The sequence below is a fragment of the Lysinibacillus sp. DFXJR4 genome (genome assembly GCF_057196045.1).
Genome location: NZ_JBXUNW010000001.1, coordinates 1 through 922,746, shown reverse-complemented (window position 1 = coordinate 922,746; position 922,746 = coordinate 1). Strand labels below are relative to the sequence as shown.

The 922,746-nt window shown below is 36.9% G+C and carries 922 protein-coding genes, 1 other RNA gene, 12 pseudogenes, 6 riboswitches and 1 other annotated feature (1 of these 942 only partly in view); of the genes and pseudogenes, 234 read left to right on the top strand and 701 right to left on the bottom strand.

From position 1 onward, the window contains the following. The 4 genes from AC2CGN_RS04675 to AC2CGN_RS04660 all read right to left on the bottom strand — a co-directional run. On the bottom strand, positions 1-263 hold the 5' portion of the coding sequence (locus AC2CGN_RS04675) for an EAL domain-containing protein (protein ID WP_484512438.1). 1,483 nt of this gene lie to the left of the window's left edge; the window shows 263 of its 1,746 coding nt (coding positions 1-263); the start codon lies at positions 261-263; its stop codon lies beyond the left edge, outside the window. A gap of 573 nt (positions 264-836) precedes the next feature. Further along, positions 837-1,217, bottom strand: an RNA gene (rnpB, locus tag AC2CGN_RS04670) — RNase P RNA component class B. A gap of 60 nt (positions 1,218-1,277) precedes the next feature. Next, a complete protein-coding gene (gene gpsB, locus AC2CGN_RS04665; RefSeq protein ID WP_054770397.1) occupies positions 1,278-1,571 on the bottom strand; it encodes a cell division regulator GpsB in 294 nt (97 codons plus the stop codon). A gap of 121 nt (positions 1,572-1,692) precedes the next feature. Beyond that, positions 1,693-2,943 carry a ribonuclease H-like domain-containing protein gene (locus tag AC2CGN_RS04660; protein ID WP_286926238.1) on the bottom strand — a complete coding sequence of 417 codons (1,251 nt, stop codon included), beginning with the start codon at positions 2,941-2,943 and terminating at the stop codon, positions 1,693-1,695. Positions 2,944-3,386: 443 nt separating this feature from the next. On the opposite strand from AC2CGN_RS04660, the gene pdxR reads away from it, so the two are divergent. Further along, positions 3,387-4,817: a MocR-like pyridoxine biosynthesis transcription factor PdxR gene (gene pdxR / locus AC2CGN_RS04655; RefSeq protein ID WP_484512436.1), complete on the top strand. Its 1,431-nt coding sequence runs from the start codon at positions 3,387-3,389 to the stop codon at positions 4,815-4,817. Positions 4,818-4,871: 54 nt separating this feature from the next. Here pdxR and AC2CGN_RS04650 read toward each other — a convergent pair whose 3' ends face one another. The 12 genes from AC2CGN_RS04650 to AC2CGN_RS04595 all read right to left on the bottom strand — a co-directional run bounded on the left by AC2CGN_RS04650 (position 4,872) and on the right by AC2CGN_RS04595 (position 20,549). Next, the gene (locus tag AC2CGN_RS04650) at positions 4,872-6,095 is read right to left on the bottom strand and encodes a benzoate/H(+) symporter BenE family transporter (RefSeq protein WP_484512434.1); all 1,224 of its coding nucleotides are present in this window, start codon (positions 6,093-6,095) and stop codon (positions 4,872-4,874) included. A gap of 16 nt (positions 6,096-6,111) precedes the next feature. Then, positions 6,112-6,855 (bottom strand): YggS family pyridoxal phosphate-dependent enzyme, encoded by a 744-nt coding sequence (locus tag AC2CGN_RS04645; RefSeq protein ID WP_429981217.1) that lies wholly within the window; start codon positions 6,853-6,855, stop codon positions 6,112-6,114. Positions 6,856-7,039: 184 nt separating this feature from the next. Beyond that, positions 7,040-7,345: a MazG nucleotide pyrophosphohydrolase domain-containing protein gene (locus AC2CGN_RS04640; RefSeq protein ID WP_429981216.1), complete on the bottom strand. Its 306-nt coding sequence runs from the start codon at positions 7,343-7,345 to the stop codon at positions 7,040-7,042. 22 nt (positions 7,346-7,367) lie between these two features. Beyond that, positions 7,368-8,612, bottom strand: a complete 1,245-nt coding sequence (locus tag AC2CGN_RS04635) for a serine hydroxymethyltransferase (protein ID WP_484512431.1) — start codon at positions 8,610-8,612, stop codon at positions 7,368-7,370. Between the two features lie 44 nt (positions 8,613-8,656). Beyond that, the gene (locus tag AC2CGN_RS04630; RefSeq protein ID WP_484512430.1) at positions 8,657-9,184 is read right to left on the bottom strand and encodes a pyridoxamine 5'-phosphate oxidase family protein; all 528 of its coding nucleotides are present in this window, start codon (positions 9,182-9,184) and stop codon (positions 8,657-8,659) included. Between the two features lie 294 nt (positions 9,185-9,478). After that, a complete protein-coding gene (locus tag AC2CGN_RS04625; RefSeq protein ID WP_484512428.1) occupies positions 9,479-12,808 on the bottom strand; it encodes an InlB B-repeat-containing protein in 3,330 nt (1,109 codons plus the stop codon). Between the two features lie 417 nt (positions 12,809-13,225). After that, positions 13,226-13,780, bottom strand: coding sequence for a pyridoxamine 5'-phosphate oxidase family protein (locus AC2CGN_RS04620; RefSeq protein WP_484512426.1), 555 nt, complete (start codon positions 13,778-13,780; stop codon positions 13,226-13,228). Between the two features lie 235 nt (positions 13,781-14,015). Next, positions 14,016-14,813, bottom strand: a complete 798-nt coding sequence (locus AC2CGN_RS04615) for a cytochrome c oxidase assembly protein (protein WP_484512425.1) — start codon at positions 14,811-14,813, stop codon at positions 14,016-14,018. A 12-nt stretch (positions 14,814-14,825) separates the two neighbouring features. Further along, positions 14,826-15,299, bottom strand: a complete 474-nt coding sequence (locus AC2CGN_RS04610; protein WP_283872779.1) for a DUF2243 domain-containing protein — start codon at positions 15,297-15,299, stop codon at positions 14,826-14,828. Positions 15,300-16,240: 941 nt separating this feature from the next. After that, entirely contained in the window at positions 16,241-18,493 is a 2,253-nt protein-coding gene (locus AC2CGN_RS04605; protein WP_484512422.1) for an MFS transporter, read from the bottom strand. 230 nt (positions 18,494-18,723) lie between these two features. Continuing rightward, positions 18,724-19,809 (bottom strand): HAMP domain-containing sensor histidine kinase, encoded by a 1,086-nt coding sequence (locus AC2CGN_RS04600; RefSeq protein ID WP_484512420.1) that lies wholly within the window; start codon positions 19,807-19,809, stop codon positions 18,724-18,726. A 26-nt stretch (positions 19,810-19,835) separates the two neighbouring features. Beyond that, positions 19,836-20,549 (bottom strand): response regulator transcription factor, encoded by a 714-nt coding sequence (locus AC2CGN_RS04595; protein WP_484512418.1) that lies wholly within the window; start codon positions 20,547-20,549, stop codon positions 19,836-19,838. Between the two features lie 446 nt (positions 20,550-20,995). Between AC2CGN_RS04595 and AC2CGN_RS04590 the strand changes: the two genes are divergently transcribed. From AC2CGN_RS04590 to AC2CGN_RS04580, 3 genes are all read left to right on the top strand, one after another. Continuing rightward, complete coding sequence (locus AC2CGN_RS04590; protein ID WP_484512416.1) at positions 20,996-22,642, top strand: alkaline phosphatase; 1,647 nt, start codon at positions 20,996-20,998, stop codon at positions 22,640-22,642. A 545-nt stretch (positions 22,643-23,187) separates the two neighbouring features. After that, on the top strand, positions 23,188-23,763 hold the full coding sequence (locus AC2CGN_RS04585; protein WP_484512414.1) for a sigma-70 family RNA polymerase sigma factor: 576 nt from the start codon (positions 23,188-23,190) through the stop codon (positions 23,761-23,763). After that, on the top strand, positions 23,753-24,790 hold the full coding sequence (locus tag AC2CGN_RS04580) for a hypothetical protein (protein ID WP_484512412.1): 1,038 nt from the start codon (positions 23,753-23,755) through the stop codon (positions 24,788-24,790). The genes AC2CGN_RS04585 and AC2CGN_RS04580 overlap by 11 nt, the downstream gene beginning before the upstream one ends. A gap of 361 nt (positions 24,791-25,151) precedes the next feature. Here the strand turns inward: AC2CGN_RS04580 and AC2CGN_RS04575 are convergent, their stop codons facing one another. Next, the gene (locus AC2CGN_RS04575) at positions 25,152-26,579 is read right to left on the bottom strand and encodes an amino acid permease (protein ID WP_484512410.1); all 1,428 of its coding nucleotides are present in this window, start codon (positions 26,577-26,579) and stop codon (positions 25,152-25,154) included. Positions 26,580-26,859: 280 nt separating this feature from the next. After that, the gene (rocF, locus tag AC2CGN_RS04570) at positions 26,860-27,765 is read right to left on the bottom strand and encodes an arginase (protein WP_484512408.1); all 906 of its coding nucleotides are present in this window, start codon (positions 27,763-27,765) and stop codon (positions 26,860-26,862) included. A 510-nt stretch (positions 27,766-28,275) separates the two neighbouring features. Here rocF and AC2CGN_RS04565 point away from each other — a divergent pair. From AC2CGN_RS04565 to AC2CGN_RS04555, 3 genes are all read left to right on the top strand, one after another. Continuing rightward, complete coding sequence (locus AC2CGN_RS04565; protein ID WP_484513155.1) at positions 28,276-28,842, top strand: hypothetical protein; 567 nt, start codon at positions 28,276-28,278, stop codon at positions 28,840-28,842. A gap of 179 nt (positions 28,843-29,021) precedes the next feature. After that, positions 29,022-29,471 (top strand): MarR family winged helix-turn-helix transcriptional regulator, encoded by a 450-nt coding sequence (locus AC2CGN_RS04560; RefSeq protein WP_429984926.1) that lies wholly within the window; start codon positions 29,022-29,024, stop codon positions 29,469-29,471. Positions 29,472-29,475: 4 nt separating this feature from the next. Beyond that, positions 29,476-30,333, top strand: a complete 858-nt coding sequence (locus AC2CGN_RS04555; RefSeq protein ID WP_484512406.1) for an MBL fold metallo-hydrolase — start codon at positions 29,476-29,478, stop codon at positions 30,331-30,333. 278 nt (positions 30,334-30,611) lie between these two features. Here the strand turns inward: AC2CGN_RS04555 and AC2CGN_RS04550 are convergent, their stop codons facing one another. Continuing rightward, positions 30,612-31,046, bottom strand: coding sequence for a membrane lipoprotein lipid attachment site-containing protein (locus tag AC2CGN_RS04550; protein WP_484512404.1), 435 nt, complete (start codon positions 31,044-31,046; stop codon positions 30,612-30,614). Positions 31,047-31,545: 499 nt separating this feature from the next. Beyond that, entirely contained in the window at positions 31,546-32,268 is a 723-nt protein-coding gene (locus AC2CGN_RS04545; protein WP_484512402.1) for an SDR family NAD(P)-dependent oxidoreductase, read from the bottom strand. A gap of 404 nt (positions 32,269-32,672) precedes the next feature. On the opposite strand from AC2CGN_RS04545, the gene AC2CGN_RS04540 reads away from it, so the two are divergent. After that, positions 32,673-33,689 carry a helix-turn-helix transcriptional regulator gene (locus AC2CGN_RS04540; protein ID WP_429981198.1) on the top strand — a complete coding sequence of 339 codons (1,017 nt, stop codon included), beginning with the start codon at positions 32,673-32,675 and terminating at the stop codon, positions 33,687-33,689. 97 nt (positions 33,690-33,786) lie between these two features. Here AC2CGN_RS04540 and AC2CGN_RS04535 read toward each other — a convergent pair whose 3' ends face one another. The 17 genes from AC2CGN_RS04535 to AC2CGN_RS04455 form a co-directional block, all read right to left on the bottom strand. Continuing rightward, positions 33,787-34,548, bottom strand: coding sequence for an ABC transporter ATP-binding protein (locus AC2CGN_RS04535; RefSeq protein ID WP_484512400.1), 762 nt, complete (start codon positions 34,546-34,548; stop codon positions 33,787-33,789). Between the two features lies 1 nt (position 34,549). Next, the gene (locus AC2CGN_RS04530) at positions 34,550-35,641 is read right to left on the bottom strand and encodes a FecCD family ABC transporter permease (protein ID WP_484512398.1); all 1,092 of its coding nucleotides are present in this window, start codon (positions 35,639-35,641) and stop codon (positions 34,550-34,552) included. A gap of 2 nt (positions 35,642-35,643) precedes the next feature. Beyond that, positions 35,644-36,678 (bottom strand): ABC transporter substrate-binding protein, encoded by a 1,035-nt coding sequence (locus AC2CGN_RS04525; protein ID WP_484512396.1) that lies wholly within the window; start codon positions 36,676-36,678, stop codon positions 35,644-35,646. 34 nt (positions 36,679-36,712) lie between these two features. After that, on the bottom strand, positions 36,713-38,149 hold the full coding sequence (locus AC2CGN_RS04520) for an MFS transporter (protein WP_484512395.1): 1,437 nt from the start codon (positions 38,147-38,149) through the stop codon (positions 36,713-36,715). A 410-nt stretch (positions 38,150-38,559) separates the two neighbouring features. Further along, the gene (locus tag AC2CGN_RS04515) at positions 38,560-39,105 is read right to left on the bottom strand and encodes a type II toxin-antitoxin system HicB family antitoxin (RefSeq protein ID WP_484512393.1); all 546 of its coding nucleotides are present in this window, start codon (positions 39,103-39,105) and stop codon (positions 38,560-38,562) included. A gap of 438 nt (positions 39,106-39,543) precedes the next feature. Beyond that, entirely contained in the window at positions 39,544-39,927 is a 384-nt protein-coding gene (locus AC2CGN_RS04510; RefSeq protein ID WP_484513153.1) for a VOC family protein, read from the bottom strand. A gap of 97 nt (positions 39,928-40,024) precedes the next feature. Continuing rightward, positions 40,025-40,303 carry an ArsR/SmtB family transcription factor gene (locus AC2CGN_RS04505; protein WP_484512391.1) on the bottom strand — a complete coding sequence of 93 codons (279 nt, stop codon included), beginning with the start codon at positions 40,301-40,303 and terminating at the stop codon, positions 40,025-40,027. A gap of 30 nt (positions 40,304-40,333) precedes the next feature. Next, a complete protein-coding gene (locus AC2CGN_RS04500) occupies positions 40,334-41,236 on the bottom strand; it encodes a DMT family transporter (RefSeq protein WP_484512389.1) in 903 nt (300 codons plus the stop codon). A 17-nt stretch (positions 41,237-41,253) separates the two neighbouring features. After that, positions 41,254-42,078 carry a helix-turn-helix domain-containing protein gene (locus AC2CGN_RS04495; RefSeq protein WP_429986943.1) on the bottom strand — a complete coding sequence of 275 codons (825 nt, stop codon included), beginning with the start codon at positions 42,076-42,078 and terminating at the stop codon, positions 41,254-41,256. A 630-nt stretch (positions 42,079-42,708) separates the two neighbouring features. Further along, positions 42,709-43,200, bottom strand: a complete 492-nt coding sequence (locus AC2CGN_RS04490; RefSeq protein ID WP_429981190.1) for a YfbM family protein — start codon at positions 43,198-43,200, stop codon at positions 42,709-42,711. A 281-nt stretch (positions 43,201-43,481) separates the two neighbouring features. Next, the gene (locus tag AC2CGN_RS04485; protein WP_429981189.1) at positions 43,482-43,901 is read right to left on the bottom strand and encodes a pyrimidine dimer DNA glycosylase/endonuclease V; all 420 of its coding nucleotides are present in this window, start codon (positions 43,899-43,901) and stop codon (positions 43,482-43,484) included. Positions 43,902-44,924: 1,023 nt separating this feature from the next. Beyond that, a complete protein-coding gene (locus AC2CGN_RS04480) occupies positions 44,925-46,454 on the bottom strand; it encodes a multicopper oxidase family protein (protein ID WP_484512387.1) in 1,530 nt (509 codons plus the stop codon). A 111-nt stretch (positions 46,455-46,565) separates the two neighbouring features. Then, on the bottom strand, positions 46,566-47,129 hold the full coding sequence (locus tag AC2CGN_RS04475; protein WP_484512385.1) for a TVP38/TMEM64 family protein: 564 nt from the start codon (positions 47,127-47,129) through the stop codon (positions 46,566-46,568). A 133-nt stretch (positions 47,130-47,262) separates the two neighbouring features. Continuing rightward, complete coding sequence (locus AC2CGN_RS04470) at positions 47,263-50,328, bottom strand: hybrid sensor histidine kinase/response regulator (protein ID WP_484512383.1); 3,066 nt, start codon at positions 50,326-50,328, stop codon at positions 47,263-47,265. Between the two features lie 433 nt (positions 50,329-50,761). Then, complete coding sequence (gene ant(9) / locus AC2CGN_RS04465; RefSeq protein WP_484513151.1) at positions 50,762-51,553, bottom strand: aminoglycoside nucleotidyltransferase ANT(9); 792 nt, start codon at positions 51,551-51,553, stop codon at positions 50,762-50,764. 90 nt (positions 51,554-51,643) lie between these two features. After that, positions 51,644-52,801 carry a serine hydrolase domain-containing protein gene (locus AC2CGN_RS04460; RefSeq protein WP_286923135.1) on the bottom strand — a complete coding sequence of 386 codons (1,158 nt, stop codon included), beginning with the start codon at positions 52,799-52,801 and terminating at the stop codon, positions 51,644-51,646. Between the two features lie 437 nt (positions 52,802-53,238). Continuing rightward, on the bottom strand, positions 53,239-53,955 hold the full coding sequence (locus AC2CGN_RS04455) for a YqeB family protein (RefSeq protein WP_484512381.1): 717 nt from the start codon (positions 53,953-53,955) through the stop codon (positions 53,239-53,241). A 313-nt stretch (positions 53,956-54,268) separates the two neighbouring features. On the opposite strand from AC2CGN_RS04455, the gene AC2CGN_RS04450 reads away from it, so the two are divergent. From AC2CGN_RS04450 to AC2CGN_RS04440, 3 genes are all read left to right on the top strand, one after another. After that, complete coding sequence (locus AC2CGN_RS04450) at positions 54,269-55,219, top strand: helix-turn-helix transcriptional regulator (protein ID WP_286923133.1); 951 nt, start codon at positions 54,269-54,271, stop codon at positions 55,217-55,219. A 64-nt stretch (positions 55,220-55,283) separates the two neighbouring features. Continuing rightward, complete coding sequence (locus tag AC2CGN_RS04445; RefSeq protein ID WP_286923132.1) at positions 55,284-55,847, top strand: GyrI-like domain-containing protein; 564 nt, start codon at positions 55,284-55,286, stop codon at positions 55,845-55,847. Between the two features lie 84 nt (positions 55,848-55,931). Then, complete coding sequence (locus AC2CGN_RS04440; RefSeq protein ID WP_484512378.1) at positions 55,932-56,351, top strand: DUF1801 domain-containing protein; 420 nt, start codon at positions 55,932-55,934, stop codon at positions 56,349-56,351. Between the two features lie 150 nt (positions 56,352-56,501). On the opposite strand, the gene AC2CGN_RS04435 is transcribed toward AC2CGN_RS04440, so the two are convergent. The 5 genes from AC2CGN_RS04435 to AC2CGN_RS04415 all read right to left on the bottom strand — a co-directional run bounded on the left by AC2CGN_RS04435 (position 56,502) and on the right by AC2CGN_RS04415 (position 62,155). Further along, positions 56,502-56,900: a cytidine deaminase family protein gene (locus AC2CGN_RS04435; protein WP_286923130.1), complete on the bottom strand. Its 399-nt coding sequence runs from the start codon at positions 56,898-56,900 to the stop codon at positions 56,502-56,504. A gap of 147 nt (positions 56,901-57,047) precedes the next feature. Beyond that, a complete protein-coding gene (locus AC2CGN_RS04430) occupies positions 57,048-57,599 on the bottom strand; it encodes a GNAT family N-acetyltransferase (RefSeq protein ID WP_283871671.1) in 552 nt (183 codons plus the stop codon). Positions 57,600-57,604: 5 nt separating this feature from the next. Further along, the gene (locus tag AC2CGN_RS04425) at positions 57,605-58,237 is read right to left on the bottom strand and encodes a TetR/AcrR family transcriptional regulator (RefSeq protein ID WP_429986938.1); all 633 of its coding nucleotides are present in this window, start codon (positions 58,235-58,237) and stop codon (positions 57,605-57,607) included. Positions 58,238-58,534: 297 nt separating this feature from the next. After that, positions 58,535-59,068, bottom strand: coding sequence for a dihydrofolate reductase family protein (locus AC2CGN_RS04420; protein ID WP_484512375.1), 534 nt, complete (start codon positions 59,066-59,068; stop codon positions 58,535-58,537). A 171-nt stretch (positions 59,069-59,239) separates the two neighbouring features. Continuing rightward, the gene (locus tag AC2CGN_RS04415; RefSeq protein WP_484512373.1) at positions 59,240-62,155 is read right to left on the bottom strand and encodes a response regulator; all 2,916 of its coding nucleotides are present in this window, start codon (positions 62,153-62,155) and stop codon (positions 59,240-59,242) included. A 355-nt stretch (positions 62,156-62,510) separates the two neighbouring features. On the opposite strand from AC2CGN_RS04415, the gene AC2CGN_RS04410 reads away from it, so the two are divergent. From AC2CGN_RS04410 to AC2CGN_RS04400, 3 genes are read left to right on the top strand one after another with little or no spacing between them, the layout of a single operon-like run. Beyond that, positions 62,511-63,227 carry an ABC transporter ATP-binding protein gene (locus AC2CGN_RS04410; protein ID WP_286923123.1) on the top strand — a complete coding sequence of 239 codons (717 nt, stop codon included), beginning with the start codon at positions 62,511-62,513 and terminating at the stop codon, positions 63,225-63,227. Continuing rightward, a complete protein-coding gene (locus AC2CGN_RS04405) occupies positions 63,224-63,958 on the top strand; it encodes an ABC transporter permease (protein WP_484512371.1) in 735 nt (244 codons plus the stop codon). Before AC2CGN_RS04410 ends, AC2CGN_RS04405 begins: the two co-directional genes overlap by 4 nt. Before the next feature lie 9 nt (positions 63,959-63,967). Continuing rightward, on the top strand, positions 63,968-64,699 hold the full coding sequence (locus AC2CGN_RS04400; RefSeq protein ID WP_484512369.1) for a MerR family transcriptional regulator: 732 nt from the start codon (positions 63,968-63,970) through the stop codon (positions 64,697-64,699). Between the two features lie 223 nt (positions 64,700-64,922). Here AC2CGN_RS04400 and AC2CGN_RS04395 read toward each other — a convergent pair whose 3' ends face one another. The 9 genes from AC2CGN_RS04395 to AC2CGN_RS04355 form a co-directional block, all read right to left on the bottom strand. Next, the gene (locus AC2CGN_RS04395; RefSeq protein ID WP_484512367.1) at positions 64,923-65,546 is read right to left on the bottom strand and encodes a response regulator transcription factor; all 624 of its coding nucleotides are present in this window, start codon (positions 65,544-65,546) and stop codon (positions 64,923-64,925) included. Then, positions 65,512-67,773 carry a sensor histidine kinase gene (locus tag AC2CGN_RS04390; protein ID WP_484512365.1) on the bottom strand — a complete coding sequence of 754 codons (2,262 nt, stop codon included), beginning with the start codon at positions 67,771-67,773 and terminating at the stop codon, positions 65,512-65,514. The genes AC2CGN_RS04395 and AC2CGN_RS04390 overlap by 35 nt, the downstream gene beginning before the upstream one ends. A gap of 83 nt (positions 67,774-67,856) precedes the next feature. After that, positions 67,857-68,666: a CPBP family intramembrane glutamic endopeptidase gene (locus AC2CGN_RS04385; RefSeq protein ID WP_429986931.1), complete on the bottom strand. Its 810-nt coding sequence runs from the start codon at positions 68,664-68,666 to the stop codon at positions 67,857-67,859. Between the two features lie 459 nt (positions 68,667-69,125). After that, a complete protein-coding gene (locus AC2CGN_RS04380) occupies positions 69,126-69,575 on the bottom strand; it encodes a GNAT family N-acetyltransferase (protein ID WP_429981170.1) in 450 nt (149 codons plus the stop codon). 455 nt (positions 69,576-70,030) lie between these two features. Continuing rightward, on the bottom strand, positions 70,031-70,552 hold the full coding sequence (locus AC2CGN_RS04375) for a hypothetical protein (protein WP_484512363.1): 522 nt from the start codon (positions 70,550-70,552) through the stop codon (positions 70,031-70,033). A 111-nt stretch (positions 70,553-70,663) separates the two neighbouring features. Further along, positions 70,664-71,299, bottom strand: a complete 636-nt coding sequence (gene rplC, locus AC2CGN_RS04370; RefSeq protein WP_484512361.1) for a 50S ribosomal protein L3 — start codon at positions 71,297-71,299, stop codon at positions 70,664-70,666. Between the two features lie 76 nt (positions 71,300-71,375). Next, positions 71,376-72,434, bottom strand: a complete 1,059-nt coding sequence (locus AC2CGN_RS04365) for a Cfr family 23S rRNA (adenine(2503)-C(8))-methyltransferase (RefSeq protein WP_484512359.1) — start codon at positions 72,432-72,434, stop codon at positions 71,376-71,378. Positions 72,435-72,569: 135 nt separating this feature from the next. Beyond that, on the bottom strand, positions 72,570-72,749 hold the full coding sequence (locus AC2CGN_RS04360; RefSeq protein WP_286923113.1) for a hypothetical protein: 180 nt from the start codon (positions 72,747-72,749) through the stop codon (positions 72,570-72,572). A 239-nt stretch (positions 72,750-72,988) separates the two neighbouring features. Further along, positions 72,989-73,423, bottom strand: a complete 435-nt coding sequence (locus AC2CGN_RS04355) for an Lrp/AsnC family transcriptional regulator (RefSeq protein ID WP_429981165.1) — start codon at positions 73,421-73,423, stop codon at positions 72,989-72,991. Between the two features lie 120 nt (positions 73,424-73,543). Between AC2CGN_RS04355 and AC2CGN_RS04350 the strand changes: the two genes are divergently transcribed. Next, the gene (locus AC2CGN_RS04350) at positions 73,544-73,972 is read left to right on the top strand and encodes a carboxymuconolactone decarboxylase family protein (protein ID WP_429981164.1); all 429 of its coding nucleotides are present in this window, start codon (positions 73,544-73,546) and stop codon (positions 73,970-73,972) included. Positions 73,973-74,483: 511 nt separating this feature from the next. Here AC2CGN_RS04350 and AC2CGN_RS04345 read toward each other — a convergent pair. Together AC2CGN_RS04345 and AC2CGN_RS04340 are read right to left on the bottom strand one after the other, a co-directional pair. Then, the gene (locus AC2CGN_RS04345; RefSeq protein WP_484512356.1) at positions 74,484-75,110 is read right to left on the bottom strand and encodes a nitroreductase family protein; all 627 of its coding nucleotides are present in this window, start codon (positions 75,108-75,110) and stop codon (positions 74,484-74,486) included. A gap of 27 nt (positions 75,111-75,137) precedes the next feature. Continuing rightward, positions 75,138-75,542: an Ohr family peroxiredoxin gene (locus AC2CGN_RS04340; protein WP_484512354.1), complete on the bottom strand. Its 405-nt coding sequence runs from the start codon at positions 75,540-75,542 to the stop codon at positions 75,138-75,140. Positions 75,543-75,687: 145 nt separating this feature from the next. Between AC2CGN_RS04340 and AC2CGN_RS04335 the strand changes: the two genes are divergently transcribed. After that, positions 75,688-76,125, top strand: a complete 438-nt coding sequence (locus AC2CGN_RS04335; protein ID WP_484512352.1) for a MarR family winged helix-turn-helix transcriptional regulator — start codon at positions 75,688-75,690, stop codon at positions 76,123-76,125. Positions 76,126-76,450: 325 nt separating this feature from the next. Here the strand turns inward: AC2CGN_RS04335 and AC2CGN_RS04330 are convergent, their stop codons facing one another. Further along, positions 76,451-77,098, bottom strand: coding sequence for a FusB/FusC family EF-G-binding protein (locus tag AC2CGN_RS04330; RefSeq protein ID WP_286922991.1), 648 nt, complete (start codon positions 77,096-77,098; stop codon positions 76,451-76,453). 29 nt (positions 77,099-77,127) lie between these two features. Beyond that, positions 77,128-78,543, bottom strand: coding sequence for an MDR family MFS transporter (locus tag AC2CGN_RS04325; protein ID WP_484512350.1), 1,416 nt, complete (start codon positions 78,541-78,543; stop codon positions 77,128-77,130). A 117-nt stretch (positions 78,544-78,660) separates the two neighbouring features. Between AC2CGN_RS04325 and AC2CGN_RS04320 the strand changes: the two genes are divergently transcribed. Continuing rightward, a complete protein-coding gene (locus tag AC2CGN_RS04320) occupies positions 78,661-79,512 on the top strand; it encodes a TetR/AcrR family transcriptional regulator (RefSeq protein ID WP_484512348.1) in 852 nt (283 codons plus the stop codon). Between the two features lie 53 nt (positions 79,513-79,565). Here the strand turns inward: AC2CGN_RS04320 and AC2CGN_RS04315 are convergent, their stop codons facing one another. The 4 genes from AC2CGN_RS04315 to AC2CGN_RS04300 all read right to left on the bottom strand — a co-directional run bounded on the left by AC2CGN_RS04315 (position 79,566) and on the right by AC2CGN_RS04300 (position 83,227). Further along, entirely contained in the window at positions 79,566-79,871 is a 306-nt protein-coding gene (locus AC2CGN_RS04315; protein ID WP_484512346.1) for a hypothetical protein, read from the bottom strand. Then, positions 79,825-81,036 carry an alpha/beta hydrolase family protein gene (locus tag AC2CGN_RS04310; protein WP_484512344.1) on the bottom strand — a complete coding sequence of 404 codons (1,212 nt, stop codon included), beginning with the start codon at positions 81,034-81,036 and terminating at the stop codon, positions 79,825-79,827. The genes AC2CGN_RS04315 and AC2CGN_RS04310 overlap by 47 nt, the downstream gene beginning before the upstream one ends. A 482-nt stretch (positions 81,037-81,518) precedes the next feature. Further along, a complete protein-coding gene (locus AC2CGN_RS04305; RefSeq protein ID WP_484512342.1) occupies positions 81,519-82,295 on the bottom strand; it encodes an alpha/beta fold hydrolase in 777 nt (258 codons plus the stop codon). Between the two features lie 143 nt (positions 82,296-82,438). Continuing rightward, a complete protein-coding gene (locus AC2CGN_RS04300; protein ID WP_429986926.1) occupies positions 82,439-83,227 on the bottom strand; it encodes a tyrosine-protein phosphatase in 789 nt (262 codons plus the stop codon). A 170-nt stretch (positions 83,228-83,397) separates the two neighbouring features. On the opposite strand from AC2CGN_RS04300, the gene AC2CGN_RS04295 reads away from it, so the two are divergent. Then, positions 83,398-83,997 (top strand): TetR/AcrR family transcriptional regulator, encoded by a 600-nt coding sequence (locus tag AC2CGN_RS04295; protein ID WP_429984893.1) that lies wholly within the window; start codon positions 83,398-83,400, stop codon positions 83,995-83,997. A 590-nt stretch (positions 83,998-84,587) separates the two neighbouring features. Here AC2CGN_RS04295 and AC2CGN_RS04290 read toward each other — a convergent pair. Continuing rightward, positions 84,588-87,638: a sensor histidine kinase gene (locus AC2CGN_RS04290; RefSeq protein ID WP_484512339.1), complete on the bottom strand. Its 3,051-nt coding sequence runs from the start codon at positions 87,636-87,638 to the stop codon at positions 84,588-84,590. A gap of 538 nt (positions 87,639-88,176) precedes the next feature. Here AC2CGN_RS04290 and AC2CGN_RS04285 point away from each other — a divergent pair. Both AC2CGN_RS04285 and AC2CGN_RS04280 read left to right on the top strand, forming a co-directional pair. Next, positions 88,177-88,698, top strand: a complete 522-nt coding sequence (locus tag AC2CGN_RS04285) for a YwhD family protein (protein ID WP_484512337.1) — start codon at positions 88,177-88,179, stop codon at positions 88,696-88,698. Next, positions 88,698-88,934 (top strand): DUF362 domain-containing protein, encoded by a 237-nt coding sequence (locus AC2CGN_RS04280; RefSeq protein WP_429984890.1) that lies wholly within the window; start codon positions 88,698-88,700, stop codon positions 88,932-88,934. Before AC2CGN_RS04285 ends, AC2CGN_RS04280 begins: the two co-directional genes overlap by 1 nt. 377 nt (positions 88,935-89,311) lie before the next feature. Here the strand turns inward: AC2CGN_RS04280 and AC2CGN_RS04275 are convergent, their stop codons facing one another. From AC2CGN_RS04275 to AC2CGN_RS04265, 3 genes are all read right to left on the bottom strand, one after another. After that, positions 89,312-90,373 carry an NAD(P)/FAD-dependent oxidoreductase gene (locus AC2CGN_RS04275; protein WP_484512335.1) on the bottom strand — a complete coding sequence of 354 codons (1,062 nt, stop codon included), beginning with the start codon at positions 90,371-90,373 and terminating at the stop codon, positions 89,312-89,314. A gap of 134 nt (positions 90,374-90,507) precedes the next feature. Beyond that, positions 90,508-91,461 carry an alpha/beta fold hydrolase gene (locus tag AC2CGN_RS04270; protein ID WP_484513149.1) on the bottom strand — a complete coding sequence of 318 codons (954 nt, stop codon included), beginning with the start codon at positions 91,459-91,461 and terminating at the stop codon, positions 90,508-90,510. Positions 91,462-91,779: 318 nt separating this feature from the next. Beyond that, entirely contained in the window at positions 91,780-92,226 is a 447-nt protein-coding gene (locus tag AC2CGN_RS04265; protein WP_286922980.1) for a GNAT family N-acetyltransferase, read from the bottom strand. A 443-nt stretch (positions 92,227-92,669) separates the two neighbouring features. Here AC2CGN_RS04265 and AC2CGN_RS04260 point away from each other — a divergent pair, with 443 nt between their 5' ends. The 6 genes from AC2CGN_RS04260 to AC2CGN_RS04235 all read left to right on the top strand — a co-directional run bounded on the left by AC2CGN_RS04260 (position 92,670) and on the right by AC2CGN_RS04235 (position 97,662). Further along, a complete protein-coding gene (locus tag AC2CGN_RS04260) occupies positions 92,670-93,587 on the top strand; it encodes an ABC transporter ATP-binding protein (protein WP_429983949.1) in 918 nt (305 codons plus the stop codon). Further along, a complete protein-coding gene (locus tag AC2CGN_RS04255; protein WP_484512333.1) occupies positions 93,584-94,336 on the top strand; it encodes an ABC transporter permease in 753 nt (250 codons plus the stop codon). Before AC2CGN_RS04260 ends, AC2CGN_RS04255 begins: the two co-directional genes overlap by 4 nt. A 12-nt stretch (positions 94,337-94,348) precedes the next feature. Continuing rightward, positions 94,349-95,080 carry an ABC transporter permease gene (locus AC2CGN_RS04250; RefSeq protein WP_429981148.1) on the top strand — a complete coding sequence of 244 codons (732 nt, stop codon included), beginning with the start codon at positions 94,349-94,351 and terminating at the stop codon, positions 95,078-95,080. A gap of 19 nt (positions 95,081-95,099) precedes the next feature. Then, the gene (locus AC2CGN_RS04245) at positions 95,100-95,450 is read left to right on the top strand and encodes a YxeA family protein (RefSeq protein WP_484512331.1); all 351 of its coding nucleotides are present in this window, start codon (positions 95,100-95,102) and stop codon (positions 95,448-95,450) included. Positions 95,451-95,541: 91 nt separating this feature from the next. Continuing rightward, positions 95,542-96,255: a response regulator transcription factor gene (locus AC2CGN_RS04240; RefSeq protein ID WP_429981146.1), complete on the top strand. Its 714-nt coding sequence runs from the start codon at positions 95,542-95,544 to the stop codon at positions 96,253-96,255. After that, the gene (locus AC2CGN_RS04235; protein WP_429984887.1) at positions 96,256-97,662 is read left to right on the top strand and encodes a sensor histidine kinase; all 1,407 of its coding nucleotides are present in this window, start codon (positions 96,256-96,258) and stop codon (positions 97,660-97,662) included. Between the two features lie 209 nt (positions 97,663-97,871). Here the strand turns inward: AC2CGN_RS04235 and AC2CGN_RS04230 are convergent, their stop codons facing one another. Continuing rightward, entirely contained in the window at positions 97,872-98,381 is a 510-nt protein-coding gene (locus AC2CGN_RS04230) for a YfiT family bacillithiol transferase (RefSeq protein ID WP_484512329.1), read from the bottom strand. Between the two features lie 34 nt (positions 98,382-98,415). Next, the gene (gene scpC, locus AC2CGN_RS04225) at positions 98,416-99,936 is read right to left on the bottom strand and encodes a succinyl-CoA:acetate CoA-transferase ScpC (protein WP_429986921.1); all 1,521 of its coding nucleotides are present in this window, start codon (positions 99,934-99,936) and stop codon (positions 98,416-98,418) included. An 833-nt stretch (positions 99,937-100,769) separates the two neighbouring features. Here scpC and AC2CGN_RS04220 point away from each other — a divergent pair. Then, entirely contained in the window at positions 100,770-101,165 is a 396-nt protein-coding gene (locus AC2CGN_RS04220) for a hypothetical protein (protein WP_484512327.1), read from the top strand. Between the two features lie 108 nt (positions 101,166-101,273). Here AC2CGN_RS04220 and AC2CGN_RS04215 read toward each other — a convergent pair whose 3' ends face one another. Continuing rightward, complete coding sequence (locus AC2CGN_RS04215; protein ID WP_286922970.1) at positions 101,274-102,158, bottom strand: LysR family transcriptional regulator; 885 nt, start codon at positions 102,156-102,158, stop codon at positions 101,274-101,276. A gap of 105 nt (positions 102,159-102,263) precedes the next feature. On the opposite strand from AC2CGN_RS04215, the gene AC2CGN_RS04210 reads away from it, so the two are divergent. Further along, positions 102,264-103,061 (top strand): sulfite exporter TauE/SafE family protein, encoded by a 798-nt coding sequence (locus tag AC2CGN_RS04210; RefSeq protein WP_484512325.1) that lies wholly within the window; start codon positions 102,264-102,266, stop codon positions 103,059-103,061. A 430-nt stretch (positions 103,062-103,491) separates the two neighbouring features. On the opposite strand, the gene AC2CGN_RS04205 is transcribed toward AC2CGN_RS04210, so the two are convergent. From AC2CGN_RS04205 to AC2CGN_RS04190, 4 genes are all read right to left on the bottom strand, one after another. Further along, the gene (locus AC2CGN_RS04205) at positions 103,492-104,133 is read right to left on the bottom strand and encodes an HAD family hydrolase (protein ID WP_429986919.1); all 642 of its coding nucleotides are present in this window, start codon (positions 104,131-104,133) and stop codon (positions 103,492-103,494) included. Between the two features lie 24 nt (positions 104,134-104,157). Further along, entirely contained in the window at positions 104,158-104,562 is a 405-nt protein-coding gene (locus tag AC2CGN_RS04200) for an NUDIX domain-containing protein (RefSeq protein WP_429990580.1), read from the bottom strand. 229 nt (positions 104,563-104,791) lie between these two features. After that, positions 104,792-105,343, bottom strand: coding sequence for a sporulation initiation factor Spo0A C-terminal domain-containing protein (locus AC2CGN_RS04195; RefSeq protein ID WP_283871634.1), 552 nt, complete (start codon positions 105,341-105,343; stop codon positions 104,792-104,794). 381 nt (positions 105,344-105,724) lie between these two features. Next, positions 105,725-106,060, bottom strand: a complete 336-nt coding sequence (locus AC2CGN_RS04190) for a Zn-binding domain-containing protein (RefSeq protein WP_484512323.1) — start codon at positions 106,058-106,060, stop codon at positions 105,725-105,727. A gap of 877 nt (positions 106,061-106,937) precedes the next feature. Here AC2CGN_RS04190 and AC2CGN_RS04185 point away from each other — a divergent pair. The 5 genes from AC2CGN_RS04185 (at position 106,938) to AC2CGN_RS04165 (ending at position 110,853) form a co-directional block, all read left to right on the top strand. Then, complete coding sequence (locus AC2CGN_RS04185) at positions 106,938-107,315, top strand: BlaI/MecI/CopY family transcriptional regulator (protein WP_484512321.1); 378 nt, start codon at positions 106,938-106,940, stop codon at positions 107,313-107,315. Position 107,316: 1 nt separating this feature from the next. Continuing rightward, entirely contained in the window at positions 107,317-109,065 is a 1,749-nt protein-coding gene (locus tag AC2CGN_RS04180) for a M56 family metallopeptidase (RefSeq protein WP_484512319.1), read from the top strand. Between the two features lie 289 nt (positions 109,066-109,354). Next, positions 109,355-109,615, top strand: coding sequence for a hypothetical protein (locus tag AC2CGN_RS04175; protein WP_484512317.1), 261 nt, complete (start codon positions 109,355-109,357; stop codon positions 109,613-109,615). After that, positions 109,567-110,085 carry a M56 family metallopeptidase gene (locus tag AC2CGN_RS04170; protein WP_484512315.1) on the top strand — a complete coding sequence of 173 codons (519 nt, stop codon included), beginning with the start codon at positions 109,567-109,569 and terminating at the stop codon, positions 110,083-110,085. Before AC2CGN_RS04175 ends, AC2CGN_RS04170 begins: the two co-directional genes overlap by 49 nt. A 39-nt stretch (positions 110,086-110,124) precedes the next feature. Continuing rightward, on the top strand, positions 110,125-110,853 hold the full coding sequence (locus AC2CGN_RS04165) for a hypothetical protein (RefSeq protein ID WP_484512313.1): 729 nt from the start codon (positions 110,125-110,127) through the stop codon (positions 110,851-110,853). A gap of 310 nt (positions 110,854-111,163) precedes the next feature. Here the strand turns inward: AC2CGN_RS04165 and AC2CGN_RS04160 are convergent, their stop codons facing one another. Then, entirely contained in the window at positions 111,164-111,307 is a 144-nt protein-coding gene (locus AC2CGN_RS04160) for a hypothetical protein (protein WP_484512311.1), read from the bottom strand. Between the two features lie 605 nt (positions 111,308-111,912). On the opposite strand from AC2CGN_RS04160, the gene AC2CGN_RS04155 reads away from it, so the two are divergent. The 8 genes and pseudogenes from AC2CGN_RS04155 to AC2CGN_RS04120 form a co-directional block, all read left to right on the top strand. Further along, complete coding sequence (locus tag AC2CGN_RS04155; RefSeq protein WP_484512309.1) at positions 111,913-112,074, top strand: winged helix-turn-helix domain-containing protein; 162 nt, start codon at positions 111,913-111,915, stop codon at positions 112,072-112,074. 97 nt (positions 112,075-112,171) lie between these two features. Beyond that, entirely contained in the window at positions 112,172-112,597 is a 426-nt protein-coding gene (locus tag AC2CGN_RS04150; protein WP_484512307.1) for an ArsR/SmtB family transcription factor, read from the top strand. Positions 112,598-112,872: 275 nt separating this feature from the next. Further along, on the top strand, positions 112,873-114,045 hold the full coding sequence (locus AC2CGN_RS04145) for an MFS transporter (protein ID WP_484512305.1): 1,173 nt from the start codon (positions 112,873-112,875) through the stop codon (positions 114,043-114,045). 256 nt (positions 114,046-114,301) lie between these two features. Then, the gene (locus AC2CGN_RS04140; RefSeq protein WP_484512303.1) at positions 114,302-114,457 is read left to right on the top strand and encodes a hypothetical protein; all 156 of its coding nucleotides are present in this window, start codon (positions 114,302-114,304) and stop codon (positions 114,455-114,457) included. Between the two features lie 99 nt (positions 114,458-114,556). Next, the gene (locus AC2CGN_RS04135; protein ID WP_484512302.1) at positions 114,557-115,204 is read left to right on the top strand and encodes a DUF418 domain-containing protein; all 648 of its coding nucleotides are present in this window, start codon (positions 114,557-114,559) and stop codon (positions 115,202-115,204) included. Beyond that, a complete protein-coding gene (locus AC2CGN_RS04130) occupies positions 115,149-115,373 on the top strand; it encodes a DUF418 domain-containing protein (RefSeq protein ID WP_484512300.1) in 225 nt (74 codons plus the stop codon). Before AC2CGN_RS04135 ends, AC2CGN_RS04130 begins: the two co-directional genes overlap by 56 nt. A 235-nt stretch (positions 115,374-115,608) precedes the next feature. Further along, complete coding sequence (locus AC2CGN_RS04125) at positions 115,609-116,550, top strand: alpha/beta fold hydrolase (protein WP_484512299.1); 942 nt, start codon at positions 115,609-115,611, stop codon at positions 116,548-116,550. Positions 116,551-116,865: 315 nt separating this feature from the next. Then, positions 116,866-117,006: pseudogene (locus AC2CGN_RS04120) on the top strand (YmaF family protein); the annotation flags it as partial. A 603-nt stretch (positions 117,007-117,609) separates the two neighbouring features. Here AC2CGN_RS04120 and AC2CGN_RS04115 read toward each other — a convergent pair. Further along, on the bottom strand, positions 117,610-118,383 hold the full coding sequence (locus AC2CGN_RS04115) for a CsxC family protein (RefSeq protein WP_484512297.1): 774 nt from the start codon (positions 118,381-118,383) through the stop codon (positions 117,610-117,612). Positions 118,384-118,703: 320 nt separating this feature from the next. Between AC2CGN_RS04115 and AC2CGN_RS04110 the strand changes: the two genes are divergently transcribed. The 6 genes and pseudogenes from AC2CGN_RS04110 (at position 118,704) to AC2CGN_RS04085 (ending at position 121,242) form a co-directional block, all read left to right on the top strand. Further along, positions 118,704-118,853: a YjcZ family sporulation protein gene (locus AC2CGN_RS04110; RefSeq protein ID WP_484512296.1), complete on the top strand. Its 150-nt coding sequence runs from the start codon at positions 118,704-118,706 to the stop codon at positions 118,851-118,853. A 227-nt stretch (positions 118,854-119,080) separates the two neighbouring features. Beyond that, positions 119,081-119,185 carry a YjcZ family sporulation protein gene (locus tag AC2CGN_RS04105; protein WP_484512294.1) on the top strand — a complete coding sequence of 35 codons (105 nt, stop codon included), beginning with the start codon at positions 119,081-119,083 and terminating at the stop codon, positions 119,183-119,185. 263 nt (positions 119,186-119,448) lie between these two features. Further along, the gene (locus AC2CGN_RS04100) at positions 119,449-119,598 is read left to right on the top strand and encodes a transposase (RefSeq protein ID WP_484512292.1); all 150 of its coding nucleotides are present in this window, start codon (positions 119,449-119,451) and stop codon (positions 119,596-119,598) included. A 269-nt stretch (positions 119,599-119,867) separates the two neighbouring features. Beyond that, a pseudogene (locus tag AC2CGN_RS04095) lies at positions 119,868-119,951 on the top strand (helix-turn-helix domain-containing protein); the annotation flags it as partial. Positions 119,952-119,996: 45 nt separating this feature from the next. Beyond that, positions 119,997-120,841 (top strand): annotated as a pseudogene (locus tag AC2CGN_RS04090) (NAD(P)-binding domain-containing protein); the annotation flags it as partial. Between the two features lie 260 nt (positions 120,842-121,101). Continuing rightward, positions 121,102-121,242, top strand: coding sequence for a hypothetical protein (locus AC2CGN_RS04085; protein ID WP_484512291.1), 141 nt, complete (start codon positions 121,102-121,104; stop codon positions 121,240-121,242). A gap of 69 nt (positions 121,243-121,311) precedes the next feature. On the opposite strand, the gene AC2CGN_RS04080 is transcribed toward AC2CGN_RS04085, so the two are convergent. From AC2CGN_RS04080 to AC2CGN_RS04060, 5 genes and pseudogenes are all read right to left on the bottom strand, one after another. Beyond that, positions 121,312-121,788, bottom strand: coding sequence for an NUDIX hydrolase (locus AC2CGN_RS04080; RefSeq protein WP_484512289.1), 477 nt, complete (start codon positions 121,786-121,788; stop codon positions 121,312-121,314). Positions 121,789-121,839: 51 nt separating this feature from the next. Continuing rightward, a pseudogene (locus AC2CGN_RS04075) lies at positions 121,840-122,168 on the bottom strand (GrpB family protein); the annotation flags it as partial. A gap of 195 nt (positions 122,169-122,363) precedes the next feature. Next, positions 122,364-122,999 (bottom strand): hypothetical protein, encoded by a 636-nt coding sequence (locus AC2CGN_RS04070; RefSeq protein WP_484512287.1) that lies wholly within the window; start codon positions 122,997-122,999, stop codon positions 122,364-122,366. Positions 123,000-123,077: 78 nt separating this feature from the next. Further along, positions 123,078-123,851, bottom strand: a complete 774-nt coding sequence (locus tag AC2CGN_RS04065) for a hypothetical protein (protein WP_484512286.1) — start codon at positions 123,849-123,851, stop codon at positions 123,078-123,080. Between the two features lie 143 nt (positions 123,852-123,994). Beyond that, a complete protein-coding gene (locus tag AC2CGN_RS04060) occupies positions 123,995-124,984 on the bottom strand; it encodes a DUF2268 domain-containing putative Zn-dependent protease (protein ID WP_484512284.1) in 990 nt (329 codons plus the stop codon). Between the two features lie 273 nt (positions 124,985-125,257). Between AC2CGN_RS04060 and AC2CGN_RS04055 the strand changes: the two are divergent. After that, positions 125,258-125,398, top strand: a pseudogene (locus AC2CGN_RS04055) (IS110 family RNA-guided transposase); the annotation flags it as partial. Positions 125,399-125,506: 108 nt separating this feature from the next. Here AC2CGN_RS04055 and AC2CGN_RS04050 read toward each other — a convergent pair. The 7 genes from AC2CGN_RS04050 to AC2CGN_RS04020 all read right to left on the bottom strand — a co-directional run bounded on the left by AC2CGN_RS04050 (position 125,507) and on the right by AC2CGN_RS04020 (position 132,255). Next, positions 125,507-126,859 (bottom strand): DJ-1/PfpI family protein, encoded by a 1,353-nt coding sequence (locus tag AC2CGN_RS04050; RefSeq protein ID WP_484512282.1) that lies wholly within the window; start codon positions 126,857-126,859, stop codon positions 125,507-125,509. Positions 126,860-127,629: 770 nt separating this feature from the next. Further along, positions 127,630-127,854 carry an IS3 family transposase gene (locus AC2CGN_RS04045; protein WP_484512280.1) on the bottom strand — a complete coding sequence of 75 codons (225 nt, stop codon included), beginning with the start codon at positions 127,852-127,854 and terminating at the stop codon, positions 127,630-127,632. A 415-nt stretch (positions 127,855-128,269) separates the two neighbouring features. Then, positions 128,270-128,731: an NUDIX hydrolase gene (locus AC2CGN_RS04040; RefSeq protein WP_484512278.1), complete on the bottom strand. Its 462-nt coding sequence runs from the start codon at positions 128,729-128,731 to the stop codon at positions 128,270-128,272. A 511-nt stretch (positions 128,732-129,242) separates the two neighbouring features. Further along, complete coding sequence (locus AC2CGN_RS04035) at positions 129,243-129,488, bottom strand: Zn-binding domain-containing protein (protein WP_484512276.1); 246 nt, start codon at positions 129,486-129,488, stop codon at positions 129,243-129,245. Positions 129,489-129,860: 372 nt separating this feature from the next. Beyond that, entirely contained in the window at positions 129,861-130,262 is a 402-nt protein-coding gene (locus AC2CGN_RS04030; RefSeq protein WP_484512275.1) for a hypothetical protein, read from the bottom strand. Then, positions 130,263-131,315 (bottom strand): hypothetical protein, encoded by a 1,053-nt coding sequence (locus AC2CGN_RS04025; RefSeq protein WP_484512273.1) that lies wholly within the window; start codon positions 131,313-131,315, stop codon positions 130,263-130,265. It lies immediately after the preceding gene. A gap of 19 nt (positions 131,316-131,334) precedes the next feature. Then, positions 131,335-132,255 (bottom strand): MvdC/MvdD family ATP grasp protein, encoded by a 921-nt coding sequence (locus AC2CGN_RS04020; RefSeq protein ID WP_484512271.1) that lies wholly within the window; start codon positions 132,253-132,255, stop codon positions 131,335-131,337. A 1,029-nt stretch (positions 132,256-133,284) separates the two neighbouring features. Between AC2CGN_RS04020 and AC2CGN_RS04015 the strand changes: the two genes are divergently transcribed. Next, a complete protein-coding gene (locus AC2CGN_RS04015) occupies positions 133,285-133,545 on the top strand; it encodes a transposase (protein ID WP_484513147.1) in 261 nt (86 codons plus the stop codon). 90 nt (positions 133,546-133,635) lie between these two features. Here AC2CGN_RS04015 and AC2CGN_RS04010 read toward each other — a convergent pair whose 3' ends face one another. From AC2CGN_RS04010 to AC2CGN_RS04000, 3 genes are all read right to left on the bottom strand, one after another. Next, positions 133,636-135,900, bottom strand: coding sequence for a DEAD/DEAH box helicase (locus tag AC2CGN_RS04010; RefSeq protein ID WP_484512270.1), 2,265 nt, complete (start codon positions 135,898-135,900; stop codon positions 133,636-133,638). Further along, positions 135,872-136,258, bottom strand: coding sequence for a YppE family protein (locus AC2CGN_RS04005; protein ID WP_286922957.1), 387 nt, complete (start codon positions 136,256-136,258; stop codon positions 135,872-135,874). The genes AC2CGN_RS04010 and AC2CGN_RS04005 overlap by 29 nt, the downstream gene beginning before the upstream one ends. A gap of 226 nt (positions 136,259-136,484) precedes the next feature. Next, positions 136,485-136,679 carry a hypothetical protein gene (locus tag AC2CGN_RS04000; RefSeq protein ID WP_054770339.1) on the bottom strand — a complete coding sequence of 65 codons (195 nt, stop codon included), beginning with the start codon at positions 136,677-136,679 and terminating at the stop codon, positions 136,485-136,487. A gap of 413 nt (positions 136,680-137,092) precedes the next feature. On the opposite strand from AC2CGN_RS04000, the gene recU reads away from it, so the two are divergent. Further along, complete coding sequence (recU, locus tag AC2CGN_RS03995) at positions 137,093-137,743, top strand: Holliday junction resolvase RecU (protein ID WP_286922956.1); 651 nt, start codon at positions 137,093-137,095, stop codon at positions 137,741-137,743. Next, complete coding sequence (locus AC2CGN_RS03990) at positions 137,740-140,427, top strand: PBP1A family penicillin-binding protein (RefSeq protein ID WP_484512267.1); 2,688 nt, start codon at positions 137,740-137,742, stop codon at positions 140,425-140,427. Before recU ends, AC2CGN_RS03990 begins: the two co-directional genes overlap by 4 nt. 63 nt (positions 140,428-140,490) lie before the next feature. Here AC2CGN_RS03990 and AC2CGN_RS03985 read toward each other — a convergent pair whose 3' ends face one another. From AC2CGN_RS03985 to AC2CGN_RS03955, 7 genes are all read right to left on the bottom strand, one after another. Continuing rightward, complete coding sequence (locus tag AC2CGN_RS03985) at positions 140,491-140,817, bottom strand: YpoC family protein (RefSeq protein ID WP_286922954.1); 327 nt, start codon at positions 140,815-140,817, stop codon at positions 140,491-140,493. Next, on the bottom strand, positions 140,814-141,476 hold the full coding sequence (gene nth / locus AC2CGN_RS03980; protein ID WP_484512265.1) for an endonuclease III: 663 nt from the start codon (positions 141,474-141,476) through the stop codon (positions 140,814-140,816). Before nth ends, AC2CGN_RS03985 begins: the two co-directional genes overlap by 4 nt. Before the next feature lie 10 nt (positions 141,477-141,486). Next, positions 141,487-142,215 carry a DnaD domain-containing protein gene (locus AC2CGN_RS03975; protein ID WP_286922952.1) on the bottom strand — a complete coding sequence of 243 codons (729 nt, stop codon included), beginning with the start codon at positions 142,213-142,215 and terminating at the stop codon, positions 141,487-141,489. A 139-nt stretch (positions 142,216-142,354) separates the two neighbouring features. Continuing rightward, the gene (asnS, locus tag AC2CGN_RS03970) at positions 142,355-143,650 is read right to left on the bottom strand and encodes an asparagine--tRNA ligase (RefSeq protein WP_429984873.1); all 1,296 of its coding nucleotides are present in this window, start codon (positions 143,648-143,650) and stop codon (positions 142,355-142,357) included. A gap of 28 nt (positions 143,651-143,678) precedes the next feature. Beyond that, positions 143,679-144,872 carry a pyridoxal phosphate-dependent aminotransferase gene (locus AC2CGN_RS03965; RefSeq protein WP_286922950.1) on the bottom strand — a complete coding sequence of 398 codons (1,194 nt, stop codon included), beginning with the start codon at positions 144,870-144,872 and terminating at the stop codon, positions 143,679-143,681. A gap of 16 nt (positions 144,873-144,888) precedes the next feature. Further along, positions 144,889-145,371: a cell wall elongation regulator TseB-like domain-containing protein gene (locus AC2CGN_RS03960; protein ID WP_286922949.1), complete on the bottom strand. Its 483-nt coding sequence runs from the start codon at positions 145,369-145,371 to the stop codon at positions 144,889-144,891. 304 nt (positions 145,372-145,675) lie between these two features. Next, the gene (locus tag AC2CGN_RS03955) at positions 145,676-147,100 is read right to left on the bottom strand and encodes a diguanylate cyclase (RefSeq protein WP_484512262.1); all 1,425 of its coding nucleotides are present in this window, start codon (positions 147,098-147,100) and stop codon (positions 145,676-145,678) included. A gap of 361 nt (positions 147,101-147,461) precedes the next feature. On the opposite strand from AC2CGN_RS03955, the gene AC2CGN_RS03950 reads away from it, so the two are divergent. After that, complete coding sequence (locus AC2CGN_RS03950) at positions 147,462-149,288, top strand: multicopper oxidase family protein (RefSeq protein WP_484513145.1); 1,827 nt, start codon at positions 147,462-147,464, stop codon at positions 149,286-149,288. Positions 149,289-149,394: 106 nt separating this feature from the next. On the opposite strand, the gene AC2CGN_RS03945 is transcribed toward AC2CGN_RS03950, so the two are convergent. The 3 genes from AC2CGN_RS03945 to AC2CGN_RS03935 all read right to left on the bottom strand — a co-directional run bounded on the left by AC2CGN_RS03945 (position 149,395) and on the right by AC2CGN_RS03935 (position 154,580). Continuing rightward, positions 149,395-152,400, bottom strand: coding sequence for an efflux RND transporter permease subunit (locus AC2CGN_RS03945; protein WP_484512260.1), 3,006 nt, complete (start codon positions 152,398-152,400; stop codon positions 149,395-149,397). A gap of 30 nt (positions 152,401-152,430) precedes the next feature. Further along, positions 152,431-153,195, bottom strand: a complete 765-nt coding sequence (locus AC2CGN_RS03940; protein WP_484512258.1) for a helix-turn-helix domain-containing protein — start codon at positions 153,193-153,195, stop codon at positions 152,431-152,433. 128 nt (positions 153,196-153,323) lie between these two features. Further along, the gene (locus AC2CGN_RS03935; RefSeq protein ID WP_484512256.1) at positions 153,324-154,580 is read right to left on the bottom strand and encodes an MFS transporter; all 1,257 of its coding nucleotides are present in this window, start codon (positions 154,578-154,580) and stop codon (positions 153,324-153,326) included. Positions 154,581-154,859: 279 nt separating this feature from the next. On the opposite strand from AC2CGN_RS03935, the gene AC2CGN_RS03930 reads away from it, so the two are divergent. From AC2CGN_RS03930 to AC2CGN_RS03920, 3 genes are read left to right on the top strand one after another with little or no spacing between them, the layout of a single operon-like run. Beyond that, positions 154,860-156,614: an ABC transporter ATP-binding protein gene (locus AC2CGN_RS03930; RefSeq protein WP_484512254.1), complete on the top strand. Its 1,755-nt coding sequence runs from the start codon at positions 154,860-154,862 to the stop codon at positions 156,612-156,614. A gap of 17 nt (positions 156,615-156,631) precedes the next feature. Further along, positions 156,632-157,309 carry a response regulator transcription factor gene (locus AC2CGN_RS03925; protein WP_484512252.1) on the top strand — a complete coding sequence of 226 codons (678 nt, stop codon included), beginning with the start codon at positions 156,632-156,634 and terminating at the stop codon, positions 157,307-157,309. Further along, positions 157,306-158,379, top strand: coding sequence for a sensor histidine kinase (locus AC2CGN_RS03920; protein ID WP_484512250.1), 1,074 nt, complete (start codon positions 157,306-157,308; stop codon positions 158,377-158,379). Before AC2CGN_RS03925 ends, AC2CGN_RS03920 begins: the two co-directional genes overlap by 4 nt. A 24-nt stretch (positions 158,380-158,403) precedes the next feature. On the opposite strand, the gene AC2CGN_RS03915 is transcribed toward AC2CGN_RS03920, so the two are convergent. Then, positions 158,404-158,991, bottom strand: a complete 588-nt coding sequence (locus AC2CGN_RS03915; RefSeq protein ID WP_054770328.1) for an NAD(P)H-dependent oxidoreductase — start codon at positions 158,989-158,991, stop codon at positions 158,404-158,406. 120 nt (positions 158,992-159,111) lie between these two features. On the opposite strand from AC2CGN_RS03915, the gene AC2CGN_RS03910 reads away from it, so the two are divergent. Then, positions 159,112-159,549, top strand: coding sequence for a MarR family winged helix-turn-helix transcriptional regulator (locus AC2CGN_RS03910; RefSeq protein WP_484512248.1), 438 nt, complete (start codon positions 159,112-159,114; stop codon positions 159,547-159,549). Positions 159,550-159,935: 386 nt separating this feature from the next. Then, the gene (locus tag AC2CGN_RS03905; protein WP_484512246.1) at positions 159,936-160,691 is read left to right on the top strand and encodes a YqcI/YcgG family protein; all 756 of its coding nucleotides are present in this window, start codon (positions 159,936-159,938) and stop codon (positions 160,689-160,691) included. Here AC2CGN_RS03905 and AC2CGN_RS03900 read toward each other — a convergent pair. Together AC2CGN_RS03900 and AC2CGN_RS03895 are read right to left on the bottom strand one after the other, a co-directional pair. Then, the gene (locus AC2CGN_RS03900; protein ID WP_484512244.1) at positions 160,688-162,001 is read right to left on the bottom strand and encodes an amino acid permease; all 1,314 of its coding nucleotides are present in this window, start codon (positions 161,999-162,001) and stop codon (positions 160,688-160,690) included. The two genes, AC2CGN_RS03905 and AC2CGN_RS03900, sit on opposite strands and share 4 nt — an antisense overlap. A 19-nt stretch (positions 162,002-162,020) precedes the next feature. Beyond that, positions 162,021-162,956: an arginine deiminase family protein gene (locus AC2CGN_RS03895; RefSeq protein WP_484512242.1), complete on the bottom strand. Its 936-nt coding sequence runs from the start codon at positions 162,954-162,956 to the stop codon at positions 162,021-162,023. Between the two features lie 130 nt (positions 162,957-163,086). On the opposite strand from AC2CGN_RS03895, the gene AC2CGN_RS03890 reads away from it, so the two are divergent. After that, positions 163,087-163,548, top strand: a complete 462-nt coding sequence (locus AC2CGN_RS03890) for an NUDIX hydrolase (protein ID WP_484512240.1) — start codon at positions 163,087-163,089, stop codon at positions 163,546-163,548. 35 nt (positions 163,549-163,583) lie between these two features. Here AC2CGN_RS03890 and splB read toward each other — a convergent pair whose 3' ends face one another. The 16 genes and pseudogenes from splB to AC2CGN_RS03810 all read right to left on the bottom strand — a co-directional run bounded on the left by splB (position 163,584) and on the right by AC2CGN_RS03810 (position 177,616). Next, positions 163,584-164,612, bottom strand: coding sequence for a spore photoproduct lyase (gene splB / locus AC2CGN_RS03885; RefSeq protein ID WP_429984864.1), 1,029 nt, complete (start codon positions 164,610-164,612; stop codon positions 163,584-163,586). Between the two features lie 12 nt (positions 164,613-164,624). After that, complete coding sequence (locus tag AC2CGN_RS03880) at positions 164,625-164,849, bottom strand: transcriptional regulator SplA domain-containing protein (protein WP_286922935.1); 225 nt, start codon at positions 164,847-164,849, stop codon at positions 164,625-164,627. 140 nt (positions 164,850-164,989) lie between these two features. Continuing rightward, positions 164,990-165,499 (bottom strand): QueT transporter family protein, encoded by a 510-nt coding sequence (locus AC2CGN_RS03875; RefSeq protein WP_484512237.1) that lies wholly within the window; start codon positions 165,497-165,499, stop codon positions 164,990-164,992. Between the two features lie 152 nt (positions 165,500-165,651). After that, positions 165,652-166,407 carry a 3-oxoacyl-ACP reductase gene (locus AC2CGN_RS03870; protein ID WP_484512235.1) on the bottom strand — a complete coding sequence of 252 codons (756 nt, stop codon included), beginning with the start codon at positions 166,405-166,407 and terminating at the stop codon, positions 165,652-165,654. A gap of 54 nt (positions 166,408-166,461) precedes the next feature. Next, positions 166,462-166,683, bottom strand: a complete 222-nt coding sequence (locus tag AC2CGN_RS03865) for a DUF2829 domain-containing protein (protein ID WP_484512234.1) — start codon at positions 166,681-166,683, stop codon at positions 166,462-166,464. An 89-nt stretch (positions 166,684-166,772) separates the two neighbouring features. Then, positions 166,773-167,381, bottom strand: a complete 609-nt coding sequence (locus tag AC2CGN_RS03860; RefSeq protein WP_484512232.1) for a transglutaminase-like domain-containing protein — start codon at positions 167,379-167,381, stop codon at positions 166,773-166,775. A 124-nt stretch (positions 167,382-167,505) separates the two neighbouring features. After that, on the bottom strand, positions 167,506-168,354 hold the full coding sequence (locus AC2CGN_RS03855) for a GNAT family N-acetyltransferase (protein WP_484512230.1): 849 nt from the start codon (positions 168,352-168,354) through the stop codon (positions 167,506-167,508). A gap of 24 nt (positions 168,355-168,378) precedes the next feature. Next, positions 168,379-168,927, bottom strand: a complete 549-nt coding sequence (locus AC2CGN_RS03850) for a histidine phosphatase family protein (protein ID WP_429981103.1) — start codon at positions 168,925-168,927, stop codon at positions 168,379-168,381. A gap of 117 nt (positions 168,928-169,044) precedes the next feature. Further along, a complete protein-coding gene (locus tag AC2CGN_RS03845; RefSeq protein ID WP_484512228.1) occupies positions 169,045-170,352 on the bottom strand; it encodes a sensor histidine kinase in 1,308 nt (435 codons plus the stop codon). Between the two features lie 297 nt (positions 170,353-170,649). Beyond that, positions 170,650-171,675, bottom strand: a complete 1,026-nt coding sequence (locus AC2CGN_RS03840) for a C45 family autoproteolytic acyltransferase/hydrolase (RefSeq protein WP_484512227.1) — start codon at positions 171,673-171,675, stop codon at positions 170,650-170,652. Between the two features lie 123 nt (positions 171,676-171,798). Continuing rightward, positions 171,799-173,259 carry a spore germination protein gene (locus AC2CGN_RS03835; RefSeq protein ID WP_484512225.1) on the bottom strand — a complete coding sequence of 487 codons (1,461 nt, stop codon included), beginning with the start codon at positions 173,257-173,259 and terminating at the stop codon, positions 171,799-171,801. Between the two features lie 126 nt (positions 173,260-173,385). Continuing rightward, positions 173,386-173,853, bottom strand: a complete 468-nt coding sequence (gene ribH, locus AC2CGN_RS03830) for a 6,7-dimethyl-8-ribityllumazine synthase (protein ID WP_054770326.1) — start codon at positions 173,851-173,853, stop codon at positions 173,386-173,388. 35 nt (positions 173,854-173,888) lie between these two features. After that, positions 173,889-174,488, bottom strand: a pseudogene (ribB, locus tag AC2CGN_RS03825) (3,4-dihydroxy-2-butanone-4-phosphate synthase); the annotation flags it as partial. 23 nt (positions 174,489-174,511) lie between these two features. Then, positions 174,512-175,150, bottom strand: a complete 639-nt coding sequence (gene ribE / locus AC2CGN_RS03820) for a riboflavin synthase (protein WP_484512223.1) — start codon at positions 175,148-175,150, stop codon at positions 174,512-174,514. A gap of 234 nt (positions 175,151-175,384) precedes the next feature. Continuing rightward, a riboswitch (FMN riboswitch) is annotated at positions 175,385-175,510 on the bottom strand. A gap of 121 nt (positions 175,511-175,631) precedes the next feature. Beyond that, positions 175,632-175,757: riboswitch (FMN riboswitch) on the bottom strand. A 26-nt stretch (positions 175,758-175,783) separates the two neighbouring features. Next, positions 175,784-176,662 (bottom strand): aminoglycoside 6-adenylyltransferase, encoded by an 879-nt coding sequence (locus tag AC2CGN_RS03815; protein ID WP_429990593.1) that lies wholly within the window; start codon positions 176,660-176,662, stop codon positions 175,784-175,786. Positions 176,663-176,713: 51 nt separating this feature from the next. After that, the gene (locus AC2CGN_RS03810; RefSeq protein ID WP_286922923.1) at positions 176,714-177,616 is read right to left on the bottom strand and encodes an SDR family oxidoreductase; all 903 of its coding nucleotides are present in this window, start codon (positions 177,614-177,616) and stop codon (positions 176,714-176,716) included. 350 nt (positions 177,617-177,966) lie between these two features. Here AC2CGN_RS03810 and AC2CGN_RS03805 point away from each other — a divergent pair, with 350 nt between their 5' ends. Then, positions 177,967-178,584 (top strand): HAD hydrolase-like protein, encoded by a 618-nt coding sequence (locus AC2CGN_RS03805; protein WP_429981096.1) that lies wholly within the window; start codon positions 177,967-177,969, stop codon positions 178,582-178,584. 46 nt (positions 178,585-178,630) lie between these two features. On the opposite strand, the gene AC2CGN_RS03800 is transcribed toward AC2CGN_RS03805, so the two are convergent. From AC2CGN_RS03800 to AC2CGN_RS03790, 3 genes are all read right to left on the bottom strand, one after another. Continuing rightward, the gene (locus AC2CGN_RS03800; RefSeq protein WP_484512220.1) at positions 178,631-179,455 is read right to left on the bottom strand and encodes a methyl-accepting chemotaxis protein; all 825 of its coding nucleotides are present in this window, start codon (positions 179,453-179,455) and stop codon (positions 178,631-178,633) included. Positions 179,456-179,644: 189 nt separating this feature from the next. Next, positions 179,645-180,640, bottom strand: a complete 996-nt coding sequence (locus AC2CGN_RS03795) for a VanW family protein (RefSeq protein ID WP_484512219.1) — start codon at positions 180,638-180,640, stop codon at positions 179,645-179,647. A 255-nt stretch (positions 180,641-180,895) separates the two neighbouring features. Then, positions 180,896-181,519: a transmembrane-type terpene cyclase gene (locus AC2CGN_RS03790; protein WP_484512217.1), complete on the bottom strand. Its 624-nt coding sequence runs from the start codon at positions 181,517-181,519 to the stop codon at positions 180,896-180,898. A 147-nt stretch (positions 181,520-181,666) separates the two neighbouring features. On the opposite strand from AC2CGN_RS03790, the gene pgeF reads away from it, so the two are divergent. After that, positions 181,667-182,431 carry a peptidoglycan editing factor PgeF gene (gene pgeF, locus AC2CGN_RS03785; RefSeq protein WP_484512215.1) on the top strand — a complete coding sequence of 255 codons (765 nt, stop codon included), beginning with the start codon at positions 181,667-181,669 and terminating at the stop codon, positions 182,429-182,431. 873 nt (positions 182,432-183,304) lie between these two features. Here pgeF and AC2CGN_RS03780 read toward each other — a convergent pair. The 7 genes from AC2CGN_RS03780 to AC2CGN_RS03750 all read right to left on the bottom strand — a co-directional run bounded on the left by AC2CGN_RS03780 (position 183,305) and on the right by AC2CGN_RS03750 (position 192,297). After that, a complete protein-coding gene (locus AC2CGN_RS03780) occupies positions 183,305-184,666 on the bottom strand; it encodes an amino acid permease (protein ID WP_484512213.1) in 1,362 nt (453 codons plus the stop codon). Positions 184,667-184,891: 225 nt separating this feature from the next. Then, positions 184,892-185,101 carry a hypothetical protein gene (locus tag AC2CGN_RS03775; RefSeq protein WP_286922917.1) on the bottom strand — a complete coding sequence of 70 codons (210 nt, stop codon included), beginning with the start codon at positions 185,099-185,101 and terminating at the stop codon, positions 184,892-184,894. A 30-nt stretch (positions 185,102-185,131) separates the two neighbouring features. Further along, positions 185,132-186,652: an NCS1 family transporter gene (locus tag AC2CGN_RS03770; protein ID WP_429984849.1), complete on the bottom strand. Its 1,521-nt coding sequence runs from the start codon at positions 186,650-186,652 to the stop codon at positions 185,132-185,134. 142 nt (positions 186,653-186,794) lie between these two features. Next, the gene (gene preA / locus AC2CGN_RS03765; protein WP_429990599.1) at positions 186,795-188,057 is read right to left on the bottom strand and encodes an NAD-dependent dihydropyrimidine dehydrogenase subunit PreA; all 1,263 of its coding nucleotides are present in this window, start codon (positions 188,055-188,057) and stop codon (positions 186,795-186,797) included. Between the two features lie 81 nt (positions 188,058-188,138). Further along, a complete protein-coding gene (locus AC2CGN_RS03760) occupies positions 188,139-189,506 on the bottom strand; it encodes an NAD(P)-dependent oxidoreductase (RefSeq protein ID WP_484512210.1) in 1,368 nt (455 codons plus the stop codon). Positions 189,507-189,605: 99 nt separating this feature from the next. Continuing rightward, the gene (gene hydA, locus AC2CGN_RS03755) at positions 189,606-191,009 is read right to left on the bottom strand and encodes a dihydropyrimidinase (protein ID WP_429981087.1); all 1,404 of its coding nucleotides are present in this window, start codon (positions 191,007-191,009) and stop codon (positions 189,606-189,608) included. Positions 191,010-191,052: 43 nt separating this feature from the next. Continuing rightward, complete coding sequence (locus AC2CGN_RS03750; protein ID WP_484512208.1) at positions 191,053-192,297, bottom strand: allantoate amidohydrolase; 1,245 nt, start codon at positions 192,295-192,297, stop codon at positions 191,053-191,055. A 140-nt stretch (positions 192,298-192,437) separates the two neighbouring features. On the opposite strand from AC2CGN_RS03750, the gene AC2CGN_RS03745 reads away from it, so the two are divergent. Beyond that, a complete protein-coding gene (locus AC2CGN_RS03745) occupies positions 192,438-193,607 on the top strand; it encodes a PucR family transcriptional regulator (protein WP_429981085.1) in 1,170 nt (389 codons plus the stop codon). Positions 193,608-193,877: 270 nt separating this feature from the next. Then, positions 193,878-194,786: pseudogene (locus tag AC2CGN_RS03740) on the top strand (aldehyde dehydrogenase family protein); the annotation flags it as partial. Between the two features lie 153 nt (positions 194,787-194,939). On the opposite strand, the gene AC2CGN_RS03735 reads toward AC2CGN_RS03740, so the two are convergent. From AC2CGN_RS03735 to AC2CGN_RS03660, 16 genes are all read right to left on the bottom strand, one after another. Continuing rightward, positions 194,940-195,290, bottom strand: a complete 351-nt coding sequence (locus AC2CGN_RS03735; protein WP_286924863.1) for a DUF378 domain-containing protein — start codon at positions 195,288-195,290, stop codon at positions 194,940-194,942. A gap of 230 nt (positions 195,291-195,520) precedes the next feature. Beyond that, positions 195,521-196,006 carry a methylated-DNA--[protein]-cysteine S-methyltransferase gene (locus tag AC2CGN_RS03730; protein ID WP_429981084.1) on the bottom strand — a complete coding sequence of 162 codons (486 nt, stop codon included), beginning with the start codon at positions 196,004-196,006 and terminating at the stop codon, positions 195,521-195,523. Continuing rightward, positions 195,990-196,907: a DNA-3-methyladenine glycosylase family protein gene (locus AC2CGN_RS03725; RefSeq protein ID WP_429981083.1), complete on the bottom strand. Its 918-nt coding sequence runs from the start codon at positions 196,905-196,907 to the stop codon at positions 195,990-195,992. Before AC2CGN_RS03725 ends, AC2CGN_RS03730 begins: the two co-directional genes overlap by 17 nt. After that, on the bottom strand, positions 196,904-197,470 hold the full coding sequence (locus tag AC2CGN_RS03720; RefSeq protein WP_429981082.1) for a bifunctional transcriptional activator/DNA repair enzyme AdaA: 567 nt from the start codon (positions 197,468-197,470) through the stop codon (positions 196,904-196,906). The genes AC2CGN_RS03725 and AC2CGN_RS03720 overlap by 4 nt, the downstream gene beginning before the upstream one ends. 21 nt (positions 197,471-197,491) lie before the next feature. Continuing rightward, a complete protein-coding gene (locus tag AC2CGN_RS03715; RefSeq protein WP_429981081.1) occupies positions 197,492-198,262 on the bottom strand; it encodes an isocitrate lyase/PEP mutase family protein in 771 nt (256 codons plus the stop codon). A gap of 438 nt (positions 198,263-198,700) precedes the next feature. Continuing rightward, positions 198,701-199,312 (bottom strand): Type 1 glutamine amidotransferase-like domain-containing protein, encoded by a 612-nt coding sequence (locus AC2CGN_RS03710; protein ID WP_429981080.1) that lies wholly within the window; start codon positions 199,310-199,312, stop codon positions 198,701-198,703. 158 nt (positions 199,313-199,470) lie between these two features. Beyond that, positions 199,471-199,650 (bottom strand): hypothetical protein, encoded by a 180-nt coding sequence (locus tag AC2CGN_RS03705; protein ID WP_484512203.1) that lies wholly within the window; start codon positions 199,648-199,650, stop codon positions 199,471-199,473. A 339-nt stretch (positions 199,651-199,989) separates the two neighbouring features. Further along, positions 199,990-200,226 carry a hypothetical protein gene (locus tag AC2CGN_RS03700; protein ID WP_429986889.1) on the bottom strand — a complete coding sequence of 79 codons (237 nt, stop codon included), beginning with the start codon at positions 200,224-200,226 and terminating at the stop codon, positions 199,990-199,992. Between the two features lie 292 nt (positions 200,227-200,518). Beyond that, positions 200,519-200,716 carry a hypothetical protein gene (locus tag AC2CGN_RS03695; RefSeq protein ID WP_429984840.1) on the bottom strand — a complete coding sequence of 66 codons (198 nt, stop codon included), beginning with the start codon at positions 200,714-200,716 and terminating at the stop codon, positions 200,519-200,521. A 29-nt stretch (positions 200,717-200,745) separates the two neighbouring features. Then, positions 200,746-200,910: a hypothetical protein gene (locus AC2CGN_RS03690; RefSeq protein ID WP_429984839.1), complete on the bottom strand. Its 165-nt coding sequence runs from the start codon at positions 200,908-200,910 to the stop codon at positions 200,746-200,748. Between the two features lie 166 nt (positions 200,911-201,076). Beyond that, positions 201,077-201,406: a hypothetical protein gene (locus tag AC2CGN_RS03685; RefSeq protein ID WP_054771477.1), complete on the bottom strand. Its 330-nt coding sequence runs from the start codon at positions 201,404-201,406 to the stop codon at positions 201,077-201,079. 197 nt (positions 201,407-201,603) lie between these two features. Next, positions 201,604-201,804 carry a sporulation protein Cse60 gene (locus tag AC2CGN_RS03680; RefSeq protein ID WP_429984838.1) on the bottom strand — a complete coding sequence of 67 codons (201 nt, stop codon included), beginning with the start codon at positions 201,802-201,804 and terminating at the stop codon, positions 201,604-201,606. A gap of 144 nt (positions 201,805-201,948) precedes the next feature. Then, positions 201,949-202,488, bottom strand: a complete 540-nt coding sequence (locus AC2CGN_RS03675) for a hypothetical protein (protein WP_429984837.1) — start codon at positions 202,486-202,488, stop codon at positions 201,949-201,951. A 184-nt stretch (positions 202,489-202,672) separates the two neighbouring features. After that, positions 202,673-202,954, bottom strand: a complete 282-nt coding sequence (locus tag AC2CGN_RS03670; RefSeq protein WP_484512200.1) for a hypothetical protein — start codon at positions 202,952-202,954, stop codon at positions 202,673-202,675. Then, on the bottom strand, positions 202,935-203,543 hold the full coding sequence (locus AC2CGN_RS03665; RefSeq protein WP_429990605.1) for a hypothetical protein: 609 nt from the start codon (positions 203,541-203,543) through the stop codon (positions 202,935-202,937). Before AC2CGN_RS03665 ends, AC2CGN_RS03670 begins: the two co-directional genes overlap by 20 nt. A 60-nt stretch (positions 203,544-203,603) precedes the next feature. Next, positions 203,604-203,750: a hypothetical protein gene (locus AC2CGN_RS03660; protein ID WP_429990606.1), complete on the bottom strand. Its 147-nt coding sequence runs from the start codon at positions 203,748-203,750 to the stop codon at positions 203,604-203,606. Between the two features lie 62 nt (positions 203,751-203,812). On the opposite strand from AC2CGN_RS03660, the gene AC2CGN_RS03655 reads away from it, so the two are divergent. Together AC2CGN_RS03655 and AC2CGN_RS03650 are read left to right on the top strand one after the other, a co-directional pair. Further along, positions 203,813-204,160, top strand: coding sequence for a hypothetical protein (locus AC2CGN_RS03655; protein ID WP_429981076.1), 348 nt, complete (start codon positions 203,813-203,815; stop codon positions 204,158-204,160). A gap of 171 nt (positions 204,161-204,331) precedes the next feature. Further along, positions 204,332-204,895, top strand: a pseudogene (locus AC2CGN_RS03650) (IS3 family transposase); the annotation flags it as partial. 60 nt (positions 204,896-204,955) lie between these two features. On the opposite strand, the gene dinG reads toward AC2CGN_RS03650, so the two are convergent. From dinG to AC2CGN_RS03620, 6 genes are all read right to left on the bottom strand, one after another. Continuing rightward, the gene (gene dinG / locus AC2CGN_RS03645) at positions 204,956-207,724 is read right to left on the bottom strand and encodes an ATP-dependent DNA helicase DinG (RefSeq protein ID WP_484512198.1); all 2,769 of its coding nucleotides are present in this window, start codon (positions 207,722-207,724) and stop codon (positions 204,956-204,958) included. Positions 207,725-207,853: 129 nt separating this feature from the next. Continuing rightward, entirely contained in the window at positions 207,854-208,237 is a 384-nt protein-coding gene (panD, locus tag AC2CGN_RS03640) for an aspartate 1-decarboxylase (protein WP_286924883.1), read from the bottom strand. Position 208,238: 1 nt separating this feature from the next. Then, positions 208,239-209,093 (bottom strand): pantoate--beta-alanine ligase, encoded by an 855-nt coding sequence (gene panC, locus AC2CGN_RS03635; protein ID WP_484512196.1) that lies wholly within the window; start codon positions 209,091-209,093, stop codon positions 208,239-208,241. Next, on the bottom strand, positions 209,093-209,929 hold the full coding sequence (gene panB / locus AC2CGN_RS03630; RefSeq protein WP_286924885.1) for a 3-methyl-2-oxobutanoate hydroxymethyltransferase: 837 nt from the start codon (positions 209,927-209,929) through the stop codon (positions 209,093-209,095). The genes panC and panB overlap by 1 nt, the downstream gene beginning before the upstream one ends. Before the next feature lie 384 nt (positions 209,930-210,313). Then, positions 210,314-211,075 carry a CPBP family intramembrane glutamic endopeptidase gene (locus AC2CGN_RS03625; RefSeq protein ID WP_484512193.1) on the bottom strand — a complete coding sequence of 254 codons (762 nt, stop codon included), beginning with the start codon at positions 211,073-211,075 and terminating at the stop codon, positions 210,314-210,316. Beyond that, positions 211,072-211,749: a TetR/AcrR family transcriptional regulator gene (locus tag AC2CGN_RS03620; RefSeq protein WP_286924887.1), complete on the bottom strand. Its 678-nt coding sequence runs from the start codon at positions 211,747-211,749 to the stop codon at positions 211,072-211,074. The genes AC2CGN_RS03625 and AC2CGN_RS03620 overlap by 4 nt, the downstream gene beginning before the upstream one ends. A gap of 207 nt (positions 211,750-211,956) precedes the next feature. Between AC2CGN_RS03620 and AC2CGN_RS03615 the strand changes: the two genes are divergently transcribed. From AC2CGN_RS03615 to AC2CGN_RS03605, 3 genes are read left to right on the top strand one after another with little or no spacing between them, the layout of a single operon-like run. Beyond that, on the top strand, positions 211,957-212,277 hold the full coding sequence (locus AC2CGN_RS03615; RefSeq protein WP_054770306.1) for a PadR family transcriptional regulator: 321 nt from the start codon (positions 211,957-211,959) through the stop codon (positions 212,275-212,277). Next, positions 212,270-212,872 carry a DUF1700 domain-containing protein gene (locus tag AC2CGN_RS03610; RefSeq protein WP_369595138.1) on the top strand — a complete coding sequence of 201 codons (603 nt, stop codon included), beginning with the start codon at positions 212,270-212,272 and terminating at the stop codon, positions 212,870-212,872. The genes AC2CGN_RS03615 and AC2CGN_RS03610 overlap by 8 nt, the downstream gene beginning before the upstream one ends. A gap of 1 nt (position 212,873) precedes the next feature. Continuing rightward, on the top strand, positions 212,874-213,713 hold the full coding sequence (locus AC2CGN_RS03605) for a DUF4097 family beta strand repeat-containing protein (RefSeq protein WP_429990611.1): 840 nt from the start codon (positions 212,874-212,876) through the stop codon (positions 213,711-213,713). Positions 213,714-213,753: 40 nt separating this feature from the next. On the opposite strand, the gene AC2CGN_RS03600 is transcribed toward AC2CGN_RS03605, so the two are convergent. From AC2CGN_RS03600 to AC2CGN_RS03575, 6 genes are read right to left on the bottom strand one after another with little or no spacing between them, the layout of a single operon-like run. Then, positions 213,754-214,737: a biotin--[acetyl-CoA-carboxylase] ligase gene (locus tag AC2CGN_RS03600; protein ID WP_484512190.1), complete on the bottom strand. Its 984-nt coding sequence runs from the start codon at positions 214,735-214,737 to the stop codon at positions 213,754-213,756. Next, positions 214,715-215,893 (bottom strand): CCA tRNA nucleotidyltransferase, encoded by a 1,179-nt coding sequence (locus tag AC2CGN_RS03595; protein WP_484512188.1) that lies wholly within the window; start codon positions 215,891-215,893, stop codon positions 214,715-214,717. The genes AC2CGN_RS03600 and AC2CGN_RS03595 overlap by 23 nt, the downstream gene beginning before the upstream one ends. Beyond that, complete coding sequence (gene bshA / locus AC2CGN_RS03590) at positions 215,880-217,025, bottom strand: N-acetyl-alpha-D-glucosaminyl L-malate synthase BshA (RefSeq protein WP_429981067.1); 1,146 nt, start codon at positions 217,023-217,025, stop codon at positions 215,880-215,882. The genes AC2CGN_RS03595 and bshA overlap by 14 nt, the downstream gene beginning before the upstream one ends. A 33-nt stretch (positions 217,026-217,058) precedes the next feature. Continuing rightward, a complete protein-coding gene (gene mgsA, locus AC2CGN_RS03585) occupies positions 217,059-217,463 on the bottom strand; it encodes a methylglyoxal synthase (protein WP_429984830.1) in 405 nt (134 codons plus the stop codon). A gap of 19 nt (positions 217,464-217,482) precedes the next feature. After that, entirely contained in the window at positions 217,483-218,280 is a 798-nt protein-coding gene (gene dapB, locus AC2CGN_RS03580; protein ID WP_429984829.1) for a 4-hydroxy-tetrahydrodipicolinate reductase, read from the bottom strand. Next, entirely contained in the window at positions 218,280-218,615 is a 336-nt protein-coding gene (locus AC2CGN_RS03575; RefSeq protein ID WP_283871546.1) for a nucleotide pyrophosphohydrolase, read from the bottom strand. The genes dapB and AC2CGN_RS03575 overlap by 1 nt, the downstream gene beginning before the upstream one ends. Positions 218,616-218,729: 114 nt before the next feature. On the opposite strand from AC2CGN_RS03575, the gene AC2CGN_RS03570 reads away from it, so the two are divergent. Beyond that, positions 218,730-219,599: a YitT family protein gene (locus AC2CGN_RS03570; protein WP_429990615.1), complete on the top strand. Its 870-nt coding sequence runs from the start codon at positions 218,730-218,732 to the stop codon at positions 219,597-219,599. Positions 219,600-219,736: 137 nt separating this feature from the next. Here the strand turns inward: AC2CGN_RS03570 and AC2CGN_RS03565 are convergent, their stop codons facing one another. The 37 genes from AC2CGN_RS03565 to prsW all read right to left on the bottom strand — a co-directional run bounded on the left by AC2CGN_RS03565 (position 219,737) and on the right by prsW (position 255,149). Further along, on the bottom strand, positions 219,737-220,411 hold the full coding sequence (locus AC2CGN_RS03565) for a zinc metallopeptidase (protein ID WP_429983947.1): 675 nt from the start codon (positions 220,409-220,411) through the stop codon (positions 219,737-219,739). Between the two features lie 60 nt (positions 220,412-220,471). Beyond that, a complete protein-coding gene (gene lhaT / locus AC2CGN_RS03560; protein WP_283871544.1) occupies positions 220,472-221,068 on the bottom strand; it encodes a lipoprotein heptaprenylglyceryl N-acetyltransferase LhaT in 597 nt (198 codons plus the stop codon). A gap of 304 nt (positions 221,069-221,372) precedes the next feature. Further along, positions 221,373-222,164: a c-type cytochrome gene (locus tag AC2CGN_RS03555; RefSeq protein ID WP_429984827.1), complete on the bottom strand. Its 792-nt coding sequence runs from the start codon at positions 222,162-222,164 to the stop codon at positions 221,373-221,375. A 42-nt stretch (positions 222,165-222,206) separates the two neighbouring features. Next, complete coding sequence (gene qcrB, locus AC2CGN_RS03550) at positions 222,207-222,881, bottom strand: menaquinol-cytochrome c reductase cytochrome b subunit (protein ID WP_054770303.1); 675 nt, start codon at positions 222,879-222,881, stop codon at positions 222,207-222,209. A gap of 14 nt (positions 222,882-222,895) precedes the next feature. Continuing rightward, positions 222,896-223,402, bottom strand: coding sequence for a Rieske (2Fe-2S) protein (locus AC2CGN_RS03545; RefSeq protein WP_484512183.1), 507 nt, complete (start codon positions 223,400-223,402; stop codon positions 222,896-222,898). 154 nt (positions 223,403-223,556) lie between these two features. Beyond that, positions 223,557-224,006 carry a DUF2487 family protein gene (locus AC2CGN_RS03540; protein ID WP_429981064.1) on the bottom strand — a complete coding sequence of 150 codons (450 nt, stop codon included), beginning with the start codon at positions 224,004-224,006 and terminating at the stop codon, positions 223,557-223,559. A gap of 466 nt (positions 224,007-224,472) precedes the next feature. After that, the gene (locus AC2CGN_RS03535; protein WP_283871540.1) at positions 224,473-225,030 is read right to left on the bottom strand and encodes a ReoY family proteolytic degradation factor; all 558 of its coding nucleotides are present in this window, start codon (positions 225,028-225,030) and stop codon (positions 224,473-224,475) included. A 14-nt stretch (positions 225,031-225,044) separates the two neighbouring features. After that, positions 225,045-226,313, bottom strand: coding sequence for a tetratricopeptide repeat protein (locus AC2CGN_RS03530; protein ID WP_369595128.1), 1,269 nt, complete (start codon positions 226,311-226,313; stop codon positions 225,045-225,047). A gap of 96 nt (positions 226,314-226,409) precedes the next feature. After that, complete coding sequence (gene aroA / locus AC2CGN_RS03525) at positions 226,410-227,696, bottom strand: 3-phosphoshikimate 1-carboxyvinyltransferase (RefSeq protein ID WP_484512180.1); 1,287 nt, start codon at positions 227,694-227,696, stop codon at positions 226,410-226,412. An 84-nt stretch (positions 227,697-227,780) separates the two neighbouring features. After that, on the bottom strand, positions 227,781-228,878 hold the full coding sequence (locus AC2CGN_RS03520; protein ID WP_283871537.1) for a prephenate dehydrogenase: 1,098 nt from the start codon (positions 228,876-228,878) through the stop codon (positions 227,781-227,783). Next, positions 228,875-229,975, bottom strand: coding sequence for a histidinol-phosphate transaminase (gene hisC / locus AC2CGN_RS03515; RefSeq protein WP_286923973.1), 1,101 nt, complete (start codon positions 229,973-229,975; stop codon positions 228,875-228,877). Before hisC ends, AC2CGN_RS03520 begins: the two co-directional genes overlap by 4 nt. Positions 229,976-229,993: 18 nt before the next feature. Next, entirely contained in the window at positions 229,994-230,362 is a 369-nt protein-coding gene (gene aroH / locus AC2CGN_RS03510; RefSeq protein ID WP_054770299.1) for a chorismate mutase, read from the bottom strand. Continuing rightward, a complete protein-coding gene (aroB, locus tag AC2CGN_RS03505; RefSeq protein ID WP_429984822.1) occupies positions 230,359-231,450 on the bottom strand; it encodes a 3-dehydroquinate synthase in 1,092 nt (363 codons plus the stop codon). Before aroB ends, aroH begins: the two co-directional genes overlap by 4 nt. 3 nt (positions 231,451-231,453) lie before the next feature. After that, positions 231,454-232,635 carry a chorismate synthase gene (gene aroC, locus AC2CGN_RS03500; RefSeq protein WP_484512177.1) on the bottom strand — a complete coding sequence of 394 codons (1,182 nt, stop codon included), beginning with the start codon at positions 232,633-232,635 and terminating at the stop codon, positions 231,454-231,456. A 409-nt stretch (positions 232,636-233,044) separates the two neighbouring features. Next, positions 233,045-233,815, bottom strand: a complete 771-nt coding sequence (locus AC2CGN_RS03495; RefSeq protein WP_283871532.1) for a CheR family methyltransferase — start codon at positions 233,813-233,815, stop codon at positions 233,045-233,047. 84 nt (positions 233,816-233,899) lie between these two features. Then, a complete protein-coding gene (locus AC2CGN_RS03490; RefSeq protein WP_283871531.1) occupies positions 233,900-234,130 on the bottom strand; it encodes a hypothetical protein in 231 nt (76 codons plus the stop codon). Between the two features lie 162 nt (positions 234,131-234,292). After that, on the bottom strand, positions 234,293-235,918 hold the full coding sequence (locus AC2CGN_RS03485) for a long-chain fatty acid--CoA ligase (RefSeq protein ID WP_484512174.1): 1,626 nt from the start codon (positions 235,916-235,918) through the stop codon (positions 234,293-234,295). Between the two features lie 86 nt (positions 235,919-236,004). Then, complete coding sequence (locus AC2CGN_RS03480) at positions 236,005-236,772, bottom strand: 3-hydroxyacyl-CoA dehydrogenase (protein WP_484512173.1); 768 nt, start codon at positions 236,770-236,772, stop codon at positions 236,005-236,007. A gap of 15 nt (positions 236,773-236,787) precedes the next feature. Then, on the bottom strand, positions 236,788-237,936 hold the full coding sequence (locus tag AC2CGN_RS03475) for a thiolase family protein (RefSeq protein ID WP_484512171.1): 1,149 nt from the start codon (positions 237,934-237,936) through the stop codon (positions 236,788-236,790). A 660-nt stretch (positions 237,937-238,596) separates the two neighbouring features. Continuing rightward, a complete protein-coding gene (ndk, locus tag AC2CGN_RS03470; RefSeq protein WP_286923980.1) occupies positions 238,597-239,013 on the bottom strand; it encodes a nucleoside-diphosphate kinase in 417 nt (138 codons plus the stop codon). An 86-nt stretch (positions 239,014-239,099) separates the two neighbouring features. Further along, positions 239,100-240,074, bottom strand: a complete 975-nt coding sequence (gene hepT, locus AC2CGN_RS03465; RefSeq protein WP_286923981.1) for a heptaprenyl diphosphate synthase component II — start codon at positions 240,072-240,074, stop codon at positions 239,100-239,102. Positions 240,075-240,093: 19 nt separating this feature from the next. Beyond that, on the bottom strand, positions 240,094-240,798 hold the full coding sequence (locus AC2CGN_RS03460) for a demethylmenaquinone methyltransferase (protein ID WP_054770295.1): 705 nt from the start codon (positions 240,796-240,798) through the stop codon (positions 240,094-240,096). 15 nt (positions 240,799-240,813) lie between these two features. Further along, positions 240,814-241,581: a heptaprenyl diphosphate synthase component 1 gene (locus AC2CGN_RS03455; RefSeq protein WP_484512169.1), complete on the bottom strand. Its 768-nt coding sequence runs from the start codon at positions 241,579-241,581 to the stop codon at positions 240,814-240,816. 247 nt (positions 241,582-241,828) lie between these two features. Beyond that, positions 241,829-242,047, bottom strand: a complete 219-nt coding sequence (gene mtrB, locus AC2CGN_RS03450) for a trp RNA-binding attenuation protein MtrB (RefSeq protein ID WP_008180408.1) — start codon at positions 242,045-242,047, stop codon at positions 241,829-241,831. Positions 242,048-242,110: 63 nt separating this feature from the next. Next, positions 242,111-242,680: a GTP cyclohydrolase I FolE gene (gene folE, locus AC2CGN_RS03445; protein ID WP_054770293.1), complete on the bottom strand. Its 570-nt coding sequence runs from the start codon at positions 242,678-242,680 to the stop codon at positions 242,111-242,113. Between the two features lie 332 nt (positions 242,681-243,012). Then, positions 243,013-243,285, bottom strand: coding sequence for an HU family DNA-binding protein (locus AC2CGN_RS03440; RefSeq protein WP_054770292.1), 273 nt, complete (start codon positions 243,283-243,285; stop codon positions 243,013-243,015). 199 nt (positions 243,286-243,484) lie between these two features. Continuing rightward, complete coding sequence (spoIVA, locus tag AC2CGN_RS03435; protein WP_286923985.1) at positions 243,485-244,963, bottom strand: stage IV sporulation protein A; 1,479 nt, start codon at positions 244,961-244,963, stop codon at positions 243,485-243,487. 94 nt (positions 244,964-245,057) lie between these two features. Further along, positions 245,058-245,849 carry a hypothetical protein gene (locus AC2CGN_RS03430; RefSeq protein WP_484512165.1) on the bottom strand — a complete coding sequence of 264 codons (792 nt, stop codon included), beginning with the start codon at positions 245,847-245,849 and terminating at the stop codon, positions 245,058-245,060. 22 nt (positions 245,850-245,871) lie between these two features. Continuing rightward, a complete protein-coding gene (locus AC2CGN_RS03425; protein WP_286923987.1) occupies positions 245,872-246,084 on the bottom strand; it encodes a DUF2768 domain-containing protein in 213 nt (70 codons plus the stop codon). A gap of 202 nt (positions 246,085-246,286) precedes the next feature. Beyond that, positions 246,287-247,300: an NAD(P)H-dependent glycerol-3-phosphate dehydrogenase gene (locus AC2CGN_RS03420; protein ID WP_286923988.1), complete on the bottom strand. Its 1,014-nt coding sequence runs from the start codon at positions 247,298-247,300 to the stop codon at positions 246,287-246,289. A 120-nt stretch (positions 247,301-247,420) separates the two neighbouring features. Continuing rightward, a complete protein-coding gene (der, locus tag AC2CGN_RS03415) occupies positions 247,421-248,731 on the bottom strand; it encodes a ribosome biogenesis GTPase Der (protein WP_429984817.1) in 1,311 nt (436 codons plus the stop codon). A 735-nt stretch (positions 248,732-249,466) separates the two neighbouring features. Beyond that, positions 249,467-250,603 (bottom strand): 30S ribosomal protein S1, encoded by a 1,137-nt coding sequence (rpsA, locus tag AC2CGN_RS03410; protein WP_484512162.1) that lies wholly within the window; start codon positions 250,601-250,603, stop codon positions 249,467-249,469. Between the two features lie 102 nt (positions 250,604-250,705). Then, entirely contained in the window at positions 250,706-251,380 is a 675-nt protein-coding gene (cmk, locus tag AC2CGN_RS03405) for a (d)CMP kinase (protein ID WP_286923991.1), read from the bottom strand. A gap of 129 nt (positions 251,381-251,509) precedes the next feature. After that, the gene (locus tag AC2CGN_RS03400) at positions 251,510-252,169 is read right to left on the bottom strand and encodes a flagellar brake protein (RefSeq protein ID WP_484512160.1); all 660 of its coding nucleotides are present in this window, start codon (positions 252,167-252,169) and stop codon (positions 251,510-251,512) included. An 84-nt stretch (positions 252,170-252,253) separates the two neighbouring features. After that, a complete protein-coding gene (locus tag AC2CGN_RS03395) occupies positions 252,254-253,537 on the bottom strand; it encodes a PepSY1/2 domain-containing protein (RefSeq protein WP_286923993.1) in 1,284 nt (427 codons plus the stop codon). A gap of 15 nt (positions 253,538-253,552) precedes the next feature. Next, positions 253,553-254,377: a spore cortex-lytic enzyme gene (sleB, locus tag AC2CGN_RS03390; protein WP_286923994.1), complete on the bottom strand. Its 825-nt coding sequence runs from the start codon at positions 254,375-254,377 to the stop codon at positions 253,553-253,555. Between the two features lie 97 nt (positions 254,378-254,474). Continuing rightward, positions 254,475-255,149 (bottom strand): glutamic-type intramembrane protease PrsW, encoded by a 675-nt coding sequence (gene prsW / locus AC2CGN_RS03385; RefSeq protein WP_283871515.1) that lies wholly within the window; start codon positions 255,147-255,149, stop codon positions 254,475-254,477. 313 nt (positions 255,150-255,462) lie between these two features. Between prsW and AC2CGN_RS03380 the strand changes: the two genes are divergently transcribed. Next, on the top strand, positions 255,463-256,431 hold the full coding sequence (locus tag AC2CGN_RS03380; protein ID WP_286923995.1) for an asparaginase: 969 nt from the start codon (positions 255,463-255,465) through the stop codon (positions 256,429-256,431). Positions 256,432-256,458: 27 nt separating this feature from the next. Here the strand turns inward: AC2CGN_RS03380 and AC2CGN_RS03375 are convergent, their stop codons facing one another. The 7 genes from AC2CGN_RS03375 to AC2CGN_RS03345 form a co-directional block, all read right to left on the bottom strand. Continuing rightward, positions 256,459-258,000 (bottom strand): aminotransferase class V-fold PLP-dependent enzyme, encoded by a 1,542-nt coding sequence (locus AC2CGN_RS03375; protein WP_484512156.1) that lies wholly within the window; start codon positions 257,998-258,000, stop codon positions 256,459-256,461. A 4-nt stretch (positions 258,001-258,004) separates the two neighbouring features. Then, positions 258,005-258,580 (bottom strand): glycerol-3-phosphate acyltransferase, encoded by a 576-nt coding sequence (locus AC2CGN_RS03370; protein WP_484512154.1) that lies wholly within the window; start codon positions 258,578-258,580, stop codon positions 258,005-258,007. A 74-nt stretch (positions 258,581-258,654) separates the two neighbouring features. After that, positions 258,655-259,620, bottom strand: a complete 966-nt coding sequence (locus tag AC2CGN_RS03365) for a YpdA family putative bacillithiol disulfide reductase (RefSeq protein ID WP_484512152.1) — start codon at positions 259,618-259,620, stop codon at positions 258,655-258,657. Positions 259,621-259,729: 109 nt separating this feature from the next. Further along, complete coding sequence (locus tag AC2CGN_RS03360; RefSeq protein WP_484512150.1) at positions 259,730-260,485, bottom strand: metallophosphoesterase; 756 nt, start codon at positions 260,483-260,485, stop codon at positions 259,730-259,732. Between the two features lie 159 nt (positions 260,486-260,644). Then, a complete protein-coding gene (locus AC2CGN_RS03355; protein WP_484512148.1) occupies positions 260,645-261,397 on the bottom strand; it encodes a LysM peptidoglycan-binding domain-containing protein in 753 nt (250 codons plus the stop codon). 85 nt (positions 261,398-261,482) lie between these two features. Continuing rightward, entirely contained in the window at positions 261,483-262,925 is a 1,443-nt protein-coding gene (locus tag AC2CGN_RS03350) for a RecQ family ATP-dependent DNA helicase (RefSeq protein ID WP_484512146.1), read from the bottom strand. Beyond that, on the bottom strand, positions 262,926-263,951 hold the full coding sequence (locus tag AC2CGN_RS03345) for a YpbB family protein (RefSeq protein ID WP_484512144.1): 1,026 nt from the start codon (positions 263,949-263,951) through the stop codon (positions 262,926-262,928). It lies immediately after the preceding gene. A 107-nt stretch (positions 263,952-264,058) separates the two neighbouring features. On the opposite strand from AC2CGN_RS03345, the gene AC2CGN_RS03340 reads away from it, so the two are divergent. The 3 genes from AC2CGN_RS03340 (at position 264,059) to AC2CGN_RS03330 (ending at position 265,741) form a co-directional block, all read left to right on the top strand. After that, positions 264,059-264,307, top strand: a complete 249-nt coding sequence (locus tag AC2CGN_RS03340) for a ferredoxin (protein ID WP_054771236.1) — start codon at positions 264,059-264,061, stop codon at positions 264,305-264,307. Positions 264,308-264,528: 221 nt separating this feature from the next. Beyond that, on the top strand, positions 264,529-265,311 hold the full coding sequence (locus tag AC2CGN_RS03335) for an enoyl-ACP reductase FabI (protein WP_283871506.1): 783 nt from the start codon (positions 264,529-264,531) through the stop codon (positions 265,309-265,311). A 103-nt stretch (positions 265,312-265,414) separates the two neighbouring features. Further along, positions 265,415-265,741, top strand: coding sequence for a BRCT domain-containing protein (locus AC2CGN_RS03330; RefSeq protein WP_484512141.1), 327 nt, complete (start codon positions 265,415-265,417; stop codon positions 265,739-265,741). A gap of 56 nt (positions 265,742-265,797) precedes the next feature. On the opposite strand, the gene AC2CGN_RS03325 is transcribed toward AC2CGN_RS03330, so the two are convergent. The 3 genes from AC2CGN_RS03325 to AC2CGN_RS03315 form a co-directional block, all read right to left on the bottom strand. Beyond that, on the bottom strand, positions 265,798-266,469 hold the full coding sequence (locus AC2CGN_RS03325) for a peptidylprolyl isomerase (RefSeq protein WP_484512140.1): 672 nt from the start codon (positions 266,467-266,469) through the stop codon (positions 265,798-265,800). Between the two features lie 72 nt (positions 266,470-266,541). Then, complete coding sequence (locus tag AC2CGN_RS03320; RefSeq protein WP_429981028.1) at positions 266,542-267,270, bottom strand: sulfite exporter TauE/SafE family protein; 729 nt, start codon at positions 267,268-267,270, stop codon at positions 266,542-266,544. Positions 267,271-267,295: 25 nt separating this feature from the next. Then, positions 267,296-268,501, bottom strand: a complete 1,206-nt coding sequence (locus AC2CGN_RS03315; protein WP_484512138.1) for an MFS transporter — start codon at positions 268,499-268,501, stop codon at positions 267,296-267,298. A 298-nt stretch (positions 268,502-268,799) separates the two neighbouring features. Here AC2CGN_RS03315 and AC2CGN_RS03310 point away from each other — a divergent pair, with 298 nt between their 5' ends. Further along, entirely contained in the window at positions 268,800-269,624 is an 825-nt protein-coding gene (locus AC2CGN_RS03310; RefSeq protein ID WP_283871501.1) for a methyl-accepting chemotaxis protein, read from the top strand. Positions 269,625-269,641: 17 nt separating this feature from the next. Next, the gene (locus AC2CGN_RS03305) at positions 269,642-270,187 is read left to right on the top strand and encodes a GNAT family N-acetyltransferase (protein WP_429984806.1); all 546 of its coding nucleotides are present in this window, start codon (positions 269,642-269,644) and stop codon (positions 270,185-270,187) included. 125 nt (positions 270,188-270,312) lie between these two features. Here the strand turns inward: AC2CGN_RS03305 and tet are convergent, their stop codons facing one another. The 10 genes from tet to AC2CGN_RS03255 all read right to left on the bottom strand — a co-directional run bounded on the left by tet (position 270,313) and on the right by AC2CGN_RS03255 (position 278,771). After that, on the bottom strand, positions 270,313-271,689 hold the full coding sequence (gene tet / locus AC2CGN_RS03300; RefSeq protein WP_429990634.1) for a Tet(L)/Tet(K)/Tet(45) family tetracycline efflux MFS transporter: 1,377 nt from the start codon (positions 271,687-271,689) through the stop codon (positions 270,313-270,315). 250 nt (positions 271,690-271,939) lie between these two features. Further along, positions 271,940-273,499: a flotillin lipid rafts scaffold protein FloT gene (gene floT, locus AC2CGN_RS03295; protein ID WP_429981024.1), complete on the bottom strand. Its 1,560-nt coding sequence runs from the start codon at positions 273,497-273,499 to the stop codon at positions 271,940-271,942. 15 nt (positions 273,500-273,514) lie between these two features. Continuing rightward, the gene (locus AC2CGN_RS03290) at positions 273,515-274,045 is read right to left on the bottom strand and encodes an NfeD family membrane protein (RefSeq protein ID WP_283871497.1); all 531 of its coding nucleotides are present in this window, start codon (positions 274,043-274,045) and stop codon (positions 273,515-273,517) included. Between the two features lie 141 nt (positions 274,046-274,186). Further along, positions 274,187-274,909 carry a 3D domain-containing protein gene (locus tag AC2CGN_RS03285; RefSeq protein ID WP_484512133.1) on the bottom strand — a complete coding sequence of 241 codons (723 nt, stop codon included), beginning with the start codon at positions 274,907-274,909 and terminating at the stop codon, positions 274,187-274,189. Positions 274,910-275,034: 125 nt separating this feature from the next. Then, positions 275,035-275,217, bottom strand: coding sequence for a hypothetical protein (locus tag AC2CGN_RS03280; protein WP_054771232.1), 183 nt, complete (start codon positions 275,215-275,217; stop codon positions 275,035-275,037). A gap of 41 nt (positions 275,218-275,258) precedes the next feature. Then, the gene (locus AC2CGN_RS03275; RefSeq protein WP_286924010.1) at positions 275,259-275,552 is read right to left on the bottom strand and encodes a restriction endonuclease subunit S domain-containing protein; all 294 of its coding nucleotides are present in this window, start codon (positions 275,550-275,552) and stop codon (positions 275,259-275,261) included. 58 nt (positions 275,553-275,610) lie between these two features. Beyond that, positions 275,611-275,787 carry a hypothetical protein gene (locus AC2CGN_RS03270; protein WP_484512131.1) on the bottom strand — a complete coding sequence of 59 codons (177 nt, stop codon included), beginning with the start codon at positions 275,785-275,787 and terminating at the stop codon, positions 275,611-275,613. 41 nt (positions 275,788-275,828) lie between these two features. Continuing rightward, positions 275,829-276,290 (bottom strand): hypothetical protein, encoded by a 462-nt coding sequence (locus AC2CGN_RS03265; RefSeq protein ID WP_484512129.1) that lies wholly within the window; start codon positions 276,288-276,290, stop codon positions 275,829-275,831. 164 nt (positions 276,291-276,454) lie between these two features. After that, positions 276,455-277,444: a phage lytic cycle repressor MrpR family protein gene (locus AC2CGN_RS03260; protein ID WP_429981018.1), complete on the bottom strand. Its 990-nt coding sequence runs from the start codon at positions 277,442-277,444 to the stop codon at positions 276,455-276,457. Between the two features lie 10 nt (positions 277,445-277,454). Beyond that, positions 277,455-278,771, bottom strand: coding sequence for a ParB N-terminal domain-containing protein (locus tag AC2CGN_RS03255; RefSeq protein WP_484512127.1), 1,317 nt, complete (start codon positions 278,769-278,771; stop codon positions 277,455-277,457). Between the two features lie 186 nt (positions 278,772-278,957). On the opposite strand from AC2CGN_RS03255, the gene AC2CGN_RS03250 reads away from it, so the two are divergent. The 20 genes from AC2CGN_RS03250 to AC2CGN_RS03155 all read left to right on the top strand — a co-directional run bounded on the left by AC2CGN_RS03250 (position 278,958) and on the right by AC2CGN_RS03155 (position 301,417). Next, complete coding sequence (locus tag AC2CGN_RS03250; RefSeq protein WP_286924015.1) at positions 278,958-279,461, top strand: hypothetical protein; 504 nt, start codon at positions 278,958-278,960, stop codon at positions 279,459-279,461. Positions 279,462-279,526: 65 nt separating this feature from the next. Next, a complete protein-coding gene (locus AC2CGN_RS03245; RefSeq protein ID WP_429984799.1) occupies positions 279,527-280,003 on the top strand; it encodes a hypothetical protein in 477 nt (158 codons plus the stop codon). A 247-nt stretch (positions 280,004-280,250) separates the two neighbouring features. Then, complete coding sequence (locus AC2CGN_RS03240; protein ID WP_283871488.1) at positions 280,251-280,793, top strand: hypothetical protein; 543 nt, start codon at positions 280,251-280,253, stop codon at positions 280,791-280,793. Further along, on the top strand, positions 280,790-281,545 hold the full coding sequence (locus tag AC2CGN_RS03235; protein WP_464526787.1) for a hypothetical protein: 756 nt from the start codon (positions 280,790-280,792) through the stop codon (positions 281,543-281,545). Before AC2CGN_RS03240 ends, AC2CGN_RS03235 begins: the two co-directional genes overlap by 4 nt. Before the next feature lie 36 nt (positions 281,546-281,581). Further along, positions 281,582-282,580, top strand: a complete 999-nt coding sequence (locus tag AC2CGN_RS03230; RefSeq protein WP_429981014.1) for a hypothetical protein — start codon at positions 281,582-281,584, stop codon at positions 282,578-282,580. 70 nt (positions 282,581-282,650) lie between these two features. Further along, positions 282,651-283,166, top strand: coding sequence for a hypothetical protein (locus AC2CGN_RS03225; RefSeq protein ID WP_283871485.1), 516 nt, complete (start codon positions 282,651-282,653; stop codon positions 283,164-283,166). 162 nt (positions 283,167-283,328) lie between these two features. Then, entirely contained in the window at positions 283,329-289,748 is a 6,420-nt protein-coding gene (locus AC2CGN_RS03220; RefSeq protein ID WP_484512123.1) for a peptidoglycan DD-metalloendopeptidase family protein, read from the top strand. Beyond that, the gene (locus AC2CGN_RS03215) at positions 289,748-290,557 is read left to right on the top strand and encodes a distal tail protein Dit (RefSeq protein ID WP_429990641.1); all 810 of its coding nucleotides are present in this window, start codon (positions 289,748-289,750) and stop codon (positions 290,555-290,557) included. The genes AC2CGN_RS03220 and AC2CGN_RS03215 overlap by 1 nt, the downstream gene beginning before the upstream one ends. Next, positions 290,545-293,514 carry a phage tail protein gene (locus AC2CGN_RS03210; protein WP_484512121.1) on the top strand — a complete coding sequence of 990 codons (2,970 nt, stop codon included), beginning with the start codon at positions 290,545-290,547 and terminating at the stop codon, positions 293,512-293,514. Before AC2CGN_RS03215 ends, AC2CGN_RS03210 begins: the two co-directional genes overlap by 13 nt. A gap of 28 nt (positions 293,515-293,542) precedes the next feature. Continuing rightward, a complete protein-coding gene (locus tag AC2CGN_RS03205) occupies positions 293,543-293,971 on the top strand; it encodes a DUF1617 family protein (RefSeq protein WP_484512119.1) in 429 nt (142 codons plus the stop codon). A 75-nt stretch (positions 293,972-294,046) separates the two neighbouring features. Continuing rightward, the gene (locus AC2CGN_RS03200; protein ID WP_484512118.1) at positions 294,047-297,016 is read left to right on the top strand and encodes a hypothetical protein; all 2,970 of its coding nucleotides are present in this window, start codon (positions 294,047-294,049) and stop codon (positions 297,014-297,016) included. Between the two features lie 22 nt (positions 297,017-297,038). Further along, on the top strand, positions 297,039-297,326 hold the full coding sequence (locus AC2CGN_RS03195; protein ID WP_484512116.1) for a hypothetical protein: 288 nt from the start codon (positions 297,039-297,041) through the stop codon (positions 297,324-297,326). A 1-nt stretch (position 297,327) separates the two neighbouring features. After that, entirely contained in the window at positions 297,328-297,537 is a 210-nt protein-coding gene (locus AC2CGN_RS03190; RefSeq protein WP_484512114.1) for a hypothetical protein, read from the top strand. After that, a complete protein-coding gene (locus AC2CGN_RS03185) occupies positions 297,512-298,933 on the top strand; it encodes a hypothetical protein (RefSeq protein ID WP_484512112.1) in 1,422 nt (473 codons plus the stop codon). The genes AC2CGN_RS03190 and AC2CGN_RS03185 overlap by 26 nt, the downstream gene beginning before the upstream one ends. Before the next feature lie 16 nt (positions 298,934-298,949). Next, positions 298,950-299,186, top strand: a complete 237-nt coding sequence (locus AC2CGN_RS03180) for a hypothetical protein (RefSeq protein WP_484512111.1) — start codon at positions 298,950-298,952, stop codon at positions 299,184-299,186. Between the two features lie 163 nt (positions 299,187-299,349). Next, positions 299,350-299,529 carry a hypothetical protein gene (locus AC2CGN_RS03175; RefSeq protein WP_484512109.1) on the top strand — a complete coding sequence of 60 codons (180 nt, stop codon included), beginning with the start codon at positions 299,350-299,352 and terminating at the stop codon, positions 299,527-299,529. Positions 299,530-299,616: 87 nt separating this feature from the next. Further along, positions 299,617-300,030, top strand: a complete 414-nt coding sequence (locus AC2CGN_RS03170; RefSeq protein WP_429986855.1) for a hypothetical protein — start codon at positions 299,617-299,619, stop codon at positions 300,028-300,030. Between the two features lie 17 nt (positions 300,031-300,047). Then, positions 300,048-300,329, top strand: a complete 282-nt coding sequence (locus AC2CGN_RS03165; RefSeq protein ID WP_429990649.1) for a phage holin — start codon at positions 300,048-300,050, stop codon at positions 300,327-300,329. Between the two features lie 11 nt (positions 300,330-300,340). Next, the gene (locus tag AC2CGN_RS03160; protein WP_484512106.1) at positions 300,341-300,988 is read left to right on the top strand and encodes a M23 family metallopeptidase; all 648 of its coding nucleotides are present in this window, start codon (positions 300,341-300,343) and stop codon (positions 300,986-300,988) included. 63 nt (positions 300,989-301,051) lie between these two features. Then, entirely contained in the window at positions 301,052-301,417 is a 366-nt protein-coding gene (locus AC2CGN_RS03155; protein WP_484512104.1) for a hypothetical protein, read from the top strand. A 180-nt stretch (positions 301,418-301,597) separates the two neighbouring features. On the opposite strand, the gene AC2CGN_RS03150 is transcribed toward AC2CGN_RS03155, so the two are convergent. The 5 genes from AC2CGN_RS03150 to AC2CGN_RS03130 form a co-directional block, all read right to left on the bottom strand. Then, positions 301,598-302,473, bottom strand: a complete 876-nt coding sequence (locus AC2CGN_RS03150) for a helix-turn-helix domain-containing protein (RefSeq protein WP_283871472.1) — start codon at positions 302,471-302,473, stop codon at positions 301,598-301,600. Positions 302,474-303,616: 1,143 nt separating this feature from the next. Further along, a complete protein-coding gene (locus AC2CGN_RS03145) occupies positions 303,617-304,249 on the bottom strand; it encodes a hypothetical protein (protein ID WP_484512101.1) in 633 nt (210 codons plus the stop codon). 81 nt (positions 304,250-304,330) lie between these two features. After that, a complete protein-coding gene (locus tag AC2CGN_RS03140) occupies positions 304,331-304,498 on the bottom strand; it encodes a hypothetical protein (RefSeq protein WP_484512099.1) in 168 nt (55 codons plus the stop codon). A gap of 69 nt (positions 304,499-304,567) precedes the next feature. Continuing rightward, entirely contained in the window at positions 304,568-304,885 is a 318-nt protein-coding gene (locus AC2CGN_RS03135; RefSeq protein ID WP_484512098.1) for a hypothetical protein, read from the bottom strand. Positions 304,886-305,015: 130 nt separating this feature from the next. Continuing rightward, on the bottom strand, positions 305,016-305,795 hold the full coding sequence (locus AC2CGN_RS03130) for a helix-turn-helix domain-containing protein (protein ID WP_429990654.1): 780 nt from the start codon (positions 305,793-305,795) through the stop codon (positions 305,016-305,018). Positions 305,796-306,027: 232 nt separating this feature from the next. Here AC2CGN_RS03130 and AC2CGN_RS03125 point away from each other — a divergent pair, with 232 nt between their 5' ends. Next, on the top strand, positions 306,028-306,255 hold the full coding sequence (locus AC2CGN_RS03125; RefSeq protein WP_429990655.1) for a helix-turn-helix domain-containing protein: 228 nt from the start codon (positions 306,028-306,030) through the stop codon (positions 306,253-306,255). Between the two features lie 466 nt (positions 306,256-306,721). Here AC2CGN_RS03125 and AC2CGN_RS03120 read toward each other — a convergent pair whose 3' ends face one another. The 3 genes from AC2CGN_RS03120 to AC2CGN_RS03110 all read right to left on the bottom strand — a co-directional run bounded on the left by AC2CGN_RS03120 (position 306,722) and on the right by AC2CGN_RS03110 (position 308,709). After that, a complete protein-coding gene (locus tag AC2CGN_RS03120) occupies positions 306,722-307,102 on the bottom strand; it encodes a hypothetical protein (RefSeq protein ID WP_484512096.1) in 381 nt (126 codons plus the stop codon). Between the two features lie 352 nt (positions 307,103-307,454). Beyond that, positions 307,455-308,231: a DUF4085 family protein gene (locus tag AC2CGN_RS03115; protein WP_484512094.1), complete on the bottom strand. Its 777-nt coding sequence runs from the start codon at positions 308,229-308,231 to the stop codon at positions 307,455-307,457. Between the two features lie 280 nt (positions 308,232-308,511). Further along, complete coding sequence (locus AC2CGN_RS03110) at positions 308,512-308,709, bottom strand: hypothetical protein (protein WP_484512092.1); 198 nt, start codon at positions 308,707-308,709, stop codon at positions 308,512-308,514. A 148-nt stretch (positions 308,710-308,857) separates the two neighbouring features. Between AC2CGN_RS03110 and AC2CGN_RS03105 the strand changes: the two genes are divergently transcribed. Genes AC2CGN_RS03105 through AC2CGN_RS03095 form a run of 3 tightly spaced genes read left to right on the top strand, consistent with a single transcriptional unit; the run spans position 308,858 to position 310,498 of the window. After that, positions 308,858-309,610: an SMI1/KNR4 family protein gene (locus AC2CGN_RS03105; protein ID WP_484512091.1), complete on the top strand. Its 753-nt coding sequence runs from the start codon at positions 308,858-308,860 to the stop codon at positions 309,608-309,610. A 28-nt stretch (positions 309,611-309,638) separates the two neighbouring features. Then, entirely contained in the window at positions 309,639-310,229 is a 591-nt protein-coding gene (locus AC2CGN_RS03100) for a tyrosine-type recombinase/integrase (RefSeq protein WP_484512089.1), read from the top strand. Positions 310,230-310,261: 32 nt separating this feature from the next. Beyond that, positions 310,262-310,498 carry a tyrosine-type recombinase/integrase gene (locus AC2CGN_RS03095; protein ID WP_484512087.1) on the top strand — a complete coding sequence of 79 codons (237 nt, stop codon included), beginning with the start codon at positions 310,262-310,264 and terminating at the stop codon, positions 310,496-310,498. Between the two features lie 44 nt (positions 310,499-310,542). On the opposite strand, the gene AC2CGN_RS03090 is transcribed toward AC2CGN_RS03095, so the two are convergent. The 5 genes from AC2CGN_RS03090 to AC2CGN_RS03070 form a co-directional block, all read right to left on the bottom strand. Continuing rightward, the gene (locus tag AC2CGN_RS03090) at positions 310,543-311,277 is read right to left on the bottom strand and encodes a hypothetical protein (protein ID WP_283871470.1); all 735 of its coding nucleotides are present in this window, start codon (positions 311,275-311,277) and stop codon (positions 310,543-310,545) included. A gap of 169 nt (positions 311,278-311,446) precedes the next feature. Then, on the bottom strand, positions 311,447-312,253 hold the full coding sequence (gene phnE, locus AC2CGN_RS03085) for a phosphonate ABC transporter, permease protein PhnE (protein WP_484512086.1): 807 nt from the start codon (positions 312,251-312,253) through the stop codon (positions 311,447-311,449). Between the two features lie 10 nt (positions 312,254-312,263). Continuing rightward, positions 312,264-313,079: a phosphonate ABC transporter, permease protein PhnE gene (gene phnE, locus AC2CGN_RS03080; protein WP_484512084.1), complete on the bottom strand. Its 816-nt coding sequence runs from the start codon at positions 313,077-313,079 to the stop codon at positions 312,264-312,266. Continuing rightward, positions 313,036-313,839, bottom strand: a complete 804-nt coding sequence (phnC, locus tag AC2CGN_RS03075) for a phosphonate ABC transporter ATP-binding protein (protein ID WP_484512082.1) — start codon at positions 313,837-313,839, stop codon at positions 313,036-313,038. The genes phnE (AC2CGN_RS03080) and phnC overlap by 44 nt, the downstream gene beginning before the upstream one ends. Before the next feature lie 132 nt (positions 313,840-313,971). Then, positions 313,972-315,012 carry a phosphate/phosphite/phosphonate ABC transporter substrate-binding protein gene (locus AC2CGN_RS03070; RefSeq protein WP_484513142.1) on the bottom strand — a complete coding sequence of 347 codons (1,041 nt, stop codon included), beginning with the start codon at positions 315,010-315,012 and terminating at the stop codon, positions 313,972-313,974. Between the two features lie 216 nt (positions 315,013-315,228). On the opposite strand from AC2CGN_RS03070, the gene AC2CGN_RS03065 reads away from it, so the two are divergent. Next, positions 315,229-316,791 carry a bifunctional metallophosphatase/5'-nucleotidase gene (locus tag AC2CGN_RS03065; RefSeq protein ID WP_484512080.1) on the top strand — a complete coding sequence of 521 codons (1,563 nt, stop codon included), beginning with the start codon at positions 315,229-315,231 and terminating at the stop codon, positions 316,789-316,791. Positions 316,792-316,831: 40 nt separating this feature from the next. Next, complete coding sequence (locus AC2CGN_RS03060) at positions 316,832-317,068, top strand: hypothetical protein (RefSeq protein WP_484512078.1); 237 nt, start codon at positions 316,832-316,834, stop codon at positions 317,066-317,068. Between the two features lie 672 nt (positions 317,069-317,740). On the opposite strand, the gene AC2CGN_RS03055 is transcribed toward AC2CGN_RS03060, so the two are convergent. The 3 genes from AC2CGN_RS03055 to AC2CGN_RS03045 all read right to left on the bottom strand — a co-directional run bounded on the left by AC2CGN_RS03055 (position 317,741) and on the right by AC2CGN_RS03045 (position 320,571). Continuing rightward, a complete protein-coding gene (locus tag AC2CGN_RS03055) occupies positions 317,741-318,532 on the bottom strand; it encodes a GNAT family N-acetyltransferase (protein WP_484512076.1) in 792 nt (263 codons plus the stop codon). Beyond that, the gene (abc-f, locus tag AC2CGN_RS03050; RefSeq protein ID WP_484512074.1) at positions 318,525-320,324 is read right to left on the bottom strand and encodes a ribosomal protection-like ABC-F family protein; all 1,800 of its coding nucleotides are present in this window, start codon (positions 320,322-320,324) and stop codon (positions 318,525-318,527) included. The genes AC2CGN_RS03055 and abc-f overlap by 8 nt, the downstream gene beginning before the upstream one ends. Positions 320,325-320,427: 103 nt before the next feature. Further along, positions 320,428-320,571: an RAxF-45 family protein gene (locus AC2CGN_RS03045; RefSeq protein ID WP_283871464.1), complete on the bottom strand. Its 144-nt coding sequence runs from the start codon at positions 320,569-320,571 to the stop codon at positions 320,428-320,430. Between the two features lie 237 nt (positions 320,572-320,808). On the opposite strand from AC2CGN_RS03045, the gene AC2CGN_RS03040 reads away from it, so the two are divergent. Continuing rightward, positions 320,809-322,503, top strand: a complete 1,695-nt coding sequence (locus AC2CGN_RS03040; protein WP_484512071.1) for a methyl-accepting chemotaxis protein — start codon at positions 320,809-320,811, stop codon at positions 322,501-322,503. A 160-nt stretch (positions 322,504-322,663) separates the two neighbouring features. Here AC2CGN_RS03040 and AC2CGN_RS03035 read toward each other — a convergent pair whose 3' ends face one another. Continuing rightward, positions 322,664-323,692: an AbrB family transcriptional regulator gene (locus AC2CGN_RS03035; RefSeq protein WP_429984777.1), complete on the bottom strand. Its 1,029-nt coding sequence runs from the start codon at positions 323,690-323,692 to the stop codon at positions 322,664-322,666. Between the two features lie 230 nt (positions 323,693-323,922). On the opposite strand from AC2CGN_RS03035, the gene AC2CGN_RS03030 reads away from it, so the two are divergent. The 7 genes from AC2CGN_RS03030 to AC2CGN_RS03000 all read left to right on the top strand — a co-directional run bounded on the left by AC2CGN_RS03030 (position 323,923) and on the right by AC2CGN_RS03000 (position 328,218). Further along, positions 323,923-324,372, top strand: a complete 450-nt coding sequence (locus AC2CGN_RS03030) for a LytTR family DNA-binding domain-containing protein (RefSeq protein WP_429980992.1) — start codon at positions 323,923-323,925, stop codon at positions 324,370-324,372. Position 324,373: 1 nt separating this feature from the next. Further along, positions 324,374-324,778, top strand: a complete 405-nt coding sequence (locus tag AC2CGN_RS03025; protein WP_286924045.1) for a DUF3021 domain-containing protein — start codon at positions 324,374-324,376, stop codon at positions 324,776-324,778. Positions 324,779-324,784: 6 nt separating this feature from the next. Further along, a complete protein-coding gene (locus AC2CGN_RS03020) occupies positions 324,785-325,705 on the top strand; it encodes an ABC transporter ATP-binding protein (RefSeq protein WP_484512068.1) in 921 nt (306 codons plus the stop codon). Further along, entirely contained in the window at positions 325,705-326,580 is an 876-nt protein-coding gene (locus AC2CGN_RS03015) for an ABC transporter permease (protein WP_286924047.1), read from the top strand. Before AC2CGN_RS03020 ends, AC2CGN_RS03015 begins: the two co-directional genes overlap by 1 nt. A 120-nt stretch (positions 326,581-326,700) precedes the next feature. Continuing rightward, positions 326,701-327,453 carry a DUF2087 domain-containing protein gene (locus tag AC2CGN_RS03010; RefSeq protein WP_429980989.1) on the top strand — a complete coding sequence of 251 codons (753 nt, stop codon included), beginning with the start codon at positions 326,701-326,703 and terminating at the stop codon, positions 327,451-327,453. A 71-nt stretch (positions 327,454-327,524) separates the two neighbouring features. Beyond that, positions 327,525-327,869, top strand: coding sequence for a GIY-YIG nuclease family protein (locus AC2CGN_RS03005; RefSeq protein WP_283871456.1), 345 nt, complete (start codon positions 327,525-327,527; stop codon positions 327,867-327,869). A 76-nt stretch (positions 327,870-327,945) separates the two neighbouring features. Continuing rightward, positions 327,946-328,218 carry a hypothetical protein gene (locus AC2CGN_RS03000; protein ID WP_484512066.1) on the top strand — a complete coding sequence of 91 codons (273 nt, stop codon included), beginning with the start codon at positions 327,946-327,948 and terminating at the stop codon, positions 328,216-328,218. Between the two features lie 612 nt (positions 328,219-328,830). Here the strand turns inward: AC2CGN_RS03000 and AC2CGN_RS02995 are convergent. The 7 genes from AC2CGN_RS02995 to AC2CGN_RS02965 form a co-directional block, all read right to left on the bottom strand. After that, complete coding sequence (locus AC2CGN_RS02995) at positions 328,831-329,220, bottom strand: MmcQ/YjbR family DNA-binding protein (RefSeq protein ID WP_484512064.1); 390 nt, start codon at positions 329,218-329,220, stop codon at positions 328,831-328,833. 94 nt (positions 329,221-329,314) lie between these two features. After that, the gene (locus AC2CGN_RS02990) at positions 329,315-330,130 is read right to left on the bottom strand and encodes a YitT family protein (protein ID WP_286924051.1); all 816 of its coding nucleotides are present in this window, start codon (positions 330,128-330,130) and stop codon (positions 329,315-329,317) included. Between the two features lie 85 nt (positions 330,131-330,215). Further along, a complete protein-coding gene (locus AC2CGN_RS02985) occupies positions 330,216-331,526 on the bottom strand; it encodes a M48 family metallopeptidase (RefSeq protein ID WP_484513140.1) in 1,311 nt (436 codons plus the stop codon). A 274-nt stretch (positions 331,527-331,800) separates the two neighbouring features. After that, a complete protein-coding gene (locus AC2CGN_RS02980) occupies positions 331,801-332,892 on the bottom strand; it encodes an MBL fold metallo-hydrolase (protein ID WP_484512062.1) in 1,092 nt (363 codons plus the stop codon). Then, positions 332,885-334,546, bottom strand: coding sequence for an ABC transporter permease (locus tag AC2CGN_RS02975; protein ID WP_484513138.1), 1,662 nt, complete (start codon positions 334,544-334,546; stop codon positions 332,885-332,887). The genes AC2CGN_RS02980 and AC2CGN_RS02975 overlap by 8 nt, the downstream gene beginning before the upstream one ends. A 60-nt stretch (positions 334,547-334,606) precedes the next feature. Beyond that, the gene (locus AC2CGN_RS02970) at positions 334,607-335,632 is read right to left on the bottom strand and encodes an ABC transporter substrate-binding protein (protein WP_484512060.1); all 1,026 of its coding nucleotides are present in this window, start codon (positions 335,630-335,632) and stop codon (positions 334,607-334,609) included. Beyond that, the gene (locus tag AC2CGN_RS02965; RefSeq protein WP_484512058.1) at positions 335,629-336,594 is read right to left on the bottom strand and encodes an ABC transporter ATP-binding protein; all 966 of its coding nucleotides are present in this window, start codon (positions 336,592-336,594) and stop codon (positions 335,629-335,631) included. Before AC2CGN_RS02965 ends, AC2CGN_RS02970 begins: the two co-directional genes overlap by 4 nt. Before the next feature lie 136 nt (positions 336,595-336,730). Here AC2CGN_RS02965 and AC2CGN_RS02960 point away from each other — a divergent pair, with 136 nt between their 5' ends. Beyond that, positions 336,731-337,627, top strand: a complete 897-nt coding sequence (locus tag AC2CGN_RS02960; RefSeq protein WP_286924055.1) for a LysR family transcriptional regulator — start codon at positions 336,731-336,733, stop codon at positions 337,625-337,627. A gap of 683 nt (positions 337,628-338,310) precedes the next feature. On the opposite strand, the gene AC2CGN_RS02955 is transcribed toward AC2CGN_RS02960, so the two are convergent. From AC2CGN_RS02955 to AC2CGN_RS02940, 4 genes are all read right to left on the bottom strand, one after another. After that, positions 338,311-339,585: an NtaA/DmoA family FMN-dependent monooxygenase gene (locus AC2CGN_RS02955; protein WP_484512055.1), complete on the bottom strand. Its 1,275-nt coding sequence runs from the start codon at positions 339,583-339,585 to the stop codon at positions 338,311-338,313. A gap of 298 nt (positions 339,586-339,883) precedes the next feature. Further along, entirely contained in the window at positions 339,884-340,522 is a 639-nt protein-coding gene (locus AC2CGN_RS02950) for a hypothetical protein (protein WP_484512053.1), read from the bottom strand. Positions 340,523-341,299: 777 nt separating this feature from the next. Further along, positions 341,300-341,818 carry a spermidine/spermine N(1)-acetyltransferase gene (paiA, locus tag AC2CGN_RS02945; RefSeq protein ID WP_484512051.1) on the bottom strand — a complete coding sequence of 173 codons (519 nt, stop codon included), beginning with the start codon at positions 341,816-341,818 and terminating at the stop codon, positions 341,300-341,302. A 218-nt stretch (positions 341,819-342,036) separates the two neighbouring features. Beyond that, positions 342,037-342,489 (bottom strand): MarR family winged helix-turn-helix transcriptional regulator, encoded by a 453-nt coding sequence (locus AC2CGN_RS02940; RefSeq protein WP_283871442.1) that lies wholly within the window; start codon positions 342,487-342,489, stop codon positions 342,037-342,039. Between the two features lie 113 nt (positions 342,490-342,602). On the opposite strand from AC2CGN_RS02940, the gene AC2CGN_RS02935 reads away from it, so the two are divergent. Both AC2CGN_RS02935 and AC2CGN_RS02930 read left to right on the top strand, forming a co-directional pair. Continuing rightward, positions 342,603-343,232, top strand: a complete 630-nt coding sequence (locus AC2CGN_RS02935; RefSeq protein WP_429980976.1) for a YczE/YyaS/YitT family protein — start codon at positions 342,603-342,605, stop codon at positions 343,230-343,232. A gap of 106 nt (positions 343,233-343,338) precedes the next feature. Further along, positions 343,339-344,289, top strand: a complete 951-nt coding sequence (locus tag AC2CGN_RS02930; RefSeq protein ID WP_484512048.1) for a LysR family transcriptional regulator — start codon at positions 343,339-343,341, stop codon at positions 344,287-344,289. Between the two features lie 220 nt (positions 344,290-344,509). Here the strand turns inward: AC2CGN_RS02930 and AC2CGN_RS02925 are convergent, their stop codons facing one another. The 9 genes from AC2CGN_RS02925 to AC2CGN_RS02885 all read right to left on the bottom strand — a co-directional run bounded on the left by AC2CGN_RS02925 (position 344,510) and on the right by AC2CGN_RS02885 (position 353,745). Further along, positions 344,510-345,286, bottom strand: a complete 777-nt coding sequence (locus tag AC2CGN_RS02925; RefSeq protein ID WP_484512046.1) for a DUF817 domain-containing protein — start codon at positions 345,284-345,286, stop codon at positions 344,510-344,512. Positions 345,287-345,584: 298 nt separating this feature from the next. After that, positions 345,585-346,022, bottom strand: a complete 438-nt coding sequence (gene dut / locus AC2CGN_RS02920) for a dUTP diphosphatase (RefSeq protein WP_429990678.1) — start codon at positions 346,020-346,022, stop codon at positions 345,585-345,587. Positions 346,023-346,034: 12 nt separating this feature from the next. Then, positions 346,035-347,003, bottom strand: a complete 969-nt coding sequence (nrdF, locus tag AC2CGN_RS02915; protein WP_286924068.1) for a class 1b ribonucleoside-diphosphate reductase subunit beta — start codon at positions 347,001-347,003, stop codon at positions 346,035-346,037. Next, positions 346,991-349,084 (bottom strand): class 1b ribonucleoside-diphosphate reductase subunit alpha, encoded by a 2,094-nt coding sequence (nrdE, locus tag AC2CGN_RS02910; RefSeq protein WP_484512044.1) that lies wholly within the window; start codon positions 349,082-349,084, stop codon positions 346,991-346,993. Before nrdE ends, nrdF begins: the two co-directional genes overlap by 13 nt. Beyond that, complete coding sequence (gene nrdI, locus AC2CGN_RS02905) at positions 349,081-349,440, bottom strand: class Ib ribonucleoside-diphosphate reductase assembly flavoprotein NrdI (protein WP_286924070.1); 360 nt, start codon at positions 349,438-349,440, stop codon at positions 349,081-349,083. Before nrdI ends, nrdE begins: the two co-directional genes overlap by 4 nt. Next, on the bottom strand, positions 349,437-349,661 hold the full coding sequence (locus tag AC2CGN_RS02900) for a glutaredoxin family protein (RefSeq protein WP_286924071.1): 225 nt from the start codon (positions 349,659-349,661) through the stop codon (positions 349,437-349,439). The genes nrdI and AC2CGN_RS02900 overlap by 4 nt, the downstream gene beginning before the upstream one ends. 120 nt (positions 349,662-349,781) lie before the next feature. Further along, a riboswitch (cobalamin riboswitch) is annotated at positions 349,782-349,959 on the bottom strand. A 591-nt stretch (positions 349,960-350,550) separates the two neighbouring features. Then, entirely contained in the window at positions 350,551-351,567 is a 1,017-nt protein-coding gene (locus AC2CGN_RS02895) for an alpha/beta hydrolase (protein ID WP_429990680.1), read from the bottom strand. Positions 351,568-351,898: 331 nt separating this feature from the next. Then, entirely contained in the window at positions 351,899-352,582 is a 684-nt protein-coding gene (locus tag AC2CGN_RS02890) for a response regulator transcription factor (protein ID WP_484512041.1), read from the bottom strand. 2 nt (positions 352,583-352,584) lie between these two features. Next, positions 352,585-353,745: a sensor histidine kinase gene (locus tag AC2CGN_RS02885; RefSeq protein WP_484512039.1), complete on the bottom strand. Its 1,161-nt coding sequence runs from the start codon at positions 353,743-353,745 to the stop codon at positions 352,585-352,587. 576 nt (positions 353,746-354,321) lie between these two features. Between AC2CGN_RS02885 and AC2CGN_RS02880 the strand changes: the two genes are divergently transcribed. The 7 genes and pseudogenes from AC2CGN_RS02880 to AC2CGN_RS02850 all read left to right on the top strand — a co-directional run. Continuing rightward, complete coding sequence (locus AC2CGN_RS02880; protein WP_484512037.1) at positions 354,322-355,011, top strand: GDSL-type esterase/lipase family protein; 690 nt, start codon at positions 354,322-354,324, stop codon at positions 355,009-355,011. A gap of 80 nt (positions 355,012-355,091) precedes the next feature. Then, entirely contained in the window at positions 355,092-356,498 is a 1,407-nt protein-coding gene (locus AC2CGN_RS02875) for an MBOAT family O-acyltransferase (protein ID WP_484512035.1), read from the top strand. 36 nt (positions 356,499-356,534) lie between these two features. After that, a complete protein-coding gene (locus AC2CGN_RS02870) occupies positions 356,535-357,674 on the top strand; it encodes a DHHW family protein (RefSeq protein WP_484512033.1) in 1,140 nt (379 codons plus the stop codon). Between the two features lie 21 nt (positions 357,675-357,695). After that, a complete protein-coding gene (locus tag AC2CGN_RS02865) occupies positions 357,696-358,169 on the top strand; it encodes a DUF4358 domain-containing protein (RefSeq protein WP_429986836.1) in 474 nt (157 codons plus the stop codon). Between the two features lie 467 nt (positions 358,170-358,636). Continuing rightward, the gene (locus AC2CGN_RS02860; RefSeq protein ID WP_484512031.1) at positions 358,637-359,236 is read left to right on the top strand and encodes a nitroreductase family protein; all 600 of its coding nucleotides are present in this window, start codon (positions 358,637-358,639) and stop codon (positions 359,234-359,236) included. 144 nt (positions 359,237-359,380) lie between these two features. Then, on the top strand, positions 359,381-360,430 hold the full coding sequence (locus tag AC2CGN_RS02855; RefSeq protein WP_286924082.1) for a 2,3-butanediol dehydrogenase: 1,050 nt from the start codon (positions 359,381-359,383) through the stop codon (positions 360,428-360,430). A 697-nt stretch (positions 360,431-361,127) separates the two neighbouring features. Next, a pseudogene (locus AC2CGN_RS02850) lies at positions 361,128-362,402 on the top strand (hypothetical protein); the annotation flags it as partial. A gap of 157 nt (positions 362,403-362,559) precedes the next feature. Here the strand turns inward: AC2CGN_RS02850 and AC2CGN_RS02845 are convergent. After that, positions 362,560-363,321: a hypothetical protein gene (locus AC2CGN_RS02845; protein ID WP_429980963.1), complete on the bottom strand. Its 762-nt coding sequence runs from the start codon at positions 363,319-363,321 to the stop codon at positions 362,560-362,562. A gap of 183 nt (positions 363,322-363,504) precedes the next feature. Here AC2CGN_RS02845 and AC2CGN_RS02840 point away from each other — a divergent pair, with 183 nt between their 5' ends. Continuing rightward, on the top strand, positions 363,505-363,705 hold the full coding sequence (locus tag AC2CGN_RS02840) for a hypothetical protein (RefSeq protein ID WP_484512028.1): 201 nt from the start codon (positions 363,505-363,507) through the stop codon (positions 363,703-363,705). A gap of 264 nt (positions 363,706-363,969) precedes the next feature. Here AC2CGN_RS02840 and AC2CGN_RS02835 read toward each other — a convergent pair whose 3' ends face one another. The 3 genes from AC2CGN_RS02835 to AC2CGN_RS02825 form a co-directional block, all read right to left on the bottom strand. Further along, the gene (locus tag AC2CGN_RS02835) at positions 363,970-364,449 is read right to left on the bottom strand and encodes a hypothetical protein (RefSeq protein ID WP_429980961.1); all 480 of its coding nucleotides are present in this window, start codon (positions 364,447-364,449) and stop codon (positions 363,970-363,972) included. Positions 364,450-364,715: 266 nt separating this feature from the next. Then, the gene (locus tag AC2CGN_RS02830) at positions 364,716-365,858 is read right to left on the bottom strand and encodes an MFS transporter (protein ID WP_429980960.1); all 1,143 of its coding nucleotides are present in this window, start codon (positions 365,856-365,858) and stop codon (positions 364,716-364,718) included. 62 nt (positions 365,859-365,920) lie between these two features. Further along, positions 365,921-366,517, bottom strand: coding sequence for a TetR/AcrR family transcriptional regulator (locus tag AC2CGN_RS02825; RefSeq protein ID WP_429984740.1), 597 nt, complete (start codon positions 366,515-366,517; stop codon positions 365,921-365,923). Between the two features lie 1,018 nt (positions 366,518-367,535). Here AC2CGN_RS02825 and AC2CGN_RS02820 point away from each other — a divergent pair. Beyond that, positions 367,536-367,649 carry a YjcZ family sporulation protein gene (locus tag AC2CGN_RS02820; RefSeq protein ID WP_286924180.1) on the top strand — a complete coding sequence of 38 codons (114 nt, stop codon included), beginning with the start codon at positions 367,536-367,538 and terminating at the stop codon, positions 367,647-367,649. Between the two features lie 387 nt (positions 367,650-368,036). Here AC2CGN_RS02820 and AC2CGN_RS02815 read toward each other — a convergent pair whose 3' ends face one another. Together AC2CGN_RS02815 and AC2CGN_RS02810 are read right to left on the bottom strand one after the other, a co-directional pair. Beyond that, positions 368,037-368,264 carry a hypothetical protein gene (locus AC2CGN_RS02815; protein WP_286924181.1) on the bottom strand — a complete coding sequence of 76 codons (228 nt, stop codon included), beginning with the start codon at positions 368,262-368,264 and terminating at the stop codon, positions 368,037-368,039. A gap of 1,840 nt (positions 368,265-370,104) precedes the next feature. Continuing rightward, positions 370,105-370,254 carry a hypothetical protein gene (locus tag AC2CGN_RS02810; protein WP_286924182.1) on the bottom strand — a complete coding sequence of 50 codons (150 nt, stop codon included), beginning with the start codon at positions 370,252-370,254 and terminating at the stop codon, positions 370,105-370,107. A gap of 617 nt (positions 370,255-370,871) precedes the next feature. Between AC2CGN_RS02810 and AC2CGN_RS02805 the strand changes: the two genes are divergently transcribed. Further along, positions 370,872-372,299, top strand: a complete 1,428-nt coding sequence (locus tag AC2CGN_RS02805) for a recombinase family protein (RefSeq protein WP_484512025.1) — start codon at positions 370,872-370,874, stop codon at positions 372,297-372,299. A gap of 228 nt (positions 372,300-372,527) precedes the next feature. Here AC2CGN_RS02805 and AC2CGN_RS02800 read toward each other — a convergent pair whose 3' ends face one another. The 6 genes from AC2CGN_RS02800 to AC2CGN_RS02775 are packed head-to-tail and all read right to left on the bottom strand — an operon-like array spanning position 372,528 to position 377,113. Further along, the gene (locus AC2CGN_RS02800) at positions 372,528-372,914 is read right to left on the bottom strand and encodes a GntR family transcriptional regulator (protein WP_429984182.1); all 387 of its coding nucleotides are present in this window, start codon (positions 372,912-372,914) and stop codon (positions 372,528-372,530) included. Next, the gene (locus AC2CGN_RS02795) at positions 372,911-374,482 is read right to left on the bottom strand and encodes a hypothetical protein (RefSeq protein WP_484512024.1); all 1,572 of its coding nucleotides are present in this window, start codon (positions 374,480-374,482) and stop codon (positions 372,911-372,913) included. Before AC2CGN_RS02795 ends, AC2CGN_RS02800 begins: the two co-directional genes overlap by 4 nt. After that, a complete protein-coding gene (locus AC2CGN_RS02790; protein WP_429986831.1) occupies positions 374,472-375,173 on the bottom strand; it encodes an ABC transporter ATP-binding protein in 702 nt (233 codons plus the stop codon). Before AC2CGN_RS02790 ends, AC2CGN_RS02795 begins: the two co-directional genes overlap by 11 nt. Before the next feature lie 18 nt (positions 375,174-375,191). Continuing rightward, positions 375,192-375,971, bottom strand: a complete 780-nt coding sequence (locus tag AC2CGN_RS02785) for an ABC transporter permease (RefSeq protein WP_429986830.1) — start codon at positions 375,969-375,971, stop codon at positions 375,192-375,194. 4 nt (positions 375,972-375,975) lie between these two features. Further along, positions 375,976-376,878, bottom strand: a complete 903-nt coding sequence (locus AC2CGN_RS02780) for an ABC transporter ATP-binding protein (protein WP_484512021.1) — start codon at positions 376,876-376,878, stop codon at positions 375,976-375,978. Then, on the bottom strand, positions 376,862-377,113 hold the full coding sequence (locus AC2CGN_RS02775) for a PLD nuclease N-terminal domain-containing protein (protein WP_286924189.1): 252 nt from the start codon (positions 377,111-377,113) through the stop codon (positions 376,862-376,864). Before AC2CGN_RS02775 ends, AC2CGN_RS02780 begins: the two co-directional genes overlap by 17 nt. A gap of 176 nt (positions 377,114-377,289) precedes the next feature. Here AC2CGN_RS02775 and AC2CGN_RS02770 point away from each other — a divergent pair, with 176 nt between their 5' ends. The 5 genes from AC2CGN_RS02770 to AC2CGN_RS02750 all read left to right on the top strand — a co-directional run bounded on the left by AC2CGN_RS02770 (position 377,290) and on the right by AC2CGN_RS02750 (position 380,891). After that, the gene (locus AC2CGN_RS02770) at positions 377,290-377,829 is read left to right on the top strand and encodes a transcriptional regulator (protein ID WP_286924190.1); all 540 of its coding nucleotides are present in this window, start codon (positions 377,290-377,292) and stop codon (positions 377,827-377,829) included. A gap of 34 nt (positions 377,830-377,863) precedes the next feature. After that, the gene (locus AC2CGN_RS02765; RefSeq protein ID WP_054771156.1) at positions 377,864-378,724 is read left to right on the top strand and encodes a YitT family protein; all 861 of its coding nucleotides are present in this window, start codon (positions 377,864-377,866) and stop codon (positions 378,722-378,724) included. A gap of 174 nt (positions 378,725-378,898) precedes the next feature. Continuing rightward, the gene (locus AC2CGN_RS02760; RefSeq protein ID WP_484512018.1) at positions 378,899-379,507 is read left to right on the top strand and encodes a bifunctional transcriptional activator/DNA repair enzyme AdaA; all 609 of its coding nucleotides are present in this window, start codon (positions 378,899-378,901) and stop codon (positions 379,505-379,507) included. A 14-nt stretch (positions 379,508-379,521) separates the two neighbouring features. Next, entirely contained in the window at positions 379,522-380,040 is a 519-nt protein-coding gene (locus AC2CGN_RS02755; RefSeq protein WP_484512016.1) for a methylated-DNA--[protein]-cysteine S-methyltransferase, read from the top strand. 32 nt (positions 380,041-380,072) lie between these two features. After that, positions 380,073-380,891 (top strand): SPL family radical SAM protein, encoded by an 819-nt coding sequence (locus tag AC2CGN_RS02750; RefSeq protein WP_429980945.1) that lies wholly within the window; start codon positions 380,073-380,075, stop codon positions 380,889-380,891. Positions 380,892-380,946: 55 nt separating this feature from the next. Here the strand turns inward: AC2CGN_RS02750 and AC2CGN_RS02745 are convergent, their stop codons facing one another. Together AC2CGN_RS02745 and AC2CGN_RS02740 are read right to left on the bottom strand one after the other, a co-directional pair. Continuing rightward, the gene (locus AC2CGN_RS02745; protein WP_484512014.1) at positions 380,947-381,633 is read right to left on the bottom strand and encodes a DNA alkylation repair protein; all 687 of its coding nucleotides are present in this window, start codon (positions 381,631-381,633) and stop codon (positions 380,947-380,949) included. An 81-nt stretch (positions 381,634-381,714) separates the two neighbouring features. Beyond that, positions 381,715-382,896 (bottom strand): YbfB/YjiJ family MFS transporter, encoded by a 1,182-nt coding sequence (locus AC2CGN_RS02740; protein WP_429990694.1) that lies wholly within the window; start codon positions 382,894-382,896, stop codon positions 381,715-381,717. A gap of 102 nt (positions 382,897-382,998) precedes the next feature. Here AC2CGN_RS02740 and AC2CGN_RS02735 point away from each other — a divergent pair, with 102 nt between their 5' ends. Both AC2CGN_RS02735 and AC2CGN_RS02730 read left to right on the top strand, forming a co-directional pair. Next, entirely contained in the window at positions 382,999-383,877 is an 879-nt protein-coding gene (locus AC2CGN_RS02735) for a LysR family transcriptional regulator (RefSeq protein WP_429980939.1), read from the top strand. Positions 383,878-384,173: 296 nt separating this feature from the next. Continuing rightward, positions 384,174-384,479, top strand: coding sequence for a hypothetical protein (locus AC2CGN_RS02730; protein ID WP_429980937.1), 306 nt, complete (start codon positions 384,174-384,176; stop codon positions 384,477-384,479). On the opposite strand, the gene AC2CGN_RS02725 is transcribed toward AC2CGN_RS02730, so the two are convergent. The 26 genes from AC2CGN_RS02725 to AC2CGN_RS02600 all read right to left on the bottom strand — a co-directional run bounded on the left by AC2CGN_RS02725 (position 384,463) and on the right by AC2CGN_RS02600 (position 408,227). Then, positions 384,463-385,977, bottom strand: coding sequence for a sensor histidine kinase (locus AC2CGN_RS02725; protein ID WP_484512012.1), 1,515 nt, complete (start codon positions 385,975-385,977; stop codon positions 384,463-384,465). The two genes, AC2CGN_RS02730 and AC2CGN_RS02725, sit on opposite strands and share 17 nt — an antisense overlap. Continuing rightward, positions 385,961-386,662 (bottom strand): response regulator transcription factor, encoded by a 702-nt coding sequence (locus AC2CGN_RS02720; RefSeq protein ID WP_484512010.1) that lies wholly within the window; start codon positions 386,660-386,662, stop codon positions 385,961-385,963. The genes AC2CGN_RS02725 and AC2CGN_RS02720 overlap by 17 nt, the downstream gene beginning before the upstream one ends. Before the next feature lie 41 nt (positions 386,663-386,703). Continuing rightward, positions 386,704-387,291, bottom strand: a complete 588-nt coding sequence (locus AC2CGN_RS02715; protein ID WP_484512008.1) for a DedA family protein — start codon at positions 387,289-387,291, stop codon at positions 386,704-386,706. After that, the gene (locus tag AC2CGN_RS02710; protein ID WP_286924200.1) at positions 387,292-387,864 is read right to left on the bottom strand and encodes a class I SAM-dependent methyltransferase; all 573 of its coding nucleotides are present in this window, start codon (positions 387,862-387,864) and stop codon (positions 387,292-387,294) included. A gap of 371 nt (positions 387,865-388,235) precedes the next feature. After that, a complete protein-coding gene (locus AC2CGN_RS02705; RefSeq protein WP_484512006.1) occupies positions 388,236-389,246 on the bottom strand; it encodes a hypothetical protein in 1,011 nt (336 codons plus the stop codon). Positions 389,247-389,265: 19 nt separating this feature from the next. Next, on the bottom strand, positions 389,266-389,769 hold the full coding sequence (locus tag AC2CGN_RS02700) for a Panacea domain-containing protein (RefSeq protein WP_484512004.1): 504 nt from the start codon (positions 389,767-389,769) through the stop codon (positions 389,266-389,268). Between the two features lie 343 nt (positions 389,770-390,112). Beyond that, positions 390,113-390,739 (bottom strand): hypothetical protein, encoded by a 627-nt coding sequence (locus AC2CGN_RS02695; protein WP_484512002.1) that lies wholly within the window; start codon positions 390,737-390,739, stop codon positions 390,113-390,115. Positions 390,740-390,847: 108 nt separating this feature from the next. Further along, on the bottom strand, positions 390,848-391,024 hold the full coding sequence (locus AC2CGN_RS02690) for a YolD-like family protein (protein WP_484512000.1): 177 nt from the start codon (positions 391,022-391,024) through the stop codon (positions 390,848-390,850). Then, on the bottom strand, positions 391,021-391,158 hold the full coding sequence (locus AC2CGN_RS02685) for a hypothetical protein (protein ID WP_484511998.1): 138 nt from the start codon (positions 391,156-391,158) through the stop codon (positions 391,021-391,023). The genes AC2CGN_RS02690 and AC2CGN_RS02685 overlap by 4 nt, the downstream gene beginning before the upstream one ends. Positions 391,159-391,171: 13 nt before the next feature. Further along, positions 391,172-391,444, bottom strand: coding sequence for a YolD-like family protein (locus AC2CGN_RS02680; RefSeq protein ID WP_484511997.1), 273 nt, complete (start codon positions 391,442-391,444; stop codon positions 391,172-391,174). A 119-nt stretch (positions 391,445-391,563) separates the two neighbouring features. Beyond that, complete coding sequence (locus AC2CGN_RS02675; protein WP_484511995.1) at positions 391,564-392,304, bottom strand: N-acetylmuramoyl-L-alanine amidase; 741 nt, start codon at positions 392,302-392,304, stop codon at positions 391,564-391,566. Beyond that, positions 392,304-392,573 (bottom strand): phage holin, encoded by a 270-nt coding sequence (locus AC2CGN_RS02670; RefSeq protein WP_484511993.1) that lies wholly within the window; start codon positions 392,571-392,573, stop codon positions 392,304-392,306. The genes AC2CGN_RS02675 and AC2CGN_RS02670 overlap by 1 nt, the downstream gene beginning before the upstream one ends. Before the next feature lie 4 nt (positions 392,574-392,577). Beyond that, positions 392,578-392,835 carry a hypothetical protein gene (locus AC2CGN_RS02665; protein WP_484511992.1) on the bottom strand — a complete coding sequence of 86 codons (258 nt, stop codon included), beginning with the start codon at positions 392,833-392,835 and terminating at the stop codon, positions 392,578-392,580. A 538-nt stretch (positions 392,836-393,373) separates the two neighbouring features. Further along, entirely contained in the window at positions 393,374-393,568 is a 195-nt protein-coding gene (locus AC2CGN_RS02660) for a hypothetical protein (RefSeq protein ID WP_484511991.1), read from the bottom strand. Between the two features lie 17 nt (positions 393,569-393,585). Then, complete coding sequence (locus tag AC2CGN_RS02655) at positions 393,586-395,376, bottom strand: phage tail protein (RefSeq protein ID WP_484511989.1); 1,791 nt, start codon at positions 395,374-395,376, stop codon at positions 393,586-393,588. 66 nt (positions 395,377-395,442) lie between these two features. After that, positions 395,443-396,930, bottom strand: a complete 1,488-nt coding sequence (locus AC2CGN_RS02650) for an LTA synthase family protein (protein WP_484511987.1) — start codon at positions 396,928-396,930, stop codon at positions 395,443-395,445. Positions 396,931-397,499: 569 nt separating this feature from the next. Then, on the bottom strand, positions 397,500-397,658 hold the full coding sequence (locus tag AC2CGN_RS02645) for a hypothetical protein (protein WP_484511986.1): 159 nt from the start codon (positions 397,656-397,658) through the stop codon (positions 397,500-397,502). Between the two features lie 77 nt (positions 397,659-397,735). Further along, complete coding sequence (locus AC2CGN_RS02640) at positions 397,736-398,005, bottom strand: hypothetical protein (RefSeq protein ID WP_484511984.1); 270 nt, start codon at positions 398,003-398,005, stop codon at positions 397,736-397,738. An 18-nt stretch (positions 398,006-398,023) separates the two neighbouring features. Next, positions 398,024-400,114: a GAS domain-containing protein gene (locus AC2CGN_RS02635; RefSeq protein WP_484511983.1), complete on the bottom strand. Its 2,091-nt coding sequence runs from the start codon at positions 400,112-400,114 to the stop codon at positions 398,024-398,026. 12 nt (positions 400,115-400,126) lie between these two features. After that, positions 400,127-400,948, bottom strand: coding sequence for a distal tail protein Dit (locus AC2CGN_RS02630; protein ID WP_484511981.1), 822 nt, complete (start codon positions 400,946-400,948; stop codon positions 400,127-400,129). After that, positions 400,945-405,717: a tape measure protein gene (locus AC2CGN_RS02625; protein WP_484511980.1), complete on the bottom strand. Its 4,773-nt coding sequence runs from the start codon at positions 405,715-405,717 to the stop codon at positions 400,945-400,947. The genes AC2CGN_RS02630 and AC2CGN_RS02625 overlap by 4 nt, the downstream gene beginning before the upstream one ends. Before the next feature lie 129 nt (positions 405,718-405,846). Then, positions 405,847-406,191 carry a hypothetical protein gene (locus tag AC2CGN_RS02620; protein ID WP_484511978.1) on the bottom strand — a complete coding sequence of 115 codons (345 nt, stop codon included), beginning with the start codon at positions 406,189-406,191 and terminating at the stop codon, positions 405,847-405,849. 75 nt (positions 406,192-406,266) lie between these two features. Then, positions 406,267-406,872 (bottom strand): hypothetical protein, encoded by a 606-nt coding sequence (locus AC2CGN_RS02615; protein WP_484511976.1) that lies wholly within the window; start codon positions 406,870-406,872, stop codon positions 406,267-406,269. A gap of 120 nt (positions 406,873-406,992) precedes the next feature. Beyond that, complete coding sequence (locus AC2CGN_RS02610; protein WP_484511974.1) at positions 406,993-407,256, bottom strand: hypothetical protein; 264 nt, start codon at positions 407,254-407,256, stop codon at positions 406,993-406,995. 150 nt (positions 407,257-407,406) lie between these two features. Continuing rightward, the gene (locus AC2CGN_RS02605) at positions 407,407-408,021 is read right to left on the bottom strand and encodes a BRO-N domain-containing protein (protein ID WP_484511972.1); all 615 of its coding nucleotides are present in this window, start codon (positions 408,019-408,021) and stop codon (positions 407,407-407,409) included. Continuing rightward, positions 408,021-408,227 (bottom strand): helix-turn-helix domain-containing protein, encoded by a 207-nt coding sequence (locus AC2CGN_RS02600; protein WP_484511971.1) that lies wholly within the window; start codon positions 408,225-408,227, stop codon positions 408,021-408,023. The genes AC2CGN_RS02605 and AC2CGN_RS02600 overlap by 1 nt, the downstream gene beginning before the upstream one ends. Positions 408,228-408,391: 164 nt before the next feature. Here AC2CGN_RS02600 and AC2CGN_RS02595 point away from each other — a divergent pair, with 164 nt between their 5' ends. Continuing rightward, positions 408,392-408,925 (top strand): helix-turn-helix domain-containing protein, encoded by a 534-nt coding sequence (locus AC2CGN_RS02595; protein ID WP_484511969.1) that lies wholly within the window; start codon positions 408,392-408,394, stop codon positions 408,923-408,925. Positions 408,926-409,063: 138 nt separating this feature from the next. On the opposite strand, the gene AC2CGN_RS02590 is transcribed toward AC2CGN_RS02595, so the two are convergent. Continuing rightward, a complete protein-coding gene (locus AC2CGN_RS02590; protein WP_484511967.1) occupies positions 409,064-409,846 on the bottom strand; it encodes a BRO family protein in 783 nt (260 codons plus the stop codon). After that, positions 409,843-410,052, bottom strand: a complete 210-nt coding sequence (locus AC2CGN_RS02585) for a helix-turn-helix domain-containing protein (RefSeq protein ID WP_484511965.1) — start codon at positions 410,050-410,052, stop codon at positions 409,843-409,845. Before AC2CGN_RS02585 ends, AC2CGN_RS02590 begins: the two co-directional genes overlap by 4 nt. A gap of 181 nt (positions 410,053-410,233) precedes the next feature. On the opposite strand from AC2CGN_RS02585, the gene AC2CGN_RS02580 reads away from it, so the two are divergent. Together AC2CGN_RS02580 and AC2CGN_RS02575 are read left to right on the top strand one after the other, a co-directional pair. Then, positions 410,234-410,605: a helix-turn-helix domain-containing protein gene (locus tag AC2CGN_RS02580; RefSeq protein ID WP_484511963.1), complete on the top strand. Its 372-nt coding sequence runs from the start codon at positions 410,234-410,236 to the stop codon at positions 410,603-410,605. Between the two features lie 1,046 nt (positions 410,606-411,651). Next, positions 411,652-411,822 carry a hypothetical protein gene (locus tag AC2CGN_RS02575; RefSeq protein WP_484511962.1) on the top strand — a complete coding sequence of 57 codons (171 nt, stop codon included), beginning with the start codon at positions 411,652-411,654 and terminating at the stop codon, positions 411,820-411,822. On the opposite strand, the gene AC2CGN_RS02570 is transcribed toward AC2CGN_RS02575, so the two are convergent. From AC2CGN_RS02570 to AC2CGN_RS02520, 11 genes are all read right to left on the bottom strand, one after another. Next, a complete protein-coding gene (locus AC2CGN_RS02570; RefSeq protein WP_484511960.1) occupies positions 411,819-411,974 on the bottom strand; it encodes a hypothetical protein in 156 nt (51 codons plus the stop codon). The two genes, AC2CGN_RS02575 and AC2CGN_RS02570, sit on opposite strands and share 4 nt — an antisense overlap. A 36-nt stretch (positions 411,975-412,010) precedes the next feature. Continuing rightward, positions 412,011-412,595 (bottom strand): Gp15 family bacteriophage protein, encoded by a 585-nt coding sequence (locus AC2CGN_RS02565; protein WP_484511958.1) that lies wholly within the window; start codon positions 412,593-412,595, stop codon positions 412,011-412,013. 9 nt (positions 412,596-412,604) lie between these two features. Continuing rightward, entirely contained in the window at positions 412,605-412,994 is a 390-nt protein-coding gene (locus AC2CGN_RS02560; RefSeq protein ID WP_484511957.1) for a hypothetical protein, read from the bottom strand. A gap of 106 nt (positions 412,995-413,100) precedes the next feature. Then, a complete protein-coding gene (locus AC2CGN_RS02555) occupies positions 413,101-413,544 on the bottom strand; it encodes a phage tail tube protein (RefSeq protein WP_484511955.1) in 444 nt (147 codons plus the stop codon). Further along, positions 413,545-413,943, bottom strand: coding sequence for a phage tail terminator protein (locus AC2CGN_RS02550; protein ID WP_484511953.1), 399 nt, complete (start codon positions 413,941-413,943; stop codon positions 413,545-413,547). Continuing rightward, positions 413,944-414,273: a minor capsid protein gene (locus tag AC2CGN_RS02545; RefSeq protein WP_484511951.1), complete on the bottom strand. Its 330-nt coding sequence runs from the start codon at positions 414,271-414,273 to the stop codon at positions 413,944-413,946. Then, positions 414,273-414,617: a putative minor capsid protein gene (locus AC2CGN_RS02540; RefSeq protein ID WP_484511950.1), complete on the bottom strand. Its 345-nt coding sequence runs from the start codon at positions 414,615-414,617 to the stop codon at positions 414,273-414,275. The genes AC2CGN_RS02545 and AC2CGN_RS02540 overlap by 1 nt, the downstream gene beginning before the upstream one ends. After that, positions 414,617-415,000, bottom strand: coding sequence for a head-tail connector protein (locus tag AC2CGN_RS02535; protein WP_484511948.1), 384 nt, complete (start codon positions 414,998-415,000; stop codon positions 414,617-414,619). Before AC2CGN_RS02535 ends, AC2CGN_RS02540 begins: the two co-directional genes overlap by 1 nt. A gap of 8 nt (positions 415,001-415,008) precedes the next feature. Beyond that, positions 415,009-415,320, bottom strand: a complete 312-nt coding sequence (locus tag AC2CGN_RS02530; protein ID WP_484511946.1) for a hypothetical protein — start codon at positions 415,318-415,320, stop codon at positions 415,009-415,011. A gap of 47 nt (positions 415,321-415,367) precedes the next feature. Beyond that, positions 415,368-416,288 carry a capsid protein gene (locus AC2CGN_RS02525; protein WP_484513136.1) on the bottom strand — a complete coding sequence of 307 codons (921 nt, stop codon included), beginning with the start codon at positions 416,286-416,288 and terminating at the stop codon, positions 415,368-415,370. A gap of 70 nt (positions 416,289-416,358) precedes the next feature. Continuing rightward, entirely contained in the window at positions 416,359-417,018 is a 660-nt protein-coding gene (locus AC2CGN_RS02520; protein WP_484511944.1) for a hypothetical protein, read from the bottom strand. 206 nt (positions 417,019-417,224) lie between these two features. Here AC2CGN_RS02520 and AC2CGN_RS02515 point away from each other — a divergent pair, with 206 nt between their 5' ends. Beyond that, entirely contained in the window at positions 417,225-417,530 is a 306-nt protein-coding gene (locus AC2CGN_RS02515) for a hypothetical protein (RefSeq protein WP_484511942.1), read from the top strand. A gap of 123 nt (positions 417,531-417,653) precedes the next feature. Here the strand turns inward: AC2CGN_RS02515 and AC2CGN_RS02510 are convergent, their stop codons facing one another. The 41 genes from AC2CGN_RS02510 to AC2CGN_RS02310 all read right to left on the bottom strand — a co-directional run bounded on the left by AC2CGN_RS02510 (position 417,654) and on the right by AC2CGN_RS02310 (position 440,567). Then, a complete protein-coding gene (locus AC2CGN_RS02510; RefSeq protein ID WP_484511940.1) occupies positions 417,654-418,781 on the bottom strand; it encodes a phage minor capsid protein in 1,128 nt (375 codons plus the stop codon). Positions 418,782-418,785: 4 nt separating this feature from the next. Further along, positions 418,786-420,282 (bottom strand): phage portal protein, encoded by a 1,497-nt coding sequence (locus AC2CGN_RS02505; protein WP_484511938.1) that lies wholly within the window; start codon positions 420,280-420,282, stop codon positions 418,786-418,788. Between the two features lie 30 nt (positions 420,283-420,312). Beyond that, positions 420,313-420,519, bottom strand: a complete 207-nt coding sequence (locus AC2CGN_RS02500; protein ID WP_484511937.1) for a hypothetical protein — start codon at positions 420,517-420,519, stop codon at positions 420,313-420,315. Positions 420,520-420,619: 100 nt separating this feature from the next. Next, on the bottom strand, positions 420,620-421,900 hold the full coding sequence (locus AC2CGN_RS02495; RefSeq protein WP_484511936.1) for a PBSX family phage terminase large subunit: 1,281 nt from the start codon (positions 421,898-421,900) through the stop codon (positions 420,620-420,622). Then, positions 421,887-422,783: a terminase small subunit gene (locus tag AC2CGN_RS02490; protein ID WP_484511934.1), complete on the bottom strand. Its 897-nt coding sequence runs from the start codon at positions 422,781-422,783 to the stop codon at positions 421,887-421,889. Before AC2CGN_RS02490 ends, AC2CGN_RS02495 begins: the two co-directional genes overlap by 14 nt. Before the next feature lie 101 nt (positions 422,784-422,884). Beyond that, positions 422,885-423,595, bottom strand: coding sequence for a hypothetical protein (locus AC2CGN_RS02485; protein ID WP_484511932.1), 711 nt, complete (start codon positions 423,593-423,595; stop codon positions 422,885-422,887). Positions 423,596-423,769: 174 nt separating this feature from the next. Continuing rightward, a complete protein-coding gene (locus tag AC2CGN_RS02480) occupies positions 423,770-423,952 on the bottom strand; it encodes a hypothetical protein (protein ID WP_484511930.1) in 183 nt (60 codons plus the stop codon). A 169-nt stretch (positions 423,953-424,121) separates the two neighbouring features. Next, the gene (locus AC2CGN_RS02475) at positions 424,122-424,310 is read right to left on the bottom strand and encodes a hypothetical protein (RefSeq protein ID WP_484511928.1); all 189 of its coding nucleotides are present in this window, start codon (positions 424,308-424,310) and stop codon (positions 424,122-424,124) included. Between the two features lie 29 nt (positions 424,311-424,339). Further along, complete coding sequence (locus AC2CGN_RS02470) at positions 424,340-424,471, bottom strand: hypothetical protein (RefSeq protein ID WP_484511927.1); 132 nt, start codon at positions 424,469-424,471, stop codon at positions 424,340-424,342. A 113-nt stretch (positions 424,472-424,584) separates the two neighbouring features. Then, the gene (locus tag AC2CGN_RS02465; protein WP_484511925.1) at positions 424,585-425,964 is read right to left on the bottom strand and encodes a Kelch repeat-containing protein; all 1,380 of its coding nucleotides are present in this window, start codon (positions 425,962-425,964) and stop codon (positions 424,585-424,587) included. 536 nt (positions 425,965-426,500) lie between these two features. Beyond that, entirely contained in the window at positions 426,501-426,953 is a 453-nt protein-coding gene (locus AC2CGN_RS02460; protein WP_484511923.1) for a LuxR C-terminal-related transcriptional regulator, read from the bottom strand. Positions 426,954-427,308: 355 nt separating this feature from the next. Further along, a complete protein-coding gene (locus AC2CGN_RS02455; protein ID WP_484511921.1) occupies positions 427,309-427,545 on the bottom strand; it encodes a hypothetical protein in 237 nt (78 codons plus the stop codon). 58 nt (positions 427,546-427,603) lie between these two features. Further along, positions 427,604-428,131 carry a hypothetical protein gene (locus tag AC2CGN_RS02450; RefSeq protein ID WP_484511919.1) on the bottom strand — a complete coding sequence of 176 codons (528 nt, stop codon included), beginning with the start codon at positions 428,129-428,131 and terminating at the stop codon, positions 427,604-427,606. A 51-nt stretch (positions 428,132-428,182) separates the two neighbouring features. Then, positions 428,183-428,413 carry a hypothetical protein gene (locus tag AC2CGN_RS02445; protein ID WP_484511918.1) on the bottom strand — a complete coding sequence of 77 codons (231 nt, stop codon included), beginning with the start codon at positions 428,411-428,413 and terminating at the stop codon, positions 428,183-428,185. Positions 428,414-428,447: 34 nt separating this feature from the next. Beyond that, positions 428,448-429,350 carry a phosphoadenosine phosphosulfate reductase domain-containing protein gene (locus AC2CGN_RS02440; RefSeq protein ID WP_484511916.1) on the bottom strand — a complete coding sequence of 301 codons (903 nt, stop codon included), beginning with the start codon at positions 429,348-429,350 and terminating at the stop codon, positions 428,448-428,450. 115 nt (positions 429,351-429,465) lie between these two features. Next, positions 429,466-429,969 (bottom strand): hypothetical protein, encoded by a 504-nt coding sequence (locus AC2CGN_RS02435; protein ID WP_484511914.1) that lies wholly within the window; start codon positions 429,967-429,969, stop codon positions 429,466-429,468. A 68-nt stretch (positions 429,970-430,037) separates the two neighbouring features. Beyond that, positions 430,038-430,298, bottom strand: a complete 261-nt coding sequence (locus AC2CGN_RS02430; protein ID WP_484511912.1) for a hypothetical protein — start codon at positions 430,296-430,298, stop codon at positions 430,038-430,040. After that, positions 430,283-430,693 (bottom strand): RusA family crossover junction endodeoxyribonuclease, encoded by a 411-nt coding sequence (locus AC2CGN_RS02425; RefSeq protein ID WP_484511910.1) that lies wholly within the window; start codon positions 430,691-430,693, stop codon positions 430,283-430,285. The genes AC2CGN_RS02430 and AC2CGN_RS02425 overlap by 16 nt, the downstream gene beginning before the upstream one ends. A 73-nt stretch (positions 430,694-430,766) precedes the next feature. After that, positions 430,767-430,946: a helix-turn-helix transcriptional regulator gene (locus AC2CGN_RS02420; RefSeq protein ID WP_484511908.1), complete on the bottom strand. Its 180-nt coding sequence runs from the start codon at positions 430,944-430,946 to the stop codon at positions 430,767-430,769. Beyond that, a complete protein-coding gene (locus tag AC2CGN_RS02415; RefSeq protein WP_484511906.1) occupies positions 430,924-431,127 on the bottom strand; it encodes a hypothetical protein in 204 nt (67 codons plus the stop codon). Before AC2CGN_RS02415 ends, AC2CGN_RS02420 begins: the two co-directional genes overlap by 23 nt. 12 nt (positions 431,128-431,139) lie before the next feature. After that, a complete protein-coding gene (gene ssb, locus AC2CGN_RS02410; protein WP_484511904.1) occupies positions 431,140-431,646 on the bottom strand; it encodes a single-stranded DNA-binding protein in 507 nt (168 codons plus the stop codon). Further along, positions 431,643-431,909: a hypothetical protein gene (locus tag AC2CGN_RS02405; protein WP_484511902.1), complete on the bottom strand. Its 267-nt coding sequence runs from the start codon at positions 431,907-431,909 to the stop codon at positions 431,643-431,645. Before AC2CGN_RS02405 ends, ssb begins: the two co-directional genes overlap by 4 nt. Then, complete coding sequence (locus AC2CGN_RS02400; protein ID WP_484511900.1) at positions 431,906-432,094, bottom strand: hypothetical protein; 189 nt, start codon at positions 432,092-432,094, stop codon at positions 431,906-431,908. Before AC2CGN_RS02400 ends, AC2CGN_RS02405 begins: the two co-directional genes overlap by 4 nt. Further along, positions 432,087-432,584 (bottom strand): hypothetical protein, encoded by a 498-nt coding sequence (locus AC2CGN_RS02395; protein ID WP_484511898.1) that lies wholly within the window; start codon positions 432,582-432,584, stop codon positions 432,087-432,089. Before AC2CGN_RS02395 ends, AC2CGN_RS02400 begins: the two co-directional genes overlap by 8 nt. Positions 432,585-432,781: 197 nt before the next feature. Further along, a complete protein-coding gene (locus AC2CGN_RS02390) occupies positions 432,782-432,976 on the bottom strand; it encodes an IDEAL domain-containing protein (RefSeq protein WP_484511897.1) in 195 nt (64 codons plus the stop codon). 34 nt (positions 432,977-433,010) lie between these two features. Then, complete coding sequence (locus tag AC2CGN_RS02385) at positions 433,011-433,820, bottom strand: ATP-binding protein (RefSeq protein ID WP_484513134.1); 810 nt, start codon at positions 433,818-433,820, stop codon at positions 433,011-433,013. Then, the gene (locus AC2CGN_RS02380) at positions 433,780-434,619 is read right to left on the bottom strand and encodes a DnaD domain protein (protein WP_484511895.1); all 840 of its coding nucleotides are present in this window, start codon (positions 434,617-434,619) and stop codon (positions 433,780-433,782) included. Before AC2CGN_RS02380 ends, AC2CGN_RS02385 begins: the two co-directional genes overlap by 41 nt. Before the next feature lie 15 nt (positions 434,620-434,634). Further along, on the bottom strand, positions 434,635-434,862 hold the full coding sequence (locus tag AC2CGN_RS02375) for a hypothetical protein (RefSeq protein ID WP_484511893.1): 228 nt from the start codon (positions 434,860-434,862) through the stop codon (positions 434,635-434,637). An 11-nt stretch (positions 434,863-434,873) separates the two neighbouring features. Then, the gene (locus tag AC2CGN_RS02370; RefSeq protein WP_484511891.1) at positions 434,874-435,284 is read right to left on the bottom strand and encodes a hypothetical protein; all 411 of its coding nucleotides are present in this window, start codon (positions 435,282-435,284) and stop codon (positions 434,874-434,876) included. A 71-nt stretch (positions 435,285-435,355) separates the two neighbouring features. Continuing rightward, positions 435,356-435,538: a hypothetical protein gene (locus AC2CGN_RS02365; RefSeq protein WP_484511889.1), complete on the bottom strand. Its 183-nt coding sequence runs from the start codon at positions 435,536-435,538 to the stop codon at positions 435,356-435,358. Positions 435,539-435,593: 55 nt separating this feature from the next. After that, positions 435,594-436,070 (bottom strand): hypothetical protein, encoded by a 477-nt coding sequence (locus AC2CGN_RS02360; RefSeq protein WP_484511887.1) that lies wholly within the window; start codon positions 436,068-436,070, stop codon positions 435,594-435,596. A gap of 217 nt (positions 436,071-436,287) precedes the next feature. After that, positions 436,288-436,947 carry an ERF family protein gene (locus AC2CGN_RS02355; protein WP_484511885.1) on the bottom strand — a complete coding sequence of 220 codons (660 nt, stop codon included), beginning with the start codon at positions 436,945-436,947 and terminating at the stop codon, positions 436,288-436,290. After that, on the bottom strand, positions 436,948-437,514 hold the full coding sequence (locus tag AC2CGN_RS02350) for a host-nuclease inhibitor Gam family protein (protein WP_484511883.1): 567 nt from the start codon (positions 437,512-437,514) through the stop codon (positions 436,948-436,950). An 89-nt stretch (positions 437,515-437,603) separates the two neighbouring features. Further along, positions 437,604-437,888 (bottom strand): hypothetical protein, encoded by a 285-nt coding sequence (locus AC2CGN_RS02345; RefSeq protein ID WP_484511881.1) that lies wholly within the window; start codon positions 437,886-437,888, stop codon positions 437,604-437,606. Further along, on the bottom strand, positions 437,885-438,169 hold the full coding sequence (locus AC2CGN_RS02340) for a hypothetical protein (RefSeq protein WP_484511879.1): 285 nt from the start codon (positions 438,167-438,169) through the stop codon (positions 437,885-437,887). Before AC2CGN_RS02340 ends, AC2CGN_RS02345 begins: the two co-directional genes overlap by 4 nt. 5 nt (positions 438,170-438,174) lie before the next feature. Further along, entirely contained in the window at positions 438,175-438,309 is a 135-nt protein-coding gene (locus tag AC2CGN_RS02335) for a hypothetical protein (RefSeq protein WP_484511877.1), read from the bottom strand. A gap of 208 nt (positions 438,310-438,517) precedes the next feature. Further along, positions 438,518-438,784: a hypothetical protein gene (locus tag AC2CGN_RS02330; protein ID WP_429989716.1), complete on the bottom strand. Its 267-nt coding sequence runs from the start codon at positions 438,782-438,784 to the stop codon at positions 438,518-438,520. Further along, positions 438,775-439,053: a helix-turn-helix domain-containing protein gene (locus AC2CGN_RS02325; protein ID WP_429989715.1), complete on the bottom strand. Its 279-nt coding sequence runs from the start codon at positions 439,051-439,053 to the stop codon at positions 438,775-438,777. Before AC2CGN_RS02325 ends, AC2CGN_RS02330 begins: the two co-directional genes overlap by 10 nt. 213 nt (positions 439,054-439,266) lie before the next feature. After that, the gene (locus tag AC2CGN_RS02320; RefSeq protein WP_484511874.1) at positions 439,267-439,581 is read right to left on the bottom strand and encodes a hypothetical protein; all 315 of its coding nucleotides are present in this window, start codon (positions 439,579-439,581) and stop codon (positions 439,267-439,269) included. A 15-nt stretch (positions 439,582-439,596) separates the two neighbouring features. Beyond that, on the bottom strand, positions 439,597-440,298 hold the full coding sequence (locus AC2CGN_RS02315) for an ORF6N domain-containing protein (protein WP_484511872.1): 702 nt from the start codon (positions 440,296-440,298) through the stop codon (positions 439,597-439,599). A gap of 20 nt (positions 440,299-440,318) precedes the next feature. Beyond that, positions 440,319-440,567: a helix-turn-helix transcriptional regulator gene (locus AC2CGN_RS02310; protein ID WP_484511870.1), complete on the bottom strand. Its 249-nt coding sequence runs from the start codon at positions 440,565-440,567 to the stop codon at positions 440,319-440,321. 156 nt (positions 440,568-440,723) lie between these two features. Between AC2CGN_RS02310 and AC2CGN_RS02305 the strand changes: the two genes are divergently transcribed. The 7 genes from AC2CGN_RS02305 (at position 440,724) to AC2CGN_RS02275 (ending at position 446,639) form a co-directional block, all read left to right on the top strand. Next, complete coding sequence (locus AC2CGN_RS02305; RefSeq protein WP_484511868.1) at positions 440,724-441,080, top strand: helix-turn-helix domain-containing protein; 357 nt, start codon at positions 440,724-440,726, stop codon at positions 441,078-441,080. 95 nt (positions 441,081-441,175) lie between these two features. Then, positions 441,176-441,676, top strand: coding sequence for an ImmA/IrrE family metallo-endopeptidase (locus tag AC2CGN_RS02300; RefSeq protein ID WP_484511866.1), 501 nt, complete (start codon positions 441,176-441,178; stop codon positions 441,674-441,676). Positions 441,677-441,752: 76 nt separating this feature from the next. Then, positions 441,753-442,910: a tyrosine-type recombinase/integrase gene (locus tag AC2CGN_RS02295; RefSeq protein ID WP_484511864.1), complete on the top strand. Its 1,158-nt coding sequence runs from the start codon at positions 441,753-441,755 to the stop codon at positions 442,908-442,910. A gap of 241 nt (positions 442,911-443,151) precedes the next feature. Continuing rightward, entirely contained in the window at positions 443,152-444,051 is a 900-nt protein-coding gene (locus tag AC2CGN_RS02290; RefSeq protein WP_484511862.1) for a hypothetical protein, read from the top strand. A 247-nt stretch (positions 444,052-444,298) separates the two neighbouring features. Further along, complete coding sequence (locus AC2CGN_RS02285; RefSeq protein WP_484511860.1) at positions 444,299-444,946, top strand: TetR/AcrR family transcriptional regulator; 648 nt, start codon at positions 444,299-444,301, stop codon at positions 444,944-444,946. Positions 444,947-444,951: 5 nt separating this feature from the next. Next, positions 444,952-445,845 carry an ABC transporter ATP-binding protein gene (locus tag AC2CGN_RS02280; RefSeq protein WP_286924208.1) on the top strand — a complete coding sequence of 298 codons (894 nt, stop codon included), beginning with the start codon at positions 444,952-444,954 and terminating at the stop codon, positions 445,843-445,845. Then, a complete protein-coding gene (locus tag AC2CGN_RS02275) occupies positions 445,842-446,639 on the top strand; it encodes an ABC transporter permease subunit (RefSeq protein WP_484511858.1) in 798 nt (265 codons plus the stop codon). Before AC2CGN_RS02280 ends, AC2CGN_RS02275 begins: the two co-directional genes overlap by 4 nt. Positions 446,640-446,699: 60 nt before the next feature. Here AC2CGN_RS02275 and AC2CGN_RS02270 read toward each other — a convergent pair whose 3' ends face one another. The 3 genes from AC2CGN_RS02270 to AC2CGN_RS02260 form a co-directional block, all read right to left on the bottom strand. Continuing rightward, on the bottom strand, positions 446,700-447,344 hold the full coding sequence (locus AC2CGN_RS02270; RefSeq protein WP_484511856.1) for a CPBP family intramembrane glutamic endopeptidase: 645 nt from the start codon (positions 447,342-447,344) through the stop codon (positions 446,700-446,702). Next, positions 447,337-447,963, bottom strand: a complete 627-nt coding sequence (locus tag AC2CGN_RS02265) for a TetR/AcrR family transcriptional regulator (protein WP_484511854.1) — start codon at positions 447,961-447,963, stop codon at positions 447,337-447,339. Before AC2CGN_RS02265 ends, AC2CGN_RS02270 begins: the two co-directional genes overlap by 8 nt. A 96-nt stretch (positions 447,964-448,059) precedes the next feature. Next, the gene (locus tag AC2CGN_RS02260) at positions 448,060-448,668 is read right to left on the bottom strand and encodes a TetR/AcrR family transcriptional regulator (protein ID WP_286924212.1); all 609 of its coding nucleotides are present in this window, start codon (positions 448,666-448,668) and stop codon (positions 448,060-448,062) included. A 207-nt stretch (positions 448,669-448,875) separates the two neighbouring features. Between AC2CGN_RS02260 and AC2CGN_RS02255 the strand changes: the two genes are divergently transcribed. The 9 genes from AC2CGN_RS02255 to AC2CGN_RS02215 all read left to right on the top strand — a co-directional run bounded on the left by AC2CGN_RS02255 (position 448,876) and on the right by AC2CGN_RS02215 (position 458,629). Further along, on the top strand, positions 448,876-449,604 hold the full coding sequence (locus tag AC2CGN_RS02255) for an ABC transporter ATP-binding protein (protein ID WP_429980917.1): 729 nt from the start codon (positions 448,876-448,878) through the stop codon (positions 449,602-449,604). After that, positions 449,601-450,617, top strand: a complete 1,017-nt coding sequence (locus AC2CGN_RS02250; RefSeq protein WP_484511851.1) for an ABC transporter permease — start codon at positions 449,601-449,603, stop codon at positions 450,615-450,617. Before AC2CGN_RS02255 ends, AC2CGN_RS02250 begins: the two co-directional genes overlap by 4 nt. A 181-nt stretch (positions 450,618-450,798) precedes the next feature. Next, positions 450,799-451,677, top strand: coding sequence for an ABC transporter ATP-binding protein (locus tag AC2CGN_RS02245; RefSeq protein WP_429980913.1), 879 nt, complete (start codon positions 450,799-450,801; stop codon positions 451,675-451,677). Positions 451,678-451,698: 21 nt separating this feature from the next. Further along, positions 451,699-452,412 (top strand): ABC transporter permease, encoded by a 714-nt coding sequence (locus AC2CGN_RS02240; RefSeq protein WP_484511849.1) that lies wholly within the window; start codon positions 451,699-451,701, stop codon positions 452,410-452,412. Positions 452,413-452,418: 6 nt separating this feature from the next. Next, complete coding sequence (locus AC2CGN_RS02235) at positions 452,419-453,129, top strand: response regulator transcription factor (RefSeq protein WP_429980909.1); 711 nt, start codon at positions 452,419-452,421, stop codon at positions 453,127-453,129. 9 nt (positions 453,130-453,138) lie between these two features. Further along, a complete protein-coding gene (locus AC2CGN_RS02230) occupies positions 453,139-454,572 on the top strand; it encodes a sensor histidine kinase (protein WP_484511847.1) in 1,434 nt (477 codons plus the stop codon). Between the two features lie 41 nt (positions 454,573-454,613). After that, positions 454,614-455,132: a DinB family protein gene (locus AC2CGN_RS02225; protein WP_484511845.1), complete on the top strand. Its 519-nt coding sequence runs from the start codon at positions 454,614-454,616 to the stop codon at positions 455,130-455,132. A gap of 347 nt (positions 455,133-455,479) precedes the next feature. Further along, entirely contained in the window at positions 455,480-456,238 is a 759-nt protein-coding gene (locus AC2CGN_RS02220) for an ABC transporter ATP-binding protein (protein WP_484511843.1), read from the top strand. Between the two features lie 3 nt (positions 456,239-456,241). Then, entirely contained in the window at positions 456,242-458,629 is a 2,388-nt protein-coding gene (locus AC2CGN_RS02215) for an FtsX-like permease family protein (protein ID WP_484511841.1), read from the top strand. A gap of 56 nt (positions 458,630-458,685) precedes the next feature. Here AC2CGN_RS02215 and AC2CGN_RS02210 read toward each other — a convergent pair whose 3' ends face one another. From AC2CGN_RS02210 to AC2CGN_RS02200, 3 genes are all read right to left on the bottom strand, one after another. Next, positions 458,686-459,792, bottom strand: a complete 1,107-nt coding sequence (locus AC2CGN_RS02210; RefSeq protein ID WP_484511839.1) for a DUF4179 domain-containing protein — start codon at positions 459,790-459,792, stop codon at positions 458,686-458,688. Beyond that, on the bottom strand, positions 459,789-460,355 hold the full coding sequence (locus AC2CGN_RS02205) for a sigma-70 family RNA polymerase sigma factor (RefSeq protein ID WP_286924223.1): 567 nt from the start codon (positions 460,353-460,355) through the stop codon (positions 459,789-459,791). The genes AC2CGN_RS02210 and AC2CGN_RS02205 overlap by 4 nt, the downstream gene beginning before the upstream one ends. Positions 460,356-461,306: 951 nt before the next feature. Beyond that, positions 461,307-461,759 carry a 2-thiouracil desulfurase family protein gene (locus tag AC2CGN_RS02200; protein WP_484511836.1) on the bottom strand — a complete coding sequence of 151 codons (453 nt, stop codon included), beginning with the start codon at positions 461,757-461,759 and terminating at the stop codon, positions 461,307-461,309. Between the two features lie 186 nt (positions 461,760-461,945). On the opposite strand from AC2CGN_RS02200, the gene AC2CGN_RS02195 reads away from it, so the two are divergent. Then, complete coding sequence (locus tag AC2CGN_RS02195) at positions 461,946-462,431, top strand: NUDIX hydrolase (protein ID WP_484511835.1); 486 nt, start codon at positions 461,946-461,948, stop codon at positions 462,429-462,431. A gap of 359 nt (positions 462,432-462,790) precedes the next feature. Here the strand turns inward: AC2CGN_RS02195 and AC2CGN_RS02190 are convergent, their stop codons facing one another. Continuing rightward, positions 462,791-463,993 carry a YbfB/YjiJ family MFS transporter gene (locus AC2CGN_RS02190; protein WP_484511833.1) on the bottom strand — a complete coding sequence of 401 codons (1,203 nt, stop codon included), beginning with the start codon at positions 463,991-463,993 and terminating at the stop codon, positions 462,791-462,793. Between the two features lie 115 nt (positions 463,994-464,108). On the opposite strand from AC2CGN_RS02190, the gene AC2CGN_RS02185 reads away from it, so the two are divergent. Then, entirely contained in the window at positions 464,109-465,005 is an 897-nt protein-coding gene (locus AC2CGN_RS02185; RefSeq protein ID WP_484511831.1) for a LysR family transcriptional regulator, read from the top strand. Positions 465,006-465,026: 21 nt separating this feature from the next. Here the strand turns inward: AC2CGN_RS02185 and AC2CGN_RS02180 are convergent, their stop codons facing one another. Then, positions 465,027-465,278: a hypothetical protein gene (locus tag AC2CGN_RS02180; protein ID WP_484511829.1), complete on the bottom strand. Its 252-nt coding sequence runs from the start codon at positions 465,276-465,278 to the stop codon at positions 465,027-465,029. A gap of 251 nt (positions 465,279-465,529) precedes the next feature. Between AC2CGN_RS02180 and guaD the strand changes: the two genes are divergently transcribed. From guaD to solA, 3 genes are all read left to right on the top strand, one after another. Then, on the top strand, positions 465,530-466,897 hold the full coding sequence (gene guaD / locus AC2CGN_RS02175) for a guanine deaminase (RefSeq protein WP_484511827.1): 1,368 nt from the start codon (positions 465,530-465,532) through the stop codon (positions 466,895-466,897). A 54-nt stretch (positions 466,898-466,951) separates the two neighbouring features. Then, positions 466,952-468,298, top strand: a complete 1,347-nt coding sequence (locus AC2CGN_RS02170) for a uracil-xanthine permease family protein (protein WP_484511825.1) — start codon at positions 466,952-466,954, stop codon at positions 468,296-468,298. Between the two features lie 113 nt (positions 468,299-468,411). Then, a complete protein-coding gene (gene solA / locus AC2CGN_RS02165) occupies positions 468,412-469,533 on the top strand; it encodes an N-methyl-L-tryptophan oxidase (protein ID WP_484511823.1) in 1,122 nt (373 codons plus the stop codon). 53 nt (positions 469,534-469,586) lie between these two features. On the opposite strand, the gene AC2CGN_RS02160 is transcribed toward solA, so the two are convergent. The 7 genes from AC2CGN_RS02160 to rpoN all read right to left on the bottom strand — a co-directional run bounded on the left by AC2CGN_RS02160 (position 469,587) and on the right by rpoN (position 482,751). Continuing rightward, the gene (locus AC2CGN_RS02160) at positions 469,587-471,563 is read right to left on the bottom strand and encodes a hydantoinase B/oxoprolinase family protein (protein WP_484511821.1); all 1,977 of its coding nucleotides are present in this window, start codon (positions 471,561-471,563) and stop codon (positions 469,587-469,589) included. 24 nt (positions 471,564-471,587) lie between these two features. Then, positions 471,588-473,612 (bottom strand): hydantoinase/oxoprolinase family protein, encoded by a 2,025-nt coding sequence (locus AC2CGN_RS02155; RefSeq protein WP_484511819.1) that lies wholly within the window; start codon positions 473,610-473,612, stop codon positions 471,588-471,590. Positions 473,613-473,828: 216 nt separating this feature from the next. Further along, positions 473,829-475,226: an aldehyde dehydrogenase family protein gene (locus AC2CGN_RS02150; RefSeq protein ID WP_484511817.1), complete on the bottom strand. Its 1,398-nt coding sequence runs from the start codon at positions 475,224-475,226 to the stop codon at positions 473,829-473,831. 29 nt (positions 475,227-475,255) lie between these two features. Continuing rightward, complete coding sequence (locus tag AC2CGN_RS02145; RefSeq protein ID WP_484511815.1) at positions 475,256-476,581, bottom strand: aminotransferase family protein; 1,326 nt, start codon at positions 476,579-476,581, stop codon at positions 475,256-475,258. 249 nt (positions 476,582-476,830) lie between these two features. Then, positions 476,831-478,477 (bottom strand): sigma-54 interaction domain-containing protein, encoded by a 1,647-nt coding sequence (locus AC2CGN_RS02140; protein ID WP_484511813.1) that lies wholly within the window; start codon positions 478,475-478,477, stop codon positions 476,831-476,833. 1,281 nt (positions 478,478-479,758) lie between these two features. After that, on the bottom strand, positions 479,759-481,174 hold the full coding sequence (locus AC2CGN_RS02135; protein ID WP_286924421.1) for an amino acid permease: 1,416 nt from the start codon (positions 481,172-481,174) through the stop codon (positions 479,759-479,761). 239 nt (positions 481,175-481,413) lie between these two features. Then, complete coding sequence (rpoN, locus tag AC2CGN_RS02130; protein ID WP_429980872.1) at positions 481,414-482,751, bottom strand: RNA polymerase factor sigma-54; 1,338 nt, start codon at positions 482,749-482,751, stop codon at positions 481,414-481,416. Positions 482,752-482,971: 220 nt separating this feature from the next. Between rpoN and AC2CGN_RS02125 the strand changes: the two genes are divergently transcribed. From AC2CGN_RS02125 to AC2CGN_RS02105, 5 genes are all read left to right on the top strand, one after another. Next, complete coding sequence (locus AC2CGN_RS02125; protein ID WP_429980870.1) at positions 482,972-484,126, top strand: acyl-CoA dehydrogenase family protein; 1,155 nt, start codon at positions 482,972-482,974, stop codon at positions 484,124-484,126. Then, on the top strand, positions 484,123-485,199 hold the full coding sequence (locus tag AC2CGN_RS02120) for an acyl-CoA dehydrogenase family protein (RefSeq protein WP_484511810.1): 1,077 nt from the start codon (positions 484,123-484,125) through the stop codon (positions 485,197-485,199). The genes AC2CGN_RS02125 and AC2CGN_RS02120 overlap by 4 nt, the downstream gene beginning before the upstream one ends. A 50-nt stretch (positions 485,200-485,249) precedes the next feature. Then, positions 485,250-486,056: an enoyl-CoA hydratase/isomerase family protein gene (locus AC2CGN_RS02115; protein ID WP_286924417.1), complete on the top strand. Its 807-nt coding sequence runs from the start codon at positions 485,250-485,252 to the stop codon at positions 486,054-486,056. 20 nt (positions 486,057-486,076) lie between these two features. Next, positions 486,077-487,216, top strand: a complete 1,140-nt coding sequence (locus tag AC2CGN_RS02110) for a CaiB/BaiF CoA transferase family protein (protein WP_484511808.1) — start codon at positions 486,077-486,079, stop codon at positions 487,214-487,216. 109 nt (positions 487,217-487,325) lie between these two features. Next, a complete protein-coding gene (locus AC2CGN_RS02105; RefSeq protein WP_429990719.1) occupies positions 487,326-488,093 on the top strand; it encodes an IclR family transcriptional regulator in 768 nt (255 codons plus the stop codon). A gap of 39 nt (positions 488,094-488,132) precedes the next feature. Here the strand turns inward: AC2CGN_RS02105 and AC2CGN_RS02100 are convergent, their stop codons facing one another. Genes AC2CGN_RS02100 through AC2CGN_RS02085 form a run of 4 tightly spaced genes read right to left on the bottom strand, consistent with a single transcriptional unit; the run spans position 488,133 to position 491,653 of the window. Beyond that, entirely contained in the window at positions 488,133-488,702 is a 570-nt protein-coding gene (locus AC2CGN_RS02100) for a 5' nucleotidase, NT5C type (RefSeq protein WP_484511806.1), read from the bottom strand. A gap of 16 nt (positions 488,703-488,718) precedes the next feature. After that, entirely contained in the window at positions 488,719-489,804 is a 1,086-nt protein-coding gene (locus AC2CGN_RS02095; protein ID WP_484511804.1) for an FAD-dependent monooxygenase, read from the bottom strand. Continuing rightward, a complete protein-coding gene (ribD, locus tag AC2CGN_RS02090) occupies positions 489,801-490,910 on the bottom strand; it encodes a bifunctional diaminohydroxyphosphoribosylaminopyrimidine deaminase/5-amino-6-(5-phosphoribosylamino)uracil reductase RibD (RefSeq protein ID WP_484511802.1) in 1,110 nt (369 codons plus the stop codon). The genes AC2CGN_RS02095 and ribD overlap by 4 nt, the downstream gene beginning before the upstream one ends. Before the next feature lie 11 nt (positions 490,911-490,921). Further along, positions 490,922-491,653 carry a GTP cyclohydrolase II gene (locus AC2CGN_RS02085; protein WP_429980856.1) on the bottom strand — a complete coding sequence of 244 codons (732 nt, stop codon included), beginning with the start codon at positions 491,651-491,653 and terminating at the stop codon, positions 490,922-490,924. Positions 491,654-491,921: 268 nt separating this feature from the next. Between AC2CGN_RS02085 and AC2CGN_RS02080 the strand changes: the two genes are divergently transcribed. The 4 genes from AC2CGN_RS02080 (at position 491,922) to AC2CGN_RS02065 (ending at position 495,890) form a co-directional block, all read left to right on the top strand. Beyond that, positions 491,922-492,557, top strand: coding sequence for a GntR family transcriptional regulator (locus AC2CGN_RS02080; protein ID WP_054772273.1), 636 nt, complete (start codon positions 491,922-491,924; stop codon positions 492,555-492,557). A gap of 362 nt (positions 492,558-492,919) precedes the next feature. Then, positions 492,920-494,119 (top strand): quaternary amine ABC transporter ATP-binding protein, encoded by a 1,200-nt coding sequence (locus tag AC2CGN_RS02075; protein ID WP_429980854.1) that lies wholly within the window; start codon positions 492,920-492,922, stop codon positions 494,117-494,119. Further along, positions 494,112-494,966, top strand: coding sequence for an ABC transporter permease (locus tag AC2CGN_RS02070; protein WP_286924409.1), 855 nt, complete (start codon positions 494,112-494,114; stop codon positions 494,964-494,966). The genes AC2CGN_RS02075 and AC2CGN_RS02070 overlap by 8 nt, the downstream gene beginning before the upstream one ends. Before the next feature lie 48 nt (positions 494,967-495,014). After that, the gene (locus AC2CGN_RS02065; protein WP_484511799.1) at positions 495,015-495,890 is read left to right on the top strand and encodes a glycine betaine ABC transporter substrate-binding protein; all 876 of its coding nucleotides are present in this window, start codon (positions 495,015-495,017) and stop codon (positions 495,888-495,890) included. 43 nt (positions 495,891-495,933) lie between these two features. On the opposite strand, the gene AC2CGN_RS02060 is transcribed toward AC2CGN_RS02065, so the two are convergent. From AC2CGN_RS02060 to AC2CGN_RS02045, 4 genes are all read right to left on the bottom strand, one after another. Next, a complete protein-coding gene (locus AC2CGN_RS02060) occupies positions 495,934-496,248 on the bottom strand; it encodes a DMT family transporter (protein WP_283871343.1) in 315 nt (104 codons plus the stop codon). Further along, entirely contained in the window at positions 496,248-496,589 is a 342-nt protein-coding gene (locus AC2CGN_RS02055; protein WP_429980849.1) for a DMT family transporter, read from the bottom strand. Before AC2CGN_RS02055 ends, AC2CGN_RS02060 begins: the two co-directional genes overlap by 1 nt. A 33-nt stretch (positions 496,590-496,622) precedes the next feature. Continuing rightward, on the bottom strand, positions 496,623-496,904 hold the full coding sequence (locus AC2CGN_RS02050) for a hypothetical protein (protein ID WP_484511796.1): 282 nt from the start codon (positions 496,902-496,904) through the stop codon (positions 496,623-496,625). A 130-nt stretch (positions 496,905-497,034) separates the two neighbouring features. Beyond that, positions 497,035-497,129, bottom strand: a riboswitch (guanidine-I (ykkC/yxkD leader). Between the two features lie 31 nt (positions 497,130-497,160). Then, complete coding sequence (locus AC2CGN_RS02045; RefSeq protein WP_484511795.1) at positions 497,161-498,312, bottom strand: PstS family phosphate ABC transporter substrate-binding protein; 1,152 nt, start codon at positions 498,310-498,312, stop codon at positions 497,161-497,163. Between the two features lie 118 nt (positions 498,313-498,430). On the opposite strand from AC2CGN_RS02045, the gene AC2CGN_RS02040 reads away from it, so the two are divergent. Together AC2CGN_RS02040 and AC2CGN_RS02035 are read left to right on the top strand one after the other, a co-directional pair. Then, positions 498,431-498,904 (top strand): YbaK/EbsC family protein, encoded by a 474-nt coding sequence (locus AC2CGN_RS02040; RefSeq protein ID WP_429990728.1) that lies wholly within the window; start codon positions 498,431-498,433, stop codon positions 498,902-498,904. Between the two features lie 333 nt (positions 498,905-499,237). Next, complete coding sequence (locus AC2CGN_RS02035) at positions 499,238-500,212, top strand: proline dehydrogenase family protein (RefSeq protein WP_484511792.1); 975 nt, start codon at positions 499,238-499,240, stop codon at positions 500,210-500,212. A 123-nt stretch (positions 500,213-500,335) separates the two neighbouring features. Here AC2CGN_RS02035 and AC2CGN_RS02030 read toward each other — a convergent pair whose 3' ends face one another. After that, the gene (locus AC2CGN_RS02030) at positions 500,336-501,673 is read right to left on the bottom strand and encodes an AAA-type ATPase lid domain-containing protein (protein WP_484511790.1); all 1,338 of its coding nucleotides are present in this window, start codon (positions 501,671-501,673) and stop codon (positions 500,336-500,338) included. Between the two features lie 179 nt (positions 501,674-501,852). Here AC2CGN_RS02030 and pruA point away from each other — a divergent pair, with 179 nt between their 5' ends. Further along, entirely contained in the window at positions 501,853-503,397 is a 1,545-nt protein-coding gene (gene pruA, locus AC2CGN_RS02025) for an L-glutamate gamma-semialdehyde dehydrogenase (protein ID WP_484511788.1), read from the top strand. A gap of 100 nt (positions 503,398-503,497) precedes the next feature. Here the strand turns inward: pruA and AC2CGN_RS02020 are convergent, their stop codons facing one another. Next, positions 503,498-504,547 (bottom strand): DUF418 domain-containing protein, encoded by a 1,050-nt coding sequence (locus AC2CGN_RS02020; protein WP_484511786.1) that lies wholly within the window; start codon positions 504,545-504,547, stop codon positions 503,498-503,500. Between the two features lie 274 nt (positions 504,548-504,821). On the opposite strand from AC2CGN_RS02020, the gene AC2CGN_RS02015 reads away from it, so the two are divergent. After that, a complete protein-coding gene (locus AC2CGN_RS02015; RefSeq protein WP_484511784.1) occupies positions 504,822-505,085 on the top strand; it encodes a Parvovirus coat protein VP1-like protein in 264 nt (87 codons plus the stop codon). A gap of 1,642 nt (positions 505,086-506,727) precedes the next feature. Next, entirely contained in the window at positions 506,728-507,240 is a 513-nt protein-coding gene (locus AC2CGN_RS02010) for a GNAT family N-acetyltransferase (protein WP_484511783.1), read from the top strand. A gap of 39 nt (positions 507,241-507,279) precedes the next feature. Here AC2CGN_RS02010 and AC2CGN_RS02005 read toward each other — a convergent pair whose 3' ends face one another. The 4 genes from AC2CGN_RS02005 to glnA (AC2CGN_RS01990) form a co-directional block, all read right to left on the bottom strand. Beyond that, complete coding sequence (locus AC2CGN_RS02005) at positions 507,280-508,143, bottom strand: AraC family transcriptional regulator (protein ID WP_286927116.1); 864 nt, start codon at positions 508,141-508,143, stop codon at positions 507,280-507,282. Positions 508,144-508,484: 341 nt separating this feature from the next. Then, the gene (locus tag AC2CGN_RS02000; protein WP_283871331.1) at positions 508,485-508,691 is read right to left on the bottom strand and encodes a hypothetical protein; all 207 of its coding nucleotides are present in this window, start codon (positions 508,689-508,691) and stop codon (positions 508,485-508,487) included. Positions 508,692-508,725: 34 nt separating this feature from the next. Further along, a complete protein-coding gene (locus AC2CGN_RS01995) occupies positions 508,726-508,902 on the bottom strand; it encodes a sporulation protein Cse60 (RefSeq protein WP_286927115.1) in 177 nt (58 codons plus the stop codon). 109 nt (positions 508,903-509,011) lie between these two features. Next, positions 509,012-510,346 (bottom strand): type I glutamate--ammonia ligase, encoded by a 1,335-nt coding sequence (gene glnA / locus AC2CGN_RS01990; protein ID WP_429980830.1) that lies wholly within the window; start codon positions 510,344-510,346, stop codon positions 509,012-509,014. 414 nt (positions 510,347-510,760) lie between these two features. Here glnA (AC2CGN_RS01990) and AC2CGN_RS01985 point away from each other — a divergent pair, with 414 nt between their 5' ends. The 4 genes from AC2CGN_RS01985 to AC2CGN_RS01970 all read left to right on the top strand — a co-directional run bounded on the left by AC2CGN_RS01985 (position 510,761) and on the right by AC2CGN_RS01970 (position 514,630). Beyond that, positions 510,761-511,891: a SpoIIE family protein phosphatase gene (locus tag AC2CGN_RS01985; protein ID WP_429984656.1), complete on the top strand. Its 1,131-nt coding sequence runs from the start codon at positions 510,761-510,763 to the stop codon at positions 511,889-511,891. 6 nt (positions 511,892-511,897) lie between these two features. Next, complete coding sequence (locus tag AC2CGN_RS01980) at positions 511,898-512,329, top strand: ATP-binding protein (RefSeq protein ID WP_283872764.1); 432 nt, start codon at positions 511,898-511,900, stop codon at positions 512,327-512,329. Positions 512,330-512,407: 78 nt separating this feature from the next. Then, positions 512,408-514,102, top strand: coding sequence for a methyl-accepting chemotaxis protein (locus AC2CGN_RS01975; protein ID WP_429984654.1), 1,695 nt, complete (start codon positions 512,408-512,410; stop codon positions 514,100-514,102). A gap of 141 nt (positions 514,103-514,243) precedes the next feature. Further along, positions 514,244-514,630: an STAS domain-containing protein gene (locus AC2CGN_RS01970; protein ID WP_484511779.1), complete on the top strand. Its 387-nt coding sequence runs from the start codon at positions 514,244-514,246 to the stop codon at positions 514,628-514,630. 65 nt (positions 514,631-514,695) lie between these two features. Here the strand turns inward: AC2CGN_RS01970 and AC2CGN_RS01965 are convergent, their stop codons facing one another. The 13 genes from AC2CGN_RS01965 to AC2CGN_RS01905 form a co-directional block, all read right to left on the bottom strand. Then, positions 514,696-516,042, bottom strand: a complete 1,347-nt coding sequence (locus tag AC2CGN_RS01965) for a sodium-dependent transporter (protein WP_429984652.1) — start codon at positions 516,040-516,042, stop codon at positions 514,696-514,698. A gap of 204 nt (positions 516,043-516,246) precedes the next feature. After that, on the bottom strand, positions 516,247-516,834 hold the full coding sequence (locus AC2CGN_RS01960; protein WP_286927110.1) for an ECF transporter S component: 588 nt from the start codon (positions 516,832-516,834) through the stop codon (positions 516,247-516,249). A gap of 218 nt (positions 516,835-517,052) precedes the next feature. Further along, a riboswitch (FMN riboswitch) is annotated at positions 517,053-517,242 on the bottom strand. Between the two features lie 194 nt (positions 517,243-517,436). Further along, positions 517,437-518,720 (bottom strand): RNA polymerase subunit sigma, encoded by a 1,284-nt coding sequence (locus AC2CGN_RS01955; protein WP_484511777.1) that lies wholly within the window; start codon positions 518,718-518,720, stop codon positions 517,437-517,439. Next, complete coding sequence (gene sigX / locus AC2CGN_RS01950; protein WP_376781218.1) at positions 518,717-519,250, bottom strand: RNA polymerase sigma factor SigX; 534 nt, start codon at positions 519,248-519,250, stop codon at positions 518,717-518,719. The genes AC2CGN_RS01955 and sigX overlap by 4 nt, the downstream gene beginning before the upstream one ends. Positions 519,251-519,339: 89 nt before the next feature. Beyond that, positions 519,340-521,115, bottom strand: a complete 1,776-nt coding sequence (locus tag AC2CGN_RS01945; protein ID WP_484511774.1) for an ATP-binding protein — start codon at positions 521,113-521,115, stop codon at positions 519,340-519,342. Beyond that, positions 521,108-521,824: a response regulator transcription factor gene (locus tag AC2CGN_RS01940; RefSeq protein ID WP_049668637.1), complete on the bottom strand. Its 717-nt coding sequence runs from the start codon at positions 521,822-521,824 to the stop codon at positions 521,108-521,110. Before AC2CGN_RS01940 ends, AC2CGN_RS01945 begins: the two co-directional genes overlap by 8 nt. Positions 521,825-522,083: 259 nt before the next feature. Then, complete coding sequence (ccsB, locus tag AC2CGN_RS01935) at positions 522,084-523,271, bottom strand: c-type cytochrome biogenesis protein CcsB (protein ID WP_484511772.1); 1,188 nt, start codon at positions 523,269-523,271, stop codon at positions 522,084-522,086. Then, on the bottom strand, positions 523,268-524,941 hold the full coding sequence (gene resB / locus AC2CGN_RS01930; RefSeq protein WP_484511771.1) for a cytochrome c biogenesis protein ResB: 1,674 nt from the start codon (positions 524,939-524,941) through the stop codon (positions 523,268-523,270). The genes ccsB and resB overlap by 4 nt, the downstream gene beginning before the upstream one ends. Positions 524,942-524,947: 6 nt before the next feature. Continuing rightward, complete coding sequence (resA, locus tag AC2CGN_RS01925) at positions 524,948-525,487, bottom strand: thiol-disulfide oxidoreductase ResA (RefSeq protein ID WP_286927105.1); 540 nt, start codon at positions 525,485-525,487, stop codon at positions 524,948-524,950. 317 nt (positions 525,488-525,804) lie between these two features. Then, positions 525,805-526,536, bottom strand: a complete 732-nt coding sequence (locus tag AC2CGN_RS01920; RefSeq protein WP_283871319.1) for a pseudouridine synthase — start codon at positions 526,534-526,536, stop codon at positions 525,805-525,807. Between the two features lie 326 nt (positions 526,537-526,862). Next, the gene (locus AC2CGN_RS01915; protein ID WP_429980812.1) at positions 526,863-527,933 is read right to left on the bottom strand and encodes a D-alanyl-D-alanine carboxypeptidase family protein; all 1,071 of its coding nucleotides are present in this window, start codon (positions 527,931-527,933) and stop codon (positions 526,863-526,865) included. A gap of 209 nt (positions 527,934-528,142) precedes the next feature. Continuing rightward, the gene (gene scpB, locus AC2CGN_RS01910; RefSeq protein WP_429980810.1) at positions 528,143-528,736 is read right to left on the bottom strand and encodes an SMC-Scp complex subunit ScpB; all 594 of its coding nucleotides are present in this window, start codon (positions 528,734-528,736) and stop codon (positions 528,143-528,145) included. After that, positions 528,708-529,487 carry a segregation/condensation protein A gene (locus AC2CGN_RS01905; protein WP_283871317.1) on the bottom strand — a complete coding sequence of 260 codons (780 nt, stop codon included), beginning with the start codon at positions 529,485-529,487 and terminating at the stop codon, positions 528,708-528,710. The genes scpB and AC2CGN_RS01905 overlap by 29 nt, the downstream gene beginning before the upstream one ends. A gap of 55 nt (positions 529,488-529,542) precedes the next feature. Here AC2CGN_RS01905 and AC2CGN_RS01900 point away from each other — a divergent pair, with 55 nt between their 5' ends. Beyond that, positions 529,543-530,046: a DUF309 domain-containing protein gene (locus AC2CGN_RS01900; protein ID WP_429980808.1), complete on the top strand. Its 504-nt coding sequence runs from the start codon at positions 529,543-529,545 to the stop codon at positions 530,044-530,046. Here the strand turns inward: AC2CGN_RS01900 and AC2CGN_RS01895 are convergent. From AC2CGN_RS01895 to AC2CGN_RS01840, 12 genes are all read right to left on the bottom strand, one after another. Further along, complete coding sequence (locus AC2CGN_RS01895; RefSeq protein ID WP_283871315.1) at positions 530,043-530,417, bottom strand: GNAT family N-acetyltransferase; 375 nt, start codon at positions 530,415-530,417, stop codon at positions 530,043-530,045. The two genes, AC2CGN_RS01900 and AC2CGN_RS01895, sit on opposite strands and share 4 nt — an antisense overlap. 199 nt (positions 530,418-530,616) lie before the next feature. Beyond that, positions 530,617-531,936: a diaminopimelate decarboxylase gene (lysA, locus tag AC2CGN_RS01890; RefSeq protein WP_283871314.1), complete on the bottom strand. Its 1,320-nt coding sequence runs from the start codon at positions 531,934-531,936 to the stop codon at positions 530,617-530,619. A gap of 512 nt (positions 531,937-532,448) precedes the next feature. Further along, positions 532,449-533,897 (bottom strand): spore germination protein, encoded by a 1,449-nt coding sequence (locus tag AC2CGN_RS01885; protein WP_429980805.1) that lies wholly within the window; start codon positions 533,895-533,897, stop codon positions 532,449-532,451. Between the two features lie 15 nt (positions 533,898-533,912). Next, a complete protein-coding gene (gene sigF, locus AC2CGN_RS01880) occupies positions 533,913-534,656 on the bottom strand; it encodes an RNA polymerase sporulation sigma factor SigF (protein ID WP_376781219.1) in 744 nt (247 codons plus the stop codon). 58 nt (positions 534,657-534,714) lie between these two features. Beyond that, the gene (spoIIAB, locus tag AC2CGN_RS01875; protein ID WP_054772225.1) at positions 534,715-535,155 is read right to left on the bottom strand and encodes an anti-sigma F factor; all 441 of its coding nucleotides are present in this window, start codon (positions 535,153-535,155) and stop codon (positions 534,715-534,717) included. Then, complete coding sequence (gene spoIIAA / locus AC2CGN_RS01870; protein ID WP_286927097.1) at positions 535,148-535,501, bottom strand: anti-sigma F factor antagonist; 354 nt, start codon at positions 535,499-535,501, stop codon at positions 535,148-535,150. The genes spoIIAB and spoIIAA overlap by 8 nt, the downstream gene beginning before the upstream one ends. 329 nt (positions 535,502-535,830) lie before the next feature. After that, the gene (locus AC2CGN_RS01865; RefSeq protein WP_484511765.1) at positions 535,831-537,081 is read right to left on the bottom strand and encodes a thymidine phosphorylase; all 1,251 of its coding nucleotides are present in this window, start codon (positions 537,079-537,081) and stop codon (positions 535,831-535,833) included. 11 nt (positions 537,082-537,092) lie between these two features. Further along, complete coding sequence (gene deoB / locus AC2CGN_RS01860) at positions 537,093-538,274, bottom strand: phosphopentomutase (protein ID WP_286927095.1); 1,182 nt, start codon at positions 538,272-538,274, stop codon at positions 537,093-537,095. 90 nt (positions 538,275-538,364) lie between these two features. Beyond that, complete coding sequence (gene xerD, locus AC2CGN_RS01855; RefSeq protein WP_484511763.1) at positions 538,365-539,267, bottom strand: site-specific tyrosine recombinase XerD; 903 nt, start codon at positions 539,265-539,267, stop codon at positions 538,365-538,367. 173 nt (positions 539,268-539,440) lie between these two features. After that, positions 539,441-539,905 (bottom strand): ferric iron uptake transcriptional regulator, encoded by a 465-nt coding sequence (gene fur, locus AC2CGN_RS01850; protein ID WP_004232171.1) that lies wholly within the window; start codon positions 539,903-539,905, stop codon positions 539,441-539,443. 124 nt (positions 539,906-540,029) lie between these two features. Then, positions 540,030-540,542: a hypothetical protein gene (locus AC2CGN_RS01845; RefSeq protein ID WP_286927093.1), complete on the bottom strand. Its 513-nt coding sequence runs from the start codon at positions 540,540-540,542 to the stop codon at positions 540,030-540,032. Between the two features lie 73 nt (positions 540,543-540,615). After that, positions 540,616-541,152, bottom strand: a complete 537-nt coding sequence (locus tag AC2CGN_RS01840) for an NUDIX domain-containing protein (protein WP_286927092.1) — start codon at positions 541,150-541,152, stop codon at positions 540,616-540,618. A gap of 76 nt (positions 541,153-541,228) precedes the next feature. Here AC2CGN_RS01840 and AC2CGN_RS01835 point away from each other — a divergent pair, with 76 nt between their 5' ends. Together AC2CGN_RS01835 and AC2CGN_RS01830 are read left to right on the top strand one after the other, a co-directional pair. Next, on the top strand, positions 541,229-542,128 hold the full coding sequence (locus AC2CGN_RS01835; protein WP_484511760.1) for an aldo/keto reductase: 900 nt from the start codon (positions 541,229-541,231) through the stop codon (positions 542,126-542,128). Then, positions 542,125-542,586, top strand: coding sequence for a VanZ family protein (locus tag AC2CGN_RS01830; RefSeq protein WP_484511758.1), 462 nt, complete (start codon positions 542,125-542,127; stop codon positions 542,584-542,586). Before AC2CGN_RS01835 ends, AC2CGN_RS01830 begins: the two co-directional genes overlap by 4 nt. Before the next feature lie 181 nt (positions 542,587-542,767). On the opposite strand, the gene AC2CGN_RS01825 is transcribed toward AC2CGN_RS01830, so the two are convergent. Then, positions 542,768-543,037, bottom strand: coding sequence for a YqkE family protein (locus AC2CGN_RS01825; RefSeq protein WP_286927087.1), 270 nt, complete (start codon positions 543,035-543,037; stop codon positions 542,768-542,770). Between the two features lie 22 nt (positions 543,038-543,059). Next, positions 543,060-544,244: an acetyl-CoA C-acetyltransferase gene (locus tag AC2CGN_RS01820; RefSeq protein ID WP_484511755.1), complete on the bottom strand. Its 1,185-nt coding sequence runs from the start codon at positions 544,242-544,244 to the stop codon at positions 543,060-543,062. Between the two features lie 204 nt (positions 544,245-544,448). Here AC2CGN_RS01820 and AC2CGN_RS01815 point away from each other — a divergent pair, with 204 nt between their 5' ends. Then, positions 544,449-545,420, top strand: coding sequence for an alpha/beta hydrolase (locus tag AC2CGN_RS01815; RefSeq protein ID WP_484511753.1), 972 nt, complete (start codon positions 544,449-544,451; stop codon positions 545,418-545,420). A gap of 797 nt (positions 545,421-546,217) precedes the next feature. Here AC2CGN_RS01815 and AC2CGN_RS01810 read toward each other — a convergent pair. From AC2CGN_RS01810 to sirA, 3 genes are all read right to left on the bottom strand, one after another. Further along, entirely contained in the window at positions 546,218-546,721 is a 504-nt protein-coding gene (locus AC2CGN_RS01810) for an S-ribosylhomocysteine lyase (RefSeq protein WP_484511751.1), read from the bottom strand. A gap of 133 nt (positions 546,722-546,854) precedes the next feature. Next, on the bottom strand, positions 546,855-547,073 hold the full coding sequence (locus tag AC2CGN_RS01805; protein ID WP_004232154.1) for a YneF family protein: 219 nt from the start codon (positions 547,071-547,073) through the stop codon (positions 546,855-546,857). Positions 547,074-547,172: 99 nt separating this feature from the next. Next, positions 547,173-547,598: a sporulation inhibitor of replication protein SirA gene (gene sirA / locus AC2CGN_RS01800; protein WP_054772231.1), complete on the bottom strand. Its 426-nt coding sequence runs from the start codon at positions 547,596-547,598 to the stop codon at positions 547,173-547,175. A gap of 353 nt (positions 547,599-547,951) precedes the next feature. Here sirA and AC2CGN_RS01795 point away from each other — a divergent pair, with 353 nt between their 5' ends. From AC2CGN_RS01795 to AC2CGN_RS01770, 6 genes are all read left to right on the top strand, one after another. Further along, positions 547,952-548,305 (top strand): lmo0954 family membrane protein, encoded by a 354-nt coding sequence (locus AC2CGN_RS01795; protein ID WP_286927083.1) that lies wholly within the window; start codon positions 547,952-547,954, stop codon positions 548,303-548,305. 15 nt (positions 548,306-548,320) lie between these two features. Continuing rightward, entirely contained in the window at positions 548,321-548,959 is a 639-nt protein-coding gene (locus AC2CGN_RS01790) for a PspA/IM30 family protein (protein WP_484511748.1), read from the top strand. A 174-nt stretch (positions 548,960-549,133) separates the two neighbouring features. Continuing rightward, positions 549,134-550,222 (top strand): alpha/beta fold hydrolase, encoded by a 1,089-nt coding sequence (locus AC2CGN_RS01785; protein WP_484511746.1) that lies wholly within the window; start codon positions 549,134-549,136, stop codon positions 550,220-550,222. 60 nt (positions 550,223-550,282) lie between these two features. Further along, entirely contained in the window at positions 550,283-550,966 is a 684-nt protein-coding gene (gene liaF, locus AC2CGN_RS01780) for a cell wall-active antibiotics response protein LiaF (RefSeq protein WP_429984615.1), read from the top strand. Then, on the top strand, positions 550,963-552,000 hold the full coding sequence (locus tag AC2CGN_RS01775) for a sensor histidine kinase (RefSeq protein ID WP_286927080.1): 1,038 nt from the start codon (positions 550,963-550,965) through the stop codon (positions 551,998-552,000). The genes liaF and AC2CGN_RS01775 overlap by 4 nt, the downstream gene beginning before the upstream one ends. Continuing rightward, positions 551,975-552,607 carry a response regulator transcription factor gene (locus tag AC2CGN_RS01770; RefSeq protein WP_054772235.1) on the top strand — a complete coding sequence of 211 codons (633 nt, stop codon included), beginning with the start codon at positions 551,975-551,977 and terminating at the stop codon, positions 552,605-552,607. The genes AC2CGN_RS01775 and AC2CGN_RS01770 overlap by 26 nt, the downstream gene beginning before the upstream one ends. A gap of 63 nt (positions 552,608-552,670) precedes the next feature. Here the strand turns inward: AC2CGN_RS01770 and AC2CGN_RS01765 are convergent, their stop codons facing one another. Continuing rightward, the gene (locus tag AC2CGN_RS01765) at positions 552,671-553,324 is read right to left on the bottom strand and encodes an HAD family hydrolase (RefSeq protein ID WP_429980783.1); all 654 of its coding nucleotides are present in this window, start codon (positions 553,322-553,324) and stop codon (positions 552,671-552,673) included. Between the two features lie 130 nt (positions 553,325-553,454). Between AC2CGN_RS01765 and AC2CGN_RS01760 the strand changes: the two genes are divergently transcribed. After that, on the top strand, positions 553,455-553,802 hold the full coding sequence (locus AC2CGN_RS01760) for a hypothetical protein (protein ID WP_054772319.1): 348 nt from the start codon (positions 553,455-553,457) through the stop codon (positions 553,800-553,802). A 30-nt stretch (positions 553,803-553,832) separates the two neighbouring features. Here the strand turns inward: AC2CGN_RS01760 and tkt are convergent, their stop codons facing one another. Continuing rightward, the gene (gene tkt, locus AC2CGN_RS01755; RefSeq protein WP_484511742.1) at positions 553,833-555,827 is read right to left on the bottom strand and encodes a transketolase; all 1,995 of its coding nucleotides are present in this window, start codon (positions 555,825-555,827) and stop codon (positions 553,833-553,835) included. A gap of 126 nt (positions 555,828-555,953) precedes the next feature. Continuing rightward, complete coding sequence (locus AC2CGN_RS01750; RefSeq protein WP_286927076.1) at positions 555,954-556,187, bottom strand: DUF896 domain-containing protein; 234 nt, start codon at positions 556,185-556,187, stop codon at positions 555,954-555,956. Between the two features lie 190 nt (positions 556,188-556,377). On the opposite strand from AC2CGN_RS01750, the gene AC2CGN_RS01745 reads away from it, so the two are divergent. The 3 genes from AC2CGN_RS01745 (at position 556,378) to AC2CGN_RS01735 (ending at position 558,253) form a co-directional block, all read left to right on the top strand. After that, complete coding sequence (locus AC2CGN_RS01745; RefSeq protein WP_484511740.1) at positions 556,378-556,890, top strand: GNAT family N-acetyltransferase; 513 nt, start codon at positions 556,378-556,380, stop codon at positions 556,888-556,890. A gap of 428 nt (positions 556,891-557,318) precedes the next feature. Further along, positions 557,319-557,660, top strand: a complete 342-nt coding sequence (locus AC2CGN_RS01740; RefSeq protein ID WP_484511738.1) for a hypothetical protein — start codon at positions 557,319-557,321, stop codon at positions 557,658-557,660. 185 nt (positions 557,661-557,845) lie between these two features. After that, complete coding sequence (locus AC2CGN_RS01735) at positions 557,846-558,253, top strand: hypothetical protein (RefSeq protein ID WP_484511736.1); 408 nt, start codon at positions 557,846-557,848, stop codon at positions 558,251-558,253. A 179-nt stretch (positions 558,254-558,432) separates the two neighbouring features. On the opposite strand, the gene AC2CGN_RS01730 is transcribed toward AC2CGN_RS01735, so the two are convergent. Together AC2CGN_RS01730 and yneA are read right to left on the bottom strand one after the other, a co-directional pair. Beyond that, positions 558,433-559,098, bottom strand: coding sequence for a YneB family resolvase-like protein (locus AC2CGN_RS01730; RefSeq protein WP_286927069.1), 666 nt, complete (start codon positions 559,096-559,098; stop codon positions 558,433-558,435). After that, a complete protein-coding gene (gene yneA / locus AC2CGN_RS01725) occupies positions 559,095-559,409 on the bottom strand; it encodes a cell division suppressor protein YneA (RefSeq protein WP_054772316.1) in 315 nt (104 codons plus the stop codon). Before yneA ends, AC2CGN_RS01730 begins: the two co-directional genes overlap by 4 nt. A 164-nt stretch (positions 559,410-559,573) precedes the next feature. Between yneA and lexA the strand changes: the two genes are divergently transcribed. Next, the gene (lexA, locus tag AC2CGN_RS01720; protein ID WP_283871287.1) at positions 559,574-560,191 is read left to right on the top strand and encodes a transcriptional repressor LexA; all 618 of its coding nucleotides are present in this window, start codon (positions 559,574-559,576) and stop codon (positions 560,189-560,191) included. Between the two features lie 118 nt (positions 560,192-560,309). After that, on the top strand, positions 560,310-560,807 hold the full coding sequence (locus AC2CGN_RS01715) for a DUF4303 domain-containing protein (RefSeq protein WP_286927068.1): 498 nt from the start codon (positions 560,310-560,312) through the stop codon (positions 560,805-560,807). A 77-nt stretch (positions 560,808-560,884) separates the two neighbouring features. Here the strand turns inward: AC2CGN_RS01715 and AC2CGN_RS01710 are convergent, their stop codons facing one another. The 10 genes from AC2CGN_RS01710 to AC2CGN_RS01665 form a co-directional block, all read right to left on the bottom strand. Beyond that, positions 560,885-561,607 carry a gamma-glutamyl-gamma-aminobutyrate hydrolase family protein gene (locus AC2CGN_RS01710; RefSeq protein ID WP_484511732.1) on the bottom strand — a complete coding sequence of 241 codons (723 nt, stop codon included), beginning with the start codon at positions 561,605-561,607 and terminating at the stop codon, positions 560,885-560,887. A 30-nt stretch (positions 561,608-561,637) separates the two neighbouring features. Continuing rightward, positions 561,638-562,390, bottom strand: a complete 753-nt coding sequence (locus tag AC2CGN_RS01705; RefSeq protein ID WP_484511730.1) for a prepilin peptidase — start codon at positions 562,388-562,390, stop codon at positions 561,638-561,640. 57 nt (positions 562,391-562,447) lie between these two features. Next, positions 562,448-563,137, bottom strand: a complete 690-nt coding sequence (locus AC2CGN_RS01700) for a hypothetical protein (RefSeq protein ID WP_484511728.1) — start codon at positions 563,135-563,137, stop codon at positions 562,448-562,450. Beyond that, the gene (locus AC2CGN_RS01695; protein WP_286927064.1) at positions 563,134-563,727 is read right to left on the bottom strand and encodes a PilN domain-containing protein; all 594 of its coding nucleotides are present in this window, start codon (positions 563,725-563,727) and stop codon (positions 563,134-563,136) included. The genes AC2CGN_RS01700 and AC2CGN_RS01695 overlap by 4 nt, the downstream gene beginning before the upstream one ends. Continuing rightward, positions 563,724-564,701: a type IV pilus biogenesis protein PilM gene (gene pilM, locus AC2CGN_RS01690; RefSeq protein ID WP_484511726.1), complete on the bottom strand. Its 978-nt coding sequence runs from the start codon at positions 564,699-564,701 to the stop codon at positions 563,724-563,726. The genes AC2CGN_RS01695 and pilM overlap by 4 nt, the downstream gene beginning before the upstream one ends. 101 nt (positions 564,702-564,802) lie before the next feature. Further along, positions 564,803-565,261, bottom strand: coding sequence for a type II secretion system protein (locus AC2CGN_RS01685; RefSeq protein ID WP_484511724.1), 459 nt, complete (start codon positions 565,259-565,261; stop codon positions 564,803-564,805). A gap of 144 nt (positions 565,262-565,405) precedes the next feature. Then, on the bottom strand, positions 565,406-566,611 hold the full coding sequence (locus tag AC2CGN_RS01680) for a type II secretion system F family protein (RefSeq protein WP_484511722.1): 1,206 nt from the start codon (positions 566,609-566,611) through the stop codon (positions 565,406-565,408). Continuing rightward, entirely contained in the window at positions 566,608-567,654 is a 1,047-nt protein-coding gene (locus tag AC2CGN_RS01675; protein WP_429990762.1) for a type IV pilus twitching motility protein PilT, read from the bottom strand. Before AC2CGN_RS01675 ends, AC2CGN_RS01680 begins: the two co-directional genes overlap by 4 nt. Positions 567,655-567,666: 12 nt before the next feature. Further along, entirely contained in the window at positions 567,667-569,337 is a 1,671-nt protein-coding gene (locus AC2CGN_RS01670; protein WP_429980752.1) for a GspE/PulE family protein, read from the bottom strand. A 17-nt stretch (positions 569,338-569,354) separates the two neighbouring features. Then, on the bottom strand, positions 569,355-570,683 hold the full coding sequence (locus AC2CGN_RS01665) for a VanW family protein (protein ID WP_484511719.1): 1,329 nt from the start codon (positions 570,681-570,683) through the stop codon (positions 569,355-569,357). Between the two features lie 540 nt (positions 570,684-571,223). Between AC2CGN_RS01665 and AC2CGN_RS01660 the strand changes: the two genes are divergently transcribed. The 3 genes from AC2CGN_RS01660 to AC2CGN_RS01650 are packed head-to-tail and all read left to right on the top strand — an operon-like array spanning position 571,224 to position 573,795. Then, on the top strand, positions 571,224-571,688 hold the full coding sequence (locus AC2CGN_RS01660; protein WP_429984599.1) for a type IV pilus modification PilV family protein: 465 nt from the start codon (positions 571,224-571,226) through the stop codon (positions 571,686-571,688). A 2-nt stretch (positions 571,689-571,690) separates the two neighbouring features. Next, a complete protein-coding gene (locus tag AC2CGN_RS01655) occupies positions 571,691-572,140 on the top strand; it encodes a PulJ/GspJ family protein (protein WP_429984598.1) in 450 nt (149 codons plus the stop codon). Then, positions 572,140-573,795, top strand: coding sequence for a DUF7305 domain-containing protein (locus AC2CGN_RS01650; RefSeq protein WP_484511717.1), 1,656 nt, complete (start codon positions 572,140-572,142; stop codon positions 573,793-573,795). Before AC2CGN_RS01655 ends, AC2CGN_RS01650 begins: the two co-directional genes overlap by 1 nt. Before the next feature lie 432 nt (positions 573,796-574,227). Here the strand turns inward: AC2CGN_RS01650 and AC2CGN_RS01645 are convergent, their stop codons facing one another. The 4 genes from AC2CGN_RS01645 to AC2CGN_RS01630 form a co-directional block, all read right to left on the bottom strand. Next, positions 574,228-576,330, bottom strand: coding sequence for a DUF2339 domain-containing protein (locus AC2CGN_RS01645; protein ID WP_484511715.1), 2,103 nt, complete (start codon positions 576,328-576,330; stop codon positions 574,228-574,230). Positions 576,331-576,421: 91 nt separating this feature from the next. Continuing rightward, positions 576,422-576,673 (bottom strand): phage holin, encoded by a 252-nt coding sequence (locus AC2CGN_RS01640; protein WP_429980740.1) that lies wholly within the window; start codon positions 576,671-576,673, stop codon positions 576,422-576,424. A gap of 347 nt (positions 576,674-577,020) precedes the next feature. Beyond that, positions 577,021-577,353 carry a helix-turn-helix domain-containing protein gene (locus tag AC2CGN_RS01635; RefSeq protein ID WP_484511712.1) on the bottom strand — a complete coding sequence of 111 codons (333 nt, stop codon included), beginning with the start codon at positions 577,351-577,353 and terminating at the stop codon, positions 577,021-577,023. A 162-nt stretch (positions 577,354-577,515) separates the two neighbouring features. Then, on the bottom strand, positions 577,516-577,887 hold the full coding sequence (locus tag AC2CGN_RS01630; protein WP_484511710.1) for a hypothetical protein: 372 nt from the start codon (positions 577,885-577,887) through the stop codon (positions 577,516-577,518). Between the two features lie 268 nt (positions 577,888-578,155). Between AC2CGN_RS01630 and AC2CGN_RS01625 the strand changes: the two genes are divergently transcribed. The 4 genes from AC2CGN_RS01625 (at position 578,156) to AC2CGN_RS01610 (ending at position 580,798) form a co-directional block, all read left to right on the top strand. Further along, the gene (locus AC2CGN_RS01625; RefSeq protein WP_286927054.1) at positions 578,156-578,515 is read left to right on the top strand and encodes a GntR family transcriptional regulator; all 360 of its coding nucleotides are present in this window, start codon (positions 578,156-578,158) and stop codon (positions 578,513-578,515) included. 3 nt (positions 578,516-578,518) lie between these two features. Then, complete coding sequence (locus AC2CGN_RS01620; protein WP_429990768.1) at positions 578,519-579,385, top strand: ABC transporter ATP-binding protein; 867 nt, start codon at positions 578,519-578,521, stop codon at positions 579,383-579,385. After that, on the top strand, positions 579,382-580,080 hold the full coding sequence (locus AC2CGN_RS01615) for a hypothetical protein (protein WP_286927052.1): 699 nt from the start codon (positions 579,382-579,384) through the stop codon (positions 580,078-580,080). The genes AC2CGN_RS01620 and AC2CGN_RS01615 overlap by 4 nt, the downstream gene beginning before the upstream one ends. A gap of 184 nt (positions 580,081-580,264) precedes the next feature. Continuing rightward, positions 580,265-580,798 carry a CPBP family intramembrane glutamic endopeptidase gene (locus AC2CGN_RS01610; RefSeq protein WP_429990769.1) on the top strand — a complete coding sequence of 178 codons (534 nt, stop codon included), beginning with the start codon at positions 580,265-580,267 and terminating at the stop codon, positions 580,796-580,798. Between the two features lie 74 nt (positions 580,799-580,872). On the opposite strand, the gene AC2CGN_RS01605 is transcribed toward AC2CGN_RS01610, so the two are convergent. The 5 genes from AC2CGN_RS01605 to AC2CGN_RS01585 form a co-directional block, all read right to left on the bottom strand. Further along, positions 580,873-581,316, bottom strand: a complete 444-nt coding sequence (locus AC2CGN_RS01605; RefSeq protein ID WP_429984592.1) for a DUF4362 domain-containing protein — start codon at positions 581,314-581,316, stop codon at positions 580,873-580,875. A gap of 335 nt (positions 581,317-581,651) precedes the next feature. Then, complete coding sequence (locus AC2CGN_RS01600; protein ID WP_429980731.1) at positions 581,652-582,452, bottom strand: ABC transporter ATP-binding protein; 801 nt, start codon at positions 582,450-582,452, stop codon at positions 581,652-581,654. 56 nt (positions 582,453-582,508) lie between these two features. Beyond that, positions 582,509-583,549 carry a FecCD family ABC transporter permease gene (locus tag AC2CGN_RS01595; RefSeq protein WP_484511706.1) on the bottom strand — a complete coding sequence of 347 codons (1,041 nt, stop codon included), beginning with the start codon at positions 583,547-583,549 and terminating at the stop codon, positions 582,509-582,511. Further along, on the bottom strand, positions 583,542-584,558 hold the full coding sequence (locus AC2CGN_RS01590) for a FecCD family ABC transporter permease (protein WP_484511704.1): 1,017 nt from the start codon (positions 584,556-584,558) through the stop codon (positions 583,542-583,544). The genes AC2CGN_RS01595 and AC2CGN_RS01590 overlap by 8 nt, the downstream gene beginning before the upstream one ends. A 116-nt stretch (positions 584,559-584,674) precedes the next feature. Next, positions 584,675-585,676, bottom strand: coding sequence for an ABC transporter substrate-binding protein (locus tag AC2CGN_RS01585; RefSeq protein WP_429990773.1), 1,002 nt, complete (start codon positions 585,674-585,676; stop codon positions 584,675-584,677). A gap of 381 nt (positions 585,677-586,057) precedes the next feature. On the opposite strand from AC2CGN_RS01585, the gene AC2CGN_RS01580 reads away from it, so the two are divergent. Continuing rightward, positions 586,058-586,408: a CotD family spore coat protein gene (locus tag AC2CGN_RS01580; RefSeq protein WP_286927045.1), complete on the top strand. Its 351-nt coding sequence runs from the start codon at positions 586,058-586,060 to the stop codon at positions 586,406-586,408. A gap of 248 nt (positions 586,409-586,656) precedes the next feature. Here AC2CGN_RS01580 and glnA (AC2CGN_RS01575) read toward each other — a convergent pair whose 3' ends face one another. The 3 genes from glnA (AC2CGN_RS01575) to AC2CGN_RS01565 form a co-directional block, all read right to left on the bottom strand. After that, positions 586,657-587,991, bottom strand: a complete 1,335-nt coding sequence (glnA, locus tag AC2CGN_RS01575) for a type I glutamate--ammonia ligase (RefSeq protein WP_283871261.1) — start codon at positions 587,989-587,991, stop codon at positions 586,657-586,659. 61 nt (positions 587,992-588,052) lie between these two features. Next, positions 588,053-588,427 carry a MerR family transcriptional regulator gene (locus AC2CGN_RS01570; RefSeq protein WP_429980721.1) on the bottom strand — a complete coding sequence of 125 codons (375 nt, stop codon included), beginning with the start codon at positions 588,425-588,427 and terminating at the stop codon, positions 588,053-588,055. Between the two features lie 160 nt (positions 588,428-588,587). Further along, entirely contained in the window at positions 588,588-589,838 is a 1,251-nt protein-coding gene (locus tag AC2CGN_RS01565; RefSeq protein ID WP_484511700.1) for a methionine gamma-lyase family protein, read from the bottom strand. Positions 589,839-590,094: 256 nt separating this feature from the next. Between AC2CGN_RS01565 and AC2CGN_RS01560 the strand changes: the two genes are divergently transcribed. After that, entirely contained in the window at positions 590,095-590,700 is a 606-nt protein-coding gene (locus AC2CGN_RS01560; protein ID WP_286927041.1) for a trimeric intracellular cation channel family protein, read from the top strand. Positions 590,701-590,768: 68 nt separating this feature from the next. On the opposite strand, the gene cobT is transcribed toward AC2CGN_RS01560, so the two are convergent. The 30 genes and pseudogenes from cobT to AC2CGN_RS01410 form a co-directional block, all read right to left on the bottom strand. Continuing rightward, the gene (cobT, locus tag AC2CGN_RS01555) at positions 590,769-591,830 is read right to left on the bottom strand and encodes a nicotinate-nucleotide--dimethylbenzimidazole phosphoribosyltransferase (protein WP_484511697.1); all 1,062 of its coding nucleotides are present in this window, start codon (positions 591,828-591,830) and stop codon (positions 590,769-590,771) included. An 89-nt stretch (positions 591,831-591,919) separates the two neighbouring features. Beyond that, positions 591,920-592,096: riboswitch (cobalamin riboswitch) on the bottom strand. Positions 592,097-592,152: 56 nt separating this feature from the next. Then, a complete protein-coding gene (locus AC2CGN_RS01550; protein ID WP_484511695.1) occupies positions 592,153-593,013 on the bottom strand; it encodes a DMT family transporter in 861 nt (286 codons plus the stop codon). A 204-nt stretch (positions 593,014-593,217) separates the two neighbouring features. Further along, positions 593,218-593,340 (bottom strand): annotated as a pseudogene (locus AC2CGN_RS01545) (helix-turn-helix domain-containing protein); the annotation flags it as partial. A 155-nt stretch (positions 593,341-593,495) separates the two neighbouring features. After that, the gene (locus AC2CGN_RS01540) at positions 593,496-594,446 is read right to left on the bottom strand and encodes a nuclease-related domain-containing protein (RefSeq protein WP_484511693.1); all 951 of its coding nucleotides are present in this window, start codon (positions 594,444-594,446) and stop codon (positions 593,496-593,498) included. Between the two features lie 228 nt (positions 594,447-594,674). Beyond that, positions 594,675-594,977, bottom strand: coding sequence for a rhodanese-like domain-containing protein (locus AC2CGN_RS01535; protein ID WP_286927024.1), 303 nt, complete (start codon positions 594,975-594,977; stop codon positions 594,675-594,677). 108 nt (positions 594,978-595,085) lie between these two features. Then, a complete protein-coding gene (gene hfq / locus AC2CGN_RS01530; protein WP_054770660.1) occupies positions 595,086-595,316 on the bottom strand; it encodes an RNA chaperone Hfq in 231 nt (76 codons plus the stop codon). Positions 595,317-595,425: 109 nt separating this feature from the next. After that, on the bottom strand, positions 595,426-596,328 hold the full coding sequence (gene miaA / locus AC2CGN_RS01525; RefSeq protein ID WP_484511690.1) for a tRNA (adenosine(37)-N6)-dimethylallyltransferase MiaA: 903 nt from the start codon (positions 596,326-596,328) through the stop codon (positions 595,426-595,428). Beyond that, positions 596,315-597,232, bottom strand: coding sequence for an alpha/beta fold hydrolase (locus tag AC2CGN_RS01520; protein WP_429984571.1), 918 nt, complete (start codon positions 597,230-597,232; stop codon positions 596,315-596,317). Before AC2CGN_RS01520 ends, miaA begins: the two co-directional genes overlap by 14 nt. A gap of 4 nt (positions 597,233-597,236) precedes the next feature. After that, positions 597,237-598,883, bottom strand: a complete 1,647-nt coding sequence (locus AC2CGN_RS01515) for a glycerol-3-phosphate dehydrogenase/oxidase (RefSeq protein WP_484511687.1) — start codon at positions 598,881-598,883, stop codon at positions 597,237-597,239. An 18-nt stretch (positions 598,884-598,901) separates the two neighbouring features. Beyond that, complete coding sequence (gene glpK / locus AC2CGN_RS01510) at positions 598,902-600,398, bottom strand: glycerol kinase GlpK (RefSeq protein WP_286927016.1); 1,497 nt, start codon at positions 600,396-600,398, stop codon at positions 598,902-598,904. Positions 600,399-600,422: 24 nt separating this feature from the next. Further along, positions 600,423-602,291, bottom strand: coding sequence for a DNA mismatch repair endonuclease MutL (mutL, locus tag AC2CGN_RS01505; protein WP_484511685.1), 1,869 nt, complete (start codon positions 602,289-602,291; stop codon positions 600,423-600,425). A gap of 14 nt (positions 602,292-602,305) precedes the next feature. Continuing rightward, positions 602,306-604,873, bottom strand: a complete 2,568-nt coding sequence (mutS, locus tag AC2CGN_RS01500) for a DNA mismatch repair protein MutS (RefSeq protein ID WP_484511683.1) — start codon at positions 604,871-604,873, stop codon at positions 602,306-602,308. A 128-nt stretch (positions 604,874-605,001) separates the two neighbouring features. Continuing rightward, positions 605,002-605,655: an outer spore coat protein CotE gene (gene cotE / locus AC2CGN_RS01495; protein ID WP_283871248.1), complete on the bottom strand. Its 654-nt coding sequence runs from the start codon at positions 605,653-605,655 to the stop codon at positions 605,002-605,004. Between the two features lie 426 nt (positions 605,656-606,081). Next, on the bottom strand, positions 606,082-606,519 hold the full coding sequence (locus tag AC2CGN_RS01490; protein WP_429980681.1) for a YlbF/YmcA family competence regulator: 438 nt from the start codon (positions 606,517-606,519) through the stop codon (positions 606,082-606,084). After that, positions 606,520-608,064: a tRNA (N6-isopentenyl adenosine(37)-C2)-methylthiotransferase MiaB gene (gene miaB, locus AC2CGN_RS01485; protein WP_429990793.1), complete on the bottom strand. Its 1,545-nt coding sequence runs from the start codon at positions 608,062-608,064 to the stop codon at positions 606,520-606,522. It abuts the gene before it with no gap. Positions 608,065-608,330: 266 nt separating this feature from the next. Further along, the gene (locus AC2CGN_RS01480; RefSeq protein WP_429984568.1) at positions 608,331-609,338 is read right to left on the bottom strand and encodes a histidinol phosphate phosphatase domain-containing protein; all 1,008 of its coding nucleotides are present in this window, start codon (positions 609,336-609,338) and stop codon (positions 608,331-608,333) included. Then, positions 609,338-610,120, bottom strand: coding sequence for a DeoR/GlpR family DNA-binding transcription regulator (locus tag AC2CGN_RS01475; RefSeq protein WP_429980675.1), 783 nt, complete (start codon positions 610,118-610,120; stop codon positions 609,338-609,340). The genes AC2CGN_RS01480 and AC2CGN_RS01475 overlap by 1 nt, the downstream gene beginning before the upstream one ends. Then, positions 610,117-611,118, bottom strand: coding sequence for an ABC transporter ATP-binding protein (locus tag AC2CGN_RS01470; protein ID WP_484511679.1), 1,002 nt, complete (start codon positions 611,116-611,118; stop codon positions 610,117-610,119). The genes AC2CGN_RS01475 and AC2CGN_RS01470 overlap by 4 nt, the downstream gene beginning before the upstream one ends. Continuing rightward, entirely contained in the window at positions 611,115-611,900 is a 786-nt protein-coding gene (locus AC2CGN_RS01465) for an ABC transporter permease (protein WP_484511677.1), read from the bottom strand. Before AC2CGN_RS01465 ends, AC2CGN_RS01470 begins: the two co-directional genes overlap by 4 nt. Beyond that, positions 611,900-612,730, bottom strand: a complete 831-nt coding sequence (locus tag AC2CGN_RS01460) for an ABC transporter permease (protein WP_484513132.1) — start codon at positions 612,728-612,730, stop codon at positions 611,900-611,902. The genes AC2CGN_RS01465 and AC2CGN_RS01460 overlap by 1 nt, the downstream gene beginning before the upstream one ends. A 102-nt stretch (positions 612,731-612,832) precedes the next feature. Next, entirely contained in the window at positions 612,833-613,669 is an 837-nt protein-coding gene (locus AC2CGN_RS01455; RefSeq protein WP_429980667.1) for an alkaline phosphatase family protein, read from the bottom strand. Then, positions 613,659-614,747: an ABC transporter substrate-binding protein gene (locus AC2CGN_RS01450; protein WP_429984565.1), complete on the bottom strand. Its 1,089-nt coding sequence runs from the start codon at positions 614,745-614,747 to the stop codon at positions 613,659-613,661. Before AC2CGN_RS01450 ends, AC2CGN_RS01455 begins: the two co-directional genes overlap by 11 nt. Positions 614,748-614,999: 252 nt before the next feature. Continuing rightward, positions 615,000-615,371 carry a 2-oxoglutarate ferredoxin oxidoreductase subunit beta gene (locus AC2CGN_RS01445; RefSeq protein WP_484511674.1) on the bottom strand — a complete coding sequence of 124 codons (372 nt, stop codon included), beginning with the start codon at positions 615,369-615,371 and terminating at the stop codon, positions 615,000-615,002. A gap of 150 nt (positions 615,372-615,521) precedes the next feature. Continuing rightward, positions 615,522-619,136, bottom strand: a complete 3,615-nt coding sequence (locus tag AC2CGN_RS01440) for an InlB B-repeat-containing protein (RefSeq protein WP_484511672.1) — start codon at positions 619,134-619,136, stop codon at positions 615,522-615,524. 280 nt (positions 619,137-619,416) lie between these two features. Beyond that, on the bottom strand, positions 619,417-621,150 hold the full coding sequence (locus AC2CGN_RS01435) for an IS1182 family transposase (RefSeq protein ID WP_484511670.1): 1,734 nt from the start codon (positions 621,148-621,150) through the stop codon (positions 619,417-619,419). A gap of 131 nt (positions 621,151-621,281) precedes the next feature. After that, a complete protein-coding gene (locus tag AC2CGN_RS01430; RefSeq protein WP_484511668.1) occupies positions 621,282-622,658 on the bottom strand; it encodes a sensor histidine kinase in 1,377 nt (458 codons plus the stop codon). After that, positions 622,646-623,308, bottom strand: coding sequence for a response regulator transcription factor (locus AC2CGN_RS01425; RefSeq protein ID WP_429984561.1), 663 nt, complete (start codon positions 623,306-623,308; stop codon positions 622,646-622,648). Before AC2CGN_RS01425 ends, AC2CGN_RS01430 begins: the two co-directional genes overlap by 13 nt. Positions 623,309-623,330: 22 nt before the next feature. Then, positions 623,331-624,086: a lantibiotic immunity ABC transporter MutG family permease subunit gene (locus tag AC2CGN_RS01420; RefSeq protein ID WP_429984560.1), complete on the bottom strand. Its 756-nt coding sequence runs from the start codon at positions 624,084-624,086 to the stop codon at positions 623,331-623,333. 3 nt (positions 624,087-624,089) lie between these two features. Continuing rightward, on the bottom strand, positions 624,090-624,818 hold the full coding sequence (locus AC2CGN_RS01415; protein ID WP_429988867.1) for a lantibiotic immunity ABC transporter MutE/EpiE family permease subunit: 729 nt from the start codon (positions 624,816-624,818) through the stop codon (positions 624,090-624,092). 1 nt (position 624,819) lies between these two features. Further along, on the bottom strand, positions 624,820-625,527 hold the full coding sequence (locus tag AC2CGN_RS01410) for a lantibiotic protection ABC transporter ATP-binding protein (protein WP_429980652.1): 708 nt from the start codon (positions 625,525-625,527) through the stop codon (positions 624,820-624,822). Between the two features lie 163 nt (positions 625,528-625,690). On the opposite strand from AC2CGN_RS01410, the gene AC2CGN_RS01405 reads away from it, so the two are divergent. Further along, entirely contained in the window at positions 625,691-626,008 is a 318-nt protein-coding gene (locus AC2CGN_RS01405) for a hypothetical protein (RefSeq protein ID WP_429980650.1), read from the top strand. Between the two features lie 71 nt (positions 626,009-626,079). Here the strand turns inward: AC2CGN_RS01405 and AC2CGN_RS01400 are convergent, their stop codons facing one another. The 28 genes from AC2CGN_RS01400 to AC2CGN_RS01265 form a co-directional block, all read right to left on the bottom strand. After that, on the bottom strand, positions 626,080-626,946 hold the full coding sequence (locus AC2CGN_RS01400; protein WP_429980649.1) for a 2-oxoacid:ferredoxin oxidoreductase subunit beta: 867 nt from the start codon (positions 626,944-626,946) through the stop codon (positions 626,080-626,082). Beyond that, a complete protein-coding gene (locus tag AC2CGN_RS01395) occupies positions 626,946-628,685 on the bottom strand; it encodes a 2-oxoacid:acceptor oxidoreductase subunit alpha (protein WP_429984557.1) in 1,740 nt (579 codons plus the stop codon). The genes AC2CGN_RS01400 and AC2CGN_RS01395 overlap by 1 nt, the downstream gene beginning before the upstream one ends. Before the next feature lie 428 nt (positions 628,686-629,113). After that, entirely contained in the window at positions 629,114-629,380 is a 267-nt protein-coding gene (locus AC2CGN_RS01390; RefSeq protein WP_004224903.1) for a stage V sporulation protein S, read from the bottom strand. Between the two features lie 224 nt (positions 629,381-629,604). Then, positions 629,605-630,402 carry a TIGR00282 family metallophosphoesterase gene (locus AC2CGN_RS01385; RefSeq protein ID WP_429988866.1) on the bottom strand — a complete coding sequence of 266 codons (798 nt, stop codon included), beginning with the start codon at positions 630,400-630,402 and terminating at the stop codon, positions 629,605-629,607. A gap of 343 nt (positions 630,403-630,745) precedes the next feature. Next, the gene (gene rny / locus AC2CGN_RS01380) at positions 630,746-632,305 is read right to left on the bottom strand and encodes a ribonuclease Y (RefSeq protein ID WP_283871226.1); all 1,560 of its coding nucleotides are present in this window, start codon (positions 632,303-632,305) and stop codon (positions 630,746-630,748) included. A 635-nt stretch (positions 632,306-632,940) separates the two neighbouring features. Further along, the gene (gene recA, locus AC2CGN_RS01375) at positions 632,941-634,005 is read right to left on the bottom strand and encodes a recombinase RecA (protein ID WP_286925886.1); all 1,065 of its coding nucleotides are present in this window, start codon (positions 634,003-634,005) and stop codon (positions 632,941-632,943) included. A 158-nt stretch (positions 634,006-634,163) separates the two neighbouring features. Further along, complete coding sequence (locus AC2CGN_RS01370) at positions 634,164-635,423, bottom strand: competence/damage-inducible protein A (RefSeq protein WP_429980643.1); 1,260 nt, start codon at positions 635,421-635,423, stop codon at positions 634,164-634,166. 17 nt (positions 635,424-635,440) lie between these two features. Beyond that, entirely contained in the window at positions 635,441-636,019 is a 579-nt protein-coding gene (gene pgsA / locus AC2CGN_RS01365) for a CDP-diacylglycerol--glycerol-3-phosphate 3-phosphatidyltransferase (protein WP_283871223.1), read from the bottom strand. 47 nt (positions 636,020-636,066) lie between these two features. Continuing rightward, positions 636,067-636,984: a helix-turn-helix domain-containing protein gene (locus AC2CGN_RS01360; RefSeq protein ID WP_286925884.1), complete on the bottom strand. Its 918-nt coding sequence runs from the start codon at positions 636,982-636,984 to the stop codon at positions 636,067-636,069. A gap of 25 nt (positions 636,985-637,009) precedes the next feature. Next, positions 637,010-637,798, bottom strand: coding sequence for a DUF3388 domain-containing protein (locus AC2CGN_RS01355; protein WP_283871221.1), 789 nt, complete (start codon positions 637,796-637,798; stop codon positions 637,010-637,012). A gap of 224 nt (positions 637,799-638,022) precedes the next feature. Next, a complete protein-coding gene (locus AC2CGN_RS01350) occupies positions 638,023-638,280 on the bottom strand; it encodes a DUF3243 domain-containing protein (protein WP_054770649.1) in 258 nt (85 codons plus the stop codon). 44 nt (positions 638,281-638,324) lie between these two features. Then, positions 638,325-639,053, bottom strand: a complete 729-nt coding sequence (ymfI, locus tag AC2CGN_RS01345; RefSeq protein WP_429980640.1) for an elongation factor P 5-aminopentanone reductase — start codon at positions 639,051-639,053, stop codon at positions 638,325-638,327. Further along, positions 639,050-640,351, bottom strand: coding sequence for an EF-P 5-aminopentanol modification-associated protein YfmH (gene yfmH, locus AC2CGN_RS01340; protein ID WP_286925882.1), 1,302 nt, complete (start codon positions 640,349-640,351; stop codon positions 639,050-639,052). Before yfmH ends, ymfI begins: the two co-directional genes overlap by 4 nt. Beyond that, positions 640,348-641,619, bottom strand: coding sequence for an EF-P 5-aminopentanol modification-associated protein YfmF (gene yfmF, locus AC2CGN_RS01335; protein WP_429984555.1), 1,272 nt, complete (start codon positions 641,617-641,619; stop codon positions 640,348-640,350). Before yfmF ends, yfmH begins: the two co-directional genes overlap by 4 nt. 228 nt (positions 641,620-641,847) lie before the next feature. Further along, the gene (locus tag AC2CGN_RS01330; protein WP_286925880.1) at positions 641,848-642,807 is read right to left on the bottom strand and encodes an ABC transporter permease; all 960 of its coding nucleotides are present in this window, start codon (positions 642,805-642,807) and stop codon (positions 641,848-641,850) included. Between the two features lies 1 nt (position 642,808). Further along, positions 642,809-643,855, bottom strand: a complete 1,047-nt coding sequence (locus tag AC2CGN_RS01325) for an ABC transporter permease (RefSeq protein WP_283871216.1) — start codon at positions 643,853-643,855, stop codon at positions 642,809-642,811. After that, on the bottom strand, positions 643,855-645,393 hold the full coding sequence (locus AC2CGN_RS01320; RefSeq protein WP_484511658.1) for an ABC transporter ATP-binding protein: 1,539 nt from the start codon (positions 645,391-645,393) through the stop codon (positions 643,855-643,857). The genes AC2CGN_RS01325 and AC2CGN_RS01320 overlap by 1 nt, the downstream gene beginning before the upstream one ends. Positions 645,394-645,669: 276 nt before the next feature. Continuing rightward, positions 645,670-645,810 (bottom strand): hypothetical protein, encoded by a 141-nt coding sequence (locus AC2CGN_RS01315; protein ID WP_286925877.1) that lies wholly within the window; start codon positions 645,808-645,810, stop codon positions 645,670-645,672. A gap of 295 nt (positions 645,811-646,105) precedes the next feature. Then, a complete protein-coding gene (locus AC2CGN_RS01310) occupies positions 646,106-647,191 on the bottom strand; it encodes a BMP family lipoprotein (protein WP_484511656.1) in 1,086 nt (361 codons plus the stop codon). A gap of 55 nt (positions 647,192-647,246) precedes the next feature. Beyond that, positions 647,247-647,975 carry a GntR family transcriptional regulator gene (locus tag AC2CGN_RS01305; protein WP_286925875.1) on the bottom strand — a complete coding sequence of 243 codons (729 nt, stop codon included), beginning with the start codon at positions 647,973-647,975 and terminating at the stop codon, positions 647,247-647,249. 189 nt (positions 647,976-648,164) lie between these two features. After that, the gene (locus tag AC2CGN_RS01300) at positions 648,165-650,450 is read right to left on the bottom strand and encodes an FtsK/SpoIIIE family DNA translocase (protein ID WP_484511653.1); all 2,286 of its coding nucleotides are present in this window, start codon (positions 650,448-650,450) and stop codon (positions 648,165-648,167) included. Between the two features lie 155 nt (positions 650,451-650,605). Further along, positions 650,606-652,273, bottom strand: coding sequence for a ribonuclease J (locus AC2CGN_RS01295; RefSeq protein ID WP_286925873.1), 1,668 nt, complete (start codon positions 652,271-652,273; stop codon positions 650,606-650,608). 213 nt (positions 652,274-652,486) lie between these two features. After that, positions 652,487-652,738 (bottom strand): hypothetical protein, encoded by a 252-nt coding sequence (locus AC2CGN_RS01290; RefSeq protein ID WP_484511651.1) that lies wholly within the window; start codon positions 652,736-652,738, stop codon positions 652,487-652,489. A gap of 119 nt (positions 652,739-652,857) precedes the next feature. Next, the gene (dapA, locus tag AC2CGN_RS01285; protein WP_054770648.1) at positions 652,858-653,775 is read right to left on the bottom strand and encodes a 4-hydroxy-tetrahydrodipicolinate synthase; all 918 of its coding nucleotides are present in this window, start codon (positions 653,773-653,775) and stop codon (positions 652,858-652,860) included. A 13-nt stretch (positions 653,776-653,788) separates the two neighbouring features. Next, positions 653,789-654,826 carry an aspartate-semialdehyde dehydrogenase gene (locus AC2CGN_RS01280; RefSeq protein WP_054770647.1) on the bottom strand — a complete coding sequence of 346 codons (1,038 nt, stop codon included), beginning with the start codon at positions 654,824-654,826 and terminating at the stop codon, positions 653,789-653,791. An 82-nt stretch (positions 654,827-654,908) separates the two neighbouring features. Further along, on the bottom strand, positions 654,909-655,499 hold the full coding sequence (locus AC2CGN_RS01275) for a dipicolinate synthase subunit B (protein WP_286925870.1): 591 nt from the start codon (positions 655,497-655,499) through the stop codon (positions 654,909-654,911). Then, positions 655,493-656,272: an NAD(P)-dependent oxidoreductase gene (locus tag AC2CGN_RS01270; protein ID WP_429980630.1), complete on the bottom strand. Its 780-nt coding sequence runs from the start codon at positions 656,270-656,272 to the stop codon at positions 655,493-655,495. Before AC2CGN_RS01270 ends, AC2CGN_RS01275 begins: the two co-directional genes overlap by 7 nt. Before the next feature lie 9 nt (positions 656,273-656,281). Further along, entirely contained in the window at positions 656,282-656,545 is a 264-nt protein-coding gene (locus AC2CGN_RS01265; RefSeq protein ID WP_053594254.1) for a YlmC/YmxH family sporulation protein, read from the bottom strand. A gap of 143 nt (positions 656,546-656,688) precedes the next feature. On the opposite strand from AC2CGN_RS01265, the gene AC2CGN_RS01260 reads away from it, so the two are divergent. Genes AC2CGN_RS01260 through AC2CGN_RS01245 form a run of 4 tightly spaced genes read left to right on the top strand, consistent with a single transcriptional unit; the run spans position 656,689 to position 659,168 of the window. Continuing rightward, positions 656,689-657,066: a GntR family transcriptional regulator gene (locus tag AC2CGN_RS01260; protein WP_054770644.1), complete on the top strand. Its 378-nt coding sequence runs from the start codon at positions 656,689-656,691 to the stop codon at positions 657,064-657,066. Further along, complete coding sequence (locus AC2CGN_RS01255; protein WP_429980629.1) at positions 657,067-657,909, top strand: ABC transporter ATP-binding protein; 843 nt, start codon at positions 657,067-657,069, stop codon at positions 657,907-657,909. A 2-nt stretch (positions 657,910-657,911) separates the two neighbouring features. After that, a complete protein-coding gene (locus AC2CGN_RS01250; protein WP_429988852.1) occupies positions 657,912-658,541 on the top strand; it encodes an ABC-2 transporter permease in 630 nt (209 codons plus the stop codon). Between the two features lie 12 nt (positions 658,542-658,553). Continuing rightward, on the top strand, positions 658,554-659,168 hold the full coding sequence (locus tag AC2CGN_RS01245; RefSeq protein WP_286925865.1) for an ABC-2 transporter permease: 615 nt from the start codon (positions 658,554-658,556) through the stop codon (positions 659,166-659,168). Positions 659,169-659,357: 189 nt separating this feature from the next. Here the strand turns inward: AC2CGN_RS01245 and AC2CGN_RS01240 are convergent, their stop codons facing one another. The 102 genes and pseudogenes from AC2CGN_RS01240 to AC2CGN_RS00735 all read right to left on the bottom strand — a co-directional run bounded on the left by AC2CGN_RS01240 (position 659,358) and on the right by AC2CGN_RS00735 (position 767,632). Further along, positions 659,358-660,581, bottom strand: coding sequence for a M16 family metallopeptidase (locus AC2CGN_RS01240; RefSeq protein WP_484511645.1), 1,224 nt, complete (start codon positions 660,579-660,581; stop codon positions 659,358-659,360). 63 nt (positions 660,582-660,644) lie between these two features. After that, entirely contained in the window at positions 660,645-662,759 is a 2,115-nt protein-coding gene (pnp, locus tag AC2CGN_RS01235) for a polyribonucleotide nucleotidyltransferase (RefSeq protein ID WP_484511643.1), read from the bottom strand. 659 nt (positions 662,760-663,418) lie between these two features. Then, the gene (gene rpsO, locus AC2CGN_RS01230) at positions 663,419-663,688 is read right to left on the bottom strand and encodes a 30S ribosomal protein S15 (RefSeq protein WP_429980625.1); all 270 of its coding nucleotides are present in this window, start codon (positions 663,686-663,688) and stop codon (positions 663,419-663,421) included. A gap of 194 nt (positions 663,689-663,882) precedes the next feature. Next, positions 663,883-664,836, bottom strand: a complete 954-nt coding sequence (gene ribF, locus AC2CGN_RS01225; protein WP_429984548.1) for a riboflavin biosynthesis protein RibF — start codon at positions 664,834-664,836, stop codon at positions 663,883-663,885. Positions 664,837-664,848: 12 nt separating this feature from the next. Beyond that, positions 664,849-665,760 (bottom strand): tRNA pseudouridine(55) synthase TruB, encoded by a 912-nt coding sequence (gene truB, locus AC2CGN_RS01220; RefSeq protein WP_369594848.1) that lies wholly within the window; start codon positions 665,758-665,760, stop codon positions 664,849-664,851. A gap of 110 nt (positions 665,761-665,870) precedes the next feature. After that, positions 665,871-666,212: a 30S ribosome-binding factor RbfA gene (gene rbfA, locus AC2CGN_RS01215; protein WP_283871199.1), complete on the bottom strand. Its 342-nt coding sequence runs from the start codon at positions 666,210-666,212 to the stop codon at positions 665,871-665,873. Positions 666,213-666,310: 98 nt separating this feature from the next. After that, positions 666,311-666,589 carry a DUF503 domain-containing protein gene (locus tag AC2CGN_RS01210; RefSeq protein WP_054770642.1) on the bottom strand — a complete coding sequence of 93 codons (279 nt, stop codon included), beginning with the start codon at positions 666,587-666,589 and terminating at the stop codon, positions 666,311-666,313. After that, positions 666,589-668,871: a translation initiation factor IF-2 gene (gene infB, locus AC2CGN_RS01205; protein ID WP_429980623.1), complete on the bottom strand. Its 2,283-nt coding sequence runs from the start codon at positions 668,869-668,871 to the stop codon at positions 666,589-666,591. The genes AC2CGN_RS01210 and infB overlap by 1 nt, the downstream gene beginning before the upstream one ends. Before the next feature lie 14 nt (positions 668,872-668,885). After that, positions 668,886-669,194 (bottom strand): YlxQ family RNA-binding protein, encoded by a 309-nt coding sequence (locus AC2CGN_RS01200; RefSeq protein ID WP_054770641.1) that lies wholly within the window; start codon positions 669,192-669,194, stop codon positions 668,886-668,888. After that, positions 669,191-669,469 (bottom strand): RNase P modulator RnpM, encoded by a 279-nt coding sequence (gene rnpM / locus AC2CGN_RS01195; RefSeq protein ID WP_283871197.1) that lies wholly within the window; start codon positions 669,467-669,469, stop codon positions 669,191-669,193. Before rnpM ends, AC2CGN_RS01200 begins: the two co-directional genes overlap by 4 nt. 178 nt (positions 669,470-669,647) lie before the next feature. After that, a complete protein-coding gene (gene nusA / locus AC2CGN_RS01190; RefSeq protein ID WP_054770639.1) occupies positions 669,648-670,787 on the bottom strand; it encodes a transcription termination factor NusA in 1,140 nt (379 codons plus the stop codon). Between the two features lie 24 nt (positions 670,788-670,811). After that, positions 670,812-671,288, bottom strand: a complete 477-nt coding sequence (rimP, locus tag AC2CGN_RS01185) for a ribosome maturation factor RimP (protein WP_286925858.1) — start codon at positions 671,286-671,288, stop codon at positions 670,812-670,814. Positions 671,289-671,625: 337 nt separating this feature from the next. Next, positions 671,626-673,029 (bottom strand): annotated as a pseudogene (locus AC2CGN_RS01180) (PolC-type DNA polymerase III); the annotation flags it as partial. A 108-nt stretch (positions 673,030-673,137) separates the two neighbouring features. Beyond that, positions 673,138-674,964, bottom strand: coding sequence for a group II intron reverse transcriptase/maturase (ltrA, locus tag AC2CGN_RS01175; protein WP_484511638.1), 1,827 nt, complete (start codon positions 674,962-674,964; stop codon positions 673,138-673,140). 719 nt (positions 674,965-675,683) lie between these two features. Then, positions 675,684-678,611: pseudogene (locus AC2CGN_RS01170) on the bottom strand (PolC-type DNA polymerase III); the annotation flags it as partial. 401 nt (positions 678,612-679,012) lie between these two features. Continuing rightward, complete coding sequence (locus AC2CGN_RS01165; RefSeq protein WP_484511636.1) at positions 679,013-680,719, bottom strand: proline--tRNA ligase; 1,707 nt, start codon at positions 680,717-680,719, stop codon at positions 679,013-679,015. A gap of 470 nt (positions 680,720-681,189) precedes the next feature. Continuing rightward, complete coding sequence (gene rseP, locus AC2CGN_RS01160) at positions 681,190-682,449, bottom strand: RIP metalloprotease RseP (protein ID WP_429980620.1); 1,260 nt, start codon at positions 682,447-682,449, stop codon at positions 681,190-681,192. 46 nt (positions 682,450-682,495) lie between these two features. Then, positions 682,496-683,641, bottom strand: a complete 1,146-nt coding sequence (gene dxr, locus AC2CGN_RS01155) for a 1-deoxy-D-xylulose-5-phosphate reductoisomerase (protein ID WP_429980619.1) — start codon at positions 683,639-683,641, stop codon at positions 682,496-682,498. 72 nt (positions 683,642-683,713) lie between these two features. Then, positions 683,714-684,505 carry a phosphatidate cytidylyltransferase gene (locus tag AC2CGN_RS01150; RefSeq protein ID WP_286925853.1) on the bottom strand — a complete coding sequence of 264 codons (792 nt, stop codon included), beginning with the start codon at positions 684,503-684,505 and terminating at the stop codon, positions 683,714-683,716. Continuing rightward, positions 684,502-685,296 (bottom strand): undecaprenyl pyrophosphate synthase, encoded by a 795-nt coding sequence (gene uppS / locus AC2CGN_RS01145; protein WP_286925852.1) that lies wholly within the window; start codon positions 685,294-685,296, stop codon positions 684,502-684,504. Before uppS ends, AC2CGN_RS01150 begins: the two co-directional genes overlap by 4 nt. A 372-nt stretch (positions 685,297-685,668) precedes the next feature. Next, on the bottom strand, positions 685,669-686,226 hold the full coding sequence (gene frr / locus AC2CGN_RS01140; protein ID WP_283871188.1) for a ribosome recycling factor: 558 nt from the start codon (positions 686,224-686,226) through the stop codon (positions 685,669-685,671). Continuing rightward, positions 686,226-686,951: a UMP kinase gene (gene pyrH / locus AC2CGN_RS01135; RefSeq protein ID WP_283871187.1), complete on the bottom strand. Its 726-nt coding sequence runs from the start codon at positions 686,949-686,951 to the stop codon at positions 686,226-686,228. Before pyrH ends, frr begins: the two co-directional genes overlap by 1 nt. A gap of 213 nt (positions 686,952-687,164) precedes the next feature. After that, the gene (gene tsf, locus AC2CGN_RS01130) at positions 687,165-688,052 is read right to left on the bottom strand and encodes a translation elongation factor Ts (RefSeq protein WP_484511632.1); all 888 of its coding nucleotides are present in this window, start codon (positions 688,050-688,052) and stop codon (positions 687,165-687,167) included. 102 nt (positions 688,053-688,154) lie between these two features. Next, a complete protein-coding gene (gene rpsB, locus AC2CGN_RS01125) occupies positions 688,155-688,874 on the bottom strand; it encodes a 30S ribosomal protein S2 (protein ID WP_004269262.1) in 720 nt (239 codons plus the stop codon). A 156-nt stretch (positions 688,875-689,030) separates the two neighbouring features. Then, on the bottom strand, positions 689,031-689,603 hold the full coding sequence (locus tag AC2CGN_RS01120) for a hypothetical protein (RefSeq protein WP_484511629.1): 573 nt from the start codon (positions 689,601-689,603) through the stop codon (positions 689,031-689,033). Between the two features lie 9 nt (positions 689,604-689,612). Beyond that, positions 689,613-689,918, bottom strand: coding sequence for an RNA polymerase subunit sigma (locus AC2CGN_RS01115; RefSeq protein ID WP_286926828.1), 306 nt, complete (start codon positions 689,916-689,918; stop codon positions 689,613-689,615). Positions 689,919-689,955: 37 nt separating this feature from the next. Further along, entirely contained in the window at positions 689,956-690,726 is a 771-nt protein-coding gene (locus AC2CGN_RS01110; protein ID WP_283871183.1) for a FliA/WhiG family RNA polymerase sigma factor, read from the bottom strand. Positions 690,727-691,208: 482 nt separating this feature from the next. Then, positions 691,209-691,580 carry a hypothetical protein gene (locus tag AC2CGN_RS01105; protein ID WP_484511626.1) on the bottom strand — a complete coding sequence of 124 codons (372 nt, stop codon included), beginning with the start codon at positions 691,578-691,580 and terminating at the stop codon, positions 691,209-691,211. Beyond that, positions 691,580-692,083, bottom strand: a complete 504-nt coding sequence (locus tag AC2CGN_RS01100; protein WP_286926830.1) for a chemotaxis protein CheD — start codon at positions 692,081-692,083, stop codon at positions 691,580-691,582. Before AC2CGN_RS01100 ends, AC2CGN_RS01105 begins: the two co-directional genes overlap by 1 nt. Further along, positions 692,084-692,716: a chemotaxis protein CheC gene (locus AC2CGN_RS01095; protein WP_283871181.1), complete on the bottom strand. Its 633-nt coding sequence runs from the start codon at positions 692,714-692,716 to the stop codon at positions 692,084-692,086. Positions 692,717-692,725: 9 nt separating this feature from the next. Continuing rightward, entirely contained in the window at positions 692,726-693,172 is a 447-nt protein-coding gene (locus AC2CGN_RS01090) for a chemotaxis protein CheW (protein ID WP_054770637.1), read from the bottom strand. Between the two features lie 31 nt (positions 693,173-693,203). Then, positions 693,204-695,603 (bottom strand): chemotaxis protein CheW, encoded by a 2,400-nt coding sequence (locus AC2CGN_RS01085; protein WP_484511623.1) that lies wholly within the window; start codon positions 695,601-695,603, stop codon positions 693,204-693,206. 15 nt (positions 695,604-695,618) lie between these two features. Then, a complete protein-coding gene (locus AC2CGN_RS01080) occupies positions 695,619-696,773 on the bottom strand; it encodes a protein-glutamate methylesterase/protein-glutamine glutaminase (protein ID WP_286926832.1) in 1,155 nt (384 codons plus the stop codon). Beyond that, complete coding sequence (locus tag AC2CGN_RS01075) at positions 696,774-697,649, bottom strand: MinD/ParA family protein (protein WP_286926833.1); 876 nt, start codon at positions 697,647-697,649, stop codon at positions 696,774-696,776. After that, positions 697,646-698,842 (bottom strand): flagellar biosynthesis GTPase FlhF, encoded by a 1,197-nt coding sequence (gene flhF / locus AC2CGN_RS01070; RefSeq protein ID WP_283871177.1) that lies wholly within the window; start codon positions 698,840-698,842, stop codon positions 697,646-697,648. Before flhF ends, AC2CGN_RS01075 begins: the two co-directional genes overlap by 4 nt. Then, the gene (gene flhA / locus AC2CGN_RS01065; RefSeq protein ID WP_054770636.1) at positions 698,839-700,872 is read right to left on the bottom strand and encodes a flagellar biosynthesis protein FlhA; all 2,034 of its coding nucleotides are present in this window, start codon (positions 700,870-700,872) and stop codon (positions 698,839-698,841) included. The genes flhF and flhA overlap by 4 nt, the downstream gene beginning before the upstream one ends. 23 nt (positions 700,873-700,895) lie before the next feature. Beyond that, positions 700,896-701,984: a flagellar biosynthesis protein FlhB gene (gene flhB, locus AC2CGN_RS01060; protein WP_283871176.1), complete on the bottom strand. Its 1,089-nt coding sequence runs from the start codon at positions 701,982-701,984 to the stop codon at positions 700,896-700,898. A gap of 1 nt (position 701,985) precedes the next feature. Then, positions 701,986-702,762, bottom strand: coding sequence for a flagellar biosynthetic protein FliR (gene fliR / locus AC2CGN_RS01055; RefSeq protein WP_484511618.1), 777 nt, complete (start codon positions 702,760-702,762; stop codon positions 701,986-701,988). 4 nt (positions 702,763-702,766) lie between these two features. Continuing rightward, the gene (gene fliQ / locus AC2CGN_RS01050) at positions 702,767-703,036 is read right to left on the bottom strand and encodes a flagellar biosynthesis protein FliQ (RefSeq protein WP_283871174.1); all 270 of its coding nucleotides are present in this window, start codon (positions 703,034-703,036) and stop codon (positions 702,767-702,769) included. Between the two features lie 13 nt (positions 703,037-703,049). Further along, a complete protein-coding gene (fliP, locus tag AC2CGN_RS01045) occupies positions 703,050-703,715 on the bottom strand; it encodes a flagellar type III secretion system pore protein FliP (RefSeq protein WP_054770635.1) in 666 nt (221 codons plus the stop codon). Next, positions 703,712-704,383, bottom strand: a complete 672-nt coding sequence (locus AC2CGN_RS01040; protein ID WP_429984542.1) for a flagellar biosynthetic protein FliO — start codon at positions 704,381-704,383, stop codon at positions 703,712-703,714. Before AC2CGN_RS01040 ends, fliP begins: the two co-directional genes overlap by 4 nt. 10 nt (positions 704,384-704,393) lie before the next feature. After that, positions 704,394-704,756, bottom strand: coding sequence for a response regulator (locus AC2CGN_RS01035; RefSeq protein ID WP_008180756.1), 363 nt, complete (start codon positions 704,754-704,756; stop codon positions 704,394-704,396). 21 nt (positions 704,757-704,777) lie between these two features. Next, on the bottom strand, positions 704,778-706,001 hold the full coding sequence (fliY, locus tag AC2CGN_RS01030; RefSeq protein ID WP_484511614.1) for a flagellar motor switch phosphatase FliY: 1,224 nt from the start codon (positions 705,999-706,001) through the stop codon (positions 704,778-704,780). Beyond that, positions 705,994-706,989 carry a flagellar motor switch protein FliM gene (gene fliM / locus AC2CGN_RS01025; protein WP_283871170.1) on the bottom strand — a complete coding sequence of 332 codons (996 nt, stop codon included), beginning with the start codon at positions 706,987-706,989 and terminating at the stop codon, positions 705,994-705,996. The genes fliY and fliM overlap by 8 nt, the downstream gene beginning before the upstream one ends. A gap of 32 nt (positions 706,990-707,021) precedes the next feature. Beyond that, entirely contained in the window at positions 707,022-707,453 is a 432-nt protein-coding gene (gene fliL, locus AC2CGN_RS01020; RefSeq protein WP_286926838.1) for a flagellar basal body-associated protein FliL, read from the bottom strand. Further along, the gene (locus AC2CGN_RS01015; protein ID WP_283871168.1) at positions 707,443-707,664 is read right to left on the bottom strand and encodes a flagellar FlbD family protein; all 222 of its coding nucleotides are present in this window, start codon (positions 707,662-707,664) and stop codon (positions 707,443-707,445) included. Before AC2CGN_RS01015 ends, fliL begins: the two co-directional genes overlap by 11 nt. Positions 707,665-707,820: 156 nt before the next feature. Continuing rightward, positions 707,821-708,789 (bottom strand): flagellar basal body rod protein FlgG, encoded by a 969-nt coding sequence (gene flgG / locus AC2CGN_RS01010; RefSeq protein ID WP_429984541.1) that lies wholly within the window; start codon positions 708,787-708,789, stop codon positions 707,821-707,823. A 77-nt stretch (positions 708,790-708,866) separates the two neighbouring features. After that, entirely contained in the window at positions 708,867-709,238 is a 372-nt protein-coding gene (locus AC2CGN_RS01005; protein WP_286926839.1) for a TIGR02530 family flagellar biosynthesis protein, read from the bottom strand. Positions 709,239-709,256: 18 nt separating this feature from the next. Next, positions 709,257-709,946: a flagellar hook assembly protein FlgD gene (flgD, locus tag AC2CGN_RS01000; protein ID WP_429984540.1), complete on the bottom strand. Its 690-nt coding sequence runs from the start codon at positions 709,944-709,946 to the stop codon at positions 709,257-709,259. A 2-nt stretch (positions 709,947-709,948) separates the two neighbouring features. Then, a complete protein-coding gene (locus tag AC2CGN_RS00995) occupies positions 709,949-711,223 on the bottom strand; it encodes a flagellar hook-length control protein FliK (protein WP_484511610.1) in 1,275 nt (424 codons plus the stop codon). 22 nt (positions 711,224-711,245) lie between these two features. Continuing rightward, positions 711,246-711,854, bottom strand: coding sequence for a MotE family protein (locus AC2CGN_RS00990; protein WP_429984538.1), 609 nt, complete (start codon positions 711,852-711,854; stop codon positions 711,246-711,248). Between the two features lie 4 nt (positions 711,855-711,858). Then, entirely contained in the window at positions 711,859-712,308 is a 450-nt protein-coding gene (gene fliJ, locus AC2CGN_RS00985) for a flagellar export protein FliJ (protein ID WP_429980613.1), read from the bottom strand. Then, complete coding sequence (gene fliI / locus AC2CGN_RS00980) at positions 712,309-713,634, bottom strand: flagellar protein export ATPase FliI (RefSeq protein WP_283871162.1); 1,326 nt, start codon at positions 713,632-713,634, stop codon at positions 712,309-712,311. A gap of 5 nt (positions 713,635-713,639) precedes the next feature. Continuing rightward, a complete protein-coding gene (fliH, locus tag AC2CGN_RS00975; protein ID WP_429980612.1) occupies positions 713,640-714,428 on the bottom strand; it encodes a flagellar assembly protein FliH in 789 nt (262 codons plus the stop codon). Further along, entirely contained in the window at positions 714,421-715,434 is a 1,014-nt protein-coding gene (fliG, locus tag AC2CGN_RS00970) for a flagellar motor switch protein FliG (RefSeq protein WP_053594207.1), read from the bottom strand. Before fliG ends, fliH begins: the two co-directional genes overlap by 8 nt. 15 nt (positions 715,435-715,449) lie before the next feature. Next, the gene (gene fliF / locus AC2CGN_RS00965; protein ID WP_286926844.1) at positions 715,450-717,045 is read right to left on the bottom strand and encodes a flagellar basal-body MS-ring/collar protein FliF; all 1,596 of its coding nucleotides are present in this window, start codon (positions 717,043-717,045) and stop codon (positions 715,450-715,452) included. A 122-nt stretch (positions 717,046-717,167) separates the two neighbouring features. Next, the gene (gene fliE, locus AC2CGN_RS00960) at positions 717,168-717,473 is read right to left on the bottom strand and encodes a flagellar hook-basal body complex protein FliE (RefSeq protein ID WP_054770630.1); all 306 of its coding nucleotides are present in this window, start codon (positions 717,471-717,473) and stop codon (positions 717,168-717,170) included. 23 nt (positions 717,474-717,496) lie between these two features. Beyond that, entirely contained in the window at positions 717,497-717,958 is a 462-nt protein-coding gene (gene flgC / locus AC2CGN_RS00955) for a flagellar basal body rod protein FlgC (protein ID WP_286926845.1), read from the bottom strand. Between the two features lie 3 nt (positions 717,959-717,961). Continuing rightward, complete coding sequence (flgB, locus tag AC2CGN_RS00950; protein ID WP_054770629.1) at positions 717,962-718,354, bottom strand: flagellar basal body rod protein FlgB; 393 nt, start codon at positions 718,352-718,354, stop codon at positions 717,962-717,964. 768 nt (positions 718,355-719,122) lie between these two features. Further along, positions 719,123-719,902 carry a GTP-sensing pleiotropic transcriptional regulator CodY gene (gene codY / locus AC2CGN_RS00945; RefSeq protein WP_283871157.1) on the bottom strand — a complete coding sequence of 260 codons (780 nt, stop codon included), beginning with the start codon at positions 719,900-719,902 and terminating at the stop codon, positions 719,123-719,125. An 87-nt stretch (positions 719,903-719,989) separates the two neighbouring features. Then, positions 719,990-721,390, bottom strand: a complete 1,401-nt coding sequence (gene hslU, locus AC2CGN_RS00940) for an ATP-dependent protease ATPase subunit HslU (RefSeq protein WP_429980609.1) — start codon at positions 721,388-721,390, stop codon at positions 719,990-719,992. Continuing rightward, positions 721,390-721,935 carry an ATP-dependent protease subunit HslV gene (gene hslV / locus AC2CGN_RS00935; protein WP_286926848.1) on the bottom strand — a complete coding sequence of 182 codons (546 nt, stop codon included), beginning with the start codon at positions 721,933-721,935 and terminating at the stop codon, positions 721,390-721,392. The genes hslU and hslV overlap by 1 nt, the downstream gene beginning before the upstream one ends. Positions 721,936-721,956: 21 nt before the next feature. Then, positions 721,957-722,856, bottom strand: a complete 900-nt coding sequence (gene xerC / locus AC2CGN_RS00930) for a tyrosine recombinase XerC (RefSeq protein WP_429980608.1) — start codon at positions 722,854-722,856, stop codon at positions 721,957-721,959. Positions 722,857-723,118: 262 nt separating this feature from the next. Further along, positions 723,119-724,432 carry an FADH(2)-oxidizing methylenetetrahydrofolate--tRNA-(uracil(54)-C(5))-methyltransferase TrmFO gene (gene trmFO / locus AC2CGN_RS00925; protein ID WP_286926850.1) on the bottom strand — a complete coding sequence of 438 codons (1,314 nt, stop codon included), beginning with the start codon at positions 724,430-724,432 and terminating at the stop codon, positions 723,119-723,121. A gap of 18 nt (positions 724,433-724,450) precedes the next feature. Further along, a complete protein-coding gene (gene topA, locus AC2CGN_RS00920; protein WP_429980607.1) occupies positions 724,451-726,529 on the bottom strand; it encodes a type I DNA topoisomerase in 2,079 nt (692 codons plus the stop codon). 91 nt (positions 726,530-726,620) lie between these two features. Beyond that, positions 726,621-727,517 (bottom strand): DNA-processing protein DprA, encoded by an 897-nt coding sequence (gene dprA / locus AC2CGN_RS00915; RefSeq protein WP_484511604.1) that lies wholly within the window; start codon positions 727,515-727,517, stop codon positions 726,621-726,623. 135 nt (positions 727,518-727,652) lie between these two features. After that, positions 727,653-728,555, bottom strand: a complete 903-nt coding sequence (sucD, locus tag AC2CGN_RS00910; protein ID WP_283871148.1) for a succinate--CoA ligase subunit alpha — start codon at positions 728,553-728,555, stop codon at positions 727,653-727,655. 17 nt (positions 728,556-728,572) lie between these two features. After that, positions 728,573-729,733, bottom strand: coding sequence for an ADP-forming succinate--CoA ligase subunit beta (gene sucC, locus AC2CGN_RS00905; RefSeq protein ID WP_283871147.1), 1,161 nt, complete (start codon positions 729,731-729,733; stop codon positions 728,573-728,575). 168 nt (positions 729,734-729,901) lie between these two features. After that, complete coding sequence (locus AC2CGN_RS00900; RefSeq protein ID WP_283871146.1) at positions 729,902-730,198, bottom strand: EscU/YscU/HrcU family type III secretion system export apparatus switch protein; 297 nt, start codon at positions 730,196-730,198, stop codon at positions 729,902-729,904. Next, positions 730,195-732,087: a hypothetical protein gene (locus tag AC2CGN_RS00895; RefSeq protein WP_286926854.1), complete on the bottom strand. Its 1,893-nt coding sequence runs from the start codon at positions 732,085-732,087 to the stop codon at positions 730,195-730,197. Before AC2CGN_RS00895 ends, AC2CGN_RS00900 begins: the two co-directional genes overlap by 4 nt. A 4-nt stretch (positions 732,088-732,091) precedes the next feature. Further along, on the bottom strand, positions 732,092-732,847 hold the full coding sequence (locus tag AC2CGN_RS00890; RefSeq protein ID WP_286926855.1) for a ribonuclease HII: 756 nt from the start codon (positions 732,845-732,847) through the stop codon (positions 732,092-732,094). Positions 732,848-733,194: 347 nt separating this feature from the next. Continuing rightward, positions 733,195-734,070: a ribosome biogenesis GTPase YlqF gene (ylqF, locus tag AC2CGN_RS00885; RefSeq protein WP_283871143.1), complete on the bottom strand. Its 876-nt coding sequence runs from the start codon at positions 734,068-734,070 to the stop codon at positions 733,195-733,197. Between the two features lie 60 nt (positions 734,071-734,130). Further along, positions 734,131-734,694, bottom strand: coding sequence for a signal peptidase I (lepB, locus tag AC2CGN_RS00880; RefSeq protein ID WP_429980601.1), 564 nt, complete (start codon positions 734,692-734,694; stop codon positions 734,131-734,133). Positions 734,695-734,800: 106 nt separating this feature from the next. Beyond that, positions 734,801-735,145 carry a 50S ribosomal protein L19 gene (gene rplS, locus AC2CGN_RS00875; protein WP_054770625.1) on the bottom strand — a complete coding sequence of 115 codons (345 nt, stop codon included), beginning with the start codon at positions 735,143-735,145 and terminating at the stop codon, positions 734,801-734,803. A 116-nt stretch (positions 735,146-735,261) separates the two neighbouring features. Beyond that, positions 735,262-735,999 (bottom strand): tRNA (guanosine(37)-N1)-methyltransferase TrmD, encoded by a 738-nt coding sequence (gene trmD / locus AC2CGN_RS00870; RefSeq protein ID WP_429983942.1) that lies wholly within the window; start codon positions 735,997-735,999, stop codon positions 735,262-735,264. Next, complete coding sequence (gene rimM, locus AC2CGN_RS00865; protein WP_286923839.1) at positions 735,999-736,514, bottom strand: ribosome maturation factor RimM; 516 nt, start codon at positions 736,512-736,514, stop codon at positions 735,999-736,001. The genes trmD and rimM overlap by 1 nt, the downstream gene beginning before the upstream one ends. 601 nt (positions 736,515-737,115) lie before the next feature. Continuing rightward, positions 737,116-737,349, bottom strand: a complete 234-nt coding sequence (locus AC2CGN_RS00860; protein ID WP_004269410.1) for a KH domain-containing protein — start codon at positions 737,347-737,349, stop codon at positions 737,116-737,118. Between the two features lie 15 nt (positions 737,350-737,364). Further along, positions 737,365-737,637 carry a 30S ribosomal protein S16 gene (gene rpsP, locus AC2CGN_RS00855; protein ID WP_004269411.1) on the bottom strand — a complete coding sequence of 91 codons (273 nt, stop codon included), beginning with the start codon at positions 737,635-737,637 and terminating at the stop codon, positions 737,365-737,367. Positions 737,638-737,731: 94 nt separating this feature from the next. Next, on the bottom strand, positions 737,732-739,090 hold the full coding sequence (gene ffh, locus AC2CGN_RS00850) for a signal recognition particle protein (RefSeq protein ID WP_283871140.1): 1,359 nt from the start codon (positions 739,088-739,090) through the stop codon (positions 737,732-737,734). A 12-nt stretch (positions 739,091-739,102) separates the two neighbouring features. Further along, the gene (locus AC2CGN_RS00845) at positions 739,103-739,438 is read right to left on the bottom strand and encodes a putative DNA-binding protein (protein ID WP_286923842.1); all 336 of its coding nucleotides are present in this window, start codon (positions 739,436-739,438) and stop codon (positions 739,103-739,105) included. Between the two features lie 351 nt (positions 739,439-739,789). Next, positions 739,790-741,028 (bottom strand): signal recognition particle-docking protein FtsY, encoded by a 1,239-nt coding sequence (gene ftsY, locus AC2CGN_RS00840; protein ID WP_484511598.1) that lies wholly within the window; start codon positions 741,026-741,028, stop codon positions 739,790-739,792. Then, positions 741,025-744,606 (bottom strand): chromosome segregation protein SMC, encoded by a 3,582-nt coding sequence (gene smc / locus AC2CGN_RS00835; RefSeq protein WP_484511596.1) that lies wholly within the window; start codon positions 744,604-744,606, stop codon positions 741,025-741,027. The genes ftsY and smc overlap by 4 nt, the downstream gene beginning before the upstream one ends. A gap of 3 nt (positions 744,607-744,609) precedes the next feature. Then, complete coding sequence (rnc, locus tag AC2CGN_RS00830) at positions 744,610-745,374, bottom strand: ribonuclease III (protein ID WP_283871136.1); 765 nt, start codon at positions 745,372-745,374, stop codon at positions 744,610-744,612. 311 nt (positions 745,375-745,685) lie between these two features. After that, positions 745,686-745,922, bottom strand: a complete 237-nt coding sequence (acpP, locus tag AC2CGN_RS00825; protein ID WP_008181678.1) for an acyl carrier protein — start codon at positions 745,920-745,922, stop codon at positions 745,686-745,688. Positions 745,923-745,979: 57 nt separating this feature from the next. Continuing rightward, the gene (gene fabG, locus AC2CGN_RS00820; protein WP_429980012.1) at positions 745,980-746,726 is read right to left on the bottom strand and encodes a 3-oxoacyl-[acyl-carrier-protein] reductase; all 747 of its coding nucleotides are present in this window, start codon (positions 746,724-746,726) and stop codon (positions 745,980-745,982) included. Then, positions 746,719-747,672, bottom strand: coding sequence for an ACP S-malonyltransferase (gene fabD / locus AC2CGN_RS00815; RefSeq protein ID WP_429988832.1), 954 nt, complete (start codon positions 747,670-747,672; stop codon positions 746,719-746,721). The genes fabG and fabD overlap by 8 nt, the downstream gene beginning before the upstream one ends. A 256-nt stretch (positions 747,673-747,928) precedes the next feature. Next, positions 747,929-748,921, bottom strand: a complete 993-nt coding sequence (gene plsX / locus AC2CGN_RS00810; RefSeq protein WP_484511593.1) for a phosphate acyltransferase PlsX — start codon at positions 748,919-748,921, stop codon at positions 747,929-747,931. Between the two features lie 11 nt (positions 748,922-748,932). Then, entirely contained in the window at positions 748,933-749,496 is a 564-nt protein-coding gene (fapR, locus tag AC2CGN_RS00805) for a transcription factor FapR (protein WP_283872753.1), read from the bottom strand. A 131-nt stretch (positions 749,497-749,627) separates the two neighbouring features. Continuing rightward, on the bottom strand, positions 749,628-751,673 hold the full coding sequence (recG, locus tag AC2CGN_RS00800) for an ATP-dependent DNA helicase RecG (protein WP_484511591.1): 2,046 nt from the start codon (positions 751,671-751,673) through the stop codon (positions 749,628-749,630). Between the two features lie 219 nt (positions 751,674-751,892). Next, on the bottom strand, positions 751,893-753,008 hold the full coding sequence (locus AC2CGN_RS00795) for a mandelate racemase/muconate lactonizing enzyme family protein (protein ID WP_484511589.1): 1,116 nt from the start codon (positions 753,006-753,008) through the stop codon (positions 751,893-751,895). Positions 753,009-753,043: 35 nt separating this feature from the next. Then, positions 753,044-754,186, bottom strand: a complete 1,143-nt coding sequence (locus tag AC2CGN_RS00790) for a M20 metallopeptidase family protein (protein ID WP_429980597.1) — start codon at positions 754,184-754,186, stop codon at positions 753,044-753,046. 15 nt (positions 754,187-754,201) lie between these two features. Continuing rightward, positions 754,202-755,617 (bottom strand): YfcC family protein, encoded by a 1,416-nt coding sequence (locus AC2CGN_RS00785; RefSeq protein WP_429984529.1) that lies wholly within the window; start codon positions 755,615-755,617, stop codon positions 754,202-754,204. 267 nt (positions 755,618-755,884) lie between these two features. Next, positions 755,885-756,745: a LysR family transcriptional regulator gene (locus AC2CGN_RS00780; RefSeq protein ID WP_429984528.1), complete on the bottom strand. Its 861-nt coding sequence runs from the start codon at positions 756,743-756,745 to the stop codon at positions 755,885-755,887. Positions 756,746-756,928: 183 nt separating this feature from the next. Beyond that, on the bottom strand, positions 756,929-757,837 hold the full coding sequence (gene sdaAA, locus AC2CGN_RS00775; RefSeq protein ID WP_369594818.1) for an L-serine ammonia-lyase, iron-sulfur-dependent, subunit alpha: 909 nt from the start codon (positions 757,835-757,837) through the stop codon (positions 756,929-756,931). Between the two features lie 13 nt (positions 757,838-757,850). Next, entirely contained in the window at positions 757,851-758,513 is a 663-nt protein-coding gene (gene sdaAB, locus AC2CGN_RS00770; RefSeq protein WP_054770621.1) for an L-serine ammonia-lyase, iron-sulfur-dependent subunit beta, read from the bottom strand. Positions 758,514-758,863: 350 nt separating this feature from the next. Further along, positions 758,864-760,513, bottom strand: coding sequence for a DAK2 domain-containing protein (locus AC2CGN_RS00765; protein ID WP_429980593.1), 1,650 nt, complete (start codon positions 760,511-760,513; stop codon positions 758,864-758,866). An 18-nt stretch (positions 760,514-760,531) separates the two neighbouring features. Further along, entirely contained in the window at positions 760,532-760,894 is a 363-nt protein-coding gene (locus tag AC2CGN_RS00760; RefSeq protein WP_054770620.1) for an Asp23/Gls24 family envelope stress response protein, read from the bottom strand. Positions 760,895-761,210: 316 nt separating this feature from the next. Then, positions 761,211-762,407 (bottom strand): GGDEF domain-containing protein, encoded by a 1,197-nt coding sequence (locus AC2CGN_RS00755; protein WP_484511585.1) that lies wholly within the window; start codon positions 762,405-762,407, stop codon positions 761,211-761,213. 213 nt (positions 762,408-762,620) lie between these two features. Then, positions 762,621-764,225 carry a M20/M25/M40 family metallo-hydrolase gene (locus AC2CGN_RS00750; RefSeq protein WP_484511583.1) on the bottom strand — a complete coding sequence of 535 codons (1,605 nt, stop codon included), beginning with the start codon at positions 764,223-764,225 and terminating at the stop codon, positions 762,621-762,623. A 41-nt stretch (positions 764,226-764,266) separates the two neighbouring features. Continuing rightward, positions 764,267-765,652 (bottom strand): amino acid permease, encoded by a 1,386-nt coding sequence (locus AC2CGN_RS00745; protein ID WP_484513129.1) that lies wholly within the window; start codon positions 765,650-765,652, stop codon positions 764,267-764,269. Between the two features lie 278 nt (positions 765,653-765,930). Continuing rightward, entirely contained in the window at positions 765,931-766,692 is a 762-nt protein-coding gene (locus AC2CGN_RS00740) for a dimethylarginine dimethylaminohydrolase family protein (RefSeq protein ID WP_429980590.1), read from the bottom strand. A gap of 67 nt (positions 766,693-766,759) precedes the next feature. Further along, on the bottom strand, positions 766,760-767,632 hold the full coding sequence (locus AC2CGN_RS00735; RefSeq protein ID WP_429984525.1) for a dimethylarginine dimethylaminohydrolase family protein: 873 nt from the start codon (positions 767,630-767,632) through the stop codon (positions 766,760-766,762). Between the two features lie 243 nt (positions 767,633-767,875). Between AC2CGN_RS00735 and AC2CGN_RS00730 the strand changes: the two genes are divergently transcribed. Both AC2CGN_RS00730 and rpmB read left to right on the top strand, forming a co-directional pair. Next, positions 767,876-768,616, top strand: coding sequence for an IclR family transcriptional regulator (locus AC2CGN_RS00730; RefSeq protein ID WP_054770616.1), 741 nt, complete (start codon positions 767,876-767,878; stop codon positions 768,614-768,616). A gap of 413 nt (positions 768,617-769,029) precedes the next feature. After that, positions 769,030-769,218 (top strand): 50S ribosomal protein L28, encoded by a 189-nt coding sequence (gene rpmB / locus AC2CGN_RS00725; RefSeq protein ID WP_054770615.1) that lies wholly within the window; start codon positions 769,030-769,032, stop codon positions 769,216-769,218. Positions 769,219-769,477: 259 nt separating this feature from the next. Here the strand turns inward: rpmB and spoVM are convergent, their stop codons facing one another. The 15 genes from spoVM to AC2CGN_RS00650 form a co-directional block, all read right to left on the bottom strand. Beyond that, positions 769,478-769,579, bottom strand: a complete 102-nt coding sequence (gene spoVM / locus AC2CGN_RS00720) for a stage V sporulation protein SpoVM (protein WP_283872749.1) — start codon at positions 769,577-769,579, stop codon at positions 769,478-769,480. Between the two features lie 18 nt (positions 769,580-769,597). Then, complete coding sequence (locus tag AC2CGN_RS00715) at positions 769,598-770,251, bottom strand: thiamine diphosphokinase (RefSeq protein WP_286926181.1); 654 nt, start codon at positions 770,249-770,251, stop codon at positions 769,598-769,600. Further along, a complete protein-coding gene (rpe, locus tag AC2CGN_RS00710) occupies positions 770,248-770,916 on the bottom strand; it encodes a ribulose-phosphate 3-epimerase (protein WP_054770613.1) in 669 nt (222 codons plus the stop codon). The genes AC2CGN_RS00715 and rpe overlap by 4 nt, the downstream gene beginning before the upstream one ends. A gap of 2 nt (positions 770,917-770,918) precedes the next feature. Further along, positions 770,919-771,803: a ribosome small subunit-dependent GTPase A gene (gene rsgA, locus AC2CGN_RS00705; protein ID WP_429980587.1), complete on the bottom strand. Its 885-nt coding sequence runs from the start codon at positions 771,801-771,803 to the stop codon at positions 770,919-770,921. 11 nt (positions 771,804-771,814) lie between these two features. Beyond that, the gene (pknB, locus tag AC2CGN_RS00700) at positions 771,815-773,791 is read right to left on the bottom strand and encodes a Stk1 family PASTA domain-containing Ser/Thr kinase (protein WP_484511579.1); all 1,977 of its coding nucleotides are present in this window, start codon (positions 773,789-773,791) and stop codon (positions 771,815-771,817) included. Between the two features lie 2 nt (positions 773,792-773,793). Next, positions 773,794-774,543, bottom strand: coding sequence for a Stp1/IreP family PP2C-type Ser/Thr phosphatase (locus tag AC2CGN_RS00695; RefSeq protein ID WP_286926189.1), 750 nt, complete (start codon positions 774,541-774,543; stop codon positions 773,794-773,796). A 6-nt stretch (positions 774,544-774,549) separates the two neighbouring features. Next, positions 774,550-775,692 carry a dual-specificity RNA methyltransferase RlmN gene (gene rlmN, locus AC2CGN_RS00690; protein ID WP_484511577.1) on the bottom strand — a complete coding sequence of 381 codons (1,143 nt, stop codon included), beginning with the start codon at positions 775,690-775,692 and terminating at the stop codon, positions 774,550-774,552. Continuing rightward, complete coding sequence (gene rsmB / locus AC2CGN_RS00685; protein WP_429984521.1) at positions 775,692-777,053, bottom strand: 16S rRNA (cytosine(967)-C(5))-methyltransferase RsmB; 1,362 nt, start codon at positions 777,051-777,053, stop codon at positions 775,692-775,694. Before rsmB ends, rlmN begins: the two co-directional genes overlap by 1 nt. Next, a complete protein-coding gene (gene fmt, locus AC2CGN_RS00680) occupies positions 777,050-777,991 on the bottom strand; it encodes a methionyl-tRNA formyltransferase (RefSeq protein WP_429980584.1) in 942 nt (313 codons plus the stop codon). The genes rsmB and fmt overlap by 4 nt, the downstream gene beginning before the upstream one ends. 1 nt (position 777,992) lies before the next feature. Continuing rightward, positions 777,993-778,487 (bottom strand): peptide deformylase, encoded by a 495-nt coding sequence (gene def, locus AC2CGN_RS00675; RefSeq protein WP_484511574.1) that lies wholly within the window; start codon positions 778,485-778,487, stop codon positions 777,993-777,995. Between the two features lie 91 nt (positions 778,488-778,578). Beyond that, the gene (priA, locus tag AC2CGN_RS00670) at positions 778,579-780,993 is read right to left on the bottom strand and encodes a primosomal protein N' (protein WP_484511573.1); all 2,415 of its coding nucleotides are present in this window, start codon (positions 780,991-780,993) and stop codon (positions 778,579-778,581) included. After that, positions 780,990-782,000 carry a bifunctional phosphopantothenoylcysteine decarboxylase/phosphopantothenate--cysteine ligase CoaBC gene (gene coaBC, locus AC2CGN_RS00665; RefSeq protein ID WP_429984519.1) on the bottom strand — a complete coding sequence of 337 codons (1,011 nt, stop codon included), beginning with the start codon at positions 781,998-782,000 and terminating at the stop codon, positions 780,990-780,992. The genes priA and coaBC overlap by 4 nt, the downstream gene beginning before the upstream one ends. Before the next feature lie 130 nt (positions 782,001-782,130). Next, positions 782,131-782,358 (bottom strand): DNA-directed RNA polymerase subunit omega, encoded by a 228-nt coding sequence (gene rpoZ / locus AC2CGN_RS00660; RefSeq protein ID WP_004227380.1) that lies wholly within the window; start codon positions 782,356-782,358, stop codon positions 782,131-782,133. A 4-nt stretch (positions 782,359-782,362) separates the two neighbouring features. Continuing rightward, complete coding sequence (gmk, locus tag AC2CGN_RS00655) at positions 782,363-782,980, bottom strand: guanylate kinase (RefSeq protein ID WP_274795908.1); 618 nt, start codon at positions 782,978-782,980, stop codon at positions 782,363-782,365. A 42-nt stretch (positions 782,981-783,022) separates the two neighbouring features. Continuing rightward, the gene (locus tag AC2CGN_RS00650) at positions 783,023-783,898 is read right to left on the bottom strand and encodes a YicC/YloC family endoribonuclease (protein WP_283871113.1); all 876 of its coding nucleotides are present in this window, start codon (positions 783,896-783,898) and stop codon (positions 783,023-783,025) included. Between the two features lie 494 nt (positions 783,899-784,392). Here AC2CGN_RS00650 and AC2CGN_RS00645 point away from each other — a divergent pair, with 494 nt between their 5' ends. From AC2CGN_RS00645 to AC2CGN_RS00615, 7 genes are all read left to right on the top strand, one after another. Next, complete coding sequence (locus AC2CGN_RS00645; RefSeq protein ID WP_484513126.1) at positions 784,393-786,087, top strand: Rqc2 family fibronectin-binding protein; 1,695 nt, start codon at positions 784,393-784,395, stop codon at positions 786,085-786,087. A 401-nt stretch (positions 786,088-786,488) separates the two neighbouring features. Further along, entirely contained in the window at positions 786,489-788,174 is a 1,686-nt protein-coding gene (locus tag AC2CGN_RS00640) for a methyl-accepting chemotaxis protein (protein WP_429980580.1), read from the top strand. 923 nt (positions 788,175-789,097) lie between these two features. Next, the gene (locus AC2CGN_RS00635; protein WP_369594801.1) at positions 789,098-790,744 is read left to right on the top strand and encodes a peptide ABC transporter substrate-binding protein; all 1,647 of its coding nucleotides are present in this window, start codon (positions 789,098-789,100) and stop codon (positions 790,742-790,744) included. Positions 790,745-790,876: 132 nt separating this feature from the next. Then, a complete protein-coding gene (locus tag AC2CGN_RS00630; RefSeq protein ID WP_429984515.1) occupies positions 790,877-791,806 on the top strand; it encodes an ABC transporter permease in 930 nt (309 codons plus the stop codon). Further along, the gene (locus AC2CGN_RS00625; RefSeq protein ID WP_283871108.1) at positions 791,806-792,726 is read left to right on the top strand and encodes an ABC transporter permease; all 921 of its coding nucleotides are present in this window, start codon (positions 791,806-791,808) and stop codon (positions 792,724-792,726) included. Before AC2CGN_RS00630 ends, AC2CGN_RS00625 begins: the two co-directional genes overlap by 1 nt. A gap of 13 nt (positions 792,727-792,739) precedes the next feature. After that, positions 792,740-793,795: an ABC transporter ATP-binding protein gene (locus tag AC2CGN_RS00620; protein ID WP_286926170.1), complete on the top strand. Its 1,056-nt coding sequence runs from the start codon at positions 792,740-792,742 to the stop codon at positions 793,793-793,795. After that, on the top strand, positions 793,788-794,714 hold the full coding sequence (locus AC2CGN_RS00615) for an ABC transporter ATP-binding protein (protein ID WP_286926169.1): 927 nt from the start codon (positions 793,788-793,790) through the stop codon (positions 794,712-794,714). Before AC2CGN_RS00620 ends, AC2CGN_RS00615 begins: the two co-directional genes overlap by 8 nt. Positions 794,715-794,847: 133 nt before the next feature. On the opposite strand, the gene opp4C is transcribed toward AC2CGN_RS00615, so the two are convergent. The 19 genes from opp4C to AC2CGN_RS00520 all read right to left on the bottom strand — a co-directional run bounded on the left by opp4C (position 794,848) and on the right by AC2CGN_RS00520 (position 816,621). After that, positions 794,848-795,756, bottom strand: coding sequence for an oligopeptide ABC transporter permease (opp4C, locus tag AC2CGN_RS00610; RefSeq protein WP_429980578.1), 909 nt, complete (start codon positions 795,754-795,756; stop codon positions 794,848-794,850). A gap of 13 nt (positions 795,757-795,769) precedes the next feature. Beyond that, a complete protein-coding gene (gene opp4B, locus AC2CGN_RS00605; protein WP_054770600.1) occupies positions 795,770-796,735 on the bottom strand; it encodes an oligopeptide ABC transporter permease in 966 nt (321 codons plus the stop codon). 82 nt (positions 796,736-796,817) lie between these two features. Continuing rightward, positions 796,818-798,542, bottom strand: coding sequence for an oligopeptide ABC transporter substrate-binding protein (opp4A, locus tag AC2CGN_RS00600; protein ID WP_484511566.1), 1,725 nt, complete (start codon positions 798,540-798,542; stop codon positions 796,818-796,820). 54 nt (positions 798,543-798,596) lie between these two features. Next, a complete protein-coding gene (locus AC2CGN_RS00595; RefSeq protein WP_484511564.1) occupies positions 798,597-799,577 on the bottom strand; it encodes an ABC transporter ATP-binding protein in 981 nt (326 codons plus the stop codon). Between the two features lie 4 nt (positions 799,578-799,581). Continuing rightward, positions 799,582-800,577: an ABC transporter ATP-binding protein gene (locus AC2CGN_RS00590; RefSeq protein WP_429984513.1), complete on the bottom strand. Its 996-nt coding sequence runs from the start codon at positions 800,575-800,577 to the stop codon at positions 799,582-799,584. A gap of 742 nt (positions 800,578-801,319) precedes the next feature. Next, positions 801,320-801,949, bottom strand: a complete 630-nt coding sequence (gene pyrE / locus AC2CGN_RS00585; RefSeq protein ID WP_286926164.1) for an orotate phosphoribosyltransferase — start codon at positions 801,947-801,949, stop codon at positions 801,320-801,322. Between the two features lie 2 nt (positions 801,950-801,951). Then, a complete protein-coding gene (gene pyrF, locus AC2CGN_RS00580; protein WP_286926163.1) occupies positions 801,952-802,656 on the bottom strand; it encodes an orotidine-5'-phosphate decarboxylase in 705 nt (234 codons plus the stop codon). Beyond that, positions 802,656-803,567: a dihydroorotate dehydrogenase gene (locus AC2CGN_RS00575; RefSeq protein ID WP_286926162.1), complete on the bottom strand. Its 912-nt coding sequence runs from the start codon at positions 803,565-803,567 to the stop codon at positions 802,656-802,658. The genes pyrF and AC2CGN_RS00575 overlap by 1 nt, the downstream gene beginning before the upstream one ends. Next, entirely contained in the window at positions 803,564-804,337 is a 774-nt protein-coding gene (locus AC2CGN_RS00570; protein WP_484511560.1) for a dihydroorotate dehydrogenase electron transfer subunit, read from the bottom strand. Before AC2CGN_RS00570 ends, AC2CGN_RS00575 begins: the two co-directional genes overlap by 4 nt. 1 nt (position 804,338) lies before the next feature. Continuing rightward, positions 804,339-807,536, bottom strand: a complete 3,198-nt coding sequence (gene carB / locus AC2CGN_RS00565) for a carbamoyl-phosphate synthase large subunit (protein ID WP_484511558.1) — start codon at positions 807,534-807,536, stop codon at positions 804,339-804,341. After that, entirely contained in the window at positions 807,529-808,629 is a 1,101-nt protein-coding gene (locus AC2CGN_RS00560) for a carbamoyl phosphate synthase small subunit (RefSeq protein ID WP_484511556.1), read from the bottom strand. Before AC2CGN_RS00560 ends, carB begins: the two co-directional genes overlap by 8 nt. Continuing rightward, entirely contained in the window at positions 808,629-809,906 is a 1,278-nt protein-coding gene (locus tag AC2CGN_RS00555; protein ID WP_484511554.1) for a dihydroorotase, read from the bottom strand. The genes AC2CGN_RS00560 and AC2CGN_RS00555 overlap by 1 nt, the downstream gene beginning before the upstream one ends. A 1-nt stretch (position 809,907) precedes the next feature. Beyond that, positions 809,908-810,786: an aspartate carbamoyltransferase catalytic subunit gene (locus AC2CGN_RS00550; RefSeq protein ID WP_429986665.1), complete on the bottom strand. Its 879-nt coding sequence runs from the start codon at positions 810,784-810,786 to the stop codon at positions 809,908-809,910. Between the two features lie 269 nt (positions 810,787-811,055). Next, positions 811,056-812,345: a uracil-xanthine permease family protein gene (locus AC2CGN_RS00545; protein WP_429990835.1), complete on the bottom strand. Its 1,290-nt coding sequence runs from the start codon at positions 812,343-812,345 to the stop codon at positions 811,056-811,058. A gap of 20 nt (positions 812,346-812,365) precedes the next feature. Further along, positions 812,366-812,908: a bifunctional pyr operon transcriptional regulator/uracil phosphoribosyltransferase PyrR gene (pyrR, locus tag AC2CGN_RS00540; protein ID WP_283871091.1), complete on the bottom strand. Its 543-nt coding sequence runs from the start codon at positions 812,906-812,908 to the stop codon at positions 812,366-812,368. Positions 812,909-813,146: 238 nt separating this feature from the next. After that, entirely contained in the window at positions 813,147-814,058 is a 912-nt protein-coding gene (locus AC2CGN_RS00535; protein ID WP_484511551.1) for an RluA family pseudouridine synthase, read from the bottom strand. Beyond that, positions 814,055-814,534, bottom strand: a complete 480-nt coding sequence (gene lspA / locus AC2CGN_RS00530) for a signal peptidase II (RefSeq protein ID WP_286926154.1) — start codon at positions 814,532-814,534, stop codon at positions 814,055-814,057. The genes AC2CGN_RS00535 and lspA overlap by 4 nt, the downstream gene beginning before the upstream one ends. Positions 814,535-814,697: 163 nt before the next feature. Further along, the gene (locus AC2CGN_RS00525) at positions 814,698-816,266 is read right to left on the bottom strand and encodes a sodium/solute symporter (RefSeq protein WP_429984507.1); all 1,569 of its coding nucleotides are present in this window, start codon (positions 816,264-816,266) and stop codon (positions 814,698-814,700) included. Positions 816,267-816,285: 19 nt separating this feature from the next. After that, positions 816,286-816,621 carry a DUF485 domain-containing protein gene (locus tag AC2CGN_RS00520; protein ID WP_283871087.1) on the bottom strand — a complete coding sequence of 112 codons (336 nt, stop codon included), beginning with the start codon at positions 816,619-816,621 and terminating at the stop codon, positions 816,286-816,288. A 238-nt stretch (positions 816,622-816,859) separates the two neighbouring features. Between AC2CGN_RS00520 and AC2CGN_RS00515 the strand changes: the two genes are divergently transcribed. Beyond that, positions 816,860-818,038, top strand: coding sequence for a helix-turn-helix domain-containing protein (locus tag AC2CGN_RS00515; protein WP_429980566.1), 1,179 nt, complete (start codon positions 816,860-816,862; stop codon positions 818,036-818,038). 206 nt (positions 818,039-818,244) lie between these two features. Here the strand turns inward: AC2CGN_RS00515 and ileS are convergent, their stop codons facing one another. The 31 genes from ileS to AC2CGN_RS00360 form a co-directional block, all read right to left on the bottom strand. Continuing rightward, positions 818,245-821,013, bottom strand: coding sequence for an isoleucine--tRNA ligase (gene ileS, locus AC2CGN_RS00510; RefSeq protein WP_484511547.1), 2,769 nt, complete (start codon positions 821,011-821,013; stop codon positions 818,245-818,247). 187 nt (positions 821,014-821,200) lie between these two features. Next, positions 821,201-821,421: a binding site (T-box leader), on the bottom strand. 112 nt (positions 821,422-821,533) lie between these two features. After that, a complete protein-coding gene (locus tag AC2CGN_RS00505; RefSeq protein ID WP_283871084.1) occupies positions 821,534-822,058 on the bottom strand; it encodes a DivIVA domain-containing protein in 525 nt (174 codons plus the stop codon). A gap of 95 nt (positions 822,059-822,153) precedes the next feature. Then, entirely contained in the window at positions 822,154-822,942 is a 789-nt protein-coding gene (locus AC2CGN_RS00500) for a YlmH family RNA-binding protein (protein WP_286926150.1), read from the bottom strand. A 142-nt stretch (positions 822,943-823,084) separates the two neighbouring features. Beyond that, positions 823,085-823,366: a YggT family protein gene (locus tag AC2CGN_RS00495; protein ID WP_283871082.1), complete on the bottom strand. Its 282-nt coding sequence runs from the start codon at positions 823,364-823,366 to the stop codon at positions 823,085-823,087. Between the two features lie 20 nt (positions 823,367-823,386). Continuing rightward, positions 823,387-823,884 carry a cell division protein SepF gene (locus tag AC2CGN_RS00490; protein WP_283871081.1) on the bottom strand — a complete coding sequence of 166 codons (498 nt, stop codon included), beginning with the start codon at positions 823,882-823,884 and terminating at the stop codon, positions 823,387-823,389. Continuing rightward, positions 823,868-824,575, bottom strand: coding sequence for a YggS family pyridoxal phosphate-dependent enzyme (locus tag AC2CGN_RS00485; protein WP_484513124.1), 708 nt, complete (start codon positions 824,573-824,575; stop codon positions 823,868-823,870). Before AC2CGN_RS00485 ends, AC2CGN_RS00490 begins: the two co-directional genes overlap by 17 nt. Before the next feature lie 142 nt (positions 824,576-824,717). Continuing rightward, positions 824,718-824,954, bottom strand: coding sequence for a PRC-barrel domain-containing protein (locus tag AC2CGN_RS00480; protein WP_283871079.1), 237 nt, complete (start codon positions 824,952-824,954; stop codon positions 824,718-824,720). 143 nt (positions 824,955-825,097) lie between these two features. Beyond that, the gene (gene sigG / locus AC2CGN_RS00475) at positions 825,098-825,871 is read right to left on the bottom strand and encodes an RNA polymerase sporulation sigma factor SigG (protein WP_004227313.1); all 774 of its coding nucleotides are present in this window, start codon (positions 825,869-825,871) and stop codon (positions 825,098-825,100) included. Positions 825,872-825,985: 114 nt separating this feature from the next. Further along, a complete protein-coding gene (sigE, locus tag AC2CGN_RS00470) occupies positions 825,986-826,693 on the bottom strand; it encodes an RNA polymerase sporulation sigma factor SigE (protein ID WP_053594633.1) in 708 nt (235 codons plus the stop codon). Between the two features lie 13 nt (positions 826,694-826,706). Then, positions 826,707-827,540 (bottom strand): sigma-E processing peptidase SpoIIGA, encoded by an 834-nt coding sequence (locus tag AC2CGN_RS00465; protein ID WP_283871078.1) that lies wholly within the window; start codon positions 827,538-827,540, stop codon positions 826,707-826,709. 185 nt (positions 827,541-827,725) lie between these two features. Further along, positions 827,726-828,883 carry a cell division protein FtsZ gene (gene ftsZ / locus AC2CGN_RS00460; protein ID WP_283871077.1) on the bottom strand — a complete coding sequence of 386 codons (1,158 nt, stop codon included), beginning with the start codon at positions 828,881-828,883 and terminating at the stop codon, positions 827,726-827,728. Positions 828,884-829,272: 389 nt separating this feature from the next. Further along, entirely contained in the window at positions 829,273-830,556 is a 1,284-nt protein-coding gene (gene ftsA, locus AC2CGN_RS00455) for a cell division protein FtsA (protein WP_286926144.1), read from the bottom strand. 95 nt (positions 830,557-830,651) lie between these two features. Then, positions 830,652-831,023, bottom strand: a complete 372-nt coding sequence (locus AC2CGN_RS00450; RefSeq protein ID WP_286926143.1) for a small basic family protein — start codon at positions 831,021-831,023, stop codon at positions 830,652-830,654. Between the two features lie 3 nt (positions 831,024-831,026). Then, a complete protein-coding gene (locus tag AC2CGN_RS00445) occupies positions 831,027-831,746 on the bottom strand; it encodes a DUF881 domain-containing protein (protein ID WP_429984503.1) in 720 nt (239 codons plus the stop codon). A 113-nt stretch (positions 831,747-831,859) separates the two neighbouring features. After that, the gene (locus AC2CGN_RS00440) at positions 831,860-832,588 is read right to left on the bottom strand and encodes a DUF881 domain-containing protein (protein ID WP_429986664.1); all 729 of its coding nucleotides are present in this window, start codon (positions 832,586-832,588) and stop codon (positions 831,860-831,862) included. After that, on the bottom strand, positions 832,566-833,399 hold the full coding sequence (locus AC2CGN_RS00435) for a cell division protein FtsQ/DivIB (RefSeq protein WP_429984502.1): 834 nt from the start codon (positions 833,397-833,399) through the stop codon (positions 832,566-832,568). The genes AC2CGN_RS00440 and AC2CGN_RS00435 overlap by 23 nt, the downstream gene beginning before the upstream one ends. A gap of 21 nt (positions 833,400-833,420) precedes the next feature. Beyond that, positions 833,421-834,500 carry an FtsW/RodA/SpoVE family cell cycle protein gene (locus AC2CGN_RS00430; RefSeq protein ID WP_286926140.1) on the bottom strand — a complete coding sequence of 360 codons (1,080 nt, stop codon included), beginning with the start codon at positions 834,498-834,500 and terminating at the stop codon, positions 833,421-833,423. 37 nt (positions 834,501-834,537) lie between these two features. Beyond that, positions 834,538-835,890, bottom strand: a complete 1,353-nt coding sequence (murD, locus tag AC2CGN_RS00425) for a UDP-N-acetylmuramoyl-L-alanine--D-glutamate ligase (RefSeq protein ID WP_429984501.1) — start codon at positions 835,888-835,890, stop codon at positions 834,538-834,540. Continuing rightward, positions 835,887-836,861, bottom strand: coding sequence for a phospho-N-acetylmuramoyl-pentapeptide-transferase (mraY, locus tag AC2CGN_RS00420; protein ID WP_283871070.1), 975 nt, complete (start codon positions 836,859-836,861; stop codon positions 835,887-835,889). Before mraY ends, murD begins: the two co-directional genes overlap by 4 nt. A gap of 125 nt (positions 836,862-836,986) precedes the next feature. Further along, entirely contained in the window at positions 836,987-838,903 is a 1,917-nt protein-coding gene (locus AC2CGN_RS00415; RefSeq protein ID WP_484511540.1) for a stage V sporulation protein D, read from the bottom strand. A gap of 58 nt (positions 838,904-838,961) precedes the next feature. Beyond that, complete coding sequence (locus tag AC2CGN_RS00410; protein WP_484511538.1) at positions 838,962-841,184, bottom strand: penicillin-binding protein; 2,223 nt, start codon at positions 841,182-841,184, stop codon at positions 838,962-838,964. Continuing rightward, complete coding sequence (gene ftsL / locus AC2CGN_RS00405; protein WP_286926136.1) at positions 841,181-841,549, bottom strand: cell division protein FtsL; 369 nt, start codon at positions 841,547-841,549, stop codon at positions 841,181-841,183. The genes AC2CGN_RS00410 and ftsL overlap by 4 nt, the downstream gene beginning before the upstream one ends. Beyond that, positions 841,550-842,500, bottom strand: a complete 951-nt coding sequence (gene rsmH, locus AC2CGN_RS00400; protein ID WP_484511535.1) for a 16S rRNA (cytosine(1402)-N(4))-methyltransferase RsmH — start codon at positions 842,498-842,500, stop codon at positions 841,550-841,552. It lies immediately after the preceding gene. Between the two features lie 53 nt (positions 842,501-842,553). Continuing rightward, complete coding sequence (gene mraZ / locus AC2CGN_RS00395) at positions 842,554-842,985, bottom strand: division/cell wall cluster transcriptional repressor MraZ (protein ID WP_068983256.1); 432 nt, start codon at positions 842,983-842,985, stop codon at positions 842,554-842,556. 254 nt (positions 842,986-843,239) lie between these two features. Further along, on the bottom strand, positions 843,240-844,856 hold the full coding sequence (gene bshC, locus AC2CGN_RS00390; protein ID WP_484511533.1) for a bacillithiol biosynthesis cysteine-adding enzyme BshC: 1,617 nt from the start codon (positions 844,854-844,856) through the stop codon (positions 843,240-843,242). A gap of 318 nt (positions 844,857-845,174) precedes the next feature. Next, on the bottom strand, positions 845,175-845,570 hold the full coding sequence (locus AC2CGN_RS00385; protein ID WP_484511531.1) for a DUF3397 domain-containing protein: 396 nt from the start codon (positions 845,568-845,570) through the stop codon (positions 845,175-845,177). Next, positions 845,567-846,469 carry a ketopantoate reductase family protein gene (locus AC2CGN_RS00380; protein WP_484511529.1) on the bottom strand — a complete coding sequence of 301 codons (903 nt, stop codon included), beginning with the start codon at positions 846,467-846,469 and terminating at the stop codon, positions 845,567-845,569. The genes AC2CGN_RS00385 and AC2CGN_RS00380 overlap by 4 nt, the downstream gene beginning before the upstream one ends. A 253-nt stretch (positions 846,470-846,722) precedes the next feature. Further along, positions 846,723-847,100 (bottom strand): transcriptional regulator, encoded by a 378-nt coding sequence (locus AC2CGN_RS00375; protein WP_429980552.1) that lies wholly within the window; start codon positions 847,098-847,100, stop codon positions 846,723-846,725. 110 nt (positions 847,101-847,210) lie between these two features. Continuing rightward, the gene (locus AC2CGN_RS00370; RefSeq protein ID WP_484511527.1) at positions 847,211-847,978 is read right to left on the bottom strand and encodes an enoyl-CoA hydratase/isomerase family protein; all 768 of its coding nucleotides are present in this window, start codon (positions 847,976-847,978) and stop codon (positions 847,211-847,213) included. Positions 847,979-848,141: 163 nt separating this feature from the next. After that, entirely contained in the window at positions 848,142-848,315 is a 174-nt protein-coding gene (gene rpmF, locus AC2CGN_RS00365) for a 50S ribosomal protein L32 (RefSeq protein ID WP_054770816.1), read from the bottom strand. 24 nt (positions 848,316-848,339) lie between these two features. Continuing rightward, positions 848,340-848,873 carry a YceD family protein gene (locus AC2CGN_RS00360; RefSeq protein WP_429983939.1) on the bottom strand — a complete coding sequence of 178 codons (534 nt, stop codon included), beginning with the start codon at positions 848,871-848,873 and terminating at the stop codon, positions 848,340-848,342. 182 nt (positions 848,874-849,055) lie between these two features. Here AC2CGN_RS00360 and AC2CGN_RS00355 point away from each other — a divergent pair, with 182 nt between their 5' ends. Next, the gene (locus AC2CGN_RS00355) at positions 849,056-850,267 is read left to right on the top strand and encodes a nucleotidyltransferase (RefSeq protein ID WP_484511524.1); all 1,212 of its coding nucleotides are present in this window, start codon (positions 849,056-849,058) and stop codon (positions 850,265-850,267) included. Between the two features lie 45 nt (positions 850,268-850,312). Here the strand turns inward: AC2CGN_RS00355 and AC2CGN_RS00350 are convergent, their stop codons facing one another. Then, positions 850,313-851,359 (bottom strand): SepM family pheromone-processing serine protease, encoded by a 1,047-nt coding sequence (locus AC2CGN_RS00350; protein WP_286926129.1) that lies wholly within the window; start codon positions 851,357-851,359, stop codon positions 850,313-850,315. A gap of 63 nt (positions 851,360-851,422) precedes the next feature. Between AC2CGN_RS00350 and AC2CGN_RS00345 the strand changes: the two genes are divergently transcribed. Beyond that, a complete protein-coding gene (locus AC2CGN_RS00345) occupies positions 851,423-852,376 on the top strand; it encodes a hypothetical protein (RefSeq protein WP_286926128.1) in 954 nt (317 codons plus the stop codon). A 167-nt stretch (positions 852,377-852,543) separates the two neighbouring features. Here AC2CGN_RS00345 and coaD read toward each other — a convergent pair whose 3' ends face one another. From coaD to AC2CGN_RS00330, 3 genes are all read right to left on the bottom strand, one after another. Next, positions 852,544-853,035 (bottom strand): pantetheine-phosphate adenylyltransferase, encoded by a 492-nt coding sequence (gene coaD / locus AC2CGN_RS00340; protein WP_283871056.1) that lies wholly within the window; start codon positions 853,033-853,035, stop codon positions 852,544-852,546. Between the two features lie 92 nt (positions 853,036-853,127). Further along, complete coding sequence (gene rsmD / locus AC2CGN_RS00335) at positions 853,128-853,688, bottom strand: 16S rRNA (guanine(966)-N(2))-methyltransferase RsmD (protein WP_484511521.1); 561 nt, start codon at positions 853,686-853,688, stop codon at positions 853,128-853,130. A 332-nt stretch (positions 853,689-854,020) separates the two neighbouring features. Further along, positions 854,021-855,442 carry an RNA polymerase II gene (locus AC2CGN_RS00330; RefSeq protein ID WP_484511519.1) on the bottom strand — a complete coding sequence of 474 codons (1,422 nt, stop codon included), beginning with the start codon at positions 855,440-855,442 and terminating at the stop codon, positions 854,021-854,023. Positions 855,443-855,498: 56 nt separating this feature from the next. Here AC2CGN_RS00330 and AC2CGN_RS00325 point away from each other — a divergent pair, with 56 nt between their 5' ends. After that, complete coding sequence (locus AC2CGN_RS00325; RefSeq protein ID WP_286926126.1) at positions 855,499-855,888, top strand: DUF7147 family protein; 390 nt, start codon at positions 855,499-855,501, stop codon at positions 855,886-855,888. 2 nt (positions 855,889-855,890) lie between these two features. On the opposite strand, the gene AC2CGN_RS00320 is transcribed toward AC2CGN_RS00325, so the two are convergent. Continuing rightward, positions 855,891-856,163 (bottom strand): YlbG family protein, encoded by a 273-nt coding sequence (locus AC2CGN_RS00320; RefSeq protein WP_484511517.1) that lies wholly within the window; start codon positions 856,161-856,163, stop codon positions 855,891-855,893. Between the two features lie 273 nt (positions 856,164-856,436). On the opposite strand from AC2CGN_RS00320, the gene AC2CGN_RS00315 reads away from it, so the two are divergent. Beyond that, positions 856,437-857,342: a glycerophosphodiester phosphodiesterase family protein gene (locus AC2CGN_RS00315; protein ID WP_484511515.1), complete on the top strand. Its 906-nt coding sequence runs from the start codon at positions 856,437-856,439 to the stop codon at positions 857,340-857,342. 851 nt (positions 857,343-858,193) lie between these two features. Here AC2CGN_RS00315 and AC2CGN_RS00310 read toward each other — a convergent pair. Together AC2CGN_RS00310 and AC2CGN_RS00305 are read right to left on the bottom strand one after the other, a co-directional pair. Then, positions 858,194-858,676, bottom strand: a complete 483-nt coding sequence (locus tag AC2CGN_RS00310) for a DinB family protein (protein ID WP_484511513.1) — start codon at positions 858,674-858,676, stop codon at positions 858,194-858,196. Between the two features lie 33 nt (positions 858,677-858,709). Next, a complete protein-coding gene (locus AC2CGN_RS00305; protein ID WP_429988791.1) occupies positions 858,710-859,762 on the bottom strand; it encodes a tartrate dehydrogenase in 1,053 nt (350 codons plus the stop codon). Positions 859,763-860,250: 488 nt separating this feature from the next. Here AC2CGN_RS00305 and AC2CGN_RS00300 point away from each other — a divergent pair, with 488 nt between their 5' ends. The 4 genes from AC2CGN_RS00300 to AC2CGN_RS00285 all read left to right on the top strand — a co-directional run bounded on the left by AC2CGN_RS00300 (position 860,251) and on the right by AC2CGN_RS00285 (position 863,503). Beyond that, a complete protein-coding gene (locus AC2CGN_RS00300) occupies positions 860,251-861,114 on the top strand; it encodes a YwqG family protein (protein ID WP_484511511.1) in 864 nt (287 codons plus the stop codon). Between the two features lie 161 nt (positions 861,115-861,275). Beyond that, positions 861,276-862,511: a DUF6138 family protein gene (locus tag AC2CGN_RS00295; protein WP_484511509.1), complete on the top strand. Its 1,236-nt coding sequence runs from the start codon at positions 861,276-861,278 to the stop codon at positions 862,509-862,511. Positions 862,512-862,527: 16 nt separating this feature from the next. After that, positions 862,528-862,953 carry a DUF7832 domain-containing protein gene (locus AC2CGN_RS00290; RefSeq protein ID WP_484511507.1) on the top strand — a complete coding sequence of 142 codons (426 nt, stop codon included), beginning with the start codon at positions 862,528-862,530 and terminating at the stop codon, positions 862,951-862,953. 235 nt (positions 862,954-863,188) lie between these two features. Further along, a complete protein-coding gene (locus AC2CGN_RS00285) occupies positions 863,189-863,503 on the top strand; it encodes a DUF5713 family protein (RefSeq protein ID WP_484511505.1) in 315 nt (104 codons plus the stop codon). A gap of 236 nt (positions 863,504-863,739) precedes the next feature. On the opposite strand, the gene AC2CGN_RS00280 is transcribed toward AC2CGN_RS00285, so the two are convergent. The 3 genes from AC2CGN_RS00280 to AC2CGN_RS00270 all read right to left on the bottom strand — a co-directional run bounded on the left by AC2CGN_RS00280 (position 863,740) and on the right by AC2CGN_RS00270 (position 865,740). Beyond that, positions 863,740-864,261 (bottom strand): hypothetical protein, encoded by a 522-nt coding sequence (locus AC2CGN_RS00280; RefSeq protein WP_484511503.1) that lies wholly within the window; start codon positions 864,259-864,261, stop codon positions 863,740-863,742. Between the two features lie 198 nt (positions 864,262-864,459). Then, a complete protein-coding gene (locus AC2CGN_RS00275) occupies positions 864,460-864,876 on the bottom strand; it encodes an SMI1/KNR4 family protein (protein ID WP_429980535.1) in 417 nt (138 codons plus the stop codon). Between the two features lie 417 nt (positions 864,877-865,293). Next, positions 865,294-865,740: a YlbF/YmcA family competence regulator gene (locus tag AC2CGN_RS00270; protein WP_286923691.1), complete on the bottom strand. Its 447-nt coding sequence runs from the start codon at positions 865,738-865,740 to the stop codon at positions 865,294-865,296. A gap of 87 nt (positions 865,741-865,827) precedes the next feature. On the opposite strand from AC2CGN_RS00270, the gene AC2CGN_RS00265 reads away from it, so the two are divergent. Further along, a complete protein-coding gene (locus AC2CGN_RS00265) occupies positions 865,828-866,334 on the top strand; it encodes a PaaI family thioesterase (RefSeq protein WP_484511500.1) in 507 nt (168 codons plus the stop codon). On the opposite strand, the gene AC2CGN_RS00260 is transcribed toward AC2CGN_RS00265, so the two are convergent. Both AC2CGN_RS00260 and AC2CGN_RS00255 read right to left on the bottom strand, forming a co-directional pair. Beyond that, positions 866,309-867,784, bottom strand: a complete 1,476-nt coding sequence (locus tag AC2CGN_RS00260) for a UDP-N-acetylmuramoyl-L-alanyl-D-glutamate--2,6-diaminopimelate ligase (RefSeq protein WP_429988775.1) — start codon at positions 867,782-867,784, stop codon at positions 866,309-866,311. The two genes, AC2CGN_RS00265 and AC2CGN_RS00260, sit on opposite strands and share 26 nt — an antisense overlap. A gap of 159 nt (positions 867,785-867,943) precedes the next feature. Beyond that, positions 867,944-869,065, bottom strand: coding sequence for a CAP domain-containing protein (locus AC2CGN_RS00255; protein WP_484511498.1), 1,122 nt, complete (start codon positions 869,063-869,065; stop codon positions 867,944-867,946). 147 nt (positions 869,066-869,212) lie between these two features. On the opposite strand from AC2CGN_RS00255, the gene AC2CGN_RS00250 reads away from it, so the two are divergent. Beyond that, positions 869,213-869,614, top strand: a complete 402-nt coding sequence (locus tag AC2CGN_RS00250) for a YugN family protein (protein WP_283871038.1) — start codon at positions 869,213-869,215, stop codon at positions 869,612-869,614. Positions 869,615-869,798: 184 nt separating this feature from the next. Continuing rightward, positions 869,799-870,860, top strand: a complete 1,062-nt coding sequence (gene ytvI, locus AC2CGN_RS00245) for a sporulation integral membrane protein YtvI (protein WP_286923688.1) — start codon at positions 869,799-869,801, stop codon at positions 870,858-870,860. Between the two features lie 17 nt (positions 870,861-870,877). Here ytvI and AC2CGN_RS00240 read toward each other — a convergent pair whose 3' ends face one another. The 7 genes from AC2CGN_RS00240 to cyoE all read right to left on the bottom strand — a co-directional run bounded on the left by AC2CGN_RS00240 (position 870,878) and on the right by cyoE (position 877,505). Then, positions 870,878-871,339 carry a DUF420 domain-containing protein gene (locus tag AC2CGN_RS00240; protein ID WP_283871036.1) on the bottom strand — a complete coding sequence of 154 codons (462 nt, stop codon included), beginning with the start codon at positions 871,337-871,339 and terminating at the stop codon, positions 870,878-870,880. A gap of 35 nt (positions 871,340-871,374) precedes the next feature. Then, entirely contained in the window at positions 871,375-872,298 is a 924-nt protein-coding gene (gene ctaG / locus AC2CGN_RS00235; RefSeq protein ID WP_286923687.1) for a cytochrome c oxidase assembly factor CtaG, read from the bottom strand. A 223-nt stretch (positions 872,299-872,521) separates the two neighbouring features. Next, complete coding sequence (locus AC2CGN_RS00230; RefSeq protein WP_004224789.1) at positions 872,522-872,866, bottom strand: cytochrome C oxidase subunit IV family protein; 345 nt, start codon at positions 872,864-872,866, stop codon at positions 872,522-872,524. Continuing rightward, positions 872,866-873,492: a cytochrome c oxidase subunit 3 gene (locus tag AC2CGN_RS00225; RefSeq protein ID WP_286923685.1), complete on the bottom strand. Its 627-nt coding sequence runs from the start codon at positions 873,490-873,492 to the stop codon at positions 872,866-872,868. The genes AC2CGN_RS00230 and AC2CGN_RS00225 overlap by 1 nt, the downstream gene beginning before the upstream one ends. After that, complete coding sequence (gene ctaD, locus AC2CGN_RS00220; protein ID WP_286923684.1) at positions 873,492-875,375, bottom strand: cytochrome c oxidase subunit I; 1,884 nt, start codon at positions 875,373-875,375, stop codon at positions 873,492-873,494. Before ctaD ends, AC2CGN_RS00225 begins: the two co-directional genes overlap by 1 nt. Before the next feature lie 41 nt (positions 875,376-875,416). Beyond that, positions 875,417-876,487, bottom strand: a complete 1,071-nt coding sequence (gene coxB, locus AC2CGN_RS00215) for a cytochrome c oxidase subunit II (protein ID WP_283871033.1) — start codon at positions 876,485-876,487, stop codon at positions 875,417-875,419. Positions 876,488-876,587: 100 nt separating this feature from the next. After that, positions 876,588-877,505: a heme o synthase gene (gene cyoE, locus AC2CGN_RS00210; RefSeq protein WP_286923681.1), complete on the bottom strand. Its 918-nt coding sequence runs from the start codon at positions 877,503-877,505 to the stop codon at positions 876,588-876,590. Between the two features lie 336 nt (positions 877,506-877,841). On the opposite strand from cyoE, the gene AC2CGN_RS00205 reads away from it, so the two are divergent. Beyond that, positions 877,842-878,765 (top strand): COX15/CtaA family protein, encoded by a 924-nt coding sequence (locus tag AC2CGN_RS00205; RefSeq protein ID WP_429980530.1) that lies wholly within the window; start codon positions 877,842-877,844, stop codon positions 878,763-878,765. A 187-nt stretch (positions 878,766-878,952) separates the two neighbouring features. On the opposite strand, the gene pyc is transcribed toward AC2CGN_RS00205, so the two are convergent. Genes pyc through AC2CGN_RS00190 form a run of 3 tightly spaced genes read right to left on the bottom strand, consistent with a single transcriptional unit; the run spans position 878,953 to position 883,926 of the window. Beyond that, positions 878,953-882,387: a pyruvate carboxylase gene (gene pyc / locus AC2CGN_RS00200; protein WP_484511491.1), complete on the bottom strand. Its 3,435-nt coding sequence runs from the start codon at positions 882,385-882,387 to the stop codon at positions 878,953-878,955. Between the two features lie 12 nt (positions 882,388-882,399). Further along, positions 882,400-883,584: an FtsW/RodA/SpoVE family cell cycle protein gene (locus AC2CGN_RS00195; RefSeq protein WP_429984489.1), complete on the bottom strand. Its 1,185-nt coding sequence runs from the start codon at positions 883,582-883,584 to the stop codon at positions 882,400-882,402. Positions 883,585-883,644: 60 nt separating this feature from the next. Next, positions 883,645-883,926 (bottom strand): Fpa/YlaN family protein, encoded by a 282-nt coding sequence (locus AC2CGN_RS00190; RefSeq protein WP_004224778.1) that lies wholly within the window; start codon positions 883,924-883,926, stop codon positions 883,645-883,647. A gap of 183 nt (positions 883,927-884,109) precedes the next feature. Between AC2CGN_RS00190 and AC2CGN_RS00185 the strand changes: the two genes are divergently transcribed. Next, positions 884,110-884,610, top strand: a complete 501-nt coding sequence (locus tag AC2CGN_RS00185; protein ID WP_286923959.1) for a molybdopterin-binding protein — start codon at positions 884,110-884,112, stop codon at positions 884,608-884,610. 11 nt (positions 884,611-884,621) lie between these two features. Next, a complete protein-coding gene (locus AC2CGN_RS00180) occupies positions 884,622-884,825 on the top strand; it encodes a YlaI family protein (RefSeq protein WP_283871029.1) in 204 nt (67 codons plus the stop codon). 168 nt (positions 884,826-884,993) lie between these two features. Here AC2CGN_RS00180 and AC2CGN_RS00175 read toward each other — a convergent pair whose 3' ends face one another. From AC2CGN_RS00175 to typA, 5 genes are all read right to left on the bottom strand, one after another. After that, a complete protein-coding gene (locus AC2CGN_RS00175; protein WP_286923958.1) occupies positions 884,994-885,788 on the bottom strand; it encodes an ABC transporter permease in 795 nt (264 codons plus the stop codon). Further along, positions 885,781-886,548 carry an ABC transporter ATP-binding protein gene (locus AC2CGN_RS00170; RefSeq protein ID WP_429980527.1) on the bottom strand — a complete coding sequence of 256 codons (768 nt, stop codon included), beginning with the start codon at positions 886,546-886,548 and terminating at the stop codon, positions 885,781-885,783. The genes AC2CGN_RS00175 and AC2CGN_RS00170 overlap by 8 nt, the downstream gene beginning before the upstream one ends. Before the next feature lies 1 nt (position 886,549). Continuing rightward, positions 886,550-887,542, bottom strand: coding sequence for an ABC transporter substrate-binding protein (locus tag AC2CGN_RS00165; protein WP_429988765.1), 993 nt, complete (start codon positions 887,540-887,542; stop codon positions 886,550-886,552). A 150-nt stretch (positions 887,543-887,692) separates the two neighbouring features. Then, positions 887,693-888,091, bottom strand: a complete 399-nt coding sequence (locus tag AC2CGN_RS00160; RefSeq protein ID WP_283871025.1) for a YlaH-like family protein — start codon at positions 888,089-888,091, stop codon at positions 887,693-887,695. 30 nt (positions 888,092-888,121) lie between these two features. Further along, on the bottom strand, positions 888,122-889,966 hold the full coding sequence (typA, locus tag AC2CGN_RS00155; RefSeq protein WP_429980517.1) for a translational GTPase TypA: 1,845 nt from the start codon (positions 889,964-889,966) through the stop codon (positions 888,122-888,124). A 137-nt stretch (positions 889,967-890,103) separates the two neighbouring features. Between typA and AC2CGN_RS00150 the strand changes: the two genes are divergently transcribed. Continuing rightward, complete coding sequence (locus tag AC2CGN_RS00150) at positions 890,104-890,289, top strand: DUF5325 family protein (protein WP_286923954.1); 186 nt, start codon at positions 890,104-890,106, stop codon at positions 890,287-890,289. A 45-nt stretch (positions 890,290-890,334) separates the two neighbouring features. Here AC2CGN_RS00150 and AC2CGN_RS00145 read toward each other — a convergent pair whose 3' ends face one another. Next, the gene (locus tag AC2CGN_RS00145; RefSeq protein ID WP_283871023.1) at positions 890,335-891,129 is read right to left on the bottom strand and encodes an inositol monophosphatase family protein; all 795 of its coding nucleotides are present in this window, start codon (positions 891,127-891,129) and stop codon (positions 890,335-890,337) included. Between the two features lie 241 nt (positions 891,130-891,370). Then, a complete protein-coding gene (locus tag AC2CGN_RS00140; protein WP_283871022.1) occupies positions 891,371-891,568 on the bottom strand; it encodes a hypothetical protein in 198 nt (65 codons plus the stop codon). Positions 891,569-891,694: 126 nt separating this feature from the next. On the opposite strand from AC2CGN_RS00140, the gene AC2CGN_RS00135 reads away from it, so the two are divergent. Further along, positions 891,695-892,321, top strand: a complete 627-nt coding sequence (locus tag AC2CGN_RS00135) for a YktB family protein (RefSeq protein ID WP_484511484.1) — start codon at positions 891,695-891,697, stop codon at positions 892,319-892,321. A gap of 255 nt (positions 892,322-892,576) precedes the next feature. Here AC2CGN_RS00135 and AC2CGN_RS00130 read toward each other — a convergent pair whose 3' ends face one another. Next, on the bottom strand, positions 892,577-892,864 hold the full coding sequence (locus AC2CGN_RS00130) for a UPF0223 family protein (protein ID WP_054770792.1): 288 nt from the start codon (positions 892,862-892,864) through the stop codon (positions 892,577-892,579). Between the two features lie 20 nt (positions 892,865-892,884). Then, positions 892,885-893,844: an NAD(P)H-dependent flavin oxidoreductase gene (locus AC2CGN_RS00125; protein WP_484511482.1), complete on the bottom strand. Its 960-nt coding sequence runs from the start codon at positions 893,842-893,844 to the stop codon at positions 892,885-892,887. 145 nt (positions 893,845-893,989) lie between these two features. Between AC2CGN_RS00125 and AC2CGN_RS00120 the strand changes: the two genes are divergently transcribed. Together AC2CGN_RS00120 and AC2CGN_RS00115 are read left to right on the top strand one after the other, a co-directional pair. After that, entirely contained in the window at positions 893,990-895,459 is a 1,470-nt protein-coding gene (locus AC2CGN_RS00120; protein ID WP_054770791.1) for an aminotransferase class I/II-fold pyridoxal phosphate-dependent enzyme, read from the top strand. Between the two features lie 218 nt (positions 895,460-895,677). After that, a complete protein-coding gene (locus AC2CGN_RS00115; protein WP_484511480.1) occupies positions 895,678-896,280 on the top strand; it encodes a class I SAM-dependent methyltransferase in 603 nt (200 codons plus the stop codon). 50 nt (positions 896,281-896,330) lie between these two features. Here AC2CGN_RS00115 and AC2CGN_RS00110 read toward each other — a convergent pair whose 3' ends face one another. The 7 genes from AC2CGN_RS00110 to pdhA all read right to left on the bottom strand — a co-directional run bounded on the left by AC2CGN_RS00110 (position 896,331) and on the right by pdhA (position 903,524). Further along, positions 896,331-897,008, bottom strand: coding sequence for an LrgB family protein (locus tag AC2CGN_RS00110; protein ID WP_429990853.1), 678 nt, complete (start codon positions 897,006-897,008; stop codon positions 896,331-896,333). Further along, positions 897,001-897,444: a CidA/LrgA family protein gene (locus AC2CGN_RS00105; RefSeq protein WP_429980513.1), complete on the bottom strand. Its 444-nt coding sequence runs from the start codon at positions 897,442-897,444 to the stop codon at positions 897,001-897,003. The genes AC2CGN_RS00110 and AC2CGN_RS00105 overlap by 8 nt, the downstream gene beginning before the upstream one ends. 205 nt (positions 897,445-897,649) lie before the next feature. After that, complete coding sequence (locus AC2CGN_RS00100) at positions 897,650-898,432, bottom strand: SDR family NAD(P)-dependent oxidoreductase (RefSeq protein ID WP_429980512.1); 783 nt, start codon at positions 898,430-898,432, stop codon at positions 897,650-897,652. A gap of 204 nt (positions 898,433-898,636) precedes the next feature. After that, the gene (gene lpdA / locus AC2CGN_RS00095) at positions 898,637-900,052 is read right to left on the bottom strand and encodes a dihydrolipoyl dehydrogenase (RefSeq protein ID WP_429980511.1); all 1,416 of its coding nucleotides are present in this window, start codon (positions 900,050-900,052) and stop codon (positions 898,637-898,639) included. A gap of 5 nt (positions 900,053-900,057) precedes the next feature. After that, positions 900,058-901,404, bottom strand: a complete 1,347-nt coding sequence (locus AC2CGN_RS00090; RefSeq protein ID WP_429980510.1) for a dihydrolipoamide acetyltransferase family protein — start codon at positions 901,402-901,404, stop codon at positions 900,058-900,060. Between the two features lie 23 nt (positions 901,405-901,427). Next, on the bottom strand, positions 901,428-902,405 hold the full coding sequence (locus tag AC2CGN_RS00085) for an alpha-ketoacid dehydrogenase subunit beta (protein WP_484511476.1): 978 nt from the start codon (positions 902,403-902,405) through the stop codon (positions 901,428-901,430). A gap of 3 nt (positions 902,406-902,408) precedes the next feature. After that, the gene (gene pdhA / locus AC2CGN_RS00080; protein ID WP_286923945.1) at positions 902,409-903,524 is read right to left on the bottom strand and encodes a pyruvate dehydrogenase (acetyl-transferring) E1 component subunit alpha; all 1,116 of its coding nucleotides are present in this window, start codon (positions 903,522-903,524) and stop codon (positions 902,409-902,411) included. Between the two features lie 393 nt (positions 903,525-903,917). Between pdhA and def (AC2CGN_RS00075) the strand changes: the two genes are divergently transcribed. Beyond that, positions 903,918-904,475: a peptide deformylase gene (gene def, locus AC2CGN_RS00075; protein ID WP_283871011.1), complete on the top strand. Its 558-nt coding sequence runs from the start codon at positions 903,918-903,920 to the stop codon at positions 904,473-904,475. A 182-nt stretch (positions 904,476-904,657) separates the two neighbouring features. Here def (AC2CGN_RS00075) and phnX read toward each other — a convergent pair whose 3' ends face one another. From phnX to AC2CGN_RS00050, 5 genes are read right to left on the bottom strand one after another with little or no spacing between them, the layout of a single operon-like run. Continuing rightward, positions 904,658-905,461, bottom strand: coding sequence for a phosphonoacetaldehyde hydrolase (phnX, locus tag AC2CGN_RS00070; protein WP_484511473.1), 804 nt, complete (start codon positions 905,459-905,461; stop codon positions 904,658-904,660). After that, entirely contained in the window at positions 905,451-906,551 is a 1,101-nt protein-coding gene (phnW, locus tag AC2CGN_RS00065; protein ID WP_484511471.1) for a 2-aminoethylphosphonate--pyruvate transaminase, read from the bottom strand. Before phnW ends, phnX begins: the two co-directional genes overlap by 11 nt. A gap of 13 nt (positions 906,552-906,564) precedes the next feature. Next, positions 906,565-907,551: an extracellular solute-binding protein gene (locus tag AC2CGN_RS00060; RefSeq protein ID WP_484511469.1), complete on the bottom strand. Its 987-nt coding sequence runs from the start codon at positions 907,549-907,551 to the stop codon at positions 906,565-906,567. Continuing rightward, entirely contained in the window at positions 907,548-909,179 is a 1,632-nt protein-coding gene (locus tag AC2CGN_RS00055) for an ABC transporter permease subunit (RefSeq protein WP_484511467.1), read from the bottom strand. Before AC2CGN_RS00055 ends, AC2CGN_RS00060 begins: the two co-directional genes overlap by 4 nt. Next, a complete protein-coding gene (locus AC2CGN_RS00050) occupies positions 909,172-909,924 on the bottom strand; it encodes an ABC transporter ATP-binding protein (RefSeq protein ID WP_429990859.1) in 753 nt (250 codons plus the stop codon). The genes AC2CGN_RS00055 and AC2CGN_RS00050 overlap by 8 nt, the downstream gene beginning before the upstream one ends. Before the next feature lie 151 nt (positions 909,925-910,075). Here AC2CGN_RS00050 and AC2CGN_RS00045 point away from each other — a divergent pair, with 151 nt between their 5' ends. Next, positions 910,076-910,834, top strand: coding sequence for a DeoR/GlpR family DNA-binding transcription regulator (locus tag AC2CGN_RS00045; protein ID WP_484511465.1), 759 nt, complete (start codon positions 910,076-910,078; stop codon positions 910,832-910,834). Between the two features lie 60 nt (positions 910,835-910,894). Here AC2CGN_RS00045 and AC2CGN_RS00040 read toward each other — a convergent pair whose 3' ends face one another. After that, positions 910,895-911,665 carry a Cof-type HAD-IIB family hydrolase gene (locus tag AC2CGN_RS00040; protein WP_484511463.1) on the bottom strand — a complete coding sequence of 257 codons (771 nt, stop codon included), beginning with the start codon at positions 911,663-911,665 and terminating at the stop codon, positions 910,895-910,897. 598 nt (positions 911,666-912,263) lie between these two features. On the opposite strand from AC2CGN_RS00040, the gene AC2CGN_RS00035 reads away from it, so the two are divergent. Both AC2CGN_RS00035 and rnjA read left to right on the top strand, forming a co-directional pair. After that, a complete protein-coding gene (locus tag AC2CGN_RS00035) occupies positions 912,264-912,473 on the top strand; it encodes a DNA-dependent RNA polymerase subunit epsilon (protein ID WP_054770786.1) in 210 nt (69 codons plus the stop codon). Positions 912,474-912,478: 5 nt separating this feature from the next. Further along, complete coding sequence (gene rnjA / locus AC2CGN_RS00030) at positions 912,479-914,146, top strand: ribonuclease J1 (protein ID WP_429980502.1); 1,668 nt, start codon at positions 912,479-912,481, stop codon at positions 914,144-914,146. Between the two features lie 353 nt (positions 914,147-914,499). On the opposite strand, the gene AC2CGN_RS00025 is transcribed toward rnjA, so the two are convergent. Further along, the gene (locus AC2CGN_RS00025) at positions 914,500-915,333 is read right to left on the bottom strand and encodes a TetR/AcrR family transcriptional regulator (RefSeq protein ID WP_286923935.1); all 834 of its coding nucleotides are present in this window, start codon (positions 915,331-915,333) and stop codon (positions 914,500-914,502) included. A 99-nt stretch (positions 915,334-915,432) separates the two neighbouring features. Here AC2CGN_RS00025 and AC2CGN_RS00020 point away from each other — a divergent pair, with 99 nt between their 5' ends. Further along, positions 915,433-918,522, top strand: coding sequence for an efflux RND transporter permease subunit (locus AC2CGN_RS00020; RefSeq protein ID WP_286923934.1), 3,090 nt, complete (start codon positions 915,433-915,435; stop codon positions 918,520-918,522). A 203-nt stretch (positions 918,523-918,725) separates the two neighbouring features. Here the strand turns inward: AC2CGN_RS00020 and AC2CGN_RS00015 are convergent, their stop codons facing one another. The 3 genes from AC2CGN_RS00015 to AC2CGN_RS00005 all read right to left on the bottom strand — a co-directional run bounded on the left by AC2CGN_RS00015 (position 918,726) and on the right by AC2CGN_RS00005 (position 922,391). Beyond that, positions 918,726-920,294: a glycoside hydrolase family 10-like protein gene (locus AC2CGN_RS00015; RefSeq protein ID WP_286923933.1), complete on the bottom strand. Its 1,569-nt coding sequence runs from the start codon at positions 920,292-920,294 to the stop codon at positions 918,726-918,728. A gap of 337 nt (positions 920,295-920,631) precedes the next feature. Then, positions 920,632-921,894 carry a DUF4179 domain-containing protein gene (locus tag AC2CGN_RS00010; protein ID WP_484511459.1) on the bottom strand — a complete coding sequence of 421 codons (1,263 nt, stop codon included), beginning with the start codon at positions 921,892-921,894 and terminating at the stop codon, positions 920,632-920,634. Then, positions 921,891-922,391 (bottom strand): sigma-70 family RNA polymerase sigma factor, encoded by a 501-nt coding sequence (locus tag AC2CGN_RS00005; protein WP_054770785.1) that lies wholly within the window; start codon positions 922,389-922,391, stop codon positions 921,891-921,893. The genes AC2CGN_RS00010 and AC2CGN_RS00005 overlap by 4 nt, the downstream gene beginning before the upstream one ends. Between the last annotated feature and the right edge of the window lie 355 nt (positions 922,392-922,746).

Genomic DNA, 922,746 nt, shown 5'->3' with positions numbered 1-922,746 from the left:
CGTATTTTTTGCCACATTTCTAGATAAAAATTTAATTCGTGTACACCTGATTGTAGCACAGCAGGCGTTTTTCCAATAACTTCGTCACGCTTATAGCCTGTTACAAATTCAAATGCAGGATTCACCATTTCAATCTTTTTATCTTTATCCGTAATCATTATGCCTTCAGAGACATTTTCGAAGATTTTTGTAATTAAGGCAGTGGGGTATTTGGAAATCGAATTAAGTTTCCCCTGACTATTCCAATCGTTCGCTCCGTTCATGTTTCCGCTCCATTCTCTCTCTCTAAACTACCCTCATTTATAGAATAGCGCCTATGCGCAGCCTACTAGTTTGTAGACAAATATGTACATCGTTGCGATAACAGTTTCAGATGTTTTGCTTAGATGCGTAGAGACAGAGGCATAACAAACAGTATGTTGCCTTATTCTTAAACGTTTATCGCGCATGTCTAGCCATGATTAACAAGTACCATGTTCTTAAATTACGCCCCACGTAATTGCGTCTGGATTTTTTCGAACTTCCCTCAAAAAGCTTCTCTTCAAAATCCGTGACATCCGTAGGGGGCTTTGGGCCAACGAGATGTTGGTCACTTCGTCGTGTGTTGTTGTTGTTGTTGCTGTCGCTGCGCTTTCGCACAGTAAAGATCTGTTGCTGTCGCTGCGCTTTCGCACAGATAAACCCGTGTTGCTGTCGCTGCGCTTTCGCACAATAAAAATCTGTTGCTGTCGCTGCGCTTTCGCACAATAAAAATCTGTTGAATCAAGATAAACTCAAAAGAAAAGCTCTCCACCAAATTGGAGAGCGCTTGTTATTTCGTAGTTAAGCATCATAAATTCCATAAGCCATGTTTTGTTCCCGAGTACTCAAACAGTTTGCACCTCGTACGACCGGGTAGTAATCATCTATCTACAGAGATAACTCTGTCCCTCTATCCGTTCAATTCCTTCTAGAGAGTGCCCCTACCATAATTTGGGTTTCTCACTCGTGGGGTTTACCTCGTTCCACCTTGCAAGTTTCCAAGCAAGCTTCGTCACTGTGGCACTTTCAGGAAGTTTCAACCATATCTAAAGACTTAGGTTTTCCTTCCGCCGTCAGCCTGTAACAGCTGCCTTACCTTATTTTTTCAGTAAGCACGAACACTACGGTCGTCTCAGAGCCGTGTGAGCATGGACTTTCCTCTACGACGTCTAGCGCCGCAGCGATTACTCGAATTTCATGATGATACGAAACATTATACTAGAGTTTTATAATAAATACAATGTAAATGACAAAAATTATTCGTATAACTTACTGCCAAATACATGTTTTTCCAAATTCGAAAGACGTTTTAAAATATCAAAGTTTGTCGTACCAGCTGTCGATGCAACAGGTTGTCTTTTAGGAGTACTATCAATTTCTTCTCTAAGCTGTCTGTTCTCTTCACGTAGTTGGGCCACCACTTTTTCAAAAGTTTCATAATCTTGAATAATTTCATCAAGAAATGAATCGACTTCTTCTACATTGTAGCCTTTAAAATTTTTCTTAAATTCCTTTTCAAGGATCATTTTTGACGTTAATTTAATGTCCATTCACATCGCCCTTCCTCACACTACATACACGAAATCATTATAGCATACTTCACCACATTATATCGTCTGTAAACACCAATTGTAAGGCTAAACTTGTCGTTTCTTGCGCTTACCCGGGAAATTATTTCTTATTTCCTAATCGATATAATCTCTTTGCCCAAGAAATTTCCCATTTCTGTTTTTGTTCTACTCTCCATTTCTCATCCCTTTTTATTAATTGTATGCCTTCCTGCGTATAATAAAGGGCCTGTTCGTAATCTTTTATCTGATGCTCATAGATTATGGCTAGCTGTTCTAAAGCATGCAACTTTTTTCGTGAATCAATGAAATGAAGTGAAGCCACAAAGGCATCAATAGCTTCGTTAAACTTTTTATTTCTTTTGTGTTGTAAGGCCAAATAATATTGAGCATGTCCTGCTTCAAGTGCATCAAATTGCGAAGTTACCTTTTCCAATATCCTCACACTTTGAGTGCTCTCCTTTAAATCTGCATACCATTTCCCAATATTGGTGAAGGTATTAGCAGATTCATCATTCGACTCCTCAAACAACAAGTTTGTGGAGTGAGAATAGAGTGTAATTAGTGAAAGTAAATCCCACTCATTATGAAGCAGTACTTTCATCAGTGCATCAGGCATACCACTTTTAATAGCATCTAAATAGATAATAGGTGCGAGATAGCCTGGAATATCAGCAATGCGTGAAAAGCCAAGCTTCTCCTCTTCCACCGATTTTAACTTCATCCGTTCCATATCATTTTTCCATAAACGCTTTGAACTATGCAACAAATCGATTTGTCGTTGTGAACGTAATTTAGGTAGTTCTTTTTGGTGGAGCGTCCAACGCGTTTCCAGCTGTGGCCAGTCAAAGCTTTTGCCATTGTAGGTAATGACCGTTGCTGTTTTTTGCCAAAGCTTTGACTCAAAAAGTAATGCTGCTTCGTGTGCTGGATCTGCAAGTAGATATTGCGTTAAAATAAAGCTTTCATCTGAAACCTCTAAAAAACCGAGAAGAAAAATTTGTGTACCTACTCCCTTTAAGCCTGTCGTTTCCGTATCGAAAAATAATACCTGTTCATTGCTATCTAGTGCATAGGGATGTTCAAACTTTGCCTCTTGCCATTTGGCTAGTGCCTCGAAAAATGATTGCAACTTATAATCCCCATGTTGATAATGATACGGATAATGAACCTGCCGCTTAAAAACAATACCAAAGTCATTTTCTACAACTGTCAGCCCGGCCCTCTTCCATCGCTCTGTATAGCTAGGGGTCTCGGGCTTTTGATATGTGGCAGGCTTCTCTTGTTTGACTGGTGTTGTAGTTTTTTTACCAAGCATTTTTTTCATTTGTAGGATTTTGTTTTCGTATGACATATATTTCACTCATTTTCTGCCTATAAATTGGTATATCAATACTTTGCAACAACTTTTGATTAGAACTTGTAGGAGGATTTAACTTCCATATATTTCTAAATCAATGATTAAATGATTGTATTTTATAGTAACACACAATTTCAAAGGACTCTAGTTATGATTTGGTCCTTTGTTTATCTAATAATAAAACATATAAATAGGAAAGTTTATTTTTTGGTTCATTGCAAAAAGAAAGCAATTTATGATAGCATTCAAATTATGGCATGTATTTAATATAACTTTTTCACACAATTTAACAGTCCATATTAATAATGTTATCTTCATTCAGCATCTTTACTGTGCGAAAGCGCAGCGACAGCAACACGGGTTATCTGTAGCGAAAGCAAAGAGGTAACTACAATTACGCCGAGGCAAAATTGATTTATAGATTGGAAGTGAATGAAATGCTAAAAGTTAATCGAGAAGATAAGAGTCCTATATGGCAGCAATTGCTTGACCAAGCCATTCATAATATTACAACAGGAAAATGGCCGCCTGGAGAGCTACTACCCCCAACACGAGAACTTGCCTTATTAGTTGGTGTTTCACGCTCAACCATCCAAATTGTATATGAGGAATTATTCAGTCGCGGATACACTGTTACAAATTGGCGTGGTGGAACAAGGGTAAGTGAATGGGGCTATCAAGCTGGCTTACAGGAAGAATCTATGCACCAAGGACCATCCACACCAGAAATACCTTACATAAGCACAGCTGTAAATCAATTGAACAATTGGTTTAGAGGTACAGAACAGCAACATGTTGAAATTGATTTTTGTCCCCATGAGCCATACTTGGACGAGCATTTCCGGAAAATTTGGAGGCAATCTTTTTTACAGGCATCAGCGGTTGCAGATTTAGATACTTGGGGATATGGCAATCCGTATGGCTATACACCACTACGTGAACAGATTCAACGATATTTGACATTCGAAAGAGGAGTTCATGTTGATATTGATCAAATTATCTTAACTTCAGGAGCACAGCATAGTATCGATTTAATTGCTCAGGCGCTTTTACATGAAGGCGAAACAGTTTCTGTTGAAGACCCTGGATTTCCCGCTGCATGGATGACAATGAAATATCGGCGTATGAACGTTGTCCCTGTTCCTGTTGACGAGTACGGCTTACAAGTTGAGCACATTCATCCACAATCAAAACTTACTTTTGTGACACCTTCCCATCAGTGTGCAGTCGGCGTTATTTTGTCAGAACCTCGCAGACAGCAATTGCTACAACTGGCTGCTCAAAAGCAATTTTGGATTGTAGAAGATGATTATGATGGTGAATTTAGGTATCGCGGTGGCCCACTTCCTACTTTATTTAGTCAGCAGCCCCAACATACATTGTATATGATGAGTTTTTCAAAAATGGTGGCTCCTGGTATACGAATTTCTGCAGTTGTTGGCCCCAAAAACGCCATTCACCAGCTTGCACAGGTACAAGCTTTAACCTATCGCCATCTTCCAATTATGGAGCAACTAACGCTTTCCCATTTTATTGAACATGGTCATTTTATGCGTCATATGAGGAGAGCTAGAAATGTCTATCGCAGAAGACATGAGGCTATGACAAAGGCCATTATGGCAACAGGTCTCGGTAAACATTTTAAATTAAGCGGTATTGAAACCGGTCTTCATATGCTTCTCGAAGCCAAAGAATCATTTGAAGAAGAGGAACTGACCAATCTAGCGTTGACACAGGGAGTCCGTGTTTATCCACTTAGCAAATATTGTTTGGAAAGCAATCGTAAAGGATGGGTACTAGGATTTGCTAAAATAGACGAGGCAGCGATTGAAGAAGGGATTAGTCGATTGGCAAAGATCTTATTATAATTGAAGGCCACCATCTTACTTTATTTTAGATGGTGGCCTATATTAAGTCTCTTATTATTTAGTTTGTTGCACACTATTCGTATTTTGTTGTTTCTTTAGCAACTGACCATTTATCAATAAATGAGCCCCTAACCCTGCTACCAGTCCCCAGAACGCACCTCCTACTCCAAGTAATGTAACATTTGCGGCTGTAGCCAAAAATGTAATTAGTGCTGTTTCACGTCCTTCAGGATTTATCAAGGCATTTGCAAGGCTACTCCCTATTGTACCGAGCAATGCTAAGCCCGCTAGTGTAGCAATAAATGTTGCAGGGAGAATTAAAAACAAAGCAGCCAAAGTGACGCCAAAAATGCCAACAATTATATAAAAAATACCACAGATGATACCAGCAATATAACGTTTCCTTGAATCTTCGTGAGCGTCTTTTCCAGTACAAATTGCTGCGGTAATAGCTGCTATATTAAAGGCGTGAGAGCCAAATGGAGCTGTTAGAAGTGAGCCTAATCCTGTAATGATCAATATTGGATTTGCGCTCGTTTTAAATCCATCATTTCGCAGTACTAACATCCCTGGCATATATTGACCTGTCAAAGTAATAATAAAAAGTGGCAGCGCAACCCCTAATAAGGCATGAAGCGAAAACTCTGGTGCAACAAATACTGGTGATGCAAGGGCTAATTTGATATTGCCAAAATCCGCCTGCCCCATGCTTATCAAATAAATTAATCCTGTAAGCAAAATGCCTACGATTGCATATCTAGATGTAAATCTTCTTAAAATGACATACGTAATAAATAGAATAATGACAAGCCAAGGATCAACTTTTGCTCCGCCAAATGCTGAAATACCAAACTGTAATAAAATACCAGCAAGAAGTCCAGAAGCAATGCCTGGTGGAATAAGCCGGACAAAACGCTCGAACATTCCTGTTAATCCTAAAATAATAAATCCCATAGCAGAAATCATATAAGCACCTATCGCTTCCGCATAGGGGGTAACTGCCAATGCTGAAACAAGAAATGCCACACCAGGTGTTGACCAAGCTGTAATAATTGGTTCGCGGTAGCGGTAACTTAACCATATGCCAGTTATCCCAACCCCGATTGAAATTGACCATATCCAAGATGCAGTCATTTCTGGACTAAGACCAGCCACCTTAGCAGCCTGAAAAACAAGAATAAAAGTACCCCCGTAGTTGACAATGACAGATATAAAAGCAGCTATTGTGGGTGATAGTAAATCTTGAGCACGCCATGAATTTTGTGTTGTTACATTCATAGACTTTTCCCCTTTCCTAATCATCCTGTAACTTATTTTCATTCCAATAGTATTCATCTGGCAAATAGCGTTGCCCAAACACTTTGGTCCCCACTCTTATGATAGTAGCGCCCTCCTCAATGGCAACAGTAAAATCACCCGACATGCCCATTGATAAAATATCCATCTCAACACGGGGAATTTCTTTTGCACGTATTTGGGTTTGAAGTTGCTTTAGTAATTGGAAGCAATGCCTAGTTTCATTATTTGTGGCATTCAATTTTCCAATCGTCATTAGCCCCTTTATATTCAATGTTTCAAATTGGGATAATTGTTCCACTAGCTCCAATGCTAACTCAGGTGAAACACCAAATTTACTTGTTTCACGAGATGTATTCACCTGTACCAAAATATCCATCGTTTTATTCTCTTTCACAAGCTGATTATGTAATGCCTGTCCTAATTTCAAACGATCAACAGAATGAATCAAGGTTACATACTTTACAACATATTTAACTTTATTCGTTTGTAAATGCCCGATAAAGTGCCATTCTACTTGGTTATGTTGTTCCATAAGTGGAAATTTGTCTCGAAGTTCTTGTGCTTTATTTTCACCAAACAACATTTCCCCTGCCTCCATCGCAATCTTTAATTTTTCAAGGGGAACCGTTTTTGTTGCCAGTAACAATTTGACCTCTTCATTCTTACGACCCACAGCTTGGCAAGCTAATGCCATCTGCTTCCTCACAGTTGTAAGATTCTCCTCAACTAAATGAACCATATTATTTCCTCCCTTTGCGTTTATTTTGTAATGAATGCACTAAGCATACCTTATTATGGATTGCACAAAAACATCCATAAATATATTTTTCAACAATCCATAAATCCTTTATAAACGACTCCTAAACAAAAATAGCCACTACCTCTAGTGCGATTAGGGGTAGTGGCTTTTAGATTATATAGCTTTATTCATACCATGTTCTGTACTTATTGATCTCCATCTTTTTTTGAAATGCTTCCTCTAGATCAATATCTAATTGATTGGCTAAATCTACTACATTAAAAATTACGTCATACATCTCCAAACCAATATTTTCTTTTGTTAGTCGGACCTTCTCCTCTGTAGGTTGAAAGGAAATACTTAAAATTTCTTGAGCTAACTCTCCAATCTCAGTAACTAAATATAGCATTCTAGTTTGAATTGTATTGACAGTAAATCCTTTTTCCTCACTAAATTGTCTAACATATCTTTGCATATTTGAAATATCCATACATTATTCCCCAGCCTATTTTTTAATTAAATCCTTCATATAAAGGAAATTGAGATGTGATTTCTCTCACACTATCCAATATTTGATTTTTAACTACTGCGTCCTTAGGATTTTTCAGGGCAAGTGCAATTAATTGAGCAATTTCCTTCATTTCCTTTGGACCCAATCCCCTAGTTGTAATTGCAGGCGTACCAAATCGAATCCCACTAGTAACTAATGGATTGGCTGTATCATGAGGGATGGTATTTTTATTTGCTGTAATGCCCACTTCATCGAGTATTGCTTCAGCTTCTTTACCAGTAAGCCCAACCGTACGCAAATCAAGTAAGATAATATGATTATCTGTTCCTCCTGAGACAACGGTTAATCCTTCACTTATGAATGTTTCCGCTAATACTTTGGCATTTTCCAGTACCTTCTTGATATATCTCTTAAAATCTGGATTTAGTGCCTCTCCAAGCGCAACAGCTTTTGCGGCGACGATATGCATAAGCGGCCCCCCCTGTAATCCCGGGAAAATAGCTTTATCAATTGCTTGTGCCCAAGATTTACGGCACATAACAATACCCCCTCTTGGTCCACGTAACGTTTTATGGGTAGTCGTGGTTACAAAATGAGCATGTGGTAAAGGATTAGGATGTAGCCCAGCAGCGACAATCCCTGCAATATGTGCCATATCCACAAAGAAAAGGGCACCAACCTCGTTCGCAATTTGAGCGAATAACTCAAAATCAATCATTCTTGAATAGGCACTGGCACCAGCAACAATCATACGCGGTCTATGCTGATGAGCTAGCTTTCTGACATGATCAAAATCAATTCGCCCTGTTTCTTTATCTACACCATAAGGAACAAAATTATAGAACTTTCCTGAAAAATTAACGGGACTACCATGTGTGAGATGTCCCCCATGCGATAAATCCATGCCCAAGATTGTATCTCCTGATTTGACAGAAGCATAATAAACCGCCATATTGGCCTGTGCCCCGGAATGTGGCTGTACATTCGCATGTTCAGCACCAAACAGCTCTTTCACACGATGAATGGCAAGCTCTTCAACAATATCTACATGCTCACAGCCTGCGTAAAATCTACGCCCTGGATACCCCTCTGCGTACTTATTGGTAAGTATTGTCCCAGATGCCTCCATAACCGCCTGACTGACAAAATTCTCTGAGGCAATTAACTCGATGTTATCCCGTTGTCGTGAAAGCTCTTGCTGGATGGCATTACTTATCGCCCTGTCTTGCTGATCTAAATATCTCATTTGCAAATTCCTTTCTTTTTGAACTTTTAATTTTCCATTCTTATTTATTCAGTTTTGAACATTTTCCCTTCCTCAATCGGATTTTCTTTTGCGCTTATATGTTGTGGATCAATTCTGTAGACTTGTACAGAACCACCAAATACTGCAGATTGGTATTTCTCTACATGTTGTTTGGACAATGGGCGTGTATAGTACCCAGGTACATATTTATCAATCATCTCTTGCAGCATATATGTAGCTTCATCTAAATTGACAACAGGCTTTGCCTCACCAAAAATCATAACACTCATATATGCCGTATCTGTTTTGGCAGGTACAGGATTAGTGATTGTCCCATATTCCTCACATACAGTAAAACAAACCTCCGAATTCTCATGAACCACTTTATTTCTTCGCCCACCTCCAGCACCATGAAAATAAATATTTCCATTCGACCAAACAAAATTCAGCGGAACTACATACGGTTGCTGACCATCAACCATTCCAAGATGCCCAATACGAGCATGCTTTAAAAATGCATCGATCTTGTTCATATCTAATACTTCTCTAATTTTGTAGCGTACATCCATCATTGTTATCACTCCTAATCAAGTATTCTGTAAGTCTATCAGCCTTTGGATTGAAGATAAATGTCCAAAAATACAGCAATGATACAATCCATAAATCGCATTTTACGAAGAGTATTTTGCCAGAAAGTAAGGCGTGGAGGTTTCTGATACTGTAATTTAATAATGCTAATCCGCGACTGTTTTAGCATCACAGGTTTTAGAAGGAGATCTTAATTGGAAGGTAATATATTGATATATATAAGAATAGAAAAGCACATCCTTTTCTTTATTAAAAAGATAGGATGTGCTTTTCTATTCTTATTGATTAAGAGCTCGGTATATCAAAGCCACAAATTGTGCACGTGTGACAGGATCATTTGGTTTAAAATAACCATTCGAGCCTAAGGCAATACCTTCTCGTTCTAAGGAAGCTATATTAGCATAACTCCAATGGTCTGTACTTACATCTTTGAATGAGCTCGTATCACCTGGTGGCAGTTGAAGTATCGCTACAAGAATTTTTGCCATTTGGGCACGTGTCAACCATTCATTTGGATGAAATGCCCCGTTCGAGCCATCTATAATGCCTGCCCGTTGCAGCTTTGTTATCGCCTCATAATAAGGATGTCTAGGTGGAACATCAGAAAAAGAGGTAGCCTCACGGGATGGTTCTAGCTCAAAAGCTCGTGTTAGCATAATGGCAATATGCTGGCGTTTTATAAATTCATCAGGTCGAAATGATTGATCAGGATATCCTGTAATAACCCCTCTTCTCGTCATGTCTTGAATCATCACCCAAGCCCAATGTGTTTTCGGTACGTCTAAGAAGACATGTTGCTGCTGTTGAGACTCCTGCTTAGTTGGCTCAGTACCTGACTGTTCCTCGGGAGATGGGGATGGATTTTCTGGTATTGACGGTTCAATCGGCGTCGGTACTGGATTTACTGGTACTGTTGGAGTTGTCGGTATTAATGGATATTCACCTCCACCACCAGTTGAATTTACTGTCCATTTAGCATAGAGTGTTATATCCTCCGTTACCACATCATTTGTAAAATTCCATTCTGTGGTGAAAGTTGCATTCTTATACCACCCTATAAAAGTATATCCTGCCTTCGTCGTTACTTTTGGTTTTGTCAATTTTTCATTATATATGATGGATTCGGATGTCACAGCAGAACCACCATTTGTGTGATATGTCACGGTATAATTATTCACTTTCCATTTGCCATAGAGTGTTAAATCGACAGTAATTATATCTGTTGCAAAGTCCCACTCTGTTGTGAAGCCACTATCCTTATACCACCCTTCAAATGTATGCCCTGCCTTGCTTGGTGCTGTCGGCTTCGTTATTTTTTCATTATATATGACAGATTCGGATGTCACAGCAGAACCACCATTTGTATTAAATGTTACACCATAACTATTCACTTTCCATTTAGCATAGAGCATTGTATCAGCTGTGATTACTTCTGTCGAAAAGTCCCACTCTGTTGTAAGTGTACTATCCTTATACCACCCTTCAAATGTATGCCCTGTCTTGCTTGGTGCTGTCGGTTTTGTCACTTTTTCATTATATATGACAGATTCAGATGTCACGGCTGTGCCACCATTTGTATTAAATGTTACGTCATAACTATTCACTTTCCATTTAGCATAGAGCATTGTATCAGCTGTGATTACTTCTGTCGAAAAGTCCCACTTTGTTGTAAATCCTGCATCCTTATACCAATCTACAAACGTATATCCTGTTTTGATTGGCTTTATTGGTGCAACTAATCTATCTCCATATGTAATGGAAAGGTCTGCTATAGGATTACCACCGTCTGTGTCAAATCCAATGCTATATTGTTTTGGAATAAGTGTAACAGCTGTGCTTGTTAACGGAGCTAACCCCGCCGCATCAAAAGTCAACTGTGCTCCTGTCACTTTTGCTGCATTCTTGGCACCTAGATTAGAAAAGCTAACGATTCCAGCGTTTGCTGTAGCCGTTAGGGTCCCAGTCAATGTCCACGCTCCAACATCTTTCTTGGTCACTGTAACAGCCTTTGTATTGTCGTTCACACAGACGTTGCCATAGCCATCATAAAGGGTCAATACAGGCTGTTGTCCAAATGCCCCTCCATTGACAGATGGGGGAATAATATCTGTTGTCAACTTCATCAGTGCTGCATTTCCTGCTGCTGGCGTAATTATTAACAAATTAGCTGTAGCAGTGTTAACATCTGACACTGCTAATTCGATTGTTTGTACTGACGCTGCGTTCAGTTTCAAGCTTGAAGTTGCTTCACCATTTGTGAAATTTAGCGCAACTATCTCATTCATTGAAGTCAATATTTGACCATTAAAGCTACCTATGGACCCGTTCGGAGCCTGTTTATAGCCGCTAATTGTCACGTTTTTTATGCCATTAAATGTAGTATCCTTATTACCTAATGCATTCTTTACAGTCAACTTAAGGATATTATCCATACCAACTGTTGGTGTAGATGATGCTACTATGGCGGTAACCGTTTGCGCTGGTAAAGGACTAAATTGTACACTGGCTGTTGCAGTTATTGTATTACCCCCAACACTTGCACGAATTGTCGATGTACCAACTGTTATCGGAGCAGTTAAGATTGCTGTATAGGTGCCATTATTATGGTCGGTTACATCCCCTACTGTTCCTAGTGTTGAGGAAATAGCTACTGTTTCTCCACCAGCCTTGATTTCATTGTCCTGAGCATCCTTCAATTTTACGGTAATTGTTGCTTGACTTATTCCATCTGCTAAAAGAGAACCATTGGTAACTCCAATTGTACTTTTCTCTGGTGATGCTAAACCTGGAACATATTGCACGCTAGCTGTCCCTGCTATCATTTTACCGCCAACAGTTCCACTAATTGTACCAGTACCAGTAGTTGACGGGGCAGTTAAAGTTGCTGTATAGGTGCCATTATTATTATCTGTGACTGCATTAACTGTTCCTAGTGTTGAGGAAATAGTAACCATCTCTCCACCAGTTGTTATATCATTGCCCTGAGCATCTTTTAACTGTACCGTCACTATTGCTTGGCTTACTCCATTCGCTACAAGACTAGAACTACTTACAAATATTTGACTGTCTGCTGGGGATAGTGAATAATCTGGTATCATGTACGTTCTAAATGAAAAATCATAGTCACCAAAAGCAAAACCTCTTGGATAGGGATTACCTGACTTGCCATACCAACCAAAGCCACTAATTCCACCATTTTCAGTAGAAATTATCATTCGATAACTCATATTCTTTTTCAGATAGGGTTTATTATTACTAAAATCAATGGATATCCACCCGCTACTAATATCATCTCTTGTTGCTGAAGCAATAGGTAGAGACATATTTCCTTCGTCGTAAATTTCTATTTTAAGGGCTCCAGGTGAACCCTTATAGTCGAATATACTAATGTCAATCTTGCTAAGATAACCCGAAAATGAAGGCATAAATGACTGACTTCTTGGAAGTTCGGCATTAACCCAAACATTACCAATTTGTAGTGGTTGTTCCTGATCTACGATAGCTGCTCCCTCTGGATCCACAGCTTTAACGTTTTCACTACCAGATGGTATTAATAAACAAATTATAAAAAATAAAATAATTACGCCCCACTGCTGAAATTTCTTCAAATAATTCATCACAATCCTTTACTCTTCAATATTTTATTACTTGTTAAAGTATTTGAGTAAGCTCCCTTCCTATAAATAATGGTAGATTAATTTGTTTCTAGAACCATCCTCACTATTATTTTTTTTTTCTTGTCGTTGAACTTTATATTTTCAACTGAAAAAACTATACACGAAAAAGTTTAAAATTAGGTTAAATTTTTTAAATTTTTATTCAATGAATATGAGAGGAAACTTTAAACAAAGAAGGGTTTCACTCTGAAGAGTGCACTAATATTAATAATTTTCTTCCCACAAAAAAAATACCTCTCGTTTTGTTTGCAGGGTCATTACCCATTTTTCAACGAAAGGCATTTTTGTCTACTTATTTAAGTTCAGTGCATCAGAAAGTTACTAACTAATTGATAGTCTTTAAAATAATTACCTCAAATCCTGTGTAACGAATCTTCCTGGATAAAATTTGAGTTGTTCATTTAATCGATGCTCCTTTGCGGTCAAATTTAGTGGTTTTATTTTAAAAATAACCGTTTTACTCCCTAAGGATGATTGGTATTTATCAATATGAGTTTTCGATAAAGGGGCCTTATAATAGTTTGGTACATATTTATCCAGCATACTTTGCATGGCAGCAGTTGCTTCATCTAAATCAGTGACAATTTCTACTTTACCATCTGCAATGACACTCATGTAAGCTGTATCCGTTTTGGCAGGAGTTGGATCTACCATTGTGCCATAATTATCACTAATTGTCATACATGCATTCACATTACTCTTCATGATGTCTATTTTCTTTCCTTGGTTTGCCCCATGAAAATAAAAAATTCCATTCTTATATACAAAATTTAATGGTATAACATATGGCATGATATCATCAACTAGTCCAAGAAAAGCAGTATGAGCATTTTCTAAAAAATCATTGATTTGTCTTTCATCTGTACAGGCTCTTTTTGACATTCGAATTGCTGCTGGTTCCATTAGTATTTTATCTCCTTTAAAGTGTTCTAATCGGTTAAAAACAGTCAACAATAGGGCTATTTTTATAAAAAGGGACAGTCTTATGAAAACTAATGGGTACAACTACAAATCTTCATTGTTCAGTTAGATAAAGGATTATATATGAACCAAATAATTCAAAGCTTAAACCTAACAAATGTCACTAAAACTGAAAAGTTCGTCAGGGATCCTTTTATTATCTAAAATATGTAGGCCGTTAGCTAGATGGCATGAACTTTGTAGATAAAGGACCTCTTGTTTTTTTAAACCATTGGTAAAATAGTAAATAAACGAGTCCAATTTCAATTGCATCTCCACCATAATACATGATTATTGCTCCAAGTTCTGCCTGTTCGGTAGGTACATGACTAGGAGGATGAGCATAAATATATTTAGATAATATTGAATGAGCTGTTAATGCTACTAATAAAACGATTGAACGAAAGATATAAGATTGCTGATGAGGAGTTGGATCGATATAGATAAAAGCAATGGTAAATAAATAGCCAGCTAGAAAAATATGAACATGGATCAAAATAAATAAAAGTGAGCTTTCATGCATCATGTTAAAGAGCGGTGTAGTATAGAGTAACCATAGACCACCTATATTTAAAATAGATGCTATGATTGGATTACGAACAAAACTAAAGTAAGAATTTCTTAATATACGGGAAATAGGACGTGCCATTTTCACTGGAATTGTTCTTAAAAGTAAAGTCACTGGAGCCGCTAGAGCAATTAATAGTGGAGCTAGCATCCCAAGCAATAAGTGACCAACCATATGTGCTGAAAAATTTATGTGTGTTAGCTCTGCAAATGGACCGATTAATGTGATGATGGCACATAAATGCCCAAGTATCCAACTCACTGTGCGTAAATGAGACCAACTTTTTTTATGCTGATTAGAATAATAAACAGCAACAATGTAGGAGATAAGAGAAATGAAAAATGGTAAAACTAATATCAGTTGCATAAGAATCGAGAAATTTTGGATATGAGATTCATGAGAATGCAAATTATAAACCTCCTAGTACTTTTGGTGATTAGTTTGTATGAGTAAAACTATGCCAATAATGATTAGAATTGCTGCTAGTACATTCCAAACTAAATCATAGGGTAGAATTTCAACATTATAACGGATTTGATGCAGTCTCATGAACTTGTGTTGAATGATGCCATCATATAGTTGAAACACCCCTGCACCCAGAAAAATACCTCCAAGCCATCTTTTCACCCAAAAACCATGATTACGATGAAGGTCCGCAAGTAAAAAAGCAGATCCTATTGTTGCAAAAAAGCTAAAGGCATGGAATAAACCATCAGAAACTAATCCAATATTAGCTGTAGATTTATCATAAAAATGGTGCCAATGCAATAATTGATGAAAGATTACCTCATCTATAAATGCTACTACCCCCAAACCAAATAATAAGCCCGTCCACAGATTTTGTTGTCCATATTGATAACGGTTTTCATGTTTATGTTTTTTTTCTTCGTACATATTAGATATGGCCAAATTTTCCACCCCAAATTAAATTTCTAATAGTTTGGTCCATATGAAAAAATTTTAAACCTTTTTTACGTTTCACCAAAAGCACCTTATTGCTATATGACATTTATTCTATAATATAACTTCATTTATTTTTTATTGATAATTACTTTTCAAAAGTAAAAAGGGGTTTAATCCATACATATTGGATTAATCCCCTTCATGTTGTTGAAATACTATTATGTCAATGAAATCAAGGTGACAAATTTAAAAGTATGCCCTTTTTCAAAACGAGGGGTTGATCTCCGTTCCGACTGAGTGCTTTGTAGCTGTCGCTTTGCTTTCGCTACAGAAAACATTTGCCGCTGACGCTTCGCTTTCGCGCAGAGCAGAGCTTCCTGGGGGCGTCCGATGAGCCGCTTCACTCGCATGCGCGCTCCAGGGTCTCCTCTGTGACGCTGTGAATCCTCAAAGAGTCACTCAGTCTACACTCCAATCAACCATTCTCATAGTATTTTCATTGGTATTTCACATAAATGTATAGTGATAAATTGAAGTCTTAGCCATCACTATTTTATGCAAAAATGAAGCCTATGCGAAAGCAGTCCAGCAATAAGTAGCTTTATGTTTAGTTATAAAGTAGTTTTATGTACAAAAATGTAGGTTGACAGCTATAGAATTGTACTACTATTCTATCCATTTAATGTTGGTGAGTAATATGCTTTTACTTTACTTTTGAAGGAAGAAAATATTTAAAGTTCTACACTATTGCAGATTGGAGTGCAAGGCTACTCGACTCCCGTGGGATAGCGAGACAGACGAGACCCTGCACGGAGCGTCAGCGCAGGAAGCGGCTCGTCGCTCGCCCACAGGAAAGCGAGTAGCCTGGAACGGAAATCACCTTCATTTTGACTAAATATTCACAAAGGGTCACTTGACCATTTAGTAAAATATTATGTTTCATGTCTTATACCTATATTATTTAATAATATCTTTCCCTGCTTTGTTAAATTAAATTGAAAATGTATTTTTTCTAGCCTAGATGGATTAAACTGAGAATTTATTTCTTGGAAATCATTTAAAAGGAATTTATAATACTGGAATACTGGTTCAGTAATTGGGCCTACATCCGAAAAAGGTTTCTTCAGCAAATTCCCCCTTATTGCAGGTGGCAATTTGGCAACATGGCTAAGAGGAAGACTTGCTTTTTCCCCCTCACTATCTTCTACAGTAATGGTAAAATCAATCAGTGCTTCTTCTCCTTTTTCCTTGCCTTCCTTCCCATTGGCAGCAAGTGAAAATACAAGGGAGTTATTTTGCTCTAGCACCAGCCCTCTATCAGGTAGTGCTAGAGTATATGAGGCTGGGGAAGTTAAATCATTAGATTCCCACCCTAATTGCACAGCACTATACTGTGCCTCGGTAAACTTCAGTTTGACTTTTTCCTCTTTCCATTCCTTTAAATTTTCACCATTCAACTTTCCTCCTGGAACAGTGGTTGTATTAAGATCAATATCCTCATTAAACGTAGCAATATAAGAGGTCTGTGAATCATAATAATTAGAAATGTACTGTGTGTCAGGAAGCCACTTTTTTGCATATCCTAAATCTTGAAATATCTTTTGATAGTTTTTCTTTTCCTTTAACGTACTATCCAAAAATGCGGAGATTAATACTTTAGCAACTGTTTCCTGCTGTTCACGTGGCATAATTTGTTGTAAATTAAAGAATTGATTCGCTGTACCCGCACCATCTCCACGTCCCCATTTTTCATTAAACTGTCCATGATTAGCTCCATAAATGTAGACTGAAGCATTCATATAATCTTCTTTATCTGAATAAGAAATACGGTTAAATTGATTGGAGCTTGTAAAGCTATTGACATCCATATCATGGGCTCCTTGAAGCGCCAAATAGTTTATATTTTTTAATGGAAGTGATTTTCCTGAAGGTAAATATTGTCCATCTGTTCCTGCAATAGAAACTAGGGAGCGGATAGAAAAATGATAATCAAACTTAATATTACCGTTATTTGGTGGGTGATTCATTTCATTAAAGGCAGCTGCAATTGCAATAGCTTCTCCACCTCTGGAATGACCAATGAGCGCTATTTGCTCCATATCTACCTTTTGATAAAATGGATTATTGCTATTTTTATTCCATTCTTCCCACAACTGTAAATGCTCCAGCAGTATAAGACCTCTCGCTGAATTTTCATTCTTAAGAGGACTGATTAAAAATAAATCATCATATGGAGAGAAATTCAGAAAATTTTCATCTACTGATACAGCTATATACCCTCTACTCGCAAGAAGCTTTCCTAAATACTCATAACCTGGATCGGAATAATCCGTCATTAAATGGTTACCGTGCACGATTAATACTAGTGGAAAAACACCCTGTCCGTCTGGATACCACACCTGACCATTTAATGGCAATTTATCCGGCCCAAAACCTAGTGTTTTTGTACGAACAGAGGACCAATTTTCTAAATAATTAGTGCCATCCACATTTTTAGTCTCCAAAGAGTTTTTTTGATTAAATTCTTTCCGATAAGTATGTGGACTACCGTAAGTAAGTTTATTTACTCGATAGCTACCTGGATTTGCCGGATTATTCAGCATAGTATTATCATAATGCTTCGAAGCTTTAAGCTGTGATAAAGTGAAATCAGGGGAATTTACTTCACCTGATTGAAGCAACCAATAGCCCCCAACCACCATACCAATCGTCATTATACTTAGCAACAAAGAAGCGCCTACTCTTTTAGAAGTTTTAGCATGTCTATAGCTACCCTTTATCCATTTAAATAGTAATGCTCCCCACAAAGAGACAAAAGCAACTATACATAAAATTAAAGGAATAGCAACTTCTAAAGGAATAATCACGCTGAATAAAAGAAAAACAAACGAGGTGACAAGTACCCAAATATAACGACCAGGTATCTTTTTTAGCAACTGAAACAAAAGGGTAAGGACCCCACTGATAATGATCACAGAAAAAATAAATACCAAAATTCCAATCACGAAATCAAAAACACTACGCTGGTCTAATAAGAACTTTCCTTGAATCAAAATCATTAAAAAAGAGACACTACCTAAAACGATGGAAGCCCCCTTCCATCCTAATGACATTGGTTCGTAATTCTTTATTTTTCTGAAAAATTTTTGGACAAAATAAGCCCACGCTTTTTTTAATACCTTCAATTTTTGATTCCTCCTGCATACAATCTATTCCATTTTAGATTACAGGATGATTCTTTCTTGAGACTTTCTCCTTTCTTTCAATTATCTTACAAAGCAATTTTGCCAAGGCGAAATTAGTCCGGATTTTGAATTGTGCACAACCCACTGAGAAGGAACCAAAACTACATTCATCTCACCACCTGTAAAGGTAGGAGTCTTCTGCTGAATTGAGAGAAAACCTCTTTTTGTGGTCATTTTTGGGGCAAAAAAAGTTTGAAGCTTGTCCAACCATTTGTTGTCAGCGTAATCTCTCCCCCATGCTTTTCAATCACTTGTTTAGCAATCGCAAGTCCTAATCCAGTACCTCCATCACTTTTACGTGTTTGATCACCACGGACAAAAGCTTCAAATATTTTTTCTTCAATTGCTGGAGGAATACCTATCCCATTATCCTGAATAACAATTTCTATGCCATTTTCCTTTGATACTAGCTCCAATTGTACAATTGTCCCTGCTGGATTATATTTTAATGCATTTGAGAGAATGTTAGATATCGCTCGATATAACAATGTAGCGTTAAAAGGATAATCAATTACATCTTGAGGAATAGTGCATTGAAACATAAAGTTCTTTTCTGAAAATTGTTCGTAATACTCTATTGCAATTTCTCTCATAAATTCTGCTATATCACTTTTTTGTACCATAACAGGATAATTAGAACTGTTTAGCTTGGATAATTCAAAAATATTGTCGATAAGTTCTGATACCAGCTCAACTTTATTCGAGATTAAGCTTAAAATTCTTCGTTTTCGCTCTTCTTCATTAATCAATCCTAATTCCAGTGCTTCAACATAGCCTCTAACTGTAGTAATCGGAGTCTTTAAATCATGAGAGAGATCCACTAACATTCGTTGCTTGTTTTCTTCTAAGCGCTGGTTTTCTTTTTCTACTTTCTCCAGTTGCTCAGCCATTTTGTTAAAATCATTTTGAATTTGAGCAAGCTCGTAACTTGCGTTAAAGTTAAGTCGTTTATTGTATTGTCCCCGCGCTATATCTTGTATGCCGTCAGCGATTAAATGAAGTGGAGTGGTAAGTCTAGAGGCAGTCCACTTCCCAAAAATATAAACTGCTATTATTAATAAAGAGAGAAAAAGAAGTAGCGTTTGCATGAGTATTTTATAAAAGATTTGTTCATTTTTTTCTTGTCCTTCAATAGTACTCTTGGAAGATTGACCTGCCTCCAAAAAATAATTTACAATTTGTTCGTTTAATACAAACAATGAAAAGGCTGCAATTAGTGCAACAATTATGAAAAAGTATATATATGTAGTAATCAATACGCGCTGTAGCCGATTCTGTGATTTCATGGAATCAACTCATCTTTCTTGGCAAATCGATATCCAAGCCCACGAATCGTTTTAATAAATATAGGATTCCGTGGACATTTCTCAATTTTTTCTCGAAGTCTACTAATTTGAACCATTATTGCATTGTCGTCAGCAATATAATGCTCATTCCAGGCACGTTCGAAAATTTGTTTTTTTGTAAAAACTCGTCCAGGCTCACTCATCAAGAGCTTTAATAATTGATATTCGCGTGCACTGAGAGAGATTGCTTTCTCTTTGATATAAAGCACACATTCCTGCTGAGACAAAAGTAAATCCCCTACCCTTATTTGAGCGTTCAACTGAGAGGATACAACATTATTAAATTCATACGATCTCCGCAAATGGGCTTGAATTCTAGCAATTACCTCCAAAGGGCTAAAAGGTTTAGAGATATAATCATCCGCACCTAACTTTAGTCCGGTAATTTTATCATAGTCCTGGTTTTTAGCAGACAGTAAAATAACTGGAATTTTGTATTCTTGGCGTATCATTTGTAACAACTGATAGCCATCAATAATAGGTATCATAATATCTAAAATAACCAGGTCAATAATGTGGTTTTTTAATTGATTAAAAGCCGATTTTCCATCAAATGCTTCCACTGTACGATATCCTTCTACATGCAAGTATAATTTCAGCAAGTTCACAATATCGAGATCATCATCCACTATTAATATTGTTTTGGACATAGTAAATCCCCCTTCCCTTCTTCTAACTATAGTGTATTCTATTTAGTAACTTAATCTCCCTAGAATATGTGTATTGTAAGAAAATTGTAAGGTAAGTAAAAGTTTAAGTTTGGATAGGCCCTCTTTCATGTGTTTTGAATTCATCCTTTTTATAGAATCTCCTTATAAGCTTTTTACTTTATAAAAACTTTAAAAATAGTGTCGGATAATCTGTTTTCTCGTATTAACTTGATTGCCTCAATGTAAAACCATAGTATTTATGTTTTTTAGTTCTAGGCATCCGCTATTCTCTAATTAAAAGATGATTGTTATTTTATAACCGTTAATCAGCTATTTTTTAAGGATTTTAGTTAACAATATTACCATAATTTATTAACATCTATTTAATTATGACTTTACAACCTTCCTTTAAACTTACCATTGAACTAATCTAAAGGAGGAAAATCATGAAATATTCAAAAAAATGGACTTCATTGTTTTTAGCAAGTGCTCTTACTTTATCAACAGTTAGTATCACTACACCACAGGTACAAGCAGAGGAAGTAAAGAAACCAACAAATGTTATTATGCTTGTGATGGATGGTAGCAGTAATAATGCCATTACACTTTCGCGTTGGTATAAGGGAGAAAGCCTGGCAATGGATGAAATTTTAACAGGTGCCATGCGTACGTACTCTGCTGAGTCTGCCATCACAGATTCCGCTCCTGCAGCTACAGCTTTAGCAACTGGACATAAGTCGAATGATAAATTTATTGGTGTATTGCCATCTGTTGTTAATTCACCTGGATTAGAGCAAGTTGCTAAAGAGGACGCATTTAGACCAGTAGCAAATGTTTTGGAAGGCGCTAAACAGCAGGGCAAGGCCACAGGATTAATTTCTACCTCTGAAATTCAGCATGCTACACCAGCAGGCTTTTCAGCTCACGTTAATAATAGAAGCCAATATGGTGATATCGCTGAACAGCAAGTCTATCAAAATATTGATGTTGTGTTAGGAGGCGGCTTAGAATCTTTATCACCTGGAACAACAAAAAATGCGCGTAAAGATGGCGAGGATTTATTGAACGTCCTTAAGGAAAAAAATTATGCTCTTGTCAAAACACGGGATGAACTACTAAACAGTCAAGCATCAAAAATTTGGGGTAGCTTTGCGCCAAGTGCCCTCGCTTACGATTTTGATCGTGCCAAAACAAGAGCATCCGAGCCAACGCTTGCCGAAATGACAGAAAAAGCGATTAATACACTGAAAAAGGATGAGGATGGCTTCTTCTTATTTGTGGAAGGAAGTAAGGTAGACTGGGCAGCACACGCCAACGATACTATTGGGATTATTAGTGATATTTTATCGTTTGATGATGCGGTGAAGGAAGCCATTGATTTTGCGAAAGAAGACGGAAATACATTGGTGGTTGCCGTAACAGACCACGGCAATAGCGGTATTACAATGGGAAATATTAACACAACAAATACTTATTCAAGCATTCCTGTATCTGCTTACATCGATCCTTTAAAGAAGGCTACAATGACGATTGAAGGTGCGCTAGGGCAATTAAAAGAAGATCAATCAAACTTAGTAGAAGTTGCTGCACTTTATGGTCTAGATAATTTAACAGAGGAAGAGCTTACTATATTAAGATCTGCTAAAGACCTTGGCAGTGAAATGGTTAAAATGCTTGCAAATCGTGCCAATATTGGCTATACAACTGGTGGCCATACTGGCGAGGATGTATTCTTATATTCATTCGGTCCGTCTAAAATAACTGGTCTTGTCGAAAATACTGATTTAGCACATGCAATGGCAAAGTTTATGGGCTTTGAATTAGATAAGCTAACGGCCGAATTATATATACCTGCAACAAAAGCATTTACAGAAAAAGGCTTCACAACAAAAGTAGATGTAACAGATAAAGAAAATCCTATTTTTATAGCCCAAAAAGCGGATGTTTCCATTACTATTCCAGTAAACAAAAATACTATGGTATATAAGGACGCATCAATGAATACGTCTAAAACATATACATTTGATACAATCAATGTTTATAACGGTACGGAATTTTATGTTTCAAAAAAAGTTTTAGACACAATACAATAAAGGAAAAGACATCATAAGCAGGGAAACGTGCTTATGATGTCTTTTTTACTTGTCGGGTGACTTGATGATTTAAAATAAAGATTAATAATTTATAAAAAAGAAGCGATGTTTTGAATAAAGTCGCGACGTTTATAAAAAAGTTGCGATGCTTCACCTCTTTGGATAAGGATATTTCAGAGGGTAATAAAGTTTGATCATTTCTAATAAATTCTGTTTTTCATTAGCCTTTTGATACTCTTTTATCATCTTAAAAAAGTTAAGGAAAAAGATGGATTGTGCCAAATAACTTTTATCGCCGTGTAAAAAATATTAGAATCCCCAAGTAACCAGCAATAAGAAACGGCGAAATTAAAATGAAATAAATCACCATGCTATGACCTAGACTGAAAAATATAGCAATAGACTACGGGTCGTTGTACTCCTGATTGTCTTCCTGATCGATGGCCGCCGACACTCAGCCGTTTGCAAAAAAAAAACAAAGAACCGAACCTTTTTTTGATAGAGAGACAATATAGTGTGTAAGCTTACTTAGGAGGACCCTCTGAATGCAAAATGAATATATGTACCAATTACTCCAAAAAATGAAAGAAGGTGATCAACAGGCGTTTCGTATGATGTATGATGCCACCTATCAGGACGTCTACCGGACAGTCTCCTTTCTGGTGGATCATCAGCAGGATCGGGAAGATGTCATGAATGAGATATATATGCAAATGTGGACCTCACTTGCTAACTATGATACGAACAGACCTTTCCACTTCTGGCTAAACGGCTTGGTAATCCGTCAAGTGAAGAGATTTCGGGTCAAGAGCTGGCGGAGATTCCGAATTTTTGAACGCATCTGTGCCTTTTCTCGGGAAGAGCCTCATTGGGATCAACCTTCTGTGTTGATGGATGGGACGAAGCAAATGATAACACAGGCAATCCAAAAACTGACCGATAAACAACGATCGGTGATTGTCCTCCGCTTTTTTCACGACTATAAACTTGAGGAAATAGCGACATTGCTCGAAATTCCGCTGGGTACGGTCAAGTCCAGGTATCATGCTGGCCTTCAGGTGCTTCGAAAAAACTTAAGTAATCTCCCCCCAGAAAGGATGGAAGAAATTAATGCCAATTGAACGCAAAATCCGTGAATATCTGCACAAAGAGGCAGAAACTATGAAGTGCCCTCCGGCCATTTCCAAACGAATAGAACAATCCTATTCTCAATATTTCCAACGAAAAAGGAGCGAAATAAACATGAAAAAACGATTAATTAGTGGATTAGTTGCTACTGCGATTTTGATTCCAACCGCAGCATTTGCGGCCCCTAACCTGATTGAAATGCTTACTAGAACACCAATGACTGTTGAACAAGTCAAGGTGGATGAGGTTGGCAAAGCAACACTAGAGAAGCTGTATAACGCATTTCCCGAAACAAAATCGTTTGAGATTATCAATGCAAGTAAGGTTCAAGGTGTCCAAACAAGCATCATACTGCAGGAAAAAGGAGGAATTGGCAAAAAGATTTCCCTTCATACAAACGGTATTACGGGTGCGATTGAACACGTGAATCAGGAGAATTGGGAGCCAAAGGAGAAACCACTCACTGCCTTAACCGATCAGGAAATCAAGTCGAAGGTAGATTATCTAATTGATAAAATGTTTGGCAACATTGAAGAGTACGAGTTTGCTATGGAACAAATGGAGAACCCGGATCAAAAAACGTTTATGTTGAATTACACCAAAAAGGGATCAAAAACACCTTTCTATCAGGCATTTGTTCAAGACAATACAATCAGTGTTTCTCTAATCGGAGGTGAGACTACACCTTCAAACATTAAAGTAGAAGGTTTTTTCTCTACAAATGGTAAGCCTGATTATACTGCTGATTCCTTTTTAAACGATGAAAAACTGTTTTCTTTACTAAAAATTAGCCCAACAGAATTAAAACAAGAATTAGCAAAAGGTAAATCTGTTGTTGAGATTGCAGCATCTAAAAATGTCTCTAAACAACAAGTAATTGATGTGATTGCAAAAACACAGGCTGAAGGACAAATTCAAGGTGAAAATAATGACGATATTCCTTCAAGTGAACAAATGATAAAAGCTGTTGAACCGAAAGTATTACAAGTTATTGAACATAAAACTGAAACGCCATGGTAGTAATAACAAATCCTAGGCGGTTGAGGTTGGCAAAATATCGCTTGAGTACATTTAATTCAATGGTTGTTTCTTGAATATGAATTTGAATGGTAGCATGAGGGGCTTTTAATCAAACTTCATTACAAGCCTGAACTTAAACAAACGGGCCTTTAGTACAACTAGGGTTTAAAAAATAATCAAACTTTTTTATAAAGAATTTAATCTGCTACATTAAATAAGAGCATGTTTTGAACAATCTTTTTTCAAAACATGCTCTTTAGAACTATTCTCATATCAAGGTTGATATCCATTAATTTAATCAAACTTTATTACAAACCTACATGACTGTGTTATCTTGAGGCATTCAGTGTCTCCATCTAGCTTATAGATACATTTTTTGCTCTAATTTTAACTGTACTTCTTGTTGATTAATTTTTAAATTTGTAACTTTCTTTACCTTTACATAATAAACGATATAACAGCCAATAAAGAATGCTCCTCCACAATATAGAGCTAGTCGTTGAGATGGATCAAATGCCAAGCTTCCCATGACAATACAGTTTGCTACTAAACCTAAAATTGGAACGAGTGGGTAGAGTGGGGCTTTGAATTTTAAATCTTCCACTTTTCCACCTTGACGTATATAGGATCTTCTAAACGCAATTTGGGAGGCCGTAATTGCAATCCAACCAATTTGTGCGCCTAAGCCTGCTAGAGATAAAAGCCAAACAAACACTGTTTTTGCAGCGAATACACTTGATAGCAATGACAAACCAGCCACAGCAAGTGTAATTAGTAATGCATTCATAGGAATCCCTCTTTTATTCACCTTCCCTAAAACGGGGCTTGCCATCTTTTCAACAGAAAGAGAGAATAGCATACGTGTTGCTGCATAAAGTCCAGAGTTAGCGACAGATAATAGCGCTGTCAGAATAACAAAATTCATGATATCTGCAGCATACGGAATTCCTATACTATCTAGCACAACAACAAATGGACTTTCAACAACTCCTGCTTTTTCCATAGGTATCATACCTGCTAGTACAACGACAGATAACACAAAGAAGAAAAGCGTCCGCCAAACTGTTTGTTTAATTGATTTAGGGATTGTCTTTTCAGGATTTTCACTCTCCCCTGCCGCAATACCAATTAATTCAGTACCCTGGAATGAAAAATTCACAGTAATCATGGTAATAAGCAAGGCTGATACGCCATTTGGAAATAGCCCTCCCTCATAAAAATGAGAAAGAAATGGTGCTTCTGTTCCATCTTTTATATCAATTAAACCAAACATGGCCGCCCCACCAACTGCAAGGAACATAATAATGGCCAATATTTTAATGCTTGAGAAAACAAATTCTGCTTCACCGAACGCTTTTGCTGATAAACCATTCAATACAAAGAGCAGTGCAGCAAATAGTAGGCACCACATCCATACGGGTGATTCAGGGAACCATCTTTGCATAAGTTGTCCAGCCCCTAAAAATTCGAGTGCAACAGTTACTGCCCAGCCTAGCCAGTACAGCCAGCCGACAGCAAAACCAGTAGCAGGACCTATAAATTTCGTCGTGTATGTTTGGAATGAACCTGATACTGGCATAGCAACAGACAATTCACCTAAACATAGCATTGTTAAATACATGACTAATCCGCCAACTAAATACGAAAGAATGGCACCAGTTGGTCCAGCTTGATGAATAGTGTAGCCTGACCCAAGAAAGAAACCAGTTCCTATACATCCGCCAAGTGAGATCATAAATAAGTGTCTTGCTTTCATGCTTCTTTTTAATTCATATTGTTCTGCTGCCATATAAAAACTCCTTACGCAAATTATCTTGTAAGCACTTTCTTTTTTAAGTGCATGAAGATAACTATTAGAAATTTTAATAATAATTAGGTTATTAATTTAATATATTTAAAGAACTGTCAATATTCTGACAAAATTAATGCTAGTGATTACCTAGAGCTGTCGCCCTTTCTATTGTAAACTTAATTGAGGGAGAGCTATTTTCTTACATTTGGTTGTGGCGACCTACTATTCTAAGAAAAGTTCTTCCTTTATGGGATAATTTATTGCCCTTATCCATAATTTAAAGTAATCTATCGCCGAATAAAGAGCTGATTAAAGCGACTGCAGCGATAGCTGTTTTATTATATTTATCTAATACTGGGTTTGTCTCTACAAACTCTGCAGAGGTAATGATATTCGCCTCTGATAGCATTTCCATAGCTAAATGGCTTTCACGATAGCTGATGCCACCTGCAACTGGAGTTCCTACACCTGGTGCATCATTTGGATCAAGACCATCTAAATCTAGGGATAAATGGACGCCATCTGTACGTTCCTTCAAATAATTAATCGTTTCTGACATAACTGTTGTCATACCTAATCGATCGATTTCATGCATGGTATATACTTTTATACCTTGTTCTTTAATAAGCTGCTTTTCTCCTGGATCTAAGTCACGGGCACCAATAATCACGACATTTTCAGGCTTTACTTTTGGACCATAGCCTCCAATATTAGTGAGTGCAGGATGACCAAGACCTAAGCTTACAGCCAAGGACATCCCATGTATATTGCCTGAGGGAGAGGTTTCACCTGTGTTTAGATCACCATGGGCATCATACCAAATGACACCTAAATTCTCATAATGCTTTGAGACCCCTGCTAATGTTCCAATGGCGATACTATGATCTCCTCCTAAAACTAACGGAAAGCGATTTGAGGAAATGACTTGATCTACTTTTTGACCAAGCTTGCCATTAGCCTCTGCTACAGTTTTTAAATTTTTTAAGTTAGTCGTTATTTCAGTTTCTTTGCTTTCATTTACTATTTTAATATTTAAATCCCCTTCGTCATCAATCGAATAGCCAAGGCCTTCAAGTCGATCTGTTAACCCAGCATATCTAATAGCGCTTGGCCCCATATCAACCCCTCTTCTAGTTTGACCAAAATCCATAGGCACCCCAATAATTGTAACTTCTTTGTTCATGATATTTTCTCCTCTCGAATAATTACTTTCACAGTATAAAGAAAATGAAAAATTGACTCAACCCAACATTTTTTTAAATTTTTATACAGTTTGGATTATTAAAAACATAGATTCTTTCTTGTATAAAAAAATGCATAAACATTATTTCAATGCATAACGATACACTATTTCCCAATTTTAAATGTTTTTTTGTCAGAAATTTCAAAACAAAAGAATAAATACTATTCTATTTTTATAATTTTTTTAATAGAAAATTAACTGCAACGATAAAAAATATCCAAATATCGTACCCACATCCAAATGCAAGAAATTAAAACAACCAGTTGCTGCTACAAAATGACAACTGGTTGTATGAATAGCAACCCCATTCCTTTGGATTTCTCATAAAAATTTGCTCTTACCAATATAATATTAATCTATAACAATTGGATTTTGATAAAAGAAGGGTGATGTAAGGTGACGATTATCACAAAGCCATCCATTGGTTTAACACAATTTACTGATTTCACGATGAAGGGAAGTGCTGCCAAGACAAAGTTTGTGAAGGACATTAAGTACCAGGGGGACTATCATCCGATTAAAGATTATTGGAGAGCATTACGCGAAGGCTTAAAAAAATACCACGAAAATCGATATAATGATTCCTATTTACTTACCATCATAGACGATGCCATCCCTGCACGTCAGAAGAATTACCAAGAAGCTGTAAAAGCCTATTTAAAATTTTTTAAAAATAAAAGAGTACAGTGGTTTGAGCCTGGTAAGTCCAATTGGTATTGTGATGAATTAACCGTACGTTCAAACCCTGAACTCGGTTTAATCATCGATGATATCCCCTATCTAATTAAGCTGTATTTCAAAGGAAAAAATGAACGCATCGATAAACATAAATGCCGATCTGCCCTAACCCTCCTAAAAGATTCTCATTATTCGATTGAACATCCTGAATCTGTTAAACATGCTATCTTAAATGTTCAAAAAGGGCGTTTGATTACAGATGATGAATCGACAGAATATCATCAAATTGCCCTCGAATCTGATGCAGCACAATTTATGTTTATTTGGAATAGACTCTAACGCTTATCCCACTAGAAAATGTGGATTTGGAATTTTTCCTCTACCAAATCCACATAACGTCTGCTGAAAAGAAAAATAAATCTCAATCACCATTTTATCTCAAATACCCCTAATGATTGACAAATATCAAACAGTTAAGTAAACTTAACTTAATAAATAAAATGAAGGATGATACAACTATGCATGATTATTTAATACTTATCGACAAAATTAATCAAAAATTTGAGCAATTCAAATTGATAGTTTTAAAAGAAACCAAAGAAGTTGAGGAATTGGAGAACTTTCATTTAACCCCTCAGCAAGAAGTGATCATGTTTTATATCATTCGTAATGAGCCAGTAATTGCGAATGATATTGCCAATCATTTTGATATTTCTAAAAGTGCAGTTAGCCAAGTTATTTCAAAGCTGGATGAAATGAAAATGATAGTTCGGCAGGAGAATTCAATAAACCGTAGAGAGACTTTAATATCTCTTGGGAATAGGGGTCAAGAGTTTCGAGAGCTTCTAAAAAAAATTGACGATATTCTCGTAGAAAAATATTATTCGAAGGTAAGTTTAAACGAGTTAAAAAATGTTTTGGACACATTAGATAAGATTGTCGGAACAAATAACAACAAAGGGAGTTAAGCTCATGGAGAAAAATTTAAAGCAACTCACTAATCGCGTACACTATTTACCTCCTGATCCTGAAACAGATCGACCAATACTGTCTGCCATATGTGGGATACACCAAACTTTAATTATAGATGCAGGAAATTCTGACAAGCATGCTCAGTTATTTCTTGATGCACTAGACCAGTATCAAATCGCTAATTATCATTCTGTCGTCTTAACACATTGGCATTGGGATCATAGCTTTGGAACAAATAAAATGAATTTATTAACAATAGCACATGAAAACACAAAAAAGTATCTTGAAAACATAATAGATTATGATTGGTCTGACGAAGCCTTAGATAATCGTGTGGAAAAAGGCTTAGAGATTGAGTTTTGTTCTGAAATGATAAAAAAGGAATATGGCGTGGACAGAAATATTACCATCACTTTACCTAATATTACTTTTAAAGAAAAAATGGAAATTGATTTAGGTGGAGTTCGATGTGTCGTCCAACATGTAGGTGGGGATCATTCTGATGACTCCTCAATCATTTTTGTAGAGGAAGAAAAAGTACTTTTCTTAGGGGACTGCCTGTATCCAAGTATTTACACACAACAACCACTATATAAAATCGATCATGTTAGACATCTCATAGAAAGTATTGAAATGTTTGATGCCGATATCTATGTGCTTTCGCATGAACTCCCATTAACGAAAGAGCAGTTTATCGGTTATATAAATGCATTAAAGTTAATATGTGATTTAGCAGAGAAGCATCAAAGCAACCACTTGAATTTGGTTAATGAGCTGTCAACTCAACTTAATCGTCCATTAAGTCAGTTAGAGGAAGAAATTGTTTATTGTTTTATGAACGGATTATCAGTTTCATAAACTGGAAAACCATGAAAATATTGAAGTTAAAACAAGAATGAATGAGAACTAAATTGGGGCTGCTTTGAGTTCGGACAAAATGAACAAGATTGACTGACTTTTGTATACTCTTTTTTTTACAAGCTCAAATCGAGTAGGCCCCCTCCCATTACCGCCGTTAAGCGAACGCATATATATCTTCGAGACGAATTTTGAGGCACAATGATCTTAGTATCAGTTTTTTTGTAAAGTTCTATTTTTCTTATGCTTGCTTAATTGAGAATTTGGAGGATCTTTAATTATTTTACATTAACATCAAAAACAAAAGATTCTTTTCCTTTATTCCATATAGCATTAAGTTCATATATATAATACCCTTCTTTAGATGGCATAGTTATTTTTTCATCTTTAATTTCAACATTTTCAATTGTGCCATCTTCATTCATTTTAGTTGCAGTAATGGAGTTTGGATTGTTATCAATTTTAAATTTTAAAACATCCCCTTTTTGGACTTCTAAAGTTTCGAAGTTATCTGCTATTTCGCTAATATTAGGAGACCCTTTTAATGTTACTTCAACATCGTCCTCTTTCCACTCATATTTACTTGGTAACATATTAAAATGCTCCCCATCAAAAATAATTTGACCTTCTGGTTGTTTATGAATACCAGTTGGTAGTACATTGCATCCAGTCAAAATAATAACTATTAGTATTGGGAAAACTATTTTATTCATTTGACCACTCTCCTTTTACTTAAATTCCCTACAGTGAATATATCATACTATTTTCGTTAAAATCTTATACTTATTCCCAATGATATACATATATGTTATAAGGAAAAAGAATGCTAAGTAAGATGATAGTTTTCGAATAAAATTAAAAATCACAAAATAATCATTATTTAATCTAGTTTAAAAGGTAAAGAGTATAGCTTTTTGATAATCTGGAGCAATGCGAAAACTCCTCTCGTGGTTTGTCTGAACAACAATCTCGATACGGAGTTTTCGTTTTTCTTCCATAGCAAAATATGATTAACTCCAACCATAGTTTTGTGAAGAATCCCAAAACTTCACCCATTAAACTACGCTGTTTTATAAGAGCCCATGATTCTTTTACAACTTCCTTGATTTTGAAGCTCTAATCATATTCGGTTCACTTGAGGAATTATGTATTGTATTTATACAAGCAGATGAAAAGAGAACCCATTCACTGCTAGCTGACCAATAAAAACAATCAAGCATTTAAATCTGTTATAGCTGGGATATTAATTTCCTTTACACATGAAACAGGTGATAAATTTATCACACATTGGACAATAGACACAATATCCTGAACAGGAATACGAGTACCTTCATATAAAAGAATGGCCTTTTCTGCACCTTCTTCATAGGGTACTTCTGCAGCAAGCTCTCCTGGATTAATGCATGTTACGGAGATCCTATCTTTTCTTACATGTTCACGTAGCGCATTTGTTATTCCCCGTAAGCCAAATTTAGATGTGACAAACGAAACTTGTGCATTATTCGTATGATCTAAACCTGCCGTTGAACCAATTAAAATTATTTTCCCATTTTTCGCCTGTCTTAAGTTAGGTAATAGTGCTTGTATATAGGTAATAGTGGAAGTTAGATTAATGTTGATTAGGTTTGAAATATCTGCTACTTCATCCTGATCAAATGTATAGTCATCCTCAAAACCACGCTTTTCCCATACCCCAACATTATAAATTAATACATCGATGGCAATCCCTTGTAACGTTTCTTTTAAAATAGTAATTTGTTGTTGACTAGATAAATCGATTGAGAGCCACTTACGAATTACTCCATCATTTAGATCTAAACTATTTGGTCGTGTACGTGACACCATCCATACCGTATCACCCTTTATAGGTAAACCCTTTACAAATGCATCACCTAATCCTTGACTAGCTCCAAAAATAATAAAGCTCTTACTCATGCTATCAACCTTTCTTAATAACTGTAATTATAAATTATAAGAATAAAATTACCTTCAATAGAGAATATCTGATACTAGTTACTCTCTTAATTGTTATTATATTAATAAATTAACTTTTTAACCTCAATCCATTGTCTGAAATTAACTTTCATCATTATTGAACTATTAAGAAGTTTCAAGTATACTTATGAATGATAATAATAATCATTTTCATTCTAATTATCTGCATAAAAACTGAATAAGAAAAAATATACTAATAAGCCCGTAGCATGATTCAAACACTACTGTCATATTTCCCTCTTCTCTGACTAAATAGTTTAGTTTATACGACAATTATCATTTGTGGTAATCATAGACTCCTTTTATGAAATATAAAAAATATAGAAAAGGAGTTGATAGATAAATTGACTTTAAACGTTACTAAGATTCATGATTTATTTGATCAATTTACGGAAATGGTCGAAGGACACGTCCAGCAAAGAAACTGGGAACAACAACTCACCATTCCATCTCATATAGGCAAGGGAAATCTGATTAGAACTAAGATTCGTCCAGGTATGGAGATTATGTTGACAGACGTCACATTCCAGCAGGATATGAAACTTCATATTCAGGAATCTTGCCAATTATTTGAATTGAGTTACTGTGTTAACGGAGAAATTCATTGTGATTGGAATGGGAAGAATAGCCTAACAATTGCCCAAACAGGGAATGTTCTTTTTTTGGAAGACGTTCGAGTCTATGAGGAAAAAAAAGCAGACATTCGAAATCAGCTTCTTGAAATCAGGTTTACTCCTGTTGAATTGCTACGCTATGCTGAGGATGTGACGGAGAAACGTAAAATGGAGAAATGGCTGAATCATCACCGTGGAAATATTGATCAATATCCGAATACGCCTGCCATCCAAAGATGTGTTTCTGAAATGATACATTGTAAACATTTTGGGACAATGAAACGTTTGTATTTAGAAAGTAAGGCTCTAGAATTTTTAGCACTATTTGGAGAGTCAGATGGATATGGTCATGTTGGAGGAAATATGATGCTGCGTCGCAGTGATATTTCCAAACTAGAACTAGCTCATGAATTAGTGCAGGAGCATTTTGAACAACCACTATCTATTCGTGCATTATCCAAGCGTATTGAAATGAATGAATTTAAGCTAAAAAAAGGATTTCGTGAATTGTTTGGCATGACAATCTTTGAGCTTGTGCGGCAAAAAAGAATGGAGAAAGCACTTTGGTATTTAGAAGTAGAGCGTTTAAATGTAGGCGAAGCCGCAGCGTCTGTTGGTTATAGTAATGCCAGCAATTTCACAACTGCTTTTCGCAAGCATTATGGTTGTAATCCAAGTGATCTTATTAAACGGATTAGTCAATTGGATGTAGAGGATAACAAGCTAAAAAACCGCTTCACACCATAAAATTAAATATGAACGGTAAAATGGCTTGACAATTACATGTCAAGCCAGTGTTATATCCAGTGTAGATTATCAAATTCAAGGAGCACTTTTTTATACTCTATGTTATATAAGTAATTGCCATATCCCCGGTAATTGGATTTGAGTAAACCTCACAATCTATTTCATAGACCATTTCAATAAGCTCCTTGGTCAATATTTCTTCAGGCTTTCCTGATGCTATAATTTGACCTTGTTTAATTACATAAAGAATATCGCAATACATGGCTGCCATTGTAAGATCATGCAAAGCCCCAAGAACACCTATGTTTAGTGATTTGACAACCTTTAAAATCTGAAGTTGATATTTAATATCTAGATGATTTGTTGGCTCATCAAGAATTAAAAATTGAGGCTGCTGTGCTATCGCTCTTGCAAGTATCACACGTTGCTTCTCTCCACCTGATAATGTCAAATAGCTTCTGTCTGCATACTCAGACAAGTTAACTTTATTTAGCGCATCCGCGACAATCTGATAATCCTTTCTGTTATCGGATTCCATCAGATGTTTATGTGGCGTTCTTCCCATCATTACCATCTCATGAACGGTGAAATCAAAACTTAATTCATTAAATTGCCCTACTACCCCCATCTCCTTTGAAATCATACGCGTGGATGAGTTAAGAACATCCTTCTGTCCTAAAAATACAAAACCCTTTTGCGGTTTAATGACTTTATAAATACTTTTCAATAACGTTGATTTCCCGCATCCGTTAGGTCCAATAAGTCCAACAAATTGTCCATTTTCCACATGAAGACTAATATCTTTTACAATGTCTACTCCTGATAGCGTTACTGATATATGTTCTGCCGATAGATTCAATTTAGTTTCCCCCGAATCCATAACTTTTTTTGATTAACATGTACATAAAGACTGGTGCACCCAAAAGCGATGTAACAATTCCAAGTGGTAATTCTCCATTAAGAATTATTGTTCGTGCAAATACATCCGCCCATATCATGAATAATGAACCAAACAGAAGAGCAACAGGTACAAGTCGCTTATGATTGGATCCGACAACACTACGCACTATATGGGGAACAATAAGACCTACAAACCCGATAATTCCACAAGTTGAGACAAGCATGCCGGTGATAATTGATGAGATTATCATATACAATCGTCTATAATAATTTAGATTAATTCCTAACGTAACCGCTGTTTCCTCCCCCATCAGCATGGTATTAAGAACTCGAAATTGGAACAGAAAAAATAACCCTGCCACAAGAACCACCGCTGTTACAAATGGAAGTGTTCCCCATTCTGCAGAGGCCAAGCTTCCCATTGTCCAGAAAGAAATGGAGCGAATACCCTCTGTGTTTTTAGCAAAGTAAATAATAAAGTTTGAAAATGCACTACATAACGCATTAATGACAGTTCCAGCTAAAATTAGTTTCACTGAGGAGGTTTTACCGCCGATGCTAGCCAAACCCAAAACAAGAACTGCTGCGCATAAAGCTCCGATAAATGCCCATGTCGCAACGCTAAGCTCTCCTAAGATGCCTCCTACTCCAAACCCAAGCATAATGGAGAACGTTGCACCCAATGAAGCGCCAGAAGATATTCCTAGTATAAATGGGTCAGCCAATGGATTTTGAACTGATGCCTGCATGATAGTTCCACATAGCGCTAAACCTGCACCCGTTACCATAGCCAATAACACTCGTGGAAAGCGAATTTGCCATATCACATCTAGAAACATGCCATCTGCATCTTCGATGATGTGGCTAGTATGTAATCCTGTGATATGCTCCACTAAAATCCAAAAAGATTGATTATAGGGAATAGATACTTGTCCAATTGAAACCGAAACAACGACGGATAAAGCAAGTACAATGAATAGTATCACTATAATTGTTGAGGACAGGTAACGTTTATCTTTCCATCTTTCCATACTTCTTTGTGTGGTTATCATGTCTATTCTCCTTTAAACAGTTCAGGATGAATATATTGGGCAACATCCTTATACAAATCTGTAAGCCCAAGACTTCCACGAACAGCTGTCGTATATTCGACAACTTTTACATTTCCATTTTTAATTGCCGTCGCATTTTTCAGCTTTGGATTGTTCAAGTATTGATTAATCAAAGCTTCACTATCTGATTTTTGAAATCCAGTAATGATAATTTTATCCGGATTTACGGATAGAATCGATTCCTCAGACATCTCTACATATGTTTCCTTAGACACTTGAATATACTCTCCTCCTGCACCTTCAATCATTTCATCAATGAGACAAAGTGTTGGACCATAATAATAAGTCGTTTCTCCACTAGTTCCAAGCAACAGAATTTTAGGCTTGTCCTTTGCAAGCACAGCTTTCGTCTGAATATCGTTAATCTGTTCTTTTTGCTTGTCTACAAAAGCCTCCGTCTTATCTTGGATGTTCAGTACATTTCCTAGATTCGTAATATCTTCAAAAAAGCTGTCGATGGTGCGACCAGTAGTATAGTTGATTCCAGAAAGTACTGGTATGCCCCTCTTGTTCCAAAAAGAAATATCCCCAATCCGTTCTTTTTGGAAGGCAGAGGACATCGAGATAATCAAATCCGGCTGCAACTCCAAAATAGCCTCTTTTGAAGGCCACATATCCGTAATAATAGGAAGTTTTTTAATTTGTTCTTCATATTCTGAAAAGGATTTGTCCAAATAAGCTAGTCCAACGATACGTTTTTCTTCTCCGAAAGCAAGCATCCACTCTGCAAAACCTTGCCCAATGACCACAATGCGTTTCGGTTCTTTTTCAATCGTTTGTTGTACTTCCTTCCCTGTGTCGTCATAAACCGTTAAAGTCAACGGGTAATGGCTTTTTCCAATCGAATTACTTTGAGTTGCTTCGGTAAGACTCTGACTCGGCTTTTTATATTCAACTGTCTTTTGCGAGCAAGCAGATAACATTAACAAGCAAAGCATGACAATCATAAACATCGAGACGTATTTTCTCATAAACATATATTCTCCCTCCTAATTTTATACAATTTGATTTCTATTTGTTTTGTCGGTTAAATAAGAAAACAAGACAAACATAAGCAGACAAAGAGAGTCCTCCACATAGCATTAAAGAGGCGGAAAATGCACTTACATAGTTGGATATGGTCGCATTTGTCAAGGAATGTCCTAAAGCAACAGTGAATACAATACTACTCAATGCTACTCCTAATGAATTGGCCAAATACATTACTGTATTAAATAAGCCCGAACCTGTCCCTGCTTCTTCCCTTGGAATGGTATTTAACACAACTCTAGTAAGTGGTGTTGTAACTAGACCGAGTCCCAGCCCGTACACTAGTAGAGTCAAACTATATGGCAGATGCAACAGATGTGTAGCATCAATATGCAATAATAAAATAAGTAAAAAACAACAACCTGCCGTAATTAACGCGCCAATTTTCATCACAACCATTCCCCATCTGTCCACCACTCGGGATGAAATTAGTGAAGTTAGGAAAAAACCGACACCTAGTGGTAGAAAAACAAAACTGGTCGCTTGGGCATCAAAATGTAAGCCAAACTGCAAATAATATGTCAAGATGAAAAAGAGGGAGAACATGCTAAGATAAATAAAAACAACTGAAAGCAATCCCACTCCAAATAAACGTTGTTTAAAAATCATCAAATTGATAAGTGGTCCATCATCTTGTTTTTGCTTATGAACCTCCACTACAATAAATGCAAGCAGGAGCACTAACGATAAAATCAAACATCCCCATATCCAAAGTGACCATCCCTGTTTCTGTCCCTCTGATAACGGATAAACTAGCAGAAACAATCCGCTAATAAGGAAGGCTGTACCAGTCCAATCAATTCTCTGTGCGCGGTTGCCATGCGATTCCTGGATCAGAGGTAAACATAGCAGAACAAGAATACCGAAGGGAACATTGAAAAAAAATACAGTTCTCCACCCTAAGGAAAATACATTCCAATTAACCAGAATGCCTCCCAATGTAAGTCCAAATGCAAATCCGAACCCTAGTAAAGCACCGTAAATACTGAAGACAAGACCTTTTTCACGCGATAGAAAATTTATCTGCATCATGGAAAGCACTTGGGGTTGTATTAATGCTGCTGCAATTCCTTGCACAATCCGAATGACAATTAGGATTGTCGAACTGGATGTAAAACCTCCCAACATAGACATGAGCGTGAATCCGCTCACCCCAATAAGCAGAAGCCGCTTCCTGCCATAAATGTCACCAAGTTTTCCACTTATAACCAATGCGACGGCTAAACTGAACGAAAAACAGGTCATAATTAGTTGAGCATCTGTAAAACTTGCGTTTAAACTACTTTGTATTAATGGCAACGCGACCTGAATCATATAGGTATTCAAAGAATTTAGCAGTATCGGAAGAAGAATGACCGCCAGCGCATACCATCGTCGCGGATCAATCTGTTGCTCCAACTTTTCGCCTGTTGTCGCCATAGTACCTCCTCCTCCATTACATAATTGACAATAAATTACAATACTATTTATAAAAATCTATCTATATGATATAAAGCTTCTAACCTCCCTTTGTTAAATCACTCCTCTGTCCATTTCCTAATCCGACATATAGCTTAATCGGAATTTTAATTGATAATTATTATCAACAAAATTAATTATCAATGATGTCTTCCTTTTTCTCTACCTGTTGCGGGAGATTCTCCTTTTATAGAAGGAGCAAAAATTTAAGAAAACAACAAAACCTGACAGGAGATGAGAATGAATAATTAACTATTCTTATCAAAAAACAAACAACAAAAAAAACGATTGCATGTTTGGCAATCGCTTCTTACTCATCAATTACTAAATAAGTATTATCTATAAATTGTTTTAGAGTTCGTATAACCGCTCTAAATTTCTTTTACTTTAATTACAAAACTATCAAATGCTTCTTCCGCCTCAACACGACGTTGTACTTTACAAATTTCAGGGTATGTAGGACAAAGTCTTAACAACTTCTCTTTTTTGATTTTAATAGGTAAATCACCATCAACCTTTACATCCCAAAATCCTCGTTTATTCTTATATGCAACGGCTCGAAATTCACTTTGCTCATCTCTTTTAAAATAGATATGCCAATGACGTCCAGGTAAATGATCCTCAATTTCCTTCGCATAATCACTATAAGATGTTTTTATAAAAACCAATTCCATCTCTTCTGTTACAAGATTAGCAGGAATGGGTGCCTGACTTGGTAAATCTTCATTATCATATAGAGCACCCGCTAACAAATATGCTAAAGCCTTCTTTGCTTTTTGAATAGCTTCCTCTTTCGTTGAGCCTGAGCTTAAGCAAACCTCCCACCCATATTCCGGAAGTAATGTTGGAAAATGAACTCCGAAACTTTCTTCCTCTATTCTTATAAATGCTGGATAAACCACATTTTCAAATGCCATATCAGCTTTACCTCCCATACATATTGATAAAAATTCAAATGTAAACTTGTTTACTTAAACTATAATTGGCTTTTCACTTGAATTTTGTGCGGCTGTACTTCCAAATCTAAATTAATTTCCGTTTCCCATTCAGTTGTCCAAGAAACTAAAAACACCCTCCTATTGGTAATCCAAGCATTTCCTGCACCTCTATATATAAATTTGAACGCATTCTTTAATTCTCTCTCCCTCTATTACTACATCAAAATAATTATTAACCGTAGACTTAGAATAAAATATGATTACATCCCCATGATGAATGAATAAATAGAAAAAGCGTGTTTTGAAATTGATCAAACACGCTTTTATTTCAATTAATCATCCCGATTGTAAAATGTAAAATGTAAAATTTAGACCTGTATAACCTCATCGTAAAAATTGGTTAAGATTAACATAAAGTTACTGCTGTATAATCTGAATAAGGTTGCCACATGTATCGTCAAAGACAGCTATTGTGATCTCCCCCATTTTTGTCGGTTTCATAGTAAACTTTACGCCATTTTCGACTAATCGTTCGTACTCCTTGTCAATATCTGCAACACCAAACATAGTTACTGGAATACCATCTGCAAATAGCTTCTCTTGATACTCTTTCGCAGCAGGGTGCTCATTAGGTTCAAGTAAAAGCTCGATACTTCCTTCCTCATCAGGAGAAACAATCGTTATCCATCTGTATGCTCCACTGGGAACGTCATGCTTTTTTACAAAGCCTAATGTTTTTGTATAAAATTCTAGTGCTTTGTCTTGATCTTGGACGAATATACTAGTAATAATGATTTTCAACATGTTTTGTCCTCCTTACTATTTTTACGCTATATGGTTCACTTCTAACAATCTGGCTCCAAATTGCAAAACTCATACATCATCATTAGTGATAATGTTAATTTAACCATTCTTCCAGTAAACTTCTTAGTGGTTCTTTGTTAAATGTGAGTACTCTATGTTTTCCCTTTCGTTTCGAAATTACAAGCCCTGCATCCTCCAATGTCTTAAGATGTTTAGCTATCGCCTGTCGTGAAATGGCAAGGTTATGTTTCATAACGAATTGTGCCGTAAGTTCATATAGCGTCCGCTCATTGTGTTCTGAAAGTTCATCTAATATAATCCGCCGAGTCGAGTCGCCAAGTGCTTTAAATATACTACCTTTATCCCAATCCATATTTCAATTTTAGGCAACCTCACAGTTGCTCTAATCACTACGTTTGTATTGCAAAGCTTTACTCTCGGAAATAAATAATCCTACTAAAGTAAGTATGATTCCAATCATAGCGAATCCTGTAATTCTTTCATTCAGTACAAGTACCGAAGTAATAACGGTTATTACGGGAACCATATAGATATAAACACTAGTTTTTATTGCACCCAATATTTTTACTGCAGAATTCCACGTTACAAAACAAATTGCAGATGCTCCCACCCCTAAAAATAGGATATTCAATAGATTAATTGGTTGCATTAGTTGATTTATATTTGGTTTATATCCAACGATAAATAATGTAGGTATCATAAAAATTAACCCATAGAAAAAAATTCTTCGTGTTGTTTGAATCGTATTATACTGAAACTCGCTAATTTTCTTGGTCAGTATAGAATAGATAGCCCATACTGCCGCCGCTAAAACAGCTAGTAGATCTCCCAATGGATTTAGTTTTAAGTTGCTACTTCCATTGTAGCTAATAAAGAAAATACCAACTAGTGCAACTACAAAACCAATCAAAAACTGGTATCTTAATTTCTCACCATTCAAAAATAAATGGGCAAGGAAGGCAGTAAAAAACGGTGCTATTGAAATAATGACACCTACATTGGATGCAAAGGTACAAGTTAGTGCTATATTTTCGAGTAAATAATATAATGTAACACCACATAATCCTGCACCTGCAAAATACAGCTCCTGTTTTTTTTCTTTCACACTAAACCAGTGAGGATAAACAAGGAGTAGAACAAGGAAACCAATGATAAATCTCAAAAATAAGATTTCAATAGGTGAAATTGTATCTAATAAGATCTTAGTTGATATGAAGGTTGTACCCCAAATAAAAATAGTGATTACTGCTAAAAAATGTCCGTTAATCTTTTTTTCTGTATCCATATAAATCCTTTCTATGATCAGTTCCGTACATCCTTAAAAATATTCATATACTGTTTTGGTGTAAGCCCTATAAACTTCTTGAAAAAGTTAGAAAAATGACTTTGATCAGTAAATCCTGTCTTAAATGCCACGTCTATTGGTAATATTCCATGCTCTAGCATTTTTTTCGCCTTATCTATTCTTATAGTTTCTAAATAACTGTATGGAGAGATGCCCATTTGCTTGGTAAAAGATCGAAGCAAATAGTATTTACTCAATCCTGTTAGATTACATAGGTCCTCTAGTATAATATTATCCATGTAATGTTTTTCTAAAAATTCACAGATTGCTGTTATTTTTGTGCTTTGCGCTGTAGTACTTGTTGATATCCTCTGCTCCGTATATTCTTCCATTAGCTGCTCTAAAAGAAAATAAAAAACTTCCTCTTTTCTAAAGCAAGCTTCTTCCTGCATAAGCATCTGATGTAGATCCTGAAGTACAGCTACCCATTCATTATGAAAAAGTACTGGGGGAGTAAAATATGGTAGTAGCTCTTCTCCTGTAATAGCAAAGACAGCCCTTCTCATCACTTCAGGTTGGATATTTATACAGCGATAATCTAATGTTTTACCATCAATTTGCTCGCAAGCATGATTGTCACGGGGATTAAATAACAACAAATCTCCCGGTTCAATGATATATTCCTTAGATTTGCAGGATAAAAGTCGTCTACCACTTTCTATAAACCCAATCACATAATATTCATGAAAATGATTAGGGAATTTTTGCATAATTCCCTTGAAATGATAGGCCTCAATCTTTAATTGGGCATCATATTTTACTATTCTCATTTCCTGCTTCATACGTTTTGCCTGCCTCCCTTCTTGATTACCTGCTGCCCAGTATAGCAAAAGTAGAAATCACATTCTTGTATGATATTGCCCTCTATACTTTTTAATCAAAAATTCTAGGTGTCTTTGCTGTATACGGAATCGTTATCAGCTGTTCATTAAAGAATAGGGATCCTCACATTGCTTTTTTGTGCAGCCCTTTCCAAGATTTATTTTCAGTAGCGATAGAGATACCATAGACAGATCATAAGGGAGAATCACCAACATATTCTGATTGATTAAAAATGTGAATTTCAGTACTTAAAGATAACTCATTCAATTTTTTATCCTATAAATACTTTCAAAAATAATCTTTCTCAATTTAAAAGCACAAAAAGCTATCAATGGATTTTATTTTATGAATTTAAGGGTAAATTCAATTTTTAAATACTCTAAGGAAGGAATGGTTAGAATTGATTATTAAAATTTGTCTAACTTTGATTAGTAGATGTAAAAATTTCACTAAGGGAGAAGGATTTTATGTGAAGCATAGAACGTAACTTTCGAGGGAAAAGCGCAATAAGTAAAAAATGAAAAACGGAATACTTCTCTATTATGCAAAAGTCTGGCAGGTGTTACCAGACTTTGTAGTATGCACAGATATTACGAAATACAAAATACTAGTCCTTTGCCTTCAGATATGGTTTCAGCAAAGAACTTGCGAATATCTTTAAAATAACTATATAGGTAGTCAAAAAATTGCTCTGCCTCTCCATCTTTCACATCGCCGTCGCCGTATAGAGGATAAATATCTCCCTCAAGCATCTTGTTATAGTTGTATTTAGCCAGAAGTTCATCTCGTGTCATGGCCACAATGGCTTGATAGGCTTCACGAAGTTGTGGCAGAGTTAAATAAAAGGCGCCAATATCTCCAAATTCCAAATAGTTGTCCTGATCCATCGGAACGACATAACCAAGCGGTGGCTCACCATCGCAAATATCATCGCAAAGTACGTAATAAAGTGCCTGCCATGATTTATCAATATCAAGATTTTCTCTGTTATAGGGATCCATGTCCTCTAGCATTTTAGTTCCAGCCGCAAGCTGCTGGATTTCTTCTTCCGGAAAAGCAATGTAGTAGCCGATCATTCCCATTTGTGAATACCCCCTGATTTCGCTGCAATTATTTTGAATATGATGTGAATATCGGAAGTTTTTAAGTATTTTTTATATAAACTCAATTAAGGTTATAAAAATACAAATATTCTAATTGGTTTTTTAAAGTTTTGGCCAATATTGAGATTGTCAGGACACATTGCTAATCATTTTTTTGACAAACTACAAATATTTGATAATCAACAGTTGTTCCTTTAGCACATGCACCAGTATCTGTTGTTCTAAAAATGCTTGAAAAACACTAACTTGTGAAAAGAAATCTATTTAAAACCATCGATACTGTTCTTAAGTATGTCATTTACATACCTACATAAATTATTATACTTATCCTCTTCAAAATCTTTCTGACCCCGTATAAATTTTTCTTTTAGATTGTAATAACAAATTTGAAGATATTCATTGTCATGATGATTTTTAAAAGGTTTAACATGCTTAACCGACTCTAAATCTCCGAAGTATTTATTCATTTTTTCATATGATCTAATTTGATAACCACGTTTTTTCATTTCTTCAATTACTTTTTTCGCATAAATATACAAATCATTTTTAGGATATTCATATATATAATTAATTAATATATGTTTATCCTCTTTAGCAAATATACTATTTAATTCTCTCCACTGTGAAAGTAGCTGTCCTTTTGGTAAATAATTTAGTAAATCAACATGCCATAATCTCATTTTTTATTACTCCTTTTAATAAACGGTTCTATATACATAGAATTGAAACCCAAAATTTATATTAGATTCAAATGTTAGCTTAATCTTTGTGTTAACTCTTACTTGTCAACTCAACCTACCCTTTCATTTAGCTCATAAAATACGCACAAACGCCGACACTACATACTATAATGACCAAAATACAAAAAACTTCTTGGTAAATGACCAGCTCACACCTGGACCATCCCTCCACAATTTAAAATAAAATATTAAACCAAGAAAAACAGTAAAAATAAATATTCATTTAGGGTTAGTCGTCTTATAATATTGACTGAAGTTTAATTGCTAACTGAGTTGTTTATACTGGGACAAGCTCTATTGTTTAATCTGTTTCAAGATCCTTTATGCTATAACTTTAATAGAAGCGTTACTTGATTGTCTCATTTTTGATTCTTTAATTAGGTGTCAAACTACCTTACAAGTTAATTGATTAAATCCCACCATTTTTTAGGAATGCTGCCCTTTTGATGTTTAACAAACCGCCTATTGTCCATGGCTAACTAATTTTTTCATTATTACCCCTATATAAATCCAGTTTCTTTAACATTACAAGTTCAAAGTTAAAAATTTCAAAAAAATCTAATTTCTAAAAAAATTGCTATGTACATGTTCATTAACAGCCATATCAAAATCACCAGAAATCCCCTTCTATGTAACTGGATTAATAAAAAATTAGCATTTTTTAGGTTTTTGTCGAATACATAATGAAATCTTTGTTTTGAGGGGAGGATTGCTGAATTGACGAGAAAATGTGCATGATTGACTAGTATTTGTGATTAATAGAAGGCTACTTGTACTTAATAGAATATGGTTTGAAATGAATATGAATGCAGCGCTTTCGCGACAACAAAAGCAAGCCCAGACTTAAAATAAATGAGTATCTGGGCTTTGTGTATAGAGTTGAGGAATCAAGAATGACGGTAGAACATCATTATTTACAGAATTCTCTACTAAAATAGCAACTAAATAAACCAATTCTAAAGTTTAATTTACCTCAACTTGCCCCATCATTCCATTTTCTTCATGTTCAAGGATATGACAGTGGAACATGTAAATCCCTTTATCATTAAACTTTACTGCTAGTTTTACTGTTTGACCAGCTTCGATTGAAACTGTATCCTTCCAGCCCTGTAGGTTTGCAGGAGGTTCTTTTCCATTCATTGAAACTATTTTAAATTGCGTACCATGGATGTGGAAAGGATGCGTCATGCCACCCATCATATCTGGTTTATTGTATATTTCCCATACCTCAGTATCACCTTGTTTTTGAGTGAAATCAATACGGTTCATATCAAATTTTTTATCATTTATTGTTGCCATTTTTCCCATTCCGAAAAGTTCAAGTTTTTTTGTTACTGATAAGTTTCTCTCACTATCTGTAACCATATAATCATTTAAATTTTTTGGGATTTCCCGTGCATTCTTCTTTTGTTCATCAACTGTGAATGGTAATAAAATTATATCTTCTTCATTTACTAAAGCCATTTCACTTTTAGCATCAAATTTTGAAAAGTCCAGAATAATTTCTGCTCTCTCACCTGGTGATAATGTAATTTCACTCATAGAAATTGGTTTATTTAAAAAACCACCATCAGTAGCTATTTGTTGAAACTTATTTCCTGTATTTAATTTAAATGTATAATTTCTTGCATTCGATCCGTTCAATAAACGAAGTCTCACTTTTTCTTTTCCAACTGTAAGTTTTGGATTTAATGTACCATTAATTAATAATGTGTCTCCAATAGTACCATCCTCATTAAGAACTGATTGGTAGTCAAATTGCTTTTCCTTAGTAAACTGTCTATCTTGAAATATTAAAGGAAAATCATTTTCTCCGTATTCATTTGGTAGTCCAAGTTTTTTTGACTTGTCATCTTCAATATAGATTAAACCAGCTAAGCCTTTGTACACCTGTTCAGCTGTAGCACCCTCTGGATGTGGATGGAACCATAATGTTGATGCTTCCTGACTTACTGTAAATTTCACATCTTTTAATGAGCCTGGTTCCAGTATTTGATGTGGACCTCCATCGCCTTCACCTGGAATTTCTACGCCATGCCAGTGGAATGTTGTTTGTTCAGATAAATCATTTTTAGTTCTTAATGTTACGGTTTCTCCTTCTTTCAAACGGATAATAGGTCCTAAGAACGAACCATTATATCCATATGTCTCAGTTTCAATACCTTTAAAGATTTCCTTCGTTCCTTGTTGTGCAGTAATATTAACGACTCCATTCTTAGGTTCAACTAGTGTGGGTAGCGCTATTTCATTTTCTCCGGTGGAATTATTTAACGATAGTGGATTTGTATGATTCGCATGGCTATTCTCCATATCTGCCATTTCCCTCTGAGGCATGTTGGAATGATCCATCCCCTCCATGTTCGATATTTCTTTCTGCCCCATACTGGAATGATCCATAGTTTTACCTTCATTAGAACCTGAATTACTTGCATTACATCCTCCAATAATAACAGTTCCAAGTAGTAAGGAAGTAATTAAAATTTTTGAATTCATTATGTTTCCTCCTTTATTTTTCATTACAATGGAACTGTAACAAAAAAATATGGAGAATCTATGGATATTAAAATTCATCTTATGATAATATATACCTCAATTGAAAGAATACTAAGTGTTTCTATTTGCTATCTCTTTTCTTCTAACTCTCCCAATCCACATCAATATAAGAACGAAGGCTACAAAAATTACAATTTTCCATTTTAAATTGATTTGCATAAAACCAAAGACTGTACCAGCTTCCATAATAAGTGAAGGTATTTTTCCTAGAGTACTAGCGATTGCAAATAAACTAATCGAGACTTTGGAAAAAGCGCTCCCTAATGTTATAGCACCAGAAGGAATAAAAGGAAGAATTCTCAAGCATAAAATAATCCAAAAAGCCTTACTTCCTTCAAGATGCTTTAGTTTTAACATTACTGGGTGCTGGAAATCCTTTAATCTCCATATTTTCAGACCCTTTCTATATAAAACAAAGCTAATGACTGCACCTAATCCCTCACCTATAATTGAAACAATTAACCCATGATAAAACCCAAAAAACGCAAGGTTAGCTGCTGTAATAAAAACACTCGGTAATATACCAATAATACTAATAACAATATTAACAAATAAGCTAATCAATATTGCAAAAAAACCTGCATGTTCAAATATTTGAAGGGTAGTTTCTTTCATAATTCATCCCATTCTTTAATTTTAAATCCTGTCCTTTCCACCTATCAGCACCCTTTCCTCGAATGGTTAGTCTGGCTAAATAGAGAGTTTTATGTTTAACTTCGAATAATCCAACAAACTTATTAATTATTGATTACTCAAAAATATTTGGTAACCGTTTAGGAATGTAAAATGAAACGATTGTGCCATGATTTAATTGGCTTTCAATTTGAATTCCTCTTCCGAAAATTCGTTGAAGACGATGGTTTGTATTGGCTATGCCAATACCATGTTGATGTTTATTAGTCCTTAAAAGAATTTCCTCAATCTGACTAGCTGTCATACCAACCCCATTATCCTCTACAGAAACAACATGATAAGTCTCATGATTTTTTACGGAAATCACAACGATTCCACCTTCTGCTTTTTTGAGAATGCCATGATTCAGAGCATTTTCTACAATGGTTTGAACAGAAAGAGGTGGTATAAGTATCCCCTTTAGTTCATCTAAATCCCAAGAAACTTCGAGTCGGTCGCCAAATCTTTCACTTTCTATAAACAAATAGGAACGAACAAGATCGAATTCTTCTTCTATGGGGATTAAGTTTTTTATGTTGTCTGAACTAAAACTCTTTTGTAAATAATTACCGAATTCAATCAATAAATCAGTCATTCGAGAAGGATTTATTTCACCTAAAGAAGAGATTGTATTTAATGTGTTAAAAAGAAAATGTGGCTTTATTTGCGCTTGCAAATATGCAGCTTCTAGACGTAATTGCTCTTTAATTGCTTGATTTTGTGCAAGCAGCGATTGAACACGTGCTTTTAGTTCAAGGGCATTTGTTGGCTTTGAAACATAATCATTTGCACCTGCAAGAAATCCCGTGTAAACATCTATTGGTTGGGTTCTTGCAGTCAGCAGCAATACAGGAAGCTCTACAATTGTAAAGCGCTTGCGGATTTCCTTACACAATTCATAGCCTGACATTTTTGGCATCATAACATCGGAAATAATCATATCCCAATTTCCAGCGTCAATCATTTTCAGTGCCTCAGCTCCACTCGTGACAGTATAGATATGATATAGTTCTCCCAGTACACTACTAATAACTTTTAAGTTAATCGGATCATCATCAACAATAAGTATATTGCTACTTAGCACTGCCCTTTGTTCATCATCAATTAATGGTTTTGATGTGATATCAGAAGAATTTTTAGTTAGTGGATAGATATTAGTTGCTGAAACCTCCTGTTCAATAGATACATTTGAATCGATTGCTAATGGAATCGTGAAAGACAAGGTTGTCCCTTTGTCTTCTTCTGATTGTACTGCAATTGTCCCCCCATGAAGTTCGATTAACTGTTTGGCTATATTTAGACCAAGTCCGATACCCATTACAGTAGTCTTTTCAAAACGCTCATAACGAAGGAAAATGCGTTTTATTTCGTCCTCACTCATTCCTATGCCAGTATCGCTAATCAATATAGTTGCTACCTTATCATCATGAATGGCATTGATTGTAATACTTCCTTCATGCGTAAATTTGACAGCATTATGAAGTAAATTAAAAAGAATTTGGACAAGTCTGCTCTCATCCGCATAAACTGGTGGGAAAAATGCTGAAATTTCTGAAATGATATCCAATTTTTTTGTATTTTTTATAAATTGAATCATATCAATAACCGCAGATGTAACACTATATAAGTTGAGTGTTTTTTGATTTAGCTGAATTTGTCCTTCTTCTAGTTGATTTATATCTAATAAATCATTCAAAGTAAATGCCATTCGATTGCCAATTTGTAATAGCAATTCAAGATTTTCTTTACTTTTCTTTGATAATTGCGATGACTCCCTTTCAAGAAGCGATTGTGTAATGTTTAGTATACCGTGCAATGGATTACGTAGTTCGTGAGATGTATTCGCTAGAAATATATCTTTCTGAACATCCAACTTAACTAGTTTTTCATATTGCTCATTATTTAATCGAATAACATTAATATGTCGCCTTATCAGTAGTAGGGCAATAACAATTATTGAAATGAAAAAATCGAATGGATAGTAAGGTATATTAACTACAAGAGTTTTAATGGCAGTTCCCCATATACTATTTGATATAAAACAAATTAAATAAAAAAGTATAAAAATCCCATCAATATTTCCTTTTACAATAGCTGAAATAGTAGGCACAATAAGCTGGGTGGCAATAAAAATTCCGTAAATAATTACAATCAATTTCATAGGTGTATAGTGCAAAGCTGAAGTTAACATTATCGTCAGAGCTATGGGAATGAATAGTACGTATAATACATTTGATAGTGTAGACTTAATTTTATAGAGTTCATTGATAAATGTTAATGTTAAGAGTAGTAATCCGATTAGTAACACTATCAGCAATTTAATGTAGAGTGCATTCTTTATTGGGAGATTTAACAGAACATTATCGTCTATTAAAATAATAAATCCATTAAGAATGAGTAAAAAACTAAAATAGAGTAATTCCTTTTCATATTGCCCTCTCCCAAGGAAGAAAATCGATAACGCATAGAAACCGTGTAGAAAAAAAATCACACTAACTAGTAATTGCAATGATTCGGAGAAGGTGGCTCCCTTTGTAATTGCAGAATGAAGCCCAAAATAGACCGAATCTTTCAAACCTCCCGAATTAAAACTATCATAATTGGAAATTTGAATAATTAAGTCAATTTCTTTTGCCTCAGAGGAAAATATGGCCGTCATGGGTCCCTGTTTTTTTATTTGCTCTAATGGGTATTTATTAGCAAGGTTTTCACTATTCACTAATTTTCCGTTCACATAAATACTTGCATACGACTCAAATCCTTCTAATTTAATTCCATATATCGTTTCATCCTGATCGGGAAGCAAAATTTTAAGCCTGTAGGAGGCATTACCTATAGAGGACCCCTCAAGCGCCTCCATTTGTTCTTTCCAATTACCAGGAACTTGTATGTACTGTGGTTCGATATTTGTGCTAGAATCGTCAATTATAAACTTTGAAGGATAAAATAGCCATTCCCCATTTAAAAAAATAACCTTATCTTCCGTTAACGTTATATGACGTAAATCAACAACTCCCCTTTCTGCAGTTTGATTTGTAGGTGCATTAAAATAAAGAAACCATCCAAAGCGCATTGATAGTAAGATAAAAATAAAACTAATAATTATCAGTAATTTTTTTGATTTCGTAACTTTATTTATCAAAATTATTTACCTCTTTTTACCTTCCAGTAAATTTCGTGATAATTACTTCTCTTTAAGCCTTAGCTCTTTTAGTGTCAGTATTTATAATGAATAATTCTTACTACTCTTACTATTTTCATCCTCTTACTCAATTTAACTATTTTTGATCTGCTTGTCACTATCAACTTTCTGTACAGCCTTTAATTAAACAATGCTTTCAGTTCTGACTCTTCTCACACCCTATTAAATTAGTAACCGCAAACTTTACTTGTAGGAAATAAAAGTAATTATTATCAAACTCTGATTTGTTATTTTACCCTTCATCTTATTTATCTTCTAATAAAAAGCACCCTTAAGCCTATATTTTATGCCGATAAGCGAAAAAATCCATTTTGAAAAATTTGATCAAAATGGATTCGTCCTTTGTTTTAGTATTGTTCAATTATAAAAAAGTTCAATCGATTTCGCTAAGACAAGTTTCTATAGAATTTTTCATATAATAAATGAGTGCTGTCACCTCGGAATCCCTTGCTTCCCACTTATCAACAATTTCTCCACGATAAGCTTTTCTAGCTAAATCGAGTAAAGTCGAATATTCTTTGGGTAACCGAGGTAAAGCCCATTTTGCAGCCATATCTTTTGAAGAAATTTCACCGATAGACACCGTCTGCCACATTCGAGCTAGGGTTAAAATTACATTACGTTCATCACCTATGATACCCTCTACCAACCCTGGTAAAGATTCCTTAATCGCTCTTCGAATATCTATCATCGGAACGGGATCAAGTATATCTGAAGCATTAGGACCAAATAGAGAAATACTATTCATCCTCACTTGTGCTAAAACAATTGCCAAATCAGGATCATAGGTTGGTTCCTGGATTTGTCCTTTTTCAAACTCACTTCTGAGCCACTCCCCATAAATAAATTCATTTTTGGGTGGGTATCGCCAAGGTACAAGATCGCTATGATTTACCACCGTGACTTCAAGTGGTCTGATAGAGTCTGTGTTTCCTATTTTTCCAGATATCAGCATTAATTTGTCCGTTAGTTTTTTTCGAGTCCCCTCAGATAAACAATGTTTCACGACCACTAGGACATCTACATCACTGTTAATGCGTAAACCACCATTTACCACAGAACCAAATAAAAATACTCCGACTATAGATTTTCCAAGCAATTTCTCTACGATTTTTAGTGCTTGTATGGCTTGCTTTGGTATTTCTTTATTACTCAAATCACTCACCAACTACAAAATCCCCCTCTAAATTAAGCTGACATAATATACGTTTATGCTGGTTTATTGGGATTCAATTCAATTTTATTAAACATAATCCTACTTAATTGGGCAATTCATCAGCAAGTTTACTATTTCTTCGTATTTCTCTCCATCCAAACTAGAGTCATCAGTGTTTATAAAAGCTATTAAACCTACGTTGTTTGAATTTACATACATAGATGTATCTACTCCAGGATCACTGCCAGTATGTCCCCAGACCTTTTCGCCACTATAACTCCAGAATAATCCTATATTTTCATCAGTTTCTTTGCATTCTGGAGGAACATTCGTGTCGTTAAATTGTTTTTGTAGCATTAAATCAATGCTTTTCGCTGTAATAAATGTATCTTGTCTTTTCATAATAGCTTGCAAGTATTTCGATAGATCATTAACCGTTGTCATAACCCCGCCATCAGGATACGTAATTAACTCATAAGCAGGCATTGGTTCAAGGGTGGCACCCATAGATTCTGTATGATTGGTAAAATCAATCCTCAGTTTAGAATAATTTAAAGCTATGTTTGCTAGTTTGAACTCGCTCCTGTTCCAACCGCTGTTGTTCATAGATAGCTTTTCAAATATATTTTTCCTCACATAATCGGCATATGTCATTTTGCTTCTTGCTTCGATGCAGTACCCTGCAAGTGCAGACCCGATATTACTGTAAGAAAAGCTTGTTCCTGGTTTATTGTTTGAGAAATTGTCCCTTGAATACCATTTACCCTCAGGATTCAGATAGCTATATAAGAAATCTTTCAAGGTCATATTCTTTGCGCCATAAGCACTGTATGAATAGATATATTTAGTTTCGTCGTCCTCAATTCCGGATGTATGTGAAGCAAGATTTTTTAAAGTAATTTTCCCATTTGGAAAATATGGGTTTACTACTTTGAAAGGAAGTATGTCATTGATATCTTCATCCAGGCTAAGCAAGCCATCTTCCTGAGCTTTTGCCAATGATCCTCCAATAAAGGTTTTACTTATAGAAGCAATATTAGTAACTGTGTCCAATGTGTAAGGAATTTTCTTTTCAAGATTGGCATATCCGATTTCTTTCTTGTACAATACTTTATCTTTGGTAAAAACAAGTACAGCTACACCTGGAACTTTAAGCGAATCAAAAAGTGATGTCAGTTGTTTGTCGAATTGCTGCACTTCTTTACATGTTTTTTCGTTTTCAGTTGAATTCATAGCATATTCAGGCAGTTGAGACATACGAAAAACCTCCGTTTATTATTGTTATTTGCTTTCTTTAAAATAAGTTTCCATCTTTCACTTGTGCAAGACTGCTAATAATTAATATGTATACGTAACTAAAAAGACGAAATTAAGCATTTTTCGCATTTTACAAGCTCTTCACTATGCTCGACTTCCTCTATTATGTTAAAAATGCTTAAATAAGAAAGTACAAAATTGAAATTAGCTTTGTTTCCTAATTAATCGACTAAAAAAAGAAATTCATTAATTTCAACTCAAGTAATTAAAAAAGTGATTTTGCTTTATCTTTTTTTTTATGCAAAACAAAGACTGAACCTAATAATTGGATTCAGTCTTAATTTTTCTAGACAGTCTTTTGTAAAATATTGCTACATTAGTAAATAACATATTAATCTTTTATAATAATCTTAATAGTCTTCATTTATCTTTGTTGCTCATCGATAATATTGACTTTTATCTTTTTCTTTAACTGATATTCTTAGCTTCCAAAGCTCTTTAGCTAGCTGAAAAACTTCCTCATCCTCACCTTTTTCAATTGCTATTTTCCTTGCTTTTAATAGTGCATTTGCTGCTGGTGATAAATCTGGACAATCTACAACCCATTTTTTAAAATCTTCTTTAAATGGATCGATATCATTCCAAAAATAATTATGTTTTATAAATGCAGCACTAATGGCATTTCTATTTAGCTCTTGTTTATATCGAAAAATTTCTTTCTTATCGTTGCCTAGCAAAACTAACTGTTTTTCATCTAACAATACAAGTGAGATATCTTCCTTATTTAATAGAATTTCATCATCTCTAAGTTTTAAAATTACTTTCTCATCATCTATAATCATTTCTAAGCTCTCATGAAAAGATAATAAAGTCAATGCAAATCCCACAATCAAACCAAGGGCCATCGTGATAAAACCAACCCAAGCTCCATTAAAGGATGCAATTAAGTTTAAAGGTCCCTGAAAGAAAGGCACCCACGGCAAAGTGCTTACCCATTTTGAAATACTAGGAAGAAACCAACCTAGCACTAACCCGATGATAGGGAAACCGAGCCACAAGATAACTTTATCTGTTTTAGAAAAATTTAATATTGTATGACTATTGTTCATTATTTCACCTTTCCTACTTAACGATAGGTAAATAATAACATCCAACTAAGATTATTGTCAAAATCCTAAATTCGAAATCCCCGAAAATTTACCTTTCAAAGTTATTATGATGATCCTCCACTCCAATTAATTTTTCTGTCGTAATATTAGAAGCAATTGAAATAGATTTATAATCCAAGTTAACTTACAATAAATAGTATCTTTAAAAAGTGTATAGTATTTTAACGTATTAAACAGTTAGGTTTGCACTTCATCTAGTAATGTATTACTGTATTATTCTAAAAAATTCTAATATTAAGACTTTTATCAATATCTTAATGAAATAGATTCTTGCTTATTAAAACGGAGGTTACATATTGTGAAACTTGAAAGACTATTATCCATCATTATTCTACTGCTAAACCGACGTATGGTACAGGCTAAGGAGTTGGCAGAGCGATTTGAGGTATCTGTACGAACGATATATCGAGATATTGACGCAATTAATGCGGCCGGCATCCCAATCGTCACCTATCAAGGAACAAACGGTGGTATTGGTTTGTCAGAAGGTTATCGTTTAGATCGAAATATACTAACAAATGACGAGCTTGCTACTATCGTTACTGCCCTACGCAGTATCTCCACTTCATATAGCAAAGAGCAACACCAACGACTAGTAGAAAAAATAAATAGTGTCGTACTACCAGAACATGAAGAAGAATTTCAACATAAGACAAATCGTGTACTTATAGATTACTCTCCTTGGGGTGGTAGTAAACATCTCCGTGCGAAATTAATTTTGTTAGACGAAGCATTAGATAGCTGTGTATTAGTTAACTTCACCTATTCCAATGCAGAAGGTGAAGTTTCCCAGCGAAATGTAGAGCCTCATATGCTCATTCTCAAAGGAAGGCAATGGTATCTGCAAGCTTATTGTTTAGAAAAAGAAGAGTTCCGCCTTTTTAAACTAAAAAGAATGAAAGGGCTTAGAATAGATCATGAAAAAACCTTCATTCGTCGAAATCCCTCTAATCAGGAGCATAACGAAGGTAAGAATAAATTAAAGCCATCAACACCAGAAGTTGTCTTTCGTTTCCAAGATAAGGCTCGTCATTTAGCTGAAGAATGGTTTGGCATTGAAGAACTTTTGCCAGTTGAGGATGGAAGTTGGCTAGTAAAAAAGGCATATCCAGAAAATGAATGGCTCTATAGTTTCATTCTTAGCCTAGGACATCATGTAGAGGTGCTTGAGCCTCAACATTTACGGAAAATCATTACTAGTCGTGCGGAAAAAATAGCAAAAGTTTATAAAAATGACAAAGCAACTTGACAGGCAGTTGTCAGGTTTACTGTTTTATACTGGTTTCATTCTATAATAAGGAGAATGATTAAGGATGAAACAAAACAAAGAAAAGAATTTGACAGAATGGAAACATGAAACGTCTGAAGACAAAATTACTTTAAAACGAATTGAACCTACCCGAATTGAGGAATTACCCTCCTTCACGTTAGCTGGAATTAGTGCCGTTACAACAAATGAAACCGAACTAAGCAAAGATGGCAAAATTGGTAAGTTATTTGAACAGTTCCATTCGCAAAATATTGGTAACAAGCTAGGTGTTACTATACAAGAAGATGGTCATTATAGCTGTTACTTCAACTATGAACAGGGAGATGCAGGACTTTATGAAATAATGGTCAGCGTTAAAGTTCAGGAAACATCACAGCTTCAAAATTTAGATAGGTTAAATGCATTTACGGTACCTGCTGCAAAATATGCTGTATTTGTCACTGAACGTGGACCAATTATTGAGATGGTCCAGCGTACTTGGTCTGATATTTGGCAATGGTCCCAGCAGCCAGGTAATAACCGAGCATTTACAGGGGATTTTGAATATTATAGCAAGGATATTAATCCAGAGGATGGACAAGCGGAAATTTATATTTCGATAAAATAGCTTTTATATAACAACAGTCAACCTGAATAGAATATCTAAAAATATTTGTTGACTAGTTGTTATTAAAAAAAGGGAATGAATAATATGAGTACAATTGAAAACACTAAGATGGGGATAGTATTCAAACAGTATCCTGAACACATTCAATCTAAACTTTTGATTCTTCGCCAGTTAATTATGGATACTGCAAAAGAGATTGAAAACCTTAATCATGTGGAAGAAACGATAAAATGGGGAGAGCCTAGCTATATTACAAAAAAAGGTAGTACAATTAGAATCGGCTGGAAACAGTCAAGACCAGATCAATACGCCATGTATTTTAACTGTAATACAAAGTTAATTGATACGTTTAAAGAGGTTTATAAAGAGTTATTCAATTATGAAGGTAGCCGAGCGATTGTATTTGCTGTGAATGATGAAATTCCAATAAATGAATTAAAACAGTGCATTGCATTGGCACTCACTTATCATACTCGAAAACATCTACCAATGCTCGGGATATAATAAATTAGAGTGAGCTGTAAATAAGCTCACTCTCTATTTGATCTTGCCTTATTTTAATAGCAAATTTTCATCAGATATTTCAGTTCCTAGTGGACAATGAATGATGGTTCCTTGGTTCTTTCTAGGAATCCCCTCCATTATTAGAATCAATTACCACTCTCTGCCTCGGTTGGTTTTCCAGTCATACGGCAAAATCTCTTTCAATAAAACAACAGTGTCATTTTCAACCTCTACAGCGGCTTCTAAGTTTTCTTTTGAAAGCTGACTGATTAGCTCACGACACCGTCCACATGGCGGAACAGCATTTCCTTCCGAGTCTACTGCTACAAAAGCTTTTATTTGATATTCGCCATTTTTCAACATGTCAGCAACTGCTGCATGCTCTGCACAAAAACCCATGGAACAAGCTGTATCTATGCTAATCCCTGTATAGATATTCCCATTTATGGTTTCAATGGCTGCACCAACACTTCCGTATTGAATAAAATCATTTAATTCTGTAGGTGAAGTAACTGCAGTTGCAATCTTTTTTAATTCTTTAAAATTCATAAGTATCAACCTCCTTTTCTAGAAATGTGAAATCGATTGGATAAAAAGAGGATATAGTCAAAATCGACAGTCAGTGCCGATTGAAGTAATGTTATTTTGTGTACACCCATTTTACTAGATTAATTTTGTTTTTCCACCGTACAATTTTTATATTTTCTTTACTTGTTTCTCAAAGTATTCATTTTGCAGAATTCCCATATGAATGATGTCATGCCATTCCCCATCTCTAAATAGACTTTGTCTACTGTTTCCTTCCTGTTGAAAACCAATCTTATTATACAAATGTATAGCTCTATCATTAAATGAAAATACTTTTAGGTAAACTCGATGAAGATTCATTTCATAAAAAGCATAATGCAGCAATAATCCCAAGCTCTCTGAACCAAATCCTTTTCCCCAATACTTCTTTTCTCCGATGTCAATTATACATTCAGCATTTCTATTTTTATAATCAATGTTGATTAATGACACAATGCCAATTGGTATTTCATTTCCTTTTGTAAGTATAATATAGCTTTTGGCTGTATGAGATCCTAAAATAACATGATCTACAAATTCTTTCGTCTCATCTATTGGATAAACATCTAAAGATGGGTTAGTGGAATGCATAACTTCCACATCATTTCTCCATTGGTGATATAGTTCTGTATCTTCCTTTGTCATTTTTCTTAGTCTCACTCTTGATGATTCAAACAACATAAAGTTCACTCCTTATTGTAAGTGGATTTTGGATTAATTAATTTTTCTAAAGAGAAAAGTAATACGGATAACTGATCCTTTACTTTTGTTTGTTCATATCCTAGCTGAAACGTGTCCAACATTAAACCGTTTATAAATGAGAGGATATACCTTGCAATAGAATGGGTAGATTGTTGAGGGCTAAATTCCCCTTTACGCATGCCTTCATTTAATACTTCTTCTATTACTTCATTAATACGATGGTAGCGTTCAGAAATGTAAGGGAAATTACCTTTATTATGTGTGAATTTATACGATAAAAAGAATTCTGCCTTTGCATAGACCAATGTTTGATCAATTGCCTCAATATAAATTTGCTGTTCTTCAATCCATTTTTTTAACTGGGGCCACAGTGGGCCTTCCTCCGATGGCACAAAATATTGAATATCTTTTTCGTCATCATATTTTAAAACTTCAATAAATACGTGATTAATATTATTGAAATAACTATACAATGCGCCTCTGGATATTCCAGCTTTGTCCATTATATCCTGCATAGATGCGTGGACAAAACCTTTCTCGATAAACACCTTCTTAGCTGCCTCTATCAGCTCTCTCTCTCTTTCTTTTTTATATTCTTCACTAACCTTTGGTGCCATAAGTCACCTCCCTTAATGAATGACAGAATGCACACAACAAACTATACACTATTGTCGTTTATATTTCAGATTATACCGACACTAGTGTATAGTTTCAACCTTTATATTAAAAACTTGGGGAAAGGTCATAATAAATTCGCATTTTTCTGTAAAAAAATGTGGTTAGTATTTGGGCGGGGATTTTGATTTCATTTCCGCAGTACTTTTAACTATAAAAGGACAACTTCACTTAAAGGCAAAGTTGTCCTAATTTGTGTTAAATACGAAAAGCATTGGAATCTATTACACAACGAAATACTATTCCTTGTACTGCTTCACTTTATAATGCATCTGAACAAACTGACCATACCGCTTTGTATCAATTAAAATTAAATCGATTTGAGAATTTTTTTCTTTAAACAATGGAATACCAGAGCCAAGTATATGAGGTGTAACAGTAATAATATATTCGTCAATTAAATTTTCCTTTATAAAAGCATCAAGTATACTTGCTCCTCCAATCATCCATATTTTAGAACCCTGTTGTTTCTTTAATTTTCTCGTAAACTCTATTACATTTTCATTGACAAATTCCACATATTCATTTGAACCTTTTTCAGAATTGCTGAAGACATAGCATTTTTTTTCAGGATACGGAAATGATTCTGAGTTTTTCATTACATAATCATATGTCTTTTTCCCCATAATTGTTGTATCTATTGATTGATACATATCTTCGTATCCTGCATCACCCTCTCCTTCTGTCTCAATTAACCATTGTAAGTCATTATCTTCCTTTGCAATAAATCCATCTAAGCTTGTAGCAATGTATAAAACTATTTCACGTGACATAGTATAATCTCTCCTTTTTATCTTTTATATACTTCTTTCCTAAGTATTCAGGAACAATACTATAGTAACTATAAAACATGACAAGTAATGGCATGTTTAAATAAGAAATTTCATAAAAGGAGATTCCAGTGTTGTGAATATGGATATATACAACCATGTACATGAATTTAATTATTCAACAATTTCTATAGATTCCACAACATTCATTTTTGCAATCTTTATTAACGGAATATAAGTTGCTATTAGGCAAGCAATTAAGGATAGAATAGTCACTTCCATCATTGATAGAAAATGAATAGGAATGAGTTGTATCTCATTCGTAGCAGCTGCGTTTACAAAAATACTACAGATGTACCCTAAAACACTACCGATTATTGAAGCAAAGATACCATAGTAAGCTCCTTCCCATAAAAAGGTTTTATACAAGCTTTTTGAACTCATACCTATCGCTCTTTGTACCCCAATTTCAATCACTCTAGTATGAATATTCGTATACATCGTATTAATAATATTTAGAAGACCAATAAAACCAACGAATAAAATTAATCCCCATGCAAGTAGGCGAATTTGTTCGTAACTTTCTCTTAGTTGCTTATCTGTATTGGCATAAGAGAGCCATGTCCCCCCTCTTCGACTGCAAAGCTCTTGTATTGACTGTTCCACTGAAGAACGGCTTGCGTCCTCCGTAAGTGTTGGATAAAGCTCTGAGTATTGACTTTTCCCTGTGAGTTGGTTATATATAGAATCCGGCACCACAACTTGAACACCATTGATAAATCCCTTGTTTTCCAGTGTAATAGGAGAATCTAGCAGATCAATTACTTTTAAAGAAGCACCATTTATAGAAATACTATCGCCAATCGACAGGACCGTATTTTTCATTTCTACATTGCCAAAAGAAACTGGAATTGGATTTTGTATCAAAGCCGCTGTACCGTTCATAAGCTCTTGCAAATCGAATTCTGGAAGCGTAGATGCTAGAGAAATTAAACGTTGTTTGTCGATACCGATTATTTGCAAGCTTTCACTAGGCTGTAGGGTGATAGACGTTTCTATATCTTTAAGTTCCCCATTCTCATTTTGCTGATATAAGCTATATTTCAAAGTAGATACTGCTTGAATGCCTGGAACATTCCTTAATGTGGTTACATCTTCTGGTAAGAATCCAACCGTTTCACTAGTCATAGAATAATCTCCAAGATGCATCTTCTGAATATCTTTGGAAGCGTCTAAAAGTTCAGAAAAACTTTCTAATGCTATAAATACAGTGATACTCATAACGAGGGAGAGTATAGTAATGGCTGTCCTGCCACGATTGCGTTTCATGTTCATACGTGCATAAAATGCTTCAAAATTGCGGATGTGTTTAACTTTCCTATTTCGACGTTTAATGCTGGTTTTTTGACCCATTATTGCAATTGTAGGTGATACTTTGGCTGCATAATGTGCTGCAGGTAAAGCCGAGAGAAAGGAAGACAAAATAGTAATAGCTACACTAATGACCAATGGAATCAATTTACTTCCCTCATTCTCATCAATCATTGTTATAACCTCTGTTTTGGAACTCGCCATAAACAATTCGGGATTGAAAAAACTGCTTGTTGCAATCGTAATACCCTTAGTAGAAAATATTCCAAGTACTATACCAATGGGAATACCAATCCCGCACAAAATAGCAAGCTGTAAAGAAACTAACAGATAAAGCTTGCTTTTTTCTGCACCAATTGCTCTTAGAATACCGTAGTCCTTAATGCGTTTTGTAACGACGATTTTCAAAATATTGTAGACAACCAATCCAGCAGCAAATAGAACAAGCACACCAATTAATATACCAGCCAAAGTCATATAGGAAACACCTAAATCAGCATCAATTGTTGACTCTGTTCGATATTGGATTCCAGCAGCAGATAGCATCGTATCATTATACTGAATACAATACTCCGGTATAGCATATTGTACAGCTAATTTATCTATTACATTTTGAAAAGATCTTTTATTTTTGGTACGAATGTCAACAGAATATAATAAATACTTATCTGGTAGTACCTTTTCCGCTGTCCCCGCTCCAACAATACCAAGAACGGTACCGCTTACATAACTGATATAATTTGATTTAAGAATTCCTGTTAGAATAAAGTCGTGGGAATATTCATATCCAGACTCCGTATCCCTTAAGAGGGAAATATGAAGGTCAAGGGGAATGGTATCGCCAAGTGTTCCTTGAAAGCCAAGTGAGTCCAAAACATCTTGTGGTAAAGCAACTTCTCCTGCTTTTTCCGGAAGTCGTCCATTTTCTAATTGCGATTCAGAGGGATAGGCTGAAAGAGCATTGCCTACATATTCTCTCAGTAAAATAGACACTTTACTGTCTGCAATAGCAGCAGTTCCAATTGAAATGGTGCTCTCTGCGTAAGAAAGGTCATTCCATTTATACCCCACCCCCCAAATGGTTTCAATATAGCTGTGAAGTGAGAGTGCGGAAAATTTCGCCCTTATATTGCGAATATGTTCCATAATTGTATCACTAGTTCCATCACCCTCAAGCCCCCATACTAAATCATATATTCGTTCTCGATTAAACACCTGTCCTGAATTTGTGGATAAAAGTTCCACAATATCAAACTCTTTTTTTGACAGTGTAGCAATGGAATCCTTTATTTTGATTTGCCGCTTTGAGTAGTCTATCACCATATCACCAAAGAAACGAACTATAGAATGCTCCCGCTTTCTGTCTTCGCGTCTTAAGTGGGCTTCTACCCTTGCACCTAATTCATTAAGATCAAAGGGCTTTACTACATAATCGTCTGCCCCTGCCCGAAAGCCATTTATTTTATCACTGATTTCAATACGAGCAGTTAAGAACAGAATAGGGCAAGAAATATGTTCCCGAATACGTTGGCAAACAGTAAGACCATCTATATCTGGCATATTTATATCTAGTAGTATAATATCAGGCTGGTATTCAATTTGTTGTAATGCTTCAGTTCCATTGTAAGCAATATAAACTAAGTAACCTGACATTTCAAAATAATTTTTCATTATGGAAATAATACCTTTTTCATCATCTACCAGCAGTATTTTTTTCATATCAGCACAACTCCTTTTTATTACCCAGAATGACTTTGTAACCACCTAGCACAATAAGTTTCATACTTTGATTGTAAATAGGTTTGCCGAGAACAAAAAGTTTGTGTTTTAAATATAAATTTTAAAGGATGTTTCTCAGCATTATTTATCTAAAAAAAGACATGACGTTGCTATCATCCCAAATCTGTCTATGTACTTTTTTAACAATAACGCGATTGCTGTACATATTTCTACTTTTGTTATAAATTATCATACTTTATTCAAAATCTACGTTTATAAAAGCCTCCAATATGACACCACCCCCACCACTCTTTGATATAGTAGCTTCCTAAGCCTTATATAGGAGGGAACAAATATGATCTTAACAGTCAAAAAACTATCTGTCACATACGGTTCTAAAGAAGCTGTCGACAACATTAGTTTTAGCATCAAGCCTGGGGAGGTAATTGGCTTACTTGGGGCAAACGGTGCAGGGAAATCCTCTACTATTGCAGCAGTGCTCGGTATTGAAAAAAGTAATTACCAAGAGCTCACAATGCTCGGAAAGTCACCAATTCTCCATCGCAAGGAAGTCTTTCAAGAGGTAGGTGTACAGTTTCAAGAAACAAATTTCCAAGAAGGATTAACGGTGCGTGAGGCATGTGAGCAATGGGAATCGCTTTATAAACAAACTGCTGATGTACCTCTACTCTTACAGACATTTGGTCTAGTTGGAAAGGAAACTCAACTTGTGAAATCTCTTTCAGGAGGTGAACGTCAACGCTTAGCGGTGTTACTAGCATTAATTTCAAATCCTAAGCTTGTTTTCCTTGATGAGCTTACAACAGGATTAGATACAAAGGCTAGGCGTATGCTTTGGAAACAGCTTTTAGCAATGAAAGAAAAAGGTCTGGCAATTGTCCTAACATCGCACTACATGGACGAGGTGGAGGCGTTATGTGATAAAATTTTAATTTTAAAAGAAGGCAAAACGGTCTTTCATGGCACAATCCAAGAAGTAATCCATGTAAGTAAGAAAGCCACGCTAGAAAATGCGTACCTATATTTTGCTGGCGAGGAGGATTGGGTATGAGTACATTTCTAACCTTTTTAAAAATAGAGGGCAAGCTCGTTTGGAAGGGCATTGATATTCTCATTTTTGGAATCTGCTTTCCTATTATATTAGCTACCCTATTTGGTTATTTACTGAGTAAGGACGGTATAGCTGGTGCATCTAACTTTGAATTATCGTACGCAGCTGTAATTACGATTGGTGTACTTGCAACAGGGGTTATGGGTGTACCACTGACCATTGCAGATTACCGTCACCGAGGGATTTTAAAGCGATTTCAAGTGACACCTGTATCCCCTCTCCAAATTCTATTTGCCCAAGGACTAATTCAGCTTTCTTCAGCAATTGTTTCCTTTATCGGTGTCACAATTGTTTATCATTTTTTATTTGATTATGAACTAAAAGGCTCCTGGGGTATATTCCTTTTGGTATACACTTTTGTCATTATAGCGTTGTATAGTATCGGAATTTTCATTGGAAGCTTAGTACCTGACCAAAAGTCAGCAAATGTTTGGAGCTCTGTTGCTTACTTCACGATGTTACTGTTTTCAGGAGCAACGATTCCGTATGAGGTTATGCCTCGATTCTTCCAATGGGTGATGGATATTTTGCCACTTTCTCATGGTATTCACTTATTGAAACAGGCAAGTACAGGGGAGCCACTAACTGATGGTCTATTCCATATCATGATTTTAGCTCTATGCATTATAATCGGTTTATGTGGAGCGATTAAATTCTTTAAATGGAAGTAGGTATGTCTGATGTACAAAACAAAAGAAATCGCAACACTTGTTGGGGTACACCCAAACACTGTGCGCATTTATGAGAAATGGTGTTTTATCTCTCCTGTACCAAGACAAGCAAATGGCTATCGTATTTATTCAGACACCCATTTATTTCAGTTAATGGTCGCACGGACGCTCTTTCAGTGTGAAATTGTACAAGGGGATATTCGGAAAAGAGCTCGTTCAATTGTATATGCTTGTGGAAAAGAAAATTTTGCGCAGGCTGAAAAACTAACAATAGACTATCTGACCAATTTAGAACGAGAATATGTTCATGCCTTGTCTGCTACAAGAATTGTGGAGAAATGGTTGAAAGAATGTCCTACTGTCAATACACGCACTTATTCTCGAAAGGAGGCAGCACAGCTATTAGATATTACATCTGAAGTTATTAGGAATTGGGAACGCAACGGACTCATTACAGTTCCGAGACTAGACAACGGTAACAGAGCATATGGTGAAAGGGAACTTGAGCAGCTACGAGTCATTCGTAGTTTAAGAAATGCCCATTACTCAATGAATGCCATTTTACGTTTACTCAAACAAATCCAACAACCAAGCCCTAATATTGTGGCGATTTTAAATACACCAACAGATGAAGAAGATATTGTGTCAGTAACGGACCAATTAGGTAAATCATTACTAGAAGCTATAGCAGGTGCCAAAGATATATTAGCTTTGTTTCATAAAAGAACCACTTTCCAGTAACTGTAACTGAAAGTGGTTTTTAATAAATTTGTAGCTTCATCAATCTTTGGATCAGCTTATAAAAAAACACGCCGGCATCACGTTTAGTGCAACTGGCGATCGTTTGTTCATACTTAAATACCGAAAAAATATAGATGTGGAATGATATAAATAGTTTCATCATCAATTCTCTATACCTACAAAACTGGCAGTCTAGTAGAGGGGCTTTCCCTTAATGCTAGCCTCAGTCATATAGACGTTCTAGCAATCCCAACTCATAGCCCTTTGCTACCGCCCCAACCCTCGTCTTTACATCGAGCTTTTGGTTAATAGCTGCCATATGGTATTCTACTGTTCGCTGGCTCATCGCTAATTCCCTAGCAATTTCCTTATTGGTCTTCTCTAGTGCGATTTGCTTTAGTACATCCTTCTCTGTTGGTGTCAATTGGTCAGCTCTTGGTATTGTAGTCATTTTCTCTGGTACGATCCGCAGCCCAAGTATACTCTGCCGAATGGCGTTTATAATTTGTGGGTAGGTTGCCTGTTTAGATAAATAAGCGTGAATTCCTATCTCATAAGCCTTATGCACATATTCATCGTAGACGTAACCTGACAACACAATCAACTTGATTGCCGTATCGTATGTTCTCTTTATTTTTATCGCCAAGTCGAATCCCGTCATACCTGGCATTGAAATATCAATAACGGCAACATCCGGCTTTAGTGCACCGATACGTTTAAGCACCTCGTGAGGTTCATTAAACGTTCCTACAACCAACATATCCTGCTCACGCTCAAGTCGATTCTTTAAACCCTCCATGACAAGCGGATGATCATCGAGTAGCAGCACCTTGATTGGCTGTTTCATAGTTTACTTCACCTCCCTGTTTCGGAAGCCTAATGCGGACAATCGTTCCACGTTCAGCTCCTGAGTCAATCTTGATATCGCCTCCAAATTGGACAATTTGACTGTTGATCGTGACAAGTCCGAATCCTTGGGAATCGGACCGAATACCACTCACATTCGTTGGATCGAATCCAATGCCGTCATCGCTAATTTGTCCGTAGAACGCATCGTCCATTTCCCATAATTGAATCTCTAGCTTCTGTGCCCTCGCATGCTTGACCGTATTATTAGCAAGTTCACGCACAATGCGGAACAGCGTCATTTTGTATAGTGAAGGCAACGTAACTGGTAGCTTGTTCTCTAACTTAATAGTTGGCCCTCCATTCTCCTTAACTGTTCGTGCGAGCCAGAGCAGCGCTGCATCTAGCCCTGCCTGATCAATGATGTGAGGGTATAAATCATCGCACAACATTCGAATATCGCGTTGCGTATCGTACAAACATTTCAACCATATAGCAGTCAACTGCTTATCACTTTGTTCAGTATCGTGTAATTCTTCTAAATCGCGTGCAAGAAAGATTAAATTCTGCAAAACATGATCGTGCAAGTAATATGACATTCGCACCCGTTCTGCCTGCTGTGCCTCTAGCAGTTTATATTCCGTGGTTTCCTTTGGTAGCCCACTTTTCGCTTCCCGTAGTTCGTCAAGTAGGGCAGCACCCATAAGTAAACGGACCGTTTCCATCCTTACTTTGTCGATTAAGCCGAGCTCTTCTGGTGTAAAGGACGTATTATTTTTTTTTGAACCAAGTCCTAAATAACCAATGACCATTCCATCGGGTTGGACAAGATCCATCACTTGTGCAAAAACACTCAGGTCGGGTTGCTGGAATTGGTTTAACTCCCGCATCTCGACAAATGGCCCAGTTCCATACATAATGGTTTCACTTCCCCGTTTCCAAAAGAAGCAGAGTCCCTCGATGTCTGTCACACTATGGATAAGCTCTGCAGGCATTCGCAATAGATCACGGCTATTGCGATGCTCGGCAAATCTTATCGACATCTCCAACCGCAGTCGATCCAAACGATTTTCCCGTTTCTCCCGCTGCCGTTTGAAGTTATCAAGGCCGAGTCGATGCAACAATGTCAGGACAATGAACGCGCCACACAATGAAAGTGTTACTATAGATGCATTTGAACGGATAAGTGCCGCAACCACGATTGTCGCAAGCCCAACATACAAACCATGAATAACTAAACTAGGAAGATAAAAGCGGATATCGAGCAGCCTTTGTCTAGCCCACAGCCATAGTATGGAAGCAGGAAGAATAATGAGACCTGCCAATGTCATATCAGGCAACGCTATGTATTCCCCCCATAGCAAATCGGGGAGCGCATACAGAAACAGGTAAGGCATCAGGCCAAATGTCAACGCAGTAACAAAGGTCAGCAACCGGTTTTTTTCAGCCCGGTCCATTCCGCGCCAATACACGATAGCAATGACGAAAATGGCGAGTAATGTCCCGATCAGAATGGTATGAAGAGCGCTCCGAGTCCACCCAGGTATGGCTCCCAGTGAGAAGACGAGTAAAGCATACACGGCGAATAAGGCAGCCAGTCCCCGATAGGTAGCCATCGCAAAAGCAATCCATCCTGGAACCGTGCGGAACACGAAGGCAACGAAGAAGGCAAACAACAGGTATGGCAACCAACTTGCAACGACAGGCAACATCAATCCAGTAAGTACCGTCTCTGTGGAATAGACCGATAGTAGTGTAGCTGCCAAAAATACGTTCAACGCATAAAAGCGGCGCACCATATAGGATTCGGGCTTGTTCCGATAAGCAACTAGTCCGATAACAAGCAGAGCCAGTTCCGCACATGCTACAAATAAAGTCTTATACATTTCGTGCTTCCCCGAATTACTGCTCAATTCAAATCGCCCTAAGCCCTCACGTTCAAACTGAAGCGCTCCCAATCGCTTCAGATAAGCACGGTCACCAAGCTTCATTACTTCTGGCTTTTTGCCATCAACAGTTAGGAGTTTGTCACCGAGGCGGACGTCCCATTCGCTCACCTTGCCGGCAGGATCAACAGATGCTACGACCCAAGTTCCTTCATCTTCGCGGAACATCAAACCAGTATATGGGTTTTTTAATGTAATCGCATGAATATAAATCGCAACAATCAGGAATAACAAGGCAGAGCAATATACAACCAAATTGTATTTGCGTGCAATTTCCGGCAATTTGCATCACCTCACTACAAATGAATACTCTACAAAATCAATAATTATTGGAGCATAAAATCTCGTACAGGACACACTAGAGCTTATCGTACGCCAACAAAATACATATTAATCATTCCCCATAAAAAATTCACGAACAGATGCAGCAAGATAGCCCCATAAATATTTTTTCGCAACTTAACTAATATTTCTTCAGGGATAATTACGGCTAACGGAACATACGCCCAGTTGATTGGTATTTGCCACATGTGATAGAACTGAAAAAGGATTGCAATCCATAGCCAGTCAAGTTTAAGGCGTCCAACTTTACGTAGTAAATAACCTCGAAAATAAATTTCCTCCCCAATAAAGTTACCAATTAGACCAAGTAAAAATAGCGGCAAAGGAAAATTTGGGTCGTAATACCCTTGATAAAAAACATGCCATTCTCCCATATGGAAGGCTTGGAATCCATTCAGCCATTCAAACAACGGTGGATAGATATATTTTACATAAGGCAACGCTAAAAACGTAAATAGAATTGTTAAAATTGGGAAGACGAGTAGCAGCCCTTTCAAATCAAGTCTGGCAAAACCTAAGTATACGAGCGATTCTTTAAATGAAAGTCCATCCTTGTACCTCAGCATCAAGAAAGGAACACACATATGCCAGCCAGCGCTCATTAGGACGAGCACATATAGCTGCACATAGTGAGCAGATAATCCAGTCCATTCCATCATCAACTCTCGAAGCGGATAGATGAATATATATGCAATCAGACCAGGAAGCAGGCCAAGAAACAAGTAAAAGGCGATTTCTTTTTTTGTCTTGGCTTCAAACTTACGAACGAAACAAACATATTTTTGATCGGACAAGTTGAAAAAATCAACAAATTTACGGTAAATCGCAGACATGACATAATCCCTCCATTTACTCTCAAAATGAGCGTTAATTCTGTAACTCACTTCTTGATCATAGCGGACTTCACTGTCAACAGAATCCGTATTTTCCGTCAAAATTTAGTTCACACACGCATTATTTTTTGCGTGTTCACGCAAAGAGCCAGCATTAACACCATGTTCGCAAAATGGTGAATACTAGTCACTCTCCATAATTATATTGAATATAAATAAATGCTCCAAGTAAATATTAGATGATTCAATTTATTTCTTGAAAAACAGAGTCATAAAAGTTTTGGAATTTATACGAAGCTGGGACATTTCTATATAGTCAAAGCAATATCAATCGAAAACCCGAACCTATTACAAAATACTAAATTAGAGTTTTGTAAATAGCTCGGGTTTTTCATGGGCTATAGCTTCATATTTAAAATATGTTTACATTCACAACTGAAGCTTTGAATACATTATGCTTCAGTTTCCACTAGGAAAGCTAAATTTGGCTAACATTTCACCCCATGGAGCTATTCCTACTTCTTCAAAACCTACACTTGCATATAGTCTTCTTCCCTGTTCATTTTCTGGCTGATACCCAAGCCATATAACGTCCGTGCAATCATTACTATTTGCTATATCCTGAATAATTAATTTCATTGCACTCTTTCCATATCCACGTCCTTGAAAACGTTCATCAATCATAAATCTATAAATCCAGTAGTTTCCATCATCTGAATCTATTCCATACATTGCAAAACCAACTAGCTCTTCACTGAAATAAATTGATTTTATCTTTAAATGCGGAAATATTTTACTCTCTGCAATTGAATACAAATTTGAAGCTATAAAATCTTGCTGTTCCTGTTTTAACTTTAGTTTAATGCACTCTTCCCAATTATTTTGATCAATTAATCTTAAACAAATCAAATTTTAGATTCCTCCTAGTATAGTTTATTATGTCCCGACTAATATATGTTTTTAAATGCATAACACATCACTCCTTATAAAATGAATAGTCTATTTGAAAACGCTATAGCATCGATGATAATAATTTATTCGATGCTCACAAAGTATTATATAACAAAATCCATTTTATATAATACTCTCCACCCTTTCCAAATACTGAACTTTAACCAATTTGTGTGTTTTTTTTGCGCAAAGACAATATGATACTTACAATTTCATTTTGTCTGTGCTAAACTTTTATTATCCATTTTGATCCCCTTTCGTACGAAGTCGGTTGACCAGACCTGAATTCATTGTACGACTGGGGGTTTTTTTCTTGCCATAGCTAGAAGCTTCACATAGCAAGGGGGTTTCAAAAGGATACAATAAAAGATCCCTCCAAAAATTTGGAAGGATCGATCTAATTTCATATGAAATTATAGATAGGTTTCAATTGACGCTGCTTTTTTCAATTCAAGAATAAAGTTTTTAAATTGCTCTTCTCGCTTTTCATATTCAAGGATAACACGAATATATTCCTTTTGCATTTCTCCTTTTTCAGGTGAATTTTGGTATTCGTGTTCAATCTCTTCCTTGGATACACAATTGTCTCCTAACTGATTATCAATAAATTGTTGGATACGCAATTCCTGCAATACCAATTCTTCAATCTCTTGTTTAGAATATTCTTCTGATATATCAATTCCAAACTCGTCAAATAATTCTTGCATACATTCAGTAACTTGTTCTTTATCAGGTTCCCATCTAGAAATGCTGCTATCCTCATTCATTTTTTGTACAATAAGCTCATGTTCAATGACTGATTCAAGAGCATAATAATAACTCTCAAGAAGGTCTGATGAAGACATTTCAGAAGGTATGATACCCAATTTCATGTCGTTAATCAGCTCAATATTTAAATAGTTTAAACTTATTTCATAGCCGTTAACTTTTGCCACAATGGACGGTAGTTGAATTTTATCATTGTCAGTCAACATCAAAAAATCTGAAATGACTACAGGATCTCTACAAATATTTTTGCTATTATTCTTTTTGTTTATCACTAATTATCACCATTTTTCATTCAATTTTTTTATGGCAGTTTCTATTATTACAAACGACTTTTTAGCTCCGGGAATATTTCCTTTAATTAATAACAAATTACGTTCACTATCAACCTTTATAATTGTAAGATTTTGAATAGTTGTCTGTTTTCCACCCATACGTCCGGGCATTTTTTTTCCTTTGAACACTTTCATGCCATCATTTTTAGCGATTACACCAATGGAGCCAGGAGCCCGGTGGAATCTTGAACCGTGAGATGCAGGACCTCCACTTAATCCATGTCTTTTAATGACACCCTGAAATCCTTTTCCTTTAGATATACCAGTAACATCTACAATGTCACCTTCTTGGAATATATCTGCCCTTATTCGTTTGCCAACTTCTAATGATGCTCCACGAATTTCTTTAACATATCTCTTAGGAGTAGTATTTGCTTTTTGACTTCTACCGATTTCCGCCTTGTTTGGATTCTTCTTATCAGAAAAACCAATTTGAATAGCATTGTATCCATCACTTTCCAACGTTTTCTTCTGTAACACCACATTTTCTTCAACTTCAACAACTGTCACAACTATGGGATCACCACTATCACTGAACACTTGAGACATGCCTATTTTTCTTCCTAAGATTCCTTTTATCATAAATACCCTCCTAAAATTTTAATAGATAGCTAGCAAAATATCTCTTAGGGTACTTCCCACGTTCTAAACATTATTCTCACCTTTGTTTCATATTTTTTTGATAGTTTCCATACAACTGCCCGCAAGCAGCATCTATATCAATGCCAAATTGACTTCTAATGGTAACGTTAATTCCTGCTGACTTTAATTCTTTATAGAAGTTTACAACTTGATTTTCATTTACTCCCTCAAACCTCATAGGTGAACTAACAGTTGGGTTATACCTGATGATGTTCACGTGGAATAAATTCCCTCTCTTAAATCTACTTCTTAAAAGGTTTACTACTTCTTTTGCATGTTCAATAGAATCATTCACACCTGGCAATATAATATAAGCAATGTAAACTTTTCTTGAGGTCACACGTATATGCTCATCTAATGTATCCATGACATCCAATAATGGGTAGCGTTCATTAATTGGCATTAACTTGCTTCGCTGCTCATTAAAAGGTGAATGTAATGAAAAAGTTAGATTGACCTGTGGATAGTTTTGGGTCATTTTTTTAATGCCTGGAATAATGCCAATAGTCGAAATTGATAATCTACGAGGACTTAAGGCAAACAACTCGGGATTTGTCAGTACTTTTAAAGCATCAAAAACTTGTACATTCGCTAATGCTTCTCCCATTCCCATAAAAGAAATACTATCAATTGAATGTCCTTTTAAGTGAAAATACAAAATTTGGTCAGTAATTTCATCTGATGTTAAGTTTCGTTTTAAACCTATATCTCCAGTTGCACAAAATTTACAACCAAAGTTACAACCGCACTGCGAGGATATACAAAATGACTCCCAGCCAGCTTTATATTTCATATTTACCGTTTCTATTTTTTCGTCTCCTACAATTCCAAATAAGACTTTTGAAACTTGCTCAGAATGTTGTTCCTTTAGAGGAGTAACATCTAAAATAGAATCTCCAAATTCTTTAACTAAATCCTCTCTCAACGATTTAGGCAGTACATTCATTTCATTGAACTTATCTATTCTTTCTTTAAAAATGGCATTCAGTATTTGCTTCATTCTAAAATTAGGGTAATTATGTTCCATTAAGAAATCGTTTATTCTTATATACTTATTGCTTTGTTTTAATTGCATCCTTCTCATCCTTCCCTATGACTCTCTAGTTTTATAGGAGTAAATAGAAAGGAGCTGTCTATCCCTTTGGTTAAAAATAAACACAAAAAAGGCACCAATAAAATTATCGGTGCCAAACTTAATATAAAAATATGCTCAAATAAACAGGGACACTAAGTCATTACTTTGTATTTTACTTGGCATAGAGGCGAAAGCTCCGATAACTGTTTTTATATGGTTGTATAGCATAAAAAAGGACAGACTACTCCCTTTGTCCGCTAAACCATTTCCAAGTTTTACATTTTTACCAAAAAGAATTCTAAAAACAGTTAACATTGCTTACACCTCCCCTAGTCAAATTTATTATCGAGTAATTTAACATAAAATAGAGTATATGTAAAGTGCTTCTTATAAAAGTGTACGTAAGGAATTATTCTATTTTTCGATATGATAAAGTCCCTAAATTGCTCATTTAGGGACTTTATTGATATAAATATAGTAAAAGGCAACTTACCTCAATCTGGATTAGTTGTATAAAAAAGAGTTTCGTTATCTATTTCTACACACAAACAATATCAATCAATTCTTAATGTTGTTTGAATTTGAGAAAAAATGAAATGTGTTACGGTGGATGCATACGGATTCACAGCATCAATAAACTTTTCTGCTTTTGCAATAGTTTCAAATTGCAATTTAAGCATATAACAAGCATTACCAGCTATACGGTAACAAAACTCTACATTTGGAAGTCCCTCTATAAAATTTTTAAATGATTTATAATCTCCGTTTTTAACAGTTGCTTCAATTATACATTGAATGGGAAATCCTAATTTTTCATAATCAATTTCCAACGTATATTTTTTTATTATACCAAATGACTCCATCTGTCTTACCCTTTCGGTCACTGAGGGGGAAGAAAGGTTGATTCTTCTCCCAAGCTCACTCATTGACAGACGACTATTCTTGCTTAATTCCTCTATAATTTTATGATCAATTTCATCGATTTTCATTTTTAATAAATTCTCCTATTTTTCATTAATTATTTAATTTATTTTATAAAAATTAATTTTTTATTTAATGCAAATTAATCTTTCAATATTTTATATTTAATATAACAAGGAGGGGTTATGATGGCAAGAATTAATGAATCAGCTTTTGGGAATACGCCTTTTCAGAGGCTATTAGGACACAATAAAGAAGTTATGGAAGCATGGTCACATTTAGGAAAGATAGTAGAAAGAGATGGACTTTTAGCATCACAGTTAAAAGAACAGGTTAGAAGAACATTAGCGCAAAAAAATGGTTGTGAGTATTGTAAAGCAAAAGGGAAACCAGAGCCAAATATGTTTAATGAAAAAATATCTGTTGCTGTAGGCTTTGCAGAGGTTTTTTTACAGCAAAAAGGAGATATCTCAAATTCTTCTTTTGAAATATTGCAGGAATTTTTTTCGGAAGCAGAAATAAGTGAGCTTTGTGCGTTTATTACTTTTACTACAGCTCAACAGTATTTTGGGGCAATTTTATCTTTAGAGCCAAGCTTGGAGGGAGGGGAAGAATGAAGAAGGACACTAGAAGTTGGAAGGTTTATTTTTATGAAATAGTTAGGGCTATAATATTATATAAATGAAGATATCATCAGGAAAACTTTTTTAAAAACTTTTTATCTCAAACGCCCCCTTAGACTTTCATCGCAAAGGGGGACTTTTTGCTACTTGTAAAATATTAGAACAAAGGTGAAGTTTATAGATGTTCGTCTCATTGCCATTATTGATTTTTGAATGGTGAACCAATTACTTCGAGCTTATTCAGGTTCCATAAATATCGACAATCATAATTTTTTCATGACATAAAAATAGACCATACAATAAGGCGGTTGTAATAAGACCATTTTAAATGCCTTGATTTATAAAAAGAACTTGGACATTAAGATGCTGTTTGCTTTGATATAGTTGCAAATGTTTTAAAATACATACTCAACTGCTACGACTAAGCAGACATCCTATTCACCCCTAATATAAAGTTTTAAAAAAGCAATGTCCGCAAAATATATTTGGGACATTGCCTAAAAATTCATTTATTGAATCTTACAATGCGATCAATTGGAAGACGAGAAGAACCATAAGCTGGGGCTGCTGCTTCACCAATTGCTATTAATAATATCGGTATTTCGTTTGCAGGTAATTCCATATATTCAGCGAATTTCGTTTTATCAAACCCACCCATCGGAACTGTATCATAACCCATTTCTTTCGCCAATAACATTATCTGCATCGATACTAAGCCAGCATCAAAATGTACTATGTTTTCTAATGTTTTTGTTGAAGCTGAACCGTACATTGCTAATGCGTCTTGTCCAAGTTTTTTGGCAATTTCTTCTGGCATATAGCCTAGCTCCGCATTTTTTGCATAAATCTCCTCAGCATTTACATACATTTCAATATCTCCAATGACAGTGATAATGGCAGAGGCTGTTTCTATTTGCTCTTGGTTAAATGAAAAGAAATTAATGTTCTTTTGAATTTCCTTATCATCAATGACAATAAATCGCCATGGTTGCATATTACTCGAAGAAGGAGCTGAAATAGCATCTTGTAGTAGTTGCACTATTGTTTCACGAGATATTTTAGTTTTAGCATTGTATTTACGAACCGATTTACGCTCCTGCATAATCTGTTTTACTGGTGTAGTTGACGACATGTAATCTCCCTCTTTTTCGAAAAAAATTTAAACAGCTTTAATTGTTACATTGATATTTCCCATTGTTGCTTTTGAATATGGACAAACAGTATGAGTTAACTCTAATAATTCCTGTGCTTCCTCCAATGCTAATCCTTCAATATGTCCTTCGATAACAACAGCAAGCACATAATCAAAAGCAGCTTGTTCCATTAATTTAACTGTTACTTTTATCATTGATGAATTTTTAAGCTTTTTTTGGCGTTTAATTAAATCCAATGCACTATTAAAGCAGGCACTGTAACCTGCAGCAAATAATTGCTCTGGGTTTGTAGCATTGTCTAATTTGGAGCCGGGTGGTGCAATTTTTAAAGATAGTGATTGATCCTCTGCATATGATGTGCCACTACGCCCACCATTATTAATCATTGTAGTTGAATATAATTCTTTCATAACGGAAAAACTCCTTCTTTATATTTTAGATTGTGCACAATTTAATTTTTACAAATTGAATTGTACACAATTTAATTGCGTTTGACAAGTAGAAACTTTATTTTTAATATAAATGGTAGTAGAAGAACTTGAAGAGGGGATTTTTATGTCTAATCATTTAGATAATCAACTGTGCTTTCTGTTGTATGCAACTTCAAAGGAAATTATTCGACATTACACATTATTATTGAAGCCATATGATTTAACTTATACAGGTTACATCACCCTATTAGCTTTGGAGGAAAACGAACAAATAACTGTGAAAGAATTAGGTCAACGTTTATTTTTAGATTCAGGTACATTGACACCGTTACTAAAAAAATTAGAGGCAAAGGGTTACATTTGTCGTGAGCGTTCCAAAAATGACGAAAGGCAAATGCAAATATATTTAACAAAGGAAGGAAGTAATGTTCGTCATAAGCTCCCTGAAGTATCTCGTCAAGTAATGAAACAATCAAAAATCTCAGAGCAGCAATTTATGCAATTAAAAAATGTTCTTCAAGACATCATACACAACGACTGGAAAATAAAAGATGAAAATTAGGACATAGCTATTTCAATAAAAAGCTCCTCATAGAAAATAAACTGTATCGGCATTCTCTATAGGGAGCATTTTTTCTAGATTATTCTTTAAATATATTTATAAGGATATTTTTTCCTTGCCTACATGCATTACCGCTACCCTTTTGTACTTTTCCCCGCTTCCTAAAATTATATATACCCAAATTTAAAATAAGTCATAAGCATTAATAAAAAAATCTACTTTTTACAACTTGGGATAGTGTTTCCCAAAATAGTTGTACAAGTTAGAAATAAAATAAAAATGAATTTGGAATTAAAGATTTTCCAAATCCATTTTTAGACTGTTCCTATTGAGTAATACGTTCAAAAAACGATTTTGTTTTTTCTAAATCAGTTATATGCTGATTACATTGTTGACTATCTACGCAAATATAATTACTGTGATTTGTAAATGTTCCAATCTCTCGTCCTTTAACTGAAGTAGTAAACAAGTGAACATCAGCGTGACGGTTACAAATAGAACATATTCCTTTAATTGTTTCATTAGAGATTGTGCCTTTAATCGCTTTAAACTGTTCATCCTTCTCAATCACGACATATTTTCGATGTGTACCGTAATCATCCCAAGTGAAATAACAAATTTGCTGTAAATCGATTTCTTCAAGGTTTGGTAACTTTAGCTTTTTTTCCTTTTTAAATAGACTTTTCAATATACTTGGTGTGACTGCTTTAAATGGTATGACATAGGGTTTTAATTGTTCTAAATACGCTTCACCCTGCACTCGATCTGTAACATTAAAAAGTTGTTCGATAAGCTGAGCTTCCTCAACAGACAGCACTAATTTAGCTGTAATTTCACTATCAACAATACCACGTACAGCAAGTATGACATTTTTATCCTTTGTTGTTGCAAGTGTTTGCAAAATTTTATTCATTTGCTGTTCAAGTAAATGATAGTTGGCGACTGTTAAAAACGGTTGAATTATTTGTGTCATTTAAAATCACTCCTATATTTTAAATAAAATTAATTTTCATCTGTTGTTTCTTTTGATTTTATAAAAAAGCATAAAATAAATGCTGCTACTATTAGAAAGAAAGCAGACATAAAGCCATTATTAAGTCCTTTCAACAAAGCAGAGCTCCCCTCAGAATTACTTACTGTGGCTGACATAATCCCTACCATTATGGCAGAACCTAATGAAGCAAACACTTGGCGCACAGTATTATTAATGGCCGATCCGTGGCTTATTAATTTATTTGGTAGTGCATTTATTCCTGCTGTAGCTAATGGCATAGCTACTAATCCCATTCCTAGCAACCTTAATGAATATAGACAAACAATCCACCAAGTTGCTGTCTCCTTAGTAAGAAATAAAAAAGGAAGTGATGAAATAGTTAAAATAAACATACCTATCATCCCTATTTTTTTTATACCGTACTTATCAAATAGTTTCCCGGCAATTGGTGAAATGACACCTAAAACAAGAGCACCTGGAAGTAAGATTAGACCAGATTGAAGGGCTGAAAATTCCTTTACCGATTGTGTATAAATAGGTAATAGAATCTCTGAACCAATCATTGTCATAAAAATAATGGCGACAATGATGGTAGACAGCGTAAAAGTTCTGCTTTTAAATACTTTTAACTCTAAAAACGGTTGTGCTAATTTAAATTGGCGACGGGAGAATAGTATGATGATGACAATTCCTATTATGCAAGCTACCCATGAAATCTTATTCTGCCACCCAACATTTCCTGCAAAACTTATCCCATACAAAAGTGAGCCTAAACCTAAACTACTAAGTAATAAAGAGAAAACATCAAGCTTAGGTTTTGTTAATTTAATCATATTTTTCATAAAAAAGAATGCTAGCAAAATGTTAACCCCTACAATTGGAAGAAGTATATAAAATAAGTAGCGCCATTCATAATAATCAACAATCCAACCAGATACTGTTGGAGCGATTGCAGGAGAAAATGCTATAACAATTCCTACTAATCCCATAGCTTCCCCTCTCCGTTCTGCTGGATAAACCATAAACATAAGCGTCTGCATTAAAGGGATCATTAAACCTGATCCAATAGCTTGCACAATCCGCCCTAAAAGCAAGGTAGTAAATGTTGTACTAAGTCCACAAATAACCGTTCCTATTGCAAAGCTACCCATTGCTATAAAAAATAAAGTTCTATTAGTTATAGTATTTAACAAAAATGCAGAAGTAGGAATCATTATGCCACTGATTAGCATAAATGATGTGATGAGCCATTGTGCATCTATAGCATTGATATCTAGATCTCCCATTATCTTTGGTAAAGCAGTCACCAACAAGGTTTGGTTTATAATCGTTAAAAAGGTTCCTGCCAGTAAAACAAGGACAAATCCAGCTCGCTTGAACTCATTTCCATTTACATCAATGGGTTGTATGTTATTTTTTTTCATATCGTTTACTTCCTCTCACTACAAATAAACTTTTGTATATTATTTTGTACTCAAGTTCATTTTTATGATAATATGGTATAATAATAATGTCAATAATTTTTTGAGGAGTTAAAAAATATGAGTAAAAAAGAAAAAATCATTGAAGTGGCAAAACAGCTATTTCGGACAAAAGGCTATCACGATACTGCAATCCAAGATATTTTGGAGCAATCTAAAGTATCAAAAGGGACATTTTATAATTACTTCTCTACAAAATCCCAATTAATTCTTTATATTATTCAAAAGGTTGATGAGAAAGTTGAAGAACAACAAAATATGTTGTTGATTGAAGGTCAGCCTAATGATAAGCACATTTTTTATTCCCAGCTTCGGGTAAAACATTCCATCTATGGAACTGAAAAAATTGCAGAGTTATATAATATTTCTTTAGGAGAAAATGATGAGGAGTTGCAAAAATATATGGCCAATAGCCATTATAAGGAGCTGAACTGGCTAGCGAATCGCTTAATTGAGGTTTATGGTAATGAAATAGAAGAGGGTGCTATGGATTTATCTACTCATTTTATTGGAGGATTAGGCTATCAATTCAGGTATTCTGATCAAATGAAGCTAAAGCTCAATAGTTCAGATATTTTAGATTATAATATTTTACGTTTAGAAAAAAATATTGAAATAACAAAGCAAACCACTCAAATTCTATTCCCATATACATCATCAAGTACATGTGAAGATCAAGAAACCGCCATTAGTAAGATACAAAAATTATTAACATCAAATGATTATAAATTTTCACGGGAAGCTCAAGAAATAATTAATTTTATTTTAGAGGAAATTCAAAGCTCATATATAAGATGGGGTGTTTGCGAAGGAGCTATTCGACAATTAAAAATACTATCCCCCTCACATCCAGGAACTGAACAGCTTTTGAATGAAGTATTTAATATTATCCATAAACAAAACAATAAATAAATTAATTTCTTAAATTGTCAACAAAGTCACAAAAAAGACTTTGTTGACAATCTTTATATTGCCAGCCAAATTAATAGTAGATGGAGAATAAAAAAGAAATAAAATAAAAAATATGTTTGCCAATGCCATTGTCTTATTAAATATGAGGATGTCATAAGAATAGGAAAAATAAAGACACCCATATATTTAGTTATTGAAATATCTGTATGTTGCAAAGCATTAAAGTGAATCGGTATTTTCTCTGGAACAAACCACAGTGCAATGACTGCGAAAATAAAAGAAAAAATAATAATATAAATTTGTATTTTTTTATTAAAAAGCCATTGATGATGATAATTTCTTACTCTTTTGATAGTCATTTGCCCCTCCTCTTTGGAGTTCAACTTCTGGATATCTATTTATCAAATCCCAGATAGACGTGTTTTCTTTTTCCATCAGATATTTATCAAAATAAGCTAAGCTAATTTCATTAATAATTTTGTGCACCTTTCTAATATCCTCTCCTTTATTACTTAATAGCGGTGAGAATAAATGAAAATCTGTGAAGCTCATATGAGATGTGTTACGAATAGATAATGAAAACCCTTTACCCTTTAAGGCATTCTCTCGTCTTTGCTGACTTTCTTTCCAAAATTCCTCATAGGAAGACCTTGATTTCCCGCTTAGAGAAACAGCAGTATCTAAGGCAGCATCAAAAACAGATTTATCAATGCTTTTTTCTGCATTTATTTGCATATAGGGCTTTAAAAAACCTGTCTCTGGAATTCGCTCCCCATACAACACTCCATCCATATTCAAGGCTACTTTTATCCGAGAATCCTTCAACAACATTTGTGCAGCCGCAGCACCCCCATACGAATGTCCAAAAATTCCTATTTTCTTCATATTTAATTTGTCCTTAAATATGTCTATATCTTTGCCACTGTTCCATTTTTCTAATGTATCCAAGACAAATGATATATCATCTGTCCAAATCTTCATGTGTGGGTCAAGCTTTTCAAAACCAGATAAATTATTTTGCTCCAACAATATCTCTTTGCCGTTTGGAAAAACAGTAGCTGCTGCATCATAAACGTGGTCAATTCCAACAATAATATAGCCGTGACTTACTAATTCTTCTATTTGAAATGTATTTTGATTCCGAAAACCTGTCATACCATGAGAAAAAATAAGAATAGGGAAATTGTCTCTATCATCTGCAATTGTGAGATTTTTCCGAGCGTAAGCATTAACAAGATTTAAATGACTAAAAGTCCATTTGGGAATTGACAGTGCTCGTTGAAGTCCATTGGTTATTGCTCCCACATTTTCAATATAGGGCTCAGGCTGAAAGGAATTTGTTTCTTTACTTGGATACCAAATTTGAATCATAAGTTCACGATATTTATCCTTATCTAATGCCTGTTCTTCCTTCCGATTTTTATCTATTAAGTGATACGAATTGGTACTTATAAAGTAATTTCCTGTTGTTTTTTCAAATGAAAAGATCGGAAATAGATGTGGTAATCCTACCATGATAATCATATAAATAATTGAAAAGGTAATGATTCCCGATTGCATCCAATATTTTTTTTTGTTTTTCAAGAGCAAAAAAAGTTTACTTGCTATAATTAAAATCAAAGGTGCAAAATACCCCAAAAGCATTTGCCACCGATACCCTTCTAAGATTATCTGAAGCGCTACAAAAAGATAAATTATAACGGCAACTACTATCATTGCTTTTCGCTTTTCTATTTTGTAAAAAATTATACAAAAGAATGAAATAATAGATATAAATAAAACTAAAGCTTCTAATATCCTCAAAATAACCTCCCCTTATTTATAAACGAATGTCTTTTTCCCACTCAGAAAAGAGATTCCAAACACAAATAAACATAAGTATTTTTTTTTGAACTCAAGTACAATCGTACTTTAGCTAAAAACTTATACTTTGTCAATGCTATATTAATATTTTTCTACAGCAAAACAGCCAAATGTAAATCTGGCTGTTTCAAATTTCTTATGATTTATATGCCATTAAATTTCTCTATGAATGGAAGAATCGCTTGTAATACCGCATTTTTATCCTCTATATGCAATGTATGACCTGCATGCAATAGTTTAATATGCTTCGCATGAGGTAAAAGTTTTAAAGCTGTTTCTACATCTTCATCCCTTATAATAGCTTTAAGTTCTGGATTACCTTGTAATATTAATACGGGACATTTAATCATCGGTAGTAAATAATGAATATCATATGACTTAAATGTATCTTCAAATTCATCGACCATAGCAGTTATTACGTTGGAATCTGTTAACAAAACACTTTTTATCATAAATTCCATTAGTGCAGAATCTTTTTTATCTTGTTGTATTTTATTTTTTCCTACTTTCAATTCTCCTTTATGCTCTTTAAAATTTTCTTTAAATGCCTGCCACTTTTCTAGGCTTTTAGAACTTTCCCTTAATACTTCTAAATTTAAAGGCGATTCTCCAATTATTAACCCTTTCACTAGTTCAGGATAATAAGCAGCTATTTGAATGCCAATCATACCGCCAAGAGAATGACCAAAAATAATCGGGGGTTCAGAAATTGTTTCTTTCATAAATTGGACAACATCAGTCACATAATCTTTCAGGCTATACTTTTCAACATTCTTATCCGAGTTACCATGTCCCCTTAAATCAAGGGCATAAATACATCCGTATTCCTCTAACTCAGGAATAATTGCCACAAAAGCTTCCCAACTTGAAATGCCACCATGGAGTAGTAATATCGGTTTTCCCTCTAATTTAGTTCTCACATAAAATAAACGAACATCCTTTGTTTGGAAGTAATTCTTAAACATCTTCTCACTCATTTCAAATAGTTTTTAAAGAACATATGACTTTTAACGTTCTATTAGTCATATAAAAATTAAATAAAAAACTGTTTTAAACAGTGTATTTATTCAAGTAGCATATTTTTTAATGTTGATAAACACTCTTTCTTTATACCACAACCCTCATATAAATAATTTTCTATATCACCATATTGCTTAATGATTTCATGATAAACATCATCTAAATATTCTTCCCGAACTTCTAGCATTGGTTTTATTTTCTCTGAAGAGACTTGGTAAAGGCTCATCCATTTAATCATTTTCTCCACTTTTTTCATTTTAGGTTCAATAAGATGATTAGAGTACAAATATTCTTCCATTACTTTATGATATGGAACTCCAACCAGCAATTGTATTAGTGCAGAAATGAAACCGGTTCGATCTTTCCCCCCAGTACAATGAATTAAGGCAGGCAAATGATTTTGCTTAGAAAGCAATGTAATCACTTCATTAATTTTTGAATTGTTAATAAAGGCCATATTATAGTACATTTCTTTCATCATTCGTTCAAAATTTACTGAGTTTGATTTACTTACTAGAAATCTGAAGAATTCAAAACGTGTGAATTCTTGACTTCTATCTTGAATAGAAATGTTCTTCACCTTTATAGCTTGTACTGTTAAGATTTTACTAGGCTTTGATATTCTTTCCTGGTCTGTTCTTAAATCACAGATTAGTTTAATGTTAAAATCATTAAATATATCTATATCTTTTACAGAAAGCCTTGATAACTCATCAGAGCGAAAAAGCATACCCTTTTTCATTACCCTTCCATCATTCGTTATAAAACCCCCAATGTCTCGGAAATTATAAAGTCCATCAAATTTAACCAGATTTTCTCCAATAGCATTCATATTCTTCTCCTTAATTTTTCAATTCAAATTTTTTATGACTTTAAAAGTCTATATAGTCACAAAAATAAAAAAGATAGCATCATTTTTATTTTGACTATATATGGTATAGTATAAATTAGATGTGACTATAAATCCACAAAAAGTCATATAAAAATCAAAGGAGATACTCAATGCCAAAATTTACTGATAACGAAAAGGAGCACATTAAACAAGATCTTTTGACAAAAGGTCGTAATATTTTTATTAAATACGGTCTTGCAAAGACGAGTATTGATGAAATCATTAGAGAATGTGGTATTGCCAAAGGAACATTTTATAAATTTTTCAATTCTAAAGAAGAGCTTTATTATGAAATATTAATAAATGAAGTAGAAATTCGAGAAGAAGTTCTGAATGAACTGTTTCGAAAAAATCTTACATCAAAAGAGTTATTACATTCATTCTTTCATTTTTCTTTTGATTCAGTCGAAAAAAATCCTTTTTTACAACAAGTTTTTCAAAATGATGAACATGATCGACTGTTACGTAAATTACCAGCCCAAATGTCAGAGTTTAATCAAATGAATGCATTGAGAGGTATTGAGGCGGTTAACTTCCTCATGGAGCAAGGGACAATGCCAAAAAATGACCCTAGAGTGATTGTAGGAATTATGCAGGCCGTGATGACATTACGTTTACACAAAAGTGAAATAGGTGACGATATTTTCCCTATTGTGAAAGATAAGATTATTGAATTTGTAGTAGAAGGATTATTAAAAGAAAAAAATTAATATATGCTATATTACAGAGATATTCCACAAAGCTTTAAAAGTACCACAAACCGAAAATTGTGGTACTTTTCATGTTGTTGAAATACTATTATGTCAATGAAATCAAGGTGACAAATTAAAAAGTATAGCCCTTTTTCAATAGGTTGACAACTATAGAATTGTACCACTATTCTATCTATTTAATGATAATAATAATATGCTTTTACTTTACTTTTAAGGGAAGAAAATATTTAAAGTTCTACACTATTGCTGATTGGAGTGGAAGGCTACTAGACTCCCGTGGGATAGCGAGACAGACGAGAAACTGAGGCCAACACGAGGTTGGTCACGAAGGCGTTGTCACAGGACGTGACGCACTTAGCCTTCGTTCCTCCAGCGCAGGAAGCTTTGCTCTGTGCGAAAGCGAAGCGTCAGCAACAAATGTTTTAACTGTGCGAAAGCGAAGCGTCAGCAACAAAGCGAGTAGTTTGGAACGGAAATCACCTTCATTTTGACTAAATATTCACAAAGGGTCCCTTGACTATTTAGTTTTTCATTCCCTTTTGTTATTTGAAATTAAGACGGTCACCTAATCATTATGCTTAGTTTGTTCATGCTCCACCGCCCTCAGGTAATAAAACAACAATCGTTGTCCCCTTTCCTTCCTCACTGTATAAACGTAAACTAGCATTTTTTATTAATTTAAATTTTTTTAAAGGATTCATAAATCCAATCCGTGTGCTTTCTTCGTTTATCAGCTGCTGTAGTTTTTCCTCAGGCATACCTACTCCGTTATCGTAGATTTTGATTCGGACAAATTGTCCTTCCCTTTGGACACTTACTTCAATGGTTCCTCCCTCTTGTTTTTTAGAAATACCATGGAAAACGGCATTTTCCACTAATGGCTGAATGGATAAAGCAGGAATCATTAATTGAATGGATTCATCAATATCATATTTGATACTTAATCGATCTCCAAAACGCATCTTTTCAATATATAAATATGCTTTTACAAGCTCCATCTCTTCTTCAACCGAGACAAAGCTATTTCGATAATGCACATTAAGCTTTGCACGGAAATAGGTTGCTAAACAATATAGTGCTTCACGTGTGTTGTCCATATCTGTATAGCTTAAACCGATAATAGTATTAAGCGTATTATAAACAAAATGTGGCGTAATCTGAGAATATAAATAATTCATTTCTACCTCTATTGCATCTATTGAAGATTGTCGAATAGCTAATAAAGATTCGATGCGAATAAAAAGTTCGTCCATCGAAATAGGCTTCTGTAAATAATCATTTGCACCGACTTTTAAGGTTACCAATAAATCAGAATGCTTCATAATCGCTGTTAAGATAATAATAGGTAGCTCCAGCATATCAAATTGTTTACGTACTCGTTTACATAGCTCATATCCTGACATCCCATTCATCATTAGATCGATTAACATACAATCTACATGATTAGTTTTAATATAATCTATCGCATCAAACCCATTATCGACTGCAATTACTGTATATCCTTTAAGTGTTAAAGCATCAGCTAAAGCCTTTATATTGACATGGTTATCATCCACTACAAGTATTTTTTTATTATTCCCTTTATAGATAAGTGGTAATTGTAACTGTATTTCAGTAATAGTATCAGAGGCAATTGTAGCCGATTGATCTATGCTCAGATGTTCGCCAGTGGCAAGTGGCATTGTAAATGTAAATGTAGTACCTTGCCCTATCGTACTTGAAACATGAATATCGCCATTTAATTTTTCAACAATATTTTTAGTAATACTTAAGCCCAAACCGAGTCCTTCCCTATTTTGATGATTATTTCCTTGATAGAAGGCATTAAAGATACGATCTAAATCTTGTGCTGGAATACCACAGCCTGTATCACTTACTTGGATGACCATTTGCTGTTGATGGACAAAGGCTGTCACTTTGATTTCTCCAACTTCTGTATATTTAATAGCGTTTTGCAACAAATTATATAGAACTTGCTTAAAGCGTAACTCATCCGTGAATATATGAGGTAATTCTAAATCCACTTCAGCATTAACACTAACTTGGCTATTCTTTGACATCATACTACGAATTTCTACTACTACTTCATTAATAACGGATGGTGGGATACTACGTGGGGTAACTCTTACTTCTCCTGTCATTTGATTTGAAGAAAACAACAAATCTTCTACTAAATGTCCTAAACGCTGTGTGACATTATGAATTAAAATGACTTGCTCCTGTTGCGCTCGTTTTAAAGGTCCCTGAGCCCCTTCCATTAAGGATTTTGATAAATTCAAAATACCGTTAAGTGGTGTACGTAATTCATGTGAAGTTTTCAGTAGAAATTCATCCTTCATTTGGTTATGTGCCAGCAATTCTTCTGATAATGCTTGGATTTTCATAAAGGCTTGATTCGCACGAAAATTTAATAATGAAGCAAACCCGAACAAAATCAGTAAAAATAACACAAATTCTGTATAATCTATAGGAATGCCCATTAAGAAATTTAAAGTGAGTAAAATTGAATAACAACAAATAGCTGAAATCACGATTAGAACATAACGAACACCTTCTAGTCGATGTAGCATAACCCTAATTAGAATCCATAGATTATATAATACAACCGGAGCAGTAACACTGATATAAGCTATTTTTCTCCAGAACACCTCAAAATCTGAAGAGGCTCTTTGATTTTTTGTAATTGGATTGTATATACCATAAAAAACAAATACCACACCAAGTAAAATGATAAGACAATATATTATTTTTCTTTTTTGTAGATGCGGATACATCGAATAGATAAATAGTGTCAAAGCTAGTAATGCTATCGGAATGATACCGAGCTGCAGCCGCAATTGATCGACAGGTAGTATGTCTGAAACTAATAGAAAAAATACTTTTTGATTAATAAATGCCATATAAAACCCTAAAGAAATTGTAAAAAAACCAAAGAACAGCTCTTCTTTGCGTTTGCGATTCTGTATATATGTAAGAATGTAAACGACCCCAATGACTATATGCCCAATACTTACCAATGCATCTATAAACACTTTCCAATTGTAATGCTGTTGAATGACCTTCTTCGTGCCAAATTCAATAGGATAAACGATACCAGGCTGTGAATAATTGTAGTTCGCTACATGGATGACAATATCTAGTACCTTATTATTACTGTACGCAAATACTGTATATTTATCATCATTTTCAGATTGATATTCACTTAAGACTGTGCTTGCATTTCCTTTAGCCCCAACCTCTACACCATTAATAAAAACTCGACTAGCTTGTCGGATAGCTCTAATATATAAGCCGTAAAAACCTTCTCTCGGTACCTCTATTTTGACATGATAGGTACCAACAGCAAGTCCCTCTTTATTTCGCTCTACATACGTCTCCCAATTAAAGGGTACATGTAATGTCTCCTTTTTATTATTGTAGTTTTCAAGCCTGTCCTTTGGAGGAATTAAGAGGTTTGGATAAAAAGTCCAATCCCCTTCTAATTTTACTGGCTTTTGTAATTGCTCAGCATCTATCTTTACCAATCCTTCGTGTACAATTTTAGGATGGGTATTGGAGAAATAATGCCCATTGCCAAGGGAAAAGACAATAACAAACAGCATGATAATACTCACAATGATTAGGATATTTTTTTTCATTATCATGCCTCCATAGTTCAGTAAATTCATATGTATAATTACAGCATATTGCTTATATTACACACTTTTATTATTAAAGTGACTATTCAAATCCTCATTATTTTTTGAATTAAAAAAATGCTAGGTAACCCTAGCTCACTATTATCTTTTTGACATAATATACTTTAATATAACCTTACTGAACAAAATCTGAACAAAGATCTTTTAATATATTAAAATTTCCAATTTAGTGATTAAAATAACAGAATTTTTTGAATTCTAAATAAAAAATAAACTTATATATTTAGCAATGCGAAGTGCCATTTATGAACAATATAAAAGTAATTTAATTTTCTATATTAGCGAACTTCAACACAAAAGCTCAGATTACAACTTTACCATTTCAAACAATTCAGACGTAAGCCTGAAGACAAGAAATGAAAATAAGTTGTATATTTTATTTATAATATTATTAGGAAATTCTGAGTTTAGGGTTATTCGAAATAAACAAAATCTGGAAGTTAATCTAGAAATTCAAAATCGTATAAAGGTGATTTCTATGAAACAAAAAATGCATTTCACTATCTTAAGTAACGATTCAACAGATGGAGATGGAGGTTACGGAGTAGGTACCCTTGATTTAAATAATGTAACGCCGATTATTATAGATTGTGAAAATGAACATGTGTTTATAGACTTAGAAGCTTTACATGGGCGAAGTATAATTGAAAAAAAAGTTCGATTTTCCCCTGATTTAGCTCATGCTAGTGACAATTATAATCGTTATTGGATTGTTTGGGTAGCTACTCAAATTGCTCAAAACGGACCTTTTTATGCGGGATGTACAGCAAGTGAAGTACGCGTATCAAAAGAAGAACGCCGAATTAAACTTGGCTATAAATCGTTGCCAGAACAAGTAAATTACTTGGATAAGGCACTTAAAGGGGAATTTATCCTGAATCATGTAGATATTAATTCAAAAAAATTACTTAATCAGTTTTTATCTGGCTTTTATGAGGAGTACTGGAAACAGTCACCTGAAGAATTAAGACAACAACTATCTATTTGGGGGGATTTATAATGGCTTTTATAATTACAGAATTATGTAGGGATGAAAAAGCAGCTGTCTGTTTGGATGTCTGTCCTGTAAATTGCATTGTTTTGACAGATACTCAATATGTGATTAATCCTGATATTTGTATTGATTGCGGGGCTTGTGAATTAGTTTGTCCGGTAGAGGCAATTTATTTTGAGGACGATTTGCCTACTGAGTATAATTCGGCAACACTACTAGCACTAAATCATTTTAGAAACTAAAAATGGAATCTGCTAATAGTTATGACTTACTGTATGCAATGCCAATACCTAGCATCTCCCTTTCTCAAATCATTCAGAATTTTGAAATCCAAACTAGTTGATTTGAAGTATGCTTTATAGCTACATATAAATAATAAACAGACATAAGTGTACTTAATAGAACATAGAAAAGAGCGTATTATGAAAAAATAACAAAATCAACCATAACACGCTCTTTAAGTATCTTCACTTGACTCCCCTTCTCTTTATAGTTTTACTACTATGCTTTAAGATTAGTGAGTGGCATAGTCCATGTTTGCCAATCATAGTAACCTTGGATGCTTATATCGAATTGCTTTTACCTTTTCTCGCATGATTAAAACTTGATATTTAATTCCTCATATTTCATTTACTTTGTAAAATCGAGATAGTCTACAACCTTCTAATTCTTCCATCTGCACATTATCTACGATTTCCTTCGCTATCAATCGACTAATAACTGGAGATAACGTAATTGCAGAATGTATAACTGCTAAATAAAGTCCTTTTACCTCATCGTGAAAACCGACAATGGGGTATCCGTCTTTTGGCATTGGCCTCATTCCTACTTTGATACTTTCTAACTCTAAATGTTCCCCATCTACCAAATCGTAGCGAAGGGTTTCTAAAGCTCTTTTTCCAATCTCTTCTGGTCCATTTTCTCCATGGTCATCCAAATAATCTTCAGCAGCAATTAACATAGTATCAGATAGCTGTCTTGCTTCAAATCTTGAATTAGAAATTAATGTGTGAATAAGCTTTTTGGAAGATTTCATTCGAATAATAATAGAAGGTGATGACTCAACAGGTACTTCAATACCATGAGGCTTACAAAGCTCAGGTAACGCTGTACCGTTTGCCAAAACGATTACGTCTGATTCTATAAAACCTTTTGAAGTATGTATGCCAACAACTTTAGCATCCTCCTTTTTAACTTGTGTTACCTTTGTATCGAACAATATATTTACCCCATTTTCTTGGGCTTTCTTGAGTAAAAGATTCGTTAGAATATTAGGATCTACCGCACCTTCTTTAAAAGCATATAGAGCTTCCTTTGGATATTCTTTTAAATGAGGTTCTAAGTCCGATACTTGCTGGCCAGTTATTTTTTCTACATAAGATTTATTGATGTTTACAGGAATTCCCCATGAAAGGGAGCCGTTCCAATCGACCTTTAATTCTGGAATCTCTTTTTCCAATACGTGATATTCTGCTAATGATCCGTCATACAAATGTTGGAAGTTTTCTGGAACACGCCCTGAAGGATTAATCCAGGCAAAGGAATTTGATGTTACACCACAGCCAGCTTTTGAATGGCTCTCAACTAACGTGATATCCTGATGTACTTTTGATAGATTATAAGCAATAGATGCACCAACAATCCCTGCCCCAACAATTATAACCTTTTGATTTTTAGACATTGCATTTCCTCCTCGTTCTATTTGTATTATTTATAATATACGTTTAAAAACCTAGTTTATCTTCTATTAACAAAGTTGCAAATAAAGCGTTGTATGCTCATACTGGCTAAGACATTTTAATTGAATTACTACGCTTATTTTATTTGATCCATATACGCCCTGAAATTTTCTACAATTTCTTGTGCTTTGGTACGATATAAATAATGATCCCCTTCAAATGTCATCACTTTCCCATGTACAGAATCCTTTATTTGTTTTTGATGCTCTGGCACCCATCTGTCAGTGACTGGATGATTCGCTTGTATAAAGAAAATAACAGGAAGATTTTTTGGGAATGATAAATTTTTCGCTGCTTTAAAATTTTCATACATCATTTCAGCTTCATTTAACTGGCTGGGATTATACATGTTTTTGTGTTTAAGAATTTTCAGTTGTTCTTTTGTTTTTTCATCATATGGTAGTTCGGCATAGGGATCATCACTTAGCTTCACCTGCAATCTAGCTAAACCCGATTTTTTTAGTAGTTTAATAGTTCTAATGATTGAAGAATCAATCTTTTTCTCGCTTATCGTTGGAACACTGCTATCGAGCCCAACAAATGCACTCACTTCATCTGGATATTTGTTCACATAATCTAGTCCGTAAAGACCCGAAATGGAGTGGCCCATTAGAATATACCGCTCAATTTGAAGTTGCTGTAAAGCTTCATGTATTTCACTGACTATATTCTCTGTACTCCGTTCTTTCTCGGTTAAATCACTTAATCCATAACCAAAGGGCTCAATTACAACAACTTTGTAAAATGGAGATAATTCATCTATTAGTGGTTTAAAATCAAGTGCTGGTGCTGCTGTGCCATAACCAGGTAAGAGCACGATGGTTTCTTCGACTTCTCCTTGAATGAAGACATTCATATCCTTCCCGTCTACAGTTACAGGCTGACCATAACTACCTATTTTTCCTTGCTCGAATTTGTTACAGACAATATTAACAATAAAAACAATGGCCATAAAAAGTGCTATTGCAATAACTATAACCCCAATTGCTTTAAGCATAAAGATGAGCGGTTTACCCTTCCTCAGTTTCATTTTCTCTTCTTTTAGTTTCACTCGTACCTTCTCCTTTTCTTAGCTATCCTATATGGGCATTAAGGTTAGCTTATTGGACGAAGATATATTCTCTATGACGACAATATGAATGGAATATGAACAAACAAAAAATGTTACGTCGTCATATGCAGAAAGCGCAAATAAGCCGTAACATTGGGAATACGAAAATGTTTGAACATTCGAATGTACAACATGAATCTAAATACTTGGTTGTTATGATTGGAAAAGTGATAATGATAGTCGTTCCTTGGCCAAGCAGAGTAATTTAATTTATACAGTGAAAATTTAGATTAAAATTTATTTCCTATACAACATTTCAATGTGCTCTATACCATCTTCCAAGTAAACTTCCGACACTGGCTCAAAGCCTAAATCATTGTAAAATTTCAACAAATAGGCCTGTGCAGAAATCCTAATAGCCTGTTCTCCCAAACTATCTGTTACAAAATTTATAGCATTTTGAACCAATTTCTTAGAAATGCCCTTCTTTCGATGTTCTGCTTTAGTGAGAACTCTGCCAATTGCAACTTCAGAATATGAAATATTTGGAGGTAGGATTCTTAAATAAGCGACTATTTCAGAATGATCTTCCAAAAACAGATGATAGGATACTTCATCTTTTGAATCTATATCTTGGAATATACATTGCTGCTCGACTACAAATACTTCTGCTCTTACTTTTAAAATTTCATATAATTCTTTTGTAGTTAATTGATTAAATTCTTTTATCTGCCAATTCATCATCTTCTTTGATTCTCCTTAACGATTTAAATTTAATTAATATGGCGTAATAGATCTATAACTAAGAGGCCAAAAAAACCCCTTATTCGTATTTGCTTAATATATACTCATTTTGTTGTATTTGCAACATAAAACAAGTTATTACTTTTATTAAAACCTACTCTACTTCAGACCAAATATATCTAAAAAGCAAGTGCAGTTATTATTAAATAAATCTTGTGAAAATATTTGGAGTGCTTTAAAAGCCTCATGGCCATAAACATATGAAAGCTGATGATTCCGGTGAAAATCATCAGCTTTTCTCTTTTTTAAATTAAAGATTGCCCTCTAATTTAAGGGAATTGGTTATTTAAGGTTGCCGTAAGATTGCCTTTAGACTGTGGAAAGGTGATTTCATTAAAGTTGAAATTGAAAAAAATAAAAATTTGAATGGAGCTGGTTTTTACATGACTGCATCGGCTATTGTGCAAACGCAAAATTTATCCAAAAAATATGGGTCTTTTAATTCAGTAAATAGGGTTGATCTTCATGTTCAAGAAGGAGAAATATACGGGTTTCTTGGACCAAACGGGGCTGGAAAAACAACCACGCTGAAAATGCTACTCGGACTCGTTAAACCTTCTGAAGGGACCATTAAAATTTTCGGAGAGAGCCTAAATAAAAATCGACCTTCTATTCTACATCGTACTGGGTCGCTTATTGAGTCACCTTCCTATTATGGGCATCTTACGGGGCTTGAGAATATGAAGGTTATGCAACAGCTGCGAAACGTGCCCGATAAGAATGTAGATGAGGCACTTCGAATTGTCCGACTTGAAAATCATAAAAATAAAAAGACCGAACAATATTCGCTCGGAATGAAGCAACGACTAGGGATTGCAATGGCCCTTCTCGCTTTCCCCAAACTGCTAATCCTTGATGAGCCAACGAATGGTCTTGATCCTGCAGGAATAGGGGAAATTCGAGAACTTATTAAATCACTACCTTCTAGTTATGGCATAACTGTATTGCTCTCAAGTCATCTGCTTTCGGAGATTGATCAAATAGCTACCTCAGTTGGTATTATTAGTGAGGGGAATCTACTATTCCAGGGTAAAATGGAAACCTTAAGAAAAAAAAGTAAAAGTTCCATTTTTCTTAAAACCGGGGACAATACCAAGGCTGAACATTTGTTACTTACCCAAGGCTATTGTCCGGTTGAGAGTGACAGCTGGCTGGTGTTTGAGAATCTTATAGATACGAAAGTGGCAGAAATGAACAAATTTCTTGTCGATCATAATATTCCTGTCACTCGAATTGAGGAGCATAAAAAAAGTTTAGAGAATATTTTCTTAGAAATTACAGGAAAGGAGCGAAGTTTGTGATAACAACATTGAGGCTAGAATACTTCAAAATTCGTCGCAAAAGAATAGGAATAATGATTCTATTAGTTCTAACTGTAGAAATTCTATGGGCTTTCATGTCTATTAGTCGTTCTATTGCGAGTAATCCCGAACATGCAATCTGGGAATCCGTGATATTTACTATATCCTCCATGAATGGGCTTTTTATGCCCATTATTTCAGCCATTGTCGTCTCTCGGATTTGTGATATGGAGCACAAAGGAGAGACATGGAAAATGCTTGTTGCTACTAATGTGAGCCGTGGTCAACTATATGTTGCGAAATATTTATGCGCCAACAGTCTTCTCTTATTAGGCATCTTAACACAAACTTTACTCATGATTATGTTTGGGTTGATAAAGGACTTTCCGGGATCACCATCTAGTGATCTTTTCGCTAGATTTATTTTGGGTACTTTACTGATAACTCTCGCTGTCACAGCACTTCAGCAATGGATTTCTTTAGTTATCAAAAACCAAGCCTTTGCATTGTGTTTGGGTATGCTTGGGGGCTTTATAGGAATGACGGCTGGGCTGTTCCCTGCTACTATCAGACATATTTTTATCTGGTCTTATTATTTGGATCTTAGTCCAATTACTTATTTATTCTCAGAGTCTTCTAGTACCTATATGAAACAGCCCGTTGATGTCGTGATTATCGGGATTGCAGTTATTATGACTACCCTATTCTACATTGCTGGACGCATTCATGTTTCCAGGCAAGAAATCTAAGGAGGAAAGCTAATGAAAAGAAGTATTGTTGCTGAATTTCTCAAATTACGGCATTCCCGGATTGGTTTTGTACTTATTGTACTTCCTCTCATAAGTATGCTGATTGGGAGTTTAAATTTTTATTTCAACCAGGGTGTTCTGACAAATGGCTGGTACAGCTTATGGACTCAAGTCAGCCTGTTTTACAGTGAGTTTTTCCTTCCTATCATGATTGCTATTTGTTGTGCCTATGTATGTCGACTTGAGCATTTAAATCGAAATTGGAATATGCTAATGACCTCTCCTGTACCTGTTTCAAATGTGTTTATCGCAAAATTGGTGGTTGTGAGCATTCTAATTTTGTTTGTACAAATGCTATTTATAGGCCTCTATTTGCTGGCCGGAATCTTGTTCTCCATATCAGAGCCTTTCCCACTAGAGACGATATCCATGACGATCAGAGGATGGTTTGCTTCTCTATCCATTATCTCTTTGCAATTGGCATTGTCTTTGCGAATACGGAGCTTTGGTATACCTATTGGAATTAGTCTATGTGCAGTCTTTATCGGACTGGGTTTGTATATAGCAAAGTTAGGACTATTTTTTCCTTACTCATTACTCACTTTTGGTATGAGTGTATTGGATCAAGTGGAGATGACGGGTATTCAGAACATTCTGTTTTGGGTGATGAATATGACTTTTATTGTAATTTTTGCGTCTATGTCAATTAATCGATTGAAAAATCAAGATATTAAATCATCCTAATATCTAGGAGGAATTTGTGATGAAAAAAATATTATTAGTACTGGGATTCATCATTGTAATTTTTGGTTGCTTGTTAATGTTCTTCATGACTCCGGATAAGCTAATACCTGATAGCCCCGCTGGAAAAACTGTCTATTATACAATGGTTAATGATTTCGGGGTTCTAAACGAAGATAAACGTTACGATTATAAGCTAACTGCCTATAATAAGAAAGGGAAAGAAAAAAAGCTTGAGTTTACGGCAGGGAAACAATTGAGGGAAGGCGCATATCTCCAGCTATATTATACAAAGCTTCGTGGCGTTACACATTGGGAAGAGGTTACTTTCGAGGAACTACCTAAGACGGTACAGCAGCTATATACAAAATAAAGGATTTTATATTTCATTATAAAAATACCATCTAAAATAGAGTTAATCATTTCCTTCTTAAATATGTATAATTAAAATTAGGTGATGCGCATTGGAGAATTTAAAAGAAAAAAAGATATTAATTGTAGATGATGAATTGGAAATGACAATAATGATTGAGAAGTTTTTACGAAAAGAAGGCTTTTTTCGTATATATACTGCTGCCGATTTTTCCTCAGCTTTGTCGATTTGCCGAACAGTTAAGCCTGATATTGCGATTCTGGATGTTATGCTACCTGATGGTGATGGATTCTCACTTCTAACCTCTATTAGGCAGTTCTCTGAGATACCAGTGCTTTTTCTTTCTGCTCGAGGTGAGGATGAAGACCGATTACTAGGACTGGGTTTAGGGGCAGATGATTATATTGTAAAGCCCTTCCTGCCCCGTGAATTGGTTTTACGACTGACTGCAATTCTAAAAAGAGTCTATTCCTTTCCAGTAACAGAAGATTCAGCTGTCTTTCGATTGGAGGATCTAATCATTGATTTAGATAGCGCTGTTGTAAAAAGAAATCAAGAAGAAATACCTTTAACAGCAAAGGAACATGCAATCCTTCAAAAGTTGTACAATAATAACGGAAAAATTGTCACTAGTGATGCCTTATGCCAGGCTGTCTGGGGAGACGACAGCTATGGTTACGAAAATACATTAATGGTTCATATGAGACGGATTCGTGAAAAAATTGAGCAAGATCCCTCTAAACCAATTCATCTTCTCACAGTTAGGGGTTTAGGATATAAATTGCTACTGAAGGAGACAAATTAGGTGGAAGGAATATTCCGTATACTACGTCGATTCGTCACCGCGACCATCTTTATTTCAATATTTTTGCTTATTTTTAACTTCATTCTGCTAGGGACACTGGTGTTCAAAGAAATTAACCAGCAACCTTCTCCAGAAGGTGTGCTTAAGCAAGTAGCACTAGGATTGGACAAGCAAAACGACAGCTATAGCTTAAATGAGGATACAGTAAAACTTCTGGAATACAATCAGTCATGGGTTATGTTGCTTGGAGAGGATGGCCATGTGAAATGGAATTATCATCTACCTAATGATGTGCCTCGACAATACAATCTAGTTGATGTAGCAAAGTTTTCTCGCTATTATCTTATGAAATATCCTGTCTATATTTGGGAGCACGATGATGGCTTAGTTGTGCTGGGATATCCTAAGGAAAGCCATTGGAAGTATCAATTTGATTTTCTTTCTAACTGGGTAAGTTCTTTGCCACTAAAACTTGTACTACTGCTATTCTTTAATGTGGCACTAGCACTACTGATTTCTATTGTAATTGGCACACGTCTAATTAGAAGAATACAACCCCTAGTAGAGGGAGTTCACAATCTTGCTAGAGAGGAAACAGTCCAGTTGGATTCTAAAGGCTTATTTGGTGATTTGGCAAAAAGCATCAATTCCGCATCAGATAAGCTTCAAAAAAAGACGATTGCCTTGAAGGCAAGAGATGAAGCACGCTCCAATTGGATATCCGGGATTTCTCATGATATCAGGACACCACTTTCTATGATCTTGGGCTATGCAAGTGAAATGGAGGATAATTCAGATTTGCCAAAGGAGCAAAGGCATCAATCTGGTATTATTAGGCGGCAGGGTGAAAAGTTACGCTCACTTGTAAGCGACTTGAATTTGGTCTCGATGCTTGAATATGAAATGCAACCGTTGCATTTGAAGGATATCCGATTATCAGTTTTAGCAAGACAAGTTGTAGCAGATTTTTTGAATAACGGATTGGAAGAGCGATATGACATTGAACTAAAATTAGCTGATGAAGCTATTAAAGTCAATGGAGATGAGAAATTACTACTTCGAGCAATCAGTAATCTGGTCAATAATAGTGTGCATCATAATCCCCAAGGATGCAGAATCATTCTGGAAACTTCTCTATCTGAAGATTCTTCTAAATATTACTTTATTGTCAGAGATAATGGACGGGGAATTCCACAAGAGCAATTGAAAGAGATAACCGAATTACCTTATTCATCAAGAAGAAAGAAGAATGTTCAGCAAGGTCGTGGACTAGGGCTTCCAATGGTAGAACGGATTTTACAAGCGCATCATGGTCGGCTTATTCTTTCAAAAGGAGAAAATCAAAGAGGTTTAGAAGTTATTATGGAATTCCCAATACAAACACAAAATGAGGATGGCGTAAAATAAAACAATATAAAAACCCAGTATTAACAATAAAAACGTTCTCAATTATATCATATTAGAAAAAGTATAACCCCGCTCCAAATTTAGGACGGGGTTATCAATATGGTTGTAAAATTTTTGAAGGTAGATACTTCACAAACAATAAAATCAAATAACCAATAACGTAGGCGAATACTACTTATTGAACCTAAAATACTCCCATACAAATTGGATTACTGTGATAATGCGATTTGTATGTGGGCAAGGTGATGCTCTTCGTGCCAAGCTAACTTTGCCATCTTCGTTGCAACTGTTATTTTACCGTTTGTCTGGTGGGTAAAAATTCTATCTAATTGAACTTCAGTTAAATTATTTCCTAAAAATACGATACGCTCATTTATACCTTCTAGCATTTTAATTGAGGTTTCTACAGGAAGCATTGTATCTGGTTGAATCGCCCACTTTTCTTCATCGAAAGCTGGGACTGTTGGATTCTCATCTGTTAAAGCTAGCTTCAAACGTTGATACATGTTCAACTGTGAATCTGCAATGTGATGAACAAGTTGTCGAACTGTCCACCCACCATCACGATAAGTTCTGCTTAATTCCTCTTCATTTAATGAGCCTACTGTTTCTCTAAGTCGAGTAGTATAAGTGTCAATTTTCTTTAGCCATTCTTGTATTTTGTCAAATGTTACTTTTTCAGGAACCTGTAGTTTGCCAATTGGGTATCTTACATCCATTTTTAGTCCCCTTTTCCCTATTTAACCCCGAATATTAATTTGTTACTTCTTTCTCTTCCATTAACATTGTTCCTTTTTCTATTAGATTTGTATGGAAAGAGAAAGCTTTTTTTAGAATATGTGGTGTTTGTCCACCGACTTTCTCTTTCGCTTCTTCAAAGTAAGCACGTAATTGTGGTCTATACTTAGGATGTGCGATTTCGATAAGCTTTTCCGCTCTCTTTACAGGTGGAAGGCCACGGAGATCGGCATATCCTTGCTCTGTCACAATTACATCTACATCATGCTCTGTATGGTCAATATGCGATACGAAAGGCACAATCGTTGAAATCGCTCCATCTTTTGCTAGCGAAGACGTTACAAAGATGGTAATTTTAGCGTTTCGAGCAAAGTCCCCAGATCCACCAATGCCATTCATAATTTTTGTTCCGTTAATGTGAGTTGAATTGACGTTTCCGTAAATATCTACTTCTATTGCCGTGTTAAAAGAAATGACGCCTAAACGACGAATAACTTCTGGATTATTCGAAATTTCTTGAGGCCTAAACATAATTTTATCTTTGTATTTCTCTAAATCTTCTGCCAATGAATCAACACGCTTTTTCGAAAGGGAGAATGCAGTCCCAGCTGCAAATTTAACGATACCAGCATCAATTAAATCAAAGACACCATCCTGTAGTACCTCAGAAAACACTTCAAGATCTTTAAATTGAGAATTCTTCATGCCATTTAAAACGGCATTAGCAACAGAACCTACGCCTGATTGTAAAGGAGCTAATGACTCTGGCAATTTTCCTGCTGCTACTTCACCGGCTAAGAAGTCTAATAAGTGATTGGCAATTTGCTGTGTTTCTTCGTTTGGTTCAAATAATGGTGAAGGAACATCTGGCTGCTCGGATAAAACGATACCTTTTACTTTTTCTGGATCGACTTTGATACCAATTTCTCCAATTCGATCTGAAACTTTATAAATTGGAATTTCTCTACGCTCACCTTGCTCTTTCTGTACAAAGATATCATGAAGGCCTTCATATGCTTTAGGTGCCGTAGTATTAATTTCAATAATAACGTTTTCAGCTTTTTCTACAAAGATTGGTGAATTTCCTACAGAGCCAGTTGGAATAATATTACCTTCTTCAGTAATTCCAGCTGCTTCGATAATGGCATAATCAATTTTACCTAGTGTTCCTTTTCTTACTTCTTCTGCTGTATGTGATAAATGCTGGTCAATGTAGTATATTTCACCTTTGTTGATTTTCCCACGCATAACAGAGTTTCCTTGGTAGGGAACACGTAAGTTAATGATTTCTGCCTCAGCCATTGATTGGTCAGCAGTTGGCCCTAATGAAGCACCAGTATATAAGTTGACTTTAAAGTTTTCATTCTTTCCTCGCTTTGAAAGTGCAAGTGGAAATTCCTTTGGTTCACCGAATAATGTAAACCCACTCATTCCAAGGTTCATTCCATCTTCAATCCAGGAAGCTGCCTCCTCAGCTGAAACAACCTTGTCCAAAAATGCTGTACTTCTAATGAATTGACTTAAATCTTTTTGCATAAATAATCACCTCGTCATTGTTTTGTGTTACTTTTTTACTTTGTAAATTTTTGGAATAGAAAAATTCTTGACACTATTACTAATCAAAACTCACTTTTCATTGTCTTCATCTGCATGAGTTTCTTGTCTTCATTGTAAAAAGAACTCATTCATTCGTCTATCACATGATTTCTATGATAATGATAGAAAAAAACTATAATATATAACTGTGTAACGAAGTTTGTCTATCTACAAAGGTTACAAGTGTTCCTGTCACTGCTGCTTCGTAATTGAAGACCTCTCTGTCAGTTAAGATTAATTTTCAAACAGGCATAACCATTTTCTCTCATAAATAGTACATGTCTATTAGGTATTTATATGCTAAGAAATATGCGGAAATGATAAATGTTTAAAAGTTGTAATCACAGTGTTGGCGTGATTTATAGCATTTTCATAAACATCACTGTTGGAAAACGAAAAAAAGAAAGTAGAACATTTGGGGAACTTTGTGGGGAACGAATAATATCTTTTATTTAAAATAAACGAGAAAAAAAGCCTTTCTTTTTTAGTTTCTTAAATATTCTAGTTTGAAGATAGGTATTTTAAGCGTAACTATTTTGGTAAAAGCTTACCTACTGTAGAAGTGCACAGCCCTAGGAAGTTTATTGTTTTAACTCTACTATAATGCAGACTAAGAAAGAAATTATAAAATAAAGTTATTAAAAGGTTTTTCAGGAATTATATAGAAACAATGTATTTGAAATTTCTATTAAATTTTTTGGAAGGGGACAGAAATGTGAAAAAAATATAGGGATAATTAGTTACTTTTTGATACTCGTTCTTTTTTACTATCTATGGGAGTATCAAATTCAATAGCTGCTAAGAATGAACCCAAAGACAATGATATAGCTTGGCAATTAAATAATATTGTAACTTCTGTAAGTACAGAGGAATTTGTAATAACTGAATATGTCGATGAGCTGAAATTGGATAAAATTAAACAAAGCACAACTTCAAAATCAAAACGGTTAGAACCAAAAGTTGAATATCGTCTATTAAAATTGGATAGTAAAGGTTCGTTTATAGATACAGGAATTTATAATGTTTTGGAAGATTCAAAGAGTAAAGGCGAATCTGATAGTAATCTATTTGGTTCAATTAGTCCTGGTACTTACAAAATTAAGATCACTAATTTAAATGGGAAAGATTTAAAGGTGCATTCAGAAAGAATTTTGGTTTCTAATAATTAAAATAAAGTATTTTAACTCAGAAACAGCAGCAAACACTGTATACCTTGTAGCCTCCTTTTAACCCCTTTCTTTGCATAATTTCTGGAAATAAAAAAATTAAGCCAGAAGTTAGGACTCTGACTTAATTATATTTTTTAAATAGTGAATGAATGGATGTTCTCTCTCATCCATTCTTCTTGTACAGATATATAGACTTTGATTAATTTCGCCTTGCTGCACAAAGACCCGAGCAAGCCTTCCACATGCCAATGTTTCCGTTACGCTACAGGCTGGTACAAGTGCCATTCCATACCCCGCTTCAACTACCTTTATCGATTCAAGTAAGCCTTGCATTTGTAAACCAAATTTCGGTAATGGGCAATTATGGGTATAAAAAATAGCCTCTAACAAATCAAGAGTTGAACTTCCTCTTTCCCTATATATAAAAGCATGTTCACTTAACTCGAATATCGGTACATCTTTATTTGCTAAAGGATGCTTTGGATGAACAACGAACCAGAATGGGATATCAAGAATTTTCTCAAAGCTTAAATCTTCATGATTGATGTTACTTTGAACAACAAATCCAAAATCAACTTCATAATTAAGCACACGTTGCTCAACAGATTGTACATTTCCTAATGATACATACATATCAACATCTGGATTTTCGAGTTTATAACTAGCAATTATTGGCGGTAAAATATAATTTGTTGAAATATAGGAAGAAGCAATTTGTACCTTCTCTTTTTTCTCTAAAAACGTTTTAAATTTTTTATCAATTTGGTTTTCCAATTGAAACAAACGTAACCCTTGCTCATAAAGAAATTTCCCTTCAGATGTTAGCTGAATTCCTCTCCCCTTACCTGTAATTAATTTAGCTCCCATTTCCCGTTCTAGTTTACGAATCTGGGCAGTGACAGCAGGTTGACTAATATGGAGTGAGCTTGCTGCATTTGTAATGCTCCCTTGCTCTGCGACTTTTGTAAAAATACGCAATGTATGTAAATTCATATTTCCACCCATTCATAACCTTATTTTATGAATAAACAATTTTAATGTATTTGTCTTATTGCTAGTATAACAGTAATTTAAATGTAGAAGTTAGGGGGGTTTTGTTTGGAAAACTTATTATTGGAATGGTTATCAACAGATAATCTTTTATTATGTGGAATTGGTATACTTGCTGCTATTATCGGTGTCATGTTTGGAGCAGCAGGATTTGTATTACTACCTGCTCTTTTATTAGTTGGGATACCTATTCACGCGACAGTCGCAGTTAATAAATTTGCAACAGGAATATCTTCATTTTCGACAATTTTGGTACTTGTATTAAAAAGAAAAGTTAAACTTAAAGAAATGCTTCCATTCATGTTATTTGCTGGATTAGGAGGAATATTCGGTGCATTTTTCACAACAAGATTATTGGAACAAACGATGAATATAATTGCTTGCATTGTGTTAATTGCTATGTTTTTTGTTGTTTTAAAAAGCAAAAAAACTGGGTTAGTAAATGAACAATTAGACACTGAGCAACTAGTTTCTATGCAAGAAGGCAATAAAAAGCTAACTACTTTATTCGTCCCATTTTTTATAGGAACATACGATGGTGGGTTTGGGCCAGGATCAGCACTTTTAAACATCACATACTTTTTAAAGAGGCAATTTAGTTATGTAAAGGCTGCTGAAATGACCCGCTTTGTGACATTTTCAAGTTGTATAAGTGCGTTTATATTTTATTTTTTTTATGGAATTGTTAATTGGGGTATTGCCATTCCGATTACTGTTGGCTCTATAATCGGTTCACACATTGGATTAAAAATTGTCCCTTATATCAAAGGAAGATGGGTACAAATTTTGCTTCCAGCTATTTTTCTATTACTAATTATTCAAGTTGTCTCTGACATGCTATTTTAATGTTTTATTTCATTGCATGAGGATAATAAAAAATGTTCAATTTAAGCTAAATGCTATAACGTATGCTCAAGAATTACGTATGGTATATATATTATAAAACCAAAAATAAGGAATTTGAGATTATTATTGTTTCTAAATAATGTGAAACACATTTTTTATCCTGAATAATGTAATACACACTTTATAAAAAGCTTATAAACTGAGAAGTGCCTTTAATATGATTGAAGCAAATTTCTAACGATGGTTCACCATGAACTATTGAACGCAATTTGGAACTAGGTCAATTTCACTCCTCAAATTTGAAGTGCTGAAAATCTACTACTTGTGACAGAAACAAAAAAACAGGCACTTACATTTAATCAGTGCCTGACGTTTATTTTTGCCACTATTTGTTGAGTAATATAACTCAGTAGTATTGTAGTCATAATTTTTAACAAACACTGTTAATACGATTAATGACTAATATATCTTTTGGTTTTTGTAATAAACCAGTTGGCAAAGCACTTTCTAACTTTTCTTTTTTCCCTTCCCCCCATAGTGCTCCAAAACTCTTAATACCAGCTGCTTTTGCAGCCAAAATATCTGTCGGTTGATCTCCAATATAGATACAATTCTTTGGGTCAACTTGTAGCTCCCTAACTGCTTTTAACAACGGTTCAGGATGTGGTTTGTGTTCTTTACAATCATCTAGTCCTACAATAACATTAAAAAAAGAATAGAGCTTTGTTTTGTGCAGTTCCTGGACAACATATTTTTTATACTTTGATGAGACGATTCCCAATGTAGCCCCTCTACCTTTTAATTCAGTTAACACCTCGTAAATACCATTATATTCTCGAACTTGATTGTTTACCATTTCGTAGTGTCTGAAGAATGATTCGAGTACCTCTATTTTTTGCCCACTAAACCACTCATCTATAATTCTAGTAATCGGTTTTCCTATTAAATAATTTTTTTCTTCATCAGTAAGTTGGCTCTTTCTCATTGCTTCTAAACAGTTACAGCATGCTTGAATATACAATTTCTCGCTATCATGCAGTGTACCATCTAAATCAAATAATATAGTATCCATACTTCCTCCCTAGCAATTCCTTTTTCATTTCAACTGTTTAAGAGCATAGTCTGTTGTAATCGTAATGTTTTCTGGTACACCATTTATCGGGAACCATTGTACTTTCTCTAAAGCATGAGGCTCTTTATTTTGTACTTTACCTTTCATAATATGCGCAATGAAAGTAGGAGCAACATAATGAACATCTTCCGACTGAACAATATGATTTGTCACACATAGTAATCGTTCAATTTTGATGTCAACCCCGAGCTCTTCCTTAATTTCACGTATTACAGCGTTTTCTATTGTTTCCATATAATCAACTTTGCCACCAGGTAAACTCCAATGACCAGCTTCAGGCGATCTCTTGCGTAATACAAGTAAAATCTGGTTATTCTCATCTAATATAACTGCTCCAACCCCGACTTTTGGTAATTTTTCTTTTTCCATTATTATCTCCCCTGCTTTATCCCCATTTTTAAAACATAATCTTATAAATATGTAAAAGATCCAACAAAATCAAAAGTTTTTATCTTAACATATATTGCTAATAAAATCGTCACTCCTATACCAGCTATTAACTTTCCCTACCTAATAAAATTCATAAAAATCCAAATACTGCTTGTTAGTTCCTATCTAAAATTCCATATAGGTGTTCAGTTGAATTGTTTGATGTAGGTTATTCGTTATTGATACGAATAATATTAGCTAGGTAATTAATATACTCGCTATTTGTAGGTTTAATTGTTGTCTTAGTTTCCGGATATTCAAGAATTGATTCCAGGCTTCCTCTACTCCAACTAATTTCAATTGCATGACGAATAGCTCGCTCGACTCTACTAGCGGTGGTATTGTACCTTTTAGCAATATAGGGATACAAATCTTTCTTTTCTTTAGCAATAAGCGTAGGATTCTCATACGTTAGTGCAACAGCATCAATTAGATATTTATGACCTTTTATGTGCGAAGGGACACCCATATTAAAAACGAGATTTGAGATTTTTGCATCAATAATCTTAGGAGAAATTTCTGTGTACTTATTTAAATCTGGTTTCTTAGTAGGTTGGTTGAGTTGACTACTCTTCGCTTCTTTATAACCTGAGAAATACGCAAATTCGGTAAGGTCGTGAACCAATTCACTCATATATTCTGGGTCATTGTATTCTAGTGCCTTTTGCATTCGTTCAATTGTTTTTTCGAGCTTTTCTTTTGTCACTTGATTAATGTTCATTTTATCCACCCCTACTCATTACAGCACGTACAATAAATTTAACTTTGGTGGTTCGGCCTGTTTAGGATTTCTACTTCAGTCGTTCGTTAATATAAACTACTTTGGTAACTAAACATAACCACTCCAAGTTCTTTATATATTGATATTTTTGTTTTTATGTTTCATCTGGTTGATGGTTAGCATCATTTCACAAGTTTTTTACTTTTTCAGGAACATACAGTAATTTAACATCAAAACTACTTCATTGAAAAAATTTGATCTATTTCTATTGCCAGTGTACCATTAATAATTTGACAATCACATTCATTCAGGATATTTCTTCTATAATAAGATAGTACATTCATGAGGATTTAGTCTATATCCGCTCACCCTCTAACTATACTAATAATGATAATTTAATAGTTGAAGTAGCTTGACGACTTTACGTTTTACATTCATCGTAGAGTCTTGTGGACCAAGACAAGACGGGTAGCCAGCTTCACAAGGACAGTTTATAACATGGTGCTGCGCTTTTGTTAATAAGTCCTCCCATAAATCATAGACCTTTTCACTCAATCCGATTCCTCCAGGATACTTGTCATAAACAAAAAATGTTGGCAGCTTATTATGGGATGCTTTAACTTGTGGCACAACTGCTACATCACTGCTATCACATTGAATAAACAAAGGTATAAAGGCATTCATTGCGTAGGCTATTCCAATCATTACCTCGGTCAATTCTGCCTCTGATCACTGGTCTGATAAATGAAGTGATAGCCAGGTTGCATTTGTATGCATCTCATCTAGTGGTAAATGGATTGGACCTGATCCGATATTATCATGAGTACCGAAGCGTATTTTATTGAACTTCCCTTTAAAAGAATGTTATTACATGATTATCTCCACTTTCAAATTATAAGTATTCTACTGCATATAAAATGGAATAGGTGCAAAGTGAACATGAAAAACTGATTAACCGTTGATATGCCAATGATTAAGAAAGACTCACCTCACTTTATATAATGCAGAATACTGCATATAATTGCTTTGTTCTGAAGCTAGGTGGGGCTGAATGAGGCTAATAAAAACTGGGCGAGCGTGTATATAGGAATCTATGATTTGTTTAAATTGAGATGTGGCTTTTCATCGAATATAGATTCACCTCAAACCCATATATATCTTCATCCATTAAATCTAAATAAGTATATTCAAATATTTAAATTCAGGATGTTCCTTGAATTGGTACTCTCATTATTGTAGAAATTCATATATTCATCAACAGCTTTTCATACGATTCAATAAATAAATTCTCAACAATTAAGACTGGTCCCTCAATTCGATGTGAATGACAATGATATCTTAAAGCGATTGTATGGTTTAAAGTGATGATGTTATCCCGACTTTTGATAGAAAAATACCCTTGATACGCCTGTTCCTTCCACATTTGTCGAGATAACTTGAAAGTCGGGATAAACGTTTTGTGAAAACTCCGAGATAGTCTTATTTCGCAGTATTTTCTACAGTTGACGAAATTATTTTTATTAAGCACTTTACATTCATATAAGACAGATGTAGAATACCAACAAAGACAATTGTAGAATATGGAGGAACAATGATGAACACGATAAAAAAGTTGCCTGATGCGGAGTTTGAGATTATGAAAGTGGTATGGGCCAATGAGCCGCCTATTACGACCAACATCATTATGGAACAGTTGGGAAAAGAGAAAGAGTGGAAAGCACAGACTATTCTTACTTTGATGCTCCGGCTGGTTGAGCGTGGTTTTATCAAGACGGAAAAAAACGGGAAAGAACGCACTTACTTTCCACTTATCAGTAAAGAGGATTATTTAAAATTTGAAACAGGCGATTTTATGGAGCGGTTTCATGAAAACTCCTTTGCCAGTTTGGTGGCGACTCTCTATGATGGCAAAAAACTAAAGAAAAACGATCTTGACGAAATAGCAAAATGGCTGGAAGAAATGAGGGATTAATGTGCAGGAGTTTTTCATCACGCTACTCTACTGCTCTATTTCAATGTCGCTGGTAACACTTGTATACTTAGCGATGATGCCCATGTTGTCAAAACGATATTCTGCGAAGTGGCTGTATATCGTTTGGTTGGTTATAGCGATAGGTTGGACCCTTCCGTTTCGTCTACACATTGACCTATCGTTTCTATCGGTGCAGACGTTGAATGATCCCCTAACCGCCTCACAACAGATGCCTGTGCAAATGGACATTGGTGCTTTAATGCCAACTGTACCCTCAATAGAAGGTATGGCTGCCATTTCCTTGTGGCAAATGTTTGCTGGGATTTGGATTGCTGGGATTATCTTAATCATGATGTACCATGTCCTGCAACATAGACGCTTTACGAAAATGGTAAGTCGTTGGAGTGAACCTATAAACGACTTAACCGCTTTGAATATTTTGAATACTTTGAAATCTAATCTAAAAATCAAAGCGCCGATTGCACTGAAAGTATGCCCGGGTATCACTAGTCCCATGCTCGTTGGTTTGTTCCAACCGACAATTTTACTGCCTCCTTATCCAATTGCCGAAGATGAAGTGCAGCTGATTCTAAAGCATGAGTTAATCCATTACAAACGGCATGACCTATGGTACAAGGCGCTTGTATTAATCGCAACATCACTTCATTGGTTTAATCCTATCGTCTATCTGATGGCAAAGGCAACTGCGGCACAATGTGAAATCTCCTGTGACTCGCAGGTATTACAGGGCACTGATTTTCAGCGAAGAAAGCAGTATGGAGAAATGATAATTGGAATCGTTAGAAAGTCAACAGAACACCTTACCGCATTATCGACAAATTTTTATGGAGGGAAAAAGGGTATGAAAAATCGTATTTCTTCAATTATGGACACGAAACAAAAGAAAGCTGGCGTTGTAATCCTTTGTTTGGCGCTGGTAGGTATTATAACTACTGGAGTTAACTTTGCAGCAGCCTCAGATAAAGAGCGTACAAATGCTGTTGAAAGCAATGTCTCACTTTCTTATGGAGAAATTGCAGAAAAGAAGCAGAAACATAAAGAAGAAAAAGCAAAGCAGTATTCGGTCTACTCCAAATATGGATTAACCTATGACAAAGAAAAAGACAGATTTTTTTATAACGGTCAACTGGTGAGATTTTTCGCTGATAAGCTGAATGAAAACGGAACTTACAACTCATTTAGTTATACAGATGGCGATATTGATTTGCGCGGTATTCGTAATGCTAAGTATGAACTTATAGGCATAGAGCCTGTGAGTCAAGAAGAATACAGCAAACGAACGGCAAAAATACAGGCTTCCAAAAACTTCTCCGGTGCTCAGGAAAATGCTGGTGCTGGTTCCGCTAACACTAACTCCGTTGCTGTTGAGATAGGCGACCCAAATAAGAATTCAAGCGGCGTAACTGGTGCAACTCAAGAGAATGTGGTTGGTAATAGTTTAACCAACAACCGTTCAGGTGCAAGCGAGGTTGGAGATCCGAACTATGTGGACAATTCCCTTAATGCTTATACTAAGTATGATGTTTCTTATGATAAGGAAGTAAAAGTTTGGATGTATAAAGGCAAACCCATTTATTGTCTTTATGACAAAGGATATACCACATTTTTAGATAATAGCAGCCTCGCGCTTAAAGAAGGTTTGTCTTTGAAGGTGATTAGAAATACTAATGGGAGTATTAAACGTCTTACTGAAATGACAGAAGCAGAGATTAATGTACTACTCAACTGACATAATTACAGGCTTACCGTTAGCCGAACAATTAATATTTTCAACAGGAACAAAAACCTTTGTTTTGGCGGTAAAGTAACCATGCGGTAGCCTACTTTCTCTCATCGGGAATAGATGAGTGATAATAATGGTCTTTGACTGAAAAATACTACTGATGCCACTATGACCGATTTTGAAAAGTGGCTGAAAGAAAGGAAGGATTAATATTCAGGATTTTTTAGTTATTCTGATTCAATGTTCTGTTTCTATGTCGTTGGTAACGCTCGCATATGCGTCCATACTACCTCTTTTGTCAAAATGGTATGCCGCAAAGTGGCGATATATGGTTTGGCTGGTGATTGCAGCAGGTTGGATATTCCCTTTTCGCCCCCGGATTGACCTGCCAACTCTCCCTATGCAAATACCGGATATGCTTGTAACGCCTGTACAGCCTATTATTAGCGTTATACCTTCTACGTTTGTTACAGGGGATATTGTGAATGTTCCTGGCATAACCCCCTCATGGTGGACACTTGCAACGATTTGGATTTTAGGTGTTGTAAGGTCATAGGTTATCATGCTTTACGGCACAGGCGATTTATGAAGATGGTACACCGATGGAGAGAGCCTGTAATCGAGTCGAAGTGGTTAGGGATTTTGGATAGCTTGATGTCGGAACTAGAAATTAAAACAAGGGTAGGTTTATGCGTTTGTCAGAGCATATCTAGTCCTATGCTCGTCGGCTTTTTCCGGCCTGTCATTTTACTGCCGCCTATCAAAATTACAGATCATGAATTATCGCTTATTCTGAAACATGCGCTCGTTCATTTCCAACGGCATGATCTCTGGTCTAAGGCATTTATATTGGCAGCAACCGCACTCCATTGGTTTAATCCCGTAGTCTATCTCATGGCAAAAGCGACTGCGGCACAATGTGAAATCTCCTGTGACGCGCAGGTTTTGCAGGGCGCAAATTTTCAGCAACGTAAGCTATATGGGGAAGCTATTATAGGTATTGTCAGAAACGGGGCAAAGCTTTAAACAGCATTATCATCCAATTTTTATGGAGGGAAAAAAGGCATGAAAAACCGCATTTCTGCAATCATGGATACAAGACGTAAGAAAGCTGGTGTTGCAATCCTTTGTATGACGCTAGTGGGTATCATAACGACTGGAACTACGTTTGTCGCTACCGCAACAGACAACAGTATAGCCAGTATGATGGGGATGACCGACAACGAAACAGGACAAACCAAAACAAGTGTGGATGGCGGAAAAACTTGGATGGGCGAGAAAGAGTACCAAAAGATGTATCCTGCGTCTGATATCGTTTGGTGGACCTATAATGAATATAAAGAATGGTTAGAAGAGGAAAAGAAAACCTTGCTAAATATGATTGGTTTGAAGGCTGACTATTATGATGTAAATGGCGTCTTACACGAGGAAATCATCACACAGAAATGGGTCGACGAAGCCATCCCACGATATGAACAATTACTAGAAAGCATTAAAAATGGCGCGTTGGTCTCAAAGTCAGTCGATGGTGACGAAAATGTAGGAATGGTCATGAATTTATTCGATTCAACTGATACAGCGCATGCTGAAGGGTTTGTTCTCAATTCTTTAGCTCCCCCTTCTGTTACATATAGCACTGCAATACCGCTTGAAGACGGCAATACGATCGATTCAGGCCCTTATGCGACTAAAGAAGAACGTTTGGCAGCGATAAAAGTATTTTTCGAAAAACAAGTTAAAGCGGGCAAAATGACACAACGAAAAGCATACGAGATATTGAGCGAATACAAATAAGTATAATTGGAGAGTACACAGAATGTCGCCCTACGGTAAATAAAAAAAACGTAGTTATGGCGGCTGGATATCTATGCGCCTAAACAGAAGAATGGGAGCCAAACGGCGGTTTTGAAACTTTGAAATAAAGTTTGATCAAAAACACCTTACAAACTGTTTTTTATGGTAAAAAGGAAGAAGAATCCATTTCAAAAAATGATTGATCAAAATGGATTCTTCCTCATCAGATTTAAGTTTGATTTTTATATAAAGTTGGATCATTTTCTACTTTGTTCCACAATTGCGCACTCAAATGGAATAAGTCCTCTGCTTATTCTAAATGATTTGACATTATTAACTGTTCAAACTCTTGTATCCCTGCTTTTTCACCGAATAAAATCTTCTCTAAAGTAAGAATTAACAAATGTGGTATCTTGTTTAGCTCATTATCCGTAAAGTCTAGGTTATTTAGCATTATTATAGCTTTGTTACATCCCTGTAACTAATTAACCCTTGAACAATAACATGCCCAATATCCGTCGTGAAGAATAATCTTCTTATATTGAGGATGGTTCTCTATTTTCCAACCAAATCCATATCCTCCAAAACTTTTGTGCAAACAAGGACAATAGGGCATTTAATAAATGCATGTATTTAACTCAAACTAATTCGAGAACTTTCGATAAGTCCTCTATTTTTATTTTATACTTTTCTTCTATTAACTTTTGATGTATCTTTAGCACTTTAGGAAGCACAATGAACAATCCGCTTATCGCTCTTACAGGAGTACAAGGAAGTCTTATTCCATAAATTTGTCCCTTAATTAGGGAAACAATCGATGCAACCATTTTCTTTCTTACTGCACAATTAACAGATTTAGATAAACTTTCCGGATTTGCATTGGGTGCAGACCATTATATTACAAAAACCTTTCAATCCACTTGAAGTCGTAGCAAGGGTAAATGTACATTTACCCCGACATACGGGAAAAATATCAAATATATCTCAAATTACCAATATGGAAAAGATCATGTAAACATACTTTCTTAAGTAGTTACCGTAGAGGAATGGATCGTAGAATTGCCCACTCAGGTACCAGCTCTTGCTTTCTATAAACATCCAAATCAGCTATTCAGTAAAAGCCAACTTTACGAAAAAATATGGGGTGAAGAATTTTCAGGTGAGGATAATACTGTTGTGGTACATATCGGAAAATTTGGGAAAAGATCAAGAAAATCCTAGCAAGCCGCATCCTATAAGTGCCTCTTTATATTTGAAATGGGTATGTTAATGTTCTTCATCAATTTCATAAGTGAATCTACTGTGTAAAGGAGCGGAGATGAACTGGACAGTAATAAATGTTAACTTTTCATTTCCTCTAAAAATTTGTATAATTCCTACATTAAAATTATTGACTTCAAATAATGCTCATGCTATCATCCTTTTATCTTTCTGGATATATAGAAATATGAAAGTGGTGATTAATTTGAAAATGGATAATGATACAAAACAAGCAATTAGTATTTTTAAAGCATTAGGTGAAGAAAACAGAATGAAAATAACTAAGATTCTTGTAACTGAAAACAATCTCTGTTGCACTGAAATATCAGGGGAACTTGAATCAATTGCTGGATCGACACTCTCTCATCATTTAAAAATCCTTACAGACTGTGGTATCCTAAGCACTTACAAAAAAGGAACGTATAAATACTATCAAGTAGATCATGAATTATTAAAGCGTTTTGCTCCATTTGTTTTGGAGTAATTCGTATAACCAATTATTCGATGTAATTCATAAATATTTGAGAAGAAAGTCATTACTTAAAACCATTTTTCAATTTTATTGCGCTTTGTATTTCGATACATATCGAAATAAGCTAATTTTTTTGGAGTAGTTATATTTGTGAAGAGAATAGTTTTTTGAACAAAAATACATTAGTAATTCATGAATAATGTATTAAGAGAGTTATTTCTTATTTATTATTGCATTTTATATTTCGATACATATCGAAATATAGCAGATTTGGGAGGTAGTTATATTTGAGTAAAACATGGTTAATTTTCTTTTTAGCAATTATCAGCTTTCTTTCAGGTACGGATGAATATATCATTGCTGGAATTTTAGATAAAATTGCTGAAACTAACGACATGTCAATCGCATCAACGGGTCAGTTAATTACTGCTTTTTCAATCTCATTCGGATTACTTACTCCGATTGTAATTGTACTGACAAGAAACATGGATAGGAAAAATCTACTAATGGTTGCACTACTAATTTTTTCTCTTTCAAATTTTATAGTAGCAATGTTTGGGAACTATGTGATTATGTTTTCAGCCCGTATTGCTTCTGGTATCAGTGCAGGACTAATAGAGGTAACTTTACTAACTATTGCAACCACAATCGCTGAACCAAAAAAGAAAGGGAATGCAATAGCCACTATCATTACAGGTTTTAGTATGTCTTTAATTGTAGGAGTTCCTTTAGGTAGATTCCTAACTTCACTAATGGATTGGAGATTTATTTTTATAGCTTTAAGTGTTTTAGCGATATTATTCTTAATCCTTATTTACAAATTAATTCCTAGTATGCAGGGAGAAGAAGAAAAACCCCTTAAAGAACAGTTGACAATATTAAAAAACAATAAAATTGCTTACATTTTGATTGTGACTTTCCTTTGGATGTTTAGTTATTTTATTGTCTTCTCTTATATTTCTCCTTATCTACTTCAAGTGGTGAAAGTTTCAGGAAATACCGTTAGTATCGCATTACTTATCTATGGATTATCTAGTTTAGTGGGCTCAAAACTAGGTGGTTTTAGTACAGATAAGTATGGTGCAATCAAAACTATTTTCCTTGGAATGAGTCTAAATGCATTTGGGTTAATATTATTTTCACTTGTGGGAGAATCATCATGGATATTTATAATTCCCTTAATAATCTGGGGGATAGCAGCTTGGTCGTCAGGTTCAGCATTGCAATTTAGATTGATCTCTCTTGCCCCTACTGCTGCCAGTATCATCCTTAGTTTATACACTTCCATTTCTCAACTTGGGATGGCTTTTGGTTCAGGAATCGGTGGACTAATTGTTAATTTGGGTTCTTTAAATTTGATAACCTGGGTTGGAGCTTTAAGTGTGATACTTATCTCCATTAGTCTTTTAATTGTTAATCCAAAAGAAATAGTAAAATCTCAAAAAACAAATGATTTTTAAGGAGAAAAAATCCATCTTTTCTTAAGATAATTTCAATCATCTCCACAATAGTACGTTCATCCTCTAAACTAAAATTGACGCATCTTGCATTCTATCACCTACTTTTAAGATTTCTTTAAGGCTGTCATTATTTAGCCATAAGCTTTACTAAGTATACTATGTATAAGATAACCAATTAAGGAGATACAACACAACGACAACAAACCGTGTTACCTTCATTGATACAATGCGTGGATTTAGTTTATTTGGCATCTTAATGGCGAATTTACTGATTTTCCAATTTGGCACGTATGGTAAAGATGAGCTTCAACATCTTTCAACCATTGATAATGGTGCTTTATATTTCATAAAAATCTTTATCGAAGGATCATTCATGCCTATTTTTACAATTTTATTTGGCTTCTCTTATTAAAATGATTGAATCCATTCGAAAAAGAAAAAATAAATGCCGTTGGTCCATTTTACGTCGTGCCACTGGGCTTCTTGCATTTGGCTGGCTTAATTCACTGTTATGGGAGGGAGATATTCTTCTATCTATGGCTTTATGACTCTATTTTTACTTCCTTTTATTAACTGTAAGCCAAAAACACTTTTTATTTGGGCAGGAATTCTTTTTATACTGACAACTCCTTTAACATTCGGTCATACGGAGAAATCTAAAAAAGAACAAAAAGAGTTAGCAACCTACATCGAGCAATCAGATGATGTGTATGCAAATGGAAGTTATTTAGATATTTATGATTTTCGAGCAAATACTTTACCTCCTGGAATGGATGATCCTTCCTATATTTTCATCATCCTTATATTTGCACCTATCTTCTACGCTCCTTTGTTCCTACTTGGTATGGGATTCGCTAAAAAGCAAGCATTTGTGAATATGGAGGACGAGAAAAAATGGTATAAACTAGGTGCATTACTTGTTCCGATTGGGCTAGCTTGTAAAAGTTTTAGTTTTATAGAAAATAATTTCTCAAATCTCTTGTTAATGGGAGGCTCACAGCTCTTAGCAATTGGCTATGTCTGCCTAACAGCACTATTAATTAAATCTCGTCCTGTTCACTTGCTCTCCCCTGTCTTTGAAAGTGGTGGTAACCAATTATCTAATGCAAACCATTATTTGTACAACAATCTTTTACGGATATGGACTAGGCTTATATAGTAAGCTAGGCATTTTTGGCGGCATTGTATTCGGGATTGTAGTTTATAGTTTACAATGTGCGTTCAGCATTGCCTATTTAAAGAAATTTAAACGTGGCCATTCGAAACAGTACTGCGAGCATGGACAAATTGGTCATGGAATGGACAGATTAAGAAGAAAGGACGGATAACACATGAATAGTGACATCAAAGAGGTTTAAAAAGACATGACTCATCGTAGTTTTAAGCATCTGTGCAGTTGTTGATGTTGTTAATTATATTCAAGTTTCTACCTCGGCACCAAACAGTCCGCTTGAACAAGCCATTTGTTGGTGAAAAACAACCAATAGGCATTAAATAGCTATTCATCATACAATAAAAAATGTATATTTATTTAATACAAAAATAGGATGGTAAAAAGATTTTATGAAAAAAGCTGGTAAATTTATTATGACAACTCTATTAGCGATTATTGGAATTGTTATTATTACTTTCGCAGGGTTTTATACAAATAATAAAATTAAATTAAAAAAAGAAGCAAATTTGATTACGCCTTATGGAGAAATGATCAAAGTAGATGGTGGTAAAATGAATGTGAGCATTTTAGGTAAAGGAGATAAAACAATTGTTCTCTTACCTGGCTTTATGACTGCTGCGCCAGCTATTGATTTTAAACAACTGACAGATAAGCTTCAAACAAACTATAAAGTTGTTGTAGTTGAGCCTTTAGGATACGGAATGAGTGATGATACAACAAAAGAAAGAACTGTTGAAAATATAACTTCTGAAATACATGAAGCATTAGAAAAAATGAAAATAAACAAATATATTCTGATGGCTCATTCAATTTCTGGTGTTTATTCTCTAGATTACATAGATAAATATCCTGAAGAAGTGGAAGGTTTTATTGGAATTGATAGCAGCCTACCTTCTCAAGGTGAGGCTGAAGATAATGGTGAAAAATTAGTAAGATTTCTAAGTAAAACTGGACTAATGAGACTTGTCAGTGTTACAAATCCCACTATGATGAATATACCTCCAATTGATAATTCAAATATTGAACAATTCAAATATGTCTTTTTTAGAAGTATTGGGTCAAATGCAATGACTAGTGAAGGTGGATTAATGGCTAAAAATTTTGAGGATACCATTCATCTAAATTACCCTGAAAATCTGCCTGTCCTTTATATCATGTCCTCAGAAAGCACTTCCCCTGATCCAACTTGGTTAAACTTACATAAAGATATGATTGAAGGAAGGAAAAACAGCAAAATCGAAATACTTGAAGGTGGACATTACTTGCACCATACTCAATCAGAAGCAATAGTTAAATATGTGAACAGCTTTCTTAATGAACACAAGTTATAAAAAAAATCGTAAACATTATTTATGTTTACCTTTTGATTGAAAATTTAAGACATGATTTAGGTGCGAAACGTTATGAATTGTAGCAAAGAAATCGAGTAGGAGACTAGCCATTAATTGACTAGTCGACCTCTCACACCACCGTACGTCCGGTTCCGTATACGGCGGTTCAGTCCCTTAAGTATCTGAGCTCATAAAGCTGGGTTATATCTTTCAATCCCCACTTTGTGAGCTTTTTATTTGTTATCGCTTGATGTATAATCTCGTTTCTCGATAGTTTTGCTAAAATAGTAGCATGGGCTAACTTGAACGCGGCTGCAGGTTGCAATAGAAACAGGCCCTGCTATCCGCGTTAGCGATGATAAACATGTACACTTTGTCAAAGGTACTACTACACTTGATGATGGGCATGTACATCAACTAGAATTTGCTACATTGATTCAAAAGCCTCTCGTATAAAAGGTATACAAAAGCTGATTTTCTGTATGTTCAGAAACCGGCTTTTTAATTTCTCTCTTGTTCAATTACAATTACCCTCCATCAGATGGAAACCTAATCGAAGTTTCCAACTACTATTTTCTAGTAATAAAAAAGCCCATGCTCAAATTAATTGAGTACCTGGTTATTTTTAGAGAATCAACCTATACAACTTCGTAACAAACAGTAAAATTATGATCGAAATCAACAGGTACCATACTTATTTTAATTACTTTTTATCATTTTTTCGCTGCTGAATCGTAATAAACAACACAATTAAACGGTCAGTCGTCATTGGGGATGCACAATTTCCAAAAGGCTTTATCAAAAACAAATTTAAATACAACGTTGAGAGCTTATCGAAATTCAATCTAATATTATTAAAATTAGGCTGTTTTCTCAAAGATTGTTTCTATTAAAACAAAAAGGCAGTTGAAATTCAGATATCAACTAAACTTTCAACTGCAAAATTAAATATTAGATTTTTATCAGTACCTATTAAATATTCCAGTTTTGTTTTTTCCATCACATTTTTTTAGTGGACTGCCTCTTTATTTGTTCTGTTCCTCTAAAAACTAAAGACTATTAGGGACTAGTAGGAGGAGTAAGTCCGAAAAGAACAGGAGTTATTACAGTACTACCAGCGCCAAGGCGGACTTGTTGAACTTGCAGTACTTTTACTGTAAGATCCAGAACAATTTTTTCACGCAATGTGCTGAATGTACCTTCGGGTGCTGCCATAATTGGTGAAAAATCAAGTTCAAAGAAGTTTGCAGCGACTAACTCGCCAAATGGTTGTTCATTGTATTTAACGAGATTTTGGAAGAAAGCCTTATCCAATCGAGCATCCAATTGAGTTCTTTCATTTAGGAAGTTCGCTTCGGCAAACTCGGAAATTCCTAAGATTGGAGTAGTGCCTCCAGGTGTTTGTGGGAAAAAAAGTTCTGTAAAACCAGAAAACGGAACGTCTGCAATTCTATCCTGTAGTGCTCCATTACAATTAGCTGAAGCATATTCTATATTTTTGCGAATATGCCCTGCTACAAACAATTTAGCTCTTGTTACCCTAAAAAAGTCTGTGTTAGCAATACGTGCAAATCTAACCGGTACTAATTTAACTTGATTTAGGAAAACATTTTTTTTCACTCTTTTGATTTCAGTTGCTGCAGGACTAAGCGTAATATCCGACTCCACAACAATTTGAAGTGTTGGTTCTGCAAGTACAACTGGAATTTTAATAGTTGGAGCTGTAACCGGTGTAGCGGCTAGTGGAGTAACCTCACTAGTTAATGGTATTAGTTCAGTTGATGTTACTGGACAAGGTGGTATTTGATTTTGATTTTCTGATTGACCACTCAAAAAAATTCCCTCTTTTCATTTTTTTAGTTATTAGAGAGCGCTCTCTATATTGTTAGAATATGGAGTGATTAAATCTATGTATGGACGTGTATACTAGTTTTTTCTGATTTTAAAAATGAGATTTTTGAGTTAAGAGATAAGAATGAGCACAAAATGCTAGGTATTCACCATTTCTAGCCCATTATTTCTAACTTATTTCCAAACTGGCTCACTAACAGAGCATCCCCATCTTACTCCTACATATTTTTTATTAGGATGAATATCTCCTTAATTTTCTTACAACTATACATATTATAGATTGTAGAAAGGAGGGATATTTCATGGGATACTACGGAAATATCGAAAATTACAACAACAATTGTTATTATGGAGGCTATAACGGTGGTAGCTATGTTGGCGGTTCCTCATTCGTCCTAATTGTTGTTCTATTCATTCTACTAATTATTGTCGGCGCTACTTTCTTGTATTAATCGCTAAAACTGTTTTATTAAACAACATTGGAATAAAAAATAATATAAAGTTTATTAGCCAAACACCTCCTTATTATAAGGTCACTTTTACAAGAGTGATCTTTTTTAATTCACTTGATATATAACCAAGACATTTATTTTTTAAGATAAATTTATTAAATAGATATTTATCGCAGTTCATTTTATCAACCACTCATATTATAGACATAGAAAGGAGGGAAATTATTATGTCTGAATATGGTAGTGGTTATGGATCTGGTTCATCATTTGCTCTAATTGTTGTTCTATTCATACTTTTAATTATTGTCGGCGTTAGTTTCATCAAATATTAATGTCTAATACCGCCCCTAATGCTCATAACAAATAAAATAATACAAACTTCCCCTTTCAAATCTTAATTAAGGGTCACTCTCCTCCGTGTGACCCTTTTAATTTTTCCTTACGTAATTTGATATAGTATTAGATTAAACATTTGTATTTTAACAAATGTAATTTCTTGAAATAAAAAAAGCCAAAGTACTCTCCTTTTTGATATGATCCCTATTAGGTAGACAGATTAAAAAATAAAATCTGTTTATCTAGGGGAGTATTTTTGATGGGGCGAAGCAAACATTCACTTGAGTTAAAACTACATATCCTTCAATTGTTTGAAGAAGGTCAATATTCTATAAGGGAATTGTGTGAAAAGTTTTCAGTAAATGATCAAACTTTATATAGTTGGAAAATGAAATATGAGGCAGGTTAACGTGAAGGATTACAAGAAGCGACTTCATGTAAATTCTATTCAAAAGAGTTAAAATTGGCGGCTGTGGAAGACTACATTCAACGGAATTATTCACAATTAGCAGTACCTCTGTTTTAAAAAGGTAGGTAAAAAAGTATACTAGTCATAGTGAATTAAAAGATTCAGATAAAGGAGTGAGTCGAGCTATGACAGAAGGAAGAAAGACAACTTTTGAAGAGCGCATTGAAATTGTCAACTACTGCTTGAAGCACTAGAAAAATTATCAGTTAGCAGCACAAACTTATGGTGTTTCGTATCAGCAGGTTTATCAATGGACGAAGAAATTTGAAGCAAACAGTAAAGAGGGATTACGTGATCGCCGTGGTCACACAAAAGAAGAAGTTGAATTAACTGTCGAGGAGAACAACGCATTGCCTACAAAGGATGAAATCGCGGATTATCTTGCAGCATATGCGAAACGTTTTTTATTACCGGTGAAAATGGAGACAACTGTACATAAAGTCCAAAAAATAAAAAATACATTTAAAGTCTCTACTGATAAGGGGATATTTCATTCTAAACATGTAATCAGAGCATCTGGGGCTTTTCAGAAACCGTTCATTCCTGCAATATCCCAAAGTCTTTCAAAAGAGGTGTTTCAAATTCATTCTTCCCAATATCAATCACCTGAGATGATTCCAGGTGGTCCTATTCTTGTGATTGGAGGAGGGAATTCGGGTACACAAATTGCTACTGAACTTGCAGAAAATCGTGAAGTAACCATTGCTATTAGCCATCCATTTAAATTTTTACCTGTTAATATTATGGGCAAAAGCATTTTTTACTGGTTAGAAAAGATTGGTCTATTATATGCAGGAACGGATACAAGGCGCGGATCTTGGTTTCAAAAACAAAGTGATCCTATTTTCGGCCTTGAATTAAAGCATCTGATTCGGGAAGAGAAAATTAATATAAAACCAAGAGTCATAAAAACACAAGGAAGAGAAATAATTTTTAATGATCATAGTAAAAAAACGTGCAAAATATTATTTGGTCAACAGGATTTGTTCCTGATTACAAATGGATAGACATAGAGGGAGTTTTAGATGCAAAAGGTTTTCCTCTTCATAAAAGAGGGGTAAGTCCCATACAAGGGTTATATTATATTGGACTACCGTGGCAACACCAAAGAGGGTCGGCACTTATTTGTGGGGTAGGAAAAGATGCTAAGTTTTTATACTCAGTTCTGGAAAAGAGCGCATAGTAATCAATATAGTATTCATATTTTAATAGAGAGCAATTACAAAGCTGGTAAAGCCAGTAATAGCAAGGCTTTCACGACTTATTATTTTGATTTTCAAAAGGCGACTATTCCACAGCTTGAATTGGATTCCCTCTCTTTGTAATTACACAGGCTGCTGAAAAAATACACATGATAATTGTCCAGTTAAACCATATATAAATGATAAAAGAAATAGACAAAACATTATTAAAGCAGTCAAAGATATTTTAACAAATAAAGAAATGGCACATAAATACATTGATTCAGATTTTGATGAAGATGAATTACAAAAATTACAGTTAGAAATTAAACGGCAAACAAAACAAGAACAAACAATTCACGAAAAAATAGACCAGCTACTAGATTTGAAACTGCTCCACTAATTCAATAGGGTATTTTCTCAAAGATTGTTGCTTCTGGTTTTGCTATCTTCTTCAATTAGCACCGTTAGATTAAGTATTTTCTTTCGCAAACTTTTGCTTGTTGTTAATCTGATTTAATAACCTTTTGTTCAATTCCCATAACGCCGTTTTATTGCTATCCCATTTCAAAAGCGTTACTGCCTCTTCAAAACATAACCATTTGTAGTTGAGGTGCTCTTTTGATAAAGTTATATCTTTTGTAGGAACTTTAACACCAAAAGAAAATTCTTTTAATACATAAATGTCTTCTCCCCAAAGGAAGTTCCCAACTACATCTTCTACTGGTAGTGAAGACATAGAATCTAATTCAATATATGGATAATCTTTTGTAATACCAGCCTCTTCAAATGCTTCTCGTTTAGCTGATTCAATAGGAGTCTCATCCTCTTCCCCACCACCTGCTAATCCCTGCCAATACCCATAATCACTTCTCTTAAAAATTGCATATTCAATAGAATTGTCAGTGATTATATAAGGTAATACCAAAACTTGATAAGGCGCCCTCATTACTTATCTCCTCTCATTTTCATATTCAATTACGACTTGTGGGTAATTTCACAAATAATCTCTGAATGCTAAATGCTTTGCAAGTTCTTCACTATTTTTGTTACAAACATAAAGGTGGTGCTCCATCCATTGCGTCCCTTCTCCATCCCAAGGTGTAGATATATCATTTCTGCCAAATGTTTCTCTATCTTCAAAACTCCATTCTTCTTGGCGAAAGTATCCTATCTGTTCAAGTCCCATGATTACCTTTGGAAAAACACTCTATTACAATATCTATATCTAAAATTTGTTTTGCTCCAAGACCTTCGGTTGAAGTGCTTCCGATGTATTCAATCCAAAAAATTAAATCATTTAAAGATTTGTTTTATTGATTGAAATATTTCAGCCCATTGTTCATTGAATTTAACAATTTCTATACCAGAATGTATCACATAACCCCCTCCATTAATTATTTTTTCACTTATATATATTGAACTGACCTCAACGATATTGAAAAGCGACCGCTCTAACAATTGCCCCAGTTAGCCATCCATGTAGAACAAAAACCAGCGCTACACCACAGAAAATGAAAGATGTTACGTTCTTTCATGGGAGTTTAATAAGTAAATTTGTTTGGCGTAGGAACCCCAATCTTTATTATCAGTATTTATTTCAATTGTAGGAATGATAGAATTTTCAGCTTGGCTCCTATACTCTTGTTGTTGTTTTAATAATAATTCACACGCTAATTTCATTTCTTCCATGGTTTTCCCTTCCCATTCATTAGGGTTTCTACTACTTATTCTTTGCTCTAAATTCTCTGGTGATACAGTTAACAAAGTACATCTTGCTCCCATTTCAAATAACTCGGCTTCTAATTCATTGATTTCATCTGATATTGAATGAGAAAATGCTACTCGATGATTTAAATGAAACCTTTCCAATATAAAGAATAAACCTTTTGAACGTTGGGTTTGTCCAATTTCTCTTGACCAATTATTTAACATTTTCAGCATCGTGACTCTTTCTCTTAAGACTTGTAAGTGTTCATCTCGACTTAACGACTTTAATTCACCATTTACCTTGTGTAATACTTGCGAATAATGCTCACTGAGAACTATGACACTACGTTCGGCATCATCACTTGCTTGAAGTTGTTTCAACGCTTTTAAGACTGATGTTTTTCCAGCATTCGAGTAGCCCTCTAAGATTATCCCTCTAAAATTACTCATTCTTTCCCCCTAATTAATGTTATTTTATCTAAATAAGGTCTGTAGAATTATTTACGCTTGTTCAACTAAATTGCACCGTTAGTTGTTGCCAATGTACCTCAACGATCTATAATTAACGCATCCGTTAGTTTTTCTCAATTTGAACCAGAGATTTACACTTTCGAAGAACTTTGCACCATTTTCAATCATACCTAAAGCATCATTAACCGAAATTTCATCAGGGTAATACCTTTTAGCACATTCATAAAATTGATTTGCAAATTTTTTCATTTCTTCGGGTAATAAGTGTATTGCCTTATTTTTTGGCATCTGCCATATTTCAATGGCATCTTGATGTACTAAAGATAGGACGTGATATATTGTTGGAGAAACTTGTGTATTAAGTAAACGTACAACTCTCGTTAATCTCTCTTTTCCGTGGTCTAATAGTGTAGAAAAATACTTGGGAACAACAGTTAAATCATTTAATGATTTTAATGCCGTTTCCTTCAATTGTTCATTTGATGCTTCCTCTACTGGCAACCTTCCAGCCACAATTTGATAAGCACCAGGAACTGGACCAATAAATCCCTTTGGTAATTTATCTGTTAATGCTTCACATTGAATATAGCTAAATGGTTTTGTATCAATTTTGCTTATATCTCGATGAATTTTTAGATATAACTCCGATGGTAGTATACCTTGTTTTTCAAGATTATCCCCATTATCAAAAATAAACAGATGAAGTGTCACTTTTGAAAAAAGATTGATTAAAATTTGCTGGCTATCCTCATTTTCCTGATTAAAATATACCTCGTATATTGAACAAAGTTTGATCAATATACGAAATTTTATATGTTTGTCACTATTCATTTTTATAATAAAGATTGATTATTCTGGAACGCTAATCTTCAACTAAATAAGAAAAAAAGAGCTGCAAACCAACTCAATGATTTTTAATTAACCATTAACATATATTTCCCCTTGGAATATATGTTAATTCATTCATAGATTTATTATTTATAGTGTTCAAGATAATCTCCTTTTTCAAAAATTTCTTTTGAACTTAGGGCAGTCCATTCCTCAGGTGTTACATTAGGGTGCAAATCAAGATAGGATTTAACCATCTTGTAGCCTTCAATGTAACCGTAACCCTTCGGTAACCCTTTTCCACCATGTAAAATTTCTGATGTACGATTTAGGTCGTATTTATTTAAATCAGGTTCAACTTTAGACCACAATTCCTTGTTGTAAGTAAAATCCATTGGATTATAGCCATAGTAGTCGGGATAAACTGACTTTTCAAACATGACCGCTTTTCCTTCAAAGACTATATTATCCAAAACAGAAGCCCAGTTATTATTACTGAAATACTTTTCCGCCCAAACGCTGTGATGGTATTCGTGCGCAACTGTTACCTTTATACTATCATCCAAAACATTTAGATTAAGTGGGATGATAATTTTGCCCGCCCCAACCGTGAATGGTGTCATATTATTGGTGGAGGAAGGGAATACGCAAACTGCAACATCACTCTGTGAGGGTAAGAGGTCTGCGGATTTCAAAAGAGATTCTTGAATGAGTTGATTGATTTCTGCTTTATGAGTCTCCATTTTTTCACTTATGTCTTGTATTTCTGTTACCCCTTTAGGAAACGTATTAAAAAGGGTTTCTGCCATATGTAGGTATTCTCCACTTTCAAAACAATCCTTGTATATGGGTTGAATGATTTCTTTATTATATAGTTCCAAAGTTTCCGAGGATGAAAGATTCGGATTATCTTTGACCTTTTCAATATACGGAAAAAACAATTGATTGACATGAATGATTTTGTATTTTTGTCTGGTTTGAGGGTGTTCAATTAAGAACACAAGTTCTTTGTAAACTGTTATTTGGTCTTTCTCGTGAAGTTGGTTCTCACCCTTTTCTGTTTGTGTGCAGGAAGTAAGCGTTAGACATGTAATAATTAGAATAAATACAACAACTATTTTTAGATACTTTTCCAAATAATATCCTCCTTGTGCAAAAAATACTATTTAGTAAATGATTTTACCATATTTTAGTCTGATTTCGCCTATTAATTTGATGTTTCTTAAGCAACTAAACTGTACCATTGTTTAAGTACAATTCTTTACAAGATAAAAATCAAATTCAACATAAATATCCAATAAAAAACCTGTTAGAAGGATTTTCAGGGGCTTGAAATCAGAAAAGCCCTCTTGTATGATGCATGAGTGTCAACAGCCATTGACCCACCATCACACAGGAGGACTCCTTTTATGAATTCTAAAACGAACCAAAAGATTAATCAAGTCTCTGAAAAAACACTCGTCATCGGTATCGATATTGCCAAGCGTTCACATGCATGCGCGGTTGATGACAGAGGATGCGTGCTCCAAAAAACGTTCCCTTTCTCGCAAAAACATTCATCCGACAGATGGAATTGCGTAGAAAACAGTCTCTACTTTCAGCCAACACCCCTGATCAGCCACCTTCAAGTCGGATAGAATGTCACAACCTTAATGCGCTTATAACTTTTTCCGTGCGAAGAAGCGTTGATCGATGAAAAAAGCGATAAGTAAGGACAAGATGCCGAGTAAAATTGGAACACCAAACGCTTCATAAGAGAAGGATCTCCCTTCTAGCTTCAGGTGATTGGTGGCGCGATATTCGAGCCGCTTGGCAGCAAATTTCGCCGTCCCAATATCCTCCTGCTTAGCCAAATCCTCGAATGCAGGTTCCATTGCAAACCGATCCGTTGCTTCGCGATGTAAGTACAGTAGTTCCGCGCTGTTGCCGCTTTCGTTCCATTGGTTAATGTCTTTGGCGGCGGATGATTCGGCACCGGCACCGACGACAATCATTTTCTCTAGTTTCGGCACGTTTTTTATCTGATAACGCGTGACTAAGTTCAGGCCATGCTTCGTTACGATCGGTTCATTTGCACTGGAAACGGTCAACGTCGTCGTCGTGCCAGAAGCAGCGTACGTATCGAATGCGGCGGACAAATCTAGTTCATCGACGCCGTTATACAGCAGCACGCCCGCTTTTACTTTGTTCCACTGATAAGCGTTGTTTAGTATGAACGTTATATCGCTGAGCCCGGTAGTGAACGGTTCCATTTGCGGTTTTTTCACGAAATCGTAAGATGGATAGTTCATCTCTACTGCCACTTTCTTCGCCGCATCCTCACCTAACTGCTGGGAAATGACGTATAGTATAGCATCAATTCCCGATGTCAGACCGGCAGAAGATATGATATTGCCTTGTGGGACATAGCGTAGATCTTTCACCCACTGAACTTTTGGATATTGCTTAATGAGTCGGTCGATGTCCCCCCAGTGCGTCGCGGCAGATTTGCCATTAAGTAAGCCAGTATCGGCCAGATTTTCCGCCCCATTGCAAATGGAAAGCAATAAAGTCTTGTCGCTCGAGTGCTTCTGAATCCATTCACGGACAGGCGAATATTTTTTCTCATCCAGAATCGGCATAAACGGTATGACGATAATGTCTGGGCTTTTGCCGAGCATCGCATCCATTTCCTCAAACGAATAATGCGGAACGACATCGAGTCCGCCGGTTAGCGATTTAATTTCACGATCGGGTGCAACGCCGTATACATTATAAGATTCTGTCATCGCAAACATCTCGTATGGGACGAGAAAATCGAACACTTCTGTTGATTCATTCGCCAGCAACACTGCCACTGTCGGTTTGTCTGCGTCATATTTCGGTACCTGCACATTCCTCAATGAAGGTGCGCCTTTATCGTAAACCGACATTACCTCATTCATTGTATTGACGAACCCGAGTGCGCCTACACCTCCTACTACTACAACAAAAACGATGAGATAAATACTGATTCGCCATACAGTTTTCACATGATTCCTCTCCCTCAGGCTAAATTTCTTACCCATAAAGTGTAACAAACCAATATATACTTATCATCAGTCTGTAGCCCAATTACGATGCCGGCCTAATGTTGGAACGACCTATGGTCACAAGTCTCTTTCCTTTTTTTCATGTGACTCGATATGGCTATATGCAAAAAATGTTTTTAAATGATATACGGTAACCAAAATGGGGCTGCCTCGTTCAAGCTGGTTTATGAAGAGGGTTGTAGAAAGATCATTGAGCTGTTCAAATAAAAAATGCCCTCCAAGGATTTAACCGAAAGAAGGCTTCCGCATTGTTTAAATGGCTGTTGCTCCAGGCAATTAAGGTGTTAATCTGACAGCAAGTTATTCAACTCCTATGAAAATAAAAACGGAAAAAGGCAATAAGAGAATGGATCCAGCCAAAGGGTTTTAAAAAAAAGGGCTATACCTATGTGGATCTAAGTCAAGATTCCGGACACATAAAAGTTAAGTTCTTGTTTTGTGGCAACCATCATTTATGGAGTGTTCCACATCCCGAGTAGCCAGTCAAAGTGAAAAGAGCCTTTGACAGACTACTTGGGATGTAGAGCGAGAAATTCCATGGAGGTTGGCCCAAAAATATAAAGGGGAAGATTGCCGAACCCCAAAGTTTTGCGCTACAGCTCGACATATACTTCCAAATAGCATCAACCATCTTGGATCGTATGGATGTAATATCGGCTACCCATTTTTCATTATTCGTCGTTGTTAGGAGATCCTGTTCGAGTACATTTTCATGTTCTTCCACGGGCTTTTGTGTTGGCGTCGGACGGTACTTTTTTGTGATGTTCGAGGCGAATACCAGCTTTTTTCATGAGTATTTGTACGCGTTTAATACTGACTTTCACACCTTCTTTGAGTAACTGTATATGGATTTTCGGCGCACCGTATCGTCTATCACTTTCTTTGTGAATGGCACAAATACGTACTGTAATTTTTTTCTTTTCAACTTCATACACGCTTGGTTTCTTGTGGAAAGACTGATAATACGTACTTTTGGGTACCTTTAAAGCGCGCACATTAATTGAATAGGATAATGTTCGCTTTCATTTTCAATATGGCCAATGAGTTCTTGTTCTGTTACTTTTTCGCGAATATGGTCATAGCCTTTTTTAAGATTTCAATCTCCTGCTTTAACCAAAGATTTTCTTTTTGGATCGAAGAAACTTCCGCTGCAGTTAATTCTTCTGTACCTTCGATTGGAGAATGTAACTTAATTCATTTATTAATAGTTACTTCAGAAACGCCATATTCGCTAGACAGTTGAGAAAAAAGAGCTTCATATGTAACTCATTTTCCTCAATTAAAGGACCTGTTAGTTGTTTATGGAAAAGATTATTATCTCTACCCTTTTTGATGTCTCACTCCGTCAGATTACTTTATTATGGGCAAAGTCACTTGGTTTACCCAATCCTGAATGAATCGCTTTTGATGTGTGTTCAAATGAGGTAGGTCATTGCGAGTAAAGAATCTATGTTCGTGACTTTCTTCTGTTTCATGAATTAATTCTCCTGAAAAACAACTTGAATGGAAAATGATCTGGATGCTGAAAACCTGATCTCCATTCGGATATTCTGCAAATCCTTCTTCTCCTGAATAAAGGCCAAACAACTTTAATTGTTCAACTATCAATCCTGTCTCTTCAAATGTTTCGCGCACAGCAGTTTCAAGAAAAGTTTCTCCAGGCTCCATAACACCGCCTGGGATACCCCAAACATCCCGATCTTTTCGATGTTGAAGTAAAATTTGATTCTCTTGTTCAATAATAATTCCACAACCAATAGTCATTAGCATTTCATTTCCAATTAACTTACGAATTGTTTGTATGTAGTTCATTACTCCACCCCTTAAATCACTAGTTTTTATTTATTCCTTTCAAATTAATACGATTATTGTTCCTATAAGTTCCAATTTTTGAATGTTCATATTAAAAACTTAACTACCTGTTAGCCATCCATGAAACGCAAAAATCAGGACTTCACCACAGATAATGAAGCGTGTTGTCGTAACGTTCAAAGAATGGAAAAAAACACTGAAATTCATCGAATATATATCAATATCGAGAGTAACAAAGGTAAATCACTAAACATTCATTCAAATGCTAGACGGTAAAGTTGTAGCACAAGGCACAAATGCTACTTTAAAATCGCTTGGTGAAGTTGCTGCAAATATTGTAGAAGCTAATAAACATGAAATTTTAGCGAAGTATGTAACTTAGTCGACAGGAGGATTTAAATGGACATTTTAGATAAAATTATTGATACAAAAGAAGCTTCAAAATTGTGAGGTCTATCTCAAGATAACAGTTTGAAGATTTAATTTATATCCTCTCCCTCTCCATACTTAACTACTGATAATTTAATAGTTGAAGTAGCTTGACGACTTTACTTTTTACATTCAACGTAGAATCTTGTGGGGCAATACAAGATGGGCAGCCTGATTCACAAGGACAGCTTTGGACATGTAGTTGGGTCTTTGTTAATAAATTCTCCCATAGATCATATACTTTTTCGCTTAGACCTATACCTCCAGGGTATTTGTCATATACAAAAAATGTTGGCAGCTCATTATGTGTTGCCTTTATTTGTGGCACAACAGCTACATCGCTACTATCACATTGAAAGCTCCAATCATGGCAGCATCTAAATCTAATTCTGACCTGTCATGAGGCATCTTAAATCTTGTATGCATTTCATCTGGTGGTAAATGGATTGGACCTGACCTGATATTGTCATATTTTTCATTAAGCTTTATTTTAACATCTCATAAAAGGTTAAGTAATAACACATGATTATCTCCTTGTGCAAAGTACCATGGGATTAAAATAAAATTTGAATTTTTAAAGAAATGTAATATTAATTACCAAAAACAAAAAGTGGTTAAACCCTTACTTAATAAGGATTTAACCTGATAGATTTTCATTCCTTATAAAATAAACAATGGTTCACTAAATTAAAAGTTTAAATTACTCCTTTTCTAAACTACGTGTCTCACCAGTAGTATCTGGTTTCGAAATTCGGAACAAAATATTTTGGTTCTCTAACTCAAAAGTTGTTGTTGATGTATCTGGTTTTTTCATACCAAATACAGCTGTATTTTCTAAAGATTCCGTTAACGGAGTTGTGTCTGGTTTTTTTGTTAATAATATCATTGTATTCTCTAAAGATTTAGTCAGTTCTTCTGTTTCTGGTTTATTTATTTTATACATCGCTTCATAAGAATCTGTATTCTCTATTGAATCAGTTAATATGGTAGTATCTTGTCCAGGTCTTCTCTTTAAATTTAACTGTTTAAACTCGTCATATTGACTATTGTCAACTTCATATTCACATAGAATTGCATAATTAAAAACATATGGTTGCTTCATTTACTTTTCATCTCCTCTAATTAAAATTTTATATCTATTAGTCTCAATATCTTTGTCCTCTAAGTGAATTACCTCAGAGTTTTTTGGAATATTTAAATTTATATATGACTTTAAGTTTTCATTCAGTATTTTTGGAGTTTGGTCTGAATATAAAATAATTATTTGTTTATTATTATTATTTATAATTCTATTAATTTTTGCTAACTCAATTCTATTTGTCAAATGAAAACTAGAATTATTATCAATTCTTAAATCAATATCAACTATATCGTAAACTTCCTTTACTAGATTTGCTTCAATGTGTTGATCGCTATTAATGAATTGCCATAAAAACAAAATAACCCATGTTCCAAATGCCCACAAAATAAAAAACTTAATATACCTTTCAATATTCGTAATAATTGATACATGATATCTTGATTTTTTTTGCATAATTTTATATGTATGGAAATGTAATAATGTTCTTGTTCTTTCCATATCATCGAATTTATGAATTTCACTTTCTCTAAGAAATCTATATGTTTTTACCTTAACAAAGCTTAAAATCAACAAAAATAAATTCCCTAAACAATAAAATATTATTAATATTAGAACTATATAAATCCAGATAGTTTTTACATTAATTGTAGTTATAAAGGTTAAAAAAAATGGTGCGATAAAAGCTACTAAAGCTATATATGCTAAGCATTTATTAAAAGTTTGACTAAATCCGTTTTCTAATTTATTTATTTCATTAGAATAAAATTCAGATATCAAAGTTACTTTTTCGTTCTCTTTTGTTTCATATAACTTTTTACCGAATTCACCATATTCTTTGTCAATATTTACATCACTATACCATTCAAGTAAATCTGGAATACTAATTTGATAAAAGAAATTGAACTTCTTTTCTTTTATACTAAATAAATAATATGCGCTTTCTCCTATTCTTAAAGAAAACAAAGACAATCGAAATTTTGAAATAGAGTTTTTAGCTACAATACTACGTGAAACACTTCCGAAATTTTCATCATAACTCATTGTAAAGAGAGGTGAAAAGGAAAAAATTTTCAAAAAAAGATATTTTATAATTTCAATCACCCTCTAATAAATATTCAATTATTTTCAAACTTATATCTAAATCTAACTCTTCTTCTAACCACAGCCACTGTCCATTAGCATTCAATTCTAAAAAATAATACTCACCATTGTTAAAGATAAAATCAAACGCTGCAAAATTTATTTTTAGATCCTTCATAAGAGAAAGACATTTTTTCTTTAGTTCCTTTGGTATTTCAGTCAACTCATATTGAATATCATTATTTAAACTTCGCCAATCAACTTTATCTTGAGAATATATCTTTACAGAAAAAATATTTTTATTTATTACAGTAACTCTTAACTCATAAGATTTTTCAATATATGATTGAAAATAAGTTGGATTCTTTGCTAATTTCGGAATTTCGAGGCTTTTATTAACTAAATTAGTTTGTACAATTTTAATATTTTCATCTGTTACTACTCTACCAACAGACAATGGCTTAACAATATAATCTTTTTCTGGGCTAATAAAATCTCTCACGCTTTCGTCACTATTTGAGATTAAACTTTTTGGCATTTTTAATTTAAACTTTCTTGCTAGTTGTGATTGAACAACTTTATTATCTGCTCTTTTTAGAATAGATGGGCGTGTTAATACTTTTGAAGAAAACACTTCAATTATCCCCTCTATATATGAAATAAAATCACTTGTTAATACTTGGGAATACATTTGATTATATTCACTGAAATCAGGTAGCATAATTCTTCTATAATAGACGCTTACACAATTTTTTGTAGAAATATTATTGTTAGTGATATTATTAAAAATTTCTATTCGTTCTTCTGTAACCTCAATAGAATAATTAGATATTAGATCTGTATTTAATCTAAAAAAGTCTACTTTAGGATATTTTTTTATAATATAATCTGCTGTATAGTCATTTGAATGAGTAACTATTAAAATCTTATCCATTGTAAACCCCATTTCATACTTAATTATAACTCATTTAAAAGGACTTTATTTCCATAAACCAATATCATATTGATTTTAACTGTTTTTACCACTTTTGATTACATGGATATTTTAAAAATTGTTGTGCGGCTAAATTTTACATTTTATAAAAATCCTCTTACTCAGGTGTTTTAAAGGGTGGTTCAATGATAAAATAATCACCCACTTATTTCTTCTTAATATTACTATAATTGAATTAATTTCATAAATCCTATTTTTCAAGAGCTTAGACTTCTCGTTCAGAACCACGTGCTGGATACGTAAATCATTGTCATAATAGATTTTGAAAACCTTCTGACAGAGAGAATCATGGTGACCTTAAATGAACCTTTATATGGTTGTAATATCCTCAATTATCTCAATAAATTCACTTTCAATTCGTTTATATCCAAAATCTGGGTATAAGGCGCATTTTCATCTTCTGTATTTTTAACTGGGGTTGATGGTCCATTAATTCTAAATCCTTAAAGATTTAATTTATTTAAAATAAATATTTCCTCTAATTGCTTTACTTTTAGTCTATTTATTATTTCTGGTAAAATTTCATACATAATATCCTCCTCCTACCTCACAAATACCAATTATAAATGTTAATTGGATAAATTTCTTTAAAATAGGTAATATTTATAAAAAAACCGATTTATATCGCTTAACTCCTTTTGTGAAAAATATATTTGATTAATTTATAAATTATTAAATAGAATTTCCCTGCACATAATCCTAGTTTTATCATTTCCTTTTAAGTAAACTTGACTTCATACATTGTTTTTTTCGATGAGTATAAATCATTTGATTTAAAGAGAAATCAATGGGTTGTAATAAAACGGGGCTGTACCGAAAAGTCAATGTACATTGACTTTTCGGTACAGCCTTTTTCCATCTATATTAAAAAAATCGTCCTCTTTTGTAAAATGAAGTCACCACACCACATTAGGCATCATGTAGCACGTTTAATTGAAAAATGATGGAATCCATTCCAGATAAACTGCTATTTTCCTATTATGTAGGTGTGATTGTGCCCATTATCATCCTAAACTGTTACTGAAAGTTATTTTATTTGCCTATACGAAAAAAATATATTCTAGCCGAAGAATGAAACGAATGGTTGAAGAAAATCTGCCTGCGTTAGCAGGCCTGCAAACACCTGATCATCGTACCATCAATGATTTCCGTGATATGTCCGTATCTAGCCATCATAGAGGAGATATTAGAGCAATTCCACCTTCAATTAGTAAAGCAAGAATTCGTTGACCGTAAAATGATTTATAAATTATTTAAAGAAGAGGACTTGAAGGATTCGTGTTATACTTATTCCTCCTAAGCCCTCTTTTTATTTTTATTTTAATTTAAAATTTGAAGAAGACCTATTACCTTTTGTTTCCCCTGTTGTAAACTGTCTTGCGCTCCAATACAGGATGGACAACCTGATTCACATGGACAATTTGAAACATGCTCTAATGTTTTAATTAATAGTTCCTCCCATAAATCATAGACCTTTTCACTTAATCCGATTCCTCCAGGATACTTGTCATAAACAAAAAATGTTGGCATCTCATTATGTGAAGCCTTTACTTGAGGCACAACTGCTACATCACTGCTATCACATTGAATAAACAGGGGTATAAAGGCATTCATTGCGTAGGCTATTCCAATCATTACCTCGGTCAATTCTGCCTCTGACCACTGCTCTGATAAATGAAGGGATAGCCAGGTGGCACTTGTATGCATCTCATCTGGTGGTAAATGGATTGGACCTGATCCGATATTATCATGAGTGCCGAAGCGTATTTTTTTAAATAGTGTGGCCTGAGCAACTAACCCAACATCACCAAAGCTAATTGTGCCCCCCTTATAGTCTCTATTACGATCTTCTTCTAGTACTTTCATTTCAACTGCTAGATTAGCATCTGTGTAGTAATCGACATCTACTTCACGGACAAAGGCTTTCTTTTCTTCCCAATCAAGCTTTTCTACTTGAAACTGAATGCCTTGATGTAAATAAATTGCCTCTTCATGTAATAATGTCATTGCGCTGTGACGATCCATTTCACCGATGACCTTTGTTTGTGCAGGAATTGTCATATCAATGATTACAACATTTTCCTGAGAAGCAGAGCGCAGACTAATATCGTGTGCAGGAAAACGATCACTCATCCAGTGCCACTTATCACTTGTTTTAAAAATAACGCCTTCCTCTGCTAGATAATCTAATAATTCCTGAACTTCATATTCTCCATATGCATCATTTGTGGAAAAAGGTAACTCAAATGCTGCACATTTTAAGTGGTCCATTAAAATTAACATATTTTCAGGGTAAATACGTGCTTCCTCAGGAGCACCACCGAGTAAAAAGAGTGGATAATTGACCACATACTGATCCAGTGCAGACGATTGGGCTACATAAATAATTAATGCCTCGTCCTGTCGACGACCAGCACGACCAGCTTGCTGCCAGGCACTTGCAATATTTCCTGGGTAACCTGTCATAATGCATGCTTGAAGCTGTCCAATATCGACTCCTAATTCCAATGCATTTGTACTAACAACTGTTTGAATAGTGCCATCTCGAAGACCACGTTCAATTACTCTTCTCTCAGAAGGTAAATAGCCTCCACGATAGCCTCGTACCGATTCATCAAGTAGCTTGTTTCTTGTCAGCTCCTTTAAATAGGTCACTATCATTTCTACTCTTACACGGCTTTTAGCAAAGATAATAGTTTGAATACCTGCTATATATAATCTTTTTGCTAGGTCACTTACCTCTAAAACCGCACTACGACGCACACCAAACGTTTTATGAACAATAGGCGGATTGTAAAAAAGAAATGTTTTTTTACCAACTGGTGCTCCCGAATCAGCAATTAATGCATGAGTTTCATTTGTTAGAACCTCTGCTAATTCCTTTGGATTTTTTATAGTTGCCGAAGTACAAATAAAGAGCGGCTTGCTGCCATAAAATGCACATATCCGCTTGAGTCTACGTATAACATGGGCTACATGTGAACCAAATACACCTTTATATGTATGTAATTCATCCATAACGATGTACTGTAAATTTTCAAAAAGGGATACCCATTTCGTATGGTGTGGTAATATGCCTGAATGGAGCATATCGGGGTTTGTCATGACAATATGCCCTGCTTTTCGCACCTTTTGGCGAATTCCAGGTGCGGTATCTCCATCATATGTGTAGCTTAATATCTCTTCTCCACTTTGTTCAATTAATTCATTTAAATCATTTTTCTGATCCTGTGCCAAAGCCTTTGTCGGAAATAAATAAATAGCCCTGGCATTTTTATTCTCTAATATTGTTTGAAGAACTGGCAGATGATAGCAATATGATTTACCTGATGCTGTTGGCGTCACCGCAGTAAAGGATGTACCACTCTGCGCCAAATCGAAGGCTTCTCGCTGATGTGTATAAAGCTGCTCGATCCCTCTTGCCTGTAGTGCCTTTACTAGAGAAGGGTGTAAATTTCCCGGGAAAGGAGCATATTTTGCTTCACGTCCTTCAAGTGTCTGCCAGTGTAAAATTCGTTCTTTTAATTCCTCATCATATCTCCACTCGTTTAATAATTCATTGATGGTTCTCTTTTTGGATAGCATCTTTTGTTCCCTCCTTCACGATTCGCTCAAAATTTTTCAATGTAAAGGAGGTAGAATGAATAGCATCTAAAAAGCGTTTTTTACTTGTTTCTTTAAAAAAAGATTGCACAACAAATTGCTCCATGGATTCCACCACAGCAGCAATTTGTTGGATATGCATATACTTTGGATTATTGTTTTGAATCCACAAATTGGCCCCCTGTTGCCACTCCTTTAAGTGTTGATGAATAGCATCGGCATGTGGCTTAACCTCCTTAAAAAAATCAGGTGTACGGTCCTCTTCACGCATTTGCCAAAAGCGTGCAACACTTTTTTCACATTCATCTATTAATATGGAAGTTTGCTGTATTAATAACAATTTCGCACCTCATCTCATTCATTACACCAAATACAAACTTAAAATCACTTCAGCATGTATAGTAGTACTGTTATCGGAAATCTCAGCTACAATACATGACAAACAAGTTGTATATGAAGGTTTTTATAATAGCATGTCTCTCACCTCTTGATATGGTAAATATTGTATTTAAAATACACATATTGAGTGAGTTATTTTGCATATGAGATAAGTGTACCAAAGTCTATCATTTTTCACTACTTATAGGCGAACACGCATTCTTTACTTGCCAGTTCTTTTCTGCTAAGCTTACTTTCTGGCTAACAGCTTTGAGTTGCATAAAAAAATGCATGCTATGCGCATTGTTTTCCAAAGACACTCTTGTTATAAGTAATTGATTGACTAGATCCAACTGCGCAACTAATTGTTCCAACTTATTCAATACAACGCCTCCTTTGCTTTACTTATGTATTTCCTCGCATGTATAAAATTACCTTCATGCATGACAAAATAAGCGCAAGTTAGCTGAAAGAAGAAGAATTTCGATATTTTTTTATTAAAACAAATTGAAGGCGCTGTTGTCCGAATAATCTTCTAGCTAGATGGGGGCGAATAGAGAGGACAAATTGACTACTGAATTGGATGAAAACTTTATCTGTTTTTTTGGCATTTTGAGTAGAAAGCACAGCCCTTTTTTTGACAACTTTTCGACTTCAGAAGACGGAAAGTGTACTATATTGATTGATTCTTGTCGTATGATTTCTGCTATGGTTTAAGCGAGCCAGAAGTGGTGAACTGCTACTGAATCATGGTAAACTATTGTATATAATAGCAGTATTATAGAGGGTGAGCTAAATGACAATTCGTTATCCAAATGGGAAATTGTATACCCCAAATCCAACTGTACAAAATGAGGCAAAGAAGGATGATAACAAAGAAATTTCTTTTAGTAATCGAGGGAAAACACTAGAAGATGAAATAAATGAAGCAAACGACTATTATATAAAAAAAAGACTTGCTATCATTCATAAGAAACCTGTTCCCGTACAAATCGTCAAAGTAGAGTACCCATCACGAAGTGCTGCAGTAATTCGTGAAGCATACTTCCGAACTCCTTCCACAACAGATTATAACGGTGTTTGGAAAGGGCAGTATATTGATTTTGATGCAAAGGAGACAGCTTCCAAAACGAGTTTTCCCTTAAAAAATATACACTTACATCAAATGACTCATATGCAGCAGGTGATGGAACAAAATGGTGTGGCTTTTATTATCGTTCGTTTCGCAGCTTTTGAACGATATTTTATTGTGCCATACGAAGTTTTACAAAAGGCCTGGCAAGCAATGGAGAATGGTGAGCGTAAATCGATACCTTTTTCAACGATTGAAAGAGAAGCTTTCGAAATTCCCACAAGCTATTATCCACGTATCGACTATTTACCGATTGTCCAGCAGCTCATTGAAGCAAAAAGCCATGGTTCTGAAAGTGAGGAGATTGTAGAATGACTGAACGTCGTCAAACACGCGGTGAGCGCCAAAAAGCTCTCGCTCAAAAAAATAAAAAGAAAGTGCCCAAATCATCAGGAAAGCTATGGTTTAAGCGCATTTTCTTAACGCTAGTGGCAATAGGAGTTGCATGTTTTATTGGAGGAGCTGGGATGTTCGCTTTTTATGCTAGTAGCGCGCCTGAGCTTAAGGAAGAATTACTAAAGGACCCTGTTTCTTCTGAGTTCTTTGATAAAAATGGTGATTTATTTGCAACAATTGGTGCAGAAAACCGTAAATATATAAAATATGAAGATATACCAGAGGACATGATTAATGCTATCCTTGCTACGGAAGACGTACGCTTTTTTGAGCATCATGGTATGGATTTTTATCGTCTTGGTGGTGCAATTATTGCCAACTTCCGCGATGGCTTTGGCTCACAGGGGGCTTCAACCTTAACACAACAAGTTGTGAAGAACTCTTTTTTACAAAATGAGAAAAAATTAAAACGTAAAGCACAAGAGGCTTGGCTTGCTTTCCAATTAGAGCGTAAATACTCAAAAGAAGAAATCTTTGAAATGTACTTTAACAAAATGCTTATGTCAGGTCGTATATATGGCTTTGGTACAGCCGCTCAATATTTCTATGGTAAGGAGTTAAAAGATTTAACGTTAGATGAAGAAGCATTACTTGCAGGTTTAGTACAGCGTCCAAATGCTTACGACCCATTAAAAAATCCTGAGCTTGCGGAAAAGCGTCGTAATACAGTTTTAGGATTAATGTATCAACATGGTAAAATTACAAAAGCTGAAATGGAAGAAGCAAAAAAAGTAGACGTTCAAGCAGGTTTAGCTGATGATACAACACGTCAAAAATTTGCTGGCTCTAAATATGATGCTTTCCTTGATGTCGTCCTAAACGAACTTGAGAAAAACGGTGATGGCTCTGCAATGGCAGAAGGCATTAAGGTGTACACAACACTTGATCCAAAAGCTCAACAAATTGTTGAAAACGTCATGAATGATGATAGTAATTTCCCAACAGAAAAAATTCAATCCGGTGTAGCTGTTGTTGATACTAAAACAGGTCAAATTCAAGCTGTTGGTGGTGGACGCAATTATGGCAATCGAGGTTGGAACTATGCAGACGATTTAACACAAAATCAGCCAGGCTCTACTATGAAGCCATTATTGGATTATGGTCCAGCCATTGAATATTTAAAATGGTCAACAGGTCAAACGCTTGTGGATGAACCGATGAAATACACAGGCACTCAGCAAACTATTACAAACTGGGATGGTAAATACATGGGGGCTATGACAGCTCGTAAGGCACTCTATGCTTCTCGAAACGTTCCAGCTGTAAAAGCTTTAAAAGAGGTTGGAACTGACAAGGCAAAGGAATTCATTGGTCGTTTAGGTATTAAGGCAAAAAATGTGTATGAATCTGATGCGATTGGTGGGGGGGATATTGCCATATCTCCTATCCAAATGGCAGCTTCCTATGCAGCATTCGGTAATGATGGTGTTTACAATGATCCTCATGCAATTTCAAAAATTGTTTATCGTGATGGTAAAACAACAAAGGACTACACACCAAAACCTAATGTTGCGATGAGTGATTACACAGCTTACATGGTAACAGACATGCTACGTGATGTTGTTGGCAATAAGCCTGATGCATCAGGTACTGCTGCCAATGTTTCTGGCTTAGATATTGCAGGTAAAACGGGTACAACTAACTATTCAAAAGCTGATTTTGATAAATACAACTTACCTAGCACAAGTGTGCCAGATTCATGGTTTGCAGGTTACACAACTAACTATTCAATCGCAATATGGAGTGGTTATGAAAAACACTTTGATCCTATCACAACTTGGGATGAACGTCGTTTACCACAACAACTGTTTAAACATATTATGAAAGAAATTTCAGCGGATGTTGAAACACCTCGTTTCAAAAAACCAAGTTCTGTTGTAGAGATGACAATCGAGGTAGGTTCAAAACCACTGAAATTAGCAAGTGATTACACACCAAGTGAAAAACGTCAAACTGAGTTATTTGTTCGTGGCACGGAGCCTACGGAAGTATCAAATGAATATGAGGCACCTGAGCTTTCAACACCTTATAATGTTTCAGCAAATTTAGATTTAGGTGCTCAATCAATTAGCATTTCTTGGGAACATGATGCCATTCTGGATCCTGAAACTAACGAACCATTGCCAACTACCTTTGAGGTCTCTGCTAAACGTGAAGGCGGAGAAACAATTTCTCTTGGAACAACAGAAAGCAAAGGCCTAACAGTTGCAAACAATTTAGAGGATGGCAATTATACAATCTCTGTCGTCGCTATTGTGGATGGTACACGAAGCGAACCTGGTACAGCCTCCTTCCAAGTGACAAGTATGCCAGACGAAAACCAAGAGCCGGATACTCCGGATGAACCTGATTTAGAACAGCCAACGTCTCCGGATCAAGGTAATGGCAATGCTAATAATGGCAATCACAACAACAATGGGAATAATGGCAACCACAATGGTAGTGGAAATAATAGTAACAATGGCAATCCTAACGGTAATAACGGCAGCGGTGGCAATAATGGTGGTAACAACACTAATAATGGCACAAATAACGGTGGTCAACCACCTACACCACCAACTGACCCTGTCGTTCCAAATGAAGAAAACGATAGTACAGAATAAAAAAAGCAGAGGAGACATCCATAATGATGCTCCTCTGCTTTTTCTTTATTTAATCAAATATCTTTACCGATTTGAATTATTTTTGGTAGCTTGGAGTCGTAAGCGAGCAGTCCGTTTTTTTGTCTCCTTAAATAATTCACCCAGCTGACGATAACAGGCATATTGACCAGGCTTTACTTTTATAAAGGCCAATCGTTCAACCCCATTTATCGGTAATACCTCATCTCCACCCTCTTCTACTAGACGGTCAAACAAAACAATTGCCGCTTCCATCAAGCCCTTAGCCTCACCATTTCTTGTATCATGGGCTATGTGAATTTTGCCTTCTAGCTCTTGCCACTCTGTAAACCAAGCATCAATTTTTTCCTTTGTAATTGCCTCTATATTCATGCCTCTTTCACCAGCCCTTTTTTCAAACGCTTTTGTCCTTCTCGACATTCTCCGAGTAACGGGCAAGAATGACAGCCTGGATTTTGAGCCTTACAATGATACCGGCCAAAGAAAATGAGCTGATGATGCGTTTTCGACCACTTGTCCATTGGTGTTTTCTTCATAATCGTTTCTTCCACTTCAAGCACCGAATCCTTCCAGCGGCAAAGCCCTAATCGCTTGGACACACGCTCTACATGTGTATCCACTGCAAGTGCAGGGATATCGAATGCTACCGATAATACGACATTAGCCGTTTTACGACCAACACCAGGCAATGTCACCAAGGCTTCTCGACTTGCTGGTATCTCACCCTCATATTCATCTAACAAGCGCTGACATAAAGCTTGAATATTCTTTGCCTTATTTCGATATAAGCCGATGGAACGAATATCCTGCTGTAATTCGTCTAAGGATACTGCTAAATAATCTTCAGGTTTCTTATATTTTTGGAACAACGTTTTCGTAACCTTATTGACAAGAACATCAGTACATTGTGCAGATAACAATGTGGCTATCGTTAGCTCGAACGGATTCTGATGTACGAGCTCACAATGTGCCTCAGGGAACATACGATCCATTTCGGCTAGACAATGCTCCCATTGTTTTTTTGTTAGCATACTGGTCCTCCTACTCCCTCTCTTCTAACCAATTATAAAATGGTACTTTATTTGTCGACTGTATCTCTTGCTGCGGTGAACGGACTGGTGGCCTGTGAATCGTTTGTTTTTCACGGAACTGTTCACTTTGTTTTTGCGCAGCCTGAGGTGTCGTAATATTTTTCTTTTTCCACTCCAGCAAAATACGATCAATATAACGAATACTTAGCTTCCCCGCAAACACTGCCTCCTTTAACGCTTCTTTAATGAGGGCTGGACTATGCTTATCCTCATCTAGCCAAGAACCGATTTTTTCTAGCTCTAAAGGAGATAAAAGACGTCCCATTTCCTCTTCAAATAATCGAAATATCTCGCCCTCTTCATGTCTAAGTGCAGTAGCAGATTTTTGCTGTTCTTTCATTTCCATCAGCTGCATAATACGCTCCCAAAGTGGAAAAATTGAATATTTTTCATATAGCTTGCCGTTTGCATCAACATCACGGGTAATTTCAAGGAAGCCTTTTTGCATTAACCGCTGTAAACCAGAGGTAATATCATTGTCGGGCATTGTGAGGCGGTTCATTAAATCATCAGGTGTTGGAAAGTCATTGCCCTCAATATGGAACGCTAGTAAATGAAAAACGATTAGTGCCTCTTCATCCTTCATATTTAACTCCTTATAAAACTGAAAAAAGAGCTGGGGAATTTGAATCATTCGCTGTTCAGTCCATACGCGGAGTCGACTATTATTTGTGCTCATACTTTATTTGACTCCTTTTTTAATAGTAAGTAGAAAAGCCGCGTAGATTTACCCTACGCGACTTTTAAATTGGCCCCGCTTTAACGGGCAGTAATTATCTGTACCTAAAGCTTCAAATACAAACCATAGTAATTGCCGCTTATGGATATAAACGGTTTAATAAACGTGGGAATGGAATAGTTTCACGGATATGCTCCGTTCCAGAAATCCATGCCACTGTTCTCTCTAAGCCAAGACCGAAACCAGAGTGCGGTACGGAGCCCTGTTTACGTAGTTCTAAATACCAAGCATAAGCATCCAATGATAAATTGTGTTCTTCAAGTCGTGCTTTCAATAAATCATAATCATGAATACGCTCAGAACCACCAATGATTTCCCCATATCCTTCTGGTGCAATTAGATCTGCACATAATACAACATCATCACGATCAGGATGTGGTTGCATATAGAATGGCTTAATACCTACTGGATAACAAGTAATGAATACAGGTTTGTCAAATGAATTGGCAATAGCTGTTTCATGTGGCGCACCGAAATCATCGCCCCACTCAATATCGTTAAATCCTTGGTCATGTAACAATTTAATCGCATCGTCATAAGAGATACGTGGGAATGGTGCTTTTATGTTTTCTAGAGTTGAGGTATCACGCCCAAGACGCTCTAGATCTAATTTGCAGTTTGCTAGTACAGATTGCACGATATGCTCCACATATTGTTCTTGAACTTCAAGATTTTCCTCAAATTCAACAAAGGCCATTTCCGGCTCAATCATCCAAAATTCGATTAAATGACGGCGTGTTTTTGATTTTTCAGCACGGAACGTAGGACCGAATGAGAAGACCTTTCCTAATGCCATCGCAGCTGCTTCCATATAGAGCTGACCCGATTGAGAAAGATACGCATCCTCATCAAAATATTTCGTGTGGAATAGCTCAGAAGTACCTTCAGGAGCTGATCCAGTCAAAATTGGCGGATCCATTTTTGTAAATCCGTTGTTGTTGAAAAACTCGTAAGTTGCACGAATAATTTCGTTACGGATTTTCATAATTGCGTGCTGCTTACGAGAGCGTAGCCATAGATGACGATTATCCATTAAGAACTCGGGACCGTGTTCTTTTGGGGTAATTGGAAAATCTGTTGCGGCATGTAGCACTTCAATACCTGTTACAGCTAGCTCGCAGCCAAAGCTTGAACGCTCATCTGCTTTAACCTCTCCTGTAATATACATCGAAGTTTCTTGTGTCATACCTTTTGCAACGGCAAAAATTTCTTCGCCTACTTCTTCTTTCACAACAACGCCCTGTACAAAGCCAGAGCCATCACGTAATTGTAAGAAGGCAATTTTCCCACTTGAACGTTTGTTTGATAACCAAGCACCTAGCTTGACTGTTTCACCGATATGTTTTGGCATATCTTGAATCATAATTTTTTTCATAGAAATCCTCCAAAGTTGGTTAGAAGGATTAGTCTTGCCATTTTGATTTGACAAATGCATCAATACGGCGGACTGCCTCTTCTAATAGTTCTAAAGATGTAGCATAAGATAATCGCATTGTAGTTGGTGCACCAAAGCCAGAGCCTGGAATGACTGCTACGTTTGCTTCTGTTAAAATAGCCGCAGCAAATGCATCTACTGAATCGTAGCCAGTATGAGCCATTGCCTCTGCTACGTCTGGTAATAAGTAGAATGCACCCTGTGGTTTTAACACATGGAAGCCAGGAATTGCACTTACCTGTGGATAGATTTTTTCAAGACGAGATTCAAAAGCTTGGCGCATTTCTTCTACTGTGTCCTGTGGTCCATTGTATGCCTCCACTGTTGCATATTGTGCAGTTGTTGTTGCGTTTGATGTAGAGTGTGATGCAAGATCAGTCATTGGTTTAATAATGTCTGCATTACCTGCCGCATACCCGATACGCCAGCCTGTCATAGAGTGAGATTTTGCTACACCGTTTACAACGATTGTACGTGCTTTCACTGCAGCAGAAAGTTGTGCAATTGAAAAATGCTCTATACCATTGTATACAAGCTTCTCATAAATTTCATCTGACACGATTAAAATATCCTTTTCTTCTGCAACAGCAGCAAGTTCTGCTAGCTCTTCACGAGAATAAATCATGCCTGATGGATTGCTAGGAGAGTTTATAATCACTGCTTTTGTTTTATCTGTTACTGCGTCTCTTAATTGATCCGCTGTAATTTTATAGCCCTGCTCTCTTGTACCTTCAACGAAAACAGGCACTCCACCAGCTAGCTTTACTTGCTCAGGATAGGATACCCAATAAGGGATTGGAATGATGACTTCATCACCCTCGTTTAAAATAACTTGGAATAATGTGTAGAGAATATGCTTTGCACCAACACCAACAATGATTTCATTAGCCTTATATGTAAGGTTGTTGTCGCGTTGTAATTTATCAATAATTGCCTGCTTAAGTACTGGAAGTCCGCCAGCTGGTGTATATTTTGTAAAACCTTTCTCCATTGAGTCAATAGCAGCATTTAAAATATTTTGCGGCGTGTTAAAGTCTGGTTCACCAGCACCTAGACCAATGACATCAATCCCTTGCTCTTTTAATGCTTTAGCTTTTGCAGTAATGGCTAAAGTTGAAGATGGTGTTAAAGTTTTTACACGGTTTGCTAATAAATTTTTCATTCGGAATCTACTCCTCTTATAAATTCGTAATGCGCTTCCACCAATCGCCGTCCTCAAACATAATATAGACATAGTTGAGCTTATCGTGATCGTTTAGGTACGAAATTTCCCAAACAGCACCGGGCTCCTCATAGCCTAATTTCATATTGAGTACCTTTTGTACATTTCCTTCTTTTTTAAAAACCGATAATGCTTGCTTTTCGTTAATACCATCTTTCAAAAATACTTCCTGCATTGAATCAGCATCTAGATTCGTAGGAACAAAGACAGCTTTTTTATCACCATATTCGTCTACTCCAAATACAGTAACATACGAATGTTTGCCATTATATGTGTAGGACTCCGAAACGACTGCGAGGGCCTTGGCATCCAGTGCCAACTGTTCAGCCTTCTCTTCAATTGATCGGAACGGAGCCTCGGCTTTCCATAATACTAAAATACCTATGACAAGTGACAATGAAACCATAAAGACAGAAATGAAAATCAACCAGTTTTTCATTTATTCACCTTATGTTTCACATCTAGCTTATGCTTTAACTCGATTGCCTGATTTAGCATGTTAAAAGCTACGTAACCTTTCATTTTGCTCTCCATTTTGTCAACCTGCTTTCTTTCCTCATACCACAACATTATACAACAATTTTGTCCTGTCGTGTTTCTTAATTTCATATATTGTACGTTGCTAGAATAAGGTTTTCAAATGATTCGAATAGTTATTTTTATTTTTCGATTTTTGATAAAAAATGACAGCCTTTTCAACGTAAAAAATTCCTATTCACAAATCAAATAGGAATTAAAAATATTTATTGCAATCCATTAATAATACAGGTAGTCCGGCCATTTTTTTTAGCTCGGTATAAACATTGATCCGCATGCTCAAATAAAGTTTTAAAGTCATAATTTTTCTGATTATTGATACATGCGCCCATGCTAACCTTTAGTGTTTCACTTTCAATATGTTGATCCAACGTCAATGTAAGTAAAAAGGTATGCAAATCTTGGAACAGTTTATTTACAAACTCTTTCTGCTTATGACGAATACAAATGACAAATTCATCACCACCAAAGCGAATAATCTCCGCATCTTCTTTTTGTAAAAAATTACGAAGGCCAGTCGCAAGAATTTGTAAAACACGATCACCAAATAAGTGTCCATACGTATCGTTATACGATTTAAAATAATCAAGATCTAAAACAGCCAGACCAACAAATTTTCTGTTGATTTTTGCCTCATATAGCCTTTCATTAATCTCAACATCAAGGAAATGCCGATTTAAGACACCCGTTAAAGGATCATAGAGTGCCTTTTTTTCAAGCTTTTCCTTATGGCGATTAAATTCTAAGTTCATCACCTGCTGTAGCAAATTATCTGCGCTCATTTTTTCAGAAAGCTCTATATATGCACGCTGCACTTCAAAAATTTCATCTCGCCAATTCAACTGATATAGTACATTTAAAAGCAAACGCATTACTTTCTTGGTTATAGCATTATCCCCATACGATTGTGCCAGCGCTATTGACTGTTTGTAATAGTTCACTGCCTCTTTAAGACTATCTTGTTTTTCATATAAAAACCCATATCCAAACAAAGCAGCCACCCTTTCACGATTATGGCGCTGAATAATCTGTGAATTCAACGTACTGTCTAATAAAGTCTGTGCTGTGTCAAAATCTCCCTCAAAAATATAAACATCAGCTAAATTATTATTAATACGAATATCATGTAACCTCGCTAATTCAGGTAGCTTCCTCAATAATTGCTGATTGTATTTTCTAGCCAGTAAACCAGCTTGTAGTGCTTCATCGTTGCAGCCTTTCTCAACCTCTAGATAACATAAATTATTATGACCTCGAACAAGCATAATTAAATCGTTAAGTTCATGTGCATAGTCAATCGACCTTTTTGTCATTTCGATTGTTTTTTCTCTAAAACCAACTGCATCATATAATAAAGACATGACAAGGTAATAATGCATGAAGTCTTTTGCAGTACCATATTTTTGACAAGACGCTTCATATACAGGAATTAGGCTCACCATACCTAATGTATTTCCTAGCGCGAAGTGTATTAATAACTTTTGATAATATAAATCCAATCCATGTTGAAAATTTTGATTCTCTATTGCTACTAATAGACCTTGTTCAGCAAGGGCTAATGCTTCCGTTAAAAGGCCCTTTGTTCGCATTTCCATTATTGTTTTATTTAATTGTTCTAATGTTAATTCCAACGTATCACCACTTCTCCTACCCCCAGATTAACTAATATATCCATTATAAAACAACTGTATCCTGTCGTCCGTACTTTTCAACATTTACCAAACTTTACCGATTGATAATTTATAGAATAGTAGAAAATATTCCTACAATCATGCATCAAGCAATTCGTTCTTCATCTACATGGCAATGATTATTTAACTTCCCTCACTATTCCTTGAAATCAACATCACACATCCATTACTGAAGTGTAGATATTTTTTCATATTTGCACAAATTTTCTCCATTATTGTCCCAGTTGCCTATTGTTTTCACCCATATGATGAAGTAATTAGCTATCTAAAGTACTCAAAAAAGGGACGTGATGTTTTGACCATGAATATTAATCCTGCTGATCCAGCTACTATTCCAAAATTTGTTGATGAGCTACCAAAACCAAGCACTGCTAAACCAAAATATTATAGAGGTCAACAACGAAAAGATTATTATGAGTTACAAATGATACAGGCAGAGCATTGTTTTCATAAGGATTTCCCAAAATCCATCATTTGGGGCTATAACGGGCTTTATCCTGGCCCGACGATTGAAGCTAAAAAAGACAAAACAATTTACGTCAGATATAAAAATCTATTACCTACAAAGCATTTTCTACCAGTCGATTTTACGCTTCATGCTGCCAATGATTCCCAAGAGGTAAGAACAGTCACTCATTTACATGGCGCAAATGTAGATTGGGAAAGCGATGGTCATCCAGAAGCATGGTACACAAGAGACTATATGCATACGGGACCAAAATTCAATAAAGAAGTACATGAATATACAAATCATCAACCTGGTACAACAATGTGGTACCATGACCACGCAATGGCATTAACACGCTTAAATGTTTATGCAGGATTAGCGGGCTTTTATCTCTTGCGGGATACCCTTGAGGAGCGTTCTAATTTGCCCTGTGGTGACTACGAATATCCAATTTTAATTCAAGATAAATCGTTTAATGAAGATGGTTCACTATTCTATCCTGATGAGCCACCATTTCCAGTTCCCGTCCATCCATCAATTACGCCTGGATTTGTGGGGAATACAATCGTTGTCAACGGTAAGGTATGGCCTTTTTTAAACGTCGAACCTCGTAAATATAGATTTCGTTTTCTAAATGGCTCCAATAGAAGAGGATATGTTATCAGCCTTTCAAATGGAGAACCAATGATTCAAATTGGGACAGATGGCGGTTTTTTAACAGCACCTCGAGAAATACAATCTGTTGAATTACTACCAGCTGAACGAACTGATGTCATTATTGATTTCTCTAAATGTGACGGTCAGGAAATACTATTAGTCAATTCTGATGAAGATTTCATCGATGAGCATACAAACGTTCTTATGCAATTCAAAGTTACTCTCCCTTTAAAATGTGAAGATACTAGTGAAATCCCAGAAATGCTTGCCGTTTCAATGGATTTGCACCCTCACCATGCACATATCGAGAGACAACTACCATTAACCGCTACAACGGATGAATTTGGTCGACCGATGCTTTTATTAAATAATCGGATGTACCATGATCCTGCCACAGAAAAACCTGCACTTGATAGCATAGAGATGTGGAGTTTTATTAATGCCACACCGTTCATCCATCCTATTCATTTGCATTTAATACAATTCAAAATAGTGGAACGACGTCCATTTGATTTAGAGCTGTATCAAAATGAAGGAAGGCTGGAATTTACAGGACCTCCTGAAGAACCTCGTGACTATGAACAAGGCTGGAAGGATACCGTCAAAGCAGATGCAGGAAAAGTGACGAAAATTATAATGCACTGGAAAGATCATATCGGTCATTATATGTGGCATTGTCATTTTCTTGAGCACGAAGATCATGATATGATGCGACCAATCCTTGTGATAAAGGATGTTCATCCTGTGCAGCAGCCTCATGCCGAAGCTGAAATAGAACATTCTCCATCTGAGCATCAGGAAACTGTTGCTACTATTGAAAACAGCAATCTGCAAACAACACCTCTCTTAAGTAATGATTCAGGTCTTAGTCAAGCAACTGAGGATCGTCTTGAGGATGAAGATAAACAGACAATTGTTCATCAGGAAACAGATATACGTAAAATCCCTCAACCGATTTTCCCATCTGCTGAGGTTCAACCTCAGGAAAGAATGTCAACTAGGCCTAGGAGTAAATGGTACTAGCGAAACATTATTTTTGAAAGGTCTGGGACTAAACTGGTCAAAACTAAAAAGCGTAAGAAATCATTTTAGAAACGTTGATTTCTTGCGCTTTTCTGTCGTAAAATTTTTAAATATGGTTTAATGATTTTTTATTCTTTTGAAATAGGCTATAAAGTATAGGTACAATAAACAATGTTAAAAAAGTAGAAGTAAATAGTCCACCTATCACTACAACAGAAAGTGATTTTGATACCATACCCGTTTCATTCGAAATTGCCATGGGTATTAATGCTCCCATTGTAGCGATAGCTGTCATTAAAATAGGACGAATACGTATAACGCCTGCTTCCACTAAAGCTGATTGTTTGGTCATGCCACTTCTTTCAAATTGCTTCACCTTATCAATAAGTACAATTGCATTCGTTACAACAATCCCATTTAACATTAGTAAACCAATCATTGCAGGCATGCCGATGGGTTCCTTTACAATATAAAGACCTATTACTGCACCTATAACTGAGAACGGAATTGCAAACAAGATAACAAATGGCGCTTTTCCTTCCTTAAAGGTAAATACCAGTATCAAATATACTAAAAATATACTAATTCCTATGGCAATTGATAAATCCCTGAAACCATCATCCATTGAAGCTGATACACCTTCTTTATAATAGCTAATATTCTCAGGAAGCTGTAGTTTATTAATCATTTTATCTGCCTGAGCAGTTACATCTCCTACTTTTTCATCAGTAATGGTTCCATACACCATAATATATTCTTCACCATTAAGATGTGAAATGGAAGTGATATTATGAACTCTTTTTAGTTCTCCTATTTCATTCAGCATGACGGGAATTCCCATTGCATTACTGATTTGAACCTTTCCGAAATCTTTAAGCGAAGTCATCTCAGCCATTTTTAATCCCAGCTTCACTTCTTTAGTTTCATCAGCAGCTTGCATAGTTGTGACTACATCGCCATTAATGAGTGCTCGAAGATGTTGTGCAATCGTTGCTGGCATCATTTCTTTCTCGGTAAGTTTCGTATCATCCAAATCTACAATGATTTCAGGTACTTCCCCCTCTAAAGATGTTGTCACATTCTCCATACCTTGCACTTTCTTTAAAGCGTCTGTTATCTGTTCACTCGCTCTTTTTATTTCTTCTAAATTAGTACCATTTACTACTAACGTATATTTGTTTTCTGCCCCTCCAATAATTCCTCCAATACCTGATACCTTCATCTCCTTAGGTCCACTTATTGTTGTTAACTGTACTTGCAAATTACTAACATATTCATACAATTCCTTTACAGAATCATTGACTACAAAAGAAATCGTTGCATTTTTTGATTGCGGATCAATAACTGTATGTATAAGATTGATTTCCTTTTGATTTAATAATATATTTTCTACTTTACTAGCCACATCAGTTGCTTTTTCTAAGGAAGTTCCATTTTCCATTGTCAATTCAACCTTGAAATTGTTCACTTTCTCCTGTGGTAGAAAGGTTGTCCCTAGCTTGGGTGCAATGCTGACAGTAGTGCCTATTAAAATAATTAGCGCAGCAAATAATGTAATTAGACGGTGATGCAAGGTCCAGGTTAAACTTTTTCGATACCACTTTTGAAGGACATTCTCATGTGAGAGTTTGGGCTTAGTTTTTAATAAAAAGACCTTTGACAATATTGGTACAATAGTGATGGCAACCATTAAAGAAATTAACAATGAAATGACAATGGTCCATGCAAGTGGCTTGAAAAAACTGCCTACAATTCCTGGTACAAAAGCGAGTGGAAGAAAAACAGCAATGGTTGTTATGGTTGAGGACGTTATCGCAGTTGCAACTTCACTTGTTGCTTGTTCTATTAATTCTTCGTCTCTTTCCTTTGATGCCCTTACTCTCCTAAATATATTTTCAATAACAACGATAGAATCATCTACAACTCGTCCAACTGCCACAGCAATCCCAGCAAGTGTCATAATATTTAATGTAAATCCCATTGCTTTCAGCCAAAGAAAAGATGCAAAAATTGAAACTGGGATTGAGATGACGGCAATAATAGTCGAACGAAAATTTTTTAAAAATAATAATGTGATGAGGATCGTCATGAATGCACCTAAAAATACTTCACGGAGCATTGAATGAACGGATTGATTAATTTCAATAGATTGATCGTGCAAAATCTCCATTTTATAATCTTCTGGAATAGCTAAAGAATCCATTTCCTTCTTAACTTGATCAATAATTCCTACTACATCGGCACCACCCTCAGGAATAATACTGAAACTAACTCCCTCCTTGCCATTAATGCGTGTTATATTATTTGTATATTTACTTTCATCTGTTACTTCAGCTACTTCACCTAAAGTCTTTGCAGTATATTCTCCTTCTTTCGTAAAAAGCTTTACATTTTTAATGTCCTCAATAGATGTAAGCGCACTATTAATTCTTACTGGTAAAATTTCATTTGAAATCGTAATATCTCCAGTTGGCACAGAAGGATTACTTGCTATAATTGCTTCTCGTACATCATTGAATGTAAAACCATTTGCTATTAATTTTTGCGGTAAAAGTCGTATAAATACAGATGTTTCTGTTGTTCCACTCATTTCTAAGTCACTTATACCCTCTATAACAGTCAATCGTGGGAGTATTGTGTCCTTTACAAACTTTTGAACTTCGTCGATTTTTTCTGGCGCATATATACCCATTGTGAAACTATTTGGATTTCCACCAGGTCTCGTTAATTCATATTGAGGTTCACCTGCTAATTTAGGCAGTTGTAAACTATCCACACTTCTCCTTACAAGCTGCTCTGCTTCCTTCATATCCATTGTCATATCAAATTCGATTGTTGAATAGACAGCATTCGTTACACCGTTCGTGTAAACATTTTTTCTTCCTTCAAGCTTGAGGAACGCTCTTTCCATTTGCTTTCCAATATCATTCATAGCTTGTTCTGGCGAGGCTCCCTGATAAGGAATAATTACTGTCAAATATGGAATATCGACGTTTGGGTACTTCTCCATATGTAAAGTTTTTAATGAATAAATCCCACCTGCAATAAAAAGAGGTATGATTAATATCATTGTTAAAGCATTTTTCATAGTAAAACGGATAAATTGTTTCATATTACACCTTCCTAATTATGTAAAATCTTACTACTCCATTTGAATAACAGGTAACAATAAATCTAATTGTGTAAAATCATCACCTCGATACCACTCTAGAATGGATCGAGTAGGAACCCATTTATGTTGAAGTGCATATTGTAGTAATTTAATATAACCATCCTTAATCGTTGACATATGCTCTTTAAAGGGTAGTGCCAGACATATACAAGCAGGCATGTGTTCAATAAAATCACAATCTATATGTATATTTAAATTTGTGTCTACTGGAACTCCAAAGCCAATTTGAGCTTTAATTTCGTCTTGCCCTGATAAATAATTTAAATAGTAGCTTTTAATACGGATATTTAATTGTTTTAATTCATTTGCTCTTTGTGCAAAGCTTGCTCCAAATTTCCCTGTCGTCGATTTGGCTGTATACCAAATAATCTTTTCATCATTTTTATCAATTAAATAAATATCCTCTCGAATAGAATCACTTTCTAAATAACGCAAGCTAATATCCAATAAATCTCTTTTTCTCTTAATATGTTGAATCCATTTTTGCATCATCTCTTGACGAATCGCTTCATTCTGCTCCTGTAAATAAAGTTGAATTTCATTAATAGGAACATCCGCCAAACGCAAAGTGGATATTAATTTTACAGTTGCAATCTGGCTATCTGCATACACACGATAGCCATTTAGGCTCCTTTCCTCTGGCATTAATAAATTTTTGGTTTCATAAAAGCGTAGAGTGCTTTTGGCTATACCTGTTCTTTCAGAGAACTCTTGAATGGTCATATATTTTTTCACATCATCACACCTCTCATTTCCAATGGTAAACCTTCAACCAACTTGAAGGTCAAGCCTTTCTCCAAGATTTGTTTTTCATGTCGTTGAGGTAATAAAAAAGTCCCTTCTATATAAGGGACCCAAAAAAGTTAATTATTTCTCTCTTCAAATCGTAATATTCTGTTGGTTGCTAAAGCCAGGATCACCATGAATACACCAATCATTAAAATTGGAACATAGATTTTACTACTAAATACCTCAAATAATAAACCATACAATAATTGCCCAATTGGTGCCATACATTGTGAAACGGCAATAATAATTGCCATAACCTTCCCTAAATTTTCATTGGGTGTTTCTTTTTGGACAACTGTAATAACATAAATAGAAATAACTGTCATAATCATAGCTATCAAAAGGGTGCTGATGACAAAAACAATATAAGAAGGATAATAGCCAATCGTAAGCATAATAGGCATAACTGAAATGGCCATTGGAACAATCAATAAGGCTGTGATGAAAATCCAAACATACAAATTACTGATACCCATTTTTTTTGCAAAGTATCCCATCGATAAAGCCCCTAAAATAGTAGCAAAATCGATTAATCCCATTGCTATTCCATATAACGTATCACTACTTTGCATTGTGACCCGGAGAATTATTGGTACACCTACAACAAACAATGGGGTTAATAATAAATTTAATAATGCTGCTAAAATCATACATTTGAAGATAAAAGATTGCTTTATTACATAGCTAATGCCCTCTTTCAAATCATTGATAAGTGTTGGAATAATATGTCCGTCCTGTTGTCGTTGATTAAATGGAATGGTAATAAACATCTCTAACAGAGCTGATAGAAAAAAGAGCACTCCACTCATGATGACAAGCACCTTTAAGCCAATCATGCCGTATAATATTCCACCTAGCACAGGAGCCGCTACACCCGACAATGCTTGAATCCCATTGACAATGCCATTTGCTTGCTCAAGCTTCTCTTCTTCTACTAGTACAGGGATACTAGCCATAACTGCTGGCGTGTACATGGCACTTACAAGTGAAAGTAACACCATGACGATACCGATAAAGACGATAGAACTATTATCACTTATAAGCCAAAATAAAAAAATAAACACGATTACACTACTGACAAAATCAAATAGTACCATTAAATTACGTCGATTGAATCTGTCAGCAATAGCTCCTCCAAGTGGTGCAAGTAAAATCGGGATACTTGAAATCGCAAATAGTACAGCAAAAAGATCTGCACGACCTGTAATATCTAATACATAAAGTGAAAGAGCAAACCTTAAAAGAGCAGATCCTAAAATGGAAATAATTTGTCCAACCACCATTAGGTTAAAATCTTTTGAAAAGCCTTTTCTTGTTATCTGAGATTCCATTTGAATAACCCCTTTCCTGTGCTAAATGGATGTTAAATCATTCAGCCATCACTCGTATTTCGATTTTCAGTGAACATTATAGACCGACTGTCGGTTTATGAATATTATATGGCATCTCTCCAAAAAAAGGAACCTCTTTATTTATTTTTTCTTTATTGTAATAATTAAGAAGTGGTAATTTCGTACACTTATTGTAGCTTCATTACAATTCATTTCATATTCAGTTCATAAACAGATGCTATAGTAAAAGCCATAGAACACTGAAGGAGGCTTATTTCTTTGCAAGAAACATCAAAAGATACTACTAAAAAACAAGATTGGCGACGTTTTATACAATTAGTAAAACGAGCTGAACCACCTATTTGGCTGCTAGTTATTGCCTTAATTATGAGTTTAGCTACAACGGGTGTAGGCTTTATCGTCCCCTTATTTACAAAACAGTTAGTGGATGGCTTTTCATTAGAATCGCTTAATTATTGGCAAATCATTTTACTGGGTATTGCCTTTATCGCACAGGCTATTGCTAGTGGATTATCCATCTATTATTTAAACCGAGTTGGACAACATGTTGTGGCAAAATTACGGGATCAACTTTGGCGCAAGCTGCTTCATTTACCAATCCCCTATTATGATGAACACGATACTGGTGAAACATTAAGCCGTGTTACCAATGACACAGCGGTCGTGAAGGAGCTTATTACGGAGCATCTAGCAAACTGCTTATCTGGTGTTATTTCCATCATCGGCTCTATCATCATCCTCTTATTCTTAGATTGGAAAATGACGCTGGTAATGTTAATCGCTGTTCCACTGGCGATGGTTATTTTAATGTTGCTTGGTAAACGCATGTTTGTGATTTCAAAGGGTATGCAAGATGAGACAGCGAAGTTTACATCCGTGCTGAACCAAGTTTTACCTGAAACACGCTTAGTTAAGGCATCGAATGCAGAGCAAATTGAATATGAGCGTGGAAAAAAGGGCATTACAAATCTCTTTACCTTTGGCTTAAAAGAAGCAAAAATTCATGCGCTTATTTCGCCATTAATTTCATTTGTTCTGATGTCAGTACTTGTCGCTATTATTGGATACGGTGGTGTTCGTGTATCCTCTGGGGAACTAACTGCTGGCGATATGGTGGCATTTATTTTATATTTAATCCAAATCATTATGCCTATGACCCAATTAACTATGTTCTTTACGCAACTTCAAAAGGCTATGGGAGCTACGGAACGAATTAGCGAGTTACTTGAACATGAAGAAGAACATATTGAGGACGGCTTAACAGTAGAAAAAGTAGATCAACCGATTTATGTCAAAAATGTGGACTTCTCTTATGATGAGGAACCAATTTTGTCCAATATTAGCTTTACCATTGAGCCAGGCAAAGTAACGGCCATCGTTGGACCAAGTGGTGGCGGAAAAACAACAACATTTTCTCTCTTAGAGCGATATTATCAGCCAACTAGCGGCAGTATTACACTAGGAGATACACCAATTGAAACTTTCTCACTCCACTCTTGGCGCAGTCAAATTGGCTATGTGGCGCAGGAAAGTGCCCTACTGTCAGGAACGATTCGTGACAATATTTGCTACGGTGTTGACCGTGAGGTGCAGGATGATGAGCTAGAAAAAGTGGCTAAAATGGCCTATGCTGATCACTTTATAAATGATCTGCCAGATAAGTTTAACACAGAGGTTGGAGAACGAGGAATCAAGCTTTCCGGTGGGCAACGTCAGCGTATTTCCATTGCAAGAGCCCTGTTACGGAACCCGCAAATTTTAATGCTAGATGAAGCAACATCTAGTTTAGATAGCAAGTCAGAGATTTATGTACAAAAAGCGTTAGACAATTTAATGCAAGGTCGCACAACATTAGTTATAGCTCATCGTCTATCAACAGTGGTAGATGCCGATCAAATATTATTTATAGAGAAAGGGCATATTACAGGCTGTGGTACACATGAAACGCTCTTTGAAACACATGCAATGTATCGTGAGTTTGCGAAGCAGCAATTACGAATTAAAGAGGAATGACGAAGGGATATGTTTTGATGACAAAACTATTAGTGGTGGATGATGATGGATATATTCGAGAATTAGTAAAAGTATTTTTACAAAATGAAGGTTTAGAGGTTATAGAAGCTACGGACGGTGTTGATGCACTGTCCAAGTTAGCCGCTGAAAAAGTGGAGATGGTCGTGATGGATATTATGATGCCAAACATGGATGGCTGGACACTATGTGAGGAAATACGTTCATTCGATACAGATCTCCCTATCCTCATGCTCACAGCTAAAGGAGAAACGTCTCAAAAGGTCAAGGGCTTTCAATTAGGGACAGATGACTATCTCGTAAAGCCATTTGAGCCTGCTGAGCTAATTGTCCGTGTAAAGTCGATATTAAAAAGATATCGTATTTCGGCCTCACAGATTGTAGAAGCTGGCAATGTCAAACTTAATCGTCAGACACATGAAGTCGATTGGAACGGAGAAATTATAATACTTCGATTAAAGGAGTTCGAGCTATTATTTACGCTAGCGAGCTATGTAGGTAAAACCTTTTCACGCGAACAATTAATTGAAAAAATTTGGGGCTATGACTATGAGGGAGATGAACGGACAGTCGATGTCCATATTAAAAGAATACGCGAACGTTTTCCACAAGAAATGAGTGGCTTTATCATTCGCACCATTCGTGGTCTTGGCTATCGCTTGGAACTAACCACATGAGAAAACGCAGATTCCTTTTCAAGTTGATCATGGTCCTTTGCCTGTTCCTCATGGCAAATACTGTATTTGCTTTTCTTGCCTATCATGCAACCACATGGCTTTATGGTCGATTAGGTGCAGAACCTCAAGGATTTTGGCTACAGTTAGGAACAGTGATAGGTGTATTTGTGCTCTTTGCCTGTTCAGCCGCTATTATCTTTTTAATCGGATTAAATCGAAAACGAAACTATTGGGATACAATTGTGGATGCATTAAGTCGCATGGCAAAAGGTGATTTTGATGTCCAATTAGATTTAAAAGCAGATGAAGAAGATCAATTTGGGCAATTAATTCATGGCATCAATCATATGGCTGTGGAATTAGGCGAACTTGAAAGAATGCGTCAAGAGTTCATTTCAAACGTTTCCCATGAAATACAGTCACCTTTAACATCTATTAATGGCTTTGCAAAGGCACTTAAAAATATTAATCTGCCTGAAGAAAAGCGTCGACACTACCTAGAAATCATTGAATTAGAAAGTAATCGCTTATCAAAAATTAGTGATAATTTGCTTAAGCTTACTTCTCTAGAATCACAGCATCATCCATTTGAAGCGAAAAATTATCGACTTGATAAACAATTACGCAATGTTGTATTGGCACTTGAGCCTAATTGGATAATGAAACAACTCGACTTTGATCTTCAACTTGATAATATAAGCATTACGGCAGACGAGGATTTGCTAAATCAAGTATGGATGAATTTGCTAACGAATAGCATTAAATTTACGCCTGACTGCGGTACAATCACTTTATCGATGACACAGCATTTGGATACAATTACAGTTATTATTCAAGATACAGGCATCGGTTTATCCGAAGAACAGCTAATCCATATTTTTGAGCGATTTTATAAGGCCGATCAATCACGAACAGCTACAAATGGCGGTAGCGGCTTAGGGTTGGCTATTGTTAAAAAAATTATTGAAATGCACCATGGTACCATTGCTGTAAAGAGCAAGCTTGCTGAATTTACAACCTTTATCATAACACTACCTATCGACAGTACACAAACTCGTGCAAACGACTAAGCACGTCTGCACGAGATAATTTCATCAGTAAGCAACCTTTTTAAAATATCGATACACTTTGTCAAGCTTTTGCTGTTGCTTCCCCTTTTTACTTTCCATATTCCCAAACTCAAAAAATTTCACTTTCTTCATCCCTACAAATTTAAATAATGCTCTTTTCATCAAAATTTTATGGGCATTATTCAACCATAAGAATGGATAATTCGTTGGCCCTTTCATTGTGGACACACAAACAACTGACTTTCCTTTTAAGAGCCCTATAGGAAATAATCCCTTCGTATCCCGATAAGCAAAATTAGAAGCAAATAATTGATCAATATACCCTAGTAGCATTGCTGGAGGTCTCCCCCACCAAATTGGATAGACAAAAACAATTTGATCTGCCCATGTAAGCTGTTGGCGGTACTTTTCCAATTGCGGATCACGATACATATCACGCCGTCGTTTATGCTCATGAAAAACTAAACGCGGATCGAATTGTTCTTCATATAAATCTACTATCTGTAATTCTTCTATCGCAGGGTTCTCTCGACACCCTTTTATCACCTCCTGTAAAAAAGCATAATTTAAACTTTTATGGTTTGGGTATGTATAGACAATTAACGTTTTCATCCTATGCCTCCAAATACTTATCATTTGATAACAAAATAATAATCCATTTTATTTTTGTTGTCAAATGATAATTGTTTTAAGACAAGTTATTTGTTATCTTGACAATAAGAGGTGATCCAATTGGATAAAAGCAGTTTATTTCATCAATTCGTGACGTTTACAGCCACTGTCCATCAAGTGACACACGACCTCACTCAAAATGTGACAGTAGCCAATATTACACCGCTTCAATATAAAATTCTCGAATATATTAAAGTAAGCCATCCCGTCACTCCGACTGAAATAAGTGAATGTCAGCATATGTCCCTATCCAACACAAGTCGTGAATTACGAAAATTACAAGAACAAAACCTAATTGAAAAATTTAACGACACAGAGGACCGAAGAAAGCAGTATATTCGCTTGTCCGATGAAGGAGATAAAATGATGGGAGAAGCCTTCGCATGTATCGAAGAACGCTTTTTACAGCTTATTCAACATGCGTCACAGGACGATCTAAAAGATATCCAACATGCCCTATACGTCCTTGAACAAAAGATTTTTCAACAAAAAGATTAACAATATACTGCTTCAATAGTTTTTTCCTGAGCCTTTGAAGCAGTGGTGATTGTTTTGCTCTAACTGTTCTATTGTGGTGGAAAATGATCACTCTAAATAGAAATCCGCTCATAAATGAACCGAAAACGCTCAGTAATCAGTCTTACTCCCTTCCAGAAACTTCGAAAAAATATTGATAGGCGTATAAGAAAGATAAGTTTCAATATGAAGAGCAGGGTTTCCCCTGTTTATCTAGCAGCATGTGTTTTTTCCCCCCTTCATAACGTAGAAAACGAATAGTGTGTATAAAAAAATGGCTTAAAGAATACCAATATATTCATCATGATTTCGTAACCCATTCGCTTTTTCTTTAATAGTATAAAGGTGTATAGAAGGAGGAGACTCAAGTGGAAGTAGTAGTATTTGACAGGAAGTGGATGGAGGAACATCTTGAGACACTTCCATTTTGGCAACAATCAGCCTATAGGGATTTTGCAGCCACGATTGCTGATGAAGCGAATACCTTTCCATGTGTACCAGCAAGGATGGGTTTTTTATCGAACCATCTACGCTATAGTTTTGTTGGGGATCCACGGGAGGAACAATCTATCAGGACGTTAGCTCAATGCTTAAAGGATTACGCGAAATCCTCACAAACATATGGAAAATATACAACCCTCGCTGTTTTCTTTCAAACCCCAAACGATATGCTTAATAGTTTTAAAGTATCGGATTATCAACATTTATTTTGGACCATTTTAAACAATCTAACTGAAATCGATGATATCGATTGGCCAAAAGAAATTCCAACTGATCCAACTCACACTGAATGGGAATTTTGTTTTAACGGTGACCCGTATTTCATCTCGTGTGCAACACCAGCCCACAAATTGCGTAGGAGCCGTCATTTTTCTACGTTGTTAATGGCGATTCAACCTCGCTGGATATTCGAGGAAATTAATGATACTACTGTATTTGGTCAAAAATTAAAAAAACTAATTCGCCAACGTATTGCTGATTATGATGCGGTTCCAGGGCATCCTGACTTAAAATGGTACGGACAAGAGGATAGTTATGAATGGAAGCAATATTTTTTAAGTGATGACAATCGAAGTCCATCTAAATGTCCTTTTTCACGAATGTCACAGAATAATGTACATTAAACTTCTTTTCTTTGCCTTTTCACAACAATCCAGGTCGCAACACCTATTAGGATGATAAAGAGCAGGCTCACGAAAAAACCGAGTCTGCTTGTTTTTTCCCCCAATGTGCCAGATACCGTTACAACAATGAACAGCATCCCTAAAGCATTTTTCACATGCTCCCATTTGGATAACTTCATGAGCTTCATATACGTCACTAAAATAAAGAGCCAGTTATAGATCAACATTAAACCCGCTGCTGTAACCAAATATTCAAAAATCTTTTCTGGCATAAGAAAACCAATCACAATTGTTATCACTAATCCACCCGCTAAAAATAAAAATGCAGGAAAAGGTACTTTCATTTTTCCTTCCTTTGCTAATATTTTAGGGGCATCATGATCTTCGGCAAGTGTAATGAGAATTGTAATAACAGCATAGAGTGAAGCTACCATTGTTGAAAAACCTGCAATCATTAAAACGCCATTAAAAATATCTGCCACATAGGGGATATGATAGTCATGAAGCACTGTAATAAAGGGGCTTTCCTCCACATTGAAATCTTTCCAGGAGACTAGGGCTAATGCAAGGGCGATGGCCATTATAAAAATGATTGTAATGACAATGAGCATAATTCTACCCGCTTTTGGTGCCTCTTTAGGATTTTTTAAATCAATGACCATTAACCCCATTACTTCAATGCCTCCATAAGCGTAAAAGGCATACAGTAGTCCAAGCCAAATTCCTTTTATACCTTGGGAGAAAAACTCTTCATAATTCGATTGTAAAGAATCAAATGTTGCTGATTGTGTACCTTTTAGGATGATCATCACAGCTACGATAATAAACATCATAATTGCTGCGGCCTTTAATGCCCCAAAGATATTTTGAAAGTTTTCAAAACCCTTCATACCAGTGAGGATAACGACTAACCCTAATGCTGCATAAAGAGACGCAGCCACCCATAATGGCAGAGCAGGGAACCAAAACTTCGTAAAAATACCCAGTGCCATCAATTGGCTCCCCATTATAAGAATCTCAGATATCAAATAAACCCAGCCATTACTAAATCCTGCCCATCTACCAAATGCTTGCTTAGCATAGGTACGAAATGAGCCTTTATCAGGGTTCGCCACAGACATTTTGACAAGTCCATCATACACAATGTAAGTACAAACTGCTGCTACTAAAAAAGGAATTAACACAGCAGGTCCACTTTTATGAATGGCCATACTGGTCCCAAGAAAAAAACCTGTTCCTAGTGTACAACCTATACCGAGAAGAGAAAGCTGCCACCAAGACAATCTCCCTTTACTTGTTTTAGCTGTCATTTTAATCAACCCTTTGTGCTTACTTTCTAACTAATGGCAATGTCATGCAACGAATGCCTCCACCGCCCTTTTCAAGTTCCGTAACTTCGACTTCAAGCAACTTCTTTTTTTGTAGTAATGGATGCTTCAGCAATTGCTGTTTCGTTGCTTGCTTACTAATTAATAATGTTTCTGGATCAATATTCACAAAGTTAATGTCTGGAATAGTCTTATATTTTTCAAGCCAATATACTTCGAATCCATGTCGTTGTAAAAATTGTTCTACCATGTCAAAATGACTGCTTTGGGCTGTGAACACCTGTACAGAAAAATAACGCACAAAGCTTTTAGCAATCACTAAATTAACGTTCGCGACATTGCAATTCATATCTAAATGAAGCGTATCATTTCCTTTTGGCAGATCAATTACAGCAATTTCAGAAAATCCTTGTTGAAAAATATAAGATTTCATGCTTTCGATAGCCTCTAATGTTGTTCTCATACCAAGATTAATGAGCACGGCATCCTTATTTAATAGCATCACGTCTCCACATTCCAGGGATTGGGCAGGTTGCAGCTTACTCATAAATTGTTCTGGAAACCACTTTGCTAAAAGTGAATGAGCAAGTGGATACTCTGGACGTCTTAACGAGCTACCTGCATTTCCCAGTAACATTTTATTACCAATAACACAGGCCAGATCACGCACAAAATAACGATTAATAAGCTGCTCACTTAACAATTGTTGTTCATTGGCAAGTTCTTTGGCATAATCTATAACCTTTACACCTACATGTTCAAATGCTGCCTTCAGCTCCATATAATTCTCCATTGCTTTTTTATGGCTAACAGTTGCACTCCAGCCTATGTTCTCCGCTATTTTTAAATCTGTTACATCAAAAATAGAAGGTTCACAAAGCATAACAACCTTCAGTTCCTCATGCTCCGACCAACAATTCACCTGAAATGAGTCCATCCTATTCTCCCCTTCTTCATAACGATCTCTGTTAGCGTTACCATCGTGATTCAGATTATACAAATACAACGAAAAGAAGGATTTCTAGATTATTTAGATAATTAATACAAAGATAAAAATAATTATAGAAATGAGTGTTACCGTGGAATACTATCAATTTTTAAGACAATATGTAGGACATCAGCCTATTATTTTACCTGGTTCAGCTGTCATCATTCTAAATAACGCAAATGAAGTATTATTGCAAAAAAGATACGAAGGCGGGTGGGGACTTCCAGGTGGTTTAATGGAATTAGGAGAGAGCTTAGAAGATACCGCCAAAAGAGAAGTGTTTGAAGAAACAGGGTTGACTATTACAAATCTACAGTTCCTAGGTATTTTTTCTGGGCAAGATTATTATGTTAAAATGTCTAATGGGGATGAATTTTACGCCGTTACAGCCGTCTACTATACAAGAAATGTAAAAGGCGATTTAATGATTAATTATCATGAATCAGAGACAATGCAATACTTCTCATTCATAGATTTACCAGATGGCTTAACATCTTCAAATCGGAAGTTTATTGAGAGGTATTTATCGCAAATACTTTAGAGAGAAAACTACCAAGTTCTCTCTCTACTCTAATGCTACGTAAAATACTCTAATTTCGCTTGAGGAAAAAATTTTTGCATATAACCATACAAATGTTCCTTAATATCTTCCTCTTCTTCTTTTTGATAAATGTATTTGCCTATACCGTACTTACCCCATTTATACCTTCTTACCGTTTCGTCTAACTCTAGCTTCGTCATGGGATAATTTTTTTCAATCACGCGTTTGGCTGGCTTTGTAAAGCGATGCTGAATAAACTCAAACGTTATATCCTCTCGTAGATCTTTTGGCAATTCTGCATCCAATCGCTCAAACATATGGTAGTAACCCTCCTGCCATCCATCATGAAGATAAATGGGAGCAACGATAAAGCCAAGCGGGTATCCGGCCCTTGCCACTTTACCAGCTGCCTCAATCCGCTTCACTAATGAAGACGTGCCTGGCTCAAAATGCTTAATGACATAATCGGCATTTACGCTAAACCGGAACCTTGTTTTACCATTATGCTTAGCGTCCAATAGATGATCCACGTAATGGAATTTCGTCACAAATCGTAATTGACCTAACTCACTTTGACCAAAATGCTCAATGGCTCGCTTCAATGAATGGGTAAGATGATCAATTCCTACAATATCGGATGTGCAGGATGCCTCAAATCTTGTGATGTCAGGGGCTCGTTCTGCCATATAATGATCAGCCTGTTCCAAAATTTCATCGACATTCACATAGGTACGAATATAAGGCTTACTACCCATAGTTGTTTGTAAATAGCAATAATGACAATGACCCATACAGCCTGTTGCTAATGGAATCGCATATTCTGCTGAGGGCTTTGATGTATCAAATTTTAACGTTTTCCGAATCCCTACAACTAATGTAGATTTCGCTACTCGATACTTTTGAAAGTCGTTGTCACCTGGAAGATTTCTCACTTGATTGTGTGAGGTTGTATAACGAATTTCGATACCCATCTGCTCAAACTTTTCTTTTAGCTCCTGCCCCAGTGGATACTGGAGTGCATCTGGCTCAAAATAAACAAGCTGAGGGATAAATGGCTTAATCATGGTGGTCCCCCCTCAATGAAAATACTGATGATAGGCTTGCTCAGCCGCCATCTCACTTGAAAAAATCAATAGGTCATTTGTTATTGGGTAATATGTTTCAAATAAAAAAAGAGCTAGCTGCTCTGGTTGTTCTGGATGATAAACCACCGCGGCTTCCTGTATATTCGCTACATCCTGAATATGAGGATTACGATAAAAAATGTAAACGATATCACCGACATTGTATTGTTGCTGCATTTCTTCACCTGCCTCCATCTTTCCATTAGTTTGGTGAAAATATATGAAAATTATGTTTATCTAAAAAAAATTCTTTTCAAAATTTTAGCTTCTGAAAAACGCGAAAAAACGGGCCTCTATTGTAGCCCGCTTTTTAAAATTTATTTCGATAAATCAATTTTTTTATTTAATAAATAAATAGTTAGACCACCTACAGTCATGGACATTAATTCCCCTACGCCCACTGTAAACCATGTAGCCCAAAAAGGAAGATCATAAAGGATAGTTAATTGCCCAGCAACCGTAAACATTGATATAGCAAAAATCAATGCGGTTACTACCATTTTTACAATGTCATTTTTCATATGTTTTGTGATGCTTCTACAAAGTATTAACACTAGAAAAGTCGCAATCCCACCAATCGGCACATCTAATATCCATGTTGGTGACATGAAATTAGCGAGTATTACGCCTATCGTCACCGCTGCAACATAGCGCTTATTATACAATGCCAGATAATTAAACATCTCTGACAATCGTAGCTGGACAGCGCCAAAGCTAATGACTGACAATATAACAGTTACAGCAACATATAAAGCTGCAACAAGGGCCGTCTTTGTAAGTTCACTTACAGAAATACGGCTAGACTCTTTTACAATAGATGTATTCAATTTTATTCTCCTTTGTAAAATAGCATATTCGCTATTTTAGTAATAACTACGACCAAAGGAAGAGAGCTTTTCGCCCTATCTGAAGTGCCGCAGTGTAAGCCATTTTTTGCTTACCTGCGTATTATAGCAGAAGAATATCTTATTGAACAATGCTATTTTGTCAGCCAGCCACCATCAATTGGCATAACAGTTCCATGAATATAATCAGCTGCAGAACTTGCCAAGAAGAGTGTTAAATTCGCTACTTCGTGCGGCTGTGCCCAGCGACCAGCAGGCGTTTCATCGGCTACCCATTTGGCCATTTCCCCTTCCCCTTCAAAATCTGCCTTAGTCATGGGTGTTTGGATGGCACCCGGTGCTATAGCATTAGCACGAATGCCTTCACGACAATAATCTAAGTCTAACTGCTTCGTATAGCCAACAATGGCATGCTTAGAAGCTGTATAAGCTGCACCTCCACCACCTGCAACTAGTCCAGCAATCGATGCCATATTAATAATAACACCAGACTTTCTTTCTACCATTTGGGGAAGAATTGTATTCGTCACGAAATAAGTTCCCTTTAAATTGGTTTCCATAACAGCATCCCAAAGCGCTTCATCTGTATCCAGTGTTTTGGCAAAGCCATCCAAAATACCTGCCGTATTACATAAAATATCGATTTGCTTAAATAGTGATATTGCATTAAAAAACGACTGTTCAACATCCTTTTTATTACTTACACTGCCTAAACAATAAGAAAATTGCCCAGGAAATTGCTGTTGTAAATAGATTAAACCAGCCTCGTCCAAGTCAAACCCAAATACATTTGCGCCATTTTCTAAAAAAGCAATGGCCTGTGCCTGACCAATTCCTGAAGCAGCACCCGTAATAAAAACTGTCTTTCCCTGATACTCTTCAAATTTCATACCATCTCTCCTCAAAACAAAAGAAGCCACCTCTATTGAGATGGTCTCCTTTATTTAATCAACAATGATCCAATCTTCAGCTAATAAATCACAAACTGTCGGTGTAAACATTGTATAGCCTTCACCCCGTACATTAATTAAAAAATAAGGATTTAAAGTTTCGCCTTCATGCTCTTCTTTGCCAACTAGCTTTACATACAATTCTGCACCGCCCCAGCCCTTACGGATTACTTTTTCTCCTGCTTTTAAGTGTGGTAATATTTCTTCAAACGTCATGCCATTCATCCTTTTTCAACATTCTTTATCGAACTAGTATACTGGAATTCTCAAATCTTGACAACAGAATAACATGCTGCTAAATATTTTTATAAGGCATCAGGTAATTGATGCATATACATATCTAATGCATTTGTATGTGCATTTAAAGTAGCCATTGTGTTTTTATTGGGTGCTGTGTAGATAATAGGATAATCTTTTTCTCCTAGCTTCTCGTTTATTGAAAAGGCGAGTATTTCCTCATTTACAGAGAATTCAGCCTGAACACCCGGTTTATTGCCACGAGCATCTAAACGAATCCAACGATTTAAAGACCTGAGATAAACCCCATTTAAGGCATGGAGACAATAACCTTCCTCTGGGGTATGAAAGAGCATTAACCGCTGATAACAAAAACCAGTTGGAATTCCTGCCCCCCTTAATAGCCCAGCTAATAAATTAGCCTTTGCGTAACAGATTCCCTCACCATATGTTAGAACTTCTGAAGCTTTACAAGTAATATTTGTACTTTGAATGTCCCACGAGTGAGATATTTTATCTCTAACAAATAGAAAAGCAGCCTTCACCTTTTCTATTTCTGAAGATTGGTTCTCAAAAATCTCACCAATTTTTTGATAAATAAATGGATGATGATAATCCACAACATCCAGTTCTTGCAAATATTCGTTAAAATCCGTAGCTTCAGGAATTAGCCTCATAAATATTATCCTCCTTTTAGCATAATTATAACTAAAATTGAATATTAATACAAATACATTAATATATATGCTGTTCAAAACAAAAAAACGCCTTTAAATTAAGACGTTTTTATGCAATGCATTCTTAACTCCAATACTTCTTCATCTGTACCTGCTCTGTTGTCACTTCAAGTCCATTTTTAATGAAAAAATCTGTTGCTGGGTTGCTTGTTAAAAAATTCACAGCTGTGATTTTTACCTTTTCATCCGTTATGGTCGATAGGAAGTACGGTATATCCTCCACCTTACCATTTTCTAATAGCTCTAACTGATATAGAATAATTGTGTCAATTGCTCCCTCCTGATTCCATACCGTTCTATATAATAGATAACCGATAGCTTCCTGGTCGTCATTATAAAAAACTTTCGCTTCCCCTTGTTTATTGCTTTGCCAGCTACATTGCCATGGAACATCTTCCCGATAAACGGGTAAATGCGCAAGCTGTTCTGGTCTTATCGTGTTGGCCTGAAATGACCTTTGCTTGTCAATTTTCGCCTCAAAATCTCCTCTTAAAAAGAGAAGGTTATTTGTAATGACATAACCAAATTTCTTATATAGAGCAATGGCTACTTCATTCTCTTTAATAGCCTCAAGGGTTGCTATTTCAACTTGCTCTCTTTCATAGATGGCTATAGTTTCTTCCATTAAAGCTCGAGAGACACCCTTTCCACGATAATTCGGAGAAACGCCTGTTCCTCCATTCCAAGAAGTTTTCTTGCCATCAATTTGTCTAAAACCATTCATCACAATGCCAACTGGTTCATCATTTGCAAAGGCAACAATCGACAGCTTTGACGATAGTCCTTCTCCCACAAGTCGAGTTAAAAACATCTCTTCGCTCATATCAATCTCGACAAAATACCCTTCAAAGCCTTTATTCCAAGCGCGAAGTCCTTGTTCTAATGTACATTGTGAAAGTGTTTTAATATTCATATTGTCCCTCATTTCAAAGTAAAATTACTGGTAATTAAGTTGAGCTAAATTCTTCAAAGTCAGTTTTTTGACAATTTCATAGCCATTTCCAACACCAAGTGGCTTCACAACAACCATCCCCATATTTGAAATATGACCTAACCCTATACCTTCTGGAAAGCTATGGGCAATAATCACTTGATTCATTCGAAATGGAGGCTTCTTTTCCAATACAGCCTGTAAGTTTGACAGTATTCTCGTCTGTTCATTTAGAGGAATTTTTCCACCTAAAGAATTGATATTAAACCAAAAAGGGTCAATTTGTATATATGTTGTTGGAAATGCAAGCTGTGCCGTCTCAATTGTACGGCAAAAAGGACTTGCGATAATCGGTGGTGCAACTGGGATTTGCCAATGCCTCAGTAGTTGTCCAAAATATATTGCCTCCCTCCGTCCTTCCTCAGATAAATTTCTCTGACTCATACAATCTTGAAAACATAGATTTTGCTGATCTATACCGACCGTTGCTTCTCCATGCCGTGCATATAAAATGAATCCACCCTTTCTCCATAAATCAAGATCTGATATATTCAATTTTCTTTCCTCCTAATAATACCATTTAGCTTCATAGTAATATATGAATCAGCTGTCAGAAACGATTACTACATAGCCAAAAAAGCTTCCTACAATTTATATAGGAAGCTTAGGTGTTCATTTTATTGGAATATTTACAATGGCTGTTGTCTCTAAATGTTTGGATGAATCAATCGAAATTTGCCCGTTATATTTATGGACAATTTCATTAACAATAAATAAGCCCTGCCCTCTTATTTTCCCATTTTCTAGTTTTTTAGTGGAAAATCCTTGCTTAAATATTTGACAAGCATCTAAAATATTTGGCCCGGTATTGGTAACTTTAAATTCATAATACAAATCATCTGCATTACAACAAATGGTTATTCTCCGTTGCCCCTCTGGTAATTCGGTTGCCGCATCAATGGCATTATCAATTAAGTTTGATAAAATTTTAATTAAATCCGTGGTCTTTATTTTATGAAAGTCATTCTGTGAGATGGTGAAATCCATATCAATATTATGATTTTGCGCTGTTAATTTTTTCGTTTGCAATAAAATTGATAAGCCAGGATGATTAATATTTAACTTCAGTGACTTAATCGCCTGCACCTCTTTCGACAATGAGGATAAATATTGTTTAGCCTGTTCAGGTTTATCTAGCTGAAGCAGTCCATGCAATACTTGTATATGATTGGTAAAATCGTGTCTTAGAGAAGAAACAGAAGTAATTAAGGTCTTTATTTCAGCTTGATAGGTATCCTCAGTAGCTCCAACCTCTTTGGCAACCTCTTTTTGATACCATCTTTGTAAAAATAAAAATGAACCAATGACGATTAAAATTAATACGCCATTAAAAATAAAGATAAAGAGATTGTCCTCAATTACTTTTCCTTTAATACCATTCAGTGTATCTGCACTTATATCAATGCCAAGATAGGCGATGATAGTACCAGTTTTATCTCTAATTGGTGCCCCAACTGAAAGGTAAGAACCATGTACAGAATCTGGTATTACCTCTGTTACAAATGTTTCTCCCTTATAAGCCCGTTGTACTTGCCGTTCAGGAACCGTACAGACTTCCCCAATATCAAAGCCTTCTGTTATTTCGCTAGGCATCCCCATGATCATGGCATGTGAGACCTTAGGATTATCTACCTTTAAGGTATAAACAAATAATGCTCCAAGTTTAATTCTCGCATCATTTAAATAGCTTCGTAATTCCCAATAATAATCGTTCTTTTCTGGATTATTTATAAATTGTTGGTACGCATCCACGTCAATAGAGGATGCAATCGAAATAGCAGCTTCAAGGCTTTGGTTCGCAATAGATTCTTCCACCGTTTTTTTCATCTTAATATAAGATGTAAAGATATTTAAACTTGTAAACAGTAGTAATAAAATAGTTGATAGGATTAGGATTAGTTTTAATTTTCGGTTTTTCATACTAAGTGGTACTTCCTCATCTCTAGAAATGAATAATGACATGATGTAGCTGGAGCAAGTTTTTTGATAGCGGCTAATGTCAACAGAATATGTATATAGTCGTAATCATTATACTATAATAAACTTCTTCTCATTGTTTGTTGTTCTTCCTTTAGAGTATATAGTCTTGTTTATCCTACTTTAACAAAATCATAAAAGCAATTTTTTTTTAGTACAGAGCAAAGTAAAAAAGAGAGTAGCACACAAGCTACCTCCTTTTTCGAAAACATGTATGATTTTTATGCACAGCTAACTTCTTTAATTTATATAGATGATGCCCTTTATCACTTTTGGAAGCATTAGTGCCCCCTCCAAGTATTCTTTAAATGAAAATGCTGTTGGCTGCGCATTCCCACCGATTCCAACAAGAATCTCTAATGTTTTCGGTTGATAAATAATCGTATGTAATGTGCCAAAGTATTCCTGATAATTATGATAAAATAATGGTGAATTTTCAGCGTTAAAATGTTGATAGAGGGCTGTTGTCGTGAGTTCTTCCTTCAGTAGTTTCGTTAAAAATTGTTTTCTATGAATAGAACCTTCTATCATTTTCTTATTTTTTTCTATTAAATGTATAGACTCAAAATGATTTGTACAAATGAAAGAATTTTCCCTCTTGATCACTTGCTTCTGTGGAGAGGCTTCGACTACAATGGCTCTCCCACTACAATCTGTCATAGAATAATTATAGCAGTAACCATGTGGAATTTCCTTTATTAACATACATGCCTCTTCGATTGTTTTACATTGCTCTAATAGTATACGAATAATTGTAGAGGCAATAAAGCCTTTTTCGGAGTGCTCATGATTAACAAAATGCAGCCCAACTACTAACCCGTATTCATTCATCCCATCCAGTCTACCAATAATTTGCTGACTGAACCCGATACTTGCATAACCATTCTCTGGATTAGAGAAAACAAGCCTAGCATCGTACAAAGCTGGACTGAAATCATAATTACGGACATACATCCCATCATGCATAAATGCTGTACAGCCCATTTCTGGAAAAGTAATAGTATAGCCACTGTACAATCTAAGCACAGTGTCCAACGATAGAGCTGTACCAGCACTCAAGCCCTCCATTTCATTGATAAGCTGTGGACAATGTTTCTGTAAAAGTTGTTTCGCTATTTGAGTATTAGTAGACCTAGTTAAGTGCAATAAAGCATCTTTTTGCATTTGCAATAAAGAGAATAGCCCTTTGCCTTGCTGTAAACCCATTTGGTAGTAGCTACCTTTCACATCTTCAATTTTGACGACTAGCTCTTCATAACCTGACATGTTCATTTTCTCTCCCTTATCAATTCATTTTTCAATAGTATAAAGCTTCAAGTAAATAGAAGGTCAAGAAAATGTTATATGGAAACAAAGAAAAGGACTAGGTACAGTCAGCTATACCTAGTCCTATTTTTTTCTTTTACTAGATGTTCTAGTTTTATCCTGCACATTTAAAAATGCTGGACGTTTACCATAGCCTTTAGGAGATAATCTCACTAAAGATTTTTTCATATCTTGCCAGTTTAAATCTGCTCCTACATTTAAGTATGGAATTCCAAAAACTCGCAAATTTGCCGCAAATAGAAGAATGAAAAAAATTGCTATAAAGAAGCCATATAAGCCGAAAAATGCAGATGCTACTATAATGATAATGCGAAATATACTCATTGCCGTGACAAAGGATTGATTGATAAGTGTATAGGCTGCGATACTCGAAATAGCAATCACAACTATCATTGGAGGACTTGTAATACCAGCTTTGATCGCTGCATCTCCAATGATTAGACCTCCAATGACACTCATGGATCCACTAACGATACTAGGAAGACGCATATTGGCCTCACGGAACATTTCAAACATAAATACCATTAGTAGTATTTCTAGAATCGTAGGAAATGGAAGCCCTGTCCTTGATTGTACAACTGTTGCTAAAAGAATCAAAGGTAATTGATTTTGATGATAAGTCGTAAGTGCTAGCCAAAAGCCTGGTAAAAGAACGCTAATTAATATACCCACAATACGGAGCAATCTTTCCATAGAACTTACAATTATCGGATAATAATAATCCTCACCTGATTTAAATAGTAGCAGCACGTTAGCTGGTGTTATAATAGCATAAGTGACACCATCCACCATGATCACAACTCGACCATTGATTAAGGCCTGTACAGCAAAATCTGGACGCCCTGTATAATCATGTCTAGGGAGAATTTTTGCACTTTGTTCAATTCGTTCCATTAATATATCTCCACTAAACACAATATCCGTATCTACTTTTTGAAGACTTACTTTGATTTCTTCTAGTATTTTTTTATTAACAATATCCTCCATATAAAGGATCGCAACGGATGTTTTAGAACGTTGACCGATTTCATACTTTTCAACACCTAATGAATTTGTAGGTAACCGTTTTCGTAATAAAGCAAGATTAATATCGATATCCTCAATAAAATCGTCTCTCGGACCCTTTATAACCAATTCAAGGGCTGTTTCTCTAGGCTCTCGATTTGGCTTTTTAGGAATATAACTTGTAAATAATAATTGTTCGTCTTCAAAATACAGCAGCACATGTCCTTTATAGAGTTTTGTAATGGCTTCCTCTTTTTCTGAGATTTTTTTTAAATGCGGAACGTGTAGATAATTTAAAATATCTTCCTCTAATAATTTATCTGAAGTATTTTCAAACATCAATTGGAGCCCTCGAACAATAACAGTTTGTAGTAATTGTTCATTGATTATTGCATCACAGTGAATAACATGTACTGTATGTTGCTGCATTATATACCTTTGAAAAATCACATCAGCAGAGCGTTGAAATAGTGCCTTCAAAGTTTGCAAATTTATGATTTGTTCCATTTGAATACTCATCATCTCCTACTGAGTCAGCTCCAGATTCGTACATGCATCCATATACTTACACAATATTTTCCCCATGCTTGTTTAAAATATTCAGGTTTTACAGATAAGATACTTTAGATAAATTCAAACTTTGCTTTAGCCAATCATTCTCTTTAAATTCGCCATTTCGATAGCAGACATTGCGGAATCATAGCCTTTATTACCTGATTTTGTACCCGCACGCTCAATAGCTTGCTCAATATTTTCAGTTGTCACAATGCCAAAAATGACAGGTACATCTGTTGTTAATGATACGTTGGCGATCCCTTTTGCCGATTCATTGCATACATAGTCATAATGTGTTGTTGAGCCACGGATCACTGTTCCTAAACCAATGATAGCATCGTATTTCTTTGTTTCTGCAAGCTGTTTTGCAATAAACGGAACCTCAAATGCACCAGGAACCCATGCTACATCAATAAAGTCCTCATCTACACCGTGACGCTTTAAACCATCGAGGGCTCCGTCTAATAACTTACTTGTTATAAATTCATTGAATCGACCTACTACGATAGCAATTTTTAAGTCTGTACCAATTAATTGTGCTTCAAATGTTTTACCCATTTCTAAATTCTCCTTTTTTAAATTGTTATTTTGAGATTTTGCTGGCGATATAACGCCAATTCTTCAATTGAAATTATTTTTAGCTGATGATGCGCTGCATAGTTGACTAGTTCATTGAAGCGTAGCATTTTTCCATCATCCCCCATAATTTCACAAATAATGCCTGCGGGGATACTGTGGCAAAGCTTAGCTAAATCAATGGTTGCTTCAGTGTGACCCCTACGCTCTAACACACCATTATCCTTTGCGATTAGCGGAAATACATGTCCTGGTCTACGAAAATCGTTTGCCTTCGCTTGTGGTTCAATCATTTTTTTAATTGTCATTGCACGTTCAAAGGCGCTAATTCCTGTCGTTGTATCCATATAGTCGATACTAACGGTAAATGCTGTCTGATGATTGTCTGTATTATTACTTACCATCGGCTGTAAGGCTAATTTTTGTGCGAGCTGCTGTGTAATTGGTGTACAAATAAGTCCTCTTCCATATGTCGCCATAAAGTTTATCGTATCAGGTGTCATATACTCTGCTAAAGCCAATAAATCTCCTTCATTTTCTCGATCCTCATCGTCTACTACAATAATCATCTTGCCCTGTTTTAAATCCTCTATTGCTTCTTCAATTGTATGCAGCAATATTGGCACCTCCTCACTTTTTGTTAAAATCCGTTTTGTGCTAAAAAGTCTCTCGTAATAGTCGGTGATTCCTGACTATGCTTTAGCTGGTGCAAAATGTATTTTCCAACTAAATCCGTTTCAATATTCACTAGAGCGCCAATTTTCTTCATACCTAAAATAGTTTCTTTATACGTGTGTGGTATCAGTGATACTGTGACACTTTTCTGCTCAACGTGAAAAAGCGTTAAGCTCGTACCATCAATCGTAATGGAGCCTTTTGGGATACAATAGTTTGTTAAATCCTTGGATAGCTCAATATCGATATAAACTGCGTTTGCTAATGGTCGTTTACGTACTATTTTCCCTACTCCATCCACATGCCCTGCTACAAAATGGCCACCAAATCGTCCATTTGCAGGCATTGCTCGCTCTAAGTTAACGGGGTCTCCTACAGCAAGCTGCTGCAAATTCGTTGCCTTCACCGTTTCTGGCATGACATCCATCGTTAGCTCTTGATCAGTAAAATTTGACACTGTTAAACAGACACCATTGACCGCTATACTGTCTCCGAGCTTTACATCCTCTACCATTTTTGCTGAAAGGATCGTTATTTTCATACTTTGCTGATCTGTTTGCAAGGTTTTTACTGTGCCAATATCTTCAATAATCCCTGTAAACATTTTTCCACCTACTTTCTTTCTACATGTTAAAGGCTCTATCCATCGGTTTTGGGATTCTATCCATCAGTTTTTGAGGTCAATCCTTCGCTTTTCTAATACATCAATCACTTTAAGCGTTCTATCCCAATCAAAGAAAAAACCCCTTCGCTTAAAAGGGGTTTGGGAGTTCATATAAATAAGACGTCAGCAAATAAACCTTATGAAATTCTATATTTTCCCATAGGTCGTCATCTCATCGTTCTTCTCCCATCCAGACTATCACTGTCGGTTTTGGATTTGCACCAAATCAGCTTTCGCTCACGGACTTTGAATTGCTTCATCACCGCCGATTGGGAATTTCACCCTACCCCGAAGAACATACAGCTATTTAATTTTTTCGCTAAATAAAAAAACCTCCCAATCTAAACGATGGGAAGTAGTTAACATAAAAGCATAATCAAATAATCCTTATAAATTCATGCGAATTTAAAAAGATTGCACTTTTACCCTTCTCCCATCCAGACTGTCACTGTCGGTTTTGGATTTGCACCAAATCAGCTTTCGCTCACGGACTTTGAATTGCTTCATCACCGCCGATTGGGAATTTCACCCTACCCCGAAGGATTTTTATTTAACTTATTCTTTACGATAACACTATTTTATAATATTATCCACAAAATTATTTACTAAAAATTTCTGATAAACTTCATCCACATACACTCTTATATTCTTTTCATATACTGGATATTCTACTTCGAGCCTTGCAGCCACTTGCTGTGAAGCCTTTGCGAATAAATCAAAGGCTTGATATAATGCTTGCCATATAGCTTTTTTAGAGGATAACTCAAAGGTCCCCATCAATTGTGAAACTTCCTCTGCATGTAAATACTGAGATATATACTTATAACATTTGCCAACACTTAAGCTAAATTCTGTTTCAAAGCCAACTCGCCAAGATAGCATTCGAAGTAATTCTTCCCGTAAAATATGTTCAAAATGATAATTGGCAAAAAGAAGCTCATTGCGACAAATGCCTTTTACTACATAAGTAGAAACCATCCAAAATTCATTGCAACAATCGTCAAATGAACGTGCACTTGGCTTTTGTATATGATACGTAACATCTGTTGCTTCAGGAACATTTAAACAGCGCTGGTCTTTATCCAGAATGATTTCTAAAAGTCCATCACTTTCGAGATAAAGCTCCAATTCTTCAATAGGAACTAGAGTCAAATCAATTTTTGAATGATCGGTAAATAACATTAAATAGGAAAACCAATTGCCTAGTTCTGGTGGAAATAATTCCATATCCTCTGGGGTTTGCGTTATGATTCGCTCGCCTAAGAAATCAATCCATTTATTATTTTCAAGAAAAGCTGCCATATCAGTTACAACAAAGGAAATATCATAATCCTGAAAATCATCCCTTGGCACATTGGGATTTGTTCTTGAGCCCTCCATACCTACTACTCGAATGCGTTCATCCTTTTTAGCAAAATCTAATAGTTTATCAATAGGTCGAGTATTTTCCATATCATTTCTCCCTTAGCAATATATCTACTATTTATAATAGCAAATATATACTTACGTTTCCGTCATGATGCCACCATTAACGTGCAAAACCTGGCCAGTAACAAAAGAAGAATCATCAGAAGCTAAATAAATATAAGTAGGTGCAAGCTCAAATGGCTGACCTGCTCGCTTCATCGGCGTTTCTAAGCCAAATGTTTTGACGTATTCTGCTGAATAGCTTGAGACAATTAGTGGTGTCCAAATTGGGCCAGGGGCAACTGCATTCACTCGTATTCCCTTTCTCGCTAATTGCAAGGATAAAGACCTAGTGAAAGAGACAATTGCGCCTTTCGTGGAGGAATAATCGACAAGTAATGGAGCCCCAGCGTAAGCTGTCACGGAAGCAGTGGAAATAATTGCCCCACCCTTCTTCATATAAGGTAATCCTGCCTTTGTCATATGAAAATGTGGAAAAATATTGGTTTCAAACGTATCATACAATTGTTCATTTGAGATATCCAAAATGCTTTGCTGCGGAAATTGGACACCTTGATTTAAAATCAGTATATCTAGCTTACCAAAACAGTCCATCGTTTTTCTTACTACTTCCATAGAAAACTCAGGATGACGTAAGTCCCCTTCAATCAATAGAATGGATTGCCCATATGCCTCCACCATTTGCTTCGTTGCTTCTGCATCAGGTCGTTCATGTGGCATATAGGTAATAGCCATATGGGCACCTTCCTTTGCAAACCCAATAGCAACAGCACGACCAATTCCACTATCTCCCCCAGTAATTATCGCGATTTTCCCCTGTAATTTTCCACTCCCTTTGTATGCTGGATTGTCGGAAATAGGAATTGGTTGCATAACATATTCTAGCCCTGGCTGTATATCTTGATGCTGCGGTGGGAATGTGATGGGAACTTGCTTACACTTCGTTTCATATCCAATATAAGGATACTTCGGAATCATATTGTGACCTCCTTCCAATATTACATACAAACTACATAATTCGACATGATTAGATATATGTTGCAAACGCTAGAAAAAGACCTACAAACTGTACTATCTTGCATTGCTATTTGTAATTCGTCAAAGCTTTTCATATTCAATGGCATCATTTTCCGATACAATATTTACCATGGTGATACCCATTTTGTTTTTAACATATTGAAAAAAATACTCACCTAGAGTCATTTACCACCACCTGCTTCATATGCTATAGAATCATGTCATAATACTTTAAATCGGATTTCTTTGATACGTAACATTTTCAAGGACGAAGCGTCTATAAAAGTAGAACATAAAGGAGAACATTTTCAATGAAATATATCATCTTTGATTTTGATGGCACACTGGCTGATTCAACGGCTGTATTTGCGTCAGCTTGGAATACACTTGCACAAAAATATAAATTTAAAGGAATAGAGTTTAAGGAAATCGAATCCTTAAAAAAATTATCCATGGCGGAGCGTAGTAAATTATTTGATTTTCCAATGTATAAATTACCCATGATTTTACCTCAATTTTATCGTTTATATCGTCAGTCCTTAAACGAGGTTCATCTTTATGAAGGAATCAAGGATGTACTAATGGAAATTGATAAAAGAGGCTATAAAATCCTTATCATATCGTCCAATTCCCAGGAAAATATTTTAGAATTTCTAAAAATGAATGGTATTCAATGTGTTTCAAATGTACTTTGCTCAAATCGTATTTTTGGGAAGGATAAAGTGTTGAAGAAATTTTTAAAGGACTCCAGCAGCTCAGCATCAGACGTTTTATATATAGGGGATGAACAAAGAGATATTGTAGCATGTAAAAAAGTCGGGGTACCAATTATTTGGGTTTCTTGGGGATATGATTCTATTGAGGTGATTCAACAGGAAGAGCCTGAATATAAAGTAAATGCTCCAAAGGAAATTTTAGATATTATTTAATCTAAGAGGGGTATGGCCATAAAATGGATTGGCTATACCCTTCTTTTTAATTTTTCACTTCACTAATATGCATTAATTTTTCTGCTGTGCTATTAACACCTTTATAGGCATCTGTTAATCCATACATGCTAGCCGAAAACTGTTGAGTAAATGCGGCAATTTGGTTTGCTGATTCATTTACTTGGTCGATGGCTTGTTTAATACTCTCTAATTGGTTTGTAATGCTATTCGCGCTTTCGGTACTGCTTTGAGACATTTTTTGAATCTCAGTGGCAACTACTGCAAAACCACGTCCATGCTCACCAGAACGAGCTGCTTCAATGGATGCATTTAGTCCAAGAATTTTCGATTTCATCGCTAAATCTTTGACTAAATCTACAATAGTATTAATTTGTTGAATATCTTCAATCATAGACTCTGAGAACCTAGATAGTTCCTCTAATCGATCGGAAACATCTACACTTGCCTTTGCTAATTCTTCATTCGTCGCAGTCATTTCCTCCACTGTGCTCGACAGATCTGTTGCTAGTAATCGCATATGATCCATTTTTTCATTTGAAAGAATTGCACTAATAACACCGATTACTTGTCCACCTTCAAAAATAGGTTGTGCAGATGCAATATAGGCCATGCCAAAATCCTCAGCACTTCGCTCTTCTCGGATAAATCTCCCTGAGCTAAGTGCCTTTTCAGTTGTTGTTCCACGATATTTATCTACAGAATCACCAACACAAACCTTTAAATCCACTTGTTTTCCTGGCTTATAAGCAATGACCTTCTCTGTATCTGCTACAATTATACAAGCATCTTCTGGATAGGTTACCTGGTAAAAATCGATTGAGTCTATGATTGCCTGCAGCTTTGCATGCATTGTCTTTTCCCCTTCCCCATTTACACAATTAAGGTACATCCATCATATAAAGTAATTGAAAGAGCCATTTCGATAAAATATTCTACCCCTTTATTGCGCTGGATGAACCATTATTATACTGAAATACCTCAATTTAACTATAGCATGACACATTTAAAAAGACACCATTGAGCAGAGGTGTCTTTAGCATTAATTATGTTGTTTCAAAAAATCTACATATTTTTCTGCTGTTCTTATCTCAACAGTTAAAAAATTTTTTCCATAAATAGATTGGATTAAAAATGGTACATCACTTGTATTATGAAACCTAAAATCTAAGCCTCCATAGGATACCGTAGCATCCCTTCCCTTTGGAACATAGCCAACATCTAATGAATGGTGATGACGTTCCACAAATTTTATTTGTAACTGATCTACTGCATTAAATAAAGTTGATGAGGTTTGGCAAACACCACCACCAATGCCCATCACCAGCTTCTTATTTATAATTTCTGGTGCAGGCTGATAACCATTCTCCTCATCCCTTGGTCCAACAACGGTGTTAAATGAAAAATAATCCCCGCTTCCAACAATAACATTGTGAATCGCTTTTGCAGATAATTCGATGTTTTTATTTCTTCCTCCATCAGCATTATTAAAATAAGTGGTATAGGATGCAACAACGGTTTCCGACAAATAAGGAATATCTTCCAGATAATAACCGCTTTCTGTTATATAAAGTGGCATCATGACTTTACCACCAGATGTTGAAGCCTCTAATATTCTATCTACCAATTCTTTTTCTTTTAAAACTATTAAAGGACTACCCTTTACTATTTTTCCGTTATCATCCATCCTATCAAGTATCATCCGCTGATCATAGCCAACCGTATCTCCATTTCCTCTTGCCAGCTCTTTTGCCAATTGTTCAATTTCCTTTGTATAAGATGATACATCGCTTTCATAGCCCATTTCATGTGGAGAAATTGTTTGTATAACCGCATTTGTGGAGGGATCAACAATTTTCACAACAGTCTCCAATTGTTGCTTTTGCTCATAAGTAACAGCCTGTTTGTTTTCCTTGTGTTCCTGCTCTAAATCTTGCACTTCTTGCTCTTGTTGTTTCTCATTCTCCGATTTTCCTTGACAGCCGAATAGTCCAATTGTGCATAACATAAACAGTGCGACCATCCACTGTTTTTTCAATAGCAAGCACCTACCTCTAACGTATTAGTACAGAAACATCTTATTCGTTTGATAGTGATAGTGTGTTGCTTTTTGTACATTTTTATTTATTTTCATATTTATGTGTACCTTTTATTGAGAATTTAGCTCTGTGACCAGCACTATCCATCCATGTTTTCACAACATCCTTACTATTTTGCCTGAAACATCGTTACTATTTGATTGTAATTAGCAAAATGACTAATATTTATTTAAATAAAAATGATAATTCGTATTTTACATAACTCTTTTTTGATAGAGCCGATAAATTAACACAATATAGAGCCAATCATAAAAAAGAGTCGCAAGTGAGACAATGGTAATCAAGGGAGTTCGAAAGTACATATAAAAGCCTACTGCTGCAAATATAGTACCAATCATTTTACAAACTGCTATGCCCATCGATTGGCCACTAAGATTTCCTCGTTGTAGTAATAAGGCAATAAACAGCCCTGACATCATCAGATTTTGTGAAAATGCAGCATATTTTCCGGCTATATCCTTGAATTCATGCATCATTGCTAAAATAATGAAAAAACATGCACCAAGCGTTATAAAAAATGATGCATAGAATATTTTACTAGGAATTAATTTTTGATATTCTTTATGACCATATTTTAAATATTGCATCATTATCATGATGTCTAATAAAAACCAAAGGAAGGTAATTATTCTTTGAAGATCATTTTGTGGGTACATAAAGGCAAAGATAAATTCCCATGAAATATTGGCACAAATGGCGGCCATTGGCATACCATACTTCTTATCCTGGAATCCCTGTTTGATAATGAGTATATATGTAATAATCCAAAATAGCCCCATGCCTAATTGACAAATTAATAAAAACTTTTCTTGAGCCATTAATTCAACACTCCTTCTATATTTGATTCTTCGATACTATATGTGAAGAAATCTATTTTTTATGTCTAAAAATACAATAGAAGGGTATGAGTATTAAGTGCCTATACATTCACAACTCAATCCTATATAGTAAGACGAGGTGATGATATGAAAACAAAAATTTATGTAGATAATGCCCCTTTTATTGCTGGCATTACCTTAAAAGATTGGCACGAGCTAGAACAAAATAATATGGCATTGCATACTTGTATGAATATAGCGGACGTGCTTGAAAATCGCAAAAATTTAGCAGCTTCGTTGCAATGTGACCTCAATCATTTTGTCTGCATGCAGCAAACGCATAGTGCTAATTTTTATTGTGTTACAGCCTCCGATAAAGGACGAGGAGCTGAACAATTGGATACCGCCATTGCGAATACTGATGCACTTTACACACGCGAGCCAAATTTACTTTTATGCAGCTTTACTGCCGATTGTGTACCAGTTATTTTTTATAATGATGTCAATGGACTGATTGGCGTCGTGCATTCAGGGTGGCAAGGGACCGTTAAGGAAGTAACATTGAAGCTTTTCCAGCATTTAATCGAGCAGGAGCATTGTCAGCCACAAGATTTTCATGTACAAATCGGTATGGCGCTGAGTCAACAAAAATTTGAAGTTGATACAGATGTCTATGAGAAATTCCACAATTTAGGATACGCTGAAGATTTTATGTATTTTAATGCTCAAACCAATAAATATCATATTGATAATCAACAAACCGTCAAAAAACAATGTGAGCTTGCGGGTATTCCTTCTAAGCAGATTGACATTGATGCAACCTGCACATATCTTAACCCAAATGGTTTTTCCTATCGCGAAGACAAACAAGCCGGTAGACATTTAAGCTTTATTATGCGAAAAGAACAATAATTAAAAGGGACAATCCACAATTGATTGTCCCTCATAGTGTTGAAAAACTAAATGGTCAAGGATACCTTTGCGAATATTTAGTCAAAATGAAGATGATTTCCGTTCCAGGCTACTCGCTTTCCGGTGGGCGAGCGACGAGCCGCTTCCTGCGCTGACGCTCCGTGCAGGGTCTCGTCTGTCTCGCTATCCCACGGGAGTCGAGTAGCCTTGCACTCCAATCTGCAATAGTGTAGAACTTTAAATATTTTCTTCCCTCAAAAGTAAAGTAAAAGCATGTTACTTACCATCATTAAATGGAAAGAATAGTGGTACAATTCTATAACTGCCAACCTACATTTTATTTTTATGCATTAAACAAATTTCTACCTTTACATAAAGCCACTTATGGCTGTCGCGCTGCTTTCGCATAGAAAAATGTTATCAAAGCTCCACTTTGCGCAAAATAGTGATGGTTAAGACTTCAATTTATCACTATATATTTATGTGAAATACCAATGAATGAGCAATGGTTGATTGGAGTGTAGACTGAGTGATTCCTCGGGGATTCAGCGTCACAGATGAGACCCTGGAGCGCGAGTGAAGCGGCTCATCGGACGCCCCCAGGAAGCTCTGCTCTGTGAGAAAGCGAAGCGTCAGCGGCAAATGTTTTCTGTAGCGAAAGCAAAGCGACAGCTACAAAGCACTCAGTCGGAACGGAGATCAACCCCTCGTTTTGAAAAAGGACTATACTTTTAATTTGTCACCTTGATTTCATTGACATAATAGTATTTCAACAACATGAGGGACAATCCACAATTGATTGTCCCTACTCTATTTATAATAAGATCATTTTTCAAATATTATCTAGGGGAGCTCCTATAAGACACCCTCTTCTCACTGCTCATGACGGTTTTTGCCAATGCCAAATACATAATAGCTTATCGTCACTAAAGTTAAGAACATAATTCCTACGATTAATGAAACACGTGTATCATCATTAAACCACATTCCGATTAGTACCATTACTAAAAAAGCAATTGTTAAATAGTTTGTAATCGGAGCAAATGGCATTTTGAACGGGTGCTTAGATAGCTCTGTACCATGTGTTTTTCTGAATCCTATTTGACTGATTAAAATAATAAACCAAGGGACCATTCCTGGTAAAACACTTGCGCTATAAACATAGACAAATAAATTTTCTGGCGCCAAATAGCTTAAGATTACACCAATGACTAGACCTACTAAAACACCTGCTGTCCCGAATAATGGTACCCCATTATGAGAAAGCTTGGCAAAAAACTTCGGAGCTTGTCCATTGATAGCCAATGTATACAACATTCGACCTGCGCTGTATATCCCACTATTACAGCCCGACATTGCCGCTGTAATGACGACAAAATTAATAATTCCAGCCGCTGCTGTGATACCCACCTTAGCAAACGTAGCGACAAAGGGGCTGCCAATTGTCCCCAATTCATTCCATGGATAAACCGTCACAATAACAAAAATGGCACCAATATAGAAGATTAAAATACGCCAAATAATACTTTGAATCGCATTTGTAATTGTTTTTTGAGGATTTTTCGCCTCTCCAGCTGTTATACCAATTAACTCGACTCCTTGATAGGCAGCAACCACTAACGATAAGGCGAAGAAAAAGCCTGTCCAGCCGCCTGTAAAGAAACCTCCATGATCCCATAGATTAGATAGCCCAATAGCAATGCCATCATTACCTAGACCAAAGAAAATGAGCCCGATTCCAGCGATAATCATTAAAATAATTGTAACAATTTTTATCATCGCAAACCAAAATTCAAACTCACCAAACGATTTTACTGAAATAAAGTTAGCGACACCTAAAATGACCATTGCAATAAATCCTGGAATCCATGCTGGTAAACTTGGATACCAGTATTGCATATAAGTACCTACTGCAATGATTTCTGACATACCAACAATAATCCACTGAAACCAGTTACTCCATGCTGTTAAATAACCTGCTAACGGATGAATATATTTATAGCCAAATGTTGCAAAAGAGCCAGTGCTTGGCTCCTTATAAAGCATCTCTCCCATAGCCCGCATAATAAAAAAGATAAAGATACCTGCTATAGCATAGGCAAGAAGCACAGAGGGACCCGTCCACTGAATAGCACTAGCTGAACCCATAAATAGACCAACGCCAATTGTACCGCCTAACGCAATCATTTGGATATGACGTGCCTCTAACCCTCTCTTTAATTCTTTGTTTACCACTCGAATAACGCCTCTTTCTTTGATGTTTTTCTAAGTTGAATACTTTTTCTATATTAATAAATACATCCTAAAAATACAATTGTATTTTTAGGAAAAACATATATTAAGTTTAAAATCAAAAAAGCATGAATCCGATTCAATACCGAAATCATGCTTAACTAGTAAGGGGAATCTTTACAAAGATTTTCTATCTAGGTCAAGAAATAACTAATCCACTAATTTTATTTATTGTAACAACGTTTGCTCTTGAAGTTTGGCTGAAAAGTATTTACGGGCATCCGCTGTTAGAATTTGTAGCAACACAACTTCCTTCTGACGTGCAAACTCTACAAACATTCCACTTAAATTTTCATACACATATTTAATTTTGTAGCCGCTATCTAAAAAATCATCTATTTTTTCAATCTCCTCAGTGCTTTGTAAATGTTCTGACATGCCATCACCTCGTCCTCTCTGTTGTCTTATTTATTCAGCACCTTTTATTTCTAATAGAGGATCCGTTGTTTCAACAATATCGTCCTCACTTGGTTCAACTGTTGGCGTAGGCATTTGAGGCTGGGTGAAAAGCTCATCCAAATTACGCCCAACTGTTATCCCTAAATATTTTTCATCATTTGGATCTTCTATTTCTGCTTGAGGATATTTTTTAAACCACCAATACTTTGCTAACACATAATAAACGAAAGCACCTACAAAAAAACCAACTAATGACGAATAGGTTGAGAAGATATTAGCTACTGCACCACCAATTACCCAGGCAATCAAACCAGCCATATTAAATCCATTGAAATATTTAAACTGCCCCTCTAACTCATAAAGTGCCTTGACATCCACACGACGTTTACGGATTAAATAATAATCAGCAAATAAAATACCAACGATTGCAGTTAAAATACCACCTATAATTAATAGGACATTTACCATCACATCAAATAAGCTCCATGGTTGTGCGAGAATACCGATAATTCCAGCGATAACAACCCCTACCCAGAACGGTACTTTTGGCCCACCAATATTGGAAAAAATAGTGGCTGCTGGCACTACATTTGCAGAGGTATTTGTCGACCATTGTGCTAACACAATCATTAATAGTAAGATGCCTAATATAAATCCACTTGCACTTTGCTGTAAAGCATTAATGGGATCAGCCGAGGCAACAGCCATATAGCATACTGCTCCTATTGTGACAATAAATGTGTTTGTAATCGGCATAACAATTAGTGAACCAACAAGCTGTGTTTTATTCCGTTTGAACCAGTTACGCTCATTTTTAGGTGCTTTAAAGAATCTTGACAATGAGGGCATATCAGCCGCCAGTGTTGCCCAAAAGCCCATATTTGCCATCACAACGACCATAAAGGCGGTAAAGGCGGCAAAGCCTGTTGTTGGGGCTTCTACCCACGTCCAAATATTTTTTCCTTGAGAAGTTGCATTATCTGCCAATGTGTAATACATCCAACAGGAAATTAAAATAATGACAGGGGCTGCTAAATCAGCAAAGCGCTCAATGGATTTAATGCCCAGAGATGTATTAAAAAGCTGCAGTGCTGCAAACACAAGGAAACAGATAAACCAATTATCAAAACCAAAAAGTAAATTTAAAATACCGTTAATTGCTAATGCCCCAAAATACGTATTAAGTCCAAACCAACAGGCAGCTGTAACGCCACGAACGAGGGAAGGTATATGGGTGCCAAATGTACCAAATGGTGCACGCATATAGACAGGAAAAGAAAGCCCATGTTCTATACCAATATCACCTATTAACGTCATAAAGACACCGATTAAACAAGAGCCTATCAATGTAGCTAAAATTACCATTGGCAATGGTAAGTTAATAATTGCTGATCCACCAATTGCAAAAGCCGCTAATACAATGGCCATTCCGATCCAAATTACCGCAAAACCAAATGTTCCAATATTTCTTTGTTGATGTGTCACTGGAAGTAAATCTGGGGATTTTAAATAATTCCCTTCACGTTCCATTCTGTTTCTCTCCTTTTTTCTCTAATTTCCGTGACAACTTACATGAGGTTAATCCTTCCTTCAACCATAGTGTTGCAGGAAGATGGAATTTAGTTTATATGCATAAATGTGCAGTAAATGCCCTTAGTAAAAACCTTTAGGATTATTTCGCAAGACTACTAATCAGCGCTTGACGTTGATTCCATGTCATTGGCGGAATGGTAGATTTTCGTTCCACCATTGTAATAGCACTTTCTACTGGGCAGACAATAGAGCATAAATTACAGCCTACACAATCCTCCTCTCGAACTTTTAACATTGGGCGACCATCCTCTGTATAGAGGTCAATACATTGATGTGATGTATCTTCGCAAGCGATATGACACTTGTTACAATTAATACAAATATCATTATTAATTTCAGCGACAATTTTATAATTTAAGTCTAAATCACCCCAGTTAGAGTATCTTAGAACGGAGCGACCAACTAAATCCATCACTGAAGTTAGGCCTTTATCATCTAAATAATTATTTAGACCATCAATCATATCCTCAACAATACTAAATCCATGGTGCATTGCTGCTGTACAAACCTGTACCCCTGTCGCACCCATTAAAATAAATTCAGCTGCATCCTGCCAATTAGAGATTCCACCAATACCTGATATCGGGACATTGACTAAAGGATTTCGGGCACACTCTGCAACCATATTAAGTGCAATTGGTTTAACTGCAGGTCCACAATAACCACCATGTGCACCCTTACCTGCTACATGAGGTACTGTATTCCATGTATTTAAGTCAACACCCGCAAGGCTGTTAATCGTATTAATCATACTAATAGCATCTGCTCCACCTCTTGTGGCTGCTTCTGCCGTTACCGTAATGTCGGTAATGTTTGGCGTTAGCTTCACAATTACAGGTGTACGTGCCGCTTCCTTTACCCAGTACGTTTGCTTTTCCACCAATTCAGGGACTTGACCAGAGGCAGAACCCATCCCTCGTTCTGCCATCCCATGTGGACAACCAAAGTTAAGCTCAAGACCATCAACCCCCACATCTTCTACGCGCTTCACAATTTCATGCCACTTTTCCTGCTTTGGCTCCACCATTAAAGAGGCAATAATCGCGTGATTAGGAAACTTCTTTTTAGTCTCATAAATTTCTTGTAAATTTACTTCTAACGGTCGATCCGTAATCAATTCAATATTATTGAAGCCTGCTACTCGCTGGCCATTATAGCTAACAGCTGCAAAACGGGAGGATACATTTAAAATTGGCTCCCCTAATGTTTTCCACACTGCACCTCCCCAGCCTGCTTCAAAGGCGCGCTGTACTTGATAACCTGAATTAGTTGGTGGTGCGGATGCTAGCCAAAATGGATTCGGCGATTGGATGCCCGCTAAATTAATTTGCAAGTCTGCCATATAAGTTCCCCCTTTATCCTGATTGGTGAAACTAACAATCAGTGAAGGATGTTGAAAACCCCCACTGTTTGAAGGTTCACATTATGCAATCTCACTTGGTTTTCTTAAATGTTCATGAATCTTATATGCTGCATCTTTCCCTTGCTGCACAGCGGTTACCACCATCGCTTCACCCTGTCCATTGCCAAAGACAACGTCACCACAGGCAAATACTTTGTCTTTAGACGTTTGCATTGTCGTCTCATCAATATCGACAACACCGTTTGTATGTGCTAAACCAAAAGCTTCAATTAATGAAACAAAACGAGTTTGCCCAATTGCTTTAATGACTACGTCCACTTCAATAATAAAATTAGAACCCTGTACTTCTTCTGGTCTTTGTCGGCCATCAGGACCTGCCTCACCGAGCTTCATTTTTACACATTCAATGCCTGTCACCTTGCCAGCTTCATTCCCAATAATTTTCTTCGGTGCAGTCAGCCATTTAAATTCCACACCATCCTGCTTGGCAAATTCATATTCAAATTTGTAGGCTGTCATTTCTTTTTGTGTTCGGCGGTAAAGAATTTGTACATGTTCTGCTCCTAATCGCACCGCACTTGTAGCACCATCAATCGCTGTATTCCCAGCACCAATAACAGCTACCTTTTTCCCAACGACATCATTTGTAAGCGGTCCCATTTTTGTTTTTCGAACAAACTCTATCGCATCATGAACACCTTCTAAATCTTCCCCTTCAATACCTAGATTCGGTACAGCCCCCATACCAACAGCTAAAATGACACTGTCATATTGTGCCAAAATTTCATCTACAGAAATATCCACACCGACCGTTGTATTCGTTTGAATGGTCACACCAAGCTGTTCAATTTGCTCCACTTCCCAATCCACCACTTCATTAGGCAAACGGAATGCAACAATACCATAGCTTCCCAGACCACCAGCCTTTGCTTCTGCCTCATAGATTGTTACTTGGTAGCCTAAGCGACCAAGCTCACGTGCTGCCGATAAACCAGCAGGACCCGCCCCAATGATGGCTACTTTCTGTCCGTTATTTTGCCCTGGCTTAAATAGCTGTGCATTGGTTTCCATCGCCCAATCTGTTGCATAACGCTGTAACTCACCAATTTTAATTGGCTTTGTAGAAGAATTTAAGACACACGCCCCTTCACATAGTTCCTCCGTTGGACAAACCCTTGCACAGCTTGCGCCAATGGGATTTGCTTCTAATATAGTCGTAGCAGAACCCTTCATATTACCGGATGCGATTTTTTTTATGAAATTTGGGATTTGAATGCTTGTTGGACAAGCTTTAATACATGGTGCATCATAGCAATACAGACAACGGTTGGCTTCCTCAATAGCCTCATTCTTTGTCATTTTGCTTTTTAATTCCATAAAATTACGTCTAACCTGCATGGTCATTGCATTTTCTTGATTCGGAACCATTTCCACATCCCCCTCATGTGAGCATTTTTTCCGTACACCAATTACTAGACCTATTGCTTTGCTCTCCACTCAAAACAATAGGTCCTATACTGAAGGAAGCTACATGTTAAGTGCTTCCGCAGCTACTGTTTTTAATGGACGTTTAATATATTGTCCGCTACCAAGTACTCCGACAAATTCTTTATTTTTAATGACATATTCCCCACGTACCAGTACACTAACTGGCTCACCTGTTACTTCCCAGCCTTCAAATGGGTTATAGTCCACATTCATGTGATGCGTTTTAGCAGAAATTTGGCGTTTTGCCTCAGGATCAAAAATGACGATATCCGCATCAGAACCGATAGCAATCGTTCCCTTTTGCGGGAATAACCCAAATATTTTTGCTGCGCTTGTAGAAATCATATCAACAAATTCATGAATAGAAATTCTACCTTTTGCAACGCCCTCGGAATATAAAATGCTGAAGCGATCTTCAATGAATGGCCCACCATTTGGTATTTTCGAGAAATCATTTAAGCCTAGCTGCTTTTTGCCCTTAAAGCTAAAGGAGCATTGATCAGAGCCAATTGTCTGAAGCTGTTTCGCCTTTAAGGCATTCCATAAATGTTCTTGATGATATTTTGGACGAAGTGGTGGTGACCAAACATATTTTGCTCCCTCAAAGCCCGGCTGCGCTAAAGCTGATTGATCGAGTGTTAAATATGGTGGACATGTTTCACCATAAACGTCATACCCTTTTTCACGAGCAGCAATAATTTCATCAACCGCTTCTTTACATGTTACATGTACCACATATAGCTTCGCTCCCGCTATATGAGCTAATTCGATGGCACGCTTTGTCGCCTCGCCCTCTAATTCGGCTGGACGAGTTAAAGCATGATAAATCGGCTCCTTATGCCCAGCACTTCTTGCTTCCTCCACAAGCTCATCAATGACAGAGCCATTCTCACAATGCACCATCACCACTGCTCCAAGATCCTTGGCAATTTTAAAGGCTTTAAAAAGTGTACGATCTGTCGCTTGGAATTCCTTTGCATAAGCCATAAAGACTTTGACAGAGGTAATACCTTCTTGCTCTAAAATTTTAGGCAATTCAGCTTCAGTTTCAGATGTTAAATCACCAATCATCAGATGGAATCCATAGTCAATCGCTGACTTTCCTTTGGCCTTGTCATGCCATTTTTCCACGGCTGCTGATAATTTTTCTTCACCTGCTGTTAAACAAAAATCTAAAATAGTGGTTGTCCCACCAAAGGCTGCCGCAATCGTACCTGATTTCCAATCATCATCTGTCACCGTATTATTGAATGGCATATCTAAATGTGTATGCGGATCAATTCCTCCGGGTAACACGATTTTACCAGTGGCATCAATAATTTCGGCGCCATCATCGGTTAAATGTTGTCCGATTTGAATAATTTTTCCGTTGTCAATTAAAATATCAGCCTCAAATACATCCGCAGCAGTAGCCACTCGCCCACCTTTAATAATTTTTTTCACAGTGCTCCTCACCCTTCGTTACAAAATGGAGATTGCTGATTTTTTAATGCAATGTATAGGTTTCATCCATACTAAATTTTGTTTGTAGCGTTAGAACTGTTTCTAGTAAGATATCAGCTCCCTTAGCACAATCCTCAAAGCTCGTTCTTTCCTCCTCACAATGACTTCTCCCTTGAATACTTGGAACAAAAATCATTGCTGAAGGGATCATACTAGCCATATACTGGGCATCATGTCCTGCTCCACTAAACATACGATGAGCAGAATAACCAAAGCTCTGACAGGCACTTTCTACCTCGTTACAAATTGCTGCATCAAAATATACCGTATCCCTACCCCAAAGCTTAACCGGTCGAACTCTACAGCCCTCTACCGTTGTCGGAAGAGTTTTAAGGATATCTTCAACCCGCTGCATTACCTCTGCCTTTTGATGGCGTGAATCAATTGTAAATGTCACTGTATTTGGAATTACTGTATGAATATTTGGTGAGACATTCATGCGACCAAAGGTATAAACGAGTTGTTCATCAATTTTTCTTAACTGGTCATGTAACTCTGTTATAATTGTGGATGCAACAATCATTGGATCTTGCCGCATGGACATCGGGGTAGTACCAGCATGGTTGGATTGCCCGATAACGGTAATTTCATAGCAAACCATTCCAAGTACTCCCTCAACAACACCAATTTCATGCTTCATTGCCTCCAATACAGGCCCTTGCTCTATATGCAACTCTAAATAGGCAAGCGCTTCATTCAGACGATTTTCTTGCTCTCCCTCATAGCCACTTGCTCGTAATGCTTCCTCAAAGCGAATTCCATTTTTATCAGTGGATTGTAGCATCTTTTCTTTCTCAAATTTTGATGTAATGACACCAGAGCTCATCATCGCAGGATCGAAACGAGCGCCTTCCTCATTTGTAAAATTAACAATCATAAGTGGAATGTCTAGCTCAATATCGTTTTCCTTAATTGTTCGAATGGCCTCAATAGCTGTTAATACCCCTAATACACCATCAAATTTCCCCCCTTTTTCTACTGAATCTAAATGTGATCCCAACACAATTGGTGGAACATCCTTTTTTCCTGGTAGAATGCCATAAATATTTCCCATATCATCTATCTTTATTTCCATCCCTAATTCTTCACAACATTCACAAAAATAGTTTCGTGCTAAAACATCTTCATTTGAAAGAGACAAACGGGTTACGCCACCATTTTCAGTAGCTCCAAATTGACTAAATTGTTCAATTAACTCTTGCAATCTTCTACTATTACACTTATACATATGCAAGTCCTCTCTTTCACAGTAGTTAATAAACATTCTAAAATAGATAAAAATTGAGAGATATGGATAGAAAACTAAAAAAATCTGTGCATCTGCACATGATATATGGTAAGTTATGTTCATAATTAAGGGGGGAAAATATGGGGACGATTCGCAAAATTGTAGAGGGAGATCAATTCCCAATGCTCACATTAGTAGCTGGCCATAGCGGAACGTATCGTAGAGTGAATGGAATTAACGTTGTAGAGAGTAGCGAGTTAATTATGTTTTGCAGACCTAATGAATTAGTTGTCACTACAGGTATTAATTTATCTTTACAGGGAGAATCCTTAGAACAGCTTGTTAAACTAGCATTCTCTAAAAAAGTAGCAGGTTTTATTATTAACCTTGGTCCTTACATTCCAGATATACCAGAATCAGTCATCACTTTTGCCAATGAACATGATTTCCCTATTTTTCAAATGTCATGGAGTTATCGGATCGCCGATTTACTCAAAACAACCTTTCAATTTATTGCCAATCAACAGCAAGAACTTTCAATGGAAGAAAAAGTCCTTTACAACTTACTTTTTCACTACAAGGACAACGACAACAGGCTGAAGGATCAATTATTACAGTTAGGATTTCCACAGGGTAGAGAGCTAGCTATTATCTCTTGTACAACCATTGGAGGTCAGGCTAGTATTGATCGCTATGAGGTCATCCTTCAATTTGCATTTCAAAATAAATATCAACGCTTTCTAAAACTAAAGCATAAAAATCACCTCATCTTTCTTATCGATAAAGCGCAAATTCACACATCAAATACACCCTTCTCAAAAATAGTTGAAGAAATCTACGAAAAAATTACACTAAAAAATGGTTACTTAGATCTTTTTATTGGTAAAGGAAACTGCTATAAAGAGCTTGATAATGTCTACAAAAGTTATAAAGAATCCTTAACGGTGATTCAATTAGCCAAGCTTCATAACAATCGTTTCTTATACAAATATAAGGAAATTGGTGCCTATCAAATCATCATGGCTGTACAAAATCAAACGCTAATTAAATCTTTTAACGAAGACATCTTAGGTCAGCTCTATCGCTACGACGACTTGCATGACACGGATTATGTACAATTTTTACGTATTTTTCTTGAGGAGAATGGCAGTACTAGTAAGATTAGTGAACGTCAATTTATCCATAGAAATACAGTTCTGTACAAAATAAAAAAAATAGAAACACTTTTAGATATGGATTTAAGCAATCCATTTACAAAAACAAATCTCTATATCGCATTTTTAATTGAAGATGTACTAGCACACCAATAACATTGGATTTTCAATCAATAGACCCCTTCTAAATCATTCTATGTATTCATATAAAGTACAAATGGAGGACTTTGTACGTTGTTGCCTCGAGTAAGTTAGCTTCAAAATTACTATATCAAGAATAATGTGGCGCTGTTTAAATAAAAAACATCTAATTTTAGGAAAAGATGAATTTATTTGCACGCTCTAACGGGGTAGGCTTTTTATCGAGGGAAATTTACCACTTCCTTAAAGACCCTTCTTTCTTAACCAAATTTCAGGGGGTATTGAATGGTAAGAAATACGGAAGTAAAAGAATTAGGTCACTTTATTAATGGTAAGGTTGTTGCAGGTAAAAGTGGTCGCTTTTCAGATGTATACAATCCCAGTTCAGGTATTGTAATTGCAAAGGTTCCGTTAGCCACTAAGGGGGAAGTACAAGAGGCAATGTACGCTGCTCAAAAGGCTTTCCCAGCATGGCGCACCCTATCTGCTGGTAAACGCACTGAAATTATACTCAGGTTCCGAAGTTTACTAACTGATCGTAAGGATGCCTTAATAAACATGATATGTACAGAAAGCGGAAAAACTATTAAAGAAGCTAAGGGGGAAATAACACAGGGATTAGCATCTGTTGATTTAGCTATCAATGCTCCTCATTTACTGAAAGGTGAGTATTCTGTCAATATTGGTGGCAATATTAATGCCTATTCAGCTAAAGAGCCGCTCGGTGTAGTGGCTGCAATTTCTCCTTTTAATTGTCCTGTAATGGTACCACTCGCAATCACAAGTATGGCAATAGCAGTTGGTAATTGTGTAATCCTAAAGCCATCCGAGCGTGTTCCCTGCTCTGCCCTTTTTTTATCTGAGCTTTGGAAAGAGGCCGGTTTACCAGATGGTGTATGGACAGTTATAAATGGTGATAAGGGAACGGTACTTGAACTTTTGGCGAACCCAGCAATTCAGGCTATATCATTTGTAGGTTCAACACCTGTTGCTGATATCATTTATACGACAGGCTCAAAATATGGTGAACGTGTTACTGCTTTAAGAAGTGGTACTGATATGGTTGTCTTGACTGACGCCGAAGTAGAACAAGCTGCAAATGCATTTTTAGGTGTCGCCTATGGAGTTGCCTCTCAACACTGTATGGCGATTTCAACAATTATGCCTGTGGGTGAGGAGACGGCTAATAAACTTTCCAAAAAATGGATTGAACAAGACAATGAATCTGCTTCATCTTTTGCCTTTCCAAGTAATCATTAAAGCAAGGCGTAAGCTGCTCTTCTGCTTACGCCCTGTCTAGCGCAAAAAACTGACGAACCAAATTGGTCACCAGTTTTTAAATCGCGATTACTTTTTGTTTTTAGACTTATTGGAAGGCTCTCTTTTTTCTACTTTCTTCACTTCAGTTGTTTCTACTTCAGTGAAATCCGCCTCTTCGCCAGCCTCCATACCGTAACTTGGATTTCTGTCTATACGCGTATGCGGATCAAAGTCTTCATCCTCCTCAAAACGCTTCATAAGAATCGGTATGGTTATGATTCCGGCTATCCCGACTAATGCATAAATCCATCTTGATAATACTGCCGTTTGCCCACCGAACAAATAAGCCACTAAATCGAACCTAAAGAATCCTATGAGTCCCCAGTTGATGGCACCAATAATGACTAACACTAAGGCAATTCTATAAACTACGCTCACATCTACACCTCCTTCATTTGTAATAAAAAGCCCGAATTGCTTCTAGACAAAAAAGTCCAGAAAAACTGTCATAACAGAGATAAAACTACAAATACTGATTGTAATCAAATCGCTTATTTTGACGGTCTTATTTTTTGCAATAACCGCTGTTTTATACAAAGGGCATTAGTTCTTACAACAAAGATAGGTATAAAGTTTTTTCGTTTAAAAAATATCCTAGAATTTAGAAGTTATTTTGGATTCAGATGTAAATTTTCATGCTGAAGTAGCCACTCTTTTCTCCATAGCCCACCTTCATAGCCTGTTAACGTTCCATTTGAGCCAATTATGCGATGACAAGGGACAACGATACTCAATTTATTTTTGCCATTTGCACTACCCACAGCTCTTACCGCTCTTTCATTGCCAATTGAAACAGCAATGTCTTTATAGCTTGCTGTTTCACCATAAACAATATTTGTTAAGGCATTCCATACATTTTTTTGAAAGACGGTTCCCTCAAAATCATAGGGAAAGTTAAATTCTTGACGCTCACCCATAAAATACTCATGTAATTGATGATGACATTCAACCAAGATCTGCGGTGTATCTTTATGAGGGACATTTATAAGCTGCTCCTGCTCTGAAAACAGAATAGAAACTATATGTGTAGCTGTTCCCTCTATTTCAAGTGTACCAATAGGCGATTGATAATCTAATTTATAGCGTTTCATCATATAAAGACCTCCATAAATAGAAAGTGGCATATGCCTGCCAGCCTGTCCAATGCATGGCGTAACCAGTGATTTCTTCAATTGTTGGCTTCTGATTTAGTGCTAATTGCCTTTTTAATGCATTATGAAGTCCCACATCTGCTATGGGAAATGACTCCGGTTGCAGTAAGCATTTCATGAGCACATAGTCAGCTGTCCAAGCACCGACTCCCCTAATCGATACTAAACATTTTTTCATTTCATCATAGGTTGCTTTTATACGCAATTTTTCTTTCGATAATTGTCCAATGGCCATCCTCTTAGCGATATCGATAATATACTCTGATTTTCTATGGGTAAACTGTAATTGACGTAAATCATCCACCTGGATTGTCGCAATTCTTTCGGGCAATGGGAATAGCCAGTAGGTTTCTCCCTTAAACGTCACGCTTTCCCCAAATTGCTCCACAAATCTTCTCTTTAATGAGTATGCAAATGTTAAGTTAATTTGTTGTCCACTAATTGCCCAAACGAGTGCCTCAAATAAATCCGGCATGCCAATTATACGTAGTCCATAATAGTTTTGTACAAGAGGCTTCAATATACGATCCTCTTTAGCCATTTCATAAAAACTGCTCAAATCCTTTTCCAAATCAAACCATGCCCAAATATACCGAGCAATTTCTTCGTGACTTCCTTCAGATGGAACATGCATAGGAAATTCGACTTTGATTGAGTTTGATTGTAATTTAATTTGACATAAAATCGGTAGTCCATTTATTTTCAGCAATTTAAATAAATATCCATCCTTGATCCGATGCAGCACTTCCTGATTAGATCTTTTTAAGAAAATTAAACACTCTTCTGTATTGAATTCTTTTGGTGGATAAATCTCTATAAATTCTTTCTGACTGATCCAATTCATCCTCTTCGCTCCTTTTCACGATACTCATTAGGAGAGCATTGCTTCACATTTCGAAACACTTTATAGAAGTTTGAGGAACTTTGAAAGCCCGCTTCATAGCAAATTTCAAGATTAGAATAGCATGAGCTTTTTAAAAGGTAGGCAGCCTTATCTATTCTGATCTTGTCTAAATAGCTTCGAGGTGTTTCACCAGTTTCTTGCTTAAATAGGCGTTCTAGATGAAATGGACTGATCCCGATATGATTCGCAATATCCTGCAAGGTTAGTCTTTGTTTATACCCATTGATTAAGTAGGCGATTACATCTTTAATGAGCTGTGCATGGGGGGAATGCTCAATCTCAGGCTTGCACCTTTTACATGCTCGAAAACCAGCGTTTTCAACCTTTTGTCTATCATCGTAAAATTCTACATTTATTTTTTTGGGCTTTCTCGATTTACACGAGGGGCGACAGTAAATTTTAGTGGTTTTTACAGCCGTATAAAAGAGGCCGTCATACGTTTGATCACAAGCTATAATTTTTTCCCACTTTTCATCAAATGAAAGGTTAATTTTCGTGCCCACTACCATTCTTCCCCCTTTATGTTATTTTTCATATAAGCAAGCTGTATTTTGCTCCTTCAGTATTTGGGAAGCATTCATTTTTAAATAGGCGATTATTTTATCTGACAATGCATTGCCGAAGCTAAATCGTTTAACCCCTATTTCTTTTAGTTTATGACAATCCGTTAGTCCTGGTAAAGAAAGTAGATTGATAGGGGCATCTATATTGGAGGTTATCGCCTTAATTTCCTCTTCATCTACCAATCCAGGAATAAATATACCACTCGCTCCGCTCTCTACATAGAACTTAGCTCTTTCGATTGTTTCACTGAATGGTTCCAGCATCTGAAAATAAGTATCTGTTCTAGCATTAATATAGAAATCATGATAACCTCGATTATCTAACATCATTCTCATTGCTTCTAGTAGATGACAGTGCTCCTTTAGACTTCGTAAGCCTTTTTGCTTTTTTAATGAATCCTCAATATTGATACCAGCAACACCGATATCTGCTGTTCTTAAAACATTTTCTAAAATGGTTTTCTGATCACTTCCATAACCTGCCTCAATATCTGCGGATACAGGTATTTTTACATTGTCTGATATGGCTTTAATAATTGACAAGTGGCGATCAAAATCTATTAGCTCACCATCTGCATACCCTAATGAGTTCGCAATGCCCCAGCTTGTTGTACCAATTGCTTTGAACCCAGCTTCTTCTAATAATAATGCAGATAACAAATCCCAAGCATTTCCTAGTATTAAAAGCTCCTTGCCTGTATGTAGTTGATGGAATTCCTGAATTTTTGACATTATGTAGCCTCCTAATATTATATTAGCCATCATATTATCAGGAAATATACATTCAACTCGACCTCAATCTTGCTCTTATGGTCATTTCATTTTTATGTTTTCTTTTATTGTCGTTACTAACATATAATATATTTACATAAAAAACTGGATTGATAGTAATCAAAAACGAATCCTTGTAAATCCAAAAGTGTGTGTTGTAGCCCATTGGAAAGTCTATAGACTTTCCAATGGGCTACACCTAAAACCAAAGAAATCTGTATTTATCCGAGTGCTTGGTCGCTTTTTGGTCGCCCAAGTCGCCTCTTTTTTCTATTGAAACAAACTTTGAAGAACGTGATAAAGTTAAGACTCCTGATTAAGGGGTCTTTTTTATTGCATAATAAAAAGCCACGCTCATAGAACGTGACCTCTTCATAACCTTTACTTCTCATTAGATATTTAAATAACTTTAATATCATCATCTCGAACTAAAATTACTTGAGAATTAGATATTGGAGTCAGTGGAACTTTATTGTTGTAATTAGTAATTACCTCGTCAATCATACTACTAAAGAATTCATGTCCATAATGAGGAACAGGATATGACGAAATTAGATTTAAGCCCATAGTTGATTCTAATTGTGGTGCTTTGCTCATTTCATCAATATATTTTACATATTCAATATCAGGCGCCATTATTATTGAACCAGCAGACTCACCTATATATAGCTTACCAGAACTAACTTGTTCAATAATTAATTGATCTATCTCTGACCTTTTTAATTCTTGAAGTAAGAAAAATGTATTACCCCCAGATACATATATAAAATCATTTTTCCTTAATATTTTTTCTGCTTCAAATTTATCAGCTTTTGATATATCGAGTATTTCTACAATCATTCCCAACTCTTCAAAGGCCGTTTTTGCAGACTCTACATAATGTACTGCCTCTTCAACTATACTTGCAGTTGGAATAAAAGTGACTATTTTCCCTTCAATGTTCTCTCCAACGAAATCTTTCAAAAAATGACTTGCATCATAAAATGACGAAGATAAAAACATTCTTTTCATAAAGAACCTCCTAAAATAAGAACTTACGTTTCCGTTTTTAGGGTAACAGGATTTTTTTAAAAAATCAAACATCATTCAATATGCATAACTCTTTAGCATTATGTCACAACCTTTTGTAAGCATAATAAAAAGCCATCTCAATATGAGATAGCTTATAGCTACAACATTGGTTTGAATAAAAGAAATCCATAGGCTAGCCCTTTTACTCCATAGAATAGGATTGGAGTGAGAATAAACCATGCTAATTTTCCATCCAATTCTTCAACCTTTTCTTTACTAGTCTTTTTCTCTATAATTTTTTCTATCAATAAAGTAATGATAATAATTATACCTGCCAATAGTAATGAAAAAATCATTTTCCACATTAATGACGAAGCTAAGAAAAGATAAACTTCTGGAAACAGTATGAAATCAAAAATAGGTATGAACCAATCTATTATCGTTCCATCTATAGTGTTCTCAATTGATGGTTGTTCGTTTGTTAGTTGCCTTTTAACTTCTTTAATAATTTCCTTAAAAAATCTCTCACTATCTATTCACCTACAACTCCTAATATGTTTCCTATTATTTCTACGGAATTAGAAGTAAAAAGTTTCGTTGTAGATTTCAATATCACCTCTCAAGGCATAATAAAAAGCATCCCTTAAAAGGATGCTTAAACTTTCTATTAATCTTCTTTAATACTTTTTAACTTGAAGCCATACAATCTTATCTTTAATGATGTAATCTTCTATAGAATTATAAGACGGTTCTGGAGACTGTTGCGTAAACACATAGAAGCTCTCAGATCCTGAAGCAGACCAATTAAGAAAATTGTTTAGCTCACTACTTGTTAAGTTATATTCTTTGATTTGATTATTTACTAAATGTAAAACCAGTGTAGCATTACTATTCTCAATTATAGGTATTGTCACTTCATTTGAATTTTCACTTTCAGCTCCTTTAACTACAGTTGATACTACATAATAATACTTTTTTCCTTTTTCGATATCTTTGTCTAAATATGAATTTGTTGTAACATTACCTGCGATTATTTCGTAAGGACCGCCAGCATTTATAAACCAAAAAAATGAAATATATGTAATAACTTTTTTGCTCTCAAAACCACACCAAACTCCTTCCTCTCAACTCATAGTGTTTTGACTGTTTGTTGCAGTTTTCAAAGCACATTAAAAGCCACGCTCAATAGAACGCTGACCTGAAAGCTTATTGATTAGCACTCATAAGCTCATCTATATTTCTTATTGCCTCATCTACAATATCTGCACCAAGGACCAGATGACTTCCGACACCCATTATCTCATCAATATTATTCATTTCTGGTAGATGGTCCAAGCTTTTAAAAAAGTACAATAGTTCTTTTAAAAATTCCTCAACTTTATCTGCCTTTTCTGCTGGATTCATTTTAACATCCCCTTTAATAGAAATTGATCTTACTTTATTTCGACTTCTTGAATACGTGCTGTTTCGAATTTTGCTTTTTCCTCTTCGGCTCTCTCTTTTGTGCTATAGCAGCCTACTAATACTTCATGAAATGGGAAACCACTTACTAATTTGTAAACTAAATAAACAATTTCTATTTTTTCGTCATTGTCCACACCTCATCTCAACCTAATCATAGATTAAAAGGAAATGTTTGTTATAGATTATTTTCATAATAAAAAGCACCTCATAATGAGATGCCTTAAATTAACTATTAGAATATTAATATTAAGTCAAACTTGTCCTAAATCTATATCTAATCTAGATCACTACATTGATTTTTTATGAAACAATCCACTTATACCCATCCTTCAAACTGTTAGTCAATGCCTGATGAACTTCTGCAGTAATAGTAGCCGTATCTTTTACCTCGATTACAGAGACCGTTTGTTTCTTTCCTGTTCTATACTGTATCTCCACTTTGAAGTTTTTCGTATTTGGTAATTGTTTAGAATCTAAATGAAAATTAGCTGATGTATAAATACTATCTGCAGTTCTTCTAATATCATTTATATTATTGATTTTTTCTATGATGTCGTCTTGTATTTCTTTTCTTAATTCTTTGTTTGTTTGTCCCATGTTGCGTCCTTGTTCACCTTTTGTACAAGTCATGAGTCTCCCTCTCTTCATCATTAGTTTTTAATTTTACAATTACTTACAATAAAAATTATACAGGAAAAAATTTACTGTCACAAAAGGAAATTATCTACAATTTCAAACAAAATTATACCAAATATTACAGATGAACTAAATATATACTACGAAAATTTGCTCTCATAATAAAAAGCCACACCTGGTTAGATGTGACTTTAACTAGTTTTATAAATAATAAGTGCTGTGTATGTTTTAATGTTGTTACTATTATGCAAAACAGTAGAAAGCTTTAGATCGATGTATGTTCCTTCTTGTAAAGAATCCAAGTATGCATTTACTTTGTCTTCTATATTTTCTATATCATGTATATCATTGGCTTCAAGAATTTTGGTTCTTACTTTTGCTACTTTAATCATCCCCCATCTACCTATAATGATAGATTAGATGGAATGTATTATCAATATAAAAAGAGACTACCAATTTAGTAGTCTCAATTGCTTGTTTCTTCCATATAAAAAGATATAACTCATTGTGAAATGAATCACTCATTACAAATATTATTAATCAAGAAAATCATCTTTGAAAAAAGGTTCGATTCCAACTTCTCTAAATAAGTATTTAATTGGATGACAATCATGGACATAATTACTGTTGGGAATTAAAATTTTCTCCCTAAGTTCTTTAAATATTTGCGAATTAATTTCAGGAAACCAATCTTCATAAGTCAGACCTTTTTCTTCCTCAATCAAAATTAAGTACAATATAATAGTTTCAAATATATAAGGAAATTCTTGTTTAACTTTTTGATGGTGATCTAACAATGAAGTTAAATAGTCCTCAAAATTATAAAAGTTATCATTTTTACCAATATTGTATTTTAAACGTTCCTTCTCCGGTTTGAAGACAAAAGTTGATTTACTATACCAGTTTCCTAACATGCAAGCAAAAAGAAATAACGCATATTTTTTAGTCTCTCGATCATCATCATCAAAATATTTAAAGTACTCATCATAAATATAGGATTTCGCAGTGTCAAAGTAACCTATTTCAATTCCAGATATAGTTTTTTTAACTTTTTGAACAATAATGTTTTCTGTCATAATTTAGTCTCTTTCTATGAAATTATAAACTTAATAAAGTTATGTTATAGATATTACCATAAATTTATAATTTTAGTAAAATAAACTTACTCTATATGCATCTGCAATCGTGTTTATGGAAATATTTATTAGGTTATTTTCATAATAAAAAGCCATACCTGGTTAGGTGTGACCTATTTATATGCTAAATACTAACATTTCGATTTATAGCTTTTTCTATATTAAATTGCGTAATAGTTAGTAATATTAAAATAAAATGCTTTGGGCTATTAATAATATTTCGAAAATCATTAGAAATTTGACTATATATCTTTTTAAATTCTTCTGTATCTAAATTTTTATTAATATCAAATTTTTTATATAACTCTAACCATTTTTTCAATACTTGTTCTTCCATAGTCTTTATGTCTTTAGTTATATTTTCAAAATGAAAAAACCGTTTACTTTTACCATCTACACGCTGCACCTGATGAAATGTGTTTAACCATCATTCGTTCAATGTCTTCCTCACGATCCGAATACACACCGTCATGGTAAATATGCAGTACATTCGCTATTTTACAAATGTGATGTTCATTAATTAAAAAGTCACCGAATTTATCATGATGAAATACACCTTTGATGAAAAACGATTCTTTCATAAATGCTTCATCACGTAAAATAATATTTAATTCACTCTTATCAACTGGTTGTTCTAAAATATAGTTGTTGATAATAGAAATGGTTTCTTTAATATCTTTCTTGGCCATTCCCTGCGACTGCATTTTTAATATATAAGTAAATAGTTTATCGTTACGTCCGTCACCATCTGACAGCTTGGCCAAGTTAGGATTTTTCTTGTTATATGGATACAACCACGCTGGCAAAGGATCATGATCTTCACACTTTCGGAGCCATTTACGAACCTGACCATTTATTTTAAGTAGATCTGCAGTATTCTTTATTCCTAATTTATAATCACAATGAATGCCAATGTTGGAATACCATTTAATTTTATTTGCTGTTAAATCGTAGCCTTTAAAATAAAAATGCATGCCATTGTTTGTACAGAACAATTGATATTCTTATCCTCTACTATGTCTAGTAGTATTTCTGCCTCCTCTATATCATCCACATCAATCATAAATAAAGTCGTCTTCTAAAATACCGACATAAGAATCTACCAATCTAACTGTATTGTAGGAAAGTAGCTTGCTACCATCTTTGAATGATGTGGCAGTATGCTTACCATTTCCTTTTAAATATCCCTTGTAAATTGCCATCACCTACTTTCGAAACCTTTTCACATTTGCAACGTATAAGAAAAAAAGGAGTGGTAAAAATTATGAAAAAACTTTTACTAATCGCTGGAGTCACTTTTATCCTAATCGGTATAGGGCTTTCTTTAAAAAATGGTAGTTATAATGATACGCAAAATTCTCTTGACAATTTGTTTGGATTGCCAATTGAGGTATTAAATCAGATGCATGAAAATCCTACAACATTTAACCAAGATGAATTTACTTTTAATGTATTATCCAAAGGCGGGATACTTATGTTCGACATGTATAATTTAGAACGTGACATAATACTAGCATTGGCTTGTTTTTCACTAGGTATCACTCTGATAATAACTTCTGCAAAAAAAGATTTTGATAATTTTATTAAGAGTGTTTTTGAATTTTTATTCTAATTGCCCTCCCCAATAAATGCATTAATTCATTCATTGGCCAAGTCTAAGTACCACCAGTAATCAAGCTTTGTAGGTATTTTCATATCGCTTATGCCCTCATTTATGATGAAACACTTTTCAGGTACATACGGTATCTTTTCAGGGGTACCGTTTTTCACTTTTTTCAATTCCAAGGTAAAGAAACGGAAACGTACGGGACAACCGGCTCACATTGCTCCTAACTTTATTAGCCCGTGATTTTACGGCATCAAAACCGCTAGAAAGGCTCGTAACAGATATTACTTACTTGCCTTTTGGACAATCCATGATGTACCTTTCAAGTATCTTAGACCTATTTAATGGCGAGATTATTGCGTTTACAATTGGTTTTACACAAGACACCGACTTTGTTTTAGATACGCTAAATCAATTACCCGATCTACCAGAAGGTTGTATCCTGCATAGCGACCAGGGTTCTGTTTACACATCTTATGCGTATCAGAAGGCAGTCAAAGAAAAAGGAATTATCATGAGTATGTCTCGTAAAGGCACGCCCACTGATAATTCCCTAATTGAAACGTTTCACTCCTCGCTAAAGTCTGAAACGTTCTACCTCGATGGTATATTTATCGCACAACAAATGCGTGTGTAATAAATATTGTCGAAGAATACATTTACTATTATAACAATATTCGGATTAAAACGAAATTAAACAACCAGTCGCCGGTTCAATACCGTCAACTGGCTGTAAAATAAGGTGTTTTCATACTGTCTCAAAAATGATACTCAGTGCCGAACTAAAAGGGATTTTATCATTTATTTTTGCCAATGATTCAACTCTTTCAACAGCTCCGGTAGCTGCAGTTTCTTTACATCAATCGGTGGTAAAGCTTTGATGAATTCCTTACCGTACGATTTAGTCGTAATGCGGCGATCCAGCACAATAAAGGCTCCTTTATCTTGGGATGAGCGAATTAGACGACCAAAGCCCTGTTTAAAGCGCATGATGGCTTCAGGTAATGATAACTCATTGAAGGAATTATGACCCTGTGCGGTAATATGTTTTGCCCGTGCCTTAAATATAGGCTCTTCCGGAGAGGAGAATGGCAAACGTACCACAATAACTGATGCAAGCGCGTCTCCTGGCACATCCACGCCTTCCCAGAAGCTGTTGGTACCAAAGAGGACAGCATGGCTAAACTTTTGGAATGACTTTAGGATTCGCATGCGACTGCCTCCAGATACGCCTTGTGCAAATAGCATATAATCATCAAGAAGTTCGCTATCCTGAATCAACTCTACTGTTTTACGAAGCATTTCTTGTGCAGTGAAAAGGACAAAGCATCGCCCCTCTGTCATACGCACTGTTCGGGTAATCGCGTGGGCGACCGCTTCAATGTATTCATCCTGTGATACATGTTGAATATCTGGCATATCTGTGACAATAAAGGCTTTTGCGCCAGCATAATAAGCTGGAGGTGCTTGTAGCTTTGTTATTTCAACACGATCAGCAATACCAAGCTGCCGAGTCACAAATCGCTCATTCCCTGGGACCGTTAACGTTCCTGAAGTCCAAATAATACTTGCCTGCTTACGCAATGGTGCAAGCACTTTTTCAATAATCGGTGTAACATTTACTGGCTTTTTAAAGGCATGAAGACTACCTGGAACACTACGCACATCAAATTCTAGCCAAACAGAATTTTCAGTCTGAGGGGACAAGAAAATTTCTTCCCATTCAGCAATTTTCATCTTCATTTCACGAATCCAATAATGCCACTCCGATAATAGATAAAGCTCATTATTATCCAATTGCTCAATATTATTCTCAAATATCTGCCCTACTTCTGCTGCTAAATCAAGCCACTGCTGTGTGAGCTTACTCACCTTTAATAGTGGTTCTTTAGCTAAAGGCACATCCTCTAAAAATAGGGTGTATTTGCTGCTTGCCTGTTTACTTTTGATTTGTTGCTGCATTTGTAGAACAGCGCGCTGGACAGTTTCATCAAATGTACGTTGCAGACGTATAAATTGAGTATCTAATCGCTCCAAGCTTTGCATAGGGACTCGCTGTCTTTTCTTAGCGGCTTGACTAAACTGCTGAAATAAAGCAGTTTCTTCCATTGTACCTATTTGACCAAAAATATACTTCCATTGTGTATACGAGAAGACAACTTCATCCTGCTGCATTGTAGCTTGTATAAATTGATGGGCCTCATCAATAATCCAGCCATCAATTTGAGTAAAAATTGGTGTTTGCCGTACTAAATCACTGAGCACCATAGAATGATTGGTCACAATGCAATCAGCTGTCTCACTATTTTTTAATGCCTGCTCATAGAAATCAAAGCCCCTTGTTTTCTCGTCAGGCATTTTACGGATTTTCTCGATAAATAATTGCCCTCCACCTGAAACATTGAGCTCACTCAGGACACCGGTTTCGGTTTTCGTAAGCCAAACTAAAATCTGTAAAATTGTAAAAGTATCATCATAGGATTCATCTGCGTAGGCCATACATTGCTCAAACCGTGCAATATCAATATAATGTTGCATCCCCTTTAAAACAGCAATATTGACTTTTGTACCAAGAATTTTTTCAATCTTTGGTAGCTCCTCCTCTACAAGCTGTTCCTGTAGGTGTGACGTATATGTGCTTATGGCAATTTTTTTATTCATAGCTTGGGCATATAAAATCGCAGGTAATAAATAACCCACTGTTTTACCAATACCTGTGGAGGCTTCAATGACACATTCTGTTTTTGCATTCAGGGCCTGCCAAATCGTATCCATCATTTCAAATTGTGCAGGTCTTTCTTCAAAATTTGGCATAGCCTTTGCCATTAACAATGTTTTTTCAGCTGCTGTCTGTGGAAAAGATACAATTTCCGCAAGACTAGTATGCTGTTTTCGTCCATCACATATTGCTAAATTCCGGTAGTAGGAAACATTTTCATTCCCCGTTACATGCTGACGTTTAATTTGAAGAGCCTCAAAAAACAGTTGAGATACATTTGATTTTAATCTAAATGATCGTCTATGCATTTGCTCCAGCGTTAGCTGTGGAAGCGTGAGTAGCTCCTTCCAGCAGCATATAAAAAGTTCAGCTGTTGCCAGGGCATCATCATCAGCACGATGTGCATTCGCTAATGGTATATTTAGATCTGCTGCTAAATCACCTAGCTTAAAGCTTAATGACATGGGGAACAAGATTTTGGCAAGCTCAACCGTATCCATCTTTTTCCCTTGCCATTTTGGTAAGCCAGCACGCTTAAACTCTGCTTGTAAAAAGGATAAGTCAAAATCTGCATTATGCGCAACAAATACACACTCAGCAAGCAGTTCATATATGTAGTCGGCATATGCCTCAAACGGCAATGCATCCTTTACATCCTTATCCGTAATATGCGTTAAATCCTGAATAAAAGGCGGAATGGCTTTACCAGGATTAATAAACTTTGTAAAGGTACGCTCAATTTGCCAATCTTTTATAATTACAATGGCGATTTGAATCATTCGATCCCCATTTGCTGGAGAATGACCAGTTGTCTCCAAATCAACAATTGCATATTTTTGACTTTCCATCATACATCTCAACTCACAGTTCACATTAGATAGATGAATTTTATCATATATTTAGTTTAGCAGCATCCCTTTGCCTTTTAAGTATAGGCATAAAAAAGAAGCATGCACAATTTGTACACGCTCCCTTTTATGCTACATCACGGTTGCCTCTGGCTCATGGGTAATCATTTCTTTTATCAAATTGCCCTCACCCATAATTGCCACAGTTGGCTTATGCTCTTTGGCCTCTTTATTATCTACATACACATAAGAAATAATAATGACAATATCTCCACGCTGTACTAGACGTGCTGCTGCTCCATTGACACAAATAACGCCTGATCCACGCTCTCCTGCAATAATATAAGTTTCAAAGCGTGCCCCATTGTTATTATTCACAACATGCACTTTTTCATTTGGAAGCATACCTACTGCATCTAAAATATCCTCATCAATTGTAATCGATCCAACATAGTTTAAATCTGCTTGTGTCACTGTTGCACGGTGGATTTTACTGTTCATCATCATTCTTAACATTTTATAATCCCTCTTTCACATTAAAGATACAATTATCAATTAAACGAGTGCTCCCAATATAGACAGCCGTAGCTAATAATACTTGCTCAGTGTTAGCAGTGACTGGTGTTAAATCCGGATACGCTAACAGCTCCATGTAATCTATCTTGCCATGAGTCTTTGCAGCAATATGTGCTTTCGCTTTCATAAGAGCGTTCTCTGCGTCTCCATTTGTTAAGAAGCTATCGCGGGCTAGCTGTAGTGCTTCATAAATGGCAGGTGCCTCCAAACGCTCTGCTTGATTTAAATAGACATTTCGAGAGGATTTTGCTAAGCCATCCTTCTCACGTACAATTGGAACGACTCTCATTTCTAACGGATAGTTAAAATCACGAACCATTGTAGCAATTAGAGCAACTTGCTGTGCATCCTTCTGACCGAAATATGCTTTTGTTGGTTGTACTAAGTGAAATAATTTTGATACGACCTGTAAAACGCCATCAAAATGCCCAGGGCGACTCGCGCCACAAAGAATGGTTGCTTGTTTACCCGCCTGAATACGAATGCCACCATCATAGGGATACATCTCCTCAACACTTGGTGCGAAAACAATATCTACGCCTGCTGAAGCTGCCAATTCCGTATCTCGCGGCAGGTCTCGTGGATAGCTTTCAAAGTCTTCGTTTGGTCCAAATTGCGTTGGATTAACAAAAATACTCATTACAACTACATCATTTTCAGCATGAGCTGTCTTTGCAAGTGTTAAATGCCCTTCATGTAAGTAACCCATCGTTGGAACAAGGCCAATTGATTGTTGATCTCGCTTTATTGCTTGGATTTCAGCTGTTAGTGCTTGAATCGTTGTGACTACTTTCATTACTTTACGCCCCCGTATAGCTGATCCAGTGCTTCCTCTTTCATCGTGAAGAAATGCTTTGGTGCTGGGAATGTTCCAGCCTTCACTGCAGTTACATAATCTGCAATTCCACGACTTGCCTCGTTCCCCATATCCCCAAAACGCTCTACAAACTTCGGTACGTGATGGGAGCCGTAGCCGAGCATATCATGATAAACCAATACTTGCCCATCAGCCTCTACTCCTGCACCAATACCAATCGTTGGGATGATTAGATTAGCAGCTAGCAACTCTGTAAGCTGATGTGGAATACATTCGACAACAACTGCACAAGCTCCAGCCTCTTGGCATTTTTTTGCATCTTCTAGTAGCTTCGTTGCCTGCTCTGCGGTTTTACCCTGAACCTTATAGCCGCCAAGCACTCCTGCTGATTGTGGCAGCAACCCTAAATGTGCTACTACTGGAATACCAGCTGATGTTAATTTACGTATTACTGGTATAACCTCATCAGCCCCTTCTAACTTTAGTGCATCCGCACCCGTTTCCTGCATCATGAATACTGCCGTTTTCAACGTCTCGTTTACATCACCATGATAGGAACCAAACGGCATATCCACAACGACAAACGTATCCTTGGCACCACGCCGCACTGCTTTTGCATGATGGACCATATCTGCTACGGTGACTGGCATTGTGGAGTTATAGCCCAGCACCACCATTCCTAGTGAATCGCCCACTAGAATCATATCAACATCCGCTTCCTCCGCGAATCTTGCAGCAGGATAATCATATGCAGTTAGCATAACAATTTTTTCACCTGCTCCCTTCATCTTTAAAAAATCTGAAGTCGTTTTCATCATGTAGTCCTCCTTTTTTAAGGGAAGAAAACAGAAAAACCCTTCCGTTCCTAAATGGACAGAAGGGTAGTGTTTCGTTCATAGTCAAAATTACCTCCTAGATTGCAATATCCATAAGAGGCCGTAACTTGATTAATTTATAGGCATATTGAACATTTAATAGCCTGTATTTTGAATCAGGTTACATTTTTGAACGTTCGTTTTCTTCCGTCCCTGTCTTCAAAAGATCAAGGCAGATATTTATTAGAAATAGGTCTTACTTTTTGAAGGTGCCGTTCACAAAGGATACTGCCCTTCAGCACATACTATAACAGATTTTCCTACTAATCTTCAATTATTATTTTCTTATAATTACATTTACTTTATGGTTTCAATTAAAAACCTCTATGTTCTTACTATGCGAAAACTCTTTTTTCGATAGGCTTCAAAAATTGTGAAAAGAAGGAAAGCCAATAAAAAAGTCCATAAGCCAGACGTCACACTTGTAACTGGAATAAAAACATTCCAAAGTGAATTGATGAAAGCATGGAAAATAATACAGAGAAAAATGCTATTAGTGAAAAGATAAATAACGGTTAATAAAAAGGATAATGCCAAGGCTGTTAAAGTAAACCAAAGGAAGTTCATATTCATTTGATTAGAGCCCACGACAAACCATAATGGCAAATGCCAAATAGTCCAAATAGCACCTACCATAAATGTGCTGAGTAATGGAGACCATCTTTTTTGCAAAGTTGGCTGTAAAAAACCACGCCAGCCGATTTCCTCTAAACCCCCTCCAATGATCATAATTGGAAGTTCAATAAATGCTAGGTATAGTGGTTCTTCCATTACTGCTCCGCCCCAGAGAGTTGGTAAAAAGCAAGCGATAAATGCCAAGCCTATAACAAATATGTACCATGATAAAGGGTGTTTAGCATTTTTTATATTATGGATAAAAGAATGAAACTCTTCTTTCGTTGAATATTTCTTTTTTAACCAAATCTCACAAAATGCTGGCGTGACACCGCCCAGAATAAATAATATCATCGAAACCGCACTGCCAAATTTCAGAAGATTTAGCTGTGTTAAGAGGGCTAAGCCTCCCCATATGAACCATGAAGTTGCAAAGGTTAGAAATAAAAATCTTCTTATCTCTACGCTCAATTCTTTGTCTCCCCTTCCTTAGATCCTAGTAGTAATAACACAGATTTACACAGTGTATTCATCAATTTAATTTCATCAAACTGCATTTGATCAATCGGAAAAACGCCATAACATTTTTGCAATAAAACATCTCTAACAATACCATCAATTGAGGTAACCATAAAAATAGATAGGTCCTCAATCGAAATTGCTGGTTGAAAGCAGCCTGTAGATATTCCCTTACGTATGGCAATAAAAAGATTCTGCATTAAATATTGGCCACTTTCATTCTCAGTAATGTTTGATAAAATTTTCTCTTGTCTTTTTGGATTGTTGGCAAATAAAATAGTGAGTTCAAATTGGAATTTTCCCACCGTCAATAGGTTTTCCTTTATATACTGCCCGAGAAAAGTAAATAATTGAAATATTGATGTTTTGGGGGAATCACTAGTATCCATTATTTCATCAATAAGATGTTTATAATCTGCGTTAGCATTAGCCTGGTTAATGACATCAACAAGTATTTCATCCAAATCTGAATAATAACGGTAGATCCCCCCTTGGCTTACTCCTGAAGCTTTAATAATATCTCTCATCGTAATATCGTAGAGTGGCTTCATTTTACAAACAGTTAAGGCAGAATCTAATATCTTCTTTTTCTTTTCCTGTACATATTCTTTGCTTACCTTTGGCACCTAATTGTCCTCCTTTTTCAAAAATGACACTAGTATCATTTTCAGAATACTTTAGCAACTATTCGAAGTCAAGAAATAAATGACAATAGTGTCATTTATTTTTTATAGAATTTGACAATTTAATGCTATACATCATATAATATCCCTATACTATATGATATATAATATAAACCCTTGTATAAGTAACCCATTGAGAGGTGAAAAAAAATGACATTTCAGCTTGGTTCAGCTTTGCTTGATGCTTGTGTGCTTGCTATTGTCGATAAAGAGGATGCATATGGCTATTTATTGACACAGCAAGTCCAGTCTGTGATGGATATTTCGGAATCAACGTTATATCCGGTGCTACGTCGATTACAAAAAGCAAACTACCTAACAACCTACGATCAGCCATATCAAGGTAGAAATAGACGGTATTACCAAATTACTGAACAAGGTCGAATACGATTACTAGAGCTTTTAAAAGAATGGAAACTCTATAAGGAAAAGGTTGATTGTGTACTATTAGGAGGTAATGTAAATGGATAGAGTAAGCTATTTAAAAAAGCTTCGAGGAAAATTACGTCGGCTTCCTGCGCATGAATTAGATGCTGCACTTGCCTATTATGAAGAATACTTTGAAGAGGCTGGAGAGGAGAATGAACAAAAGGTTATTGTAGAACTCGGCTCCCCTTCACAAGTAGCCTCTCAAATATTAGCTGATTTTGCACTGAAAGATTTGGAGGCTTCTTCAGAAAAATCAGCTAAAAAGAATATGACAGCTATTTGGCTCATTATTCTAGCTATATTGTCTGCACCACTTTCTCTACCATTACTTGCAGCGGCTATTGCACTGATTTTTTCATTTGGTGCGGTGATTATCAGTTTTATCTTTGCAATTGGGGCTGGCATCATCAGTATTTTTTTCGGTGGAATTGCCGCCCTTATTTCAGGTTTCTTTATTTTAACAGAGGATTGGCCCACTGCTTTACTCTTTATGGGTGTTGGCTTTATCGTAACAGGTTTGGGCGTTTTACTCTTTCCTGTCGTCGCTCGTTTTATCAAGAAAATCGTCCTTATTTCAGTTGAAACATTGGGAAGATTATTCCACAAAATAATGAGAAAACAAAAAGGAGGTTTTTAAAATGACTTCCAAAAATACTCTTTTAGCAATGACAATGATTGCTTTTGGTATTTTATTAGCAGTAGTTGGCTATTTTTCAGGCGGTCGCTGGTTACTTATCAAAGATGAGGATGGCCTACATGTACCAGGCAATAATACATTAGTTAGTCAATCACATGATTTGGATGCATTTACGAGTATAAATATAGTGAATGACTATGGCGATATTAGCATTATTGCAAATGATAGCAACTATAAGCTAGAAGCAAATGTACTTGAGCAACAAGATGTAACATATCATATTGAAAATGGAACTTTAACAATTGAAGCAAAAGCGAAGAAAAAGAACCGCATGCAATTTGGCTTTGCTAGCTTTTCTTCACCTTCTATCAAACTCTATGTCCCAGCAGATAAAAAACTAGATATGATTGTGATAGACAGTAAATTCGGAGATACAGCACTACAAGGACTACATTATCAACAGCTTAATCTTATTCAAGATTACGGTGATATTACATTTACGAATACGACAGGCGAGAAAACAGAGGTTGCCCAGGACTTTGGTGATTTAACGCTCCAACAATATTCTAGTAACGGCATCAACATTGAAAGCAAGCACGGAGATATAAATATTGATGGAACTTTAAATGGTCAAACCACTATTACTTCTAGCTTTGGCGATGCAACGCTTCACTTACAAAATAAACAAAGTGATATTGGTTATGCATTAAACACAAGCTTTGGTGATGTATCCATCAATGACGAAGAGCAAAGCGGAACAGTGACTCAATTAAACAAGGGTGATCATCAATTGAATGTTTCCTTGTCGCACGGTGACTTAGATGTGACTTTAAAAAAGTGAAATTAAAAAAAGCTGCAAGGATTAAACTTGCAGCTTATTGTTATATGATTTTTATATCGCCTGCATAGATTGTACGGATAGTTCCATCATCTTGGGTAAGCTGTAGTACTCCTTCTTCTGTAATTCCACTAGCAATGCCTTCAAAACGTTCACGTATCGTTGTAACCTCAATGCGTTGACCAATTGTGCAGGACATTTGCTCCCACAGCGCTTTTATACTTATAAAGCCCTCTTTGACATATAACTCTGTAAATTGCTCTAAGTACTGTAAGATTGTTGCAACAAGTGCAGCACGGTTAATCTCCTCGCCCGCTTCTAAGCGTAGAGATGTTGCAATATCAGCTATATCTGGTGAAAAATCTGATGCCACCTGATTTGCATTAATGCCGATACCTACAAGTAGAGCTTGTACTATATCCGCTTCTGCCTGCATCTCCGTTAAAATACCAGTACATTTTTTCCCGTTAATCAGAAGATCATTTGGCCATTTAATAGCCGGTTCAACCTGTTTATATAATGTCTTAATTGCCATTGTCACTGCAACTGCCACGACAAGCGTATAGGAAGAAGCTTGCTGGGGTGTAACATCTGGCCTCACAATAATAGTCATCCAAATGCCAGTGCCATTTGCAGATTCCCACATACGAGCCATACGGCCACGGCCAGCAGTTTGCTCTTCCCCAATTATAACCGTGCCTTGTGGTGCTCCCTCCTGTGCAAGCTTATGAGCAATTGTTTGTGTTGAATCGACTACATCAAAATAATGAATTTCCCGTCCAAATTGTTTTGTATTTAAAAAAAGCTCAATTTGGGTTGGATTTAAACTATTAGGTACTCCTGTCAGTACATAACCTTTTTTCTTAATTGTTTCAAATGTGTAGCCTTCCTCCTGCAGTGTCTGCATATGCTTCCAAATGGCTGTACGCGATACACCAAGAGAATCTGCCAGCTCCTGGCCAGAAACCGCTTCACCATCAGCTGCTAATATTCTTTTTAAAATTTCATCCTTCATGGAAATACTCATGCTCTATCCATTCCTTTATCTGTTGTCGGTCATTTCGAAGTTCGCCATTTACGACTGCTTCTAGCATCTTCTGTAATGCTTCCTTTACCCATGGCCCACCCTTTTTTCCAGACCATGTTAATAGATCAGAACCATTTACTACTAATTCCTGCTGATGTTTTATAGGAAGCTGAGCCTGTAATTCAGGTATACTTTGCTGTGGTATGTGAACGCTAAGTTCTCTAAGCTCTGCAACATAGCGAGCTGTCTCAAGTTCTTGCTGCGTAAACATCAAGTAATCCATATTCGACCAGCCTTTTTTTAAGGCATCTAAAGCGGCTATTACGGCCTTGACAAAACCGATTTCCTTATTCGATAATCGATAGCTACGTAATACGTCTTGCCAACATTCACCCTGTAACACCGCAAAATATGCCCAGCCTATTAGCTTATGATGAGCCTTAAAATCACACCATTGCTTAGCCTCAAAAGAACCTTGCAAATAATTGGCTAAACTACTTTTCTCAAGCATTGTAATACCTTTAAAAACATCTTTCCCTGTCCACATCTTATCAAGCTCTGCCTTTATGCGTTCATTTGCAATCCAAGAAATATCAGCGGCCTTATTCTGAATTGCCAACAATGTTGCAGACTCAATTTCAAAACCAAGCTGGGCTGAAAATCGTACCGCTCGAAGCATGCGTAAAGCATCCTCAGTAAATCGAATCTGAGGATTACCTACAGCGCGTATAATACCAGCCTCAATATCCTGACGTCCGCCGTAAAAATCAACGAAAGAGCCATCGCGGCACATCGCAATGGCATTCATCGTAAAATCTCGTCGCTGTAAATCATCCTGGAGCGAACGGACAAACTGCACTTCCTCAGGTCTACGGTGGTCCGTATATTGTCCGTCGGTACGAAATGTCGTTACCTCTACAGAACCGGCAGGCACGATAACAAGCACCGTCCCATGCTGAATACCTATATCAGCCGTATGATGAAAGACGGACTTCACTTCTTCTGGCATGGCATTTGTCGCTACATCTACATCGTGGGCAGGGCGACCGAGTATTGTATCTCGTACCGCGCCACCAACGATGACTGCTTCAAAGCCTGCGTTTTCTAATTGTTCTATAACTGAATAGGCTGCTTGCCAATCTTTATTGTTTTGCATGATTTCTTTCCGCAACCTTCTCGTACAATTTTTCATATTGCTCTACAATTTTAGCTGAGTGGAATTTTTCATCGACAGCACGAATAGCAGCTTCACGGAAACGTTGTAATTTCACTTCATCCTGCAATAAATTTACAGCGTACCCTGCTACAGCATCTGTATCCCCTAATTCCACTATATAACCATCCACATCATGTTCGATTACCTCAGGGATTCCTCCAACATTTGAGCCAATACAAGGCACGCCACACGCCATTGCTTCCAATAATACCAATCCGAAAGATTCCTGCTGTGAAAGTAATAATTTTAGATCACTAATGGCATACAATTCAGCCAAGTTTTCCTGTTTCCCTAAAAACAAAACATCTTTTACATAAGGACTTTCCTTTACTTGGTCCATTACACGATGCTTTTCTGGTCCATCCCCTACTAATAATAATTTTGCCTTCATATTCGCACGTATTTTCATAAATGCATCCACAATATGCGGAAGATTCTTAATTTTACGGAAGTTAGAGACGTGAATAATGACTTTTTCATCATCTTGAATACCAAATTGTTCCTTTAAATTACCTGAATTACGAGGGAAGTATTCACGCTCATCTACAAAGTTGTAAATCGTTTCAATAGGCTTTACCGTATCTATTAGTTCATAAGTTTGTTCCTTTAAAGCTTGGGATACTGTAGTGACAATATCAGATTTATCAATGCCATACTTTATCGCCTGTGACAGAGTGGAATCCTGCCCTAGCACCGATATATCAGTGCCATGTAAGGTTGTGACAATGCCAATATCCCGCCCGCTCATTTCACGTGCTAATACCGCACATACTGCATGTGGAATAGCATAATGCACATGTAATACGTCCAGCTCTTCATCCTTAATGACATCAGCCATCTTACTTGCTAAAGCAATATCGTATGGAGAATATTGAAATACCGAATAGTTATTCACTTCTACTTCATGGAAAAAGACGGTTGGATAAATTTTATTCAATCGAAATGGTACGCTTGAGGTGATGAAATGAATTTCGTGTCCTCTCTCTGCAAGCATTTTTCCTAATTCTGTCGCAATGACACCAGAGCCTCCAACAGTTGGGTAACAGGTAATGCCTATTTTTAGCTTTCTCATTCGATGATCATCCTTTCTAAATCGCGTCTTTTTTTAATTTCTTCTTTCTTGAATCAATCTCCAATCCACAAAGCCCTCTTGTAGGCCTTTAAGTAATATTTCTGCAGTTCCCATATTTGTTGCCAGTGGTACTTGGTAAACATCACAGAGACGGATAAGTGCAGAAACATCTGGCTCGTGTGGTTGTGCGGTTAAAGGATCGCGGAAAAAAATAACCATATCCATATCATTATTGGCAATCATTGCGCCAATTTGTTGGTCTCCACCAAGTGGACCTGAACGAAAACGGGTAACCTCTAAACCTGTAGCCTCAATTACGCGCTGCCCTGTTGTACCAGTAGCATACAAATTGTGCTCATTTAAAATATCTTTGTAAGCAATAGCAAACTGTACTAAATTATCTTTTTTACGATCATGTGCAATTAGTGCGATTTTCATAAAGCGTCCATCCCCATCTTTAGATGATGTTTTCTAAACCATATACAAGTTGATCCATTTTCATGACCTCTTCTACGCAAAAGGCTATCCCTGACATAAAAGAATTTCGATTTAAAGAATCATGGCGAATCGTTAATAACTGCCCATCCCCACCAAATAAAACTTGCTGGTGTGCTACTAGCCCTGGTAATCGGACGGAATGTATGCGCATGCCATCAAACTCTCCCCCTCTAGCACCAGCAATCGTTTCTTTTTCTTCAGGATGTCCTTGCCCTTTTGGTGCTCGAACTTCTTGAATCAATTGTGCTGTTTTAACAGCCGTCCCAGATGGAGCATCTAGCTTTTGATCGTGATGCATTTCAATAATTTCTACATCTGGTAAATATTTTGCCGCTTCCTTCGCGAATTTCATCATCAATATAGCACCGATTGCAAAGTTTGGGGCAATAATACATCCTAGCTCTTTTTCTTTTGCAATTGCAGATAATTCTTCTAGCTGTCTATCTGTAAAACCTGTTGTTCCTATGACAGGTCGTACATTTAAATGTAATGCTTCTTTTGTATGCTTATAGACGGCATGAGGGTTTGTTAAATCCACTAATACGTCTGGTGCCGTTGCTTCTACAAGATCATGCATTTCTGTAAATACAGGTACTGTATAGCTCGCCGGAAACATGTCTAAATCAGCTAATGTTTTTCCTACTTCCTTATAATCTAGTACAGCTACTAATTCCATTTTGTCATGTTTCATGACTGTATGTACAGCTTCAGCCCCCATTTTTCCCCTTGGTCCTGCAATTGCTACACGAATCGACATTATTCCTCATCCTTTCTAGTCCAGCGATCCTTATCTCTCGTTTCAAATTTATGTATGACGCGTAAAAGTGCTTCATCTAATTTAATGCCTTGTGCATTGGCAAAGCAAACTAACACAAAGAAAAAGTCCCCTAACTCTTCTTCAATGCTATTTGTGCCCTCTGTACTCTTTTTCTTTTTTTGTCCGTAAACATCTTGTACCTCTCGTGATAATTCACCAAGCTCCTCTGTTAATCGTGCCAATAATTCAAAGGGTGGGAAATAACCTTCCTTAAATTGTCCTATATAATCATCAACACGCTGCTGTAAAGCTTGCATTGTCACTTGTTCAGTCATTATAATCACACTCCTACATACCATCGTATAAAATTTACACCATTGTTGTCAAAAACAATAAAATGTCAGATAATAGATAGCACTACTTCATTTGTTGGAACTACAGGAGGACACATGCTAAAACAGATTAAAATTCGCAATATCATCCTAATTATGCTCGGAGCTGCTATTTTTAGCTTCGGCTTCGTCCACTTTAACATGCAAAATCAGCTTGGCGAAGGTGGCTTAAGTGGTATCACTCTTATACTTTATTTTACACTAGGCTGGGACCCTGCCTTAATGAATTTACTATTGAATATTCCTATGTTTATCATAGGCTATCGTTTACTTGGAAAAAAGTCATTTATTTATACACTTGTGGGAACCTTATCGGTATCCGTATTCCTTAAAGTTTTCCAAAAATATCAATTCACAATTCATTTAGAGGACGATATGCTACTTGTTGCTCTTTTTGCAGGTGTATTTGTTGGACTAGGACTTGGCATTGTCTTTCGTTTTGGTGGTACGACTGGTGGTGTGGATATTTTAGCGCGACTAGGTCATAAATATTTCGGCTGGAGCATGGGTAAGACAATGTTCATCTTTGATGCCATCGTTATTATTCTATCATGGTTAACTTTTTTAGATGCACGCTCTATGATGTATACGCTTGTTGCGGTGTTTGTTGGAGCTCGTGTCATTGATTTTGTTCAAGAAGGAGCTTATGCTGCACGTGGGGCACTTATTATCTCTGAGAAATCAAGTACGATTGCTGAAATGATTGCACTACGTATGGAACGCGGAATCACAATTCTGGAGGGTCATGGTCATTTTACAAAGCAGCAAAAGGAAGTCATATATTGTGTGATTGGCCGAAATGAGGTAGTACGGTTGAAATCAATTATTCATGATGTAGATCCACATGCCTTTGTATCCATTATCGAAGTTCGTGATGTTGCAGGAGAGGGCTTTACCCTTGACGATCAAAAACAGCCCTTACATTAAACGAGCATGGACTTTTCATTAACAAAGTCCCCTTCAAAGAATTCAAACTGCTAGCTATCTGGCGAGCAGTTTTTTTCTTTGATATAGATAAAAAACTTGCCATAGTGGCGATTTCACCACTACAGCAAGCCTTTACGTTAATCATCACTACGCATATTTGTAAAGATTAACACTAAACGTAATAATTCTAAGACAGCTACTGCTGCGGCTGCAACATATGTTAATGCCGCTGCACTTAACACTTTTCGTGCTGGTCGCTCTTCCTCATTTGTAATGATACCTAATGAATTCATTTGCACTAACGCACGCTTAGATGCATCAAATTCAACGGGTAAGGTTACTAATTGGAAAACTACGCCTGCTGCCAGTAGGACGATACCTAGTAATAACATATTGGACAAGCCAGAAAAAATACCAATCATTACAAATATCCAAGATGCATTGGATGAAATATTTGCTACTGGAACTAGCTTACTACGTAATGTTAACATGGAATAAGCTTCTTTATGTTGGATGGCGTGGCCTACCTCATGGGCAGCAACAGCAGCACCTGCAACACTCGCTTCATGAAAGTTACTTTCTGATAAAGCAACTGTTTTTGTTGCCGGATTATAATGGTCCGACAAAACACCTTGCGTTGGAACAACTCGTACATCATATAAACCGTTCGCATCTAAAATCGCACGCGCTACCTCTGCACCTGTTTGTCCCTTCATTGTACGTTCTTTCGCAAACTTATTGTACGTGCCCTTAACCTTCATTTGAGCATATAGCGGCAGTAACAATATAATCGCAAAATAAACAATATACATGCCTGTTGACAATTTACTAACCCCTTTCTACCTCGATACTATAATTCTATAATCATTACCCTAATTCGGCAAATATTTGCGCCACCTTATTGAGAAAATAGCTAAAAATATACATGCAATTGATAACCAAAACGTAAAATAGCCAATATAGCTAGTATAATCTGCTAAGTCACGGTACATGGGCATCTGTCCAAAAACATAATCAATAACATCATTATGCAATGTCCAAACCGCTGCTACAGCGATATGCCAATATGTAAAAACATATTTCCCGATATAAAGAATTGCTTGAACAGCCATTGCAAAATGGGAGCCTACGAGCATCCATCCTTGCCAGCCAATCGAACCTGTTTCAATCAGTGTCCAAATATTCATAACGTCAGCCCATATCCCATATTTCACTAACGTAACTAGAGCAAGCACTTCCATCAATGGCCAACTTTTTCCCATAATCCAGACTATCAAGACAAAGCAAAAGAATAGGCTGGCAGTTGGGCTATCCGGCACAAAAATATAAAAAATGGGCTTTGTTATTGCTAGCTGCCAGCCATACCAATAATAGCCGTAGATTGTTCCAAGTAGATTAATAATGAGTAATACAACTAAAAATGATTTATGTGTAAGGAGATACCAGATATTTGCACGTGTAATTTGCATGTTTAACACTCCTTTATCTTGCGTCTTTACTAAGATGCCTTTTTTAACTGTAATTATGTATCCTATTGTCCTTAATCGTCTGTATTTTGTAATGAGGAGACAGTATTTATTCTAACAAAAAAGTACAAACTATTCAGCTTTATTGGAACAGAAGGTAGCTATAAAACAGGAAATTCAAAACACAAGCATAAATGAAACAAAATTATTGTAATAAAATATATTTCACGGGAACTTTCTTGATGCTGAAACAGTCCCATATAAAGCGAGAAAAAAGAGTCAGTTTCCTGACTCTTTTAAACTATGCTTATTTAGCTTTTAAGCTTGCAATAAATTCAGCTAATTGCTTCGCTTCTTCATCTGTACCATTAAATAATCCTTTTGGCATTTTGCCGCGACCATTATGGATAATATCTTCAACTTCTTCAGCTGTTAATGTATTTCCAAGTAATTGTGGAGCAGATGGACCACCTTTTAAGTCAGCAGCATGACAACCGATACAAGATTTAGCTTGTTCTCCAGTGTCACCATTCCAAATTGCAAAACCTGGTAAAGATTCATCAATATCAACTTCAACCTCTTCTACAATGGCACCCATAGCTTTTTGAGCTTCCCAGTCGTGGTTCACAACTGACTCCCAAGTTAAGTAGAACATAGCAGCCAAAGTTAATAACATAAACGCAGTCGGTAACGGACGTTTAGATGGACGACGTTCTGGGCCTTTATCTAAAAATGGCATTAATAATAGCGCTCCAAATGCAAGACCTGGAATTACAAGAGTCCCAATGATTTGGTATGGACCAGAAGCAAATGAGTATTTTAAAAGTTGATACATAGATAAGAAGTACCAGTCTGGTAGTGGTGTATATGCTCTAGTTGGATCAGCCGGCCCTTCAAGTGGCGATGGATGAGCAACTGTTAATAATAAATAAGCAATTAAGAATACAGCACCAACCATCCATTCTTTTAGTAAGAAGTTTGGCCAGAAGGCTTCCGTCTTACCTGGATATTCGGAATAATCCTTTGGAACGTTCGGCATTCTATGATTCGCTTTAATACGAGAATCACCAACAAATTTCATTCCTTTTCCGCGATGCATTGTTTCCCCTCCTTTAAAAAATCATCGAACCGTCAAGAACTATTACAACGGCCCTGAAATTCCTTGACGACGAATCATGATAAAGTGTGCTGCAAGTAACCCAAACAATACTGCAGGTAAGAAGAATACATGAATCGCAAAGAATCGTGTTAACGTTTGAGCTCCAAGAATCGTTGAGTCACCCGCTAATAAGACTTTAATCATCCCACCGATAAACGGTACAGATGCAGCAATTTCGATACCTACTTTTGTAGCGAATAATGCTTTCATATCCCAAGGTAATAAGTATCCTGTAAAGCCAAGACCCATCATTACACCAAAAATACCTACACCAACCATCCAGTTTAATTCACGAGGTTTCTTATAAGAACCTGTAAAGAATACACGAAGCGTATGTAAGAACATCATTACGATTACTAATGAAGCTCCCCAGTGGTGCATACCGCGTACGATTTCACCGAATGCTACTTCGTTTTGTAAATAATAAACTGACTTCCATGCATTCACTACGTCTGGTACATAGTACATTGTTAAAAACATACCAGATAGAATTTGTATAACTGTAATGAAGAACGTTAATCCACCAAAACAGTAAACGAATGCTGAAAAATGATGTGCAGGGTTTACGTGCTCAGGCACTTCGTGGTCGGCAATATCACGCCAAATCGGTGTAATATCTAAGCGTTCATCGACCCAATCATAAATTTTATTTAGCACTGTTTTGTACCCCCTTACTTAACTAGAGTGTTTGCTTTAGTTGGACCAAGTGATAAGTAACCATCTTCTTCTTTAATTTCATATTCATCCAACGGACCTGTAGGTGGTGTTCCTGGTACGTTTTTACCATTTTTCTCGTAACGTCCAGCATGACAAGGACAGAAGAATTGATCTGGGTGTCCTGAATCTCCTCCCCAGTTCACCATACATCCTAAATGCTTACAAACAGGAGATAAGGCTATAATTTGATCGCCACTTTTGTAAACCCATGCCATATTCGTTACTTCTGATTTGTACCATGCATCAACTTGTTCAAATTTCAAATCAACTTTAACAGGTTCTTCAGTAATATCAGCGATTTTATGCTCCGTTTTTATGAAATTCCCACCACCATGATTTTGTAGCACTGGGTCAATCGCAAAGCGAACCATCGGCATCAGCATACCCGCCGCCATAAAGCCACCTACACCAGTAAGTGTATAGCTTAGGAATTGACGACGTGAAACTCGATTATTACTCATTTTTTTCCCCCCTCTAACTTAAAGGTCAGTCCAACGGACATACTTTTACAAATAGTAATACTAGGACATATCTATGATATATCAAGTCCATAGCTTGGTCAATATAGCATTCTGTGGAAAGCTGGAGAATGTGAACATTTATTGAAACAAATTGTTAAATCTGTGCCCATTTAGTCGAAAAAGTCGGAATCACTTGTCGTAGTTGATCCTCGAGAATAGAGTTTTTCACACCTTTATCCATGCTTTCTAATGGAATCGCTGGTAGCCAAATAACATTTACTACATCTCCAATATTTGTCCAAAAATGATCACAAGTAATGAAGAACACATGCTTAAAACCAGCATTATGTAATTGTGATTCTAATAGCTGAGGCAATTCTTCGTTTTTCATAATTGTACTATATGAAAATGGTGGCAATAGTAATAACCGTCCTTTAAATTGTTGCTCAATAAAAGACGTCAGCGATAACAAAAAATCTGCCTCTGCTCCGCTCTGTTTTATTTTTTCAGAAGTTAAATCGATGGATACGAGTGGGACAATTGCTGTATCGATAAATTCCTTCTGCGCCATAAACGATGTCACATCGTTCGCATTAAAATACATTTATTTAAACCTCCTTATCTTACCAACATCAATTTCGCCTTGGCGTAATTGCGTCTGGATTTTGAATTATGCCTGCATAATTCATTCCTTTGAAAATCCGTGACATCCGCCGGAGGCTTTGGGCCAACACGATGTTGGTCACTCAGTCGTTGCCACAGGACGTGGCGTTCTTAGACTGAGTTCCGCTATTTCAGTAGGTGATTGGACACCCACTGAAAAGAAACCAAAACCGCATTCATCTCACCACCTTTAGAGGTGGGAGTCTTCTGTATCTGCCGCTGCCGCTACGCTTTCGCACATAAAACATCTGCCACTATGCTTTCGATACAAAAAACATTTGCTGAATGAAGATAAAAATGCCCTTTTCCACCTTTAAATAGGATAGCCAATAAAAAGTGAAAACAATCATTCACTAGTTATGTTACCATATCAAGGTGGATAAAGGACATTCAATTTTTAACTATTACTATTGTAAATTAGCCGTTTCCTTTAAAGCTTGTAACAAATTTGACAATTCATAAAAGCGCTCTTCATCTCCCTGATCGAGGGCTTCATCAATTTGTGCGAGTAATTTTTCTTCTTGGAATACGAGTAAGCTGTTGGAAAGCAGCTCTTCTGCCAGTAAACGGTCTTTTTCACTAACAATCAGTGTTTCTGGCATATAAGGGTTTTCTTCAAGAACTGCTAAGTATTGTGCACTTGGTGGTGTATTCGGAAAATTCAATTGTATATACATATCTTCATGTTCATGTAAGCGTAAATCATGAAAGGATTTCTCAGCATCTGCTGTCATTACATTGCCTTTATAAAAACGAAATGGCACACCCGTTGAGTCAACAGTCGACATCACCATTGCTCTTGGGCAATAATGTGCTTCTTCAACAAATCGGATTCGCTTTAATAGTTCGTCATTACTTAAAAGGTAATTTAAAATCCATACACACTCACGACGTTTCAATTGATAATTTTTTAAAAACCATCGAACAAATGCTTTTTTATCGACAACTGATACAGAAGCAGTCATACCCACTCCCTCCTTTACTCAAATTCTAAGGATTCTAACTTCTCTTGCCACTCTGTTTCACCTGGTTGAATAGCTATTAATTGACCGAGTACTTCCTTCGCTTCTGAACGCTTTCCTTCCTCTAATAAGAAATAAACATATTTTTCTAAAAATGCTGCGTCTTCCTTAAAATCATTATATGCCAAACTGTAAAATTCGTATGCACGGTCGTACAATTCTAAATTTTCATATGCCTCTGCAGCAAACGGATATAAAGCGCTCCATTCAAAATCATTTTGCTGCAAGGTTTCAAATAATTCGATGACATCTTCGAAACGTTCTTGCTGTGCCAAAATAGAGATTAAGGCTAATACTGCCTCCATGTATTCCGGATCTAATGCTACTGCCTCACGTAAATACTGTTCTGCCTCAGCTGGTAGTCCATTTTTTAGTGCCATTTTGCCTGCAAACAAATATAAAGTTTTATCATATTCGTCACGCTTTAAACCTTCAAGAATGGCGCTATACGCTTTTTTATTATCCTCTGTCATGGCATAGCTCTCGGCAAGTAATAAATAGGCAGAGAAATAATCAGGATCTAATTCTTTTAACTCTTCCAATTGTTTAATCGCCATTTCGTATTTTTGTGATTGGAATGCAGAATAGGCTGCACCAAATAAAATATCTGGCTTTACTTCATCCTCAAGAGCTGCTAAATAGTAATCTAAAGCTGTTTCATAGGCAGCTCCAGCCCGATATACCTCAGCAAGGCGTTCAAGAAGATTTACACCTGCAAATTCGCCTTGTTGTTCATTTAACTCTTCATATAGTCTGGCAGCCTCTAAAAAACGGCCTGTTTCAAATAATAGTTCTGCTTTGGCAAAATGCAATAAAGGCTCATCTGGTAAAATAGCTAACGCCTCATTGATACGCTTTTCCGCCACCTCATACAGTCCTTGCATTTGGTAATAATCCGCTAATACTACTAAAGCTTGCGGATATTCTGGTGAAGTCTCCTCAATTTCTAATAATAAATCTAATGCATCATCCTCATTACCAAGCTCCATTAAGACATTTGCACGATCGATTTTTAACTGTGCCTCATCTGGGAATAAAAATTGCAAATGCTCCAGTACACGGTCAGCTTCTTTCATATACCCATACTGCATAAAAACCTCAGCTAGTGCATAAATTTCCTCGGGTAGCTCCTTCATTAAAAAAGATTCCAGTAGCTGATCAATTAATGCTAAGTCCCCTTGTTCAAGTGCTTGCATCATTTCAGTCATCGCATTGTTCACAGTCATTCACCTATTCTTTCATTGATATCTTTATGCTACAAAACATTTTCTTTCGAAACAAGAAAAAACTCCCCAATTACTTGGGAAGTCTTTCATCATTTTTTACTTTACAGACTCAATATGTTCAAAAAATGTTGGATAAGACACTGCGATACAATCAGCGTCGTCTAATGTAACTGCTCCATCTGTTATAAGTGCTGCTATAGCGCCCATCATACCGATACGATGATCCCCATATGTTTGGAGGCTAGCACCTTGTAATGGTGTTGGTCCTTCAATTATCATACCATCTTCTGTAGCTTCAATTTTTGCACCAAGTTTTCTCAGTTCATCTACAACAGCCGCTATCCGGTCTGTTTCTTTGACTTTTAGCTCCTCAGCATCCTTAATGACCGTTTTGCCATCTGCCTGAGTGGCTAATAAAGCAAGAATCGGAATTTCATCGATAAGTCGAGGAATAATTTCCCCCTCAATTGTAGTGGCTTTTAATGATGAGGTTTCTATTGTAATGGTTGCAGTCGGCTCTGACTGACTATCTTCATTTGGAATCACCGTCATTGATGCACCCATATTTTGAAGAACTTCAATGATACCGTCGCGTGTCGGATTAATTCCGACATTTTCAAGCATAATCTTACTATTATGACAGATAGCACCAGCCACTAAGAAAAAGGCTGCTGACGAAATATCACCGGGTACAGACACTTGTGTTCCCGTCAACGTTTGACCTCCTTCAAATGATATAACACCATCCCTTACATCAATTTCTGCCCCAAATTGACGGAGCATACGTTCAGTATGATCTCGAGAAATTTCCGTTTCTCGTACGATCGTAGTACCTGCTGCACGCAAGCCTGCCAGTAAAACAGCGGATTTCACCTGTGCACTAGCAACTGGCATATGATAATCAATCGCCTGTAATGATGTCCCCTGGATAGCTAATGGGGTGTATTGACCATTGGCTCTTCCTGTAATGTGTGCACCCATTTGACGTAAAGGATCGATAACACGACGCATTGGTCTCTTGCCGATTGACGCATCCCCTGTCATTACTGAATGGACATTAGAACCAGCTAGGATTCCTAACATTAGGCGTGTCGTGGTCCCGGAGTTACCTGTATATAAAATCTCTGTAGGCTCTTGCCATCCGTCGATTCCTGGACTGTCTATGGAGACAGAAGTGCCTTCCACATCTATTTTTACACCGAGTTTTCGGAAGCAATCAATTGTACTTAAACAATCCTCTCCTAATAAAAAGCCATCTACTGTCGTTTTACCTGTAGCAATTGCTCCAAACATAACAGAACGGTGAGAAACAGATTTGTCACCAGGGATCGTCAAAGTTCCTCGCAAGGTAGGTTTATTATATTGTAAAACTTTTTCATTCATTGTTTTTTTCCTCCAATATGAAGATAGAAAGCGCCCTAATTCGACGCTTTCTTGTAAACATGCATTTCTCTTACTAAGAAACGCCTATGAAATATATGTTTCAAATTTTGCACGCTTTTGGATGCATGCGGCTGCACGTTCCCGGTCACTTTCATTTTGTAAACTTATCACAAGAATCCCGAAAACATCCTCTCGTGATTCTACGATACGCAAATTCGTAATACTAATCGCTTCCTCTGCAAGCAGGCCTGTGACTTCAGAAATGACCCCTGGATAGTCAGGAACATCAACATATAAGTCAAATGATGTAAACATTGCGCCTGCACTTATCGGTAATTCGTCTCTAAGCTCTTTCGCTACCGCAAAATAGCTTTCAATATCCTTCGAACTTCCGTGTAAGAGGAGCTCCTTCACACGCCCCATTTCCTTTTCCCAGCCCTCTAGCTGTGCAATGAGTTCATCACGGTTTTGTAATGTAATATCTCGCCATAAAATCGGATTGGATGAGGCAATACGTGTTACATCACGGAAGCCCCCTGCTGCAAGTGAACGTGTCATCGGATATTCCCCATTTTCACCGCCTAATTGATGCACAAGAGAAGCAGCTACTACATGTGGAAAGTGACTAACAACAGCTGTCATATGATCATGCTCACGAGCCGAAACACTGACTACCTTTGCATGTGTGAATTTTAATAAACTTTCAAGTTGTGCCATATTGATAATTTCTTCACCAGCTAGTGGTGTAAGCATATAATAAGCATTTTCAAAAAGATGAGCTTTCGCAGCTAATACACCACTTTTATGTGAGCCTGCCATCGGATGACCCCCAATAAAGGTAATGCCTAGCTCCCGTAATTCCCCAGCCTTTTGCATAATCATTTTTTTTGTACTTCCTGTATCTGTAACAATAACTTTTTTCTTTAATGGCCATGTTTTTAATTGTTCCATCCACTCTAGCGTTGCATTAACGGGTGTGCCAAAAATAATGACATCTATGTCAGCAGCTACTGATTTGGGATCTACTACAATATCATGAACGATATTTAACGTTTGAGCATGCTCACGCGTTTTAGCATCCATATCATAGCCAATAATTTTTGTTTCTGGTGCCTTCTGTAATGCCAAAGCAATTGAGCCTCCAATTAGGCCAAGCCCAATAACGAGTACTTTGCGTGTCATGCAAAAACCCCTTGCTCTTTAAGGACACTCTCAAGGTGATTGAGTAACGCTTCATTTTGAGACTCTGTACCAATTGTTACACGGATAAATCCAGGTAAGCCTAAAGCTTTTCCACTTCGGACTATAAAGCCTCGTTTCATTAGCTCTTGGAATACAACATCACTATCAGCATTGATATTAAAGAAAATAAAGTTTGTATCAGTAGGGAAGTATTTTAAATTATGTTTTTCACAGAATTCAATATATTGCTTTTTACCTTTTTCATTCGCATCACGGCATGCCTGTATATAGTCTTGATCACTTAAAGCGATTGCCGCCACCGCTTGGCTTAAAATAGTATTGTTAAATGGCGCTCTTACCGGGTCAAGCTTAGCAATGACATCTGGTTGTCCAATCGCATAGCCAACCCGAAATGAAGCAAGACCATATGCTTTTGAGAATGTGCGCAATAATAGTACATTTGGATACTCGTTAATTAATGGTAGCGTATCTTTGTGTCCAGGATGTGTCACATATTCGATATAGGCTTCATCTAATACGACTAGGACATCATTTGGTACCTTTGCAAGAAAAGCACGTAAGTCAGTATCCGGAATAACAACACCTGTTGGATTATTTGGACTACACACCCAAACAATTGATGTTTGCTCATCAATTGCCGCTGCCATTGCATCTAAATCATGTGCACCTTCCATACATGGAATTTTTCGTACTTCTGCACCTTCTATTTCAGCATTATGCCAGTATTGGGAGAAGGATGGGTCAGCCATAACTGTATTTACCCCTGGATACAACAAAGCACGTGTAATAATAGCAATGATATCGTCAGAGCCATTACCAAAAAGAAGCTGTGTTTCTTTCACACCTAGAAAATTCGCAACAGCCGTACGTAAATTTTGCGCATAACCATCTGGATAGAGTGCATGATTCACTGCATTATTTTGTAAATAAGCTGTCACCTTAGGTGAGCATCCAAACGGGTTTTCATTCGATGCTAATTTAATGACTTCCTTTAAGCCATATTCCCGTTGTACTTCTTCAATTGGTTTCCCTGGTTTATATGCTTGCATACCGTCCAATTGTTGTTTCCATTTCATCTCAAACATCTCCTCTACTTATTTAGCTTGGGTTAAATCTGGTCTTAATTTCACTGCATCATTCAGATACAAATGCTTCACATCTTTTTGTGCTACATCTACCTCTGCATGAATTAATACACGAATACATAATGGTAATGCATTTGGTACATCCATTTCATGTGTGCACATAACAGGGACATATTGCCACCCATCCATTAATCGTACAGCACGTGCTGGAAATGCAGACGTAATATCAGGTGTTGTGGAAATAAGAATTGAAGCGATATTATCCACCTCTACATGATTTGCTGCTACTACCTCTCGCACTAATCTTGCTGTCTCATCCCATACAAGCTCCGGCTTGTCAGATTCAATTGTAATTGCTCCTCTAAGTCCACGAATCATACAAGCACCTCCGCTAATAGCTGTCGAAATTCTGCATCTACCTCTTTGCACTCTACTAGATCAATCGGCTGTATAAACGGTTTGCCGATTTTATCCAATAAAACAAATTGCAAAATTCCATACTCTGCTTTTTTATCTTTCATTAAATACTCTGTTAATTGTTCAAAAGTATAATCATTTACTGCTTTAAATGGATAGCCATTCTTCACTGCAAAATGTAAAAATGATTTCGTAAAATGACGATCCAGCTCACCATATCGCTCACTTAATAATAAGCAATAGACAAGCCCAATCATAACTGCTTCACCATGCGCAACTTTCCCATAACCCGCTGCTGCTTCAATGGCATGTCCATACGTGTGACCTAAGTTTAAAAACTTTCGTACAGATTGTTCTGTTTCATCTTCTGCAACAATTTGCGCCTTCACTTCAATACCCTTTCGTAGCTGTATTGCTAATTCTTCTGTACTAAAATGAATGACGGTATCCGCTGCCATTAACTCCTCTAACCATGCTGGATTCGAAATCATGGCATGCTTTATCACTTCTGCAGTCCCCGAACGTACCTCACGTTCAGGTAAACTCTCAATAAATACAGTATCGTAAATAACTCCCTCAGGTTGGTAAAACGCACCAATCATATTCTTTCCTAGTGGATGATTGATGGCTGTTTTACCACCTACTGCTGAGTCATGTGCTAAAATTGTTGTTGGAATTTGGATAAATGGTACTCCACGCATAAATGTAGCAGCAACAAAGCCAGTTAAATCTCCCACAGCACCTCCACCAAATGCAAAAATAAAGGATTTGCGAGAGCATTTTTTTTGTAATAAAAACGTCTGTGCTGCATTGTATTGTTCAAAGGTTTTGCATGCCTCACCACTTGGTAAGATAAATACCTCAAACTCATATGGAAAATTTGCCTTGAAATAATCCCCTTGAGCAGCCCATACATTGACATCTGTAAAAACAATGAGTTTATCAGCTTTTTGAAGTTTATCCTCAAATGATTTTACTGCATTTGCTAAAAAATTATGGCCAAGAACAACCTCATATTGGTGTGATTTCGTTGTTACTGGTACTCGCATACATCAGAACCCCTTTGTATAACGACGTTGTTCTTCTATTTGAGCTTTTAGTTGTGGTAATTGATCACTATGGAATTGCTCCAAAATTGCATTGGCAATTTCCCAGGCAATAACGTGTTCTGCTACAACTGATGCTGCTGGTACTGCACAGCTATCTGAGCGCTCTACACTTGCTTTAAACGGTTCTTTTGTTTCAATATCAACGCTTTGCAAAGGTTTATATAATGTAGGAATTGGCTTCATAACACCACGTACTACAATTGGCATTCCAGTAGACATGCCACCTTCTAAGCCTCCAAGGCGATTTGTTGCACGACTATAGCCTTGTTCTTCAGACCAAATAATCTCATCATGCACTTCAGAACCCTTGCGACGTGCCATTTCAAAGCCAATTCCAAATTCAACGCCTTTAAATGCATTAATAGATAGCATTGCGGCTGCTAACTTGGCATCAAGTTTACGATCATAATGAACATAGGATCCAACACCTGCTGGCATTCCTTCAACGATGACCTCTACAATACCACCAATTGAATCGCCAGCTTTTTTCGCTTCATCAATCGCCTCTACCATTTTGGCAGAAGCCTTTGGATCTACACAGTAACATGGGTCTGCTTCAACAATTGCACGAATTTCATCAGCAGATTTCCCCTCCACTAATGAAGTATCTGCCTTAATTCCAATAATTTCTGTTACATGAGACACAATAGAGATGCCTAATTCATTTAATAAAGCTTTAGCCACTGAACCTACAGCTACACGAACAGTTGTCTCACGTGCAGAGGAACGTTCTAGCACATTCCTTAAATCACGATGTCCGTATTTCATGCCTCCTACTAAGTCAGCATGTCCTGGGCGTGGTCGTGAAATTTGACGTTTGATGTCTTCCGGGTTCACATCTTCTGCTAATGGCTCTGCTCCCATAATTTTAGTCCAATGCTTCCAGTCATCATTTGTGACTACAAGTGCTACGGGAGAACCAAGTGTTTGTCCATGACGAACACCAGCAACTATCTCCACTGTATCTGTTTCGATTTGCATACGTCGTCCGCGACCATGTCCTCCTTGGCGGCGCTTTAAATCATGGTTAATTTTTTCTGCTGTAATGGGCAAGAGTGATGGTAACCCCTCAATAATTGTTGTTAATTGGGGGCCGTGAGACTCTCCCGCTGTTAAGTAACGCATAAACGCTTTCTCCCTTCAACTCGCTAAAGTATGTATTTTTCACTATAACATATATTCTCTAAAAAAACAGTCCTTTTGCAAATGTCTTTCAGTCTCTCGTTCATTGTTTACAAATTTCAAATTACTCTATCAACATATGAATGTAAATCAATTATACCCAGACCGAAAAACATTATTTTAAATGCGAATATTCTGAACGATTAACATACATCACAATTCAATTTCATCTATTTAGTAATTATTCACGAAGCTATTTTTGTGATTTTTCATTCGCTCATCTAACTAGATAAAAAATACGCCTTTTGCTTATGACAAGCGAAAAGCGTATGATTTATCTATATCTATACCTTCAAATATGTACATGACATTCATGTTGTCTATTGTACCAGTGCTTTTCTCATATTATTTATTATTTCCTTCTATAGAAGAATGTATCCTCTACATCAAATTCATAGCGTGATGGATTAAAGATTTGCTCTGTTGAACCAACAAACAATACTCCATCTTTCCGCAATGCTTTACTAAAATTCCCATAAATCTGATCCTTAGCATCTTCTGTAAAGTAAATCATCACATTGCGACACACAATTAAATCATAATTTGAGTCGTAGGAATCATTCAGAAGGTTATGCTTTTTAAAGGTCACACAGCGTTTAATTTCATCTTTGACTCTAAAAAAGGAGCCTTCTTGTTCAAAATACTTGGCTTTAATATCATTTGGCACCTCTGCTAAAGAACGCTCTGGATATACACCTAACTTTGCCTTTTGAATGACATTCTCATCCAAATCTGTGGCAATAATTTGGATTTGAGATAAGGGTACTAATTGAGATAATACCATCACTAGTGAATACGGTTCTTCACCTGTTGAACAAGCAGCACTCCAAATTTTCAAACGCTTATTTGATTGCAATAATTTCGGAAATATTTTCTTCTGCAACACTTCCCAGCGTTTACCATTTCTATAAAATTCAGAAACATTAATCGTCATGCGATCTAAAAACTCATTCATTAAATCACGATCTTGTTCAAGTGCCCTTAGAAAGTCTACAAAATTACGATATCCTTTTTTCTCATAGAGAGAGGTTAATCGTCTTTTCATTTGCGCTTCTTTATATAACGCTAAATCTATTCCTGTTTTGCGCTTGATACCTTCTATAAATTGTTCATAATCAGACATACGGTTATCTTCCCCTCTAGCGTCGTATTTCCATTATAGCGGAAAAGTGCCAATCCTGAAATAGTCTTTCAGCTGTAATCCAAGTTACTTATTCGAATTTTGTTTTTCCTCTAGTAATAACACTTTCGACTGTTCTAGTTCTAGACGCATTTTTTCTGTCTCCATCGTATATGTCTCTAATCTGAGCTTTTCCAACTCAAGCTCCTTATCGATAGACTTTAGTTTAATTTTTTGCTGTCTTGTGCGGGCGTCCGTAAAAATGCCGGCTAAAGAAATTATGACTCCTCCAATAATCGCAACAATTGCAATTGACAATACGTCCACATCCTTTCATTAATAATGATTATACGGCAAAATGGAAAAAATAGTTTCATTTTTTCTGTTCATTCTTCCATCAATTTATGAATATTTTTTCGGGCTGAAAAATTTCCATAAAAAATGAAGGTAGTTGACCACCACCTTCAAAGTCTTAGTCTATTATACCTCTACTCGATAATCCTTCAAGTCTTCTCGTAACTTTGCTTTTAAGAATTTACCGACAGAAGTCTTCGGTACTTCATCTAAAAATACAACATCATCTGGTATCCATGTTTTATGGAATTGATTTTCTAAATCAGTTAGTAGCTCTGCCTTCGTGATAGTGTCTTTATATTCGGGCTTCGGTACAACACATGCTAAAGGTCGTTCAATCCATTTTTCATGAGGAATTGCGATTACTGCTGCCTCAAATACTTTAGGATGTGACATTAAAGCATTTTCAAGCTCCACTGACGAAATCCATTCCCCACCACTCTTAATTAAATCCTTAGTTCGGTCTGTAATTTTTATATAACCATCAGCTGTCATGACCGCAATATCCCCTGTATAAAGCCAGCCATCTTTAAAGGCTTCTGCTGTGCGTTCATCCTTGTAGTACTCTCCAGCAACCCATGGACCTCTTATTGTCAGTTCCCCCATTGTTTTGCTGTCCCAAGGCACTTCACCATTTTCATTAACAACACGTGTTTCAATAAGTGGCACTGTGATGCCCTGAGTAATTCGTACATCCATTTTTTCATCCAACATATAGTCCTGCATATGTGTTAAATATGTTGATAAGCTAACTAACGGAGATGTCTCCGTCATACCATAGCCCGTAATGTAAGGAATTTTAAGCTCCTGCTCAAAACCACGAACGAGCCCTTGAGGTGATGCAGATCCTCCACAAACAATTAAACGTAATGAGGATAAATCACGTGAATTTTTTCGTTGCTCCTGTAATACACCCAGCCAAATTGTTGGCACACCAGCAGTGAGCGTAACCTTATATGTTTCAAATAAATCCAAAAGTAGCTGCGGGGTAAACATCGGTCCAGGTAGCACCTGCGTGGCACCAAATAAAACGCTAGCGAATGGGAATCCCCATGCATTTGCATGAAACATTGGGACAACAGGTAATACTACATCTGCTTCACCAATTGCAATACTATCAGAGAGTCCGGCAGCAATACTATGAAGAACTATACTGCGATGCGTATAAACGACACCCTTTGGCATTCCTGTAGTTGCACTTGTGTAGCACATGCCAGCGGGTGTATTTTCATCTAAATCCTCAGGAAATGTAAAACAATCATTTGCTTCTTTCAGCAATGCTTCGTAGGAAAGCGCATTTGGTAAGGGGATGGTTTCCAGTAGGACTGCATCCCCCATTACGATAAAATGCTTCACGGTTCTCAACTGTGAGACAATTGGTGCAATAAGCGGCACCAAGTTATCGTCAATGAGTAGTATTTCATCCTCCGCATGATTGATAACATAGACAAGATGCTCAGGGGCTAAACGAATATTAATCATATGCAACACAGCTCCTGCACATGGAACTGCAAAATAGGCTTCTAAATGTCGATGGTGGTTCCAAGCAAAGGTCCCCACCTTTGTACCACGTTCCATCCCAAGTTTTGTAAGGGCATCAGCTAATTGCCGAGTTCTTTTTACATAGTCTTTATAGGTAAACTCATGAATAGTAGTAGGGCTTGTCCGGGAATATATTTTTTTTGCATGGAAAAATCGTTCTGCTCTATTCAAAAAACTTGTTAATACTAAAGGTGTATCCATCATATGCATAACCATACTCTCCCCTTTGTTCACAAAATTTTTGAAACATCCAAGGCAACTGCTACAAGCACAATACTAGCTTTTCTATGAATGCCTTACTTCGGCTGCATACGAATAGCGCCGTCTAAGCGTATTACCTCACCATTTAACAAACCATTTTGGATAATACTTTCCACCAATAGTGCATATTCAGATGGTTTCCCAAGACGTTTAGGAAATGGCGTCATTTTTGCCAGTGCCTCTCGTGCTGGCTCTGGCAGTGATGCAAACATAGGTGTCTCAATCAACCCTGGTGCAATAGTCATCACACGTACACCTATCTCTGCTAATTCTCGAGCAATTGGCAATGTCATCGCTGCTACACCGCCCTTTGATGCACTATAGGCTGCTTGTCCTATTTGCCCATCAAATGCCGCTACCGATGCAGTATTGATAATAACGCCACGTTGACCATCCTCATCCGGCTCATTATGCTGCATTTTCTCAGCTGCAAGACGAATAACATTGAAGGTACCGATTAAATTGACAGCAATGACCTTTTCAAATAAAGCAAGCGTATGCACACCACGCTTTGAAATTACTTTACTTGCATCAGCAATACCCGCACAGTTTACAGTTACGTTAATGGAACCGAACATGGCTAATGCTTGCTCTAGCCCTGCGATTACATCGGCTTCTTTTGTAACATCAACGCGTGTATATCCAACATTGTCCCCTAATTCCTCTGCTAGAGCATGTCCTCGCTCATCATTGACATCAAAAATTACTGCCCTACCACCCTCTTCAACGATTTTACGGACAGTGGCTTCTCCTAATCCAGACGCGCCCCCTGTTACAATAGCTATTACCTCATGACACTTCATCCATTACAACCCCTTTTAAATTTTTTCAATAATAGTGGCATTTGCCATGCCCATACCTTCACAGATAGCAAGTAATCCATAGCGTAAATTTTCCCGCTTCATTCGGTAGAGCATCGTAGTTAGTAGCTTTGTACCCGTTGCTCCTAATGGATGACCTAAAGCAATTGCTCCCCCATCTGGATTGAGCTTCTCAGGATCTGCTCCAATTTCATGCAGCCAAGCAAGTGGCACAGGCGCAAAAGCTTCGTTCACTTCATACGTATCGATATCTTCAATCTTTAGACCCGAACGTTCTAATGCTCTTCTAGTTGCCTCTATAGGACCAGTTAACATAAGGGTCGGATCTGAGCCAACAACTACTCTTGTGGAAATTTTAGCAAGAGGCTGTAAACCAAGTTCCTGTGCCTTCTCTAAGGACATAATGACCACTGCCGATGCACCGTCACTCATTTGACTCGCATTACCAGCCGTAATTACACCATCCTCCTGAAAAACTGTTTTCAAACCATTTAATTTATCAACTGATGTCTCAGCTCGTGGTCCCTCATCCATGGAAAAAGTTGAAACAGAGCCATCCTCTTGTGTAACTTGAATCGGTAATATTTCATCTGTAAAATAGCCAGCCTCCATCGCGGCTAATGCTCGCCTATGACTATTATAGGCATAGTTATTTAGCTGCTCCTTTGAAAGGCTCCATTTTTCTGCCATTTTTTCTGCTGATAAACCTTGGTGAATAATGGCATAGTTATCCTGTAAGCGTTTACCTTCATGAGCATTCTGCATATTAGCACCCATTGACACTCTTGTCATACTCTCAACCCCACCAGCAATAGCGATGTCCATATCACCCGCTAAAATAGCTTGTGCTGCAAAATGCACGGCCTGCTGACTTGAACCACATTGTCGATCAATCGTTACACCTGGAACAGTCTCAGGAAAGCCTGCCATTAATAAGGCTGTTCGAGCAATGTTAGCCCCCTGCTCAGCTGTTTGTGTCACACAGCCTAAAATAACATCCTCAACTTGATGCTTTTCGATGCCTGCGCGTTGTACCACCTCTTGTAAAATATCTGCGGCTAAATCATCCGCTCGTACATTGCTTAATGCCCCTTTTCTTCTACCAACCGCTGTACGAACAGCCGCTACAATCACCACTTCTCTCATCATGAAAAACCCCTTTACATTATCCATCACCCTAAAGTGTATTTGGAAGTTATGAAATATATTCTCGATTATTAAACTATTAAAAACCTTAATTATCAGAATATTATAGCATTTATTGTACATGAGGAAGAAGTTTTTAACAATTCTATATGTATGTTGAGATTACCTTATTTAAGTTGAAGAATCTATCCATTATTTTGATCGTTCCATCTGTTAGTTTTGGATACCTATCCTGCACTTTGATGATTCTATCCGTCAGTTCGTGGCTTCTATCCCTCAGTTATTTATTATCGGGAAGGGGATAAATATTTACGAAATAGTTTACTACATTTATAACCATATATGTATATAAACTTCAATTACTATTGTAAAAGAGATTTTATCTCTGAAGTTGTAATGCCTTAAATTTTATTTATTTATAAATATCCATTATGAACAACAAGTGCTCTTACATATTTTCGAAGCTTATTGATAAAATTTATTAATTTCATGTTTCTCAGTTTTAAACCAATGTTTTCATTAACTTTATTAAATGATTTTGACAAACAAAAAACCCTCTAACATTTTTTTGTTAGAAGGTAAAAGTAACATCGAAAAATAGATGAATTTTTTATTAAGTTCTATCCGTAGTTATTTCGCTACTCTTCTTAGAATTGCGAATTAAACTAACTCCTCACCGAAGAATAAGCCGATTTCGCGCTCTGCAGACGCAAGAGAGTCAGAACCGTGGATGATGTTGTGAGAAACAGTTGTTGCGTAGTCACCACGGATTGTACCTGGGTTTGAATCTTCAGGTTTAGTAGCACCCATCATTGTACGTGCAAGTTTAATGATATTTTCGCCTTCCCATACCATAGCGAATACAGGACCAGAAGTGATGAAATCAACTAATTCACCAAAGAATGGACGTTCAGCGTGCTCCGCATAGTGCTTCTCTGCTAATTCTTTTGGAATTACCATTAATTTAGCACCTTTCATTTCAAAACCGCGACGTTCAAAACGATCTACGATATCTCCTACTACTTGACGCTCAACGCCATCAGGCTTAACCATTAAAAAAGTTTTTTCGATTGCCATGTTTAAAACACTCCTTAAATTCGTCTAACAGGTTTTACACCTACCGATAAATATTAACAAAAAATGAGCCTTTGTACAACAAAAAGCTAGAATTTACGCTTACCCATAAATAAAGCAACATCACGTAGTTTTTTCTTAACCGGATGTTTTGGTAAAGCATCAATTTCTTGTAAGGCTTTTTTCAAATATTTATCACTCATACGATTAGCTTGCTCAATTGCATGAGATTTACGCACATACTGTAACATTTTTTGCCGTTCCGCTTCTGTTAGCGTACCAGCAAATACTTTAACTAAGTATGGTTGCATCTGTGGATCATCTTTTAATAATAAAATCGGTAATGTAATATTGCCTTGTAGTAAGTCACTGCCTGCTGGCTTCCCTAATTCTTTATCCGTTGCCATAATATCTAAAACATCGTCTATAATTTGGAAGCTCATGCCTACAAAATAGCCGAAGCGTTTCAAATGTCTTACTGTTTTGGCATCGACACCTGATGCCACCGCACCGAGCTCACAACTTGAAGAAATCAGCAATGCAGTTTTGCGTTTAATTCGTCTAAAATAATCCTTTAAACCCTGATCTAATCTAAATTTATCTTCGATTTGAATGACCTCACCGTTACAAATCTCCACCATTGTTCGTGCTAAAATTTGATGCACTAATGGGTCCTCAAGCTTCGTTATATATTCTAATGCACGCGCAAAAATAAAATCGCCCGTGTACATTGCTACTCTATTATTCCATTGGGATTTGACAGTCGGGCGTCCTCTTCGCATATCGGAATCATCAATAACATCATCATGCACAAGTGATGCCATATGAATAAGCTCTAAAGGCACAGCAACATCCTTCATTTTCTGGATATCATATTCCCCAAATTTTGCACCAAGCAATGCAAAAATTGGCCGTATCCGTTTGCCACCAGCTTGTAATAAATGGAGAGAAGCATCATTGATCAAATAGGAAGAAGAGTTTACTGCTTTTTCTAGTTCTTGTTCAATGATATCGATATCTGATTTCAAATCGGAATAGAGTAGTTTTAACTTCATCTTTTCCACGCGTGAAAACCTTCCCCCATTAACGTATCTTTTTAAAGCCCATATGCATTGCCGCAGCACCGCCACTGTATGCTTTGTACGTTACTTTTTCTAAACCTGCTTGCTGAAACATTGCCGCTAACTTTTTCATACCTGGGAAATCATTTGCAGATTCCTGAAGCCAAGAATATTCTTTATAGCTTTTCGCAAATATTTTACCAAATATCGGCATTATATATTTAAAATAAAAACGGAATAATTGTCGATAGCCCGGAATTTCTGATTGTGATGTTTCTAAGCAAACAACCATTCCTCCTGGTTTTACAACACGATTCATTTCTTTTAGCACCTGTAAATAATCTGGAACATTACGAAGACCAAAACCAATCGTTACATAATCAAATGTATTGTCGGGAAAAGGTAATTCCATGGCATTTCCATGAATAAGCTCAATTTGAGGATACGGCTTTACCTTCTGCTCCCCAACCTTCAGCATGTTTTGGCTAAAATCAAGCCCCTTTACCTCTCCATTTTCACCCACTGCATGTGCCAAGGCAATCGTCCAATCTGCTGTCCCACAACAAACATCCAATGCCTTTGATCCAGGTTTTACAGCCATGTGCTTCATCGTATCATTACGCCAGCCAACATGCATCTGAAAACTAATAACACCATTCATTTTGTCGTAGTTTTCCGAAATACTTTCAAATACTTCGTGAACGTGCTCTTCTTTCGTTTTAGCCATTTTGAAAAACCTCTCTTATCCATTAGTAGAAGCAATAGATGCCTCTACACGTGCTTGTAGAGCTTGTTTCACATCACCTTGTAAAAACGATGCCTCAGTAATCTCCTGTAATAGCTCTTTTTTTAATTGCACAATTTTATCCTGGATGACACTGTAATAGGTTGTGCCATCGAACCTTGCACTCTCTTCAAGCGCCTTGCTCATTAAAGACACTTGTCCACGATGATAAGCCACCCATTCTCTTTCTAAACGTAAAATAATTAAGCTTTTTTCCACTATTGGAATATACTTTTCGAATGAATAAAGCTCAAAAAATTTGGCGATTAACCCTGATTCTATAGTGCTCATTGAAGCAATCCATTGCTCAATCGATCTTTTCGTTGCCTCATACACCTTTATTTGGTGTTCACAGCGTGCCACAATGCCTTGTGACAATTTTCGAATCAAAGCAACATTTCCAGACATCGCTAAAATCTCATAATAGCGTCCACTATAAAAGTCTCCAGCTAAAACGGTTAGCTGCTGCTCTTTAGATGTGGCATCTAATTCTTTTATATGATCGTGCGCCGAAAGAGCTGCGTACACAATACCAACTGTAATTGCAGCTTCTCTTTGCTCTTGTTGCCACTCCTCACCATTCAAAAAAGGAACTAACAAGTAAAACAATTGATTTTCATCAATCACAGGTGTCCCTGTGTATTTTTGCAAAGTTCTATGACGAACATCCATGAAAATCTCTTTTTTTAACTGTGCAATTGAATTTTGAATGTATGTTGCATTCATAGACCTTACTCCATTTCACTTTCAAATACGTTAGTTGCTTTTATCTCCTAACGTTTGCTTACTGAGTCATTATAGCATACGTGACGATTTGTCATAAAAAAATTTCGCTTCTATCAACATGATAGGCAGTAGATTTTTCACCATCAAAATGGCTGGAATCCAACTGCCTTTAAAATCGAATTAAAACAATACTAAGTTTTACACATCTAAGCAAGTTTATGTACCATTGTAATGGACATTTCAGCTTTTATTTTTTAGCCTCACTATGAATTACACCATGAGCTGTATGAATTTGTGCTTTTCCACGAATTTTCATAGCAGATGTATGTTCAGTGAATTGAGCAATCATCACTTCGCCCGCATCTAATTTTTCAGAATGGTGGAATTTTGTATCCGTCCCACGTGTTAAACCGATTACATGCACGCCATCTTCCTCTGCTTGAATAACAATATAATCTTGTGACATTATTTGTACACTCCTTAAATCCGACAAATTCTTAGTCCATCATAACATAATTAGACATGCAATTTAAGACATTTGAATAAATGATAATACTTCTCTTCGTTTTACTTCATCTTCCTCATAAATGCCACGTGCAACCGATGTCACTGTTTTCGAGCCAGGCTTCTTTAATCCTCGCATCGTCATACACATATGTTCCGCTTCAATCACTACATAAACTCCTTTAGGAGAAAGCATTTCCATAATCGTATCAGCTACAGAGGAGGTAATACGTTCCTGTAATTGTGGGCGACGGGCAATTGTTTCTACTGCACGCCCTAATTTACTTAAGCCTGCAACTATTCCATCGTTCGGTATGTATGCCACATGCGCTTTTCCGTAAAAAGGAACCAAGTGATGCTCACACATTGAATAAAATGGAATATCCTTCACAAGCACTAATTCCTCATGATCTTCGTGGAAAACTGTTTTAAAATAATCTCTTGCATCCTCATGTAAGCCACTAAACATTTCAGCATACATTTTAGCAACTCGTTTTGGTGTGTCTAGTAAACCTTCACGATTTACATCTTCTCCTACAGCTTCTAGTATCATTTTTACTGCTTCTTCTATTTTCAATAAATCAACATTTGACATTCGTAAAAAACCTCCTGCATATCAAAACATTACACATTTCCCTATGCATCGTAGCATATCCAAAAGGTTAGCGCAAAACGACTTACCTGATTGAAAAAATTTTAATGCTTTACGAGCAAATGAAGCCATTCTGAATTTCCGAAACAGAGCATATTTTCGAATTATGCATATACTATATTAGAATGCTTCATTAACAATAAAACATCCTTTTCAAAATCACTATGTATAATAATTATCTTGCATAAATATTGTAAGCCCTCAATAAGAGCTAAAAAGAGCAGCCTTCATGTTCGATTACATGAAGACTGCTCTATGTAACTACTAGACGTGTATTATTTTACAGCGTCTTTGAGCTGTTTACCTGGTTTGAAAGCAGGTACCTTGCTAGCAGCGATTTCGATTTCTTTACCAGTTTGTGGGTTACGACCTTTACGAGCCGCACGTTCACGTACTTCAAAGTTACCAAAACCAATTAATTGTACTTTGTCACCCTTTGCAAGAGCATCTTGAATTGTATCAAATACAGCTTCAACTGCTTTAGAAGCGTCTTTTTTAGAAAGACCTGCAGCTTCAGCAACAGAGTTTACTAATTCTGTTTTATTCACACCATTCACCTCCTCTCAAAGGGTCATGAACCAATTCTGTAAAAAGAGTAACACATAGAAAACCGCGACGCAACTGTATTCATTCATGATTATAACCAAAAAGTCAGTTTTTCACCCAAAAAACAAAAATAACAGGACTTTTCGCATAAAAACGAAAAGCCCTGTACTAATTTTTTGCGCTTTATTTTTCTTTTTGTTCCTACAAAATAAACGTAACTAATCCTCTGTCACCCTCGTTCACCATTCGTTCAATTGTTTGACGCATGCGTTTTTTGGCTGTAGGTGGAACAGCATCCATTTTATAGCGAATTCCTTCTTTTAACACTTCATGCAATGGTGTTCCGAAAAGCTGTGTATTCCATAATGCATCACGATCATGTAAATAAGCATGATTTAAATCCTTAAGTAACTGTTGACTATGGAACTCAGAGCCAATTAACGGAGCAAATTCAGATTCCATGTCTACTCGAATAATATGATAAGATGGTGCCTTTGCTTTCATACGGACTCCAAAGAAATTATTTTGTTTAATGAGCTCAGGTGCTGTTGGCTCAAATTCCTGCATCATCGGCAGTGTCACACCATAGCCAGTGGAATCAGCATCGTTAATAGCTGTTTTAAAACGTTTTTGTGCTTCCTTTGCCTCAGCCGCTTCTTTAATAAAGAGTAGCCAATCTTTCTTTGTTTCAATTGGTTCTTCTAGCCATTCATTACACACCGATTTATATAGCTCTCCTTGTAATGAGACTCGTATAACTGCGGTTCCAGCCCCAGAGTCTACATGTACCACTTCACTTTGGTCAATATAATCGATGGCTTTAAAGGCATCTGACGCCTGCTGTACATCCCGAATTCGCATCACTGAAGATAATACTTCTTCCATCGAATCAATCAGTGCCACATTCAATGGATGTGATGCATCTAAAACATCTAACCAATCCGGCTTCTCCACCTCGATTGTACGGATTGGGAATTCAAATAACGCTTCTTGTAGGATATATTGAACATCCGTTGCGCGCATTTGATCAATTGAAATTGCAATGACAGGGACATTGTAACGCTCAAATAATTCATTTCTGAGCTGAACCGTCTCCTCTCTTGCTGGCATTTGACAATTTAACACAACAACAAAGGGTTTTCCAATTTCAGTAAGCTGTTCTACAATCTCTTCTTCTGCCTTCTCTGCTGCACGACGGCTAATACCATTCACTGTACCATCCGTTGTAACAACAATTCCGATATTGGCATGGTCTCGAATTACTTTATCTGTCCCTATTTTTGCCGCTTCTTGGAAAGGAATGGGCTCTGTGTGCCAAGGTGTATGCACATATTTTGGTCCATTTTCGTCCTCATATCCCTTTGTCCCATCAATAATATAGCCAACGCAATCTGCTAAACGAATTTGGAATGTCATTTCATCTTCACCGACCGCAATACGTGTTGCTTGGGCAGGCACAAACTTCGGCTCAGCAGTCATAATGACTGGCCCCGGTGAGCTTTGCGGCAATTCATCTTGTGCTCGCATTCGTTCCGTTTCATCCACAATATTTGGTAACACAACTGCTTCCATAACCTTTTTTACAAATGTAGATTTACCTACCCGTACTGGACCGACAACACCAATATAAACATCGCCATTTGTGCGCTCTGCAATTTCTTTAAATACTGCTTCACTCAAGGTTTCTGCCTCCTTTATCTACGCTTTTTCACTATATGCAAGTCCTCAGACAAATATGAAAAAGCCCCCTACAAATGTAAGGAGCTTATGAGCACTATTTTTTATTCGTTTGAGATTCGGCCTCTTTCTTAGCCTTTTCTATCGCTTTTTCTCTAGCTTTTTTTGCATCACTATCATAGGCTTCCATAAAATAGGTTGGTTCGCCATTTTCATCGACTGTATATGGCACAGAATATGCTGGTACCACTGGATATTTATCAATAAGTAGCTGACGGATATCTTCTCCTGATTTCACATCAGGATTGTCTCCTTTTAGCAATTGGCCTAAATCAATTGAGTAGTCGACATGTATTTCACCATCACCTGTCATAAATAAAGGTAATTCGGCACCAGAATAAGGACTTTTGACAGTAACATCTTTTTTATAGCCTAATTTCTCAAAGTCAATTTGGAACACATTATCTGCAGTGTTTCCTTTTATCGGTAAATATTGGGTTGACAATTTACGAATATTAATTTCACGGATACGCTCCGCTGCATTTAAATCAACTAATTTAACTTGTGCCTTATTCTCAGGGTCCCAAATAATATATTGGAAAATACCACCTTTTTCATAGGCATTCCCAGGTATTTGGGCAAGATGTTTCGGCATAAGCTTCTCAAAATCAATTAAATATTTTATATAAATATCAGTATCTAGCTCACTATTTTTAATAGGAACTAGCCCACCAGTGGCTTCACGATATTCATCCACCGCCCGCTGAACCGCTGCTAATTGGTCTACATCAGGGACTACTTTAGCCCTCTTCTCATCTTCAGGAGTTACACACCCTACTAGAAGTATTGCGGTTGCAAGTACCATTATAATAGCACTTAATTTCTTCATGTCACTTCCACCTCATTAATTTTTATGCTGGCCATGTGGCAACAATCAGTACCATTAAGAAAGTACCAAGCCCAAACAATATGTATGCTGATAAATTTACGATTGTACGTAAAAAAACATTTGAAATCTTATTTCGCGCTAAATAAATTAAACCGACTGAGATAATCATAAAGCCGATACAATAAAACGATACCCACATTACGTCTAGAGCAGGCATATGTGCTAACGGACCCATTTAAGACAACCACCTTTCTTCAATGTCACAAAACAATCAAAGATTATTATACTATGTGCTTTCGCTAAAAAGAAATAGTTGTCCAGTAAACTATCATCAAATGGACAACCTTTTAATAGGTATACAATAAAAGTGTCCCAGCATTACCGCTAGAACACCTTATTTATGTCCATATTATGACAAAAGTAATCAACGATTGAATCTATGAAATCTCATCAATTTCTCGCTTTTTCATTCGCATCATTAATGCATCAACAGCTATTTTCGGTTCTACATCATTAAAGAGCACACTATAAAGCTCTGTTGATATTGGCATAGCCACATTATATTTTTCTGCTAATTGAAAGGCTGCCTTCGTCGTACGCACACCTTCTACCACCATACCCATTTGATCAAGGACCTCTTGTAGCTTCATCCCTTTTCCAAGCAGATGACCTGCACGCCAATTTCGAGAATGTACACTTGTACATGTAACAATCAAATCACCCATACCTGTTAGTCCTGCGAATGTAAAAGGATTCCCTCCCATTTTAACACCAAGGCGTGTAATTTCGGCTAATCCTCGAGTAATCAAAGCTGCTTTAGCATTATCACCATAATTTAAGCCATCTGTAATTCCAGCAGCTAATGCAATAACATTTTTTAGTGCGCCACCAATTTCTACGCCGATAACATCTTCATTTGTGTAAACACGGAAAAATTGATTCATAAATAGGTCCTGTACTTTTTCAGCAGCCTCAATATTAGCGCAGGCCGCTGTCACGGTTGTTGGATGATGTAAGACAACCTCCTCCGCATGGCTCGGACCAGAAAGCACTACAATTTCCTCTATAAATTCAGCTGGGAGACTCTCTGCTAGAATTTCTGAAATTCTTTTTAGTGAATCTGGCTCTATTCCCTTTGAAACATGAACAAATAGGATTTTTTTATCGAGAGATACTACCATTTTTTCACACACTTCTCGAATGGCCTTTGTTGGTACAGCAACAATAATTATTTCTGAATGAGCAACTGCCTGAGCAATATCACTTGTAGCATGCAAATTTATTGGTAATATTGTTTCTGGTAAATACTTTTTATTCGTATGCAGGCTGTTTATTTCTTCAGCTTGATCAGCTCGATGAGTCCAGACAAGTGTATCATGTCCATTCTCTGCAAGTACCATTGCTAATGCAGTTCCCCATGAGCCTGCACCTAACACACAAACTTTTTCCATTCAAAATCCTCCCTTTTCATAGTGCCTGTAATAGGTTTTCAATGATGCTTGACCTTTTTTGTAAAAAGACGCCATCCAACAAAAAACGTCGGATAGGCGTACTGTCTGTGTATCATTTTCCTAGGCACGAGCACGAGTAATTAAACGTATTGGCGTCCCTTCAAAATCAAATGTTTCTCGAATACGATTTTCTAAAAAACGTTCATAAGAGAAATGCATCAATTCAGGTTCATTTACAAAAATCACAAACGTTGGTGGCTGTATCGCAACCTGTGTTGCATAGTAAATACGTAATCGACGACCTTTATCAGTCGGCGCTGGATTACGTGCCACAGCATCTTCAATTACTTCGTTTAAAATGGATGATTGAATGCGCATTGAATGATTTTCGCTTACACGCTGAATAATCGGTAAAATTTGATGTACCCGTTGTTTGGTATTTGCTGATACAAAAATAATCGGTGCATAGTCTAAGAATAAGAAATGCTCTCGAATTTGTTGTGTAAAGACGTTCATTGTTTTCTCATCTTTTTCAATCGCGTCCCATTTATTCACAACAATGACAACAGCTTTCCCTGCCTCATGTGCATAGCCAGCAATTTTTTTGTCCTGCTCTTGAATACCCTCTTCAGCGTTTAGCACAACTAGCACAACATCGGAGCGTTCAATGGCACGTAGGGCACGCAACACTGAATATTTCTCAGTCGTTTCATAGACCTTCCCCTTTTTACGCATACCTGCTGTATCAATAATGACATATTCTTGTCCATCGTACTCATATGGAGTATCAATTGCATCGCGCGTTGTACCAGCAATATTACTAACAATAACACGTTCCTGTCCTAAAAATGCATTCACTAACGAGGATTTCCCTACATTAGGACGACCAATAAGCGAGAATTTAATAACATCATCCCCATATTGCTCTTCATCCTCTTTTGGGAAATGTTTAGCACATTCATCTAATAAATCCCCTAAGCCTAAGCCATGAGAGCCTGAAATCGGCCAAGGCTCACCAAAGCCAAGTGCATAGAAATCATAGATCATCTCGCGCATATCCGGATTATCGATTTTATTCACTGCTAAAACGACTGGTTTCTTTGTTTTGTATAAAATTTTAGCCACTTGTTCGTCTGCAGCTGTTACACCCTCACGACCGTTTGTCATAAAAATAATAACATCAGCTTCGTCAATCGCAATTTCAGCCTGTTGACGAATTTGCTCTAAAAACGGCTCGTCTCCTATCTCGATACCACCTGTATCAATAATATTAAAGTCATGTGTTAACCACTCTGCCGAACTATAAATACGGTCACGTGTAACCCCTGGGATATCCTCCACAATCGAAACACGTTCCCCAACGATACGATTAAAAATCGTCGACTTACCTACGTTCGGACGACCTACGATGGCTACTACTGGTTTCGTCATCTGTACTTCATCCTTCCAAACTTCTTGTCTTTCGCTATTATACACGAAAAATGCCATTATATCATATCATATCCATTAAATAGAGCGCTATGTATCGCTATAACGTCTCGTTCGATTTATTTTACACGGGATAACTCTGTCAAATTGTAATACTTTATGAATTCTATCCATCGTTTCGAAGGTTCTATCCTGCACTTTAGGAGTTCTATCCTTTGCTTCGAGAGTTTTATCCGCTACTTTAAATCCTATCCTTCACTTTGAAGCTTCTATCCGCTACTTTCTTCGTGCTATCCTTCACTTCGAGAGTTCTATCCGCTACTTTAAATCCTATCCTTCGCCTTGAAGCTTCTATCCGCTACTTTCTTCGTGCTATCCTTCACTTCAAGAGTTCTATCCACTACCTTAAATCCTATCCTTCACTTTGAAGCTTCTATCCGCTACTTTCTTCGTGCTATCCTTCGCTTCGAGAGTTCTATCCGCTCTTTAAATTCTATCCTTCTCTTCGAAGTTTCTATCCGCTACTTTCTTCGTGCTTTCCTTCACTTCGAGAGTTTTATCCGCTACTTTTAATCCTATCCTTCACTTTGAAGCTTCTATCCGCTACTTTCTTCGTGCTATCCTTCGCTTCGAGAGTTTTATCCGCTACTTTCTGCGTTTTATCCACCACTTAAAAACTTTTCTATCAGAAATCCCATAAAAAAGCGAGGATACAACATGCATCCTCGCTCAACTCGTTTATTTAAAGTTTTTTAATTTATCACCAATGACATCACCGAAAGAGAAGCCTGTGTTTTCTTCTGGTAATTCATAGTCGATTACTTCTTCTGCCTCAGGATTTTCAAGTAAATCTTTAATGCTTAGAGCTAGGCGACCTTCCTCACCATTGACGTCAAGCACTTTTACTTGTACCTCTTGTCCTTCCTTTAAGGCTTCATGTGGTGTATTAATATGCTTATGGGCGATTTGCGAAATATGCACTAACCCTTCTACGCCCGGGAAAACCTCCACAAACGCACCAAATGATGTTAGGCGTTTTACTTTACCATCTAATACCGTTCCTTTAGCTGCACGCTCCTCGATATTCGACCAAGGGCCAGGAAGTGTTTCCTTAATGGACAGCGAAATACGCTCATTTTCTGGATCAACAGAAAGAACTTTTACCGTTACTTCTTGTCCCTCTGATAAAACCTCACTCACATCGCTTATATGCTCATGCGACACTTGTGAAATATGCACAAGGCCATCAATACCTCCAAGATCAATGAATGCTCCAAATGATGCAATTCGTTGAACTTTTCCGTTTAATACATCGCCTGCTTGAATTTCGTTAATGACTTGTTTCTTTTGCGAAGCTTTTTCTGCTTCTACCACAGCACGGTGTGATAAAATTAAACGATTTTTTTCCTTATCCAGCTCGACAATTTTAAAGCTTAGTGTCTTGCCTTTATAGCCTTCAAAATCATCGACAAAGTAGTCTTCTACAAGTGAAGCTGGTACGAAGCCACGTACACCTAAATCTACGACAAGACCACCTTTAACAATATCTTTAACTTCCGCTTCAAATACTTCTTCAGCGGCGAATTGTTGCTCAAGTGTATCCCATGCTTTTAAAGCATCTACTTTACGTTTTGATAAGACATAGTTCTCTTCTTCAACCTTTGTGATCATCAACTCTAATTCATCTCCAGCAGAGATAACATCAGACGCTTTTTCAATGTGTAAGCTTGATAATTCACTGATTGGTACGATACCATCAAACGGTGCTCCTGGAATTGAAACAGTTACCGCTTTTTCATCAACCTGCTCAGCAATACCTTTGACGATATCACCTTCGTTAAACGTTTGTTCTGCATAGTTCATTTCTTCAGACATATGTAACCCTCCTTCGCATCTTCCCTTACTATTTTATTCGATATTGAAGACAAAGACAAAAATAAATCCTTTAAATTCAAAAAATGTCTGAAATTTTAGGATTTATACCATTTTTTCTTGCGCTAATCTTAAAATAGCTTGTGCTGCATCATCAATGGACAATGATGTCGTATCTAAAAATATAGCATCCTCTGCTTGAATAAGTGGAGATGCTTCCCGTTCACTATCCATTTTGTCGCGCAGAGCAATTTCTTCCTGAAGCTTCTCAATGGAAGACGCTATCCCTCGTTTTTGATTGTCAATTAAACGGCGTCTTGCTCGCTCCTCTACTGTAGCAGACATAAAGATTTTTAATTCCGCATTTTTTAATACATGTGTAGCAATATCACGCCCATCCATTACAACACCACCATTAGCAGCCAGTTTTTGTTGCTGTGCTACTAGCAGTTCTCGAACCTTTGCATGAGCGGCTACTTGTGACACAGAGGAAGTTACCTCATTTGATCGGATTTCCGCTGAAACATTATTACCATCCAAAAAGACCAGCTGCCCTTGCGGAGATGGCTTTAATTCGATTGTGCTAGCTGCTAGCATTTCTGCTAATTTTGTTTCATCATCTAAATGTATGTTCTGTTGCATGGCTTTATACGTAACTGCACGATACATAGCACCTGTATCGATATAGGTAAATCCAAGAGTTTCTGCAACTATTTTAGCGATTGTACTTTTTCCTGCACCAGCAGGGCCATCAATCGCAATTTGAATATTTTTCATCATTTCCCCTACTTTCTATCACACCATATTGTAACATATAAAGATAAAAAAACCCTCTAACTCGCAGAGGGCTTTTCTTAATCGTGACAATTAGTACGCCACTTAAATTTCACAATGTTTGTCACTCACATTTCAAAGGTCAAAGGGATTTAATTCTTTACGACGATTGACTAGTTGACGTTCAAAACAGAAACGTACAATATGCTGCTGATCAACATCATCTGTATCAATTAACCGAATTGTTGCAATGGTTTTGTCATCTTTTTCAAAAATTCGCACAATAGTTGCTTCGGTAATGACATATTTTACATCCCCATTGGCGTATGGTAATACGATTGTGAGCTTCACCTCATCATCATCTTTGAAAGCCACTTCACCTTTTAACATAACTGCTAAACCACCAGCACTAATGTCTGTTGTTACAAGCTGATATTTATAATCCTTAAACTGTATTGCCACATCTACAGGCGTTTCCACACGTACATATTCACGACGTTGAATTTTGATAAATTCTTCTGCCTTTGGACAATGCAACATAATCATTGGTATGTTGCCAGCTTTACGCCCAATCACTTCTGTATTAAAAGCAAAGGATTGTTTGTCTTCGGTGCGAAAAGTTGCTCTAAATTCAGAGCCATCTATTAAAAATGCTGTTTTCTTTGTTACAATATTTATTGGATAATCAATATAAAGAATATTATCTTTTTGTTCTACAACTTTACAGCGGAATTTTTCAACACGCTCTGTATAAGTAGGTTCAAGTTGTAAAAGTGTACCAATTTTTATTTCCATGAGCATCTCCCCGAACAAAAATATAATTTCATTATCGCATGAGATGCTCATTTTGGCTATATGAACTGGTAGTTTTTTCTTGGATTAAGTTAAATATTCCACCTTTAAAACATTGTGATTTTCAGCATCAATGACAATCCTAAAGGTTTCAGGTGATTGACCATCTCTTACTGCAATCACTTCATAACAAAGGCGCTGTTCAAATTGGCCGTTATCTGTATAAATATTTTTTACTTCCTCCACTTTAACATCCTTGTCAAAGAAAGTTTTCCAGTCAATTGGTTTTGCCGTTTGTTGTTTAATTGTCTCTTCCTGTATATATTCCATTGCATTTGCTCCAAGCAATTCTCCAGTATCCTTCGCTAGCTTTAACTGAATACCATCTGCATAAATAATTGCTTTATCGCCAGGGTGCACACGTGCAAATGTGACATGCCATGCTTGATGGTTTTCACGAGATTCTACAAATGCCACATCATTTATACCAAGTCGTTTTAAATGTTCCTCAGCCTTGTTCATTATCTCTTCTTGTGAAAGCCTTGCTTCATCTACAGGTCGCTCAACTAAATAGGATAATAAATGTCCACCCTTTTCGGTAAGATCCACATATCCTAGACGAATACCTTGGTGGAATTGGATATGATAAAACGGATATGGTGCTGTATCACTGCTTCTCGTCACTGTAAATGTGGCATCCTTAATGATAGGGAACATATTCTTCACTTTTTCTAATGCCTCTTTTTCCGTAATAACCGAATCCTGTAATGCTTTTAGCTCGATTTTTTTCTGCCAATCGGATTCACTTAATGTCAGTGGGAAATCCTTTTCACTGTAGTCCTTTAGAGTCTTTTGAACATTATCAAATGTTGTATTTGGATTTTTTTGATCTACTTGTCTCAGCCAGACATCCATTTTACCGTTATTTTTATAAAAATCGACTGTTGCCGCTGACCATTCATCCGAGAGTGATTGTAAATTTGTAGAGATTTTCGGCATTTTTTCACGCCACGCTTGGTAATCACCCGTTTTAGCTGTTTTCTTTGCTTCATCTCCTAGACGTCCTAGGTAACTTAGCCATTGATTAGAAAGTTCATGTCCGATCGGAATATTTGATATGGACGATCGAACATCAGAGCTTAATCGCCAAACGGAATCTAATTCATTGTGAATCGCTTGGTCATTCTGAAACAGTAATGATTGTGAAACTGCTCGTTGTAAATGCGATAATTTCTCAGAAGCATCTGTTAATTTATCTGTATACTGGGCAAGCACGGTACGTTGTAAACTTGCCTTTTCACCATGTAAATGTATGCTGTAAGCACCTAAGCCAATAACGGCTGCTGTAAGTATAGCCAGCATGGTTCTCATTTATTTTCCTCCTTTCTATGAACAGAAAATGTGTTCTCCAATTTGTTTAATTTGAGGTCGTGACCAAATCCACTTACTTGTAGCTGTTTTCGGGTTAAAATAATAAAGTGCATTTTCTGAAGGGTCCCAGCCATTCATAGCATCAATGACTGCCTCTTTTGCTCGCTGGTTTGGCTCAAGCCAAATTTGTCCATCCGCCACTGCTGTAAATGCTAAAGGTTGGAATATGATACCAGAAATCGTATTTGGAAATTCAGGACTCTCCAAACGATTTAAAATAACGGCTGCTACTGCTACCTGTCCCTCATAAGGCTCTCCCCTTGCTTCACCATAAACTGCATTCGCCATTAGCTGTAAATCTCTCTCTGTATACTTTGGAGGAACTTGTGTTTTAGTCCCATTATTATTACTGCTACCACTGCTTTTACCGCCACCACCGCCACTGCTGCCAGTAGTATTCTTAACCTGCTGTTCTAGTGGTATGCCTCCATAATAGGTAAATTGATTTCCTGCATTTAATTGGGCTTTTACCCATCCTTCATCGTAATCAGAATATCCAGACAATGTTTTTTTCGTTTTAGCGCCAGCTATTCCATCTACTGGTAAGCCATATTTTTCTTGAAAATTTCGCAAAGCCCAATATGTGTTATAACCAAATTTTCCATCAATTTTACTTTTATAAAATCCTAAGTATTGTAGCCTTGCTTGCAACTCAATGACGTCATCTCCATAAGCACCACGGGTAATCTGCTGCTCAGTAAATGCTATCGCGTCATTTTGCGGAATCGTAAATATACTGATCGCTAGTACCAAGGCAAAAACTATGCTTATTAAACGCATGATTATCACTCCTTTTTTTAATAGCTTGAAACAAACGACTCAATTTATACATTTTAAAAATAGAAAAGCGCAGAAATCTTTTATTGATTTCTACGCTTTATATTTTTTTATGCATATGCAAGTGTTGCACAAGGTGATAGTGAGCGAGTTTTACTTTCCTTAGTCCAAACCACCATAAAAATAGCATAAACGGTATCATTAAATATACCCAGTAACCTTTAAATGATAAAATTGTATTATATAAAATGTGTAATACTACCGGTGCACAAAGCGCCATAGCAATCATTTCATTCGTCTTTGCAAGCTTCGAGAACTTGGCACGTCCATAATAATAGCCCATTACGACACCAAACAAGGCATGACTTGATACAGGTAATAAAGCTCGCATAAATGCTGTATCTAAACCGAATGAAAATAAATATAATATATTTTCAACCGTTGCAAAGCCAAGAGATACACTTGCACCATACAGTATGCCATCATAGGGATCATCAAATTCAACATGATTATAGATTGCAATTAAAAGCACAAACCATTTAAAAAATTCTTCAACTACACTAGAAAATATAACATCCTGTAGATAAAGATATTGAAAAACCCCTTCCTCTGTTAAGACATATTGTAAAAACAAGATAGGAAATGTTAAAAATGCACCATACAAAAACGTTTGAAGTAAGGTTTTTCTTGGCTCCGTTGCCATCTGATTGCGCAAATAGAAATAACTAAAAAGCGCTAGACCGGGAGCAATGGCAGCTGATAATAAAATGATCATGTTGCCGGCTCCTTTCAACATCAATTTCGCATTGACATAATTGTGTTCAGTTTTAAAATTATGTTAGCATAATTTAATAAAGCATGACATCCTTTTAAGGCTTTGGGACAGCACATTAACGCTGATATAGGATGTTAATCTTTATATGTCTGTAAATACCTTTTATTGAGAAAATATATTTATAAATCTAAGATGAAAAATACCTACGACATTAACCTTTCATTTTCGACAAAAAAATAGCTTTTAACTAAAGTTAAACTGCTATTATTATACCATGTAATGACAAAATTTTTTAAAAGGAGCTATTATTTTTATGAAAAAAACAATTTTATTAATTCATACAGGTGGCACAATTTCTATGGCTATGAGTGACGAAGGTGCTGTTATGCCAAATAAGGAAAATCCTCTTATGCAAGAAAGTAGCAAGCTCGACTCATTAGCAACTATTATTGAAATGGAAGCCTTTAACCTTCCATCACCACATATCACGCCAAAAGAAATGCTAATGTTACGCAATCTAATAATTGATAAAGTTTCAGAGGAAAAAATTGATGGCGTTGTTATCACACATGGAACAGATACATTAGAGGAAACAGCTTATTTTTTAGAGCTAACAACGGATTTATCAATTCCTATTGTTTTAACGGGTGCAATGCGTTCCTCCAATGAACTTGGAGCAGATGGTATATATAATTTAATGGAGGCAGTTCGTGTTGCAGTAGATGAAGAAGCGCGTGAAAAAGGTGTGCTTGTTGTCATGAATGACGAGGTCCATCTTGCTGTCAATACAACAAAGACAAGCACTAGTTCAGTCAACACCTTCCAATCTCCTCAATATGGACCCATCGGACTTATTACAAAATCAAGAATATTATTTCACCACGCTCCTATCCGCCGGCAATATGTTGACATAAAAGAATTATCAAAACGAGTGGCCATGCTGAAAGTCTATGCAGGCATGGAAGTCGATTTACTTGATGTTGTCCTCGCATGTAAATACGATGGCGTAGTATTAGAAGGACTTGGACAGGGCAATGTACCCCCAACCGTTGTAAAAGGAATTGAGAGTTTAATAGAACGTGGTATTCCTGTTGTACTCGTTTCCCGTTGTTTTAACGGTATTGCAGAAGGTGTCTATGGCTATGTAGGCGGCGGCAAAATGCTGGAAGACCTAGGTGCAATATTTGCCACTGGTATTAATGGCCAAAAGGCACGATTAAAATTATTAATAGGGCTCAATAAATCAGGTACTCCACTCCATTTAAAGGATTTTTTCATGTAAAACAATATATTCCCTTCTCCTAGCATCTTATGCTTCAACAATCTGTTGATAGTAGCACAAAATCTCTTGGAGACGAACAATAGCTTGTTCAAAATCTGGTTGTATTACTGATAGCTGAATGAAATTATTTTCACGTAAATAACGGCTGTCTCCATGGACAAATAGTTGATTTAATGTTAAATCCGTATGTAATTGAGACAGAGCCTTTGGACATTTTAACGTGATGAGCATCGGATAATAGGTTGTTAATAGTTTATAGTGCATGAACGGTAGCTGCAGTAGAGTATCAAAGCGCTGCTGTAGCAGTTCATAGCGGGCTGGATATGCCTGAAGTGCCACCTCTACATTTCTAACCAGGCTCGCAGGTAATGTGAATGGAATGGCTCCTTGCTGATAGTTCGCTAAATCCATATAAGCTGGTATTGAAGTTGATGGTTTCGCAAGCTTTTGTGAAAAGACAAATGCTAGACCGCTTAATGCACCTATTGCCTTACCACTCACAGCTGTTGCTAGATAACAATCCTTTAAAGAGAATGGCAATGCGCCAAAAGTACTAATACAATCAACGCAGAGCTTCATATTGTTGTGTTTTGTTAGCTGCACAAGCTGCTCTAAGTTATTACAAGTGCCTGTTGAGGTTTCACCATGCACAGCAAGCAACCACTGATAACTTCCCTTTTGTAGCATTGTATCTATACTCACAAAATCAAAAGCTTGCCCCCATCTCTGCTCTACAACATTAAAATCCAATGCCCAACGCTCTGCCTGCTTACGTAAACGTTCCCCAAATTCTCCATTTGTTAAAATAATGCCTTGTCCTAATTGCTGTGCCTTTATTTGCCCAAGCATTACTTCATTTGCTAACGTACCAGTCCCAACAACAAGGGCAACATGGTGAGCCTCCGATAGTTGTAGTAGCTTAGAAGTCACACGTCCATAAAGTGATCCAAATGTAGCAGTACGATGGGATAAATCTGAATATTCTATCGACACCCTCTGCTTTACTGGACCTGGATAAAATGTATGACCTCCCGTTACAAGTCTATGCTGGAAGGACTGTTCAAATTGCTGTCTAGTTAATAACATTGGCAAAAACATAGCATCCTTCGTACCGATAGCAGGGGCAAATTGCTTGAATCCTATTTGCTTATAAAGCTTCTCTTCACGAGTTGTACCAGAAATGACAGCTGCCGTATACCCCTTTTCATAGGCAAAGGCATTCAACGCTTGTGATAATCTTAAAAGAACTCGCCCTGTTCGATAAGCCTTCTTTACAGCAAGTAAACGAATTTCGCAAAGCTTGGCACATTGTTCTTGTGATAAATATTGTTCCACCTTTCCAATCTTTTCATCAATGGAAAATGGTCGCTGATCTCGAAAGGCTATCATTCCAATTAATTCAATTCCTTTATAAACAACGAGATATGTATTTTCCTGATGAAAGCGATCGATCTTCTTTTTTGTAGGATTAGGCTTATGCTGCGGAATTTCCTCCACAAAGGTTTCATAATTCAAACGAGCAATCGCTTCAAACTCTTTATCAGTTTGCGCTATTTTGCACCAGTACATCTTGTCACTTCCTTTTTTCTAATGTTTCCTTGATATTTGGCATATGCTTGATTAGCATACAAAGCATTGCTATGAGTATCGGTATGTATAGCTGAAAATTTCCTGTTTGGATAAGAGCCACACTATATAAAACAAAGCCACCAACCATACCTAGAGTAAGACTTCTAGTAAGACCAAACACAAGTGCGCTTCCTAAGATCATCCAAAAAAATAGACCTGTTGAAAGGGCAAGTCCAACTCCAATAAATGTAGCTACGCCTTTTCCACCGTTAAATTTCAACCAAACAGGGAATAAATGACCAAAAATAACACAGGTAGCTCCCACATTTATAACCCACTCTTCAAGGTGCCATATACGTCCCAAAAGAACGACTGCTACACCCTTCAGTGAGTCGCCAAAAAATGTCCAAACGAATGCAGCTTTGCCAATTACACTCCCTGCATTACGGGCTCCCAAGTTTTTACTTCTTTCATCTTGAAGGTTAACCCCATATGCTTTTCCAACGAAAAAAGCCGTCATAAAGTTTCCTATTATATAACTTAAGAGCCAGTACACCCCACTCAAATGCGCACCCTCCATTCATTTTTCACGTTGCTTTCACCTTCATTTACTTAAAAAAAGCTGTATAAGCCACATGCCTATACAGCTTTCATTTATTTTGTTCTTTTAGCAATAGTTTGTGCAATACTATCGCCATGGAAGCGGCCATTCTCGATAAAGATCTCATTGGCATTATTTCCTGCTGCAATCACACCAGCAATAAACAAACCCTCTATATTCGTCTCCATCGTCTCTGGTGTAATAAACGGACGCCCCGTTTCATCATCAATAGTTACACCCATAGCACGAATAAACGAATGATCTGGATGATAGCCAGTCATTGCAAATACAAAATCATTTTGTAAAACTTCTTCTTGTCCATCTATCTCTAAAACCACCTCATGCTCACGAATTTCTAGCACATTTGTATTGAAGTGCATCTTCACTTCTCCATTTCGTACTACCCCATCAAATTCTGGTAATACCCATGGTTTGATGCTAGGTGAATACTCATTGCCACGATAAGCTACCGTCACTCGAGCACCAGCTTTATTTAGCTCAAGCGCTGCATCCACCGCTGAATTTTTTCCGCCTATCACTAATACATCTGTATCAAAAAATTCATGTCCTTCTTTAAAATAATGGAAGACTTTCGGTAATTGTTCTCCCTTTATCTTTAAATAATTAGGATGGTCATAATAGCCAGTTGCTATCACGACATAGGGCGTTTCATATACTTCTTTATCTGTTGTTACTGTAAATAAAGCATCATTTTTCTTCACGCTATTTACTTTTTCAAAGCGATTTACCTGAATATTTTTCAAACGCACAACTTCTCGATAATACACAAGTGCTTGATTTCGTTTTGGCTTGCGTCCTTCAATAATAAAAGGTACATCTCCGATAGCTAGACGTTCACTTGTACTAAAAAAAGTTTGATGTGTAGGATAATTGTAAATCGAATTTACAATATTCCCCTTTTCAATCACAATTGGCTGTAATCCAATATTTTGCAAAGCTATTGCTGCTGCTAAACCACATGGGCCGCCTCCAACAATTATGGCATCTGCTTGCTGCATTTCTTGACACTCCTATCAAATTCGATTAGCGAAAGGTGCTAATCCTCTCTTTTACATAATAAAAATTAGATCCATTCTCATTATACGCCTTCTATCAGAATTTGGTTGTTTATTTACCCGAAATTTCAATGTCAATAATATGACACTGCGGTTTTGCACCAAGTCTTAAGGGTAATAATGTTGTCCCATAGCCATTACTTACTAACGTCATGACACCTTCTCGCTCTCGATAAGAGCCATTTGGATGGGCACCATAAGGGCCAATTCTAATTTGCCCACCATGTAAATGTCCTCCAATCATTAAATCCGCTCTAAATTTTGCTCGTACTCTCGCAAAAACACCAGGATTATGAGAAATAAATACAACTAAATCATTCTCATCAACTTTTTCAAATGCTTTATCAAAGCTATATTTTTTTGTAGATGTGTCTTCAATCGCACTTAACCAAAAACGATTTTTTTTCGGTAAGAGAACAGCATCATTCGCAATAATTTGAACACCATGCTCCTGTAATATATCACGTAGCCGTTGCTCACCTACTTCTCTATCATTATTTCCCCAGACAAAATAAGTCGGTCCTAAAGGGGTTAGTAATTTTAGATTATCATGAATCCGTTTAATCGGTGTACGTCCATCAGCAAAATCTCCACCAATTATTACCGCATCAAACTGGTCATCTAATTGTTCAATCATACGGCGATTAATTTTGCGTAAATGTGTATCCGAAATAAAAAATAGTCGAATTTTTTCCTGTTTACCCTTTAATGGTAATTGATGATGTAAGACATTGTTTTCATGTGCTACCTTCAACATATAGAGCAGGAACACGATGACTATTAAAATCAATAATCCAATATAAATCATTCTCTCACATCTCCTTACGAAAGCAAAAAGACGATTCGTTTATATGAAGAATCGCCTTTTTACTAAATCAGACGAACGCATCAACCTTTTTGTTGTTAACGTTTGTCCATTATTTTATACTAGAAAAACTTCATTGCCAAAGAATGACACCCATTTTTCTTATGGTAATTTAATTACTTGCCCAACCATTACTGTATTCGAAGACATGCCATTTGCTGCACGAATTTTTGCAAGCGTAGCTTCACTTCCATCACCGTAATGATTCAAGGCAATACGATATAAATTTTCATTTTCCTTCACTGTATGGGTACTTGCTTTTGCAGCATTTTTTGCCTCTTCAGCCTTACGTGCTTGTTCCGCCTTTTTTGCCTCTTCCGCTTTTCTTGCTGCCTCTGCTTGCTGTTGTGCTAGTTTAGCTTGCTCAGCTTTTTTAGCTTCCTCGGCCTTTCTAGTTTCTTCAGCCTTTCTAGCTTCCTCAGCCTTCTTTGCTTCCTGAGCAGCCTTTTGTTCCGCCGCTAATTTTTCAGCGTCCTTTTTAGATTGATCCTCCGCTTCCTTTTTCGCTTTATCATCTTCTTTTTTATTGCCAGTCGACCCAGTGGCATCCGTTTTATTTCCTGATTTATCAATTTCTAAAACTTGTTCAGAAGTATTTTTTTCAGCCTCTTCAATCGATTTACCTGGTTCGTAAAATTTTAAAAAATAGATTAAAATTGAAAATGGAATTAAGATAAAGATTACAAAGAGAATCGTCATTAAAGGCATTTTCCGTTTTGTCTTTTTTGGCTTTTTATTAGGACTTCCATTTTTATTCATTCTTGAAACTCTTGATAAATTTTGCTGATCCTTTTGCTCATCTTCAAATGATTGTCGATGCTCTTCAATTTTATCGCGGTAATCTTCTTTACTCATTCGACTTTCCCCCAACCTTACTACGCTTTCTATCATTCTATTATGACGAATTTTGCGAAAAAAGTAAATGACCGTCAATTGTAGCCTAAATACCCATTAAGAGTAGCTTTAAACGGCTTTCCCATGGGATCATTTCTATTTTCCTTTCTTCCTCCAAGCGTACTTTATTGATTTCATCATAATGGATTCCACAATTTTCACAACAGTTTTCCGGTTTTTTCTGCAATTTTTGCCCAAAATACCCGACTAGTTGTGCGCGAATACAGTCTTTTGTCTGAGTAACTTTTTTCATTTCATCAACGCCCCTATATTTTTCTACTGCCAATTGATTTAATCGTGCCTTTACCTGTTCCACACTTTCTTGTTGTAACCAAAAATCTAGCACACGATAGGCCGTTTCACTTAGCTCCCCATTTTTCAGCATTTGGGATGGTTGTAGATGTTGATTTAGTAATTCTTGATAGCGTTCGACATGACCAGAAGTCGGTAAATCTCCTGTTACAACAAATTTCGCAAGCTCCTCGTCACCTTCACTATACAGTAAAATGGCAATCGCTGGCTGACCATCACGGCCTGCACGACCTATTTCCTGCATATAGTTTTCTACATTCGCAGGCATCGTTTCATGAATAATCTGTCGAATATCTGGTTTATTAATCCCCATCCCAAAGGCATTTGTCGCCACAATCCAATCGAGTTCACCATCAATAAATTGTTGTTGGATAAACTGACGATCCTCTGCACCGTGGCCAGCATGATAAGCTGCTGTACGAATACCTGCTTGAATCAGCACCTCACAGTATTGTTCTGCACGCTTCCTTGAGGACAGATATAAGATACCTGGCCCTGCTGTTTTTTTTATATGCTGCAATATCCACTGCGCTTTATCCGCTTTATCTTCAAAGGTAACACGCCCTATATGAATATTAGGACGATCTACATCGTACATAAATTCAAATGGGTTATTTAACGACAATGTTTTAGATATATCCTTAACGACCTTTTCAGTTGCAGTTGCCGATAGGGCTAAAACTGGGGGACGATTTACCTGAGAAAACCATTGGCCTATCCGTAAATAATCCGGTCGAAAATCAAATCCCCATTGCGAAATACAATGAGCTTCGTCTACAACAATAAGACCTAGCTTTATTTGCGATAGCTTTTCCTGCACTTGCGGCTGAAGCAGCATTTCTGGTGAAGTAAAAATAAAACGATATTGCTCTAAAAAATGCAGGGCATATCGTTTTTCAGTGATAGTTAAAAAAGAGTTTAGGGCAACAACTCTCCTTTCACCAAAACGTTTTAGCTCCTCTACCTGATCTTGCATTAACGAAAGCAAGGGAGAAACAATAAGTACTGGTTTTTGCAAAATATAGCCCGATAATTGATAGCATAATGACTTCCCCATTCCAGTCGGCAATAAAGCGATCACATCTTTTTCTTGCAGAATCGCTTCAATGACCTCCTTTTGTCCGGGACGGAATGTTGTATACCCAAAATATTTCGCCAATGCTTGTTCAAGATCCATCTACACTTCTCCTTTCGCAAGGATAAGTTTTAACTGGAAATAACTCATGCCTTCAACTACTTCATGTAATGTTTTTAACTTCTTCGTTTGATATTGTTTTGAGGCTTGCCAAACCTTTTCCGCTTCCTCATAAGAGACGAAAGAACCAATCGAAAAGTTCGGTTCATACATGGCTAATTCTACTAAATGATCCTCAATGGTACTTTGTTTAAGTTTTCTTATTTGCACAATTTGCTCAATGGAATAGCCCTGCTCATATAAATATGCTGTTTGTTGTGCAGAATCGGTGATTAATGCCTTTACCCTTAATCCTTCAGCAATTTCACTAAGCAAAGGATACCCCTTTTGATGCACTTCATTTAATAATGTATGTAGAAGTTCAATAAATGCCAATTGACTATCTAAAACGGCTTCCTTACGTTCACTAGCAAGCTGCTGCCACGTCCATCCTGGTAAATTATGACCGCTTAATCGATAAAGGACAAGCTGTTTATTGGGATCTGCTTGAGGCAATTCTGCAAGTGCTCTTTCGCATTCTACTAATAATTGTTCCTGTAAATGCCGATCCTGATAATTATGCTTTAGTAAAAATGAGCGAACCCATGACTGAATCGTTACATCTCTACTGATTGGGGAAAAAGAACGTATTCCAGCATTTTGATAAGATAGGCTTTGTACAATCAAAGACAATCTTGCAAAAAAAATATGTTCATTTCCTCGATAATGCCACCCATCAAATAAAAAAGCAGGCGTTTGCTCCGCTCGCTGTAAACCGAGCTTTTTCAGGGAATAGTGACCAGATTCTTGCATATCTAACCAACTATATTGCGAAAATAACTTTACAGCATTATCAAATGTTGGTCTCGGTAGCTTTGCTAATAACCCAAAGAAAGGATGTAGCTGAAATAGCCCAATGTCTTGTATCGTCTGACCTGAGCGCTTTCCTCTTAATATATGATAAGCAGCAGAAATTGTTCTTTCGTTATTGAGCTTTTGAAAGATTTGCAATAGAATTTGATGAAACATAGACGCAAATTCCTCCAATTCCATAGTATTTATGTTGAAATGTCAGATAAACATCTTTAAAATGAGAATGAAGCTTTGTAGGAACATTGTAAAAGGAGAGAATAATAATGGCTAAATTCACAATCGTTGATAAAGATACATGCATCGCTTGTGGCGCATGCGGAGCCGCAGCACCAGACATTTATGATTATGATGATGAAGGTATTGCCTTCGTTATTTTAGATGATAACATGGGAACTGCTGAAGTTCCAGAAGATCTATTAGAAGACATGCAAGATGCTTTCGAAGGGTGTCCAACTGACTCTATTAAAGTTGCAGATGAAACATTCGAAGGTGACGCATTAAAATTCGAATAGATGAAACGTTGAAGGCATCCAAAACCGGGTGCCTTCTTATTTTAAAACGCTTTTAAAATCTTCAATTCGTCTCTAACTAAACAAGAGATGAATTTTTTTGTACCTTTTTTGTAAAATTGTGTCTCCCTGTCATCTTGTTATTGCAACCATTTTTTATGTATGATAAGATTTTAGTAGTTGGTACTAATAACAGATATTATTTCATAAAGGGGTTCTTATAAATGATGGATAATTTATTACAATTAAAAGATAAAAATATTGTGGTGATGGGTGTGGCAAATGATCGTAGTATTGCTTGGGGCATCGCAAAACGTTTATTTGATGTCGGCGCAAATGTTATTTTCACCTATCGCCAAGAACGTTCATTAAAAAAATTACAAAAGCAATTAGAAAATATCGGACAATCTAATTCATTGATTGTGCAATGTGACGTAAACAGCGATGATAGCACAAAGGCTGCCTTTGATGAAATTGGTTCAAAAGTAGGCATTATTCATGGTATTGTACACTCTGTAGCGTTTGCCAATGCAGAAGATTTACACAATCGTTTCTTAGAGACAACTCGCGATGGCTATGCATTTGCACAAGATACTAGTGCGTATTCCCTTATCTCAGCAGCAAAAGCGGCACATCCTTATATGACTGAAGGCGGTTCAATAGTAACTATGAGCTATTTAGGCGCAGAACGTGTGCTTGACGGTTACAATGTAATGGGTGTAGCGAAAGCAGCATTAGAGGCTTCTATGCGCTACCTTGCTGCAGATATCGGGAAGGATAATATTCGTGTCAATGCGATTTCAGCTGGAGCAATTCGTACACTTGCAGCAAAAGGCGTTCCTTCCTTCAACACAATTTTACACAAAATCGAAGAAACAGCTCCATTAAAGCGTAATGTTCAGCAAGACGAAGTAGCAGATATGACAATTGTGATGCTTTCTCACCTATCTCGAGGCGTTACAGGCGAAACAATTTACATCGACGCTGGCTATAATATTATGGGATAATACAAAGAAGCATGGAAAATCGTCATTGATTTTTCATGCTTCCTTTTCTTAATTTGCACGATCGAGAGTGAAATCCTTTAGCATTCACATAAGGAGAATCAACATGGACAAAAATAACAACAACACTGAAATCATTTATCTTTCTGACCCATCTGAATGCTTCATGCATCCATTTTATAATAAACAAATTGTCTTTACAGGGGCTCTTTCCACGATGATTCGTGCAGAAGCTGCGAAAAAAGTGAGGGCTTGTGGAGGGATAGTACAAGGTGCTGTTACAAAGGAGACAGATTTCGTTATTCTTGGAAAGAACCATCGAGGGTTCAGTACAAAACAATTAAAAGCCGAGCAATTGATTAGACTCGGCCTAGACATTCAAATGATTGTTGAGGATGATTTTATTTGGCTTATTTCGATGCAAAGAACTTAAAAAACCAATTTAGTTCACAATTATTAAGTGCAAAAAACCAATTTGCAGCACTTCTATTATTTTAAAACCTTTGGAGCTGGGTAATCAAAGCCCTTTGTATCCACTTCTACCTTTTTCATTCGCTGATCTTCCAATGGTTTTTCACCATCTCGTTCAACAGCAACAATCGCATCCACTGTTTCCATGCCCTCAATCACTTTCCCAAAAGCAGCATATTGACCATCAAGATGTGATGCTGTATCTACCATAATGAAAAATTGTGATCCCGCAGAATTCGGGTCATCCGAACGTGCCATTGAAATAACCCCACGTTCATGCTTCAAGTCGTTTTTAAAGCCATTAGAAGAAAACTCACCTTCTATCGAATAGTCTGGTCCACCCGTACCATTACCTGAAGGATCTCCCCCTTGAATCATAAAACCAGGAATAACGCGATGGAAAATAAGACCATCATAAAAGCCTTTGTTAACTAAAGAAATAAAATTAGCTACTGTGTTCGGTGCTGTAGAAGGCTCTAATTCGATGGTGATTTTTTCGCCATTTTCCATCGTAATTGTCACAATTGGATTTTCCTTCACTTCGGAAGAATAATCTACTTTTTCTTCCGATTCCTGTGCATTCTTACCCTCAGGTTGTCCTTGTTCTTTAGCTGCTCCGCAACCTGTCACAATAAAAGTCACTGTAAGCAACGCAAAGACAAGATAAATTCCTTTAAAACGCGTAAACATAGTATTTCCTCTCCTCTTTTTAGCTCGTCTATTTATTATACCGATTCGTTCGCTTATAACAAATAGTAACTCTTAAAACATAGCAAATATAGTTTGAATTAATAGAATAACACCTGCAGCGAATAGCATCATATTAATCAACCTTGAAAAAAGCTTTTGGTCAAGCCTATTAAAGAAAATTTGCCCTACAACTAAACCTATTAGTAAAATTGGCAATGCATACAAACTGTTAACCCAAACTGTTTTATTTGTACCTGTCATTGTTAATTGGAAGAGTAAACTAATTAGGTAAATAAAAATATAGTAGGCTAAAGTTGTAGCTCTAATCATTTCCTTACTTTTCATTGTACCTGCAAAATAAAGTAATAATGGGGGTCCAGCCATCCCAATACTTGTAGTTAACAATCCTGATAAAAAGCCTACTCCATAATCTCCTTTTGTCGTTGGTTGAATAGACCAATTTTTAATAAGTAGAATTGTTAATCCTATTAAAGTGATAGCAATAATTAATTTAAAAGTGATGATGTTGACAATTGAAAATATCACACTGCCAAATGGTGCGCCAATTAAACTACCTATTACAATTTTTTTCAATAAACTAAAATCAACATCCTGTCTGATCTTCCATATTAATGTAAATGAAATAACTAAAGATAAAAGGATATTGATTTGTATGGCTTCCTGTGGCGAAAATAGCACTAACAATAATGGCGTGGCGATAATAGAAAAGCCAAAACCTGAGCTTGTTTGCAAAATCGAGGCAAACAAGATAATTAAAAAAAAGATAATAAGTTCGAACAAAATAGCACCTCACAATCAATAATTCCTAGTGATCCACTGCTATATGTTGTTTTTTAATAAAGCCCTTTAATAAAAAAGATAGGAAGCAGGCAACGGCTAAAAATACAGCAATCATCGTAATAACACCTATCCAGCCGAAATGCATCCAAAATATGCCTCCTACTGTCCCTCCAACACTAGAGCCAAAATAATAGAAAAATAAATAAAGTGAGGAGGCTTGTGCTTTATCATGAGTGGCTCTTTTACTGACCCATCCGCTAGCAATCGAGTGTGCCGCAAAGAAGCCAAATGTAAAAATGATAATGCCAATAATCTTCAAACTCAGAAGGCTATGTAATGTAAGGATGGCCCCTATCAGCATAATAGCAATTGACAATAGCAGCATTTTTTGACGTCCATATCGATCAGCTAAACCACCGAACCAAGCAGAACTGAATGTACCGACTAAGTAAATAATAAATATCCACCCAACAATTGTAGCACTTAAATTATAGGGCGATGCCATTAATTTAAAGCCTATATAGTTATACAGCGTAACAAAGCTTCCCATTAAAACAAAGCTAATGCCGAACAAACAAAGCATTGATGGGTCCTTTAAATGTTGTAAAAGTGAGGTCGTTAATGCTTTTATTTGCAATGATCGAGCCGTAAAATGCTTGGAATTCGGCAGCATCCAGACAAATATCAGACTAATGAGTAGACTAATTATACCAAGTACAATCATGCCCACCTGCCAATTATAAAGATCCGTTAATGTTCCGATAATAACCCGTCCACTAAGTCCCCCAACTGAGTTTCCACTTATGTACAAGCCCATAGCCACACCTAAACTAGATGGGTCGATTTCCTCTCCTAAATATGCCATGGCAATAGCAGGCAAACCCGCAAAAACGACTCCCTGTAATACTCGGAGCACTAAAATCATTTCAAAATTAGGTGAAAAGGCAAGAGCTAGGGTAAGGATCGATGCAGCAAAAATTGAAATAGTCATTAATGATTTTCTTCCCCAAGCTTCAGACAATGAGCCAACAATAATCATGCTGATAGATAGTGCAAAGGTAGTCACTGATAGCGATAAGCTCGCAACGGCTGGTGATACATGAAACTCCGCTGCAAACGTTGGCAGTAAAGGCTGCGTTATATAGAGGTTGGCAAAGGTAATAAAGCCTGCTAAAAATAAAGCCCAATTTGCTTTATGAAACGCCTTTGTCCCCTTTTGAATAAAGTCCATGTGTCTCGCTCCTTAACATACAAACCAATAATACTATTTATTCTAATACAATTTTCATTAAAACACACGATAGACCGTCAAAAAATCGACAAATTTATTTCTATTTTTATTTTTATTGTTATATTTTATTTGACATTTTCACTATAAATAATTTCTCTATTTTTCTTAATAAAAAATTTGGATTTAGTATTTTGAGTTGGCAATTATTGTGCTACAGTGAAAGTAATCATCTAGCTATCATTGTCAAAATGAGCCGATGACTAGACTATTTTCGTTGCACAGACTTGGAGGAATTTTTATGAAAATTATTGAAGCACTATCCCTTTCAGTACCGTATATCCACCTTGCATTAAAAGAAGAAGCAATTGTAGCTGTTGTTGAAAAAGAAAGTCAAATAGTTGTGAAATATTTAGCAGGCAAGCGAGTAGATTCAGGCTATAAAGATGGTCAAAAAGTAAATACAAACGACCAAAATGTTTTCATTGCTTTTAATGGTCAAAATGCGGATGTTGTGATACCAGAGGATGTGTACGGCGTTGCCATCAATGCTTTTTCATTCCCAATTCGTGAAAATGGTAAAGTCGTAGGTGCTCTTGCATTTGGGCTGCCAATCGACAATGAACTTAAACTCGAAGATTATATGAGCACAATGGATACTATCGTGAACAGTTTACAGGACAAAGTACATACAATTGCCTCACATTCTGAAGAGTTAGCTGCTACAAGCGAAGAAATTAACAAACAAGCACAGCATGCCCTTGAGGATTCTGAGAAAACAAATGAAGTCACTGATTTAATAAAGAGCATCTCACGCCAAACGAATTTACTTGGCTTAAATGCATCCATTGAGGCTGCTCGTGCTGGTCAGCATGGCGCTGGCTTTAACATTGTGGCACAGGAAGTTAGAAAGCTTTCCTTCGAAACCTCTAGCGCCACTGAAAACATAGAAGCATCGTTAAGAAACATCAATCGGAATCTCGAAAATCTGAAACAAAATATGGGGCAAATCAATGATGCTACCAATGAGCAGGCCCAGCTTGTTCAGGATTTCAGTGAAATTATTGAAGAGTTATCAGTTCTTAGTCATGAAATGAAGAACTTTATGCACGATGCCTTAAAATAACAATGAGATGAAAGTTATTGATTATTAAAATCAAACCAAATTTATACTTACGTACTATTACCCTAGAAGATACAAATGTCGTTTTCGAATTAACGGACAAATCCCGCTCCTATTTACGTGAATGGTTACCATGGCTGGATTTCACCAAAGAAGTCGCTGATACATCAGCCTATATTGAAGGGTGTATAAAGGGGCAGGAAGCACAGACCAGCCATTCGTTTGTTATTGTTTTTCAGGATGAAATTGTTGGAATTGCAGGCTTTAATACCATCAATCCTAGTAATAAAATTGCGGCAATTGGCTATTGGCTCAGTGAAGGGGCGCAAGGACATGGAATTATGACGAATACCGTTAAGGCTTTACTACAATATGCATTTGTTGTTTTACAGCTCAATAAAGTTGAAATTCGTGCTGCTGAGGGTAATGCGAAAAGCCGCGCTATTCCTGAACGACTAGGCTTTACTGCGGAAGGTACGATTCGTGCTGCAGAATGGCTTTACGATCATTATGTAAACCATGTTGTTTATGGAATGCTCGCAAGTGAATGGCAGGAGAAAAAGTAGCCACTTGAGCTTATACTACCAGGGTATATCATAAAAAAACTCAAACAAGCATAACCCCGTTCTACATTTAGGACGGGGTTAAAAATATAGTTATTAAAAATCCAAAGATTTATAGATTGACTCTTTTATATATTTATTCTGGAACGCTTATACATATTCATAGTAACAAAATAGCTAACAACGATAATCCCAGCAAACAGCAATAGTATATTACTATACAAATAGGCAGGTGGCTCAGCATTTAGAGGTAATAATTTTCGATTTAGCAAACGTACCGATAATAATCCACCTACAATTGCAATGCCTATTCCTTCTGATAAAAAGCTTGCGAAATTAAGCAAACTCATACCAGCACCAGCTTCCTTTTGTTCCAAACTGCTTGCAACAATGGTTGATATAACTGTTTTCGTAAAAGAAAGCCCCCCAAAAACAAAAATAACTATAATTGTGATAAGCAATGGTGTCGTTTCTATAAAAAGGGCAGCTGCTATAAAACTGATAGCAAGAAATGCACTTCCAGTAGTTAACACAAATAAAGAACCTTTTTTATCTACAAGCAATCCCCCTATATAACCGAAAACAATAACACTCATTGCCCCAGGAAAAATAATCCCACTTCCGATTGCAACAGTACTTAAATGATACACATCTTTCATCATATAAGGAACCATTGAAATAAATCCGGCTACAGTTCCAAATATTAGTCCTCCACAAACAATTCCAATCATAAATGAGATATTTCTGCCTAGCGCAGGATCAACAAAAGGATTAGATACTCTTCTAATATTTTGAACAAATAGTAGGAAAAAGATTAAGCTAACGATTAAAAAGGAAATTTTATAAAATGTTGTAAACATCATAAAAAATACAATCCCCAAGGACATAAATAGTATGCCTACATTATCCAAAGAGGCTTTTATTACCTCTTCCTGTTTCAATAATTGTGCAAGGAATGGGACTGAGATAATCGTCACAATTGGCAAAAGCAGTATATAAGACCAATGGATATATTCAGCAATTGCTCCACCAATAAATGGCCCTACACCTTCTCCCATAGCTACAATGGACCCAATAAGACCAAATGCCTTTCCCCTATTTTCCTTTGGAATATAGCGGGCAACAACAACCATTACAAGTGCTGGAAATGCAGCGGCACCGGTTCCTTGTATTAACCTAGCCAAAATAAGTACCGGAAATAGAGAATGTCCAACAAACCCGATAACCGATCCAATGCAGTTTATTATAATCCCAAATAGTAGTAGCTTTTTAATGCCTAGCTGATCCGATAGTTTTCCATATACCGCCGTCCCTATGGAAAAAGTCAATATAAACGCTGTATTTATCCAGTTAATACTTGCTGGTTCCTTATGAAAATCTCTAGCAATATCAGGTAATGAAACATTCAATACCATTTCATTTAAAACACTGAAAAAAGAAAGAACACAGAGCCATAATAAAATTTGATTATGATGCAAATTTATCTGTGAATGAGATGTATTCACATTTTACCCTCCATTAATGAGGGTAGACGTAGTTTATAGGGTTATTGATACGCTTTCCCTCTCTAAATATACCCAATTATCTTTATTCCACTTCATATAAACCCCTCCTAAATATGATTCATATATTTTACCATATATGTTACAATTTTTAACCCAGATTTTTTGCGTAAATGACTGACTTTTTTTAAACCTACTTTATCACTTTACAATAAAGACCTGATGACTATAGTCATCAGGTCTCTATTTCTCATTATTGCTCGACGGTTTCCTTCTCTTCTTCTTGCTCAGCTATAATAGGTGCCTGCTTTTTTTCTAAGCCAGCTGCAATTTGCTCTAGCTCCGGACGCAATGTATGCTTACCTGCATAGCTTTCAATAAGCTCCTTAACGTCAATCCCTGATGTTTCCTTTAAGGATTCTTGTAATGTGGACATAAGGTTTGTTGCATAGGCAGTTACTTTGTTCGCGCCACCGCCGCCTTCTCCACCACCAGTATCGACAACCGTAATCTTATCAATATTGCCAAGAGGACTTGCAAGCTCCTTCGCATATTCCGGCATCATGCGCACAATCATATCTAAGACTGCCGCTTGACCATAGTATTCAAAGGCCTCAGCAATTTTGCGTTTTGCCTCAGCTTCTGCAAGACCACGTAGACGAATAATTTCCGCATCCGTTTCCCCTTTTGCACGCTCTGCATCCGCTTTTGCAAGACCGTCCAGACGTATTTTCTCCGCCTCGGCCTGCGCTAATGATTCAATTCGGTATTTCTCTGCATCAGCCTGTGCAAGCTCACGCATTTTTTCGGCAGCTGCGTTTTGCTCAACAGCATAACGATCCGCATCAGCCTTTTTCTTCACTTCTGAATCGTATTGCTTTTCACGACGTAAAATCTCTTTTTCCTCTAATTCAATTTGCTTTTGACGTTCAATAATGCGAATTTGCATTTCCTGCTCTGTTACTTCCTGCTTTGCACGTGCCGTCTCTAGCTCATACGCTTGGTCCGCTCGGGCTTTTGCGATATCCTGCTCACGACGGAACTCAGCTACTTTTAATTGATTTTCTTTTTCCGCTTCAGCAATTTCTGTGGCACGCTCAAGCTCTGCCTTTTGTGCTTCTTTCGATGCCTCGGCACGCTTAATACGTGTCTCTTTTTCTGCATCTGCAGTCGCAATATCTGCATCACGCTTAACTTGGGCAATACGAGGCTTACCAAGCGATTCCAAATAACCATTTTTATCACGTACATCCTTAATCGTAAAGGAGACGATTGTCAGCCCCATCTTTGCTAAGTCTTGGGATGCAACACGTTGTACCTCCTGAGAAAATTTATCACGATTCTTATAAATCTCCTCCACTGTCATTGAGCCTAAAATGGAGCGTAAATGCCCTTCTAATACCTCACGTGCTTCATTTTCACGCTCATCTTTTTGCTTTCCTAAAAATTGCTCAGCTGCAGTTGCAATTTCAGAAATGGACCCACCGATTTTAATAATAGCAGTTCCATCAGCCATCACCGGTACACCCTGCTCCGTATATACTTCAGGTGTAGTTACATCTAGCTTACTAGATAATAAGCTTAATGGCTGTGCTTGCTGGAAAATTGGAAATACAAATGTACCGCCACCACGAATTATTTTAATACGATTTCCTGACTCATCCTTATGTACATTTTTTGAGCCAAGATAGCTACCTGTTACAATCAGTGCTTCATCAGGACCCGCTGTTCGATACTTTGTCACATACAGTGCCACAAGTGCAATTAAAATAAAAGCTACAATACCTATCACAATTAAAATTTCCATGGACATATAAATATCTCTCCTTTAGACAAATTTCTTCTCATAGGATCTTACAAAAAGTGTGCCTTCCTTGACCTCTACAACAAGTACCGTTGTATCATAGTCGATTGCCTCATTGTCATAGCCAGTTGCTCGCTTAGAAATCATACCACTTGCTGTTTCAATGACAACCTCTCCAAAGCCGTCACTTGGAATTGGGACAATAACCTTCCCAAGCTGACCACCAAGCGATTCTTCTGTATAGGCTAACGAAACATCCGCTGATCTGAGCGGAACTAGAACGAATAAATAAAATAATGCACTTAAAATAGCTCCGATGATAGCAGCCGCAAAAATATTCCAAACGCTAGGGAAAAAGGCTAACTTTTCTAAAATAAATCCTGCTGCTGACATCAACGTAATGAAAGATAGAATGACACTTGGATTAAAAATCGGTAGACCCTCACCGATGCCCTCAACAGCATCACCAAAAAACATAAATAATAGCGTTGCAAGGCCTGCGAAGATTAATACCACTAAAAAGATTTGCTCGAGTGAATAGCCAAATAGCGTCAAGTTGTTCACCCCTTTTCATTGTATTACCTACTATACGGATGTACGCTTTCAAAAGTTTCATAATTTTTCTCATTTTTCTAATAAAAGAAAAGGAGCATACAATATTATGCTCCTCATGATATGTATTAAATGTATGTACTATTAGTTTATTATGCGTAATTGCACGTCATGTCTGCCATATTGAACAGAAATCTCTTCAGATTCCACGAGTATATCAAGTCGATGCCCTTTGATTGCACCACCTTTATCCGCAGCAATGGCCTTAAAGTTTTCATTAGGTGTTTTAATTTCAACAATCGTTCCTAATGGGATAATGGCGGGGTCCACAGCAACAATTCGCAGCTCCTTAAAATAGATGGTCCTCTGTACATTAATCCCTGTAGCAGTAATGCCGCTACATCCCCTACAATCTCTACCGTAGTAAGTAGCGTGAAATTTTAACCATTTATGCTCTTGTAAACTATTATTGTTTAGCTTTAGTCGCTCTTTTCGAATTTCCTGTTCCCGCATTATTCGATTTTGCTCTAGTTGCCTTTGATGATTTTCCTGTCTGATCCTTTCAGCTTCCCTTTGAATCATTTTAAATGCATGCTCAAGATTGCTTTTTGGTGTATTCTGAAGAATCGTTTCCAAATCTAATTTCTTATCAATTTCGCCTTGGCATAATTGCGTCCGGGTTTTGAATTGTGCTTGCACAATTCCTTCCTTTGAAAATCCGTGACATCCTCCAGAGGCTTTATCTTCATTCAGTAGGCGTTTGGACACCCACTGAAAAGGAACCAAAACAGCATTCATCTCACCACCAAGGTGGGAATCTTCTTCTGAATGAAGATAAACGATATCTTCTCTGGTTTGTTCTAACATAAAAAATGATAGGAGGAAGCTAAAGCATACTATCAAAACTACTTTATATTCATTCATAAGATCTCCAACTATATTTTTAATTATTGAATATGTATTTTTCATAGTTACTAAGTATGTATAATTTCTCAAATCTCTAGTGCATTCATTTTCTCTAAAAATGACTCAATAATTCTTATCGCTTCCCACTCCAGATAATCCATTTCCTTTGCAATCGTTAAATTCAAATCCCCCATCTCCTTATAAGCTAATGCCATCGCAAGACAATCAACCTTGAAACCCTTTGTATGTTCATTCTTAACAGTACTCATTTAACTCATTCCCTTCATTAAATGATGCATAGTATGATAAACTATGTTGTTTTTTTATTGATTGCTAACAAAAGGTCATCTAGCTGCCTAAGCTTTGATTCACTATCTGACTCAGTAGCTAATAGAGCTTGATCACGCTTCGATTGTAATTCCATAAATGTTAATTCAATTAATCTAATAGAATCCATCAATTCCAATTGAAGCTTTTTACACTTATTGATACATTCCTTTACATTTGTTTCATTTTCGAATACTTTTCCTTGATTGATCATACTAAAAACTTCCCCAAAATCTTTCATTACCTGTTTCATCTCCGTTAAAATTATTTTCTCCATATTTATCTCTCCTTTGTATTTTTTAATTAATTTATCTAAATAGTTTTAGCAAAAGGCTCTATGCGTAGTTATGAATTATTTTTTGAATGACTTTTTCCTTATAGTTTGTCAACGTACAATTTTTCATCTTACTGATGGAAACAATTGCAAGAGCTTCTGCCTCTAACATGCTAATTCTTCCCCTCGATTGCTCGACAATCTCAGATGCTAATTCTTTCATTAAATGCTTGTCCAAGCGTAACACCTCATTTTTTAGATTTCTCCCAACGTTGCTCTTTATAACCTTTCGAGAATTTTATAGGCAGGGTAGTGTTTATCTAAATATTCTTTAAGACTTCTCAAAGATGTGATCGTTTTATCAATAATAGATTTTCGTTGTATTCCATTGTATAAATAAATAATATTTTGAAATTCGACAACATAATAAATACTTTCCTGATCTGCATCTAATTGCACTAAGCTGTCAAAATGGATTTCCCAATTGGGTGATTTTTTATAAATAAATTTTTTATCCCCTATCTCCTTTATTAATTGATCCTCCTCCTCCGTTTGTTTATCCATAAGTATTAAACTAGTTACTGAACTATCCATACATTGACATTCGAGAGCATGTCCTCCTTCATCATTTAAAATTACATTCGTTATACCGCCGTAGAAATCTCTCATTAGCTCTTCGGAGATATCTCGATCATTGTAAAGCACTAATTCTATTACTGCCGTTGTTTCTCTTACATTCATTTACATCCCCCTTTAAAATTGTGCGGACCGACTCCATACAAAATTAGCTTGTTTTCATTCTATCACGAACATCTGTTCGTTTTCAAGTTTATTTTTAGAGAAATATTTACAATTATTTAGAATGGATATTCTATGAAAATAAAAAAAACTGGTATTAACCAGTTCTAAACGTCCATTATTATCTGTCCATAATTTGTATTTATAAAATCTAGGTCTATTTTGTGCCGAAGTATAGAAAAACTAACGTACTGGTTATTTTTATCCACATACCCAGTATCATATTTACTTGCAACCTTCTCTAATATTTCTTTATTGACGACTTTCATCTCATTCTGGCGGACCAATTCCCAAATATACCACATCATCCCTGATGCCTGAATTGTACTTGCAATTAAATTATGATTATCAAAAATTACTTTCGCTAAATCCAATGCTCTATTGCCAAAGGATGCCCTTAATTGGATATCCTCACTCTTTGCATTTGCCTTCTTAAAAATGTAGGTACTATCGGAAAAATATTTTTGTCCCTGTTTTGGCTTCTTACTTGTAGAGGAAATCTTATCTAATTTTTCTAGCCTCCAATAGAGCTCATCGGAAATTTCAATAACCCTTCTATAGCCCTTATTATTCGTCAGCTTTGCCAAGTATACCCCATTGCTATTTTCTAAATCAGCCATTTTTAAATTTAAGATTTCACTGTAGCCTTCCCCCTTAATTCCCTCAAATAAACAGAGAAGAAATACAGCATGTCTTTGATCATCAAACAGGTTCATATAGCTAAACAATTGCTCTCTAGTATAGCGAATAATGGCTGCTTTATAGACAAATGTACTGCAATAGTCCATAGTAATGCTGGTAGGAAGCCGTTGCGAACGATTATTCGTATAGCCATTGGCAATTGCCCATTCTATATATCTGATGATAAAACCAATTGATGCACTTAAAGATTGTGGACTAGGCGATTTCAAGCTGTAAAATAATTCTTCAAGCTCTACCTTATTCATATCAAATATATCTTTATTTTTTTGATTTTCGAGTACGGTTGCTTTATTAAACAATGATAAATAAGTAGTTAAACTGTTTTCTTGGATGTCTAATGAAGTTAAATACCATTCTTTAATATCTTTATTAAAAACATTATCTTTAAGGATCATTTTTTACACCTCATTCTTTTAGTAAATGATGAAATACTGTTTGAATTTTAGTTCTGCTACGCGCGCTCATGCTGCCATATTTAAGAATTCCAATTTCCTCCCATAATGGATTATCCATTGAAAAATCGATTTTATTGAGATATTGACGTAAATTATCAAACGGAATTGTATGCTCAAACATTCTTGCCGCTAATTCAATATGGCCTATAAACATTCTACTTTTAAACATTAAAGAGTTTTTATCTGATAAATTTGATTTATAATAGGCGAAAAGATACATCATATAATCATTTATCACCTTCGCAACCTCGATGACTTCTAGACGATTCTCTAGTTGGAAGCTATGATCGATGGCATCCGACAATTCCGAGAAAGTAACAACTTCCCCATATGAATATTTAACATTTGAATTGGAGGTAATTCTTCCCTTTAATTCACCATCCGCTTTTAATTCAATCACAACCTCATCCGCTAATTTATCTTTTGCTAGCTCCCGTAATCTCGGTTTAGGAATTGGATTGGCTTTTGCCATATCGACCTGAACTCTTTTACATTGTGCCTCTGTCATATTCGAAAAAATTACAATCATATTCCCTTCCAAATCAACCTTCTTCATATAGGCATTATAGATAGAGAATGTTCGATGCGCACCATCTAAAACATCTATTTGTGTGCCCTCTAACAATGTGAGCGATTTTTCTCTTTCATCATAAATTAATTCAACTCCATCTTCCCCAGTACCAACCTTGGCATTATAGCGTAGTGTAGAAGTTATTAAATCACCATCTAAGGTTTGCTTTTCAATCTCGCGCAAAGATTTTGGATTTAAATTCATAACCTCTATTATTTCGTTTTTAACTTTCTTCTTTTTTGCCTGTCGCTGAATATTGGGATTATACATGGTAATCCCACTCATCCACAGCTTACCGATGATTGAATTAGGGATGATTGCAACATATTCATTGTGCCCTGATTTTATAACGTTCTCGAAAGTATATGGTAAAGTGATAAGCTCATCATAAGGTGATTCTTTTATGTATAATCTCAGCTCTTTAATTTCTGAAGGATTGAGCCATTCTTTGATCCAGTCTTGGTCACTATCTGCAAATTTTAAATGAAGCTGCTCACCAAGCAATAATAATTCCTCCAGCTGTGCCTCTATTAGTTTATTGTGATCATTTATCAGTTCAATAATATTGCCTAAGCTTATGTTATATTTATTAAGCTGTATGGCAATCTCATCTAAAATCCCATTATGTTGCACTAACAGAGGAATTCTAGCTTTTATTTGTTCAACTAATAATTCTTTCGTTTTGCCAACTCTCACCTCTACACGCTCCCTTATTTTTGACTATAGTCAATAGTAGCATAAGCAATTTTAATTTGTAAATTTTTAAATTATTTCATTTAAATTAATTCTCAAAATTTAATAGATAAATTAATTTAAAATATTGATTTATTTTTAAACTGAATTATAATAGGCTAAAGTATAAAAATAAAGGGGGATGTAGTAATGGCTTATCAAACTTATAAGGATACAAAGTATAGACAACTTGTGTTATCAGATGTAATCGTTATTAAAGAACTATTAACTTTTAGAGGCTCTATTGATGATACCAGCTTAAATCAAGGGGCATGTGCGACCAATTCATTGAAATTAAACACAGAAGTTATTAGCCTATTTGCCGATTTAGATGAATTAATTAAAAAGTCCTTAAATAAAGAACAAATTAAATTACTTCATTATATTGCTAAAGACTATTCCTACTATACTATAGGTAAAATTTTGGGAATACCTGTTAAAACAGTAGGAAGTAAATTTAACACGATTTGTTTACGAATAAAACAAGAAAACGATCGACAATGGCGCAAAGCTACCTATATTAACAAGTTGCATTTAAAAACAAAAAGCTGTAGTAAATGCAAAGATATCCTCCCTGCGACAGATGAATTTTTTAGTGTCAATAGCAGCAGTAAAGATCTTCTCCATTCACAATGCAAAAAATGTAAAAAATAGACCTGGGCGAAAAAGGTGGATTTTACCCTGCACTAGCCAACCTAATAGGTAGAAGGAGAAATAATATGAAATTACAATTACCTAGTTTAATCATTGAATTGCGAATGGAGCTTCCTATTGAAGACAGAGTTCAATACATACAAACGCTTTTAGAAAAAGAAAAAGTGGTTTACCGAGGGAAAGAGATCACATTAGATGACTATTTCAGCATAACTGCTCAAACCTATCATACTACTATTATTTTAGACATGCTTGCCTATTACATAACAAAAGGATATTTTACTAGGGATGAACTTTTACTAGAACAAGAAAATTTAGCGTATATAAAAGAAGCAAAAAAGCGTCATAAAAGAAGCAGGCAAATTACGAAACTATTAAGAAACCATAATACGCCCCATCGTTTACAGGATAATTACGTGCTTTCTCATCATAAGCTGAAAGAGATGGCAAAAGGCTCTAGCAGACATAACACATTTTCAGGTATCTCCTATTTTGAAGCGATTAGCTTTGGGATTGAAGATGTGGAAGAGGATTTTACCTAATAAATGAATTAATACAAAATATGAAATTTTCTAATGGGGCTGTTCAGTTTACAGCCCCATAATGAAGGTTTCATATAATATAGAGGATCAATAAGAAGTAGATCTCATTTGACTAACTTCTATTAATACATGAAAGAAGGTGATGCCGATTGTATGTTTAAACTAATGTAAAAAATACATATTCTATTGTTATTTTCTATATTGAAACCTTCGAAAATAGCACTCTTCTTTAGGAGGATAAAGGAGAATGAAAATTGTAAAAACAATAAATGAATTTTATCACTTATTAGTAAATGATGAGAAGCTCCTCCGTTTACTATACTACATGCCCAAAGATACAGAGGATGATCCTCTCGATCCTTTAAAAATGAATGTCTCACAATTACCTGAGAAAGATCATATTCTTCAAAATGTACTAGTTATCGGTGATAAAACAAATGATTTAGCGTTGGAAACCAATACTTGTAGAATTTGTTTCTACACAGGTTCACGTATACCTCAAAAAAATTATCTAAAAAGCATCAATCAATTTACGGATAACCCATATTCAAGCACCCAGCAATATATCTTTGATATTTATACCCCTGCTTCTGCCAACAATATTGATTTTCGACTAGATTGGCTTGGTGAAGTACTAAATGAGGTATTGTTTCAGGAGGACATTGAGGAATTTGGGGATTTAAGATTCCATAGCGGACTCCCAATAACAACTGTTCCAAATGGCTTTGTTGGTTATCGTTGGACCTACATCATGCCTTCTGGTCAACAGCCTATGGGATTTAAATCATGAATATGGTCACAAAAAAGGCGTTTGGCAAACCAATTACATATAAAGGGTTATCTATCTACCCTGTAAAAATGAAGGATGCAGATGAATTTTATGAGGCTGTACAGTGCTTACTTTTACCTAAAAACGACTTTCAGCAGCCAGAAATTGTTAGAATGTCTTACTTATTGTTTTTGCTTACGATGGCGCAGAACGAGGACGGCTATATCCTACTTGAAAAATTAATTGCCTTATATCGTCTAGTCTTTAAAACTGAGGACATACAAATTTCAATCAATGAAAAAGGTATGGTCTTGATAACAGTCAATGGCATTTCATTGCATGAGCGTGATTTTGATAAGATTAAAACTTTAATTAGTGAGCAAAATCTAATTGATTTAGAGGATGAATTTATTGATCCAGATACAAAAAAGGCCATTCAAGAAGCACGGGCATTTATGACAAAAAGAAAAACAAAGCAGGCAGACTTAGAGCAGCAAATAATAGCTTACCATTGTAAATCTGGACTCCCCTACCATGAAATTGAACAATTAACGCTTTACCAATTCCATAAAGGATTAATTCGAATGGACTATATGGTAAGCAGTGATGCCATTCTCAACGCTCGATACTCGGGCATGGTTGAATTTAAAAATGAGCATGAGCTTCCTCATTGGCTAAGTCATATCGAGGAGCCAAAGAAAAATGAGGATGTTATTATCACAAAATCAGCATTTGATCAACAAATGAAAAAACTGGGGCTTGCCTCTAGTTAAAATAAAAAACAATTACAAAAAGGACGGTAATCTTTTATGACACAACAAAATCAATTTTTAACTTCAGTAGCAAATGTTCGTTTATTCGATCGCTTAACAGATGAATTAATTTTAAATGGTAAAACATTACTAAATTCATCCATGACACAGGCTATTCAAACTCAGGCCATCCATGCTGGAAAAGGCTCTAAAAAGGTATATGAACTGAACTATCAAAAAGAACTAACATTCTCTATTGAAGATGCTGCTTTCGATACAGCATATATCGCCTTACAAAACGGTACAGAAATCAACCATCAACTAGCTGAGTACTACACTGACGAAATTATTTTACTTGATGCCAATGGTAAAGGAACGCTTGCCGAAACACCTATTGGTCAGGTTCATGTTGAGCAGCTTAACGGCACATTCACACAATATGCGCCTGCTGGCAAAGAGATTACGGTTCCTGCACTAGCAGGTAAGGAAGTACAGGTGGTCTATGCTGTTCAGGAGATGATGGATACAATTGAAATCTCTGCTGATTCCTTCCCTAAGGCTGTACGTATGGAATTAAATGTAGATATCCGTTCGAATAATGGTAAAACAGGTGAAGTTATTATTGAAGTGCCAAACTTCAAGCCGAATGGTGCCGTTGAAATTTCAATGACACATGAGGGTGTAGCATCTTCTTCTCTAGCAGGTAGCTCACTTGCAGATAAAAAAGGAAACTATGCATATATTAAGCTTCGAAATTTATCTGAGGAAAAAGTACAATTTACTGCTCTAGCTGCAAATCCATCACGTCTAGTTCTAGATTCTGCTGTTGCCGGTGATTCTCAACGTATTTCAGTATTAGGTATTCGTGGTGCAGGCTATAGCAATGTACTTTTACAAAATAGTGATTTAACGTGGACATCAAAAGCCCCATCAATTGCAAGTGTTAATGCAGATGGTGTCGTAACGTTAGGTGCCTCCGCAAAAGCAAATGATCAAACAATGATCGAAGTAACCGATGGAACATTCGTTGAAACTATTGCCGTAGATATTATTTAAATAAATTAATGTAAAATGGGTAGAGATTAAATTCTCTACCCTTTCTATTGAACATAAAAGGAGCTTAAAAATGACAAAACGTGAAACAAAATTAACGTTAGCGGATATTCAAAAAAGTGCTGATGCCATAAATAAGAAGCAAAAGTTTTATATCGATAAAGAACAAGGAAAGTTCATCTATTACTATCCAAAGTTTAGTAAACGTAAAATTACGATATTGATCAATGATTTAGCGAATTCGCTGGAATATGCTCAGCAACATAAGCTGGAATATTTTGAAAATGATTATGAGTTAAATAATTATATCTTCTTTTTAATCATTAAGCATTTTACGGATTTACAAAGTGAATTAAAGGATAAACCCATTGAAACGCATTTTGCCACGATGAATTATCTCGTGGATATTGGCTGGTACGACATATTTTTAACAAAAATGTTCACCATGCAGGAAATCTCCAATGCATTAGAGGAAATTAATAAACGATTGCACTTAAGCATTAAATTTTTAGAAATGGAAAAAGAGTACTTCAATATTTTACAAGCAACTGCTGCTAAGGACACCGAAGGAACTTCAGATGATTTTTAGCCTCTGCCCATAAATAGTTAAAATTTTGAACTACTCCCCTACCTTCTTTGGGTGGGTATTTGAATATTTTAGGATATTTACTGTTTTATACAACAATAAAGAAAGATGAATCGATCACTGCCTTGTATTGATCGATTATCTAAAATTAGGAGGGAAAATCGATTGAGTACTGGTGGTGGACAAACAAAACCAATAGAGCTATTAGCTGCTCTAAGTATCAATGACGATATTTCAAAAAAAAATATACAGACCTACATCAAAAGATTAAAAAACATACCTGCTATTAAAATGAGCTTAGATGTAAAAGGACCCAACACTCAAATATTAATAGAGTTTGAAAAACAATTACAAGCCCTGGAGCAACAACTACAGAGCGTTAACCAAAAATATCAAGAAATCGGAAGTGGCTCAACCCCCTCTCTCTCATTTTTCGACGAATTGAAGCAGCAGATCACCCACTCTGTGAAATCAATTAACACACTATCTCAAGCATTTGGAGATGCCAACATCAATGTCAGCAAATTTTACAAGCAGCTAGCAAAAACCCCGGCTGGTGACCTACGAACATTAGAAAATATTGTATCTAAACTAAAAACTGAAGTAGAAACTATCAGCTTTAATCATATTCAATTCGGGGGCATTCAAGAAACACTTGCAAATCTACAAGCTTTAGAATCCAATTTATATTCGATATATGAATTGAATAAGGCCTATGCAGATACAGCCGATTTCGAGCAACTAACTTCCCAGATAACAGATTTAAACACCCAGCTATCCAATATTCAGCTTGGTGAAGGCTTAAACATAGCAGGATTATCAGACATCCCACAACAACTAGAAAAGATTAACCAAGGTATCGAGGCCTTTGGAAAAAATACAGCAGCTGCAGCTCAAAGTTCGACTTCTTTAACATCTTCTATTATGACTGGGATAAGTCAAGCTTCTACATTAAAAACACTCGCGGATGATATAACAAGAACAACTTCCACTGGTTTACGAGTTCTCAGCTTTAATGCAATTGGACTTGCCTTAAGTATCGGTGAGTATGTTTATAACGAATATAGTAAAAAAGCAAAACAAATGCAAGCCGAAGTTGAAGCTTCTCAAAAAGAATTGCTAAACAATTATGAACAAAATTCAGCAACAATTGATGATTTAATTCTTAAATATGAAAAACTTGATGAAGTAATTCAAAGTGGTAATACTGATAATAATGTGCTTGCTGAATATAGAGATATACAAAAAGAATTAGCTCAACTACTACCTTCATTAGTTAGTGGAGAAGATGATTTTGGTAATAAGTTAATGGGCAACAGTAATGCACTTAAAATAAAAATTGATTTGCTTAAAGAACAATTAGCAATCGAAAAGGAAAATCAAAGACTTCAATCTCAAGAAACTAGAAATGAAGTAATAGCAACAACAGAAAAAGAATTAAACTCGATAAATAAAAATAAATCACAGAATATTAAAATTACAAATAAACAGCTGGATATACTTAACAAAAAAGCTGTTGATGATAATATCCGTATTGATATTTCTGATAAAAATGGTAACTCAGTTATACAAACATTAGATGATATAACTCTAAAACTAAATGAAGTTGCTAAAAAAAAGAAAGATGCTGAATTAAGTGGGGATGAAAGTGCTTTAAGATATTATTCACGATTTGAAGAAATATTAATTTTTTCAACCAGAGCTTTTAAAGAATATAATAAAGAAGCGTATGATAAAAGTGTATTTTTAAAAACACAGTACATTCCTACGATAGAGGATTTAATTAGCGTAAATGATGATTTAAATGATAGTGAAAAGAATGCTGCTCAAACAATATCTTCTCAACTTTTCTCATTAGCTGACTCCAATAATGTCAATAATTTAAAAGATGGTCTTGAAAGTCTATTCTCATCCAACTTTGATGACGAGATATCTGCAAAGGCGAAAGAAATAACTTCGAATATTTTAACTATCTTTAATAGCATGTCGAATGCTTCAGAAGAAGATTTTGAAAAAATTTCAACAAGCGCTAGAAAAATGTTAGACAGTTTACCTAAGGATTTAAGTAAAGTCATTACTAATGATGAGGATAGAAAAACCTTAATAACTTTATTAGAAAAAGTATTTGATAATGAAGTTAAAGAATATAATAGATTAGCGGAAGAAGCAAAAAAAACGGGAAAAAGTATTGCAGATATCAGGTTTGAAGAAGCTAGCAAGATAGTTGATGGACTAACTTCATCATTAGCAAATCTTGTCTCTAAAATAAGAAATGGTACAGCTAGTATTTCAGAAATAGCTGATGGATTAAAAGAACTCACTCAAGCAGGTGAAGAAGAGCAAGTTTCCTCGCTATTAGTTGGTGATATTTATAGAAATTTAGCAAATGAAATTGCTCCCCTCAATTCATTATTAGAGAAAATGGCAAGCGGTAAGAAAATATCAGCACATGAAGCCATGGGATTAATAGCTAAGGAAGAAGATCTGGCTCATGCAATCTCTATTGAAAATGGCCAAGTAAGAGTTAATCAAGAAGCTGTTAAACAATTAAGAGATGCAAAAATCAAATCATATACTGACATGTTGAACTTAGTAGAAACTGAAGCCATTACAACGGCTAATGCTACTATTAAAAAATTGAGAATTTACGGAATAGAGATCCAAGCAATTCAAAATTTACAAGATGCTAAAAAACGTTTAGCAGAATTAAATAATGAACGTAAAAATATTCGTAAACGTGATGAAGGAGTTATTGGCGGAGGCAACTATGCTGAGGACATGTATGCAGTAGAAGATGCTGCTTCAACAATTCGAGATGTTACTGATTTATTGACTAATATTGATGTCTTAACAAATTTAGCTTATGAAGGATTAGGAGAAGTCGGAAAATCCTCTAAAGGCACATCAAAAGCAATAAAAGAACATAATGATACAACATCTAAATCCATCTATATCACAGACACATTTAAAAAATCTTTAGAAAAGCTCAATTCCGAAATTGAAAATCAAGTAAAAATTCAATCTACTTTCCCAAAGCATTCTGATGAATATCGAAATTCACTGCAGGCTCAGCTTAAGCTTGAAAGGGATAAATTAAATTTACTTGAAAACCAAGAAAAATCTCTTAAATCTCAAATTTCTTCTGGAAAAATTAATAAGACAGGCACTGTTTCAGGTAATACATCCACTACTACTTCTTCTACTAAACTAAATGGTTGGAGTGGTAAAATTACCAGCAATTTTGGCAACCGTATTTTAAATGGAAAGAAGGATTTTCATTTAGGTGTAGATATTGATGGCACTAAAGGACAACGATTAGATGCTCCTGTTAATGGGACAGTAATAAAGAGTGGTTACGCAGGCAATAACGAAGAGGATTCTACATATGGCAATATTGTTATGATTAAGGATGACTCGGGTATAAAACATCTATTTGCACATATGGAAAAAACGCTCGTTAAAATTGGAGACAATGTTACAGCTGGCACACAAATTGGAACTATTGGGAATTCTGGTTTTTTTACAAAAGGTGGTGGTGACGGTTCTCATTTGCATTATGAGGTTAGAAAAAATGACAAAGCCATCAACCCTATGGATTACTTAAATAATGCAAAATCAAGCACTGTAAGGTCTACAAATTATACTGCTATTGACACATCACAGCAGGCTATTGATCAAGCTACTTCTGAATTAAATTCCCTATCAAATAATATTCTTCAACAGAAATTAACCATTACAGATTTAGAAAAAAGAGATCTTGATACAAGTTTAGACAAATTTGATCGTAAACGTTCTGTTATCGATGCTAATCTATCTCATGAAGAAGAAAAGATAAAATTAGTGGATAAATCATCTGACAGATACACTAAAACATTGGATTTGCAAACAAAGTATTTGGAGCAAAAACAAGCCGTCAATCAGCAGGAGCTAGAATTTTTAGAAAAGATAACTACTACAAAAGGTTTAAATAGTCAAACTGTAGAAGAATATTCAAATCGAATGCTCGAACTCAAAACTGAAATGCATTCTGTTAATTCAGCATTAGGTGAGATGTCTCTGGCTTATTTAGATGTATACGAAGCTCAGCGCAAAACCGAGGACTCCAAAATCGAACTTGAAAGCTCCAAGCTGAAAGAACTAGATTCTAATTCTAATGCTTACATTCAAACTCTTCAATCGATTACTTCTCATATGGAGAAGAAGCAAGCTATTAATAAAAATGAATTAAAGTATTTAGAAGCTCAAATAAAATCTGGTAAATATTCAGGAGAAATTCTAGAGCAATTAAAAGACAAATATGCTGCATTAACTGTTCAAATTCAAGATTTATCAGTTGAATTACGTCATAGGAATTATGAGATTATCATTAATCTTCAAACAAGATTCGATGAAAAAATTAAGGAAAAAGAGTTCAAACTGCAACAAAGCAAAATCATTCAGTCCATGTATGAAACTGTGAGCGATTCAATGACTGAAAACGAAGCAAAAGTTAAAGAATTAGAGCGCTCTGGTGATGTACTAAAGGAGCTAAACTCCCAGGTTTCTTTATTGAATGGATTAAGAGAAGACATTAATAACCAAATAATAATTACTCAAAATCAATTAAGAAGTGTAGAGTTGAATCCTGATGATATTAAAGCGTTAAAAGAAGATCTTCAAAATTATAATTTAGAACTAAAAAATAAGGAATCGGAAATACTTAAAACAGAAACACAAATAGAATCTAAAATTATTAAACAAAAAAAAGACTTGGCAGAAACACTCATCAAGGTCTATAAAGATTACATTCAGGAACAAAAAGATGCCGTTATTCGCCAATATGAATTAGAAACTGAAGCTGAAAATAAGCGTCATGAAAATATCATGAAAAATATCGACGATGAGAGAAATAAATTTCGAGAAGCTATAGAAGAACGACTTCGATTAATTGATCGACAAGAAGCTGAACGGGATTACTCCATGGATATTGACAAATTAGAGAAAGAGAAAAATGATATTCAACGTCAAATTGCGCTCCTCTCTCTTGATGATAGTCATGAGGCAAAGTCTAAACGTAAAAAACTTGAAGAGCAACTCTTCAACATTGAAGAGGACATTCAAGAAAAACGTCATGATCGAGATATAGAACTACAGAAGCAAAGTCTAAATGATCTTCTTGAAATGAAAGACAAAGAGATTGATGGTAAATCTAAAGCTGAAGATGACTATCATAATCAAGAATTGAAACGTATAGATGACCTAAAGAGTTATTGGGAACAACATTACAATGATTTATTAAATGATGAACGAAAGTTTGCACAAATACGAGAAGATATTGTTAGTGGTAACTTCGAAAATATCCGTTTGGAATTCGGTGGTTTCATAGACTGGCTAGAGATGACCATGCCAGAATTAGGAAACACTTTAGATGGGACTATGAAAGCAGTTGGTCTAACTATCCGTCAAAACATTATTGATACACTAAAAGAAGCTATGAACCTTATGACGCTTGTACAGAATTCTTCTATTCCTTCAGGTATTTATGGTTCTTCTGCTGACAACGATTCTTCGTATCAAAATTCTATTAAAAATAGTAAACTCAGTCTTGGAGATATGCAGGTTTTACTAGGAAAATATCTAACTGATAATTTAGCATTGGAAGTTGATAATCCCATAAGAGCTGCTAATATTCGGGAAAAAGCTCATACACTAGCCTCACAAGGTCGGGAAAATGGTTCTGAATTTAAAGCTACAGATTCATTTGATAGTATAATTAATAGCTTATCTAAGTCCGATTTAACAGCATTCAGTGAATTTTTAAAAAGCAATGCTACTGTTGTTATGACACCTGAATATCAAAGAAAGATTATAGATTTAGCAAATCGATTATATTTAGCTGGGATGAATTATTCACCAGATGAACTTCCTCAAAATACAAATTCAACTTCACAAATTAGACATTTATCTGATGCTGACTTTAAAGTAATTATGGGGAAATATATGACAGATGTATTAGCTAGCAATGCAACTCCTGTCAGAGCTGCTAATATTCGTGAAAAAGCTCATACGATAGCAAAAGCAGGACGCAGAGAAGGCTCTTCTATTGAAACAAATTCTAGTTACAATACTGAGATAAGTAAATTAAGTAATGATGATTTGGTACGTTTAAGTAACTTTGTCATGAAAAATTATACTATTTTTGATAGTACAGAAATGCAAAATGAATTAAAAAATTGGGCAAAATTACTATTAGGAAATAAAGCCTCTGCTTTACATGGCGGGATGACAAAATGGAGTGGGAATGGTATTGATGGTAAAGGAGGCAAAGAAGTAATTGTTCATCCTAATGAATTAATCAACTCCCCTATTGATACAAAGCGCCTATTAGATATGGCAAATATAATGGAACGAGCCGCAAACTTCTTCACACCAATGATACATACCATTAGTAATCCTACAAGCTTAATTAGTAATGTAGCTAGTATGGGGGGTGATACATATGAATTCAATTTTGATATTGGTGAAATGATCGCCAATAAAACAACTGCTAATAATTTTGCAAAAGATATTTGGAATGATTTAAGAGTTAAGAAAGGAGTGAAATAATGCTCGAAAACACTAGCTTTACTTTCAATAGGACATCATCTGAGGATATGGGAGTAATGATGATAAATCCAAGCAGTGGACTTTACGAAGAAACATTCCTTCCTTCAAGGAATATAGTTGAAACGTCTGTTTTTAAAGGAAAAAAGCGTTACTTTAAGGGAGTGGAGATTGAGCCACTCTCTTTTTCTATGGCTATTTGGATTAAGGACTGGAGAGATAGAAATAATATTCGAGCTATTGCAAGATGGTTATGGACGGATTTCTATTGCCCCCTTTGGTTTAATAATGAACCTGAGAAAATCTATTATGCAATGTTGACAGGCGAACCCAAGCTTATTCATAACGGATTGAGGGAAGGTTTTATTGAATTAACCTTTAGATGTAAAGATGCCTACCGCTACTCCCCTAAGAAAACATATGATTTTCATGTGGATGGTGAAGAAACTTGGAATTTTTTCAATGAAGGTGATGCAACCATTCGACCTTTTTTAAAAATAACACAAATTGGAGATAAGATTCCGATTATTATTCGAAACATCACAGATAATAAGGAATTTATCATTACAAACGTTTTAGCTAATGAAATCGTTACAGTTGACTGTGAAAATGAAATGATTGTGTCCTCTCAAGAATATAATTCTCGTTATTTATATGATTTTCATAATGACTATTGGTTAGATTTTCAGGGGGAGGAAGCGAGAGAATGTAATTCTAATTATGAGATACAGTTCCAAGGGAATTATAAAATTGAATTTAGTGTTGAATACAAATACCTACAGGAAGGAGGTGAATTAACATGGGAGCTATAAGCTATACAAATACGGTAAGTGATCATACTTGTCCACTATTAAAACTTTGTAAACCTGACCGTACTGTTATCTCACCATTAAAGGAAATATATGGATTAAGTTTGACTATTCGCCTAGGAGCTATTAACGAAATCAGTTTTACGATTCCTACAAAAATTGAACGACAGCATATTTTAATCGACAATCCTTTAATTGATCTAATCAAAGATCGTTATTATTTAAAAATGACCTACAACAATCAAGTAGAATACTTCCTTTTTTTAGATAAAAATAAGCAAGTAGGCAACGATGGAAATTCAATTTCTTATACAGCCTATAGCTGTGGTATTGAATTAGCAGACAAAAACATTCGCGACTATGAAGAAACCTCTAAAACTCTATCTGAATATGTAAATTTTTTCTTAGCAGAAACGGAATGGAAGTTAGACTATGTGGATGCTGCATTTAATTTGAAATATCGCTCATTTGATGTAAGTTCTGCTACAGTTTTACAATGTTTATTTGATATTGCGGAAAGGTTTAATGCATTAATTGTCTGGGATACAAAGAATCGTAAGGTTAATCTTCATCAGCCTAATCATATAGGAATGAATCGCGGTGTTAGGCTAAAAGAGGGCATATTACTTGATTCCCTTTCAGTAGCAACTAAGGCCGAAGATATGGTTACACGCTTAAAAGCTTATGGTCAGGACGGCTTAGAATTTCGAACGCTCTCCCCTACTGGTTCAAACTACTTAGAAGATTTTAGTTACTTTATGTATCCTTTTGAATGTGACACTAACTACAACGTAATTAAACAATCGGATTATATGTCCAATCAATTATGTATAGCCCTGACAAAATACAAAAGAAAATTACAATCATTCCAGGGTCAATTCGATTCATTAGTAGCACAGAAGAAAACAAAACAAGATGACATTCAGCAAGAAGAACAAGAATTATCTAATTTAGAAACTCAATTAAAAACCTATTTAAATGAACGAGATGTTATCAACTATACCTATCAAGATCAAGCACCTGGTAGAGCTGATTGGTTAAATGTTATTTCCCGCATCAATGCTAAACAAAATGAAATTAATAATAAAAATTCGCAGATCGCAACTTTGAACATACAATTAATGAATATTGAGCAGCAGATGTCGGATTTAGGTCTTCAATTAAAAATGGAACATAACTTTTCCCCTGAAGAAATCACAGAATTAAATAAATACATCATTGTCAAAGAACACCACAACGATTCTATTACGGATGAAAAGGATTTGTTGGAAGAGGCTAAAGAAATATTTAAAACGCTAAACGAACCACCTATTCATGTCAATGTCGGATTAGAAGGTTATTTAAGCAATCTTCATGAAACCATGTCAATGAAACAAATTGCAATTGGTGACATTATCCGAGTTCAAAATGATGAACTTCGTGTCAGGCTAACATTAAAAATTATAGAAATGCAATTTGATTTTAATAATGACTCTGTCAATTTAACGATTGCTAATGGCAAAGATGTTGTGGATGAGAATGGGAAATTAAAGAAAGTCATTTATGACATCTCCAATACATCTACCACAGTCAATATGGATAAGTACAAATGGAATCAAGGCAAAGATGCAATGGACGGTGTCACACAAATTCTTAATAGTGAATTTGATACAGCTAAAAATATCCTCATTGGAGGTTATGCAAATTCTACTACAATGAATGAACGAGGACTATACTCCAAAGATTTACAAGATAACAAAACCTACCTCGTTATTAATAACGCCTTAATGGCCATTACTCCTGACGGTGGCAACTCTATAGCTGTGGCAATTTCTAAGCGTGGAGTACACGCAGAGGTAATAGCTGGACGACTACTGTTGGGGAATAAACTACATATCGAAGATGAATTAGGCATAGTTACGATTTATAACGGACTTCAATCCGTTTATGATACAAATGGAAAAATTAAAGTGCATCTTGGCAGATACCCTCATCCAGACGCCCCTTCCCAATATAAATATGGGTTACGGGTATATGATGGTGCAATTGATATTCGATCATCCTCCAATGCCTATCGAGGCACTCAATTAGATGGAAGCGGCTTTAGAGCTTTTAATAACAACGGTGTACGTACCTTTAATGTCGATGCAACAACTGGTCAAGTTGAAATTATCGGCGATTTAACTATAAAGTCCTCCCCTTCCTCTTATCGAGGTGTAGTTATTACCTCTTCTGGAATTACTGGGTATAACGCTTCTGGTGGTATAACTTTTGAGCTAAACGCTAATTCAGGCAGAATGACATCTCAGGAAAACTTTCTTATTCAGACTTCTACCTCTCCAAATCGTGGAGTTAAAATGGATGACTATGGTATTCGTGGGTATAACACAGGTGGGACAAAAACATTTGAAATTGATATTTATGGGAATGCTACCTTTAGTGGAAATATCACAGCTTCGAATATTTATGGAACTACAATAAATGGTGGAACTGTGAATGGGACAATTATTAATGGTGCAACAATAAATGGTGGAACTATAAATGTTGAGACAGATGTAAATGTAGGAAATATCATAAGATTAGGAGATAGTTTTTCTAATACTAAAAAGACCATATCATTTAATAGTGGAACTGGAATACAAGCAGATAATAATGAAATACTTATTTATAGCAATGATTTATATTTTAGATTAACTAACGAAATGACTGTGGATGCAAATTATATAAACTTAGGACATTGGTACTCTAAAATTAACTTGAAGGGAACTATAGATGTTAATTTCGCTAACTTTGTAAATACTGATCATATCAATGTTGGTTCAGCAAAAAGAGCTTTGACAGCAGATACTGCTAACCAAGCAACTAATGCAGACGAATCACAATATGTACAAGGCTTATGGATAGCTTATAATAGTACATTTGTATATATACGAGACAGAAACGGAAGAAACGTAGCACAATTAAGACGCTCAGACGCTTAGTAATCACTGATATAAGGAGAATTAAGAAATGCAAATTAAAAATAAAGATATTTCAAATATATATAAAATGCTTTTTGATTTAGAGCTTAAAGGTAAAACATCTAGATTGCGTTCAAGATTCAATCGCTTGTTACAGGATCATTACAATAATACTGTGCAAATTGAAGAAAATGAGTTAAGAAATCAATATGCCATTAAAGACGAAAATAACGAAATCATTATTGATGACAAAGGAAACTTTAAAGTAACAGAAGAGTATTTAAATGAAATGAAAATTTTATTAAATGAAGAATTACATATTGACTTAGATGATGCAAATAAAGAAATGTTACTTACTGTTGCTTCCCTATTCCTAGATGAAGAATTGATTATAGCGTCAGGAGAATTGGCAGAGACACACGATTACATTTGTGAACAATTCGAAAATGTAATTAAGTTTTACGAATCACAAGATTAAAAAATACATAAATAAAGGAGCTTATTGATGTCATTTAAAAATGAATATACATTAAACGTAGATATCAAAAGAAGAATGACGAGTGTTGTTCCTACCTTTAAGCAAGGAGATTCAGCAACATTAAAATTTAAAATATTTGATGATGGCAAAAAATTTGATTTAGCAGCTTTTACAAGAGCTGAAATTACCTTTAAATCGCCTTCAGGTCAAACAATTGTCGGTGAACCATACATAGACGTTAACACCCAAATGATTGTTTATAATTTCGTTGGTGTAGAGATGAATGAAGCCGGAAAGCTAACAACCATTCTTTCTATATACTCTGGTACTTCAATGGTATCAATTCAACCATTCTCTATTTTCATATTTGACCACCTAAAAGATAAAGACCTAAGCTATATCGGTATTCTTCAAGATTTGATTGCCGAAGTTCAATTACTTAATGAAGAAGTGAAAAGTACCCTATCTGAAGCAAATAATTTAAAAGATGAATTAAACAACGTACTGATTGAGGCAAATAATGCAGAGCTAATAAGAAACACAAATGAACAAAATCGGATCACGTCAGAAAATACTAGAAATTCTAATGAGAGTGCTCGACAACAAAATGAATTCGATAGAAAAAATGCTGAAAGTATACGTGAATCCAATGAAGCTACCAGAATTGAAAATGAACAAAATCGTCAGAAAGAATTTGATAACAAAATTAATGAAGCTGAGGTAGCTATTACAGATACTAAGAAAGCTACTGTTGAAGCCAATCAAGCTGCAGAATCTATAAGAGGTTGGGGTCAGGCTACTGTATGGAATAGCACTACTACTTATTCTAAAAATAACGTTGTAACTTATAACGGTAGTACATGGCAATCTAAGGGAGATAACAACCTTAATTCTATTCCATCTGAAACGAATGCAAATTGGATTCTACTAGCATTACGTGGTGTAGACGGTACTGGTGCTGTCTCAACTGTTAATGGTAAAAGTCCTGATGGTGCAGGTAATGTAGAGCTAACAGTAGATGAAATTGGAACTTATACACAACAACAGATTGATGATAAAGACACAGCAATAAAAGAATATTTCACTGATAAAGGTATCGGTGATAAGGTAATCGTTATTTCAGAACAAGATTATATTGATGCTGATTATAATGGTATGTTTTGGGTTAAAAATGACGCCCTTGATTTTCTTCCTACAGAAGCAGACCATGCAGCTACTTTACTAGTTTATGAAAATCCTGATAACGAAAATGTTGTTAAGATATTCAACGTAATTAACCCCACTACTGCTATTTCCTATATGCGTACTTATACGTACGATCATACAAGTTCATTAATCCATGATTCCGGATGGATTGAAGGTGGAGGTGGATCAGGTACTGGTGGCGGTGGAAATGTAAGTGTTAATTCTTATCCATTAGTTACTGACAGTGTAAGTCAAACAATATGGGAATTACCAATAGGAATATACAATCAAGTGACTGACTCAGTAATGGTATTCCATAATACAGTTTTCCTTGAGCAGGTATCTTATACACTTACTAATAACCGTCTCTCTATTCCTGATAATCCACATACTGAAATTGAAGAGAATAATGTTGTATTAGTTGTATTCCGTAACATGCCTAATATGAAAGTAGAATTTGATGGTAATAACATTATTGATGGTTCTATTCCTCTATCAAAATTAGGTCAAGACGTGCAGGACGCTATAGATGCAGGTGGCATTCCTGATGGTTATGAGATTGTTAAAGAGAAAGCAAATAACTCATGGCAAAAGGATGTTTATAATAACGCTAACATTACTAATTTAGGCAGTAAAAAAGCTATTAGAACTTTTACAGTAAACCAAGCAGATTGGAAGAATACAGGTAATGTAGAACTATTAGACATTATCATTCCATTCAAAGGAGCTTTCTCAGGAGTTATTAAAGTTACCTATTCTGCTATGTGGGGAATGTCAGGTACGTGGGGAAGTACTGAGGTAGTTTATAATATCGGTAGCTTTGTTCCAGAAACTAAGTTAAATGAATTTACTATAGTGACTGCTAGTACCGAAATGTTAAGAGGATTCAAGATAGGGAAACCTTATATTGACACAAGTAATGGCGATATTGCTATTCAATTATTTAGAGCACCTGACGCAAACAATCCTTTAGAAATAACTGTAACAATAGACGGTACTTATAGTAGTACTGTGCATGGAAGTAATATATTTAATGCATTAAAGGCTAGCTTTACACATGCTTCTGATACAGGTTCACCAACAGCACAGGGTTATCCGTGGACACCGCAAACAAGCCAAATACCAACGTATGAAGCTATAGGAAGATGGGATAGAAAATCAGATTCGATAGCTTTTGATAAGTCAAATGGCACTACTTACCCTGACCCAAATACTTTCTTAGATACGACATTTATAACTAATCATCCTAATGTCCAAAGTGCTGGAGAAAATAGATTTTGGTATATTGAACAAGTTTTCTATGGTGGCAATGGTGCACCCAACTCTCGTTCACAATTTGCAAGGACATATAGTCATGGTGATGCTGATATGAAAGTGAGACATTTTTATGCAGAACAAGGTTGGTCTGCATGGTCACCTTCCATACAACAACTTTTCACATCTGTAAGTAATGGTAAATCTCAAGTTGCAAACGCCATTACCCAAAAGGGAGTGCCCACATCACCAGATGCAGAGTTTGCAACGATGGCTAATAATATTGGACAAATACAGACAGGAGTTAAAAAAGCCGATTTAAATATCTCATATCCAAGTGTTCCACCTAATCAAACGGTGACGGTAACTTCTCAAGCTATGAATTTCCTTCCTATGAATACAACTTCTCCAATGGTAGGAGCATGTATATTAAACAGTATAGTCATGAATATAGGAGACCAAGCAACTTATATTGGAGTTCCTTATATATCAGAAATAACTCCTAACGGTTTAGGGAATGGTCAATTTTCATTAACATTTAAAATTAAAAATCCAATGGCAGTTGTTGGAACGAGCAATACATTTCCAGTAGTAGCACATGGATAATATAAAAGAAAGGAAGAATTTTATGCAATTAGACAATCGTATTATTTACAACAAAGTAACAGGAAATATTATTCACCAATCAGGAGAAGCGAAAGGTGATGTAGTACCACATGATAAAGATGTGGAACTTGATTACATTGATGTGCCTTATGGCTCAATTGATTACTCTAAGCAATTTGCTTTAAAGGTAGAAGATGGAGAAGTAATCTTTGAAGATTTTCCTGTCAAAGAAACAGAAGAACAGAAACGTATAAAAGAATTAGAAGAAGATATTCGCTTATTGAAAGAAGAAACAGGAGGTATTATCTAATATGGCAAAGAAAAAAGTAGTCGTAGATATGGAAATAGTTGAAATCGTTGCTAGACGTATTGGTACTGGTGGATATAATCCTCGTACAATGGAAACGTATTTAATTAGTGATGTAACACATGAAGATTATCGTCCACATATTATTAATCATTTAGTAGAAGTATATGGATGGGAGTTAGATGCTGATGGCATACCAAGGAAATCAAATTAATTACAACAATCTTAATGAAGACTTAAAAGTAAAAATTGATAAAGCAGAAGACATCAATGCAATTAAAACTAAAGTTGATAACTCATGGCAAAAAGGTGTTTATAACGATACTGATATTATGAATCTAGGTGACGTATCACATACTAAAGTATTCGGGGTCAATGCTGTTGATTGGAAGTCTACATCAAATACAGAAGTATTATCAATAGTGTTTCCTAATCTTAATGTATTCTCAGGTATTATAAAACTTAATGTTGCTTCTAATTATAATTTCACTGATGCAGGTGGTGGAGCTACAGTAGAGTACACTACACAGTTTTATATGGGGACAATACACAAATATAGTAAAACTATAACAAGCGTATCTCCAACATTTGCTAAAAACTATTATCTTGAAGATTTAGTTTTAGATATTACTGACAAGCACTTGGTTGTACCAATATTTAAAGCACCTACAGCAAATAATGCTGTATTCATAGAAGTGTCACTTATTGGTATCAATATTCCAAATGATGTTATGTCAAAGGCACATTTAGTTACTTATGATAGTGGCTCACCTACTGGATTAGGTTATCCTTGGCCACCACAAAAAAGCCAAATACCAACAAATTCAAAGATGAATTTTTGGGATACGTCAATGTGGAATGATATTATTGACGGCAGGACTTTTACATTTGCAGGCGGTACTCATAATGTGGCACAATTTTCACCTGAACAGTTTAGAAATGTTTTAGATAGTTATTTAGTTAACAAAATGGGTACCTTTAAATGCCTCCTGCCATCAAGTGATTTAGGTTTAACAAATTTAATGGATATGTACGGTATCTTAACTACCATTAAGCCTTGGACAGATGAAAGTGGCGGTGGCTTAAAGCAAAGGTTCGAAACATCTGACGTTATTTTTAAAAGGTATCAGATTAATGCAACTACATGGTCAGCGTGGGTATGTATGCAAAGTAAAGACGTAGACATAATTAAACTTTTTCAATCTGCCAGTGATGTTAAAAAGAACGTAGCGCAGGCTATCACTGACAAAGGTGTTCCAACAAGTCCTGATGCTACAGGTGCTCAAATGGCTAATAATATTAGAGCTATACAGACAATCGGTGGAGCAAGTGGAAATGGTACAGCGAATGGAGCAGGATATACCACAACCTTTAGTGCAACAGGGCTGGCATTCCAACCAAGAGTTATAAATATCTATTCATCCAATAATGGAGCAAGGGTAATTTATAATCCAATGGTCAATTGGCAAGCAGACGTGTTTGCATTTGATACGGTGTCTCAAAGATGGCATAATTACATTGGAGCGAATGTTCAGATACTTCCTAGCGGTTTTGTGATAAGTGTGCCAGTAGATTTAACAGGGTCTTATCGTTGGGAAGCGTTTAAATAAAGGAGGTGACGCAATCGTGACAATTCCAAATAGAGTATATTTCAACAAAGAAACTGGAAAAGTGATATTTCAAACAGGAGAGATTTTAACTAGGGGTATTCCTAGAGATATGACAGAGGCTATTGATTGGGTTGATATTTCAGTTGGACTTGTAAACTACTCAACCAGTTATATTTCGTCGATAGATCCGACCACAAAAGCGCCTGTTATAAGTCATTACAAATTATCTGATACTGATAAAAAGAATACATAAATTATAATGAAGTGATTCAATCTGCAAAAGTACCTATAGAGAAAGACATATACCAAGTAATTACCCCTATTGTAAAGAAAGTAGAAATTAATGGACAAACAGAAGTTGAAAGATATGTTGAAATTGCTATTCATGATGAACGTTTAAGCAACATTATTACTAAATGTTCTCAGAAAGAAATTTACCATTCGCAAAATCATTCTCTAAGAATCAAGACCATGAAAATGTAGGAGTTGTGGCTAACTTATACGAAATAACTCTACATGAGCATATGGATAAATTAATTGATGAATTAAAACCGGATGTAGACAATTTCAGTGGTACAAGCAAGTACATTCGATAAAAGGTACATATTAATACTTTACTAGAGTAGGTGCGAGCTATCCCTCCCCTACTCTTTTATTATTTTGATAAAGTCGGTGATTAAAAATTGATTAATGAAAAACTAGGTGAACGATTAGCCAGTGCTGAGGTTGAAATTAAGAATCAAGAGAACCGAATTTCAAAATTAGAAGGTAATCATGAATTATTATATCGTTTAACATTAGTATCCGAACAGCAGCAGGAGATGAATAAGCATCAGCAAATCCAATTACATCGAATGGATAAAACCTTTAATAATATTAATATCAATCTTACAAAATTAAATATGACCCAGGTTGAATTACAGGAGGATGTTAAAGGTATTGGTAAACGTGTGGATAGTATTGAGGAAGATCTAAAGGAGGAATCTGAGAAGGATTATATCTCTATTGGTGACATCATTAAACAATATCTGCATTGGTGGATACTTCTTCCTACAGTTATTATCGGTGCTTTTATTTTAAAATTATTTGGCTTATAAGAAAGGAATGGTGCCCGATGAAAATTAATTGGAAGGTTCGCATTCGCAATCCTCAATTTTGGATGACGGTAGGATTATCCGTAATCACTCCCCTCTTTGCCTATTACGGCATTACTGGAGCAGATTTAACTACTTGGCAAAGTGTTTGGACTTTAATTATGGATGCAGTTTCAAATCCATATGTTTTAGCGTTAATTGCCGTTAGTACATATAATGCCATTCTTGATCCTACAACGGCTAGCCTAAGTGATTCCTCAAGAGCATTAACCTATAATAAACCGAAACGAGATGAATGTTAATGGTTGATTTTATGAGTCCTGTGAAGAATGCTCGGTTAACTAGTAAATTTGGTTGGCGAAATATCGGCTTTGGCAAGGAATGGCATCAAGGCATCGATTTAGCATCAACAGGAAAAGTTCCGATTGTTGCCAGTGCGACTGGCATTGTTACGCGAGCACAGGCATTCAGCAGCTATGGAAATGTTGTGATGATTAGGCATACAATCCATGGCAAAACATATGAAACAAATTATGCTCATTTGGATTCTTCCTGCGTTCAGGTAGGACAAAAGGTGAAGCAGGGACAGCAAATCGGAATTATGGGTAATACAGGACGTGCATTTGGTGTTCATTTACACTTCGAAATACATAATGGTCTATGGCAAACGGGACAACCAAATGCCGTTGATCCTATGAAATACATAACATTAACGAATGAAGCTAAAGGAGAGCTAACAATGTCACAATACAATGAATTGCTAAACAAAATAAAAGAACTGGAAAATGCTTTGCAAACAAAACAAGCTATTATTCCAACGCGTAAAGCCACTGAAACGCATAAGGCTGCATGGGATTGGCTGCAATGTCAAGGTATTACGGACGGCTCGAACCCTCAAAATTTCGTAACTCGTGAGCAATTTGCAACAATGCTCAAACGCTATCATGAGTCCAACTTATAATTTTTCTCCGCCAGTAAAACCATGATACAATGAAAGGAATACTGGCAACTAAGGAGATTTTGCATGAGGCTTTCTACTATTTTAAACTTTTGTATTCTTGTATTTTTTACCCTACTTTTCGTCAATGATTTTTTCCCTGATACTACATTAGCTGCAGTACTAAGCAAAAAAATAATTCTGCTTATTTTAATAATTTTGGTCATTGTACAAATCACAATGGATAAGGGGCAATATAAAAAGCTATCTAAAAAAGCATATGTTAGCGTAACGCTGTATACTGTAGGACTATGGATTGTTTTAACATTGCTTGGTGGCAAATCTCAATTTGGCCTATCCTTCGACAGCCCTATATTTTATATCATCGTACTATTACTAGGGCTGGATTTGCTTCGAATATATCGCCAATCTAAGTTGGAACAAAAGCAATAATAGCAGAATTTGAAGCGTTAACCATCACTTTGATGATTCTATCCATCATTTGAACTGTTCTATCCATCGTTTCAATCTTTCTATCCGTCACTTTGGCGTTTCTATCCATCACTAAGCATGTCACCGATCTACTTTATTCGGTGGACATGCTTTTTCTAAATCAAATAAACAACCACTTCATTATTCTTCAAAGGATAGATTTGTGGGTTCATCCAAAAGAATGGTTTCAACACTAAAATTTGTTGTCGGCGTATTTTTATCAACTACCTCAAAACTAAGGCCATCTAACCAAACTTCTCCTTTCCCTGTTAATAAAATTCCGAACGAGATGATTGCGCTGTTTTCTGGTACATCTAGAACTATAGAATAGCGATTCCAATTATTAGTACCAATGATGGGTCTATTATTCATATTATCAAATTGAAGAATCTCGTCTGAGGCACTATCTATTCGCATCCATAGACCTGTAAATTGTTGGACATTTTTGGTTTGAATAAATCCTGAGAGCATAATCCTTTCCCCCCTGAATTTATCAGCCTTAAATTCCTGCATCATGGTTGCAAATTCTCCTGGTTCTTGTACAGTTTTCGACTTTAAATAACCAGATGCTTTCCCTTGATGTATATTTCTTCGATCTGTTCCTATTTCATAATTAAAAGGATGACTTCCACTTAAAATCCAGCCCTTCACTTTTTCCCCCATTATTTTCTCCTCCTTGTTTTCACTTATATTTTTCATAACACTTCTATATCGACCTGGTGGTAATTTATATTGTTTTTTGAATGCTCGTGTAAAAGATTCTTGTGATTCAAATTGATAATAGACAGCTATATCAATTATTCTCTCATTCGTATAAAGAAGCGTACTTGCCGCGTTTGCAAGTCGTCGCATTCGAATATATTCTGAGACAGACATTCCTACTGAATTTTGAAAGATTCTATGAAAATGATATTTTGAAAAGCCTGTAATATGATCAATATCATTGACAGAAATTTGCTCATGTAAATGAGATTCAATCCAATGTATTGTTTTTTGAATTACCCATTCATATTTCAAAGCATTTCACCTCCTCTATTCATCATCATAATGAATCATTATTAATAATTTTTGATCTTTTTTGCGGTGTTTTTAAAGACTTTTGATGATAAACCGGCATGGCATTGTAAAACTGGCGATTACCAAGAAATAAACGCCAATCTCTCGAACTAGTCTATTTATAGTGACGATCTATCTTGAAAAGTCTTAGAGTCCCTTCTTGGGATGGTTGGATTAACATTAAAAGTTCTTTTGAGATTGATTTTTCAGAGGACGATGGTTATTTTGATTCGGTTAGAAGGTTATTCCGCACCTCAAAGGAGAATGAGTGAACCCCGATACTGGTAGTGCGATAGCGAATGGCTACTTTGGAGAATAATGTTAAAAAAATTTTAACGTCCTAGAATTGCCTCTGACAGCAGTAAAGGCCTAGAATTAGGAAAGAGTTTCTTGAAGACGGAGCTTACCATAATAATAAAGTCGGTGCTTTTACAGAGGTTACCATATATATGAAGATTACTTAAAGAAATGCTCTTGAATTAATGTATAGGAACCCAGCTTGAGTATGTGCTAATTATTAACCTTATGTTGTTCTGTAAGTTCTTTTTGATTGCCATATATTTAAGCTACATGATAAACTATTTCTGCACTTCAAAGGGCATAATCAATTCTAGGCTGTAGCGTCTACCAATGCTACAGCTTTTTTTCTCTTATCTTTATATTGTTAATACTACCCATTAAAGTTTCCTTGAATACAGTCTTGGTCATACAACCACACAAAAAAAGCATCTACTCTCATGGAGCGATGCTTTTTTTGTACAGAAAGTGGGACTAGCTCATTGCTAATCCCCATTCAAACTGCTTTAAGCCATCATGATTCTAGTACGTTTAAAATGGAATGAATGCATGCAATATCTAAAAATATCTGCAAACATTGATATATCAATACATCTGTTATTATCATGTAATTTTCAACTACACAAAATAAAGCATTTAAAAGCACCGTTTTAGGGCTAAGTGGGGCTAGATTGGGGCTAATAAAATACGGCGAGCGTGTGTACAGGAATGTGTGAGTTTTTTAGATTGGGGCTAATTGCTTCAATCTTTTTATTTGATTGCATTATAAAAGCACCCACATTATTAAATTGTGGATGCCCTCATGATCTATTTAATAATCTGTATATGCTGTTTCTTATTGAGCTTTAACTTTACAGTCTTGCCATGCCTTACATACATAACATCGCCTTTGCTGTTTCTGAACGTGTTCTCGGTGTCCATGCCCTGTGTAGCCATAAACTCTTCCATCAAGTCTAAATGACCGTCAAAACGCCTCATAGCACTCATAGCTACCATGCTTTGTACAGCAAAATCCATAATGTCACGATTCATGTATTCCATGATTAGCTTCAGGATGCTTTCACCTATCTTTTCATGTGGCTCTAGCCTTAATTCGCTAATGGCTTCCAGTGTAGAGTAATAGTCCTTCATTTCATATTTAGCACCATCAAACACCTTCTCAATGGGAAATAGATTCATAAACTCATGCAGCGTTAAGAGACTCATGATCCCCTGTAAGCCTGATATAAACTCAAAGCAAGTTTTAGCTTCATCTGTAGTAATTAATTTTGGGTATGTGCCAACTGCCTTCACCCCATAATACACAATCTTTGGAATGTACTTTGATTGATCAGTTCCTTCCTCTGTCGGACATGCTTTTAATGAGCGAATGTAGGCTTTTATATAAATTCTATGTTTATTCATTTCTTCTATTGATTGTGTTTCTGGTGCGTATTCCATGCTTCATCACTCCTGTTTGTATAATTAAAAGTAAGAAGCAGCCACAATAATGGTTGAAGCTGCTCGTTGTTTTTGATATAGTCAATTTGCGATATTTTTACTAGTCTCTGTTCCAGTAGTGGCTTTTTTATTTTCCTCGCTTTTACCCACAACTTTCTCTACCGTTTCAGTTATATAAGTTAACACTTCCTCAAAGCTTTCAGGTTCTCTACCAAATTCTTTAGTGAATGTTTTTATGTTTCCTTCCATGGCAAAAGCGTTCCAACCTTCCTTACTGTTGATATCAAGTTTATTAGTTACCTTACCTGATTGTTCTGATTAACTTTTAATCACAGCCTGAAACAATTCATCTGCATGACTGTTAAGGGTATTGACTTCTTCTGAAATATTTTTAAATAACGGATAGAAAGCCATATCAATTAAACGAACTGTATCTTGAATTTGTAAAATAGACATATAAGCCATCCCACTGTCTTTATGACAGCCTTTATTTGTTATTTCATCAATTTTAGCCATTAATTGCGCTACAGCACCTTGTACAACTTCTAATTGAATCATTTGCGCTGATAATCCATAAACACTGTGGCTATTTTCTTGAACAACTGTTTCTAATGTGTGTTGTGTATGTTGCTGCATGTTTTCAGTCCCCTTTTTCGTCTATGTTTTATTTAGTTGCGACTGCATTCAAAAGTAATTGTTTGTTTCGATCAGACATTACACGCCATTCCTTTACCGTTACTTTCATTTGTATTCACTTCCTTTCTTATTAAAATACTTTTGCTGATCCATTACGTTCTGATAACCAATTGTAGAAAGGTACCGGACGTACATTTACAGACTTTTTCTTCATATATGTTGTGTTTGTCGTTGGATACTTACCTATGCGATGTACTGCTTTGTTGTGGGCTCCTATGAATATGGCTCGTATTGTTTTAGTGACCGTCAGCACACCATCTTTAATATCATTGACCATCTTAAAAATGATGTTCTTTGCCTTTATGAATTCTTGAATTCTGCTTACATTAGATGCTAGTACCACTTTATGCAGATCATCCTTAAAGTTATCCGGAAGAGGTAACGAATACATAAAGTCATATAACATCACTTGATAATCATTCATAAATTCTTTGCATGCTTCCCTATCAACATGAACCTGGTTGTAGACTTCTTGTAATGGAACAATCTCAAAAGGCTCATATTGGCTTTCACATGATTCAGATTGGACAGGTAAAATAATATAGATGTTTGCACCACGACCTCCCTTTTCCTTAGTAGTTGTTTCTTTCTTAATGATTCCTAGCGATTCTAATTTCTTGATAGCACGATAAACTGTCTTCGTACTGATCTCTAAACTCTCAGCAATTGTGGATGCTTTCAGGTGACACACTCCAGGATAATTAAGAGAGTGAGAAGCAAGCTTATAAACGATGGCACGTTCTGATTCTGTCAGTTCATATAAATGTTGCTGGATATGCTCTTCCACATGCTGGTCCATTTCCTCTATTGAATCGAATGTTGTGTATTTTGCTAAGTATTCAAATGCCATCGTTTTTCACCTCGCTTTCCTACAGCATGTCGGCTATTTCTTGTCCATTCACCGACTAACCTTTGATGGTTTTTGCACACTGCTTTTTACCACAATTAACTCTACAAGGTTAATATATCACTCCAAAAAGTTAATGTAAAGTTTTTTTAACCTTACAAGGTCATTTTTTTGTATTTATTAAAACTATTTAGCCTCAAAAGTGTTATAATTAACCTAAAAAAGGGGTTTCTCTATGGTTATAAAATCAAACTTAAGAATTTTAATGGCTGAACATCGTATCGATGGAATTTCAGAATTAATGGAGAAATCGGGACTTAGTAGAAATGCTATTAATCGTTTATACAAGGGATCTGATGAAGAAATGAAGTCAACAAACTTAAAAACGCTTATCACACTATGCGAGGTATTTGATTGCAAGCTATCTGATCTATTGGAATTCACTCCCGATTCTAAAGAGTAAACAAAAAACACTTCCGGCTCATCGTGCAGCTGAAAGTGTTTTTCTTTTGACCATAATAAAAAGCAACCACATATCTGCAGCTGCTTGATTATATATATTTAATTATTAATAGCATGTTTTAAAAGATTAAAAGAATTAATGATTAAGATACAAAATTTATAGGCTCATGCTTACTCACACAAAAGATTTAAGCATTTCAACGGTAGGACATGACGTTTGGACATTAAAAGCATATTATCTATTATTTCCACCCATCACGGAGTGGTCTTTTATGAATTATTGAAACTAAAGCACCCGTTAGCGTAACAAAATACTGCCGATTGCGGAGCAATAACGATACCTATGGTTCCCAACGTTCTCGACTCAAGTAAAAAAATATTAGGTATCTCTCTTAATTCGGGTTCCTTCTCCATGGAAACATGGGTTGGAGCGATAGTTGAACATGAACGTTATCAGAAGCGTTCTACTAGTCATATTGTGAGTACAGCGCAAGCATATCATCAGCACAGCCAGCTGTGATCGTATTTGCTTGTTCAGCATGTTTTACGGCCTCAGCGTAAAGTTGTAGATTAAAACTAACAGAAGCCATTATTAAATGCCATTCAGCGTCCGTAATTCCCTTATCAGAAACAGTTTGCAGCAGCCTGTATGCTTGCTCAAATGGATTGGTCTGGTCAGAATAATCTTGCAGATAATTCAATGCCCTTGCAAATGCTAAAATCATTTCATATGACCACTGTTCCTGGGGGTACTGTTGCAGGATTGATTTTATTTCATTATAATTACCTACAAGCTTCATTACATCCGTCTCTGCCTCAAGATCGTTTATATACTGCATGTCAATCATTCAGCTTGCTCCCTTCTATATTCATGTGCCAATTTTACTAATTATTGATACATGATGTAAAAGAGGATTTCGTCCTATTTTTTGCAATCCTGCCCGTTAGCTTAATGCCGTTCCCAGTCTAGTGCTATATTTTTTCAGTCTACAACTTTATTTTTCAGTCTAATACTTTATTTTCCCAAGACACCTGCTTGTTCAACTAACCTGCCCCTTAGCCATCCATGAAGCACAAAAATAGTACTTCACCACAGAAAATGAAAGATGATTAAGTTCTTTCATGGGAGCTTAATAAGGCTTCTCTTTACTTTTTAAATATCTTCGCTTCGATTTAATACAAAAACGCCTCAGTTTACTATCAAAGATTATTTTTATTACTTATAAAGGAAATTTGTTCAGCTGATATAATAAAATCAATTAAATCCATCGTTTCATTATGTAGCAAGACGTGAAATTCATATTTGTCATTCACTTTATATATTTCCTCATACAGCCACCATGAATCTTCTAACAAATCATCCTGTTTGATAATATTAAAATTTTCAAATATGACCTCATCTATATTTGTATAACTCCCTTTATTATCAAGGAGTAATTTTAAGGATTTATCATTCTTAATTGATTTTATAATTTTGCAATAATGGAAGCTAAAATCCCCATCAATTTCTATATCCAGTAATGTTGAGTTTTCTTTTATATTTCTTTCGTAATCTTCAATTACTGTGGTTACAATTCTTTCATTTTCCTCGCAAAATTGAGTTACAGCATTTATTACATTACGAGTTGCCTTATCTAAAGCAAACACCCTTATATCTGCAATCTGTTTTACTATTGTTTTTGGTAAATGCTTTTTTAAATACATATGATTATGTATGAAAATATCATGAAATTGTTCTATTCCCTTTTCTTTATTAAAAGGTTCATAGTTATTATCATCATCTCTGTTTGCTGTTTCGTTAGATTTTAATCTTAAATTTGCTTCTTCTTGTACAGTAAGCCAACTATTTAATTCAATGTGGTAAAGCTGTTGAAAATATTCTTCTGAGAATGTTTCAGCTTGCTTTTCTTCCTCTAAATGCAGATGGATATTATTTTTTTGACACAATTCATGCCATTCTTTAGTAAAATATTTCATTTTATTACCTTCATCTCTCTAAGTAGATAATTTTTCATTAACCTGCCTCGCTAGCTTAATAATCCAATAACACTCTAACCTGGTGAGTCTGTAGTTAAAAACCACATAGCCAATAAAATCAACCAAATTACTGCAATACCTATAACTAAACGCTTCATACACAAGCCCCCTATCAGTCCATACTTCCATTAACCTGCTTTGTAATTTAATATTACCTCATAGCACTTTCACTTGGATAACAATTTCCATTCACCCTTCAAGCCAATTGTCTAACGATGGTTCACCATGCACTACTGAACGCAATTTTGCGTTGAGTAAAATCCCGTTCATTGAACCAATTATAGAAAGGTACTGGACGTTTTTTATACGGTGTTTCTTCTATATGTGATGATTTATCCACCTTACTACTTAAACGCTCTACTGCCTTACTATATGCCCCTGCAAATACGGCTCTTTTGATATTTCTAGCAAACTTCAATATTATAGATGTGGGAGATAGTAAAAATATAAAAGGCGTTTTTATAACAATGTAAAGGTGGAAGTAAACGGAAGTTGCTTCATAGCAAATTCTTTGAACAAATAAATTGATTAAATACAAGTGGTGATTAAATTTGCAGAATAAATTTATGGAAATAGATATCGTTGTACAGAAGATGCAGGTTGCTTTAGAAAAGATTCAGAGTCAAGATCCTGAATTTTATAGCAAATACCCTATGTATCTTAAGAACGAGGCAGAAGAACAAGCTATACAAAATGCTTCTGAAAACTGGCAATTACCCGATGAATATTTGTATTTTTTAAAGTACTATGCTCCAGAAGCGGTTTCTTGGAGTACGGATGAGTATATTAATCTTGATATTTATGGAGCTAAAGACATACTGGAAGGTCAATGGGGTTACAACTATAATCCAGTTACGAATGAAGATATTTCGAATTGGCCAGACAATTATTTAGTTATAGCTTCAGATGAAGGTGACCCTTATTGCATTGATCTTACAAGAGGAGATACCGTTATTTTTACTGCTGAGCACGGTACTGGTACTTGGGATTTTTCAATTGCTTTTGATGATCTTGTTGATTTTCTTTATAGTGCCTTAATACCTCCTCGTTTCAATGATTCCGAAAAAGCTGAAGATATCAAGTACGATTACTATAAAATATTGATTACAGGAGAAGGTAAAGATAGGATAAAAACATTGTTGTTTATCAAAAAAACATTGTCCTGCGACTATTCACAAGCGAAATCCCATTTGGATGCAACGCCTTTACTAATATATAAGGGGATTGAGCTAGGTGCTAGGGGAGTTGAAGATGAATTAAAAAGAATTGGAGCAGACTATGAAATGTATAAAATCAGTTTGGATGAATTTTTGTCATAGTTAATCTAGGGCGGTGCTAGTGGTACAAATGAAGCCATTAATCGGTCATTTTAAACTACAACAACTAACAAAAACGATCTATCAAAAACATTACATTAATGAATTAGAAAAGAAATATAAACCTAGTACGGTCAGATTACTTCACGATTTATTTAAAATTGCTATCAATGCAGCGGTAGAAGAAGAAATCCTAACACGAAATAAATTACATGGAACTGTTTTGCCTTCTCTAAGAGGAAAAGAAGCAGATAAAAATTATCTTACACCTGAGCAGTTAAGTTTATTACTAAATCATATCAAGCAACACGAAGATATTGCCTATTACAGTTTATTTTTAACGATTGCTTATACTGGTATGCGTAAAGGTGAGGCATTGGGGCTTCAATGGCGGAATATCGATTTTACCAATCAAATGATTTCAATTGAGCGTTATAGAGGTAGTAATGGTGTAGACTCCACGAAAACAAAGAATAGTGAACGTACCATAAAAATAGATGAAGTTGTTTTGCAGCAGTTGAAGAGTTATCGAACAGCTGTTAAAGCGCTGTTACTGTCACATGGTCGAAAATTACATGACGATATTACGAAAGATGATTCGTTTATTTTTTATATCACCTAATAATATCGAACCTTTTGCATCTACAGGATTAAATGCAACTTTTACGTATTGTAGAAGCAGATGGGTTGCCAGCTACAACTATACATGGTTTACGGCACACACATGCTACAATTTTGATGAATAATGATATTCCTGTGAAAGCCATTGCCGAACGATTAGGGAATACTCCCGAAATAATCCATACAACATACGGACATGTACTTAGAGAGATGGAGGATAAAATTATCGACATATTTGATCGTGCTATTGAAAGTGGGGCTAGCTCATAGCTAACCCCCACTCAAACCGCTTTATCTAGACATTATCAAAGCCTTTAAGATTCTAGTACGTTTAAAATAACATCAAGTTCATTGACTGCAAGATCAAGGCGTTCCTTTGCCTCGATGTTTTGCTGCTTTAATTGACTAAACTCTAGCAAATTTTTTTCATGCTTGAGCTTGATAGAGGACAGACGTTCAATTCGTGCCTCCACCTTTTCAATCGCTTGCTCACAAACAGCGGACCAAAGCTTTTCAGACTGCTGCATTTCAGTCGTGGATGGGTTGTGCTGACGCATAATTCGTGCATAGATCGCTTCAATTTGCTCAATTAATTCTGAGTAAAAATGTCGCTCGACACGAGTGGTTTGGAATGTTGGGTGCTCTACCTCTTTTGCATATGGGGTAATTTGACGTAGTAGCTTCCCTGCATTTTCGCCGAAACCATGTGATAGATTAAGGACATTCATCAATTGCAATAGTAAACGGATTTCTTCAAGATTGATTAGCTGTGAATCGATGCTTTCCTTAAGCTTTAATGATTCCATATAGCGTCGATCAAAGTGCTCAATTTCGCCATTGCGTTGCTCTACTAAATGTACACTTGCATTGTCCTTTAAGCTTTTAATATAGCGGATGGCATGGCTCTTTAGCTCTTCCATCGACAGCAAGTTGTCATTGTCTTGTTGTGGTTTTCCTCGTTGAACATACGCAAATGCATCCATTTTTTTGGGCCATTTTGCTGCTGGGGTTTCTTCTGAGACATTATAGCGTATATAAATTCCGTGCATTCCATATCCTCCAAGTCCAATTAACAAGTATCTCTAAAGACAATAAATCGAATACGGCAATTTTTCAAGTAAAAAACTTTTAATATTTGAAAATCTTCTTTTAAACAATGCTAAAAAACCCGAATAGTTGATACTATTCAGGATTTTAAATATTAAGAGCTTGCTTGGTTTATCCTTTGACAAGCTTTGTTCTCACACGGTTTGACACATATTCCACAATTAAAATAAGGAAAATTAATCCTATTAAAATAGCACCTACCTCAGACCATTTATATGCATTCATCGCAAAAATAAGGGGTGCACCTATTCCTCCGGCTCCTACTAAACCAAGTACGGTTGCATCTCGTAAATTCATATCAAAACGATAGATGACAATCGATAAAAATAATGCCGTCAATTGCGGCCATATACCAAAACGAATCTTCTCCATCAGCGTACAGCCTAGAGCCTCCATCGATTCTAATACACTCTTATCCAAATCCTCTATCACATCAACATATAGCTTGGACAGCATGCCTATGGATGTTAACGACATCGTAAGCACACCAGCAAATGGCCCTTGACCTGTAACTCGAATAAACATAAGACCATAAACAATCGCAGGAATAGTACGTATAACGATTAATAGCAAACGCACCACAAATGCGATAGGTTTCGGTACAATATTGGAGGCTGATAAGAAGGCAAGTGGGATTGCTAGAAATGCTCCTACAATCGTACCAAGAAAGGCAATGGCCATTGTTTCAATTAATAAATAAGGAATCCCACCTGTAGTAGCATTAAATAGTAATGTCCAATCTGGCTGCAGCAGTCCTACTACTATATTTTTTGCGATTTTTGTCCCATTGTTAGATATTGAGTCAACATGTAACGTCGATAGGGACCATATAAATAGCACACCTAAAATTAAAAGGGTTAGAAAGTATGACATCCGTCGATTCGGTTGTAATTGTAATTGCTTTTCGATGGCATTCATAGCTTCACCCCTACATTAATCTCTTACGAAAATATTCACTAGTTGATTCAATGATAAAAACCGTACAAACAAGCATTAGTAAAATCATACCTACATTAGCATAGCTTCTCCACCCGATGCTTTCATTAAGAAGCAAACCAATTCCACCAGCACCGACATACCCTAGAATGGATGCATAACGAACATTTCCTTCAAAGCAAAATAATGATGTCGATATGTAATTTGGGAGAATCTGCGGTAAAATAGCATAGCGAAATGCCTGAATTGTTGGCAATCCCATTGCCTCCATAGCTTCAAATCCCCGCAAATCGACATTTTCAATTTGTTCATATAAAAGCTTTCCCACATAAGCAATGGTGAATAAAAAGATGGCAATGGTTCCTGCCATTGTTCCAAGCCCAAATATAAATGTTGCAATTAGCGCAATGATTAATGTTGGTAATGTTCGAAGTAAGCTCAGCATAAATTTGCTCCACATCGCAATCCATTTATTTTTGGTAATATTGGCTGCAGCAAGCATGGCGATAGGCAAGGCACATATAGCACCTACTACAGAGCCAAGCAATGACATCTTAATGGTATCAAATAATGGCTGCCATAGCTTCGCTACATATCCCCAATTAGGTGGTACCATCTGCTGGATAATTACGAAAAACTGATCAATTCGATCCCTCAAGACTTCAAGACTAAAGCCCGTGATACGAATAGACAGCAATGTTAAAACAAAGAGGATAAGCCATAGTAGAGGCATGACGGAGCGTTTTTCCAGCACTTCCTTCCCATTAGGCAATACTATTTTTTTCGGCAATAATAGCTTGCATTGCATGATGGTTGACACCTCTCCCCTCTTTTGTATCATTATAAATAAACGCAAGCGTTTCCTCGTTGATTTCATTCACCTTTCCATCAAAAACGATTTCCCCATTCCTTACCCCAATAACACGTGTTGCATAAGCCAATGCCAAATCAACGTGATGTATATTCATTAAAATTGTCATGTCTAATTCTTGATTAATGCGTTTAAAATCTTCCATCACTTGCTTAGCTGTTACAGGGTCCAATGATGCGACTGGCTCGTCTGCTAGTATAATTTTGGGGTTTTGAGCAAGTGTACGTGCCAAAGCTACACGCTGTTGCTGACCACCTGATAACTGATCGACTCGTACATAGGCCTTCTCTAAAATGCCTACCTGATCCAGTGCCATTAATGCCTGAAGCTTCTCTTTTCTTGTAAAAACACCAAAGATTTTTCGCCAAAAGGGCATATTAGGAACAAAGGAAACTAGGACATTTTTCAAAACGGATACACGTGGTACCAAATTAAAAGATTGGAATATCATACCAATATTTCGACGAAGATTTCGTACCTCCCTACCCTTTAACTGACCCACATTTATAGTATTTACCCGCAAAGTTCCCCCTGAAATATCATGCATTTTATTAATACAGCGCAATAGGGTTGATTTTCCTGCACCGGATAAACCAATAATCGCAACGAACTCCCCCTGCTCAATCTCAAGGTTAATGTGATTCAATGCAAGAAAGCCATTAGGGTATCTTTTTTCTACCTCTTTAAACTCAATCATAGTAACGCTCCATTCCTGATAAAGAACTGCATCAGATTTTAAAAATTAAGAATCTGCGAGGCTTTCTACGGATAAGCCGCAAGCCTCGCAGATTTCGTATATTTTTTGATGGTTAGTCCTTTTTCATGCTATTTACTTGGAACCAAGATTTTGAACTAGCTCCTGTGCCTTACGTTCATTGTCATAGTCACTGTCTTTTGCTGCCTGATAGCCCTCATGGCTGTAAATAGCGATTACTTCCTTCCCTTTTTCTGAATACCCAATATTAATAAATGCTTGCTGAATAGCCTTCTTTAAGTCGTCGCTCATGACTTTTGAGTTTTTACTTACACTAATTGTGTCATTATAGATTGCAGGCATAACACCAATTAAATCTGTTTCCTCCCAAATAGAAGCGTCGCGATTAAATTCTCCTTGCCAGCTTTCTTCATAATCGCGACGTGCATCAGCGTACGTTACAAGGACATCTGTTTGACCAGCAGCTAATCGTGCAAAAGCATTACCATAGGAATCAGCCTGTACAACCTGTGCTAAATCAGGAATTGTTTTATTAAATTTCTCATGTAGCCATAATGTTGGATAAATATAGCCTGCCGGGGATGAGCTTGACATCACATTCCAGGTAACAGTATTTAAGTCCTCAAATGTTAATTCCTCACCATTATTTACTTTCGCTGCTAAAGCCTTTCCTTTCTCGGATGGACCTGCAACTAAAATTGCTCGATAAGATGTCGTTTGTGCTGTTGTTGGTGCAGTAGGTTCATTTTTATTCCAATCAATAGGATTATCTGCATCATTGCTTAAGCCTGCACGTGTCGCTGTTAAAATTACTTCAGCGCCATCATCATAAAGTACATATGTCCCTCCTGGAATTAAACCAATATCCGTAGTCCCTGCGGACAATGCTTCACCAACCGCTTCAAAATTTGTTCCTACAGTAATATCAATTTCACCTACATCAAAGCCTAAACCTGCTAGCTCGTCCTTTAGTAAGCCCTTTAAAGGTTCCGTAGCTGTAATAATTTCATCAGGATCTCGTGAAGGTACAAAGCCAATTGTTAATTTTTTTATGGACTCATTCCCACCTGCATCTGAAGAAACATCTATGGTTTCTTTGTCATCAGATGTTTTAGAGATCTCATTTCCACATGCCATCAGCAATATGGCAAGCATGAATGTTATTCCGAAAAATAGTAATTTTTTCAAATTATTGTCCTCCTCATGTTTGAAATGCTTCCTCAGTATAAACAGTAAATATTTTCCTAGTATGAATAGGACGTAAATATATGTTTCTCTTTCGTAAATCAATATTTTGATATCGTAAAGACATGGAAATGAATAAAAAAAACCTTATATACTATACTTATACTAACTAATGGAGGGCTCTCTATGACTGTCAAAACTATACAAATATTGGCTACTAGTGATATTCACGGTTTTATCATGCCTACTACCTTTCGCAATGAGCAGAATGAGGCACTAGGATTAGCCAAGCTAGCATCCATTATTCAAGAGAAACGACTTGCAGGATCGACTCTTTTACTTGATAATGGTGATTTTATCCAGGGTAGTCCCATGACCTTTTATCATCAAAAATTTCAAGCGCACTTACCAAATCCATTTATTCAGGTGGCTAATGCTCTTCAATACGATGCCATGGTATTTGGTAATCATGAATTTAATTACGGACTACCTACGTTACAATCCGTCATCAACCAATCGGATTTTCCATGGCTAGGTGCAAATATTTTAACGGAAGACGGCAGGCCTTTGACAAAGCCTTATATCATTAAGGAAATAGAAGGTATTCGTATAGGAGTGTTAGGAGTGACAACCCATTTTGTGACACACTGGGAGGAGCCACAGCATATTTCTGGGCTTCATTTTGAAAACGCCTTTTCAAGTGCAAGCTATTGGGCAAAATGGATGCGTACAAATGAACAAATAGATGTTCTTATCCTTTGCTATCATGGAGGATTTGAGCGAGACCTAAAAACAGGGGAATTACTGGAAGATGAAAATGGAGAAAATCAAGGGTATCGTATGTGCACAGAAATTGAAGAAGTAGATATCATCATTTCTGGACACCAGCATCGTGAAATATGTTCGAACATCAACGGAAAATCAGTTGTTCAGCCTGGCACTAAGGGCAATTGCTTAGCTACTATCGAATTAACTATAATACTGGATAACGAGCAGAGAATTCATTCTATAGTTCATACACCATCTCTACTGTATGTGAAGGAAGATACGGTATGTGAAGCAACTGTTTGCGAGATGATCTCCCCTACTTTTCTAAAAACAGATGCATGGCTGGATGAGACAATTGGAACTATCCAAGGAAATATGCTAGTAGAGGATGCGTTTCTTGCCCGTATTCAAGAGCATCCCTATATCGAATTTATAAACCGTATTCAAATGGAAGCATCAGGAGCCGCAATTTCTTCTACAGCACTCTTTCACGATGAGCATGGTGGTTTAAAGCAAGCGGTAACAATGCGAGATATAGTCACAAATTATATTTACGCAAATACCTTAAAGGTGCTGCGCCTATCTGGGCTGGACATCCTCCTGGCCCTTGAACAATCAGCGACCTATTTTACAGTTGAGGCAGACGAGCTAAAGGTCGCTAAATCATTTCTATATCCAAAGGCACAACCTTATAATTATGATATGTGGGAGGGTATTGAGTATATCCTAGATATTTCAAAGCCTATTGGAGAGCGCGTCACTATGCTAACCATTCAGGGTGAGCCTATAAAAATGGAGGAAGAATTTGAAGTGGTGATGAGCAGCTATCGTGCAACAGGAGCAGGTAATTTTGAATTTTTAAGAAATCGACCTGTTGCGAAGGAGATACAAATAGATATGACAGAGCTGATTGCTGATTATCTTCTAAGGCACCCTATCATCCAAGCCACATGTAATCATAATTGGCGGGTAACATTTTAACGAACCTTTATAAAATAAATTCGCCATATTCTTTGGAAATATGGCGAATTTCATGTTGTTGAAATACTATTATGTCAATGAAATCAAGGTGACAAAATTAAAAAGTATATCCCTTTTTCAAAACAACGGGTTAATCTCCGTTCTGCTTGAGTGCTTTGTAGCTGTCGCTTTGCTTTCGCTACAGAAAACATTTGCCGCTGACGCTTCGCTTTCGCGCAGAGCTTCCTGGGGAGCGTCCGATCAGCCGCTTGGGGCAACAGATGTTTTTTGCGCGTAAGCGAAGCGTCAGCAGCAGGAGGTTGGTCACGAAGGCGTTGTCACAGGACGTGACGATTTTAGCCTTTGTTCCCCTAATTTGCTCGCTCTATGGTCTCATCTGTGACGCTGAATCCCCGAGGAGTTACTCAGTCTACATTCCAATCAACCATTGCTCATTCATTGGTATTTCACATAAATGTATAGTGATAAATTGAAGTCTTAGCCATCACTATTTTGCGCAAAATGGGGCTTTGATAACATTTTTCTATGCGAAAGCAGCGCGACGGCCATAAGTGGCTTTATGTAAAGGTAGAAATTTGTTTTATGCATAAAAATAAAATGTAGGTTGGCAGTTATAGAATTGTACCACTATTCTTTCAATTTAATGATGGTAAGTAACATGCTTTTACTTTACTTTTGAGGGAAGAAAATATTTAAAGTTCTACACTATTGCAGATTGGAGTGCAAGGCTACTCTACTCCCGTGGGATAGCGAGACAGACGAGACCCTGCACGGAGCGTCAGCGCAGGAAGCGGCTCGTCGCTCGCCCACTGGAAAGCGAGTAGCCTGGAACGGAAATCACCTTCATTTTGACTAAATATTCACAAAGAGTCCCTTGACCATTTAGTTTTTCAACACTATGAAATTCGCCATACTCTTTGGGAATATGGCGAAATTATTTTATATCGAATTAAGAATTTTGTCGTATTTGATGAATGCTTTTTCCTTCTGTAAATGCGTGAATGGATGTTATTTTGCCTACTGATTTAAAGTTTGCCTTGTCATAGACCTTTGCCACCTGCGCATTTATTGGCATAATCCAAAGATTGTCTAAACCTAGCTGGATTGACTGCTGTTGAATATGCTGAAGGATATAACCAATTAGCCCTTGCCCTCGATAGCTTTCGAGTGTGGCTACACTTTCAATCCTCCCTTGGTTTCCTGAGACAAAAAGCTTAGCAGTACAGCATGCCTTTCCGTCTAGTTTTAATACATAATACGTAAAGTATGGGGAGCGGTATGTTTGCAGAAAAGCCGTCTTTATTAATGAAGGTTCTCCAAATGTTGAAATACTCATTTCAACTTCCATTGCTTCCTCAACATTTGTATCTGTTACACGTTCGATACCTATAGCTGGATTATGTGGTAGTAATACGGATTCACCATTCCAACATTGTATATCATCTGTAAAGCGTTCATATTGAAAGCCATGCATTTCTAAAGCGTTTATACAAGGCTGATTTTCCTCTAGGTTGTATAAATATAATCTTGGGATAAGTGATTTCGATTGATAGAATTTCTTTATTTTGCTCAATAGCACATTCGGATTATTTATTTTGCGCCAAATATGTGCATGATTTGCATCGTAATATGTTGGGTTATCCTCATTGTAAAATAATACGCCATCCTCACATGTCTCCATCTTGCTAAAACCTTTAAGATAATGAAGATCTAGCTCTATAATATGTTCTAAACTATGCATGTTCTGCTCCTTCCTCAATCCATCTTTCAAATAAAACCTCTAACTGCTGTTCAAGCTTTTGACGTTGCTCCTTAGCAAGTGTTGGTTCCTTTAATTTTAGTTCAAGCTTTTCAATTTGTTGCTCAATAGGCAGCTCTTTCTTAGCACTCATGGTCTTTTCTGTTATTTCTTTGATAACAGGTACTTCTACTAGTTCAGCAAGTTTTTTCCTTGCCCACTCATAGTCACCCTCAAATACTTGAATGGTTTCATGCCTGATCCATGCGACTTTTGTAAAAATCTTTTGAAGGAAATAGCGGTCATGAGAAACGCCAATAATAGTTCCCTCAAAGGATTCCAATGTATCCTCCAATACCTCTCTCGCCTCAATATCTAAATGGTTGGTCGGCTCATCCAGTATCAATAAGTTAATATCCTCATGCATTAACTGAGCTAGACGTAAGCGCATCTTTTCACCACCACTTAGATCCTTCACCTTCTTAAAAACGTCATAGCCATAAAATAAAAATTGAGCAAGTAAATGACGTGCCTCCGCCTCTGATACTGAGACACTTTCTCGAAAGGCATCAATTAAACGAATCGATGGATGCTCATGCTCAAACTGCTGCGAAAGGTAGCCTATTTTTACACTGCTACCAACACGACAAATGCCTTCGTTTGGTATGACCTCACCAAGTATCATTTTTAATAATGTTGATTTACCACTGCCATTACCACCTACAATCGCCAGTCGTTCTCCGAAGTAGACAGACAAATCGCATTCCTTTAATAGCGGCTTATCAAATGCATGGCTAACTGCATTCATTTGCACAACCTCTTTACCACTACGCTCAGCCATTGTCAGGGCTAAATTCATTTTCTTCTTCGTTGACGGCTTCTTGACCCGATCGATTCGAGCTAATGCTTTTTCCATGCTTTTAGCACGTCGATGCATGGAGGCGTTCGGTGGATTCGCTTCATTTGCCCATTGCTTTAAACGCTTGATGGTTTCCTGCATTTTTTTTATTTTCTTTTGCTGTTCCTCAAATTCAGCAAATTGCTGTTCAACCTTCGCTTCTTTTTGTTTAACAAATGCATCGTAATTGCCAATATACGTAAATGCCTCGCCATCTTCAATTTCTATAATCTTCTGAGCCATTTGATTCATAAAATGGCGATCATGGGATACAACAATCACTATCCCTGCGAAGTTCCGCACATAATTTTCCAGCCATTCAATTGCCTGCATATCCAAATGGTTGGTTGGCTCATCTAATAACAAAATAGAAGGATTACTTAAAAGGATTTGCCCAAGCATCACCTTTGTTTTCTCTCCACCGCTTAGGCTAGTAAAAGGTTGCTCAAGTAATGGTGTAATACCAAGGCCATTAGCAATCATCGCCAATTGCGCATCAATCTCATAGCCTCCCTGCAGCATAAATAGTTCCTGCACATGACCATATTGCTCAAGAACCTTATCAGATACAGCTTCCTGCATTTCCTGCTCTAGCTTTGTCATCTTTGCCTTCAATGCATAAATTTCAGTAAATGCCTCCTCTAGCACTTGCTTTACAGATAGCATAGGATATTGCGGAATTTGATGAAGATAGCCAATGGTCGCTTCCTTACTTTTTATAATCCGTCCCTTATCTGGTGTATCTAAACCAGATAATAGCTGTAATAAAGTCGTTTTCCCGCTTCCGTTCACACCAACAATAGCAACATGCTCTCCAGTATTCACTTCTAATTGAAGTTCTTCAAATAATACGTTCCCACCAATAATTTTTTGTATTTGTTCAGCTTTAATTTGCATTGTTTTTTCCTCCAATGAAACGTGCGAAAACATCTATAGACACAAAAAAAGACTGCTCCATTAACAAGCAGTCTTTTCCTCATTTATTTGTGAAAAAGAATGGTTAATCCGCTACGTTTGTTATTATTTGATTTTGCTTAAAAATGGACAGACCTCTCCCGTTGTTCGCAAAATCGAAAGTAATAACACGTGCAAAATACATAGCTGTATCCACTTTTACACATGTTTTTGTAGCGTTTTGTTTCATTCCTTTTCACCTCCGTTCATAGTAGTTAAATTTATAATACCATAATTCAAGGAATTTAGAAAGGAAAAAATGTCAGTTGTCACTTTTTTGTAAATATACAAATGTTCTATGTAGCTATATACTAATTAAAAATAGGAATGTTTTCCTGAATTATTTCAATATTTAGTAATTTGACAGTAAGCTTTCTCAGCAGTAGCTTACTGTCTATTTTATGTGGCAAAATGTGGAGGGGCATTGATGAAAAAACGAAGTATACAAAACAAAATGAGTTTGTTGATTGTTGCGATTATAGCCTTTGTTCTAATTGTGATTGGTCTAGTGAATACAAGCGAAATGAAAACAGCTTTACAAGATGAATACAATATACGTCTGAATCAGATTTTAGATTTAAGTGTACATAATCTCCATCAAACCTTGCCAGGAGATTGGCAGCTAAAAAACGGAGAGCTTTATAAGGGTGATGCGAAGGTAGCGGATGAGACTGTCATCATCGATAAATTAGGAGAATTATCACAAGCGGCAATTACAATTTTCGCCAACGATACTCGTATTAATACAAATATTATGGTGGATGGGCAGCGAGCAATTGGAACAACTGCAGATCCAAAAGTAACGGAAGCTGTGCTATCACAGGGAAAAATATATACAGGCACAGCAGAGGTTATGGGTGAACCCTATTTGACAAAGTATGAGCCGCTACGTAACGCGGATGGAGAAATAATAGGGATGATTTTTGCAGGCGTACCTTCCTCTGATATCAATGCAGTAGCCCAAAAAATGCTCTTTAAAATGGGGATTTTCGCAATTATTACAGCGATCATTGCCGTAATTGCAGGTATCTTATTTGTACGGGGAATTGTTAAACCATTAAAGCACTTAAATGCTCAACTAGAAACCATCTCTGCTGGAAAGGGCGATTTAACACAGCAGCTTATTGTTAAGTCTAAGGATGAAATCGGTGAGCTGGCAAATTCCTTCAACGCAATGCTTGCAACATTACGTAAAATGATGCAACGAGTAGATGAAACAGCTAATCAGGTATCTGCATCATCTGCTGAGCTTTCTGCAACTGCTGGCTCTACGACAGACACGACGGAGAATTTAACAGCTAATATGCAGGAACTAGCAAGCGGTGCCAGCACGCAAAAGCATAGTGCCAATGAAAATGCTGAGGCCATGCAAGATATTGCTGATGGTATTCAACTAGTCACTGAAACAAATAGTGAGGTTTCATCTTATGCTTCTGATGCCTTTGATACAGCTAAGCATGGAGAACAGACAGCACAGGAGATGCAAATGCAAATGCAGGCTATGGCAGTAGCTGTGCAAGAGAGTGCCAACTCAATCGCTGCACTTGATACACATGCTAATAAGATTGACGAAATTGTAGAAGTGATTCATGCCATTGCAGATCAAACGAATTTACTGGCGTTAAATGCCTCAATTGAAGCGGCACGGGCTGGAGAACACGGTAAAGGCTTTGCGGTGGTAGCCGAAGAGGTTCGTAAATTAGCAGAGCAATCAAAAACATCTGCCGCAGAAATTACCAAGACGATTCATACGATGCAGCAGCTAGCGAAGGAAGCACGGGAGCATATGCAAGAGAGTGAACAAGAAGCTGCTTCAAGTGCCAAGGTTGTGCAGACAACAAGTATTGCATTTGAAGAGATAACAGCAAAGGTCTCTCTCGTAACCAATAAAATTCAAGAGGTTTCAGGGATTGCTGAAGAGCTCTACGCGCGAATAGAGCAGGCCAATGCTTCTACACATATAGTGGCTGAAATTGCCGTTGAGGCACGGGAGCAGTCGAAGGTCGTAACACAAATTGCAGAAGCAAATCTTGAATCCATGGGGGATATTAATAAAGCAGCCTTACAACTTACCAAAAATGCAGAGACACTGCAGGATTTAATTCATCAATTTAAATATTAAAGACGGTAAAGATTGTTCATTGGGTAAATGCCAATGGACAATCTTTTTATACTTAGAGCTGATTTGTTGTGATAACGCTACTGGCAAGAACATTCGCAGTCTGTGAGAATGATTAACACGGTTCATTTACCTGTTGCCATCCTGCTCGTCTCGTTGCCTACTATACTCTCACCTTTTTCACAAACATTTTGACAAATGGAACAAGGAAAATCGATACGACCAATACACGGAAAAGCTGAAAGGCTGTGACAATCGTGACATTGGCATGAACAGAAGCAGCGATTATACCCATTTGATCAAGTCCACCTGGTACAATACTTAAAAAGCCAGTCCTAAATTCAAGATTGTACAAGCTCTGCATAACAAATGTTAAACCATAGGCACCCCCTATAAAGATACCAGCTGATACAAATGCATAAAAAACATGCTTCTTGGATAAATGTAAATCCTCTTTTTTTAGTAAAAGCCCAATATAAATACCAAGCATTAGCTGAGCAATATGAAGTAAGGATATTGGCATTTGCGGGACCTCTACTCCTGCTATATTGATTCCCATTAATAAAAATACAGGACCGAGCATATAGCCTGTTGGGATTTTTATTTTTTGCGCAAGCCATCCCACAGCGCTACATAAAACAAGGACTCCTATAAGGCTCCATGTATATGCCCCATCTATAGTGTTACCACCTCCACTGGAACCTGCTACCATTAAAGGTACAAAGCCAACGATTAGCAGTACCCTCAGAATTTGAAAAAATGTTATGACGACCATATCCATATCCCCTTGCTCCTCAGCAAAGGCCACAACCTGTGACATTCCTCCAGGTACACAGCAAGTTAAGGCGGTCGCAAAATCTAAATCAGTACGCTTTGCCACAATGTAACTTACAGCAAAGAACAGAGCAATAAATAGAAGATTAAGGACAATCATGCTCCCTAAAAATTGTTTAATATCCTGTACAGCTTCTGGTGTAAAAGCAAACCCAATGGAATATCCTGCTACGATTAAACCAAAATTTCGAAAATACGGATGCCATTTCAGTTGAACTTTTGTTGATAACTGAACAATCAGCACTGCCGCTATGGCACCTAGTAACCAGGGCATCGGAATATGGACAGCCTGAAAGATAAACGCACCTGCTAGCCCAATACATAATGTAATAAACATGTGTCGATCAAAAACAAACATAATAGAAGCAACCCCTCATGACTGACTGAATAAGTCCATTATGCCGCTAATTCCCCTCTTTTTCTACTTCGCCGCTTTTTGCAAGATCTATATTGTGAATAATAAACCTGTCATCATTAAATTTTGACCTCTTATCGAAGAAATTGTCCCAGCCAATTTTTTCTATGCTACATTATTATTACCTGATTCAGTGTTATCCCGGTAATGGGGATAGGTAAAGGAGGCCTCTAATGAAGATTCATTTAACAATTAATAGCGCACTAGAAGAAAATGAGATTCATATACATGCGAAAGAATATAACGAACAAATTGAGCGACTGATGAAGCAGCTCCAAACTTCACAAACAACGATGATAGATGGCTATATACAGCAGGAAATTCATATGCTAAAGATTTCTGATATTTTCTCGATTTATGCAGAGGATGCAAAGGTATTTTTGCAGACAGAAGAGCAGGAATTTGAATCAAAACGCAAATTATATGAACTAGAAGCGCAGTTTGCAAAAGATTTTGCACGAGTGAGTAAATCAACACTCGTCAACATTCATAAAATTGCCTCTATTCAAATGGGGAAACTGGGAGCGACTGAACTAATACTTGAAAATGATGTTACCGTGCATGTCAGCCGAAAATATTTAAAAGAGTTAAAACGCCATTTAGGTATCGGGAGGGATTCATAATATGAAAACATTGCGCATGATGATTATTGGTCTACTTATTTCGCTGAGTTCTTCCTATACATTAGTAACCATAAGTGTCTTATCTCAAAATACGATGATTTCGGGAACGGAACTACTTGAGCAAATTATCATTGCCGCCATTTTGGGTGTTGTAATAGGTCCATTGTCATTCATCTTTGATGTAGAGCGATTGCCATTTATTCTACAACTTATTTTGCATTTAGTGGCTGTTACATTATGTGTTATTACCGCTGGCTATTTCGGTCGATGGTTTGAACATTCTAGCATTATGTGTGTGCTTGTATCAGAAGCTATTATTTATTTCATCGTCTGGTGTATACTTTATGTTTTTCAATTAATTGATATTGCGGAAATCAATCATGCAATACAAAAAAGAAAGGAATAACCTATTATGAAATTTGCTATACAAGTTGACAACTTACGTAAGCAATATGGTGAGCATCAGGCTGTCAAAGGGATTTCATTTACTGTAGAAGAAGGGACCCTCTTCGCATTTTTGGGTGCAAATGGTGCAGGTAAATCAACAACCATTGAAATACTTTGTACCTTATTACAAAAATCAAGCGGTACTGTGAAAATTAACGGTCATACCCTTGATGCAAGCAATCACAATGCTGACATACGGAAATCCATTGGCGTGGTTTTTCAGCAAAGCCTACTTGATGAGCGATTAACCGTTCGTGAAAATATACTGCATCGCGGCAAAACATATGGCTTATCAAGAGCACAGCTGGCTGAAAACTATCAATTTGTTTCTACCTATTTACATTTAGAGGATATAGAAAAACGTAAATATGGAACATTATCCGGCGGTCAAAAAAGACGCGCTGATATAGCACGAGCGCTTATTCATCGACCGAAAATTTTATTTTTAGATGAGCCAACAACCGGATTAGATCCACAAACACGTCAATTTGTTTGGCAGGCAATTAAACAACTGCAACTTGAAACAAATATGACTGTGTTTTTAACTACACATTACATGGAGGAAGCGGCTGTTGCACATCATGTCATTGTTTTAAAGCAAGGAGAAATTGTTGCTGAAGGAACACCAGATGCTTTGAAGACTAAGTATGCCTATGATTCGATGGCACTTGTTTTTCATAATAGTGCTGAAGGCAGTAAGTGGCTCAAGGACAATGCCATTTCTTACACAGAAAAGCTCGGTATTTACACTATTCGAGTTGACTCAACGCTTCATGCTTTGGACTTATTAAAAAAGGCAGAGCCGTTCATCGCCTCCTTTGAAGTAATAAAAGGGACAATGGATGATGTCTTTCTTCATATTATGGCGGAGGAAGGTGCTGCATAATGGAAGCATTTATTAGCCTAGTACAACGAAATAATAAGGTTTTCCGTAGAGATAAAACACAAGTTTTCTATTCACTGCTTTCTGTCATTATCGTAATTGTGCTATATGCTGTATTTCTACAAAAAATGCAGGTGGATGCTATTGAGCAAATGACAGAGGCTACACCTGAACTAATTACAATGGTGAATGAATGGCTTGTAGCGGGGCTATTATCCATGATCGCTGTAACTACAACACTCGCAGCCTACGGAATTGCCGTACAGGATTTGGAATCTAAAGCACAGGCAGATTTTTTAACCGCCCCTATTTCAAGAGCCACTATTCAATTTAGCTATGTGTTCAATGCCTTTATTATTGGCTGTATCTTTTCCTTTATTGCCCTCATTGGCTGTGAAATCTTTATTGTATCCACTGGCGGTGAGCTTCTCAGCATTGGAGATTTCGTTCATGTAGTAGGCCTATTATTTTTATCAGTATTACTTGCCAGTGTTTTTAATCTTTTTCTAGTATTATTTGCGACGACTCAAAACTCCTTTTCAACATTAAGTACCATTGTCGGAACTGCACTTGGCTTCTTATGTGGCGTCTATGTCCCTATAGGTGCATTACCAAGCTTTGCACAAAATTTGATTATGTATTTCCCTATCAGTCATACAACCTTACTATTACGCAATGCATTTATGGGAAGCTCCATCACCAAAGTTTTCGAGGGTATACCTGCTTCAAACGTGGAAGAATATAAAGAAATGTATGGTATTGTTTATAATCTACATGGAAATATTCTCAGTACCTCTACAAGTGTCATTATTATTCTAGCTACTATTCTTATACTAGCTATCCTATCTATTATCCTTTTCAAAAAGAAAAATAAATAGATTTTAACACATCGTTGATCAAGCGATGTGTTTTTTATTGATTTAAAACAAACAATTTGTTATTTTTAATATATATAAGCAAACGAAATAATATTTTGTTTATTTTTAGGAGGATTTTTAATGGATGTTAATGAACTGTTTTGGCAAGCATCGATTGAGGACATTAAAAAGGGTTACGTAGAGGAAACAGCACATTTTACTTGCTTGCTTTGCGGCGAACAAATTGAAAAAGGTATTATCTATCCCTATGAAGACGTACTTTATGAGGCAGAAAAATTTATGCAGCATCATATTACTTCTGCACATCATTCCGTTTTTCATTATTTAAATGGATTAAATAAAAAAATGACAGGGCTAACAGACCATCAAAGTCATATCATGCGTTTATTCTATGAGGGACATACGGATCAAGAAATAAAAGAGAGGCTTGATATAGGTAGCGCAACAACGATTCGTCATCACCGTTTTACACTCAAGGAAAAAGAGCGACAAGCAAAAACATTTCTTGCCATGATGGAACTATTAAAAGAAAAGGATCAAAAGGAAGATCATTTTATTCCAATTCATAAAACCGCAACAATGGTGGATGATCGCTATAATATTACGCTATCTGAGGAACAAGAGTTACTCGAAAAGTATTTTCCAAAGGGAATTGGTCAAGAGCTTACCCGGTTTCCAAAACGAGAAAAGCATAAAATTATCATACTACGAGCAATCACAAAGCTTTTCGACAAGACCAAACAGTACACAGAAAAAGAATTAAATGAGGCAATCCAGCCAATGTATGAGGATTATGTACAAATCCGCCGTTATTTAATTGAATATGGTTTTATGGACCGTACAGATGATGGCAGTGCCTATTGGATAAAATGAAGCTGAATCAGAGGGGATTTATAAATGACTGCTTGTTAATGCAGGATAAAAATAAGAAAGAAGGGTTTTCAATGGACCATAAAAAAGAATTAAAGGAAATGTATAAAGAAATGAAAATTGAAGCAGGCGTTTTTACAATGACCAATAAACAAAATGGAAAGGTGTTTGTTGGTAGCTTCAATAATTTAAAGCGCCTAAACGGATTTCAATTTTCGCTTAAAACTAATTCATATACCAATAAAAAACTACAAGCAGATTTCAATACTTTCGGTCAAGATGCTTTTGACCTTGAAATCGTTGAATACTTAAAGAAAAAAGAAGAGGGCTATTTTGATGCCAAAAGAGAGCTAGAAAAACTAGAGCAAAAATGGCTCGATACGCTACAGCCTTTTGGTGACCGTGGCTATAATGCATAAATTGATTTCTTCTTTACTGTGATTTGAAGAACGTTTTTTGTTTGAACCCGAGCCGTTTCAATGGGCTTGGGTTTTTTTGTCCGATTGTAGACTTATACCTGAGCGTTACTTCACCCTACCTGAGCACTTTTCCCTTGGACCTGAGCGTTGCTTCACCCTATCTGAGCGATTTCCTCTTGGACCTGAGCGTTGCTTCAACCTACCCGAGCGATTTCCACTTGAACCTGAGCGTTGCTTTGTCTCACCCGAGCGCTTTTCTCTTAAACCTGAGCGTTACTTCGACCTACCCGAGCACTTTTCTCTTGGACCTGAGCGTTATTTAGACCTACCCGAGCGCTTTTTTCTCTGACCTGAGCATTACTTCGACCTACCCGAGCACTTTTCTCTTGAACCTGAGCGTTGCTTCGTCTGACCCGAGCGCTTTTTTCTCTGACTGAGCGTTACTTCCTACCTGAGCGATTTTTTCTCTTACCTGAGCGTTGCTTCACCCTACCCGAGCGATCTCCCCTTGGACCTGAGCGTTGCTTCGCCTCACCCGAGCGCTTTTCTCTTAAACCTGAGCGTTACTTCACCCCACCCGAGCGATTTCTCCTTGGACCTGAGCGTTGCTTCGTCTTACCCGAGCGCTTTTCTCTTAAACCTGAGCGTTACTTCACCCTACCGGAGCGCTTTCCTCCTGCACCTGAGCGTTACTTCACCCTACCCGAGCGATCTCCCCTTGGACCTGAGCGTTACTTCACCCTACCCGAGCGCTTTTCTCTTAAACCTGAGCGTTACTTCACCCTACCCGAGCGCTTTCCTCCTGCACCTGAGCGTTGCTTCAACCCATCCGAGTGCTTTTCTCTTAAATCTGAGCGTTTCCTTTGTCTTGCCCAAGCATTTCTCTCTCGGGCATGAGCATGTTTTTGGCTAAACAAAAACTACCCTTTTTCTCAATATATCTTAGAAAAAGGGTAGTTTTTTAACCTTCCATATTACATATTGTCTCTTCAAGTAAAAGGACTTCCTGCTGTGCTTTTTTTGTTAGCTTTCCGAAAACTAGGTCATAGGAATGTTCGATAAGCTTTTCTACCAAATCAAGGGGTACATCATCTGAATCCATGTAAATGGAGTTCCAATGAGTTTTATTCATATAATAGCCGGGTATGATACTTTCGTAAGCTTCCCTTAATTCTTCTGCACGCTGGGGCTCGCATTTCAAGGTAAGAACTGGCTTTCCGGTAGCATTCCCGCCTATCATTGCATACATTTTTTCACCAACTTGGTAGCGGTCAGCCTCCCACTCCAGTTTATAATCATGTGTTGTTCCTCGAAGCTTTAAACAATACGCATGAATTGATTCTTTGTCCATTTTGAATCTCTCCCTATCTATCCCATAATAAAAACACACGTTCGATTATATTTATTATAACCGATAACGTGTGTACAAGAAATATCATTTTAATTTACTTTGAGCCCCTATCAAAAACACCAATTACCTCTGTTGTTTGTAAAATATTAACAAATGCTTTTGCATCTGTTTCCTTAATCATATTTTTAACTTCGGCAAGCTGATAACGTGTAATTACCGTAATTAAAACCTTACGCCCTTCCCCAGAGTAAGCACCCTTCGCATCCATTACCGTTACACCTCGATGAAGCTTTGATAAAAGTTGCTGCTTTACTTCCTCACCCTCACCTGTAATAATCATCAGCGTCAATTTTATATGGCTTGTATGAATGGTATCGACAATCTTGCCCGTAGCATAAATCGATACAAGTGTGAGTAAGGCGGCATCCCAGCTAAAAACGAAGCCTGAGATAGCTACTACTATTCCATTCATTCCAGAAATTAATGCACCTAATGGGAAATCGCGTTTTCGACTTAACAGCATGGCTATAATGTCAAAGCCACCAGAGGAGCCAGACGCGCGAAAAATCATACCCGTGCCGATTCCGACAATAACACCACCAAATAAGGAGGCAAGGATGGGTTCTTGTGTAGCCTTATAAATAGGAATAATATACAGGCTAATTGACAAGACAGCCACTGATAGTATCGTATATCCAATAAACCGCTTACCAAGCTTCATAACGCCTAAAATAAGAAGCGGTAAATTCAATAGTAAATTTAAAACCCCTGTATTTAAGGGTGTTACAATACCAAGCATAATAGCTATTCCACTTAATCCGCCACTTAATATTTCATGGGGAATTAACAAAAAATTATAGGCAAAGGCCACTAAAATCGATGAAAGTGTAATGATGATAATATTACGCATAACGATTCCCCTATCATAAGAACAAACAAGTTTTCAATCCTTCTACTAGGATACCCAACTTTTACGTCCAAGAAACCTTACCTATTTATTGCTTTTGTTGTTCTTTTTTCTGCTCCTCTTTAACAGGAGCCTCCTTTTTTTGCCCCTCTTTTTCCGCTACCCTATCAATTCGATCCAGCATCGGTGGGTGTGTATAGCGGAACCATTTTACAAGAAGCTGTGGATTTACCTCGCTTAAACCAGATATCGTTAGCTTTTGGAATGCAGTAACGGCAGACTCTCGATCACCCGTAAGTGAAATAGCGTATTGATCGGCTCTTGTTTCCTGATACCTTGACACATAATTTGTCAGAGGGTTAGAAGCAAACAGCAATATGGAGGTAATAAGTAAAAATAACGGATAAGAGGCTATATCACCCATTTTTTTTATTTTTAATACCTGTCCATATCTTCTAATCACCCATCGCATACATCTGGAGGTTAACCACAATCCTCCTAAAGTTAACACTAGGTACCCAGCAATACCAAAATAAATATGTTTTTCAACGTAATGTCCCATTTCATGTGCCATGATAAATAATATTTCATTGTCTGTGAGCCGATTTAAGGTTGTATCCCATAAGACAATCCTTGAATTACTTCCAATACCTGTGACATATGCATTTAAGGCATTTGTTTTCTCTGCCATATTCACTTCATAAACATGCTCTGCTGGAATATTAGCTTGGTCAGCGATAGAGAGAATTTTCGCTTCTAGTTCCTTATTTTTTAATGGATAAAAATCATTATATAAGGGATCAATGACAACTGGCTGGATAAACATCACAAATATTGTAAATGGAATCGTTAAAAGCCAAGTATACAGCCACCATCTTTTTTCACTCTTTTTAATAAGCCAATATATGACTGATACTACGATGAGGCTCGTGCCAAAATTAACCCAAAAATCAATAATGCCATCTCGCATCCATGACGAGAATGCTTGTGTGCTTATACCGTAGCTTTTGCTTAAATAGTAACGATAATAGTCTAGAGGGAATAGCACAAGATACAGTAGCAATGATAATAAGAATAAATAACCTGCGTTCCGTAATAACTTCCACTTCGTTTGTGCTGTCGCCACTTTTTCGAAATAACGTGAAATACCTGTTAGCAAAATGAAAGCGTACACTAACCATTCCAATGGAGTTGCAACAAAGAAAAGGAAGTTTCTTATTTTTGAATATTCACCACTTAGAAAAAGTTCTTTTTCAGACATAAACATAACTGGATCTGCAACGGTTCCCTGGAATGCTCTTGGTACTGTACCACCACCGCTATGGAATATATACCAATACATACACAGCAAATAAACACCGAATAATAGTAGCGCGACAATTCCCATTTTTTTCGCTATGTCATTTCCTCCCTTGTGTTAAAGCTAAGAGTTCGTCCTATAGTAAGTGTAAGCGAAATTAAAAAAGTTAGAACAAATTTTTCAGTGTTTTTATTTGCCTTTTAGCCAATTACATACAAAATTCAAAGTAATTGCAAAAAAACAGCAACAAGCCTTGTACAAGTCAAGAGTACAAAGCCTGTTCACAGTCTTCAGATGAATTTTAGCAAATGTTTAACTGGAAATCGGAAGCATGGTATTACATACATGCCATTAATGTTCTTAATGTAGGACATCATGTTAGTGCCTTCTTATTTTTAAGTAATTGCAAAAATGTAGTTTCTCTGTTCGTAAATGAACTATGAAAATAAATGGTCGTTTGAGCATGTATTTTTTTAGAAAGCGTTAAAATATCATGATAATCAGGATGTGTTTTATAAAAAAATTCCTTGTATTCCGTTTTAGATAAACTCATTTTATAGTTATCTTTTTGCCAATAGCCTGTAAAAATAACGATTGCTTTCGGTATTTTTTGTAGTAGCTCCAATAGCTTTGACGCATTACGATCAGGCACAAAATAAATATCCCCAAGATCAGCACTCTTTGTCGAACATTGTTGTTTAAAAGATGGCAAAATAGCTTTAGTAGGTAATAAATTTTCAGATGCCTTCTCATACTGTTCAAATAGCGATATTAAATCCTGATCGATATGCAGGGTTCGTTGTGTATGTTGATGTAGGTAGGCTGCAATGTCGACCGTTTTTCCTGAAAATGAAGATGGAAAAATAAATGGTTGTTCTGGATAAACGCTTATATATTCCATTATTTGCTGCAATGTTTGAAAATTATTGATTTGTTTTTCAACATGACCACTGTCGATAAATGCAATATCATAAATCGTCCCATCCGCTACTGGCAGCGTAGCCTTCAATAAATAGGAATCCATGACATAATCGCCAGAGTAAAAGAGCATCTTCCCCCAAAAACGAATCTGATACCAAACGCTTCCAATAAGATGACCACTATACCCCCACTGATAGGCCATATCCTTATTCACAAATATCCATTCTCCAATGGATTCTGGATGGAAAATACTAATATTTGGAAAGGTCATTTTTAGTTGCTGTGCTGTCATATCACTCATTATAATTGGCCCATTATATCCCCACTTTTCGAGTAACGGAATAGCACCTACATGATCAATATGGGAATGGGAAATAAATACTGCCTCAAGCTTTGCTACGTGGGCCTCTGTTAAGTTTGGCAAGGTCTTTTGAGGATTGTTCATCACCCCACAATCCAGTAAAATAGCCCGCCCCTCTTTTTCAATATAAAAACAATTACGGCCATATTCACCGACTCCACCTAAAATCTCGATATTAAACATTCTCATGTCCTCCCCGCTTTTGCAGCCACTCGAGTAGAAACATGAAAATAACGGTCATGACCACAGTAATGACTGCAACAGCCATTCCTACCCCAACATTTCCTTGCTCGAACTGACTGTAAATAAATGTTGCCCCAGTCTCCACTGATGGAGGCAAAATTAATAATCCAGCTACAAGCTCACGCATGGAAATAATAAATGTCATCATCATACCAGCGAGAATTCCTTGCATTAATAAAGGAATTATAATCTGTCGATAAACCTCCCATTTACTTCGTCCAAAAATAGCTGCTGATTGAAAGATTGACGAATCTATTTGGGATAATGAGGATTTTGTGTATTGCACCGAATACGGTAAGAAAAGAACACAGTACGTGACAACAACCATTGTCTTTGTGTTATATATTGTTGCTGGTAACCATGGCGCATTCCAAAACATGATTAACCCAACAACAAAGACAATTCCAGGTACAATAGTAGGCATTAAACTAAAGAAATCTAGGAATTGCTGCTTTTTCGTTTCACCCTTTTTAATATATAGTGCGATACACAATCCAATAATAGCCGTCACAACAGCTGTTATAACAGAGAACATCACACTATTTAAAAATGCTGATAATCCTGCGCTTCCCCCTGTAAACACCTCTTGATAGGATGCAAAGCTAAAATTTCCTGCTTGCAAGCCATTTCCTCTTACTTTTTGCAAAGATGTTACGACAATGGAAAAGTAAGGAATACCGATTGACAATAAAAGAACAGCTCCCACAAACATCCATGAGCCTAATTTGATACACCATTTATCCCTAACCTCACGCATTGCTGGTGTTTTACCAGATAGAACGCCATATGTATGTTTGCGTCCAATAAGATTTTGAATATACCAGATGACAAGACAAACCGATAGTAAAAATAAAGACAGGGATGTCGCCATGCTAATGTCTACTGGCCATCTTGATAAGTAAGTATGAATTTCTGTTGTAAATACTTGAAATCCAATTCGACTTCCAAAAGTGGCAGGTGTTCCAAATTCCGCAAGTGTTTTTATAAAAATAAGCAGACTTCCTAAGACATAGCTTGATACCACTAAAGGTAAAACGATTTTCGTCCAATTTCTCCAGGGGCTTCGTCCAAAAATGAGTGCTGCATCTAAAAAGGAGCCATTCATACGAAGGAGCGTATTTTTCAACATTAAATATAAAAAAGGAAAGAGATGTAAGCTCATAATCATCACCATACCGAATAAAGAAAAGAAGGTTTCCATCAACCAGGCTGAGCTTGGAAATAGCTGTTGAAGAAAGCCATTATGCTGCATAAACAAAATCCATCCCATTGAACCAATATACGGAGGAGTCATAAATGGAATGGTTAAAATAATATCAAGCCAATCATAACGATATAAGCTTGTTTTCGTTCTGATAAGTGCCATTGGAAATGCAATAATGGTTGTTCCAACTATTACAAGTACCCCTAATAGTATGGAGTTCCCAAGCGTCCTCCACACTCTTTCAGCTTCCAGCATTCGATTGATTTGTGAGATGTCAAATTGCCCATCCTTCAAAAAGGTGTAACCTAAAATAGCTATTAATGGGGCAATAGCAAATGTGACAACTATTGTCAGTAAAAAACCAAAAGTTCTTCTGCCTTCCATCATCATTGATGTTTCCATCCTTCCGTGCCAAAACTTAAAGGAGGTCACAAAACCTCCTCCTATTTCTTATCGAAACATATCATTAAATTTCGTTAATATCTCAAGCTGGTCTGCTTCTGCACCTTTCCAATTCACAGATAACTGTGGAATCTCATCTAATGCAGCACGATTTTTTACAGGTATTTCTTTGTTGCCAGGCAGTAAGTAAGCCTCTGTTACAAGCTTTTGTCCCTCATCCGATAGTAAAAAATCTACGTATTCTTTTGCAGCCTCAATATGCTTTGCATCCTTTAAAATACCAACTGCTCTTGGGCTAACAACTGTTCCACTTCTCGGATACATAATTTCCACTGGCTCGCCGTCTGCTTTTGCCTTATAAGCCATATAATCTACGCCTGCAATCGTAGCATTTTTATCACCTGTTATGACGGCATCTAAAGCTTCCTTATTCGCACCATTTACTTGTAAGCCATTGTTCTTCCATAGCTCCATCGTTTTCCAAGCATTTTTTTCCGTTAGCGCATAACCATATAGAAAATCTACAGCAGAGCCTGACAAGCTTGGATCGGGTATATTGATTTTATTTTGCCATTGTTCCTCTGCTAAATCTGACCAATCTGTCGGTACTTCTTGCGTATTTTTTGTGTTATAAGCTATACCTAATGCAGAAGCACTGTATCCATAATAATAGCCCTCAGCATCTGACCAGTCAGAATTGATTTTTTCTGCCTGTTTAGCATCTTGATAGCTTTGTAGCTGTGACGTTTCCTTTAAGCCATCCATAGAAGCGACAGATGCCAGTACAACAATATCAGCTACAGGATTATTTTTTTCTGCCTCTAATCGTGACAAAATTTTACCTGTTGTCCCTTGAAACATCTCAACTTTTATACCTGTTTTTTCTTCAAATGCTTGTTGAATATTTGCTGCTAATCCATCTGGACCGGCTGAATATACTGTTAATATTTGCTCTTCTTTTGGCTGTGCACTTACTTTCTCTGTTTTCTCTACTTCTTTGTTACCACATCCAGCTAATGCCAATGTCAATAGAATACCAGCAGTCGTAAAAAGCTTTAAACCTCTTTTCTTCAATGTGAACCCTCCAATTGATATATTTGTTTTTTGTCAATAAACACTTCAAGTTTTAAACCATGCTCTATGGGCTGTGTCTCATAAAAGCTCCATTGCTTACCTTCTACCTCTGCCTGCACTAAATAACGATCCCCAACAAAGGTGCTTTTTATGATTGTTGCAAGCTTTGCAATTGTTCCTGGGCGTTGTATTCTGGAAACCCCTTCAGGCCGCACAATATAGTTACCTTTTTCAAACCAATTCACTTTACCAATAAAATCAGCCACATATGGAGTAGCTGGCGCAAGATATATTTCCTCAGGTGTTCCTATTTGTGCGATTCTGCCTGCCTCCATCACAATAATTTGATCAGACATTGTCATCGCCTCTGTTTGGTCATGAGTGACAAAAATTGCCTGACAATCTAGTTCATCAATAATTTGCATAATTTCAGCCTGCATCTGTTCTCTAAGTACTGCATCAAGGGCTGATAAGGGCTCATCAAATAAAATAAGCTTGGGATTTGTCGCAAGCGCTCTCGCAAGTGCTACCCGTTGCTGCTGCCCTCCTGAAAGCTCCCCAGGTTTACGTTTCTCATATCCCTTCATTTTCACTAAGTTCATTACATACTGCACTCGTTTAGGCATATCTTCCTTTGGAACAATTCCCTTCAAGCCAAACGCAATATTTTGAAAAATTGTCATATGGGGCCAGAGCGCAAAATCTTGAAAAACCATTGCAATATTACGTTTATTTGGTTTGATATTTTGATGAAGCTTAGATGAATAAATCATCGTTTCATCAAATCGAATCTCTCCACTTGTTGGTTGTTCAAGTCCGGCTAATATTTTTAATAATGTAGTCTTCCCGCAGCCTGATTGACCTAGAATCGTAATAAATTTACTTTCTAATTCCAGGTTAATTGGCCATAGCACCTGAGCATGTCCAAATTTCTTCTCGATATTTGTTAGTGAGATTTTCATCATATCCTCCTCGCTAATACAACTATAAATCCTAGATATTTAGAAAATATTAATGTTCTATTAATAACTCGTTAAAAAAATTCTAATAAACTTAAGCAAATGCAAGATTTTTTCTAATTTACTTTAGGAGGATAAAATGAATAATGTAAAATTACAGGCATTTTGCCTACTCGTAGAATTAAAAAAATTAGCCCCTGTTGCCAAAGTGCTTGGCATTACTGCGCCAACAGTTTCCTTTCATATCCGCTCGATTGAGGAGGAATATGGGATTCATTTATTTCGCACAAATGCAGGGGGATATCGTTTAACAGAAGCCGGCGAAGGACTCTACCACTATGCCCGCCAAATTGTTCAGCTTCAAAAGGATATGAATCGCTTTGTCGATAATCTTTTGGCAGGTGATATCGGCTCCATTCGTCTTGGTGCTAGCGGATTACCTGCCCATATTTTTATGCCAGAACTTATTCATCAGATTTCGACAGCTTATCCAGAAATCCGAATATCACTTGAAGTAAAAACAGCCCCAGACATTGAAAAAATGGTAGCTCTTCAAGAGTTAGACTTTGGTTTGATAATGGAAACAAAGCAAGAAAACGCGGCACTTGTTTATGAAACAATTGGAGAAGATTCACTTGTTTTAGCATTAAGCCCTCGTCACGAACTTGCAGCAAAAAAGGACATCACCAAATCGGATGTCCTCAAAAATAAAGTATTGTTGCACACTTCCTCTAGTTCAACGAATCATTTTATCGAAAAATGGATGGACCCAATCCACCCATCCATTCATACAATCGAGTTGGATTCTGTTAGTACCATAAAGAAAATGCTTACTTTCGGAAAAACAATTGCATTTCTGTCAGTTGCACTCATTGAGGATGAATTAAGATCAGGTCTATTAATGAAGAGAGATTTAGAAGATGATACACTAAATCGAAAAATTCAACTAATTCATCCTAAATCTCGCTTAGATAGCAAAATAGATTCATTTGTCAAATCGTCCATTTACGATTTAGCCAAACAGTTAAAAATATAGCAAACTTTGACATAAATTCTACTTATATTATTGGGTAATATCAGTTATGAAGGAACAACTTTTGGTGATTCTAATTTCGACATTGTAGGGATTATTACCATTAATGTCTTAAATTTATTTGGTGCGGTTTAGACGGTTAAGCTAACAAGAAAATCCCGAATTCACTTAGAAGATGAAATTCGGGATTTCTAAAAATTACATCACAATCTCTTTCACACTATCCCAGTTTTAGCACTAGAAAAAGTTGCACATATTAGAATTTTTTCGCACCTCAGCATTTTAAAAAACTGTTCCATCCATGACAACACTTGAGGGAATAGCTATATGTTAACTTCTTCTGCTTCACCTAATCGCTCAACTAGCGTTTTTTTGAAAGAGGCTGATAATGGCAATCATAAAACTTAAACTGTAACTTAATTGTTTCAATAAAACGCTAAGGTCCATTTAATTCTGCCCTGTAATCGGCACTGAAGAAACCTGAGTTATGGATTGTAAAGTTGTTCAACCTGGCCTAATGTTTATCGACTAGTAATGTGATCGTCAGGAGCTTTGCATTCTTCGCTAGCTACTTGCTATTCACACTATCCCAACCACTGATTCATGTTTTGCTTTTGCAATTTATCGCTACATAATAAAAGGCAAAGCATGTGTTATCGCTTTGCCCTTCATCTCTATTTAATAAATTAAGTATCTAAACCTAAGTGAGAGCGCAATGTATTTCCTTCATACTCAGCTCGGAATAACCCCTGCTCCACCAGCGCTGGTATAACATCGCTAAAGAATAAATCTAAGGATTTTGCAGGACCACCTGGCACAGCAATAAAACCATCTAATGCTCCTTTCTCATAAAATGTGACAATTTGCTCTACAATATCTTGAGGTGTACCAATTGCTACAAGATGTGCTGAACCAATTACCTCTGGACGTGCTAATAATTCGGCTACTGTCGGTTTATTTTCAATAATATAACGGCGTACAAGCTGAGCATGTGTTTTACTACGTACCTTTTGATCCTCTGGCGGTAGCATCTCTGCTGTTACATAATCCTGTAACGTTAAATGACGAATATTCATACCAATAACAGATTCTAAAGCACTATGACGACGGTCAAGTGTTAAATGAGCGTGTGCTTGACGGTGCATTTCTAGTGCCTCTTCATATGTATCACCAATAAAGAAATAGAGCCCTGGCAATAATCGAATATCATCTGCTGAACGTCCTACCTCAACAGCACGCTTGCGTAAATCGTTACGCAGTTCAATACCCACTTCCATTACTGGCGTAGCAGCAAATATTGCATTTGATACTGCTGCAGCAAATTGACGTCCTGACTCAGAGGCACCAGCTTGGAATAACGGAATATCTCCTGCTGGATGCATCGGTATATTTAATGGTCCTTTAATCTGGAAAAACGCTCCCTCATAATCGATTGGCTTTACAAGCTCCTTAATTTTCTCAAAATCACCATCAGCCTCTAATGCTTCATAAGGATTACTGTGCCACAGCTGTTCTACAACTTCCTTACATTCCGCTGCCTTTGCATATCGCTCCTCTGATGAAGGCATCAAATCATTGCTGAAATTATACGCCCCATCAATGGATGTGACAAGATTCCACCCTATACGCCCCTCACTTATCCAATTCAAGGATTGTAATTGACGTGCAATCAAATAAGGTGGTATGAATGATGTGGATATGGTCGTTACTAAACCAATTTGTTTCGTTTCTCTTGCCACCATTGCCAATAAAAAGCTAGGATCTAACCCTACCGTCCCTTTCATTTTGGCAATTAACTCTGGATGGGCTATTAAGTAATCAGCCTTAAATATAAAATCTAATTTTGCCGCCTCTGCTCGCTTGGCAAATGCTATATGCTCATCAATTAACGTACCTGTCTTACCTTGCTCACCATGTACAGCTAGGTGCATGCCAATTACAAGATGTCTTTTAGTCATCATTAACTCTCCTTTTTAATTGAAAATGATTATCATTACCATCTTATAGATTATTTTCATAGAATGCAATAAATATAAGCGGCATTAGCTGTAACTGTTCTACGTGTGAAAAGAAAAAAGCCCTGCTACACGAACGTAGCAAAGCTCTTGTAAATCCTATATTTTTGCTAGTATGATAGGCTTCCCTCAATAATTAATCCTACCGTAATGCCAACTGCAAATAAGCTGAAACCTACTGCCGTATTTCCATAAAATACACATCTACCACTAATTTCACTGGAAAACCTTCTAATACTTTTTGTTAATCTTCTGTATCTATCGTTTGCAATGTTCCTTGGGAATAAGTAAACGATTTACCATTGATGGTAAACGGTTTACTTAAATCAAGCCCTATCCCTTTTGCAAATTTTGGGAAATGTTGCATAAACATAGCATCATCATTCATACTAGCCACAGATTTTTTTCCTTCGGCTAACCGAGAGAGGCTCATAAAGACAGCCACAAGTTCATTGGCTTCTTGACGTTCAGGTAGTGAGTAGGATTGTCGCATTTTAAGCGCTGCTTCTTGCTCTGGTGTTACAATAGAAGAACCTGGTATTTTCCATATTTTAGGACTAAAATTCGAGTTGAATCCTCCACTTGCTAAAGGCGTACCATTCAAAGGTTTGCCATTTACTGTTCCTAAATTATAGTAAACACCTGTTACAATATTAATAGAATTTGTTTGTTTGTTGACAAGTTGAGTTGGAGTTGCCTCTTGATAAATAGCATTGCTAGATTGAATGAATTCTGCATATTCTTTACGTGAGGTTTCAATCTCAGCTTTTTTAGAATCTATTTCAGCTTCACCTTCTTTTATTTTAAAAGGATGAAAGCTTTGATTGGTTTGAGAATTAGCAACATATCCTAGATTTCCTATTGAATTCACTATAACTGCCATCAATTATTCCTCCTCTATATTAACCAACATCACTTCTTGTTTTTCAACAAGGCTATCTTTATCAGCAAGAATTCCATTAGGTGATTCACTTAACATAAACGAACCAGATTTCCCACTCGCAAAATCTTCTCATAATATAGTTAAATTAGGTTGAATATATCCAAAACTATTAAATTTCGTTCATTTGAAGCTATTCTTTGATTTAATAGGATTATTAATTATTACCATTAACTTATTTCTGTTTCAAATAAATTACTGAATAACTATAAATCACCCCTATTATAACTTTATTACCATAATATGTATTTGTTTATTGTAGTATAATACTACATATTTGTAGTGTCGTCAATATACAAAATACCATCATTTTGTAAATATTTCAAATTAATAGTAAATACAGTCATCAAACAATAAAAAAGCTTAATAAAGACTTTTTATACAACATCTCTAAAAAAATCACTATAATTTTCACCATTTTAATAAAAATAATTGCTGGCGGTTATGAGATAGGAAATCACCAACATCTTTTCTATTGTGAAGGAGGGTAGAGCAAATACTATAAATATTATTTGGTATCTTTGGCGTTCAATATTTACGAAAATCAATAATCACCTGAACCTCTTATTTGACTTCATTATTTGATAAACCTGCACTTAAATGAAACAATAAAGAAAAACATGCCAAAATGAAAGCATGCTTCTATTTGAAGTTCTGAATTGTCGCCAGCTATTAAGCAACGGGACAACAAACCATTTTATTAAAATTTACGTATTAAAGCTATTTCAGTGCTTTGGACATTATAATATCAATCTGCTCCTCATCCCCCATATAAAAAGAATGTGCGCCCGTTTGGACAAAACCCAACTTTTTATAAAAACCAATGGCATTATCATTCCTTTCCCAAACTCCTAGCCAAATCATCTTTTTGTTTTGTTCAATAGCCAGTTCTATCGCTTTATGAATTAGATATTTTCCGAGCCCTTTACCTTGAAATTTATTTCTAATATAAATCCTTTCAATTTCAAGTGACTCATCACCCATTTTTTCGGATTGGGCATCATTTATATTTATCTTTAAATATCCAGCAGGCTCTTCATTATAATAGATGAAAAAGAAATTCGAAGAAATCGTAGACAATTCTTTTTCCAATTGTTTAAGGTTAAAGGCAGTGTCCAAATAAGCCTTCATATTTGCGGCTGAATTCTGATCTTTAAATGTATCATTGAAAGTTTCAATACTTACTTCTTGAAGTAATTGTAGATCTTGTTGATTGCACTTATTTATTTTTATAGTCATTTACGATCAGCTCCTATAGATCAATTTCGTCTTGGCGTAATTGTAGCTGCCGCTTTGCTTTCGCTACAGATAAACAATGCGTCCGGATTTTGAATTGTGTCTGCACAATTCATTCCTTTGAAAATCTGTGACCTCTGCCTGAGGCTCTATCTTCATTCAATAGATTTTTTTGTCATTATGCTTTCGATACAAAAAACATTTGCTGAATAAAGATAAAATTAATAATTTCTCTTGTTCCCCTTTTTTACAAACTCCCAATCAATTTCTATATTTTTTCTAACTTTTTGGAGAAGTTGAAAAAGGACTTCTCCTTCACTTTCTGAAAGTCCCGCTAATGCGACACGATTTGAATGATCATTTTCCCTTTTTATAAATGGAAATACCTGTTTTCCCTTATCTGTTGGAAAGAGTTTTTTTATTTTTTTGTTGTGTTCATCATCTTTTTTTTCAACAAAACCATGAACCTCCAGCTGTTTTATTGCACGGGCTGCGGTTGTTCGGTCTACTTTAATCATCTCAGCTAACTTTTCTTGAATGATTCCCGGGTTTTCACATATTCGAACAAGGTACAAATATTGTCCTTTTGTAAGATCTAATTCTTTAAATTCTATATTACTTATAGAATCTAATGCCCTAGCAATCATTCCAATCTCTCGTAGGATTTCTTTCATCACTATCTCCTCACAATTTTTTGTTGTAAATACAATAAAAAAGGAATATATTTAATATAACCGATTTTTGTTGTATTTACAACAAAAAAGTAATGATAAAGAGGTAAAGTGCAATGAAATATATCTTTTACGTGGTAGGAATATTACTATTAACCTTTGGTATTTCTTTGACAATACAATCAGACTTGGGGACCTCACCTTTTGATGCCCTATTAGTAGGGCTGTCCAAAAGTGTAGGACTTACGGTGGGTAGCTGGGAGGTAATAATCGCTTTAATAATAGTAGGCTGTAATTCACTTTTACTAAAACAAAGGCCAGAAGTTTTAGGGTTGCTAACAGCATTGATCACAGGTATAGGAATTGATATGTGGCTGTTCTTATTGCACAATTTTGTAACACCCGAGTTATGGTACAGTAAAATTGTCTATTTTAGTATCGGCTTAGTAGTTATCGGTTTGGGAACGGCAACTTATTTGCAGACAAATTTTGCTCCAATCCCCTTGGACCGATTAACATTCATCATCCAAAAATTAACTAGAACAAATATATTTTTGGCAAGGACAATCATTTACCTTGTATTCTTGATAATGGCAATGATTTTACATGGACCAATCGGCATTGGAACTTTATTAACCGTTTGTTTTGGAGGACTATTACTAAATTATTTTATGCCAGTTACTAAGAAAGCTCTCGAACACATTTTTAGTTACTCCAGTACATTACCAAATGACTATAATGATTAGATAACTCAAAATGATTGATTCGTAAGTTCCTCCATACTTTAATCCATTTCTCTCTATGAATAATGCTATAATAGAAGAAATTTATTTAATAAAAGAAGGTACGTATATGGAAATACGACAGCTTGAATATTTTTTAATACTGTGTAGGGAGCTTCATTTTACAAAGGCTGCCGAAAAATTGAATATTTCTCAGCCTACGTTAAGCCATCAAATTAAAGTATTAGAAAATGAACTTGGCATCCCTCTTTTCGATCGTCTAGGGAAAAAAATAGCTGTTACAGATGCTGGTAAAATTTTATATGAGCAATGCACCCATATATTTCGAGCCATTGACAATACAACAAACCAAATTATTGAGCTTAAAGAGGTAAAAGCAGGGAAATTAGTTATTGGAACTTTACCTGGTGAATTAACAAATTTAGTGTCGGATTATTTGTTAGACTATCATCTGGAATATCCAGATGTGCAAGTCTGCATAAATAGCTCGGATGATGTGCTAAAACAATTTAAAGACAATAAAATTGATTTTGCTATAACCTATAAGCAAGAGTATTTCGATTATGAGGAGGAGCAGCTTAAAATCATTCCCTTGTTTACAGAGGAACTACGGTTTGTTGCTCATAGCAATCATCCATTAGCAGTTTCTAATACAATACCTTTTCAGGATATTTTAGAGCTCCCACTTATATTATTTCCAACAATTCACCAATGTAGAAAAGTAATTGATCGTGCAGCTCATAAAGAAAGGCTTCATGTCAAGCCCAAGACAGAGACAGCAAGTATAGACGCTATTTTTAAATTAGTAGAACAAAATGTTGGGGCAACAATTATTTCCAAAACACTTTGTAATTTACATCAATCAACTGCAATTTGTGAGCGCCCTATATGCAATCCACCATTAACAAGAGAAATTGTACTTCTTTATAGAAAAGATAAATTTATTAATTTTGCTGCGAAAGCTTTTATTCACCTTATGGTAGAGGGGCTTGAAAAAACAGGAGTGTCCATTTCAGAAAACAGTAAACGGTTAATTCAAACATTATTAAAGTCTCCATAAAAATGAAAATCCATTGCACTAAGCATATTTGCTGAATGCAATGGATTTTCATTTTGTCTTTGCTAGTTGAACAGATAAGTGCCTTTTCTAATAAAAAATGGTATGCAATGCTGCAAAATAATTATGCGAAAGCTGACAGCCATCCCTTCATGTCATTGACCTAATAGTTTTTCGACAACATGAAAAGCATAAGATTTTCAATAGATAATCAATATTGCTTTCACTCTACCGTATTTCGATAGAATAATTTAAGCTGCGCAACAATCATGATGCTTATCACAACAAGTAAAAACCAAGAGCTTATTTTACCAAAATGGACGATTTCCCATGAAATTTCTTGATTGGGATAAGACCATGCCCCAAAGAACGTTGCAATATTTTCGGCTACCCAAATGAAAAATCCAATTAAAAAGAATGATATAACGATCGGCATTTTATAAATTTTTTTGCGCACTGTAAATTTGACAATCGTACGGTAGAATACAATAAAAAGAGCAGCCATTAAAAGCCATCGAAAATCATAAATAAAATGATGGGTAAAAAAATTTAAATAGATCATGGCTCCAAGTGGGATTGCAAAATAACTCTTTGGCCAGTTAACGATTGCTAAATCAAACCTGCGCCAGGCTTGACAAATATAGCTTGCCACACTGGCATACATAAAACCACTATATAAAGGCACCCCCCAAATTTTTGTCCACGCTTCTTCTGGATATGACCAAGAGTTAAAATTCACTTTATATATTTCTAGTACAAGCCCAATCATATGAAATAGAAAAATAACTTTCAATTCATCTTTTGATTCCAATTTAAATTTATACATAAGATATTGTGCCAAAAGACAAATGATTAATATAAAGTCGTATCTTGAAATGCCAGGTATTTGGATTGCGTTTGAAAGTGCAAGTGTCATAAATATCACAACAGGGAAAATACAAGATAATGATTGATGATAAATAAAGTAAGCTAAATCTTTAAAAAAACTCTTCAAATTCATTCACCTCAATAGAACTAACTTCAAACTCTTGTTAGAAGAATATAAGATATTTTATCAAAAATCAATATATTTTTATTGATAATCAATAAATTTATTAATCTATATCTTGGAACTAAAATATGCGAAAAACGTCTTTTGTTTTCTTCATTGGTGGTACGTCATAAAAAAACCCGATAGTTAGATTTTTTTCTAACTATCGTTGCATTGTTTATGGTGGCAATAAAAAAAGAATTAAGTTCAGTAATACCGAACCTAATTCCTTTTCAGTTATAGAATTTCTTTCAAAATTTAACTAACCTTATTTTACACCACTCGCCCCAAACCCAGACGTTCCACGAACAGTAGGCGATAATTCATTTACTTCTAGCAATTGAATTGTAGGCACAAGCTGAATGACCATTTGAGCAATACGCATTGATTTTTCTACTATAAATGTCTCTTTACCATGATTGATTAAGATAACACCTATTTCGCCCCTGTAGCCTTCATCAATTGTGCCTGGACTATTTAGAACTGTTATACTATGTTTTAATGCTAGTCCGCTTCTTGGACGAATTTGAGCTTCCGTTCCTTTTGGTAATTCAATTTGTAAGCCTGTTTTAATTAGTTTAGCTTGTCCTGCTGGTATCTCTACTGCCTCAATTGAATAAAGATCCATTCCAGCATCACCTGGATTGGCCTGCATCGGAAGCATTGCATCAGCATGTATTCTTTTGATTTTCACGTCTAAGTTCATTATTTTTCATCCTTAACGATTAAAATTAAATGTGTCGTCTGTAATCGGTGCTACTTTTGCCTTGGCATAAGTCGAGCCCTTTTGTGAAAAGAAGTCATATGTGGAGCCTTCATTACGAATACCATTCATCACAATCGGATTGACTTCTTCTTCTGGGAACATTGATTCGAAGCCGACATTCATTAACGCTTTATTAGCATTATAGCGTACATAGGCTTTGACTTCAGGAGATAATCCTGTTTCCGCATAAATATCATCCGTATATTTCATTTCATTTTGATATAAATCTAGTAATAATTCATAGCCCCATAAACGTAGCTCTTCTTGTTTTTCTTTTGAAAATTTCTTGAATAGATTTTGAGCAAAAAATCCAACTGCGACACCATGGATGGATTCGTCGCGTAAAATAAGCGAAATAATTTCAGCACTGTTTCGTAGGAAGCCTTGTCCTCCTAAGTATAGCGGGTAGAAAAAGCCAGAATAGAAAAGGAAAGATTCAAGCATAACGGAGGAGAACATCGCCTTCCATAAGCTTTCTGGATTGTCTTCTTCAATACTATTATAAATAGCTGCAATTTTATTGGCCTTATACTGTAGAAATTCATTTTTCTTAACCCATTCAAATAGCTCATCTATTTCTTCGTTTGTACAAAGTGTTGTGAAAATATAAGAATAAGATTTGGCATGGATGGCCTCAAATGCATCAAAAACAGTTAGGACCGCCTTCTCCTGTAAATCGTCTGTATAAGCGGCCACACGATTCATCCCTATATTTGTTTGGACGGTATCCAGTAACGTTAATCCTGCGAACACTTTTTTATACGTGTCTTGATGCTCAAAGCTTTTCCACTGTTTAATATCTTTGCTGACCGCAATTTCTTCAGGAAACCAAATTTGCTTCCATTGCTGGTCCCAAAATATTTGTGCAAGTTCACTCGTTGCCTTATTCCAATTGACTGCCTCATATATTATATTTGACATGCTACACACTCCTCTAAGCTTTGTAAACGTTGGCGAACATAGTAAACGGACTTAATTCCCTTTATCCATGCATAAATATATACTTTAGCCAATTGTTCTGTAGTCCAATTGTCAGTTACATAAAGCGTCATCGAAATGCCTTGGTCAACATGTTTTTGAGAGGCTGCATATAAATCAATTAAGTCATATGGATCAATATCGTATGCTTCTACATATAAATGACTGTTTTCATTTGTTAAATGTGGCATTGGATAAATTGTTCGGCTATCCGCATAATCACGTACCTCTACGCGCTCTGTACAAGGAGCAATAGAAGCCGTACAGCTACGGATGTAAGAAATACTTCCAGTAGGTGCAATCGCCAAACGATATGAATGAAATAATCCATATTGCATAACATCCTGCTTTAAATTCTCCCACATTTTTGCTGTTATGATTGGAATATTTCCAAGCGCTTTTAGCACAGCAGGTGACAGTTCTTCCTCTGTTTTATTTATATATTGATTAAAGTAAATACCTGAAGCATAGTCACTTTCCTCAAATCGGTAGAATGTTTCGCCTCTTTCTTTTGCCATCACCATTGAAGATTTGAGTGAAAAATAATTCATCGCCTCCATAAAATGATCCATAAAATCAATAGAATCCTTTGAGCCATACATGATTCCCTCAGTAACAAGATGGCCGTGGAGATTCATACAACCAAGCCCTACTGAATGCATTAATTTATTTGCTTTTGCAACAGGGGGTACATTCTTGATGTTCGTCATTTGTGACACATTTGTTAATAGATGCATAGCTGTATCGACTAATGTTTCAAAATTAGTTACTTTGCTTGCTGCATGGATATCAATTGAACCTAAGTTACAGGATACATCTAGCCCATATTCATTCGGCACATCTTGGTCAGTAATAATACTTGTTTCTTGAACTTGCAATATTTCTGTACATAAATTTGACATTTTCACACGACCAATATTTTTAAGCGGATGCACGTTATTGACATTATCATCAAAAATTTCGAATGGATAGCCCGATTCAAATTGCGCTTTTTTTACCTCTGTATAAAGCTTACGAGCATTCAAACGCTTAATTTTACGAATTTTCTGATTATCTAGTAGCTCGTAATACATTTCTGTAATTGAAATTTCAGACATACGCTTACCATATTCTTTAAAAATATCATAAGGACTAAACAATACAATATCTTTATCACGTTTCATAAGTTCAAAGAAAATACTTGGTATAATAATGCCTGTCGATAGAGTTGCAAGACGAATTTTATCATCAGCATTTGGTTTTTTGGATGAAATAAAATTTTCTATATCAGCATGAAAAATATTTAGATAGACTACGCCCGAGCCATTTCGTTGTCCAAGCTGATTGGAATAACTGAAAGAATTTTCTAATAGTTTCGCTACTGGGATTACACCACTTGCACGATTTAGAATCTCTTTAATTGGATCTCCTAAAGGACGTAAATCTGTTAAGTTTACTCCAACTCCACCACCAAGGCGTGATAGCTCCAAACAATACCCTATATTTTCAGCAATACTATTCATAGAGTCATCCATTGATAATTTAAAGCAGCTTACTAGTTCTCCACGTGCTTTCTTTCCACTATTTAATGCTGTTGGAGTTGCAGGCTGATACGCCTCCATCATCGCTTCAACAGAGCGTTCTGCTAATATTGTGTCGCCTTGTGCTAAATACAAAGCAATAATGACAATACGGTCCTCATATTTTTCTAAAATTTCTTCCCCATCACGACTCTTCATGGCATAACTATCGTAAAATTTACTTGCACTCATAAAGGATGGAAAACGGAAATGATAATCATATGCCTTTTTGTATAGCTTTTTAATAAATTCCATCTCATACATATCGATAAATGCTTTTTCATAATAACCCTCATCGACTAAATAACGGATTTTTTCTTCAATATCAATAAAGTAACGGAGACGCACGTTTACATATTCTAAAAAGTAACGGCGTGTTGCTTCTCGATCCTTTTCTAACTCTAGTTGACCTGTTGTACTATAACGATTTAGTACATCATTATTAAGCTTTAAATATGTTTTCACGCGATGACCCTCATTTCATAAAACGTTTGTATTGCATCATAATCAGTTTGATTTCCTCGTAAATCTAATTTACGCACTAGAGGCACATGATACTTTGCTGCAATTTTCTCGCCAGCAGCGCCAAATACTGTATGGCCGAAATTACTGTTGCCACTTACAACTACTCCCTTACAGTAATTTCCGTTTTGTTCTAAAAAACGAGCTACCTTTGCAGGGATATCACCTAATCCGTCTGTGTATGTGATTAAAAGGTAGGGCTCACTCAACTGTAATTCCTCAGACAGCTCCATTGATTTCCCCTTTAATTTTGAGACAACATTTCGGACATTACCTGTACGACTAGCATAAATAATCATAGTGAAATCAGCTCGATTTGAGAAACAATTTCCTTAACATCCCCTATAAATGTCTCATTATATTCAAGAACTGGCACGCTTAAAAATCCTGCATCTATAATAGTTTGCTTTGCTTTTTCATCATGGTCAATATTTACAATTTCTGCTTCAATTCCTACTCGTTGTAATTCAGATTTTACCCAAAGACATTTAGGACAAATTGTTTTTGTATAAAGTTTCATATAAATCCCTCTTTTCATAAAATAAAAGGCTATCTCTTCAAAGAGAGACAGCCTAAAATGGAAACGTTAAAAACACATAAAAATAGCTACGTCCCCATTCCTTAATCCCCGAAGAAATGATTGTTGTGTTTTATATAGGCAGGTCTCCTGGCTTTGCTTCATTCTCTGATTTCCTTCCCATGCGAAAGCACAGTGGCTTAAATCATCGTCAGCTTTACAGTTGCGGGGACAGCGTCGGTATTGCACCGAACTTCCCTATTAAACTACATATAGTAGTACCTTAATAAAACAAACACAATATATTGTTTTCCGATAGAACTAAGTGTACCATCCTTCAAAATAAAAGTAAATCTAGATTAGAGACTTCTTAATAGTAAGATTATTCGATATTTTCCGCAAAATGATAGTAAGCAAGTGGATAAATAGTTCCTAACGCTATAAACAATAATAGACATCTGATAAAGAATTATTTTTATGAAAGTAGTAACACTATGTATTTAAAATCATTTTCCTGCCTTTCCTTGCAAGAAGTAATTATGTAAATACTTTTTTGGAATATACCATCAAAAATATAGGCATAAGCTAATACAATAATTCTTTACATAAAAACAGTCCTTATTCCGAAGAATAATAGACTGTTAAACTTTTGATTGTTGATAAATCCTTACATATTATTCTAGCCGATAAATAAAGATAGTTCCTTATTAAATTCAGACGTCCGGCGCATTTTATGTTCTCTATCATAGACTTCCTTCACTTTACCATTTTTTGAACTACAAAAGAAATTATTAGCCTCTTCCCTCTTTAAATTATCATTTTTCCATTTGTAGTAAATTCTATTTGTTAGGAAAAGTATTTTCATTCCATTTAGGCACGTATCTATGCTGCCCTACTTAAATGTATCGCACATCCATTGATAAAATTTTTCCTTCTCCTCAAAATTTGGATAATGAGCTGACTCCTCGAAAGAAATAAACTCCTTTTGATCCGCTTCAATCCTATCAAAATAATTTTTTGCTGCATTAGATGAAGTCATAGCGTCGTATTTACCCATTACAAAATAAAATGGTAGCTCAAGTTTGGTAACGATCTTAGGTAGCGGCTTTTCCAAGGTTTCTTTTACAAGCCGTTCTTGTGAATTAGCAACTCCATATGTATAGCGAATTGAATCTAATAAATTATATTCACGACTTAATAGTATATCGCCATCCGACATATTAATAAGTCTTGTAGCGCCGCCGTACTTATACACATAACCTCTTGGAGTCACTGCCTCTCCAGCATGTATTTTTTCAGCGACCCCCTCTAAGTACTTCACATCTTCTGTATTTCCGGCTTTTTTCGCTTCACTTATCGTATTATTCAAATTATCTATTTCACTTTCTTGCATATTGCTCATCTGACCAATCCCAATATAGGCTTCATATTTTTCTGGAGCTTTATAAGCAGCCATTGTCCCTAAGTATGTGCCGTAAGAATGACCTATTAGGATCACTTTCTCTTTACCAAATCGTTTTGAAATATAATCCGTAAGTTCTAATAAATCATCTACAAGTACATCTGCCGTTAAGTTAGAATAATCCTCATTAAAATGATACGATTTGCCGCTTCCTCTTTGATCGTAATTAACGACAGTGAAATCCTTTTCTAATAAGTCTTCGTACTTGGCATAAGGAATTTCGGACACACTCGGTCCCCCGTGTACATATATAATGACCGGGTTATTTTGATCACGACCTCTAATCATGATTTGCTGTTTTGTACCATTGATCTTAACTTGTTCTAAAACGCTAATACTGTTATCCCCTTTTATATTCGAAGTCCATGTGGGACGAAAAAGTACTAATAACAATATTATTATAATAATTACTCCCATATATTTTATTATTTTCTTTATATTTTTCATCTAATTCTATTAATTCCTTTCTGCTAATGTAATTTAATTTATGATCCAATACATGCTTTTAAATGATTGTGAGGGCATTTTTTAGCAATCCTTATTATGAAATGGATTTAAGCTTGTGTATTTTTACCTCCCTTATTCATTACTCTACCAATGAAAGGTAATATGCTGTAGTGCCAGCAAGTCAATAAAAAGTCATTAAAAAACGACATTTTATGACCTTTGGCTAATACATATTACTTCTTTAAAAATAAGTGGCTTTTGCCATGAATTTAAATCTACTAATATAAAAAAAAAGCGTAGACAAAGTCAGTTGAACTTTATCTACACTCTTTTACTTTAATGTTTTTTTATCTACTATAAGACTCTCTTCCATTGCTTTAATAATAGCTGAAGATCTATTTCTAACGTTTAATTTTGAATAAATGGTAGAAATATAGTTTTTTACAGTTCCAATTGAAAGAAACATCTTTTCTGAAATGTCTTTATTGGATAATCCTTGGGTTAAATATTTTAAAACCCTTAATTCTTGATTATTTAAATCATATGGATGATTTATGAGGTTATCGTCAAGATGTTCTGGGTGCTCGTTTTTCTTTATTTGTATCTGGCCAAACACCTCTTTTGCTAATTGTTGAGGGATGAGGGAACCTCCGTGGTAGACCATTTTAATACCCTGAATTAAAAATTCTGGATCAACAGCCTTTAATATATAACCATCTGCACCGGCGTTTAAAGCATCCAAAACGTGAGTAACATCTTGAAAAGTAGTCAGTATTATCACTTTTATATGTGGCCAACGTTTTTTTATTTCATCTGTTGCCTTTACACCATCCATCACTGGCATTTGAATATCCATTAATAGAATATCAAGGCTTTCCATTCCGCATAAATCAATTGCCTTTTCCCCATTTTCTGCAGTACCCACAATCTCAATGTCAGAAATACTTTCAATCACAATTTTTAAGCTTTTTCTTAAAATCTCTTGATCTTCAACTATTGCCGCTTTAATCACCATCATTAAACTTCCTTTGCTATTGGTATGTTACACGTTATTCTCATACCATTATTCAATTTAGAATAAAAGGTAACTGTCCCCGCTAATGCCGATATTCGATCTTTCATTGAGCGTAATCCAAATCCTAAATTCAATTCATCACAACCATTCCCATTATCTTCAATAAGCACAATTAATTCTTCTTGTTTAAACGAAATATTTACCATAATAAAAGTTGACTGACCATGTCTTTTCGCATTTGTAAGCCCTTCTTGTATACAACGAATAATTACAAACTTTACTCTTTCACTAACTTTGATAGCTTCCCCTTCAACACTCAGCTTTATATCTGTTGCTGTATGTTTCATAAAATCAGCAATCAATTCTTGCACCAATTCAACAAGTGTTTGATGGTTCATTGGCGACATATGATGAATTGTTTTCCTCACATCATTCAATCCATTTCGTGCTAAATCCGAAATCTCTTTTATACTTTTTTCTGCTTCTTTTTTATCTGCCTGATATAGAAAAGGAAGGGCATCTAAACTGGTTATGACTGATGTAAAAATATGGCCAACTGTATCATGCAAATCTTGTGAAACTCGATTTCGTTCCTCTCTAATCGTCAGTTCCTCAATCCTTTTTGAATAGTATTCCAAATGCTTATTTTTTTCCTCAATAGAGGCAATTAACTCTTTATTAGCGGTAATGACAATAGTCGTTCTTCCTAGGCAAAACCCAATACCATAAAAAATAATTGTGTCTATAAAAAGTGCAAAGAAATCCTTATTAATGAAAAGACTGCTGGCCCATGTACCAACTACTAAGAAAGGACCTAACCAAATTAATGGCTTAACTTGACAAGCATAGGCAACAGTTAGGATAGGCACGAGTAGAAAACTATAAGTCACTGCTATTTCATGCTGACTTGATAAGTAAATAAACAATGAACCAGTTAACAACACCTCGGTCATTATATAATATTGGAACTTTATAAGCCCAGGTCGATAAAATAGATGGGGTATTATATAAGAACAACTAGCCCATAAAAGTAAAATCCACTTTTCTGAACCAATCGTACTAATGAATATTGAATTGCCATTATATGCAAACCATATCGTACGCATTAGAAATAAAAAATAGTCCAACCAATGCCATTTCCTTTGATCTTTTATTGCTTTCATACATTATTCCCCTATCTTCGGTGTGTAGACCATCATTCCTAATTATTTTCAACCCATAGTTGATGATGATAAAGTGACTGTACTGTTGTTCACATTAGACAATATTACCCTATTTTTATTTATATGTACTTGACTATATCTGCAAACTATACTTCTTTTAAGAGATACATTTTTTATAGAAAAATATTCATTATGTGTATTTTAATAATAATTTTTTATTTTTTGATTAGACCATTTCCTTCCTAAGCTAATAATAAACCAATACATACAAAAAGCTATTCTTTCTGATTTTAAAATAGAAAGAATAGTTTTTTCTATTTTGCAAGTTGGTAATAACAGATTTGCTTCCTTTTTTCATATCTATTGTCTCTTATTTAAATTAGCGTCTGAATGTTTTTTCTACAGATAACCACATTGTCATTTTTAGTTCTCTTCTTTACTTGGACTATTCTTTAAATAATTTCTATCCTATCTGCACATTATCTTTATCTATAGCAGCTAGTCTATGTTTTGTAAACGGCAGTTGCTTATACAATGACGATCGCTTACAAAATATGATTTGAGAGGAAGAATAAAATGATAAAGAAAATATTTATTTGTGTACTAATGGGAGCTATTGCATTGTGCTCAGTAGCCTGTGTAGACAATGGGACCGAAAAGACATCGAATACAATCACACAAAATACGGCTTTTAAGAAGGAATCGGAAAGTAGGAAGTATGAGTCTATTTTTAAAAATAGTTTATTTTTTGGAGATTCTATTACAGAGGGACTTAATTATCAAGAATTAATCGATGATACAAATGTTATCGCTGACGCAGGTAAAGTTACAGCTATAGCATTAGAAGATGATGTTGACAAAGTAGTAGAAAAAAATCCTGAACACCTTTTTATGAGTTTTGGTATTAATGATTTACTAATGCCAATGGATCTTGAAGGAAACCCTATCGATCATCCAGTTAACTATTCAATAGATAATTATTCCAAACTAATACAAAAAGTAAAGGAAAAGCTTCCTAATCTAAAAATACACATTTTATCTGTAACACCTGTTACAGATAAAGCATTACAGGAGTTTCCACAATATCTACACATTAATGAATATAATCTGAAGCTTAAAGAATTAGCAACAGCTGAAAAAGTAGAGTACATTGATTTATCTCCAATTTTTGATAAATATACTGATTTACATGATGAAGATGGCGTACACTTTAAAGCTAAATATTATACGCATCTACTCGATATTTTAAAAATTTCTGTTAAGTAGTGTCCATATTCTAAAAATTCACAGTTCTAATAGAGGAACTGTACTTAAAAAAAGTGTAATTATTTAGGTGGTGACAAATCTTGGTATTCAGTAGCTTAATTTTTCTTTTTGTATTTTTACCATTAGCCATTCTTCTATATTATATATCTCCTAAGACTCTTCGGAATTTTATATTATTTGTAGTTAGTCTAATTTTTTATGCATGGGGTGAACCAGTATATATAGTAATTATGATATTCTCCACCCTATTTGATTATATGAACGGAGTACTTATAGACAAATATAGAAGTCACAAGGGAATTACAAAAGCTATATTCATTAACTCAATCATTATAAATTTAGGAATACTTGGATTCTTCAAATATTATGGTTTCGTAGTGGACAACATCAATTCCATTTTTCACTTAAATATTCATGTTGACACTCTCCCTCTTCCAATTGGAATCTCTTTCTATACATTTCAAACTATGTCTTATGTGATAGACGTATATTTAGGTAAAGTATCTGCACAAAGAAATATTATTTCTTTTGGTACTTATGTAACGATGTTTCCACAACTGGTCGCAGGGCCTATTGTAAAATACAGTGATATTGAAACCCAATTACAACATAGAAAAGTAACATTAGATCGTTTTGGCGAAGGAATGGAGCTATTTATTAGAGGTCTTGCCCTAAAAGTACTTTTAGCTAATAATATAGGACTTCTTTGGACGAATGTTAAATCAACCTCAATGTCAGAACTAACTATTTTAACAGCATGGCTTGGGATTATTGCTTTTGCCTTCCAAATTTACTTTGATTTTAGGGGATATTCAGCTATGGCGCAAGGTTTAGGAAAAATGTTTGGTTTTGATTTGCCAGAAAACTTTAACTATCCCTATATATCTAAAAGTGTCACTGAGTTTTGGCGTAGATGGCACATTTCATTAGGCTCTTGGTTTAGAGAGTATGTATACATTCCTCTTGGGGGAAATCGGTCAGGATTACTCAAACAGCTTAGAAATTTGTTTATAGTTTGGTTCTTAACAGGATTATGGCATGGAGCTAGCTGGAATTTTGTTGTATGGGGACTTTATTTTGGATTATTTGTAACACTTGAAAAGCTTTTTCTTTTAAAATGGCTTAAAAAAAGAATGCATGTTTTTGCACATGTGTACACACTTATCATCGTATTAATTGGATGGGTATTTTTTGAATTCGATAACTTATCAGTAGCCATTAGCTTCATTGGAACAATGTTTGGCTTTAATCAAACTGCTTTCTTGGATAAAAATACACTCTATTATCTCACAACTAATTTTACATTATTTTGTATCTTAGCAATTTGTTCAACACCATTCCCTCAAAAGACACTTGTATATTTAAGAGAAAAGTTGAAAATATCAGGAGCTATTTGTATGCCAATCTTTTATGTGATACTAGTAGTTCTATCAACAGCATATTTAGTAAACGACACATATAATCCATTCCTATATTTTAGATTTTAAGTATTAGCTATATTTAGTTTGAAAGAGGTGAGTTGCTTGAATCAGTATGAAAAAATATACAAATACACAATGGCGAGTTTGTTGTCGCTATTTATAGGTGGCATGTTCAGTATTAATTTATTAACTCCAAACAAATCATTTTCTGATTCAGAGAATAGAAATTTAGAACCGTTACCAACGTTCTCTATTCAAAATCTTTTAGATAAAAAATTCACTTCACACTATGAAACATATATGTCTGACCAGTTTGCATTTAGAGATTTTTGGATAAGCATGAAATCTGATATAGATCGAACAATAGGGAAAAAAGAAAATAACGGAGTATATATCGGTAAGAATGGTTTTTTACTTCAAAAATTTAATAAACCTGAAGATCAAGATGTGAAAAGTAAAATTGCAGCAATAAATGATTTTCATTTAGCAAATCCAAATGTGGAAAAGCACATAATGTTGATTCCTACAGCAATTAGTATTTTAGAAAATAAACTTCCTAATTTTGTTTCTCATGATGATGAGCTTACGTATATTGACAAAGTAAAGAAATCCTTGAATACGGAAATCAATTTTATTGATGTATACCCTACATTGCGTTCAAAAGAGAATGAATATATCTATTATAAAACCGATCATCATTGGACTACTAAAGGCGCATATTATGCCTACCTAGAGTTGAGTAAAAATTTTAATTTTACTCCCACCCAAAAAGAGTCATTCAACATTAAAAAAATTACTAATAGTTTCTATGGTTCACTATATTCTAAAGGAGGTTTTCGACATATAGATCCTGATAGCATTGAATTATACGAGCCTAAGGAGGGTATCAAATATAAAGTAGAATATGTTGATGAAGATAAAACCTCTAGCACCCTTTATGAGATGAATAACATCAAGAAAAAAGATAAATATACCGTCTTTTTCAATGGAAATCATCCATTAGTGAAGATAACAACTGAAAATAAGAGTGGGAAAAAAATAGTAGTTGTAAAGGATTCTTATGCAAATGCCTTACTTCCTTTTTTACTACCACATTTTAGTGAAATTCAAGTGATTGATCTAAGATACTATAGCGATAGCCTACAGTTATTTATTCAAAAAAATAAAATCGATGAAATGCTACTAATTTACAATGCAAATACTTTCTTTGAGGATTCATCTATATCTGACTTATCCGAATAAACGACAAGGAGAATTAGCCCTATGAGAAATTTAATAAAATCCGGTATGACTATTTTTGTTTGCACTATTATTCTAGTAGTTTTAAGTGGTTGTTCAGGAAAACAAACGAATCCGTCCGCTGCAGAAATAGGAGAACAAATAGGTCACACTACAAACTTAGAAGAAATGAAAGAAGGAGATCATAAAAAACTTCAAAAGTTATATCACATAAATACCGATGAAGTTGAAAGCTTTGTTCTTTATACTGCCCCCACAAACATTAAAGCTGATGAAATTGCTGTGATCAAAGCGAAAGATGTGAAAAATGTAGACAACATGAAAGAGAAAATTTCCAATAGAATCGAAAAAAAATCAAAAAGCTTTAAAGACTATCTACCAGAAGAACATTTCTTAATAGAAAAGCATGTCTTGAAAACAAAAGATAGCTATATTCTCTTAGCTATTTCAAAAGACTCTGAAGAAATAGAAAAGGCGTTTGATAAAGCGCTTAAATAAAATTGACTAAAATAGAAAGTGCTCCCCACTCTTTATTTTTTTCTTGAATGAAGGACTTAAGTCATTCATCACCACCCTTTTTCTTTTCATATTCTTTAGAATTAGCTTGATTTTGAGGGAAAACATATGGGGATTGAATTCACAGTTCTCCAGTGTTATCGCCGTATAATTTAGCAATTTTTGAGGATAATAGCTGGGGATTTTGACAATGTTTTTTTAAAGCTATTGGCTTAAGTATGTGAAAATAATTGGAGCTCTTGGAATATTAGTGAGCATAGGCTTTGACTTTGAAAATATATTTGTACTAAAATTATCTCGAGCTCGAGATATATTGAATAGAGATATTAATTGAATGTTCACTTGTACTGTCTATCATTTTGACAGAATGACTGATTACAATTAGTAGCATCATATAAGATATATTGAAACCTCAACATTTATAGGAATTACTAGGAGGAACAAACATTATGGCAATTGAATTTTATTCTGCATTAAAAGAAAGACGCTCTTACTATGGAATTAATAAAGATGTACAAGTATCTGATGAGAGAATTAAGGAAATTGTTGAATTTGCTGTTCAGCATACACCTTCAGCTTTCAACTCGCAAACTGCTCGTTTAGTAGTATTAACAGGTGAAGCTCATGATAAATTATGGAATATTACAACTGACATTTTACGTAATGTAGTTGGAGAGGGAGATTTCACAGGAACTCAACAAAGAATGGATTCATTTAAATCAGGATACGGGACAGTATTATACTTCGAAGATGAGTCAATCATTAAATCTCTTCAAGGGCAATTCCCTTCTTACGCTGATAACTTCCCAATCTGGTCTAACCAAGCATCAGGGATGCATCAGTTAGTAGTATGGGCTGGTTTAGAGGCAGAAGGACTAGGAGTCTCTGTACAACACTATAATCCGTTAATTGATGATGAAGTGAAAAAGGAATGGAATATTTCTGAAGACTGGAAATTAATTGCGCAAATGCCGTTTGGTAATCCAGTCGCTCAACCAGGTGAAAAAGAGTACCAACCACTTGAAGGACGCGTAAAGTTTTATAAATAATTATTTTTGAGTAGTAGAAAGAAAACACTATTCAGAATGATTAAAGAATCTAATAATTTCGAATAAGATATTATAGTTCCCCTATTTGTATTATAGTACTATAATAGATTTGTAATAGATTTTATCGTTAGGAGATGCAATATAATGAAAGCATTAAGATGGCACAACGCTAAAGATTTACGATTAGAAAATATTGAAGAGCCTTCTGCAAAAAAAGGCGAAGTAAAACTTAAAGTTGAATGGTGCGGTATTTGTGGTAGTGATTTACACGAATATACAGCAGGTCCTATCTTTATACCAGCAGATCAACCACATCCTTTAACTGGCGATAAAGCACCAATTGTTATGGGACATGAATTCTCAGGACAAGTTGTAGAAGTTGGCGAAGGTGTAACGACAGTACAAGTTGGTGATCGTGTTGCAGTAGAGCCAATCTATAATTGCGGTGAATGTGAGCCTTGTAAACAAGGGTTATACAATCTTTGCGAAAAAATGGGCTTCTATGGTCTTGCTGGAGGCGGCGGTGGTTTCTCTGAATTCACTTCTGTTCCAGAGCACATGCTACACAAATTACCAGAAGGTGTTTCATATGAACAAGGGGCACTTGTTGAACCATCTGCGGTAGCACTTCACGCTGTAAAACAAAGTAAATTAAAAGTAGGCGATAAAGCAGCTGTATTTGGTACAGGTCCAATCGGTCTACTAGTAATTGAAGCATTAAAAGCTGCTGGTGCATCTGAAATCTATGCTGTGGAATTATCTGAGCAACGTAGAGAAAAAGCGGCAGAATTTGGTGCAATTGCAATTGATCCTGCTACTGGTGATGCGGTAGAGCAAATTCAAAAACTTACAAATGGTGGCGTTGATGTTGCATTTGAAGTTACTGGTGTTCCGCCAGTATTAAAACAGGCCATCCACTCTACAAAATTCAACGGTGAAACTATGGTTGTTAGTATCTTCGAAAAAGAAGCACCAATTCATCCACAAGATCTTGTGCTAAGAGAGCGTAATCTTACTGGTATTATTGGATACCGTGATGTTTTCCCAGCTGTTATTAATTTAATGGCTCAAGGATACTTTGCTGCTGATAAATTAGTGACAAAACGTATTAAACTCGATGAAGTCATAGAAGAAGGTTTCGAAGGACTATTAAAAGAAAGAAATCATATTAAAATTTTGGTAAAAGCGGAATAGTTATTTACCATCGAAAGATTAGATTTCCTACTATAGTAGCCGCATAAAAAATAGTATTGGGCATGTTTTGAATTTTTTTCAAAACATGCCCTTTTTATGTATACTTGACATGCGCAACAACTAGGTGATGAAAGACTATTTCAGGCTCAGCAGAAAGAACAGTTAGCGAAGGCATAACAAAGTAAAGTTCAATACAGTCTGATTCACCTCTTAATGCTTTTGCTACTTTATTTTGACGATCATTTTTGAGTCATAACTGAACAGTAGTTGTATTGTTTAAACAAGGAATTAAAAAAAAGGAGTGGGTAGGGAAATTTCCCCAACACTCCACTCCTTCTTTCCATTCTCTACTTAATAGCTTGAAGGGCTTCTAGGATAATACATCTACCCATCCCATTTTCCGCGAACCATTCCATTGATAATACTGATTCATCTTTCTGAATTAGCGTAAGTATGCCCACTACCTACTAAAAATGCTGAAATACCAAACGCAATGATTACATTTTTTCCTTATCTTATTCTTATGGTTTTTTGCACCAAACCCTTCAGAAAAATAGCTTTCATTTTATATTATTGATACTTTTTCAATTATCCATTTATACTACCTTTCTACTTAAACGAAATTTTTCAAAATCGTCACCAACTTTTTTTCACTTCATATTCTATAGAATCAGATCGAATATTGAGGGGGAAACATATGGGGATTGAATTCACAGCTCTCCATTGGATTTATGTTATTTTTATTGTGCTTATCATTGGATTTATGGTTAAACGTCGCGATACCACCCTCATTTGTGTACTAGGCATCTTCATGCTTGCGATTGTTGCTACTGGCGATTTAACTTCATCCATTAGTGGTGTTTTTAATAGCTTTATTTATGCTATTACAGAGCTGTTATCGACCATTCTCATTATTTCTATTATTGTTGCCATGAGCCGGGTGCTGATGACTGCTGGCATTAATGAGGTCATGATTGCTCCTTTTACAAAGTTCATTAAAACTCCTGCTCTAGCCTATTGGACGATTGGTCTTTTAATGATGTTAATCTCCTGGTTTTTCTGGCCATCACCTGCAGTAGCATTGTTAGGGGCGGTCCTGTTGCCTGTTGCGATTCGAGCGGGCTTACCAGCACTGGGAGTTGCGATGGCTATGAATTTATTTGGACATGGAATTGCACTATCGAGCGATTTTGTTATACAGGGGGCTCCAAAGCTTACTGCTGATGCAGCGGGGATTCCAGTCGGTGAAGTTGTTTCAGCTAGTATCCCTCTCGTTATCACCATGGGCGTAGTAACGACAATTACTGCTTATATTTTTTTAAGACGAGATATGAGACGAGGGACTTTGCTACTAAACATGGCCAATGACACATCTGAAAATACAGAACAAGCAACGGTGGAAAATTTACTGTCTGTTGGGCAAAAACGTTTCTTTGCCTTGCTTATTCCAATCGCCTTTATAGTAGATGTTATCGCTATGTCGGTTTTCAAGCTACAAGGTGGGGATGCTACAGCCTTAATCGGTGGGACCTCTGTTTTTATCTTACTTCTGCTTAGTGTTGTTGCACATAAAAAAGATGGGCTAGAAAAGACTACAAGCTATCTGATTCAAGGATTCCAATTCGGCTTTAAGGTTTTTGGACCCGTTATTCCCATTGCGGCTTTCTTCTATCTTGGAGATGCTGGCTTCACACAAATTATTGGAGACCATTTACCCGCTACCTCCCATGGCATTGTCAATGATCTCGGTGTTGGTCTTGCTGCAGTAGTTCCGTTAACAAAGGAAATCGCAGTCATCACTTTAGCAGTTGTCGGTGCCATTACTGGGTTAGATGGCTCTGGCTTTTCAGGTATTTCCTTAGCCGGCTCTGTGGGCAGTTTGTTTGGCAATGCAATTGGGGGCGGTACAGCTACCTTAACAGCTCTTGGGCAAATTACAGCGATTTGGGTTGGAGGCGGGACTCTTCCACCTATATAAGACACATCAATTATGACCCCCATCACGGAGTGGTCTTTTTAATTTATCCGCTTATGCCCGTGACATCGATAAACATCCTATCCGCATGTCAACAAACCATAAAAAAATAGCCCCCTTATAAATAAGAGAGCTATATATAATTCATAATCTATCACTTATCTCCAACTGGCTTTAATAAATCTACTGGAAGCCAAATAAATTGTTCTTCATTTCCTTCCAAGCCGTTGCGTACATATAGATAACCATTAATTTCAGTATCTAGGGATATAACAATGCTTCCCTTTGCATACATTGTTAAAGGTTTCGCTTCATTTAAGGGAGTGCTTTTCCCACCTGCATCTTTTGTTAATTCAAAACGTACATTGCTTTCTCTCGATATTGTCTCAGCGATTTTAAGATCTGTACCAGGATATTTATCATACCATAACCCTTCACCCCCATAGCTCTCGGAAAACTTCAGCAGTTGTCCATTATTTGTATCCAAGAAAGAAATACCACCAATACCACCATCTTGGAAGTATTTCCCGTAATATCCCATATTATAAATACCATCACGATTGATAACAATATAAGTTGGATTGTTGTAGAAAGATGAGCGAATTTTTATTGGTACTTCTTTGAAAACTACCAAATCCGTTGCTTGTACCCGATATTGCCCCATTTGATAAAATGTTTTACCATCATATTTTTCAATATCATACGTTTTAAAGAAGTTATTTCGCTTAACCACTAAAGATTCAAACGTACCATCTGAATTTTTTCTATATACCTTGATGTCTTTTTTAAAGGTCATTTTTCCTGTTTGCCCTTTTACAACTTCCGCTCCATCATACATCACTTTTGCTTCTGAATTTGTTGGATTGACTACTGCAAATACAAATGCTGCTAGTAACACTATAAATAATTTTTTCATTATTCTCCTCCTACATAGTTTTATTTTAGAAAACTAACATTTTAATATTATATACTAGTAATCTAATACTCTACCAACGAATGTTAAAAATCCAACAAAAGTAGCGTGTTTTCACATAACATAACTTTACTTCTTACCACTCCAAGCAATTATCTAAAGATGGTGCACTATGTACTATTGATTGTGGAGAAGAAAAAGCAAAAGAAGAATCAGGAGAAAAGGAAAAACCAGTTACTGAGATATCAAAAGAGGATGCCACAAAACAAGAAACGGCAGCACAATGAAGAAAAGTTTAAACAAATTAAAGAAGGCATGACGTTTGAAGAAGTATTTAATATTGTCGGGTCAAAAGGAACAAATTGTGATTCGAATCATACCGTTTAATATGAATTTAAAACAACTGGAGCTTTCTTAACTGCTAATATGACATTTCAAGGTAATAAAAACTCAAATAGGTTTAAGTTCACAGCTTTAGGTTTCAATGCATCGTTAATGTTCAAGGTGGTAAATTAATAAATATCACGAAACGTTGATTTAACAACAATTGTGGCTTTTAAGGTAGTTCCTATCTTTGGAACGTTATTAGGTTTATTTATGATACGTTATAAACCCTTATTGTTAAATCCCAGTTTGTGAAATTGCACTTTACTAAAAAGCCTGAGTTATATGCTTATTGATTTGAAATTCAAGCTCTCTAATGTTTATATTTGTTTCGGCATCGAGAATTTTTATTTCTATTGTAGTTTTGTTCCATTCTTTTAAATAAGTATGCTTTACACACTTTTGAAAACCTCTAACTACAGAAAACTTCTCCAAATATTGAGGGTTTTCATGAGATAAATTATAAATGCTATCATCAATTTTCCATTGACCGAATTGAATATTTATATTTCGGTTAAGTCTATTTTGTGTATCAAAACTAAAAAACATTTCTTCTGTTGCTTCGTCAAAGTAAATATCCATTATTTTTAAATAAAAATGGGTATCATTCATCAGCAATATTTGTATGCCAACATGATCCTTTTCTTCTCCAACCCATTCCTGCCACTGCTCTTTAGTCCATGAGTCCATTTTAGTTGTATCATATGTTTTCATTGGTAAAACAACATTAATAATTTCATTTGTCATTCCCTACACTCCTCTTAATTATCTTAAAATGGTTACCCCTTTCAACAATCCTGGCGTCATTAGATGAAGGAAAAATGTCCCCAAAGCGTATTTTGGAAGACTTTTCACTCAACGTTGTAATCCGCATTTTTCTATTGCTACCCCATACCCATCAAGTTAAGATAGCATAATACCCCAAAACGAAAATTTCTTCGTTTTGGGGTATTACCAATTTCTTAAGTTGATGGGCATATATGGTGACCCCATATAAAGAAATTTTAAAGATCTTAATCTGCCTTTCCTTTATGTAAATATGGGAATAATGAAATTACCCCAAGGATAGCTAAACAAGCTCCAATCCATAGCGGAGATACAAAACCATATCCTTTACTGATCCCAAGACCACCTAGTGACGAACCAATAACAATACCTAGCGTAATAAAAGAACTATGAACGGTATTTATCATTATTCCATTACTAGCTGTTTTCATCACCCTCGCAACCATAGCTGGATTCAATGCTACACCAGTTAAACCAATAAAAATCGTAGAAATAACTGCAATGTATTTATTTTCTGCACTTAAAGCAAATAAAGACAACGCTATGATTAATATAATTAATCCACCCATAAGTATTTTCATTGTAAATTTATCAGCGAACTTGCCAATTATTATATTCCCAATTACCGTCGCACTACCATAGAGAGCAAGTAAATATGGAATACTTGCACTTGAAAAGCCTGTGACATTTGTAAAGATAGGAGTGAAATAACTAAATGCTGCAAACGTACCACCAATAATGAACATACTTGTAACGTACGCTGCCCAAAGATGAATATTCTTAAATCGCAGAAGTTCGTCTTTCCAATTTAATTGCTCTTTATTTGAAGATGATGGTAACAACCGTTGAATCATAATCCCTGATACTAACACAAGAACAGAAACAGCCCCAAAACTAATACGCCAGCCAAAATATTGAGAAATAATGGTTGTTATAGGTAAACCTAATACAGTTGCGAACATTAAACCTGCAAGTACAATTGATGCAGCTTTTCCCCTTGAATCAGAGTGAACCAATGTCGCAGAAAAGGAAATCGCAACTCCAAAAGCTGAAGCTGAAGCAATACCAGTTATAATACGTGAAATCATCATAATATCATAGTTCCAAGCAATAGCTCCGAGCGATTGACCAAATAAAAATACGAACATTAAAAACAATAATGCTTGTTTGCTGCGCATTCGTAAGAGGATTGCAGTTAAAATGGGGCCTCCTATTACCATTGCTCCTGCATAAGCTGAAATTAAATACCCAATAGATGATACAGAAACCTGGAATGCAAGAGCAAGTTCATTCATCATACCTGCAACCATAAATTCTGATGTAGTCATACAAAAGATTGCTAAAGCTAATAAATAAATAATCGATGGCATAAAAAAACTCCTTATTCATTATTGTAATAATCGGTACAAAAATGGTGCGAAAAAAGAGCGCACTAAGCGCCAAAAATAGACTCCATTGTTCCTTTGATAACTTGTTCAGCTAACATCCGATTTTGCATCGATACATTAAGAACACGGAATCCGTAATAACTGCTTAAAAGCAGACTAGCTAATTCCTCAGCTGATTGCTTCTTTGAAATTTCACCTGTTTGCAATCCTTCCTCCATCACTGTTTCAATAGCTTGTTTAAGAAGTTCAACATGCTTCGAGAAAATTTCTTGTACCATTAAATCGTTTTTAGCACGTTCTACACTGGCATTAATCAATAAACATCCTTTTTGATCAATATTCTCAAAGTCTTCTTTCAATGCCCATTCAAAAAAATTACTTAATCGTTCTTTAACTGGAATTGGAGTCTCTAACAATTTCTTTTGTTCCCTAATCCCAATTTCATGGTAGCGTTCTAATACTTGTTTATACAGTTCATGTTTACTACCGAAAGTATTGTATAAACTTCCTTTTCCAAGTCCTGTATCACTGCATAAATCTTGTGTAGAACACCCCTCATATCCTCTTAACCAAAATGTTTTCATTGCAACATCTACAATTGAGGAATAATTAAACTCTCGGGGTCTGCCGCGTTTATTCAATCGTATCCTCCTCTTATGTTAAAGATAACATTAATAGAATACTCTTTTTTGTACCACACGGTCAATAATTTTGTTTTATTGTTACTGTAAAATAAAATTTGATTATTTTAGATTACGAATAATTAAAAATAGCTCCCTTATTCTGCCATACCTAAACGTATTGGTAATTCATTTACACTCATTTCTCATGGAAAAAAGATTTTTTATAGATTGGTTTGAAATCTTATAAATAATATGTAATTTGTTTTGCTTTTAACGTAATGTTGTAACTACCACAGTATTCACAATTATTTTGTTAGGTTAAATACTTCAGCACATCTGGGACAATTCAAAGTTTTAACCTTGCTTCCATGACCCCTAATATTTACTACCATTTGATATATATTGAATTATTAAATACATTAATAATTTAAATATAAAAAATCCCAGGCTCAAAAAAGTTGAGTAACTGGGATTTTTTAAGAGAATCAACATTTATAAATTAACACTTCAACCTATACAACTTCTTAACAAATGTACCATACTGATTTCGATTACTTTTTATCATTTCTTCGCTATTGAATCGTAATATGTAACCCAGTTTAAACGATCAGTGGTCATTGTACCAATCTGCAAATCCAAATGGTTTCGGGAATAATGACGTTATTAATCGCCTGTACAATAAAATTCTCTATTTCAAATTTCAAAGCAGGCAAACCTGGTTCCACAAAAAACGGTAAGTATAATAATGCCTATTTATTGCCACCCATCGAGGTGTGGTCTTTTATGTTTAATCAGCTAAGACCAAGACATTGATAAAGATCGTATCTGCAAGTCAACAAGAAGGCTTAATATAATGCCTAATCAATTACTTATCTCCAACTGATTTAATAAATTCACTGGAAGCAAAACACTCTAACGTTACGCTCTTGATAGTGTATCTTTATTTTTAATTTTTTTCTTAGACCGTCCTAAGATAAATATCGCGATTCCTTTCTACAACTATGCATATTATAGTCATAGAAAGGAGGGAAAAATTATGTCTCAATATTGTGGTAGTGGTAGCGGTAGTGGTTATGGTTCCTCATTTGCTCTAATTGTTGTTCTATTCATTCTTCTAATTATTGTTGGCGTTAGTTTCATCAGTTATTAATATTGATTACCACCGCTTCTATGCTCATAACTATTAGAAACTTATACTATGCACCTTCAAATCTTTAGTAAGGGTCACTATCCTCCGTGTGACCCTTTTTATATTGCCTTTCTCAAAGTCTTTAGATTGTTCATTAGTTTGCTGTAGCATGTGACGACGCTGCGGCTTTTTTTATCTATTGTTCAGGCTATGAACTATACAAACTTTGCTATCACGTCATATTAATAGTAATGTAAGCTAATTTAGTCTTACACCTCCGAATTTCGTTACTGAGGGTCACTCTATCCCAAGTGACCCTTTTAATATTTTTCCTTTTCAATTTTGCACTGAACCTCTCAAGGCATAATAAAAGCCACAACTCATTTAGAGTGTGACTTAATACATGGATTAATCAAATTCTACAATATTTTGCACTACTGATACTTTATAAACATCTTTCGTATTTATTAATATTGTTTTAAAATTTTCTGTTTCAGTAAATGAATACCATGACTTCTCATTCAAGCCATTAGAAATTTCTTCTGCGAATGTTTCTTGTCCAATATTAGTCTTAATTTTATATTCTTCTTCGCGACTTTCGTCAAAATAAAACTTTACTTTATATTCATAATCCATTAACCAACACCCCCCATCTACCTATATCATGGGACAAATGGGATTGAAGTAATCAATAAAAATAGGAAGCAATATAAAAAGCCACACTTAGTTAGGCATGACCTTCATTTCTCTTAATGACCTGTTTAGTCTTCCAATGTACAACAAAGCTTATAATCGACACTACGATAGGTACTACATATAATGTGAGGTTAAATAATGTACTTATTTTATTCCTTTACTTAGGAAAAGCTTTATAAAAAAGATAGTTGAAACTAACATAGATATTACTAACCACATTTGAATATTTTCCTTTATTTTCCACACTCATTTATTTCACCGCCTTCAATATCAAAAGCACACCTAGTTAGTTGTGACCTTAATTAGTTTTATTAACATTATAAAAAGAGACTACCAATATAGTAGTCTCATAGTGTGAAAAACTAAATGGTCAAGGGACCCTTTGTGAATATTTAGTCAAAATGAAGGTGATTTCCGTTCCAGGCTACTCGCTTTCCTGTGGGCGAGCGACGAGCCGCTTCCTGCGCTGACGCTCCGTGCAGGGTCTCGTCTGTCCCACGGGAGTCGAGTAGTCTTGCACTCCAATCTGCAATAGTGTAGAACTTTAAATATTTTCTTCCTTCAAAAGTTAAGTAAAAGCATATTACTCACCAACATTAAATGGATAGAGTAGTAGTACAATTCTATAGCTGTCAACCTACATTTTGTGCATAAAACTACTTTATAAATATACATAAAGCCACTTATTGCTGACATATTGCTTTCGCATAGAAAAATGTTATCAGCTTCATTTTTGCATAAAATAGTGATGGCTAAGATTTCAATTTATCACTATACATTTATGTGAAATGCCAATGAAAATACTATGAGCAATGGTTGATTGGAGTGTAGACTGAGTGACTCCTTGGGGATTCAGCGTCACAGAGGAGACCCTGGAGCGAGCATGCGAGTGAAGCGGCTCATCGGACGCCCCCAGGAAAGCACTCAGTCGGAACGGAGATCAACCCCTCGTTTTGAAAAAGGGCATACTTTTTTATTTGTCACCTTGATTTCATTGACATAATAGTATTTCAACAACATGAGACTACCAATATAGTAGTCTTCATTATTTGTTTGGGACATACACGTACAAGCGAAAGTGCTCATTACTATAAGACGTTCCATAGCTTTTGAATAAAACTTGATAATATCTAATTATTATGTTTTTTAGAGAACTTTGCTAGTGTTAGGAAGTTCACTATATTGAATACTAGAAATTTCTATCTTCTACACAAACACAAAAAAAACAAAATATACGAATGCTGTAGGAACTGCGTAAGAAGATACCCCCCTTAAACTCCATTTGTCTTCATCAGTTGACCAAAGAAAAATCAACAATGTTATCATCGTAATACCGAAAGCGTTCATAATAATGTCTAATAATCCAATAACCCCCAGCCCCTTTTCTATCCTTTCCATTTACATTAATATATTCACCATATATTAAGCCCATGCTAACCGCTTGGCTGTTTCATCCATTAATGCATTGCGTTTACGTAGCACCTTTATTACAATCGATCTATAATGTTTTCCCATTCAAAACAGTTCCTTTCAGCATCCCCATACCGCATGTCCACAATAGTTTTTAAATCTTGGTCTAACGATGAATAGATTTCTTCAATCGTTTCAACAATATCTTTTCGCTTTTGATAAAGCTTGTCTTCAGCAAAAATTACTACTTGATTGGAAATATTATTAGAGTTCCCTTGGCTTCATGTTGAGCCAACGCTTTATTAGGATGTTCAAAGCTTCATTCCTTTACATGGATAAGAATGCTTGTCCAAAATAAGACATGACTGCGCTATTTGGCGCAATCTTTTTTATAAACTGTAATGCCTCCTACCGTTAGATCCTTTAAAGTCACCTTTCTTCCGTATTCCCTTGATAGAATACTTTCAACGATTGGTAATAGTTTTCGAACCTTTTCTTCTGTCATTTTTACTGCTTTCATCACCCACACTCCTTCTTTATCAGAATATGTCGATTGGGCTTGTCACTTTCATACGTGAAATATTAATCTAGTTCATTTCTGACATCGTTCATTAATTGTGCGCAATCTTTGCACCAAAGAGTACCTGATTTTTCATAACAAATTGAACACGACTCGCCTTCGGATAACGGATCGAATTCTTTATGTTATTTGCAGAGAATTCAATGTAAAGAGTACTGGCTTCGTACAGATGAGGGTGAAATGTTTGTTCAACCCGAAGCTTTTTCACTGGATGAATACGCAAAAAAAGCAACCTCACAGAATTGGAGATTGCCATCATGAAGGGCTTTATGGATCATGATTTAGATGTATTAGAAACATTACTTAACCATATGAAGGAATTATTAAAAACTGCTCCGAAATAGCGGCCACCGTTGAAAATAAAATGGATGCTGAATTCGACAGCTATCGCCAAAAATTTGAGGCTGAGCAAAAGGCAGGCACATTATCGGCTTCCTAAGGGAAGAAATAATAAAGCAAAAATTATTGGAATGATATGCAATTTTAGCGCTATATATAAATTAAAGAGCAAGGTTCCTTTGTCTCGCTCTTTTCTTATTATTAGGAGTGAATACCTGATGAAATGCGTCATCTATGTTCGAGTGAGTACAGATGAACAGGCCAAGTATGGGTTTTCAATAGGTGCCCAGATTGAGAAATTAGAAGCCTATTGTGTTTCACAAGGATGGGAAATTGTTGAGAGGCCCTATATCGATGATGGTTATTCTGCTAAAGATTTAAACAGACCTCATTTCCAAAATATGCTCAATCGAATTAAGCAAGGGGGCATTGATGTCCTACTAGTATATAAACTGGATCGATTAACTCGATCTGTGCCTGACCTGCATACTATCTTAGCAGAGTTGGATCAATACGAATGTAAATTTAAATCTGCTACAGAAGTCTATGATACTACGAATGCTATGGGGCGTTTGTTTATCACACTAGTGGCAGCTATTGCGCAATGGGAGCGCGAAAATACAGCTGAACGAGTGCGTTTTGGATTAGAAAAGAAAGTGAAATTGGGACGCTGGAAAGGTGGCACCCCTCCTTATGGCTATAAGGTCATTGATGGTGAATTAGTGGTAGATGTAGATGAGGCTCAAATTGTAAAAGAAATATTTAAGTTAGCTAGATCAATAGGCTTTTACACACTAGCTCGTCAACTAACTAGTAAAGGAATACCTACAAGAAGAGGTGGAGGATGGCATGTAGACAGTGTGCGAGATATTGCCAATAATCCTACATACGCTGGCTATTTAATGTTCAGCTCTAATCCCAAAGACATCAAAAAGCCTCCTCGCGAACGGGAGCTATTCGAGGGAAATCACGAACGTATTATAGACCGTGATGAATTTTGGGAGCTACAGGATTTATTGGATAAACGGAGGACCTTTGGCGGAAAACGTGAGACAAGTAATTACTATTTTTCTTCGATTTTAAAATGTGCCAGATGTGGTCATTCGATGTCAGGGCATAAAGTGGGCAAGAAAAAGAATTACCGGTGTTCAGGCAAGAAAGCAGGAAAAACCTGTACTAGTCATATGATTTTAGAAAGCAATTTAGTACAAACGGTATTTGCCCAGTGGGATGACTTAGTGGGTGGTCATTTTAAAAGTAATGAAGGCGAAGCCAATTTTCCTAAAGCACAGCTCTCCTCATTACAGCATGAACTGGCCTCCATACAAAGGCTTTTACTCAAGAAAAAAACCATGTTCGAAAGTGATATTATTGATATTGATGAATTAATACTTGAAACCGAAAAGCTACGTGGCAAAGAAAAAGAAATTCAACGTGAGTTAAAGAATATTCAGCAGCAGGACACCCGGCATCATGAGGAAATCAGATCCATTATTCGCAACATCAATACTCTTTGGTTAAATGCTGATGATTATGAACGGAAGCAATTAATGACGACCATATTTGAGCAAATTGTAATTGATACAAAGAACGATTATACAAGCAGTAAACAAGCCAGAGAAATCATAATTGTTACAGCTAAATAATATGTCTTTTATTGGTGGAGGCACTTTAATTCCTTGGGCGTTAATTCCTGCTGCTGCTATATGTAATGTAAGTCCATTTGAACTCGCAAGACGTAATTTATTGCCCGTAGTGATTGGCCTTTTTATTACGACGATTGTGGCGGTGTTTTTGATTTAACCATATTGAAGGGTGTAAATAACATTATGAGATGACTTTTATAAATTGGAAGTCATCTCATATATTGAATACTAATCTTCAATATAATACTTCCCCACCCCCTCCTGAAACACCTGCTTAAGCTGCTGTTCACCAATCCCTAAGACACAAGCCTCAATTATAATTTGTTCCAATTTCATAGCAATTTGCGAAAGGTTGGCATTCTGGGTTTCAGTAGCATTTTCATTAATAAGAAATGCTTTTGAACCTGGTTTTATTGTGATAACGCCCTTTTTTTGCAGCTCCTTGTAGCTTTTATGAACGGTGTGAAGATTGAGGCTTGTTTGCCCAGCTAGATCACGAATCGAAGGTAGCTGGTCACCATGTTGCAAATTTCCTGTCGCTATTGCTAATAGAAGTTGTTGTGTTAGCTGCTGATAAAACGGGATATTACTGGTTATATCTATTTTTACATTCAATTGGTTACGTATCCCTTCCTATTTTTATAAAATAACGTGATTGTACTTATAGTTACAATGATTAAAATAATGACTGCTGAAATCCATGGAGAAACATGGAACGTAAGCAGGCTGAAATGGAGAAGTGCAATAATTATTAATAAAGGTAATCCATAAAGTAAGCTAATTAATACTGTAGGGTTGGACTTAATGGCCTCTGATGGATTTGTCCAGTCAAGTAATGGATGCCTTTTATCGTAAAGCGGAGATAATACATTATAAGAAAAAACTAATAGTAATGTTATCAATAAATACAGCATCATTATGACGTCATTTTTTTCAAATAGCATATAAATGATATAGCTTATGATGACTGATAGTGCACTGATGCTTGAAGAAATCACTACTTTTGCCAAATATATTTTGTGTGGCTCCAAGGGCAATGTTTTACTTAAAGCATAGTATTTCCCCTCTCTAGAATAGGGTGTACCACTAATATTGTTCATACAGCTCATAAACAAAATCATGTAGACAAAAAGGGAAGATTTATTGTCAACAATCCAGTCAGCCTTTAGCATATTCATCTGAATCACCATTAGGTAAATGACTGTGCCGATTGGTGCCATAATGACACCTAGGATCGCTTGCAATTTAAAATAAGATTCTGATTGGATAATCCAGTATTCTCGTTGTAAGTAATTGCTCCAACTGGTATTTCCCTTCCAAACTTTGGCTGTTTTTTCTATTCTGTTTACAACTGAGCCATGTTCATAATACTTAGACGCTATGATTGTTATAGTTATGTTAAACAATACAAAGCACAGTAAGAATACTATCGAGAAATAAAGAACACTTTGAGCAGCCGTCAGTGGCAATATTCCCTCAAGCCATGGCTGCTGCATTGCGAAGCCATAACCTATGTCGAGAATATCTGATGTGGAGGCACTTAGGGATGCGATGGTTGATGTATCTATTTTCGCTAAAACAAGCTTAATAGTCTCAACATTATTTATCCAAAAATAAACTATTGGGCAAATGCCAATTCCTAAAATTAGCGTCATTCTAACCATTAAATACATGACTATATTCATAAAAATTGTACGAAAATGATTCAAAATAGATAAAACACATAGTAGGAATAAAGTGATCAAGATGTTTATCATCAGTAAAAATACAATAGATTTTGTAGCAAATCCTATATTAAACTCTATTAATAGCATAAAAAATGTTGGTATGGAGAGTATTCCTATGACCGATATTGGTAAAGCTACAGCACTTACTATTTTCGCCATTACAATCCGCTTCGCTGAAATCGGCAAATGAGCAAAGATAGAAAAATCACTTTGACTAAATACTACTGAAATCGCAAAATAGGAAATCAGTATATACGTGATACTATTCGATAGTATAAAGCTGTAAAATAAAAATACCTCTGGGGTAGCCATGAAATAGATCATAAAGGTAAATACACAATACTGTAAGGCTATATAAATAAAGGCTAGTATTAAAAGCACTTGCACAATTGGATGCTTTGGTTTTGTATAAACGGATGTTAAGAAAAATTTAAATAATAGCAAATTATCCTTCATTAGCTTGTTTCTCCATAAAAATAGTTTCTAGGCTTCCATCGACAAGCAAATTTTCTAAAGATTCATGCAAAACGATCTTGCCATCTTTTAAAAAACAAATAGATCGGCAAATTTTCTCAGCAACATCCAGCAAATGAGTGGAGAATAGAACCGTTCCACCATTCTCAACATATTCCTTTAAACAATTTTTAAAAGCAACGACAGCAAGTGGATCCAATCCATTTAGCGGCTCATCCATAATAAGAATTGGTGGACTAATCGTAAAGGCAGTTATTAATGCCATCTTATGGAGCATTCCATAAGAAAACGTTCCCATTGGCTTATTTATACTTTTTTCCATACCAAAGATATGGATGAAGCTTTGTAGTTTTGCATCATCCATCTTTTCATATAAGCTCAAAACAAAGTGTATCCAATCATAGGCAGCTATATTTGGAAAAACATGAATAGTGTCAGGGATAAAATAAAATTGCTTTTTATAGGCAAGTGACTGCGACTTTAGAACATTATTAATCATCACTTTTCCACAATCCTGCTCTACTAAGCCAGTAATACAATTTAATGTTGTTGTTTTACCTGCTCCATTTCCACCTACAAACCCCAATATCTCTCCCTTTTCTATCTTTAATGCTACGCCCTTTAGTACTTCATGCTGCCCATACGATTTCTGTAAATTTTCTATTAACAACAAGCCTTCATCACATCCCTTTTAAAATTTTTTCTTCGCAATGAAACCGTGCATGGTAGTAATCATTAATAGCACCAATAGTAGTGTTACGATAATATGAATGCCGTACCTTGCTTCCAAATTACCCGTCATCAGTATATTTGCAGCAGACAAACTATTACTAGCAGGGTTTACAGCATCTATGAAAGGATGTAATCCCGCGATAAAGCGGCAAACTAATAGGATAACGATACTTATTAGGGCAATAAATGCAGGACTATTAAAAAATGTACTCATCATCGCAACAAACGTTATGATGAATAACAGCCAAACACAATAAAATACAAAAGCCCACATAGCTTGTGTCATAGGAACAGTAGTAAATAAATACGCTGAATAGCCATAGGACACTGCATAGCCAAGAGCTATACATATAACAGCTAAAATATAATGGATGATGATTTTACTATTTAAATAAGAAGATATTGAAACTGGTCTTGTTAGGATAAATGCCATCATGCCATTTGCTTTCTCTCCTTGGATAATACTCATAGTGGCAACGACTAGAATAATAATGCCTAGCTGATCAAACTGTGAATTTAATGTTGAGGCAAGTACCTCCTTTCCTTCAGGCTTTGCCATCGTAGGATCAATTATTATACCTTCAATACCACCCGCTGATTGTAAAATAACAGGTAAATAATACATCATAATCGGCTGAGTTAGCCCTAGTAAAATAAATACGATTGGGAGCCACAATATTTTAAACTCCCTTGCCATTTGCTGTACTTCTTTTTTGCTTAATGCAATAAAAGCACTCATTCACTTACACCACCAATTCTAAAAATATTTCTTCTAGATTGCTTTGAATACCCATTTCAAATTTAGTAAACATCACTTTTGAATCCAGTCCGTGTTGTATTAGTCGTCTAGCATCTTCCTCCAAATTTTCAACATGGATGTTGAAGCCATTTCCACAGCTTTCGATTCTCTTCACATACGGTAAATGTTCAATCATTGTGAACCACTTACAATCTTGTTCACGTAACGTCACAAAGATAGCTGATTCTTGATGGTACTCAAGCAGCTCTAATTTTGTCGCATCCTCTATTTTGTGACCATTTTTAATGACAACAAATCGCTCACAAATTTCCTCCGCATCGCTCAAAATATGCGTTGATAGCAGAATCGTTGTTTCTTTTTTTATTTCTTTTAATAGATTTAACACTTCTCTTCTGCCTATTGGATCTAGCGCGGATACTGGTTCATCCATAATCATGAAGGCTGGCTTATGCAATAAAGCCTGTGCAATGCCCAGACGCTGCTTCATTCCACCTGAAAATGTCCCTACATGTATATGTGCTTCTTTTCCTAAGCCCACTTTTTCTAATAGCAATGGTATCTCTTGCTGTAATTCATTTTTTGATAGACCAGAAAGTGTCCCCATAAAGGACAATGTTTCATATGCTGTCATCCACGAAAAATAATTAGGATACTGAGGTAAATAACCGATTTTATTTTTCATCGATGCAATTTTTTGACCATCCAGTAAAACTTCTCCTTCCTCTGCATATAAAATATCAGCAATGATTTGGATTAACGTAGATTTCCCCGCACCATTTGGCCCAATTAACCCAACACACTCATTCGCTTCAATAACCATTGAAAAATCTTTCACGGCTGTTTTTTGTTTAAACTTTTTCGTAATATTTTTAATCTCTAAGCGCATGTTTATTGACATCCTTTCTACCAATAATGAAGTATAGAACAGAACCAATGGAGTTAAAGAACAAAATAATAATTGTCCACATCAGTATGTTCTCCCGCGTATCTCGGTGCCGATATAAATCGAATAAAGCAACAATAATTAGTACTAATCCTACGAATATCAATGGCAGAATGATTGGAAGTATGCTTGCCCAATCCAGTTGGCCTAAATCATCAAAACCATAGTGTAATTTCATTCTTAAAACCTCCATTCATTATCATTATCGATAATGATAACATAAGATGTGAAAAATTTCATTACCTTTTTACTGTACATCTTTTTAAAAAAACTATAGTATATTTTTTGAGAATGTTCTCATATTGATAACATTTGATTGCTTCCCTTGATTCCATCTGATAGGAGGATTGTTTTATGCGGAATAAAGCAGAAGTTTTAATGCACCCTGTGAGAATGAAAATTTTACAAGCTCTCATGCACGATAAAGAAGAAGGCTTAAGCACTTTGGAGATGATTTCAATCATAAAGGATGTACCTCAAGCTACTTTGTATCGTCACATCCAAATTTTAGTGGATGAAAATATTATAAAAATTGTGAAAGAGCGAAAAGTACGTTCTGTTACAGAAAAATTCTATGCAGTAAATGAAGGAGCAGCAAAACTTAGTAAGGAGGATTGGACACAACTAACAATCAAACAAAAATTAAATTACGTTTCCTACTATCAATTAGCTTTGCTATCTCAATATCAAAACTATTTACATTCACTTGATGAAGAAGAAAGACTTGCAGATTTAGCAACATTTTCATTTATTGATTTAACATTAACAACTGATCAATTCAAGAACTTTGAAAATGAATTAAACAATTTAATAAATAAATACTATAATATGACCGACTCAAGTAAAGAGACTGAGACAAAAACTATAGCTATAAATATTATTCCAAAACCTTAGGTATGATTTTTACGCAAAGAAATGGAGAAGATTTATGAAAAGAAGAAAGTCAGTAGAAAACACACGAAAATTTATCATGATTATAATTGGTGCCATCATCGCAGCATATGGACTAGAAGCGGTATTAATTCCGAACGATGTCATTGATGGTGGCGTGACTGGTATTAGTATTATGGGCGCACACCTCTTTGGTATTCCATTAGGCGTACTGCTCTTTGTATTAAACATTCCTTTTATTTGGATTGGCTACAAACAAGTAGGTAAAACTTTTGCATTGATGAGTAGTGCTGGGATTGCAGCTCTATCTATTTCAACAGTGCTTATGCATGATGTTAAAACCATTTTAGGTCCAAATGATCCGTTATTAATTGTTTTATCTGGTGGTATGCTACTAGGTGTTGGAATTGGGATTGTCTTACGTAACGGTGGTGCTTTAGATGGCTCTGAGGTTTTAGCCGTGCTACTATCACGTAAGATTCCGTTTTCAGTCGGGGATATTATATTATTTATTAATGCCTTTATTTTCTTAGGGGCAAGCTTTATTTTTGGCTTAGAGAGCGCATTATACTCTGCTTTAACATACTATATTGCCAAAAATGTTATTGATATCATTCAAGTTGGTTTAGAAAAATCCAAAGATGTTCGAGTAGTCAGTGCCAAATCAGAAGAGATTGGTGATGCGATTCAAGCTCGTTTAGGACGTGGTGTTACATATACTAAAGGTCGCGGCGGATTTTCCAATGAACCCACGGATATTTTAAACTGTGTTATTAACCGCATGGAAGAAAATAAACTTGTGTCGATTATCAAAGATATTGATGAGGGTGCCTTCGTAGTTATTTCTGATGTGTCAGAGGTCCGAGGCGGGAACTTTAAAAAGCGGGATATCCACTAAATCAAGACCCCCTTTCGCATTATTGCGAAAGAGGGTTTTTTATTGACTTAAAAAACTTCAATATCTTGCTATTACGTTAGAAAGGACTTATGTTTTTGTTCACATGCAGTTATACTTTGTTGTACAAAAGCATGAAGCATTTGGATTGTTTTTATAGAAAAGGGTGAAAACACAATGAAGGATAAAAAAAGCATGGAAGTACCGCAGGATAAAACTAGCAATAAACACCATGTAGAAATGATGACAGACGAAAGATGGCAAGCAATTATTCATAATGACGCAACATACAATCAAAAATTTTTCTATGCTGTCGAAACGACAAAAATTTTTTGTAAGCCTTCATGTAAATCTCGTGTACCTAAAAAAGAAAATGTACGAATTTTTCGAACAGCAGAGCAAGCCCTCAATGAAAACTTTCGTCCTTGTAAACGCTGTAAGCCTACAAATGAAAACCTGCCTGATTGTGAATGGGTTGCTCATGTGACTGAATACATTGACAAAAATTTCGCCGAAAAGTTAAATCTTGAGTTATTAGGGATGATTGCTCATGGAAGCCCCTTTCATTTACATCGAACATTTAAAAAGATTAAAGGAATTACTCCTGCTGCATACATCCTACATGTCCGATTAGACGCTGCTAAAAACTACTTGATTGGAACAAATAAATCTATTGCAGATATTTCGATATGTGTAGGTATCCCTAATTCAACTTACTTTATTACCCTATTTAAAAATAAATTTGGTTACACACCAGTACAATATCGAAAACTCTATCAATCGTGAGAGAAAAAGGAGAAATGAAAATGAACAGCATTTATTGGTCTTTACTTCAACATAAGGATTGGCATCTCTACATCGCAGCAACGTCCAAGCATCTTTTATACGTTGGATCACAAAATCAACCTTTTACAGCAGTAAGTGAATGGGTTAAGAAAAAATACCCTAAAGCTACACTAGTTGAAAATTCAGCCCCACTCGCTTCTTATTGTGATGAAATCATTGAATATCTTGAAGGTAAACGGACAACATTTACTTTTTCTATTGATTACAAGGGGACACCGTTTCAGCTTTTAGTATGGAGAGCATTAAATGAAATTCCCTATGGACAAACAAAGACCTATTCAGATATTGCCCACTATATTAATAAGCCAGCAGCTGTTCGTGCCGTTGGTGCAGCTATTGGTGCAAATCCAATTTTACTAGCTGTTCCTTGCCATCGCATAGTAGGAAAAAATGGCACATTAACAGGCTATCGTGGAGGGCTTGAAATGAAGAAAAAGCTATTGGAGCTGGAGAAACTGAATGCCCAATTGTAAATGGTGATTTTACGTAAAGGAGAGTTAATCGAATGAAACAAAATGTAAGCTATAAAGACTCAAAGACCATTCTTAATAAAGGTACAGGTTTTCTTTCAGGCTATTCACATTCCTTAAATCCATATACAGGCTGTTCCTTTGGCTGCTCTTATTGCTATGTACGCCAGATGCCCGTCTCGCTTTTTCACCATGAAGAATGGGGTGATTGGGTAGATATCAAAAAAAATGCTGCATCATTACTTGCTAAAGAGCTTCATAAAGCAAAAACAAAAGGAAAAGTCACAATTTTTATGTCATCTAGTACAGACCCCTATCAACCTATCGAGTATAGAGAAAAAATAACTAGATCATTATTAGAAGTCATGGTTGAAGACTCTCCTGATTTTTTACTTGTCCAAACGCGAAGCCCTCTTGTTTGTAGAGATATTGATTTATTACAGCGGTTACACAATCACGTTAGGGTTAGTATGACAATTGAAACTGATTTAGAGACTATTCGGAAACAGTTTACCCCACAGGCACCACCAATCCAAGCACGATTACAAGCAGTAGAAAAGCTAGTAGCTGCCGGCATACCCACTCAAGTAGCAATTGCCCCTGTATTACCGAGCAGCGAATGCTTTCCATACAAATTACAGCATATTGTCAATAGAATTTGTATAGATGATTATTTTATGGGTGATGGTCATGCAGGGAAAAGAACTGAAAAAATAGGTATAAAGGAAAAGTATAATGAGCTAGGCTTGGAAGAATGGTACACACCGCAAGCCTATCAAAAAGTATATACACGCTTTTTAGAGGTTTTTCCTAAAAATCAGATTTATATTAGTCAATCAGGATTTGAGCCGTAACAAAAATGCCATTGTAGAGGCTATCCCTACAATGGCTTTACTTAATTTAAATAGACTATATTTTCCGCTTCATTTGTCGGATTAAATTTTTAGCCTCTTTTTCCACTCGGTTAGATTCTGTAATTTTTTGTAATGCTTTGTGATAAGTAAAATCATCCAGTGAATTGTTTCTTAAATAGTTCATTGTTACAAGAGGATCTTTAACATAGCAAATTGAAATAGCCCATGCGACAGCCATTTTAACATAATACCCTTCATGCTTTATAGCATTGATTATGTTTAAAACGCATTGTATATATTGATGATCGATAAAATAATTTAATAGCATGACTACTCCAAAACGTACCTCATATTCTTTATTGGAAGAAAAATAAGGCTGTAAAAATACCCATACTTGCTCTTGATTTTCCTTTGTAAATTTTAAGCCTGTACAAAAACTATCACATACTGACCAATTATCAATTTTCGGAACAAATGAAGCCACATAGGAAAGACGCTCCTCACTATTTGTCTTTACATAACCAATGATCATTCCTTGTAGCATCACTTCTTCAAAAAATTCATCACTCGCGGCTGTTAAATAGTTCTGCCAATCTTCCTTGGCAATGTTTTTAGCTATTTTTCGAAGCTCTGGTAACCGAACACCTAAAATATTTTGGCAATTTGGGATAAGTGAGGACGAAAACTTTTGATAATCCTGGTCAGCTAAATTTATAAGTTGTTCTCTTATTTGTTGATGCATCCATATTCTCCAATCATTTATTTTTTTATCATACTATAAAAGATGAGTATTTTATAAAAAGATAAATGAAATAGCAAGATTTCAAAGTGTTTCCAGAGAACTAATTTTTTCATATTTTAATCCGCTAATAAGGCATAAGGCTCCAACTACGATAACGGCTGTTGCGCCAAACAATGCATATTGGTAGCTGTTTGTATAATTGGCTAATGCTCCTGCTAGTGAAGGACCAATCATTTGTCCCAGGGCATACCCAGCAGTTAAATATCCTAATATTTGATGGCTATTTACTGGTGATATTTGTCTCGCTAATGTTGTTGCAACTGTGGTGATGCCCATAAAGGTTGCCCCAAAAATAAAGGCACTTATATAAAGTGTTATTGTATTTGTTGCAAAGGCAGGTAATACAATGCCAAGCCCTTGAAATAGCATGGAAATCAATAATGTTCTAACATAACCATAGCGCTGTGCCAGTTTTGACCAAACAATGCACGAGGGAATTGCTGCAACTCCAACAACAAACCATACAAATGCAGCGTCCCCATGAAAGCTTGTAGACTCTTCTGCAATGGATACGATAAATGTCCCTGTAACAATATAACCTAGCCCCTCTAAGCTATAGGCAATAATCAGCCATTTCATCCATATTGCAGGAGGTGCTTTCGGTGAAGCTTTGGCTGTACTCTCCTTTTGTTGTGCACTAGATGTAACAGGTTGTATAAAAATTATAATGAAAATAAACAATATGATACAAAATAGTGCTAAGGCAATCCATGTACCATTCCAATTAAAAATAGCATGAATGGGAGATACAATAATCGCACTTAAGGCAATACCCATCCCTACACCACTATAAAAAAGCCCAGATAAATGTGCTTTGCCTATCCTTGCTAATTGATCAAGCACGAGGCTAGCAGCAACTACAAAGATAAACGCGCTCATTACGCCTGAAATAAAACGGAGTACATACCAGACCATAATGGTATATGTAAAGCCCATGAAAGCTGTTGTCAAAATACTCATGACAAGTGCTATTTGTAAAAAAGGAATACGCTTATCTGCTAGTTGTAAACGACCAGCTACCAATGCCCCTACTAAGTAACCTAGATAATTACTAGTGGCTAAGAAACCTGCTGTCGCTCGACTAAAGGCAAAGGTTTCTTGCATATATGGCAGTATCACCGTATAAGAGAATCGTCCAATCCCCATAGCAATCACTAATGTGAAAATGCCTCCTATTAAATATTGAAATGTTTGCTTATTCATAATTCCCCTCCCCTCATCCTCACTATAACGAAAATTAAGGTATCACAAATAGAATGAATTTATTATAATAGATATCAAATAAATTGATGGCTGGTGGAATATATGAATATGAATGATCTCTCTATTTTTCGGACAGTCGTGCAAACTGGTAGCTTTTCGAAAGCTGCTGAAGCACTTAATTACACACAATCCAATATCTCTATGAAAATACAAAATCTTGAGACCATGTATCAGACAATATTTTTTTATCGTGGACATCGAGGTATCCGCTTAACACCCAAGGGAGAACAATTTTATGAGATGGTATTAAAAATGCTACATCTCTATGAGAAATCCTTTGAAATCCTACAAAACCCACATGAGCAAAGGGGTCTACTACGTATAGGTTCTATGGAAACAACTGCAGCACTTCACTTACCTGGACTTTTAACCTCTTTTCATAAAGCCCATGAACAGGTAGATATTACAATAGTAACAAATCCAACGCAGCAAAATATAGAACGATTAGAAAACTATGAATTAGATGGAGCCTTTGTAACAGGGCCAATTTATAAGGAAAATATTCTTACAAAGGAATTTGTATGCGAGGAGCTAGTAGTCGTTTCATCCAGCAAGTATAGGCAGATTGAAAGCTTACGAGATTTAGAGGAAAGTACCTTGATTACTTTTCGCAATGGTTGCTCCTATCGGGCCATTTTAGAGCACTGGTTGCACGAGGATGGAGTGCGTCCACAAAATCGTATGGAGTTTGGTACACTTGATGGAATCATTGGCTGTGTTGCTGCGGGACTAGGTGTAACCATATTACCAAGGGCAATTGCTCAAAAATATATGAAAACACAATCATTATCCCTGCACATACTAACAACAAAGCAAGCTCAAGTGCCTACTTGGTTTATCTATCGTAATGATGAAGTACAATCACCTGTTCTAAAAGATTTCCTTGAAGCAATCGATGCATATGACTACCCATCGATGTAAAATCTCATTTCAAAAAGGAGCTGTTCGACATAGGAACAGCTCTTTTAGATTGCTTTTAAACCATTTTCTATTAAGTACAAGTAGCCTTCTATCCAGCATGAATACTAGTCAAACATGCATATTTTCTCCTCAATGAAGCAAGACCATCCTCAAAGTAAAGAATTCCTATTGTATTCGACAAAATTAATGCTCTCGCATGAATTTGATTTCTTTTTCCCTATCCAAATCGTTATCTTTTGACGATTTACCTTATTTCCATTACGCTTTTATTAATACGCCATATAAAGGAGTAGTACATGGATATATTAATCGCAAGTAATCGCCAGCTACCGATTCGTTACTATGTAGATAAAGCCATTTGGATTCGTCGAGGCGGCTGCTCTATACATCCTCAAATGACACTACCGTTTTTTGTGGAAATCGAAATTAAAAACAGCCTTAACTTACAAATTATCATTGACTATATTTTTGAGTTTCAGCGGCAGTATAAACAGACTGAGCTTCAAATTTTGATAAAAGATGCACATATCTTAACAAAAATAAATGAATTGCTAACTTATAATGTACCTCGCCAACACACGATTACTATTCAGCAGCTTTAGCAGGCAATATGATGATAAAATGTAACATCTTATCTGAATATTTTGCATAGATGTTGCCATCATGCAGTTCGACAATACTTTTAGCAATGGCAAGACCAAGTCCTGAGCCTTCTGCGACATTAGTTCTTGATTGATCTTTTTTATAAAATCGCTCAAATAAATTTACCAGCTCTTCTGATGTAAATTCATCACTCTCATTCGCGATAGCAATTATTACATGCTCTTCTTTTTGCTCAAGGGATACCAAAATTTGACCGCTACCTGAGCAATATTTAATGGCATTCATAAGTAAATTATCAAAAACTCTGACCATTTTTTCAGTATCAATGGAAGCAAAGATACGTTCCTCCGAAAAATGTTTGGCGAATGAACGATTGTTTTCCTCTGCTTGTGGAATCAACTCCTCTATTAATTGATCGAGTAGCTCATTGATGCAAACCTCTTGTTTCCCCATAACGATATTTTCATTTGTTAGCTTCGTATATTCAAATAAATCATCAATCAAATTTTTCAACTGCTCGGATTTTGAAAATGCGATTTTTAGATATTCATCATATTGCTCCTTTGTCTCATATCTCCCCTCTCTTAACAATCGTAAGTAGCCCATTATCGAGGTTAGCGGTGTCCGTAAGTCGTGTGATACATTTGTAATTAATTCATTTTTTTGTTGTTCAATCTTTCGTTCCATTTCGATATTGGTCATGATTGCTTCAGCCATATGATTGACGTTCTCTGTTAATAATGCAATTTCATCGATGCCTTTTTTCTTTACTCGATAGCCAAGGTTTCCTTTTGCGATTTCCATGACCCCCTTTGCCAGTGCCTCAATCTGTTTCATTTTTCGTTTTGTTAAATAAAAGAAAGATAAAGTAAAAACAGCAATCACAATAAAGTAAGAAATCGGGTCCCCCTCCGTTGTACTTGTATACAATACCCCTTGTGGAATACCACTAACAAATAAATATAAATTTTTATCCTCAATCGTTATTGGGTAAAAGGTAATATATTCTTGTCGTGATTGCTCAATCGTCTGTGCATTGAGTGGCTGAATAATAGCAAATTCCATTACGCGCCCTATCTTATTATGTAAATTAATTTGTTCCTCCTCAGCTTGCTTTGTCTTATACAGCACCTTTCCGCTCTCATCTGTCACTAATACTTTTAATGCACTCAGCTTCATTTTAAGCTTGACATTTTCATCCTCAATCAATTGTCTTAAGGCTTCAATACTATTGTCGTTGATGGCTCTGTCTACTACATGCTGTACCTGATAACGAATTTGCTGCATACCTGGGCTATAGTCAATAGTAGTTCTCTCATTCATATTTCCAAGGAGAGGAAGTGAAGCTCTTGTAACAATTAGCCCTAGAAAGGCACAGAAAATAAAAGTGGTTAATAACTGAATTCTAAGGCTTTGACGCACCTTTGTGATGGCTTTTATAATGAGCATTTTGATTTTTGTGAATAAGTAAAAAGCAAGCTTACTGATCTTTTTCAATTTTATAACCTACTCCCCATACAGTTTTTATATATTGAGGATTTCTGGGATTGGTCTCAACCCTTTCTCGTATTTTTCGGATATGCACCATTACTGTATTTTCAGATTGGATTGCCTCTTCCTTCCAAACCTTTTCATAAATTTGCTCAGCACTCATCACCATACCTTGATTTCTCGCAAGTAATTCAAGAATGGAAAACTCCCTTGGGGTAAGCTTTACTTTTTCATTATTGACAATCACCTCATGAGTAGCGGTATTTATGAGCATATCCCCAATCTCTATCTCATTTTCGTTCATTGTATCGTGTCGATTCATTTTTATGTATCTGCGAAGCTGGGATTTAATGCGTGCCATAAGCTCTAAGGGGTTGAAGGGCTTTGTTACATAATCATCTGCCCCTAATGTTAACCCAACGATTTTATCCATATCCTGTGACTTCGCTGATAGCATAATAATGGGCATCTCTGCTATTTCTCTAACTTTCATACACATCTCAATTCCATCTATCTTCGGCATCATGATATCTAAAACTATGAGATGTACCTTATGCTTTCTTAACAGACTTAAACCTTGCTCTCCATCACCAGCCTCTAGTACATGATAGCCTTCATTTTTTAAGTAAATAGCGATTAGATTTCTAATTTCTTTCTCATCATCTACAATCAGTATTGTTTCTTTCGTCATCCAATCCCACCAATTTCAATCATTATAATTCCTAATTTTAACTATCTTTTAAATTTTCGTATATACCAATAATACAAACAACCTACAGTACCAACAGATATACCAAAATAAATACCGTAACGTGTTGCTAGATCAGATATATACTCAATGTGCTTGCCAAAGAATAACCCAAGTGTAAAATACAGCAATGTCCAAATAAAACCTGTTGTGTAGGAATACATCGCATATTTTAGAAAGGGCATCTTATTCATGCCAACTAAGTAAGGAATAATATGTCTAACTATTGGTATAAAATAGCTGATAACTAAAGCAAAATGTCCGTATTTATCTATTAGCTCCTTGGACTTGACTAAATACTTAGCCTTTTTCTTTTTCAACAATTTATCTACTATTTTATGGCCAAATCCTTTTCCTAGGAAATACCCTAAAGACAATCCAGATACTACACCTAGATACGTTAGGATAAAGGCTTTCAAGACCGACATTTTTTCCATGGAACCTAAAAATCCACCACTCATTACAATCATCTCATCTGGAAGCGGCATCCCCACTATGCCTAGCCAGAGACTGAAAAACAATGCCCAATAACCGTATTGCTCAATAAAGGATAATAACTCATTCAATCCCATCTAACTAACCCTCTTCGTTCCCTGTCTACAGTTTAGTACATAGGCTGGTGGAAGATTAATCCACACTTTTTCATGCGTAATAGTATCAAAAAATTGATGGATAAATGATTTCTTAACTAGTGAATATTGGAATGTAATAAATTCTCCTTCCTCTAAACACTCTTTCACATTTTGTAGTATTCGAGAAGCAACGACTGGATTTAAGGATGTAAAAGGCAAACCCGATACAATATAATCGATTGTTTCGATATTTAAGTTCTTCATATACAACCCTAAATTCTCAGCAGAGCCGTAGATTATGATAACATTTGGCTCATGCTCATATTGTTGACGTAGCTTATTATAAAAAACGGTATTATTTTCAATAAGTATTAGCTTAGTAGTATGCGCTTTTCTTTTCATTAATTCTTTCGTAAAGGAGCCTGTGCCAGGACCAAGCTCAACAATACATTGTGCCTTTTTAAAACAAATAGCTTCGACTATTTTTTTAGCTAATTTTTTAGAACTAGGTGAAACAGCACCGATATTTTTTGGATGTTTTATAAATTCAGTAAGAAACGTTATAAATTGCATTCATGTTCTCCCCAATCTGATGAAATCTGAATGTCTTAACTATAACGAGCATTTCTTAAAGATTTAAGAGGAGATTCCTTAAATTTTTCTTAAGAGTTTACATTATTTAGTTGTATTTATAATAGGTTAACTATGATTATGTCTTTGTTTTCGCGGCATCTATGTATGTAATATTTTAAGTTAACTTTATTTACTTGTATTTCACCGTATTCTCATGCGGGGTACAGGTGGGGTACGAAGCATTTTATTACTGGGGTACTTGGGGTACCGAAAAAATACGGACAGGTATATATTGAATCTGATAATTTTAGTTAAGTAAATTAAAAAAGTCACTCATTATTTTTCAAATGAGTGACTTTTATTGATTTTCTTTAATTATTGAGCTTTTTATTAAAATTAAAATAATATGCGTAGGCTGAAGCATAAATCACAAATAATATAAATAAAACTCCAGTAAACAAAAAACCTTGAGATACATTTTTTAATAACTCTTTGTAATTAATTATATAAGATGATGCTCCTGTAATTGCAACTGATAATAATAATGTAGTAATAATAAATAAAGTAGGGTGTTTTTTGGTAATTGAACAATAACATTCTATGTCATTTGCACAACCACAACTCCGAAGATTAATTTCTGTTAATTTAGAAATTCCATTTAGTAATAGGAATACTATTAAAATTATCGCCAAAACTGTAAAAGAACCAAAAAGGAGTAGTTTTCCTGTAGATGCTTCTTTAATATTTGTAAATACGCTAGTTAACGCTGAAATACCTCCAAACGTTCCAATAAGGATTGAGGCAAAAATGCCAAGAATAGCAACGAAATCTTTTTGAACTTTCTTGGCTTTTTGTAGAGATTTTTCTTGTTTATAGCTTATTTTATCAATATCCTTAGAAATATCAATGAATTCTTTTTTCTTTATTTCTATTTCGTTCTTTAAATCTTCAACTTCTTTAAAAAGTTTATCTTTAATAACTTCTATTTTCATTACACCCGAATCCATACGATTAATTTGGATCCCGATTAATTCAATGTGATCTTTTATTTTTTCAATAAATTTATGAAATTCTTCAAGTTCTTCTAATTCTCTTTCTATTGCCATTTCTTTAAGAAAGGAAATATTTCTTAAAAAAATTTCAACATTCTCCCCTGCTTCGTTTATGCCATATGGTTGTAAATAGAAAAAATGTGCACTTAATGTTGAATAAATTCTTACTTTACTTTTAAATACTTCATACCAAATATCAAATGTCTCAACTAATTGACTTTTCTCGGAAGCACTATAGTATTGTATTAAGTTGTAAAAAGTATCTTTGAATTTTAGTTTCAGTTCAATAATTGGTTTTTCTATTTCATTATTTATATCAATAGGATTCAATTTATCACCACTTTAATTACTATACTTGTTTTGAGGCTTCTAATAAATCTTCAAAAGTATATTCTAACTGGGATACACCCTTTTTTATTTCATTTTCATTTCGTTTCCATGAATTATGTTCGTGTGTCATATCAACTAAATCAAACGAATTTAATTTTCCGAACCTTTCAATGATTCTATCTACTAATTCTTTTTCTAAATTTGAAAAATCTGCTGGTTCATGTTTTCCTATTATAATTCCACCATTTTTGAAGAAAATAGTTGTAGGTGGTTCAGTAATCTGACTATAACCATTTATACGATATTCTGAATAAACTTCCCTTACTACTGGACCTAGTTTCCACATCTCTGAGGGCTGTTTATAGGGATAAATATCAAATTCTTTTACCCAATCAAGAGTAACAAAATACAATAGTTTCTGTAATTTTAGGTGATCCAGGTATCCTTCTACTTCATTCATTTTTTTTACGATGTATGCTGCAACTTCTAATGCATCAAATTTACCATTTTTATTTTCTTTCATGAAGAATCCCCCTTCTCGATTTTTTATACACACAGTATGTGTATACAATGTATACACATTCATTATAAAGAACTTATGCGAAAAAATACATACATATAATCCTAGATGATTAATTTTAAAACAAAACCTCCAAATAAGAACATCTGTTCTAAATTCATTATAGAACAAATGTTCCTTTATGTCAATTTATAAAACTTATTAGTTCACGAAAAAACACCCTCAAATGAGAGTGTTGTTTTCTAAGCAATTTTTACTTTTTCTATTTCGCATATTAATATTCCATCACAACTGTTTGCTTCTCTGTCCACCGATTTTCAATCTTGTTTGCGACTTCATTTACCTTTTATACATGACGATCTGATGGAGTTGCAAAGACTTCAAGTACACCTACGCTATTACCATCATTCTTTCTGCGCATTATTAAATAATTATAAATATCTGTCCATTTTGGTACGTCCGTAACAGTAGCACAACCCAAAGAATGTTGGCCTGTATGAAGATAGCGATCACCATTATGACCAATTCGAAACCAAGAACAAGCATAAATTGATTGTGATTCATAAGATTCTGCCAATTTATGAACTTCATCTGGTATCTCAAGATCGTGACTGCCTACAGGAACAGGATTAGAGGGATCTGTCATAATACTGATAGGTCCAACCCAACCAGGACCTAAAAAATAAAAGAGTTCACCAGTGCTTAGAATATAATGAATTAACCCTTGCGATATTGTAGAATCACCGTCTACTAAATACGAACCACCATCACTCTTAAGTTTAACGCTAGCATTCTTTGTTGCCGAACGTCCTTCCATAATTATAAAATAATCCCTATCACCTTGTGTTTGCTGAAAATCAACACGTACGAACTGAGGCAAAGGTGGATATGTTGAACCATCACTATACTTAACAATTAACCAACCTTTTCCATCAGCATTGGAAATATATTTTGTGCTCATAAAACTCCTCATTCCTTATAATAATTTATTGAGTATAGATTTCTAATTATTACTTATAATTGACAAGGATTATTTAAATTATCCCTCAAGTATCTGTATAAAAGCTGACGTTGCTCTGGCTTAATCATCGCCATCGACTAATGAAGCTTTTTGGATATTATCGAATGAAATACGCTTTATTGATAAATCAGCATCTAATAGTAGTTCCTTCTTATATAAATCTGTCCGAGTTATTCTCCCAATCTCATCATGAAATTTGTTATGATCCCACAGTGTCAATTTGATTAGTTTTCTCATCTTAAAAGCTCCCACTCCGTTAATTCTCGCTTTTTATCGTAAAATTGCTCTTTTTTCCACTCCTTCAACTGAACTAAATGTTCTGGCAGCATCATCGCTGTCCATTTCATATTGCCACGGTCATTTAACATCACAAATCACTCTCCACTAATCAACATCAGAAATACTTAAAATATCAAGGAAATGTACCTTATGGACAACCCTATATTTATCTTTAATGTGAATTAATTTAGTGTTTGCATCCATTTTTGTGACTATACCCGAAAGTGGTTCTTCCTTTCTATAGATAGAAAAGGCTTTGTACTTTGAATCATTCATTGCTTCTGTTAATGCGTATGCGATTTCTTCTAAATCAAACTCATCTCGGTCTAGGTGCTTTGGTTCTTTTTTCTTTGCTGGTGTTTTTGTTTTAGCTGCCATCTTTACGCCTCCTCAAAGTAAGAACATTCGTTTGTATATATTATAGAACAAACGTTCTTGTTTTAGCAATAAAAAAATGACCAGGCTCACAAATTTTTGTGATTACCTGATCATTAAAGTTAAACAGCTATTATATTTGTGACTTGTGCAAGTTTCGCTGTTTTAATTTTATTTGCTCCTGCTTTCGCTGCTTCCGCACCTGTAAAAGTACCTGTTTTAACACGCCATAACTTGCCATCTTGTTCGATGTAAGCCACCCAGCCAAAACGGTGTTTTAATACATCCAGTACATTTTCAGCAGCTTGAATTGTGATATATGTGCCTGTTAAAACACGATACTTATTGTTGTCTATGACTGGCTTCGGTTGCTGAACAGCACCAGCATTTTTAACCATTTGCAAGAAAATATTCCAAGCAATATTACCAGCACGAATTTCACGAGGGCAGTTTTTACCACTATAGTAATTATGCTGTACTACATCATCGACTGTTAGACCTTCATCTTTTAAGATTTTCGCAACTACCCTAGCAGTATTTTCTAACGTTTTGTTGTAGTTGCCATCAGCATTCACACACATTTCAACATGGATGCCTTCCAAATTACCTTTAGCTGTTCCAGCAGCCCAACATTGCCAAGTATGTTCAAAAGATTGTACTGCTTCTTTATCATCTACTTGCCAATGCCATGAAGCAGAACGACTATTGCCATTTGCTTGTAAGCGGGCATGTGCATCCGCATCTGCCCCTGTACGGTAATTATCTGTGCCGTGAACAACTACTTTTCGTTTAGAATTACCTTTTCCATTTGTGACCTTTGCAGCTTGAGCATCAGATACTAGCTTTTTACGAATTACTACCATTATTTATTACCCTCCAAATCATCACGCGGTTTGTTATATCCAAGTGCTTGTTCACTGTCTGCAGTACCAGTAGTCGTTGGATCAATAACCACACCAATCAGCACTAAAAAAGCGAGCACAGTGTTAAATAACTCTGTTACTCGCTCGTTATAGATAGTCGTATCGTAGCCAAATAATGTACCAATTTGCTGCACCAATAATAGTATTAATGCAAATGCTGCCACTAAAAATGGTTTGTGTTTTAAACGTACTTTCCAGTTAATCTTCATAATGTTATCCTCCAAAAATTGAATTTTGTAATGCTATAAATACAATACCTATGACACCACTAACTGCTGCAGCTAGAAAATAACCTTTGATTTTGTCACTGTTCTTCTCCATTTTTTCAACAGATTTTTCGATTTGTTTAACACTCGAAGCTGTGTTATATACAATTGGCTTAATTGTTGATACGTCCTTCTCTAGTTCCTGCAATCGCCTTTCGTGGTCAGCCATCGTAACAGATTGTTGAAAGGTTGTTTCTTGACTCATGCCCTATACCCTCACCTTCATGCACTCATTGGAAAATTAAAAGCTATGAGAAGCATCGAGATTTAGTAACATGTACTGTTGCCCTTCTCGATTGTTCTCATAACTCACTTGTTTTGAAATTTTCCCAAAAAAATTTTTTATAAAAATATGTCTTAGAATTTCCATTAATAGTTAACAATACTCTTTACCTTTTAATCAAACTCCCTTACTTGTTGCCAAGAACCTTTTAAACAAGGTGATTCTCCTTAGTTTTTTCATTATCTCCATAACTTTAGATGTATTTGACGAATGAAACTATAGCTCCTATTATACTGAGTAAGGCCGAATAAAATTATGGAGGTGAAAAGAGAAATGGAATTATATAACTCTATATATTCAGATATTGGTTATATTGCTATTTATTCCATAATTATAATTGTTGGATTAATTGATTTAATCCGCAACTACTAGAAATAAAAATTATTAACGACCTGGTCATTATTTAAGTCATACACGTGTATGTTAATTCTCATTATCAATCATTCATTAAAAAATAACGCTAAGCCTCTGCTTGCGTTTCTGCGTCATCTACTGGTAATACACTAATGATGATATGCTTATTAATAATCGCCCCGCCAATATTAACGAAGTTGATTTTTTGATCGTTTAATGTTGACGTGAATACACCTGCATCAAATTCCGCATTTTTTAAATTAATTACCTGTCCGTTGTTTAATTGTACTTGATAATTCATAGTTATCATTCTCCTTTTTATTTAGATAAATCAATATATCCCACATTTGAGCCATTTATCCGGAAGTATATCCTCGGTGTTGTCGGATTGTTATTATAAGCTATCCCTATACCAGGTGTATGACCTCTTGCTACACCATTCAGAGAATCAGCTCTAGAAAAATCAATAGCTCCATAAAATGTTATATAATTTGCTTGTAAATCCATATTATGATTCGCGTAAATGCCAATGTTCCCCTGATTAGATGTGATGTTGGTCATATCAGCGAAGTATATTGTGCTGGTACCACTGCCTGACATTCTTATATTTTGTCCAACGGTTATTTCTTTGTTCACATTAATATTTGTAGCTCCACTAATATCACCATCGACTACTACAGCACCATTAAGGTTTATCTTATTGGCATTAATTGTCGCAACACCTGGGCTCAAATTAATATCAGTAATAGAGCCACCTTTGTCTACTTTTAAGTTGATGCTATTTTGCATTACATTTATAGAAGATTTAGTGTCTCTATCTAAATTAGAAACAGCTATTTCAATTCTTCCGGCTCTTACGTCAATTGCAGATACTTCATTTGTAATACGATTATTTACTGAAAGATTGATATTGTCTGCTTTTAAATTGATAGCCGCCATTTCGTTTGTGATACGATTATTCACGGACAAATTAATATTATCAGCTTTAATATCAATAGCAGCGATGGATGTATTGATATGCTCTACCTCTAACGTTATACGATCATCTGTTTTCTTTATTTCACTTCTAAATTCACCCTGCAACTTATCTTTAGTTTCTTCGATTTCTTCCTTTAATTCTTCTTTTGTATCGTCAATATATTCATTGGTGTCGCCTATTTTTTCTTCCTGATCCGCAAGCGTATCTTCTATTGATTTTGGAAGTGAATTCCCGAAAACAACACTAGATGTTATTAATTTACCGTTATACAAAACTTTCGTTTGCTTTAATATTCGAGTTGACATTTCAACGCCTAGTGGCTCATAGATAAGCCAAACACGTTCGCCATTTTCTCTTGCAACAAGCTCTGGAATTGTTGTTTCAATCGCTAGTTGTGGCTCATCTTGTAGCTTGCTTTTGATGTAATTAAGCAAAGCCGTAGCGTCAGTAAAACGCTCATCTTTAACAGGTTCTTCTTCCCTCCGACCGAAAATATCGATGTTAGGTGACGTATAATCAACTGTTAAATCATCTTTACCAAAACCTTTAATATAAGTAGCAAGGTTAGTCGTATCTTCTTGCAAAACGATTGAGGAAATATTGTGCTTATAACGATATTGATAGTCGTAATTACCACCAATCTCCTTTGCAAAATATAGTTGCTTGTTCGGCAAAATTTGAAATTCGCACTCATGGTACTTACATATTTTTTGTACTAATTTAATAACGTTATCATTACCAAATGAACGTATATAATTGGTGACATTTGCGATATTGGCATCTGCTGTAAACGTCCATCCTGTGCCTTGCAAAGCAAAATTAATGTGATTATTTAAAGTGTGACTACCCTCAAATATGCCATGCCTATATGTTTTCAAATGATCATAAAAAATACTTAATGCCGTTACTGATTTGCTATAAACATTGTCAGCAAAAACCTTCACACGAAAATCGTTGCCATCCACAGCGATGATTGATTCAGACTTTAGTAGTTCGTAACCAGGATTATTTTCGCTTGGAAAACAAGAAAACGATACTGTAAAAGTACCGTCTACTATTTGCTCCATTTTAAAGTCTGTGCCAATTTTTATTAAAGGCTCTACCTGTGATCCATCTGTAACAGTAAGCAAACAACCACCTTCTTTCTAATAAAAATACGCCACTCTAAACGAGTGACGTTACTGAACAATATGGAACTAATGTTTTATTTCAAATAATTTGTCTCTGGAATATTGTTTCCCGAACAAAAGATCGTATTGCAACATTCGGTAAATTTCTTCAATTTCATTCAAAGAACTAGGAGTATTAGCTGACAAAGAACCATCTCCGTCAATCGATACTAAAGAAGTGTAACCAGGCATAGCCTGATAAAATTCATTCAAAAATTGAAAGTATAAGGGGGACTCTAATTCTGCCCACTCTATAATCTTAGGAGCTAAAAACGATGCACTTATGGATTCCAACTGTGGTATATCTTTTTCGTAATTATTCCAAACAACTAAAGGTGTTTGTTTCATTTTTAATTCTTCCTCTAATGTCTTTTTATCCATATCATCAATGTATCCTAAGTCAGTATAAACATCACCAAGTGATGGTAAATGGTCTCCAAAGAATACAACTATAGTCGGTTCATCGATTTCTATGATTTCATTAAATAATGAATTCAATGCCTCGTCAGAATGGTTAATACCTGTACCATACGTATTAATTATCTGATTTGTGTCAGGTGAGTAAGCGTCTGTAATATTTATAGTCTGTTCCCCAAAACGTGTATCTAAAAACGGTCCATGGTTTTGCATAGTAATTGCATAGATAAATGTTGATTCATCATTTTCTTTTATTTCCTTTAGTATTAAGTCATTTATCAAAGTATCATCTACATAAGCACCATAATGATCTGGTTCAACTAGGTCATCTAAACCAATAAATTTGTCAAATCCTATATGATTGTATACTTTATCTCTATTCCAATAGTATTTGTAAAAAGTATGAATAGCAACCGTTTTGTAATTTTGTTCAGCCAAAACAGTGGCTAAAGAAGGCGTATCTGACGCTACATATTGTTGATAAGGAATCGAACCCTCTGGGAGATTTTTCATTGAGAATCCTGTTAGAACCTCAAATTCTACATTCGATGTTCCGCCTCCAAAAGTAGGAGAAATTAAATCTCCTTTTTGGAATTTATCAACGGTAGGTGTTAAAGATTTACTACTTATGTTTAAATTATCAATTTTCCAAAAAGCTTCGCTCATTACTATGACTATATTTGGCTTTTTATCGCTAACAGTGTATCTATTTCTCTCCTTTATTCCCTCTATATATTTATTGATGTTTTGTTTAGAATACTCCGAAGGTTCATCTATCATAACATTCGGCATATTAAGGATAAAACCCATTATAAATCCATTTTCATTCTGGTTTCTCTTTTGATCGAATGAAATTAAAATAGTACCACTTTTTTGAACAAATTTGTTTGTTATATTGCTCGGATAGTTTACTATCATCACAAGAAGAACTGTTGATACAATAAACAGAATCGCCCGAGATCGCCAATTTATTATTCCAAATTTAGTGTATTTAGACAATAAGAATAGCAATAGGGAAAAAATAATCATCCCTATAACTATACCTAAGATATTAATGTTCTTATAAAGTACAGGCAACAAATCAAAAACTTGATTCATAAAAAACAAATCCCAAGGTAACAACGGGTTATCAAGAATTTGTAGTTTAGTGTTATTAATTAGTAACAATATTAAAATGAGTGTATAACTACACAAAACAGTAATATATACATTATTCACTAATGAAAAAATCAAACTTTGCAAAAGGAGAAATATTAATACCGATATTATAAATATACCAAAATTTTCATGAATCCAAGTAAACGTTAATTCATGATTAGTTCTTACAAGTAACTCGATTAAAAAAACTCCTAAAAATGGTGACAAAAAAAAGAAAAAAAACTTAGATAAGAGATTTACATTCACTAAATCTACACTCCCGATATATAATTCGACATTAATTACTAATATCTTCTATTAACATTACTAAACTCTTGTACTTTTTAAAATACAAAATTTTTATAATTAAATAGAATTTTAATTTGGAGATAATTCAATTAGAGTTTTTTAATATTCAGCTCGTTGTTTACCTGCATTGTTTTAACAACTCAATTTTAGTAGATTTAATTGGAACAATTATCGATGCATCTATTTCCTCTTGTGACATATCTTCTGTCGATTAACGACAGTTAACGGCTAATTTGCGGGGTTTCTAAAATCATTTCATTTTCATCGTTTGTAATACCACCTTTTGCTGTCTGTCCTGTTAAATACGCTTCATCGACCTTTTTCATAATCCACATATTTAATAAAAAACCGAATGCTACTGATTTATTTGTTTGTGTCATTTTACATTACCTCCATCATCATCATTAAAATCATATTTTCTAATTGTTCGCGATTCTTACAACAATTTGTTTGACCATTATAATATCCCTCCTGTCTCTGCATCAGCTTGTAATAAAATAATATCTTCTTTTAGTTTTGTATTTTCCAATTCAAATGATGTTAGTTCTTTCATTTTGACTACTGGATGTCCTTCAGGATCTATTGACTCTATAAAGTGAGTGTCGTAATTAATTTCACCTGCTGGAATCTCTAAAACTGCAAATTCAGTTACAAGTTCAGGCTCCTCCATAAACAATTGATATAATATTTTACCTGTTGGTACATCGTAAAACACTCTATTGAACATGTACTATAATCCCCCTATCTATTCAGATGCAAAGTATGCTCCTGTTCCTCCTGCAAAGCTACCTGTACCACCACCCATAGCAAATGTGAACGTTAAAGTGGTTCCAGCTACAGTGATATTGCTGGTATAAGGACCTGCCACCCCCATGGCTCCATAAGGGTAGCCGTTTAGAAATACTAAGCCTCCCATATTGTTTAAGGCATTTTTAGCTACGAATGGTAAATAAACATTTACAGAAACGGTTTGCGATCCTGAAAATGCTGGAATTTGCATAGAGCCTGATTGGGTTCGACTTCCTGTTGGTATAGCTCTAATATTATTAGCCATTGTCTCAAATGTAGCATCCGAAGCAGTTTGAACTCCTTTACCAGTAATGGCAGATGCTACTTGAGATTTACCATCACTTACAGATTGCTTTAAATCAACACCATCTACAAGTAGTCTACCTTTGACACTAACATCTCCATTTGTGAAAAACTCTGTGGCTAAATCCCATCTCCAATCGGTGGTTTCAACAGAGGCAGATGGAGTAAGATATAGTCTATCATTGTTCTTATGGAACAAGTGTGACGGTTGACCCTGTACTTTCATAACTATAGGACTTTGATTAGTAAAAATATTTTCTTCGTTTTTTACGGCAAAACTAGTTGTTTGTGGTGTCCAAGGATAGCCATGCCATGACGTCCCAAAGTCCTCATACACTACATACGCATTTTTTAATGGTTCGAAAGAGGGAAACGTAGTTAAAATCTCTACTTTTACAGTAACCCTATTGAATGCGTGGGGAGCACGTACAATAGGAATAGTGAAAAGTGACTCACTTTTATTAAAACCAAGAAAATAGTACTGACTAGCTATATTTTCATCTGCCTTATATATCGTTCTTTTATTAGTGTAAACAGCGTCGCCTACTTTTAAATAAAAATTTTCATACTCAAAAGCTCCAGAGCCGTTTGTATTATTAAAAGCACCCGCAACGCTAATTTTAACTGTACCGTTAAAATTTTCTACTGGAATTACTATAGATGCCTGTTCAATGTTGTTAGCTGGAGCAGTCCAGTCGTTCATATAGAATACTCTAGATATACTAGTACTGCTAAGATTGGTAATATCAGTGTCGTTATAAACACCTTTTTGCCATGAGTTATCCACTTTAGGTTTCATTTGGTCCAATTGTTCAGTAACTTCCGTCAAATCTGCATCTTTGCCAGGTGGACCTGGCGGGCCTACAGGACCACCAGGACCATCATCACCCTTTAATGATTCAATCCATTCCTCCAACGTGCCTTCAAACCCGTTTTCTACAGCTAAATCATAGGCTGATTTACCTTCTGGACCTTGGATTGGACCTACATTCTTCCAACTACCTGTGTCATCCTGCCAAACATAGAGATCTCCACCAATCATATAAGCATCACCAGGTGTTCCTACGGTTGGTAATTCATCCTCGCTGGTTAATCCCCCAATGATATTTACTCCCGTGCCGTCCTTGCCATCCTTACCAGGTAAACCACGCGGCCCTTCTGCTCCTTGTACACCTTTATCTGCAAACAAAGACCATGAACTCTTATTTGTAACAAGTGTGTTGATATTTTCTTTTAAAGCAATATAGGTGCGTCCATCAACCTCGGCTAAATTATTTTTATAGTATTGCGTGGCCGAAGACCATGCTCCTCGATGACTAAAATTATCAATAAGTGACTGCATAGTATTGATAGCCTCTTGAGCATCCTGAGTCGCTTGGATAGTAGCATTTTTAGCGTTAGTTGCATCTTCCGTAGCCGTTTCTGCTTTGCTGATAGCTATGTTAAGCTCATCCAACGTTTCTGACACAGTTTGTAGAGCTGTTTGTAAAGCGTTGTTATTTTCTTTAATCGCTTGCTGTACAGACTCATCAACTTGAATAATGTAATTTTGCACATCGATTTCAGCAGACTTAATTGCTTGCTCAAGTCGTGCAATTAATTCATCAACTTCCTGACCTCCAGCCAGAATATTGATTTGCCGTTGGAGATTAGCAAAACGACTTAAAATATCATCCCATGTTGCGTTAATATTATTACGTCTTTTACGGTCAATCGGGGATTCCGTATTATATAACTCTGTCATTTACTCACATCCTTACATGTATAAAAATTTAAAATTAAAAGCGATACTTTGAATAGTACCGCCTTCCGCAGAAAAAATATTTTCACCAATTGCTAAAGTGAGTAGTTTTTTGTTTGTATTTTTAAAAACAGATGTACCATTTTTAAGTGTACGAATACCACTTAAAACGAGTGTGTCGCTAGTTGTTAGTGCACCATCGTAACGATAAACGTCACCTGTTCTTTGATTTGTGATTTGTAGATATGTTGTAGCTGTGGCCTTAATCGTAATTTCTAAAAAATGTTCGCGTGGATCAATAGCTACATTACCGAGATTTTCGATTACAAAAGCATTGGAATTGTGAATATATTTATATTCCTTATCCCAATTAAGTCCCATGCCCCAACTCCATAAATCTACATCCCACTCTTTACGATTTTGTAAGTCAAGGCAACTACCTCTGGATTGTGCATATGGTAACTCACATATAAATTTGACATTGCATACACCATTTTTTAATGTACGTTGCAAACTAAATTTCCCATCGTTGCGTACGTGCCACCACAAACCACTCTCCCTTGTATCGATGATATGAAAATCTTCTCTACTACTGAGCAATGAAAACAATTCACGTCTAAACAGTGCGTAGTCAACTATATCATAGCCCTTTATTTTAAAAGTAGCGTCAATGTAACGAGTGTTGTAACCATTGTTGGTGACAATATAGCTACCGCCATCTAAGTTATGCGATTCATTCATATTGTCCAAGGATTCAGGCTCAAACTCCATAACCCGAATCCCTGCATCACGTAAATTGATTTGTGACCCATCTTTTCTAACAAATATTAACGTCATAATGAGGCCACCCCTTTCACCATAGCTGCCATATTAGCGCCTCTGTATTGCTTTCCGCTAACGATTTTATACATGATTTCTCCAACTTTTTCACCATATAAAATAACATCTGATGTTTCTACTTGGATGCTATTTTCTTCAGCATTACCTGAAATATTATTGATAGTCGAATAGTTATTAATCATCGATGATGGCTTGTTTAAGCCGAGGTTCACTTTAGCACCACACAACGGATTGACAATGGAAGGTTTGATAAAATCACCGATTTTTTCAGATGCATTTGTTAAAAATGATTTTTGGCGATCTACACCAATATCAAAACCACGCGCAAGATTACCAGCGATGAAATCACGCATCCATCTTGAAGGACTATGAATATCTAAAGCATCCTCAATTGTCCACTTAATACTATTGGCAATCGATTTAGCTTGTTTTTGTAATTCTCCATCCATTGACTTTAATCCATCTAATAAGCCTTGAGCAGCGTCAACGCCCACCTGTTTTAGAGAACTCATTTCATTTTGAGTAGTAGTTGTAAGTGCTTTGATTTTTTCACGCCACTCGGTTTGTAAAGTCGTTAATTGCTTCTTGGCTGTTTCACGCAATTCCTTAATTTGCTTGTCAGTGTTTTCACGCATTGACTTCAATTCGCGTTCAGTTTGATTACGCGCATCTGCTGATTTTTCTTTGTACAAATTGCTGTACTTTTCTAATTCGACTGCGCTCAACTGGTTTAGTGCCTGCAATTCTCCAAGTGCTTTCGGGCCCATTTCACTAAGATCTTTTAATAGCTCTTCGCTTACGCCCCTCATAGCTAAATCATCCATAGCCCGGCGCCACTCACGGAACCCATAAACTTGACCTTGTAGGTTGTCTAACAGCTCTTTACCTGTGATTTCGGTGTTTCGCTTAAATTCATCAAACAGACCTGTGGAATTGAATAGTTTGTCATATCGCTTGTTAAATGCATCTTCATACTCTTTGTTTAAAGCTTGTTCTTGCTTAATAAGATCATCATTGATTTTTTGCATTTCTTGTTGGTATGACTTATTTATCGAAAGAACTTCTTTATTAATCGCATCTACAGCTTTTTTATGCTCTTGCTGGGCTCTTACTCGTTCCTTACTACCATCAGCATATAACTTTAATGACTGTTCCCAAATTTTAGCTTCATCGATCAATGATAGTTGGTCTAATGATTTTTTATCATCTATATACCGTTTAGTTTCCTCGTACAAATCTTTGTACATTTTATCATCTAAGGAAACGATATCTTTAGTCGATTTTTCTTTGATTTTTTTTATTTTGGCAGCTGCCTGCTCTTCGATTTTCGCGATTTTTTCATTTGTATCCCGAGAGTTTTTAGTACGCTTTGAGCTTGCTTCATTTCTAAGCTGCTGTACTTTGGCAATTTCATCTTTAGTTAGATTACGTTTTTTCTTTTTAGCTGCCGCATAAATCGCATTAATTTTCTGCGTTTCAGATTGAGCAGCTTTTTGATTCGATTCAGATGCATTTCGTTGCAACTTCGCAATCGAATCATTTTTATCTTTTTCGATTTTCGCAATTTGATCAGCTGCATCTTTGCGTAGTTTTTTTTCTTCTGATGCATAATGCTCGGCGATATCTTGTGCATTGAGTGCTATGTCACTTACAGCATCGACTACTCTATCGCCAGTCTCTTCAATACCAATCGCCCAACCTTCAGATGTCCAGTTACCGATTTGTTTGAAAACCCTAGAAGGTGAATGAATACCGAGTAATGATTTAGCTTTATTAATAACGCCATCTACAACACCTGTAATTGCCTCAATCGCATTAGATCCCATATTAGTAATACCTTTGATTAGACCACTAACCAAGTCTTTACCGACATTGATCATATCGTTGACTTTACTGAGTACACCATCTATTAGATTGCCTACTAGGTCTTTCCCAGCAGTTAATATTTTTCCTAAAAAACTCAAGATTTTATCGATAAGACCTGTGATAAGTTTTGCTCCAGCGCTTATAATATCACCAAGCAATGATAATATCCCAGATATTAACTTACCTATTAGAGTTACACCAGCAGCAAGCAATTGACCTACAAAACTAAGGATTTTACCTAATAGACCAAGAATTAACTTGGCACCTGCAGCTAGAAGTTGTCCTAAGATGGATAAGACACCTTTCACTAAAGCGACAATCAGCTCTTTACCTGCTGATAATAGCTCTGGAAGAAGTTGAATAATCGCTTCTACTAATGCAACAATAAGAGTTATACCAGCCTCAATAAGCTGGGGCAAAACTTGTATTAAACCTTTTACAAGAGCCATAACAATCTGTACACCAGCATCAAGCAATTGGGGTAACAATTCAATAATCGCTTTTACCAATGACATAATCAAGGTTACTATTGCTTCTAAAATAGCTGGTAGAGCTTTTATCAACCCTTGGACCAAAGCCATGATAATTTGTATGCCAGCCTCGATAAGTTGGGGTAAAAGTAAAATTAACGCTGCTACTAAGGCGATAACAATTGTAAGTGCAGCCTCGATTATTATAGGTAATGCTCCAATAATTCCTTCTATCAATGTATTAAGGACCAACAAACCAACTTGAATAAGTTGAGGTAACGCAGCAGTTAAAGCATCCACAAGTGACATAACGATATTTAGGGCACTTTCAACAATTAGTGGCAATGCTGTTACTATGCCATTTAACAGTGTTTCGACGATCGTTAAACCTGTCTCAATTAACAATGGCAACATCGTTGTCAAAGAATTTATTATAGTATTTAGCAATTGTACGACTACTTCTATTAACATCGGTAGTGCTGTAATGATGCCGTTTATAATGGTTGTTAGCAAAGAGACTCCAACTTCAACAAGTTGAGGTAATAACGTTCCTATTGTTGTTGTGACTAATTCTATTAAACTAACTATGGCTTTTACCACAATTGGCAAATTAGCCGTAATGCCCTCTGCTAATTTTGTTACAATATCAGCAGCCAAAAGTATTATTTGCGGCACTATCATAATTAGTGTGTCAATGATAACAGGCAATATCTCTGCAAATGCAGTTGCGAACTTTCCAATATTACTGCTTACCCCATTAATTAAACTGACAACTAGCTTGGCTCCTACTGTGACAAGTCGAGTCGATAGCTCTGTGATATTTTCTATAACACCACTAATAGATTCAGTAAAATTGCTAGCAACCTCATCAAATGTCATTTCACCTTTGAGCATCTTAAAAGTATCTTGCAGTAAAGTAGTGTGAGTAAATACTTTTAGCAGAATATTAGCTAACATGCCCCACGGTCCTAATAACATCAATATCGATGATAAAACTGCTTCTGCGGCAAATTTGAGTAAGTTAAGTGCTTTTTCAACATTTATAATATCTTTGACGATACTTAGTTTCTCTTTAAGGCTAGACAATCCAGTTAACAATCCGTTTATTGCCGTAGTAAAGCCGCTGGATATACTAGACCATACAGCACTCAGACTGGTACCAAGTGTTGTTGCTATTTCTGATACTACTCCGGACATTGATGCCGCGAATGATTGGATAGCAGTTAATGCAGTATTAAAAGATTCCGTAACATCTGCCCATAAATCTTTGAAAAATTGGGTTATAGGTTCCCAATATTGAATAATGAGCAACACTGCTGTAATTGCGGCTAATGCTACCCAAGTCCAAGGATTTGCCAAGACAGTTGCATTTAATGCAGTTATAGCTTTTCTAACATTACCGATTATTGTGATAGTTGTGTTAAATGCCGCAAAAGACAAAACCATGATTCCAACCGCACCTGCAATTGAGGTGATTAGTGGGATCCATGGTTCAAGATTGTGGTACAGATTCATTATCATATCTACTGCTGTTGGAATTCCAGCCGCGATTGCATTTAAAACGTTGCTAAAAGCCTTACCTATTAACCCTAGAATATTCTCAATTGATTGTAACGGGGTCTTAGCTAGTACATCTTGTAATGATTGTATGATGTTGGCCACACCACGTACAACAGCAGTTCTCATATTCGCAAAGGCTGTTGCTATACCGGCACTACTAGCTTTAGCAACCTCAGCAAAGCCACCTACGCCATTGTTCAATTCGATTAATTTTGCGTTAAAATCTTCAAATGTAATTTTACCTTTTTGGAGCGCACTATATAAATCTCGTTGTGCCGACTTCCCTGTGAAACCGAATGCCTCAGCCGTCTTATTAAGCGCAAAGCCCATCGTTTCTTGAAGGGTTTGCCATGAAACCATGTCAACTTTGCCCTTTGCCAGCATTTGTACGTATTGTACAAGACCACGTTCTGCATCTGCTGAACTTGAACCAGATGCTAAAAAAGCATTATTAAGCGCAAGCGCTGTATCAGTAGCAACATCTAAGTCACCGGTCATAAGCGCAATACTTTGCGTACTCTTAACAATGCCATCTAACGTTGTTGGTAGACCTGAAATACCCTCAGAAAGTTTGTCAATACTTGCTTTAGCTTGGTCGCTGCTAAAGCCCATACGTTCCATAACAACTGGAAAACCACTTAATGTATCGACACGAGCTATAGCGCCACTGATAGAGCTAGTGACCATATCAATCCCTTTTCTAGCTGCTGCTACTAGCCCTAAAGCTGTTACAACTTTACCGATAGACAGCGCACTAGATTCACTCGTCCGGCCTAGCCCACCGAATAATCTACTTAAATCTGCCACACCATTTACGACACGACCATCATCCAATACAACGTCAATAACTATTCGACCATCACTAGCCATTACATCACTCCTTCGGCCACATCAAAAAAAGAAGCCTGCTAACGCGGCTTCTAATTGCATGTTTCTTTCAATTTTTCATTCATGTTCACCACCTTTTTCGGCAAAAGAAAAAGCACTCAAATCGAGTGCTTAAAACATTTTTTGTATGAATGCTTTATAAATTTTTTGATCAATTTCTATTAAACTTTTTTTACCATCCATAAACTCGATTGCTACAACGTGAGTGCTTTTTGATTTTGCCGAAAGACCAGCGAGCCAACCAACTGGACCTAAGATAACTCCACCAACAAATGCACGTCCTACAGCACTTGTTGCACTTTTACGTGATTCCTCATCTAGTACCTCGTATTCTTTAACTGTTGTTTTATTCAATTCAACAGTTTTTAAAAATCCTATATTGATTGTTGTTATTCCAAAAGCAGATGAAACCACCTTGCCTTGATAATCACCAGCAATTACCTTGTTTTTTGCCATTATCATCCCTCCTTATACACAAATATACATAATATGGAGAGATTTCACTATATCAAATTGGTATGTCTTTCTTCTCTAACGTATAATAAATTCATATTCATTCTCGCCTACTGTAAAAATAAATTTTAATGGTTTATTATCATGCTCTAATTCAGATGGTAAAAAACCTGTAAAGTGAAAAACACCTGTTTGTAACGGTTCAATAATAGTTTCTAGTTTAATATCAAAGTTTGATCCACCATCTTTTTCAATTGTAACTTCTGGTACATACTCATACTTGTTATCATAAATATACTTATAATCTGAAATAAATTCATTTGCGACTTTTTTTGATATAGATAAATTTTTTAATGAAATAACAGTATTAAGTAAAATTTGTTCTGAATCTTTTAAATGAAAATAAACGGGATCTTCCCCTGGATTAGAAGGAAAAACTTTTCTTGTGAAACCATTTTTTTTTAAAGAAAATTCTCCTATGTCTTCTATAATTATTTTTTCCTCTAATTGAATTTTTAAAACTTCTGATTCTTCTACTTCATCTTCCTTAGTATCTGTATCAGTTTGTCCTGAAACGGCTACTTCTTCATCTTTTTTACTAGATTTAGAATTATTTTTTTCTACTGAGTTACCGCAAGCGGCTAAGAATAAAATCATGCATAGTAGCATTAAAAATTTCTTCATTATATATTCCTCCTTAACCATAAATATACATGGGTAATGGAGGGATTTCTATTACTATTTTCATACCTTTACATAATCCTCACCCCTTTCAATGAAAAAACACCCTCATATGAGAGTGCTTTAAATAGCATATCTTTTTTCAGTTTTTATGATTAAATTACTGTTCTCTAATTCATCTAGCATCATTTTTGAAATATCGCCATTCAACATATCATTCTTTCTCGCTTTTTTTAGAGCTATATAATACAGATTTATTTCCCATTTCTCTAGTTGGTTAATAGCATTCTTCCACCAAGTTTCTAGATTCAATGTAATAGGAGGAGATACATTATATGAATTTGAGAAATGCAAAACAGCTTTATACATATCTTCTGTGATTTCCATTCTTTGCCCTCCTTTAATTGAGGACATCCACTTTTAAAAATACACCAACTAGTGTATAATGTTACCGATGATTAGAGTAGATGTACTCAAATTTATGTCATGTTTTAAGTTGCAGCTTAAAGCATGGCTTTTTTGTTTTCAATTACTTGTTTATTGTACATACTTTTCATACACTTTCTTACTGACTGACAAATCAAGTCGGAATTTTTCTTTTGCAATCATTAAATCAACTGTATCGGCTAAGATCGGCTCTCGTTCAATCAACATCTCAGGTGTCATCTGATTTTTCTTTAACGATTTCATGTGTCCGTGGCGGCTTGATACTGCTTTGTTAGCAATTGTATTAGCTTTTATAAAGTTCACCTTTGTCGGGTTAATTAATGACTGATTAAGTTTTGCCATCGTTTCCTTTTGATGTTCCTTGTCCAACATACGGAAGATTTGAAAACCTTCTAGGCCTGATGACTGGCGGAGTTTTTTCAGCATTTCAAATACCCAACGTTTAAACTCTTTTGCTTCTTTCTTTCGACTTTCAAAAACTGTCTCATAAATACCATACTCATCAACAATTAACACATCCTGAATACCTCCTGCTGTTTGAAGGGGGTAATTTGAAATTACCTCCTTTGGGAGACGCTGCTTTACGCCTTTTGCGGTTAATTCCATAGCTTCTGCAATGTCTTTTAATACCGCCCACCACTCGTTAGGCTCTTTCTCCACAAAGCGAATTTCAAAACCATTCCAATTTTCCACTTTAATATTCATTAAACTGCCTCCTTTTGAATTTCAAATAAATCACTGACTTCGCAATCTAAAAACTTACACAACGCCACAAGCGTTTGAAACTGGATACCTTTAGCTGTTTCATAAAATAAAGCCCTTATGGTATTACGCGATAAACCGGTCCCTTCGACAACATCAGACATTTTGAGTTTCTTTTTTGCGAGTATTATCCGTAGATTATTTTGCACATTTTCACCCCCCATTTGTTCATACTAATAACTTATTGTCCAATACTCTGAACAGTTATTGGTTAAATCATACATCATACCCAATTTGGTAGTCAAGTCATTCTATATAAAAATATTGAAATTTGTTCAGACTGCACTACAATAGACATTAAGAGGTGATAGAAATGATTAAATGTAATCTAGCTGTATTGCTAGCAGAAAGAAATATAAAAATTAGTGAATTGTCTAAACGTACAGGAATTTCTCGCACTACGTTAACAGCATTAAATCAAAATCAAAGTAAAGGTATCCAATTCGATACATTTGATACCCTTTGTACCTTTCTAAAAGTTTCACCGAATGACTTGTTCATTCAAGAAACTTTAGAATACGATTTTACAGTTATTGATATAACTCAAGTACAATCATTTCCTCAGCTTGTATGTGACTTGAGTTTAAATGGGGAAATTAAATATAAAAATCAAAAATTTAATGAAACATTAGCTTGTCGTATTCAACTTTATACTTCTACTGTTAATGAGATTGAATTTGATACCATGGCAGTTACTGTAATTTATCCAGAAAATATATTAGAAATACTTAATTCCATACCAATAACTTTTAGGACTTCTTTAGAAGAAGAATTGGTTGAAACAATAAAACCAGAAATCATTCTAAGATATAATTTAAAAGAGGATATTGATACTCATTTCGTTTAAGAAGTAACATCCACTTCAAATTGTAACAATTATATGCTACAATTTATTTTGACAATTGGTTTGAGTGGATGTTACTCAAATTCGTATCACGATCTAAGTTGGCGCTTAGATTGTGATTTTTTTATATTTATTCCTCATTTAGTTAACCAACTTCCCCTGTACAATCTCCTCTATCTTCTTACGACCTTTCTCAAAATAACGAAATGACTCAACTTGTTTATTACTATAAGGTGACTTGTCCAATGCAAAATAACCATACTCATTCGTTTTAAGGTTATGTTTATTTGCGATACTTCCAACTTTTTGTGGTGAGATTCCTAACTCTGTTCCTATATCAGTTGCTGTATAGGATTTCTCCACTTCTGGACGATGTTCAATTACTTGCTCCGTTAATACTTCTAGTGCATTGATATTTAAAAGCTCAACTGCAACAGGTGATAGTATTTTGTTCTTTTGCATATCTAGAATTAATTTAGCCTGTTTAGTACGACTGTTATTTAACATTGCCTCAGCTCGCATACGTTTAATTTCTAATTCAGCATCTGCAGTTTGTGGTTGCACTAAAATCATTTCACCCTTACGTAATGCTTTGAGAGTGTTACGAACAAAAGCTCTAAATGCTCTAGCTTTCGGTTGTTTAGATAACATTGTTACCTCATAGATACCATCCTCAGTGAAAATGCGCACTTCTCGTTCAACTTTTCTGTTCCCTTCAACTAGGGACAAATTGTCCTCTGTTGAAAATTCAATTTCTTTTAGATACTCATTACGATTTACAATCTTTTGTACACCACTACGATCTGCGTATTCAAGTGCCTGAGCTAGTTGATTGATTGTCATAAAAACTTCATTGTTTTCGTTTTGCCAAAAATCGCACATAACCGAATTAAATTGTTGTTGAGTTGCTAATGAAAGATTCATAGATTTACTTCCTCCTTTTCTTGTACAAAGAATTTAGTCCAATCAAACTTTAAAAAAGTTGCTATTCTTTTAGCGACAGTAACAGATGGTGTTTTATCGCCTCGTTCAATATTAGCGTAGTAACTTCGCGAAATATTCGCAGACGCTGCTACTTCTTCTTGTTTCACCCCCTTAACTTGTCTAATATCTTTTAACCAAATTCGCATTACCTCACCTCCTATAGTTCCTTTAAGGAACTGTCATAACTATAATATAAGTTACCAAAAGGAACATGTCAATAAAAAATAACACCTTAAAGAACATTTACAAGATAATCATAGAAGTTCTTTTAAGTAACATATACAATCTTATTTAATGAAATACATAAAAACATAAAGGATGAATAATATGGATGTACTTGCACAGCGTTTAAAAAAATGCCGTGAAAATATAAAAAAATCAGAGCCTGAATATACCCAATCATTTGTTGCTAATAAAATAGGTGTTGCAAGAACCACTTACACGGCATATGAAAACGGCACTAAGATGCCTCCGATTGACACACTAAGTAACATCGCTAAACTTTTTGATGTATCGATTGACTACCTTACTGGCTTAAGCAACCATCCTAAGCTAAACCACGAAGTGGACAAAGAAGTCGATAAAGAAGTTGAAGAATTAATGCAAATCCTTGAGTCCATGCCTGATGATAAACGTAAAGAAATGGAAGCAAGGATATTGGCGTATGCTCAAGGTTTGGCAGACGCCAATGAAGAGTAAATCCTTCAACGCTTAATATCCAAAATGAGTTGCTGGGCTTTTCTATCATGCTCACTATTAATAACTATTTCTTTTAGTATCATTTGTATATTTGATGTCGTGTTTTTAATAATTGTTTTACTCATTTTCTTTCTCCTTTTAATGTGTTTTTCGAAACAAAAAACCCCCAAATTTAAGCAGATTATCAGTTGATAACCAAGCTAAATTTGGGGTTTTCCCTTTTTTATATGCGATTTTGATGTTTTTTAAATGATACATACATCATACCGCGATAAAAGCCTGGTTTCAAGTCTATGGAAATTTAGAATATTAATATCTGCCTTTAACAAAACATATATTAAATTTGCTTAATTTTTTAAGTACTCAATTCACTCTATTTTTTACTTACCAATGTCTCGTATAATATCAAAATGAATAACTTCCATTTTTATACTCTTTATTCCAAAAAAGTATAATATTTTCTGTTTTTTGTTGTTTATTATTGTTTTAAATTGTTTAAAAATATTTAAATATGTTTATTAATTGTTGAATGAAACACTTTTATAACTGGAAGAAAACCGAGTTATGCATGTCAAGCATTTTTTATTAATAATTTAAATTTATTTAAAAATAGTTACTTGCAATCCACCAGCACCTGAGAAACAATCTATACAACCTCCTGCTCCATTGGATTGTCCTAATCCCATTCGAAATAGTGACAGTTTTTTCAGATAAAATTTAAAACTAGATTTTTTAAATAATATGCTTATGCATTCGACAATATTCGACAAAAATAAAAACACCCCACGAAAAAAGCTAAATTATTAGCTAAATCACGTGGGGTGCTCCCATCTGTTGTATATTATTAAAATACATAATATACAATGATTAGCTTTCTTGCAACATTATTTTCCGAAGTACAAAATTATTGTATCTAATACATATATTCATAAGACTAACAGTAACTTATACATCATTTTACTTTTTTACCTTACACCCTCAAAACATTACTAAAGGCATTTCATCCTTTTCTGTCGAATATTGACATTATTGAGGAGGTGATACATATGACTTATGTGAATTTAAGACAAGCTAATTTTCCTTTTAATGAGGCAACTGCATTAACTATGCTTTACTTAGAAAAACAAGATTTATCTGATCTAAGCCCATCGCAACTAGTTGAGAAATATCATGAAGTTTACGAGGAGATTAATAAAAAACTGGATGAACGATATTAACAATCTTTTAGAACTTTTAAAATATCCACCATTACACTACTGATTATGGGTAAATCAATGGAATTAGCTTTTTTAGAACGCTCTGCCAATAGCTGCAACTGTTGGCGGAGTAGTTCTTTATCTGTCTTAACTACTTCAATGCTTTTGTTCATGTCTTCACTCCTTCCTATTAGTTAAGAACACACTACTTATTCATCTGCTTCCTGCTCACGAGGCTTCAGCGCATATGCTTTCTTCAATTCCTCAACCTGTTTACGTTGCTCACCTGAACCTTTACCTTTTGGCAGTGGCATCTGACGTATTTCGAGTACCTTTTTAAACTTAGTGTCATCTCGTAAACCAACTAAAAGGGCTTTGAATTTATCCCAATGTAAAATGCCTTGTTGTTCAAATAGATCCATGCCGTAATCCTGCAAAAAGGAAGCATAAATATACTCTGCATCTTGTGCAATATCATATATGTCCACTTCCTTTTCCTTTGATTGTACTGGCATTGGATTGCCTTCAATGTCGTACTCAACATCGTCCTCTTTATTACCATCAATCAAGGTTTCATATAGTTTAAAAAAGATTTCAGCCTTATCCTCAATTGGACATTCTAAAGGCTCTGTTACTAGCATCTCAATGCCTGTAAGTATCTGAGTTACATCATCAAGCTCTTTGTCGTTTAACATGTCGATAAGGCTTAAAATATTGTCAAAAGACATGTCTAAACTGTACATACGGCCATTTATCTCAACTTCATTAATCAACGTATCCGTCAATTTAAACATGGCAATAACCTACTTTTTGTTTTTATGTTTAGGTTTTCTTTTTTGACGAATATATTGTTGTGCTTTGTCCTGTTGAGTAGCATTTAAATTCATCTTTGATAACTCTTGATTTATCGATTTGCTTAGCTCACCAAAAATACGCATACATTCAATTAAACTTTTAACTTCGTTGTAAACTTGGTCAAAAGTACCTTCACCTAAAATTAAATCGTATCCTTGTTTTAAAAGGTCTTTAGCTGCATCGAAATCATCGTCATTTATCTTGTCAGCATTTTCTAAAAGTAATTCACCTGATTTTTTTAAATTTTGAATCCCTTCATCAGATGTATCGAATGCGAATTTTAAATCACCAATTTGTACAGGTATTCCAGCTTTTTGCGTTTGAATTTTGATTACCATTTATCCCACTCCTTTTAAATAAAAAGAGGACGATTACTCGCCCTCTTCTTCGATCAATTCTTTGGTTTCTTCCTCTTCTGTTTCTTTGCCCGAATCATCGGGCTCATCAGGGTGTAACTGGTAGTACTGTCATAGTTGGTTTAGCATCCCAAGAAATACGGCAATTGAATGGTGCGTATTCTGATGCTTCGCCGCCAGTAATTTTGATTTCTGATACTGTAGCACGTCCTACAAATTCAGTGCCGTCTGTGCGAACTTGCTTAAATATGATTTTACGAGCTTCTCCTGTTTCGAACTCAAGGTCTGCAATCAATTTTTGTGCTGCATCCTCAATATCGTGCATACCTTCGAATGTGTATGCCTTTTTCACCGAAATTACATCTGTTTCTTTCGTGCCATCGCCATCATAAAACGCATATTCCTCTGTTTCTTCCTCACCATCATCTGTAACAGAAGATATCCATTTCGCTAACCGTAAATCTGCTTTGCTATTTTCATCTTCATATTTGCCTACCCAGTACTCCGTTAAGGCGTTCTTTTTACGTGCCATTTAAGCCACTCCTTTATGAATTGTTATTGTTGCACTAATTGATAATTCGTAAATAAAAAAGCCCTGCTCATCTATCATGATGAGTGAGGGCAAAGAAGTTATTTTTGTTTGTTGGTAGTCGTAACTACCATTATCAGATGGTAAATCAGTTAAGTTTTCGAGATTTTGAAATAGCATGCTTAAAGTGTTGATACAATTATCTTGTTTCTTGCTTTTCGCATTGATTTGAACTTGATAAGCTTTATCCCTAGTACCGTCGAAAAATACTTTTTCAGCGCCGCCTGGCATTGCCATGATGGATAAGCTTTCTTCTTCCCCGAGTACACCAATTACGCTTTTAGCAAAGAAATTTTGTTTGTTTATATATCGATTGAGTTGTACTAAGAAATCTAATTCCATTTACCTCATCGCCCTTTTTACGATATTCACCCAACTAGCACCATGTATTGCCTGTGCTTTCGCATCCCATTTTGGACCAGTACCTGGTGTAGAAAATTTAGCACCATAATTGTAATACTGCTTTCTAGCATAAGGAACGTTCCAAATAATAGATTTGCCGTCTGCAGCGATAGTTGATTGGTTACGTAGATCACTAGAAAGCTTTGGTGCGTATATATTGGAATCAGCGTGTACTTGATTTACAAAAGCAATTTGCCCACGTCTTACTAGTTCTTCAGCTCTCACACGTACGCCGTTAATTTCCGTACTTACTCTAATTCTCGCTGTCATTAAATCACTTCCAATTCGTAGTGATGGATTTTGTTCTTGTTAGGATGATAGCAAGGCACTATTTTCTTTAAAATAAGCTCTCTACCTTCAAAAATGATGATAGATTCCTCTTTAAAATCTGGAATCGGTGAGCTGTTAACAGCATCCACAAAGATTACACCCTCTGCCACTATTTTTGTTTGAGTATTATCACGACTAAACACTGTAGTAGGATCATAACGCACAAATTCGATATCGATCGGTTCCTTATACATGGGATTCCCGTAATCGTCTTTTTTATTAAGGATTTCTTTATAGGTGATGTTGTGTATAAGCCAACTCTTTGGCAACGGCTTAATGTACATTAAATCACCCCGATCCCTTTATATAAAAGCCCCGTGTTGCGTAAATACATATAGACATCATCAGCAACGATGTTATTAAGTTTTGCTTGGTTTCTTGCACCACTAGATATAGAAGTACGTCCTATCGAAACAGACAAAGGATTATTTAATTCATGAGCGCTTGTGCCACCCATGTCATTAAAATACTCAATTTGAGCAGCGACAGCCTTTTTGAATTTATCTCTACGTAATGGAAAATCAGACACCAAATCATTAAGTTGATAAAAGTCACGAGTGATACTATCTAACACATCACTCGCTTTTTGTTCTAGTTTTGGAAAGTCATCTGCTGTTACATCAGAAAACCCAAAGTTTTGGTATTCATCGTAAGTTAGGTATGGCATATTAACACCTACTTTGCATTCGGATCGGGTTGTTTCGCTTCTAGCTCTTTTTCGAGCTTTGTCACTTTTGCTTTAAGTGCTTTATTTTCTTTGGTCAAATCTTCATTTTCTTTTGCTAGATCTACGCTTTTTAACTTTTCTAACTCATCAACTAACACATTGTATTCAGCAAGTGATACGCTACGCCCACCAGTTGCACGTTTAACAACTTTGCCTTCGCTGTCAATTTGGTCATAACCTTGTTGCAAATGTGCCGATAAACGTCCTTCATCTATATCTAAAATGCGATTACCTTTTCGTACTTTTACTACGTTACCCATGTTTGTTCCCTCCTAATAAAATTAAAAGAGGACTAAAAAAAGTCCCTTTAGGCTTCAGTATTAATTTTTATTCCATCAACTTTTTTAGCAATTACGAAAAGATCCCAGTACTTGCGTTCGAAGTATAAATATTTACCACCTGTCGCTGCGGATGGATTATCCAATGAAACGAATTCATATTTTTGCGGTGTGATAACTGTTAATGGATGAATTAAAATCATGTTAATTTGTTTAGCAGTCACATCTGCTACTGCACCATCTGTAAAGTTATAAACTGTTTTCATACGAGATGATGGGACAACTTTGATCGATACATCGTCAAGTGAGTAAATGCTACGTTTTACATTACCAGCGTTCCCACTAGCTACATCTAATTGACGTTGGAGACCTTGAGCAGTTTTTAATAACTTATTAACAGTTGGTGTTACATATAAAACACGACCGGTTTGCGGTACTTCCGCATCGTCCATAGCTGCCATAAAGTCATCGAATATGTCTAAGATATTTTCTGTAGTTAATGCTGTAGTATCTACAGTTCCACCATGAGCAGTAAATTCAGTGACTAATTTCGATGCTGCGTACTTGTCCATTTCAGGAATCTTTTGTTCATCGTTAAACACGCGCGTAATGTTAGCAATAGTAAGTGCCATGTTCGTTTCATCAACATCCATTGGATCCACTAACGTTTTAAATTCACGATCGTGATCGATTGTTTTTGGCTCAAAATCGTTATCAGTACGACGAGTGAATGAACCAACTACATCACGATCCACATCAACAAAACCACCTACTGTAATACGTGGGATTTGGATTGTTTTAGCGCTTGTCCACTTGATGTTTGCGTTGTTGGTCGTGTTGTATAGCTCGACAAACATTAATCCAGTTGTGAATTTTTGTTGTAATGCTTGGGTATACAGTTCTGCATAGTTAGGTGCTGCAAAATATTGAATATCTAATTTTAATAACATTTTCATACCTTGGTAATTTGGTAATGATTTAATAACATGTTTCATAGTATTTGTTCCTCCTAATTTTTAATTACTTAAATGCGTTTAACCATTGCTCTGCTTCTGTTGTTGATTGGGTACCATGTTTACCTTGGGAAAACTTTGGCTTTGATTGTTCTTGCTGTTGCGATTCTTCTTTTTGAGCAAAATGAGGATACTTTTCAACCACTTTAGTAATAGCCGTATCCATGTCCATATCATCACTCACCATTGTTTTAGCAAGTGTCACAACATCCGCGACATAATCAGCAATAACACCTGCTTTCATTGCACTGATTTGAGCTTTAAGTACTGAGTTTTCATCTGATAATGTTGATTGATTTGTTTCTAATTCTTTCAAACGTTCAGCTTGCTTTTCTTGCTCTGTTTTCTGCGAATCTTGCCACTCTTTAAATTTAGCTAGACCTTCTTTAGCATCTTTAAAATCGCTAATACCTAACTCTTTCAACATTTTTTCTTGCTGCTTACTTGATTCACGCTTAACGAGGTTATTGACATCCTCTTGTGTAAATGTCTTTTCAGGTGGTGTTTGTTCTCCTCCACCATTATCTACAGGCGGTGCATCTGCGGGAGGTGTTGGGTCAACAGGTGGTGCATCACCTTCTCCTGCGAACATCTGAATATCTAAAGGTCTCCACCCAGCATCTGGTGTCGGTAGCTGGTAAACCGGTTTTTGCATTTCTTTCTTCATAATAAAGCCCTCCAATATTGGATATTTTTCCTTCCGTTCTTTATGGCGTCTACGGATAAAGACAAAAGAAAAAGCATTCGATAATATTGAATGCTGATTGATATGTTTTAAAAAAGTAGACCACTTTTTCTAACTTCTACTTAAAAGTCACTAAAGGTTTTCCTCCTCAAATGTAGAATATTTACAAGAAGGAGGAGGTGTTAAAAATGGGAGTTAAAATCAAAGGATTAAATAAACTAGAGAAAATGCAAGATGATATTAAAGATTTATCAAAAACCGAATCAATTCAAATTACTGAATTACTTACAGATTCTTTTTTAGCTGAAAACACCAAATTCAATAGCTTTGTTGAATTTGAAAATAGTGAAATTTTCTCTAAATATAAAACAATTGAAGAAATTCCTGATCAAGAAATGGATGAGTTTATAAAAAACAACTCAAAGTTTGATTCTTGGGAAGATATACTAGGTACAGCAACCGAAGAGTATATCGCTAAAAAACTCGGCTTTTAGTTTTTTCAATTGAAACCTCTAAGTCGAATTAAAAAATTTCAATATTTTTTCTTGTAGTTGCTCCATGAGATAGAAGTTTCTTGGAGCAATTTCTACATTTGAGCATAATAAAAAGCTGTATCTCTACGACTTAATTACTCGCTCTTTATCATATCTGCGTGCAAGATCATGTTCGTTTACAAATTCACGAACTTTAGTTTGTCTATTACGGACTAACTGTTTGTACTTTTGAATTGCAACTTCATCACCAATTTCCTCGGCTAGACTAAGTGAACGTTTTGCCTTTCGGACTTGGCGCTCAAAGTACCGTTGTTGTTGTGATAGCTTATACTGCTCTCGCATCTCATTTTCATCGTACTGAATTTGGTTATTTGTATTCAATCCTTCAATGAAAGGGTACAAAATATGTCGACACGAAACGCCTCTTATCCCCCATGGTTCACCATATCCAAATTCATAGATTGACGGATACTTAGGATCACTAGAAGGATTGCTCATTGAACAAACTTTACCCTGTATCTTTGCACATGCTGGTCTTGGGTCTGCATAGCTGTTAACTAGCACTAAATCAATACCGTATTCATCCATTCGAGACAATCGCAACTCGTTGTAAGTATTGTTGACTGTATTTCGAATAACTGTGTCAGCATACTGTTCTAACTGCCATACTCGACCCCTTTTATCAATAAATCCTGTATCGATACCTTTATTGGCCCATTTAATGACCGTATCAGCAACGGCTTGATTTATGGTCATATTGCCTGCTAAAACCTGTGCTGTGGTCTGCTCAACAATTTTACGATACATAATAGCCGCTGTACCTTGACCGTAAGTAGTTGTGATAAGTGTTTGATTAACATAGTTGTCTAGTTCCAAATACGCTTGTTTTACATAACTTTCTAAGGTTAAATCCATTTGAGTAGGTAATGGCAATGGCCTATATTGTCCACTCACCTCATCGTCGATGCTCTGTACCGTTTTGTATCCGACATCTTCTATCATTTGTTTTATAGATTCGGCTGCAATGCCAGTAGCTATTGAAAGTTCTCTGATAGTCTCAAGGTTAAACATCCGAAGCTGTTGCATTTTTTCTACTTGCCATTGTAGAACATAGTCTTTATCATGCTCAGGAATCGTTTTAAGGCGGTTTGCAATCTGCCTGAACAATTCATCCTCTAAAGCCACATAAATGTCTGTAATCTGCGATGTGTACAGATTAAATTGATATGGAGTGATGACTGGTCTTGGCATTTAATCACTCCTTCTTTCCAAAGAGACTAACTTCTTTCACAATTTCATCATGCTCTGGAGAAGATCTATTATTCTCCTCTCTAATTTCTTGCAATATCTTTATAGCTTCTTTTTCAGGTACTTTATGCACTTTCATAATCGCTCTTACTCTTGATGTTAATTCAGCGCTAACTAATTGGATTTGCTTATTCATTTCACTTGCAGCATCTTCAGCGATACTATCATCAAAGCCAATCGTTGTATCATATCCACTTGCTGGACGCTCAAATAATTCGTACAACTCACCTAAATCGATAATAATTTCGACCAGTTGTTTTAAAGCCTCACCAACCACGACTTCATGAGTTTGTTTAGTGCGGAATGTCTTACTATCTTGGCTAATAACTTCTGTAGCTGTTTTAACTGATTGACCATTAAAAGTGAAGGTACCACTTGAAAATCCTGTTTGCATTGATAGGAGGTTTAATAAAGCATTTATGGCATCAACATGCTCGGTTACTCGTAGACCTACAGTACTATCGTGGATTTTATTAGCATCCATTTCCCCACCTAATGCCTCATAAACCTCGTCATTTTCATCGAAGAAACGTCGAAATGTTTCATTTTTTCTATCCAAAACTGTGTTAATCATATTTTCAGGTACAATGATCCTTCGTTTACCAAGCACAAATTCACGTTGGAAACTATCAAATGCAATATCTAAACTTTTTAATGTATCGAGCGCATTCGCATAAATTGGTACACCAAGAGGGCTGGTTAAATCAATATTATTAGCAATATTCGGATGGATATAAACAAATAAACTTCTTCGCACATTTTCCATCGGTACTTGTTCTTCTAAATCTTCATACAAAGTTGATAAAGGAATCTTCTTTCCAAGCTCATTTATGTTTTCACTTACATAAAGCTCGTTTTTAACAACGTATCGCCCCTCTTCCCATAGGTGCCATTCAAGAAGCGTATATGTTTTCTTTCCTTCAATAGTAACGTTGGTAAATACACCTTCATAAATGCCTTTACTATTCCAGGAGATTGGAATAAAAGAATCTGCTTTTACGTATGACAATTTGATCTTGTCATCATCAACATACGGTTTTACGACCATGCCACCAGTGGCGAAACTATATTCTAAGTAACGTTGGAATTGCTTGTAGAAATTATTATCCTCTAGTACTTCATGGATGAACTTAGATGTACCCTCATCGGAAATATTAATCTCACATTTCTCGTTAAAGATTATCTTAGCCATTTCCTCACTGAGTATTTTAGCCATGTTTAACGATGCCCTGCGTCGCTTTTGTTGACCACTAGCAACCGTGTGATAAAAAACATCATGCCATTCGCTGAAGTAGCCTTTATATATTTGCTGCCACTTTTCAATTTCTTTGTAGGTTTCATCTGACATCGGTATCTTTTTTATATCCGAGACATCTTTTATTTTTTGCACTAACCCCAATTTAACCATCACCCCTTTCATCCAGTTTAAAGCCCTGTTAAACATGTCATCACCCACCTAACTAAAAAGAACCACTCATACGAGTGGATCTTTAATCAAATTGATATTTTCTTCACTACAGTTAGGGCAATCACTGTATACCCTTTTTACTGTTGAAGAATCCGAAAATCTTTGCAACGCCACTTCTTTAGGCGAAACTTCATTTTCGTTCAAAACCGTGTTATTTTGGTCAAGCAACACCTTATATTTTCTTTGACAGATACAAGTTGTAACAGTAAACATGTTTACAACCTCCTATAATTTTTATTAAATGAGATTCGGTTTCTCATTCATAAAGAAGTATAAGGTTGCGCATTTGTCTTTTAACAAAAGTGTGTAGAATTTACTTTATATATCTTTTGAAAAAATAGTTATTTGCATAACGACACTCATCAAGAGCGTGGTTAAAGTCATCGATTGGTTCTCCATTATCTAAACGGACATACATACCAATCTCTTTTAAAAAATCGTAGTGATCGTATTCACTATCTGTCTCCACAATTAAAAATTGCTCGTTAGTCATTGAGTTTTGTAGGCGTTCAATACCTACCTCAATCCCTTTCGAGCTTCCCTTAACGTCTTTATTATTATTGTCTGCTGCCTTTGTTTGTATGCCTAACAAATGTAATTCCTCGCGAAGCGATTTACACGCAGGGTCAACAAAGAACTCTGTATAACGCATTTCAAACGTTTTAACACACCAATCTTTAAATTTAACTAGTTCTTTGGCATAAGTGGACATAGCTTTAACTTGCCCTGTCTCAGCACCACTATGGTAGTAGTTAGCTACACGTAATAGCCTGAATTTACCCTCATATTTAACAACAATATTGCAACTACATGAAGTAGCATCGGATTGCCCACCATCGGCCACGAAAAACATTTCATAAATTTGTCCTCGTATCTTTGGTAGTACATTAGCTTTCATATTGAACATACTGTAAATAACACCTTGAGGCATCACTCGCTTACCTTCCCAGTCACGCTCAAACAAATATGGATTCTTGGATAAAATCTCGTAAATCTCTTGTTTACGTTCTTCAGTGATAATCGGATTATCTTGTATTGTCCAATGCATCCAGCGAGTGTTCTGAACATCAAATACCTCTGATATAACGGGGTGATGCGGTGCTGGTGGGTTTAAATCAGCTAAATGATAGCGATCTAATGCAGCGAAGGTACGACGAAAACATTCTTGAATCATCTTCATGTTAAGTAAATTAATCTCGCAAAATACCACACTACCAAGCGACATACCAGTGATTGCACCAACACTATTAGATTTGCCTCCACCTTTGTAATAAGCCTTTTTAACGCCATTTGGAGTATGAATTTCAAGGTGTGAACCGTGTTCATCGTGTTTTATTTCAGCGAGATTACCAAAGATATGTTTAATTCCTGTGCCATCACCGTCAATAAAAAGACGATAAGCTTGTTCCTGGTTGTAAGCAACAATTAAATGGTTTGTGTCCCTTGTCCATGTTAAGTAATCAGCATAACGAAAATGTCCTGCTGTTGTCTTTCCAGATCTGGGAGTTCCCTCGAGAACATCGAACGTGTAATTATAGTCTCGGTAAATGGCTTCAAGCTGTTTAGGACTAAATTTAATATCAACCTTCGCCATGTTGTTCACGCTCTTTCATCATCTGCTCATACCGCTTACGACCTTCTACCAATGCATCAAGCATCGAAGTATCTTTCTTATCGCCCCGTAGTTTAGCAGCTCGCATTTCTACAAAGTCGGTTTCTACTTTGATTTTCTCTACTTGGAACTGCTTCAACTCACGTTCGTTTAACAGGTCCATATGTTTTGATAAGAACTCTAGGGCTTTCATCTTGTCTGCAAGCTTAACGCTAATACCGTCCTTGCCTTGCTTAACCTCAGTAATAAGCGTTCCATCAATCTCAGCAGATTCATTAAGATGCACATAATTAAATGCATAGGTCTTAACGTTGCCATGCATATCTAGCTCTGGTTGACCATCATCGTTGTATATGACTTCTTCCTGCCTCCCAAACTTCACGTAATCAGTTATATCAGCGAATGCTATGTCTATCCACTTTTGAATTAGTGTTCTTTTATCAAGTAGTGCATCCTCAGTCAATCCATCTCGAACCTTAACGATTTCTTCTCGAATCTTAGGGTTTCTGAGGTGCTTACTACCTTCAACCATTGCTGTTGAATAAGCACACCCATAAGCCTTCTGGTATGCTTTGGTAGCATTCCACGACTTAACGTAATACGCAATAAATAGCCGTTGCTTATCATTCAGACCACTTTCGTCATCATCAGTAAAATAAACGATTTCATCATTGGGTGCATCCTCTTTTATAGTTGCAACCTTTGTTGTTTTGGTTGCATCCTTTTTAGTTGCATCCCTAGACCATTTCTCACGGCTCTTTCGGCTCTTTAATGTACCAAGCTTTATCTCATGCTTTTCAGCGAGATCAGCAAGTATAATCTTTGTGGTTTCCCACTCCTGTTTTATTTCATCCCAATTAGCCATATCTCATACACCACCACCTCCATCATCATTTGTTTGTTTTGTAATCACCCCATTATGCTAGTTGCCTGCTAAAATAAAAAAGCATCTCTAATGAGATGCGGTTACTTTTCAACCCAAGTTGAATAATTAACATTTATTTCATTTAATAATTTTTCCTTCTTACCTAAAAGATAATGCTTTCTAATTAATTCAACTTCTGATTGATAACATTTAATTTTTTCATTTTTTTCAGTCCTATATTCAACTGTTAAGTCTTTAATATACGGATGAATTTCATTCAACTTTCTTGAACAAAGGGGAATCAGAATTTCTTCATCTTTTTCAAAAAAATCTATCCATGCCTTAATAGTATCTGTTTCTATAAAATCTTTGTCTTTCGATACTATTACTTCAATGGAGCAATCCCAAACAACTTGACTTCCGCCAAATCTAACAATGGAATAATACGGTGTGTCTTTTCCTAGTGCATTCATTTCCTTTGCATCTTCAGTCACTAATATCCTATGTTTTTCTCTTCTATTTATCTTTTTTGATTCAAAAAAATTTCTCACTGGTGTTGCAGCAGATAGGTATGTACGATGATTTTCTAACATCTCTTTTTTAAGATTGTTAATTTGGACCCAGGCCACACCAAAGGCAATCAAACCTCCTATTACTCCTCCAATATAACTACCAAAAAAAGAAACCCATGCATTTTCGTCGCCTATCGTTAATTCTCCTAAAGGTAATTTAATTATTTGGCTTAATATCATTGGTGTAATTAAAATAATAATGATAATACTAAATAATATCCAAATTTTTGAAATTTTCATAAATAAAACCTCCTACATAATAATAATCCAGAAATTTTAAATATGAAATGTTTTTCTATAAATTTCACTCTCAAAAGTAAGTACCAAATAGTCAGGGGAGGAGGAAACTGCTCGATACTCACTTTTCAGGGCAAAATAAAAAGCCATATCCTTCGACATGACTTTTCCCAAAAACTATTTGCCTAATTCTTCATAAACTCGCTCTATAAAATCTTCATATTCTATCAACCCTTTGTCATGCAACAATTCAGCTAGTGTCATAACAGCACCAAAAGTTACAGTGGCTGAGCTTGTCTCTTCAACTTTTTTTACGAAACGTTCTTTGAAATCCGGATATTTTTCCTGAAAATCACTCATGTTTATTCACCTCCAACCCAATCATAAACCAGAAGATGAAATATATGTAACAACTTTTTGCTCTCAAAACCACACCAAACTCTACCCTCTCAACTCAAAGTGTTTTGGCTGTTTGATGCAGTTTTCAAAGCAAAATAAAAGCCACGCTCATAGAACGTGACCTGAAATCTTATTGATTAGCACTTATTAACTCATCTAAATTTTGCATTGTTTCATCTACAATATCTGCCCCAAGAGCTAGATGACTACCAACACACATTACATCATCAAAACTATTCATTTCTGGTAGATGGTCCAAACTTTTAAAAAAGTACAATAGTTCGTTTAATATTTCCTCAACCTTTTCTGCTGGATTCATTTTAACATCCCCTTTAATAGAAATTGACCTTACTCTACTTCGATTTCTTGAATGCGTGCTATTTCGTATTTTGCTTTTTCCTCTTCGGCTTTCTCTTCAGTACTATAGCAGCCTACTAGTTGCTCATTAAAAGGGAAGCCACTTACTAATTTGTATACCAAATAAACAGTGTCTATTTTTTAACCATTTTACTCACCTCCTCCTAACCTAATCATAGTTTAAAAGGAAATGTTTGTTATAGGTTTTTCAAAAATAAAAAGCACCAAAACGGTGCTTAATATTCTTTAATTTCAAAGTAAACAATTTTGTCATGTACTATATGATCTTTTCTAGATTTGAAAGGACCCATGTTAAAGTCTTTATTAAACACATAGTATGACTTTAAATCTTCTGATGGCACATTATCATACCAATGAATAAAATCATTTATCTCATCTTCTGTTAAATCATACTCAAACCAATCGTGATTCACGGTTCTGATTACAAGTAATACCCGTTTGTACTTAGGAGGATTTTCAATTTCAACAGAGACTTCGTTTGAATGGCAGCTAATCCCCTTCTCATTCACACTTCTAACTACATAATGGTATGTGTTCCCTTTTACCTGATTATCGTCTACAAACGTTGTATCAGTGATATTTTCAGCGATTAACTGACAAGAACCATCAGATACTTTTCTGTAAACGTTATAGCTAGTTGCTCCTTGTATCGCTTCCCAATTTAAAGTGTTCTTGTCGATGAGTTGGATTATTGGTGCATCTAGTTCAATTGGAGTATATTTATATGCATTATTCGATATTCCAGATGAATTCAGTCCTCCAAAAATATATGTGGATGACAATACGCTAGCGGTTCCGAAAGCGCTGATATTTTCTGGCATCTTACAATTTAAGAGAATCCAGTTATCTTCTTCAGGAAGATACTTTTCGATAGTACCAGCTCCAAAAGCATAAAAATAGCCATTATGTTTCGTGATACCAAAAGAATTTCGTTCTTTATGCATCGAAGTAGCATTCGACCAAGTATTAAGCAACGGATCGAATACTTCAACAACCGCTGTTGATGTGCTATCTGAATAACCACCCACAACATAGATTCTATTATTGTAGATAAAGGAAGATGAATACCTTCTAGGTGTTGGCATATCCTTTCTTCTTGACCAAGTATTTTTTTGTGGATCATACACTTCTACTATTCCTACATTTTTCCCTGGTTCTGAACCCCCTATTACATAAATCAGGTCATTCAGTTCAATAATCGACATCCCAAATCTGCCTGAGGGTAGATTCGCAATTTGTTCCCATTTATCTGTTGCTACATTATATCTATGGGCCGAATTAGTTGTCATATCTTTTCCAGTTATTCCCCCAATCACATAAATATATCCTTTATATTCAATGATTGAATCTATGTGACTTTTACCAATTGGCATATCTGCTTTTTGACTATATTTATTTGTCTGCGGATCATACACAAACGTATTTCGCGAGGAGTTCCAACTATTATCTCGTCCGCCAAAAATGTAAATTTTCCCTTCGAAAGCAATAGCACTAGAATAATGAATTTCTTTTGGGAAGGAAGCAATTTGTTCCCACTCAGACGATACATTTGCTCCGTTTATATATAAGCCACCACAACAATTTGTTTCTACCATATTCATCCTCCTAAAATCCCTACTTGTAGTAAGTATAAAGCACTTAATCCAAAATATGTAATGAAAAATTAATACAAAAAAGCCTTACCGTGCTAGGGATAAGGCTCATCTACTGCGGTAAAATATTTAATTGTCGAGTTAGCTCATTTCTCACACACGTTGAGCTGAGACGTGTTTATGTGTAAAGCAGAAAAGTGTTTTAGTTTTATAGTGCATTTCCGTGCACTTTGTTGCTAGTTAGTTTTTTGACTGAATTATGGAAAGTGGACGAAGTTCACATAAAAACCACTCCTTTTTCCTGATTTTTAGCCTTTTATATTAATTAAGATACCTAATCTCTTAAAAAATATGGGCCGGCCGTGTTTGTCTCGCTCCGAACTAGTCTGTCAAGCGCGGGTCGGTCGTCGGTCTGTCCGTCCCTGATATTTAGTAATTTATAAATACCAAAGGAAGAAAGATTTACCTGTCCGACCTCCCCTTAATTTTACATGTGAAAAATATACCAATTCAACAATTCGTCATATGCGTTTTTTGCGTCATATGCGACATTTAACTTCTGACATCATTTCTAAAATATTTTCTTTTAGTCGTCTAATTGTTGCTTCTGATAGTCCCATTGTTTGCCCTATTTTACGCAATGAAAATCCATCTAAGATACAATTGAGCACGAATATTTCACGTTCTCCTGTAACGTTGCTTGCCCTTTTTTGGATTTCTCTAACTTTCCATTCGTAACGCAAAACTCTTTTTACATAAAATTGTGAACGTCTTGTTGCTTCATAGCTCACTGGATCACTAGTTCCTCCACTAGCTTTCGGTAAAGTTGCTTCAATTCCATACGCAGCTACTTTAGCGCCATCGTACTCAATATCTTTTGCAAGCTCATTCTGCATTTTACCTAATCTGATTTGTTCAACCATCCAGTGATAATCTTTCAACCATTGATCTACCATATACTTTTTTACTTCTGTAGTTTGCCCTTGTTTCATAGGTTTGCCCTCCTACGGTGTGGTATAATGATGTTGTAAGCACCGTCAAAGGGCATAAACCAATTCGAGCTGTAGCGTGTGAAGACGCTGCGGCTTTTCTTTTTTGAATCTACTAATATGTTATAATTTGGTTAAAAAGAAAGCAGGTTAATTATGTCGTTTTTTCTTGATCTTGTAGTTCACATTGTTTATATTTTTTGGAATTTAATTGTCTTACCATATAAATTTATTTGGATAGGTCTTGCTATAATTGTCCTTGCTTTATTATTTTTAAAAAGATCTCGATCTAACTAATTCCTAAGTTTGGTAGGTATATCCCCACCAAACTTTTTTCGTTTAATGCTCAAAATGTTCATTAAAATGTCTGTCCTATTTGTGGGCTTGTGTCTATTTCATAAAGTGGTGCAATATCTTTAGCTGAATCAATACCCTTGGATGTAACAAGTAATGTATTATCATCTAATTCCTGTACCCATCCTTGTTTTATACACGTTCTTAATAAAGTTTTGTGTGCTTGAATGGATGACATTTTAAACGGTGTTTTTTGATGTTGATAGATGACAAGAAGAAATTCCCAATGTGAATACTTCATTATTTTCAACTCACTTTGCTGTTCATTTTCTTTCGATTGCGTTTCTAGAAAACTGAAATTAATTACGTTGTAATAACCCTAAATCAAATCCAGAATCAATAAATTTAACAGTTAATTCACGGTTCACATCGTTGCCAAGACGATCATAAATTAAGTACATTTCATCTTTAGTGAATTTTGTTCCCATAAATTCGTTAAAGCTTTTCAGAACCCTCGGCCACCAATATTTATTCAAACTTTTTGCAATCGGCCTTGATACCCAAGCGAACATCTTGCACTTGAAATCTAAAGCTGTATAACAATCTTCCAAGCGAAAATAAACATTGTTTCTAGGCTCTAAAATGATTTCGTCACTACTATTGATAAATGATTTTGGGAAGATTTCTAAAGCCCGATTAATCATTACTTTCACGTCATACATTTCAGATAAAATTCTGTCGGTAGCAGCATCTCGTTGTTCTTTATATTTCTCAACGAATGCTTCCTTGTCCGCTAATGAAACGCCTTCAAACTTAATGTTGAACAGTTGCTCTGTGAGCTTAATATTGAAGTTTAAATACTGCTCTCTTACTTCGACTTGATTCATTTCCCTTCTCTCCTTTTATTGAACAAAATTTATCAAAAGTATGGATTTAAATTATCCCCAATGACTGTTACGTTTTAATATCTCGATTACTTCATTCACATACGGTTCATCTGTATTAATTACAATGTATTTAGAGTTCCCTCGCCCTTCTAACGCCCTACCGATCTGGATTCGACCAACACAATCCTCAAAGACTGCTTGATCACGTTTGTCTAAATATTTTTCTACATCCGTATCCTTTATTACCGTATGTGTAATTTTCATTTCATCAATATTAGCCATCATTTTTTCACCCTTTCAGTACAATATCTTTCGATTACTCACACAACCCATACTGACTTGAGCATACTGGTACTTCCTCCATCAGTTTCAAAAGGTCATATTGTACCCCCCCATAAGTTGTTTTTGACCATTCAACAACATCGTGGATTCCATGACCTCTGTCATCACTAGTAAAGAACGTTGCTGATCCACGCTTAGATGCTTTTGAAACAATTTCTTCCCAGCGTGCTACCCTCTCGATTTCTTCAGGGAATCGTCTAGCAATCTCATACAATTCTTCTTTTTTGCTATTGATACATGGCATACACCCGACACGACCCATACCTTGTTTGTACAATGGATTCGGCTTTATTCCATGTTTGTCGTGCTGCTTAAAAACGTCATAGACATCCCAATTGAGTATTGGCCGATAGATTGTGTACCCTTCTGGTGTTTCTTCTGTTTCGACCATTTTAGATCGGCTCAAACTTTCATTAGCTCTTATGCCTTGCCAACTTACAACATGATTCCCTTCCTCAAAAATCGGTACATATACTTGGTCAAACATCGGTCTTACTTTTAGTTCAACCGTGCAAAATCGCGCCATCGTTGAAGGAAAACGACCTTTCCACATACATAAATCTAAAAATGGGTTTCCTGTAGGATGCAGTACCTCTAAAGCCTGTTGGATCATGGTTTCAGATACACCATCTTTACGCCATTTCGTATCGACTACTTCACGTTTTCGTATGATCTGCTGGCTAAAATCAGGTTTAATTCTTGTAATAGGTCCTAATTCTTTTTCAAGATAATCAATATATTTATAGGTTTCAGGATGTTCGTGTCCAACATCGCTAAATACCACTTTTAAGTTTGGTGTGTCTCGTTCTAGTGCCAAGAGCCACATTGCTGTACTGTCTTTGCCACCACTGATTGATATTACATTTACTTGTTTCAAGTCATCACTCCTAACTGCACATTTTATTTCATTTACGAACAATGGTATGAATCTAAATAAAATTTTCAGGATCCATACACGAACATTACCTGGTCCTCATATTGTGCAGTAATCTTTATTTATCGAAATCAGTTTCTTCCCACTTGCACCATCCATCAAAACCCTTTTCTGCTGGATCATCTTCTCTATCCTTATCTTCAACAATGCAAGCTACTTTTTTAACCTCTAAAATATATACCTGTTCATCTCCAGATAAGCTCTCTTCCATAATTGACTCCTTAGCTGCCTCATAATCAGCCAAAGCACTTTTATAAGTATCATGTAAGCTGAATTCGTTAAAAGTTGTATCATATACAGCAAACTTATCAGGTCTAAGAACTAACTTGCTATACTCTAATTCATTTGCATAGCCCTCGCTGAATGCTAATGCCAAAATACAGAATGTTTCTTTATCACCATATTTATTAATGGCTTCACTTGGAACACCTACTGCATTTAACTTTTCATGATTAATTGCATTATTTTCAACTAGAATATAAGCATCTTCTCCACCATTTTGTTCGATCACCTCTAAATTGTTTAAAATGTCTAAGATCGCTTGTTTATCAATTGTTTTCATACTTGTTACCTCCGATTTTTTATTGTTTTTTTGAACAATAGCTTTCAAATGTTCATTAAATCAGTTTTTCAACTAACAATTTTCCGTTTCCCCATTAGTCCACCAGCCCTTGGCTCAATGCGTCCAGCCATCTCTAAATCCATCACAATTAAAGCTGCATTAGCATTACTAATACGAAACTTTTTAGCTATTCGATTGATGGGAATATCTGCATTCCATAAGCTGATAAATGTTTCAATCTGCTTTAATGTAAAATCAAACTGCATATTTTCGTGTGGTTCCCCGGTGAATAAGATATATCTTTGTTCTGTTTTTATCCCTCTAGCCATTCAATTGTCACCTCTGCCCTTGGATTATCTGAATACAACTTACGAGCAACTAGCTCTGTTACTTGGCTATCGTCATACCATAAAACCTTACTAAGACCGTCTTTAATGCCCTTTACTAAATTGTCAATGTCAGGCTTAGTTGTTGGTCTTAAAACACCATCTACAGCTTGCTGATGCTTTTTCTTGCTGAATGATTTAGGTATCTTTCTATAAACAACGATACTTAGTTTTATTTCCTCAGTAATTAATTCATCAGGAGCTATTTGCGAGGCTACCAATCTCACGAATGACTTATAGTCTTTGGATTCCTTTGGATCGAATGTTCCATTTCGTGTCACTCGTGGTCTTTGTTGTGCCTGTACATCCCCTGGTATTTCAAATGTGAGTACGTTCATTTTTACCTCCTGTTAGCACTCTTAGAAGTCTGCTGATAAAACAACCTGATGCCGTTCTACCAGCAGCGTGTATTTAATCCTCAAGTTTAATGAGTTGTAATCTATTATTTACTTCACTTTTCGAACGTCTTTGATAAACACCTGACATGTAAAATCTAATAGTTTCAGGCTTAACACCACGTTCTGTAGCGATTTCATTTATTGTTCCGATGGCTACCATCTGTTCACCTTTATATAGTGCGTACTCCTTCATTTTTACGCCCCTTCGCTAACCATTTTTTCTCTACTAAAATCTGATATGGATACTTTTCATATTCATAAAACTTAACCGCGCTGATTGGTACATAAGCTGTCTTTTCTTGAAATTTAATTTGCTTTTGTAATTCTCTAAGTGTTCTGCCATACAATATTTTGCGTTTTTGTGTATTTGACATATTAATCACTCCTTAGAACGGAAGGTCATCACTGCTAACCTCAATCGGTCCCTTACTATTAGCAAATGGATCTTCATCTACCCTTGTATAACTTGGCTGGTTGTTATTACCGCCGTATTGCCCTTGTGGAGCCCCTGTATTTGCTCCATGATAATTTGTACTAGATTCGTAGTTTGATGTGCCTTGCGAGCCTCCTGTGCTGTTTTTAGAGTCAAGAAACTGTACACTGTCTGCTACAACGTTCGTAAAATAGATTTTTTGCCCATTTCTCTCGTACGAACCAGACTGTAGCTTTCCATCAATTCCAACCAGTGACCCTTTCTTGAGATAGTTAGCCGCATTCTCAGCAGCCTTACGCCAAACTTGGATATTGATAAAATCTGCTTCTCTTTCACCACTTTGATTAGCGAATGCTCTGTTAACTGCTAATGTAAATTGAGCCTTGGCAACTCCTTGTGGAGTAAAAGAAAGGTCAACGTCCTTTGTAAGTCGACCAGTAAGACAAACACGGTTTATCATGCTGTTGCCTCCTTGAAGTATTCCTTGTTGAATGTGGTATCAAAAGCTCTAAGACTGTAATTCAAATTCTCTATCAAACTTTGGAAAATGAATGTTTTCATCGCCTTTGGATTCGAAATATATACTCCATAATCCACTCCATTTAATGCTCTGAATGGCACTACACAATACCCCTTGGATTTAGTAAAACCTTTTTCAATCAACACATTTTTATAAGCTTGAGCTTTTTTAATATTGTTCTTTTTTCTCTGACGTCGTTTCATGCAGCCTTCGCCCCTTCTAGTTTTTCAATCGCATAATCCATAGCCTCATCCTGTGTATCGAACCCTTTAAGCTTTCGCAGGTCCTCGAGATTCTGATAAAACCCCATCGCATTTTCGTTGTACTGGTATTTCTTGTAGAGCCCTACATGCAGGACCATTTGATCTATAAAATATTGTTCATTCATGAGCTTCACCACCTAGTGCCTGATGTGCATCCGTTACAATTTCCGCCAAAGGTCTAGCATCATTTGTAGTAGACCAATAATCTATAAATTCTTTTACTACTTCACGCAACAGTATCATCTTTTTTTCTTGTTCTACTACCAAATCACACAATTGACCATACCCAGCAACGTTTTCCAAAGGGAATAAATGTTTTACTTTTTTAGATTGTTCTCGAACAAACTCGTCAGTTACTTGATAAACGTGGATTTGATTGTTTAACCTCTCAACCTCCGTAACAAGTGCTGGAACATCTGTAATCGCATGTTTAATAAATTCTGTATCACCATCATTCAAACAATCGTAATTTTCGTTACCTGTTTGGCAAATGACGTAAGCTTCGTCAGGATTAAATATGTCATTATGTCCTTCGAATGTTCCTTCACTTTCCCAAGGCCCAGGAGTTGCCTTTGCCACTCGTTCTTTAATAGCATTCAACTGTTCTTGATTCATTCCCAATGCCCCTTTTCACTTGATTTTCCGAATACGTCAACACACGCTTAGGCATCCCATACATTTTGCCAACTTCATCCCTTGTCAAGCCGTGTTCTAACCTACAATGAATTTTTGTGATGATGCTGCCTATGTGATTGCAACCAGGTACAGGACATTTCAACAACTCGCTACTCGGTGCATACCAGTTAAATTTTTCAGCCATTTACATCACTCCCCACCAGTTTGTTAAAAGCCTCACGATCGCCAGTAGCTAAAGCCTTGTCAATGGCATTCATCTTATGGAAATCATTTATTTCATTCATAAGTTCATTCGTTTCTTTTTCGCGTTGTTCTCTGTGAAGTTCCTTCGCCGCCTCTGCTACATTACTTACAAGCTTCCAAAAGTCCATCCTTCACCCTCCATCAAGGGGCTGTTGCCCCTCATTATTTCAACCGCCAATCAATACCTTCCGTTTCTAAAACCTCACCATTTTTATCTAGTAATCTACTAGCCCCTGCATATCCAATACGCTCGGCTATAGTAGCTCTATCTTCATTGCTATTAAAAATGATGGGTAATTTACGTTTATAACGTTCGTCAATAATGTGGTAATACAAACCTTCGCGGGCTTCCGTCCACTTTGCTTTTCCGACATCATCCCAAACGAGTACATCTGCTGATAACACATTGTTCAATAGCCCGTAATACGTTTCGCTATTGTCATCCATTCTTTTAGCAGCCATCATTTCATCCATGAATGAAACATCTGATACAACTAGCACATTAAAGCCTTTTTTAATCAATTGTTTGGATAAAGCAATCTGTAAATGCGTCTTACCTATACCGAAGTTATTATGTCGATTCTTTAGCTCTAATCGTTCATTAGGTGGTAAAGAGCGTATACGCTGTTCCCCAATAGTTGCTATAAAACCAATGTTTTGAGCCCCTTGCTTTTTTAGTGCCTCACGATCAACAGGAAATGATTCTAAGTAGTCCTTAACCATCGAGAACATTCGCTGTTGCATATCCGTTTCTCGAACATAATTATCAAATTTGGCATGTACAAATTCCTCTGGAATCAATGCATTTTTAAATCTACGTTTCCAACTATTAACCTCTCGGCAATCACAAGGTTTATGAATCTCATATTTTTGGTTCCCTTTTTCTTCGTAATGAGAGAAAACGAACTCTGTTCCATTACATTTAGGGCATTTATCCTCCCCAGGCTTGTTTGTCTCGTTCGAGCTGTTCATAGAAGGCATCGATGCTTGTTCCTGCATGAACTTTAGAATTTGCTGAAACCGATCCTTTTGCATTTTGTCCTTTAGTGATTCCATTAGGCTTAGCCTCCTTTACTAACCAGTCGGCATAAGTATTGATGCCTTTTTCGATAGACCAGTTACGTAAAATACCTTCTACATATTCGATACTTGATTTTCCTAAATCAGCAGTAAGTTTAATCGCTTCGATAACGAGTAAATGGTCTGGATATAAATCAAGAAGTTTGTCCATCTTTCGATGATCCGTAAAGTTACTGATTCGGATTGTTGTATCAAAGCAATTTTTAATCTCTAGAAACAGATTGACCGACTGACTCTCTTCTCTCTCTTTCAGTACTTGGTTATTATCAGTATTTGGTTTATTCAATACTTGGTTATTATCAGTACTTAGTAGTGGCGGATTTCCCACTGGTGGTTTTTCCATCAATGGGTTTTCCACTGGTGGAATTTCCACTAGTGGCTTTTCCGTTTGTGGAAAAGGTACTTCGTGAACTATCGTCTCCCAAGACACAATTCTCTTGGTTTTTTCATCTTTGATCGCCTTACGCTCAACATAACCATTATCTTTAAGCTCTTTAAATCCACTCTTGAAAGAATCTTTGCCATCTGTTGAATGAGTAATTAACTCGTCCATATAAAACACCCAATCATCTGGCATTGAAAGCATGTACGCCATTATGCCTTTAGCTTTCCAAGATAGCCGGTTATCGTTCAATGCCGTTCGATTCATCACTACATAGTTGCTATTCTTAGCTACTCGGATGATGCCCATTTGCCCTCACCTCTCCTAGAATGGCAGTGGTGTGCCATCAATAAATAAATAACTAACATTTTTATCATGAATTACAGCTTCTACAGCTAAAGATTGCAGTTCTTTATAAGTCGCATTATTGATTTGTTGAATAAATTTAAAAGCTGTGTTTGTATCTAGTTGTTGATTATTTTTTTGAGCAATAATTTCTTTGATGATTTCTTTTCGAATTAGTTCAAGTTTTAATTTAATTGTTTTATTCATGATCCATCCTCCTAGTAAGTTTTCACTGGCTCCCAACCATTCGCTTCACATGATAGGTTGAATTTATCTACCAGCATGTCAATGTTCACTGGTTCGTAAGTTTTAAGCCATTCCGTTACGTCAAAACTGATAAATGCTTGATTACCATATTTTTTAAACATACCTCGCTTATGTGTCTCTGATAACAAACGCACTTCTTCGACATCTTCTGGACCTGGCTTTTGACGATCATTACGAACGATGATGAAAGCATCTTGGATATCATCCAATGTTACGTCTCCATCAGGATCACTGAAATCTGCTACTTCAATATCTGCTGCTAAATAACGACCTTCTTTGTTGCGGTGTTTTAACACAATGACAGGAATGGTTGAAATAACTTCATCCTCTCCACCAAAGATGTTTTGTTGAAATACTTTCATGGTTCGGCCTCCATATTTTCAATATTCAAATTTTTAATCACAGACTTATTCACAATCTTCAGTAAGGCTTTTTAAACTGCATCGACTGTTTCAATATTTATCAGTTGTCGAGACATGCACATTCTATGATTCACTTCACGTATAGCACGTTCTTTAGCTTCTTCTTCATTCGATGCCCATACATTTTCAGTGCCGTTATAATTAAAGTCCATTCCTCTAGCGTTCCATGTAACTTTGTAATCACGATTCTTCATTTTTACTTCACCTCATCAAGTTATTTTCCTTTAAACACGACTTTCAGAATGTGCATTAATGAAAATCGACAGCCCCATTTTCCGAAGCCATTTCAAAAGCTTTTTTCCAAGATTGATATTTATTAAACCACCAATCTCCATCCTTGAACGTTTCTGCAAATTCTTTAGCTTTAGCTTCATTTTTTTTGAAATCATCTGCTAATTTTCTTGAAATAACAAACCCAATTACCCCTTCGTTATCAGCAAAATTTATCAATTCATTAAAATCCGAACCACATGCAAATTTAGCAAGTTTTGATCTCCACATGTTGTATCCACTATAACTACCTGCACGGAATGTGAAATCCTCTTCCCATGTATATACAGTATTTGAGTTGATTCCTTCTCCTCGTCCAGGGAAATGCTTTTCAGACCATTCCATACTTGCACCTGGTTTCCATTCTGTATCCCAATTTTCAAATTCTCCGTATTCATCAAATTTGGGTTTTTCGACAACCTTTAAATTTTTGTAAGCAGTAATATCTAATCCCATTGTTTATTCCTCCATGAAATATTTATTTGTTACGCATTTCCTTTCATAAAAACCCATCTAACTTCTCACAAACCGCAAAACTACCACTCACTTTGATAATTCGATAGTTTGGATACCTGGTCATGTAATCCAGCACCAAGCGTCTGAGACCATTGTTATCCTTCGCCCGCTCAAATATCCAAGCAGGCAGAAGGACTTTGTGGGGTGCGTTATTCATCTATCCAACCTGTGATTGAACTTTTGGTTGTAATTGATTAATAAAATCAATCATTTGACTTGCTTGAGTACGTGTCAGTGATTTATTTTCAACATTTGCTGGAATGTTCAATGACTGTTTTGCATAGTCAGTTACTTGAGAAACCTCAGTATTTGTACGCTTTGCTGCTGTATTGATAGATGAATTTAAAGCTTTCAACTGTGGTTCTGTTATCAGGTTATTATTTTGCGCCCCTTGCTGTTTAGATTGTGTATTTTGGTTAGGTAGTTGAGCACTATTGCCATCATCGTCCTCATCACTTGTGATTCCAAATATCGCTGATAGCGAATAGCGTTTCAAATAAGTAATGACTGAACCAGCACCCTGTGCATCCTGTTTAGCTGGCGTAGCGAAAATCGGTTCTGATTCAATCCATTCTCCTGATTCGTGCATCAGTAGTGTCATTACGCCTACACGTCCATTTACATCGTTTAAAGGGAATTGAATGAATGACAATCCAAACTCTCCTGAAGTCTCTGTAATAGCCTCTACAACGTTTTCTAGAGGTACATATTTAGATTTAAAGAAAGGGTTGTCCCTATCTTTAAGAGGCTGTTTAACCTTTGCTTGAAACTGAGACAAAGCTTTAGCTAATGCCGCAATAGATTCTGACTTTTTCATTTAGTCATCCACCTCCACTTTAAATGTTGTATTTCTAGGTTTCACTGTTACCCCTGGTACAGCTTGTCCATTTGCATCCACTACGATTTGCTCATCACCTCGTTGAACTACACTCAATGTTTTTTTGAGTTCTCCCCACTGTAATTTTCGAATAGTGTCCACTTCAGCATAAGGTAATTGATTCGATACAACATAATGGAGTATAGCTTTATCATCCAATCTTTCTGGTTGAGCTTCATGAGTGAAAGACCGTACTCGTCCATGGGGAGTCGTAATGCTTTTTTGTTCAGGATCAGCAACTAGAACATGGGAATGATATTCAAAAATTTTATGTTCAAAATAGTTAACATCACTAATCAATCCAGCACTTGCTTCTTTTTCCCAAGCGTTAATACGCTCTCGCTCAGCATCAGCTAATGATTTAATTTCTTTTAATTTAGCGTTGGCTGCATTGATTTTTCGTAATACCCAATTCAATCCATTGATGTCTTTAATGATGTACATCTGTTTTTCATGTGGTTGCATTTCATAGAGTTCCTGTAGTTCAGTTTCCTGCAACAAATTCATAAGATACCTCCTTCGATTTGTATTTATTGCGCCCATGCGTTATAATGAGCGCAAATATAAATTTTGTTTAAGCCACTCTGCCAAGTGGTTTATTTTTTTGTATGAGCAAATCCATAATGCTCCTCCACATAAGCAATGACCTCAAGATCACTCATGTCGTACGTTGAATCATCCCTGTATCCAGCAGCCAAGTAATCACTGATATTTTCGATATGGATGAACGCATCACCAATTTCGAAGTACACATCACCGCATGCTATGAAACTACCAAAATCATCGTGCATCTCGAAGGTTACAACAGGCTCATAACGAGGCGTTGGATACTCAATGCGACCAAGTACCATTGGATTTTCTACCTCTGCAAGTACATTCACGCTATCGCCTCACCCTCACGTTCCCAACAGACAAATGAAATTCCATTTTTAACAATTCTGAAATGAGTCCACTGTGCACCATCATGACCTATCGTTTTTTCTTCATCACAGATACCTAGTTTTTGAATAGTTTCTTTTTGGTGCAAATTCACAAGAATATCAGCGTTATCTAGTGCCCCGTAGTTGTATTGAACACTCAAAACATTTTTATGCGGAATACCATGTTGCTCTAAAACCAGTGGTAATTCAGCAATCTTAGATACTGCATTAGCTAATTTCATACATATCAATCCTTTCGATTATTTTGATGGCATCCCATCAAGCAGCCTGCAAATTCCAATGAGGATACGGCTAACCAACCATTTGCAAACTGCTTGACGAGAGCGAGATTGTTCTCGCAAGCGTCTATATTTGTTGACATTTTCCTTTTTAATGTTTTATATTTACAATATCCATGTGCTGTTTAACAGGTAACTGTTAGGCAGCTTTTATTTGATAACATGATGTGCTATAATGGATTTGTATATGATAGTCGCTGTTTAATCGATGCATCCGATTAAGCAGCTTTTTTATTGCTATAGAAATACAATAAAATCAGCCTTTGTTTAAGCGTCATATGCTTCCATGCTCTAACTTTGATACGCATATTTTTTAATCACCTCACTAAGTAACCCTCTATCTTGTAAATCTTTAATCACCCAAAGGAAATTTTGTTGATCAAGTAAATGAGCTTTTAATCTTTCGATTTCGTATGTTGTTTTCTTAATTTTTCTCATGCATTCTGCTGAAAGATCGTATTCCCCACGCTTGTTATGCACTCCTATTGCTACTAACAAATCCTCATTGCAAGCCTCTAACATGGCTATTTTCAGTTTTAATTTTTCTACTATATCCATATAAAGAACCCTCCTATAAATGCTGGTACTAATTGAAGTAATTGAGATACTAGACTCATGTCAATGTTTAACATCATCGCAACCATTACATCCATTGCGTTTGTACTTTGCGCTATTTGTAACAGTGTATTAACATCGCAAGTGATTTTATTTTTCTCAAGACGACTTACAGTCGATTGCGACAAGTTATTGTTTAACGCTAGTTCCTCCTGCGACCAGCGCTTTTTCTTCCTGCACTCTTTAATGATTTCGCCCACGTCTATATTCATTTATTTCACCTTCCGATTATGCAGTTTTTGCATAATGCACACCCTGCATAGTAAGTAATTGTATAACTTGGTAATATTGAGACAAGAGGTAGTTGCCCCTACCTCTTTTACTAGATTGGTAGTTTGACTTGAGGCCATTTGCCCTGGCCTCTCCTAACTTCAAAATTTATCGTTTTATCACACATGTACCTGTCCGGGGTAATTGTGTTATTTTTAATTCCATTCATTCACAATGATTTTTTCTATTACTTGGATTGTTGGCTCGTATAACCAAATCCTTTTACTATGCGGTCCTCGTTGACGTTGATGTTGTTTAACTCGTGGATCATTTAAAATGTTTTTTTCTAAGAAATCCCGTTCAAATGGAAGAATTTCTTTTAACTGTTCCAAATCAATAAACAGTACCTTTGGTCGAGTTATTTCACGTATATACTTATCGAAAATCTCTTCTATTTTCTCTTTTGGAAAACCAGCATTTTCAAAAATTTTTTGAATTAAAAAATTATCATTTTGTTGTGTTTTAATCATAGTATCCCTCCAAAATTAAGATACTTTTCGCGGAACCCAGGAACGAATATAATTGATGACTGTCTGCAATTCTTGTATACGAACATCCTTATAACTAGCAACTGCAAAACGGTCTTTAATTTCACGATGTAATTCCCTAAACAATTTTGGTCGAATAGTTGTATCACTTTCGATCTCGTAAACTTTTATAGCAACTTCCTTTTGTACTGCGCGTTGTTCACCTGAAGTTAAAGTAATTTGTTCTTCAACTTTTTCGTTGATAATGGAAAGTTCTTTCCGGATTTCATGTTGTTCTATTTTGATAGCTTGTGTATCTTCAACTAAATCTGCTGTAGTTCGTAAAACAGTTACGAGTGCTTGTTCTTTGGATAAAGGAACAACATTTTCTTTGATGGTGTAGTATTCATCTACAAGCATTTCATATGCGTCCCAAGCTTTATCAGTATTTAGAGATTTTGCATGTAGCCAGGCTCCTTTTTCAGTCCAAAGATATAGTGAAGATACGAATTTTAGGCTTTCATCAATTTGATGAATGGCTTTGAATTGTTTCAAAATTTCGCCAGTTAGATAAATAAAATGTTTACCTTCTTTGTAACGATCCTTGTTACGAGTGAAATTGTTCGAAATTACTTTTACATCAGCTTCATAATTTTCTGCTAATTGGTTTGTTGTTAAAACTCGACGGTTGTCATGTACGATGATTTGTAATTGATTCACATTTATTCCTCCTTAAAATTTCATCCAACACAACAAAATGTTGTGTTGTTATTCAAAAAAATTTTTGATGGCTCCATATCAAATAATGCTGATATAGCTAATGCAACATCTAAAGATGGCGTTCTTACACCTTGTTCAATCATTCCATAATAGCTTTCAGTTATTGATATACCATAATCATTTAACAATTTTTCTACTACATCTTTTTGTAACCAATTATTTTGTTTTCTGGCGTTAATAAGAGTAAACCGACGCTTTGTTGTTTCCAAAATCGCACCTCCCAACTTTTTGTTGTCTTCATATTACCCAACAAAAAGTTGTTTGTCAATAGAAAACTAGATATTTTGTTGTTTTTTATTTTTATTTATCTACTTACCCAACAAATAGTTGTATAATGAAGATACATATTTAAAAGAGGTGTAATTATGTCTAATGTACCGCAAAGGCTTAAAGAGTTAAGAAAAGAAGCTAAATTAACACAAGCAGATGTTGCTAAATTCTTAAATATTTCTGAAAGTGCATACGGTTACTATGAGCAAGGCCGCAATGAAATTTCGATTAGTAGTATTCAAAAGTTAGCAGAAAAGTACGATGTTAGTGTTGCATATATAATGTGCGAAACAAATGAAAAACAACCTTTTGATATAGATGAGTCTGCTTTTCGAGCTTTCGCTAACAGTCCAGAATTACAGGTCTTTTATAAAGAACTTCCTAAATCTGATGAAGAATCTGTTCGTCGTTTGCGTGACATTTGGGAAATTATAAAACATGAGAAAAAATAATAATTTTGTTTTTAGCCCTTCTTCCTAGAAGTGGGGTTTTATTGTAAATTAAATAAGAACATACGTTTTATTACAAAGAGTTTGGGGATGGTTTAATGTCGTATTCTACATACACAGAAGATTTTATCGAAGGTCTATATACAAAGTTAGGTATTTTGATACCACATCAACTAGATTTAAATGAAATTGCCTACAAGTTAGGCATTCTAGTTTATTTTTGGGATAATCCTAGTCAAGTTTTATTTTTAGGTGGCCGAGCTTATATTTTTTTAGACCAAGATTTATCTCCTAAACAATTGTGGCAAGATTTTTGTCATGAACTTTGTCATGTTTTATTTCATAGTGGTAGCCAGGAAAAGATGCCATACTCATGGATTGAGTATCAAGAATGGAAAGCCAATAATTTCGTGTTACAAGCATGTGTACCAACATTTATGTTGAACAATATTAACTTACCGGTAAACGAGGATAAAGCTATTCAACTAATTCAAGAGCTATTCAATGTTGAATGGGATTTAGCTTATAAAAGATTAGAACAATATAAAAATAATAAATTTATATTTGAATTAGATTCAAAAGCAACAAAAAAGTACTGAAAGGAGTGATGTTGAATTAGTCTAAGATTATCGTTTCCTCTTAGATACCTGTCCGGGGATTACTGAGGTGAAAAGGATGGCTAGACAACAATATAACAAAACAAAAAAAGAACATATTTATTGGTATAAGGATGGTAAGATGAAGAAGTTTGCATTCCGTTACCGTTATTACGACACATCTGGTGCTCGCAAAGAGAAAAGTAGAAATGGATTTGAAACTGAAAAAGCTGCTGAACTAGCATTAACGCAATTGAAGGCAGACATTTTATCTGGAAATCTTGCAAAAGTTGAAAATCAGGGTTTAACAATGGAAGAATGGCTAAACATGTGGTATCAAGCAAATCATCCTAAATGGAAAGTAAGTACTCAACATTTGTATAAATACTATATTGAGCATCATATCCTACCTTCATTACGACATTTGAAGCTAAATAATCTAACGAAAACATCCTATCAAGACTATATTAATAATCTACTAAAAGATTTTTCACAGTCTACAGTATACGGTGTCCATGCTGTGTTAAATCATGCTATTAATGCTGCAGTAGATGATGAAATACTAACTCGTAATAAAATTTCCAAAGTTATTATTCCTAAGGATATTCATAAACCTTTTGAAGAGAAACATTTAGATTTGCATGAAATTGAAGAATTGCTAACCTACATTAAAAGGAATGAAGGATTTACTCATTTTGTATTAATTTTAACTCTTGTTTCTACTGGAATCAGAAAAGGTGAAGCGTCTGGTTTAAAATGGAATGATATTGATTTTGAAAGTAATATCATTACTATTCAAAGAACTAGAGATCACTTAGGAACTCGTTCGACAAAAAGCTGGAATAGTATGAGAAAAATTGATGTAGGTAATCACCTAGTATCTTATTTAGAAAAATATAAAATCTGGTCTAAGAAAAAATTTCTTGAGCATGGAAAAGTATTAGCTGAGGATGATTATATTTTTATTAACGAAAAACTATTAGAGCCTATTTCCAGACAATTCCCTAATTACATTTTAGAACGTGCTTTTGAGGCAGGAGTTATAAAAAAAATCACACCCCACATGTTAAGGCACTCTTGCGCTTCCGTTTTAATTTCTCAAGGCATTCCTATAACTACTGTTGCAAAAATGTTGGGGGATTCTGTAGAAATGATCTTAAAGGTTTATGCTCATTCTTTACGAGAAAAAGAGAAGGAAGTTGTAAAAGTAATGGACACATTACTGAAGTTTGGATGATTTATTGTATTTTGGGGTACAAATTGGGGTACGCATTAAATGGGTACCTTTCTCCCCCTTATATATCAACACAATTCCACTTATTACAACTTATATTTTTCTTAAGAGTTAAAGGGGGAAGCTTTCACATAATTGATGCTATTGATTTTTTCCTACATAAAATAGGCATACAAATGCTTCCAGCAGAATAGAAACCTATATAGAGGTCATTTTTTTCGAAAATTAAAGTGGGGTGTAAAGGATGCTGAAACTACATGATACAAAAGAAATGGTACTCGGAATTGTACAACATGACCCATTATTTGTTATCTTACAACAAGAACCGCATTTAGAAGAAACTCTTTATAATGATGCTTATTTAGCACATATTAAAGAATCAAGTTATTATTCTATTTCAGAAGTAGCTGGTTGGTTTGACATCACTGATGCGATGCTTCGGTACTATATTAAACCATTTGAACAGTACATTTTTAATGATGCTACAATTAGCCCAAACACCAATATTCGTTTAAATCTTTCTGCCATTTTAAGACTTCGGATGATTTTATTATTAAAGGACAAGCACCGTGTCAAAGGTCTAAAACATTTACTAGGGATGGATGATAATGGTCAACTTCCCAACCATCAAATAACTGCAACAACGATGACGAATGATGATTTAGCCAATAAAGTTGATGTTCTCGGTAATGTTCTACAGCAGATAATCCAAACAGGACTCTTTACCATTCAGCCAAATGAAGAGCAGGGGGCCTTACAGGTAACCATTAATCAAGAATTTCTTACACAAAAAGTTCAATTACTATCCGCTGAGTCAAGTTCTTTTGAAGACATACAAAAAGAAACAGCTGAACTGAAACAAGAAAACGAAAATTTACAAAAACAAATTCAAGAGCTGCAGGAAGGAAACGTGAAGACCATCGTCCAAAAAATACGGGAGCGTCATATTGAGAATGAAATTGTTTCCAAATTGCGCACAGAGGCCCTACAGCAATTCTCTCAGGAAAGAAAAGTAGGCTTTTTCGCAAAAATGTTTCGTTCCTCTCAAATTGAGCTAGAAAAAGAGCAATTTACATTGAGCTATATTTCAAAGAATTTAGAAGAACGCTTAGAAGCAACATTGAATAATTATTATGGAAAGTAGATTAGACGTTTGCAAAAAAGTTTTAACTCCTCAGGGTAATCCTACGAAGGTTTTGTCCACATGGAAATAATAATTTCTGCCTTCGTCCCCCACCCTGTGGAGTTCCACAAGTTTGTTCTTCATTTTTTAACAATCCTCTTTTGTTCTTCCCTATCTATATCTCTAGAAAAATTATCCACCAATTTTATTGACCAACCCGGTCAATGCGTATATAATCGGCTTAAAATACACAATAAGGAGAAAAAAATTGTTTCAAGCATTTCAAAATTTAGATGATGAAAAACGTTATAAAATTATAAATGCTGCACTACGAGAATTCTCAATTCATAACTACGAAACCGCTTCAACTAATAAAATAGTGAAGGATGCAAAAATATCAAAAGGAATTTTATTTCACTATTTTGGTAGTAAAAAGAATTTATATCTTTACTTATATGACTATGTAACAACAATTTTCACTGATGCCATTAATAACAGCTTAGATTTGGAAGAACCAGATATATTTAAACGCTATAAACAAATCATGATGATGAAATTGGCATTAATTCAGCAATACCATACACTTTTTGATTTCTTAAAAAAGACATATGCTGAAACAAGCTTAGAAGTAAGAAATGAGCTTGATCAATATAATAGTAAGCTGCAAGATTCTTCCTATACTCGGGTGTTCGCTGGAATTGATTATAATTTATTCCATGAAAATATAGATAGGACTAAGGCATTAGATACAATTAGATGGGTAACGGATGGAATCAGTGATCGATATGAAAAGCAATTAAAAAGCAACTTGGATAACACTGAAGCCTTTCATCAACTACTAGAGCAATGCATGGCAGAGGCAACGCATTATTTTGAATTTTTAAAACAATTATTATACCGAAACACAAAGGGGTGAATAGGATGACATTAATTGAGATTAATCAGTTAACTAAAAAGTTTGGGGATTTTTATAGCATTCAAAATGTGAACTTACAGATTGAAAAGGGTGAGGTATTTGGATTTTTAGGTCCAAATGGTGCAGGTAAATCTACAACAATTAGACATTTAATGGGCTTTTTACAGCCAACTAAAGGCATTTGTACAATAAAAGGGTTAGATTGCCGAAAAGCTACAGCTGAAATACAAAAATTTGTAGGGTATTTACCAGGTGAAATAGCATTTATTGATAAAATGACAGGACAGCAATTTATTCAATTTATTGCCAAAATGCGAGGATTACATGATCTAACAAGAGCCCATGAGCTGATGCAATACTTTGAATTAAATGCTACAGGTCTAATAAAGAAAATGTCGAAGGGCATGAAGCAAAAAGTTGGTTTAGTCTGTGCTTTTATGCATAGCCCTGAAATAGTCATTTTAGATGAGCCGACAAGTGGATTAGACCCTCTTATGCAAACAAAATTTATTGAATTGATAATAGGAGAAAAAGAAAAAGGAACGACTATCTTCATGTCCTCTCATATGATTGAGGAAATTGAGAAGACCTGTGACAGAGTAGCCATTATTAATGCTGGTAAGATTGTTGCCATAGAAGCCATTGCTGATCTAAAAAAACGCAAATCAAAAAAATTCTTAATTGAATTTCAAAATGAGCAGGAGCTTTCCCGCTTCCTAGAGGAACCATTTACGACTGAGCAAATCAGTCCAACTCAGGTGATTATCAAGGTTCAGGGGAATGTCCAAACATTACTTTCAACATTATCACACTATCAAATGATGGATCTCGATGTTATTTCACAATCACTCGAAGATATTTTTATGCATTACTACGATGTAGGGGGACAGGAATCATGAACTTTCCTTTGCTAAAACATGAGATGCTAGCCACTGCTAAATTATTTTGTATTATACTCGCAGTATTAATGCTCTATATTATCAGTATTGTTTATATGTATAATCCAGAAATGAACAACACCCTAAAACAGCTTACCGCTACTATGCCAGAAATGATGGCCGCATTTGGAATGGGTTCTATTGGTGATACGTTAATTGAATTTTTATCCACCTATCTCTATGGATTTTTATTATTAATTCTCCCATTAGTGTTCATTATCATGTTAGCGAATAAACTTATAATGGGCTATATTGATAATGGTTCAATGGCCTATCTCATTGCAACGCCGAATAGACGCTTAAAAATTGTATTTACACAAGCGTCTTTCTTAATTGCTAGCATCTTTATACTGCTCGCTGTGACAACTTTAGTTGCCATAATCTTTTCAGAATTTCTATTTCCTAGTGAATTAGACATCCCTGCTTTTCTTACATTAAATCTAGGTCTATTTTTCTTACACTTTGCCATCAGTGGCTACTGTTTTCTCGTTTCCTGTAGTAGTAAGGATTTAAAAACCTCCTATGCTTATAGTACGGGCTTACCAATTATTTTTTATTTAATAGAGGCGCTAAGCAATATGGGAGGTTCGTTAGAAAAACTTCAGTACTTTACAATCTATTCATTATTTGCTCCAGAAAAATTAATGGCTCAGGATAGCTCGTCTATCTGGATGCTTGGAACATTATTTTTAATTGGGCTACTATGCTATACACTAGCTGTTCGCATTTTTGTGAAACGTGATTTGTACTTATAAAATACATGCCAATCTATAAAGCTTGGTTTGAGGTTTAAACCAAGCTTTCCTACATATATGCTACATGGTTGGTGGTAAATAAATATTGAGAAATGTTAGCACGGTTAAATTACCAATATCTACAATAAAATGTGAAAAAATAACCCACCTTAAGCTCTTTGTTTTAAAATATGTAATAGCCCAAACAATACCAGCTAGGCTTAGATAAATATATAAATGATAGGATTTACTGGCAATTGAAAATACACCCCACATAAACGGATGGCTTAACACAAAAAATAAAGTGGAATATACTATACTAAACCATTTTGACCAATCTTTTTTTAGCCCATCTAGTAATACTCCACGCCAATAAAGTTCCTCAAACCAAGGATTAATGAAAGCAAATAGTAACCATAGTATTAGTAATAAAGCGGAATCAAATAATTGGTAGTTCATTAGTAGAATACTTAACGGAAACATCCCCACTATTAAAGAAATAGTAATCCATAATTTTGATGTATTCGACTTCCCCAGCCAGCTTTTAATTGGTCTATCTCCTTTAAATAGGATAATACAGATACCCATCGAACTCCAATAAACTACTGCCAAGGGAATCCAAGCCCACCCATCTATGTACTGACTAAAAAAAGTTGCGGTTAAAAATCCTATGCCAATAATTATGAATGGTGATAGTAAAAGTGATATATTCTTTTGGCTACTCATTATGATAACTACTTCCTTTTTCATTTATAAAAATTTTCAACAATAAATTGGCGTCAGGGATGGGGCATTCAGGCCATTGAATTTTATTAATAGCTAAGCCTTGTATAAAAGCGTAATAGGTAACAGCCAAAGTTACTGGATCTGCCGAAATAATTTCTCCCTTTTCTTGCCCTGCTGCAATAATTGGCAATGTACACATAACTGGTGATAACGATTGATCTCCAGTTAGTAGCTCTTTGACTTCAGCTGGAATAGCATCCGAGGTACTTGCCTGGATCATGATTAAAAAAAGTAATGTATGCTCTGAATCTACAAAACTATTTAATATCTGCTCGGTCATCCATCTTAATTTCTCCAGTGGTGTTCCCTTAATTTCATTTGCCTGTTGAATAATCTCAATGGAACTATTCGCCGCTTTTTTTACAAGCAATGAAAAAATCTCTTCTTTCGAATTAAAATAATGATAGACAAGACCATGACTTAATCCTGCCTCTTTAGCAATATCACTTATTTTTGTTGCGACCATACCCCTCCTTGCAAAAACGATCAAGGCAGCTTTTAATATTTGTTCTTTTCGCGCATCCCTTAATTCTTGATTAAGCTCTGATTTCCTTGGCATTTCTAAACACTCCTTTTTTGATTGACTAGTCAGTCAATATTATTCTATTGTACATTTTCACATTTGTCAATTCAACAAAAAATAGGAAATTCTGTATTATAAATCATTTACGTTAACTTGTAATGCAGCCAAGTTCCCGAAAAAGCGTATTAAGCGAAAATGGATGATGGCCATTTCTTCAACATCCTCATTGCCACTATCGAGCCACTCCTGAATTACTCCTAATATCGCAGAACTTAAAAAAGCCTGTAAATATTGTCGAAATTCTGGATCTACCGTTTCCTCTTGAATAAGAGATAGGCTATTTAAAAGTTGATTACTAAAAACCTTTTTCATTTTATTTATAAAAATTGGACTCCCCTGTTCCCCTAAAAAAACGCGAAAAACCCTTGCATGCCTTTTAATGCATTGAAATATCTCAACAAATGGTTGATAAAGCTGTCCTTTTTTTACGGTGTGGAAGGCTTCTACAGGCTGAACATTTTTAACATAGCCCTCTAATTCATTTAATAGCTCCTGCTGTAAATCCTCCATTACTTCAAACTTATCCGTATAATGTAAATAAAAAGTGCCTCTATTGATGTTTGCCGCTAAAGCTAGATTTTTTACGGTTACTCGTTCAAAGCCTACTTCCTCTATTTGTTGGATTAAAGTCTTTTTGATTGCCTGCTTTGTTTCAAAATTCATCTTTTCATGTATAGACATCGTTAACCTCCTGCTGTTTGATTCTTTACTTCAATCCTTTATATGCTAGCGAAAAATTCCCCTCGTATCAATATAGTCTCTTTTTATCTTTTGTACATTTCCCATAAAATCACTTAACACATTTTCTTTATCTGTTGATTGTAATTCCCTATACACTATTTTAAAATTTCATGTATCAACACTGTGTTCAGTAAAGGAGATGGAGATATGGGAAATAATGCGATATTATTAAATTCCATTGAAAAAAGATTTCATCAAAAACAAGTGATTGCACCCCTTTCCTTAGAAATTCCAAAGGGTCAGCTTATCGGATTACTTGGTCCCTCGGGCTGTGGGAAAACAACGTTAATCAAATTGATTATGGGCATGATAAAACCTGATAACGGTAGTATTCAAGTATTGAACCATATTGTTCCTCATAAGCAGTTACTGATGGATATCGGCTATATGGCACAATCTGATGCACTTTATTTGGATTTAACAGGTAAAGAAAATCTTCATTTTTTTGCAAAGCTTTTTCGTTTATCCAAAAAAGAACGTGCTGAACGAGTAGCCTATGCGGCGGATCTCGTTCGTTTAACAGATGATTTACATAGTAAGGTCATGAATTACTCTGGGGGTATGAAAAGAAGATTATCTCTTGCCATTGCCCTACTCCAAAATCCACAGCTTTTAATTCTTGATGAACCGACAGTTGGCATTGATCCTGTCTTAAAAAAGGAAATATGGCAAGAGCTTATTCGATTAAAAGACGAGGAACAGAAAACAATTCTTGTCACAACACATGCCATGGACGAGGCAGAACGATGTGATCAATTAGCGATGCTAAGAAGTGGACAGATTATTGCATACGGTACTCCGCATGAATTGAAAGACCGTTATCAAGCACAAGATTTTGATGAGGTATTTGTAAAGGCTGGGGGTGATGTGCGATGAGGATTGGTGCGATCGTAACAAGAATTATGCAGCAGATGAAACGCGATAAACGGACACTTGCTTTATTATTTATTGCACCTTTAATTATTCTTTCCTTAATGTATTTTATTTTTAATAGTAATGAGCCTGAGATGACGCTTGTTGTATCGAATGGCCCAGCACCATTCATCGAAAAGCTTAAAGCTGTAGATGTTAAAGTAGTGGAAAACAATGATTATTCCTCAGCTCTGTTAAAGAAAGAACAATATGATGGATGGTTAGCATTTAAGCAAAATAATATAAAGCTCACATTATTAAATGATGACCCTTCTAGTACTAAAGCTGTTATTATGAAGCTTTCACAAGCCTTACAGCCTGAACAAGCTTCTAGGATTAATCTAAAGACTGAGTATGTATATGGGGATGAAAATACTGCTATCTTTGATATTTTTAGTCCAATGCTTACTGGCTTCTTTGTTTTCTTTTTTGTCTTTTTAATTACAGGGATAGCATTATTAAAGGAACGCACTTCTGGGACACTGGAACGTTTGCTAGCAACACCGATTAAACGCTCAGAAATTGTCGCAGGCTATATGATTGGCTACGGTTTTTTTGCCTTCCTTCAAACCATTATTATCGTTGTGTTTGGCATTTATATATTAGATATTGTTCATGTTGGCTCTATTTGGCTTGTTTTGCTAATCAATATTGTTGTAGCACTTGTTTCATTATCGTTAGGGGCGTTGCTATCAAGCTTTGCAACGTCTGAATTTCAAATGATGCAGTTTATTCCCCTTGTTATTGTTCCTCAAATATTTTTTTCAGGCATTTTTCCATTGGATAATATGGTTGAATGGCTGCAAAACATCGGGCGTATTATGCCACTTTACTACGCGGCTGATGCATTAAATGGTGTCATGTATAAAGGCTATGCTTTTCCTGACATTGCTATGGATTTAGTGATACTTGCTTGCTTCGCCCTTGTATTCATTATTCTAAATATTATTAGCCTAAAAAAATATCGATCCTTATAATGCATTTAGAAGAGTTCTACCATATCCCGGGTAGAGCTCTTTTTTATAGAATGACCAAAAATAGAAAATTACCCCACCATTTTCATAGTAAAAGAGCAGATATTCATCTATACTAGTTTTACAATTAGTGTCATCATACATAGGTGTTTCTAAATATCAATAAAAGTAAAGGGGTATAAAAATGAAGATAATGATGGAGATACAGAACATCTCTAAACAATACAAAGGCAAAAAGATTTTAGAGAATGCTTGCTTATCAATTTATGCCCATCAAATCATAGCTCTTGTAGGAAAGAACGGATCTGGAAAGAGCACTCTTTTAAAGATCATTGCTGGATTAATAGATGCAGACAGTGGTGCAGTTATTAAACACCAGCAATCTTTAAAGATTGGGTATGTGCCAGAGGTGACACCTTCACATATTTTATTTACGCCAGAAGAATATCTTTTTCATATGGGCCGAATTCGAGGAATGGCGCCAAAACAATTACAGCAAAAAATTGATGATTTACTAGAAATGTTTCATTTACAGGAATCAAGGAATAGTCGAATCATTCATTTTTCAAAAGGTATGAAGCAAAAGGTAATGATTATGCAAGCAATGCTTGAACATACAGATTTACTAATTTTGGATGAGCCATTATCTGGTCTTGATCCAAAGGCACAGAGTGATCTAGAAGAAACCCTTTCTATTTTAAAAGACAACGGTTTGAGCATCGTTCTCACCTGCCATGAAACGAAATTGCTTCAGCATCTTGTTGACACCGTTTTTGTTATTCAGAATAATAAAATTATCCAGACAGATTCATTCTCTTCCAATCATACACAGCGCAATCGATTAATTTTTGAGATTGCCGATCCAGCACTATTGGAAAACCTTTTACCTTTCCTTGATATTCAACAGCAAAATCAGGTAAATTCTGACCATTTTGAGATTGTTACTGTCATCAAATTAGAGGATACCAATCAAATTTTAGAGGACCTTCTACGCAAACATGCCTCCATTAAACAATTAATGCCAATCAACTATCAGGAGGAACATTTCTATCGCCAATTTTAACGAGGAGGAATAGATAATAGAATGCTCAGTTTATTACGCTATCAATTTATTAATTATTTAAGGACTTTTCAATATGTCCCACCTTTTTCAATTTTTGTGTTATGTCTTGTCGTCAATTATACCTTTGTTCCGAATCCTATATTAGATAGCTATTCATTCACAGCCATTATACTCTTTTTTCTAATGGGATGGTTTACGGTCACACTGTTTCACGCGGAGGACGAGGAGCAAAAAGTAATCACAACGATACATGCTAAAAGTCGAACACAATACAATTTAGCCATTTTTAGTATTTGTGGACTGCTTGCATTAGGCTTCAGCTTGATATCAGTACTTTACCCTATTTTAATTGGTGCCTTTGGAGAAACACCAAGATCAATACATCTTTTACTAGGCTTCCTCTCTCACTTTAGTTTAGCTATACTAGCCATTGCACTTTCAGCTATCTTTACAAGAGAGCTTATAAAAAATAAGCACAATACTTGGTGGGGTGTGCTAGGCATCTTACTCATCTCTATTGTAGGTGCTACCTTACACGACACAATTTCGCAAGTGAAAGGTCTTACTTGGCTGCTTCCACCTGTCCGTCTTTCGTTAGAAATGATGGATTCAGAAGATTCCATAAAAGCCATACCAAGCATTTTTTATTGGCAGTTTGCTTGGATCTTTATTTATGCGTGGCTAGTCATTATGTTATTCTTCCTCCTAGCTAATCGAAAACTACTGAGGAGATAAATGTCTATGTTAAAAAAAGCAAAAGTCCTAATTATAGAAGATGAAGGTGATATTGCTACTATCATTAGGGACTATTTAAGTGTCAATCATTTTGAGCCTTATATTGTTCAAACTGGACAAGAGGCTATTCAAACTATAAAAAATTGCCCTCCTGATTTTATTATACTTGACCTATCTCTCCCTGATTATGATGGCATCGAATTATGTCGTCAAATTCGTGAAAATTGTAATGTTGCCCTATTAATTTTAAGTGCTCGTAGCAGTGATACTGATAAGGTTCTGGGTCTGGGATTCGGTGCAGATGATTATATGACGAAGCCCTTCTCGTTAAGTGAGCTAGTAGCAAGGATAAAAGCGCATTTACGGAAACAAGATCGATGGCTGCTAGATAATACAGAAAAGGTGGATCTGATTCAAATCGATCAGATGATTATCAATAAAAACGAGTATACCTTTTCCCTTAATCAAAAGCATATTCCTCTATCGGCAAAAGAATTTGAAATGCTTTATTTTCTAATGAAAAATAGTAATCAGGTGTTCTCCAAAGCGCAGCTGCTTGATGCTGTTTGGGGCTATGACACATACGGTGATGAAAATACAATAACCGTTTATATTAGACGTCTACGTGAAAAAATTGAAGTCAATCCATCTTGTCCAGTCTACCTTCAAACTGTTTGGGGTGTTGGTTATAAATTTAGTACTCAAAATCATTCGTAGGAGAACCTAATGTATTTAAAAATTTGGATGAAGAAATGGCTATGGTCTATACTAATTTGTGTTTTTCTATTATTTACTTGTTTCCTTCTATTACTGCTTACTACTGTTAAACAAAATAAGGCACCTTCAAATGAATACGTTATCAATCAAATTCGCTTACAGGTAAATAATGTTTTATTGTACATAGAAGACCATTTTACAAGTCTTGAACAAAATTTAAATTTACGCAATTCCCTTCAAGAAATGAGCAATAGCCAAGATATAGAAATCATAGTCGTTCAATTAGATGGGAGGGTTATTTTTAATTCCATTGAAGAAGACCCTTCACAGTTTATCAGCTTAAAAGACGATTTACATTATGATTTATTTACGTCACAACAACTCGCTGGAAAAATTAAAATTGCTTTCCCCATTATTAATGACAAGCAAGAACAAATTGGTAACGCTGTTTTCACCATTGATCAAAATATTCTCTTACCTGTAAAGCGCTCTAATCATTTTATGATAATCGTTATAAGTGGTTTCTTATGCTTGTTTATTATTGGGCTTGCCTTGTACATGATACGGAAGGCTAATAAGGAAATCTTACTGCCTTTACATACTTTGAAGAAAAGTACAGAGGAAATTGTCAAAGGTAATTATGAACAGAAAACGGTGTATCCGAGAATAGATGAAATTGGAGATTTGTATGCGGTATTTGATCAAATGCGCTTAGAAATAAAAAATCTTACGCTCCAACGAGATGAACAGGAGCAAAACCAAAAAAAGCTTATATCTAGTATTTCACATGAAGTAAGAACACCTCTAACAACAATAAAAGCTTATTTGGATGCTATTTCGGAGGGAATTTGTCCTGACATGGATTCGCTTATGTCATATATTCAAATCATGCAAACAAATACTGAAAAAATGTCTAGACTCATTGATGATTTATTTATTCACACGTTGAAGGAGCTTGGACATATCCCAGTTAACTTAACAGAGCGATATAGCAAAGATGTTTTTACGAACATTTTGCATCCCATTCAACATTACGTCCAAACGACTGGCATTCATTTTATCGAGCCTGAGTATATTCCTAATGTCCTTATTCGAGCAGACGAGCATCGACTAGAGCAGGTGCTTTCAAACCTTATTACGAATGCACTAAAGCATACCTCTAAAGGCGATTCCATAACCGTTTCCATCAATATTAAAAACCAATTACTATACATTAATGTCATAGATAATGGTAATGGAATGCTACCTGAGGATATGCCTTTTATTTTTGAACGCTACTTCAGAGGTATTCAAGCAACTGGTGAAACTGCTGTGAAAAATGAAGGAGCTGGACTCGGGTTGTCTATTTGTAAGCATATTATGGACGCGCATAATGGTTCTATTTCATTTAAAAGCAAACAAAATAGAGGAACAATATTTACATTAACCCTGCCTATTATTTAAATTTCCAAGAGGGTAATTTCGAAAAATTAAGAATATAAATAATGAAAGTCAGAAAAAAATTGGAGAGTGAAGACATGATTCATGACATAAAGGAATATGTAAAATATTTAGATGGTATTCATAAACGAACGATGCAATATATGAAGGCAATACCTGATGAACTTTTAGAGTGGAAGCCCTCTGAAGATAAATTTTCTATAGGTGATTTATTGCGGCATATCGCATCAGCTCGTTTAATGTTTCTTGGAATATTTGAACATGGCTCGTGGACGTATACAGGACATGATACTAGTAATGGGGCTTCCCTAGAGGAAATTTCTAATTATTTAGAGTCATGTCAAACTCAATTAACAGAGGGGCTATTGAAAATTGGGAACGATATGTTGTCAAAAAAGGTTTTAACCCTTCATGGTCATGAGGTAAGTGCTTGGAGAATACTTATGTCGATTCCCGAACATGAAATTCATCATCGTGGACAAATCTCAGCATATTTACAAATGAACAACATTGAACCGCCTCAAATTTTTGGATTAAAAATTGAGCAAGTGAAAACATTATAATTTTATGAAAGAGCTTTGGACATCATCTTCTATCCAAAGCTTATTTTTGTCTTTATAATCATGTCTCTACATAATTCATGTTGTTGAAAAACTATAATGTCAATGAAATTAAAGTGACCTTTTAAATAAAGTATGACTTTTAAGCAAAAATAGGGGTTGATTTTTCCGACTGGTCGCTTCGCTTTCGCACAGATAAACAATGCGTCCGGAATCGGCTTTGTGCTTTCACAAAGAACGATTTTCAAATCTTCTAGTTCTTGTAATAATTTATTAATAATTTAATAAGGACCTTATAATAAATCCCCCTTACACTAAAAGAAATAAAATCAAATGGAGGAGGTATTCTCGTGGAAAAAGAGGTACTTATTCGTGCTCAAAATCTATGTAAGACATATTCCACAGGGAGTGAGCAATTTCATGCAATAAAAAATATTAATATCGAAATATATAAAGGAGATTTTACAGTCATTATGGGCAACTCTGGTTCGGGTAAATCAACACTGCTTTATCTTTTAAGTGGTCTTGATTCTATTACGACTGGTGAAGTTTATTTTCATGGAGAAAGGCTGGATACATTTACCGAACAGCAGATAGCTACATTTCGCTCTAAAAAGATAGGATATGTCTATCAAAGTAGTAATCTCGTCCCGGATATGACATTGCTAGAAAATATCACCCTCCCAGGATATATTGCAAAATACCCTAAAAAAGATGTGATAAAAAAAGCGGAGATGCTGTTACATAAAATGGGACTTGAGGAGCAATGGAATCGTTTACCTTCGCAAACCTCTGGTGGACAGCAACAAAGAGCTGCTATTGCTAGAGCATTAGTCAATGACCCAGAGATTCTATTTGCAGATGAACCAACTGGTAGTTTAAATTACGATCATGGTGTAGCTATCTTAGATATTTTAACGGATTTAAACAAAAAAGGTCAGTCTGTCGTAATGATTACGCATGATATTAAAGCGGCCTGTCGTGCAAATCGTCTTATTATCATTCAAGATGGAAAAATTGGAGGTATTTTAGACTTCGATCAATACGATGATGCTAGCATACAAGAGCGTGAACATATTATCTTTTCTTATGTCACGGGAAAGGAGTAAAACATGCACGCAATACTTACTCTTTGCTTTGCACATATTAAGAAAAGGAAAATCCAAAATGTACTATTAGCAATTATAATTATGCTATCCACCCTTTTATTAGCTACCTCTGTAACGATTTTGATGAATACAAACAATATTTTTGAAAAAACACATCATGATTCAAATGGGGCGCACCAAATTTTAACGATGGGCAAGGATATTCATAATCCAAACACTGTCAACAATTGGTGGCAAGGGCAACAAGGGGTTTCTGCCTCGAATCTCATTCCTTATAGAAATTTATCTGGCTTCACAGCGAATGGTGTAGAAACGCCAAATCTCTACTTATTCATGATGAATACACCCAAAACGCCCTTTGTTGTTGATCGATTACTATTTTCGGAGGGAGAAAATCAGGACTATCCTACTGAAGGAACGATTTGGATTCCCACATCGATGGCTACTACATCGAATATTTCACTTGGAGATACTATTGAATTTAACACCGGCGAAAGAGCTTTTTCATTAAGCGTTTCTGGTATAGTTGTAGATTTGCCATATGGTGGACCCTTTACAGGGAATGCTCGTATTTGGATGAACGACTCTGACTTCCATAAACAATTTGATACGATGATAGGGTCTGAACAGTATATGATGGCTCTTCGCTTTGATGATTATCAGCAAAGTGCAAACTATTGGATAGAATTCGAAAAATTTTTAAAAGGCCCCTACCTTGAATCAAAAAAGACATACGAGAGTATCGCTGCGTTTTATTTAATTATTAATAAAATTATCGGCTTTATTATGATCGCTTTTGGTGTAGCAATGTTATTCATTTCATTGTTTATTGTTGGTTTTAGTATTTCTGATGCCATTTTAACGAACTATAAAACGATTGGTGTTATTAAATCTCTTGGACTCACTTCTCGGAAAATTAGTGCGACCTATGTTTTACAATTCGGTTTATTATCAGTGTTCTCAATTATTCTTGGTCTTATTGCCAGTACAATCCTTTCCAGAGTGATCATAGAAAGCTCTTTATCGTATTTAAAGGCCGGAAAGCATTTAACGATTATTCAAGATTTTAGAATCACTATGCTACTTGCTGTCATAATCCTTGTCATTGTTATCCTTACTGCATTCATTTACTCAAATAAAGCACGTCACGTTGAACCCGTACAGGCAATTAAATACGGTATGTCTGAAATTGCAAACAGTAAGTTGAATCGGCGTTTAAACAACTCTAATCGTCTTTCTAATTTAGGTCATTTGCCGATTCAACTTCAAATTAGCATTAAAAACATCACTAAAAATATGAAAAGTTCCATTCTTATTATTGTTCTTACAGCTATTACTTCTGCAATTTTAGTGTTTAGTGCAGTCATTTATAATAGCTTTATTTCCAACATCAAACAAAACACACCAGCATTGGGCTACGATTCATCACATGTTGTCGTAGAGGTTTCAAATGATGCAACATTTTCAAAACAACAGTTTGAACAATTTTTACGCTCAGACGACCGTATTAAAAATCACGCTTGGCTAGATCAATTTACAGGGGTTCTCCCTAATGGAACAAATCAGCCGTTAAATATTAATGTTGATACTATTGAAGGTAGTTTTGAAGATGTTGGATACGGGACAATTTCTGGCCGTAATCCTGTAAATAAAAATGAAATAGCGATTGGCATTAATGTAGCGAAGGCTTTACACAAAAATCTAGGGGATACTGTGGAAGTCTATATCGAAGGCAAACAGCATCATTTGATTGTAACTGGTATTTATCAATCGATCGCCAATATGTCTAATACAGCGAGAATTACCGCTGATGTGATCAAAGTTTATAATGCTACCTATTCTGCTTCAGAACAAAGTATGATCAATTTGGTAGATGAGACATTATCAGCTCAAATCGTTGATGATTTAAACAATAAATTTAAAAGCTCTGTTTCAGCTGTCACACAACAAACATTATTAGATGCTGTCTATAAAGAAGTGATCGCTGTTTTAATCATCCCATTATCTATTATAGGAATCTTATTTATTGCTGTAACATTCATCATTATTTTTAGTGTTTCTAGAATAAACGTAAGAAAAGAAAGCGGAACTTATGGAATTTTTAAATCTATTGGTATGACCTCAAATACTATTCGATGGTCGATTACATCTGGAATTCTATTACTTTCATCACTAGGGGCTATGTTTGGAATTTTTATCGGTGTAAAAGTAATTCCCGTAGCTTTACAAAGTATTGTTTTAGAATATGGCTTACTAGAATTACCTCTTTTGATAAATTGGCCAATAACCATCGGATTATCCTTCTTAAGTGTTGTGGCAGCCTGTCTTGGTTGCTGGGTATCCACAAAAATCATTGCCAAAACATCACCTCGAATTCTACTCGTTGACTAAAAAACTGCCCTTACTCTATAAAAGAGCGAGGGCAGTTTCATCCTTTCATATCTTACCTATTCTTTCAATTCAATAACAATCGGTTCAAGATTTATTTCTTTAAAGTCCTTTATCTCTACAGTGCTATTTCTCACAACAGTTTCTCCAAAAGCATTCTTTTCCTCTATTGGTTCATCATCATTTACAGATGACTTCATGAGCCGGACATGTGGCATAATCTTCAGTGTAGTTGCCCTTTCGTCAACTTTTCCAAACGTCTTACCTGTACGAATATCATGTGGATAACCGCGACCCCCATGATTCAAGCCATCATAGTTATTCCCCATATCATCTGTCATTGTAAAGTCTAGGTCAATATTATCCCAATAATCTAAAATATGCTGATCTAATTGTTGCCTTACATATACAATGGTGGACATCGGTGTATGGGTGATTTGTCTAATTGTCACGTTGATACCATCAAGAGACGAAGATTTATTCACTATTTGCGTATACTTTGAGGTTGCCTCTACAGAAAAGGCAAAACGCCAGTGACCATTAATAATTGTATTTGATTTTTCCATCAATATTTTATCAATATTCCATACTAAGTATGCTGTATCCCCAACATTTGTTCCGAAATTCCCAACTGTTAACAAACCAACATAATTGTAATCGTCTACTCTTTTTATTTCTGAGCCCCAAGCCATGCCATCTGCATCCTTTAAAGATGAAGATGTATCATGAATTCTTAGTTGGTCACCTAATTTCTTTTTACTCTTGAGAGAATAGGTTATAAAAATTGTTTCACCATCGTAAAGGGCATCATTAATGGTAATCTCCACACCCTTGCTCACCTCAGATAAATCTATAGCTGTTGAAAATTCTTTATAATTTTCATAAAGAAAAGATCTATCTCCGTCTATAAATTGAAAGATGTTTTTCACAATAGGAATGCTCCCTGCTTGAGCTGGAAAAGTATATCCTAATATCGTCCCAGATAGTCCTATGAAAAGAAACGCTACAGCAATTTGCCGCCATCGTCTCACTCCTTTTTTCTTTTTCTTTAAGCTTTGCTTCAATCGTTTTTTTACCTGTGCTTTTTCAAAATCACTAACATCAAGTTCGATAAATTCCTTCTTATCTAACTGCACGTCATTGAAAAATTTATAAATTCCCTTCATGTCGGATTACCCCCAAGCTTTAATTCAATTGCTTGCTGCTGTAATTTCTTCTTGCCTCGATATATGCGATTATCAACAGCTGCACCTGTCAAACCAACTTGCATTGCAATATCCTTTGTGTTCATACCAATGAAAAATTTCATGATAAATATTTTTCGATCTATAGCATCGAGTGTGTTAATTAATTTTACTAATTCTTCTTGATTTTCAAGCTGAATGATCACTTCCTCAACTGAAGGGTCGATTAGTAAGTCTGGGTGCTCAGAGGATACTTCTCTATTCTTTACTGCTCTTCGGTAATAATCGAATGCTTTAAACTTAGCGATGACACATAGCCATTTTCGAAAATCATCAGTACCTCCTTTAAACTGTTCAATATTGTCCCAAATACTTAAAAAGACATCATTGATACATTCATCAACTATGTAATCCTGTTGCAATGGTGCAAGCACCTTATAAATAACACCTTTCACAAGCGATAAGTACTGATCCACGACATATTCTAGGGCATCCTCTTTCTGTCGTTTTAATCGCTTGATGAAATTTTTCTCATTCGATTTCATGGCACCAATTCCTCTCAACTTCTTGTTTAGGCCTCTTTATCCTATACAACGAACATATCAAGCATTTTCTCTCAAAAAAAAGAATTCCTTTATACGCAAGGAATTCCATAGTGTTGAAAAACTAAATAGTCAAGGGATTCTATGTGAATATTTAGCCAAAATAAAGGTGATTTCCGTTCCAGGCTACTCGCTTTCCTGTGGGCGAGCGACGAGCCGCTTCCTCCGCTGACGCTCCGTGCAGGGTCTCGTCTGTCCCGCTATCCCACGGGAGTCGAGTAGCCTTGCACTCCAATCAGCAATAGTGTAGAACTTTAAATATTTTCTTCCTTCAAAAGTAAAGTAAAAGCATATTACTCACCATTATTAAATGGATAGAATAGTAGTAAAATTCTATAGCTGTCAACCTACATTTTGTCCATAAAACTACTTTATAACTAAACATAGAGCTACTTATTACTGTCGCACTGCTTTCGAATAGAAAAATGTAATCAGCTTCTTTTTTGCGAAAAAAAGTGATAGTTAAGACTTCAATTTATCACTATACATTTATGTGAAATGCCAATGAAAATACTATGAGCAATGGTTGAATGGAGTGTAGAATGAGTGACTCCTTGGGGATCACAGCGTCACAGATGAGACCCTGGAGCGAGCAGATTAGGGGAACAAAGGCTAAAATCGTCACGTCCTGTGACAACGCCTTCGTGACCAACCTCCTGTTGCCCCAAGCGGCTCATCGGACGCCTTCAGGAAGCTCTGCCCGAAAGCGAAGCGTCAGCGGCAAATGTTTTCTGTAGCGAAAGCAAAGCGACAGCTACAAAGCACTCAGTCGGAACGGAGATCAACCCCTCGTTTTGAAAAAGGGCTATACTTTTTGATTTGTCACCTTGATTTCCTTGACATAATAGTATTTCAACAACATGAAATTCCTTTATACGCAAGGAATTCACTTTATTATTCTGTAAAAAATTCTTCTTCTGAAAAAACCACTATATGATTTCTTCTTAGTAATGCGGTTGTAACACCTACACCGATTCTCTTTGTAGCATTGAAATGACCATTATAAATCATTGCACTGCCACAGGATGGACTATACTCTTTTAAGATAACCTTCGTCGTGCCAAGTTCAAGCGCTTTATGTAAAGTTGCATAGGCACCCTTTAGATACAGCTCCGTTACATCACGGCCCGATTTTTCCACTACAATCGCTTTTCCATCAAGAACGTCTTCCCCATCTCCGCCAACTATTTCAGCGGGCTCACGAGGAGTAGTAAAGCCACCCATCAATTCAGGGCACACAGTTATAGCCTTATTTTCTAATACAAGCTGTTGTATTCTTTCATCTAAACAATCTGTCCCATTATAGCGTACCTTTAATCCTGCTAAGCAAGCACTTATTACTATCACAACGTTTCCTCATTTCCACAGTATCAACACAGCTTCTTTTAAATATCACGTTAAATTTTTGAATCTTTGTTACAATATTTTTATCCCTATACGGACTGGTAAGACACATTTATTATAACTTCCAATTGACACAACTGCTATAGTAGACTTAAGACCTCTATGGCATATTTTTAAGGAGGAAAGAACTTGGTTGAATATACAATTTGTTTTCTTAAGCAGGGAGACAAAATATTATTACTGAATAGAGAGAAGCCACAATGGATGGGCGCTTGGAATGGTGTCGGTGGAAAAATTGAGCAAGGTGAAACGCCAATGGTCAGTGCATTACGTGAAATTAAGGAAGAAACCGGCATTGCCTTGCAAGACATTACATACAAAGGAAAAATAACATGGACTGATGGAAATATTAACTTTGGTTGCATGTATGCATTCATTGCAGAACTACCAGAATCCTACCCATATGTGACACCTATTAAGGTCGCAGAAGGTATTCTTGATTGGAAAGACCTATCTTGGATTTTGCACCCTCAAAATGTAGGAATAGCAGATTTAAAATATTATTTACCGAAGATGCTTGATGAATCAATCAACTACGAATATATTGTTACCTATAAAGATAGTACATTCATTGATATGACCAGTACCCCGTTAAATCAAGCATTTACTGTCTAAATCTAAAAAGACCTCGTAAACGTGATAGTAGCGTTTACGAGACTTAGATAATTATTTTTTTGGCTACGCAAATCCCATTCTGCACATCGATCAATTTATTCTGTAAAGCTTTCTGCAAATTGATTCCAACATTTCACCACCTGTAGAGATAGGAGTCTTCTGTTTCTGCCGCTGCCACTCCGTTTACGCGCATAACACATCTGCCGCTGCCACTCCGTTTACGCGCATAAAACATCTACCGCTATGCTTTCGATAAAAAAACATTTGTAGCTGTCGCTTCGCTTTCGCTACAGAAAACATTTGCTGAATGAAGATAAAACATTCAAGCCTGAAATCCACTTGGAATTTCAGGCTTTTCTTTAGGAATTCGATTGTGTTTTAATGGTCAATACATTTTCTGATGTAGCCTGCTGCTTCATTGTTAACCATCGTCCACATAGCATGACGAGCAAGGCAAGAAATACTATACCACCTGCAAATACTAGTGCTGCCTTATAGCTACTATAAACTTCCACTAGCTGTCCTGCGATAATTGGTCCAATAATTTGCCCAAATGCATAAAACGTTGTTAATAAAGACACAACGGGGCCACTTTGAGTTGGGAAAAGCTGACGAGCATAGGAAGTTGTCAGCGTCACAATCCCTACAAATGTTAAGCCAAATAAAAATGAAGACAATAAAACGCTCCATACAGTTTGTGAAAATACTGGTAGCAGGATGCCTAACACTTGTAATATGTATGCCACAAACAGGATTTTTATTGCAGAAAATTTTTCTAACAACACAGTCCAAACTGGTGCTGAGGGTATGGCTGCTACCCCAACGATAACCCAGCTATAGGAAGAATATGCTTGGAGTGAAGGAATATTATGAATAATATCGACTAAAAATGTCCCTGTGATGATATAACCTAAGCCCTCTAGACCATATGACACGATTAACCACGGCATAAAGCCCTTTGTCATTTTTGTATCGGAGGATTTTTCAGCCTTCTTGCTATCTTGTACATCTAATCCTCTCCAAAGAATGTACGTCATGCCTAAAAACAGCGCTGATAAAATTCCTAAACCTATCCATGTACCTTGCCATGCAAAATGTCCCTCAAGAACGGGTACGAATAAGCCGGAGATTGCAATTCCTAAGCCTATCCCACTAAATAAATAGCCTGACCACCGTGAAAGTGAGCGCTTTGCTAAGTAATCCATAATAATGCTTGATGTTAAAACAAAAATAAGACCGCCTGTAATGCCTGCAATCAAACGAAGCACAATCCAAACACTATATATTCCAATAATGCCCATTAGAACAACGGAAAGGACATTTAAGACAACATTTAACAATAAAAAGTTCTTCCTATTACGATGGATAAATCCCGCCCATAATGCACCAATGAAATAGCCAATATAATTACTTGATGCTAAAAATCCTGCTACTTCAAAAGAAAATCCGACATCATGCCGCATAAATGGCAAAATTGGTGTAAAGGCAAATCGGCTAATGCCCATTGCCACTACGAGCAATAGTACCCCTCCAAATAAAATTCCGATGTGCTGTCGGTTCATCTCGTCCCCTCCCCTAAAACTTTATAGTAATTAAAAGGATACAGAGTGCAAATTAATAAATCTAATATATAATTTATATAAAAGGATAAATAATTTTTATATAAGGAGAAATTTCATGAATTTACATGCTCTTAGACTCTTCACAAAAGTAGCCGAGCTTAAAAGTGTATCGAAGGCAGCACAAGCATTAATGATTAGTCAGCCTGCTGTTACTATACAAATTCGGAATTTAGAAAAAGATTTAGAATTAACCTTGTTGGAATCTAAGGGAAGAGGAATCACGTTAACACAAAATGGGGAATTTTTATTTAAACAGGCACAGCGACTATTTGATTTAGAATTGGATATTGAAAATAAGTTAGAGCAATTAAAAAATACTGGGAATGAAGAATTACAAATTGCTTCTACCCATGTGCCATCCCATTTTTTATTACCAAAATGGTTAGCTAACTATAAGCAAGCCTTCCCGAATTCTTATATCCATATAAAAACCGCGAACTCCCAGCAGGTTATTGAAGAATTGCTTCACTATAAAGCGGATTTAGCCTTTATCGTAAAAGAGGATGGTCATCATCCAGATATTAATTATAAATTTCTGATCAATTTGGATTATTGGTTTATCGTGCCTTATGGACACCCAATGGCAGATCAAACTGTGACATTAGCAGAATTAATGCAACAGCCCTTTGTTTCTAGAGAAGACGGCAGCTCAACAAAGGAATTTTTAAATGCACTATGCAAGGTTCATAAAATTCCGCCTCCAAGAGTAGGTCTGCAACTTGATGGCATTAATGAATCGATCCATGCCATTGCAGCTGGCTACGGTACAATGCTAGCACCGTCCATAGCTGCTTCAAGCTTTATTCAAAGGCAACAAGTAGCCAGAGTCTTTATAAAAGATATTGATATTCAAAGACCCATCTATCTTTGTACACGAAAAAACGAACAAAATATCTCTGCGGCCTTTCATTTGTTTATGGATATTATTAACGACTCTATTAATCGTATTTGAGATTTTATTCTCAAATACGATTCATTTATTAAGATGAAGCTGTTTCTGAAACAAAAATACAATAAATCGGATAATTAATACATAGATAAATGCTTCTATAAAACTTATTGCTAAGACAAGGACGTAACGACCAAAATCTTCAAATTCTTTAAAATAATACTTTTGTATTTGCCAGTCAAAAAATAATGACTGATAACTTATTCCTAAAAAAATCGGAATGAACAAAAGCCAATAAAATAGTGATAATTTAAAACTATGCCCTTTGACCAACATATAAATCCTCCTCCTTGACATTCATTAAGCCTTGTTTTCCTTTTTAAAAGAAACTTTTACATCATTAATTGTATACCATTGAATTATGACTAGTTCTCTAATTTTACCTAAATGCCTGTCAAAGCTGTAAAAAAATAGCTAAAGTCATTCTAGTAACAATATTTAATATTCGTTTTTTTATAGACTAAACAATTTAAATGACCTATAATAGTCCAAGTAATTATCAATAAACGAACATTAGGGTGGTTTTTATGTCAAAATATACGCAAATTTTTAAAGGGACAGCTTTTTCAAGTAAGTCTTCTAGTGAAGTACAAATTTTAAAAGAATATCTATTCTTTATAAATGAAGAAGGTATGATTGAAAAAACTGTTGCTCCCGATCATGTCGACTATCAAAATCTCCTTACTACATATCAAGGTAAAGAAAATTTCCATTCCTTAGGGGAAGGTCAATACTTCTTACCTGGCTTTGTCGATTTGCATGTACATGCTCCCCAATGGGCTCAGGCGGGTACTGCATTAGATATTCCACTTTATGATTGGCTAAACACATACACCTTTCCTATCGAATCCAGATTTTCTGATTTAGCATTTGCACAAGAGGTTTATGAAGATTTAGTTAGCACGTTACTTGCAAATGGTACAACTACCTCTCTCTATTTTGCTACTGTTCATAAGGAAGCAAGCTTACTATTAGCAAAAATCTGTGCGAAAAAAGGACAACGAGGCTTAGTTGGTAAAGTTGTTATGGATGATCCTGAGCAAAATCCAGACTACTACCGTGATTTAGATACCCAAACAGCATTAAAGGATACAGAAGAGTTTATTTTAGCTGTGAAAGATCTAGCAAAAACGACAAAACAGGGTGTTTATCCAGTCGTTACACCACGTTTTATTCCAAGCTGTACGGACGATGCCTTAAAGGGCTTGGGTGAATTAGCTGCTAAATATGATACGCATATTCAATCACACTGTAGTGAAAGCGACTGGGAGCATGGCTATGTGAAGGAACGATTTAAGAAAAATGACGCCTTTGCCTTACATGATTTTGGTTTATTAGGCGCTAAATCTGTGATGGCACATTGTAATTTTTTAAGCAATGATGACGCACAGCTATTTGCTGAAACTGGCACTGCAATTGGTCATTGTCCTATCTCCAATGCTTATTTTGCAAATAGTGTTATTCCTATTGCACGCTTCCATTCAATGGGTGTGGATATAGGGGTAGGCTCAGATCTTTCAGGCGGTTTTTCTCCAAGTTTGTTTGATAATGCAAGACAAGCTGTTATGTCATCTAGAATGCTAGAAGACGGCGTTGATACTTCACTTCCTGCCGAAAAACGAGGCGTAGCAAATTCACGTATTACGATAAATGAAGCATTTTATTTAGCAACAGCTGGTGGTGGCGAAAGCTTAAGCTTACCAGTCGGTCGACTACAGGAGAACTATACATGGGATGTACAAATCATCGATACAAAAGTACCAGCAGCCAAACTACCTATTTTTGAAAACAACGAAGATTTACAGGATATCTTCCAAAAAATCATGTATCTTGTACGTCCCGAAAATATCCGTGAGGTGTGGGTACAAGGAAATAAAGTTCACACAAGAGCATAACTCGCGACTCTGTCATTTAACAGTATAAATTTATATTTAGAGGTGGACATCTTAGTGGAAACGCAACATAATCAATTAAACGAAAAAAGAAAAACACAATTAACTGTTTTACCTGATGAAAAAGTGTCATACAGTCAATCAGCCTTACTAGGTTTACAGCACGTCATGGCTATGGATGTCTATGTAGTTCCTTTTCTAATTGCGATGTTAATTGGGTTACAGTCAGGACAAGCAAGTGCATTAATTCAATCTACCTTTATCGCAGCAGGGATTGCTACGATTATCCAAACTCATTTTTGCATGAAGCTACCTATTGCGCAAGGTCCATCCTATGTCCCTCTTGGAGCCATCGTTGGGATTTATGCAGCAAGTGGCAGCGGACAGCTTGGCTGGAACACTATCCTAGGAGCTAGCTTAATCGGTGCCATTTTCGTTATTATTTTAGGCTATACTGGGATTTTCAATAAAATCGTTAAAACCTTTATCCCTCCAATTGTTGGAGGAACGATTATCTTTGTTGTTGGTCTTTCTTTAATGCCTGTTGGTTTAAGTGATAATATCTTTAATGGTGCAGGTGCGTCGATTAACCAAAACATCAATTTAGCGCTTATCTCAGCTGCAGTCTTAATCATTTGTGTAATGTTAGGCTCAATTTTCAATAAAAAAGGACGAATCTTTCGTATCGCCTCAGTTATCATTGCTTTAATTGTGGGTTGTATTGCAGCCAATGTAATGGGTGTCTTAGATTTATCAGCCGTATCACAAGCTAAATGGTTTAGTATGCCACAAATTCCTTTTGCAGATTTCGGCTTCACCTTTAATTTTTCAGCCATTATAACAATGGTGATTATTTATATCGTCTTACTGGCAGAGACAACAGGTACTTGGTTTGCCGTGAGTAATGTTATCGATAAACCATTGACAGATAAACAAATTAATCGAGGAGTTATTGGGGAGGGAATTGGATGTTTCGTGGCTTCATTGCTTGGTTCAACTCCTGTTACTGGATACTCAACAAATGCAGGTGTTATTTCCATTACAGGTATAGCAAGTCGTCGAGTATTTATTGCCGCTGGTGCTTGGTTTATCTTATTTGGTTTCTCTGGTAAATTAGCTGCTCTAATTTCTGCAATTCCTTCAGCAGTAATTGGCGGTATCTTTGTAATCGTCTGTGGTATTATCGCAATTAGTGGTTTACAGGTAATGAAAAATGAAAGTATTGGTGAAAAGGAAATGTATGTAATTGCTATTCCTGTCATTTTAACATTAGCATTAACGTTACTCCCAGATGATTTCCTCTATTCTTTACCAACAACCGTACAATATCTACTGGGCTCACCGATTGCAACAGCAGCTATCGTAGCCATTTCATTAAATAAAATATTGCCTACAGTGAAATAAGAAATGAAGCACAATTCTTCTTGAAGAGTTGTGCTTTTTCCTATAAAATTTTCGAAAATTTCTGTCTTCCTATCTATTATTTTGTTATACTAGAGCAAAAAAGTAGGGATTATATGATATATGATGTGATAATCATTGGGGCTGGCTCAATGGGTATGGCAACGGGCTATTATTTAGCAAAGGCAGGAAAAAATGTTCTGATGCTTGATGCCCTTAATCCTCCACATGAAGAAGGTAGCCATCATGGAGAAACAAGAATTATTCGCTTTGCCTATGGTGAGGGGGCTAGTTATGTACCTTTTGTCAAAAGAGCAGGTGAATTATGGAGGGAATTAGAAACTTTATCAACTGAATCCCTATTTCTACAAACTGGGGTTGTGAATGTCGGAGAGCCAAGTCATTCTTTTATTAAAAATGTAAAAGCTAGTGCCGAGCTTTATGACTTAGCACTAGAACAATATTCTGCTGATACAGCTATGAAAAAATGGCCAGGATTATTTGTCCCCGAAAACTTTGTTGCTTGCTATGAGCCAACTGCTGGTGTTCTTCGTGTAGAGGCCTGCATTCATGCCTATAAAAAATTAGCAATGGAGGCAGGAGCAGCATTACATACGAATGAAAAAGTACAGTCTATTCAAGCGGGAAGCATTGTAAAGGTACAAACCGAAAATAATATTTACGAGTCGAAGCAGTTGATTGTCACTGCTGGTGCTTGGATCACAGAGCTATTACAAACAATGGGCATTCCTATCCCTGTTACACCTACTAGAAAAACCTTTGCTTGGTTTGAAGCAGATGAACAGCTCTATGGTGAAAATGTATTTCCAGCCTATTGTTTTGAATTGGAAGATTCCACATACTATGGATTTCCAAGCATTGATGGTGTTGGACTAAAGCTTGGTCGCCATGATGGTGGCGAGGTAATCAATCCAAATGATCCACTTCGTCCGTTTGACGAACAGGACTCAATTGACTTACTTAACTTTATTCAGCAATTTATGCCACAGCACGGGGCGTTAAATTATGGAAAAACGTGCAAGTATTCAATGACACCAGATGAAGACTTTATTATCGACTTTTTACCTGAGCATCAAAACATTATCGTAGCAGCGGGCTTTTCTGGGCATGGCTTTAAATTCAGCAGTGCAGTTGGTGAAGTACTCACAGAGTTAATACTAAATGGACAAAGCAAGCAGGATTTATCCCTTTTTAAGATAGATCGTTTTAATAAGTAAACTTATTTATATAAATGCACTAGAGAGTAGCCTAAACTACTCTCTATAGTTGTTTACCAAAAGGCTAAAGAGCGTTTCTTCATTGACTCTCTGTATTGCTCTGTTGAAATTGGTAATGCTTTATTTGTTTGATAATCCATCACAACGCCATATCTTCGGATAACATCCATTTGATTAATTTCTCCATTATTATACATCTGCTCCACTAGAAGAGGATTTGTCTCTAGCCATCTATGACGATTTTGGCGAATATAGTCGCGTTCTTTTAATGTGGCAGCTATATCTACTTCAAACGCATCGATATCACGATCAATTTCATGGATCACAACTCCATAATCAAGCTTCGCACGCTCAATTGAAACATATTCATCAATAACATCCTCTAATACAGCATTTATATCTCGTGCTAACGGGTCCCCTAAGCCTCCTCCACCAGCCGAAGGACGAGTAAAGGAGTCTCCTTTTTTCAGTTCGATATTGGAAAAAATTGTACCTAAAAATAATTCATTTTTTTTACCTGGGTTTAAAATAGCTCCCTGTGCGATAGAGGGTAAGCCGCCCATAATTCCCCATGTAATAGAGCGTGAGCGATCACAGCAATAGGACATCACGGTTTGGTTAACATTTGTTAAAATGCCTCCCTTCTCGACACCACAACCACCACGGTACTTACCTGGACCTGCAGAATCTATTATAATTTCATGCTTTGTTGTAATAACTGGTGACAATCGCTCTTGCCCCTCACATGGCTGTACACTTAGCCCTACTCCAAACACTGGTGAGGTTGTATTGGCACCATCACGATCAATACGCCCACCATGCCCGCCAGCCATCCAGTCATACCACATAAAATATTCACTACTATCCTGACGCTGATCATACCCACCTATTAATAAATACTCTAAATTAAATGAACATGCGATAGCGCGTTCAGGCATAATGTTTGACCATAATTCGAAGCAAGCATTCATAATTTTCTCAAACGCTCCAGAACAATAGCCAGAGACGGCAACGGGGCTAGGAGCATTAACGACAGAGTTTTCAGGAAGATAAATTTTCACAACCCGATAGAATCCTGAATTTAGGGGGATATCCGGGAAGAATGTTTTAGTGCCTGCATAAGTACCAGAAAGGGCTGAGCCAAATCCCGCATTTAAAAAGCAGCTTATATAAGGATGAGAGTTACTTAAATCATACGCTATTTCCCTCTCAGTAATGGTCATTTTTACATGGATTGGGATAAGGCCATCTCCTACTTGTGGGTCCATGTCAATATAGTCCACCGTTTCCCATTGGCCTTTGGGTAAAGCTTTTATTTTCGCCTTCATTAATCGTTCAACATAATTTTGCACCTCTCCAAAGGCCACTAGCACTGTATCTATACCGTACTTTTCAATCATTTCCTTGAGCTGCTTCTCCCCAACTTTTGCTGCTTCCACCTGAGAACGTAAATCGCCTATCCGCTCCTCTGGTATCCGCATATTCATGACAATGATTTTTACAACATCTGCTAAATATTGACCTTTACTATATATGCGTACAGGTGGAATCCGCAATCCTTCTCCGTAATGCTCCCTTGCAGTAATATCAAAGGAACCTGGATTAGAGCCACCGACATCTGCCCAGTGTCCATTCGTTTGCATAAGGGCAATTAATTTTTCATCATGAAATACTGGTAAAATGACACGAACATCGCTAAAATGTGTGCCACCACGATAAGGATCATTCACTAGAAATACATCGCCAGGATGAATATCATCAGAGAAATCCTCTAAGATAGCTTTTGCGGTTAAATGTAATGTCCCGACATGTACTGAAATATCTTGGGTTCCCTGCATTACTGTATTTCCCTGTGCATCACATAATGCACAGCTGAAGTCTCGATTATAGATAACAAACGAATAACATGTACGCAGCATTTGTTCAGCCATTTGATCAACTAAGTTCACAAAACCGTTTTTCAACACTTCAAATGTTACTGGGTCTAAATTTTGGACCCTATGAGGTGTCTCTAAATTCGTTGTACTCATCACTCAATTCCTCCTTATGGAATATTAGTTCACCGTAATAATGATATTTCTATATGCATCAACCTCTGCTGTAAAACCAGGTGGAATAACAGTCGTTGTGTCGAGTTGATCGATGATGGCTGGCCCAGCAAATTGTGTGTAAACTGGTATTTTATCGCGATAGTACACGTTTGTTTCAAAATATTTACCCTCAAAAAAAACAGAGCGCGTTTCCTTGAATGCATCTTCTAAAGAGCCCTCAGGAGCATATTGAGGAAAATCAGGCTTTGGTACTGTTCCAATCGCCGTAACACGTAGGCCGAAAATTTCAACAGCTTGCTCCTTATCGGAAAATGCAAATTCTCGTTCATGCTCTTGATGAAAGGCTTCTAGTATTACATCTAGAGAAGTTATTTCATCTGCTACAAGTACAGCAAGAGATCGCCATTGCCCCTTATAACGGAGATCTATATAATTCGTCAAGGATGAGGTACTTTCTGCTATCCCTTCCTCTTCTAATAATGTTGCTGCTTCTTTACGTAATGCACCAAATTGCTTGGTCAGTTCTTCAGCAGTTACCTCCTCTACTTTCTTCACATACGTTTTAGAAATATCATGTCGAACATCTACAAGTAGGCAGCCCATTGCAGCAGCTACACCTGGATGAGTAGGAATAATAACCTTCGGAATGTTTAAATCCTTTGCCAAATAGGCACCATGTAATGGCCCTGCACCACCAAAAGCAACAAGTGCAAAATCTCGTGGATCATAGCCTCTACGAACTGATATTAGTCTTACAGCATCGCTCATATTCGCATTTGCAACTTCTATAATTGCACTTGCTGCTTCCTCTATTGTTTGATTGAAAGCGCTTGCTATTTTTTTCACAGCTTCTCTTGCCGCTTCTTTGTTTAATTGCATCGTACCATCCAATAAATCCACGCCAAGACGCCCTAATACTAAATTAGCATCTGAGTTCGTTGGTTCTGTTCCCCCTCGTCCATAACAGGCTGGACCTGGAACTGCCCCTGCACTTTGAGGTCCATTACGTAAAGAGCCTCCCTCATCCTTCCATGCAAGGCTACCACCCCCTGCTCCTATTGTTAGTATTTCAATACTTGGAAAACCAATTGGATAACCATATTCTATTGACCAATCCTTTGTAATGCGAATATCACCCTTATACATAAGTGAAATATCTGTACTTGTACCCCCCATATCTAAGCCGATTGCATTGTCAAACCCACACAGCTTTGCGATATGCTTACTGGCAATAGCACCAGCTGCTATCCCTGAGCTTGCTAGCCTAGCCGCATAACGTGGAACCGTACTTGAAGTCATGACACCACCACCAGAATGTAACACCAAAATTTCTTCCACATAGCCCTTTTTCTGCATTTCATTGCTTAACTTACTGATGTATTTACTCATAATTGGTCCGAGAACGGCGTTGATAATCGTCGTGCTCATCCGCTCATGCTCGAAAATTTCAGGAAGTACCTCGCTTGAAATACAAACATAGACATCCGGTAGTTCCTCTTTTAAAATTTTTTTGACTTTCAGCTCATTCTCTCCATTGACGTAGGCATTGAGGAAGCAAACCGCAATAGACTGTGTACCTCTACGCTTTAATTTCTTGGCTAAAATCCGAACCTCCTCTTCATCAATAGCTTGAATAATGTTCCCTTCATAATCTATGCGTTCTCCTACTTCAAACCGATCTCTCCGCTGAATATAGGGCCTAGCAGTATCCTTGTACGTATCCCAAATATCTTCCTTCGTCCCACGGCGAATTTCGATAACATCCCTAAAACCCTTTGTCGTTATCAGGGCTGTTTTCGGAAGCTTTCGTTCAATTAAAGCATTCGTTCCAACAGTTGTACCATGAGAAAAAATTTTAATATTCTTCCCATCTAACCCTGCTTTTACAACACCATTTAAAATTCCCTGCTCTGGATTTGAAGGTGTTGAAGAGGTTTTTGTTACAAAAATATCTCCCGTCTCTTCATTAAAAACAAATACATCCGTAAACGTTCCACCAACATCAATTGCTAAACGACTTTGTGCCATAGTTATACCTTCTTTCGTTTACTTGGTTTGATGAAATACACAAAAATTCTTCATAATAATCCTCTTTGATGAAGATAATGCCTCAAGTGAATGCTGCTAGATTTCCTCAAAAGATAGCAGTCACTATGAGAAAAATCCGAAATCATTACACTGAGGCATATAGAATGTGTTTTTGTTTGGCTACCATGCTATTAAATTTCAAGATGAGTTAGATTTTTATTCAACTTTTGTACCAATTGTAATTGTTTTGAAGGTTGTAAAAAATTCCTTCGCCGCCTGCCCCTGCTCTCGGGCACCAGTACTTGAGTTTTTCATTCCTCCAAATGGCGCTTGGGGCTCGGCTCCTCCTGTTTCATCGTTCACCTGTACAAGTCCCACTTCACTGCGATTAATAAAATCAAAAGCTTTTGGAATATTGGTAGTATAAATCGAAGCACTTAATCCAAAATCGGAATCATTCGATAAGCGAATCGCCTCTTCATAATCCTTAACCTTTATAACAGCTAGTACGGGGCCAAATATTTCTTCACGGGCAATCGCCATATCATGTGTTACATTTGTAAAAATGGTTGGATCGATGTAATACCCCTCTTTCATACCTTGAGTCGGACCACCACCAAATATAAGCTCAGCTCCATCTAGTTGTGCTTTTTCAATAGCGGCTAAAATAGAATCATATTGTCCCTTCGAGGATACAGGGCCCATTGTTACGCCAACCTCTATTTTTTTAGCCTCTTCTATTAACTGCTGGAGCACTTCTTCATAAATCGCTTCCTCAATATACACTCGACTAGTCGCTGTACAACGCTGTCCTGTTTGCTTCATAGCACCTTCTATCGTTAGTTTTGCAGCTTGTTTGATATTCGCATCCGCTAAAATGATGGCTGCATTTTTGCCTCCAAGCTCCAGTTGAATTTTTTTATTCGTTGGTCCAGCAGTATCTAAAATACTTTGCCCGACATTATTTGAACCGGTAAATGTAATCGCCTTTACTTCAGGTGCCTCCAATAAAACCTGCCCAACCTTTGAGCCACGACCTTGGACTACATGTAACACATTTTTTGGTAAACCTGCCTGTTGAAATAATTCTCCTATTAATTTTCCGGTTAAAGCTGCTTCAATAGATGGCTTCCAAACAACTGTATTGCCATATACTAATGCCGGAGCAATCTTCCACAGTGGAATGGCAACAGGAAAATTCCAAGGAGTGATCGCCGCAACTACACCGAGTGGCACACGCATTGTGTATAATATCTTTGATTCATTGGCAGAAGGTAACACCTCACCTACAGCACGCATCCCTTCTTGGGCAAAATAACGCAAAATGGAAGCCCCTCGTTTCACTTCTCCGAGCATTTCACTTTTCGTTTTGCCCATTTCACATGAAGCTATTTCAGCTACTTGATCTATATTTTTTTCAAGCAGATCCGCTGTTAGTCGTAAAATCTCTCCACGTGCAATAGATGATGTATTTTTCCAGTCTTCAAATGCATTATGAGCAGCAGTAACAACTGCTTTCGTTTCATTTAGTGTTAAAAGTTCTACAGTGCCAATACATTGGGTTGGTCTCGCTGGATTAAATTGTTCTCGTACCTCTCTAATAACTGTTGTCATATTACTCCTCCTTTATAAAGTGATTGAATCTATATTTCAACGATAGTTTTACGTATATATTCAAACGTTTCGTCTAATATACGCAGCATTTCGTCCAATTCTACTTTTGATAGAATAAGAGGCGGAGCAAAAACAACTGTATCTTGATCATACGTAACTGTTCGAAGAATTAACCCTCGCTTCATCGTTTCCTGTACAAAAATTGGGCTAAGAGGGGACTCAAACAATTCACCTGTCTCACGGCTTTTGACTAATTCAATTGCCCCAAGCAATCCAAGTGTACGCACACGTCCAATAAAGCTATACTTTTCCTGCAGCGCTTGGAATCCCTTTAACATTGCATCACCCATGACCGCTGCATTTTCAACGAGATTTTCACGCTCAACGATTTCAATATTTTTTAAGCCAACTTGACAAGCAAGTGCATGACCGCTGTATGTGTACCCATGCATTAATGTACCCTTGGAAAGCTCACAAAAGTCCTGATGCAGTTTTTCTGATATCACCACTCCTCCAAGTTGGGCATAGCCACTCGAAACGCCTTTTGCGAAGCTCATCATATCTGGCACTACACCATAGTGCTCCATCCCAAAAAATTTACCTGTACGCCCAAATCCTGTAATAACTTCATCCGCAATCAATAAAATACCGTACTCATCACAAGTTTTTCGTACTTCTCTAAAGTAGTCCCTTTGTGGAATATTTACTCCACCTGCTCCTTGCACAGGCTCAGAAATAAATGCAGCCACATTCTCAGGACCTAACGCTTCAATCGTTTCACGTAAATTACGTACCGATTCGCTATAGACATAGTGGAAATCTGGAGCATGTGAATTTGTAAAATCACGAAATGCTTGTAAGCCTGTTGCATTTGTAGCGCCCATTGCTACACCGTGGTAGGAGTGTGTACGTGAAATAATTTTTTGGCGCTTTGGCTGTCCTTTTAGTAACCAGTAATGACGTGCTAGTTTAATGGCTGTATCATTCGCCTCTGAGCCGCCTGAAGTAAAAAATACTGTGTTTAAATCTCCCGGAGCTAAAGAAGCAATTTTCGCTGCTAAACGAATCGCCGGTTCATTGCTAAATGTTGCAAAGCAGGAGCTAAATGCTAATGTGGACATTTGCTCCTTCGCAACATCTGCAATTTCTTGACGGCCATGCCCAATATTTACATTCCATAAAGAAGACATCCCATCAATATAGACATTTCCTTCGATATCTTTCAAATAAATTCCAGTTCCTTCTGTAAAAATAACTGCTGGTCCTTGTGTTTGCTGTTGCTCAATTGACGATGTTGGATGTAAAAAATGCTTTTGATCTAATGTTTTTAGCTCTTCCTTTAATTGAATTGCCATCAATACCAACCTCTTTTCGTTTAAAATTTCATACACTTTTTTACTAGCAACTCTCATGCCAACTGTTTGCTTTCAGCACAAAAAATAAAAAGAGACATTCTCTTATTCGAAAATACCTCTTTTCATCTCTTATTTATTGATTCATTTTAATGATGCGGATCATCATTTTTGTTGCATCACGTCACTAAACACCGTTGTGTTATTACTATTTACTATGCAAAATCGAAAATTTGATGCAGAAATACATCACTACTCCTTATAAGAGATATGCCTTGTTAATTGGAATTTTTGAATTTTACGCACTAAAGTTGACTGATCACAGCCAAGTGATTTGGCTGCCTGCCTAATACTTGGATATTTAGACAATGCCTGCTTTATAATTTGCTTTTCAAAAGCAGCTACTTGCTCCTTTAATGTGCCACTAAACATGGTTGTAACAGCTGATTCCTGTAATTTAGGTAGTTGCTCCACATTTTCGATATCATGAATATTCGTTGTATTACAATCTAATTCTTGTTGTACCGTATATACTGTTATTTCTGGCTGTGTAGCTAATAAGCAAATTCGTTCCACCATATTTTTAAGCTGACGTATATTTCCTGGCCAATCATAGGACACTAATATTTTCATGGCCGATGACTCAATTGTTCGATGAATACCGTATTTCTCTCCAATGACAGCTAAAAAATGATGGACTAGTGGAATAATATCCTGACGACGTTGTCTTAATGGTGGAATTTCAATGGGGATGATATTTAAACGATAATATAAATCCTCACGGAAACTACCTTGTCTCACCATTTCTGCCAAATTGCGATTCGTTGCTGCAATAATGCGGACATCAATAGAAATAGGCCTCCCACTACCAATACGATGAACCTCTGACTCTTGGAGCACACGTAATAATTTTGCCTGTAGTAGCAAAGGCATCTCTCCAATTTCATCTAAAAATACTGTACCACCTGACGCAATTTCAAATAACCCAGCCTTACCACCTCTCGACGCTCCTGTAAATGCTCCTCCCTCATAGCCAAAAAGTTCGGTTTCTAATAGATTTTCAGGTATTGCACTACAGTTAATCGTTAATATTTGCTTATGGCTACGTCTACTATTTGCATGAATTAGCTTTGTAATTTCTTCTTTACCAACGCCCGATTCACCACCAATTAATACAGTAGAATCTACCTCCGCAATTCTCATCACGCGATTTACAACATCCATCATTGCAGGAGACACAGCGATTAAATTACTTGGTGTCGCCTCTTTATTATGTAATGCTTGTAGCTTATTTTTAAAATTTTCATTTTGAACCTCTAATTTTTTCACTTCTGTCTCTAGTAGTTTTAACTGGGTCATATCACGTGTAATGGCTACTACGTATTGCAACTCACCCTTTTCATTAAATATTGGCTTGCCCGTCACTAAAAAGCATTTTCCATTAATGAACGTTTGCAGTATGGTTACTTTTTCTTTCGATTCGATGACTTTCATGGATATAGAATCACTCATTAATCCTTCAGCTATTGCGTCTTTTGCATATCTCCCCATTAAATTAATACCGACAATTTCGATATCAATATCATTTTGAAATAATATTTTCCCATCGCTATCACATATGGTAATGCCATCTGATATGGAATTTAATACTTTGTTTGATAAAGGATTCATAAAATCAAAATGGCTAAACTGCGTTAATGGTCTAATATTAAATAAGCTACCCTGTGAAGTCTCTAATACATGAATAAAATAGCCTTCTACCTCATATGTCTCTGTCCCTTTACTATACTTTTTTATAATTTTTTTAAGCAGCTCTATTTGGATATCACTTTTTACAATTACTTCATCATTTTTGACAAGAAAAAAATGTTCATCTTTATGAAGTTCTGTTATCGACATATTGACCACTTCCTCTCAAACTAGAAAATCAATTTCGCCATGGCGTAATTGTAGCGGCAGCAACATGTTGTTTTTTGTGCGAAAGCGCAGTGCTAACGCAGCGGCAGCAACATGATGTTTTTTGTGCGAAAGCGCAGTGTTAACGGAGCGGCAACAACATGATGTTTTTTGTGTGAAAGCGCAGTGCTAACGCAGCGGAAAGCAACATGATGTTTTTTGTGCGAAAGCGCAGTGCTAACGCAGCGGCAGCAACATGTTGTTTTTTGTGCGAAAGCGCAGTGCTAACGCAGCGGCAGCAACATGTTGTTTTTTTGTGCGAAAGCGTAGTGCTGACGGAGCGGCAGCAACATGTTGTTTTTTTGTGCGAAAGCGTAGTGCTGACGGAGCGGCAGCAACATGATGTTGGTCACTCATGTGTTTTCACAGGAAGTGAAGTTCTTAGCCTGAGTTCCTCTATTTCAGTAGGTGTTTGGACACCCACTGTAAAAAAACCAAAACTGCATTCATCTCACCATCTGTAGAGGTGGGGGGCTGCTGAGTGAAGATAAAATAATTTCATACAAAAAATTCGCTCTCCTTCTACGGGTAATTTGCAAGCCTAAAGGTGCTTAAGACCTTCGCTTTGTTACTTGGCTTGCTATCTCGGAGAATGGTCGCGAATTTTTTATATGCTGATATCAATTACGCCTCGGCATAATTGCGTCCGGAATCGGCTTTGTGATTAGGCCTGCGTGAGGGCCGACACGATGTCGGTCATTTCGGTAAAGCCACAGGACGTGGCGTTTTTTACCGATGCAGGTCAGTTAGCAGTTATCGCATGGATGCGATGATTTTAGGCTAACATCCTTTATTAACGCCTTTCCGATTCCGTGACATCCACCGGAGGCTTTGGGCCAACAAATGTTTTTTGTGCGAAAGCGTAGTGCTAACGTAGCGGCAGCAACATGTTGTTGATCACTCAGTCGTGTGTTGTTGTTGTTATTGTTGCTGTCGCTTCGCTTTCGCACAGTTAAAACCGTGTTGCTGTCACTTCGCTTTCGCACAGTTAAATGCCACAGGACGTTGGGTTCTTAGACTGAGTTCTTTAATTTAGCGGGAGTTTGGACACCCTCTGAAAAGTAGCTTAAATTCGCATTCATCTCACCACCTATAGAGGTGGGAGACTTCTGTACCTGCCGCTACGCTTACGCGCATAAAACATCTGCCGCTACGCTTTCGGTACAAAAGATATTTGCTGCAAGAAGTTAAATCACTACGATTAGGAACATCATCATATTTATTCTACTCTGAGGCTAGCTTTTCCTCTATTTTTTCTTCTGGTTTTGTCGACAGCTTTCGCATAATCATAAACAGGAAAACTGAGAGTATTAAAACTAATGTGCTTAAATAAAACTGAGAGCGTAAAGATTCTATGAGCGCTTGGCATAAATAAACAACGGTTAAAATTCCAATTGTGACATAAGAAAGATATGGGAATAACCACATTCTAATCGATAATGGCTCATTTGAAACTTTGTCATAATAACGTCGGAAACGAATTTGTGAAATAGCAATAAAAATATAAACCGCAATCATCAATCCGCCAACACAATTACCTAAAAAATAGAAGATAACTTCAGGTGAAATGAAATATAGCATCGCACAGATATACGCTACCAATGTACTTCCGATAATGGCAGGTACCGGTGCTCCTCGCCGATTTTTAATTTGCGAAAATATTTTCGGCGCATCACCCTGACGAGACATTTCAAGCAACATACGGGAGCTTGTATACAGTGCAGAATTTAAAACTGAGATTAATGAAATAAAAATGACGATTTGTATAACTTGAGCAGCAATAGGAAGCCCTGCCAGCGTTAAAATATTTGCATATGGTGCTGCCAACATTTTTGTATCATTCCAAGGTAAAATTAAAACCATAATAGCTACTGAGCCTACGAAAAATAGCCCTAATCGAAACACAACATTGCGAATGGCACGAACAATATTTTTCGCTGGATTTTCAGACTCTGCTGCTGCAATCGCCGCTACCTCTGCACCGCAAATTGAGAAAATGACAAAAACTATGGCAGTGAAAATTGGGACAATACCATTTGGTGCGAATCCACCAAATTCTGTTAAGATCCCTAACCCCTTTGCCTCATAGTTTGGCCAAATGCCCAGGATCATAGCTAGACCAACTACTAAAAATACGAGAATGGCTGAAACTTTAACGAAGGAAAGCCAATATTCGAATTCTCCAAATGATTTTACAGAGTAAATATTGATGATGGTCATTAACAATGTGATACCGATACTCCCAACCCAAATCGGTATAAACGGGAACCAATTATGCAGCATTCCCCCAATAAGTGCCGCTTCTAGCCCCACAATAAATACCCAACTTGCCCAATAAAGCCAGCCAACAGTAAAGCCTGCCCATGGACCAATATACTTCCCTGCATATGAAGCAAATGAACCTAACTCTGCAGAACCATTAGCCTTTTCCCCAAGCACAATTTCTCCTGCTGCCATTTCTCCAACCATTTGCATAATTAAAACGATCAGTAAGCATGCAATTGCATATGAAACGACTGCCGCTGGACCAGTGCTTAAAATGTTTTTCCCTGTACCAACGAATAGCCCTGTACCAATTACCCCTCCAATGGAAATCATTGTAATATGCCGTGTTTTCAGTGATTTTTGCAAAGCTCCCATTAAAGCACCCCTTTAGTGTTTTATGTAGACATTTACTAGCCCCTTTCCTCTAATTCAATGTCTACTGTTTAATGAGCAAATTGGATGCCAACTCTATTCAATTATTAAAAATAATAAATCACTCTCTATCCATACCTCTTTATTGATGCCTTTTAAAAATGATTGGTTCTTGAATAGCTTCATATGCGATTTCGAAATTTTGATGCAAATGTACATCATTGATACTTTATTTACATCATCTATCCATATGCTCGATTGAATGAGCTCATGATGTTCATTTCTTCTCTATACTTCGCTACTGTTCGTCTAGAAATTTGAATACCTTCGCCACTTAATATTTTGGTAATTAGCTGATCCGTTAAAGGTTTTTGTTTATCTTCACCTTCAATCAACTGTTTAAGTCGCTTTTTAATATACATAATCGAATCCATTTTTCCAGAACTATTCATCACGCCCTTTGTAAATAAAGTTTGTAAAGCATATACGCCGTGGGTGGTTTTTATATATTTTCCACGAACAGCACGACTAATCGTTGACACATGTAACCCTAATATGTCCGCAACATCTTTTAAACGCAAGGGCTTTATAGCCTCCATTCCTTGATGGAAAAAACCTTCTTGTAATTTCACTAGTAATCTAGTTAATTCATAAATTGTTTTATCACGTTGCTCAATTCCTTGTATCAATAACAGAGCATCTTTCATTGTGTCTTGGAAATATGTTTTACAATTTGGGTCATTCTTTAATATTTCTACATAATGTTGATCAATCGTAACGGCTGGTACATATCCCCGATTCAATTTAATCAACCATTCCTCATCGAATTTTTCTACTTCAATTTCGGGAATGATATATGGAATCGCTTCCAATTTGTCTCCTGATAGCACTGGTTGTAAATTTTTTATATAGTCCACAGTATTTTTTACTTCATGTATGGGTGTTTTGTATTTTTTACTTAATTGTTTGATGGCCTGTGCAGCTACTAACTCTAAATCATCTTTGATAAATTGGTAGGTCAAATTGGGTGCAAGTTCATCCCTATCTACCTGAATAAGTAAAAATTCTTTTGTATTCCGTGCTCCTACTCCTACTGGTTCAAATGTTTGAAGTAAGTCCAATAATGCCTCTACATGCAAAAAACTTGTTTTAAATTTATCAGCTACCAATTCAACATCCACATCTAAAAATAAACGATCGTCTAAGGATTGAATTAAAAACGTCAAGATTTTTAAATCCATAGTAGAAAGATTTTTATGCAAAGGCACCTGTTCCAATAAAAATCGTTCATAGCTTTCTTTTGCAGCTAGCCCCATCTCAAGGAAATTAAATGAATTACGTTTTAGCTCATAATAGCGCGAGGAAAAACTCTTAACGGAATAGCTTGCTAATTGAGAAATTTCCTCATATTGTCTTTTTACCGCTGCGTCAGTAACAACTAATAGAGGATTTTCATTGGCTTTGTCATAAATAAACTGTTCTAACTCATTTGTAGAGTATTGCAGTATTTCTAAATGCTGTACAAGCTGTGCTGATAAAACTTGCATAACCTTTTGTGAAGTTTTTATAGCTATTTGCACGCCCTTACCTCCTCAACAAAATTTTCTACATAGTAACATGTTTATTCTGCATTTTACCATTTTTTAATTAAAAATATTATTTTCTCTTCATTACTTTTTCCTCTGTGAAGAAATTTTTAATAATTCAAAAAAAATACATTGACTCCATTCATAAGAAGTCATAAAATACACATATAAAATAACAGTTACCACATTGCGGTAAAATAGGAGGAATGATGAAATGCTTCATTTACCAACGGTGCAATTTACAGAAGAACAGGAACAATTTCGTGTAGAGGTCAGAGCTTTTCTACAGGATGAATTAGCAAAAGGAACCTTCACACCGAAATGTGATTCTTGGTTAAGCGGAGACGATCCTGAGTTTTCCAGATTAATAGGTCAACAAGGTTGGATTGGCTTAACTTGGCCAAAAAAATACGGTGGTCAAGAGCGAAGTACTATTGATCGATATATTTTAACAGAAGAATTTTTAGCCGTTGGCGCCCCTGTTGCAGCACATTGGTTTGCCGACCGCCAAACAGGTCCTCTTCTTTTACGTTATGGGTCAGAAGAACAGCGTGAATTTTTCTTACCACAGATTGTGAAAGGCGAATGCTACTTTGGCATAGGCTTAAGTGAACCTAATAGTGGCTCTGACCTAGCTTCAGTCACTACACGTGCTGAAAAAGTAGAAGGTGGCTGGATTGTAAATGGGCAAAAAATATGGACGAGTAACGCTCACCTTTGTCATTATATGGTCACTTTAGTACGTACGAGTCCGTTTGATGGGAAAAATAAGCATGCTGGCCTAAGTCAGCTTATCATCGATTTACAAGCACAAGGTATAACCATTGTTCCCATAAAATATTTAACTGGTGAGCACCATTACAATGAGGTATTCTTTGATAATGTTTTTGTACCAGACAGTATGGTAGTTGGGGAAATCGGTAATGGCTGGGCTCAAGGATTAGCAGAGCTTGCCTTTGAGCGTAGTGGCCCAGAGCGAATATTGAGCACATTCCCATTAATTGATGAGCTTATTCAAGAGCTAAAGCGCCAAAATAATTCACAAGGATTAATGCAAGCATCTAAAATTGTTGCTCGTCTTTGGAGTCTAAGAAATCTATCAATTGGTGTGGCTCAGCTTTTAGAATCTGGCAATAGTGAGGACGTATCTATACCAGCAGCACTTGTAAAAGCACTAGGGACGAAATTTGAGCAAAGTATTCCCGAAATCACACGCCTAATCATACAGACTTATCCTTCACTTGATGCCGATCGTAAAATTGATCGCTTTATGGCCCAGTCAATTTTACATGCACCAGGCTTTACCATTAGAGGTGGAACTTCAGAGGTATTGTATGGCGTTGTAGCGAAAGGAGTTGTAGCACAATGAGTGAGATGAAAGACATGATTACGGAAGTTGTTGAACGTATGTTAAAGGAAAATGTCGATAAAGATTTAGTTGATACTGTAGAACAAGGTGATTGGGCACCGGCATTATGGGAATTATTGGCGGAAAATGGTATGACGGTTGTAGCCGTTACCGAAGAAAATGGAGGTGCAGGCGGCGATATTGAAGATTTACTGAATATTGTTCGATTAACTGGAAAATACGCTGCTCCGATCCCATTTATTGAAACAACCTTTGCGAACTATTTACTGGAGTATTTAAACTTACAGGTACTAGAAGGTTTAGCGACATATAGGTTATCTACGAACCAAGTCTTTACGTTAGAGAACGGGACATTAACAGGTCAGGCTCATCATATACCTTGGGCACGTCACGTGAAGCACCTAGTAACACTTGCTTATAGTACAGAGGGTACACATCTAGTAGTAATAGATTTAAGTCAGGCTGACATTAAACAAGGTACAAATTTAGCAGGCGAACCGCGTGATACTGTGACATTCCAACAAGCACTAGTTTCACAATTGTCTACTGTGTTATCTCCTGACGAAATACACAAATTAACAACACTCTGTACTGCCTTTCAATTAGCCCTGATGACTGGTGCTATCGATAAAATAAATGACTTAACCATTCAATATACGAAGGAGCGTGAGCAATTCGGTCGACCAATTCATCGCTTCCAGCTTGTCCAGCAGCATATTGTTCACTTAGCAGGTGAAACGGCTATTGCTTTAGCGGCATTTAATAATGTAACTGAAGCCCTTCTTACAAACAATGAAAATAGCGAGGTTGCATACGCCCGCATTCGTTTTGAAGAAATCATTCAAGCAGTAACAGCCATCTCCCACCAAGTCCATGCAGCCATCGGTACGACCCACGAGCATAGTTTGCATCAATTTACACGTAGACTTTGGGCATGGCGCGACGAAGGAGTAGATTCCTCTTATTGGACTAATATTGTAGCATTACAGCTAATGGAAAATAGCGAGGATAGTCTTTGGGCGTATTTGACTACTTCTAATAGTAGTTCCCCATTACTCAATGTAGAAGGATGAAGATTGCAGTAAGTACATTCAAACCAATAACCTAAAGGGAGTGTTTTTCAATGACTGATTTACTTTTTGAAGTGCGAGATCATATTGCAACCATTACTTTAAATAGACCAGAGGCGTACAATGCTTTCAGTGAAGAAATGATTACTGAGTGGATAAAAGCGCTTGAAATTGTTCGCGATTCTAACGATATTCGAGTTGTCATTGTGAAAGGTAATGGAAAGTCTTTTTGTGCGGGCGGCGATATTAAAGCAATGCAGGCTGGTGAGGGCTTTTTCCAAAGCGAAGCAGATATCTCTTCTACAGGTTTAGCACGAAAAAATTCACTTTGGAAAAAAATTCAGCGTATTCCCCTTCTCCTTGAAGAAATTGATAAACCAGTTATTGCACAGGTGCATGGCTTTGCAATGGGCGCTGGGCTTGATATGGCCTTAATGTGTGATATTCGGATTGCCGCTAAATCTACAAAGATTTCAGAAAGCTATATTAACGTTGCTATCGTGCCTGGTGATGGTGGAGCTTATTATTTACCAAAATTAATTGGTATTGATCAAGCATTAGATATGTTCTGGACAGCTCGTGTACTAACTGCTGATGAGGCAAAGGACAAAGGTGTTGTAACATTTGTTGTGGATGACCATGAGCTAGACGAATACACAATGAATTATGCTAGGGACTTAGCAAGTCGTCCAACTACAACACTACAATTCATTAAGCGTGCTGTTTATCAAAGTCAACGCATGGATTTACGTACTGCTCTTGATTATATTTCGTCACAAATGGCAATTGTCACAGAGTTGGATGATTTTAAAGAGGGTGTTAGCGCGGTTGTAGAAAAACGTAAGCCTGTTTATAAATGATGTGTGTAGGAGGAGAAACGATGCAACCTCTTGAAAATATTCGAATACTAGACTTATCACGCGTTTATGCTGCCCCTGCTGGCTCCATGATGTTGGCAGATTTAGGAGCAGAAGTAATTCGCATTGAACATCCAAAGGGCTCCGATAGTATGCGAGATTGGGGACCGTTTGTTCAAGAACAAAGTACGTACTATCTATGTGCTAACCGAAATAAAAAATCGATCCTACTAGACTTAAAAACAACAGAGGGTAGAGAAAGATTTAAAGATCTTGTCAAAGATGCAGATATCGTACTTGAAAACTTTAAAACTGGGGATATGGCACGAATGGGGCTAAGCTATGAGGAGTTGAAAAAAGTTAACCCACGTCTTATTTATTGTGCAGTCACAGGGTTTGGGCAAACTGGTCCTCTTGCACATGAACCTGGCTTTGACCCAGTTATTCAGGCAATGAGTGGCTTAATGCATGTCACCGGCTCCCCTGAGGGTGAAGCAACAAAGGTGGGTGTACCTATTGCAGATATTTTAACGTCTAATTATGTTGTGATTAGTATTTTAGCTGCCTTACGACTACGAGACCAAACTGATCAAGGTCAATTTATTGACTTAGCTTTACTAGATGTCCAAATGAGTAGCCTAGCAAATGTGGCAAGTGCTTATTTAAATACAGGCTTTTCCTCACAGCGTCTTGGGAATCGCCATAATAATGTTGCCCCGTATCAAGTATTTCAATGTGCGGATGGTCCCTTAATGATTTGTGTTGGGACAGATGGACAATTTGAAAAGTTTTGCGCGATGCTGAAGCATGAGGAATGGGCAAAGGATCCGCGCTTTTTATCAAATACCCTTCGTAAGCAGCATGAGGCTGAGCTTGTACAAATGATAGCTAATGTCACAATTACAAAAACTCGGGATGAATGGATCACATTATTACAGCAGTATAAAATTCCTGGTGGTCGTGTAAATACGATTGCCGAAGCATTAGCACAACCTCAGTTGATTGCACGTGATATGATTGGTGAAATAGAGCACGAACAATACGGGACCATCAAGTTTATAAAAAGCCCATTGAAATTTTCCAATTTAAATATTCAATACAAATTAGCACCACCGTTACTTGGAGAACATACAAACGAAATCCAAAAATCCTCTCTCCTCTAATCAATTTACGCTATAATAGAAGTAATTTTTATCTTATTAAGATAAAAGCTTCAGACAAAGGGTCAGATTTTCTGATATCCTGTAAATATGATTTTTAGTAGGTGTTGAGATGAATCAAGAGATCTTCGAAAAAAACTATACAATGTCATCACTGCACAAAGCTATTAAAGTATTAAAAGCTTTCACAAAAGATGAACCTAGCCTTTCTCTTACCGAGTTAAGTAAAAAAACAGGGATAAGCATCTCTAGTTTACAGCGCTTCGTTTCTACCTTTGTGTATGAAGGTTTTCTACATAAAGATGAACGTACAAAGCGCTATCAATTGGGGCATTCACTTTTATACTTAGGAAATTTAGTTAAAGAAGAATCAAGTCTAATTATTGTTGCAGAGCCCATTTTAAAAAGATTAAATGAAGAAATTGGCGAGAGTGTTTCCATGAATATAATTGATGGATTGGAAAGACGCTGTATATTAAACTATGATTCAACCTACCCGCTTTCAACAAAGATGTTCGTTGGGGACACTTCTCCCCTTTATGCGGGCGCTTCCTCTAAAGCATTGCTCGCTTTTATGTCAAATGCGGAGGACTATGTCGAGAGTATTGAGCTTGAACTAATTTCCGATAAAACCATTCTTTCCAAAGAACAGCTTTGGGAGGAATTACTACAGATTCGTAAACAACGATTTGCAAAAAGTAGAAGTGAACGTGTACGAGGTGCATGCTCGCTGTCCGCTCCGATTTTAAATGCTTCCGAGCAAATTATTGCCTCGGTGTCATTGGTCATACCTGAAGTGCGATACAATGACTATGATGAAGATACCCTAATCCGCACTATTCAAAGCGTTGGTTTAGAAATTGAAAAACAATTATTTTAAAAAAATCCCGAATGAGCTCATACCTCATTCGGGATTTTTTTATTCATTTACACGGATTATTTTAAGGAACTCATTCCAATGATTCAATCGTGGCAAATTTACTTGCTGATTATAGGATTGATTTTTTAAGATTACTTTTGTTGCTACATTGCCAAGTGTTTCTAACACTGCTGGTTTATCATCCACATAGACATCTAAGGCAAGCTTCTGAATAATCTCTACTTTTTCTATATCCTGCATACCACAGAAAAAGTGACTATCTTTGATTGGGAAGCCCTGTGCTACCATCCATTCCCTTGTGCGTGCACAGTACTGCTTTGGACGAGATGTAATGTAATAAATTTCATGTCCCTGCTGTGCTAACAATTGAAGTGTCCCAAGGGCTCCCTCAAAGGAAGGACAGTCTGTAAAATAGATTTCCTCCATGGAGTGATTCCACATTGTCGCCCCCTCTGTTTCTGTTAACCCAAACGGTTCATGAATCTCCACCCTTTGCAATGCTTGAAAAACTTCTTGCGGAATATTTTTACCTAATTTTTGATTATAGAGGGAAAAGGCGTGAGCACGTAAATTAATGAGTGTGTCATCAATATCAAAGCCAAATTTCATGTTTATTTTCTTCCTTTCAGGACGCCTTGTTGATAAAGTTTGCCGCGAATGTTTGCTCTTTCTCTAGTTGTTTTGCCAAAACTTCCTCAATAGCTAGCGTGCGCATTTCCTGGAATTGTTTCACCTCGAATTGAGCAAGTGATTCTTTCTTTAACAGCGATGCTAAACAATCTGCATCCTTTAACGCACTGTTAAGACCAAATGCCCCTGTTGGTGTCATCGTGTGAACAGCATCCCCTAGCAAAGCAATACCCTTTGTTCCCCAACTTTCACAACGGCTACTGAAAACGTCAAGCAAGACAAAATCATGCCAAGAGGTGATATGTGTTTTTACTGAGTTTGCTAATTCTGGAAATGCCTCTGAAAGCTGATGGATAAACGGTGTAAAATCCTGTTTTTTTAATTGAGCAAAACTTCCCTGCTCTATATTCCATCCTATCTGAATAAAGCCACCAACCTGTGTAAACAATGATAGCTGCTTATCTCCAATTAAGGCCATTTTTATAGACGGCTCCCAGCCATGTGGGGCAAGAATTTTTGCCCAAAGTAAGTCAAAGCCATGCTTGCGTTTTTGAATATCAATTTGTGCATGCTTACGAATAGTAGAATAACGACCGTCAGCCCCAATAATCAATTGACTACCAATTTCAATAGTCTCCCTATCTTTTGTTGCTACAACGCCTATATACCTACCTGAAGAGTCCTGTAGAAGCTGTGTTACTTTTGTATGTAGGAGACATGAAAAATGAGGAAATTGCTGTGCTTTTTGTAAAATTCCCTGTAATAAATTTGCTTGGGGTACATGAATTCCTAAATGCCCAACAGCTTCATCAGGAAAGATTGTTTTAAAAGCTTTCCCTTCTGCGTAATATTCAAGCTTCTCCATACGTAATATACCAAGTGCTTCGACTGCTTCAAAAAGCTGATGACTTTTCAAAACAGCCTCCCCCTCCTCATTTAAATGCTCGCCACGAAATGCCTGACCAAGTACTACATTTTGCTCTAATAGGATAACTGATAGGCCATTCTTTGCTAATAAATAAGACAGTAGTGCTCCTCCTGGACCTGCGCCTACGATACAAACATCAGCTTGATAATTCACTTGCCTTCACCCTTCTTTGGATAAGCAATAATACGTAAATCCTGACCAATCTTTTCAAAGGAGGCAACTTCAACATCCCATGATGCATCCATTGTCAAAGGATTCGGACCAGCAAATGGTGTTAAGGATAATTTTCCTCCAAGAACTTTTGGTGCTATATAAATGACAAATTTATCAATGGCACCCTGCTGTAAAAAGGAGGCATTTACTGTGCTGCCACCCTCCACTAAAATATCAGTAATACCATATTGATAGAGCTTATCAAGCATATCATCAATCATAAGGCCCTCTTGATTACGGCGCACCTTCATAACAGTTATACCTTGTTCTTGTAAGGCTGTTATTCTCTCTAAACTTGCATCCTCATCACAAACAATAATTGTGTCTGCTTCTTTTACATCTAGGACATGAGCATGTGCTGGAATACGGAGTGTGCTATCCATAATGATACGTACCGGATTTTTCCCGTATCCCTCTTGTAACCTTGTTGTCAAGGAAGGATTGTCTGCTATCACCGTGCCAACACCAACTAAAATCCCATCAACTTGATGTCGAATATGATGAACATCCTGACGAGCCGCCTCCCCTGTTACCCACTTAGAATGTCCTGTATGAGTCGCGATTTTTCCATCTAAGGTCATCGCGTACTTTGAAATGATAAATGGTCGTTTTGTTAACATATTATGAATAAAACGTTCATTTAAGCGTTGTGCCTGTTCCTCTAATACGCCCACAGCTACCTCAATCCCTGCATTACGTAGCAGCTGAATTCCACGTCCAGCAACAGCAGGATTGGGATCTTGCATGGCAACAACAACGCGCTTAACTTCAGATTCCTTCACTAAATTCGCGCAAGGAGGTGTTTTTCCATAATGTGAACATGGCTCAAGTGTTACATAAAGCGTGGCACCTTTCGCATGTTCTCCAGCCATACGAAAAGCATGTACCTCCGCATGTGGTTCACCCGCTTTTCTGTGTAAGCCTGTGCCTACTATAATGCCGTCTTTTACGATTACTGCCCCAACAAGTGGATTGGGGTTCGTATTGCCTCTTGCACTAGCGGCTAGATCCAGTGCTAATTGCATATATTTCTCGTCTGTCGTCATCGTAGCTCACCTCACTTCTCTTCTCGTATATGTCCAGATTTTTCAACTTTTGTATTTAAATAAAAACTGTTTGTTTCTGTCAAACCTCCCCATAATGGGACATGTCCTTCTGCTGCTAAGCCATGAGCCTGTAATGCTGCAAGCTTTTTCGGATTATTCGTAATAAGCGTAACTGGCTTTGAACGTAGGGCACCTAATACTGTAATTGCTTCTTCATAGGAACGAGTATCGTCTGAGAAGCCTAGTGCATGATTAGCCTCAACTGTATCCAATCCCTCTTCCTGTAATAAATAGGCAAGAGATTTGGAGAATAAACCAATGCCACGCCCCTCATGATCCGCTAAATAAAAAATAGCTCCACAGCCATGCTCCACAATCATTTTCATCGATTCATGTAATTGATAGCCACAGTCACAGCGCTGACTGCCAAAGATGTCACCTGTATGACATATACTATGCATCCGGATTAAAGCATCGTCTGTATGGGGAAAATCACCATAAACAAGAACCGATGATTGTTGTGAGAAAGCTAAATTAGCAGAAGCTAAACCGTCAATGATTTCTTCTTTCGATAAACTTGTATCCATTTTTAGCCAGTTATACCATTGAAAAACGGCTGAAAAATCACCTTGTTTCACCGGTAACTTGACTGGTCCAACTAGGCAAATATTTTCTGTTTTAGAGTGTTGTACAATGATCATTTTATCTTTCACTATATCCATAACTTTTGTTGTAATTGTCATTTTTTCTCCAACCTTCTATTGTAACAGCTAGTTCATTCCACTAACTGAGCACGTGTATTTTCACATTACTTACATAACGTAACTTAGTTTATAATAATAACTAAAAACTGTCAAATAACTGTTCCTATTCTATAGCTAAATATATATAGGAACGAAAACTGCTATAAGACATTTTAATGATATACTAATAGCTTATGGAGATGCTATTTTTTCTGTGCAGGCTAGTCTATAATAAGCTGAGGTAATTGTAATGGAAAGGAAGTTTAGAATGAACTTAGAAAAGAATGTTCAGGTGAAGCAGCCAAAATATCAGCAAATTGCGGTTGATCTTGCTTCAAAAATTGTAGAAAGAAAATATAGTATTGGCGATAAAATTTATGCTAGATCCTCACTTGCAAGTCAATATAATGTATCTGCAGAAACAGCCAGAAGAGCTATCGCAGTTTTACAAGACTTAGAAATTGTAGAGGCTTCCAAAGGCAGTGGTGTCATTATTAAATCATACGAAAAGGCAGCCCATTTTGTCCGACAATTCCAGGATGTACAATCTGTTCATGAGCTACAAAGTGAGCTGATGATTAGTATTCAAAAGCAGCATCAAGAATTATTGAACCTACAGGATAAAACGAAACAGCTGATTAGTCGAACAGAACATTTCCGATCCGTCAACCCGTTTATCCCCTACCAATTAGAAATGACTGCCGAAAGTCCTTGCATCCATCAAACAGTACAAGCTTTAAATTTTTGGCAAAATACATCTAGTACGATTGTTGGTATCCGTCGAGGAAATGAATTATTACTATCACCTGGACCATATGTTTCGTTTGAGGAAGGTGATATTATTTACTTTATTGGCAATGATGAAAGTTTCGCTCGTGTTCAGAGCTTTTTATATCCAAATTAAAATCCGCTTAAGCGCTGATATCACAGCGTTCAAGCGGATTTTTTCTTGGTTGTCGATTTGACAAAAGTAACAACTCTTTGTTAGTCTTAAGTTGTTACTTGTTTATTTTTGGGTATCATTATCCTCAAATAGTATTTATCTTCATGCAGCAAATGTTTGTAGCGAAAGTGAAATATCGGCTATAGAATACTCCCACCTTTAAAGGTGATGAGATGCAGATGTGAAGATATAGTCTCTGGCAAATGTCACGGAATTTGAGAAAAAAGAATGATGCAAACACTATTCAAAACCGGACAAAATATTTATTTATGTAACAGCATATTTACGCCAAGGCTAAATTATTCTTCGAAAGGAGTGGTTCTATGGAAAAAATAAAGGTGGAGCATGTTTCAAAAGTTTTTGGGAAGCATATTCCTCAAGCATTAGAACTCGTCAAGCAACAAAAAAGCAAGACTGATATCTTAAAAGAAACAGGTGCAACTGTTGGTGTCTATGATGCAAGCTTTACAGTAAATGAAGGTGAAATCTTCGTCATCATGGGATTATCAGGAAGTGGGAAATCAACACTTATTCGGCTTTTAAACCGACTGATCGAACCAACCAGTGGAAACATTTATATCGATGGAGAAAATATTTCGTCAATGGGAAAAGAAAATTTACGGAATGTCAGAAGGAACAAAATGAGTATGGTTTTTCAAAACTTCGGTTTATTCCCCCATCGTACACTTCTTCAAAATACCGAATATGGCCTTGAAATCAGAGGCATCTCAAAGGATGAACGTCAAGCAAAAGCGGAACAGGCACTCGCAAATGCTGGCTTACTCGCGTATAAAGACCAATATCCGAATCAATTATCAGGTGGTATGCAACAACGTGTTGGTTTAGCGCGTGCACTTGCCAATGATCCTGAAATCTTACTAATGGATGAAGCCTTTTCAGCACTTGATCCATTAATTCGGAAAGAAATGCAAGATGAATTACTCGATTTACAACGAACATTGAAGAAAACCATTTTATTTATCACCCATGATTTAAATGAGGCATTGCGTATTGGAGATCGTATCGCCATTATGAAGGATGGCTCCATTATTCAAATTGGCACAGGGGAAGAAATTTTAACTAATCCAGCAAATGATTATGTCAAAACCTTTGTTGAAGATGTAGATCGTTCTAAAGTATTAACTGCTGAAAATGTTATGGTTCGGCCTGTATATGTCAATGTTGACTTAGATGGTCCTGCTGTAGCTCTTAAGAGAATGCGCCAAGAGGCTGTTAGTTTGCTAATGGCGGTTGACAAAAACCGTCATTTAAAAGGCTATATTACGGCTGATGACGCCCTGGCAGCTGCTAAAAAGCATGAACAAACCGTGCATTCCATTGTTCAATCAGAGGTGTTAACCGTTCCACCAGATATGCTATTACAGGACATTTTAGGTTTGATTCATAATTCTCCTACTCCTATTGCAGTTGTAAAAGATGAGCGCTTACTTGGAGTTCTCATTCGTGGTGTTGTCATCGAAGCATTATCAACTAGCGATGAGGAGGCTGTAACACATGAATAATTTTTTAGACAATATTCCAACAATCCCACTTGCTCCATGGGTAGAATCAGCTATGGACTGGTTGACGAGTAATTTTTCAGTGTTATTTAACGCTATTCAAAAATCTGGAAAACTACTCATGAATCAGGTCACTGATTTATTAATAAACATTCCTGCCATTATTCTTATAATACTTGTCGTCATTTTTGCCTTTTTCATCACGGGCAAGAAATTTGGACTTGCTGCTTTTTCATTCATAGGCCTGCTTTTTATTTATAACCAAGGCTTATGGTCACATCTTATGGAAACAACTACACTTGTACTTTTCTCAAGTATTATTTCAATTATTATTGGTATTCCACTTGGCATCCTTATGTCCAAATCGAATGTAGCAGAAAATGTTATTAAGCCCATACTTGATTTTATGCAAACAATGCCTGGCTTCGTATACTTAATTCCCGCAGTTGCCTTCTTTGGCATTGGAATTGTACCTGGTGTCTTTGCATCTGTTATTTTTGCATTACCTCCAACAGTACGTATGACGAATCTTGGTATTCGCCAGGTTCCAAAAGAGTTAGTGGAAGCTGCAGATTCCTACGGCAGTACAGCTAGCCAAAAATTATTTAAAGTGGAGATTCCACTCGCAAAATCAACCATCATGGCAGGTATTAACCAAACCGTTATGCTTTCACTATCAATGGTGGTCGTTGCCTCAATGATTGGCGCACCTGGACTTGGTCGTGAAGTATTGACTGCACTGCAACGTACACAAGTTGGTAATGGATTTGTAGCAGGTTTGAGTCTAGTAATCTTCGCGATTATTATTGATCGTTTAACACAAAGCTTTAATAAAAAGAAGGCAGCCTAGAAAAAACATAGCGTTTTTTTGATTATATAAATAAGAAAGGAAGATTCGATGAAATTGAAAACTTTATCTAAATTAGGAATGGCTTTAGGTCTTGGCTTTATACTTGCTGCATGTAGTGGTGATGATTCTAACAAAAGCAGCGGAGACTCAAAGGATGTCAACCTTGCCTATGTGGAATGGGATACAGAAATTGCTTCCACGAATGTCGTAGGTCAGGTGCTTGAGGACTTAGGATACAATGTAACATTAACACCGCTTGATAATGCTATTATGTGGGAGGCTGTTTCAAAAGGTGAAGCAGATGGAATGGTCGCTGCTTGGCTACCTCATACACATGCCTCTCAATACGAAAAATATAAGGCTGATTTAGATGAGTTAGGTGAAAACCTGGCTGGTGCAAAAATTGGTTTAGTAGTACCAAGCTATATGAATATAAATTCAATCGAGGATTTAGCAAATGAAGCAGACCACACTATAACAGGTATAGAGCCTGGCGCTGGGATCACGGCTGCTACAGAAAAGGCGTTAGATGAATACGATAACTTATCAGATTGGAGTCTAGTAACCTCTTCATCTGGCGCCATGACAACTTCCCTGGCAAAGGCCATTAAAAATAAAGACGAAATTATCGTGACAGGCTGGTCTCCTCACTGGAAATTCGCCAAATATGATCTAAAATATTTAGAGGATCCAAAGGGTGTTTATGGCGGGGAAGAAACAATTAATACCTTCGTTCGCAAAGGCTTAAAAGAGGATCAACCAGATGTCTATTCTGTCCTAGATAATTTCCATTGGACATCAGAGGATTTAGAAAGTGTAATGCTTGAAGTTATGGATGGCAAAGATCCAAAAGACGCCGCTAAAGACTGGATAGAGAAAAACGCTGATAAAGTAGCTGAATGGACAAAGGATGTAAAAAAATAATATTTTCAAAAAGCACTTCCGTTTAATGTGGAAGTGCTTTTATTTATGATAATAATTTTAAGAAAATTGCTGCTCCTAGGACCAACGCAATACAGAAAATACGTCTCCAATCCTTTGATTCATTAAAGAATAGCATACCTAGCAATGCTCCTCCCGCCGCTCCGATTCCTGTCCAAATAGCGTAGGCTGTGCCCATCGGTAAAGTTTCCATAGCATATGCAAGGCCCGCAAAACTTAGGGTAAATGCAAAAATCAGCAGTGCTAAATTTTTAATGCTCTTAGTATCGTTATATTTGCTAATCATATAAACACCCATCATCTCACAGAGCCCTGCAATCACCAATGCCATCCATGCCATTATTCACTCACCTCTTTATCTTTTGGCTCTCCAGTCACAAGCTTTAAGCCCACCACCCCTGAAAGTAACACGACAATACATAAAATTTTAGCGATTTTCCACGGCTCTCCAAATAGCAAGCTATCCGCACACACCGTTCCCGCCGTACCTAAGCCTACAAATACCGCATAAACCGTTCCGACAGGCAAACTTTCCCCAGCTTTAATTAATAAATAAAAGCTTACAAAAATAGCAACGGCTGTACCTATCCATTCAATACTATTTCCCGCATGCTTTAGGCCTATGACCCAACCGACCTCAAAAAAAGCAGCAACGATAACACTTGCCCATTGTTTATTCATAGTGAATTCCTCCATATTATTGCTAGACACGGACTAAAGGCTAGTCTTAAAGTTTTTAGCTTTATTTTTGTTAAATGAAATTTTCAGAAATGTGTTTTTTTCTCTGGGTGGAGCGATTTTATTCAGGAGCCGAGCGCTTTTCTCCTCGAGCTGAGCGCTTTTCTCCTCAAGCCGAGCGCCTTTCTCCTCAAGCCGAGCACTTTTCTCCTCGAGCCGAGCGCCTTTCTCCCCAAGTCGAGCGCTTTTCTCCCTGAGCCGAGCGCTTTTCTCCTCAAGCCTAGCGCCTTTCCCTACTACCTGAGCCTTTTTCTCCATGAGTCGAGCATCCTTTTTAATACTTAAGTAGATTCGCTCAATCTAGCACACATCCAAATTTCCAGCATTTCTAGCATAACCTTATTTTAAGCCAAACAAAAAAAGCCTAAGGAACACTGTTGTAAACAGTATCTCCCAGGCTTTTATCCTTCCGTGTCACAAAACAATTTGTGGTTTTCTCTCGGACCAGACTAGCCAAGCTACGGAACCCTAGAAAACTATCATATGTTATTATGTCACTAGTATATCAAACTATTTAGTTAATTTCCACTGAAACATAGCCAACTTTTTCGACTAGTGCTTGTCCCTCCTCTGAAACAATCCAGTCGATAAATTTCTTTACATTCGAATTATCTGTTCCTGCTGTAACCGCATAAAATTCAGATACAAGGGGATATGTACCGTTACGAATATTTTCCCTTGTAGGCTCAATCCCATCAATGGACAATAATTTAATATCCTTGTTATTGACCATTTCCGTGGAATAAAATCGAAACGTGTAGCCAATAGCATTTTTATAATTACGATATTGAGATACCTCATGGATAATGCCCCCCATGCCTGTTGCAACATTTTCAGCAGGTGCTCCCATAATTGGTGTATCTCCCATAATTTTTTCTAATGCTGTTTGACTTCCGCTATCAGCTGGACGTTGAAAGGCACGAATCACATCATTTTTACCGCCAACTTCCTGCCAATTCGTAATTTGGCCAGCATATATTTGCTGAACTTGCCCCAGTGTTAAATTTTCTACAGTGTTCTTATGATTAACGAAAAAGACAAATGCCTCTCGTCCAATGGGAATCATATGAAAAGTAAGACCTTGCATCTCAGCCTGTCTTTTTTGGGATTCTGATGGTGCTGCTACAAAAATTAGATCCACATCTCCTGAGATTAAATTTTGATACGCTTCAGGTGTACGGCTTACCATTACTCTACTATCGTAATAAGGATAATCCCCCTTTGGATATGTAGCTTCTACAAAGGCAGCATAGAGTGGATACATGGCCGTTGCCCCATCTAAGCGTGGCAAAGGTTCAACGAGCTGCAATGAAGCTTTTGTGTCTAGCTTCATAACCTGATTAGATTCCGTAAATGGTTGATAGGCTGATACATCGATTTCAGCATCAACTGTTGGGATACTTATTTTATAGTAATGTTGAAGAGGCTCAACTAAGGCAAGGCAGAGTGAAATCCCCAATATTCCAGCTAGCCAAATCTTACGCTTCTTTGTTGATAACCAATTAAAAATTATACAAATAAAAAGAACAAATAAACAAAGTGGAACGACAACTAGTAACCCTCTAAAATGTATTCCGCCCATTAACAATACATATAGCCCAACAATCCCCGTAAAAAATAGTAATCCTATTAATACAAAAAACGTTTGCAGTAATTTCAAAAGCATTTTCCCACCTCCGAAAAGTGTAATTTTACACTATATATTTATAATAGGTTATTTGCAACTATTTATTCTGAAAATTATGTTAAAATAAAACGTAAATACATCAAGGAGGTAAGTACATATGGCTATTGAAAAGGTAAAAAAGCATTTAGCACAATGGAATGTGGAACACAAAATACTGGAGCTAGAAGAAAGCTCTGCTACCGTGGAATTGGCGGCACAGGCACTTGGTTGTGAGCCTGAACGTATTGCCAAGTCTTTATCGTTTCTAGTGAACGATGGAGCGGTATTAATCGTTGCTGCGGGGGATGCGAAAATTGACAACGCTAAATTTAAAACTGTCTTTGGTACAAAAGCAAAAATGCTAGCAAAAGATGAGGTTCTTGAAAAAATTGGACATGAAGTAGGAGGTGTTTGTCCTTTCGGTGTCAATGATGGTGTCGCTATTTATTTAGATGAATCTCTTAAACGTTTTACAACGGTATTCCCCGCATGTGGTAGTAGTAATTCTGCCATTGAGCTTACGATCTCTGAACTAGAAACCTACACACCTTACCAAGAATGGATAGATGTTTGCAAAGGCTGGAATGAATAATATAATTTTACTAATCGGTGAAACATTAAGGTCGTTTCATCGATTTTTTTGTAACTAAAAATAATATTTCAATATAATATATAATCCCTATTCATCTAATGCCTCTTAAAAAAAGCATAGTTATAATCAAAAATAAAAGAAAAAATCCCTTTTGAAAAGCCCTTTTTTTCAGAAAAAAATATTTTTTCTTTTTGTATATCTAAAAAAAGTCAGTACGCACAACATCTCACTACCCATAAAATAATTTTTCACAAAAAATCTAATAGTTTTACTTTTTAAAAAAAGTGTTATAATCGCCAAGAATTTAAAATTTTCAACTTTGGAGGTTACTTTATGGTATTACGTGACTTTTTTATTTACTTATCAGAGAACAAATTATTAAATAGCGCTGCGCAAAAATATGGACTAAAAATGGGGGCCCAAAGCGTTGTTGCTGGCACAAGCCTTCCTGAAGTTGTGCAATCTATCAAAGAATTAAATAAAGCTAATATTTCTTGTACAGTTGATAATCTTGGCGAATTCGTATACGAAAAGTCAGAGGCAACGGCTGCAAAAAACAATATTTTAGCTGTAGTTCAGGCTATCCATGATGAACAGCTGGACGCACATATTTCACTTAAGCCTTCACAATTAGGTTTAGATATTGATTATGCATTTTGCTACGAAAACTTAAAAGAAATCGTGGAACTTGCCTATCAATATAATATTTTCGTGAATTTTGATATGGAAAACTACGAGCGTTTACACAGCTCATTTGAATTACTTGAGGAGTTACATCAGGAATTTGATAACGTAGGTACAGTTATTCAAGCTTACTTCTTTGAGTCAGAGGAAAATATCGAAAAATACAAAAACTTCCGTTTACGAATTGTAAAAGGTGCCTACAAAGAACCAGAAAATGTAGCTTATCAATCAAAAGGTGATATTGATCGTAACTACCTAAAGCTAATTGAATATCATTTATTGCATGGTAAGTTTACATCTATCGCTACACATGATCATAATGTAATTAATCATGTGAAACAATTTGTTAAACAACATAATATTTCAAATGACAAGTTTGAATTCCAAATGCTCTACGGCTTCCGCAAAGAAATGCAACTAGACCTTGCACGCGAAGGCTATAATTTCTGTACATATCTACCATTTGGTAACGATTGGTATGGATACTTTATGCGCCGTTTAGCAGAACGCCCTCAAAATGTAGCGCTTGTTACAAAACAAGTGTTTAATAAAAATACAAACTTGGCTATTGGCATAGGAGCAGCAGCATTTGCCCTCGGTCGCCTTTCAAAAAAACGAAAATAACACTAATTCAAGCAAGCTATCCGTCAATCTGGTAGTTTTATCCGTCACTTTTGGGAGCCTATCAGTCAGATTGATACTTCTATCCGTCATTTTGAACAATCTATCAAAAAAGCGAAAACATCGTTAATCAATGTTTTCGCTTTTCTTATTGAGCTTATAGTTTTTTACACGGTATTGTAAGCTTTGTCGACGTATCCCCAACGCAGCAGCCGTTTTGGAAATATTACCTTGATGAAAGTCTAACGCCTTCGAAATATAATATTCCTCTACCTCTTTCATATAGACGTCTAGTGGTCTTATGTCCTGCTGATTTTTGATAACAAATAAATCACTCGTAGAGACTTCTTTTTCGATTTCTTCACATGTACTTTGAATTTTCCACTTAAAATGGACAGGCAACATATGTGGTTCAACGATGGTTTCATTCGTAATGAGTGAGGTGATTTCATCCAATAGCACTTCTAATTCCTTTAAATTACCTGGCCAGTCATATTTTAAAAAGGTCTCTCGCACCTCATCTGAAAGTCCCTGGATAGATGAACCAAAGCTGTCACGATGCCTTTTGAAATAATCATCAATAAATGGCATAATATCCTCTTTTCGATCTCGTAAAGGTGGCACATAAATCGTGATACCCGAAAATAGTCGGTAAAGCTTTTTGGATAGCTCCTGCTTTTGAATTAAATCAATTGGATCTTTACCAACGCTAGCAATTAAAACATGCTGATGATTTGGATGATTATTGAAAAGCTCAACAATCTTTTCTTGAGCTTCTAGTGATAGGTATTCAATTCGCTCAGCAAAAAAAGTAATTTTTTCCTTTTCAATAATATATTTTTCAAATTGCTTTAGCACTGTTTTTTCATCTCGACGGCAGATTAGAGCAATAAACATATCATTTTGCACCTTTAGATCATGATGAATTCCTTCAGCCACCATATCAATACCAGTACCTGATTCTCCGATCAACACAACTGGCATTCTGCTTAGTGCAACAATCTTTGCTTTTTCTATAACATCCTTCATGACTGCCGATACAGCCGTAATAATATCAAATGTTAATGGTGCCCCATACCTTCTTAATGGCTGGTACATCATGTATTCAAGCTGTGTAATATCTCGGGCGAATTCTACAGCTCCCACTAAAATACCCTCATAGTGCAACGGATAAATATTGCTTATATAGGTCACTTCTTGATTTTTTTTATTCCAATACGTTTTTTTCACATTCAGCACAGGTGTTTCTGAATTTAAGACCTTATAAATATCACTTTTTTCGATTTCGAAATCAATAATCTCTAAGGCTCGCCTCTCCTCGAACTCATCTTCGTTCACGCCCTCTAATTCTCTCATCTTTTTATTGTATATGAGTAGCTTGCCTTCTGTATCGACAACGCAAATTCCCATATCACCTTTTTCAATAACGTATTTATAAATACTTTGTAGTACATTATTATCCATCTTGCCCTCCTGTATTTCCTTAAGCCTATTCTAACACCAATACGAAAAACAGATGCAAAAATTAAAAAAGTTTTAATATTTGAGTTGATTAATGCCAAATAATATTGCATTATATAATTATCACAATCTTATAAGGTGCATAATCATTTGGCACCCTATATCCATGGGAGGAAAATGACATGATTCCATACAAACACGAACCGTTCACAGATTTTTCACAAGAGGCAAACTACAACGCTTACGTAGAGGCTTTAAATAAAGTTGAAAGTTATTTAGGGCAAGACTATCCACTTATTATCGGTGGCGAACGCATTACAACAGAAGATAAAATCGTTTCATATAACCCTGCAAAGAAAACAGAAGTGATTGGTCGCGTATCAAAAGCAAGCAAAGACTTAGCTGAAAAAGCGATGCAAGCAGCAGATGAAACATTTAAAACTTGGAAAAGGGTAGATCCAGCTATTCGTGCAGATGTACTTTTCAAAGCAGCCGCGATTATTCGCCGCCGTAAACATGAATTCTCTGCACTTTTAACAAAAGAAGCTGGGAAACCATGGGCAGAGGCAGATGCAGATACAGCAGAAGCCATTGACTTCATGGAATACTATGGTCGTCAAATGCTACGCATTAAAGATGGCCAACCAGTAGAAAGCCGTCCAGGTGAATACAACCGTTATGACTATATTCCATTAGGGATCGGTATTGTTATTTCTCCTTGGAACTTCCCATTCGCAATCATGGCGGGTACAACAGTGGCCGCTTTAGTAACAGGAAACACAGTGTTATTAAAACCAGCTTCAACAACACCCGTTGTGGCGTATAAATTTATCGAAGTATTAGAAGAAGCAGGTCTTCCAGCAGGTGCAGTGAACTTCGTACCAGGTTCTGGTGCTGAAGTAGGTGACTACTTAGTAGATCATCCAAAAACACGCTTCATCAGCTTCACAGGTTCACGTGATGTTGGCTTACGTATTAATCAACGTGCTTCTGTGTTAAATGAAGGTCAAATTTGGATCAAACGTGTCATCGCTGAAATGGGTGGTAAAGATACAATCGTAGTGGATAAAGAAGCAGACTTAGAGCTAGCTGCACAATCGATTGTGAAATCAGCATTTGGCTTCTCTGGTCAAAAATGTTCAGCATGTTCACGTGCGGTAATCGTAGAAGATGTATATGACCAAGTAGTAGAGCGCGTGGTTGAATTAACAAACGCTTTAACAGTTGGGGACCCAACAGATTTCAGCAACTTCATGGCAACAGTTATTGACCAAGCCGCTTTCAACAAAATTACTGAGTACATCGAAATCGGTAAAGGCGAAGGTCGTCTAGTTGCGGGTGGTACAGCAGACGATTCAGTTGGATACTTCGTTCAACCAACAGTATTTGCAGACGTAGATCCATCTGCACGTATTATGAAAGAAGAAATCTTCGGACCAGTTGTAGCGATTGCAAAAGCGAAAGATTTCGACCAAGCAATTGACATCGCAAACGATACAGAATATGGCTTAACAGGTGCAGTCATCACGAAAAACCGTGTGAACCTAGAAAAAGCTCGTCAAGAATTCCATGTCGGAAACCTTTACTTTAACCGTGGCTGTACAGGTGCCATCGTTGGCTACCAACCATTCGGCGGCTTCAACATGTCAGGTACAGACTCAAAAGCTGGTGGCCCAGACTACCTACAGCTTCATATGCAAGCGAAAACAACTTCAGAAATGCTTTAATTAACTACAGAGAATACCACATATATAATAGAAGAAACTCTTAATTATTAAAAAATCCCTAACAGTCTCAAAAACAGCTGTTAGGGATTTTTTACATGCTTTATTTTTTATTTGTAGTGCCCTTTCTTCCGTATGTCATAAAGCGCCATACCTTTTCAAACGGCCCCATTTTAAAGAATTTAAACCAAATAACGCTAAAGATTATTTGAATCACAAAGACTAGGCTCGCTATTAGCACAGTATCCGAGGGTGAAACAACCTCTAGTCCCATTAAAGATATAATCGCTAGCCCAATAAAGCTTTGAGCTAAATAATTGGTAAACGCCATTTGTCCAACCCTGCCAATGGGTTGAAGGAATTTAGCAATTTTTTCGTTCTCTAAAATAGTAAATAAACAAGCTAAATAAAAATAAGTGGTTGGAATGACACCTAAGCCTATTAGTAATGATAGATTTTCATTATCCCCTTGAGATGCAAACCAAATACATATCGAGATTCCTATAAAGAAAGGGAATGTTATAAATTGTACCCATTTTATTTGTTTGGAATAGTCACTTACATGATTAATCCACCCTGCTTTTGCTACTAATAAACCAGTTAAAAACATAATAAAAATAGTCACTGCATCATTTCCAACTAAACTAAATGCTGTTGATAGAGCACCGTTATTCGGCATGAAAATTTGTCCCAGAATACCAAGCACATGAATAGTTATAAACGCAAAGAGCCATTTACCAATCGTTGGAACCTTTGCATTATAAAAAGGTAATAAAAAGAAACCTATTACGGCATAAATGGCAAGAATCGAGCCCCAGAAAATAAAAATATGAATAATGCCTATTAGAAGCAAGGCTAATAAACGTCTTGCAAAACGCCATTTTGGTTTATCACCCCGAGCTTCTGCACGAGAAGCAAAAATATAAAAGCCTACACCAAACAGGAAGGAAAAAATTGAAAAGAATTTCTTCTGAATAAACATATCGACTAGTCTATCGATTTGACCATTTATTCCACTATAGTCAGGCATCGGTCCTCCCTCTATAATTAACTGATAGGCAGCCACATTAATAAATAAAATACCAAACAGTGCTAACCCTCGAATAATATCTAAGGAAACTATTCTTTCTTTTTGTGTAACGGATGAATTCATACAGTAAAACTCCTTATCTTTCAAACTTTTTTAGCATAAGTGAAGCTCTTGGGCAAGCCGAATTGAATCGACAGCTGCTTGTGCCCCTTAATCTTATTGTGCTATTGCTATCATAGCTTTCCATCCTTACACCTATTTTTTTTAAAGCTTACAGTAACCTTACAAATATTCGGTATTACCTTCATTTTTTCACCTTTACTAGTTTTAAATCCCCTTTTTCAATTCAAAATTTCATATTTTATAATAACTATTTCTTTTAGAAAGGGGTTTGACGATGAACAGACAGCGTAAGCTCAGTTTTTGTTACCCAGGCTATAAATATTGTGGACCAGGCTGTTCAGGACCAGGTGCTCCAACGAATGCTGTAGATGCATGTTGTAAGCAACATGATGAATGCTATGCTCGATACGGTAGTACAAAACATTGTGATGAATTGTTTCAAAACTGCTTACGGCCTTATATGAAGACAAATAATAAAATGGCTAGAGATGCTAAATTATTTTACAATATTTTCGAAATACGTAATCGCTTCTTTTAAGATGAAAAAGCTCACATTGTAGTGTTGAAAAACTAAATCGTCAAGAGAATCTTTGTGAACACTACTAAGTCAAATGAAAGTGATTTCCGTTCCAGGCTACTCGCTTTCCAGTGGGCGAGCGACGAGCCGCTTCCTGCGCTGGAGGAACGAAGGCTAAGTGCATCACGTCCTGTGACAACGCCTTCGTGACCAACCTCGTGTTGGCCTCAGGGTCTCGTCTGTCTCACTATCCCACAGGAGTCGAGTAGCCTTCCACTCCAATCAGCAATAGTGTAGAACTTTAAATATTTTCTTTCCTCAAAAGTAAAGTAAAAGCATATTACCCACCATCATTAAATGGATAGAATAGTGGTACAATTTTATAGCTGTCAACCTTCATTTTGTGCATCAAACTACTTTTTAACGATTCATAAAGCCACTTATTGCTAACAACACTGCTATAGGTAAATGTTGTGATGGCTAAAACTTCAATTTATCACTATGAGACCCTGGACGCGAGTGAAGCGGCTCATCGGAAGCCCCCAAGAAGCTCTGCGCGAAACCGAAGCGTCAGCGGCAAATGTTTGCTGTAGCGAAAGCAAAGCGACAGCTACAAAGCACTCAGTCGGAACGGAGATCAACCCCTCGTTTCAAAAAAGGGCTATGCTTTTTAATTTGTCACCTTGATTTCATTGACATAAAAGTATTTCAACAACATGAAAAGCTCACATTGAATTTCTCACTGCGGGCATTTTAACCAGTTATAATTTAGTATAAACTGTGTATTTTCTTGGATTTGTAAAGCCCAACTTAGTGACTAAATGATACGAGATCACAATTCCAGCAAGGCTTCATATTGTTTAAAAGGCAATAGTCTATAAAAATGTCTCTGCAATCATGTTGTCTGCGAACCCTTCTCCTCAATAATTCGGGTCAGTTACAATATATCCACCTCTGCCTATTGCATCGACCTAAAAATGGAAACTGCTTCACTAAACATTTTACCTTCATGCTGAAGACAAAAACCAAAACCATTTTCAAATTATATCCCAATATTTCTTGATAGTATTGATAAGTACATTCTATACTATGATCAATATATTGCTGATTAATCTTAAAGCATTCAAAATCGATTGAATGATGTTTTTCCCTCTCATTAAACATTCTTATCAATGCATAACGTATATCGTTGTAAATTTCATCCCCTATTAATTCTTGATTAATCTTTGCGCTCCAATCATCCGAATAAGTAAATAATGTGAAGCGTTTGTTGTGTTCATGCGATTCTTGTAGCAGCGTTACAATTTTACTTATATCAGGAGAATCGCCATAAATATAATATATTCCCGATTTTATATGTATTAGTATTTGAATGATAGTTTGCATTATCGGCATAAATGTTGCCTTCTATAATCTGTTTAAGTACACTGTAAACGAATGTGGGTGTCTCTTAAATAATCTCTCTTATTTCCAAAAAAACCTCTGCTTTTACTTTTATCATTTTCTTTTCCCCAATCTTATTATTATAATGTATATTGTAAATAGTAGAACTGTTGTTTACTATTGGAAATGCGTCTAGTATAAAACATTTGAAGGGACTGAATGATGCACAGATAGCAATATTTTTCATCCAAACAAAATGAAAAACTTGGAGGTAAAAGTATTGATAGAACAAATTGACACGAATAGACTGTATTTAAGAAAAATGAAAATAGAGGATGCAGATAATTTATTTCAAATTTGGTCTGATCCAGACGTAACGAAATACATGAATATTATCAATTTAACGGATATTAAACAGGCACAAGAGATGATTATACTACTTAATGAATTAGCGAAGGAGCAGAAAGCTATTCGTTTTTCAATTATTGAAAAAACATCTCATAAGATTATTGGCTCTTGTGGATTTAATTCATTTAATGTGGAGAACCATACCGCAGAAATTGGTTATGAGCTTGCGAAAGCTTATTGGGGAAAGGGTTATGCGCAGGAAAGTATTACAGCTTTAATTCATTATGCCTTCACAACTTTGAACATAAAAAAAATTGAAGCCAAAGTTGAGTCTGCAAATAAGAACTCTATAAAAGTATTAGAGAAGTTAAATTTCAGTTATGTAGGAACATCGCCCGAAGCTGAAACATCTGATGATATTAGTCTTTATGCTTTAATACAATAAATTCGTAAGGCCAAGAATCATCATTCTTGGCCTTTTATCTTACTTAATCGGTATCCAAATTTCAGAATAGCAATCAGGGCTAAATGGATCCTGTTCAGAATACACTTCAAGCTCTGCGGATGCTATCGGTTCGTAAGGATTAGATGGGAACCATTCAGAATATATTTGTTTCCAAGTATTTTGCATGGCATCAGGCATCGGACCATGCACTTCAAAGACAACCCATTTAGATGCTGGTATGTCCATTGCCAGTAAATTATCTGGTACATCTCCTACATGATCAGCGGCAATCCAATAATCGATCAGGCTATTCTGTGCATAGTTTGAATCAGGAACACAAACACCAAGTACCCCCTTAATTTCTCCATTATTTAATTGGATTAACTGCTTATCAAAATCTTTACTGTTCATTTCATTCCAAAATTGAGGAATCTCTCTCGTATTTTCACCACTTTGACAATTATAAGTTCTTTTTACCCCTACTACTTGAAATGCTTCTTTTTCTTCAATTCTATACTTCATTGGTTCTGCTCCTTTCAGGCTTACCTGGATGACCAGGCGATTGTATGATTGTAATGGACCTTGCTTTTTTCTAGCTTCACTAGGCGTTACATGATGTTGCTTGCGAAATGCCTTTGTGAAAGCTTCAGGAGAGTCATAGCCATATTTGTAGGCGAGATCGATTATTTTTTCATCAGTATTTAGCAACTCTTGTGCAGCCAATGTTAATCTTCTTCGTCTTATATACTCTGCAATAGACATATCTGTTAAAATAGAGAAAGTCCGTTGAAAATGAAAGACTGAAGAATGAACCTCTTGTGCAATTTGCTCCATAGTAATATCTTCTAATAAATGCACTTCGATATAATTGATTGCTTTTTGAATCGACTCAATCCAACTCATTGCTCTCACTCCTTGTATATAGATTAACGAAACGACAGTATTTAATCCTGTTTTTTTATGCTTTCTTTGGACAGATTCATTCATACTCTTTGAAAAAATGTTTACTAAATAAATTCTTATTGATATCCAGTTATTGGAGGGTAGATATACTCATTCTTAAGACGATATCAACAAATAGTTATCACTTAATTTTTGGATGCCTAATAGCGTTTCTAAACAATAAATTTTGAGTATCCGTATGTAAAATAATCGTAACAAAAAGTCACGCTCAATGAACATGACTTAATATTTCTTTATAGTTTTTTGGTACTATTAATATTCGTTTCTAGTTATGCATTGCTTCAAAGCTTTATTTTTTCAATGGCTGCTTCATATATCGATTCATTTTTGATTTTTATATATTGATTTTTCGCTGCTTTGCAATAGCCTTCCTTTTCTAAAAATTCCTTTAATGCAGATTTCCTGGGAAATATTTTTTCCATTACACTTTGTACTTCTTCAAGCTCATCTATTCTTTTAGTAACGGACAGCATAAAAATTTTTGACAAATGACATGCCCCTTTCAATTAGTTATGAAACGTATTATTTATAAATAATTAGAGCTGAATGTATAACAGTCTGTTCTCCAATGTATAAAGTATTATATTTAATATCGATTATTAGATATTCACTTAAATCTAAAAGTGCGTTATTAATATCATTTTCAAAATGTACAATATCATTATTTTGGATTGTTACTACTTGAGTCGGTTGCACCATATATTTTCCTCCCCCTCTATTTATATTAAATTAAAAGGAAAGGTTTGTCACAAAAAAACCAATCAAGCGGAAAAGAAGTGCTAGAGCGAAAAAGCTCTAACACTTCCTTTTAGTACATTCTTAAATATTCTTCACGTTCCCAGTTATGGACACGTGTACGGTATTTATTCCATTCTATTTCTTTAGCAATTGTGAACTTTTCAAAAATATGTTCTCCAAGTGCCTCACGTACAATATGATCCATTTCTAATTCAATTAGTGCAAATTCCAATGATGATGGTAAACTATCAATACCATTTAATTCCCGTTCATTTCGAGACATTTTATAAATATTTCGATCAACAGCGTCTGGAGGTGTTAAATCATTGCGAATCCCATCGAGCCCTGATGCTAAAATAACAGCCATCGCTAAATATGGATTTGCTGCAGGATCAACAGAACGAAGCTCAATGCGTGTCGAGAGGCCTCTTGCAGCCGGAATGCGAATGAGTGGTGAACGGTTTTGAGCAGACCATGCAATATAACAAGGAGCCTCATAGCCAGGCACTAAACGTTTGTAGGAATTCACAAGCGGATTTGTGACTGCAGTAAAGCCATGGACGTGCTTAATAATACCAGCCATAAAGCTACGTGCTGTTTGGCTTAATTGCAGTTCTGCATTTTCATCATAAAAGGCATTCTTACTTCCCTCAAATAAAGATAGATTGAAATGCATTCCAGAGCCGTTAACACCATATAATGGCTTTGGCATAAAGGTTGCGTGTAAACCATGTTGTGCTGCAATAGTTTTTACAACAAGTTTAAATGTTTGAATATTATCACATGCTTCAATTGCATTGGCATACTTAAAGTCAATTTCATGCTGTCCAGGCGCCACCTCATGATGTGATGCTTCAATCTCGAAGCCCATTCCTTCAAGCTCTAATACAATGTCACGACGACAATTTTCACCTAGATCTGTTGGTGCTAAGTCAAAGTAGCCTCCACTATCATTTAATTCTAGTGTTGGATGCCCTTTTTCATCAAGCTTAAATAAGAAAAACTCAGGTTCTGGTCCTAAATTAAATGAAGTGAAACCAAGCTCCTCCATCTCTTTTAATACCCTCTTTAGGTTAGAACGTGGATCACCTTCAAACGGTGTACCATCAGGTCTTGTGATATCACAAATAAAGCGCGCTACCTTGCCCTTTTCAGCTGTCCAAGGAAAAATGACAAAGGTATTAAAATCTGGACGTAAATACATATCTGATTCTTCGATGCGTACAAAGCCCTCAATGGATGAACCATCGAACATCACTTTATTGTCCAATGCTTTTTCTAATTGACTTACAGGAATTTCAACATTTTTAATTGTTCCTAATATATCTGTAAATTGTAGGCGAATAAATTTCACATTTTCTTCTTCCACTTGGCGTATAATATCTTCTTTCGTATAATGTTTCATTTTCCACCACTCCAATGTAATTTTAATTAACATCCATTATTAATAACTGCTTTTAAATTACATTACAAAAGAAAAAAACGCAATATATATGTAAACTTTTATTACATTGTTTTTTTCGAAGATATTTATCTTTTTTATAGATATATAGAGCCCTCATTTAAGATGAAAGAAAGTTTTACAACATAGATTTTTATAATCTGTTTTATGGAATTTAAATAAGAAATAATATTTCCGTATTTTTATATCACAATAGTCTTGTATAATGCCATATTTATTGGTAAATTTATAGCAAATTAGAATTTCTATATTGTTCATCAGCTAAGTAAATAAGGCGTATATAATATAGTTAGAATGAAACTTAAAATTCCTAAAAATCTTCTATTAAAGATACATAAGGCGGTGAATGTAAGAAGTATGTCAGTACTAATTATTGGCGGCGTAAGTAATGATGTATTGCGTCTACAAAAATATTTTCATCGTATAGACATCAAAGATATTCATTGCTTTTCCTCCCCTGATGCAGCAATGAATTATTTATTAGATTCTTTGAAAGAAGAGCTGGAACTAATTATTCTTGATGCAAAATTAACACTTAAAAATTGCGAAGAAATATGTCAGCAAATTAATCGTTTAATAAACTGGATTGATGTCCCAATCCTTCTTGCTACTACTTATGAAAAAACAATTACGATTGATAGAGTTTTTGAAGCCGGAATATTTGATTTTATTTTAAAGCCATTTGATTTCACACAATTTAAAACTCGAATTCAAGTAGCCACTAAATATCAAAATGAAGCAAAACTTCGAAGGCAGCAAGAGAGCATGATTCAAAAAGACTTAATCGTTGCAAAAAAGTTTCAAAAAAACGCTTTATCACCACCATTAAATCTCGAGTACATACAGATTGATGGGCTTTATGTTACATCCAATACATTAGGAGGTGACATGTACTGTTGGTTCAAGATTAATGAACATTTGACGGCTATTCTCTTATATGATGCTATGGGGCATGGCATCGCCGCATCGCTTGTTACCATGTCCGTTCGATCTCTGTTAAAAGGCATGATTACAAAATTAATCGACCCTGTAACAGTTATTCGGGAGCTGAATCGTCAAATTTACGAGCTTTTTTCTGATGAAGATATGGACCGTTTTTTAATGACCGCTATCTACATACTTATTGATACAAAAAATGGAACATTACACTATGTGAATGCAGCCCATCCAGCTGGTTTTTTATTCGGAAAGTACGGAGAGACAGTATTTCTTCAAGCGAACACACCCATTCTTGGTCTATTTCCTACAATTCCTATCATAAAAAAAACAATTCCTTTATCTGGCTGGCATCGCATTATACTTTATACGGATGGATTATTGACATTAAATAAACAACACAATATCGATATGGATTTTTTCCATTCCTATGCCTCACAAGAAAATAGCTATGCCTTACAAAAATTTTCTCAAAAGTACAATTTATTCGACAATGATCACAGTGATGATATAACAGTAGTTTCAATAACAATTACATTACAGGGTAGGTGATTGGTGATGAAATTCACGCTCAATGTAAATCCTGATACACAAGCTATAGCATTCGTAGACCAAGTTATGGACAATTATGCAAATGTTTATAATCTACCTTATAAAAAAGAATTACGCTTTGTTGTACATGAATTAGTTATAAATGCTGTTGAAGCAATGGGGAAAATTGATGCATGCTCAGAAAAGGAAATTCAAATACATGTATACCAATCCAATGAAGAAATAAAAGTAACTGTTACAGATGAGGCAAAAGGAATAGCTGAAAATGATTGGGATAAGGTTCTTCAATACGATTTAAATGAACTTGATTATTCAGATCGAGGGCGTGGTTTATTTTTTGTTAAAAATATGGTTGACGATATTTGGTTTGAGCATATTTCGGAAACAAAATTTTTAGTTGGTATCTCAAAAAAAATATATATAAATGAAGGGCTTTGATGAATCTTTAAACATTACTCAACTCTGGAATAAGATTCAACATCACACCCTATAAACGTATAATTGGGAGGAGTTTTAATGAGAGTGTCAATCCGAAAAAAAATAAGCCTGCTAATCTTTAGTTGTATATTGCTACTTACTTCACTTTTAGCAGGAATAAATTATTATGTTGCGAAAAAGAATCTTTTAGAAAGTGCTAATACTAAGCTTCTATCAGATATTCAAGTAAGCTATGAATATTTAAATGCAAAATTCCCTGGAGATTGGTCCATCAAAAATAATCAATTATATAAAGGCGATGTCAATATGGTTGAGAATTTTGAGATTGCTGATAAAGTCGGAGAGCTAACAAACGGTAATGCCGTATCAATCTTCCAAAAAGATACACGAATTAGTACTAATATAGTTGAAAACGGACAGCGTGCCTTAAATACGAAAGTATCTGACGAAGTTGCCACTGTAGTATTAGGAGAAAAAAAACGTTTTATTGGTTCAGCGAGTGTTTTAGGAAGCATGCACCAGGGAGCCTATGACCCTATTTTAGATAGCAAAGGTGATGTAATAGGCGTATGGGCAACAGCCGTTCCAACAGCTCCTTATATAAGCATTGCAACAAAATCTGCCCTTGAAAATATAGCCGTTTCCTTAGGGATTGCCATTCTATTAATTGTTGGTATTAGTTGGTTTTTACAACGACAAATCATTAATCCAATTAATATCCTAAGTTCCAATGCCCAAGAGCTTGCAGATTTAAATTTGAATGTAAAATTATTAAATCCTAAAGGCAAAGACGAGATAGCAGATTTAGCACAAGCATTTAGTCATATGAAAGACCGTTTAACAGAAACGATAACAATTGTGGCTGGCAGCGCTAATCAGATCGCTAACTCTTCCCACTCATTGGCTGAATCATCACACCAAACAAGCGAGGCTTCTAATCAAATAGCATTAACGATGAATGAAATTGCTGTTGGAACAACAACACAATCCGATCAAGCTGAGCAAATTGTATCAATGATGCAAAAAACAATCGAAGAAGCATCGAGTAGTTTACAAAAAGCTGAAATGACTTTGACTAGTGCCATAGAATCATCGAAAATTGCACGTAAAGGAGAAGAAGCGATTAATGAAGCAATTAAGCATTTAAGCGCTGTAACGCAAACCGTCTCTTATGCAACAGACTCTATTCAAAAACTAGGTAAACGCTCTGAAGAAATTGGTGGTATTATCACCGTAATTACAGGTATTGCAGAGCAAACAAATTTACTTGCCCTTAACGCAGCCATTGAAGCTGCACGCGCAGGAGATCAAGGAAAAGGCTTTGCGGTTGTTGCCTCAGAGGTACGTCAGTTAGCCGAGCAATCAAGCCTGGCATCTGGACAAATTACAAATCTTATAAATGATATTCAAGCCGAAACGTCAGTAACAGTTCGTACAATGGAAAGTAATCTACTTGCGGTAGAGGAACAAGTAACAATTATCAACAAGGGGGGAACTGCCTTAAAAGAGATTGTGGAGAAGGTTGTAGAGACGGAAAAAGGTGTTGAACAAATGAAGTCTGCATTTTCACATGTCAATGACAACTCCTTAGGTGTTCAACAAGCTATTCAGGACATTTCTCGCATCATTGAAGACGCTGCGGCTGCAACAGAGGAAATCGCTGCTACCTCTGAGGAGCAATATGCAACCGTAGCAGAGATAACACAAAACTCAGATGAATTAGCAACAATTTCTGATAAATTACAAAACGAAGTCAATAAATTTAAGTTTTAATTAAGGCTTAACATGATACTATGTATGTTAGAATCAGTGGGAGTTTATTAAAACAATTGCTTATACGGACGTGCACGACTCCCACAATGCCAAATATAAATTAATCGATAAACATGAAAAGGAAAATGGAGGCGCTATAGTATGAATCAGAAGAAAATTGCGATGGATGTTGGCACAAAGGCTGATTATATCTTAATTGCGTTTACTGGCGATTTAGAATACGGGCTGATTGAGGATATAAAAAAAGATCTTCAATCCCTTAATTTAGAAACAAAGCATGGCTATATTATCGATATGCAAAAGGTAACAAATATTGATAGTACTGGCTTTGGTATGATTGTCAACTTTGCCAAAAAAGTATCTTTAAAAGAAAAGAAAATCGCCATTATTGTCATCGATGATTTCATCCGCAACTTATTCGCTATTTCACAGGTTGATAAAGTTTTTCCTATTACAAACAGCGAAGAGCAAGCAAGAAAGATGATTAAAGAAGACTGGCTAGGAGAATTATCACTTAACGAATATTAACCCTATCGTTGCCCCCATTATTACAATAGGGTGTATTCCTGAGAATGGAATACACCCCTGCTTTTTTAATATTGTAAAAGCATATTTAGTAAAACAACAAGAATAACTATCGGTACTACAATTAACATTAATAATCGATATGTAGAATAGTACCCCTGCCCCATCTGACTTCCCATCAGTAATTCCTTTTTCACAAATTCTTTATCGGCTATATGTGCAATGAAGAAAGCTATTAATAAATTTCCTAATGGAAGCATTAAATTCGATACTAGAAAATCTGTCGCATCAAAAATTGTTTTCCCGAAGAATGATACATCAGCTAAGGTACTAGATGACAGTGCTGCTGGAATTGCAGCAATAAAGACTACTATACCTAATAAAAGTGTTAATGCTGAACGAGACATTCGCCCCTTTTCTATAAATGCTGCAACGATAATTTCATATAAACTGAAGGAAGATGTTAACGTTGCAAATAAAAATAGTAATAAAAACAACGCTAAAAATACTTCACCAAATGGCATTTGGCTAAATGCTGTCGGTAGCACCATAAACAGTAAGCCTGGTCCAGAAGCTGGCTCTAAATCAAAGGCAAATACCACTGGGAAAATCGCTAATCCTGCTAAAAACGATACAAGTACCGTTAAAAGAACAACTGAGCCCGCCGAGTTAGGTAAGCTTACATCCTTCTTTAAATAGGAGCTGTAGGTCACAAGGCAGGAAAAACCTACTGCTAAGCCAAAGAAGGATTGTCCTAACGCTTCTAAAATAGCCTTTCCCGTAATATTAGAGAAGTCCGGCCATAAGAAAAATTTCACACCCTCCATCGCCCCGTCTAATGTTACTGCTCGGACAACAAGTACAATAAACATAATAAACAATAGTGGCATCATAAACTTATTGGCCTTTTCGATCCCATTTTGCACACCAAGAGATATCACTAGTACATTAGCTAGCGTAAATAACCCTAAACCTAGTAAAGTAATCCAAGGCGTACCTATAATCTTTCCAAATAGTTCACTAGGATTATTAGCGGGATCAATAACTGTTCCAGCCACACCAAGACCACTATAAATAAAAATCCAACCACCCACAACACTATAAAAAGTTAATAATAAAAAACACCCCAGTACACCCATGCGGCCAATCCATGCCCAGCCTAGCTTCGTTGGTGCCACTTTTTTATAGGCAGTGACCGCCTCAGATTGGGTGCCACGACCTAACACATATTCTGATAATAGCATCGGTAAACCAATTAACAACGTAAATAGAACAAAGATTAGGAAAAATGCTCCCCCACCGCTTTGACCAGTAACATATGGAAGCTTCCAAATTGCCCCTAATCCGATTGCTGCACCTGCGGATGCCAAAATAAAGCCTAGTTTACTAGACCATTGTCCCTTTTTCTCACTCATCTCTTCAAACTCCTCTAGCATTTCTAAACTCTTTCTTAATTCTACATGAAATTACTGGGCTCGACTAGATTAAGTTCATTTGATGAATCTATCCATTATTTCAAAGATTCTATCCTTCACCTTCACATTGCTATTCATTACTTCAAGCGTTCTATCTATAAAAAAACCTCGAGCCTATGAAATCACTCGAGGTTAACTATAATCTTATTTTGATAAATACATATGACGCTGACGATCAATCCATTTGCGCATAGTTGTAAATAATAAAGCCATGATAACAGTTAATAAAATACCTTTGACAATATTAAATGGCAAGATTCCAGCCACAATCATTGTATATAATGAATCCCCTACAACAGGCTCCATCCCTAAAAAGTACGTGTACATCGGTAAAAATACAGCATAGTTAAGAACACTCATACCAACCGCCATAACGATTGTTCCTGCTGCCAAGCCCCCAATAAGACCCCCAATGTTTTTAAAACGCTTAAAAATAAAGGATACTGGTAAAATAAATAAAATACCTGTTGTGAAGTTAGCGATATGTCCTACGGGTACTCCCGTTGGCGTGCCCGAGAAAATCCAATCCAATACATTTTTAAATAACTCTACTAGGATTCCCGCTACAGGTCCCATAGTGATGGCTGCTAATAATGCAGGCATATCACTGAAATCCACTTCCAAAAACGCCGGGAATGGTGGAATTGGGAAATTAAATAGCATTAATAAAAACGAAATACTACTCAGCATGCCAATCGTAATAAACGATTGAAGTTTAACATTTTTCTTCATTGAAAACTCTCTCCTCTTTGCTGATTCAATCTCGCAAGAAGAAAGGCTACGACCTAATCATATGTTTTTCACGAAAAAACCCTTATGCATTTTTCGCATAAGGGAGAATAGGCATGATTAATAAACGCCATTAATTAGCTATTTTTGAGCAGGCTTTAAAGCCATATTGAAAAAACGCTCGTTCATAACCAATGTAAAATAACAAATGACGATCGTACCTCCATCTTCTCCCATCCAGACTCTAACTGTCGGCCTTGGAATTACACCAAGTCAGCCATGCAAAAAAACTTTGCACAGGTCGCGGGCTGAAGAGTCTTTGGTAAATCCTTAGAGCCAATGTTTTTCACATTAGCGATTTACAACTCTATTACCGCCGGTCGGGATTTTCACCCTGCCCCGAAGATGAATCAATATATTATTTTTGTTCTACAGCTTTACTATAATGAATTATTTAGAAAAAGTAAATAGTTCTGCTTAAAAAATCCTATTAGATTTGTATGTTTTACGGATAGTTAGATGATTTATTACCACAAAATCAATAAGGAGTATTCTCGTCCCACTGTTGATGTACGAGAATACTCCTTAAACTTCACCATAAAGTTCTATGGCGTCTCCATATATTGCTTGTTTGGGCCAACTGGCTTGGGTAGGAAATTTTTAAAATCAAAGCCTTCCCAGCTTTCCTGAACTACATTATCTAGACGTAATTGTTTATCAAAGCTTGCAGCCGTTAGCATCATTGCTTCGATTAATTGTGTTGCCTGAACTGGGTCCATTGTTGTTAAATCAAGAGGATCATTAAAGGTTACAATTACACCCTCAGCAACCTCTTGCACAGTATAAGTCACATTTTCAGGAACGACAGGAACATAGAAATCATCATTTTTATTGCGCATACCCGTAATCGCTTCTGTTACCGAGGAAAAAGTTTGACGAAAATCAGGTGATAAATATTCAGCCCCATTATTCTGGTCCTTATATAAGTAATAATTAAAATGTCTTGGACCTGTTAACGACATTGCCTTACTCTGCTCTCCTTCTTGAGAGAACGCGTATGGTGTACCGTCTGCGTTTTCAAACTCAACCTCTGTATATTCTGAGTCTGAAAATGTATCCTGCAAGGTTCCCTTGTACTCATTCACAGGTGCAGAAGCTACATCATAATCATTTTTCTCAGGTAATACATGAATCAACTTATCATCCTTTTCCTTCAATTCACCTTGATATGGATGATAGTTCGTAAAGCCTTTTGCTTCCTCTTCAATTTGTGGTGCATATTTTTTATACATTTGTAATGTAGAAGGTTTTTCTTTCCCAAAATCTGCTTCAACTCGTTCATTGGGAATAACATATGTCATTGGTACACTTTCTACATCCCTGCTTGCTAAACCAATACGGAAGACAACGGCATCCGTTAAGTCTTCCTCATACACAGAGGTACGTAAAGACATAATTTTAGCATGTTCTGCAACAATGCTCGAATCCAAAAAACTATCATGATTTTCAGCACTTTTGGCAGCTGGCGCATCTTCCATAGTAGAATACGGAGCAATGTCAGGTGCCGTTTCCTGATCTAGCTTAGAATGATTATTATTCATAAACATAGAGCCTACACCTACTGTTAATGCGAAAACAGCGGCAACACTCATAAGGATTGGCCATTTCCGGTTTTTGCACTTTGTTGTTTTTGTACTTTGCTGTTGTTCCTGGACTGACATTTCATCTATTGGCTGCTGTACGGCTTCTTGCAGATGAACATTATCCTGCAAACGGGCATCTGCCAATAAGAGATTTAATATTTCTTCTTTAGAACGGCGGTCAGAAAGCTTAGGGGCATTGTTCAATACATGTTCTAGCTGGTCATCATCAAACTGGTTATGTGTCATTGCCGTTTCGCCTCCTGTTCTCTAACCTGTTGTAGCTGTTGCCTCAAAAATTTGATGGCACGATGCTGTGTCGTTTTTACCTTCGCTTCTGTCCAATCTAGTATTTGTGCTGTTTCTGCAATCGATAAATCTTGAAAGTAGCGCATAATGATAACCATTTTTTGGTCTCCTGTGCAGTTTTCAAGTGCAGACTCTACCTGCATAAATTCATCACTGGCTTCCAACATATCTTCCGGTGATGGTGTGTTTGAATGGAGTTGTTCCGTTTCCCAGTCAAAAAAATCAAGTGAATGCTTCTGGCGTACTGCCTGCTTCCGAAAGTGATCAATTGCAACATTTTTAGCAATGGCAAATAGCCATGTCTTTTCACTGCTATTTCCTGCAAATTGATCGTATGAGCGCAACACTCGTACATAAACCTCGTGCGCTAAATCTTCAGCAAGTGTACGGTTTTTTACTAAATAAATAAGAAACTGGAACACGTCTTGATGGTATGCATCGTACAGTCGATGGAACACGGAGTCATTCAATGCACTCCACCCCCGTTCTATTATATTTGTCGTCTTTATGTTTACAGAAGTTACAGCCAATTAATACCACTAAAAGGCAATAATATGAATTACTCGAAAGGTAAATAAAACGTAAAGGTCGTACCCTCTTTCAGCACACTGTCTACCATAATCGTTCCTGAATGTGCCTTTACAATATTTCTAGCAATAGCTAAACCTAGGCCAGTTCCGCCTTTAGAACGCGTTCGGGCTTTGTCAGCTTTATAAAATCGTTCAAATACATAAGGTAAGTCATCATGTGGAATGCCATGTCCTGTATCCTGAACAGATATTTTTGCAAAGGTTGGCTCCTGCTCAATTTTGACAGTAACTGACCCTTCATCGGTATGACGGAGTGCGTTGTCAACTAAATTGGTTAACACCTGTTCAATCCGATCCTCGTCAATACTTATCCTAGCGTCATCATTAAATTCACTATCAAATAGTAGACGAACATGCTTCTCTTTAGCGACTTGAGCAAATTTTTGTGTTATCCGTTCAAATGTAGAATTAATTGGAAGCTCATCCTTATAAAGTGTCATATGCCCCGATTCCATACGAGCTAGATCCAATAAATCTGTTACTAGACGTCCCATACGCTTCGATTCATCATAGATAATTTTTGTTATCTCGTTACGTTCTTCCTGATCCTGGATAAAATCATCATCCATTAAGGCCTCAGAATAGCCCTGAAGCATTGAAATTGGCGTTCTAAGCTCATGAGATACATTAGCTATGAAATCTGAACGCAGCTTTTCTAAGCGATGCTGCTCTGTCATATCACGAATAACAGCGACTGCTCCACGTATCAATTCCCCACTATAAAGAGGACTAATCGTAAATGTATAATAATTTCCATCCATCTCAATTTCTTCTTCCAATTTATCCTCAAACATCAGAACATGATCCAGCATATGATATAGCTCTGGTGGAATTGGCTTCGCACTTTGAGAGCCCTTATTAACAAACCATTTTTGCATTAAACGCTCTGCTGGTGGGTTACTTAATAATATTGTACGATCCCGATTAAATGTAATGACTGCATCTGTCATCGATGTCAATATATTTGAAAGTTGTTCATTTTCCTGATTGATTACTTCAAGATTATGCTTTAATTGTCGACCCATTTGATTAAAGGCAACGGCAAGCTGACCAATTTCATCATTTTGTGTTGTTGGCATTTTCGCTTCAAAATTCCCTTTTGAAATTTCAAATGCCAATTCACGCATTTTACGCAATGGCGAGGTAATACGTGAGGATAGGAAAAAGGCAAAGAATGTCGTCAGCACAAAGGCTATAAAGGCAGATAAAAAGACAATTTTAGTTGTTTCTTTCGATGTTTTATGAAGAGCATCCGGACTTTGATATATAAAGACGGCACCATGCACCGCATTCTCTACATTTAATGGGAAGCCGAGGACAACATACGATTCTATTTTTTCCTTTTCTGTAGATGATGGCATCATCATTTCTTTCGTAATCGGTTCATCTGATTGGAAAATTTTATGGAAGGATTTATTCGCTAAAATTGTATCCTGTATTTCTTTTTTATTAACACCCTCCTGTAAAGCAAACGATACTTCGTTATCACCAGTAGCAATAAGTGCATTCGTGCTTTCGGGTAAAATATCTTTTAATAATTCCGACGTTGACTCTGCTGTTTCATTATCAACTACTATACTTGCTACCGTTGCAGCAGTTTGACGTAACGAAATCTCTGCTTGCTGCATATGGTAATTTTGTAGAAATTCGAGCATCAAAACCGTGAAAACAAATAATACAAATGAAACGAGAAGCAATATGGTTACCCATAGCTTCCCGACAACACTATTCCATATTCTATTCATTGACAACCTCAAATTTGTAGCCAACGCCCCAAACAGTGACAATCATCTTTGCAGCGTTTTCAGATACTCGATTAAGCTTTTCACGTAAGCGCTTAACATGCGTATCCACGGTACGTAAATCTCCAAAGAAATCATAATGCCACACTTCTTTAAGTAATTGTTCACGGTCAAATACTTTATCTGGTGATTTCGCTAGGAAATAAAGCAATTCATACTCTTTCGGTGTTAAATTTACCTCAATTCCCTCTGCTGTTACACGATGGGCATCATGATCAATCATTAAATGCTGGAATACAACCAAATCTTTAGAGGAGGATGCATTTGTCGAAGGTGAGAATGCCTGTGAACGGCGTAAAATAGCCTTCACACGTAATACTACCTCACGTGGACTAAATGGTTTTACAATATAATCATCTGCCCCAAGCTCAAAGCCCTGTACACGGTTTGCTTCTTCGCCCTTAGCAGTTAATAAGATAATTGGTGTTGCTGCACGTTCACGGATTTCTGCACATACTTCAAGTCCGTCTTTTTCAGGCATCATGATATCTAGTAAAATACAGTGATACTCTTTTTCTAAAGATTTTTCGATCGCTTGTTCACCATTTTCTGCTTCGTCTACAAGGTACCCTTCACGCTCCAAATACATTTTTAATAAGCGTCGAATACGATCCTCGTCATCTACTACTAACACTGAAATATTTTCTGACACTTTCACGATCCCTCTCTTCCAATCTTTCTCTACATTCTATTGTACATGGTTCGACACATATTGAAAAGAAAAGAAAGCCCTCTTGCCACAAGCAAGAAGGCTTATCTTTCTAATACTAGCGACGTTGAAAATCCATATGTGCTTCCATACTAGTTCATCCTGCAAACTCTTAATGTAGACAGGACGTTATTATACAAGCGTTTTCATAGTAGATATAGGTATTAGCTTAAATTCCTCTACCCTAAGTACTGGTTTCGCTTTAGTTTGACGCGTATGAGTGTAAGCCTGCAAGAATTAAATTAACAGCAATTAGGTTAAATAAGATAATACCGAAGCCGATTAATGCCAACCAAGCTGACTTTTTACCTTCCCATCCTTTTGAAAGGCGTAAATGTAAGAATGCTGCATAAAATAGCCATGTGATAAGCGCCCATACCTCTTTAGGATCCCATCCCCAGAAACGACTCCAGGCAATTTGTGCCCAAATCATCGCAAAGATTAAAGCTCCTAATGTAAATACTGGGAAACCAATTAATACGGAACGGTAACCGATTTCATCTACTAATTGTAAATTGACACGTTTAACAAATGGTTGGAATATTGCACTAATACGTTGTCGTGCAATTAAACGAATTAATAAATACAAAATAGATCCTACTAATAATGACCAAACAACTGTTGTTAATTTCTTCGCATTAATAAGTGAAGGCATTTCTACAATTGGTGACATACCCTGTTCTTCAATTGCTTTAAATTCATTCATCCCAAAAATCGGTGGCATATTATAAGTAATTTGACGCTCCGTACCTTCTTTATCCACATAAGAATACTTAGATTCATAATCCATTGCATTAAATGTAGACGTAGCAATGACAAAGCCAACTACTACTACTAAGCAAAACATCACTGTTTCTAACCAAAAACGTTCTTTAGTAGGCTTCGTAACATCTACTACTTTTAATAAATAAATCAGTCCAGCTACTGCACTTATTGCCAAAATTGATTGCCCCAAAGCCGCAGTAATAACATGAATTGTTAGCCAATGACTTTGCAAAGATGGTACTAATGGACTTACTTCATTCGGGAACATCGCTGCATAGGCAATAATTAAAAGTGCCACAGGTAATGCCACTAATCCTAATGCTGTCATGCGATAAATAAAGTAAATCAAAATAAATGCAGCAACAATGAACATACCAAAGGCTGTTGTAAATTCAAACATGTTACTAACAGGTGCATGCCCTGTATGAATCCAACGAGTAATAAAATACCCGAGCTGTGAAAGGAAACCAATGATAGTTATAGCAATAGCCAGCTTGCCCCATTTATCTGTATTTTTGCCTGTAGCATTTGATTGCTTAATAGAGCCACCAAAGAATAATGTTGCTACAAGATAAGCTATAAATGCTACAAACAATAGATTTCCGCTTATATCAATCAAACTCATAAGGTGTTGTCACCTTCCTTTTTAGTAATGGCTGGTTTTGTCGACTTCTCGACATCTTCTGATTTTTCAAGCTGATCTATATACGGCGGTAAATCAGCGAAGGATGAAACAGCATCTAAATCTTTCTTCATACTGAACATATTTTTATTGACATGAGCTGCCATTATCACTTTTCCATCTGGGTCTACCTGTAACCATAAACGTCTGTGATTCCAATACGAACCAATTGCTACACCAATCATGAAAATAATACCCCCTACAAATAGAATAGGTATTGTACTATCTTTACGTATGGTAAAGTTTGCGGTATTTCGTGTGTCAGCACTAGCAAATTTCATTCGATATTTATTTTCTCCAAGCGGTTCAAGGGGCGGCTTCATAATTTCAACAAAACTTACCTCTCCCTCTGGTGTTTCAGGTGTTTTCATTTTAAATAAAAATGCTGGATTATTAGGGATAGAAGTTTTCGTTTGGGGTTCTCCATTCTCAAAACCAGAAAAATCTGGTGTATAAACGAGAATCTGTACAGAGGAACCATTTCCTAAGTCATATTCCTTTTTAGGATTTGTTAGATCAATTTCAGCCTTACCAAGTGATTCACCAGTTTCTTTATTCACCAAATCAAAATTCATCTGCTTCAATTCATTCAGTCGGTAATTCATTTGATATAAGGCAAAACCATCTTCTTTTAAAGGATGGTTCACGCGAACTGAATAATCTCTCACCTTTTCAAGATTATCTAAGTCACCAGGAAGGGAGCCTTCAGGTTGTTTGTACAATGTGACATCAGTTTGGAAGTTTTTCGCTACTACATTGACACCTTGTGCCACTTGCTCACCCTGTGGCTTGTTGTTATGAGTTTCTAAAATAAATTTATTATTTTTAATAAAATAGCCTTCCATCCCTGGTATAGCTCTTGTCTCACCTTCACGAATCCAAATCGACTCATCTACGTAAAATCCAGGTACTAAACGTATCATGACCCCTGCTAAAAAAATAATAAGGCCGACATGGTTTATGTATGGGCCATACCTAGAAAAACGGCCTCGTTCTGCTAAAAGTGCGCTTCCATCACGTCGAACATTATATTTTAAGTCAGTCATTTTTTGCTGAACTTTTTCGAGTGTTTCCTCAGGATTTGAAACTTGTCCTTCCGCTATAATGCGTTGACGTTTCAAGAAACTTTCATGCCGTTTAACACGTTGATTTTTCAAAGACTTATGCAATGGTATCCCACGGTCTAAGCTTGCGACAATGATCGATATAGCTAGCATCCCAACCAAGATTTGGAACCACCAAGTGCTATACAAATCAGATAATCCTAAATAATTATAAAGTTTTCCAAACCAGCCGTAGACCTTCTCATAATACTCGGCCTTTCCTGCATCCGGAGCATTTACATATATCTCTTGCGGTAGAATAGTTCCGATGGATGCAGCGACCAAAGTGATAATAATAAGGGCGATTCCTACTTTTACGCTCGAGAAAAAATTCCAAATTTTATCGATAAATGTTTTGTTGTATGTTTTGGATCGAATTGCTGATCCATCATAGCGCATATCAACAACTTTTGTTTGCTTACCTTCCTCAGTTAAAGGGCGACCACATTTTTCACAGAGCTTCGTGCCATATGGGTTACTATGACCACAAGCACAAATGATATTTTCCATAGTCATTTACTCCTTATTCGGCTTCACTAATTCCATGTACGAAGCGATATTTGCCTCCGTCATTTCACCCGTAATAATTTTTGCTACCTTACCATCTGGATCAATAAGAACAGTTGCTGGTAATTGTCCAACATTGTAGGCAGTCATAACACTTTTCGTTTTGTCAATAACTACTGGAAATGTTAAGTCGTATCTATCGACAAAATTTTGTACTTCAAAATCTGTTTGTGCAATATTGACAGCCAGTGTTTGTACACCTTGGTTTTTAAACGATTTATACTGACGGTCCATTGCAGGCATTTCCTTTTCACATGGCTTACACCAAGTTCCCCAGAAGTTCAAAAATACCCCCTGCCCTTTATAATCAGACAGTTTATGTTTCTCACCGTTTAAATCTACTAACGTGAAGTCCGGTGCTTTAGAGCCTATTGCTACTAACTCTACCTTCTCCTTTGTCGCTGTTCCATATACAGTGTACCCAATTGCAAAGACCAAAACTGCTAAAATTATGGTACGAATGACGAGACGTTTTTTCTTTTTCTCCAAGTTAATAAACCCCCTATACGGCTTAGAGTAACATTTTTTGACGCTAAGCTTTTATAAATATGTATAGATTCCTTATTAAAAGTTTTTATGTTTGTCGGATTCTATACAATGCAATTGCTTCTACGCCTAAGCTATTAGTCAGAAGTGAATACTTCTAAACTTAATGTAGGTGTACTGTTCTCACCTATTATAGCAAAATGATTCAAAAACGCTTAGCTAATAATTATGAATGATTTATGAACGATTACACCACTAAGAAAGTGAAAACATTACCATACGGATAGTGGTATGCTCACTTTCTACTGGTTTATGTTCAATTAACCGATTTTCCCTGTCTCTGCTAACACTCTTAATTGCTTTACTTCATGCTTTGTCAATTCACGATACTCTCCAGGTGCCAGGCCATATAAATCTAAAAAGGCAAAGCGCTCACGTTTTAATTTGACAACAGGTGTACCAATTGCCTCAAACATGCGACGCACTTGACGGTTTCGCCCTTCGTGAATGGTAATTTCACAAATTGCCTTACCTGCTTTCTCGTCAAAGGAGGTCATACTTACTATCGCTGGTGCCGTTTTACCATCCTCTAGCTTAATTCCTCGTTGCAGCTTTTTTAAACCTTCAATCGTCGGAACACCTTTAACACGCGCAATATAAGTTTTGTCGATTTTAAATTTCGGGTGTGTCAACATATAGGAAAATTCCCCATCATTTGTTAGCAACAATAGGCCAGATGTATCATAATCAAGACGCCCGACTGGGAAAATGCGTTGCGGAATATGCTTAAATAAATCTGTGACAGTTTTGCGTCCTTTATCATCAGTTACAGCTGAGATGGTTCCACGAGGTTTATATAATAGGTAATAAACCTTATCTTCTTTTTCAAGTTTTACGCCCTCAACTTCAATCGTATCTGAGTTGGACACCTTTGTACCTAGCTCACGCACTACAACGCCATTTACCTTTACTTTACCTTCTAAAATCAATTGCTCGGCCTTCCGCCTTGATGCAACACCTGCATACGCAATGACCTTTTGTAATCTCTCCATACTTTCACCTCTAGTTTTCATTCACACTGACATTCATGCCAATTTATAAACCTTATAGAATCAGGTTATTTTTCCCGCTAATCTGTGAAAATTATGTCATACTTTTGTGTATTATTAAAGAAAAACTAATTATCAATGAGTAATTAGAGTATTTGAAATAATTTTTTATTAGCTAGTTTCTATAATTTTTAACACCTAACATTTACTTTAAATCCTTTTTATCCAGGTTTAGTATGCTCGTTTCTTTAAATGACAAATCGACTGTACTTCTAAAAATTTTTTCTCAAAGGAATGTTCGAATGTCAAAAAAAATCAGCGTCTCGCTTTTAACGATCCGCTGATTCAACAGTTACTGCCTTTGCATATATTCGTTCCTCACCAATAAAAATCGATAGAACAGCCTCCTGGCGTTTCCTTGAAACATGTAACACTTGCCTTACATTATCTTTTTCTTCTTTAGTTAGCTGTAAACGAATTGGTTGCTCTAAACGAATGGCTACCTTCTTGTTTACATTATATTTCCCTTTTTTCACCACTGTCTCAAGGTGATACTCTTCCCACACTTTATTAGCTAACCCACGATGTACATTCCAATCATCGGATTCATTCAGCGTGACAACGATACAGGTTTGCCCATCCTTTTGAAAGGCGGTAGCAAGTGTGCGACCAGCAATCTTTGTAAAACCTGTTTTTCCAGCAAAGGCTGAACCCATTGCAGTTTTTAACGAACTCACTGGCAGTTTGCTGTTGCTATCTAAGTCAGCGGCAGTCCCTGCTCCCTCTCTCAATAAACGATGCTTATTTTCCCAAAGCATGCCATTCTCTGTATTAGCTCGATATAAAACAGTTGAGGCGATTTTCTTGAATGTTTTATTTTGAAGGGCAATTCTCAGCATTTCTGCAGTATCCCTCGCTGATGATAGATGCTCATCATGATGTAAGCCAGAAGGGTTCATAAAAACGGTATTTGTCAGACCGGAGATAACAGCTCGCTCATTCATTAATTTGACAAATCCCTCTACTGACCCTCCAGCGTGCTCTGCTAAAGCCGTGGCCGCATCATTTCCTGAGCGTAGCATTAAACCATATAATAGCGTTTCAACCGTCACCTTTTCACCTGCTTGCAAGTAAATTGATGAGCCTTCTGCCATTGCAGCCCTTGGTGAAATAACCACTTCATCCTGTAGATTGCTATTTTCAATAGCAACAAGCGCTGTCCAAATTTTTGTTAGACTTGCAATGGGTAGCCGTGCATCACTATTTGATTCTAATAAAACACGGCCCGTATCCCCATCTAGGACAGCATATCCGCTCCCTCCTCTTGCTAGGCTGGTTTGCGGAAGCATAAGTATTAACCCGACTAACATGAACAATAGTACACGTACTAACCGAAGCAACGAGCCACTCCTTATTAAAAGTAATAGGAAAATATAAATAATATGAAATCCGATCTAATGGTGGGTTTTTCCAACCATTTGATAGCTCAACTAATGAAATTTCTAAAAAACGATCTTACACGATTTCAGCTTCCATTTAAAAGGATTTTACTAGATGTTTTGTTAGATACATATTTATGTTGAAAGTAATGTTTGATATGCCTTAAATATTACTTTACCCCACTAAAAGTTTCTTGAAATTTCGTCATAAATAAGTCTGTTTCCTGCTCTGTTTCCACGTTATCCTCTTCAGGTAGAGGTGGCATTTCTTCAATACTATTTAAACCAAAGTAGTTTAAAAATTCTTTTGTGGTACCATAAAGAATTGCACGACCTGTCCCTTCTGAACGCCCAACCTCTTTAATTAATCCTCTAGAAACAAGCGTTTGTATAGGTCTTTCACACTTCACACCGCGTAAATCTTCTATGGCTACACGTGTAATCGGCTGCTTATAGGCCACAATCGCAAGTACCTCAAGTGACGCTTGAGATAATGATTGAACAGTAGGGTTTTCTACTAATCTTTGAATAGACTCTGCTAGTTCGGATTTTGTTATTAGCTGATAAACGCCTGCCATCTCTTTGACAGTTATGCCCCTCGCTAAATCCTCTTCATAGTTTGCACGTAATGCCTGCATAGCCTGTACAACCAGTTCTTCTGCCTCGCCTAGTAGCTGTGATAATTGTTTGATGGTTAAGCCATCATCTCCGACAACAAATAATAAAGCTTCAATTCTACTCTGTAGCATCATTGTTTTCGTCATCATCCCAATCCTCCTTCTGTAAGGTAACCGTTAATTCTTCAAAGTTACCGTCTTGCTCTACGATGACGACCTGACGTTTCATCAGCTCAAGTAGTGATAAAAACGTCAGAATAAGCGTTGGCTTATCTTCATAGGGAAAAAGCTCGAAAAATGATGCACGTCCACCTGTGGAACGTAATGAATCAACAACTGAGCGCATTTGGTCACTCACTGAACGCTCCTGTCTCGCAACAGTTGTCTTTAATGGTTTTTTTAATTTCTTCCGACGCATCAGCTTTTGAAAGGCACCAAGCATATCATAGATGTTGATATTCATATCAAATAACGCCATTTGTTCATCTGAGGCCAGCCCTGATAAATCTGCTGGTGGTCGTGTAAATACCTGTGCTCGGTCTGTTTCAAGCTCTTGCAGATTACTAGCTGCTTCCTTATATTTCTTGTACTCAATTAAACGTTGTACAAGTTCCTCACGTGGGTCTGGTCCATCCACTTCCAATTCTGCATCCTCCAGCTCACCTTCATGAATCGGTAAAAGCATACGGCTTTTAATGGCCAGTAATGTTGCAGCCATCACTAAATATTCACTAGCCTCATTTAACTCCAGTACTTGCATAGCATGTATATGGTCAATATATTGTTGAGTAATTTCAGCCATTGGGATATCATAGATATCAATTTCCAGTCTGTGAATTAAATGCAATAATAAATCAAGAGGCCCTGAAAAGGCATCTAATTTTACTTCATAAGACATTGTTTTACCACCCTGTGTTTCTATGTTCTTTTAGTATAGTGGAAAGGAGTCCAAAATGCATCCACAGCATCATACTTTATTTATCGACTACTGCGCATATTTCAATGGCAATCAAGATTTTTTTGAATGTCATGAAGTTCTTGAGGAATACTGGAAGGATATTGCTCCAGGTGATAAAAAACATCCGCTCGTAGGATACGTACAGCTTGCAACAGGCCTTTATCATTGGCGACGTCACAATTATACTGGTGCAGCACGTATCCTTGAGAAAGCATTCCATAATTTTCAATCTAATAGGAACAATATCTTTTTAACAGAAATTAACTACGATAAACTCATGTTACAACTTACCGAGGTACTTTCTGCTATTCACACAGGTAGACCCTTCCATGCCTTTCAGTTGCCCCTTTCTCCTGCATTGGAAGATTTAACAACCGCTCGCATACAACTTTTACCAACTAGTAACGCTAACTATCTTCTTCATAAACATATGCTTCGAGATCGCTCACATATTCTTGCAGAGAGACAAGAAAGCAAACATAGAAAAAGCAGACGTTAATTTTCGTCTGCTTCTTCATCCATACAATTTATACATTTTCGAACAAATTTACGTGTTTCATCCGTTGCGCGCACACTTTCGAACTGACCAAGTTCAGCCACTTCCTGTAGCATTTCCTTCGCAACGCCCTCTCCTCTGTAAGAAGGGACTACGGATACATGTTGAATCGTAGCAATATTATTATCGTCTGTTACAAGTCCGACAATGCCAACATACTCATCGTTCTTTTTCCATAAATATAATACCCAGTTATCATTATTTTCATAGGAGTGGATTGTCTCTGTGAGCTTTTTTATGTCTTTTTCGTTAGGCATAAACGAGAGTAGCCCCATTGCTATTTTCTCGAAAGCTTTTTTATATCGAATTAACATATTTGTCTATTCCCTCTTTTTCTAGCTGTACATAATCTTTGACTATCCTACACGATTTGTACTTTTACCGCAAGCCAATTTCTGTCTTACGAACCAGGTCCAAGTATTCCTTTAGACGCCAACACCCAATAAAGCACGCCCCACAATAAGATAAAAATTGAAATGGACGCTAGTAAAACCCATTTATTTTTCCTCAAATTTACTCACCCTTTTTTAACGTAAGCGGGAGATCGTTTTGTACAATATCTTCATAACTTTCACGTCGAATTGCTAATTGATGTTTACCATCTTCTACGAACACTACAGCTGGACGTGGAACACGATTGTAGTTACTTGCCATAGAATATCCATACGCGCCAGTACAGAAGATTGCTAATACATCTTCAGAAGCTGCCTCCTGAAGTTTTGCATCGATAATTAATTTATCACCGGATTCGCAAAGCTTCCCAGCCACTGTATAAGTCTCACTTTTTGGTTCACTTGCTTTACTTGCAATAACAGCCTCATATTTCGCTTCATATAGTGCTGGACGGATATTATCACTCATACCGCCATCTACAGCAATATATTTACGAACATCTGGCACTGTTTTTTGTGAACCAATTGTATAAAGAGATGTACCTGCATCACCTACAAGTGAGCGACCTGGTTCAATCCAAATTTCTGGCATTTTAAGTCCAAGTACAGTCGCTTTATTTTTGACGACTGTAATCATATCTTCAACATATACTTGTGGCTCAAGAGGTGCATCTTCTTCTGTATAACGAATTCCGAAGCCTCCTCCTAAGTTTAACACAGTACATGTAAAATCGTGAACCTTGTGCCAATCCGAAATTTTATCGATTAATTTTTCCCCCGCTAGGCCAAAGCCTGCTGTGTCAAAAATTTGTGAGCCAATATGGCAGTGTAAACCTAGAAGTTCTAAATATTGATGGTTAAAAGTTTGTTGGAAAGCTTCATCTGCTTGACCATTATTTAAATCGAAGCCAAATTTAGAATCCGCTTGACCAGTCGTAATAAAATCATGCGTATGTGCCTCAACACCCGGAGTGACACGCAGTAAAATACGCATTTTTTGTTGGCGGCGCTCTGAAATTTCTTTTAATAACTGAATTTCATAGAAATTATCCACGACAATACAACCAATTTTGGCATCAAAGGCTAGCTCTAACTCAGCCATGCTTTTATTATTACCATGGAAATGAATACGCTCAACAGGGAATCCAGCTTTTAACGCAGTAAATAATTCCCCTCCTGAAACTACATCTAACGATAAATTTTCCTCAGCCGCTAATTGGTAGACAGCTACACATGCAAAGGCCTTTGAAGCATAAGCTACTTCTGCTTTAACGCCCAGTTTTTTAAATGTATCAATAAAGCCGCGTGCACGCTTACGAATAAGCGCAGTATCGTACACAAATAAAGGTGTGCCATATTCTTTTGCAAGCTCTAGTGTATCTACCTGTCCTATTGTTAAATGACCTTTTTCAGAAATTGCTTGTGTCCCATATAAATGCATGTGCATCTCTCCCTTTTCACATCGTTCCATCCTGTGATACATCACATGAACATTTTAAAATTATACTTGAGTATAATTTTATTTCGTTTGTTTGAATGCTTCAATACTTTTAAAGCTTTCAAACAATCCTTCATGTTTATCTCCGTTCACAAATTTGTATTGAATAAATCAATTTCGCCTTGGCGTAATTGCGTCTGGATTTTGAATTGTACCTGTACAATTCATTCCTTTGAAAATCCGTGACATCCGCCGGAGGCTTTATCTTCATTCAGTGGTGTTTGGACATCGACTGAAAAGGAACCAAAATTGCATCATCTCTCTACTGTAGAGGTGGGAGTCTTCTATATCTGCTGCTACGCTTATGCGCATAAAACCTTTGCCGCTTTACTTTCGATACAAAAAACATTTACTGAATGAAGATAAACCATTTGTTGTATGAAGATAATTTTTGCAAAAATCACAAAATACTATATGTGAACTTTATCACATGAAAAAAACGAGTGCAACGGCTCCTATGATCTTTTTCGCTGCTTGGAATCGACTACATAAGGTCTTAAGGCATCTTCTGTCATTGGGAAACGGACAAGCACGCGAAGCATAGCCTTTGGAAAGAACGGAATAAGCGGCCATAAATAGGGCGCTTGCATTGGACGTAATGAACATAAATACGTAAATAATAGAAAAATACCTATGAATAACCCATTCACACCCCAAATTCCAGTCATTATTATCAACACTAGTCTAAAGAGTTTAATGGAGATACCGAGCTCATATGATGGAATAATAAAAGTTAGAATAGCGGAAACGGCTGTATATAACACTACCTCTGACGAGAAAAGCCCAACATCAATTGCAATCTGACCGATAATTACACCCGCAACTAACCCCATCGCAGTGGATAATGGTGATGGGGTATGAATGGCGGCCATCCTCAAAAATTCTATCCCTATATCTCCAATAAGTACTTGTAGTAAAAGTGGGATATGGGATTTTTCCTTTGCACCTAAAAAGGATAATGCATCGGGTAATAAAGATGGATTCGTTGCAAATACATACCATAAAGGTAATAAAAGTAAGCCCATTATTGCCCCAAAATACCTCATAAAACGAACAAACGTTCCAATCAATGGAGCCTGTCTATACTCTTCTGCATGCTGTAGTAAATGAAAAACTGTTGCAGGTACAATAATTACAGAAGGAGACGTATCGACAATAATGGCGATATGGCCCTCAAGTAAATGCGCTGCAGTAATATCTGGTCGTTCCGTATAACGGACAAAAGGAATTGGATGAAACTTTTGTTTAAACAACCATTCTTCTAGGGATTTATCAGTCATCGTCAAGCCATCATGATGAATTTGTCCTATGCGCTGTCGCAATTTATCGAGCGTTTCATCATTCGCAATACCCTTTATAAACACTAGTGCGACATCGGTTTGACCGATTTCGGATATTTTATGTAGCTCGAAACGTAAATTGCTATTGCGAATTCGCCGACGAATCAAAGCGGCATTTTGTGAAATACCTTCAATAAAACCATCCCTAGATCCCCGAATCACTTTTTCATTGTCAGGCTCCTCAGGTGTACGTCCTGGATAGCTTCGAATCTCTGCAACATAGCCGTAACCACTTTTAGTTATAAAGACTACTTGTCCACTTAATATGGCTAATAAAATAGCTTCACGTTTTGTTTCCTCTGAACGACCTTGGTAATTGAAATAGGCTTCAAAATATTCCTTTTCATCCTCAATGTCAACATCCTCTTCAGGCAACATATTTGATAGTAATTGCGTTAACACTATCCCATCAACAAGTCCACTTATATATGCACAAAGAACCGGCAAATCTTTGACAAATACATGCTTGATTGAAACGTCAAATGATTCGCCGTCACCAAATTGCTCATTAAGAAAATTTTCGGCTTCTTCTAAGCTGTTAAAAAGTTTATCTTTATCTGTCATGCTGTCACCATTTTCTTAGTTGTCTTTTTTTAGTTCTTCCTCTTCTATAGTGGCACTTGTGGCCATCCAGGTTTTTAATTGGGCAAGAATCTTTTTCTCTAAACGTGATACCTGCACTTGTGATATACCCAACCTATTGGCAATCTCTGTTTGGGTACAATCCGAGAAATAGCGCAAATAGATGATCGATTGCTCTCGTGGATCAAGTCTCGTTAATACCTCTTTAAGCGGAATATAATCAAAAGGCTGTTCAGATTTTTCATCCTTCATTTGATCCATTAATGTAATGGAATCTCCTTCACTTTCATACAATTGTTCATGTAAGGAAGCAGGATCTCTCAGAGCATCTGAAGCTGTAATAATCTCCTCAGCCGTGACACCAAGTACCTGAGCTAATTCATGAATGGTAGGTGGGTGCTCATTGTTTTTAATGAACTCATCTGTTGCGTGACGAATTTTAAAATTTAATTCCCGAATTGAGCGACTCACCTTCACCATCCCATCATCCCTTAGAAAGCGCTGGATTTCACCGATAATCATCGGTACTGCATAAGTCGAAAATTTCACATCATACGTTAAATCGAATTTATCCACGGATTTCATAAGACCTATACAGCCAATTTGAAATAAATCCTCAAGCTCCACGCCTCTAGTCGTAAAGCGTTGTACGATGGACCACACAAGTCTCGTATTTCCTTCTATCATACGTTTACGAGCCTCATGATCGCCCTGCTGCGCACGTGCAATTAAATCACGCATTTCTTCCTGTGACAATAGCTTATCGGACGACTGTTCTAACGGCTTCACAACCCCTACCTCACATTACCGGTGTGCGAACCGAGTAAAATTTCTTGGTAAATGTAACCGTTGTGCCCTCTTGCCATTTAGACATTACTGTTAATTGATCAGAAAAACTATCCATGATTGTGAAGCCCATACCTGAACGCTCTAATGCGCTTTTCGTGGTAAATAACGGCTCCATTGCACGGCTCACATCTTCTATACCAGTACCTTTATCCATAACAGACACAGTAACAATATCATCCTCACGCTTTGCATGAACTGTAACAACGCCTTTTCCATCCTCTTCATAGCCATGAATAATCGCATTGGAAACAGCCTCTGAAACAACTGTTTTAAATTCAGATAGCTCATCAATTGTTGGATCTAATTGTGCGATAAAGCCCGTTACAGCTACACGTGCCAAAGCTTCATTTTCACTAATTGCTAAAAAAGTTAATGTCATTTCATTATCCATTTACAATCCCCCTAACTCGTTCAATCGCTTCTTCTTCTGTTGCATCCATCATCCATGGTCCTAGACCTGAAAATTGAAATACTTTTCGCATTGTCGGCGATGGATTTAATAAAATTGTTCGACCAGCCACTGCTTCTAACTCCCGCATCCGACCAAGTACTAAACCTACACCTGAGCTATCCATAAAGGAAAGTCCCTCTAGGTTCCAAATAATTGTCGATACAGCTCCTTGAAAAATGGCTGTAGAAATTTTTGCTCGAATTTGCTCTACCGCATGATGATCGAGCTCCCCAAATAACCGTATTACCACAGTCTCTTTTGTTACCATTTCTAATTGAAAATGCATGAACATCGCCTCCTCCTCGTGCAATTCCACATTTGACGTGGTGATTCCTTGCGGCTGACAGAACTAGTGCAAAGTCTTCCGAAATAGTGTCAAATCGACATACTGATAGCTTTTTAGGTTAAGTGCAGTATGGGATAAATCAACAATTTTTAAACGCAATCGACGTTTAATTCTTGAGTAAGTGAATCTATCCGTCATTTTGGCTCTTTTATCCATCTGTTTATTTAATCTATCCATTGATTCATTGAGTCTATCCGCCACTTTAGCCCTTCTAACATAATAAAAAGCGAGAACCCCCCTTCCTAAAGAGAGTTCTCGCTTCATATTATTTATGCAATTGTAAAAGCTTTCTGTACTTTATCCATTGCTTCCACATCAATTTCGCGATTTGAATATAAATAAGCAATCGCCTCGCCCTTACTTACATGATCACCTTTTTTGGCAAGCAATTGGATACCCGCGTCGTAATCAAGCTCTGATTCCTTTGTTAATCGACCCGCACCAAGGGAAACACTAGCTTCACCGATTAACAGGGCATTAATTGTTGCTATAGTGCCTTCAGCAGGCGCTTTGACAGCTACTTTATTCATTGTATCTTTTTGCACAATATCTTCCAAATCGCCGCCCTGTGCCACAATAAATTCTTCAAATTTTGCCGCTGCTGAACCGTCCTCTAACACACGCTTCACGGCTGCTGTTGCCTCTGGTTCATTTACACCAGCTGCAACCTGATACATTAATGAGGAGATGATTATACTTTCCTCAAGTAGATCCTCATGTGTCTCATCCATATGACCTTTAAGTAACGCATAAGCCTCAACTACTTCTAGCTTATTTCCAATCATTTTACCTAACGGATTATCCATATCGCTTATATGAGCAACAACTTTTCGTCCTAGCTTTTCACCAATTGCAGTCATCGTGTCAGCTAAAACTTGAGCTTCCTGTTCCGTCTTCATAAATGCTCCTGAACCGCATTTAACATCTAATACAATGCCGTCCGCACCACTTGCAATTTTCTTACTCATAATTGATGCTGCAATTAGCGGAATAGAATCGACAGTACCTGTCACATCCCGCAACGCATATAGCTTTTTGTCAGCAGGGACAAGATTACCTGTCTGACCAGCCACCGCAATTTTATGTTTATTGACATTGTCGATAAATTCCTGTGAGGAAAGCTCCGTCTTAAGCCCTCGAATAGATTCTAATTTATCGATCGTTCCCCCAGTGATCCCCAGACCCTTACCACTAAATTTTGCTACTGGAATACCTAATGCAGCAATTATTGGTGTAACAATAAGTGTAACTTTATCACCTACTCCACCAGTTGAGTGTTTGTCTATTTTAAAGCCTTCAATAGATGTTAAATCAATTACATCACCGGAATCTATCATTGCCTTTGTTAAATAAAATGTTTCATCATCTGTCATACCCAATAAACGAATTGCCATTAATAAAGAGCTTGCTTGATAGTCAGGGATTGAACCAGTAGTATAGCCTTCAACGAAATACTGAATTTCAGCCTGTGATAGCTCCTTGCCTTGTTTTTTCTTTTCAAACAGCTGTGCCATATTCATACGAAAACCCCCTATTTCAGTTCATTTAAGAAACTTTTACCGAATGCTGGTGCTTCAACGTTGAAGTTTTCAGCAATTGTAGCTGCAATATCTGCAAACGTTTCGCGCAGAGCAAGCTCACGTCCACCATTAAAACGTGGTGAATAGATAATTAATGGTACAAATTCACGTGTATGATCTGTACCATGGAATGTTGGATCATTTCCGTGGTCGGCTGTAATAATTAGCAAATCATCCTCTGTCATTGCCTCGGTAATTTCTGGTAATCGTGCATCGAATTCCTGTAATGCATTTCCATAGCCTAATGGATCACGTCGATGTCCGAAATTGGCATCAAAGTCTACTAGGTTTAAGAAGCTGATCCCGTGGAAATTACGGCGCACAACCTCCGCAAATTTATCCATACCATCCATATTATTTTTCGTACGAACTGCATCTGTGACACCTTCACCGTTGAAAATATCAGAGATTTTGCCGATAGCGATTACATCAAAGCCTGCATCCTTTAATACATTCATCGTTGTACGACCAAAAGGCTTTAACGCGTAGTCATGACGATTAGATGTACGTGTGAAGTTCCCAGGCGTACCGATAAATGGACGGGCTATAACACGACCAACTAAATATTCTGGTTGAAGCGTTAGCTCACGTGCAATTTCACAAATTTTATAGAGCTCCTCCACAGGAATAATTTCTTCATGTGCAGCAATTTGCAGAACTGGGTCTGCTGAGGTATAAACAATTATGGCACCTGTCTCCATATGCTCCTTACCAAAGTCCTCGATGACTTGTGTACCACTTGCAGGTTTGTTGCACAGTACTTTACGGCCTGTGCGTTTTTCGAGCTCTGCAATCAATTCTGCAGGGAACCCTTCCGGATACACTTTAAAGGGTTTATCAATATTTAGTCCCATGATTTCCCAATGACCTGTCATTGTATCTTTACCAACTGATGCTTCCTGCATTTTTCCATAGTATGCTTTTGGTTCTACTGCTGCCTGCATACCTTGTAGTGGTTCAATATTCGCTAAGCCCAAAGCCTCCATATGTGGCATTGTAAGCCCATTCATTTTTTCAGCGATATGACCAAGTGTATGTGCACCAACATCGCCAAAGTTTGCTGCGTCTGGAGCTTCACCAATTCCCACTGAGTCCAAAACTACTACATGAATTTTATTAAATGGTTTATTCATAATTGTTGCCTCCTAATCTCATGACTCTATTTTACCAAAAAAAAGTGAAAAATAAAGGTCAGACATCCGACTAACATACAATTTACATTCTTAAGCTCGTGGATGAAACTGCTTATAAACTTCTGATAGTCTTGTTTTACTAATATGTGTATAGATTTGTGTTGTGGAAATATCCGCATGACCAAGCATCTCCTGCACGGCCCGTAAATCCGCACCGTTTTCTACTAAATGCGTGGCAAATGAATGACGCAATGTGTGTGGCGTTAATTCATGTTGGATGCCTGCCTTTAAAGCATGCTCCTTCATTAATTTCCAACAACCCTGTCTTGTTAAACGTTTCCCTCGTTGATTGATAAAAAAAGCATCGGTTTTTGGGTATTTTCCTTGTAATTGACCACGAGCACTATTTAAATAGTGATTTAATGCAGAAAGAGCGCTTTTTCCAAGGGGGATAATACGCTCCTTTCCTCCCTTACCGAAAACACGGACAAAGCCCATTGTTAGATGAATATCTGATAAGTCCAATGCAATTAGCTCACTAATTCGCATCCCTGAGCCATATAACAATTCCAGCATAGCCACATCACGCACACCCTGGGGCTTGCTGCGATTAGGTGCCATTAATAATGCTTCAATTTCTTCAATAGAAAGGATATTTGGTAGCTTTTGCTCAATTGTTGGCATTTCTAAATGCACTGTTGGGTCTGTATCAGCACGCTTTTCTCGCAGTAAAAATTGGTGGAAGCTACGGATAGAGGAGATATGGCGGGCAACGGTACGACTTGTCTTCCCCTGCATGCGTAATTGCTCCAAATGACGTAAAATGATTGTTCTCTCCACCTTGCGGAAATCTGACATTGCCTCAACTTCCTGCAAAAAACTCACATACGTTTCTAAATCTCGGCGATAGGATGCTAAAGTATTGTCAGATAACTGCCGTTCAACTTGGATAAAATGGATGTAATCCTCTATTGCATATTGAAATTCATTCATCACAACGCCCCCTCTAACTGTCAATTATTCTCTATTTTAGCATGCATCCAAAAATTGTGCTTAAATGCCCACCTGAACCATTCATCCATCTCTCATGGAGTGGCTATGTAGGCAAAAAACAAAAAACTGCCCGATTCAATCTAGAACTTAAGATTAAAACAGACAGTTTCTTGTTATTTTTCTTCATTCGATTCGTCGTTTTTATCATGACAGCGCCAGCAAATGCCGTGGAAAGTTAGTCGGTGATCCTTAATGATAAAGTTCCAACGCTTTTCAACAACAGCTTCCACATCTTCAAGTAAATCTTCCTGAATTTCATCTACCGCACCACATTCGATACAAACCAGATGATGGTGGAAATGCGCAGCACCCTCTTGGCGTAAATCATAGCGTGATACGCCATCGCCAAAGTTGATTTTGTCGACAATTTTGAGCTCAGTTAGTAATTCTAACGTTCTATAGACAGTGGCTAGGCCAATCTCAGGTGCCTTTTCTTTTACTAAAAGATACACATCTTCTGCACTTAAGTGGTCTTCTTCGTGCTCAAGCAGTACAGCAACTGTTGCTTCTCGCTGCGGCGTCAGCTTGTAACTTGCACTATGCAACTGTTTTTTTATTCGGTCAATTCGGCTCTCCATGTGACGCCCCCCTAAACTCTTTCCATTATACCAAAGGAGTAAATCCTATTACAAGATAGTGAATAGATTTCAAATATGCTTTTGCAAGTTTTTACATCATGCTAACTTTGTGAATGTGAACCTATTATTTTAATACATATGAAATAACAATAAACTCAGCCACTATTATGATGAAAAACGCAACAAAATTCAACAAAATTGTCCGACCAGGTACCATTTTCCCGATTTTTCGCTTTGACCAAGCAGGTACAAGTAAATTGCATAGGATTAGCAACAATATACAATAGATGAGCTGAAATGGAAACCACCAAATCGTATAAACCCAAAAAGCTTCAAGTTTTTGTAATAAAAAAACAGAACTAAAGCCAAAAAAGGTTGCACGTATCGCCACTGTTACACGTACTAACACCTTTAAGACACTATGGGTAGCCAGCAATAATACAAGAGCTATTGAAACGGCAACTGGTAGTACTAATCGAAATATAGAATGCCTGTCCCCATCTGCTAAACGAGGTTCTATAAATAATATAAAAGGCTCCGCATTCGGTCCACCGATAATATGAAAGAAGATAACGCCACAAACAAAGCTCACAGCTATAATGGAAGAGTGATAAAATATAGACACCGTACGAGACATAAACATGCTCCTTTTCTATCAAGGTTTGTACAGCTTATGCTCGTCCGTCTCTATTATGCTAAAGATTATTTTCTTATTGTGTCGCAAGCCAAAGTACTGCAAACGCTGTTTTAGCATCATATATACGCTCATCTACAATCATCTGTTGGGCTTCTTCCAACGAAACTTCTAATAATTCGACAAACTCATCTTCATCTAAATCTGCTTTATTGTCAATTTTATATAAATCTTTTGCAATAAAAAGATGAATCACCTCATCTGCAAAGCCTGGAGAAGTTGCGAATGTTTGTAAAAAGGTAAAGCTTTGAGCACCGTAGCCCGTTTCCTCCTCTAACTCACGACGTGCTGTCACTATTGGCTCCTCACCAGGTTCAAGCTTCCCAGCTGGAATTTCAATAATGGACCGTTCAAGTGCTTTACGATACTGCTCTACTAACACTAATTTACCCTCAGCAGTAACAGCAATCACCGCTACAGCTCCTGGATGCTTAATAATTTCACGTTTCGCCACCTGTCCATTTGGTAATGTGACATCATCAATTTGTAGCTTCACAATTTTTCCGTCATAAATAGCTGTAGTCTTTATTGTTTTTTCCTCAAACTTTTTCATTGACGATTACCTCGCTTGTTCTTCAGATATGTTCATTGTACCATTACAGATAGAGAAATCGAAGGAGGTCATTCACATGAAAAAAAGACAGCTTGGTTCTAGTGAATTATTTATTTCTGAAATCAGTTTAGGAGGTATGTCTCTTTCGACAGATAAGAAAAAGGCTACTGGTATTATCGATATGGCACTGGATGCCGGCATTAATTATGTCGATACAGCCGATTTATATGATTTTGGGGAAAATGAGGAAATGATTGGCACAATTTTAGGGAAACGTCGTCAGGATGTTATCGTAGCTACGAAGGTAGGTAATCGATGGACGGAAGGCAAAGAAGGATGGCATTGGGATGCATCACCTTCCTATATAAAGGAAGCTGTGCGCGCTAGCTTGAAACGACTTGGTACTGATTATATAGATGTTTATCAGCTACATGGTGGTACCTTTGAGGATGATTGGGATGGAATCATAGAGACTTTTGAAGATTTAAAAACAGATGGTCTAATCAGAGAATATGGTATTTCATCTATTCGACCAAATGTACTGAAACGTTTTTTACCAGCAAGCTCAGCGAAAAGTGTTATGATGCAATATAGTGCCTTGGATCGTCGTCCAGAGGAATGGCTCGATTTTATCGCTAAAGAAGGTGCCTCTGTTGTAACTCGTGGCACTGTTGCAAAGGGTTTACTAACGAATAGCTGGCAAGAGCGTTTGCAGCACGGTAGCGGCTTTAACACATACACAACTGAGGAATTAACAACAGCACTAACAAACTTAGCCTCACATTATCATGATTTACATGCACTAGCCATTGCCTTTAATCTAAAGGAATCTGCTATCGCCTCAACTGTGATTGGTGCAAGCTCTCAGGAACAGCTAGCACAAACTCTAGCTGCCTATGAAAAAATAGATTACATCACTGACTTTACAGTAGCCAACGAGCTAACAAAAGCGGAACTCTATTTAGAACACCGATGAAGAAATGGCTTGTCTTGGTAGTATTTTTGTTGGTGCTTATTATTTCATCTAGCATGACCTATGAGCAGCAAAGCATACTTCCAGAATTAGAGGATATCTTAGCAAATAAACCCTTTGAGAAACAATTATCTTTATTACACATTCCCTATTGGGATACGGTCGTTTCTGTGGAAGAGCGTGGTTATTTTAAATTTGTAGAGTTTTTAATTCGAAAACTAACGCATTTTATGGGATTTGGTTGCATTGCACTTGGAATTTACTTTGCATGGGGCAAACGTCGATTTCCGGCATTAGTCGCAATTGTAGGAACAGCTATCATTGCCATACTTGATGAGTTTCGTCAAAGCTTTACACCAGGACGAATGATGAGTGGGCAGGATGTCCTTGTCGATACAGCTGGCGCCATTGTTTTTGTGGGTATTGTTGTGTTTGTTAAGAATTTAAGAAAACATCGTTAAACTCGCCAGAATCTTATGGTGTACTGAAAAATGTATCACTAGCTCCCACACTTCAAAAAAAGCGTTTGAAATCCTATTTTTATGAATTTTTCTAAACAATTGAAACAAATGTTGCTAAAAACACAAAAGCTCTTTATAAACATAAAAACAGTGAACCCGCATGTGGATTCACTGTTTTCTTTTAAAATTTTGAGCCTTTATCGCCGTATTCGTTTAGGAGCTCTTCAAACGATTTGTTCTTTTCACGCTGCTTGCGCTCAAAGGCTAGTTTGGCTTGGCGTTCTTCTTCAGCAGCCTGCTCCTTCGCTGCTAAATCCTGTTTAGCTGCCTTTAACTTAGCAAGCACATCTCCACCGAGCTGATCCGCTAAGGTCATGGCCTCCTGCTTTGGTAAAGTAGCTGTCAAACTACCATCCATACGTTGCTGTTGCTGTTTTCGTTTTTTACCCATTACTTTCACCTTCTTACTGTCATCAAGGGCGTTTAACAATTGTTGCTACACCTTGACCCCCACCAATACAGAGGGTAGCAAGACCTGTTTTGGCATTAGTCTTTTCCATCTCATGTAAAAGTGTTACTAAAATACGTGCTCCACTTGCACCAATTGGGTGACCAAGGGCAATTGCTCCCCCATTGACATTTAGTTTATCATGATTAAAGCCTAATTCGCGATCGACAGCTATGGATTGTGCTGCAAATGCTTCATTAGCTTCAATTAAATCAATTGCTTCTAAAGAAACATCAGCCTTTGCCAATGCTTTCTTTACGGCTGTGACAGGTCCAGTTCCCATAATGGCTGGGTCAACACCTGCACTTGCATTTGCGGCAATTAATGCCATCGGTTGAATGCCTAACGCTTCTGCTTTTTCTTTTGACATAACAACAACTGCTGCTGCGCCATCATTAATGCCAGATGCATTGGCTGCTGTTACTGATCCATCCTTCTTAAAGGCAGGACGTAATTTGGATAGAGACTCTGCTGTCACACCTTTACGAGGGAATTCATCTTTATCAAAAACAATTGACTCTCCCTTACGCTGAGGTATTTCCACAGCGACGATTTCATCATTAAATTTCCCTGCCTCAATAGCTGCTTCTGCACGCTGTTGTGAACGTGCCGCAAAAGCATCTTGCTCTTCTCGAGAAATCTCATAGGCATCACATAAATTTTCTGCGGTAATGCCCATATGGTAATCATTAAATGCACACCATAGACCGTCATGAATCATTGTATCGACAACCTTCTGATCTCCCATACGGAAGCCTTCACGAGCATTTTTTAAGACATATGGTGCTTGACTCATATTTTCAAAGCCACCTGCCACGATAATATCTGCGTCTCCTGCTAAAATGGCCTGTGTCGCTAAATGCACCGCTTTTAAGCCAGAGCCACACACCTTATTAATCGTTAGCGCAGATACCTCATGTGGTAACCCTGCTGCAATGGCTGCTTGGCGAGCTGGATTTTGACCAAGTCCTGCCGATAAAACATTCCCCATAATAACCTCGTCGACTTGTTCGCCTGCTACCCCAGCACGCGTCAATGCTTCTTTAATGACAATACTGCCTAAAGTTGTCGCTGGTATGTCCTTTAATGCTCCTTGAAAAGAGCCAATCGCTGTACGTACAGCACTTACGATTACTACCTCGTTTGCCATATCCATTCTCCCCTTTTCCCCATTCAAAAATCAACACTGCTGCATATGCTACTAGCAGATATGTATATTTTAACAAATGTTTTGACGATTTTCGATAATAGAAATAATCGCAGTTTTGCCGAAGTTATTGTAAAATGTTGACGTGTTTTAAACAATCTTAGTTGGGAACATTACAAATAGAAACAGGACGTGGAGGTGCTAATCATGAAGAAGAAAATGCTATTATTGTCAGGTATTACAACGACGCTTGCCGCTGCAGCAACAGGACTGTTCGGCTTTGCGCTTTCAAATAAATTGATGTACATTCAACAAAAGGACCCCGAGTTTGTACGTGAACGGGAAACTACAGCTAAACGCTTTGACGAAGCTTGGTACAATAAAAATTTAAAATGTGAATTAAATATTGATTCACCTAATGGCTATACAATTCGAGGTACTATGTTTCAGCCATTAGAAACCGATAACACCATCATTATTTGCCATGGCGTAACAGAAAATAAAATCAACTCTGTCAAATATGCTCGACTTTTTGAACGACTCGGATACAATTCTGTCATTTTTGATCATCGTCGCCATGGGGAGTCCGGAGGTAAAACAACTAGCTATGGCTATTATGAGAAAAATGACTTGGATGCCGTGGTGAAAACGGTCAAGGCGATGATTGGAGAAAATGCGATTCTTGGTATTCATGGGGAATCAATGGGTGCTGCAACAATGCTCCTTTATGCAGGAACAATAGAGGATGGTGCAGATTTCTATATTTCAGATTGTGCCTTTTCTGATTTTTCCATGCTCCTTCGACAAATTGCCAAAACAGAATTTAAGTACGGCTCTATTATTCCCATTCGCTTTGCAGATTTTTTTATTCGATTGCGTGATGGCTATTCCTTTAAAAGTGTGACACCAGCTGAAGCAGTCACAAATATTAAAAAGCCCATACTCTTTATCCATAGTATTCCTGATACATTTATTCCTGCTTCTATGTCACTGGACTTATACAATAAAAAGACTGGTCCTAAGAAATTAAAGCTATTTGATACAGGAGCCCATGCTCAATCCTTTAATGAAAATATGGCTGAATATGAGGATTTAATTCATGATTTTTTAGAAAGCTTCATTTATCAGAAAATGAATCGTGAATCTTCCTCCTCAAATGTTATTCCATTTCATTTTTAAAAATAGAAAACCTTGCGTGATAAATTCACGCAAGGTTTCATGTTGTTGAAATACTATTATGTCAATGACATCAAGGTGACAAATTAAAAAGTATAGCCTTTTTTCAAAACGAGGGGTTGATCTCCGTTCCGACTGAGTGCTTTCCTGGGGGCGTCCGATGAGCCGCTTCACTCGCGTTGCTCGCTCCAGGGTCTCATCTGTGACGCTGAATCCCCGAGGAGTCACTCAGTCTACACTCCAATCAACCATTGCTCATAGTATTTTCTATCGGCATTTCACATAAATATGTAGTGATAATTTGAAGTCTTAACCATCACTATTTTGCGCAATAGTGGAGCTTTGATAACATTTTTCTATGCAAAAACAGAGTGACAGCAAAAAGTGGCTTTATGTAAAGCAACAAAGTGATTCTATACATAAAGTGTAGGACAACAACTATAGAATTGTGCTATTATATCCATTTAATGATGGTGGGTAATATACTTTTACTTTACTTTTGATGGAAGTGAATATTAAAAGTTCTACACTATTATTGATTGGAGTGCAAGGCTACTCGACTCCCGTGGGATAGTGAGACAGACGAGACCCTGCACGGAGCGTCAGCGCAGGAAGCGGCTCGTCGCTCGCCCACAGGAAGCTTTGCTCTGTGCGAAAGCGAAGCGACAGCAACAAAGCGAGTAGCCTGGAACGGAAATCACCTTCTTTTGACTTAGTAGTCTTCGCAAAGAGTCCCTTGACCATTTAGTTTTTCAACACTGTGAAACCTTGCGTGATAAATTTCACGCAAGGTTTATTTTTTATTCAGCAAAAACGATATGCCATTCATCACGTTTTGCTAAAAATTCTTTAGCTAATGCTTGTGCTCCTTCCAAGCTATGGCTTGCTGCCCAGCCACATTGCACCTCATTACATGCAGGAACCGCAGTTGCCTTTGTTACATCCGTAAATGTCTTTTCTAATATATCTAATAAATCCTCGTAATCATTATGATTAATCAATGATACATAAAAGCCTGTTTGACAACCCATTGGGCTAAAATCAACAATTTGATCTGAATAATTGCGAATAATGTCAGCCGATAAATGCTCCAAGGAATGTAATGCAGGCATTTCCATATGCTCTTTATTAGGCTGCTTCAAGCGAATATCGTATTTATACACTTCATCGCCATTTTTTCCTGATTTAACACCAGCTAAACGAACATACGGTGCTTTTACCTTCGTATGATCTAAATCAAAACTCTCAACATTTGTTTTTTCTTTCTGCAATGCACACAACTCCTTTAAATAGATTAAATCCATTATAACTAGTTTTCCGATAGAATTGTATGATTTTTATGAATTATAGAAAATATTTAGCAAATAAGAACTCTGGCTTAAAAAATGAAAAAACAACTAGCCAGGCTTGGACTAGTTGCTCTTTATAAAATGCTACTTATTTTTGGAACTTATTCATTTGTGCCATCATTTGACGTACTTGCTTTTCAGACGGCGTACGACCCATCTGCGCCATCATCATACGAATCATTTGCTCATTAATAGGTGGGTTTTCTTTTAAATATTTCATCATAGCTTGACGAGCGAAATAGAAACCAAGTGCCGCTCCCGCTGCTAATGCGATAATTACGATAATAATCCAGCCCCATGTAGGCATACAACCAACCTCCTCCACTACAATATACCGAGAAAAAACTCTCCACGCTCCATTATACACCAAATGATAGCGTGTTACTATATATTGTAGCGAATTTTGCTAGTGCATTGTATACTTCATAGGCTTTAGCCATCCACACTCATTATCCTGTTTATTGAAGGCAATAAAACGCTCACTCATCTTCGCAAGCATCTGGAAAAGATCTAAATCGAGCATTCTGGATCCTTCACAGTAGACACAAATTTTACGTTCCACCAAATAGATAGCCATTTTCCCCTTTATAGGATGTTCTAAAAATAAGGCATTACGAGCTCTTTCTAAATGTGCATATTTGGAATCTAGTTGCACCTCTAGCATCGCAGCAATTTCATCGAAGCGAACAGATTCACATATATAGGCAAGCTCTTTTAAGGATTTCTCGTTAGCATCTTCGCAGCCCTGCATCATCTCTAATAACTTTCGTTCTCTACCGAAAATAAATGTTAAATGCTCTTCTTTTATTTTATATATGGAATAGGTTCTCACCAGAAATCCTCCTTCGTTCAAGTTTCTTTTTCATAAGTATAGCTCAAGCAACCTCCTTAATTTGTCAAACGAAGGAGGTATTCATCTTCTATTTTTGTCGAAAACCTTCTAGTTTCGGATCTATCAATGACATTATGACAGAACACAGTGTAAAGCCATTTTTAGCATGAATAAGTTGCCATATGACTGTGAAACTAGCTCATTTTTCCCCCATTATTGATTATAAAAGCCTTTATAGCAGGAGCTTAGACTGTTCTCAGCCTCAAGACCTAGAGTAAAATCAATTTCCAGTCCGTTTTAGAAGAGCTTTAGGAAAGGTACTATAAAGGTACAAACGAAAGGAGCTAAAACATATGAGAAAATTTCTTCTATTAACAGGAGGCATCGTTGCAGCATGTGTAGCACTTGCCTTAATCGGACCACTAGCAGGGTTACTATTTTCGGGGTTATTTGTAGCACTTGGTATGCACTTCTACATCGCAAGCAAATCAACATTTGGCAAAATCATTTGGTTCACAGTGGGTCTGATTGGTGTTCTTTCAGCCGTATCTAATATCCCAGCAATGATCGGATTAGCGGCGATCGCTATCATCTACGTGATCTATAAAAAATGGAATAACGAAGATGTTAAAATTCCAACAATTGAAGCAAAAGAAGAAGATCCGTTTACAAACTTTGAAAAAGAATGGTCAAACTTAACAAAATAAAAGGAGAGAGATTACATGAACTTATTTCAACGCTTTAAATATACAATAGAGGCGGACTTACATCAGGCATTTGATAAAAAGGAACAGAAAAATCCAATTGCCATGCTAAATCAATATATTCGCGAGGCAGAAAAACAAACGGAGCAAACAGGAACATTATTAGAGCGTCAAGGCCAACTAAAGGAAAAATTGGAGCAGGAGCTGAAACAAAACGCTGAGCTACTTAATAAGCGTGAAGCGCAACTAAAATTGGCTAGTAATAGCGGTGAACAGGATTTAATCGACTTTGCTACTGATGAGGTTGCTGCTTACACGGCACGAAATAATACATTACAAGCTAGTATTGAAGCAAGTACACGTGAGTACTTCGAGCTTGAGCGTAAATTTGAAACGATGAAGCACAAAATTAAAGATATGAAAGTGCGTCAATTACAGCTAATGGGCAAAGAAAACGTAACACGTGCGCACCATCAAATGGATGGTATGCTTGCTAAAAACAATAAAACGAACTTTGAGGATTTAGAAGCCTATATCGACAAGCTTGCTTACCAAATCGATAAAGATCATGAAGTCACTACTTTTGAGGCACGTCTTGCTCAGTTAGAAAAAAAAGCAGCGGAAGAAAACGCACCACTACTAATCGAAAATAAATAACATGGTATAATATAAAGAAATAAGGGATGCCTCTATTAGGAAGCATCCCATTTCTTTGAAGAAAAACTACTAAGGAAAACTAAATATACTTCAGTCAGAGGTTGTTGATTCATAACTCCTAAGTGACTGAATAAAGGAATTTTTATGATGAAAAACAGAAAGTGGTTTAGTCATATGATTAAAATATGTCTTTTTGCTTTTATTATACTTCTATTATTTGCACTTATATTATTCGGTTATCGTTTTATTGCCCAACAGCGTATTCATCAAAAAAGTGCTGAAATTATCGAAAATGGCGGTATTAGTGAGCTCAAAGAAATAGCGGTCAATGGAGATAAACAGTTTATCTTAGTGGAAGGGCAAGATAAGGAGAAGCCCTTTTGTTTATTCCTTCATGGCGGGCCAGGCTCTCCGTTTCCTTATGGTGTAAGTGCTCGAACATTGTATCCAGAAATAACTGAGAATTGTGTCGCCGTCTATTACGATCAGAGAGGTTCAGGGAAAAGCTATAATAAGGAACTATCTGTTACTACCATGAATCTATCTCAATTTACAGAAGACGCTAATCATATCGTTGATTATATTAGAGAGCATTACCAGCAGGAAAAAATCTTTATCATTGGTCAATCCTTTGGTACGATAATTGGTACTCAATTAGTGGCTAAATATCCCGAGAAATTCCACGCCTATTTAGGAATTGCTCAAATAACTGATATTATTAAAGGGCAGGAACTCGGTTATAGCTGGTTAAAAAATGAGGCCCAAGCAAATGACGATGAGAAAACACTGCGCATTTTAGAGGATTTAGGAAAGGGGCCTTATCTAGCAGAGGATGAGGATCGATTTAGTGACCTAATTAATCGATTTAAAGGAATGAATTATTTTGATGAGACGATAGAAAAGGTTAATCTTTTTGATTTAATAAAAGGAGCTTTTACTTCACCAGATTACTCTTTACGGGATCTTTATAAGGCATTTATCTCTGGGCCTCAATTTAGTCTTGTTAAAAGCAAGTCATTAAAAGAAGAAATTATCCATACAAATTTTTTTGATACGATAAAAAGGATAGATGTACCCGTTTACATCATTCATGGTAAATATGATAAACAGGCAAATTATGAATTGGCAAAACAATATTACGAGCTTTTAGATGTGCCAAGTGGTAAGGAATTTATTACATTGGAGCACTCTGCCCATTACCCAAATCAGCTCGATTCACCAATCATAAATGACACAATTAAAAAAATGCTAGAAAAACATTAACTTTGATTTTTAGAGAAGTTCGGCTTCTCTCATCAATAACTAGAAAGAAGGGTGACCCTCTTGCAAAATTTCACAACTAATAAGCTTACATTTTGGGTACTATGCTTCTTTTTACTCGTCTTTGTAGAGCTTACAATTTTTAATAATGGCGGCGCCTTTAGTCTATTGATTGGAGCTGGACTTCTTTACTTAAGTTTCTCGAAAAAAATTCGTTTCTTTAAATGGACAGGAATTTTCTTTATTGCCATTGCCCTCTTTACGATGTGGAGCCTGCGCCTGTTTATAGTTATCATACTGCTCTACATGCTTTATCAATATTTACAAAGAGAAAATGAAGCAAAGGTGGTCGGCTCAGAGCTATTTGATAAACTTCCTACTACAAAAAATGAAATATTCGGTACGCTGCCTGCACCTATAGATGCCTATAAATGGCAAGATGTCCAAATTCAAAGACTTGCTGGTGATATTACAATTGATACAACACAAACCATTTTACCTGCTGGCACAAGTCTTATTACAATTCGTCAAGGCATTGGTAAGGTGCAAATTTATATACCTTATGAAGTTCCATTCCGTTTACACTATACAACACTATTTGGCGATATAACTTGCTTAAATATTGGGCCACAACGCCTACTAAATGAAAGTGTATGCTTCTCAGATGGCAATCCTGAAGATGCAAAGCGTACACTTGTTATACATGTTGCAACATGGCTTGGAGACTTGGAGGTGCTACGTAAATGATTGCCTTTATCTCAAGAATCTTTACGCTATTTTTCATTATAACAAGTGCGGCTTTCGGTCTCCTCGTAGCTGTTTGGGGTGAACCAAAGGAGAAAACCTGGGAACCTCTATGGCAGCAACAATACGGCAATATGCCATTAGGTGGAATTATTATTCTCAGCATCTTTGGTATCAGTCTACTAATAGCGGGCTGGATTAGTATGACGGCTCGTGCTAGAGAGGCGCAGGCAACGCGTATTGTCAAACAATTAATTGAACCAGATTTTGTCTTACCTAAAAAGCAGCCATTGCCAAAGCCGCTGAAAAAAGCGATCGCGCAAACAAGCGAATTAATCGATACCCAACGAAAAAGCTTGCAGCGATTATCGAATGAACGTGCAGAAGCTAATGATAAAATCATACAAGAGCGCATTATTGCTGAACGTCAGCGCCTTGCCAGAGAACTACATGATTCTGTTTCACAGCAATTATTTGCAGCCTCTATGCTATTGTCCGCTTTAACGGAGAACGATGAAAATGCCACAAGCTTAAAGCAGGTTGAAAAAATTGTTCAACAGGCACAGCTAGAAATGCGAGCGTTATTACTACATTTACGCCCTGTTGCATTGCATAATAAAACACTTGCCCAAGGTCTAGAGGAGCTCATTATCGAGCTTCAGCAAAAAGTATTTTTTCATATTGAATATGAGCTGGAGGAAATGTCTTTATCGAAAGCAGAAGAGGATCATTTATTCCGTATTGCACAGGAGGCATTATCCAATACGTTACGTCATGCAAAGGCGAGCGAGGTCGAATTAATGCTTGTTGCCCGAGATGATTTAGCCATTTTACGCATTCAGGACAATGGTCTTGGCTTTGATGTTGAAGCGGATAAATCTACTTCCTATGGCCTGCAAAATATTGCCGAACGAGCTGTGGAGATTGGCTGTATGTATAAAATTGTATCAGTGCCTGGGGAAGGTACAATCGTAGAGGTAAAGATTCCACTACAGAAGGAGGTTGAAGTAAATGATTCAAGTGTTAATAGTGGATGACCACGAAATGGTACGGATTGGTGTTTCTGCCTACTTGTCAGCACAGCCGGATATCACAGTTGTAGGTGAAGCTGAGAATGGCAAGGTGGCGGTCGAGCGTGCCCTTGCCCTTCGCCCCGATATTATTTTAATGGACAACGTTATGCCAATTATGACAGGGGCAGAGGCAACGGCTGAAATTTTAACAGCCTGGCCAGAGGCAAAAATAATGATGGTCACAAGCTTTTTAGATGACGACAAGGTCTATCCTGCACTAGAGGCAGGAGCCGTCAGCTATATTTTAAAAACATCCAATGCCAAGCAGATTGCAGACGCTATTCGTAAAACAATGGGGGGCGAAACGGTGTTAGAGCCTGAGGTGACATCTAAAATGATGCATCGTATGCGCCATGGCAATAGCACCCCACTTTATGAGCAATTAACAGATCGTGAGATGGAAGTGCTGCTGTTAATGGCTCAAGGTAAGGCGAATCAAGAAATTGCGGATGACTTATATATTGCCTTAAAAACCGTGAAAACACATGTCAGCAATATTTTAGCAAAGCTTGATGTCCAAGATCGCACACAAGCAGTTGTCTATGCCTTTCAAAATGGTCTGGCAAAATAACACTGTTCAATCAACCCTGTTCACTTTAAAGAAACGAAACTGCATTTTTAGCAATGCAGTTTTTTATTTATTAAAAATCTCCTGAAGCTCTTGGACACTACTCACAATATACGTTGCTTGTGCATGCTGTAGTTCCTCCAATGATCCGAAGCCGTATGTTACGCCAATAGCATCAATTTGATTTTCTTGTGCGCCAGCAATATCGTATTTTCGATCTCCTATCATAATAAAATGCTGACGAGGAACCTCGCTAAAGCTTTCTAAAACAAACGCGATGATCTCACCTTTTGCGGATCGTGTGCCATCTAAATGACTTCCCACCACAAGGTCAAAGAACTGCTCAAGGTTAAAATAGCTTAAAATTTGTTCCGCAAAAATGGTTGGCTTAGACGTAGCCACTGCTAATTGATAGCCTTGCTCCTTCAAATTCGCTAATAAGGAGGTTACTTGTGGATAGAGTTTATTTTCATACATGCCCTTTTTCGAAAATCGTTCACGATAATAAGCAATTGCTTGATGGATTTGTGCCTCATCCATCCCATATTGCTCAGCAAGAGATACATGCAATGGTGGACCAATAAATGTCTCAAGCCTATCCAAATCCTCCTCCATAATCTCCATCTTTTCTAAAGCATACTGAACCGATTTTGTTATACCGATTTTAGGATCAGACAAGGTGCCGTCTAAATCAAATAATATTACTCTATAGTTCTTCATATCTCTACCCCACTTCTTCAAAATCTTCTCTAATTGTACACAGATAAGGAAATAATGGTAATATAAATTTTAAAGAAATTTGAACCTTCTCATTCTATTATCGTTATTACTTAGTATAAGGAGGAATTGTATGGAAACACATTTTACTTATAAACAATTTGTTACAAATCATTCGTTTTCTCTACTCGATCCTATTTTTGAGGTCATATTGCTGTTCGCTATTATCTTGCTGTTGATTGTCTTTATTAAAAATGTACCAACCTGGTTTTGTCTTCTGTTTGCAGGACTTTCTATCCTAATTTCAGGTCAACTGCTTTGGTTTAGTGGTATTATAGCCGATGAGCTCAATATCGGAGGGAGTGCAAAGAGCTTCTTCATATTTATTGCTACTCTATGTATTCATGGCGCAGCTATTTGGATTTCCCTCATAAAATCTTCCAAAGATGAAAAAATACCGCAGCACTCAGAGGGTTTTTAGCCCTACTGAGTATTGCGGTACCTCAAGATATTAAAGAGCTTTTACCTTCTCAACAACATTCTCTACTGTAAATCCATATTTCTCCATTACTAATTCACCTGGTGCTGATGCGCCGAACTTGTCGATAGCAAGAACGTCACCTTCAAAGCCAGTATATTTATGCCAGCCGAATGATGCACCCATTTCAATGGCAAGACGTTTTGTCACAGCTTTTGGTAGAACAGATTCTTTGTAAGCTGCATCTTGCTTTTCAAAGCGATCCATAGACGGCATTGATACAACTGCTACATCCATACCTTCTGCTTTTAATGCTTTTTGTGCTTCCACAGCAAGTGAAACCTCAGAGCCAGTTGCAATTAAAATTGCATCTGCCACGTCTTTTGAAGCTGGAGATACTGTATAAGCACCCTTCGCAACTCCTTCACGTACCGTATCAATAGATGCATTCAATACAGGCAAGTTTTGACGAGATAGCACTAAAACAGTTGGCGTTTTTTCTGATGCTACGGCAAGCTCCCAAGCAACTGCTGATTCATTTGCATCTGCAGGGCGAATAACAGATAGATTTGGCATTGCACGTAATGATGCAAGGTGTTCGATTGGTTCATGTGTTGGACCATCTTCCCCTACTGCAATCGAGTCATGCGTAAATACATACGTTACAGGAAGACCCATTAATGCAGAAAGGCGAACGGCTGGACGAACGTAATCAGAGAAGACGAAGAACGTACCACCAAATACATTTAAACCACCGTGAAGAGCCATACCGTTCATAGCAGCACCCATTGCAAATTCACGAACACCAAACCAAATGTTACGACCAGCATAGTCATCCGCAGAGAAGTCGCCTGCCCCCTTCATCGTTGTTTTATTGGAGCCTGCAAGGTCAGCAGAACCACCAAAGAATGATGGTGTTTTCTTCGCAATGGCATTAATCGCATCACCTGAAGAAGAACGTGTTGCTACAGATTTACCTGCTTCATATACCGGTAACTCAGAAGCAAAGTCCTCTGGTAATTCCCCATTCATTGCTTTTTCAAATTGAGCAGCTAGCTCTGGGAATTCTTGTTTATAGGCTGCAAATTTAGCATTCCAAGCTTCTTCTGGCTGTGTGCCTTGCACTTCAGCGGCGGCATTAAATGTATCGTAAACTTCTGCAGGAATTTGGAATGGTTCATGTGCCCATTCATAGGCTGCTTTCGTTAATACAACCTCATCTGTACCAAGTGGCGCACCGTGCGAATCTGCTTTACCTGATTTATTTGGAGAACCGAAACCAATCACCGTTTTCACTTCAATCAGTGTTGGTTTGCCAGTTGATTTTTTAGCTTTCTCGATAGCTAAGTTAATGGCTTCAACATCTGTGCCATCTGCTACTTTTAAATAGTTCCAGCCATATGATTCGAAACGTTTTTGAACATTTTCTGAGAATGATTTTTCTAAATCACCATCAAGAGAAATATCATTAGAATCGTAAAGTACGATTAATTTTTCAAGTTTTAAGTGACCCGCTAAAGAAATAGCTTCTGCTGCTACACCTTCCATTAAGTCACCATCGCCACAAAGTGCGAATGTATAGTGATCAACAATGTCATGACCTGGTTTATTGTAAGTAGCTGCTAAATGACGCTCAGCCATTGCCATACCTACTGTCATAGCAATACCTTGACCTAGAGGACCTGTTGTAGCCTCTACCCCAACTGTATGACCATATTCAGGATGTCCTGGAGTTAATGAATCCCATTGACGGAAGTTTTGAATTTCCTCCATTGGTAAGCCGTAGCCACCTAGATGAAGTAAACTGTACAGTAGCATCGAGCCATGACCTGCTGAAAGTACAAAACGATCACGGTTAAACCATTTCGGATTAGCTGGATTATGGTGAAGTTGTTTTGTCCAAAGCGTATAAGCCATTGGCGCTGCCCCCATTGGTAAACCTGGGTGACCAGAATTTGCTTTTTCAATTGCATCGATTGACAATGTTCGGATAGCATTAATCGCTAGTTGATCCGCATGTTGAGTCATTTTGTTGTGACATCCTTTCTCGTCCTATATATTGTTCTTCTACAGTTTAGTCAACATTGTCACAGAAAACAATGCTTTTGTTATACTATTTAGCATTTGTAACATACTTTAAAGAAATGTGTCACATTAATTTAGAAATTTATTTTTTTTCGCTTGTTTTACCTTTTCAGGTGTTACATCATTTCCTTCTATATCTACCACTTTTACATTTTCAATGGTATCACGCATAGTTGCTCTAAATGTATCTAAATACTCTTTACGAAGTGCTGTTTGCTCCTTCGCTTCTGCCTCCGATAATGTTCCATTCTTTGCTTTGGCAGAAAGTTCATTGATTCGCTTAATTTTTTCCTTTGATAACATAGTTACACACCTTTCCAGTACATATCTTAATGTATTTGGTATGCAAAGTATAGCATGTATTCCCTTAAAATGCAGTTATACCAACCCTTTTGCTTTAGTAAAAAATACCACAGATTACATGACTTTCAGGAGATAGATGTGTATAACTATAGTAGAGCCTTTAAAAATTTACTTGCATGGAGGAAAATACATGAAGATAGAAACAAATAGATTACTTATTCGAAATTTTAAGGAGGACGATTGGCAGGCAGTCTATGACTATACATCCGATAGCCAGGTGATGAAGTATATTCCTGAAGGTGTTTTTAACGAGGACATGGCTAAGAAATTTGTATTAGACAATAGTGGCGATCAGGCAAAATACTTTCCAGTTACTTTAATAGAAGAGAATTTGATAATTGGTCATATTGTTTTTCATCAATATTTTGGCGACCATACATATGAAATTGGCTGGGTCTTTAATCCGAAATACTACAACAAAGGCTATGCTTCTGAGGCAGCAAAAGCTGTACTACACTATGGGTTCAAGGAAATGAACCTTCATCGAATCATCGCAACGTGCCAGCCAGAGAATATTGCCTCCTATCGAGTAATGGAGAAAATCGGCATGAGACGTGAAGGATATTTTAAAAAATGTATCCCAAATGGTGATGAATGGTGGGATGAATACTATTATGCTGTTTTAGATGAGGAGTGGGTATAGCGAATATTGCTGTTACAATCAAGCAAAGTGAATATTATAGTGACTTCTAACAATTTGCCAATAAGGATAAATACTAAATGCACTAGAAGCCTTTTGAGCCCCCTTAGAGTTAGAATTTTATTATGCAGTTAATTGGCTGGCATACGTTCGGTATTTTACTGGACTCATGCCAGCCAGTTTTTGTTTAATTCGTTCATTGTTTCATTTCTCGAGATATTCATATTTTCTTCTATGAATATTATCGTCAATTATTAGTGCTATTCACTGAACAATATGAAGGCAAAATTGACCTACAAATTTATAAAAATTGAATTATATAATTAATTAACAAATAAATAACTAAATTACCATTTATTTGTTTTATAGGATGTATTATTATATAACTAAGGTTTTGTACAATTCCTAAAAAACAAAAAGGAGCTAGGATTATGAAGAAGATAATCACCATCTTGACAGCATTATTTGCCGTATTTATTGTATTTGGGATTATGGGGAAAGCATCAGCATCTGAGTTAGATCAAGAACTAATGGAGGATTTTTCTTCCACTTTATTCACAGAAAATTCAATTGAAGAACACGAACATGATGCTTTTGTACATGATAGTATAACTGGAGATGGACAAATTACCGTTTTTGCTGTGTGTAACCATGTTGGTACTCTAAAAGAAACAAAATATGTTGGTTTTCATAGCAAATGTGGGGGCCCTTTATACAAGGTATATTGTAAGCCATGTGGTAAATTAGTAAAAACCCTCTGTCTATGTCCTTAACTAGACTCTCATTACGGTAGATGAGAATGTAAGTTTTGGATTGATGTTTTCTAAAAAACAGTTTTTACCAAAAATGATACCATGGATTAAAAATACATGAAGTTTTCATAACTGGTACGGAATATGAGGTGGATTTTATAAACATTAATAATTTCAGTACATTTAATATTTTTACAAACAGCAAAATGAGTAATGATGTAGTTACTGTTCCAATAAAAACTTCTTTATTTGCAACAGTATTTAATGATTCTTTGAAAGAAAAATCATTAGCAATAACTAATCCTAATGATTTGAAGTCTTCATTGGAATTACATCTTTTGGAGGACAAAGTTAATCAAACAGGTGAGCTTGAAGACAAGTATTGCTCGCTATGTGGTTCTATGATTGAAGATGATGGTAGTTGTCCATTATGTATTGTGCCAATATTTATAACTGGTAACAGCAACCAAACATTTCAAAACCAAAATGTTTCGCAAGTAAATAACTCCTATGTCGAGTTTGGAAGTAAAGTACATCACTTTTTAGAAAGTAAAGAAACATCACTAAAATCACATGATATCAATTTAACATTTATGAAAAAAGCACCTATTTAGTTGAATGGGTGCTTTTTTGTGTCATTATCAGGTTCCAATCAATGTCTGTATAATTAACTATACAAAACATTTCAAGAAAATCCATTTAAACTACCTGATAATGTGATAATTGAGAGCTTGTATTAATCATGCTCTTCTCTACCATCAGTGGGATGTTAAAAACTCCCACAGACCTTCCATTATTCACCTATTACCTTTTCCTGATGCTCCCGATACCTTCGATGTACTGTTGCCTTGCTGACATCAAAGCCTAAGCCTCGAAGCGTCATGGCAATTTCCTCGAATGTAAAGCCTTTGTTTCGAAGCTTAATAATTTCCTCAATCGGGACTTCCTTTCGCTCCTGCCCATTTGGATTTCCACGATTCGATAAATTATTTTCAGGTCTATAGCCCTTTTCCACCGCTCGACGCATACCACGCCGTATTTTAGCATTATGGATTCTACGCTGGTATTCCTCTACGATCGCTAATATTTCTAGCAGCATCGTATCCATTTCATTTAATTGTACAGGTCCTGCATCCCGCATGGAGAAAACATCTGTTTCAGTTTTTTGCAATAAATGCAGCACAGCCATTCTGGCATTCCCACGTCCTAAGCGAGTTTCATCCTGGACAAATAATGCATGAATTTTCTTTTCTTTAATGAAATCAAGCATTTCGAGTAAGCCATCTCGCTCCACATCATAGCCACTATGCTGATCTAAAAAAATGCCCTTTATATTGTAGCCCTGCTCCTTGGCATAGCGCGTTAATTCTTCCTGCTGACGCTCAAGCGAGGAACTTTGTGTCTCTTTTTCTGTACTCACGCGGCAATAGATTACAGCCGATTGTTGTTTATTTATCATGGTTCATTTCTCGCAATTTCAATAGAGTTTATGGGATTGGCTTGGTTTCCCACCACTGGAATGACTAATGATTTACCTGCAATAATTTGAACATCTGGTAATTCATTTTCTGTCTTTACTAATTTAATCCAGTCTTCCTTACTCATTTTACCACGGTATTGCTCTGCTAACGACCATAGGCTATCGCCATGCTCGACTTGTATTTCCTTGTAAGTCACCTCACCAGGATCTGTTATGTAAAGGTATCCTGTAAACAGTAAGCAAGCCCCTAATAAAATGGAGATATGCGGATTTTTCTTTAACCAATTCATCATTATAACCTCTTTTCTAGAATGTTTGTTCGGAATGTACGTTCTTATAATAGTGCGAACAAACGTTTTTGTCAAACACTTTTCGAACCTATGTTTGCATAAGTGTTCGCATTCTGCTATACTATCTAATAAGTAGAAATAAAAGAAAAAAGAGGTGAGCAATCATGAAAAAAGTTTCGAAAAGACAAGAAGACATTTTAGCCTTTATTAAAGAAGAAGTACGCGCAAAGGGGTATCCACCATCTGTACGTGAAATTGGCGAAGCAGTTGGACTTGCTTCAAGCTCAACAGTTCATGGACATTTAGCTCGTTTAGAACAAAAGGGCTTTATCCGCCGTGACCCAACAAAGCCTCGTGCCATTGAAATATTGGAGCCAGAAGACTCAATCCAAAAGCAAAGTGTTATTCACGTCCCTCTTGTGGGTAAAGTAACAGCAGGTTCTCCAATTACAGCTATTGAAAATATCGAAGAGTATTTCCCGCTACCAGATACTTATGGGACAAGTGAGGATCAATTATTTATGCTAGAGATTATGGGTGAATCCATGATTGAAGCTGGTATACTTGATGGAGACTTAGTTATTGTAAAGCAAAAATCAACGGCTGATAACGGGGATATTGTCGTGGCAATGACAGAAGAGGATGAAGCAACGGTTAAGCGTTTCTTTAAGGAAAAAAATCATTTCCGCTTACAGCCTGAAAACTCCACAATGGAGCCAATTATTGTCGATCAAGTTTCAATTTTAGGACAAGTTGTAGGCCTTTATCGTCGTGTGCACTAAAAAATATAAAATTTTTGGATGATTTTAAGAGGCTGATATGTTCCCTGATGAGCATATACCTCTTTTTCTTAATTTGAGACATAGAACAAAATACGATCTACATAGGGAGTGCATCCATTTGAAACAAAAAATTAAGCAGGCTGTACAAGAGGCATATACGACAATGTATAGCTCCTTATACGATGAACAAATTTATGCGGCTGTTTTAGTGACAGATGGTGATTGTGGAAGCCTTTATTTAACAATGGGAACCGAAAAATCACTTATTGAAATTGGTCAGAACTATGAGGACGACCCCGAAAACTATCGTTTTTTAAAGGATGAATATTTACATTATGATGAAACGGATATGCTCGAAAAGGTAAGTCGTGAATTATTAGATACAATATTGCATATCGAAGACGAGGAATTTGTTAAACATAAAGAGATGCTTCATCAAGCAATGAGTGATACGATGTATGAATTGAAGCAGGAGGGCATTATCGACGAAAGCATTTTTGTTTTTATTTCGGTGACTGATGATGACCAGGATGAAATATTGGAGCTAACGTCAGCAAAGCGTTGTAATCCAAATCACCCCCTACTCCCTGCATTTATCCGTAATTGGCAGTATTAAATACCTTTACGAAGATTTCGAACAAAATTTTTCGCCATCTTCCTTTATCAAAAAAAGAATCCACTTTACAATGGATTCTATGCCTCTAATTTGAATGTTAGGCTTGCCTTTATAAAAGCAGTAAATATTTTCTTTGACACTTCATCTCCTGCCATCGCCTGCTCTTCTGGATGCCACTGTACCGCCAGACAAAACGGGTGATCTTCATGTACGACTGCTTCTACAATTCCATCACTGGATTTTGCAGCAACCTTTAATTTCTCAGCTAATACGTTGACAGCTTGATGATGAAAGGAATTTACGGCTATTTTCTCTTTCTCGGTGATTCTGTTTAATAATGAATCAGGTGTAACCGTAACATAGTGGGTAGCAACACCCCGAGCTGCCTGCTGCATATGCTTTAATAATTTTTTACTATGATATTCGCTCTCCATATCCTGATAAATATTGCCTCCAAGGGCAACATTTAATATTTGAATGCCACGACATATACCAAAAATCGGCATCTTGCGAATAAAGGCTGCCTCGATTAAAGCAAGCTCTACAGAATCTCTTTCAGGGTGTACCTTCCCTAATTTGGGTGCAGGCTCTGCATCAAAGAGAAATGGATGGACATCACAGCCTCCCGATAGCAATAACCCGTCCGTCAAAGACAAAGTTTGTGCAACATCCTCCTCTATACCAGGTGGAATAATGAGCGGAATGCCCCCAGCTTCGATAATACTATTACTGTAGGCAGCATTTAATCTTGCTGACAAATCATCCTCCAAAAAGGCCGTTATGCCAATTACTGGCTTCACTTTATCCCCTCCAAAATTGTAAGTTATCCCCTACCATAACCCAAGATACCAATTTATCAAGGCATCTCCATAAAAATAGACAACTATAGCCGCAATAGCAATGGATGGGCCAAATGGAATTGGTGTCTTTCTGCCCTGCTGTCTTGCCTTTAACACTATAATGCCAACAACCATCCCGATAACAGCGGCTATAAACAACGTTAAGAGTGCCTTTAATGTGCCCAATACAAGCCCTAGTAAAAAGAATAATTTAATATCTCCCCCACCCATACCACCTTTTGACAGGACAGCTATACAATATAATATGCCAAAGCCAACAATTGCACCCAGCGCACTATCCCACCATGGGGTTAACGGTGAAAGTACACGTCCTATGAAGAGCAATGGTAGGAAAAAGAGCAGGACTTTATCAGGAATAAGCATATAGGCAAAATCTGATATTACGATAATAACAAGTAATGATATCAGCAATATAGCTACAAAAAATTCTATGGTAAAGCTTAGTTTCCAATAGGCAAATGCAAATAAAACCCCTGTAATCAGCTCCATTAAAGGGTAAATCCAAGAAATTTTCTGTCCACAGCTACGGCATTTTCCTCCTAGCCACACATAGGACAATACAGGTACTAAATCAAGGGCTGTTAGCTGCCTTTGACAATTTGTGCAATGTGAGGGTGGTCGCACAATGGATTCCTTGATAGGTACACGTAAGCCCACCACATTAAAAAAAGAGCCAAAAACAAGCCCAAAAATAAATACTGTCACGGTATAAGCCATTTCCATTTTTATGTCCTCCTAAACTAAGAGGCGCCCATACATATGAAGTATGCGCGCCTATCTTTATTCTTGTCCCTCGTAATAGAACGTCGTAATCTGTACAGTAGCCTTAATGATAGTATCCGCCTCTTTGTCCAGCTTTTCTTTCTCACCAGGAAGAGACATTTTAATCGTATCAATTTTCATCACTCGCTCAAGCTTTTCCACTTCCTTTAAAAAGGTAACCATTGAGTCAAATGTTAAGGCCCCAATATCAAAGGTAAAGGTTACTAGCTTTAGCTCTGGTGGAATATTTTCTTGAGCAATCGTAGAAATAGGCGGAGTTTCCGTATTCTCTTGATTTTCCTCATTAACCTTTGCTTCTGCCTCAGCAACTGTATTCGTTTGACCCACGTTGGCATCTGCCACAGGCTCATCATAATTATTAAAGATTAGCGACTCCATGCGCGTACCTGTCACCTCTTCAATTTCCACCATATCTCTCAATACCTGCTCAACCGCTCTTACATTTGGCACTTTTTTTTGCATCTCTAAAGTTTCCTGCATGGGAACCTCGAGCTGCTCATCAAAGGAGGCCAGGGATTGCTCTAAGCTTTTAATCTCAGTTTGCAGACTTTGAATACTAACTTCCTTCGCTTGTACCTCATCCTTCTTTGGCAAAATAACATAATAATAGAGCGCAAATAATAAGGAGGCTATCAACAGGACAAGCAATAGTATGCCTGATTTCTTATTATTTAGTAATCTCGTCATGAGCTTCGTCCCCCTACCAGATACATAAAATCAATTGTAGCTGTAATAGACACAGAGTAACGAGGCATCTGCTTAAATTTTTCCTCAGCAGGTAAGTCCTTGTCCTGCTCTCCTAGCTCAATGTCAAAATTAGTGATAGAGCCAATTTGGGCATCTGTAAAATAAGGACTTGCTAATAAACGCTCGACATATTTAGAAATAGCTGTCATTGTTTCAAAATCTGCCTCAATTGTTACTTGGTTTGTGCCAAATGAATAGCTACGTAAATAGCTTGGGCTTGGTAGCAATGCATTTGTTTCATCAATTAAGGGCGTTACGGGATAAGCAACACTTTGTACATATTGAACAGATTGCTTTAATGAGCCTGTATTTTGACTTTGCTTTGTGGCGATATCATTTCGTAGCTGCTCCTGTCTTTCCACTAATCGTCTCTCTTCTGCTGATAAATCCTTTAATGCTGTCCTAGCATCAAAAAATAGATAGGTCATAAACGCTAAAATAATAAGAATAATTGCTAGAATAATATAAATCAACAATGGCGAGGTTTTCCGCTTCTCTAATTTCGGTAAGAGGTTAATTTCTGGAATCATCCGTGAACCTCCTTCAAGGCTAGTCCAAGCAAGGAGGAAAACGCTCTTGTAAACTGCGGAAACTTCTTCTGTAGCATCTGATCATTTAACTCGGTTAATGGAACACCTAAATTGGCACGTAGAAACTCACTAATGGTAGGTAATAAAGGGTTGTCCCCTAAAATAATGATCTCATCAACAGATTTTTCACCCTTATGTAAAGAAAAACGGAAGAAGTTCATCATACGATCAATTTCTAGCACCTGATCCATAACAATCATCCGATAATCCTCTAACTCGCCATTAAATTGAAAGTTATAGCTATATTCTCCCTGTACCTTGCTTTCCCATTGCTCCATATTGGTATCAATGGATTGATAGCGTAAAAATTCCACATTACCCTGTGAAAATATGCTAATCGACAGCTCGTTAATAGACCATTCTGCAATTAAATAGGTTTTATCCATCTCCAGTAGCTGTAAATGGTGCAATAAACGAATATTACAAAGAGCACGGATATCCGCTGCCTCTGGCTCCAGTGCAATATCGAGGAGCATCGCCACAATTTTATTTACTTCCTCTGAGGGAGCGGCATATAATTGTGCCTTACCATCCAGCGGATCAGCATCATAAACATCAATCAGTGGCTCCTGAAAGGGGAGATGAATCGAGTGCCCAATCTCCATTTCCGCATAGCCTCTAAGCTCCTCTGGCTTCAAGTCATGAGGGACATCAAAGCTTTTCAAAAGAACAGACATATCGGGCACAAACATTCGAGCCAATTGTTTTTTGCCAGCCCATTTCGTTACCTCTTTATTCATCGATTCAAATAAAGCAACCTCATCATGGATAATGCCATTTTCAAGAATGCCATGTGCTAAGGGCAGCTCATAATGCCGCCAACGTGAAGGATCAGACCCTTCCGCCACAATGGCACGAAGAACATAATCCTTCAATTCGAGGGACACATACGATTTTTTCTTTCTCTTCAACATGCGAAAAGACCCCCTTTTTAAGCTAGTACATAGGTGATTTAATTAGTCATCCATTTCCCACCCAGAAATGCCGGTGAGCATTTCTGAGGAGGTTGGGAGGACTATTTAGTAGTCTTTCCTACTGTATAGCTGTCCCCATCAATTTTACTACCTTTTTGTTTATCTATACTAATCGTCTCTAATGTAGTATTGTCGAATTCAATATTAGCTTTAAGAACATTTTTTACAGTAGCCTTTAATTCCCGAGGTACACCACTTGAAACTTTTGCATCACCTGGTATCTTACCTGGATTATCTAAATATCCAGCATCTTTTAAATCTGATATTTTTATACTATTCTTGTCTTCAGGATTATCAGTATAGTACAAATTCGCTGCATTTAATACATTAACCGCATCAGCCTTCACTGCATTATAACGTGAGTTTTCAATAATATTGCCAATCGCAGGAACAGCGATAAAAGCAACTATCGCTAAAATAACGAGAACTGCTAGTAATTCAACAATCGTTAAACCCTTCTGATTTTTCAAAAGCTTTTTGTTCAATAATTTTTTGAACATACTCAATTCCTCCTTAAAAATATTTTTCTATATGAAGTGTGTCGACACGTACTTCCTCCTTAAAGATAGGCCATTCAATACTGCACTAATATAATTGATTAAGTGTTAACCTATCATTCTAGAAAATTAATCAAAATTCTACTACTACATGTTCTCGTACAATTGGAACATCGGTAAGAAAATCGCTGCAACAATAATCCCCACTACCGCTGCCAGCACTAAAATCATTAATGGCTCAACAAGTGATTTTAGCGTATCGACTGAACGATCCACTTCCTCCTCATAAAAGTCTGCTACCTTTTCTAGCATATAATCGAGTGAGCCAGTTCGTTCACCGATAGCGGCCATTTGTGAGACAAGTGGTGGGAACAGCCAGCTTTTTTCAAGTGGCTCGGATAAGGTGCCACCCTTTTCTAAATTATCACGTGCCTCTACAACTACCTTGGCAATAACAGGATTGCCTGCAACCTTTTCAACGATGGTTAAGGCATTTAAGATTGGCACAGAGCTGCTAAACAGTGTAGCTAATGTTCGCGTCATGCGAGCAATAACGCTTTTTTGCATTAATGGACCAAATATAGGCATACGCAAAATGGTAATATTGATTGAATAATGAAAGTCTTTATTTTTTTTATATAAAAGGTTAAAGACAACAACGATAATAACCAAGGCTAGAATCACAAAATACCAGTTAGCGATAAGCCAATCACTGATCCCAACAACAATTACTGTCAGCAATGGCATTTCCAAATCCATATCCTTAAAGGTAGCCATAAAGGTTGGTACAATAAAGACCATTAAAAACAATCCAACACCAATGGTTAAAATAGATAAAATTGCAGGGTATGTAAGCGCCGATGTTATTTTCTTTTTGATGCTATACTGCTTTTCCAAGGTATTGGCAAGTCGGTCTAATGTATCATCAATGCTTCCTGTAGCCTCACCGGCCCGCATCATATTCACAAATAATAATGGAAATGCCTTTGGATGCTTGGCTGCGGCATCTGAAAAGGCTGTACCACTTCGAATATCCTCCTCTACCTCCAGCAAAGCCTTTTTTAACGTTTTATTTTTGGTTTGTGCGGCTAAAATTTGAGTAGCCTCTACAACTGAAATACCAGCACGTATTAATGTGGCATACTGGCGGCAATAGACAACAAAGTCCTGATGCTTTACCTTTCGTGCAATCGCAAGCTCCTTATGTAAAATACTAGTCGATTCCTGTACCTCACGCGCATTAATGCCCTGCTTTCGTAGCTTATCAATCGCAGCCTGTTTATTTGATGCTTCAATAACACCCTTTTTCTGTACGCCTGCTTTTGTGCGCCCATGATAGCGAAATACGGTCAACTATATTCCCCCGCATTCATATACGGTCTAGCATCCTCAAGTGAGATTTTCCCTGTTGTAATTAACTGCTGGATCGATGATTGAAGCGTATGCATCCCTAGTGCCTTACTTGTTTGCATTACACTCGGAATTTGATGTACCTTTTCATTGCGAATTAAATTCGAAATAGACGGTGCCTGCACAAGAATTTCTGTTGCGGCAATACGTCCCTTTACATCCTTGCGAACAAATAATCTTTGTGAAATAATACCCTGCAGTACATTGGCTAGCTGTACGCGTATTTGTGCCTGTTGATGAGGTGGAAAAACATCGATAATACGATCAATTGTCGTTGGTGCACTACTAGTATGTAGTGTCGCCATCACTAAGTGCCCTGTCTCTGCAGCAGTTATTGCTGTAGAGATTGTTTCATAGTCACGCATTTCCCCTACTAAAATAATGTCAGGGTCCTGACGTAATGAAGCTCTTAAACCATTGGCAAAGCTTTGCGTATCAACACCAACCTCACGCTGATTAATAATGGATTTTTTATGAGCGTGTAAGTATTCGATCGGGTCCTCCAGTGTAATAATATGCTTTGCTCTTGTTTCATTGATATAGTCAATCATGGCAGCTAAAGTTGTTGATTTCCCAGAGCCAGTTGGACCTGTTACTAAAAGTAATCCCTGTGGCTTTTCTGCAAGTTGATAGAGCACCTGTGGCATATTTAACGTTTCAATCGAAGGTATTTTTGCCTCGATTAAACGAGCCGCCACTGATACCTCATTGCGCTGATGATAAGCATTCACACGAAAACGACATTTCCCAGGTAGAGAATAGTTAAAATCCGTCTCCCCCTTCTCCTCGAATTCCTGCTGCTTATGAACGGGTAAAATCGTTTTCACCATCTCTAATAAATCGGCACTTTCTAATGGCTCCGTGCCATAGTGCTCAAGCTGACCGTGAATTCGATAAACAGGTGGTACCCCTTTTGTTAAATGTAAATCAGATGCCTTCACTTCAAAGGAACGATGTAATAACTCAATAATTGAATATGCTGTCATTGGGCTCACCTCCTACTCTTTACTTGCAACACGTAAGATTTCAGATATTGTTGTCTGTCCTACTGCAACCTTTTGTAAACCATCCATTAGCAATGTTTTAAAGTGTTGCTGCTTCATATATTCTCTGATTTTCTGATCGCCCACCTCATGGATAATTAATTCCTTCACATGACGATCAACTGGTAGGATTTCATGAATAGCCATCCTCCCTCGGTAACCAGTAAAATTACATGCTGCACAGCCACGTCCCTTACGTCCCTGCGTCACATCGGGTATGCCATTATCTTTAAAAATAGCTAACTCATATTCAGTAAAAGTATAAATCTCAGAGCAATCTCTACAATTTCGTCTAACAAGACGCTGTGCCATAATACCGACTAATGAAGACGATAATAAAAATGATTCAATGCCCATATCCTGCAAACGTGAGATAGAATCGACTGCACTATTGGTATGCAGAGTACTTAACACTAAATGCCCTGTTAACGAAGCTCGTGTCGCAATTTGCGCTGTTTCTAGATCTCTAATTTCCCCAATCATGACAATATCTGGGTCTTGACGCAAAATAGAACGCAGCCCTGTTGCAAATGTGAGCCCAACCTCTTCCTTTACCTGAATCTGATTGACACCCGCCAATTGATACTCAACAGGATCTTCAACGGTAATAATATTGACACCATCATCGTTTAGTTCATTTAATGCTGCATACAGTGTGGAGGATTTCCCCGATCCAGTTGGTCCTGTTATGAGGACAATACCATTGGGATGTGCAATCATGGAGCGAAATAATGCCTCATTTTGATCTGAAAAATCAAGCTGCTCAATACCATTTACAGCGTTTGCTAAATCTAAAATACGCATTACGACCTTTTCTCCATAAACGGTTGGTAGGGTGGAGAGTCGAATATCAATCGGTCGGAAATTAATCGTTGATTTAATACGTCCATCCTGAGGAATTCGATTTTCTGTAATATTAAGATTTCCCATAATTTTTATTCGGGCTAACACAACACTTTGCATATTTTTTGGCAAGGAACGCTCTGTTCTAAGGACACCATCAACACGATATCGTACACGTAGCTCGGTTTCCTGTGGATCAAAGTGAATATCACTAGCTCGTTGTGCTACACCATTTGCAATAATTTGATTAACAAGGCGAACAATTGGTGAATCCTCACGCTCGATATCCGTTTGCATATCGATGCTGGATGTTGCCATATCAGACAGGGCTGCATCCATTGATTCCTGTAGGTCATAGTATTTGGTAATTGTTCGATACAAATCGTCCTTCGCTGCAATACTTGTTTCAATTTGACAGCCCGTAGCCATACGCACTTCCTCAATAGCAAAGTAATCCATCGGGTCTGCCATGGCGATAAAGAGCTTATTTCTTTCCTTGCGCACTGGCATAATGTTCGCACGTTTGGCTAATTCAGCAGGTATCAACTGAAGTAGATCAGGGCTAATCGTATATTGGTTTAAATTAATATGAGGAATCCCAAGCTGAAACTCGAGAACTTCTATAAGCTGTTGTTCTGTTAAGTAATTCTTTTTAATTAAAAAGTCGCCAAGCTTTTCTTCTTTTGACTTTTCAGTTAGCGCATACTCTAATTGCTGTGATGTAATAACACCTGATTCTACGAGTAAATCACCCAGTCGTTTCCGTCCAGCTTTTGCTGCCATGAAAGTACTCCTCTCTTTTAAGGACTTGTTTGTACAAAATTTCCGCCCTTATCATAGTAGCCATAGACAATCTCTGGTCCATCCTGCTTCTGCTCTGTTGCAGTTGTATTTGCATCAGGTAAGCCATTACCATCTAAATCCATCTGCAAATCAGAATCTGTTGCTGTCCTTTGCTGATCTGTCACGACACTTTCAGAGGCTTCCAGCTTACGGGATGATCGTACAACAATACGGTTGATGGGAGCATAATAGTCTCGGCTAACAAGCTGTTCCTCCGTAGAACCGCCATTGATACGGATGGAGCGATAAATTTCAATACGAACGCCCTCCTGCCCCTCCTGCTCAATCTTCTCCTGACCAGCAGCAAGTTCATCTGAATAGCGAGCTATAATTCTCGGTCTGACAATCTTATCCTTGGTCACACGAACGGTCACTTCCTTGTCTTTTTCCGCAGACCATATTTCAATTTTCAACAGATTTCCTTCAATCGTAGCTGTTAGTTTACTAAGCTGAGCTGAGGTATTCACAAATTGCAAATCCTTGGCAAGCACCATATTCACCTCTGCTTCCAATCCTTGCTGTAGGTAAGAAGGTGGAACGGCTTGAGCATGACGTTCTACAATGGCATAATCTGTTTGTAGTATCGTGCTATAGACCATTGAAGCTATAAAATTAAGGGTTTCTGTATGTACCGTATTCGCCTGCTCTCCAAGCAACTGTAGCAGTGACATCTTTTGGTTCGGTGCGATTAATTGATTATTCAGCGTATCGAGCAATCCCTCTAAATTATCAACATTCTTCGGAATATCACTTATTTGAAAAGCAATTCGTTCATTCTCTAATGAACGAACATCGACTAATTCTGCATTAATATGATGGCTGCCTAAATTCCCAGCCTGATTTAGAATCCTCGTAATCGTTTCCTCTGTTTTCCATTGCGAATTACTTTTCACAGCTTTCTTTGTATTGACACCAGCTATTACAGGGATCGGGAGCTGAACAGTTCTTTTACTTTCCCAAAAGGCAAACCATGGCTTTTTTGACAGCTCCTCAAATTGTGACACTACCTGCTCTATATCAAACTGTACATCATGTGCATCCAGTTCCTGCTCCGTACCACCACCACTAATAATAAGAGGGGTTTCCTGCCATTTCTCCACAGCATCACGAAGAATTTGGAGGATCTCTTCTTTATTCAGCCCTTCAACAGCAATACCACCAACTGTCGAATTTTCAGGACTTTCTTTCGCAAAAACTGTGCCATTTAGCACAAGTGATGGAACAAAAAATCCTACAATTAGAACAATCGCTAAAATGACGCTAATTATTTTTATGTACATTTTCATCCATCTCATCCTTCCATTCACTAATGGAATTTCTATTTATATACAAAATGATACTACAACTATAGTAGTTTGACACCCTTAAAAATGCAACTTTTTTCCGATTTATTTTTTAAAATTCCTGAAAAAATTCAAAAAATATTCAAAAAATAGTTCTATAGAATTAAAAATAGAATAAATTCCATTAGATATAGTTCCAGAATTTCGTTATAATACCTTTAATTAATAATTTTTAAGTCATCATCTCTATTTACGTACCGGTGTAGGTAGAAATGTTCAATTTATAGCAGCTTGAATAAATTCAATATTAAAAAATAATTATGACATTTAGGAAGTTTTACATACCTTATGCTCAAAGAAAACTATGTTAAACAAACACCAAATTATGAGTCTAGAGTTTACAGTAAATAGGTTATCCTTCTGCGGAGCGTTCAAAGAGATTGTTATTAAATAAAATAATAAATAGTTGTAAATAAATATTTTTCGAACTCAAAATGGAGCAAAATATTGATATAACAATAGTTATATAGGGAGGGAATTGATTTGATAAAATATCTTAAAAACAATCAAGGCATGTCTTTGATCGAAGTTGTCGCCGCCCTTTTAATAATAGGAATTGTGTTAATTTCATTTTTTGGCTTGCTCATTCAGTCAAATAAAACAACACACAAGTCAAATGATATTATGGACGCTACTTATGCGGCACAAGTTAAGATGGAGGAGATTTATAATGCATCTGGTGGGGCCGTTTCTTATAAAGAATTAGCAGGCGGCTATACATTAGATGAAGAGAATCCTGGAACGATCTTGTCTTCTCTACCAACTAACCAAGTGTATAAATATTTACCACATGAAGAGGATCGTTTTACTTACTATTTAACATTAGAAACATTTCCTGCAGATAACACTTATAAAAATGCGGTTTATGTGCATCTGGAAGTTGTTGAAAACAGTACAAATAGCAAAGCTACAATGGAAAATGTGTATATACTAGGGAGGGCAAAATAAATATGAAATGGCTACGAAATAGCAAAGGTCTTACATTATTCGAAGTGCTTGCAGTCGTTGTTATTCTTGCCATCGTATCAATGCTGAGTATTAGTATTGTAACATCTGCTACAAAGCAACAAATCGAGCAGAGTGCACATAATCGCGATATTAAGGATTTATCCTTTGCATTAAAAGTAATCACGAAGGATTTTCGGAAGAGTGATAATCTTATAACAGAATCTGATGATACAACAGACCCTCCGACAGAATCACACACATTATTGTTAGGGGATGAAATTGTATCAACTTATAGATTAGAAAATAATCAAATTATTCGAAATTCAAACGGTAGTGACGAAATCCTTGCCTATAAAATTACCAAATTTACAATCAGCGGAGGCGCTATTGAAATTATCAGTGAAGATGGTCAAAGAGCGACAACAGATATTACTCAAAGGAGAGGAAAATAATGAGTAAACAAATTAAAAATCAACGAGGTTCAGCGCTTGCACTTGCGTTATTTTTAGTTGTGATTATCTCAATCCTTGGTATATCTTTAATCAGTGTCTCTTCTAACAGTCTAAAACAAGTAGACTATGAGCGAAAAGATCAGGCGGTGTTTTATATTGCTGAGGCGGGGATTAATTTAGCTAAAGAAGACGTAAAAATAAAATTAAGAAAAATTGAAGATGACGCAATCCAAGAGATTACGAAATGGATTACTGATCAAAATATTTACCGTAAAGCTAATAAATTACCAAAATTAACAAAGCAAATGGCGATGAAGCATTATGTTGAAGTTATTCTAAAAGAAGAATTTGATAAAGCAATTGATAAGGGATATTTTTCTGACACATCTTTTACTATCTCTACAGGTAAGGTAGCATCTATTGAGCTACAACCGACAAGTACAGACTTTAAAGTCAAAATCATTTCAACTGGGACCATTGATTCTGCTAAGGAACGTGTAGTTGATCAAGAAATTAAACTTAGACCTTCCCTATATATTGATTTAGGTGATGATGAAGAAGATGGCAGCGGAAGTGGTACTCCACCTCTTGTATCTGGAGATTGGGAAAATCATACCGTTTTAACATCTGGAAATATTGTATTTAATAGTAGTGGTGAAATTCATGGGGATACATCTTTAAGATATGGGAATGTAATTTTTAACAACTACTCTGGAAAAATTCTTACTGAAGATGGTTCAACTGGTGGAAAAATTAATATGGATAGTTCAAAACAGTCAATTACCCCTCAAAATCAACAACAAAAGAATGAGTGGCATTATCCTAAAACAATATTACCACCACTTGCAATTGACCCAAAGAGTTTTTTGCCTAATGATTTTTGGGAAAGGACAACGGATAAAACAAATCAATTATCAGCAATTCCATTACTATCAAAATATACGCTATCTAATGGAGTGGATTTAGTTACTAATGGCGTACTTTCAACTGAAGACCCTAAAGGCTATCTGAAAAATAATGTAACATTCAATTTAACATCAGATACACATCTATCAAGAATTAGAATTACTTCCAATCGAACAATTACTATTAACATAGACAGTGAAGTTAATTTATTAGTAGATGATTTTGATATGGATTACGGAACAATAAATATAACAGGGAATGGAAAGTTGAATTTATATGTAAAAAAATTCACTGCACTTAACTCTACTACTGGGTTTAACGCAAATACAGCAGACCCTTCAAAAGTCAATTTCTATTACGTAGGCTCATCACAATTCACTTTAAATGGTTCTACACCATTTTATGCAACATTATTTAGCCAAAGTGCTAATATGTCATTGGGTAGTGGCTCTAAAGTGTATGGTAATATTATTTCAGGAGGAAGCAAAATCACTTTTTCTGGAAATACACCTACTACAGGTCAATATGTAATTGCACCAAATGCTGAGTTAATTATTGATGGGAGTGCTTCTATTAGAGGTTCCGTTGTAGCTGACTCTATCAATTTCACTGGTAATGGTAGAATTTACAAGGGCTCTAATTTACCTCCTCTACCATCAGGTGTAGGACCATCGGATGGTTTCGAAGTATTACCTGATCCTGATGGTGGTAGATTACCTTTTGAAGAAGGTTCTATTATAGAAAACTAATTATAACTTAATAATTTCCTAAACAACTGAAAACAGCCAATGAGAAATTCAACTCTCTTTTGGCTGTTTTATCATCTCTCCTATTAACAATGTTACAATAAAAGATATATTTATCTTTTTTAGCAGTGGCTTTACATTGAGCATCATTTCTATAACTTTCATCACATTTATGGACTTTATCTTTAAACCTGAACCTCAGCTAGAATTCCATCGCATCTACTTCTTCCAGTTAAATAAAGTTTTGAAGGAGTTTGAAAATCGGGTTATTTGCATGCCTAGGATTCTTCCTCGTGTTGATGTGGTACCTTACATTTTACATAGAACACTTCTTCAAAATCATTTACCCTTTTAAAATGCCAAAGCGCTGTTAAACAACACTTTGGCATTTTGTATTTGATGGCTACTTTTTACTAACAACCATATTCCCTTACTTTATTCCTTATCCTTCCTCAACAACCTACCCGACAACAACAATCCAATCCCACCAATCGCGATAAACAAAACAGCTCGTATTAATAGATCGAGTGCAGATAAATCAAAGAATATAAGCTTTATAAACGCAATGACCAAGATGGTAAAGCCCGTTAAGCGTAATGTACGGAAGTTGCGCACCGTACTCAGCCATAGGGCAATACTGGCTGTCACAAAAAGTGTAATTGTAGAGAGTGCAATGCTGAGCTTCCAGTCTAGTAGATTGTTATAGGCTAGCTGATGTACGAATCCCCAAATGGATAGCATTGTCAGCACGATGCCTGCACTCACTGTCGGATCAACGTATTTCTCCATCTGTCGTTGATATATTTGATAAATACGGCCCTTTATAAGCACATCTATTAAAATTGCCACAAGCACAACAATATAAATGATTCTTGTTATTATATGGAGCCATTCTATTCCCTGCATTTCGGCTGGAAGGATACCGATTGATAGCGTGAAAAGCAGGAAAAATGCGCCAAGCACTGGTGTTAATGCGCGTCCTTTATATTTTGCTGGCACTAGAAGGGATGCTGCAAATAGGACAGCTAGCATAATACTCATCATATGTGGGGTGTTGCAAACACCCACAAAATAAGCTGCATCAAGCTTATTAATATAGACTAAGAAGTAACCTGTTGTTATGACTGCTAAAAAGTCTACTACATATAAATCCTTCATCAGTTTTTCAAATACCGAAAGTGACTCTTTCGCACGCATTGCATATAGATAAATAAGCAGCAAATAGATGACTGGCATAAAAAGGCTAACATGGTTAATGCTAAAAAATGGTGCCGGCTCATGAATCATAAAGTTGATTATAATGGTAATAGCAAATATGACCGAGCTGATGACCTTCATCAAGCTTGCTCGTAAACGTAAGCTCATCATAACACCTGTAAATGCGATAAACGGCAATAGTAAATCTTCTACTTTCTCTGGTATATTCATAACGAGTAGCGTATTACATAGGGTGATAAACGCGAGTGTGATGGCACTATCAAATGCCTCCTGCCATTTTTGCCTATAGCCATAACCCGCTAAAGTCGCAAACAAGATGACCAATACGAATAAAAGCGCTTCACTATATTCGATTGGTCTAATCATAAGGTTCAAAAGCAATAAGCTAAAAACTCCTAGAGAAAATTGAAGACCGACATGAATATGCTTCCATTTAGATTCAATATTAAATAAACGGCACCAACTCGTATAGAAAATAGCTAATACAGCCATCAAGCCAAATGCCATTATAGCTCGATTGTCAGTGTTCATAAACGCTATAATGCTAACAGCTAGCATAGAGAAAAAGGTTGCTATATAGAGTGCCAGCTTTTGCTTATGCTGATAAATGACAAATTGTAGCATCGTAAATAATGCAAGTACATAAATTAAAATAATAACAGCACTAAAATCCATATATTCTAGTAAATATGGTAGCAAAAGTGAAGTGAATGCTACAAACACTGTTAATATCTCATTTTTCTTTAAGTAGCAAATAGTAATCCCATAGCCGATATAGATGATGGCAATAACAAGTGCCAACGTTAGACCAATGATTTCATACAATATTGCACTGGCTGCTGTTGTTAAAATTCCTACGATAAATGCCCCACCATATAAGGAAATGGTGATAGCTGGAGATCCTTTTTTTCTATGCTCCAGCACATTTGCTAGTACAGCTAAGAAAATCGATAATGCATAGGCGAGGATGATTTTAACCTCATTTGATAAATAACCATAATCACTAACGAGCTTAAGACCCCAAAGCACCCCCATCACTAAAATTACCATGAATATTTTTGGTAAAGCCCACATGATACGTTCCTCCAGCGATTGCTGTGGTTGCTTCTTTTTTTCAGGTATTGGCCTTGGGTTTGGCTTGGAAGTACTAATTGGTTTTTGTTCCGCCAATGATGAAGATTGTTTTATCATTGTTTTTCTAGCATTTATTGCCGTTGATTGACCAGCAGAATGTTGCTGTTTTAAGACATCTAACTCCTGCCTCAAATCCATCATTTCCTTCTCAAGCTTGGCAATCCTTTGCTCCATTTCAAGTGACATCCCATCATCCTCCCTACTTTTTCATTTTTTACATTATAACACCTTTTTAAAAGGTGTAAAATTATACTTTTAGATCATATTTATACTATAGCTATCTAGGTCTTCGATACATTAAAGCACGCTCACTATCCTTCGTACCCCTTGTAGTTGGATCTATAACAACACCCATTAATACGAGAATTGATAAAACAATATTTAAAATGGATGTTAGCTGCTCACTCATTGCACTCGTTAAATCATAGCCAAAAATAGCTGCAACTTGCTGTGCGAGTAATAAAATCAATGAAAATAGTGCCAATAAAAATGGCTTATGCTGAAGACGAATCTTCCAGTTAATTTTCATAGAAGCTCACCTCCCCCCTTCTCTCTACAATATATGCATAGTGAAAACTTGACACATATGCAAAAATGGAACTCGAGCTATAGAAATAAGGGGTATTAAACAAACAATTTACTTAAACGAAAATACTCTATAAATACTATTTTATAGGCAATAATCACCATAAAAAGCAATGTGAAAAAAATCCAGTATTTCTATTACTATGAGTTCTGGTTTTGCTTTGTAGTAATTCTCATTTCTAGGTTTTTAGTGCATTAGTTTGCAAATTGATGCAGTCTATTTTTTCATATATCTATTTGTATCAAATAAAAAAGATCAAGTATATTTCAACTTGATCTTAGTCGGCTACCCTACGCAAGTAATCCATCATCTCTTCTAATAATATCTTCCATCAATTGAGGATGATCACTGAGAAGCTTCATTAATCGAGCAGCTGAGCCATTTGGACGATTTTGCCCATTTTCCCATGATTCAACTGTTCGTACAGATACACCCATTAATCCAGCAAACAACTTTTGAGTTAATTGTAAATCCATACGTAACATTTTTATTGCTTCTGAATTATATTCAGGAATTTCTTTTACAATAACTACGTTAGATTTTACTTTTGTTGGTTTACCATCAATAAAATCCTGGGCCTGTTGGACGCTCTTCATCATATCCTCGAAGAAATTATTAGCCATTTATTACCCTCCTTCAAAATATGGATATTTGTTATATCCAGCATGCACTATAGTACATGTCTTAAATTCCCAATTATTAAAATTTGAATTAAATTATGATATAGCGTAAATGTTTAAAGTTTTTTGAAGATGGGATGATATTTTAGAAGAGATATACTATGGTTATTTTTTCTTCAGACTTTCTTTCAAAATTTCAACTACTTTTTTCAATTTATTTCGTTGAGCTTTTGTTAGATTATCGATTTCTTTTTTATCATAAACCGTCATCAGAAAAATATACTGACTATCGCTTTTACCGGCAGGCAAATAATAAATGCGATATGCATTACTTTTACTTCGTTTTTGACTGCTAGGGGAAAAACGGAATTTTTTAATTCCTCCTGTACCTTCTATGATAGTATGATTTTCACTATTATTTCCAATTTCAAATTCTAGTTCCCTCAAATCATGATCCGTAAACAATAATTTTTCCCATTGCGATTGAAATAGCTCAGTTTGGATAAAGATTTTGGATTTGTACGTTTCATTGTACATTTAATTTAACCATCCCTCTCATTTTTATATTTAGGGATAGCCTAAATTTATTATACTACTATTTAATGTGGGTTACTACTATTTAATGTGGGTATTTATAAATATTATTTAATTATATTCCAAAAGATTAGACTATTTTAGTAAGAATTATGAGATCAAATTACTTCTGTCACATTAAAATTTTTCCATCAAAACCATTGACAAAAAAATCCTTGCGTTATATGGTTAGTTACAAGAGTAATTAACCGATTAACAAAGGAGGTGGATTGTGATTCATTCTTTAAACAATGAAAAGCCTATCTTCCAGCAAATCCGTGAACGAATAGAGGATGCCATTCTAGATGGACAACTACAGCCCGGGGATCGCGTTCCATCCACCAATGAATTTGCGAAGGAATATCAAATTAATCCTGCAACAGCTGGGAAAGGCGTGAACGAATTAGTGGATAAAGGTGTTATTTATAAAAAACGAGGTGTTGGCATGTTTGTTAGTACAGATGCTCGTGAAATTTTACTGGTGGAGCGCAAGGAAAATTTCTTTCAGCAGCATATAGAGCCATTAAAAAAAGAAGCAACAAGATTAGGGATTTCCAATGAAGAATTACAAAATATGTTACAAAGGGGTTAGTGTATGAAAATCGACGTAAAAAATGTTGTTAAAACATTTAAACATAAGAAAGCTTTAAAAAATGTCACATTTACGCTAGAGGGGCCTAAAATTATTGGGTTTTTAGGTCATAATGGTGCTGGTAAAACAACCTTTTTAAATTTATTAGCTGGACTTATTGCCCCAACTAGTGGAAGCATCTCTGTCAACGGAGAAAATGTGTTCAATGCACCCGCAACTTTACGTGATATTTGCTTTATCGCAGAAAGTGGTAATTTTCAGGAGGAAATGACCATTGCACAGGCATTAAAAGCTAATAGTTTCTTTTATCCACAATGGGATGAAGCACTTGCGAGGGAGTTACTAGAGGTATTTGCATTAAATCCCAAGGATAAGGTTCGTGGTTTATCGAAAGGAATGGTTTCAGCTTTAGGCATTATTACAGGGTTTGCAAGCAATGCAGGCATAACAATTTTCGATGAGCCTTATATCGGGCTTGATGTCGCTGCACGAAATACATTTTATGATTTATTAATTGAGCAACAAACTGAAAATCCAAGACTTTTTATCTTGTCCACACATTTAATTGATGAGGCAAGTGATCTCTTCGAGGAAATTCTAATTTTGAATGAAGGGCAGTTGTTGCTTCAAAAAGCAGCAGAGGAATGGCACCAGCATATTGTAGCTGTAAAAGGAAACGCTTCAGATGTTGAGCAGGCAATACATGGACTAGAAATTATCTATCAACATATGTTTATGCAGGAATTAACTGCGGTAATCTATAGCGATGGTCGCCATATCGAGGGGCAGAATATTAAACTTGAGCGTGTTTCCTTACAGGATATGTTGGTGTACTTAAGTAAGCAGCAGAAAGCGAGGGCTATTAAATGAATACAGTGAAGGGTAGTTTTTATATTCTATTTCAAAGCTATAAAAAGAAAAACATTATTTTTTGGAGCATTTTATTTTCTATCGTTCTATTGACTTTTTTCATAGATACTTTTTTTGGGCAATACTTGTTTTCTTTCGCCATTACGATTTCTATTCCAGTCTATATCTTTTACAGTACAACGGCATCAAAGTTGTTAAATAACACCTTGCCTTATTTTTTAAAACTCGGAATAAGTCGTACGCAGTATATGGTCAATGTTGGTCTCTTTTTTATCTGCTGGAGCCTAGCTGGCGCTGTAATCATTACTTGTACGCATAAAGTCATTACCTACTTTACAGCATTACTAAAAATTAAAGAAATACTTATTATTCATCCAATATACTTTTTCGGGAATTCCACCGCATTTATAGATACAGTTGCACTGGACACGGTATTACTACTATTCTCTTTAACATCTGGGCTATTGTTAAACATTATCTTTTATCGTTTTGGAACTGTTGGTGGTTATAGCTTTATCGGAATACTTTGTTTAATTCCAATTACTATGGTCATTTTCGAGTGGTATACTCCATTGTTTGAGCTGTTTTCAAAAGTATCAGCTATAACAATAGTAAGTAGTCTATTAGTATTTAGTGTCCTGCTATACTTTATCATCTCACTGGCTTTACGGAAGGCTTCAGTAAATCCTGCTTAATTCAAAAAGAAGGGATCGTGTAGATGACAAAAAAATCTTTTTTAAACTAATTGGCTTAGAACTTTTACTTATATTTTTCTATGTTATAAATGGTGCCTACGTTTCCATTCAACAACCTTCAAGCCCCTTTTTCCAATTTGCGCTGCTAGTACCTCTTTCATTAGGGCTCTTTGTGTACATTGCAGTGAAAAAGAAATGGCACCAATACTTCTTTTTAACTTTTAATAAAAGTGATATTTTACTTGTTAGCCCACTTATTTTCGTTTTATGTATCATTCTTTTCGGTACCAAAGGCTTGAATACAGAATCCTTTAGTAATTTAATCGTGATGCTGATCATGCAATTGTTCGTTGTAGCTTTTATCGAAGAGACCGTTTTTAGAGGCATCATGCTACGGATGCTAGTAGGAAAAGGGCCTTTAACAGCCGTTTGGGTATCAAGTCTCCTATTTAGCATCACGCATGCCTTACAGTTACTTGGTGGTCAATCTCTTGAAGATACAGTAATCCAAATAATCTATGCACTACTTGTCGGGCTCGTACTTTCTTTACTAATTTTAGAGGGTCAATCCATCATACTAACAATATTGTTCCATGGCTTGAATAATTTCTTTAACTTTATGGGCAACGAAGAAAGCCCTTTGTTATATGCATATATTATTATAATTGTACTTTTTATCTATATGCTACTATTATGGAAGCGTGTGAAGAAAAAATAGTCATCCAATAGTATGTTCTCTTGATGCCAGGTCCTTTGACAAGAAGACTTGGCATCTTTTTGTCCGGTATGATATTATTTTTTAGCCTCTTTCTCATTTATTTGAAAAAGAGGAATTTCCCCATTTTTTATACAGTCAACTAATACATACTCCACTTCATTTTGATTATTTACGCTAGACATTATATTTTTGCAAACATCTGTCTCTTGCCCTTTGTCCTGCCCTCCAAATGCATCATGTGAATTATCATGCGTATATTGAATGTCCTTCCCATCAAAATGTAAATCTTCGAAGATGGGGTCCCCCTCTTTTGTATAGGAAGTCACTCGAACAGTATCCTCTTGATTATTAACTAGATGCTCAAGAAATTGTTCAAATCGTTCTAAATTATGTACTCCGGTATGTAAAATTGTAATATCCCCTCTTTTAATCGCTTTAGAGGAGTCGTATCCACCTGTTAAGGAACACCCAGTTAAAATGATTAAAACCATTAAAAAGAATAAAATTTTTTTAAGCAAGGCTTAACCCCCTTTTTATGACCACTCATTCCAATACAATATTTACCATAACGAAAAATAGATTAAGATGCAAGTCTATCTCTTTTTCGTTTATAATAGCATCTTAATACAGTAAGTGGGATAAAAAAACAAGTGAATAAACACGCAGTTAAAATTCAGGTGCTTATTCACCTGTTTAGGAAAATAAAGTGGCAATCAGATTCGTTTTATCAGGTTATACAGAATTCTTGGCAGGAATTAAATAAATCCAATCTGATTTTTGTTCGGTTGTAAGTCTATTCCCTTGCGTTAATGTTGCTATTTAATCAGTTGTAAGATCTAAACTCACCCGATGCTTACCTCCCTACTTTCCGTCCCTTACCATGAGGAACACATAATGGCGTCCCAAAAATTGGATCTTTAATGATCGTACAGTTCATTCGAAATACATTTTGCACCATCTCCATTGTTACAACTTCCTCAGGTTTACCTTGAGCGTATATTTGCTTATCTCGGACTGCAACAATATGATGGGCATAACGACATGCCAAATTTAAATCATGTAGTACCATAACAACTGTACGATTTTCTTCGACATTCAAATCATATAGTAAGTCTAAAATTTCTATTTGGTGAGCCATATCTAAATAGGTAGTTGGTTCATCTAATAAAATTAAATCCGTTTTTTGTGCTAAGGTCATCGCAATCCAAGCACGCTGTCTCTGACCACCAGACAAAGCGTCTACTGATCGATCTACAAAATCAGTCATCTGTGTTACTTCTAACGCTTTATTTACAATTTTTTCATCCTCATTAGACCACTGCTTTAACCAGCTTTGATGAGGATAACGCCCCTGTTTAATTAATTGTAAGACTGTTAATCCTTCAGGTGCAACAGGTCCCTGTGGTAGAATCGCTAAACGCTTTGCAATATCCTTTGTGGGAATTTTTTGGATTACGTCATCCTCTAAGAAAATTTGACCAGCTTTCGGTTTTATTAAGCGGGCAAAGGTTCGTAAAAGTGTGGATTTTCCACAACCGTTGGCACCTACCAATACGGTAATTTTTCCTTCAGGTATTTGCAAATTTAAATTCTCTAAAATTTTATTTTCCCCATAATATACGCTTAAATCATGAGCCTTTAAAACATTTTTCAAAATCCTGTCACCCTCTTTTATACTCTTTAGCTATTGTAGCTGTTGTTAAAAAGCATTTATTGATTGCGTGTTTTAAACAATAAATATATAAAAAATGGAGCACCGATAGCTGCTGTAAATACACCTGTTGGTAGATCTTTAGGTAAGAAGGCTGTTCGAGCCACAATATCGGCTGCTATAACAATAATCCCACCGATAATAGCCGTTACTGGAATTAAAGCAGCAAAGGAGCGTCCAATAAGCATTCTACTCATATGTGGTGCCACTAATCCGACAAAAGCAATTCCACCAGCAAAGGCTACAGCAGAACCTGCAAGCATGACACTGATTAGTAAAAAGAATAAACGATAGATTTGAACTTTTACGCCTAGTCCAATAGCAATATCATCTCCCAATTCCTTAACATTTACAATTCTAGCCATTACGAATGTCAATGGTAATAATACTAAAACCCATGGTAGCAATAGAAAAACATCTTGCATATTAGCCCCATATAAACTTCCTGTTAACCATAAATATGCTTTCGTGGTAGCAGCCACATTACTAATAACGAGCAGCATGGTTACCATCGCTTTTGCTAGTGCCGAAATCCCAATACCAATCAACACCATACGTATAGGAGTTACACCCTTTTTCCAGGATAGAAGATAGATGATAAACGACACGATCGTAGCACCTATTATTGCTGCTAGGGGTAAAAATTGAATACTGACTGCTCCCATAAAATACACGATAAAAACAATCGCCCCAACAGATGCGCCACTAGTTACTCCAATAATATCTGGAGCTGCAAGTGGATTACGAATAATTCCTTGTAAGATTAAGCCCGCAACACCAAGTGCTGCACCGACTAATAAAGCCATCAATACTCTAGGTAGTCTTAATGTATGTAAAACAAAATTATAGTCCCCACTTCCGTAGCCAAACAATTCCTGAATAACAATCCATGGATGAATAAAGTCACTGCCAGCTGATAAGCCAAGAATCGTTAATAGGGCTAATAAAAGACTCAGAATTAGAGTGATCAAGCATGTTTTTAAAGCAATTTGAAACGAAATACGATCCGATTTTGTGCGTATTGTCATGTACTTAGGCATTTTTCGCTAACCCCTTTCGTGCAATATAAATGAAGAAAGGAGCACCAATTAAAGCAGTCATAACACCAATTGGCATTTCCAACGGCATGATTATAAATCTAGCTGCTAAATCAGCCAACAGTAGAAGCGTAGCCCCAATCACCGCACTATAAGGAATAATCCAGCGAAAATCTGAACCTACAAGCCCTATTGCTATATGCGGTACAATCAGTCCAATAAAGCCAATTGAGCCCGCAACTGCTACAGAGCTACCTGCAAGCACAATAATAATTATACCCAGCATAATTTTAGTGATAATTGTTCGCTGCCCTAACCCTTTTGCAATATCATCACCAGATTGCAAGACATTAATGGATCTTCCCATAACTATTGAAACAATGGTTGCGACTAAAATAAATGGAAGAACAGGTAAAAGCATATCAATGCTACGTCCTGACACTGACCCTGCTAACCAAAAAAGGACACTTTGTAGGCCCTGTTCATCAATCACAAGTAATCCCTGTGTAAACGATACGAATAAGGCTGTAATCGCTGCACCTGCTAATACTATTTTGATGGGTGTTAAACCATCTCTTCCTAATGATCCTAAGAAAAAAACCATTGCTCCTGCAATACCTGCCCCTAAAAAGGCAATCCACATATAACTCATTAAGGAATCTATTGAAAACAAAGTAATCGCGCTGACAATAAAAAATATAGCTCCTGCATTAATACCTAAAATATCAGGTGCCGCTAATGGATTTCTTGTTAATGCACGCATTAAAGCCCCAGCAATGGCAAGACTGGCACCAACTACCACAGCGATAATAGCGCGTGTCAAACGAGAAGTTCTTATAATGACATGCTCGGTATTTGCATCATTAAAATGAAAAAATGCCTGATAGATAGACTCTAATGATATAGAGGTTTGACCAAGTGCAATACTTAAAATAAATGTGCAAAAAAGCAATACACAGCTTATTAGTAAGCAAATTTTTTTCATTGAGGTACTGGAAAGAATAATTCTCATTTTATGCCAACTTTCTTCATCCACAATTTATCTCGAAAACTAGCTTGCAGTTTAAATATAAAGCTTTCTATCTACAAGAAGAGGGCTGTCGCTAAAGATACAGCCCTTACTTGCCATTATTTTTCTAATTCAAATTTGTCATAAATATCATCGAGCATTAAATTAGCACTTAGAATACCACCAGCTAGATTCCAATTAATTTCATCAACCTGGTATACTTGATTTGCTTTGACTGCATCAAGCTCTTTCCATAATGGATGATTTGTCCATTCTTCATAAACTTTTTTAACAGCCTCATCATTTTCCATAAACATATAAATCACATCTGCATTCATCTGTGTAATACTTTCTTTGTCTGTTAGTTTTACAATCTCTAATGAATCATCTGTTAGATTTTTAGGACCCTTGAAGCCAAGTTCTGATAAAATTGATCCTGCAAAGCCTGTAACATAAATTCGTGCATGATCTGCTCTAAAATTAACAACTGAAACATGTAGTGGCCATTGATCTCCAAGCTTTTCTTTAATTTTTGTTTGGAAATCTGCCACTCGGTTATCCCAATTTCCTAATAGCTCTTTTACCTTATCTTCTTGATTCATCGCTTGACCCATCATTTCTGCTGTTCCTTTGAAATCAAAAACAGTTTCATGGGCAACTGTTGGTGCAATTTGAGATAACTGATCATAAATTTCCTCATGACGCACTTTCGAAGCAATAATTAAATCAGGCTTAAGCTTCGCAATTTCTTCTAAATTTGGCTGTGTTTCCTGCCCAACGATTGTTACACCATCTAAATCATTTTTAAGATAGTTGTAGATAGGCGCTTCTGCCCACGACTCTACTGCACCTACTGGCTTAATCCCCATTGCAACTGCCACATCGGTAGCACCTTGATAAAGCGTTACTATTTTTGTCGGTGTTCCTTTTACTGTTGTTGTACCCATCGCATGTGTAATTTCACGACTTGTTTCCTCTGTTTTTCCTTCTTCTGATGCTTTATTTTCCTGTTCACTACTTTTTGATGTTTTATCCCCGCAAGCAGCTAGTAAAATTGCGAATGATAGTAATAATGTGAAAAGCAAATAAAAATTTCTTTTGTTAAATGTAAGTTTCGACATATAGGTCCTCCCAAATAATAATCAATAATGATAATCATTATCACTAAAAGAGTATACTGTACAAAAAATGTATTTACAATATCTTTTTTTATAAAAAACGTACCTTTCTAATAATTTTAATAATATTTTATTTTTAATTGGCTGCTTATTATACAAATATACAAATTAATCTCTTTTGATAAAGAAAATCACCTGAAACAAAGGTATATATACTCATCTAATAAGCTATAAGGATATATTAGGCATATGTTACATAAGTTTTGATTTTCACTGATGTGTGAGATTTATCTAATAGTTAGTAGGCAAATAAATAGACCCTATCGACATATCACTCATATCTTAATAATGAACCACAACTTATTAAAACAGGAGGTAATAACCATGTTTAATCGTATGCGTCATCATGGGAAAGGTCCACATTGTTGTCCACCACAAGCAATGCCAACACAATTTGATCCACCACAATTTATGCCACCAGAGCAATATGTTCGTACAAATTATATCCATACTGTCGTACCGCATGTACAACCAACACATATTACAAATGTAAATAAACATATATTCGATCATCAATACTATTTCCCATGTACTGAATCTGTCGTGAATGAATGTTGCGAAAACCATACACTTTGCGAAATGCCACCTAACCCTTGTCACATGCCGCAGCATCACTGCCATATGTCCCATCACCACGGTCATATGCCGTATCATCATAGTCGTATGGGCTATTAGTCAATTACACACCCCAGCGTGATTGCGTCAAGCTCGCTCAAAACGCTACTCTTCAAAATCTGTGATAGCCAAGGGACTCTGTAAGCTAGCGAAATAAATGACCATTCATCTCGCCACTTAATTAATATTTTGCTAGAATCAAGATAAAAAAGAAGCGATGAGGTTGTTAAACGCCTCATCGCTTTTTGTGCTTTTTATATGTCTGTAAAAAACCGAGTATCCTCTATTAGATACTCGGTTAATCTTAATTAGTACATTTTTAAATATTGGTCACGTTCCCATTGATGGACAGTAGTGCGATACATATCAAACTCAATTTCTTTTGCTTCTTTGAAGTTTGCATAGATATGCTCACCTAACGCTTCTTGCGCTACTTTGTCTTTAGCAAGTAATGTTAATGCATCATCAAGAGCCGGTGGCAAGTTTTCAATTCCGTTTGCTTTACGTTCTTCTTCAGACATCACATAAATGTTACGGTTAATTGCAGCTGGTGGAGTTAGATTTTGACGAATCCCTTCTAGACCCGCTTCTAAAATAACAGCCATTGCTAAATAAGGATTTGCAGCTGGGTCCACAGAACGTACCTCTACACGTGTTGACAGACCACGAGCTGATGGAATACGAATTAGTGGTGAACGGTTTTGTGCTGACCATGCCACATAACATGGAGCTTCATAACCAGGAACAAGTCGTTTATAAGAGTTAACTGTTGGGTTTGTTACAGCTGTGAAGCCTTGAACATGCGCAAGAACGCCTGCCATGAATTGCATAGCTGTTTCAGAAAGACCTAATTCAGTCGATTCATCATAAAAAGCATTTTCTTTGCCTTTAAACAATGAAACATTGAAGTGCATCCCAGAGCCAGCTTCACCGTATAATGGTTTTGGCATGAAAGTAGCGTGTAAGCCGTGTTTACGTGCAATTGTTTTTACAACTAATTTGAACGTTTGGATATTATCACAAGCTGTGATAGCATCTGCATATTTAAAGTCAATTTCGTGTTGTCCAGGAGCTACCTCATGGTGAGAAGCTTCAATTTCAAAGCCCATCTCTTCTAGCTCTAATACGATATCACGACGGCAATTTTCACCAAGATCAGTTGGCGCTAAGTCAAAGTAACCACCGTGGTCATTAACCTCTAATGTTGGTTCGCCTTTTGCATCTAATTTGAATAAGAAGAACTCTGGCTCAGGCCCTAAATTAAAGCTTGTGAAGCCCATATCCTCCATTTTTCTTAGGATACGTTTTAGGTTGTTACGTGGGTCACCAGCAAATGGTTCGCCTTTCGCAGTGTATACATCACAAATGAAGCGTGCTACTTTCCCTTTTTCAGAAGTCCAAGGGAACACCACGAAGGAATCTAGATCAGGATATAAATACATATCTGATTCTTCGATACGAACGAAGCCTTCAATAGATGAACCATCAAACATCATTTTATTTTCTAGCGCTTTGTCTAATTGGCTTACAGGAATCTCAACGTTTTTAATTGTGCCAAGTATATCCGTAAATTGTAGACGAATAAAGCTTACGTTTTTTTCCTCGATAAGACGTTTAATGTCCTCTTTTGTGTATTTACCCACAGTTTTCCACACTCCTATAATTTGTCTAGCTTTTATCTTTACCCTACCCTATTAAAGGCTTTTAATAGAATCGGGATAAATCCCCACGTCGGATGGATGATTTTTGCATGCGCTGTGCTTGACGCATTTCCTCACGCATGATACGACGTAATTCTGAGTCACTTAAATCCGGCTCATCTGTCGTCACAGGGTTACTCTTTTTAGCGAATAATTTTTTAATTTTCGCCATATTCATGCCCTGTTCTAAGTAATCTTTAATTTCTAGCAATGTATCGACGTCATTTAATGAGAACATTCGACGATTGCCTTCTGTTCGGTGCGGCTCAATTAAATGGTGTTCTTCATAATAACGAATTTGGCGTGCCGAAAGCTCGGTCAATTGCATCACGATACTCATAGATAATAACGGCATAGTTCGTCTAATTTCACGACTCATTTAAGTCCCCTCCAATACCCGCTAATCATATAACGAAATTTTTACAGTGTCAACAAGTATGTAAGGTTTCCTAACATCGTTTTTAAATATTTTTTCGACTGCTACAAAATTGTAAAAAAACTATTCAAAATCACGATTTGAATAGTTTTTTCCACCTTATCTATTGCTGAATTTTTTGAACTGCACTACAAATAGCAAATTTTACATGCTCATATGTGAGACCGCCTTGAATAAATGCCGTATATGGTGGGCGAATAGGACCGTCTGCTGTAAGCTCAATACTGGAGCCCTGAATAAAGGTACCAGCCGCCATTATGACATCATCCTCATAGCCTGGCATATAGGCTGGCTCTGGTGCGTAATGGGCATTGATTGGTGAGTTCGCTTGGATTTCGCGACAAAAAGCAATCATTTGTTCAGCCGTTTGGAATGAAACAGATTGAATTAAATCCGTTCGTTTCGCATCATAGCTTGGAGATGTAGACATGCCAACTTCTTCTAGCATTGCCGCTGTGAAAATTGCGCCTTTTAATGCTTGTGCTACAACGTGTGGCGCTAGGAAAAAGCCCTGATAAAAATCACCAAGCGTATTTAGTGTTGCACCTGCTTCTGCACCAATACCCGGTGACGTCATACGATAGGCACATTTTTCAACTAAATCGGCACGACCAGCAATATAGCCACCAATTTTGGCTAAGCCACCGCCTGGATTTTTAATCAGAGAGCCTGCCATTAAATCTGCCCCTACCTCTGTCGGTTCCTGAGCCTCCACAAATTCTCCATAGCAATTATCGACAAAGATGATAGCCTGTGGTGCTAATTCACGGATTTTCACACACATTGAAGCAATTTCTTCAATAGTAAAGGATGGACGTGATGCATAGCCCTTTGATCGTTGAATCGCAATCATTTTTGTATTCTCTGTAATAGCAGTCGCTACACCGTTCCAATCAATCAGTTGATTTTCTATTAAATCTACATGTCGATAACCAATTTTATAATCCTTTAATGAGCCAGTATCCTTATCACCGCCATCTACTATGGCTTGTAATGTATCATATGGTTGACCTGAAATATACAGCAATTCATCACCCGGTCGCAGCACGCCGAATAGACTAAGCGTAATGGCATGTGTCCCTGAAATAATCTGCGGACGTACAATGGCAGCCTCCGCTCCAAAAACCTCTGCATAAACACGCTCTAAATTGTCACGTCCCTCATCATCATAACCATATCCATTAGAAGGGTGTAAATGATAGTCACTCACTTGATGCTTCCTAAAAGCTGCAAGCACCTTTTGTTGATTAAAGAACGCCATCTCGTCTACCTTCCTTTGAAACGGGCGAACCTTATCCTCTATTTTGGTAGCCAATGCTAACGTTTCTTCTGTTAAATTCGTTGTAAAAGTCATGCATTCTTCTCCATTCACATTTCTTCCATTGCGGGCATCTACAACCACAAATTGAAGTTTTCACTTTCTCCTATCTTATCTTAACAATTTGTAGATGTGTCTGCAAAACTTGCCTATTGTTTCTACTCGCAATTTGCGCTAAGCTAATGTGCGGACTTCTTTCATTATTTTTGAAATTTCATAGATTCTCTTACATTTAATAGAATTTTTTAACTTTAATGAGAAAGTACATTATTTTTCAGAAGGGGTGAAAGGGATGGCTTGGGAGGTTTTCAGTATTATCGGAACAATTGCCTTTGCTATTTCTGGGGCAATTATTGCCATGGAGGAAGAATACGATTTATTCGGTGTTTATATACTCGGTATTGTCACTGCCTTTGGTGGTGGCGCAATTCGTAACTTACTTATTGGCCTGCCTGTTACAACATTATGGGGACAGGATATGATGTTCCAAATTGCACTTGCGGCAATTACTATATTTTTTATTTTTCCACATCATCTAATTCAGCATTGGCATCGTTGGGGAAACTTTACGGATGCCATTGGCTTATCGGCATTTGCTATTCAAGGTGCCCTCTATGCTGTAAAGCTCGACATGCCCATTAGTGCAGTGATTGTAGCTGCTGTCTTAACTGGTTCAGGAGGCGGCATAGTTCGAGATCTTTTAGCAAGACGCAAGCCTCTCGTATTACGTGATGAAATTTATGGGGTTTGGGCAGCTCTTGCAGGACTCATGATTGGTCTAGAAGTATTGACAGGCGACCTCTTTTTATATGGATTATTTGGTATGATAACAGTGCTAAGAATTCTTTCCTATATGAAGAAATGGCGTTTGCCTTTACGAAAGCTCAATCGGGCATAGGCATTTTATAAATAGTAACAAGCCCAAATAGTTTTGAATTATGGGCTTGTTATACTTTTTGTTACGATCTATTCTTTCGATTCTACTAGCACTACAGATTCCTCAAGTGTTGCCATGTTTTTCATCATGGAGCAAGCTGCATCTAAAATTGGAAAGGCTAAAGCTGCACCAGAGCCTTCTCCTAAACGCATATTCATATGTAGCATTGGTTCAACCCCAAGCAACTTGGCTGCTATTTTAGCCCCTGGTTCTTCTGAGGCATGGGAAGGAATGATGTAGTCCTTTACTTTTGGCTCAAGCTCAAAGGCAATGAGAGCAGCAATCGTAGAAATAAAGCCATCAATTACAACAGGTTTGTGATTTGCAGCAGCCGCAAGTACAATTCCAGCCATAGCACCTATTTCTAAGCCACCAACTTTTGCAAGAATATCAATAGCATCGTGGCGATTGGGCTTGTTTAGTGCAATAGCATGCTGAATAACCTCCACCTTATGCGCAATTCCCCCTGCTCCAACACCTGCACCTAGTCCTGTTACTATATTTGGATGACAGGCATGAAGCACAGAAAGGATAGCCGCACTTGGTGTTGTATTCCCAATACCCATTTCACCAGTTCCAAGAACATCCGCTCCGTTTCTTATTTCGTTCGTTGCAACTTCAATTCCTACTTCGATGGATTGAATAGCTTCCTCTTTTGACATAGCTGGACCCTTTGCCATATTGTCTGTTCCATATTTAATTTTCTTTAGAATGACTCCAGCATCCAATGGTAAATCTTCTTTTACACCAACGTCGACCGTTACAATTTTGGCATTGGTTATGCTGGCGATTGCACAAACCCCCGTTAACCCTTTTGGAAAATTCATTGTTTGTAAAAAGGTGACCTTTTGCGGATTTGAAGTTACATCTTCCTCACAAACACCGTGATCTGCTGCACAGACAATAATTGCTTTGCTCTCAATTTTAGGAAATAATTCTCCTGTAATACCAGCAAGCTGTACAGCAAGATTCTCCAATTTCCCCAAGCTTCCAGGTGGCTTGCTCAGAGAGTCTATATATTCCCTAGCTTTCTCCATCATACGGCTATCCGCATTTTGAATTTTTTTAATCGTGTGCTGTAATAATTGCATGAAACTATTCCCCTTTCAATCTTTCGAGACAATATAAAAAGCCTGCAGTTTATTCATGACAAATAAACTACAGACTTTTCCATCGTCTATATAATCGAAGCAATTAGGCAGGTCTCCTGGCTCAATTTCAACATTTCATAGAACCTTCCCAGCACCATGCTAGTGGCATTCTCTATGAAACTCCTTTTTACAGTGGTGGGACCGCTAAAGACTTTCACTTTATTCCCTATTCTCCCTCAATGGGCACCTAATGCTATTATGCAATTTCTTTTAATTTACTGTAAAGATATCTTTCTGTCAATATGTCACCTTTAAAGCTAAATTAGACTTCTTTCTGATCTATTTCACTAATAAATGTCGCGCCAAGCAATAGAATAGCTCCTATTATTTGCAGCATAGTCATTTTTTCTCCTAAAATCATCGTTGAGATTACCAATGACGTTAGAGGGTCAATATAGCTTAAAATGGCTATGCTTTGCCCCTTTAAATGACTCATTCCTAAAAAGAAAAGATAGAAGCCTATACCGGCATGGACAATGCCCAATGCTATTAGTAAACTGATGGATTTTATATCGATATACATGATTTGAAATCCAGTTGTTCCATAAAGATAAAGTGCTAGAAATAACGCTGCTAAAGAAAGCTGCAGAATTGTGTTTGACGGTTCTTTAAGTCCATGAATATACTTATTGACAAAAGTTACCAACGTATAGAAACATGCTGCAATAAGCCCATACACAATGCCGATATCTTGCCCATTTTCTTCTGTAGCTTGGCTATGGACAATAAAGAATAATCCAACTAAAGCCACACCTACATAGAAAATTTTTCTTAGATACAGTTTTTCTTTTAATATAATTGGTGATAAACAAATCACTAAAACTGGCGCAAAATAATAGCTAAGCGCTGCATTGGCAATGGTTGTTTCTTTGTACGCTTGAAATAGAAAAATCCAATTCCCACATAACGCTACACTTGATAGCAGTAATGGCCATATATTAGACAAAATGGATGCTTTCGTTATTTTTTCTTTTTTAACGATGAAAATTATCAATAAAAAACTAGAGCCAATCACACTCATCCAGAAGGCAATTTCACTGGATGGCAGGTGTATATATTTAGCAAAAACACCGATAGCCCCAAAGATAATCATAGATAAAACAAATGCAAATTTTCCGCTCACTTCTGATTCCTACTTTCTACTTATATAGTTTTTAGCCTATACAGTAGAATCTATTGCAAGAAGAGCAAGCTAGTGTGGAATGCCTTAAACAGTAGACTCTACTGTCAAGACATTGTTGGAGGCGCTATTGATCGGAACATATTACTCATCCTTTCTATTTTCAACTCGGTCATTCTATACTTATTTTACCAAAATCCACTAGATTTAAATAGTTCGATATTTGGCTGGTGTCATTCCAACATATTTTTTAAATACTTTACTAAAATACTCTTCATTACTATAGCCCACTAACGAAGCGATTTCATTATTTCTTTTATTACTATGAACTAGTAGCGCTTTGCCTTATCAAATGCCTGATAAATAATTTAAATCCATCTGAGGATCATCAAAATGCGTATAAAAATAATTGATTATTTTTTTCCTGTTAGTGTTATGTATTTTAATAAGATATACGATGAAGACCGCTTTCATCGTGTAGCTTTCTAATACTCCGAAATTTTATAATGACTATAGCGATTATTCCCTATCTTTTCAAACTTCAACGCTTTTATAATACGGTAGGCAATATACTTGCTTGGTATATTGAATTCTTGGCATAAAGTGGTTGTAGAAATATAGCTTTCCCGTAAAAGTCGATAATCCTGTAATGCTTGTAAAAAAGCCTCATTATTTTCTACACCGCAGCTTCGACAAAGCCAAGAGCCATGCCTATAAAACATGCTCTTCTCATAGGCACACTTTGGACAAAGAACACCTGATCTCCATTCATCTTCCATCAGTTTTTGTTCCCATAATTTATCTTGACGAATAGATTTTAAGTGCTTAAGCAATCTCTGAAAATCACTCTTTTCTAATGATTGTTGACCAAAATGCTGTAGCTGTTGCCATAAGAAATAAGGTAAACCCACACTATGCATAATTGGACATTCTGTGCTTAATTGACCAATTATGGTAGAAGGATTTGCAATTACGATCACTTTCACAATTGGGAGCTCTATATTTAGTTGCTTTAATAATATTTGGAAATAGCTTTGATGCCGAAATAGTTGATCTACTGGATAGATGAAACTGTCTATTTTTCCATCCGAAGTTGTACGAATACATTGTCTCTTTACATCATCAAAATCAAGTTTTCCTAAAATATTTTTAATTTCTATTAAGCATAGAAAATGTGGTGTCACAAATAGTGTATCGATTTGATGTGTAAAACCTGAATTATTGATAAAACAATAATCATAGAATATTTGATGAGGGAAAGTGAAGTTCATTTCTTGCCAAAGTCGATCAACTCGGAGCTCACCTTGAAAACCAGCACTCAATTTTCGATGTAACTCTTGAAAATACGGATAATTTGGGGATGTTTTCTGCAGTCTGCGTAATAACGCTTCAAGCTTTAACAGTTTGTGGGGCTTTTTTCGCTGGGTTGTTTGCAATTTATCACCACCTTTCTTGTATCTATCATATCAGCTAGAATGAATTGTGTTCAATCGAGTGTTTTTCTCTTGCTATCAAGCACAAGCGGCCTTCTATCTAGCATAAATACTAATCAATTCTGCACATATTCCCCTCCATTCAGCACTCCCCCCATCAAAACATAAATTCCTACTTGTATTCGACAAAAAAAGCCTCCGCATACTAAAGCGAAGGCTTCAAAATCAATGTTATTTAAATTCTAACTCACCATCATAGGCAAGCATACCACCTTCAAGGTTTGTTACATCAAAGCCTTGAGCTTCTAAATAGGAGCAAGCATTTGCTGAACGACCGCCAGCCTTGCAAACAATAATATATGGTTTCGTCGCATCTAATTCCTCTAGACGTTCTGGAATGGTTCCAAGCGCTATATGCTGAGCACCAGGAATCATACCTTGAGCTACCTCATCTTCCTCACGAACATCTATAATGTAAAGATCTTCATTAGCGTCTAATAGTTCTAATAATTGCGTTGTATCCATTGATTTCATAAAAGTTTGTCCTCCAAAATATCAATTTCCTATTACATTATAGCTCGAAGGCAAAAAAACAGCTAGTGTCATGAACACTAACTGTTTTCATATCATATTTACATGCTTTTATTGCTCTGTTTCTAAAAAATCTACTTGCTTTACAGGAACGAATGTAGAAATAGCGTGTTTGTAAATAAGATGCTGCTTACTTTCAGCATCAATTAACAACACTGTAAAATTATCATAGGATTTTACAGTTCCTTTTAATTGAAAGCCGTTTAAAAGAAACACAGTTACAAATACACTGTTTTTACGTAGATGGTTCAAGAACGTATCTTGCAAATTAATTGACTTCATCAAAAATGCCTCCCTACTCTCTTTCTACCTCTTCATTCCTATAGTAGCATGTTCTACCATTTTAGCAATTAGTAATTTTTAGAAATTCTCTATTCTGTAATGGGATGTTTTAAATTTGTTCACCATTTGAAATAAAATAGATATCCATCTTATTACGGAAATAGGTTAATTGTCTTTTGGCATAGCGACGGGAATTTTGCTTTAAGCTTTCAAGTGCTTCATCAAGTGAGCATTTACCATCCAAATAATCATACAATTCCTTATAGCCAATCGCTTGAATGGATTGTACACCTCGAATATTTTGCTGCCATAACCCCTTTACTTCCTCTAACAAACCGTTGTCCATCATCACATCAACACGGTGGTTAATTCGATCATATAGCTCTTCTCGAGACATATTTTGACCAAGCCCTAAAACAACATGGTTATAGAGAGGAATCTCTCCACGATTTTGTGCCTTGGAAGCCTTAGAAACACCACTTAGCTCAATCATCTCTAATGCTCGTATCACACGGCGCGTATTATTGGGATGGATGGACTCCGCAGTTTGTGGGTCAAGCTTCTCTAGCTTCTCATGCATTGCCTCAGGGCCTAATTTTTTAAGCTCTTCATAATAAGCCTTTCGTGCCACCTCATCTACCTGCTCCTCTGTAAATTGAAAATCATAGAGCACTGCCTGCACATATAAACCAGAGCCCCCTACAATAATAGGCAACTTCTCCCGTGCTCGAATTTCTGCAATTTTCGTTCGCACCAATCTTTGATAGTCTGCTACTGAAAAAGCCTCCGTTGGCTCCTTAAAGCTAAGTAAATGATGTGGCACCCCCTCCATCTCTTCCTCAGTAATTTTAGCCGTACCAATATCTAAGCCTCGATAGACCTGCATGGAGTCACCGTTTATAATTTCACCATTATATTTTTTTGCTAGCTTAATACTTAATGCTGTTTTACCTGAAGCAGTTGGGCCAACAATTGCGACGACCTCTGCCTGTTTTATTTTATCTTGTATCATTTTTTTCTAACCACCGTAATAAAACTTGATAGACTGCCTCTTGGTTATCCTCGTTTAAAATTTCATGGCGTTTATCCTCAAATAAATAGACTGTCACATTCTGTAAGCCTGCCACAGCGAATTGCTCAGCAACAGCATAAATACCCTGCCCTTGATCTCCCACTGGATCCTTACTACCACTTATCAAAAGAATAGGAAGATCTTTTCTTACTTTAGCCATTTCATTTTTTCGATTTAAGGTCATAAAACCTGTTGTCAAATCTACAAAAAATTGATTTGTTGGGATAAAGCCACAATATGGATCATCTATATATTTTTGTACCTCGTTTTCAACAGAGCATAACCAATCATACGCCGTCTTCGAATTGGAAAATTGCTTATTAAAGCTTCCAAAGCTCAGCTTGTTTAATAGCTTGCTTTCTGTCTCTTTTCCAAGCTGCTTCGCTAAGGCTCTCGCTACTAAATTCCCCATCGCATGCAAGGTTGTCACATGCCCTGTTCCACAAAGAATTACCCTATCAACATGGTGGCTGTACAGTTGTATAAATCTTCTCGTAATAAACGATCCCATACTATGTCCAAAAAGTATGAAAGGGACATCTGCAAACTGTTCATGTAATGCTGTAACTACCTCATGGACATCCTCTACGACTCGATCAAACCCATTTTGTTCAGCAAAAAACCCTAATGTACCATTATAGCCTGCCGTCTCGCCATGCCCACGATGATCATGCATAGTTACTGCATACCCAGCTGCCGTTAGTGCGCTAGCAAACTTTATATAGCGCCCACTATGCTCCGCCATACCGTGCAAAATATGAATATGGCCAATACATGTACTTGACGGCTGTAATGTACGCGTAAAGACAAAATGGCCGTCTGACATTTCAATGTAACGTTCCATTTCCCTACACTCCCTCTTCCACAAAACTTGTTGCATCTAAAATAGCCTGTTCTAGATGAGCAATATACATGTTTTTTTGTGGCTCTGTATAATGTAAGCGTTGCTGCATCACTTGAATAACCTGTTGTTTATAACGTTTAACAGCATCGATATCAAAGTATAACAAGCCTGTACGACGAATAAAGAAGTCACTTGGTGTGTATACCATCTCTGCCTCGATACCATAGAGCAGCATTGCATGGAGAGCAAGTGGCATTGTACTACCATGCTCATGTAAATATTTTACCTGATCAAACAACGCATCGACATTTGTGCCATATTTTTGAACAAGCATTTTTGCTTCATCATAGTTTAGCCCGTACTGAATGCCTTCTCTTGCTTTATAGGCTGTATAATCAGGGAAATTAATCGCATTGATGCCCTTTGCACCAGAAAGTGATAACTCACGTGTTATACATGGACTTGCGTGCTTATATTTATGCATTTTGACAATTTTATCTACAATTGTTTCTGCCATTTGACGATAGCCTGTTAATTTTCCACCAGCAATTGTCATGAGTCCACTTGGAGCCGTCCATATTTCATCCTTTCGAGAGATTTCAGACGGATTCTTTCCTTTTTCAAAAATAAGTGGACGTATGCCAGCCCAGGAAGATTCAATTGTTTCTCTTGAGATTTTCGCTGTTGGAAAAACAGTTTTTGCCGCAGCAATTAAATAATCAACATCCTCTTGTGTCGCAAAAGGATGTGCTATGTCCCCTTCATATTCTGTATCGGTGGTACCTACATAGGTTTTACCATCACGTGGAATAGCAAAGGCCATGCGACCATCCATGATATCGAAGTACACCGCTTGCTTTAACGGGAAATCCTTTTGATCTAGAACAATATGGACCCCTTTCGTGAGTCGTAATTGCTTTTTGTCTGCCACTTTATCCTTTTGACGGACAGCATCCACCCATGGTCCTGTTGCATTGACAATTTGCGCAGCATGCACTTCTATCGTTTTTCCTGTTATATGATCCTTAACTTGCACACCTACAAGTTTTTTCTTATGATATAAAAATTCTGTCATCTCGGCATAATTAATGCATAATGCTCCATATTCCACTGCTTTTTTCAGAACCTCAATGGTAAGACGCGCATCATCTGTCCGATATTCAACATAATAGCCTCCACCGACCAGCTCATCTTGATTGAGTAAAGGCTCAAGTGCTGCAGTTTCCTGTGCACTTAGCATTGTTCTACGCTCATTCTTCTTGACACCTGCTAAGCGATCATAGACCTTCAAAGCTAATGATGTAGTTAAGGGACCAAGTGAGCCTTTTTTATATAATGGTAGAAGCATCTTTTCGGGTGTTGTCACATGTACGGCGTTATCGTATACAATTTCCCGTTCACGCCCAACCTCAGCCACTACGCTTACATCAAATTGCTTTAAATATCGAAGTCCCCCATGAATAAGCTTTGTAGAGCGGCTTGAGGTGCCAGCAGAAAAATCCTGCATCTCAATCAGAGCAACTGACAGCCCTCTAGATGCAGCATCGAGTGCTATACCTGCACCTGTAATACCACCACCAATGATTAAGACGTCAAAGCTATATTGTTCTAAAAAATGCATAATTTTAGGACGATGCTCAAATGAAAACATATCTTATTCCCCCATCAGCTATGATTTAAATATTCTTGTAGCCGCTACAGCTCTTTGCCAGCCCTTATAAAGAGCTTCTCCCGCTTCTGCATTCATTTTCGGCTGATACGTTTGACCATGCATCCATAATGCAGATAATGCCTCTTGATTTGGCCAAAAATTTGTCGCAAGCCCTGCTAAATAGGCTGCTCCAAGTGCAGTAGATTCATTAAGCTTAGCTAGCTCCACCCTTAACTGCAAAATATCGCTTTGGAACTGCATTAAAAATTCATTACTTACTGCTCCACCATCTACTCGTAGCAACTCAATAGGCGTACCTGCATCTTGCTCCATTGCATCTAGCACATCTTTTGTCTGATAAGCAAGTGATTCCAGTGTTGCACGAATAAAGTGCTCCTTGGAGGTTCCTCGTGTTAGGCCAAAAACGGCTCCCCTTGCATCGGTATCCCAGTAAGGGGTCCCTAAACCTACAAATGCAGGTACAACATACACTCCATCCGTGTTTTCCACCTTACTCGCATAGGTCTCAGAATCCTCGGCTGAGCGAATCATTCGCAAACCGTCTCGCAGCCACTGTATCGCTGAGCCTGCAACAAATACACTTCCTTCTAATGCATACGTCACTTGACCATCGATTCCCCATGCAATGGTTGTTAATAAACCATTCTCTGATTTAACTGCCTGTTCACCTGTATTTAATAGCATAAAACAGCCTGTGCCATACGTATTTTTAGCCATTCCCTTAGAAAAGCATGTTTGACCAAAAAGCGCTGCCTGCTGATCTCCTGCTATCCCTGCAATCGGGATTTCCTCACCAAAGAAAATACTAGGTGCTGTATGTGTATAAATCTCAGAGGAATTTTTTACACTTGGCAGCATGGACATTGGAATATCTAACAATTTGCAAAGCTCTTCATCCCACTTCAAGTCATGGATATTGTAAAGTAAAGTGCGCGCGGCATTTGAATAATCTGTTATATGTGCCTTTCCTTTTGATAATCGCCAAACAATCCAAGAATCAATCGTACCAAATAATAAATTTCCGTTTTCTGCCATCGTTCGTGCGCCATCAACATGATCTAAAATCCATTTAATTTTTGTTGCAGAAAAATAGGCATCTAAACGTAAACCTGTTTTTTGCTCAAAGAGTTCCTCTAGGCCTTCTTGATCCTTTAAGTCATTCACAATGTCCTGTGTTTGCCGAGACTGCCAGACAATGGCATTGTAAACAGGCTGACCTGTATGTTTATCCCAAACAACAGTTGTTTCACGTTGATTCGTGATTCCAATGGCATGTACTTCACTGGCTTCATGCCCACTTTCCGTTAATACGGCTGCTATCACAGCTAGGATAGAGCCCCAAATTTCATTGGCATTATGCTCTACCCAACCGGCTCTGGGAAAGTATTGTTGGAATTCCTTTTGAGCTACATGGACAATTTTGCCCTTTTTATCAAACAAAATTGCTCTTGTGCTCGTAGTGCCCTGATCTATAGCTAAAATAAATTCACCCATTCATTCTCCCCCTTTAATACAGTTCTACATAACCCGTTTAAACATTTTTTCTACTTCATAAGTCGTAAAATGAATGAGTACTGGACGTCCGTGTGGGCATGTAAATGGATTATCAGCATTTCGTAGATCATTCAATAACATTACCATTTGCTCCCTTGTTAAAAAATGATTGGCCTTGATTGATTTTTTACAGCTCATCATAATTGCCGCTGCCTCCCGTAATTTCTTCACGTCTGCCTTTTTCGTAGTCAGTACCTGTTCAATTAAATCTTCAATAATTTCCTGTTCTTCCCCTTTAGGAAACCAGCTAGGATGCTCCCTTACGACAAATGATGACTGTCCAAATTCCTCTAAAAACACCCCAACAGCCTCTAATTCTTGTTTGTTCTCTCTTAATAAGAGTGCCTCGTCAGCGGCATAGTGGAAAGTTAATGGTAGCAGTAAAGCCTGACGTTCATTTGGGTTCACCATACCCACCTTTTCTCGGAAAAATTCATATTTAATACGTTCCTGAGCTGCATGCTGATCGATTAAATAAAAGCCATCCTCCATCTGTGCAACAATATATGTGCCATGAATTTGACCCACTACTTCCAGTGCAGGAAATGGTTCTTTTGTAGACTCTTCCATCGAATCTTGCCTTACTTCCTCATCTATCACATTTTGAATTGATTTTTCCTCGATTGGCTGTGTATATTCAAAGCTATCTTCAACAGGGGTAGGGGATGATTCTGGTAATGATTTTACTGGCTCTAACATGCTTGATTCCTGAACGGTTTGCACATCATATAGCTTTTCTACAATGGCATTCATTTTCTCCACATCTAGCTTCGGAGCTGGCTTCCAGATATTTAACTGCTCAGTTGTAGACTTCACTATCTTTTCCTTCTTTTCCATTTGTGGCACTCTAATAACATGTCGTATAGTTTCGCGAATGGTCTCCTCAATGAGTTTAAGTAGCTCTGGTTCCTTACTTAAACGGATTTGATGTTTGGCAGGATGAACATTGACGTCTGTTAAATAGGGGTCACCCTCTATAAAGAGAGCCACTATAGGAAAACGCTCAATTGGTAAATACGTATGATAAGCATCGACAATCGCTTTTTGCACTAAATAATGCTTGACCCAACGACCATTGACAAAGAGGGACATATAATTTTTCGAAGCACGTGTCACTTCAGGTAAGGATACGAAGCCTGTAACTTTATAATCATGTGACTCTCCCTCAAAAGGCACCATTTTCTTGGCATTATGCACACCGTAAATTGCCGCTAATACTTGCTGCACATCACCTCGTCCATTTGTTTGTAGCAATTGCTGACCATTATGTAGCAATCTGAACGCAATTTGTGGATTGCCAAGTGCAAGACGGTTCATTAAATCGATTGTATGTCCAAGCTCGGTTTGAATCGTTTTCATATATTTTAAACGTGCAGGTGTATTGAAAAATAACTGTGCCACTGTAATATCTGTTCCTTTTCTCAGTGGACCAGGCTTATTTGTCACCACATGCCCACCCTCAAGCTCTAAATACGTGCCTGATTCTCCATTAGATGTAATAAGTGTCATCTTAGAAACTGAAGCTATCGAGGCTAATGCTTCACCTCGAAAGCCCAGTGTTCGAATGCGGAATAAATCATGTTCTTGATGGATTTTACTTGTGGCATGACGGGAGTATGATATCAATGCATCCTCTTCATCCATACCACTTCCATTATCAATCACCTGAATTGAAGTGAGGCCCGCTTCTAGTAAAAAAACATCGATGGACGTACTACCTGCATCTATGGCATTTTCCACAAGCTCTTTCACAACAGAGGCTGGTCTTTCAACTACTTCCCCGGCAGCTATTTTATTGGACAGCCATTCGTCCATAATTTGTATTTTTCCCATTGCGCATCACTCCTTTATTTTTTAGCATTTAGTAGCTGCTGCTGTAGCTCGTATAAAATATTCATTGCCTGCATGGGTGAAGTGCCTAGAATATTTACTTTTTCTAAATTTTTTAGCACCTCTGCTTCGGCAGATGAAATTGGCTCCTCCTCTGAGAATAGCGTCATTTGAACGGGCTGTTCGTTAATTTCCTGAGGGGTAGTTATTTCCTTCCCAGACTCAAAGTGTTCAAGCAGCACACGTGCCCTCGATAAAATTTCCTCTGGTAATTGAGCAAGCTGTGCTACATGAATACCGTACGATTTATCAGCTGCCCCTTTTTTGACCTTGTGTAAAAAGACAACTGTTCCACTTTTTTCGGTGGCTGAAACATGAACATTTTGTAGACGTGTAAGTTCCTTCTCAAGAGCTGTTAATTCATGGTAATGAGTAGAGAATAACGTATTTGCTCCAATTTTATCATGGATATACTCCATCATGGATTGCGCAAGGCTCATGCCATCATAAGTGGAAGTCCCTCGCCCAATTTCATCAAACAGCATTAAACTATTTTTCGTAGCGTGCATAATGGCATGTTGAGATTCTAGCATTTCTACCATAAATGTTGATTGCCCTGCTGCTAAATCATCCGCTGCCCCAATGCGTGTAAAAATCTGATCTGTAATAGGCAATCTCGCTCTTTCAGCAGGCACATAGCAGCCCATTTGCGCCATAACAACAATCAGTGCAACTTGACGCATATAGGTGCTTTTACCAGACATATTCGGACCTGTAATGAGCATCATATTATTATTTTCCTCAAGCACACAATCATTAGGCACATACATTTGCTTATTGAGCATTTTCTCTACTACTGGATGACGCCCTTCTATAATTTCTAAGGAGCGACCACCGTGGAATTCAGGCTTTGTAAAGCGATATTTCTCAGAAACACTCGCAAAACTGACTAACACATCTATCTCACTAATGCTTGCTGCCAGTGCTTGTACCCTTGGAATAAATGCCTTTAATTGATCACGAATTTCCACGAACAAGTGATACTCTAATGTTAAACTTTCTTCTTCTGCGTTTAAAATTAATGCTTCTTTTTCCTTTAACTCCTGCGTAATATAGCGTTCCGCATTCGCTAAAGTTTGCTTGCGTTCATAGCGTGTTAAATCAGCTAGATGGATATTCGATTTTGTTATTTCGATATAATAACCAAAAATTCGGTTATAGCCGATTTTTAAGTTTTTAATACCTGTTTTCGCTCGCTCCTCTAGCTCTAACTGTGCAATCCAATCCTTGCCATTTCGTGAAGCGTAACGTAGCTCATCCAGGCGTTCATCATAGCCATCACGAATAACGTCCCCCTCTTTAATAGTAATCGGTGGGTTATCTGTAATCGCATGAGCTAGCAACGTCTCTACATCTGCGCATGTATCCAGTGCAGCACCAAGTTTTTGTAGGGTTTCATTTTTGGCACTTAGCAAGTGTTGTTGAATAATCGGCACCTGACGTAACGAATCACGAAGCTGTGCTAAGTCACGTCCCCCTACATTTCCAAAAGCAACACGACCCGCTAAACGCTCTAAATCATATACTTGCTTTAAGGAAGCCTGTAGCTCTGTTCGAACAAAATATTCTTCTAATAAGTCTGACACAATGTCCAGTCTAGCCTCTATGGCTGAACGTGTGGCAAGAGGCTGATGTAACCATTGCTTTAGCTTTCGCCCACCCATGGCTGTTACCGTATCATCTAATAACCATAAGAGTGTACCTTTTTGATCGCCACCTCGTATTGATTGAATAAGCTCTAAATTACGCTTTGAACTAGAATCAATGCGTAAGTAATTTTTCATTTCATGATAGGTAAATGCTTGAATATGTGATAATGAACGCATTTGTGTTTTATCGATATAAGCCAGCAAACGTAAGCATGCAACTTGTAATTCACTTGGTACAGCTTGTAAATAGTTTGTAGCTTTATCCATTGTCATTTCATCTGTTTCAACAGATAGTACGATTCCAGCATTGACTGCATGCTCCGCCAATAAAAGCTGTAAACTTTCTGTCACAATCAGTTCACGCACTCCATATGCCTGCATTTGTAGTAAAAGTGCCCGACCATCTCCCTCGATAGAGGAGACGACCGCTTCACCAGTAGAGAGATCTAAATAGGCATAACCAAACGTCATATCATCAAGCTGCTCAGCAGCACCAATAAAATGATTGGATTTTCCTTCTAGGGATTTCCCCTCCATTATCGTTCCTGGTGTAATAAGCTGCACAACTTCTCGCTTCACTACACCTTTTGCTTGCTTTGGATCTTCTGTTTGCTCACAAATAGCTACCTTGTATCCCTTTTGCACCAGTGTTTCAATATAATTTTTCGCTGAATGATGCGGAACACCGCACATTGGGATACGTTCTTTTGCACCTGCATCTCGGCTTGTTAATGTTATTTCTAATAGTTGTGAGGCATTAATCGCATCCTCAAAAAACATCTCATAAAAATCACCTAATCTAAAAAATAAAAAGGCATCCTTGTAATCTTCTTTTACCTGCAAATATTGTTGCATCATTGGTGTATATGTAGTCATAATAAAATTTCCCTCGCTCTTGCCATATAGATATTTTTATTATAACAAAAGATACATGCGAAACGCTTCATTCATCTTTTTTAAGATGTTAGCGTTTCGCATGTATCAATAACTTATCGTTTTGAATATTATCTTGGTCTTTCATCAGGAAACGATGAGGACTCTAAAACATACCTTCCTTCTCCACTCGAGCTAGACGATGAACTGGAACTAGAGCTAGAGGAAGATGAGGATGAACTCTCATCATTAAAGTTCCATTCTTCTTCAAAATCTAGTGGATGTACACTAATACAAATTGTCGTTTCTCCCATAACCTCTACAACTACTTCACGCTCAACAACGATTTCAAATTTCGTGCCGCATGGAGAGATGATAGCCTCTATACAGTTTGGCTCTTGAATAACACGTACACGAACATCATCACCAGCACTTACATCGCCATCTCTAAAATGAAGCTTCACTTTGTCTTTATAGTGAACCGTTTCAGAAAACACTGCTGTTTTCGAATGATTACTATAGGCATACCATACATTAACATCAAATTTCCCTGATACTTCTACAAATTTACCGACTTTTTTTGCGGAGCAAGTATGGTTAATAACCCAGCATCCAAGAATACTTGTCGGTTTATTTGATGGACTTAATGTTACACGTTCTTCCGTTTTCTTCTTCCCTTTGGCAACTACTGCTCTCGTCACGATATGTCGTAAACGTTTCAGCGCAATTCCTCCTTCGACTCTTTTCACTCCATCATATGCAGGTAGCGCCCATTGGGTGAACATATATTTTTATAGAAATCAATTATGCCTCGGCATAACATTCCTTTTCATAGAATTTTATCTAAATGACTTGAAGATTGGGGATCTACGGTTATTGCCATAGAAAGAAAGCATCTATTACGCCCCAGCGTAATGCCTCCGGATTTTTTCGAGCTCGCTCGAAAAAATCCTCTCAAATTCCGTGACATCAGGGGCTTTGGGCCAACATGATGTTGGTCACTCAGGCGTTTTCACAGGATGTGAAGATTTTACCCTGAGTTCCTCTATTTCAGCAGGCGTTTGTACACTCACTGTATAGGAAACTGCATTCAACTCGCCGCCTATAGAGGTGGAAGTAATCTGCTGAATAAAAATAAAAAATAGCCCGAATAAAATCATTCGAGCTATGCTATACCGATATTAAGCTTGTGCATTTCTGGATAATTATATTTATGAGCAGCTACCTGGCTTTGTATTAGCTACATATGAGCCTGTTTCTCCGCGTAGTACGTCGCCGCCTGTTGAACGTACAATCTCATTTGTCACATTGTTAGCGATTGTGTTTGAAACTAATTGTAGTAAATCGTTAACATCGCCTTGAGATTCCTTAAATTGCTGAACAACTGGAATCGCATTAATTTCTTCTTCAATTTTTGCAATTTTATCTTCAATCAATTTCAGCGCTTTTTCTTTTCCTAAGTGCTGGAAGTTAACAGCTTGCTTTTGTAAGCTCTTTAAGCTTGCAATACGCTCACGTACATGCTGGTTTTCATTAATTTGTGCTTCAGCCTTTTTGAAAAATTCAACTTCTGGCGTATTGGCAATCATATGTGCAATTTCATGAGATTTCTTAATTAAATCATCTTTTGTATATAAAATTTGTGTCATTTATATTTCCACCTTTTCATTTTTTACGACTTCAACAAATTCACCACTTAATGAATACGAGGAAGCCTCAATTATTTTTACATTTACTAATTGACCAATTAAATGCGCTGGTGCTTTAAAGTTGACAAGGCGATTTTTACGCGTATAGCCAGCTAGTACATCCTCGCGTCTTTTACTTGTCCCTTCAACCAATACTTCTACTATCTGACCCTTCAAGCCCTCTAATGATTTGCGAGAATATTCCGCTACAACCTCATTTAATCGTTGAAGACGCTGTTTTTTCACTTCCTCAGGTACATTATCCACCATTTTTGCAGCAGGTGTACCCTCACGAGGAGAATAAATGTACGTAAAGGCGGATTCAAAGCCAACTTCACGGTATAAGGAAAGCGTTTCCTCAAACTGCTCCTCTGTTTCATTTGGATAGCCAACGATAATATCTGTTGTCAGCGTCACTTCAGGAATAGCTGCCTTAATCTTTGCCACTAGTTCAAGGAAATGCTCACGTGTATATTTACGCGCCATAATTTTTAAGACGTCATTGGAACCAGATTGAACAGGTAAGTGAATATGCTCCACTAGATTGCCACGCTTAGCAAGTATTTCAATTAAATGATCATCGAAATCACGAGGGTGACTCGTTGTAAAGCGAATCCGCGGAATATCGATTTTTCGTAATTCTTCCATTAAGTCCCCTAATCGATATTCTATATCATCAAAATCCTTGCCGTAAGCGTTGACATTTTGCCCAAGTAGCATAATCTCCTTATAGCCTGCTGCCGCTAGATCACGAACTTCAGCTATAATTTCTTCTGGACGACGGCTACGTTCCTTTCCACGTGTATATGGTACGATACAATATGTACAAAACTTGTCACAGCCGTACATAATATTTACCCATGCCTTGATGGAGCCAAGACGTTTCTTCGGAAGATTCTCAATTACATCGCCTTCTTTAGACCAAACTTCAATGACCATTTCCTTAGACATATAAGCTTCTTTTAAGATGTTTGGTAAACGGTGAATATTATGTGTACCAAATACCATATCAACATGTGGATAGCTTCTTAAAATTTTATTGACAACGGATTCTTCCTGTGACATACAGCCACAAACACCAATTAGCATTTCTGGGTTTTTACGTTTATATTTCAGCAAGAAACCAAGCTCTCCAAATACTTTGTTTTCTGCATTTTCACGGATTGCACACGTATTCAACAACACGACATCGGCTTCTTCTATCTTATCCGTTGGCGTGTAACCAAGCTGCATAAAAATCCCAGCCATTACCTCTGTATCATGCTCATTCATTTGGCAGCCATACGTACGAATATAAAAGGTACGATCAACACCCATACCCGCAAATTCTTGAGCAATTTTAAAGTCCTTATGGTACTTTACCTCTTCTTTTCCTCGTTTTTTTGCATCCTTTAACGAAGGGGCGGTAAAGACCGTTTCAAAATATTTACTATAATCCTTTTCAGGCTTGTCTTTATGTTTTGGTTGATCGATCTGTTGATTAGCTAAACGTTGTTCCTCATTCATCGTAATCAGGTAACTCCTTTCAAACGAATTCCATGCATTTGATTTCCCATTTAATTATTATACTGAATAATTGCTATATCCTACAAGGTTTGCGTACTAAATGTCGTGGTTTAGACTTAATTACGCTTCGTTCAATTGAGAGGGCTATCCTTCATTTCGTCGCTTCTATCCGTCATTTAAATGATTCCATCCACCAGTTCGCTTTTTCTATCCGTTACTTACCCCTAATAAAAAATCACCGATGATTTCATCAACGGCGACCTTCATTATAATTTTATATATTGTTGATGACGTTGATTAAACCCAACAATTGATTGAACACCATGACTTTTTAGTAAATTTGCATTGGCAAATGTATGCTTTCCTAAATCGTCCGGGAAATGAGCATCTGAGGAAACAGTAAAAGTAACCCCATGCTTAATTAATGCTTCTAAGAAACGAGGACCCGGGCACATTTCCTTCACGGGATAGCGATAATATAAGCCAGCATTTATTTCTGTCGCTGTTTGTGCCGCCACAAGTGCCCTTGCAATTCGCTCATACCAAGAATCAAGAAAAGCCACATCTTTCACTTGATAGTCAAATACTTTAAAATTGTCTAAATGCGCTACAAAATCGAACATTTTGGAATGGATCATTTTCTCAACCGTTGCAAAGAATTGCTCATAGCTTTGCTGTAATGCAGCCTCATCCATATTCTCAAATATATATTGAGTCTGTGGATTATCAAAGCCCCAGCCATCCACAAAATGAACGGAGCCAATTACATAGTCCCATGGATACCTATTCAATAATGATGCTAATTCTTCCTCACCTCCAACAAAGTAATCTGCCTCGATGCCAAGCTTTAAAGCAATCCCATGCTGACACCACTTTTCTTTTGCACGAATAATTGCTGACACAAAATCATCAATGCTCTCGGTCATTACATTATCTAGCCAGTAACGCTGCATCTTTCCAATTGTCTTGGTATTGTCTAGCTGCATATAACGCTCGAAATAGGCGCGCGTCTCCTTAAAGCGATATAAATGATCCACAATGCCTACCTCACGCAAGCCTAGCTTCTTAGCTTGCTGTAGATATAAATCCAGCCATTGCTCACTATAACATCCACTTTGCAGTCGACTTGTTAGCTGTTGCATTGTCTTTTCAATAGATCCCTTGGACCCTTTTCCATCATCCTCATCATTAAAAAATGCCATTGCTTGAGAAGTACGCTCTAGCCAACGGAATGAGTATGGCCCCTCCTCTAAATGTACATGATAATCAATCATTAGCTTTTCCCTCCATTGCATTCCGTCCATTTTTCCTCAAAGGCCAGCCACTCTAGCGGACAAGCTATATCACAAAAAATTTCTGTACACTCCTCAATATGGCAAATTTGATAAAAGGATCTACCATTTAATTTAGAGGCATCCGCTAATAAATAATTCATTTTACTATGATCAAGCATTTTTTTAGAAATCAGTGATTCATCCAAATCATAATCGTAAATAACGCCCTCACTAATGCCACCACAGGATAAAAACGCTTTATCAAAATTCATATTCCCTAACAATTCTAGGGTCATCGCTCCTGCAACTGAGGATTGTCTTGGATTTGTGGTACCTCCTAGCAGTATGACTTTCCCTGTCATTCGCCGTTCTTCAATCGCTAAATTAAACTGTATGGCTGCAGCAATGGAATTCGTAACGACTGTAATATCATTAACCGCCATGATGAAATCTGCTATATGCACTGTCGTTGTCCCTGTATCAACAGCAATTGTATCCCCATCACAAATACGCCTTGATGCCAAGCGTGCGATATTGCGCTTTGCTTCTTTTTGCATTTGCAGCTTGCGTAAAAATGCCGGTTCATTTCTAACATTCGTATACTTAATGGCGCCACCATGGACACGCGTTAATAAATGTTGTTGCTCTAGCTCATCAAAATCTCTACGTATTGTCTCTGGGGCCACCTGCAGCTCTTCTGCAATATTGGCAACTATAATTTTTCCATCTGTCTCTAATTGTTTTAAAATAAATTCGAATCGTTCAATTTTTGCATACGTCATGATAATGCAATCACATCTTCCCTTGCCACATAGCACATATATTTTTCATTTAATTTGATTCGTTGCTTACGCTCGTGAAGCTGCTCCATCGTAAAGAGGCAGTCACCCTCAAACATTGTACGAATCACATTGCCGCTCATAAATGACTGCTTTGCCACACCAGCCATGGATACATCCCCCTGTCTCCTATCTAGGTGGATGGCCTCTGGACGGATAGCGAACTTTGAGTAACCTTGGGGTAACAACTCACCTATCATTTTCTCTAAAGTTTGCCGTGTAAAAACATTGTAATGACCAATAAAGCTTGCAATAAACTCACTTTCTGGTCTTGTATAAATGGCAGTCGGTGTTCCACTTTGTGCAATCATCCCATTATTCATCACAAAAATTCTGTCAGAAACAGCCATGGCCTCTTCTTGATCGTGTGTGACTAAAATCATGGTAATGCCTAATTTTTGCTGAATATCTCTTAAATCTGCCTGCAGTTTCTTGCGAATTTGAGCATCTAATGCACTTAAAGGCTCATCCAATAGTAATACCTTTGGTCGAACAATTAACGCACGCGCTAAAGCTACACGCTGCTGTTGACCGCCTGATAATTCCTTTGGGTAAGCCTGTGCCTTTTCTGATAAATGCACAGTCTCTAGCATTTCTTGTACACGCTGTTCAATCTCAGCGGAAATTATTTTTTGCATACGCAAGCCGAAAGCAACATTGTCCTTAACTGTCATATTAGGAAACAGTGCATAGGATTGAAACACCATCCCAACTTGACGATCCTTTGGTTGAACATCGTGCATATCTTTTCCTTCAATTAGAATTTTCCCTGCAGATGCATCGGTTAAGCCTGCTAGAATTCGTAAAATGGTACTTTTCCCACAGCCGCTAGGACCTAAAAGCGTGATAAACTCGCCCTTTTCGATACTCATCTCAATATTTGTTAAAACAGTGGATTGTCCATATTTTTTATGAAGTCCTTCAATTACAATATAACTCATCCATTTGTAGCACCTTTCGATTGTTTCGTTAATTTTCCAATAGTGAACGTTAATAATCCCATTAGAATGATATAAATGAAAACAACTGCACTGGCAATATGTCCGCTTGTACTAAGCTTTTTCATTAAATAAATTTGCACGGTTTCAAACCGAGACCCGACCACTAGATTGATCAATACAAATTCTCCAAATAGGACGGAAAACGATAATAACGCACCTGCAAATAAGCCAGGATAAACAGTTGGTAATAATACTTTGGTAAATGCCTGAAATTTAGAGGCCCCCAATATTTGTGCTGCATCTAATAGCTGGCGTGCATCTACATTTCGTAGACTATTGCGTGTTCCCTGATAAATGTAGGGAAGTATGCCAATCACATAGGCACCTAACACTACCAAAATCATGGAGACACCTAATTTGCTATAAACACGGATTAATCCAACTGCTAAAATAATGCCTGGAAATGAATAGACCATGACAACCGCCACTTGTATCCACTTCTCGTATTTTGGAAAATACAAGACAATTACAAAGATAGCTGGAACGATGACGAGCAATGCAACTAAAACTGCCCCACAGGACAATAAAACAGAGCGCCCAAATGCCTGTATAAATTCAGCATCTTGAAATAATGTTGCCAGCCATTTAAAGGTTAGTCCTTCTGGCAAAATCGTCTTATTCCATTTTGTTGCAAAGGCATAAAGCATTGTGGCCACAACTGGCAACACTAAATACAGTGCGAGCAGGAGGAAAAATAAATCTGCAAAGCCTCTTTTTTTCATTACAGCTTCCTCCTAGTTTTTGAAATACTCCATTCACTTAACAACATTGCCGTCACCATCGTTACCGCAAGTAATACGGCAATAGCACTGGCTAGCTCTGGCTGTGCAAAAATATCTCCTTTAATTAGCGAACCAATTCTTATGGCCACCAAATTGTAATTACTGCTTGTCAGTGCGTAGGCTGATGCATATGCCCCCATTGCATTAGCAAAAAGCACACTAAATGTTCCTACAATCCCAGGAAGCATAACCGGAATGCCAATCTTTTGCCAAAATTGCCAGGTAGAAGCTCCAAGCAATGCGGCTGCTTCCTTCCATTGTTGTTGGATTCCATCATAGATTGGGTAAAGTAGCATTAATGCTAACGGTAGCTGAAAATAGATATAAATCAGTAGCAGACCACCCCAGCTATAAAGTGAAAAGGAGGAGAATGTGTCGATATCCCATTTGTCGAATAGCAATGTAAACAACCCACTATTACCAAGTAAAACAATAAAGGCAAACGCTAGTGGAATACCCGAAAAATTAGATGTTAAGTTTGTCAATATTAAAATCTTCTCCCTCATTGACGGAGAAAACCTCATCATTGCATAGACAGCAAACAAAGTAACGATTAATGCAATCACTGCTGAAATAACAGACAGGGTAATACTATTTTTAAAGCCTTGTAAAATATAACCATTCGTCAGGACAGATTGATATTGTGCAAGTGTAAAGCCATCACTATTTTGAAAGCTTGTGATAAGCATGTACAGCAACGGCACTAAAAAAAATAGCAATACTAGTACAACAAAGGGAGATAGCCAGGCAATCGATTGCCGCTTCGATATCAATACAATCACTTCTTTCTATAATTAATCGCGGCTGTTTCCTGTAGTAATATTCGCGCCTCTAACCTCGCCCCTGTACAAGGCGCGAATATTTCATACATACTAAACTTTTTTTAAGGACTGTACGCCCTCTAATAACAGTGAAACCATTTCATCGGAAGGTTCCATTCCTAATAAATAACAGCAAAGTGGTGCTATTTGAAGCTGAGAGACAATCTCATCCTTTATACCTGCCTTCACTCGCTTAGACATAACAAACATCGGTACATGGCGATCCTCTACTGTTGTGCCTCCATGATTCCCATCACTCGTCATGCCATGATCTGCAGTGACAATGACCTCATAGCCCTGTGCAAGACATTTTGGAATAAATAATGATAATAATGCATCAACTGCTAACACACGATTTCGATATTGTGCAGAATCTGCTGTAAATTTATGACCGTCATCATCTACATTCATTGGATGAATATAGAGAAAATCAGGCTGCTTTTGATCCATTAGCCAAGCAGCATCTGCAAATAAATGACTGTCGGGATAATGATCCTCGAAGTAGAACAAGCCGTTTTCGATAGGTAGTTGTGTATCTAATTGTAGCCTGTCCTCCATATGCATAAATGGTGCTCGATTATAAAGCTCACTAACCCAATAATAAGCTGCGGCTGCTGTAGTCAAACCATTTTCTTTCGCCAAATGAAATAGGCTGTTTTGAGTGGATAGACGTACTGTCATATTGCTTGTGACACCATGCACAATAGGTGGTGTTCCTGTTAAAATCGTCTCATATAAAGGTCTTGATAATGATGGAACCTCTGAGCAAACCTTATAGCGTGCGGCAATTTTACGTTCCACTAAATGATGCATAAATCCCATATGGGTACAGGCTGTATCAAAACGAAGTGCATCTACGACTATTAAGACAACTTTATTATTTTGCATGGATTAATACCTGCTCCTGATAGAGTTGTGGAATCTGTTTTGTTGTTTCTTCCCATTTCTTTTGATCTTTCACTGGCTGTGCGTTTTTGTACATATCCGAAGGTAGTAATAGCTGCTTCACATCGTCTGATAATTGAACCTTGTCACGAATCGGACGAGCGTATCCTTTCGCCAAATTTTCTTGCCCTGCATCAGATAAAATATATTCACGCGCTAGCATTGCAGCATGAGGATTTTTAGCGTATTTGTTTATAATCGTTGCATAGCCTGATGTGACAGAACCTTCAGAGGGAATAACTACATCAAAGCGTTGTTCATCAATTTGGTGTCGATAGCCTAGCGCATTAAAATCCCAAAGGATGGCTACATCAATTTCACCTTTTTCTAAATTCGCCACAGAAGGATCACCTTGCAAACGCCCCTGCTTTGCTAGGTCTGCAAAAAAGTCTATCCCTGGCTGAATATTCGATTCATCTCCACCAAATGCCATCGCAGCTGCTAAAATGGCGAACTGTGCTTGATTCGCAGTTAATGCATCGCCAATGCTGACATTATAATCGCCGTTTTTAAGATCCTCCCAAGAAGTAGGAGCGTTTTTGACATTGTTTTTATCTGTTAAAAATGAAATAGTTCCTGTGTAACCAACTATCCAGTGCCCTTCATCATCCTTTGCCCAGTCTGGTATTTCATCCCAATAAGACGTTTTGTATGGTAATGTTAAGCCCTTATCCTTGGCAATTGGACCAAAGGCAATTCCTACATCACCGATATCGGCAGTTGCATCCTCCTTTTCCGCTTCAAACTTTGCCAGCTCCTCAGCACTCGACATATCTGTATCCTTATGCTTTAAGCTATATTCCGTACCAAGCTCTTCCCAAGTCTCCACCCAGTTTGCCCATGTATCTGGCATACCGACTGAATTAACGTTTCCTTCTTCCTTTGCTTTTTTCGTAATTTCTTCAAGCGTTAAATCACTGTTAACTTCATTAGAACCAGAAGAACTATCAGAACAAGCTGCCAACATTGAAATTGCTAATGCACCAATAAGACCTTTCTTCCATAACTTTCGCATTGCCATAAGTTGGACCCTCCATTTGTTTTTGTTTATTTTTATTTGCTTACAACGGTAATGTTATAAAACAAACATTAAGCAAGTATGGAGGGCTTTAAAATATTCGGTAAAAATTATTGAGGAATTATAAAATATATGAATTTTTATGTTGAGAATGAGAGTATTGTAAAGATTAAAATGGATCGGGGTTGACAATTGGGGAAATTCTGGCGTATGCGCACGTTTTGATAGCATTTGAAGACGTGCACACACTCTAGATTATTCGGATAAACCAAGAAAATCTGCATATGTATGCGGCTCGTTTTCCTTTAGGATTGTTAAAAATGTAAAGGCAAGCTGGACAACTGACCACCATCTCATATTATAGGACACCTCAAAGTGAGCCGGCTCGAAAGTAAACACATCCTGAAAAATATCAAGAGGGTCAATTTGTTCATCCTTTAAAATGGATAAAAAACCCAGAAATAACGAATGATCTTTCACTTCGATTATTTTTTCATCAACAAGTGCGTCAATGTTCCAGGGATGCTCAAAGGTACACTGCGTCGCAACATAGTGCTCTAATTCTTGAACACGCTGCCTTTCTTCTCGTTCTTTTTTCTTTGCAATAAAATCAATGACGTTACTCACCCCATCGCCTCCTCTTTTTTCTTTTATTGTAGCATTTTTTATAGGAAGTTTTCCTGTACGGCAAGCGCTTATTTATGTATTTTCCCGTAATATGCTACACAATAATTTACATAACTGAATACTCGTGAATGGGATGAAAAAAGAGACGCCTTAAAATTCAGACGTCCCTTGCTGCATTGCACGATATAAAAAGGCTGCTAATTGTGCTCTTGTAACAGAAGCCTCAGGACGGAAATAGCCATTATCCCCCAAGGCAATTCCTCTTCGTTCTAGTGCTGCAATATAGCCTGCACTCCAATGTGAACTGGATACATCCTTGAATGAGCTACTACCTTCAGGTGTTAGACGCAATGTACCCACTAAAACTTTTGCTAATTGTGCTCTTGTAAGATAGGCTGCTGGCGAGAATGTATCATGTGTGCCGTCGATAATCCCTGCCCGCTGCATGGTCATAATCTCATCATAGTATAGATGATTTGGGGTCACATCAGAAAAGACTGTTGCTGGGCGAATAGCTTCGAACTTAAAGGCACGTGTAAAGAGTGCCATCACATGCTGTCGGCTAATCGGCTCATTTGGACGGAAAGTACCATCTTTATAGCCCTTAATAATGCCCTGCGTTGCTAATGCCTCAATCATTTCTCTTGCCCAATGGTTATCAATATCTTGAAAAGTTACCACAGATGGCTGGTGGGGCTCTATTGGTTCTATTAGTATTTCCGATTCTTCTACTAGCAATACTGTCCATTTCGCATACAGCGTGAGATTTTCCCTCACAAGCGTATCTTCAGCCCACAGTGTCGTTAACGTTACATCCCGATACCAGCCATCAAAGCGAAAGCCCTCTCTTGTTGGGATAGGTAAATCTTTTACTTTTGTATTGTATGCAATCTCGATTGGCGCTAGTGTTATGCCACCATTTGTATGAAACGTAATTTTTACAGGTGCCGGTGGGGAAAAATCATTGTCGTTTGATGCTGATGGAGATGTAGTGCTTCCACCAGTTGTTGGTGGGTTTACTGTCCACTGTGCATATAATGTAATATTTGTTTTACCCATTGGGAAGATTGCGTTTTCGGTGTAGGGGGTGCCTTTTCCATCTGCTTGTGTATTCCAGCCCTTGAACGTATACCCTGCCCTTACAAGCTTGCCACTATTGCTTTGGACCGTTACCATTTCGTTTTCTTCATACTCGCTATTATCTTGTGGCACTTGACCATCTGTTGCGCCGTTCGCATTATATGTGACGGTATAGGTTTGGTTTTTTGTCCACTCTGCATACAGCGTGACATTTGCTTTGCCTATTGGGAACGTTGCGTTTTCAGTGTAGGGGGTGCCTTTTCCATCTGCTTGTGTATTCCAGCCCTTGAATGTATAGCCTACCCTCATAAGCTTGCCACTATTGCTTTGTACTGTTACCATTTCGTTTTCTTCATACTCATTGTGATCCTGTGGCACTTGACCACCTGTTGCACCATTCGCATCGTATGTGATGGTATAGGCTGGTTTTTTTGTCCACTCTGCATACAGTGTGACATTCCCTTTACCCATTGGGAATGTTGTATTTTCTGCATAGAATGTGCCTTTTCCATCTGCGTGTGTGTTCCAGCCCTTGAACGTATAGCCTTCCCTCACAAGATTGCCGCTATTGCTTTGTACTGTTACCATTTCGTTTTCTTCATACTCGCTGTGATCCTGTGGCACTTGACCACCTGTTGCACCGTTCTTATCATATTGAACTTGGTAGGTTGGATTCACCATCCACTCTGCATACAATGTGACATCCGCTTTGCCCATTGGGAATGTTGTATTTTCTACATAAAGTGTGCCTTTTCCATCCGCTTGTGTATTCCAACCTTTAAACGTATAGCCTGCTCTCTCAAGATTGCCACTATTGCTTTGTACAATTACTGAATGTCCTTGATCATATGTTTCCTTATCAATTGGTACGTCCCCATTTATCGCTCCATTTTCCTGATATGTCACCGTATAAGGAAATGCCTCATATGCACCTAAATCAATTTTCACTCCTTGAATACGAGGATTTCCAGAAAGGTCGGTTAATATCGTATTATCACTATTGTTCCCTTTGTTAATAGCTGGTGAGTTTGCTCTTAGTCGATAATCAGACTGACTTGGATTGATAAATATATCTTCAGGTTGATAAGTGTCCGTTTCTACATCTGATTTTGACTTGTGGAATTTAGCTAGTACAGTCCCATTTTCCTCTACATCCAATAAGCTATTGGCAATCGTACCCGTATAGTTAGAAAGAGCTGGGTTATTATGGTTACCAACGATAATACTATTTTGAATTTTACTTTGAGAATTCCCACCAACGATTGCACCTCTCGCTCCCTGATTCCCGCTGATTGTTACATTCAATAGTGTAGGGCTACTATTAATATTGTACAAGACTCCTCCATAATTTGCTGTATTGTCACTAAACTCTACATTCGTTAGTGTCGGGCTACTATCATAATTGAATATGCCTCCACCATCAGCAGTTACCTCATTCCTATTGAAAGTTACATTCGTTATGGATGGGCTACTACTCCAGTTGTACATGCCACCTCCAGCGTTTGCTTTATTTCCACTGAATGTTACACTCGTTAAGTTTGGGTTACTAGCGTTATTACTGAACATGCCACCTCCAGCGTTTGCCTTATTTCCATTGAATGTTACTTTTGTTAAGGATGGGTTACTTTTCTGATAATTGTATATTCCCCCTCCTTCGGTGGCCTCGTTTCCATTAAACACCACATTTGTTATGGTTGGACTACTATAGTTAGTATTGTACATCCCACCACCAAAGTCTGCCTCATTTTCACTAAACACCACATTCGTTATGGTTGGACTACTAACGTTGTCATTGTACATGCCACCACCAATGCTTGCCTTATTCTCACTGAATGTTACATTCGTTATGGTTGGGCTACTCCTCCAGTTGTACATACCGCCTCCATACATATGCTCCAAGCTTCCATTGGCATCCCCTCCTGTAATCGTCACTCCATCAAGTACAGCTGAACTATCTAAATACAAGCCATTTGGGTGATAAAATACATGGTAAATATCCCCTAAACCATTTAATATTGTTGGATTTGCTTGAACATTACGCTCAGCCAATTTGGTTTCTGTTCCCTGAAAGCCTCCATAAATTGCTACTCCGTTTTTCATTTGGAAGGTTGCTGTACGTGGATCATTTGCAGAAATCTTCTTTGTGGGTGTATAGGTTCCAGTGGCAATCCAAATTTCATCCCCTGTTTGAGCTGCATTGAGTGCTGATTGTAAATCTTTGAAGGCATTACTCCAGCTGCTACCATCATTACCGCCAGTTGATGCTGCATTTACATAAATCGGATGACTTCCAGCTAATACAGTGAGCCGTGGTAAAATACGAACATGATGCTTGTTGATGGCTTGCTGTCCCTTGATTCTAAACCAAAGATAATAGTTGCCCTCCTCTGTTAGCACAAGGGGTGCCATGCTATCCAACTCCTCCCACGAATCACCTTTGTCCCTGGATAGCTCTATCTGTATACTGGCACTATCAGCTGAGGACGTTGTGACTTGAATCGTAACAGGACTTGTAGCGATGTCACCCTCCTTATAGGGCTCCCCATCCGTTGTCATGATGATGTTGAGTATCGGCTGTGCACTGCCATTTGACTCTGCTAGGACAGATACACTGCCAAATATAGTCTGTGTGAATAACAAATAGATGGCGAATAATGATACTGCCCGTTTCCATACTTTGCTCATAGCGTTCCTCCTTGAATTGGTTTAAAAATCTATACTAAATCACTGTTATATCATTGCTGTACAAGCATTCAAATGAAAACAACTTAGCTATTTAAACTTAAGCATTTAATGGAAAGGCTGTTTTATTATAATAACTTTTATAGCCCCTCACCATTGAGGAATGTTAATTGTTTTCTTTATATCTAAGAAAACGCCAATCTGTACATATGGCCTAATGAACTGTATAACACTACGCTGTCCAAAATAAAGAGAAAAAAGAATGGGGCTGTCCAGAAAGTCCCTAAATAAAAAGTGCGATGTGGAGAACGGGCCGTTTTCCACATCGCATTTTTTCCTTTTGGCTGAAAGTAGCGAGGCGGATGCCTGCTACTTTCAATAAGTTATGGGCAATTGCCACAAGCCCAAATTCTGTTTGGGTCTTGGCAAGTCCACGCAATAAAAATCGTGTGAACGACCGATTGCCCTTGATGTCTCCGAACACAGTTTCGACATCCACTTTACGCTTCGCATAAAGGGCTGCCTTTTGTTCGTCATCAAGGGCTGCTCTTGCCTTTGCTTTCATTTCTTCATAGACCGGATTCCAGTGAACTTGACGATTGCCTTTGGCTTTCGTACAAAGGGCTTTCAACGGACAATCTGTACAATCCTCGCATTCATAAATTTTGTAGTCTTGTTCGTATCCTCCCGTATTTTTTCGTTGACTATAGCGTTTAAATAGCACCTTTCGATTGTTCGGACAAATAAAGACATCCTCTTCCTCGCGATAGGGCCAGTTTTGTACCTTCGAAATATCCTGTTTATAACTTTTTGTCTGTTCCTTTACATACGTGTTATAAGGGGCTAGTAATTCAAATAGTGGTTCCTGCTCTTCGCCCATCGCAAATAAATAATTTTCTTCACTTGCATAACCTGCATCCGCTATTACCTGTGTTGGCACTTTGGGTAATGCTTCCATTAGTTGATTCATAAATGGCTGGAAACAACGGGTATCTCCTGGTCGCTGAAATAACTTGTACCCGATAATGAATTGATTTTGTGTGGCAATTTGTACATTATATCCAGCTTTTAACTGACCGTTTTTCATATGATCATCTTTCATTCGCATAAATGTGGCATCGTGATCTGTTTTCGAATAGCTATTACGTTCACCTAAAATTTCTCTTTGTGCCTCATAACGAGCTAGTCTTGGCAGATAATCCGTTTCAATCGTTTTGATGTGTTTTTGACGTTTGGATTTCTCCATTCGAAGCTGTTTTCTTTCCTCTTTGTCCGAAGCCTGTTCATATTGACTTTCTAACGATTGCACTTCCTCCGTCAGTTGTTCGACTGTCTTCGTGAGTTGTTCTTCTAAGTTGTCCTCGCGTAACTCTTCTGTTGTCACAGCACGTACATCTCTAATCAACGATTGGGTTTTTTCACGTAGCTTTTGGTCGTGATTGGCCAGTGCCTTGCCCCATACAAACGAATATTTATTGGCATTCGCTTCGATTTTTGTGCCATCGATAAACATGTACTCGAGGTCAATGAGTTCTTGCTCTACTAGTTGGAGGAGAAATTGCTCAAATAACTCCTCCATGATGGCTGGCATACGGACACCACGGAAATCATTGATGGTACGATGGTCAGGTGTTTGCATGCCTGCTAACCACATGGCAGGCAAATTTTCTTCAACCATTCGCTTCATACTTCGGCTAGAATATATTTTTTTTGTGTAGGCATATAAAATGACTTTTAGTAACAGTTTAGGATGATAAGGGGCACGACCACCACCTACATAATGGGAAAATAGCAGTTTATCTGGAATGGATTCTACCATTTCATCGACTAAACGTGCTACATGATGCTCAGGAATAAAGGATTCGATATCGGGAATCATCATACTTTGACGATTCGTATAAGGTTGGAACACAAGTGGTTTACGAGGTTTCTGAGAGATGTTCTCCTCTAAAATTCCTTCTAGAGTCATCTCCATTTGCATGTTATAATTTGTTTGAGTAATCATTGGGTTATTCATTAAAAATCGTCCTTTCTGTTAATGTGGTGTGGTAACTTCATTTTACAAAAAAGGACGATTTTTTGGTATATAAAAATAAGGCTGTACCGAAAAATCGATTAACATCGACTTTTCGGACAGCCCCATTCTTTTTAAGGTTTTATTGGAATCGTAATGGTTACCTTACCTCTACCAGACGTTGAATCATTTTCGAGTGTCAACGTTCCACCATGTTTAGTTATGATAGATTGGGCAATATAAAGCCCCATACCATGATGATTTGCTGAGTTTCTACTTGGATCTCCCCGATAAAACTGCTTTGTGGCTACCTTTAAATCTTTTGCTGAAAAACCAGCACCACTATCGACTACAGTAAAATGAACGAAATTCATCTCTCCTTGAACCAATAATATGACTTTGCTTTTAATTGGCGTATGCTCTACTGCATTGACAATTAGATTCAACATAGCTCGATAAAAAAGCTCTTTATCCATAAAGATTGAAGCCGGAAGATTGTTCTTTTCAACAATCACTTCAAGGCTTTTTTCTAAAGAAAGAGCCTTCATTTGATGTTCTAGCTGAAGAATAAATGCATCCATTTCTACATTCGCTTTTTCACTAACAACTTTTTGCTCCATTTTCGATAGATCTATTAGCTGTTTTGTAAACTTCTCAATTTCCATCGTATTTTTTAAAATATAGTCATTATATTCTCTTTGTGTCTCATCTTGGACAGTGTCCTGTAAAAGCTCTGCATTTCCTCGAATAATGGTAAGAGGTGTTTTCAAATCATGAGCAAGAGCTGATATTTGTTCTCTTCGTGCTTGCTCTAATTCCCATTGCTGCTTTAATGAGTTGTTTAATGCTCTTTTCATCTGCTCCAGTGAGATGGATATATCATCTATTTCACGAATTCCTGTTGGATTAATACTAAAATCCAAATTTTGATTTTGTATTTTTTCAATAGCTTCCTGCAAGCTAAACATTTTTTTCTTTAGCTTTCTTCCAAAATGGATTGCAAGGACAGTTGCTATAGTTATAACCCCTATAATAAACAATAGAATATCTAACAGTTGTGGATTGGGTAAATACTTCCTCATAATAGCCGAACGATACTGTGGCACTAAATCATACCGTAATATACAAATCTCATTTTCTCGCTCTATAAACGAGTAAAAATGAGTGATACTTTGAGAATGCTTTTTTTTCATTGCATCCCAAGCTTTAAAAGCTTCCTTATTTGAAAGATTTCCTGCAAGAAATTTACCTTCTTTAGAAAAGACTGCGTAATCAACAAGATCTGGGATCATATCAGCTGTAACTGAACTACTAGATGCAATACGATCCCTTGATAACGAAATTTGAGTTTCTGCATAATTTGCTGGTAATACGATATTGGTAGAAAGTGCAAACAACGTTAAACCGAGTAGTAATGCTACTAACAGAATGGTGCCTAAACTTAGAAAAAGGAGATATCGAAGAAAAAAAGTATGTAGTCGTGTTCCTTTAGTCGGCTTTATTGTCTCCATTTATATCCGATCCCCCAAACAGTATCAATCACGTCCACATCAAAGGCATGAAGCTTCGAACGAATATTTTTAATATGCTCAGTGATTGCTGTACTGTCACTTTTCCCATCAAACCCAAAAATAGTTTCATAAATCTTTTCTTTAGAAAACACCTGTCCCCGATTTCGAGCTAGAAATTCGCATATTTCATATTCGCTTTTTGTCAGCATTACCTTAACTTCATTTACAAACAGCTCTTTGCCCGATAGATTGAAGTGAACGTTATCTACAAAAAGAATACTACGTCTTTCTCTTTTTTCACGCCTCAAATGCGCATTCACTCTTGCACGCAGCTCCCCAATTCCAAACGGCTTGATCATATAATCATCTGCGCCAAGACCTAGACCATACATTAGATCCTCCTCCAACGATTTAGCTGTTAAAAAAAGGATAGGACAATCTACAGCATGACGTATTTGGCCACATAAAGTAAATCCATCAATTTCGGGCATCATCACATCCAATAAAATTAAATCGAAAGCACCAAGATTCATTTTACTTACTTCTGTCGCATCAGAGACTGCCGTTACTAAATGTTCGTCTTTTAGTAATGCATTTTTTATCAAGACTAAAATATCTTTTTCATCATCCACTGCTAATATTTTTGCCATACTTCTACCCTCATCATTTTCCCTAGCTTTCTGTTTTTCTTCCTTCCCATCTCCAGAACCATAAACAAGATAGGATTAACGCTAGCAATGTTCCGCAAACTGAAGCCATAATACCTTTCTGGAGTCCTATTTCTACCGTCGATAGATCAAGCCCGGACGCCCCCATTGCCCACAATGAAACAAAGTGACCACCCCAACCATAAGGTATAAATGACCAAATACCATCACCTAGTCCAGTGAGTAATAAGGCTACTATTAGTGACCCCACAATACCTAAACCGATTGAGGCACCTTTACCAAATTGAAGACTAACAAAAAAATGTAAAATATATAAAAATGCAAAGCTTACAAATAGAATACATCCAGCTATAAAATAAAATTGATAACCAAAAGTATCTTCATGCAAAAGCTCAATAAAGCCAACACTAAAAATACCAAAGGACAGTAATATTGCTCCAAAACTAAATAACAATAACAGTAGCAACTTGCTTAAATAGACCACTATTTTGGTTTTAGTAGCGGTTAGCATCTCCTGAAACTGCCCTGCCTTTGCTTCTTGCTCCGCAGCCATTGCACAAACTAATCCAATAATAATTGGAAACCCGCATGAAAGAGCCTGAAAATAACCGGATATTTTCCAATCAAAATTCCATGGTGAATAAGAATAGTATGCTAAAAACAACCCGGAAATAATAATCGGTACAAGGAAATGAGTTAGTAAAAATGGCGTTCTTTTTACTTTAAGAAACTCAGCTCTCAGTAATCTTAACATTACCATATACTATTTCGCCTCCCTTTTCTGAAACCAACGTGCAGTAAAGAAGCTAATTAATACAAACCATGCTAAAGCAATTAATATACCTGGAACTATAACCGACATGCTTAATAACGGGCTACCCTCAGGCACTGGCAGACCATTTGGTAAAATCTTTAATGTTGGGCATATTAGTCTTGCTGTAATGGCGTAAGGCACACTATACCAAAAATCCCCATTCGCAAATGCAATCATACCAGCAAGATTGCCGACTAAATTTATAAAAATAGCCATATAAGTTCCTAATTTTGCCGCAAGGAATAAACAAAGTGGAATTTGCCATAAAAACGTGACGAAAATTAACAAACTACCTGTAAGACTATTTATGAAAGAAAAGCTATTGCCAAAAAGTATTCCACCAGCAGTAATTCCTGTAAAGAAAATAAGTGAAATGAATAACAACCAGGCACTACATGCAAGTATTTTACCAAACCAGATCTTCTTCAGATCAATCGGCATTGCGAGAATACTATGATATTTCAATTTAGCATCTTTTTCCATCACTATTGCACAACATATCGTCAGAGCACCTGGTAAGAGCATTGTATACCACCAATTATAAGCACCCTTTTGAAAAAAGCTTCCTCCCATTAATAATGCAGTGAGTACTATCGCCACTATGGGTGCTAGCCAAACTAATTTAACAATAAATGTCTTTTTCCATTTTAATCTTTCAGCCCTCACTATGGAAATCATACTAATTGCCTGCCTTTCTACTAGCAGACACTACCTGCATAAATAATGCTTCTAATTCCTGTCCCTGTGGTGCAGCTCCCTGATAGCCTAATTTTCCTCCTGCAATAATCCCTATTTCATCAACGACCTGCTCCACTTCTGACAGGATGTGGCTTGATAATATGACTGTAATACCTAGCTCTGGAAATGATCGAATTAATTTTCTTAGCTCTTGAATGCCAATTGGATCAAGCCCATTCGTTGGTTCGTCGAGAATTAAAAGCTTTGGATAGTTTAACAGTGCAATAGCTATTCCTAAACGCTGTTTCATGCCTAAGGAAAATTGTCCGGCTCTTTTTTTCCCTGTATTGGTCAAATCGACAATCCTTAATACCTCATCAATACGTGATGCTGGTAATCCAAGCGCAATCGTTCGAACCTTCAGATTTTCTCTTGCCGTTAAATTTTCATATAGGGGAGGTGTTTCGATTAATACACCAATATCATGTAAATCATTACGATTCCATTCATGCCCATTAAAGAATATTTTACCTGTACTTGGGCGCAGCATACCAGTCATCATTTTTAATGTTGTTGATTTTCCAGCACCATTAGGACCTAGTAAACCATAGACAGTATTGCGTGGTATCGTCAGGGACAAATCCTCTACAATTTTTTGTCCCTTAAAGCTTTTACTCAGATTTTCGGTTTTTAAAATAATAGTATCCATTTAAAGTCATCATCCTTTCGATGACTATAATGTAAAAAATAATTATAAGGATTTTATAAGGATTGAAATTTTTATTGTTGTGATTCGTAATAACAGGAGAATTTGAAACTATCTTATGGATTATTCGTATAAAAGATAAAGATAAAAAAAGGAGGAGATGGTCTTGAGAAAAGGTAATTGGATAGCTATCTGTTTATCACTCTTATTTATAGGCTTGTTTGCTGCAGGTTTTTATACGTTAAATGATGTGCAAATCGAAAGCACCTTTAAAATTGATGAACAAAATATTATGGAGAAGAACGGAGATCACTATCTTCTAATTAATGAACGGGAGTTAGCTCTACCTAAGGATTTTTACGACAAAATCGAATTAGAAAAATACAACGAATACAAAATTAAGTATGTATATAATCGTATTAAAAAAAATGATGGTGAAGTCGTAATGCTCAAAAGATATGGTGAACAGCCTTGGGGGCAATAATGGGGCTCTTGCTAATTTTTAACATGCAAAAAGCGTATTTAAGATTTTCTTAAATACGCTTTGTTATTGATTTACATAAATTCTTTTACTAATTCATTAAAATCATTTTCGCTCATTTTGATATCAATATCTGTTAATGGTAGCTTTGAGTAGCCTGGTACTTTTTCTTGATATGAAGCTGTTTCAGTATCTTGATAAATAATACCTGTTACTAAGCCCTCATGCTCCATCACTGTACGCATTGCCATACCACGGTCAGAATTATCATAGCCTTCAATATCAGCAAGCTTCGTTAAGTTTTCTTTAAACCAATCGTACGTGTTCACTTTGTTATACGTAACACAAGGTGAGAATACGTTGATGAACGAGAAGCCTTTATGATTAATACCCGCTTCTATTAGCGCGGTCAATTCTTTAATATCTGTTGAGAAGCCTTGTGCCACAAAAGTTGCGCCACTTGTTAACGCTACCTCTAATGGTTTTAAGGATGGCTCAATCGCTCCACCTGGTGTAGATTTTGTAATAAAGCCTGCCGCTGAACGTGGAGATGTTTGCCCCTTTGTTAAACCGTAAATTTGGTTATCCATAACAATATAAGTAATGTCAATATTACGGCGGATTGCATGAATTGTATGCCCCATACCAATTGCAAAGCCATCGCCATCACCACCAGAAGCGATAACATGTAAATCACGGTTCGCCATTTTTAAGCCTTGTGCAATCGGTAGTGCACGGCCATGGATACCATGGAAACCATAAGAATTAATGTAGCCTGAAATACGGCCCGAACAGCCAATCCCAGAAATTACAGCTAGCTCATTTGGTTCGATGCCAACGTTTGCCGCAGCGCGTTGAATGGCCGCTTGTACAGAGAAGTCGCCACAGCCTGGGCACCAATTTGGTTTTACTGTATTACGAAAATCCTTAAATGTTGCCATTAGTGAGTCAACTCCTTCACACGATTTTCTAATTCACCTGGCAAGAATGGTGTACCATTATATTTTGTAATCGTCTCAATTTTATCGTGACCACCAACATTCATTTTCATAATATTGGCTAATTGGCCCGTATAATTATTTTCCACAACAATTACCTTTTTCGCTGTCGCTACTAAAGGTGCTATTTCTTTAGATGGGAATGGATGAATTAAACGAATATGCGCATGGTTTACCTTCATGCCCTCAGCATTTAATCGTTCTTGTACTTCCTCTATCGCTCCACGTGTTGAGTTAAAGCCCACTAGTAAAATATCTGCTTCTTCATGTGGTGCATTTATATAAACTGGCTGATCAAATGTTAATGAAGCTAGCTTACGGAATCGTTTATCCATTTGTGTTTGACGATTACCAGTTGCTTCTGATGGCTTTCCTGTTTCATCATGCTCAACACCAGTTACATGGTGAATACCGTTTAATGTACCAGGTAGCACGCGCGGTGAAATACCATCTTCTGAATTTTCATAACGTTTGAAATAAGCTTTATCTGCCGCCTCTTCAATGTCATCAGTGACCATTTTCCCGCGACGGATTTCAATTTTGTTATAATCAAATGGTTCAACAGATTGTTTACCTAGAGATAATTGTAAATCAGTCATTAGAATAACTGGCAATTGTAATTCCTCTGCAATGTTAAAGGCTTGGATTGTATCAAAAAATGCTTCCTCCATTGTTGAAGGTGCAATCACTACTTTAGGAATTTCGCCATGTGTACCGTATAACATTGCCATCAAATCTGATTGCTCTTGCTTTGTTGGTAATCCTGTTGATGGGCCGCCACGCTGTGTATCAACAACAACTAGTGGCTGCTCTGTCATACCTGAAAGACCAATTGCTTCCATCATTAATGAAAGGCCTGGTCCAGCTGAAGCTGTAAAGGAACGAACACCACCGAAGTTTGCACCAATTGCCATTGTCGCTGCAGCAATCTCATCTTCTGTTTGGATGACTGTACCACCGAATTTCGGTAATTTTTTAATCAGGTATTCCATAATTTCAGAAGCTGGTGTAATTGGATAGGCTGCCATAAAGCGTGTCCCAGCTGCAAGTGCTCCAAGTGCAATAGCATCATTACCAATCATAAACATGCGGCGTTTTCCATCAGCTGGCGCTAATTCCCATTCGCCTACACGATTACCTAACAGGTCATTCATGATTTGTCGACCACGTGCAATAGCCTCCATATTTTTCTGAACAACTTCTTCACCTTTTTTACCAAAAATATCATCAACAACATTTTGGAATACTTCGTTTTCTAAATTTAACAATGACGCAGTTGCTCCAATTGCCACCATATTTTTCATTAAAGAAGTACCTAACTCTGCTGCTATTTCTGTAAATGGTACGGCAAATAATGGTGCCTTTGAATCTTCCGGCTTCACTGGTTCAAATTTAGAATCCGCTAAAATAACGCCTTTTTCCGTTAATTCTTTATAATTAACGTCAATTGTCTCTTGGTCAAACGCTACTAAAATATCTAAATCATCCGCAATAGATCGTACCTCTGTTGGACGAACTGTAATTTTATTATTCGTATGGCCACCTTTAATTCGAGAAGAGAAGTGACGATAACCGTATAGGAAATAACCTAAACGATTCATTGCCATTGAGAAAATCTCACCTGTACTTTCAATCCCTTCACCCTGTTGCCCACCGACTTTCCATGAAAGCTGATGTAACATGTCAACAACTCCTTAAATCCAATGTGTACTACTATTTTTCCTTCATAAGTTTAACACGAAGAAACGGTCTGCACTATTGTTATTCCACGATTTAACTGAAAATCAGACCTTTGACTGAAAATCCCGTTCAATAAATTGTAATTATCGAAATACTAAAGTAAAAGTTTTTTTCACTCTCCACTAATCAGTCATAAGTCGCGATTATTCCCTCATTTCACTTCTTGTTTCCACTAAATTTCAGGGTAATTTTCAGTTTACATTAATATGGTCCATTAATGCAGTATAAAAAATTAACTTGCTAATTTCAAGTGACAGTTAACATATTAAGGATGAGTGATTTTTCTGAAATTATGTAACTAGATGTTCCTGCAAATAATGAAAAAATGCCTGCACTAAAAATGTGCAAGGCATTTTACTTCATCCCATTTTTATCGAATACGTTTTTCTACTAGAAGTTTCAAAGCTGTTCGTTCCTCACCAGCAATTAAAATATCGGCAAACGCCGGTGCGCAAATTAAATCTGTGCCACTTGGCGCTACAAATCCGCGTGCAATGGCCACTGCTTTCACGGCTTGGTTAAGTGCACCTGCCCCAACTGCTTGCATTTCTGCCTGCCCTTTTTCTCTGATTACCGCGACTAATGCACCTGCAACTGAATTTGGATTAGAGCGTGATGATACTTTTAATGAATCCACAATTATTCCTCCCCGTTTCGCGAATAGTGTTTACGCTCAACAACTAAACGTCCCCCTTTTGGACCTCAAGTTATTGTCGATAGGTCATTTTATGCTCGGCGAGAAGAAAATAGACTATTTTCATTTCTGATATATTGCAAACAATCAAAAAAGAATGACTTTTTATTGTCAATAGAATAGAAAAAACTATCGTGCATCTAGAGCATACACAATAGTTTCTTCCCTCACACCTGGAATGGATAATCTTCATTTATATAGATACGTTCGCAATCCAGTGCTTTTCCCGTTTGATTATCAATGTCTACAAAAAAGCCACTTAGCACATCGCGTCCTTTTTTGGGCACCTCAAAACGAGATGGCATATTTGTTTGAAATTTATAAATAACACTTTCTTTTGTCATTCCTAAAATTTCATCGTAAGGACCTGTCATGCCAACGTCTGTAATATAGGCTGTTCCATTCGGATAAATACGTGCATCAGCTGTCTGTACATGAGTATGAGTGCCTACAACTGCCGATGCCTTGCCATCTAAATGCCAACCAAGCGCAATTTTTTCACTTGTCGCCTCTGCATGAAAATCTACAAATACCAGTGGTGATGTTTTATGTGCTTCTTCGATTAATTTCTCTGCCATTGCAAATGGATCCTCATGAGGAGGTAAAAACACACGGCCATGCAGATTAATCACAGATAAGGTCACCCCGTTTTTTGAAATCTGCACCATCCCTTTACCAGGAGCCTCGATTGAGAAATTTGCGGGACGAATCAAATAATCTGCATCATCAATAAAATCAAAAATATCTTTATTATCCCATGTATGATTTCCCATCGTAATGACATCCACACCCATTTGTAATAAGTCATTATAAATATTACGAGTAATGCCACGACCTGCCGCTGCATTTTCACCATTTGCAATTACAACGTCTGGATTCCATTTTTTCTTTAAGCGAGGTAAATATTTTTCTACTGCGTCTCTCCCAATCGAACCGACAATATCCCCTATAAACAATACTTTCATTTTTATATACGCCTCTTTCTATCAATTGCGCCGCCATTTTATTGCTATAAGTTGGAGCTTTACGAAGCCCTTTTTAATGACTGGCTCTATAACATCATTAATTGTAACCTCAGTAAGAGTATTAAGCAAAAAAAATATGAAATAGAGTGATTGTAGCGCTTTTCTTTGAATAGATAAAGAAGCATATTTCAGGTGCTTCAATATCCTTTTGATTAAAGCAGTACAAACTCTTCTTTTAAAGTGACGCTACTTGTCTACAAAGCTGTCATAGATTACATATTCATTGACAGTAAAAAAGAGGTTCCCCTAGATTTTCATCTTGAGAAACCTCTAACATTCAATATTATTTCGCGTACTCCACAGCACGTGTTTCACGAATGACAGTAACTTTGATATGACCTGGATAATCGAGCTCTTCTTCAATTCGCTTACGGATATCTCGTGCTAAGCGATGTGAAGCTAGGTCATCAATTTTTTCAGGTTGGACAATAATTCGAATTTCACGACCAGCCTGAATTGCATAGGATTTTTCTACACCTTCATAGCTCTCTGAAATTTCTTCTAATTTTTCAAGTCTGCGGATATAGTTTTCGAGTGTCTCACTGCGAGCACCTGGACGAGCAGCCGATAATGCATCAGCTGCAGCCACTAATACTGCAATGACAGATGTTGCTTCTGTATCACCATGGTGAGAAGCAATACTATTAATGACTACTGGATGTTCTTTATATTTTGTTGCTAATTCCACACCGATTTCGACATGGCTACCTTCAACTTCATGGTCAATTGCTTTACCAATATCATGTAATAAGCCTGCGCGACGAGCTAATGCTACATCTTCACCAAGTTCAGCAGCTAATAAGCCTGCCAAATATGCGACTTCAATTGAATGTTTCAGGACGTTTTGCCCATAGCTTGTACGATATTTCATACGGCCTAAAATTTTCATTAAATCAGGATGTAAGTTATGAATGCCAATTTCAAATGTTGTTTGCTCACCTGTTTCACGGATTTGTTCATCCACTTCACGACGAGCTTTTTCCACCATTTCCTCAATTCGAGCTGGGTGAATACGGCCATCCTGTACAAGCTTTTCAAGTGCAAGTCGAGCCGTTTCACGACGAATTGGGTCAAAGCCAGATAAAATAACCGCTTCTGGAGTATCATCAATAATTAAATCTATACCTGTTAGCGTTTCCAATGTGCGGATATTTCGTCCTTCACGACCAATAATTCGACCCTTCATTTCATCATTTGGCAAGTTCACGACAGACACCGTTGTTTCTGCAACGTGGTCCGCAGCAAAACGTTGTAATGCTAATGATAAAATTTCACGTGCTTTTTTATCTGATTCTTCTTTCGCACGTGTTTCTGATTCCTTCGTCATCACAGCAATATCAGTTGCTAGCTCTTTTTCTACTTCCCCTAAGATAATAGTCTTTGCTTCATCTCTAGTTAAAGCAGAAATTCGCTCTAGCTCTGCTTTTTGCGAGGCAACGAGCTCGTCCACTTTGCTTTCCATCTGTTCAATATGCTGTTGTCTTTCGGCAAGAGCTTGTTCTTTACGCTCTAAGCCAGCTTCTCTCTTATTTAGAGCATCATCTTTGCGATCAAGATTCTCTTCTCTTTGCAATAAACGGTTCTCTTGTTTTTGAAGTTCTAAACGACGTTCACGAATGTCATTCTCAGCTTCAGTACGAAATTTGTGAGTTTCATCTTTGGCTTCAAGTAGTGCTTCCTTTTTTAATGCCTCCGCTTCTCGTTTTCCTTCTTCAACGATTGTTTCAGCAACATGTTTAGCACCAGTGATTTTTGAGTCATTCACTTTTTTCATGTAGATATAGCTAACAGCGGCACCAACGATGATTCCAAGCAAAGCGGAGATGATAGTAATTCCATCCATATGAACACCTCCTCTTGCTATTTGGGTAATACAGTTTCAGTCGGCGCATACATCAATTTCGCCTTAGGTTAATTGCGTCCAGATTTTGAATTTACTTATGCCTTCAGGATGGAAGTTTTTAGGTAAACATCCTTTTATTCATTTCTTTCAAAATCTGTGACATCCGCCAAAGGCTTTAGCTTCATTCAATAGGTGTTTAAACACTCACTGAAAAGGAACTATATTCGTATTCATCTCACCATCTTTAGAGGTGGGATTTTCTACTGAATGAAGATAAAATGTACTGCCTATTTAAAGTCATAATTCAGAAATTATACATATTTAATTGTATAGCTAGCCTCAAACTCTGTCAAGGATAGTCGGGCACCTGTTCGCCCCTCTCCAGAAAAAAGTAATTCATAGTGGTGGTAGTATTTCGCTGAATAAAGATAAACTTCCTAATACTTTTACACTAGAATTACATTTATTCAATTTTACATAATTAGGAATAAATAGTACTATGGATATAATTTTTTATTTTACACTCTCATTAGAATCATGATGGTATCTACATGAGTATACCCACCTTTATATGGAATATAGACAAAAAAATGCATTGTTCCTGCTCAAATTAGAGTGGGAACAATGCATTTTTATTATTCATCTTCAAGAAGAAGCATTAATTCTTCATCCATTTCTTCTTCCTCATTATGAGCAGCGATTGTGTATGAAGATGCAGCGATACCATAAGAGGAACGAATCTTATTAGCAATTTCCTCCATAACGGCAGGGTTTTCTTTTAAATATTGTTTTGCGTTTTCGCGTCCTTGCCCCAAACGTTCATCGCCATAAGCATACCAAGAGCCGCTTTTTTGAACGATGTCTAGCTCCACACCTAAATCAACTGTTTCGCCCTCTTTTGAAATCCCTTCTCCATACATAATATCTACTTCAGCTGTACGGAAAGGCGGTGCAACTTTATTTTTCACAATCTTCACTTTTGTGCGATTCCCCATAATATCATTGCCTTGTTTAATAGCTTCTGCGCGGCGAACCTCTAAACGAACAGAGCTATAGAACTTTAGAGCACGTCCACCTGGTGTTGTTTCTGGATTCCCGAACATTACACCAATTTTTTCACGTATTTGGTTAATGAAAATAGCAATCGTTTTCGATTTATTAATAGCACCAGAAAGTTTACGTAATGCCTGAGACATTAAACGTGCCTGTAAACCGACATGGGAATCACCCATATCCCCTTCAATTTCAGCTTTAGGTACTAATGCTGCCACTGAGTCAATAACGATAATATCAATTGCACCACTACGAACTAATGCTTCGGCAATTTCAAGGGCTTGCTCACCTGTGTCCGGCTGCGATAAAAGTAGTTCATCAATATTAACACCTAATTTTTGTGCATAAATTGGATCTAATGCATGCTCAGCATCGATAAATGCTGCTTGTCCTCCATTTGCTTGCACCTCTGCAATTGCATGGAGAGCAACCGTTGTTTTACCTGATGATTCTGGACCATAAACTTCAATAATTCGCCCACGTGGATAACCACCAACACCTAGCGCAGCATCAAGTGCTAGCGAACCACTTGATGATGTAGCAATTTCTAAATCTGTTTTTTCGCCAAGTTTCATAATTGAACCTTTACCAAAGTTCTTTTCAATTTGTTTTAACGCCTGTTCTAAGGCTGCTTTACGATCACTCATTTATTTTCCTCCTTCGAAAACTGTTCACTGTTTTTCTCTATCTCTACTATACTTGTTTTTGAGAGAACACGCAAGAAAAAAGCGAACGTTTATTCGATTTTTCTTCAAAATAAAAATTTGGGTAATTTTCCTCTACCCAAATTCCTACTTTTTCTCTATTAATAGCGTTTAGTATATCCTCTTTCTTCCAAAAGCTGCATTAGATAATGACATGTAAACTTTACTGCACGAAGTCGATTAGTATTCCGCATGCCCGATAAATGAAGTAAATACGTGATTGGTTCTTCATCGTCAATGGCGATACCAATCCAAACTGTTCCAACTGGTTGGTGATCGTGTGCTGTTGGTCCTGCTGCCCCAGTTAATCCAATACCAATATTCGTACCAAATTTTTGCTTTACGGCACTAGCCATAGCCGCAGCGCATTCACTGCTGACAATGCCATATGAATCTAGTAATTGTTTAGGAATGCCAAGCTGACTTATTTTTGCCTCTTCTGTATACGTAACAACGCCTCCAGTAAGCGCATTCCCTACTCCTGGAATTTCCGCCAGCTCTGACTGAAATAACCCTGCAGTTAAACTTTCCGCAGCAGAAATAGTTAACTGATTATCAAGTAACATTTCTACTGTTTTAGAGGCAAGAGAATCGTCATCTACACCGTATTGATATTCGCCAACAAGTGCTTGAATCTCAGCTACCTTTGTCGCAATAAGCTGCTGTGCCTCCTGTACTGTTTCTGCTTTAGCAGTTACACGCAATGTCACTTCACCATCTGAGGCAAGTGGTGCAACAGTAGGATTTGTTTGTGTATCTAAAATAGCTTGAACACGAACCTCCAGCTCTGCCTCCCCGATACCATAAAAGCGCATAACGTGAGAGACAATAACGCCTCCAGCATTTAACAATGCACCAAGCTTTGGCTTTGCCTCAAATTGAAACATTGGCTCAAGCTCTTTCGGTGGTCCAGGTAGCAAGATATACGTACGTCCACCTTTTGTTAGGATCATGCCAGGTGCCATTCCATGATGATTTGCTAGTACTTCACAATCAGCTAATACTAATGCCTGTTTACGATTATTTTCAGTCATTGGACGACCTCGTTTAGCAAAAAACTGCTCAATATACGTTAGGGCGACTTCATCAAATTCAAGCGAAATACCAAGATGACGAGCAATTGTTTCCTTCGTTAAATCATCCTTTGTAGGACCAAGCCCACCAGAAAATATGATTAAATCTGCACGTGACTCGGCAATTGTTATAGCTTCATCTAAACGTTTGGCATTATCCCCAACAACCGTATGATAATACACATTTATCCCTAACTCTGACAGCTGATTAGAAATAAATTTCGCATTTGTATTTGTAATTTGTCCTAGCAATAATTCTGAGCCAACTGCAAGAATTTCAGCATTCATGATTCACAAGACCTTTCTTATTTAGACTCAAGTAAAACACGTCGATTTAGATAGAAATAATCCCATCCAGACCACAATGTGAAGAACAATGCAATATATAGCATTATTGTATCGAACGGAATACCAATTAGCGTAAAGATTGTGTTGTGTAAAAGTGCTGCAGCGATTGCAACAATTTGTGCCCATGTTTTAATCTTGCCAAGCTGATTTGCCGCTACGACTTCTCCACCACCAGCCAATATTAAACGTAAACCTGTTACAGCAAATTCACGGCTGATGATGACAATAATAATCCAAGCAGGCGCCATACCAAGCTCCACCATTAAAATAAAAGCTGCTGAAACAAGCAATTTATCAGCTAGCGGGTCTAAAAATTTCCCAAATGTTGTCACAAGATTATACTTACGTGCATAATAACCATCCACCCAATCAGTTGTTGATGCAAAGATAAAGATAAGAGCACCTACAAAGTGATGAACAGGCATCTTTGCACCGAATAGTGACATTGTTCCCCAGCCAAAATCAAACATCATTACAATGACAAAAAAAGGAATAAGTAAGATTCGAGAGATGGTAATTTTATTTGGAATGTTCATTTTTCTAACACCTTTCATGATGAAAGAAAGTAGTCATCATTAGATGACTACTGTTCTTTATTGAAATTGATGACGATGTTTTGCGTTACGATTTGTTGTGCATACGTTAACAGCTCGTCATTAATATATATCTTAGCCTGTTGTGAATTACCTAAGCGAATGCGAACATAATTTTCAGAAGTTGCATCGAATTCTACTACTTCTCCTGCATTATAGACGCGAGTATCTGCTAATAATTCTTGCTGCTGTTGATTACGAATACCGACGAATGTAGGACCTGACACTTCAATACGTATTTTAAGTGTGTCTGTACCTGTTAACGTATAAGAAGTTGTAGCTCTATCCGATTCTATAGTACCCGCTGAAATCGATTGCTTTACCTCTTCAGTTTGGTCTTCATCAGGTGTTTCTTCTTTTGTTGAATCCTTAGAATCTGCTGAATCTTTTTTGTCCTTTTCAGCTTTTTTCTCAGCGTCTGCTTTTTCTTTTTCACTATCAATTGGTTTTACTTTTGAATCATATTCTATTTCTGAAGGCGTATCGTTCTCACCGCCTGTTCCTGGGCTATTTTTAGATTGCACTAAAACCCAGATTACTACAATGATGACAATGATAAATAAACCAACAATTATTTTCGGCATTGCCTCCATCATTTTATTGGAAGGGCCCTTTGAAACTTTTCTTCTACTTGGGCTATTCGTAATAGATTGGCTGACCTGATCGTTCGGCGTACTTGGCAGCTCACTTTTATAGGTTTCTAAAAGTTCTTCTGCGTTTAAACCAACAGCATCTGCATATTGTTTAATGAAGGCTCGTACATAAAACGAACCAGGCATAATCGAATAATTACCCTCTTCAATTCCTACTAAATAACGCTTTTGAATTTTTGTTATTTCTTGTAAATCGTCTAAGCTGTAGCCTTTAGACAGCCTCGCCTCTTTTAGTCGAGTCCCTAATTCTGCCACTCATAACACCTACTTTAATATCAAATTAAAAATTAAATCCTCCAAAAGAATCGGATTCGGACATCATATGATTTTTTTCCATTATTTCATAAGTGATTTCTTCATCTGGGTGATGACGTAGTTCAATGATATAATCAAAATCCTCTATCTTATATTCTGAGTGCTGAACAAACATGTCTGGATGCTCTACCACCTTAATGGAAGGCATATTCATCATTTCACGCACTAGTTGTAAATGTCGTTCATCCGAAGATCGACGTGTCACAATGCCATCTAATATAAAAATATTATTGTCACTAAATTCATCACCAGCGAGTTTATTCCGGACAGTTTGCTTAATCATAGTTGACGACAAAAAAATCCACTTTTTATTAGCACATACGCTTGCCGCAACAATCGATTCAGTTTTTCCAACACGAGGCATACCACGTATTCCTATGAGCTTATGCCCCTCTTTTTTAAAAAGTTCAGCCATAAAGTCAACCAAGATACCGAGTTCATCTCGCACGAAACGGAAAGTATTTTTTTCATCTGCATCTCGAGGAATATAATGACCGTGCCTAATGGCTAAACGATCACGGAGTTTGGGTTGTCGAAATTTGGTTACGTTAATATGTTCCATTGTCGAAACAATTGTACGAAAACGCTCAATTGCCTCATCATTGTCTGTATGCACTAACATACCACGTCGATCCTCATCGACACCATTAATTGAAATAATATTGACACGAAGCATCCCTAAAAGTGAAGCAATATCTCCTAATAATCCAGGGCGATTCACCTGAATTTCATATTCAAAGTACCAATCGCTCAAACACACTCGTTCCCTTCCTATTAGTTAACGTAAAAAATCCTTTATAAGTTCCATCATAGCTGATTTTTTATGTAATGGAAAGTTAGAATACATGGAAATACCTCGTTATTTTTAAAAACTTCCTATTTTTTTTAAAAGCCATCCAAATAGGCTTACATACGTTCCCTTTTCGATAGAAAGAATGTTTTTGATATAGAAAAAAGAGGAGAAAGCTCTCCTCTTTTTTACTGTACATGCTTATTTTGCACAAGTTTAATGACACAATTCGCCAGCGCTTCTTTTTCATCTTCAGAGGCAACGCCCCATAAATCCGACAGCACTCGCTCTTGTTCGTTTTTAGGGTCGACATTTGTCGCCAAATATTCGCCAATTTGTACAGCTGCTTGCTGAATCATTTTCTTTGGCATACCAGTTGATTCTGCCTGCATAACATTTTGTCCTAAAAACGATGTCCATTTTTGCCAGTTTTCTAAAATGGTCATATGTTCCTCCTCCTTTACACATGTAGTATGTGCAAAAAAGAATATTATATGTACCAGCCACCATTTAAACGAATTATTTGTCCTGTGACATAATCTGCTTTTCCGGAAAGATAGAAACGCACCATCTCAGCCACATCTGTGGTTTCGCCAATAGTACCTAACGGAATGTCTTCTAAAATGTAATTGAGCTCCTCTTTACTTAAATGACTATTCATTGAAGTGTTAATAAATCCTGGAGCAATTGCATTCACTCGAATTCGTGACAATGCAGCTTCCTTGGCATAGGATTTCACAAAAGCGTGTTGAGCACCCTTTACCGTAGCATAAAGTGCTTCACCAGCTGAGCCTGCCTCACCCCAAATTGAGCCGATAAAAAACACATAGCTGACATCATGAGCTCGAAGCTTGGATGAAAGTAATGCTGTCAAACGCATAGGATTTTGCACATGGACACGCCATAAAGCATCCATATCTTCAACTGTCGTATCTTCAAGGAGAGAATAATGTGCCTGCCCACTTGAAAAAACAATTGCCTGCACATTAAAAACTTGTGAAGCAACTGACTCAGCACCCGTTTCTTTTGAAAAATCTCCTTGCACAAGCATAAATTCCTGTGCAGGAAAATTTTTTGATAGGGAAGCATATAAATCCTGTGCAGCCTTCTCGTTATTCGAATAATGGACATAGATAGACCAACCGTCTGCAGCTAGACTTTGACATATAGCACGGCCAATCTCCCCTGATGCTCCTAGTACAAGGGCAAATTTTTTCACTGTGTGCCCTTCTCTGTCGGTAAGATTTTGAAAACAGTTTGTTGAGATTCACCTTGAATCGAAGTAAATGCTTTTTTTAAATCTTCTATCGTCAGTTCCTCTAATACAGGCACTACATCGAATAAATTCATGTCATTAAACGAATAGCGTGTAAATTGGTTAGCGATAAATTCAATGGAATTCAATGCACGTAAGAAGAATCCAATTTTCTTACGTTTTACTCGTTCTAAATCTGTAGGCTCAAATTGTCCCTTCCCATCATACTTGGCTAATTCTTCCTTAATTGCTTTCTCCAATGTAGCTGGTTCTGTTGTATCAGAGCCGATCATAGCAAAGCCAAAGCCTTTTTCTAATGTAAAATCAAAGGCATAGGTCTCATCAATTAAACCTTCATCATAAACACGTTCATAAAAGCTTGAGGTACGGCCAAAAATAAGCTCTAGCGCAATTTGGACAGATAGCTCATGCTTTAACATATCACGTCCAGAAAGATTTGTATCTTTTGCTTTTAAACCTATATACATTTTCGGCTTCTGTACATCCATATTCAATGTACGTTCTTTTATCGCCACTTCAACTGGCTCTTGATCAAAAAAGCGTTGAATAGGTGTTGGCTCAGGAAATTCTTTGTTAGTTTGATTTTCGCGAATAAATGCTATCATCTCATTCGGATCTACAGCCCCAATAACAAATAAAAGCATGTTAGCTGGGTGATAGAAAGTGTTGTAACACGTATATAAATGATCAGCTGTAATACCATCAATTGACTCTATCGTACCAGCAATATCAATTTTTACTGGGTGTGTATGATACATATTTTCAATCGTACCAAAGTACAGACGCCAATCTGGCTGATCATCATACATGGTAATTTCCTGTCCAATTATACCCTTTTCCTTATTGACTGTTGCTTCAGTAAAATAAGGCTCTTGCACAAAATTTAGTAACGTTTCTGTGCTTTTATAAATATTGTCTGTAGATGAAAATAAATAAGCAGTCCGTGTAAATGACGTAAAAGCATTGGCAGAGGCACCAAATTCGCTAAATTTTTGGAAGACATCTCCATCTTCTTTTTCAAACATTTTATGCTCTAAAAAGTGGGCAATGCCATCAGGTACTGTAATGCTTTCTGTTTCACCAATCGGCACAAATGTACGATCAACAGAGCCATATTTCGTGGTGAAAGTAACAAATGTTTTAGAAAATCCTTTTTTCGGTAAAATATAAACATCTAGACCGTTTTCAAGTTTTTCATAGTAAAGAGTTTCATCTAATTGCTTGAATTCAATTGTTTTCATTGTGCGGCTTGCTCCTTCCCACATAAGAAATAGACCGCTTCTAGCTGTACTTGCTTTGCCACTTCAACAACATCTTCCTTCGTCACAGCTTTCCACTTATTTGCCCAGGTTTCAACAGAGAACTCCTCGGGTAAATCTTTGTATTGGTCAAAAATTTCTATTTGTCCTCGGGCAGAATCCAATGATTCCTTTAATTGGTTCGTCAACATAGCTTTTGTTTGCTCTAATTCCAAATCTGTAATTTCGCCTGCTTGCATAACAGCAAGTTGTTCTTTAATGAGTGATAAGGCTTTTTCTTCATTCTTTGGTTCAATTCCAGATACAACAAACACTAAGCCATAATGGGATGCATAAGAACTAGATGCATAATAAGCGAGACTTTCCTTTTCACGGACATTCATGAATAATTTAGCATGTGGATAACCGCCAAAGATGCCGTTAAAGATTTGCATTTTTGCAAAATCTGCATCACCAAATCTTACAGGTGTACTAAAGCCAATATGCATTTTTCCTTGCTTCATTTCTTGTTGTTCACGAACATAATCATTTTGCGGATGTTGCTGTGGTAGTACAACAGGAATTTCTTCTGGCGTACGATCCGTAAATGGTAGCGCTTTTTTCAGCTTCGCCACAATTTCGTCTTCATTTATATCCCCTGCAACATAAATGTCAATTTTATCATTGGCAAGCATGGATTGGTATGCTTCCAGTAATGAAGTAGGTGAAATTTTTTGAATGTCCTCGACAGTGCCGTTAGCAGAAATGGAGGCCGGTTCATTTGGACGTAAAATTTGCTGAAGGCGAACCTGAGCAAAACGGGATTTATCGTCGAAGATGGATTCAATACGCTGAATGACCATTTTCTTTTCTCGTTCTACAATGGAATCTTTAAATACACCGTTTTCTAAATTAGGTTCAAATATTGCTGTGTGTATAATACCTAGCACTTCATTTAAAACACTTGTATTGGCTAAATATTGATCATTTACAGTCTCTATATTCATTAGTACTGTATGCTCATTACCACGTTTGGAAGTGTCAAAATACAACACAGTACCATATAAATCATCCAAAAAGCTTCGGAATGCAGCAGTCGTTGTATATTTGCCGTTACTATGTTGCAAAACATTTGTTAATACAGTACGTTCAGATGCATTTTGAGCCGTTAATGCTCTTCTCCATTTAATTGAAAAATTTACGGTTTTAAATTGGGTTGTTTGTCGGATATGCAAGTTGACACCTTTTGCAAAAGGTATTGTTTTAAACATATGGAACCCTCCTATCCTTCTTAATATAACAATGTACTACACATACTATACATGGCTATTGTCTATAATTGCAAAAAGAATCCAAAGTATGTATTTAAAAAGTGTAAAATTACATTCGCATGATGATGCAACATCTCTATTTTCCTAAACATCTAAGATATGTACAAGGAAAAAGACTGAGCATTTTCGCTCAGTCTTTAATGTTAAGACATTTGGCTACCTACTTATTTAACGTTTACCTTTAATATAAGGCTGTCCACTAGCTTTTGGTGCACTTGCTTTACCAATAAAGCCTGCTAATGCAAGGATTGTTAGGACATAAGGTAAAATTTGTAGGTATACTGCCGGAATCTCTTGGATATATGGCATTTGGTTCCCTGCAATACTTAACGTTTGCGCTAATCCAAAGAATAATGCTGCGCCAAGTGCGCCAATTGGATGCCACTTCCCGAAAATCATTGCTGCAATCGCCATGAAACCTTGCCCAGCAATTGTTGCATGTGAAAAATCGTGTGTAATTGTTTGCGCATAGACAGCTCCACCTAGACCACCAAGGGCTCCCGAGATCACAACTGCAATATAGCGCATTTTATTAACATTTATCCCCATTGTATCTGCTGCCATTGGGTGCTCACCGACTGCGCGAAGACGTAAACCAAATGGCGTTTTATAGATGATAAACCATGCGCCAATTGCTACAGCAAAAGCTAATATGGAAGTACTATAAACTTCTTTGAATAACAAAGGACCCACAAATGGAATATCCTCTAAATAAGGGATTCCGAAACGACGTATAGGTTGGTCAATCATATCTGTTTGACCTTTATCATAAATCATTTTTACTAAAAACACTGTTGCAGCCAAACCTAGTAAGTTGATGGCTACCCCTGATACCGTTTGATCCGCACGGAAGGAGATTGAGGCAACAGCATGGAAAAGTGAGAAGATACCTCCTACAACGATAGCTGCAAGCATTGCCACCCAAATAGTTGCTGCACCGAATGTTGAAGCAAATTCTAAATTGACAAAAATACCAACAAAGGCCCCGACTATCATTAAACCTTCTAGCCCGATGTTAACAACACCAGAGCGTTCAGAGAAAACACCACCGATGGCCGTAAAGATTAATGGTGTTGCATAAAGAATCGCAGAAGGGATGATAAAATATAACATTTCTAATAAGGTCATGTTATTGCCCCTCCTTTTTCTTACTCAACTTTTGTAATCCAACTCGAATAATGTAGCCTGAAGCTACAAAGAAAATAATTAACGCGATAATAATAGAGACAATTTCCTCAGGGATACCTGCAGCGTTCGGCATATTTAACGCACCATATTTAAGTGAACCGAATAATGAGGCTCCAAATACAACCCCTAGTGGCGTATTCGCCCCAAGCAAGGCAACAGCAATACCATCGAAACCTATACCAGTAAAGCCTGGTTTAATAGAAGCATTTTGGAAAGTACCCAGTGCCTCCATCGCACCACCAAGACCAGCAAACATACCTGAAATCGTCATTGCTAATATAATATTTTTATTGACACTCATACCCGCATATTCAGCAGCATTTTTATTGAATCCAACTGCTTTTAGCTCGTACCCACGTGTTGTTTTTTCTAAAATAAACCACATCACAACTACCATTAAAAGGGCAACAATGATCCCATAGTGTAGACTTGAATTGTCTGTAAGCTCTCTTAAAAACGGAGAACGTAATGAAGCTGATTCATGAATACGTTCTGTTTTAAAGCTCCCGTCCGACAATCTTTTAATCACCGCGTTCGCAATATAAAGTGCAGTGTAGTTTAACATAATTGTCGCAATTACTTCGTGAACTTTAAATTTCGCTTTTAAGAAACCTGCAATAAAGGCCCAAAATGCACCTGCAACTGCTGCAGCAAGCAATGCTAATGGTAAGTGAATGATTTTAGGTAATTCAAATGCATATCCTACCCATGCGGCAGCAAGCCAACCTAAAATTAACTGACCTTCAACACCAATATTGAATAAACCTGTGCGGAAGGCAAATGCTACAGCAAGACCTGCCAAAAGATACGGTGTTATTTGACGGATTGTGTTCCCGATTGAATATGAATCCCCAAAAATACCTGTCCAAAGAGCAATATAACCTTGTATTGGGTCATAGCCGCTGACTACCATTACGATAGCTCCAACAATTAAACCGATAATAATAGAGATGACAGGAACGAGTATATTAATGACACGATTTGACATTAGTCGTTCCCCTCCTTCGTATGATTCTTTTTACTTTGACCTGCCATTAATAAGCCAAGCTCTTGTTCTGTAGTTTCTTTTGGATTTAATTCATCTACAATCTGTCCTTCATAAATAACAGCAATACGGTCTGAAACATTCATAACTTCATCTAATTCAAATGAAATTAACAGAACTGCTTTTCCTTTATCACGTTGTTCTATTAGGCGAGAGTGAATAAATTCGATTGCTCCTACATCTAGCCCACGCGTTGGTAATGCCGCGATTAATAAATCTGGATCACGATCAATTTCACGACCAATAATCGCTTTTTGCTGATTACCACCTGAAAGTGCACGAGCTGGCGTCATTTCACCATTACCTGTACGCACATCATACTCTTTAATAACCTGTTGCGCTTTTTCAGATACCTTTTTGTAATCCATAACAAAGCCCTTTGCAATTGGAGGCTGGTAATAGGTTTGTAAGGCAATATTATGCCCAATTGGGAAATCTAACACTAAACCATGCTTATGACGGTCTTGAGGGATATGCCCAACACCCGCCTCTGTAATTTTTCGAGGCTTCATATTCGTTATATCTTTACCATTTAATTTCACAGAACCACTTTTGATTTTACGCAGACCAGTAATGGCTTCGATTAATTCGGACTGTCCATTGCCATCAATACCTGCAATACCAACGATTTCACCCTTACGAACCTTTAAGTTAAGCCCTTTTACTTTATCAATATTACGGTAGTCCGTAACGACCACATTTTCAACTGAAAGTACTTCTTTTGTAGGAGTAGCCTCTGTTTTCACTGTTTTAAATTCTACATGACGACCAACCATCATCTCTGCTAGTTGTTCTGGGTTTGTTTCTTTTGTAACAACAGTTCCGATGCCTTCACCCTTGCGGATAATCGTTACACGATCAGAAACTTCCATAATCTCTTTTAGCTTATGGGTAATTAAAATAATAGATTTTCCCTCTGCAATTAAACGACGCATAATCTGTATTAATTCAGTAATTTCTTGAGGCGTTAGAGATGCAGTAGGTTCATCAAAGATTAAAATTTCTGCTCCTCGATATAAAGTTTTTAAGATTTCAACCCGCTGTTGCATCCCAACCGTTATATCCTCAATTTTCGCATAGGGATCAACATCTAGGCCATATTTTTCTGAAAGAGCCTGTACACTTTTAGCTGCATCCTTAATGTTAACAATTCCCATTTTAGTTGGTTCAGTACCTAAAATAATGTTCTCTGTTACTGTAAAGTTTTCCACTAACATAAAGTGCTGATGCACCATACCAATACCTAAATCATTGGCAACATTCGGGTTTGTAATTTTAACAGCCTTCCCACGAACTCGAATTTCGCCTCCCTCTGGTTGATACAAACCAAAAAGGACGTTCATTAAAGTCGACTTACCTGCACCGTTTTCGCCTAGCAATGCATGGATTTCGCCTTTTTTCAGTTGGAGGGTGATGTTATTATTCGCCACGAAATCGCCGAATTCTTTACGGATCCCTAGCATCTCAATCACATGTTCCAATTTAGTCACTCCCTTAATAGGCACTTTTGTAAATAAATTTCGCTATGGCGTATTCGTATCTGCCGCTTAGACTTTAGATACAGATAAGCAATACGTCCAGTTTTTGAAATGATATGAAGACTTGTATTAACTATAATACTAGCTATATATTACTGTCATTGTAATGTTAACCAATATTTCTATCTTCGCTCAGTGGGCAATAGGTTTGACAAATTAACAAAAAATTCGCTCATATTTTGTCCTGTCAATAGAGGTCAGTATTTTTCTGAATGAAGATCAAATTCGCCTTGGCGTAATTGTAGCTGCCGCTGCCGCTTTGCTTTCGTTACAGATAAACAATGCGTCCAGATTTTGAATTGTGCCAGCACAATTCATTCCTTGAAAATCCGTGACATCCGCTGAAGGCTTTATCTTCATTCAGTAGGTTGTTTGGACATCCATTGAAAAGGGACCAAAACCGCATTCATCTCACCACCTGAAGAGGTAGGAGTTTTCTGCTGAATGAAGATAAATTAATACAGGAAAGGTCATCGTTAGAAACCTTTCTTCTATTAATTTGTTCCATCAATTCTCATAAACTCGCGATAATATTATTGAAATACTAGCTCTATCTTAAAATAATCAAATAGTATAAATAGTCGAAATATAACGATAGATTGAAAAATCATCATAAGGGTCTGCTAAAAGTCCCTTATGATGATCAAGAGATGAATTATTTTTCCACTTTTTCTGGAACGACGATTTCACCGCTAGCAATTTTTTCTTTATATTCGTCAATTACTGCTTGTACATCCTCTGGAATTGCGCCACGAGAATCCGCAAGTTTTACACCATCTTCAGCTAAACCGTAAGTAAGTGTTTGACCACCTGGGAATTTACCGTTTTTCGCTTTATTAGAAATATCTACTACTGCTGTATTAACACCTTTTAACATAGAAGTTAACGTTACATTTGTTTTATCGTCTACTTTACCTTCGTCGTATTGGTCAGCATCTACACCGATTACCCATACATTTGCATTAGGATCTTTCGCTTTACGCTCTTTTGCTTCAGAGAAAACACCGTTACCAGTTGCGCCTGCAGCATGGAAAATAATATCTACACCTGAAGAGTACATGCTGTTCGCTGTAATTTTACCAAGATCCGCTTTATCAAATGCACCAGTATATTTATCTTGGATTTCAATATCAGGATTTACAGCCTTTGCACCTGCTATGAATCCAGCTTCGAAACGGTTAATAACTGGGATGTCAACGCCGCCTACAAAGCCAATTTTACCTGTTTTAGTCATTTTCGCAGCAGCAACACCTGCTAGGAAAGCACCTTCCTGCTCTTTAAACAGAACATTTACTACATTGTCCGCTTCTACCTCAGCATCAATTAATGCGAAGTGATTATCTGGGTTATCTGCCGCAACCGCTTCCACAGCATCTGCCATCATAAAGCCAATACCGAAAACTAAGTCAAAATTACGGCGAATTAAGTTGTTTAAGTTTGTTTCATAGTCAGCATCTGTTTTTGATTGTAGGTATTCAAAACCACCTTCACCTCTAGAAAGGCCATGTTCTTTACCGTAGGCTTTAACACCTTCCCATGCAGATTGGTTGAATGATTTATCATCCACGCCACCTACGTCCGTAACCATTGCTACTGAGAATGCTTCTTCGTTGTTATTTTCGCCTGATGATGCATTTTCATTTTCTTTTGCTGGTTTTTCTTCCTTCGCGCCACATGCACCAAGAATAGCACTCGCCGCTAAAACTGAAGATAATACTAAGCCAAATTTACGTTTTTTCATTGTGTTAACCCCCCAAAGGTAATGTAATTAGCAGGAAAAAATATTTAGAAATGTTCTACACCCGTTTACGAACTACATGGAAGCTGAATTTATCAGCTCGGAAATAATTTTTTGAATAGAGCACTACTTGATCATGATCATCGTAATGCAATTGCTTTAATACTAAAAGAGCTGTTTCACGGCCACAATTTAAAATCGGTGACGCTTGCTCATGATACCCTACTGGATCTATATATGTTACAGCATAGGCCACATGAATTTTCCCAGATTGTTCAAGTGCAGAGAAGAGTGAAACCTCTTTTTTTTCTACAAAATCAGTTGGCAGAAAGCTAGCCGGTAATCTGTCTATACAATAAACTACAGGCTCCCCATCTGCTGTTCTGACACGTTCAATCGTGAGTATTTTATCTTCGTCATCGCATTGGAAGCGTTTTAAATCTTCCTCAGAAGGTATGTTTTCGGCCGCCTTTAAAAAGCGGGAACCGGGCTCCATACCAGCTGTCTCAATCATGGAAGAAATGCTCGATAAATGCTCGATGCCTGATGTAAACAACGGCTTAGGGTTGACAAACGTACCTACCCCATGTCGACGCACAATTACATTTTCCTCTTCCAACAGTCGAAGCGCCTCACGAAGTGTTGCTCGACTGACTCCTAGTGATTTAGATAATTCAAATTCTGAAGGCAATTTTTCATTTTCCTTGAAAACGCCTGTTTCAATGTCAGACTTTAAACGATCAATTACTTGAAGATAGAGATGACGATGATCTGCTTTAATAGTCACATATATCACCACCAATATCAGAGATCAGACATCTGATGTACAACATTCCTACTAATCGTTCATAAATATAACATTTTTGCAGACTGAAATCAATTACACCTTAGCGTAATTACTACCCCAATTTTGAATTGTATTTGTACATTCTAAACAACTTGCTAAATATACAACAATATTCGCAATATATGTTGATTAATCGTATTGATGAACAAGTACTTGTCGGGGTTTACTTCCCTCCGAAGGGCCGACGATTCCTCGTTGTTCCATCTGATCGACAATGCGAGCTGCTCTCGAATAGCCAATTCGGAAGCGGCGTTGTAGCATGGAAACAGAAGCCGTCTGCATACTTACAACCAATTGCACAGCCTCATCAAATAATTCATCTGTTTCCTCAAGAACCGTGTCCTCTTCTGTAGGAATCATTTCTTCCTGATACTGCGCTTTTTGCTGTTCTATAACAAAGTTTACAACTGACTCTACTTCCTGATCTGATAAAAAGGCACCTTGAACACGTTTTGGCTTTGAGGCACCAGCAGGTAAAAATAGCATATCCCCTCGACCTAATAATCGCTCAGCGCCACCCATATCTAATATCGTTCTGGAATCAATTGCGGAAGATACTGCAAAGGCAATACGGGAAGGAATATTTGCTTTTATGACACCTGTCAGTACATCTACACTTGGACGTTGAGTAGCAATAATTAAATGGATTCCAGCAGCACGTGCCATTTGCGCTAGACGAGTAATCGAATCCTCGACATCACTTGAGGCAACCATCATTAAATCCGCTAACTCATCCACAATCACAACAATATAAGGTAATTTTGGGTGTTTTTCATCAGTTTGTTCATTAACCTTTTGGACATGATTATTATAGCCTTCGATATTACGTGTACCCGTATGTGAAAACAAATCATAGCGACGTTCCATTTCTGCAACGACTTTTTTTAATGCTTGAGATGCTTTTCGTGCATCCGTAACAACCGGTGCTAAAAGGTGAGGAATCCCATTATAAACATTCAATTCCACCATCTTTGGATCAATCATCATCAATTTGACCTCATGTGGTTTTGTACGCATTAGTATGGATACAACAATGCCATTTATACACACACTCTTACCACTACCAGTTGAGCCGGCAACAAGTAAATGTGGCATTTTATTAAGCTCGGCAAGTACAGCTTGTCCTGTAATGTCACGACCAAATGCAACTTGCAATAAAGCTTCTGGCTTCGCTCCATCCTTTGACTCTAATACTTCTCGTAATGTGACAATGGCTACCTCACTGTTCGGTACTTCAATACCAATTGCGGATTTTCCAGGAATAGGTGCTTCCATCCGTATATCCTTTGCAGCAAGCGCTAATGCAAGATCATCTTGAAGGTTTACAATTTTACTTACTTTTACGCCAATGTCTGGCAATATCTCGTATTTAGTTACTGCTGGTCCTAAATGAACTTGGGTAACTTTTGCCTTTACACCAAAGCTTTGCAGCGTTTGTTCTAGTTTTTTTGCATTCGCCTGGATTACTGAATATTCACCACTTTGGTCATGTTGCGGTGGCAATTGTAATAAATTATAAGAGGGAAGTTGATAATCTGCATTTTCCACTGCATCAGCACCTTGTATATGGACATCATCTACGATCTCTCCATGTTCAATACCCTCAATGTCATTACTCTCAAACACTTCTCGTTCCTGAGAAACATTTTGAGTAAAGGCTGAGATAATAGGTTCATGGGTAATTTCCTCTTCTTCTTGTATTTCACTAGTATGATCAACAGCAGCGATTTCTTCCATTGTGTCTCTTGTTGATCGGCGATTTTTAGGTTTCTTTGGTTCATTCTTTTTCTTCTCTTTTTGTTTTTTTTGCCATTTACCAAAAAGAGCAGGCGTTTTTTCAGCTAAATACGGCACAAGTGCTTTTCCCGTAACTAAAATTAACCCTATAAAGAAAATCACCCATGCAACAACCTTAGCCCCTGAAGCCTCAAACAAAACATGTAGCATACTAAATAGAAGGGCACCAATCATTCCTCCGCCAAGTGCATTACTTCGCTGAACAACACCCTCTGTATTAATTAAAATACGCCAGGATTCTCGCAATACAGATTCTGATAATAAACCACCTGATTTTGATAATTGTTCAAAAAGTATTCCATGACTAAAAATTGTTAAACTCATAACAATTAGGAACATTCCTAAAATTAGACGGTCCTTCAAACTTACTTTTTTCCGACCAATCATTAGCAATAATGCAACAAATATAAGCATAAATGGCACAGCAAAATACAAATTTCCTAAAAGAAACATTGCTATCGTTGTTAGAAAACGTCCAATCATGCCATATTCAAAAATGATAATAACGGCAATTGCAATTAAGATGAGCCCTAAAATTTCAAACATCAGTGGATGCATCTCTTTTTTTTCGGTTGTTCCTTTTCCTTTAGTGACTTTTCTTCTTTTACTAGTCGCCATCTATTTCACCCTCTTTTACAATCCATTCTATATATGAAATGAATCCTAGCATGTAGAACTTAATTATTTCAAAAAAAAGGATTTTCCACCGTGTACACTCGGCTAGAAAATCCTTTTTCATTCATTTCTCACTCAAAGCTTGAACGATGAGTTTTTTAATATTCCATAATGATTGGGATAATCATTGGGCGGCGCTTTGTTTTCTGGAATAAATATGTGTTCAGTGTATCTCGAATTTCTTGTTTAATGTTTGTCCATTCAAATGTATCTTTACCAACATATTTTTCTATAACATTCTTCGCAATATCAGAAGCCTCCACCATTAGCTCCTCTGATTCCCGAACATAAACGAAACCGCGTGATAAAATTTCTGGTCCAGATGCAATTTTCTTTTGAGCACGGTTTAATGTGACAACTACAATGAAAATACCATCTTGTGATAATAATTTACGATCACGCAGAACAATGTTACCTACGTCGCCAACACCAATACCATCGATTAAAACATTACCAGCTTGTACACGACCGCTCATACGCATTTTACCGTTCTTGTACTCAACGATATCCCCTTTATCAGCGATAAAAATTTGGGATTTTTGCATACCCAGCTGTTGAGCAAGTTTAGAATGCGCAATCAGCATACGGTACTCCCCTTGTACAGGAATAAAGTATTTCGGTTGCATCAAGTTAAGCATTAGCTTTAAATCTTCTTGGCTTCCGTGACCTGATACATGAACATTTTTACTAGATGTCAAAATTTCAGCACCTGCTTTTGAAATAGAGTTCATGGTATTAGCCATCTGTACTTCCATGCCAGGTGAAGGTGTAAAAGTAATTAAGACTGTATCATCCTGCTTAATTTTAATGTCTCGATGATGCTTACGTACAATTTTTTCAAGTGCATCGAGCGGCTCTCCTCGATTACCAGTGGCAATTATAATAATCTCATCATCTTGATATTTATGCATTTCTGAAATAGGAATAATTGTTTCTTCTTCAACTGTTAAATAACCTAGCTGTACACCTAAATCCACTGCCTTTTCTAATGGTTTTCCAACGATGACAACTTTACGGAATGATTTTTGAGCTTGCGTGAACACTTGCTGAATGCGAATAAAATTCGATGCATACACAGCCACTAAAATACGACCTGGTGCTGAGTGGAATGTTTTTGATAATTGTTCCTCAATTACAATCTCAGATGTCGTATAACCTGGTCGCTCCGCTTCACATGACTCAGATAGCAAAATAAAAACGCCTTCTTCTCCTAAGTGTGCCATCTTAGCTAAATCAGGCTTAAATTTACCTGTTGCGGATTGATCGAATTTAAACTCACCTGTATGAACAATCGCTCCTTCAGATGTATGGAACACTACCCCTAACGAATCGGGAATACTATGTGTTGTATGGAAGAATGTTACATACGTTGAGTTAAAATTCATGCGACTGCGATTGGTAACCTCAAAGAATTTCACCTGATGTGGTGCAGGTAATTCCTTTAAATGTTCCTTGGCAAGTGCAATTGTTAGCTTCGATCCATACACAGGTGCTTTTACTTTTTGTAATACATAGGCAATCGAGCCAATCGCATCTTCATGGCCATGCGTTAAGAAAATGCCTTTCACACGTTCTTTATTTTCTTCTAAATACGTAATATCTGGAATTACAATATCAATGCCCAGCATTTCGTCTTCCGGGAACATTAAGCCGCTATCTACTACAAATAGCTCCTCATCAATTTCTACTACGTACATTGCTTTACCAATTTCGCCCACACCACCCAGTGGAATGATACGAATTAATTCATTTTTCTTTTTTGTCAATTTATTTCCTCCTAAAAGATATCCCGAACAGCAACCACTTAATTTTTATTATACGGTTTGCAAAGCTTTTGCACAAATTAAAAATACATGTTTCATGATGGAAACAAAAAATTTATTATAAATCCCTGTTGCTATTTGATGGAAGGAAAGGTAAAAGTCTAACATAGGTGAAGGTGTGAAATTTTGACTACAAGATGTAAAAACTATTTGATTTTAAAGTTGTCTGGGACTATCTTCTAAAGCGGTTTTCTTTTCTACTTGCGGGATTTCTCCTACCTGAGCGGAATTGGATGCTACCTGAGCAGTTAGTGCTGTTGACTGAGCGACTTTCTCCCTCACCTGAGCGAATAGTGCTGTTGACTGAGCAGTTTTCTCCCTCACCTGAGCGGATAGTGCCTTTGACCGAGCGACTTTCTCCCTCACCTGAGCGGTTAATGCTGTTGACTGAGCGACTTTCTCTCTCACCTGAGCGGTTAATGCCTTTACCTGAGCACTTTCAACTATGATGACAATTAAGAGGAGTAACACCTTTAAAAAGTAAAAAGACTTTAGACAAATTTAAATTTGTCTAAAGTCTTTGATGCTTAAGTAAAGCTATTTAATTCTCTAAAGCCTCTCGCTTTTTCTTGATACGTATCCCAAATTCGATCAAAATTAGCTTTTTCCTCATCTGTCATCTCCATCATTGGTAAACGAACATTAAGTGTATCAAAGCCTAATTTTGTCATTGCATATTTAACTGGTGAAGGATTTGGTTGAGCAAATAGTGCACGTACTAGTGGCAGTAATGCTCGATGAATTTTGGCTGCTAGCTTGTGATTTCCTTCTTCAAACGCCTTAATCATTAATTGCATATCATTACCAACAACATGAGCAGCAACTGAAATAATACCTGCGCCGCCGATTGCTAGTAGTGGCAGTGTTAAACCATCATCACCACTATATACTAAGAAATTGTCATCTGCGTCGACATTCTCAATAATATCGCCCATTTGATCTAAATTGCCGCTCGCCTCTTTTATCCAAGCGATATTTGGAATTTTACTTAATGCAACAGATGTTTCGTAAGCAACATTGACTCCAGTACGTCCAGGTACATTATAAAGCATAACAGGCAGACTTGTTTCTTTTGCAATGGTTTCAAAGTGTGCGAAAATACCTCGTTGGTTTGGCTTATTATAGTATGGTGCTACAAGCATAATACCGTCTGCACCATTTTCTTCAGCCTTATGTGTCATTGCAATGGAATAAGCTGTTTCGTTATCTCCTGTCCCTGCAATAACAGGTACACGCCCTGCCACTTTTTCAACGGTAAAACGGACAACTTCGATTTTTTCTTCTGTGGACATCGTTGGATTTTCAGAGGTTGTGCCACATGCAACAATACAATCTGTACCGTTGTTTATTAAGTGATTAATAATTCGTTCTAATTCTGGGTAATTTATCGTGCCATCCTCTTTGAACGGAGTAATCATAGCCGTTCCAATTCGACCTAAATTCATCCTTACACCCCTCTTATAGTAAGTTATCCTCAAGCATTGCTTCTGCAATTTGGATAGAGTTTAATGCAGCGCCTTTTAATAAATTATCGGAAACAATCCATAGGTGGAATCCTTTATTATTATCTAAATCTTGACGGATACGTCCTACAAAAGTAGCGTCTTCTCCTTCTGCATAAATTGGCATTGGGTAAGTTTGTGTTGTAATATCATCTTGTAAAACAATGCCAGGTGCATTGCGTAATACGTCAAAGATTTCTTGTACTGTTGTTTCTTTTTCTACTTCAATATAAACAGATTCAGAGTGTCCTGAAACGACTGGCACACGAACGCAAGTTGCAGCTACTTTTAGCTCTGGTGCATGCATAATCTTTTTCGTTTCATTAATCATTTTCATTTCTTCGTATGTAAATCCATTATCTGTGAATTTATCGATTTGTGGAATAACATTACGTGCAATTGGATAATGACGTTTATCACTACCAGAAGGTAAAATATTTGCTTCTACATTCTTACCTGCTTCCCAATTTGCGCTCTGTGTCTTTAATTCTTGAATAGCCGTAATACCTGCCCCTGAAACAGCTTGATACGTTGAAACAATCACTTTTGTTAGACCAAATGCATTGCGAATTGGCTCAAGTGCAGCAACCATTTGAATTGTAGAGCAGTTTGGATTAGCAATAATTCCTTTGTGCTTCGCTAAATCTTCTCTGTTTACTTCAGGTACAACTAATGGTACCTCTGGATCCATGCGGAAATGGCTCGTATTATCAATAACAACAGCACCACGTTTTGCAGCTTCCGGTGCTAATACAGCTGATACTGATCCACCAGCGGAGAATAAAGCGACATTGACGCCTTCAAAAGCTTCAGGTGTCGCTTCTTCTATTGTATATGTCTTCCCATTAAATTCGATTGGTTTTCCTGCTGAACGTGCAGAAGCTAAGAACTTTATAGCGCCAATCGGAAAATTTCGTTTAATTAGTTGCTCCATCATTTTTGTTCCTACTGCCCCTGTTGCCCCAACAACTGCAACTGTTAACTGCTTTGTCATCTATCATCTCTCCTTGAATACAAGTTCCATAATGTGTGCTATTGTATCACAAAAATACTGAAAATTGTGTGTAATTCCTGATTTATTTGAAATATTGTATCAACAGTGGTTGTAATTGCTTTTTTTGCGTAATTGCTTCATGGACAGTCGCAACCATTTGATCGAAATCAGCAATGAGTGAATTAGGTTTTGAATGTGGAGAATCCTGACCAAATGGAATAAAATAAATATTTTTAGCATTTAGCAGCTTCATAATATTGATACCATTTAAACCAAGTGCATCATTTGTTGAAATGCCTAAAATCACAGGTGAGCCGTTACGCAATGTTGCCTTCGCAGCCATTAGTACTGGACTATCTGTTGCAGCATTAGCAAATTTACTAATACTATTGCCAGTCATTGGTGCAATGACCATGGCATCTAAAGGATTAGATGGTCCAAAAGGTTCTGCCTCTTTAATAGAAGAAATAACTTTTTCGCCTGTCAATGCCTCAATTTTTGCAATCCATTCCTCACCAGTACCAAAACGTGTAGCTGCATGTAATACAGAATGAGTAATAATAGGGATAACAGTTGCTCCTACATCGATGAAATTCTGAATTTTAGGTATCACATCCTCATACGTACAGTGTGAGGCTGTAATACCTAAACCAATTCGTTTCCCCGTTAGCAATTTTCTTCCTCCTCTATTGCCTTGCACAATATTTCGGCAGCATCATGTGCAAAGTATTTCCCAGGTAATGATGGCAATAGTACATATGTTTGTAGTTGATCAGCATCTATATCTAAACAGCCTGGCTCCGAGGCTAAATCATATAAAACTGCTGGGACATGCTCTATAAATGACTCTGTAATCCACTTAGCTGGAATCGTATTGATAAAAATACTATCGTTAATGGACCATTTGCGATCATCTAAATTGGTTGCTTTGTAACCATATGCTTTTGCTTCACTCACTTGTACAACTGAACGCGCTACAATATGGACATTAGCACCCATCTTGACAAGTAAAGAAGCGAGCATTTTGGCGATGCGTCCAAATCCAGCGATTGTAAAGTTTTGTCCGTAAATACATTTCTGCTCGAGTCCATAAAACGTGGCAATAAATCCCTCTGCTGTCAATCTTGCGTTTTGCCAAATAAAAGACTCTTGCTGTAAATAGCAATTTGTTTCATTTCTCTCTAGCAATTGCTTCCAATGCATAGTTAAACGCCCTGTATAAAACTTCACCTGAGAAATTCCATATAATTGTTCCACTTCAATCTTTAATGGAAGTATAGGAAGAATAATTTTATTTGGCTGGAATTCTAAAACTAGTTTATTTAATTCTTCATTCCATACAGATGTTCTTTTATAAAATACCGTTCTCGATGGGCTTCTTAACATTGTCGCTAATTCCTTTAATCGTGAGTCTTCACCGATAACAAGCCACTTTTCGTTTTCCAAAAGCTCACCTCACTGTAAAAATTCTGACTGTACCGTCGTTGTTTTGTTAAATAAAATTCGATCTTCTCCAATTAATATAATTTCATGCCAAGGTATCATTTCACTAACTTTTACTTTCTTTTTTTGGAATGGTAATTTATCTTTGACAATCTCAAAACCATGTATCTTTCCTGTTTGCACATCTAATAGACATTCCGTATGTGCTAATATGCCAAAGTGTACGCCACCCTCAACTTGAATTAACTCCTTATCCACCATCTCCGATAGTAGCATCCCTCATCTCCCTCCTTGAACCGTTACCCCAATATATGCCGAGTTTTTGCAAATCGTGCCCCTACCTTAAGTAGGAATATGTTGCATTTCACCAAGATGCTGTATATACTGTATATATACAGTTTGAGTGAGGTGAGAAATTTGTGCATATTCATTTAAGCAATGCCAGTGATAAACCCATCTATGAGCAAATTACCATACAGCTAAAGGAAGCAATTTTAGCAAATAAATTACAGGCTGGTGATGCACTCCCCTCTATCCGTGCACTTGCAAAGGATTTAAAGATAAGTGTGATGACAACCAAACGTGCTTATGCTGATTTAGAGCGAGATGGCTTTATCGAAACCGTCGCTGGAAAAGGTAGCTTTGTCACAGAACGAAATCAAGATTTTCTACGCGAAGAATTATTGCGTCAGGTTGAGGAGCATATGCAAAAAGCGGTCAAAACTGCTAAAACGGCTGGACTAACTAATGAGGAGCTACAGGAATTATTAACAATGATTTTAGAGGAGGGCAACTAAATGAATGCAATTGAAATTCATGATTTACATAAAAGCTTTGAAGGGTTTTCCCTTAAAGATGTAAGCTTTTCTGTACCCCAAGGCACAGTGATGGGATTTGTCGGAGAAAACGGTGCCGGAAAATCAACAACGATAAAATGCATGCTCAATTTATTAAAAAAGGAATATGGCGAAATTTTACTTTTTGGCAAAGATATTGTCGAACATGAATTATCGATAAAAAACGACATCGGTGTAGTTTTTGACGATTTACACATACCTGAAACGCTTAATGCGACGCAGCTCGACAAATTTATGAAAAAAGTATTTAAAACGTGGGATTCAAGCTATTATTTTGAGCGATTGAGACAATTTAAAGTTCCTGAGAAGAAGAGGATAAAAGAATTATCGCGAGGTATGAGGATGAAGCTGTCTATTGCATTGGCACTGGCACATCATCCAAAGCTGCTAATTTTAGATGAACCAACAAGTGGGCTAGATCCGATTATTCGTGATGAAATTCTCGATTTATTTTTAGCATTTATGCAGGATGAAACACACAGCATTTTATTTTCTTCCCATATAACAAGTGATTTAGAAAAGATTGCAGACTATATTACTTTTATCCATAATGGTGAGGTTTTATTTAGTGAGGGCAAGGATGTATTACTCTATGAGTATGGAATATTTAAAGGTAGTGAAGAGGAGATAAGTGCCATACCCGAGCATGCCATTTTAAGAAAACGGAATGGAGCTTTTGGTGTAGAAGCATTAGTACAAAAAAGTGAAATAAACGAAGTGTTTTCTCTTGAAAAGCCTTCTATTGAAGACATTATGCTATTTTATGTGAAAGGTAGTGTATGAGCATGGTAGGTCTTATATTAAAAGATTTAATGACGATTCAGCGTCAAATAAAAACACAAGCCTTTTTGTTGATTTTCTTCATATTTATGTCATTCATTGTACAACAAGGTTCAATGCTCTTTTCACTTGTTATAATTTTGGTGACTTTTCAGGCGATAACTGCTATTACCTATGATGAACAAAGTGGCTGGGATAAATATGCTAATACTTTACCTATTTCAAAAGGGGACATCGTACTTAGTAAATATATACTTAGTATCCTTCTTATGATTATGGGGCTTATTTTTGCACTACCGATTGTATGGATTATTCTTCGTTTTACGCCGAATAACTTGGCACCAGAAGAATTTTTTCTAACATTTAATCTAATAGTGACATTAGCAATTTGTATACTAGCGATATTGTTACCCATCTACATTAAATTTGGTTCCATTAAAGGAAAAATGGTTCTTATTGCGATCTGCTTCTTCCCAGGTTTTTTATTTGGCCTCATTAACAAGCAATCATCCGATATGTTTTTTGTTTTAACAAACATTAAACAATTTATGTTTTTGGCACCTATTGCTGGACTTCTAATCCTATGGCTATCCTCTTTAATCTCAACAGCCATTTATAAACAAAAAGAATTTTAAAGGAGGGAGTTCATGCAGGCTCTACTTTTACAAAGAATAATGGTACAGAAGTGGTCAATTTTTTTTGTAGTTATCATATGTGCTATTATCAATTTCTTTAAAATACCTTATTTAGATAATCCCTCAATAGGCATTTTTGCGGTTGTTTTTTCCGCTTCCATTGTTGGGGGATTATATGATAGTGATTATAAAATTAACTGGGAATTGTTTGTTAATAGTCTCCCGTTAACTAAAAAAACACAGCTTCAGGCTGATTATCTATATTGCTATGGAATCGTAATATTGCTGTTTTTCCTAATGGCACCAGCTTATTTTTCACAATCCGCTGCGAACGAAAATTTCTCAGAGCATTTCGCCATGTATTTTGCTTATATTAGCAGTGCCTCTCTGCTCATCTGTACACAGTTTTATATCCATCATCTAGAAGAGACGAAGGGGATGCGTAATTTTAGGATGATCATTGCTATTCTTATTATTTTTATCATCAATTTTCCAATTCATTACTATCTATCACTAGTAGCGGCCAATTTATTGATCATTTTAATCCCCACAATTATCTGTCTTATCATTAGCATTTTTATTTTCCATAAAAGCTTGACATTGTATTTAGCAAAAGAGGTTTATTAAAAGAGAGAGAAATAGGCTACCAAAACGGGTGGGCACTGACAATTTCATTTTCATAGTAGAGATCTGTCTTTTGTTAAAGTTGAAAAAACTTAAAAAAGTCGATTTGCATCACATTTTTTGTGGCAAACCGACTTTTTTAGTGCCCTCAAAAACCTTAGTTATATAGGCTAAACTTTAATTTCGGAATATTTATGCCTTAGGGCCAATTATGGCGATGGCTGGCTCAGCTTTTAATATTTTCGCAATTAGGCGTTCCACTGACGCCATTGAAACTGCATCAATAGCTGTTAGTACCTCGTCCACAGAGCGATGCTTTCCATGTACCAGTTCACTTGTACCATTACGATTCATCCGAGCACCAGTCCCCTCTAATCCAAGCACAAAACTGCCCTTAAGCTGCTCCTTCGCATTATCAAGCTCCTCTTCTGTTACGCCGCCAGCCACAATATCTAGTAATGTTGCATCAACTGTGTGCTGGAGCTGTGATAATTGTTGACGACTTGTACTACTGTAAATCGTAAATGCTCCGACGTCAGCATAGCAGGATTGGTAGGAAAAAATCGTATAAGCCAAGCCTCGTTCCTCACGAACTTCCTGGAATAAGCGAGAGCTCATATTGCCCCCAATAATATTATTAAGAGCTATAAAACTATACATATCTGGATCTTTTACACCAATTGCTGGATAAGAGATTGCTACATGTGCTTGCTCTGTATCACGTATTTTTGTTATCTCTCCTGGATGAAATTGTGGGTTTGTTAATTCTGGTGCAACCTCAAGAGGAGATGCTTGGTATTGTCCAAATAAATCAATTATTGTTTGTAGGAGTTTTTCGGAAATATTGCCTGCTAATGAAATAACTACTGATTTCGGGCCGTAGTGTTTAGCCATATAAGCGCGAATCATATCTGCTGTAAATGTTTTTAATGTAGCAGCAGTGCCTAGTATTGGACGACCAAGCGCATCATTTGGATACATTACTTCCCATAACTTTTCATGTACATCGTCATCTGGTGCATCTTCACTCATTAAGATTTCCTCTAATACTACTTGTCGTTCCTTCTCTAACTCCTCTTCTGCAAATGTAGAGTTAAAGAACATATCAGCAAGTATTGTGACTGCAAGCTCTGCATGATGATCTAAAACTTTAGCATAATAGCATGTATTTTCCTTAGAGGTAAAAGCATTTAATTCTCCACCAATACGATCAAATTCCTCGGCAATTTGACGAGCAGTGCGCGTTGCTGTTCCTTTAAACAGCATGTGCTCAATAAAATGAGTAATCCCATTCTCTTCAGGTAATTCATAGCGAGAACCTGCATTCACAAAAATGCCTAAAGCTACCGATCTTACATGATCAATTTGCTCAGACACAATACGCACACCATTGTCACATGTATGTACTTGTACCATAAAATTCCCTCCATCTTGATTTAAAAAAGGCTGCGCAACATACGCAGCCTTTGCTATTCCCTATTATTTACCTTGCTCAGCGCGCTCTTTTTCCTCTTGAATAACCACTTTACGAGATAAATTCACACGTCCTTGCTTGTCGATTTCAATCACTTTTACAAGTAATTGATCACCAAGTTTTAAAACATCTTCTACCTGCTTTGTACGTTCCTCTTGGATTTCAGAGATATGAAGTAAACCATCCTTACCTGGGAAGATTTCACAGAATGCACCGAATTTTTCAATACGCTTCACTGTCGCTAAGTAGTACTCCCCTACTTTTGCTTCACGTACGATATCTTCAATAATTTGTTTTGCACGTGCATTCATTTCTTCATCTGCAGAAGAGATGTAAATTGTACCGTCTTGCTCTGTATCAATTTTTACCCCAGTTTCTTCAATAATTTTGTTAATTTGTTTACCGCCTGGTCCAATGACATCACGGATTTTATCAGGGTTAATTTTCACAATGACAATTTTCGGTGCAAATTCAGATAATTTTTCACGTGGTTCAGCAAGTGTCGCAAGCATTGATTCTAAAATATGCATGCGCCCAATTTTAGCTTGTGTTAATGCTTCTTCTAAAATATTGCGGGATAATCCATCGATTTTAATGTCCATTTGTAGGGCTGTTACACCTTTAGCTGTACCTGCAACTTTAAAGTCCATATCTCCAAGGTGATCTTCCATTCCTTGAATATCTGTTAAGATGGAGTAATACTCACCTTTTTTAATAAGACCCATTGCAATACCTGCTACAGGTGCTTTTAATGGAACACCCGCATCCATCATTGCTAACGTGGAGGCACAGATGGAAGCCTGAGAAGTAGAACCATTCGATTCAAGCACTTCCGATACACAACGAATCGTATATGGGAATACAGATTCATTTGGAATAACTGCTTCAAGTGCACGTTCTCCTAGCGCTCCATGTCCAATTTCACGACGACCTGGTCCACGAATCGGTCCTGTTTCCCCAACTGAGAATTGAGGGAAGTTATAATGATGCATAAAGCGTTTAGATTCTTCCACACCTAATCCATCAATAATTTGCACATCTCCAAGTGCCCCTAGAGTACAAATTGACAATGCTTGTGTTTGTCCACGTGTAAATAGTGCTGAACCATGCGTACGCTGTAATAATCCCGTTTCTGATGAAAGTGGACGGATCTCATCAAGTTTACGACCATCTGGACGAATTTTATCTTCTGTAATTTGACGGCGTACTTCATCTTTTACCATCTTATCTAGAATTGTATAAACCTGCTTCATTGTTTCATCATCAGCTTCTTGCTCTTCGTAAGAAGCAATAACACGATCTTTTACTGCTTGAATCGCTTCATCACGAGCATGTTTTTCTGCTGTTTGAATGGCATCATGCATGTCAGACTCACAAGCTGCCTTTATATCTGCTTGAATCGCTTCATTAATTTCAAATAATGTTACTGGTAATTTTTCCTTTCCAACCTCAGCAGCAATTTGCTCTTGGAAAGCAATAATTTTTTTAATTTCTTCATGACCAAACATAATGGCCTCTAACATTACCTCTTCTGGAACTTCAAGTGCACCTGCTTCAACCATGTTGATAGCATCTTTGTTCCCAGCTACAGATAAATGAATAGTTGAATGATTAGATTGTTCCACTGTTGGGTTCACGATGAATTCACCATCAATATAGCCAACCTGTACACCTGCTATTGGTCCATCGAATGGGATATCGGAAATAGCTAGTGCTAATGAGGAACCAACCATAGCTGCCATTTCAGACGTACAATTCGGATCATTGGACATAACCATTGAAATGACTTGGACTTCATTACGGAACCCATCTGGGAACATCGGACGAATAGGGCGGTCGATTAGACGGCTTGCAAGAATCGCTTTTTCAGATGGACGACCTTCACGTTTAATAAAGCCGCCAGGAATTTTACCTGCAGCATATAGGCGTTCTTCATAGTTTACTGTTAATGGGAAGAAATCAAGTGGTTTTGGTGATTTTGACATTGTTGCTGTTGAAAGTACTGAAGTATCGCCATAGCGTACTAATACAGCTCCATTTGCTTGTTTTGCTAACTGTCCAACTTCGATTACAAGTGGACGGCCAGCCCATTCGTAGGAATAGACTTTCTTCTCGTTCATTCAATGAACCCCTCTCTATTATAAAACACTTACTTCGTCTGTATGTACTAATAGTAAGTGTACCAAAAATGCTTGTTCTATGCTAAAAAATATTTCATGAAATAATCATACATTTAAAATCAATTATTGCCAATTTATTTAAGATTTATTTTTATATTTTATTGAAAAAGCACTTTTATACTTCTGTTATATGAATTTGACTTAAAATAATCCTTCCTGATAGGAAATAATGGATAAATCATTATTTTCAAATGTAGGTTTACACAATAGGTTATCATACCACATCTTTCTAGTATAATGAAAGTTAGGCGCATAGTAAAGTTTAAGCATAGATAGCCAAAGAAGAATAAAAAAGATTGGCATGATGAAGCGGTCCACCCCAATAAGATCATGACCATTGTAAAAATGCAACATATGAATAGACCCTGAGCCCTAGTAAAATTCTTTCCAGGGAATAGGGACTTTTATGACTAACTCATTATGTTGTGTTGATAACCTCTCAATTTAGTTGCGAGATATTTCCTTTTTCAAGTGTACTATTTTTGTATATCGTTAATCGTTGACAAGAATTTTAATTACTAACCTGACTAAAAAACAAAAAAGACCATAGACAAACAAAGTTGTCTATAGTCTAAAACAGGAGCAATCCTGCTTTTAAATTAGCGACGTAAGCCTAAACGGTTGATTAGTTCACGGTAACGTTGTACGTCAGTTTCACGAAGATATTTTAATAAGTGACGACGACGACCTACCATTTTTAGAAGACCACGCTCAGAGTGGAAATCTTTTTTGTGAGTACGTAAGTGTGTGTTTAGAGCATTAATTTCCTCTGTTAACATTGCAACTTGTACTTCTGGTGAACCAGTGTCACTTTCGTGAGTGCGGTACTCAGCGATAATTTCGTTTTTACGTTCTTTTGAAATAGCCATTTGTATGGACCTCCTAAATTATAATAAATCCCCATTAGCACAGTACACGTTGGAGTTATCGATATACCGAGCTAAGGTTAAGCATTTATGCACTTATGAATGTTACCATAAATCAAAAGGTCAAGCAAGTGATAACGTAATTCTACTCAAATACCGAAGCAGAAAAACACAGCAACATTGACCATGTTTAACCGTTATTGTTGGAAAGCATTAAAATAGTCGATCGCTTCCTGTTTATCCTTTTCAATTTGTGCCTTTAATGCTTCAATACCATCAAATTTACGTTCACTTCGAATACGTTTATACCAAGCAACATGTACTTCTTCGCCATAGATGCTCTTTTCGAAGTTTAGTATATGAACCTCAATAGATAATTGCTTATCATTTGGGTCTTTAAATGTTGGTTTGTAGCCTACATTACATACGCCATCATACCAATTATTTTGTACAAATAAACGGACAGCATAGACACCGCTTGCTGGAATATAAGTCCCCTCTAGTGCTTGAACATTTGCAGTAGGGAAGCCTATAGTACGTCCTCGCTTATCACCATGTATAACAATACCTGCGATTTCAAAGGGTCGACCTAGCAGCATTCTTGCAGCTTCCATGTCTCCCTCCTGTAAAAGTTTACGAATTCGTGTAGAGCTAATTTTTTCAATATCATCCGTTTTCTTTTCAACAATCGTCACACCATAATCGCCATTACTCAAAGCATGCATCTCCTCCATTGTGCCCTTTCCAAATGCACCAAAGGAGAAATCAAAGCCAGCTGTAACATGTTGGATATTTAATCCACGGATAAACGTATCAATAAAGGCTGCTGGAGAAAGCTTGGCAAAATCTGAAGTAAAATGTACGACAAATACCGTATCCACACCTTGTTCTTGAAACAGTTGCAATTTTTGCTGTAGCAATGTAATATAAAAAACCTTTTCGTTACGTCCACCAAGGACTATAGAAGGATGTGGATCAAAAGTCATCACTGCAGTCGAAATTTGACGCTTGTCTCCCTCTTCCTTCGCTGCCTTGATAACTGCCTGATGCCCTCTATGTACACCATCAAAAAAGCCAATTGCTAATGAATAAGGCTGCATGCTTTCTCGTTGCTGTAGTTGATGCGGGTATTTTAAATGAATGACCTCCATACAAAAATCCTCCTACTCTATCGTCGGAAACATTTTATGTGGTTTCATCAACCCTTCCTTCGTTGGATGTGGTTGATAAACCGCCATTGCTTTCCCATTGATTCCAAAAACAATTTTATCATGTATCTTTAATAATGTATCTGCCGGAAGCACTTGTCCATTGAAAATTTCTTTTTCATTAGCAGCAGTAATTTCAATATATGGAAAGTCTGTTAATGCATACTCAACTGGTAAAATACATCTATCAATTTGTTCAGCTTCCATCAGTTCAGCAACCTGTCCCAATGTAAAGCAATTTTCTTGTGTAAATGTGCCTGAGGCTGTGCGTACAAGCTCTTGCATATGTGCAGGATAACCAAGTGCTTCCCCTATTTGTACGGCTAATGTGCGGATATATGTGCCCTTACTACAAGCTATGCGAACTGGAAACGTAATTTCTTGTCCTTCATATAGTTCGATCTCATCTAAAAGCTCTAAAGCATAAATTGTAACCTGACGTGTCGGTCTTTCAACGGTTTCCCCTTTACGTGCATATTCATAAAGGCGTTTACCATTGACTTTGACTGCAGAAAACATAGGTGGTGTTTGTTCAATCACTCCTGTTAAAGAAGCTAGCACCTCTAATAATTGACCTCGAGTGAATTGCTTGATGTTGGTATCCTGTTCAACTGTTTCACCTTCTGCATCCTCGGTTGTCGTTGTTCGACCAATAGAAATGATAGCTTCATAGGTTTTTCCTGCATCTGTTAAATACTCTGCAATCCTTGTCGCCTGTCCAATACAAATTGGTAGAACACCCTCTACACCTGGATCAAGTGTACCTGTATGTCCTACTTTTTTTGTGCGTAAAATTTTTCGTAATTTAAAAACACAATCATGGCTTGTCATGCCACGTTCCTTCCAAAGTGGTAAAATACCGTTCATATAGCTCCTCCCAAAACTTCTTTGTTGTAAAATTGCCAAATCAACAATTTTTCCTACAATAAAAAGCCTGCCTGCATGAATATGCATGTGGCAGACTCTTTATCTTTTACTTATTCTTTGTGTAAACCTCGTAGCAATGTATCAATACGGTTTCCATATTCAATCGATGAATCAAATTCAAAGATTAATTCTGGTGTACGGCGTAATCGGATACGTGAACCGATTTCTGAACGAATAAAACCAGAGGCCTTTACTAAAGCTTTTAGTGTTTCTTCTCGTTCACGTTCATTGCCTAAAGTTGTAATATAAATAGTCGCTTGCTGTAAATCACCTGTTACCTCAACACCCGTAACAGTAACAAACCCAACACGCGGATCTTTTATTTTACGGCCAAGAATATCACCGAGTTCTTTTTTCATTTGCTCAGCAACACGGTTTGAGCGTAGAGACATAATTTGTCACCTCTATTTCGATTCCAGATAGTGTGCTTACTCTTTTAGATGTATTGGAATGATCTCAACATATAAATGACACAGCTATCTTTTGTTACTTATAAATAATCTCGCCACACATTGAGCTGTTCCCATGACGGATTTGACTGTAAGAAATGAAGCGCATGATTAATTTCTCGCTCAGCCGCTTCTTTTGAAGAAGAAACAGCAACAAGTGCTAATTTTGTGCGCTGCCATACATTTTGATGGTCAATTTCCGCAATGGATACATTAAACTTTTGCTTTGTGCGGGTAATCATACGCTGTAGGACAGCACGTTTTTCCTTTAACGAATGGGCAGTTTGAATGATGAATTCAACCTCTGCGTATACAATCATTAGACGCGTTTAACTTCTTCCATAATATAGGCTTCAATAATGTCGCCTTCTTTAATATCGTTGAAGTTTGTAATTGTAATACCACATTCGTATCCCTTTGCAACTTCTTTCACTTCATCTTTGAAGCGTTTAAGTGTATCTAATTCACCTTCAAAAATTACTACATTGTCGCGGATTACACGTACGCCAGAATCACGCGTTACTTTACCTTCTGTTACATATGAACCAGCAATTGTACCAACTTTTGATACTTTAATTGTTTGTCGAACTTCTGCTTGACCAATAATTTTTTCTTCGAATTCTGGATCAAGCATACCTTTCATCGCTTGTTCAATTTCTTCGATTACTTTATAGATAATACGGTGTAAGCGAATATCTACGCCTTCTTGTTCAGCGGCACGTTTTGCATTAACGTCTGGACGAACATTAAAACCAATTACAATGGCATTTGATGCAGCAGCAAGAGAAATATCAGACTCTGTAATTGCCCCTGCGCCAGTGTGAATAATTTTTACGTTAACGCCTTCCACATCAATTTTCATTAAAGATGCAGCCATAGCTTCAACAGTACCTTGAACGTCAGCCTTCACGATAAGGTTAAGCTCTTTCATTTCACCTTGGCTCATTTGTTCAAATAGATTATCCAGTGTTACGCGCTGTTTTTCAGAGCGTTGTGCTTGTATGGCAGACATTGCACGTGTTTCACCTACTTGACGTGCTGTTTTTTCATCTTCAAAAACAACGAAGCGGTCTCCAGCTTGCGGCACATCATTTAAGCCCGTAATTTCTACTGGCGTTGATGGTCCAGCCTCTTTCACACGACGCCCCTTGTCATTTACCATCGCACGTACTCGCCCATAAGTATGACCAACAACAATTGGGTCTCCTACTTTTAGTGTGCCATCTTGTACTAATAGTGTTGCAACAGAACCACGACCTTTATCAAGCTGTGCTTCAATAACAGTACCTATAGCTAAGCGGTTAGGATTTGCTTTTAATTCCCCAACTTCTGCAACAAGTAAAATCATCTCAAGCAATGTATCGATGCCTTCACCTTTTAATGCGGAAATTGGTACAAAAATTGTATCTCCGCCCCATGCCTCTGGAACAAGACCATGCTCTGTTAATTCTTGCATTACACGATCAGGATTCGCTGAAGGTTTATCCATTTTGTTGACAGCAACAATAATTGGTACTTCTGCAGCTTTTGCGTGGTTAATAGCTTCTACTGTTTGTGGCATGACACCATCATCTGCAGCTACCACTAAAATTGTTAAGTCTGTTACTTTTGCCCCACGTGCACGCATTGTTGTAAAAGCAGCGTGACCTGGTGTATCCAGGAACGTAATTTTTTTGTCGCCTTCAGTTACTTGGTAGGCACCAATATGCTGTGTAATACCACCAGCTTCTCCTGCTGTAACTTTTGTATGGCGAATTGAGTCTAATAATGTCGTTTTACCATGGTCAACGTGACCCATAATTGTTACAACTGGAGGACGTTCCGATAATTCCTCCTCGTTTACTTCTTCTGTTTGTTCGAAGTGTGTTTCTAAATCCGTAATATCCACACGGATTTCTTCTTCAACTTCTACACCGTAGTCTGCGCAAATTAATTCAATTGCATCCTTATCTAATTCTTGGTTAATTGTTGCCATTACACCAAGCATAAATAACTTTTTAATGATTTCTGATGGTTCACGATGTAGTTTTTTGGCTAATTCCGCAACAGATAGTGATTCAACAAACGTAATTTTTTCTGGTAATTCCTTTTGTTTCACTGGTATTGATGGTTGATGTGTTTTTGGATGGCGACGTTTGCCTCCATGAATTCCTGGTTTTGGACGTTGGTTAAAACCACCGCCACCTCTACGATTATTATTATTATTGTTATTATTATTTTGTGTCATATTTCGATTTTGATTACCTTTTGTATTCTTAGATTTTTCGTTAGACGAATTTGAGTTTTGATGCGTTTGTTGCTGATTGTTTGCTCTAGGCTTAGAAGTAGCAGATTGCTGCTTTTGTCCTTCTTGCCTTTTCATCGATTGCTGTGGTTTTTGTTGTCCATTAGGTTGTGTTCTTTGTGATACGTTTTGAGTAGGTTGTTTCACTTCTTTTTTTCCTGATGTACTAAATGTTTGGTTTAACTTTGACACAATGTCTTTTTCTAACATAGACATATGATTTGTTACACTCACATTTAATTTACTTAGTGCTTCAATAACCTCTTTACTCGTTTTATTCACTTGTTTTGCATATTCATGAACTCTGATTTTGGTCATCTGCTCACCCCCGATTATTTTTCGTTGAGTAGACTAGACAATTTACTTGCAAAACCTTTATCGGTAATAGCTAAAGCCACTCGGGCCTCCTTACCTGTAGCATGTCCTAGATCATAACGATCACCAATTACATGATACTCAACGTTGTAGTACGTGCATTTATCTTGAATTTTCTTGCTAGAGTTTTTAGAAGCATCGTTTGCAAGCAGTACAAGCTTAGCATTACCATTGCGGACTTCCTTTACTACTAACTCTTCTCCTGAAATGACTTTACGGGCTCTTGCCGCGATTCCAAGCAAATTAAACACTGCTTGCTGGATCATATAATAGACTCCCTACGAATCAACAATAGTAGTTCATCGTATATTTCTTCAGGTATTTTTACATCAAGCTGGTGCCCTAAAACATTTTTCTTACGAGCGATTTCAACTGCCTCCTCTGATTTAGAGACATAAGCACCTCGTCCGGATTTCTTTCCAGAAATATCCACGCTTACCTCACCCTCTTTTGAACGAACAACACGAATCATTTCTTTTTTTGGTAGCATTTCTCCGGTAGCTACACATTTGCGAAGAGGTATTTTTTTATTAACAGCCATAAGAATCACCTTTCCTCTCTGAAGCTTGTCGTAAGAGGTGGACTAGCCACGCATTACCTCAGTCATGTCCTGATTAAGAAACCATAACTTTTTACAAGGTAGACAATGCCATTATTCAGTCGACGCCCTCAACGTCCACTGAATAATGGCAGCAGACTAGTCACACGGCCTTTCTTACTTATTCTTCGTCGTCTTGATATAAGTCAACTGCTACATCCTCAAAATCACTTTCTTCATCTTCAGCAGGAATGAAAGTGCTTGTAGCAGATGGATAAATACCTAGCTCACGGGCATCTGTTTCACTTTTAATATCAATTTTCCAACCAGTTAGCTTTGCAGCTAAACGTGCATTTTGACCACGCTTACCAATTGCCAGAGATAATTGATAGTCAGGTACGACAACCGTTGTAGATTTTTCTTCTTCGTTTACTTGCACATCTAAAACCTTTGAAGGGCTAAGAGCATTTGCCACGAAAACAACTGGATCTTCTGACCATTCAACAATATCGATTTTCTCTCCGTTTAATTCATTGACAATAGTCTGAACACGAGCACCTTTTGCTCCTACACATGAGCCGACTGGATCTACTTCTTCATTATGTGCATATACAGAAATTTTTGAACGATCTCCCGCTTCTCGAGCAATTGATTTAATTTCTACAATACCTTCATAAATTTCAGGTACTTCCATCTCAAATAATCGACGTAGTAACCCTGGATGTGTGCGTGACACAATGACTTGCGGTCCACGAGTTGTTCGCTCAACCTTTGTAATATAGACTTTAATACGATCATGCGGATGATATTTTTCACCTTGTATTTGTTCATTGACTGGTAGAGCAGCTTCTACTTTACCTAAGCCTACATAAATATTACGAGCATCAAGTCGCTCAACAACACCAGTGACAATATCGTCTTCACGGTCTACGTATTGTTCGTAAATTAAGCCTCGTTCAGCCTCGCGTACACGTTGTGTCACGACTTGTTTTGCTGTTTGAGCAGCAATACGACCAAAGTTGCGAGGTGTCACTTCTTGTTCAACCACATCTTCTAATTGATAAGCAGGGTTGATAGCCTTGGCATCCTCTAAAGATATTTGTAAGCGGTCATCCTCAACCTCTTCTACAACATCTTTACGTGAAAAGACACGAATAGAGCCCTTATCTAAATTTAAGTCCACACGAACATTCTGTGCTTGATTAAAGTTGCGTTTGTAAGCTGTAACTAATGCCGCTTCAATTGCCTCAATTAACACATCTCTTGAAATTCCCTTTTGTTCTTCTAGCGCAGTTAGCGCATCTAACAAATCACTACTCATTTTGTTTTCACTCCTAAATATGCATTATGCTGAAAAATCGATGGCTAATCGTGCCAATGCGATTTTTTCTTGTTCAATGGTTACTGTTATTTTGCGCGTTTTAATACGTACTTCCATCACTAATGTATGTTCATTGTATGACGTTAAGTAGCCTTGGAATTCCTTCATGTCCTTAATGGGCTCATAGGTCTTTACGTAAATAAATTTACCAATCGCTTTTTCAAAATCAGCATCTTTTTTTAGTGGACGTTCTGCTCCAGGTGAAGAAACTTCTAAATAATAGTTTTGTGTAATTGGATCCTTTTCATCCAATAGTAGACTCAGTCTTTCACTTACTTGAGCACATTGGTCAATGTCAATTCCGCCTTCAGGTGTATCGACATAAACACGTAAAAACCAGTTACGCCCTTCTTTTACGAACTCGATATCCACTAACTCAAGGTTTAACTCTTCTACAATTGGATTAGCGAGCTCTTCAATTAAAGATGGTACTTTGCTCATTGTTGCCTCCTGTATCTATTAAATTCTAGCGTAATAACGATTCATTACGAAATCCTATAATGAACCATAATAAAACAGAAATTCCACCATTGATTTGGTGAAATTTTACGGTCTTACCTGCTGTTAGTCAAAAATTTGTTTTGCTACGGTATAACAACAGAAAAGAGCGGGAAGGCCCCACTCTTTTGCTGGAAAATTATCAACAAATTATTACCATAAGAATAGCACAGTTTACAGCACAATGCAAATTTCCTTATTCTAGACATCATTGACACATTATAAATGTGTCTGGAATTCGAAAATGTCCATTAGTTTGTCATAAAAACTAACGTAATTATTAGAATAGTGATAGCTGATTAGCATCTGGCATGCCTTCTAAACAGCCCAGTTGATCCATGTATTCAATTAATGTTTTAGATACACGACCACGTTGCTGTAAGTCTTCTTTCGATAAAAACTCGCCTTCCTCACGTGCCGCCACAATTGTTTTCGCAACGTTCGTACCAAGTCCAGGAATCGCATCGAATGGGGGGATTAATGTGTTACCATCAATTACAAATTCACTGGCCTGCGAACGGTATAAGTCAACCTTTTGGAAGCTCATACCACGCTCACACATTTCAAGTGCAAGCTCCATAACCGTTAGTAAGTTTTTCTCTTTTGTGGAAGCATCTAAGCCTTTCATATTGATTTCATCAATTTTGGCACGAATCATTTGTGATCCCTGTACCATCGATATTAAATCAAAATCATCGGCACGAACTGTGAAATAAGCTGCATAATAAAGGATTGGGAAGTGTACCTTAAACCAAGCAATACGTACTGCCATTAACACATAAGCTGCCGCATGGGCTTTCGGGAACATGTATTTTATTTTTTTACACGATTCGATATACCAGCCTGGTACCTTATTTGCAAGCATCTCTGCTTCAAACTCATCAGATAATCCCTTCCCTTTACGCACGGATTCCATAATTTTAAAGGCCAATGACGGTTCTAGACCTTGGTAAATTAAATACACCATGATATCGTCACGACAGCCAATTACCTCTTTCAGTACACATGTACCGTTTTGTATTAATTCCTGAGCATTACCTAGCCATACATCTGTTCCATGGGAAAGCCCCGAAATTTGCACAAGCTCTGAAAAAGTGGATGGCTTTGTATCTTCTAGCATTTGACGCACAAATCGAGTACCAAACTCTGGGATTCCTAATGTTCCTGTTTTGCAGCCGATTTGTTTTTCTGTTACACCTAAAGATTCAGGGGAACTAAAAATTTTCATAACGACTGGATCATCTGTTGGAATTGTTTTTGGATCTATACCTGATAAATCCTGCAACATCCGAATCACAGTCGGATCATCGTGTCCCAGAATATCCAGTTTTAAAATATTGTCGTGAATGGAATGGAAATCAAAATGAGTTGTTCGCCATTCGGCATCCTGTGCATCCGCAGGATATTGCACTGGGGAGAAGTCGTAAATATCCATATAATCTGGTACTACGATGATTCCCCCGGGATGTTGTCCAGTTGTACGTTTTACACCTGTACAGCCTTGCACTAAGCGATCTACTTCTGCTCCACGAAAATGCAGGTTATTATCACTTGCATAGCCCTTTACATAGCCATACGCTGTTTTCTCAGCAACTGTACCAATTGTTCCAGCGCGAAATACATAATCTTCACCGAATAGAACTTTTGTATAGTTATGGGCATTTGGTTGATATTCACCAGAAAAATATGACGATAGGTAAGCCTTTGAAGTCATCGCTAGCTTTTCCCCCGTCCCACACCGTGCATGAGGCTTTCACACTCACACGGCGTTCCATCGTTAGTTTTGTTGAATTTATAGACTAAGCTTTGGATTTCCTACTTCCGTTCTTAGCCTGTTTAATTTGTTAATTGCTTTAGCTTCGAGTTTACTTAAAATCTTCTGATACTCTTTATTTTTTAATGGGTCTGAATTATGAATGAGCATATGATATTCCCTATTGATAATAATCAAATTATCATATTCATCTGTACCACCCTGTGCTGTTGGCTTAATATGATGACATAATGCTTGATGAGGTGTTAACCTCTCAGCTGTGATACCACAACAACCTTTTTGTGCTACATATTTACTCAACCGGTTATTTTCATACTGAACACTTTTCGATTTATAGATTCCCTTACGAAACATTTCTATTTCTCTTATGGACACTTGTTTTAAATCTTTATGGACTGCTTTCCTATCATTCTCATTGTAAATCGTAAATTCTGGTTTCCGTTGTCCCCGTATATCATGCCGAACTGCTTCAATAGGATAGACTAACAACCCATTGCTTTTGAAACGTGGATAATTGTAATCTCCATAAAATTTATCAATCACTCCGTTTGTTTCCTTTGTTTTCACAAAGATGTTTCTTATCATGAGTGATTTAATGTTTGGATGAATATTATGCCTTATCTCATTAAAATCCTGAGCGATTCGAGTTGCAATCTTATAGTAATTTTGCAACCCTAAAATATTTGCATTAAAATTCATCACTTTTTGTGGAGTAGGACTTTTCCTTAGTTTTACTAGTTGGTGCCTTATTACGCCTTGTACCTTTTCTTTTGCTTTTGGGTCCATCTTAGAGTTTACGATGTATCCTGTTTTCGCATTGCCTTTTTGTACCGCTCTAAAGCGAATCCCTAAAAAGTCTGTACCGTTTTTACGCAAATTTGTGATTTTACTTTTTTCTTCACTAATTTCTAGCCCTAATCGTTCTTTTAGCCATTTTTCAACGGCTATTTTAATCTTTCGAGCATTTTCATATGAATTCGTGAAGATTTTAAAATCATCTGCGTATCGAACTAGATACATTGGTTTTAGCCTTGTCTTTTTAAGTGTGTCCGTTTTATTGCGTTTTAGCTTATAAGGTACTCGTGTTGGTTTTGTTTCCCATTGATTTGAAATCCACCAATCAAACTCGTTTAAAACTACGTTTGCGAGTAATGGAGATAAAATTCCTCCTTGTGGGGTTCCCTTTGTTGGTACTCCTTCACCTGTAATTTCGGATTTCAACATCTTCTTTAGTATCGCTAATACTTTTTTGTCTCTAATACCAATCGTCCATAATTGTTTCATTAGTTTTTTATGATTTACATTGTCGAAGAAACCTTTAATATCTATATCAACTACAAAATGTTGATGACTATGATTCACCATATGGTAGCATCTTGCGATTGCATCATGTGTGCTTCGCTTCGGTCTAAAGCCATAACTTTGCGGATGAAATTTTGCCTCTGTAATCGGTTCTAATACTTGCAAAAACATTTGCTGTATTAGTCTATCCTCAATAGTTGGGATACCAAGAGGTCGCATCTTTCCGCTCGGTTTTGGTATAAACAACCTTCTTACTGCGTGTGGTGAATAATTATCAAGCCTTCTTCGAACAAGTCTGATTAGTTTATCAGCATTCATTTTGTTTAGATGTTTAATTGTGTGTCCATTAACACCTTTCGTTTTACTACCTGTATTGCTTTTGAGGTTTCGAAAGGCGAGCAATATATTTTCTTCGGAAATAATCAAGTCATAAAGGTCTGTAAAATAACGACCACTCTTACTTTCGTTATAAAGATCATCAAAAGTTTTTTGCAATCCAAAATACTCGTTATTTCTTAACTTTTGAATCATTGAGTCAGTCAACTACTCACTCCCTTTGAGCTTTCGTTCTCTTTAGTCATACTAGAATCTGACTTGTGTAGGTTTAGTTTCAACACTAACGACTTGTGCCCTTCCCTCTGAAATGTTTTATCCTCCGACCTATTGGTTATTCAGTCATCAATGGCATTTCTTCAAAGGTACTACGGCACTACTGCCACTCCGTCAAAGTACGTTATAGCTATTCAGCCTTTCCGTACACCGTCGTCATCGACATGCAACTGTCTCTTACGTTCGGAGCTTCACACGTTCCACTATTTCTATCTGTACATCTTTCCTTAGGCTCCCCCTAAATTCCGCTAGGCTTGCATGTGCCTGTAACACATGATGGATTTTCATAATCAAACGCTTACTCATCCACACCTAGAAGTCCTAATTTGGACCCCGCAGCATTTCTACTACGTGACATTCACGAAAAGTCAATCGAGGGTTCGTCCCAGTGAGTTCTACTGATTCTAACCATAGAAAGTTTATAGACGCCAGACCTATCATTCACAGGATTGCTCCCTTTCCACAGCCTTACTGTTTGGGTGAACTTCAGCCTACTTTAACGAGCTTCATACAAGTTTCAGTTTTGCAATCATCCGCTTGCATGTCGTAGCTTCAGCGAGTGCGTTTCGGGGCGTTACTCCGTCATTCCGCACTTCGAAATAGCAGTTCTACCAATATATGGTGGCATGTCTTTTCAACTAGCAACGTGTCGCACTCAAATCGATGTCAGGCACCTTATCTCCTTTAAAACCAAGGAATGTTTCGAATGGAATATCTTGTCCATCCTTTTTATAAGGTGTTCCACATTCTGTACAATTCTTATTTGGTAAGTCAAAACCTGAGCTAACAGATCCATCATCAAAAAACTCAGAATGCTTACAATTTGGGCAAATATAATGAGGTGGTAGTGGATTTACCTCTGTAATCTCCATAAAGGTTGCTACTAACGAAGATCCAACGGAACCACGGGAACCAACTAAATAACCATCAGCTAGTGATTTTTTCACTAGCTTCGCAGAGATTAAATAAATTACACCGAAGCCATGACCTAAAATCGATTTTAATTCCTTCTCGATACGTGCCTTCACGATTTCAGGTAAATCGTCTCCATAAATGCGATGAGCCATTTCATAAGTTAAATTGGTTACCTCATCATCCGAGCCTTCAATTTTAGGTGTATATAAATCGTCTTTAATAGGCTTCACATCACCAATCATATCTGCAATTTTTTGAGAGTTGGTAACAACAACTTCCTTCGCAAGATCTGGCCCTAAAAAGTCAAATTCCTTGAGCATTTCATCCGTCGTTCTAAAATGAACCTCAGGTAGCTTTGATTTATTTAAAATATTGGCACCACCTTGTGAACCAATTAATATTTGTCTGAACATCCCATCTGTCGGATCTAAATAATGAACATTACCTGTTGCCACAACTGGTTTATCAAGCTTCTTCCCAAGCTTTACAAGTTTTCGAATAATATCCTCAAGTGTCCATTCATCACGAACGACATTACGCTCAATTAATGGTGCGTACACTGCCTTAGGCTGAACCTCAATATAATCATAGAATCGTGCAACTTTCTCAGCTTCCTCTGGTGATTTATTCATCATTGTCTCAAATACTTCACCATTACTACAGCCAGATCCGATCAATAAACCTTCTCTATATTGCTCTAGGACCGCTCGTGTAACACGAGGCACACGATAGAACGTTTTTGTATGTGAGTGAGTGACGATTTTAAATAAATTTTTAAGCCCAGCATTATCTACTGCTAATATCGTGCAGTGCATAGGTCTTCCTTTTTTATAAGCGTCTCCACCACCGATATGCTTATTAAAATCATCGTGATATTTAATGTTTAATTCATCTGCATCCTTTAACAGCTGTAAAAGTAAGTAACCCGTTGCCTCAGTATCATAAATAGCTCGGTGATGCTGGGTTAATTCAATATTAAATTTTTTACATAGTGTATTTAAACGGTGATTTTTCATCGTCGGGTAGAGTAATCTGGCAAGCTCCAGCGTATCAATAACTGGATGAATGGTATCCTCTAGCTCATATTTTTTATAGCCTGTATATAAAAAGCCAATATCAAATGATGCATTATGAGCTACCACAATCCCATCTTCAATAAATGCATGGAACTCCTTAATGACTTGCTCCACTTCTGGTGCATTTCGTACCATATCGTCTGTAATACCTGTTAGTTCAATGGTGGTCGCTGATAATGGATGGTGTGGATTGGCAAAGCTTTCGTATTTATCAATCACATGTCCATCTTTAATTTTAACTGCAGCAAGCTCTATGATTGTATCGTAAGCGGTGGAAAGACCTGTTGTTTCCACGTCAAATACAACATAGGTAGCGTCAGTTAATAATCGATGCTCAGAGGCATAAGCAATTGGCACACCATCATCAACTAAATTTGCTTCCATACCATAGATTACTTTGATGCCATGTTTTTTCCCTGCTGCATACGCATCTGGGAAGGATTGCACTACTGCATGATCTGTAATAGCAACAGCTGGATGTCCCCATTTTGCCGCCTGACCCACTAGTCGATCAACTGGAGTAACAGCGTCCATCTGACTCATTGGTGTATGCAAGTGTAATTCAACACGTTTTTCTCCCTCTGGTGCCTTGTCCTGACGTGTTTCTTTTTTGATTTCATTGATATCATTGGCCATCACAATTAAGTCACGAATAAATGTATCTGTTTGAACAGAGCCGCGAACTTTTATCCACATGCCCTTTTTCAAATGTTGCATCAGTTCGGCATCATCATTATCGCGAGAGAACATTTTAACAATGATAGAATCCGTATAGTCAGTCATTTTAATTTGTAATAATGAGCGACCACTTTTCAATTCCTTAATTTCCGTATCAAAGACAAAGCCCTCAATAATAACCCGACGCTCTTCCTCCACAATGCGTTTAATCTCCATAATCTCATCATCTTTAATATGCATTCCCAATTGGAATGGACGATCGCCAAGATTCGCCATGGCTGGATTGTCTTTTTTCTCCTGCTCACGTTTTTGATAATCTTGTATCGCTTGTTGGGCTAATGCAGCTTCCTCCAAGCGCTTCTGCTCCATAAAAGCTTCCTGTGCTGCAATCATTTCTTCTGTTTCATCCTGTAACACAAAGTCTACAGCCATTGCTGGAAAACCGAATTGACTATAGCTCGTGGAGAGCTTTTCTGCATACTTTGTTTTTAGCATCATAAATTCCATTTCTTGCATGCAGGATAAAGTAATCTTTTGACCATTCCAGTTTGGTATTTGAGATACAAGACAATTTTTAAGAGTTGGCGCCATTTCATCTATTTGTTCAACTACAGTTAACCAATAAGCCTGAACAAGCTCTTCTGTTACGTCCTTCTCTACCGTTTCAAATGTTGTATGGATCTGAGCAATAGCAGAAAATTTCTCTGTTAAATGTGTACGAAAAAGCTGATAAAGTGGAAACGGAAGTATTCCTCGTAATTTTATGGTGAAATGCCATAGTCTGTTTTTTTTGTGAACGGTTAAACGTGATAATTCACCTTCTTCAAAAAAGGACATATAAACATCATCTGTTAACTCTAGTTGCTGCAAGAGCATCCGAAACCTCGTTCTTGCCTCTTGTTGCTGTTCCAACTTAGTAACACCTACTTTCTACAATCTAAATTGAAGAAAAAAATTCGCACCCTCTCTACGGGCGATCTACAAACAACAACAAATACTGATTGGTATCTGTTTTATTGCTTGATTGGTTCATTGTCCCGCAGAAGTGTCGCGAATTCTTTACTACTATCTTATCAAAAATCAATTATGCCTCGGCATAATTGCGTCCGGAATCGGCTTTGTGCTTACATAAAGAACTCCTTTTCGATTCCGTGACATCCTCCGGAGGCTTTAACTTCTTTCAGCTGGTGTTTGGACACCCTCTGAAAAATAGCTTAAAGTCGCATTCATCTCACCACTATAGAGGTGGGAGACTTCTGCTGAAAGAAGTTAAAGGGCAGCCTCTATTGGTAGGATTTACACCTTTGTTTAAATTAGTTTTTACGGAAAAATTCATTTAAGCGATCAATAACCTCTTCTTTTTTCCATTCAAATGTTTCACCTGTTTGACGGAACTTGACTTCAACGATACCTTCAGTTGCTTTTTTACCAACTGTTACACGCACAGGTAATCCAATTAAATCTGCATCAGCAAATTTAACCCCAGCGCGCTCAGCACGATCATCCAAAAGCACATCAAAGCGGTAGGACTTTAATAAGCCATATAGCTCATCTGCTAGGGCTACCTGTGCTTCATCCTTTGTATTTACAGGTACAACATGAATATCATATGGCGCTAGTTGAGTTGGCCAAACGAAACCATTCTCATCTTGGAATTGCTCAGCCACAGCAGCTAAAATACGTGAAACACCAATACCATAGCAGCCCATAATAAATGGCTGTGCCTTCCCTTGCTCGTCTAAGAAAGTACCATTCATTTTTGCAGAATAAGTAGTCCCTAATTTGAAAATATGACCAACCTCTATGCCTTCTGCAAATTTGATAATACCTTGTCCATCTGGTGATGGATCACCCTCTTGAATAAAGCGAATATCTAAATAATTATTAACTGCAAAATCACGCTCTGGATTTACATTGATTAAGTGGAACCCATCCTCATTTGCACCCGCTACTCCATTACGGATAGACTTTATTGCATTATCTGCAACAACCTTGACATCTACTGGTAATTTAACTGGACCGATAGAACCCACTCCGCAGCTTAATAGGTCTTGGATTGCTGCTTCACTAGCAAGTTCAACTGAGCCAGCCTCTAGAGCATTTTTCAGTTTGATATCGTTTATTTCATGATCGCCTCGTGCAAGTACAACTACTAATTCACCATCTACATCAAATACTAATGATTTAATCACATTTGAAGCTTCAATATTTAAGAAAGCAGATACTTCCTCAATTGTTTTTTGATCCGGTGTTGCTACTTTTTCAAGGTCTTTTAATGCTTCGTCTGATGCTTGATAATCTACTACTACTTCTGCCATTTCAATGTTCGCAGCATAATCAGATGTGTCAGAGTAGGCAATTGTATCCTCACCAATTTCTGATAATACCATGAATTCATGTGTACCCTTCCCACCGATGGAACCAGCATCCGCAATAACCGCACGATAATTTAAACCTAGACGAGAGAAAATATTAGAGTATGCTCGATACATATCATCATATGTTTCATCTAAGCTTTCACGTGATGCATGGAATGAATAAGCATCTTTCATAATAAACTCTCTACCTCGTAATAATCCAAAGCGAGGACGTTTTTCATCACGGAATTTTGTTTGAATTTGATATAGGGTTAACGGTAATTTTTTATAAGATTTAATTTCATCACGTACAAGAGTCGTAATGACCTCTTCATGAGTAGGTCCTAATGCAAAGTCACGATCATGACGATCTTTCAAGCGCATTAATTCTGGACCGTATTTTTCCCAACGGCCAGACTCCTGCCACAGCTCCGCAGATTGTAATGCAGGCATTAACAGTTCGATAGAGTTAATGGCTTCCATTTCTTCGCGAATAATATTTTCAATTTTTGATAATACACGTTTTGCAAGCGGTAAATACGAGTATACCCCACTTGTATTTTGACGAATAAACCCTGCACGTAGTAATTGCTTATGTGATTTTACATCTGCATCAGCAGGTACTTCACGTAGCGTTGGGATAAATGTTTTACTTTGCTTCATTCAGTGTTCCACCTTTTTTCATCAATTTCGCCTTGGCGTAATTACGTCCGGATTTTGAATTGTGCTCAGGCCTGCACGAGAGCGGTCATTTCGGTAATGACACAGGACGTGGCGTTTTTAACGATGCAGGTCAGTTAGCCGTTTTCGCAGGATGCGAAGATTTTAGGCTAACATCCTTATATATATTTCTTTGAAAATCCGTGACATCCGCCAGAGGCTTTATCTTCATTCAGCAGATGTTTAGTCACCTACTGAAAAGAACCAAAACCGCATTCATCTCACCACTTGTAGAGGTGGAAGTCTTCTGCTGAATGAAGATAAATATGTTTATACTCTAATTAGCATAAACAAATTTAGCTTTGAACGCAATGTTTCAAATAAATTGCGCTCAAAGCTATGTTTTTCATCCATATTTGCCTTGACGTAACAATTACGTATAGGCACAATGTCAAAACGTTAACCTTTCTTCACTAAAAGAAGAATCGTTGGATATCATTCCATGTGACGACAACCATTAAGATCATTAATAGAACGATCCCTACAAAATGGACCATACCTTCTTTTTGACGATCAATTGGCTTACCTCTTACTGCCTCAAAGCCAAAGAATAATAGGCGACCACCATCAAGAGCAGGAAGTGGTAATAAATTCATGATGCCTAGATTAATACTCAACATGGCTGCAAAATTCATTAAAGCAAAGATTCCCCATGTGGCAACAGTCTCTGTCGTTTTGTAAATTCCAACAGGTCCTGATAGTGCATCAATTGTAAATTGACCAGTAATAAGCATTCCCAGTAATTCAAATATACGCATTGTCATCTTATATGTTTCTTGAGCACCATAGACGACAGCTTTTAACGGGTTGTGGACTTTTGGGCTTGTCACTCCAATTTGACCATATGTCTCACCGTTCTCTTCTTTCACTTCTTTTACTGTCATCGTAAGATTTTCCATTGTTCCTTCTCGCTCAACTGTAACATTAATCGTCTTACCAGGTCGACTTTGTACAATGGAAACTAAATCCTGCCACGTCTCAACAGCATGTCCATCTATTGATTTCACCCTGTCACCTGCGAGCATGCCCGCCTGTGCCGCTGGGTGATTTTCTACTACTTCAGTAATAATCGGCTCATTTGTAGGTACACCATTTAATAAACCAATCATTAAATAAATAAAAAATGCTAATATAAAGTTAAACAATGGTCCCGCAAAGATTGTCATGGCACGCTGTCCCACTGTTTTAGCGTTAAATTGACGGTCATATGGTGCGATTAATGTTTCTTTTCCATTTTCGACCAGAATACAATCCCTTGTCACACTATAACGTACTAAATTCTCTTCTTCATCATAGCCTTCAATAAATAAATCCTTTTCTAAATCAGCTCGTTCAACTTCTAAAAATAATAAGTCTGGTAACTGCTTATTATTTTGATTGAAAATAATTTTTTTAACACGATTATCTTCATCAACAACAAGCCCTACACGGTATCCAGGTGACAATTCAGTACCATCCATGTCATCACCAGCCATACGAACGTAACCACCAATTGGTAAAAGTCGTACCGTATAGATTGTTTCACCATGTGTTTTTCCATAAATTTTTGGACCCATACCGATAGCAAATTCACGAACCATAATTCCTGCGCGTTTCGCAAACAGGAAGTGACCAAGTTCATGGAAGAATACGAGCAGGCCAAATATTAATATAAATGCAATGGCTGTTTGCATAATACCCCACCTTTAAAAGTGAATAGTTAACGTAATCTTACTTTTGTTATTTTACCATGTCTAACACTGTTTTTCTTGTTTCACCGTCTACCTGTAAAATTGTCTGTAAATCTGGCACTAAAATATTGTTATGTGCCTGCATCACACGCTCGATTGTTTCATCGATTTCTAGGAATGTTATTTTCCCTTGTAAAAAGGCTGCAACTGCCGCCTCATTTGCTGCATTCATTGCTGTCAATATCGTACCACCAGTACGCCCGGCCTCATAGGCAAGACGCAACGCTGGATAGCGCTCGAAATCCATTTCTTGAAAATGCAACTGACCAATCTGTGCTAAATTGAGTCGTTGTCCGTTATGCAACGGCATACGATCAGGATAGCTTAAGGCATACTGGATAGGCACACGCATATCTGGAGTACCAAGCTGTGCAATGACACTAGTATCATGATACTCAACTAGAGAGTGAATAATACTTTCTCTATGTAAAAGTACATCAATTTTATCATAAGGCATATCAAATAGGACATGTGCTTCTATGACTTCTAGCCCTTTATTCATCATTGTAGCCGAATCTATGGTAATCTTCGCACCCATTGACCAGTTTGGATGATTGAGTGCATCGGCAACGGTTACATGCTTTAATTCCGCACGTGATTTATCACGGAAGCTACCACCAGAGGCTGTAATGATTAAACGTTCAACATTTTTTGGATTTTCGCCATTCATTGACTGAAAGATGGCGGAATGCTCACTATCAACTGGCAAAATTTTAGCATTGTATTTCTTTGCCTCTGCCATCACTAAATGGCCAGCCGTTACAAGTGTTTCCTTATTAGCAATGGCAACTGTTTTTCCCATTCGAATTGCGGCTAATGTCGACTCTAGACCAACACTACCAAGAACAGCATTAACAAGAACAGTAGAATCAGGATGTGTAGCCACCTCAACAAGTCCCTTTTCTCCAAATGAGAATTGGATTTGAGGATACTCTTTCGCTAATGTCTGTGCATCCTCTTCTAGCTGAACAGATACCAACTCTGGCTTCAACGTTTCAATCATTTCACGCGTTTTTTCGATATTCTTCCCTGAAGAAAATGCAACTAGCTGAAAATCATTACGCTGTTCCTTTAAGATATCATAGGTTTGCCAACCAATGGACCCAGTTGCACCAAGTAAACTAATTTTTTTCACGACAAATTGTCCCCTTTTTCTCTCTAACAAATGAAAAACTACATTACCATTCAACTAGATGGCTTTAATTCCTTAAAAATGCAAAAAGTGTAATAGCGGCACTACAAATAATAGACTATCAAAGCGATCTAAAATTCCGCCATGCCCAGGTAATATAGTTCCTGAATCCTTCACATCAAAATGACGCTTTATGGCAGATTCTACTAAATCACCCATTTGCCCGATGATGGATGCAAAAATGGTGATGAAAATAAGTGAGATGTAGCCATTGGCAAATGGGTAGATTGCCTGCATCCCTACAGCAAAGATTACTGCAATTACAATTCCGCCTATAAACCCTTCTATCGTTTTTTTCGGTGAAATTTCTGGCCATAGCTTATTTTTACCTAGCTTTCTTCCAACAAAATATGCTCCTGAGTCAGTCGTCCAAACAATTAGTAAACAATAGACAACATATACAAGCCCTTCATTTCTTGTCTCAACTAAATAATGGAAGCCAAGGCCCACGTAAAACGCACCTAATAAAATAAAACCCACTTCATCAAATGTGATTTTATTTTTTACAAGAACGACATATATCAGCAATAGCATAACGATGCCATACACAACCATTAAATTAGAGGAGTAGCCAATTGCATCTACTACCTTATCTGACCAGCCGTTAGGTATAACAAGTAACAGTAAAATAAGTAGCCCTAAAATACCAGGCACTGAAAAAAGTGAAATACCTTTCATTTTCAGTATTTCATAAAAGCCGACAACAGCCATTGCAAGCACTAGTAGAGTAAATGGTGCATTTCCATAAATAACAAATGGAATAAAAAGCGCAGCTGCAATTATTGCTGTGATGATTCTTTGTTTCAAGTTGTTTCTTCTCCCTTCAACCCACCGTAACGGCGATTACGTTTCTGATAATTTTCCACCGCTTCCAATAAGGTTTCCTCGCTAAAATCTGGCCACAATGTATCTGTAAACCAAAATTCTGTATAGGCGAGCTGCCATAGCATAAAGTTACTTAATCGTACCTCACCGCTTGTACGAATTAATAAATCCGGCTCTGGTAAATGAGCTGTCATCAAATGAGATGTTAAACATTCTTCTGTTATATCTTGTAATGTTAATTGTCCATCTTGCACTTTTTGAAGCATCGTTTTCATTGCATTGACCATTTCAGAACGACTTCCATAATTCAAGGCAAAATTTAAAATTAACCCTGTATTATGCTTCGTTTCCTCCATCGCCTCAAACAATGCTTTCTGTGTATGTGCGGGCAATAAAGCAGGATCTCCAATCATTTCCACACGTACATTACGTTCCATCATTTCGGGTAAAAAGGACCCTAAAAATTCAACAGGTAGACGCATAAGAAAATCGACTTCTGTTTTTGGACGCTTCCAGTTTTCTGTAGAGAACGCATACACTGTTAGAACCTTAATTCCAAGATCTGACGCAAATCTAGTGACTTTTCGTACCGTCTTCATACCTTCATGGTGCCCGGCAACACGTGGCATCGCGCGTTTTTTTGCCCACCGTCCATTTCCGTCCATAATAATCGCAACATGGGCAGGAATTGGCTCGCTTTTAGCAAGGGCAACACGTTCCCCCAATGATAGTGTATCCATATTTATTTGTTTACCTAATAGCTTTTTAAACATGCTAACTCCCCCACTACAACTAATCGGACGTATACTAACCTATCATAACAAACAAAAGCATGTTTTGTCTTTTTTTTCCCTCTAAATTGACTATGTAGGAACAAGCTTCATTTAGAACTACTTACAAAGTAAGGTTTTTTAATGCAATCCTCACCTATGTGTCCGTTTCAAGTAAAGATCAGTTCTTCTTAATCTAAAAAGAAAGCAAAAATAGATGAAAGGTATTCACTCTAAAACAATTAAAGCTTGAATGTATAAAATTCCATTACTCTGATACATATAGATTTAATTGTAAAGAGAAAAGACGTCCTGATATATATAGGACGCCTTCATCTCCTCAAAAAGTTCCATCTAGATATGTAAAGCGTCTGCTTACACCTCTAGAATTTCTTTTTCTTTTTCTTTCGCTACTTGATCAACTTTTACAATGAATTCATCTGTTAATTTTTGAATATCTTCACCGTAGCCACGAAGATCATCCTCTGTGATTTCGCCAGCTTTTTCAAGTTTTTTTAGATCGTCATTGGCATCACGACGAACGTTACGTACAGCGATTTTTGCATCCTCTGCCTCTTTTTTCACTTGCTTCACAAGATCCTTACGACGCTCTTCTGTTAAAGCAGGAATCATTAAACGGATGACAGAGCCATCATTTGATGGTGTAATACCAATATCTGATTTCATAATTGCTTTTTCGATCTCACCTAGAATTGTTTTATCATATGGTGTAATCACTAATAAACGAGCTTCTGGTACAGATACACCTGCAAGCTGATTAATCGGGGTTGGTGCACCATAATAATCAACCGTAATGCGGTCTAATAAAGATGCGTTTGCACGTCCTGCACGGATTGATGATAATTCACGACTGAAAGCTGCGATTGTTTTGTTCATTTTTTCTTTAGCTTGTTCTAATACTTGTTTAGCCATTATGCATTCCTCCTAACAACTGTTCCAATTTTCTCGCCTAGTACGGCACGTTTAATATTACCTTGTTCTGTAATTGAGAAGACAATTAACGGAATATCGTTATCCATACATAAAGTAGAAGCTGTTGAATCCATTACCTGTAAGCCTTGTTGAATAACGTCTAAGTATGTGAGTGTATCGTATTTAATGGCAGTTGTATCTACTTTTGGATCTGCAGAATAAACACCATCTACATTATTTTTAGCCATTAAAATCGCATCTGCATCGATTTCTGCTGCACGTAATGCTGCAGTTGTATCAGTTGAGAAGAACGGGTTACCTGTACCTGCTGCAAAAATAACCACACGTTTTTTCTCTAAATGACGAACTGCCTTACGACGAATATATGGTTCTGCTACTTGTGTCATCACGATAGAAGATTGAACACGTGTTTCAATGCCTAATTTTTCAAGTGCATCTTGTAATGCTAAAGAATTCATAACCGTTGCCAGCATTCCCATATAATCGGCTGCCGCACGATCCATTCCCATTTCACTACCGATTTTTCCACGCCATATATTACCGCCACCTACAACAACAGCAACTTCTACATCAAGATCTACTACTTCTTTTACTTCCTCTGCAACAGCCTTGATTATTTTTGGTGATAAACCGAAGCCCGCTTCTCCTGCTAACGCTTCACCACTTAATTTTATAACTACTCGTTTATATTGTGGCACACTCATTGTAAACCTCCGTCAGACTTTATTTAAAACATCTCTATTCCCTTTTCCATTATAGTATATATTACAATAATTACTAGTTGTGAATAAGGCAGAATAGAAAATTATATCCTTCTTTTCGCTCTCTTCGGAAAAATAGGGAACACGTTAAATTGTGTTCCCCATTTTTTGTCTAGAAAATCTAGATATTATTTGATTAGGATCAAATGCAGCTAATTAGTTACCTTTAACTTGGCTCATAACTTCTTCAGCGAAGTTATCTTCACGTTTTTCGATACCTTCACCTACAGCGTAGCGTACGAAACCATTTACTGAACCACCAGTTGATGCAACGAAATCACGCACTTTTTGGTCAGAGTTTTTAACGAATGTTTGGTCAAGTAAACAAACATCCTCGAAATATTTACCAAGACGACCTTCCACCATTTTAGCAACGATGTTTTCTGGTTTACCTTCGTTAAGTGCCTGTTCAGTTAATATTTTACGCTCGCGTTCAACCTCTTCAGCAGAAACTTCATCGCGAGAAACATAAGTTGGGTTGATTGCTGCGATATGCATAGCAACATCTTTTGCAGCAGAAGCATCTGTAGAACCTTCTAAAGTTACTAATACACCAATACGACCACCCATGTGTAAGTAAGAACCGAATGCATCAGCATCAGATTTTGTTTTCACTTCGAAACGACGAAGTGTGATTTTTTCACCAATTGTTGCAACTGCTGTTGAAATTTGATCAACAATTTTTACACCTTCAGCATTTGTAAGCTCTAATGCAGCTTCAACTGATGCTGGTTTAGCAGCAAGTAATTGTTTTGCTAAAGAAGCAACTAATACTTGGAATTTATCGTTTTTTGCAACGAAGTCTGTTTCAGCGTTTACTTCTAGGATGATTGCTTCGTTACCTTGTTCTAAAATATAAGTTGTACCTTCTGCAGCGATACGGTCAGCTTTTTTAGCAGCTGAAGATAGACCTTTCTCACGTAGGAAATCGATTGCAGCTTCTAGATCACCATCAGTTTGTACTAGCGCTTTTTTACAATCCATCATACCAGCGCCAGTTTTTTCGCGTAATTCTTTTACTAATTGTGCAGTAATGTTTGCCATTTAGTGTTTCCTCCTCAAATTGGTTGAACATAGTTTTAATGATAGGTTCTAAAAAAGGTGATAAGGGTTTTGAGCCACTTATCACCTTTTTGTAAACGTGAATTACTCAGCAGCAGCTTCTACAGCTGGAGCTTCCTCTTCACCTTGTTTTGACTCGATTAAAGCGTCAGCCATTTTAGCAGTTAAAAGTTTAACAGCGCGAATAGCATCATCATTAGCAGGGATTACGTAGTCGATTTCATCTGGATCACAGTTTGTATCAACAATACCTACTAGAGGGATGTTTAATTTACGAGCTTCAGCAACAGCAATACGTTCTTTACGTGGGTCAACCACGAACATTACGTCTGGAAGATCGTGCATATCACGGATACCGCCTAAGAATTTAATTAGACGCTCGTGTTCTTTTTTAAGTTGGATTACTTCTTTTTTAGGAAGAACTTCGAAAGTACCTTCTTCTTCCATTTTTTCGATTTGTTTCATACGTGCAACACGTTTTTGAATTGTACCGAAGTTAGTAAGAGTACCACCTAACCAACGTTGGTTGATGTAGTAGTTGCCTGAACGTTCAGCTTCATCTTTGATCGCTTCTTGTGCTTGTTTTTTCGTACCAACGAAAAGAACTTTACCACCGTCTTGACCAACTTGACGCATGAAGTCATAAGCTTCCTCTAATTTTTTAACAGTTTTTTGTAAGTCGATGATGTAGATCCCGTTACGTTCTACGAAGATATATTTCTTCATTTTTGGGTTCCAACGACGAGTTTGGTGACCGAAATGTACACCAGCTTCAAGTAATTGTTTCATAGAAATTACTGACATGTGAATTTCCTCCTAGTATGTTTGGTTTTTATCCTCCGCATTTATCTTCTGCAACAAGCTACCCTAATCTTAGAGCACCACTTACTACATCAAAATGCGTGTGTAGTAATAACACCATTTGCAACTATATCATAGCTTTACCCTATTCGCAACTGTTTAGCCATGAAATTTCAATAAAAGCTCGATTTCTGTCTTGCCTTTTTGGAGTTGTTTTGCAATTTCCTCTGGTGTTTTTCCTTGCTTCGCTAATTCAATGGCTTGTTGCTCCATTGTGAGTACCTTTGGTTGTTCCTTTTCTACCTCATTAGCCATACTATCAGATTGTGCTGTTTTTGAAACAGACTGTTGCTGGCGTGAATAAGCACTCGCAACAATATTTTTAGGTATATATTTTCGTGAATCAGTTTCTAAATTAGTAGATTCTTGTTCTTTTTTCATTTTTTCAGTAAGCGGCTCTTGCACTTTCTGAATGACAATTTTTTCAGCCTGCTGGATAGCATTTACATTCAATTCCGAATTTGAAACGCTGTGTAGTTCTTGTATTAAACGATCATTCTCATCTTTCATATCTGCCAAATAGACACTAATTGTATCATCCATTTCGCGCATTAAACGTTCCTGTTTCTTTTCTAAATCTTTAAATTTAGCTAGTTTCGTATTTAAAATAATAAGGAAGTAAAACGAAAGCAACTGTAAGAAAAATAGAATCGTAATTAGTATGGTTGCCATAGTAAACTCCTATCCACTAAAATCCACAAAATTTCCTTTAAACGGATGTCGTGCCTGTTTTTCTTGATTGTCACTTTTTTTCTTTTTTTTGCGTGTTCCCTTAATGTACTCACCACCCGCTTCTTCATCTTCACTAATTTCATCCATACCCTCTGAAGTATTCACAATTTTTTGCTTGCGATCTATTTCTTTTTTTAATGCTTCATTTGCATGTGCTTGTTGAGCCAAGGTTTGCTGCTGTGCCTGATCTGCCATTTTCCCTGCCTCAAACGTTTTTGGAATAGCAATTTGTAACTCGACACCCTTTAAACTCATTGGAATTCCTCCCTTAATGTTATGTATCTAATCATCATTAGGCATTAATCATTTCACTAGATAATAACTTTCGTAGCTTCAAAAGCGCCTTTGAGTGAATTTGTGAAATACGTGAAGTTGATAAATCAAGCATTTCACCGATTTCTGTTAAGGTCAATTCCTCTGTATAAAATAAACTAAGCACCAATTGTTCCTTTTCATTCAACTTTTGAATATTTTCCGCTAAATCACCCAATAATTCTGATTTAATGATAACCTGCTCAGGTGTTTTTGTTGTATCATCCCTAATAACAAATGACTTCCCATCCGTTTCTTCCTGATCTTGTTGTTCGTTAATAGAAAGGACATTCGAAAAGAAATGCTCCTGTACAGTTTGATAGACTTCCTCTACTGGTAATTCCAAATTTTCAGCAAGCTCCTCAGGTGTTACATGACGCATATATTTTTGTTCTAACCGTTCAATTTGCGCATCTAATTTTTTAGCTTTTTCACGAGCAGAACGCGGCAACCAATCTTCTTTCCGTAAACCATCTATAATTGCTCCTCTTACTCTAAAAGAAGCGTATGTATCAAATTTCAAATCTCTCTTAATATCAAATTTATTTAATGCATCAAATAGACCTACCATGCCTAAGCTAGTTAGATCATCTCGAGATACATTTTTCGGTAAGCTCGCACCAATGCGTTGTACATGATAAGATACTAGTGAAATATATTTTTTGATAAGCAAATCCCCAGCATCTGGATCACGGTCATCTATCCAACGGTTCCACAGCTTTTGTTCATCGTTTAGATTTGGTTGTGTCATGAAATCCACCTCTCTTAAGAAAACGCCTTTACCGCGCCTATTCGTTTAGAAAAACACTAAACTTCACTGTTGTGAGCCGCCAAGATCAATTTCGCCTTGGCGTAATTGCATCTGGATTTTAAATTGTGCCTAGGCCTGGGAGTCTTCTGTATCTGCTGCTGCCGCTACGCTTACGCGCATAAAACATCTGCCGCTATGCTTTCGATACAAAAAACACTTCCTGAATGCAGATAAAGTGATTACCATTCTTTCCTACATTATAGCAAGATTCGACCATAATTTCATTTGTTTCTCCCACTCTCTCACATATTGTTTAAATTTATGAGTGTCCATAATTTAATGAATTACTAGGTATTTAACTTAGTTACTATAGCTGGTGAATTTTATGAAAATGTTTCTAAAGAGGTTAATATAACTTGGTACTCCTCAAAGCATTTACGATAACAAAAAAAGAGCCGCAACTCGCGACCCCCTTATTTATTTTATGCATTTACTTGCTGATGGTCTTCACGGCTCATCATCGTTCGTACAACTTGCGCAATTTCTTCTGAGCTTTCATCCTGAAATTCAACAGTTGAGCTAGCAGAAGATCCTTCTTGTTCGCCTTCATTATGCTCATCGGATACGTTTTCTTCCAACTCACCTTCACCCATTGCTTCGTTATCTTCTGGTGTATATAAAATATAGGCAATTAAAAAACGAATTATATACATTGCGAAAAACACGATTATGGCTACTATAAATGATCCTATAAGAATACGTAGTGGCGTAAGGGGTTTTTGAAATGTACTGAAAAAATAAATCGAAAAGGCAATTAGCGCTCCCCATAGGTTGTAAAAAATAGAACCAAACATTATATTTCGCTCACTCCTTGGTTAACTGTTCGAATATGTAATGTTGACGTTGCTGGATTAAATTCAATTGTTCTACCACTATTACCACCAGTGTCTTCTGCAACTAATGGAATGCCATGGCGTTTCAACTCACGTTTGACAGCCTCAACATTACGTGGACCAATGCGCATCGAGTCTTTATCTGAGGTGAATTGGAACATCTGTGCACCACCCGCAATTTTTGCCTTTAGCTTGAATTTTTGTACGCCCTCTATTTTTAATAAGTCAATCATAGCTGAAATACCTGTATCAGCGAATTTGGCTACGTTTATTGACTCCTGTCTACCTAAACTTGAATCTGGCAACATCACATGTATTAAACCAGCAATTTTTTTTGATTCATCATATAAAATAACACCTACACAAGATCCAAGACCTGATGTTCTGATAGTGTTGGGTAACTTTACCACATCCATTTGTGCAATTCCAACTTTAATCACTAGCCCACTACTATTTAGCATCATCTACGAAACTCCTAATGCTTTGAAAATAGCATCAAATGAGTCTGGATCGGGCAATAGGAAAAAGTGGCCCCTTACTGTTTCGTGGTCCTCTACCCCGTCTTCAAAAATGGATGTGTTTATGACGATAACATTATCGCTTACGTGTGACAATTCAATTAAGCCAATACTGATAATAGCACCAAACATATCAACGCTTAGTCCTGGAACAGTCGGATAAATTTTCAAATTTGTAAAGTCAGATAATGCGGATAAATAGGAACCTGATAAAATATTCCCCATTTCCTGCATGGCTGATAACCCTAGCTCTGAAACTGGTCGCTTTTTAAAGTCGAATGATTCATCATGAATAAGACGACGAATAAAACGATTCGCTTGTTCGATTGGCAAGATAAAGAACATACTGCCTTCAGCATCACCTTCGATGCGTAGATAGATGCCAACTACAACATTTTCAGATCCACCAGCAAGCTCCATCATGTCATTAAACGACACCATTTCTACCTTTGGTACTCGCATATCAATTTTTTTTCCGAGTAAATTGGAAAGTGCTGTCGCAGCATGCGCAGCACCAATATTCCCAATTTCCTTTAATACATCTAAATGTAGTGATGTAATCTTTTGATTAAGTGTCATTATCGATCCCTACTTTAGTGGATTTAGTACTTTCTCTAAATGCAATAAAATTAATAATCGTTTATCAATTTTAGCTACTCCTGAAATAAACTCTTCTTCAAGCGATCCGACTACTTCTGGTTGTGGTTCAATTGAATTTGCAGGAATGTCTAATACATCATTTGCAGAGTCTACGACGAAGCCTACTTCCATATCTTCTAAGGAAATAATGATAATACGCGTTGTTTCTTCGTGCTCAGAAATTGGTAATTCAAATCTTTCTCGTAAATCAACAATTGGTGTTACAACACCACGAAGGTTAATGACACCTTTCACATATTTCGCCGTTTTTGGTACACGTGTAATATGCATTAATTTTTCAATCCCTTGCACATGTGACACTGGGATTGCATATTCTTTATCGGCTAATTGAAAGACAATTACTTTAATACTTTCTTGTTCCACTGCGTTTGTCATGATCTACACCTCTCTTATTCATTCACCTTACTTATTTTATAAGTGCGTTACAGTCCACAATTAAGGCTACTTTTCCGTTACCTAAAATTGTTGCACCTGAAATAGCAAAGATATTCGTTAAGTAATTGCCTAATGACTTCAGTACAATCTCTTGTTGGCCAATGAATGAATCCACAACTAAACCAGCAAGTTTCTCACCTTTTCGTACGATGACTACTGAATGGAATTCATCATCCTGCTGCTCTTTACGAGGTACTTCGAAGATTTCTTCTAAGAACACAAGCGGGACAACCTTCCCACGGAAGTCAATTACTTTTTGATTATGCGCATTCATAATCTCTGATGAACGGATAATAGAAGTTTCAATTATTGATGAAAGTGGAATAGCATAAATCTCTTTTTCAATCTCTACCAGCATGACCGAGATAATCGATAATGTTAGAGGTAGTTGAATTGAGAAGATTGATCCTACATCTTGTGTAGATTCAATCGAAATATTTCCACCTAAAGATTCAATGGTTGTTTTCACAACGTCTAATCCAACGCCTCGCCCAGAAACATCCGAAATGACATCAGCTGTTGAGAACCCAGATGCTAAAATTAACTCGTTAATTTGCTTATCTGACATTGAATAGGATTGCTCTTGCGTGACAACACCTTTAGATATTGCTTTTGCTAATACTTTATCACGGTTAATCCCTGCGCCATCATCCTCAATTTCAATAAAGACATAGTTACCACTATGATATGCACGTAGTACAACGGTCCCTTCTTCTGGCTTTCCTTTAGCACGACGCGCAGTAGGATTTTCAATACCATGGTCCACAGAATTTCGAATTAAATGAACAAGCGGATCACCTATTTCATCGATAACCGTACGATCTAGCTCTGTTTCAGCACCAATAATTTCGAGGTTAATTTTCTTGTTTAGATCACGAGATAACTGACGAATCATTTTCGGGAAGCGATTGAATACTGTTTCAACCGGAACCATACGCATCGTTAAAATAATAGTTTGTAAGTCACCCATGACGCGGCTCATACGTTCCACTGTTTCATTTAACTCTCCATGGTTAACTTCAGTTGCAATAGACTGTAGTCGTCCTCGATCGATAACAAGTTCTTCAAATAAGTTCATTAATATATCAAGTCGCTCGATATTTACACGAATTGTTTTATTACCAACAGGCGCATGATTTTTTTCAGCCTTAGCAGGCGCCGCTGCTTTTGCAGGTGTAGGTTTTGCAGTATTTGTTTTTGGTGCAGTAGCAGGTTGAACCTCAACTTCTACCGTTGCTGTTGCCACTACTTCTTGAATTGCTTGTTCTTTTGCACTATGTTGCTTTAGTTCGATAATTGCGACAATCACTTCTTCGACTTCAGAAACTTTCATAATCTTTTTCCGCATATCTTCAGCAGATTCTTTTGTTACGAAAGCTACGTAAAATTGTTGGTCGAACTGTTCGTCTTCAAGCTTATCTACAGATGGAGTTGATTTAATGACATCCCCATCTTTTTCTAATATTTCAAACACCATAAATACACGTGCTGCTTTCAAAAGACAGTCCTCACGTAATTTCACTGAAATTTCGAATGCATTGAAACCTTGTTCAGCAGATTGTGAAATAACGGTTTGTTCAAAGCCGTCATACTCTAACACACTTGCTACATCAGTAGTTGGTGTCTCAATAGTTGCGACAATCACTTCTTCAACTTCTGAAACGCTCATAATCTTTTTCTGCATATCTTCAGCAGATTCTTTCGTTACGAAAGCTACGTAAAATTGTTGGTCGAACTGTCCGTCTTCAAGCTTTTCTACTGATGGATTTGCTTTAATAACTTCCCCATCTTTTTCTAAAATCTCGAACACCATAAATACTCGTGCCGCTTTTAAAAGACAGTCCTCACGTAATTTGACTGAAATTTCGAATGCATTAAAACCTTGTTCAGTAGATTGAGCAATAACTGTTTGTTCAAAGCTGTCATACTCTAACACACTTGCTACAGCTGTAGCTGGTGTCTCAGTAGTTACTACTTCAGGAATCGCTTCCTCACCTAATTCAATACGCTTTAATTGAGCAACGGTTGAAGATACATCTCGCTTTCCATCTCCACCATTTGCAATGTCCATCACCATTTCTTCTAAATGATCTACAGACTCAAAGACAACATCTAGAATTTCCGGTGATACGTGAATTTTTTCGTTACGGATTGCATCTAATACGTTCTCCATTTTATGCGTTAAATCTGCTAAATCCTCGAAGCCCATCGTTGCAGACATACCTTTTAATGTATGTGCCGAACGGAAAATCTCCCCAACAATCGCCAAATCTTCCGGATTTTTTTCTAATTCTAATAAATGTTCACTACATGCTTGTAAATGCTCTTTACTTTCTTCAATAAACATCTCTAAATATTGATTTACTTCCATAAGAGGACACCCCTTTTAAGGCAAATATTTCATTATTGTTTGTGCAATATCATCTACATCTGCAACTTCATCAACAAGCTGCGTCTCTACTGCTGCTTTTGGCATTCCATATACAATGCAAGTTTCAGCTGACTCAGCGATAGCAATTACATTGCCAGTACTTTTTAGTACCTTTAGTCCATTTGAGCCATCTTGCCCCATACCTGTCATAATCACTGCTACCTTATCAAAATCCTTCCATTGACTCACATCTTCAAACATCACATCTACAGAAGGTCGATGTCCGGATCTAGGTGGTTCATTACTATCTAGAACGATGCCAAAGGAGGTACCTACTTTTCGAAGTTTTAGATGGTACCCACCAGGTGCTATATAGGCTACTCCATTTTGGAGAATATCACCTTGTTCGGCTTCTTTTACAGTAATTTCACTCAATTGATCAAGGCGAGTCGCAAGTGATTTTGTAAACCCAGCCGGCATATGCTGGACGATTAAAATCGGTGCTTGAATTGTTTTAGGAATTTTCGTAATGACTTCCTGTAACGCTCTTGGTCCGCCAGTAGAAGTACCAATCAATACAATTTTCCTACCTATTTTATTCCACTCCATACGTGATCTTGATAGCTCTACTCTTGTTGGAGAAATATTAACAGGAGAGCCTATCTTTCCTTCATTTGGTGAATCTTTTCTTATGGTACTCACGTTTAATGCCGGTTCTTGTTGTCTTTTACTACCAGAAGGTTTCTTTAATTTTGAAATAGGTACCAATGATGCTTGTTCAACCTTGTGGACAAGTTCAGTTTGGATTTTATGTAAATCAAGAGAAATTGTTCCGCTCGGCTTAGCGACAAAATCCACTGCTCCAAATTCAATTGCTGATAAGGCATTTTCAGCACCTCGTTGTGTTGTACTAGAAAGCATCACCACAGGTACTGGACATATTGTCATTATTTCTTTTAAAGCATCAAGTCCATTCATTTCAGGCATCTCAATATCCATTGTCACAACTGTCGGCCTCAATGATTGAATTTTTTTTATCGCGTCTTTCCCATTTCGTGCAGTTCCAACTACTTCAACCTTCGAATTACCAACAAAAAAGTCACTAATTAGCTTTCTCATAAAAGCAGAATCATCAACTACCAATAGCTTGCTTTTATGTAAAAAGTCCAATTAATCACGCCCTTTCGAAAAAATACTTCTTAATTTAGTTAAGAATTTACTCGCTGACTGATCATGTGCGTGAACTTCCTCCACACGGTGTTCCATAAAACGAGCCACTATTAGTTGAAGTGTCTTCGAAATAAGTGCGTCCGGATAAGCAAGTGAAAAAGGTACTTGCTCGCGCACAGCCTTACGCACAACAGCATCCTCAGGTAATGATCCTAAAACAGTAACTTCTTTGTCCAAAAAACGTTTCATGGTCTGCTTTAATCGTTCATTGGTCTCCATTCCTTCTTCCTTACTAAAAGCACGGTTACAGAGAATATAAAACTGTTTATCCATATCCCTTACATGAATATATTTCATCATCGAATAGGCGTCTGTAATAGAAGTTGGTTCAGCTGTTGAAATAACAATAATCTCATCGATTGACGTCAGTAATTCTAATGACCAGCTTGTCGCTCCTGCCCCCATATCAAATAAAATATAATCAAAGTTTTTTTGTAGTTGCTCAAATGCATGTATAAGTCGTTCAAGCAACACTTCCGACCATTCTAGGACACTCGACATACCAGAACCACCGGAAATATACTTTAAACCGTAAGGACCCTCAAATACCACTTCATCTAGTAACTTATTTCCTTCCAAGTAATCTTTTAAACTAAAAGAAACATTTTTTCCAATTAAGATATTGATATTCCCCATACCTATATCCATATCAATGATTGCAACTTTTTTCCCTCTATTCGCCAGCATAGTTGCAAAATTCATTGTGAAGTTACTTTTACCTACCCCACCTTTGCCACTTACAACAGCAATTGCTCTACCTAAATCACCTTGCCGTCTTAGCATTTTCAAGCGTAATGTTTCAGCTTGGTCTCTCATTTTTCTTCACCTTGGAAAAACAAATTAAGCACTGCTTCTAGATTAGCTTCTTCAATATCTTCTGGTACTTCTTGACCATTCGTATAGTAAGCAAGTCCTTTATTATATTTAATCATTAAATTAATCATTGTGCCAATAGAATTTGTTTCATCTAGCTTTGTAAAAATGAATTTTTCAATTGGTAATTGCTTAAATTGCTCGATAATGTTTGCCATGTCCTTCTCTTTTGTTGTCATAGCAAGGACTAAGAAGGATTCTGCTTGATCATCAAATTTTATTAGACGTTGCAAATCATTAACATATTTTACTTCTTTATAATTTCTCCCTGCTGTATCGATAAATACTAAATCTAAATGAGCTAAACGTTGAACGGCCTGTTCAAAGTCTGTTGCATTATAGGCAATCTCGACAGGTGCCTGTAAAAGTCCTGCATATGTTTTCAATTGCTCAATTGCTGCAATTCTGTAAGTATCAGTTGTAATAAATCCTATTTTTTTCTTTTTCTCTAAAACTGCCCTAGCAGCCATTTTTGCAATAGTTGTTGTTTTGCCAACACCTGTAGGACCAAGTACATTAATATATTTTCTTTCATAGGATATTCCTCCTATCGGAAAATCCTCTAGCCTTTTACGTAATAAATTTTTTGTTATCAGCTTGCATTGTGAAAAATTAATTTCTGATGCTTCTCTAAAATGCATAAAAAGCTCATCACCAATCTCCGTGATGAGCTCTTCACTTAGCTCCTGCTGTCTTAAGTATTCAATGAAGGGGAAGAGTTCATCGGGATATTGAGCTTGGGTTGTCTTTTTATGCATAGACTGCATTAAAGATTTTAAATCTGCAATTTCCTTCCTCAATTCATCAGGTATGCCTGTGTCTTCAAGTAAAGACACATCCTGCTGCGGCTGTCCTTGGTGTATTTTGGCTTGCACAGCATGAGTAATTTCTTGTAAACTTACATTTTCTTTTTTAGGCTGTATTACTGGTACTTCGGCAGGTTTTGGAGCCAAGTCCTTTGGCTCCATTGAATCGATACCTGCCACCACCTCAAAACTTTTCTTTTTAAGAATCCCGAAAAATTTCTTTGTGATTACTACTTTTGAATTCAGAATGACAGCGTCCTCACCTAACTCAGCACGCACAAGCTTCATAGCCTCTGGTATGGAAGATGCATAATATTTTTTCATTTTCATTCTACATTCACCACTCCAACACTTTGAATTTCAACCGTAGCATCAAGTTCGTTATAGGATAGAACTGGAATTTGCGGGAAGTAACGCTCTGTTAGCTGACGCAGGTACATACGAACCGCTGGAGAGCATAATATTATAGCTGACTGCTCCATAAAGGAAACACGTTCTATTTCTGCTGCAATGGATTCCAGGACAATTTGGGAATCTTGTGGATCCATCGCCAAGTAATTACCGTGATCGGTTTGCTGAATACTATCAGCAATCATTTTCTCTACTTTACCCGAAACAGTAATAACCTTCAATGATGAACCGTCCCCAACAAATTGTGAAGTAATCTGACGCGCCAAAGATTGACGCACATACTCCGTTAATAAATCCGTATCGCTAGTTAATTTTGCATAATCAGCTAGTGTTTCAAAGATAATTGGTAGATTGCGGACAGAAACATTTTCTCGGAGTAATTTACCCAACACTTTTTGAATTTCCCCTGTTGATAATGGAGCAGGTGTCAATTCTTCTACTAAAATTGGATGTGTCTCGCGTAAATGATCGATTAGCTGCTTTGTCTCTTGTCGACCAAGTAACTCATATGCATTGGCACGGATCATTTCTGTTAGATGTGTTGAAACAACACTCGGTGGATCAACTACTGTATAGCCAAACATTTCAGCATCTTCTTTCACTTGCTCAGTTATCCATTTAGCTGGTAAGCCGAATGAAGGCTCGACTGTATCAATGCCCTCAATAGAATCATCGTCTCCTGGACTCATCGCTAAATAATGATCAAGCAACAGTTCACCACGTGCCATTTCATTACCCTTAATTTTAATTCGATATTCATTTGGTTGTAATTGAATGTTGTCCCGAATACGTACAACAGGAATAACAATTCCTAATTCTAAGGCTAACTGACGACGAATCATAATGACTCGGTCTAATAAATCTCCACCTTGTGCAGCATCTACTAAAGGTATTAGACCATAGCCAAATTCAAATTCAATAGGGTCCACATTTAATAAATTCACAACATTTTCAGGGCTCTTCATACCGTCAGTTGCCACTTCTTCCTCAATTTCAAGTAATTCTTCTTCATCTTCTGGTTTCTTACGTTCCATCATATATGCACCAGCAATTAGTGAGATACCAATTGGAAGTGTAACCCAGTTCGGAATAGGTGTAAATAACCCTAGTAATACAATTGTACCGCCCGCAACATAGAGCAGTTTTGCCTGTGCAAAGAGCTGACCTGTAATATCTTGTCCAAGACTTCCTTTAGAGGATGCACGTGTTACAACAATACCTGTTGCTGTAGAAATTAATAGCGCAGGAATTTGAGATACAATACCGTCACCAACAGTTAACTTAGAAAAGTGAGTTGCTGCTTCTGCAAATGGAAGCTTCATCTGCACAACACCGATGATAATCCCAAATAATAGGTTGATAATAACCATTACCATAGAGGCAATGGCATCCCCTTTAACAAATTTTGTGGCACCATCCATTGCTCCGTAGAAATCCGCTTCACCCGATACTTTATCACGTCGTTCACGTGCTTCTCGCTCAGAAATAATTCCTGCATTTAAGTCAGCATCAATACTCATTTGTTTACCAGGCATCGCATCCAGTGTGAATCGTGCTGCTACCTCAGCTACACGCTCAGCTCCTTTAGTGATAACGATAAACTGAATTAACACAAGAATTAAGAATACAACTAACCCAACAAGAACATTCCCGCCGACTACGAAATCACCAAAGGTTTCAACAACAGCACCAGCATCTCCGTTTGCCAAGATGGCACGTGTTGTTGATACACTCAGTCCGAGTCGGAACAAGGTTAACAGTAAAATAACGGAAGGAAATATTGAAAAATCTAATGCTTCCTTCATACTCATTGCTGTTAAAAGTACGATTAATCCCAATGTAATATTAATGACGATTAAGAAACTTAACATCCACGGAGGAAGAGGGATGATGAGCATCGCAACGATTAAAATAACCGCACCTAAAACCCCTATATCGCGAACTTTCATTTGTGTCCCTCCTACTTAAAACTTTAAATTTTCCGCTTAATTCGATATACATAAGCAAGCACTTCTGCCACTGCTTTGAAAAACTCTTCTGGTACTTGATCGCCAATTTCTACCTGATCATACATTGCTCGTGCTAATGGTCTATTTTCAACCATAATGACATCATGTTCTTTTGCAATCAGCTTAATCTTTTGAGCGATAAAGTCTGTCCCCTTCGCCACAACGCGTGGAGCATCCATACTATTCTCATCATATTTGAGGGCAATTGCATAGTGCGTAGGGTTTGTAATGACAACATCCGCGCTAGGAATTTCTGACATCATACGACGCATCGCCATTTCACGTTGACGCTGTTTGATTTTTGATTTAATTAGCGGGTCACCCTCACTATTTTTATATTCATCTTTAATATCTTGCTTAGACATTTTAAGATTTTTTTCGTAATCATGTTTTTGATACATCCAATCTAAAATGGATACACAAAGTAGAACGAGGGAAGCTGCAATTCCCATGATTCCAACAAGCTTGCCCACTGTAATCAGTGTAATTCCAGGGCTTTTAAAGGATAATGCCAAAACTTCTGGCAAATTCGTCCATACAATAATGGTCGTAACGCCACCAATAAAACCAATCTTTAATACGGATTTAATCAGCTCTACAATGGCCTTAACTGAGAATATTTTTTTTAATCCCTTGATTGGATCCATCTTCGTTAAATCAAATTTCATCGGCTCTAAAGTAAATAAAAAACCGAATTGTAAAAAGTTACCCGCTAAGGCTCCTACAAAGGCTATTGCCATTATTGGAACAACGATAAAAGCCATTTGTACTAAAGTTTCTGTAAAAAGGCGTATGACACTATCAATTGTAAGTGTTTCTACGCGTATATTATGGATAAAGGTTTGTCTAAAAAAAGCCAATAAATCGTCTCGCATTGAGCCTGCGAAGAAGAATAAAAAGATAAAGACCATGAGCATGACAATAGCACTGGAAATATCCTGACTTTTAACAACCTGACCCTTTTTACGAGCATCTTGGCGTTTTTTAGGTGTTGCCTTCTCCGTCTTTTCTCCGGAAAAATATTGTAAATCTAAGTCTAGTAGTAGCTTCATTTTACCCACCACCTAAAATTGCCATAAAATCTCGCATTGCATAGATCATGATACTGATCAGTTTTTGGATAACCTGAATCATAACAGCCATCATTGTAAATAACACTAAAAAACTTACACCTATTTTAATAGGAAAACCGACTACAAAAATATTTAATTGTGGAACAGTTTTAGCAGTAATACCGAGGGCCAAATCAACTAAAAATAATGTTGCGACTACAGGTGCAGCCATTTGAAAGGCTATGGCAAAAACAGCCGTAAATGTTGTTATAATAAATGTAATATAATTGTCACTTGAGAAATCAGGAAATCCTTGATCCATCGGTAAAAATTGATAACTGTAATGGATGCCATCAAGAATCATATGATGTCCATTAATCGCTAATAGTAAGAGCATTGCTAACATATTAAAAAATTGCCCAATTAAAGGACTTTGTGCCCCCGTTTGCGGGTCAATAATATTGGCGATAGCAAACCCCATTTGAAAATCAATAAAGCTTCCGGCTATTTGAATTGCCGACATGATGATATAGCCAACAAGTCCGAGTAACAGTCCAATGAGGGCTTCTTTCATCACTAACAGTATGTAATCACCATTAAAGGCAAATGGCTCAACGTCTATCGTATAATACATCATCCAAGCTAAAACGAGTGCGAGAGTTATTTTGACTTGTGCCGGAATCGTTCTGTACGAGAAGAAAGGAACTGTAACAAAAAATGCCGATACACGTACAAGTACTAACAAGAAAACCGTGAAGTGCGGAATTAATTCATTCATCTACTCACCCTATATAACGCGTTAAATTCTCAAAAATATCTCTCGCATAGCTTGTCACCTGGGATAACATCCATGGTCCGAAAAAAACTATGGCCACTAATACAGCGATAATTTTTGGAACAAATGCTAATGTTTGTTCTTGAATCGAAGTTGTTGCCTGAAAAATACTAACCGCTAAACCAGTGATTAAAGCAACTAATAGTAGCGGACCGCTTGTTAGAAGGATAATCATAATGGCACGCTCTGCAATTGAAATAACCAATTCACCTGTCATACTGTATCATCCCCTAAAAACTTTGTAGTAATGATTTCATCACGAGATACCAGCCATCAACGAGAACAAATAATAAAATTTTAAATGGTAATGAAATCATAACCGGCGGTAACATCATCATCCCCATCGACATAAGCGTACTTGCAACTATCATATCGATAACTAGGAATGGAATAAAAATCATAAAACCAATTTGAAAAGCGGTTTTAATCTCACTTAATGCAAATGCAGGAACAAGCATAGTTAGCGGAATTTCTTCCACTGATGCTGGTTTTTCTGCTTGATTGTATGTTAAAAATAAGTCAAGATCCTTTTGCCTTGTATGCTTACTCATAAATTCCTTAAAAGGCACACTGGCACGATCATAAGCTTCCTCAAGTCCGATTTCTTCAGAAAATAAGGGCTGCAATGCCTCTTTGTTAACCTCTTGGAACGTCGGAGCCATGATAAAGAAAGTTAAAAATAAAGAAAGACCAACAATGACTTGGTTTGGCGGCATCTGCTGTGTCGCCAAAGCCGTTCGAACAAATGATAAAACAATAACAATTCGTGTAAACGAAGTCATCAAAATTAATATACTTGGTGCCAGTGAGAGAACCGTTAACAGTAAAAGGAGCTTCACAGCATTGGAGACATTTGTCGGGTCGCTGTTGGACAAAATACTGATTGCATCATTCATTTATCATCATTCTCCTTTTGCTTCCATCTCTCCAGTTCTTCACTACGCTCCTGTTTAATTTCGGATATCTTTTTTTCAAATAGCTCACCAAATGAATCTTTCCCTTGCTCTGTGGATGAGCTCCCAATATTTTTTCTCTTAAACTTTGAAAATACTTCTGCAATATACGGTGATGATGCTGCAAGTTCTTGTCGTTCATTATAGAGTGCTAAAAGTGTTGCGACTTCTTCAGGATCAGTAATTTCACGTAACAGTTGAACATCCTCACCGACCCCAACTAAATAGAGTGTTTTCCCTACTTGTAATAACTGCACTGACTTTTGTGCACCTAACGATAAACCGCCTAAATTTTGTACCAATTGATTACGTTGAAAGTTTAAATTTCTTTTATTTAAAAACTTCATTAGCCCATAAAATAAAGCTACAACAAAAATAAGCGCCAAAACCATTTTTATGTATTCCCATGCAGATATATCTCCAGCTGCTGATACTTCTGTATTTTGTGGAGCAGCTGGATCTGTATCTTCTTTACATGCTTCTGTTTTATTGATGCAATCATCAACACTTCCTGTGTTAGAATCAGCAGATACAGAAGCAGGTGTAGGGTACAAAAACAGGAAGGATACAAGAAATGCGAAAATCATCGTTAAACGAAATGATTTTAACATTTGCATGCTATCATCCTAGAGCTTTTTGAATCGCTTCAATTACACGATCAGCTTGGAAAGGCTTGACGATAAAGTCCTTCGCACCTGCCTGAATTGCATCGATTACCATCGCTTGTTGTCCCATTGCTGAACACATGATTACAGTTGCACTTGGATCAGAGCCCTTAATCGCTTTAAGAGCAGCAATGCCATCCATTTCAGGCATTGTAATATCCATTGTTACTAAGTCTGGCTTCAGTTCATTGTACTTTTCGACAGCTTGTAAACCATCAGCTGCCTCTCCAACCACTTCAAATCCATTTTTCGATAAAATATCCTTGATCATCATGCGCATAAATGCAGCGTCGTCTACAATCAAAATTCTTTTAGACATGGTTAACTCCTCCAATTGAAACTATCTTAAATTATTTAAACGCTCTGCTTGACTTAAAACATCTGTAATGCGGACACCGAAGTTTTCATCAATAACAACGACTTCACCTTTAGCGATTAAACGGCTATTTACTAAAATATCAACTGGTTCACCAGCTAATTTATCTAGTTCAATAATCGAACCACTAGATAGTTCTAATATCTCTTTTACAGAACGTTTCGTACGTCCTAACTCTACAGTAACTTGCAATGGAATATCAAGTAGCATATTTAAATTTCTAGCTTCAGATTGCGAGATTACATCCGTATCAAAACTAGCAAACTGCGCTTGTTGAACATTGACAGGCTGAACAGGTCTTGCTGCGTAAGGGATCTGTTGCTGCTCTTGATACATTGGTTGCTGCTGTACTGGCGCCTCCTGCCGTTGATAAGCTGGCTGTGCTGGTGGTGGCGTCGCTGGAGCTTGTGGTTGCACTGGCTGTGGTGCTACTGGTGCTTCAGGTGCAATCGTTGCAGCTACCGGTTCTTCTATTGTTTGTGTTTCTCCTAAAAGTGACTTAACAATATTTTGACTAAATTTAAGCGGTAATAATTGCATTAAATTTGAATCAATTAAATTACCAATACGTAATCTAAAGGATACTTTTACAAGCAAATCGTCTTCTGGAATATTTTCTCGTCCTTCATTTTGAGAAATATTCATCAAATCAATTGTTGGTGGAGAAATATCTACTTTTTTGTTGAATACAGTCGACATGGACGTGGCTGCTGAACCCATCATTTGGTTCATGGCCTCTTGGACAGCGCTTAACTGAATCTCACCTAAATCTGGCTTCGGATTTAATCCATCTCCACCTAACATTAAATCAGCAATAATCGCTGCGTCAGATTGTTTAATAACAAGTAAATTCATACCTGTTAAGCCAATTGTATATTCAACTTGGACTGCCACATAAGGGTGAGGAAACTCCTCTTCTAACTTATTGCGGTTAATCATCGAAATACTTGGGGTAGTAATATCTACTTTTTGACCTAATAACGCTGAAAGTGCTGTGGCAGAGCTACCAAAAGATATATTACCTACCTCACCTAATGCATCTTGGGCAAACGAATCGAGATAATCCTCTACTCGTATATCGTTCATATCATCATTTGTAGAAGCTTCAGTGCCGCTGTTTTTATCTTCCAACGTTTCGCCCCTTAATAACGCTTCAATTTCTTCTTGGGAGAGCATTTCATCACTCATCTTCGTCTCCTCCTTTCAAAGGGTCGATAATTTGGATTGCTAATTTTTTGCCTTGCTTACCTGGTTGAACAGTAAATTTCGGTAATGTACCTACTTTTAACATTAAAGGATTTTCGATTTTTTGATCTAGTTGTATAACATCCCCAACTTGCATTGTCAGGAAATCCTCAATCGTGATATCTGTATTACCTAATTCAACGGTAAGTGGTAATTGCGCTTGTTTAACGCGCGTTTCAAGCATTTTTGTTTGTTCTGGAGACATCTCTTTCGTATTTGTTTGCATCCAGTAACGAACAGAAAGATTTGGAACAATAGGTTCCAGTACGACATGCGGAATACAAATATTAATCATGCCACTTGTTTCACCGATAATCGTATTTAAGGAAATGACAACAACTGTTTCATTAGGTGAAATCATTTGTAAAAATTGAGGATTCACCTCAAGCTCCACTAAAATCGGATCAATTTCCGCAACATTTTCCCACGCTTCACGTAAATTATCAAATGAACGTTCGAATAGGTTTGTCATAATTTTCGTTTCAATTTCTGTTAAATTATCTACATTACTATGACTTGATCCACTACCGCCCATTAAACGATCTAGCATGGAGTAGGCAATGTTCGGATTTATTTCCATCAATATATTACCATCTAATGGTGGCACTTCAAACACATTAATGAGTGTCATATTCGGAATCGAACGTACAAACTCTTCAAATGGTATTTGGTCCACTGATGCAACCGTTATCTGCACATAGCTTCTTAGCTGTGCAGAAAAGAAGGTTGTCAGTAGTCGTGCAAAATTTTCATGTATTCGGGTCAAACTTCGGATTTGATCTTTTGAGAATCGCAGAGCTCGTTTAAAATCATAGACCTTAACCTTACGCCCCTCATCCTCTTTCTTTATGTCGTCCGCTGACATTTCCCCAGTTGATATTGCGGAAAGCAGCGCATCTATCTCGGATTGAGATAACACATCTCCTGCCATTTGCCCACCTCCATTTCAAGCAGTTTTTCGTTTTATGGAGAAGTGATAAAGGAGGTGAAATAAATCTCCTGAACTTCTCCCTCTTGCATCAATTCATTTATTCGTGTTTTTAATGACTTTTGGAAAACTTGTTTACCTTGCTTACCTTCTAAATCCTTTTGCTCCATTTCGGAAAGCTCCTGAATAACAATATTTTTCACTTGGAATGTACGTTTCGTTAATTCTTCTGCTGCATCTTTACTGGATGTTTGAATTGTTAACGAAAAACGTACGACTCTGTTATCAGCAAGATTTGTCGTTATTTCCGGAACCTCTACAGAAGCTTTTACGATGTCATCAATCGATGGTTCAAGTGATCCAGCTGGCTTATTAAATTGGGTTAGCAATACAACCGCAATACCCCCGATAAGTATGATTGCTACTAGTACGATAATAATCATCGTCAACATTTTGTTATTCTTCATCTTCTTCACCTCGTAGATGCGGGTTTGATAGTATTTGTATATTTTTATAAAAGGCATTTACCTTTTGTCGCACCTCATCTTCACTCTGTAAAACAATGATTTTGGTTCCAGTCGTTAATGTTATGGTCGTATCTGGAAAAGATTCGACCGTTTCTATGTATAAAGCATTCAATGTAAATGCTTTGCCATTTAGACGTGTTAGTTCAATCATTGAAATAGGGCCGGGTCTAGCGTGAGAGCCGGCCCGACCCTCCCTCATATGAAATTATGTTTTGATAACCTGAATGCTTTATTCATATTCTAGTAATATATGCATTACCAGGTATTTCTTAACAAATAAAACATGCAACACTAAAATTATTTTAGCCTATCGTTTTAAGTTTACTAGCTCTTGAAGTATTTCATCAGATGTTGTAATGATACGAGTATTTGCCTGGAAGCCACGTTGTGCAACAATCATCTCTGTAAATTCTTCAGATAAATCAACGTTAGACATTTCTAAAGCTCCCGGAGCAATTGTTCCCATTCCAGCTACTGTTGCTACTTGAGCATATGGTGCACCAGAGTTCGTTGTAGCTTGGAAATAATTACTACCAACTTTCTCTAATCCCCCGGCATTTGGGAATTTAGCCATAATAATTTGACCTGCAAATTTTGGCTGTCCATTAAAATCAATATAAGTAATTGAACCATCATTACCAATACTAAATGATTGGGCAGTTGTCGGAATTCGAATAGTTCCTATATCACCTTCATTGGGTGTTAGTACACCATCCACCATTAAATTCTCACCGTCTGTACCAGATACATCTGGCTTGTCGTCTAACACAACACCGTTATCATTATTTGCGTCTACAGAATAATCCGTTGCTCTTACACCAACTAAATATTTTCCTTCTGAGTTAACAATATACCCGTTTTCATCCATATAAAAATTCCCTGCACGAGTATATAAAATATTGCTGAATGCGTCTTCACCAGTTTCTTCAATAACTCCTTCATCATTTGGTGCAGTTCCATCAGCTACCATAAAGAATCCTTCACCCTGAATGGCAAGGTCAAGTCCCCTAAATGTATTTTGACGTGATCCAGAGCCATGAACTGTATCTATTGTAGCAAGTGTTGAACCAAGACCAATTTGAATTGGATTCGTTCCCCCACGAGTAGCAGTTGGCGAAGAAGCTCCTGATGTTGTTTGGGACATAAGATCTTTAAATACCACACGACCTTTTTTAAAGCCATGCGTGTTAACATTAGCGATATTATTTCCAATAACATCTAATTTAGTTTGGAAGTTTTTAAGACCTGAAATACCTGAATACATAGAACGTAACATAAATGCCGTTCTCCCTTCATTTTAAATTGTGTGCGTCTATCATTCAGCACACTAGGCTTCCAATTAAGGTCCAGCCTTTAAAGCACAATGGTGCCATCAATATTTGTAAATAATTGTTGCTTTGCCTCCGTGCGATCCATTGCTGTAATGACAGTAGCATTTTTAGCACTGACAATTAAAGCTGCTTGATCCATCAAGACTAATGGTTGTTTGACACCTTTTGAATGTGCCTCAAATACCTTGTCTGATACAACCTGCCATTCCTGATCAGAAATCGCTATTTTACGCTCCATAATACGTTCTTGCGCATGTTTGCTCACTTTTAGTTCTTGTTGTTTGGTAGCCTCCTGTAAATGAGCTTGGAACGATTGCTGTGATTTTATTGGCGAGGGCTGTGCTTGGCGAATAGATGGATGCAATGGTACACGATGAATTGAAAATTTATCCATCATTATTATTCTCCACCTTTATTCGCTTATTACTGTAAAATCCTTATCTGTTAACCTTTTCTCATTGTCTAATATATATTGGATAACACCATCTTTATTCGAAACAGAAACGATACGTCCTTGCAGTTCTTGTTCTCCATCTTTATACGTAACATGTTTACCAATCAATTTGCTTGCTTGTACAAGTGGCGATTCTGTAACTGAATTATTACCGTTTGAATTTGATGTTGAACCATTCAATATAGCTGAGATATTACCAGGAGTAATTTCTTTTCCATCCGTTAATTTGAAGACTACAGTGTTATCAACAAATTTAAGTGATTCGATAATCCCTGTTCCTTCATTGACAACAAAATCTCCTTTTTCATCCTTTTGGTCCGTTATTTCATGCCACTTTATTTCCTTACCTATAAATGTTGAATAATTCATAAGTTGTGTTTGTTGCTGTGAAGCAAGTAATGACTCCATTGCTTTTGTCATATTTTGCATTTGCTCTAACGAGGAGAACTGAGCCATTTGAGAGATAAATTCTCGGTCATCCATTGGATTTGTTGGATCCTGATGTTGTAACTGCGTAATTAATAATTGTAGAAAGGCATCTTTACCAAGTTCGCTATTTCCGGTTTGCCTTGTTGGTTTTTGATAATTAGAATAGTATAAATCATCCGTTATTGTATTATTTACAGTTTTTGTTGTTGCATCTGCCATGCTTACACCTCCTCACTTATTAAATAGTCATTAAAGGACTTGCCTTCATCGTCATCTTCGGTGCTTTGCTCCTGCTCTTCTTGCTGTTGCTGCTTAAAGAAATTACTAAAGAAGCTTTGATCTCTTTGTTGACGGTCTGCGTCTTGTAGGGATTGAGCAATATCTAGACGCTCAATTTGGATATTCTGCTGAACAAATGCTTGCTTTAACTGATGTGCTTGACTATCCAGTAATTCTCGTCCATGTGCTGTTGAAGCAAGTAGTCGAGCTGTAAGAACTCCATCATTTTGCACTAGTTCAATTCGAATTGTTCCTAAATTCTCAGGATATAATTTTAATGTTAAACGTGTAATTCCCTGCACATTGGAAATTTGGGCTTTATTCATGATAGCTTGCATCTCTTTTATTAATGCCTCAGATTGGGCAGGTTTTGCTGCTGGCAACGTCACTTGGAATGTATCAGCTTTTGTTTGAACTGTATTAGCCGTTACCATTTCATTGGCGCTTGTGTCAGTCTGCTTTGTTACCTGAACCTGCTGAACCACTTGTTGAAAGCCCTGCAATGGAAGAGTTACAGTTGTTTTTGTTGTTACCTGTGGTGTAGCTTGAATCGTCTCTACATTCGTTTGTAGCACTGTTAAAAGGCTTTTAACATTTGTTAGTAAATCTTCTTGTGGAGCTGTTAAATCTGTTTTTTGTCCAACTAATTGTGCTAATTTTAAAACTTGAAGTAATTGTGTGGCCTCTTTTGGTGTAACCTGTCCCTCACCCTGTAAAGCAGTAACTACTTGTGCCTGTAGTACAGGTGCCTGAACATCTACTAATGCTAAAAGCTCCCAAACATCCTTTGCTTCTTTATCCTCACCTAGCAACTTCTGTACTAATTTTTGAAGCTGTTCAGAATCAATGCCTAAAGCGCTCATTAAATTCTCAAGATTGAGCATTTCATCCATTGCAACAGCTTTACCATCTTCACCAATTTGAAGCATTAACAGACCATCATCATGTGGAATATCTAGTAAGTCAAGTACTTCCTCAATTGATTCAGCATTTAGAACAGCTGCTAATTGATGAATCTCTCCTGTTGCTGTTGGTTGTGCAGGCTGAGTTGTTTGATTTGAAGCAGACATAATTTGTCCAAAAACTGATCCAAAGGCAGATAAATTATCATTTTTTGTCCCTCCACTAGCTTTAACATCAGAACCACCATTTGTAGCAGTAGCCGCTGTTTTAGGTGGCATTGCTTTGGATATCATTTGCATCATTGCTACATCCATCTTTTTCACCTCCCTTCATGTTTTATTGTTTAGCCATCATTTCTGTATATTTAGCAGCATTCTCGGGGCTCATTTTTTCTAAAATAGCTGCTAATTTATCTGGCTTTAAATTTGTTAATATACGAAGCGCTTCAGCATCACTCATTTTGATTAATACTGGTGCTGCAGCTTTAGGAGACATTTTATCGAATGTTATTAAAATATCATTAAAATCTCGCTTCGAATCATTTTGTTCTCTATTTAGTTTTTCAATTTCAAATTGGAGCTGCTCTTTTTCTGTCAATAATTTTTCCTTTTCAGACGCTGTAGTATCCAATTTCTTTTGTAGCTGTGCAATTTCAGCTTCTTTTTCTTTTATTTCAGCTTGTAGATTTACAAGTTTTGAATCGTTGTTAACGACTGCATCTTTTGCCTGTTGTTCTTCTGAAGGAACAAATGGCAAGCTTTCAAAAGCTTTCTTTCCTAAATCAAAGACATTCGTATTCATTAGCGTTGCTACAACAAGTAACACGGCTACCACAAACATAATAGGTATGACAAACCAGGTGAAAAACTTTCGAAAGCCTCCTGATTTACGTTTTGGTTGTTGCTCTGCTAATTCCATTGAAAGTCGATTTTCCTTTTTCGCCATGAAATCACCTGATTTCTCTCTTGTTATACGTAAGGGTTGAAATTTCGTCTAAGAAAATGCCTTCAATCCGATCTTGCTCTTGCTTGAATAACTTAAAATCCTTTTCTCGCATTTTTTCAAATTTACGTACTTCCAAGTTTTTTTCTAACAGTTTTTCTTCGTACCAATTCATTTTTGAACGTGCTTGCACTACCTTCTGTTGTACATCTACAATTGTTTTTTCGAGGCTATCAATAAATCTCGCATAATGATGAATCTCCTCTATAGATGAGCCAACAGCTAAGCGCTCTTGTTGAAAGTCAATTAAATCCTCTTTCTTTTTCAACAGCTCATACAGCCTAGTTGCTATTTCTTCAAAAGAACGAACAGATTCTTTATAAGCTATTTCCGTTTCATTTTTTTCTTGTTCACGAATGGTTAACACTTTTTCAAAACGATATATATAATTCACCATTTATTTCCCTCCACCGTTCGATAATGTAATTAACTCATTCATACTTTCAAGAAGTGTCACTTTATCTAAATAGCCTTGCTTAAGATAAGCTGTAATTAGAGGCTCATAGTATATAGCCTCATCTATTTCTTGTGAGGTACCACGTTTATATGCACCGATATTGATTAAATCCTCTGACTTGTCATATGTATAATAAAGCTCCCTTAATCGTTCCGCTGCCTTTTTATGCTCTGGCTCTGCCACATGATTCATCAAACGGCTAACGCTTTTTAATACATTGATTGCAGGATATTGACCTTTATTGGCAAGGTTCCGATCAAGAACAATATGACCATCTAAAATTCCTCGTACAGTATCTGCAATTGGCTCATTCATATCGTCCCCATCTACTAATACTGTGTAGAAGGCTGTAATAGAACCATTTTCATTTGTTCCTGTACGCTCTAATAGTTTAGGTAAAATGGCAAACACTGATGGCGTATAGCCTTTTTGAGCTGGTGGTTCGCCAGTTGCAAGCCCAATCTCACGCTGTGCCATCGCAACACGAGTGACGGAGTCCATCATCAACATAACATTCAAACCACGGTTTCTAAAATACTCTGCAATCGCCGTTGCGGTAAAGGCACCTTTAATACGCATGAGTGCGGGTTGGTCAGATGTGGCAGCAACAACGATTGAACGTTTTAATCCTTCAGATCCTAAGTCACGTTCTATAAACTCACGTACTTCACGACCACGTTCTCCAATTAGTGCAATAACATTTAAATCAGCTTGTGTATTTCGAGCAATCATACCAAGCAAGGTACTTTTCCCCACGCCTGATCCAGCAAAAATACCAACACGCTGACCATTTCCGACTGTTAACATACCATCTATTGCCTTTACGCCCACTTCAAGTCTTTCATTTATCGGTGGACGTGTCAGAGGATTTGGTGGATCCTGCTCAGTCGGAACTGATAATAATCCCTTTGGTAACACTGTTCCATCGATAGGATTCCCCATCGAATCTAATACTTTACCAATCAGCTCGGGTCCTACTTTTACTTCAAGTGGTGCCCCAGTCCCTTCAACTAAGCATCCAATGGAAATTTCTCGCAGAGAGGTAAAGGGCATTAAGATGACTATTTCATCCTTAAAACCAACCACCTCTGCTAGTATAATTTGATGACCGTTTTTTGAAGTTTCCACATGAATTTTACAAACATCGCCTATGGAACTATCTGGACCTTGCGACTCAATCATTAAGCCGACAACTCGAGTAACCCTACCAAACTTTTTAAAGGTTGATATATGAGGAATTTGTTCGATTAATTGAGCCGTTTTCATCTAGATCATTCCTTACTTTCTAATATTTCATAAAGTTTTAATCTTAATTCATTCAATTGTTCATCAATGCTAACAACAATTCGGCCATGATTTGTTTCGATAAAGCAATCCGTTTCATGTTCTAAATCTTCATTAACAAAAATCATGAATGGGACATCAGTTGGGAACATTTCAGCTAATTCATCACGATTAGCAGTAATTAATGCATAATAGGTCGGTGAAACATAAATTTTTATTTCTTTCATTTCTCTTGCTTCTTTAAGTCCTCTGCGAACGATAGAAACAAATAGTTCATTTTCACGCTCCAAGGATGCATCAATAATTCGTTCTGCTGCTGTTAAGCCCAGCTCTAATATGACTTCTTCTTGATCCTCAATATATTTCCTTGCATTTTCCTTTGCATGGATGATAACCTCATTGGCCGTTTGGAGGGATTGCATCATCGCTTCATTAGCTTTGTTCGTCCCATCCTCATATCCCTGACCAAATCCTTCATCATAAGCCTCTTGCACACGATTAGGACGTTCTTCTTCCCAGTTACGCTTTAGTTGCTCAATTTCCTGAAAGAACATTTGCTTCTCCTGTTCAAAAGCTTCACGTTCTGCCTGCAATCCGGCTCTCGCCTCTGTCAATATACGGTCTCGCTCTTCAAGAATTTCTTCAATCGTAATTTGTTTCTGTAATGGTGTTTCTTCCCCTTCAATTTCGGGTATTTCAAACATATCACGAATTTTTATCGTTTTAACATTATCGCCATTGGACTCTGTATAGATAGAACGGATGATTCTAGACAATGACGTCATCTCCTCCACCACGTGCAATAATAATCTCACCAGCATCCTCTAAGCGACGAATTACCGCAACAATTCGAGATTGTGCTTCCTCTACATCACGTAAACGTACAGGTCCCATAATTTCCATTTCTTCTTTAAAGGTTTCAGCCATACGTTGTGACATATTGCGGAAAATAATATCCTTGACTTCTTCGCTTGAAACTTTCATGGATAGTAGTAAGTCTTCATTTTCACAATCACGAATAACACGCTGAATCGAACGATTGTCGAGTGTAACAATATCCTCGAATACAAACATGCGTTTTTTGATTTCCTCTGCAAGCTCTGGATCTTGAATTTCGAGTGCATCCAAAATCGTTTTTTCTGTTTGTCGATCTACACCGTTTAATACCTCAACGACTGCATCAATACCACCAGTCTCTGTGTAATCTTGTGTAACCGTTGACGATAATTTACGCTCTAAGACAGACTCAATTTCGCTAATAACTTCTGGCGATGTTGATTCCATGACCGCTATACGTTTAGCAATATCAGCCTGTACTTCTTGTGGTAATGAAGATAGAATCACACCAGCTTGCCCTGCTTCTAAATAAGATAGAATAAGGGCAATCGTTTGTGGATGCTCGTTTTGGATAAAGTTAAAAATTTGTGCAGGATCAGCTCTACGCGCAAAGTCAAATGGACGCACCTGTAATGAAGATGTTAGACGATTAATAATTGTTTGTGCTTGTTCAACACCAAGTGCTTTCTCCAATACTGTTTTTGCATAGCCAATACCGCCTTGTGTAATATAGTCTTGTGCAAGAGCAATATTATGAAATTCCTCTATAATCTCCTCTTTAACGTTTGCTTCTACCTTTTTAACACTTGAAATTTCTAATGTTAAGCGTTCAATTTCTTCCTCTGTTAAATGTTTATAGACAGAAGCTGAAACCTCAGGCCCCAACGAAATTAACAAGAGAGCGGCCTTTTGTTTTCCGGTTAATTCCTTATCTTTCTTGGACACAGCCGAACCTCCTAGTTAGTCTTCAGCAATCCAACTACGCAGTAACTTTGCAAAATCGTCTGGCTTTTCTTTTGCCATTTTTTCAAGCTGCTTACGACGCATTGTAGCTTCCGTTTCAATTTCTTCATTTATATCATCAATCATTAGTTCTTCTTGTTCTTCTAGGATGCTAAGTTCCTCTTCTTCCTTCGCACGTTTACGTGAGCGGATAATGAAGAATGCCAGCAATAGGATAACAGCTAATAGGATACCGCCAATGACCCAAACCCACCATGGAATAACAGGCGTTTCTTCAGCTACATCTGTTGCTTTCCCATTTAAAGGTTGTACTGAAACAGCCACTTTTTCATTAATTTGCTCTTGAGTAAGCTCTGCTGCAACATCCTTAGAAATCGTTGTACGAACAATAGTACTTAAAATTTTCTCAATATCTTCTCGAACCCCATCAGGTAATGAAGCTGCATCTGTCGCTGTTGGTGGCTCTACAATTACCTGGATACCAATATCTTGAATTTTATAAGGTGCCTCTTGAATATCTTTACGGATACGGTTTACGTCATTATTAATCGTTTCCTCTGTACGTTCATAATCCCCGTTCCCCATTGCACCTTCATTATAAGTTGTGAAATTATCTGTTGTTGTTTCTGCTTCAGGTGTACCAGTGGCTGCGGCTCCAGTACCAGAATATTGTTCTGTAATGCGCTGTGCACTAATAGCAATTCCAGCCATATTCTCTTCATCAACTGGCGTAACTAGGCTTTCTTCTCGATTTTCTTTTTTGAAATCAATATCTGTTGTTACAGAAACAATAACTTTATCCTGCCCCATCAGTGTACCAAGCATATTTTGCACTTGACGCTGCAGGTCACGCTCCACCAATTTCTTTGCCTGTAATTGACCTTCAGCTGTTGTTGTGGAAGCTCCATCAGCAGTGGCAGCATTCAAATCAAAGTACTCAGAAAATTGGTTGGAAATTACAATATTATCCGTATTTAAGTTCGGAACACTTTTTGCTACTAAATTATACATTGTTGAAATTTGCTGCTCTGTAAATTTATAACCTGGATCAGTATTCAAAACAATAGATGCAGTGGCTTCTTCTAAGTTAGCTTCTTTTAAGAATACTCCCTTTTCAGGTACATTTATCATCACTTTTGCATCTTTTACACCCTCAAGATTTTTAATGAGCTTAGCAATTTCTGTTTCAGTTGCTGCCTTTTTCAATAGATTAAACTCATTATCTGTCATACCAAATCCAGAGCTGTTCGCAAATGAATAATCAATTGTACCTGTTTGCGGATATCCCTCTGAAGCTAATTGTACTAATAGGGAATCCACTTGTTCCTCTGGGACTAAAATCGATGTTCCACCTGGGGCAATTTCATATTTAACCCCTTGAGAATCCAACGCTTCCTTTACTTGCCCTATTTCTCTTGTCGATAAATCTTTATAGAGAGGTACGTATGTAGTCTTTGTAGCAAAAATTGTAATAACTGTTGCTAGTGCTATTACTCCGATGACGGATCCAATCATTACAATCTTTTGTTTTTTACTACGACTTGTCCAAAATTGGCTGGTGTCGTTTTTTATTTTCGTCAATCGTTCATTCATTATGAATCCTCCGGTTATAGTGAATAACCTAACCATCAATAATTCGCGAAAACAGTGATATCCCCATTAACAAGCTTTTTGGGGATATAATCTTTATCGATCTGTTCAACTAGTCGATAAAGCTAGACACTCATTCGCATTATTTCTTGGTAAGCTTCAATCACCTTATTGCGAACTTCAATTGTTGCATTTAATGTAATGCTTGCTTTTTGTGATGCAATCATCACCTCATGCAACTCTACATCTCCACCAGTAATTAGCTTTTGTGTAAAATTATCAGAAGTAATTTGCTGATCATTCACTTTTGCTATTGCTTCTTTTAAAGAGTTCGCAAAGTTTTGCTGTGCTTCATAAGGTGTCGTCTGGAGTTTATTTGTTTGATTTACAACCTGGGTTGGTGTCATTAGTGAAACGGACGAAATTGTCATTATGTATCTTCCTTTCTTCTTAGTTATTTACCAATCTCTAAAGCCTTTGTCAGCATAGATTTATTTGCATTAAATACAGTTACGTTTGCCTCATAAGAACGAGTAGCTGACATTAAATCTACCATTTCCCTTAATGGATCCACATTTGGCATGTTTACATAGCCATCTGCGTTTGCATCTGGATGAGTTGGATCATACACAAGTTTGAAAGGTGTTTCTCTATCTTCTTTTATTTGTGTTACTTTTACGCCGTTGCCGACGCCGCTTTTTGCGTTTTTGCCTAGAGCAACATTAAAAAATTTTGAAAACTGACTCTCTTGAGCTGTAAATGTTACTGACTTACGGCGGTAGGGCTCCCACTCTCCATTTACTTGTCTAGCACGCGCAGTATCCATATTAGCCATATTCGAAGAAATGACATCCATTCGTAAACGCTGTGCTGTTAAAGCTGAGGCAGTGGTATTCATTCCATAAAAAATAGACATTTATTACTTACCTCCTTTTATAACAATATTTAATGTATTTAATTTACCATTAACACGGTCAATTAAAGCATTATAATAAATTTGATTTTCTGCTAATTTCGCCTGTTCAGCATCCATATCAACACCATTACCATTATTTCGATATCGTAGGCCATCAATATTATTCACACCAGGTGTAGATTGACGAATCGAAAAATCATAATGTCTGCTATCGGTACGATATGCTGAAATTGATATTTGTTTTTCTTCTTCTAACATATCCTTAAAGCTAACACTTTTCGCCTTATAATTCGGCGTATCAACATTTGCAATATTATTGGCAATTGTTTTATGATTTAAAGTTGCATAGGAAAGTCCGTTTTCCAGGCTACTAATAGTTCCTCCAAATAAGTTCAAAACCATTCACCTCATTTTTATTTCAATTCTATGTATTTCTTAATTTATCCAATAATACAATTGTAATTAAGATGATACGTAGTGTCTATTGTCTTTTGTCATTTTTTAATAGTAGATACGCCCTATTTTTTCTTGCCGTTAACCGTAACAAAACTCCCGAACCCCTTGATCCATCTGCGTTCAAAGAGTTTCAAGTTACTTCTAGTCATTTTACACTATTTCGACAGTGTTTACGGTTTCTTTATTGAATATTTCCTTTTTTTCGCTTTTTCGTCATTGACTTAGATCCAAATTCCAAGTCCATTTTTACTATGTCAACCACTAAATAGATTGGATTAAACCGCTTAGTTGCTATATGACAAATAAATTAAAATCAGCCTTTATTTTTATACTATTAGTAACAAAAAAGTGTAAATGTTATGAAGATATATATTGCCTTTTGAAACGATCATACATTCCTAATTGCGCTTGATCCCCTCAGGAAAACGAAAATTACCCACATTTAAAAGACAAAAACTTTCACAAAGATTTATTTCATTATTATTTACGCCCCAGCGTAACTGTGTTTGGATTTATCCAAGCTATCTTGAAAAGGCCCCCTTTATAAACTGCTGAGGTATGGAAGAATTTTGGGCTATCTATAGAGGATGAAGGAAGTATTGTGCGCAATCATCGCTACTAGTATTTCTTAAAATTTCAAAAAAGGTATCTGGATAACTACTCCAGATACCTTTTACAGTTCCTTAAAAAACGCAAGGAAATGTTAGCTTATTTCATTTTAATTTCTGCTAATGCATTTAAAAACTTATCATTTAGCACTTTAATATAAGTACCTTTCATCCCTAGAGAGCGAGATTCGATAACACCTGCTGATTCTAGTTTACGTAATGCGTTTACAATCACCGAACGTGTAATTCCTACTCGGTCTGCAATTTTTGAAGCAACTAGTAACCCTTCGTTACCATCAAGTTCTTCAAAGATGTGTTCAATGGCCTCTAGCTCACTGTAAGAAAGTGAATTAATCGCCATTTGTACAACTGCACGACTACGAGCTTCTTCTTCAATTTCTTCTGATTTTTCACGTAAAATTTCCATGCCAACTACTGTTGCACCATATTCAGCTAAAATTAAATCATCATCCTCAAATTGTGCAGATAAACGTGCAAGAATTAATGTTCCAAGACGTTCTCCACCACCTACGATTGGCACAATAGTTGTTAGCGCATTTTGGAATAACTCTTTGTTTTCTACCGGGAAAGCAGTATGCTCATTATTTATATCTAGATTTGATGATGTTTCTGAAATTGTAAACAAGCTATGTGTATACTCTTCAGGGAATTGACGCTCTTCAAACATCTTCTTCATTCGCTCATTTTCTATTTGCTGATGGATGGAGATGCCTAAAAGCTTTCCTTTACGGCTCACAATGTAAACATTGCTATCTATAATATCACCAAGCGTGTCAGCCATTTCCTTAAAGTTTACCGGTTTACCAGCAGATGCTTGAAGCATTGAGTTAATTTTACGTGTCTTTTCTAATAAATTCATTATATGTTCCTCCTATAAATGGTCCAAAGAGTATTTTCTTACTATTCTAAAGGTTTTTACAACTGAATGGTACTATTCAGCTTTATCTTACAATATAAACTGTGACAAATCTTTGTTTTTTACTATACCCGCTAGTTTTTGATCAACATATGCGGCAGTGATCGGAATATTTGCTGGTGCAATCTCTGATGCCTCAAACGATAATTCCTCTAGCAAGCGCTCTAAAATCGTATGCAAACGTCGTGCTCCAATATTATCCGTTTCTTGATTGACCTCAGTTGCAATTTCGGCAATACGTTCAATGGCATCTTCCGTAAAGTTAATCTCTACACCTTCTGTTTCTAATAATGCCTTATACTGCAAAATAAGCGATTGATCTGGTTCTTGCAAAATACGGACAAAATCTTGCTTCGTTAATTTTTCAAGTTCTACCCGAATTGGGAAACGCCCCTGTAGTTCAGGAATTAAATCGGATGGCTTTGACATATGGAATGCTCCTGCAGCAACAAAGAGCATATAGTCCGTTTTCACAGCGCCATACTTTGTTGTAACTGTAGATCCCTCAACGATTGGCAGTATATCACGCTGTACACCTTCTCGAGATACATTCGCAGAAGAGTTACTTTCTTTACTAGCAATTTTATCAATCTCATCAATGAAGATAATGCCTGATTGCTCCGCTCTTACTATAGCTTCTTGAGCAACTTCATCTGCATCTATAAGTTTGTTCGCTTCCTCAATTGTTAAAATGCGTCGCGCATCCTTGACTTGGACTCTACGTTTTTTCGTTTTTTTAGGCATCAGGCTAGATAGCATATCTTGCATACCATTATTAGCAGACATATCCATACCGGTTCCTTGTAATGCATCAAAAATAGAAGGACTTTGCTCTGTTACTTCAATAGTAATCCACTCGTTTTCTAATTTACCATTACGTAAATCAATCGCGATTTGTGCACGTTTTGAACGTACCTCAGTCTCTTCAGATGAGTTTTCATCAGTTGACTGCTGATCTTTGCCACCAAACAGCATTTCGAAAGGATTTTGCATCGATTGTTTTTTTCGCAAGGAGGGAACCAATAATTTAACAATTGCCTCATTCGCTAATTCTTCCGCCTGGTCTTTCACAGACTCCATCATCTCTTCTTTTACAAGTCGATGAGAAGCTTCTACAACATCACGTACCATAGACTCTACGTCACGTCCAACATAGCCTACTTCTGTAAATTTTGTTGCTTCCACTTTGACAAATGGTGCATTCGTTAACTTTGCAATTCTTCTTGCAATTTCTGTTTTTCCGACACCTGTTGGCCCTATCATTAAGATATTTTTTGGAATAACCTCTGCCTTCATGTCATCATTTAACAACGAGCGGCGATAACGATTACGTAAGGCAATAGCAACTGCTCGCTTCGCTTCATTTTGTCCTACAATATAACGGTCCAGATGCTCAGTAATTTGTCTTGGCGTTAAATTATTTTGCGTCATTAGCTCAGCGCCTCCACGATAATATTATGATTCGTAAATACACATATTTCAGCAGCAGTTTCGAGTGCTGCTTCAGCAATTTCACGAGCAGACATTGTTTCACCCGCATATTTTTTCAGTGCTCGGCCAGCAGATAATGCATAGTTTCCACCAGAACCAATGGCTAATATACCATCATCAGGTTCAATAACTTCTCCAGTACCAGAAACAAGAAGAAGTGTGTTTTTATCCATTACAAGGAGCATTGCCTCCAACTGGCGCAGCATTTTATCACCACGCCATTGCTTCGCAACTTCTACGGCTGCACGTTGTAAATTACCATTGTATTCATTTAACTTTCCTTCAAACATTTCAAAAAGTGTAAAGGCATCGGCAACTGATCCAGCAAAACCAGCAAGGACTTGCCCATTAAACAGACGTCTGACCTTCCTAGCCGTACCTTTCATCACAACTGCATTCCCTAAGGTCACTTGACCATCACCAGCCATTGCGCAGCCTCCATTATGATGAACTGCAAATATCGTTGTCGCATGAATTTGTCCCATTCGTCTTCCTCCTTAGCTTTATTATGCCCTTGGATGAGCATTCATATATGTTTGACGAAGATGCTCTTTCGTTACATGTGTGTAAACCTGCGTAGAAGATAAATGTGCATGGCCTAATAATTCCTGCACCGTACGTAAATCTGCGCCATTATTCAATAAATGTGTAGCAAAAGTATGACGAAGCATATGAGGATATATTTTCGTATGGAGTGAGGCTTTGTCAATCATTTCTGTTAAAATATGACGTACCCCTCTAGGAGTAAGTTCCCCACCACGCATGTTGACAAACAATTGCTGATGACTTGTTTTTTTCATCAATCGTGGACGAGCTTGCTCTATGTAATCCTGCATCGCTAAACTCGCAAACTGACCGAATGGAATAATACGCTCTTTTCGTCCTTTTCCCATTACTCGAATAATTGAATAATGAAAATCTACATCCTTCACTTGAATTGAAGTAAGTTCACTCACACGAATTCCTGTCGCATATAACAGCTCTAATATAGCCATATTTCTGATTGATTTCAAATCATCACCAGTATTTGCATCAAATAGCTGCATTAATTCCTCTTCGTAGAAAAAACTTGGTAAACGTGCTTCTTTTTTCGGATGATAAAGTGAACGAAATGCTCCATCATCTATGCCGAATTGTCTATTTAGAAAACGAAAAAAGGAGCGTATGGAAGATATTTTTCTAGATACTGAAGATCTTGCTCTTTTTTCATCGTACAACTTTGTTACATAAAGACGTGCATGTATATACTCAACACTAGCTAAATCGTTGACACCCTCTGCCTGTAAAAAGGTTAAAAAATCTAGTAGGTCTGATTCATATTCTCGCACCGTATGAACAGAGAAGTTCTTTTCTACCTGGATGTAAAGCATGAACTGTTCAAGTGCATCTTGGGACGAAACTAACATGAAAAGATTCACCACCAATGAATTATTAATAATCTTCTCAAATGACGAACACTTACAATTTAAATGGATAAGCTTATCAGTTACCTATCGTTAACAAACATACATACTGACACTATACCTATCTACATAATATAGCAAGTGATAATGGTTATATTTTGAGAAAATCTCCATACAAAATAATAAAATACGTGTTAATCAGCATTTTGTCTACAAAAAAACAAAAGCCTCTAAGAGTATAACAACTTTTAGAGGCTTATTGCAATTAAATTGTTTGTGAATTCACAAAATTACAAATTGTGCTTATTGCACGGTTAGCATGCATCTCAGCACGCTCTGGTTTGGAACGACGGCCTGGTGGCAATTCAGGGAAAATTCCAAAGTTAACATTCATCGGTTGGAAGTTTTTCGCTTGCGCTTCTGTTATATAACGCGCCATACTGCCTAATGCTGTTTCGAATGGGAAAATAATTGGTTCCTGCCCCAATGCTAAACGAGCTGCATTAATCCCTGCAATTAGTCCACTACCAGCTGACTCAACATACCCTTCAACACCTGTCATTTGACCAGCAAAGAAAATATTTTTTTGTTCACGAAGTTGATAAGTTTTCTCTAATACCTTCGGTGAATTAATAAAGGTATTTCTATGCATGACACCATAACGAACGATTTCCACATTTTCTAACCCAGGAATTAGCTGCAGTACTTCTTTCTGTGGTCCCCATTTTAAATGTGTTTGGAAGCCAACAATATTATAAAGAGTACCCGCAGCATCATCTTGGCGTAATTGGACAACTGCATATGGGCGCTTACCTGTCTTCGGATCTTCAAGACCTACTGGTTTCATCGGTCCAAATAACATTGTTTTCTCCCCACGAGCTGCCATTACTTCAATTGGCATACAGCCCTCAAAGTAAATTTCCTTTTCAAATTCTTTCAAAGGTACAACTTCCGCTTCAATTAATGCTTGGCGGAAACGATCAAACTCTTCCTTTGTCATAGGACAGTTTAAATAGGCTGCCTCCCCTTTATCATAACGGGATTTTAAATATACTTTATCCATATCTATACTATCTTTTTCGATGATAGGTGCAGCTGCATCATAAAAATAAAGATAATCTAATCCTGTTAAGCCTTGAATTTTTTCAGCTAAGGCTTTTGATGTTAAAGGTCCTGTTGCAATAACTGTTATACCTTCCGGAATTTCTGTGACCTCTTCATGAATAACTTCCACAAGCGGATGGTTTTTCACCGTCTCTGTCACATATCCAGCAAATTCGTGACGGTCTACTGCTAATGCACCCCCAGCAGGGACTGAACATTGGTCTGCCGCCTTTAAGATAACAGAATCTAGCATACGCATTTCTTCTTTAATAACGCCTACAGCATTTGTTAAACCATTCGCACGCAAAGAATTTGAACATACAAGCTCTGCAAATTTATCGGTATGGTGAGCTGGTGTTTGCTTTACTGGACGCATTTCATAAAGTTTAACTTTCACACCACGTTTGGCAATTTGCCAAGCCGCTTCGCTTCCTGCAAGGCCCGCTCCTATTACATTTACTACTTGTTCTGTCATGTGCTTACCATCTTTCTATCATTGAGTTGGTGCTTCTTCATAGTCACATTTCGTACACTGAATTTGTACACCTTTTTTAATTTTTTTCTCTACTAATAATGCACTACATTTTGGACATGGTCTACTAATTGGCTTGTCCCATGAAACAAATTCACACTCAGGGTACTGATTACAGCCATAGAATAAACGCTTTGTTTTACTTTTACGCTCTACAATCTCACCAGTTTCGCACGAAGGACATTTTACGCCAATTGGCTTCATAATCGCTTTAGTATTGCGACAATCCGGGAAGTTTGAACAAGCCATAAATTTCCCATATCTTCCTAGTTTAAAGACCATTGGTGACCCACAAAGCTCACAATCTTCGCCAGCCGGCTCATCTTTTATAACGACCTTTTCCATCGCCTCATCTGCATATTTTACATGAACCTCAAAATCTTTATAAAACTCTTCTACAACATTTTTCCATTGCCGACTACCTTCTTCAATATCATCTAAATCTTGCTCCATTTGTGCTGTGAATTCGATGTTTATGATATCTGGGAAAAATTCTAGTACGAGTTGGTGCACGATTTCTCCTAGCTCTGTTGGCATAAATCGCTTTGCATCTAACACGACATAGCCACGGCGCTGAATTGTATCGAGGGTCGGTGCATATGTGGATGGGCGCCCTATACCTAGCTCTTCCATTGTTTTTACAAGACGCGCCTCTGAATAACGTGGTGGTGGCTGAGTAAAATGTTGCTTTGGCTCGATTTCAAGAGATTTTACTTGATCGCCAACTTCCATTTCAGGTAGAAGCTTTGTAGTTTCCTCTGTCTGATCATCAGTACCTTCAATATATAGCTTCATAAAGCCTGCAAATTTAACTTGTGAGCCATTTGCACGGAATAAAACATCACCATTTTGAAGGTCTACAGCAACTGTATCAAGTATAGCTGGCGCCATCTGGCTTGCGATAAAGCGTTCCCAAATTAAACGATATAAACGTAATTGATCACGGCTTAGAACTGCTTTTAATTCATCTGGAGAACGCATTGTGCTAGTTGGACGAATCGCCTCATGGGCATCCTGTGCATTTGATGCTTTTTTTGCCTGCTTCGTATCTGTTGAGATATATTCTTTTCCGTATTTCGATTCAATATATGCAATCGCTTCCGTTTTTGCAGTATCTGAAATACGAGTTGAATCAGTACGCATATAGGTAATTAAACCGACAGTTCCCTCTTTTTTACCAATATCAATTCCTTCATATAATTGTTGTGCCAACATCATTGTCTTCTTCGCACGGAAATTTAACTTACGTGCCGCTTCTTGCTGTAATGAAGATGTCGTAAAGGCTGGTGCAGCATTTCGTTTACGCTCTTTCTTTGAAACATTAACTACATTAAAATCAGTACCCTTTACATCTTTTAATATAGCCTTTACCTGTTCTTCATTTGTTAATTTAATTTTTTCTTTGCCATTACCATAGTAAAGTGCATCAAACGTTTTTTTCCCCTTCTCAAAAGAGCCCTCAATTGTCCAATACTCTTCAGGTTGGAAATTTTTAATTTCATTTTCACGATCAATAATCATGCGCAGTGCTACAGATTGAACGCGTCCTGCTGATAATCCCTTTTTAACCTTTTTCCAAAGAATTGGACTAATGTTATAGCCGACAAGTCTGTCCAATATACGTCTTGTTTGCTGTGCATCCACAAGATCCATATTAATAGGACGTGGGTTTTTAAAAGATTCAATAATTGCATCTTTTGTTATTTCGTTAAACACAACACGACAATCTGAATGAATATCGATATTTAACGCAGTCGCAAGGTGCCAAGCAATCGCTTCTCCCTCGCGGTCTGGATCGGCCGCTAGATAGACTTTCTTCACTTTTTTTGCTGCAGTCTTTAATTCCTGTAAAACAGGCCCTTTACCACGAATAGTAATATATTTAGGTTCAAAGTTATTTTCAGCACTAACGCCCATCTGACTACGTGGTAAGTCACGAACATGTCCGATTGACGCTTTTACTTTATATTTTTTTCCTAAATAACGTTCAATTGTTTTTGCTTTTGCTGGTGATTCTACAATCACTAAATAATCCGCCATCTATGTCTCCCCCTTAGCGAGGTCTATTGCTAATTTTTTAAGTTACCTGTTGCAAAATGTATAACAGATTTTAAGATAATGCAACTTTTTTTCAATTTTTGTTAGAAAAGAGTGCAAGTGATGCAACGATTTCATGACCATTACATACTGGAATAGCTCCTTCTACCAGTAATCTATTCGTCCCTTTTGATTGCTCAGCATCAATTGGACCTGGCACAACAAATACATCTTTTCCCTGCTCCAGTGCGCATTCCGTTGTAATAAGCGTACCACTTCTTAATGAAGCTTCTGTGACAACTAATGCTTGGGACAAGCCACTAATGATACGGTTACGCATAGGAAAATGCCATTTCTCCGGCTTCATGTAAGGTGGATACTCCGTAACTAATAAATGATGCTCCGCCATACTATCTGCTAAGGCTTTGTTTTCCTTTGGATATATATAATTAAAACCATGACCAAGCACTGCAATTGTCTGTCCACCAACTTTTATAGTTGCCTCATGAGCCATCGTATCTGCACCTCTTGCAAGCCCGCTCACTATCGTATACCCGTGTTCAACGAGAGGTGGGACAATTAAGTCCATCGCGGTTTTTGTATAAGCTGTAGCCTTTCTAGAGCCTATTATAGCCACTTGTTTTCCTTTCATTAATTGCAAATACTGACCTTTCACATACAATACAGTAGGTGGGCTGGAGATTTCAAATAATTGCGCTGGATAAAAAGGATGATGAAAAGGTATGGGGAAAATATGGGAACGATCATATGCCTCTTCAAACGACCATGTCATAATTTGTCGAAAGCTTCGAGAAATTTGCAAGGCTTTGTGCGATGATATTTGCAATGCATTTGCGAGCTCATTAGGGGTTGCTTCTTCAAAATAACTTAATAGATCTACTGGAGACAGTAATTGCTGAAGTTTTTGAAGTGGTAACGGGTAAATATAATGCAAAGCTAGTAATCTTTGTGTATCGACTGAAAAGATCATTTAAAAACCTCCCTTTAATAATAGAAGAAAGATAAATGACCGCAATCTTTTGAGCAAGGCAGGAGAAGTACTTTAATTTAAGTCCAATTAAAGTAAAAGAAAAAGATGTAGCCACAATGTGCTACATCTTCCATTTTAATGGGTTTTACACTTTTCGTATAGCCCTTTTTCTTTAATTACTTTAATAAGTGTTTCACCAATGACAGATGGCGTTTCAGCTACTTCAATACCAGCAGCATTCATAGCCTTGATTTTTTCAGCGGCTGTACCTTTACCACCAGAAATAATAGCACCAGCATGGCCCATACGTTTTCCTGGGGGTGCAGTTTGTCCACCGATAAAGCCAACGACAGGTTTCGTCATATTTGCTTTAATCCATTCAGCAGCTTCCTCTTCAGCAGTACCACCGATTTCCCCAATCATCACGACTGCATATGTTTCTGGGTCATTATTGAAAGCTTCTAATACATCGATAAAGTTTGTACCATTGACAGGGTCTCCACCAATACCAACAGCTGTAGTTTGACCAATACCCTCTTGTGTTAATTGGTGAACGGCCTCATATGTTAATGTTCCAGAGCGAGAAACTACTCCTACATGTCCTTTTGTATGAATATAGCCAGGCATGATACCAATTTTACATTCATCTGCTGTAATAACTCCTGGACAGTTTGGTCCTACAAGGCGAGTTTTTTTACCTTCCATATAACGTTTAACCTTTACCATATCAAGGACAGGTATATGTTCTGTTATACAGATTGTTAATTCTAATTCAGCATCTACAGCTTCTAGAATTGCATCCGCAGCAAATGGAGCTGGTACATAAATAACTGATGTAGTTGCACCTGTTGCAGCTACTGCTTCTGCTACTGTATTGAATACAGGTACTCCTTCGATTTCAAGACCACCTTTACCTGGTGTTACACCTGCTACGATTTTAGTACCGTACTCAAGCATTTGTTTTGTATGGAAAAGCGCTGTTTCGCCTGTAATCCCTTGTACAATTACCTTCGTATCTTTATTAATAAATACAGCCATTATTCTCCCTGCCTTCCTTAGCCTACTAGTCCCACAATTTTTTGTGCACCGTCAGCCATTGAATCCGCTGCAACGATGTTTAAACCAGATGCATTTAAAATTTCTTTTCCAAGTTCTACATTTGTACCTTCTAAACGTACAACTAATGGCACAGCTAAGCCAATTTCTTTAGCAGCTGTTACCACACCTTCAGCGATAATGTTACATTTCATAATTCCGCCAAAAATGTTCACGAAAATGCCTTTTACGTGAGGATCAGAAAGGATAATTTTGAAAGCTTCTGTTACTTTTTCAGCTGTTGCACCGCCCCCTACATCAAGGAAGTTAGCGGGGCTTCCGCCGTAATAGCTAATTGTGTCCATTGTAGCCATAGCAAGTCCAGCACCATTAACCATACAGCCAATGTTGCCATCTAGTGAAATATAACTAAGATCATATTTAGATGCTTCGATTTCCTTTGCATCCTCTTCATCAAAGTCGCGTAATTCGACAATATCTTTATGACGATATAATGCATTTGCATCGAAATTAAATTTAGCATCTAAAGCTAAAACATCTCCTTGACCAGTTACAACAAGTGGATTGATTTCGACAATTGAAGCATCCTTATCGATAAATGCTTGATATAAGCCTAACATTAATTTAACAGCTTTCCCTACAAGGTTTGCTGGAATATTCATATTAAACGCCATACGACGTGCTTGGAAGCCTGTTAATCCAACGACTGGATCTACCACTTCTTTGAAGATTTTTTCTGGATGTGCTTCCGCTACCTCTTCAATATCCATGCCGCCCTCTTCAGATCCCATCATTGTCACACGGGATGTTGCGCGGTCTAATACTAAACTTAAATAGTACTCTTTTTGAATATCAGAACCCTCTTCAATATATAAGCGTTTTACTTCTTTTCCTTCAGGACCTGTTTGATGAGTCACTAAAATTTTACCTAGTAATTCCTTTGCGTACGTACGCACCTCGTCAAGGTTTTTAGCGATTTTTACACCGCCCGCCTTACCGCGTCCACCTGCATGAATTTGCGCCTTGACTACCGTTACATTAGAGCCAAGTTCCTTCGCTACTTTCACTGCCTCATCAGGGGAAAAAGCTACTTTTCCATTTGGTACAGCTACACCATACTTTCTCAGAATCTCTTTCCCTTGATATTCATGGATATTCATAATACATCCTCCCATCAAACATTTGCATAAAATTGTTTTACTAACATAATCTATTCTAACGAAAGATTCTGATAAAGTCTACACTTTGTCTTTTGTTCGAATTTTCTCTCTTGTTATGACATTTTCTTCTACTTCGTGTACTAAAACAGATTTTTCAAACTATCAGAATTATTTATCTTTTCTATTTTTTTGCGCATGTTGTTGATCTAAATGATAAATAAATGCAAAAACCTCCGCGACAGCTTGATACAATTCTTCCGGTATCGACTCATTTAAATCTAATTGCCCAAGTAATTGAACGAGGTTCGGATCCTCATAAATCGGCACATTGTGCTCATTTGCTCGTGCTAAAATATTTTCTGCTATTTTCCCTTTTCCTTTTGCTACGACTTTTGGACTATCAAAACGACCTAGCTTATATGTGAGCGCGATAGCCTCTTTTCGAGTAAATTTTTCTTCACTCATACCCGGAAATCCACCCCATTATGTTCCTCCTGCTGTTCTACTACAGCGGTTATTTTTTCAGGTTTAGCTTTTTCAAATTGTTTAATAAATACTCCTGAAAGTTGATAATTTTTTTCTGCTAAGCCAATTTTTAATGCTGCTTTTAATGGTTCTGCAAGAGGAACAACGTCATTATGTTCATTAAATACTGTCACTGTTACGACACGATTTTGAACCTGCATATCAATTACGGTTTCTTTCATTGATTCCATTTGTAAATAAAATAAAATACGCGCATAATTGGCATCTATTTTTCCATCTTCCTTCATGCGTCCATTCCATTGTAGTGTTGCATCCATTTTTCTGCCGAAGAATTCTAGCGGTACTTGCATAATAAGTTGATGCTGATGCCCATTCTCTCCAGATACAAGCTGCATGCCATTCATACGAGCCATTAACATTTCTGCCGCTTCCTTCAACTGGGGTGTAATTTGGGCATCCTGCAAGAGTGTATGAAGTTGAGGCTTTAATTGATGTGCAATCACTTGTAAATCCGCAGATTTATTATTAAGTGCAGCCTCATAGCTAATACCTAGATTCTTCAATACCGTTTTTAGAGCGTGCTCCATTGCTTTATTATCCATTGAGTTTTGCACCTGTGCATCTGCCTGTGTAACCATTTGCTGAATGAAAGATTGTGGAGATTCTACACTACTTTTCATAAGATTTCTCATCCATGCTTCGCTCTGTAATGGAGTAATTACATCATTTTTTACTAATGATAATAAATGGTCCTTCACTGAAAGAGCATTACTATCCTGTGTGAATAAACGATCTGAAGCATTCTGTGCAAATGCTTTTATGAGTTGTTCCTGCATCTGCTTTGCAAAAATCTCTAATGTTTGTTTAGTAGCTGGTATTTGGTTTAGCCTATCGATTAATTGATTAATTTGCTGTTTTTGCTCATTCGTTAATAGGTTTTGGTTGGCTGTCCATGATTTAAGATCGTTGATAAGCTGATTTTTATCTTCAGGGCTTGTCGTTAGAATTGTTTGAATAACTTGTCCTGCCTGTTGAGGTTGAATTGGTTGACCAGACTTGGCTGCGTTAAGATTTGACCAATTTTGTAAAGTAGCTTGCTGAGGCACTATCCCTGCCTCTTTTAAAATATTCAAAGCTTGAATCTTTTCACTCATCGAGGCAGCTTCACTCGTTAGTAGTTGAATGGACTTCGCGAATATTAAACTACCTGTTTCTACCTCAAACGGCTTTGCAATTGCCTGTACTTGTTGCATTAGATTTTGCCTTAGGCTTTCTGGTAAAGATGTATCCTTTGCTAAAACTTGAGTAAAGTTTTCCATAACGGAATTCATCCCTGTAGTTTTTTGCCCACTAATAAGTGCTTGAAAAACTTCATTCGTCATCGGCATTTTTAGCTCTACCATTTTTTGAATCGCTTGTAGAGCATCCATTTTAGTAATGCCTTCAGGTAAAGCCTTTAACCACATTTCTGCCTGCATCAGCTGCTCTTTTGAAATCGGTAATTCCGCCTTCATAAAATGAGCTAGAAGCTGTTGCATTTCAGGTGTCTTTGGCAAATTCATAGATTCAAGTAATTGATTGATTTGTTGACTTGAAGAAGCCGTTTGTACCATCGGACCTGTCACTACTTTTAGTTCCGTTTGGGGACTTGTGCCTGTTACCTGAAAGAAATGTGTGTCTCCTGCTTTTAGCGGTGCTTCAAGCTTAGCAATAAACTTTTGTTGACCAACCTGTATTTCAGCCATTTGATCTGGATAAAGCTGCTTAACTGTCCCATGAAATAGTTGACCCTGTTTCATCGCTAACGGTTGATTCGTTGAAAGCGCCTGTGTTTGTGCTGCAATCGGATTAAATGATGTAGATGTCATATCATTACCCCTTCATCATAGATTTTATCGGTTCAAAACTTGCTCGGTGATGAATAGTCGGTCCATACTTAGCAAGTGCCTCTAAATGCTGTTTTGTGCCATAGCCTGCATGTTGCTCAAAGCCATACTGTGGAAACTCTTGTGCAAGCTTCTCCATATATTCGTCACGCGCCGTTTTCGCCAAAATAGAAGCTGCAGCAATCGCTAAGCTTTGTGCATCCCCTTTAATAATCGATTTCTGTGGTAAATTGATTGGCAGTGTCATGGCATCTGCTATAACAAAGTTCGGTTTTATTTTTAGTGTCTCTAAACTTGTGACCATTGATTGTTTCGTTGCCTCATAAATGTTGATGTCATCGATTACTTTAGTATTTTGAAAATGTATGCTATAGCTTATTGCATGCTCCCTTACTAACTTACTCATTTTTTCTCTTGTTTCTTTTGACAGTTGTTTAGAATCATTTAAGCCTAGCAATGCCTGACAATTTTCAGGTAGAATTACGGCTGCGGTAACGACAGGGCCTGCTAATGGTCCACGCCCAGCCTCGTCTATGCCAGCAACTAGTTGGCCAAATTGTGCATCAAATGCAATTTTCGCATCATGCTCCCGTTGTAATTGTTGCTTTTTTTCCATGCGCTTTAAAAATTGCTGCCACGCTTTCTGTACGCCTGCTCGTCCATCTTGCTGGACGGTATCCATCCACGGTTCATGTGCTGTAGCGGCTTTTAAAGCAGTTGTAATTTCTTTTATTGTTTGCATTGTGGTATTACCTCATCTCTCTTATGTATATCGGCTTGTTTTTTTAATTATATAATAAAATAAAGATAGGGCTTGTAAGGAAAGAAATGCATTTCCCTACAGCCCTTTTTTCACTTTTGTGAAATTATAAATTATTTGTCATTGCCTGTATGCTAGCAAGTGCTTGATAACCTATTATGCAGCAATAAAATAGCCTACCCCCTATGCTGGCTATCTATATCGGCGAATAGCTCCTTCCCCTCAGAGGGTAATGCAATCTCAAGCACCCTAAAAGTTATTCGTAGTATTCAACCGTAAAAAACAGCTGTCGAGATTCTTCATTTTCTCGACAGCCGTTTTATATCCTTCTATTCTTCTGTTGCCTCTTTTTCCAGTTGCTCATCAACAAAATCAAATGTTAGTTTGCCTAATTGTAAGCCCCGAATATCACGTACGATTAATTGAGCTACTTGGTCATAATCAATTTCGCCGCCTTGTCCAAAGACACGACGAAGCTTACCGATATGATCGAAGGTTTCCACTAAATCCTCATGGAGAAACTCAAAGCCATAGCGCTCCTCCATACGCTTTGGATAGTGAATAGATAAAAAGCGCAACCCATAAACAGCTAAGTCTTCCATATTTGTTATGGTATCTTTTATAGCACCGGTTAATGCCAATTTATAGCCTACTTCCTGATCTTCGAATTTTGGCCATAAAATACCTGGCGTATCAAGTAATTCAAGCTCCTTCCCAACTTTTATCCATTGCTGGGCCTTTGTTACACCCGGCGTATTTCCTGTTTTCGCAATATTTTTTTTAGCTAGGCGATTGATTAGTGTTGATTTTCCTACGTTCGGAATACCGACAATCATCGCACGGATTGCTCTAGGCTTCATCCCACGCGCTTTCATACGCTCGAATTTTTCTTTTAAAATTTCTTGTGCTGCTTTCGTTACCAATTGTAAGCCTTTGCCTTCAAGAGAATTGATGGCCACTGCCTTATGACCACGCTGTGCAAAATAATCTACCCACTTCCGTGTTTCCTGCTCATCGGCCATATCTGATTTATTTAAGATAAGAAGACGCGGCTTTTGATTGATTACTTCGTCTATCATTGGATTCCGTGAGGATAATGGTAAACGTGCATCAATTAATTCGAATATAATATCCACAAGCTTTAATTTTTCTGTTACTTCTCTTCGGGCCTTTGCCATATGCCCCGGAAACCATTGTATAGTCATATCTATACCTCCTAAACTAAAAGAAAAAGGGAGTGTAAGTTCTCCCTTTCTTGCATTGCATTACTTTACAATTTTTATATCACTAAACGGCCAGAAAATTAGACTTGTATTCCCAATAATCTCTTTCTGATCAACAAGTCCAATATGACGACTATCCTTACTGTATCGACGATTATCTCCCATTACAAACACAAAGCCTTCTGGAATTTCCTCAAGGTTTACACCAATATCTTTTAATGAAAAATCTTCTGTTAATGTACCTTCAGTAATCTGTGATTTGTAGGCATCTAAATAGGGCTCATCGATTGGTTCACCATTTATATATAATTGATCATTTTTATATTCTAATGTCTCTCCAGGTAGCCCAATAACACGTTTAATATAGTTTTTCTTCTCTGGAGCATGGAACACTACTATATCAAAGCGTTTCGGCTCTCCTATTTTATAGCCAATTTTGTTCACAATCATACGGTCGCCATTTTCAAGGGTTGGCATCATAGACTCACCATCTACTGCAATCGGTGTAAATAAAAAATAACGAATAATTGCTGCAATCGCAAATGCAATTAGAAGTGCCTTCGTCCATTCCCATAATTCATTCTTTTCCTTCACTTTTTTTTCCATCGAGATTTGCCCCCTTGTCTATCCTCATTTTAGATGATAGCTATTTAAGATGACAAGCAAAAAGAAAAGGAGCTTGCAATACAAGCCCCTCACTTTTAAGCCATAATTATCGAATTTCTTTAATACGAGCAGCTTTACCACGTAGGTTACGTAGGTAGTAAAGTTTAGCACGACGTACTTTACCACGACGTACAACTTCTAAGTTAGCGATTTTTGGTGTGTGTACAGGGAAAGTACGTTCAACACCTACACCATAAGAAATTTTACGAACAGTGAAAGTTTCGCTAATACCGCCACCACGACGTTTAATAACTACACCTTCGTATACTTGGATACGTTCACGAGTACCCTCTACTACTTTCACGTGTACTTTAACAGTATCACCAGGACGGAAAGCTGGTAGATCAGTGCGAAGCTGAGCTTTTGTAATTTCTGCAATAATGTTTGACATTGTTTTCTCTCCTTAGACAGATGCTCTTGCACGCAATCTATGCCACAGCGGAACACCGTAATTCAGTACTTCACATAGAAGTACAGATTAGATGTTATCACAAATATAAACAGCAATCAAGCATCTTTATGGTTGTTTTTAAGTTTTTCTATATACACTTTTTGTTTATCTGTTAATGGATAGTTTTCTAGTAAATCTGGGCGACGCTCCAAGGTTCTTTTGAGTGACTGCTCTTCACGCCACTGCTCAATTTTTGCGTGATTCCCTGATAGTAAAACATCAGGTACCTTCATTCCGCGAAAATCAGCTGGTCGCGTATAATGAGGATGCTCTAAAAGACCTGTGGAAAATGAATCTTGTATATGGGACTCTTCCTGCCCCAAAACGCCCGGTAGTAATCGTACAACACTATCAATAACCGTCATAGCTCCTAGCTCTCCACCAGTTAAAACGAAATCTCCAATAGAAATCTCGTCTGTGACAAGATGTTGCCGGATGCGTTCATCATAGCCCTCGTAATGACCACATAAAAAAACAAGCTCCTTTTCCTGTGCTAGCTCTTCAGCCTTTCTTTGAGTAAAGCGTTCTCCTTGTGGACACATTAAGATGATTCGGGGATTTTTCCCAGCTGTAATTGTCTCAACAGCGCTAAACATTGGCTCAGGCTTTAATACCATGCCTGCACCACCGCCATAGGGATAATCATCCACTTGATTATGCTTGTTACCTGAAAACATTCGAATGTCAGTAACTTCTAGCTGAACAGCGCCTTTTTCCTGCGCCTTCTTCAATATGGAGGCACCAAAAACGCCTGCAAACATATCAGGAAACAGACTTAATACATGAATGTTCATCATAGTAGACCATCCATTACATGAATCACAATTCTTTTGTCATCAACATTAATTTCCTTGACGATGTCTTCGATATATGGAATGTAATGCTCTTTTTTAGCACCCTTTACCACCCATACATCATTGGCACCTGTTTGAAGAATATCAGACACTACACCAATCTTTTCTCCTTCTTCAGAAACAATCTCACAGCCAATGATCTCATGAAAGAAAAATTCGTTTTCCTGTAATAAATCATCTGTCATTTGGTCCTTCGTTACTTTTAACAGACCTTCTTTAAAAGGCTCCACCATATTAATATTGTCCATGCCTTCAAACGTTAATAAAATAAAATTTTTATGACGACGCACGGATTCAATTGTTACCCATGTTGGTTTTTTATCATCTTTTTTAAATGCTGCAAGTCTATTCCCTACTGCAAATCGTTCTTCTTCAAAATCTGTTGTTGATAAAACTCGCACCTCGCCACGAATTCCGTGCGTATTGACTATACGACCTACATTAAACCATTCCACAAATTTCACCTCATATCAATTTCGCCTTGGCGTAATTGCGTCCGGATTTTGAATTGTGCACGCACAATTCATTCCTTTGAAAATCCGTGACATCTGCCAGGGGATTTATCTTCATTCAGTAGGTGTTTGGATACCCACTGAAAAGGAACCAAAACTGCATTCATTTCACTACCTGTAGAGGTGGGAGTCTTCTGATGAATGAAGATAAAAAATGTTAAAACATGCTGCCTCCTTCAAGCTACTTGCTAATCAGAGTTTAAAAGTAACCATTCTCTCACTTTCCTCTAAAAAGCAGCTGAACATTTTGGAGAAGATGTTTTAGCTTAAGTATCTCAATGTTATTATGCTCAATTATCTCTCAATATAATTGCTTTAAGTTTTACCGATGAGGCACAAGGAAGCAGTATCATATAAATGCTTTACCGCTCACACTTTAATGATGAAAGATAAAAAAAGGAAGGAACCGGCAAGCTCCCTCCTCCATAGTCCAGATTTTACGCTCCAGGCTCAAGACCACTCCGAATTCCTAAATGCATGTAAACATACCAATCAGGACTTTCCTGTGCTTGTCGCGTGTAAAAGAGCGTGAACATCTTTTCTATCAATCCAATATATCGACGTAGGTCTTTTTTTGATGGTGACTACCTGCCGCTGAATAAACAATTGTACGAATCGCTTTCGCTACTCGCCCTTGTTTGCCTATGACTTTCCCTCGATCCTCTGGATGAACAAAAAGTTTATAAACAATTCGATTTGCATTTTCATCCGTCTCAATACGAACTTCTTCTGGATAATCGACTAACGGTAAAACGATTGCTTCAATCAGCTGCTTCAAAAACGTCGCCCCCGATTATTTACTGAATTTTTGGTTATGGAATTTTTCCATGATTCCTTGTTCTGAGAACAGGTTACGTACTGTATCTGATGGTTTTGCACCGTCAGCTAACCATTTAAGAGCTTTCTCTTCATCGATGTTTACAGTAGCTGGTTGAGTTAGTGGGTTGTAAGTACCAACTGTTTCGATTTGACGACCGTCACGTGGTGAGCGAGCATCTGCAACTACAATACGATAGAAAGGAGATTTTTTAGCTCCCATACGTTTTAAGCGAATTTTAACTGCCATTTTAATAGCACCTCCGAATAAGTTTCACACAAGATAGTATATTATCAATGTTTAGGTTGTTTGTAAAGTGTTTTTTCTTAACACCTAAAAATTATTATTTAAACAATGAATCAAAGCCTGGTAATTTCATTTTTTTCTTACCTTTACCACTTGCCATTCCAGTCATTTGCTTCATCATTTTTTTCATTTCATCAAATTGCTTTAATAGACGGTTCACCTCTTGAATAGATGTTCCAGAGCCTTTTGCAATACGCTTTTTACGGCTACCATTAATGATCTCTGGATTCGTCTTTTCTGCCGTTGTCATCGAATAAATAATCGCTTCTACACGGCCCATTTGCTTATCATCTACTTTAACATTGTCTAAGCCTTTAATTTTGTTCGCGCCAGGTAGCATTTTCAAAATTTCATCAAGAGGCCCCATTTTCTTCACTTGCTGTAATTGTTCAACAAAATCATCAAATGTAAAGGTTTGGGATTTAAATTTTTCCTCTAATTCTTTGGCCTTTGCTTCGTCAACATTTGCCTGAGCCTTTTCAATAAGCGATAGAACGTCACCCATTCCTAAAATACGAGACGCCATTCGTTCTGGATGGAAAGGTTCCAGTGCATCCATTTTTTCGCCCATACCAACAAATTTAATTGGTTTCTGTGTAACGGAACGAATTGATAATGCTGCACCACCACGTGTATCCCCATCAAGCTTTGTTAAAACAACTCCGGTAATACCAATTGCTTCATTAAAGCTTTCTGCTACGTTTACAGCATCCTGACCCGTCATAGCATCCACAACTAGGAATACTTCATCTGGCTCCTTTAATGCACGTATATCTTTTAATTCCTGCATTAAATCTTCGTCGATATGCAAGCGGCCCGCTGTATCGATAATAACGACATCATGATGCTCTTCTTTTGCCAGCTCAATTGCCTGACGTGCAATTTCTACAGGAGAAACATCAGTGCCTAATGCAAATACAGGAAGAGATAACTGTTTACCTAATGTTTGTAATTGCTGAACAGCCGCTGGGCGATAAACATCCGCTGCTACTAGTAGTGGCTTACGGTTATATTTTTTACGTAACACATTCGCCAGTTTACCTGTAGTTGTCGTTTTCCCCGCACCCTGTAAGCCGACCATCATAATAACAGTTGGTGGCTTTGTATTAAATTTAATGGGGCTTTGCTCGCCACCCATTAATTCCGTTAATTCGTCCTGTACGATTTTAATTACTTGCTGGCCAGGTGTAAGGCTTTGCATAACATCTACACCAACCGCACGTTCACTAACCTTTTTCACGAATTCTTTGACTACTTTTAAGTTAACATCCGCCTCGATTAAAGCAAATCGGACTTCACGCATCATTTCTTTAACGTCTTGTTCCGATACCTTACCTTTACCTTTAATCTTTTGGATCGTTCCTTGGAGTCGTTCCGCTAATCCTTCAAAAGCCATTGCTTTCGCCTCCTAATCCCATTCTTTCAACTGCTCAATAAGCGCTAGCTGTTCTTCAGCCGTCATGTTTTGTTCTGTAATTCCTGCTGTTAGCTGCGCAAGCATTTGTGTACGTTTTTGAAATTTGTCTAATAAACAAAGTTTTTCTTCATATTCTTCAAGCATCGCTTCAGTTCGACGAATATTATCATAAACAGCCTGACGTGAAACTCCGTATGATTCAGCGATTTCACCAAGTGAGTGATCATCTAAATAATATAGTTCCATATAACTACGTTGCTTATCTGTTAATAGTGCTTGATAAAAGTCGAAGAGAAAGTTCATGCGTGTTGTTTTTTCAAGTAGCATCGAATGTTTCTCCTCCCGTCCTTAGTCATTTGTATCATAACGAAAAGCGCCCGTCTGTGTCAAGGTAATTCCCTTGTCTAAAAGCTTTCACTAACTGCTTTCAGGCGTCTTTCACCTATAGCAAGCATTTCTCTTTTAAACAATGAAATGTCCATTTTACAGACGAGCTTTTTACTTAACTAAATTATGCCCCAGCGTATATGCTTCCAGAATAATCGAAATCGATCAAAAAGTCCCGCTTCAGTAAATATTCTTAAGGGAGTTTTCCTGATTCAGCAGGCGTTTGTACCCCACTTGAGTAGGAAAAAATCGCATTCATCTCGCTATTTATAGAGGGGGGCGTAATCAAGATTAATCCTCGTTATTTTGTAATTCTTTATCTAATCCCTCGGCAAATAAACCATAGACATAGCGTTCTGCATCAAATGGCTGAAGGTCATCCATCTTCTCACCAAGTCCTACAAACTTAACTGGAATGTGTAATTTATTTCGAATTGCTAGGACAATACCACCTTTTGCTGTACCATCAAGCTTTGTTAAAACGATTCCCGTAACATTTGTCGCTTCCTTAAACGTTTGTGCCTGCACAAGTGCATTTTGACCAGTAGTTGCATCTAAAGCCAATAGAACCTCATGAGGTGCATTTGGTATTTCACGTGAAATGACACGATGTACTTTTTCAAGCTCATTCATTAAATTGACTTTGTTTTGTAAACGTCCAGCAGTATCACAAATTAATACATCTGCTTTGCGATTTTTCGCTGCACGAATAGCATCATACATCACTGCAGCTGGGTCAGAACCCTCAGATTGTTTAATGACCTCACAGCCGACTCGATCGCCCCATACTTGTAATTGATCGATGGCTCCAGCACGGAACGTATCGCCCGCAGCCAAAACAACCGTTTTGCCCTGAGATTTCAAACGATGAGCAAGCTTACCAATTGTTGTGGTTTTCCCAACACCGTTGACTCCAACAAATAGAATCACTGTTAGTTCACCATCAGGCTGCATGTTTACATCAATTAAATCTTCTTCGCCCTGCTCATAAATTTCAACAAGCTTCTCAGAAATCACTGCTTGGATACCATTTGTGTCTTTAATATTTTTTCGTTGAACCTCAAAACGTAATTTGTCCATTAGCTCCATAACTGTTTCAAAGCCAACGTCAGCCTGTAATAATAAATCTTCTAGTTCTTCAAAGAAATCCTCATCCACTTTTCGATAACGTGCCACTAAATCGTTTACTTTTGAAGTAAAGGAATTTCTCGTTTTTTCCAGACCAGCTTTAAATTTTTGCGTAATGGACCATGCAGAAGGCTTTTTCTCCTCCACATTCGCAACCTCGTGCACTTCATGTTGCACCGGTTCTTCCATTAATTCGGGAAGTTCTGTTTCAATAGGACCCTCCACCTTTGGAGTCTCAGTTGCTAAGTCGATTTCCTCAACAGTTGCTTCAATAAGAGCGGGCTCCTCGGCATCCTCAAGCTTCTCGGCAGTCTCATCCTCATTTTCATTAACTTCTAAAACTTTTTCTTCTTCTGCTGGATTACCCATCAGCTTATCTTTTAAACGTTTAAAAAAACTCATGCTTGTTCGCTCCTTTGCTCCGCAAGTACGGGTTCATCTTCTAATTTTACTGATACAAGTTTCGAGACACCAGACTCCTGCATTGTAATACCATACAATACATCAGCTCCCTCCATCGTTCCTTTACGATGTGTGATGACAATGAATTGTGTGTCATGGCTAAATTTTTTCAAGTATTGACTATACCGAACTACATTTGCCTCGTCTAACGCAGCCTCTACTTCATCCAGAATACAGAATGGTACAGGTCTTATATTTAAGATGGAGAATAATAATGCGATGGCAGTAAGCGCACGCTCACCACCAGAAAGTAAACTCAGATTCTGTAATTTTTTCCCTGGAGGCTGAGCCACAATTTCAATACCTGTTTCAAGTAAGTTTTGAGGCTCCAATAATACTAAATCTGCTTGCCCACCACCAAATAATTCACGGAATACACGCTTAAATTGTTCACGAATAGCATAAAACGTTTCGCTAAATCGCAACGTCATCTCCTCATCCATTTCTTTAATGGCTTCATGCAATGTTTCCTGAGCAGCAAGTAGATCCTCACGTTGCTCTGTCAAGAATGAATGACGTTCTAGTACTCTATCATATTCTTCAATCGCACTCAAATTAACAGGACCAAGCTCTTCAATCGATTTTTTCAATAGCTTCACTCTACGTCGCATATGCTCTTCATCGCTAATTTCTATCGCAATCTCCTCAGCCTCCTCAAGGATTAGCTGATAGTTTTCCTCTAGCTGCTCATTAAAACTTTTAATTTCAAATTCTAAGCGACTTTGCTTTAGCTCATTTGCACGTATTGCTTCAAGGTAACCTTTATGTATACGTTGCAATTCTTTAAGCTGTTCCTCTAAAGTAGCGAGTTGCTGCTGTTGTGCTATTTTCTCATCCTTTTTCTGAGAAATCGTATTGTGTAACGAATCTCTTCTCTCTTTCCAAGTAGCAACCTGTTCCTCAACTTCTTCATCACTTAAAAGCTTTGTCGACTCATCTGATTGCAACCAGATTATTTCCTGAGAAATACTGTCCATCTTTTGCTGAGCTTTGTTTAATTGTAAAGCTATTTCTGCAGTAGCAATTTGTACTTGTGACATTTGCTCCTGCATAACTGCTAATTGGGAGCGTTTTTCTGCTAATTGTTCACGCAGTACATCTTTCTCCGTTTCGCTCTGCAGTTTTATTTTATTTAGGTGCTCAACCGTACCATTAATCTCTAATAGCTCTGTTGCAAGGGCTGTTAAACGATTTGTAGCCACTTCCCGTTGAGCTAATAATGTTTGCTCGCGTGTCTTAACATCTTGTGTCTCATTTGAAGCATAGGATACACGTGCTGATAAACTTTTCTCAACGACCTCAAGCTCACGAATACGACTTGCCTGTTGTAATTCATCCTTTCGAAGCTGTTCGCCTTCAAGCTTCAATTGCTCTACTTGATCTCGCAATGTTGCTAGTCTTACTTTTTCTGCTGAAACAGCCTGTTCAGCACTAAAAATAGATGCTTCCAACGCTTCTAATTTGACAATTAGACCATCTAATTCAGCCTTTCTTGTAAAGAGCGAAGATTGTTGCTTCGTTGCACCACCAGTCAATGAACCACCTGCATTAACAATATCACCATCAAGAGTCACCACACGATAGCAGAAGCCACATAAACGTGCAATTTGACTCGCACCTTCCAAGCTTGATGCAACAATTACATTGCCTAGAAGATTCTCAACAATTGTTCGAGTATCCTCATGGAAAGTCACAAGTCCATCTGCCATTTGTACAAAGGCGGGATGCTCTATTGCCAAATGAATAGTAGATAGATTGATTTTCCGTGACTTCATAACTGTCTTTGGTAAAAATGTCGCTCGACCAGCTCTTTTTTGCTTCAACCATTGTATAGCCTGCTGAGCATGACGCTCATCTGTTGTCACGATATGCTGAGAAGCTGCGCCTAGGGCTGTTTCAATCGCTTGTGAGTATTTTCCTTCTACTTGAATTAACTCAGCGACAGCCCCCTCAATGCCTACTAGTTCCCCTTTATCTCGCGCTAGCAATACTTCCTTGACACCTTGGAAGAAACCTGAAAAGTCTGCTTCAAGCTCTGCTAATGTGTCCTTTCTAGCCTTAAGCTGCTGTTGGTGCTGATAAGCTTTATAAAGCATATCCTGCTTCTCATTAAAAGATGCATTGACTTTTTTTAGATCCATTTGCAATGATTCGTAATGTTCAAGCTTTCCTTGCAAATCCTTTGTTGTGGTGTTGTGAGCCACAGCTAGCTTTTCTTTTTCTGTAATAATTTGCGCAAGCTCTTGTCCGATTTCATCTGTTTGGTCCGACATACGTGCTGCCATCGCTTTTTGCTGTGCCAATTGCTGATCAATATTCTTTAATTCATTTTTAATGGTTGCTTCTTCATTTAAGGAGTCAATATAGCGATTCTTTTGCTCTTCAATCTCTTGCTCAATTTCAGTAACAGAGCGATTTAATGATTGTTCCAGTTGCTTGATGCTTTGTTTTAACACCTGTACGTCTTGCTGCTTCTCTGTAAATAGCTCTTTTTTTTCAGCTTCCTGTAAAATCAGAGCCTCTACCTCAGTCTTTGCATCCTGTAAAGAAGTATTCAATTGTAGCAATTGATTGGAAGCATTTTGGCGCTTCTCTGCCATTAGTGCCTTTCGACCATCCCAACGTTCAACTTCCATTGTCGCATTCACAAAGTCAGCTTGAATAGTATCTAAATAGTCATCTAGCTCCTTTAACAGTTTACGAATACCTGCTGTTTGTTTTTCGACGGCAGCGATGGAATGTGCTTGTTTTTGCTCTGTCTCAGATAGCTCTGTGAACTCAGCTTCCAGAGCATGCAAAGATTGTGCACAATTTTTTAAATCGTGCACAAGAATGGCGATATCAAAATCTTTTAGCTCTGTAGACATTTGCACATAATCTCTTGCACTAGATGCCTGAATTTCAAGCGGTTCAAGTCGACTATCTAATTCATGTAATATATCTAACACGCGATATAAATTTTCATCTGTTTCAATAAGTTTATGCTCTGCTTTTTTCTTTCTCAGTTTGTACTTTAATACGCCAGCTGCCTCTTCGAAAATTGAACGACGGTCATCGGGTCTGCTATTTAAAATCTCATCAACACGGCCTTGCGAAATAATTGAAAATGCCTCTTTCCCAAGACCTGAATCCATAAACAAGTCCGTAATATCCTTCAGGCGACACTGCTGGTTATTTAATAAATATTCACTATCACCTGAACGGTATACGCGTCTTGTTACGCTGACCTCTGTATATGAAAAAGCAAGTTGTTCATCTGAATTATCTAAAACTAATGTTACCTCCGCAAAATTTAGTGGCTTTCGAGAATCACTGCCAGCAAAAATAACATCCTCCATCTTAGATCCACGTAACGACTTTGCCGATTGCTCCCCAAGTACCCAACGAATGGCATCAGTGACATTACTTTTCCCACTGCCATTTGGTCCGACAACTGCTGTCACACCAGGTACAAAATCAATTCCAATGCGCTCCGCAAAAGATTTAAAGCCAATCACTTCGAGTCGTTTTAGGAACATCTATTAAGCCTCCTCTTTCGCAGTTTGCTCACGCATTGTTCGCATTGCACATTGCGCAGCTTGCTGCTCGGCTTCTTTTTTCGATTTCCCTCGACCAATACCAAGCTCCTGTCCATTCAATAGAACACTTGATACAAAGGTACGGTTATGTGCAGGACCCTTTTCATCAATAATTTCGTAATGAAGTAATCCATTATTCGTTTGTTGTACCATTTCCTGCAATTGACTTTTAAAATCCATCACATGCGAAAAAGCACCGATTTCTACTTTTGGGAACACGATACGTTCTAAAAATGACACGACCGTTTGCAAATCTTGATCTAAATAAAGAGCACCTACAAATGACTCAAAAACATCAGCAAGTAGCGCCGGGCGTTCCCGTCCACCTGTCAATTCTTCACCTTTTCCGAGTAATACGAAGCGACCAAAACCTAATTCATTTGCAAAAATAACAAGAGATGGCTCACATACAATAGATGCTCGTAGCTTCGTTAACTCGCCCTCGCTCATATTAGGATATTTTTCAAAGAGGTATTTAGAAACAGACAGTTCAAGTACTGCATCTCCTAAAAATTCAAGACGCTCATTATCCGTAAATAATTTACGGCGATGCTCATTCACATAAGATGAATGCGTGAATGCTTGATACAATAAATTTTTATTAATAAATGTGATATTCAATTCATGCTGTAGCAGTTCGAATTGATTGCGTACTTTTTCAGGAAGTACGCCAGATTTCTGCATAGTTCCTTTTCTTTTCATAGCCATTGAACAATCTGCCTTCCTAATAGTTTCTACCGTCTTAGTGTACCTTTTTCAAGGCGTTTATGCAAAATTATTTCGGCTGAAATACAATGTTTTGGAAGTTTTTTTGCAAATTATTTTCCAAAATAAAAAAAGGGACATCCATAGTTCAAAAAATGAACCATTTCGTACCCTTTTAAATACACTTTACAATGTAAATTTGCTCTTTTAACGAAAAAAGAGTAGTAATAATTTCTGCCAGAGGCTTTAACTTTATTTAACCAGTCTTACCGTTTATGACAAAACCTGCAAGGTGTTAAATAAAGTTAAAAAAATTAGTTTATTTTACTTTCAATGTATGAAATAGCAGAACCTACTGTTGAGATTTTTTCAGCATCTTCATCAGAAATTTCCATATCAAACTCGTCTTCAAGCTCCATTACAAGTTCAACTACGTCTAATGAGTCAGCACCTAAATCATCACGGAAAGAAGCTTCAAGCGTTACTTCGCTTTCTTCAACACCTAAACGGTCCACGATTACTTTTGTTACACGTTCTAATACTGTAGACAAATCATTCACCTCCCCTCAAATATTATACAAAAAAACATTATTATTGACTAATTGAAATTACATCACCATGCCGCCATCTATATGCAATGTCTGACCCGTCATATAATTTGCATCATCTGAAGCTAGAAAAGCTACTGCCTTTGCAATATCCTCTGGCTGTCCAAGTTTTGCCAGCGGAATTTGAGTAAGCATTCCCTGCTTTAATTCTTCTGGTAATTGATCAGTCATTTCTGTTTCGATAAATCCTGGTGCAATCGCGTTTACTAAAATATTTCGTGAGGCTAATTCTTTTGCTGTTGTTTTTGTTAATCCAATTACACCAGCTTTGGCAGCTACATAGTTTGCCTGTCCAGCATTACCAGCTACCCCAACGATAGAGGAAATATTAATAATGCGTCCTGCACGCTGCTTCATCATTTGACGTGTTACAGCTTTGGTGCAAAGGAAAACACCTTTAAGATTTGTATTTAACACATCATCCCATTCATCTTCCTTCATACGCATTAATAAGTTATCACGTGTGATTCCTGCATTATTTACTAAAATATCAAGTGAACCAAATGTCTTCACCGCTGTATCTATTAATGCTGTAACTTCCTCTGTTTGTGACACACTCGCTTGTACGGCAATAGCCTCTCCGCCATTTTCTTGAATTCTTGCGACAACCTCTTCTGCCTTTGCCTGAGAGCCACTATAGTTAACGACAACTTTAGCTCCTTCATCAGCAAGCTTTAATGCAATAGCACGCCCGATTCCACGTGAAGCACCTGTTACAACGGCTACCTTACCCTCTAATTTACGCATTAATTGTCCACTCCTTTGCCGCTTCTATCACTGACTCTAAGGATGCTTCATCATAAACACAATAAGTTGCGACAGAGCGATCGATTTTTTTCACTAGACCACTTAATACTTTGCCTGGACCACACTCAATAAAAACATCAACACCTTGTGCAATCATTTCGCGTACAGAAGCTTCCCACTGCACAGCACTATAAACTTGTTCTATTAATTCTTGTTGAATAGCAGAAACATCCTCTAATTCTTTTGCCATGACATTACCGATTACCGGAATCTGTGGATCTGATAATGATATAGCTGCTAATGTTGCTGCTAATTTATCAGAGGATGGACGCATAAGCTCTGAATGGAACGGACCACTAACAACTAAAGGAATTGCTCGTTTGGCACCTGCTTCCTTCGCAGCTACAGAAGCCTTTTCTACGCCTTCCTTTGTACCTGAAATAACAATTTGTCCTGGACAGTTAACATTCGCTACCTGAACCGGATTCCCTGCTTTCGATATTTTTTCAGTTACCTCATGCAGTGCCTCAAGCTCCAGCCCAAGAATAGCTGCCATTGCCCCTTGTCCAGCAGGCACAGCTTCATTCATATAAAGGCCACGCTTATGTACAACAGCAACTGCATCCTCAAACGATAACACACCTGCTATAACTAGTGCCCCATATTCTCCAAGTGAATGTCCAGCAGCGAAATTTGGTGTAATTCCTGCTGCCTGTAATCTTTCTGCAACCATTACACCAGTTGTTAATAGAGCTGGTTGTGCATGGTAAGTCAATGTTAACTCCTCAGCAGGCCCCTCTAACATAAGCTTCGATAAGTCAAAGCCAAGCGATTGATCTGCACGATTATAAAAAGCCTTGCTGTCTGCTGAATTTTCAACAAACTCCTGCCCCATACCTACTGTCTGTGAGCCTTGCCCAGGAAAAATAAATGCTATTTTCGTCATTCTTCGTTAACCCCTTTTTAATCAATTATACCTCGGCAAAATTGCGTCCAGAATCGGCTTTGTGCTTAGGCCTGCGTGAGGGCCGACACGATGTCGGTCATTTCGGTAAAGCCACAGGACGTGGCGTTTTTTACCGATGCAGGTCAGTTAGCCGTTATCGCATGGATGCGATGGTTTTAGGCTAACATCCTTTATGAACTCCTTTCCGATTCCGTGGCATCCGCCGGAGGCTTTAACTTCTTTCAACTGAAAGAAGTTAATCAATTTCTAGGTGACGTACTGTCTCGGTAATCGTTGAGATTACTGTATGCTCCACCATTGTACTTGCTTGGCGTATTGCACTGTAAATGGCTTTAGCATTAGATGAACCATGTGCCTTTATAACTGGCGCCTGTAAGCCAAATAAAGCTGCTCCACCATACTCGGTATAATCCATTTTGTTTTTCAAGTCACGTAAATTATTTTTCATAAGGGCGGCTGAAATTTTTGTCTTTGTTGAAGACATAAACGCTTCCTTCAGCATTGAAAATAATGCTCCTGCTGTACCTTCAATCGATTTCAGCACCATATTTCCTGTAAAACCATCTGTTACAACAACATCTGCTACCCCTTCTAGTAAATCACGTGCCTCCACATTGCCAATAAAGTTTAAATCTGCTTCTTTTAGCAGTTCAAAAGCCGCCTTTGTTAATTCGTTCCCTTTTTTATCCTCAGTACCGATATTAAGCAAACCGATGCGTGGTTTTTGTAAGCCCCCAACCTTTTTGGCATAAATATCACCCATTATTGCATATTGCAATAAATGCTCAGGTCGTGCATCCGCATTTGCACCAAGATCTAGCATTAAAAAGCCCTTACCATCTAAAGTTGGTAATGTAGTCGCAAGCGCTGGTCTAGCAATTCCCTCTATTCGCCCGACTTTAAACAGACCGCCTGCCATTAAAGCTCCTGTATTGCCTGCAGAAAGACAAGCATCGGCTTTCCCAATTTCCACTGCATCCATTATTTTCGCCATAGATGAATCCTTTTTACGACGAACAGCACGTGCTGGATCATCAGATCCTTCTACTACTTCTTCACAATGTATAACAGTCAATCGGTCATGTATTTTTAAAAATGGCTCAAGCTTTTCTTGTTGACCATATAATTGTATTTCTAAATTTGGAATTTGCTCTAATGCCAATAGCGCACCCTCAACAACTGATTTTGGTGCGTTGTCGCCACCCATTCCATCAAGCGCTAATTTCATTGTTGTTCACCTTAACCTTTCGTGCGGTACATATCAAATTCACCAACAAAAACAGTTTCACCATTAACAGTGGATGTTACCTCTACCTTTGTTCGATGATTTTCATCATCACGTGCGATAACAACTGCCTTTGTAATAACACGATTTCCAGCTCTAACAGGTTTCACAAACGTTATATTTGAATGCACTGTCAATGCCAGCTCGTCATCAATAACCGCTACCGCTAATGAGTTTGCCTGTGCGAACAAATGATGTCCACGTGCAATGCCATTGCGCTGAAAAACATGCTCTTCTTTTACGTCAAAAATAGATAATGCACGATTATCCAATTCAATATCAATAATTTCTCCGATAATTTCATCAATCGGTAGTGATTTCACTTCATTTTCATAGGTTTTCGAAGCAACATCTTTAATTCGCTCTCGCAATTCTGGAATTGCTAATTCCATACGATCTAAACGAATCGTTTGGACACTCACCTGAAACTGTGTTGCAAGCTGTTCATCTGTGACGAATGGATTTTCAGCTATCGTTTCAGATAATAGTCGCTGTCGCTCTTTTTTCGTTCGTCTCAACATCATTCGCCACCTTTTTTAGTTGTTATTAGCACTTGGTACTAATATCAGTATATAGACTATAAAAAAAGAATGCAAGACCTGTTTTCAAAACAAGTTCCTACATCCCGTTAATAGCATCTGAATAATTATTAATCGAAGCGTTCTCCCTGCAATACGCCTGATTGCTCAAGCATTGCCCGTAAAGCCTGATAGTCATCGTGCTGCCAAAAAGCATCCGTCTCAAGCATCTCGATAGCATCTTTTCTCGCAGTCTCAAGAATACGATAATCATGCACTAAATCAGCTACTTTAAAGTCTGGTAAACCACTTTGCTTCCGGCCAAAAAAATCACCTGGTCCACGCAGCTCCAAATCTTTTTCAGCTAGTCGGAACCCATCATTCGTTTCTGTCATAGACTGCATTCGCTCCTTCCCTTCATCTGATTTTGGGTCAGCCAGTAATACACAATATGACTGGTGCTCTCCACGTCCAACACGTCCCCGCAATTGATGCAATTGTGCAAGCCCAAAGCGTTCTGCATCATAAACAAGCATAAAAGTTGCATTCGGTACATTTACACCAACCTCAACAACTGTTGTTGAAACAAGCACATCTATTGCCCCCTCACTAAAGGCACGCATAACAGCATCTTTTTCATCGGCTGTCAGACGACCATGCATTAATCCAACATGGTATCGTCCGCTAAAATATGTGGCTAGCTGCTCATAAATCTCAACTGCATTTTGGACATCAAGTTTATCAGATTCCTCAATGAGCGGGCAAATCGCATATGCCTGCCTACCAGCAGCAAGTTCCATTTCAAGCTTTGACAGAACTGAGCCAAATTGCTCTTTTTTCATCCAGTGCGTTTCAATCTGTTTACGTCCCGCTGGCATTTCATCAATAATGGAAACATCCATTTCCCCAAACGCTGTGATTGCAAGGGTACGTGGAATAGGGGTTGCCGTCATAAAAAGCACATCCGGATTATCTCCTTTATCACGTAGAATTCTACGCTGCTCAACCCCAAAACGGTGCTGTTCATCGGTTATCACAAAACCAAGTTTACTAAAAATAACATCTGGCTGAATAAGTGCATGTGTCCCAATTAAAATATCAATACTGCCATTAGCAAGCTCCTCTAAAAGTAAGCGACGCTCTTTTGTTTTTGTTGATCCTGATAGTATAGCGACACGTACACCAAAAGGTTCAAACCATTCTGTCAAGTTTTCAGCATGTTGCTCTGCCAATATTTCTGTCGGCGCCATCAACGCTCCCTGAAAACCTGCAGTAACGGCTCCGTAGAGGCAAATTGCCGCAACAACTGTTTTCCCTGACCCTACATCTCCCTGAAGCAAGCGATTCATACGATGTGGTTCTTTCAGATCTTTGCAAATTTCATTAACCACACGTTTTTGGGCAGCAGTTAATTCATAAGGTAACGATGCAATGAAAGCACGCAGTTTTTGTAAATCATATTGTATTATGGTGCCATGCTCGCTATCCTTTCTAATTTTACGTAGAGCTTGGATACGTAGCTGAAAGAATAGTAGCTCCTCATAGGCAAAGCGCCGTCTAGCCTGTTTTGCATGCCCTGCATCGAGAGGGAAATGAATTCCTTCAAGACCATCAGCTATTGGAGCAAGCTTATAGGCCTCCTGTATATGTAATGGAATAGCATCAGGTATCTCTGCACCAATGTCATCTAACGCCTGTCTCATATATTTACGAAATCGTTTTTGCGGAATAAGGCCCTTCAAGCTATAGACAGGCTCAAAGTCGATCTGCTCTGTCTTTGGACCAAATGTCACAGATGTTCCATTGATTACCTGTCTGCCTCTATCCCACTTTCCTGTGACGGTAATAATAGCTCCTGGAATAAGCTTTTGCTTTAAATAGCCTTGATTAAAAAACACAACCTTTACTAAATGGCGACCTGCTAGCACTGTCACCTGTAATCTTGATTTATTGCGGCCTAAAAACAAAATTGTCGGCTCACGCTCAACTTTACACTCCACAGTAACACGCTCATTATGGGGTGTTTGTGCCAAATCCTTTAACCTAAAATCCTCATGTCTATGTGGAAACGTCCATAATAAATCTGCTATCGTCTCGATGCCTAATGCCTCTAAATGTCCTGCAGTTTCCTTCCCGATTCCCTTTAATCCGGTGACTGGACTCGTTAAATCAGTCATCTTGTACGACAACTCCTTTCATGATGCTAGTATATAAATTAATTGATCTATGTAGCTAATAGCTTTTTTATTAACACTGTATCATAAAACTACGATCTTTCCTTACAATATACATTTTCAAATGCACTAAAAACCCCTACCTCAAATTGAAGGTGGGGCTTGTTTAAATTATTTCAACATTCCTATTTTAGATATTGTTCAAGATTGTAACTATTCCCCTTATACCGGTTTGTTTATTTCACAGGAAAAACGAGTAATTTCGTTTACATATGCTTCATCTACATCAATGCCTAATCCCGGGTTATTACTAAATTGAATTACATCTCTATTATAGTGGACTTTTGCCACATCCTTGATAAACATTAAAGGACCGACCATCTCATTTGTTTGAATAATGTTTTTACTCATTGCCAGATGTGCGCCAGCCATTGTGCCGATAGCCGATTCTACCATCGATCCAACTTGACATGGCATGTCGGCTGCCTCTGCTAAACTCGCTAAAGCTAAGGCAGGATAAATACCGCCAGATTTCATTAGTTTAATATTAAGCATATCAGCTGCACGCATCTCAATAACATTCACTAAATCGTAAATATTATGTACACCCTCATCAATCATTACTTTATGATTTGCAACGGATCTAATCTCTTTTAAAGCTCTTATATCATGTGCCTTCACTGGCTGCTCATACCAATCCACATGACACTCAGATGTTTCGCGTATTACCTTTAATGCCTCAATTCTATTCCAGCCTTGGTTAGCATCAACACGAAGTTGAATAGTGTTTCCTATAGCATTTCTGACAGCTTTAATTCGTTCAATATCAGTGTCTGCATTGGTGCCTACCTTCATTTTTATATTCCTGAAACCCGCTTCCACAAAACTACGTGCATCCTCTGCCATTTCCTGAGGATCTTTAATACTAATTACTCGTGGAACCTGTAGCTCTTTATGGGCTTTTCCACCAATTAATTGATAAACCGGCTGCCCAGTAATTTTCCCCATTAGATCATAGATAGCAATATCTAGTGCAGCTTTTGCAGAAGGAACGCCATTTATCTTATGACTGAATTTTTGATGAATATAATCAATAGCAAATGGATCTTCATTTATAATTAGTGGAGCTAATTCATGTTTAATAACATGATAAGTACTTTCCCAAGTTTCTCCCGTTACATTTTGATCAGGAACAGCCTCACCCCAGCCCACTGTCCCCTCATCTGTTTCAACTCTTACAAATATGGTTGGCATATCATCTAAATGAACATATGAAATGACAAAAGGTTCTTTTAATAATAATCGTGCAGCAAACACTTCAACTTTCTTTATTTTCATGTTTAACATCCTTTCTGCTTCATGCAAACCCTCTATTAATAATGATTTACTAGTTCAATAAATAACTTTATCGCATCAGGAAACACATCTTCATCAAGGTCAAACTTAGGATGATGATGAGGATACTGACTCTTTTCTCCACCCATACCGACAAAAATAAAGGCTCCAGGTTTTTTCTGTAAATAATAGGAGAAATCTTCCCCTCCCATAACTGGATTAACCAATTCAAATACTTCCTGTCCAAATTCTTGGCAAACAATATTTTCCACAAATCTTGACTCATTTGGGTCATTTATTAGTGGTGGAGTTCCTACTATAAATCGAACCTTTCCTTTTGCACCAAAAGCTTGGCATATTCCCTCTGTTAACTTGACCATTTTTGTTTGAATGATATCGACTGTTTGGGGCGTCAATGCTCTTATTGTTCCTATTAATCTCGCTGAATCAGGGATAATATTATACGTTGTACCAGCTTGAACATTCCCTACAGTAATAACTCCTGCTTCAATTGGGTTTATGTTTCTGCTTATTATACTTTGAAAGGCTTGGATTAAATTGCTTGCAATATAGATGGGATCAATTGTTTCATGAGGCATTGATCCATGACCACCGAATCCTTTGATATCAATTTCAAAATCATCAATGGAAGCCATCATTGGCCCATGAGTTAACCCAATTTTTCCTTTTTCAAGACCCTGCCATAAATGAATACCAAAAATAGCATCTATCCCTTCTAAAACACCTTGTTTAATTAATAAGTCAGCTCCACTAGGTGTGATTTCCTCTGCAGATTGGAATATGAGTACAACATTTGCTTCAACCTCATTTTTAGATAACCATTCAGCAATAGCAAGTAATATTGCCGTATGACCATCATGACCACACATATGAGCAATCCCTGTTTTTTTAGATATATATGGTTTTTCTCCCTCTTCAATAATCGGCAGCGCATCTATGTCTGCTCTTAGTGCTATAGTTTTTAAACCTTTTGACCCCTTTATTAACGCAACAACACTAGGTGGTCCAAAAGACAATATGTCAATATTCAACTCCATCAATCTTTTTCGAATGAATTTACTCGTTTCAAACTCCTGACCAGAAAGCTCAGGGTATTGATGAAGATATCGTCTGTCATCAATTGCTCTTTTTGTCAAAGACTCTAAATTTGTGATTTCCATTAGTAAAACTCCTTTTTAAAACGGCCCATATTGAATAATCTGCGCAATAATTAGTGATACAACGGCAACCGTAATCTGCAACAACATGAAAGGTAGAATCCATCTTATCCATTTTCCCCATGGTATTCCTGCAATTGAGAGTCCAGCCATAAGGAATCCGACAGTTGGAAAAATGATATTAGACATTCCATCACCAAATTGATAGGCAAGAACTGCCGTTTGCCTTGTAACACCAATCATATCAGATAAAGGAGCCATGATTGGCATTGTTAAAGCAGCTTGTCCGCTCCCTGATGGCACCAAAAAATTCAAAAATAGTTGGAAAACAAACATACCTACCGCATTTAATGTTGGAGGAATAGTATCAAGTATTGAGGCTGTATGATATAGAATAGTATCAATAAGCCCTGAATTATTAAAAATAACAAGAATCGTTTGAGCTAACCCAATAATTAATGCGCCACCAATTAAATCTCCCGCACCTTTCATAAAGGAATTAGCAATTCGTGATGGCGATAATTTTCCAATAAGCCCCATTAAAATACCAAATAATAAAAACAAGCCAGCTATTTCAGTAATATACCATCCTAATTTAATGACACCATACATCAGGACAATGAAATTCAAGAGAAATGTTAACATGACGAACTTATGACTTAATTCCATTTTGATTGACTGATTCGTAAGCCCCTCTGCATTGCCAAATTTGAAATTTCCGTAGAAACCGAGCGAAGGGTTATTTTTTACCTTCCTAGCATAGCGATAGACATAAATAGTAGCTGTAACATATAAAATGACAAAGATGATAAGACGCAAAGCAATGCCAGAGAACAAAGGCAATCCAGCTATTTCTTGGGCAATCCCTACAGTAAACGGATTCATTACTGCCGCTGAAAAGCCAACTGATGCTCCTAGAATGACAATAGCGAATCCTGTAATAGCATCAAAGCCCAAAGCAATGGCAAGTGGGACAAGTATACCTACATATACGATTGTTTCATCAGACATCCCCATTAATGAACCTGCACATGAGAAAAATAACATTAACACGGGAATCATCAACATCTCACGCTTTGCCATTTTAACTGACAGCATTGCAATAAAAGATTCTAATGCACCTGTTGCTGAAAGTATTCCAAAGGTTCCTCCAACAATTAAAACAAAGAAAATAATACTCGCACCCTGCATCATACCTGAATGAATACTACTAAAAACATCCAAGAATCCTATTGGGTTCATATCCGCATAAGTAAAGGTCCCTGGCTGAATCACTTCTCGCCCATTCAATTCTTCTCGTTGAAACTCACCTGCTGGAATGATATACGTCAACACGGCCGATAAAATGATAAGGCAAAATATTAAGACATATACATTTATTCCTTTTTGTTGATCATTTAATTCTACATCTTTTTTAATGACAAATTTCCCCATATGCAGTCCCCCATTTTATAAACGCTTCCATTTCTCCCACAACGTCATCCCCTTTTTTTGAAATTTCCGTCTTCTAAATTGTAAGTGATTGTATCGAAAATAAAAAATTGCTATTTCTAATAGTAACTATTGATAAATTTACATAATAAACAAAGAACATTTCCTATGTTTCCCTATTAATGCTATTAAAAATTTGATAATAAAAATCGCCCCATTCTACAATATGTTTGCAGAAAAGCGCGATGTTCATTTCATTTTTTATTCTGTTTAAATCGTTCGCCACGTATCTTTTACTAAATCGATAAACATACTAACATTACTAAATTCCTTAGAATTATGTGGATAAATCAAATATGTTGGTAATCTTTTCGGAAAACGATATAACACCTGAAGACTGCCCTTATTTACCTCTTTTTTTATCAATATATCACTTAGTAATGCTAAACCTACTTGTCCCACAACTGCTCGTTTTATAGCCTCTTCACTTCCAAATTCGACAATTGTTTTTGGATCACAATGAATGTCACGAAGACAACCCCTTATATTATCATCCAACCCGTAGGTTATAAATGGGTATTCATCGAAAATTTCCGCAATTGTTCTGTCCTTTATAATATTTGGGTTCCCAACTAGGACTAAATCCTCTTCTTCAAGTAAAACTCCTTCTATACCTGAATAATTAGGCTTTCCTGCTACAAAACCTATATCTGCCTGATTAGAGCTTACAAGAGTGGCTGTCTCCTTACTGTTCGCACATAGAAGCTTCAAATTTACCTGTGGATACAGCTTTAAAAATGAACCAATAATATGGGATAAATAATATCCACAATAAAATTCTGGAGCGGCAATTGTTAAATGACCATAAGGCTTTTCAAAATTTTTCAAATCCTCCTCCATTTCTTCTAGGATGTTAAATAATTTATCCGTATGCTCCTTTAAAATCTTTCCTACTTGAGAAAGAAACATTTTCTTTCCCATCCTATTGAATAAAGTATGGCCTATCTCATCCTCTAACGCCTTAATTTGCTGGCTAATCGTTGGCTGACTGTAATTTAATAGTTGAGCAGCTTTAGTAAAATTAAGATAAATAGAAACAACGTGAAATGTTTTTAAATTGCGTAAATCCATTACCTTACTCACACCCTTGTTAGAAAATCAATTTAAATTTTTTATAAAATATCATACTATCCAAAATAATGAAACGTAAGAAAATGTTAATTCAAGAGTGTTGAAGGAGCAAAAATAAGAACCCATCGCGATAAAATAAACATGCTACCCCATTATAAATAGATAGCATGTTTAGTCAGAAGCTTATTGAATGGCTTTAATACTCTGTAATCCACCATTTTCTAAAATGGCTTTACTAATCGCTTTGCCTGTAGGTGTCGCAGCCAAGCCGCCTCGGGCAGTTTCTTTTAAATTAGGACTCATAGATTGTCCGATTCGATACATCGCTCCAATTACTTCATCGCACGGGATACGACTTGTGACGCCTGCGAGGGCCATATCAGCTGCCACAAGTGAATTAGCGGCTCCCATTGCATTTCGTTTTACACATGGAACTTCCACTAACCCAGCTACAGGATCACATACAAGACCTAGCATATTTTTTAGTGTGATGGCAAATGCTTCAGAACATTGTTGTGGTGTACCACCAGCCATTTCAACGATAGCTGCCGCAGCCATACCTGCTGCTGAGCCAACCTCTGCTTGACAGCCACCAGCAGCACCAGAAATGGATGCATTATTGGCAACCACAAAGCCGAATGCACCTGAAGTAAATAAATAGCGAATCATTTGCTCACGCGTTGGATTTAACTTATTTTTGACAGCAAATAAGGTACCTGGTACAACTCCAGCTGAGCCTGCGGTTGGTGTTGCACATATTGTTCCCATTGCTGCATTAACCTCATTCGTTGCAACCGCTTTACTGACAGCATCTAATAATAAATCTCCAGATAATGATTTTCCTTGCGCTATATAAGTTTGAAGCAATACCGCATCTCCACCTGTTAAGCCTGTTACCGACTGCACACCTTTTAAGCCACGTTCAACAGCTTCCTCCATGACCGTTAAATTACGATCCATTTGCCCCATAATTTCTTCTCGCGAGCGTCCCGTTATTAGCATTTCCTGTTCAATCATAATTTCTGAAATTAGTTTTCCCTCTTGCTCTGCTCGTTCAACAAGTTCACGAACATTATGAAACAATACGTCCATAGTGAGACACCCCCTAGTTGTTAATTTTTGATACCTTCGTAATATGTGGTATTAATGAAATTTGTTGCAATACTTTCTCCTCTATATTTTGATCGACTTCAATGACCATCAGAGCCGTTAATCCTCTCTCTATACGTGAAACCTCCATATGTCCGATATTAACATCATGCATCGCTAAACAATTAGCCACATTGGCAATACAGCCTGCACGATCATCATGTACTACGAGAACGGCTGGCATTCCCCCCGTTAAACGTAGCTTGAAACCGTTTACTTCACTTACTTCAATTTTACCGCCGCCAATTGAAATACCAACGACAGACATTTCTCCTTCATCATCGCCTATGACAAGACGTGCAGTATTTGGATGCTCAGTATTCGCAGTTTCTGGAATAAATTCATAATCTAGCCCAGCTTTTTCGGCTTCAGCAAAAGCTGTCTTAATACGCTCGTCAAATGTATCAAAATTTAAAAGCCCCCCAATTAATGCAACATCAGTTCCATGACCTCTATACGTTTCAGCAAATGATCCATATAAGTGGATTTTTGCCCACTTTGGCTGTCTACCAAATAGATCTCTAGCAACACGTCCAATACGAGCTGCCCCTGCCGTATGAGAGGAGGAAGGCCCAATCATAACAGGTCCAATAATATCAAATACTGAAGTAAACTTCATTCAAACACCCCTCTATTCTATCCATATAATAATATTTACATTTACTTATATCATGCTTGATAGTAACTATAAAAGTAAAGCAATAATTTATCAACTTTCAGAAAATTTACACGACTATAATTTTCACGATGAGAATATTGTTATTTTTTGTCCACTCTCTAGATACAGCAGCTCCCAAAAGCTTATATTCCAGTATTTCCAATTTTATCGTCCTCTAGATACGTACAGTGAATTGTTTATTTATGGCTACTGTAAATCGTTAATTTTCTTCTGTTCTCCTTATAGCATAAACAAAAGCAGTACACGGACTGTGCACTGCTTTGTCTATTTATTTACTAAGTGGCATTAAATTATTCTACTGAAATAATATATGGATATAATCCTTGTTTACCATTAAATAACTCAATTTCTACTGCTGGATAGTTCTCTTCAATAAACTTCACTAATTCAGAGGCATTTTCTTCTGTTGTATCCTCACCGTAAATTACTGTAACAATTTCAGCATTTTCATCCACTAAATCGGTAATTACCTTTTCAGCTGCGTCTTTTAATGCTGGTGTAGATAACACAATTTTCCCTTCCGCAAGAGCCATGAAATCGTCCTTATGAATTTGGATGCCATCTATAGATGTATCACGCACTGCATAAGTTACTTGACCAGTTTTTACGTTAGCAAAAGCTTCTGACATTGCTTTTTGGTTTATGTCAACAGTTGCTTCTGGATTGAACGATAAAATAGCTGCCATTCCTTGAGGAATAGTTTTAGTAGGTACTACAGCCGCTTCAATATCTAGAAGCTCAACCGCTTGTTCTGCAGCCATGACAATATTTTTGTTATTTGGTAAAATTAACACTTTTTCAGCACCAATTTCTTGCACCGCTTTCACGATATCCTCTGTTGAAGGGTTCATTGTTTGACCACCTTCAATAACGTAGGATGCACCGATTGAACGAAGTAATTCAGCCACGCCCTCACCCATTGCAATAGTTACAATAGCATATGGATGTTTCTCAGCCTTTTTAACAGGAGTTGTTGCTCTATGATCCTCACCAACAATAGCAGAATGCTGTTCACGCATATTGTCAACCTTAATTTTAATAAGACTGCCATATTTTTGCCCCATTGCTAAAACAGCACCTGGCTGCTCAGAATGGATATGCACTTTCGCAATTTCATCATCTGAAATCACTAACAAAGAATCACCTAATGGGTTTAGCTCATTTCTAAATTGTTCTTCACTAAAAGGCTCTTTGCCTTCCTCAAAGCGCACCATAATTTCCGTACAATAACCGAACTCAATGTCCGCTGTATTCATGAAATCCTGTGCTCTATGATGTTCTGCATTGATTAAATCGTCTAATGTTGCTTCATTTTTCTCTGGTAATGGTTCACCTTTCAGGGAAGCTAAAAATCCTTCATACACAAATAAAAGACCTTGACCACCACTATCAACAACACCTACTTCTTTAAGAACTGGAAGTAACTCAGGTGTGCGCTCTAATGATGCTTTTGCTTCCGCTGTAAATGCCTCCATCACCGCAATGATATCGTTTTCAGTTTCAGCCACTTCTACGCCTTTTTTTGCCGCTTCACGAGCAACTGTTAAAATCGTACCTTCAACAGGTTTCATGACTGCTTTGTAAGCTGTATCTACGCCAGCTTGGAAGGCACCTGCAAATCCCTTAGCGTCAATTGTCGCCTCTTTTTCGATAAACTTCCCAAAGCCTCGAAATAACTGAGATAGAATAACACCGGAATTACCACGCGCTCCCATAAGTAAACCTTTTGACAAAGCCTGTGCTGTTTTTCCAATATGTTCTGAGGCAGAATGCTCTGTTTCCTTGGCACCAGATGTCATCGATAAGTTCATATTTGTTCCGGTATCGCCATCTGGCACTGGAAATACATTTAATGAATCAACATAATTTGCATTTTGGAATAGGTGATGAGCACCCATTTGCACCATTTCCGCAAACTTTATTCCGTCTAAAGACTGCATTCGATTTAGTTCCTCCTCTTAATCATTCGCTACACGAACGCCCTGCACAAAAATATTGACAGATTTTACGCTCATACCTAACGTTTTATCCACTGTATATTTCACTTTCGACTGTACTTGGTAAGCCACTTCCGAAATTTTCGTACCATAACTAACAATAATGTACATATCAATATGTAAATCGTCGTTCTGCTGTCGAATAACAACACCTTTTGCAAAGTTTTCTTTACGTAAAATATCAGTTAGACCATCACGAATTTGATGTTTAGATGCCATGCCAACAATACCGTAGCATTCTACAGCAGCGCCACCAGCAATTTGTGCAAGTACATCTGTTGAAATATCAATTTGGCCGAATTCATTGTTTAATTCAATTGACATAGGAATGCCCCCTTGGCTCTTTTTGACTAAACTATATTGTAACACTTTCGTTATACAATAAGCAACCTAAGAAGGCATGAAAACGCTCTGTATCAACGTTTCACTGGCATTATATAGGATAAAATACTCCTTCATCGAATAATTCATTTTGCTATCAATTTTGCCTTGATGTAATTACGTCCGGAGGCTTTAGGCCAAAATGTGATGTTGGTCACTCAGGCGTTTTCACAGGAAGTGAAGTTCTTAGCCTGAGTTCCGTTATTTCAGTAGGTGTTGGGACATCCACTGAAAAGGAGCCAAAACCGAATTCATCTCATCATCTGTAGAGGTGGAAGTCTTCTGCTGAATGAAGATAAAAGTTGTTACGTCCGTTTTCTTTGGCTTTATATAATGCTTGATCAGCTAATTCACAGCACTTCTCTAATTGTTCAATTGTTGAAATTTTGGCGTGACACATTCCGATACTAACTGTTACAATGTTGGCTATTTTTGAATGCTCATGACGAATGTTTAAACTACGGACTTCCTCTAAAATTTCCTCACAAACATGCTCCGCAAATTTGGATGCGTGTTGGCTGACAATTATAAACTCTTCGCCTCCCCATCGTGCAGCAAATGCATTATACTTTTCAGCAATTTCATCTAGTAGTGCAGCAACCTTAATTAATGCCTCATCACCTTGTAAATGACCATAATGATCATTGAAATTTTTAAAGAAATCAATATCAATCATCATCACTGTTAGATTTTTAGCCTTATGAAGCTGTTGCCCTATTTGCACCAGCTTATTATTAAAAGCTCGTCGATTAGGAAGATTTGTCAACGAATCACGGAGGGCTTGCTCTAACAGCTCATTATTTTTTTCAACTAATAATTTTGAAAATTGCTTGGATTTTGCCATTTCTTCCCCCAACAAAATATGTTGTGTGATGAATTGCTTCTGATTCTTGTAGGTATGATACTGAATAACGAACCCTATCGGAAGAATAAGAGACAACGGTAGGAAAACCCTGATACTTTCGCCCGATATTCCATTACCTAAATAAGCACTGATAAAAATTGCTAGTGCAGTTACTGCAATTAATGGAGATATCTTACGAAAAGAAATAGCGAAAACCGTACAAATAATTAAAAACAGCACTTCATATAAAGCCACATGCTTAAAATAATAAACATCCATTACAGTGATAATTGTAATTAACAATAACACTGTATAAATATACATAAGAAAAACCATTTCATATTTGCGCATGTTCAAGAATGTAACATGTAATTTTTTTTCTTTAATAAGCAATAGAACTGCCAAATCAATATAAAACAAAATAGTATGAATCACAATATAAGCTGGTACCATCACTCGCTCTGTTTTTGAAAAGAAAACCTCACCGTAATGTATGATTGTAATGATGGCTGAAACATACATTAATGACCATGCCACTGTTCGCATACGCTTTACATTAAAATAAATCATTTCTTTACGTATAGCGAGAGCAAGTTTTTCTTGATTTTCCATACTGTCCGCTCCTATTGCAATTTAGTAAATAATATTTCCTATATTTATCGTCTAAATAATTTAAAATACAAGTAGTCTCCTTAAAATTGTTGAAAAACATTCTGCTATTCTAATGTCACTTTTCTAAAATATTCAACAGACTACAATTACAATCGCTTAAAAAAAGAAAAAGCTGATACTTTTTAGCATCAGCTTTCTCCAAATCTTTCACTATTAAAATAAACTCTTAATAAGCGTGTCTAGCATTACAGGCATTTCCTTAAAAGCACTGTCCACATGTAATCTTTCTGTTTTTTGGTGGGCATCCTTTCCAAATGGGCCAACATTCAGAACAGGACCTTGTAAGGCTGACATAGCATCAAATGGAATACTATACGTATCACCATATACAGGTGTGTTGCGCTCGAAAGCGGTCCATCCATTTGAAGCATCTGAATAATTCACATAGCTTAAATCACAAATACCATTAAAATAATGAATTTGTTCAACCTCAATATCAAATGTTTTGGCTGTTTTCTTCATCAATTCAATCAATTGAATAACTAATGGATGATCCGATGAATTGATGGCTGGATAGTAAGGTGGTGCATACAGTAATACGGTTGCTGGCGTTAGTTCTTGGCAACGAATCATAAGCTGATCCACTATTCGGATGGATTTCTCACGATCATCCCATACACTGTTTTCTAGAACCTGACGCTTGATGGATGCCACTTCCTCAGTGCCTAATTTATGAATTGCGTGCTCCAAAAGCGCCTCATAGCGGAGGACTTTTACCTTTCCAACACCCTGAACCTTTTCTCGCTCACACATTTGTTTATAGGACTGATTACAAGCCATCATAGCCTCTAAAGCTACTTGCTCAAAAATTTCCATTACTTCAGATGCAGTTCGCTTTAATAGGAACACATTGTAAAGAGCGGCTGCACGATATGGCGTTTGTGTGGAATACTCCATTTTCAAATCCTTTAATTGTAAGGATACCGGTAATGGTGTACTTTCACCAAGATCTGTTTCACGGAATATTGGATTCCACTCCATATGCTGTGTCATATAAGAAGCAATAAAGTTTGCGGTCATCCCTTTTAACGGCTCTCCTACATGTGTCTCTTTACCATAGAATAAGGCGGCAGGCATAATTTTACCGATGGTTCCTGAATAGATATATTCATTTATATCAGCAGGTCCCTGTGAAAATGAAGGCTCACTGTTTAAAAATAGTTTATAAGATAACCCATATTGTTCACGAAGTCTGACTAGCTCCACCACGGCAGCCCTCATTCCCGCTGAATTCACTTCTTCATCAGGTACAGCCGTTAAAATTAAATTAATGGGCCATTGTTCAATGCTTGCTTTTTCGATTAATTGCATATGCAAGGCAAGTCCCATTTTCATATCCATCGTTCCACGGCCAAATAGATAATTACCAGATTCTAAATCAATTCTTGCGGCTTCGGGTAAATCCTTTTTGTATTTTGGCTCCATCAACTTTTTCGTTAATTCTTCTGGATAAAAGGCAAAAGGTTCAAGCTCTCCATACTCCTCTGTATGGACAGTATCAAAATGACTAATTAACACCACTGTCTCTGTCGCAGTTGGATGCTTATACAAGGCTGTTACAGCATTACGTCCAAGTCCAGCATCATGCAGCTCAATGAATTGTGGATGATCTTGAAAATAAGAAAGCGTTTGCAATATATTTTTTAATTTATAAGCAAACTCATTCTCACCTATCGTTAATGTCCTACTTTCCCAGCTAACAATTTCACATAACAATGCTTTTAATTTTTCAGGTGAATCCCAAAAATAATTTTCCATAGAAAAGTCTCCTTTATTCGATACTCAAAATCGAATGCATTTCATTGTCTATCTAGTGATTCCTGTTCTGTTATTTCCAGCTCAGAAGAAACTGTATTCGTTTTACTCAATTTAATCTTGTAGAAAATCATGCATGCAATAAAGAATCCAATACCATATAGTAATCCAATTCTTTGCGTTGGATCGAAAGCTAAAAAGGCAAGGATTATCACGCAAAAGCTCATACAAAAAACTGGGATTAATGGATAAAATGGCGTTTTAAATTTTAAGTCAGCTACATTCCCTCCAGCCTTTACATAACGATGGCGGAACATCAATTGAGAGGCACATATTCCCATCCAAGAAATCGTAACGGATATTCCTGCAATAGACATGAGTAAAACAAATACTGCATCTGCTTCCATTACACTTGTTAGGAGGGAAAGCAATGAGAAAAGCATTGTAAAAATCAATGCATTCAATGGCACTTTGTTTTTAGTGAGATGTCCAAAAAGTTTTGGAGCCATTCCCTCTTTAGACATCGACCATAGCAAGCGTGTTGATGCATATAAGCATGAATTCCCTACTGATAATATAGCCGTTAAAATAACAAAATTCATAATGCCAGCAGCATATGGAACCCCAGCTAAATTCATTAATGTTACAAATGGACTTTCTAATAAGCCTAGTTCAGAAGAAGGGAATATGGCAGACAATACAATAATAGAGGCAATATAGAAAACAATGATTCTAAAAAGAATTGTCCGTATAGCTCGTGGAATATTTTTTTCTGGACTCTCTGTTTCCCCAGCAGCAATACCAACAAGCTCCGATCCTTGATAAGAAAAGATAACATTCATCATCGTGACAAAGATAATACTAATTCCTGCCGGGAATAACCCAGAAGGTGCTAAATTCGTAAAATGTGGTGTAGGACGATCTGATAATGGAATCAAACCAAAAATTGCAGCACCCCCAATAATAATAAATGCTATTACTGCAATGACTTTAATACTCGCAAACCAGAACTCTGCTTCTGCAAAACCCTTTGTTGTTAATGCATTTAAGATAAAGAGTAGAACCATAAAAACCGCACACCAGATCCAAATCGGCACATTTGGAAACCAATGCTGCATCAAAATCCCTGCAGCTGTAAATTCGACTCCTGCTGTTGCTGCTGAACCTACAAAGTACATCCATCCTAATGAGAAACCAGCTGATGGACTGATAAAACGTGTTGCATAGGTTTGGAAAGATCCTGTTACAGGCATATAAACAGCTAATTCTCCAAGACAATTCATAACCATATATAATATTAATCCACCAAACAAATACCCAATTAAAGCTCCCCCGGGACCCGCCTGATTGATTGTATAGCCAACATTTAAGAATAACCCCGTCCCAATAACGCCTCCAAGTGATAGCATCAATAAATGACGGCTTTTCATTGATCGGTTTAAAAGTTGTTCTCCTTTATTCACATTCCATCCCCACTTTCCATATGTCCCCAAAATAATCAATTACGGCCTAGCGTAATTGCGTCCGGATTTTTTCGAGCTCACTCAAAAAGCTCCTCTTCAAAAACCATTGATATTCGCCAGGGTTTTTCTTGATTTACTAGACGTTTGTATGCTCGCTAAATTAAGGTGAATATTCTGATATTTTAAGTATTAAAGTACCCAATCAATTTATTCCATATAAATTGATTGGGTAGTTGTACATTTGATTAAAAACGTAACGATAAACAGCTTAACCCACCATCATGTTTTCTGAATTCAGACATCTCAAGCTCAATTGTTTGATAGCCCAAATCATTTAGCTTACGGTTAGTTTCTGGATAGCCGGCTGGTATAATCACATAATCATTAACTTGAATACAATTTGCTGAATACTCATGTTCCTTTGGAATGATGATTTTTTCATAGGAGGCAAAGACCGGGTGATCGATAAATTCACCTGCAAGAACCATGCGATTTTGACCCACATAGGCGATCCCTGTTTTTAAATGGAAGAATTCTTTTAATGGGATAATCGTTGCCTCATAGCCCTCTTTTTCAACTATTTCTTTAAATTGTCTTGCTCCCTCTTCATTTGTTCTGTCAGAAATACCAACATAAAATTTCTTTTCAGCCTGTAGCACGTCTCCACCATCTAGTGTTCCAGGACCTTCAATATAATATAATTTCTCATAGAATTTCTTTACCGTTGGTTCGATATCTTCTATTTCACGATTACGAGCCTCTGCACCCGGATTTGAAATAATCGCAAACTCAGATGTTAAAACAGCAGTGTCTTCTACAAATGTTGAATCTGGAAATGCCTCGTTTGCAGGAAGCTGAGTTACCTCTACACCACATGTTTTTAACGCTTCCACATACTTTTCATGTTGTTCAAATAATTTCTCTAATACTGGTTTTCCTAAATCACTTGTTGTTAAACCGTTTACAAAACTATTACCTGGATTTTTTACAATAACATTTTTAAACATCATTTCGTCTCCTTTATATTTAACTAGCAATACTTACTAATCAGAGGGATGAAGTTATTCCCCCATTTTATCCTCTTACCACTGGACAAGTTAGACAAGTAGGCCCACCTGTTCCTTTTACTGTGATTTCATTACCTTTGTATTCATAAACGGTAGCCCCCGCATCAAGTAGCTGCTGTTTTGTTATTGGATTTCCTTGTGGAATGACACATACTCTTGGCGCTAGGGCTAACACATTGCAGCCTAACGCATCATATTCATCTTTTAAAACTTCAATCAATTGAATACCTCGTTCGATTAGTAGCTGGCGGAAGAATACTGGCATTAATCGCGAATGTACGACCGCCAAATCTTTATCAACCATGCTAATAAAGGACATTAAGTGTAAACATTCTGCCTCTCCTAAATCATGTGGAAGCTGGACAACTATAAATTCATCAACAATATCGGCCGTCATATCCTTTAGCTGACGAATTGCTTCATCATTTGTTCGATACCCTCTCCCTACAGCAAGTGTTCTATCATCTAGCCAAACAATATCGCCGCCATCTGAAACTGCATCCCCTGTTAACTCGCCAATAATTGGAATACCTTTATCTAGTAAAAAGTCTTTATAAACGGCTGCTTCAGGTTGTCTGAGTGTTTTACCAGATTTTAAAATAATAGCTCCTTTTGGCGTAAATTTGACTGGGTCATGTGCATAAAGAGAGTCTAAACCTACACTCTCTGATTCTGGTAAATAATCAATTTTGTCCACATACTTTTCAAGAATCGCTATAAAATCTGCATATTCTCTTAGTGCCCCATCAAAATTTGGTTCTGATAAGTAGTTAAATGTTTTCCATTCATCTCTAAGATGCTCCTGGTTTCGGAAAGCATCCTTTGGATGTTTTACTATTACGTGTTTTAAAGGTGCATACATTGATGAACAATAATGCATTCCCTTCACCCCTTTTCCGTTTGGTGGAAAACGTTTCCGTTAAGAGGAAAGTTTATATGAAAAATATATGCGTTTTATGCTATACTGTCAATATATTTAGAAAAGTTTTTATATTCACACTGCTCTTTGGAGTAGAATTGAATACTTGCGATGCTTTCAAATGTAAAGGGAGCACTGTAATTATGGAGCTAGACGCAAACAAGGAATAAAAATAAAATAATAGGAAGGAGAGGTGGGAATGACATGCAATTATTAGAACGTGCAATGACCATAGCTAAAGTTTTAGCTACTGAAACAAGTGAAAACAGCTTGTCTATATCAGAGCTTTCAGCAAAATGTGATTTGCCACTTAGTACATTACATAGAATTTTAAAAGCGATGATTAAGCAAGGAATGATTGAGCAAGATGAGCAGACGAAACAATACCGACTTGGTACAATATGGATGGAGCTTGGTTTGCAAGTGTATGATACGATGGACTACATTAGTAAAATAAGACCTGAATTAGAGCGTTTAGCAAGAAAAGTTGAGGAAAGCGTTTATTTAAGTAAACCCGCTGGATTAGATACGATTATTATTGAAAGAATAGACAGCGCTGCTAATCCAATTCGTATTTACGATCAGCTAGGAATTCGTATACCCATGCATATAGGTGCTGCAAATAAAGCTATTTTAGCTGCTATGCCTGTTGATCAAGCAAATGAAATCATGGAGCAGCTAATGCCACATGAGGAAATCGCTGAATTTGAGGCACAGCTTGCTATAATAAGACAACAAGGTTTTGCCATTAGTCATGGGGAAAGAACAGCAGGGACCTCTTCTATTGCCGTCTCCATCCTAAATGGTTTTGGTGAGGTAGTAGGTGCCGTAAGCATAGGCTTTGTAAGCTTCAATGTTTCTCCAGAACATATTCAAAACCTAACAGATTCTCTAGTGGAGACTGGTAGACGTGTCTCAGCTAAGCTTGGCTATCGAGGTAAATAAGATGCATTCTCTTTATCTTCATTCAGCAAATGTTTCTTGTATCGAAAGCATAGCGGTAGCGGCAGATACAGAAGACTCCCACCTCTACAGGTGGTGTGATGAATGCGGTTTTATTTCCTTTTCAGTGGGTGTCCAATCACCTACTGAATGAAGATAATGCCTCCGGCGGATGTCACGGATTTTCAAAGGAATGAATTGTGCGGGCACAATTCAAAATCCAGACGCAATTAAGCTAAGGCGAAATTGATTAAACAAAATTAAGGAATGATTTTCTGTCTGTAAAGGTTTTTTTCTTGAAAGGTTATGTGAAAACTGTTGCACTGAACGTCATCGTATGTTAAATTATTATGGTATGTGAAATACCGAACTGAAATAATAATCTTTCAGCATTAACAGTAAGGAGGGAATACAACATGCCAAAACAATGTGTAATCACTGGACGTAAGGCTCGTACTGGTAACAACCGTTCCCACGCTATGAACGCTAACAAACGTACTTGGGGTGCTAACCTTCAAAAAGTTCGTATCTTAGTTGACGGTAAACCAAAACGTGTATGGGTATCTACTCGTGCATTAAAATCAGGTAAAATCGAGCGCGTTTAATCGCTGCTTCTAAAAAATCGATTTGGCTTATAGCGCAAATCGATTTTTTTCTTTCTAACCGGGCATACTACCAACCGCCTTCGTGCATTTAAATATAGTGCAACAGTTATTGTAAGCAGCTAGATAATTACCTAAAGCCTCTATTCATTACACTGAACATAATGAATAGAGGCTTTTATTTTCTCATAACTATAAAAAGAATCTATAATCGAAAAGTCTAATAGAACAAACGCTAGGGCAGAAAAAAATCCGACCAATATTAGTCGGATTTTTTTACTTTCTTGTCTTTTTTAAAAAGATTGATACATGTACGCGTAATACTACTCACAACTTTTGGCAACTGAAAAGTATAGACTTTCAGGACTATCTCCTCCTTACGCTAATCTATGCTTCTTATCATTAAACATATGCCTTGTGAGAAAGATATAGACCCTGAATCACCTATTATTTCATTACTTGTAAATCGAGATGTACCTAAAGTAATTTCTTCATCGGTTGTTTCATATTTCACTTGCCTTAATGTAACATTTTTTATCGTCTCTTCATGTGCAAAAAAAGACAAATAACGGTACTGTTCATCTGCTTGAATAATGTGAGTACCTGGCATTAAAAATTGCAATAGATTTGCATGATTCATAATCTTTAAGACAATATGTGGATGCTCCCTTTGCAAACGATAAATGGAGCGGATTGCTGCCTCATAGTGATCCAAACGTCCACCAGTAACACCTGTAAGTATAATCTCTGATGGTTGGTAGGTATAGGCCTTTAATAGCGCTAAATCAGTATCTGTTTCATTTTTTTCTTCCTGAAATCGCTGCCTATCATTGGTATGCTTCATCACAAGCTCATATTCCTCATGTGTTAAAGAGTCAAAATCACCAACTATTGCATGCGGTGTAATGCCTTGCTCGATTAAATATAGTGCTCCTCGATCAGCCCCAATAAATAGTACATCCTCTTTCTTTGCAAATGGAGCAAATGAACATAGCTCCTCTTTAGGACCACCAGCACAAACAACAACTAGTGTCATCCTTTAATCGCTGCCTCACCAGCAGCAAGAATTTCTTGAAGGGCTGCTGTACGATCCTCTTTACTATAAATAGCTGAGCCTGCTACAAAAATTGTAGCACCTGCCTTAGCACATGGAATAATGGTCTCTGCATTAATGCCACCGTCTATTTCTATAGCAATATCAAGATTACGCTCTTTAATGATTGTAGCTAATGCTTCAATTTTTGGCACAACAGCCTGGATGAATTGTTGTCCACCAAAGCCCGGATTCACTGTCATAAACAGCACCATATCAATATCCTCTAAAATATGTTGAATCGATTCTATTGGTGTATGTGGATTTAACACAACACCAGGTTTGACTCCTAATGAACGAATTAACTGAATAGTACGGTGTAAATGGCGGCAAGCTTCTACATGCACTGTAATATAATCTGCTCCCGCTTTGGCGAATTGTTCAATATATTGATCAGGATTTTCGATCATTAAATGAACATCTAGCGGTAAATCAGTTAAAGGACGAATGGCATCTAATACGATAGAGCCGAAGGAAATATTTGGCACAAAATGTCCATCCATTACATCAATGTGAATAAGCTGGGCACCCGCCTTTTCTACTTCCTTTACTTCTTCTCCTAATTTAGCAAAATTAGCTGCTAAAATTGATGGTGCAATTTGTATCATCATTAATACCTCGGCTTTCGATCCATAATTTCTTGCATAAATTGTTCGTAGTGCTTATAGCGGTATTCACGAATTTCTCCCGCCTCTACAGCTACCTTCACGGCACATTTTGGCTCCTTTAAATGTAAACAACCTCTGAATTTACAATCCTCCGCCACTTGAACCATTTCAGGGAAACATGCGCCTAATTCTTCTTTTTCAATGTCATCAAAATCAAAAGAACTAAATCCAGGTGTATCTGCTAATAGACCGTCACATACCTCTATTAATTCTACATGGCGTGTTGTGTGTTTTCCACGTCCTAAGCTTTGTGAGATAATGCCTGTTTTTAAATTTAAATCTGGAATTAAAGTATTTAACAGTGTGGATTTGCCAACACCAGATTGTCCTGCTAACACAGAGGTTTTTCCTTTTAAAATCGGCTGAAGCCGTTCTAGTAATTCTTCCTCCCCTTTATAGGTTTGCAGTACAGTATATCCCATGCTTTCATAATCTTTTATATAGCCTTGCAATTCCTCACGTTCATGTTCCTCTAGCAGATCCATTTTTGTTAAACAAATTATTGGATGAACATGAAATGATTCTAAGACAACTAAAAATCGATCCAGTAAAATCGTATTAAAATTAGGTTCTTTTACAGAAAAGACAAGAATTCCTTGATCAATATTAGCAATTGGAGGGCGAATTAATTCATTTTGGCGATCCATTATTTTTTGAATAGTACCATCTGATCCCTCTGTTTCAAGCGTATATTCTACAATGTCGCCAACAAGTGGGGATTCCCCGCGATTGCGAAATACCCCACGTCCTCGACATTGTATTAATTGAGCTCCATCATAGACATAATAATAACCACTTAATGCTTTGCGTATTTGGCCTTGCGCCATCCAATTCCCCCTTATTTAATATCATCATAGTTGATTTTACGTGAAGCAACGATTTCCGAATCACGAATTATTTTATAGGCCGCTTCCTGACCCTCTCCTATAACAAGCTGTATTTTGTATTCAGTATCAGCCGTGATAGCAAATGTGTCATACGTATCTACCATTGAATGTGTTTTATCTTGAATTTCGATTCGAACGGTTTGTTCTAAGCCTTCCTCATTTGGTTTATACTCAATTTTGATTGTTTCGACAAAAGGTTTATCAGGCTTTTTAGCAGGTCCCTTGCTTAAGATAACACTTACTGTTGAACCTACCTCAACTTCTGCTTCAGCTTTTGTCAATTGTGAAATAATACTTCCCGCTGGTATGGTATTGTGATTTTCTTCACGAACTATATGCAATTTTAAGCCTTTATCTTTTAAATACGCTTCTGCTTGAGCCTTAGTATAATTCACAATACTCCCCACTTTAACCAATTGTACACCCTTACTAACTTTAAATAGTAAAGTTGTATCTTTGGCGATTACTTCAGTACCTTCCATTGGCTCCTGACCAATAATGGTACCAGCCTGCTCTTGTGAATAAGTTTCTTCAGATTTTATATCCGCAAATGTGTCCTTGAGTAATGCTTCCACTTGGCTAAATGGTCGCCCTATATAATTATCAAGCTTTGTCATTTCTTCTCCAAGACTGACGATTATATCTACTTTTGTTCCTTTTACACGCTCTGCCTTTTCTGCTGGGTCTGTTTCAATCACCTTATCCTTTTCAACTTCCTCATCATTACGTGATTTTATCTCACCTACAACAAAGCCATCTGCTTCTAATCTCTTTTCTGCTTCCTCAACAGTTAAACCACTCACACTAGGTACAGGTATCTTTTTCGGGCTAAAAAGCTCCGTAGCAAATAAAAAGTATAGGAACACCACGATTACTGTGATGAATAAACCAGCAACATATTTCGGCCATTTTTTCTTTTTCTTAGTAGGCGTTACCTTGTCAATTGTCTTTTTAGGGTCTTGTTTCGGTTTGGATTGTGTAATCGGTTCAATGGCTCTAGTTTTCGTTAAATCCTCGTTATTTCGTAGCGCTTGGTCCTTTATAATAGGAATAGCCTTAGTGGCATCATTATCAAATGGAATAGCAAATTTAGGCTCATTTATACGATTAGGCGATAACACTGTTTCTAAATCTTCCTGCATTTCTTCTACTGTCGAATAACGATGAGCAGCATCCTTTGCTGTAGCTTTTAGCACAACATTTTCAAGACTCTGTGGTATCGTAGCATCAAATGCGCGAACAGATGGTGTCTCAGCTTGTAAATGTTTCAAGGCAATCGACACAGCCGACTCACCTGAAAAAGGTAATTCTCCAGTCAATAATTCGTATAATACAATACCAAGTGCATATATATCTGATTTGTTTGTAGCTGTACCACCACGAGCCTGCTCTGGTGATAAATAGTGAACAGTACCAAGCACAGAATTTGTTTGCGTAAAGGATGTTGCACTTAACGTCATTGCTATACCAAAATCAGTGACTTTCACATTTCCTTCAGCATCCATTAAAATATTTTGAGGTTTAATGTCACGATGAATAATGTGATTTTCATGGGCATTAGTAATTGCAGACGTCAACTGCTTCATAATATGCACACTTCTAGCAGGAGAAATTGGTGCATATTCCTGTATGTACTGCTTTAATGTTTTTCCTTGAACATACTCCATAACAATATAATGTAGATCTCCATCATCGCCTACATCATAAATACTAACAATATTGGGATGTGTAAGGCTTGTAGCAGAAAGTGCCTCACGTTGAAAACGTCGATGTAATTCATCCTCATTTGTGAAATCATAGCGTAATATTTTTATCGCTACATCACGATTTAAGATCATGTCATGTGCCAAATAGACATTAGACATACCTCCTCCACCAATGAGTTCAATAATTTTATAGCGGTCACTAATTCGTTTTCCTACAAGCATACTTACACCTCCTCATCTTGCCTTGTGAGCAGCACGAGGGAGATGTTGTCTTCCCCCCCACTTGCATTTGCTAATTCCACAAGTTTTCTTCCCTTTTCTTCTATGGAATCCGGATACGTAATAATAGACGCCATTTCATATACTGTTAATTTATTGCTTAAACCATCAGAGCAAATGAGTAAATACGATTCTGATGCTAAATCCACTTCATAAAAGTCTGGTTTAATCGTTTCTTCTGTGCCTACAGCTCTTAAGATGAAATTTTTTTTCGGATGTGTTAATGCTTCTTCTTCACTAATCTCACCATTTTCAACCAAAACATTTACATAAGAATGATCTCTTGTTATTTGTTGTGCACCATCATCAAAGAAATAATACACCCGGCTATCACCAACATGTGCAATGAAGCAATGATTGTCTTCAATTAACACTGCAATAAACGTCGTGCCCATTCCTTTACAGTCTTCATGTGATAAAGAATAGTCATAGATATTTTTATTCAGTTGCTTGACTGTTTGTAATAACCACTCTTCTTTTGATGTCGTAGATGCAAAATGATGTGCTTCTGCCTGTAAAAAAACTTGTTCCATTTGTTTCATTGCCATATCACTCGCAACATCGCCAGCATTATGACCACCCATGCCATCCGCTACGAGTGCTAGTGCAAGTCCATCTGGACGTTTAAAAAATGCAGCACGGTCTTCATTAATTGCTCGTTTTAACCCAATATCACTTTCGACTGTGTATTTCAACACTGGTCACCTCGTCTCTTCAGATCTCTCTTGTGCACGTAATTGACCACACGCAGCAGCAATATCAGAGCCTTGCTCACGGCGGATTGTTACGTTAATGCCATTTTTCTTTAATGTTTTTTCAAAAGCAAAAATTTGACTACGAGATGTACGCACATAATCACGCTCTGGTACGTAGTTTACTGGAATTAAGTTGACATGGCACTTAATTCCTTTAATTAATGCAGATAATTCTTCTGCAATTTCTACTGAATCATTTTCACCTGACATTAAACCATACTCAAAACTCACACGTCGGCCAGTTTTTTTTGTATAGTAACGAACAGCCTCCATTAATTCATCCAATTTATAGGCACGTGCGATTGGCATTAATTTTTGGCGTGCCTCTTGGTTCGGTGCGTGCAGAGACACAGCAAAGTTAATTTGAAGCTGTTCATCAGCAAATTGGTAAATTTTAGGTACGATACCCGAAGTCGAAACAGTAATATGACGCGCTCCAATATTTAAACCTTTTTCATGGTTAATGACTTTTAAGAAGCTCATCATCGCATCATAATTATCGAAAGGTTCTCCAATTCCCATAATAACGATATGTGAGACACGTTCCCCCACTTCATCTAATGTTTGCTGAACCTTAACAACTTGCTCCACGATTTCTCCTGCTAATAAATGGCGCTTTAAGCCTCCTAAAGTAGAGGCACAGAACGTACAGCCAATTCGGCATCCCACCTGTGTTGTCACACAAACAGAGTTACCATAATCATGACGCATTAATACCGTTTCAATAGAATAGCTGTCCTGTAATTGAAATAAAAATTTAATTGTACCATCTTTGGATTCTTGCTGAACAATGGTTGACAATGTCGTTAAAGCAAAGCTTGCTTCAAGCTTTTCTCGTAATCCCTTTGAAAGGTTAGACATTTCAGCAAACGTCTTTACACGTTTATTGTATAACCAGTCAAAGATTTGTGCTGCACGAAATGGTTTTTCACCATTTTCCTTTAACCACTCTTCTAACTGCTCTGGTTGTAAAGAATAGACAGATTCCTTTAAATTAGGCTTTTCTTTTTTTGCACGTCGAACAGGCTTTTCTTCTGCTTCGTCAACTAAATCGTTGATACGTTCATTAAATTTCTCTTGATCCACCATTAGTTGGATCCTCCTTTTTTACGAAAGGCGGCGACGAAGAAACCGTCACTGCCAAAGTCTTGTGGAAAGACTTGAAGCATGCCATTTGCTTGCTTTTCCGCTAATTTTGTTGGTAAAGATTCTAGTTGTATCGCTTCCATCTCAGGATGCGCAGTTAAAAAGGCATTTACAGTGCCCTCATTTTCTTTTTTATCGACTGTACAAGTACTGTAAACAAGTTTCCCTTCTATTTTCAATACTTTTGTTGCAGCATCAAGCAATGCCAATTGTATTTTTTGAAGGTTTTCTAAATCTTCTTCACGCTTTGTATATTTAATATCTGGTTTACGACGCATAACACCTAGACCACTACAAGGAGCATCGACTAAAATAGCATCAAAGGATTCTGGCTGTAGAAAATCTGGTGCTTTACGGCCATCAATAGGCGCAGTTTCTACTATATTAATACCCAGACGATCTGTATTATGGTCGATTAAATCTAATTTATGAGGATGAAGATCGGTCGCTAAAATCGACCCCTCATTATTCATGATTTCTGCTAAATGTGTTGTTTTCCCACCTGGTGCGGCGCACATATCTAACACACGCATACCGGGATTTGGATGTAGGACATTTGCTGGAATCATCGAGCTTTCATCCTGAATCGTAATCAGCCCTTCTTGGAATGCTTTTGTTCGAGCAGGCTGACCATTTGTTACATGTAAGCATTCTGGCATCATATCGCTTTTTTTAGCCGTTAAGCCTTCCGCTTCTAAGCTGGCAATCGCTTCCTCGACATTTACTTTTGTTGTATTAACGCGGACAGTCTGTACTGGTGGTACATTATTTTCCTGTAACATCTCAGTCGCTACTTCCATACCATAGTTATCAACAAAGCGTTGCACTAACCACTCTGGATGACTTGTTTCAATAGCAAGGCGCTCAATTGGATCTTTAATTTCATCAGTAGAAGCTACACCCTGACGTAAAATAGATCGTAAAATACCATTAACCATTGAGGCAATACCTTGGTGACCTCGACGCTTGGCAATTTCTACAGCCTCATTCACCGCTGCATGTGGCGGAATACGCGTTAAATAATGTATTTGGTATAGGGATAATCGTAAAAGCCAACGCACCCAATGATCCACAGAGCCACGAATAAAAGGGTCTAAATAATAATCAAGTGTCATTTTATATTGTAGGGTACCATACGTAATTTCTGTTAAAAGGGCACGATCCTTCGCCTCAATTTTATGTCGCTTGATCGTTTCACTTAAAAGTAAATTACTATAGGCTTGATTTTTATCTATTGCTAAAAGAATAGAAAGGGCAGCATCACGCACATTTCCATCCCAAATGACTACGCTTTTTTTACTCATTTAAATTGGTCCCCAATCTGTAATTTAGAACCTGTACCACGCAAGTATTCTTCAGCTATCATACGTTTTTTACCAGCTGGTTGAACATCATATAGTGCAAGTGTTGTGCCATTTCCAGCCGCAACTTCAAAATAATCCTTTGAAATGGCAACGACTGTACCAGGACGAGCATCATGCTTTGTGTTGCCAACCTTAGCCCACCAAATCTTAAAGTTTTCATCTTCAAATGTTGTATAGGCTACTGGCCATGGATGAAGTCCACGCACCTGATTGTATAAAGTTGCAGCATCCTTTGTCCAATCGATACGCTCTTGTTCACGTGAAATATTACTTGCAAAGGTTACTTGTGCTTCATCCTGTACCGTTCGACTATTTGTTCTATTAATAATAGAAGGAAGTGTATTTTTTAATAATTCTCTGCCTACTACACTGAGCTTATCAAATAGACCACCTGTATGGTCATCCTCTTCGATTGGGATAGCCTTCTGAGATATAATATCACCTGCATCAAGCTTTTCAGCCATATACATGATTGTTACACCTGTCTCTTTTTCACCATCAATAACCGCTTGGTGAATCGGTGCACCTCCACGATATTTGGGTAAAAGTGATGCATGAACGTTAATACATCCAAGCGGGGGTGCATCAAGTAATGCTTTCGGCAATATTTGTCCAAATGCGGCTGTTATAACTAGGTCAGGCTGTAAATCAAGGATTTGCTGTAATTCCTCAGAACCCCGTAGCTTTTCAGGCTGTATAACGGGTAAGCCTAATTCTATAGCAGCAGCCTTTACAGGTGGCGGCGTAAGAACACGCTTTCGGCCAACTGGACGATCTGGCTGTGTAACAACTGCTTTGATATCATAGCCTTCATGGTGTAGCATACGCAAAATTGGAGCAGAGAAATCTGGCGTTCCCATAAAAATTATTGATGTCATATTATTCCTCCTCTTCTGCGTACATTGCCTCAAGTTCGTCCTCTGTGACAATGCGATTGATTTTTGAATCGAATAGTACGCCATCTAAATGATCAATTTCATGTAAAATCGCTCGAGCATCAAAGCCTCCCGCTTCTAACTCATAAACGCGTCCTTCACGATCACATGCTTCGATTTTCACGTAGTCAGGTCGCTCAACCTCACCGTATAACCCCGGAAAGCTTAAGCAGCCCTCAATATCTATTTCTGCACCATCTGTTTCGATAACAGTTGGGTTAATCATTTCTAATATATCTCGTTCCTCACCAAGCTCAACAATTGCAACACGCAAGCCAACATTTATTTGAGGTGCTGCAATCCCGACCCCATCATATTCAACCATTGTGTCATATAAATCATCCAACAGCGTAATTATGTCTTCATTTATTTCTGTTACTTCAGCGCATGGCGTAGATAAGACCTTCGCTGGATGTTCTACAACTTTTTTTATAGCCATTTTCTGTTTCCTCATTTCTACTATTTCAGACCTTGCAACTCTGTAAAGTCAATATTTTAAAAAAATCAATCAATAATTCTTTTAATTATAATTAGATTGTTGACGGATCTAAATCCACCGTCATTAATATCCCCTGTTTTATCCATTCTGCTCGATACATTGCAAGAAGGCGCTGCAAGACAGCAATCAGATTTGGTTCAATTTTATATTTTATCAAACATTGATAGCGATATCTATTTTGGAGACGACTAATACTTGCAGTTGTTGGACCAATAATAGCAACTTGATTAGATAAATTTCCTCTTAGCCAATCTGCCGCACGTCCAGCATACTCCGCTGCCATCATAACATCCTCATGAGAGATTTGAACAAGCGCAACAAAAAAATAAGGTGGATAGCTTGAACGACGACGTAAAAACATTTCTCGTTCATAAAATGGCTCGTAATCCTGTATTTTTGCCAGCTCAATAGCATAATGCTCTGGGGTATACGTTTGTATAATAACCTCTCCATGCTTGTTATGTCTTCCAGCCCTACCACTTACCTGTGTTAATAACTGAAATGTTCGCTCCGCTGCACGATAATCGGGAAGATGTAATGATGTATCAGCACTCAACACGCCTACTAGTGTAATATTAGGAAAATCAAGCCCTTTCGCAATCATTTGCGTGCCTAGCAAAATATCTGCCTGTTCTTCTCCAAATGCCTGTAGAATTTGTTCATGCGCACCTTTTTGCTTTGTTGTGTCCACATCCATCCGAAGCACCCTCGCCTCCGGAAAAAGCTTATAAATTTCTTCCTCCACTTTTTGTGTGCCTGTGCCAAAGTAGCGAATATGCTCGCTTTGACATTGTGGGCAAATTTGTGGAACACGCTCCTCATACCCACAATAATGACATTTTAATTTCTCAGTTGTCCGATGATATGTAAGCGAAATGTCACAGTTTGGACATTGCACAACCGTACCACAATCACGACAAAGCACAAAAGAGGAATAGCCTCGGCGATTTAAAAACAACACCATTTGCTCTTGCTTCTCTAGCCTTATACGCATTGCCTCAACAAGCTGCTCAGAAAACATAGAACGATTTCCTTTTTGAAGCTCCTCTCGCATATCAGCAATAAAAACAGTTGGTAACGCTTGATGCAGAGCACGCTGCTTTAATGTAAGTAAGTTATAAACACCCTTTTTAGCCCTAGCGAATGATTCCAATGCAGGCGTTGCACTTCCTAAAATAACAGGACATTTATGAAATTCACTTCGCCAAATTGCTACATCTCGTGCATGATATCTCGGTGAATCTTCTTGCTTATACGTAGATTCATGCTCCTCATCTAAAATAATTAAACCAATATTTGTAAAAGGCGCAAAGATAGCTGAACGAGCTCCTACAACAACGCTCACCTTTCCCTGCTGAATTTTACGCCATTCATCATACTTCTCTCCAACAGATAGTCCACTATGCATAACAGCAACCAGTTCACCAAAGCGACTACGAAAACGCTCTGTCATTTGTGGTGTTAATGAAATTTCAGGCACCAGCATAATGGCTTCCTTACCATCATCTAAGACCTTTTGTATCGCTTGTAGATATACTTCAGTTTTACCACTTCCTGTGATACCGTGTAGTAAAAAAGTTTTCGCTGTCTGATCTTCCATCGATGTAGTAATTGCCTCTAGTGCAATATGCTGTTCATCCGTCAGCTGTAATGATTGAGTACGAGAAACCTCCCTCGTGAAGGGATCTCGATATACCTCTTCTTGTATAAAATGAGCCGCTCCTTTTTCGATAACTGACTGGAGTACTGCGGAAGAGACACCAGTTTCCTCATAGATTTTCTGTGGCAAAAGGACCTCTCCAAGATGTCTGCCCATCCACTCAATTAGCTGGCGCTGTTTGGCTGCTCTCGCTGCACCTTCCATTGCCCTGTCTATATCTTGCTGATTATGTGAAATTTTAACCATCCTTATTTCTTTCACATTTCCTTGCTGCTTTACAACATTTTCAATTTTTACGATTTTATTAGTTATAAGCTGCTTTAATAATGGAAGTAATTCAGCACGCTCGAATTCTTTAAAATTAACCTGTTGTCGCTTACCAAAAATGGCTTTAGCCTCATCTGGCAAAGCATCATTTTCCTCTTGCAGTGTAATAATTTTCTCATATTTTGCTCGCAGTGCAGATGGAAGCATGACCTGTAAGGCATCAATTTCATAGCATATTGTTTCGTTTTTTAACCACTTCGCCATCAATAGCATTTCTTCTGTTAGCACGGGCTCTATATCTAATATTTGTGTAATGGGCTTAATTTTATTTTGTGGTACCTCTGTTTCGTTTTTTAATCCAACTACAAAGCCTAGGACATTTCTTGGCCCAAACGGTACTTTTACACGACAACCCATTTCAATAACATTTGACCATTCTGCCGGCACTTTATAATCAAATGGACGATCTACATGATATGTTGAAACATCCACTATAACCTCTGCAATTAAATAGCTCATTGCTCCTCACCTTGAATAAGAAATGCCCAAAACGCCTTCGCAAAAAGCTCAGCATTCGATGTATCAAAAGGTTGCCCGTTTATTTGTGCTTCATCACTAAAATCAATCCATTTATCAGAAGTAATGGTTAACATAGGTTCACCAATAACCCTTTGTCCAAAGGTTACTGCAACTGTTCCTTCGATTGATAATGTTGGCGCACCTTCGATTGCAGGAATATTTGCCGCATGGATGAAAATAGCCTGCGGATATTGTTTTTTATAATCCTCAAGTTTTGCCAAAAGTTTATGCACGTTCGCATCGTCTTCATCTAAAAGGATTGTTGTTGCTCCAAGTACCTTGGCCTCTTGGGCAATCGCTTGACCAATTCTACCGTTAGCATACGTACTGATTATATGTTGTTCGTCCACAGGCATATAAAATGCGCCCGCTGTAATAACTACAATTTTTCCGGAAAGTCTCTTTACTGTTTCCGAAAAATATTCTTGGACAATCGCTGTTATTTTTTCCGGCTCCTCTAAGCGTCCCTTCCCAACATACCCACATGCTAAAAATCCTTCTGAAGGCTCAATAAATTGATAGCCATCAGATGCAAGCTGCGCTAAATTCCGTTTAACCGCTGGATGATCATACATATGCACATTCATAGCTGGTGCAATCCAAACGGGTGCAGTAGTGGCTAACAGGGTTGTGGTTACCATATCATCAGCAATGCCATTTGCCAGTTTTCCTATGATATTGGCTGTCGCAGGAGCAACTAACACTAAATCTGCCCAATCCGCCAAATCGATATGGGCAATAACGCTAGAATCCTTTTCATCAAACGTATCGAAAAAGACATCATTTTTGGACATCACTTGAAAGCTCAATGGATTTACAAATTGTCTTGCGGATGCTGTCATGATGACTTTTACATTCGCCCCTGCCTGCGAAAGCTTGCTAACAAGAGCAACAGCCTTATAAACCGCTATACCACCTGAAACACAAAGTAAAATATTTTTATTCATGCATAATATCGTCCTTTCAAAGGATAAGCTCCCAAAGGATCATTCCTCGGGAGCTTTCGGCATTCTGTATAATCAAAAATCCACTGCAAGACTTTAACATTAATGGGGCAAAAGCTATTTTACATCCATGTTAGATTTCGTCTTCGTACACAGTTGACTCATCCTGTGATACCTTTGTAAGTACACCTGCCGCTACTTCTTCAAGTGCTTTTCCTACATATTTATGGGAAACATACTTGTGTAAGCGTTCTGTATCTTGTTCTTCCTGCATTTGACGAGCACGTTTTGATGCTAGACTTACTAATGAATACTTTGAATCGATCTCTTTTTTTAATGCATCTACTGATGGGTATAACATGGGTTTATTCTCCTCTCAACATTGACAAATATCTTTTTTCCACACGTTCTCTACGACAATGCTCAGCTTTTATAATCGCATTAATACGATCACAGGCATTCGTCACTTCATCATTCTCCACAACATAGTCATACAAGCTCATCATTTCAAGTTCTTCACTTGCAGTAGCAATGCGTTTCGCAATGATATCCTCTGTTTCTGTCCCACGTCCAACTAAACGATCTTTTAATTCCGTTAAACTTGGAGGGGCTAAGAAAATAAATAAGGCATCTGGTGCTTTTTTACGAATTTGTGCTGCACCCTGCACTTCGATTTCTAAAAACACATCACGACCTGCATCCAGTGTTTCGTTCACATAGGCTAGTGGTGTGCCATAATAGTTACCGACAAATTCTGCGTGCTCTAATAAGCCACCCTGTTCAATTAGCGCTTCAAATTCTACACGCGTCTTGAAAAAATAGTCTACACCATCTACTTCACCTTCGCGAGGATTTCGTGTTGTCATCGAGATGGAATACTCATAGTTCGTATTCGGCTGAGAAAATAATTCTTTTCGCACTGTCCCTTTACCTACACCAGATGGGCCAGACAGAACAATTAATAATCCACGTTCTTTTATCATTTATTCTCTATATCTCCCTTAATTTATAACAGATGCAATAGGCTATTCAATATTTTGAACCTGCTCACGCATCTTTTCTAAAATTGTCTTCGCTTGAACTACCGCTACTGCCGCCTCTGTAGATTGATTTTTGGAGCCAATCGTATTAATTTCACGATGAATTTCCTGCATCAAAAAGTCTAATTTACGCCCTACAGAAATCGTTTCTAATAACGTCTCCTCCAATTGGTTAAAATGACTATCTAATCGGTCCAATTCTTCAGTAATGTCCACACGTTCAGCAAATATCGCTACTTCTGCAAGTAAGCGATCCTCTAACAACGCACCATCAGCTATTTCAGTAATTCGTTCCAATAATCGAGTACGATATTTTTCTACAGCTAGTGAGGAGAATGATCGAATCTGGTTCACCTGTTCCGTTAGCTGCTGTTTATATTGTACGACAACATCATGTAGCTCTTGCCCCTCACGCTCACGCATTTGAATTAGTTGCTCAATTGCTTGCGTAACCGCCATTTCCACAGCTCTTAGTAAATCCTCAGGTGTAAGCTGCTGTTTTTCTTGGACAAGTGCTTGTTCAAGTGATAGTAGCTCTTGCATCGTCCATTTTTCTTCTAGTGGTACTTTTTTTGCTAATTCCTCTTTTGCCTTACGATACGCTTCAATTAATGACCAATTAATCTCAATAGATTGCTCGACATTTTCTAAATCCTTCACATAAACCATCACATCTATTTTGCCGCGTGACAAAGCTTGTGAAATTAGTTTCTTTGCAAAAATTTCTGCTTCAAGCCATTCTTTCGGAAATTTTGCATGAATTTCTAAAAAACGATGGTTGACCGAGCGCATTTCTACGGTTAATTGAAAGTCCCTTGTTGTTGTGACACCTCTGCCAAAACCAGTCATACTACGCACCAAGGTTCGTCACACCTTTCTTTGCATACTGGAATTATTATAACATAAGCTCTGCCATTTATGATGTCTCTACGTAAAAAATTAGAGCAATTTCGCCTTGGCGTAATTGTAGTTTCGCTTTGCTGTCGCTACATATCAACAATGCGTACAGATTTTGGCTAGGCAAACATGACGTCGGTATTTCGATAATGTCACAGGGACGTAGGCGTTTTTACCGAGGTAGGTCAGTTAGCTATTTTCGCAGGATGCGGAGGTTTTAGGCTAACAACCTTTCGTAACATCCGCTGATGCTCACACACACTAAATAAAGATAGAGCAAAAGCTAATTCTACCACTTCTGAAGCTATATTTTAATATTCTCCTAAAAAATGCTATGATAAACATTAGAAAAGTGCATTTGTGCTACCTTAATGAAACATAAGGCACTACTGCATTATGAAAATACAACAAATACGAAAGTACCAAGGATGCTTTTATCGTTGGAAAGAGGAAATCATATGGCATTTGATGGCTTATTTACTTACTCAATGACAGCCGATCTACAACAATTAGTAACAGGTCGGATTACTAAAATACATCAACCGAACGCTCAGGAGGTTGTCCTTCATATCCGTGCAAACGGAAGTAATCATAAATTACTTTTTTCAATTCATCCTTCTTATGCGCGTGTTCATCTTACGGAGCAATCCATTGAAAATCCAGCAGAACCTCCAATGTTTTGTATGCTGTTACGAAAGCACTTGGACGGTGGTTTTATTTCTTCAATTAAACAGCATGATTTTGACCGCATTATAATAGTAGAAATTGAAAGCAAAAATGAAATTGGCGACCCAATTATAAGGGAGCTCCACGCTGAAATTATGGGGCGCCACAGTAATTTATTATTAATTGATAAGGAGCAGGAAAAAATAGTCGATAGCTTAAAGCATTTGCCACCTTCTGTAAATAGTTTCCGTACAGTGCTACCTGGTCAGCCTTACATTGCTCCTCCCGCACAAAATAAATGGCACCCACTTACCGTAACGAAAGAACAGCTTGGAGATTTTTTCTCAGAAACAAAATCTGCTAAGGATATAGTTTCTCAGTTTATGGGCTTCTCACCGTTACATGCTGAGGAATTACTGTTCCGATTAAAGGATACAAAAGATAAGGTTGATTGCTTTCAAAATTTTATTGCTTCCTTTCAACAGGGTGGCACACAGCCAATGTATGTAGTAGCAAATAATAAAACTTACTACTCCCCAATCGCTTTAACACATTTACAAGGAGATGTTACCAACTATTCAAATGTTCATGAGCTACTTGATCGTGTATTTTTTGCACGCGCTGAGAGAGATCGTGTTAAACAACAGGCTGGTGATTTAGAGCGATGGCTACAAAATGAAATTGATAAGCTAACATTAAAAATTAAAAAACTTAATAAAGACTATGAACATGCTTCCAGGCTTGACCAGTTTCAATTATATGGTGAACTACTAATGGCAAATATATATGCGTTTGAAAAGGGTGTAAAAGAAGTCACTGTCATGAACTACTATAGTGAAACGGGAGACGAAATCACTATCCCAGTCAGCGAACGTAAGACCCCCATTGAAAATGCTCAAAGCTACTATACAAAATATACAAAGGCAAAGAATGCACTTATTATGGTTCAGGAGCAGCTCGAAAAAACGAAGGACGAGATTGCGTATTTTGAAATGCTCTCACAGCAGGTTCAACAAGCAGGACCGAGTGATATTGAAGAAATTCGCGAGGAGTTAGCAGAACAAGGTTATTTAAAATTACGTCATGCTCGAAAAAAGAAAAAACAAGCAAAGCCGGAACCAGAGCGTTATGTATCTTCTACAGGCGTCCCCATATCTGTTGGTAAAAATAATAAACAAAACGATATGCTGACATTTAAAATTGCTAAACGCACAGATATTTGGCTCCATACGAAAGATATTCCTGGTTCCCATGTTGTTATCCATATGAGTGAACCGGACGAAACTACTCTTCGTGAAGCAGCAACACTGGCTGCCTATTTTTCGAAAGCAAGGGAGTCCTCTTCTGTTCCAGTAGATTACACAGAAATCCGTCAGGTAAAAAAGCCAAATGGAGCTAAACCTGGATTTGTTATTTACTTTGAACAAAAAACTCTATACATTGATCCTGATGAAGCTGTTATTTTACAGTTAAAAAAACAATCATAAACTTGGTGTTGGAATACAAAATGATCTTTGTAAGTTAATTTGCTTAGTAGAAAAACTGTTTACTAGGACGCAGTTAAAGTTATATGTGCAAAACTCGACCATAGTATCCCAAATTACTACGACCAAATTGTATTTCCGCACAGAATGGAGAGGGAATAGGATATGTGAAATATCGTATTCCTTTTTTATTTTAATTTCCACGTAATCCTTACTATAGCTGTATTAAATTTTTCTTTCTTCTACTCTTTTTTTATAGCAAATGTTCCTTATTATAATAGCGTCATAAAAACTCATGAATAATCTGTACTGTTTATCTGTTGCGTTATTGACTTCCATCTTTCTAAAAGGCTAAATTTAAGTATAAAAAAATTATATTTGTATTTTGGAAAGGGCGTATCTCTATGACTGTAGGCAGAAAACTTAGTTTTGGTTTTTTCACAATCATCCTCACCTTAATTATTTCTTTGTTAATCATGTTTTTTCAGTTTACCAACATTGAAAAAAAGGTTGAAAATGCACTTGAAAATCGTGTCGCCCTAGTAGAGTTAGCGGATAATATTCAATTTGAACTAGCGATGCAAGGCCTTTTTATTCGCGCAATATTTATTGAAGATAAAGCAACTAATCAGGAAAATTTCTCGAAATATGCTGGAATTCTAGATGAGCATGTAGATGAAATAATGCAAATATCCGATTCATCCGAAATGGACACTTACGCTAAGGACCTCAATACATATAATGAAGCTTTTAATAAAGCAGCGGATGAAGCTCTTGCCCTTCATAATGCAGGAAAACTTGATGAGGCTTTACAAAAAGTTAATAGTGAGGTTGAACAAGCAAATAAAGGATTACTAGAAGTATCTGAAAAGATTGTAAGCTACCAAAAGAACCAGCTTGATCTTGTAACAAAGGAGTCCAAAAAGGCCGTAACCAATTCACAAACAATCTCGATTATTGCCATCGCTCTAGGATTAGTTATTGGGATATTTCTAATGTTTTATGTGCAGCGTACCATTTCAAAGCCTTTAAAATTAACAGTTATCGCTGCCAATAACATAGCAAATGGTGAATTATATCATGAAGATATTAGCCATCAGTCTAAAGATGAGATAGGTCAGCTTTCTACCGCCTTTAACACAATGAAAAACAGCTTGCGAAACTTGTTAACCCATATTCAAGGCAACACAGAACACTTAACGGCCTCCGCTGAAGAGCTTTCCGCCTCTACAGAAGAAATTTCTGCTTCAGCAGATGAGGTAACAAGAAGTATAACTGAAACTGCAAACGCGGCTTCTGCTGCTACCATTGCTGCAAATGAAAGTGCACATGCTATGGATGAAACAGCTGTAGGGGTTCAGCGTATAGCAGAAGCAACCCAACAACTGCATCAAAACGCAGTCGAAACAACAGAATTAGCCAATAACGGTAGTACCACGGCGTATGGGGCTCAACAACAAATGAATGTCATCTATGACTCTACACAGGTAATTAATAATCTTGTTCAGAAATTAAGCAAACAATCTGTAGAAATTAGTCATATCACTACAGTCATTACAGCTATCACTGAACAAACTAATTTATTAGCACTAAATGCCGCAATCGAAGCAGCACGCGCAGGTGAGCACGGTAAAGGTTTTGCCGTAGTAGCGGATGAGGTGCGCAAATTAGCTGAAGAATCTAAGCAATCTGCCAATAAAATTGTCTATTTAACGCAAGAAATTCAAGGAGATACGCAAAATGTAGAGAAGGCTGTTGAGAGTGGTCTACAATCTGTAGCGGATGGTGTACAAATGATTGGCCAGGCTGGGACAGCTTTTGAAGCCATCGTGGAAGCTATCCATACCATGACCGATCAAATTGAAGATATTTCTGCTACTTCTGAGGAAATATCCGCTAGTGCAGAACAAGTAGCTGCATCTGTCACGGAGATTGCAAATGGTGCCTCTGCTAGTGCAGCCCATACACAAATTGTTGCAGAATCTAGTAAAGAACAAGCTGCTACAATGCAACAAATAAACCAAGTCGCTGCTGATTTAAGTGAAAAATCAGTGGATCTGCAATCCAAAATTAGCCAATTTAAACTTTAAACTTGGTAGCAGTGCATTTGAAAACGAAAAAATGCACTGCTTTATTTATCATTAAACCCTTTCCTTCCCGTTTTTCATTTTACAAAATTCGTCAAAAACCACATAGTTTGTCGTTAATCACCTGGCTCTTAGACTTTAATCTGGATTGTTATAATAACTATATGCAGGCACTTTCCTTCTAAGTAAGACAAATGAACTTCTCCATAAAACAACTGTTTAAAATCACCTTGAATATAGTTATTTTTACCATTCAATAGATGCAAAATAGAATATGTGGATGAATGATGATTTTTGTCTTTTTTACATACATCACTGCATATTCAAACATGTCTTAAATTATTTCAAGAAAACTTCTCTTATTAAAATCACTTCCCATTCAATACAATTATTTCTTAAAAAAGGCACATTATTTCATTCATTTACATTACTTCTTCTTTTTTTAGCATCAAAACATAAAATCTTAGATAAATACAAAACAAGATTCTTGTATATCATTAATAGATAAAAATATTCATGTTTCGACATAGGAAATTACAAAAAATTACCTGAATACGAAACTAAATCACTTAGTTTTGCAAAGATTTTCTACATAACCATACAATTCTCTTAATGAATCAACCCTATGACTTTCGAATCATTTTTCAAATATTAATAATATTATCAAAAGAATAGGAATTTTCGGTATAGTATGTCATTTTTTTATTTTTGTTTTATTTTTGATATTCAAAAGATAAAAATATCAAATTATTATCAATTAAACACTTTAGTTTAGTAATGTGATAAATCGAAAAAATTTATTATTCTATTAGATGTCAGATAATACTATATAAATTTGAATCTTTTTTATTTTGTGCACAATGATTTTTTTGGTATATTAAATAGGAGCTTCAAAGAAGGCTTAAAATTGTATAAGGGGGATTTACATGATTAAAAACAAAAAGTTTTTATTACTAACAGTCCTTGCAGTCTTTTCATTAGTTCTTGCTGCATGTGGCTTCGGTGGAGATAAGTCTGATAATTCTTCATCTTCAGACGGTAAAAAAGATTCTGGTTCAAAAACTAAAGAGCTTAACCTAGCAATACCTTCAGAGCCACCGTCTTTACACCCAGGACTTGCAGAAGATACTACATCTAGTGCAATCTTAATTAACGTTTTTGAGGGTCTAACTGTTTCAGACGCTGATGGTAAGCCTACTCCAGGTATAGCTGAGGATTGGGATATCAGCCCTGATAAAAAGACTTATACGTTCAAATTACGTGATGCAAAATGGTCAAACGGTGATCCAGTTGTAGCAGGTGACTTCGAATATGCTTGGAAATGGGCGTTAAATCCAGAAAATCTTTCTGCGTATGCTTCTATTTTCTACCCAATTAAAGGTGCTAAAGATTACCACAATGGTGGTTCTGCTGATGGCGTTGGTATTAAAGCTGAAGATGACAAAACTTTAGTCGTAACTTTAGAAAACCCAACTCCATATTTCCTAGAATTAACAGGCTTTAAAACTTATTTACCAATTAACCCAAAAGCGACTGAGGCTAATGAAGAATGGTACGCAGACGCTGGTGAAAATTACGTAACAAATGGTCCTTATAAATTAAGCGAATGGAAACATAGTGATTCTATCGTTCTTACAAAAAATGAAGATTATTGGGATGCAGCAAATGTTGATGTTGATACTGTCAATATTGCTATGATTGAAAAAGAGCCAACTGTTGCTACTAACTTTAAATCTGGCTCTCTTGACTATATTGGTAAACCATTCCAAACAGTAGATCTTAATGTTATTGATGAATTCAAAAAAGATGGTTCTTTAAAAATCAAGGACGAAGCAAGTATTTATTGGTATAAATTCAATACAAAAGACAAAATTATGTCTAATGCAAATATTCGTAAAGCGCTTACACTAGCAATCGATCGTCAAACATTAATTGACAACGTAACTAAAGGTGAACAAAAACCAGCTACAGGTATGGTTCCTCCAGCAATTCCTAACTTTACAGAAGACCGTGGTTACTTCAAAGATAATGATGTTGATGGAGCAAAAGCTGCACTTGAAGCTGGAATGAAAGAGCTTGGTATTAAAGACCCTAAAGATATTAAAGTTAACATTTCTTATAATACTTCTGAAGGACATGCAGCAATTGCTCAATACATTCAAGAAGAATGGAGTAAAAAACTTGGTATTTCATCTGAGTTAGATAACTCAGAATGGCAAGTTTATATTGACAAATTAAAAACGGGTGACTATCAAATTGGTCGTATGGGCTGGGTAGCTGACTATCTAGATGCATATACATTCCTTGAAATGTTCGATACAGCTAAAAACGGTAACAACCAAACAGGATGGGAAAATGCTCAATATAAAGAATTACTAGATAAAGCAGTTGCTGAAGTAGATGAAGCTAAACGTCTTGAGTATTTAAAACAAGCAGAAGCAATTGGTATGACAGAATTCCCAGTCGCACCTATTTACTACTACACGAATTTATCAGTAGTTAAAGATGGTATTGAAAACTTAAATCCAAATCCAACAGGTGATATCCACCTTAAAGATGTAAAGATGAAATAATTTTGTTAACCATTTCTTTTTAAGCTCTAAGCTGAGAGCTGCCTCGTAGCCCTTGCGGCGCGAGTCAGCTCTTTTTAAAATACGAAAGCACTTATTTGTCAGATAATTGACAAGTAGAAGGAGGAGTTTTATGTGATTAAATATATTTTGAAAAGGCTGATGTATATACTTCTCGCGCTTTTCGTCATCGTAACGGCTACGTTTTTCCTATTGCGTCTTGCTCCTGGTAATCCATTTGCATCTGAACGTAATTTCCCTCCTCAAATAGAGGAAAAGTTAAACGAAACGTATGGATTAAATAACCCTTGGTATATTCAGTACAAAGATTATTTAATCGATGCGGCCACTTTTAATTTCGGTGAATCTATGAAATATAAAGCGCGTTCAACGAATGATATGATTGCAGAAGGCTTCCCAGTATCTTTAACTTTAGGGATTGAAGCTATGCTGCTAGCTATTGGATTTGGTGTATTAATCGGTGTAGTGGCAGCGCTTTATCATAATAGATGGCCAGATTATTTGGCAACGACCGTTGCGGTGCTCGGAATTTCCGTTCCATCCTTTATATTAGCTGGGCTTATGCAGTATTTCCTGGCATACAAGCTTCAGTTATTCCCGATTAGTGGATGGAAAGGCTTTAGTTATAGTTTGTTACCAGCCTTAGCTATTGCATTTTCGCATATGGGCTTTATCGCCAAACTAACACGTTCAAGTATGCTTGAACAAAATAATAGTGATTACGTAAAAATGGCTCGTGCAAAAGGAATAGGCAAATGGACAGTTGTCTTCCGCCATACTTTACGTAACGCCCTTTTACCAGTCATTACTTATTTAGGTCCATTAACTGCTGGGGTTGTTACAGGTAGCTTCATTGTAGAGCAAATTTTTGCGGTCCCAGGTTTAGGTAAACACTTTGTACAGAGTATTACAAACCGTGACTATACAGTTGTTATGGGAACAACGGTGTTCTACGCAATCATTCTTTTATTTGCGGTATTCATCGTAGATATTTTATATAGCGTGATTGATCCGCGAATTAAGCTGAAAGGAGCGAAAAAGTAATGACACAGCAACAAATTGAGAAAGATAAGTTTAAAATTGTTGGCGGAAATCATGAAGCAACTGATAAATTAGCAGATAAATCTATCTCCTTTTGGAAGGAAGTATTTATTCGTTTTTCCCATAATAAAATGGCGATTTTTGGTTTAATTGCTTTAATCATTATTGTTTTGATGGCTACATTTGTGCCAATGTTTTCACAATACCACTATAGTGATCAATTAGGTGTTTATAACGCCCCACCATCTTCAGAATATTGGTTTGGTACAGATGATTTAGGTCGAGATATTTTCGTTCGAATATGGGCTGGCGCTCGTATCTCTTTACTCATCGGAATAACTGCTGCAGTTATTGACTTGATCATCGGCGTATTATGGGGAAGTATTTCTGGTTTAGCAGGCGGTCGTGTTGACAATATTATGATGCGTATTGCCGATGTTTTAACAGCTGTTCCTTACCTACTAGTTGTTATCGTACTTTTAGTAGTATTAAAACCTGGTATTATACCAATGATTATCGCATTATCGATTACAGGATGGATTAATATGGCCCGTATTGTTCGCGGTGAGGTATTATCTATTAAAAATCAAGAGTATGTTTTAGCCGCTCGAACTCTAGGTGCACAAACAGGACATTTAATTTTAAAACATTTAGTGCCAAATGCACTTGGTGCAATTTTAGTAACAATGACATTAACTGTACCACATGCAATTTTTACAGAGTCTTTCCTTAGTTATCTAGGACTTGGAGTTCCTGCTCCACAAGCCTCTTGGGGAACAATGGCTTCTGATGGTAACGGAGCGATTACCAATGCTCCTTGGCGTTTAATATTCCCTGCAGTATTTATTTCACTAACAATCTTTGCGTTTAACGCAGTTGGTGACGGCTTACGTGATGCATTAGATCCAAAACTACGTAAATAAGGAGGTGGCCGAAATGAATAAAACAATTCTAGAAGTAAAAGATTTACGAATAAACTTTAAAACCTATGCAGGACTTGTCCATGCTGTACGTGGTGTTAACTTTGATTTAAAGGAAGGTGAAACACTCGCTATAGTTGGTGAATCAGGTTCTGGTAAAAGTGTTACGAGTAACGCGTTAATGAAATTAATTCCACAGCCACCTGGTATTTATGAGTCAGGACAGATTTTATTTAATGGCCGTGATTTAGTTCCTTTAAGTGATAAAGAAATGTCAAAAGTACGCGGAAATGAAATTGCGATGATTTTCCAAGACCCTATGACAAGTTTAAATCCAACTATGAAGGTCGGACGTCAAATAACTGAAGTAATTTTACAACATAAAAAAGTATCTAAAGCAGATGCAAAAAAACGTGCAATTGAGCTTTTAACACAGGTTGGTATTCCCTTCCCTGAGAAACGCTATAACCAATATCCACATGAGTTTTCAGGTGGTATGCGTCAACGTGTTGTTATTGCTATCGCTCTTGCAGCTGATCCAAAGCTATTAATTGCCGATGAGCCAACAACAGCCCTAGACGTTACAATTCAAGCGCAAATTTTAGAGCTTATGAAAGAAATACAAAAAAATTCGAAAACATCTATCATTTTCATTACCCATGATTTAGGTGTTGTTGCCAACATCGCTGACCGTGTTGCTGTTATGTATGCTGGTCAAATCGTGGAATATGGTACTGTCAATGATATTTTCTATAATCCTAAGCATCCTTATACATGGGGACTCCTCGGATCAATGCCAGACTTAGATAACAGCACAGACGAGCTATTACGTACGATACCTGGTTCACCGCCAGATCTTACGAACCCTCCAAAGGGCGATGCGTTTGCTGCTCGTAATGAATTTGCAATGGCTATTGACTACGAGCAAGAACCTCCAATGTTCCAGGTAAGCGAAACACACTTTGCAAAAACTTGGCTGCTGCATCCAGACGCACCAAAAATACCACTTCCAGAAGCTGTTGCTAAACGAATTGAAGGGTATTTAGCAAAGGAGGCACAACAACATGACTAAAGTCGGTACAAAAAAAATTCTTGAAATCAAAAATTTAAAGCAGCATTTCGGCTCAGCAAGTAACCCTATTAAAGCTGTCGATGGTATTAGCTTCGATGTATACGAAGGTGAAACACTTGGTCTTGTTGGAGAATCAGGTTGTGGTAAATCAACAACTGGTCGTTCCATTATTCGCCTGTACGATATTACAGATGGGGAAATTATTTTCGATGGTGAGAACGTTCATGGGAAAAAATCTAAAAATGACTTAAAGAAATTCAATCGTCAAATGCAAATGATTTTCCAAGATCCATACGCTTCATTAAACCCTCGTATGACAGCTGGAGAAATCATTAGTGAAGGCTTTGATATTCACGGTCTTTATAAGGATAAAAAAGAACGCCGTGAAAAAGTAAACCAACTACTTGAGGCAGTTGGCTTAAACAAAGAGCACGCCAATCGTTATGCACATGAATTCTCTGGTGGTCAGCGTCAACGTATTGGAATTGCTCGTGCTCTAAGCTTAGACCCAAAATTCATCATTGCTGATGAGCCTATCTCAGCACTTGACGTATCCATTCAAGCGCAAGTGGTTAACCTGCTAAAGCAGCTTCAAAAAGAGCGTGGTTTAACATATCTATTTATTGCCCATGACTTATCCATGGTTAAATACATCAGTGACCGTATCGCTGTTATGTACCGTGGTAAAATTATGGAAATCGGTAAAGCGGATGATATTTATAATAATCCTGTTCATCCGTATACAAAATCTTTATTATCAGCCATCCCACTTCCTGACCCAATGTCAGAAAAGCGTCGTCAACGTATTCCGTACAAGCATACGGAGGTGGACGATAGTGCAACATACCATGAGGTCGGTGATCAACACTATGTCTATGGAACAGCTGATTTAGTGAAAACTTGGGTTGCTAATCGATAATGACTTATACATCCGTCCAGTAGAAAACTCTATTGGATGGATTTTGTATATTGAAATTTTTGACACCTTTAAAAGTAACCTTGATACTTTTAAAGGTGTCCTATTTTTTATTCATAATGTCATTAGCAAGCTACTACCTTCTTGATTTAGGATTTAAAGCATCTTTTAAGCCTTCACCGATAAAGTTTATGGATAAGATGACTAGCGTAATAGCTGTAGCAGGTGGCACCCACATCCAAAGCTTGTTCTTTAACACATCTGAGTTTCTAGCCTCGAATAACATATTTCCCCAGCTAGGTGTGTCAGCAGGTACACCCATTCCTAAAAAGCTTAAACTGGATTCCGCTACAATAGTCACCGCCATCAATAATGTTGCCTGTACAATAATCGTGGAAGCAACATTGGGTAGTAAATGCTTTACAATAATTTTAGTGGACTTACAGCCAATTGATTGAGCAGCTAGTATATATTCATTTTCTTTTTCAGCGAGAATTCTACTGCGTACGATCCTTGCCACGCTTCCCCAAGTTAAAATCGAGATAACAATGATTAATGTCCATAATCCAGATATTTTCCCAGTTAGAAGTGTATTTAATACAATACAAAATACTAAAAATGGAAACATTAATACGAAATCTGTAAATCGCATTAATAGCTGCTCAATCTTTCCTCCAAAATATCCTGAAATCGCCCCTACAGTAGTACCAATTAGCACGATAATAATCATACAGCCCAATCCAACAGTTAAAGAGGATCTTCCAGCGTAAAGCATTCTTGTAAAAACATCACGTCCATTTGTATCTGTTCCCAGCCAATGCTCACTCGATGGGGGTAGACTAATATTTGTAAGATCTACACGCACAATATCTTTTGTCGTAATATAGGGTGCCAATAACGATAAAATAATAACTAGCAACAAGAAGAGCAGACTAATCATGGCTAATTTATTTTTAACAAACTTTCGTCTTGCTATCACCCATGGTGAGGGGCTTTTTTTTGGTGCTTTTGGAGATAATACTTCTTGATTAGTAACCAATGTCATGATTTCCCCCTCCTTAATCTAGTCTAATACGCGGATCAACCACACCATATAATAAATCCGCTACTAAATTCCCAAACAGTGTTAAAAACGAAAGTAACATAGTAATCGACATCATGACAGCATAATCTCTTCTTCCAACGGATTCTAAGAATAGTGCACCTATGCCTGGATAAGTAAAGATCGTTTCTGTTATGACTGCCCCACTAATTAAGGTCGCAATATCAAAACCAAGATACGTGATAATTGGAATGATCGAATTTCGTAAAATATGTTTATTATATATTTTCGATTCCTTTGTCCCCTTTGCTCTTGCAGTCCTTACAAAATCTTTTCGACTATTTTCAATAATGTCATTGCGTAAAAATTGTGTATAGGATGCCGTTCCCATCAATCCTAATATTAATGCAGGTAATAAAACATGATGTAGTCTACTGATATAGTAAGTGAAGGTCCCTTCCATTACGCCTACTCCTACAGAGCCACTGAAAGGGAACCAACCGAGCTTAAAGGAGAAAAAGTAAATAGCAACTATCCCTGCAACAAACGACGGTATCGCTAAAGCTAAGTAATTATAGGTCGCAATCAAATTATCCCCAAGTGTATAAGGTTTTCGTCCAGCATACATCCCCATAATAAAAGCGAAAATGTAAGTGAAAAATAATGATACTACTGCCAAAAATATGGTATTAGGTATACGCTGGGCAATAATCTCTGCAGCTGGTTTTTTATAAACCGTTGATTTTCCAAAATCCCCTTGTATAAAATTAGTGATCCATCTACCGTATTGAGTGATAATTGGATCATTATAGCCTAATTTTTCTCTCATTTCTTCGATGTATTGTGGATTCGTATTAGATGGATCAATTTCTCCACCAAACGGATCACCTGGCATCATTTTTGCTAAAAAGAACACCACCAACGAAATAAGGAGTAACAATGGGATCATGCCCAGTAATCTGCGAAGTGTATATTGAAGCATGTGAGCGTCTCCTTATCTATAAATTTACTAAATAGGTCCCCCTACAGAGGGAGACCTATTTAGCAGGATTGATCCTCTATTTTTATTCCTTTATATTCCACTTATAAACATCTGTCTGGAAACCAACTGCATTGATATGAACACCTTGTAATCGGTTATTAATACCATATAAATCTAAGTTTTCCCATAATGGAAGTGCTGGTACCTCTTCATTGAAATACTTTTGCCATTTAACATATGTTTTCATACGTTTATCTTTATCGAATGCCTCTTCACTTAAGCCTTTATCTAATAACTTTTGATTTTGTTCGTCTACCCAACGACCATAATTCCATTCTGCATGATTCCCCCATAAACCAGATGGATCTGGGTCAGAGCCAGTACTCCAAGAACCAAAGAATGCTTCTAATGCAGCATCATCATTATCTTTCATATCATTATATAAATTAAATTCTATTAAAGTACCTGTAGCCATTTCTGTTTTTACGCCGATATCATTCCACGATTGAATAATGGCTTGAGCTCGACCCTCAAATGCAGCAGGACCAGCATAATGACCAAATGAAATTTTGAATGGTTTTCCATTTGGATCCTCCACAAATCCATCACCATCTTTATCTACATATCCTGCAGCCTTCAGTAGTTCTTTTGCCTTTTCTTGATTGTATTTATAATCATTTAGTTCAGATTCCTCTGCAGCAACCCAGAATGCACGTGGAATTACAGTGTTCGCCACTTCAGCTTTTCCTTCTAAGAAAGCATCGATCATTGCTGGACGATTAATCGCATATAATAGTGCCTGACGTAATTCTTTTGATTTAAACTTATCAAAATCCGCTACATTTGTAAGTGTAGCTTTATCACGATGACCAAAACGAAGACCTATATAAGAATAAGATACCCCCGTAGTTTCTTCAATACGTACATTATTTAATGCTGATAATTCTTTAACCGATTGTGGTCTTATATTCATAATATCAACTTCTCCGTTTTGGAACGCACCTGTTGCTAAAGATGGGTCTATGACTTTAACAATCACACCATCTAGCTGTGGTTTGCCCTTCCAGTAATCATCAAAACGCTCTAATTCAGAATACTCGCCATCTACTACTTTTTTCACCTTAAATGGCCCTAAGCCTACGGGATTTTCACGAACCTGCTTTGATTCCTCTAAATCTTTAATAGCAATTCCCTCATAATGTTTCTTTGGCATTGGATAATTCCAAAGATTTTCTAAGTTATTAATCTTTACTTTTTCAAAAGTAATTTTTACTGTGTATGGATCAACGACTTCAATGCCTTCGATTTTATCGGCTTTCCCTCCTTTTTTAGCCTTTGCCCCTTTAATATCTTCAGCATAATTAAAACGAGGTCCTTCATATTCTGGAGTTGCTAATGTTTCTAATGCATATACCCAGTCATCAACGGTTAACTCCTCACCATTATGCCACTTTACACCTTTCTTAAAGCTAAACGTATACGTTAATTTATCCTCACTAATTTCCCAAGTTGCTAGGTTAGGGATATATTCTAACTCATCATTTACATCATAAATACCTTCCATTGTAAAATTTTGAATATAACCATCTACAACACTTCCTGCATACGCAGGATCAAATACTCCCTCAGGAGCCTGATCCGTACCAAATGTTACGACTCCACCTTTTTTTTCTTCAGAAGTTGTTGGAGAATTGTCTTTCTCTTTGCCCCCCTCTTTTTCCTGTGTCGATGTGTCACTATTACATGCTGCTAAAAATAAAGCCATAACGAGTATTAGCATGAATGACCATAATGCTGATTTTTTCATTTTTTTCCCCCCGTGAATTTTATTTTGTCATTATTTAATTCCTATAATGATTTTTTAATATAAATGGCATGCAACACTATGCCCAGACTTCACCTCCTTTAAGGCTGGTTTTGATAATGAACACGTTGTCATTGCCTTTGGGCAACGTGGATGGAACGGGCACCCTTTTGGAGGATTAGCCGGACTTGGAATATCCCCCTCCAACACAATCCGATTGCTCTTCTTCCTTGGATCAGGAACTGGAATAGCAGAGATTAACGCCTGTGTGTAAGGATGTAATGGTTCATCATAAATGTGTTCTTTGTCTGCAATTTCCACGATATTTCCTAAATACATCACACCAATACGGTCACTCATATGCTTAACAACACTTAAATCATGTGCAATAAATAAAAACGTTAAATCAAACTCATTTTGTAGCTCTTTTAATAGATTCAGGACTTGGGATTGCACAGACACATCTAATGCTGAAACAGGCTCATCTGCTATAATTAGTTTTGGCCGGAGCGCTAGTGCTCTAGCAATACCTATTCGTTGACGTTGACCGCCTGAAAATTCATGAGCATACTTGTAATAAGCATCTTCTGGTAATCCTACTTTACGTAAGAGTTCTATCACTTCATTTTTTAACGATTTAAGCGATCTATTATGGTAGTTCATGATAGGTTCAGCTATAATACTACCCACCATTTGCATGGGGTTTAATGAGGCATATGGATCTTGGAATACCATTTGGATATCTTTCCGTATTTCCCTTAATGATTTTCCTCGCAATTTTGTTATATTTTTACCATTAAAAATAATTTTCCCATCTGTTGCATCCAATAATCTTAAAATAGTACGACCGGTTGTGGATTTTCCACAGCCCGATTCACCAACTAATCCCAATGTCTCACCATTTTTAATGGAAAAAGAAATCGTATCAACGGCTTTAACATAGCCTATAGTATGTCTTAATAAGCCACCTTTGATGGGGTAATATGTTTTTAAATCAATGATTTCTAATAAATTTTCTTGTTTTATTGTTTGATTCATACTGTCAGCTCACACCCTTTCTAGTACTACACCCCTCATAAAGTAAACAAGATACTTCATGCTGGTCACCTATAAAGGCGAGTTGTGGTGTAATCTTACTACATTCAGCCATTGCCGATGGACATCTATCTACAAATCGGCAGCCAACTTGAGGCATATTTTTTAAAGAAGGGACAATTCCTTTAATAGTGGATAACTCATTTACTTCAACATCTATTCTTGGAATTGATGCCATTAATAATTTTGTATAAGGATGTTTGGGATCGTAAAACAGCGTATCGACATTTGTGCGTTCAACAATTTTCCCTGCGTACATAATTATTACCTCATCACACATTTCTGCAACTACACCAAGGTCGTGTGTAATGAGCACAATAGACATCTTATTTTTCTCCTGAATACTTTTCAGTAATTCAAGTATTTGGGCTTGTACGGTTACATCAAGAGCAGTTGTTGGTTCATCAGCGATTAAAAGTCTAGGCTGACATGCAATGGCAATAGCAATCATTACTCTTTGTCTCATTCCACCTGACAATTGATGAGGATATTCATCCACGATTTTTTCTGCTCTTGGAATACCAACCTGCTTTAACAAGTCAATCGCTTTGCTTCTAACTTCAGCTTTTGACATTTTGCTATGGTTCAACATAATTTCTTCTATTTGTGAGCCAATTGTAAATACAGGATTTAAGGATGTCATCGGTTCTTGAAAGATCATACTAATATCTTTTCCACGAATTTTATTCATCTCATCGTTTGTCTGATGTTCAATATTTTTTCCATGAAATCGTATTTCACCACTAGTGATTTTTCCAATTCCCTTTGGAAGAAGCTGCATAATTGAAAGAGACATCACACTTTTACCACATCCCGATTCTCCTACTATTCCAATAATCTGACCGGATTTAACTGAAAATGAAACATCATCCACAGCATGATATATCTTGCCATCTATATCAAAACCTGTTTTAAGATTTTTCACCTCTAACATTAAACTCATCTATATCCCACCTTTGTACTGTTAATAAAAGTCTTGCTAACAATCCAAAATAAATATTCAGTTAGCAGACAAAAAATTCTATTTTAGTATCATTTTTCGACAAAAAATCACCAATTTCAAAATTCGAAAATTCTGATATATTTTGCTAGATTAATTACCAAAAAAATTAATACCAAGTCAAAAATTCTACTGATGTAATATTCTGATAATTGGACGTAATGCTATTTTATCTAGAAATAAACCATTTAATCAAGCAATTTTTTTTAATTCTTATTATCTTATATACAAAATAAACCATACAACTATTCCAATTTTCATTAAAATATTTTTATTTCTATCAAATGAATATTTGTTCATTTTTCACTTCATCTGCATAAAGTATTATATTTTTATTATTAAAATATAATAAAATGCTATGCAAAATATCATTAGCTACTCTTACATAATTTATATTTATTTAGTATTCCAGATTACTTTAGTTATTTTTTTGACGAATTAGTACATTTTCAATTTTTCAGTTTTCAATTTTTGTAAATAATTTTTTCTGATAACACATTAATAAAATGAAGTGATTTATATTACAGCAGAAAAATAATTTACTTTAAGCAAGTAAACAGTGGGTTGTTACATACTTCTTGTTATTTTATTTGGCTTATTTTTATATCCCTTCTGCTGATTTAGCAAAAAAAAAACGACGGTCGATAAAAATATCGACAGTCGCTTTTAAAAGTTTCTTTGAAGATTAAAGTGCTCCAGCCTTTAATTTTCCATGCCATTCCTTAAGAAATGGGATATCTACTTCCTGAATAGCACCTGATTCGTTAGCTGCTTCTATTAAATAATCAAAGTTTGTTAATGATACATATTGAATACCTGCTTGATCGAATGCTTGTTCAGCACGTGGAAGATTGTACGTGTAGACGCAAACCACGCCCAACACTTCACAGCCTGCTGCTCGTAAAGCTTCTACTGCTGTAATTGAAGAACCACCTGTAGAAACGATATCTTCCACAACCACCACTTTTTGACCTGCTGCATATTTTCCTTCAATTTGGTTGCCACGGCCATGCTCTTTTGCTTTCGAACGTACATAAACCATTGGTAAATCTAGAATATCACTTACCCAAGCCGCATGAGGAATACCTGCTGTTGCTGTACCTGCAACGATTTCTGTTGCGCCAAAGTTTTCTTTAATCAGTGATGCCAAGCCGTTTGCTAATTGTTTACGAATAACAGGATCTGAGATTGTTAGACGTGTATCGCAGTAAATTGGCGATTGAATGCCTGATGCCCACGTAAATAGCTCTGTAGGATTTAGTTCCACTGCTCCTACTTTTAACATTGCGTGTGCGATTTCATTTTGTAATGTCATAGTTATGCCTCCCATAATTCACTTACAATTTTATATGCTGCTACTGGATCTTGTGCACCTGTTACAGCTCGTCCAACGACAATTAGTGATGAGCCATCACGTTTTGCTCCATCTGGTGTGGCAATGCGCTTTTGATCGTGTGCATCGCCACCTGCTAAACGAATACCAGGTGTCACACGAAGAAAATCATTCCCACATACCTCTGCTATCATTTTAGCCTCGTGTACTGAGCAAACGACACCTTGTAAACCAGCCTGTTTTGTGAGACTTGCATAGTGCAAGACAGACTCCTGTAAAGATAGAGCAATTCTTTGTTCCGCTTGCATTTGTTCCTCAGTTGTTGATGTTAATTGTGTAACTGCAATTAATGCGGGACGACCTTTACCTGCAGGTGTTCCTGCTTCAAGTCCTTCCAGCGCAGCCTCCATCATTGGACGTCCGCCTGCTGCATGGACATTGACTAAATCAACCCCTAATTTTGCTAGGCCCTTCATGGCAGAGCCAACTGTATTCGGGATATCATGTAATTTTAAATCAAGGAAGATATCATGGCCTAAATCCTTTACTTTCCGAACAATGTCTGGTCCTTCCTGCATATATAATTCCATACCAATTTTCACGAAAAGAGTTTCGTTGAACTGTTTTAGAAAATCGAATACTTCTTTTTCTCCGGGAAAATCTAATGCTAATATAGGTTGGGTATTCATCAACGATGACTCCTTCCGATAATCTCTGAAATATGCTCTACCCCTAATTTGTCAAGCTTTGTTGGTAATTCATCAATAATAGTCGGGCATACAAAATGATCGACAAAGTTTGCTGTCCCAACTGCAACTGCAGATGCACCAGCCGACATAAAGTCAATAACGTCCTGTGCCTCTGTTACACCACCCATTCCAATAATCGGAATATTGACAGCCTTATAGACCTCATAGACCATCCGAATTGCCACTGGTTTTACAGCAGGACCTGATAAACCACCTGTACCATTGGCAATTACCGGCTTTCCAGTACGTTCATCCAGACGCATTCCAATTAACGTATTAATCATAGTAATACCGTCTGCTCCACCTGCTTCAACAGCTTGGGCAATGTCTACAATACTTGTTACATTTGGAGATAATTTTACGTAAACAGGCACCTCAGACACAGCTTTAACAGCTTCCACCAGTTCACGTGCTGTTGCAGGATCAGTACCAAATTGAATACCCCCACATTTTACGTTTGGACAAGAAATGTTAAGTTCTAATGCTTTTACATTGGTCGCAGAGGAGATACGTTGCGCAACTTCTACATAATCCGCTGTCTCTGTACCAGCTACATTTGCAATAATTGGCACATCATAGTCCTCTAGAAACTTTAATTCCTCATTCATGACTTTGTCAATACCAGGGTTTTGTAGGCCTATAGCATTTAGCATTCCTGCTGCTGTTTCTGCTACACGTGGTGTAGGGTTGCCTGGTCGTGTTTCTACAGTTGTTGCTTTAATCATTATAGCGCCAAGCTTTGATAAATCGTATAGTTGAGCATATTCACGACCAAATCCGAAGCAGCCTGATGCTGGCATTATTGGATTTTTTAACTCTAAACCTGGTAATTGTATTGATAGCCGACTCATAATGCCACCGTTCCTTTCGGGAAAACTGGACCATCAGAGCATACCTTAACATAGTCTTTTGCTACTTGGTCTGTTGTTTTACATACACATGCAAAGCAAGCGCCGATACCGCAGCCCATACGCTCTTCAAATGATAGATAGCCCTCTTTTTCGGGGTAAAAGCCTTCAAGTGCTTTTAGCATTGGTAATGGACCACAGGAATAAAAGACATCAAACTCAGGTGCTCGTGACGCTAATACATTCGTGACAAAGCCCTTTGTGCCCTTAGAGCCGTCCACCGTTACATAATGTGTTTCACCAAGTGCGCTGAATTCTTCCTCATAAAAGCATACATCCTCTGTTTGAAAGCCTAACACATGAATTGTTTTCACACCTCGCGCATTTAATTGCTTCGAAAGCTCATGTAATGGTGGTACGCCAATTCCTCCTCCAACTAAAAGAGCTGTCCCTCCCTCTTTTACTGCGTCTACGGGGAATCCATTACCGATCGGTCCTAATACATTTACAAGCTGACCTTCACGATTCGTCGCCAAAACCTTTGTTCCGCGACCTTCCGCTCGATAAATCATTGTAAATTCGTTGTTATCTTTATCTATATTGGCAATACTGATTGGTCGACGTAAAAGCGGCTCCAATGAATCTGACACCTTTACATGGACAAACTGGCCAGGAGTCATATCCTGAACCAGTTCACCATTAAGTGTCAATTCGAAAATGTTTGTCGCTATTTGTTTTTGAGAGACGACCGTCATTTTCTCTTGACGTATCATATTAGTGTACTACCTCCGCTTTTGGCATTTGTTCTGCTGTAAATGTCATTGATTCAATAACACGTAGCATTGCTTCTGCTGTATCTAATGATGTTAAACATGGGACACCATTTTCGACAGATTCACGACGGATTCGGAAACCATCACGAGCTGGTTGCTTGCCCTTTGTAAGTGTATTCACTACAAGTTGTGCTTCACCATTTTGAATTAAATCGATTAATGTTTGGCCCTTTGCACCGATTTTTCCAACGATATCTGTGCGGACTCCTGCTGCTTCAAATGCTTTAGCAGTACCTTCTGTAGCCACAATACGATAGCCTACTGTTGAGAAACGTTTTGCAAGGGCAATCGCTTCCTCTTTATCTTTATCAGACACAGTAAATAATACTGTACCTTCTGTGCGAATTTCCATTCCTGCTGCAACCAAGCCTTTATAAAGGGCTTTTTCTAATGTTGCATCTTTCCCCATTACTTCACCTGTTGATTTCATTTCAGGTCCTAATGTAATGTCAACACGGCGTAATTTAGCAAATGAGAATACTGGCACTTTAACGAAGACACCTTTTTGCTCTGGCGCTAAGCCTGTTGGGTAGCCTTGTTCTACGATTGATTTACCAAGAATCGCTTTCGTTGCAATATTTGCCATCGGAATGTTTGTAATTTTACTTAAGAATGGTACTGTACGAGAAGAACGTGGGTTCACCTCGATTACAAATACTTCACCTTGTGAAATAACATATTGAATGTTCATTAAACCTATGATGCCAAGACCTTTTGCAAGACGTGTTGTATAGTCCACTAATGTATCCTTTTGTGCCTGTGTTAATTTTTGTGGTGGATATACAGAGATAGAGTCACCAGAGTGAACACCTGCACGCTCGATATGCTCCATAATACCTGGGATCAACACATTTTCCCCGTCACAAATGGCATCTACTTCAATTTCTTGACCAGTTAAATAACGGTCTACTAATACTGGATGGTCTGGAGATGCTTCAACCGCATTTTCCATATAGTGTTGTAGCTCTTCTTCGTTGTAGACGATTTCCATCGCACGTCCACCTAGTACATACGAAGGGCGAACTAACACCGGGAAACCAAGACGTCCACCGATAGCAAGTGCTTCCTCTGTTGAGATAGCTGTTTCACCTTGTGGCTGTGGAATATCTAATTCATGTAATGCTTGCTCGAATTTATCTCTATTTTCTGCACGATCAATATCTTCAAGTGTTGTACCTAAGATTTTCACACCATTTGCCGCTAATTTGTCCGCAAGATTAATGGCTGTCTGTCCACCGAATTGCACAACCACACCAATTGGCTGTTCTAAGTCAATAATATGCATTACATCTTCGATTGTTAATGGCTCAAAGTATAATTTATCTGAAATCGAGAAGTCCGTGGATACAGTTTCTGGATTTGAGTTAATAATAATTGCCTCATAGCCAGCTTCTTGAATTGCCCAAACTGAGTGTACTGTCGCGTAGTCAAATTCTACCCCTTGACCAATACGAATTGGACCTGACCCAAGGACAACAACAGATGGCTTATCTGATTTAATTGATTCGTTTTCTTCCTCATATGTGCCATAGAAGTAAGGTGTTTCAGATTCAAACTCTGCTGCACATGTATCAACCATTTTATAGACCGGGATAATACCATATTCTTTACGATATGCATATACTTCCTCAGGTGTAGTTTCCCAAAGCTCTGCAATTTTCTTATCTGCAAAGCCTAGACGTTTTGCTGTACGTAATACGTCTTTATCGTTTTTATTGTCAGCAAGTGTTTGTTCCATATCCACAATGTTTTTGAATTTATTTAGGAAGAATAAATCAATTGCAGACCACTCATGAATTTGCTCAATTGTTACACCGCGACGTAATGCTTCACCGATAAAGAATAGACGCTCATCTCCAGCTTTGCGGATACGTTTTTCAATCCAAGAATCGGAGTTTTCCTCGGCATGCTTTAACTCTAAGTGTACTTGACCTGTTTCAAGTGAACGAACCGCTTTAAGCATTGCTTCCTCAAATGTTCGCCCTAGTGCCATAACTTCACCAGTTGCTTTCATTTGTGTACCAAGATTACGTTTTGCTGATTCGAATTTATCGAATGGCCAGCGTGGGATTTTTGCCACAATATAATCTAATGCTGGCTCGAAGCAAGCATACGTTGAACCTGTTACAGGGTTTTTAATTTCATCTAATGTTAAGCCGACTGCAATTTTTGCTGCTAGCTTGGCAATTGGGTAGCCTGTTGCTTTAGATGCTAACGCTGATGAACGTGATACACGAGGGTTAACCTCGATTACATAGTAATTAAAGCTATATGGATCAAGAGCTAATTGAACGTTACAGCCACCTTCAATTTTCAATGCACGGATAATATCTAGGGAAATATTACGTAGCATTTGATTTTCTCGATCTGACAGTGTTTGTGTTGGTGCTACTACAATAGAATCCCCTGTATGAATACCTACTGGGTCAACGTTTTCCATGTTACATACTACAATGGCATTGTCAGCCGCATCACGCATTACTTCATATTCAATCTCTTTATAGCCAGCGATTGATTTTTCTAGTAAACATTGTGTAACTGGAGAATATTTAAGCCCAGATGTCACGATTTCTTCTAAATCTTGATCATTGTAGCAAATACCACCGCCTGTACCACCTAGTGTAAATGCAGGTCGAACGATAACTGGATAACCAATCTTTGCAACAAAGTTTTTCGCTTCATCTAAGTTATGGATAATATCTGATTCAGGAACTGGAGCACTTAGCTCATACATTAAATTACGGAATAAATCACGGTCTTCTGCTTTATGAATTGCTTCTAATTTTGTCCCAAGAATCTCAATATTAAGCTCATCTAAAATTCCTGATTTATCTAATTCAATCGCCATATTTAAGCCTGTTTGCCCCCCAAGAGTTGGTAGGATGGCATCTGGACGCTCTTTACGCAAAATACGAGATACAAACTCAAGAGTAATTGGCTCAATATAAACCTTGTCGGCAATTTCTGTATCCGTCATGATTGTTGCAGGGTTTGAGTTAATTAAAATAACGCGATAGCCTTCTTCTTTTAAAGATAGACAAGCTTGTGTTCCTGCATAGTCAAATTCTGCTGCTTGTCCGATCACGATTGGACCTGATCCGATTACTAAAATTGTTTCAATATCTGTACGTTTAGGCATGTTGTTTCCCCTTCCCTGCTTCTACTTCCATCATTTCAATAAACTCATCAAATAAGTGGTTTGAATCTTCTGGACCTGGTGATGCTTCTGGATGATATTGGACTGTGAAGATTGGATACTTCTTGTGACGTACACCTTCACAAGTACCATCATTTAATGCGATATGTGTTAATTCTAAATCTGTCTCTTTTAATGATTCAATATCAATTGCGTATCCGTGGTTTTGAGATGTTAAATCTGTACGGCCTGTGCGTAAATCTTTTACCGGATGGTTTCCTCCACGATGTCCAAACGGTAATTTAAAGCTTCGAGCACCACAAGCAAGTGAGAAGATTTGATGACCTAGGCAAATACCGAACATTGGCACTTTACCAATTAAATTGCGAACTGTTGCAATACCCTCCTGCACATCTTCTGGGTTACCTGGACCGTTTGATAACATAATTCCATCTGGATGCCATGCTAAAATTTCCTCTGCTGGTGTGTTATAAGGTACAACTAACACATCACAATCACGTTTATTTAATTCACGAAGAATACCGTGCTTCATACCAAAGTCAATTAATACAACACGTTTACCACGTCCTGGAGACGGATAGGCAGCTTTTGGTGAAACTTCACGAACATGATGTGTAATCGCTGGTGTTGCTTGTAACTTTGCTACGATTTCAGCCACATTCACTTCCTCATCGGCTGCTGTTAAAATGGCCTTTACCGATCCTTTACTACGAATGATGCGTGTTAATTTCCGAGTATCGATTCCTTCAATTCCTGGAATGTCTTTTGCTGTCAGATAATCATCTACTGTTAAATCGCAGCGGAAGTTTGAAGGAGTTTTGGCTAATTCACGAACAACAAATCCACGAATAGCAGGTGTAATCGATTCAAAGTCATCACGGTTGATTCCATAGTTACCAATTAAAGGGTATGTTAATGTTACGATTTGTCCGTAGAATGAAGGATCTGAAATAGTTTCCTGATAACCTGTCATACCTGTTGTAAAAACTACCTCACCTTGTGAAGCTCGCTCACTACCGAACGCTGTACCTGCAAATACTGTGCCATCTTCTAAAATAAGTAAACGTTTTTTCATTACTCTGCCTCCTGGTATACGATATTGCCTTCAAAAATTGTAAGGACTGGCCATCCCTTTGCAGTCCAACCATTGAATGGTGTATTGCGTCCTTTTGATACAAAGCCTTCCGCATCAATGGTTTGTTCTTTATTTAAATCTAGTAAAATCATATCTGCTGAAGCTCCAATTTCTAATGTGCCATATGGTAAATCGAAAATTTTTGCTGCCTTTACAGACATCCAGTCAATCAACTGTTTTAACGTCCATTTCCCTGTTTCTACAAACTGTGTGTAAAGGAGTGGGAAGGCTGTTTCAAAGCCAACAATGCCAAATGGTGCGCCTACCATGCCACAGCATTTTTCTTCTACTGTATGTGGAGCATGATCTGTAGCGATGCAATCGATTGTACCGTCCAGCAGCGCTGCGTGAAGTGAGTCTTTATCATCTATTCCACGTAATGGAGGGTTCATTTTCCAGTTTGCATCATCTGATGGAATATCCATTTCTTCAAGTAATAAATGGTGCGGGCATACTTCAGCAGTTACACGAATACCTGCTGCTTTAGCATCTCGTACTGCACGGACAGATTCCTTCGTTGATACGTGGCAGACGTGATAGCGTGCGCCAGCTGCTTCAGCTAATAAAACATCTCGCGCAATTTGTACAGATTCGCATATGGACGGAATCCCAGGAAGACCAAGCTCTTTATTTCGTTTCCCCTCATGCATAACACCATCATAAATTAATGAATTATCCTCACAGTGTGCCACCACAACCATATCGTGCTGAGCAGCATCCTTCATCTGCTCATACATTGTTGAAGCAAGTTGAATACCTACACCATCATCAGAGAATGCAACTGCTCCTTGTGCTTTTAATTGCTCAATATTTGTACGAACCTCTCCAGAGATATCCTTTGTGAGCGAGCCATATGGAAGTACTCGAATAACAGCACTTTCCTTAATCAGTCCATTAATTAGTTGCATGTTTTCAACAGAATCTGGTACCGGTTTTGTATTTGGCATTGCACAAATTGTTGTAAAGCCACCCTTTGCTGCTGATGCTGAACCTGTTGCAATTGTTTCCTTATGCTCAAAGCCTGGCTCGCGTAAATGTGTGTGGACATCGACAAAGCCTGGTGCAACAAGAAAACCATTTCCTTCAATAATTTCAGCATCTTTTACAGTTACGTCTTGTCCGATTGCTGTAATTTTCCCTTCAGCCATGGCAATATTAACCCTATGCAGTTCACCTTGTTCATTTAACATTTGTACATTTTGAAGTATCTTTGACATGTTATTCTCTCCCCTTTAAAATCGTTTCTACGATTGCCATTCTTGTATAAACACCATTTCGGACTTGCTCGAAAATTCGAGAGCGTTCACATTCAACTAGCTCAGAAGCAATTTCTACATCACGGTTTACGGGTGCTGGATGCATGATAATTGCTGTATCCTTCATTTGCTTCTCACGTTCAATTGTTAAACCATACTCTTGGTGGTAGCTTTCCTTCGAGAAGCTTTTATTTACTTTATGACGTTCATGCTGTACACGAAGTAACATAATGACATCACTTATTTCGATTAAATCATCCCATGAATGATGGGCCTTGAAATCACCTGCCCACTCTTCTGGACAAAGAAAATGTACGTTAGCCCCTAAGCGCTGTAACGCTGTAGCATTTGATTTTGCTACACGACTATGGGATATATCTCCAGCGATTGTAACATTCAACCCTTCAAATGAACCAAACTCTTTTTTTATTGTGTAAAGATCCAGTAATGATTGGGAGGGGTGTTGACCCGCTCCATCTCCAGCGTTAATAATGGCAACATTAATACCTTCTAGAAGCTCATTATAGTATTCATCTTCGGTTGCACGAATGACCACAGCATCCAATCCAATCATCTCTAACGTTTTTACTGTATCGTACATTGTTTCCCCTTTTGTAACACTCGAAAAACCAGCATCAAAAGGGATAACTGTACAGCCAACTTTGCGCTCAGCCATTTCAAAGCTTGTTTTTGTCCGGGTACTTGGTTCAAAAAATAAGTTAGCAATGTTGTATGTGCGAGATAACGATGATGCTTCACCATTTTCAAAAGCTTGCGCACGATCTAGGATGTAGTTAATTTCTTCAGTTGTTAAATGTTCCATCGATAATAAGTTCTTCATCATGTGACCTCCATTAGGTTGTGTTTCATGAACGTCTATGTATAACGTTCGCTAAAATCAATTTCGCCTTGGCGTAATTGCGTCTGGAGGCTTTATCTTCATTCATCTCACCTTCAAGGGTGGGATGAATGAAGATAATAAAAGCCCCGCTGATGTCATCAACGAGGCATAAGGAGGCGTGACAAACCACAGCAGGCATCTATTCCTGCTTTAGCATGTCCACAACTTCCCTTTTTTTGCCTCTCTGGACAATTCATTAAAAGGTACTACTATGAATTTGTTTCTTGATTGTATGGTATTGGTTTTTCAGCTTCCTTCTTACCAGGTAGGATTGCGTTTAATACAACACCGATTATAGCTGCTAATGCCATACCTTCTATACTTAATGATTCTGAAATCACAAACTTCGCTCCACCAATACCAATGACTAGAATAACAGAGGCAATCACTAAATTTCGACTATTGCCAAAGTCAATATGATTATCAACTAGCATACGTAACCCACTTGCAGCAATAATACCGAAGAGCAGGATCGAAACGCCTCCAAGTACTGATGTTGGAATCGTTGCAATTACTGCCATTGCTTGCCCGAAAAATGACAGTAAAATGGCGACAACTGCTGCACCTGCAATGACATACACGCTGTAAACACGAGTGATAGCAAGAACACCGATATTTTCACCATAAGTTGTTTTCGGTGGGCCACCAATTAATGCACTTATGAATGTACCCAGTCCATCACCTAACAGTGAACGATGCAAGCCTGGTTCTTTAATGTAATCTCGATTAACAACTTTGCCTAGAACTAATTGGTGACCAATATGCTCTGAAATGGTTACAATCACGATTGGCACCATTGTTAGAAGAAGCTTTGTTGTAATTTCGAAGTCATAATGAACACCTGGTATTAAAAAGTCTGGACTTGCAAAGAAGTTTGCTTTAGCAATTGGTGTGTAATCAACAATGCCGATAATCATCGAATAAATATAGCCTACAATTAAGCCAATTAAAATGGGCATTGTACTTAAAATTCCTTTAAAGAAAATCGTGAAAATGATCGCAGTAAATAATGTTACTAATGCAGCTGAGAAATGTAAGAAGCTGTATTCTCCATCTACATTCATCGCCATATTAACCGCTGTCCCTGATAACCCTAGACCAATAACCATGATTACTGGCCCTACCACAATTGGTGGTAATATTTTCATGATCCATTTATAGCCGCTCTTCCAAATGATAAGAGACACAATACCATACGTAATTCCGACTGCCATTGCGCCTATCATTGCGCTACCAACACCACCCGCTTTTGTGGCAATAATAATCGGTGCAATGAAAGCAAACGATGATCCTAAATAAGCCGGCACCTGGAATTTCGTTATTAATAAGAAGAATAATGTGGCAATTCCACTTGTTAAAAGGGCAATTGCTGGGCTAAGTCCAACCAACTGAGGCACTAGAATTGTTGAACCAAACATAGCAAACATATGTTGGAAACTTAATGTCACTAGTTGAAGTGTTGTTGGTTTGTCCTTAATATCTAATACTGCATTTGACATGATGTTTCCTCACTTTGTAGTTAGTCTTCTTTATAAAGAATGACGCAATCTTCTCCGTCTACTTCTTGTAAATTTACGATAATGCGCTCTGATCCAGATGTTGGTACGTTTTTACCAACATAATCGGCTCTAATTGGTAGCTCTCTATGACCTCTGTCAACAAGGACAGCAAGTTGAATTTGAGCAGGTCGCCCTAAATCCATGATTGCATCTAGTGCAGCGCGTACTGTCCGTCCAGTATATAAAACATCATCCACAAGAATAATCTTTTGATTGACTACAAGATAATCAATATCAACTTGTTCAACATGTGCCTGTTCGTTAGCATGCTTTGTCGATAAATCATCTCGATATAAGGTGATATCTAGCTCCCCTGTTCGAATCGGTTTACCTTCAATTTTTTCAATTCTTTCTGCAAGTCGTTTTGCAAGAAAAGCACCTCGCGTTTTAATGCCAACTAAAATACATTCATCAATCCCTTTATTACGTTCAATAATTTCATGAGCAATACGTGTTACTGCTCTTGCCATGGATGGGCCATCTATTAGCTCATTTTGTGCCATATACGTTTCCTCCTCCCTACTAGTTGATTGGTCATTTGTCCATAAAAAAACCTCTCGAGGCGAATAGCCTGAGAGGGTCGAATACGTGTTTAAAAGGCATGTTGAATAATTTGCAGCACAAATTATTTGCAACACGATCACATGTACCTTCTCAGCCTCTCTGGACTGCCATTAAAGGTGAATATTTTGTTTTGTAGTTCATTCACTTTCGTTAGTATAGACCTTCTTTTACTAAACGTCAATGCCTATTTCTTAATTCATTTAATAATTGTTCATAATCAGCAGGGAGTGGTGCTTCAAACTCTAAATATTCACCTGACGTAGGATGATCGAAGCCTAAAATACCTGCATGTAAAACTTGTCCTCCAAAATCTATTGTCTTTTTCGGACCATATTTTGGATCACCCACAAGTGGATAGCCAATATAATTCATATGCACACGGATTTGATGAGTTCGTCCTGTTTCTAAACGACATTCTACAAGCGTATAGTCACCAAAACGTTCAATGACTTGGAAATGGGTTACGGCATGCTTGCCATTATCTACAACTGCTTGCTTTTGACGATCCTTTTGGTCACGTCCAATCGGTGCATCAATTGTTCCTTTATCATGTGCAATATGCCCGTGAACAAGGGCAGTATACTTACGTGTTACAGTTTTATTGACTAGCTGATTGACTAATGATTCATGAGCTGCATCATTTTTAGCAACCATTAATAATCCCGATGTATCCTTATCAATGCGGTGGACAATGCCTGGGCGCAAAACACCGTTAATGCCTGATAAATCCTTACAGTGATAGATTAAACCATTAACGAGTGTTCCTGTCATATGTCCAGGCGCTGGATGTACAACCATACCCTTAGGCTTATTCACCACAAGAACGTCTGCATCCTCATAAACAATGTCAAGTTTTAAGTTTTCAGCAATGACATCTAATGGCTCTGCTTCTGGAACATCAATTTCAACCAAATCTCCTGCTTTTACCTTATACTTCGCCTTAACTGTCTCGCCATTTACTTTGACAATGCCGTCTGTAATCCAATTCCCAATTTGTGTGCGCGACCATTCTGATTGCACACTTGAAAGTGCCTTATCAATGCGCTCTCCCTGCTGCTGTTCTTCCATTGTATATGCTACTTGCGTCATTGTTTCACCTGTTTCTTTTCTTTTTTATCTTCAGCAATTAAGCCAATCATTAAAATGACAACAGCTATTGTTAAGGCTGCATCCGCAATATTAAAGATTGGGAAATCATAATTAATAACTGGAATTAATACATCCACAAAATCGACCACTTCGCCTCTAAATAAACGGTCAATAAAATTACCAATAGCTCCACCTAATAAAAACATTAAGCCTACTTGAAAGACTGGCTTGCCCTTTGCTTCTTTATGATAAAAATAGATGATTGCACAAATAACGCCTATTGTAACAATGCTAAACAACCACATTTGTCCCTCTAGCATTCCCCATGCTGCTCCTCTATTTCGATGAGATAATATCCCAAGCCATGGGTCCCATACTGCAATTCGTTCACCAAACTCCATATTTTTGACAATTAGCCATTTAGTCCATTGATCTAAAAGGATGACAAATGCGGCCAGTCCATAGTACTTATACACAAACATTCCTCCGTTCGCTCAACATCTAACCTATTCTACCATAACAGCCCATCACAGAATAACTAATATAGCATGAAATTATACAAACGCCTGCTGAATGAAGATCAACAAAAAAAGCTATACCTAATTACTTTATAAAGTAATTGGATATAGCCAATTTAAATTAGACAGTTTCAGATTCTTTTGAATGCACACGCTTCATAAAATCATTTACATCCGCAGGTACTTTTCGGTCTAATATAGACACAATGATTACTGAAAGGAAGCCAACGGGTACTGTCACAATTCCAGGTATTTTAAATTGCAGGAAGCTTGGTAATGTTCCTGGTAGAAAAATCATCCACATGGAAACACCAAGTCCAATTAGTAAACCTGCAATCGCTCCTCTTTCTGTCATTCCTCTCCACCAAATACCTAAAATAAATATTGGTGTAAAGGTACTCGCGGCAACAGTAAAGGCTAGTGCTACTAAATGACCAATAGATGCATCCTTTACAAGTAAGCCCAAAGCGCCATAAATAATGCCTAATATAACAATGGAAACCTTCGCTGCGATTACTCGTTGTTTTTGCGTAATATCTTTTTTCATAATCGTTGCATATAAATCATGTGCCAGTGCGCCTGAACTTGTAATGAATAACCCTGATAAGTTAGAGAATATGGCTGCAAATGCCCCCGCTATAACAAGTCCAAGAAGCCACTTTCCGCCTAATGCAAGTGCTGTTGTAGGAATAACCATATTGTTACCACCCAGCACTAAATCACGCATTACTTCTCCACTTGCTGTACCAGAGATAAAAATAGCTCGACCTACAACACCTAAGAATACAGCTAATAAGAAAAACGTACTGGCAATTCCAATTGCCATTAACGCCGATTTACGAGCTGCCCTGGCACTTGGATTTGTATAAAATCTTAGTAAAATATGAGGCAGACCAATTGTTCCTAATGCTAACCCTATCGTCATACTTATGGTTTGCCAAAATGTTGGGAAATAGAAGCCTGTCCCAGTCCAAGCCGCCCCATCAAAATTAACATCTTTTCCATCTAGCGCATATGGTGAAGTTCCCGTAATTGGGCCGCTAAATGAATTAATTGCTGCTAAAATCTTATCGTAATGTAACCCACTATACATTGCAGCAATTAGCATAACTACAAATGCACCAAGACGAATCCAAAGTTCTAGTGCCTGATTAATCGTAGTTCCTTTCATACCACCTATACCAACATAGAAAATCATTACTACGCATGTAAAGATAATGCCAAATTCATATGAAGTACCAAAGAACATGCTTAAAATTTGCGCAGCACCTAATAACTGCGGGGCAGCATAGAAACCGGAAATTGCTAAAACAACCGCTACTGCAACTAGTCGAGCTCGTTTACTATGAAAACGATAGGCTAAAAAATCGGCAACAGTAAATGCACCAAAACGTCTTAATGGACCAGCTACGAAAATAGCTAATAGTGTTAAACCGATAGAGAAACAAAATGCATAATAGGCACCATCATACCCCAATTGGAAGGTTAGTCCAGCTATCCCAAGAAACGTTGCTGCACTTAAATAATCCCCGCCAATTGCCGAACCATTTGTAAACCATCCGAAGCTACGCCCCCCAACGAAGAAATCGGATGCGGTTGTATTTTTTTTCGTTAAATACGTAATATAGACAATTGTTCCCATTAAAGCAATGGTCATAATCATTTTCGGTTCCAATAGAGCTTTCATCATTCAGCATTTCCCCCCAGACCTACTTATTAGCTATTTCATACTTCTTTAGGCGTTTTTCATACAATGTTGTATGGACATAAGCAATAATAAAAGCCATGGCCATCATAATGACAGTTGTGTAAAACCATGTAACCGTCATTCCACCCCAAATTTTCTTAAATGCAAACTCTGGAGCGAACCAGTTCATAATCGGAATACTAAAAATTAAAATAAAATAAAATACCGTTAAGCCAAAACCTGTAAGAAACTCATCTTTCATAATTTTGTTAGTTGTTGCATCTAGTGGTGGAAGATCCTTAATATCGATTGTTCCAGCTTCCACATACTCGTAATCACTACTTCCTACTTCAGCCATATGTCAACTCCCCCTTTTCTCTATACGTAAATAATTATCTGAAATTTCAAATTATTATTTACTACAATTATTCTATTCTATTTTGTTTATAATATAGTTACAAAATATTGCTGTATTAGTACAAAAAAATGCTATTTTAAGTTAAAATACTTTTATCGTTATATATTTATAACAGAAGGGAGCTGTTACCATTTTAAATATTGTTTGGTATATCGAAAGTTCCGTAGAAAAACAACAGATGAACAACTGGCTAGAAGAATATCTACCGAATACCTTTATTAACTGCAATCAGCCCAATACAAAGGGTGTCGCAATCTTTGTCTATGATATTAATCACTTATTTGATTGGGTAAAGGTAAATCGCTTAAAAAGAAATTATCCTAATAGTTTAATCGTCCCTATTGTTGCAGAACACCTTACCTACTCAACTGGAATAGCGATTGAATTAAATTTATCGGCATTGCTTATAAAACCGTTACAGAAATCAAAATTCATCAGAATTGTTAAAAAGCTTTATACATCATATAAGGAAAAACAAGCAAGCACACTTACCATGCTTGAGTTGTCACAGCAAATTTCACAAGATCATACCTCACCATTCAGAGAAGCCTTTTTAAAACGTCTTATTCGTGGAGAAATTGAAAATGAGCAGGAAATTATTCAATCTGCCTCCTTTTTATCAAAGGATTGTATCCCAAATATAGTTTTTTTAATTCAAGGCTATATTGATATAAATGAAAATCGAAGTATTCCTCATGATGCAAATAGTGTTATAACCAATATGTTTCGCCAAGGTTTTGCGGATAAAGCCTCTCTTTCCTTTTTAAATTTTGAACGATATTTACTGCTGCTAATGCGTATACCAAATGAAATTACTTCGTTTAAGCATTGGACTGAAGGTGTAGCCTCTCTCCATGAGGTAATTGAAGACCTAAAAAAGGAGTATTGTATCCATCTATTTATGGGGATAGGAGGTGTCTTTCATGATCCCATGCAGGTGAAGGAATCCTACAGCCAAGCTCGTAAGGCAAGGAGAAAACCACCTGTTGAGAATATACATGCAAGGTTTTATGAAGACTTAACAGAACAGGAACAGCTTCAAAAGGCCATTCTATATATTGAAGAGCATTATGATGAGCAACTTACCATCAGTGATGTTGCCAAATATATAAATTTTAGTGCGACGCATTTTAGTAGATTATTTAAAAAGGAGACTGGTCGCAATTTTGTCGACTATGTAGCCTTTACACGTATCATTAAAACATTGCCTTTTTTAAGAAAATATGACTATACCATTGAGAAAATCTCCTCCATCTGTGGCTTTAACACACCAAATTATTTCAGCCTGACCTTTAAAAAATATGTAGGCATTTCCCCAACAGACTACCGCAACACGAAGGAAATATTATTTAAATAAAAAAGTGCATTCACGCCCATCATCATGTTTCATCAAGTGACATAACTAGTAGACTAGGTTAGTCCAACTATTATTCAACACGAAAGACAGGCCACAACCAGTAAAGGGCGAGAATGCAATTCCTTATACATACTCATTTTACATGCAAAAAAACGCAAGTCCCTTATTTGGGAGACTTGCGTTTTCTTCACAATTAAAGCCTGTTTTTAAGCGTAATATTTTTCTACAACTTCCGCACAGCGCGCACAAACTGTTGGATGGGCTTCGTTTGCACCAACTGATTCAGAAATTGACCAACAGCGCTCACATTTTTCTCCTGTTGCCTTTTCAACAACAATTGATGCATGCTCAAGCACTAGCGCATCTGCAGGTGCCTTATCAATAGAGGCTAGCTCAAAGGCTGAAACAATAGAAAGCTGAGCAAAATCAATGCTTGCATCATTCAATAATGTAGCAACATCCTCTTTAGCATACACCGTTACTTTTGCTTCTAAAGATTTACCAATTGTTTTTGCATTACGAGCTTCTTCTAATGCTTTTAGAATATCGTCACGAACGTCTATAATTTTCACCCATTTTGCACGTAAATCCTCAAAATTCTCTTGTACATCAACTTCAGGGAAATCTGTTAATTGTACAGAAACCTCTTGTACTACACCTTGTGCATGTAAGTAAGACCACATCTCATCTGTTGTATGAGGAATAATCGGTGTCATTACTTTTACTAACGTCATTAATGTATCATAAATCACCGTTTGCATTGCACGACGATCTTTGTTGTCAGTGCCTTCAATGTATACAACATCTTTTGCAATATCTAAGTAGAATGAAGATAACTCTACAGCAACAAAGTTATTAACAGCATGATATACAGCTGCAAAATCATAGCGATCATAGGCAGCATGTACTGTTTTTAGAACATCTTGTAGGCGCATATAAACGTATTGATCCATCTCACGAAGATCTGCATAGGCTACTCGATCCTTTGTCGGGTCGAAATCAGCTACATTCCCATGTAAGAAACGGAATGTGTTTCGGATTTTACGATAAACCTCAGATACTTGTTTTAACATATCCATCGAGATACGAACATCACCAGTATAATCAACAGAGGCAACCCATAAACGAAGAATATCAGCTCCGTATTGATCCATAACCTTTTGTGGAATAATGACATTTCCTAATGATTTACTCATTTTGCGTCCTTCTCCATCTAGTACGAAACCGTGTGTTAATAGTCCCTTATATGGAGCGTAGCCGTTAATAGCCACAGAAGTAATTAAAGAAGAGTTGAACCAGCCTCGGTGTTGGTCAGAGCCCTCTAAATATAAATCAGCCGGATATTTCATTCCACGTTCTACTAGCACGCCTTGATGTGATGACCCTGAATCAAACCAAACATCCATAATGTCATTCTCTTTTGTAAATTCACCGTTCGGGCTACCTGCGTGTGTAAAGCCTTCAGGCAATAGTTCTTTAGCTGTTTTTTGGAACCAGATATTTGAGCCATGCTTACGGAACAACGTAGAAACATGAGCAATTGTTTCAGGTGTAATGATTGGCTCTCCATTTTCAGCATAGAAAATTGGAATTGGCACACCCCAAGCTCGTTGACGGGAAATTACCCAATCTCCACGATCACGAATCATGTTGAAAAGGCGAGTTTCTCCCCAAGCTGGCGTAAACGTAGTTGCTTTAACAGCCTCTAGTAACTCACCACGGAATGCTTCAACAGATGCAAACCATTGCGGTGTTGCACGATAAATAACTGGTTTCTTTGTACGCCAATCATGAGGATATGAGTGCGAAATAAAACCAAGGCTTTCTAATGCGCCTACTTCCTTTAGCTTTTCTGTTATTAGTTTATTGGCATCATTATAAAATACGCCCTCAAAACCAGGTGCTTCATCCGTATAACAGCCACTATTATCAAGCGGGCTAAGAATGCCTAAGCCATATTGTTTACTAATGTAATAATCATCTTCCCCGTGTCCAGGCGCCGTGTGAACACAGCCAGTACCTGCGTCAGCAGTAACGTGTTCACCCACCATCACAAGAGATTCACGATCATAGAAAGGATGCTGAGCGACAATACGATCTAATGTCTCACCCTTCACTTCTTGAATAACCTCGTATGTGTCCCATTCAAGGGCATTCGCCACTGTTTCTAATAAATCTTTCGCAATAATGAATTTTTTATCTGCAACTGCAACAACTACATACATAAATTCAGGGTTCACAGAGATCCCTAAGTTTGCTGGAATTGTCCAAGGCGTTGTTGTCCAAATGATAAATTTAGCATCTACTGGTACGACACCTTTAGCATCTTTAATAGCAAAGCTTACATAAATAGAAGGTGATTTAATATCCTTATATTCGATTTCCGCTTCTGCAAGTGCAGATTCAGAAGAAGGAGACCAGTAAACTGGCTTTAAGCCTTTGTAAATATAGCCTTTTTCAGCCATCTTCCCAAATACTTCAATTTGGCGAGCTTCAAATTCTGGTTTTAAAGTAATGTATGGATTTTCCCAATCTCCACGAATACCTAAACGACGAAATTGAGCACGTTGGTTGTCAATTTGCTCATATGCATATTCTTCACATAGTTTTCGGAAGTCCGCAACAGACATCTCTTTACGCTTTACACCTTTGTTTGCTAAAGCTTGCTCAATTGGTAAACCATGCGTATCCCAACCAGGAATATAATTTACATGATAACCATTCATAGAGCGATGGCGTGTAATCATGTCTTTTAGCACTTTATTTAGTGCATGACCGATATGAATATCACCGTTTGCATACGGAGGGCCATCATGAAGTACATATTCAGGTCGTCCTTCAGTACGCTCCATCTGTAATTTGTTAATGTCCATGTCATTCCATTTTTCTTGCATTTTTGGTTCATTTGCCGGTAAGTTTCCTCTCATTGGGAAATCTGTTTTCGGCATTAATAAAGTATCCTTATATTCAACCATGCTTCCATTCCTCCTTTTAATTTTACACACTTAGAACAAAACAAATGCATTAAGGCGTTCATATACATATGACAGCTCTTGACGAATTCAACAAGTTTTAGCCCTTTTTTAATCACTTACGATTAAACGTAAGATAAATAGCTGCTCGCTGTGAATTTTAGCAAATAAAAAAAGCCTCTCAATCCCACTAAGGGACGAGAAGCTTATACTCGCGGTACCACCCTACTTGTAGCACAAATTTGTACTACCTCTTTAAGCACGTTAACGTTGTGCATCACGAAATAACTTACTTTCATTCAGTTATTTAGCTCTGAAGTGATGTTCATTGTTATTTGCTTGTTTGGGCTCACACTATCCCCAAATCGCTTTGCTACGCCTAACAAATACTGTCTTCGTCTCTGCCTGTATGCATATCTGTTCAAAATAATTACTATTTCATTAGTATATGAAAATCAAACAATCACGTCAAGTTTCACTTATTGCGCCCATACGCCACGCAATAATAGCACTAAAAAAGCTATTAAAGTTGATCGGATTCCTGTGCTTCATCCACAGATGCTTGAATTTCTGTTAAATCTATATCATATTGCAGCAAATGATCCCAGTCATCTGCATTTAGTAAATCAAGCTGTGCCTCTACAAGCATTTTAAATCGATTACGGAATACCTTGGATTGCTTTTTTAGCTCATCAATCTCAATTGTTACTTTTCGAGCCTTTGATAAAGCTTCATTCAAAATACGATCAGCATTTTTCTCCGCTTCTTTCACAATAAGCTTTGCCTCTTTTTGTGAATTTCTTCGCACCTCATCGGCAGCTTCCTGTGCCACAACAATTGATTTTTGTAGGGTTTCCTCTAAGGTGTTAAAATGCCTTGCTTGCTCTAAGGCCATCTCTAGCTGTTTGTCGACATCCTTTTTTTCGCGTAATAAAATTTCATAATCTTTGATAATTTGATCTAAAAATTCGTTTACCTCATCCTCAGCATAGCCCCTGAAGGACTTTGTAAACTCCTTATTATGTATATCAATAGGTGATAATGGCATACGATCCTTCTCTCCTTTACATGTACATTCGTATTTTCTATTATACAATTGTTCCGACAACTTAGCAGTAAAAATTAATGAATTTCACTTGATTTTCAACCTTTTTGGGTCAAACGTCCGACTTGCAAACGGATTTTATCTTTTTTTGTACGTCCTTCAGTCATTAGAATTTTTACGCGGCCACTACCTCGTATAGATAAAATATCCCCTTCTTGTAATTCAAAAGCAACTGTATCTCGCTCTGTCCAATTGACACGAACTTTATTACCTGTAATTAAAGCCTGTGCCTTTTGACGAGAAACCTTTAAAATTGTTGCGATAATAACATCTAATCGCATGGAAGTAACCGTGTGAGACTCCTCTAGCCATTCATCCTCATTTGCTAGAAGTGGCTCCGTCTCTTTCATGGATTCCACATGCACTTTTACCTTGCCAATGCCAGTTAAATGTAAACGAACATACTCCGCTATCTCATTCGCTACTACAAACTGGACATGGTGTTCATCAACACGGATATCACCAAATTTACCTCGATTTAACCCCAATGATAATAATGCACCAAGTACATCTGGATGACGCAACTGTACAAATTTTATAGGATATTGAATGGTAAATGCCGTAAGTTGAAAATCTTCCTCTACAGGCTCAAAATAAGTTGGGTAAATGAGCATTCTTTGTCTTTCTGCTTCATTAAAAAGTCCCGCACTAGCCATTTGCAATGTGTCGTATTGTCCAATAATGGCGTTTACGATAAAGCGCTGACGAGGATCTAGAAAATCAGTGAGCTTTGGTGCGTAGCGGTCCTCCACTTCTCGCACCCAATTCACCACTTGTTCAATAAAAGGCTGTTCTTCTTTCCTAAAATGTTGTATTAAATGCTCCATTTGACTCCACCTCTATTATCTCTCTTTTACTAGTACAATTTCATTGGTACTTTCATGTTTCGTAACCACAATTTAGTTAAAAATGATGTCATTTGTTAGTATTCCCTAAAATAAAAAATCCCCACCATTGTGAGGATTTCTTTTACATAAACATAAAATAAATTTTTTGAATGACAATAATAACTCCTCTTTGAATAAAATTAAGGACAAAAATTGCCACTAAAGGAGAAACATCAATCATGCCAATTGGCGGAATAAATCGTCTAAAGATACCAAGATAAGGCTCACATACATTTGCCAGTATGCGTCCAATAGATGAATTTTGAGCAGCAGGTACCCAAGACATTAAAATATATACTATTAACATTAGTGAGTAAATATCAAATGCTAGTGATACAAACCTCAAAATATATAAAAAAGTCATATAAACTACAATCCTCGCTATTAATTATCGTCTAAAATAAAATTTGAAATTTCGCCGGAAACTTCTACATTATCAGGTGTACATAAGAAGATATCTTTACCGATTCTTTGGATATCCCCGCCAAGAGCATAAACTGTGCCACTTAAAAAATCAATAATTCGTACGCCTTGTTCACGTTCAATTCGTTGTAGATTGACGATTGTTGCACGTTTGTTTTTTAAATGTTCAGCAATATCCTGTGCTTCAGCATAGACTCTAGGCTCTACTAATACAACCTTAGCCCCTTTTGAGTTCATGGCCGCCTGCAAGCTGACAATGTTGTTTACAGGTGCTGCACTTTGTGGAACAATTTCATGGATGGGTGCCTTCCGCTCTTTCATAACTTTTTTAGGCTTTACTGATTGAAACGGTTGCTGTTGATGTACGGGTTGTTGCTGTTGAATAGGAGCTTGCGTGATTTCTTCTTCTAATTCTTCCTCTAGATAAAAGAAGTTTTTAATTTTATTTTTCATGCTCATCCTGTTCCCCTCTTTCATTTCCAACAAGAGCCGTTCCGACTCGAACGAATGTAGCCCCTTCCTCTACCGCAATTTCAAAGTCATTAGACATGCCCATTGATAACTCGGTACAAGGCGCGTGTACGAATCCCTGCTCGGCTATTTGCTGTTGACATTGTTTTAATTGCTTAAAAACAGTGCGAATGATCTCATCATCATCTGTATTAGGTGCCATCGTCATTAAACCAACTACTTGAATTTTAGTAAAACTTGCTAATGATTGAACAAATGGCAGGGCTTCCTCAATCGTTAAACCATGTTTTGATTCCTCACCTGATACATTAATCTGAACAAAGCATTTTACAGGTTTGTCTGCTCTTTTTTCGATTTCTTCTGCTAAACTTAATCGATCCAATGAATGTAAATAGTCAATATTGTTAATCACTTGCTTTACTTTACGTGTTTGTAAAGAACCTATATAGTGCCAATTTACATTCGCTTGAATTGCTTCTATTTTTCGATTTAAGCCCTCAGGACGATTTTCTCCTAAATGAAGAAGTCCTGCATCGATTGCTTCTTGTGTTCGTTCAACTGAAACTTCTTTTGTTACTGCAATAATTTGAACTTTCCCAGTTTCCCAATTTGATCGTTTTTGGGCTGCATGAATAAGGTCATTGATTTTGTTTAAATTTGTTAAGATTTTTGTCACTATTTTCCCCAACTTTACAACAATAGTTTCCTTTATTGTAACAAGCAATGCCTGAATTATCAATGAATAGCCTGACCTAAGTGAAAGGACATTTGCATTATTCATAGAAAATTAAAGTAGCTTGACTCTAAATAGACAACAAAATTTAAGATAATGCTTTTACTAAAATAACATCTTTCCCAACCACAAGTACATCTTTCATGTATACCTTTCTAACAGAATCTTCACCTCGAAAAAGACCCAGATATTTTCGAGGCTCTGCTATCATAAACGCTGTCACATAGCCTGTTTCTTTTGAAACTTCTGCATCTACTACAAATCCTAAAAAACGCCCATTACCTGCTTCAATAACCTCTTTTTGTTGTAACATTGAAAAACGCATTATACCCCTCCTGTAACAATTACTTTATGACATCCACTAGTATCTTCATCAAAGTATGCTGTCACTTTATATTTATGGTATGTATTGTTAGCTAGTTGAATGAAGATAAAATGCGCACCGAAAGCTCTGGTGCGCATTGTTTACTACTTATAATCTTTTTGCATTGTTTCAATCGCATTTTTTTCTAGACGTGAAATTTGCGCCTGTGAGATTCCCAATTCTTTTGCTATTTCTGTCTGTGTCTCGCCATAATAAAAGCGCTTGGCAACAATCATTTGTTGTCGTTCATCTAACTTTTGCAAACTTTCCTTCACCGACACGTAGGCAACCCATTGATCTTCAGATACATCATCATCACGTAATTGATCCATCATATAAACAGCGTCTCCGCCGTCTGAATAAATAGGCTCTTGTAAAGAAACTGGATCTTGAATGGCATCTAAAGCAAATAAAACATCTTCCTTTTTCATGTCAATCATTTCTGCAATTTCTTCAATGGTTGGTTCTCGTAAATTGTCAGTTATCCATTGCTCTTTTGCCTGCATTGCTTTATACGCAATATCTCTTAAAGAACGAGAAACACGTAACGCATGATGATCACGCAGATGGCGACGAATTTCACCAATGATCATTGGTACAGCATATGTTGAAAATCGCACATTATGCTTTAAATCAAAATGATCGATGGCTTTCATGAGGCCAATGCAGCCTACCTGAAATAAATCATCTGCCTGTTCACCCCTATAGGCAAATCTACCGACAATACTGAGCACTAACCTTAAATTGCACATCACAAGCTCTTCTCTAATCTCAGTTTCTCCTGCTTGTAATCGGATGAAGAGTTCCTTCATTTCCTCGTGCTTTAAAATTGGCAAAGTCGATGTATCTAAGCCGCAAAGATCTACTTTAGTTCGCATATTCGATTCCTCCGGATGTTATTCTCTGACTAAACCGTGACATCAGTTTGTCCGAGAGAAACGAGAATATGCACAAAAGCTACGACCAATTTTAGGTAGGTTAATTTTCCCTCCCTACGATATAGGCTGATTTAAATTTTCACGTAAATCTTGAATAATTTTCTTTTCTAATCGGGAAATATAAGATTGTGAAATCCCTAAATGATCTGCAACTTCTTTTTGTGTCATTTCAATTTTACCGTTGAGACCAAAGCGACATTCCATAATATATCGTTCACGCGCACCTAGTAAATTAATGGCATGAAACATATGCTGACGCTCTATTTTCTTTTCTACATTATCTAAAATAATATGCTCTTCTGTGCCTAAAATATCAGACAATAGTAATTCATTGCCATCAGCATCAGAATTAAGTGGTTCGTCTAGCGAAACTTCACCTTTCATGCGACTTGTTTTTCGTAAATGCATGAGAATTTCATTTTCAATGCAACGTGAAGCATACGTTGCAAGCTTAATATTTTTATCCGTATTGAACGTTTCAATTGCCTTAATTAAACCGATGGAGCCAATACTGATTAAATCCTCAATCGGCGTACCCGTATTATCAAAACGTCTAGCAATGTAAACAACAAGACGTAAATTACGTTCAATTAGTGTGTCTCTAGCTCGTAAATCACCATTCATAAAGGATGCAATGACTGTAACTTCTTCTTCTCGACTTAGTGGCACTGGCAATGAATCATTTCCCCCTATATAGTACGTTTCACGACTCCGAAACTTACTCCATAATTTTTTCAAGCTAGCAAGTAGCCTAAGAAGCAATAGTTCTCCCCCTCTATGAGTTATTTGAAAGCGCTGAAAAATGTAAAATTGCTGCTGTGCTATGTGGAAAATTTTTAGCCTTCTTTGTTAAAACGATATATTCATTTGTTTTCACTTGTAGGGGCTCCCCCTTTATTTGCCACTCATTAAAGCGAAAACCTAGGACAACTGATTGCTGTTGTACTGTATTGACATGAATAAACCGTATTAAACGCTGATAATCTTCTGAAAACATGGATACATTATACGGATCCGTTTCTTGCCATTCTACTAATGATTTGCAAAATGCTATCGGCAAATGTGGCTTTAACGCTTTATAAGAGACAAAGTGAACTGGTTTTCCTGATAGTGGTTCAATTGCTTGATTTCCCGTATCTACAAACGCAGAAAGCGGTATCGTAACATCAAAAATTGTTAAAATTGTATCAAAAACAAACTGACCACTTAAGCGCTCAAGCTTTACAAATCCCCATTGCTTATAAAAAGCAACTAGGTTACCAACAGCTAATAGTAGGCAAATAATGATAAAATGGACAACAGAAAGATTTTTTAAATAGGGTTGTAATGCTGTAAGCAACCCTCCAATAATAATTGTTGCTGTTAAAACAATTGGCCCTTGTTTTTGAAAGCTTCGAAGTTTAAAGTGAAAAGCTATGCCAATTAATAGAACAAAGCTCAGCAATGTTGTCCACAGCAATTGACCACCAATTACAGCTACAAAACTACTACAAATCGAACTCATTAATAATCTTGTATTCTTTACAAAAACCCCTGTTACTTTTGCCGTAAACGTGAGTATCGCTAGATTAAATAGCGTATTAATGAGCACCAGCCATTCTCCATACATAACAGCCGCCTCCTACTTACAAAGTTAGCATGTTATACTCACAAATATTGTCAAACAATCGCATCATTTCCTAAAAATCTTTTGACAAAATACATGGTTTCCTTACACATTTGAACAACTTACAGACAAATATAAAAAGCTCGTATTCTACATAAGTAAAATACGAGCTTTTAAGAAGTAAGATACTATCCACGATTTTTACGATTACGTAAAAACGCTGGTACCTCTAGCATATCATCTTGACCATATTGTTGTTGATTTTGTCGAGGTTGCTCTTGCTGAACATGCATGTCTTGACGTTGTTCGCGAATAGGTGCTTGCTGTTGCTGTACAGCCTGTCTATTTGTATTTAACGAAGGTCTTGTAGTATTGCGCTGTTGTTGTAATGCTTCTTCTGAGAAACCAGTCGCAATTACAGTTACAATAATTTCATCTTTTAGATTTTCATTAATAACAGAACCGAAAATCATATTTACCTCTTCATCTGATGCTGAAGCTACAATATCTGCCGCTTCTTGAACTTCGAATAAGCTTAAGTTTGAGCCACCAGTAATATTCATCAGGACACCTTTAGCGCCATCAATAGAAGACTCCAGTAAAGGACTTGAAATAGCTTTCTTCGCTGCTTCTGCAGCACGATTTTCACCTGTAGCAATACCAATCCCCATTAACGCAGAACCTTTGTTAGACATGATTGTTTTTACATCTGCAAAGTCTAAGTTAATAAGACCTGGTGTAGCAATTAAATCAGAAATACCTTGTACACCTTGTCGTAAAACATTATCTGCTTCACGGAAGGCCTCTAACATTGGCGTAGATTTATCGACAATTTGTAGCAGTTTGTCGTTCGGAATAACGATTAAAGTATCCACAGATTCCTTCATGCCACCAATACCGCCGATAGCTTGCGTTTGTCGCTTACGACCCTCAAACGTAAATGGTCGTGTAACAACTCCGACAGTAAGTGCGCCTAAATCGCGAGCAATTTGTGCAATAACTGGCGCTGCACCAGTACCAGTTCCTCCACCCATTCCAGCTGTTACAAATACCATATCCGCTCCACGTAGAACCTCTTCTAATTGTTCACGGCTTTCTTCGGCAGCTTTTTTTCCTACCTCAGGATTTGCTCCTGCACCTAAACCACGAGTAAGTTTTGCTCCAATTTGTAGCTTCACTTCTGCTTTTGATAAATTTAATGCCTGTGCATCTGTGTTTACTGCGATAAAGTCTACACCTTGTACACCATGTTCTATCATTCGATTGACAGCGTTGTTACCGCCGCCACCAACACCAATAACCTTTATTACTGCAAGTTGATCAACACTTGTATCAAATTCTAACATTTCTTTTTCCTCCCACGGTAACTCGACTCTGTATCATTCATTACGCATTCAAGATCAATTATGCCTCGGTATAATTGCGTCCGGAATCGGCTTTATGCTTAGGCCTGCACGAGGGCCGACACGATGTCGGTCATTTCGGTAATGCCACAGGACGTGGCGTTTTTACCGATGCAGGTCAGTTAGCCTTTATCGCATAGCTGCGATGATTTTAGGCTAAATCCTCTAAGAACTCCTTTCCGATTCCGTGACATCCGCCGGAGGCATTAACTTCTTTTTTGGACATCTGCTGAAAAGTAGCTTAAATCCGAATTTATCTCACTACCTATAGAGGTGGAGACTTCTGTAGCTGACGCTTTGCTTTCGCTACAAAAGAGATTTACTGAAAGAAGTTAATCAAAAAACTTATCAAATAATTTTTTTGCTCTACCGATTACGCTTCCTTTTGATTCTGAAGGTGAAGCATATTCTTGCTTCTTAGGTGTGGCTGTTGGAGATCCTACAACCGCATATTCAATAGGTTGCGTATTCGTACCTTTTCCGTAAAAATCATCTTCTAAATAGGCGTAACGAATAAGTCCAACTGCCGTCGTAAATGAAGGCTCCCTAACGCCAATATAATCGGGTGTATATATTCTAACACGGGTTTGTAAAATCTGACGTGCCAGTTGAGCAATACCTTCAAGCTTTGCAACACCACCCGTTAAAACAACACCGCCAGGTAAATCACGAACACCAAGACGTGCTAACTCGTCAATCACTAACTCAAAAAGTTCTTCTAAGCGCGCACCTATTATTTCGGATATATAGCGTTGACTGTATTGATCAGTTGAATCTGTTCCAACAATTGGTACTTCGAAGATTTCATCATCTGATGCGTCATCATAAAAGGCATGTCCAAATTGATGTTTAATTTGCTCAGCCTGTTCTGTTGGTGTTTTTAAAACGATTGAAATATCTTTCGTAATATGATCACCGCCAATTGGAATAACACCCGTATGTGTTAACAGTCCCTCTTCAAAAACTGCAATGGTAGTTGAGCCTCCCCCTAGGTCAACAAAGGCTGTCCCTTGGTTTTTCTCATCCTCTGTAAGCGCAAAAAAGCCTGCTGCTAGCGGTTGCAAATATATTTCTCGTATACTTAGCCCTGCCCGCTCTACACAACGTAAAACATTGTGTAAAAGTGTTTTTGAAGTTGTAATCATCGTTGCATCCATTTCTAGACGAATTCCAATCATACCTCGTGGATCTTTAATTTCATCTAAGTTGTCCACAATAAATTGTCTTGGAATAATATTCACTAATTCACGTTCAGGAGGTATTGACATGACTTGTGCAGATTCCACCACTCTGTCTAAATCATCGTCTGTAATTTCTCTATTTTCACTATTTACAGCGACAACACCTTTAACTAGTTGTAACATCGTCTGGTTAGCTGGAACACCCAGAACGACTTCATTAATTTGAAAGCCAGTCATTCGTTCTGCTTGTTCGATTGCTTTTCGAATCGATTGAACTGTTGCATCAATATCAACAATTGCACCTTTTCGAACGCCATTCGATTTTACATTTCCGACGCCAATTACATGTAATTGTCCGTCACTCATTTCACCTATTAATACCTTGATAGAGGATGATCCTATATCAAGGGAAATATATAAATCTTGCTGATTCAATTCGCTGCACCTCCTTGAAAAATGCTCTTATTTTCATTCTATTGTAAATTTGGCATAATGTCTAAGCAAATCGAGTATTTTGCTCAATTTTTCTCTCATTCTGTGGAAGATTTCTTCTTTTTGTGACGTTTTTCATCTAGCTTAGTTAGTAAAATACGCCTAATTATTGCTATATTTTGGAATAAACGTACTCCGAAAGCGAAAATAGCTGCTAAATATAAATCTATTCCTAAATACACACCTAAAAAGGCTAAACCTGCAGCAAGAATTATATTAAAAAAGAAGCCCGACACAAAAACTTTATCATCGTAAACTTGTTGTAGTTGAGCACGTATACCGCCAAATAATGTATCTAAAGCTGCTAAAACTGCTATTGACAGATAATTTTCATAGATAGAGGGAATTTGTATATTTGTTAACAAGCCTAGGGCAAGTCCAAATATCAAACCTAAAAATGGTAGCCACATATTTTATTCTCCTTTTTTCACCTCTGTTAAATAATCATTTGTCAATGGCTGATCAAATGCTGGGATTGTTAATTGTTCAGTCGGCTCTTCAATGACTAAATTAAAATTATCTAAATAAAAGGAATCAATAAATGTTGAAGCCTGTAACGAATTGTACATTTTTTGAGCTTCCTTAAAAGAGCTTGTCCCAACATAAATTTCAAAAGAAGGTGATGATAGTGCTACACTATTCACAGTCGTTTTTCCATTTATATCTCGAATGGCTGTCGTATGTACAACGCGGTTTCCATCTATCGAAACACTAGCCGCATTGCTTTTAAACAAAGCATTCAATAGTTGAGTCAGCAAATCAGGTGAAATTTCTTGGATGTCATATCCCATTTCCACTAATTCTTGCGCTGGCTCTACCCGCATAACAACTCCTGGACCTGTGACTTCAGTTAAGCCTGCTTGGAGCTTTAAACGATTCAATGTTTCATCTAAAGCTGCTTGTAAACTTGCTTTTTCAGATTGCTCATAGCGACCCACTACTTCATTGAGTGAGCGAATTTCTGCTAATAATGTGGAATGTCTTTGCTTTTCTTCTGCTAATTCCTCTCTTATGGCCCAAATATCTCGTGTATCTCGCTCAGCTGGTTGTTGTATAGTATTGTACTGTACCGCTATCATCAAACCGATAATAAATAGCACGATCGTTATTCGGGTGTACATATTTTTTTTCAAAATAGCCCCTCCTAGACGTATCGTAACCCCCATAAATAACGCCTTAGATTTTGAATATGCAATTGCATGTAAAATCTGCAACTTCTCTGGAGGCTAATGTTGAAAATGATTAACTAACTCTCAACCTTTACTTTTGTCATACTTAATTTCTGATTTTCTTCTAATGACACAACAATATTGTCATTTAATAACTGATCCACCACACCACCATTTAAATTTAATGAGGACACCAATGTTTGAGAATCACCGACAGCCTCAATAATAAATGGCGCAGGATGCTGCTTACCATCAATCGTAATGACGGGTCCATTACAACGTATATAGGAATTCGCTAGAACTCTTTGACCATTGATGGCAATTGCCTGTGCACCAGAAATTTTTAGCTCATTGAGCAATTTAAACACATGGCTTTCATGAACAATATAGTCATTAGGATTTGCAGATTTAGGATCATAATCACCATCTTGTAGTGTTATACGAATACCTTTTCCTTCTGCTGGTAAGTCACCTAATAATAATCGTAAATCCTCTGCTTCTTCAACAAGCTTTTTGTTAGCCTTTTCATCTGCAACAAATGATTTCTCATACTTGCGAATTTTTTCTTGCAGCGAATTTGCTTCTTCTGCTAGAACCTTATTTCGTTCTTGCTGGGTTATTAACTCCTCACGGTATGAATCCTCTTGCTCAAAAAGCTCTGAATCAATTGAACCTGCATTTCGGTTATCTTTTGCCTGATTGTATGAATAGCCAATAATAAATCCCATTGTTATACAAACAATTAGCAATTCAAATTGCTTCCTTGACAAAAAACTCCCTTTGCTATTCATTTGTTTGTTGCTCATCATTATTCACTTCCTGGTTAGCCGATTCTTCATCTTCTTTTCCACTTACATCAATGCTTATTTTGTTATATTCATCATTGTAAGGACGATAATATGAACCTACCTCTAAATCAATAACACCCTTTTCTAAATTACTAATTTGTGCCACAATTGAGGGGTAATAATTCAACTTATCAGCTAAAGTTTGAATAACAGCCCGTACTTCATATCCATCATTCATATAAAGTCTAACTGCATTAGGGTTTGTCTCATTACTGTTTGTATTGACTTGAGAAATTAAGGCTAATACTTCTGGCTTTAATTTAGCTAATTGCTCCACAAGCTTGTTGATCGTTTTTTCACCAGTTATGCCGATAAAAACAGGGGCATCAATTGGCACCTCATCACTAGCTTGCTCAAATCGCTTGCCATTTTCAAGTAAAGGATAATAGGTGCCATCACCAGCTAAGTATGCAACTTTTTTCCATTCCTTTATTTCTATTGTTACATCTCGTAGCCAGTTACGTTTAACATGTGCTTCCTTTACCCATTTATCCTTAAGTATTAACTTCTCAATATCGTTTACCTTAAAACCCCACATCGACTTTCCAGGAGCCAGAGTACTGGCCTGTAAATAATATTGTTCATCTGCTAAACGAGCACCGTTAACTGTAATTTTGTTGATTTTACTGTAAGGAGATTGAAAATAAAGGAGTACTGCTAACACGATAAAGAAAAGTAATATTAGCACTATAAATTTACGATTTGTACGCTTTTTTCGTCGCTTTTTTAGCGTAGGTATGCGATCTTCTATATCAATTACTTTCTCCAAAAAAGTACTCCTCCTTTATATTTATTTCGCTAATTGATAAATAATACCTATTATTAACCACATTGTTACTAAAGATGTTCCGCCATAGCTAATAAAAGGCAGTGTGACCCCCGTTACAGGAACTAAGCCAATCACTACAGATATATTTAGAAAAGCTTGCACAGTCAGCATTGTAACAAGTCCTATAATCGCGTAATAGGATGCTCTCGTTTTAGCTTGCACTGCAAATTTATAACCAGCATAAATCGCTAATACAAATAATGCTAAAATAACGAGACCACCAAGCAACCCAACCTCCTCTAAAATAATGGCATAAATAAAATCATTTTGAGGCTCCGGTAAATATAAAAACTTCTGTCTACTTTGTCCAAAACCATGACCAAAAATGCCAGCTGGTCCAATCGCCATTAATGATTGTACAGCTTGAAACCCACTTACCAAGGGGTCCGCCCATGGATCAAGAAATGCTTTAATGCGCGTTAATCGATATGGTGCTGTTGCAATCAATCCTACTAATCCTGCAACTCCTGCCACCATAATCATTCCATAAAGTTTTAATGGGTAGCCTGCTACAAAAAACAATAAAAAGACTGAGACCACTAATATAAATACTGAGCCAAAGTCAGGCTGTAGCATAATGAGAACCACTGGTAACACTAGAACGAATCCATGGCGCCAGTTAATAATTGGTGTACCGGTTTTATGCTGTGCTAATATATGACTCAAGTACACTATTACTGTAATTTTCGTAAGCTCTGCTGGCTGAATGGTTAATGGGCCTACACCAATCCAGCTTTGCGAGCCATTTCGTACCAGTCCAATCCCAGGAATAAGTACAAGGACCAGTAAAATTAACGAAAAAATATAAGCCATTTTCCAAAAGGATTGCTCTCTTAAAATATTTAATCGAATGGTGATTAAAAATACGACAATGGCAACAGCAAAATACATACTTTGCTTCATATAAAACGGCATTTTTCCACTATAATGAACGGCACTCCAATAGGTACCTGCAGAATAGACGAAAATAATGCCGATTATTGATAGCATCAATGTTGTGACGAGCAATAAATAGCTTTCTTTCCCTCTCAGTACTGCCATCCTTCCAAGTCAAGTATATTCTAAAATAGTTACAGACTTATGACAGCTTCATTACAGCTTCAATAAAAACATCTCCCCGAATTTCGAAACTGTCATATTGATCCCAACTTGCACATGCAGGCGACAATAGAATAACATCACCCTCAGCTGACATCGGTGCCGCATAATGTACAGCGTCCTCCACATTTTGTGCAATGATTGTTTGTTGTACGCCACACGACTTCGCAAATTCTACAAAGCGTAAGCCTGTTTCTCCAAACGCCACTACACCCTTGACATGCCCCATACATGGACGTAATTCCTCAAACGAATGACCTCGATCTAAGCCTCCTGCTAGAAGAATAACAGGTGCCTGAAATGCATCTAAGGCACTTTTTGTAGCTAAGCAATTTGTTGCTTTGGAATCGTTATAAATTTTTCTTCCATTCCATTCGCGTACAAACTGTGTACGGTGACGAACGCCACCAAATGTCGAAAGAATTTCTTCCATTTTAGCTTTATCACAACCAACTAAAATACATGCTGCTACTGCTGCTAAAATATTTTCTAAATTATGTTTACCTGGCAAAGCTATGATAGATCGATCCATATATGGTTCTCCCTGCCAGTAAATCGTTGTGTCATCTGCACTAATTCCTTCAGTTGTACGTCCCTTTGAACTAAATGGAACCTTATTTCCTTTTGATTTTGCAGCATAGCCCACAACAATTGGTTGATCTGCATTATAAATAAAATAATCATCCTCATCTTGATTACGAGTAACACCGAATTTTGCCTCTGCATAATTGTCAAATGTTCCATGATAATCAAGATGCGCATCATAAAGATTTGTTAGTATCGCTATTTTAGGTTTGAATGTTTTTGTCCCCATCAATTGAAACGAGGATAATTCCGTTACAATATTATTATCTTTCTGAGCTTCTCTTGCAACGCCACATGCAACTGTTCCAATGTTTCCAGCTATCAGTGGCTTTTTACCACCATTATTCAGCATGTCAAAAATCAAAGTTGTTGTTGTTGTTTTACCATTTGAACCAGTAATTCCAATAAACGGTGCTTCGCTTATCAAATAGGCTAGCTCAATTTCCGTCCAAACAGGTATTTCTCGGCTAACGGCATCCGCTACAATTTTATTGCTATAAGGAATACCCGGATTTTTTACCACTAATTCAAAGCCTTCATCCAGTAGGTCCTCTGGATGGCGACCACAAATAACTGTTATTCCCTTTTGCAATAAACCCTGTGCATCTGGACTTTCATCAAATGGCTTTGAATCATTGACCGTCACAAAGGCGCCTAGTTCATGTAAAATTTCGGCTGCTGCCACACCACTTTTCGCAAGGCCTAAAACAAGTACCTTTTTATGTTGTAGATCTGTATAATTTTTCATAAGAACGCCTCCGATAAGACTGCAATCAATGCTACTGCTAAAGCGGTCGACCAAAAGACAAGGACAACTTTCCACTCTGACCAACCTGATAATTCAAAATGATGATGGATAGGACTCATTTTAAAAATACGTTTTTTACGAAGCTTAAAGCTACCTACCTGTAAAATAACGGATAATGTTTCAATCACAAACACTAATCCCACTAATAACAATAAGAATTCTTCTTTTATCAATACAGACACCATAGCTAAAGCTCCACCTAAGGCTAATGATCCTGTATCTCCCATAAATACCTTTGCAGGATTTGCATTAAACAATAGAAAACCTAATAGTGCACCTGTTACTGCAAATGCAAATAAAGCAATATCAGCTTGATCTTGGAACAGCGCAATAACTCCAAAGGCTGCAAAGGCAATAGAAGCTGTACCCGCCACAAGTCCATCTAGTCCATCTGTTAAATTTACTGCATTTGAGAAGCCAACCAACCAGAAAATTAAAAAGGCTACATAGAAAATCCCTAAATCAAATGTCAAGTCTGTAAATGGTATAGCAAGCGTTGTATCAAATGATCCAACATGTAGTAAGAAATAAGCCAAAACTGCGATGACGATTTGACCAATGAGCTTTTGCAGGGATGTTAAACCAAGGTTACGTTTAAAAATAACCTTTAAGCCGTCATCCAGTAGGCCGATTAAGCCAAATCCAGCTAATACTAACAACAGTACGATGGTTTGTGTGGTAAATAAATCTAAAAAGCTTCCTACACCAACAGTAGTGAGGATAATAGCAATTAAGAAAATAATGCCCCCCATTGTTGGAGTACCTGCTTTTTTCATATGTGATTTTGGTCCTTCTTCACGAATACTTTGACCGAATTTAAGTCGACGAAGAAGAGGAATACTAATTGGTGCCAGAATAACTGTTACTATAAAAGCAAGAGCTAAAATGGTAAGCGTTGTTGCGAGTTTCATTGAAAAATCTCCTTTAAATCTTGTTTCACTTTCTTCTTCAAGAAAAAAGCATAAACTTTCATTTATTTATTACTACCCTTCATAATAATAGTGGTTCTCTCCCATTTTTTAAAGGTAAAGTTATATTAGTTCTCCAAATATAAATGAATTGTGCCATCTTGTTTGATAACACTATCCACTTCAGGCAATTGATTACCAATTTTAGTTCCTTCACCATGCCATTCAATACGGAATGGATAATGCTGCTTCGCAATATCATCCTTCGTTTGACCAATAAAGCTTGGTACCTTCACAGTGATTGGATCACCCCAACGATAATCCTTTTCAAGCTGTTCCTTCGATTTTTCAATGCCAACAAAAGGTGCAACATCTTCAATAATCTGACCAACAATCGGAGCTGCAACAACACCACCAAATTGAGTTGTTTTCTTTGGGTTATCCACCGCTACATACACGACAATCTGTGGATTATCCGCTGGAGCAAAGCCGATAAAAGAAACGATATATTCACCGCTTTTATAACGCCCATTCTCTACTTTCTGTGCTGTTCCCGTTTTCCCCCCAATACGTAAGCCATCTCGGTAGGCCTGTCGTCCAGAGCCCTTTGCTACAACTGATTCTAATGCACCTCGAACCTTGGCAGATGTCTCCTCACGAATAACCTGTTTCTTAACTTCTGGTTCAGTCTCTTTGATCACTTCCCCAGTATTTGGATTAAAAATTTTCTTCACAACATATGGCGTATAAAGCTTACCTCCATTTATAGCTGCGGCAACTGCCTGTACTTGTTGAATAGGTGTAACAGCCACCCCTTGGCCGAAAGAAGTTGTAGCCTGCTCCACAGGTCCAAAGGCTTCTTTAGAAAATAATATTCCCGAGGCTTCACCTGCAATGTTAGACCCTGTCTTTTGACCAAAACCAAAATCCTTAATATATTGTAGTAATCTTTCACTGCCAAGTCTTTGTCCTAATTCTATGAATCCCGGGTTACATGAATTCTCTACAACTTCAAGGAATGTTTCATGACCATGCCCACCACGATTCCAGCAACGCAATCTAGCGCCAGCAACCATTGTATAGCCTGGGTCATAGAACGTATCATGTTCTAAATCCACTAAATTCTCTTCTAGTGCTGCACTCAAGGTAATAATTTTGAACGTTGATCCAGGCTCATAGGTCATCCATACAGGTAAATTCCGATTATAGATAGCAGGTTCAACAATTTGATATTCTGCAGGATGGAAGGTTGGATAGGAGGCTAATGCTAAAATCTCGCCATTGTTGGGATTCATTGCAATAGCTAACGCTTGGTCAGCCTCATAACGCTCCATAGCCTGAGATAATTCACGCTCCACGACCTGTTGCACATCTACATCAATTGAAAGCTCAATCGTTGCTCCATCTTCTCCCGGCTTCCAAGCACTTGCAACATTTGGTAAGTTATTGCCCTTGGCGTCTGTAAAAAGGCGAATGGCAGAGGAATTAGCTTGGAGTAGTTTATCATATTCATATTCAATGCCTGCTAACCCTTGGGCATCATAGCCTGTAAAACCTAAAAATCGTGAGAGCATTGTGCCGTATGGGTAATCCCTTGCATAATCGACCCCACTATATAAGCCTTCGATTTGCATCCCTTGTAGCTGCACCGCTTTTTCATAGGGAATATTTTTTCCTTCCGGTGCCAACTTCACTAAATATTCTTTCTTCTTCATTTTCTCCAATAGCTTTTGTTCATCAACATCGAGCACCTGTGCTATCTTCGCAGCAGCCCCTTCAATATCTTTGCTTTGAGAAGGCATGAAATAAAGAGTAGGGGCAAGCTTATTTGTGACAATACTTTGCCCATCACGATCTGTTATGTGACCACGTTCATTTGCAAAGGGAATTTCTCGGTCCCAATTCTCTTCTGCCTTCTTTGTCAGCTCTTTTTGATCTAGTACCTGTAAGAAGAACAATCTAATGACAATGGCTACTGCAACACACATAAATAATACATATAAAATACGTAAACGTTTTTTAGAATGGATAGAAATCCACTTCATTCGACATCACACCTTGTTTTTTACAACGTATGAAATAAAGTGGACTTCTATTCAGTATCTATTGATCAACAATTTGTTCAGCTTCATCATCAGCTGTTGCTTCAACGTCTTTTATATAGCTTTCTGCTGGTGTTTTCAGCTTCACAACTATCGGTGAACTATCTGAAATTACTGTACCTGCGGATACACTTTGGCTCGCTACAAAGCCCTCACCCACAACCTCTATCTCTAGATTAGCCATTGATTTGAAAACAAGTACATTGCGCAACGACCAATCAGTAAAATCTGGTAGGGAGATATCACCTTCTGTTTTTAAAAACACAAAATTACCTTTAATTAGTTTTTGAGAACCTTTCGGATACTGGTCAATGATTTTCCCACCGCTTCCAACAACAACTGGCTGTAGTCCATCATTTGCAAGCTCTACCTGTACCGCCTCAGCACTTTGACCTGTGTAGTCTTGGATTGCTGCATTATCCACCTGTTTGACATCTTCTGTATTAACATTTAAATACTTTAAACTATTTAGCATAACTGGCTTAAATACTTTTGACACTGGGACAGAACCATTTTCCCCCATTTTAAGCTTAGGTTTTGTTACTGAGACATACATAATAAGCTGGGGATTATCTACTGGCGCCATTCCTAGGAACGAATACAGATAATCATTGGCAAGATACCCACCACTTGCTTTCGGTATTTGGGCAGTTCCTGTTTTACCTGCAACTTCATATTCATTAAGGATAAAGTCCTTTGCTGTCCCATGCTCAGCAGTTAAAGTAGATGCAAGGATTTCCCTTACTTGCTTCGCTGTGTTAGCTGAAACTGGCTGTCCTTTTTCAATCGGCTTATGATTTTGAATGATTTTTCCTGTCGATGGATCTACAATTTGATCAATGACATAGGGCTGCATCATTTTTCCATCATTCGCTATTGCTGTCATCGCCTGAACAAGCTGAATTGGCGTAACCGTAGAGCCTTGACCAAATGTTGTTGTAACACGTTGAATCGGGTATTTTGATAAAAGTGTACCTGCTGCCTCATTCGGTAAATCAATACCTGTTTTCTTGCCAAAACCAAATTTATCTAAATAATCATAAAAGACATCCTCGCCAATAAGCTTTAATAAATGTGCCATTGCCGTATTTGATGAACGCTGGAATCCTTCTAAATAGGTTATAGGACCCCAACCACGCCCTTTATTATGGTCTTTAACTTCACGATCAAGAACTTTATATCTACCTGACATATACGTAGCATTTGGTGGCCATGTATTTGTATCAATAGCTGAGGCAAGGGTGAATGTTTTCATTGTTGAGCCTGGTTCAATGGTTTCCTCAATCACATCGTTCAGCCATTTCATATTTGTCCCTTCACGTGTATCAGGATTAAATGTTGGGCGCTGGGTCATCGCCAGTATTTTTCCTGTTTTCGGTTCTGCTACAACAGCTGTCATAGATTCAGGATTATACTCCTTTTCAACCTGTGACATCGCTTCCTCTAAAAAGCTTTGAATTGTTTTATCTATTGTTAAATAAATGTCATCCCCATTTTTGGCGGGTGTCACCATTTTTTCGCTATTTGGCAATAGATAACTAAAAGCATCTGTCTCGTATTCAATTTTACCGTCTTTTCCAGATAATTCTTTGTTATAGGTTAATTCAAGGCCCATCTTACCTTTTGTTGTGAACGTATGATCTTTATTTTCCTCTTTTACTGCGAAGCCAATTAAATGTGAGGCAAAAATCCCATTTGGATAATAGCGTTTCAAATCATTTACAAATAGAATCCCAGGCAATTTCTTATCTTTGATTTTACTCATAACCTCATGGCTAATTCCTCGTCCTGCACTACCAAATTCAACTTGATAAAGAGGTTTACCGTCACTTCTATATCGATTGTTTAGTTTCTTAACAATATCCTCTTCTTTCAATGATGGGATATTTTCATGTAAAACCGCTGCAGTTTTTTCTACGTCAATTACATGTCGCGGTTTCTTTGGATCGGTTGTAGCCGCTTCGTTTACGATAGCAATCAAACGATAGCTTAGTGTATCCTCCGCTATAACTTGTCCAGTCCGATCATAAATCTTACCACGATTTGCTGTTATTGCACTTTCCTTGCTATACTTTGCTGCTGCTCGCGCCGCAAGCTCCTGTCCTTCTGCCTCACCTGTCGCCTGTAATGTCACCATTCTTGTGAATAATAGAAAAAAGAGCCCTCCATAAAAAATCATTAATAGAAAGGCTCCCCATTGGAATCGAAATCTCTTTTTTTTCATTCTCCCGGCACTACCTTTACATTTTTCTCATTTTGAGTTAAACCGAGTTCTTCCGCTTTTTTCCATATATTTTCATATGTAGAAAGTTCACTTACACGAACCGTCAAGTCAACATTCTTTTTAGCAATCTTATCTGCTTCTGCTTCAATGTTTTGAATGTCCATACTTGTTGTTTGAATAGCCGCTTGCTTATTTAAAACGACTACCGCTAATACAACAATAATACCAACTAATGCAAGTAGCATTGTTTTTTCAAACTTCTGGTTCGTTTTTTTACGACGTATGATAGTGGGTTGTGGACTAGGTGGTGTTATCGGTTGTTGCACTTGTTGATGTTGGTGCTGCCTTACACGTACTGCTGCCATTTACTCACGCCCTTTGTCGTTAATTTTCTCCACCACTCTAAGCTTCGCTGAACGTGCACGATTGTTAACCTCAAGTTCCTCATCAGATGGAACAATCGGCTTTCTCGTAATAAGCTTTAAAGTTGGCTTCATGTCATCAGGAATTACAGGTAAATTTGGTGGTAATTCCGGTAATGATGACGCTTCCTTAAAAATAGTTTTGCATAGGCGGTCCTCCAATGAATGGAACGTAATGACACTAATACGTCCACCTACGTTTATCATATCAATCGCATCGACTAATGAATCCTCTGCTGCGCCTAGCTCATCATTTACAGCAATTCGTATTGCTTGGAATATGCGCTTTGCTGGATGTCCACCTTTACGGCGTGCCGCTGCTGGAATACCCTCTTTTATAAGTTCTACAAGTTGACCGGTTGTTTCAATCGGTGCCACCTTACGTGCCTCTTCGATTTTACGAGCAACCTGCTTTGAAAACTTCTCTTCTCCATATCTAAAAAAGATACGTACTAAATCTTCATATGCCCATTCATTCACAACATGAAATGCTGTAAGTGTTGCTGTTTGATCCATACGCATATCTAATGGTGCATCATGATGATAACTAAAGCCTCGTTCTGGTGTATCTAGCTGTGGCGATGAAACACCTAAATCATATAAAACACCATCTACTTGCTCGATACCAAGTGCTAATAATTCCTCTTTCAAATTTCGAAAATTAGAATGGATAAACGTCACACGTTCGATATACGGTGCTAATCGTAATTTCGCATTGTTAATAGCTGTCATATCTTGATCAAAGCAAATTAAACGGCCCATATCAGATAGTTGTTGTACTAAATATTCACTATGCCCTGCGCCACCTAGTGTACAGTCCACATAGATTCCATCAGGATCGATGTTCAACCCGTCAACAGTTTCTTTTAATAACACGGTTGTATGATCGAACATACCACTCGCTCCCTTCAGGCCTTAACTTCATTCAACTGACATCTTGACAAAAGTTAAAAATCAAAGCCAATCATATTTTCTGCAATTTCATTAAAGGATTGCTCAGACTCACTAAAGTAAGTCTCCCAAGCATCTTTTGCCCATATTTCTATTCGATTCGAAACGCCTAGCACAACACATTCTTTCACAAGATGCGCATGTTGCATAAGAGTTGAAGGAATATTGATACGACCCTGCTTGTCTATTTCTACTTCCGTTGCCCCTGAAAAAAAGAACCTTGCAAATGCGCGAGTATCTTTTTTGGTCATCGGTAAGCCCTTTAATTTTTCTTCGAGTTTTCGCCATTCATCCATAGGATAGCCAAATAAACAATTATCAAGTCCGCGTGTTACAACAAACGTTTCGCCTAAGGCTTCACGAAATTTTGCGGGCACGATTAATCGTCCTTTCGCATCAACAGAGTGTTGATATTCTCCCATGAACATGCTATTCACCCCACTTTATTAAATAATGTACCACATCCCCCCACTTTCCTCCACTTTTTTTAAAAAAAACTTGACATTTCATCACTTAATATGCAAATAGACCTTTAGCGATTTTTTTGATCTATGCTAAATGACATAAATAAAGAGCTACCCTTAGTAGGATAGCTCTTTATTTATTATTAATATCGACAATATTCATCAAATCTGCATTGTATCAAATAATTACATAGGTAAAAAGAAATATTCATACCATATTATATATACAGTAAATAGTGGTGATTTCCAATGCTATAATTATGCTTAAGCATTTCAGTCACTAACATAGGTCCAAACTCATTGATATATTGGTATGGATTATAACTTCTTTCCTGATACCCCTCATTTGGACATAGCTCATTTTGTAATGTCATAAATTTACGAATGGTTGTTTCATGCTTATGAAGTACAGATTGTTCAATCTTTTGCTGTAAATAGTCAAACTGTTTTTGATGATTTTCTTTATTTTTTACAAGTATTTTATCTAATGATACATGCTGTTCTTTTAAGTAAGATGCAAGCTGATTATATTTATCAAAAAGCTCTTGTTGCATTGTTTGGATTTGAGATTTTGCTTCTTGGTCCTGAATTTCAGCAATAAATTGTTCTTTAAGCTGTAATGCCTTTCCAGCCCATACATCAGCAACTGTTAATTGTTGCTCACGTAATAATTGTTCCACATGGCGTGTAACAATTGTAATATGCAGACGCGGAGCAAAAATAGGCATCTGTAGGCCTAGTACCGAAAAAGCATCCTTTAACGTTGCCCAATAAGCCAGTTCTCCTGGACCACCAACAAACGCAAGTACTGGTAATACCATTTCCTGCATAAGAGGACGCGTTACAACATTATTACTCAATCTCTCAGGTTGATTCGTAGCTATCTCCATCATCTCTTCTCGAGACAATTTAATATTGGCTGCTAAATTAACAAATGATTGATTCTTTCTTTCTAAAAGATGACGTTCCCCATCTTCAACAAAAAATAGATTTGCCGCTTCATTTGTTGCTAAAATAGGCTTACCATATCCTGCACGTTCAAGCTGTTCCTCTTTCTCTGTTACTACTCTAGCAATTTCTTCGTTATGTTGAATAATATGACTAAAGTTTCCGCTTTCATACTGACGAAGTTTATAATTTGTTGCATCTATCAGCAACAAGCCCTCATCCTTGAATAGCTGATTCATAAGTTGTGCAAAGAAATCCGTAAATGTTTCACTCTTATTTAAAGTATCAATTAATTGTTTCATAAGGGCTTCAGTGAATTCTGTTTCACCAAAATCTTTTGCAATGGTATTCATTAATTGTGTCATGGTTTCTTTGTTAATACTTGTAGCAGAAGCCATCGTTTTACGTCTAGAGCGTTCCCCGTAGACACGTTTTTTCACCTCTACACCCTGCACTGTATACGTATGGTTTATCTCTTCTAAGTCATGATCCTCACCAGCTATCCAAAACACAGGAACAACTGGCCGTTGAAGCTTTAAGCTTTGTTCTTTTGCTAACTTTATAACAGATATTGCCTTGTGCACTGAGTAAAGAGGACCTGTTAAAATACCAGCTTGTTGCCCACCAACAACTGTAACAGCTCCTTGCTCTAGTTGCTGTAAATGCTCATTTGATTGCTTCGATATTCCAAGAGGCTCCATAAATTGGCGAATGATTGCTGCTATTTCTTTTTGGTCTTTTGCATGCTGTTCTAAATATCGCACTCGCTTTTCAAAAGATTGATCGTTATATTCATATTCAAAATACTCATGAATGGCAGTTTTCGGTGACCAATAATCTGCTAGCACACGATTTTTTATGGGTACTTGGATAGACTCCAGTTTCATTAACATAAACTCCTCTACTCACTAAATCATCTTACTCTTAATAAGCAAATTGAAAAAATAAGTTCCATTAATACTATGCGTTTTATCCTAGAACGATTATTTAAAATGACAATTCTCAACAAATAGTAAGAAAATACTCTATTCAATCTGCTCTGCTAAGCACATAAAGAATCAAAATCCTCGCCAGACATGTACTTACATTTTTATACCGCAAATATTTGGTATTTCCCAACTTATTACTTATAAAGAGTTAATTTTATAGAAACATTTTAATGTTATTATTTTAACGCTTATGGCTTCAACATGAAAAGAAAATGCTTAGACAGCCTGTAAATATTCTATAACGGATTGAATTATTCCAACAACACAAATAACAATATAGGCAGTACTTAGTACTAAAAATTGAAAACGCCAAATTTTTTTCAGCAGTGGCTTCACTTCAATTTCTTTTTTTGTTCGCCAATCAATATATGTAAAAATCATAGCCATTGTCAGTGCTAGCATGACTAAAAGCACACCAACATTGACACTCCATAGAACACCAATCGCTAACGGCACTGAAAAAAATAAACAAAATGTTGTTACATCTGAAGCAGCCCCAAAAGCATGTGTGCCTCGGATTTTTACCTTTCTACCAATTAAATAAACAATCATAAAAAGAAGAATTGGGCAAAAAATAATGACACTAATCACAATATTTAAAAAATCTTTCAACGTCTTTCACCACACTCTTCAATTGCAAGTACTTGGTGATATAAAGTACGCAAGGTTGGCAAATAATGATCTTTTTTTAAAGCCTTATCGAGCAGTACTCCAACAATCGTATCAATTTCGCTTTTTCTCCCTTGTATACGATCTGTCAGCATAGAAGATGTATTATTCGCTGTTTGCTCACATAAATCAATGACTTTAGAAAAGGGTATCGTTTCTTCTATTCCTTCAAAAGCCCCCATTAGCTCTTGGTAGATGGTTTGCATGATTAAAAATGCTTGTTTATTTGTGACTAACTCTCCGTTTTTCACTTGCAAAACAGCTGTTAATGGATTAATCAAGCTATTCAGTACAGCTTTCTCAAATAATATCTGTTGAGCATTATCTACCAATTGAATTGGAAACAAATCATTTCTGAGGAGTAATAGCCTATCGAATATACCACTTGCTCCTCTTTCTAGAGCAATCTTACAAACACCAACACCTCTATGCTGTACTGTTGACGAATCTATCAGTTGGGCGCCAAATGACACCGTGCAAAAGGCTATATTTTTTTGCGCTAATTTTAGCGCTTCCTCAAAATGCGCTAAGCCATTTTGCATAAATAGTAAGGGAACTTCTTTCGATAATGATGACAATTGTTCGTAAAGCTCATGTAATTGACCATACTTAACCGCTATCACTATTAAATCTTGCTGCGGAAGCTCCTTTAAATTTGTTGTTGCAGCTACTTTTTGTACAGTTTTTGTGCCATCAACATTGATTCGTGTTAGATGATTTGCACGTAGCTCTTCTACCTGTTCTTGCCTTCTAGATACCAATGTAACCATTAAACCTGACTCAGCAAAAAAGCTTGCCATTAGCTGCCCAACAGCACCAGCACCTATAACCGCTATCTTCACAACACTTAGACACCTCCCACATCATTCTTAAATGTGAAACTCCTTGTAAACAGTTTTACCACAAAATGCTGTATGATTTCATTTTACCCGCTTACAGAACGAGGTGCCTTAGAAAATTTCTAAGGCACCTCCTATACAGGTTCTTCTATTATACAGGATTGACTGATTGTTTACGATAAAATATGGATAATTGGTTGCTAAGATAACCAGAAATCATAGAAGCATATTACTCATCATTTATTTTACAGTGTGTTTAATCTTTCATTAAAGAATACCCTTGCTGCAGCCATTTCACCAGTTTTTCATGCTCATTTTGCAGCTCACGATGTCTAATCTCAAGGGTTTGATAAGCCTCTGTTAATTCATCAAAACTTGTCAATGCCAGCTTTAAATGACTTCGCATTGACTGTTGCGGTTGATTTCGCACAGCTAATAGTGACTGACTATATTGACCACGTAACGTTTTATTCCAACGAAAACCACATGCTTGTTTTGTACGGCCTAGTTCAGAAGCAGCTAACTCAAAAGCTTCTAACTGCGTTTTGCCATTTTGCACATTATGCAAGACGATTTCTGCTAATCTTTCATCGTCTTCTTTTGTCCATTGATCTTTTCTTTTTTTCAATTCCATAATCTATCACCCTCGCATTTTTTACTACTATATGCAAGAGTGAGCAAAATAGAATCATTGAATAAAAAAAGACAGCGATTAAGCTTTTCAATAATCGCTGCCGTTATACATTAATTATTATTCTTCTTAGTCAGGAAATTATTAACTGCCTCATGATGGGCTTCACTTTCCCACAACTTCGCACAGGTACGAACTTCCTCCATTACACGTTCATACATATTCCGTTCACGCCACTTACGAAGCTCAATTTCTTTATAGGCCTTATGAACAGAAGGATGAATTTTACGCATATGTTCTATAAAATCATTTAACGCTTCTTCCTTCGAACCTTCAAAAACACGCATAGCCCAACCAATTTCATATAGTAATTCCGCTGGATAAGGTTTGGCGTCTACTAGCATCTTCATGGCACGATCATGCCGCAAGCCTCGTTCAAATAAGTATGTACCGCCACCCCAGCCACTTGTAATTGCTAATGTCCCTTGGATAAAACCACATTTTGCATGACTGGCTACTAGACGAAAATCACAAGCTGTTGCAATCTCACAACCTCCTCCAACTGCCGTTCCATTAATCAAAGCAATTGTAGGTACAGGTAATGTTGCGAGATCATACAATATTTTCCCCATTTTACTTAGCATTCCAAAGGCTTCATCCTCTGTTTCAAGCGAATGGAATTCCGATAAATCCCCACCTGAGCAAAATGATTTATCCCCTGCACCAGTTACAACTAAAAAACGAACATTATCACGGCTTCGAATATATGTAATTACTTCTTGTAGACCATCCATCACCTCATCATTGACCGCATTTCGCTTTTCTTCACGATTTATGGTAAAAGTCATAATGCCTTCATTATTGTCAATTGTATATGCCATACTATTTCCCCCTTTGTCCCAATGAATAAATTGTATCACACAATTATTATAGCACTATACATCTTTTTGTTTTTGACGAAATATTCCGTCTCTTTAAGCATACAAAAAGGCTAGTAAAGAGCCATGGTCTCTCTACTAGCCTTTTAAGTGAGCAAACACTGAATTATTTGCTTACTACTTCTTTACCTTTGTAATGTCCGCAAGCTTTGCAAACACGGTGTGATAATTTTGCTTCACCACAGTTTGGGCAAGCTACCATACCAGGTACAGATAGTTTGAAATGCGTACGACGCTTTCTTTTTGCAGTTTTAGAAGTTCTTCTAAATGGTACAGCCATTGATGGCACCTCCTTACAGATCGTCTATTCGTCTGTTTGATCAAAATACTTAGCTAAAGCAGCTAGTCTTGGATCCACTTTTTGCTTATCAGCTTTTTTGTGTAGCTCAACGTCTTCATCTGTTGCGTAAGACCAGTCTTTCCCACTTTGCACTTGTCCTTCGGTATTCTCTTTGAATACTTGCATAGGTACCTCAAGAAGAATAAGTTCTTCAATAACCGGCTTCATGTCGATGACTTCACCATCAATATAGTGAATGTCTCCGTCATCTTCCCCTCGTTTTTCTTCTTCAATCCAGCTGAAAATCTCAACTGTCTCAACTTCGATAGGAAACTCAACGTCCTCCCACGTGCGCGCACATGGTAGTGTCAACGTCGCCGTCACAGTTAACTGACATGTCATTTGCGATGCACCAAAAGTACATAGCCCTTTTACATGAACGGGCGAAATTGCTCGAATATCCTGGTTTCGCTCCATCACCTCGTCCAATTGGACATAGGTGTCAATCGGCATCCCGTTTTGGCGGTATTTAGATAATTGATGAATTGACCATTTCATTCGTTTAATCACCTCGAGACAACACTGTTGATTATATAATGTGTAAAAATAGATGTCAAGATAATTTCTTGTCACCACTATGAAACCTCACTATAATTATATACTATAATACATGTAATTTCTTTATTTCGTACTCGTTTGGTTACTATAAACAAAAAGTAAAAAATAGATGGGGGCTTGACATGAAAGCAGTTGGCGTAGTAGTTGAATACAACCCATTTCACAATGGACATGCTTATCATTTAGAACAGGCAAAAAAAGTAGCACAAGCAGACCTTGTCATCGCTGTAATGAGTGGTTCATTTTTACAACGTGGTGAGCCAGCCATGGTCGATAAATGGACACGAACAAAAATGGCACTCGCTGGTGGCGTAGATATTGTCATCGAGCTACCTTATGTTTATAGTACCGCACCTGCTGCTGATTTTGCTAAAGGAGCCATTGCATTATTAACTGCAGTTGGCTGTGAATCTTTTGCATTTGGTAGTGAAGACGGTGCCATACAACCCTTTTTGAACACATTTGAGCTTATTCACGGACATCAGGAGGAATACAACGCACTTATTAAGGAAAGCCTCACAACAGGTGCAAGCTATCCTAAAAGCTTACATTATGCCTATAAACAGCTTTCTCAAAAGTTCCCTGCTACATACATTGATTTATCACAGCCTAATAATATACTCGGCTTTCACTATATTGAAGCTGCCAAAACATTAGATAGTGATATTAAACCAATGACTATTCCACGAATTGCAGCAGGATACCATGATGCTTTACAGGAGGGTGCATCCATCGCAAGTGCAACGGGAATACGCCAGGCTTTAGCAACATCCCGTAAACTTCAGCATGTTCAAGATGTTCTTCCAAAGACATCATTTGATTATTTAGCTAATTGGTATCGTCAGTATGGTAAATTTGCTAGTTGGGAAACTTTTTGGCCATTCTTACAGTTTACGCTTATTCGACATACACCTAGCGAATTGAGTCACTATGCTGAAGTAACTGAAGGTATTGAGAATGCTCTTATTAAGGCAGCCAAAACAAGTCATTCCTTTAGCAACTTTATGGAAAAAATAAAATCAAAGCGCTATACATGGACGCGACTTCAGCGCATGCTTACTCATATTTATACTGGATTTAGTAAGGAACAATTACACAACAGTGTTACTCCATCCTATATTCGTTTACTTGGTATGAGTATGAAAGGGCAGGCTTATTTAGGGAAGTATAAAAAGGACATCTCTTTACCATTAATCAGCCGAGTTGCAGCTACGAAAGATGCTATGCTTACTATAGATATTCATGCCGCAGAGATTTACAATCTAAGCCTCGAAACTGGAAATATGGAACGAAGTCTACCTAAAGATTATCAAACACCACCGATTCGTTTCTAAATCTATTCACTACAAAAGGATGCCAGATTTTTCTAGCATCCTTTTTTATTTGGGCTGTAACTGTTTTAAATAATTTATGGCATCATCTACCGTTTTAACAGGTACTATTTTCATTTTCGTACCAATTTCTTTAGCCGTTTTTACTGCTGTCGCATAGTTTGATTCCAATTCAGGATGTTTCGCCTTTAGTTCTGGAGAAATTTCATCATCTGGCGCAAAGAAAATTTCCATACCATCTCGATCAGCAGCGATGACTTTATAGTCTATTCCTCCAATCCTTCCAACAGAGCCATCAACCAACATTTCTCCTGTGCCTGCTACAGCATAGCCTTTGGTTAAATCCTCTTTAAGCAGTTGATCTAAAATTTCAAGTGTAAACATTAGACCCGCAGATGGCCCACCAATATCCTCTGTCTTCATTGTCACTTTTGGATTTGTTTCAATTGATTTACTTTCTGCGTACGAAATACCTAAACCAGCTCTCTTTTCCTCGGCTCTAGGAATTTCCTTTAATGTAATAGTGACCTCTTGTTCATTTTTATTACGTATGAATTTAACTGTTGCTTTGTCTCCAAGCTCTTTTGGCTTCAAAAGATCTACTAGCATTTGCTGATTACTAATTTTATGTCCATCCACTTCAATAATTTCGTCTCCTGCTTTTAAAAGGCCGTCTGAAGCACCACCATCCAGCACATTTAAAACAAAGACTCCATCGAAATGTATTGTTGTTTGAAGTCCCGCTTTCTGGAAGGCAATATACTTTGCATTGAACTGGGAGTCAGACATTAGTTTAAGCTGTCGAACATTATATTCTTCTTCATCTTCTAATGGATTTCGTACCTGGTTAATATCCATTAGTTTTTGATATTTTTGAGTTTTAGCCCAAAGATACGAAAAAGGGGTCGCTTGCTGCATAGCTACTGTCATTAAACTCATAGACCCTTTGTTTTCAGTATGATTGTTTTCTACTGTAACAAATTTACTGACATCATAAGCACTTCCAGGCTTCATAATATAGGCGTCTAGTCGGTATAACATTAAAAAACAAATAACGACTAATAACACTACATAAATACTTATTTTTTTCTTCATTTGGAACACCTCCTAGGACGCTCGCAAAACCATACGTTCATGTTTTTGCCTTTTTTACATATATTGATTTTAGCATTTGCCTATGTGAATGACAAAAAGTTGAAACGAGATGATAACATGTATGCCACAATTCAAATAGCGCTTTGCATAGTTCTTATTCTATTACTCTTGCTATTCCCACAAACAGCTCATCACGGTACTGACTTAGGTTTAACGCTATTTATGGATGCGCTTTTCCCATATTTATTACCTTATTTAATTTTAACGCAATGGCTACTACGTTTAACGGCTCCTATGCGAACAAAGACCAAAAGAGCCTCACTATACGTACAAGCCTATATTATTAGCGCACTTGGCGGTTATCCTACTGGTGCAACAACAATTGTTTATCTAAAAAACAGTGGGCAGCTTCATCCTAAAGAAGCTAATTTTTTACTAGCCGTCTGTCATGCACCAAGTCCGCTTTTTGTGCTAGGTTTTGTAAGCCTTGATTTGTTACACAGTAATACGTTTGGCTGGCTGTTTTTATGTTTACTACATAGTTTTAATATTTGTTGTTTAATAACTGGTTATTTTTTATTCCGAAAATCTGATCTTCCTAGCATTTCTATTCATAATACGCCTTTATATTCAGCACCTTTCTCAGAAAGCATTAAAGAGACAGCACCGACGATTCTTTTAGTTGGAACAACCATTATCTTTTTCACTACGATCCAAACGATAGTACAACAAGGCTTAGATAAACTCATACCAAAATTACCCCATACAGCTGAGCTTTCTATTGCTGCCATACTAGAAGTTACAAATGGTCTTAAAATGACTGTCACAGCCTTTCCCAGTCATTCCTATTTACCATTGCTAGTAGTTCTATTACTTACTATGCAAAGCATTAGCATACATTTGCAAATTTTTGTTATTGCTAAATCAGCCAAGCTTTCTGTTCGGCCATATATAAAATTCCGCCTACTTAGCATAATCATTGTGCCAACTATTTATGCTCTTTTTTTCTTAAAATAATGAAAGCATCTTTTTTCCTGAACTCATATTTCCAAATTATGAAGAAATGTAGTGGACTGAGCGTAATTTTCTTTCTAGGCTACTCCATTAGCTCAATAGTCGAGTAGCCTCATTCCTATCATAAAATAAAAAAGGAGACGCCCAAATACTGACATCCCCTTTGTTTTTCATTTCGTAAACCCATATTTTTCTTTTAAGGCAGCTACAACACATGTAGGAACGAGCTCTTTGACATCGCTACCATATTTCGCTACTTCTTTTACAATGCTTGAGCTTAAGAATGAATATTGATTTTTTGTCATGATAAAAAATGTTTCAATGGTTTCATCTAGAAAACGGTTCATCGAAGTAATTTGCATCTCATATTCAAAATCTGATACAGCTCGTAAACCGCGAACAATAGCCTTTGCTTTTTTTTCTTTCGCATAGTCTATCAACAAACCAGATGAGCTTTCAATACGCACGTTTGGCAATGTTTTCGTCACCTCTGCCATTAAAGCCATGCGTTCTTCTACAGAAAACAGTGGCTGCTTCGATGAATTATTTAACACTGCTACATAAACAGTATCGAAAACATCTGCCGCACGTTTAATAATATCTAAGTGACCAAATGTTACAGGATCAAAACTTCCAGGAACTACAGCAATTTTCTCTGACAACTTATTCTCCCTCTTCCTCTGCACAACAATCAATTTTGCCTTGGCGTAATATCATGGCATCCGCCAGAGGCTTTTCCTTTATTCAATGATATTTAGACACCCTCTGAATAAAGATAAACAGAAATAATCGTTCCGCCATATGTTTCTTGTCTCTTTAATACAAAGTCTCCAAAACTTTGTGGTAGTTCTACTTCTGTTGCATGTTCACATAAAATAATGCCATCTTGTTGGATTTTATGATTATCGATAAGTACTTGTACTAGATCATAATATTCCTTGTGGTGATAAGGTGGATCTAAAAAAGCTAATTTAAAGGTAATATCTCGTTTTAATAGCGCTTTCACAGCTCGTTTAGCATCTATCCGAAAGAGCTCAGAACAATTCTCATACCGACATTTTTTTATATTCTCCTGTAGCATCTGAAACGCCTTAGCATCCTTTTCAATAAATATAGCTCGTTCAGCACCTCTACTTAAAGCTTCGATGCCTAAACCACCGCTCCCCGCAAATAAATCGAGGGCAATCCCTCCATCAAAAAAAGGACCAATAATATTAAAAATGGATTCCTTTACTTTGTCAGTTGTAGGTCTCGTTGTATTTCCCGTAATCGCCTTTAATGGCATTCCTTTTCTTTCTCCTGCTACAACTCTCATTTATGTCAATCACCGTACTTTCTTCTTCCATATCAATTACACCCCAGCATAATTGAGTCTATATTTTTTTAAGCCTCTCTAAAAAGCTCCCCTTCAAAATCAGTGACATTCGCCAGGGAATGTAGGCCAACACGATGTTGGTCACTACACGTGTCTTTGGTTTCTCTATTTCAGCGGGTGTTTGTAGGCTCATTGAATAGATAAAAACTGCTTTCATCTCGCCATCAATAGAGATGGAAGTATTCTGACGCTTCGCTTTCGCATGGTAAGGATCGGCTAAATCAAGATAAAAGCATTTTTGCAGCGGAAGAAAAACCTCCGCTGCAAAAAAATTATTCTTGCCCTTGTGTTATTACTTGGATACGACCATCATTTTTTTGTAATTCTACTAAGAATAAGCGTTGGAGCCAAGCTTCTTCAACATAATAATGGCCAGCTATTTTAATAATCGGTTCTGAAATAGTAGAGTATCTACGTTGATTAAATACGTAGAATCCTGGTTCTTTCGGGAATCTGAATGAACGATTTTCACTTTTTACATAATAGCCATTTTCCCCTTCAGTGGCACTATAACCAAGATACGGCAACAATGTATCGGCTGTATATAAAGATTGCCCTTCATAGTGAATAAATTGAACATCTTTTTTCAAGGCATCATTTACATAAATATCACGATCATCTTCAAAAAATAATGGATATGTCACGTTCTTTTGTTCAGTATTTAACTTGAAATAAGAAGTTTTTGCACCTAAAACCGTTGTTAAAAGATCATCCATTGAAGCAGGAGTAATTGGTTCTTCTCCAAGTTTATTCATCGCTTCCTGCCAAGCTGCCTCCTGATCTGTAGTCATATATTCCTTTAATGTTGCCACGATTTCCTTCGTTTTTTCAGAGCCTATCGTATCCTTCACTAAATAGGATGCCACAACCTCTGGTAACCATTCAGGAGAATTATCGAACTTATATTGCGATTTTATTTGTGACAGCACCACTTCCTGCTCCACTGCTTGTGCAGTTAAAGTCGGTAAAAATAAAAGTCGATCATCATGTTCTTTCATTGGATTTTTTTCTTGAATAATCGCAATATGCTGGTCATTTAAAAACTGTAAATTTTCCAATGATTTCAAAAAGTCCTTTGCAATAGCTCCTGGTGCATAAATAGATAAAACAGAACTTTGTTCCTGAACTTTGAGGTTAGCTGATTGCCAATAAATATCACGGATTGTACCATTCCCACTAAACATTGTATAGTTAACAAGTGCTAGCTGTTGCTGTCCAATTAAAGGTAAACCTGTAATCCATTGACCAGCAATTTTACTATCTGTGGAAATATGGACAATCGAATAAGTAGCTTCACCATTTAATAATGTGGCTAAAACATTTTGGATAAGCATTTTATCTTTTAAGCCACCCTCAATTGGAATTATGTATGAAACAGATTGGGATTTTATTTCTCCCTTAGCAAAGTAGGAAGCTTCATCTGATAAACGATCACAGCTTTTTTCAGTTTCCATAAAGCAGCTAAGGTTAATGGCATTTTCTGGCCACTTAATTTTCACCTTTTGATCAGGAAGATTTTTAAAATGCTGCCTTATATCTAAGCTATTTTCGCGATAGAAAATTTCTATCTCTTGTGAGTAAAGAAAATCACCATTACCAGTCTCTAAGTCAGAAGAATATGCATGATACTGGAAAAAAATTATACCTGTAATAATTAAAGCAAGTACTGAAAAAAAACTCATTGCAAATTTCATATGCTTGACCTCCCACAGCATGATACTATGTATATTGGAAAGGATGTGCAATTTTTATGCCACAACAATTTATTGAATTAGGTGAAGGCTATGGTGATGTTTATGAGCTTCTTGAACTAGTGAATACCAATCAAAGTCGCTTTCACCAAGCCTTTATACTAACTTCCTCAAAAGAAGAAAAAAAAGTTGCTTCTTTAGCAGTTGCCTTCAAACCAGTCGGTGAAAGTAAATTTATGCCGATTTATATTTGTCGAGAGGGCATTCCTTATATAGAAGACAAGCCTTCTAAGCGACAAAAAATATTCGAAGAAAGTATTGAGCAACTAGGTCGAAAAGCAGTTGTTGTAGAAATAAAGCACTCATCTATATTTTCGGAATCAAAACTATTTTATCAATACTTAATTGGAATAATGAGACTTCATCACTATATTCCTGCATTAACGTAATATTATAGACCTGCTTTGTAGTCATATTCCTTCGCTTTATCAGGTTTTGCATTTTCATACTCAGTTTTCACGAATGGACGATAAGACTTTACAACGTCTTTTACAAAAGGAAGGCGTTGTAGTTTTGTTGTCATCATTTCAATTTCCTCTCGATCGCAATAGAGCACTGCATATTTTTGCCTCCGAGAAATATAAAGAACATGACCATATTTTCGAAGAGACTTTGCATGTTTTAATTGATGGACGTACACGATTAGTCCTTGTCGTTCGTTCATATAGTATTCCCTCATTTCTTACATAAAAGAATACCATAGACCGGAAAATGATAGCAACAGAGTTTAGCTGACAGAACGCTCATTTTTCCGTTATAATGGTAAAGCATACAATATTCATTAAGAGTTGAACATTCACTTAAGCAAGTTAATAAGACATTAGTTTAGACGTCCATAATCACAGTTTCTCTGATTTTGTTTGCTCAAAACTTTCAAATTCAAAAATGAATTCGCCAGTACCTTTTATATCATCTAAATTTTTTAAGGAGGACGAATATGGGTAAAAAAACGAAGATCGCGCTTGCAATCGCAGCAGCAAGTGCGGCTGCTTGGGCAGGTAGTAAAGCAATTTCTAAACCTCAGCAGCGTGAAAGTAAACAAGCATTACAATTTGATCACCCTATTATTCTCGCACATCGTGGTGGTTCACTGCTAGCACCTGAGCATACAATGCCTGCTTTTAAAAAAGCTGCACAATTAGGAGTAGATGGCTTTGAAATAGACATTCGCTTAACGAAAGATGAGGAAATTATCGTCTTTCATGATGATACTGTCCATCGTACAACAGATGGCTATGGTCTTATTGCAGATATGACTTTAGCAGAAATTAATGCCTTAAACCACGGTTATCAATTTGAAGATTTAAATGGGGAATTTCCTTATCGAAATGAAAAAGTAGATGTTGTTACTTTACGGGAATTACTAGAAGCATATCCAAATATGTTGGTCAATATTGATATTAAAGACGCACCAGATACGTATGAAGGAAGCTTAATGCCTTCAAAATTATGGCGTTTAATTGAAGAGCTTGGCGCTGAGAATCGTGTAGTTGTTACAAGCTTTTACGGGGAGCAGATAGACCGTTTTAATCTATATGCACAAAATCAAGTAGCCCTCGGTGCTGGTGAGATAGATGTTCGAAAAGCATTCGCTTCCTTCTCCAGCCAATTTGGACATCTATATCATCCAAGGGTAGACGTGTTCCAAATACCACCTAAATCAGGTGTTATTGCATTAGATTCACCGAAGTTTATTCAGTTTTTAAGCAACTTAAACATTCCTGTTCACTATTGGACCATCAATGACGGAGAGACGATGAAGAAATTAATCCGTAACGGTGCAAAGGGCATTATTACAGATCGACCAGATGTTGCTGTAGAATACTTACAAACACAAGAATAGTTATAGAGGTAAGGGTCATTTTATCATGCCCTTACCTCATAGTGTTGAAAAACTAAATGGTCAAGGGACTCTTTGTGAATATTTAGTCAAAATGGAGGTGATTTCCGTTCCAGGCTACTCGCTTTGTTGCTGACGCTTCGCTTTCGCACAGAGCAAAGCTTCCGGTGGGCGAGCGACGAGCCGCTTCCTGCGCTGGAGGAACGAAGGCTAAGTGCGTCACGTCCTGTGACAACGCCTTCGTGACCAACCTCGTGTTGGCCTCAGTTTCTCGTCTGTCTCGCTATCCCACGGGAGTCGAGTAGCCTTACACTCCAATCTGCAATAGTGTAGAACTTTAAATATTTTCTTCCTTCAATAGTAAAGTAAAAGCATATTACTCACCATCATTAAATGGATAGAATAGTAGTACAATTCTATAGCTGTCAACCATAAAAATACTTTATAACTAAACATAAAGCCTCTTACTGCTGTCGTACTGCTTTCGCATAGAAAAATGTTATCAGCTTCATTTTTTACGAAAAATAGTGATGGTTAAGACTTAAATTTATCACTATACATTTATGTGAAATGCCAACGAAAATACTATGAGCAGTGGTTGATTGGAGTGTAGACTGAGTGATTCCTCGGGGATTCAGCGTCACAGATGAGACCCTGGAGCGCGAGTGAAGCGGCTCATCGGACGCCCCCAGGAAGCTCTGCGCGAAAGCAAAGCGACAGCTACAAAGCACTCAATCAGAACAGAAATCAACCCCTCGTCTTGAAAAAGGGTTATACTTTTTAATTTGTCACCTTGATTTCATTGACATAATAGTATTTCAACAACATGAGGTAAGGGTCATTTTATCATGCCCTTACCTTTTTTCTTGCTGTATATAAGTCTTTAATTCTCTACCAATAAAATTCGCAGATACAGAAGGTAGGGCTAATTCCTTTGCCCAAACGGAAAGCTGACCTATATGATGGATTTCATGCACAATAATATGATGGATAATATCAATTTTTCTATATTCCTTATCATCCCAAGCGACTTTTACAATGGCATTATTAAAGTCCTCATTGACTTTTAAAAATTCGATATTGTCAATTCGTAGTTCATCAGAAAGCTTTTTCACTTGCTCTAATGTTTGATAATCACTAAAATCGAATATTCTGTCTTTTTCGCGTTGGATGCCACGAATCCAGCTATATTCAACGTCTATAATATGAAAAAGTGTATAAAGGAAACTCCCTACTCCGCCTTGCCTTTCCTTCAATAATTCCTCTGGGCTTAGCTGATTGCACCACTCTAACCATTCATCTCTGACTTGCCAATTATAAGCAAAAAAGTTTTTCATAAGCGCTTCACTCAAATGATTTTTTCATATGCCTTATCGCAAATGATTTAGTACTGCGCTTGTTACATCGCGTAATGTTGAAGTTCCACCTAAATCTGCTGTCTTGATCCCTTGTGATAATGTTGCTTCTATCGCATTTAGCACTCTTGTGCCAAGCTCATGATAGCCTAAGAAATCAAGCATCATTTTACCTGTCCAAATTTGTCCAAGTGGATTGGCTATCCCCTGGCCAGCAATATCTGGAGCAGAGCCATGAACAGGTTCAAACATAGACGGATATTGTCGTTCAATATTTAAATTTGCTGCTGGAGCAATTCCAATGCTACCCATAATAGCCCCACCTAAATCTGTTAATATATCACCAAATAGATTGGATGCAACAATAACATCAAAGCTTTCTGGTTTCATGACGAAGAAGGCAGCTAAAGCATCAATATGCGTAGAAACTTGCCCAATATCTTTAAAATCTTTCCCTACTTGTACAAAAACCTCGTCCCAAAATGGCATGCTATAGGTAATTCCATTTGACTTCGTGGCACTTGTCACATGCTGACGTCGTGTTTTTGCTATTTCAAATGCATAACGCATCGCACGCTCTGTACCCTTCCTTGTAAATATAGCATTTTGGATAGCAACCTCATCCTGACCACTATGTATTCTGCCACCGCTTTCAGCATATTCTCCCTCTGAGTTTTCCCGTACAACTATTAAATCAAAGTCATTTGGGTTGCGCAATGGTGAAGGTAAGCCTTGTAATAGCTTTGCTGGACGTACATTTATAGACTGCTTCATCTCACGGCGAATTTTAATCAGTAGCCCCCATAAAGAAATGTGATCAGGTACTAAATTAGGCATCCCTACTGCCCCTAAGAAAATTTGATCGTAGCCTTTTAATATTTCAATGCCATTATCTGGCATCATTTTACCTGTCTCTAAGTAATAGTCACAGCCCCAAGGAAATGTAGTCCATTCAAATTGAAAGCTTCCATCAAGATGTGCAGCTTGATCGAGAACCTCTATCGCAGCAGGAACAACCTCTTTTCCAATGCCATCCCCTGGTATTACAGCAATTCGATACGTTTTCATCTAGTAATCCTCCCTAATAATGTTGATAATTTTTTATCACAATCTTTTACCATTGTTTTTTCTAGTTCTTCAATTATTCATCATTTGATGAGAAGCTTCGGTAAATTTTATTGTGTGAAAATGACATACAGCGTGGTATTTTATGAAAATCTCTAAAAATCGTAAACTAGGCTACTTCATTATTAATGTAATCCAATATGGGGTGTAAGAAGTGAGATGAAATACTGCCCTTTTCCTTACTTCGCTTAATTAAAGCTCATCTACTCTTCAATCTGGACCCTTAAAATCTAGGGGTAAAAATTGCTAATCAGGCTCACTATCATAACCTTTACTGTATCAAAAGTCAGTAAAAATTCAAGAAGACCTCGTAATTGCTATGCTTTCTAAACCTGTTGATTCAATAATATTTAAATAATTCCAAATACAGGCTTTACACAAGGGAACGTATGTACTATATTGAAATTAGATAAAAATAAGGGGGAATCAACATGGAAAAGTTACGAACAGCATTATTTGATTTTGAGCTTGGAGAGGTGGCAGAACAAATTTTGCAGTTCGCTAAAAAGTCAATTCGTGCTTCGGCAATACCGACAGCAGATGATGCCATTCAAATTGGACAGTCCAAAATCGGTGGCAACCCCGATGTACCGACAGATTTTATATGGCCACATACAAATAATAACCAGCCATTATACTTTCTATGTCAGCTTAATTTAACAGAAGTAAAGTCGTATGATTCCAACAACTTGCTGCCTGCTGATGGACTATTATCCTTTTTCTATGATGTCATTGGACAACCTTGGGGCTATGATCCAAATGATGGCGATGGCTTTCACGTTTTCCACTTCACACAAGCACCTGACAGTTTAAAGCGAATGCAGCAACCCACAGTTTTAACGGAGTATATTGATAGTGCGGCACTACACTTTAGAAATGAATGGACACTCCCTTCATGGGCATCTCCTTATAGCAAAAATTTAGAAACTTTTTTAACAGAGGAACAACAAGATGCCTACAATGATTTTTTTTATGATTGGGTCGATGAAGAAGCACAGGAACAAACGACACATCGTATAGATGGTCATCCTGATACGATTCAAGGGGATATGTATTTAGAATGCCAACTTGTCACAAACGGTTTATATTGTGGGGATTCAACAGCCTACAATCACCCGTTACGCAAGGAGCTTGAACCACACGTAAAGGATTGGCAGCTGCTATTACAGCTTGATTCGGAAGATGACCTAGGCTATATGTGGGGCGATAGTGGCAAACTATATTTCTGGATTCGTGAAGAGGACTGCAAAAACAAAGAGTTTGATAAAGTATGGACTATTTTGCAGTGCTATTGACTCTGTATGTAATGATTTCAGCGATTTTTAATTGATTGCACTAGATTTTTCTTTCCCTAATGAACTTTCTGATGCATTAATAAATTTGAAATTTACAATATTTATGCACGAAAGTTAATTTTAATAGTGTAGTTGTTCTTTCATAAAAGGGAGGTCATTCCATGAAAACTAAACAATTTACCGAAAACGAAGCATTATGGCTACAGCTTGAGCAAGAACTACTTTCTAAACAATATAAAATTGATACAGATGGTTATCCTTCTAAAATCATCACCCTGTCTTTTTTACTAGACGCCTTCACACTGCATGAAGTGCTCTGCCATTATCAGCAGCTTGTCTTGCTTGATGAATTTCGTCAAGAGCTAGACTTTGAAACACAGCGCTATTGTCTTTCTCACTTTATCGACGAGCATCAATCATTAACTTACTTACCATTGCTATGCTACTACGCAGTGAATTTAAGTAAATACGGCGCAAGCTATTCTTATTTAACAGTCAAAGAGCTGCTGGCAACAATCAAAGAATTAGATGCAGAAGCATATAACTCATTAATCACAGTCGGCTCTGGTACTTTGCCAACACATAAACAGCAAATGGCATCCGACCTAATTTTCTGCCAAGCAAATGATGTACTAGCCACGATTACGATTAAAATTAAAGAAGAGAGCGAAGAAGCTTATCGTCAAGCATTAGCTTACTTAAATGCTTTATTAGAAGAGGATTTCCCTAAAAGCTATGGCATTTATTATGAAGGTAAAAGCGACTTAGTGTTGCCAATCGAGCTTTTACCTGTCACATCATCACATCACTTCTTTACTAAAGCTCTCAGCTATCCTAGCCTACATACTGCGCTAGTTGAATATAGTTATAAGGCGATGGCACAGTATCATTTTTATCAAGATGTTGATGATGAAGAAGCAGCAATGCCAAGTACATTTGCTGTTTTCGGTCTTGGCTTATACGATAAAAGCTATGGCAAGCTCGTAATCGACTATATGTATGAATGCGATGGCGACCATTCGCTAATGCCTGAATACTTTGCAAAAGCCTATGTGGAAAAATTCGGTTTAACACCTGAAACATTGCCTGTCTTTGTATGTACTGTGCTAGCTGTTCAAGAAGTTCCTTACGATGCATTCTTTGAAAAAGCTATGAGTACAGATAACAATTTGCAATGGTTCGAAAAATTTATGACGACACCATTTATAGAGCTTTGCCCATTTATTCCACTTGAACAAAGTGAACACATTGAAGAATATAAAGATATGGTTGTAGCGCAGCTTTTATATACATGTTTTGGCATCATCCATATGAATGACTTTACTAGCTCAGAATTTATGCATATTCCAGAGCCATATCGCACGCGCTTTGAGCTGATTATTAAAGAGCTTATATAAGAGGAAAGGAGATTTTATGACAGCCTATGACAAAATGAAATGGCATTCTGATGCAGAGGACTTTCCACAGCAGTTACCTACTAATCAAGGTGCAGTGCATATCGCTTTTTTTTACCGTTGGATGTTGGAGCATCAATTAGCAAATACGACTATCATTGAAGAGGATGACCCAGAGCTTTATGAACAGCTAATGCAAGGTCAAATAACCGCGCTCGATTTTTTCATTGAATTTTACGATGGGGTTTTGTTAGATGAAGATTTAACAGAAGAAGGAGCTGCTTTTGCATCTACCTATTACGATGCCTATTTAACTGATTATGAAAACCTCCCATTACAGCTTTTTGATGGCTATGATTCTAGGTATGCAGCTATTTATAATGAAGAAAATTACGTGCTTGTTGCAAGGTTGTTGGAGGGAAAATTTAAAGCTTTTTTAAAATAGATTATAAGCCTAAAGTAATAATTCGCCCATAAACGATTAAATTCGTAGCAGATGGCTTACAAAAACAGCTTCAATTTGCGTAAGCAATCGATATTTTCACAATAGATTTGTTAAAATTCAAAATTATTTATACAGCGAAACAACTGTATGCAAGCTGTTATTAAAGAGATTAGGAAACAATTTTACGGAGAAAAGGGCTGAAATATGCTGATTCAAGATAAAGGAGCTGGACAAAATGAAAACAATAGACTACTTAAGAGATATGTATAGAGATGATTATTACCCAAAATTTTTAGTTGATAAGATTAAAATGTTATTAGAGGGTATTGTTCAATATTTAGAGCAAGCTCCTCACTCTTTAGAGGATATCCAACAAAAATTGGACGAGATGACACTTGCTATTAATGATTTGGAAGATGAATTTTATGAACATGACAGTGAAATTGAAACAGCCGCCAGAGATAGCATTGCAGAAACAGTAATTGATATATTGCAGGCATACAATATTGAGATTGATGTAGAGGACGCATTAAGAGAACGCGAGTGGTGAAGGTGATTTTTTTGTTACTGTAGCACTATGAAAGAGCTTGCGCAAAAATATGGCGTAGGCTTTTTGATGTCGTATTGAAATTTTATCTTCATTTAGCAAATGTTTTCTGTAGCGAAAAGATACAAAAAACATTTGCTGAATAAGGTAATCTATTTGATTGTCAGCTTATAATCGTTAGGTATTTTTCCTTTTGGGATTCAAGCTGTGCAATACTTTTTCCACTATACTACTCGCTTTCATATATTTAAATGTTCTATAGCTCTCAAGTTCATTAATGCATCTACTTCATCTATACCCATATCAAACATGACGCTAGTGTTTGTTACAGGCTGGAAATAGTAGTCTACTTTATGCTTACCAAATTGCTGTACTAATTCTTCCCATTGTACTGCTGGTAGCAATGCAAAAGCTAAAGTATCATTGCCTAATGATTCCATAAACCAACGAATTTGATATTGAGGGGAAAGCATTTCCTGCATAGCTCGAATTGCGCTATCTCTATCAGTCACATCATCGGCAAAGGGAATCGTCATCTTTTTTTCTTGGGAGGATAGAACAATATCCACACCTCTAGGCTTGTCTATCTCAACAATTTCACAATCAATTCGATCTGGCTCAGGCAATTGCTCGTTAAAGTAATCTATTAAGTCTTCCTCAGCTTCTCGCCAATCTATCCAAATGAGCAGATCACTTTGATCATATATTTCTTCAAGTGTTAAATTGTTTAAGAACTCCGCAATCTTCTGTTGATTCGTCATTTCCCACACTCCTCGTCAATGTTTTTACTCTCCGTGCTGTTTCAGCTATGCCCAATGATCAGTGTTTCTTTTATATTCTTTTAGTTTACCATAGTAATGATCATACAAGGCGATGCTTTTTGGAAGATGTGATACGAGAATTGAAATTACCACCAAAATGCAATTAGGTGTCTAGGGTTTTACCTTCTTTTTTACCAACTATTCATTTCTCCATGGATCACCCTCATCACTATCCAACCATGAAAGAAAATTATCAGTTATATCATTTTCGGTGGGTACACAATATCCATCACTTACTAATTGGAAATTAACAGCATCCTCTACTGCTCTCATTAAAAGATGATACCCACCATTATCATTGCCAACAGAAACATAGCCTGGTGCATATCTTTGCACTTCATATGTTTTATTCATTTCAATTAATCCATCTGTTGAATATAGCTGAGCTAAATTACCATGCATTCCGTTTGATACACTTAAAAACTCTTTATATACTTTCGGCAGCACTATTTGTAGCTCTTTCTCAACCTGCTGGATTTCTTCTATAGTTGCTGCTTCATACAAATCAATAGCCCATTCCTTGGCATGAAACGCTGTTCTATGCTTTTTAATCATTTATACCTCCAAAATGTAATATATTATTTTGCTTAACAAAAGTGTCGCTATATGTTTGTATCAAGATCAATTACAACCCTGATCCAACAAAAAATAAAGCGAATATATGGCTTCTTCCACTTGCTTTATTGTAATTGGTGAAGTGAGTTCAGCTTCCTCATTTAAAAATTGTATATGTTAATAAAAGATTGGATCTTCTGCTCCTGACGATTTAATAGTCAACCATACATTTCATTTCGCTCTGTGATAGCAATCTATCTCTACAATTTTTCCCTTACGCTACGCTTTTCGCAATCACTACGATTCTTCTTGCTAACATCATAACACTATCGCAGAAATCAAGTTCTGAATTGACGTAAAAAAACTGTATACACTCGCTATCATCCGAGTTTGTATACAGTCTAAAAATTTTGCTTATTATGCCGAGCACGAACAAGATCCGCCTGAACCACAGCCCCCAGCACATGAAGAACCAGATGCGAAGAAAGGATTACTTACAGGCACTTTTACTGCTTCTGATACTGTTTTTCCTATAAGTAGGCTTATCTCGTCGAGCAAATCTTGAAAATCGTTTTCAGCTATTTTTAAGGCTGAAACCTTTTCATTTAGATCGAGTGCGCGCTTTTGCTGACGAATCGATTTCATAATTGTATGATAGTCCGGATGATATTTTCCGAAACGTTGTACATCTTCGTACTGCTCTTTCATGCGATTAAAAGCGTGTATAGCTTCGATTAACTGAACATCGCTATAAACAGCATCATAAGCTTGTTGCAGCATTTTCGCAGGCTCAGAGGAAAGGATCATCTCACAAAGCGCATCGGCCTCATCCAATATGATTACCCAGTCAGAGGTCATCATCATAGTTAATTCCCCCAATCTCTTACCCATCATAACAGATTTTGTGGTAATTTTACATTATTGATATTTTTACATGAAGGAGTTTTTATATTGGCTACATCATCAAAAGAACAAATCGAAGAATTACTAGTAAATATTTTACAAGAAAGCACTGCTGAAGATGAAGAGGTTTTATTGCATTTATTATCAGGGCTTCATGCAAAACAACACGGGGTACATCGTCGATATATCAATGCTGCCCTGCATATGGTGGGTAAATTTGAGCCAGAAATTAGTGAGGTTCGAATTCCAATTACACCAGTTATCCATAATACGATTAAGGTCCCACATGGAGGAATTATCGCAACAATTGCAGATGCAGCGATGGGAGGTTTGGCTTCTCGTTCTGTACCAGAAGGCTTTAATGTGGTCACAACAAATATGAATGTCTCTTATATTGCTACAACTACAAATAAAGAGCTAATTGCACGCGGACGCTTTGTACATAAAGGGCGTCAAACACTTGTAATGGAATGTGATATCGAGGATGAAACTGGACGCAAGCTTGCTATTGCAACTGGATCATTTTTTGTCATTCAACGCCGCTCTCAGGCATAAGATTTAGAAAATAATCACGGACACATTGTTGATCGGAAAAAGGGAATTTTTCATTTTTTATTTGTTGAGTTTGTTCATGCCCTTTTCCGGCAACAAGGACAATATCACCTTTCTCAGCTTTTTCTAATGCCTTATGAATTGCAACCTTGCGATCTAAATAAATTTCATAATATTGCTGTTCCGTAAAACCTGCTATGATACTTTCATTAATTAGGATTGGATCCTCATCACGTGGATTATCAGTTGTTAAAAAAATAATATCTGCATACTTACTGGCTACAGCACCCATCGCAAAACGTTTTGCCTTATCCCGATTTCCTCCACAGCTAAATACTAGATAAAGTGTCCTCGATCGATCAAATGTTTGTAAAACAGCCTGTAATGCCTCTGCAGTATGCGCATAATCCACATACACATCAATGCCAAATGCATTATCGATTTTCTCAAGTCTGCCTTCTGGTAGCCTTAATGACCACATATGCTCGGCTATCTCCTCAATTGAAAAACCTAAGCGCCATATAGCCATCAACGCGGCTACTGCATTTTGCACATGATATTTTCCAATGAAGGGAATTTCTACGATATGCTCACTTGATGATGTTTGTAGACAGAGTACCGTTTTGCCAATGGATTCACTGACAATTTGGATATGTAAGTCATTGTGATTGTCAAAGCCAAATGAGCAGGATTTTTTCTTATCATAAATACCAACAGAACGACAGAAATTATCATCTCCATTTAACACTAGCTTTTTAGATAAATCTGCCAATCTCTTTTTCGCTCGCTTATACGCCTCAAGCCCTCCATGATCCTCTAAATGGTCCTCTGATAAATTTAAAAAGACACCACAATCAATATCACAATGATCTAATCGATGCTGCTGTAAACCCATTGATGAAGCCTCTAAAACAACATGTGTAACACCATTTCGCGCACATTGCTTTAAAATCGGATGCAATTCCTTAGCCTGCAATGTCGTTAATTGCTCATATATAGTTTGTTGTTTTTGTCCATTTATATAAAATCCAACAGTCCCAATAACAGCTACATTTTTATGTAAAGCTCTTAGCAATTGGCTTACAAAATGGCTCACTGTTGTTTTTCCATTTGTCCCAGTTATAGCTATTACCGTCAATGCTTCTGCTGGAAAGGCCGCAAGCTTTGCACTTGCATACGATAAAAATAAGGCTGTATTTGGAACCCAAACAAAAGGAATATTTTGATCAGTAATAGGTAGTGAGATACTTTCCTCTGAAACAATGGCTACAGCCCCACGAGCCAATGCCTCTTTTACAAAGCGACTACCAGACGTTTTCTTGCCCTTTCTTACTATAAAAATATCTCCTGGTTTTACAGCCTGTGCATAGTCCTCAACACCTGTAACAATAGTTCGAATAGACCCACCAGTCACACTACATGGCCAATCCTTTAAAAGCTCAGCTAATTGCATGCCTCACTCCCCCTTTCAGTTCTCTATCATATGACGGCGTCTGTAACGGTGTGACGAAAAATGTAGGTAGAGGCTTTACTCTCAACAGATCGATTAGAAAATAAAAAAACTGAAGTTCAACTCGGCTGACCAAGTTAATCTTCAGTTACAGATGCTATTTTATTGTGTGGATTCATCGATAGTCTCTACAGGTTCTTCAGCGTCAATATTCTCACTATCCTTCTTTTGTGAGGAAGGCTCAATAAAAATTTGTGTATAATAATTTAAAAAGACACCAGAGCCAACTGTTGCATATTTTTCATTCAAAATAACTTTTCGATGCTCGGCAGAATTGAGCCAACCGTGCATGGCCTCTATAGCATCAAAATAAGCCGTCGCTAGATTCTCATTTGCCTCACTATATTCAATCCCTTGTGTTTCTAATCTCTTTTTTAAATCCCCATTTGTAGGTGATTCATGCCCAATAAAGTTTTGAACTTTCATATCCTCACTATGCATTTTAGCTGCTTCTTCTAGTGTTACATCAACTTGTAGTGGAAGTAGATTATGATGTACCCTAGTTACATTCAGTAAATCGTCAAGCTGTTCAGCATTTGCTTCATTGATTTCCTGCTGTAAAAAAGAAGACGGAGGTGTAGGTATAACAAGCTCACCTTGATAAGTCATTTCATATGGTTGATGAAGAACAAGTGTTTCGCTATTAGTGAAGCGTATACCCTGTAGCTCACTAGTTTCTCTATCTATATAAAGCTGTGCAAAAAGTCCATCGAATTTCACAAGTAAACGAGTCTGCATATCTTCTTCACTCATTGAAAAAACAAAAATATTATCATCAACATTTGCCGCTACTTCATAATCAATGATTGTCATTCGATAAATCTCATCACGTTTTTGTCCAACTTTAAAAGGATAGGCGTCTAAATCTTCTCCAGCTATGTAAACTTGTGTAACTATATTATTTTGAACCCCTACCATAAAAAATGTAGCGGCACTCGTATTATAGACCCACCAATCATATCCAAAGGACGATGGCTCTTTTCGTGCTGGCTCTCCGTATTGCTTCACAACTGCTTGTACACCTTGACCAATGAATGTCGATAATCCAGTTTCTGGCCTTGTCATTGCTCCAACTTCCGGCTGCTTTAATTCTGTTTTTGGTATAATATTAGAATTCGCATTTGGTCCTTCAAGTGGCTCATTTTCACGTGGTGTATTAAAAAACATAAAGCCGATTAATGCTATTACAGCACATGCCATAAGAATACGGAATAAAGCTTTCATACATGACTCCTTTTCATCACCATTATTGTAAGTTATTATATCAATTGTAATTGGGTTGACACAATGTTGTCATTGCAACAATGTCGAATATGCTCTATTATAAAAATGAGCGTATACTTTGTACGAGAACCTAAAGGAGGATTTTACATGTATTTTGAAAATACTAACCTTGAAAATTTAACAGCTGATCAAGAACTTATTGAAAGCATTATGAAAAAAAATGGTTTAGAATGTGATGGCGGCTGGGACTATGAACGTATGACATTTGATAAGCGTTTCGATACTCGTGAAGGTCGTTATTACCTTCGTGTATTCGCATATGCAATTTCTGGTGACGTTGGTGCACACGACGCAATCCTAACGTTAATGAAACCAGCACTTGGTAAATACTATTACCCACATGGTGTTGAATATGGTGACGATGAAGTGTATCCAGCACACCTTGTAAAAAAATGTGAAGAAATCTTAAAAAAGGTTAAATTAGACTTAGATGAATTCGCAATCCAAACGACAAATAAAAACAATATTGAACCTGTTAAAGCACGCTAATCTATATTTTTAGTGACAGCTATGTTCCTCATTTAGGAAATGGGAAGAATCCAACTCTCCACTGCGACAACAGCTTCAAATATCGTTTTGAAAAGACTGGTGGTCCAGTCTTTTTTATTTTGAGTAAAAATATTTTTTCGTCTCATACTAATGATATCTTTCAATAGGATGTAGGTGAGATTAAATGCTACAATTTTTAAAACATCCCTTTTTTCGCCACCCAATAATTGTTATTGCATTAGGAATAGCACTTCTTTGGTTTATATCGTTATCATTACCAATATTACTTGCCTACGTCACCGCCATATTATTAGAGCCTATCATCATGCGTATTAGCAAACGATTCCGAAAAAAACGGAAAATTACTGTATCCATTTTTTTTATATTCTTTTTAAGTATAACCATATTATTATGTAGCCTCATAATATTTATAGCCTGGAAACAATTTTCAACATTTATCATTCACATTCCTGAGTATCTCAATCAACTGTCAGCACTATGGATTCAAATGCAATCCAAGCTTTCTAACTATACGTATCATTTACCAGTAGATCTTGTCATCCAAATTCAACTACTCATTTCACGGGCATTAACATCCATTGAAAAATTTGCCCTGTCTTTAACAAACGTGAATGTTTGGTCATCACTGCTTACCTATATTCCTTCACGTTTGTTTGATATATTTGTTTATTGGATTGTGCTATACATGTTACTTTTAGAGCTGCCAGCCATCAATCGTAAAATGTTAGCCCCCTTTCCCTTTCACTATCACCAAAAAATATTATTTATTGGGCAACGAGTGAAACTTGCTTTGTTCGGCTTTATAAAAGCTCAATTTTTAGTTGGTATTTGTATTTTTGCAATAGCCTTTGGAACGTTTTTTATACTAAAAACACCATTCCCACTTATATTAGCACTTTTGCTTGTGATTTTAGATGTTATTCCTTTTTTAGATTCATTTATATTACTTCTACCTTGGGCGATTTATAAAGCCTTTACAGGTGACTATGTCTTTGCTATTGCACTAGTGGTGCTAACCATTGTCTTATTTTTGGTTCGACGTATGATTGAACCTAGAGTTATTGGCAATAAAGTTGGCCTTTCCTCTCTTACAACATTTATCGCCATGTTTATCGGCTTTAAAATATTCGGATTTCTTGGAATTTTAATTGGCCCTTTACTAGTTGTTGTTGTTCTTTCTTTATTGAATCAGACACCCATAAAAAATCTCCCACCTTCTCAATAAAAAGTGGGAGATTTTTGTTAAACCCCTAAAATAGCTTTAATAACAGAAGTTGTTTCGCCTGGTTCAAATAAAACATAAAGTAAAACGTACACTAACACCCCAGTAATAGCTACAAAGAACCAAATAATACTTGTAATCGGACCAATACGACGGTGAAGCTTAATATTCATTTTTAAGCCAGAAATAATGCTCACAATTCCAAACACAGCTCCAGTAGTCGCTAAAATAATGTGGAAAATTAAGAAGAAAGTATAATATGGTTTTAAATCTTCTCCACCACCAAATGCTGTATTTCCAATAAATACTGTACGTGAAGCATAAATGATAAAGAAAATAAGTGCCGCAACACCAGCAGCTAACATTACTTTTTTATGTGCTTCAACTTTTCTTTTTATAATTAAGCCCCAGCCAATCGCTACAAGTACTGCACTGATCACGATGAATGAAGTACTTAGAGTTGGTAAAATTTGCAGTTCCATTCACAAAACTCCTTATAGAAAATTTCTACTTTCAATTAATGTTGCTGTTGACTTTCCCATTTTTGTTGGTGTGCCTTTAATGCATCAGCTGTAATTTTATCTGGATCCTTTTGTTCTGAGCGATACCATTTTATAAAGATTGATCCAAGTAATACACCAAAAATAAGCTCTTGTAAAATTTTCATCAGAACACCGCCCAACTGTTGATCGGCAACAGGCTTCATATCTGTAAAGAGCTCTGGTCCTGATAGAGATAAGCCAGATAAAGTAGAGGCTGGTACACAAAGTTCCATTGCTTTTAACCATGCCTCACCATTTGTATAGGTTTCATACATGGCATCAGGGGCAAAAATGATTAATGCACATGCAGGTGTAATTAATACCGCATTAGCAATTATATAAGCTAATTTGTACAAAGGCTTCATTTGTGAACGATTAGGCATATTTTGAATTAATGGCCAATACATAAAAACAGCAGATACAAATAACACAAATGTATATGTACCGTGTAAAGTTTCGTTTAGTTTAATGTAATCTAAAACTGATGGTAAATGGTAGAAAGAAAATAATCCGATAAAGACAAATACTGCTACAACAGGTAACGTACACACTTTAAATATTTTTCTAGCAACAGGTGCTTCTATTGCAACTTTCCATACCCACCAAGGAATTCCCTTAATTATGAAAATTGGAACAAGCAATAATAAAATAGCCATTTGCACCATATGCATTGTAAACATAATGTGCGCCATTAAATCTATTGGAGATCCCTTAATAATATAAATCGTTACCATTGCTAGCACAAAATAAATTGCCTCTCCCTTTTTCAAAGGCTCACTTTCTTTAAAATCCTTGCGCCATTTTGTTGTGATTAAAAAATAGATGACTGTTATGAAAACGAGAACCCCTATTAAATATGGGCTCCATAAAGCTTGGAAACCAAATATACTAAGTGGCATACAGAACGCACTCCTTTAACTTCAGTACTCCTATTATAGAACGCTTACAATTATACTGCAATGAACGAAAGGTGAACAAATTATTATTGATAGTCTAGGCACATACATACTAACGATAAATATATTGAAAGTCTGTAAATGATAGTGATGATGTATTTAAATCCAATTAGTCAACAAGAAAAGCACGTTCCTACAAAATGTAGAGAACGTGCTTCTTTGGTGATTACCACCAAATGATAGTTAAGAATGCTAAGAAGAATGTAAATGCGATTAAAATTCCCATCCACATGAAGAAACCAATTACACCACCGAAGTGAGTTTTTTTGTCTTCTAAGTGCATGAAAGAGTAAAGTTGAAGAACAACTTGCACTCCAGCAAGCAATAATACGAATGGCATGATTAAGTATTTAGAAAAATCGGCTGCAACTACTGCGAACGCGATAAATGTAAAGAAAATCATAATCGCAAAGTTGATTACTTGTTTACGCATATGAACGGCATTATGATGACGATCATACTCGTATTGTGCCTGTGACTTAGCAACTATAGGTGTATCGTGTGATGACATTATCCGATCACTCCCATCAAGTATACTACTGTAAAGATGAATACCCAAACTACGTCAATAAAGTGCCAATATAAAGCAGCTACGAAGAATTTAGGAGCATTGTACAAGTTTAAACCACGTTTAGCATTACGGATCATTAATGTTGAAATCCATACAAGTCCTAAACATACGTGGAAACCATGTGTACCAACTAATGAATAAAACGCAGTTGCGAATGCAGATTGGTTAAATGTAAAACCAAGACCTACATAATGTTGGAATTCATAGATTTCAAGTGCTAGGAATCCAAGACCTAAAGCTAATGTAATTGCTAACCAAGTTTGCATGCCTTTAAAGTTAAAGTTACGCATATGGTAAATCGCATATACAGATGTTAGGGATGATGTTAAAAGTAACATCGTCATAGCAAATGCTAAAGGTAATTCAAATAAACCTTGTGTTGTGAACTCCATGCCCGCAGGACCTTTGTTCTTAAGCGCTAAGTAAGTAGCGAATAAACTAGCGAAAAGTACAACTTCACAGGCAAGGAAAATCCAGAAACCAACGACTTTATTTTTACCTTCCATCGTAGCTTGTTCAGGATGATCTGGCCAAGTATGAGGAGTAAATTTAGTATTGAAATCCATTATTTATTTCCTCCTTTGCCGTAAAGTTTTTCTTCAATTTCAATAATTTCTTCTTTGTGTAAGTGGAAACCATGATCGTCCTTAATAGAACGGAAAATCATAGCACCGAATGTGATAGCAAGACCACCAATTAAGATATAGATTGACCATGGTTTATCTGCATCTGGATTGTAAAGAGCACCGAATGCTGCGATAAACATACCTAAAGAAATAACGAATGGGATAGCTGAGTTGTTTGGCATATGGATATCACCTAATGGCTCAGCAAATGTAACTTCTTTATTACCTTCTTGTTTTTCAATCCACCATGGATCTAAACCACGTACAAGTGGTGTTTGGCGGAAGTTATAGAATGGAATTGGTTGTGGAATTGACCATTCTAGTGTACGTCCATCGCCCCATGGGTCGCGACCTGCTGGTTTACCTTTAATGGACATTAAGCAGTTGATTACCATCATGATAACCCCAACGCCCATCATTGCTGCACCAATTGTTGAAATATAGTTGAACTGATCCCAACCTTGACCTTCCATGTAAGTGAATACGCGACGTGGCATACCCATCAGGCCTAGGAAATGTTGTACGAAGAATGTTAAATGGAATCCAATGAAGAATACCCAGAAAGTCCATTTCCCTAATGTTTCGTTTAACATACGGTTGAAGAAAATTGGCCAGTAGAAGTGCGCTGAACCAAATAAAGCTGTTACGATACCACCTACGATTACGTAGTGGAAGTGAGCAACGATAAAGTAAGAATCGTGTAATTGGTAGTCAAGAGGTGCAGATGCTTGCATAACCCCTGTAACACCACCCGCAACGAATGACGGGATGAAACCAAGTGCATAAAGCATTGGTGTTGTAACTTTAATTGATCCGCCCCAAATAGTTAAAATCCAGTTGAATACTTTCATACCTGTTGGTACGGCAATTGCCATTGTTGCAACGGCAAAGATTGCGTTTGCTGTTGGCCCAAGACCAACTGTAAACATATGGTGAGCCCAAACCATGAACCCTAAGAAACCGATTAAAATTGTTGCAAATACCATTGATGAGTATCCGAATAAACGCTTACGAGAGAACGCTGGAATAATCTCAGAGAATAACCCGAATGCTGGTAATACTAAGATATAAACCTCTGGGTGCCCGAAGATCCAGAATAAGTGTTCCCAAATAATTGTGTTACCACCCATAGTATGGTCAAAGAAGTTACCACCAAACATACGGTCAAATAACATCATTAATAAACCGATTGTAAGTGGAGGGAATGCGAATAAAATTAAAGCACTTGATACAAGCGATGTCCAAGTGAATAATGGCATACGCATGAATGTCATACCAGGAGCACGCATTGTAATAATCGTAACGATAAAGTTAAGACCTGAAATTAATGTACCCGCCCCTGATATTTGTAAACCGAGAACATAGAAGTCAATACCATGTCCTGGAGAGTATAACGATAATGATGCATAAGAAGTCCAGCCCGCATCAGGAGCGCCACCCATAAAGAATGACAGGTGAAGGAATACTGCACCTAGGAAGAATAACCAGAACCCTAAAGAGTTCAGGAATGGGAATGCAACGTCACGCGCACCAATTTGTAATGGTACTAGCATGTTCATAAATGCGAATAGTAATGGAGTCGCTGCTAGGAATAACATTGTCGTTCCGTGCATTGTTAATAATTCATTGAAAAAACCTGCTGATATGAAATTGTTATTTGGTTTCATTAACTGAATACGCATTAATAACGCTTCAAAACCAGCGATAGCGAAGAACAATGTACCGGCTAATAAATACATCACTGCTAATTTTTTATGGTCAACAGTAGTAATGTAATCCCAGACAGTTGCTCCAAAGCCCTTTTTCTGTGTGTATGAGCTCACAACTTTTACCTCCCTCAAAGTTTGTTACATAAAACTTAAAATTATTTTTCAACAGATAAGCTCATGATGTATGTTGCAAGAGCATCGATTTCTTCATCAGTAAGTTCACCATATTTTCCTGTCATTAAGTTACCTGGTTTAAATTGTTCAGGGTCCTTAATCCAAGCTTTTAGGCTTTCTTCATCATGTTTTAAGAAACCAGCAACACGGTTACGGTCACCAAATGTTGTTAAGTTAGGACCTGGTGCACCACTAACGCCCGTACCAGAAATTGCGTGACAGCCTAAACAGCTGTTAGCAAATGTTGCTTCTCCAAGATCTGTTGAAGCTTTGTCAGCAACTTTACCCTCTGTTGCTTTCATTGCAGTTACCCATGCATCAAATGCTTCTGGGCTTAAAGCTTTAACTTTGAAGTCCATTAATGCGTGTGAAGGACCACATAACTCAGCACATTTACCATAGAAAACGCCATCTTTAAGGTCTTTCGATTCTTTATCGAATTCTAAGTAGAATTTGTTTAAGTTTTCTACGTTCGTATCCATTTTACCGCCCACAGCAGGAATCCAGAATGAGTGCTTTACATCGGCAGCTTTTAAGTTAAAGTAAACCTTTTGACCTGTTGGTACAACTAATTCTTGTGAAGTTACAATACCTTGGTTAGGGTATTCGAACTCCCACCAATATAATTTTGCAGTTACATTTACTGTAAGTGCTGTTTTGTTACCATCTTCATCTACTATATCCATTGCAGCAACATCTGCGAATTTATAAGTAGCAGTAACAACTGGTACAGCTAAGATTAATAATAAAATAATTGGAATAACTGTCCAAATCACTTCAAGAGTGTGACTTCCTTCTACTTGCTTAGGAATCACATTTTCGCCAACTTTTGAACGGCGGAATTTTAAGAATGCAAGTAAATAGATAACAGATACGACTACTACTACTAACGTCATAATTCCAGTAGCTAACATTAATAGATTGAATTGTTCTTTACCTACTTGACCAGATGGTTTTAGTGCAGAAATATAATCTTCACCACAACCGGAAAGGAAAACCATCATCACTGCTAGAAGTGAAAAAAGACGCCATTTTTTAAGCCCTTTCATCATAGCTTAATTAAACCCCTCTTTCTTTGTTGTATTTTCATGTGTACCTAGGACATTAGTGCTGTCTATTTGAATTCTTTAGGAAAAGAAAGAATTCCTAAAATTAGCTAAACAACGCAAAAATAATGATGGATACAAATAGTATTGTCATATGATTCAACGAATAGATAAACATTTTATTTGCCCATTTCATATCATCTTTTGTGGTAAAGCCTTTAAAAGCTAGAATTAACCAGCCCAAGTTCAATGCAGTTGCAGTAATTAAGAAGCCAACCCCAAGCTCTGGTAAAAGGAAAGGTAACGGTAATAATAAAAGAATCCAGAATAACATCGAGTATTTCGTTCGTTTAAATCCCTTTACGACAGGTAGCATCGGTATATTAGCAGCACGATATTCTTCAGTACGTTTCATCGCAAGCGCATAAAAATGCGGTGGCTGCCATGCAAACATGATCAGAAATAAAGCAAGTGCTCCTGGACCTAATGCAGGTTCAACAGCTGCAAACCCAATAACTGGTGGAATTGCTCCTGAAATACTTCCTACAACCGTGTTACTAACATGCTTCCTTTTAGACCACATTGAATATAGAACAACATAAGCAAATATTCCTACTAGTCCCCACATGCCGGCCGCAAACGATGCCGCAAATAACAAAATTTCACCTACAATTAAAAATGAGAGGGCAATGGTCAATACAAAATTCGGCTTAAATCTACCTGTTACTGTCGGTCTTGCCTTCGTTCGTTTCATGATTGGATCTATATCCTGGTCAATGAAGTTATTCATTGCTCCTGAACCACCAATTATGAGTGCCGCTCCCAGCATGGTAAACAATATGACATCTAATTCTTGCAAGAAATGTCTACTAGTAAATTGAAATGCCAGCCACATCCCTGTAAACGTTGTGACAAGATTCGAGTTAACGATTCCAATTTTAATCAGAGCTAAGAAATCTTTTACAACAGATGTTGATGCTGGTCCAGTATTTCTAGTAGCCGACAATGCACGACCGTTTGACATGTTACCTCTCCTTTCATTTTTGTAAGCATATTCCGCTAACAATTACTATAGCGAAATTTGCGATTGATTTCTAGACATTAAGTGAAATTTAGATGAAGTTGTAAAAATTAGCTTTGTCTAGAAATATAATTAAAAACAACATATCTATAGTAAAACATTTTCTAAAATCAATTGTGAAGGTTAAAGCACGAAATTATGAACAATTTGTGAAATGGATTCGACATCTAAAACTCCGTTCTCTTTACAAGTTGTTTTTTACCTGTATTTTAGATATTATCTAGTAGCAGAAACATTACTTTCATGTAATGTTGATAGATAAAGTAGGTGACTCATTTTATGCAACACAACAGGTTTATGAAGTGGTTTGCTGTTGCCGCTACGGTTGGAATGCTCCTTATTTTACTTGGTGGAGCTCTTGTTACCAAAACAGATAGTGGCTTAGGCTGTGGTCGAAATTGGCCTGATTGCAATGGTTCTCTTATTCCAAAAGAAATTACACCAGAAGTCTTAATTGAATTCTCACACCGTCTTGTAACTGGGGTCGTATCTATTTCAATTCTTGTGTTAACAATTTGGACATGGCGTAAACTCGGTCATATTCGTGAAGTAAAACTATTAGGTTTCCTAGCGATGTTCTTCTTAATCGCTCAGGCTCTCATTGGCGCAGCTCAGGTACTGTGGGGACAAGGTGACTTTATATTAGCCCTCCACTTTGGAATTTCTTTGATTTCTTTTGCTGCAGTTCTTCTTCTCTCTATGATTGTATTTGAAGTGGATCGAAAATTTGATGCCGATAACGTTTTTATTGGAAAAAAGTTACGTTGGCACACAATTGCTGTCACAATTTATTCTTATTTGGTCGTTTATACAGGTGCGCTTGTACGCCATACGGATTCTAGTTTAATATGTCCTGATTGGCCACTCTGTTACAACGATACACCTTTAGCCCCTCTAAATAATATGTATGAATGGGTGCAGATGGGGCATCGCTTAGCTGTTCTAATCTTTTTCATTTGGATTGCATACATAACTTGGCACGCTGTAAAAGAATATAAAAATCAACGCGTTATTTACTATGGTTGGGTGATTGCCTTTATTATAGTAATCTTACAGGTAATTGCTGGTATGTTAGTAGTCCTAACTAAATTGAATTTAATTGTCGCATTATTACATTCATTATTTATCTCAATTTTATTCGGTCTACTTTGCTACATGATATTGCTAGTTGCACGTAGCAATTATAATGAAAAAAATAAATAACTCTAGAAAAGATTCGTGCTATTTAATGACGAATCTTTTTTGTTTTTCTATCTAAAATATCCACCTAAATCATTTCCTCACCTCAGCGAAAGAATCAAACAAAATGGTCAAAAAATAGACATAAAGACATAAAAAAGGGTAATAGATAGCTAGTAAAAGCTTTCTATTAACCCTTTTTTATTAACGATTATTCTATTTCAATTAACAAATCACCCGTAGAAATTGCATCGCCTGCACTCGCATGAACCTCTTTTACAATACCGTCTTTTGGTGCTTGGACAGTTGTTTCCATTTTCATCGCTTCGGTAATTAATAGGTGGTCTCCTCGTTTCACTTGACTTCCCTTCGATACCACTACCTTTAACACGGTTCCTGGCATCGTGGCGCCGATTTGGTTTGGATTGCTTGGATCTGCCTTTAAGGCCAAGCTACCATCCACCTCCACCGTCATATCTTGAATCACCAGCTCACGGGATTGACCATTTAGCTCAAAGTACATCACACGTGTCCCATCGTGCTGTGGCTCGCCGATAGAGACAAGTTTTATAATCAGCGTTTTTCCTTTTTCAATTTCGACCTCGATCTCTTCCCCTAACTTTAACCCGTATAAGAAGGTCGGTGTATCCAATACTGAAATATTGCCAAAGGAGTTCACTGTTTTGGCGTATTCCTCAAATACTTTTGGATAGAGTGCATAAGCGAGTATATCCTTCTTTGTGACTGGACGATTTAATTTGTCCTCTAGCACTGCCTCCAGCTGCTCAAAATGGATAGGCTCTAGTAGTTCACCAGGGCGTACTGTAATGGCTTCACGGTCCTTTAATACAACCTTTTGCAACGCCTCAGGGAAACCTCCGTGTGGTTGTCCTAAATATCCCTGGAAGAACTCAATAACAGAGTCTGGGAAGTCAATCGTTTGTCCTCTTGTTAAGACAGACTGTTCGTCTAATTCATTTTGCACCATAAATAATGCCATATCCCCGACTACCTTTGAGGATGGGGTTACTTTGACAATATCACCAAATAGAAGGTTCACGCGGGAATACATGCGCTTCACTTCCTCCCATCTATCACCAAGGCCTACTGCTTTTGCCTGCTGCTGAAGATTACTGTACTGACCACCTGGCATTTCATGCACATAAATTTCAGAATGCGGGCTCATCATGCCACTTTCAAAATCCTTATAATAATGACGTACATCCTCCCAGTAGTAGGATAGCTTTTCTAGTGCTTCAATATCAGCACGTACCTTACGCTGGCTGCCCTTCGTCGCATAATACAGAGAATTCGCACTTGGCTGTGATGTTAAGCCTGCCATCGAACCGAGGGCTGTATCGATAATATCTACACCTGCTTCAATGGCTTTGGCATATAGATAAATGCCATTTCCACTTGTGTCATGTGTATGCAAGTGGATTGGTAGACTTGACGTCTCTTTTAACTCGGAAACCAAACGATACGCGGCTTCCGGTTTTAATAAACCAGCCATATCTTTAATGGCTAAAATATGAGCACCGGCTGCCTCTAGCTCCCTTGCCATATCCTTATAGTACTGCACTGAATACTTGGCACGTGTGTCATCCAAAATATCACCTGTGTAACAGATGGCTGCCTCGGCAATTTTCCCTGATTGACGGGCCGCATCAATGGCTACTTCCATGCCTTTTATCCAGTTTAAGCTATCGAAAATACGGAACACATCAATCCCTGATGCTGCTGATTCTGCGATAAATTCACGGATTAAATTATCCGGGTAGTTCGTATAGCCTACCGCATTTGCCCCGCGTAGTAACATCTGGAATAGCACATTTGGCACCTGTTCACGTAGCTTTGCAAGGCGCTCCCATGGGTCTTCTTTTAAGAAACGGTAGGCCACATCAAACGTCGCCCCTCCCCACATTTCGAGCGAGAAGAAATTATGCAGCAAGTGCGCTGTGGCATCGGCAATTTGGAACATATCCTGTGAACGTACACGTGTTGCCAGTAGGGATTGGTGTGCATCTCGGAACGTTGTATCTGTAAGCAGTACATCCTCCTGTGCCTGAATCCATTTCACAAGCCCTTCTGCTCCTTGGGCATCTAAAATTTGCTTTGTACCTGCTGGTGGCACGATAAATGGGTCCACTTTCGGCATGCTTGGCTGTACAAAAATGGGCTTTGCCTTCTTCTCTACCCCTGGGAAGCCATTTAATGTCACATTACCAATATAGCTTAACAGCTTTGTCCCACGGTCCTTGCGCACAGGGAAATTAAATAGTTCTGGCGTCGTATCGATAAAGCTTGTATCGAAGGCACCTGTTAAAAATTTCTCATGTGTCACGACATTATTTAAAAACGGAATATTCGTTTTAACCCCACGAATACGGAATTCTTTTAAGTTACGGTCCATTTTCGCAGCAGCTTCTTGAAACGACATTCCTGATGTTGAGATTTTCACCAATAAGGAATCGTAGTACGGTGTCACCACAGCACCCTGGAAGCCATTCCCTGCATCTAAACGAACCCCAAAGCCACCACTCGAACGATACACCATCAGCTTACCTGTATCCGGCATAAAATCATTGGCAGGGTCTTCTGTTGTGACACGCGCCTGAATCGCATAGCCAATCATCGGCATCTCTTCCTGCTTTGGCAGATGAATTTCTTCACTGTGCAGCGCATAGCCTGCCGCCACCTTAATTTGCGTGTGCACAATATCGATACCCGTAATCATTTCTGTAATGGTATGCTCCACTTGAATACGAGGGTTCACCTCAATGAAATAAAAATCCTCACCTGCTACTAGAAATTCCACTGTCCCTGCATTTATGTACGAGACATTTTTCATGAGCTGCACGGCCGCCTCACAAATTCGATTTCTTAAACTTTCTGAAATAGAATGCGAAGGGGCGATTTCAACGACCTTTTGATGGCGACGTTGAATCGAACAATCACGCTCATAGAGATGCACGATATTGCCCTGCTGATCGCCAATAATTTGAACCTCAATATGCTTCGGCTTGATAATCGCCTTCTCAACATACACCTCATCCGAGCCAAAAGCAGCCTTTGCCTCCGATTTAGCTCGTTCATAAGAAGAAGCAAGCTCCTCTGGTGTATGGACCAGGCGCATCCCACGGCCACCACCCCCAAGTGCTGCCTTAATCATAACTGGATAGCCATAGGTGCTAGCAAATGCCTCTACCTCTGCTAAATCAGCGACAGGGCCATCTGTACCAGGAATAACAGGAATTCCAGCGGCAATAGCTTGCGAACGGGCTTTGACCTTATCTCCAAACATATCTAAATGTTCAGAGGTAGGTCCAATAAACACAATGCCCTCCTGCTCACAACGACGTGCAAATTCTACATTTTCCGATAAAAAACCATACCCCGGATGAATGGCATCTACGCCGGCATCTTTAGCAATCGCTATAATACCTTCAATATCTAAATAAGCATCAATTGGCTTTTTACCAGCTCCTACTAAATAGGCCTCATCTGCTTTAAAGCGATGGAAGGCACCACTATCCTCTCGTGAATAAATGGCTACCGTTTGGATATGAAGCTCCGTGCAGGCACGGAAAATACGAATCGCAATTTCTCCCCGATTGGCTACGAGAATTTTGTTGATTGACACCATTGATATCCCCCTTTATGATTGTGATTTTTTCCTTTCTACCTTTTCAAACATGGAAACATTAATCAATATCCCCATAGCTAAAGATAGAATAATTATAGATGTCCCGCCATAGCTAATAAAAGGTAGCGTTACACCGGTTAACGGGATTAACCCAGTTACACCCCCAAGATTGATAAAGGACTGAAAACCAATCCAGCTTGCAATACCAGCCGCAATCATACGCGCCAGTGGATCTTTCGTGCGCAATGCAATCGAGAATCCTTTATATATAATAAATCCAAGACCACCTAAGACGATTAGCACTCCCCAAATACCTAGCTCTTCCATAATAATCGCCATAATAAAATCGGTTTGTGGTTCAGGCAAATACCCTAATTTTTGAATGGATTGACCTAGTCCCCTTCCTTCTAAGCCGCCTCCACCAATTGCATAATAACTATTAACAACTTGATGACCAAAATCATTTTCATAATCAAACGGGTTAAAATAGGATAAAATACGACCTTTCCGGTTCCCCTTTAACAGCTCGCCTTTAAACATCCATAGAATACCAATGATAGCTGCACCAAATGCCCCTAACACACCAAAAAACTTCCAAAATGTTTTAAACGGAATTCCACTAGCTGCCACAACAGAGACAGCTATACCACATAAAATAATGCTGGCTCCTAAATCTGTTTCAAAAGCTACTCCCGCAACTACAAGTATCCAAAGAAATATTGGATAAAATATTTCAGTCGGTTGTAGCTTTTCAAATGTATATTTTTGTGCTTTTCGATGAAAGGCAGCAGCAAAATATAAAATAATAAATAGTTTCGCATATTCTGAGGGCTGGAAATTCCCCAATCCAGGAACAGCTATCCAGCTCTGAGATCCGATTCCTTCCTCAGCACCATTTCCGTCTATCTTTACCCAAGTAAATAACACAGCAAGTACAATCGTCAGCAACAGCATAATATTTTTATTTGCATAATGCTTATAAGGGAAAAATGCTGCCACTAAAAATCCTAAAAACGCTACGATTAAATTGGTCACTTGCTTACTATAATAGAAATCGGGTGTTTGTTCTTTGTGAACAATAGCCACCATCATACTAGAGCTATAAATCATCACCAAACCAAATAAGCTTAGCAATAGGACCGTAAAAAATAATGGGTAATCAAAATTTTGTGCATAACGTTTTAAGTATTGTTTCATCGAAAAACCTCGTTCTAGAAAAAAAACTCAAATCGCAGATTGCGTTTGAGTTTTTTCTTTTTATTTGTCTGTATACGCGTCATGTAGTACAGAAAGTTCTTTCTCGAGTGAATCGAGAATTTCTTTGCCTTTTTCGCGCTCAATCAGTCCAAGCTTCACAGCAAAGTCAATTTCACGTGAAAGGCCGAACATTTGTGTATCTAATACTTCTTCATATAAAGGGCATTGTGGCATTGTTAAATGATCCATTTGTACTCGAATAAGGCGAGCAATTTTGTCTGCATCAGCAACTAAAAGCTCCAAAGCCTTCTCCTGAAAAGAAGTTTGTGATTTCGTATCCATGAGGACGCCCCCATTATCTGATATTTCTTCGATTCTATCTTAATAAAGTTTATCTTTTAGTCGTTAAAATTGCAAGTGTCTTCGTTGGAAAAATAACGAATTCAAATTATATTTCTTTATTATCTCTAGTCATTAGCGTTATACTATTTCATGGATATACAAGATTTAAGGAGGATTTCTATTATGGAAACAATAATTCCTATCAAGGGTGCAGTTTCATTTCAACTAACATTAGATCCTACAGTTTGGATTTTCGATGATCGTAAATTAGATTTAAAAACATACTTCACATCACAAGAAGTGGAGGAAGATAAGGATATTAAATATATGCGTGAAGTAGGCGCTCATTGGTCACGCGAAATAATGGAAGGAGCCACTTTCCCTCCAACATTAAAATCTGAACGTAAATTTGATCGTAAAGGGATGGAAACAGGTACTTTCGGTATTGAATTGAGCCCCTTCTTGAAAAATGCAGAAATTAAACCTGAAGCGACAATGATCGTTATTGAATGTGAAGATGGCACAGAATATCCATTCTCCATTGCAGAGGCACAAACACTCATTTTAAAATATAGCCAGGACGGCAAACCTTTACTTGAAGATGGGCCTGTCCATGTGCTCTTTAAAGATGGTTCGAATGTAGACAACCCTATTAAAAATGTATCAGCCATTCGTGTTGAATAGGAGGGAATGCAATGCGTGTAAAATGTGTCATTTGCGATACAATTAACAATTTAGACGATGATTTACCGTTAGCAAAAAAATTACGCAATCGACCAATTCATACGTATATGTGTGATATATGTCATGATCGGATTAAAGATAATACGCTTGCACGAATAGAAACAGGAAATTTCCGCTTTTATCGCACTTCACCACAAATGGATAAAGATTTTTAATTAAAACAAAAATCATTCCGAAGTATGAATATTTTCGGAATGATTTTGTTTTTTTAGGTGTTTGAAGATATCAATAATATTTTCCATAACAATAAAAGCGAGGCATCCCACAACGCTGAGATTAACCTCGCTTCCATTCTTTTAATCCAACTTAGGAGCCACATTATCTTATGCATTATTCTTTATGATTACCTTCTCAATCAGCTCGACTACCTGATACATAATAGTCGCAAAAAAGGCAATGATGAGCAGTGACATCAGAACTAGATTAAAATTAAATACTTGGAAGCCATAGATGATTAAATAGCCAAGACCTTTTGAGGCAACTAAAAATTCCCCCACAATAACCCCTACCCATGATAATCCTACGTTTACCTTTAAAGTAGAAATAATCGTTGGAAAAGAGGCTGGTAATATGACTTCTTTAAATATCTGCCACCTCGTAGCCCTAAAAGTTTGTAAAACTTTGCTATAGTTCGGATCTACGCCTTTAAAGGCTGTATAAACAACAATAGTTGTAATAATTATCGAAATTAAGGCACCCATAGCAATTATCGAAAAATACCCTGGTCCAAGTGCAACAATTAAAATAGGTCCTAGCGCTACTTTTGGCATGGCATTTAAAATCACTAAATAAGGATCCAATACCTTAGACAATAATGGCGACCACCATAAAATAATAGCTATTAATGTACCAAGTAAAGTACCCGCAATAAAACCAATAATCGTCTCCATCAGCGTGACACCAACGTGCAAAGTTAACGAACCATCACTTACTTTTCCAATAAATGTTTGCCATACATGTGTTGGCGAACTAAAAATTAACCGATCAATCCATTCAAATCTAGAAAGAAGCTCCCATCCACCAAAAAAAATGAGTAAGATGATGAGCTGATAAAATCGAACAAAACGTTTTTCCTTTTTTAACATTTGTTGATACTGTTTAAAAGGTGTATTATCCAAGGCTCTCCAGCTCCTTCCAAATAGCTTGGAATACATCTGAATATGCTGGATGTTGCCGTGCATCAAAGGGGGATAGCTGTTGTAATGCTTCAGGTATTTCAAAAACTCTGTGTAATGTACCTGGATTTGCTGAGAAGAGAAATACCCGTTCACTCATCGCAATCGCCTCTCCAATATCATGAGTGACAAGAACTGCTGTTTTTTGATAGGCCTTTAACGTTTCAACAATCAAATCCTCAAGCTTTAGCTTCGACTGATAATCAAGTGCTGAGAATGGTTCATCCAGCAGTAAAATTTTAGGATTTACTGCCAGCGTTCTGGCTAGTGCAACACGTTGCCGCATCCCACCAGACAGCTCTCGTGGGTAATTGCCGCTGACATTTGCTAGCCCCACTTCTTGCAACAATGCATTTGCGGTTACTTTATGCGTTTTTTGGCTACGCTCCATAATCTTCAAGCCGATCGTAATATTGTCCTCAATATTTTTCCACGGAAATAAATAATCTTGCTGAAGCATATAGCCAATAAGTGATTGGTTTTGTGTCGATATTTCCTCACCATCAATATATACCTTGCCTTGAGTAGGAGGAAATAAGCCTGCTATGATGGATAATAAAGTTGTTTTCCCACAACCGCTCGGTCCGATAAAAGAGACAAACTCTCCTTCTCGAATGCCTAAATTGATATCACATAATACATCCTTTGCCTGTGTACTTGAAAAATAGCTATGGTGAATATTTTCTAGATTTAAAAATTCCATATTACTCAGCAGCCTTTTTTGCAAAAGTTGTATTCACCAATTCTTCATAATCCACCCGTTGAGGAAGTTCACCTGCTTCCTCCATAATCGTTTGCAAGTTATCCCATTCCCCCTTCTCCAATATAGGATCTGTCGCATAAGAGCCCTGAGATTTATAACGCTCTACCACTGTTTCAATCAAGTCTACATCCACATTTTCAAAGTATGGCTGAATAATTTTAGCTACTTCGGCAGCACTCTCTTTTTGCACAAAATCCTGTGCCCGTTTCAATGCATTTGTAAAGCCTTGGACGGTCTTCGCTTCATCCTTTAAATAACTACTTTTTGCCATAAACGAGGTATAAGGTAAATGGCCAGATTCTGTACCAAATGAAGCAACAATATAGCCTTTCCCTTCTTTTTCAAACACACTTGCAGTCGGTTCAAACAGTTGTACAAAATCTCCAGTTCCAGAAGCAAAGGCCGTAGCAATATTTGCAAAGTCAATGTTTTGAATAAGTGTTAAGTCTTGAGTAGGATCTATGCCATGCTTTTTCAATACAAATTCTCCTGCCATTTGTGGCATTCCACCCTTACGTTGTCCTAAAAATGTGGAGCCTTTTACTAGATCCCAAGAAAAATTATCTATCTTATCCCGTGCAACTAAAAATGTACCATCTGTTTGGGTAAGCTGAGCAAAATTTTGAATTGGATCATTTGCGCCCTGAAGTGTTACATAAATAGAGGTCTCTGATCCAACTAGAGCAATATCAATCCCATCTGAAAGTAATGCTGTCATTGTTTTATCCCCACCAGCTATTGTCTGAAGTTCTACAGAAAGCCCTTCATCTTCGAAGAATCCTTTTTCAAGTGCTACATACTGTGGTGCATAGAAAATTGAGCGCGTCACCTCTCCAACTTTGACTTTTTCAAGCTCATGTTTATTACACGCCGCCAAAGAAAGGAGAAGTACAGCAATTACACTAAAAAACAAGCTTCTTTTAAACCACCGCATTCCTTTTCCTCCTTGTTTGTTGAAAATAAGTCTATCGACATTAACTTATTCACTTTAGAAGGTTTCGGTGCCTATGGTTTGACAATTCTCTTAAGCAATAAAAAAACAGCCTTAGTTCAACACTAAGACTGTCTCTCAAATATAGTTATTTCACTGATTAGTAGCTTGTTGCTCTTCTCTTTTTTCACGCCACATACGTGTTTTATAGACAATTAAAATTAATGCCGCTACAATAAGCCCTTCAACCATTGGAAGATATAAAGCAAAAAATGTTAACAGGATACAACCTAAAAATAGGAAAATATAAATAATAATATTTTGTGATCGTTTTAATTTCTTTGCAAAGCCTAATTTATAGACAATTGCCGAAAGTAGAAACACCAGGAAAAATAGAACATAGCCAGCAATGTCATAGTTAGGCATATTCTCATATAAAAAACGTGTAATTCCAGCCATTTTTTCATAGGCATCTTCTGTTTCCTTTGCATTTACCTGTGCAGCTACTTGAATAACATTCAGTTCCCCCATTAAAGCGGACTTAATATCCAAGACTCCTCTTCCTTTCGTGGAAGCAAAAAATTATTGTTCAGCGTTTTTAAGCTTTTTCGCTATTCTTTCACGTTCATTTTTATCTAGAATTTGTTTACGAAGGCGAATAGATTCTGGTGTAATTTCTAGGTACTCATCATCATTTAAGAATTCTAATGCTTCTTCTAGTGTTAATAAACGTGGCTTTTTAATAACGTTTGTTGCATCTTTTGTCGCGGAACGAACATTCGTTTTTTGCTTCATTTTTGTTATGTTTACAGTGATATCATTGTCACGTGTATTTTCGCCAACGATCATACCTTCATAAATTTCAGTACCTGGCTCTACAAATAGTGTACCACGGTCTTCTACTTGCATCATACCATAAGTTGTTGATTTACCAGTTTCCATTGAAACAAGAACACCTTGGTGACGTCCACCAATACGACCTGGGATATATGGTTGGTAGCAATCAAATGTATGGTTAATGATACCAAAGCCTTTTGTCATTGACATAAACTCTGTCGTATAACCGATTAAACCACGAGCAGGAACTAAGAATGTTAAACGAACTTGACCATTGCCATTGTTCACCATATCTAACATTTCACCTTTACGAGTACCAATTGATTCAATAACAGAACCAACATTTTCCTCAGGAACATCAATCTGTACACGTTCAAATGGCTCACATTTTACACCATCAATTTCACGAATGATTACTTGAGGTTTTGATACTTGTAGCTCGAAGCCCTCACGACGCATATTTTCAATCAGGATTGATAAATGCAGTTCACCACGGCCTGAAACTGTCCATGCATCTGGCGAATCCGTATCTTCAACGCGTAAAGATACATCTGTTTGAAGCTGTGAACGTAGGCGTTCCTCCACTTTACGGGCAGTTACCCATTTACCCTCGCGCCCTGCAAATGGTGAGTTGTTGACTAAGAAAGTCATTTGTAATGTTGGTTCATCAATACGTAATGGTGTTAATGCTTCTTGATGCTCTACTGGACATACCGTTTCACCAACGTTGATGTCCTCCATACCTGAAACGGCGATTAAATCCCCAGCTTTAGCTGATTGGATTTCTTCACGTTTTAAACCAAAGAAACCAAATAGTTTCGTTACACGGAATTGTTTTACAGTACCGTCTAATTTCATTAATGCAACTTGTTGTCCTACTTCAATAGTACCGCGGAATACGCGTCCGATCCCAATACGACCAACATAATCATTATAATCAAGTAATGCTACTTGGAATTGTAATGGATCTGCTGAGTTATCAATTGGTGCTGGGATTGCTTCGATTACCTTTTCAAATAGACATTGCATATTTTCTTCTTGATTTGCTGGATCAGCATCAAGAGAAGCTGTACCGTTGACACCTGATGCATAAACAACAGGGAAATCTAGTTGATCATCGTCAGCACCTAGCTCGATGAATAATTCTAATACTTCATCGACTACTTCTAATGGTCGTGCTGAATCTTTATCAACTTTGTTTACAACTACAATTGGTGTTAACTTTTGTTCTAACGCTTTTTTTAATACAAAGCGTGTTTGCGGCATACAACCCTCATACGCATCGACAACTAGTAAAACGCCATCTACCATTTTTAAAATACGTTCTACCTCACCACCGAAGTCAGCGTGTCCAGGCGTATCAAGGATGTTGATACGTGTTCCGTTATAGTTTACCGCAGTATTTTTTGCTAAAATTGTAATACCACGTTCGCGTTCAATATCATTAGAGTCCATTGCACGTTCTTCAACATGTTCGTTTGAACGGAATGTACCAGATTGTTTTAATAATTGGTCAACTAAGGTAGTTTTACCATGGTCAACGTGGGCGATAATTGCGATATTGCGAAGATCTTGACGTAAGTTTGTCATTATTCCACTCCATATTCTTTTTTCGAATGTTTAACTGTGATATTATAGCACAAGAGGGATAGAAATGTCCTTATTAGAATTTCCATCATTCTAAAAAATATATTTGATTTACAAATTTTAATATAGGGGGCTCGGTTATGAATCGTGCAAAATTCGTAATGGCCATTTATGCATTAGCAGCTGTTTTAGCAATGTGTTCTATCGGATATTCTGTAGCTGCTGAAAGTGTGTTTGGTATTCTAGCAGGCATTTTGGCTACTTGTGTCATTTTTATGACAGCCTTTAAGATGAAACGCAAATTGCGTGAACAAGGATTACTTTAATTATGTTACAAAGAAGGAGCCTGTCTAAAAAAGACGGCTCCTTTATTATTCATAAGGCACAATATATTTATCTAATAATTCTTTGTGTATCGATGGATTGGCAATGATAAAAGTATCCTGATGAAGGAAATCAAATCCTTCCCCGTGTAAATTTGTGGCAACAGCGCCAACCTCATGCGCGATAATAGTACCACCAGCAATGTCCCATGGTGATAAACGCATAGAGACATATGCATCTAACTTACCACTCACAACAAATGCTATTTCCATAGCTGCAGATCCGTATGATCGTGTACCTCGTACTTTACGAACCATATCAATAACCTTTTCATGATGAATATGCCGATTCGGTGCTACCCAATGAGCATTAATCCCAATGACAGCTTCTTCTATTTTTACTGACGTTAATTTTCGTAAAGGAGATTCATTGTACCAGGCACCTTCCCCAGCTATTGCATAAAATAAATCCTCACGCATTACGTCAAATATGTAACCAAGCTTACCTATGCCATTGATGAAGATACCAATAGAAATCATAAAATGGCGGTGTTGCTTAACAAAATTCATGGTGCCATCTATAGGATCAATTATCCACACAATGCCATCTAAGGACTCTACTTTTTCTCCCATTCCCTCTTCCCCTAAAATCTTGTGAGATGGATCAAAAGCTCTTATTTTATCGATAAAGAATAATTCTGTTTCACGATCGATATTCGTCACAAGATCATTAGCACCTGATTTCGTTTCGATTACCAAATTATACGAAAAAGCTTGTCTAATGCGGCTGCCTGCCTCAAAGATAATACTTTTCGCAAATTGATCCAATTGTTGTATGTCCATAAAAACCCACCCTTCGATTAAAAAAACTCTAACTCTATGCTATTGGACTGATTTTTCATGTTCTCACCATTCAAGTATATGATATCTTTTTCTCTCGATGTTAGCATGGTGTATTCTGTACATTGTAGATACTTAAAACTTTTCATTATGATATAAAGTCTATTTTACCCATTATAACAATAAAAATCACCTGCTGTCGGAATATTCAGCAAGTGATTTTCAAATGGGTATAAAATTTTTATTACGCATAGGCGTGCAAACTTTCAAGTTCCATCTGAATTTCAGTCAGACGTTTTTTACTTTTTTCAATTTCAGCTTCATTTTTTTCATTCATAGCGTCGAAGAGAGAAGCTAATTCATAATCTAATTCCAACTGTAAAATGTGTTCATATTGCTTTTCAATGTCAACTTTACGTATAATTTTTACGATTGGTTTCATAAAAATCACTTCCTTTTTATAATTTTTCACAAGAACATTTTGCAGACTTTAGAAAGTTCTTGTTATAAGATTTTTTCCCATTTTTCTAATAAAATAAACCTTATAAATCGAAAGGAGCTACTACCATTGCCAAAAATAAAGTGGACGAATAAAGACTTTAATGTATTTCATATAGACGGTTTAGAACAGAGAATGGATGCACTAAATTCTTCTGTACGACCAAAATTCCAACTGCTAGGAGAGGACTTTTCTGCGTACTTTTCCAGTCATCTTGGGGAAGAATTCTATCCTCATGTTGCAAAACACGCACGAAGAACTGTCAATCCTCCAAATGATAGTTGGGTAGCCTTTGCTCCGTACAAAAGAGGTTATAAATCATTACCTCACTTTCAGATTGGTCTTTGGAGCACACATTTATTCATCATCTTGGCTATTATTTACGAAGCGCCTGAAAAAAATGTAATTGCACAGCGTTTAATGGCCAATAAAGCAATACTAGGGCAACTTCCCGAAGACTTTATTGTGTCTGGAGATCATATGTCTTCAGAGGCCTTTCCTTTACAAACGGCAAAGGAGGACAAGCTAGATGAGTTACTCCTTCGTTTACGGGATGTTAAAAAAGGTGAATTTTTAGTAGGTCGACATATTCCAAAAGAGCAAGCAATCAAACTGACAGCTAGTCAACTCCATCAAATAACGGAAGAAACCTTTAGTCATTTACTCCCAATCTATAACGTCATTGTTGGAAAGTAATGCTCGATGTATAGTGTTTTTATCCATGTAACATAATAATGCAAATGATATACTGCTTATATATTGTGGAAAATTTCCGATTTTATTCCTATTTTTATAAAAATTTTTTCGCGGTTAAATAATTATAATTGGTATATTTTCTATTATTCAATAATAATGATATTGATGTAATGTATGCAAAACATTGTTTTTTAACACCAAGATAGTGTAAAGCTCTAAAAAAAGTGGACGTGAGAATAACTCACATCCACTTTTTTAATGACGTTGTTTCGGAACGACTTTAATCAAAGTACCATCCGTTCCTTCTTTCGCTAGCTTAACAACAGGATAACTTACATAGCCACTAGCTTCTTCAAATTCACGAAAAATAGATTTTTCTTCTGCCTGTGATGGGACAATTTGTTTAAAACGGCGATACTTTGCCAGCATATTTTCGCGTTTAATGCCCTTCTCATAAGCTTGCTCAATCCCTTCGAAGAATTGAACAACATCAACAATTTCTTCTGTAGACCAATCTGTTGAAAACGGATAGGAATATTCCATTAGACATAACCACCTTTACGTTATTGTCCCCATTTTACTCGGATACTTTCAGCTTCTGCAACCATACGATTAATTAGCTCCTGAACTGTTGGAATGTCATGAATCATTCCTGTTACTTGACCAGCCCAGCCAAATCCTTGATCATTCTTACCATCATAAATAAAACGTTTATTGGCAGCACCACCAATGAAATCTTTTAAAGCTTCATATGTCGGTGTCTTCTCCTCGATTTCTAAAATTTTCGCAGTGAAATCATTGCGTAATGCTCGAGCTGGTGCACCAATAGAGCGTTTAATAATGGTTGTATCAGCCTCACTGCTTGCTAGTAACGCCTCTTTATAAGCCTCTGATGCATCTACACACTCTTTAGTCGCAATAAAACGTGTGCCCATTTCAATGCCCTCTGCTCCAAGCGCCTGTGCTGCCATCCAACCCCGACCATCACCTATGCCTCCAGAAGCAATAACTGGTATCTTTACACTATCGACAACTTGCGGAACAAGCACCATTGTGCCGACATCGTCACGTCCAAGATGACCACCTCCCTCTTGTCCAACAACCATCACAGCATCTGCTCCAAGTTGTTCCGCTTTTTGAGCTTGTCTACGTGCGGCTACAAGCACCAATTTTTTAATGTCGGTTCCTGCCAAAATATCAAAAATAGGTGCAGGATTTCCTCCAGTCATTGTTACTACAGGTACTTTTTCTTCCACTGCCACACGTACCATATCCTCGTAGCCAGTGCCATACATGCCAATGGCAAAGTTCACACCAAACGGTTTATCTGTTAATGTTCGTACTTTATGAATTTCTGCGCGCAATAGGTCAGGATCACGTAAACTCATCGCTGTTATTTGTCCAAGTCCGCCAGCATTCGACACTGCCGCTGCCAAATCAGCATAAGCTAAATAGGCTAACCCACCTTGTATTATTGGGTATTTCACATTTAATAGTTCTGTCACACGTGTATTCCAATTCATAGTACCTCCCCTTTCATACGTTATAAACTTCTCGAAAGGATCAAAAAACCCTTTTATTTTTTTAAGTAAAGTCTATTCTTTCATGTCGTAAGGTGCTATAATTCATTTGTTTTCTTAGATATTATAAAGTGAGGTGGTACCTGCGTTGTCACAATTAGAGACTCCATTGTTCGACGTATTACTTAAACATCGGAACAGACATCCAATTCAGTTCCATATTCCAGGCCATAAGAAAGGTCAAGGTATGGATCCAGCCTTCCGAGAATTCGTCGGCGACAACGTTTTATCAATCGATTTAATTAATATTGCTCCACTAGACGATTTACATTCACCAAAAGGCGCCATTAAAGAAGCACAAGCACTTGCTGCTGAGGCCTTTGGTGCTGATCATACATTCTTTTCCGTTCAAGGTACTAGTGGCGCCATCATGACGATGATTCTGACCGTCGTCGGTCCAGGTGATAAGATTCTAGTGCCACGGAATGTTCATAAATCAATTATGTCAGCGATTGTTTTCGCTGGTGCAATTCCGATTTTTATTCATCCTGAAGTAGACAGTGAATATGGTATTTCTCACGGAATATCCCCTGAAGCTGTCGAAAAGGCTTTAAATGCTTATCCAGACACAAAAGCAGTTCTAGTTATTAATCCAACTTATTATGGCTTTACAGCTGATTTAAAACGTATTGTCGAAATCGCACATGGTCGTAATATTCCAGTTGTTGTGGATGAAGCTCATGGCGTACACATTAAATTCCATGATGAACTTCCCTATTCAGCGATGGAGGCAGGAGCTGATATGGCTGCTACAAGCGTACATAAGCTAGGTGGCTCTATGACACAAACATCGATCTTAAATGTACGTGAAGGCCTTGTCTCAGCAAAACGTGTACAAGCAGTCTTTTCTATGCTGACAACAACATCGACATCTTACCCATTGTTAGCATCGCTTGATACGGCGCGACGTCAGCTAGCAATACATGGCGTTGATTTAATTGATGATGCCCTTCGCTTGGCAAAGGATGCACGTAAACGTATTAATCAGATACCACATTTAAAATGTGCTGGAAAGGAAAAGTTACATTCATCTGCCACATATGATATGGATCCTTTAAAGCTTTTAATTAGTGTGAAAGATTTAGGTATTTCTGGGCATCGAGCTGAGGAATGGTTACGTTATAATGCGAATATTGAGGTAGAACTTTCTGATCTTTACAATATTCTATGTTTAGTAACTTTGGGAGATACGAAAAAAGAGATAAACCTTCTTATTAACGCCCTTAATCGTATGTCCAAAGCTTTTGATTCAGAAGCTGCAATCACTGAAGCAGTAGTTAATGTTCCAGAAATTCCAGCACTTGCTATGTCGCCTCGTGATGCATTTTATGCTGATACTGAGGTTGTTCCATTGGCAGAGGCAGATAACTGTATTTGTGCAGAATTTATTATGGTATATCCTCCTGGAATTCCGATTTTTATTCCCGGGGAAATAATTACACAAGAAAATATTCATTATATTCAAATGAATATTGAAGCAGGTTTACCAGTACAAGGACCTGAAGATTCAACATTAAAAACAATTCGTGTTATAAAAGAACGCAAGCCAATTATTTAAAACTGGAAAGCTACCTCTTCAAAATTTTGATGAGGTAGCTTTTTCATTATTTATCAATTTCGATTCATCTTGCCATAAAAAATGGAATCCTCTATTGGCTAATTTCGGAAGATTTTAGTTACATATTCGTAACAACTAGTAACGTTTTGGTTAAGCATTAGTACAAAAAATTAGATTAACTATGTTACTTTTTCTACAATATTAAAAAGGGAGGGAATTTGATGAATATATGGGATCAACATTTTAGCACTACCGAATATGTGTATGGTGAACAACCAAATGCCTTTATCAAGGACTATGCAGATTTTATAAAGGGTTATGTAAATGTTGCTGCATATGCAGAAGGTGAAGGAAGAAATGCTGTTTTTTTAGCTTCCAAAGGACATTTAGTAACTGCCTTTGATTATGCTGAAAATGGGTTAGAGAAGACTCAACAGCTAGCAAAAAAACAGGGTGTTACTGTAGTTACACAGCTTGCAGATTTATTACATGATGAATTGCCTGTAGAAAAGTTTGATGCTGCTATAATGGTGTTTGGACATTTCCCAATGAAGCAGCAGCACGCCGTTTTTGAGCGAATTTTAAATTCAGTCAAGCCAGGTGGTCGAATCATGATGGAGCTCTATTCGATATATCAGCTTCCATATGCATCAGGTGGCCCAAAGCAGCTAGATAATTTATATGATCCTCTTCATGTCCTAACTTGGTGTCAGCCTTATAAAATTATCCATTTTTTCACAGGTGAACAAATAAGAAATGAAGGTACTTTACACACTGGTCTTGCCCATACGATTCAATTTATTATTGAAAAAGAGTCTTAATATAGTCAGATTTTCACCCTTTACAATTATTTGTAAAGGGTTTGCTCGTTTTACATAAACAAATACACAAAAAGTGGGCAGAGAAATGCACCAATTATTGCTGTTAACCCCATTGATAATGAACCAACTGATAATTCTCTTTCTCCATACTCTCTTAATTTAACAAGTCCAACGCCATGTGATGCACTACCTACTGCAACCCCTCTGCTAACCGCAGAATCAATTTTTCCAAATTTAATCACTAATGGTCCAATTATTGCGCCTACAAACCCTGCTAGCATAACAAATACAGCTGTTAACGGGGGAATCCCTCCAATTGTTTCGCTCACCTGCATACCAACCGGTGTCGTTAAAGATTTAGGTAAAGCTGTCAGCATCCAGTTATCACTTACCCTAATCCATTTCAGCATTACAAAAATCGTCACTAATCCAGTAATCATGCCTATAAAGATACCTGATATAATAGAGTATTTATACTTCATAATAATGGCACGCTGATTGTAAAGAGGATAGGCGAGTGCTACTACTGCTGGGCCAAGCATTTTTTGAAGCCATTCTCCTCCCTGCATATAGGTCGAATAAGGAATCTGAAATACTACTAAAATAACAGCACTGACGATAGTTGTCGTTACTAGTGGAATCATGATAGGATGCGGAAATCGCTGATAAAGCTTTGTAAATAGCATAAACAATATAATGGTGCCAACCACAACAATTATTTCAATCAACAGTTAATTTCCCCTCTCCTTCTTCAGGAACAGCTTCAGTTTCTTTCTTCGCTAACTCTTTCTTCTCAATCATTTGAGTAAGTATTCCAGTAATATAAATAGAAATTAATGTACTAGCTATAACAGCCAAAATAATTAGCAGTCCTGTTGTTGATAAAAGCTCTGGATAGTCAATTACCCCTACTGTTGCAGGAATGAAAAATAAGGTTAAAACCCCAATTAAAAAACCAGCTCCATCTTGAATATACTCTACTTTAATTATTTTAAATTGAAGTGATAGTGCTAATAAAAGTAGACCAATGACACTTCCTGGAAGAGGTACATGTAATAAAGTTACAATGCCCACGCCCATGTAGTAATAAATATTGAGTATCCCAATTTGGACAATAATCCTTACAACCTTCATGAACAATGCAGCAAAATTTTCGTTCAACATTTCGCCACTTTTCACCCCCTATAACGATTATTCTACATCTGTAGGAATTTTCTGTCTATTATAATTTTAGAAAAACAATAGAAAAGAAGATAGCCCTTACACAATTTAAGCCATCTTCTCTTTATACAATAATTAAACACGTCTTTATTTGGACACCAATACATATTTCTTTTCTTAAAATTACGGTGATCAATTTTTCAAAATCCTATAATGCATGTCCAGATCCACCATCAATATTCACTGAAGTGCCTGTCACATAACTTGCTGCATCTGATACTAAAAAAGTAATGACATTTGCTGCTTCTTCTGTATCCCCTACACGACCAAGTGGAATTGTTTGACCGACTTTGCGAGAATACGCTTCCCAAGCAAGCTCAGGTTCTTCCTTCTTCCACTTTTTTTCGATTTGGTCACTACGAATTAGCCCTATACATACAGAATTCACACGAATATTATCTTTTCCTAAGTCCTTACTCATCGCTTTTGTTAATGCAAGACCAGCTGCTCGACTTACAGTAGTAGGGAGGGAACTAGCAGGTGGCGTTTTAGCCATAACAGCCGTTACATTGACAATCGCTCCGCCTCCAGCCTTACGCATATAAGGAACAGCGAATTTTGAACAATGGACAGCACCAAATACCTTTAAATCTAAATCAGCCTGCCATAGCTCACTACTAACTGATTCAAATGGGTTTGCTGAGGCTGTACCTGCATTATTGATAAGTATATCCACACCTCCAAAATGCTCAACTGTATGCTCAATTAAGTACTTACAATCTTTTTCTTTTGTAATATCTGTCGGTACGATTAAAACATCCTCACCTGTTTCATTTTTAATACAGCCAGCTGCTACTTGGAGCTGTTTTTCACCACGCGCACTCAGCACAACTTTTGCTCCCTCTTTCACAAGTTGCATGGCTGTATAATAGCCAATACCTTTACTTGAGCCTGTAATAATAGCTACTTTTCCCTTCAAACCTAGTTCCATTTTCATCACCCCAGTTTATTGTTCACTTCTATTGCTCTGTAGGCATCGTTATCTAGCGATGAAATTCTATCTCTGCTAGACCTTGGCACAGTTGTCGAATTATACTTTTTGAATATTCATTCGATATAGTAACTTTATCAAAATTAGAAGCAATATACAAAAAACGGCTATAAAGCTAATGCTTTATAACCGTTTCATATCTAATTATTTTTTTGTAACAATATGGATTGGATTGCCAAGTAGTACTTCAGCAGCTTCCATAGTGATCTCACCTAAAGTTGGGTGAGCGTGAATTGTTAATGCGATATCTTCAGCAGTCATACCACCTTCGATTGCTAAGCCCATTTCAGCGATCATATCAGATGCACCAGCACCTACAATTTGAGCACCAATTAATAAGCCATCTTCTTTACGAGCAACAAGCTTCACGAAACCTTCTGATTGGTTTAATGCAAGAGCACGACCATTTGCTGCGAATGGGAATTTCGCTGCAGTGTATTCGATGCCCTCAGCTTTAGCTTGGTCTTCATTATAACCTACAGTCGCCATTTCTGGATCTGTGAAGCATACAGCAGGTACAGCAAGATAATCAACCACTGATTTTTCACCAGCGATCGCTTCAGCAGCCACTTTACCTTCGTAAGATGCTTTATGTGCAAGTTGTGGACCCGCTACGATATCACCGATTGCATAGATGTTTGGAATATTTGTACGACATTGTTTGTCAACATTTATTAGACCACGTTCACCGAATTCAACTCCGATTTCAGCAAGGCCCATTTCATCTGTATTTGGACGACGACCTACAGTAACTAATACGTAATCAGCTTCAACCTTTTTCTCTTCTCCGCCAACTTCATATGTTACAACTACGCCGTTTTCAGTTTCTTCAACGCCTTTTGCAGATGCGTTTACTTCAATTTCAACGCCTTTCTTTTTAAGGCCTTTTTTCACGATTTGAGTCATTTGTTTTTCGAAGCCAGCTAAAATATCTTTTCCGCCTTCGATAATTGTTACTTGTGAGCCAAGGTTAGCATAAGCTGAGCCTAACTCTGTACCAATATAACCTCCACCGATCACAACTAATTTACCAGGAACTTCCTGTAAAGAAAGTGCACCAGTAGAATTTAGCACGCGCTCAGAGAATTTAAATGTTGGAATTTCAACCGGACGAGAACCTGTTGCGATAATGACATTGTTAAATGTGTAAGTTTGAGCAGATTCACCATTGATGATACGCACTGAATGAGCGTCAACGAAATAAGCTTCACCTTGTACAATTTCAACTTTGTTACCTTTAAGTAAGCCTTCAACACCGCCAGTTAATTTTTTAACAACGCTGTCTTTAAATGCTTGTGCTTTTGAGAAGTCTAATTTCACATCAGAAGCGATGATTCCCATGTCATCTGAATGTTTAGCTTGCTCAAAACGGTGACCTACTGAAATTAATGCTTTTGATGGGATACAGCCTACGTTTAAGCACACACCACCAAGTACATTTTTTTCAACGATTGTTACTTTTTGGCCAGTTTGAGCTGCACGGATTGCTGCTACATATCCTCCAGGACCTGAACCAATGACAAGAGTATCTGTTTCGATTGGGAAATCTCCTACTACCATTTTTGTTACGCCTCCATTAATAATAATTCTGGCTCACTTAACAAACGCTTTAAGTGATTTAAAGCATTTTGCGCAGTGGCTCCATCGATCATACGATGATCAAAGCTCAATGATAATGCTAACACAGGTGCGGCTACAATTTCACCATTTTTTATTACAGGTTTTTCTGAAATTCGACCAATACCTAGAATTGCTACTTCAGGATGATTAATAACTGGTGTGAACCATTGTCCTCCTGCAGAGCCGATATTCGTAATGGACATGGAAGCACCTTTCATTTCATGTGGCGCAAGCTTGCCTTCACGGGCTTTCGTCGCTAACTCATTGATTTCATTAGACACCGCAAATACAGATTTACGATCTGCATGCTTAATAACTGGTACTAGTAAGCCTTTTTCAGTATCAGCAGCAATACCGATATTATAGTAATGCTTTTGAATAATTTCTTGTGTTGCATCATCTAATGAGCGGTTAAATTCTGGGAACTCGCGTAAAGTTGAAATAAGAGCTTTAACTACATATGGTAAATATGTTAATTTAACACCTTTTTCAGCAGCGATATCTTTGAATTTTTTACGATGTGCTACAAGAGCTGTAACATCGACTTCATCCATTAGTGTAACATGAGGAGCAGTTTGTTTCGAGTGTACCATTGCTTTGGCAATCGCTTTTCGAATACCTGACATTTTCTCGCGAGTCTCTGGGAATTCCCCTTCGAGAACTACTGGTGCGGCTGAAGTAGTTTTATCTTGCTCAACTGCTGCTTCTGCTGTTTCTACAGTTGATGCTTCAGCTTCAATAGTACCGCCACCTTTTAAGAAGTTTTCAATATCTTCTTTTAAGATTCGACCATTTTTGCCTGTTCCCTTTACTTCATGGATGTTTACATCGTTATCTCGTGCAAATTTACGTACAGAAGGCATCGCAATTACACGTTTAGTATCATCGACAACTGTCTCCCCTTTTTCTGGTGCTGTCTCAGCTTTCACTGGAGCCTTCTCCTCATTAACAGGAGCTTTCTCTACGTTCTGGCCAGATTCAGCAGTTGCTTGAACTTGTGCTTCTGTTTTCGCCTCAGCATGATCGTCACCTTTTAACTTTAAGTCTTCATAGCCAGGTGCATCAAATCGGATTAAGACATCGCCCACAACAGCAACTGTCCCTTCTCCTACTAAAACTTCCTCTACTGTTCCTTCAACTGGTGAAGGAATTTCAACTACCGCTTTATCATTTTGTACTTCGCAAAGAATATCGTCTTCTTTTACTGTATCGCCAGCCTTGACGAACCATTTCACAATTTCGCCTTCGTGAATACCCTCACCGATATCTGGTAATCTAAATTCAAATGCCATGTGTACCCATCCTTTCTAGTTCATTAGAATGTTAAAACTTTTTTCGCTGTTTCCATTACATCTTTATAGTTCGGTAACCAAACACCTTCAGCTTGTGGGAATGGGTACACAGTATCTGGTGCAGCCACACGAAGTACAGGAGCTTCTAAGCTTAAAATTGCACGTTCTGTGATTTCTGCTACTACATTTGCAGCGATACCTGCTTGTTTTTGCGCTTCTTGTACAACGATTGCACGACCTGTTTTTTCAACAGATGCAATAATTGTTTCAATATCAATTGGTTGAATCGTACGTAAGTCTATTACTTCTACAGAGTGACCTTCTTTTTCAAGCTCTTCTGCAGCCTTCAAGCTTTCGTGTACCATTAAACCATAAGCAACAATCGTTAAATCCTTACCTTCACGTTTTACATCCGCTTTGCCAAGTGGAATTTCATATGCTTCCTCAGGAACCTCTTGGCGGAATGAACGATATAGTTTTAAATGCTCTAAGAAAATTACTGGATTATCATTTCGAATAGATGAAATCAGTAAGCCTTTCGCATCGTATGGAGTAGATGGTACAACAACCGTTAACCCTGGTTGTACTGTCATTAAACTTTCTAAACTATCTGAGTGCATTTCTGGTGTATGTACTCCACCACCAAATGGAGAACGAATTGTTACTGGTGCATTATAGACACCACCGCTACGATAGCTCATACGTGCTAACTGGCCACTAATTGAATCCATTACTTCATAAACAAAGCCGAAGAACTGAATTTCAGGAACTGGACGGAATCCTTGAAGAGAAAGGCCAATAGCTAAGCCACCAATACCCGATTCTGCTAATGGTGTATCGAATACGCGGTCTACACCAAATTCTTTTTGTAGGCCTTCAGTTGCGCGGAATACCCCACCGTTGACACCTACATCTTCCCCGAATACAAGAACGTTTTCATCATTCTTTAATTCTGTGCGAAGTGCATCTGTAATTGCTTGAATCATTGTCATTTGTGCCATAGGTTATTTCGACTCCTTCTCTTTGTAGATTTCATACTGTTCTTTTAAATTAGATGGCATTTCGCCTTTATACATGTTTTCCATTAACTCTGTTACTTTTTGTTTTGGAGCAGCATCTGCTTTTTTGATTGCTTCTTTAATTTCCTCTTTTGCTCGTTCGATTACTGCCTCTTCTTTCTTCTCATCCCATAAACCTTTTGCCTCTAGATATTTACGGAAACGAACGAGAGGATCTTTTTGAGCCCATTCATTATCTGTATCAGATGTACGGTAACGAGTTGGGTCATCCCCAGCCATTGTATGAGGACCATAGCGGTAACACATTGTTTCAATTAATGTTGGGCCTTCTCCATTAACCGCACGCTCACGAGCATCACGAGTTGCTACATAAACTGCAAGCGCATCCATTCCATCTACTAAAATACTTGGTAAACCTGCTGCTACACCCTTTTGCGCAATTGTTTTAGCGGCTGTTTGTAATTCACGTGGTGTAGAAATTGCATACTGGTTATTTTGAACGATGAAGATTGCCGGTGATTTAAATGCACCTGCAAAGTTAATGCCTTCATAGAAATCCCCTTGTGATGAACCACCATCACCTGTATATGTTACAGCAACAGCTTTTTTACCACGCTTTTGAATACCAAGCGCAACTCCCGCTGCTTGAATATATTGAGCACCAATAATGATTTGAGGAGGTAATACATTAACGCCCTCAGGGATTTGGTTGCCAACGAAATGACCACGTGAGAATAAAAATGCTTTATCTAATGGTAAGCCGTGCCATACGATTTGTGGAACATCACGATACCCTGGTAAAATCCAGTCTTCTTGCTCTAATGCAAAGTGTGAGGCAAGTTGTGAAGCTTCTTGTCCTGCTGTAGGAGCATAGAAACCTAAACGACCTTGACGGTTCAGTGAGATTGAGCGTTGGTCTAAAATACGTGTATAAACCATACGTGTCATTAGCTCAACTAATTCATCATCTGATAATTTTGGGTCTGCCTCTTCATTTATAATTTCGCCTTCTGTATTCAAAATTTGAAACATTTCAAACTTATCTTCGATTTCAGTTAGCGTTTGTTTTGCATCAAAAATATTATTGTTTTTCTTGCTCATTTGTCACATCTCCCTTTCAACTGTATTAAAATAAATCACTATTTAACTAGTACAACTTGTTCTTAGGACTCAGTATACTGAATAAAATACTGTCGGTCAATCATATATTATGCGTACAAACAAAGATTTTTTCTAAAATAACAATTCAATAAAGCTGTCTTATACTGTACCATCTATTAATACCCTCTGTATTACAACAACCCATATAACATGCATAAACATTAGGTTTTCTTCCATGCATACCAATAGTAGAATGCCCAGTTATAGATAATCTAATAGCTATAGAAAAATTTTTTAAGTATAGTCAAATAAGATCTTTTTTCATGTGATTGTTATTATGTGTGATGTATACTTATATATAAGGCACACAAAGATTGAAAGGAAGATTCACATATGATTTTAATGGATGATATTATACGCGAAGGTCATCCGACTTTACGCACGAAAGCTGAGGAAGTTAAATTTCCGTTAACCGAAGAAGTGAAACAGCTTGCAGCAGATATGCTTCAATATCTCATCAACAGTCAAGATCCTGAAATGGCAGATAAATATGATTTACGTAGCGGCATTGGATTAGCTGCCAATCAAGTCAATAGTCTACATCGAATGTTCGCCTTACATTTGCAAGATGATGATGGTGAGCAACTAAGCTTTGTAGCAATTAACCCTAAAATTGTTAGTCACTCTGTAGAAAATACGTATCTTACTGCTGGCGAAGGCTGTCTTTCTGTAGATCGCAACGTCCCTGGCTATGTTCCTCGTCATGCTCGCATTACAGTAAAATTTAAAACAATTGACGGAGAAGAGAAAAAAATGCGTCTTAAAGGCTTACCTGCTATCGCATTCCAGCATGAATTAGATCATCTGAACGGTATAATGTTTTACGACCGTATTAATGAAAAAAATCCATTTGAGGAAATTCCCGATTCAATTCCTTTTGAGCGTGACTAAAAATCCATCAAGCAAACAAACCTCTGCAGTTATTTCCTTTCTGCCGAGGTTATTTTTTTATAACCCATTCATTAATCATACTTTACTCTTCATTTTATTGTGTCCATCTACCATTTCCCTTTCTAAGCCATAAAAAAACCTTCTAATTGTATATCTACAACTAAAAGGCTCTTTCAAGAGGTTTACACCACTGATTCTAGTTTTAAACCATTATTAATAGTTTCAATTAACGCAGGTAGCTCTTTCATAGTTTCAATTGTATAATGAGCACCTATCTCCTCAAAAATGCGCTTCGCTTTCTGAATTTCAAATTGTTGTTCCTCCGCAGATAATGAGATGAATTCCTCTTCAGAAAGACCCATCTCAGAACTTCCAATAATAACCCCAACAGCCCAGACCCCCGCATTCAATGCTTCCTTTATATCTGACGTTGTATCACCAATCTTCACAACCTGCTTCGTCGATTTTGACCCTAACGCCTCCATATTTTTGAAAATCATATATGGATAAGGACGTCCTTTATCTCCAACTTGGGTTGGGGTTACTAGGAAATCAGGCTGATAACCCTTTATTGCTGCATGCAGTGTGACTACTTCCATCATTGAATCTGTATAGCCTGTTGTGGAGCCAATTCGAATACCCGCTTCTCTTAATTGCTGTACGGTTTCCTTCACATACAGGATAGGATTTGTAAAGGCCGCTAAAGATTCCATTAGCTTCGACTCAAATTCTTTGTATAGTGCTTGTACATCCTCTTCTGTAAAGGATTGTCCATGAACTCGTTTCCATTCTTCTTGAATTCTTGGCATTTCTAGCATTGTACGAATATGATCGATTTTCAGCATGCCCATTGGTTTACGAGCCTCTTCAAGCGTTACTGGTACACCAGCATCCTCAAAAATGGTTAAAAAGACATTTACAGGGGCAAAGCAACCAAAATCAACTGCTGTTCCAGCCCAATCAAAAATAACTGTTTCAATTTTCATTGTTTTTCACCACCATATAATTTTCAATGACTTCACATAACGCAAGCATATCTTCTTCATGTATATCACCAATATTCCCTATACGGAATGTATCCACATCTGTCAGCTTGCCTGGATAGATAACAAAGCCCGCTTTTTTCATTTCATGATAAAAATGCTCAAAAGAGAACTCTTTATGTGGGAACAAAAAAGTTGTAATAATTGGCGATTGTAGTTCTTCCGTAATATATGTTTTAAATCCAAGTGCTGCCAAACGAGAGCGCAGTAGTTGATTATTCTCTGCATAACGTTCATAGCGGGCACTGATTCCACCTTCTTCCATAAGCTCCTCTAATGCCTTCGCAAATGCAGCTACTACATGAGTAGGTGAGGTGAATCTCCACTTACCGTCTTTTTTCATGACTTCCCATTGATTGTATAAATCTAATGCCACACTACGAGCCTGTCCATTACATTTTTCTAGTGCCTCTGTTTTAGCAATAACAAATCCAAACCCTGGGACACCCTGAATACATTTATTGGCACTACTAATGCAAAAATCAATATACAAGCCTGATAAATCCATCGGTACACCACCAAAACTGCTCATAGCATCCACGATGAATATTTTATTGAACGAATGAACAACTTCTCCAATTTTTTTAATTGGATTTAACATACCAGTGGTCGTTTCACAATGAACGACAGCTACATGTGTAATACTCGGGTCTTTTTCAAGTAAAGCTTGTACTTCTAATGAAGATGGCTGTTCATCATAGGGAACACTATAAACAACATGCTGCAGCTTTAACACTTCGGCCATTTCAACAATTCTTTCTCCATAAGCACCATTTGTTAGTATGAGCACTTTATCCTCTTCACCTATAGCGGTTGTTAGAACAGACTCTACAACAAAACTTCCACTCCCTTGCATAAGCACTGCTGTGTACTCAGATTCATCAACTTGGGCTAAATCCAAGAGCTGCTTACGAATGACTTGTGTAACATTTTTATAGTCATCATCCCATGTACAGCGATCTTTTAACATTTCACGTTTAACCGTTTCAGTTGTCGTTAATGGTCCTGGTGTCAATAATTTATAGCTACTCATTTTCTATAACTCCTTATTGTTGCGCTTTTTTAAAGAATGCTTGGTGTTTTTCTAACAAATCTACCGTTAAAGTTGTATCCCATTTTTTAAGGTGTGCTGGCACATGCTCAGTCTTTACTTGCTCTCCTTCATAAAGCGCTACAGGATATTGCTCTAATAGACCACCGCGTGCCTCTGTTGCAATTACTTTCGCTATTTCTTTGGCTAGCGCTTCATCTCCCTCTTTATCCACAACAGCCACAGACTCTGTAAGTGTGAAGTTTCCTTCTGTCGGATCAATATAATTGATTGGCAATCCTTCATTTTTAGCATCAATAGCTTGAATTCGTAAGCCAAAGCCAGCCGCTACTTCACCTGTTTTCACCTTTTTAATAGGACCTGAGCCTGAGCTCTCAATATGAGGTCCAGCATTTTTAATTAAATCTGCTAAAACTTTTTTCCCTTCCTGCTCTCCATATTCTTTGATAATGGCCTGTACTAAAAGCCAGCCAGTTGATGAATCCATTATATTTGGAAATGACACTAAATCCTTATAGGCAGGATCTGTCAAATCCTTAATCGTTTTTGGTACAGATAGCCCTTTCTGTTGTAAAACATCCGTATTGATAAAGATCGAGCCGACATTTCCTAAAATCGGCAATGCATACGTAACACCACCATCAAGAGGCTTTAATTCTGAAGAGATATCCACAAACATCGATTTGGAGGTTTGCGCACTTTCTATAAAATAAGAAGCCATTGTTACGACATCTGCTTCTATATCTTTCCCTTCAGCCATCATTTTTCCACCTAGCTCAGAAGTACCGAAGGATTGTATTAAATACTTTCCTTTATAACCTTTGTCATCTAATGTTGATTCCATTACCTCTATTGCTTCATCATCAGCATTTGTATAAATAATCACTTGGTCTTCGGAATCTGCTTCTGCCCCTCCACATGCAGCTAAAACTACCGCCGCTGCACTAACTGTCCCTAGCATCATACATGTTGATTTCTTCATTTTGACATCTCCTTCACTTTTTCTTTATGTGCTGTTATATAATCACAACCTAATTTCACAATGAGGTTTGTACATAAAATAAATATAGAAAGTACAAAAATATCAGTATATTTAGCGAAATGCTGGAGCTCTTTTATTCTTGTAGATACAAGCATTGTCTTTGTGCTAACAAGGAAAATAACGCCACTGACTGTGACCATCGCATTTAAAAAATAGTAGCTAAACATTTGATAAATAGTTGGTCTAATATTCGGCAATATAATCCGTATAACTGTTTTTAACCATGAGTCCCTTAATAGCTCCGCAGTCACTTCCCATGTAGGGTCCATCTTTTGCAATGAATTTTTTGCCATTAAATAAGGTGTTGTAAAGAAATGCACAATGTTACAGGCGATAATGATGAGAAATGTCCCTTTTAAAGAACTACCATTAAAGAAAAACAGGTATGATAGACCAAGCACCATTCCTGGCACTGTGTTCGTAATCATGGAAGCAAGATCTAAGCTTTTTCTTCCTTTCAATGGTGTTCTCGCATTGAGAAGCGCGGACAGAAAAGTGATAGCTACACCTAAAACGGCTGTTAATACTGCCACGATAAGTGAATTGACATATACCTTGGTTAAATCTTGCTCCGACAGTACATTTTGAACATGCTCTAATGTAAAGCTAAAGTCATATGGATAGCCTTTTGTAAAAGGAACAATAAACATTGTTGAAAAAATAATAAACACCACTACTACACAGACAATTGAATAAGCAGTAAACAACCCGTCACGTAGACGGTGCTTTACAAGTTCACTTTGTCCAGCCTGTTTATATTGAAAATTAAAGCGTTCTAAAATCGTTAACATAACTACTCCAAGTACAGCTGGTACCAGCATTAACACGGAGATAACTGCTCCACGCTCAAAATGCACGATAGAACCTAACATAGCCTGATAGAGTTCGGTGGCAATCACCCTGTAATTTCCGCCAACTGATGCAGGTATCCCAAAATCCGTAAAGCTTAAAATAAACGTTAAAATAAATGACCCACCAATTGTCCCTAGCATCGGTCGGAACACCGTATGATAAAACCGCCGCAATGGACGATCATGCATTAACATGGAGACCAGTAAAAATCGTTTATCTATATATTGCATAGAATTTTGCATTAAAATAAAAGCGACTGGCAATGTATATAATACGTAACCTAAAACTAAGCCGTTATACCCATAAACAGTAAATAGTGGCTGTCCAATTAATTTTGTAAGAATTCCTTGATTTCCAAATGTATAAATCAACACAAAGCCATAGGTGATGGTTGGTAACAGCATTGGCAACGTGATTCCTATATGTACTAGCTTTTTCGTATAGCGATGCATTGTTGTAAAATGAACCGCATAGGCCAATAAAAAAGCTAAAATGGTCGTGAATACCGATGCAGCAAAGGAAACCTTAAAACTATTGAAGAAAGATCTACGGATTTCTATATTTTTCAAGGCATCTAAATAGTTTTGAATAGTAAAAATATTTCCGATTTTAAAGGACTGCCAAAACATATAAAGTAATGGCACTATTAAAAAGAATAGAAGAAAAAATAGAATTGGCAGAAAAATTATTTTCATCATTTTATTCGTTTTAAGCATACGTTTCTCCAAATAATTGATAGATGTTGTGTCGCTTAATATGAAGCTGTCTTAAGATAAAGTCCTCAACAAATTGATTTTTGGGTACTGATACGATTTCCTGTGGTGTACCAAATTGAGCAACTGTTCCTTCATTAATAATTAAAACTTTATCTGATAGAGTTAGTGCCTCCTCTGGATCATGTGTCACAATAATAGTCGTCAAATTAAATTCACGAGCAATCAATTTAATGCGTTCCTTTATAGATTCCTTAATGACACCATCTAGAGCACTTAATGGCTCATCTAACAAAAGAATTTTTGGCTGCATAACAAGTGTTCTTGCAATGGAGACACGTTGTTTTTGACCACCTGATAACTCGTGAATCTTTTTGTGTAAATGCGGTGTCAACTCTAGAAAATCAATATATTCCTGAACCTCTTCCTTGGACATTTGCACGCTTTTATTTTTCAATCCATAGACAATATTGTCGTATGCATTTAAATGAGGGAATAAAGCAAAATCCTGAAACACAATATTAAATCCTCTTTCTTGCATGGTGTTCTTCGATATATCTTGTCCATTGTAGATAAGTTGACCAGCCGTTTGCTCTGTAAGTCCTAAAATAATATTGAGCAAAGTAGTTTTACCGCAACCACTTGGCCCTAACAACGAAATAATTTCGCCTGATTCAATGGTTATATTTATATCTACTAAAACTTTCTTATCTTTATAGCTTTTTGAGATACTTTTTAGTTCTAACAAATTGGTCACCTCTCTCAGTTCTTAGCCTTAGTATAGTGACAATTTGTAAAGGAAAATGCATTTTTGTGTAAATGTTGAGTAAATTTCGACCAACTGTTGACAAAGTTATGATTATTTTGAGTAAATATTATGTAGAGGTGATGTGATGTATATGATAGAAAGGCAACAACTTATTTTGCAGTTTATACGGGAACATAAAGTTGTGAAATTAGTAACACTTACAAAAGAGTTTAACGTTTCGATGGAAACAATTCGTCGAGATATCCAACAGCTTGTGCTGGAGAAGAAAATTGAGAAGTTTTATGGAGGTGTAAAATATGTTGAGCCAGTTGAGGGAATCATCGATCAACGACTTCATGAACAGCTACCAGAAAAAATAGCTATCGCAAAAGCCTGTGCATCCTACGTACAGGATGGGGATTGTATTTTTATAGATAGTGGAACAACTACATATCAAATGATTCCATTCCTAGTAGAAAAAGAAAAATTAACAGTCATTACGAATTCTCTTCCTGTAGCCTTTGAGCTGATTGGCTCTAAAGTTGAAGTAATTATTATTGGCGGGAAAATTAGACACTCTGAGAAGTCTGTAACATCTAACGAATTCCTTTTCCGCTTTGATCATCTTAATATTAATAAAGCTTTTATTTGTGCAAGTGGTGTTTCTATTGAAAAAGGTATTTCGGATTTTAATTTAGAGGAGGCCATCACAAGGAAACAAATTATTTCCATATCTCAAACTGTTTTTCTGGCAACTGACTCATCAAAATTTAATAAGGACGTTGCCATTCAAGTCTGCCCACTGCAAGAAATAGATACGATTATTACCGATAGTACATTGTCTAAAAAAACTATCATGCATTTTACAAAAGAGGGTGTACAGATAAAACTCGTTCAAACAGATAAATAAAACAAAGCAAAGCAACTAGCTGAGACTACTTCCACCAACTAGTTGCTTTTTAATTCTTCATTAAATAATAGCTAGCTTACGCATTATTTTTGCCAAGCCATCATGATCCACATGATCAGCTATATGTGTAGCAATTGCCTTTACCTTTTCATGTCCATTTCCCATCGCCACACTTATCCCCACAGCTTGAAGCATTTCTATATCATTAATACCATCCCCAAAAGCTACAGCATCCTCAAATGTAATCCCCATTCTCTCAAGTACTTTTTCAATACCAGCAGCCTTAGAGCCTCCCTTTGGTAAAATATCACACGAATAACGATGCCATCGGACAAATTGTACATTCGGGAATGTCTCACAATATAAAGATTCATCTTTTTCTTCCATAAATATTAGTGTTTGATAAACAGCATTCTGCATATAATAAGTTGAGTCTAATGCTGGATATGGATATTTTAAAGTATTTAAAGACTCCGCTACCATATGATTATTTCCAACTGACGCTATCATGCGTTTTTCATCTAAAAAAACTACTGGCTCATTTCGTGCCTCACCAAAGGCAATAATTTTGGCAAGCTCATCTTTTTCAATACCATTTGTATAGACAACCTCACCTTTGTAAACAACGTATTGTCCATTAAAGGTAACATATGTATCAATAGCCAATTCCTCTAACAAAGTTTCAATCATGAACGGTGCACGACCTGTCGCAATAGCAATTTCATACCCCTGGCGACGTGCTTCAAACAGCGCTTCTTTAGCGGATGCAGGTAATATTTTTTTACTATTATAGAGGGTTCCATCTACGTCAAAAAACAAAATTTTTTTCATTTTATAATTCCTTTCTATAAATGCATAATTGATTCAAGGTTCATTACTTTACATAGACACAATTTTTTATTATAATGATCCTAAGGAGTGATGTGCCATGCTGAAGAAACTCAAACGAAAATTATTGAAGCAACTTCGCGGCATACTCGGAAAAAAATCAATTGCCTAACATTTGCCCTTCATTATTTGAAGGGCTTTTCTTTATTTTAGAGTAACTGCATGATAATATAAAGGAAATGCATTTATTTGGCTATGTGCAACCACTGTCTCATTGCTTTTTATCAATAACGCCTTGGTATATTTGTTGCTGTTTCTTTAGCATATTGCTTTCATAGCAAGAAACGAAACATTCAAATTTTGAATTATAGGCACAATTGATCAAAATTCGTGATATCTACCAGAGGCTTTAGCTTTTATCAGCTACAACTACCTTGCTGATTGAAGCAATTTGTGCTCATTTGAAGCACTGAGATACAAGAACTTCAAACGCCTTATTTCTGGTTATAAATAATAGAAATTCGTTGTTTTTTCTTGTAGTACGTGTGTGGTATTAGTCAAAGGTGCAATAAAATTGTACGCAATAAAAGGAGAGCAAACTATGATTTACAAAGTTTATTATCAAGAAAATGCAAATGAAATTCCAGTTCGCGAAAACACTAAAAGTCTATACCTTGAAGCTACTTCAGAACGTGAAGTACGTCAAAAGTTAAAAGACCGAGACTACAATATCGAGTTCATCCAACTGCTTGAAGGTAATTATTTAGCCTATGAACAAGCAAGTCCGAACTTTGTCTTGGAGGAAATTTAACAAACATGAAGTTTGTTAAAAATGACCAAGCAGCTGTTTTCGCACTCGGCGGACTGGGCGAAATCGGCAAAAACACTTACGGCGTTCAATTTCAAGATGAAATCATTTTGATTGATGCTGGCATAAAATTCCCAGAAGACGACTTACTCGGCATTGACTATGTTATTCCAGACTATACGTATTTAGTACGTAACGTCGATAAAATTAAAGGCTTATTTATTACACATGGCCATGAAGACCATATTGGTGGTATTCCCTATTTATTACGCCAAGTAAATATCCCTGTCTATGGCGGTAAACTTGCACTTGGCCTATTGCGTAATAAATTAGAAGAACATGGCTTGCTACGTACTACAAAGCTAATCGAAATTAAAGAAGAAGATGTGGTTAAATTTAGAAAAACCTCTGTTAGCTTCTTTAGAACAACACATAGTATTCCTGATGCCTATGGTATTGTCGTAAAAACTCCACCTGGAAACATTGTGCATACTGGTGACTTTAAATTTGATTTTACACCTGTAGGAGAACCAGCTAATCTAACAAAAATGGCGGAAATCGGACGTGATGGTGTACTTTGCTTACTTTCAGATAGTACAAATGCTGAAAAACCGAATTTCACAATGTCTGAACGTACAGTTGGAAAAAGTATTGATGAGATATTCCGTAAGGTGGATAGTCGTATTATTTTTGCAACATTTGCATCAAATATACATCGTTTACAACAGGCTACTGATGCCGCGATAAAATACGGTCGAAAAATTGCCGTTTTTGGACGTTCAATGGATAATGCTATTACAATTGGGCGTGAGCTTGGTTATATAAACGCACCAAAGGATACTTTTATTGATGCCCAAAGCATTAATCGCCTCCCTGCTAATGAAGTCATGATATTATGTACAGGCTCTCAGGGTGAGCCAATGGCAGCTCTATCACGTATTGCCAATGGTACACATCGTCAAATTCAAATTCAACCTGGTGACACAGTTATCTTTTCTTCTTCACCAGTACCTGGAAATACAGTAAGTGTCAACAAAATTATTAATTTACTGTTCCGTGCAGGTGCAGAGGTTATTCATGGTGCACTAAATAACATCCATACCTCTGGACACGGTTCTCAGGAAGAACAAAAACTGATGCTACGCTTGATGAAGCCTAAATTCTTTATGCCAATCCACGGTGAATTCCGTATGTTAAAAATGCATACACATCTAGCAGAAGATTGTGATGTTCCACTTGAAAATACGTTCGTGATGGAAAATGGCGATGTCCTTGCATTAAGTGCCCATGAAGCTCATGTAGCAGGACGTATCCCTTCTGGCGACGTATACATTGATGGCAATGGTATTGGAGATATCGGCAATATCGTGCTACGTGATCGACGCATTCTTTCAGAGGAAGGCTTGGTCATTGTTGTTGTCAGTGTTGATATGGAAAATCAAAAAATTGTTTCCGGTCCAGATATTATTTCAAGAGGATTTGTTTATATGCGAGAGTCAGGAACGATGATTAACGAAGCTCAAAAAATGCTAAATCGTCATCTAAACGACACAATTCAAAGCAAAACACCTCAATGGACTGAGCTTAAAAATGAAATTACAGACGTCTTAGGGCCCTACCTATTTGAAAAGACAAAACGTCGACCAATGATTTTACCTATTATTATGGAGGTTTAAACCTCTTAAAGAAGCTATGTAAATTTTACGTAGCTTCTTTTTTTTAATTTTTTTGAAACCTCTTCTTTCGTTTTACGTATATAGTAGTAAAGCATGATAAAGGAGCATCTTTATGTTAGTTAAAATCCTTCATTCTTAAATAGTATTCTTCATCTAGTAGCAACTAAAAATACTAAATATTCAAGCAATACCTCGACTTCAATAACAGGGGAAATACCAATAAGAATTAAATTTGCTGGTAGCATAAAGAATACTTTCATAGTCCACTAGAGGCACTGCAATCCATTCCGTTAGAAATAAAGGAGCAAAATAAAAAATAGAATTGTTCACAATAAATGTGAACAATTCTCTCCTTACACTTTAAAATATTTGGTTAATACATAGGCAACCCAATTATATGCTGGTTCAACACGTATATTTTCAACCAAACCTTTTAGTATCGGCATACTATAAGTTGGGTTTTCTACTTGATCTTTTAAAAGCACCATCGATTCCCGTTCAATGGATTCTTCCATATTACTTATATGTTGCTCCATTAGCTGTAATAGGGTTTCCTTTGAAATTTCCTGTTCACAAGGCTTGGATACAAAATGAACAAGGTCTTCTGTTATAAAGGGAATCGTCGTAAAACGTGCAATAATATCCGTCTTTTCAGCTAGAGATTTAGCTAATTGATCTAAATCAAGGGGCATATTAGAAAAAATAAAGAGTTCTGCATAACTCTCCATAAATCCTTTTATGCAATACATAACATCGTATTTTGTCTCTTGAAGTTTATCCTCATAGAGCTGTTCCAGCATATAGATAATCAATTTAGACATTTCCGCTTCATAAACCGTTTTTTTATGAAAAAGTTCTTTTTTTGACAAAAAGATTTTCTCATTAAAAAAGACACGCGCAGAAGCTGAATGTGCTTTGAAGGCCTGGAAGATACTTTTGTAAAATTCAACCAATAAATTTTCTTTGTTATAAGAACCTCTGACTACCTGGTCAATATCTATAAGAAATTGTTGTAAGTAATAGTCTACCATTGAAAAAACAAGCTCATCTTTTGTTTTGAAGGACAAATAAAATGCTCCTTTTGAAATACCACAGCGTTCCGTTATTTGCTGTACAGATGTAGCTTCAAAGCCTTGCTCAGAAAACAATTCTAATGCTTTCTCCATTATTAATTGCTTTTTTAACATATTTTTTTCTCTCTCCTAATGCATTTCGTTGACAAATGACCGATTAGTCATTAGTATAAATAATTGAATTTAGTTAGTCAATAAAGGGTAGGTGTGAAGGTGAAAGGTTTAGTTAATTTCGTATTGAAAAACAAATTGGCAGTATGGTTACTAACAATTATCATCACTGTCTCTGGTATTTATTCGGGAACACGAATGAAAATGGAATCCATTCCTGATATTTCGATTCCATACTTAATTGTGATGGGTGTCTATCCTGGCGCAACTCCTGAACAAGTTATGAATGAGCTTTCCATACCATTTGAAAAATCTGTAGAAAGCTTAGAAGATGTAAAAGCCGTTTATTCAACATCCTCATCCAACGTATCACAAGTTCAAGTTGAATACGACTATGGAATTGATATGGATGAGAAAAAACGACAATTAGAATCAGCTTTAGATGATGTAAAGCTACCTGAGGGTGCAGAAAAACCGACAATTATGGCCATTAGCATGAATATGATGCCTGTTGTTGCATTATCAGTTAGTAGCTCTAAGGAAGATATTGTTGATTTAACATCAACAGTAGAAGACATTCTCCTTCCTAAAATCGAAAAAATTGATGGTGTTGCATCTGCAACCATTACTGGTCAGCACATTAACCAAATCTCATTTAAATATGATGAGGAGAAAATGGCTGCGCTCGGTTTAACAGAAGATACCGTCAAACAAATGATTCAAGCTAGTGATATGTCACTTTCACTTGGTTTATATCAATTTACTGTTGGTGAACAAGCTGTTTCCGTTGATGGTAAAGTAAAATCTGTAGATGAATTAAAAGACTTATTAATTCCAGTCACACCTTCAGCTACAAACCCTTCCCCATTCGTTCGCTTAGGCGATATTGCAAAGATTGAGGTAGAGGGTAAGGTGCAATCTGTATCACGCACAAACGGTAAAGATGCAATTGCCATTCAAATAGTGAAGGGTCAAGATGCAAATACAGTGACAGTCGTAAATGCAGTAAAAGACCTAATTAAGGATGAAGAAAAATTAATTGATGGCTTAAAGGTCGATATTTCGTTAGACCAAGGTGCCCCAATTGAAGATTCAGTCTTTACTATGATAGAAAAAGCTGTCTTTGGTGGCGCAATTGCCGTTTTAATTATTTTACTGTTCTTACGAGATTTCAAATCTACGATTATTTCAATAATCTCTATTCCAGTTTCTATCTTTATGGCATTGCTATTATTAAACTGGATGGATATTACATTAAATATTATGACTCTTGGTGCGATAACCGTAGCGATTGGTCGGGTTATTGATGATTCCATTGTAGTAGTTGAAAATATTTATCGACGTATTCATTTAAAAGAAGAAAAAGTAACAGGTCGCGCTCTCATTCGTGAAGCGACTATCGAAATGTTCAAACCAATTCTTTCTTCAACCTTAGTAACTGTAGCAGTATTTGCTCCACTTATATTTGTAGGCGGTATGGTTGGCGAATTATTCATGCCGTTTGCATTAACAATGTCATTTGCCTTAGGGGCATCATTATTAGTGGCGATTACCATTGTTCCAGCTTTATCGCACTTCCTGTTCCGTAAAAAACTGTATGGTGAGAAAAAAGAAAGTCAGCATAAGGAAGTTGGTAAACTAGCTACTTGGTATAGAGGTGTGCTTGAAAAAGCATTAAACCATAAAATCATTACTTCTGTAATCGCTATTTTACTGCTAGTTGGTTCTCTTGCCTTAACACCATTGATTGGTTTTAGTTTCATGGGCTCACAGGAAGAAAAGGTCATGTACCTAACTTACACACCTGGAACTGGCGAGCTAATGGATGAAACAGAAACAAATGTTGCTAAAGTAGAAAAAGAATTAATGAAACGAAAAGATATTGATATTTTACAAGTCTCTATCAATGATCCGCAAAATGTTGATCCTTCTGCTATGATGATGGGCGGCGGTGCAGGCGGTGCATTAATGTACCTCATCTTTGATAAAGATATGGAGGACTTCCCTAAAGCTCGTGAAGAAGTAGAAGACTATGTATTTAACATCGGTCAATCTGGAGAATGGAAATCTCAAAACTTCTCTTCTATGTCGATGTCTTCAAACGAAGTTAGCTATACGTTATATAGTGAAGATTTAGATAAGCTTCGAGATGCAGTGAAACAAGTAGAAGGTGCATTAAAAGAAGTGGATGGTTTAGAGGACATTAAATCTGACAACGAAGATCCATATGTTGAGCATGTCCTAAAGGTAGAGCAGAAGAATGTTTTACAATACGGTTTAACGACTGCTCAAATCGTCATGGCATTGAGCAACAATACTTCTAAAGAAGTGTTAACATCCGTAAGATATAATGGTGAAGATATTGATGTAATTGTGCAACGTGACGCAAAAGCAGCTGCTCTTTCTATCGATGATGTATTAGCTACTGAGGTTAAAACAGCCTTAGGTACAACTATGACTATTGGTGAACTAGTAGATGTAGAGAAAGGCACTACGCTTAACTCATTATCTCGCTCAAAAGGTGAATATTTCGCTACAGTTTCTGGTACGGTTATCGACGAAGATATCTCAAAGGCTACTTCAGCTGCAGATAAAAAAATCGATAAATTAGATTTACCAAAAGGTGTAACAACTGGTGTATCAGGTGTAGCTGCCGATATGCAAGAAACATTTACAAAGCTTGGTATTGCTATGTTAGCTGCCATCGCTATCGTTTACTTTATCTTAGTAGTGACATTTGGTGAAGGTTTAGCTCCATTTGCTATTCTGTTCTCACTTCCATTTGCAGTAATTGGAGCGTTTGTTGGCTTATTTGTAACAAATCAAACAATTTCTGTTTCGGTTATGATGGGCTTATTAATGCTCATAGGTATCGTTGTTACAAATGCCATCGTATTAGTAGACAGAATAATCCATATGGAACGTGACGGACTCGTTATGCGTGAGGCAATCTTAGAGGCTGGTGCAACGCGTTTAAGACCAATTCTAATGACTGCTATTGCAACAATTGGTGCGATGATTCCAATGGCACTTGGTACTGGTGGTAGTGGGTTAATCTCAAAAGATTTAGCAATTACCGTTATCGGTGGTTTACTATCTTCCACATTATTAACATTAGTTGTAGTACCAATCGTATATGAAATGCTATCAAAAATGTTAAAGAAAAACCGAAAAGATATTGAGGAAAATTAATAAAGTGAAACTTCAATCAGTGGGGATTTTCCTCATCCCCATTGATTGTTAGTTGAACCAATCGGGCTTTTACGGGCAGTTTATCTCCCACTTATATTTTTTTGCTTCACTTAAATCTTTGTCTTACTGCCCGTTTATGCGGGATAAAAACAGCCACTCATGCGATTATCGCGTGAGTGGCTGTTTTGTTCATCATAAAATAATTATTGATCTTCTTTCACCACAAAAGCTTCTTTGCTTTCCACCCCTGTAGCAGATACAGCTGTAATGCCGTATGTGTAGCTACGCTTAGCTAGAGCTGTCTTGTCCACAAATTCAGTGATGCCATTCTTATTATAAATTACATCTACTATATTTTGAGGATCATTATAGGAACCTTCTCCATTCCCTGCAAAACGATAAATGACATACTTGCGTGGTTGCGTTTTATTTTCGTCAATTATTTTAATCTTGCGACCATCTGCTTCCTTTGTCACTTGTACAAAAGTCGGCTCATTTGGCACTGTATCATCAAGCCAAGGTGTATCTGGTGTCAGAGCTGTGTAATTATATAGTTGCTGATTTACAATCGTTGCATAGCCCAGTTTATTGTTTTGAATACTTCTTAAGGAGAAGTGCATTTGACCCTTGGCTGCTACCTGCTCCGAACGATTCGCCATAATTTGGTTAGGTAGCTCCATCTTATTTTTCCAAGCCCCATCACTGTCATTCCCTACTTTATAGTCAGCCAGACCAATATACAACTGAACAGGATGTGTCTGTGCATAGGTTTGTACTTCGTGGCTCCACCAATCCAGTAACGTACCATATTTGGCTACAGCTAATGTTCTTGACCAATAAATTTGAGGTGTAATGTAATCAATTGTGCCATTTTGAATCCATGTTCTGACATCTGCAAATAAATCATCATAATTATTGACACCAGCTCGTGTATCGCTTCCTGTTTTATCCAGAGATTTATTGCGCCATACACCAAATGGTGAAATACCATATTGAACATATGGCTTTGTGTCTTTAATGGCTGTGTAAATTTTTTCTACAAGCTGGTTGACATTGTCTCGTCGCCAATCTTCCACCTTTTTAAAGGAAGCACCATATTTTTTGTAAGCTGCTTGATCTGGAAAGGCTTCATTAGCAATTTTGTATGGATAAAAATAATCATCCATATGGATTGCATCAATATCATAATTAGCTACTAGCTCTTTTACGATATCAACTAAATAGTTTTGTACTTCTGGTAAACCAGGATTTAAATAATACTGCTTGCCATATTTAACAACCCAGTTTGGATTTGTTCTTGCCACATTATCGGCAGCAAGGTCTGTAAGTTTTTGTCCTGGCATTGTTACACGATAGGGGTTCATCCATGCATGTAGCTCCATACCTCGTTTATGTGCCTCCTCTACCATAATCGTAAGAGGATCGTAACTAGGATTTGTGCCTTGCTTTTTCCCTGTTATGTAGGACGACCACGGTGCTAGATCAGACGCATACATTGCATCATTTGTTGGTCTTACTTGATAAATAACAGTATTCATTTTATTGGCTTTTAATTTGTCCAATGTTTGACGTGTCCAAGTCGTGTATTGCTCCTTAGTCATGCCTGCTTTCATATCAATATTTTGAACCGTTGAAATCCAGACTGCCCGCATTTCCCTTTTTGGCTGTGTCGTATTAGCTAGCGCTGTCTTTGCAGGGATTGTCGGTAGGCATAACATAAAAATCATCGCGACTAAAGTGATAAGTTTCCATTTACTATTTTTCTTGCTCATATTTCCTCCATATCCTATTTTTCTAGTTTTGTATATGATAAGTGCTCGCTATATGTACCTCTACGAAGCTACTTCACCCAATGATTGAAATGCAGTATAAGTAATCTCTTTTTTATGAAAGCATCAAAAATTTTTCTAAGAAAGCAGGATGATTACAGAGTCCCTCCTCTCGTTGACGTTCATTTGTTATTTTATCAAATGCTCTAGTTAATTCCAACCAAAATATGTATCTATTAAAATATGAAAAACTGCCGAAAAAGCATATACTTGCTTTCTTGGCAGCTTCTTATTTTTCCATCATTCCCAATGGCGGACGTGTGATAGATTCATCTGTACTTTATTGCATTGGAATATTCAGTTCAATATTTTTTCCAATAGGATTGAAGTAATAGTTTAAATATATTTTTGCTTTGCCATCATAATTTTCAAAGTTCTCTGTCGCATATAGGTACTGCTCATCATCCGAGAAAGAGCCACTTGTGTATTTTAACTTCGAGCCATCTGCTTTTACAGCATTATTTAGAAACGAATGTCGCGTCCCATCATCCCATTTCTTTGCAGCAACTGCTACACCTTGCTCCGTGACAGAAATATCCCAATCCAAATAATCAGGCTTCGTGAGTACTTCTTTTGTGCCAAAATCAACTTCGATAAAATCCTCGCCCTTTGGCACGGCATGAACAGCTCCAATTAATATTTTGAGTGAATCTGAATCATGGAAATAATTACTTTGTAAATTTAGTGTGAATTTACCTTCACGAATATTTCTGCCTTCAAACATAGCATTTTTAACGACTTCTTCTCTTCGCTCCCCATTTTCCATCTCGACCGCAATATTTTCAAGCGATAAAATTTGCATCGTATTCGCTCCGTCTACTTCGATATCGATTGCCATTTTTAATGGAGAACGGCGAATTTGTGTAATCGTAAATTTCTGACCATTGACATCTACAGTACGATTCGCAGTAATAATTTTTTCCTTTGCGATTTCGTTTTGTAGTGAAAACGGTATCATAATTTCAATGTTCCCCTTATCTTTTTCATAGAAATGAAAAACCACTTTAAAATTCTTTGAAGTATAAGCGAAAGGCTCTGAAAAACTATAATTTACTGAAGAAGAGAAGCGCGTTTGACTTGATTGTTTGTTTGTAAATGAACCCCCGCCTTTAATTTCTTCGTCTCCTTGAAACAATTGAACTTTCTCCAAGTGTAATTTCGACATATCAAATGTTGCATCGGCGTCATAGTAAAGTACTAATCCCGTATTATCTGCAATCACGCCTTGTAGTGTAAGCGATAGGCCATTTTTAGACTGCTTCACATTGATTTCTTCATAGTAGTCACTATCCACAATATCTTTTATCCCTTTATCTCTTCCAACCGCTAATACAAGTGCTTCAAAGCCCGGTATTTTTGCAATATGGCTAGCAATCGTAGGGGAAACACGAATTGAAAATAAAAGGCTTAGGCAAAACAAAGAGGCTATTGCAACCGAAACAATGCGCTTCTTTGCTCTTTTTTCTCGTTGAACTTTACGAAACATATCTATCCTTATTTGTTGAAGTTTCTCCTTTGGAACGTCAATCGGTAGTTTACTCATAGCCAGTCCTCCTTTTCTCCAGCGAAGTTTCTAAGCTTCTTTAATATGTGATGAAGCTTAGATTTTACAGTTCCTTCGGGAATTTGATTTAGCTCGGCAATTTCTTTGTTTTTTAGTTGCTGAAAATATTTCATATAGACGAGTTGCTGCTCCGACAAGGATAATTGCTCCAATAACCGCTCCATATCAGAGTAGATGACCCATTCAACTTGATGATGTTCCTTAATTGAAATGGTTGGTTGGCGTTTTCGTAAATGGTCTTTACAACAATTGATTAAGACGCGCACGAGCCATGTTCTGACATATTCGTGCTGTTTAACGGTATGCATTTTTTTTAGTGCCTTGTACACCAGGTCCTGCATCACGTCTAGAGCGTCTTGTTCATTTTTTAAATATGTAAAAGCCATGCGAAATAAAATTTCTTCATCCATTTCAATAAGAGAAAGTATCGCTTGATGATCCCCACGAATAGCACGCTGCACGATTTCAAATTCCATTCTTTTCGCCTCCTTCCTCCATTAGACGGAGCGATATTTCATTTCGTTCAAAAATTTTAAAATTATTTTGCATCCAATTTCATGCTTTATATTACATCCCGACAAAAAAATATAAGAACTTCTGGATACACCCATAAGCTGTATCTTTGATTTTATTATCAGAAATACTGCGATTATTTTCACAGGCCGATTGCATATATGTTGACTAGGGAACTAAGTACAGAGATTTTCTATGTATTGATCTAACCCGTTCGCTTTTGCTGTTTCAACAAGAATTATGATACTATGTCAAGAAAATGGACAGGGAAAATTGAGATTTTGCTTTAAATCTAAGCGCGCTATCGCTTGCTCGCCT

Excerpts from the sequence above, each read along its gene's own strand:
- gpsB (WP_054770397.1), bottom strand. The coding sequence starts at position 1,571 with ATGGACATTAAATTAACGTCAAAAATGATCCTTGAAAAGGAATTTAAG.
- AC2CGN_RS04660 (WP_286926238.1), bottom strand. The coding sequence starts at position 2,943 with ATGTCATACGAAAACAAAATCCTACAAATGAAAAAAATGCTTGGTAAA.
- pdxR (WP_484512436.1), top strand. The coding sequence starts at position 3,387 with ATGCTAAAAGTTAATCGAGAAGATAAGAGTCCTATATGGCAGCAATTG.
- AC2CGN_RS04650 (WP_484512434.1), bottom strand. The coding sequence starts at position 6,095 with ATGAATGTAACAACACAAAATTCATGGCGTGCTCAAGATTTACTATCA.
- AC2CGN_RS04645 (WP_429981217.1), bottom strand. The coding sequence starts at position 6,855 with ATGGTTCATTTAGTTGAGGAGAATCTTACAACTGTGAGGAAGCAGATG.
- AC2CGN_RS04640 (WP_429981216.1), bottom strand. The coding sequence starts at position 7,345 with ATGGATATTTCAAATATGCAAAGATATGTTAGACAATTTAGTGAGGAA.
- AC2CGN_RS04635 (WP_484512431.1), bottom strand. The coding sequence starts at position 8,612 with ATGAGATATTTAGATCAGCAAGACAGGGCGATAAGTAATGCCATCCAG.
- AC2CGN_RS04630 (WP_484512430.1), bottom strand. The coding sequence starts at position 9,184 with ATGATGGATGTACGCTACAAAATTAGAGAAGTATTAGATATGAACAAG.
- AC2CGN_RS04620 (WP_484512426.1), bottom strand. The coding sequence starts at position 13,780 with ATGGAACCAGCAGCAATTCGAATGTCAAAAAGAGCCTGTACAGATGAA.
- AC2CGN_RS04610 (WP_283872779.1), bottom strand. The coding sequence starts at position 15,299 with ATGTACGAAGAAAAAAAACATAAACATGAAAACCGTTATCAATATGGA.
- AC2CGN_RS04595 (WP_484512418.1), bottom strand. The coding sequence starts at position 20,549 with ATGTCCAAAACAATATTAATAGTGGATGATGATCTCGATATTGTGAAC.
- AC2CGN_RS04590 (WP_484512416.1), top strand. The coding sequence starts at position 20,996 with ATGAAATATTCAAAAAAATGGACTTCATTGTTTTTAGCAAGTGCTCTT.
- AC2CGN_RS04585 (WP_484512414.1), top strand. The coding sequence starts at position 23,188 with ATGCAAAATGAATATATGTACCAATTACTCCAAAAAATGAAAGAAGGT.
- AC2CGN_RS04580 (WP_484512412.1), top strand. The coding sequence starts at position 23,753 with ATGCCAATTGAACGCAAAATCCGTGAATATCTGCACAAAGAGGCAGAA.
- AC2CGN_RS04575 (WP_484512410.1), bottom strand. The coding sequence starts at position 26,579 with ATGGCAGCAGAACAATATGAATTAAAAAGAAGCATGAAAGCAAGACAC.
- rocF (WP_484512408.1), bottom strand. The coding sequence starts at position 27,765 with ATGAACAAAGAAGTTACAATTATTGGGGTGCCTATGGATTTTGGTCAA.
- AC2CGN_RS04565 (WP_484513155.1), top strand. The coding sequence starts at position 28,276 with ATGAAGGGAAGTGCTGCCAAGACAAAGTTTGTGAAGGACATTAAGTAC.
- AC2CGN_RS04560 (WP_429984926.1), top strand. The coding sequence starts at position 29,022 with ATGCATGATTATTTAATACTTATCGACAAAATTAATCAAAAATTTGAG.
- AC2CGN_RS04555 (WP_484512406.1), top strand. The coding sequence starts at position 29,476 with ATGGAGAAAAATTTAAAGCAACTCACTAATCGCGTACACTATTTACCT.
- AC2CGN_RS04550 (WP_484512404.1), bottom strand. The coding sequence starts at position 31,046 with ATGAATAAAATAGTTTTCCCAATACTAATAGTTATTATTTTGACTGGA.
- AC2CGN_RS04545 (WP_484512402.1), bottom strand. The coding sequence starts at position 32,268 with ATGAGTAAGAGCTTTATTATTTTTGGAGCTAGTCAAGGATTAGGTGAT.
- AC2CGN_RS04530 (WP_484512398.1), bottom strand. The coding sequence starts at position 35,641 with ATGATAACCACACAAAGAAGTATGGAAAGATGGAAAGATAAACGTTAC.
- AC2CGN_RS04525 (WP_484512396.1), bottom strand. The coding sequence starts at position 36,678 with ATGTTTATGAGAAAATACGTCTCGATGTTTATGATTGTCATGCTTTGC.
- AC2CGN_RS04520 (WP_484512395.1), bottom strand. The coding sequence starts at position 38,149 with ATGGCGACAACAGGCGAAAAGTTGGAGCAACAGATTGATCCGCGACGA.
- AC2CGN_RS04515 (WP_484512393.1), bottom strand. The coding sequence starts at position 39,105 with ATGGCATTTGAAAATGTGGTTTATCCAGCATTTATAAGAATAGAGGAA.
- AC2CGN_RS04505 (WP_484512391.1), bottom strand. The coding sequence starts at position 40,303 with ATGGATTGGGATAAAGGTAGTATATTTAAAGCACTTGGCGACTCGACT.
- AC2CGN_RS04500 (WP_484512389.1), bottom strand. The coding sequence starts at position 41,236 with ATGGATACAGAAAAAAAGATTAACGGACATTTTTTAGCAGTAATCACT.
- AC2CGN_RS04495 (WP_429986943.1), bottom strand. The coding sequence starts at position 42,078 with ATGAAGCAGGAAATGAGAATAGTAAAATATGATGCCCAATTAAAGATT.
- AC2CGN_RS04490 (WP_429981190.1), bottom strand. The coding sequence starts at position 43,200 with ATGGGAATGATCGGCTACTACATTGCTTTTCCGGAAGAAGAAATCCAG.
- AC2CGN_RS04485 (WP_429981189.1), bottom strand. The coding sequence starts at position 43,901 with ATGAGATTATGGCATGTTGATTTACTAAATTATTTACCAAAAGGACAG.
- AC2CGN_RS04480 (WP_484512387.1), bottom strand. The coding sequence starts at position 46,454 with ATGAATTCAAAAATTTTAATTACTTCCTTACTACTTGGAACTGTTATT.
- AC2CGN_RS04475 (WP_484512385.1), bottom strand. The coding sequence starts at position 47,129 with ATGAAAGAAACTACCCTTCAAATATTTGAACATGCAGGTTTTTTTGCA.
- AC2CGN_RS04460 (WP_286923135.1), bottom strand. The coding sequence starts at position 52,801 with ATGTCTCAACTGCCTGAATATGCTATGAATTCAACTGAAAACGAAAAA.
- AC2CGN_RS04445 (WP_286923132.1), top strand. The coding sequence starts at position 55,284 with ATGAAACAAAACAAAGAAAAGAATTTGACAGAATGGAAACATGAAACG.
- AC2CGN_RS04440 (WP_484512378.1), top strand. The coding sequence starts at position 55,932 with ATGAGTACAATTGAAAACACTAAGATGGGGATAGTATTCAAACAGTAT.
- AC2CGN_RS04435 (WP_286923130.1), bottom strand. The coding sequence starts at position 56,900 with ATGAATTTTAAAGAATTAAAAAAGATTGCAACTGCAGTTACTTCACCT.
- AC2CGN_RS04430 (WP_283871671.1), bottom strand. The coding sequence starts at position 57,599 with ATGTTGTTTGAATCATCAAGAGTGAGACTAAGAAAAATGACAAAGGAA.
- AC2CGN_RS04425 (WP_429986938.1), bottom strand. The coding sequence starts at position 58,237 with ATGGCACCAAAGGTTAGTGAAGAATATAAAAAAGAAAGAGAGAGAGAG.
- AC2CGN_RS04420 (WP_484512375.1), bottom strand. The coding sequence starts at position 59,068 with ATGTCACGTGAAATAGTTTTATACATTGCTACAAGCTTAGATGGATTT.
- AC2CGN_RS04415 (WP_484512373.1), bottom strand. The coding sequence starts at position 62,155 with ATGAAAAAAATACTGCTGGTAGATGATGAAAAAGGTATTATTTCCATA.
- AC2CGN_RS04410 (WP_286923123.1), top strand. The coding sequence starts at position 62,511 with ATGATCTTAACAGTCAAAAAACTATCTGTCACATACGGTTCTAAAGAA.
- AC2CGN_RS04405 (WP_484512371.1), top strand. The coding sequence starts at position 63,224 with ATGAGTACATTTCTAACCTTTTTAAAAATAGAGGGCAAGCTCGTTTGG.
- AC2CGN_RS04400 (WP_484512369.1), top strand. The coding sequence starts at position 63,968 with ATGTACAAAACAAAAGAAATCGCAACACTTGTTGGGGTACACCCAAAC.
- AC2CGN_RS04395 (WP_484512367.1), bottom strand. The coding sequence starts at position 65,546 with ATGAAACAGCCAATCAAGGTGCTGCTACTCGATGATCATCCGCTTGTC.
- AC2CGN_RS04385 (WP_429986931.1), bottom strand. The coding sequence starts at position 68,666 with ATGTCTGCGATTTACCGTAAATTTGTTGATTTTTTCAACTTGTCCGAT.
- rplC (WP_484512361.1), bottom strand. The coding sequence starts at position 71,299 with ATGATAAAAGGAATCTTAGGAAGAAAAATAGGCATGTCTCAAGTGTTC.
- AC2CGN_RS04365 (WP_484512359.1), bottom strand. The coding sequence starts at position 72,434 with ATGCAATTAAAACAAAGCAATAAGTATATAAGAATAAACGATTTCTTA.
- AC2CGN_RS04360 (WP_286923113.1), bottom strand. The coding sequence starts at position 72,749 with ATGTTAACTGTTTTTAGAATTCTTTTTGGTAAAAATGTAAAACTTGGA.
- AC2CGN_RS04355 (WP_429981165.1), bottom strand. The coding sequence starts at position 73,423 with ATGAAAATCGATGAAATTGATCATAAAATTATAGAGGAATTAAGCAAG.
- AC2CGN_RS04350 (WP_429981164.1), top strand. The coding sequence starts at position 73,544 with ATGGCAAGAATTAATGAATCAGCTTTTGGGAATACGCCTTTTCAGAGG.
- AC2CGN_RS04345 (WP_484512356.1), bottom strand. The coding sequence starts at position 75,110 with ATGTCGTCAACTACACCAGTAAAACAGATTATGCAGGAGCGTAAATCG.
- AC2CGN_RS04340 (WP_484512354.1), bottom strand. The coding sequence starts at position 75,542 with ATGAAAGAATTATATTCAACTACAATGATTAATAATGGTGGGCGTAGT.
- AC2CGN_RS04335 (WP_484512352.1), top strand. The coding sequence starts at position 75,688 with ATGTCTAATCATTTAGATAATCAACTGTGCTTTCTGTTGTATGCAACT.
- AC2CGN_RS04330 (WP_286922991.1), bottom strand. The coding sequence starts at position 77,098 with ATGACACAAATAATTCAACCGTTTTTAACAGTCGCCAACTATCATTTA.
- AC2CGN_RS04325 (WP_484512350.1), bottom strand. The coding sequence starts at position 78,543 with ATGAAAAAAAATAACATACAACCCATTGATGTAAATGGAAATGAGTTC.
- AC2CGN_RS04320 (WP_484512348.1), top strand. The coding sequence starts at position 78,661 with ATGAGTAAAAAAGAAAAAATCATTGAAGTGGCAAAACAGCTATTTCGG.
- AC2CGN_RS04315 (WP_484512346.1), bottom strand. The coding sequence starts at position 79,871 with ATGACTATCAAAAGAGTAAGAAATTATCATCATCAATGGCTTTTTAAT.
- AC2CGN_RS04310 (WP_484512344.1), bottom strand. The coding sequence starts at position 81,036 with ATGATTATCATGGTAGGATTACCACATCTATTTCCGATCTTTTCATTT.
- AC2CGN_RS04300 (WP_429986926.1), bottom strand. The coding sequence starts at position 83,227 with ATGAATGCTATTGGAGAAAATCTGGTTAAATTTGATGGACTTTATAAT.
- AC2CGN_RS04295 (WP_429984893.1), top strand. The coding sequence starts at position 83,398 with ATGCCAAAATTTACTGATAACGAAAAGGAGCACATTAAACAAGATCTT.
- AC2CGN_RS04290 (WP_484512339.1), bottom strand. The coding sequence starts at position 87,638 with ATGAAAAAAAATATCCTAATCATTGTGAGTATTATCATGCTGTTTGTT.
- AC2CGN_RS04285 (WP_484512337.1), top strand. The coding sequence starts at position 88,177 with ATGAAACAAAAAATGCATTTCACTATCTTAAGTAACGATTCAACAGAT.
- AC2CGN_RS04280 (WP_429984890.1), top strand. The coding sequence starts at position 88,698 with ATGGCTTTTATAATTACAGAATTATGTAGGGATGAAAAAGCAGCTGTC.
- AC2CGN_RS04275 (WP_484512335.1), bottom strand. The coding sequence starts at position 90,373 with ATGTCTAAAAATCAAAAGGTTATAATTGTTGGGGCAGGGATTGTTGGT.
- AC2CGN_RS04270 (WP_484513149.1), bottom strand. The coding sequence starts at position 91,461 with ATGAAACTGAGGAAGGGTAAACCGCTCATCTTTATGCTTAAAGCAATT.
- AC2CGN_RS04265 (WP_286922980.1), bottom strand. The coding sequence starts at position 92,226 with ATGATGAATTGGCAGATAAAAGAATTTAATCAATTAACTACAAAAGAA.
- AC2CGN_RS04260 (WP_429983949.1), top strand. The coding sequence starts at position 92,670 with ATGACTGCATCGGCTATTGTGCAAACGCAAAATTTATCCAAAAAATAT.
- AC2CGN_RS04250 (WP_429981148.1), top strand. The coding sequence starts at position 94,349 with ATGAAAAGAAGTATTGTTGCTGAATTTCTCAAATTACGGCATTCCCGG.
- AC2CGN_RS04245 (WP_484512331.1), top strand. The coding sequence starts at position 95,100 with ATGAAAAAAATATTATTAGTACTGGGATTCATCATTGTAATTTTTGGT.
- AC2CGN_RS04230 (WP_484512329.1), bottom strand. The coding sequence starts at position 98,381 with ATGGATGTAAGATACCCAATTGGCAAACTACAGGTTCCTGAAAAAGTA.
- scpC (WP_429986921.1), bottom strand. The coding sequence starts at position 99,936 with ATGCAAAAAGATTTAAGTCAATTCATTAGAAGTACAGCATTTTTGGAC.
- AC2CGN_RS04220 (WP_484512327.1), top strand. The coding sequence starts at position 100,770 with ATGGGAGTATCAAATTCAATAGCTGCTAAGAATGAACCCAAAGACAAT.
- AC2CGN_RS04215 (WP_286922970.1), bottom strand. The coding sequence starts at position 102,158 with ATGAATTTACATACATTGCGTATTTTTACAAAAGTCGCAGAGCAAGGG.
- AC2CGN_RS04205 (WP_429986919.1), bottom strand. The coding sequence starts at position 104,133 with ATGGATACTATATTATTTGATTTAGATGGTACACTGCATGATAGCGAG.
- AC2CGN_RS04200 (WP_429990580.1), bottom strand. The coding sequence starts at position 104,562 with ATGGAAAAAGAAAAATTACCAAAAGTCGGGGTTGGAGCAGTTATATTA.
- AC2CGN_RS04195 (WP_283871634.1), bottom strand. The coding sequence starts at position 105,343 with ATGAACATTAATCAAGTGACAAAAGAAAAGCTCGAAAAAACAATTGAA.
- AC2CGN_RS04185 (WP_484512321.1), top strand. The coding sequence starts at position 106,938 with ATGAACACGATAAAAAAGTTGCCTGATGCGGAGTTTGAGATTATGAAA.
- AC2CGN_RS04170 (WP_484512315.1), top strand. The coding sequence starts at position 109,567 with ATGGTGGACACTTGCAACGATTTGGATTTTAGGTGTTGTAAGGTCATA.
- AC2CGN_RS04165 (WP_484512313.1), top strand. The coding sequence starts at position 110,125 with ATGAAAAACCGCATTTCTGCAATCATGGATACAAGACGTAAGAAAGCT.
- AC2CGN_RS04160 (WP_484512311.1), bottom strand. The coding sequence starts at position 111,307 with ATGCTAAATAACCTAGACTTTACGGATAATGAGCTAAACAAGATACCA.
- AC2CGN_RS04150 (WP_484512307.1), top strand. The coding sequence starts at position 112,172 with ATGAACTGGACAGTAATAAATGTTAACTTTTCATTTCCTCTAAAAATT.
- AC2CGN_RS04140 (WP_484512303.1), top strand. The coding sequence starts at position 114,302 with ATGGCGAATTTACTGATTTTCCAATTTGGCACGTATGGTAAAGATGAG.
- AC2CGN_RS04135 (WP_484512302.1), top strand. The coding sequence starts at position 114,557 with ATGGGAGGGAGATATTCTTCTATCTATGGCTTTATGACTCTATTTTTA.
- AC2CGN_RS04130 (WP_484512300.1), top strand. The coding sequence starts at position 115,149 with ATGCAAACCATTATTTGTACAACAATCTTTTACGGATATGGACTAGGC.
- AC2CGN_RS04125 (WP_484512299.1), top strand. The coding sequence starts at position 115,609 with ATGAAAAAAGCTGGTAAATTTATTATGACAACTCTATTAGCGATTATT.
- AC2CGN_RS04110 (WP_484512296.1), top strand. The coding sequence starts at position 118,704 with ATGGGATACTACGGAAATATCGAAAATTACAACAACAATTGTTATTAT.
- AC2CGN_RS04105 (WP_484512294.1), top strand. The coding sequence starts at position 119,081 with ATGTCTGAATATGGTAGTGGTTATGGATCTGGTTCATCATTTGCTCTA.
- AC2CGN_RS04100 (WP_484512292.1), top strand. The coding sequence starts at position 119,449 with ATGGGGCGAAGCAAACATTCACTTGAGTTAAAACTACATATCCTTCAA.
- AC2CGN_RS04085 (WP_484512291.1), top strand. The coding sequence starts at position 121,102 with ATGGCACATAAATACATTGATTCAGATTTTGATGAAGATGAATTACAA.
- AC2CGN_RS04080 (WP_484512289.1), bottom strand. The coding sequence starts at position 121,788 with ATGAGGGCGCCTTATCAAGTTTTGGTATTACCTTATATAATCACTGAC.
- AC2CGN_RS04070 (WP_484512287.1), bottom strand. The coding sequence starts at position 122,999 with ATGAGTAATTTTAGAGGGATAATCTTAGAGGGCTACTCGAATGCTGGA.
- AC2CGN_RS04065 (WP_484512286.1), bottom strand. The coding sequence starts at position 123,851 with ATGAATAGTGACAAACATATAAAATTTCGTATATTGATCAAACTTTGT.
- AC2CGN_RS04040 (WP_484512278.1), bottom strand. The coding sequence starts at position 128,731 with ATGAACTACATACAAACAATTCGTAAGTTAATTGGAAATGAAATGCTA.
- AC2CGN_RS04030 (WP_484512275.1), bottom strand. The coding sequence starts at position 130,262 with ATGAAGCAACCATATGTTTTTAATTATGCAATTCTATGTGAATATGAA.
- AC2CGN_RS04020 (WP_484512271.1), bottom strand. The coding sequence starts at position 132,255 with ATGGATAAGATTTTAATAGTTACTCATTCAAATGACTATACAGCAGAT.
- AC2CGN_RS04010 (WP_484512270.1), bottom strand. The coding sequence starts at position 135,900 with ATGCTATCCAAAAAGAGAACCATCAATGAATTATTAAACGAGTGGAGA.
- recU (WP_286922956.1), top strand. The coding sequence starts at position 137,093 with ATGACAATTCGTTATCCAAATGGGAAATTGTATACCCCAAATCCAACT.
- AC2CGN_RS03990 (WP_484512267.1), top strand. The coding sequence starts at position 137,740 with ATGACTGAACGTCGTCAAACACGCGGTGAGCGCCAAAAAGCTCTCGCT.
- AC2CGN_RS03985 (WP_286922954.1), bottom strand. The coding sequence starts at position 140,817 with ATGAATATAGAGGCAATTACAAAGGAAAAAATTGATGCTTGGTTTACA.
- nth (WP_484512265.1), bottom strand. The coding sequence starts at position 141,476 with ATGCTAACAAAAAAACAATGGGAGCATTGTCTAGCCGAAATGGATCGT.
- AC2CGN_RS03975 (WP_286922952.1), bottom strand. The coding sequence starts at position 142,215 with ATGAGCACAAATAATAGTCGACTCCGCGTATGGACTGAACAGCGAATG.
- asnS (WP_429984873.1), bottom strand. The coding sequence starts at position 143,650 with ATGAAAAAAATTATGATTCAAGATATGCCAAAACATATCGGTGAAACA.
- AC2CGN_RS03965 (WP_286922950.1), bottom strand. The coding sequence starts at position 144,872 with ATGAAAAATTTATTAGCAAACCGTGTAAAAACTTTAACACCATCTTCA.
- AC2CGN_RS03960 (WP_286922949.1), bottom strand. The coding sequence starts at position 145,371 with ATGAAAAACTGGTTGATTTTCATTTCTGTCTTTATGGTTTCATTGTCA.
- AC2CGN_RS03950 (WP_484513145.1), top strand. The coding sequence starts at position 147,462 with ATGAATATTAATCCTGCTGATCCAGCTACTATTCCAAAATTTGTTGAT.
- AC2CGN_RS03945 (WP_484512260.1), bottom strand. The coding sequence starts at position 152,400 with ATGAAACAATTTATCCGTTTTACTATGAAAAATGCTTTAACAATGATA.
- AC2CGN_RS03935 (WP_484512256.1), bottom strand. The coding sequence starts at position 154,580 with ATGGAATCTCAGATAACAAGAAAAGGCTTTTCAAAAGATTTTAACCTA.
- AC2CGN_RS03925 (WP_484512252.1), top strand. The coding sequence starts at position 156,632 with ATGACAAAACTATTAGTGGTGGATGATGATGGATATATTCGAGAATTA.
- AC2CGN_RS03920 (WP_484512250.1), top strand. The coding sequence starts at position 157,306 with ATGAGAAAACGCAGATTCCTTTTCAAGTTGATCATGGTCCTTTGCCTG.
- AC2CGN_RS03915 (WP_054770328.1), bottom strand. The coding sequence starts at position 158,991 with ATGAAAACGTTAATTGTCTATACATACCCAAACCATAAAAGTTTAAAT.
- AC2CGN_RS03900 (WP_484512244.1), bottom strand. The coding sequence starts at position 162,001 with ATGACAGCTAAAACAAGTAAAGGGAGATTGTCTTGGTGGCAGCTTTCT.
- AC2CGN_RS03895 (WP_484512242.1), bottom strand. The coding sequence starts at position 162,956 with ATGGACTCATTTCAGGTGAATTGTTGGTCGGAGCATGAGGAACTGAAG.
- AC2CGN_RS03890 (WP_484512240.1), top strand. The coding sequence starts at position 163,087 with ATGAGTGTTACCGTGGAATACTATCAATTTTTAAGACAATATGTAGGA.
- splB (WP_429984864.1), bottom strand. The coding sequence starts at position 164,612 with ATGATTAAGCCATTTATCCCTCAGCTTGTTTATTTTGAGCCAGATGCA.
- AC2CGN_RS03880 (WP_286922935.1), bottom strand. The coding sequence starts at position 164,849 with ATGCAGCAACAATACAATGTCGGTGATATCGTTTACATTTTTTATCGT.
- AC2CGN_RS03870 (WP_484512235.1), bottom strand. The coding sequence starts at position 166,407 with ATGAAATTTGAAGAGTATCAGGGAAAGACAGTTTTTATTACGGGTGCT.
- AC2CGN_RS03865 (WP_484512234.1), bottom strand. The coding sequence starts at position 166,683 with ATGACGTTTGAAGAAATATTACCACACTTAAAAGCAGGAGAAAAAGTA.
- AC2CGN_RS03860 (WP_484512232.1), bottom strand. The coding sequence starts at position 167,381 with ATGAGGCTAATTCCTGAAGCTACGGATTTTAACGAATATTTGCAAGAA.
- AC2CGN_RS03855 (WP_484512230.1), bottom strand. The coding sequence starts at position 168,354 with ATGAATATTAAAACACTTTCACAATGTACATTAGAACAAGGACTTCGC.
- AC2CGN_RS03845 (WP_484512228.1), bottom strand. The coding sequence starts at position 170,352 with ATGAAAAACCGAAAATTAAAACTAATCCTAATCCTATCAACTATTTTA.
- AC2CGN_RS03840 (WP_484512227.1), bottom strand. The coding sequence starts at position 171,675 with ATGTCAGGTTATGAAGAGCTAGTCGTCAAAATTGAAGATGTGAAAGGT.
- AC2CGN_RS03835 (WP_484512225.1), bottom strand. The coding sequence starts at position 173,259 with ATGAGTATTCAAATGGAACAAATCATAAATTTGCAAACTTTGAAGGCA.
- ribH (WP_054770326.1), bottom strand. The coding sequence starts at position 173,853 with ATGGGTAAAACATTTGAAGCACAATTAATTGGTACAGACTTAAAAATT.
- ribE (WP_484512223.1), bottom strand. The coding sequence starts at position 175,150 with ATGTTTACAGGGATTATTGAAGATATTGGCACAGTAAAAACCTTGCAA.
- AC2CGN_RS03815 (WP_429990593.1), bottom strand. The coding sequence starts at position 176,662 with ATGGAAAATACTCGACCTATTGATAAACTATTAGATTTTGCTAAAAAG.
- AC2CGN_RS03810 (WP_286922923.1), bottom strand. The coding sequence starts at position 177,616 with ATGATTCCGAAGTATCCTTATATTGGATATGAAACGAAGTGTAAGCAA.
- AC2CGN_RS03805 (WP_429981096.1), top strand. The coding sequence starts at position 177,967 with ATGAAATATATCATCTTTGATTTTGATGGCACACTGGCTGATTCAACG.
- AC2CGN_RS03800 (WP_484512220.1), bottom strand. The coding sequence starts at position 179,455 with ATGCATGCAAAGCTGCAGGCAATCATAGACTCAATCGATTTTTACCAG.
- AC2CGN_RS03790 (WP_484512217.1), bottom strand. The coding sequence starts at position 181,519 with ATGGCTCAAGAAAAGTTTTTATTAATTTGTCAATTAGGCATGGGGCTA.
- pgeF (WP_484512215.1), top strand. The coding sequence starts at position 181,667 with ATGAAAACAAAAATTTATGTAGATAATGCCCCTTTTATTGCTGGCATT.
- AC2CGN_RS03775 (WP_286922917.1), bottom strand. The coding sequence starts at position 185,101 with ATGTCAGAACATTTACAAAGCACTGAGGAGATTGAAAAAATAGATGAT.
- AC2CGN_RS03770 (WP_429984849.1), bottom strand. The coding sequence starts at position 186,652 with ATGGAACGTGAAGGGAATTATTTAAAATCCCCAGATTTACTTCCAGTG.
- preA (WP_429990599.1), bottom strand. The coding sequence starts at position 188,057 with ATGGCAGACTTGCAAATTAATTTAGCGGGCATCCAATCGCCGAATCCA.
- AC2CGN_RS03760 (WP_484512210.1), bottom strand. The coding sequence starts at position 189,506 with ATGGTTCCGAATCAAGAAAATGCAATGACCATGCAGGTTAGACGTAAT.
- AC2CGN_RS03750 (WP_484512208.1), bottom strand. The coding sequence starts at position 192,297 with ATGTATAAGTGTAATAGTAGAAGATTGCAAGAGTTAATTGAACAATTT.
- AC2CGN_RS03745 (WP_429981085.1), top strand. The coding sequence starts at position 192,438 with ATGGGGACGATTCGCAAAATTGTAGAGGGAGATCAATTCCCAATGCTC.
- AC2CGN_RS03730 (WP_429981084.1), bottom strand. The coding sequence starts at position 196,006 with ATGATGAAACGCTATAAATTAGATTATCAATCGCCTATTGGTACACTT.
- AC2CGN_RS03725 (WP_429981083.1), bottom strand. The coding sequence starts at position 196,907 with ATGAATTGGATCAGTCAGAAAGAATTTATAGAGATTTATCCACCAAAA.
- AC2CGN_RS03715 (WP_429981081.1), bottom strand. The coding sequence starts at position 198,262 with ATGTCAAAAATTCAGGAATTCCATCAACTACATACAGGCAAGGAGCTT.
- AC2CGN_RS03710 (WP_429981080.1), bottom strand. The coding sequence starts at position 199,312 with ATGAAAAGAATGTTTTTATCTTCGTCATTTTATGATGCAAGTCATTTT.
- AC2CGN_RS03695 (WP_429984840.1), bottom strand. The coding sequence starts at position 200,716 with ATGAATCCAGCAGAAAAGGCAGATAAAGTTGAGGAATTTTTAAAAGAA.
- AC2CGN_RS03685 (WP_054771477.1), bottom strand. The coding sequence starts at position 201,406 with ATGACTTGTACAAAAGGTGAACAAGGACGCAACATGGGACAAACAAAC.
- AC2CGN_RS03680 (WP_429984838.1), bottom strand. The coding sequence starts at position 201,804 with ATGATTAAAGTAGCAAAAGTAAGAACCAAAATTCTTGAAGCCAATGAT.
- AC2CGN_RS03675 (WP_429984837.1), bottom strand. The coding sequence starts at position 202,488 with ATGACAGAAAACATTATTGTTCAAAAAGTTAAAAAAACTATATCTGGA.
- AC2CGN_RS03660 (WP_429990606.1), bottom strand. The coding sequence starts at position 203,750 with ATGGCAATTTACAAGGGATATTTAAAAGGAAATGGTAAGCATACTGCC.
- AC2CGN_RS03655 (WP_429981076.1), top strand. The coding sequence starts at position 203,813 with ATGAAAAAACTTTTACTAATCGCTGGAGTCACTTTTATCCTAATCGGT.
- dinG (WP_484512198.1), bottom strand. The coding sequence starts at position 207,724 with ATGATGGAAAGTCAAAAATATGCAATTGTTGATTTGGAGACAACTGGT.
- panD (WP_286924883.1), bottom strand. The coding sequence starts at position 208,237 with ATGTTAAGAATGATGATGAACAGTAAAATCCACCGTGCAACAGTGACA.
- panC (WP_484512196.1), bottom strand. The coding sequence starts at position 209,093 with ATGAAAGTAGTCACAACGATTCAAGCACTAACAGCTGAAATCCAAGCA.
- panB (WP_286924885.1), bottom strand. The coding sequence starts at position 209,929 with ATGAAAACGACTTCAGATTTTTTAAAGATGAAGGGAGCAGGTGAAAAA.
- AC2CGN_RS03615 (WP_054770306.1), top strand. The coding sequence starts at position 211,957 with ATGACATTTCAGCTTGGTTCAGCTTTGCTTGATGCTTGTGTGCTTGCT.
- AC2CGN_RS03610 (WP_369595138.1), top strand. The coding sequence starts at position 212,270 with ATGGATAGAGTAAGCTATTTAAAAAAGCTTCGAGGAAAATTACGTCGG.
- AC2CGN_RS03605 (WP_429990611.1), top strand. The coding sequence starts at position 212,874 with ATGACTTCCAAAAATACTCTTTTAGCAATGACAATGATTGCTTTTGGT.
- AC2CGN_RS03600 (WP_484512190.1), bottom strand. The coding sequence starts at position 214,737 with ATGAGTATTTCCATGAAGGATGAAATTTTAAAAAGAATATTAGCAGCT.
- AC2CGN_RS03595 (WP_484512188.1), bottom strand. The coding sequence starts at position 215,893 with ATGCAAAACAATAAAGATTGGCAAGCAGCCTATTCAGTTATAGAACAA.
- bshA (WP_429981067.1), bottom strand. The coding sequence starts at position 217,025 with ATGAGAAAGCTAAAAATAGGCATTACCTGTTACCCAACTGTTGGAGGC.
- mgsA (WP_429984830.1), bottom strand. The coding sequence starts at position 217,463 with ATGAAAATCGCACTAATTGCACATGATCGTAAAAAAGATAATTTAGTA.
- dapB (WP_429984829.1), bottom strand. The coding sequence starts at position 218,280 with ATGTCGATTCGTGTAGCAATTGCAGGACCAAGGGGAAAAATGGGGGCT.
- AC2CGN_RS03575 (WP_283871546.1), bottom strand. The coding sequence starts at position 218,615 with ATGACTGAACAAGTGACAATGCAAGCTTTACAGCAGCGTGTTGATGAT.
- AC2CGN_RS03570 (WP_429990615.1), top strand. The coding sequence starts at position 218,730 with ATGCTAAAACAGATTAAAATTCGCAATATCATCCTAATTATGCTCGGA.
- AC2CGN_RS03565 (WP_429983947.1), bottom strand. The coding sequence starts at position 220,411 with ATGTATATTGTTTATTTTGCGATTATATTGTTACTGCCGCTATATGCT.
- lhaT (WP_283871544.1), bottom strand. The coding sequence starts at position 221,068 with ATGCAAATTACACGTGCAAATATCTGGTATCTCCTTACACATAAATCA.
- AC2CGN_RS03555 (WP_429984827.1), bottom strand. The coding sequence starts at position 222,164 with ATGCATCGCGGAAAAGGAATGAAATTTGTTGGTGATTCTCGTATTAAA.
- AC2CGN_RS03545 (WP_484512183.1), bottom strand. The coding sequence starts at position 223,402 with ATGAGTAATAATCGAGTTTCACGTCGTCAATTCCTAAGCTATACACTT.
- AC2CGN_RS03540 (WP_429981064.1), bottom strand. The coding sequence starts at position 224,006 with ATGTATTTTAATGCGAACGATGTGACATCGTTTATGGCGCAGAAGGAA.
- AC2CGN_RS03535 (WP_283871540.1), bottom strand. The coding sequence starts at position 225,030 with ATGACTGCTTCTGTATCAGTTGTCGATAAAAAAGCATTTGTTCGATGG.
- AC2CGN_RS03530 (WP_369595128.1), bottom strand. The coding sequence starts at position 226,313 with ATGACTGTGAACAATGCGATGACTGAAATGATGCAAGCACTTGAACAA.
- aroA (WP_484512180.1), bottom strand. The coding sequence starts at position 227,696 with ATGAATGAAAAAGTTTTACAATATAATAAACCTACCTTGCGAGGAACT.
- AC2CGN_RS03520 (WP_283871537.1), bottom strand. The coding sequence starts at position 228,878 with ATGACACGCAAAGTACTCGTTATTGGGCTTGGCCTAATTGGAGGCTCA.
- hisC (WP_286923973.1), bottom strand. The coding sequence starts at position 229,975 with ATGAAATGGAAACAACAATTGGACGGTATGCAAGCATATAAACCAGGG.
- aroH (WP_054770299.1), bottom strand. The coding sequence starts at position 230,362 with ATGATTCGTGGACTTAGAGGAGCAATTACAATTGAATCTGACAAGCCG.
- aroB (WP_429984822.1), bottom strand. The coding sequence starts at position 231,450 with ATGCGAGTACCAGTAACAACGAAATCACACCAATATGAGGTTGTTCTT.
- aroC (WP_484512177.1), bottom strand. The coding sequence starts at position 232,635 with ATGCGTTACTTAACAGCGGGAGAGTCTCACGGCCCCCAATTAACAACA.
- AC2CGN_RS03495 (WP_283871532.1), bottom strand. The coding sequence starts at position 233,815 with ATGTCTGATTATGAACAATTTATAGAAGGTATCAAGCGCAAAACAGGA.
- AC2CGN_RS03485 (WP_484512174.1), bottom strand. The coding sequence starts at position 235,918 with ATGCATATGATGGATACACCTTTAGTATTAACAAGTTTTTTGAATAGA.
- AC2CGN_RS03480 (WP_484512173.1), bottom strand. The coding sequence starts at position 236,772 with ATGAAGTGTCATGAGGTAATAGCTATTGTAACAGGGGGCGCGTCTGGA.
- AC2CGN_RS03475 (WP_484512171.1), bottom strand. The coding sequence starts at position 237,936 with ATGAGAGAAGTGGTGATTGTAGCGGCTGTTCGTACAGCGGTTGGTAGA.
- ndk (WP_286923980.1), bottom strand. The coding sequence starts at position 239,013 with ATGGCAATCGAAAAAACTTTTTTAATGGTTAAGCCTGATGGCGTTGAG.
- AC2CGN_RS03460 (WP_054770295.1), bottom strand. The coding sequence starts at position 240,798 with ATGGCTAAAACGAAAGAAGAGCACGTTCACGAAGTATTTGAAAGTATT.
- AC2CGN_RS03455 (WP_484512169.1), bottom strand. The coding sequence starts at position 241,581 with ATGAATGCAACATACATTCAAAATTCAATTGCACAGTTAAAAAAAGAG.
- mtrB (WP_008180408.1), bottom strand. The coding sequence starts at position 242,047 with ATGTCACAAGATTATATTGTTATTCAAGCAGAGGAAGATGGCGTGCAT.
- folE (WP_054770293.1), bottom strand. The coding sequence starts at position 242,680 with ATGTCAAATGTTGATTTATTGAAAATAGAAGAAGCAGTAAAAATGATA.
- AC2CGN_RS03430 (WP_484512165.1), bottom strand. The coding sequence starts at position 245,849 with ATGAAGAAATTAAGTGCTATTATAATGGTACTTGCAACCGCAATACTT.
- AC2CGN_RS03425 (WP_286923987.1), bottom strand. The coding sequence starts at position 246,084 with ATGGGTCCGTTAGCACATATGCCTGCTCTAGACGTAATGTGGGTATCG.
- AC2CGN_RS03420 (WP_286923988.1), bottom strand. The coding sequence starts at position 247,300 with ATGGAAAAAGTTTGTGTGTTAGGTGCAGGCTCATGGGGAACTGCATTA.
- der (WP_429984817.1), bottom strand. The coding sequence starts at position 248,731 with ATGACGAAACCAGTAGTAGCCATCGTAGGTCGTCCGAACGTAGGTAAG.
- rpsA (WP_484512162.1), bottom strand. The coding sequence starts at position 250,603 with ATGTCTGAAGAAATGAACTATGCAGAACAAACGTTTAACGAAGGTGAT.
- cmk (WP_286923991.1), bottom strand. The coding sequence starts at position 251,380 with ATGATGAAAAATATTCAAATTGCGATTGATGGCCCTGCTGGTGCAGGA.
- AC2CGN_RS03400 (WP_484512160.1), bottom strand. The coding sequence starts at position 252,169 with ATGGAAATAAAAATTGGTACACTTTTACAACTTGAACCTACTTATACA.
- AC2CGN_RS03395 (WP_286923993.1), bottom strand. The coding sequence starts at position 253,537 with ATGAGAACCATGCTGGCTATACTTACAGCAGCCGTTATTGGCTTAGGT.
- sleB (WP_286923994.1), bottom strand. The coding sequence starts at position 254,377 with ATGCGTTTAATAAGCATAGTTTTTGCCTTGGTACTAGCGATCAGTATA.
- prsW (WP_283871515.1), bottom strand. The coding sequence starts at position 255,149 with ATGATCATTTTATTATCAGCTGCCATTGCTCCCGGTCTAGCGCTTTTT.
- AC2CGN_RS03380 (WP_286923995.1), top strand. The coding sequence starts at position 255,463 with ATGAAAAAAACAATTTTATTAATTCATACAGGTGGCACAATTTCTATG.
- AC2CGN_RS03375 (WP_484512156.1), bottom strand. The coding sequence starts at position 258,000 with ATGTACTGGTGCAAAATAGCGCAAACTGATAAAGAGTTTGAAGCGATT.
- AC2CGN_RS03370 (WP_484512154.1), bottom strand. The coding sequence starts at position 258,580 with ATGGAGGGTGCGCATTTGAGTGGGGTGTACTGGCTCTTAAGTTATATA.
- AC2CGN_RS03365 (WP_484512152.1), bottom strand. The coding sequence starts at position 259,620 with ATGCAGCAAGCAGATGCCATAATTGTTGGAGGCGGCCCATGTGGTTTA.
- AC2CGN_RS03360 (WP_484512150.1), bottom strand. The coding sequence starts at position 260,485 with ATGATTTATATTGGATTATTGATTTTAATAGTCATCGTGTTCCTGCTC.
- AC2CGN_RS03355 (WP_484512148.1), bottom strand. The coding sequence starts at position 261,397 with ATGAGTAAAGAAGATTACCGCGATAAAATTGAAGAGCATCGACAATCA.
- AC2CGN_RS03350 (WP_484512146.1), bottom strand. The coding sequence starts at position 262,925 with ATGGATCTTGAACAAGCATTGGCGAAATATTTTGGGTATACAACATTC.
- AC2CGN_RS03345 (WP_484512144.1), bottom strand. The coding sequence starts at position 263,951 with ATGTTTCATCAAATTCTATTGCAAATCTTTCAAAAGCTCAATAACGAA.
- AC2CGN_RS03340 (WP_054771236.1), top strand. The coding sequence starts at position 264,059 with ATGGCTAAATTCACAATCGTTGATAAAGATACATGCATCGCTTGTGGC.
- AC2CGN_RS03335 (WP_283871506.1), top strand. The coding sequence starts at position 264,529 with ATGATGGATAATTTATTACAATTAAAAGATAAAAATATTGTGGTGATG.
- AC2CGN_RS03330 (WP_484512141.1), top strand. The coding sequence starts at position 265,415 with ATGGACAAAAATAACAACAACACTGAAATCATTTATCTTTCTGACCCA.
- AC2CGN_RS03325 (WP_484512140.1), bottom strand. The coding sequence starts at position 266,469 with ATGTTTACGCGTTTTAAAGGAATTTATCTTGTCTTTGCGTTGCTTACA.
- AC2CGN_RS03315 (WP_484512138.1), bottom strand. The coding sequence starts at position 268,501 with ATGGACTTTATTCAAAAGGGGACAAAGGCGTTTCATAAAGCAAATTGG.
- AC2CGN_RS03310 (WP_283871501.1), top strand. The coding sequence starts at position 268,800 with ATGAAAATTATTGAAGCACTATCCCTTTCAGTACCGTATATCCACCTT.
- floT (WP_429981024.1), bottom strand. The coding sequence starts at position 273,499 with ATGTCCATGGAAATTTTAATTGTGATAGGTATTGTAGCTTTTATTTTA.
- AC2CGN_RS03285 (WP_484512133.1), bottom strand. The coding sequence starts at position 274,909 with ATGTTAGAACAAACCAGAGAAGATATCGTTTATCTTCATTCAGAAGAA.
- AC2CGN_RS03280 (WP_054771232.1), bottom strand. The coding sequence starts at position 275,217 with ATGAGTACTGTTAAGAATGAACATACAAAGGGTTTCAAGGTTGATTGT.
- AC2CGN_RS03275 (WP_286924010.1), bottom strand. The coding sequence starts at position 275,552 with ATGGAGAAAATAATTTTAACGGAGATGAAACAGGTAATGAAAGATTTT.
- AC2CGN_RS03265 (WP_484512129.1), bottom strand. The coding sequence starts at position 276,290 with ATGAATGTAAGAGAAACAACGGCAGTAATAGAATTAGTGCTTTACAAT.
- AC2CGN_RS03260 (WP_429981018.1), bottom strand. The coding sequence starts at position 277,444 with ATGATCCTTAAAGATAATGTTTTTAATAAAGATATTAAAGAATGGTAT.
- AC2CGN_RS03250 (WP_286924015.1), top strand. The coding sequence starts at position 278,958 with ATGGCTTATCAAACTTATAAGGATACAAAGTATAGACAACTTGTGTTA.
- AC2CGN_RS03245 (WP_429984799.1), top strand. The coding sequence starts at position 279,527 with ATGAAATTACAATTACCTAGTTTAATCATTGAATTGCGAATGGAGCTT.
- AC2CGN_RS03240 (WP_283871488.1), top strand. The coding sequence starts at position 280,251 with ATGAAAATTGTAAAAACAATAAATGAATTTTATCACTTATTAGTAAAT.
- AC2CGN_RS03235 (WP_464526787.1), top strand. The coding sequence starts at position 280,790 with ATGAATATGGTCACAAAAAAGGCGTTTGGCAAACCAATTACATATAAA.
- AC2CGN_RS03230 (WP_429981014.1), top strand. The coding sequence starts at position 281,582 with ATGACACAACAAAATCAATTTTTAACTTCAGTAGCAAATGTTCGTTTA.
- AC2CGN_RS03225 (WP_283871485.1), top strand. The coding sequence starts at position 282,651 with ATGACAAAACGTGAAACAAAATTAACGTTAGCGGATATTCAAAAAAGT.
- AC2CGN_RS03215 (WP_429990641.1), top strand. The coding sequence starts at position 289,748 with ATGCTCGAAAACACTAGCTTTACTTTCAATAGGACATCATCTGAGGAT.
- AC2CGN_RS03210 (WP_484512121.1), top strand. The coding sequence starts at position 290,545 with ATGGGAGCTATAAGCTATACAAATACGGTAAGTGATCATACTTGTCCA.
- AC2CGN_RS03205 (WP_484512119.1), top strand. The coding sequence starts at position 293,543 with ATGCAAATTAAAAATAAAGATATTTCAAATATATATAAAATGCTTTTT.
- AC2CGN_RS03200 (WP_484512118.1), top strand. The coding sequence starts at position 294,047 with ATGACGAGTGTTGTTCCTACCTTTAAGCAAGGAGATTCAGCAACATTA.
- AC2CGN_RS03195 (WP_484512116.1), top strand. The coding sequence starts at position 297,039 with ATGCAATTAGACAATCGTATTATTTACAACAAAGTAACAGGAAATATT.
- AC2CGN_RS03190 (WP_484512114.1), top strand. The coding sequence starts at position 297,328 with ATGGCAAAGAAAAAAGTAGTCGTAGATATGGAAATAGTTGAAATCGTT.
- AC2CGN_RS03185 (WP_484512112.1), top strand. The coding sequence starts at position 297,512 with ATGGCATACCAAGGAAATCAAATTAATTACAACAATCTTAATGAAGAC.
- AC2CGN_RS03175 (WP_484512109.1), top strand. The coding sequence starts at position 299,350 with ATGTTCTCAGAAAGAAATTTACCATTCGCAAAATCATTCTCTAAGAAT.
- AC2CGN_RS03165 (WP_429990649.1), top strand. The coding sequence starts at position 300,048 with ATGAAAATTAATTGGAAGGTTCGCATTCGCAATCCTCAATTTTGGATG.
- AC2CGN_RS03160 (WP_484512106.1), top strand. The coding sequence starts at position 300,341 with ATGAGTCCTGTGAAGAATGCTCGGTTAACTAGTAAATTTGGTTGGCGA.
- AC2CGN_RS03155 (WP_484512104.1), top strand. The coding sequence starts at position 301,052 with ATGAGGCTTTCTACTATTTTAAACTTTTGTATTCTTGTATTTTTTACC.
- AC2CGN_RS03145 (WP_484512101.1), bottom strand. The coding sequence starts at position 304,249 with ATGGAATACGCACCAGAAACACAATCAATAGAAGAAATGAATAAACAT.
- AC2CGN_RS03140 (WP_484512099.1), bottom strand. The coding sequence starts at position 304,498 with ATGGAAGGAAACATAAAAACATTCACTAAAGAATTTGGTAGAGAACCT.
- AC2CGN_RS03135 (WP_484512098.1), bottom strand. The coding sequence starts at position 304,885 with ATGCAGCAACATACACAACACACATTAGAAACAGTTGTTCAAGAAAAT.
- AC2CGN_RS03130 (WP_429990654.1), bottom strand. The coding sequence starts at position 305,795 with ATGGCATTTGAATACTTAGCAAAATACACAACATTCGATTCAATAGAG.
- AC2CGN_RS03125 (WP_429990655.1), top strand. The coding sequence starts at position 306,028 with ATGGTTATAAAATCAAACTTAAGAATTTTAATGGCTGAACATCGTATC.
- AC2CGN_RS03120 (WP_484512096.1), bottom strand. The coding sequence starts at position 307,102 with ATGATTGACATGCAGTATATAAACGATCTTGAGGCAGAGACGGATGTA.
- AC2CGN_RS03115 (WP_484512094.1), bottom strand. The coding sequence starts at position 308,231 with ATGAAATATTTTACTAAAGAATGGCATGAATTGTGTCAAAAAAATAAT.
- AC2CGN_RS03105 (WP_484512091.1), top strand. The coding sequence starts at position 308,858 with ATGGAAATAGATATCGTTGTACAGAAGATGCAGGTTGCTTTAGAAAAG.
- AC2CGN_RS03100 (WP_484512089.1), top strand. The coding sequence starts at position 309,639 with ATGAAGCCATTAATCGGTCATTTTAAACTACAACAACTAACAAAAACG.
- AC2CGN_RS03095 (WP_484512087.1), top strand. The coding sequence starts at position 310,262 with ATGCAACTTTTACGTATTGTAGAAGCAGATGGGTTGCCAGCTACAACT.
- AC2CGN_RS03090 (WP_283871470.1), bottom strand. The coding sequence starts at position 311,277 with ATGCACGGAATTTATATACGCTATAATGTCTCAGAAGAAACCCCAGCA.
- phnE (WP_484512086.1), bottom strand. The coding sequence starts at position 312,253 with ATGAATGCCATCGAAAAGCAATTACAATTACAACCGAATCGACGGATG.
- phnE (WP_484512084.1), bottom strand. The coding sequence starts at position 313,079 with ATGCAATGCAAGCTATTATTGCCGAAAAAAATAGTATTGCCTAATGGG.
- phnC (WP_484512082.1), bottom strand. The coding sequence starts at position 313,839 with ATGATTGAGTTTAAAGAGGTAGAAAAAAGATACCCTAATGGCTTTCTT.
- AC2CGN_RS03070 (WP_484513142.1), bottom strand. The coding sequence starts at position 315,012 with ATGCTTGCCATATTGCTGATGGCATGTGGAAATGAGATCTCTAAAACA.
- AC2CGN_RS03065 (WP_484512080.1), top strand. The coding sequence starts at position 315,229 with ATGACTGTCAAAACTATACAAATATTGGCTACTAGTGATATTCACGGT.
- AC2CGN_RS03060 (WP_484512078.1), top strand. The coding sequence starts at position 316,832 with ATGGCGAATTTCATGTTGTTGAAATACTATTATGTCAATGAAATCAAG.
- AC2CGN_RS03055 (WP_484512076.1), bottom strand. The coding sequence starts at position 318,532 with ATGCATAGTTTAGAACATATTATAGAGCTAGATCTTCATTATCTTAAA.
- abc-f (WP_484512074.1), bottom strand. The coding sequence starts at position 320,324 with ATGCAAATTAAAGCTGAACAAATACAAAAAATTATTGGTGGGAACGTA.
- AC2CGN_RS03045 (WP_283871464.1), bottom strand. The coding sequence starts at position 320,571 with ATGAAACAAAACGCTACAAAAACATGTGTAAAAGTGGATACAGCTATG.
- AC2CGN_RS03040 (WP_484512071.1), top strand. The coding sequence starts at position 320,809 with ATGAAAAAACGAAGTATACAAAACAAAATGAGTTTGTTGATTGTTGCG.
- AC2CGN_RS03035 (WP_429984777.1), bottom strand. The coding sequence starts at position 323,692 with ATGTTTGTTTTTGATCGACACATGTTTATTACATTATGTATTGGGCTA.
- AC2CGN_RS03030 (WP_429980992.1), top strand. The coding sequence starts at position 323,923 with ATGAAGATTCATTTAACAATTAATAGCGCACTAGAAGAAAATGAGATT.
- AC2CGN_RS03025 (WP_286924045.1), top strand. The coding sequence starts at position 324,374 with ATGAAAACATTGCGCATGATGATTATTGGTCTACTTATTTCGCTGAGT.
- AC2CGN_RS03020 (WP_484512068.1), top strand. The coding sequence starts at position 324,785 with ATGAAATTTGCTATACAAGTTGACAACTTACGTAAGCAATATGGTGAG.
- AC2CGN_RS03015 (WP_286924047.1), top strand. The coding sequence starts at position 325,705 with ATGGAAGCATTTATTAGCCTAGTACAACGAAATAATAAGGTTTTCCGT.
- AC2CGN_RS03010 (WP_429980989.1), top strand. The coding sequence starts at position 326,701 with ATGGATGTTAATGAACTGTTTTGGCAAGCATCGATTGAGGACATTAAA.
- AC2CGN_RS03005 (WP_283871456.1), top strand. The coding sequence starts at position 327,525 with ATGGACCATAAAAAAGAATTAAAGGAAATGTATAAAGAAATGAAAATT.
- AC2CGN_RS02995 (WP_484512064.1), bottom strand. The coding sequence starts at position 329,220 with ATGGACAAAGAATCAATTCATGCGTATTGTTTAAAGCTTCGAGGAACA.
- AC2CGN_RS02990 (WP_286924051.1), bottom strand. The coding sequence starts at position 330,130 with ATGCGTAATATTATCATCATTACACTTTCATCGATTTTAGTGGCCTTT.
- AC2CGN_RS02980 (WP_484512062.1), bottom strand. The coding sequence starts at position 332,892 with ATGTTTAATATCGAGATTTTAGGTGGAGTCGGTGAATATGGCCGTAAT.
- AC2CGN_RS02975 (WP_484513138.1), bottom strand. The coding sequence starts at position 334,546 with ATGATGATGGAAGGCAGAAGAACTTTTGGTTTTTTACTGACAATAGTT.
- AC2CGN_RS02965 (WP_484512058.1), bottom strand. The coding sequence starts at position 336,594 with ATGAAAATCTCACTAACAAATATCGAGAAGAAATTTGGACATGCTCAG.
- AC2CGN_RS02960 (WP_286924055.1), top strand. The coding sequence starts at position 336,731 with ATGAATAATGTAAAATTACAGGCATTTTGCCTACTCGTAGAATTAAAA.
- AC2CGN_RS02955 (WP_484512055.1), bottom strand. The coding sequence starts at position 339,585 with ATGATGACTAAAAGACATCTTGTAATTGGCATGCACCTAGCTGTACAT.
- AC2CGN_RS02950 (WP_484512053.1), bottom strand. The coding sequence starts at position 340,522 with ATGGCAGTTATAGTGAATTCAATAGGAAATCTAGGATATGTTGCTAAT.
- paiA (WP_484512051.1), bottom strand. The coding sequence starts at position 341,818 with ATGACTATAAAAATAAATAAGTGCAATCAACAAGATCTACAATTACTT.
- AC2CGN_RS02940 (WP_283871442.1), bottom strand. The coding sequence starts at position 342,489 with ATGAAAGAAATCCTACGAGAGATTGGAATGATTGCTAGGGCATTAGAT.
- AC2CGN_RS02935 (WP_429980976.1), top strand. The coding sequence starts at position 342,603 with ATGAAATATATCTTTTACGTGGTAGGAATATTACTATTAACCTTTGGT.
- AC2CGN_RS02930 (WP_484512048.1), top strand. The coding sequence starts at position 343,339 with ATGGAAATACGACAGCTTGAATATTTTTTAATACTGTGTAGGGAGCTT.
- AC2CGN_RS02925 (WP_484512046.1), bottom strand. The coding sequence starts at position 345,286 with ATGAATTTGAAGAGTTTTTTTAAAGATTTAGCTTACTTTATTTATCAT.
- dut (WP_429990678.1), bottom strand. The coding sequence starts at position 346,022 with ATGAACTTAGACGTGAAAATCAAAAGAATACATGCTGATGCAATGCTT.
- nrdF (WP_286924068.1), bottom strand. The coding sequence starts at position 347,003 with ATGTCAAATATAATATATGAGGCAGTCAATTGGAATAAGGCAACGAGT.
- nrdI (WP_286924070.1), bottom strand. The coding sequence starts at position 349,440 with ATGATTATTTATGCTAGTCGTACAGGTAATGTCCGAAATGTTGTCTCA.
- AC2CGN_RS02900 (WP_286924071.1), bottom strand. The coding sequence starts at position 349,661 with ATGAAACTTTATACAAAAACAATTTGTCCTAAATGTCTTTGGGTAAAA.
- AC2CGN_RS02895 (WP_429990680.1), bottom strand. The coding sequence starts at position 351,567 with ATGAAAAATATAAAGAAAATAATAAAATATATGGGAGTAATTATTATA.
- AC2CGN_RS02890 (WP_484512041.1), bottom strand. The coding sequence starts at position 352,582 with ATGGTGATTAAAGCGGCAATAGTTGAAGATCAAGAGATTTTAAGAAAA.
- AC2CGN_RS02885 (WP_484512039.1), bottom strand. The coding sequence starts at position 353,745 with ATGAAAGCAATAAAAGATCAAAGGAAATGGCATTGGTTGGACTATTTT.
- AC2CGN_RS02880 (WP_484512037.1), top strand. The coding sequence starts at position 354,322 with ATGATAAAGAAAATATTTATTTGTGTACTAATGGGAGCTATTGCATTG.
- AC2CGN_RS02865 (WP_429986836.1), top strand. The coding sequence starts at position 357,696 with ATGAGAAATTTAATAAAATCCGGTATGACTATTTTTGTTTGCACTATT.
- AC2CGN_RS02860 (WP_484512031.1), top strand. The coding sequence starts at position 358,637 with ATGGCAATTGAATTTTATTCTGCATTAAAAGAAAGACGCTCTTACTAT.
- AC2CGN_RS02855 (WP_286924082.1), top strand. The coding sequence starts at position 359,381 with ATGAAAGCATTAAGATGGCACAACGCTAAAGATTTACGATTAGAAAAT.
- AC2CGN_RS02845 (WP_429980963.1), bottom strand. The coding sequence starts at position 363,321 with ATGAAAAAATTATTTATAGTGTTACTAGCAGCATTTGTATTTGCAGTA.
- AC2CGN_RS02835 (WP_429980961.1), bottom strand. The coding sequence starts at position 364,449 with ATGACAAATGAAATTATTAATGTTGTTTTACCAATGAAAACATATGAT.
- AC2CGN_RS02830 (WP_429980960.1), bottom strand. The coding sequence starts at position 365,858 with ATGCCATCGATTATTTATTTATTAGCTTTAGCAATCTTTTGTATGACT.
- AC2CGN_RS02820 (WP_286924180.1), top strand. The coding sequence starts at position 367,536 with ATGTCTCAATATTGTGGTAGTGGTAGCGGTAGTGGTTATGGTTCCTCA.
- AC2CGN_RS02815 (WP_286924181.1), bottom strand. The coding sequence starts at position 368,264 with ATGGATTATGAATATAAAGTAAAGTTTTATTTTGACGAAAGTCGCGAA.
- AC2CGN_RS02810 (WP_286924182.1), bottom strand. The coding sequence starts at position 370,254 with ATGAAAGCAGTAAAAATGACAGAAGAAAAGGTTCGAAAACTATTACCA.
- AC2CGN_RS02805 (WP_484512025.1), top strand. The coding sequence starts at position 370,872 with ATGAAATGCGTCATCTATGTTCGAGTGAGTACAGATGAACAGGCCAAG.
- AC2CGN_RS02795 (WP_484512024.1), bottom strand. The coding sequence starts at position 374,482 with ATGAAGGATAATTTGCTATTATTTAAATTTTTCTTAACATCCGTTTAT.
- AC2CGN_RS02785 (WP_429986830.1), bottom strand. The coding sequence starts at position 375,971 with ATGAGTGCTTTTATTGCATTAAGCAAAAAAGAAGTACAGCAAATGGCA.
- AC2CGN_RS02780 (WP_484512021.1), bottom strand. The coding sequence starts at position 376,878 with ATGCGCTTAGAGATTAAAAATATTACGAAAAAGTTTAAACAAAAAACA.
- AC2CGN_RS02775 (WP_286924189.1), bottom strand. The coding sequence starts at position 377,113 with ATGAAATTACACTATGGTTTTGATGATTTAGGCCAACTGGATTGGGCA.
- AC2CGN_RS02770 (WP_286924190.1), top strand. The coding sequence starts at position 377,290 with ATGCGGAATAAAGCAGAAGTTTTAATGCACCCTGTGAGAATGAAAATT.
- AC2CGN_RS02765 (WP_054771156.1), top strand. The coding sequence starts at position 377,864 with ATGAAAAGAAGAAAGTCAGTAGAAAACACACGAAAATTTATCATGATT.
- AC2CGN_RS02760 (WP_484512018.1), top strand. The coding sequence starts at position 378,899 with ATGAAGGATAAAAAAAGCATGGAAGTACCGCAGGATAAAACTAGCAAT.
- AC2CGN_RS02755 (WP_484512016.1), top strand. The coding sequence starts at position 379,522 with ATGAAAATGAACAGCATTTATTGGTCTTTACTTCAACATAAGGATTGG.
- AC2CGN_RS02750 (WP_429980945.1), top strand. The coding sequence starts at position 380,073 with ATGAAACAAAATGTAAGCTATAAAGACTCAAAGACCATTCTTAATAAA.
- AC2CGN_RS02745 (WP_484512014.1), bottom strand. The coding sequence starts at position 381,633 with ATGCATCAACAAATAAGAGAACAACTTATAAATTTAGCTGACCAGGAT.
- AC2CGN_RS02740 (WP_429990694.1), bottom strand. The coding sequence starts at position 382,896 with ATGAATAAGCAAACATTTCAATATTTAATAGGAGGCATTTTCACATTA.
- AC2CGN_RS02735 (WP_429980939.1), top strand. The coding sequence starts at position 382,999 with ATGAATATGAATGATCTCTCTATTTTTCGGACAGTCGTGCAAACTGGT.
- AC2CGN_RS02730 (WP_429980937.1), top strand. The coding sequence starts at position 384,174 with ATGGATATATTAATCGCAAGTAATCGCCAGCTACCGATTCGTTACTAT.
- AC2CGN_RS02720 (WP_484512010.1), bottom strand. The coding sequence starts at position 386,662 with ATGACGAAAGAAACAATACTGATTGTAGATGATGAGAAAGAAATTAGA.
- AC2CGN_RS02715 (WP_484512008.1), bottom strand. The coding sequence starts at position 387,291 with ATGGGATTGAATGAGTTATTATCCTTTATTGAGCAATACGGTTATTGG.
- AC2CGN_RS02710 (WP_286924200.1), bottom strand. The coding sequence starts at position 387,864 with ATGCAATTTATAACGTTTCTTACTGAATTTATAAAACATCCAAAAAAT.
- AC2CGN_RS02700 (WP_484512004.1), bottom strand. The coding sequence starts at position 389,769 with ATGAAAGAAAATAAAAATGGTAAATTTGATGCATTAGAAGTTGCAGCA.
- AC2CGN_RS02695 (WP_484512002.1), bottom strand. The coding sequence starts at position 390,739 with ATGAGGAGTTTTATGAGCACAAAATATATTTCCAATGCTGATGGAAAA.
- AC2CGN_RS02690 (WP_484512000.1), bottom strand. The coding sequence starts at position 391,024 with ATGAGAAAACTAATCAAATTGACACTGTGGGATCATAACAAATTTCAT.
- AC2CGN_RS02680 (WP_484511997.1), bottom strand. The coding sequence starts at position 391,444 with ATGGCAGCTAAAACAAAAACACCAGCAAAGAAAAAAGAACCAAAGCAC.
- AC2CGN_RS02675 (WP_484511995.1), bottom strand. The coding sequence starts at position 392,304 with ATGGTAGTAATTCGTAAAAAGCTAGTATCTGATGCTCAAGCTGCAAAG.
- AC2CGN_RS02670 (WP_484511993.1), bottom strand. The coding sequence starts at position 392,573 with ATGAAGATTAACTGGAAAGTACGTTTAAAACACAAACCATTTTTAGTG.
- AC2CGN_RS02665 (WP_484511992.1), bottom strand. The coding sequence starts at position 392,835 with ATGAGTCAAGAAACAACCTTTCAACAATCTGTTACGATGGCTGACCAC.
- AC2CGN_RS02660 (WP_484511991.1), bottom strand. The coding sequence starts at position 393,568 with ATGAATTATCAAGTACAATTAAACAACGGACAGGTAATTAATTTAAAA.
- AC2CGN_RS02650 (WP_484511987.1), bottom strand. The coding sequence starts at position 396,930 with ATGAATCAAGTTTTTGATTTGTTGCCTGTACTTTATAAGAACATTAAT.
- AC2CGN_RS02645 (WP_484511986.1), bottom strand. The coding sequence starts at position 397,658 with ATGACACAAACAAATAAATCAGTAGCATTCGGTTTTTTATTAAATATG.
- AC2CGN_RS02640 (WP_484511984.1), bottom strand. The coding sequence starts at position 398,005 with ATGTTCAATAGAGTGTTTTACGATGTACCAACAGGTAAAATATTATAT.
- AC2CGN_RS02635 (WP_484511983.1), bottom strand. The coding sequence starts at position 400,114 with ATGACAGAGTTATATAATACGGAATCCCCGATTGACCGTAAAAGACGT.
- AC2CGN_RS02630 (WP_484511981.1), bottom strand. The coding sequence starts at position 400,948 with ATGACGTTAATATTTGTTAGAAAAGATGGGTCACAAATCAATTTACGT.
- AC2CGN_RS02625 (WP_484511980.1), bottom strand. The coding sequence starts at position 405,717 with ATGGCTAGTGATGGTCGAATAGTTATTGACGTTGTATTGGATGATGGT.
- AC2CGN_RS02620 (WP_484511978.1), bottom strand. The coding sequence starts at position 406,191 with ATGGCAAAAAACAAGGTAATTGCTGGTGATTATCAAGGCAAGGTGGTT.
- AC2CGN_RS02615 (WP_484511976.1), bottom strand. The coding sequence starts at position 406,872 with ATGAAGAAATTTTTAATGCTACTATGCATGATTTTATTCTTAGCCGCT.
- AC2CGN_RS02610 (WP_484511974.1), bottom strand. The coding sequence starts at position 407,256 with ATGGAAATCACAGAAGATATGTATAAAGCTGTTTTGCATTTCTCAAAT.
- AC2CGN_RS02605 (WP_484511972.1), bottom strand. The coding sequence starts at position 408,021 with ATGAATATTAAAGTGGAAAATTGGAATGGTTTTGAAATTCGCTTTGTG.
- AC2CGN_RS02595 (WP_484511969.1), top strand. The coding sequence starts at position 408,392 with ATGATTAAATGTAATCTAGCTGTATTGCTAGCAGAAAGAAATATAAAA.
- AC2CGN_RS02590 (WP_484511967.1), bottom strand. The coding sequence starts at position 409,846 with ATGAATCTTTCATTAGCAACTCAACAACAATTTAATTCGGTTATGTGC.
- AC2CGN_RS02585 (WP_484511965.1), bottom strand. The coding sequence starts at position 410,052 with ATGCGAATTTGGTTAAAAGATATTAGACAAGTTAAGGGGGTGAAACAA.
- AC2CGN_RS02580 (WP_484511963.1), top strand. The coding sequence starts at position 410,234 with ATGGATGTACTTGCACAGCGTTTAAAAAAATGCCGTGAAAATATAAAA.
- AC2CGN_RS02575 (WP_484511962.1), top strand. The coding sequence starts at position 411,652 with ATGACTTATGTGAATTTAAGACAAGCTAATTTTCCTTTTAATGAGGCA.
- AC2CGN_RS02570 (WP_484511960.1), bottom strand. The coding sequence starts at position 411,974 with ATGAACAAAAGCATTGAAGTAGTTAAGACAGATAAAGAACTACTCCGC.
- AC2CGN_RS02565 (WP_484511958.1), bottom strand. The coding sequence starts at position 412,595 with ATGTTTAAATTGACGGATACGTTGATTAATGAAGTTGAGATAAATGGC.
- AC2CGN_RS02560 (WP_484511957.1), bottom strand. The coding sequence starts at position 412,994 with ATGGTAATCAAAATTCAAACGCAAAAAGCTGGAATACCTGTACAAATT.
- AC2CGN_RS02555 (WP_484511955.1), bottom strand. The coding sequence starts at position 413,544 with ATGGCACGTAAAAAGAACGCCTTAACGGAGTACTGGGTAGGCAAATAT.
- AC2CGN_RS02550 (WP_484511953.1), bottom strand. The coding sequence starts at position 413,943 with ATGGAATTAGATTTCTTAGTACAACTCAATCGATATATAAACAAACAA.
- AC2CGN_RS02545 (WP_484511951.1), bottom strand. The coding sequence starts at position 414,273 with ATGACAGCGAGAATTAGAGTAAGTACGGAAATTAACGGCGTACGTGTG.
- AC2CGN_RS02540 (WP_484511950.1), bottom strand. The coding sequence starts at position 414,617 with ATGTACATTAAGCCGTTGCCAAAGAGTTGGCTTATACACAACATCACC.
- AC2CGN_RS02535 (WP_484511948.1), bottom strand. The coding sequence starts at position 415,000 with ATGCCATACCTAACTTACGATGAATACCAAAACTTTGGGTTTTCTGAT.
- AC2CGN_RS02530 (WP_484511946.1), bottom strand. The coding sequence starts at position 415,320 with ATGGGTAACGTAGTAAAAGTACGAAAAGGTAATCGCATTTTAGATATA.
- AC2CGN_RS02525 (WP_484513136.1), bottom strand. The coding sequence starts at position 416,288 with ATGTTATTAAAATTAGATATTCAATATTTTGCAGCACCTAACTATGCA.
- AC2CGN_RS02520 (WP_484511944.1), bottom strand. The coding sequence starts at position 417,018 with ATGAAGAAAGAAATGCAAAAACCGGTTTACCAGCTACCGACACCAGAT.
- AC2CGN_RS02515 (WP_484511942.1), top strand. The coding sequence starts at position 417,225 with ATGGGAGTTAAAATCAAAGGATTAAATAAACTAGAGAAAATGCAAGAT.
- AC2CGN_RS02510 (WP_484511940.1), bottom strand. The coding sequence starts at position 418,781 with ATGCCAAGACCAGTCATCACTCCATATCAATTTAATCTGTACACATCG.
- AC2CGN_RS02505 (WP_484511938.1), bottom strand. The coding sequence starts at position 420,282 with ATGTTTAACAGGGCTTTAAACTGGATGAAAGGGGTGATGGTTAAATTG.
- AC2CGN_RS02500 (WP_484511937.1), bottom strand. The coding sequence starts at position 420,519 with ATGTTTACTGTTACAACTTGTATCTGTCAAAGAAAATATAAGGTGTTG.
- AC2CGN_RS02495 (WP_484511936.1), bottom strand. The coding sequence starts at position 421,900 with ATGGCGAAGGTTGATATTAAATTTAGTCCTAAACAGCTTGAAGCCATT.
- AC2CGN_RS02490 (WP_484511934.1), bottom strand. The coding sequence starts at position 422,783 with ATGGCTAATTGGGATGAAATAAAACAGGAGTGGGAAACCACAAAGATT.
- AC2CGN_RS02485 (WP_484511932.1), bottom strand. The coding sequence starts at position 423,595 with ATGAAAATTTCAAAAATTTGGATATTATTTAGTATTATCATTATTATT.
- AC2CGN_RS02480 (WP_484511930.1), bottom strand. The coding sequence starts at position 423,952 with ATGAGTGATTTTCAGGAAAAATATCCGGATTTCAAAGAACGTTTCGTA.
- AC2CGN_RS02475 (WP_484511928.1), bottom strand. The coding sequence starts at position 424,310 with ATGAATCCAGCAGAAAAGGTTGAGGAAATATTAAACGAACTATTGTAC.
- AC2CGN_RS02465 (WP_484511925.1), bottom strand. The coding sequence starts at position 425,964 with ATGGTAGAAACAAATTGTTGTGGTGGCTTATATATAAACGGAGCAAAT.
- AC2CGN_RS02460 (WP_484511923.1), bottom strand. The coding sequence starts at position 426,953 with ATGAAACAAGGGCAAACTACAGAAGTAAAAAAGTATATGGTAGATCAA.
- AC2CGN_RS02455 (WP_484511921.1), bottom strand. The coding sequence starts at position 427,545 with ATGAAGTATTCACATTGGGAATTTCTTCTTGTCATCTATCAACATCAA.
- AC2CGN_RS02450 (WP_484511919.1), bottom strand. The coding sequence starts at position 428,131 with ATGAATCAAGTCGAAGTAAGAGAGCAGTATTTAAACTTCAATATTAAG.
- AC2CGN_RS02445 (WP_484511918.1), bottom strand. The coding sequence starts at position 428,413 with ATGGCTAATATTGATGAAATGAAAATTACACATACGGTAATAAAGGAT.
- AC2CGN_RS02435 (WP_484511914.1), bottom strand. The coding sequence starts at position 429,969 with ATGAAAACAATTGATAAACAAGCGATCTTAGACATTTTAAACAATTTA.
- AC2CGN_RS02430 (WP_484511912.1), bottom strand. The coding sequence starts at position 430,298 with ATGGCTAGAGGGATAAAAACAGAACAAAGATATATCTTATTCACCGGG.
- AC2CGN_RS02425 (WP_484511910.1), bottom strand. The coding sequence starts at position 430,693 with ATGAACGTACTCACATTTGAAATACCAGGGGATGTACAGGCACAACAA.
- AC2CGN_RS02420 (WP_484511908.1), bottom strand. The coding sequence starts at position 430,946 with ATGAAGGAGTACGCACTATATAAAGGTGAACAGATGGTAGCCATCGGA.
- AC2CGN_RS02415 (WP_484511906.1), bottom strand. The coding sequence starts at position 431,127 with ATGTCAAATACACAAAAACGCAAAATATTGTATGGCAGAACACTTAGA.
- ssb (WP_484511904.1), bottom strand. The coding sequence starts at position 431,646 with ATGATAAACCGTGTTTGTCTTACTGGTCGACTTACAAAGGACGTTGAC.
- AC2CGN_RS02405 (WP_484511902.1), bottom strand. The coding sequence starts at position 431,909 with ATGAAACGACGTCAGAGAAAAAAGAACAATATTAAAAAAGCTCAAGCT.
- AC2CGN_RS02400 (WP_484511900.1), bottom strand. The coding sequence starts at position 432,094 with ATGAATGAACAATATTTTATAGATCAAATGGTCCTGCATGTAGGGCTC.
- AC2CGN_RS02395 (WP_484511898.1), bottom strand. The coding sequence starts at position 432,584 with ATGAATCAAGAACAGTTGAATGCTATTAAAGAACGAGTGGCAAAGGCA.
- AC2CGN_RS02390 (WP_484511897.1), bottom strand. The coding sequence starts at position 432,976 with ATGGACTTTTGGAAGCTTGTAAGTAATGTAGCAGAGGCGGCGAAGGAA.
- AC2CGN_RS02385 (WP_484513134.1), bottom strand. The coding sequence starts at position 433,820 with ATGAACAGCTCGAACGAGACAAACAAGCCTGGGGAGGATAAATGCCCT.
- AC2CGN_RS02380 (WP_484511895.1), bottom strand. The coding sequence starts at position 434,619 with ATGGGCATCATCCGAGTAGCTAAGAATAGCAACTATGTAGTGATGAAT.
- AC2CGN_RS02375 (WP_484511893.1), bottom strand. The coding sequence starts at position 434,862 with ATGAATAAAACAATTAAATTAAAACTTGAACTAATTCGAAAAGAAATC.
- AC2CGN_RS02370 (WP_484511891.1), bottom strand. The coding sequence starts at position 435,284 with ATGAAAGTATTTCAACAAAACATCTTTGGTGGAGAGGATGAAGTTATT.
- AC2CGN_RS02365 (WP_484511889.1), bottom strand. The coding sequence starts at position 435,538 with ATGAAGAATCGTGATTACAAAGTTACATGGAACGCTAGAGGAATGGAC.
- AC2CGN_RS02360 (WP_484511887.1), bottom strand. The coding sequence starts at position 436,070 with ATGGGATTAGATATTACTGCTTACAAAAATTTAAAGGTTGTCGAAAAA.
- AC2CGN_RS02355 (WP_484511885.1), bottom strand. The coding sequence starts at position 436,947 with ATGAAAAAGTCAGAATCTATTGCGGCATTAGCTAAAGCTTTGTCTCAG.
- AC2CGN_RS02350 (WP_484511883.1), bottom strand. The coding sequence starts at position 437,514 with ATGAATTTGTTGCAGGAAACTGAACTACAGGAACTCTATGAAATGCAA.
- AC2CGN_RS02340 (WP_484511879.1), bottom strand. The coding sequence starts at position 438,169 with ATGAAATTAGCTAATGCAGTATCTAAGATTGCTGAATTACCACTGGTT.
- AC2CGN_RS02335 (WP_484511877.1), bottom strand. The coding sequence starts at position 438,309 with ATGTCAACAAATATAGACGCTTGCGAGAACAATCTCGCTCTCGTCAAG.
- AC2CGN_RS02330 (WP_429989716.1), bottom strand. The coding sequence starts at position 438,784 with ATGGATATAGTAGAAAAATTAAAACTGAAAATAGCCATGTTAGAGGCT.
- AC2CGN_RS02325 (WP_429989715.1), bottom strand. The coding sequence starts at position 439,053 with ATGAATATAGACGTGGGCGAAATCATTAAAGAGTGCAGGAAGAAAAAG.
- AC2CGN_RS02320 (WP_484511874.1), bottom strand. The coding sequence starts at position 439,581 with ATGATTAAAACACAACAAAATGATAATTTTTTAATTCAAAAAATTTTT.
- AC2CGN_RS02305 (WP_484511868.1), top strand. The coding sequence starts at position 440,724 with ATGTCTAATGTACCGCAAAGGCTTAAAGAGTTAAGAAAAGAAGCTAAA.
- AC2CGN_RS02300 (WP_484511866.1), top strand. The coding sequence starts at position 441,176 with ATGTCGTATTCTACATACACAGAAGATTTTATCGAAGGTCTATATACA.
- AC2CGN_RS02295 (WP_484511864.1), top strand. The coding sequence starts at position 441,753 with ATGGCTAGACAACAATATAACAAAACAAAAAAAGAACATATTTATTGG.
- AC2CGN_RS02290 (WP_484511862.1), top strand. The coding sequence starts at position 443,152 with ATGCTGAAACTACATGATACAAAAGAAATGGTACTCGGAATTGTACAA.
- AC2CGN_RS02280 (WP_286924208.1), top strand. The coding sequence starts at position 444,952 with ATGACATTAATTGAGATTAATCAGTTAACTAAAAAGTTTGGGGATTTT.
- AC2CGN_RS02275 (WP_484511858.1), top strand. The coding sequence starts at position 445,842 with ATGAACTTTCCTTTGCTAAAACATGAGATGCTAGCCACTGCTAAATTA.
- AC2CGN_RS02270 (WP_484511856.1), bottom strand. The coding sequence starts at position 447,344 with ATGAGTAGCCAAAAGAATATATCACTTTTACTATCACCATTCATAATT.
- AC2CGN_RS02265 (WP_484511854.1), bottom strand. The coding sequence starts at position 447,963 with ATGCCAAGGAAATCAGAGCTTAATCAAGAATTAAGGGATGCGCGAAAA.
- AC2CGN_RS02260 (WP_286924212.1), bottom strand. The coding sequence starts at position 448,668 with ATGTCTATACATGAAAAGATGAATTTTGAAACAAAGCAGGCAATCAAA.
- AC2CGN_RS02255 (WP_429980917.1), top strand. The coding sequence starts at position 448,876 with ATGGGAAATAATGCGATATTATTAAATTCCATTGAAAAAAGATTTCAT.
- AC2CGN_RS02250 (WP_484511851.1), top strand. The coding sequence starts at position 449,601 with ATGAGGATTGGTGCGATCGTAACAAGAATTATGCAGCAGATGAAACGC.
- AC2CGN_RS02245 (WP_429980913.1), top strand. The coding sequence starts at position 450,799 with ATGAAGATAATGATGGAGATACAGAACATCTCTAAACAATACAAAGGC.
- AC2CGN_RS02240 (WP_484511849.1), top strand. The coding sequence starts at position 451,699 with ATGCTCAGTTTATTACGCTATCAATTTATTAATTATTTAAGGACTTTT.
- AC2CGN_RS02235 (WP_429980909.1), top strand. The coding sequence starts at position 452,419 with ATGTTAAAAAAAGCAAAAGTCCTAATTATAGAAGATGAAGGTGATATT.
- AC2CGN_RS02230 (WP_484511847.1), top strand. The coding sequence starts at position 453,139 with ATGTATTTAAAAATTTGGATGAAGAAATGGCTATGGTCTATACTAATT.
- AC2CGN_RS02225 (WP_484511845.1), top strand. The coding sequence starts at position 454,614 with ATGAAAGTCAGAAAAAAATTGGAGAGTGAAGACATGATTCATGACATA.
- AC2CGN_RS02215 (WP_484511841.1), top strand. The coding sequence starts at position 456,242 with ATGCACGCAATACTTACTCTTTGCTTTGCACATATTAAGAAAAGGAAA.
- AC2CGN_RS02210 (WP_484511839.1), bottom strand. The coding sequence starts at position 459,792 with ATGAAGGGAATTTATAAATTTTTCAATGACGTGCAGTTAGATAAGAAG.
- AC2CGN_RS02205 (WP_286924223.1), bottom strand. The coding sequence starts at position 460,355 with ATGAAATCGAATGAGAAAAATTTCATCAAGCGATTAAAACGACAGAAA.
- AC2CGN_RS02190 (WP_484511833.1), bottom strand. The coding sequence starts at position 463,993 with ATGAACCGACAGCACATCGGAATTTTATTTGGAGGGGTACTATTGCTC.
- AC2CGN_RS02185 (WP_484511831.1), top strand. The coding sequence starts at position 464,109 with ATGAATTTACATGCTCTTAGACTCTTCACAAAAGTAGCCGAGCTTAAA.
- AC2CGN_RS02180 (WP_484511829.1), bottom strand. The coding sequence starts at position 465,278 with ATGTTGGTCAAAGGGCATAGTTTTAAATTATCACTATTTTATTGGCTT.
- guaD (WP_484511827.1), top strand. The coding sequence starts at position 465,530 with ATGTCAAAATATACGCAAATTTTTAAAGGGACAGCTTTTTCAAGTAAG.
- solA (WP_484511823.1), top strand. The coding sequence starts at position 468,412 with ATGATATATGATGTGATAATCATTGGGGCTGGCTCAATGGGTATGGCA.
- AC2CGN_RS02160 (WP_484511821.1), bottom strand. The coding sequence starts at position 471,563 with ATGAGTACAACGAATTTAGAGACACCTCATAGGGTCCAAAATTTAGAC.
- AC2CGN_RS02155 (WP_484511819.1), bottom strand. The coding sequence starts at position 473,612 with ATGGCACAAAGTCGTTTAGCAATTGATGTTGGTGGAACGTTTACGGAT.
- AC2CGN_RS02150 (WP_484511817.1), bottom strand. The coding sequence starts at position 475,226 with ATGACAACAGTTATTAGAGAGGTACGAGAACAATTTAATCCAGCGAGA.
- AC2CGN_RS02145 (WP_484511815.1), bottom strand. The coding sequence starts at position 476,581 with ATGGCAATTCAATTAAAGGAAGAGCTAAAAACATTAGATCAAAAGCAT.
- AC2CGN_RS02140 (WP_484511813.1), bottom strand. The coding sequence starts at position 478,477 with ATGTCGATAACAGAACTTCATAAAGATGAACATTTTTTTCTTGTCAAA.
- AC2CGN_RS02135 (WP_286924421.1), bottom strand. The coding sequence starts at position 481,174 with ATGGGAGCTTTGCAAAAATCACTGAAAACACGGCATATTACAATGATT.
- AC2CGN_RS02125 (WP_429980870.1), top strand. The coding sequence starts at position 482,972 with ATGCTTCATTTACCAACGGTGCAATTTACAGAAGAACAGGAACAATTT.
- AC2CGN_RS02120 (WP_484511810.1), top strand. The coding sequence starts at position 484,123 with ATGAGTGAGATGAAAGACATGATTACGGAAGTTGTTGAACGTATGTTA.
- AC2CGN_RS02115 (WP_286924417.1), top strand. The coding sequence starts at position 485,250 with ATGACTGATTTACTTTTTGAAGTGCGAGATCATATTGCAACCATTACT.
- AC2CGN_RS02110 (WP_484511808.1), top strand. The coding sequence starts at position 486,077 with ATGCAACCTCTTGAAAATATTCGAATACTAGACTTATCACGCGTTTAT.
- AC2CGN_RS02105 (WP_429990719.1), top strand. The coding sequence starts at position 487,326 with ATGAATCAAGAGATCTTCGAAAAAAACTATACAATGTCATCACTGCAC.
- AC2CGN_RS02100 (WP_484511806.1), bottom strand. The coding sequence starts at position 488,702 with ATGAAATTTGGCTTTGATATTGATGACACACTCATTAATTTACGTGCT.
- ribD (WP_484511802.1), bottom strand. The coding sequence starts at position 490,910 with ATGACGACAGACGAGAAATATATGCAATTAGCACTGGATCTAGCCGCT.
- AC2CGN_RS02085 (WP_429980856.1), bottom strand. The coding sequence starts at position 491,653 with ATGACAATTACAACAAAAGTTATGGATATAGTGAAAGATAAAATGATC.
- AC2CGN_RS02080 (WP_054772273.1), top strand. The coding sequence starts at position 491,922 with ATGAACTTAGAAAAGAATGTTCAGGTGAAGCAGCCAAAATATCAGCAA.
- AC2CGN_RS02075 (WP_429980854.1), top strand. The coding sequence starts at position 492,920 with ATGGAAAAAATAAAGGTGGAGCATGTTTCAAAAGTTTTTGGGAAGCAT.
- AC2CGN_RS02070 (WP_286924409.1), top strand. The coding sequence starts at position 494,112 with ATGAATAATTTTTTAGACAATATTCCAACAATCCCACTTGCTCCATGG.
- AC2CGN_RS02065 (WP_484511799.1), top strand. The coding sequence starts at position 495,015 with ATGAAATTGAAAACTTTATCTAAATTAGGAATGGCTTTAGGTCTTGGC.
- AC2CGN_RS02060 (WP_283871343.1), bottom strand. The coding sequence starts at position 496,248 with ATGGCATGGATGGCATTGGTGATTGCAGGGCTCTGTGAGATGATGGGT.
- AC2CGN_RS02055 (WP_429980849.1), bottom strand. The coding sequence starts at position 496,589 with ATGAATAAACAATGGGCAAGTGTTATCGTTGCTGCTTTTTTTGAGGTC.
- AC2CGN_RS02050 (WP_484511796.1), bottom strand. The coding sequence starts at position 496,904 with ATGGAGAAAAAGGCTCAGGTAGTAGGGAAAGGCGCTAGGCTTGAGGAG.
- AC2CGN_RS02045 (WP_484511795.1), bottom strand. The coding sequence starts at position 498,312 with ATGCTTTTGAAATTACTGCAAACGTTTTTTGTATTAATAGGATTACTA.
- AC2CGN_RS02040 (WP_429990728.1), top strand. The coding sequence starts at position 498,431 with ATGGCTATTGAAAAGGTAAAAAAGCATTTAGCACAATGGAATGTGGAA.
- AC2CGN_RS02035 (WP_484511792.1), top strand. The coding sequence starts at position 499,238 with ATGGTATTACGTGACTTTTTTATTTACTTATCAGAGAACAAATTATTA.
- AC2CGN_RS02030 (WP_484511790.1), bottom strand. The coding sequence starts at position 501,673 with ATGGATAATAATGTACTACAAAGTATTTATAAATACGTTATTGAAAAA.
- pruA (WP_484511788.1), top strand. The coding sequence starts at position 501,853 with ATGATTCCATACAAACACGAACCGTTCACAGATTTTTCACAAGAGGCA.
- AC2CGN_RS02020 (WP_484511786.1), bottom strand. The coding sequence starts at position 504,547 with ATGAATTCATCCGTTACACAAAAAGAAAGAATAGTTTCCTTAGATATT.
- AC2CGN_RS02015 (WP_484511784.1), top strand. The coding sequence starts at position 504,822 with ATGAACAGACAGCGTAAGCTCAGTTTTTGTTACCCAGGCTATAAATAT.
- AC2CGN_RS02005 (WP_286927116.1), bottom strand. The coding sequence starts at position 508,143 with ATGAGTTGGATTGAGTCGATTCAAAAAGCAATCAATTATATCGAAGTG.
- AC2CGN_RS01995 (WP_286927115.1), bottom strand. The coding sequence starts at position 508,902 with ATGGTGCAACCGACTCAAGTAGTAACAATCCAAAATAATGATATTGTA.
- glnA (WP_429980830.1), bottom strand. The coding sequence starts at position 510,346 with ATGAAACATTATACGAAAGAAGATATTATACGCCAAGTGGAAGAAGAA.
- AC2CGN_RS01985 (WP_429984656.1), top strand. The coding sequence starts at position 510,761 with ATGTCAGTACTAATTATTGGCGGCGTAAGTAATGATGTATTGCGTCTA.
- AC2CGN_RS01980 (WP_283872764.1), top strand. The coding sequence starts at position 511,898 with ATGAAATTCACGCTCAATGTAAATCCTGATACACAAGCTATAGCATTC.
- AC2CGN_RS01975 (WP_429984654.1), top strand. The coding sequence starts at position 512,408 with ATGAGAGTGTCAATCCGAAAAAAAATAAGCCTGCTAATCTTTAGTTGT.
- AC2CGN_RS01970 (WP_484511779.1), top strand. The coding sequence starts at position 514,244 with ATGAATCAGAAGAAAATTGCGATGGATGTTGGCACAAAGGCTGATTAT.
- AC2CGN_RS01965 (WP_429984652.1), bottom strand. The coding sequence starts at position 516,042 with ATGAGTGAGAAAAAGGGACAATGGTCTAGTAAACTAGGCTTTATTTTG.
- AC2CGN_RS01960 (WP_286927110.1), bottom strand. The coding sequence starts at position 516,834 with ATGAAGAAAAATGTTAAACTTCAATCGTTTATTACGATTGGCATGCTG.
- AC2CGN_RS01955 (WP_484511777.1), bottom strand. The coding sequence starts at position 518,720 with ATGACACATAACCAGTTTGATGATGACCAGCTAGAACATGTATTGAAC.
- AC2CGN_RS01945 (WP_484511774.1), bottom strand. The coding sequence starts at position 521,115 with ATGAATAGAATATGGAATAGTGTTGTCGGGAAGCTATGGGTAACCATA.
- ccsB (WP_484511772.1), bottom strand. The coding sequence starts at position 523,271 with ATGAGTTTGATTGATATAAGCGGAAATCTATTGTTTGTAGCATTTATA.
- resB (WP_484511771.1), bottom strand. The coding sequence starts at position 524,941 with ATGGAAAATATCATTTGTGCTTGTGGTCATAGTAACCCATATGGCACG.
- AC2CGN_RS01920 (WP_283871319.1), bottom strand. The coding sequence starts at position 526,536 with ATGGAGAGATTACAAAAGGTCATTGCGTATGCAGGTGTTGCATCAAGG.
- scpB (WP_429980810.1), bottom strand. The coding sequence starts at position 528,736 with ATGACGAAAACAATGATGCTACAGAGTAGAATTGAAGCTTTATTATTT.
- AC2CGN_RS01905 (WP_283871317.1), bottom strand. The coding sequence starts at position 529,487 with ATGTCTTATGAAGTAAAATTAGATGCCTTTTCAGGGCCTCTTGATTTA.
- AC2CGN_RS01900 (WP_429980808.1), top strand. The coding sequence starts at position 529,543 with ATGCATCCACAGCATCATACTTTATTTATCGACTACTGCGCATATTTC.
- AC2CGN_RS01895 (WP_283871315.1), bottom strand. The coding sequence starts at position 530,417 with ATGTTAATTCGATATAAAAAAGCTTTCGAGAAAATAGCAATGGGGCTA.
- lysA (WP_283871314.1), bottom strand. The coding sequence starts at position 531,936 with ATGCATTTATATGGGACACAAGCAATTTCTGAAAAAGGTCATTTAACA.
- AC2CGN_RS01885 (WP_429980805.1), bottom strand. The coding sequence starts at position 533,897 with ATGACAGATAAAGATAAACTTTTTAACAGCTTAGAAGAAGCCGAAAAT.
- sigF (WP_376781219.1), bottom strand. The coding sequence starts at position 534,656 with ATGCGTGATTTAATTGCACGTGCGCAGCAGGGCGATCATGAGGCTCGT.
- spoIIAB (WP_054772225.1), bottom strand. The coding sequence starts at position 535,155 with ATGGATAATGAAATGACATTAACTTTTTTAGCAATTAGTGAAAATGAA.
- spoIIAA (WP_286927097.1), bottom strand. The coding sequence starts at position 535,501 with ATGCATTTTCAATTAGAAATGGTAACAAAAGAGACTGTGGTAATACGG.
- AC2CGN_RS01865 (WP_484511765.1), bottom strand. The coding sequence starts at position 537,081 with ATGAATATGGCACAGCTGTTTGAAAAGAAAAAACAAGGCAAGGAGCTA.
- deoB (WP_286927095.1), bottom strand. The coding sequence starts at position 538,274 with ATGAATAAACCATTTAATAAAATTCATGTAGTAGTTTTGGACTCAGTG.
- xerD (WP_484511763.1), bottom strand. The coding sequence starts at position 539,267 with ATGAATGAATTTCAATATGCAATAGAGGATTACATCCATTTTATCCAA.
- fur (WP_004232171.1), bottom strand. The coding sequence starts at position 539,905 with ATGGAGAGCCGAATTGACCGAATAAAAAAACAGTTGCATAGTGCAAGT.
- AC2CGN_RS01845 (WP_286927093.1), bottom strand. The coding sequence starts at position 540,542 with ATGTCTCGTACGGTGTCTATATTTTATCACTCTTCCATTATAGCTGTG.
- AC2CGN_RS01840 (WP_286927092.1), bottom strand. The coding sequence starts at position 541,152 with ATGAAAAAGTTTGAGGAAAAAACAATAAAGACTACAGCTATTTATGAC.
- AC2CGN_RS01835 (WP_484511760.1), top strand. The coding sequence starts at position 541,229 with ATGAAAAAAAGACAGCTTGGTTCTAGTGAATTATTTATTTCTGAAATC.
- AC2CGN_RS01830 (WP_484511758.1), top strand. The coding sequence starts at position 542,125 with ATGAAGAAATGGCTTGTCTTGGTAGTATTTTTGTTGGTGCTTATTATT.
- AC2CGN_RS01825 (WP_286927087.1), bottom strand. The coding sequence starts at position 543,037 with ATGGGTAAAAAACGAAAACAGCAACAGCAACGTATGGATGGTAGTTTG.
- AC2CGN_RS01820 (WP_484511755.1), bottom strand. The coding sequence starts at position 544,244 with ATGGCAAACGAGGTAGTAATCGTAAGTGCTGTACGTACAGCGATTGGC.
- AC2CGN_RS01815 (WP_484511753.1), top strand. The coding sequence starts at position 544,449 with ATGAAGAAGAAAATGCTATTATTGTCAGGTATTACAACGACGCTTGCC.
- AC2CGN_RS01810 (WP_484511751.1), bottom strand. The coding sequence starts at position 546,721 with ATGGATTTAATCTATTTAAAGGAGTTGTGTGCATTGCAGAAAGAAAAA.
- AC2CGN_RS01805 (WP_004232154.1), bottom strand. The coding sequence starts at position 547,073 with ATGCCTACATGGGGCTGGATTATTATCGTAATTATCGCATTAGCAGCG.
- AC2CGN_RS01795 (WP_286927083.1), top strand. The coding sequence starts at position 547,952 with ATGAGAAAATTTCTTCTATTAACAGGAGGCATCGTTGCAGCATGTGTA.
- AC2CGN_RS01790 (WP_484511748.1), top strand. The coding sequence starts at position 548,321 with ATGAACTTATTTCAACGCTTTAAATATACAATAGAGGCGGACTTACAT.
- AC2CGN_RS01785 (WP_484511746.1), top strand. The coding sequence starts at position 549,134 with ATGATTAAAATATGTCTTTTTGCTTTTATTATACTTCTATTATTTGCA.
- AC2CGN_RS01775 (WP_286927080.1), top strand. The coding sequence starts at position 550,963 with ATGATTGCCTTTATCTCAAGAATCTTTACGCTATTTTTCATTATAACA.
- AC2CGN_RS01770 (WP_054772235.1), top strand. The coding sequence starts at position 551,975 with ATGATTCAAGTGTTAATAGTGGATGACCACGAAATGGTACGGATTGGT.
- AC2CGN_RS01765 (WP_429980783.1), bottom strand. The coding sequence starts at position 553,324 with ATGAAGAACTATAGAGTAATATTATTTGATTTAGACGGCACCTTGTCT.
- AC2CGN_RS01760 (WP_054772319.1), top strand. The coding sequence starts at position 553,455 with ATGGAAACACATTTTACTTATAAACAATTTGTTACAAATCATTCGTTT.
- tkt (WP_484511742.1), bottom strand. The coding sequence starts at position 555,827 with ATGACTCAACATGCGGATCAACTAGCGATTAATGCTATCCGAACATTG.
- AC2CGN_RS01750 (WP_286927076.1), bottom strand. The coding sequence starts at position 556,187 with ATGTTATCAAAGGAAAAAATTAAGCGAATCAATGAACTTTCTGCCAAA.
- AC2CGN_RS01745 (WP_484511740.1), top strand. The coding sequence starts at position 556,378 with ATGAAGATAGAAACAAATAGATTACTTATTCGAAATTTTAAGGAGGAC.
- AC2CGN_RS01740 (WP_484511738.1), top strand. The coding sequence starts at position 557,319 with ATGAAGAAGATAATCACCATCTTGACAGCATTATTTGCCGTATTTATT.
- AC2CGN_RS01735 (WP_484511736.1), top strand. The coding sequence starts at position 557,846 with ATGAGTAATGATGTAGTTACTGTTCCAATAAAAACTTCTTTATTTGCA.
- AC2CGN_RS01730 (WP_286927069.1), bottom strand. The coding sequence starts at position 559,098 with ATGATAAATAAACAACAATCGGCTGTAATCTATTGCCGCGTGAGTACA.
- yneA (WP_054772316.1), bottom strand. The coding sequence starts at position 559,409 with ATGAATTGGTTAAAGAAAAATCCGCATATCTCCATTTTATTAGGGGCT.
- lexA (WP_283871287.1), top strand. The coding sequence starts at position 559,574 with ATGAAAAAAGTTTCGAAAAGACAAGAAGACATTTTAGCCTTTATTAAA.
- AC2CGN_RS01705 (WP_484511730.1), bottom strand. The coding sequence starts at position 562,390 with ATGGAAATGGCTTATACCGTGACAGTATTTATTTTTGGGCTTGTTTTT.
- AC2CGN_RS01700 (WP_484511728.1), bottom strand. The coding sequence starts at position 563,137 with ATGACGAGATTACTAAATAATAAGAAATCAGGCATACTATTGCTTGTC.
- AC2CGN_RS01695 (WP_286927064.1), bottom strand. The coding sequence starts at position 563,727 with ATGATTCCAGAAATTAACCTCTTACCGAAATTAGAGAAGCGGAAAACC.
- pilM (WP_484511726.1), bottom strand. The coding sequence starts at position 564,701 with ATGTTGAAGAGAAAGAAAAAATCGTATGTGTCCCTCGAATTGAAGGAT.
- AC2CGN_RS01685 (WP_484511724.1), bottom strand. The coding sequence starts at position 565,261 with ATGTTCAAAAAATTATTGAACAAAAAGCTTTTGAAAAATCAGAAGGGT.
- AC2CGN_RS01675 (WP_429990762.1), bottom strand. The coding sequence starts at position 567,654 with ATGACAGCATATTCAATTATTGAGTTATTACATCGTTCCTTTGAAGTG.
- AC2CGN_RS01670 (WP_429980752.1), bottom strand. The coding sequence starts at position 569,337 with ATGGCAGCAAAAGCTGGACGGAAACGACTGGGTGATTTACTCGTAGAA.
- AC2CGN_RS01665 (WP_484511719.1), bottom strand. The coding sequence starts at position 570,683 with ATGAAAATGTACATAAAAATAATTAGCGTCATTTTAGCGATTGTTCTA.
- AC2CGN_RS01655 (WP_429984598.1), top strand. The coding sequence starts at position 571,691 with ATGAAATGGCTACGAAATAGCAAAGGTCTTACATTATTCGAAGTGCTT.
- AC2CGN_RS01650 (WP_484511717.1), top strand. The coding sequence starts at position 572,140 with ATGAGTAAACAAATTAAAAATCAACGAGGTTCAGCGCTTGCACTTGCG.
- AC2CGN_RS01645 (WP_484511715.1), bottom strand. The coding sequence starts at position 576,330 with ATGTCACTTGAAATGGAGCAAAGGATTGCCAAGCTTGAGAAGGAAATG.
- AC2CGN_RS01640 (WP_429980740.1), bottom strand. The coding sequence starts at position 576,673 with ATGAAAATTAACTGGAAGATTCGTCTTCAGCATAAGCCATTTTTATTG.
- AC2CGN_RS01635 (WP_484511712.1), bottom strand. The coding sequence starts at position 577,353 with ATGGCTAATAATTTCTTCGAGGATATGATGAAGAGCGTCCAACAGGCC.
- AC2CGN_RS01630 (WP_484511710.1), bottom strand. The coding sequence starts at position 577,887 with ATGTACAATGAAACGTACAAATCCAAAATCTTTATCCAAACTGAGCTA.
- AC2CGN_RS01620 (WP_429990768.1), top strand. The coding sequence starts at position 578,519 with ATGAAAATCGACGTAAAAAATGTTGTTAAAACATTTAAACATAAGAAA.
- AC2CGN_RS01615 (WP_286927052.1), top strand. The coding sequence starts at position 579,382 with ATGAATACAGTGAAGGGTAGTTTTTATATTCTATTTCAAAGCTATAAA.
- AC2CGN_RS01595 (WP_484511706.1), bottom strand. The coding sequence starts at position 583,549 with ATGCCTAAGTACATGACAATACGCACAAAATCGGATCGTATTTCGTTT.
- AC2CGN_RS01590 (WP_484511704.1), bottom strand. The coding sequence starts at position 584,558 with ATGAGAATTATTCTTTCCAGTACCTCAATGAAAAAAATTTGCTTACTA.
- AC2CGN_RS01585 (WP_429990773.1), bottom strand. The coding sequence starts at position 585,676 with ATGTCGAAACTTACATTTAACAAAAGAAATTTTTATTTGCTTTTCACA.
- AC2CGN_RS01580 (WP_286927045.1), top strand. The coding sequence starts at position 586,058 with ATGTTTAATCGTATGCGTCATCATGGGAAAGGTCCACATTGTTGTCCA.
- AC2CGN_RS01570 (WP_429980721.1), bottom strand. The coding sequence starts at position 588,427 with ATGAGTCGTGAAATTAGACGAACTATGCCGTTATTATCTATGAGTATC.
- AC2CGN_RS01565 (WP_484511700.1), bottom strand. The coding sequence starts at position 589,838 with ATGACTTTTACAACGAATTTAACAGAAGAAACGTTAGCATTGGCTACC.
- AC2CGN_RS01560 (WP_286927041.1), top strand. The coding sequence starts at position 590,095 with ATGGCTTGGGAGGTTTTCAGTATTATCGGAACAATTGCCTTTGCTATT.
- cobT (WP_484511697.1), bottom strand. The coding sequence starts at position 591,830 with ATGCAATTATTACAGCACACGATTAAAAAAATTCAAAATGCGGATAGC.
- AC2CGN_RS01535 (WP_286927024.1), bottom strand. The coding sequence starts at position 594,977 with ATGAAATCAATGGATACAACGCAATTATTAGAACTATTAGACGCTAAT.
- hfq (WP_054770660.1), bottom strand. The coding sequence starts at position 595,316 with ATGAAGTCAATTAATTTGCAAGATACGTTCTTGAACCATCTACGTAAA.
- miaA (WP_484511690.1), bottom strand. The coding sequence starts at position 596,328 with ATGATACAAGATAAAATAAAACAGGCAGAGGTCGTCGCAATTGTTGGC.
- AC2CGN_RS01520 (WP_429984571.1), bottom strand. The coding sequence starts at position 597,232 with ATGGAACGTTACATTGAAATGTCAGACGGCCATTTTGTCTTTACGCGT.
- AC2CGN_RS01515 (WP_484511687.1), bottom strand. The coding sequence starts at position 598,883 with ATGTTTTCATTTGAGCATCGTCCTAAAATTATGCATTTTTTAGAACAA.
- glpK (WP_286927016.1), bottom strand. The coding sequence starts at position 600,398 with ATGGGTGAATTTATTTTAGCTATAGATCAGGGCACTACGAGCACAAGA.
- mutL (WP_484511685.1), bottom strand. The coding sequence starts at position 602,291 with ATGGGAAAAATACAAATTATGGACGAATGGCTGTCCAATAAAATAGCT.
- mutS (WP_484511683.1), bottom strand. The coding sequence starts at position 604,873 with ATGACTACATATACACCAATGATGCAACAATATTTGCAGGTAAAAGAA.
- cotE (WP_283871248.1), bottom strand. The coding sequence starts at position 605,655 with ATGTTCACCCAATGGGCGCTACCTGCATATGATGGAGTGAAAAGAGTC.
- AC2CGN_RS01490 (WP_429980681.1), bottom strand. The coding sequence starts at position 606,519 with ATGACACAAATTTTATATACAAAAGATGATTTAATTAAGAAATCTCAT.
- miaB (WP_429990793.1), bottom strand. The coding sequence starts at position 608,064 with ATGAATGAGGAACAACGTTTAGCTAATCAACAGATCGATCAACCAAAA.
- AC2CGN_RS01480 (WP_429984568.1), bottom strand. The coding sequence starts at position 609,338 with ATGATTGATTATCATGTACATTTAGAGGAGGGGCCATACTCATTCCGT.
- AC2CGN_RS01475 (WP_429980675.1), bottom strand. The coding sequence starts at position 610,120 with ATGACGTATGCAAAAATTGAACGATTCGAATTTATTTTAAAACAATTA.
- AC2CGN_RS01470 (WP_484511679.1), bottom strand. The coding sequence starts at position 611,118 with ATGAGTTATATTGTAATTGAAGGACTTCATAAAAAATATGGACAATCC.
- AC2CGN_RS01465 (WP_484511677.1), bottom strand. The coding sequence starts at position 611,900 with ATGAAAAAAAGAGGCTTTGCAGATTTATTTTTCCTCCTGCTCGCACTG.
- AC2CGN_RS01455 (WP_429980667.1), bottom strand. The coding sequence starts at position 613,669 with ATGCAAAATAATAAAGTTGTCTTAATAGTCGTAGATGCACTTCGTTTT.
- AC2CGN_RS01450 (WP_429984565.1), bottom strand. The coding sequence starts at position 614,747 with ATGGCAATGCGAAAGTTATGGAAGAAAGGTCTTATTGGTGCATTAGCA.
- AC2CGN_RS01440 (WP_484511672.1), bottom strand. The coding sequence starts at position 619,136 with ATGAGCAAAGTATGGAAACGGGCAGTATCATTATTCGCCATCTATTTG.
- AC2CGN_RS01435 (WP_484511670.1), bottom strand. The coding sequence starts at position 621,150 with ATGAATAACCCAATGATTACTCAAACAAATTATAACATGCAAATGGAG.
- AC2CGN_RS01430 (WP_484511668.1), bottom strand. The coding sequence starts at position 622,658 with ATGGAGACAATAAAGCCGACTAAAGGAACACGACTACATACTTTTTTT.
- AC2CGN_RS01425 (WP_429984561.1), bottom strand. The coding sequence starts at position 623,308 with ATGGCAAAAATATTAGCAGTGGATGATGAAAAAGATATTTTAGTCTTG.
- AC2CGN_RS01420 (WP_429984560.1), bottom strand. The coding sequence starts at position 624,086 with ATGGTAATGTTAAGATTACTGAGAGCTGAGTTTCTTAAAGTAAAAAGA.
- AC2CGN_RS01415 (WP_429988867.1), bottom strand. The coding sequence starts at position 624,818 with ATGATTTCCATAGTGAGGGCTGAAAGATTAAAATGGAAAAAGACATTT.
- AC2CGN_RS01410 (WP_429980652.1), bottom strand. The coding sequence starts at position 625,527 with ATGGATACTATTATTTTAAAAACCGAAAATCTGAGTAAAAGCTTTAAG.
- AC2CGN_RS01400 (WP_429980649.1), bottom strand. The coding sequence starts at position 626,946 with ATGGCAACATTTAAGGATTTTCGTAATACAGTAAAACCAAATTGGTGC.
- AC2CGN_RS01395 (WP_429984557.1), bottom strand. The coding sequence starts at position 628,685 with ATGTTACATCAGCTTTCATGGAAAGTCGGTGGGCAACAGGGTGAAGGG.
- AC2CGN_RS01385 (WP_429988866.1), bottom strand. The coding sequence starts at position 630,402 with ATGAAAGTATTGTTTATAGGGGATATTGTCGGTTCGATTGGGAGAGAC.
- rny (WP_283871226.1), bottom strand. The coding sequence starts at position 632,305 with ATGGATGGAATTACTATCATCTCCGCTTTGCTTGGAATCATCGTTGGT.
- recA (WP_286925886.1), bottom strand. The coding sequence starts at position 634,005 with ATGAGTGATCGTAAAGCAGCCTTAGAACAGGCGTTAAAACAAATTGAA.
- AC2CGN_RS01370 (WP_429980643.1), bottom strand. The coding sequence starts at position 635,423 with ATGAATGCTGAAATTCTTGCAGTTGGCTCAGAATTATTGCTAGGACAA.
- pgsA (WP_283871223.1), bottom strand. The coding sequence starts at position 636,019 with ATGAACATTCCAAATAAAATTACCATCTCTCGAATCTTACTTATTCCT.
- AC2CGN_RS01350 (WP_054770649.1), bottom strand. The coding sequence starts at position 638,280 with ATGACCATTTTAGAAAACTGGCAAAAATGGACATCGTTTTTAGGACAA.
- yfmH (WP_286925882.1), bottom strand. The coding sequence starts at position 640,351 with ATGAAAACAATTGAATTCAAGCAATTAGATGAAACTCTTTACTATGAA.
- yfmF (WP_429984555.1), bottom strand. The coding sequence starts at position 641,619 with ATGTTTAAAACAATACCTTTTGCAAAAGGTGTCAACTTGCATATCCGA.
- AC2CGN_RS01330 (WP_286925880.1), bottom strand. The coding sequence starts at position 642,807 with ATGACCTTATTAGAAATGTTATATTTTATCATCCCTTCTGCGATTCTT.
- AC2CGN_RS01325 (WP_283871216.1), bottom strand. The coding sequence starts at position 643,855 with ATGTCAAATCGTGTCATTAATATACTCGTTCCTGTCATCTCTATTATT.
- AC2CGN_RS01315 (WP_286925877.1), bottom strand. The coding sequence starts at position 645,810 with ATGAAGATAAAGCCTTCAGCGGATGTCACGGATTTTCAAGGAATGAAT.
- AC2CGN_RS01310 (WP_484511656.1), bottom strand. The coding sequence starts at position 647,191 with ATGAAAAAACGTAAATTTGGCTTAGTATTATCTTCAGTTTTAGCGGCG.
- AC2CGN_RS01300 (WP_484511653.1), bottom strand. The coding sequence starts at position 650,450 with ATGGCGACTAGTAAAAGAAGAAAAGTCACTAAAGGAAAAGGAACAACC.
- dapA (WP_054770648.1), bottom strand. The coding sequence starts at position 653,775 with ATGAATTTAGGTCGAATTGGAACGGCTATGATTACTCCGTTCAAAGAG.
- AC2CGN_RS01280 (WP_054770647.1), bottom strand. The coding sequence starts at position 654,826 with ATGACAAAGCAGTTAACAGTTGCAGTTGTTGGGGCAACAGGGGCAGTA.
- AC2CGN_RS01265 (WP_053594254.1), bottom strand. The coding sequence starts at position 656,545 with ATGCTACTATCGGAGATGGTGGATAAGGAGTTAATTCAAGTTGAGGGT.
- AC2CGN_RS01255 (WP_429980629.1), top strand. The coding sequence starts at position 657,067 with ATGAATGCAATTGAAATTCATGATTTACATAAAAGCTTTGAAGGGTTT.
- AC2CGN_RS01250 (WP_429988852.1), top strand. The coding sequence starts at position 657,912 with ATGGTAGGTCTTATATTAAAAGATTTAATGACGATTCAGCGTCAAATA.
- AC2CGN_RS01245 (WP_286925865.1), top strand. The coding sequence starts at position 658,554 with ATGCAGGCTCTACTTTTACAAAGAATAATGGTACAGAAGTGGTCAATT.
- AC2CGN_RS01240 (WP_484511645.1), bottom strand. The coding sequence starts at position 660,581 with ATGGTACAAGTACATACATGTGACAATGGTGTGCGTATTGTGTCTGAG.
- pnp (WP_484511643.1), bottom strand. The coding sequence starts at position 662,759 with ATGAACGAGAAGAAAGTCTATTCCTACGAATGGGCTGGCCGTCCACTT.
- rpsO (WP_429980625.1), bottom strand. The coding sequence starts at position 663,688 with ATGGCTATTTCAAAAGAACGTAAAAACGAAATTATCGCTGAGTACCGC.
- ribF (WP_429984548.1), bottom strand. The coding sequence starts at position 664,836 with ATGGAGGTCATTCATTTAAAATACCCGCATCAACTACAGCAACGAGAA.
- truB (WP_369594848.1), bottom strand. The coding sequence starts at position 665,760 with ATGAACGGTATTTTACCACTTTGGAAGGAACGTGGCATGACAAGCCAT.
- rbfA (WP_283871199.1), bottom strand. The coding sequence starts at position 666,212 with ATGTCTCTACGCTCAAACCGTGTTGCTGAGCAAATGAAAAAAGAACTC.
- AC2CGN_RS01210 (WP_054770642.1), bottom strand. The coding sequence starts at position 666,589 with ATGATTGTATACGCAGAGGTTGAATTCATCATTCAAACTGCCCATTCG.
- infB (WP_429980623.1), bottom strand. The coding sequence starts at position 668,871 with ATGACCAAAATCAGAGTTCATGAATATGCAAAACAAGTGAATAAAACG.
- AC2CGN_RS01200 (WP_054770641.1), bottom strand. The coding sequence starts at position 669,194 with ATGATCCAGCAAGCAGTGTTTAATTTGCTTGGAATCGCGGCAAGAGCC.
- rnpM (WP_283871197.1), bottom strand. The coding sequence starts at position 669,469 with ATGGCTGTTAATAAAAAAATACCTCTTCGCAAATGTGTAGCTACCGGA.
- nusA (WP_054770639.1), bottom strand. The coding sequence starts at position 670,787 with ATGAGTAGTGATTTGTTAGATGCGCTAACTGCGCTAGAAGAACAAAAG.
- rimP (WP_286925858.1), bottom strand. The coding sequence starts at position 671,288 with ATGAGCAAAGTACCATCTTTAATTGAAGAGCTCGCTAATCCAATTGTA.
- AC2CGN_RS01165 (WP_484511636.1), bottom strand. The coding sequence starts at position 680,719 with ATGAAGCAAAGTAAAACATTTATCCCAACGCTACGTGAAGTACCTGCT.
- rseP (WP_429980620.1), bottom strand. The coding sequence starts at position 682,449 with ATGCAAACAGCCATTGCATTTATATTAATATTTGGCCTGCTCGTATTC.
- uppS (WP_286925852.1), bottom strand. The coding sequence starts at position 685,296 with ATGTTTAAAAAGCTATTAGGTAAACAAATAAATATGGATACACTATCA.
- frr (WP_283871188.1), bottom strand. The coding sequence starts at position 686,226 with ATGGCTAAACAAGTATTAGAACAAGCTAAAGAAAAAATGAACAAAACA.
- pyrH (WP_283871187.1), bottom strand. The coding sequence starts at position 686,951 with ATGAGTGTGCCACAATATAAACGAGTAGTTATAAAATTAAGTGGTGAA.
- tsf (WP_484511632.1), bottom strand. The coding sequence starts at position 688,052 with ATGGCAAACATTACTGCACAATTAGTAAAAGAATTACGCGAAAAAACT.
- rpsB (WP_004269262.1), bottom strand. The coding sequence starts at position 688,874 with ATGTCAGTAATTTCTATGAAACAATTACTTGAAGCTGGTGTACATTTC.
- AC2CGN_RS01120 (WP_484511629.1), bottom strand. The coding sequence starts at position 689,603 with ATGGCAACCATACTAATTACGATTCTATTTTTCTTACAGTTGCTTTCG.
- AC2CGN_RS01115 (WP_286926828.1), bottom strand. The coding sequence starts at position 689,918 with ATGAGTTTAAAGGGTGTCGAGTTACAAATTGCTATTCCAAAAACGTTT.
- AC2CGN_RS01110 (WP_283871183.1), bottom strand. The coding sequence starts at position 690,726 with ATGACACAACCAAATCTAAACGATGAACAAAAGCTGTGGAACCGTTGG.
- AC2CGN_RS01105 (WP_484511626.1), bottom strand. The coding sequence starts at position 691,580 with ATGTTTGGTTCTATTTTTTACAACCTATGGGGAGCGCTAATTGCCTTT.
- AC2CGN_RS01100 (WP_286926830.1), bottom strand. The coding sequence starts at position 692,083 with ATGATGCTAAATAGTAGTGGGCTAGTGATTAAAGTTGGAATTGCACAA.
- AC2CGN_RS01095 (WP_283871181.1), bottom strand. The coding sequence starts at position 692,716 with ATGACACTTAATCAAAAGATTACATCACTACATTTAGATGTATTAAAG.
- AC2CGN_RS01090 (WP_054770637.1), bottom strand. The coding sequence starts at position 693,172 with ATGACAAACGCAGTGGAACAAGAAAGTATTAAAGTAATTGTCTTTCAA.
- AC2CGN_RS01085 (WP_484511623.1), bottom strand. The coding sequence starts at position 695,603 with ATGGAAGTAAATCAATATTTAGAGATGTTTATTGAAGAAAGTAAAGAG.
- AC2CGN_RS01075 (WP_286926833.1), bottom strand. The coding sequence starts at position 697,649 with ATGAGAGACCAAGCTGAAACATTACGCTTGAAAATGCTAAGACGGCAA.
- flhF (WP_283871177.1), bottom strand. The coding sequence starts at position 698,842 with ATGAAAATGAAAAAATATTATGCATCTTCCATACCAGAGGCTATGAAG.
- flhA (WP_054770636.1), bottom strand. The coding sequence starts at position 700,872 with ATGAAAGTTCGCGATATAGGGGTTTTAGGTGCGGTTATTTTAATCGTT.
- flhB (WP_283871176.1), bottom strand. The coding sequence starts at position 701,984 with ATGAAGCTACTACTAGACTTAGATTTACAATATTTTTCCGGAGAAAAG.
- fliR (WP_484511618.1), bottom strand. The coding sequence starts at position 702,762 with ATGAATGAATTAATTCCGCACTTCACGGTTTTCTTGTTAGTACTTGTA.
- fliQ (WP_283871174.1), bottom strand. The coding sequence starts at position 703,036 with ATGACAGGTGAATTGGTTATTTCAATTGCAGAGCGTGCCATTATGATT.
- fliP (WP_054770635.1), bottom strand. The coding sequence starts at position 703,715 with ATGAATGATGCAATCAGTATTTTGTCCAACAGCGACCCGACAAATGTC.
- AC2CGN_RS01040 (WP_429984542.1), bottom strand. The coding sequence starts at position 704,383 with ATGTTAAAATCATTTCGTTTAACGATGATTTTCGCATTTCTTGTATCC.
- AC2CGN_RS01035 (WP_008180756.1), bottom strand. The coding sequence starts at position 704,756 with ATGTCTAAAAGAATTTTGATTGTAGACGACGCTGCATTTATGCGCATG.
- fliY (WP_484511614.1), bottom strand. The coding sequence starts at position 706,001 with ATGAGTGATGAAATGCTCTCCCAAGAAGAAATTGAAGCGTTATTAAGG.
- fliM (WP_283871170.1), bottom strand. The coding sequence starts at position 706,989 with ATGGCAGGAGATGTGTTATCTCAATCCGAGATAGATGCGCTGCTTTCC.
- fliL (WP_286926838.1), bottom strand. The coding sequence starts at position 707,453 with ATGAAGAATAACAAAATGTTGACGATGATTATTATCGTACTAGTAGCA.
- AC2CGN_RS01015 (WP_283871168.1), bottom strand. The coding sequence starts at position 707,664 with ATGATTGAACTAACACGTCTAAATGGCAAAGCATTTACATTGAATGCT.
- flgG (WP_429984541.1), bottom strand. The coding sequence starts at position 708,789 with ATGTTACGTTCTATGTATTCAGGTATTTCAGGTCTTAAAAACTTCCAA.
- AC2CGN_RS01005 (WP_286926839.1), bottom strand. The coding sequence starts at position 709,238 with ATGGATAAATTTTCAATTCATCGTGTACCATTGCATCCATCTATTCGC.
- flgD (WP_429984540.1), bottom strand. The coding sequence starts at position 709,946 with ATGGCAGATGCAACAACAAAAACTGTAAATAATACAATAACGGATGAT.
- AC2CGN_RS00995 (WP_484511610.1), bottom strand. The coding sequence starts at position 711,223 with ATGGATGTAGCAATGATGCAAATGATATCCAAAGCAATGCCACCTAAA.
- AC2CGN_RS00990 (WP_429984538.1), bottom strand. The coding sequence starts at position 711,854 with ATGGCGAAAAAGGAAAATCGACTTTCAATGGAATTAGCAGAGCAACAA.
- fliJ (WP_429980613.1), bottom strand. The coding sequence starts at position 712,308 with ATGGTGAATTATATATATCGTTTTGAAAAAGTGTTAACCATTCGTGAA.
- fliI (WP_283871162.1), bottom strand. The coding sequence starts at position 713,634 with ATGAAAACGGCTCAATTAATCGAACAAATTCCTCATATATCAACCTTT.
- fliF (WP_286926844.1), bottom strand. The coding sequence starts at position 717,045 with ATGAATGAACGATTGACGAAAATAAAAAACGACACCAGCCAATTTTGG.
- fliE (WP_054770630.1), bottom strand. The coding sequence starts at position 717,473 with ATGACAATTTCGTCCGTTTCACTAATGACACCAACCCAGGTTGTAAAT.
- flgC (WP_286926845.1), bottom strand. The coding sequence starts at position 717,958 with ATGTCTATTTTTTATGGAATGAATACCACTGCCTCAGCTTTAACAGCA.
- codY (WP_283871157.1), bottom strand. The coding sequence starts at position 719,902 with ATGAATTTATTAGAAAAGACACGTAAAATTAACTCAATGCTTCAAGCA.
- hslU (WP_429980609.1), bottom strand. The coding sequence starts at position 721,390 with ATGACGCAAAATAATTTAACGCCAAGACAAATTACTGAGCATCTGGAC.
- hslV (WP_286926848.1), bottom strand. The coding sequence starts at position 721,935 with ATGGGACAAATTCATGCGACAACGATATTTGCAGTTCATCATAATGGA.
- xerC (WP_429980608.1), bottom strand. The coding sequence starts at position 722,856 with ATGTTAGTTTCGTCCCAAGATGCACTTGAACAGTTCATGCTTTACATC.
- trmFO (WP_286926850.1), bottom strand. The coding sequence starts at position 724,432 with ATGACAGAACAAGTAGTAAATGTAATAGGAGCGGGCCTTGCAGGAAGC.
- topA (WP_429980607.1), bottom strand. The coding sequence starts at position 726,529 with ATGGCGGATTATTTAGTGATTGTAGAATCACCAGCAAAAGCAAAAACA.
- dprA (WP_484511604.1), bottom strand. The coding sequence starts at position 727,517 with ATGATCTTTTCAGTCGATACACAAAGATTACTAGCTTTGCATTATATT.
- sucD (WP_283871148.1), bottom strand. The coding sequence starts at position 728,555 with ATGGCTGTATTTATTAATAAAGATACGAAGGTAATTGTACAAGGGATT.
- sucC (WP_283871147.1), bottom strand. The coding sequence starts at position 729,733 with ATGAATATCCATGAATATCAAGGGAAAGAGATTCTGAGAAAGTATGGT.
- AC2CGN_RS00900 (WP_283871146.1), bottom strand. The coding sequence starts at position 730,198 with ATGAGTGAAGAAAAATTTACTCGAAAAGAGGCTATCGCGCTCACATAT.
- AC2CGN_RS00895 (WP_286926854.1), bottom strand. The coding sequence starts at position 732,087 with ATGACATCTACATCATTTAATCCGATTGCAGCACAAACACAGGCGCTT.
- AC2CGN_RS00890 (WP_286926855.1), bottom strand. The coding sequence starts at position 732,847 with ATGCAAACAATAAAAGAAATTACAACTGCTTTAAAAGCCGCTACAGCA.
- ylqF (WP_283871143.1), bottom strand. The coding sequence starts at position 734,070 with ATGACTATACAATGGTTTCCGGGGCATATGGCAAAGGCCCGAAGAGAA.
- lepB (WP_429980601.1), bottom strand. The coding sequence starts at position 734,694 with ATGGAAAAAAAAGTGAAGGAAAAGAATGAATTATGGGAATGGACGAAG.
- rplS (WP_054770625.1), bottom strand. The coding sequence starts at position 735,145 with ATGTCAAACATTATTGCAGAAATTACAAAAGCTCAGCTTCGCACTGAT.
- trmD (WP_429983942.1), bottom strand. The coding sequence starts at position 735,999 with ATGAACATTCATGTATTAAGTCTGTTTCCTGATATGTTTGCAGGCGTT.
- rpsP (WP_004269411.1), bottom strand. The coding sequence starts at position 737,637 with ATGGCAGTTAAAATTCGCTTAAAACGTATGGGAGCTAAAAAATCTCCT.
- ffh (WP_283871140.1), bottom strand. The coding sequence starts at position 739,090 with ATGGCTTTTGAAGGATTAGCGGAACGACTCCAAGGAACGATCCAAAAG.
- AC2CGN_RS00845 (WP_286923842.1), bottom strand. The coding sequence starts at position 739,438 with ATGCTACTTGAAAAAACAACACGCATGAACTTTCTCTTCGACTTTTAT.
- ftsY (WP_484511598.1), bottom strand. The coding sequence starts at position 741,028 with ATGAGTTTTTTTAAACGTTTAAAAGATAAGCTGATGGGTAATCCAGCA.
- smc (WP_484511596.1), bottom strand. The coding sequence starts at position 744,606 with ATGTTCCTAAAACGACTCGAAGTGATTGGCTTTAAATCTTTTGCGGAG.
- rnc (WP_283871136.1), bottom strand. The coding sequence starts at position 745,374 with ATGGCTATGAAAAGAAAAGGAACTATGCAGAAATCTGGCGTACTTCCT.
- fabG (WP_429980012.1), bottom strand. The coding sequence starts at position 746,726 with ATGCGTAAATTAGAGGGTAAGGTAGCCGTTGTAACAGGTGCTTCACGT.
- fabD (WP_429988832.1), bottom strand. The coding sequence starts at position 747,672 with ATGACGAAAATAGCATTTATTTTTCCTGGGCAAGGCTCACAGACAGTA.
- plsX (WP_484511593.1), bottom strand. The coding sequence starts at position 748,921 with ATGAAATTAGCGCTTGATGGAATGGGTGGCGACAACGCACCAAAATCA.
- recG (WP_484511591.1), bottom strand. The coding sequence starts at position 751,673 with ATGACTGATTTAACGAGTCCAGTCACCGGATTAAAGGGAATCGGGAAG.
- AC2CGN_RS00795 (WP_484511589.1), bottom strand. The coding sequence starts at position 753,008 with ATGAAAATAAAGAAAGTTGAAGTGTTTGCTGCACGATTATTATTAAAA.
- AC2CGN_RS00790 (WP_429980597.1), bottom strand. The coding sequence starts at position 754,186 with ATGGAAATCACAAATTTAGAGTCTTTGACAAAAAGAGCAATTGATGAC.
- AC2CGN_RS00785 (WP_429984529.1), bottom strand. The coding sequence starts at position 755,617 with ATGGGGAAATTTGTCATTAAAAAAGATGTAGAATTAAATGATCAACAA.
- AC2CGN_RS00780 (WP_429984528.1), bottom strand. The coding sequence starts at position 756,745 with ATGGATTTACGCAATTTAAAAACATTTCACGTTGTTTCTATTTATCTT.
- sdaAA (WP_369594818.1), bottom strand. The coding sequence starts at position 757,837 with ATGGACGTATTGTTTCATAATGTTCGTGAACTTGTTGAACGAGCAGAG.
- sdaAB (WP_054770621.1), bottom strand. The coding sequence starts at position 758,513 with ATGAAGTTTACTTCAGTATTTGATATTATTGGACCTGTTATGATTGGG.
- AC2CGN_RS00765 (WP_429980593.1), bottom strand. The coding sequence starts at position 760,513 with ATGCAGTCTTTAGACGGAATAAAGTTTGCGGAAATGGTGCAAATGGGT.
- AC2CGN_RS00760 (WP_054770620.1), bottom strand. The coding sequence starts at position 760,894 with ATGTCAATTGAATTAAACAATGAATTCGGCCAAATTGATATTTCAACA.
- AC2CGN_RS00755 (WP_484511585.1), bottom strand. The coding sequence starts at position 762,407 with ATGGAAAATCAAGAAAAACTTGCTCTCGCTATACGTAAAGAAATGATT.
- AC2CGN_RS00750 (WP_484511583.1), bottom strand. The coding sequence starts at position 764,225 with ATGGAAAATTATTTTTGGGATTCACCTGAAAAATTAAAAGCATTGTTA.
- AC2CGN_RS00745 (WP_484513129.1), bottom strand. The coding sequence starts at position 765,652 with ATGAAAAGCCGTCATTTATTGATGCTATCACTTGGAGGCGTTATTGGG.
- AC2CGN_RS00740 (WP_429980590.1), bottom strand. The coding sequence starts at position 766,692 with ATGTTTAAAAATGTTATTGTAAAAAATCCAGGTAATAGTTTTGTAAAC.
- AC2CGN_RS00735 (WP_429984525.1), bottom strand. The coding sequence starts at position 767,632 with ATGCATTATTGTTCATCAATGTATGCACCTTTAAAACACGTAATAGTA.
- AC2CGN_RS00730 (WP_054770616.1), top strand. The coding sequence starts at position 767,876 with ATGCAATTATTAGAACGTGCAATGACCATAGCTAAAGTTTTAGCTACT.
- rpmB (WP_054770615.1), top strand. The coding sequence starts at position 769,030 with ATGCCAAAACAATGTGTAATCACTGGACGTAAGGCTCGTACTGGTAAC.
- AC2CGN_RS00715 (WP_286926181.1), bottom strand. The coding sequence starts at position 770,251 with ATGACACTAGTTGTTGTTTGTGCTGGTGGTCCTAAAGAGGAGCTATGT.
- rpe (WP_054770613.1), bottom strand. The coding sequence starts at position 770,916 with ATGATACAAATTGCACCATCAATTTTAGCAGCTAATTTTGCTAAATTA.
- rsgA (WP_429980587.1), bottom strand. The coding sequence starts at position 771,803 with ATGGCGCAAGGCCAAATACGCAAAGCATTAAGTGGTTATTATTATGTC.
- pknB (WP_484511579.1), bottom strand. The coding sequence starts at position 773,791 with ATGCTTGTAGGAAAACGAATTAGTGACCGCTATAAAATTATTGAACTC.
- rlmN (WP_484511577.1), bottom strand. The coding sequence starts at position 775,692 with ATGGTGGATCAAGAGAAATTTAATGAACGTATCAACGATTTAGTTGAC.
- rsmB (WP_429984521.1), bottom strand. The coding sequence starts at position 777,053 with ATGAGTAAAAAAAGCGTAGTCATTTGGGATGGAAATGTGCGTGATGCT.
- fmt (WP_429980584.1), bottom strand. The coding sequence starts at position 777,991 with ATGACATCAATAATTTTTATGGGAACGCCAGATTTCTCTGCTCCAATT.
- def (WP_484511574.1), bottom strand. The coding sequence starts at position 778,487 with ATGGCTATAAAAAAAGTTGTAGAACATCCAGCGAAGGTCTTATCTACG.
- priA (WP_484511573.1), bottom strand. The coding sequence starts at position 780,993 with ATGAGCTATTTAATTGCAGAGGTTATAGTGGATGTTTCAACATATCAT.
- coaBC (WP_429984519.1), bottom strand. The coding sequence starts at position 782,000 with ATGAATAAAAATATTTTACTTTGTGTTTCAGGTGGTATAGCGGTTTAT.
- rpoZ (WP_004227380.1), bottom strand. The coding sequence starts at position 782,358 with ATGTTATACCCATCAGTAGATGCATTAAAAAAAGAGATCGATTCAAAG.
- gmk (WP_274795908.1), bottom strand. The coding sequence starts at position 782,980 with ATGATAAAAGAACGTGGATTATTAATTGTTCTGTCTGGCCCATCTGGT.
- AC2CGN_RS00645 (WP_484513126.1), top strand. The coding sequence starts at position 784,393 with ATGGCATTTGATGGCTTATTTACTTACTCAATGACAGCCGATCTACAA.
- AC2CGN_RS00640 (WP_429980580.1), top strand. The coding sequence starts at position 786,489 with ATGACTGTAGGCAGAAAACTTAGTTTTGGTTTTTTCACAATCATCCTC.
- AC2CGN_RS00635 (WP_369594801.1), top strand. The coding sequence starts at position 789,098 with ATGATTAAAAACAAAAAGTTTTTATTACTAACAGTCCTTGCAGTCTTT.
- AC2CGN_RS00625 (WP_283871108.1), top strand. The coding sequence starts at position 791,806 with ATGACACAGCAACAAATTGAGAAAGATAAGTTTAAAATTGTTGGCGGA.
- AC2CGN_RS00620 (WP_286926170.1), top strand. The coding sequence starts at position 792,740 with ATGAATAAAACAATTCTAGAAGTAAAAGATTTACGAATAAACTTTAAA.
- AC2CGN_RS00615 (WP_286926169.1), top strand. The coding sequence starts at position 793,788 with ATGACTAAAGTCGGTACAAAAAAAATTCTTGAAATCAAAAATTTAAAG.
- opp4C (WP_429980578.1), bottom strand. The coding sequence starts at position 795,756 with ATGACATTGGTTACTAATCAAGAAGTATTATCTCCAAAAGCACCAAAA.
- opp4B (WP_054770600.1), bottom strand. The coding sequence starts at position 796,735 with ATGCTTCAATATACACTTCGCAGATTACTGGGCATGATCCCATTGTTA.
- opp4A (WP_484511566.1), bottom strand. The coding sequence starts at position 798,542 with ATGAAAAAATCAGCATTATGGTCATTCATGCTAATACTCGTTATGGCT.
- AC2CGN_RS00595 (WP_484511564.1), bottom strand. The coding sequence starts at position 799,577 with ATGAATCAAACAATAAAACAAGAAAATTTATTAGAAATCATTGATTTA.
- AC2CGN_RS00590 (WP_429984513.1), bottom strand. The coding sequence starts at position 800,577 with ATGAGTTTAATGTTAGAGGTGAAAAATCTTAAAACAGGTTTTGATATA.
- pyrE (WP_286926164.1), bottom strand. The coding sequence starts at position 801,949 with ATGACATTACAAAATGAAATCGCACACGCAATGTTAAAAGTAGGAGCA.
- pyrF (WP_286926163.1), bottom strand. The coding sequence starts at position 802,656 with ATGAATACCCAACCTATATTAGCATTAGATTTTCCCGGAGAAAAAGAA.
- AC2CGN_RS00575 (WP_286926162.1), bottom strand. The coding sequence starts at position 803,567 with ATGAGTCGGCTATCAATACAATTACCAGGTTTAGAGTTAAAAAATCCA.
- AC2CGN_RS00570 (WP_484511560.1), bottom strand. The coding sequence starts at position 804,337 with ATGATACGTCAAGAGAAAATGACGGTCGTCTCTCAAAAACAAATAGCG.
- carB (WP_484511558.1), bottom strand. The coding sequence starts at position 807,536 with ATGCCTAAACGTACAGATATTGAAACAATTTTAGTAATCGGATCAGGT.
- AC2CGN_RS00560 (WP_484511556.1), bottom strand. The coding sequence starts at position 808,629 with ATGAAAAAACGTTTACTTATTTTAGAAGATGGCACAGTATTTGCAGGT.
- AC2CGN_RS00555 (WP_484511554.1), bottom strand. The coding sequence starts at position 809,906 with ATGTCAAAGATACTTCAAAATGTACAAATGTTAAATGAACAAGGTGAA.
- AC2CGN_RS00550 (WP_429986665.1), bottom strand. The coding sequence starts at position 810,786 with ATGAAGAACTTATTATCGATGGAACATTTAACAACTGAAGAAATTAAC.
- AC2CGN_RS00545 (WP_429990835.1), bottom strand. The coding sequence starts at position 812,345 with ATGTCAAATGCAGTATTAGATATTAAGGACAAACCAACAACACTTCAA.
- pyrR (WP_283871091.1), bottom strand. The coding sequence starts at position 812,908 with ATGGCACAAAATGAGCTAATAGATGGCCCATCCATGGCAAGAGCAGTA.
- AC2CGN_RS00535 (WP_484511551.1), bottom strand. The coding sequence starts at position 814,058 with ATGACGCAAGTAGCATATACAATGGAAGAACAGCAGCAGGGAGAGCGC.
- AC2CGN_RS00525 (WP_429984507.1), bottom strand. The coding sequence starts at position 816,266 with ATGATGAAAGCTCTATTGGAACCGAAAATGATTATGACCATTGCTTTA.
- AC2CGN_RS00520 (WP_283871087.1), bottom strand. The coding sequence starts at position 816,621 with ATGGCTGAAGTAGGAAGTAGTGATTACGAGTATGTGGAAGCTGGAACA.
- AC2CGN_RS00515 (WP_429980566.1), top strand. The coding sequence starts at position 816,860 with ATGAACAACTGGCTAGAAGAATATCTACCGAATACCTTTATTAACTGC.
- ileS (WP_484511547.1), bottom strand. The coding sequence starts at position 821,013 with ATGGTTGAATATAAGGATACTTTATTAATGCCGAAAACAGATTTCCCA.
- AC2CGN_RS00505 (WP_283871084.1), bottom strand. The coding sequence starts at position 822,058 with ATGCCATTATCACCTATTGATATACATAATAAGGAGTTTACAAAGTCC.
- AC2CGN_RS00500 (WP_286926150.1), bottom strand. The coding sequence starts at position 822,942 with ATGGAGCATTTAATACAACATTTTAGGAAAGAAGAACAGCCTTTTATT.
- AC2CGN_RS00495 (WP_283871082.1), bottom strand. The coding sequence starts at position 823,366 with ATGACTTTTTTATATATTTTGAGGTTTGTATCACTAGCATTTGATATT.
- AC2CGN_RS00490 (WP_283871081.1), bottom strand. The coding sequence starts at position 823,884 with ATGAGCATGAAAAATAAAATTAAAAACTTCTTTTATCTAGAGGAAGAA.
- AC2CGN_RS00480 (WP_283871079.1), bottom strand. The coding sequence starts at position 824,954 with ATGCGTTTTTCAATGTTACAACAAAAAGAGGTTATTGAAGCAGGTAAT.
- sigG (WP_004227313.1), bottom strand. The coding sequence starts at position 825,871 with ATGCGAACTAAAGTAGATCTTTGCGGCTTAGATACATCGACTTTGCCA.
- AC2CGN_RS00465 (WP_283871078.1), bottom strand. The coding sequence starts at position 827,540 with ATGTATGGAGAATGGCTGGTGCTCATTAATACGCTATTTAATCTAGCG.
- ftsZ (WP_283871077.1), bottom strand. The coding sequence starts at position 828,883 with ATGTTAGAATTTGATACAAGTGTTGATCAACTTGCAGTAATAAAGGTT.
- AC2CGN_RS00450 (WP_286926143.1), bottom strand. The coding sequence starts at position 831,023 with ATGTGGCTACCATTTTTAGGTTTGATATTTGGACTTGCCCTAGGCTTG.
- AC2CGN_RS00440 (WP_429986664.1), bottom strand. The coding sequence starts at position 832,588 with ATGAGCAACAAACAAATGAATAGCAAAGGGAGTTTTTTGTCAAGGAAG.
- AC2CGN_RS00430 (WP_286926140.1), bottom strand. The coding sequence starts at position 834,500 with ATGGCAGTACTGAGAGGGAAAGAAAGCTATTTATTGCTCGTCACAACA.
- murD (WP_429984501.1), bottom strand. The coding sequence starts at position 835,890 with ATGAAAAATTATACAGATCTACAACATAAAAAGGTACTTGTTTTAGGC.
- mraY (WP_283871070.1), bottom strand. The coding sequence starts at position 836,861 with ATGAAACTCGCAACAACGCTTACCATTTTAGCTCTTGCTTTTATAGTA.
- AC2CGN_RS00415 (WP_484511540.1), bottom strand. The coding sequence starts at position 838,903 with ATGAAGTGGATTTCTATCCATTCTAAAAAACGTTTACGTATTTTATAT.
- AC2CGN_RS00410 (WP_484511538.1), bottom strand. The coding sequence starts at position 841,184 with ATGAAAAAAAAGAGATTTCGATTCCAATGGGGAGCCTTTCTATTAATG.
- ftsL (WP_286926136.1), bottom strand. The coding sequence starts at position 841,549 with ATGGCAGCAGTACGTGTAAGGCAGCACCAACATCAACAAGTGCAACAA.
- rsmH (WP_484511535.1), bottom strand. The coding sequence starts at position 842,500 with ATGTTCGATCATACAACCGTGTTATTAAAAGAAACTGTTGACGGGTTG.
- mraZ (WP_068983256.1), bottom strand. The coding sequence starts at position 842,985 with ATGTTCATGGGAGAATATCAACACTCTGTTGATGCGAAAGGACGATTA.
- bshC (WP_484511533.1), bottom strand. The coding sequence starts at position 844,856 with ATGAAACTGGAGTCTATCCAAGTACCCATAAAAAATCGTGTGCTAGCA.
- AC2CGN_RS00375 (WP_429980552.1), bottom strand. The coding sequence starts at position 847,100 with ATGGAATTGAAAAAAAGAAAAGATCAATGGACAAAAGAAGACGATGAA.
- AC2CGN_RS00370 (WP_484511527.1), bottom strand. The coding sequence starts at position 847,978 with ATGGCATATACAATTGACAATAATGAAGGCATTATGACTTTTACCATA.
- rpmF (WP_054770816.1), bottom strand. The coding sequence starts at position 848,315 with ATGGCTGTACCATTTAGAAGAACTTCTAAAACTGCAAAAAGAAAGCGT.
- AC2CGN_RS00360 (WP_429983939.1), bottom strand. The coding sequence starts at position 848,873 with ATGAAATGGTCAATTCATCAATTATCTAAATACCGCCAAAACGGGATG.
- AC2CGN_RS00355 (WP_484511524.1), top strand. The coding sequence starts at position 849,056 with ATGAAAGCAGTTGGCGTAGTAGTTGAATACAACCCATTTCACAATGGA.
- AC2CGN_RS00350 (WP_286926129.1), bottom strand. The coding sequence starts at position 851,359 with ATGAAGAAAAAAATAAGTATTTATGTAGTGTTATTAGTCGTTATTTGT.
- rsmD (WP_484511521.1), bottom strand. The coding sequence starts at position 853,688 with ATGAGAGTTGTAGCAGGAGAAAGAAAAGGAATGCCATTAAAGGCGATT.
- AC2CGN_RS00330 (WP_484511519.1), bottom strand. The coding sequence starts at position 855,442 with ATGAAATTTGCAATGAGTTTTTTTTCAGTACTTGCTTTAATTATTACA.
- AC2CGN_RS00325 (WP_286926126.1), top strand. The coding sequence starts at position 855,499 with ATGCCACAACAATTTATTGAATTAGGTGAAGGCTATGGTGATGTTTAT.
- AC2CGN_RS00320 (WP_484511517.1), bottom strand. The coding sequence starts at position 856,163 with ATGAACGAACGACAAGGACTAATCGTGTACGTCCATCAATTAAAACAT.
- AC2CGN_RS00315 (WP_484511515.1), top strand. The coding sequence starts at position 856,437 with ATGGGTAAAAAAACGAAGATCGCGCTTGCAATCGCAGCAGCAAGTGCG.
- AC2CGN_RS00310 (WP_484511513.1), bottom strand. The coding sequence starts at position 858,676 with ATGAAAAACTTTTTTGCTTATAATTGGCAAGTCAGAGATGAATGGTTA.
- AC2CGN_RS00305 (WP_429988791.1), bottom strand. The coding sequence starts at position 859,762 with ATGAAAACGTATCGAATTGCTGTAATACCAGGGGATGGCATTGGAAAA.
- AC2CGN_RS00300 (WP_484511511.1), top strand. The coding sequence starts at position 860,251 with ATGGAAAAGTTACGAACAGCATTATTTGATTTTGAGCTTGGAGAGGTG.
- AC2CGN_RS00295 (WP_484511509.1), top strand. The coding sequence starts at position 861,276 with ATGAAAACTAAACAATTTACCGAAAACGAAGCATTATGGCTACAGCTT.
- AC2CGN_RS00290 (WP_484511507.1), top strand. The coding sequence starts at position 862,528 with ATGACAGCCTATGACAAAATGAAATGGCATTCTGATGCAGAGGACTTT.
- AC2CGN_RS00285 (WP_484511505.1), top strand. The coding sequence starts at position 863,189 with ATGAAAACAATAGACTACTTAAGAGATATGTATAGAGATGATTATTAC.
- AC2CGN_RS00280 (WP_484511503.1), bottom strand. The coding sequence starts at position 864,261 with ATGACGAATCAACAGAAGATTGCGGAGTTCTTAAACAATTTAACACTT.
- AC2CGN_RS00275 (WP_429980535.1), bottom strand. The coding sequence starts at position 864,876 with ATGATTAAAAAGCATAGAACAGCGTTTCATGCCAAGGAATGGGCTATT.
- AC2CGN_RS00270 (WP_286923691.1), bottom strand. The coding sequence starts at position 865,740 with ATGATGATGACCTCTGACTGGGTAATCATATTGGATGAGGCCGATGCG.
- AC2CGN_RS00260 (WP_429988775.1), bottom strand. The coding sequence starts at position 867,784 with ATGCAATTAGCTGAGCTTTTAAAGGATTGGCCATGTAGTGTGACTGGT.
- AC2CGN_RS00255 (WP_484511498.1), bottom strand. The coding sequence starts at position 869,065 with ATGAAAGCTTTATTCCGTATTCTTATGGCATGTGCTGTAATAGCATTA.
- AC2CGN_RS00250 (WP_283871038.1), top strand. The coding sequence starts at position 869,213 with ATGTATTTTGAAAATACTAACCTTGAAAATTTAACAGCTGATCAAGAA.
- ytvI (WP_286923688.1), top strand. The coding sequence starts at position 869,799 with ATGCTACAATTTTTAAAACATCCCTTTTTTCGCCACCCAATAATTGTT.
- AC2CGN_RS00240 (WP_283871036.1), bottom strand. The coding sequence starts at position 871,339 with ATGGAACTGCAAATTTTACCAACTCTAAGTACTTCATTCATCGTGATC.
- ctaG (WP_286923687.1), bottom strand. The coding sequence starts at position 872,298 with ATGCCACTTAGTATATTTGGTTTCCAAGCTTTATGGAGCCCATATTTA.
- AC2CGN_RS00230 (WP_004224789.1), bottom strand. The coding sequence starts at position 872,866 with ATGTCATCACACGATACACCTATAGTTGCTAAGTCACAGGCACAATAC.
- AC2CGN_RS00225 (WP_286923685.1), bottom strand. The coding sequence starts at position 873,492 with ATGGATTTCAATACTAAATTTACTCCTCATACTTGGCCAGATCATCCT.
- coxB (WP_283871033.1), bottom strand. The coding sequence starts at position 876,487 with ATGATGAAAGGGCTTAAAAAATGGCGTCTTTTTTCACTTCTAGCAGTG.
- cyoE (WP_286923681.1), bottom strand. The coding sequence starts at position 877,505 with ATGTCAAACGGTCGTGCATTGTCGGCTACTAGAAATACTGGACCAGCA.
- AC2CGN_RS00205 (WP_429980530.1), top strand. The coding sequence starts at position 877,842 with ATGCAACACAACAGGTTTATGAAGTGGTTTGCTGTTGCCGCTACGGTT.
- pyc (WP_484511491.1), bottom strand. The coding sequence starts at position 882,387 with ATGGTGTCAATCAACAAAATTCTCGTAGCCAATCGGGGAGAAATTGCG.
- AC2CGN_RS00195 (WP_429984489.1), bottom strand. The coding sequence starts at position 883,584 with ATGAAACAATACTTAAAACGTTATGCACAAAATTTTGATTACCCATTA.
- AC2CGN_RS00190 (WP_004224778.1), bottom strand. The coding sequence starts at position 883,926 with ATGGATACGAAATCACAAACTTCTTTTCAGGAGAAGGCTTTGGAGCTT.
- AC2CGN_RS00185 (WP_286923959.1), top strand. The coding sequence starts at position 884,110 with ATGGAAACAATAATTCCTATCAAGGGTGCAGTTTCATTTCAACTAACA.
- AC2CGN_RS00180 (WP_283871029.1), top strand. The coding sequence starts at position 884,622 with ATGCGTGTAAAATGTGTCATTTGCGATACAATTAACAATTTAGACGAT.
- AC2CGN_RS00170 (WP_429980527.1), bottom strand. The coding sequence starts at position 886,548 with ATGGAATTTTTAAATCTAGAAAATATTCACCATAGCTATTTTTCAAGT.
- AC2CGN_RS00165 (WP_429988765.1), bottom strand. The coding sequence starts at position 887,542 with ATGCGGTGGTTTAAAAGAAGCTTGTTTTTTAGTGTAATTGCTGTACTT.
- typA (WP_429980517.1), bottom strand. The coding sequence starts at position 889,966 with ATGACAAACTTACGTCAAGATCTTCGCAATATCGCAATTATCGCCCAC.
- AC2CGN_RS00150 (WP_286923954.1), top strand. The coding sequence starts at position 890,104 with ATGAATCGTGCAAAATTCGTAATGGCCATTTATGCATTAGCAGCTGTT.
- AC2CGN_RS00145 (WP_283871023.1), bottom strand. The coding sequence starts at position 891,129 with ATGGACATACAACAATTGGATCAATTTGCGAAAAGTATTATCTTTGAG.
- AC2CGN_RS00140 (WP_283871022.1), bottom strand. The coding sequence starts at position 891,568 with ATGAAACCAATCGTAAAAATTATACGTAAAGTTGACATTGAAAAGCAA.
- AC2CGN_RS00130 (WP_054770792.1), bottom strand. The coding sequence starts at position 892,864 with ATGGAATATTCCTATCCGTTTTCAACAGATTGGTCTACAGAAGAAATT.
- AC2CGN_RS00125 (WP_484511482.1), bottom strand. The coding sequence starts at position 893,844 with ATGAATTGGAATACACGTGTGACAGAACTATTAAATGTGAAATACCCA.
- AC2CGN_RS00105 (WP_429980513.1), bottom strand. The coding sequence starts at position 897,444 with ATGTTGAACGAAAATTTTGCTGCATTGTTCATGAAGGTTGTAAGGATT.
- AC2CGN_RS00100 (WP_429980512.1), bottom strand. The coding sequence starts at position 898,432 with ATGGAACTAGGTTTGAAGGGAAAAGTAGCTATTATTACAGGCTCAAGT.
- lpdA (WP_429980511.1), bottom strand. The coding sequence starts at position 900,052 with ATGGTAGTAGGAGATTTCCCAATCGAAACAGATACTCTTGTCATTGGT.
- AC2CGN_RS00090 (WP_429980510.1), bottom strand. The coding sequence starts at position 901,404 with ATGGCATTTGAATTTAGATTACCAGATATCGGTGAGGGTATTCACGAA.
- AC2CGN_RS00085 (WP_484511476.1), bottom strand. The coding sequence starts at position 902,405 with ATGGCACAAATGACAATGATTCAAGCAATTACAGATGCACTTCGCACA.
- pdhA (WP_286923945.1), bottom strand. The coding sequence starts at position 903,524 with ATGAGCAAGAAAAACAATAATATTTTTGATGCAAAACAAACGCTAACT.
- def (WP_283871011.1), top strand. The coding sequence starts at position 903,918 with ATGATTTTAATGGATGATATTATACGCGAAGGTCATCCGACTTTACGC.
- phnX (WP_484511473.1), bottom strand. The coding sequence starts at position 905,461 with ATGAAAATTGAAACAGTTATTTTTGATTGGGCTGGAACAGCAGTTGAT.
- phnW (WP_484511471.1), bottom strand. The coding sequence starts at position 906,551 with ATGAGTAGCTATAAATTATTGACACCAGGACCATTAACGACAACTGAA.
- AC2CGN_RS00060 (WP_484511469.1), bottom strand. The coding sequence starts at position 907,551 with ATGAAGAAATCAACATGTATGATGCTAGGGACAGTTAGTGCAGCGGCG.
- AC2CGN_RS00055 (WP_484511467.1), bottom strand. The coding sequence starts at position 909,179 with ATGCTTAAAACGAATAAAATGATGAAAATAATTTTTCTGCCAATTCTA.
- AC2CGN_RS00045 (WP_484511465.1), top strand. The coding sequence starts at position 910,076 with ATGATAGAAAGGCAACAACTTATTTTGCAGTTTATACGGGAACATAAA.
- AC2CGN_RS00040 (WP_484511463.1), bottom strand. The coding sequence starts at position 911,665 with ATGAAAAAAATTTTGTTTTTTGACGTAGATGGAACCCTCTATAATAGT.
- AC2CGN_RS00035 (WP_054770786.1), top strand. The coding sequence starts at position 912,264 with ATGATTTACAAAGTTTATTATCAAGAAAATGCAAATGAAATTCCAGTT.
- rnjA (WP_429980502.1), top strand. The coding sequence starts at position 912,479 with ATGAAGTTTGTTAAAAATGACCAAGCAGCTGTTTTCGCACTCGGCGGA.
- AC2CGN_RS00025 (WP_286923935.1), bottom strand. The coding sequence starts at position 915,333 with ATGTTAAAAAAGCAATTAATAATGGAGAAAGCATTAGAATTGTTTTCT.
- AC2CGN_RS00015 (WP_286923933.1), bottom strand. The coding sequence starts at position 920,294 with ATGAGCAAGAAAAATAGTAAATGGAAACTTATCACTTTAGTCGCGATG.
- AC2CGN_RS00010 (WP_484511459.1), bottom strand. The coding sequence starts at position 921,894 with ATGAGTAAACTACCGATTGACGTTCCAAAGGAGAAACTTCAACAAATA.
- AC2CGN_RS00005 (WP_054770785.1), bottom strand. The coding sequence starts at position 922,391 with ATGGAATTTGAAATCGTGCAGCGTGCTATTCGTGGGGATCATCAAGCG.